Origin of the sequence: Streptomonospora nanhaiensis, assembly GCF_026642255.1 — a bacterium.
Lineage (GTDB): Bacteria > Actinomycetota > Actinomycetes > Streptosporangiales > Streptosporangiaceae > Nocardiopsis > Nocardiopsis tropica.
The window spans coordinates 5,015,763-5,938,508 of sequence record NZ_CP113264.1 but is presented as its reverse complement, the minus strand read 5'-3'; the positions used below and the strand labels follow the sequence as shown (position 1 = coordinate 5,938,508).

Sequence of the window (922,746 nt, the reverse complement as noted above, 5' to 3'; positions counted from 1 at the left end):
CATCGACAACATCTTCCGTTTCACCCAGGCGGGCTCCGAGGTCTCCACGCTGCTGGGCCGCATGCCCTCGGCCGTGGGCTACCAGCCCAACCTGGCGGACGAGATGGGTCAGCTCCAGGAGCGGATCACCTCGACCCGCGGTCACTCGATCACCTCGATGCAGGCGATCTACGTGCCCGCGGACGACTACACCGACCCGGCGCCGGCGACCACCTTCGCCCACCTGGACGCGACGACCGAGCTCTCCCGCCCGATCTCGCAGAAGGGCATCTACCCGGCGGTGGACCCGCTGACGTCCACCTCCCGCATCCTCGACCCGCAGTACGTGGGCGAGGAGCACTACCAGGTGGCGCAGCGCGTCAAGGAGATCCTCCAGCGGAGCAACGACCTCCAGGACCAGATCGCCATCCTCGGTATGGACGAGCTGTCCGAAGAGGACAAGATCGTCGTGAACCGCGCCCGCCGCATCGAGCGCTTCCTGTCGCAGAACATGTTCGTGGCCGAGAAGTTCACCGGTACCCCGGGCGTGTTCGTCCCCCTGGAGGAGACCATCGCCTCCTTCAAGGGCCTGTGCGACGGTGAGTACGACCACCTGCCCGAGCAGGCCTTCCTCGACGTCGGCAACATCGACATGGCGGTCGAGAAGGCCAAGCAGCTTCAGGGCTAGAACCGCGCGAAGCGTCCGTTCAGGGTGGTGGCGGGCGACGGGCGGGACAGTTTCTCCGGCCGGGCCGGTCCCGAACGACAACACGTCGGGGCCGGCCCGGCCGAACCCACCCGCTAGCCGAGGAGTTTGTGGCAGTGTCGAAGAAGCTTTTCGTCGAGATCGTCTCGCCCGAACGTGAGATTTGGGCCGGCGAGGGCGACATGGTCATCGCGAAGACCGTCGAGGGCGAGATCGGCGTCCAGCCCGGGCACATCCCGGTGCTCTCGCTGCTGGCCCACGACGCCGTCGTTCGCGTACTGGGTGCGCGGGAGACCGGAGAGGTCCGGGCCGCCGCGCACAGCGGGTTCGTCTCGGTCTCGGGTGAGGGTCGTGTCTCCATCCTCGCCGAGACCGCCGAGCTCGCCGAGGACATCGATGTGGACCGTGCGCGCACGGCGCTGAAGAACGCGACCGAGGCCGGCGACACCGTCGCCCTGGGCCGCGCTCGGAGCCGCCTGCGCGCTGCTGGCGAGGACGTCGCCTAGCGAACCGGGACGGCGGAACGGCAGTGGGCATGGAACGACCGCTTCCCGCTCAGGCGGGACCGGGCTCCTGGCTGGGGTCCGCGCAGTGGGTGTTCTTCGCCCTGCTCTTCGTCTTCCTCGCGGTGGTGCTCGCCGTCACCGTGCGCCGCTGGGTACTCGTCCAGCGGGGCGGCGCGGTCGAGTGCTACCTGCGCACACCGGGCGGGCGGGGCCGCCGGGGCTCCTGGCGTATCGGCTTCGGCCGGTACGGAACGGAGAACCTCGGCTGGTTCCCCATCTTCTCCCTCAGGCCGCGGCCGACAGTGTTCCTGTCGCGCCGCGGCCTCGTCGTCGTGGGGAGGCGGGTCCCGAGCGGCGAGGACACCGAGCACCTGCCCGTGGACGTGACCGTCGTCCGGATCGGCTGGGCCGCCGAGGACGGCAGCGAGCCCCGGGAGGCGGTGTACGAGATCGCCATGAGCGAGAGCGCCCTGACGGGGTTCCTGTCCTGGCTGGAGTCGATGCCCCCGGGGACACAGTGGGAGGCGTGACCCCGAGAGGGTTCACATCCGACCCGTGCTGTGCCTAGCATGGCCGCATGATCGTCGCATTCTCTGTCTCTCCGCTCGGGGCCGGCGAGTCCGTCGCCCCCGCCGTCGCGCGGGCCGTGAAGGTCGTACGCGAGAGCGGGCTGCCCAACGAGACCACAGCCATGTTCACCAGCGTCGAGGGCGAGTGGGACGAGGTGATGGACGTCGTCAAGCGGGCCGTCGCCGCCGCGGGCGAGGGTTCCTCGCGGGTGTCCCTCACCCTCAAGGCCGACATCCGCGAGGGCGTCTCGGACGGCCTGCACAGCAAGGTCGAGGCCGTCGAACGGGAACTCGGCGACTCCTGAGGCCCCCGGGTCCTTCCGCGGAACCGGTCGGACACGGCAGTATGCGGTTCCATGGCCACTTCCCGATTCCGCGTCCTGTTCGCGCCGCTACTCCTGGCGCCCCTGCTCGCCGGCTGCTACCCGTCCGGCGGCCACGTCGGTGCTGTGGCCACGGGCCACTTCACCGCCCAGCACCGGTTCCCGGTCGTGATCGTCACCTGGTGCGGTGACGACCCGCCCCGCCAGATCGACCTGGCGGGGGAGTCCCGGAGCCTGCACCTCGTCGCCACCCGCGAGTTCGGGGGGAGCGAGCTGGAGGTCGACCTGGCCGCGCCGGGGGAGGACTGGGAGATCCTCGACGAGGACGGCAGGGCCGTCTACAGGATGGGCCCGGAATCCCCGGACGAGGAGTACACCCTCGGCGTGGGGTCGGCCGAGGCGGAGCCCGGGGAGCCCGCCGAGCACGACATCGGGACGCTCACCTTCACCACCGGGGCGCTGGCCGCCGAGCAGGGGGTGTACACGGAGGCCGACGGCGCCTCCGCCGCCGGGGCGGTCCCGCAGGAGGAGTTCCCGCCCGAGTGCTGAGACGGCCGGGACACGGGCCGGTGCGTGGTCCGCGGGTGCTGTCGGCGGGTTCGGCGCCTGCGCCGGTCGCCGCGGGCCCGGAACGCTCCGCGGAGCAGTCCTAGCGTTCGCCCCCGGGCTTCCAGAGCACCTCGTCGCCCTCGTCCGCCACGTACCGGCCGAGGATGAACAGCAGGTCGGAGAGCCGGTTGAGGTACTGCGCGGTGAGCGGGTTGACCGTGTCGCCGTGCTCCTCGACGGCGGCCCACACGCTGCGCTCCGCACGGCGCACCACGATCCGCGCCGTGTGCATCAGCGCCACGGTGGGGGAGCCTCCGGGGAGGATGAAGCTGCGCAGGGTGGGGAGACCGGCGTTGTAGTGGTCGCAGGCCTCCTCCAACCGGGTGACGTACTCGGGGAGGACCCGCAGCGGCGGGTACTCCGGGTCCGGCACGATCGGCGTGGAGAGGTCGGCGCCCAGGTCGAACAGTTCGTTCTGCACCCGGCCGAGCAGGGCGCGCACGTCCCCGGGGACGTCCCCCAGGGCCAGCGCGACGCCGATGGCCGCGTTGGCCTCCTCCGTGTCGGCGTAGCCGACGAGGCGTGTGTCGTTCTTGCCGGTCCTGCTCATGTCGCCGAGGGCCGTCGTACCGGCGTCGCCGGTACGCGTGTAGATCTTCGACAGAACGACCGGCTTGTCCTTGTCCCGTGTGGTCATGCCCCCACCCTAGTGCGGCGGTCCCGCGCCGCTCCGGCGCCGACGTCCCCCGGTCGCGGCCCGTCCGGGCGGCGGAACCGTCGGCGGGCACGGGTGCGCCGGGTCGGGCCCGCTCGCACCGGCGCCGCCTCCGCGGGCCCGCCGGGGAGGGCCGACCGGAAGCGCCGCCCCGGGCTGCGGGCGGGACGCCCACACTCCGTTCGTCACGGAGGATAACTGTTCAGTATCAAGGGGTGAAGGTGATGCACCTCACTGATACATTGAGACACGAGGGAGCTACTCAACGTAGTTTCCGGTGGTGTTCTACGCGTCAAGTCCCGGGTGGGAAGAGGGGGCCACCCGGGGCCGCCGCGCAGGGGGAGGCACCGCGAGGGGCGGGCGGCGTGAAACCGGGGGGTTCACACCGCCCGCCCCCATGTGCGGCGCCCCGGCCGGGGCGCCGGGGTCCGGAGTCCCCGCGGGGACCCCGGACCCGTCCGCCTAGCGGAGCCAGGCGTCTCCCGTGCGCGGCAGCTCGGCCGGTGCGGAGGACCTCAGCACACCGTTGACCGGAAGGGTGCTCTCGGCGAAGAACTCCACGCCGTGGGCGCCGGCGGCCGACAGCTCCGCCACCGAGTCCCAGTCGATGTGCTCCATCGTGTCGTCCGCCGTGTGGTAGTACGGGTCGAAGGCCTCACCGGCGGTGCCGCCGTACCACTCGACCTGCTCCTCGCTCTTGATGCCGTCGGCGCCGCTGAACAGCCCCCCGGACGGGATGCCGGACTCCATGAAGGCCCTGTAGTCGCTGCGCCCGCTCAGCACGCCGGGCTCGCTCACCTGGTCCTGCGAGGCGAAGTAGTCCGCGAAGACCTTGGCGATCGCCCCGGACCCGGAGGGGGCTCCCGAGGAGTCGGGCAGCTCCATGCCGCCGTCGAGGACGAACCGGCCGTAGTTGTGCGAGCCGATCATGTCGAAGTTGAGGTAGAGGGCGATGTCCTCCAGCTGCTGCTCCGTCAGGTCCGCCACGTACTCGGTCGACCCGACCAGGCCCTCCTCCTCGGTGCCCCAGAAGGCGAACCGGACCTTGTTGTTCGGGTCGGCCTGCTCGGCGAGGCGGATAGCGGTCTCCAGCACGAACGCCGTGCCGCTGCCGTTGTCGTTGATGCCGGGGCCGTCCTCGACGCTGTCGAGGTGGGCGCCCACGACCACGACGTTGTCGTCGCGGCCCTCCGCCGTCTCGGCGAGGACGCTGTAGGAGCTCTCGGCGGAGACGGTGGCGTCCACCTTCACCCGGAGTTCGAGCCCGTCGGCGGCGATCAGGTCGGCGCCCGTCAGCCCGGACACTCCCACGGCCGGGATGGCGGAGACGGTCTCTATGGTGCCGAGGAAGACCTCGTCCGCGTTGTTCACCACGACGGCGGCGGAGGCGCCCGCGTCGGCGGAGTTCTGGACCTTCTCGGAGAAGGGGCAGGTGCCCCGCACGGTGATCGCGACCGCGCCCTCGGGGAAGCCCGCGAAGTCGTCGGGGGAGCACCCGCTCGCCGTGCTGTCCGCGTTGACGGCGACGGCCGGGGCGGTGACGTCCCCGGAGCCGGAGTAGCTCATGGGGACGTAGTCGACATCGGCCTCGTAGACGGCCTCGCCGGGCGCGGTCTGCGCCAGGACGGAGGGCGACTGCTCGCGCCAGAGCTCGTAGTCGTACTCGTGCCGGTACGTCTCGTACCCCGCGCGTTCGAGCTGGTCCTCCACGTACAGGGCGGCGACGTCGTATCCGGGGGTGTTCGTCGCCCGGTTGCCGCCGTTGTACTCGGCGATGGTGTCCAGGTTCTCCATGTGCTCCCGGACGGCGCCGGCGGTGACCAGGTCGGCGAGGCGGTCGGGCTCGCTCTCGGCGTGGGCGGGGCCCGACGCCAGGGCCCCGGAGGCCATGAGGACGGCGGCGAGGCCCGCCGCGGCGGTGCGCCCGCCGGGCCGGGGGGAGGAGGGGGATGCCAAGGCGGACGCTCTGCCGAGCGTGGCCCGTCGGTGTGTGGGGCGCAACGGTCTTCCTCCGGAGTGCGGGGGTCCACCGCTCCGCGGCGTGGGGGGTGGACACCTCTGGTGGGCGAAGTTTCGCTGCAGCCTGTCACCGGAACGGTGTTCCCGGCAAGGAGTGACAAGCCTGATTGCCACAATCAGCCACGCAACTTACGCGTTCGGTGCGCACTGTGCCCGTGGCGGAGCCCCGGAGGGACCGATCGTCCAGCGGCCGGCCCCCGGGGCGCGGCTCAGTCCTCGTCGCCCCGGTCGCGCTTGCGCTGGTGCTTGCGCCGCTTGTAGACCACGCCCACGCCGGCCATGACCGCGAGGCCGCGGATGTGCACGATCGGCGCGTCCGGGTCCACCACGCTCGGCGGATCGCCGCCCTCGGTACCGAAGCCCCCCATGATCGGCAGCCCGTGGACGCGGACCTGGATGTCGTCGGGGACCTTGATCTCGATCCCGGCCATCACACAGCCGGTCCAGATCGTGGTCTCGCGGTGGACGAACCGCGCCTCGCGCAGGTCCAGTTCGACGCCGCCCATGAGGGCGAGCGCGAAGAAGTTCTTGGGGACCACCCACGCCCCGGCGCGGTCGGAGCCGCCCATCACGGCCACGGCGGCGGTACTGGTGGGGGTCGCCCGGGGGGTGACCCGGCCGCTGCCGTAGATCGGGCGGGGCGAGCGGAAGTCGCCGGAGACGGGGGTCAGGGAGGAGGGGCCGCCGTCGGTCGCGGGCAGGTCCTCCGTGAGGGGGACGAGCTCGCCGATGGTCTTGGCGCGGTAGACCGCGTCCAGGCGTTCGCTGTGCTCGTCCGGGTCCAGGCGGCCTTCGGCGAGGGCTTCGCGCAGGCGGTGCGCGACGGAGTCGCGGTCGGCGTCGGAAGCGCGCAGCCGACCGTGCTCGGGGGGATTGGCGTCGTTCATCGGGTCCACCATATGACGATTCTTCCCCGGCGGCACGCGCGTGCCATCCGGGAGGATCCCTGAGCCGACCCTGAAGCGCCCCTCCCTCCCCGGGAGTCACCGGTCCGGGAGCAGCCCGCGGCGGATCGCCCGGGAGACGGCCGCCGTGCGGTCGCCCACGCCGAGCTTGTCGTACACCCGCACCAGGTGGGTCTTCACCGTCGTCTGGCTGATGTGCAGGGCGCGGCCGATGGCCGCGTTGGTCCGGCCCTCGGCGGCCAGGCGCAGCACCTCCGTCTCGCGGGGTGACAGGACGGCCGCGGGAGGGGCGGTCCGCTGCCGCATCCCGGACAGGAGCTTGCCCGCGACCCGGCCGGTGAGCACGGTCTCCCCGCGGGCCGCGGCGCGGACCGCGTCGGCCAGGGCCGCGCGCGGGGTGTCCTTGAGCAGGTAGCCGGTGGCGCCCGCCTCGACGGCCCGCAGGATGTCGCCGTCGGTGTCGTAGGTGGTGAGCACCAGGACGTGCGCGCCGGGGTGGTCGGCGGTGATGCGCTCGGTGGCCGAGACCCCGTCGCCGCCGGGCATGCGCAGGTCCATGAGGACGACGTCGGGGGAGAGCGCGGCGACCAGGGCCAGGGCCTCGGGTCCGGAGGCCGCGTCGCCGACCACGCTGAGGTCCGGCTCGGCGCCGAGCATGCCGCGGATCCCCTCGCGGACCACCGGGTGGTCGTCGACCAGCAGGACGCGGATCACGGTATGCGCTCCTCGTGTGTCTCAGGGGAAGTGGGGGCGGTGAGGGTTCGGCCGGGGACGGAGGCCCCCGCCGACGGGAGGGACATGCGGACGGTGGTGCCGGAACCGGGGGCGGCCTCGACGTCCAGGGTCCCGCCCACACTCGCCGCCCGGTGCCCCATGTTGGCGAGACCGCGGCCCGCGGAGACCTCCCCGGGGACGAATCCGCGTCCGTCGTCGGAGACGGTCAGTTCGACGCACGCCTCCGTGTAGCCCAGGACCACCTCGACACGGCGGGCCCCGGAGTGCCTGCGCACGTTGGACAGTGCCTCCTGCGCGGTGCGCAGCAGGCAGATCTGCAGGTCGTTGGTGAGATGCGCCGGGGAGCCCTCCACCCTGGAGTGCGCGGTGGCGGCGAGTTCGTCGCCGAGTCGCGCGGTGATCCTCGCCAGGACCGCCTCCAGGTCCCCGGCGGCGAAGGGCGCCGGCTGGCGCGCCGCCACCATCGCCCGCGCCTCCGCCAGGTTCTCCGCGGCGGTCTCGCGCATCAGCGCCAGGTGGCGGCGCGCGGTCGCGGGATCGGAGTCCAGCTCCGACTCCACCGCCTGGGTGAGGGCGACGATGCTGGTCAGCCCCTGCGCCAGGGTGTCGTGCATCTCGCGGGCGAGGCGTTCGCGCTCTGCCATGGCACCGGACTCCTCCGACAGCCTGACCGCCTCGGAGCGGCTCTCGCGGAGCTCGGCGATCAATTCGGACCGCTCGTAGCTCTGCTCCACGATCAGCTCGAACCACCGCCCGGACCACAGGGCGTATCCGACGATCGCGCCGTGGACCAGCGCGGTGACCAGGACCGTGTTCCACTCCTCCGTGCCGGCCAGCCCCCGTACCGGTCCCGGCAGCAGCAGGACGACCGCCACCGTGGGGACGGCCACCGCGGACCCGCACGTCATGAAGCAGAGCGGGGCGACGGCGATGAGCATGAAGGTCAGGTTCGGGTTGAGGAACACCGCGGGCAGGATGCACAGGAGGAGGAGCGCGCTCAGCACCAGCGAGCGGGGCAGGTCCCAGTCGGAACCGTCCAGGAGGAGCAGCCTCTTGCCGTACGCGTAGTAGACGGCGATGACGCCCGCCGTCAGGGACGCGGGCAGCCAGCGCCCGTCCGGATCGCCGCTCACCAGGGCGAGCAGGACCATACCGAGCATCGTGCCGGTGAAGTACAGGTCCCACCAGCCGCCCAGGTCCCACGCGTGCCGCTCGCCGGCACCGGGGTCCTTCCCGACGGCGGGCCGCCCGTCGCCGTCCGCGCCCCGGTCCCGATCGGCGACAGCCTCGGTCACGTCGCTCACCCGTCCCTCCGCGTCTTCCACCGGAACGTCACCAGTGTCAGGACCAAGCCCACCACACACCACGTGCCCAGGGCCAGGGCCACCTGGGGGAGGTCCCAGGAGCCGCCGGGCTCGAGCGCGGCCATCTCCTCGGGGAAGAACCCGGCCCGTATGCCCTGGGCCATCCACAGGAGGGGGAAGAGGCCCGCCGCGTCCACCACCCAGTCGGGCAGGGCCACGACCGGCACGAAGACGCCCGACGTGAACTGCAGGACGAGGAAGGGCACGACCACCACGGCGGAGGCCGCCTGTGCGGACCGGGCCAGTGAGCTGACCGCGATCCCGAGGAGGGCGCACGAGACGGTGCCGAGGAGGAGGACCCACGCCAGGGTGGCCCACGACCCGGCGTCGGAGGGCAGCCGCGCGCCGAACCCCAGGACGGCGACGCCCAGCAGGAGGACCGTCTGGCCGAACGACAGGAAGGCCACCAGCACGGTCTTGCCGATGAAGTAGGCGCTCGGCGGCATCGGCGTGCCGCGCAGGCGGCGCAGCCCGCCGTTCTCGCGCTCACCGGCGATGCCGGTGCCCAGGAGCTGGAAGCTCACCGACATGAGGCCCATGGCGATCATGCCCGGCAGGTAGTGGTCGACGGCGGGCATGCCCATGTCGAACATGCCGTCGAAGACGGACGCGAACAGGACCAGGATCAGCGCGGGCAGGCTGAACGTGAAGACCAGGCTCTCCCACTCCCGGCTGAACGACCGGATCTCGACCCGTCCCCGGGACAGGCCGATCCGCAGGGCGCCGGGCAGCCGACGGGCGTGCCCCGGTCCGGAGGGGGCGGGCCCGGGGGCCGGCGCGGTGTCGGTGCTCATACGGTGCTCCTCCCGGCGGCCTCCGCGCCGCCGTCCTGTCCGATCAGTTCCAGGTAGGTCTCCTCCAGGGTGGGGCGGTGCACGCTCAGCCCCGGCACCTCGCCGTCGAAGCACGCGGACAGCTCGCCCACGACCCGGGCCGGCTCGTCGGTGACGGTCTCGCGCCGACGCCCCTCGACGGTCCAGTGCACCGTGGCCCGGGCGGAGGCCCGTCCGCCCAGGGTGGCGGGATCGCCCAGGGCCCGGACCCTCCCGCGCGCGATCACGCACACGCGGTCGGCGAGTTCCTCCGCCTCCTCCAGGTAGTGGGTGGTCAGCACGATGCTGGTCCCCCCGTCGGCGAGCTCGCGGACGAGGGACCAGAAGTCCCTCCTGGCCTGCGGGTCGAACCCCGTGGTGGGCTCGTCCAGGAACAGGAGTTCGGGACGGCCCACGATGCCGAGGGCCACGTCCAGCCGGCGGCGCTGTCCGCCGGACAGGGAGGAGGGCAGCGCCTTGGCCTTCTCCGCCAGGCCGACCCGCTCGACCACCTCGTCGGGGTCGTGGCTCTCGGGGTAGTAGCCCGCGAAGTGGCGGACCAGGTCGCGTACCGGGAGCGCGGGGACCTGGGTCTCCTGCTGCCAGACGACGCCGATCCGCGACCGCCACACGCGCCCGGCCGTGCCCGGGTCCTCGCCGAGGACGCGGACGGAGCCCCCGTCCCTGCGCCGGAAGCCCTCCAGGATCTCGACGGTGGTGGACTTCCCCGCGCCGTTGGGGCCGAGGAACGAGAACACCTCGCCGCGGTGCACGGTCAGGTCGACGCCCGCCACGGCTGTGTCGTCCCCGTATCTCTTGGTGAGGCCGCGTACCTCGATCGCTTCTCCGCTCATGGGACCGACTCTTCCGGCACGGGGCCGCCGGGGGTATCGGCCGCCGGGCCGCCGGGGGTCCTCCGATCGGACGACGGCGGCGGGGCGGGCACGGCGGAGGCCCCCGGCGGGTGTCGCCGGGGGCCTCGGAGAGCCGGGTGGGGTCCGGCGCCGCGGGCGGCGGCCGGGAGGGGGTCAGAACAGGCGCAGGACGTCGGGCTCGATACCGCGCAGCGCGTCGTAGTCCAGCACCACGCAGGAGATGCCGCGGTCCTCGGCCAGGACGCGGGCCTGGGGTTTGATCTCCTGAGCCGCGAAGACGCCGCGCACGGGGGCGAGCTGCGGATCCCGGTTGAGCAGTTCCAGGTAGCGCGTGAGCTGCTCGACGCCGTCGATGTCGCCCCGGCGCTTCAGCTCGACGGCCACCGTGGCGTTGCCCGCGTCGCGGCACAGGATGTCGACCGGGCCGATCGCCGTCGGGAACTCGCGGCGGATGAGCGTGTAGCCCTCGCCCAGCGTGGTGATGTGCTCGGCGAGCAGTTCCTGGAGGTGGGCCTCGACGCCGTCCTTCTGGAGGCCGGGGTCCTTGCCGAGCTCGTGGGAGGTGTCGTGCATGACCTCCTCGACGGTCAGCACCAGCTTCTCGCCGGACTTGCCGTGGGTGACGGTCCACAGGTCCGGCCCGTCCTCGACGGTCTCCTCACGGAGCTTGCACGGCGGGTTCATCCAGTTCAGCGGTTTGAACGCCCGGTCGTCGGCGTGGATGGACACGCTCCCGTCGGCCTTGATGAGGATCAGCCGGGGAGCCATGGGCAGGTGTGCGGTGAGCCGGCCGACGTAGTCGACGCTGCACCGAGCGATGACGAGACGCACGAAACGCCACGTTACCGCCTCCGGCGGGCGGGCGGACCCGAACCGCCCTCCCGCCGGGAGCGGCCGCCCCGGACGGGTCCGGGGCCCTCCTCCCCGTGTCCGGGGCCGGACGCGGCCTCGGCGCGCCGGAGGCGGGGAGCGCCTCGGCGCCGGCGCTTCGGCGCCGCCCGCGGCACGCAGTGCCCGCCCGGGGCATCCCGTGCGCCGTCCACGGGGTCCCGCCCTTTAGTCTTGGGCGTATGGTGCAGGAATTTGACAAGGTCGGTGTCGTCGGACTCGGCGCGATGGGCGCGGGCATCGCAGAGGTGTTCGCCCGCGCGGGGTTCAACGTCATCGGGGTCGAGATCGACCAGGCCGCCGTCGACCGCGGCCGCAGTCACATGGACAAGTCCCTCTCGCGCGCGGTCAGCAAGGGCAAACTCACCGAGGAGGAACGCTCCGGGATCGACGCCCGCCTGACGTTCACCACCTCGCGGGAGGATCTCGCCGACGCGGACTTCGTCGTCGAGGCCGTCCCCGAGCGGATGGACGTCAAGAAGGACGTCTTCGCGGACCTGGACAGGATCTGTCCGCCCGGGACGATCCTGGCCACCAACACGTCGTCCCTGTCGGTCACCGAGATCGCGGCGCTCACCGGACGGCCCGAGAAGGTCGTCGGTCTGCACTTCTTCAACCCGGCGCCGGTCATGAAGCTGGTCGAGGTGATCACCACGGTGTCCACCGGCGAAGAGACCGTCGACGTGGTCACCGAGGTCGCCAAGCGCATCGGCAAGACGCCCGTGGCGGTCGGGGACCGTGCCGGGTTCGTCGCCAACGCGCTGCTCGTGCCCTACATCAACGACGCCGTCCGCCTGTACGAGCGGGGGATCGCCACCCGCGCGGAGATCGACGCCGCCGCCAAGAAGGCCGCGGACCTGCCCATGGGGCCGCTCGCCCTCGCCGACCTGGTCGGCCTGGACGTGTGCCTCGCCGTCATGGACGTCCTGTGGGAGGAGTACCGCGACCCGCGCTTCACCGCCTCGCCGCTGCTGCGCCGCATGGTCGCCGCGGGACAGCTGGGCCGCAAGACCGGCCTGGGCTTCCACGAGGGCCGCTCCGAGGAGCCGGAGCCCCGGGCCGAGAGCCGCTACGCCGAGATGATCCGGGACGAGGAGACCCTCGACCTCGGGGAGATCCTCATCGCCCCGCAGATCGACGACGCCCTGCGCATGATCGGCGACGGCTACGCCTCGGCCAAGGACGTCGACACCGCGATGCGGTTCGGCTGCGGTTACCCCAAGGGTCCGACCGAGCTCCTGGCGGACCGCGGCGCGGAGTCCGTGGTCACCACCCTGATGGCGATGGGCGAGTACAGCCTGACCACGATCGCGGTGCCCGCACCGCTCCTGATGGACCAGCTGCCCGACGCCGAGGAGGGGCAGGGCCACGGCGGCGGCTGCGCCTGCCACGGCTGATCCGCTCCGGGCCCGCTCACGCAGTGGCCGCCGTCGCCGGTGTGACGGCGGCCACTGCCGTTTCTCTCCTACCCTTGACGGTGTGAGCCCGCGACGAAACTCCCCCCGCCGCAAACCCACCCGGGGCCGTGACTCCTCCGGTGGGGTCCCCGACGAGGACGCACTCATGCTGCGCGTCACCGGCGGGCAGCGCCGCGAGGCCGGCCCGGACGGGGAGTGGGTCACACGTCGTATCCCCGGGGCGTCCGCCGTCAAGGCCTACCGGTGCCCCGGCTGCGCGCAGGAGATCCCGTCCGGCATGCCCCACGTGGTGGCCTGGCGCCCCTACGGCGACGGCGGGGACCGGCGCCACTGGCACTCCTCCTGCTGGGACCGGCGTTCGCACCGCTCCCCCCGGGCCCCGCGCCGCTGAGCCCGGCCGCCCGGAGGACCCGCCCCCGGCCCGCCCCGCCCCGGTCCGCCTCCCGCGGGCCCGCGTCGGCAGGCCCGCCGCGCGGGGCGCCCACCCACCCAGGAGACGAGGAGCCATGGAGATTCGAGCCACCACGGTGCTGCCCGCCGTGAGACGACCCATCACCCTGCACACCGCCGACGGCCTGGAGCTGGTCGGTGAGCTGGCCCTGCCCGAGGACCGGGCCCCGGTGGCCACGCTGGTGTGCCTGCACCCGCTGCCCACCGCCGAGGGCATGATGGACAGCCATGTCCTGCGCAAGGCGTCGTTCCGGCTCCCCGCACTGGCCGGCGTCGCGGTGCTCCGGTTCAACACGCGCGGCACGACGTCGCGCCACGGCACCAGCCAGGGCGAGTTCGGCGAGGGCGAGACCGAGCGCCACGACGTGGTCGCGGCCATCGAGTTCACGGAGTTCGAGGGCCTGCCCGAGCCCTGGCTGCTCGGCTGGTCCTTCGGCACCGAGCTGGCCCTCAAGTGGGGCGCAGACCCGCAGGTGCGGGGCGCCCTCCTGCTGTCCCCGCCGCTGCACCGCGCCGACGAGTCCGACATGGCGGCGTGGGCCGAGACCGGCAAGCCGGTGGTGGCCCTGGTCCCCGAGCACGACGACTACCTGCGCCCGGCCGAGGCCAGGGAGCGGTTCAAGCCGCTCACGCAGGCCGAGGTGATCGGTGTGGACGGGGCCAAGCACCTGTGGGTGGGCGAGCCGTACGTGCGCCGGGTGCTCGACGAGATCGTCAGAAGGGTCAGCCCGGAGGCGTACCCGCTGCCGACCGAGTGGGACGGCCCCTACGAGAAGGACGTCCGCACCCTCGCGTAGGAGCGGACCCCCGCGGGGGAGATGAGTCGTACGTCTCCCCGTGGAGGCGTTCTCGATCCCGGGGGCCTCTTGAGTCACATCGACCCCTGCGGCTGCTCCGGCCCCGGTGGTCACGTCGGCCTCGGCCCGCGCGGGCCCGGACGGACGGGCGGAACGTGCCGTCACCGCCGGCCGCGTGGCAGGTCACGGGCCTTCGACGGCGAAGGGCCCGCCTCCCCGGGGGGAGGCGGGCCCTTCCATGCGCTCACCGGCTCCGCCCGGGGCGGGGACGCGGCGGCCGCGGTGCGGCCTGGGCGCTACTCCTGCCACCAGTCCTCGTCGTCGGCGCCCTTGCCGGAGTGCGCCGGCTGCTTGGTCTCCTCGGCCGCGGCGGGCTCCTGGTGGGCGATCGCGGCGGGGGCCGGGGCGGCGGGGGCGACCGGGGCCGGAGCCGGGGCGGCGCCGCCACCGAGCAGCTGGCGCAGCTGCTGGAGGTGCGACTGGATGCTGTCGCGCTGGCGGTTGAGCTCGTCGACCTCCTTGCGGGCGGCCGTCATGATCCGGTTGGCCTCGGCCTTGGCGTCGCTGAGCTGGTGCTCCGACTTCGACTTGGCCTCGGCCTCGATCTGCGAGGCGTTCTTCTTGGCGTTGCCGACCAGCTGCTTGGCGTGGTTCTCGGCGTCGCGGCGGGTCTGCTCCGCCTGCTGGCTCGCCTTGGTGGCGCGCTGCTCGGCGCTGGAGGCCCGCTCCTCCGCCTCGTTGACCATCTTCTGGGTGGCGGCCTGGGCGGCCGCCAGGCGCTCGGCGTCCTGGCGCTCGGCCTCGGCGCGGCGGTCGGCCAGCTGGAGCTCGAACTGGTCCTCGGTCTCGGTGCGGCGGGCCTCGGACTCGGCGAACGCGCGCTCGGCGTTCTTGCGCAGCTCCTCGGCCTGGCTCTTGGCCGACTGGATGGTCTCGTCGCGCTCGCGCTTGGCGGCGGCACGGGCCTGGGCGCACTCGCGCTCGGTGGTCGTGCGCAGCTTGGCGATCTCGCCCTCGAAGGTGGCGCGCTTCTCGGCGATCTCGTGGTCGACCGCGGAGCGCTTCTTCTGGACCTCGCGCTCGGTGGTGGAGGCCAGCTCGTCGGCCTCGCGGCGGGCCGTGGTGCTGATCTCCTCGGCCTCGGCCTCGGCGGTCTGCCGCAGCTCGTCGGCCTCGCGCTGGGCGAGGGTCCGGACCTCGGTGGCCTCGGACTCGGCGGCCGCGCGCATTTCCGCGGCCTCGATCTTGGCGGCCGAGCGGATGTCGTTGGCGTCGATCTGCGCGCTCTGGACCAGCTCGTTGGCCTGCTCCTCCGCGAGGCGCAGCAGCTCCTCGATCCGCGAGCCCAGGCCGGAGTAGGAGGGGCGCTCCCGCTCCTGGAGCTGACGGTTCTTGGAGGTGAGCTCGGCCTTGAACTTCTCGATCTGCTTGCTGTTCTGCTTGACCTCGTTGCGCAGGCCGTCCAGGTAGTCCGTCACCTGGGTGCGGTCATAGCCACGCAGCACCACGTCGAATTCGGGCGGGGTGTTGTCTTCGTCGAAGATGTTGTTGAGCTGGGTGTCAATGTTGTTTGACGGCATGTGGCGGAATCCTGAACGGGTGCGAGACGGCTAACTTGCAAACGGACCGGGGACGGCATGGGGGCGGTGGCGCCGTCCCCGGTGGACGGGCGTGTCCGGAGGGGGTGCGCGAACCGGGGGGCGGTGGACCGGTGCGGCGGGCCGGCAGCCCCTGACCGCCTCCGATGTCGTCCGCGTACGCCATGCCATCACGACACGGCGGCACGGTGTGACGGCCCACCCGGCTCGACCACCGGACTGCAAGACATGGACCAGCTCCGGAAAACACATCCGGCAGCTAGCCGACTTTATCAAGCGTGGAACCCCTGGGAAGAGGGTTTCGTGTAACTTCCGCCGGGGTCTGAGGTCAGCCGTGCGGCTGGAACTCAAGATGTGATGTGTCCGGAACGCCCTTGTGACGTCGTTTCGGAATCGCGTCCGCGTCAGTGCGCGGTTTGCACCAACTCCGTGAGCACGCCCCCGTTGTCCTTCGGATGGAGGAAGACGATCCTGGACCCGGCCGTCCCGGTGCGGGGCTCGGGGTTCAGCACACGCACCCCGCGTGCGCCGATCCCCTCGGCGCTCCGCGCGACGTCGGACGTGCCGAAGGCGATGTGGTGCACCCCCTCGCCGTTGCGTTCCAGGAACTTCGCGACCGGGGAGTCGTCGCGGGTGGGTTCGAGCAGTTGCAGATACGTGGCGCCCCCGTCGTCCGTGCCGTTGATCCGGAGCATGGCCTCGCGGACGCCCTGTTCCTCGTTCACCTCCTCGTGCTCCACCTCGAAGCCGTAGGTCCTCCTGTAGAACGCGATGGACGCGTCGAGGTCGCGGCACGCGATCCCCACGTGGTCGAGGCGGGTGAGGCCGGGGAACGCGCTGGCCGGGCCGGGTGCTTCGCCCATGTCGTGAACCTCCCGAGGGTCGAGGACGGCGGTGTGGGTATCGTTGCAGACCAGGTGCGTCACCCATCACTTGGAGGCCAGTTACGATGCCCGGTTCCGTCATCGTCGGTGGGGCGCGTACCCCCACCGGCAGACTCCTCGGCTCCCTCGCCGGGTTCTCCGCCGCCGATCTCGGCGGCTTCGCCGTCAAGGCCGCCCTGGAACGCGCGGGCATCAGCGGCGAACAGGTCGGATACGTGGTCATGGGACAGGTGCTCCAGGCCGGCGCCGGGCAGATCCCGTCGCGCCAGGCCGCCGTCAAGGCGGGCATCCCCATGAGCGTGCCGTCGGTGACGATCAACAAGGTCTGCCTGTCGGGCCTCGACGCGATCGCCCTCGCGGACCAGCTCATCTCCGCGGGCGAGTTCGACGTGGTGGTGGCCGGGGGCATGGAGTCCATGACCAACGCCCCGCACCTGCTCCCCAAGTCCCGCAAGGGCTACAAGTACGGGTCGATCGAGGTCCTGGACGCGACCGCGCACGACGGTCTGACCGACGCCTTCGAGGGCGACTCCATGGGCGCCTCCACGGAGCGGCACAACGCCAAGCTCGGCATCGGCCGCCGCGAGCAGGACGAGTTCTCGGCCCGCTCGCACCAGCGGGCCGCCGCAGCGGCGGAGGCGGGGTACTTCGACGCGGAGATCGTCCCCGTGGAGATCCCCCAGCGCAAGGGCGACCCGGTCGTGTTCGCCGCCGACGAGGGCGTGCGGCCCGGCACCACGGCGGAGGGGCTGGGCAAGCTGCGCCCGGCCTTCGACAGCGAGGGCACCATCACTGCGGGCTCGTCGTCCCAGATCTCCGACGGCGCCGCCGCGGTGGTCGTGATGAGCCGGGCCAGGGCGGAGGAGCTGGGCGTCCCGGTCCTCGCCGAGATCGGCGCCCACGGGAACGTCGCGGGCCCGGACAACTCGCTGCACTCCCAGCCGTCCAACGCGATCCGGCACGCGCTGGCCAAGGCCGGGAGGTCCGTGGAGGAGCTGGACCTGATCGAGATCAACGAGGCGTTCGCCGCGGTGGGCCTGCAGTCCATCAGGGACCTGGGCGTCTCCGAGGACATCGTCAACGTGAACGGCGGCGCGATCGCGATCGGCCACCCGATCGGCGCCTCCGGGGCCCGCATCGCGCTGCACCTGGTCAACGAGCTGCGCCGCCGCGGAGGCGGGTTCGGCGCCGCGGCCCTGTGCGGGGGCGGCGGCCAGGGCGACGCCCTGCTGTTCACGGTTCCCGCCGAGTAGCGCGCCCGGCCCCGTGCGCCCCGTGCGCCACAGGGGCCGGACGCCCGCCCCGGCCCGCGCGCGGTCCCGGGCGACCCCCGGCCGCCCGCGTGGCGGATCCCGGCGGGGGCGGCGCATCCGAAGACACTGTTCCGAAGACACACCGCGCCCGGGGGAGCCCCGGAGCGCGCGACGCACCCGACAGCGGCGGGGCGGGGGCCACGAGCCCTCGCCCCGTCCTGCTCCTGCCGACACCTAGGAGTCCCATGCACGCCCCCCATCTGGTCGAACGGGTCCGGGGAGGTGACCGCCGGGCCCTGGCCCGCGCGATCACCCTCGTCGAGAACGGCGCCGAGGAACTGAGCGCGATCATGGCGGGCCTGGCCCCCGGCACCGGGCGCGCGAGGGTGGTCGGTTTCACCGGCTCGCCGGGCGTGGGCAAGTCCACGACCACGAACGCCGTCGTGCGCGCCGTGCGGGCCAAGGGCCTGACCGTGGCCGTCCTGGCGGTGGACCCCTCGTCCCCGTTCACGGGGGGCGCACTGCTCGGCGACCGCGTGCGGATGCAGGAGCACGCCACCGACCCGGGCGTCTACATCCGCTCCATGGCCAACAGGGGACACCTGGGCGGGCTGTCCTGGGCCACCCCCCACGCGCTGCGGGTGCTGGACGCCGCCGGGTTCGACGTGATCCTGGTCGAGACGGTGGGCGTGGGCCAGGCCGAGGTGGAGATCGCGGGCCGGGCCGACACGACCGTGGTGCTGTCCGCGCCCGGCATGGGGGACGCGGTGCAGGCGGCGAAGGCCGGCGTGCTGGAGGTGGCCGACGTGTTCGCCGTGAACAAGGCGGACCGGGACGGGGCGAGGGTGACCCTGCGCGAGCTGCGCCAGATGGTCGCGATGAAGGACCGCGCCGACGACGAGTGGAAGCCGCCGATCGTCATGACCGTCGCGGCGGAGGACGAGGGCGTCGCCGAGCTGTGGGAGCGGGTGGAGGAGCACTTCGCCCACCTGGAGGCGACCGGCGGGCTGGCCGTGCGCCGCCGGGCCCGGGCGAGGGACGAGGTCCAGGCGATCGTGCTGGAGCGCCTGCGCTCCCGTCTGGGCGGCCTCGGGGAGGAGACCGGCTTGGACGCGCTCGCCCGGGAGGTGGCCGAGGGGCGGAGCGACCCGTACGCCGCTGCCGAGGTGCTGTTGGAGGAGCTCGGGGCGTAGGGCGTGCGGGGGTGCCCGCCCCGCCGTGCGGCGGTCGGGGCCGTCCGACACGGCCGGGCGCGGCCTCCGCGGCCGGGCGGCGTCGGTGGGGCGCCGACCCGGGGGCGGCGACGGGGCCGCCGCGGACGGCTGTCCGCGGCGGCCCCGCCCGGCCCCGGCCGGGGGGCGGGCCCTGTCGGGTCCGGTGTCGGCCGGGGTCAGTCGGCCAGCGCCGTGTCGATGGCGTTCATGAGGCTGCCGTTCGCGTCGTCGCCGTCGACGGACCAGATCATCACTCCGCCGAGGCCGTTGGCCTGGGCCCAGTCGGTCTTCTGGGCCATGGAGATCTCGTCGTCGTAGTTCCAGAAGGTGGAGCCGTTGTAGAGCCAGGCCGTCCCGGACGCGTCGTCACGGTGCAGCTGGTAGCCGGTCAGGTCCTTGAGCAGCTTCCAGTCCTGGATCCCCGCCTCGTAGCGGCCGGGGGCTGCTCCGGTGGCGGGCTGGAAGAGCCCGTCGCCGTTCGGCCCGGGGGAGACCCCGGTCCATCCGCGGCCGTAGAAGGGGACGCCGAGGACCATGTCGGCCGGGTCGACGCCGCGGTCGAGGTACGCCTGGACCGTGGTCTGCGTGGAGTAGACGTCGGGGCCGGGGTCGGCGGCGTCGGTCACGAGGTTCGACTGGTGGTTGGCGGTGTTCTCCCAGGCGCCGTGGTAGTCGTACCCCTGGACGGTGATGAAGTCGAAATCGGCCATGAGCGGCTGCATCTCGAAGCCGAGGTCGATCTTCCTGGGGTCGGCCGGCATGAAGGAGGTCAGCTCGTAGGGACGGCCGGTCTCGGCGGTGAGGGCGTCCAGCTGGGTGCGGAACTCCGAGACGAGGGCGGTGAAGTTCTCCTTGTCCTCAGGGCGGATGGTGTTGTGCTCGTGCCCGGCCGAGCCGGGCCACTCCCAGTCGAGGTCGATGCCGTCGAAGACGCCCTCGGCGGAGCCGGGGCCGCCCGCGCCGTCGAAGAGCGGCAGGTTGCCGCGCAGGAACTGGTCGATGCAGGACGAGACCATGCGCTCCCGGGACGCGGGGGTCAGGGCGGCGTCGGAGAAGTGCTCGGACCAGGTCCAGCCGCCGAGGGAGATGTTGACCTTCAGGTCGGGGTACATCTCCTTGAGCTTGAGGATCTGGTTGAAGTTGCCGCGCAGGGACTGGTTCCAGGTGTCGGCCACGCCGTCGACGCTCTGGTCGGCGGTGAAGGAGCGCCCGTAGTCGGCCCAGGCGTCGCCCTGGCCCAGCTGGTTGGCCATGAAGCACTCGCCGTTGGCGTTGATGTTGCCGAACGCGTAGTTGATGTGGGTCAGCTTCTCGGCGGTGCCGGAGGTCTCCAGGTTCCGGACGAGGTAGCCCCGGTCGTAGATCCCCCACTGGGTGAAGTAGGCGACGCGGCGCTCCTGGGGAGGATCGGTGGGACCGCCCCCGGCGTCGGTGGTGGCCGTCACGGCCGCGGTCTCCGGCCCCCGGTTGTTGGAGCTGTCGTAGGCGCGCACCGTGAACGAGTGCTGTGTCGCGGGCGCCAGCCCGGTGACGGTCGCGGATTCGGTCGTGACGGCGCGGACGACCTGTCCGCCGGAGAGGACCTCGTAGCCCGTGACGGCGACGTCGTCCGTCGCCGCCTGCCATCCCAGGGTCACGGTGGTGGAGGTGGTGCCGGTGACGGTCAGCCCCGCCGGGGCGGTGGGCGGCTCGGTGTCGGGCGCGCCGGGCTCGCCGGAGCAGCTGTTGCCGTTGATCAGGCAGTTCACGGGGGCGGTGTCGCCGCCGCTGTGGGTGCCGTTGAACCCGATGGAGTAGCTGCCGCCGGCCGGGACGTCGGCGCCCCAGGAGGGCGGGGTGAGGGTGTGGGTCCCGCCGGACCGGGCCAGGGTGGCGTTCCACAGGGACGTGATGGCGGTGCCGGAGGGGAGCCCGAACTCGACGGACCAGTCGGTCAGGCGGGTGTCGGACGTGTTGGAGATGGTGATCTGTCCGCCGTAGCCGGTCTCCCAGCGGCTGGTCTCCACGTAGGTGACCGTGACGCCGGCGGTGTTCGCGGCGGCGGGGGTGGCGGACAGGGCGAGGGGGACGGCGATGACGGCGGCCACGAGTGCCGCGAGGCGGTTCCTGAGTCGTCGTGCTCTCACTGGTTGCTCCTGGAGCGTGAGCGGTGTGGGGGGTGCCGTTCGCCGTGGGAGTGTCTCGGGCGGCGCTCGGCCGGGGGTGTGCGCCCAGGGAGTGCGGTGATCGGAGCTGACAGGGACCGGGGCGGGGGTGCGCGTGAGCGGTGGCGTGTGCGTGGCAGGGGCATGGCGGGTCCTCCCGTGGGGTGGAGGAGGGGTGGGGGAGGGGCCGGCGCGGACCGTCGCACATCGGTCCGCGCCGGCCGTGGCGGCGGTGCTCCCCGGATCAGAGCACCGACGCCGCCCGGTCCCGGTCCGGGGACGCCGGACCGGGGGTTCGAGGGGTCAGTCGGCCAGCGCCGCGTCGATGGCCGCCATGAGGCTGCCCTCGGCGTCGTCGCCGTCGATGGACCAGATCATCACGCCGCCCATGCCCTGGGCCTGGGCCCAGTCGGTCTTCTGGGCGACCGCGGTCTCGTCGTCGTAGGTCCAGAGGGTCCGGCCGTCGTAGAGCCAGGCCGTCCCGGCCTCGTCGTTGCGGTACAGCTCGTAGCCCTCGTCGGTGAGTCCGCGGAGGACCTTCCAGTCCTCGGTGCCCGTGCCGTGGGTGCCCTGCGCGGGGCCGGTCGCGGGCTGGAAGAGGCCGTCGCCGTCGGGGCCGGGCTCCACGCCGGTCCAACCCTGCCCGTAGAAGGGGATGCCCAGGACCAGCTTGGCCGGGTCGACCCCGCGGTCGATGTAGGCCTGGTGGATGAGCTCGGCGGAGATGACCGGCTCGGGGTCGCGGGCGTCGGTGACGAGGTTGGACTGGTGGTTGGTGACCGACTCCCAGGTGCCGTGGTAGTCGTAGCCCTGGACGGTGACGAAGTCGAAGTTCGGCATCAGCTCGTCCAGCTCGAAGCCGGCGTCCAGGCGCCAGCCGCCGGCGGGCAGGAAGGCGGTCAGCTCGTAGTGGCGGTCGTCCTCGGCGCCGAGCTCGTCCATCTGGTCGCGGAACTCCTGCACGAGGGCGGTGAAGTTCTCCTTGTCCTCGGGGCGGACGACGTTGTGCGGGTTGCCGTCGGAGCCGGGCCACTCCCAGTCGAGGTCGATGCCGTCGAAGACGCCCGCGGCGGCGCCCTCGCCGCCCGCGCCGTTGAGCTCGGGGAGGTCGCCCCGGAGGTAGAGGTCGATGCAGGAGCTGACGAGCTTCTCGCGGGACTCCGCGGTCAGCGCGGCGTCGGAGAAGTGGCGCGACCACTCCCAGCCGCCGAGGGAGATGCTGACGGCCAGCTCGGGGTACTGCTCCTTGAGCTCGAGGATCTGGTTGAAGTTGCCGCGCAGCGGCTGGGAGGGGTCGTCGGCGACGCCGTCGACGCTCTGGTCGGCGGGGACGGGGTGGCCGTAGTCGGCGAGGGCGTCGCCCTGGCCCTCCTCGTCGGTCATGACGCACTCGCCCTCGGCGCTGACGTTGCCGAAGGCGTACTGGACGTGCGTGAGCTTCTCGGCACTGCCGCTGTCGACGAGGTCGCGGACGTGGTAGTCGCGTTCCCTCGGTCCCCACTGGGTGAAGTAGGCGACGGAGTAGCTGTCGTGGGAGGGGCCTTCGCCGCCGGAGCAGGGTGAGCCGTTGACGAGGCAGCCGACGGGGTCGGTGCCTCCGTCGGCGTGCAGGCCGTTGAAGCCGAAGGAGTACTCGCCGTCGGCGGGGACGGTGGCGCCCCAGCGCGGCGGGGTGATCGTGTAGCCCTCGGCCGTGCCCGCCAGGCTCGCGTTCCACAGTTCGTGGATGCGGCTGCCGTCGGGCAGCGCGAACTCGACGGTCCAGTCGCTCACGGGGGTGTCCGAGGCGTTGTGGACGGTGATCTCACCGGTGTAGCCGGTGTTCCAGCGGGCGGACTCGACGTAGGTGACCGTGAGGTCGGAGGCGTCGGCCTCCTCTGCGGCGGCGGTGGAAGGTGCCGCCGCCAGTGGGGCGGCCAGCACTGCTGCGGCGAGGGCCGCGAGCAGGGTGCCGGAACGTCGTGCTCTCACGTCGGGAGATCTCCTGGTCATGAGCTGGGGGCGGGGGATGACCGTCGCACCGCGGAGCGGGTGGGATGGGCTGCGGCCGGTCGGTCGGAGGGCGCCTGCGCGGTCTTCCGGCAGGGGTGGTCCACGAGCGAAGTGAGGTCCTGGAAAACGTTCCGGTGCCTCTGACGTGGGGGGATAAATTTTTAGGAAACTTAACTAATAATTACGGGTGGCGTCAACGGCCTCCCGTGAACTTTCTGGAGACCATCCGCCGTGGTTTCGGGTTTTCCGAGTTGGAGGGGTGGACCGGCCTCCTGGGGTGCCCGTGTCCCCTTGTGGCCACCGGAAGTCATTGACTCCGCGTCGTGCGAATGCTACGGCGGGTGGTCTTCCCTCGTGGCGGACGGCGCCCTCCGGGTACGCCCTAGAGTGACGGCGTGGGAAACCCGTTGAATCTTCCGTTCGACCCGATCGAGCGCGCACACGACAACTGGACGCGCAGATGGGGTGCCTCGCCCGCGATGGCGGCGGTCACCTCGGTCATGCGCGCGCAGCAGATCCTGATCGGCGAGCTGGACGGCGCACTCAAGCCGTTCGGTCTGACCTTCGCCCGCTACGAGGCCCTCGTCCTGCTCACGTTCAGCGCCTCCGGTTCCCTGCCCCTGGGCAAGATCGGTGAGCGCCTGATGGTGCACCCGACCAGCGTCACCAACACCATCGACCGGTTGGAGGGGCAGGGCTTCGTGCGCCGCCGCCCCAACCCGAGCGACGGCCGCGGCGTGCTGGCCGACATCACCGACACCGGGCGCGCCGTCACCGAGGAGGCGACCCGGGCGCTGCTGGGCATGGACTTCGGGCTGGGCTGCTACTCCGACGAGGAGCTGTGGCGCATGCACGAGACGTTCACCAAGCTCAGGGTGGACTTCGGCGACTTCCCCGAACCCGTGTCCGGGGCCGCCGAGGGTCGCTGAACCGCCCGCTCCGGGCGGGGCGCCGCAGGTCTCGTCCCTGTACATATTTAGTTGGACGTCCTACTATTTCGTCATGGCGAACACCACGAGCGACCCCACCGACGGCGGCGGGGCCGAGGAGATCGAGGCCGGGCGCGAGCGCTGGCAGCGCCGCTACGACTCCGCGCGCACACGCGACGCCGACTTCACGTCCCTGTCCGGGCGCCCCCTGCAGCCGGTCTACGGGCCCGCGCCCGGGGCCGAGGTGCCCGGCTTCGAGCGCGTCGGCTGGCCCGGCGAGTTCCCCTTCACGCGCGGACTCCACTCCACGGGCTACCGGGGGCGGGCGTGGACCATCCGCCAGTTCGCCGGCTTCGGCAACGCCCGCCAGACCAACGAGCGCTACAAGATGATCCTGGCCTCCGGCGGCGGCGGGCTCTCGGTCGCGTTCGACATGCCCACCCTCATGGGCCACGACTCGGACTCCCCCCACGCCCTGGGAGAGGTCGGCCACTGCGGGGTGGCGATCGACTCCGTGGCCGACATGGACCTGCTCTTCGACGGCATCCCCCTCGGCGCCACCACGACCTCGATGACCATCAGCGGCCCCGCCGTCCCGGCGTTCTGCATGTACCTGGTCGCCGCCGAGCGCCAGGGCGTCGACACCCGCACCCTGAACGGCACGCTCCAGACCGACATCTTCAAGGAGTACATCGCCCAGAAGGAGTGGCTGTACCCGCCGGAGCCCCAGCTGCGGCTCATCGGCGACCTCATGGAGTACTGCGCGGAGCACATCCCCGCGTACAAACCGCTGTCGGTGTCGGGCTACCACATCCGCGAGGCCGGGGCCACGGCCGGGCAGGAGCTCGCCTACACGCTCGCCGACGGCTTCGGCTACGTCGAGCTCGGCCTCTCGCGGGGGCTGGACGTGGACGCGTTCGCGCCCGGGCTGTCGTTCTTCTTCGACGCGCACATCGACTTCTTCGAGGAGATCGCCAAGTTCCGGGCCGCCCGGCGCATCTGGGCGCGCCGCCTCAGGGACGTCTACGGCGCCCGCACGGAGAAGGCCCAGTGGCTGCGGTTCCACACCCAGACGGCCGGCGTCTCCCTCACGGCCCAGCAGCCCTACAACAACGTGGTCCGGACCGCGGTCGAGGCCCTCGCCGCGGTGCTCGGCGGCACGAACTCCCTGCACACCAACGCCCTGGACGAGACCCTGGCGCTGCCGACCGAGCAGTCCGCCGAGATCGCCCTCCGCACCCAGCAGGTGCTCATGGAGGAGACGGGAGTCGTCAACGTGGCCGACCCGCTCGGCGGCTCCTGGTACCTGGAGGCGCTCACCGACGAGCTGGAGGCCGAGGCGGAGCGGATCTTCGCGGAGATCCTGCGGATGGGCGGCGGGGAGGGGGCCGAGCACGCGATCGGCCCGATGACCTCCGGCATCCTCGCCGGGATCGAGAACGGCTACTTCAGCTCGGAGATCGCCGAGTCGGCCTTCCAGTACCAGCAGGCCCTGGAGAAGGGCGACAAGCGGATCGTGGGGGTCAACTGCCACACCGGCACCGTCTCCGGCGAACTGGACATCCTCCGGATCAGCCACGAGGTGGAGCACGAGCAGAAGCGCGAGCTGGCCGAGCGCCGGTCGCGCCGCGACGGCGCCGCCGTGGACGCGGCGCTGGCAGCCCTCCTGGAGGGGGTCCGCGCGGACGACCGCAACCTGATCCCCCTCATCATGGACGCCGCCCGGGCCGAGGCCACGATGGGCGAGATCTGCGCGACGATGGGGGAGGAGTTCGGGACCTACACCGAGGACCCGCGCTTCTGAGACCGGGCTCCCACGATCCGCACGGGCCCCGCCGGAACCCTCCGGCGGGGCCCGTCGTTCGTCACGCGGGGGCAGGAGGGGAGGCCCGCCCCCGGGCCGTGTTCGGCCGAACACGGCCCGGCCCCTTCGCGGGCGGTCCACGCCCTCCCCGCGGATACGGCAGGATGGAAGCATGCAGCCTTCGGACTTTTCACCGAACAGTGCCGTTGACCTCGGCGCGCGCAAGGCGGCCATGGAACGCGAGGCCAAACAGCGTGCGGCGGAGTCGGCGGGTCGATCCAACCCCTACGCCTTCGACGTCGACGAGTCCTCCTTCCAGGCCCAGGTCCTCGAGCGGTCCATGACCGCTCCCGTCGTGCTGGCCGTCCTCGCCGGCTGGTCCGACCAGTCCAAGCAGTTCGAGGACGTCCTGGACAAGCTCTCGGCGGCCTCCGGCGGGAACTGGTTCCTCGCCAAGGTCGACAGCGACGCGAGCCCTCAGCTGGTCCAGGCCCTCCGGGTGCCCACGGCCCCGATGATCATCGTGGCCGTCCAGGGGCAGCTCCTGCCCGGCCCGGCGGGCCCGGCGACCGAGGAGCAGCTCACCGGCTGGCTCACCGAGGCGTTCGCCGCCCTCCAGGAGCAGGGCGCGCTGCCCCCGGGCCACCCCGGAACCCTCGCGGGGGAGCCGGGGCCCGAGGACGCCGCCGGCGCGCAGCCGGAGGCGCCCCAGGGCCGCCCGGTGGACGCCGAGGCCCAGGAGGCCCTGGACCGGGGCGACTTCGACGCCGCCGCGGCCGTCTACGCCAAGGCCGTCGAGGCCGACCCGGGCGACACCGAGTCCAGGAGCAAGCTCGCCCAGGTGCGCCTGGTGGGGCGCCTCCAGGACGTCGACCCGGACGCCGCCCGTGCGGCCGCCGACGCCGACCCGGCGGACGTGGACGCGCAGACCACCGCGGCCGACATCGACATGTACGGAGGCAAGTTCGAGGACGCCTTCGACCGCCTCGTCGCCACGGTCAGGGCGACGCGCGACAAGGACCGCGACCGGGCGCGCCAGCACCTGCTGGGGCTGTTCGACCTGCTGCCCCCGGGCGACCCGCGTGTGGGCGCGGCCCGGCGCAAGCTCACCTCCGCGCTGTTCTGAGGACGGAGCGGGGGAGCGGTCCGCCCGTGCCGGCCCCGGTCGCTCCGACCGGGACCGGCACGGGCGGACCCCGGCGGGTTCCGTCCGGAACCGGCCACGGAGGTCCGGGGGCCGGTCCGGGGGCCGCGGAAAACCGGCGCTTTCTTGCGCGGGCGATCACGGGTGGTCCGCCGCCGCCTGGGTAAAGAGTCCGCAAGAGGCGGGCCGGCACGGCCCGCAGGTCGACCCGGCAGGTGTCCCATGGCGAGCGACGACGACCCCCGTAGGACCGGCGAGCCCGTGGTCACGATCTCGGCCACCTACGGCGCGGGAGGCAGCGCGGTGGGGCCGGCCGTCTCCGCACGGCTGGGCGTGGCCTTCCTCGACCGCGCGATCCCCAGCGCCGTGGCGGCCCAGATCGGCTGCTCCCTGGACGAGGTCCTCCAGCGCGACGACCGCGCCCCCGGAGGGCTCGAACGCCTCCTCGCCAGTGCCGCACGCCTTCCCACCGTCACGCTGGGAAGCGTCGACACCGCCTTCATCGGCACCACCGACGAGGAGGGGCGCCTCCTCTACGACCACGAGTTCGTGGAGCAGACCGAACTCGTCATCGGCGAGGTCGCCCACAGCGGCGGCGTCGTCCTCGGGCGCGCCGGGGCCGTCGTCCTCGCCGACCACCCCGCCGCCCTGCACGTGCGCCTGGACGGCGACCGCGACGCGCGCCTGCGCAGGGCCCGCGCCCTGTGGGAGGCGGGCGACCGGGAGGAGTGCTCCGGGCACGGCTGGGGGGAGGGCGTGCCCACGCTGCGGCTGCTGGACGACAACGACCGCGCCCGGGCCTCGTACGTGCGCCGCTTCTACCGCGCCGACCCCGCCGACCCGCGCCACTACCACCTGGTCCTGGACACCTCGGCGCTGTCCCTGGAAGCCTGTACCGACCTCGTCGTGAGGGCCGCCGGGCACCGGGCGGCCCCCGCCGGGGACCTCCCGCCCCAGGCCGGCCGACGCCCCGACGACACTTCTGATTCGTCGTAATTTGTGCGTTTTTTTACCATCGCGGTAATTGTCACCTTGTGCTGACGGTGGGCGCTTGACTCGGGTAAGGTAAGGCGACTTGGTTCCGGGTCCCGACCAGCCCCCACCCGCAACCGAGGTCCGCGTGCGGCCGCCACCACGGTGGGACCGCGCGAACCGGACACGCAGGACACCCTCGCCCCGCACACGGGCGGGACGCGAGCGCCGCCCCGCGCACGCGCCTACCGCACCGGGCCCCGGCCGGGCCGCGAGAGCGCGGCGCGGCCCCGCGGCGGGAGGGTCCCCCGACGCCGGCAGCGCGTCCCCGTGAGGGGCCGTCCGCGTGCCCGACGGGCGCACAACACCGAGCCAGAGCCGAGGAGCAACACGTGGCCACCCTTCCCAGCGTTTCGTACTCCATCACCGTCCGCCTCGAACTCGATGCTGGGGGCAGCGCTGTCGGCAGCCTCACCAACGCCGTCGAGCAGGTGGGCGGCATGATCACCGCGCTGGACGTGGCCGCGGCCGGGCACGAGCGCATCCGCATCGACGTCACCTGCGCCGCCCGCGACACCGAGCACGCGCAGGCCATCGTCGACGCGCTGGGCGCCGTCGAGGGCGTGGTCGTCCACAAGGTCAGCGACCGGACCTTCCTCATGCACCTGGGCGGCAAGATCGAGATGAAGTCGAAGGTGCCGCTGCGCAACCGCGACGAGCTCTCCATGGCCTACACCCCCGGCGTCGCCCGCGTCTCCCAGGCCATCGCCGCGAACAAGGACGACGCCCGCCGCCTGACCATCAAGCGCAACAGCGTCGCCGTCGTCACCGACGGGTCCGCCGTCCTGGGCCTGGGCAACATCGGCCCCGAGGCCGCCATGCCCGTCATGGAGGGCAAGGCCGCCCTGTTCAAACGCTTCGCCGACATCGACGCCTGGCCCATCGCCCTGGACACCCAGGACGTGGACGAGATCGTCCGCACCGTCCAGGTGATCGCCCCGGGGTTCGGCGGGATCAACCTGGAGGACATCTCCGCGCCCCGCTGCTTCGAGGTCGAGGCCCGCCTGCGCGAGCTGCTCGACATCCCCGTCTTCCACGACGACCAGCACGGCACCGCCATCGTCGTGCTCGCCGCCCTGCGCAACGCCCTGCGCGTCGTCGGCAAGAAGCTCGGCGAGGTCCGCATCGCCATGTCCGGCGCGGGCGCGGCCGGCACCGCCATCCTCAAGCTCCTCATGCACGCCGGGGCCCGCGACATCATCGTCAGCGACGTCCGCGGCGCGGTGCACACCGGGCGCGACGACCTGGACCCCAACCTCCGGTGGATCGCCGAGCACACCAACCCCGAGGGCTACAGCGGCGACCTCCGCGGCTCCGTCGCCGGAGCGGACGTCTTCATCGGCGTCTCCGCCCCCAACCTGCTCGAGGGCGAGGACATCGCCGAGATGAACGACGACTCGATCATCTTCGCGCTGGCCAACCCCGACCCGGAGGTGGACCCGGAGGTCGCGCACCTGCACGCCTCCGTCGTGGCCACGGGCCGCAGCGACTACCCCAACCAGATCAACAACGTCCTGGTCTTCCCCGGCTTCTTCCGCGGGCTGCTCGACGCCCAGAGCCACCACGTCACCTCCGACATGATGGTCGCCGCGGCCGAGGCCCTCGCCGACGTCGTCAGCGAGGACGAGCTGGGCCCGAACTACATCATCCCCAGCGTGTTCCACTCCGACCTGTCCACCCACGTGGCGACCGCGGTGCGCGAGGTCGCCCAGCGCGGGCTGCGCGACCAGGTCCAGTGACGCCGGACCCGGGGGCGGGGCCCCGCGGGAGGGAACGGTGGACCCGGGCGTGTAACGGCCTGGGAACACGGGCGGATCGGCGGCTGTTCCGGGGTAGAGGTGCAGCATGGACCAGTCGACTATGACCGGGCGGCTCCTGGTGGCCGCCCCCCTCCTCCAGGAGGACTCCTTCCGCCGCTCGGTGGTGTTCGTCGTGGACGACACGGCCGACGGCACACTCGGGGTGATCCTCAACCGCCCCCTGGGTATGGCCGTGGACGAGGTCGTCACCGACTGGGGCGCCTATGCGAGCGAACCGGCGGTGATGTTCTCGGGCGGCCCCGTCGGGGCCGACTCCGGGATAGCCCTGGGCGCGGCCGGGGTCGGGGAGCCGCCTCCGGGCTGGGCGCCCCTGGAGGGCCTCGCCCCGGGGCTGGGCCTGGACGCGGTCGGCGTGGTGGACCTGGACGGTCCCCCGCAGGTGCTCGGGACGGCCCTGGGAGCGTTCCGCGTGTTCGCCGGCTACGCCGGGTGGAGCGAGGGCCAGCTCCGGGAGGAGATCGACGAGGGCGCGTGGTTCGTGGTCGACGCGGTCCCCTCGGACGTGTTCACCACGTCCCCCGAGGGCCTGTGGGCCCGGGTGCTGCGGCGCCAGGGCGGGCGGATGGCACTCCTGTCCACCTACCCGGACGATCCCACCATGAACTGAGCGCCCACCGGTGTGGGTGCGGCACCCTATACCGTGGAACGCAGACGTCGAAAGGTGTGAGGCACGATGGCGATGGACATCCTCAACAAGGTCCTTCCTGACAGCGAGACCAGGCCGGACATCTCCCACGACAGCGGGGACCGGGAGCGGTTCGCCCACTACGTGCAGAAGGACAAGATCACCGAGAGCGCCGTCACCGGCAACCCCGTGATCGCCCTGTGCGGGAAGGTCTGGGTCCCCAACCGGGACCCCAAGAAGTTCCCGGTGTGCCCCGACTGCAAGAAGGCCTACGAGGAGATGATGAAGTAGGACGTCTCCACGTCGCCTCCACGCGGTGGGCGCCACACGGAAGGCCTTGGCACGCGAACGTGCCAAGGCCTTCGTGCTCTCCGCGGGCCCCGGGCCGCCGCGCGTGCCCCCGCTCTCCGGCGGACGCGCTCCGCGGCCCTGCGGGCGCCCGGGCCGTGCCCGCTCAGGGCCTCCGGTCCGGGCGCCCGCAGGGCGGCTCCGGGGTCAGGCGGCGTCCTCGGGGACCGGGGCGCGGCGCCTGCGGGCGGCGTACACGGCCGTGCCGCCGGCGGCCACGGCCACCGCGGCGGCGGCGAGCAGGCCCGTGAGGGCGGCGCCGGTGTTGGGCAGGCCGGGATCGTCGCCGCCGCCGTCACCCCCGCCGTCGCCAGGACCGCCGGGGGTGCCCCCGGCGCCGTCGCCGCCGCCCGGGACCGTGACGGCCTCGTCCACGCTCACCGTCAGGGCGACCGGGTCCAGCGCCGCCCCCTCGGCGTAGAAGTCCGCGAAGGCGGGCACGCCCTCGGCGGTCAGGGAGGCGGGGATCGGGTCCCAGCTCAGGACGCCGTCCGCGAGCTCGTACTCCACCCCGGACAGGTCCAGGTCGGCGAACGCGACGTCCTCGTAGGAGACGAGCTCCTCGCCGGCGAGCGACTTGCTGACCACGTCGGCGTACAGGACGCCCGCGCCGTCCTCGATCTCCACGCGGGGGTCGCTGACCGTCATGTGCAGGAGCGGGTCGGCCCCGTCGTACACGTGGCCCTCGAAGACGACGGTGCCCTCGAAGCCGATGTCGGCCGTGGACGCGGACAGGTCCACCTCGCCGCTGCCGTTCGTGAACGCGTAGGTGCCGTCCTCGTTCGTCGTCGCGCCGTTGCGGGTGCTGATCTCACCGTGGGCGATGTTGCCGGTGATGTAGTCGCGGAAGGACTCCTTCACCCCCCAGTCCGCGCGGCCGTTGTGGACGGTCAGCGGGCCGTCGGGGTCCGTGGGGTCGACGGGGTCCGTCGGCTCCTCGGTGGGGTCGGTCGGCTCCTCGGTGGGCTCCTCCCCGGAGGCGAAGGAGACGGGCGTCCACACGTCCTGGTCGCGGTTGGCGATGTCGGTGTGGTCGTTGAAGACCGCCACGTAGCACTGCGACTCGACGCAGTCGTAGGTGGTGCCGTCCTTGTCGTAGGAGCCGGTCACCGCCACCTCGGTGCTGAAGGCGCCGTCCTCGCCCGGGGCGGTGGCGCCGCGCAGCCACACCGCTCCGGTGTAGTGGGCCGGGAAGGAGTCGGCCGACCGCGGGAGGGCGGTCAGCGCAGCGTAGACGCCCTGGCCCGGGCGGAAGCCGGCGCCCTCGAGGGTGACGGTGTCACCCTCGGGGTCCAGGCCGGAGTCCGGGGCCACGGTGACCCGGGGGGCGGGGTCGGGCCCGCCCGGGTCGGTGACGTCCGCGATGCCGGCGGTGAAGGACAGCGGGTCCATCGGGGACCCGGCGGCGTAGAAGCTCGCGAACGGCTCGACCGCGTCGGCGTGCAGGGTGGCCGCGGCGGAGGCGAAGGCGATCTCCTCGCCCTCGACGGTCAGCTCGGCGCCGGTCAGCTCGGCGACCGCGACCTCTCCGTACCCGACCAGGTCGCCCGGGGGCAGGTTCGGGTCGGCGCCGCCGAACTCGCGGCTGGTCACGTCGGCGTACACCGTGGCGGCGTCGCCGTCGAACACCACGCGCGGGTCGGAGACCCGGACCTCCAGGACGGGGCCCCGGCCGTAGTCGTGGCCGCTGAAGACGACGGTCCCGGCGAAGTCCACCTCACCGGAGGCGTCCTCCTTGGACACCGAGCCGCCCGCCGTGGGGAAGTCCACGGTGCCGTCGGCCAGCACCGTCGCACCGTCGGAGGCCTCGTAGCCGCCGTGGGCGATCGGCCCCGAGATGTAGTTGCGGAAGGACTGCTTCACGCCCCAGGCGGCCGAGCCCCCCTCGAGGGGCACGGTCTCGTCGGCGGAGGCCGGCGCCGCGGCGACGGCGAGCGAGGCGCCGAGGGCGGCGACACCCGCGTAGGCGGTGAGGGCGCGCAGGGCCCGGCGGGCTCTGCCCGGGGCTCCGCTCCCGCCTGTCGTGGTCGTGGTCATGGGATTCGTCGGTCCAATCGTGAGGGGGATGGGTGGAGGGGACGGCCCCCGGCGCGTGCCGGGGGCCGGCGGGTCGGCGGCCCCTGCCGAGCGGGGGCGGCGGGGCCCGCCGGTGGGGGGTCTGGGGGCGGTCAGCCGGCGGCCGGGTCCGTCGCGGTGTCGTTCCCGCGCCGGCGGCGCGTGGCGAACAGGGCCGCGGCGCCCGCCAGGGCGGCCACCGAGGCGGCCAGGACGAGGCCGTGGAGCTCGGCGCCGGTTCGGGGGAGGCGGCCGGGGGAGCCGTTCCCGCCGTCACCGTTGCCTCCGCCTCCGCCTCCGCCGCCGGAGTTCCCGGCTCCGCCGCCGGAACCGGAACCGGAGCCGCCGTCGCCCGAACCCGAACCTGAACCCGAGCCCGAGCCGAAGGAGACCGGGACGAACACGTCCTGGCCGCGGTCGCTGGACCGGGTGTGGTCGTTGCGGGTGACCACCGCGCACTCCGTGCCGGAGGCGGTGCAGTCGGTGTTCTCGTCACCGGCCCGGACCTCGAGCTGGACGCTGAAGCCGCCGTCGGCGCCACTGCCGGTGTAGGGGGTGGTCAGCCCCTCGCCGTAGGGCGGGGGGCTGCTGGAGACCCACACCGATGCGCCGCCGGAGCCGTCCATGTCCACGCCGCCGATGCACGGTCCGGGGGCCTGCGCCGGGCCGGCCGAGCTGGTGTCGCACAGGGCGACGTAGACGCCCTTGGAGGTGTCGTAGCCGGTGCCGGTGACCGTGACGGTCTCACCGGCCGGGTCGAGCCCCGAGGTCCTGGAGACGGTCAGCGCGGGGGTGCCGGGCTCCCGGGGGGCGGGGGCCTGCGGGGCGGCGGGCCGGGCCCGCGGCTCCGCCTGGGGGACCGTCACGGGCGCCGTCTCCGGGACGGCGCCCGTGACGGCGAAGGCCACCGGGACCCGGCCCACCACGACCGGGGCGGAGGGAGCCTCCGGGACGGCCTCGGAGACGCTCGTCCCCGCACCGGGGGAGGCGGTCGGCGCGGACCCGCCGGTGTCCCCGGACGCGTCCTCCCCGGCGCCCCCGCCCGTGTCCTCCGCCGGGCCGGGCGCCCAGGTCCCCCCGGCGGCCGCGCCGGCGTCCCCGGCGGGGGCGGGTGCGAGCTCCAGGAGGCGGATCTCGAACGGGTCCTCCTCCGCGTCCAGGCCGGCCCCGGCGGCGAACCCCGCCCCGGTGTCGAGGGCGACCGTGAAGGTTCCGCGCGAGCCGACCTCGACCGTCACCGCGTTGCCGTCGTCGGGGACGGCGCCGTCGTCGGCGGCACGGGTGTCCGCGGAACCGGCCGGCACGGCCCAGGTGGCGACCTCGACCAGTGAGCCGGGCGCGTGGCCGATCCCGGAGACGGTGACGGTGTCGCCCGCGGGGTCGAGGCCCCCGGTCCGGTCCACGGTGGTGACGCGGGGGCGGCCGTGTTCGCCGTCCGGGGACGGGACGGGTTCGGCGAGCGCCGCCGCCGGAACCGTCGTGGACAGCACCGCCGCGACGGCGGTGGCTGCGAGGGGCGGGACGAGCCCGCGGCGCCGCCCGTGGCCCGGGCTGGGGGAAACCGCTGCTTGCATCAGAGGCCTTCGCTTCGTGCGGGGCGGTGGGAGACCGCCCTCCGCGTGAGGTGGGGAGAGTTCTTTAGGTTATGCTTACCTTTGTGAAGTGAGCCTTGCCTAACTCGAAGTCCGCGCCGGAACAGTTGAACACCGAAGCATCGGGCTTGTCAAGATGATGACGAAGTGTCATATAAAGGGCGTTGTCGCCTCCCCGCTCCCCGGCGACACCCGCCCGTGCACCCGGCACACGGACCACCGAAAGCGACCCCCATGCCACTCGCCGACGCGCGGCGCCGCCCGCGCGGACACCGCCCGCACGCACGATCCGTCCCGGTCCTCGCCGCGGCCTGCGCCCTCGCGCTGGCCGGCTGCGCCGTGGGAGGAGGCGGTGCGCCCGAGGCCCCCTCGCGAGGGGACGGCGCCGCCGACATCCCCGACTTCTCCGAGAACCGCCTCCAGCCGCTGGAGGGCACCGGGGAGCCCGAGCTCCCCGTCACCGTCGACTCCGTCGTCCTCGATCCGTACCGCACGAGCTCCGACCCCCTGGAGTACGAGCAGGTCGAGGTCGACGACGTCAGCCGCATCCTCCCGCTCACCGGCAGCCTCGCCGAGATCGTCTTCACGCTCGGCCTCGGCGACAACGTGGTCGGCCGCGACGTCGCCGCCACGTTCGAGGAGGCCGCCGGCCTCCCCGTCATCAGCGAGGGGCACGAGGTCTCCGCCGAGAGCGTCCTCGCCCTCGAACCCACGGTGATCCTCGCCGACACCCAGACGGGCCCGTCCGAGGCCGTCGAGCAGATCCAGAGGTCCGGGGTCCCCGTCGTCATCGTCGAGGAGGCCTGGTCCATCGACGAGATGTACCCGCGCTTCGAGCGGGTCGCGGAGGCCCTCGGGGTCCCCGACGACGGCGCGGCCCTGTCCGAGCGCACGCGGGCGCAGATGGCCGAGGTCCGGGAGGAGGCGGACGGCTCAGGCGACGGCCCGCTCGTGGCCTTCCTCTACCTGCGGGGCACGGCCGGGGTCTACCTCCTCGGCGGCGAGGGCTCGGGCGCCGACGCCGTGCTCGCCGAGACCGGCGCGCGCGACGCCGGGGTCGAGATGGGCCTGACCACACCGTTCACCCCCATCACCACGGAGGCCCTCATCGCGGCCCAGCCCGACGTGCTCCTCGTCATGACCCAGGGCCTGGAGTCCGTGGGCGGCGTCGACGGGCTCGTCGAGATCCCCGGTGTCGCCCAGACACCGGCCGGCGCGGCACGGGCGGTCGTCGACTTCGAGGACGGCGTCCTGCTCAACTTCGGCCCCCGCACGCCGCAGGTCGTCGCGGCCCTCGCGGACGAACTGGCCGCGTTCCAGGCGGAGGGGGAGGGCCGGTGACCGCCCCCGACACCACCGCCCCCGAACGGGTCGGCGTGGACGGCGGCCCCCCGCCGGGACCCGGGGGGCGCGCCGCACACCGCCTCCGGGCCGTGCTCCTGCTGGCCGGACTCGGCACGGGCCTGGTCGCGGTCTCGCTCGTCGCGGCCGGCGCCGGCGCCTACCCCGTGCCCGCCGGCCAGGTCGCCTCCTCGGTCCTGCACGCGGTCGGGCTGGAGGTCGGCACACCCCCCGACCGGATCGGCCGGACCGTCCTGTGGGACGTGCGCTTCCCCCGCGTCGTCCTGGCGGTCATGGTCGGCGCCGCCCTCGGCGCCGCCGGGGCCATGATGCAGGGGATCTTCGGCAACCCCCTCGCCGAGCCCGGCGTCATCGGGGTCTCCTCCGGCGCGGCGGTCGGCGCGATCACGGTCGTCTTCACGGGCCTGACCGTGTTCGGCCACTGGACGATCATCGCCGCTTCGTTCGTGTTCGGCCTGGCCACGACCCTGTTCGTGTACGTCTTCGCGCGCTCGCGCGGCCGCACCGAGGTCGTCACCCTGCTCCTCACGGGCATCGCCGTCAACGCCGTGGCGGGAGCGGCCATCGGCCTGATGACCAACTTCTCCCAGGACGCCGAGATCCAGACCATCACCTTCTGGCAGCTCGGCAGCGTCTCCACCGCCACCTGGTCCAAGGTCGCCGCCATCGCCCCGTGCCTCCTGGCCGGACTGGCCGTGATCCCCCTCCACGCCCGGCGCCTCGACCTGCTCGCGCTCGGCGAGGGGCCCGCCCGCCACCTGGGCGTGGACGTCGAGCGCATGCGCCTCGTCCTCATCTGCGCCCTGGCGCTGCTCACCTCGGCCGCCGTCGCGTTCGCGGGGATCGTCGCGTTCGTCGGCCTGGTCGTCCCGCACATCATCCGCATGGTCACCGGTCCCGGGCACCGGGTCCTGCTGCCCGCCAGCGCGCTCGGCGGAGGGCTCCTCCTGCTCGCCGCCGACCTGCTCGCCCGCACCGTCGCCGCACCCGCCGAGATCCCCCTCGGCGTGGTCACCGCCGCCCTCGGCGGGCCGTTCTTCTTCTACCTTCTGCACCGCACCCGCGCCAAGCAGGGAGGATGGTCGTGAACACCCTTCCCCGTCTGCGCCGGCGGGTCTCCGCCGCCTTCGCCCCCCTGTCCCGTCCCCCCGCGCTCCCCGTCCGCGCCGCGACCGGCTCGGAGGTGGTCCGCGCCGAGGGGGTCACCGTCCGCCGGGGCGGACGCGCCCTCCTGGACGGGGTCGACCTCACGGTGCGCGCCGGAGAGCTCCTGGCCCTGGTGGGCCCCAACGGGGCCGGCAAGTCCACCCTGCTGGCCGCCCTGTCCGGCGACGTCACCGGCGGGCCCGCCCGGGGGGAGGCCGACGAGGGCGCCGTGCTCCTCCTCGACCGGCCCCTGCCGGAGTGGACCCCGCCACAGCTCGCGCTGCGGCGGGCCGTCCTCCCGCAGGAGGCGTCGGTCAGCTTCCCGTTCCCGGTCGCCGAGCTCGTCGCCATGGGCCGGGCCCCCTGGGCGGGGCTGTGCGCCCCCGGCGCCGACGACGCCGCGGTCGCCGCGGCCATGGACGGCACGGGCGTCGCCCACCTGGCCGGACGCCGGTTCCCCACGCTCTCCGGGGGAGAGCGGGCCAGGGTGATGCTCGCGCGTGTCCTCGCCCAGGACACGCAGGTGCTGATGCTCGACGAACCGACGGCGGCCCTGGACATCGGGCACCAGGAACTCGTACTGTCCATCGCGCGTCAGATCTCGGAGGACGGTGGTGCGGTTATCGTGGTCCTGCACGATTTGGGGCTTGCGGCGGCCTACGCCCATCGTGTGGCGATACTCTCCGGAGGACGGATCGCCGCGCAGGGAGCCCCCGCCGACGTGTTCACCGCGTCCCTGCTCGGCAACGTCTACCAGCACGAGGTCGAAGTCCTGCCGCACCCGCGTACCGGGGTCCCGCTGGTCGTGCCCCTCCGGTAGGTGTCCGGCGCACATGAGAGCGTCCACAGGAGTAGGTCGTATTGGTGTCCACAACTGAACGGCAGCCACACGAAGAGCCCCCGCACGAGCGGCGGGAGGGGCGTGGACGGAGCGCGGGCGGCCGACGCCGCCGGGCGCCCCGGCCCAGGGCCACCCCGGGAGACGTCGTGCGCGGCTTCGTCCGGTTCGTCGGCGAGATCCTCCTGACGGCCGGTCTGCTCATGCTCTTCTACGCGGGGTACGAGGTCTACGGCTCCCAGTGGGAGACCGACCGCGAACAGCAGGGCCTGGCGGACGGGCTGAACGAGGCGTGGGCGGCCACGGCGGAGGAGTCCGGTCCGGACTCCGAGCCGCTGCCCGGCAGCGCCGACAGCCGCCTCTACATCCCCAGCCTCGACCTGGACTGGGTCGTGGTCAACGGCACCACCCCCGACGACATCCGCTACAGCCCCGGCCACTACACCGAGTACCCCAGCAGCGCGGGCGGCGCGGGCAACTACGCGATCGCCGCCCACCGGACCCCGGGCCTGTTCTGGGACATGGACCTGCTGGACAACGGTGACGTGCTGGTCCTGGAGGACGGGGAGAACTTCTACACGTACGAGGTCTTCCAGGAGGAGACGGTCCTGCCCACCGACGTGTGGGTGATCGAGCCGGACCCGTTCGACGACGTCGAGGGGGCGGGCGAGGGGGAGCCCGAGCGGTCCCTGATCACGCTGACCACCTGTGCGCCGAAGCTGAACAACACGCACCGGCTCATCGTCTGGGGTGAGCTGGTCGAGACCACGCCCAAGTCCGAGGGGATGCCCGACTCGATCGCGCACATGGCCCCCGAGACCGCCGAGGCCGAGTAGGGGTAACGCGAATGTACGGTCTGATCTGGCGCATCCTGCCCGGCCCCTGGGCCTCCAAGTTCATCATGGCGGTCGGCCTGCTGGCCGGCGCCGCGGCGCTCCTGTGGTTCTTCGCCTTCCCGGCGATCTCCCCGCACATGCCGTTCAACGACGGCGCCGTCGACACCCAGGGCGTCGGCACGGGCGGGGAGGCGGGCACGGGAGAGGTCTCCGAGGACCCGGGGGCCGAAGGGCTTTCCGGGGAAGAGGGGGCCTCCGGGGCGGAGGTCCCCGGGGCAGGGAGCTGACGTCCGCCCGGCTCCGGGCCGCCCGCGGGGCCCCGGGCCCGGCCCGGGGCCGCGGCGCGGTCGTGTGGGCGGCACCACTGGCGGGGCTCCCGGTCCGGTCCGCCACGACCGCTAACCTCTAGCAGGTGAGCAACGGGGGACGGTTCTGAGAATGACGGTGACGCAGACCACTACGGAGGACCGCCTGCGCGGGCTCCGCGCTTGGCAGCGGGAGGCGTTCGAGGAGTACTTCCGCCGGGAGCCGCGCGACTTCCTCGCCGTGGCGACCCCCGGTGCGGGCAAGACGACCTTCGCGCTCACCCTGGCCACGGAACTCCTCCACCGGCACGCGGTGAGGGCCATCACCATCGTGTGCCCCACCGAGCACCTCAAGAAGCAGTGGGCCGAGGCCGCCGCCCGGTTCGGCATCGCCATCGACCCCGACTTCAAGAACGGCCAGGGGGCGCTCGGCCGCCAGTACATCGGGGTGGCAGTCACCTACGCGCAGGTCGCCGCGCACCCGATGCTGCACCGCAACCGGACCGAGGCGCGCAAGACCCTCGTGATCTTCGACGAGGTCCACCACGCGGGCGACGCCCTCTCCTGGGGCGACGCCGCGCGCGAGGCCTTCGACCCGGCGACCAAAAGGCTCTCCCTCACCGGCACCCCCTTCCGCTCCGACATCAACCCCATCCCCTTCGTGGACTACGTCCCCGACGCGGCGGGGGTGCGCCGCTGCTCGTGGGACTACAACTACGGGTACGGCCCGGCCCTGGAGGACGGGGTCGTGCGCCCCGTCATCTTCATGGCCTACTCCGGTGAGATGCGCTGGCGCACCCGCGCCGGGGACGAACTCGCGGCCAGACTCGGGGAGCCCCTTACCCAGGACGCCCTCTCCCAGGCCTGGCGCGCCGCGCTGGACCCCAAGGGCGACTGGATCAAGCGCGTGCTCCAGGCCGCGGACCGGCGCCTGACCGAGGTCCGCAAGACGCACCCCGACGCGGGCGGCCTGGTCATCGCCACCGACCACGAGAACGCCCGCGCCTACTCCCGCATCATCCGGCAGATCACCGGCAAGGGCGCGACCGTGGTGCTCTCGGACGACCCCACGGCCTCCCGGAAGATCTCCCGTTTCGCCGTGGGCGACGACCGGTGGATGGTCGCGGTGCGCATGGTGTCGGAGGGGGTCGACGTGCCCCGGCTGATGGTCGGCGTGTACGCCACCTCCACCAGCACGGCCCTGTTCTTCGCCCAGGCCATCGGCCGCTTCGTGCGCGTGCGCCAGCGGGGCGAGGTGGCGTCGGTGTTCCTGCCCTCGGTGCCGACCCTGCTGGAGTACGCGGGCGAGATGGAGCGCGAGCGCGACCACGTGCTGGACAAGCCGCCGCCCGGTGACGACGAGTACCCGGAGGAGGACCTCCTCAAGGAGGCCAACCGCAAGCGGGACAGCCCGGACGCCGGCGAGGAGCTGCCGTTCGAGACGATGGAGTCGGCGGCCGAGTTCGACCGCGCCCTCTACGACGGGGCCGAGTACGGCGGTGTCCCGGGCTCCTCCGAGGAGGAGGACTTCCTGGGGCTTCCGGGCCTGCTCGACCCGCAACAGGTCTCCCAGCTCCTGCGCAAGCGCAAGGCCGACATCCGCGCGGGTGAGCGCAGGGCGAAGAAGGACGACCCGGCCGAGGAGGAGGGCCCCACCCACGAGGTCGTGGCGGAGCTGCGCCGCGAGCTGAGCGGGCTGGTGGGCGCATGGCACCACCGGACGGGCAAGCCGCACGGGGTCATCCACAACGAGCTGCGCCGCGCGTGCGGGGGCCCGCCGGTGGCGCAGGCCTCCCCGACCCAGATCCGCGAGCGGATCGCCAAGCTCCGCACCTGGGCGGTCGGGGGCAAGTAGTCCCGGTTGTCCCGAAAAGGGCAAACACTTCGTCAGCGTGCGCACGGCTGCTGTGCATAACGTGCCCATTTGATTACATTCCGTGATGTGAATCGACGAAGCTCTCGCGGCGGCACAGCCGCGCTCTGGACCGGACTGCTCATGTGCGGTCTCGCTCTGACCGGGACGGTCGCGGGCCTGCCGCCCGAACCGGCCGGAGCCGAGACCGCCCGGACCCTGGCCCCGGGGGAGGAGGGCTCCCTCCTGGAGGAGTGCCCGCCGGGCCGCGCCGGCCAGGCCGCCCGCGTGAGCGATCCCGACGCGGCGGTGCCCGAGGGAGGGGAGCTCACCCCGCAGCAGGCCGAGGACTACGACAGGCGGTTCCGCGAGGCCCTCGTTCCCCTGCGCGGCCAGGAGATGCAGGCGCCCCGGAACGTGCCGGTCGTGGTGCACGTCATCTCCGCCGAGGACGGCCGGGGCGACGTGCCGCAGGCCCGTGTCGACGACCAGATCGAGGTCCTCAACACCGCCTTCTCGGGCGGCTACGGGACGGACGGCGCCGACACCGGTTTCCGCTTCGAGCTGTCCGAGACCACCCGCACGGTGAACGACACCTGGTTCACCCGGTTCGACGAGTACCGCGACACGATCCGGGCCGAGCTGCACCGGGGCGGCGCCGGGACGCTCAACGTCTACACGGCCCAACTGGGGACGGGGCTGCTCGGGTACTCCTCCTTCCCGCAGGACTACGAGGCGGCGCCCGACCAGGACGGGGTCGTGCTCGCCCACGACACCCTGCCCGGCGGGGGCCGCGACGGCTTCGACCTCGGCCACACCGGTACCCACGAGGTCGGCCACTGGCTGGGGCTGTTCCACACGTTCCAGAACGGGTGCGCCTCGCCCGGGGACTACGTGGACGACACCCCCTACGAGCGCGAGGCGGCGTCCGGCTGCCCGGTCGGCAGGGACTCCTGCCCCCGCAAGAAAGGCGACGACCCCGTCACCAACTTCATGAACTACAGCGACGACGGCTGCATGACCCACTTCACCGAGGGGCAGGCCCGGCGCATCGTCGAGCACTGGGCGGCCTTCCGCTCCTGACCCGGCGGTACGGGCGGCCGTGTCCGGGGCCCCGGGGCATGCGCCCCGGGCCCCCGGACACCACACAGGCCCGGAGGGGGAGGGGCCCGGTCCGGGGACGGCCGCCGGGAGGACCTGTACGGGGGAGCGCCCCCGAACGCCGCTAGGCTGAGGACATGGCAGCGAACACCTACCTGACCGGCATCAAGCCCACCGGGGAATTCCACCTGGGCAACTACGTCGGCGCGATCAAGCCCGCCCTGGCCGCGGCCCGTGAGTACGACACGTACTACTTCGTCGCGGACTACCACGCGCTCAACACCGTCAAGGACGCGGCCGAGCTCCGCCACAGCATCCGGTCGGGCGCTGCCACCTGGCTCGCGTGCGGCCTCGACCCCGAGCGCACGGTCGTCTACCAGCAGTCCAAGGTCCCCGAGACCTTCGAGCTCACCACCATCCTGAGCGCCCTCACCCCCAAGGGCCTCATGAACCGCGCGCACGCCTACAAGGCCGCGCGGGACCGCAACACCGCGGCCGGGAACAGCGACCTGGACGCCGGGATCAACATGGGGCTGTACAACTACCCCATCCTCATGGCCGCCGACATCCTGGTCATGGAGGGCACGCACGTGCCGGTCGGCCGCGACCAGTCCCAGCACATCGAGTACACGGCCGACATCGCCGGGTACTTCAACCACCGCTTCGGCGAGGGGTACTCCTTCCCGGTCCCCAAGGGCGTCATCGACGAGGGCGACGGCAGCATCCTGCCCGGCACCGACGGCCGCAAGATGAGCAAGTCCTACGACAACCACATCCCGCTGTTCCTGCCGGAGAACAAGCTCAAGAAGGCCATCCGCCGCATCCCGACCGACTCCACCCCGGTGGAGGACCCCAAGGACGCCGACGGCTCGGTGCCCTTCCAGCTCCTGGCCCACTTCGCCGACGCCGACAAGGTCGCCGACGTCCGGCGGCGGCTGGAGGCCGGCGGCATGGGCTGGGGCGAGCTCAAGAACGAGCTGTTCGAGGCGGTCAACGCCGAACTCGGCCCCAAGCGCGAGCGCTACGACCAGCTGATGGACGACCCCTCCGAGATCGACGCGATCCTGGAGGCCGGTTCCGCGCGCGCCCGCGAGCGTGCGCGCGCCACGATCGACCGGGTGCGCGCCGCCGTCGGCGTCGCCTGACGCGCGACAGGACGCGGGGGTCCGGCGTCCCCGGAACGGTTCCGCGGACGCTCGCGCCGGTCGAGGCGGTCGGTCTCCCGCAGGACGGCGGCCTCCCGGCCCGGCGCGGCCGTCCCGGCGGGGTCGGGGCGGCCCGGGCTGCTGCGGCACGGAGCGGCCCGCCGTCTAGGATGCCCGGCATGCAACTGGGAACCGCACCACCCGAGCGCTCCGGACGGACCGCCCTGCCCGACGGCCGCGCCCTGGCCTGGAGCGAGTGGGGCGACCCGCGTGACCGGCCGGTCCTGCTGTGTCCCGGTGCGGCCACCGGCCGCTCACTGGGCTTCGGGACCCACCTGCTCCGCCTCCTCGGGCTCCGGCTCGTCTCCGTCGACCGCCCCGGGCTGGGGGCATCCGACCCGCTGCCGGGGCGGACCCTCGCGGACTTCGCCGCCGACGTGCGCGACCTGTGCGCGGCGCGGTCCCTCGGGCGCCCCCATGTCGTTGGCAATTCGCAGGGCGCCCCGTTCGCCTTCGCCTGCGCGGTCGCCGGGGTTGCCCGGAGCCTCACCGTCGTATCCGCCGCGGACGAGGTCGCCCTGGTCCCGGACGCCCTCCCGGACGGCCCCAAGGCCATGGTCGGCCTCGTCGCGTCCGATCCGGAGGAGGCCTCCCGCCTGCTGGAAGGCATGGGCCCGGAGGCCATGTGGGACATGGTCACGGCGGCGAGTCCCGCCTCCGACCTGGCCGTGTACCGCGCTCCGGCCTTCGAGTCCGCCTACCGCGGGGCGATGGCCGAGGCGTTCGCCCAGGGCACGGCCGGGTACGCGAGGGACACCGTCCTGGCGATGAGCCCCTGGGGCCTGGCCCTGGACGGGATCACCGTCCCGGTGGGGGTCTGGTACGGCGAGCAGGACACCTCCCACTCACCGGACAACGGGGACCGGCTCGCCCGGCGCGTGCCGGGGGCCCGGCGCCGGATCGTGCCGGGCATCGGCGGCGCCGTGCTCTGGACCCACGCCGAGCGAATCCTCCGCGCGCTGCCCGACGCCGGATGAGGAGCCGGACGCGGGCGGGGGCGGCGCTCCGCGCCGCCCCCGCCCGTGCGTCAGCCCACCAGCGGCTCGCCCTCCAGCTCCACCCCGGCCGCGCGCAGCCGCTCCAGCGCGGTCGTCACGGTGTCCCCGGACACACCCGCGGTGAGGCCGAGCAGGACCCGCGTGCGCAGGCCCTCGGCAGCCGCGTCCACCGCCGTCGCGCGGACGCAGTGGTCGGTGGCGATCCCCACCACGTCCACCTCGTCCACCCCCCGTTCGCGCAGCCAGTCGGCCAGCCGGGTCGTCCCGTCCCCCGCGGTCCCCTCGAAACCGCTGTAGGCCGCTGTGTACAGCCCCTTGCTGAACACCTCCTCGGCCAGCGAGGCGTCGAACTCCGGATGGAACTCGGCCCCCGGAGTCCCCACTTCGCAGTGCCGGGGCCAGCTGTCCACGAAGTCCGGGTTCTCGGAGAAGTGCGGTCCCGGGTCGATGTGGTAGTCGCGGGTCGCCACCACGTGGTCGTAGGAGTCGGCGTTGGCCCGGGCGTGGTCGGTGACGGCGGCCGCCGTCCGCTCGCCGCCCCTCACCCCCAGGCTCCCGCCCTCGCAGAAGTCGTTCTGGATGTCCACCACGATGAGTGCCCTGGTCATCCCGGCACCCCTTTCTCGCGTCTGTCGGTCAGGTCTCGGAACTCAGGGGCCGGTCTCCCGGAACGGCTCAGTGGAAGACCGTCGGCAGCGCGGCCTCGCCCCGCGACATCCGGAGCGCCTGCTCGGGAAGCTCGGCGACCGTCGCGCGGTGCCGCTCCCTCGCGTCGTGGACGCTCTCCTGTCCCACCACGACGCCCTCGGACACCAGGGGCCGCAGCAGCGGACGCAACCCCACGCCCGAAGACGGGTCGTGGGGGAACACCTCCTCCGCCACGGCGGTCCCCTTGTCGTCCAGGCGTCGCGACGCCCACTTGCGGCCGCCCCGGCTGGGCTTGCCCACCGAGCGCTTGGCCACGGGTTCCAGGGGGGCGTCCGGCTCCAGTCCGCGGGCCCGCGCCACAAGCTTGTACACGAGGGACACCGTCGGCGCCCCCGACCCCGTCACCAGAGAGGTACCCACCCCGTAACCGTCCACGGGCGCCACGGCCAGGGCCAGGATCGAGTACTCGTCCAGGTCGCCGGTCACCACGATGCGGGTCCCGGTCGCGCCGAGGGCGTCCAGCTGCGCGCGCACCCGGGAGGCGGTCGCGCCGAGGTCGCCGGAGTCGATGCGCACCGCGCCCAGCTCCGGGCCGGCCAGTTCCACGGCGGTGGCCACCGCACGCTCCACGTCGAACGTGTCCACGAGCAGTGTCGTCCCCGTGCCCATGGACTCCAGCTGGGCCTTGAACGCGTGTCTCTCGCTGTCGTGCAGGAGCGTGAACGCGTGCGCCGCGGTGCCGCCGGTCGGCACCCCGTGGGTGCGCCCCGCCTCGAGGTTGGAGGAGGTCGCGAACCCGCCCACGTACGCGGCGCGCGCCGCGGCGACGGCCGACCGCTCGTGCGTGCGGCGCGAGCCCATCTCGATCAGGGGGCGGTCGCCCGCCGCGGCCGACATCCGGCTGGCGGCGGAGGCGATGGCGCTGTCGTGGTTGTACACCGACAGCGCCAGGGTCTCCAGGATCACGGCCTCGGCGAACGTGCCCTCGACCACGAGGATGGGGGAGCCGGGGAAGTACGCCTCCCCCTCGCCGTAGCCCCACACGTTCCCGGAGAACCGGTAGTCGGCCAGCCACGCGAGCGTGCGGTCGTCCACCACCCCGTTGTCGGACAGGAAGTCCAGTTCCCCGGTGCCGAACCTGAACCTCTCCAGGAGGTCGAGGAAGCGGCCGGTCCCGGAGACGATCCCGTACCGCCGCCCCTCGGGGAGGCGCCGGGCGAACATCTCGAACACCGACCGACGCGGGGCGGCGCCGCTGTGCAGGGCCCCCTGGAGCATCGTCAGTTCGTAGTGGTCGGTGAGCAGCGCGCTGCTGCTGTCGTCGCTCATGGGCACGAGCCTAATCCGTGTGCGATGGGCCACGGAGGCCGCCCCACCAGCCCCGGAACGGCGGGGGTTCCCGGGGCCGCTAACAATACCCATTCGGTTGGTAGGGAACAGGATGCGGGTACCCTGGTCGCATGCTGAGGATTGATCGCTCGATCTACGACAAGATCGTCTCCCACGCCCGTCGCGACCACCCGGACGAGGCGTGCGGCGTCGTGGCCGGACCCGAGAAGTCCGACCGCCCCGAGCGGTTCATCGAGATGGCCAACGCGGAGCGGTCACCGACCTTCTACCGGTTCGACTCCCTCGAACAGCTCAAGGTCTGGCGGGAGATGGACGACCGGGACGAGGAGCCCGTCGTGATCTACCACTCCCACACCGCCACCGAGGCCTACCCCTCGCGCACCGACATCTCCTACGCGTCCGAGCCCGGCGCGCACTACGTGCTCGTCTCCACCCGTGAGCCGGACACCGTCGAGTTCCGGTCCTACCGGATCGTCGACGGCGAGGTCACCGAGGAGCCGGTGGAGATCACCGGTACGGGCGCCGGCCAGTAGGCGCCGCGTCTCGCGGGCCCCGCCCCGGAATGGCCGCGAGACGTCCCCTGTTGGAAATGAACGCACACCAACCACCGCGAAGGAAGTCACTCTTCATGGCCATCGAGGTCCGCATCCCCACCATCCTGCGCAACCTGACCGACGACGCCAAGGTCGTCGAGGGGTCCGGCGCCACCCTCGAAGAGCTGTTCACCGACCTGGACGGCCGCTACCCGGGCATCGGCGAGCGCCTGGTGGAGGACGGCAAGCTGCGCCGCTTCATCAACGTGTACCTCAACGACGAGGACGTGCGTTTCGTCGGCGGCCTGAAGGCGGAGCTCTCCGACGGCGACAGCGTCACCGTCCTGCCGGCCGTCGCCGGCGGAAGCCGCTAGGCCGGGCATGCGCTACGACTCCCTGCTCGACTCCCTCGGGGGCACGCCGCTCGTCGGCCTGCCGAGCCTCTCGCCCTCGCCCCGGGTCCGGCTCTGGGCCAAGCTGGAGGACCGCAACCCCACGGGCTCGATCAAGGACCGCACCGCGTTCTTCATGATCGAGCAGGCCGAGAAGGACGGCCTGCTGTCCCCCGGCTGCACCATCCTGGAGCCGACCTCGGGGAACACCGGCATCTCGCTGGCGATGGTCGCCAAGCTGCGCGGCTACCGCATGGTCTGCGTCATGCCGGAGAACACGTCGGCGGAGCGCAGGCAGCTGCTCGCCATGTGGGGGGCCGAGGTCCACTACTCCGAGGCGGCGGGCGGGTCCAACGAGGCCGTCCGCGTCGCCAAGGAGATGGCGAAGGAGAACCCGGACTGGGTGATGCTCTACCAGTACGGCAACCCGGCGAACGCGCGGGCCCACTACGAGACCACAGGCCCCGAGATCCTCGCCGACCTGCCGGGGATCACCCACTTCGTGGCCGGTCTCGGTACCACCGGGACCCTCATGGGAGCGGGGCGCTACCTGCGCGAACAGCGGCCCGACGTCCGGATCGTCGCGGCCGAGCCCCGGTACGGCGAGCTGGTGTACGGGCTGCGCAACCTCGACGAGGGCTTCGTCCCGGAACTGTACGACGAGTCGGTGCTCACCACCCGCTTCTCGGTCCCGGCCGAGGCGGCGCTACGGCGCACCCGCGAGCTCCTCGACCGGGAGGGCATCTTCGCCGGGATCTCCACCGGCGGAGCCCTGCACGCCGCGATGGGCGTGGCCGCGAAGGCGGAGAAGGCGGGCGAACGCGCCGACATCGCCTTCGTCATCGCCGACGCGGGGTGGAAGTACCTGTCCACCGGCGCCTACGAGGGCACCCTGGAGGAGGCGGAGGACCGGCTCGACGGCCAGCTCTGGGCCTGAGCCGTCCGACGCCTCCCGGGCCGGAAGGCGGTGGGGGCCGGCACCCGCGATGGGTGCCGGCCCTCTTGCTGTTCTGAACACGCCCGAAACACGCCCTGAACAAACAAGACAGAAAGCGTCAAAGTGTGTGAAAAATTCACACGTGACCGAGGTCGCGTGAGACGCGGGCCACATTTTGTACCACCCGGGCGGGCATTGGGGTAGACCCGTAACAACGGGACATCCGCAGAACCAGCCGCCATCCGCACTCCTCACCACACGCCTGGGGTGCCAAGGACGCCGCGCGGCCCATCGAGAAGGCGACGACGACGTGCGACTCACGATTATCGGGTCCTCGGGGAGCTTCCCCGGGCCGGACAGCCCGGCCTCCTGTTACATGCTGGAGGCGGACGGCTACCGCCTCCTGCTCGACATGGGCAACGGCGCGCTCGGAGCACTCCAGCGGTACATCGACATCTACTCCGTCGACGCCGTCTACCTGAGCCATCTGCACGCCGACCACTGCTTCGACCTGTGCTCCTACTGGGTGGCGAGGATGTTCCACCCCGAGGGCGCCAAGCCCCGCATCCCGGTCTACGGGCCCAGGGGCGTGGCCGACCGCGTCGCGGAGGCGTACGGGCTCGAACCGGACCCGGGCATGACCGAGGTCTTCGACTTCCACGAGCTCGTCCCCGGCGCCCTGGAGATCGGCCCCTTCACCGCCCGGGTCGACTACGTCAACCACCCGGTGGAGGCCTTCGGCATCCGCCTGGAGCACGGCGGCGCGTCCATGGCCTACTCGGGGGACACCGGCGTCTGCGACTCCCTGGTCGAACTCGCGACCGACACCGACCTGTTCCTGTGTGAAGCGGCCTTCCAGGACCACCTGGAACACCCCAAGGACATGCACCTGACGGGCAGCGAGGCGGGCGACCACGCCAACCGCGCGAGGGCCCGCGAACTGCTCCTCACCCACCTCGTGCCGTGGAACGACGACGAGGTCACCCTCGCCGAGGCCAGCTCCACCTTCGCGGGGCCGATCGGCCTGGCCCGCAGCGGCCAGGTGCACGCGATCGGCGGCTGACCGGCCGGCGGAACGCGGCGGGCGTCGCACAGGAGGGGCATTCGTGCCCACCAGCACCGCCGGACCCTCCTCGGATATACGCTCTTGGCATGGCCCGACCTGACGGACGCGTTCCGACCCAACTCCGCCCCGTGACGATCACCCGCAACTGGCTGCGCCAGGCGGAGGGCTCCGTACTCATCGAGTTCGGGGACACCCGCGTACTGTGCGCCGCCACAGTCGAGGACGGGGTCCCCCGCTGGCGCCGGGGCACCGGCGAGGGGTGGGTCACCGCCGAGTACGCGATGCTGCCCCGCGCCACCGACACCCGCGGGGCGCGGGAGTCGGTCCGCGGGAAGATCGGCGGCCGCACCCACGAGATCTCCCGCCTGATCGGCCGCTCCCTGCGCGCCGTCGTGGACTTCAAGGCGATGGGCGAGCACACCATCACCCTGGACTGCGACGTCCTCCAGGCGGACGGGGGGACCCGCACCGCCGCCATCACCGGCGCGTACGTGGCGCTGGCCGACGCCATGAAGTACCTGCGCAAGCGCCGCAAGCTCAAGAACAACCCGCTGACCGGCTCCCTGTCGGCCGTCAGCGTCGGCGTGGTCCAGGGCCAGCCCAGGCTGGACCTGAACTACCTGGAGGACTCGGTCGCCCAGACCGACATGAACGTCGTCCTCACCGGGGACGGCAGGTTCGTCGAGGTGCAGGGGACCGCCGAGGGGGAGCCGTTCGACCGGGACCTCCTCAACCAGCTGCTCGACCTCGCCGCCGCCGGCTGCGAGGAACTGACCGCGATCCAGAAGAAGGCACTGGCCGAGTGACACCGATGAACAGCGTCGGCACCCGTATCGGCGGTGTCCCCGGAGGAGGGGGAACCGTGAAGCTCGTACTGGCCACACGCAACGCCAAGAAGGTTCCGGAGATGCGCGCGATCCTGGCCGAGGCCGGCCTGGACGCGGAGGTGCTGTCGCTCGACGCCTTCCCGGACGCGCCCGAGGTGCCCGAGACGGAGCCCTCGTTCATCGGGAACGCACTGCTGAAGGCGCGCGCGATCGCCGCGCACACGGGGCTCCCCGCCGTCGCCGACGACTCCGGACTGGCCGTCGACGAGCTGAGGGGGATGCCCGGGGTGCTCTCCGCCCGCTGGGCGGGCCGCTTCGGCGAGGGGGACCAGGACCGGGCCAACCTCGACCTCGTCCTCGACCAGCTGGCGGACACCCCGGCGGAGCGCCGCGGCGGTGAGTTCGTGTGCGCGGCCGTGCTGGTGATGCCCGACGGGACCGAGGTGGTCGCCGAGGGGGTGCTCCGCGGCAGGCTGGCGCGCGAGCGCCGGGGGGAGCACGGCTTCGGGTACGACCCGGTCTTCATCCCCGAGGGGGAGACGCGCACCACGGCGGAGCTCACCCCGGAGGAGAAGAACGCGATCAGCCACCGGGGGATCGCCTTCCGGCAGCTGGCCAAGGACCTGGCGGACATGGTCTGATCCCCGCCGGTCCCGTGCTGACGAGGGGCGGCGCCCGGGCTTGCGGCCCGTGCGCCGCCTCCGTCGTTCCGGGGCCGCGGGGCCGCTGCCGGGGCCGCGCGCAGGTGCGGGCTCCGCCGCAGAAAAAACTCGGCCCCCTGTGTTTGGCCGCGGGTGTGCAGGGGCAGGACAGTCCTTGCCTGACAAGCAAGCCGTGACAGACACACGATCGCGAGGATCGGGTGGTCCGGCAGGCGCGGACCAGCGGGCGGGCCCGAGGGGGCCGGCCGACGCGGAACGCTCGTGGACATCGGGTTCCCCCCGGACGCGGGCCGGTTTGACGCCGCCGGGGTAGTTGCCTACACTCGATCGAGTCGCTGCGGGACGGCGAGGATCCTTCTTCGGATCACTCGGAACCGGGCCGCGATCTGACAATCCTCCTCCTGAGTGCCTTGGTCCGAGCATGTGCTCGGAGCGTGTAGGCTCAGGGAGTTGCCTCGAAAGAGGGAAAACCGGGTTCTTTATCCCGATCAGGTGCGCAGAAAAACCTCAGGGTTCGGAAGCGCAAATGCGAAAAACCGCCGATTTGGCGAGGCGCGGAACACCTGATAAAGTAAAGACACAACAAAGCGGAAACGCAGACGCCTTCCACGGAAGAGCAGACGGCCGGAACGGCTGGCGCTTGTACGGGAAGGGCGGTTGTTTCTTGAGAACTCAACAGCGCGTGTTTGATTTTCTTTAAGCCATGTTTGTTTTGGCCCCGTCACCCGAACAGTGGTTCGGTGTGAAGGGTTCCTTTGATTAACCAGGGCAACCTGGTTGGTCAGGATTACTTCTAGGTTTATCCGCCCCAGGCCGACCTCACGGTCGCCGGGACGGATGGTATGACCTTTATGGAGAGTTTGATCCTGGCTCAGGACGAACGCTGGCGGCGTGCTTAACACATGCAAGTCGAGCGGTAAGGCCCTTCGGGGTACACGAGCGGCGAACGGGTGAGTAACACGTGAGCAACCTGCCCCCGACTCCGGGATAAGCGGTGGAAACGCCGTCTAATACCGGATACGACACACCGCCTCATGGCGGTGTGTGGAAAGTTTTTCGGTCGGGGATGGGCTCGCGGCCTATCAGCTTGTTGGTGGGGTAACGGCCTACCAAGGCGATTACGGGTAGCCGGCCTGAGAGGGCGACCGGCCACACTGGGACTGAGACACGGCCCAGACTCCTGCGGGAGGCAGCAGTGGGGAATATTGCGCAATGGGCGAAAGCCTGACGCAGCGACGCCGCGTGGGGGATGACGGCCTTCGGGTTGTAAACCTCTTTTACCACCAACGCAGGCTCCCAGTTCTCTGGGGGTTGACGGTAGGTGGGGAATAAGGACCGGCTAACTACGTGCCAGCAGCCGCGGTAATACGTAGGGTCCGAGCGTTGTCCGGAATTATTGGGCGTAAAGAGCTCGTAGGCGGCGTGTCACGTCTGCTGTGAAAGACCGGGGCTTAACTCCGGTTCTGCAGTGGATACGGGCATGCTAGAGGTAGGTAGGGGAGACTGGAATTCCTGGTGTAGCGGTGAAATGCGCAGATATCAGGAGGAACACCGGTGGCGAAGGCGGGTCTCTGGGCCTTACCTGACGCTGAGGAGCGAAAGCATGGGGAGCGAACAGGATTAGATACCCTGGTAGTCCATGCCGTAAACGTTGGGCGCTAGGTGTGGGGACTTTCCACGGTTTCCGCGCCGCAGCTAACGCATTAAGCGCCCCGCCTGGGGAGTACGGCCGCAAGGCTAAAACTCAAAGGAATTGACGGGGGCCCGCACAAGCGGCGGAGCATGTTGCTTAATTCGACGCAACGCGAAGAACCTTACCAAGGTTTGACATCGCCCGTGGACCTGTAGAGATACAGGGTCATTTAGTTGGTGGGTGACAGGTGGTGCATGGCTGTCGTCAGCTCGTGTCGTGAGATGTTGGGTTAAGTCCCGCAACGAGCGCAACCCCTATTCTATGTTGCCAGCACGTCATGGTGGGGACTCATAGGAGACTGCCGGGGTCAACTCGGAGGAAGGTGGGGACGACGTCAAGTCATCATGCCCCTTATGTCTTGGGCTGCAAACATGCTACAATGGCCGGTACAATGGGCGTGCGAGACCGCAAGGTGGAGCGAATCCCTAAAAGCCGGTCTCAGTTCGGATTGGGGTCTGCAACTCGACCCCATGAAGGTGGAGTCGCTAGTAATCGCGGATCAGCAACGCCGCGGTGAATACGTTCCCGGGCCTTGTACACACCGCCCGTCACGTCATGAAAGTCGGCAACACCCGAAACTTGTGGCCTAACCCTTCGGGGAGGGAATGAGTGAAGGTGGGGCTGGCGATTGGGACGAAGTCGTAACAAGGTAGCCGTACCGGAAGGTGCGGCTGGATCACCTCCTTTCTAAGGAGTCTTTGAAGACCAGCTCTTCCTATGGCTGGTCGGACTCGTAAGTGGACCCGGCAGCGCCGGCCTCCCCCTCGGGGGTGAGCCTGCTGATCGGGAGTGGCTGTAAGAGAATCAGGCTTTGCCTCCGGCGACTAGAAGCGTCGGGGGGCGCGCTGTTGGGTGTCTGAGGAAGCAACCTCGACCATCTGGCTCTCCTTGTGGGGGCGGGTGGTCGGTTTGTTTCCCGCGGACCACCTCTGCGAACTCTCGGGGTTTGTTTCCCGGTGTGAGGTAGTGGGGATTGTGGTTGGTGTTTTGACTTGTGAATAGTGTGCGCGAGCATCTTGTTATCTGTAGTGGCCAAGTGATAGTGGCACACGGTGGATGCCTTGGCATCAGGCGCCGATGAAGGACGCGGGAGGCCGCGATAGGCCACGGGGAGCTGTCAACCGAGCTTTGATCCGTGGGTGTCCGAATGGGGAAACCTAGCCCGAGTTGTGTCGGGTTGCCGCTACCTGAATGTATAGGGTAGTTGGTGGTGACGCGGGGAAGTGAAACATCTCAGTACCCGTAGGAAGAGTAAACAACAGTGATTCCCCTAGTAGTGGTGAGCGAACGGGGAAGAGGCTAAACCGTGCGCGTGTGATAGACGGCAGTCGTTGCGTGTGCGGGGTTGTGGGATGCACCTTTCCAGGTCTGCCGACGTGGAGCGCTGAGTGATTCTTTTAGCTGAATCCGTTGGGAAGCGGAACCGTAGTGGGTGAGAGTCCCGTAGGTGAAGGAAGAGTCTAGGCGTTGGTGTTCTCCCGAGTAGCGCGGAGCCCGAGAAATTCCGTGTGAATCTGGCAGGACCACCTGCTAAGCCAAAATACGTCCTGATGACCGATAGTGCACTAGTACCGTGAGGGAAAGGTGAAAAGTGCCCCGGTGAGGGGTCGTGAAATAGTACCTGAAACCGTGTGCTGTCAAGCCGTCAGAGCTGAAGCTTGTCTTTGGTGATGGCGTGCCTTTTGAAGAATGAGCCTGCGAGTCATGGTGTGTGGCGAGGTTAACCCGGGTGGGGTAGCCGTAGGGAAACCGAGTCTGAATAGGGCGTTTGAGTCGCATGCTGTGGACCCGAAGCGGAGTGATCTACCCATGTCCAGGGTGAAGCGGGGGTAAGACCTCGTGGAGGCCCGAACCCACCAGGGTTGAAAACCTGGGGGATGAGGTGTGGGTAGGGGTGAAAGGCCAATCAAACTCCGTGATAGCTGGTTCTCCCCGAAATGCATTTAGGTGCAGCGTCGCGTGTTTCTTGCTGGAGGTAGAGCTACTGTTTGGCTGATGGGCCCTACAAGGTTACTGACGTCAGACAAACTCCGAATGCCGGTTAAGTGAAGCGCGGCAGTGAGACTGCGGGGGATAAGCTTCGTAGTCGAGAGGGAAACAGCCCAGATCATCAGCTAAGGCCCCTAAGCGTGTGCTAAGTGGGAAAGGTTGTGGAGTTGCTGAGACAACCAGGAGGTTGGCTTAGAAGCAGCCATCCTTTAAAGAGTGCGTAATAGCTCACTGGTCAAGTGGTTCTGCGCCGATAATGTAGCGGGGCTTAAGCACACCGCCGAAGCTGTGGATGCCAACCTTGTGTTGGTGTGGTAGGGGAGCGTCGTGCATCCGGTGAAGCTGCCGAGTGATCGTGTGGTGGAGGGTGTGCGAGTGAGAATGCAGGCATGAGTAGCGAAAGCAACGTGAGAAACGTTGCCGCCGATTGACTAAGGGTTCCTGGGGCAGGTTAATCCGCCCAGGGTGAGTCTGGACCTAAGGCGAGGCCGACAGGCGTAGTCGATGGATAACGGGTTGATATTCCCGTACCCGTGCACGAGCGCCCAGTATCGAATCAGGTGATGCTAACCACGCTGGTTCTTGGTGGTTCCTTCGGGAACTGCCTCTGGACCGGTCTGGGATCCGAGCTTGTAGTAGGTAAGTGATGGGGTGACGCAGGAGGGTAGCTCTACCCGGCGGTGGTTGTCCGGGGGTAAGCGTGTAGGCTGGGGGGTTGGCAAATCCGCCCCCTGTTGAGGCTGAGACGTGATGCCGAGCCGTTTTCGGTGAAGTGAGTGATCCCATGCTGTCGAGAAAAGCCTCTAGCGAGTTCGTGTGTGGCCAGTACCCTAAACCGACGCAGGTGGTCAGGTAGAGAATACCGAGGCGTTCGGGTGAACCATGGTTAAGGAACTCGGCAAATTGTCCCCGTAACTTCGGGAGAAGGGGAGCCCTGTCTGGTGATGGCCTTTGCGGTCTGAGCTGGGTGGGGTCGCAGATAGCGGGGGGAAGCGACTGTTTATTAAAAACACAGGTCCGTGCGAAGTCGTAAGACGCTGTATACGGACTGACGCCTGCCCGGTGCTGGAACGTTAAGAGGACCGGTTAGTGGGAGTTCGCTCCTGCGAAGCTGGGAATCTAAGCGCCAGTAAACGGCGGTGGTAACTATAACCATCCTAAGGTAGCGAAATTCCTTGTCGGGTAAGTTCCGACCTGCACGAATGGCGTAACGACTTCCCCACTGTCTCAACCATGGGCCCGGTGAAATTGCACTACGAGTAAAGATGCTCGTTTCGCGCAGCAGGACGGAAAGACCCCGGGACCTTCACTATAGCTTGACATTGGTGTTTGGGATGGTTTGTGTAGGATAGGTGGGAGCCGGTGAAGCTGTCACGCTAGTGGCGGTGGAGGCGTTGGTGAAATACCACTCTGACTGTTTCGGGCATCTAACCTTGGACCGTGATCCGGTTCGGGGACAGTGTCTGGTGGGTAGTTTAACTGGGGCGGTTGCCTCCCAAAGAGTAACGGAGGCGCCCAAAGGTTCCCTCAGCCTGGTTGGTAATCAGGTGTTGAGTGTAAGTGCACAAGGGAGCTTGACTGTGAGACGGACGTGTCGAGCAGGAGCGAAAGCTGGGACTAGTGATCCGGCACCGGCGTGTGGAAGCGGTGTCGCTCAACGGCTAAAAGGTACCCCGGGGATAACAGGCTGATCTTCCCCAAGAGTCCATATCGACGGGATGGTTTGGCACCTCGATGTCGGCTCGTCGCATCCTGGGGCTGGAGTTGGTCCCAAGGGTTGGGCTGTTCGCCCATTAAAGCGGCACGCGAGCTGGGTTTAGAACGTCGTGAGACAGTTCGGTCCCTATCCGCTGTGCGCGTTGGAGACTTGAGAAGGGCTGTCCCTAGTACGAGAGGACCGGGACGGACGAACCTCTGGTGTGCCAGTTGTCCTGCCAAGGGCATGGCTGGTTGGCTACGTTCGGGAGGGATAACCGCTGAAAGCATCTAAGCGGGAAGCTTGCTTCGAGATGAGGTCTCCTGCCTCCTTTGAGAGGGTAAGGCTCCCTGTAGACGACGGGGTTGATAGGCCGGGTGTGGAAGCCCTGTGAGGGGTGGAGCTGACCGGTACTAATAGGCCGAGGGCTTGTCCGCTGCAGATAATTGGATGTTCGCGCACACTTTTCACGGAGTTTCGGCTCGCTGTGATCCCCTTGCACTGGGTTGTGGTGTGGGGTGTGGGTCTGGTGGGTTGTTGGTTTCCGTGGTGGTTATTGCTGGAGGGTCACACCCGGTCTCTTTCCGAACCCGGTCGTTAAGTCTCCTTGCGCTGATGGTACTGCCCTGTGGTGGGGTGGGAGAGTAGGTCGCTGCCACGGTTTTTTGTAGGGGAGGGGGTTGCCTTGTGGGCGGCCCCCTCCTTTTTTGCGCGCATGCTTGTGCGTTTGTGAAAAGAGTGTTTCTAGAACCCGGTGTTTCCGGAACCCGCAGTCGTCGGAGAAGGGCGGGTCTCTGTGTTCTTCTGTGTTTCTGGCCGGTAGGGGGACGGTGCTCGTTTCGGTCGGTGGGAGAATTCACGTATGACGAAGACGATCCCCGCGGACCTCCTGGCCGCCGCAGAGGAAGCCAAGGGCTTCATGCCCACCGACGAGGGCACGCTCCTCTTCGAGACGGCGGTCCGGTACTCCGCCGTCGGCCCCGTCGTGGAGATCGGCACGTACTGCGGCAAGTCCACGATCTTCCTCGGAGCGGCCGCACGTGCCACGGGCACGAAGGTCCTGACGGTGGACCACCACAGGGGCTCGGAGGAGCACCAGGAGGGCTGGGAGTACCACGACGCCTCGCTCGTGGACGCGCAGACCGGCAGGTTCGACACCCTTCCGCACTTCCGCCGCACGATCACCCGCGCCGGCCTGGACGACGAGGTCATCGCGGTCGTCGGCCGGTCCTCCGAGGTCGCCGCCGTGTGGGGGACCCCGCTCGGGATGGTCTTCATCGACGGCGGGCACAGCGAGGAGGCCGCGCAGAACGACTACGCCGGCTGGAGCCCCCACGTCGCCGTGGGCGGGGCCCTCGTCATCCACGACGTGTTCCCCGACCCCGCGGACGGCGGACGTCCGCCGCACAACATCTACCTCAGGGCGCTGGAGTCCGGAACGTTCGAGGAGGTGCGCGCCCTCGGGTCGATGCGCGTCCTCGAACGCGTCGCCTGACCGCTCTCCCGTGCCCCGTACGGGGGTGTGCTCCGGGGACACCGCCCGCGCCGCGGAGGTGGCGTGGTTCCCGGAGTGCGCGGAACTGTCGCGGACATGAGAAAGTGAGGCATTCAACAACTGACCCGAAACACGCTTGGCGAGGGTAAGCCCTCGGTAAGAAGTGACAGCGCCGTAACGGATTCGACCTCGACCTGGTTACGGGCGGGTATCGTTGCGTGGAGGGCGGAGCGATGGTGGCGTTATTCCCCTCATTACCGCTTCAGTCCTGACTCGAACTGAACGATCAGGGGCACTCGCGCGTCAAACACAAGGACGGCACGGTGCCGGACGTGATTTGCCATGGGGGCGGGGAGCTGAGCGAGAGCACACACGGCGAAGGCGGGGCGGATGGACAGCGTCCCGAGAAGCACACGCCGGAAGTAAAAGACACCTCTGCCGAAGAGCTGTCCAGCAAGAACATTTCTGAGAGTGGCGCGCCCGCCGCACGGGGTGGCGAGACCGAGTCCCCCGACGACGCCGACGAGGCGCAGAGCGGAACGGGCGAGCAGCCGGAGCCGGAGTTCATCAGCCCGATCACCTTCAAGACCAGCGGCACGTTCTTCCGGGAGCGGGTCGCGCAGACCCTCGCCGAGCAGGGTTACGACGATCCCGACCTGATGGAGGGGTCCTCGTCCGCCGGGACAGGCGAAGACGGCTCCGACCGGAGCCCGTCGTCCCCGGGCGAGGGTACCGCGCACGCGGTCGACGCCTCGGGCGAGGACGCGCCGGAGACGGATGACGCGGTCGACGCCGGGGAGGCCCCCACTTCCCGGGACGTTCGCACCGTGTCCTCCGAGGCCGCCCAGGAAGACGCGGAGGAGGGTCCCACCCCGAGGACCGAGGCCTTCCCCGTGCCGCAGGACGCGGCCGACGGCGCGACCGACAGTGCGGCCGGGGCCGACGGCGGGGAGTCCGCCGACGCCGTGGTCGTCGCCGGGGACCCCGGCCCCCGCGCTTCGTGGCCCGCGGACCGCGTGTCCGCCGCGGAGTCGGCGCCCCTGTACGGGGACGAGCTCCCGGCGCCCGGAGCCGTCGCTCCGGACAAGGCCGAGGCGGAGAGGATCGACGAGTCCTCCGCCGCCGAGACCGCCGCGCTCTGGCCCGCGCCGCGCCGCCTCTCGGACTACGTGACCGACGAGTCCGGTGCGGGTGAGGGGGACCAGGGCACGCGCGGGTCCTCCGCTTCGGCGGGCGTCGGCGCACTCGGCGCCGCGGGTGCCGCCGGAACCGCCGCCGGCGCCCCGGGCGAGACGCCCGGGGGACGGTCCGGCAGCCAGGAACCCACCGGGGCCTCGGCCGCGCACGGTTCGGGCGGCAAGGGCGGTTCCAACGGTCCCGGGGGCCCCAAGGGCCCCGCTGGGCCCGGCGGTACGGGACCTGGCGGCCCCAAGGGTCCGGGAGACCCGAAGGCGGCCAAGGCCAAGAAGGCCAAGAAGCCCCTGTGGTGGCGGATCCTCCGGGTCTTCCTCATCGTCACGGGCCTGTTCGTGGTCCTCGGCGCCGCCGTGTTCGCGTTCTTCTACACCACGGTGGAGGTGCCCGACGCGGCCAAGGCCGACGCGCTCGAACAGGGGTCGACCTTCTACTTCGCCGACGGCGAGACGGAGTTCGCGTACCGGGGCACCGACCGCGAACCCGTCACCTATGACGAGATGGTGGCCGGCGGCGACCACATCGTGGAGGCCGTCATCTCCGCCGAGGACCGCGGCTTCTGGGAGGAGCCCGGGGTCTCGATCCGGGGGACGACGCGGGCCGTGTGGTCCACCGTCACCGGGCAGCAGGTCCAGGGCGGCTCCACGATCACCCAGCAGATGGTCCGCAACTACTACGAGGGCGTGTCACTGGAGCAGACGGTCTCCCGGAAGATCCAGGAGATCATCATCTCCATCAAGGTCGACCAGAGCGAGTCCAAGGAGTGGGTGATGGAGCAGTACCTCAACACCATCTACTTCGGACGCAACGCGTACGGCATCCAGGCGGCGGCCCAGGCGTACTACCACAAGGACGTCGACGAGCTCACGCCCGAGGAGGCGGCGTTCCTGGCCGCGGCGATCCAGCAGCCGACGCCGTTCGGCGAGGCCGACGTGGAGACCACCCCCGAGATGGAGCAGCGCTGGCGCTACGTCGTCAACGGCCTGGTCACCACGGAGGCCATCACCCAGGCGGAGGCCGACGCGATGGAGTTCCCCGCCCCTGAGCCGGAGAAGCCCCTGGAGGGCACCGACCTCAGCGGGTACCGGGGGTACATGTACGAGGCCGTGATGCGGGAGATGGCCGAACTCGGCTACACCGAGGACCAGATCAACCGCCAGGGCTACTCCATCGTCACGACCTTCGACGAGGAGCTGATGGACGCCGCCTACGAGACGGTCGAGGCGTCGATCCCCCCGGAGGTCCTGCCCGAGGGCGTCAACGTCGGCCTGACCACGATCGACCCGGCCACGGGCGAGGTCCTGGCCTTCTACGGCGGCCACGACTACTACGAGAACCAGTACGACAGCGCGCTCCTGGGCGGGGCGCAGGCCGGATCGGCGTTCAAGCCCTACGTGCTGGCCACCGCGCTGGAGGAGGGGTACAGCCTCCGCAGCATCGTGAACGGCAGCGGCCCGCGCAGCATCGCCGGCTCCACGATCCAGAACGCCGGCAACGCGCCGGGCGGCCCCATGGACCTGGTCCAGGCCACCCGGGTCTCCAACAACCTCGGCTACATCGAGCTGACGATGGAGACCGGCTACGAGAACGTCCGGGACACCGCCTACGCGGCGGGGCTCCCCGACGGGAGCATCCTCGACAACCAGCTCGTGCCCACCATGGCCCTGGGCGTCTCCACGGTCCGCCCGGTCGACCAGGCCAGCGGGTACGCGACCTTCGCCAACGGCGGGGAGCACGTCGAGGCGCACGTGGTCAAGGAGATCATCGACACCGAGGGCGAGGATCTGCGCCCCGAGGTCGAGAGCTCCCGGGCGTTGGAGGAGTCCACCGCGGCCGACGTCACCCATGCGCTCCGGCAGGTGATCGAGGGGGGCACGGGTTCGTCCGCCAACTTCTACACACACCCGGCGGCGGGCAAGACCGGTACCACCGACAACAGCGTCGCGGCCTGGTTCGTCGGGTACACGTCGCAGCTGTCCACGGCCGTGGGCGTGTACAACCAGAACAACCAGAGCTTCAGCATCCCCGGGTACGACATCTCCGGTGGCGGTGTGGCCGCGCCCATCTGGCGCGACTACATGCGCAGGGCGATGGAGGGGCGCGAGGTGGTCCAGTTCCCGGAGCCGGCCTTCTCCGGATCCACGCAGTACTGGGCCCCGGACCCGTCCACCCAGGAGCCGGAGGCTCCTTCGCAGGGCGAGGAGCAGCCGGAGCAGCCCGCCGTCCCCGAGGTGCCGACGGACCCGGAGGAGCCGGGGATCCCGGAGCAGCCCGAGGTGCCGACGGACCCGGAGCAGCCGGGGATCCCGGAGCAGCCGGACCCGGGCGGCGGGGGCGAGGTCCCGCCGCCGGGCGGGGGCGAGGAGACGCGCCGGTCGGAGGAGTGGGGCATCCCCTAGCGGAGCGGAGGCCCGGAACAGGCACAGCCCCGGCGGTATCCACCGCCGGGGCTGTCCCGTGCCGCCCTCCCCGTCCGTACGCGGACGCGGGCCGGGCGCGGTTCCGCTACCGGACCGCGGGCTCCTCGTCCCAGGTGTGCAGGAACACCCGGGACCCCGGCGTGGTCCCGGTGAGGGCGTCCACCGCCAGGATCACGGCGGCCGACGTCCACGTGCTGCGCTCCACGGGCCAGCGCACCTGCTCGGCGAACTGGTAGCCGGTCCAGTAGACCCCGTCGTCGGGGTCGCGCAGGTGCTGCACGTCCCGCATGACGCGGACGCCCCCCTCGACGTCACCCACGGCGGCCAGGGTGAGCACCAGCTCCGACGACTCGGCCGCGGTCACCCACGGCTGGTCGCTCACGCAGCGCACCCCCAGCCCCGGCATGACGAAGGTGTCCCAGCGCTCCCCGATGCGCTCCTTGGCGGCGGCGCCGCGGACGGCCCCGCCCAGGACGGGGTAGAACCAGTCCATGGAGAACCTGCTGCGGTCGGAGAACAGGTCCTCCCGCTCGTTGATCAGCGTCGCCAGCCGGTCGGCCGCGGCCGACCACTCGGGCCGGTCCCGGCCCAGCCGCGCGCCCAGGGCGACGCCGCACCGGAGGGCGTGGTGCACGCTCGCGCACACCGTCAGCAGGGCGTGGTCGCCCGGCGAACCGTCCTCCGAGCGCGCCCACAGGATCTCGCCGTGCTCGCCGCGCAGCCCGAGGACGAACTCCAGGCCGCTCTCGACCACGGGCCAGGTCCGTTCGGCGAACCCGGTGTCGCCGGTGACGAGCAGGTGGTGGAACAGGCCCACCGCGGGGTAGGCGGCGTGGTTGGCCTCGCGCAGTTCCGTGACCGGTACGCCCTGCCGGAACTTGGCGGGCCAGCCGCCCTCCGGGTGGCGGGTCCGCTCCAGCCACAGGTAGGCGCGTCTCGCGGCCTCACCGTGCTCGGGCACGCTCAGCCCGGTGACGGTCAGCGCCATGGCGCACTCCACGTGGTCCCACACGTCGGTGTGGCCCCCGGGGAACCAGGGGATCGCGCCGTCCTCCTCCTGGCTCCGCGCCAGGTAGTGGGCGGAGCGGTGCAGCTGCTCGGTGCTGAGCACGCCGGGCAGGCGCAGGGTCCCTTCCGGGGCGGGTGCGGTGGCGGGCGGGGTGGCCATCAGGCGGCGTGCGGCTTGCGCACGTACACGACCACGCTCTTGCCGATGACCGGGTTGAGGAGGCGTTCGGCGATCCGGGTCACCTTCGGGGCCTGGAGCATGTCCCACACCAGCATGTCGTGGTAGGCCTTGGCGAGGGGGTGGTCGTCGTTGTCCGTGCCCACCGCGCACTTGATCCACCAGTACGGTGCGTGCAGGGCGTGCGCGTGGTGGTGCGGGCCGATCTCGAACCCGGTGGCCTTGAGCTTGGCCTCCAGCTCGGCGCGCGTGTAGATGCGGATGTGCCCGCCCTCGTTGGTGTGGTACTGCTCCGAGAGGGCCCAGCAGAGGCGTTCGGGCAGGAAGCTCGGAACCGTCACCGCGGCGATCCCGCCCGGTCTCAGCACCCGGAACAGCTCCTTCATCCCGGCGGTGTCGTGCGGGATGTGCTCGAAGATCTCGGCAGCGACCACCCGGTCGAAGCTGTCGTCGTCGAAGGGCATGTCGAGGGCGTCGCCCTTGACGGTCTCGGCACTGGCCTCCTCGGGGGCCTCCCCCTCGTGGCGCATCGCCGCGAACATCGTCTCGACCTCGGCGAGGTCGCCGACGTTCTGGTCGAAGGCCACGACGTCGGCCCCGCGGCGGTAGGCCTCGAAGGCGTGCCGGCCGCCGCCGCAGCCCAGGTCGAGAACGCGGTCGCCCGGTCCGACGGGGAACAGGTTGAAGTCGACGGTGATCAGTGGAGGCTCCCTAGGTGGTGCGGACGCGGGTGGTGGTGCGCGCGGCCCGCCGGGTCAGGCGCCGTTCGCGCGGGCCCGCGCGGGCGCGGGACGGGTGTCGTCGGCGGGGCGGCCGCCCCTGACGAGGTCGATGGTGGAGGCGTACCTCCGCGCGGTCAGCTCGGCGACCGCACGCCAGGTGAAGCGCTCCTGGACGCGCTGCCAGGCGGCGGCGCCCATGCGCCCGCGCTCGGCGCCGTCGTCGAGCAGGGCGGCGATCGCGTCCGCCAGGACCTCCGGGTCTCCCGGGGGGACGAGCCGTCCGGCGTCGCCGTCGGTTCCCACGACCTCGGGCAGCGCCCCGGCGTGGCTGGCGACCAGGGGGGTGCCGCAGGCCATGGCCTCCACGGCGGGCAGGGAGAAGCCCTCGTAGAAGGACGGGACGACGGCGACCTGGGCGCTCGCGATCAGCTCGGCCAGCTCCGTGTCGTCGATGCCGCTGACGAACTCGACACGGTCGCGCAGGCTCAGCTCGTCCACCAGCCGGTCGGTGGGGCCGCCCGGCCGGGGACGGCTCACGACGGTCAGGGAGACGTCGCGTTCGGTGGCGAGCTTGGACACGGCGCGCAGGAGGACCGCCACGCCCTTGAGCGGGCTGTCGGCGCTGGCCGTGCACACGATGCGGCCGGGGACGCGCTCCAGCTCGGGGCGCGGGTGGAAGTAGCGGGTGTCCACGCCGAGGGGGGTGACCTCCATGGCCGCGGGGTCGACCCCGAACTCCCTGGCGATGTCCTCCGCCGAGGACCGGGAGGGGACGAGGATGGGGTCGAGTCTGCGGGCGACCCGGGCCTGCATCCCCACGAACCCGTACCAGCGGCGCTTGGAGAGCTTCTGGAGGCCCTTGGCCTCCTCCAGTTCGATCCTGCGGTCCACGCTGATGGGGTGGTGGATGGTGGTGACCAGGGGGAGGCCGGCGGACTTGATGCCGAGCAGGCCCCAGCCCAGTGTCTGGTTGTCGTGGACGACGTCGAACTCGTCCAGCCGCCGGCGCAGTTCGCGGTTGGCGCGCAGGGAGTACGTGAGGGGTTCGGGGAATCCGGCGGTCCACATGGTGGCGACCTCCAGGACGTCGATCCAGTCGCGCCATTCGCGCACGGGCGGGGCGACGAACGGGTTGGCGTCGTTGTAGAGGTCCAGGGAGGGGATCTTCTCCAGGGTGACGCCCTCGTCCAGGACCGGGTAGGGCTGGCCGGAGAAGACGGTGACCTCGTGGCCCAGGGCGGCCAGCTCCCGTGACAGGTGGCGGACGTACACGCCCTGTCCTCCCACGTGCTGCTTGCTGCGGTAGGACAGCAGGGCGACGCGGAGGGGGCGCTCGGCGGACGGCCGTGGGCCCGGTCCCGTGTTGTTGCCCGGCTGGGTCAAGAGTCCACCTCTTCGTTGGGTCGCTGGCCCGCTCGCCGCTGCGTGCCGCCGGTGTGTGGGCGGGGTGGTCGCCGTCGCGGACGCGCGTGTTCGCCGGTGACGGGCATGAGCGCCCCATATGTTACTCGGCAGTTGGGTCGGCGGCGGCGTCGGGCCGGTTGGTAAGGGATCCTATGCCGGGCGCCGTGCCGGGGCGACGGCGACCCAGCGTGGCAGGCCGTCCTTCTCGGAACGGTGTGCGAGACCGCGCGCTTCGAGGAGCCGCAGGTGGGCGGCGGTCTCGGCGGCGGCCATGTGGCGTGCCTGGACGCGCATGCCGGTCCAGGGCCGCTTCCACGCGAGGCGGGAGGTGACCTCCCACAGCGTGGCGGGACCCTCGGAGAGGAGCGCGGCCATCTCGTCCAGGCGCTGCTCGTGGTGGGCGGTGATCTCCTCCGAGCGGGCGGTGAGTCCGGTGAAGCGGCTCTCGTGTGAGGGAAGGCACACCAGCCGGTCGGCGTCGGGGAGCCTTCCCATGCGCGCCTGGGAGTCGAGGAAGGCGCCGAGGGGGTCGCCCGTGTCGGACAGGAGCGGGAACCGGCCCACGTGCGGGGTGATGCGGGGCAGGACGTGGTCCCCCGTGAACAGCCTGCCGCCGTCGGCCAGGTGCAGGCACAGGTGTCCGGGGGTGTGGCCGGGGGTCCACACCGCGCGCAGGTCGCGGCCGGGGAGGTCGACGGCGGCGCCGTCCTCCAGGGCGAGGTCGGGCACGGCGGAGGGCGTGAACGGCCGCGGTCCGTCCAGGAGGGTCCGGACGTCCTCGTCGGGGAAGCCCGAGCGGCGCAGCTGGTCGGCGATCGAGGCGCGGCGGGTCTCCGCGGGGACGGAGCCCAGGTGTTCGGTCACGGCGATGTCGGCCGGGTGCATGGCGATCCAGGCGTCGGAGGCCTCGCGAAGGCGGCCGGCCAGGCCGGAGTGGTCGGGGTGGAAGTGGGTGAGGACCGCTCCCCGGACCTCCTCCACCGCGTGCCCGGTCCGCCCGAGGCCCTGGACGAGCGCCTCCCACGACTCGTCGTGGTCCCAGCCGGTGTCGACGAGGACGGGGCCGGCCGGGCCGGTCAGGACGTAGACGTAGGTGAAGCCGAGGGGGTTGCCGGGGATGGGCACCGGAAGGCTCCACACCCCGTCCCCGAGGTCCTCGACGGGGGGCACGTCAGGCATGGGGGCGACCTCTCACTAGAAACCGAATCCGGTTCGATTCTAGGATGTGGTCGTTCCGGGGCCGCGGCCGGAGGGGGCCGGGTGGGGCATAGGGGGCGGGGGCCAAGCGAGCCCCCTAAATAGAACATATTCTATAAAGCTTGGACGGGATATCCGAAAAGCCTGGCGTCCTCTTCGTATTGCTACTGCTACGTCGTGCGATGAGGTGTGGATCATGGGCGTGAAGAACTGCGCGGGAGGGAAACCGTTGGATAACGTGTTCTCGTGCGGTCGGGGTTCACAGGAGCCTCGGCCGAGTCCTGGCCCTCAGCGCCGTGGCGAGCGGGCAGCGCGCGGACTGACGACGAATGGGAGAGATCCTGTGGCGGTGCAGGCGCCGAGCGGAACCATGTCGCGAAGTCAGACCCAGCGCCGAAAGCGCATCGTGCAGACGGCGGCCGCGCTCGCCGTGCGCGGTGGCGTCGAGGCCATGCAGATGCGGTCGGTCGCCGAGCGGGCCGGGGTCGCCCTCGGCACCCTGTACAGGTACTTCCCCTCCAAGATGGACCTCGTGGTCGCCGTGGTCACCGAGGAGCTCGACCTGTTGGAGGGCGGGATCGTCCGCCGGCCGCCCACGGCCGACTCCCCGGCCGAGCGCGCCGTCGACGTCCTGCTGCGCGCCACCCGCGGGCTGATGCGCGAGCCCGAGCTCGCCGACGCGCTCATCCGGTCGCTCATCATGGCCGAGGTCAAGATCGAGCTGGACGTGCGCATCTCCGACCTGGTGTGGCGGGTGGCCACCGGCAACCTGGAGGGCGCCGGAACCGCCCCGCCGGGGGAGGACCCCGCCGCCGGGGTCGACCGGACCGGCGCCGGGTACGTCCTGGTCGGCTCGCTCACCAGCGTGTGGATCTTCGAGCTGGTCGAGGTCCTCAAGGGGCGGCGCGACGTCGACGAGGTCGAGCGGCGGCTGCGGACCGCGGCCGAGCACCTCCTCGTCGCCTTCTGACACCCGCGTAGACGTCCGGCCGCGACGGCCGCGCGGGAGGTCGGGGCGCCCCGGCGTCAGCCACCGCCGAAGAGCAGCCCCAGCAGCCCGTCGAACAGACCACCGCCACCGCCCCCGTCGTCGGACCCGTCCTCCTCGGACGGGTCGCCGGGGGCGTCGTCGTCCCCGGAGCCGTCCCTGTCCGAGCCGTCGGGGTCGTCGTCCGGTCCGCCGTCGGCGGGCGGGCTCTGCTCCCCGGCCGACGGCGCGGGCGCGGCGCCCCCGTCCGGTGTGCCCTCCCCGGAGGCCTCCTCCCCGGGAGCGTCGTCCCCGGGCTTCCCCGGGACCTCGGGGGAGGCCGGAGCGGTCGGCTCGGAGTCCGGGCCGGTGGGGCCGGCCTCGGGTTTGGCGTCGGAGGCAGTCGAGGCGGTCTCCACGTCCGAGGCGCCGGGACCGCGTTCGGCCTCGGCGGGGGCCGTGCCGATCATCGTGGAGGGGCCGCCCACGGCACTCGCCCACGCCCACAGGGAGACCGCCACCGCGACCGTGGCCAGGCCGGAGACGGCGGGCAGCGACCAGCGGCGGTGGTCGGCCCGGCGGCGCCGCGCCCCCTCGTCGTCCTGTTCCGGGCGCGGACCGGGGAGCGGGGTCGCCCCCTCCTCGTGCGCCGGGTGGTCCGCGGTGGTCAGGCGGTCTCCGGGCAGGGCCCGGGGGAGGGGTTCGGGGCCGGGCTCGAAGGCCTCCGGGACCTCTTCGGGCTCTCCCGGCACGCGGGACCGGTGCAGGGGGTAGCCCTCGCCGGTGAGCGGGTGCATCTGGGCGGCGATCCGGTCGCGGACGCCGGAGGACCCGGGGTCGAGGCAGGTGAGGAGCACCCGCTCGCGGAGGCCGGGCGGCGGACCGGGCGGGCGCAGCAGCGCGAGGGCGGAGGAGACCTCGTGGACCTGGGCGCGCCACGCCGCGGAGCCGGGGGAGCCGATCCCCCCGGGGGCATCGGGCAGGGCCTCCCCGGCCCGGGCCCCCTCGGGAGGGGCCTCCCCCCGGTCGGCGAGGGCGGATCCGCCGGTCGCCTCCGCCAGGCACTCGGCCGCGCGGCGGATCGCGGAGCGGGTCAGCTCACCGCAGATCGCGGGGTCCAGGCCCAGGACGCGGGCGGTCGCCGAGGTGGGCAGCGCGTGCCGCAGGTGCAGTTCGACCAGTTCGCGGTGGCTGGCGGGCAGCCCGGCGAACATGCGGGCGACCGGGGCCTCGGCGGGCACCGTGGCCAGGCCGGTGTAGGGGCTGACGTGGGCCAGGCCGCGCCGCTGGCAGGCGGAGCGGACCAGGGCGTACAGCCAGGGGCCCCGGTCGGCGGGGTCGGAGCGGCGCGCGTCGAGGACGACGCCCGCCACCAGCCCGTCGTGCACGGCATCGGAGACCTGCTCCGGATCGTCTCCCAGGAGCGCCCAGGCGTACCTGTACAGGGGTGGGGCGAAGGCGTCGTAGAGCGCCTCGATCGCCGTCCGTGCTGGTTCGCCTGTTTCGCCATCTCTGGTCACGATTCTCCCCCGCTCAACCGTGACGGTAGCGAGGGGAGGGGAGCGGCGTGGAGATAAAGAGACAGCTGTGTCCCGAAGGTAAGAGTTCTGTTACCCGAATTTCCGTGGCCGGCCGGGAGCGGCCGCAGGGGCGGCCCGGACCCGGCCGGCCGGAGAGGGGCGGGGCCGGTGCTACTCGCCGCCCCGGGAGGGCGAGCCGATCGCGACCATGCGCTCGACGGAGCGCCGTGCGCGCTCGGCCGTGTCTGCGTCGACCGTGATCTCCGTGGTGCCGTGGCGGAGGGAGCCGAGCAGCTTGTCGGCGTCGATCATCTTCATGTAGTGGCACTCGGCGCGGGAGTTGACCGCCTCGAACTCGGTGGTCGGGTTGACCCCGCGCAGCTGGTGCAGCATGCCGGTCTCGGTCGCGATCAGCACCTTCTTGGCGGTGGTGTTCTCGGCCGCGGTCAGCATGCCGCCGGTGGAGAGGACCTTCACGCGCTCCTGGGGGACGGCGCCGCTGCCCACGAGGTAGAGGGCGGAGGTGGCGCAGCCGCACTCGGGGTGGACGTACACCTCGGCGTCGGGTTCGGCGGCGACCCGCTCGCGCAGGGTGTGGCCGTCGATCCCCGCGTGCACGTGGCACTCGCCCATCCAGATGTGGATGTTCTCGCGACCGGTGACCCTTTTGACGTGGGCGCCGAGGAACTGGTCCGGGAGGAACAGGATCTCGCGGTCCTCCGGGATGGACCGGATGACGTCGGCGGCGTTGGAGGACGTGCAGCAGATGTCCGTCTCGGCCTTGACCGCCGCGGTGGTGTTGACGTACGCGACGACGACCGCGTCGGGGTGCTCGGCCTTCCAGGCGCGCACGTCCGCGGCGGTGACGGTGTCGGCGAGCGAGCATCCCGCGGCGGGGTCCGGGAGGAGGACGGTCTTCTCCGGGGCGAGGATCTTCGCGGTCTCGGCCATGAAGTGCACGCCGCAGAAGACGATGGTCCCGGCGTCCACGGTGGCGGCCAGGCGGGACAGCGCGAGGGAGTCACCGGTGTAGTGCGCCACGTCCTGGATTTCCGGGCGCTGGTAGTTGTGCGCGAGGATGACAGCGTCGCGCTCCTCTGCCAGGCGGCGGACCTCGGTGGCCCATTCCTGCCTGGTCATGGTGTCCGCCGTGGCGGTGACCGGTGCCATGTCCAACTACTTCCTTGGGGCTGTGGGCACGTCGTACGGACTCCGTGCCGTGAGAGGTCGATGCGGATGAACAGGTTTTCGTCTGTCAGGCACAAACCTGGTGCAGCTTAACATGACGAGGAACGGAAGGGACAGGGTGGACAACCCGGAAGCAAACGGACAGGTCAGGGCCTCCGTCTGCGGCGAGGCGGACCACGCGGTGCTGTCGGCGCACGAGGCGCTCGCCGTCGTCCTCCAGATCCGCTCGGGAGAACTGTGCGTCCTCCTGTGGCGCAGGGCCCTCCCCCCGTGCGAGGGGGAGTGGGCCCTTCCCGGCGGGCGGCTCGGGGCGGGTGAGAGCCTCGGCGCCTCCATCCGGCGCCAGCTCGCCCAGAAGGTGGACGTGCGCGACCTCTCCCACCTGGAGCAGCTGGAGACGCGCAGCGACCCCGGCCGCCACCCCCAGCGCCGCACCCTGGCCACGGCCTACCTCGGGCTCGTGCCCGCGAACATCGACCCGGTCGTGCCGGCCGACACCGGCTGGCACCCCGCCGCGCTCCTGCCCCCGATGGCGTTCGACCACGCGTCCATCGTCCGCTCCGGCCACCACCGGCTGCGCGCCAAGCTCAGCTACACCAATGTCGGGTTCGCGCTCGCCCCGCCCGAGTTCACGATGTCGGAGCTGTCGGGCTACTACCGGGCGGCCCTCGGGCACGACGTGGCGGCCACCAACCTGCGCCGGGTCCTGCTGCGGCGCGGGCAGATCGAGGAGACCGGCCGCTCCGTGCCCTCCGGACGCTCGGGCGGGCGCCCCGCGGCCCTCTTCCGCTTCCGCACACGGGGATTGGAGATCACCGACGCGTTCGCCGTGCTGCGACCGCCCGGCTGACCGGGGTCCCGAGGACGGTCACCGGCTCCGTCCGCCCCCGGAACGGTACAGGGGTGCTTGTAGACTCCCTGACCGTGACAATTCGTACCGTGGTGTTCGACGTCGGAGAGACGCTCGTCGACGAGACGCGCATCTTCGCGCGCTGGGCCGACCGCTTCGGCATCCCGCACATGGCGTTCTTCGGCACCATCGGCGGTGTCATCGCCTCGGGCGGGACCCTCACCGAGGGCTTCCGGCTCCTCGTGCCCGGGTTCGACCTGGCGCGGGAGAGCGCCCGGTGGCGGGCGGAGGACCCCGGCGGCGAGCGCGAGCACTTCGGCGTGCGCGACCTCTACCCCGACGTGCGCCCGGCCTTCGCGACCATGCGCGACGCCGGGCTCTCCCTGGTCGTCGCGGGCAACCAGCCGCCCGAGGCCGGTCCCGCCCTGGCCGCCATGGACCTGGGCGTGGACGGCATCGGCATCTCCGACGACTGGGGCGTCGCCAAGCCCGCCCCCGAGTTCTTCGACCGGGTCGTGGAGCTCGCCGGCCGGAGCCGCCCCGGGATCACGCCCGGCGAGATCCTCTACGTCGGGGACCGCGTCGACAACGACGTCGTCCCCGCGCTCAAGGCCGGAATGCGCGCGGTCCTGCTCCGCCGCGGCATCTACGGCTACCGCCACTCGGCCATGGACGACGCGGCCCGGGCCGACGCCGTCCTGGACGACCTGTACCAGCTCGCCGCGTGGATCGCCGCTCAGGACTGAGCCGCCACCACCGCGGAACCGGCCCACGGGCCGGGCCCACGAACGGGCCCGGCCCGTTCGCGTGTCCGGACCCGGAAGGCCCCGCCGGCGCCCCCGGGCCCGGCCGCGTCCGGGACGGCGACGCCCTGCCCCGCCGCCGACGCCACCCGCCGCGGACACGAGGTCCCGGTCGGGTCACGGCCGAGACCATACCGTTTGATCCACCTGCACACGGGTAACGTGCGGACGGCCTGCTCACCGCCGTCTCACCACCACCCCGGTCCCCGAACGGAGACAGCCCGGCCGATGATCACATTCGAGGGCGCTGCCAAGCTCTACCCCGACGGCACGGTCGCCGTCGACGACCTGGACCTCACCGTGGAGACCGGACAGACCACGGTCTTCGTCGGTCCCTCCGGAAGCGGCAAGACCACGTCGCTGCGGATGATCAACCGGATGGTCGAGCCCACCGGGGGCGCCGTCCTCATCGACGGCGACGACATCCGCGGCCGCGACCCCGCCGAACTGCGCAGATCCATCGGCTACGTCATCCAGCAGGCCGGGCTCTTCCCGCACCGCACCGTCCGCGACAACATCGCGACCGTGCCGCTGCTGCTCGGCTGGAACAGGTCCCGGGCCCGGGCCCGGGCCGACGAGCTCATGGAGCTGGTCGGACTCGAACCCTCCCAGGCCGGGCGCTACCCGCACCAGCTCTCGGGGGGCCAGCAGCAGCGCGTCGGCGTGGCCCGCGCGCTGGCCGCGGACCCGCCCATCCTCCTGATGGACGAGCCCTTCAGCGCCGTCGACCCCGTCGTGCGCGCCAGCCTCCAGGACGAGCTGCTGCGGCTCCAGGCCGACCTGCACAAGACGATCGTGTTCGTCACCCACGACATCGACGAGGCGGTCCGCCTGGGCGACCGCATCGCCGTCTTCCGGCCCGGCGGCCGGCTCGCCCAGTACGACACCCCCGAGAACCTGCTGGCCGCCCCCCGCGACGCGTTCGTGGAGTCCTTCGTCGGCTACGACCGGGGCGTGCGGCGGCTGTCGTTCTTCCCCGCACGCGACCTGTCGCTGCGCGAGGACGTCGTGTTCGGCGACGGCACCCCGGTGACCGAGGCGGCCGCCGTCGCACGCGGCAAGGGCGAGCCCTGGGTGCTGGTCGTCGACGGCGACCGCATGCCGCTGGGGTGGGCCGCGGCGGACCGGCTCGACCGCGCCCCCGCCGGGGCCGCCCTCGGCTCGCTCGACCTCGCACCCTACGGCCACACGTTCGACGTCGGCGCGGACTCCCTGCGCGCCGCCCTCGACGCCGCCGTGCTCTCCCCGGCCGGCCGCGCCGTCGGCGTGGACTCCGAGGGGCGCGTGGCCGGCGTGGTCACCCAGGACGACCTGGGCACCGCACTGTGGTCGGTGGCCGAGTGATGGGCGGGGCCTGGGAGTGGGCGGTCGGCGTCCTCGACTGGGGCGTGGCGAACTGGAGCTACCCGGGTGAGCCGGACCGGGGGATCCTGCCCCGCCTGACCGAGCACATGCGGCTGGCCTACCTGTCCATCCTCATCGGACTCGCGGTGGCCGTGCCGCTGGGCCTGGCGTGCGTGCGCTGGAAGGCGCTGTACCCGCCGGTGCTGACCGGCGTCAACGTGCTCTACGCGGTGCCGTCCATCGCCCTGTTCTTCCTGATGCTGCCCTACACCGGGTTCAGCGACTGGACGGCCGTCGTGCCGCTCGCCCTGTACACGCTGGTGATCCTGCTGCCCAACGTGGTGGACGGGCTCCGCCAGGTGCCGGAGCACGTGCGCCAGGCCGCCGTGGCGATGGGCTTCAGTCCGCTGCGTCGCCTGGTGTTCGTGGAGATGCCGGTGGCGGTGCCGGTGGTCATCGCCGGCCTCCGGGTGGCCTCGGTCGCCACCATCAGCATGGTCAGCGTCGCCTCCCTGGTGGGTCTGGGAGGGCTGGGCCAGCTGATCCTCAGCGAGGGGTTCCGCCGCCAGTTCGACGCGCCCATCGTGGTCGGCGTCCTGCTCACCGTCCTGCTGGCCTTCGTCACCGACGCCCTGCTCGTGCTCGCCCAGCGCGGGCTCACTCCCTGGGCCCGCCGGGACGACAGGAGGAGCGGCCGGGGACGCAGGGCGGTCGCCCGCGCGTCCGCCGGGGCCGCCGCGCGTGCCGGGTCGGGAACCCCGGCCGGGGAACGCACCACGCCGGGGGAGAGGCAGCCATGGACATCCTGAACGAGCTGGTCGCGTGGTTCGCCGATCCGGCGCAGTGGACCGGGAGCGCGGGCATCCCCGCGCGCATGGCCGAGCACGTCTACTTCTGCCTGCTCGGCCTGCTGATCTCCGCCGTCATCGCCGTCCCCCTGGGACTGCTCACCGGGCACACCGGCGTGGGCGGGTTCCTCACCGCGAGCCTCGCCAACTTCGCCCGCGCCCTGCCGACCATCGGCGTCCTGTTCCTCATCGTCCTGGCGGCCGGGATCGGGCTCGTCCCCGTGGTCTGCGCGCTGGTGGCGCTGGCCGTCCCGCCGATCCTGGTCAACACCCACGAGGGCGTGCGCGGGGTGGAGCCCCGCCTGCGCGACGCGGCGTTCGGCATGGGGATGCGCGGCCGCGAGGTGCTGTTCAAGCTCGAACTGCCCGTGGCCGCCCCGCTCATCCTCATCGGGATGCGCACCGCGGCGGTCCAGGTGGTCGCCACCGCGACCATCGCCGCGTACGTGGGCGTGGGCGGGCTCGGACGCTACATCGTCGACGGCCAGGCCCGCCAGGACCTGACGATGATGCTGGGGGGTTCCGTGCTGGTGGTGCTGCTCGCGGTGCTCACCACACTCCTGTTCGCCGGGTTGCGGCTGCTGCTCGTCGCACCCGGGCTGCGCGCCGAGGCCGCGTCGGCGCGCTAGGCGGTCTCGGGCGCCGCATGCTGACGCAGTACTGAGAGAAGAGAAGGTTCGGACATGGACAAGAGGCTCGCCCTCGTCGGGCTCCCACTCGCAGCGGTGCTCATGACCGCCTGCGGCGGCAGCGACCCCTACGCGGAGGACGGGGAGGGAGGAGGCGGCGCCGAATCCGGCTCCGTCGTCATCGGCTCCGCCGACTTCCCCGAGAGCACCCTGCTCGCCGAGATCTACGGCCGGGCCATGGAGGCCGAGGGGGTGGACGTCACCTACCAGCTCAACATCGGCAGCCGCGAGGTGTACTACTCCCAGATCGAGTCCGGGAACCTGTCGGTGTTCCCGGAGTACAACGGCGCCACCCTGGCCTACCTCGACGACGAGGCGCCCAGCGGGAACAGCGAGGAGACCAACGCGCTCATCACCGAGGCGCTCCCCGAGGGCCTGGAGATCCTGGACTCCTCCAGCGCGGAGAACAAGGACTCGGTGACGGTCACCGCCGAGACCGCCGAGGAGCACGACCTGAGCACCCTCGCCGACCTGGCCGGCGTCGCCGGCGAGCTGACCCTCGGGGGGCCGCCGGAGTTCGAGACCCGCCAGCAGGGCGTGGTGGGCCTGGCCGACGTCTACGGCATCGAGTTCGGCGAGTTCCGCTCCCTGGAGGTGGCCCTGCTGACCCAGGCCCTCCTGGACGGCGACATCCAGGCCGCGAACCTGTTCACCACCGACCCGCAGATCGCGGTGGAGGACCTCGTGGTCCTGGAGGACCCCGAGAACCTGTTCGGCGCCCAGAACATCACCCCGCTGATCAACGGCGAGCAGGTCGACGAGACCGCCAGAGGCGCCCTGAACGCGGTCTCGGCGGCACTCACCACGGAGGCCCTGACCTCGCTCAACGAGCGCGTCGTCGTCCAGAACGAGAACGCCGCCGACGTCGCCCAGGAGTGGCTGGAGGAGGAGGGGCTCGCCTAGCTGTACCGACCACAGAGGTCGGATACGGTCCGGCAGCGATGTGACGGCAGGTGAGGGCCTCCGACATAGGCGTGGATCGTCGAGATCAACACCGGAAGGTCAGGAGGCCCTCCGCGGCCCACACCGCCCACGCCGACGCCACCCTCGCACCCGCCGTGCCTCCGGCCGGTCCGCGGGCGTGACGGCGGACCCCCGGGCGTGACGGAGGGCGTCGGGACCGGTGCGAGGGCGCGCCGGGCCCGGCGCCCTCCCGCCTTCCCGGAGAGGGACGGTGCGCGCGCGGGCACGGGCCCCGCCGCGCGGGCGGCGCCGGCCCTCCGGGACGGCGCGCGGTCAGTCCGGCGCCGGGCCGGTCGAGTCGCGGACCACCAGGTGCGCCGGGAGGACCACCTGCCGCGGGGCCTCCCCGGCGGCGGCCCGCGAGACCCGGTTCAGCAGCAGCTCCACACCCGCGCGCCCGGCCTCCTCGTGGGGGCCCGCGAGCGTGGTCAGCGCCGGCACGCAGAAGTCCGCGCCGAAGATGTCGTCGTACCCCACGACGCTGCGGTCCCGAGGCACGCGGATCCCGCGCTCCGCCAGGCGGCGCAGCATGCCGATCGCCAGCAGGTCGTTGTGGGCGACGAACGCCGTCGCCCCCGACACCAGCGCGGCGTCCGCCGCCGCGGCGCCGCCCGCCACGCGGGGCGAGAAGGGGCCCAGGCGTGTCGCCGCCATGCCGCACCGCCCCGCCGCCGCGCTCAGCCCCCTCCACCGCTCCTTCGCCTGCCACGACTGCTCGGGCCCGCTGAGGTACACCACCGACCGGTGCCCGAGGGAGGCCAGGTGGTCGATGATCTGCCGGCTGCCGCCGCCGTTGTCGACGATCGCGCTGGGCAGCCCCTCGACCTGGCGGTTGACCAGGGCCATGTTGTGCTCCCGGGCCAGTTCGACGGTGGTCGCGTCGCTCATCCGGCTGGAGGCGAGGACGAAGCCGTCCACCGAGCGGTCCAGCCGCAGGATCTGCTCGCGCTCGTTGTCCGCGGACTCCTGGGTGTAGCCCAGGATGAAGGTGATCCCCGAGGCGCTGGCCCGGGCCTCGGCGCCCCGTATCGTGCCGAAGAAGTGCGGGTTGGCGATGTCGGGGACCAGGAGCGCGATCGTGGCCGTGCGGCCGGACTGGAGGGCGCTCGCCAGCGGGTTGGGCCGGTAGCCCAGGCGCTCGGCGACGTTGAGGACGTGTTCGCGGGTGACCGCGTTGACCCGCCGCGGGTCGCTGAAGGCGCGGGACACCGTGGACGCGGCCACGCCCGCCTCCCGTGCCACGTCGTAGACCGTGCTTCTCCTGACCGGGCTCATGGGGACTTTCTACGCCGGACGGCAACTTTTGGCAATCGCTTGCCATGCGCGACGACCGAAACCTAGAGTTCACAACCACGACGTACGGCCTCCAGGAGCACGTCTCTGAACAGGGCGTATGCAACCCCCCGTTTGTCGAGTGGAGCCCGGGATGACCAATCCCCCCAGCACGTCCGGAGACGGGCCCTCGGGCTCGCGCCCGGCACCCGTCCGATGGCTGGAGACCGCGGAACTCGTCCTCGGCGCGCTGCTCCTGGCCATGCTCCTCGTCCTGATGCTCATCCAGGCCGGCCAGCGCTACGTCCCCGGTGAGAGCTGGGTCTGGGTGGGGGAGCTCGCCCGGTTCGGCCTGGTCTGGCTCGCCTTCTCCCTCGTCGGACACCTCGTCGGCCGCGACGAGCACATCACCCTCAAGCTCGTCGACTTCGTCGCCCGGGGCCGGGCGATGCGCGCCGTGTGGATCTTCGCCAACCTCGTCGTCGCGGCGACGTGCGGCCTGCTCGTCGCGGCCGCGGCCGACCTCGTGTTCGCGGGCGGACCGCAGACCACGCCGGTGATGGGCATCCCGATGGCCTGGACCTACGTGATCCCGATGGCCGGGCTCGCCGTGGCCGTGCTGCGCGCCCTGGCCAACGCGATCCTCGTCCCGGGGCCGCCCGCGCCCGGCACCCCTCCCCCCGCACCGACCGACCACGAGGAGCCCACCCGATGAGCGCCGGCCTCGTCCTCCTGGGAACCGTCGTCCTGCTGGCCCTGCGCGTACCGATCGCCTTCGCCATCCTCGGGCCGTCCCTGGCGTACATGCTCCTGACCGACCAGTCCACCGGCCTGAGCCTGCGCACCGCGACGCAGGAGATCAACAGCTTCCCGCTGCTGGCCATCCCCCTGTTCATCCTGGTGGGCGTCGCCGCCAACCACACCGGTATCGCGGACCGCATCTTCGGCTTCGCGCAGGTCCTGCTGGGACGCCTCCGGGGAAGCCTGGGCTACGTCAACATCGGTGTCAGCGTCGGCTTCTCGTGGGTGAGCGGCACCGCCCTGGCCGACGTCGCGGGCATGGGCAAGATGCTCGTCCCGGCGATGACCGACCGCGGCTACCCCAAGCGCTTCGCCCTGGGGCTCACCGCCGCCTCCAGCCTGATCAGCCCGATCATGCCGCCCAGCATCCCCGCGATCGTCTACGCCTCCGTCGCCGCGGTCTCCACCGCCGCACTGTTCGCCGCGGCGGTGGTCCCGGCGTTCCTCGTGGCCGCCGGACTCGCCCTCGCCGTCCACCTGTGGGCGCGCAAGCAGCCGCACCTGGCCGGCGAACGGGCGACCGCCGGCGAGGTCCGCACCGCGGTCGTACGCGTCCTCGGCCCGCTGGGCGCGCCCCTCATCCTGCTCGGCGGCATCCTGAGCGGGCTCTTCACCCCCACCGAGGCCGCGGCGGTCGGCGCCGCCTACGTGCTCGCGCTCGGCCTCCTCTACCGCCGGCTGGACCCGCGCACCCTGTGGCGGATCCTCGTGGAGACCGCGACGACCACCGCGTCGATCGCGATCGTCCTGGCCGCGTCCGGCCTGCTCGGCTGGATCCTGGCCCGCGAACGCGTGCCGCAGGACATCGCGTCGTTCCTGCTGGGGCTCACCGACAGCCCGATCGTGTTCCTGCTGCTGGTGAACCTCGTGCTCATCCTCCTCGGCACGGTCCTGGAGCCCATCGCCGCACTGATGATCACCGTGCCCGTCCTGCTGCCCATCGCGGCGCAGTTCGGGGTCGACCCCGTCCACTTCGGGATCATCGTCATCGTCAACCTCATGATCGGGCTGCTCACGCCGCCGATCGGAGGCGTCCTCTTCGTGCTCGGCTCGGCCACCCGCAGCCCCATGCACGAGGTGTTCCGCGGCACGGCGCCCTTCCTCGTGCCCCTGCTGCTCATCCTGGCCCTGCTCACCTTCGTGCCGGACCTCGTGCTCTTCCTGCCCCGGTACCTCGGCCTCTGAGCCGCGCCTCCCCGGGGCGCGCCCCTGCGCGGCCCCGCACCCCGGGGAGCGGGGCCGGCCCCGACACACCGCCGCCACCACCACCGCCGCCGTACGGCGGCACGACCCCCCAGGGAGCACCGCATGCGCACCCCCCACCGCTGGACCGCCCTGGTCCCCGTCGCCGTCCTCGCCCTCGCGGGCTGCGGCGCCGACGAGGCCGCCGACGGCGAGATCACCCTCTCCTTCGCCAACAGCTACACCGCGGACCACCCCCACACCCGTTGCGGTCTCGACCTGGTCGCCGAGCGCGTCGCGGACGCCGGCGTCGGAGTGACGGTCGAGACCTTCCCCAACAGCCAGCTCGGCAACAACACCGAGACCTTCACCTCGGTGATGTCGGGCGACATCGACATGGACGTCCAGGGCTCCGCCGCGCTCGGCTCGGCGTACGAGCCGATCGGGGTGCTCGACGCGGCCTACGCGTTCGACGACGTCGACCAGATGTTCGGCTACTTCGACTCCGAGGAGTCCGAGCAGCTGAAGGCGGACTTCGAGGCCGCGACCGGCGTCAGGATCCTCGACGTCTGGTACTTCGGCGACCGGCACTTCACCGCGAACCGGCCCATCCGCACCCCCGGCGACCTCAGCGGCCTGCGCATGCGGTTCCCCGACTCCCCGATCTACCTGGCCAACGCCGAGGCGATGGGCGCCACCCCCACCACCGTCGCCTTCGAGGAGGTCTACCTCGCCCTCCAGCAGGGGACCGCCGACGGCCAGGAGAACCCGATCCCCACGATCTCCGCCGACAGCTTCGACGAGGTCCAGAGCCACATCAGCCTCACGAGCCACCAGATCGGATCGCAGCTCATCGTGGTCTCCGGCCAGAGCTGGGAACTCATGGACGAACGCCAGCAGGAGGCGCTCCAGGAGGCGGTCAGCACGGTCCGGGAGGAGAACCGCGCCTGCATCGAGGAGTCGGAGGCCGAGATCCTCGACCGGTGGGCCGCCGACGGAGCCATGGAGGTCGTGGACGACGTCGACGTGGACGCGTTCCGCACCAGGTCCAGGGACTACTTCGCGGAGCACCTCGACGAGGGGCAGCGGGCCCTGTACGAGTCCTTGCACTCCGGGTCGTAGACGGCCGCGGACCGGACGGAACACGGAAGGACAGGGGAGACGGACATGCGGCGTTCCATCGCCACGGTGTCGTTGAGCGGCACGCTGGAGGAGAAGCTCCGGGCGGCGGCCGAGGCCGGTTTCGACGGCGTCGAGATCTTCGAGAACGACCTCATAGCGTCGCCGCTCAGGCCCCGGCGGATACGGGCGCTCGCCGCCTCGCTCGGCCTGGGCATCGACCTCTACCAGCCCATGCGCGACATCGAGGGGGTGGACGACGACCGGTTCCGGCGCAACCTGCGCCGTGCCCGGGACAAGTTCGCCCTCATGGTCGAACTCGGCGCGGACACGGTGCTCGTGTGCTCCAACGCCACGGCGGCGGCCCTGGACGACGACGCCCGGGCCGCGGCCCAGCTGCGCCTGCTCGCCGAGACGGCGTCGGAGTACGGGGTGCGCGTGGCCTACGAGGCACTGGCCTGGGGAACCCGGGTCGACGACCACGAACACGCCTGGCGCCTCGTCCGGGAGGCGGACCACCCGTCCCTCGGCGTCTGCCTGGACAGCTTCCACATCCTCTCCCGTGACGGCGACCCGTCCGGGATCCGCGACATCCCGGGGGAGAAGATCTTCTTCCTCCAGCTCGCGGACGCGCCGCGCATGGCCATGGACGTGCTGCAGTGGAGCCGCCACTACCGCTGCTTCCCCGGCCAGGGAGGGTTCGACCTCACCGCCTTCACCGGCCACGTCCTGGCCGCGGGCTACACGGGCCCGCTGTCCCTGGAGGTCTTCAACGACGTGTTCAGGGCCTCGGACGCGCGGCGCACGGCCGCGGACGCCCTGCGGTCCCTGTCGCTGCTGGAGGACGGGCTGAGCCGGTCCGCGGGGGAGGAACCCGCCGCGGCGGAGGGGGAGGGCGCGCGCGGGGCCGTGCGGCTGCGCCGGCTGCCCGAACCGGTCCGCCCGTCCGGGTTCGCTTTCGTGGAGGTGGCGGCCGAGCCGTCGTCGGCGGAGCGCGTGCGCGTGCTGCTCGGCGCGCTCGGCTTCGCCCACACCCGGGACCACCGCTCCAAACCGGTGCAGCTGTGGAGCAACGGCGACGCGCGCGTCCTGCTCAACTCCAGCGACCCCCGGCTCGGGCACACCTGGAGCGGCGCCGCCTCCGTGACCGCCCTGGGCGTCTCCGTCCCCGACCCCGCCAACGCGATGCGCCGCGCGGAGCGGCTCCTGGCGCCTCCCCTGCCGCGCCGCCGCGACCCGGCGGAGTCCGCGCTCAGCGCGGTCGCCGCGCCCGACGGGACCGCGGTCTTCTTCTGCGCGGACGATCCGGACGACGGCGAGCCGTGGCTGGAGGACTTCTCGGCCCCGCCCGTCGACGGCTACCGGGAGGGGGGCGGGGCACGGCTGACCGGCATCGACCACGTCGGGCTCCTCCAGCCCTTCGACCACTTCGACGAGGCGTCCCTGTTCTACCGCTCGCTGCTCGGCCTGCGCCCGGACACGAGCGTCGAGATGGCCGCCCCCGACGGACTCGTGCGCAGCCGGGCCCTCACCGACCCGGCGTCCGCCCTGCGCGTCGCCCTGCACGTGTCCGTCCTGGGCGGCGAGCACGCGGACACGGGCGGAGGCGCCCAGCACGTCGCGCTGGGCTGCGACGACGTCTTCGCCGTCGCGCGCTCCCTGCGCGAGGCGGGGGTCGCGCCCCTGGCCATCCCGGACAACTACTACGACGACCTCGCCTGCCGGACCGACCTGCGCCCCGACACCAGGGAGCGCATGCGCGAGGGCGGCATCCTCCACGACCGGTCGGAGGAGGGCGAGTTCCTGCACTTCTACACGCCGACCGTGGACGGGCGGCTGTTCTTCGAGGTGGTCCAGCGCGTCGGCGGCTACCAGGGGTACGGGGCCGCCAACGGCACCGTGCGCATGGCCGCGCAGCGGGCGGAGCGCTCCCGGTGAGCGGCGCGTACGGCGCCCCGGGGCGGTCCTTCCTCGCGGGGCTCATCGGCGCGGGGATCGGCCCGTCGCTCACACCCCCCATGCACGAGAGGGAGGCCGCGCGGCTGGGACGCCGCCTCGTCTACCGGACGATCGACATCGACCGGCTCGGCATGGAGCCGGGCTCGGTCGGCTACCTGGTGGAGGCGGCGTCCAGGCTCGGCTTCGACGGGCTGAACATCACCCACCCGTGCAAGCGGCTCGTGCTGCCGGCCCTCGACGGGCTCTCCCCGGAGGCGGAGGCCCTGGGGGCCGTCAACACCGTCGTGTTCGGGGCCGGGGGAGCGGTGGGGCACAACACCGACTGGTCCGGGTTCGCGCGGTCGCTCCGGCAGGAGCTGCCGGACGCGCCCGGGGACCGGGTCGTGGTGCTGGGGGCGGGCGGCGCGGGAGCGGCCGTGGCCTACGCCCTGCTGGTGTCCGGTGTGCGGGAGCTGGCCGTGGTCGACGTCGACGGGACGAGCGCCGTGGCCCTCGCCGCCCGTCTGGCGGAGCGGTTCCCCGGGGCGGTCTGCCGTCCCGCGGGGACGGACGGGCTCGGAGCCGCCCTGGCCGGGGCCGACGGCCTGGTGCACGCGACGCCCACGGGCATGGCGCACCACCCCGGGATCCCCCTGGACCCCGGTCTGCTGCGCCCGTCCCTGTGGGTCGCCGACGTCGTCTACCGGCCCGTCCGCACCGAGCTGCTGCGCGCGGCGCAGGCGCGCGGCTGCCGGACCCTGGGCGGCGGAGGCATGGCCGTCTTCCAGGCCAGTGACGCGTTCGGCCTGATCACGGGGCTGGAACCCTCGCCGGAGCACCTGCACGCCCACTTCCGGGAGCTCATCGCCGGAGAGTGAGCGCCGTGCCGGGACCGGAGCCCTCCGGTCCCGGCACGGCCCCCCGGTCAGTCCAGGGCGTGGTAGCGGCCGGAGCGGCGCACCAGGGCCGGACCCTCGCCCCGCACACCGGCCAGGCCCACCACGTCGGCGAGGTACACCACGTGGTCGCCGACCTCCAGGCGCTGCCGCACCGTGCACTCCAGGGCGGCCAGCGCGTCGTCCAGCACGATGGCGCGCGTGTGCCCGCCCCGGTGGTGGGGCTGGTCCGTCACCAGGAGTCTGGCGCTGGGGCGCCCCTCGGCCGAGAAGCGGCCCGCCACCACCCGCTGTCCGGCGCCGAGAACGTTCACGGCGAACGCCCCGGCGGCCCCGATGACCTCGGCCATGTAGCCCTCGGCGCCCACGCCCACCCACACGATCGGCGGGTCGGCCGACACCGAGCCGAACGCGGTGACGGTCGCGCCCACGTCGTCCCGGCCGTCGGCGACGGTCACCACGGTGACCCCGGCGGGCAGCAGCGCCATGGCGTCCAGGTACGGACCGGTCAACGGATGTCCCAGACGTCGGGCATCGTCAGCGGACCGGCCGCGGGCAGCCCCATCGCCACGGCCGCGTGCTGGAGCGGGCCCCACGCGCCGAGCACCGTCTGCGGCTGCGAGGCCGCCATGTCCTCGCTGGACTCGTGCTGGCGGATCCGGTCCAGCGGGTGCGCGCGCGGGAAGGCGCGCAGGGGCAGGGGGCCGGCGCCCGCCTTCTCCCGGGCCAGGCGCACGGCCGTCTCCAGGCCGCCCAGCTCGTCCACCAGGCCCCGCTCCCTGGCGTCGCGACCGGTCCACACCCGTCCCCGGGCGACCTCGTGGACCTGCTCGCGGGTCATCTTGCGCGCCTCGGCGACCTTGCCGGTGAAGTCCTCGTAGATCTCGTCGAGGAGCGCGTTCACCCGCTCCCACTCGGACTCGGTGAACGGCTTGCGGGTGTCGAACATGCCCGCGTGCTCCCCGGTGCTCACGGAGTCGCTGGTCACGCCGAACCGCTCCAGCAGCCCGCCCAGGACCGGCTTGCCGGTGATCACGCCGATGGACCCGGTGAGGGTGCCGGGCTGCGCGACGACCGCGTCGGAGCCCAGCGTCACGTAGTAGCCGCCCGAACCGGCGATGTCGCCCATCGCCGACACCACCGGGATGCCGGCCCGGCTGGTCAGCTCGGACTCGCGGCGGATCGCGTCGGAGGCGGTCGGCGACCCTCCCTGGCTGTCCACCCGGAACACGACCGCCTTGACCTGCGGGTCCTTGCGGGCGGCCCGGAACGCCGCCGTCACGGTGTCCGAACCCATGACGGTGCCGCCGCCCAGCGGGGACCGCCGGGTCCGTCCCAGGCTGATGGCCCCGGTCGCGGAGATCAGCGCGATGTACCCCGGTCCGCCCGCCGCGCGGGGGCGGGGCGCCGGGGTGTGCTTGCGGTGGTAGCGGGTGACGAACTGGAGCGAGGGCTCCGGGGCGGAGCCGTCCCCGGCCCCGTCCGCCTGCGACCGGACCTCGCCGAGGAGGTCGGCGTACACCTCGTCCCGGTAGGCCAGGCCGTCGACCAGGCCGGCGTCCAGGGCCTCCTTGGGCATGAACGGACCGCGCGAGACCAGCTCGCGCACCTTCTCCTCGGGCAGGCCGCGCGCCTCGGACACCGCCTCCACCAGCTGGTCGCCCAGCGACGAGACGATGCGGCCGGACGCCTCCCTCTGGGCCTCCGTGAAACCGGTCTCGGTGACGCTGTTCAGCGCGTTCTTGTACTCGTGGCGCCTGCCGACCTCGTAGGACACGCCCAGTTTGTCCAGGGCGCCCTTGAGGAACGTCACGCGCATCATCAGGCCGGTCAGCCCGAGCACCCCCGTGGGGGCCATGACCACGCGGGAGAACGCGCAGGAGAGGTAGTACGGGAGGTTGCCCTCGCCCGTCTCCCCGAAGGAGTCTGCCCAGGCCACGGCGGTCTTGCCCGCGGCGCGGAAGTCGGCGACGCAGTCGCGCAGCTCCTGGACCTTCGCGAACCCCAGCGACCTGGCGTCCACGCGGACCAGGAGCGCGGCCACCCCCGGGTCGCGCGCACCGCGGCGGATGCCTTCGACGATGTCCAGGTAGTGCTGCCGGCGCCGGTTCACGATCTGGCTGATCGGGTCCCCGGGGGCCTCGTCGGCCACCCCTTCCGTCAGGTCCAGCTCCAGTACCAGCGGCCCCCGGGGGCGCGGCCCGAACCGGGTGAGGGACAAGGGTTCTGTGATCTTCGCGAGGTCCACCATGGCCCCAGCGTAGTGGCCGCTGTCCAGCGACTCCCTCGCCCGTCCCGGCAGCGCCTCGGTTGTCGCGAACGTGCCGGGATCCTCGGGTTCGCACCGTGTGCCGGGGGCGCTATGGTCGACTGGGTTCTGACCACGGGACGCGGGAGAGGGACGACGCATGGCGGGCATCCACGGGCGACGGCATCGGGCGCGAGGCGTGCGCGCCGGGGCGGGAACGGCCGTAGCGGCCTCCGCACTCCTGCTACTGGGCGCCTGCTCGGGCGGCGCGGAGGAGGGCGGCACCGCGATCGAGCTGGAGCGCGGCGAGAGCGGCATGGTCCCGGCGGTCGAACCGCCCGGCCCGGAGGGCTTCACCCCCCAGACGGTCGAGGGCATCACCATCGACGTCCCCGACGGCTGGGACGTCCAGAACCAGGGCGGCACGCTGTGCGCGAGCCCTCCCGGCCAGGCCGCCTGCGCCTACGGGTCGGTGCAGCTGACCGCGCACGCGGCGGAGAACCACCCGCAGGAGTGGCCCTCCAGGGGCGGGGCCCACAGCAAGGCGGACGGCTGGGCGGACAACACCGACCGCTGCCGCAGCCTCAACACCGCGGCCTCCGGCGACATCGGGATCAAGGACGCCGAGCTGCGGGTCTCCGACTTCACCGAACACGCCGACACCCTCAAGTCGCACCACTCCGTCTGGGACGTCACCTGCGCCAACGACGACACCTTCGAGGTGCGCATGTGGTTCCTGCCCACGAGCGACGTCCTCCTGTACGTCTGGTCCGCCGACTCCCAGCACTCCGCCGTCTACGACCAGATGGCCGCCTCCATGGACACGACCGAGTACCGGAGCTGACACCTGGCGCGTCCGTCCCGGATTCGGCCACCGGTTGCGCCGTTCCAGTGTCCCCCGGGTCCCGTTAGGCCATAGGGTCGTACTCGTCACGGCAGAGGACGTCCGGGGCGGCGCACGGCCGCGCGGACGACGGCAGTTCAGGCGACAGCGCGAAGCGGGGTGCAGCACTGGTGACCACCATCGGAGCGGCGGGACGGGTTGGTCAGTACACGCTCGACAACGGATTGCGCCTGGTGACGGCGGCGGCCTCCACCGGCCAGGTCACCGCGGTCAACCTGTGGTACGGCGTGGGTTCCCGGCACGAGGTCCCCGGGCGCACCGGTTTCGCGCACCTCTTCGAGCACCTCATGTTCCAGGGCAGCGGCAACGTGTCCAAGGGCGAGCACTTCGAGGAGATCGAGCGGCTCGGCGGCGACATCAACGCCTCCACGTCGAGCGACCGCACGAACTACTACGAGACGGTCCCCGAGCACGCCCTGGACCGGGTGCTGTGGCTGGAGGCGGACCGCCTGGAGACGCTGCGCGACGGCATGACCCAGGAGGTCCTGGACAACCAGCGCGACGTCGTCAAGAACGAGCGCCGCCAGCGCTACGACAACCAGCCCTACGGCACCGCCCTGGAGCGCATCCTGCGCCTGGCGTACCCCGAGGGCCACCCGTACCACCACCCGACCATCGGCTCCATGGCCGACCTGGACGCCGCCGACCTCGACTACGTCAAGTCGTTCCACAAGGCCCACTACGGGCCGGACAACTGCGTGCTCACCGTGGTCAGCGACCTCGACCCCGAGGACGTCCTGGCCCGCGTCGAGAAGTACTTCGGGTCGATCCCCGCCAGGGACTTCGTCCCCGAGGCGCCCGACGCCTCCCTGGGAGCGCCCCTGGGCGGTCCGGTGCGCGACGCCGTCACCGAGACGGTGCCCGCCGCCGGGGTGTTCATCGGTTACCGCGTCCCCCCGTACGGCGAGCGGGAGTTCGACGCCGTGCACCTGGCCTCGGCCGTGCTCGGCCAGGGGCAGGGCAGCCGCCTCTACCGCTCACTGGTGGTGGACCGCCCCATCGCCGCCGACGACGGCGGCGCCGCGGCCGACATCCTGCCCTTCCGCTACACCGACAGCCTCCTGCTGGTGAACATGCTCGCCCGCGAGGGCGTCGACGGCGACGTGCTGGAGGAGGCCGTGCGCGAGGAGATCGCGAAGCTGGCCTCCGGCGTGACCGAGGAGGAGCTGGAGCGCGCCCGCGCCGTCATGGAGCGCGACCACCTCCAGTCCATCTCCAGTCCTGCCGGGCTGGCCGACAGCATCAGCAGCTGCACGCAGCTGTTCGACGACCCGGAGCTCGCCTACACCTGGCCCCGGCGCTGGGACGACATCACCGCGGAGGAGGTGCGGGCCGCCGCCGAGCGCCTGCTGGTCGACGACAACCTGCTCGTCGTCCGCTTCGACCCTGAGGAGTCCTCGGAGGCCGAGACCCTCCAGGCGGACGCCGAGGCGAACGCCGCCGGCGCCTCCTAGGGCGCGCCGCCACCCCTGGCCCTGTCACCGCAAGCCGCAGAAAGAGCCGCAGAGCATGCCGCAGACCCGCCCGCCACTCGGTGCCGTAGCGTCCTACTCCTTCCCGAAGCCCCAACGGGTCACCGTCGGGGGCGGCACCGTCGTCGCCATCGACGTGCCCGGCCAGCGACTGGTCTCCCTCCGCCTCGTGCACCCCCACGGGGGCGCCGTGGAGCCGCTGGACGCCATGGGCGTCAACGTGCTCACGAGCGAGGTGCTGGAGGACGGCCCCGACGGCAACAGCTCCCTGGCCCCCGCACTGGAGCGCCACGGCGCCGAGTGGATGTCCCGCGTCAACTGGGACGGATTCATCACCGGCCTGGACGCCCCCGCCAACCGCGTCAACGAGGCCGTCCGCCTGTTCGCGGACGCGGTTCGGCGCCCCGCCCTGAACCCGGACGACGTCGTCCGCCGCCGCGAGCAGCTGCTGGAGCGGTTCTGGCTGGAGGCCGCCACGGCCGGGACCCTGGCCATGCGCAGCCTCGGCGGCCAGCTGTTCACCGGCCGCTACGCCACCCCGCTCGGGGGAGGCCCGGTCCGGCTGGCCGACATCACCCCGGAGACCGTGGCGTCCTTCCACGCCGAGTCCATCGCCTCCGTCGCCGGGACCCTGGTGGTCGTCGGCGACCTCGACGGGATCGACCTGGAGGAGCTGGGCAAGACGGTGTTCGGCGACGCCGCCTCCGTCCCGGAGCGCGAGTCCTCCGTCCCGGCGCCGCCGCCCGGCGAGCTGCCCCGCATCCTGATCGTCGACCGCCCCGGCTCCGTCCAGTCGGCCCTGGTCATCGCGCACCGCGCCCCGTCCCGCTCGCAGGTCGACCTGCCCAGGGCCGAGGGCATCAGCGAGGTGCTGGGCGGCATGTTCACGTCCAGGCTCAACATGGAGCTGCGCGAACGCCTCGGCTACACCTACGGCGCCGGATCCCGGTTCGACCTGCGACGCGACAGCGGCGTGTTCTTCATGTCCACCCAGGTGGAGGCGGACACCACCGCCCACTCCGTCACCTCGTCGCTGGAGCAGGTCGCCGAGCTCCGGGAGTCGGGCGTCACGGAGGAGGAGCTCACCGCGGTGCGCGAGTCCAACACGGTGGGCCTGCCCGTCAGCTACTCGACGGCGCGCTCCCTCGCGGGGGCCCTGGTCGACATGGTCGTCCACGACCTGCCGGACGACCACGTGGACCGCAACCGGGCCGGCTACGAGAGGCTGACCAAGGAGAGCCTGGACTCGGCCGCCACCGAGTACCTGCACCCGGAGGAGGCCGTCGTCGTGGTGGTCGGCGACGCGGACCGCCTCCGGCAGCCGCTCACCGACACCGGGATCGGTCCCGTCGAGGTCCGCGACCCGGAGTCCCTCTGGTCCTGATCCGGGGCGTGCGGGCGTGTCGCGCCCGCACGCCCGCCCCATGGCCGGGGCAAGGACGGGTAAAGGAGAGGCAGGTCATGGCATGCGCAGGTTTTCGTCGGACATAACGAAAGCGAACCTATGTGCCAGTGTTATGGCAACTACCAGCGTGGACTCGGCGTCCTGCTGGTATAACGAGTGATCCGTGCACCTACATGGTGACAGCGACCGCAATGCTCCGCAGGAGGCCACCATGGCCGGTGAATGGACCCGTGGATAACCGTGTCCTCCCTAGACAACCCTCACACACAGCGGCCCCGGGCGTCGCGCTCTTCCGAAGGTCCGGAGGTAGCCGGTATGGGCGACTCCGGTCCTGAGGGGCGCCTGCTCAAAGGGCGCTACCAGCTGGTGTCGGAGATCGCCAGGGGCGGTGTCGGCACGGTGTGGCGCGCCGTCGACCTGGTCATCGACCGCGAGGTCGCCGTCAAGGAGCTCAGGCTCCCGGCCGACCTGAGCCGCTCCGAGCGCGAGTCCCTCCTCCAGCGCACCACGCGTGAGGCCCGGGTCGCCGGGCGCCTCACCCACCCGAGCCTGGTCACCGTCCTGGACGTCGTGGACGAGGACGACCGGCCGTGGATCGTCATGGAGCTGGTCGAGGCATCCACCCTGGAGGAGCTGATCCAGGTGGGCGGCGCGCTGCCCTACCAGCGGGTGGCGGAGATCGGGCTCCAGCTGATCGACGCCCTCAAGGTCGCGCACACCGAGGGGATCGTCCACCGCGACGTCAAGCCCGAGAACGTGATGATCAGCCAGGCCGGGCGCGTGGTGCTGACCGACTTCGGGCTGGCCGCCTGGAACGGCGAGTCGGCGCTGAGCGCGTCGGGCCGCATCATCGGCTCTCCCGCCTACATCCCGCCGGAGAGGGCCAAGGCCGGACCGGTCGGGCCGGAGTCGGACCTGTGGTCCCTGGGCGCCACCCTGTACGCGGCGGTGGAGGGCCACCCTCCCTACGACCGCAAGGGCTACATCAAGATCCTGCGCCAGGAGCAGCTGGACGAGCCCGCGGAGGCCGCGAACGCGGGCCCGCTCGCGCCGGTGCTCGCCGGCCTGCTCCGCGTCGAGCCCGGCGAGCGGCTGACCGCGGAGAACGCCACCAAGATGCTGCGGATCGCGGCCCTGGCCCCGTGGGCGCCCGAGACCAGCGTGGAGACGGCCGCCTCCGGGGCCCGTCCGGCCGAGCCGCGTCCCGGCGAGGGCGGCGGGGACGAACAGGACCGGGAGTCGGCCCGCGAGCACTTCAAGGCGGGCGCCCACGTCCTGGCGGAGTCCATCAACGAGCGGCTGCGCAACAGCCCCGAGGCGATGAACTCGATCATGACGTCGATCCGCGAGTCCACGGACACGCTGGGGCTGACGAGTTCGGGCCGGCACGCGGAGAAGAGCATGCTGCCGGTGTTCGCCGGCGTCGCCCTCGGCGTGGTGCTCCTGCTGGCCGTCGTGCTCTGGGCCCTGCTCGGCCGCTAGCGGGCCGGCCGCGGGAGCGGCCGTCGCGGCCCGACGCCCCCGTCCTCACCGGTCCTGTGCCCGTGGCGGGGTTCGGCGCCGGGGCCCGCCGTGCGGGACCGCGGTGCGCAGGAGGTGGGCGGGGCCCACCGACCGGCGCATACCGCCTGCGGTTCGGGGTGGGGGGTGTCCCCCGGGGTGTTGCGGGTCGTGCGCAGGAGGCGGGCGGGGCCCATCGACCGGCGCATACCGCCTGCGGTTCGGGGTGGGGGGTGTCCCCCGGGGTGTCGCGGGTCGTGCGGAGGGTGGGCGGAGCCCACCGACCGGCGCATACCACCTCGTAGGGCCGGCGGGATTCGAACCCGCACTGTACAGCACCTAAAGCTGTCGTCTCCTGCCGGTTGGACTACGGCCCCGTCGGGACAACTGTACCGGGGACGCGGGCGGACCCGGCCGCCAGGCCCCGCAGGGCCGGGCCAGGCCGGGCCGCCGGAGGCCGGAGGGTCAGACGCCGAGTTCCTTCTTGAGGCGGTCGACGTGCCCGGTGGCCTTCACGTTGTAGAAGGCCTTCTCCACCTTGCCGTCGGCGCCGACGACGACGGTGGAGCGGATGACGCCCTGGACCGTGCGGCCGTAGTTCTTCTTCTCGCCGAAGGCGCCGTAGGCGCGCAGGGTCTCCTTGCCGGGGTCGCCGAGGAGGGTGAACGTCAGGCCCTCCTTCTCCCGGAACGCGGCCAGCTTGTCGGTCGTGTCGGGGGAGACGCCCAGGACGGTGAGGCCCGCCGAGCCGAACTCGCGGAGGTTGTCGCGGAAGTCGCAGGCCTGGGTGGTGCACCCGGGGGTCATCGCCGCCGGGTAGAAGTACAGGACGACGCGCTGCCCGGTGGAGGCCAGCACCTCGCTGAGGGTGACGGGCTTGCCGTCGGCGTCGTCGAGGGTGAAGTCGGGGGCCTGGTCGCCGGGCGCCAGGCGGATCGGGTCGCTCACGTGGTGTTCCCATCTGCTCGTCGGCGGGGCGGTGGGGCCCCGCCCGCTCACTGCTCCTACCGTAGCGAGCGCGCGGGGTGCCCCGGGGAGCGGCGCTTCTTCACCTGTGTCAGGCTGGGTTTACCGGCTTCGGTTGCGATTCCGGTTCGGTTCATCCGCTTTGGGGGTGACCAGCGGTTCGATCACCTATTGTTGACCGCACTCGTGCTTTCGGTCGACCCGCTGGTGACGCCCTTCGCGCACCCGGGCGCCACGCCCATCCGGTGGTGGTCGGCACGGCCTCCGGGCCGGAACACATCCGCTTCGTGTTGGGGAGTATTGGCGACGATGCCTGGATTCACACTCGACGAGGTCAGGGAGCGCACGCTCAAGGAGCGCGACTCCTGGCTCACGGTCTCCCTCGTGGACCCGGTCGCGGTCCGGCTCGTCCGCCTGGTCGCCAACCGGACCTCGATCACGCCCAACCAGCTCACGGTGGTCGCGCTCTTCCTGGGGCTCGGCGCGGCGGTCTGCTTCGCCCTGGGCTACCGGCAGTTCCTGGCCCTGGGCGCGGTCCTGTACATCCTGTGCTTCCTCGTGGACTGCGTGGACGGCAAGCTGGCGCGGCTCACCGGTTCGGAGTCCCTGTTCGGGTCGTGGATGGACTACGTGTCCGACCGGTTCCGGGTGCTGGTGTGCGCGGTCGCCCTCATGGGCGGGCAGTACGTCGTGTCCGAGGAGGTCGCCCCTGACTCCAACCCGGTGTGGTTCGTGTGGCTGGCCCTGGCCGTCGTCTTCCTGGACATGCTCCGGTACCTCAACGCCCTGCAGGTCTACAAGGTGCGCAGGGAGATGCGCTCGCACCTGGCGGCCGCGCTGGAGAGGGCCCGTGCGACCCTGTCGATGCTGGAGCCCGAGGACGACGACACGGCCTCGGCCACCGGCGGCGGCGGACGCACGATGAGCGACGGCGGAGAGCAGGCGGTGCTCCGCCACGGCATCGGCGTGCTGGAGCAGATACTGCACAGCCAGAACGAGCGGGAGGCGCGCAACCACCGCACGGCGGGCAAGCAGCCGGACCTGACGCTGCCCAAGGTGGACCTCCACCAGGAGTTCCGCTCCCGCTTCCCCTGGTACCAGCGCTTCTGGTCGGCGCTCAACGCCAGGCGCATCAGGACGCACCTGGTGGGCGGTATCGAGTTCCAGCTGGCGGTGTTCGTGGTGGCTCCCCTGGCCGTCGCGGTCCTCGGCGCCACGTCGCTGATCGGCTGGATCACCGCCGCCGCGGGCGTTTTGCTTCTCGCCTTCGAGATAGCCATCATCTATAAACTGTGGTTGTCCACGCGGGACTTCTTCCGCGTGGTCGACGGAATCGACGGCGCGCTGAGATTCTCCGGTCCGTCCGACGGCGCGGAGGAGAGCCGGGACTCCGGCTCGGACTCGGACTCGGGCTCTCAGACGACCCTGCGCCAGTGGAGAGAGGCGGAGCCCCATGACGGGACGCGACACCGAACCGCGCCAGACCCCGGCTGAGATCCAGGCCGAGATCACCCGCGAACAGCGGCGGCTGGCGGAGACCCTGGACGAGCTGAGTGAGCAGGCCCGGCCTGCCAACATCGCCCGTAGACAGATCGGGAGGGCCCGCGAACGCGGCGCACGGATCGTCGACGAGGCACGCGCCCTCGTGGTCGGCGGAGGCGCTGTGCGTGTGGAGAGCCACCTCGTGGCCCCCGAGGAGGGCAGCATCGTCATCAAGGGCGATGACGAGGTCGTGACCACCTACCAGTCGCGCCGCCGGCTGCCCCCGGAGGCGCTGATCCTCGCGGTCGGCGTGGGCGCGGTGATCGCCGTGGGCGTGGTGGCCTGGGCGGTCCGCCGCCGCGGGTAGCGGAACCGGTGGGAGGGGCCCGTGCGCTCGGCGCACGGGCCCCTCGTCGTACGGGCGGTCCTGTGTTCAGGCGGCTCCGGCCCGGCGGACCGGGGGCAGCCCCCGTGGCGGGCGCGCGGGGACGGCGGACCCCGCCGGCTCCGGGCCGCTCCGCGGGTGCCGGTGGCGCGGCCCGGAGCCCGGGCCGCCGCCCGGCTCAGAGGAAGGTCCGGCCCTCGCCCCGGTAGGTGGGGACGGCGCCGACGTACTCGCCGGTGTCGGAGTCGACCAGGTGCAGGGTGTCGAAGCGCTCGCAGAGCTCGCCCGCCTTGGCGTGGCGCATCCACACGCGGTCGCCGACGGCGAGGCCGTCGGCCGCGGCGCCGACGAGGGGGGTCTGCACCTCTCCCGCTCCCTCGTTGGCCGTGTAGGACAGTCCTTCGGGGAGGTGGGGGGTGGGCGCCCGGTGGGGGTCGACGGGCCCGGAGGCGGGGTAGCCGCCCCCGAGGGCGGTCACCACGCCCGGGGCGGGGCGGCGCACGACGGGGAGCGCGAAGAGGGCGGCGGGGCGGCCGCGGAAGGCCCGGTAGTGGTCGAACAGGTGCGGGTGGAAGAGGCCGGACCCCGCCGTGAGCTCGGTGACGGCCTTCTCCCGGCCGGTGGTGTGGAGGCTGCCGGTGCCGCCGCCGTTGACGAAGCGCAGGTCGGCGACGGCGCCCACCGCCCGCACGACGGCGGCTCGGCGCCGGGCGAGCTCGACCGCCGATCTTCGCTGGACGGCGCGCAGGACGCGCGCGTACAGGGGGCGCCCGGGAGGGGCGTCGCCCACCCCGGCGATCTGCCCCTCGTAGGCCATGATCCCGGCCAGCTCCAGCCCGGGCCGCTCGACGACGGCGCGGGCGAGCGCCGCCGCCTGTGCGGGGGTGCGCACGGGGGAGCGGAAGGAGCCGATGCGGGCGCGGGAGCCGAGGGGCTGCCAGCTGGTGTCGATGTCCAGGCAGACGCGGACGGGCGGGGCCCCGGCTCCGCGCGCGCCGGAGGCGGCCGCGTCGGCCACGGCGGCGCTGATCAGGTCCAGGTGGGCGGTGTCGTCGACCATGACGGTGACGGTCCGGGCGGCGTCGGGGTCCCCCGCGAGCCGGGTGAGGGACTCCCGGTCGACGGTGGGGTAGGCCACGAGGATGTCGTCGTCCAAGGGGCCCTCGGAGTCGCCCTCGGCCAGCCAGAGCGCCTCGGGGAGGGTGAAGGCCATGATCCCCGCGTAGCCGGGGAGGGAGAGGGCGGTGCGGAGCAGGGCACGGCTGCGCACGGACTTGCTGGCGATGCGGACGGGCTTGCCGTGGGCCCGGCGGGTGAGGTCGGCCGCGTTGGCGCGGAAGGCGGCCAGGTCGACCATGGCGAAGGGGGCTTGGAGTTCGCGCGTCGCGGCCTCGTACTTCTCACGCAGGCTTGTCATGCGTCCGAGGATGCCAGAACATGAATGTGTTTCATATTCCCGGTGGTGAACGGTTCGGTGAACCCTGTGGCCGGGACGACGCCCCGGAACCGCTCCGCCGGGCGGCCCGGGTCGATATCCTGGGGCGTCACGGCTGATCAGCCGGTCCGACCCCAGGAATGGTTCTTTCCCATGAGTGAGCGCGAGTACGTCCTGACCCTTTCGTGTCCCGACAGCAGGGGCATCGTCGCGGCAGTGGCCAACCTGCTGTCCGACCACGGTTGCAACATCACCGAGAGTCAGCAGTACGGCGACCACTACACGGGCCGGTTCTTCCTGCGGATGCAGTTCGTGGCGGAGCGGGGCGGCGACGGGCCGGTCGGCGAGGACGTGCTGCGCGGGGCGTTCGCTGCGCTGGCGGGGGACTTCGGGTCCGATGCGGGCGAGGCGTTCGTCGAGTGGACGCTCAACCCCCGCGACGTGCGCCCGCGCATGATCGTCATGGTGTCCAAGTTCGGCCACTGCCTCAACGACCTCCTCTACCGCCAGCGCAGCGGGCTCCTGGACGCCGACATCGCCGCCGTGGTGTCCAACCACCCGGACCTGGGGTTCCTCGCGGACTCCTACGGCGTGGACTTCCACCACCTGCCGGTCACCGCGGGGAACAAGCCGGAGCAGGAGACGCGGCTCCTGGAGCTGGTGGACTCCTACGACGTGGGCCTGGTCGTCCTGGCCCGCTACATGCAGGTGCTCTCCGAGCAGCTGTGCACCAAGATGTCCGGTCGGATCATCAACATCCACCACTCCTTCCTGCCGAGTTTCAAGGGTGCGCGCCCCTACCACCAGGCCCACACGCGCGGGGTCAAGCTGATCGGTGCGACGGCCCACTACGTCACCGCCGACCTGGACGAGGGGCCCATCATCGAGCAGGAGGTGTCCCGGGTGGACCACACGCACAGTCCGGAGCAGCTCACCGCGATCGGCCGGGACCTGGAGTCGGTGGCGCTGGCACGCGCGGTCAACTGGCACGCGCAGCGCCGGGTCCTCCTCAACGGGGGGAAGACGGTCGTCTTCGGCTGACGCCGGGGACACGGCCTCCCCGGCGGATCGCCGGGCGGGACCGCTTTTCGGACTCAGGGGCGCCTTCCGGGGCGCCCTTTTCGTTTTCCCGCGACGCAGGGGTGTGTCGTGCCCGTGGAGGCGGGATGGGAAAGACTCTCTCCTCTTCTGACCAGCGATTCGTTACTCAAAGTATCTTGGTAGCTACGTACAGTGTGTATATGGTGTGTTTAGTTCGGAACTCATCTGGCCATCCCTTGGCGCAGATACCGGGTTTCGGTCCGAAATCTCCGAGAGCAATGCGCTCGGAGGAGGGGGCAGAAAACATGGGCAAGCACTTCGACGACGCCGCCGGCAAGGCCAAGGAGGCCTACGGCAAGGCCGCGGGGGACCGCGGCAAGGAGGCCGAGGGCAAGGCGGACCAGGCCAAGGCCGATGCCAAGGACAAGGCCGACCGGGCCAAGGACAAGGCCAAGGACGCGAGCGAGAAGGCCAAGAACGTCTTCAAGCGCTGACGACCGCTGTGACCACGGGGTTTCTGCACACTGCGCAGGGGGGGACCAGTGTCGGACATCAGGACCGAAGCGAAGGTGCCGGGCGCCCGCGAGGCGGGCAGGGGGGACGCCTCCGGCGACGGGGGAGGACGCACCCAGATCGCGGACGGGGTGGTCGCGAAGATCGCCGGGATGGCCGCGCGTGAGATCGGCGGCGTCCACGCGATGGGCGGCGGGACGGCGCGCGCCGTCGGCGCCGTGAGGGACGCCGTGACCGGCGGCGGCGCCGACCGCGGCTCCGTCTCGCGCGGGGTCTCGGTCGAGGTGGGCGAGCGCCAGGCCGCCGTGGACATCGACCTGGTCGTCGAGTACGGGGCCGCCATCCAGGACCTCGCGGCCTCCGTGCGGCGCAACGTCGCCACGGCGGTGGAGCGCATGACCGGCCTGGAGGTCACCGAGATCAACATCAGGGTGGACGACATCCACCTGCCCGACGAGGACCAGGACGACGACTCCGACGACTCCGGGCCCCGGGTCCGGTAGTGGCGGCCGGCGGTGGGGACCCGGGCGAGGTGGCCCGGCGCGTGGCCGAGGAGGCCGTCCGCTTCCCGGACGTGGTGGAGCTGTCGTCCGGAGGGTTCGGAACGCTGGCCACCCCCGTGCCCGGCGGACGCGTGCACGGCGTCGCGGTGCGCTCGGACGGGGTCGAGGTGGGCGTCGTGGTCCGCTTCGGGAGACCGCTGCCGGAGATCGCAGCCGAGCTGCGCCGGGGCCTGGCCCCGCTGGCCGGCGGCCGCACCGTCCACATCTCGGTGGAGGACGTGGTCGCCGGTCTCGGCGACGGCAGCCGGACGGGGCTCTGAACGTGGAAGCAACAGGTGCTGGACAAGAGGGGGAAGCCATGTGGCCCATCGTCGGCCTGTCCTACGGGACGGTACTGGGGCTCGCCGCCGCCTTCGGCGGGTTCGCGGCCTTCGCGCTGGTCCTGGTTCTGGGCCTCGTCGGGTTCGTCGCGGGCCGGGCGATGGAGGGCGAGATCGACCTCGGTGAGATGTTCTCGCGGCGATCGGCCTGAGGCGGGCCCCTCGGACGTGCGAGGGCGCCGCCGACACACACGCCCCGGAGGGAAGGAGCGGTCGTGGCCGGAGTGCGGACCGATACGGTCCCCAGGCAGAGGGAGCACCCGCCCGGCGGGCCGGACCACGGGCGGCACGAGCGCGGACGCGGCCCCGCGGGCCGCACCGTCATCGAGCCCGGAGTGGTCGAGAAGGTCGCGGCCCGGGCCGTCCGCGAGGTCGAGGGGGCCCGCGCGGCCAGGTCGAGGGCCGCACGGGCGAAGGTGAGCGGTGACGTGGTCCTCCTGCGGCTGCGGATCACCGTGCGCTACCCGCGCTCGGCGCGGGAGGCCGCCGCCCGTGTCCGCGGACACGTCAAGGAACGGGTCGAGCGGACCACCGGCAAGCAAGTCCACCACATCGACATCGAGATCGCGGAGCTGGTGCGCTGACATGACCACCGTGGAAGAGGTGCTCGGCCGCCCGGACCAGGGCGTCGACCGTCGGGCGAAGCGGGTGGCGGTCCATACCTTCCGGCCGAGGAGGTCGTGGCCCGCGGTGATCACGGGGCTCGTGATCCTCGTCGTGGCCGTCGTCGCCGCCGCCGAGGTGATCTCCGCGCTCGCCGGGAGCCCGCTGCGGCTCATCCCGGTGGGCGCGGCCACCGGATATGCCGGGGCCACCACCTGGTCCGCCCCCTCGGTGCAGATCGCGTCGGCCGTCCTGGCGCTGATCGGCCTGGCGCTGATCGTGGCAGCCCTCACGCCCGGGCACGGGCACTGGACCGCGCTGCGCACCGACGACCCCGCACTGGTGGTGGGGCTCACCAGGCCCGCGCTGCGCCGTGCGGTGGCCGCGGCGGCGCACGAGGTCAGCGGTGTCGACGCCGTGAACGTCGCCGTCCGGGGCAACAGGCTCCGGGTGCACGTGCGCACCGGTATGCGGGAGGCCGCGGGGCTGCCCGCGGAGGTGACCGCGGCCGTGGAGCGGCGGTTGGAGGAGCTGGCGCCGCTGCGCAGCATGCGGATCGCCACCCATGTCAGGTACGCGGAGGTGTGACCGTGGTGCGAGACAGGGCCCGCAGGTCGGCCCGGGGGAACCGTTGGGGCCTCGCGGTCGTGGGCGCGGTCCCGCTCGCCGCGGGGCTGGCGGCGCTCGCCGCGGGGCGCGGGCTGTTCGGCGCGTCCCTCGCGGAGAGCCCCCTGCTCAGCGCGTCGGCGGCCGACTTCCTCGGACGGCCGTGGGTGCCGTACGCGGCGGTCGCGGTGGCGTTCGTCGCGGGGTTCCTGGCGTTGCGCTGGCTGATGATCCAGGGGCTCAACGACACCGTGGGGCGCCTGGTCCTGGACAAGGGCAACGACGGCCGGGTGGAGATGTCCGAGAGCGTGGCCCGCGGAGCGCTGGAGCAGGAGGTCGCGGACTACCCGGGTGTGCGCCGCGCACGTGCGAGGCTGACGGAGTCCTCCGACGCGCCGCACCTGCGGCTGGCGCTCACCCTGGACGACGACGCCGACGTCAGGGGGGTGTGGCAGCGGGTGCGCTCGGACGCCCTGGCGAACCTGCGCAGCTCTCTCGACCTGGAGAGGGTGCCCGCCGTCGTGCGGATGTCGATGACCGCTCCGGCCAAGAACCCCCGGCGGGGCCTCGCCTGAGGGGGAGGGCCCGCACGGGCCCTCCCCGGCTCGGCGCGGCGACCATCCGTCCTCGACCACGCAGCGGGCCGGCGCGAGGCGCCCACGGGGCCAGGGATGCGTTGGCATGGATGGTGTGAACCACGGAGGGTCCTCCGGTGAGTCGGTGCAGATCCAGACGATCCACACCGATACCGGAGGCCCTCTTCGCTTGGGTCGGGCGGGGTGGGCGGTTCCCGACCTCAGCGGCCAGCACACCTGGGCGTGGTCCGTGGGTGCTTTCGGTGGGCCCGGCGCTCGCGCCGATCGCCGCGGGCCCGGGACGACCCGCGGAACACGGCCTACGCCAGGGCGGCGTCCGCGTCGCCGCGCTCGTGCCGCACGCGGCCGTCGCGCAGGACGGTGCGCACGTTGCGCTCGGGATCCGCGAGCACCCCGATGTCGGCGAGGGGGTCGCCGTCCACGACCAGCAGGTCGGCACGGGCGCCGTCGCGCAGGGTGCCGACGACGCCCTCCAGGCCGAGGAGCCGGGCGGCGTTGACGGTGGCCGAGCGCAGGACGTCGGCGGCGGGCTGGACCCGGCCGCGGATGGCGAACTCCCGGCTCTGGCGGTCCTGCATACCGCCGAGCAGGTCGCTGCCGAAGACCAGGTTCACCCCGGCCTCGTGCGCCATGCGCAGCGCGTCCATGCCGCGGGTGAGGACGGTGTCCACCTTCTCCTGGCTCGCGGCGGGCAGGCCGTAGGCGGCGCCCTGGAGGGACAGTTCCTCGTAGGTCACGAGCGTGGGCACCAGGAAGGCGTCGTGCTCCAGGAACAGCTCGACGCTGCTCTGATCGATGAGGTTGCCGTGCTCGATGCAGCGCACGCCCAGGCGCAGGCCCCGGTTGACGGCGCGGGCGGTGTAGGCGTGGCCGGTGACGTAGCGGTTGGCGGCCTCGGCCTCCTCCACCACGGCGCGGATCTCGTCCTCGGAGGACTGCGTGGAGTCGATGCGGTCGGTCGGGGAGGCGACCCCGCCCGACAGCATGATCTTGAGGTGGTGCGCGCCGGTGCGGAGCTGTTCGCGCGCGGCCCGGCGGAACTCGTCGGGGCCGTCGCAGACCACGCCGGCGCCGGGGCAGCAGGCGTGGGTGTCGTTGCCCTGGCGGCCGGGGCCCCGGAAGTCGCCGTGCCCGCCCGTCTGGGAGAGGGCCTTGCCGCCGAACATCAGCCGGGGGCCGTCGACCAGCCCCTCCTCCACCGCGAGGGCCAGGCCCCAGTCGCCCCCGGCGACGTCGCGGACGGTGGTGAAGCCGCGCTTGAGCATGGCGTTGAGGGACGTGGCGGCGTAGCTGGCGATGTAGGAGGGCGAGTGGTCCATGGCCGCGCCGAGGTCGGCGCTGAAGGCGGTCGCGTGGATGTGGCCGTCGATGAGGCCCGGCATGAGGGTGGCTCCGCCCAGGTCGACGACCTCGACGGCCCCGTCCTTCTCGGGGGCGGGGCCGCGGCCGCTGCCCGCGATGAGCCCGTCCTCCACGAGCAGCCAGGAGTCCGGCGTCCTGGTGCCCGCCTCCGGGTCGAGGAGGCCCGCCCCGGTGAAGAGGAGCGGCGGCTGGGACTGGCGGGTCATGTGTACCTCCGATGGAACGGCTCGGCGTGTGGGCCACGCATCTGCAATATATGTTGCATCAAAGGCGCGCGGACGGCCAGGGGGTGGTATCGCTTGGTGGACGCGCGGCCCGGGGTGTTCCGGCCGCGCCGGGACGGAGGGGTGATGGCGGACTGGATCGAGGCCGCGCTCGGCGACGGGCGCCTGGGCCGCGCGGCCGAGCGCGTGGTCAGGGTGCTGCGGGACCAGCCGAGGTTCGCGTCCTACGCGAGCACCGCGGAACTGGCCGAGCGCGCCGGGGTCAACGTCGCCACGGTGGTCCGCGCCGCGCAGGCCCTCGGGTTCAGCGGCTGGCCGGCGCTCCGCGTCGAACTGCGCTCGCGCTACCTGGCCTCCCTCAGCGCGGGGGAGGTGCTGGCCGAGCACGCCGGGTCCGACGCCGACCCGGTCCGGGCGGCGGTCCGCGCCGACCGCGAGGGGCTGCGGACCCTGGAGCTCACGCTCGAACCCGGCAGGGTGCGCGCGCTCGCCGCCTCCATCCACGCCGCGCGCAGGACCAGGGTGGTGGGTTCGGGCACCTTCGCGGCGCCCGGCCTGCAACTGGCGCACGCCGCCGGGATCATGGGCTACGACGTGGAGCGGTTCGACGTCGGGGGGACGGCGCTGGTCAACGCCCTGGGGCGGATGGGACCGGAGGACCTGCTGCTGGCGTGCGACCTGTGGCGGCTGCCCACCGCGCTGCGCGCCGCGGTGAGGGTCGCCGGGCAGCGGTCGGTGCCGGTCGCGGTCATCACCGACCGCAGGGACTCCCCGCTGGCGGAGGGCGCCGCGCACCTGCTGCTCGTCCCGAGCGAGGGGGTGGGCATGTTCCCCTCGCTGGTCCCGGCGATGTCGGTGATCCACGCGGTGCTGGCCGAGCTGGCGCGGATCGGCGGGGACGGGGTGCTGCGGGCCGTGCGCGACACGGAGCGCCTGTGGGAGGAGACGGAGCTCTTCTGAGCGACGGCCGGGTGGATGACCTGCGGCGACGGAGTGACACGCACGTGACGTGATCAGGATCACGTTCTTTGCAATAAGTGTTGCACTTCACTGGCGCGACTGCTTTCATGGCGGACGGATCACCGCCGGTGGTCTCCCCCCGTGCCCATCCCCTGAACCGAACCTCGCAGGTGGCCAATGCAGACGACCCATCTCGTGATCCTCGCCGTGTACATCCTGGCCATGCTGGGGATCGCCCTCTACTTCCTGCGCTCAGGCAAGCTGCGCGGCGGTGACGACTTCCTCTTCGCCGGACGCAGCCTCCCCCGCCCGGTCATGATCGCCACCATGCTGGTCACCTGGGTCGGGTCCGGAACCATCATCGGCGGCGCCAACTTCGCCTACACCTACGGGCCGACGGCCGGGCTCGTCTTCTTCGCGGGCACCCCGCTGGGCATCCTCGTCCTGCTCCTGGCGGCCCGCCGCATCCGGAGGGCGTCCAGGCACACCATCCCCGAACTGCTGGAGGTGCGCTTCGGCATCGGGGTCCGCACCGTCGCGGCGGTGGTCACCACCATCGCCTTCCTGGGCCTGACCGCCTCGCAGTTCGTCGGCGGCGGGTACGTCGTCAGCCTGGTCACCCCGCTGTCCGCCACCCAGGGGACCGTGCTCATCGCCGTCGTCGTGACCCTGCTGACGATCAGCGGCGGCCTGTTCTCCGTCGCCTACACCGACTTCGTGTCCGCCATCCTCATCGTCCTCGGCCTGTGCATGGCGCTGCCCCTGGTGTTCGCCGCGGTCGGCGGTCCGGGCGCCTACTGGGACGGGCTGCCGGAGCAGGCGCGGACCTTCAGCGGCGGACTGAGCGCGCTCCAGCTCCTCGGCTACTTCCTCCCGCTGTTCCTGCTGCTCCTCGCCGACCAGAACATGTACCAGCGCCTCGCCGCCGCCAAGGACGAGCGCGAGGCCAGGTCGTCCACCATGGGCATGCTGGTGGGCAGCTTCTTCGTCTTCATCCCCGTCGTCCTGCTCGCCACGGCCGCCGCCGTCCTCATGCCCGGCATCAACGGGGACATGGCGGTCCTGAGCCTGGCCTCCGAGGGCTACCTGCCCGCCGTCCTGGGCGGCCTGATCCTGGCCGGCGCGGTCGCCTTCGTCATCACGACGGGCTCGTCGTACATGCTGTCCGGAGCCTCCAACGTCGCCTACGACCTGTACGCGCGCTTCGTGGGGGACCGGGTGAGCGAGCGCAGCAAGCTCGTGGTCCAGCGGCTGTCGGTCCTGGGCATCGCGCTCGCGGGCCTGGCCCTGAGCCTGTACTTCCCGACCGTGCTCGAGCTCCAGATGTACTCGTACACCGTCTACGGCGCGGCGATCACCCCGGTGGTCCTGTCGGTGCTGTTCTGGAAGCGCGCGACCACCGCCGGAGCCGTCGCCGCCCTCGTCGTGGGCGCGGCCACGACCATCGGCTGGCAGCTGGCCGGGACCCCGGCCGGCCTGAACGGGGTCATCGCGGCACTGCCCGCGGCCCTGGTCGCCCTGGTCGCCGTCAGCCTCCTCACGAAGGCGCCGGACCCGGAGAGGGTGGCCGCCGCCGTCGCGGCGCCCGACGCAGACACCGGCGCCGAGGCCGACGCCTCGAAGTGACCCGCCCCCGGGCCGCGCTCACGCGCGGCCCGGCCGGCGTCCCCGCGCAGCCGCAGGCGGGGCTCCCGGTCGACGCGGCGGAGACCGCCGCGTCGACCGCACGCGTTCCACGGGTTCCGAGGGTTCCCCTCAGCACTCGATGACGTTGACGGCGAGGCCGCCGCGCGAGGTCTCCTTGTACTTGTCCATCATGTCGCGGCCGGTGCCGCGCATGGTGCGGATGACCTTGTCCGGCGACACGAAGCGGCTGCGTGCTGCCCTGCGCGCTTGACGGGCTCCCCTCCTACCAGGGGCTGGCGTGTATCACGTGTCGATCGCCGAAACAGGTACCTGTCCGGAGAACAGCATGGGGGCCAGAGCGTCATGTAGTTCGCTCGTCGTCCTGCTTATCTCGGCGTGCAGGCGGGCCTTGTCGTCCAAGGAGTGGAGGGAAGCGCCGATCGCTCGCTGAAATCCGCCGGTTCGGGGAGGTCAGGACCGCGCTCGACCCAGTTGGTCACCGCGGCGGGGCTGACGCCGGCGTGCCTGGCGAGCTGCGCGCGTGACACTAGTGTCGGCCCGCTCTCGTCCACGGTGGCTCTCCTCAGTTGCTCGGGGGAAGGACGCCCCGCCACTCCTGCTCCTTGACCAGGAGTACCTCGGGGACCTGGTCCATGTGCCTGATTCCGCCGGCCGCCTCCGGGTTGATCCAGGACAGGACGCGGTAGATCGTGCTGTGGTCCGCCTCCAGGTGACGGTGGTGGATGGGCTCGTGGTGCATGATCCGGTTGCGGAAGGTGCGCAGGTAGTCCACCTGCCTGCGCAGGTCCTCGCGGGGGCCGCCGTAGAAGGGGAAGGCGCTGTGCAGGGCCGTGCGCCAGAGGCTGCGGTCGTACCGGGAGACCAGCAGGAAGGACCAGAATCCGAAGGACAGCTCGGTGACGATGTCGTCCGGGCTCGCGGGGGATCCCCGCCGGAGGCAGGTGTCCCTCGCCTGGGCGACGAGCTGCACGCCCTTGCGGTGGAGCGGAGCCGCGTGCCACCAGTCCGCCCGCCCGAAGCGGTCGCACAACCGGTCGTGCATGGAGTTGCGCAGTGCCAGTTCGAGGACGTGCAGGGGACGGTAGAAGGCGGCGGAGACGGCGACGTTCCAGTGGTACAGATGGGCCGCCCTGGTGGAGTCTCCGTCGCAAGCGGTGATGTAGGGGGCCAGGCGCGGACGTGAGTAGACGGTGTACATCCACTCCGGCATGTCGTCGCTCAACAGGGCCTTCTTCCGTCTCGGCCTGGGGGAGGCTGTCTGTTCCGGGTCCTGCGTGGTATCGTCGAGGACGTAAGCCCCGGGCCGCCTCTGCTCAGCACGCCACCCGGGGCACAGCTGTGTCCGGGGGTGCCGCAGTGCGCGCAGCCCCTCTGGTTCACGCGGCATCACGCTGTCCGACTGGTGTCCACGGTACATGCGCGCCTGAAAGAGCCGAGCGCACTGCGGTGCGCGATTTTTGTCAACACCGCATCAATGGGCCGGATCTGCATCCGCTCAGCCGCTCCTTGCCTGGTCACCGGGTTTCAGGGGACAGGATCTGTCCGAGCGCCGTTGTCTGCGAGTTGCCGCAAGAAGCCCACCTTCATGCTGTTGACAACGTGTGGGAGGGCGGCCGCCAAGGGCCCCTCGGGCAGGGGCCGGTGCGACGGATGGCTGCCCCGATCAGCACTCGATGACGTTGACGGCGAGGCCGCCGCGCGAGGTCTCCTTGTACTTGTCCATCATGTCGCGGCCGGTGTCGCGCATGGTGCGGATGACCTTGTCCAGCGACACGAAGTGGCTGCCGTCGCCGCGCAGCGCCATGCGGGTCGCGCTGATCGCCTTCACGGAGGCGAGGGCGTTGCGCTCGATGCACGGCACCTGCACGAGGCCGCCGATCGGGTCGCAGGTCAGCCCCAGGTTGTGCTCCATGGCGATCTCGGCGGCGTTCTCCACCTGGGCCGGGGTGCCGCCCAGGACCTCCGCCAGACCGGCGGCGGCCATCGAGGAGGCCGATCCCACCTCGCCCTGGCAGCCGACCTCCGCGCCCGAGATCGACGCGTTCTGCTTGAACAGGATGCCGATCGCGGCGGCCGTGAGCAGGAAGCGCACCACGCCCTCGTCGCCGGCCCCCGGGCTGAAGTGCAGGTAGTAGTGCAGCACGGCCGGGACGATGCCCGCGGCGCCGTTGGTCGGCGCGGTCACCACACGGCCGCCCGCCGCGTTCTCCTCGTTGACGGCCAGGGCGTACAGGGTGATCCAGTCGCTGCCGCGCATCGGGTCGGGGTCCACCCCGGTCGGCGCCAGCAGGCCCGCCTCGTCGCAGTTCCCGCCCAGCTGCCGGTACAGGCGGTGCGCCCGGCGCGGCACCTTCAGGCCGCCGGGGAGGCTGCCCTCGGTCATCACGCCCCGGCGCACGCACTGGCGCATCGCGGTCCAGATGACCAGGAGCTCCTCGCGGATCTGATCGGGGGTGCGTCCGAACGCCTGCTCGTTGTCGAGCATCACCGCGCTGATCGACTTCCCCGTCTCCGCGCAGATCGCCAGCAGCTCCTCGGCGCTGTCGAACGGGTGCGGGACGACGGTGGCGTCGGGTGTGATCCGGTCGGCTCCGGCGGCGCGCTCGTCCACGACGAAGCCGCCGCCCACCGAGTAGTACACCTTGGAGGCCAGTTCGCCCCCGTCGGCGTCCAGGGCCGCGAACCGCATCCCGTTCGGATGGTCGGGCAGGCTCTCCCGGCGGCGGAAGTCGATGTCCACGGCCGGGTCGAAGGCCACCCGCGGCCCGTCCGGGCCGCCCAGGTACAGGCCCCGGTCGTCCCGGACCCCCTCGACGAGCTCGGAAACCCCGTCCACGTCCACGTGCTCGGGGGTGTGGCCCATCAGCCCCAGCACCACGGCGGTGTCGCTGCCGTGCCCCTTGCCGGTGAGCGCCAGGGATCCGTACAGCTCGGCCCGGACACGGGCGGTCCGGTCGGCCGTGCCCGCCTCGCGCAGCCCGGTGGCGAACGTGCGGGCCGCCTTCATCGGGCCGACCGTGTGCGAGCTGGACGGCCCGATGCCGATCTTGAACAGGTCGAACGCGCTGATGGCCATGGCTGTCCTCCTCGTTGAGTACAGGGCCCGGGGAGCAGGGGTGCCGTGCGGGGCCCGGGGCCCCGCACGGCGGGCGCCCTACAGGTTGGGGTAGAGCGGGTACTTGGCGGTCAGGGCACGGACCCTGCCGCTCAGGGCGTCGGCGTCGAACTCCGGCTTGAGCGCCTCGGCGATGACGTCGGCGACCTCGGCGAAGTCCTCGTCGCCGAACCCGCGGGTGGCCAGGGCCGGGGTGCCGATCCGCAGACCGGAGGTGACCATCGGCGGACGCGGGTCGTTGGGCACCGCGTTGCGGTTGACCGTGATCCCGATGCCGTGCAGGCGGTCCTCGGCCTCCTGGCCGTTGAGCCGGGAGTCCACCAGGTCGACCAGGACCAGGTGCACGTCCGTGCCCCCGGAGGCGACCTTGACGCCGGCCTCGGCCATGTCCGGCCGGGTGAGGCGCTCGGCGAGCAGGCGCGCACCGCTGACGGTGCGGCGCTGGCGCTCGGCGAACTCCTCGCCCGCGGCGACCTTGAACGAGACCGCCTTGGCGGCGATCACGTGCTCCAGCGGGCCGCCCTGCATGCCGGGGAACACCGCGGAGTTGATCTTCTTGCCGTACTCCGACTTCGCGAGGATCATGCCGCCGCGCGGCCCGCCCAGCGTCTTGTGCGTGGTGGTGGTGACCACGTCGGCGAACGGCACCGGGTTGGGGTGCAGCCCGGCGGCGACCAGGCCGGCGAAGTGCGCCATGTCCACCATCAGCAGGGCGCCGACGGAGTCCGCGATCTCCCGGAAGCGGGCGAAGTCCAGCTGGCGCGGGTACGCCGACCAGCCGGCGACGATCATCTTCGGCTGGTGCTCCTTGGCGAGCGCCTGGACCTCGTCGTAGTCGACGGTGCCGTCCTCGTCGCGCACGTGGTAGGCGACCGCGTTGAGGATCTTGCCGGAGTAGTTGATCCGCATGCCGTGGGTGAGGTGGCCGCCGTGGGCCAGGTCCAGGCCCAGGATGGTGTCGCCCGGCTTGAGCAGTGCGAAGTACACGGCCGTGTTGGCCTGCGCGCCCGAGTGCGGCTGCACGTTCGCGTGCTCGGCGCCGAACAGCGCCTTGGCGCGGTCGATCGCGAGCTGCTCGACGACGTCGACGTGCTCGCACCCGCCGTAGTAGCGGCGGCCGGGGTAGCCCTCCGCGTACTTGTTGGTCAGGACGGTGCCCTGCGCCTCGATCACCGCCTGGGGGGCGAAGTTCTCCGAGGCGATCATCTCCAGGGTGTCGCGCTGGCGGGCCAGCTCCGCGTCGACCGCGGCCGACACCTCGGGGTCCAGTTCGCCCAGTGTCTGGTTGAGCGTGTTGTCAGTAGCCATCGGGGGCCTACTCCTCGCCTTCGGTCAGCTTCGTGTACTCCTCGGCGGAGAGCAGCCCGGAGGGCTCCTCGGCGAGCCGGGCCCTGAACAGCCAGCCGCCCTCGAAGGGGGCGGTGTTGATCGTCTCGGGCGCGTCCTCGAGGGACTCGTTGACCTCGACGACCTCGCCGCTGACCGGCGAGTAGATGTCGCTGACGGACTTGGTGGACTCCACCTCGCCGCTCGGCTCACCGGCGGTCACCTCGCTGCCGACCTCGGGCAGCTCGACGAAGACGATGTCGCCCAGGGACTCGGCGGCGAACGAGGTGATCCCGACGGTGGCGATCCCGTCCTCGACCGCGACCCACTCGTGTTTGGCCGTGTAACCCAGCTCCGTGGGAACGCTCACTTCAACTCTCCTTGGAGGTGTTCCATTTTCCTGCCGTGCACCTGTGCTGCCCGGCCCGGCCTACGCCCGGTCGCGCCACGTGCGTGCCGGTCCCCGGTCAGGGGATCCGGCCGCGCGGGGCGCGCGGGCCTTCGGGGTGTGAAGGCCCCTGCTGCTACGGCTGCCGCTTGTAGAACGGCAGCTCGACCACGTCGACGTCCTCGCCCCTTCCGCGCACGTCCACGGTGAACGCGCCGGTCGAGGTGTCGAGGTCGCCGTCCACGTAGGCCATGGCGATGGGGCGGCCCAGGGTGGGGGAGGGCGCGCCGCTGGTGAGGGTTCCGACGGTCTCGCCGTCGCGGAGGACGTCCTGGCCCTTGCGCAGCGGGCGGCGCCCGCGCGCGACGAGGCCGATGAGGCGGCGGGGGCGGGCGGTGCGGGAGGCCTCCTCCAGGGCGCCGCGGCCCACGAAGTCGCCCTCCTTCTCGAACTTGACCACGCGGCCCAGTCCGGCGTCGAAGGGGGTGAGCTCCGCGGTGAGCTCCTGCCCGTACAGCGGCATCCCGGCCTCCATGCGGAGGGTGTCGCGGGCCGACAGCCCGGCCGGGACGAGCCCGTGCCGTTCCCCCTCGGCCATCAGGGCTTCCCAGACCAGGGGGGCCTTCGCGGCGGGCCGGACGAAGATCTCGAAGCCGTCCTCGCCGGTGTACCCGGTGCGTGCGAGCAGGACGGGTTGACCGGCGACGGTGTGCTCGTACCCCGCGTAGTAGCGGATGCCGTCCAGGTCCGCGTCGGTGAGCGGCGCGAGGATCTCGACCGCGCGCGGCCCCTGGATCGCGATCAGGGCGTGGTCGGCGGACTCGTCCGCCACCTCGACGTCGAAGCCCTCGGCGCGTTCGGCCAGCGCGGCGGCGACCACGGGCACGTTGGCGGCGTTGGCCACGACGAGGTACTCCCCCTCGCCCAGCCGGTAGACGATGAGGTCGTCCAGGACGCCGCCCCCGGCGTCGGTGATCATGGTGTAGCGGGCACGGCCGACCTTGACCTGGGACAGGTGGCCGACCAGGGCGAAGTCGAGGGCTTCGGCGGCCTGCGGGCCGGTGAGGCGGATCTCGCCCATGTGGGAGAGGTCGAAGAGCCCGGCGGCCTCGCGGACCGCCTTGTGCTCGGCGGTCTCGCTGCCGTAGCGCAGCGGCATGAGCCATCCGGCGAAGTCGACCAGCGTGGCGCCGGCCTTCTCGTGGACCTCGCGGAGCGCGGTGGCGCGCGGCGCTGATGCGGGATCGGACATGGGCACTCCCGAGAGGATGGGCGTCGTGTCGTGCAGAGGCGTTGCCATCCTCCCCCTCTGTCATCTGTGCCTGAGAGCTTCGCCGCGCGCTCGGCGTGGCTTGCACCTTCGGCGAGGGACGCTGGTCCCTGCTTTCCAGAGTGGTCTCGCCCGTACGGTCCGCTGTGCCTGAGAGGTTGTCGTGGGGAGGGATTGCTCCTTCGGCGGCCCGAGATGGCTACGCGGGCACTCTCCCGTACGGGGTCAGCAACACGTTCAGCCTAGCAGCGGGCGCACACGGCCCCCAAAGGTGCCCGGGCCGGGGCGGGAGCCGGGGGCGGGGCGCGGCACGGCCCCGGGGGGAGCTGCTGCCCGGCCGCGGGAGTCGGGCCGAACCCGTCGCGGAGGGGGGCTCCGGGGGTTAGCGTGAGCCGGGGACGGACTTCCTGCGTGGGAGGGATGACGGGTGCGAGCCGACGGGAACCGGGAGACGGGCGGACGGGCGCGGGCGGCGCGCCGAGGGGGGCGGCCGGCGGCCGTGCACGGCACGGCGGTGCTGGCCGCGGCGTGCGTCCTCGGGCTGACCGCGGGCAGCGGGTGCGCGCAGGGCGGCGGTGGCGGGCCGGAGGCGCCGTCCGAGGGGCGGCTGGAGGCGAGCGCGCACGAGCGGCGGGGCGACGTCGCCGCGGTGGAGCGCCAGGACCTGGAGTCGGTGTTCGCCGAGGCCGGCGTGGAGGGCACGTTCGTGCTCCACGACACCCGTGCCAGGGAGTCGACCCTCGTCGGGGCGGAGGCGGCCTACGAGCGCGCGGTGCCCGCGTCCACGTTCAAGCTGGCCAACACCCTGATCGGCCTGGAGACGGGCGCGGTGTCGGGACTGGACGAGGTGCTGCCCCACGGCGGCGGGCCGCAGCCCGTCGAGGCATGGGAACAGGACATGTCCCTGAGGGAGGCGTTCCCCGCCTCGAACTTCCCCGTCTACCAGGAGCTGGCCCGCAGGGTGGGGCACGAGCGGATGGCGGCCTGGGTGGACCGCTTCGACTACGGGAACCGGGACATCGGCGGCGAGGACGTGGAGGACCGGTTCTGGCTGGACGGTCCGCTGGAGGTCTCCGCCGTGGAGCAGACCGAGTTCCTGGCCTCGCTGGCCCGTTCGGAGCTGCCGGTGGACGCGGCCCACCAGGAGGCGCTGCGCGAGATCGCCCTGGTGGAGGAGGGTGACGGCCACGCGCTCTTCGCCAAGAGCGGTTGGGCGGTGGACGTCGATCCGGCCCCCGGCTGGTGGGTCGGCTGGGTGGAGCGCGGGGAGGACCTGTACACGTTCGCCCTGCGCATCGAGATGGACGACGACGCGAACGCGGAGCTGCGGGAGCCCCTGGCCCGGGAGCTGCTGGTGGAGCTGGGCGCGCTGCCGGGCGGGGCCGCCGGGGACTGACCGGGCGCGCCGCCGTCAGGGGGTCCCGGCCGGGAGCAGCTGGACGGGGACCGATCGGGTGAAGCGCTGCTCGGCGTCCATCACCCCGCCCATGAACTTGAAGGTGCGCAGGGTCATCCGCCGGTCCGCGATGCGCAGGCCGGGCAGCTCCTCCAGGAGCTGGCGCTCCACCCGGGTCAGGTCGGGGGCGTTGCGCAGCCACAGGATGAAGAGGGTGTTCTCGGGCCCGGCGATGGTGGTGCACAGGCGTACTTCGGGGATGCGCTCGCCCAGGTCGCTGGCGCCCTCCAGGACGCGGGGGTCGACGGTTCCCCAGAGGGTGGCGGCCGCGTGCCAGCCCATGCGGGCGCGGGAGATGTCGCAGCGCAGCCCGACGAGCGCCTGGCGCAGGAGCCGGTTGACGCGCCGCGCGGCGGTCGTGGGCGCGATGTCGAGGCGTTCGGCGATGTGCTGGTACCCGAGGCGCGCGTCGACGCACAGGAGGTCGATGATCCGCTGGTCGAGGGGTGTGACGCGCTCGTCGCCCGGCCGGGGTCCCCGCACGGGGGAGAGGGCCCGCAGCCGGCGCCGCTGGTGCGGGGACAGGGCGCGGACCTGCCACAGGTAGGCCTCCCGGGGCACCTCCGTCACGACGTGCACCCGGTAGGACACCACGTCGGGGAACCCGCCGACCCAGTTGAGCAGGTAGTCGGCCAGTCCCGCGCCGGGGACCACGGTGAGCATCAGCTGGTGCGACCCGGCCACGAACTGGATGCTGAGGGTGTCCCGGTCCTGCGCCAGGGCGGCGGCCACCCGCTCGACGGTGCCGTTGCGGCAGCTGAGTTCGACGTAGGACAGGTTGCGCCGCGCCATCACGCGCTGCCGCGGGAAGACGGCGATCCTCGCCAGCCCCTCCTCCTCCAACCGCCTCCACCTGCGCGCGAGCGTGGTCGGGTCCGCCTCCAGGATCGGCGACAGCTCGGCCCAGGAGGCGCGGGGCGCCATCTGCAGGGCGTTGACCAGCGACAGGTCGAACTCGTTGGGTGTGGTGGATTCCTGCATCAGCGACCTCGAAAAACTCTTTTCCGGCGATCTGGGCATCTTAGGGGTGGCCGAGCGTAGGTTTTCGCACAGCCGTCAAACGGCCCTGAGCTGCGTATTTCCAGAATGTTAACCATGGCCGGAGTGTTGATTTCGCATTATGGAATCAATGTCCGAGATCTGGCGAGGAGAAGGGTGAAGGTGGCGCCGATGGCTTCGGAGGACACCGCTGTCGTCTTTCGCAACGGGACGGTCGTGGACGCGACCGGCGCCGGACCGCGCGAGGACTGGGTGGTCGTGGCCCGCGGCGGCCGCATCGACTGGATGGGACCCGCCGCCGACGCGCCCGAGATCACCGCGCCGCACCGGGAGATCGACGCCCGCGGCGGCACCGTCCTCCCCGGGTTCGTCGACGCCCACGTGCACATGACCATGGGGGGCGACGGCATGAACCCCGCCGCGTTCCTCCACCAGCCGCCGCACTACGGCTACTACACGGCCATCCCCCGGCTGCGCGCCACCCTCGACGCCGGCGTGACCAGCGTCCGCGACCTCGCGGGCCTCGACCTCGCGGTGGTCCGCGCGGTCGAGGAGGGCATCGTCGCCGGCCCCCGCATCACCACCGCGTACCGCGCGCTCGGGCCCACCGGCGGCCACGGCGACTTCCGCACCTGCTGCGGGTTCGACTTCGGCACCGTCCTGGGCCCCGGCGGCGCGGTGTCCATCAACACCGACGGCGCCGCCGAGGCCCTGCGCGGCACACGCGAGGTCATGCGCAAGGGCGCCGGGGTCGTCAAGGTCATGGCCGGCGGGGGCGTGTGGAGCCCCCAGGACACCCCTTGGCACGACGGGCTCAACATCGAGGAGATGACGGTCGTCGTCCGCGAGGCCGCCGCGCACGGGATCCCGGTCGCAGCCCACGCCCAGAGCGCCCGCAGCATCCGCAACGCCCTCGCCGCCGGTGTCACGAGCATCGAGCACGGCTACGAGATCGACGCCGAGGGCATCGAGGCGATGCTCCGCGACGGAGCCTTCCTCGTCCCCACCCTGGCCACCGCCACCACGCCGCCCGACCCCGCGAAGTCGGCGGGCTACGCGGTGGAGAAGAAGCTCAGGCTCCAGGAGCACCTCGGCGAGAACATCTCCGCCGCCGTGGCCGCCGGGGTGCGCGTCGCCCTGGGCACAGACTCCGGCATCTTTCCGCACGGCCGCAACCTCCACGAGCTGGCCCTGCTCGTCGAGCACGGCATGACCCCCATGGGCGCGATCCTCGCCGGGACCCGCGAGGCCGCGGAGCTCCTCGGCGTCGCCGACCGGGTCGGCACCCTCCAGGTCGGCAAGCGCGCGGACATCGTCGTCTGCGCGGGCGACCCCCTGGAGGACATCACGCTGCCGGGAGACCCGGCCAACATCACGGTGGTCGTCAAGGACGGCGTCGTCCACAAGGACACCACCGCCCCCGGCCGGCCGCCGGCCACCGCCTGAGCCCCCCAGCCCCCGCCCCCCATCCCCCCGTGAGGTGACCATGACCACGCAGAGCCCGAAGAAGGGCGCGACCGGCGGTGGGACCGCCCAGGCGCGCCCCGGCCTCCTCGCGCGCTCCCTCGACGGCATCGAGCGCGTCGGCAACAAGATCCCCGACCCCTTCGTCCTCTTCCTGATCCTCTTCGCGATCATCGCGGTCCTGTCGACGGTCATGTCGCTCAGCGGGGCCACGGTCGAGGTGCCCGGGAGCGAGGACGGCGTCCAGCCCGTCAGGAGCTTCTTCTCCGCCGAGGGCATCACCTGGCTGACCACGTCCCTGGTCACCAACTTCGTGTCGTTCCCGCCGCTCGGCGTCGTGCTGACCGTCCTGCTCGGTGTCGGCGTGGCCGAGCGGACCGGGCTGCTCACCGCGCTGGTGCGGCGCGCCTTCGGCGGCGCCCCCCGCTGGCTGCTGCCCTACGTGGCCTCGTTCGTCGCGGTCTCCGGCAGCATCATGAGCGACGCGGCCATGGTGGTCATCCCGCCGCTGGCCGCCATGGTGTTCAAGGCCGCCGGGCGGCACCCGGTGGCGGGCCTGCTCGGCGCCTACGCGGCGGCCACGGCCGCGTTCAGCTGCAGCCCCTTCGTCACCAGCACCGACGCGCTGCTCTCGGGCGTCACCAACGCCGCCGCCGAACCGCTGGGCCTGGGCACCTACGTCAGCCCGATCTCCAACTACTTCATCACCCTCGCCATCGCGCTGATCCTCAGCTTCGCTGCGGGGTTCATGATCGACCGCGTCCTGGAGCCGTCCCTGGTCCGCCGGGGGATCGCCCGCGACAAGGTCCGGGCCGAGGCGGGGACCGAGGAGTCCGAGGCCAAGGTCATGGACCCGAACCTCACCGACACCGAGCGGCGCGGCCTGCGCCGGGCCGGGGCGGCCCTGCTGCTGACCGCCGCGGCGGTCCTCGCCCTGTGCCTGCCCCCGGGGGCGCCGATGCGCAACGAGGACGGCGCCTTCCTGCCGGAGTCCCCGCTGCTCAGCTCCGTGGTCTTCATCGTCTTCATGGTGCTCCTCCTCCCCGGCGTCACCTACGGCGTCGTGACCGGGAGCATCCGCAAGGGGGCGGACCTGGCCCTCGTGATGGGCCAGACGGTCAAGGAGATGTCGCCGTTCATCGTGCTGGCCTTCGTGATGGCGCAGTTCCTGGCGCTGTTCAACTGGACCAACATGTCCAGCTGGATCGCCATCCAGGGGGCGGAGGGCCTGGAGGCGACCGGGTTCACGGGCTTCGGCGCGATCCTGTGCTTCATCCTCCTGGCGTTCATGGTGAACCTGTTCATCATCTCCGGGTCGGCGATGTGGGCGCTGCTCGCGTCGGTCTTCGTGCCGATGTTCGCGCTGCTCGGCTACGAGCCCGGGTTCATCCAGGCCGCCTTCCGCATCGGCGACTCGACCTCGAACGTCCTGTCACCGCTCAGCCCGTACCTGGTGATCATGCTGGGGTTCCTGCGCGCCTACGAGCCCAGGGCGGGCATCGGCACCGTGATCGCCCGGTGCCTGCCCTTCACGGTCGTGTTCACCGTCCTGTGGATCGGCGTGCTGGCCGTGTTCTACTTCGGCGGCATCCCCGTCGGCCCCGGGATGAACGTGCGCATCTGATCCGACCGCCCGGCCGGGGCCCGCGTCCGCGGGCCCCGGCCCCGCACGTCCCGGGCGCTCCCCGCCGGGGACGCGCACCGTCCGCACCACTCGCACCACCTACACCACCCGCACCACTCGCACCACCGCACCGCGCGGCGCCGCCGCGCAGCACCGACGTGAGGAGTCGTCATGACCGGCACCAGGACCCTGTACCGAGACCTGACCCTGATCGACGGGACCGGGGCCGGCCCGGTCGCCGACTCCGCCGTGCTGGTCGAGGACGGCACGGTCGCCTACGCCGGCCCCGCGGCCGGGGCCCCGGAGGCCGACGGGGCGACGGAGACCGTGTCCCTGGGCGGGCGCACCGTCCTGCCCGGGTTCATCGACACCCATGTGCACCTCGGCGTGGCCGACGGCCGGGCGCTGGCGGTCAACCACGCCGACATCCCGCTGAGCCTGCACGCGCTGGAGACCGCCGAGCGCATGCGGGTCACCCTGGCGGCGGGCGTGACCGGCGTGCGCGACCTGGGCGGGGCCGACGCCGGGTTCCGCACCGCGCAGGAGAGCGGGCTCGTGCCCGGCCCGCGCATGCGTGTGGCGCTGCGGCTGATGAGCCACACGGGCGGCCACGCCGACTTCACGCTCCCCTCGGGCCACGACCCCCACGCGCACGGGCTGTCGGTGACCGAGATCGTCGACTCCCCCCAGGAGGCGCGGGTGGCCGCGCGGCGCCTCATGCGCGACGGCGCGGACGTCATCAAGGTGTGCGCCACGGGCGGGGTGTCGAGCCCGTCGGACACCCCCGACGACGAGGGGCTGACGACGGAGGAGATCGCGGTCATCGTGGAGGAGGCCTCCCGCCACGGCGGTCGGCCGGTCGCCGCCCACGCGCAGGGCGCCGCGGGCATCCGCAACGCGGTCCTGGGCGGGGCGGCCAGCATCGAGCACGGCTACCTGGTGGACGACGAGGGCATCGACCTGATGCTGGAGCGGGGGACCTTCCTGGTCCCGACGCTGGCCACCTTCGACTTCGAGGACCGCGTCCACCTGATGACGAGGAAGGCGGTGGAGACCAAGCGCGCCCTCGCCGAGCGCACCTTCGAGCGGATCGCCGAGGCCGTGCGGCGGGGCGTGAGGGTCGTCATGGGCACGGACGCGGGCATCTCCGAGCACGGGCGCAACCTGAACGAGCTGCGCCACCTGGTGTCGGTCGGGATGAGCCCCATGGACGCGATCGTGGCGGGCACCCGCAACGCCGCCGAACTGCTCGGTACGGCGGACCGGGTGGGGACCGTGGAGGCGGGCAAGCTCGCCGACCTGGTCGTGTGCGACGGCGACCCGCTGGCCGACGTCGCCCTGCTCGGGGACCCGGGGCGCGTGGTGATGGTGGTGCAGGGCGGCCGGGTCGTGAAGGACATCAGGGCCTCCTGAGGACCGGTCGGCGGCCCCCGGGCGCCATGCGGAGCAGAGGGGCGGGGCGCGCGCCGGAGGTCAGCCCCGGACCGGCGGCCGGTTCCGACCGTGGAACCGGCCGCCGTCGCGGAACCGGCCGCGTCCGCGGACGGCGTCCGCCGGGCCCGTCCGCCCCGGACGGGCGCCCCGGGTGCGTCAGGCGGCGTTCTCGCGGCGCTTGCGCACGGCCTCGGCGAGCTGGTTCAGCACCTCGCCGGTGGTCTCCCACCCCATGCACTTGTCGGTGATCGACTGGCCGTAGGTGAGGTCGGCGGGGTCGCCGAGCTTCTGGGCGCCCTCGACGATGAAGCTCTCCAGCATGACGCCGATGACGCCCTTCTGGCCCGCGGCGACCTGGGCCGCGATCGCGGAGGCCACGCCCGGCTGGCGCTTGTGGTCCTTGCCGCTGTTGGCGTGGCTGGCGTCGATCATGAGGCGCCGGGGCAGGCCCGCGTTCTCGATGACGTCGAGGGCGGCCCCGACCGGCTCCGTGTCGAAGTTGGGGCCGCTGCGGCCGCCGCGCAGGATCACGTGGCAGTCCGGGTTCCCCTCCGTGACGACGACCGACCCGGCCCCGGCCGGGTCGACGCCGAAGAAGGTGTGCGAGGCGGAGGCCGCGCCGACCGCGTCCACCGCGACCTGCACGTCGCCGTCCGTGCCGTTCTTGAAGCCCACGGGGGTGCTCAGGCCGCTGCTGAGCTGGCGGTGCACCTGGCTCTCCGTGGTGCGGGCGCCGATGGCCCCCCAGGAGACGACGTCGGCGATGTACTGCGGGGTGATGGGGTCGAGGAACTCGGTCCCGGCGGGCAGGCCGAGGGAGTTGATGTCGAGGAGGAGCTTGCGGGCGGTGCGCAGGCCGTGGTGGACGTCGTAGGTGTCGTCCAGGTGCGGGTCGTTGATGAGGCCCTTCCAGCCGACGGTGGTGCGCGGCTTCTCGAAGTACACGCGCATCACCACGCACAGGTCGTCGCGCAGGGAGGGCACCAGCTCGGCCAGCCGGCGGGCGTAGTCCAGGGCGGACTCGGGGTCGTGCACCGAGCAGGGGCCGACGACGACCAGGAGCCGGTCGTCCTCACCGTCCAGGACGCGCTTGACCTCGGCGCGGGACTCCTCCACCAGGGCGCTGCGGTCCGGGCCCAGCGGGAGTTCTGCGAGCAGGTCCCGGGGGGCGATGAGCGGCTTGTAACTCGCCACCCGTGTGTCGTTGGTGCTCGGCATCGTGTAGTTCCCCTTGGTCCCGTCTGTCCATGTATCGCACTGCTGTCACGCTGTCGCCACGAAAACACTAGCGCGGCCGTGCGTGCGGGGAGGCGTCGATCCGGAACACCGGCGCCGGTCACGGGATGGGAAACGCCACACCCGCCGAGGGGGGAAATCGGGTGTCTCGCGATGTGGGACGCCATTCCCGTGGAAATCCGCGGCAATGGCGGACGGAACCGCCGTCCGGGCCCGGGGGCTCAGTCCTTCAGGCCCGGGAGGTCCTCCTCCCAGAACTCGTGCGGATTGCGGGTGCCGTCGACGACCGCGCCGCGTTCGGACTCCGCCGCGCGCAGCTGCACGCGGCGGATCTTACCGGACACGGTCTTGGGCAGGTCGGCGAACTCCAGGCGGCGGACCCTCTTGTACGGCGACAGCCGCGTGCGGGCGTGGAGCAGGATGGCCCGCGCCGTGGCCGCGTCGGGCGGCGCCCCCTCGGTCGGGGTCACGTACGCCTTGGCGACCGACAGGCGCAGCGGATCCGGCGAGGGCACCACCGCGGCCTCGGCCACGTATTCGTGCTCGAGCAGGACGCTTTCGAGTTCAAAGGGTGAGATGCGGTAATCCGAGGCCTTGAAAACATCGTCGATCCGACCGATATAGGTAATGTGCCCGGTCGAATCCCGGCTCGCGATGTCACCGGTGCGATAGCGCCCCCGACGGGTCAGTTCCCGGGTGAGGGCCGGGTCGTCGTCGTACCCCTTCATGACCCCGACGGGACTCCGGGTCATGTCCACGCAGATCTGCCCGGTGTCGGACGGCTCGTCGGTGACCGGGTCGGCCAGCACGATGTCGTAGCCGGGCATGGGCCGCCCCATCGACCCGGGGAGGACCTCCTGGCCAGGCCCGTTGCCGATGACCAGCGTCGTCTCGGTCTGGCCGAACCCGTCGCGGACGGTCAGCCCCCACGCCTCCCGCACCCGGTCGACCACCTCGGGGTTGAGCGGCTCGCCGGCGGACAGCGCCTCGCGCAGCCCCACCTTCCACCCGGCCGGGTCGGCCTGGACGAGCATCCGCCACACGGTGGGCGGTGCGCACAGGGTGTCCACGCCGCAGCGCACCACCTCGTCGAGCAGCCGTCCGGGGTCGAACCGCTCCTGGTTGACGACCAGGACCGTCGCCTCGGCGTTCCACGGCCCGAACACGCTGCTGTAGGCGTGCTTGCCCCACCCGGGGGAGGACACGTTGAGGTGGATGTCGCCGGGGCGGACGCCCAGCCAGTACATGGTGGACAGGTGGCCCACGGGATAGGACCGCTGCGTGTGGGTGACCAGCTTGGGCCGCGACGTCGTCCCGGACGTGAAGTACAGCAGGAGCGGGTCGTCCGGGCCGGCGTGGTGAGGGGGGTGGAACTCCAGGGCGGCGTGCTCGGAGTCGGCGTAGCTCAGCCACCCGTCCATGTACCCCACGCAGATCCGCGTCCAGTGGCCTCTGAGCTGCGCGAACTTATCGGTCTCGGCGACCGAGCAGACCACGTGCGCGATCTCTCCCCGCTCCAGCCTGTCCACCAGGTCGCCCTCGGACAGGGCGGTGGCCGTCGGCGTGACGACCGCCCCGAGCTTGACCGCCGCCAGGGTGGTCTCCCACAGCTCCACCTGGTTGCCGAGCATCACCATGATCCGGTCGCCGGCGCGGACGCCCTGGCCGAGCAGCCAGTTCGCCACCTGGTTCGAGCGCTCCGACAGGTGGCGGTAGGTGTACCTGGCCTCGCTGCCGTCGTCCTCCACGATCCACAGGGCGGTCCGGTCCGGGCGCCGCTCGGCGACCTCGTCGAAGTAGTCCAGCGCCCAGTTGAACACGTCCGGTCTCGGCCAGGTGAACTCGCGGTGGGCGGCCTCCTGGTCCGTGCGGTGCGCCAGGAGCAGGTCCCGTGCGGCACGGAACTCCGCGGCGCCCTCGGCGGCCATCTCTCTCGACATGTCTGGCGACCTCCGGTTCAGGGACAGGGCGCCGACCGCACTGTCCGCGGACTCCGCCCGGAGAGGGCGGTGGAACGGGTGTGCCCCGCTGGTCCTACCCGGGATGCGCGCCCCCGACGCCTCCCCTGGGGGCGCCCCGGCTGGCTCTAGGATGTGTGGACATGGAGGAACTGCGCGGACACCACGGAACCTGGCGGATCGACGACGAGACGGTCCGCATCCGTTTCGAGTCCGGCCGCAAGGTCCCCACGCTGCTCAAGTCCCTGGGAAGCTGCACGGTGCCGTTGGCGGCCGTCCGCGAGGTGGATTTCGACCGGGGCGACCGCAAGCACGGGTGGCGCCTGCGCCTCGGGCTCGCGGACGGCGCCGACCCGTACGCGGCCCTGGGGTTCCCCGGCCGGGACTCCTCCACCCCGCTGCTGCTCACCGGCCCCCACGACACGGAGCTCGTCGCGGAGTACCTCTCCGAGCAGATCGCCTCCTCGGCCCGCTACGCCGGGGAGACCCTCGCCGGGGAGCTCGACCCCCGGCAGGTCGCCCTGGGACTGGTCGGCAAGCCCCCTCTCCAGGTCCGCACCGCGGAGGGCTCGGCGTCCTTCGACGGCGCCCGGGTGCGCCTGCAGTGGGACGGCTGGCTGGCCAGCACGGCCAAGGAGAAGGAGAAGGCCCGCGACTACCGGCTGTCCGAGGTCCTGGAGGCGGAGTGGCGGCCCCCCGTGGACGTCACCGAGGGCCACCTGCGGATCGTGCTGCGCGGCGTCACCCTCCCGGGGGCGACCGAGCTCGCGAACGACTTCTTCACCCTGGCCTCGCACGGGACGAAGGGCAGTGAGGAGACGCTGCTGATGGCGGCCACCCTCAACGCCCACATCCGGGCCGCGGACGTACCGGGGGAGGGTCCCGCGGCCCTGGGCGCCGGCGCCGGCCCCCAGGCCGACGACGGCGGAGGCGAGGCGGTCTTCGCCACGATCCGCGAACTCGGGCGCCTCCACTCCGAGGGGCTGCTCACCGACGAGGAGTTCAGCGCGAAGAAGGCGCAGCTCCTCGACCGGCTCTGACCGCGTTCCGGCGCCCCGGGACCGGCCGGGCCCGGGACGGCGGTGGGCGGGCCGGCCCGGCGCGCTCCGCCGCGGTCCGCCCGCGGGCGCGGCCGGAGCTCCCGGCGCGCCCCCGCACACCATCCCCAGCTCCCGCCGGGACCCCGGCGGGAGGCCGCATACAGGAAAGGGCTCACGCCTTGCGCACTCTGTACCCGCCCATCGAGCCGTACGACTCGGGCATGCTCGACGTCGGCGACGGACACCGCGTCTACTGGGAGCTGTGCGGCAACCCCGAGGGCAAGCCCGTGGTGTTCCTGCACGGCGGGCCCGGCGGCGGCTGCGTCCCCGACCACCGGCGGCTGTTCGACCCGGCACGGTACCGGATCCTGCTGTTCGACCAGCGCAACTGCGGTCGCTCCACGCCGCACGCCGGCCAGATGGACACCGACCTGTCCACCAACACCACGTGGGCGCTGGTGGAGGACATGGAGCGCCTGCGCGAGATGATCGGCGCGCAGAGCTGGCAGGTCTTCGGCGGCTCGTGGGGGAGCTGCCTGGCACTGGCGTACGCGCAGAAGCACCCGGAGCGCGTCAGCGAGCTCGTCGTCCGCGGCATCTTCACGCTCCGGGACGAGGAGCTGCGCTGGTTCTACCAGGAGGGCGCCTCGAACCTCTTCCCGGACCTGTGGGAGTCCTACCTGGCGCCGATCCCGGAGGAGGAGCGCGACGACCTCGTCGCCGCCTACGCGCGGCGCCTGGCCTCCCCCGACCGGGAGGTCCGGCTGGAGGCGGCCCGCGCGTGGAGCGTGTGGGAGGGGTCCACGGTGACGCTGGTGCCCGACCCGTCCCTGCGGGAGCACCACGCGGACGAGGAGTACGCGCTGGCGTTCGCCCGTATCGAGAACCACTACTTCGTCAACAAGGGGTTCCTGGAGCCGAACCAGCTCGTGGACGGGGCCGAAGCGATCCGGCACATCCCCGGCGTGATCGTGCAGGGCCGGTACGACGTGTGCACGCCGGTGCGCACCGCCTACGACCTGCACAAGGCATGGCCCGAAGCGGAGTTCCACATCGTGGACGACGCCGGTCACGCCTTCAGCGAGCCGGGCATCCTCGACCGCCTCGTCGAGGCGACCGACCGCTTCGCCGGAGAGTGAGCCCGGAGCTCGGGGCGCCCGTCACGGGGCCCCGGGCGGCCGGCTCCGGTCCCGGGGCCCCGTGACGGGGTTCCGGCCCCGGACCCGCGCTCAGTAGAGGGCCCGGCAGGGGCCCTCCTGGGCCGTGACGCCGTCGGCGGGGCCGGTCTGCGCGAACTGTGCGAGCTGCGCGCGGCCCCGGTGCCGCGACAGGTTCCACGAGGCGAGGCCCTCCTCCCCCGCGTCGTCCAGGCGGTACGCGATCCCGCTCAGGGCGCACGCGCGGTCACCGCCCTCCAGCTCCACCAGGGCGGGCAGGGCGTCGGCGGACAGGTCCCTCAGGTACCACGTGTCGACCTGTGTCAGCTCCAGGTCGTGGTGGCTCTCCGCGATGCGCAGGTCGGGGTTCCCGTAGGCGAACACCGCCAGGGCGACGCCGGCCAGGGCCGCGGTGCCCCTGGGCAGCCAGGCGGCGCGGCGGCCCAGGGTGTTGAGGACCCCGGCCGCGATCACCAGTCCGAACACCCCGGCGCTCCACACGATCCACGCCTCGGCGCTGATCCGCAGCCGCGTCAGGCCGAAGGCGTCGATGTAGAGCTGGAGCCGCATCATCGCCGAGGCGAGGATGACCAGGGTGAGCACGCACAGGAGCCCGAGCAGGGCGTTGCGCAGTGTCCGGGTGGCCGCGGGCCGGGACGGCAGGACGTACACGGCGACCGCGATGACGCACAGCACCAGCAGGCTGACGACCACCAGCTGGAAGAAGCCCTGGCGCGCGTACTCGGCGTAGGTGACCCCGGCGACCCGCTGGACGTGGTCGTCGCCGCCGAACATGGCGACTGCCTGCACCCCGAGGAACGCGGTGAACAGGGCGACCAGCGCGCCGAGCGGGATGGTCCACACCCAGACGGGCAGCGAGGGGGAGGCGGGCCCGGCCCCGGCGGGCCGGGCGGGTGCGTTCCCCGGGGCGCGGCGGCGCCTGGCGGCCAGGACGGCGGACCCGGTGAACAGGACGGCCGCCAGCATCGCGAACAGCCGGGAGAACCCGTCGAAGAACGTGCTCCCCGAGAACGCCCCCTCGAACAACCGCGCGATGTAGCTCGCGAAGACCGCGTCGGCGAAGGAGAACAGCAGGCCGAAGACGAGCAGGAGCGCGCCGGTGACGAGTGTGGTGAGCAGGACTGGGCCGGCCAGGCGCCGTCCGCGGCCGCTGCGCAGGGGGCCCACCAGGAACAGGGGGGTGGAGGGCAGGTTGCGGAACAGGCCGAGCGAGCCGCTGACGACCCCGACCGCGCCCTCGCGCGAGGAGGGGTTGCGTACGGAGAACGCGAGCGAGGCGAAGAAGAAGGACGAGGTGAGCGTCCAGAACAGCACCCAGCCCGCGTCGCGCAGGACCGCCGTGAGGAGCAGGGCGGCGGCGATCACGCCGTAGCCCGCCGACCAGGCGTGGGCGTAGCGGTCGGGGCGCGGCTCGCCGGCGTCCCCGCCGCGGGCGGTGACGGGGGCGGGCGGGGCCGCCGGTCCGGCGGCGCCGGTGTCGGGGGCCGGCGCCGGGGCGTCCGGCGTTCCGGTGCGGGTGGGCCCGGGGCCGGACGGGTCGGTGCCGGTGTCGGCGGCCGTGTGCTGCTCCGCCCCGTCCTGCCGGGCGTCCGCGTCCGCCTGTGTCTGCGCGACGCCGGTCTCCTGTGCCTCTGCGTCCCCGGTCTCTCGGGCGTCCCCGGCCTCCTGTGCTGCGCCGGTCGTCCCCGCCGCGACGGCGGAGCCGTCCTCCGGTGCCTGCACGACGCCGGTCTCCTGTGCGTCCTCGGCCTCCTCCGCGGCGCCGGTCGTCCCCGCCGCGGGGGTGTCTCCGGTCTCCTGCGCGTGCTCCGGGCCCGGTCCTTCGGAAGACCCCGGCCCCGCACACCCGGTGTCCGCGTGCCCGGAACCGTCATGCCCGGATTCGGTGCCCCCGGTGTCCCCGGAGCCGGAGGCGTCGGGACGCGTCTCCCCGGAGCGGGGGCTCCCGTCCTCCCCGCCGGGGACCGCGTCGCCGGTCCCGGGAGCGCGTGCCCCGTCCGCCTCCCGCGCGGCGGGGGCGTCCGCCTCCGGAAGCGCCCGGGAGGCGTTCCCGTCCGGCCCCTCGTCGCGGCCGTCCGCGCCGCCGGGAGCGCCGTCCGGGATGGGGGGACGCACCATCAGCGCCGTCAGGGCGGTCAGGCCCGCGACCGCCCCCGTGATCACGATGCCGAGCCCCGGGCGGTCGAGCGTCGCCAGGAAGGCCGCCACCACGCCCACGCCGAGGAGCGCGAGGGGGAGCCACACGGGCGCCTCGGGCAGGGGGATCCGGGTCCTGGCCCCCCAGAAGTCCTGCTGGTACAGCTGCGCGTAGCTCTGCCGGTCACGGGCGGGGTACGGGCCGTACGCCTGGTGCGGCGGGTACGCCGGGTGCGGGTGGGTCGTGTCCCCGGGCCGGCCCGGGCGGCCGTCCGTCCCGGCGTGTCCGGCCGTGTCCCCGGGCCCGCGCAGGGCCCCGGCGGAGGAACCGTGCCCGGAACCTCCGCCGGGACCCTGCGCGCCCCCGTCGGCCGTGTGTTCGCTCGGCATGCCACCCCTCTCCACGACGGCCCGGACGGCCCGTGCTGTCGTGACAGTTGGACAGTCGGACGGTGTCCACGGTTCACCGAATGCCCGACTTGTGTCATCAAGTTATGAATCGGGTCGAATAGGCGAATCCCCTCGGTCCCTGTGGTGACAAGGCCCTGCCCCGGCCGGGGGAAGTGGCTTAGGCTCGGGTCCTGCGACCGACCACGCGAGGGGCACACGAGCATGCGAGTCGAGGTCGACTACGACCAGTGCGAGAGCAACGCCCTGTGCATGGGCGCGGCGCCGGAGGTGTTCGAGGTCCGCGACGACGACTTCCTGTACCTGCTGGCGGAGGAGCCCGCCGCCGGGTCCCACGACGGCGTCCGCCGTGCCGAGCGGCTGTGCCCCAAGCGGGCCATCACCGTGCTGGAGTGACCCCCGCCGCGGCCAGGGCCTCGTCCCACGTCGTCGGCTTCTCCAACAGCCCGCGGTAGCGCATCGTCCGGGGCGTGGAGCGCAGCCCCAGCACGCCGGTGAGCATGCCGCCCCTGCCGAGGAAGGCCACGAACTTTCGGTCCTCCGGTGAACCGTGCACGAAGGTGACCTGATCCGCCGGTGCTCCCTGTCCCAGCAGCTGGAGCTTCATCTTGTATTGGTCCGACCAGAAGTAGGGCACGGGGGTGAAGGGCGTGCGCCCCTCCCCGGCGAGCAGGTTGCGGGCCGCGGCCTCACCCTGCTCGCCCGCGTTGGTCCAGTGCTCCAGCCGGATCCGGCCGCCGTAGCGGGGGTGCGGCCAGTTCGCGAGGTCGCCGACCGCGTACACGTCCGGCACCGCCGTCGCCGAGTACCGGTCGCACGCGACCGCCCCGTCGGCGAGCAGCTCCACCCCCGACCCGCGCAGCCACTCGGTGTTCAGGTGCACGCCGATCCCGGCGACCACCAGCGACGCCTCCACGGCGCTGCCGTCGGTCAGCCGGACCCTCTCCACCCGGCCGTCCCCCTCGAACCCGGCCACGCCGGCGCCGAGGCGCACGTCGACCCCGTTCTCCCGGTGCAGCTCGGTCAGGAGGCGGCCGATCCGCGGGTCCACCACGCGGGTCAGCGGCGTCGCCGCCGCCTCCACCAGGGTCACGTCCATGCCCGCGGCGCGGGCGCTCGCGGTGACCTCCGCGCCGACGAAGCCCGCGCCGACCACCACGAGGCGGCCCCCCGGGGCGAACGCCGCGCGCACCGCCTCGGCGTCGTCGAGCGTGCGCAGCACGTGGACCCCCGCCAGGTCGGTGTCCGGGCGCCGGGCCCGCGCCCCCGTGGCGATGACCAGGCCGTCGTAGCGCACGGTCCCGGCGGCGCCGCCCGGACCGGAGACGGTCACCTCGCGGGCCGCGGGGTCCAGGGCCACCGCCCGGGTGCCCGTGCGGAGGTCCAGGTCGAGGGCGTCGACGGCCGCGTCGTCGCGCAGGCGCAGGGCGCGGTGGCCCGCCAGCCACCCGGGCCCTCCGCCGGAGGGGTCCATGCCGATGCCGGTCAGCACCTCCTTGGACAGGGGCGGGCGCGAGTAGGGGCGGTGCGCCTCCTCGCCGAGGAGCGTCAGCCGCCCCTCGAACCCTTGTGCGCGCAGCGCCTCGGCCGCGTGCAGCCCCGCCATCCCGGCGCCGACGACGACTATCTCGTTCAGGGTGTCCCGCACGGTGCTGTGCCTTTCGGTGGTCCCTCCCCGGGGAGGGGCGTCAGAGTGGGCGGACCTCGCCGACGGGGGCGCCACCGCCGTGGACGTCCACGCGCAGCCGGTCCTGGACGGGGGAGACGTCCACACCGAGGGTCCGCAGGGCGTCGAGTGCGACCAGGGTACGCGCCCGCTCCTCCGCGTCCCCGTCGCTGATCTTGACGGCGACGGTCTCGCCCGTGGCCGCGCCGAGCACCAGGACGCCGTCGGCGCCGATCTTGGAGACCAGGCCCGGCATCCGGGTCATCAGGTCGGTGTCCACGCGGCCGGGGCCCGACACGTACTCGGGGTGGGCGCTCATCGCGTCCAGGACGGCCCGCTCGCGGCTGCCCCCGGGCGCGGTGCGCATCCGCCACAGGCCGCGGGCCAGCCCGGCCAGGGTCACGGCGAGCTGGGGCGCACCGCAGCCGTCCACGGCGGTGTGCGCGACCTCCTCGCCGCACACCTCCTCCGTGGTCTCGCGGACGAGCACCTGGAGGGGGTGGTCCGGGTCGAGGTAGTCGCCGGTGCTCCACCCGCGGGCGACGCACGCGGCCAGCATGGCGGCGTGCTTGCCCGAGCAGTTCATGAGCAGGCGCTCGGGCTCGCGCCCGGCGCGGACGAACGCGGTGCGGGCCCCGGAGCCGCCCGGGGCCGCGGGCGGGCAGCCGAGGGCGTCGGGGGTGAGGCCCGCGGCCGCGAGGATGCTCCTGGCCTCGTCCGCGTGGAAGTCCTCTCCGCCGTGGCTGCCGGCCGCGATGGCGAGGGAGCGGCCGGCGAGGGGGGCGCCCGCGCGCAGCGACGCCAGGGCCTGGAAGGGCTTGGCGGAGGAGCGCGGGAACATGGGCTGGTGCACCGGGCCGCGGGCGTAGGCGATCTCGCCGGACGCCGTCAGCCCGACGACCGCGCCGTAGTGGACGCTCTCGCGCATACCGGACCGGACGACCTCCGCCAGGGGGACGTACTCGGGCAGCGGGCTCTGGGGCATGCGGGCTCTCCTCGACGGTGAGGTTCGGTGGGCGCGGGGTGTCCTCCGGCGGGCGGACACGCGTAAGAACGTTACATAACCCCCCTTTCTTCCGTGTGTCCAGGTGGCCGGGCCCGGCTCGCCCCGGTGCGGCCGGGCCCCGGCGGCCCGGGCGCCCGGAGCCGGCCGGCGGGACACGGAGCAGGGGCTCGGCCCGGGCTCCGGCCGTGTCCCCTGACACGATCTGCCCGGACGACGCGTGCTGGGGGTTCGCTGTCGGACGCGGGGAGTAAGGTCGATGCCGGTACGCACCAGGAGAAACGGCCTGTGGCACGGCGCGACGAAGGAGTGGGGCACACGATGGGAACGCTGCGGATGGGCGCGCTGACCCGGCGCAGGGTCGGAATGCGGGCGGCGGACCTGGAGTACGCGGTACTCGACATGGAGACGACGGGCCTCGAACCGCGCGAGGGCGCGCGCATCGTGGAGATCGCGGTCGTGCGGGTCCGGGGCGACGGCAAGGTCGTCGAGGAGTTCAGCACCCTCGTGGACCCGCGCGCGGAGGTGGGCGGCCGGGAGTTCCACGGGATCGGCGAGGGGGACACCGTCGGCGCCCCCGTCATCGCCCAGGTCGTGCCCCGGCTGGCGGAGCTGCTCTCGGGGGCGGTCGTGGTCAGCCACAACCTCGACTTCGAGCTGCGCTTCCTCGGCTCGGAGCTGGTGCCCGCGGGGCTGCCGACGGGGCAGTCCGGGCTGTGCACGCTCCGCGCGCTGCGCTCCCAGATCGACCTCGACCGGTACTCGCTGCCCAAGGCGTCCTTCCGGCTCGGGGGAGACTGGCCGACCGGCCAGCACACGGCGCTGGGCGACGCCCGTGCCTGCGCCAAGCTCCTGGCGGAGATGATCGCCAACGCTCCGGGGGAGCTGCGCTACAACGGGCCCGCGCCCCGGACCCTGGCCGTGCCGGAGGCCGCGCCGGTGAGGGGACCGTGGGGCGTGGTCGAGCCGGTCCGCTGGAAGCCGCGCACGGCCTCGGTGCCGGGCGGCCTGGCGCCGCTGAGCCCGTGGCGGGCGGACTGGAGGCCCCGGGAGCTGGACGCCCTGCTCTGCGGCGGGGCCTTCGGCGCCACCGACCGGGCGATCGCGGAGCTGGCCGCCCAGCGCGACACCCGCTTCCGGGAGCGGCTGGCCACGGCGGCGGCCGTGACGGGCGGCATCGCCGCCACCGCCGCGGGGGGCCTGCTCGTGCGCATGGCGGGCAGCCGGGCGACGGGCTCCGCGATCGCCCGCCGGGCCGTGGCGGCCCGGGAGGCGCTCAGAGGCCGGACAGGGTGAGGAAGAAGGCCACGATCAGGGCGCTGCCCCCGAGCGTGGCCAGCAGTGCCTTGCCCTGCTCGGTGAGCCGGGCCGACTCCAGGCGGACGCGTGGAGCGGTCCCCGCGCGGCGTGCGGTGGCCAGGGGCCCCTCGGCGGCGGCGCGGCCGGCCCCGGGGGCCGGGAGCCGTCCGGGCACGTAGTGGGGCAGCTTGTTGAAGAGCGCGATCGACACCAGGACGGTGCCGACGGCGAGCAGGACGAGTGACACGTCGGGGCCTCGCTCTCGGTCGGAGGGCCGCCCGCCCGCGAGGGGCGGGCGGGTGACCGATTCTTACCGATGCCGAGATGCCGTGGCGAGTCTGTTTCGACCGCACCCTGTCCAGGGTCCTCTTACGGACCAGCCCTTATGACTCAGTGGTTACAGGGTCTCGCTCTGCGTGATTCCGGGGGAGGGTTTCGGGAGGACGGTGTCGATGGTTTCGGGCTCCACCCCGAGGGCGCGGAGAACGAACCGCGTGACAAGGGCGTGGGTCTCGTCCAGGTCGATCTCGCCGCTCACGAGCGGGAGGCGCTGGGAGCCGACCATCGACAGGGTGAGGCGAGCGACGGGCTCCGCGGGCAGGGGCTCGAACTCGCCGGCGGACGTCCCCTCCTCCAGGATCTCGGTCAGCAGGCGGTGCATGGGGGCGACGTGGTCGGCGAGCGCCTGGTAGGCGTCGGGGCCGAGGCTGGCGCCGAGTTCGGCGGCCGGCGGGTGCGGGTGCGCCATGATCCCCTCCAGCTGGAGGCGGACGAACGCCGACAGCCTCCGGGCGGCGGACACGCCCGAGGGGAGCTCGCGCCTGTACCGCTCCACGAACGCGCTGTTGACCTGCTCGGTGAAGGCGAGGAGCAGCGCGGGCTTGTCCGGGAAGTAGTTGTACAGGGCGGTGCGCGTGATGCCGGCGGAGTTGGCAACGTCGGTCATGGAGACGCGGTCGATCCCCTGGCTCCGGATCAGGTGGTCGACGGCCTCCATGATGCGCTCCCGTGTGCGGGCACGGTGGGCGGCGATGGTCGGCGCCGTGATCTTGGGCATCCCCCTATGGTGGCACGTCCGGGGGCCGGACCGGCATGGCCGGGAGACCGGGGCCGGCGGCGGGCGGCCCCTCAGGCGGCCGGGGCGTGGACGCGGCCCAGGTCGGCGAACACCTCGGTGTTGAGCTGGTAGGCGAGCCGGGTCTCGGCCACGAGGCGCGCGGCGGCCGCCTCGTCCAGGTCGAGGGAGTCGAGGCGCTCGCGGTACCCGGCACGGAACCGGGGAAGGCTGCCGAGCGCGTCGAAGACGTAGAAGGCGACGCCCGCCCCGTCGGACAGGCCGTAGGCCCCGGCGGCGGCGCGGCGGATGAACTGCCCGCCGGACACGTCGCCCATGTAGCGCGTGTAGTGGTGGGCGACGAACCCCTCGGGGTGGCCGGCCATCTGCTCGATCCGCGCCGCGTAGGTGCGGGTGGCCGGACCCGGCGAGATCCGCTCGCGCCAGTCGGGGCCGAGCAGGTGCTCCAGGTCGCGGACGAGCGCGGGGAGCCGTTCGAGCTCGGGGTAGTGGAACCTTCCGGCGACGGGGTCGTCCGACAGCCTCCGGCCGACCTCCTCCAGCGCGGCGTAGGCGAAGTAGTGCTGGGCGACCATCTCGGTGTAGCCGGCCAGGGGGAGGGAGCCGTCGAGGAGGGCCCGGGTGAACCCGTGGTCCTCGGCGGCCCGGTGGTCGCTCCACGTCGCGGCCTTGAGCCGTTCGGAGAACAGCTCGGGCGAGCCGGGTGCGGCCGTCGAGGGGGCCTCGGCCGTTGCGCTCATCTGCGCTGTCCGCCTTCCGTGTCGGAAACTTTATGACATCATGTCATTTAGGTGGGAGGGGCTGTCAAGACGGATATGACGGGTCGTCGTGAAAAAATCCGCCCGTGTGTCGCCCGTGCTCCCGGGCCCGCCCCGTCCCCGTCCCCGCACCCCCGCGCCGCAAGGGGTCCCGGCGTCGCGCGGTCATGTCCTGCACGTGCCCTTGCATGCGCATATGCCGGTTCTGCGTGGTTGTGGGGGCGGCGTCGCACCGGGCGCCCGGCACGCGGGACGCAGGCCCCCGGGAGGCCGCCCCGGGGGCGGTTCCGGCCGTCGGCGTCGGATGTGTCTCGTTACGCCTGCTGGTCAACAGGTCGCCGGGGCGATTATCGTTTGTGTGTCGTGTGGTCCGAACCGCCGGGAAGCACCGAGGGATCTCCTCGGCGCGCCGTGCGGGGCAGGCACCCGCGGTCCGGCAGACCAGAGGCGATGAGTGGATACCAGGAGAACAGGGCACGATCCCCGGACGGTGATCGGTGAGGGGGCGGCACAGGCCGCTCCCGCCAACGGCGCTGCCCCCCACGGCGGCGCCTCCCTGGGCGACGACGCCGTCCTCAACGACCGGGTGGAGGCCACCGTCGAATCGCTTGACGTCCTGCTTGTCGAAGACGACGCGGGCGACGCCTTCCTCGCCGAGGAACTGCTCGCCGACACAGCCCTGAACACCCGCATCACCTGGGTCTCCACCCTGGCGGACGCGCGTGAGCACCTGGAGGGCTTCCGCGGCTGCGTCCTGCTCGACCTGAACCTGCCCGACGCCCACGGCCTGGAGCTCCTCCGCGAGATCCTGGAGGGCGCGCCGGCCGCCGCCGTCGTGGTCTTCACCGGGCTCGACGACGAGCACGAGGGCGTCGCCGCGGTCGCGGCCGGAGCCCAGGACTACCTCGTCAAGGGGCAGGTCGACGGCTCCCTGCTCGGCCGCAGCCTCCGCTACTCCCTGGAGCGCCGCCGCGCCGACGAGGGCGCACGGCAGCTCCGCGAGGCGCGCATCCGCGCCCGGGAGAACATGCGCCTCGAACGCGGCCTGCTGCCCCAGGTCCTGCTCCAGCGCTCGCCGCTCAGCCACCGCGCCTACTACCGGCCCGGCCGCAAGCGCGCCCTGGTCGGCGGCGACTTCTACGACGCGGTCGAGAAGGACGGCACCACCCACGTCGTCATCGGCGACGTGAGCGGGCACGGCCCCGACGAGGCCGCCCTCGGGGTCAGCCTGCGCATCGCGTGGCGCGCCCTCATCATGGGCGGGGTCGACGAGGCCAGGGTGCTGCCCAACCTGGAGGCCATCCTGGTCAGCGAACGCGCCCAGGAGGAGATGTACGCGACGCTGTGCATGGCGAGCCTGGACACCGGCGACGACCGGGTCAGGCTCCGCGTCCTGGGACACCCGCCGCCCATGATCGTCCAGGACGGCGCGGTCGAGGAGACGCGGGTCACCCCGCAGCCCCCGCTGGGCGTCTTCCCGGTGGAGGAGACGGCCACGGACGAGGTCGTCCTGCCCGTCGGGGCGAGCGTGCTCTTCTACACCGACGGCCTCGTGGACGCCTACGACGGCGGTCCGCCCGAGCGCCTGGAGGTCGCGGGCCTGCGCCGGATGGTCACCGGAGTCCTGGGGCAGGGCGTCTCACTGGCCCGCCTGCCGGAACACCTGGTGGACGAGGCGGAACGCAGCAACGGCGGCCCGCTCCAGGACGACGTGGCGATGCTGCTCATCACCCACGGAGAGTTGGAGTGAGCCCGACCCGGGAGGGAACGGCCATGGACACCGACACGACGGAGGGACCGGGGACGGACCCCGGCCCCGGCCTGCTCGGAGGCGTCTCGATCGGCGGCGGCCAGTTCGTCAACGGGGCCGACCGGGAGCGCTCGCGCCCGGCCCACGAGTCGTGGAGCCTGCGCCGCCGGGTCACCAGCCTCCTGACGGTCGTCGCCGTCGTCCTGGTCGTGGCCGTGTCCGTCATCACGCTGGCCGCCCTCAACGCCCGCGACAACCTCGCCCTCCAGGTGGACTCCCTGACCCCGGCGGTCAGCTCCGTCGACCAGACCCACTCGTCCTACCTGAGCCAGGACCACGCCCTGCGCGGCTACATCCTCACGCAGGACCGGGACTTCCTGGAGCCCTACATCGCCTCCCAGCTGACGCTGGCGGAGAACCAGGCGGCCCTCTCCGAGCTGGCCGAGGAGAACCCGGAGGTCGAGTCCAACGTCGAGGACCTGCTCGCCGCGGGGCGGCTGTGGACCGACGAGTTCGCCGAGCCCGCGCTGGAGCAGGTGAGCAGCGGCCAGGAGATCTCCCGGGAGGACCTCCAGCGCGGCCGCATGCTGTTCCTCGACCTGTCCCGGATCGCCGACGCCACGACCCAGCAGCTCCAGAGCGAGATCGACCAGGCGCGGGAGGGGCTGACCCTGGCCACCCAGCAGGTTGTCGCCCTCCTGGTGCTGGTGGGGCTGGTCGTGGTCTTCCTGTCGGTGTTCCTGTGGGTGATGCTGCAGCAGTGGGTGCTGCGTCCCCTGGACGAACTGGCCGGGCACATGCGCCAGGTCTCGGAGGGCTACTACGCCCACCGCATCTCCCTGCACGGGCCGCCGGAGATCGTCCGGCTGGGCCGGGACGTCGACTCCATGCGCGAGCGCATCGTCCAGGACCTGGACGAGGTGGCGTCCGCGCGGCGCAAGCTCCAGGAGCAGTCCACGCTGCTGGAGCACCAGACCGAGGAGCTGCGCCGCTCCAACCTGGAGCTGGAGCAGTTCGCCTACGTCGCCTCCCACGACCTCCAGGAGCCGCTGCGCAAGGTGGCGAGCTTCTGCCAGCTGCTCCAGCGCCGCTACCAGGGGCAGCTCGACGAACGGGCCGACTCCTACATCGACTTCGCCGTCGAGGGCGCCAAGCGCATGCAGACCCTCATCAACGACCTGCTGGCGTTCTCCCGCGTCGGGCGGACCAGGAACTTCGCCTCGGTCAACCTGGACGCCGCCCTGGACGACGCCCTGAGCAGCCTGTCCACCCGCCTGGAGGAGGTGGGCGCCGAGGTCACCTGGGATCCGATGCCGACCGTGCAGGGCGACCGCACCCTGCTCACGCAGGTGTTCTTCAACCTGGTGGGCAACGCGGTCAAGTTCCGCGGCGACGAGGACCCGCGGGTCCACCTCGGCGTGGAGCGGCAGGGCGACGAGTGGGTGTTCTGCTGCGCCGACAACGGGATCGGGATCGAACCGCAGTACGCCGAGCGCATCTTCGTGATCTTCCAGCGGTTGCATACGAGGGAGAAGTACACGGGCACCGGCATCGGCCTGGCCATGTGCAAGAAGATCGTGGAGTTCCACGGGGGCAGGATCTGGCTCGACACCGGGTCCGGGACCCCTGAGGGGGCCGAAACCTCCGGCGAAGGCGACTCCGGGCAGACCGGAACCCGCATATGCTGGTCCTTGCCCGCGGATTCCGAACACGAGGACGACACGGCGGCCCCGGAGAGGGGAACCGTCGGAGGCGCTCCCGTCGATATCGGAGACGAGGGCACCGAGGACGCCGAGGCCGACACCCCCGAGGCCTCGGTGCCGACGGCCGCACGACAGCCCACGGGCGACGGCGACACCGGAGCGGAGAGCACGGACGCGGACGACATGTCCGGGGACGGGCGACCCGCCCCGCCCGCCGCCGGTGGCGGTACGGTTCCCCCCGACCACGGGGTGGGGCCCTGAGTCAGGGGTCTGGAAGTTTGAGCGAGGTCATGTTGGTGCATCCCATCGAGGTGCTGCTGGTCGAGGACGATCCAGGGGACGTCCTGATGACCAAGGAGGCGTTCGAGGAACACAAGCTGGGCAACCGCCTGCACGTGGTCTCCGACGGCGTCGAGGCCCTCCGGTTCCTCCGCCGCGAGGGGGAGTTCGCCGACGCGCCCCGTCCGCACCTGATCCTCCTCGACCTCAACCTGCCCCGCAAGGACGGCCGGGAGGTGCTGGAGGAGGTCAAGAACGACGAGGACCTCGCGCACATCCCCGTCGTGGTGCTCACCACCTCCGAGGCCGAGGAGGACGTGCTGCGGAGCTACCGCCTGCACGCCAACGCCTACGTGCCCAAGCCGGTGGACTTCGACCAGTTCATCAAGGTGGTCCGCCAGATCGACGACTTCTTCGTCACCGTGGTGCGCCTGCCCAAGGGGTGACACCGGGGGACGGAGCGGACGCGCTGGAGGGGGAGCGGGTGGCGGCACCCGTTTTTCGTTACGGTTGGGGCATGAGCTTGCCGGAACCCCGTGATCCCGCCGGTCCCTACCGTGTCAGTGTGGTGTGCCTGGGCAACATCTGCCGGTCGCCCATGGCGGAGAAGGTCCTCACCGCCGACCTCGAACGCGCCGGACTGGGAGACCTCGTCGAGGTCGACAGCTCCGGCACCGGCCACTGGCACGTGGGCGGGGAGATGGATCCGCGCGCCGCGTCCACGCTGCGCGTGCACGGCTACCTGACCCACCACACCGCCCGCCAGTTCGACCCGTCCGACCTGGCCACACGCGACCTGGTCCTGGCCATGGACCTGGACAACCTCGACGAGGTCAGGCGCTTCGTCGACGAGCACGGCGACAAGCACGGCTTCGACATGTCGCGGCTGCGGCTCTACCGGTCCTTTGCGCCCGGCGGCGGTCCCAACCCGGAGGTGCCCGACCCCTACTATGGCGGCGACGACGGTTTCACCGCCGTCCTCAACATGGTGGAGGCCGCGGCCAAGGGCCTCACGAGCGAGCTCGTCACCCGGCTGCGGGGGTAGCGCGGGTGGAGGGGGAACCGATCGTGTGTGCCTTCGGCGGGGACGACGGCGAGGGGCCCCGGGAGGGCCGCCGCCGGGACCCCGTCCACGGCACCATGGCCGAGCGCCTGGCCACCCTGCTCGGCAGGGAGGTCGGGCGCGCCGCCCGCGCGGGCAGCAGCCACGACTGGGAGATCTCCTTCGCCGAGCTCACCGACGGCACCCGCCTCTTCGTCAAGTCCCTGGTGCGGGGAGCCCCGGCCAGCGGTGTGCTCGTCGCCGAGGCGTGCGGGCTCGACTGGCTGGGGCGCGCCTTCGGTTCGCCCGCCATCGAGGTCATGGCCTGGGACGACCGCCTGCTCGTCCTCCCGTGGGTCGAGCAGTGCGAGCCCACCGCCGGCGCGGCCGAGCGCCTGGGCCGCAGGCTCGCGGGCACCCACCTCACCGGCGCCGACCGCTTCGGGGCCGACTGGCCGGGCTACGTGGGCCCCCTCCCCCTGGACAACACCCCCTCCTACGACTGGCCGCGCTTCTACGCCGAGCAGCGGCTCCGCCCCTACCTGCGCCAGGCCCTCGACCAGGGCGGGCTCACCCCCGGGGACGGCCGCACCGTGGAGAAGGTCGTGGACTCGGTCGCGGACCTGGCGGGCGACCCCGAGCCGCCCTCCCGCATCCACGGAGACCTGTGGAGCGGCAACGTGCTGTGGGGGGCCCGGGACGCGGTGCTGATCGACCCGGCGGCCCACGGGGGGCACCGGGAGGCCGACCTCGCCATGCTCGCGCTGTTCGGGCTGCCCTACCTGGAACGGGTGAGGGACGCCTACAACGAGGTGGCGCCCCTGGCCGACGGGTGGCGCTCCCGCGTCGCCCTGCACCAGCTGCACCCGCTGCTCGTGCACGTGTGCCTGTTCGGAGCCGCCTACCGGACGACGACCCTGGAGACGGCGCGGGCCGCCCTGCGGGGCGGCTGAGGGCCGGAGCCCGGGCAGCCGCGGCCCCGCGGGCACCGCCCCCGCGGACGGCGCCCGCGGGGGTGCGGCGCCCGTCAGCCCTTGACGCTGCCCGCGAGCAGGCCGCGCACGAAGTAGCGCTGAAGCAGGAAGAACACGGTCAGCGGCACGACCATCGACACGAAGGCGCCCGCGGTGAGCCGGTGCCAGGCCTCCCCGCGCGTTCCGGCCAGCTCCGCGAGCCGGACGGTCAGCGGCGCGGTCGCCGTGTCCCCGCCGGTGAAGATCAGGGCCACCAGCAGGTCGTTCCACACCCACAGGAACTGGAAGATCCCCAGCGAGACCAGGGCCGGGGTGATGAGCGGGAGCACGATCCGCAGGAAGATCCGGCCGTGGCCCGCCCCGTCCACCCTGGCCGCCTCGAACAGCGACCTCGGCAGCTGCGAGATGAAGTTGTGCAGCAGGAACACGCCCAGCGGCAGCCCGAAGACCGCGTGCGCCACCCACACGTTCGTGAACGCCATCGCCCCGGTCAGCTCCCACGCGGGCAGCACCTGGACGCCGCCGACCGCGACCCCCTGCGAGAAGAACCGCAGCATCGGCACCAGCGACATCTGCAACGGGACGATCTGGAGGGCGAAGATGCCCAGGAAGAGCCAGTCCCGGCCGCGGAAGTCGATCCACGCCAGCGCGTACGCGGCGAGCGCGGCCACGCCCAGCACGAACACCGTGGAGGGGAGGGTGATGACGAACGAGTTCACCAGGTGGCTGGCGAGCCGTCCGTCGTTCGCGGAGCCGAACAGCACGTCGCGGTAGTTGTCCAGGGTCACGTCGGGGGAGGACAGGAACGTCCACCACCCGGTCGTGCGGATCTGCTCGGCCGGGCGGAACGAGGAGATGAGCAGGCCCGCCGTGGGCACCGTCCACACCACCGCGATCACGAGCGCGGCCAGGCCCGCGGCCGAGCCGCTGAGCCTGCGGCGCACCCGGGCGGCGGCGCCGGAGGGCCGGGGCCCCCGACCGCCCCGGGGGCCGCGCCCCGCTCCGGCGCCCGTCGGGCCGCCCGGGCGCGGGGGGTTCTTCGTCGGGGTCATGAGAGCTCCCTCGCCTTGCGGGTGCGGCGGATCTGCAGCACCACCAGCGGGACGACCAGGACGAAGAGGAACACCGCGAGCGCGGACCCCTGGCCGGTCTGTCCCTGTTGGAAGGCCTGGCTGTACATCTCGTTCGCGATCACGCTGGTGCCGTAGTTGCCGCCGGTCATGGTGCGGACGATGTCGAAGACCTTCAGGGTCTGGACGGTGATGGTGACGAGCACGACCAGCACGGTCGGCCACACCGAGGGCAGGGTGATCCGGGTGAACAGCTGCCACGCGCCCGCGCCGTCGATGCGCGCGGCCTCGACCGTCTCGGAGGGGATGGCCTTGATGGCCGCGGACAGCACGACCATCGCGAACCCGGCCTGGACCCAGATCAGCACCAGGATCAGCAGGAAGGTGTTGAGGGGCTGTTCGAGCAGCCACAGCCGCGGTTCGCCGCCCAGCCACACGACGATCTGGTTGAACAGGCCGTACTGCTCCTGGTCGGCGGGCCGGTAGGCGAAGACGAACCGCCAGATGATGCTCGCGCCGACGAACGAGATCGCCATCGGCATGAACACGAGGGACTTGGCGACCGACTCGAACCGGGAGCGGTCGATGAGCACCGCGTAGAGCAGGCCGATGGCGGTGGCCAGGACGGGGGCGAACACCACCCACAGGAGGGTGTTGCGCAGGACGAGGAGGATCTCCGGGCGCTGGAACATCCACACGTAGTTGGCCAGGCCCACGAACTCCTCCCCGGAGCGGTCGTGGAAGGACAGCACGGTGGTGCGCAGTGCCGGGTAGACCAGGCCTCCGACGAGGAGGACCAGCGCCGGCGCGAGGAAGAGGAACGCCTGCCAGCGGTCGCGCCGGGTCCGGGGCACGTCCACGAGGACGAGCAGGAGCCCGATGGCGGCCAGGAAGGAGGCGATCCCGATGAGCATCCACACGATCTTGGGAAGCTCGGACAGGAACGAGTACTCCATGGAGACCCCTTGTCGGTACCAGGAGGTGTGACGGGGTCCGGCGGGACCGTGCCGGACCCCGTGCGGGGGTGGGGGAGGGGGTTACGGCCAGGCGGACTCGACGGTCTCCAGGACGTCTCCGGTGGAGCTGCCGGTGATCCAGTCGATGATGCCGGTCCAGAACACGTTGGTACCGACGGACGAGGGCATCGCGTCGCTGGCGTCGAAGTGGAAGACGGTGTCGGGGTCGTTGAGGACCTCGGCGGTGAACTGGTCCGTGGGGTCGGCCAGGTTGGCCGGGTCCAGGTCCTGGTGGGCGGAGACCCACGAGCCCAGGGAGGCGCGGCTGTTCGCGAAGTCGCCGGAGGACAGGTACTCGTGCATGGCCACGACCTCGGGCCGGTCGTCGAAGGCCACGACGAACTCGCCGCCGCCCATGATGGGCACCTCCGTGCCCGCCTCCATGGGGGGCAGGACGAACCCGTAGACGTCGCCGTCCTCGCCGACCTCGACGTCGTCCTCGAACTGGGCGCCGTAGAACGAGCCCATCAGGTACATGGCGCAGCCGCCGTCGAGCAGCGGGAGCCCGGCCTCCTGGAAGGACGTGACGGCGATGCTGTCCACGCCGCCGAAGGTGCCGTTGACGTAGTCCTCGTTGCGGATGATCCCGTCGGCCAGGTCGAAGGCCTCCTCGACCTCGGGCGCGTCGAAGGGGATGTCGTGGGCGATCCACTCGTGGTAGGCGTCGGTGCCCGAGGTGCGCAGGAGCGCGTTCTCGATCCAGTCGGTGCCGGGCCAGCCGGTGGCGTCGCCGGACTCGAAGCCCACGCACCACGGCTTGGTGCCGGACTCGGCGATGGTGTCGCTGAGTTCGAGCATCTCGTCCCACGTCTGGGGGATCTCGTGGCCGTTGTCGGCGAAGTACGTCGGCGAGTACCAGACCATCGACTTCATGTTGGCGCCCAGGGGGGAGCCGTAGAGGTCGCCGTCGACGGTGGCGTAGCCCTGCCAGTCCTCGCTCCAGCCGGCCTCGACGTTCTCGCGGACACCGTCGGAGACCGGGACGGCGTGGCCGTCGGCGGCGGCTCGCTGGAGCAGGCCGGGCTGGGGGATGAAGGCCAGGTCGGGGGCGTTGCCGCCGTCGAGGCGGATGGGCAGCTGGGCCTCGAACTCCCCGCTTCCCTCGTACTGGACGGTGATCCCGGTGCAGGCGGCGAACTCGGCCCAGGACTCCTCCAGGAGGTCGCCCTCCATGTCGCGGATGGAGGCGTAGACGTCGACGGTGCCCCCGGTGTCGGCCCACTGCTCGTAGGGGGAGCAGTCGAGGTCGGAGGTGTCGACGGTCCCGCCGCCGCCCTCGCCGCTGAGGAATCCGCACCCGGAGGCGACGAGGAGGACGGTTCCGGCCGCGGCCGCCGCGGCCAGGTGGCGGCGGACCCTGGGGTCTGGTCTCGGCATGGGGGTGGTTCTCCCTCGGTCATCTGACGGGGGCGCCGCCGGTCCGGCGCCGCCCCCGGGGGGTCGTGTGACCCATGGCATACCTGGAAGAGATGCAAGCCCCCTTCTCTGCAAATGTCTACATATTTTGCAAAACCTTTCGTAACAATGGCGAAACATGCTGTTCGGAGGGGGCACACCGGTTTCCCGCCGGGCGAGGCCCTAGATTGGGGACATGGCTGACGCACCCCATGGACCGGACCGGGGAACGCCGGGGAACGGCGCCCCAGGGCACGACGGGCCCGAGCTGCACGTCGCCCTCATCGGCTACGGCAAGGGCGGGGAGGTCTTCCACGCGCCCCTCGTCGACGCGGTCCCGGGGCTGCGGCTGTCCGCCGTCGTCACCGGCGACCCGGGCCGCCGGAGCGCGGTCCAGGCGCGGTACCCGGGGGTCACCGTCTACTCCGCCGTCGCCGACCTGTGGGCCGACGCCGACCGGTACGAGATCGCCGTCGTCACCACGCCCAACGACACCCACGCGCCCCTCGCCCGTGCGGCGCTGGAGGCCGGGATGGCCGTCGTGGTCGACAAGCCCTTCGCGCTCACCGCGCGGCAGGCGCGTGAGCTCACCGACCTGGCGGACAAGCTCGACCGGGTGCTCACCGTCTACCAGAACCGCCGGTGGGACGCCGACTTCCTCACCCTGTGGAACCTGATCGAGGACGGGGCCCTGGGCCGCGTGCACCGGTTCGAGTCGCGGTTCGAGCGCTGGCGGCCCCGCCCGAAGGGGACCTGGCGGGAGGCCGGCGGGGTGGAGGCCGGTGCGGGCCTGCTCTACGACCTGGGGCCGCACCTCATCGACCAGGCGGTCAACCTGTTCGGCCCGGTCGGTTCCGTCTACGCCGAGGTCGACGCCCTCCGCGAGGGGGTCGGCGCCGACGACGACGTGTTCCTCGCGCTCGAACACGTCCGGGGCACGCGCTCCCACCTGTGGATGGGCGCGCTCACCGGCCAGGGCGGACCGCGCTTCCGGGTGCTGGGCGACCACGGGGCCTTCACCAGCCACGGCATGGACGGGCAGGAGGCCAGGCTGGCGGCGGGCGAGCGGCCCGACGCCCCCGACTGGGGCGTGGTCCCCGAGGAGCGGTGGGGCGTGCTCGGGGTGGACGGGGACACCCGCCGCGTGCCGTCGGCGCGCGGGGCCTACCCGGAGTTCTACGCGGGCGTGCGCGACGCGGTCGGCGAGGGGGAGCCCCTGCCGGTGGACCTGCACGAGGTCGTCCACGGCCTGGAGGTCATCGAGGCGGCGAGGCGCAGCGCCCGCACCCGCGCGGTCGTCGCCCTCTAGGGCGGGCGCGGGCGGGCTCCGGGGGGACGGGAGCCGGCGGAGAGGGGGAGGGGCTGCGCCCCCGCCCCGGGAGGTGCGGACGGCGGACCGGGTCCCCGGCGGCGTCCCGGGCCTGCGGCGCCTCCCCGTGGCCCTATGTTGGGGGGAGGTTGCCCCAGGGTTTCGTCCCGAAGACCGAAGGAGACGTGTCGTGGCCCAGGTCCTCGTGGTCGCAGACGACCTCACCGGCGCGAACGCCACCGGTGCCAGGTTCGCCCGGACCGGGATGCGCGTGGCCACGGTGACCCCGGAGCACGTGAGCCAGGTGGCCGGGGACTACGACGTGGTCGTGGCCAACCTCGACAGCCGGCACGTCCCTGCCGACCAGGCCGCCGACCTGGTCACCGACGTGGTCGAAGCCGTGTGGCCGGTGGGTCTGGTGGTCAAGCGCACCGATTCCACGCTGCGCGGCAACATCGGCGCCGAACTGGAGGCCGCCTACGACGCGGTCCGCGAGCGGGTGCCCGCGGGGACGCGGGTGCGGGTGCTGTTCAGCCCCGCCTTCCCGGCGTCCGGCCGGATCACCGAGGACGGCCTGCAACTGCTCCACGGGCTGCCGCTGGAACGCACGGAGCTGGCGGTGGACCCCCTCTTCCCCATGACGACCAGCGTGGTCGCGGACATCCTCGCCGCCCAGTGCGACCTCCCTGTGCGGCACGTCCCGGTCCGACAGGTCACCCACGCGATGCTGACCTCGGAGCTCCTGGCCGGTGACGAGCCCGTCGTGGTCTGCGACGCGAGCACCGAGCAGCACCTCACCGACATCGCGGAGGCCGCCGCCGAGGCCCACCAGCGGGACGGGGTCGTGTGGGTGTCCGTCGACCCCGGGCCGACGGGCGCGCTGCTGGCGTACGCGCTGCGGCTGCGCGGCCAGGCGGGGTCGCGCGGACCGCTGCTCGGCGTGGTCGGCAGCACCACCGACCTGACCCGGCGGCAGCTGGCCACGGTGGCGCGCACGGGAGCGGTGCGCTTCGTGGACGTGGACGCGGTGGCCCTCGCCGACCCGGGGAGCGGGCACGGGGACGAGGTCGCCGCGGAGCTGACCGACCAGCTGACGTCCTCGGGGTTCCCGGAGCTGTGCGTGCTGAGGCTGGTCACCCCGGCCGAGCGGGTGCGGGGGATGCCCGCCCAGGCTCGGGCCGAACTGCCCGGCCGGATCGCCCGCCTGGTGGCCGACGTCGTCAACGACGTGGCCGACACCACGGGCGCCCACGCCCTGCCCAGCGGCCTCTACCTGACCGGGGGGGACCTCGTCGCGAGCCTGCTGGACGAGCTGGACGTGCACGCCTTCGACGTCGGCGGCGAGGTCGTGCCCCTGGCGGTGCACGGGCACCTCAGCGGAGGACCGCTGGACGGGACCCCGACCGTGGCCAAGGGCGGCCTGGTGGGGGACGACATCACCCTCGTCGAGTGCCTGGCCAAGCTGCGGCGGGCCGTGCAGACGCGGCTGCACCAGGTGCACTCGGAGGTCTCGGAGCACGTGGTCCCGACCCTGTCCCGCGACCTCTGACCCGCCCGCCGGGGCTTTCGCTTCCTTCGACGACGGTTCCCGGCGTCCTCGCCCTGCTGGAGCGGGCGGGGGCTCCCCGGTTCGCCGCGGAGGCACGTCGGCACCTCCGGTGACGTGCAGAGGGGGTCGGGCCCGGTGCCGGGGCGCCGTGCCTCAGGCGGCGAGCTCCGCCCGCAGGTGGTCGACGGCGAGCTTCTCCAGCAGGTCGGACAGGACGCGCGGGTTCTCCAGCGGGCCCATGTGGCCGGTGCCGGGGACCTCCCGCACCTCCTCGCAGTTCGGGAGCAGACCGGCGATGTGGTGCGCGTGCCACGGAGGGGTCAGCTTGTCCTGCGTGCCCACCACCACGACGGTGGGCGCCGAGATCCGCCGCGCCGTGTCGTCCAGCTCCAGCCCGCTCATCACCCCGCCCCACCGGCCGCGCGGCACGCCGCCGCACGCGTGCACCAGCCTCGCGCACAGCCTCACCGTGCGCGGGTCCGCCTCCTTGCCCATCACCAGGAACTTCAGCGCCCGCGCGCTCACCGCGTTGGCCGGGCCCAGGGGGAGCGGAGCCTGGAGGAACGCCCTCGCGCCCAGCGCGCCCAGCGGGCCGGGCAGCGGGATGGCGGTGGAGCGCTTCGGCAGCTGGGTGCACCCGGTGTTGGTGAGCAGCACGGCCCCCGCCCTGTCCCGGAACACCCTGCGGTCCCCGGCGGCCATGATCGTCATCCCGCCCATGCTGTGCCCGGCGACCACGGCCCGGCGCCCCTCGGGGACGGTCGCCTCCAGCACGGCGCACAGGTCGTCGGCCAGTTTGTCCGTGCTGTACCCGGCCCGGGTCAGGGGCGTCTGCGAGCGGCCGTGTCCGCGCTGGTCGTAGAGCACCACGCGCAGGTTCGGGTCCAGCTCGCGCACCACCGGCCCCCACGAGGCCAGCGACGTCGCCCAGCAGTGGGCGAGGACCAGGGTCGGCCCGTCCTCGGGGCCGCGGACCTCGGCGTGCAGCAGCGTGCCGTCGGCGGAGCGGACCTGGAGTTCGCGGGCGCGGCCCACGTGTCGGATGGCCATCGGGGTTGCCTCTCGCTCTGGGGGTGCTCAGGGGTGCCGCCCCGGGGCGGGGACGGGACGGCGGTCGCGCCGCGGGGGTGTCCCCCCGGGTCGGCGCGTGGCCCGGGGGGACGTTCGGGGGGTCAGGCGTCGAGCTCGTCGACGTCGATCCGGGGGACCGCGAAGGGAGGGGAGCCCGCCCCGTTGACCGGGTGGCCTCCCCACAGGTTGGGTTCGCCCAGGGCGCCGGTGCCCTCGAACCCGTCCGGCGTGCGGACCACGACGGTGCGCGCGCCCTCCCGGAAGGCCGAGGTCACCTCGGGGCTCGCGGACAGGCGGCCCCGCCACCGGTAGTCGCCGGTCAGGGGCGAGAAGTTGCCCGCGAGGTGGGCGTCCACCTCGACGGCGGCGCCGTCCTCCCCGTCGGACGGACCGGGCAGCACGACCGTGACCGTGCCCCGGTACTCCTCCTCGTCATCACCGAACCCGCTCATCGGCCCTCCTTCTCCCTCTCCTTCTCGTTCCGCCGACCGCCGGCCCCCGGGCCGCGACGGCGGGGCGGCGGGCGCCGCGCGTGCGAGCGCGGTCCACCCGCAGGTCGTAGTTGTGCGGGTCGAACCAGCGGGTGCGCAGCGCGAAGTCCCACGTGAAGGTGGGCCACAGCGTCGTGTTGCGCCCCTCCTCGTTCAGGTACCAGCTGTCGCAGCCGCCGGACACCCACACGGTGCCCTCCATGGACTCGTCCACCATGTCGTTGTAGGCCCTCTCCGCCTCCGGGCGCGCGTCCAACCGGTCGAGCCCGTGCTTGCAGAGGTACTTGAGCGCCTCCATCGTGTACCGGATCTGCGCCTCGATCATGAACACCTGGGAGGTGTGCCCCAGCCCGGTGTTCGGCCCGGCCAGCACGAAGGCGTTGGGGAAGCCGGCGACCGTGGTGCCCCGGAACGCCCGCACGTCGGAGCCCCAGTGCTCGGCCAGGGAGCGGCCCTCCGCGTCGAGGATGCGCTGGGCGATCGGCGGGTCGGTGACGTGGAAGCCGGTGCCGAGGATGACGGTGTCGACCTCGTGCTCGGTCTCGCGGCCCGACGCGTCCCGGGTGACGACCGCGTGGGGGCGGATCTCCGTGATGCCGTCGGTCACCACGTCGACGTTGGGCCTGGCCAGCGCCGGGTAGTAGTCGTTGGACATCAGGATGCGCTTGCAGCCCGCCCGGAAGTCCGGGGTGAGCTTGGCCCGCAGCACGGGGTCCTTGACGCTGCGGGCGATGTTGGCCCTGCCGAGCCGCTCCACGACGGTGAGCAGCCTCGGGTTCTTGGCGAAGCCGAGGATGTAGGTCTCCCGACCCCAGTAGATGCTCTTGCGCGCGATCTGCTGAGTGACCGGGAAGGTCCGGTACAGCCAGCTCTCGACCCTGGTGATGTCGCGGTCGTGGCGGAACATCACCCACGGGGCGGTCCGCTGGAACAGCGTCAGGGCGCCGACCTCCGGCTGGATCCGGGGGACGAACTGGATGGCCGACGCCCCGGTGCCGATCACCGCGACCCTCCGGCCGGCGAGGTCGTGGCCGTGGTCCCACTCCGCGGAGTGGAACAGCTTGCCCTCGAACGAGTCCAGGCCCTTGATGTCGGGGTAGGACGGGTCGGCGAGGGGGCCGGCCCCGCTCACCAGGAACTGGGCGGTCACCGTGCCGCCGTCGGTCGTGATCCGCCAGCGGTTGCCGTCGGGCTCCCACCGCGCGGAGCGCACGTCGCTGCCGTAGCGCACGTGCCGGTCCACGCCGTACTCCCCGGCCACCCGCTTCATGTACTCCCAGATCTCGGACTGGGGGGAGAACGTGCGGCTCCAGTGCGGGTTGGGCGCGAACGAGAACGAGTACAGGTGGGAGGGGACGTCGCAGGCGGCGCCCGGGTAGTCGTTGTCGCGCCAGGTGCCGCCGACGTCGTCGGCGCGCTCCAGGACCACGAAGTCGTCCAGACCGGCCTGCTTGAGCCGGACGGCCATGCCGAGGCCGGCGAATCCCGACCCGATGACGGCCACCCGGAAGTGCGGGGGTGCTTCGGTCACGTTCTGGTCCCTTCGTGCGAACCGGCCCGGGGTGGTGCCTCCCGAGGCGGGGGTGTGGCCCCCGGGGACGTGGCGCGTACGCCCCCGGGGGAGTCGCCGCCCGGAGGCGAGGCGCGTTCGCCTCCGGGAGGTGCGGCTCCCGGGGGCGTGGCGCGTTTCGCCCCCGGGAGGTCGGGGCCGCCGCCGGAAGACGTGGCGCGTCTCGTCTTCCGGCGGCGGGTCTGTGGGGCCGGGGGCCGGTCGCGGTGCGCGGCGGTCCGACGGCGGCGGGGAGGGTCCCGCGGAGGGGCGCCCCCGGGGAGCGGGCCGTGCGGGCGGTCCCGCGGGGACGCGTCAGCCGAGGAGCCCGGCCTTGCGCCAGAAGTACCGCCCCAGTCCGGTGATGGCCCCGGCGGTGCCCAGGGTGCCGACCACCTTGCGCGCGGCCCAGGTCTTGGTGCCGATCCAGTGCGGGTTCTTCCGGGCGACCTCGTAGGCCTCCTTCGGGTCGAGCCCCACCTGCGCGTACACCTTGGGGTTGATCAGCCGGGTGGCGGAGTAGTAGGTCACCAGTCCGAGGACGATGCGGCTGTAGGCCCGGTTGAGGGGGCCGCGGGTGACCCAGTCGCGCTGGAACTCCTCGCGGGCGTAGCGCATGTGCCGCGCCTCCTCCACCACGTGGATGCGGGCGACCGAGCGCACCAGGGGGAGGATCTGCTCGTCCGGCACGGCCTCGCGCTGGAGCTGGTCGAGCACCTCCTCGACGAACAGCGCCCCCGCGAAGATCAGCGGGCCGTGCGCGATGGCCTTGAAGACGCGGCCCAGGTGGTAGGTGACCGGGTCCAGCCGGTGCGCCTCCCAGCCGAGCTTCTGCACCATCTTGGCGAACATGACGGTGTGGCGGCACTCGTCGGCGATCTCGGTGTAGGCGTACTGGACGTGGTTGGTGGTGGGGTCGTTGTGGTAGGCGTGGCGCACGAGCATCTGCATCAGGATCGTCTCGAACCAGATGCCGATGGTCGCGACGCTGGCCACCTCCAGGCGTGAGAGCTCCTTGCGCTCGGCGTCGGAGAGCCGGTCCCACAGGTACGTCCCGTAGAGGGAGATCCGCTCGGGGCGGATGGCCCACATGCCGGGGTCGACGGGGGCGTCCCAGTCGATCTCGACGAGCGGGTCGAAGGAGGCCTTCGCCGATCCGCGCAGCAGGCGCTTGGCGATGTCCTCCCGGTCGGTGAGCCGGGGCCCGGCCGTGGTCTCCGCAGTCATCTGGTCCCTCCTCAGGACGCGTTCTGGGTGGCGGGGCCGCCGTGGCGTGCGTGGAGGCCCCGGGCGATCTCCGCCCCGTCGAAGGCGCCGTCCGCGAGCAGCAGGCCGAGCTGGAGCGAGACGATCTGCTCGGTGGCGCCGGGGAAGTGCCTGGTCAGGTGCAGGGCAGCGGTGCCCAGGGCGGTGGAGGCCACGTCGCGCGGTGCGCGCCGGGCGGCGGCGGCCCGGACGACGGCCATCACCGTGTCCCGCGTCCGCTCGGCGGGGACGAGGCCGTCGAGGGAGGCGCCGGTGGCCCGGGAGCTGTCGTGGATGGGGGTGTCGACGTAGCCGGGGAACACGGTCGTCACGCCGACGTGGGTCCCGTACTCGGCGCGGAGGCAGTCGGCGTAGGCGGCGACCGCGCGCTTGGAGACCGTGTAGGCGCCCGCCAGCGGGAGCTGGAGGTTGGCCAGCAGCGACGACGTGACGACGATCCGCCCCCTGCTCTCGAGCAGGGAGGGCATCGCGGCCGCGGTCACCCGCCAGGTGCCCAGGAGGTTGACCTCCAGCGCCTGGTGGGCGGGGGAGCCGGGGGCGTGGCCGATGTCCACGGAGGGGCCGACGCCCGCGTAGTGGACGAGCAGGTCCAGGCGTCCGCCGAGCTGTTCGACGGCCTCCGCGACGCCGTCCCGCACCTGCCCGTCGTCGGTGACGTCGCAGCCGATGACGCCGGGGGAGGGCTTGCGGTCGATGCCGACGACGTTCACGCCGAGGTGGCGGAGGACGGCCACGGTGGCGCTGCCGAAGGCTCCCGAGGCGCCGGTGACGACGGCGTTCCGGCCGGGCAGCCGGCGCAGGTGGCGCGGCGAGGGGGGCGTCATGTGATCTCCTCCACAGTCATTGCGGGAACGTTACAACGAGCATTGTCACAATGCAATGGGTTGAGATGGGAAATTTACTCGCGAGTAGGTTCGGTGCCTGCCGGTGCCTGCCGGTGCCCGCGCGCGGACGCCGGCCGGGCGCCGCTCCCGGCCGCGGCGGTGCGGGGGCGCCGGGGGCGGGAGGGACGGAGGGGGAAGGGCAGAGGGGGAGGGGGCGGGCGCCGTCAGCGCCCGAGCAGCCCCGCCCTGCGCCAGAAGTACGCGCCGGGGCCGGAGATCGCCCCGGCGGAGCCGAGCGTCCTCACGGCCTTGCGCGACAGATGGGTCTTGCTGTCGATGAAGCGGGGGTTGCGCCGGGCCGCCCGCGCGGCCTCCCGGGGATCGAGGCCGAGCTGCGCGTAGACCTTCCTGTGCACCAGCCGGGTGGCGGAGTAGTAGGTCACCAGTCCGAGGACGACGCGGCTGTAGGCCCGGTCGAGGGGGCCGCGGGCGGCCCAGTCCCGGTGGAACTCCTCGCGGGCGTAGCGGATGTGCCTGGCCTCCTCGATCACGTGGATGCGGGAGGTGGCGCGGACCACGGGTTCGATCTCCTCGTCGCCGATCATCTCCCGCTGGAGCTGGTCGAGGATCTCCTCGACGAACAGCGCGCCGCCGAAGATCAGCGGGCCGTGGGCGAGGGCCTTGAAGACCCGGCCGAGGAAGTGCGCGGCGGGGTCGAGCCGGTGGGCGCGGGACCCCAGCTTCCCGACCGCCCTGGCGAACATGACGGTGTGGCGGCACTCGTCGGCGATCTCGGTGTAGGCGTACTGGACGTGGTTGGTGGTGGGGTCGTTGTGGTAGGCGTGGCGGACGAGCATCTGCATCAGGATCGTCTCGAACCAGATGCCGGTGGCCATGGTGCTGGCCATCTCCAGGCGGCTGAGCCTGCGCCGCTCGGCGTCGGTCAGCCGGTCCCACAGGTGGGTGCCGTAGAGGGAGACCCGTTCGGGCCGCATCCCCCAGAGGTCCTCGACGGGGGCGTCCCAGTCGATCTCGACGAGCGGGTCGAAGGAGGCCTTCGCCGATCCGCGCAGCAGGCGCCTGGCGATGTCCTCCCGGTCGGTGAGCCGGGGTGTCTTCGCGGTGTGTCCGGACACGTGGTCCCTCCTCGAAGGAGCGCGGGGCGGGGCCCCGCAGGGGGCGGCGGGGGCGTCGCGACGGGCGGGCGTGTGACGCCCCTCACTCCTGTTTCGGAAACGTTACAATGCTCGTTGTCATGGTGCAATGGCCCGGAGGCGCGGATTTACTGACGGGTAACCTTCGGGGAGGTCTCTAGGCTGGACCCATGGCCGAATACCGCATTGACGAACTCGCCCGGCTTGCCGACACGACCGTCCGCAACGTCCGGGTGTACCAGGACCGAGGTCTGCTCGCTCCTCCCCGCAGGGAGGGCCGCGTGGGCATCTACTCCGAGGCCCACCTGGCACGCCTGCGGCTCATCGGCCAGCTGCTGCGGCGGGGCTACACGTTCGCCAACATCGGTGAGATGTTCCGGGTCTGGGAGCGCGGCGGCGACCTCTCCGACATCCTCGGCTTCGAGTCGGCCATAGGGGACGCCTGGAGCGACGAGATAGCCGACTACGTCACGCTCGGGGAACTCCGGGACCTCTTCGGCAAGGGTGTGACGCCCAAGACCATAAAGCGCGCCCTCGACCTGCGTGTCCTCGAACGCGACGGCCTGCGCTTCAGGGTCCCCAGCCCCCGGCTGCTGCACGCGGGCGTCGAGCTCGTCAAGCTCGGCATGAGCGTGGGCTCGGTCCTGGACATAGCCGAGAACCTGCGCGACAAGGTCGGCGGCGTCGCCGAGCACATGGTCCGCCTGGTCTCCGAGCACATCATCGCCGAACACGCCCCCGGCACGGTCGTCCGCAGCGAGGAGACCGCCGAGATGGCCGAACTCATCCGGCGCGTGCGCCCGCTCGCGCAGCAGGCCGTGGACGCGGTCCTCGCCCAGGCGATGGCGGAGAACCTCACCACCGTCATGGGCGAGCACTTCGCCCTGGCGATGGAGCACCTGGAGCGGGAGCAGGGGGGCCATCCGCGGGCGGAGGGCCTGACGGGCCCCTCCTGACGGTCCGCTCCCAGGCAGCCCGCGCCCCCGCACCCTTCCCGGCCCCCCCGACGCACCTCCGATCCCCCGCCCCGACGCACCCCCCGGCCCCGGGCGGGGCGCCCCCCACGCCGCCGACGGCCCGGCGTCCGCGCCGGCCGGTGCGGACGCCGGGCCGCCCCAACGGGACGACCGGTGCGGGCCCGGACCGGGTGGTCCGGCCCCGCACCGGCGCTCATCCCCGCTCGCCGTCCCCGGGGCCCTCGGCCGCCTCCACCGTCTCCGCGACCTCCACGGCCACGGCCTCGACCTTCGCCTCGACCTCTTCGCCGGCGGGGGAGGAGGCGTCCACCACCGCCAGGGGCAGCGTCGTGCCGAACCGCAGCTCGGCGAACGACCCGGCGGGGACGGCCGGGGACCGTGGGAGGACCGGCCGGACCCGGCGGTAGCCGGCGCCCTGTTCCGGCCGGGGGTCATCGTCGCCCTTGTTCGGCCACATCGACATCGCCCGCTCCGCCTGCGCGGTGATCGTCAGGGACGGGTTCACGCCCAGGTTCGCGCTGACCGCCGAGCCGTCCACCACGTGGATGTCCGGGTGCCCGTACAGCCGGTGGTAGGGGTCGATCACGCCGCTCTCCGGGCTGTCCCCGATCGGGCAGCCGCCCAGGAAGTGCGCGGTCATCGGGATGTCGAACACGTCTCCCCAGGTGCCGCCGGGGAAACCGTCGATGCGCTTCGCGAGCCGGGTCGCCGCCTCCTGGCCCTTGGGGATCCACGTCGGGTTGGGTTCGCCGTGCCCCTGCCGGGAGGTGAGCTTCTTCCGGCCGCCGAACACCCCCCTGCGGACCGAGGTGGTCAGCGAGTTGTCCAGCGACTGCATCACCAGGCCGATGATGACCCGCTCCGACCAGCGGCGGTTGGAGAAGCTGCGGACGAACACGTACGGGTGGCGCGCCGCCAGCCCCATGAACCGCAGCCAGCGCGGGATCCTCCCGCCGCCGGGCACCTGCATGGCGGTGAGCAGCCCCATCGCGTTGGAGCCCTTGCCGTAGCGGACCGGTTCGATGTGCGTGTTCTCGTCGGGGTGGATGGAGGACGTGATGGCCACGCCGTGCGTCAGGTCCTCCGGCGGCGGCACCTGCTTGCTCATGGCGCCCACGAGCGCCTCGGAGTTGGTGCGGGTGAGCGTGCCGAGCCTGGCGGACAGGCGGGGCAGGAGCCCCGAGTCGCGCATCCGGTGCAGGAGGGTCTGGGTGTTGTAGGTGCCCGCGGCCACCACGACGCCGCGCGCGGTGAACGTGCGGGCGTTCTCCCGCCGCCGGGGCGCGTCGGTCCGGACGGTGTCGAGGGCGAGGCCGCCGCCGGGCAGTTCGCGGACGCGCTCGACGCTGGTCAGGGGGTGGATGTCGGCGCCGCCGCGCTCCGCGAAGTACAGGTAGTTCTCGGTCAGTGTGTTCTTGGCCCCGTGGCGGCAGCCGGTCATGCACTCGCCGCACTCGGTGCAGGCCCGGCGCTCGGGCCCCGCGCCGCCGAAGTAGGGGTCGCCCACGGACTCCCCGGGGGCCGCCTCGGCGCCGTCGCCGTCCTCCCCGTCGCCGAAGCACACGCCCACGGGGGTGAGGCGGAAGGTGTGGCCGACGCCCATGTCCTCCGCGACCGCCTTCAGGTGCACGTCGGAGGGGGTGACGGTGGGGTTGGTGCGCACGCCGAGCATCCGGCGGGCCTGGTCGTAGAACGGGGCGAGCTCCGTCTTCCAGTCGGTGATGTGCCCCCACTGGGGGTCCTCGAAGAACGGGTCCATGGGGTGGTAGAGGGTGTTGGCGTAGTTGAGGGAGCCGCCGCCCACCCCGGCCCCGGCGAGGATCATCACGTCGCGCAGCAGGTGGATGCGCTGGATGCCGTACAGGCCGGCCTGCGGGGCCCACAGGAAGTTCTTCAGGTCCCAGGACGAGGACGGGAGCGTCTCGGGCGTGAAGCGTCGGCCCGCTTCGAGGACACCGACGCGGTAACCCTTCTCGGTGAGGCGGAGGGCGCTGACGGAGCCGCCGAATCCCGACCCCACGACGATGACGTCGTAGTCGAAGCGGGGGTCCTCCTCGGGGGCGGCGGCGGATGGTTCTGCTCTGCGCTCTGGGGGCACGGCTGATCTCTCTCCGGGTCAGTCACGGGCCTCGTAGTGCGCCGGATACGAGTCCGCAACATTGAATGTGCCATCTAGAAATGTGACATTCGATATTGTAATGTTCGTCACTACCGCCGAGTAGGGTGTGTTCCATGTAACACGCGTGGCGTGCTCCGGCGCAAGTTTCGCTCCCCCTCGCCGCCCCCGGCGGCGGAACACTGGAGGTACTCATGCCCAAGGCTTCCGACGAGGCGCCTGAGGCGTCTCGGGACGCGCCTGAGCAGCACGAAGCCGGCGGCGGCACCCTGTGGCGCAGGTTCGCGCTCGTCGTGGTCCCCGGCCTCGCCGCCGCCGCGGTCCTGGGCGGCATGACCACCCAGGGCCTCCTCGCCGCGTCCTTCGCGGTCTCCGGTGACAGCTTCAAGATGTCCGCCGACCAGCTCGCCGGACACGGGTTCACCCAGTTCGGCGACGTCGCCACCTCGGTGGACGGCTCCACCCGGCCGGTCGGGCTCTCCTCGGTCAACACGGCCGAGCTGACGAACCTGTGCATGTCCTCCCTCTGGGACCTGCCCATCGGCGAGGCCACCCTCGTCATCAACGCGGGCGAGACCACGCCCGTCGAGGGCACCAACCTCGTCATCGACATCGAGCAGCTCCAGGGCAACGCCGAGTTCGGCGCCATCGAGATCGGCCGCGACGCCAGCACGCTGGACAGGGCCGACAACGGCCAGGGCCCCGCGGGCGGCTTCGGCCTCCAGGCCGACACCATCACCGTCTCCGACATGGAGATGACCACGTGGGCCGTCACCTCCGGCTCGCTGCGCCTGTCCGGCCTGAGCCTGGCGATCAGGCCCGGCGCCCACGAGTGCTTCTGATGCCATGACCCACGCACTCACCCTCCTCCGGACGGGACGGGGACGCTTCCGGGACTGGCGGCGCAGCCGCCCGTTCTGGGGCGGTGTCCTCCTCGTCGCCGCCGGGGTCGAGCTGCTGCTGGCGCCGGCCGCGCAGAGCCTGATCCTCCCGATCGACCTGATCGTCTACGCGGGTATAGCCGGGGTGTCCGGCGCCCTCATCGCGGCGCTGCTGATCACCCTGGGCGCGCTGAGCTGGCTCCAGCCCGCCCAGCACGTCTTCTTCGGCCTGGTCGGGCTCGCCCTCGCCCTCGTCTCCTTCGTGACCTCCAACTTCGGAGGGTTCGTCATCGGGATGCTGCTCGGCATCGTCGGCGGTTCCCTCGTGTTCGCGTGGGCCCCCGGTGTTCGCCGCCGTTCCCGCGGGCGCCGCCGGGCCGGGACGGCCGACGCCTCCGGTCCCGTGCCTGAGGAGGCCGACGCCTCCGGCCCCGGGCCGGCGGAGGGAGTCACGGGCGCCGGTCCCTCCGAGGAGGACGACGGCGCCGGTGGCGGCGTCCCGCACTCCGCGGACGCGACCGCGGGGGGCGGCGGCGCATCCCGGGGCACGGCCGGGGCCCCGGGGGAGGGCGGAGTCGCCGACCCGCGCCCGAGGACCGGGCCGCTCGCCGCCCTGGCGCTGCCGCTGGCCGTGGCGGTGGTGCTGGCCGGAGCCCCCGCTCCCACCCTGGGCTGGCCCTGGGACTGGTTCGCCCCGCCGGGCGGCGGGGAGGAGCAGCCCGAGGACGCCCCCTCGGAAGACCCCTCGGAGGAGCCCTCCGCCGGACCGACCGGCGAACCCCCGGAACCGGGCGGGAACCCCGGCGAGGACGGGGAGCCGCAGGAGCCGGGGGAGGACGAGGAGCCCGAGGAGGAACCGGAGGAGGAGACCGGCGCCGACCCGGCGGCCTGCGAACTGCTCTCCGGCGAGTCCGCGCTGGCGGGGTCGGAGGAGGAGTTCCTGGAGGCCGTGGAGGCCTGCCGGGCGGCACGGGACGAGGGCGAACTCCCCGACGTCCCCGTCGACGAGGACCACGACTGCTTCCAGGGCTCGGTCCGCACGTCCGGCCTGACCGCCGACACGCTCACCATGAGGGGGGCGCGCTACGACGGCGTCGTCGAGTGCCCCACCGCCGACGGTCCGCGGCGCTACATCATGCTCAGCATGCGCCAGGCCGACGTGGACAACGGCGAGCTGTGGTTCGAGGACGGGGGGACCCGCATGAGCCTGGGCCTGCCCACCATGAACCTGACCGGTGACGTGCGCCTGCACATCACACGCATGCACGTGCGGCTCCTGGGGATCCCGCTGACCTTCACACCGGACTTCCCGCCCCCGCTGCTGCTGCCGTTCATGATCGTCACCGACGTGGAGGTGGACAACCCCATGGCCGGCACCGACAGCATGACCATCCCGAACCTCAACGGGCAGTACGGCGGAGGCGGCTGACACGGACCGGTCCCGGCTCCGGGGCGCGGTCGGCGGGGGCGGCTGACACGGACCGGTCCCGGCTCCGGGGCGCGGTCGGCGGGGGCGGCTTGTGGAGCGGCGCCCCCGCCGTTCTCCCCGGGCGGGCCCCGTGCCGCCCGGCCGGGGCGGCCCCGCGCCCGCCCCGGCGGGCACGGGCGCGGGGCGCCGAGGAGGCGAAGCGGTCCGAAGCGCTCACGTCCGGTCGGCAGCGTACGGGCGCGGGGCGCCGCCGACGGCGACGCCCCGCTGGTACCGCGGACTACCAGTTGTCGGTGATCAGGCGGCTGGCCCGGCCCACGTGGGAGACGTACAGCGCGTCGCGGGCCCGTGTGGAGGCCACGAACAGCAGCGTCCGCTCCTGCTGGAACGCCTGCTCCAGCGCCACCTGGTCGCCGTCGGCCGCCTCGATCGCGGCCTTGGGCGGCAGCAGGTGGTCGCTGACCCCGACCAGGGCCACACAGCGGAACTCCTGGCCCTTGAGCCGGTGCATCGTCCCCACGCGCACCGCCGCGGCGTCGCCGCCGTCCTCCAGCGGCGCGGTCGGGATCCCCCTGGCCTCCAGCTCCTTGGCGATGCCGCGCACCACCCAGTGGTTGCGCCCCGCCACCGCGATCTCGGCCGGCTCGACGCCGGCCTCCAGCCACGCCCGCACCCGGTCGCCCAGGGCGGCGAGCTCCTCGGCGCGGTCGTCGCAGCCGCGCACCACCGGCGCGGGCCCGCGCAGCAGGGACCGGTACCCGGCCAGGGTGTCGGCGTTGTCGTCCATGCCCAGCGCCGCACGGCGGCCCAGGATCGGCATGCTCCAGTCCAGGATCTCCTGGGTGATGCGGTAGCTCGTCCGGAGCCGGTGGCCGCGCCCGCGCACGTTGATGCCGAGCGAGGCCAGCGACACCCGGTTGTCGGACACCCGCTGGTGCGGGTCGCCGACGACGAACAGGTCGTCCGGGCCCTCCGGGACCGCCGCGCGCAGCATCCGCCACTGGCTCGGGTGCAGGTCCTGGGCCTCGTCCACCACCACGTGCCGGAACAGCGGCGCCCCGCGGCCCAGGACGCGGGCGGCCTCGGCCGCGAGCTGCGGGTAGGACCACAGCCCCTCCACCCGCATGGCGCCGACGTAGCGCCGCACGGTCTCCCACACCTGGCGGCGGTGCTCCGGGGCCAGGTGCTGCACCCGGCCGCTGCGCTCGCAGCGGATGTACTGCGGCAGCAGCTCCAGCCCCTTGGCGAGGATGACCTGCTCCCACTCGTCCACCAGGAAGCGGCCGGAGAAGGGCAGGCCGTCGGCCAGCGCCACCGCACGCCACCGCTGGGCCAGTTCGTCCCTGCCGACCATGCGCGGCGCGACGCTGCTGTGCGACTGCACGACCGACCGGGCGAGGCTGTCGATGGTCGCCACCCGCACCCGCGCGCGCACGCCGGGGTCGGGCAGCAGCTGGTCGAGGCGTTCGGAGAGGGACAGGGCCAGGGCCCGGTTGTAGGTGGTCAGGAGCACCGCCTCGCGGGGGTCCCCGGGACGGGCGGCGGCGTCGTGCTCGGCCAGGTGGGCGGCGCGGTGCAGGGCGATCACGGTCTTGCCCGTCCCCGGGCCCCCGGTGATCTGCGCCGACCCCTTGAAGCGGGCCTCGGTGATCCGGTGCTGGTCGGGGTGGAGGGTGATCTGCCACTGGTCGAACGGCGCGGCGAGGGCGTCGGCGAGTTCGGGCGGGCCGGTGGGTGTGGGGTCGACGGCTCCGGCCCCGGGGGACTCCAGGACCTCGGGGCGCAGGCCGCGGGCGAAGCGGAGCGCCTCGTCGCGCGGGCGCACGGTGATGAGCCGGTAGTGCGTACCGTCCGTGGGGCGGTCCTCTCCGGGCTCGCCGCGTCCCTCCCCGTCGGGGTCGGGAACGACGACGCCGGTCCAGTCGGGGGCGATGCTGACGACCCGCACGCGCGGGTCGGCGGCGCCGGCGACGGCCTCCAGGTCGGGGTCGTCCCCGGCCTGGCAGGCGCGCATCACGGCCAGGGTGTCGAGCTGGACGTCGGGCGTGAGGCGGGTGAAGTCGCTGAGAAACGTCGGGGCGATCGCAAGGGCGGACACGTCGTGGATTCCTCCGGTCTTCGACCAAGTGGTGTCTGCGGTGCTGAGGAGGTCGGAGCGGATGGTGTCGCGCGAGGGGAAGCCGGTCGGGCGACCGTCGCGTTCACCTGAAACATGCTCGGTGGCGAATTTGGGCAAACGCCGCCCCGGGGGCGATTCCCGCCGGGTTGCGAGGGGTTTTCGGGGTTCATATAACCCCTGTTCAGAGGGTATTTTGCGCAAGCGCGTTCGAGGTGCTGGGCGGGTTTTTCCGCGGGGCCGCGGTGCGGGCTCCGCGACCTGCGGTTCTGTGCGAAGGGCTGGTGTCCGTAATGGGGGTTATGTACCTGACCGAAATTGAGTAACAGAGGGCGAGACTGCCAGCTCGGAGTGGGATCCGTGGGGACAGTGAGGAAGAACTGTCGTCAGGGAAGGGTATGACCGAAACCCGGCGGGAGAGGGGGAACGTGTGATCGTCGCGGAACCGGGTCCGTCGCCGCGGGAGGGGTACACGTTGTGGCCGGTTTCGGACACGCTCTGTGCAGACGGCGCCCCCGCGCGAGATCGTAGAGCGCACGGGGGGCGGAAACCACGTGTGGTTCAGGACTCTGCCGGGGTCCGTCCTACCCCGGCAGAGTCCTCAACCGCTCTGGCTCCCGGACCGCTCTAGAGAAGCGGTACCCAGTCCCCACCCTCTCCAAAGCGGGTGGCGCGGCCAACCTTCGCCGACCCGAGGGCCCCGGCGCCGCTCGACTCCGTGACCGTCACACCCCATGCTCTACCTTGGTGGTGACAAAAGAGCGGAAAGGACCGGGACGAGCACAGTGGCCCCCAACGACATGAGCCGGATGCGCATATCCGACGCTGAGCGCGACCAGGTCTCCGAGGTCCTGCGCGAAGCCGCCGCCGAGGGCCGGATCACCCTCGACGAGCTGGACGAACGGCTCAACGCCACCTACGCGGCCAAGACCTACGCCGACCTCGAACCGCTCACCTCCGACCTGCCCGCCCCCGGCGGTGCGGCGTCCCCGCTGCCCTCGGTCCCCGGCACGGTCCCGGGGGTGGTCGCCCGGCCCCAGGGCGACCCCATGGTCCTCAAGGGCGGAGGGAGCTCCATCGTCCGCAAGGGCGCATGGGAGGTCCCCCACCGGGTCGAGGCGCACAACAAGTACGGCTCCACCCGGCTCGACTTCCGCGAGGCCGTCCTCACGAGCCCCGTCACCGAGGTCCACGTCGACGCCTCCTGGGGCAGCGCCGACCTGATCCTCCCCGAGGGCGCCACCGCCTCGGTCGACTGCGACGCCTCCTGGTTCGGCTCACAGCGCTCCGACGTCGACTCCATGCGCAAGCAGGGCGCACCGCACTTCGTCGTCACCGGCTCGTGCCAGGGCGGGGGCCTGCGCGTCCGCTACAAGCGCCCCTTCTCCTGGGGCGGCCGCGGGGCCTGAACCCGGCGCCCGCACGGGCAGGGCGACGAGCCCGGCCCGCCGCCCCGCCCGGCGGCCCCGTACGGCCCGTCCCCGCGGCTTCCCGGGCCCCGTCGGTCGCGCTCCGGCCGCACCCGCGTCCTCCCTCGCCGCGTCCCGGCGCACTGCTCCCACCCCTCCCCGCCCCGGCCCGGTCCACTGCTTCCGCGCCCCGTCGGCCCCGTGCGGACCGGACTCCCCGTCCGGCCGTGCCCGGCCGTGCGCCATGATGGGTGCGGCGCGCCGCGGGGCGCGCCGACAACCGGAGAGGCGGCACGCGTGGGCTGGTGGATCGCAGGGGTCGGAGCGGGCGCGTGCGCCCTGGCACTGGCCCCCTACGCCTGGACCTACCTGGCCAGCGCCGGGCGCCGCAAGGACCCCGGCGCCGTCCCGCACCGGCCCGTCGCCGTCGTCCTGGGCGCCGCGGCGTGGAAGGACGGGCCCTCGCCCCTGCTCGCCCGCCGCCTGGACCTGGCCGTCCGCCTCTACGAGGACGGCAGGGTCGGGCGGATCATCGTCTCCGGGGACAACCGCGAGGTCTCCGGACACGAGACCGACACGATGACCGCCTACCTCGTCGGCCGCGGCGTGCCCGCCGACCGGATCGAGGCCGACCGGTACGGCTACCGCACCTGGGACACCTGCGTCCGGGTGCGCGACCTGCACGGCGTCCGCGCGGCCACCATGGTCACCCAGTCCTTCCACCTGCCCCGCACGGTCGCCCTCGCCCGCGCGGCGGGGATCGACGCCGTCGGGGTCGGGGACCCCAGCCTCGGCGCCCGCCGCCGCTCCACCCTCATCGGCTACGCCCGTGAGGTCGGCGCCGCCGTCAAGGCCCTGCGCGACGCGGTGCTGCGCCCCGCGCCCGCGCACGAGGAGGCGTGACCGCGCCCCGGCGGGGGGCTCCCTCGAAGGAGTGGGAAGGGTACGACCACCCCTCGTCCCGGAGGAGGGCACGGGGTTCCCCTCGGGGGCGTGAGAAGGTCGACGCCGCCGCCGATTCGCGCGATCCGGCTGAGCCGGGATAATCGGGCCCATGAACGCGACCACGGACAACGACCCACACGACGGCGCGGAGAGCGTGGACTGGGCGGCGCTCCTCCCCGAGGGCGGCGAGCGCGTCCCCGGACTGCTCGCCGAACTCGCCGGGAGCGACACCGCACTGTCGGACCTCCACGACCTCGTCCACTTCCCCGCGCCCGGGCACGTCGCCGCGCCCAGGATCGTCGACTTCCTGGTCGACACCGCCTGCGCCGAGGGCACCCCGCCCACCGACCGCTGGCGTCCCCTGAGCCTGCTCCTGGAGCTGGTCGCCGGCCACCCGGAGGACCGCCTCCCCGAGGTCCGCGACCTCGGCCAGTGGCGCGACGAGGTGGCGTGGGCGACGTCCACCGACGTGGAGAAGGTGCGGGAGCAGTACCGCGCCTGGGCCGAGGAGGCCCCGGACGAGCAGCACCACCTCCGCATGCGCAACCGGCTCGCCGTCATGGAGCAGCCGAACGGCGCCGCACTCCTCCAGGCCGAGCTGGACACCTACGAGGCCGTCCTCGCCCGCGTCCCCGACCTGGTCACCCTCCTCAAGGGCGGCGTCAACCGCGGGGGCCTGGACCGGGCGGGGGAGTGGGTCAGCTATCTGCTCGCCTTCCTCACCGACGACTCCGAGCGGATCGCCTCCGAGATCACCGGAGCCTCCCAGGTCCTGCTCGCCAAGGACCTGCGCCCCGCCCCGCAGGCGCCCACGAGCCTGCGGGAGGTGATGAGCGGAGGGCTGGACAGCGGCGAGCCGCTGCCCGCGGAGCTGTTCGCCCTGGGCCTGGTGGCCGACGCCGCCGACATCGACACGACCGTGGCCCTCACCCACCAGATGGCGGGCGGGAACCTCTACAACTCCTTCGCCGCGTCGGTGTCGCTCGTGCTCATCCACGGGGAGGACACGCCCCGCGAGGCACTGCGCCGTATCGGCCGCGGCGGCGGGACCTCGATGGGCTACGCGGGCCTGTTCAACGAGTCGTGGCCGCACTGCGGCGGGCGCTCGCCGCAGGTCCTGGGCTTCCTGGCCCTGGGCCGCGCCGGGGGCCGCGCGCGGCGGCTGCGCCTGGACATGCTGCCCGGCCTGATCAAGGAGGAGGCCGACTCGCGCGCCCTGGTGACGGGTGTCGGCCTGGAGATCGTCCTCGGCCCCCGCACCAAGGGGCACAGCGCCGAGGAGCACGCCCGCGCCGAGTACGACGAGGAGACCCTCAAGGTGCTGTGGGCGATCGCCGAGCTGCCCGCCTCCGCGTGGGAGGACGAGGAGTTCACCGCGACGCTGGACGCCTGGGCGCTGCCGGACACCGCCGAGGAGTTCCGCGCCCTGGTGGGAGTGGAACCCGAGGAGGAGCAGGAGGACGAAGAGGTGCCCCCGGCCCCGGCCCCGGCCCCCGCTCCCCAGGCCCCCGCCCCGGGCGGCCTGTTCGGACGCCTCTTCGGCGGAGGCCGCTAGAGGTCCGGGGGCCGCCCCGGTCACCGGCGCGGCCCCCGGGCGTCATTCCGCGTCGGCGGCCAGGGCGTCGTCCACGGCGGTCTCGTAGCCCCCGAGGAAGGTCGGGTCGGGGCGGAACACCGCCGTGCCCAGCGCGGCGACCGCGGCGGGGACCTCGCGGACCCACCCGTACAGGGTGGCGAACCTGCGCTCCTCCAGGCTGGAGTCGGCCACCCCGACCGCGTCGATCCCCGCGTCCCGGCAGAGCCGCACCGCGCGCGGCAGGTGGAAGTCCTGGGTGACCACCGTGGCCTCCTCCACCCCGAACACCTCCCGCGCGCGCACGCACGAGTCCCAGGTGGAGAACCCGGCGTAGTCGCCCGCGATCCGGTTCTCCGGAACCCCGGCGGCCACCAGGTAGTCGCTCATCGTGTCGGTCTCGTTGTAGTGGTCGACGCTGTTGTCGCCGCTCACCAGCACGGCCTCCACCTTCCCGGCGAAGTACAGCTCGGCGGCGGTGTCGAGGCGGCGGGCCAGCAGCAGGGACGGCAGGCCGTCGGGGCGGACGCCGGCGCCCAGCACCAGGGCGACCGGGCGCTCGGGCACCCCCTCGGCGGTGTGGCGGTCGCCGGAGGTGCTCGCGACCTGCCACACGAACGGGAGGAAGCCCGCCACCACGGCGCACACGGCCAGCAGGGCGAGGCGCCGCAGGGGGCGCCGTCGCCGTTCGGGGCGTTCGGGGCGGTCGGGGCGGGTCTTCCCGCCGGTGTCGCCGGGGCCCTCGCCGGCTCCCGGTCCGGAGGCGCCGTCGCCGGGGGAGCCGTCGGTGCCCGGGGCGGCGCGCCCGGGGGCGGAGGGCTCCCGCCCGGCGTCGTCGGGTGCGGAGGTGCCGGACGCGGCGGGATCTGAGGTCGTCACGCCTGAGAAGACGCCCGGAGCGGCCGGAGAGTTCCGGCGGAGGGTAGGACGAGCGGGGCGACCCTGCGGGCGAACCGCCCCGGGCGGAAAACCCGGCTGTGCGCCGCCCGGACACCCCGTTAGAGTCGCCGCATGTCCTCACAGCCGCACCACGACGACCTGTCCCCGCGCCTGCGCGCCCTCGCCGACCTCATGCCCGGGAGCATGCGCGAGGGCTCCGGGATGCACGAGTACGACGGCAGGGTCGCCGACACGTCGCCCGACGGGATCCGGGACGCGCTGTCCCGGCTCGGCGGCGACCCCGTCGCCGACGCCCACGACGAGGCCCACCTGGCCGCGTTCGAGCAGGGGCTCCGCTACGAGCTGGGCGAACTCCAGCTGCACCGTTCCAACCCCCTCCACCACCTGGGCGAACTCGACGTCTCGGTCTACGACCGCGAGTACGCGCCCCGGGCGGAGCGCGACGCCGCGCGCGTCGCCCACCTGGCCGAGTGGCCGCGCGTGGTCGACAACGCCGTCGCCTCCCTGGACAGGGTCCCCGCCCCCGTCGCCGACGCGCTCCTGGCCGCGGTGAGGGGTGTGGCCGACGGCCTCCCCGACGATCTCCCCGCCGACGTCCTCGAACCCGCCCTCGCCGCACACGCCCGCCTCGTCGCCCACATGGAGCGGGCGGTCCGGGAGGGCCCGGAGAGCGCCCGGCTCGGCGCGGACGCCCTGAGCCGCCTGATGGGCACCGTCGAGGCGGCCGAGGTGGACCTCGCCGACCTCGCCTCCCGCGCCGACGCCGAGCGCGACCGCCTGCGGGCGGCCCTGGCCGCGGTCACCGGCCGGATGGCCCCGGGCCGCGACCCCATGGAGTTCGCCCGCGAGCTCACCCGGCAGTACCCGGCCGCCGACGGGGTCCTGGACGCCGCCCGCCGCTGGACCGGGCTCGCCGTCGAGTTCACCGCCGAGCGCGGGCTGGCCCCGTGGAGCGACGGCGAGTGCCGCGTGGATGTCTCCCCGCCCTCGCAGCGCTGGGCGACCGCGATGATGGCGTGGTCGGGCCCGTGGGAGGCCGACACCCCCTCCTTCTACTTCATCACCCCGCCCGACAAGGCGTGGAGCGAGGAGGAGGCGGGCGAGTGGCTGGAGATGTTCAGCCACACCACCCTGCCCGCCGTGAGCGTGCACGAGGTGGCGCCGGGCCACTTCTCCCACGGCCGCGCGCTGCGCAGGGCCCCCGGCCAGGTGCGCCGCGCCCTGCACTCGATGACCTTCGCCGAGGGGTGGGCGCACTACGCCGAGGAGATGTGCCTGGAGGAGGGCTTCGGCGAGTACGCCGCCGAACGCCTGGGGGACCCCGCGTGGACCGCGGACCACTACGAGGTCGGTGTGTGGGTGGAGGCGCTGATCCGCGTCACCCGCCTGTCGGTGGCCATCGGCATGCACACCGGCGGCATGACGGTGGAGGAGGCGGCCGCCCGCTTCGCCGAGGACACCCCGCTCCAGGGGCCCGCCGCCCTCTCCGAGGCCCGCCGGGCGACCTTCGACCCCACCTACGGCCGCTACACCTGGGGCAAGCTGGAGATCCTCGCGCTGCGCGAGCGCGCCCGCGAGCAGTGGGGGGAGGGGTTCGACCTGCCCAGGTTCCACCGGGCGCTGCTCGACCTCGGCTCCCCGCCGATCGGGCTCATCGGCACCGCCCTCGAACGCGGTTAGCGCCCGGGCAGCGCTGTGCGGAGGGGGCCGGGGGACCCCCCGGTTTCCACGGTAGGGCGGGGGCCGCCCCGGCCGCCAGAGGTCCCCGGGGCCTGTGGACGGCCGGTCGGCCGCGGTGGCCGGGCCCGGGCGGCGGACCGCGTCCGGGACCCCGGCTCCGGGACCTCGGCTCCGGGACCTCGGCTCCGGGACCTCGGCTCCGGGACCTCGGACCCGGCTCCGGGCCCGCGGCCGTCCCGCCGGGACGGCCGCGGGCCGCTCCCGGCCTACTCCGGGGTGACGGGGCCCGGCACCCCCAGTTTCCCGAGGGCGTCGCGCACCCGCCCCTTCGACGAGCCCAGGGCCCGCGCGGCACCGGCCGCGTCCACGTCGGCCAGGAGCGACACGAGCGCCACCCGGGTGTCGCCGCCGGCGGCGTTGAGGGCCTCCGCGCACGCCTCCTCGCCCAGGCCGGTGGCCTGCGTCAGGATGGTCACCACCCGGCCCCGCAGCTTGCCGTTGGTGGCGTCCACGCCCACCATCAGGTTCGAGAACGTCCGGCCCATGCGCACCATCACCGCGGTGGAGAACGCGTTCAGGGCGAGCTTCTGCGCCGTGCCGGCCTTCATGCGCGTGGACCCGGCGATCACCTCCGCGCCCGTGGAGACGCCCACGTGCACGTCCGCGGCCGAGGCGAGCGACGCCCCGGGGTTCGCGCTGATCAGCACCGTCGACGCCCCGCGCTCCCTGGCCGCCTCCAGGGCTCCCCCCACGTACGGGGTGCGGCCGCTCGCGGCCAGCCCCACCACGAGGGAGCCTTCGGACACGCCCGCGGCGTCGATCCGGCCGGACTCCCAGTCGTCCTCGATCCCCTCCACGGCCCGTGCCAGCGCCTCGCCGCCGCCCGCGTGGTGCGCCACCACCCACTCGGCGGGCACGCCGTACGTCGGCGGCAGCTCGGCGGCGTCCTGCGCGGCGATCCGCCCCGAGGTGCCCGCGCCGAAGTAGTGGATGGCCGCCCCGCCCTCCAGGGCGGCCACCCCCAGCTCCACGGCCCGCGCCAGCTCGGGCAGGACCGCGCCCACGGCCGCGGGGACCGTGGTGTCCTCGGCGTTGATCTGCCGCAGGATGTCGAGCGCCGGGAGCAGGTCGATGTCGTACGTGCCGGAGTTGCGCTCTTCTGTGGGGGCGCGCACGATCACGGCCCCACCGCCCTCCGGGTCGCCGGGGGGCCGGGGGACGTCTTCCCCGCCGCCGTGTACCGCGCTCTCCTGTTCGGTCCGCACCCGTGCCGTTCCTTTCCGTAGGGCCGAGCCCGGCCCACCGCCGGGAAACCGGGCGACGGGGCCGGACGCGCGCCGGTCAGTCGTCGTTTCCGTCGGTGCTCCTGCTGCCGGGGGAGTCCCCCCGGCGGCGTCTGCGGTCGTCGTTGATCCGCAGGCCCCGCACAGCCTCGAAGGTGGTCTCCAACGCGGTGCGGCTGTCGGTGTAGCGGCTCTGGGCCAGGCCCACGAACAGGCAGTCCACGACGGTCAGCTGGGCGAGCCTGCTCGCGGTCGCCCCGGACCGGAACGTGGTCTCCCGCGCCGCCGTGGTCAGCACGTGGTCGGCGAACCCGATCGCGGACCGGGGGAAGTTGGTGATGGCGACGGTCCGCGCCCCTCGCCTGCCCGCCTCGGTCAGCGCCTGGACCGTGTCGATGGTCGAGCCGGAGTGGGAGATGCCGATGGCGACGTCCCGCTCGTCGAGGAGGGCGGCGCTGGTGAGCATGACGTGCGCGTCGGACCACGCGAACGAGGTCATCCCGATCCGGTGCAGCTTCTGCTGGAGGTCGGCGCCGACGAACGCGCTCGCCCCCACCCCGTACACGTCGATGCGCCGCGCGCCCGCCATCGTGTCGATGACCGTGCGCAGGACGTCCACGTCCAGGGCCGCCCCGGTCTCCTCGACGGCGCGCGCGTCGGTGTAGGCGATCTTCTGGACCACCGTGACGAGCGTGTCGTCGGGGTTGATGTCGCTGGACAGCTCGGGGGAGCCGGAGCGGGCGCCGCGGGCCTGCCCGGCCTCCGTGGCCAGCGCCAGGCGCAGCTCCCGGTACCCGCTGAAGTCGATGGTGCGGCAGAACCGGATCACCGTCGCCTCGGAGGTGGCGCAGTCCTTGGCGAGCTGGGTGATGGAGGAGGCCGCGGCCCTCTCGGGGTCGTCGATGACGCGCTGGGCGACCCGCCGCTCGGCGGGCGCGAGGGAGGGCAGGAGCGACCGTATGCGGAGCACCGTCGTGGGGACGGGCGAGACGGAGAGCGCCCCGGTCTCCGGTAGGTCGCCCGAAGGCTTCGGAATTTGCGCCATGGAGGAAAGTTTCTTTCGGTCGTGGTGCAGAGTCAACGCAGTGGAGGGAAAAAGCGGGAGAATCAAGGATTTCAAGGGACGGTCGCGGCAGCAAGTATCCACCCTCCGATTGCGGGATCCCAGCTCAGGCGGCACCCTGGGGGCGGGGGCGTCGCGGTTCATCCGTCACGCGCGCAACCCGCCAGGGGGGATGGTGCCGTGTCGCCGAGCGACTCGGAAGGACGGCGGTCCGGATCGGCCGCCGGGACCGGCGCGACGGCCGGCACGCGGCCGGTCGACCGCGGGGCCGGGGGGCTCCACGTCGGGCTGCTGGGGCAGTTCGGCGTCGAGGTCGCAGGGGTGCCGCTGAACCTGCGCGGGGACAAGCGCCGCGCCCTGCTCGCCTCGCTCCTCCTCAACGCGGGGAGCACCGTCCCCACCGCCCACCTCGTCGAGCGGATCTGGGACGCCCCGCCCACCCAGGCCAACCGCAGCGCCCTCCAGGTCCACGTCGCCCGTGCCCGCGCGCTGTTCGAGCACCACTGCGGCACGCCGCTCATCCGCGGCGGGAACGGCGGCTACCGCATCGACCTCGCCGAGGAGCAGTCCGACCTCCTGCGCTTTCGGGCACTGGTCGGGAGCGCGGCCGACGCCGCGGCGCGGGGCGACCGCGGGGCCCGCACCGAACTCCTCATCCGGGCCCTGGGCCTGTGGCGCGGCCCGGTCCTGGCCGACGTGGCCAGCCCCGTCCTGCACTCCCGCGACGTGCCTCCCCTCACCGAGGAGCTGCTGCGCGCCGCGGAGGAGGGCTTCGGCGGGGCCCTGGCGCGCGGCGACCACGAGCGGGTGGCCGACCAGATCCGGCCGATCGCCACCGACCACCCCGAGCGCGAGCCCCTCATCCGCGTCCAGATGATCGCCCTCTACCGCAGCGGCCGTCCCAGCGAGGCCCTGCGTGTGTACGCGCGCACCCGCGACGCCCTGGTCGAGCGCCTCGGCGCCGACCCGGGACGCGAACTCCAGGAGACCTTCCACGGCATCCTGCGCGGGGACCTGGACCCCCCGTCGGAGCACGGGCCCGCGCGGCCCCCGGGGCACGACGCGCACCGCGACCCGCTCGCGCGCATCCCGCGCCAGAGGGCCCTGGTCCGCGGCGCGGGGACGCCCGCGGAGGACACCGGCGCCTGCGCCGGCGCGGACGCGGCCCCGGGGGGACCCGCGGGCCGGTGCGTCCGGGCGGAGGAGCCGGCGCCCGATCCGGTCCGGCCCCCCGCCAGGGTGCCCGGCTCCGTCACGCCCTCCGAGCTGCCCTCCGCCCCCGCCGTCCTGGTGGGGCGCGACGGGGCCCTGGCCGAACTCGACCGGCTCGTCGACCCGCGCGGGGGCACCCCCGGCAGCGTGCTCGTGCGCGGCCCGGCCGGGGCGGGGAGCAGCGCCCTGGCGCTGCGCTGGGCGCACGCGGTGGCGCCGCACTTCCCGGACGGCCAGCTGTACGTCAACCTGCGCGACGGCGACGGCTCCCCGCGCGACACGGCCGAGGTCCTGCGCCGGCTGGTGCGCTCCCTGTCCTCGGGGTGGCACGGCACGGGCATCCTGGACGCCGAGGACGCCGCGGCCCGCGTCCGCACGCTCCTGGCGCGCAGACGCGTCCTGCTGATCCTGGACAATGCGGCCACCAGCCGCCAGGTGCGGCCCCTGCTGCCCGGCGGCGCCGGTTGCGCCGCGGTGGTCACCAGCCGGAACTGGCTGACCGACCTGCTGGTGCGCGACGGGCTCCGCGCGCTCCCGGTGGGGGCGCTGCCGCCGGGGGCCGCCGTCGAACTGCTCCGCTCACAGATCGGTGCGGACCGGTGCCGGGAGACGGTGCTGCGGCGCCTCGCCCACCTGGCGGGATACCTGCCGCTGCCGCTGCGGATGGCCGTGGCCTGGTTCGACACCAACCCGCACGCGTCCGGCTCGGAGCTGGTGCGGAGCCTTGAGGAGGCGGGCCCGGCACGCGGCGTCACTCCCACGGCCCGGATGGCCGCCGTGCTGCGTACCGGGCCCGGGACGGGCCGCCACGGCCGCGGGGAAGTACCGGTCGGAGCGGACCCGCCCGGCACAAGTGTGGGACAGGCGTCTTACGTTCGGCTTTCACCCGGATGAGGACTGCCCGCCCTGCGGTTGGCCGGGAGGTGGGCGGAGCGTGGCGGCCCGTGGACGCGGCGCGAACGGAAAACCAAGCACCGGTGGTGAAATCGGTCGGATTTGTCTACGGGGGTCCGCTGGGGTCGCACGAGTCGCTAGTGTCAACCCCATGACACAGAACAATGATCCCAACCTGGACCCGGCGGGCAACACCCAGCACTTCCGCCGCTTCGTCGACGAGAACCCGGAGCCCGAGGAGCCCGCGCGCCGCCCGATCCTGCCGCTGGTGCTGGCGGGCGTCGGCGTGGTCCTGGCGATCGCGGTGGTCGTCGCGCTGGTCCTGGCCTTCTCCTAGGACCCCTGTCGGGCTCTGGCGGCACGGGGCGGACCCGCCGGTCGGTCCGGAACCGGTTCGCGACCGCCCCGCGGTCCTGCTAGAGTTAACGACGTCGCCAGGGGGTACGGGCCACGGTCCGGCACCCGGGAGCGGCGGGCGTCATTAGCTCAATTGGCAGAGCAGCTGACTCTTAATCAGCGGGTTCGGGGTTCAAGTCCCTGATGACGCACAGCGGGTCGGCCCCGGCGGGAGGCATCACCTCCCGCCGGGGCCGACCGCTTCCGAGGTCCCCGGCTCCGCCGGGTGGTGTGCCCCACATCGGGGCCTCGGAGGCGCGGAGTGCTCCACGGTTCCGGTAGAGTTCAATCCGTCGCAACGAGGGCGAGAGCCCGCGCGGGACGACAGGCGTCATTAGCTCAATTGGCAGAGCAGCTGACTCTTAATCAGCGGGTTCGGGGTTCAAGTCCCTGATGACGCACACGATCCGAGACCCCGATCGATTCCGATCGGGGTCTCGTGCTTTCCCGGGACCGAATTCGCCGATCGCCCTTTCCCTGTTTTTCGCGTCCTCCTTTCCCTACTCCCCGAATTCGCGCTGACGCATTCTGTGCCCTTGGCGTCCCGTGCGGAACGGCGTCCCTTTCGGGGGGTCGTTCGCCGCTTCCGGCAGCGGTCGGTGGTGATGTGCGGCACCTCGAACTGTCGTAGCCGGATGGTCTCCTGCGTTCGGTGCCCGAGATCCCCTTGGGTCCACGGCATCGCAGCTCAGTCAATGCGCATCGTGACCGTTCGGTCTCATGAGGTGACCTCCCTAATGAGATTGACATAAATCCCCTGGTGGGGAAATGTTGCGTTTCTGCCGCCTCTCTCGGAGAGGCAAGAACCCCTTGTACCAACCCCGGAGAATCCCCATGTCTGTTTCCCCCGTCCTGCGCGCCACCGGTCTGTCCGCGCTCGCCCTCGGCTCCGTCCTCGCCCTCAGCGGCTGCGGCGCCATCACCTCCCTCATCGGCGGCGGCAACGTCTTCGACATCAGCGTCGGCGACTGCTTCGTCGAGTCCGAGATGGACGCGGCCTTCGCCACGGGCGAGGTCAGCGACGTCCCCCTGGTCGAGTGCACCGAGGAGCACGACGCCGAGGTCTACTACACCGAGGACCTGCCCGAGGGCGACTTCCCGGGCACGGAGTCGGTCAACGCCTCCACGGAGGAGATCTGCTACGGGGACAACTTCACCGACTTCGTCGGCGTCTCCTACGAAGAGTCCGAGATCTACGCCGGCGCGCTCTTCCCGACCGAGGAGAGCTGGAACCAGATGGACGACCGCGAGGTCGCCTGCTACCTGACCACCAGCGGTGAGATGGTCACCGGCACCCTCTCCGGCGCCAACCGCTAGACCCGCTGAACCCGCTGGACCCGCGAGTACCGCGCACCTCCGGTGACGGGCCCTGCTCCAGCCCGCGCCGCCCCGCGCCGCTGTTCACCTGCGGCGATGGAGAGCACGTCGCGACCGGAGAATTCAAAAATTCTGATTCGCCCCGTCTTGGGCTGAAACCTTCTCCGTGTCACGTGCATCTTGATACATGTCGCCGACCCTCCCCCGAGTCGGTAGCAAGCAACCCTCGAACTGGTGGAGTACTACTCATGTCCGCAACGCGCCGCCCGCTGCTCGGCCGCATCACTATCGGGATCCTGGCCGTCGGCGCCTCGCTGTCCCTCTCCGCATGTGGCCAGCTTCCCCTGCTGCCCCCCGCCCTCACCGGCGGGGCCGAGGTCTCCCCCGAACCGGTCGAGACCAGCGAGACCCCCGAGACCCCCGCCCCGGAGCCCGTGGAGTCCGAGGAGCCCGCCGGCGCCTCCGACACGGACGTCTTCAACGTCGGTCTGGGCGACTGCCTGAACGAGATGACGCAGAACACGGACGACCAGATCTCCGAGGTTCCCATCATCGACTGCGCAGAGCCCCACGACTACGAGGTCTACCACGTGGAGGACATCGCGGAGTCGGGCGACTACCCGGGCGACACCGCCGTCCAGGAGGCCGCCAACACCATCTGCCTCGACGCCTTCGACGCCTGGGTGGGCATGGCCTACGCCGAGTCCGGCATCGACTACACGCCGCTGTACCCCGTCGAGGAGGGCTGGAACCTGGGCGACCGCGAGGTCCTCTGCCTGGCCTACGACATGGCCGGCCAGGTCGAGGGCACCCTCGCGGGCGCCGCGTACTAGCGCCGGGACCGGACAGCGCTCCGGTCCTGCGGCACGACCCGGCTCCTGTCCTTGTCGCGGGCAACTGCGACGAACCCCGCGACAAGCACAGGATCCTTCCCGGCGGACCTCGTCCGCGGCCCCGGACATGCCTCCGGCAGGCGCACGACGAGCACGGGACCCGGCCCTTACCGGTCCCGGTCCGCACCGCATGACGAACGGCCCGCACCGCACGGTGCGGGCCGTTCGCGTTCTCCGGGGGAGGGGCTCAGGTCGTCCCCTCCCCCGGACCGGTTCCCGGTCAGACCCCGGAGCCGCCCGTGGCGGGCAGGAGCAGCGGGGCGACGGGCTCGGCCGGTTCCTGCGCGAACGCCTCGGCGGTCTCGGCCGCCGGGGCCGGTTCCGCGGGCGGAAGGCCCTGGCAGGTGACGTCGGCCGGGGCCTCGCCGTCCACCAGGTAGGCGTCCACGGCGTCCCTCACGCACGGCAGGCCGAAGGAGTGGTAGAAGCCGTGCCCGCCGTCCCCGGCCACCGTGACCAGCGGGTTGTCCAGGCGTTCGGCCATGGCCACGCCGTCCTCGTAGGGGGTGTTGGCGTCCAGCTCACCGGCGATGACCAGGCCCCGCGGGTAGCCGTCGCGCTCGGCGTCGACCGCGGGTTCGGGCCGGTCGACGGTGCTGAAGGCGCACGGGTGGGGGGAGGCCCACCCCGCGCCGCTCCCGTAGGGGTGCTCCTCCCGGTACACGCGGCTGTCCTCCCGGTACACGCTGAGCCGGCCGGGCCACTCCGTCTCGCACAGGACCGCGGTCTGGAGGTCCGGCGTGAAGGTGTCGCCCACCACAGGGCTGTAGGCGATGCTCAGGGTTTCGTACCCCTCGGGCAGCGGCTCGTCGTTGACGAGGAACCACTGGAACGAGGCGAACGCGTCCCACGAGGCCTGGAACCGCGCGTGGAAGCCGATGTCCATGTCGAAGAAGTTGTTCTCGTACCCCGGCATGGGGGAGTCCTCGCCGAGCGGCTCCTCCCGGAGCCGCGCGGAGGTGGCGTCGAGCGTCTCCCGCACGTCGTCCGCGGTGGTACCGAAGCCGTACAGGTCGTCGTGCTCGGCGAGCCAGGCCGCGTACCGGTCCATGTTGGCGCTGAAGGCCGGGGCCTGGCCCATGAGGGCGTCGCGCGACACGCCCTCGGGGCGGGTGGCGGAGTCCAGGACGCTGCGGTCCATCCGCTCGGGGAAGAGGGTGCCGTACACCGCGCCCAGGTACGTGCCGTAGGAGCCGCCGAGGTAGTTGAGCTTCTCCTCGCCCAGCGCGGCGCGGATGACGTCCATGTCCCGGGCGGTGTTCGCGGTGCTCATGTGCGGGAGCAGGTCGCCCTGGGTGCGCTCGCAGGTGCGCTGGTAGTCGACCGCGGCCCTGGTCATGGCGGAGAACTCGGCGTCGGTCGGGCGCGTGAAGAAGGGCAGGGGGCCGGCACCGCAGTCCACGCGGGGTGAGGACGCGCCGGTGCCGCGGGGGTCCATGCCGATGATGTCGTACACCTCGGCCGCACGCGTGTCCCCGAGGGCCCAGCCGGCTGCGGGGTTGTCCGCGAGGGAGAGGGGGACGGCGCGCCCGTGGCCTCCGGGGCCACCGGGGTTGGTGAGGAGGATGCCGCGCCGCCGTTCGGCGTCGTCGGCGGTCCCGCGGCTGACGGCCACGGTGATGCGCGTGCCGCCGGGATCCGCGTAGTCGAGGGGGACCTCGATGTCGGCGCACTCCAGGCCGGGGAGTTCGGCCTCGGTGCAGGGGGCCCACGCGACGTCCTGGTCGTAGAACTGCGCGAGGGCGGTTTCTGCGGGGGCGGGGGCGGCGGGGTCGGCCGCGGCGGGCGACCCCGCCGCGAGGGAGGTGGTGAGGGCGGCCGTCAGGACGCTCGCGGCCAAGGGGATCGTGCGTGCTCGGCGCACAGGGGTGGCCTCCGCTTTCGGTCTCGTTCCGGGGGGAACGGGGTCGTGTGCTTCGGAGGCACCACGGTACGAACCGGACGTACGTGTGCAACATTGACGAATGTCATGGATCCGGCCCATGGCCGGATGCGGACAGTGACGTGCCGCGCCGACGGTGTCGGCTCGCCGGAGGCTCCGGGGTCGGCGGGCCGGGGGCGGTGGCCCGGGCGGCCCGTACGTGTGGGCCTCCGCCCCGCACCCCGCCCCCGCCCCCGATGATCTTGTACCTATAGACGTTCTCGACGCCCAACTGCGCTATAAGTACAAGATCATCGGGGGTGGAGACCGGGGTGGAGACCGGGGGTGGAGAGGGTCAGGGCCGTGGACCTTTCCGGTCAGCGCGCCCAGATCCGGACGGTCCTGTTGAGGAAGGCGCTCCACTCCCGGCCGGGGAAGGCGAGGGTGGCCAGGTCGCGGTGGCGGGTGTCGCGCAGGAACACCGCACCGGCGACGGCCGTCTCGTTGACCTCGACGCAGTCACCTTGGGCGCCGCTGTAGGGGGACGTGTGCCAACCGACCAAGGTCCCGTTGACCTCGACGCAGTCTCCGCGAGCACCGCTGTAGCTGCTCTTGCGCCAACCGCCGTCGGGGATCACCGCCATGTCAGCCTCCCCAGGCTTCTGACAGCACATGGGGCGAGGCTACCGGCACGTGATGCGTCGTAGACAGGCCGTCGTGCGGTGACGGCCGGACGGGAAGCGGTTGGAAGCGTTGGCCGTGGCGGCGGAGGCGTGGGCGGAGCACCTGGGCGGCAGGTAGGAGGGTGGGGCCTTCGGTCCTAGTGGTGTGTCCTGGCCCGGGGTAGCCTGAACCGGCTGAACACGAGAACCGCACCCCGTCACCAACACTGACGGGGTGCGGTTTTTCGCGTTCGTGGGGGCTACCAGCCGCGCACCGCCGCCAGCAGGGCGGTCCACTCGGGGGCCGGGGCCTCCAGGTGGCCGAGCGGCCGGTTCTGGGTGTCGCGCACCAGGACCGCGGCCTGATCGCGGCGGGCTTCCAGGCAGTTGCCGCCGTTCGCGTTGCTGTAGGTGGACTTGTTCCAGTCCTCGGTCATCATGTGATGCTGCCTCGAATCTCTTCCATGCGGGACCGTGACGCGGGTACCGGCAGAGCGGAGCTTCCCAGGTCCGCGAATATCCGCTCGTAGCTTGCCACAACCTCTTGCTGCTTGAGTGACACCCCGGTCTCCTGGCTTTCGACGTAGACGAACGGGTGGCTGTCCGGTACCTCAATCAGCGTAAAGGACCCGCCCAGGCCCGCATGTCCTTCGGTCGCGATCGGCACCACCTGGATCTTGACCCGAGGAAGGCGGGACATGTCGATAAGGCGGCTGATTTGGTCCTTCATCACCTGGGGGTCACGGAAGCGGCGCAGAAGCACCACTTCGTCCAGGAGCAACATCAACGCAGGTGGGTGGGCCTGTTCCAGAACTTGTTGACGATGCTGCCTGGCCTTGACGATGTGATCGAAGCTGCTCTGAGGGGCTTCCGGCTTCGCGATCTCGTTGATGGCCCTGACATAGCCCTCGGTTTGGAACAGTCCAGGAACCAGGCCGTGGGAGTACTCACGGATCTTGACAGCCGTCTGCTCCGCTTCTGCCACTTCGCGGAAGTACGCGGTCATGCCGAAGCCGGAGAACACCGCATCCCACGCGTCCATGAGAACACCCCGCGCGGTAAGAGCGTGATCCAGGCGAACCACTGGTTCCCGACGCGTCCCCTTTTTCCCGAGTTCCAAATCGCTGACCGTGCTCTGGGAAACGGTGGCGAGAGCGGCAAGTTCCTGCTGAGAGAGCCCTGCCTGACCTCGGAGTTTCCTGAGCAGCCTTCCAAAGCGAAGCCGTGCAGCTTCTTCGCTCTCCTCCGTTTTCCTCAAAGCATCACTCGCTTACCCAACGGAACCGCTGGTCATAGAACTTTTACCGTCTTGGGCGGTAATCATAGACCGAGAGGCGGTTCAGTTGGCAAGGTTCATGATGAAGGGCCTTCCCGGCTGAGGTGGACGGTAGACGGGCGATGTTTTATCCGCTGCTGCCTGTAGGGAAATAGGCCCACAAGGACACAAAAGAGCCCCGGAAGCCGATTCGAGGCGGCCTCCGAGGCAAAAGCCCCACCTGTCACGCAATGACACGAGGTGAGACGATTGAAGCCTATCGCCGCTTCGGCACCGCAGCCAGATCCCGGGTCCGAGCCCAAAGTGCCGTACCCGCATCGGATCGGGTTCTCCGAGCCCCACCGGCACGGCATCCTCCTGGGACACGAGCGGGGCTGTACCGCCCTGGCCGCGTGGGTGCCCACGGTGGTTTCCCGCCGGGCGAGGAAACCGGTCTTCCTGGTGGCCGAGGCGCTGGTGTCGAACGCCCGCAAGCACTCCCGTTCGGGGGACCCCGGCGGGACCGTGCGGGTGGTCATCGACGTCAACCCGTTCCTGGTCGGCGTCGCCGTGACCGACAACGGCCCCCGGGGCGACACCGTCATCCCCTACCCGCGTCTGGGCGATGTCCGGCAGGCTCCGCTTCCCGGTCTGCACCTGGTGGACCACCTGGCCGTGTACTGGGAGTGGGACTGGGCGTGGAAGGGCGCCGGGGCGGGGCCGTTGACGGTGCGCGCGGTGGTCGAGAACCCGTGAGGTGGCATCCCGGGCAGGACCGCGAGTACCGGCAGGTGGCCGCATCGCTCACCTACCACCACCCGGGCTGGTGGGTGATGTGGTCGTACTCCCTGCGTATGTGGGTGGCGTTCTTCCTCGGCCCCGCCACGGTGGCGCCGCTGCGCTGCGCCAACCCTGACCGGCTCTCCCGGCAGATGCGGCACGTGACCCGTACGGTCGCCTCCGGCCGCTCCCCCTGAGAACCTCCTCCGGGCGGCACCGTTGCGCCCGGAGGTTCCCAGCCCGGTGCGTACGCACCGGGCCGCGGGGCCGCCGCCGAAAAGGGGGGCCGGCGGCCCCGCCCCTCAGACCCGGGGCCGGTCGTACTTCCCCGGACCGGACCCGGCCCCCGCCCCTCGACACGAACGACACCGATGGAGAACCACGTGCCCACCGCGCCCCTGCCCGACCTGGTCGAGACCGCCGACGCCCTGCTCACCCCCGGCGAAATCGCCCGTCTCTTCCGTGTCGACCCCAAGACCGTCACCCGCTGGGAGAAGGACGGCCGCCTCGCCTCGGTCAAAACCCTGGGCGGGCACCGCCGCTACCCCAAGGCACAGATCACCCACGCTCTGAACGCCGGAACGGGCAGCACCGAGGTCGTCCGCGCCCTGGAGGCGGTCCACGCCCTGGCCCTGGAAACCGGGGCGATGGGCGACGCCGGACACGTCGCGACCCTCATCGAGACCCTGCGCGCCGGGAAGTCCGCACCGCAGCCCTGACCCGCCCGCACTGGGGCCTGGACACCACAGAGCCGGGCCTGCAACGGGCCCGCCCCGCAGGAAGAAGGACACTGGTGATCACTCGGTCCAGGCCCCCTTACGCCAGCGACGGGACTCCGCTCGTGCCCCGCTACACCGAGCACGCCGAACGCCTCGCGTCCCGAACCATGCAGGAACGGGAACGAGCCGCCGCGGACGCCGCCGCCGGTCTGGCCCGCCTGGAACAGATCGCCGCCCAGCAGCAGTTCAACGCCGCCCAGGCCCGGCTGGAAGCCGCCCGCAGACGGGTCGAGGCCCAGGACACCGCCTGCCTGGGGGTGGCGATCCGCCACTGGTGCCAGCGCACGACCACGTGAAGTGCACACCACCACCGTTCTCGCTAAGAGCATGGTCGCGGCAGGGGCGAGCTGGATCAGCGGCACCGGCTACCGGGCTAGACGCCACCTGCTTGTCCCGATTCTGATGTAACGACTGCGGAAGCACTCATCCCTGCTTCGTCCCTGACGAAATGCCATACCCAACATTCCACCCTGATCGTGCCCACCCCCGCACCAGGAGGACCTTGTGGACAGGAACGAACACACTCTTGAACTGAACACCTCGCACACTGCCGTCCCCGGATTCCTCGTCTCGCTCGATGGGCCATCCGGAGTCGGCAAGACCACCACCGCCCGACACCTCCACAGCCTGCTCAACGCCGCAGGACACCGGACGATCCTCGAAGCGCAGCCCTCCGACTCCCCCATCGGGGAACTCGCCCGCCACAGCACACACACCATCCACGGCCTCGCGCTCACATGCCTGATGGCTGCCGACCGCTACCACCACTTGGCAACCACCCTCACCCCTCACCTGTTGGCCGGTCGGATCGTCGTGTGCGACCGCTACGTTCCGACTGCGTTCGTACTGGACCAACTCGACGGAGCCGCTCCCGAGTTCATCGCCTCCCTGTACCAGTACGCCCGCCCCGCCGACCTGTTCGTGTTCTTGACCGCGCCCGCACAGGTCTGCGCTGGCAGGGTCCGCGGTCGGGGCAGCAACTACAGCCGCTTCCACCACACGAACACCGCTGAGGCCGAGCGGGAACGCGCCCTGTTCGCTGAGACAGCGCAACGGTACCGGCACGCCGGTCTGCCCGTCCTGGAGCACTCCACCGAATCTTCGCCCCCCGAGGTCGTCGCGGCCCAGCTGGCTTCCCGGGTCAGCGCGGTGATTATCAACCGTCAGACCGAAAGGAACCGGTGACATGAAGGTGGTACTGCTCTACCCCGAGGTGTACGACATGGCCCGCTACAAGGAGGGGCGCCGGGAGTTCCCACCGTTCGGGGTGCTCTACCTGGCTTCGGTCATGGAGCAGGCCGGACACCAGGTGGCCATTGAACGCGTCACCCACACCCGTACCGGTCTGGACTTGACCGACTACGACGCCGTCGGGTTCAGTCTGGCGTCCTCGGCAACCTATGGGCTGATGCTCCAGGCTCGCAGGAATGCGAGTCTCGCCCCCGGCGCATTGGTGATGGTGGGCGGAGTCCACTGCAACTTCTACCCCGAGGAGTCCCTCGCCGACTTCAACGCACACGTGGCCGCGATCGGGGAAGCCGAGGACACCATCCTCGAACTCCTGGACCACGTCGACGACCGCGACTTCACCGGGGTGGCCGGGGTAGTGTTCCCGGGCGAGGGCCAACCCGTCCGCACACCGCCCCGGGTCCTGATGCGCGACATCGACAGGCTCCCCAACCCCGCCCGCCACCTGCTGCCCACCGAGGACTTCGTCCTCTCCGACCGGCTGGCCGGAACCGACGTGCGCATGGCCCACACCATGTTCAGCCGCGGTTGTCCCTTCCCCTGCTCGTTCTGCGCGGTCGCCCAGCGCCGAATGCAGTACCGGGGCGGCGCCTCGGCTCGCGCGGAGCTGGTGCACATGATCGAGGCCTACGGCATCGAGGGCTTCGCCATCGTGGACGACAACTTCATCGTCAACAAGTCCAAGGTCGCTGACATCTGCGAGCACATCACCGACCTTGGGCTGAGCTGGTCGGCGCTCTCCCGGGTGGACACCGTGGACCAGCCGCTGTTGGACAAGATGGCGCAGGCCGGGTGCATCGAGGTCAAGTACGGCGTCGAGTCCGGGAGCGAGCGTCTGCTGAAGGCGATGCGCAAGAACACGACCCAGGACAAGATCCGCCGCGCGGTTCACATGAGCGCGAACGCGGGCATCCAGGCGAAGGCGTTCATTATCCACGGCTACCCAGGGGAAAACACCGAGACCACCCGGGAGACCATCGCTCTGTTGCGCGAGCTGCGTCCCCAACTGGGCCGGGTATCGCTGTTCCGGTTTGTGCCACTGCCTGGGACGGAGGTGTACGACAACGCTCTCCTGCACCGGGTGCACGGCACTCACGTCCAACCGGGTTTCGACGGGGACTGGGAGAGGTTCCACATCCACCACAACGACCGGCACTGGTGGGGGACGCAGACCGACTGGGAGGAGACCCAGCGCTCCTACACCGAACTGAGGAACTTCGTCGAAGCCGAATGGGGTCCGCAAGCATGACGGTTCCGAATGATCGGAAAGGCCACGGCTGTTAACCTCCCGCCCATGACCCCCGAACTCGAACCATTGATCGTGGACACCCACCACCTGCCCGATGGTGAGGCGTCCCGGCTGTGGCAATGGGTGCTGGCCCGGCAAGGGCTGGCACCCCACACCCGCCTCGGGTCGGTGGAGGAAACCGCTGACCTTGCACTGGGCCTGCACGCCGCACGGCTACCCTCCCCGTTCCAGACCGTCGCCGCCCGGGTGAGCGACCCTTCCCAAGTTCTCCGACTGTTGAAGCCCGCCGGGCGGCGAGGCCTGGTAACGGTGCGGTGCATGCGCAAGACCCTGCATACCCTGCCCCTGCACCTGGCCTCGGCCGCTCACGCAGCCACCCGCCACTTCCGTGAGCGCGACGCGCTGCGCGCCGTGGTCAACGCCCACGTTTCCGAAGCCGACGTCGCCGCAGCCACCACCGACCTGGTCGCTCTGCTCGACCAGGACGGCCCGACCGGGCACCGGGACATCGAACGGCGCCTAGCCGTCGACGGCAGGTCCGTGGCGCTTGTGCGCGTGGCCCTCAAACTCGCTTGGGAGAGGGGTGTTCTCACCTACACCAACAGTTCTCCGGTGTGGAACCGCGAGCAGCGCACCTTCGCGCTCGCTATGCGCGCCTACCCGGGGCTGAACACCAGTATGGGACGGGAGGAGGGAACCGAGACGCTGATGTCCGCCTATCTGGATCGGTACGGCCCCGTGAGTATGCGCGACGCCACCTGGTGGTCCGCGCTTTCACGCCGCGACGTGGCACAGGCCTGGGTGCGGGCCGGGGTGAAGCTCGTCCAAGTGGTGGTGCCGGCGTGGTCACCGCACCCGATGGTCATGGGAGCGGACCGGTTCACCGAGTTCACCCAGGCCGGGGGCCAGGAGAGCGGAGTGCACCTGCTGGCGCACGAGGACGTAGCGCTCAAGGCCTACTTCGAGACCCGCACCCGTTACCTCGGTTCCCTGCCAGCGTCCAAGGCGTTCAACCAGATCGGGGAGGTACTTCCGACCGTGGTCCTCAACGGCCGAGTCGTCGGGACATGGGCGTGGGACCCCAAGGACAGCCGGGTCCGCCACAAGACGGTGCCTGGGATGGTCCCTGAGGGAGCACGGTCTCGGGTGCGGTCGACGGCGCGGCGGATGAGCGAGGCTCTTCGGTCGGGAGCGGGTCACGCCGTGGACACGGGCTGACCGGTTCCTCTCCTTCCACACACGCCCCGCTGGTAGCGTCCCTGCTCTCACAGCCGAGAAGGGACCACACATGGAGCCGCTACCCGAGCGCACGCTCACCCTGGAAGAGATCCAGGACTACGTGGCGAAGATGGAGGTGGAGCGCGGGTTCTCCGACAGCACCCTGATCGAACAGGCCCTGAAGCTGGCGGAGGAGACAGGCGAGGTGTGCAAGGCCGTGCGCAAACACTCCTCGCTCGGCGTCGATCCCAACAGCGCCGTGGGCGGCCTGGGGGAGGAGCTCGCCGACGTGCTGATCTACATCGCGGCTCTCGCGAACAGGACAGGCATCGACTTGAGCAGGGCGTTGCGCGAGAAGGAGTCGGTGAACGCCAAACGCACCTGGCAGTAAGGCGTGGGGGCGGACGCGGTGAGCCCGTCTTCGGCCCGGGAAGACGCTGAAGCGTCGGGCGGGACCCAAGCCCCCTCCTGAATCAGCGTGTCCTCTGTCTTCCGCGGGAAGAGGAGATTCGCACCGTTCCGACAAAGCCAACGATTCCGTCATTGCGGATTATTCAGACGGCGCTGGTGTCCTGATCCGACCCTCTCACCCTCTCCCGGCCTCTCCTGACCTGCGGGGAAACGGCGATCCGCATATTACCCCGGGGTAGTTCGCGAAAAAGCACGCCGCCACCCCACCCCTGCCCCTACTCTGGCCCCACAACTCCATCCACACAATGACCCCGCGACGGTTAAACGCCGTCCGGGGTCGTGGCCAGCAACTACCACCCTTAAACGACAAGGAATTGCCAGCATGCGCCAGTTTAGCGCTGCCCTTCTCAGCTGTGCGCTGGGGGCGGCCAAGGCCCTTCTCCTCCCCCCACGCGGATGCCACTCCGCCAGGGCACTCCGCCGCCGACGCCGCTCCACGCGGGTCCGCCGCTACGCCCCGCTCCCGGCCGCCCCGCCGCCGGCCGTCCCGGCACCGGTCGGCACGGCCTCCGCCCGGCCCCTGCGGCCCGCCGGTTCCACGCGTCCCGTGCGCCCCGGCCTCCCCGTGCCCCACCCACCCGCACCGCCCAGCCCGCCCGCACCGCCGAGCGAGGCCGCGCCCACCGGGGAGACCACCCTCGTCCGCCCCTACTACGCGGCCCACGAACACGAACTCGCCCTGGTCCAGGCCCGCGCCGACGCCCGCCTGCGGCAGTGGACCCGCACCACTTCCGCCGCCCGGACGCCCGCCCCGGCAGGCGGCCCGGTTCCCCTCCAGGAGCCCCGCACGCTCGACGGGTTCGCCCGCGCCGCCCACTCCGCCCACCGCGGTCCGGTCACTCACCGAGCCCCCTCCGGTGACCGCGTCCCGGCCGCCCGGCGCGAGTACCGGGGGGTGCCCGCGTGAACTCCCCGACGCCCGCCGACGCACCGCGCCCCCTCGTCTTCTGGGAGCACCGCCTCTACCCCGGCAGCCTCTCCCGGCTGGCCCGGGTCCGCGCCGACCTCGCCGCCGACCTGGCCGGGTTCGCCCCCGACCTGGTCGACACCGTGGTCCTGTGCGCCAGCGAGCTCTTCGCCAACGGCGTCGAGTACACCGACTCCGGCCGGGCGGAGGGCGGCGAGGTCATCCGCTCGCTGTCCCTCACGGCCGCCGACACCCTGCTGTTCTCGGTCAGCGACTCCGGCGGGGGAGGGGGAGTCCCCGCCGTCCCGCACGGACGCACCGACGACGAGTGGAACGAGGCGGAGGGCCGGCGCGGCCTCCTGCTCATCGAGAACCTCACCCGCCGCTGGGGACACCTGCGCCTCGCCCCCTGGGCGGATCTGGGCACCCGCGTCTGGGCGGAGTTCGACGTCGAACCCTCCGGGGTGCCGGACGGCCTGCGCCCCTACGTGTTCACCCGCTGACCCGCCCGGAGCCACCGGCCCGTCCGCCACCACAGCGGCCCCGGCCCCGTCGCCGTCTCCGCGTCGGCGGGGCCGGGGGACTCCGGGGGTCGGAACGGAGGGACCCCAGGTCTGTGACCTGGCTACTTTTGTGCAGAGCACAACGGGTTGGTGCGTACGGACTGTCGGTAATGAGCTGTTTTATTCCTGTTTGTTCGCTTTGTGATGCCGATCATGTCGCGCGGAAGACGCCGTTTGGTCACGGGGGTGGTGCATGCCACACCCCTCGGGTTACGGTGTCGATTTATTAGGAAACTTTCCTAATAAAAGGTGGTGCCCCCAGACCACCAGCCGCACCCCCTGCCCGAAGGAGCCCCGTGGCCACCGAAATCGCGGCCTCCCCGCCACCAGGCGCCGGGGACGCCACATCGGCGCGCACCGACGCCCCCGCCCCGCCACTGCGGCGGATCTGGAACCACTACGCCGTCGTCAAGGTCCGCAAGGCCCTCGTCGTGGTGTTCGTCGTCGCCAACGTCACCTTCTTCCTCGGGCGCGCGATGCCCGGCGACCCCATCGACGTCATGGCCGGACGCCTCACCCAGAACGGCATGACGATGGAGGAGGCCCGCGCCGTCGCCATGAACTCGCTGGCCTACGACGTCGACGCCCCCCTCCACCAGCAGTGGTGGGACTTCCTCGTCGGCCTGGTCACGTTCGACATGGGCAACACCATCAACCGGCCCGGCGTCAGCGTCATGGACGCCATCGGCGCCTACCTGCCCTGGACCCTGTTCAGCATCGGCGTCGGCACCGTCATCGCGGTGGCCCTGGGCCTCGCGCTCGGCATGGTCATGGCCTACCGGCGCAACCAGTTCCTCGACCACGTGCTCAGCGTCGCCGCCTCGGTCCTGGGGGCCGTGCCCAACTACCTCATCGCCATGGTGCTCGTCGTCGGCGGCGGCATGTACCTGGGCTGGTTCAACCCCATCGAACTGCGCGGCACCGTCAGCCCCGGCGTGCAGGCGGGGTTCAACCTCGAATTCATCGGCGACGCGTTCTTCCACGCCTCACTGCCGATCCTCACCTACGTGCTCGCCATCATCGGCACCTGGATGCTCGTCATGAAGGCGTCCACCACCGAGGTCCTCAGCGAGGACTACGTCACCGTCGCCCGCGCCCGGGGCCTGCGCGACCGGCGCATCGCCGTCGCCTACGTCGGCCGCAACGCGGTGCTGCCCCTGGTCGCCCAGATCGCCATCTCCTTCGGCACCCTCGTCGGCGGCGCGATCTTCGTCGAACAGGTCCTGGTCTACAAGGGCGTCGGCGGACTCCTCCTCGACGCGGTCAACTACCGCGACTACCCCCTGCTCCAGGGCCTGCTCATCATCATCACCTCGTGCGTGGTGGCCGCCAACCTCGTCGCGGACATGCTCTACAGCCGCCTCGATCCGCGCATCCGCGACTAGAACCAGGGGGACAGCACCATGGCCGTCACCACCGCCGCCCCCGGAGTCGGGGTCTGGGGCGCCATCTGGCAGGGCATCACCCGCAGCACCAGCGGGTTCGTCGGACTCTGCCTCGTCCTGAGCGTCCTGCTCTTCTCCTTCGTCGGCCCGCTGCTCATCGAGACCGACAACCCCACGGACGTCACCAAGATCTGGGGCCCGATGACGTCCGAGCACTGGCTCGGCACCAACCACGAGGGCAAGGACACGTTCATCCAGCTCGTGCTGGGCGGACGCGAGCCCATCTGGGTCGGCCTCACCGCCGCCCTCATCACCGTCGCCATCGCCGTCGTCCTGGGCAGCCTCGCCGGCTACCTGCGCGGGCGCGTCGACCACTTCCTGCTCCAGCTCACCGACATCACGATGACCATCCCGTTCATCGTGCTCATGCTGGTCATCGCCTCGTTCTACCGCGCCGCGTCCCCGCTGATGGTCTCGCTCATCATCGGCCTCGTCACCTGGCCCTACCTCATGCGGTCCATCCGCGCCCAGGTGCTCACCCTCAAGGAACGCGAGTTCATCGAGGCCGCCCGCCTCCAGGACCTGGGCACCGCCCGCATCGTCTTCGTCGAGGTGCTGCCCAACATGGCGGGCTACATCTTCATCAACTTCATCATCGCCATCACCAACGCCATCTACGCGGTCGTCGGCATGTACCTGCTCGGCCTCCTGCCGAGCACCGCCGCCAACTGGGGGCTGATGATCCAGCAGGCCTGGGACAACAACGCCTTCCTGCTGCCGCAGGCCGCCCCGTTCCTGGTCGCCCCGATGGTGATGATCATGCTCTTCCAGATCGGCCTGGTCACCATGACCCGGTCCCTGGAGCAGGCCCTCAATCCACGACTCCGGGACAGGTGAGCCCAGTGACCGACCACCCCGCCGCCCCGGCCGCCGGGAAGGCCCCGGCCGGAGGCCCCGCCGAAGGGGCGCTGCTCTCCGTCCGCGGCGTCGACGTCGGCTACCGGACCGGGCGCAGAACCCGGGTCACCGCCGTCCGCGACGTCTCCTTCGACCTCTACCCCGGCCAGTCCATGGCGCTGGTCGGCGAGTCCGGCTGCGGCAAGACCACCCTCGGCCTCGGCCTGCTCCGGCTGCTCCCGCGCACGGGCGTCGTCTCCTCGGGGGAGATCCTGTTCCGCCGCAAGGACGGCCGGCTCGTCGACGTCCGCACCCTCGCCAGGGAGGACCTGCGCCGGTTCCGCTGGAACGAGGCCGCCATGGTCTTCCAGGGCGCCATGAACGCGTTCAACCCCGTGCTGCGCATCGAGGACCACTTCCTCGACACCTTCCGCGCCCACGAGGGCGGACGGCGCCGCCCCCGCAAGGAGATCCTGGAGCAGTCCGCCGACCTGCTCACGACGGTCCGGCTCGACCCCGCCCGCGTCCTGGGGAGCTTCCCCCACGAACTGTCCGGCGGCATGCGCCAGCGCGCCCTCATCGCGCTCGCCCTCGCCCTGAAGCCGCAGCTCCTCATCCTCGACGAGCCCACGACCGCGCTGGACATCCTCACCCAGCGCTCCATCGTCGAGCGCCTCGCCGAACTCCGCGACGAACTGCGGTTCGCGATGGTCTTCATCACCCACGACCTGGGCCTGGCCGCCGAACTCGCCGACCGCGTCGGCACCATGTACGCGGGCCGCATGATCGAGACCGGCACCACCCGCGACATCTTCTACCGGGCCCGCCACCCCTACACGTCGGCGCTGATCAACTCCGTGCCGCCCGTCGCGGGCGACCTCACCGTCCCGCAGTCGCTGCCGGGCGGACCGCCCAGCCTCACCGCGCTGCCGCCGGGCTGCTCCTTCGCCCCGCGCTGCGCGCACGCCGTCGACGCCTGCTCGCACACCCGCCCCACCCTGGACGTGCTCCGGACCCGCACCGAGGGGCTGAGCCACGCCGCGGCCTGCCTGCGTACCCACGAACTCCTCGAGGGGGCCACCCGTGATTGACCGCACCGCACCCGCGCCCCGGCCGGACCGCGCGGCCACCGCCGCAGAGGGACCGGACGGAGGCGGCCCGTCCGCCGAGGCCGCACCGGAGGCCGCCGCCCTGCGCGAGGCCGCCCCGCCCGTCCTCAGCCTCAAGGGGGTCCACCAGGTCTTCGGCACCCCGCGCGGCGACGTCCCCGCCGTCGCCGGGGTCGACCTGGAGGTCCGCCCCGGCCAGGTGCTGTGCCTGGTCGGCGAGTCCGGCTGCGGCAAGACCACCAGCGCCCGCATGGCCGCGGGACTCGCCGCCCCCACCGCGGGCTCCGTCCTCTTCCGGGGCAGGGACGTCGCCGCGATGGACAAGCACGAGCGCTCCGTGTTCCGCCGCGCCGTCCAGTACATCCACCAGGACCCCTACGCCTCCCTCAACCCGGTGCGCACCGTCTACTCCACGGTCTCCGCCGGACTGCGCCGCCACAAGATGGTCAAGGACCGCCACGAGGCCCGCCGGGCCGTCACCGAGCTCCTGGAGCGGGTCGACCTCACCCCCGCCGAGGACTACCTCGACAAGTACCCGCACCAGATGTCCGGCGGCCAGCGCCAGCGCGTCGCCGTCGCCCGTGCGCTCGCGATGAACCCCGAGGTGATCATCGCCGACGAGTCCACCTCGATGCTGGACGTGTCGATCCGCGTCAGCCTGCTCAACACCCTGGGGAAGCTGCGGGACGAGCTGGGCGTCAGCTTCCTGTTCATCACCCACGACCTGGCCGTGGCCAAGTACTTCGCGTGGGACGGCGAGATCGCCGTCATGTACCTGGGCAAGGTCGTCGAGCACGGCCCCACGCCGCAGGTGGTCAACGACCCCCGGCACCCCTACACCCGCGCCCTCGTCTCCGCCGTGTGCGAGCCGGACCCCGACCTGGCCCGGACCAAGGAGCGGGTCCGGCTGCGCAGCGCCGACATCCCCGACCTCACCGACCTGCCGCCCGGCTGCGACTTCCACCCGCGCTGCCCCCTCTACGCGCAGGGCGCCTGCGACACCCTCCGACCGCCGCTGGTGCCCAGCCACGACCGCCTGCTCGCCTGCCACGTGGTCACCGGGGAGTGAGGACGTGCTCCTCCTCGTCGGCCGCTTCGCCCTCCTGGCCGGAGCGTTCCTCGCCCTGGCCAGCGCCCTCCTCGCCGTACTGAATCCCCCCGGCTCAGCCGAGTTCGTCATCAGCGTCGTCACCGTCGTGATCGGCCTCGTCGTGCTCTCCCTCGGACTGATCGCCGTCCTACTGGAAAGGAAGAGTCAAGAATGACCTTCACCCCCTCGGACAACCCCCTCATGCGGGACCTGAGCCGGCGCCGCCTGCTCCGCGCGGTCGGGTTCGGCGCGGCCGGAGCGGCGGGCGCGGGCCTGCTCACCTCCTGCGCCGGCGGTGACCGGGCGTCGAGCGGCGCCACCCGGTTCACCGGCGTCTTCGACTACGACCTGGACTCCCAGACGCGCAACGTCCACGTCGAGGACGGGGCGCTGCTGCTCAACTCCGTCTACAAGGACCTGTTCCTGTGCACGGGCGGCATCTACAACTGGCGCACGCACGAGTGGGACTACCTGCTCCTGGAGGGCACCGAGTGGGACGGCGACAACCTGATCGTCACCCTGCGCTCGGGCCTGAGGTGGAGCGACGGCACCGACCTGACCTCCGACGACATGATCCAGAGCTACGCCATGCGCGTCCTGGAGGCCCCGGTGTGGGGCGTCGGCTTCCCGCAGGTCCAGGAGCTGGAGCAGCTGGACGCGGTGAGCGTGCGCCTGGGGTTCGACGACCCCTTCCCCAACATCGAGCGCAGCATCATCAAGCACCGCATCGTCAGCAAGACCACCTACGCCGACTTCGGCGAGCGCGCCGTGCAGATGGTCGCCGACGGCGTCCGCCAGGGCGACGACGAGCACACGGAGTTCAACGCCGAGTTCATCGAGTTCAACCCCGACGAGATCATCTGCAGCGGCCCGTACCGCTTCGACCCGGAGCAGATGTCCGACGCGCGGATCACCCTGGTCCGCAACGAGGAGGGCTACCAGGGCACGGAGGTGCTGTTCGACGAGGTCGTCATCCACAAGGGCGACAACCGCCAGTCCGCCCTCCTGGTGCAGCAGGGCGAGGTGGACTACTCCACCCTCGCCCCCTCCGCCGCCGACCAGCAGGCGTTCCAGGGGGTGGAGGGCTTCACCTGGATCGAGCACGCGGGCTACGACGGCTGCGGCCTGATGTTCAACTACGCCGCCAAGCCCGAGCTCCAGGACGTGCGGGTGCGCAAGGCCCTCGCGCACATCCTCGACAGCGACACCGTCGGCCAGGTGGCCCGCGGCGAGGGCTACACCCGGGTCGAGCACTACGCGGGGCTGGTGGACCTCCAGGCGGAGGAGATCTTCACCGCCGACGAACTGGCCGGGTTCGAGCGCTACGACCAGGACCTGGACAGGGCCGCCGAACTCCTGGAGGAGGCGGGCTGGACCAAACGGGACGGCGTCTGGCACACCTCCGAGGGCGAGCCGGCCAGCTACGAGATCATCGGCGTCGCCGGCTGGGGCGACTTCGAGCTGACCTCCACGCAGGTGGAGGAGGCCTGGAACGACTTCGGCATCACCACCACCGCCCGAAACGTTCCGCAGGACAACCCCTGGGGCATCTGGGGCGCCGGTGACTTCGAGGTCGCGGTCCGCCACTGGGGCAACCCGGAGATCCCCGACTACTGGGGCGCCTTCCAGATGAACTTCCTGCTGGAGAACTCGGGCACCGAGGAGTCCCCGGGCCAGTCGTTCGACCTCAACGTGGAGAGCCCCTCCCAGGGCGAGGTCGACCTGGCCGAGCTGGTCGAGGTCGCCAAGCAGGCGGAGACAGAGGAGGAGCAGACGGAGGCCCTGAAGACGATGGCCATCGTCTTCAACGAACTCCTGCCGCGCATCCCCATCTGGACGTACAAGTACCTGGCCCCCGCGGTGGAGGGCGTGCGGGTGCAGTCCTTCGACAAGGAGCACCCGGCCGCCAACAACGAGCAGTACCAGGACAACCACGTCATCCTGTCGCTGATCCAGGGCGACCTGGCGCCGGTCGAGGAGTAGCCGGCGGGCCGGTGCGGCCGGCCGCGGCACGAGCGGGCGGGGACGGGTTCGGGCCCGTCCCCGCCCTTCGTGGAATGCGACCGCTCCTACGCGTGCGCGACGGAAGAAGCGGTCTCCGCCACGGCCGCGGAACGGTCGTGACGAGTTCCTTCCGTGCGCGAAATCGTCTGCCTTCCAGAATCCTCTCCCCGATCGCCGACGGATTGCGTGCACACCGTTTCCCCGAAGCTCCGGTGTGTGCTCGAAACGACGCGGAGTTGTGGAGATTCCCAGCTCAAGGCAGGTGTGGGGCGTTTCGGTCCAGAGTGTCGCAGGGGCCGCGCCCCGAACGAGAGGGCCCGGATCCACTCCTGCGGCCCGGGCGGAGCGGGCGCCGCGCTCCCGTGGGGCGGAGTTCGCGCTGTGGCTGTCCAGGATTCGGTCTTCTTATGCGGCATTTTCCGGTCTGTCTGTTGTTGGCGGGAGGGGTGGTTTCACATTTTTCGGCCTCCCTCGCGCGGTCTCCGACTTCGCCGACTCCCCGGCTGCGGAGGCCGCGTCGGCCGGATCGGCCGCCCCGGTGTGCCGGGCGCGCCCTGTGCGGGTACGCTCCTCGGCAGGCGGTTCCGGGATGCGCGGCATCCCCGGCCCCCCGCCGCGGGCGGGCCCCGCATCCCGCTGCCGACCCGGGCCGTGTGTGACGAAGATCGTCGGGACCGGCGAGAGCGGTGGGCCCACCGGCCCGAGGGGGAGGTCTGCCAGCCCTCCGGGGGCGTGTCCGTGCTGGTCACGGCCTCTGTCGGGCACTCCGGGCCACGTGTGCGGAACCATGCGGACGGGTGCTCGCGAGGAGTGGAAGCGGGCAAAAGCCCCCAAACTTCACAAAAGTGATCTGGCGTACGATGTGCGGCGTTCTCGCACGTCAGGAGCGTCCGTCCTGCCGCCTTTCCGATGCTTCCCCGATTCGTCTGCCAAGCCGCGAGACCTTTGTTAGTCTGACGAACCGAACGACGGTTCTCGGTGGAAGTACAGGAATTGTGCGGGGCATGCATACTTGTGGCCGGATTGGGTGTCGGTACCCGTCTGGTCCCCGCGCGCACGGGGGTGCTCCGCCCTCGTCCAGGCGTTCCTCCGGTGCAGGGGGCACCCGGCTGCCACGGGTGCGCCCTCTCGGCCTCCGACGCGGCCACCTCCCAGGTCAGGGGCGGTGGTGCGGGGCCGCCGCCGATCCGCCCACCTGATTCGAGGAGACGAGATTGTGGCAGAGGCGCCGTCACCGCGAGACAGCTCCGGCCCCCGCTCCGGCGGGGACGGACCGATGATGTCGACGGAGGACGGGCAAGGAGCCAAACGAGAAGGAAGGTTCCGCAGGGCCATCTCCCGGATGGTCAGGGTCCAGGAACCGCCGTCACCGGAGACCGAGCAAGGAAATCCCGTGCATCATCCCGTGCATCCGCACTCGCAGACCCCCGGCCGCACGTCGGACCGGGAAGGCGGCCAGCACACTGCCGGTGCCGCTCCCGCAGCCAAGGAGACGGCGGAGTCCGGCGGCGACACCCTCCCGCCCGTGACAGACACCGCCGCCACCGGGCCCTTCTCGGGATCGGCCGAGAACGGATACCGCCCCGCATCCAGGGCGAGCGCTCCCAACCCCTACACGAGCCGGCGGGTGAGCAACGTCGACGACGTCGACACCGGCGCCACCCCGATCACGCAGTGGCGCGGCGTCGGGCTCGACGAGCCCGAACCGCGCAGCCCGCACATCCCCGCCACGACGGACACCATGACCGACACCTCCTCCTCGCCAGAGCGCGCAGAGCGGCCCGAGGCCCCTGCGACGCACACACCGGCCCCCGAGCCCCAGCGCCAGGAGGCACCCGCCTCCGAGGCCAGGTGGCCCGAGCCCCGCACGGGCACCCCCCAGGCGGCGCAGCTGAGCCAGGCGGCTCAGCAGAGCCAGGAGGCGTGGCAGCGGCCCGCCGACCGGCCCCAGCAGCCCTCCGCCGGTTCGGGCGAGCCCCGGGCGGAGCGGCCCCAGGCCCCGCAGCCGGAGCGCCCCGAGGCGCAGGCGCCGTCCCCCTACCAGCAGCCGAGCACCTCGCACGAGCCGCCCGTCCAGGAGCGCTACTCCGAGCAGCGGTACGGCGACGCGCCGCGCGCGGGCCAGCAGTACCCGGGCGACCGGAGCCAGGCCCCGCAGCCCCCCGACGGCCGGTACGCGGCGCCCTACCAGGGCGACGGACGCCACCAGGGCCCGGCCCCGCAGGCCGGCCAGTACCAGGGCGAGGCCCCCCGGGGCGGCCAGTACGGCAACCCCTACGAGCCGCCGCGCTACGCCGGGCACGAGCAGTACCAGCCCCACCCGCAGGCCCCCGCCGGCTACCCGGCGCACCGGCAGGACGCCTACGCGCCCCCGCCGCCCCCGCAGTACGGCGCCTACGCGCCGCCGCAGGGCCAGCCCATGCCGCCGCAGCACGCGCCCTACCCGGCGCCGTACCCGCAGCAGCCCGTGGTCGCCTACCCGAGCCCCTACCCGATGCCCTTCCAGCCGCCCGGCTACGTGCTCCACGGCCAGCCGGTCTTCTACCCGGGGCAGTACAACCCCTACGGCCAGCCCGTCCAGCACGTCATCGTGCTCGCCGCCGGGCAGCAGCCGCAGGTGATCACCACCGAGTCCGCCGGCGCGCTGCTGGCCGAGCACGCCGGGCGCACCACCGCCGAAGAGGTGCGGGAGGACAGGGCGGCCGAGCGGGCCAGGGCCGTGGAGGAGGCCGCGCCCGCCCCCGCGGTCGCCGCGGAGCCCGAGCCCAAGGCCGTCACCGGGGCCCCGGCCGCCCCGGTCGAGGCCCCCGAGCCCGGCACGGCCGCCGCCCCCGAGGAGGAGCGGGCCCCGGCACAGTCGGAGGTCCCCAGCGACCTCCCCGAGCGGGCCGCGCTCGTCGAGGAGATCGCCGCGCTGCGCGGCAAGCAGGGCACCCTCCTCAACGAGGCGCTCGCCGGCCTGGCGATGCGCGACCTCTCGCTCGTGGACGCGCTGCTGGAGATGGTCGAGGAACTGGAGACCGACGCCCAGGACCCCGACCTGCTCGACAAGCTCTTCCAGATCGACAACTTCGCGACCCGGATGCGGCGCAACGGGGAGAACCTCCTGGTGCTCACCGGACACGACGGCGGAGAGTCCGACGCCCACGACGAGATCGTCCCCCTGCTCGACGTCGCCCGCGCGGCCACGTCCGAGATCAAGGACTACCCCCGGGTCCGCCTGGGCAAGCTCCCGCAGACCTCCATCACCGGTATGGCGGCCGACGACATCAGCCACCTCCTCGCCGAGCTGCTGGACAACGCCACCGCCAACTCGCCCGAGCACTCCCAGGTCGTGATCAGCGGCCAGGAGATGGACGACGGCCGCCTCATGATCGTCGTCGAGGACGAGGGCGTGGGCATCCCCGAGAACCAGCTGGCCGAGCTCAACGCCCGCCTGGGCGGTCAGCCGGTCCTCGACGACGAGGTGCCCCGCCACATGGGCCTCTACGTCGCGAGCCGGATCGCGATCAAGCACGGGCTGGAGACCAGACTCGAATCCCGGTCCTTCCGCGGGGTGAGCGCCTACGCGATCATCCCCAAGGAGCTGCTGCGCGTGGCCACCCCCCGCACGCCCGGACAGGCGCGCACGTCCACGATCCCGACGGTCAAGGCCCCCGCGGCCCCCATCGCCCCGGCGGCCCCCCGGCCCATCCCGGGCACCGGCGCGAACGGGGTCCCCGCGTCCGCTCCCAAGGAAGGCGCGGCCTCCTCGGTCACCGCGGCCGGACTGCCCCGGCGCAGCGCCACCCCGCACGGCTCGCCCCTGCGGAGGATGCCGCGCCCCGGAACGGTCACGGAACCCCCCAAGGGCCGCGCCGACACCCCGCCCAAGCTGACGGGGGAGGCCAGGGCCGCGCAGATCCGCGACGAGCTCGGCGACTTCCTCGAAGGGGAGCGCGCCGCTCTGGAGGGCGAGGAGATCGAGGGCGACGACAAGTGACGCCACCGTTCCCCAGGGGCTCACAGGAGCACCCCCCGGTGTGCACGCACACCCTCCGTACACAGCGAACCCGATACTCGGCCGAGGCAGGTAGGACACAACGATGACTGAATCCGTGAACGACAGCGTGGAGAACTTCTCGTGGCTCATCGACCGGTTCGTCCGGGACGTGCGGGGCGTCGAGCACGCCGTGGTGGTCTCGTCCGACGGCCTGGTCCTGACCCACTCCAGTGACTTCCCCGAGGAGCACGCCGAGCAGCTCGCGGCCATCGCCAGCGGTCTGCACAGCCTCGCGGTCGGTGGAGCCCAACTGTTCCAGCGCGGTGAGTGCGAGCAGCTGCTCGTGCGCTTCAACCACGGCCACCTCTTCATCATGGCCATCAGCGACGGTTCCTGCATGGCGGTCCTCACCGCCCCCGGCACGGAACTCAAGCTCGTCGGCTTCCAGATGGCCAAGCTGGTCGAGAACGTGGCCCACGTTCTCACGCCGCAGCTGCGCTCGCAGCTGCGCGAAGTCATCCAGAACTGACGAGGGTGACCCGTGACGGTTCGGCAGGAATGAGGTTGCTGCGGCTATGAGCTTCCGCAGGCGAAGGAGTAACCGTGTCCGCCCGTTCACCTTCACCGGTGGGCGGACGCGGTCACGGCATCCGCTGATGGTGCAGACCCTGGTCTCGACGTCCGAGCCCGGGCAGGAACCTCCTGGCACCCTCATGCCGGAGTCGATCAACATCTACAAACTGTGCCGGGAGACCCGGTCGCTCGCCGAGGTGTCGGCCGAGCTGAACATCCCCCTGGGCGTCACACAGGTACTGGTCAGCGACCTGGCCGAGCAGGACCTCGTGTACATCCACCCGACCATCACCGGCAGCAGTCCATCGGAAAACCAGGTTCTGGAGAGGGCTCTTCGTGGTCTCGAACGACTTTTCCAGTGACAAGCGGTCGAATCGCAAGAAGATGTCGAGCAAGATCGTCATCGCCGGTGGCTTCGGCGCCGGCAAGACGACCTTGGTGCGCTCGGTGTCGGAGATTCCCCCGGTCACGACAGAGGCGATCATGACCGAGGCGAGCGTCGGACACGACGACACCTCGGTCACCCCCGACAAGACGACCACCACCGTCGCGATGGACTTCGGCCGCATCACCATCGACGACGAGCTGGTCATGTACATGTTCGGAACCCCGGGCCAGGCCCGGTTCTGGTTCATGTGGGACGACCTCGTCCGCGGCGCCGTGGGCGCCGTCGTCGTGGTCGACTGCCGAAGGCTCGCGGACTCCTTCGACGCCGTCGACTACTTCGAGACGAACAAGCGCATCCCCTACATCGTGGCGCTGAACAAGTTCGAGGGCCACCTCGACTACACCTCCGAGCAGGTCCGCGAGGCCCTGGAGGATGCTCCTATGGATGTCAAGCAGCTTGAGCGAGGCCGCTGTCGATGGGACTTCGGTTGGTGGCCGTGTCACGCACCGACCGCGTCAGCACGCGGTAGACCTCCCGGGCCACATGGCGTTTGAGACAGCGCATGATGTCCTTCTTCGACAGGCCCTGCCCGGTGCGCCGCTCGACGTAGGCGCGGGTGCGCCCGTCCCAGCGCATCCGTACCAGCACGATGGTGTGCAGGGCGTGGTTGGCGGCCCGGTCACCGCCCCGGTTGAGCCGGTGCCGGTCCCGCCGCCCGGACGAGGCCGGCACCGGCGCGACCCCGCACAGGTGCGCGAACGCCGCTTCCGAGGCCAACCGGCCGGGGTTGTCCCCGGCCGTGGCCAACAGCTGCCCGGCCACGTCCGGCCCCACCCCCTTCAACTCCAGCAGCTCCGGGGCCGCCCGACGGGTCAGGGCCCCGAGCTCGGCGTCCAGACCGGCGAGCTCCTCCTCCAGAGCGATGATCCGCCTGCCCAGACGGCGCAGCGCGAACTTGACCGCCTGGGCGGGGTCGGCCAGATCCGCACCGGGCCGCAGTCGCGCGCACGTGGTGGCCAGCACCTTGGCCGAGAGCCCGCGCAGCCCCGCGCGCACCTGTTCAGGGGAGGTGATGACCAGTTGGCGGGCCTGGTTGATCGCCTGGGTGCGGGCCTTGACCGCCGAGCGGCGCACCACCCGCAGGGAGCGGACGGCCTCGACGACGCCGTCACGGGTCTTGGGGGTGCCGCAGGCCCGACCGGAGGCCACCGCGGTGGCGGCGGCGTAGGCGTCGATGGGGTCGGACTTGCCCTTCATCCGCCGCGTTTTGCGGTCGGGGCGGTCCACCTCCACCACTCTCAGGCCCTGGCGGGCCAGGTGACGGGAGAGCTCGGCGCCGTAGGCGCCGGTGCCCTCGACCCCGACCGCGGCCACGGTGCCGTGGGAGGACAGCCAGGACGACAGGTGGCGGTAGCCGGTGCCGGTGGCGGGGAACTCACGGTCGGCCAGGTGGCGGCCCAAGGGGTCGATCACGGCGGCGTGGTGGGTGTGGCCGTGGGTGTCCACGCCCGCTGTGACAACGAGGGGCTGATCGGTCATGCTGGTACCTGCCGTCCTGTCGCTGATCCCGGTGGGTGGCACGCGCCGGCCGGGCGGGCGGACAAGACTGTGGCGGGGCTTTTCGACCAAGCTCCTATGAGGTCACGGTCGCCCGTCCGGTCGCGTGCGGTGGCTTCCCCGGGCAGGCCGACGAATCCCCTGAAGGACAACCTGTCGGTGTCGGTCAGTCCGTGAGTCAGACCTACCGGAGAAGCCACCACACATCTTCACAGTCAGTCCCGAGGTGCCGATCATCGACTTCGACGCCCGCAACCGCCTGTCCGGGGGCGATGTGCTCAAGGCACTTCTCAGGTACGCCCTGGAGCACAACCGCACCAGCGAGCCCGTCGCCTGACGGGTGGGGAGGCCTCGGCCTCCCCACGGCCCCGTAGATTCCCCAGGAAAGTTAGCGAACATGCGCAAGATCCTTATCGTCGGCGCGGGTCACGCCGGCCTGCACCTGGCTCACGGTCTCCTGAACCACGGCTACGACGTCACGGTGATCACGGGGCAGTCCTCGCTGGAGATCAGGACCGGCAAACCCTCCATCTCCCAGTTCACCTTCCCCACGGCCCTGGAGTGCGAGCGCAAGTTCGACCTCGACTTCTGGAGCGCGCTCTCACCGCAGATCCGCGAACAGAAGCTGGCCGTGTACAGGGAGGGGCAGCCCGTGATGGCCGTGAAGGGGCGCTCCGACCCCGGCAACGGCTACTCGGTGTCGGTCGACCGCCGGGTGAAGATGGCCGACTGGCTGGAGTCCTTCGAGGACCGGGGCGGCAAGGTCGTGATCCACGGCGTCACGGTGACCGACCTGGACTACTTCTCCCGGATGTTCGACCTGATCGTCGTCGCGGTCGGCCACGGGGAGCTGGGCCAGCTCTTCGACTACGACGACAGCCGCTTCAGCGGGACGCGGCCCAGGGCTCTCGCCCAGGCCTACGTCTACGACCTGTGGCCCCCGGACACGGGGGACTCGGCTAACATCGGCTGGTTCGGGGTGACGGAGGAGGCCGGGAACATCCTCCTGCTCCCGATGCTCACCCAGGAGGGGCCCGCCCACAACATCCTCCTGGTGGACAAGAAGGGCGGTCCGATGGACGCCTGGCCGGACCGGCCGGGCCCCGAGGAGCAGCTGCGGCGCATGAAGGACCTCATGCGCAAGTACGCCCCCGAGTTCTTCGAGCGAGCCAAGGACGCCGTCCTGATGGACGGCCGCAGCACCCTCGTCGAAGACCTCACCCCGCAGGTGCGCAACCCGGTGGGGACCCTGCCGTCCGGCGGCAAGGTCATCGGCATGGCCGACGTGGTGGTGACCATGGACCCGTTCGTGGGACAGAGCTGGAACAACTCCACACGGTGTGCCGAGGCCTACCTGGAGAGCATCATCGAACGCGGTGACCAGGTGTTCGACGAAGAGTTCATGATCACAGCCTTCGACCGCTTCTGGGAATTCGGACAGGACAACCAGGAGTGGGCCGAGTTCGCCTCCTCGATGGTCGAGCAGGCGCTGCCAGAGCACATCATGAACGTCATGAACGCGGCATCCGAGTTTCCCGAGATCGCCGATCGGTGGATTCAGGGATGGGACTGCCCGTCGGACTACAAGACGTGGATGTTCGATCCCGTGGTCGCCGAGAGGTACATCAGCGAGGTCCGGGCCCGGCACGCCGGCTGATCCCGGCCCACGTCCGGTGCTTCAGGCCCGGCGCCTCTCGGGCGCCGGGCCTTTTCGCGTATCACACGGGGTGTCCCACGGCTGAGGCGGGGTGACGGGATGAATTGTTGCTTCGCCATTAATCGTTTACTCTCCTGACCGAAATTATCTGTCCGAAAGGGAACCCTCTATTGTCAGTGCTCCTAATCAGGGGTTACGCTCTAGCGAGTTGGATCCCGTTTGACCCCGAATGGTGTTTCCTGGGGTAGTTCTTGTGGTCCTCAGAAGCTCCGGGGCTCGGTACTCCCCAGTGTGTGAATACCGCCCCGGTCCAGTGTTCACGGCGTGCATTTGCACGGGCAGGGCACCGGCCCTCGGCGGTGTCCGGAACATCGAGGACAGTCGAGAGTGAAGGGCAGCGAACGTGAGTGGCGGACCTGCAGGAACCCTGACCAATAGTTCCTGGGAGCCCATCGCCATCGTGGGGATATCCTGCCGCCTGCCGGGCGCCGGCACGCCGGAGGCGTTCTGGAGGATGCTGAGCGAGGGGCGGGAGGCGATCTCGCCGCCCCCCGAGCGCCTGGGCGGGGGCTCCGCGGAGCGCGGACCGCACTGGGGGGGCTACCTCCACGACGCGGAGTGCTTCGACGCCGGGTTCTTCGGCATCTCGCCACGCGAGGCCCTGGCCATGGACCCCCAGCAACGGCTCATGCTCGAACTGGGCTGGGAAGCGGTGGAGCGGTCCCGGACGGCCCCCGGAGCGCTGCGCGACGCCCGCGTGGGCGTGTTCGCCGGCGCGATCAACTCCGACTACGCGCTCCTCCACGACCGCGGCGGCTCCGAAGCCATCACCCACCACACCCTGACCGGCACCAACCGGGGCATGATCGCGAACCGGCTCTCCCACTTCCTGGGACTGCGCGGCCCCAGCCTCACCGTGGACTCCGGACAGTCCTCCGCCCTGGTCAGCGTGCACCTGGCGGTCGAGAGCCTGCGCCGGGGCGAGTCCGACCTCGCCCTGGCCGGCGGCGTCAACCTGATCCTGGTCCCCGAGAGCACCGAGCGCGTCGCCCGCTTCGGGGGGCTGTCGCCCAGCGCCCGCAGCCACACCTTCGACTCCCGGGCCGACGGCTACGTGCGCGGCGAGGGCGGCGCCGTCGTCGTGCTCAAACCACTGGGCCGTGCGCTGGCGGAGGGCGACCGCGTCCACGCCGTCATCCACGGCGGGGCGGTCAACCACTCCGGCGCCACCGAGTACCTCACCAGGCCCACGGTCGAGGGCCAGGCCGACGTGGCCCGTGCGGCCTACGCCAACGCGGGCAAGGAGCCCGGCCAGGTCGCCTACGTCGAACTGCACGGCACCGGCACCCCGGCGGGCGACCCCGTTGAGGCCGCAGCCCTCGGCGAGGTGTTCGCCGAGGGCCGGGAGGAACCGCTGCGGGTGGGCTCGGCCAAGACCAACGTGGGCCACCTGGAGGGCGCCTCGGGCATCGTCGGGCTGATCAAGACCGCCCTCGGCCTGGAGCACCAGCAGATCCCCCCGACCCTGAACTTCAGCGAGCCCCACCCCGCCATCGACCTCGACGCCCTGGGCCTGGCGGTGCAGACCCGCCGCGAGCCCTGGCCGAGCCACGCCCCCCTTGCGGGGGTGTCCTCCTTCGGCATGGGCGGCGCCAACTGCCACCTGGTCCTCGGCCCCGCCCCCGTCGCCGGCCGAGCCACCGCCGAGACGCCCGCGTCGCGCACCCTGGACCCCGTCCCGTGGGTGCTGACGGGACGCTCCGAGGAGGCGCTGCGCGCCCAGGCCTCGGCCCTGCACGCCTACGTGTCCGCCAACCCCGGCGTCCGGGCCCGCGACGTCGGCCTCTCCCTGGCCACCACCAGGGACGTGTTCGAGCACCGCGCCGTGGTCTTCGCCGCGGGAGAGGGCGGGACCAGGGAGCTGGAGTCCGTGCGCCCCGAGGGCCCCGCCGTCGTGGGCGGACCCGGACCGGTCCTCGTCTTCCCCGGTCAGGGCGGGCAGTGGCTCGGCATGGGCCGCGACCTGCTCGACGGGGAGGGGGCGATGGCCGAGGAGTTCACCCGCAGCGTCGCCGAGTGCGAACGCGCGCTGGAGCCCTACGTGGACTGGGCGCTCACCTCCGTCCTGCGCGGTGAGCCGCAGGCCCCGCCCCTGACCGGCGGCCAGGCGGGGGCGGACGTCGTCCAGCCGGTGCTGTGGGCGGTCATGGTCTCCCTCGCCCGGGTGTGGGAGTCCCTCGGTGTGCAGCCCTCGGCGGTGGTCGGGCACTCCCAGGGCGAGCTGGCGGCCGCGTGCGTGGCCGGCGCGCTCACCCTGGACGAGGCGGCCCGGATCGTGGCGCTGCGCAGCCGTGCCCTGACCGCGCTCGCGGGCAGCGGGGCCATGGCCTCGCTGGGCGTCACCCCCCCGGAGGCGGAGAAACTGGCCCGCTCCCTGCCCGACCTGCACGTGGCGGCCGTCAACGGCCCCTCGTCCGTGGTGGTGTCGGGGAACCCGCACTCGGTGCGCGAGGCCGTGGAGCGCTGCGTGGACGCCGGAGCACACGGAGCCCTGGTCGACGTGGACTACGCGTCGCACTCCGCCCACGTGGAGCGCATCCGCGACAGCGTCACCCAGTACCTCGGGAAGGTGCGCTGGCGCCGTCCGCGGATCCCCGTCTACTCCACGCTCACCGGCGGGGAACTGGGCAGGACCCCCATGGACGCGGCGTACTGGTACTCCGGGCTGCGCAACCCCGTCCTGTTCGCCGACGCCGTCGACGCCCTGGTGGCGGACGGCCACCGGATCTTCCTGGAGGTGGGCCCGCACCCGGTGCTGGCGCACGGAGTCCGCGGCTCCCTGGAGCGCGCGGGCGTCTCCGGCCACGTGCTCAAGACCCTGCGGCGCGGCGAGGGGGACGAGGCGCAACTGCTCACGGCCGCGGCCCGCGCCTTCAGCGCCGGCGTGGACATCGACTGGCCCGTGCTGTTCGAGGGCACCGGCGCGCGCCGCACGGACCTTCCCACCTACCAGTTCCAGCGCAGGGCCTTCTGGCCGGAGGGGGCGGACGGGCTCCGCCACGAGGGCTCGGTGAGCTGGGCCCCGCCGCAGCCGGCCGCCGGGGAGGGCGGGGCCGGAGCACCCCGCACGGAGACGGTCGCCGGCCTGGTGTACGCGTGCACGGCACGCGTCCTGGACCGCGACGCGCTCGACCCGGGGGACGAGCACCGGGCGTTCCGGGATCTGGGCTTCGACTCCGTCATGACGCTCGAACTGCGGGACGCGGTCCAGGGGGCCACCGGCGTCCGGCTGGACGACACCCTCCTGTTCGAGGTGCCCACCCCGGCCGGGCTGGCGGACTTCCTCACCGGCGAACTGGGCGGCGACGAGATCACCGCGGAGGGGGAGGCCGAGGCCGGACGGCCGGCCGCGACGGGCCGTCGGCCGGAGTCCGCCGGGGCCCGGCCCGTCCGGGAGCCCGCCGCGGACGACCCCATCGCCATCACGGCCATGGCCTGCCGCCTGCCGGGCGGTGCGTCCTCGCCGGAGGAGCTGTGGCGCCTGGTCGAAGAGGGCGTGGACGCCGTCGGTGACTTCCCCGACAACCGGTTCTGGGACCTGGACGCCCTCTACGACCCCGAACCCGGGACCCCCGGACGCACCTACACCCGCAGGGGCGGGTTCCTGTACGACGCCGACATGTTCGACGCCGACTTCTTCGGGATCTCCCCGCGCGAGGCCGACGCCATGGACCCCCAGCAGCGGCTGCTCCTGGAGACCTCCTGGGAGGCGGTCCAGCGCGCCGGGCTCTCCACCGACGACCTGCGCGGGGAGCAGGTCGGCGTGTTCGTCGGCGCGATGCCCGGCGACTACGGCCCCCGGCTGTCCGACCCCGCGGGGCAGGGCGACGCCGGGTACCGGCTCACCGGTTCGACGATGAGCGTGGCCTCCGGGCGCGTCGCCTACGTGCTCGGGCTGAGGGGCCCGGCGCTCACCATCGACACCGCCTGCTCCTCCTCCCTGGTGGCCCTCCACCAGGCGGCGGAGGCGATCCGCAGGGGCGAGTGCGCGATGGCGCTCGCCGGCGGCGTCACCGTGATGTCCTCGCCCGGCATGTTCCTGGAGTTCTCCGCCCAGCGCGGGCTGTCCGCCGACGGCCGGTGCAAGGCCTTCTCCGACGACGCGGACGGAACCGCGTGGGCGGAGGGCGCCGGGATGCTCCTCCTGGAGCGCGCCTCCCGGGCGAGGCGGGCCGGACGGCCCGTCCTGGCCCTGCTCCGCGGCAGCGCGGTCAACTCCGACGGCGCGAGCAACGGGCTCACCGCCCCCAACGGCAAGGCACAGGAGGACGTCATCGAGCGGGCCCTGGCCGCCTCCGGGCTGGAGGCCGGCGAGGTGGACGCCGTGGAGGCCCACGGCACCGGTACCCGGCTCGGCGACCCGATCGAGGCCAGGGCGCTCATCTCCGTGTACGGCCGTGGCAGGGGCGACGGCGCCGAGCCGCTGCGCCTGGGCTCGCTCAAGTCCAACATCGGGCACGCGCAGGCCGCCGCCGGCGTCGCCGGGGTGATCAAGACCGTGCAGGCCCTTCGCCACGGGCGCCTGCCCCGGACCCTCCACGCCGACGCCCCCACCAGCAGGGTGGGCTGGGACGGCAGCGGGGTGCGCCTGCTCACCGAGAACGAGCCCTGGCCCGACACCGGCCGCCCCCGGCGCGCGGCGGTGTCCTCCTTCGGTATCAGCGGCACCAACGCCCACCTCGTCCTGGAGGGGGTCTCCGACGAGGGCGCCCCCGTCCTGCTGCCGGACCTGCCCTTCCGGCGCCGCAGGCACTGGGCGCCGCCCGTCACCGCCCCGGCCCCGACCGGTACCGCGCTGCTCGCGGACGAGGGGCTGGAACTGGCCGACGGCTCCACCGTGTTCACGGGGGAGGTCGGCGCCGCCGACCACCCCTGGACGGCCGACCACGGGCTGCTGGGGCGGACCATCCTCCCGGGGACGGCCCTGGCCGAGCTCGCCCTGCACGCGGGCGCGCGCACCGGGAGCCCGGTCGTCACCGACCTGACCCTGGAGACGCCCCTGGCCCTGCCCCGGGACGGGGCGGCCGCGGTGCAGGTGACCGTGGGCGGACCGGACCGGCGGGGACGCCGCGAGGTGGGCGTCCACTCGCGCGGGGAAGGCGGCGGGGCGTGGACCCGGCACGCCTCCGGCATGCTCGAACCCGAGGACGACGCGAGTGCCTGGGACGCCGGAGCCGCGGGGAGGGGCTCCGCTGCGGCGGAGCCCGCCTGGTCGACGGCCGACGCCTCCCCCCTGGAGTTCGACGCCGACGCCGAGTACCAGGGCCTGGCCCGGCGCGGCTACGCCTACGGCCCCGCTTTCCGGGGCCTGCGCCGCGCCTGGCGCGACCGGAACGGGACGCTCCTGGCCGAGGTCGCCCTGCCCGGCCGCACGCGCGGCGCCTTCGAGGGGCCCCACCCGGCCCTGCTGGACGCCGCCCTGCACGCGGTGCTCCTGTTCGGCTCCTCCGGGGGCGGGGTGCCACTGGTCCCCTTCGCCTGGACCGGGGTCCGGACGGTCTCTGCCGTCGCACCGCCCGCCGAGCTGCGGGTGCGCTGGGAGACGCTCGGCCGGGACCGCTACCGGCTCACCGCCTTCGACGGTGACGGGGCGCTCGTCCTGACCGTCGACGAGCTCGTCATGCGCCCCGTCGACACCGACGCCCTCCCGCAGTCGCCGGAGGAGCCCGGACTGTACCGGCTGCGGTGGGAGGCCCTGGAAGCGCCAGACCCGGGGCGGGACATCCCGACCGGTCTCGCCTCCCTGGACGCCTTGGACCCCGAGGGTCCCGTGCCCGACGTGGTCTACGCCGAACTCCCGCCGCGCGCGGTCTACGCCGACCACGGATCGGTCCCCGACGCCGTGCGCGAGGGGCTGCGCTCGGCCCTGGGGTCGGTGCGCTCGTGGCTGTCCGACGAGCGCACGGGGCACGCCCGCCTGGTGCTGGTGACCTGGCGCGCGGTGGTGGCCCACCCCGACGACCGGCTCAGCGGCCTCGCGGCGTCCCCGGCGTGGGGCCTGCTGCGCTCGGCCCAGCGCGAGCACCCCGACCGCCTGGTGATCGTCGACTCCGACGGCTCCGAGGACTCCCACAGGGCGCTGGCCACCGTCGCGGACCTGGGCGAGCCCCAGCTGGCGCTTCGGTCGGGCGGGGTCCTGGTACCCCGCCTCGCCCCGGCGGAGGAGGAGGGGGCGCCCTCCCCGGCCGGCGCCCTGTGGCGGCTCGGCAGCCGTGGGGCCGGGTCGCTGGACTCCCTCACACCGGTGCCCGCCCCGGAGGCGGCCGCGCCGCTGGGGGAGGGACAGGTGCGCATCTCCGTCCGCGCCGCCGGCGTGAACTTCCGCGACGTCGTGGTCGCGCTCGGCATGGTCGACGACGACTACGGGATGGGGCTCGAAGGGGCGGGGATCGTCCTGGAGACCGGCCCCGGGGTCACCGACCTGGAGCCGGGGGACCGGGTCACGGGCATGTTCGGCGGGGCCTTCGGTCCGATGGCGGTGGCCGACCGCCGCCACATCACCCGCATCCCCGAGGGCTGGTCCTTCGAGCAGGCGGCCGCCGTGCCGGTCGTCTACCTGACCGCCTACCACGGCCTGGTCGACCTTGCGGCGGTGCGCCCGGGAGAGAGCGTCCTGGTGCACGCGGCCGCGGGCGGCGTGGGCCTGGCGGCGGTCCAGCTCGCCCGCCACATGGGGGCCAGGGTGTTCGCCACCGCCAGCCCCCACAAGTGGCCGGTCCTGGAGGACTTCGGCCTGGAGAAGAAGCACCTGGCCTCCTCACGCACCCTCGACTTCGAGTCCTCCCTGCGCGCCGCCAACGGCGGGCGCGGCATGGACGTGGTCCTGAACTCGCTCACCGGTGAGTTCGTCGACGCCTCGCTGAGGCTCCTGGCCACGCCCGGCGGAACCTCGGGGGCCGGCGGCCGCTTCGTGGAAATGGGTCGGACCGACATCCGCACCGACGAGGCGGTCTCCGCCGCCCACCCGGGGCGCGGCTACCAGTCCTTCCTCCTGCCCGACGTGGATCCGGCACGGATCGGACAGATGCTCGAACGGATCATGGAGCTCTTCTCGTCCGGGGCCCTCACGCCCCTGCCGATGACCGTCCGGGACGTCCGGGACGCCAAGGAGGCGTTCGGCGTCCTGGAACGCGGCGAGAACGTCGGCAAGATCGTCCTGAGCGTGCCGGCGCCCTTCCCCCAGGAGGGCACCGTGCTGGTCACCGGCGGCACCGGGACCCTCGGCCACCAGGTGGCCCGCCACCTGGTCACCCGGTACGGCGTGCGCGACCTGACCCTGGTCAGCCGCAGCGGCGCCGCCGCCGACGGGCAGGACGCGCGGACCGGCGAACTGCGCGGGCTCGGCGCGCGCGTGGGCGTCCACGCCTGCGACACGGCCGACCGCGACTCCCTGGCCCGGCTGCTCGACGGCCTGCCCGGCGACCGCCCGCTGAGCGCCGTCGTGCACACCGCCGGTGTGCTCGACGACGCCACCGTGCTCTCCCTCGGGCCCGACCAGCTGGAGACGGTCCTGCGGCCCAAGGTCGACGCCGCCTGGAACCTGCACGAGCTCACCGCCGACCTGGACCTGGGCGCGTTCGTCCTCTTCTCCTCGGTGACGGGCACCCTGGGCAGCCCCGGCCAGGCCAACTACGCCGCGGCCAACGTCTTCTGCGACGCCCTGGCGCACCACCGGCGCGAACGCGGGCTCCCCGCCACGTCCCTGGCCTGGGGGCTGTGGGGCGAGGCGAGCGGGATGACCGGCCACCTGGACGGCGGCGACCTGGACACCCTCGGCCGGAACGGCCTGCTGCCGATGCCGACCGACCGCGCCCTGGCCGCGATGGACCGGGCCCTGTACCTGGGGCACGAGAACGTCGTCCCCGCCCTGCTCGACCTGGAGAACGGCCCCGTGCTCCAGGTCCTGGGCGGACTCGCCGACCGGCGGGACGCCGTGGGCGGCGCCGAGCGGACCGGGGAGGCCCCCCTGGGGGCCGAGCGGTTCGCGGACCTGAGCGGGCCCGAGCGTGAGCGGGCGCTGCTCGCCGAGGTCCGCACGCACACGGCCGTCGTGCTCGGGCGGGCGGAACAGGAGGGGGCGTCAGGTGTTCCGGCGGACCGCCCCTTCCGGGAGCTCGGACTGGACTCGCTGACCGGGGTCGAACTGCGCAACCGGCTCGGCGCCCTCTCCGGCCTCCGCCTGCCCGCGACCGCCGTGTTCGACCACCCGACCCCCCGCGCACTGGCCCGGCTCATCGCCGGAAGGCTGTTCCCCGACGAGCCGGCGGCGCCGGAACCGGCCCGTACCGGGGAGACCGAGAAGGAGACCGACGGCCCCGGCGCCAGCGACATCGACGACATGGACGTGGAGGACCTGCTGGGGCTCGCCCTGGCAGCCGACGACACCGCGCCCGAGGGTGAACAGGAGACGGTTGATGGCTATCAGTAACGATCAGGACAGCAAGCTCGTCGCGGCCCTGCGCGCCGCGCTCAAGAAGAACGAGCGACTGCGCGAGGAACTCGACCGCGCGCCGGAGCCGATCGCGATCGTCGGTATGGGCTGCCGTCTCCCCGGGGGGATAGACACCCCCGAAGCCCTGTGGGACCTGCTGGAGCGCGGCGGCGAGGCACTGGGCCCCCTGCCCTCCGACCGGGGCTGGGACCTGGACGCCCTCCTGGGCAAGGACGGGGAGGAGGGCGGGTCGGCCATGGCGCAGGGCGCGTTCCTCGACGACCCGGCCGCCTTCGACCCCGCCTTCTTCGGGATCTCCCCGAAGGAGGCCGAGGCGATGGACCCCCAGCAGCGGCTCCTCCTCGAAGTGGCCTGGGAGGCCGTCGAGAACGCGGGGATCCCGCCGCAGACCCTGGCCGGCGGAGACGCCGGCGTGTGGGTCGGGGCCATCGCGCAGGAGTACGGGCCCCGGCTGACCGAGGCGCCCGGCGACGGGTTCGCGATCACCGGCACCACCAACAGCGTCGCCTCCGGCCGGCTGTCCTACGTCCTGGGCCTGACCGGCCCCGCCGTCACGGTGGACACCGCCTGCTCCTCCTCTCTGGTGGCCGTGCATCTGGCCGTGCGGGCGCTGCGTGCCGATGAATGCTCACTCGCACTCGCCGGCGGGGCGACGGTGATGGCCACCCCCGGCGTCCTGACCGAGTTCACCCACCTCAGGGGCCTCGCCTCCGACGGCCGCTGCAAGGCCTTCGGGGCCGGGGCCGACGGCGCGGGCTTCTCGGAGGGGGCCGGAATGGTCGCGCTGGAGCGCCTGTCGGACGCGCGGCGCAACGGGCACCGGGTGCTGGCGGTGATCCGGGGCGGTGCGGTCAACCAGGACGGCGCCTCCAACGGCCTGACCGCGCCCAACGGCCCCTCCCAGGAGCGGGTCATCGCCCGCGCGCTGGAGGACGCCAGGCTCACCCCGGCCGACGTCGACCTCGTCGAGGCCCACGGGACCGGGACCGCGCTCGGCGACCCCATCGAGGCGCAGGCGCTGATCTCCGCCTACGGTCCGGGCCGGGCGGGCGATCACCCCCTGTGGCTGGGCTCGCTCAAGTCCAACCTCGGCCACCCCCAGGCGGCCGCAGGGATCGCCGGGCTCATCAAGCTCGTCCTCGCGCTGCGCCACGGGGTGCTGCCGCGGACGCTCCACGCCGACGAGCCCACCCCGCACGTGGACTGGTCCTCCGGCGCCGTGGAGCTCCTCACCGAGGCGCGGCCGTGGCCGGAGACCGGCCGCCCCCGGCGCGCGGCGGTCTCCTCCTTCGGGATGAGCGGCACCAACGCCCACCTCGTCCTGGAGCAGGCGCCCACGGAGGAGCGGTCCGGCGCTTCCGAGCCCGGCGCCCAGGACGCCCCCGTGCGCGCAGGTGCGGACCAGGCCGCCCGTCCGGCCGCGGAAAGCGGCCCCGGAGGGGCGGAGCGCGTCCGCGGCCCCGTGCTCTGGCCCCTGTCGGCGCGCGGCGGCGCGGCACTGGCCGACCAGGCCGCCCGTCTGCGCGACCGGGTCGGTGCGGATCCCGGTCTGGACCCGGTGGACGTGGGGTGGTCGCTGGCGACCACCCGCACGGCCTTCGACGACAGGGCCGTGGTGCTGGGCGACGGCCGTGCCGACCTCCTCGACGGGCTCCGGGCCCTCGCCGAGGGGCGTCCCACCCCTGCCGTGGTGACGGGGCGAGCTGCCCCCGACCGGATGCCCGTCCTCGTCTTCCCTGGTCAGGGTGGTCAGTGGGAGGGGATGGCGGTGGAGCTGCTGGGGTCTTCCGCGGTGTTCGCGGAGCGGATCGCGGAGTGTGAGCGGGCGTTGGCGCCGTATGTGGAGTGGTCGCTGGTCTCGGTGTTGCGGGGGGAGGAGGGTGCGCCTTCGTTGGAGCGTGTGGACGTGGTGCAGCCGGTGTTGTGGGCGGTGATGGTCGCCCTGGCGGAGCTGTGGCTCTCGCACGGTCTGCGTCCGGCTGCGGTGGTGGGGCATTCGCAGGGGGAGGTGGCGGCGGCGTGTGTGTCGGGTGCGCTGTCGCTGGAGGACGGGGCGAGGGTGGCGGCGCTGCGCAGCCGGGCCCTCCTGGAGCTGTCCGGGACCGGCGCCATGGTCGCCGTCGCCCTTCCCGAGGCCCGGGTCCGCGAGGACCTGGACGCCTGGGACGGACGCCTGCACGTGGCCGTGGTCAACAGCCCCTCCTCGACCGTGATCGCCGGTGAGACGGAGGCGGTGGTCCGCCTGGCCAAGGACTATGAGGAGTCGGGGGTGCGTGTTCGTCGGATCGCGGTGGACTATGCCTCTCACACCCCGCATGTGGAGCGTTTGCGGGGGTCGTTGGCGTCGGCGTTGGCGGGGGTGGTCTCGCGGCGTCCGGAGATCCCGTTCTACTCGGCGGTGACGGGTCGTCCGGTGGTCGCGGGGGAGTTGGACGCGGGGTACTGGTTCCGGAATCTGGCCGAGCCGGTGTTGTTCGGCAGGGTGACGGAGAGTCTGCTGGCGGACGGGCACGACCTGTTCGTGGAGGCGAGTCCGCATCCGGTGCTGGGTGCCGCTGTGCAGGAGACGGCGGAGGCGGCGGGTCGGTCGGACGCGGTGGTGGTGGGCACGCTGCGTCGTGATGAGGGGGGCGGGGAGCGGTTCCTGGCTTCTCTGGCGCAGGCGTTCGCGTACGGCGCGCGGGTGGAGTGGTCGTCGGTGTTCGGGCGGGGGGCGCGGGTGGTGGAGCTGCCGACCTACCCCTTCCAACGACAGCGCTACTGGCGCTCGCCCGCGTCCGCCGCGCCCGCCGCGCCCGCCCCCGAACCCGCCGGGACGGCGGCGGTCCCGTCCGGCGGCACCGCCGCACGAGGCGACTGGCGGCTTCCGCCGGGGCTCTCGGCGGCCGAACGGGAGGAGGCCGTCCTCACCCTGGTCCGCGCGGAGACCGCCGCCGTCCTCGGCCACCCGCGAGCGGAGGACGTCGACCTCGGCCGCGGCTTCCTCGACGCGGGCGGTACCTCGCTCGGCGCCGTCCAGCTGCGGAACCGGCTCAACGAGGCGACCGGCCTGGACCTGCCCGTCACCGTGGCACTGGACCACCCCACGGCGCTCGCCCTCACCCGCCACGTGGCCGACCGCCTCGCGGAGGCCTCCGCCGCCGACCGGGCCCCGCTGCCCGTCCTGGACGAACTGGACAGGCTCGAAACGGCCCTGGCCGCATCGGCGGTGGACGACGGGACCAGGAAGGAGCTCGGCGACCGACTGCGCGGCCTCCTGCGCCGCCTCGACGACTCCGAGCCCGGGACCGAGTACGACGAGGCCACCGACGACCAGCTCCTGGAGCTGATCGACCAGGAGTTCGGGATCTCCTGACCCGCGGACCCTCCTGACCGGAACGCACACGAGAGCAGCACGGATGACGAACGAGAACAAGTTCCGCGACCTGGTCAAGAAGATGGCCGTCGACCTGCGACAGGCACGCACCCGTGTCGAGGAGCTGGAGGAGCGCGACCACGAGCCCGTCGCGGTGGTCGGGATCGGCTGCCGCTTCCCCGGGGCCGACACCCCCGAAGGGCTGTGGGACCTGCTCGTCGAGGGGCGCGAGACCAGGGGCGGGTTCCCCACCGATCGCGGCTGGGACCTGGAGGGCCTGTTCAACCCCGACCCGGACGGTCTCGGCCGGACCTACGTCCGCTCCGCGAGCTTCCTGGAGGGCGCGGGGGACTTCGACCCCGCCTTCTTCGGGATCAACCCCCGCGAGGCCATGGCCATGGACCCCCAGCACCGCCTCGTCATGGAGACGGCGTGGGAGGCCCTCGAACACGCGGGCATCACCCCCGGGTCCCTGCACTCCACCCCCGCGGGCGTGTTCGTCGGCATGGTCGGCCAGACCTACGGGCCACCGGTCCAGGAGTCCCCGGCCGAACTGGTGGGGTACCGCCTGACCGGCGGCATGACCGCCGTCGCCGCGGGCCGGGTGTCCTACACCCTGGGGCTCGAGGGCCCCGCGATCACGGTGGACACCGCCTGCTCGTCCTCCCTCGTGTCGATCGCCATGGCCGTGCGCTCCCTGCGCTCGGGCGAGTCCTCCCTCGCCCTGGCCGGAGGTGTCACCGCCCACACCGACACCTCCGCGTGGGTGTCCTTCACGGGCCACGGCGTGCTGTCCGCGGACGGCCGCTGCAAGGCGTTCTCCGCCGACGCCGACGGCACCGGCTGGGGCGAGGCAGCCGGCATGCTCGTCCTGGAGCGCCTGTCGGACGCGCGGCGCAACGGGCACCGGGTGCTGGCGGTGATCCGGGGCGGCGCGGTCAACCAGGACGGCGCCTCCAGCGGCCTGACCGCGCCCAGCGGCCCCTCCCAGGAGCGGGTGATCCGCCAGGCCCTCGCCGACGCCCGGCTCACCCCGGCCGACGTCGACGCCGTGGAGGCCCACGGCACCGGCACCCGGCTCGGCGACCCCATCGAGGCCAACGCCCTGCTCGCCACCTACGGGCGCGACCGGACCGGGGAACCCCTGTGGCTCGGGTCGCTCAAGACCAACATCGGGCACACCGGGGCGGCCGCCGGGGTCTCCGGGGTCATCAAGTCGATCCTGGCCATGCGCGAGGGGATCCTGCCGCGGACGCTCCACGTCGCCGAGCCCACACCGTTCGTGGACTGGTCCTCCGGCGCCGTGGAGCTCCTCACCGAGGCGCGGCCGTGGCCGGAGACCGGCCGCCCCCGCCGTGTGGGCGTGTCCGCGTTCGGCGCCAGCGGGACCAACGCCCACCTCGTCCTGGAGCAGGCTCCCGACGAGGCCGTTCCCGCCCCGGAACGGGAGGGCGCCGTCCTCACCGGCCCCTCCCGCGACCCGGGGGCGCGGAGCGCGGCCGGAGCCGCGGGGCCGGTGCCCTGGGTGGTCTCGGCCCACAGCCGGGAGGCGCTCGACGACTCCCTCGCCCGTCTGCGCGACCGGGTCGGGGCGGATCCCGGTCTGGACCCGGTGGACGTGGGGTGGTCGCTGGCGACCACCCGCACGGCCTTCGAGTACCGGGCCGCCGTGGTCGGGACCGGCCGCGACACCCTCCTGGCACGCCTCGGTGAACTAGCTGAGGGCGTGAACGCGGTCGGCACGGTTCGCGGACGCGCGTCGGATCGCAGGCCCGTGCTGGTCTTCCCCGGTCAGGGTGGTCAGTGGGAGGGGATGGCGGTGGAGTTGTTGGATTCCTCACCGGTGTTCGCGGAGCGGATCGCGGAGTGTGAGCGGGCGCTCGCTCCCTACGTCGACTGGTCGCTGGTCTCGGTGTTGCGGGGGGAGGAGGGTGCGCCTTCGTTGGAGCGTGTGGACGTGGTGCAGCCGGTGTTGTGGGCGGTGATGGTCGCCCTGGCGCAGCTGTGGCTCTCGCACGGTCTGCGTCCGGCTGCGGTGGTGGGGCATTCGCAGGGGGAGGTGGCGGCGGCGTGTGTGTCGGGTGCGCTGTCGTTGGAGGACGGGGCGAGGGTGGCGGCGCTGCGCAGCCGGGCCCTCCTGGAGCTGTCCGGGACCGGGGTCATGGCCTCGGTGGCGCTGCCGGAGGAGCGTGTCCGCGCCGACCTCGCGGAGCGCGACGCGGACGTGTACGTGGCGGTCGTGAACAGCCCCTCCTCCACGGTCGTCTCGGGAGCCCCCGAGGCGGTCGCCCACCTCCTGAAGGAGTACGAGGAGTCGGGGGTGCGTGTTCGTCGGATCGCGGTGGACTATGCCTCTCACACCCCGCATGTGGAGCGTTTGCGGGGGTCGTTGGCGTCGGCGTTGGCGGGGGTGGTCTCGCGGCGTCCGGAGATCCCGTTCTACTCGGCGGTGACGGGTCGTCCGGTGGTCGCGGGGGAGTTGGACGCGGGGTACTGGTTCCGGAATCTGGCCGAGCCGGTGTTGTTCGGCAGGGTGACGGAGAGTCTGCTGGCGGACGGGCACGACCTGTTCGTGGAGGCGAGTCCGCATCCGGTGCTGGGTGCCGCTGTGCAGGAGACGGCGGAGGCGGCGGGTCGGTCGGACGCGGTGGTGGTGGGCACGCTGCGTCGTGATGAGGGGGGCGGGGAGCGGTTCCTGGCTTCTCTGGCGCAGGCGTTCGCGTACGGCGCGCGGGTGGAGTGGTCGTCGGTGTTCGGGCGGGGGGCGCGGGTGGTGGAGCTGCCGACCTACCCCTTCCAACGACAGCGCCTGTGGATGACCGGCGACCGCTCGCGCGGCGACGTCGCCTCCGCCGGGCTGGAGCCGGAGCAGCACCCCCTCCTCGGCGCCGCGCTGTCCCTGGCCGACACCGGGAGCACCCTCTTCACGGGCCGGGTCTCCCGCACCACCCACCCCTGGCTGCTCGACCACGCCGCCGGGGACAGCGTCCTCCTGCCCGGCACGGCGTTCCTCGAACTCGCCCTCAACGCGGGCGACCGCCTCGGCAGCCCCCATGTGGAGGAGATCGTCGTCCAGGCGCCCCTCCTCCTGCCCGAGAGCGGCGCCGTCCAGCTCCAGGTCCTCGTCGAGGCCGCCGACGGCCGGGGCCGACGCTCCTTCTCGGTCTCCTCGCGCCCGGCATCACGGACCCCCGACCTGGGGGACCGCCCCTGGACCCGCAACGCCGCGGGCACCCTCACCCCCGAACCCGACCGCGTCCCCGACGACCTCGGGTCGTGGCCGCCCCCCGGGGCCGAACCGGTCCCCGTCGGCGACCTCTACACCCGCCTCGGCGACATCGGCTACGACTACGGCCCGGCCTTCCGCGGCCTCACCTGCGCCTGGACCGACGGGGACGAGGTGTACGCCGAGGTCGAGCTGCCCGAGGCCCAGCGGTCCGACGCCGAGCGCTTCGGCCTGCACCCCGCGCTCTCCGACGCCGCCCAGCACGCCCTCGGCTGCGCCCCCTGGATGCCCACGGACGGCGTGCGCCTGCCCTTCTCCTGGAACGGCGTCACCCTGCACGCCACGGGAGCCACCTCCCTGCGCGTCCACGTCCGGCCCCTCGGCGCCGACGAGGTCGCCATGACCCTGGCCGACGCCCACGGCGCCCCCGTCGCCACCGTGGACTCCCTCACCCTGCGGGCCCCCACGGGAGGGCCGGGCGCCGCGACCGAGCCGGCGGACGACCTGTTCCACGTGGAATGGGTCGACACCATCGCCTCACCGTCCGCCGAACCCCAGGTCTGGGCCGTGCTGGGCGAGGACATCCTCGACAGCTCGACGGCGCTCACCGCCGCCGGGCACACCGTCCGCTCCTACGCCGACGCCGACGCCCTGACCCGGGCGCTCGACGCGGGAGCCCCGGTCCCGGACCGCGTCCTGCTGCCGAGGCTCTCCACGCCCCTCGCCCCGACACCGGACGACGTGCGCACCGCTCTCGTACAGGCGGTCGACCAGGCCCAGCGCCTCCTCGCCGACGAACGCGTCGCCGACGCGCGACAGGTCCTGCTGACCCACCGGGCCGTCGCCACCGGCCCCGGCGAGGACGTCCCCGACCTGGTGCACGCGCCTCTGTGGGGGTTCGTCCGGGCGGCCGGGCAGGAGCACCCCGGCCGGTTCTCCATCGTCGACACCGACGACCCCGGACGCGCCTCCGCGCTGCTGACCGCCGTCCTCAGCGGTGACGACGACCAGGTCGCCCTGCGCGGCGGAGCCGTCCTCACCCCCCGTCTGGCGCGCAGCGCCCGGGAGGCACTCCCCACCTCCTTCGGTGACGGCACGGTGCTGGTCACCGGCGCCACCGGCACCCTGGGCGGAGAGATCACGCACCACCTGGTCGACCACCACGGGGTCCGCGACCTGCTCCTGGTCAGCCGCAGCGGCCCCGACGCCGAGAGCGCGGCAGAACTGGAGGCCTCCCTGGCAGCCAAGGGCGTCGACGTCACCCTCGCCGCGTGCGACGCCTCGGACCGGGAGCAGCTGGCCGCCCTCCTGGCCGGCCGGCGGATCACCGCCGTGGTCCACGTCGCCGTCGCCCTGAACGACGGCCTGCTCACCTCGACCACCCCCGACAGCATCGAGGACGTGCTGCGGCCCAAGGTCGACGCCGCCTGGCACCTGCACGAACTCACCTCGGACCTGTCGGCGTTCGTCCTGTTCTCGTCCGTGGCCGGCACCCTGGGCAGCCCCGGACAGACCGGTTACAGCGCCGCCAACTCCTACGTCGACATGCTCGCCCACCACCGCCGCGCGCACGGGCTGCCCGCGGTGTCGCTGTCGTGGGGCATGTGGGCCCAGCGCAGCAGGACGACCGCCGCCCTCGACGAGGGCGACATCAGCCGCTACGCCCGCCTCGGCCTGGCCGGGCCGGTGGACACCGGACACGGACTCGCCCTGTTCGACGCCGCCCTCGCCACGGGCGTTCCCCACGTGCTGCCGGTGCCCATGGACCTGGCCGGCGCCCGTGCCAGGGCCGTTCGCACCGGGAAGGTCGCGACCATGCTCCGCGGCCTCGTCCGACCGCCCCGGCGGCGGGCCGGGGCAGCGGCGGAGACCGCCGGGAACCTCCGAGGCGCCCTGGCCCGCACCCCCGCCGACCAGCGGACGGACCTGGTGCTCTCCTTCGTGCTGGCCCGGACCGCCGAGGTGCTGGGCCACGCCGGCACGGGCGCGGTCGACGCCGACACCCCCTTCCTGGAGGTGGGCTTCGACTCCCTCACCGCCGTCGAACTGCGCAACCAGCTGGCGGCCGCCACCGGCCTGCGACTGCCCGCCGGGCTGGCCTTCGCCCACCCCACACCGCGCGCCCTGGCCGTCCACCTCCTGGAGGAGGTCGGAGACGGCAGGGGCGCCGCCCCCGCGCGGACCGAACCCCGACGGGCCCTCGACGGGTTGGCGGACCTGTTCGTGGAGGCCTGCGCCCAACGGCGGATCGCCGAGGGGATCGATCTGCTGTGGGCGGCGTCCCAGGTCAGGCCCGTCTTCACCGGCGTCCACGACGCACCCGTGACGCGGGGCCCAGTCCGCCTGTCCAAGGAGGGCAGCGGCACGAAACTGATCTGCCTGCCGTCCATCCTCATGATCTCCGGGGTCCAGGAGTACGCCCGTTTCGCCAACGGCGTGCGCGGGATGCGCGAGGTCGAGGTGATCCCCGAGCCCGGGTTCACCGACGGGGAGCCGCTGCCGGCCAGCATCGGCGCCGTCACCGAGGTCCTCGCCGACGCCGTTCTGGAGTGCGCGGGAGACCGGCCGTACATCCTGGTCGGACGCTCCTCCGGCGGGTGGGTGGCGCACGCCGTCCTCGAACGGCTCGAACACCTCCGGACGCTCGGAAGGGCGCGCACGCCGGAGACGCTCGCCCTGATGGACGCGCCCCACCCCACCGACCACACCGCGCTCGCGACCATCGAGACGGGCGTGGTGGCCCGCGGGGAGCTGCTGGGCATCATGGACGGCGTCCGGCTCAGCGCCATGGGCGCCTACCTGCGCCTGTTCCGTGACTGGCTGCCCGGTCCGGTGGAGACGCCCGTCGTCCAGCTGCGTCCCGAGGAGCCCACCATCGACCGGGACGGCGGCGCGGTGCCGCCCTTCACGTGGTCGCTCCCGCACGAGGTGCTGCGGGTGCCCGGCGACCACTTCACCATGCTGGAGGGGCACGTGGACGTGGTGGGCCGCGCACTGCACGACTGGCTGGCCGCGCGGGGCCTGTAGCGGCCCCGGACGCCACGGTTCCCGGCCGGGGCCGCCACGGTCCGCCGTGACGGCCCCGGCGCCCCCGGCCCCGCACGGACACGGTCCGGGCGGGGCCGCTCCGCGTCCGCGACCCGGGGACGCGCGGGCGGGGACCGCCGGGGGATCCGGGCCCCGGCCGCCCCGGCGGCGCGCGTGCGGGGGCCGGAGCCGCGCGGAACAGAACCGGCCCCGCCGGCGTTGAGCACCACGTGCCCGGGAACCCTCCGCCGACCTCGCGGAGCGCCCCGGCCGCGACCGTTCTCCTCCGGTATCCGGCTCCGCGTCGAAAACCGGTTGCCGACCCTCCTACTCTTGACTACTGATGAGCACGACCACGCCCACACCCACCGCGGACGCACTCCGCTCCCGGCTCCGCGACCTCATGCCCGCGGACCGGCACCGGCTCCGTCGGCGTATCGACGGCCTCGCCAAGATCCGCGACGAGCGCCGCAGCGCCTCCGCCGCCGCCCAGATCGCCAAGGACATCGACGAGGCGGTCCTGCGCGTCGACCTGCGCCGCGAGGCCGTCCCCGAGCTCACCTACCCCGAGTCGCTCCCGGTCAGCGCCCGGCGCGACGACATCGCCGAGGCCATCCGGGACCACCAGGTCGTCATCGTCGCCGGTGAGACCGGCTCCGGCAAGACCACCCAGCTGCCCAAGATCTGCCTGGAGCTGGGCCGCGGCGTCATGGGCACCATCGGGCACACCCAGCCCCGGCGGCTGGCCGCGCGCACGGTCGCCGAGCGCATCGCCGAGGAGATCGGCACGCCGCTGGGCGAGACCGTCGGCTACAAGGTGCGCTTCACCGACTCCTCCAGCGGCAGCACCCTGGTCAAGCTGATGACCGACGGCATCCTGCTCGCCGAGATCCAGCACGACCGGATGCTGCGCCAGTACGACACCCTCATCATCGACGAGGCCCACGAGCGCAGCCTCAACGTCGACTTCCTGCTCGGCTACCTCAAGCAGCTCCTGCCCAAGCGCCCCGACCTCAAGATCGTCATCACCTCGGCGACCATCGACCCCGAGCGCTTCTCCCGCCACTTCGACGACGCCCCCATCATCGAGGTGTCCGGGCGCACCTACCCCGTCGAGGTCCGCTACCGGCCCATCTCGGAGGACATCCTCGACCCCGAGGAGAAGAACCCCGGGCCCGGCACGGACCGCGACCAGACCCAGGCCATCCTCGACGCCGTCGACGAGCTCTCCCACGAGCCGCCCGGCGACATCCTGGTGTTCCTCAGCGGCGAGCGCGAGATCCGCGACACCGCCGAGGCACTGGAGAAGAAGAAGCTCCGCGGGACCGAGATCCTCCCGCTCTACGCGCGCCTGTCGGTCTCCGAGCAAAGACGCGTGTGGTCCTCCCACAGCGGGCGCCGCGTCGTCCTGGCCACCAACGTCGCCGAGACCTCCCTGACGGTCCCCGGCATCAAGTACGTCATCGACCCCGGCACCGCCCGCATCTCGCGGTACTCCCACCGCACCAAGGTGCAGAGGCTGCCCATCGAGGCGGTCTCCCAGGCCTCCGCCAACCAGCGCAAGGGCCGCTGCGGCCGCGTCTCCGAGGGCATCTGCATCCGGCTGTACTCCGAAGAGGACTTCCTGTCCCGCCCCGAGTACACCGACCCCGAGATCCTGCGCACCAACCTCGCCTCCGTCATCCTCCAGATGGCCTCCCTCGGCCTGGGCGACGTGGCGGCCTTCCCGTTCGTGGACGGCCCCGACCACCGCCAGATCAAGGACGGCGTCAACCTCCTCCTGGAACTCGGCGCCCTGCACCCCGAGGCCGAGGCCGCCTCCGGCAAGGGCGGCGGCAAGCGCCGCCTCACCCAGACCGGCCGGCGCCTCGCCCAGCTGCCCATCGACCCGCGCCTGGGCCGCATGGTGCTGGAGGCCCAGGAGCGCGACTGCCTGGCCGAGGTCATGGTCATCACCTCCGCCCTGTCCATCCAGGACCCGCGCGAGCGCCCCACCGACAAGCAGCAGCAGGCCCAGCAGTCCCACGCCCGGTTCACCGACAAGGAGTCGGACTTCCTGGCGTTCCTCAACCTCTGGAACCACCTGCGCGACCGCCAGCGGGAGCTGTCCGGCAACCAGTTCCGCAAGCTGTGCCGCGAGGAGTTCCTCAACTACCTGCGCGTCCGCGAGTGGCAGGACATCCACTCCCAGCTCAAACAGGTCCTGCGCACCATGGGCATCGAGGTGCCGCCGCTGCGCGAGGAGGCCGCCGACCCGCGCGGCGTCCACATGTCCCTGCTCGCCGGACTGCTCTCCCACGTGGGCCTCAAGGACCCCGAGAAGCACGAGTACCTGGGCGGGCGCGGGGCGCGCTTCGCCGTCTTCCCCGGCTCGGCCCTGTTCAAGAAGCAGCCGCGCTTCGTCATGGTGGGCGAGCTGGTCGAGACGTCCAAGCTGTGGGGCCGCATGGTCGCGCGGATCGAACCGGAGTGGGCCGAGGAGCTCGCCGGCGACATCGTCAAGCGCAACTACAGCGAACCCCACTGGGAGCGCAAGCGCGGCGCCGTCATGGCGTTCGAGCGCGTCACCCTCTACGGCGTGCCCATCGTCGTGCAGCGCAAGGTGTCCTACGGGAAGATCGACCCGGAGCTGTCCCGGGAGCTGTTCATCCGCCGCGCCCTCGTCGAGGGCGACTGGGAGACCCGGCACCACTTCTTCCACGACAACCGCAAGCTCCTCGACGAGGTCGAGGACCTCGAACACCGCGCCCGCCGCCGCGACATCGTCGTCGACGACGAGACGCTGTTCCGGTTCTACGACCGACGCGTCCCCGACGACGTCGTGTCGGCCGCGCACTTCGACGCCTGGTGGAAGAAGGCCCGCCGGACCGAGCCGACGCTCCTCGACTTCACCCGCGAGGAGCTCATCAACGACGGCGTCGACGTGGTCAGCGAGGACGACTACCCCGACGTGTGGCGGCAGGGCGCGTTCACGTTCCCGCTGACCTACCAGTTCGAGCCGGGCAGCGCCGCCGACGGAGTCACCGCGCACATCCCGCTCAAGTTCCTCAACCAGGTGGAGAACACCGGCTTCGACTGGCAGATCCCGGGCCTGCGCGACGAACTCGTCACCGCGCTGATCCGCTCGCTGCCCAAGCCGCAGCGCCGCTTCTTCGTACCGGTCCCCGACAACGCCGCCCAGGCGCGCGCCGGCCTCACCCCCTACGAGGGGACGCTGACCGGGGCGCTGGCCGCCGAGCTCACCCGCATGGCCCAGCCCAGGGGCGGGGACCGGATCCCGGAGAGCGCCTTCGAGCTCGACCGCGTGCCCGACCACCTGCGCATCACCTTCCGAGCGGTGGACGACCGCAACCGGACCCTGGCCGAGTCCAAGGACCTGGAGCAGCTCCGCGCCAAGCTCAAACCGCGCCTGCGCGAGGCCATCTCCGCGGAGGCCAAGGGCGTGGAGAAGAAGGGCATCACCTCCTGGGACTTCGGTCCGCTGGAGCAGACCCTGGAGCGCAAGGCGCTCGGCCCCAAGGTCAAGGGCTACCCGGCCCTGGTGGACGAGGGCGACAGCGTCGCGGTGCGCATCTTCGACACCCGGGCCGAGCAGCGCGCCGCCATGCGGGCCGGGACCCGGCGCCTGCTCATGCTGACGATCCCCTCGCCGGCGCTCGCCGTCAGCAAGGGGCTCAACAACCCGGACAAGCTCGCCCTGGCCGACAACCCGCACGGTTCGGTGAAGGCGATGCTCGCCGACGCCGAGTCCGCCGCCGTCGACCACCTGCTCGCCCGCGAGGGAGGGCCGGTCTGGAACGGCGACGACTTCGCCGCGCTCGCGGACCGGGTCCGCGCCGACCTCGGCGACACCCTCGCGGAGACCCTGGACAAGGTCGCGCGGGTCCTGGTGCTGTGGCGCAAGGTCTCCAAGAAGGTCAGGGGCACCACCTCCCTGGCCGTCCTGCCCTCGCTCAACGACGTGCAGGGCCAGCTCGGCTCCCTCGTGGGGGACGGGTTCGTCACCGCCGCGGGCGTGGCACGCCTGGACGACCTGCACCGCTACCTGAGGGGCATCGAGTACCGCCTGGACAAGCTGCCGGAGAACCCGCGCCGCGACCAGGTCAACATGTCCAAGACCGAGCAGATGCGCCAGGCCGTCGCGAAGGTCACCGGGTCCCTGCCCCCCGGGCGGGCGGCAGACGCCGACGTGGCCGAGCTGCGCTGGATGCTGGAGGAGTACCGGGTCAGCCTGTTCGCGCAGGAGCTGCGCACCGCCTACCCGGTCTCCGACAAGCGCATCATGAAGGCCCTGGAGGCCGTCAAGGCCGCCGGCAGGCAGTAGCCGCCGACCCTCCCCCTCCCGATGATCTTGTACTTGTAGCGACATTGGGCGCCCAAACTCGCTACAAGTACAAGATCATCGGGGAAAGGCGGTGGGTTATACACAGGTGGGGCAACAACGCTGGCACCTTGGGGGAGGGTGACCGACAGTGGGGGCATGAACCACGTCTCCCAACGGCCGACCGGTGCCCTCGCCGCGGCCATCGGCACCGCGAGGCGCCAGTACGGCGTCATCAGCTGGGGGCAGGCCCACGCGCACGGACTGCGCCAGGCCGGCATACGCCGCCAGCTCCGCAGCGGCCAGTGGGTCCGGCCGTACCGGCAGGTGTACGTCGTGCTCCCCCTGCTCCCGCCCCCCGGGAGCCCCGACAGGCTCCGCAGCAGCGTGATGGCGGCACAGCTGGCCCTCGGCCCCCGCTCCTTCGCCGGCGGCGAGACCGCGGCGCTCCTGTGGGACATGCAGGGGCTCCCGCCATGGGACGGCCGCGAGGTCCACATGGTCATCCCCGCGCTCGGCGCGCAGCGCCACGTCACCGGTATCACGCTGCACAGCTGGTACACCCTCCCCGAGGAGGTGACCGAGATCGGGAACGGCATCAGAGTCACCCGCCCCGGGCGCACCCTGCGGGACACCGTGCTGGGAGTGGACCGGGACACCGCGGTGTGCCTCATGGACTCGGCCCTCCAGCAGGGACTCGTCGGCTGGGAGGAGATCCCCGCGCTGGAGGAAGCGAACCGGGGCCGCAGGGGCTGTGTCGACGTGCGTCGCTGGTGGACCCTGGCCGACCCCCGGTCACAGAGCGCGCTGGAGACGCGGATCCGTCTGATCTGCGCCGACGGCGGTCTGCCCCCGGACGAGCTCCAGCGTCGCTTCACTGACGGCCAGGGCAGGACCATCGCCGTGGTCGACTTCTGGTGGGAGGGCCCTCGGCTCATCGGTGAGGCCGACGGGCTGCGTGCTCACAGCGGACCGCGATCCCTGGTCCGGGACCGCGAACGGCAGAACGACCTGCAACGGTGGTACCCGGATGTTCGGATCGCCCGTTTCGCCTGGCAGGACCTGAGCCGCCCCGGATACATCCTCGCCACTGTCGCCGACGCCGGGCGCTGACACCGGCACCGGCCCGCTCGAGGCAGACCCCCGCCGGGCCGGACGGGCGGGAAGGGGGTGCCTGCGCCCCTCCGGCCACGGGGGACCTGTAGCATGCGGCCGGTGGTGTAGACCACTGGATCGCGAACGCATGCTACGGAAACGAGGCTCCCCGGTGGGCGAATCGGTCGGTGGATCGGTGGACGGACGTCGGCTGCTGCTCGTGGGGACCTACACCCCCGACTCCGACCCGCCGGGAGAGGGCGAGGGCATGTACCGGGTGTGGTTCGACCCGGAGACGGGCGAGATGACCGACGGCGGCGTCGCGGCCCGCACTCCGGGCCCGTCGTTCCTGGCCTTCCACGCGGACCCGCCCACGGTGTACGCCGTCAACGAGAGGGCCGAGGGCACGCTGACCGCCTTCCGGGTCGACGGCGACGCCTCCCTCGCCGAGCTGGGCTCGGTCCCCACCGGCGGCGGTTCCCCCTGCCACGTGCTGGACCTCGGATCCTCCGTGGGCGTGGCCAACTACGCCAACGGGACCGCGACGGTGTTCGCGCTGGGTGCGGACGGCACACCGCAGGCGGGCGGTCGCGGGTTCCCGCACACCGGGAGCGGCCCGGTCACCGACCGCCAGGAGGGCCCGCACGCGCACAGCCTCGCCGTCGCGCCCGACGGGGAGAGCCTGCTCGTCGTGGACCTGGGCACCGACGAACTGCGCGTCCACCGGGCGGGCGAGCCGGCGGGGGCTGTCGCCCTTCCGCCAGGCACCGGCCCGCGCCACGCGGTCGTGGCGGGGGAGTACGTGTACGTGGCCGGCGAGCTGGACTCGCGCGTGCACGTCCTGCGCTGGGACGGCCAAGCGGGCACCGCCGAGCATCTGGGCTCGGTCCACGCCACCGGCGAGGAGGCGGCCGGCACGAACTTCCCCGGGGAGGTCGCCGCCCACGGCGGCTACGTGTACGTGTCCAACCGGGGCGCGGACGCGGTCTCCACCCTCGCCGTCCGCGACGGCGGCGCCCGCCTCGAACACGTCGCCAACACGGTTGTCGGGGCATGGCCGCGCAACTTCGCCGTGGTCCGGGGCCACCGTAGCGAGCCCGACCACCTGGTGGTCGCGGCCCAGAACGGCGACTCCCTGGCGTCCCTGCTCATCGACCCCGGCACCGGCGTCCCGGCCGACACCGGCCACCGCCTGGAGATCCCCGTCCCGGTGTGCGTGCTGCCGGTCCCGATCAACCGCATCCGCCGCGCCGGAGCACCCACGGAGTAGCCCGGCCCGCGTCGTCAGCGGTCGTACACGTCGCCACGGGGGGCGATCCCGACCTGGGTCGTGTAGCGGCTCACACGTAGTCCTCGAACCGGAGGGGGACGGTCTCCTCGTCGGCGCGGGCGTTGATCACCGCGCTGTCGGCGGCGTCCTCCAGCTCTTCCGGATACGCGGCGGACACCGGGACCGGGCCTCGGTCGGCTCGGCCGCCATCCCGCCCGGTTCGACCGGTTCAGCCGTCATGATTCTCTGTCCTTCGCCTGATCGCCCGTGGTGCGGGTGCGCGTCATGTCGAAGGGGCGGCGCCTCGGAAGTTCGCTCCCGCCTCGTCCGGAACACGCCCCCGGCGGCTTTCGGACAAGACCCACCGGGCCGGGCGGCGCCACGGGGGCAGAACTCCGCGCATGGCCGCCCCGTGCGGGTGAGGCCCGGGCGGGCCGTCCACCGTGCCCCCGCACGCGGCCGCCCCGACGGACGGGCCCCTCACGGTACCGGCCCCTCGGCGCCGTCGACAGGCCGCTCCGGACCCGCCCTCGGAGCCGGGGTCCCGCCGAATCCCGGCCTTTCCGGGAAAACAATCACCCGTAACCGTCCCGGCCGACGGCAAAACGGAAAAGAACGAAACAAAAGCGAAGTATTCAACGGGAGAACACGGACTCTCTTTCGCGTGCGAGGCCGAGCCCTGCGTTAGCGTTACCCTGGGATTCTGGAAAGGGATTCCGTGGGGGCGCGGCGGCCGGGAAACGGCTGCGGGCGGCCCTCTTTTATCCGTTGTTTTGCGTATTCGGGGGTTTGAATCGTGGCAGAGGTATCGACGGCGCCCGACGTGTACGACGAGACCGGGGGCGGTGGGGAGACCCGCCAGGGGAGGCTCATCGCCAGCTGGCTGTCGTCGACCGACCACAAGGTCATCGGGTACATGTACCTGATCACCTCGTTCGCGTTCTTCCTCTTCGGCGGCGTCCTGGCGCTCCTCATCCGCGCCGAGCTGTTCTCACCGGGCATGCAGCTCATGTCCAACGAGCAGTACAACCAGCTGTTCACCATGCACGGCACGATCATGCTGCTGCTGTTCGCGACCCCGCTCTTCATCGGGTTCGGGAACATCATCATGCCGCTGCAGATCGGCGCCCCCGACGTCGCCTTCCCCCGGATGAACCTGTTCAGCTACTACCTCTTCCTCTTCGGCGGGCTGGTCGCCGTGGGCGGGTTCCTCACCCCGGCAGGCGCGGCCGCCTTCGGCTGGTTCGCGTACACGCCGCTGTCCGACGCGGTCCGCTCCCCGGGCATGGGCGGCAACCTGTGGATCCTGGGCCTGCTCGTGTCGGGCCTCGGCACCATCCTGGGCGGGGTCAACTTCATCACCACCGCCCTGTGCATGCGCGCGCCCGGCATGACGATGTTCCGCATGCCGATCTTCACGTGGAACGTGGTCCTGACGAGCGTCCTGGTGCTCATCGCGTTCCCGGTCCTGACTGCCGCCCTGATCGCCCTCGGGGCGGACCGCATGGTGGGCGCCCAGGTCTTCAACGCCGAGCACGGCGGCGCCATCCTGTGGCAGCACCTGTTCTGGTTCTTCGGGCACCCCGAGGTGTACATCATCGCCCTGCCGTTCTTCGGCATCGTCACGGAGATCCTGCCGGTCTTCAGCCGCAAGCCGATCTTCGGCTACAAGAGCCTGGTGGCCGCCACCATCGCCATCACCGGCCTCTCCGTCACCGTGTGGGCGCACCACATGTTCCCCACGGGCGCGGTCCTGCTGCCGTTCTTCTCCTTCATGTCCTTCCTCATCGCGGTCCCGACCGGCGTGAAGTTCTTCAACTGGATCGGCACGATGTGGCGTGGGCAGATCACCTTCGAGACGCCGATGCTCTTCACCCTCGGCTTCCTGGCCACCTTCCTCTTCGGCGGACTGACCGGCGTGCTCCTGGCCTCCCCGCCGATCGACTTCCACGTCACCGACTCCTACTTCGTGGTGGCCCACTTCCACTACGTGGTCTTCGGCACCGTGGTGTTCGCGATGTTCGCGGGCTTCTACTTCTGGTGGCCCAAGTTCACCGGAAAAATGCTCAACGAGAAGCTGGGCAAGTTCCACTTCTGGCTGCTGTTCTTCGGCTTCCACGGCACGTTCCTGGTGCAGCACTGGCTCGGGGCCATGGGCTTCCCGCGCCGCTACGCCGACTACCTGCCCGGAGACGGCTTCACCGAGCTGAACCAGATCTCCTCGGTCTCCGCCTTCGTCCTCGGCGCCTCGACGCTCATCTTCTTCTGGAACATGTACATCACCGCCAGGAAGGCGCCCAAGGTCACCGTGGACGACCCGTGGGGGTACGGCTGCTCGCTGGAGTGGGCGACCACCTGCCCGCCGCCGCGGCACAACTTCACGTCGCTGCCGCGCATCCGCTCGGAGCGTCCCGCGTTCGACCTGAACCACCCGCACGCCGCGGTCCCGGCGGGCACGGACCCCGAGAGGAACTGACCGCCCCGAGGAGTCGGGCCTCCCCGCAGGAGACCCTCCCGGGGCCGTTCCGCCCGCACACGAGCTCAAGGCCCCAGGCGCCCGCACGGCGCCGAGGGCGCCCGGTTCCGGATCGAAGGCGCATGGTCGTGAATCCATCCCCTGCTGACAACGCACGGTGGCCGCTCCTCGAGGGGCGCGCCGCCACGGTGTTCGCCACCCTCCTGGCCGTCGCCACACTGATGATGCTGTGGACCTGGACGGGGCACACCGCCTTCGCGGCGGCCGGGTGCTGCACGGCGGCCGTCGTGTTCGCGGCGGGGTTCGTACGGGCCAGGGCCGGCTGGGCCGAGCTGGTCGGCGGCCCCCTGGACGGCGCACGGGTCCGCTCCACCAGGGCCGACCGCCTCCGGGGGGCGTGCCTGGTCCTGGTCGTCCCCGGCGGAGGGCGTGCCCGCTACGGCCGGGACGAGGCCGGACGCCTGGTCTACCGGGGACGCGACGACAGCGGGGAGAGCTGAGGGCACGGCCCCGGGCAGCGCTCCCGATGCCGTGGCCGCTCCCCGCCGTGAGCGGCCACGGGAGCCCCGACGGGCGCCGCGAGGCCCCGCGGAGTGATCCCCGTCTCAGGACGACCTCCACAAGTCCGACGCCCCCGGAACTGTGCGCCCCGCCCTCCCCCCGCCACACGCGCATCACGGACAATGGGTGGTGATCCACTCCCACCGCCTCCCCGAGGGGAAACGCCCATGCCCGCCAACGGGACGAAGAAGCACGTCCGCCACAGGGGTCTGACCGCCCGCGACCTGGCGCTCATCGCCGTGTTCGCGGCCCTCATCGCCGCCCTCAGCGTCACCGTCGCGATCCCCTTCCCCGGCTCCCCGGTGCCGGTCACCCTCCAGACCCTGGGCATCATGCTCGCCCCCAGCCTCCTGGGCTGGAAGCGCGGCAGCCTGGCCGTGGCCACGTTCGTCGTGCTCGGCCTGGCGGGACTGCCGCTCTTCGCGGGAGGCAGGGGAGGGCTGGCAGCCCTGGCGCTCCCCTCCTCCGGGTTCATCGTGAGCTGGATCCCCGCCGCCCTCGTCATCGGCCTGCTCACCGACCTGATGCTGCGCAACGGCCGCTACCGCCTCTGGCAGGGGGTCCTGGTCAACGCCCTCGGCGGCATCGTCGTGGTCTACGCGATCGGACTGCCCTGGCTCGCCGTCGCCGTGCAGAGCTGGGAGATCGCGGCCGTCTCCGGGGCCACCTACCTGGTCGGCGACGCCGCCAAGGTCGTCCTCACCGCGCTCATCGCCTCCGCGGTCCTGCGCGCCTACCCGATCCCACCCGCCGGACGCCCCGTCCGCGACGGGGCGGACCAGGAGCCCGGCAGCGGCGGCGGAGCCGCCTGATGCTCCGCCTCCAGGGGGTCTCCCACTCCTACGACGACCGCGCCGTCCTGCGCGACGTCACCCTCGACCTCGCCGAGCACCGCATCGGCGTGATCGGGGCCAACGGATCGGGCAAGTCCACGCTCGCCCGCACCCTCAACGGCCTCGTCGTCCCCGACGAGGGCCGGGTGACGCTGGGGGAGTGGGACACCCGGCGCCACGCCAAGCACATCCGGCGCCGGGTCGGGTTCGTCTTCTCCGACGCCGCCAACCAGATCATCATGCCCACGGTCGCCGAGGACGTGGAGATCGGCCTGCGCTCCCTCCGACTGGGGAGGGAGGAGACCGCCCGCCGCGTCGACGCCTTCCTGGTCCGCTACGGCCTCGACGGCCACCGCGACCACCCCGGGCACCTGCTCTCCGGAGGCCAGAAGCAACTCCTCGCCCTGGCGTCGGTCCTGGCCACCGAACCCGAGGTGCTGGTGTGCGACGAGCCCACCACCCTGCTCGACCTGCGCAACACCCGCATGGTGCACCGCACCCTCGACGGCCTCGACCAGCAGGTCGTCCTGTTCACGCACGACCTCGACCTGCTCGACGGGTTCGACCGGGTCCTGGTCATGGACGAGGGGCGGGTGGCCTTCGACGGGGCCCCCGCCGAAGCGGTGGCCCACTACCTCCGGCTCATGGACGGGGCGGACCGGGAGGCCGGCGCGTGAGCGCGATCGGCCTGTACGTCCCCGGCACCGGCCCCCTCTACCGGGCCCCGGCCTGGGCCAAGCTCCTCGGACTGCTCGCCGCAGGCGTGGCGCTCCTCGCCGCCGCGGACCACCGGATCGCGCTCGGCGCGCTGGCCGCGTCCCTCCTGGCCTACCCCGTGGTCGGGCTGGCCCCCGCCCGCGCCTGGGGGGTCCTGCGCGTCCTGTGGCCGTTCCTGCTGGCCATCGCCCTGTTCCAGGTCCTGTTCGGCGAGTGGGAGACGGCCGTGCGCCTGTGCGCGCAGCTGGCCGCGCTCGTGCTGCTCGCCAACGTCGTCACGCTCACCACGCGCGTGCGCGAGATGCTCGACCTCTTCGAGCGCGTGGCCCGCCCGCTCCGGCACGTCGGGGTCGCCCCCGACCGGGTGGCGCTCGTGCTCGCCCTGACGATCCGTTCCATCCCGATGGTCGCCGACGCCTGGCGGACGTCCCAGGAGGCCTATCGGGCGCGGGGGCTGTCCGGGCGCCCCCACCTGCTCGTGGTCCCGGTGATCGTCCAGCTGCTCCGGATGGCCGACGCGACGGGCGAGGCGCTGGTGGCCCGGGGGATCGACGACGACACGCGCGCCTGACGAGACGCGGGCACACGACGCCGGGCGGACACCGGATCGCCGCCCACGGGGCGCCGGGTGGATAATGTCCGGACAGCCCCCCTGCTGCTCCTACGAACCGGTGATAGCGTGCCCCGGCGTCCCCCCGCCGACATCATCCGAACATGGTCCGCCGCCACGGCGGCGATCTGCCTCGTCGTGCTCACGGCCCTCGCGGTCCCCGGCGCCACCTCGGCCGCCGGAGGACTGTCCGCGCCGGACCCGGCCCTCGTCCGAACCCTGCTCTCGGAGAGCGCCCTGCCCCTCGTGCCCTTCGCGCCCCTGACCGGCCCGGCCACCGGCGGGCGCACACTCGGGCCGGCGCAGCGGGACGAGCTCACCGGGCGGATGGAGGAGCTGGTCGGCGAACACCCCGCGGACTTCGCGGTCGCCGTCCAGGACCTGCGCACCGGCGCCACCTTCAGCCACGGCGCCCACGAGCGGTTCCCGACCGCGAGCGTGTCCAAGCTGACGATCCTCGCCCTGCTGCTCCTGCGCGCGGAGGAGGAGGGGCGCGGGCTCTCCGCGTCCGAACGGGACCGGGCGGAGGAGATGATCCGCTACAGCGACAACGAGGTCACCGACGGCCTGTACGCACGCATCGGCTTCACCGACGGGTTCACGAGCGGCGTCCGCGCCCTCGGGTTCACCGGTACCGACCCCGACCCGCGCGGCGTGTGGGGCTCCACGACGACCACCGCGGCCGACCAGGTGCGGCTGCTGCGGATCCTGTACGTCGGCGAGGGGCCGCTGTCGCCGGAGAGCCGTGCGTACGCCCGCGGGCTGATGGAGTCCGTCGCCCCGGAACAGGCCTGGGGGGTGTCGGCCTCGGCCGTCCCGGGGGACACGGTCGGCCTCAAGAACGGCTGGACGCCCCGCGAGGGCAACCGGGGGCTGTGGACCGTCAACACGGTCGGCTACGTGAGCGGCCCCGACCACGAGTACCTCATCGCGGTCCTGTCCGACGGGAGCCACGACTACGCCACCGGCGTGGCACTCGTGGAGGAGGTCTGCGGGACCGTCACGGAGGCAATGGAGGAGGCGCGCGGCGACGGAGGTCCGGTGCCCTCTCCCCGGGGCCCCGCACGCTGACCGTCCCGGACGCCCCCGCGCGGGCAGCGCGCCGGGGCGGGACCCCGGCGCGCCGGGCCGGCCCCGGACGGGACGCACGGGCGCCCCGACCGGAGGCGTGCCCGGCCGGGGCGCACGGTCCCGGAGGCGGACCGTGGACGGCGCACCGCTAGTCCAGCGGGCCGCCGGCCACGTAGACGACCTGGCCCGACACGAACCCGGCGTCCTCACCGGTGAGGAACGCGACCGTGTTGGCGATGTCCTCGGGGACGCCCACCCGCCGCACCGGGATCTCCGCCTCCTTGAACGCCTTCATGTCCTCGTACTTGACGCCGATCCGCTCGGCCGTGGCCCTGGTCATCGCGGTCTCGATGAACCCGGGGGCGACGGCGTTGCAGGTCACGCCGAACTTGCCCAGCTCGATCGCCAGGGTCTTGGTGAACCCCTGGAGCCCGGCCTTGGCGGCGGAGTAGTTGGCCTGGCCCCGGTTGCCCAGCGCGGAGGAGCTGGACAGGTTGACGATGCGGCCCCAGCCGTTCGCGGTCATGTGCGCCTGGGCGGCCTTGCTCATCAGGAACGAGCCCCGCAGGTGCACGTTCATCACGGTGTCCCAGTCGTCCGCCGACATCTTGAACAGGAGGTTGTCGCGGAGGACACCCGCGTTGTTCACCAGGATGGCGGGCGGGCCGAGGCGTTCGGCGACGGTCGCGACCGCGGCGTCCACCTGGTCGGCGTCGGAGACGTCGCATCCGACGGCGAGGGCCGTGCCGCCCCCGGCGGTGATGCGGTCCACGACCTCCTGGGCGTCGGACTCCTTCAGGTCCAGGACGGCGACGGCCCGGCCTTCGCGCGCCAGGCGCTCAGCCGTGGCGGCGCCGATCCCGCGGGCGGCTCCGGTCACGATGGCCACACGAGGCGTTGGGGACATGGGGTTACCTCCAGAATTCACGTGGTGGGCGCGACAGAATCCTATCCACATCCCTACCGGTCGGTAAGCGGGTGGGGGTGGGAGTGCGGCCTTTCGGGGAGCGCCGGGGAGAGGGCCCGGGAGGAACGGGGATCCGGTGAAGTTGGTCCCCCTGTTTCCCTGCACTTTGTCGAAGCTTGGCCTACGATTGCCACCAAGACCGAGATGCACGTGCATACGAGACGTGCAGCGGCACGGGCCCGAAGGTGTCTTCGCGGGATCGCGGAGGTTTCCGGGACGTGTCGTCGCTGCTCGCCACGGTGCGTCAGGGAGGAAGTGGAAGGCATGGAGTGTGCGGAGGCGGTGACGGAGCCTGCCGGCGGATGGTGGCTCAAGGTCCTGACGCACGGTTCCCGGCGCTGGAACACCCCGGTCTGCGGCGACCGGCACGACGCGGTCACGTGGAGCTTCGAGCCGAGGCCCCAGGCGGTGGGGGCCGCGCGGGAGATTTCCGAGGCGCTTCTCCGCGAATGGGAGATGCAGTACTTGTCCGGCGATGTCGCGGTGGTCGTTTCCGAATTGGTCACCAATGCGGTCCGGCACGGCGGTCCCCTGCCCTTGACCAGGCAGAGCGAGGGGGGTATTCAGCTCTCACTGATGCGCAGCGGGAGCGAATTCATCTGCGCGGTCCGGGACGGCGGTGATCGGCTGCCCCGGAGAAGGGAAGCAGATCTGACCATGGAGGGCGGGCGCGGACTTGCCCTGGTGAGTGCTTTCGCGCGAGAGTGGGGTGTGATTCCCACGTCTCCCGGCGGAAAGTTCGTTTGGGCACAATTCGCCTGATCCCGGTCAGGCGTCCCGTGACCGGCCGTCCCGCGGCCACCCGAAGTCCGCGGGGGCTCCGGCCCGGTGGCCCGCCGTCCGCGACGGGGGTCGACGGCGGCCCCTCCCGGAGGGGCCGGCGCCGTCACCGATGGAGTACCCGGGTGCGGGGGCGCTCCGGTTATATCGTGTACATGTAGTGTCTTGACCTCAAGGCAAAGGTGTCCCGCCACCCCGGATACCCTTGTGCCGGGAATGACAGAGAGGCGACGAACGTGGATATCGCTCGATTGCGCAAGGGGAGCGGCCCCACCGTGCGTCGCATGCTACTCGGGCACGAGCTTCGTAAGCGCCGCGAACAGCGGGGTATCACCCGTGAGGACGCGGGGAACCGGATTCGGGCATCCGCGTCGAAGATCAGCCGGATGGAACTCGGCCGGGTCGGTTTCAAGCTGCGCGATATCGAGGACCTCCTCAAGATGTACGGGGTCTCCGACCGCAAGACGATCAAGGAATTACTCGAAGTCGCCCGCGAATCCAACAAGCCCGGGTGGTGGAAGGAGTACGGCGACTCGCTCCACAAGTGGTTCATCCGCTATGTGGGCTTCGAGGAGGCCGCCGACCACATACGCATCTACGAGTCCCAGTTCGTGCCGGGCCTGCTCCAGACGGAGGAGTACGCACGGGAGATCATCTCGGGCGGCGTCGAGACCGACATGGTCACCGAGCAGCGCATCGAGGCGAGACTGCGCAGACAGAAACGCATCGAGAACGACACGAGCATGCGCATGTGGGTGATCCTCGACGAGGCTGCGGTGCGCCGCCCCATCGGCGTGATCAGCCGTGGTCCGGAGATCATGCGCCGCCAGATCGAGCACCTGATCCACCTCAGCAGCGAGCACGACAACATCACCCTCCAGATCATCCCCTTCTCCGTGGGCGCGCACGCGGCCGAGGCCGGGTCCTTCACCCTGCTGAGGTACTCCGAGTTCGAGCTCGCGGACATGGTGTACCTGGAGCAGCTCCACGACGGCGAGCTCATCGACCGCCGCAACGTGGTGGAGGCGTACACCAAGGCGATGACCCGGCTGAGTGTGGCCGCGGCCACCCCGGACGAGACGCTCGACATCCTCAAGGAGATCCGGGAAGACCTCAAATAGCCGTTCACCGTTGCCCGCGGAGGGGCGGAGCGGTGGTGAGGGGAGACGAACGCAGGCCCGCCGAGGCGGGCCTTTCCGGATGTTGAAGGGCCCTGTCCACTGGACAGGGCCCTTCTGTCCGTATCCTCGGTCGACCCGGGTGAGGGCGTGGCAACCGGGTCGGTGAGTGCGGAGGGTCCCCGGGCGGAACTCCCCCGGGCGCTCCGAAGCCCCCGACGGCATTGTCGGTGGGGACTCGTCCTAGCTGAGCAGGTTGTCGAAGTCACCGTCCTTGGCGCCCAGGATCATGCAGTCGATCTCCTCCTGGGTGTAGACCAGCGCCGGCCCGGACGGAAACCGGGAGTTGCGCACGGCGATCGAGCCGTCGCTCAGGCGGGCCATCTCGACGCAGGCGCCCTGGGAGTTGCTGCGCTTGGCCTTCTGCCAGGCGACATCGGTCAGCTCGGTCGCGGTGATGCCGTTGTGTGCGGTCATGCTGTGCTGCTCCTTCGGATCTGCGAGGGGAACGTCCGTGCTGATGCACCGCCAGATGCACGTGCACAAGCACTGACACTTCATAAGCATAGCGTGACCCTCGCCACTTGTCCGGGGGTTTGGTTCTATGTAAGCGCGGTGTAATCCAACCGTTCGGGACAGGTGTCCGGACCCCGACGAACGGGACGACACGGGTGCGATTCCGGCGCTCGGCACGGTGCCGGACACGCGTGAGCCCCACCCGTCCGGCACGTACCGGACAGGTGGGGCTCACGGGGGCCGGCCGGGCAGGGGCCCGGTCGCGGCGGGACGCCGTCAGGCGTTCGAGGTCAGGAGCAGCCCAGTGCGGTGGTCAGCGCGGCCAGGTTGCCCCGCATGATCGACGGGTAGTCGTCGCCGGGGGAGTCCTCGGTGACGCCCTCCAGCGGGTCGAGCACCCGCACCTCGGCACCGGTCTCGGAGGCGATGGTCTCGGCCGTCTCCGGCGGCATCAGCGGTTCGGTGAAGACCGTGGTGATGTCGCGCTCCCGCACGATGTCGGTGATCGCGGCGATCTGCGACGGGGAGGGCTCGGTGTCGGGGTCCACCCCGCTGACGCCGACCTGTTCGAGGCCGTAGGCCTCGGTCAGGTACGTGAACGCGGTGTGGCCGACGACGACGTCGTGGTGCTCGCAGGAGGCCAGGCCCTCCTCGTACTCCTGGCCGATCGCCTCCAGCTCCGCCGTCACGGCCTCGACGTTCTGCTCGTAGGCGTCGGCGCCCTCCGGGTGGACCTCGCCCATCCGCTCGCCGAGGGCCCGGGCGGTCTCCGCCATCAGCTCCACGTCCAGCCAGAAGTGGGGGTCGTGCTCACCGTGGTCGTGCTCCTCCTCCCCCTCCTCCTCCTCATGGGCGTGCTCGTCCTCGTGGCCGTGCTCGTCCTCGTGGGCGTGCTCCTCGTCCCCGTGCTCCTCGTCCTCGCCTCCGGCCGGACGCAGGTGCACGACGTCGCCCACGTCGAGCGCGCTGTCCGAGGCCTCCTGGGAGATCGCGTCGTCCACCGCGGGCTGGAGGCCCCCGACGAAGAACGCGATGTCGGCCTCGCTGACCTCGCCCACCTGGCGGCCGGTGAGCTCCAGGTCGTGGGGTTCGGTGCCGGGCTCGGTCAGCTGGGTGACGGCCACGCCGTCCCCGCCGATCTCGCGGGCGAGCCACTCCAGGGGGTAGACGCCGGTGACCACGGTCAGGTCGGCGTCGGCCGGGGGGACACCCGTGTCCTCGGCCCCGCCTCCTCCGCTTCCGCAGGCGGTGATCATCATGAGTGTCGCGGTGCCGAGGACGGCGGCCCGCACGGTTGTCCCTGTTCGCATGGGTCAATCATCGGGATAATGAAAACGGTTGTCAATTTGTCTGCTTGTGGAGGATGTCTCCCGGGTGTCGGATCCGCCCGGGTTCTACACGATCTCCGAGAACCGCTCGACGTCGTCGGTCCGTCCCGCGACCACGATCACATCGCCCTTGTTGAGCACCGTCTCCTGGGTCGCGTACGTGAACTCCGCGCCCATGCGCTTGACCGAGACCACGGTGATCCCGTACTCCTGGCGCACTCCCGTCTCGCGCAGGGATTTGCCCAGCAGCTCCTTGGGAGCCTTGGTCTTTCCGAGGGAGAACCCCTCCTCCAGCTCCACGTAGTCGAGCATCTGCCCCGACAGCAGGTGCGCCACCCGCTCGCCCATGTCGTGCTCGGGCAGCACCACGTGGTGGGCTCCCACCTGCTCCAGGATGCGGCCGTGCCGACGGCTCGTCGCCTTCGCCCAGATGGTCGACACCCCCAGGTCCACCAGCTGTGACGTGGCCAGGATGCTCTCCTCCAGGTGGGTGCCGATGGCCACCACCGCCCGGTTGAAGTTGGAGGCGCCGATCTGGCGCAGCGCCTCCTCGTCCGTGGCGTCCGCGATCACCGTGTGGGTGAGGGCGTCGGCGTAGGTCTGCACCAGGCGCGGACTGGTGTCCACGCCGAGGACGTCCCAGCCGCGGTTGACCAGTTCGAGGGCGAGGGAACTGCCGAACCGGCCGAGGCCGATGACCAGGACGCTCTTGTCGTCGTTCCTGTTGCGGTGTGGCACGGGTGACTCCTGTCTGTGCGGCTCAGCCGATGATCGGCCTGGCCTCGGCGAGATCGTAGCGCCGGCGGCGGTCGCGGAAGGCCAGGGCGGTGGCGACGGTGATGGGGCCGATGCGCCCCGCGACCATGAGCGCGACGAGCAGGCACTGGGCCCACGGGGGCAGCTCGGGGGTGATGCCGGTGGAGAGCCCCACCACGCCGAAGGCGGAGACGACCTCGAACACCACCGGGAGGAAGTGGAAGGGGGTCGTGTGCATGAGCAGCAGCGAGCTGAACGCGACGACCGTCGCGGACAGGAACACCAGGCTGAGGGACTGGCGGATCACCCCGGGCGGGAGCTTGCGGTCGAACACGTGCACCTCGTTGTGCGCGCGGATCTCCGCCAGCACCACGAGGAAGATCACGGCCAGGGTCGCGACCTTGATTCCGCCGGCCGTTCCGGCGCTGCCGTTGCCGACGAACATGAGCATGATCGTCAGCAGCAGCGTGGAGTCCTGCATCTCCCCGACCGGGACGGAGTTCAGCCCCCCGCTGCGGGGCATCACGCTGTGGAAGAAGCCGTCCGTGAGCTTGTCCGTCCAGTGCATCGCCCCGAGCGTCGCGGGGTTGCCCCACTCCATCGCGGTGATGAGCGGGAAGCTCCCCAGGAAGAGGATGGCCGTGGTCGTGATGGTGATCTTGGCGTGCAGGCTCCACGTGCGGGGCTCGCCGAGGTTGCGGCGCAGTTCGAGCAGGATCGGGAAGCCGAGGCCGCCGAGGATCACCGCGAAGGCCACCGGCAGGAGGATGAGCGGATCCCCCGAGAAGCGCATCATGCTGTCGTCGTAGAGGGAGATGCCGGCGTTGTTGAACGCCGAGATCGAGTGGAACAGGCCGGAGTAGGCGGCCTCCCCCGGGGACATGTCGTAGCCCAGCCACATCCGGGGCGTGATGAGCAGGAACGTCAGGCCCTGGAGCGCCAGGAAGACCAGGGCGACGCGGCGGACCACGCCGGAGACGTCCCCGATCCACAGGCTCCGCGTCTCGGCCTGCACGTTGAGCTGGGAACGCAGCCGGAAGCGGTGGATCATGGCCGTTCCGAGCACGGACGCCAGGGTCATGATCCCGATGCCCCCGACCTGCATCAGGGCGAGCATGACGATCTGGCCGAAGAGGTTGAGGTCGTGGCCGATCGAGATCACGCCGAGCCCGCACACGGCCAGGGCGGACGTGGCCGTGAAGAGCGCGGGGACGAAGTCCAGCCCCTCGCTGCCGGGGGTGGCCAGCGGGCTCATCAGCAGGGCGGTGCCGACCAGGTCCACGGCGAGGAAGACGAGGAGGAAGACGCGGGCCGGTTTGCGCCATGCGAGGAGTTCCCTGGTCGGCCGCCAGGCCAGGCGCGGGCGGAGGAGGGTCTTCGGCGACCGGAGGCGGGGGGCCGTCCTGCGGACCAGCGCGCCGAGGCTGCCTCCGCGCGGGCGGGGGCGTCGGCTCACCGGGTGCGCAGCCCGTGGCCGTGTGTGGTTTTCACCGGATTCTCCTCCTTCGACGAAGCGCGAACGATTCTGTCAAAGGTTGCGGGTTTGGTCACGTCGACGGCCCGGTCCGTAGGGACCGGAGGGGCCGCTCAGGGCTGGGAGGACGCCCGCTCAGTCGTGTCTGGCGCCCTCGTGGTCGGCGTGGCCCGGAGGCTCCAGTTGCAGGGTGGAGTGCTCGACGTCGAAGTGGCCGGTCAGGCAGGAGTGGAGTTCGTCGAGCATTCTCCCGGTGTCCCGGAGGTGTTCCTCGGCGACCACCACGTGCGCCGACATCACGGGCACCCCGGAGGTGATGGTCCAGGCGTGCAGGTCGTGGACGTCCAGGACCGCGGGGTGCCCGAGGAGGTGGTCGCGCACCTCGCTGAGGTCCATGCCCTCGGGGGTGGCCTCCAGCAGGATGTGCACGGCCTCGCGCAGCAGGGACCAGGCCCGGGGCACGATGATGGCGGCGATGCCCAGGGAGACGAGGGTGTCGATCCGGCCCCACCCGGTCAGCCACACGGCGATCCCGCCGACGATGACGCCGACGGAGGCGAGGGCGTCGCTCATGACCTCCAGGTAGGCGCCCTTGACGTTGAGGCTGTCCTTGGCGCCCGAGCGGAGGACGAACAGCGCGGCGATGTTGGCGACCAGGCCGAACGCGGCGACGGCGACCATGCCCGCGCCGGACACCTCGGCGGGCGACCGGAGGCGGTCGACCGCCTCGACCACGATGAACCCGCACAGCAGGAACAGCACGAGCGCGTTGACCGCGGCGGCGAGGATCTCGGCGCGCTGGTAGCCGAAGGTCCGTCGGCTGGTGGCGGGACGGGAGGCGATCCAGACGGCGGCCAGCGCCAGGGCCACGCCGAAGGAGTCGGTGACCGTGTGGCCGGCGTCGGCGAGCAGCGCCAGGCTGCCGCTGTACGCGGCGCCCACGACCTGGACGGCGGCGACGGCGACCATCATCGCCAGGACCAGCACGAGCCTCCTGCTGTTGGCCGCACCGGCGGTGATCGCGTGCCCGTGTCCGTGCCCGTGTCCCGCTCCCACGGCGCCTCCCTCTTGTCCGCGTCGTCCCGTGTCCTCGGGCGCCGTGTGCGACCGCGCCCCATAGTTCAGTCTTCACTGTTTATACAGCCAAGGCTGTCTATACAGCAAACTATGTACAATGGTTTTCATGTTGACCTCCGAGCAGCGCCTGTCCGCCATCCACCGGCTCGGGCGCGCGCTGTCCGATCCGACCCGGTCCCGCCTCCTCCTGGCCCTCCTCGAGGGTCCGAACTATCCGGCCGGACTGGCCGACCAGCTCGGACTCACCCGGCAGAACGTCTCCAACCACCTCGCCTGCCTGCGCGACTGCGGGCTGGTGCACACCCACGCCCGCGGCCGCCAGGTCAGCTACGAGCTGGTGGACGCATCCCTGGCGCACGCGCTGGAGGACCTCCTGCGCGTGGTGTGGGGGACCTCCCAGCCGCACGAGCCCCTGGAGGAGCACCGGGTGGGCTGAGTCCCACCCCTTCAGGATGCCCCGGCGGGCCCCGCTCTCCCGGTTGTCCACAGGCCGTTTTCGTGGAGGCGTCGCGCCCCGGTCGCGACGTCTTTTTTTGGTGGACCGGAAATCGTGGCTGTGATGTCCCTTACAAGGAACCGGGGTCTGAGGCCGCGGGAAGGCCCACCTCACCCCGGGGGACTCCGACTTACGGCGGACGTCCCTAACTTTGGTCAGGGATCGACCCTGACAGAAGACTGACGCGCCCCTGAGAGTCCCCTGAACCGGACGGGGTTGGCTGATCTTCCGATATAACGCGACGTATTCTGAATCGTGCGCCAGGCGGATGCTCCCCCTGTGCCGCACATCGCGAACGCACAACCTGCGTCCCCACCAGCACCACACGTTCGAGGACCGGTCGCCAGACCGCAGTGACGGCGTGCCCGCCCGACGGTCGTCGGAAAGCGCTCGACCACCACACCACGGTCTGCTCCCGTGGTCAGCAGCGAACTAGGAGCGAAAACCTCTCATGTCCAGATCGGCCACAAGGGCCCGTGGTACGGGCCGTCCCCCGGCAGGGACCGCCGCCCGCCGCTCGGAAGGGGCCACGGTATGAACCGCCTCGCGGTCATGTCGCTCAAGAACCGGGCGCTGGTCCTGCTCGTCACCCTGGCCGTCCTCTTCTTCGGCGTCCTCGCGGCCGCCTCGGCCAAGCGGGAGCTCTTCCCGGAGATGTCCCTCCCGATGGTGATGGTCTCCGGCACCTACCAGGGCGCCTCGCCCCAGGTCGTGGAGAACCAGGTCACCGAGCCCCTGGAGCAGGCCGTCCAGGGCGTGGCGGGCGCCACCACGGTGACCTCCACCTCCAGCACCGGCTCCTCCCAGGTCACCGTCGAGTTCGACTACGGCTCCGACCAGGACGACCTGGTGCGCCAGACGCAGATCGCGGTCGACCAGATCTCCGGCATGCTCCCCGAGGACGTCAGCACCAGCGTCATGTCCTTCAGCACGGACATGATGCCGGTCGTGATGCTCGCCGCGGGCGCCGAGGACGGCGACGACCAGTCCATGGTCGAACCGCTGGAGACGCACCTCGTCCCCGAGATCGAGTCCCTCCCCGGCGTGCGCTCGGCGATGGTCACCGGCGCCATGGGCTCCGACGTCGTCGTCAGCCCGGACGCGGACGAGCTCGCCTCCGCGGGGCTGTCCCCCCAGGACCTCACCCAGGCCCTCCAGTCGAGCGGCCTGCTCCAACCCGGCGGTGACATCGACTCCGACGGCCGCACCCTGAGCGTGACCACCGGCGAGCAGTTCTCCTCCGTCGAGCAGATCGAGGACGTCTGGGTCCAGCCCTCGGCCGCCGCCGGCGACATGTCCGCCGCGGCGCCCGGAGCGCCCCCCGCGGCCCCGCCGGCCCCGGTCCAGATCTCCGAGGTCGCCGACGTCGAACTCGTCCAGGACGAGGCCACCACGCTGGCCCGCGTCAACGGCGACCCGAGCATCGGCGTCATGGTCATGGCGACGCCCGACGGCAACACCGTCGAGGTGTCCGAGGGGGTCCAGCGGGTCCTCGACGAGCAGGCCGACGTCCTCGGCTCGAACATCGACATCAGCGTGGTCTTCGACCAGGCCCCCTACATCAACGAGTCGATCCTCGCGATGGTCGAGGAGGGCGGCATGGGCCTCGTCGCCGCCGTCGTCATCATCCTCGTCTTCCTCCTGTCGATCCGCTCCACCCTGGTCACCGCGGTGTCCATCCCGGTGTCGGTCCTGATCGGGTTCCTCGGGATGCAGGCGTTCGGGTTCAGCCTCAACATGCTGACCCTCGCCGCCATCACGATCTCCATCGGGCGTGTGGTCGACGACTCCATCGTGGTGCTGGAGAACATCCGCAGGCACCTCGACTACGGCAAGGAGCGGATGGAGGCCGTCCGGACCGGTGTGCGCGAGGTCGCCGCCGCCGTGGTCTCCTCCACCCTCGCCACGATCGCCGTGTTCCTCCCGCTGGCGTTCGTCGGCGGCATGGTCGGCGAGCTGTTCATGCCGTTCGCGGTCACCGCCAGCCTCGCCCTGGCCGCCTCGCTGATCGTCTCCATCACCCTCATCCCGGTGCTCTGCTACTGGTTCATGCGCCCCAAGGACATCGGGGACGCCACCCAGGAGGAGATCGAGCAGGAGGAGAACGAGCGCGAGCGCAAGGGCGTCCTCCAGCGCGCCTACCTGCCCGTCATCCGGTGGATCACCACCAAGCGCAAGGTCGCCACGATCACGACCCTGCTCGCCTCGGTCGTCATCTTCGCCGGCACCGTTCTCATGGCCACCAACCTCGAGACCGACTGGATGGGGCAGTCCGAGGAGAACTCCTACGCGATCGTCCAGGAGCTGCCCCCGGGCACGTCCCTGGAGGAGGCCGACGCCGAGGCCGTCAAGGTCGAGGACGCCCTGGCCGGGTTCGCCTGGGTGGAGTCCTACCAGACCAACGTCGGCGGCGGGGGCATGGCCGGGATGATGGGCGGCGGAGGCAGCAGCCAGGTCGACTACACGGTCACCGCCGACCCCGACACCGACCAGGCCCGCAACCGCGACGTGCTCCGCGACACCCTCGCGGACCTGGACACCGAGTACGAGCCCGTCCTGAGCAGCATGGGCGCCATGGGCGGATCCGGCATCGAGGTGCAGGTCAGCGCGGACGACCAGGAGGTCCTCGCCGAGGCCACCGGCATGGTCGAGGACGAGCTGAGCGCGATCGACGGCACCGCCGACATCACCAACAGCGTCGCCGCGGAGCAGTCCTCGCTGGAGGTCAGCGTCGACGGCGAGGAGGCCGCGGCCGTCGGCCTCACCGAGGCGGCGGTCGGCCAGCAGGTCTCCGCGGCCTTCAACGGCCAGAACGTCGGCACCGTCACCCTCGACGACACCCGCCGTGACCTGGTGGTCCGCTTCGACGAGGCCCCGCAGACGGTGGACGACCTGGAGGACCTGCCCGTCATGGGCGCGACCGGGGCCGTCCCGCTGTCCGACGTGGCCACGGTCGAGGAGGTGCTCCAGCAGCCGGAGCTCACCCGGATCGACGGCATCACCAGCGCCACCGTGTCGGCGAGCGTCACCGCCTCCGACCTGGGCGCGGTGAGCGCCTCCATCACCGAGGCCCTCGACGGGCTGGACCTGCCGGAGGGCGCCTCGGCGACCCTGGGCGGCGTCAGCCAGGACCAGTCCGAGGGCTTCGCCTCGATGATGCTGGCGATGCTCGCCGCGGTCGTGATCTGCTACCTGATCATGGTCGCGACCTTCAAGAGCCTGCTCCAGCCGCTCATGCTGCTGATCTCGATCCCGTTCGCGATCACCGGCTCGCTGGGCCTGCTCCTGATCACCGGAAACCCGCTGGGCATCGCCGGAATGGTCGGCATGCTGATGCTCATCGGCGTGGTCATCACCAACGCCATCGTCCTGATGGACCTGATCAACCAGAACCAGAACAACGGGATGCCGCTCAGCGAGGCGATCGTGGAGGGTGCCCGCCACCGTCTGCGGCCCATCCTCATGACGGCGCTCGCCACCATCGCGGCACTGACCCCGATGGCCCTGGGGATCACCGGCGGCGGGGCGTTCATCTCCGCGCCGCTGGCGATCGTGGTGATCGGCGGCCTGCTGACCTCGACCGTGCTGACGCTGGTCCTGGTCCCGGTCCTCTACCAGCTGGTGGAGTGGTCCAAGCAGCGCCGTGCCGCGCGGAGCGCGGAGCGCGCCGAACGGCGCCGCGCCCGCAAGCGCAAGGCCGCGGGGGGTGCGCCCGAGGGCGGCACGTCCGGGGCCGAGCGGGCCGAGGAGCGGGTCGGCTCGTAGCCGCATGCTCCACAGGGGCGCCCCGCGCGAAGCGCGGGGCGCCCCTCGCCGTTCGCGGTACCGCCTTGCGGGGGGCGCCGGTCGGCGCCCGGGGCTCGTGGATCCCGGTACCACCCCGGTGTCCGGGGACCGGGGACGACCGGTACCGACGGGGCCCGCCGGAACGCCGGCGGGCCCCGTCGTGCGATGTCTGTCCAGGGGAAACCGGGCGATGCCACCGAAATGCCTACTATGTAGGACTTATCGGTCGTCCCTCTCCGTCACCGGAGCGGCGATTTGTGCAATCCGCGCACTACAGGCAGGCTGCGACACATGGCAGAAACGAACAAGAGCCTCGACGACCTGGTCCGCGACGAGCTGGGCGAGGAGCCGTCGCAGGAGGCGAAGGACTACGCGCGCGAACTCTACGAGCGATACCGGCTCCCCGCGCCCACCGAGGGCGGTGGTGCGCAGGAGCAGCAGGGGGCCGGCACCGAGGGGTGACGGCGGGCCCGCGCTCGCTGGCGGCCGGGGCGGCGTGACGGAGCGGCCGCCCGCTCGAACCCCTACTCCGCCGCGTCCACGGGGTCGGTGTCGCAGTCCCACACCAGCTCGAACCAGACCCTGCGCCCCATCCCGTCGGCGCGGGGCTCGGTTCCCCACTTGCTGGACAGCGCCTCGACCAGGTCCAGGCCACGGCCGTGCTCGGCCGTGTCGTAGGGGTCCCGGTGCTGGGGTTGCGGCGCCTCCACCCTGTTCCCCAGGTCCCGCACCTCCACGCGCGCCCACCCGGGGGCGAGGTGGACGCTGACCTCGAACTTGCCGGTCGCCCGGCCCGAGGCGCTGTGCGTGATGGCGTTCGTGGCGAGCTCGCTGGTCAGCAGCGTCGCCGTGGTGAGTTCGGGTGAGGCGGCCAGCTGCCGGGCGACGAACCGCCTCGCGTAGGCGATCTGGCTCGGCAGCCCCGGGAACCGTCGCCGCGCGGGCCTGCGGGCGGTGCCGGTGCTGTGGGGTATCTCGTCTTCCATGTGATTCGCCGGACTGTGTAAGGGACTGGGCGGAGGGACCGGGGCCGGGAGTGCGTCCGGCGACGGGGGACGGGTCCTGTGGGCGGGGCCGTGCGCGTGGCGCGCGACGAGGGGTCCGAGAGAGCTCTGGGATGCTGCGGTCTCACACATTGGGTTCGCTCCCCGATGACGTGTGTTCGCGGCGGGCAGGGCAACGCAGCGCCGGGTCCTCGAGGCGTCCGTGCCCGTGGGGACGGGTCACGGCGCGGAGCGGACGCACAGGGCGGAGCCCCCTGGAGCAGGGAGGGAAGCGGGACTGTGCCACGACTGCTGCGCAAGGGCGGCGACAGGCGTTGGGTGAGAAGCCGCTTGGCTTCCCCGGGGACGGTGGTGGGGCCTGGGGCGGGCCGTGCTGCATGCTCATGTCTGGTAGCGGATGTGCCCTACGACACTGAAGGGCGTATTCGCGATCAGCATACGCTCTGTGCCTCCCCGGAAACCCAGCCGACCTGGCTTGGTCAGGATAACCCCCGCTGAGCTGCCCGAAGAGGGCGTTCGGCCCGACGGGGCGGGTGAGCGGGCGCGCATATCGGCGGGGATTCGTGACTCGTGGGACTCGAGAGCCCAAGTAACGATTACGTCAAGCTCTCCCTGATTCCGGTGCTTCCCGCGGTCTTGCGTCCGCCGCGTCCGACCCGACAAGGTATGGGGCATGGCCTCCCGCTCCCCGCTTCCCCCCGGCCTCGGTGTCGAGATCGACCGCTCCGTCCGCCTCGCCGACGAGGGGCACCTCCTCCTGGGCGGCTGCCCGCCACGGGCCGTCCGCCTCGCCCCGCCCCAGGTCAGCGCGCTGATCCGCTGGCTGAGCGGCGCGGTCCCCGCCGGAGCGGACGAGGGACTGCTCGCCCGCGACCTGATCAGGGCCGGGCTCGCCCACCCCAGTCCGCTGCCCCTCCCGCCGGGGCGCACCGCCGAGGTGGCCGTCGTCGGCCAGGCGGGACCCGCCGCGCTGGAGACCACGCTCGGCCTCCTCGCCGCGTCCCACCCGGAACTGCGGCCGGTCGTCGTCGGAGCCACCGGGGCCTGCGCGTGGATCGCGCGCAGGCACGGAGCCCGGGTCGTGCCCGGTCCGCCCGGGGGTGCGCAGGCACGGGCGGTGGCGCTGGGAGCCTGCTCCGCGGAGTTCGTCGCCCTGGTCGAGTCGGGAGCGCGTCCCACCGCCGGATGGCTGGACACCGCCCTGGGGCATTTCTCCGACCCCGGGGTGGCGGCCGTGGTGCCCCGCGCGCTCACCGACCGGCCCCGGACCCCCGCCCCCCTGAGCAGGGCGGTGGCGGCCGTCGCCGCCCACGGGGCCGGGCCCGACCGCGGCGCCGACCCCGGCGCCGTCCTCCCCTGGGGGCACGGGACCCCCGACCAGGCGCGCCCGGGGGCCTTCGGTGACCAGGGCTCCGACGATCCGCTGCGTCCCGTCCCGGTGCTGGTCGTGCGCCGCTCCGTCGCCGACCTGGACCCCGGGCTGGGGCCGGCCGCCGAACTCGACCTCTTGTGGCGCCTCGCCGGAGGCGGGTGGTCGGTGCGCTACGAGCCGAGGTCCCGTGTGCGGATGCCGCCGACCACGGACATGGGGGACTACCTGCGCGCGTGTTTCACCTCCGGTGCGATCGCGGGGCCCCTGGCGCGCCGCCACGGAGGACGGGCCGCCGGGCCCGAGGTCTCCTGGGCCGGGGCGGCAGCCCTGGCCCTGGCGGCGTCCGGCCGCCCCGGGGCCGCGCTGGCGGCCGGGGCCCTGGGCGGCGCGGCGGTCGCGGCCGCGGTCTGCGGTCGGGCACGCGCCCCGCTGGCGGAGGCGGTGAGGCTGACGGGGCTCGACCTGGTGCGCACCGCCGGGGCGGGTGCGCGCGCGGCGCGGGCCGGATGGTGGCCGGTGGCCGCCGCTGCCGTGGTCGCCGGCACGGTGGCGCGGGGACGCCGCGGGGCGGGCGCGCGGCGGTCCGCCCGGTCGCGCCGGGTCGCCCGGATCGCGGCGGTGTCGGGGGCGGCCCTGGTCCTGCCGCACCTGGCGGCATGGCGGAGGGGGAGGGGCGTGACCCTCGCGGGACCGGTGACCTGGACGGTCCTGGGAGCCGCGGGCGATGCCGCCCGCTCGCTGGGCGCCTGGTGGGGGATGGCGGGGGCGCTCTCCGCGGCTCCCCTGGTGCCGCGGCCGGTGGCGGTGGTGGCCGGGGCCGCGCCGTGGGCGCCCGTCGCCGAGGGGGCCGGGGCGGCCGCCGTCAGGGAGAGCGTGCCCGCCCTCGTCAGCCGTCACTGACTTTCGCTACCCAGGGTGAGTGTCCTCGCCTTCGCGCGTCCGCTGTGCCCTGAGCGCGGGACACGGCGGGCACGGGCGTTCGGTACGCGTTCGCAGGTAGGAGGAGTCAGGGTTTCGTGTGTGTTACTAACTATTGATGTTTGATGGCGCGTTTGTGGCGTTATGTCCAGTTCGAGGGCTTGAATGTTGTTTCGTTCGGGATGCTCTGGAGTTTATTTCCGCAGCTCAACTGGTGTATTGGTAACTGTGGGGAGTCAGCGGGAAGCTGTGTGTGTAAAGATTGACAAAACGGATGCATCCGGATGGTCGAATGGGCACCGTTGTCTTTTCTTGATGGAGTGGTTACCGTCGAGTGTCTAGTGCTCCCGCAGACTCTTGACATTCCGGTCACTGATCGTGAACCGGATGCAATTGTGTTTTGGTAGTCACCGGGAGTAACCCCCACTGGTGGTCGCAGGAACGTGAAGGCTCAACGGCGGCACCCGCCGCGCCCCTCCGATCCGTGACCATCGGTGCTCTCAGTCACGACCGCGCACAAGGGACAAGCGTCGGGCTCGGCTGTGAGGTTCGGAGATAGTTTTGGGCAAGTTCCTGGCCAGGCGGCTGCTGAACTACGTCGTGCTGATCTTTCTCGCGACGAGTTTCGCCTACCTGCTCGCCGCAACCAACCTCTATCCGCGCGGTTATTTCGAGCAGATGCAGCCCCCGCCCACGGCCGAGGTCATCAACGCCCAGCTCGACACCCTCAACCTCAACGACGAGACGCCCCTGGCCGAGCGCTACGCGGTCTGGTTGGGCGGTGTGGTCCAGGGAGACTTCGGACAGAGCATCCAGGGGCGTGACGTCACCCCCCAGATCTGGATGAAGGCCGGCGTCACGCTGCGCCTGATCACGTTCGCCACCGTCCTCGGCGCCGCCGTCGGCATCGCCGTCGGCGCCTACTCCGCCGTACGCCAGTACAGGCGCTTCGACAAGGCCTCCACGGCAGTCGCCTTCTTCGTGCTCTCCGTGCCCACGGTGGTCATCGCGATCAGCGTCCAGGTGGGCGCGACCGCCATCAACGACCTCGTCGGCTTCCAGCTGCTGATCTTCTCCGGCGAGTACTCGGCGGGCTTCCGGGGGGAGTGGTGGCAACTCCTGCTCAACCGGATACACCACGCGCTGCTGCCCACGATCGTGCTCGCCCTCTCCCTGTTCGCGGCCTTCGCGCGCTACCAGCGCAACATGATGCTCGACGTGCTCAACGCCGACTTCGTGCGCACGGCCATGGCGAAGGGGCTCACCCGCAGGAGAGCGCTGTTCAAGCACGCCCTGCGCACCGCGCTGATCCCCACGATCACCTACTTCACCTTCACCTTCGGGATCATGGTGTCCGGCGCGACCTTCACCGAGAAGATCTACGGCTGGCACGGCATGGGCGCCTGGCTGATCGACTCGATCTCCCAGCACGACGTCCACGTGGTCGCGGCGGTCTCCTTCTTCATGGCGGTGACGGTCATGGCCGCCTCGTTCCTCTCGGACATCCTCTACGCCTGGCTCGACCCGAGGGTGCGGGTGTGATCGTGACCGGCCCCCGCACCACCCACGGCGACGCCCGCGCGTCCCGCCCCTCGACCGCCCCGCACACCACCGCGGCAGCCCGGCTGGAGACCACGCCATGAGTACGACCGAAACGAGCACGGAGCCCGCACCGGCACCGGCCGTGCCCCCGGCGCCCAACCGCCTGAGGGACATCGGGCGCCAGCTCCTGGGGACACGGCGCGTCATCATCGGGCTCGGCATGCTCGTCCTGCTGCTGGCCGTCGCCTTCATCGGTCCCCTCCTGACCGGATGGGACGTGGGGGAGCGCGACTACACCTCCCTCATCGACCCGCCCTCGCCCGAGCACTGGATGGGCACCAACCGCACCGGCCAGGACGTCCTCACCCAGAGCACCGCGGGCCTGCAGAGGTCGCTGCTCATCGGACTCCTCGTCGCCCTGCTCTCGACGGCGGTCGCCGCCCTGGTCGGCTCCTTCGCCGGGTACTTCGGGGGCCTCACCGACCGCGGCCTCATGTGGATCGCCGACCTGGCCCTGGTCCTGCCCAGCTTCGTCGTCCTGGCGATCCTGTCCAAGCACTTCGTCGGCAACGGCGGCTGGCTGGTCCTCGTCATCCTGCTGGCCGCGTTCAGCTGGATGGTCACCTCCAAGATGGTCCGCGGACTGACCATCTCCCTGCGCGAACGCGAGTACATCCACGCCGCCCGGTACATGGGCGTCCCCCCGCACAAGATCATCCTGCGGCACATCCTGCCCAACATGTCGTCCCTGCTCATCGCGGACGCCACGATCGCCGTGAGCACGGCGATCATCGGCGAGACCGCACTGAGCTACTTCGGCCTGGGCGTGCAGGCACCGGACATCAGCCTAGGCGTGGTCATCGCCGACGGCTCCCGGTTCGCGACCACGGCGTGGTGGATGTTCATGTTCCCCACGCTCCTGCTGGTGGTCCTCGTGCTCGCGGTGAACATGATCGGGGACGGGCTGCGCGACGCCCTCGACCCGCAGTCCAAGTCGCGCCGCTCCTAGGGGGACAGCAACACATGAGCACCGAAACGGTCGCCGCCACCGACGTCGCCCGAGACGGGCGGACCGCGGACAGCCCGGTCCTGGAGGTCACCGACCTCACCGTCACCTTCCCGGGGTTCGACGGCAACCCCGACGTGCACGCCGTCCGCGGCGTCAGCTACGCCGTCGGACGAGGCGAGGTCCTGGGCATCGTCGGCGAGTCCGGCTCCGGCAAGTCCGTCTCCTCGATGGCCGCCATGGGCCTGCTGCCCGAGCACGCGAGGATCACCGGCTCGGTCCTGCTGCACGGGGAGGAGATCCTCGGACTGGACGACCGGGCGATGGCCGCCAAACGCGGCAAGGTCATCTCCATGGTCTTCCAGGACCCGCTCTCCGGCCTCACCCCCGTCTACACCGTCGGCGACCAGCTGGCCGAGGCCGTCCTGGTCCACGACCCGAAGACCCCCAAGGCCAAGGCGCACGATCGGGCCGTCGAACTCCTCGACCTCGTCGGCATCCCCAACGCGGCCCAGCGCTACCGGTCCTTCCCGCACGAGTTCTCCGGCGGCATGCGCCAGCGGGTCATGATCGCCATGGCCATGGCCAACAACCCCGACGTCATCATCTGCGACGAGCCCACCACCGCGCTCGACGTCACCATCCAGGCCCAGATCCTCGACCTGCTCCGCACCGCGCAGAACGAGACCGGCGCGGCCATCGTCATGATCACCCACGACCTGGGGGTGGTCGCGGGCTTCGTCGACCGCGTCCTGGTCATGTACGCGGGCCGCCCCGTCGAGATCGGCACCGTCGACGAGATCTACTACAGCAGCCGCATGCCCTACACCATGGGCCTGCTCGGCGCCGTCCCCCGCATGGACCTGGACCGCCAGGGCGCCCTCGTCCCCATCAAGGGCACCCCGCCGTCACTGTCCCACCTGCCGCCCGGCTGCCCCTTCGCGCCGCGCTGCCCCATCGCCCAGCCCGAGTGCGAGGCCGCCGAGCCCGAACTGCTCGCCATCGGCTCCCAGCCGAGCGCGGAGGCCATCCGGCTCGCCCACGCCGACGGCGGGACCGCGCCCGGGAGCACCGGGGTCCACGACACCGGCGTGCAGAGGGTGGCGTGCATCCGCTCCGGCGAGATCGCCGACCGGGGCTGGACCGCCCAGGACATCTACCCCGTCCCGGAGATCCCCGACGTCCCGGCCGCCGACGTCCCCCGCGAGGACCGGCCCGAGATGCTGCGGGTCGAGGGCCTGGTCAAGCACCACGCGCTCAACAAGGGCATGGTGTTCAAGCGGCGCGTCGGCACGGTCTACGCGGTGGACGGCATCGACTTCGACATCCGCGAGGGCGAGACCCTCGCGCTCGTCGGCGAGTCCGGCTGCGGCAAGTCCACCACCCTCATGCAGATCATGGACCTGGAGAAACCCCAGAGCGGCTCCGTCTCCGTCATGGGCAAGGACGTGACCACGCTCGGCAAGAGCGGGCGGTTCGCGCTGCGGCGCGACATGCAGATCGTCTTCCAGGACCCCATGAGCTCCCTGGACCCCCGCATGCCGGTGTTCGACATCATCGCCGAGCCCCTGCGGGCCCACCGGACCGGCACGGCCGAGGTCACCCGGCGCGTCTACGAGCTCATCCAGCTCGTCGGCCTCGACCCCGAGCACGCCACCCGCTTCCCCTCGGAGTTCTCCGGCGGCCAGCGCCAGCGCATCGGCATCGCCCGTGCCCTGGCGCTGGAGCCCAAGCTGCTGGTCCTCGACGAGCCCGTGTCCGCGCTCGACGTGTCCATCCAGGCCGGCGTCGTCAACCTCCTGGAGGAGCTCCAGGCCAGGCTGGGACTCTCCTACCTGTTCGTGGCGCACGACCTGTCCGTGGTACGGCACATCGCCGACCGCGTGGCCGTCATGTACCTCGGCCGGATCGTGGAGATCGGCGACACCCGGTCCGTCTACTCCAGGCCCGCGCACCCCTACACCCAGGCGCTGCTGTCCGCCATCCCGATCCCCGACCCGGAGAAGGAGCGGGCCCGTACCCACATCGTCCTCGACGGAGACCTGCCCAGCCCCGCCAACCCGCCCTCGGGTTGCAGGTTCCGGACCAGGTGCCAGAAGTTCATCACCCTCTCCGACACGGAGAAGGACACGTGCGTGAACGTCGAACCGCAGATCCTCGCCACCAACGGAGGAGACCAGGGCGCCGCCTGCCACTACGCGGAACGGCGCCAGGTCGTCTGACCCCCCCCGGCCCTTCGAGGCACGGCCGGCGCCGCCCCGCGCGCCGGCAGAACCACCCCCATAGGAGGAATCCCCATGCGAATCGGGAAGGCGCGCTATCTCGCCCCCGTCGCCGCCCTGGTGATGGTCGCCAGCGCCTGCGGCAGCGATGACGGAAACGACCCGGACGCCGCGCAGGAGGAGGTCGCCGCGCTGCCCGCGTCCGACCTCAACGCCGCTCCGCGCGAGGACCTGCAGGAGGGCGGCACCTTCGTGTGGGCCCTCAGCGAGTACGAAGAACAGCACAACATGGTGCACGTCCAGGGCAACAAGGCCGAGGTGCGCCGTGTCCTTGGCTCCCTCATGCCGACCCCGACCCGGTTCGACGACGAGGGCGGCTTCGCCCCCAACGAGGCCTACGTCCTCGATTACGGGGTCAGCGACGACGGCCTGGAGGTCTCCTACACCCTCAACCCCGACGCGGTCTGGTCCAACGGCGAGCCCATCACCTGGGAGGACTACGAGGCCCAGGTCATCACCCGCAAGGGTGAGCGCGACGGCGAGTTCGAGGTCGGCTCCGACACCGGCTACAAGTGGATCGAGGACGTCGTCCAGGGCGAGGACGAGTACTCGTTCACCCTGGAGTTCTCCCGGCCCTACGCCGACTGGCCCGCCCTCTTCGACATCGTGTACCCCAAGGAGTACATGGAGGACGAGGAGCTCTTCCTGGAGGGCTACGACGGCGAGATCCCCGTCACGGCCGGCCCGTTCGCGGACCCCGAGTTCGACGACGTCACCCAGCGCATCACGGTGACGAAGAACGAGGACTGGTGGGGCGAGCCCGCCATGCTGGACGAGATCGTCTTCACCCACGTGGCGATCGACGGCCAGGCGACCGCGTTCAACAACGGTGAGATCGACGCCTTCTACCTCGGCTACGACGCCGCCGCGTGGGAGCTCCTGAAGGACCGCGAGGGCACCTACTTCACCCGCGCCGTCGACAACGCCCACCGGTTCATCTCGCTGAACGCCGGAAGCGAGATGCTCCAGGACAAGAACGTCCGCCAGGCCATCTCCATGGCCGTCAACCGCGACACCATGGCCGAGGTGGCCCTGGGCGCCGTGGACTGGCCCATCACCGGCGAGGTCAACCGCCTGCTCCGCTCCAGCCAGAACGGCTACCAGGACAACAGCGACCCGGTCGGCACCTTCGACCCCGAGGCCGCGGCGGCGCTGCTCGACGAGGCCGGCTGGACCCTGGAGGAGGGCGCGGAGTTCCGCACCAACGAGGCGGGCGACACCCTGACCCTCGGCTGGGTGGCCTCCGAGGACATGCAGCTGGCCAAGGACGAGGGCGACATCGCCCGCGAGATGCTCGCCGAGATCGGCGTCGAGGTGGACGTCCAGAACGTTCCCGGCAACGCCCTGTTCTCGGACTACGTCATCCCGGGCAACTACGAGATGGCCAGCTTCGTCCTGACCGGCTCCAACCCCTACCCCACCGACACCGAGGGCAACTACAGCGGCCCGGTCGACGAGGCGGGGGAGGAGTGGGGCAACAACACCAGCTTCCACTCCACCCAGGAGATCAACGACCTCTACGAGGAGCTGGCCGGGGAGACCGACCCGGACCGCTACGCCGAGATCGCCAACCAGATCGACGCCGCCATCTGGGAGGAGGTCCTCACCATCCCGCTGTTCGAGCGTCCCGGCCAGTACGCGATGGACGAGAACCTGCGCAACTGGGGCGCCTACGGCGTCGCCGGCAGCTACGTCTACGAGGACATCGGCTGGCTCGCCGAGTAGCCTCCGCGACGGCACCGCCCACGGCGGTCCGAGCAGCCGCTGCTCCGAGCGCCGAAGGACACCGGGGCGCCGGTCCCCGACAGGGGGCCGGCGCCCTTCGCCGTGCCAAGCCGCCCGCGGTCCCCGATCCGCCACCGGCCCTCGGAACGAGCCCCGCGCGCAGGGGGAACCGGGCCCTGGGTTGGGTCTGCGAACCCCGCTGTGGCAGGGTCGGGGGTGCAACCCCCCGCCCCCCGTTACCCCGCTCGCTGGAAAGCTCTCGATGAGACCTCACCCCATCCCCGCCGCGGCCGCGGCGGTGCTGCTCTGCGCGGCCCTCGTCTCCTGTACACGCGAGGAGGAGGAACCCCGGGACGCCGTCGAGCCCCCCGTCGGCGCGGCCGTCGAGCCGCAGACGGAGGAGGCCGACGAGTCGAGCCCCCCGCCCTCGGAGGAACCCGGGGAGGAGGACCCGTTCGGCACCCCGGTCGGTTGGGCCGGCGAGCCCCTGGAACGCGACGGCGAGGACCACCCCGGCGTCACCGGCGGAGCGGGGGGTGAGACCGTCACCGCGTCCGACGCGGACGAGCTCTCCGACCACCTCTCCGACGAGGAACCGCTCACCATCGAGGTCAGCGGACGCATCGACCTGGACGGGGCCGTCGAGGTCGGCTCCGACAAGACGCTCGTGGGTGTGGGGGACGGCGCCGAGCTCACCGGCGGGAGACTGGTCGTCGACGGCTCCAGCAACGTCGTCCTCGCCAATCTGGCGCTGGAGTCGGACGGGACGGCGGTGGCGGTCCGCGGAGGGGCGCACCACGTGTGGGTGGACGGCTCCACCCTCACCGGGGGCGACGGCGGCGCCGCCCTGGTCACCGTCACCGGAGGCGCCGACAACGTCACCCTGTCCTGGAACCACTTCCGGGACGCGGAGTCGGCCATCGGCATCGGCGGCGAGGACGACGAGCCCGGCGCCCTCCGCGTGACCGTGCACCACAACTACTTCGACGGGACCTCCGGCCGGCACCCGAGTGCCCGGTCCGCCGAGCACGTGCACGTGTTCAACAACTACTACCGGGCCAACCCCGAGTACGGGGTACGGTCCACCCACGACGCCAACGTGCTGGTGGAGGGCAACTACTTCGACGGAACCCCGGTCTCGGTGGCGCCCGAGGACGAGGAGCCGGGCAACGTCGTCACCCGCGACAACCTGCTGGTCGACTCGGCCCAGCCCGACCTGCGCGGCGCCGTCCCCGACCCGCCCTACACCTACGAGCTCGACGACACCGCGACGGTCCCCGACGTGGTGGCGGCGGGAGCGGGCGCCGACACCCCGTAGCCGCGGGCGGTCGGCGCCGGGCCCCGGGGCGGGGCAGTGCCGGGGCCCGATGCGCGCCCGCTTCCGGGGGCTCAGCTGAACGAGTGGTACTCGTAGCTCTCCGCGAAACCGCCGGCGGCCCGGTAGTCGAGTCTGCGCGGATATCCCTGCTCGTCGATCCACAGCTCGAACTCGGCGTTCGACACGAGGGTGAGGGTGTTGACCCCGCTGTCCTTGTCGTAGCCGCCCACCTTGGCGGAGAAGGTCCCCGTGTAGAGGTAGGCGCTGTGGGTGCTCCGCTGGCCGGGCCACCGCAGGTCCACCTCCTCCAGGCCGACCAGGGCCAGGTCGGAGGAGGTTTCGAGGATCTCGTGCAGCTTGGCCGAGCCGAACCCCCGCGAACACAGGTAGCCGTCCGCCTCGCTCGGCGGATCCAGGAGCTTGAGCCCCCGGTCCGCCGTCATCATGAGCTGCCCGTCGCCCACGTCGTAGCGGTAGACGCTCTGTCCCTCCGTCGTGGTGAAGAAGTGGTCGAACTCCGGCTCGGCCGTGGCGTCGTACATGACGCGCCCGCGGCCGGAGGCCACGTTCGGGTACGCGGGCGCCGCCGGGACCGCCCCGGCGGCCGGCTGTCCGGCGGCACGCCGGGCGTCGTCGGCGGAACCCCCCGAGGCGGGCAGGACCCGGGGCGCCCGCCGCTCCTGGTCGGGCGCCTCGGACCCCTCACCGCCTTCTGGGCCGTCCGGGCGCTCCCGGCCCTCCGAGGCCTGCGAGCCCTCCGGCCCGGCGCTCCCGTCGTCGACGGTGAAGGTGATGTGGAAGGCGGCCGAGTCCTCCACCAGGCCCGCGGCCACCGCCACGTAGGACTCGGCGTCCTCCGGGTCGGCCTCCGAGGAGGGGGCGCCCGTCCGGGGCGGCCGCGACTCGGGACCGTCCGCGACCTCCAGGGGCCGCAGGGGGGAGCCCAGCGTGAGCCGGGCCACCCCCCAACCGCTGGCGATCACGGCGAGGCAGACCACGACCACGAGCACGGACACCAGCCAGTTGGGGCGCTCTCCCCCCTCCGGAGGCGGGTCCTCGGAGTCGGAGGTGCGCGGTATCGACGGCATCGACACGGCCTGGGCCTCGTTTCTGCGAATCGGAACGCGCCCGCCAGGGCACGGAGGGGGACGGCGGCGCATCTTCGTCAGCTGGCGTCGTCGGGTTGCGTCTGCGGGGGGTACGACGCGGTGACGCAGTGTTCTGTTCGATGGTCGCATGCACGTAATCGCTCCCCGCATCGGCGAACCGGAGCACCCAGTCCAGGTGCGGCGTCTCCAGAGCCGGCTCCAGGAAGCCGAAGGTGCGGGTCCGCGACAGCCTTCGCAGGGCCTCCTCCGACGCGTGCTCCCACAGTGCCCGGACCGCTACCCGGGCCGCGCCGGTCGCGGCGAAGGAACGGCTGGAGAAGAGTTCGTGCAGCTCATCGGCTTCCAAACGAAGAACGGTCGCTTCGAGTACCTCCGATTCCAGCAGTCCCAGGAGCGCCAGCGCACAGTCGACGCGAGCCACGGGGTCGGGAACGAGCGTGCCCCGCGAGCAGCGCAGGACGGCTTCGGCCGCGGCCACAGGATCCAGCGTCCAGTCACCGTCCGGTAGGCGTTCGTGGCCGATTGTGGCCTCGTCGTTATGGTCCGGCCCGATCGTTCCGCCGCTCCCGGGGAGCCCGTGGCGGCCGGTCCCGTTCGCACCGGGCTCTCCGCCGGAGCGACCGCCGGGAGGGGCCGCCTCCCCGGGCGGAGCCTCCGGGACCCGGCCCAGGGCGGCGTGCACGGCGCCGCGGACCTCCGCGGGCAGTTCCCGAACCGGTGCCTGGACCGCGAGCGCCACCACGGCGGCCACCACGACCAGCAGGGCCGTGTACTCGATCACGGCGTTGCCCCGGTCCACGTCGGGCCTCCTTTCTCCTGTCGGGGACGGTGGCGGGGGTACTGCGGGCGGCCCCCGGGGACTCGGCGGGAAGGGCGCGGGCGTCGGGCACCGCGCTCGGAGGGGCCACCCGGGTCTCAGGGCTCCGGGGGAGCCGTCAGCAGGGGAGGCCGTGCCGCGTAGGCGCGGATCTTCCGGCGGACGCGGCGCAGACGGTGCGGTGGACACGACCAGCCCCGTCGGACGAGCGTGTGCAGGAGGCGCCGCACCAGGCGGTCGGGGCGCCGCCGGAGGTCGTACACGCCGACGGAGACCACCTCCCAGCCCTCGGCGCGCATCGCGGCGTAGCGGGCGCGGTCGCGGGCCAGGGTCTCTCGCGAGGAGTGGAACTCCAGGCTGTCGTACTCCAGCGCCACCCCCAGGGAGGGCCAGCCGAGGTCGGCGTGGAACAGGCCCTCCGCGGTGGCGATCGGACACCGGGGGACGGGAGGCGGCAGCCCCGCCTCCAGGAGCAGTACCCGTGCCCACGACTCGGCGGGGGACTGGCTCAGGGCACTGGAGTAGGACAGCGCGGAGCGGAGCCGGCGCAGCCGCGGTTGCGCCCGGGGAGCGCGGGCCGCGCGGGCCATCTCGTCGTCGGTGACCAGCCCCCGTGAGAGGAACCCGTCGAGACGGGCCGTGGCCACGAAGACCGAGGGGGCGCGTGCGGCGACGTCGGCGGCGGTCCTCGCCGGGGTGGTGATCCGGACGCCCTCCACCACGGTGGTGTCGGCGGGCGGCAGGACCTCCCTGTGGGCGACGACCGGGGCCCCGGCGGTGCTCACCCCCGGCGGTACCGACACGTGCAGCCGGGTGCGGGTGGGCCGGGCGCCGCGCGGGTACAGGTCCACGCCCCACACGTAGGCGGCGGTGACGTCGGCGGCGACCGCCGTGGCGGACACCGTGTCGAGGACGGGGGCGAGTGTGCGGAGGAGGAGGGAGCGGTCGGGGAGGGCGACCCCACGGAGTGTCATACCTCCAGGCTGGACCGCGGCCGGAGGGGGGACAAGGGGGAGTTCGCGCCTGTGGACGGCCGCGCCGCTCCGCCTCCGGCGGAGGCGGCGGCCCTACTGCATGTTCCCCTCACCCGCGGCCAGGTGGATGTGGTCGACGTGGTCCTGCGTGTTGTTCCCGGTGTCCTGGTGGAAGCGGCGCACGCTCTCCCAGGGCCCCACCGGGTCGAAGGCCGCGTTCCAGATGTGGTGGTCGTAGATGATGCCCTTGACGCGCAGCTCCCTGGCCCGCGGGATGATCCAGTTGATCACCGTCACAGCGGTCTGGTGCATCTGCGGGGTCGGCACCGCGCCCAGGTCCGACACCATCATGTAGTCGACCGCCTGGCCGGTGTGGTGGTCGCTCCCGGGCTCCGTGCGCCGTCCGCCCGCGGAGATGTAGAACCCGCCGAACTCCTCCTGGAGGCGGTTGTGCACCGCGCACATCGCGGGGTGGAGGGAGCCGAGCGAGGAGCAGTTCACCACGGCGCCGCCCCCGAAGTACGAGTCCGGGTCGAACCTGTACCGGCCCTCCTGGTCCACCAGGTGCACGGCGACCAGGCGCTTGGCCGACTCGACGTCGGTGACCGGCCCGCCGCCGCAGTCCATGACGCCGCCGTCCACGCCGCAGTCGTGGGGGACCCGGACGATCGCGATGGCCGAGGCGTTGCCGACCACGGTGTCGGTCTCGTCCTCGCTCCCGTCGCACACCACGTCGTTCCAGTGCCGGGACCCGTCCTCCTCCAGCTCCCTCTGGCAGACGGCGCCGCGCACCTCGACCCGCACGATGTTGCCGTACCGCCCGAGGCTGTTGTCGCTGGCGCGGATGTCGGTCAGGACCGCCCCGTTGGCCCGCGCGTACTCCTCGGCGCGTCCCTCGGCGACCTCCTCGTCGAACCACGGGTACGGGATGCCGCCCTCGACCATCTCCTGGGCGGCCTCGTCCTGCAGGGCACCCACGGCGGCCAGCGCGGCGGCGTCGGCGGCCGTCTGGACCCGGGAGCGCGTGTCGTTGGCGGCGCCGACCCTGACGAACAGCAGGGTCAGGGCCAGCAGGGCCAGGGTGAGGCCGAAGAGCAGGAGGGTGTTGGCCTGCCCTTCGTCGTCGCGGCCCAGGAGGGGCCGGGGCCTCTTCCGGGCTGAGGAGGAGGGGAGGAGGGTCCGTCGCAGTCCCATGTGTTTTCCGTGGGTGGGGGCCTTCCCCGTGTGGGCGGGGAGCGGGGGCGGGTGTTCGAGGGGCCGGGAGCGCGTCGCGCAGGGCGTGCGTGCGAGCGCATCCGGACAGTTGCCCTGCCGGGCGCAGCTTATCCGGGCTTGTCCATGATCGGTAGTCGCCTGTGGACGGAACCGCGTTTCACGCGACGCCGGAGGGGGTTTTCGTCCTTTTGATGTCGCCCTGGGCGGTGGAGGCGTGACCACACCTGGCCATCGGCGCGGGAGTTCGTCCACACTCGCCTGTTGGCCCGTTTCGCGGCGCTTGGCCTGGTAAGAAAGGAAACGCGGACCGACCGTCCCGCCGTGCCGACGGGTGTGCCCGGGAGGGATGCGGGGGCCGCGCCGGGCTCGCGCGCGGGTTTTTGTCGTGTGTTCGGCCAGAATCGGATTCCACCCGGAAGGATGTACACCGTCCGGAAGCCGCATACGGGGAACTTTCCCAACCCTCACGGCAATCCACCCAAGAAATCCACGTGCCACATACAGGGCAACTAGAAGGCGAGAACATGAGCGCCCGAAAAGCGATGACGCCCGTCGAACAGGACGAATCCCTCCGCGGTCTGGGAGCGGACCTGCTGCGGACGGCCCCCGAGGACTGGGCCAAGTTCCGGCTCGTGTACTCGGGACTCGCCGACGCCGAGTCCGCCCACTTCGAGGTCATGTTCGACGGGGGCCGGAGCACCGGGTGGCTCCCGCCGCTGTCCGCACTGGAGGTACTGCGGGAGGTCCGCTCCGGCATGTACACGCACGGGAAGGGCACCTGGTACACGGCCTACTTCGAGTACGACCGGACCGGCCGGTACCGGGTCCGGTACGACTACGACAACGAGCCCTGGTTCGACGAGCCCCGGGACGCCGCCGACTACATGCTCGACCTGGAGTACTTCCCCCGCGACGACGAGCACCTCCCCGACTGGCTCATGGAGAGACTCGAGGGGGAACGGGTGCCCGACACGTCGGAGGCCTCGTCGCCCTGGAGCGTGTTCCGGAGCGCGCGCGTCACGCGGGAGACCAGGATCGCTCCCGGCGACATGTCGCCCGAGGAGATGATGGACACCGTCCAGGAGATCGTCGACCGCACGATCGAGTCCGTGTGGGGCGAGTGGAGCGAGATCGTCGTCGACTACAAGGGGCTCGTCGGGGTCTCCTCGGCCAGGGTCAGCGTGCGCACACCGGACGGCGGGACGGAGTGGGACCTCCTCCTGCCGGAGGCCGGCCGCCTGCTCGGCCGCCTGAGGACGGGCATGTACCAGCCGGGCAAGGGGACGTGGTTCACCGCCCGCATCACGATCCAGGAGTCCCGGGAGATCGGGGTCCACTTCGACCACCAGAACCCGCCGGAGTTCGACGTGGAACCCGACCCCCGAAGCTACCACCAGGACATGCGGTACTTCCCCCGCAGCGCCGACCACCTCCCCGACTGGCTCCTGGACCACCTGAGCGCCGCTCAGCGCCTGCTCCGCGCCGACGCGCAGGAGTAGCCGCGGCGTCCGCGGGCGGGCCCTGCCGGGACCCGCCCGCGGACGCCGTGCTCCGGTGGCGGCCGCGGCCCGCCGGGACGCCGCCGCGCGTCAGCGCAGACGCCGGCTGACCGAGCCCCACAGGTGCACGTCGGCGACGGTGACCTTGAGGTCGCCCGATCCCACCGGCGTCACTGTCACCGAACGCAGGTACGGGCCACGGCTCCAGCGGCGTGCCGTGTGCCCGGGAACCTCTTCGGCCCTCACCCGGCCCATCGCGTCCGCGGGCCCCGCCAGGAGCCGCAGCTGCCACGTGACCCGAAGAGGGGACGCGTCGCCGTACTCCTCGCCCCGGAGCAGCGGCAGGGTCCCCACGAGGCGACCGCCCCCGGGGACGGAGGCCGTCCCCGGCCGACTCCGCGGACCCTCGGCGTGCAGGGGGAAGCGCCGGCCCACGTCGGTGCCGCGCACCACCTCCACCGCGTACTCGGCACCCTCCGGCAACGAGCCGTCCAGGTGCGCCTCGAACCGCAGACGCCTTCCGTGGAGCCCCGTCGGACGCACCCGTACCTCGCCCACCTCCAGGGACGGCGCGGACGGGGACGTCAGCAGCCCCAGGCGGTCGTTGACCGTGTAGTAGGGCCGCACCCGTACCCCGCCCCCGTGCGGGGACTCCACCCGCTGCGCCGGGTAGTCGATGATCTTCTTGTAGCCGGCCACCCCGGACAGGTGACGGCCCAGGGTGCACTCGGCGCCGTCGGACAGCACCAGCCGCATCTCCCACTTCTGCGACATCCCCTCCCGACCGCGCACCACCGCCTCCGGGTCGATCACCGCGGTGAAGAGGCCGTCGGCGGCCACCGGGGCCGAGAACTCCCGCGGGGCCTGCGGCGCCTCGCGGAGCCGCACGGCGAGTCTGGCCCCGGCGTCCGGCCCGCCCCGGCCCAGGACCCGCCCCCGCACGGTGATCAGCCCGTCGGCGACCTCCACGCGTTCCACCTCCGCGTGGCGGGCGGAGCGGCGCACGTGCAGCACCAGACGGCCCTTGCCGGAACGGGCGGGGACCACCAGGGCGAGCCGGTCGACGCCGTCGGCGGCCAGCGGGTAGCCGTGCTGGTGGATCTCGACGTCCTCGACGGGGCTCACCCGGCCCCCGTCGACCCGGCACACCTCCCACGTGCGCGCCGCCAGGCGGTCCCGCTCGGCGTCCACCACCACCTCGCCCCCGGGGCCGGGGGTCAGCGCGACCCGCTGTCCCGGGCGCACCAGCACCACCTCGTCGGGAGGATCCGTGAACGAGAGCACGGCCGGGCCGTCGCCCCCCGCACGCACCCGGCACGCCGCCGGCGGCCCGGGCCGGGGCACGGGCGCCGCGGGCGCCGGCGCCCGCGGCGCCCGCCCGGCCAACTCGGAGAACAGCTCCTCGTGCAGGCGCACGACGTTGGCCGGGTCGAACCGCTCGGAACCCAGGAGGGCCGCCGCGGACATCCGGCGGCGGAGGCCGTCGTCGGCCATCAGTGTGGACAACCCCTCGGCGATGCCCTGGGCCGACCGGTTGGGCACCAGCAGCCCGTCCTCGCGGTCGCGGATGATCGACGCCGGCCCGTGCGGGCAGTCGGTACTCACCACGGGCAGCCCCGACCGCATGGCCTCCACGATGGTCATCCCGAACGGCTCCTCGCTGGAGGTGACCGCGGCGAACGCACCCTGGGCCCAGGCTTCCTCCACCCGCGGGTGCGGCCCCATGAGCCACACGCGGTCCTGGAGGCCCAGCGAACGCACCAGCCGGACCAGCGACGCACGCTTGTCGCCGCGCCCGTAGATGCGCAGTGTCCATTCGGGGAACTCGTCGCCGACCATGGAGAAAGCCTCCACCAACAGGTCGTGCCGCTTGCTGGGCGCCAGCCGCCCGGCGGCCACGATCGTCCGCGTGTTGTGGCCGTTGGCGGTGAACGGCGGGGCGGGCACCGAGTTCGGGATGGACAGCACCCGGACCCCCGGCATCGGCATGCGCTCCGCGTAGGTGCGCGCGTCGGCCTCGGTCACCGTCACGAACGCGTCCAGGCGGGGGTACTCGGCCTCCATCACCCGGCGCAGCGGTTCGGAGTGCTGGTCGTAGGTCAGGTGCTCCTGGCCCACCTTCACCACCCGGCTCGGGGCGGCGCGGGCGATCACGACGTTCAGACCGGGCCGGGTTCCCACGACCACGTCGGCGTCCGTGGTGGCCAGGTACTCCTCCAACCGGTCGTCCGTGAGCCGGCTGTGCGTGGACCCCCGGGTGTCCTCCTGCGGGAACAGCTCAGGCGGGAGCCCGGCCCGCTCGGACCCCTCGTACAGGGGGCGCCCCTCCGCCCCGGCGCCGGGGCCCCGCCTGTCCTTGCGCACGTCGACGAGGGGCCGCAGGCGCACCCCGGACGGCACGGGCAGGGCGGGCTCGGCGCGGTGCCGGAACACCGAGACGATCTCGACCTCGTGCCGTGCCGACAGCGCCGCCGCCTGGTTGGCGACGGTACGGACGGTGCCGCCGATGCCGTACATGTCGTTGATCAGATAGGCGATCTTCACTGGCCCCCCGTGTTCCCGGCGCCGCTCGGCGTTCTCTCGCGCGGGAAGGCGCCGACCCCCGTCGACCACGCCGATCCGAGCCCCCCGGCAGGGAAAGGCGTGGGGAATGAACGCTCAGGCTATGGGTCCTGTCCAAGTAGAAAGTACTTTATGTCGGATTACTGCCTGAAGGTTTGCCGGTCAATGTGCGGCTTTTGCGCACACCAGGGGTCGTCCGGGGAATGAGAAAGGCGCCGTCCCCCGCAGGGCGGGGGCGGCGCACGGGGCGCTGGTCTCGGCGGACACGCGCCGAGGGCGGGTTCAGTAGGTGCCGGAACCCTCCCACTGCGCGAAGGCGCCGCAGGGCGAGTCGTAGGCGGCAGCGATGTAGCCGATCCCCCAGGAGATCTGCGCCGACGGGCTCTCCATGTAACCGGCGGGCATCGAGCCGTGCCTGGCCGGGTTGAACCCGGCGATGCCGCTGTTGCCCGTCTCGGTGTCGACGACGGTGTGGTCCCAGCTGGAGATGGTGCCCCACAGGTTGCTCAGGCACTGCCATTCGCCGTCGGTCCACCCGGCGTCAGCGGACATGCGCATGGCGAGGCTCTGGTTCTCGGTGGAGGTGGGGTCGTCGCCGCTCCACTCGTACTGCTCGGGTTCCTCCGGACGGTCGGCGTCGACCCACGTCTCGTCGCCGCAGTCGGGCCCCTCGACCAGACAGACCATCTGCCGGACCCCGCTGTTGAAGGTCTGGCTCAGTTCGAGCTGGTACACCGAGACCATGATCGCCGCGGCCAGTACGGTGACCGCCGCGAGCTCGACGAGAGCCGCGCCCCCGTCCTGTCCGGATCTTCGTGCCGGACGGAACCAGCGGGAGGCGCGTTCGATCCGGGCCCGCACACGAGGCGGCCCGTGGCGTGCGCCCGAGCGTCCGGGCGGTCCGCTGGGGGAGGGCCGTCGGCTGCCTCCGGGGGCGGGGCGGTGGGGGGTGGGCAACGCCGTCTCCTACGGGTGTCCGGAAAGGGAACGGAACAGGGGTCAGGAAATCGGAACATCCTCGATGGGCTCGAAATTCGGTATTTCGATGTTTATCGAATCAATGTCACTCGGCACTGAGAACATGGACCAGTATGCGACCTGGGAGCCGGGTTCGACCTGCTGTGCGATATTGTTTGACGTGGGGCCAGAGCAAAGGCATTCGCCGTTCCCATCCATGATGGGATGGAATCTGGTGCCCGAATCACCACTCACGGCGGTTACGCCAGCATAGTTCGGCCCTGAATAGCTGTATGCTCGGTCCCTCAGCCAGACGATTCCTCGCGCATTACTCCCGGAGTTTTCGATACTCCATGCAACCGAGAGGAATGCTCCTGTCTCGTCACGTTCTGCCTGGTGGACAGTGGCGGTCAGGCCGTCTGACTGGTCGCTGTTCCCTGGGGCGCTCCCAAGGCTTTCGAGGTCGGAGGCCAGGGGGGTGGCAGATGCCGAACTGACTCCTGTCGCAGTGGCGAAAAAAGTGGCCACGGCTAACACGACGAGGCCAGGGCGGCTGGAAAGTTTGATCATGTCGACCCCTACTTCGCGAATGTGACGGTGACTCGACGGTTGCGTTCGCGACCCTCTTCTGTTTCATTGTCGGCTATCGGGTCCGCAGAACCGTGTCCCTCCACTTCGAAGGTTACCCCCTCTCTTGAGACCAGTTCTTGGAGGGTTCCTTCTACTGCTTCTGCACGTTCGCTTGACAAGGGAAGGTTGACTGAGTCGTTTCCGGTGTTATCGGCGTAGCCATCGATGTTCACAACGCCCGCGCTTGCGTCATCTATCTCTGTTGCCACCTGTGCCAGAATTTCTTGCGAATCTGGACCGAGATTTGCACTGTTTGTTTCGAACAGCACGTCAGAGGCGAGGATGATGCTTACTTCGTCGTTATTTTCGGTGCGACCCGTCTGGTCCTCGATGTTATCTGAAATCATTGTCAGGGGAATGATCTCAGGTTCTTCGAGTCCAGAATTTTCGACAGTTTCTGAAGACTGGGTGATAGGGACGTCCATGATGGGGGGTGTCATGGGCGTTGTTATTGTCATGGTTTCGACGTCGCTTGGGGGCTCGGGGTATACGACCCAGAGATCCAAGGTTTCCCCGGTTGCAACATTTCCGTCTGTTGAGGCGCAAAAGCAAGACCCGCTGGTCTGTTCGTAGCTGAGGTGGCGTGTCTGGTTGACCGCATCGAGAAGTGTGATCTGGCTTGCTGTATGAAGGTTCTCCTGGTCGCTCAGGCCGCTGTAGAGAAGGAAATTTTCCCCGGAATTATTGGTCAGGCCCAGGCGTAGCCTGAGTAACCCGTTCCCTACGGTCTCGAGAGCATAGACGTCCACCTGGAGGTCGGAGCCCAAGTTCGTGGACGTCGCTGTGCTGCTTGCAATGATTTCTGGGCTGCTGCCGGGATCCTGGGATGGTTCGCTTTCGGATTCCGGGGCAGAGGTTTGAGTTCCGTCGGTGTCAGGGGCCTCGCCTGAGGCGACCACGCAACCAGAGGTGAGAAGAAGGGCTGCAGACACGGCCAGTGAGCCCCGTACCAACCTCCTGTTGCGCCCCTCGTTCTGGGAAGACTGGGGATCCGTTTTCAACTTCTTCCCGTTTCTCTTTTGTTCTGACTCGTGTACCGACGGGATCTTTGCTCGTTGTTTCGCGAGGAGAAACCCGGTCTACGGGTTCCCTTGGAGGATGCTCGTCACGGACATCCCGATGCCATCGCTGATGCTTTGGGGGAGGCCGAGAGCGAAAACGGCGACGGCGATGGCCGCGACGAGGATGAGGATGGCGGCGTATTCGACGATCCCCGCGCCCTCGTCCTGCCTCTCGGAGGGGGGCGCCAGGTAGGTGCTGAGCGTCACCCAGAACCTGTTGGGACTGTTCACGGAACTGACTCCTTGCGGGAAGGGCTGAGGGCGCCGCCGGGGTGCGGCTCTGCGCCGGTGAACCGAGGCGGGGGTCCACCGGGGGTGTGCGTGCGGGTTCTGAGTGACCCTGGGGAACCACTATCCGACACGGGCTCGGGTGCCGCCCCGCGTCCTGGCCGGATGTGGCCATCTTTCTTCAGGATGCCCTCCGGGGCACGGGGCCACACACTTTCCACAGGGCTCGATGTCGGCCCAGGTGGATGCCGGTAACCGGGGAGTCGGTGGTTCACGTCCGCGCTGCCAGGGAGGTCACGATCGGTGCTCGTCGAGTGACCATGATGGCACGCGGTTCGCCGGGATGTCATGGCCGGGGGTGTAATGCCAGGCCACCCCGCGTCCGCGATATCGCCGTGGTGTTGGATGGGTGGGCCGTTCCGGCCGGGACGGCCGGAGGGAGCGTGATCCCGACACCGACGCGGAAAGGCGGCGGGGATGGACGGCAGTTCTATTCTCTTCCTGGTTCTGGGGGCGGCCGCAGGCCTCCTGGTCGGAGGCGTCCCGCTTCTGCGGGTCGTTCGCGGTCATCTCGATCTCCGGGCCGCTCTCCGCAGGAGCCCGGGACCGGTCCCGGCCCCCGACCCCGACGAGCTGAGCCCGAACGAGCTGGCCTTCCTCGCCGGGGGACCGGTGCGGGTGGGGGAGACGGCGGTTGTGGACGCGTTCCTGGGCGACCGCATCCGGAGCCAGGCCGCCAGGGGGTTCTTCACCCTCGTGGGACCCGGCGTTCCCTACGCGCACGAGAAGGACCCCACACGGCGCGTCCTGGTGAGGGCGTTCAAGAAGCGCGTCGGGGTCAGCGCCCGGGAGATGGTGCGCCGCGTGGTGACGGGCCGCAGCGTGGAGCAGATCAGACGGGACCTGGCCGGGTCCGGGCTGATCGTCGACACCCCGGAGGTCCGCGCGATCCTGGAGCGGCGGGCGGGGCTCCCGAGGGTCATCCGCGGGCGGAGGATCCTCTCGCTGCTGGTCGCCGCGGTGGGAGCGGGGACGTTCTTCCTGCTGGAGCCGACGAACCCGGGGCTGGCAGCCCTGGCGGGCGGCCTCGCGGCCTCGGCCCTCCTGGTTGCCGCACAGGCGGTCCTGGCCGCGACAGGCGGCCCGGCCGTCCTTCCCAACACCGCGGCGGGCGACGAGGTCGTCTCGCGGGCCCGGGAGCGCTACGGGAACACCACGGCCCTGACCACGGCCGAGATGACCCGGGACCAGGCGGTTCGCCGCACGGCGGTCACCGGTTTCCGGGCGCTGCGGGCCGGTGGCCGCGATCGGAGCTCCAGCAGGGCGGTGTCCGAGGACGGATCGCCGGCCTTCAGCCCGGACCTCACCGCGGCCAACGCTGTGTCGGGGGACGGGGGTGACGCGGGCGGCGGCGGTGGCGTCATCGACCAGGACAGCCTCTGCGAGTTCGCCGACCTCTGCCAGGGCGGCACCTCCGAGAGCGGCGGCTCCGACAGCACCTTCGGCGGCGGCTCAGGCGGTGACGGCTGGAACGGCGGTTTCGACGGGTCCGGAGGCGGTGGATCCGGCGGCGGATGGGGCAGTGGCGGCTGGGGAGGCGGCAGCGGTGACTCCGGCGGCGGCGGAGGAGACGGCGGCGGCGGGGGTGGCGGCGGGGGCGACTGAGCCCGCCGGCCGCGGACCGGCGGCGGGTTCCGGGCCGATGTACAGGGGGACCGTGGCCGGGCCGGGCTCCGCTGGAGCCCTGCCCGGCCCGCCCTCACCGGGAAGACGGCGCCACTGCCTGCCTACAGTTCGGCGCCGCCACCCTTGACCGGTTCCCGGGTCGGGTGTGGGTCAGCCCTGTTCCGGACGCCGGAGTTCGGCCACCTCCGCGAGCAGCTCGAACGAGCGCAGGCGGGCCGACTGGTCGTAGATCATCGACGACACCATCAGCTCGTCCACACCCGTGTCAGCGACGAACAGTTCGAGCTTCTCACGGACGGTTTCGGGGGAGCCCACGAACGAGTAACGAAGCATGTGGTCCAGTCGTTCCTTCTCGCCGGGACGCCATGCCGTGTCGAGGCTCTCGACCGGCGGGCGCAGGCGCCCGCGGGCGCCGCGCAGGGTGCCGAGGAACGCCTGCTGCATGGTGGTGAACAGCCGGCGGGCCTCCTCGTCGGTGTCGGCGACGAAGGCGTTCACCCCGGCCATGACGTAGGGCTTCTCCAGTTGGGCGGAGGGCCGGAAACCCGCACGGTAGGCCTTGAGCGCCTCGTACAGGGCGTCGGGGGCGAAGTGCGAGGCGAACGCGTACGGCAGGCCGAGCTGGGCGCCGAGCTGGGCGCCGAAGAGGCTGGAGCCGAGGATCCACAGGGGGACACGGAGCCCCTCGCCGGGAACGGCGCGGACCGGCTGGCCGGGTTCGGCGGGCTCGAAGAACGCCTGGAGCTCCTGGACGTCGCTGGGGAACGTCGAGGAGGCGCTGTGGTCGCGGCGCAGCGCCGCCATCGTGCGCGGGTCGGTGCCGGGCGCGCGGCCCAGGCCGAGGTCGACGCGTCCCGGGTAGAGCGACTCCAGGGTGCCGAACTGCTCGGCGATGACGAGCGGCGAGTGGTTCGGGAGCATGATGCCGCCGGCGCCGACCCTGATGCTCGTCGTGCCCTCGGCGATGAACCCCAGCGAGACCGACGTGGCGGCGCTGGCGATGGCCTGCATGTTGTGGTGTTCGGAGAGCCAGAAGCGGGTGTAGCCCGCGCGTTCCGCGTGCTGGGCGAGTTCCCGGGCGGAGCGGAGCGCCTGGCCGGGGGTGGACCCCTCGGCGATGCTGGCGTGGTCGAGCACGGACAGCGCGATGGTGGACATGGTTGCCCTCTTCCCCTGCTGCGTAGCGGTTCCTGCGGCAGGGCCGGGGCGGGAGGGTCGGTGACCCCAGCCTGTCTGCGCGTTCGATGTTCGACGAACATCGAATTACGAAGGTACACTCGCGACTGTCCATGAGCCAAATCCCGTCTGGCCGTCGGCCAGGCCCCGTACGAGGAGGACCGCCTTGGCTCCCAGGGAGCAGGAGCACCCCGCCCTCAACGACGTGGAGCTGGTGACGGTGCTCTCCGCGCTGGCCGAGCCGACCCGGTTGCGGATCGTGCGGATGCTCGCGGCGATGGAGGGTGAGCGGGCGTGGAAGGACATCGACCTCCCCATCGCCCAGTCCACGCTGAGCCACCACCTGAAGATCCTGCGCAACGCCGGCCTGGTGCAGAACCGCACCGAGGGCACGCGGTGCTTCATCTCCCTGCGCGACGCGGAGCTGGAGGGGCGCTTCCCGGGGCTGCTGGAGTCGGTGCTGGAGTGCCGGGACACCGCTCTCGCCAGGGAGTCGGAGGAACCCGCGTCCCCGGAGAAGCACGGGGCAACCGAGGGTTCATCGGTCCCAGCGGCCACATGAGAGCAGGTCAGCGCCCAGTCACGGCCGGACGGAAGCCGTGGCCGGGCGCCGCGTTCACACAGTAGGCGACGGCGGAGGCCCCTGTCAGGGGTTGCGCCCGGCTGCAATGGGGCCCTCCGTGCTCCTCCGCCTCCGGCGGGCCGGTCCCGTTCGAGGTCCGGCTACCCGCCGCCGGGGCGGCGCACCGTGTCCGTCCCCCTGGGGGGCTGCCGGGCCGTGGGCCCGGCGCGGTGGCCCGTGCTCTCCGTTCCCCGGGCCGTGGGAGGAGACCGGGGAGGTTCCCGGGTGCGTTCGGGAATGTACGCTCTGTATCCAGGAGATTCCCGTACCCATGGGTCGTAGCTGGACGGGTCGGACACCGCGCCGACGGCCCAGGAGAGTCGAAAGCGTTCCCCCCATGGCACCCACCCCGTCTACTCCCCTCCCACCGCACGTCCGACCCCTCGCCGGCGACGACCCGGAGACGGTCGGCGGCCACCGGTTGATCGGCCGCCTCGGCCGCGACGGCACGGGCACCGTCCACGCGGCCGTGTCACCGGACGGGGAGCCCGTCGCGCTCAAGCTCGTCCACCCGCGGGCCCCGGCCGCAGGGGCGCGGAGCGCCGCCGCGGTGGTCCGGGGGAAACGCGGCGTGTGCTGCGTGAGGGTCGCGGACAGCGGGAACCTGGGCTCCCGACCGTGGTCGGCGACCCCCTACGTGCCCGGGACCGGCCTCGCCCGCCACGTGGAGGACAGCGGCCCGCTGCCCGGAGGCGCGCTCCTCGTCCTTGCGGCGGGGACCGCGGAGGCTCTCGCGTCGGTCCACGCGGCGGGCGTGCCCCACGGTGACGTCAGGCCCGCCAACGTCGTCGTCGCCCCCGGCGGCCCGCGGTTGATCGACCACGGGATCGCGCGCCTGTCGGACGACGGCGAGGCGCCGGCGCCCGGGGGCGGCCCCGGGTGGCTCGCCCCGGAGCGCTGCGCGGGCGCCCGTCCCGACCCCGCCTCGGACATGTTCTCGTGGGCGTGCCTGGTGGCGTTCGCCGCGACCGGCCGACCCCCCTCCGGAGGGGGCGAGCCCCTCACAGAGGCCGCCCGCCGCGCCCGCGAGGGGTCCGTCGACCTGTCCGCTGTCCCCGAGGGGCTGCGCGACCTGCTGAGCCGCGCCCTGTCGCCGGACCCCGGGCGACGGCCCTCGTCGGAGGAGGCGTACCTGGAGTGCCTGCTGCTCGCGGGGGTCGAGGACGACGCCACCCGCGAGGTGTGGGCCGACCGCCTGCGCGGCCTCGTCCACGCCCACTGGCCGCCGGTCGACACGGACTGGCACCGGCCCGGGCGGTGGACCGACGCCGCCCGGGCCCTGGCGGAACAGGGCCCGGGGGCGGTCCGGCCGCACCGCGGTCCCGCCGGCCCGGCCCGGGAGGGCACGCGGGACGCAGGCGCCGGGCGCACCGCCGGCACCCTCCTGCGCCGGGGGCGGCCGGGCGGGCTCCTCGCCCTCGCGGTCGCCGCGGGAGTGTTCGCCGGTGCGGCGCTCGGCGGCGGGTACCTGTTCCTGGACACCCTGGCCGAGGGGGCGGACACCGCCGCGCCGGAAGGCGGGGGCGGCGCCGGGGTGGAGCCGGAGGGGTCCGCGCGGCTCTCCGGGGCGGACCTGGTGGCGGCGTCGCTGGACACGTTCCTGGCCGCGGAGTCCTTCGAGCTCACCGTGCTCACGCACGCGGGGAACGGCGAGGGTTTCGGCCAGCCCCTTCCCGCCGACACCGGTACCGTCCCGACCCTGTTCGACCGGGTACTGCGCCGGTCCGGGCCCCCGGACGCGCTCCGCTGGAGCAGCACCGTCAGCGGGTCGCGCACCAGCGACCTGATGGTGGTGGGCGGGGAGCTGCTGCGCGGGGAGGGCACCGCCTGGGACGGCGCCCCCACCTGGTACCGGGTCGGGTCCGCGCCGGCCGCCACGTTCAGCCCGGAGGGGGTGGTCGGGCCGCTCGTCCGCGCGGCGGAGGCCGGCACGGTCACCGGAGAGGCCGAGACGGTCTTCAGGGCGCCCGCGCCCGCGGAGGACGCCTACGGGCACCTCGCGGGCGGTGTGCCCGAGGAGGTGCCCGCCGTCCGGGTGGAGGGGGACTTCCGTACCTCCGACGCGGACGCGCGGGAGGCGACACGGTTCACGCTCGTCGCCACGGAGGACGGCGTCCCGCTGTCCTTCGCCACGGAGGGCGCCGCGGACGGCGGCCCCGTCCTCAACGGGCGCCCCGTCTCACAGGAGGTGCCGCCGTCGCTCATGGCCCCCGCCGTCCCGGTGGAGCGGTGGTACACGCAGTACACGTTCGTGGAGCTGAACGGCAGACCGGACCTGCGCGTCCCCGACCCCGCCGAGGTGCTGCCCCCGGGGGCCGAGGCCCCCTCGCCGATCGCCCACTGACCGGTGAGGCCGCCGCGCCCCGGCCCGCCTCCTCAGGAGGAGGGGGAGGGGGTGTGGGCGCTCCCCGCGTAGGTCAGACGGCGCAGCACCGCCTCGGCGGGGCCCCGGCGCCCCGACCTGCGCAACGCCTCCGCCAGGACCACGGTGGCGAGCCAGGTGGCGACCGCGACCGACGCGGCACCGGCGAAGCCGAGGGACGTCCCCAGCCCCGCGCCGTAGGGCGCGAACACCAGCGTGAACACCACCGACTGCGCCAGATAGCAGGTCAGCGACCGCTGACCGACCGCGGCCACGGCCCTCACCACCGGGCCGTACGGAACGTCGGACCCGGTGGCCCCGCGCCGTCCTTCCCAGCGGGCCGCGAGGAGGGCGAACAGGGCGGCCCAGCCCAGACCGCCGAACCAGCTGGTGTCGTCGTGCAGGAGCCCCAGGAGGGCTTCCGTCCACGCGGATCCGGCCGGCATGAGTTCCGCGTACACCAGCGCGTTCGGCAGCCCTGCGGCGGCGGCCACACCGAGTCCGAGCACGGCCGCGCGGACCAGCAGCGTACGGTGCGCGGCCGGTTCCTCCAGGATCCGGCGGTGCGCCGCCCAGATGCCCAGGGCGATCATCGGCATGGCGACGGTCAGCATCGTGTACGGCGTGTGCAGCAGCCACTCCTGGACCCGCTCGGCCGATGCGGTCCAGAAGTCCCCCTCGGTCAGCGACGGCGCGGCGATCGAGGTCTCCCCACCCGCACCTGCCAGCAGCACGGTCAACGTCGTGTTCAGGGTGACCGACCCCGCTGCCAGCAGACCCGCGGTCCACAGCAGCGTGGCGTCGCGTGCTCGCGTCAGACCCACGAACAGCAGCAGTGCCAGTCCGTAGGCGCCCACGATGTCCACCGGCAGCAGCAGGGCGCCGTGCGCCGCCCCGATCGCCAGCATCACCCAGCCGCGCCGCCGCAGCAGGCGGCGGGCGTGGATCCACCCGCCCCCACCGGTGCGCACCCTGCGCATGATCTGGACCGTCCCGTATCCGAACAGGAACGCGAACAGGGGTATGGCGCGGGTGTTCACCAGGGTGAGCTGGACGACCGCCACCGCCTGGTCGCCGAACGACCGCACCGGGTCCGGTCCGACCAGGAAGAACTGGGCGTTCACCAGGGCGATGAACAGCAGCATGAAACCCCGTGCCAGGTCCGGCGCGAGGGATCGCGCCGGGGTCGGCACGGGGTCTGTGGGCGGCGCTCCGGCCGCACCCGGGTCCTGGCTCACTGTGGTCCGCCTCCGTCTCGATCCGTGTGCCCACGAAGCTACGGACCGGGGAGGCCCGGCCCCATACGGCAGGCACACCTCTTCCGGTGGACCCGGCCCTACCCCCTGGGGTAGGCTCACCGGCGTGTCGCGTGCCCCGACCATGAGCAGTGGGCCGGTCGGTGGGCATGGAGGCACCTTGATCGTCGAGGAGAGCACCGTGAGCGCACCCACCATGCATCGCGCCTAGGAGTCCGCGCGGCGTCGGCCTGAGCCACGCCCGAACGCGTCGATCCACCGCGACCTCCCCGAGATTCACGACACCCGGTCGCCTCCGGGACACCTGTCACCCCACCCGACCCTTCCGTGCGCCCGCGCGCAGGGGCGGCCCGCCGGCGTGCTCCGCCGCGCGGTCCGCCGTGCGCGCCGCCGGTCGTGTGCGGGTTCCTCGGGGACGGTCGCCCACCCCACACCCCGAAGGAGACCTGTGCCAGATTCGTACGCACCGACCGCACCGCACGTCAGCGACTTCAACATCCCGGTCGTGGAGGAGTTCCGCGCCAACGGCGGCCGCGTGGGCGGCATGTTCGAGGGCGGAGACCTGCTGCTCCTCACCACCACTGGCGCCAGATCGGGCCGCGAGCACACCACCCCGCTCGGATTCGTCCGAGTGGAGGGGAAACTGCTGGTCATCGGCTCGGCAGGCGGCTCCGACCGCCACCCCGCCTGGTACCACAACGTCCTCGCCCACCCCATGGTCACCGTGGAGCTGGGCACCGAGGAGTTCACCGCCGTCGCCGTTCCCGCCGAGGGCGCGGAACGGGACCGGTGGTTCGCCGAGGTCGTGCGCCTGGTCCCCGGATACGGCGACTACCAGGCCGGGACCGCCAGGGTCCTGCCGGTGGTGGCACTGGAGCGGGACCGCCTCGCGGCCCCGTCCGAGGCCGCCAACCTCGCCGAGAAGTTGGTGGAGATCCACACCTGGCTGCGCGCCCAGCTCCGGCACGTCCGGGAGGAGGCCGACGCCTTCCTCGCGGAACGCGCGGCCCGGGCGGGGCAGGAGGGGGGCGGGGAGCCGGTGCTCGGGCTCAACCTCCAGCTGCGGCAGCACTGCCTGGCGTTCTGCGAGTCCCTGCATTACCACCACACGGGGGAGGAGTCGATGTTCCCCCGCCTCGCGGAGGCGGAGCCGCACCTGGAGGAGGCGCTGCGGAGGCTGTCGGAGGAACACCGCACCGTGGACCGCATCCGCGGAGAGCTGGAGGCGCTCATCGGCGACCTGGCGACCGCCGATCCGGAGGCCTTCCGCCGTGAGCTGGACCGGATGACGCGGGAACTGGAGGCGCACCTGGACTACGAGGAGTCCGCGCTGTTCCCCGTCCTGACCGCCATCCCGTTCCCTCCGGGCGGGCCCGCGTAGCCGCTGTCCGGAACTGTGGGCGGTGTGCCGCCTGCGATCGGTCGTGAGGAGACCCGCTTCCACTGTCACCGCCGTTGCCCCTGGTGGCGGTGGGAGCGGGGCCGCTCCCGAAACCGGTCACGACACGTATTGCCTCCGGCACGACCGGTATCCGGGGTTCGGCGCGAACCACCGCGCCGGTGTCCGTCAGTGTCCGCGGAAACGCCCTACGTAGCCCCGCCCGCTCCGGGAAGTTACGTAGTGACCACGTATTGTCCGCGCCCGGGTCGCCGCGCATGATGGAAGCAGGGTGGCCACCCTCCGCATCCCCCGCCCCCTCCCCGAAGGGTTCCTCCCACCATGCGCAAGTTCGGTGCGGTCCTCGCGGCCGCAGCCCTGTTGCCGGCCGTGCTCGCAAGCCCCGCCCTCGCCGCCGACGCCACCGACACGACGGACACGGCGGAACGCACCTACATCGTCGTCCTGGACGAGGACGCCTCCCCGGACGACGTGGCCGACCGCCACGGAGACGACCCCAGCAGCGTCTACGAGCACGCGCTCACCGGCTACGCGGCCGACATGACCGCCGCCGACGCCGCCGCCCTGCTCCAGGACCCCGACGTGGCCTTCGTCCAGGAGGACCAGGTCATGCACACCTTCGCGCAGGACGTCCCGGACGGGGTGGCCCGCACCTTCGCCCCGGACAACCCCGGCCTGGCCATCAACGGCCAGGCCGACTACGTGCCCGACGTGTCAGTGGCCGTCCTGGACACGGGTGTGGACGCGGGCCACCCCGACCTGAACGTCGTGGACGCCGTGAACTGCACGAGCGGGACCTGCGTCCCTGTCACCGGCACCGACGGGAACGGCCACGGCACCCACGTCGCGGGCACCACCGCCGCCGTCGACAACGACGAGGGCGTGGTGGGCGTGGCGCCCGGCGCCGCTGTCTGGAGCGTGCAGGTCCTGAACTCCGGCGGCAGCGGCTCCCTCGCCGGGATCACGGCGGGCGTGGACTACGTCGCCGCCAACGCAGACCAGGTCGCCGTGGCCAACATGAGCCTGGGCTGTCAGGGGTGCACCAACCAGGCCCTCAGCAGGGCCATCGCCGGGTCGGTCGACGCCGGCGTCGCCTTCGCCGTCGCCGCGGGCAACAGCGCCACCAACGCCGCGAACTTCTTCCCGGCCAACCACCCCGACGTCCTGACGGTCTCCTCCATGGCCGACTCCGACGGAGCACCCGGGGGTACCGGCGGCACGCTCCGCTGCACCGGTGACGACGACGACACCCTGTCCTACTTCTCCAACTACGGCTCGGTCGTGGAGATCGCCGCGCCCGGCTCCTGCATCACCTCCACCCTGCCCGGTGGCGGCTACGGGTCCATGAGCGGTACCTCGATGGCCTCGCCCCACGCCGCGGGCGGCCTGGCACTGCTGGCCGCGGGCCCGGCCAAGCCGACCGACCGGGCCGGGGTGCTGGCGCTGTACGACGCCCTCGTCGGCGCGGGCAACCACGACTGGACCGACACCTCCGGCGACGGGATCCACGAACCGCTGCTGGACGTGGGCGACCCCGGCCTCTTCCCCTCCGACGGGTGACCCGCCGGCCCTCCGCCGCCGACCGCGTCGGCAGGGCCCGGCCCACCCCGGGCGGCCCCTCCCCGAACTCGGGGAGGGGCCGCCACCGCGGTCGGGGGCTGCCCCGGGGGACCGGCGGTCAGCCGCCGAAGATGGCGCCGAGGTCGACCTCTGTGCCCAGGAACATGGACCCGACGATGAGGATCAGCAGCCCCGGCAGCAGGGTCACAGCCGTCACCATCGTCACGCGCGGGTTCATCCTCTGGGCCTTGCGGCGCATGTACTGGGCGTCGGCGCGGCGCATGTCCCGGCTGATGTCCACCAGGGTGTCGCTGAGCGGGGCGCCCAGCTCCTCCGCCTGCTGGATGGCGGTCACGAACTTGCTCAGCGACTCGTTGCGGGTCCGGCGCCGCAGCATCTCGAAGGCCTCGCGCCGGGACGTCCCCAGCTCCATCTGGCGGAGGGCGAGCGTGAATTCGTCGGCGAGCACCCCGGGCATCGACTCGGCCACCCTGGCCACCGCGGCCCGGAACGACATCCCCGCGCTCACCGTCACCGAGAGCACGTCCAGGAAGTCCGGCAGCTGCGACTGCACCCGGTCGGCCCGCTCCTGGCCCTGGACGTACATGCTCAGATCGGTCAGCCCCATGAACGCCAGCACGACCACGCCCACCAGGGGGCTGCCCACGGCGAACATCAGCAGCCCCAGGGGGCCGTACAGCGCCACCTCGCCGATCTTGCGCCGCACGTACCGTTCGACGGTCAGCCCGTCCGGGCGCCCCGCCGCCTCCAGCCGCTCGGTGACGGAGGCGCGCATCCGCGGGCTCATCGACGCCAGGACCGACGTGACGAAGGGCTTGCCGATCGCCTCGGTCAGGCGGTGCAGGAAGAACGTCTCCTCCGACTTGGTCCGGGGTGTGCGGGCCGCCGGACCGCCCACCTCCACCCGGGTCCGCGACATGGTCAGGTACAGGCCGTAGCAGGCGGTCAGCACGACCAGGGCGCCGGCCAGCGCCGCGGCGAGCGGGACCAGGGTGGGGAGCACACTCATCGGGGGAGTCCTTCTAGAGGTCGAACTTGGTGATGCGGGACACCAGCAGGAAACCGAGCGCGAACAGCGCCGCCACCACCAGCAGCACCGTCACCCCCGCGACGGACGTGGTCATGACGCGCATGATCCCGGGCTCGATGCCGTTGATCAGGAACAGGGCGCCCACCGACATGAACCCCAGAGCCCACACGGTGCTCGTCGTCTCGCTGAGGATCGTCTGCACCTCGCGCCGGGTCTCCTTGCGGTTCTCCAGGGTCTCGGAGATGTTGCGCAGCGCCGTGACCAGCGAACCTCCCGAGCGCGACGCCACCACCAGTGTGGACAGCAGCACCCCCAGCTCACGCGAGGGCATCCGCTCGCGCAGCTCCCGCACGGCCTCCTCGAAGGAGGCGCCGAGCTTCATCGACTCCGCCATCCGGCCCAGCTCCTCCCCGGCGGGCCCGTCCAACTCCTCGGCGGCCATCGCCACCGCCGTGGGCAGCGCCAGCCCGGCGGAGGTCGCGTTGCCCAGGACCCGCGCCAGGTCCGGCAGCTGGGCGGTGAACTCCTCGCGCCGCTTGGCCTCCGCCCGGTTCAGGTAGGAGAAGAAGAGGAACGCCACCCCGACCGCGGCCAGCAGGCCGAAGAACGGGGCCAGGACCTGCCAGACCACGATCACCGCGAGGAGCGAACCGCCGGTCAGCGCGAGCACGAACGTCGAGAGGCGCACGTCCGCCCCGGACCTGGCGATCCGGCGGTACAGACGCGAACCCCACTGGGTGCGGTAGATGGCCGCGTCCAGGCGGGCGGCCGGCGTGGACGCCTCGTACTCGGCCCGGTCCAGGGCGCTGCGGGCGGCGATCATGCGACGCTGCTCGGCGCTGGCCACGAACTCCCACAGCCCCCACAGGGCCACGGCGAGGACCACGGCCAGGCCGCCGAGGATCGCCACGAACTGCCAGGTCACCGGGACTCCAATCGGGTGGGGGGCGAGCACGCCCCGGAGGGCGCGGGAAGGGGGGTCACCATCGGCCCGCGACGCCCTCGTCGGGGACGACGCCGAACGCCGCCGGGATGGCCTCGCCCACGTGGTAGATCCGTCCCGCCATGTGCCGCGGCATCGGGTAGTGCCGGAACTCGCCCGACACGGACCGGTTGGGGCCCGTGGGCAGGGCGTCGAAGGTCATCACCGGGTCCAGCCGGAACTCCTCCCGGCGGCGTGAGGAGACCACGGCGATCTCGTTGACCCGTCTGGACCCGTCCGGCCAGCGCCCCAGGTGCACGATGGCGTCCACCGCGTTGTTGATCTGGTCGCGGATCGCGTCGTAGGGCACGTTGCCGTCGCCCAGCGTCGCCAGGGTCTGCAGCCGGTAGATGGCGTCGTCGGCCGAGTTGGCGTGAACGGTCACCAGGGAGCCGTCGTGGCCGGTGTTCATGGCCTGGAGCATGTCGATGGTCTCCGGACCGCGCACCTCGCCGACGATGATGCGGTCGGGGCGCATCCGCAGCGCGTTGCGGACCAGGTCGCGGATGGCGATCTCACCCCGGCCCTCGATGTTGGCCGGCCTGGTCTCCAGCCGCACCACGTGCTCCTGCATGAGCTGGAGCTCGGCGGAGTCCTCGATGGTGACGATGCGCTCGTCGGTCGGCACGAACGCCGACATGGCGTTGAGGAACGTGGTCTTCCCCGTGCCGGTGCCCCCGGACACCACGATGTTGAACCGGGCCCGCACCATCGCCGCCAGCAGGATGCCCGTCGGCGCGTCCAGGCTGCCCATCCGCACGAGCTCGTCGATGGGGTAGGGCTTGGGGAAGCGCCGGATGGTCAGGATCGGCCCGGACAGCGACAGCGGCGGGATGATCACGTTGACGCGCTCGCCCGTGGGCAGGCGGGCGTCGACCATCGGCGAGGACTCGTCCACCCGGCGGTTGACCAGCGACACGATGCGGTCGATGGTCTGGTAGAGCTGCTCCTCGCCGTTGAAGGTGGCGTCCACCCGCTGCATCCTGCCGCCGCGCTCGATGAACACGTTGTCGGGACCGTTCACCATGATCTCGGTGACGGTCTCGTCGGCCAGCAGGGGCTCCAGCACACCCAGGCCGAGGGCCTCGTCCACGACCCTGCGGATCAGCAGCGACCGCTCACGGTCGGACAGCACCGGGCCCTCGCGGGTGAGGATGTGACCCACGACCTTCTCCAGCCGCACCCGGCGCTGCGCCAGGGTGAGCTGGGTGAGGTCCTCCAGGTTGATCTCCTCCAGGAGGCGCCGCCGCCAGTGCGTCACGCTGGCGCTGTCCGCGCGGCCCTCGACGACGCGGTCCTCCTCGAGGCGGTCCTTCAGGCCCATGTCCCTCGTCTCCTTCCCCCCGGACGGGCGCGGCGCACCGCTCCCGCCTCACACATTGGGCATGTCCACGCGACGCGTCAGGGTCAGGTCGAGCCCCGACGACGAGAACACGATGGGCAGCGGGTGCGACACCTCCACGTAGAAGCCCTCGCTGTCGTTGGTCCCGCTGGTGACGGTCGCGTCGTCCAGCCACGAGGGCAGGGCCTCCCGGGCCGCCGCCTCCGCGCCCGGCAGCTGCTCGGCCCCGGCCACCCGGGCGCCGGCGCGCGCGGCCGATTCCAGGCGCTCGACCGCCACGAAGGCCAGGAACGCCTCGATCGCGACGACCGCGGTCAGGAGCAGGATCGGGAAGAACGCCGCGAACTCCAGGAGCGGGCCGCCGCGGTCGGCGTCCCGCCCCGCCCGGCCGCCGAGCGGTAGGCGCCGCGCGGCTCCACCGCGCGGGCGCCCCGGGGAGGAGCCCCGGGCGGTGGGGCCGCCCCGGCCGGAGCCGGGACCGGCGGTCGGTCGGCTCATGGCGCGGTCCCCCGCGGCTCCACCTCGGGGACGACCAGGGCCTCACCGGTGATGTCCCACGGCCCCGTGACCCCGGGCAGGAAGATCGGCATGGCGAGCGTGACCCGCGCGAACCGCCCGCCGTCGCGCTCGACGACGCTCACCGTCATCACGTCCTCGCCGTCCCACGGCGGCCGCACCCGCTTGCGGGCCTCCTCACCGATGCGCTCCATGTCGTCGGGGGTCACGGAGGCCTGGCGGGCGGCCTCGGCGGCGCCGTGCGAGGCGTACATCGAGGTGATGCCGAGAAGCAGGACCTGCCACACCAGCGCCATCGCGAGCATCATGAACGGCACCGCGGCCGCGAACTCCACGATGACCGCGCCGTCGTCGCGGCGGCGCCGGGCGCGCGCGGACCGCGGCTCAGCCATCGAACCCACCGCGGCCCCCGCCGCCCCACGGCCCCGCCGGGCGGCCACCCGAAGGTGTCGCGGAGGACCCGTTGGCGGCCCTGCGGGCCGGGTCGGGAACCGACGCGTTGAGGAACCCGGACACGTCGCGGGTGGACGGCGCGAGCGCCTGGCGGTCCGCGAGGGCGGCGAACGACCCCAGACCGCCGGAGGGCGTGGTCGACCCGCCCTTGCCGCCGCTGCCCGGAGGGGCCGGCGGGCTCAGCAGGTCCAGCTCCGCGGCCAGGCGTGCGAAGGCCTTGCGCAGGCCCTCGTCGGTGACCTTGGTCGGATCGCCGTTGTTCTCCCCGGGTTCGAGGGCCCGGTAGGCCGCGGGGACCGGGGTGCGCAGCACCCTGGTGCCCAGCAGCTGCTGGAGGAAGTCCGGCTGGATCTCGTTCTTGCGGCTGTGCCGTGTGACCAGCGAGTACACGTCCTCGTGGGAGCGGATCTGCAGCCGTTCCCACATGCCCATGAGCCGTTGGGCGCCGCGCAGCGCCGGGACGTCGGGGGTGACGGTGACGACAGCGGTGTCGGCGAGCTCCACCGCCATGGCGGTGGCCTCGTTCATGGTCGAGCCGCAGTCCACCACCACCAGCTCGTACCGGGAGCGCAGCGCGTTGAGGACACGGCGGGTGGCGCGGGCGGTGACGTCCTCGCCGCGTTCGCCGTGCTCGGGCGCGAGCAGGACGTGCGGGCCCCGGTGGTCCACGTACAGGGTCTCGGCGAGCATCCCCGGGGTGATGTCGTCCCCGGCGTCGACCAGGTCGCTGATGGAGCGGCGGTGGCGCAGGTTGAGGAACGCGGGCAGGTCGCCCGTCTGGAGGTCGAGGTCCACCAGGCACACGACCCGGCCGGCGGCCGCCGCGACCATCGCGAGGTGGACGGCGCAGGTGGTGGCGCCCACGCCCCCCTTGGCGCCGCTGACGGCCATGATCCGGCCGCGCACCCCGGAGGCGGGCAGGTCCAGGGACGCCGACTCCAGGTGGCGGCGCAGGGTCCGCGACCACTCCGCGGCCTTCGTGACGCGGGTCTCCAGCTCGGCGATCCCGGAGTCGTGGGGCAGCACGCCCCGGGCGCCGGCCTCCATCGCCCCGGTGAACGTGTCGGGGTCCATGGTGGGGGAGACCAGGAGGATCGCGAGCTGGGGGTGGCGGTGGGACAGGTCGCGGATGGCGTCGAACACCGGGGCGGGCCCCAGTTCCTGGTGGATGAGCACGACGTCGATCTCGGGGAACTCCCCCGCCGCGTCGATCAGCGCGGAGGTGGTGGGCCGGGAGGCCACCAGTTCGGCGCTGCCCAGCTCCTCGAAGCGCGCGGCCAGCACCAGCTCCGCCTCGGAGGTGGGCATACCCGCCAGGACTCGGAACATCAACGTCTACCCCCCATGCGGCGCGGGCCGCTCGTCGGTCGTCTCTCCCTCGTCGGGGGTCGCGCCCCCGGCGAGGTCCTCGAAGTCCCCGCTGCAGAACTCGCTGGCCCCGGGCGATCCGCCGCCGTCGGCGCTCACCAGCGCCAGCCTGAGCTTGGTGGAGAAGTCCTCCGCGTAGGCGAGCTGGAGCGCCGCCTGCGGGTCGAGGCGGAAGGTCACCGGGACCACCCCAGAGACGCCGCCGTTCTCGCGCTCCTGGGAGCGGAGCTCCCCGATGTCGAGGACCTCGACCTCGGTGATGATCCGCACCGCGCACGCCTCACCGTGGTCGCGCGGCTGGAACGTGCCGTAGATGTCCACGAACGATCCGCGCTGCACCTTGCCCGCGACACCGGTCTCGGCGTCGACCATGATCGCGATCTCCCGCTCGCCCGTGGTGAGGGTGGGCTGGGGCTGCACCATGCCGCGCTGGAGGTAGACGCCCTCCTCCAGGTGGGAGGCGGCGACGAGCTCCTGGTCGGCGGGCGTGTCCACGTCGGCCAGGTCGGTGATGAACACCTCGGGGTCGAAGTACATCCTCGGCACCTGCACCCGTTCGACGGAGTCCTCGCCGACGGGCTGGTAGGCGTCCACGTCCTCCGACAGGCGGAGGACGGTCGCGAACTCGCCCAGGCGGTCCTGCTGCGAGTTGAGGTAGGTGAACACGGACGCGAACACGGCGACGGCGCCGATGGCGGCGACGACCATGAGCAGCACGCCACGTCGCTGACGGGGGTTCATAGGGGGTCTTTTCCGTTTCCAGTGTCGTCGCGGAGCCGTCCGCCCGTCGGGCCGGCGCGGTCGCGGGCCCTAGCGGGAGTAGGTCCTGGGTGTACCGGGCCACAGGGCGCGGCCCGTGAACGGGGCGCCCTCCGGCCGGTCGGCGGTCGGTGGGGTCGGTCGGCCGTCGGCGGCGCCCCTGCCGCCCGGGGGCGGAGGGGTGCCGTCGGACGGCGGGTCGGAGGGTACGGGCCCCGCCCGGCGCCGGCCGGGCGCCGGGCCCTCCGCCGGGCCCTCCGCCGGGCCCTGCGCGGGGCCGGGGGACGGGCGCCGCTGCGGCCGGGGCGCGGATTCGGGCACGGGGGGCCGGGACGTCTGCGGTGTCCGGACGCCTGCGCCGGTCCGGGGGCTGTCGGCCGAGCAGAAGGGGCAGGGCCTGCCCGACATGGGTTCGCCGCACCAGGAGCAGTACGAGGCGCGAATGGCGCCCGCCGCGTAGGCGAGCGCCTGGGGGTGGGCGCTCAGGGCCACGAACTCCACGTACCGGGACGTTCCCCAGTACACGGGCCCGAGCGGTTGGACGGGAAGGGTGCGGGTGGCCACCGGCTGGATGGCCTGCGGCAGGTTGTCGTCGAAGACCCCGGTGATGGACGGGTCGGGGGTGGAGCAGAGCAGTTGGACCGGCTGGACCGGGCGGAAGGGCAGCGTCCGGGAGACGTCGGCCGGACGCAGGCGTCCCACGCGGGCGGTGGGGGCGCAGTAGGCGAGGAAGGACACGGACGGTGCGAAGGAGCCCATGTGCTGGCGCATCGAGGTGGGGATGGTGGACAGGCCGGAGACCGTCTTCAGCCAGGCGCCCGCGAGCAGGTGCCGGGGGAGTTCGTCGCAGAGCGCGGCGACCATGCCCGGCGGCAGGTAGGGGGCGAGGTAGGCGAGCTGGTCCGCGATCAGTGACAGCGCCAGGGGGGAGAGGTCGACGGCGATCCCCGCGACGTGGTCGGTGCGCATGGAGCCGCGCGCGAAGTTGATCGCGCGTTCGGCGTCCTCGGACCGCCAGGCGGGGTAGAGCGCGACGACCTTGCGGCCGGCGTCCACCTGCTGCCTGGCGAAGGCGACGAACGCCGAGCTGCGCTCGCCGATGCCCTCGCCCCGCATCGCGAACCGCTGCGCCCGGACCTCGCCCACATGGCCCGTGCTGGGGATATCCGCCAACAGGGCGACGGTCGTCGCCGACCGAGGTTGGGCTCTGGACACTGGGCAAGCTCCATCGGTTCTGCGCGCTTGGGAGAGATCTGAAGCAGAGCGGCCTCCCGCGTCGAAGGTGCCACCCGAACGCATCGTAACGAATGTGTGGCTGAAGGGGGGAGACCTCGCATTTGTCGCCATTGAACAGGAGGCGCGGGCCGGCCGGAAGGACCGGGGGCGGAAACCCGCGTGTGCGACCCGTGCGCGGCGCCTCCCGCGCAGGTCCCGGGGGACCGGCCCGGGGCGGGACGCCGGACGCGTCGGCCGCATGCGGCCAGGGGGTGGACAGGCCGTTCCGCGCCGGTCCGGTGGACATGTGTGTGCCTTGCCCGGCGTGTTCGCGGGCTGTACGCGTGTTCGTCTCCTCACCTCCGTCCTTCCCACCCAAGGATGCCCCTCCGCTCCGCCTCCCACCAGTGCCCACGGCCGAACTGTGGAAAACTCCCCGGCGGGCACGGGTGTCGCGTGCGTCTCGTCGGGGGTTGGGGCGTCCTGCGGAGGGAACGAATCGGGGGGACTTCGCGTCATATCTTGAGAAGTCAGACGCCCCTGAGGAGACCAACGATGCGCAAGGCAAACCGTGCCGCGGCCGGAGCCGCCGCCTGGCAGGTCATCCAGAACTCCGACACCGACATCTCGGTCTGGAAGCGGATCGGGGCCGTCCCGCGCATGCTCGGGGCCAAGATGCGCGGCCGGTACCCGGACCTGAGCAGCGGGAAGCTGCTCGGCATGCTGGTGCTGGCGGTCTACATCGTCTCGCCGGTCGACTTCGTCCCCGAACTGTTCATCCCCCTGCTCGGCCTCGCGGACGACATCGGCGTCGCCGTGTGGCTGACCACGATGGCGCTCGGCGAGAGCGAGCGCTTCGTGCGGTGGGAGCGGCAGAGCCAGGCCCAGCAGGCCTTCCACCAGGCCAACCGGCCCGGTGAGGGCGCCGGTCGGCCGGATCCCGGACAGGCGGGCCCGGGCCCCGAGGGCGCCCGCGACGGGGCCGACCGGGCCGCCGCCCGGAGGTCCTGACGGGCGGGCCGCCCGGCCTCCCGGAAGCACCGACGGGCCCCGCGTGTCACCGGACGCGCGGGGCCCGCTCCGGTCCCTCCGTCCCCGCGGCCGGGGCCCGGGTCCGCCCCGGCGCCGACCGCCCCCGTGACGCGCGGGGGTTGAGGCCTGAAGGCAATTATGGTCGGTCCGAAAATGGTGACAGTGTGACGCCTGTGGCTCCGTAACGGCGCGGACGGGCCCCGCGGCCCGCCCGCGCCCTGGGCCGGAGCGCGTCATGAGTCACAGCGTCCGGCCGTGTGCCGCCGACGGACCGCCGCTCCCACGGCCCGCGGGGCCGGCGCCCCGCCCGCGCGTCCCGGGAGCGGTCCCCGTCCGCCGCTCCGGCACGGGATCACCGGTCGGGGCGCTCCGTCCCCCGGTACGACGCGTGGTCGAAGTCGGCGTGGCACCCGGTCCCGGCGAGGTCGTGCACCCACAGGCCGAGGAAGGCGCCCGTGAAACCCCAGGCCCTCACCAGGCCGGCGTTGCCCTCCCGGTCGGGATGGCCGCCCTCGCCGCCCTCGCGCTCGGCCGCGTGGTCGTCGGAGAGGATGCCCGCGTCCAGCACCACGCCCATGTCGGTCCACGAGCGCCCGTCCCGGGAGAGGCCGAACCGCAGTTCGGCGCCGTCGATCACGGCCCTCATGTGGCAGCGCTCCCAGTCCTCGACCACGACACGGTGCCCGATCTCCCGGTACCGGCCCCGGTCGCAGGTGAGGACCCTCGCGAACATCCCCTCCTCCTCGTCGAAACCGATCCGCAGGTAGTGCCAGTGCCGGGTGTTGTAGTACGCCGTGAGGCCGGCCATCTGCTGGAAGGTGCGGGTGCGGAACTCCATCACCGTCTCCATGGCGCACCGCTCGTGCTGGACGCGCCGCGCCACCAGGCTCGGCGAGCCGGTGCCCGCGGGGGACTGCCCGCCCCGGATCCGCAGGTGCCCCGGGCGCTCCTCCAGCGACAGCCAGTCCGCGGAGGCGTGGCGCCGCAGGGTGCTCCACTCGGGGCGGAGCTCGGCGGCGTCGAAGCCGTCCGTCTCCGGCGGCTCCGGCCACGGGTGGGGCTCCAGCGCGGGGCCGGGCACCTCCTCGCGGGGCGCGGCCCCCTCCACCCGCGGCCACCCCTCGGGCGACCAGACCACGCGCTGGAGCGCAGTCTCCCGGCCGCGCACGCACCTTCCGCGCTCGGTGAGGGGGCGCGAGGCCAGGTGCGCCAGGAACCACTCGCCGCCCCGGGTCTCCACCAGGCTCCCGTGGCCGGCCTTCTGGAGGACCAGCGAGGGGTCGGGGCGCGAGGTGAGGGTCGGGCCGGCCGGGTCGGGCTCGTAGGGGCCCTCGATCCGGCGCGACCTCGCCACCGTGACCTGGTGGTCCCAGGTGGTCCCGCCCTCGGCGGTCATCAGGTAGTACCAGCCGTCCTTGCGGTACAGGTGCGCCCCCTCCGTCACACCCGCCTCGGTCCCGGCGAAGATGAGCCGCGCCTCGCCGACCAGCCGCATCGCGTCGGTGTCCAGTTCCTGGAGCACGATCCCCTTGAACGCGTTCCTGCCGGGACGCCAGTCGTTCAGGTTGGACAGCACCCAGCTGCGGCCGTCCGCGTCGTGGAAGACCGATGGGTCGAACCCCATGGAGTGCAGGGGCACCGGGTCCGACCAGGGGCCGGTGACCGCCGGTGCGGTGGTCACGAGGTTGGGGGTGTCCCAGAAGCCGCCCGCGTAGTTCTCCACGTTCGTGAAGATCAGGTAGAACAGCCCCTCCTTGTGGGAGAGGCAGGGGGCCCACACGCCGGCGGAGTCCCGGCGCCCCGTCAGGTCCAGGAGCCGCGCCTCGGTCAGCGCGCCGCCCAGGGGACGCCAGCGGACCAGGTCCCTGGAGTGGTGCAGCACCACCCCCGGGCACCATTCGAAGGTCGACGTGGCCAGGTAGTAGTCGTCCCCGACCCGCAGGATCGAGGGGTCGGGGTGGAACCCGGGGAGCACCGGGTTGGCGATGGTCCCGGAGAGCGCGGCGGTGGCGGGGAGGGTCGTCATCGTGGCCTTTCGTCAGTGCGGTTCGTGTGTGGTCGGGAGGGGTTTCCTACTTGCCGAACCCCGCGGCCAGCCCGCCCAGGAGGTGCCTGCGCCCGAACAGGTAGAGGGCGAAGATCGGCAGGGTGGAGAGGACGACGGCGGCCATCAGGCCGGGCACGTCGGTGCCGTACTGGGTCTGGAAGGACCACAGGCCCAGCGGGAGGACGCGGTTCTCCTCGCTCTGGGTGAGCACCAGCGGGAAGAGGAAGTTGTTCCAGGCGTTGAGCCCCACGAAGATGGCCACGGTGACCACGCCGGGGCGCGCCAGGGGGAGCACCAGGCGCAGGAACGCCTGGAGGTTGGTGGCGCCGTCCAGCGCCATCGCCTCGTAGAGCTCGCCGGGCACGTCGCGCAGCGAGCTGGTCAGCACCACGATGGAGATCGGCAGTGTGAACGCGGCGGTGGGCAGGATGATCGCCGTGAGGCTGTCGTACAGGCTGAGACGGGTGATGATCAGGTAGATCGGGATGATCACCGCCTGGGCGGGGACCGCCAGCCCCAGCAGGAACAGCAGGAACGCCACACGGAGGGCGCGGCTGCGGCCGCGCACGATCGCGAACGCCGCAGGCAGGGCCACGGCGAGGACCAGCGCCACGGAGCCGCACGCCACGACCAGGCTGTTGGCGAGGAACCGCAGGAACCCCACCTCGAGGACGTTGAGGTAGTTGTCCAGGGTCAGGTCGTCCGGCAGGGCGAGCGGGCCGTCGGCCATGTAGTCGCCCGGCCCGCGCAGGCTGGTGGCGAGCAGGTAGTAGATCGGCACCGCGACGACGACGAGCCACAGCGCGGCCCCGATCCCGCCGCCGACCGAGGGCCTGGTTCGGGTGGCCATGTCACATTCCCTCTCTCTGGCTGGTCATACGGGCGTAGCCGGTCACGCGCACCACCAGCAGCGACAGCCCGGTGCCGATGACGACCAGCAGCACCGCGACGGCGCTCGCGTAGCCCATCTCGAAGGCGATGAAGCCCTGGTTGTACATGTGCAGCGGCAGGATGCGGGTCGCGTTGCCCGGACCGCCGTCGGTGAGCAGCAGGACGGTCTCGAAGTAGGTCATCGACCCGACCAGGATCAGCACGGACGAGGCGATGATCGTGTGCCGCAGCTGGGGGACGGTGATGTGCCAGAACCTCCGGAGGGGGGAGGCCCCGTCGAGTTCCGCGGCCTCGTAGAGGGAGCTCGGGATCTGCCGTGCCGCCGCCTGGTAGAGCAGCATGTGGAACGGCAGGAACTGCCACAGCAGGATGAGGACGATCGCGTACAGGGCCAGCGAGCGGTTGCCGAGCACGTTGCCGTCGGGCAGCCCGATCCAGGGGCCGATCTGGGAGGGCAGGCCGAAGTTCGGGTCGAGCAGCGCCTTCCAGATCAGGGCGATGGCGGCGGTGGACAGCAGGAGCGGGAGGAAGAACACGGCGCTCGCCACGGCCCGTGCGCGCTGGTGTCCCGCCGCCCATGTGCCGAACGCCAGGGCCAGGGGGGTCTGCGTCGCCCAGCACAGCGCGGTCAGGGCCAGGGTGACGCCCAGTCCGCGGGTGACGTCGTCGTCGCCCGGGAGCGCCCGCCAGTTGTCCAGGCCCACCCACTGCGGGGAGCCGAGCCCGTTCCACGCGGTGAGGCTGAGGTAGACGACCACCGCGACGGGAGCCAGGCCGAACAGGCCGAAGAACAGCAGGGCCGGAGCGGCCCAGGCGAACCCGGGCCGCTCCGCGGGGGTCGCGGTCCTCACAGGTGCTGCTCCATGTCCTGGGAGAACTCCTCGGGGGTGATGTCGCCGAGGAAGAGCAGCTGGAGGTTGGTCAGCAGGGCCTGCGAGGCGGACGGGGACAGCGCCTGGTCCCACGACTGGGTGAAGCTCGGCGCCTCGGAGACCAGCTGGTGGGTGAAGACGGCGAAGTCGGCGTGCTCGCTCTCCTGGAGCCGGTCCTCCACGCCCTCGATGGGGGGCACCTGGCCCGCCTCGATGAGCCCGTCGACGTACTCGTCGGAGGCGAAGGTCTCCACCAGGAAGTCCACGGCCGCGTCCGTGTGCCCGCTGTCGGCGTTGACGGAGAAGTAGTTGCTGGGGTTGCCGACGATCGCCCCGGGCTCGCCCTCGCCGCCCTCCACGGTCGGGAAGGCCGTGTACCCGAGGTCGCCGCTCGCCATGAACTCGGGGCTGTCCTGCTGCTGGCGGGCGATGTCCCAGGTCCCCATGAGGAACATGGCGGACTCCCCGGTGGCGAGCAGTGCCGAGGCGCTGCCGTTGTCGTAGTCGATGGAGCTGAAGTTGGTGCCGAACGCGCCCCTGTCCACCAGCTCCTGGCACATCTCCATGGCCCTGACGATCGCCGGGTCGCTCCACGCGCCCGCCTCGCCGTCGACGACGGCCTGGAAACTGTCGGGGCCGCCGATCCGCTCGACCAGGTACGAGAACCACATCAGCTGGGTCCACCCCTGGGCCCCGGGGAGGGTGACGGGGGTGACGCCCCGCTCCTGGAAGGTGTCGACGGCGTCGAGCAGTTCGTCGTAGGTCTCGGGGGGCTCGATGCCGGCCTCCTCGAAGACCGCCCTGTTGTGGAACAGCACGACGGGCTGCACGCCGAGGATGGGGACGCCGTAGTAGGCGTCGTCGATCCGGGCGACGTCGAGCACGCTGGGGAGGAAGGCGTCCCGGAACTCCGGCGCGTCCTCCAGCGCCCCGGTCAGGTCGACGGCCTGGCCGGCGTCGACGTACTGCGCCAGGTTGCCGCCGCCCCAGTTGAAGAACACGTCGGGGGCGTTGGGCGAGCCGAGGGCCACCTGGAGCCGCTGCTTGTAGGAGTCGTTGACGTAGGTGACGAGTTCGGCGGGGACGTCGCTGTCGGCGTTGTAGGCCTCGATGCCCGCTTCGACCAGCTCGTTCACCGCGGCGTCCTCCAGGGCCCACACCTGGAAGGCGTCGCCGCCGCCGGGCCCGGTCGTCCCGCAGCCCGTGGCCAGGAGCATGGCCAGGGCCAGGGAGGTACCGCCGATCACACGTATCCGGTAGGTGCTTCTCATGGGGACACCGCTCTTCCGTCGGGGGGAGACGTGGGTCGAAATTCTCGAAATATTTCGATATGTTTCGGTTGGCATGACGCTAAGTTGTCCGAGGGGGTGCGTCAAGGCCCCCTCTGATTTCGGGTAGGTTACGGCGAATGCCCTCGAAAACTTTCGAGATAGAATCCTGAAGGGCCGCGAACCGCTCCCGGCCCGGATCCGACGAGGAGGCGCATGCCACAGCGACGACCCACCCTGGCGGAGATCGCCCAGGAGGCGGGGGTCTCCGTCCCGACCGTGTCCAAGGTGCTCAACGGTCGCCTCGACGTCGCCGCGGAGACCCGCCGCCAGGTGGAACGGCTCCTGGAACAGCACCGCTACCAGCCGCGCAGGCACCGCGACGACCGGACGGTGGGCCTCATCGACCTGGTCTTCCTCGACCTGGGCAGCCCCTGGTCGATGGCGATCCTGGACGGGGTCGAGGAGGTCACCCACGAGGCGGGGTTCGGCATCGTGGTCTCCGCCGTGCACGACCGCAGCCGCACCCGGCCGGGGCGCAAATGGCTGGACAACCTCCAGGCGCGCAACTCCGACGGCGTGGTCCTGGTGCTGTCCGAACTGTCCGCCGCGCAGCACGCCCAGCTGGACGCGCTGGGCATACCCGTGGTGGTGGTCGACCCCGTCGGAGACCTCGCCAAGGACGTCCCGGCGGTCGGCGCCACCAACTGGGCCGGGGGCGTCGCCGCGACCGAGCACCTCATCGGCCTCGGCCACCGGCGCATCGCCACGCTGAGCGGCCCGCCGGACGTGATGTGCAGCCGGGCGCGGGTGGACGGCTACCGGAGCGCGATGCGCGGCGCGGGCCTCGCCGTCCCCGACGACTACGTCCGCTACGGCGACTTCCTGCTGGACACGGGCCGGACCGAGACGGCCGCCCTCCTGGAGCTGCCCGAGCCCCCCACCGCGATCTTCGCGGGGTCGGACCAGATGGCCCGGGGGGCCTACGGGGCCCTGTTCGACCGCGGGCTGCGGGTCCCGGACGACGTCAGCGTGATCGGCTTCGACGACCTGCCCGAGGCGCTGTGGGCGACTCCGCCGCTGACCACCGTCCGCCAGCCCCTGCGCGACATGGCGCAGATGGCCGCGCGCATGCTGCTCGACCTGGTCGGCGGAGACCGGCCCGAGACCACCCGCGTGGAGATGGCCACACGGCTGGTGGAGCGCAGCAGCACGGCCCCGCCCAAGGGCTGACCGGCCCGGGGGGCCGCGCCCGGCGGGGGCGCACGGAGGGGAGCGCCCGGTGGCGGGCGCTCACGTGCGGTGCGGGCCGACGCCCGCGGGCGCGGTTGCGGGGAGCGGTCAGGGACCGTCCCGGTCCTCGTCCCACCCCTCGTCCGCGTCGGCGTCCTCGCTGCCGGGCCCGATGCGGACGACCTCCAGGTCCAGGCCCGCGGCCGGGCGGCCCAGCGCGGAGGCGAGCGCGCGCAGGGCCTGGCCCTCGGCCGCCTCCCGGCTCAGCGCCACCGGCAGGTCCAGGGCCGCGGGAAGGTCCTCCTGGGCCGGGAACCGCGTGTGCCACCCGGCGCCGTCGCACAGGACGGCCGCCGCGTAGCAGGGGTCGTCGCCGTCGTGCCCGAAGAGGGTCACGTCGACCTCGTCGGGGGAGACGCCCAGGCGCCCGGCGACGACCTCGGACATCTCGTCCGCCAGCCCGGCCTCGTCGTCGCCGGTCACGACCGCGTCGGGCCGTCCCGGCAGTTCGACGACGGCGCGCCGGGTGCGGCCGTCGCCGGTGACGATGCCGAAGTGGTGTGTGTGCACAGGGCCTCCTCGCGAGAGTCTGGAGTCTTGCACGCCGGAGCCGCCCCCGGACAGGGGTTTTCCGGGACGGAACGGACGTCGCGGACTCTCCCTGGCGCGTGCCGACCGGCCGTCGCGGGCGCGGGCGGCGTCCGGGGTCCTTCTCGGGGGCGGGGCGTCGGGGCCGGCGAAGGGCTCGGACCCTGGGGGCGCGCCTGCCTCCTCCCCGGCGGGCGGGCACGCGTCCGGCAGTGGCACCGGGCGTGCGGCGTCCGGGGCCACGCCGGTGAACGCGGAGTGCCGGCCCGCGCCGGGGCCCTCCGCTTCCCGGCGGCAGGGCGCCGTCGCCGGCGTTCCGGACGGGGAGCCTCCCGGGGCGGGCGCAGAGGGGGCGGGCTATGCCTGGTCGGGGCCGGGGACGATCAGGTCCACCATGCGGTCCACCAGGGGGCCGGCGGCGTCGTCGGCGAGTACCGCGGGCAGGGTCAGGTGCTCGATGAACAGACCCGTCATCGCCAGGTAGAGCGTCACCACGGTGGTCCGGTCGCCGGGGAAGCCGCCCTCCAGGTGGGTGCGCACGTTCTCCTCCAGCGTCTCCTTGATGGTGCGGGTCAGCTCCTCGCGGATGCCCGGGTGGCGGTTGGCCTCCAGTCGGAGCTCCAGCAGCGCCAGGTAGCCGTTGCGGTTGTGCTCGATGCGCCGCAGCAGGTCCTGCATGCCCAGCCGGGTCTGCTCCCGGGACGGCAGGGCGTTCTTGAACCGGTCCATGAACTCGTCGGTGGGGGTCAGGCGCACATGGACGTGCGCGCCCGCCTGGAGCAGGAGCTCGGCGCGGTTGGCGAAGTAGTTCGACGCGGTGCCCTTCGGCACCTCCGCGCGTGCGTCCACCGCCCGGAAGGTGAGCCCCCGCGCCCCCTCCTCGGCCAGGACGTCGATGGCCGCGTCCAGGAGGGCGCGCCTGCGTTCGGGGTTCTGCCGCATGGTCTCGGTCTCCAGTCGTCGGGAAGGGCTGCTTGCTGCAACCACTTTAAGTGTAGTACTTTAGGTGAAGTGGTCAAGAACGACTCAGGGGAGAACACCGTGAATATCGACCTCATCGGCATGGCGGTGCTCTGCGACGACCCGCGCGCGAGCGCCGAGTGGTTCGCCGAGCACATCGGCTTCGAGATCGGCGCCGACATCGGCTGGTACGTCAACACCCAGCACGCCCAGCACAAGAACCTGTCGCTGGACTTCGTCCGGCGCGACCACGCGTCCCTCGCCGAGGGGATGCTCGGCAGGACGGTGGCGGGGACACTCGTCGCCTTCCTGGTGCAGGACGCGGACGCGGAGGAGAAGCGGCTGAGGGAGGCCGGCCTGGAGATCGTCCTGCCCCTGGTCAGCGAGCCCTGGGGGCAGCGCCGCTTCCAGGTCGCCGGCCCCGAGGGGCTCTTCGTGGAGATCCTCCAGCTGGTCGCCCCCGACCCGCGGTGGATGAGGGACAACGGCTTCGCGCCGGAGTAGCGCACGCGGGACCGGCCGGGGGAGCGCCGCGGGACCGGCCGGGGCGACCTGTCCCGCGGCGTGCGCACCGGGCGCCGGATCAGAAGTGCTCGGCGAGCGGCCCCAGCACCGGGACCCACTCCTGGGCGGAGACCTCCGCCACCAGGCCCTGGATCCGGAAGGGGTCCTTCTCGGTGTGGGCCACCGCCTCCTCGCGGGAGCCGGCCCGGAACAGCAGCAGTGCGCCGGGGGCCTCCTCGGGGCCGAACGGGCCCGAGCACAGGTTGACGCCCCGCTCGGAGAGCCCGCCCAGGTACTCCCGGTGGGCCGGGCGGTGCTCGTCGCGTGCGGCGGCGCTCCCGTCGGCGTAGGCGTAGGTGACGGCGAAGACGGCCATCGGTTTCCTCCCGTAAGGCGTGGTCAGGCGGTGGGCACCGCTTCCGCCGCCACTGTGCCACAGGCGGTCCCCGGGGCGCCGACCGGGTTCCGGCCGCCACCCGGCCCCCCGGCGGACCGGGAGGCCGCCACCCGGCCCCCGGCACGACGGGGCGCCGTCACATCCGGGCGAGGGCGTGCTCCCACACGAACTGGACGGCGGCGACGCCGAACCAGACGGCGGCGGTGACCGCTGCCGCCGTCAGTACCCCGGTGACCAGGTAGACGGTGACGGCGATCGTCCGGCGCGCGCCCCGGTGCCCGGGGGTGCGGCAGCTCATCGGCCGCCTCCCACGCGCTCGGGCCGGGGCGGGGCGGAGCCGAGGGGCACGGGCGCGCCGCGCGGTGCGGTCCCCGCCCCGGAACCGGGCGCGGACCCGGCCAGCATCCCCGCGAACGCTGCGGACTCCCCGGCCAGCACCCACCGCAGCAGTGCGGAGAGGCTGGGGTGCGCGGTCCCGGAGCCGTCGGCGACCGACGCCGTCAGGAACACCCGCACCTCCCCGAAGTCGGCCGCCGCGTCCCGCAGAAGGTTCCCGAGTCCCAGGGTCCGTGCCGCCCACTCCTCCGGCGGCATCCCGCCGGGCGCCGCCGAGGTGCCGCGGACCAGGTCTCCGCGGGTGACCACCACCGCCAGACGGGTCCGCGCACGCCGGGGCCGCAGTCTGCGGCCGGACATGCGGTACTGGCGCCGGATCTCGTCGCGCACCGCCCCGTACGCCAGTTCGGGGTCGCGGACGCGCGAGCGGTGCCCGGACAGGCGCGACCGCTCCCCGGCGGTCATGGACCGCCACACCGCCTCGACGCCCAGGGGGTCCACCACCAGCACGAACGTCGACGCCTGCCCCAGATAGGTGAGTTCCTCGGTGGTCGCCGACCGGTTGAACCGCTCCCCGGCCGCGTCGTACACCTGGAGGAGGAGGGTCCGACCCTCGGCCCCCACGCGTACCGTCAGCCCGCGGACCTCGCGCCCCGGGGGAGTGGGGCCGGTCCGGTGGGCCGCGGTCAGGAGCCGCTCGCTGTCGCGCAGCCGCCGGACGGTCTCCTCGCCGACGGGCTCCACGTACGCCTCCCGTGTGCCCCGTGCGGCCTGGGCCAGCGCCAGGTTCATCCCCGCCACCAGGCGGGTCTTGCCCGCGCCCGCGCTGCCGAACAGCGGCAGCACGAACTCCCGGGCCTCACCGGGCCGGTGCTCCAGACCCCGGTCGCAGTGCGGGCACAGCGCGTCCAGGTCGGCCGAGCCCAGCAGGAGCAGCGTGGGGAGCCGGGCCCCGCACAGGCACCGGCGCCGCAGCAGCCCCCGGAGCCCCGGGCGGATCGCACCGTGCCTGCGCCCGCACCGTGTACACAGGTACGCCGGGTAGCCGAGCCGCAGGAAGCAGCCCGGGCACACCATCCGCACCCGGCGGACCACCAGCAGGCCGGCGTCCACGACCCGCAGCACCCCCACGAACGTCCATGCCGCCGCCAGGTACGCGGCCACCACCAGGGCGTGGACCGCGAAGTGCGCGCCCAGGAGCACCCCCCACAGGGCCGACGCGGCCCAGGTCCGGCCCACGATCGTCCGCAGGTCCCACCAGGCGGGGCCCCCGTGGTAGGCGCGGTGGGCCGGGTCGTCCCCCTCGCCCGGGGGCGGATCCTCGGGGCGGCCGCCACCGAACATCACCTCGTGCGTCCGGCGGAAGTACAGGCCCGTCAGCACGGACCCGCCGACCACGGCGGCGGCGACGCCCAGGGCGACGACGGCGCTCACCAGGAACGCCAGCAGCCACCAGCGCAGGACGTAGACGACCACCAGCCCGAGCACCGCCACCGACGCCGCGGCCGCGCAGCCCGTCCCCAGGTCCGCCCGGCCCCCGTCCCGGCGCGGCCACAGCTCCCCCGCGAACCCCGCGGTCCGCGGCCGGCCGGTGCGGTCCCGCCGAGAGGGCGGCGCCCCGTGCCCGCCCGCCCGCCGCCCTCCGGCGCCTCCGCGCGTCCGGGCCGCCGCACCGCCCGGGGGCGCGGAGCCTTCGGCGCCCGCGGTCGCGCCTTCGCCCGTGGGACCGCTCACGTGTGCCGCCCGCCTGCCCGGCGACCCAGCCCGAACCGTCTCCGCTCCCGTTCCCCGCGCCGCCGCCGGACCCACTCGTCGAACGCCGCCGCCCCCTCCCGGGGCAGCTGTCTGCGCACCCCGGCGAGGTGGCGGCGGCGCCACGCCGCCACGGCGGGGGAGAGCACCGCCGCGTCCAGGCGCCCCCCGCGCTCGTGCCCCGCCAGGTCCTCGTGCCCCGCGGCCAGGTACACCGCGGCCGCCGTCGCCGTGTCGGGCCGGTCGTCGGCCAGCCGGGCGGCGACCACCCCGCAGAAGGCCCCGAACACGTCCTCCGGGCACCCCCGCAGAGCCGCGGCCAGCGTCCCGGGACTCCGCCATCCGGACAGCACGTCCACGACCGTCCGCCGGGCGACGGCGTCCACCGCCGGGTGGACCTCCACGAGCGCCCGGTACACGGCGGCGAGCCGCTCCGGCCCGTGCTCCTCCCCGGCCCGGTGGAGCCCGGCCAGGAGGGGGCGGACCTCCGACCACTCCACCGCCACGCGCTGCCCCGCCACCGGCAGCCGGTCGCGCAGCCAGTGCCGGGACACCTCGTCCACCAGGTCCCGCCACGCCCGCTCCCCGTCCGGCGCGGGCGCGGCCACCATCGCCTCGGCCACCCAGCCGCCCACGCCCGGGGACACCAGGACACCGGGGCGCATCGCCCGCAGGGCCAGCAGGGCGGAGTGCGGCCCGTGCCCGGGTCCCCACACCTCCGTCAGCAGGGCGTCGTCCAGATCGTGCTCGGCCAGGCCCGGAGCGTTCGACGCCCGCCCCTCCCGGCGCACCGACACCACGTACGCCAGCAGCCCCACGGGGTCGGAGCGGTCGTCGGTACCCAGGCGGCGCAGCTCGCGAAGGCGCGCGCTGGCCCCGTCGCGGTCGCCGGCGAACAGGGCGCCGGCCGGGCCGACCGCCACGTCCGCGAGCCGGTCGGGGGGCAGGGCCGCCAGCCGCTCCGCCGCGCCGCGCCGCACCTCGTGGTGGTGGGACAACAGGACCGCCACGGCGGGATCGGGCCACGCCGCCCGCGGCGCCCCGCCCCGCCGCCCGGGGGCGGGGGCGGCTCCCGCGACGCCGGGCGCGGAGGGACGGCCGAAGCAGGGGTCCGCCAGCAGAGGGGCGACAACCTCGCGCCCGTACCTCTCCAGGCTCACCGCCGACGGCGCCAGCCCTCCCGCGCGCGCCCATCGCAGCAGCTCCAAGGCCCGGTCGGGGGCGACCCCGCCGCCCCCAACCCCGCCGCGCCGGGCTGCCGCGTTCACGCCGGGCGCCCGCGCCGGGGCAGCCTCCGCCCCGGGCCGCCCGCCCCCCGGCGCCCCGGCCTCCGGACCGGTCCCGTCCGGTTCCGTCCCGACCCGTGCGGACCGACCGGGCGAGGACTCCTCGGAAGGCTCGCCGGCCAGGAGCGCGGAGATGCGCTCCCGCGCCGCCGCGCGCACCGCGTCCGACCGCATCGGCGCGACCCGGGGAGCGGCCCCGCCCCCGGCGATGCCGTCCAGGGAGCGGTGCACCAGGACGCGCTCGATCCGCTCGGTGACCTCGTCCGCGCCCACCCGGTGGGCCAGCCGCTGCAACCCGGCCAGCGCCCCGTCGTCCAGCGCCCCGGCGCCGGAGTCCAGGACCCGGGCGACCAGCGACGCCGTGTCCCCGGGGGCGAGCCACTCCACAGCCTCCGACAGCCACTCGCGGACGGCCCGCAGGTCCTCCGGGCCCAGCGGGTCGCCGGCCAGGGCCGCCGCCGCGGCCAGCACCGGGCGCCAGTCCGCCAGGCGCCGCTCCCTCCCCGACGCGTAGGGGGCGGCCCCGCGCCACAGACCCACCGCTCCGCGGGACCCCGCGCCGACCAGCCGGGCGGCCACCGCCCGCGACCGCTCGTCGGGTTCGGGCAGCCGCCCGGGGGAGTCCGACCCCGGGGCGTGCACGGTGAACCGGTCCTCCCACGGCGAGGTGTCCGACCCCGGCGGCACCCCGATGACGTGGACCGGCGTCCCGTCCGGGTCGGCGCCGTACGTCGCGAACGACAGCAGCCGCGCCCGCTCCGGCGGCATCAGGTGGGTCAGCGCCGCCACCCAGTGGGCGACGGAGGCGCTGTCGGCCACGAGCACGAGGGGCCGGGCGCCGTCCACGGCCCCGTCCGCGCAGACCAGCAGCCGCACGACCGCCTCCGGGGGCAGGCCGCGCGCCCAGGCCTCGGTCCGGCGCCGGTCCAAGGGGCCGCGCCGCACCTCCAGCACCGGGAGCCCGGTACCGCGGACCGGTGCGTCCGCCCAGAAGCGGGCGCCCCACAGCTCGGCCGGCAGCGGGCCCCCGTCCCGGACACCGCCGGCCCCGTCGCCGTCCGCCGCGCCTCCGGCGGGGACCAGGCTGTGCGCGAAGTAGTTGCCCGGCCGCCCCGAGGGGTCGTCGCCGCTGGACACGACCCGGCTCACCACGGGGACCCCGCCCAGGTCCGGCGCGTAACAGAGGTTGACGGGGTGTGCGGCGACCCCGGCGGGGGAGGACCGGCGCGGCGGCTCGTAGACGGTGAACCGCTCGACCTCCCTCAGCACCCGGGGGTCCACCCCGGGCGTGGCCGCGTTGAACTGGTATCCCGCGTACCCCGACAGGCCGTGTTCGCACGAGGTGTAGTAGAGCTGAGCGAAACCCATCGGCGCGCCCTTCCGGTCGTTCTGGTCTTTCGCGGGGGATCCTGCGGCCGGCGGGCCGGCCCTGCGGGTACGCCTCACCGGGTCGGCCGCGGGTCAGGGGCCCTCCCGGGAGGGGACCACCCCGAACTCGCCCAGCATCCACAGGAACGGGTCCGCGACCCGGTAGGGGCGCACCCCTCCCCGGACCCGGTTCCCGTCGTCGGGGGCGCAGCCCAGCGCGGACACCCCGAAGTAGCGGGCGTTGCGGTAGTGGTTGCGCACGTGCCCGTCGATCCCGCCGCCGTCCCACCGGTGCAGGAGCTGCTGGACCTGGGCGTGCACGTCCTGGCTGTCGGAGTCGTCGAAGAACGGCTCCCCCGGCTGGGGCCGGTGCAGGGGGGACCCCGCGTCCAGCTGGCCGTGCAGCGCGTCGATCTTGGTCAGGCACACCGCCATCGGAACCCGGATGAGCCGGCCGGCGGCCCCGGGCCGCTTCAGGAGCAGGTCGGTGACCCTGCCCAGCATGTCCAGCGGCCGTCCCGCGTTGCGGCCGGGCGCGGGCATCCTCGTCCCCGCCGGGGCGAGCCTGCGCGCGCCCTCCATCTGGAGCGGGTCCAGCAGCAGGATGACCCCGTCGGCGTTGTTGAGGTACCGGAGGTTCGCCTCGACGCTCTCCTCCGACGTCAGGTCCTCCCCGGCGGTGTCGAAGAACGACAGCAGGGTGTGCCGGGGCCGCCGTCCGGTCAGCCCCCGCCGGGGCGCCGTGAACCGGAACACCAGCGGCTCACGCGTGGTCCCCGTGCGCCGGGTGGCGCCCAGGAGCCGCTCCTCCTCGTACAGCGGGGTCTCGTAGTCGGCCCGGAACCGGTGGCGCGTGTGGTCGTCGGAGCCGCCCACCGAGGCGCCGAACCTGGCGCCCACGCGGTTCATCAGCTCGTGGATGAGCACCGTCATGAACACGGTCTTGCCCGCGTCGCGGGCGCCGACCAGGGCGATCAGCCGGCTGCGGGTGCGGCCGAAGTTCACCGGCAGCTGCGCGTGGCAGGTGGCGCACACCTGTTTGCCGGTGGTCGACGAGCACTCCGGGCAGACCGCGAGGGCCCGCCGCCCGTCGGCCCCGAACACCGGGGGGAGCAGTTCGCGGCGTCCCAGGTGGGTCCGGACCGCCGTGTCCTCGACGGGGGCGCAGACCCTCCCGCCGGGGCCGGGCCGCCCGGTGCACCGGAACCGGATCAGGCGCTCGGTGAAACCCGAGTAGCAGTAGGGGCACACGAGGCGTCGGCCGTCCAGGGGGTTCAGGGCGTGCAACGCGGTCGGGGCTCTCACAGGCGCAGCTCCTTCACCGAGGGCTGGCGCAGGCGCGCAGCGCGGTCGTCGTCGGCGGCGGCGAAGCACATCAGCCAGCCGGGGCCGGACCCCCGGGGAGGCCTCACGCGCACCGACACCCGCTCGCCCGCGTCCAGGCGCCGGGAGGGCAGGGTCGCCAGGACACGCCCCTGGGCCCCCGAGTGCGGCTGCACCTCCCCCTCGGCGTAGACCACGGACACCTCGGGCATGGCGCAGGCCCGGTCCGCGACCAGGTGGACGACGCGTTCGCGCCGCAGCAGACCGGCCGTCTCCACGCGGTAGGAGATCACCGCCCGGCCCGGCACGGTGACGGACACGGGAGCGCCCACCGCCTCCTCGCCGCCCGTCACCACGACGGTGCGGACGCTCACCCGCACCGGGTCGGATCCCATGGCGGCCTCGAAGCCGCCGTCCGCCCCGTACTGGCGCCGGGTGCACCGCGCGCTCCCGGACCCGTCCGGTCCCCGCGTGTGCTCCGGCCCCCCAGGGGTCTCGGGCGTCCAGGAGACCAGGGCCGCGGCGGCCTCGTCCGGCCAGGTCCACCCCAGCCGGACCGAGGTGTCGAAGCGCTCCGCGCGCAGCCCCCCGACCGGCGGCGCGGTCGCGATCCGCACCGAGCGGCCCACCACGGCCCGGTCGCCGGCGACCGTCACCGCCAGCACGTGGCTGATCCCCGCGCCCAGGAGCAGCTCCGCCCGCTCGCGTCCGGGCCCGGGGTCCCCCTCCCGGACCGGTTCCGGCCCCGGTACAGGTTCCGGTTCCGGTTCCCGGACCGCCTCGGGGCCGTGCGCGGCCGCCTCGTCGGGACCGACCACCGCTCCCGGCTCCCACCTGGACGGCTCCGGGCCCACCCTCAGGACGACCCGGCCGCGGGGCGGCCGGGTCCAGTGGACCCGCACCCCCGTGCCGCCGTCCGCCGACACGGCCAGGTCGAGCACCGGAGGGGGCGGAGGCCCGGGGGTCGCCCGGCGGACGAGCCCCTCCGACGCACGGGCGTGCCCGTTCGAGGTCAGGTAGACCGCCCGCACCCGGTAGAAGTACTCCGCGTCCGGGCGCACGTCGCGGTCCCGGAACCCGGCGCCGTCCGTCTCCACCCTGACCCCGTCGCCCGGCCCCCTCGGCGCTGCCCCCTCGCGCCGCCACGCGTCCACGCGCACCGCCTCCGCCGGGGCCTGCCACGAGGCGGTCACCGACGCCTCGCCCGCTCGTACGCGCAGGTCGCAGACCTCCGGCGTGATCGTCACCGGGGAGGTCTCCACCGGCTCCGACACTGCGCGGCCGCCGTGCACCGCCACCACCGCGTAACGGGCGTCCGTGCCGACCGGGGCCTCGGTGTCGGTGATCTCGGTCCCCGACAGCTCGCCCACGGCGACCTCGCGCGCGGTCCCGGCCCGGCCGGTCCGCCGCACCACCCGGTAGGTGACCGGACCCGCCGGGCCCGGAACGGGCTGCCACGACACGACCACGTCGCGGCCGTCCACGCGGGCGCGGGCTCCGCGCGGCGGCATCGGCTCCACGTCTTCGAGTCCGTCGGCCAGGGCCTCGTCGTCGGCCGCCTCCACCGCCGCGGTGAGGGTGCGCGCGGCCTCCTCGCCCTCGTGGCGTCTGCGGTCCTGTGCGTTCCAGGGCATCGTGCCGTGCCGCTCCCCTCGCGCTCGTGGTGGTCGTCGGCGTCGTCCGGGGGCTCCGCGGAGCGGAACCCCCGCCGGGTCAGCCGGAGGCGCGGATCATGGCGACGGCCTCCTCGGCCCGCTCCGCTCCCGCCCTGCCCGTCCCGCCGATCCGTCCGTCGAAACCGGTCGCCCGCCCGCTCGCCGGGTCCCGGCCGCGCACGTGGAGCAGGCCGGTCCCGGTGAGGTGGAACCTGATCCGGAAGGGGGTCCCCGCCGGTCCGTGGGGAAGCCCCGGGAGCAGTGCTTCACCGATGCGGACGCGGTGGTCCGGGGAGGGGGCGGTGTCGTCGCCCACGGCGTTCCCGGCGATGGCGGCGCGCCCGGCGGCGACCTCCGCCGACCCTCCGCCGTCGTGCGACCCCATCCGATTCGCCTTTCGCCTCCGGAACGACCACGGCGCAGCGCTGTCACGGCGCGGCCGGTGTATTCCGCGATCATACTCGCGGAGGCCTTCGCCGACGGGGAGAACGCACGCGACACATTCCCGGGGTCGCGCATGCCCCCGGAGGGATTGTTCCGGCCTTCCACCTGCGCTTTCGTGTGCCATCCGAAAACGTCCGATTATGCACTGAAGAGCTTTATATGGTGCTCATGAGGCTCTGGAAATATGTTTTTCGGCGATCGTGACAACGGTTTGCGAAGGGACGTGCGACGGACGACGTTCACGCGGTTCTCCCCCGGACCGGCAGCGGCCGGAGCCCGGGGGCGGTCGGGCCGGGACGCACGGCGGACGGGCCCGGCCGCCGCCGGGCTCCGGGCCCGTCGGGCGGCGTGCTCAGGACAGGGCGCGGTCCAGGCGGCTGCCCAGGTCGTGGGCGAGCAGCCGGATGTAGGTCTCCGTGATGTGCCCGGCGTCCCGGTAGATCATCACGTTGCCGATCACCGCGGGGCACGCGCCGTCGACGCAGAACCGGTCGCTGAGGTCGAGCATGTGCGCCTCGTCCCCCAGCGCGAGGACGGCCTCCTCCTGCGGGTCGGCGTGCTCGAAGGCCTCACCCTCGGACACCTCGCAGCGCTCCGGCTGGTCGAGGTTGGCCGACACGCACTCCACCACGTCCCTCTGGTGGCGGGGGGTGTCCCGGATCGCGACGATCGGGCCCGAGACCTCGGCCACGTCCCGCCACAGGCGGTGCATGCCCTCGGCGATCGCGGTCTTGCCCTCCTCGATCGTCTCGGCGCCGAAGGGGCGACTGGTCGTGGAGGAGCTGGTGAAGACCAGGTCCGGGGCCAGCTCCGCGAACTCCTCCACCACCCCCCGGTTCCACTCCCGGCACTCCTCGTAGGCGCCGCCCTCGGCGTCCGCGGTCATCGTGTCCGTGAACGCGCAGGACGACTTCGTGTAGAGGAACAGCCGCCAGTCCCTCTCCTCGGCCATCTCGTGGAGGGCGGGGAACCACTGGGCGCTGTGGGAGTCCCCGACCACCGCCACCGTCGTCCCGGCGTCCTCCGCCCCGTACACGCACTGGGCCGACGCGGGGTCGCTGTCCTCCTTCGACGCCTGGCAGTCGTCGTCGTACAGCAGGGGCAGGTCGTCCTCGGCCCTGACCGGGGAGGGGTACGTCCACTCCCCCTCGGAGTCGGCGGACCGGCCGATCGCGGCCGGGCCGGTGTGCACCGACGGGTCGAACGTCACCGACCCCGACCGGTCGACCTGCAGGTACGCGGCTCCGCCCACCGCCGCCACCGACACCATGCCCGCGGTGGCCACGGCCAGCGCGGACCGTCCGCTCCGGACCAGGCCCCGGTCGCGCACCGGGTCCTCCACCCACACCTTCGTCGCCCACGCCAGCAGCACGGACAGACCCGCCACCACGACCGTGTCCAAGGGGCCGAGCCCGTCCCGGCCGGTGAGGACGAGCGCGAAGACGATGAGCGGCCAGTGCCACAGGTACAGGGAGTAGGACACGTCCCCCACCCACCGGGCCGGCGCGGTGCCCAGGAGGGCCGACGCGGTCAGGCGGCCGGACCCCTGCTCGGCGGCGATCACCGCAGCGGCGCCCAGGACCGGCAGTGCCGCCGCCCAACCGGGGAAGGGGGTGGCGTCGTCGTAGGCGACGGCGGAGGCGACGACGGCGGCCAGGCCCAGCCAGCCCAGGGGGGCGCGCACCCTCTCCGGCAGGCTGCCGTGGGCCAGGCCCACGGCGAGCAGTCCGCCCACCGCGAGCTCCCAGGCGCGGGTCGTCGGCAGGAAGTACGCGGACGCCGACTCCTGCGAGGTCAGCACCACCGAGCAGGCGAAGGACAGCACCAGCACCGACCCCAGGAGCACCGTGAGGGCGCGGGCGGTGGTCCGCCAGCGCCGCCGCGTGAGCGCCCACACCGCGAACAGCAGCGGCCACACCACGTAGAACTGCTCCTCCACCGACAGCGACCAGAAGTGCTGGACGGGGCTGGGCGGCGTGTCGGAGGCCAGGTAGTCCACCGCCTGCCGGGCCAGGTAGAGGTTCTCGACGTAGAGCGCCGAGGCCGCCAGCTGCCAGGCCGTGTCGGTGAGCCTGGTGATCGGCAGCACGAAGAACGAGAGGACGCCCGTGCCCAGGAGCACGACCGTCGCGGCGGGCAGGAGCCTCCGGACGCGGCGCACGTAGAAGCCGCGGATCGACACGCGTCCGTGCGCCGTCGCCTCGCGGTACAGCAGCGAGGTGATGAGGAAGCCGGAGATGACGAAGAAGACGTCGACGCCGACGTAGCCGCCCGGAAGCAGGGCGGGGTTCAGGTGGTAGACGAGGACCAGGAGGACGGCGACGGCACGCAGTCCCTGGACCTCGGGGCGGAACCGGCGTTCGGCCCCGGGAGGTGTGGCAGGCATTCGGTGTGCTCCGCGAGCGGGTTCGGGGACGGGCGACCGGAAGGGCCGCGGAACTGGTGATCGCATTCTGTTATGTTCCGGCGACCTGTGTGGTGTTCCAAGGCAACACGAGGGGAGGTGTTCGCCCAACCTGGGCAGAGCGGACACCTTCCCGTGACCGGATGTTCCCCACACGGCCCCCGGGCTGGTGTGTTCCCGGCACGCGCGCTCCGGATCTCGGGCACACTGTCCTGTACGGACGCCGCCCCGCCGACGGCGCCGCGACCCCCCGTCGCGGCGTTCCCGGCCGCCGGGCCGCGTCCGCCCACCAGAGGGCACCGGTCGGGCACCGTCCGCCGCGGCCTCGCCGCGAGAGGAGGCGCACCGTCACCCCCGTCACCCGAGCACGCCTGATCGCCGCCGCCGCGGCGGTGGCCCTCGTCCCCGGTCTGCTGTACCCGCTCGTCGGCCCCTGGGCCCTGCTGTGGGCCCCGGTCGTCCTGCTGTGCCTGGCGGCCTACCTGTCGCGTTCCGGCGGAGCGGAGGGGCGGTCCGGGGCGTCGGACCCGCCCGAGCCGGAGGCGGGGCCCGGGGCCGAGGGGCCCGTTGGCGCGCGGGGCACGCGGATCCGCCCCGTGGCGCTTCCGAGCGCCGTCGCCGACCACGACCTGTACTTCTCCGCGACGGTCCACTGGCGCTGGTCCGGCCACGTGGACCTGGGCCTGCGCAACCCGGTCGCCCCGGCGGTCCTCGCCGTCGTCACGCGGGCGTCGGACCTGGTCAGCGGGACCGACCCCGCCCGTGAGGGGACGGCCGAGTGCGAACTCGCCGCCCTGCTCGCGGTGGAGAAGGCCGTCCTGGGCAGCGGGATCGTGGTGTGGGCGGAGGACGTGAGCCTGCGGCTGGCGGACGAGGACGCGGAGCGGCTGCGACGCCTCTCCGCGCTGCGCAAGGACGCTGCGCTGCGAGACGCGATACGCGACGCCGAGGAGGAGTTGGAGGAGGCCGCCGCGGTGGTTCCCCCGACGCGCCCGGGCGTGTACCCGTTCGGGGAGGCCGACCCCCTGGACGCGCCGTTCGGCGAGGGGGGCGGCGTCGCCGATCCGGTCGGGACGCCGGACGAGCACGCGCTCGGCGACGGGCCGCCGCAGCCCGCCGGGCCGGGCAACGACGTCGACAGCGAGGGCTTCGAGAGCTACTGGTGGCCCGCCGAGACCGAGGGCCACGAGGCAGCCGAACGCGACGTCCAGGTCGCGATCATCCGGAGCCTGGTCGACGCGGTCGAGGACGAGGCAGCCCGGGCCGAGTTCGCGCGCGAGCAGGTGCGGGTCCTGGGGCTCGGCGGCTTCGACGACGTGGCGGTCCGCGTCCGCGAGGCGTTTCCCGGGCTCGACGGCGGCACGGGGCAGCGCACCGGCTCCTTCGACGCGCCCCACTGAGCGGGGTTCCCGCCCCGGACCCGCCGGGGGACGGGTCCCGGGCGCCGGCGCGGCAGAAAATCTCGTGAGGGCGCGGGAGCCGGCCACGGGGGCTCCGAGCTGCGGTGATCCCGCCCGGCTCCCCTCCTCCGGCGGATCCGGGTACGCCGCCGTACGAGCTTTCCTCAAAGAAACCGCATCATTACCACACGTTGGGGTAGCAAGGCAGATGAGCATGAAAAAAGTATCTTTTTCGTGATTATTTCTCCCTTCCGTACCGCACGTTCCCTGTGAGGACGGCGAGGAGGCGCAGGGCACCGCTCACGGAGCGCGGCCCGTCGTCCTCCGACCGGCGAGGGCCCGCGGGCCCCGCCGACGGTGGGAGCGCGGTCGGCGCACCGCGGGGGCCGAGGACCGGGGACAGACTCGGTAGGGAGCCCTCGGGAGAACGACCCCGGCGCCCTTCGGCGCCGCGATGAGGTGACCGCGCCCGGGAGATCTGCGGTGACGACGCCGCCACGAACCGACCGAGACAGCGCGGTTCCGCGCTGACGAGGAGGAGAACCGTGATGAGGAACCCCCTGAGGAAGGCCAGGAGCCTGACCGCCAAGTGGGCTCCGTCGGCGCGACGGCGACCCGCCGCCCGCACACCCCTGGCACGCGGACGCAATCCGCTGGCGCCGGGGCGCAACCCGCTGGCCCGTGGAGGCGGCCCCCTGGGGCGGCCCGGCCGCCCCGTGCGGACGCCCGGCCCCGGGAACCCGCTGCGGTTCCCGGCCGGCAGGACCCCTCCGCGCGGCCGCCGGCCCCGCAGGAGCCCCCTCAGCTGGCTCAGCGGCCTCGCCCGGAGCCGAAGGATTCGGTGACCCGGGACGACGCCGCACCGGACTTCCCGCGTTCGGGTGCCCGCCCGGCACACTGAGGCCGAACACAGCGGGAAGGCACGGCCCCGCACGGTACCCACCGTGCGGGGCCGTCCCGCGTCTCCGTCCCCGTCCCCGTCCCCGGGACCTCCCGACCGGGCGCCGGCCCGGCCGCACACGGGAACCCCGCCCTCCCCACGGATCCCCGCGGGAGCACACCGGCGCAGGCCCCGGCGACGACCGCGCGCACCCTCGCGGAGAGCACGGCGCCGCGGGCGGCGTCCAGGGGGTGGTCGTCGATCTCGCGGGCGGCGCGGCGCAGCACCGACTCCGCGGAGCGCAGGTCCCGGACCGCCGCGCCGGACACGCCGAAGCCCGGCCGGGAGACCGGCCGGGCTTGCCGTCCGCGAAGCTCGCGACGGGGCCCGCTCTGCTGTGCGGCCCTACTTCTTGGCCTCTTCGAGCCTGAGCGCCACCCCGAGCGCGAAAAAGGTCGGCGCCCACTCACCGACGAACAGGCCCTTGCGCTCGGCCGCGTCCTTGCCGGCGTCCTCCTTCTTCTTGGACGCCAGCCACGTCAGAATGGTCAGGCCGATGGACGCTGCGCCCGCGCAGTAGGCCATTTCGGAGGTGACGCCCAGTTCGGACAGCTTGCGGATCATGTCGTCTCCCTTGTGGTCGCGGACCTTGCTCGTGCCGCACTCGTGCCGCTGCCCGGGTCCGAGCCGGGACAAACCCAAGGGAGTGCGAGGAATGCCGTGGGGGACCTGGGCCGACCGCGCGCGGCGCCGCCTCCGGAGCCGGACGGAGCACCGCAGGGAAGGGCCCGGAACCCCCGCTCCGGCGGGCCCCGGCGGGGAGCGTGGCATCCTGGGAGCGACAGGAGCCCGCCCGAGGAGGAAACGCACCGCATGAGCATCGACGCGCGCCGGGCCCGGACGACTCCCGTCCTCGGGTCGCTCGCCGAGCCCACGAGCCTCCGCTCCCGGGTGACCCAGGTGCTGCGCGAGGCCATGGTCGCCGGGGAGCTCGCACCCGACACCATCTACTCGGCCCCGGCGCTGGCCGAACGCCTCGGCGTCTCCGCCACCCCGGTCCGGGAGGCCATGATGGAGCTGACCCGGGAGGGCCTCGTCGAGACGATCCGGCACCGCGGGTACCGGGTGGTCGAACTCGGCGACGTCGCGCTCGACGAGATCATCGAGCTGCGAGCCCTCATCGAGGTCCCGACCGTCGGCCGTGTCGCCGGGACGGCCACCGCCGAGCAGGTCGCCCGGCTGCGCCCGCTCGCGGACCGGCTCACGGAGACCGCCGAGTCGGGGGAGCTCCGAGAGTTCGTCGCCGCGGACACGGCCTTCCACCTCCAGCTGCTCGCCATCGCGGGCAACGCCCGGATCGTCGAGGAGGTGCGGCGCCTGCGCGGCATGTCGCGCCTGTCGGCGCTGCGCCGCCTCCACCAGGAGGGGCGCCTCACCGCCACGGCCCGGGAGCACCACGCCCTGCTGGACCGTGTCGAGGCCCGCGACGCCCCGGGCGCGGAGGCGCTCATGAGGCACCACCTCGGGCACGTGCGCGGGGTCTGGGCGGGCCTCCCCGAGTCCTGACACGGCCTCCGCGACGGCGGCGGTCCGGGAACCGACCAGGTCACGAGGGTTTGCCTAAGTGCAATGTGAAATTGTACGTTGCACTAGTCCCCTTCGTGAGGCCCACGTCACGTCGGCCCCCACCCCCAGGAGTTGTGCGTGTCACCGCAACAGTCCACGGTCGGAAAACCGGCCACCAACCGCCGGGTGCTCATCGGCAGCCTCAGCGGCAGCACCATCGAGTGGTTCGACTTCTTCCTCTACGCGACAGCCGCCGCGCTGATCTTCGACAAGCAGTTCTTCCCCAACGACGACCCCCTGATCTCGTTGATGCTGTCGTACCTGTCGCTGTCGCTGACCTTCTTCATCCGGCCGTTCGGCGGCATCGTCTTCTCCCACATCGGCGACCGCATCGGCCGCAAGAAGACCCTCGTCATCACCCTGTCGCTCATGGGCGGCGCCACCGTGGCGATCGGCCTGCTGCCCAACTACGACCAGGTCGGCGTCCTCGCCCCGGTCCTGCTGATCCTCTGCCGCGTGGTCCAGGGCCTGGCGATCGGCGGCGAGTGGGGCGGCGCCCTCCTCCTCGCCTACGAGTACGCGCCCGAGAACCGCCGGGGCTTCTTCGGCTCCGTGCCCCAGACCGGCATCACCATCGGCATGCTGATGTCCACGGTCGCCTTCGCGCTCGTGAGCCTCATGCCCGCGGCCGCGTTCGAGTCCTGGGGCTGGCGCATCCCGTTCGTCGCCAGCGTCGTCCTCGTCTTCGTCGGCCTGTGGATCCGCAAGGGCCTCGCCGAGACCCCGGCGTTCCGCGAGGCCAAGGAGAGCGGCGACGTCGCCAAGCTGCCGATCATCGACACGCTCCGCGACCACTGGCGTTCCGTGCTCGTGGCCGTCGGCGCCAAGGTCGTCGAGACCGCGCCGTTCTACATCTTCGCGACGTTCGTCGTCAGCTACGCCACGGGCACGCTCGACATGGAGCAGTCCGTCGTCCTCAACGCCGTGAGCGCCGGGGCCCTCGTCAGCACCTTCGGCATCCTGCTCATGGGCAGGCTCTCCGACCGGCTCGGCCGCCCCGCCGTGTTCCTCGGGGGCGCGGTGCTCATCGCCGCCTTCGCGGCCCCCTTCTTCATGCTGCTCGACCTCCGGATGGACTGGGCCGTGTACGCGGCAGTCGTGATCAGCCTCGGCCTCGTGTGGCCCCCGGTCACCGCGACCCTCGGCACCCTGACCTCGGAGATCTTCACGACGCGCGTCCGCTACACCGGTGTGACCCTCGGCTACCAGGTCGGCGCGGCCCTCGCCGGCGGCACCGCGCCGCTCCTGGCGACCTGGCTGCTCGCCCGGTTCGACGGCGCCTGGTGGCCCATCGCCGCGTACCTGGTGGTCCTGGCGGCCATCTCGATCTGCGCGGTCTCGCTCTCCGGACGGATCGTGCGCAAGGAGTCCGCGGCGATCGCCGCCAGAGAGAACGACAAGGTGACCCCATGAACCCCGCACCCGCCGGCCTGCCCCTCGTCGACGCGGAGGAGGTCCGCGCCCGGATCAGCCCCTCGCGCGCACGGGAACTGGTCGAGAGCGCTCTGCTCGACGGCTTCGACCCGGCCGGGGACCCGGCCCGCGCCCACGCCCCGGCAGGGGAGGGCCACCTGCTGCTCATGCCCTCGACGCTGGGGGAGTGGGTCGGCGTCAAGATCGCGTCCGTGTCCCCGGACAACCCCGGGCGCGGACTCCCGCGGATCCAGGCCGTCTACATGCTCATGGACGCGCGGACGCTGACACCGCGCCTGCTCGTCGACGGCGTCGCCCTCACCTCGCTGCGCACGCCGGCCACCTCCGCCGTGGCCGCCGACCGGCTCGCCGCGCCCGACGCCTCCCGGCTCGTCGTGTTCGGGACCGGTCCGCAGGCCGTCTCGCACACCGTGGCGATCGCGGGGATCCGGGACCTCGCCGACGTCCGGCTGATCGGCCGTACCCCCGGCAAGGTCGCGTCCGCCCTCGCCGAGATCGCCGCGCACGGCATCACGGCGGAGGCCGGCACCGCCGCCGACGTCGCGGACGCCGACATCGTCGTGTGCGCGACGTCCGCCGCCGAGCCCCTGTTCGACGGCTCCCTCGTCCGCGACGGCGCCTGCGTGGTCGCCATCGGTTCCCACGAACCGGACCGCCGCGAACTCGACGCGGCACTGATGGGACGTTCCCACGTCGTCGTCGAGGAGCGCGGCGCCGCGCTGCGCGAGTGCGGCGACGTCGTGCTCGCGATCGGCGAGGGGACGCTCACCGCAGAGGACCTCGTCGGCCTCGCACCCCTCGTGCGCGGGGAGGCGCACCGCAGCACCGACCGCCCCAACGTGTTCAAGGGGTCCGGCATGTCCTGGCAGGACCTCGCCGTGGCGGTGGGCGTGGCCCCCGCCCGCTGAGCCGGTGGCGCCGGGGGCGTGCACGGCGCCGCCCCCGGCCCGCGGGGACGGGCGGAGGGCGCCCGGCCGGTCAGCGGCCGGTGTGGCCTCCCGCGCCACGGGGCAGGTTTCCCGACATGCGGGAACCCGAACGCACCGCCGACGGCCGCCACGTCGTGATCGGCGGCCGGCGGTGGCGGGCGAGCGACCCCGACCTGCCGGACGGGGTGCGCGAGGACCTGGTCGGCCACCTGATGTCGGCCCGCAGGGACGTGGCGGCGGCGCTGCGCTCGCGGGATCCCGGGGCGGAGCGGCTGGCCCGGTCCCGGGTGGCCCTGGCCAAGGAGGGCCTGGGCGAACGCGGGACCCCCTGGTGGGAGCTCACCGGTGACGAGCGCCGGAGCCGTTGGGAGGAGGCGCTGCGCCGCCTCGGCGGCCGGGGGTCGGCGGGGGCGCCGCCCTGAGCCGCTCCGGGCGTGGGACGCACCGCCGGGGAGCGCCGGGACGGAGTCGCAGGAGACGCCCTGAGCAGGGGGAACGGTTTTTCCGGCGGCGGTCGCGGGTACAGGGGGCGGACACACCCGCGCTTCCCGAGCGGCGGTGAACAGGGCGTTCGGTGCGGGTGTTCGCGCCATGGACGACGGGCGGACCGCATCCCCGGGAGGGCGCGGGGACGGCCGGGTGCGCCCGGACCACGCAGAAGGGTGCCGACACGGTGAACCAGAGTCCCCAGGAGACCGGCAAGGGCAAGGAGCGGACCACGCGCTCCGGCGGCAGGAGAACAGGGAAGGGCGATGCCCCGGACGAGGGGACCGCGAAGCCGGGGACCGCGCGGGCGAGGCGGTCCGACGGTGCGGAGGAGGAACTGGAGCCCCTCCGGGAGGACGTCCACCGGGACCCAGGCAGAGAGGAGACGGACGTGCTCCTCGACGTGCCGGTTCTGAAGGTCGACGAGATCGAGCTCGAGGTCGAGAACCTCCTGGCCTCCGTCTCGCTCCAGGCCGAGGTGCTGGACCTGCTCAAACTGAAGGTGGGGGCGGACGTCGAACTCGGCCGCGTCCACCTGAACATCAAGGGCGTCGAGGCCCAGGCCCTGCTCAAGGTCCGGCTCGACAACGTCCGGGACATCATCACCCGGGTGCTGCAGACCATCGACACGAACCCGCAGATCCTCGAGCAGGTGACCCGGGGTGTGGGGACCTCGCTCGAGCAGGTCGCGGGCGGTGCGGGACAGGCCGTGGGGGCCCTGGGCCGGGGCGCCGGAGGCGCCGTGGAGGGCGTGGGCCGGGGCGCGGGGAAGGCCGTGGAGGACGTCGGCGCCGGTGCGGGGAGCGCGGTCGAGGAGGTCGGCGCGGGAGCCGGCAGCGCGGTGCAGGACGTCGGCACGGGGGCGGGGAAGGCGACGGAGGGCGTCGGCGCGGGAGCCGGAAGCGCTGCGGAGGACGTCGGCAGGGGCGTGGGCGGCGCGGCCGAGGATGCCGGGGCCGCTGCGAAGGACGTCGGCAAGGGTGCGGGCAGCGCGGCGAAGAGCGCCGGCCAGGGTGCCGGGGCCGCGGCCAAGGGCGCCGGGAGTGCCGCGAAGGGCGCCGGGACCGCGGCGAAGGGCGCGGCGAAGAGTACAGGGAAGGGCGCCGGGGGCACGGCCAAGGGCACCGGCGGCAGGGCCCGGAAGTAGGGCCCGGGGCCGCCTGGCCCGGTGGACGCGGACCCGCCCGGCGGCAGACGGGGGTGGAGACCATGGGTGACCGGAAACGAACCGAGTACGACGTGGAGATCAGCGCCTCCGCGACCGCGGACGAGCTGGTCTTCCACGAGGCCCCGGAGGTCGTGTCCCGGCCCTGGGGGGAGCCGAACCAGGAGGGGGCCGCCGGCAGCGACCGCTCGGGACTTCCCCGGCCCGTCATGACCGGGGTCGTCTACGAGGACATCCGCGCCGACTACCGGCTCGCCAGCCGCATCCGCCCACCCGGGGAACGGTCCGAGGACGACGCCGACGAGGGGTGAGCCCCGGGAGGCCGTCCCGGCGGGAGCCGGAGGCGACCGGGCCCGCCCCACGGCGTCCGGCCGGGACGGGGCGGCGGAAAGAGCGCCCGACCATCGATACCGACGTATATGCGTTTTCCGGATTTCCGAAAAGAGTCTGCGGATAAGGGGTTTCTGTCAAAGGCGGATCCCCGTCGGGCGTGGAGTGCTGTCCGACCGGCCAGGTCCGTCTTCTGGACGCCGCGCTTCCACGACCCGCCGCCGCGCTGCCCGGGAATGACGGCGGGGAGGCGGAACGGAACAAGCACCCCGGTTCGCGGGGCGACCGCCGTGTCATGGCGGACCCGCCGGAGCGGCCGGGGCACGGACGCCCCTCCCTCGCGAGGCGCTGTCGCGGAGGGCGTGTGTCCCTGAACCCCGGGAAGCGGCCGATTTTCGGACCGACGTGAAGCGCAGTTCTATGGTCGCCGATTAAAGGTCGATCATGAGTTCGATTTCTTCTGTGCGGAGGTCGTTACGGATGGCACCGTGTTTCCGGTGGTAGTAATTCTGTTTTTGGTCTGTATTTATGCCGCTGGGATTTGTGGGCCGCTGCGGGAATTTGATAACTTCCTGGTTGTCGGAGCGGGGCCCGCATGTCCCGCCCGTATTCTTTTTCGGTCATAGTCGGAATGTGTAGGCACCCCCCGTCATGCGTCGTTCCCTGCCCCGTGCGACGACGGCCTGTGCGATTTTCGCCCTGGTCCTCTCGCTGCTGGCCGCCGCCCCGGTCGCGGCCGACGATGAGGCCCCGGCCGCCGGCGGGCCGGTCGCCTCCGGGGAGCGCGGCGCCCGGGAGGAGCTGAGCGGCGCGCGGGGGAGCACCGACCCGGCCGACGGAGCCCCCGGGCCGACCGGCTCCGACGCCGACGGCCCTCCCGAACAGGTGCGCTCCGGCGGAGGCCGGGCCGAAGCCGGGAGTTCCGCGTGGACCTACGTCGACCGGGCCTTCCCCGACCGGTCCTACGGCGGCGCCGAGACCGCCAGCGTGGGCACGGGGCGCCTCGCCTGGGACCGCGTCTACACCCGCAGGGCCCTGTTCCGGTTCCCGGTCGCGCCCGGCCCCGGCGCCGTCGTCGACTCCGCGGTGCTCCGTACCGAGGTGGTGTGGTCCTACGACTGCGACAGCACCTCCTACGCGCAGGTGCACCGGGTCGACCCCTTCCACGGAGGGACCACCTGGAACGACCAGCCCGAGGCCCGCGCCCTGCTCGACACCCGGAGCATCACGGGAGGGCAGGCCGCCTGCCCCGTGGACGGGGGCGTGGAGTTCGACGTCACCGAGGCCTACCGGTGGGCCGTGGACAACGGGGAGTCCCACCTCCACCTCCGGCTCGGTGAACGCGACGAGTCCGGAACCGCGGCCTGGCTCCGCTTCGACGTCGGGAGCGCGCCGCCGGTGCTGGTGGTCGACCACGGCGCGCCGCGGTACCCGGGCAAGGCCGTCGGCCCGGCCGGGCTCATGGGCAGCCTCCCGCGCGGGGCCGCTGACGCCGGGCCGGCCGGGGACCGCGCCGCCGTCCACGACGAGAACTCCCCCGTCCCCTCACCGGACCGGTCCGAGGGAGGGCCCGGCCTTCCCGGAGGCACCGTCCCCGGGGTCGTGGGAAGCCATGCCGCACGTGTTCCCGGCCCCGGCGCCGCGGACCGGCTCCGGAGCGGGGGTGGACAGGTCCGTCCCCGGCGGGGGGAACGGGCCGTGCGCCCGGCCGCTCCGCGCAGCCGCCGACCGCAGGGCGGGGGTACGTCCACCCCGGCCCGGGGACCTCCGGTCCGCCCGGTCGGAAACCGCTCCCCGGTTCACCGGCCACGGAGAACCGGTTGACGGACGACGGCACCCGTCCCTCCCGGTGCGGAATCCGGTTGGGCGGAGGTACGCACCGGCGGCAGCCCGAGGGGTCGGGCAGGCCGCTCTCCGAGCGCCGCGGCGGGCGGGGCACGGAAGCGGTCGGGGAACCGTCGTCGCCGCACCGGCCACAAGACGCGGTGGCCGCCTGCGGTGACGGCACGGTCGCGCCGAGAGGAGAGGTGCTCGTCCCGAAGCCGGACGCATCTACGGCAGAGCCCGGCAGGGGGCTCTGCCGCCGGAAGCCGCGGTGGTCCGGAACCGCCTGTGCGCGTGGGCACCGCACAGGGGGACTCCGGGCCGCCACCGGCATGCGCGGAGATCGGGCGGGTTCCCCGCACGGGGCCCGGAAAGGTCGCTCCGGAGGGCGAGGAGTCGAGCGCGGTCGCCGTGCGCGCGGATGGTCAGCCCACGCCGATGAACAGCACGATGTTCGCCGCCACGTAGATCACGGTCGCCACCCCCAGGCCGAGCAGCATCACCCAGGCGGCGGGCCTCCTCCTGCTCAGGTGCACGATCGACCAGACGGTGACGATCAGCCAGACCACCCACGGCGAGAAGATCATCAGTGGGACGGCCGTGTCGACGGCGCCGCCGCAGTCGCTTCCACAGCTCGCGGTCGCCATGACCGAGAAAAAGCCCCAGGCACTCGTCCCGAGGCACACCAGTGGCGCGAGGCAGATGAGGACGATCGTGATCGCCTTGTCCGCGGGCGACCCCTGTCGGCGCTGCGGCGCGGTGCCCGACCGGTAGCCGGGCCGGGGGGAGTTCGGGGGGACCCCGAAGGGGGGTGCTTGGGACATGGGCGTCATCCTGCCACGTGCGGGGATCGACGACCAGGGCGGCCGACTCCGGTTCTGGGCCCCGTGCACCCGCCGGTGCACCCCGGCAACGCAAAAGCCCCTGACCCTTGCGCTTCTGCGCTGGTCAGGGGCTTGTGCCTCTGGGGTGAGTGACGGGACTTGAACCCGCGACTTCTTGGACCACAACCAAGTGCTCTACCGGCTGAGCTACACCCACCACGTTCGCCTGGCCTCGCGGCCCTGCGTACGTATGAAATCTTAGCGGACTCCGGGGAGTGCTTCGATCAGTTTTCCGCCCCGGCGTCCCCGGAGGCCCCGTCGCGGGGCTTGAGTCCGTTGCCCCCGGCGATCACCTGGGCCGCGACGGCGCGTGCCTCGGCCGAGCTGGGACCGGGTTCGGGCACGAACGCGGTGGCGCGGAAGTAGCGCAGCTCACGGATGCTCTCGGTGATGTCGGCGAGCGCCCGGTGCCCGCCGTTCTTGTCGGGGCTCGCGTAGTACACGCGCGGGTACCAGCGGCGCAGCAGTTCCTTGATGGAGGACACGTCCACCATCCGGTAGTGGAGGAACTCGTCGATGCGCTTCATGTCGCGGGCGAGGAAGGTGCGGTCCGTGGCGATCGAGTTGCCGCACAGCGGGGCCTTGCGGGGCTCGGTCACGTACCGGCGGATGTGTTCCAGGACCATGTCCTCGGCCTCGTGCAGGGTGACGCCCTTGTCCAGCACCTCCAGCAGGCCGGACTTGGTGTGCATGTCGCGGACGAAGTCGCCCATGGCGTCCAGTGCGGCCTGCGGCGGTCTGATCACGACGTCGACGCCCTCGTCGAGGACGTTGAGCTCACCGTCGGTGATCAGACAGGCCACCTCGATCAGCGCGTCGTTCTCGAAGTCGAGGCCCGTCATCTCGCAGTCGATCCACACCAAACTGTCATTCATACCGGTCAGCTTAGAGGTTGTGGGAAGTGCCGGGGATGACGAAGGGGCGGCCGGGCCCGTGGCCCGACCGCCCCTGGGGCCGGGTCAGTCCCAGACCAGGCCGCTGACGCCGAAGACGGCGTCCATCCAGTCGTAGACGCCCCAGAACTGGACGTAGGCCAGGCCGAGGACGACCACCAGGATCAGGAGGAAGAAGAAGCAGCCGCAGCCGCAGCCGCGTCCGCAGCCGCCCTTCTTCTTCCTCTGCGGCTGCGGAGGGGCCTGTGGGGGCTGCTGCGGGTACAGGCCGCCGCCGGGCGGCCGGCCCGGCCCCCGCTGCGGCTGCTGGTGGCCCCCGCCCATCGGCGGCTGCCCGCCGGACACGCCGGCACGGGGGTATCCGGGCGGCGGGCCCTGGGGAGGGCGGTTCATGTGCTGAGGGGGCGGCATGGGGGGACCCTGGTGGGGGTGTCCGCCCATGTTCGGGTTGCCCATCTGCTGCGGCGGGTACCCGGGCGGCGGGTAACCGCCCTGGTGGTGCGCCGGGGGGAAGCCGGGCTGGGGGCCCGACGGCGGGATCTGCGGGCCGGACCGCTGGTGCGGCGGGAAGCCGCTCGGATACGGGCCGGAGGGGGCGCCCGGCGGAACGGCGTGCCCCGACTGCGGACCGGAGAGGGGCGGGACGCCGGGATACTGCTGCGCGGGTGCCTGCTGCGCCCCGGAGGACTGGCTTCCCGGGACCTGCTGTCCCGGCGGCTGCTGTCCGGGGGCGTACCCCTGGGCCTGCTGGTCCGGAGCCGGCGAGGGCCAGGGCTGCCCGGGCTGCGGTTCGCCGGGCACGGCCGCGGCGGCGCCCGGCGCCTGGCCGGGGGGCTGCGCCTGGGGGTTGCGGGCCTGCTCCTCCGCGCGGCGTGCGGCCTCCTCCCGGAGTTCGGCCTCCTTGCGGACGCGCTCCTCCTCGCGCTGCTTGGCGGCCTCCTCCTCGGCCTGGCGGCGCTGCTCCTTGCGCTCCTCGGACAGGTCCGCCCAGCCCTCCTTGAGGCTTCCCAGGAACTTGTTGAACTTGCCGCCCTTGCCCTCGGAGTCCTCGTTGTTCCCGGCGCCCGAGAACATCGGGTCGGAGGGGTCGAACACCGCGGTTCCGGACGGCTCCGGGGCGGACGGCGTGAACACGGCGGTGCCGGGGGCGTCGGAGGAGGGGGTGAACACCGCCGTCTGCGGGGCGGGGCGGATGTCGTCGTCGGTGAGGTTGGCCGTGGGGATGTCGTCGTCGCCGAGGTCCGCGGTGGGCGTCTCGTCCTGGTCCCGACCGGAGATGTCGCCGGGGCCCACGCGCATGGTCGCGCCGACGCCGCTCAGGTCGGCGGTCGGCTCCTCGTCCGCGCCGGGGCCGCGCACGTCGGCGGTGGGGGTCTCGTCATCGGAGGCGCCGTGGACCCAGGAGGGGTCGATGCGCACGGTGCCGGGGTCCTCGCCGACCGGGGCCGGGGCCGGGGCCGCGGGGGCGGAGGCGCTCCGGGCCCAGGACGGGTCGATACGCACGGTGCCGGGGTCCTCGCCGATCGGCGCGGGGGTGGGGGACGCCGGGGTCGGGTCGGACGGGCTGGAGGCGTCCTGGGCCCAGGAGGGGTTGATGCGCATGGTGCTGGGCTCGTCGTCCACCGGGGCGGGGGGCCCGGAGGCGCCCTGGACCCACGACGGGTCGATCCGCATGGTGCTGGGCTCGTCCTCGACCGGAGCGGGCGCCGCCGCTGCGGAGCCCAGCCGGACGGTCCCGGCCTCCTCCTCGTCCGGGGCGGCGGAACCCCCCCGGTCGGGAGCGCCCAGGAACGCGGTGGCGGCCCCCTCGTCGTCCTGGCCGTCGGCACCGCCCTGGAGTTCGCTCAGGGAACGGGTATGCCGCGTCCACTCGTCGCCGTTCCACCATCTGAGCGTCTGCGCGTCGCCTCGCGGGTCCGCGTACCAACCCGGCTCGATAGATCCACCCATGGGCGACAGACTAAGGGGTGGCGGAGCGGCGCTCGACCAGTGGCACCCGGTCCCACGTGCCCGGTGGTGTGCGGATCACGAGCTCGTCGCCCTTCGTGCTCGGGGCGTCGCCGAGAGTTGCCCTGCGGTGTCTGTTCCCGGTGCAGGGCGGTCGGGGCGGGCCCCCGCCGACAGCAGGCAGGCGGTGTCCAGCTTTCCCGGCCCCTTGGCGGAGGAGCCCGGGACCTGGTCGTGGCCGAAGTGGCCGCCCCGGGCCCACGCGCGGGCCGCGACCTCGGCCTTGGGGCCCTCGGACCCGGGACGGCCGGCGGGCCACGCACGGCGCACCCCCCAGGAGTCCAGCCACAGCAGCAGCGGGGCCAGGCCGACCATCGGCCCGTCCGTGAACGGGGTCTCCCGGAAGGCCACCACCGACACCACCAGGCACACCCGGCCCTCGTGTCCGTGGTCGAGGTGCTGCTCGTACAGGTCGGTGCCGCCCAGCTGCACACCGACGCGCCTGGTCGCCGCCAGCGTCTGGACGGTCTCGCCGGTCAGCGGGTTCCAGACGAGGTGCGTCGCGCGGCCCTCGTCCACCAGCCGTCGCGCCTCCTCGTGCGCGGACCACGAACCGGGGTCGGATCCGGTCACCGTCCACACGGCGCGCGGGGCCCCGGTGCCGGGGGGTGTTCGGGTGGCCCCGCCGTCGAGTCTCGCGGCACCGGGCATCCACGCCTTCGCCATGGCACTCCCAATCGGGTCGTCGTGTGGCCGGGCCCGACGCCGGACGGGCCGGACGGCCCGGGCACGCCGGCCGCGGGGCACGCGCCCCGGGGGAGGGGCCGGGCGCCGGGGGCGTTCCCCGGCCCCTCCCTGAGTACGCCAACCCGGGGGAGAAGTCCATATCCCCTTCGCCCTAGGACAGGGTCTTGTCACCCCCAGTCACGCCGGGGGCCGTGCGCGGTGCGGCCCGGACGCGGTCCGCACCGGGGCCCGGCCGCCCCGGCCCCGCCGGGGCGGGGCCGCTACTCGGCCCCGGGGTCGTCCTCGGTGAGCCGCAGGGAGAACGCCTGGAGGAAGATGTCGCCGATCTCGGTGGGGTCCTCCGTCATGTACGCGGCGCCGCCCGTGGCGGCGGCGATCTCCTGGAGCGGCTCCAGGTTCTGCACGTCCGGCCCGAACGCGATCGTGATGATCGGGATGGGGCGCGAGGGGCTCGCCATGCCGTCGATCTGCGTCATCAGCTCGTCGAGCTCCATGCCGCCGGGGTTGTCGTTGTCCCCGTCGGTGAGCATGAGGATGACGTTGGTCCGGTCGGGCCGGTAGGTACGGGACATCTCCTGGTAGGCGGCCAGGTAGGTCTCGTACAGCGCGGTGTCGCCCTGCGGGCGGGGTCGGAGCCCGGCCAGCGCGCCGGCGATGGCGTCGCGGTGCTCGGTCCCGCCGTCCCCCGTGGCCTGGAGTTCGCGGACGGGCGCCAGCTCCTGGTAGTGCAGGTTGTTGTTGACGTCGGTGGAGAACTCCCACAGGCCCAGTTCCGAGGTGGGCGTGAACATCTGGAGGCCCTCCGTCGCTGCCGCGCCCGTCACCTGCATACGGGTCATCCCCGTCCCGGGCACCTCGGCGAGCATCGACCCGGAGACGTCCACGATCGCGAGCACCCGGGAGTCCATCTTGAGCTGGTTCCACGACCGGGTCAGATCGGTGACGGCCCCGTCGGAGGGGACGGGCAGCTCCTCCGGGGCGTCCTCGGTGAAGCCGACGTCCTCGGTGAGCACGGCGGGGTCCATCTGGTCGTCGGGGCCGCGGAACCCCTGCGCGAGCAGGTGGGGGAGGGCCTCGTCCGAGCGCACCGCTTCCCGGAACACCTCGGCGGCACGGGTGATGTCGCTGTCCTCGCTGCGCACCACGTACGGGTAGTCGAGGTAGTAGGTGCCGCCCTCCAGGTAGTTGGCGCGGGCGGAGGCCTCCTCGTGCGCCGCGTTGTAGCGCCACACGGCCTGCTCGGACATCACCATCGCGGGCGGCGAGTCGGCCTGGCCGCCGCTGAGGGCCAGGAACGCGGCGTCCTCGTCGGAGGAGGCCCCCTGGTGGAGTGCCTGGAGGGCGGCCGTCATGTGGGCGTTGAAGGTGTCGGCGTCGGGGCTCGACCGCTCCAGCGCGGACTGCAGCAGGGAGAGGGTGCTCAGGCCGGTGGAGCTGCGGGCGGGGTCGACGACGCGCACGCTGCGCTCGGACGCCTCCCCGGGGGCGGAGGTGGGGATGACGTCGGCCCAGGCGAGGGCGGCCTCCCCGTCGGCGAACTCGGCGAGTTCGGCCAGGACCAGCGGGGACCGGGCCACGGAGGTGCCGGTCTCGGTGATGACGGCGTCCCCGGCCTGGCTCTGGACCAGACGGGGCCACATGGAGGAGTCGGGGATCCACACGTCGGACTCGGTGTCGCCCATGGTGGCTCCCGAACCGGTGATCTGGTAGGCGACGTTGGCGGAGTCGACCTGGCGCACCTCGGCCCGGACGCAGCGCCCGTCCACCCGGTTCTCCCCGGCGTTGAAGTCCGAGGCGACCTGGTCGACTGCGGGGGCGAGTTCGGGACTGACGGCCACGTCGAGCGCGATGTCGGAGCCGCCGCATCCGTCGGACTCGCCGAACATGTACACGCCCGCGGCGGTGAGGCCGAGCACGATCACCAGGGCGGCGGCCAGGGCCACGAAGGCCCCGCCCCGGCCGCGCCGGCGTCTGGCCCGGTTGGAGGGCTCTTCTGCGTATCTTCCGCGGTGACGTCCCACAGCTTTCCTCACGGGGTGGTGTACGGACGGGGGCGCCGTACAGGGGGAGACATGTCGGCTCGGGGGCGACCGGCCCGGGACGGGCCGCGCGTACCGGTCCGCCTCGGGAGCGAACCGGCCACCGGTGTGTTACTGGTGGGAACGGTACTCAACCGCCCGGACCGGGTGGAGGCCGGGCGGGCCGGTGGCGGCAGGTCGACGCGGGGGTGTACCGGGGGTGAACCTGAGCTCAGCGCCGGTCGCCCCGGGATATCGGGCGGCCGTTCCGGGAACCGGGTTTTCGGGAGCGCTCGGGCCGAAACCCGATTCCGATATCCAATCGAGACCATCGGGCGCTGTCGTCGCCGACGCGGTCCGGGGAGCGCCCCGGACCGGCGCCGACACGGGCACGGCCTCAGTTGTCGCAGTCGGGAACGCACAGCCGGCGTGAGATCGAGCTGAGGAAGATGTCGCCGATCTCGTCCGGGTCGTCGGTCACGAACGCCGAGCCGCTCGTCGCGTCGGCGACCTGCCTCAGCTCCGCCTCCTCCGCCTGGGAACCGAAGGCGATGATGAACATGCTGACCGGCCGCTCGGGGTCGAACCGGTCCTGCAGCGCCGCCACGAGCTCCGCGTGCGAGATGTCGCTGGATCCCTCGTCCTGCCCGGCGGTGAGCAGGATGACGCTGTTGATCTTGTCCTCGTGGTAGGCGTCCTGGACCTCGTCGTAGGCGGCCAGGATGTTGTCGTACAGGCGCGAGCCGCCGCCGCGCACCTCGACGCCCTCCGCCACGGAGGTGAGCTCCTGGCGGCGGGTCGAGTCCCCGTCGCCGTCCGAGGCGCCCAGCCGGTGCATGTCGGCGGACTCCTCGCGGCCCTCCTCCCCGTACGCGTCCGACATCAGCCACAGGCCCATGTCGGTCTCGTCGGGGAACATCGCCAGGCCCAGCAGGGCCGCCTGGAGGGCGGCCTCCATCCGGGTCGGTCCGCCGGCGCCGTCGAGGTCGTCCGCCATGTTGGCCGAGACGTCGGCCAGGACCAGCGTGCGGCTGGGCATCGACAGACGGTTCCAGTCGGTGACCGAGGCCAGCAGGGCGTCCCCGGTCAGGTCCTCGTGGGTGGCGGGTTCCTCGGGGATCAGCCCGGGCCGGCCGGCGAGGGCGGACGAGGCCCTTCCGTCGGGGTCGCGGAACCCCAGGTCGCGCAGGCGCGAGCGGTAGGCGTCGTCGCGCAGCACCTCGTACAGGTCCGCCGCCGCGGACCGCAGCGCCTCCTCGTCGGTGGTGGTGACGTAGGGGTAGTCGAGGCTGACCGTCCCCTCGGCCGGGTAGTGGGCGGCCAGCTGGGGCGCCGACTCCGCGCGGTCCTGGTTGTAGGACACCACCGCCTGCTCGGGGACGACGATCACCGGGTCCGGGCGCTCCGCGGAGGCCTCCGACCCCGTGTAGAAGGTGGCGAGGTCGATCTCGCCGAACGCGCTGTCCGTCTGCACGTCGCGCACGAAGTCGGTCATGGCGGTGTCCGCCCCGTCCCCGGAGCCCAGGTGGCGGCGGACGGCGTGCATGACCGTCATCCCGTCGGCCCCGCGGTTGGGGTCGACCATGACCAGCGGGCGGTCGGGCTCGCGGCCGTCGGGCAGGACCGCGGTCCAGTTGGTGTCGTCGGGGTCGGGCATGCCCTCGGTCCGCTCGGGGGCGGCGAGGACCACCGGGGAGGACGCCAGGGACGGCGGATCGGTCCCGATGCCGGGGGTCCCGCCCCCCGACACGCGGGCCAGCTCGACCCAGGCCGACGACTCGGGCACCCACACGTGCGGGGCGATGGTGGAGTCGGCCGCCCGCCCGCCGGTCAGCGCGGTCATGGTGCGGTGCGGAGCGATCTCGTCCACCTGCGCGTACACGCACGCGCCGCCGTATCCGGGACGGTCGGCGTTGAACTCGGTGGCGGCCTCCCGCAGCACGGGGGCGATGCTCTGGGTCGCCGACACGCGCAGGTAGCGGGTTTCGCCGCAACCGAGCGAGTTCAGGGCGACCGGAACCGCGATCGCGGCGACGGCGACGATCGCTACGACGGCGGCGGTGATCCCCAGCGGCGACCTGAACGCACCGCGGGCGGTCCGGCGGGTCGGGGAGGGATGGCGGTGGCGTCCACTGGACACGGGCACTCCGGGGGTGTGGCGGTGTCCGGCTTCCGACCGGCGGCCGCCCGGAAGCCGGGTGGGTGCGAGGGGAGGCCGCGGGGGTGGCGTCCCGCACCCGCGGTAGGGGAGAGGGGCGAACCATCGCGCGTCGGCCGGCGTCCCACAGGGTGGAGACGAACGACCGCGCCCTGGGGTGCGAACGATTCTTCACCTGGACCCTACTCGTTGGTAACGGTGAAGCGGAAGGGGCGGACCGGAGGCGCGGGAGCCCCGGAGACGCCGGATCGGGGTGATCGCTTTGTTACGGTGCTCTCGGAGGAGTGCTCCGCACCGCCCGCTAAGCTTGGGCCCCGCCCCTGGCGTCCACCCCGACTCACACTCCCCGGTGGACGACTCGTGACCAACCGACCCCCGAGGGTTTTTGGTATGTCCCCATCGCACCGTGACCACCGGAGCCGAGGCACCATCGGCACCGCCATGCTCGCCGGCGCCTGCTGCGTCGGCGCGATCGCCTACGGAGTGGTCGTCGGTCCGTCGATGATGCCGCCGCAGGACGTGCAGGCCACCACCGCGATGACCCCCGACGCCGGTCCGGCCGTCCCCGAGCCCGAGCCCGAGGAGGTGGCGGAGCCCGGGCCGGTCGGCTACCTCCAGATCCAGCTGAGCGATCGCGACCGCGCCTGGGTGCAGACGCTGCGCTGCACCGGCGTCGTCGAGGAGGACCCGGCCACCTGCGCCGACCTGGCCCTGGCCGCCGTCGAGTTCCAGGGCAGGACCGAGGGCGCGGAGGGTTCCGAGGAGGAGCCGGAGGAGGCCCTGGCCGGGGTCGAGGCCGAGCCCACCACCGCCGCGGACCCGGGCGGGGAGCAGTTGTTCACCGAGGTCGGCGAGGGCACCGTCTGCACCGACAAGGTGTACGGCCAGGAGGAGGCCACCGTCGTGGGCACCTGGGAGGGCCAGGAGGTCGAGACGACGCTCACCCGCAAGGGCTCCTGCGAGGAGGCGCGCTGGCAGCGGCTGCGCGCCCTCACCGACCAGATCGGCTGACCCCTCCCGCACCGCCCGGACCCCGGTCGGGGCGGTACCCCTTGCGCGCCGGCGGCCGGTCCGGCCCGTGGCGCCCGGCGCCTCCGCGCGCCCGGGGCCGCAGACCCCTCCGGGGCGGGCGGCCCGCCGCCCGGGTCGGACCCGCGTCCCGGAGCAGGGGATAATCCCGTCCCATGGACGTCATCAAGGTCAGTGACCCCGGGGACCCGCGCCTGGCCGACTACACCCGCCTGCGGGACGTGAACCTGCGCCGCCACCTGGAGGCCGAGCACGGCCTCTTCATGGCCGAGGGCGACAAGGTGATCCGCAGGGCCGCCGCGGCCGGGTTCCGGCCCCGCAGCTTCCTGCTCACCGAGCGCCGGGCCGAGGCCCTCGACGACGTGGTCGCCGGCTCCGGCGCCCCCCTGTACGTCGTCACCGAGGAGACCGCGGAGCGCCTCGTGGGGTTCGACCTGCACCGGGGCGCGCTGGCGGCCTTCCACCGCAGGGCGCTGCCCCCGCTCGACGAGGTCCTGCGGGACGCCCGCAGCATCGTCGTGCTCGAGGACCTGGTGGACCACACCAACGTCGGCGCGATCTTCCGCAGCGCCGCTGGCCTGGGGGTGGACGCCGTCGTCCTCGCGCCCCGCTGCGCCGACCCCCTGTACCGGCGGTCGGTCAAGGTGTCCATGGGCGCGGTCTTCACCCTCCCCCACACCCGCATGGACGACTGGCACGGCGGCCTGGACACCCTGCGCGGGGCCGGGTTCCACCTCATGGCCCTCACCCCGGGGGAGGGGTCCCTGCCGATCCGGGACGCCATGGCCGCCCTCGCCCCCGGCGACAGGGTCGGCCTGCTGCTGGGGACCGAGGGCGACGGGCTGTCCGCGCGCTGGCTGGAGCGCGCCACCGCACGGGTGCACATCCCGATGGCCGACCGCGACGTCGACTCCCTCAACGTCACCGCGGCCGCGGCCATCGCCTGCTACGAACTGGCGCGCGGCGCACGCCCGTGAGCCCGGAGGGCCCGGCGTCCCCTCCGCCAGTTCGGCCCGCGCGCCGCACCCCCGTGACGGCGGGGGAGAGGGGTCGGTGAACGTGTGATTCGTCCCACCATCGGACTTCGGTCGACCCGGGACACTAGGGTGGCCGGTGACACGGACCGAGGGAGAGGATGCGGCGACATGGGCGGCCGAGCACTGGTGCAGTGGGAACAGAACAGGGAGGGCGCCCCGGCCTCCCTGACGGTGGACGTCTACGCCGGAGGACGCGTCCCCGAGGCCGGGCTCGACGAGGTCGCCTTCTACCAGGTGCCCTACACCCCCTCTTCCCAGGGCGTCGACGAGCGGCTCGACGTGATCTCGCGGATGCCCTCGCTGGAGGTGGTCCAGCTCCTCTCGGCGGGCTACGAGCACGTCCTGCCCCTGGTCCCCGACCACGTGACCCTGTGCAACGGGCGCGGTCTGCACGACGCCAGCACCGCCGAGCACACCCTCGCCCTGATCCTGGCCGCCCAGCGCGACCTGCCCAGGTGGGCGGTCGCGCAGAGGGACCACCGGTGGGAGTCCGTCCCGCTGCGCTCCCTCGCCGACTCGCGCGTGATGATCGTCGGCTACGGCAGCATCGGCAGGGCCGTCGAGCAGAGGCTCCTCCCCTTCGAGACCGAGGTCGTGCGCGTGGCCGGCCGGGCGCGCCCCGACGAGGGCGTGCACGGGGCCGGAGAGCTGCACGCCCTGCTGCCGGACGTCGACGTCGTCGTGCTGGTCACCCCGCTCACCGAGGCCACCCGCGGCCTGTTCGGCGCGGCCGAGTTCGCCCTGCTGCGCGACGACGCGCTCGTGGTCAACGTGGGGCGGGGCCCCGTCCTGGACACCCGTGCCCTGCTGGCGGAGAACGGCCGGGTGCGCGCCGCCCTCGACGTCACCGACCCCGAGCCCCTGCCGGTGGAACACCCCCTGTGGGACGCGCCGGGGGTGTTCGTCACCCCGCACGTCGCGGGCGGCTCCGCCGCGTTCTACCCCCGCGCCCGGACCTTCATGGACGCCCAGCTCTCCCGCTGGGCCGCGGGGGAGCCCCTGGCCAACGTCGTCCGGGCCGGGGACGGAGGCCGCTAGCGGTACGGCCGGGGCCGTACCGGTGCGGCACGGGCGGCCCCGGACCCGGCGGCCCCTCCCCTGGGAGGGGAGGCCGACACGGCGTCCGTGCCGGAGGCGGCCGAATGTCGGCGGTCGCGGCCAGAATGGGAGCATGCGGATCGCAGTGGTCGCCGACGGCGAGGGCGGCGGCTGGCTCCAGGAACTGGACGCCGTCCCCGGCCCCGTCCGGCGTGTGGCCGACCTCGCCGCCGCCGTCCGCGCCGCCGAGCACGCGGGGCCCGAGCCGCCCCGGTGGGTGTGGTCGGCCGGGGAGGACGTCTACCCCGACCTGGTCAGGGCGGGCGTCCGGGTCTCCCGCTGCCACGACGCGGCCCTGACCGAGGCACTCCTCCTCGGCCACCAGGTGCGCCACCGTGAGGCGCACTCCCTCGGCGCGGCGTGGGCCAGGCTGCACGGGCTGCCCGTCCCCGCCGATCCGGTCCGGCCGCTCGGCGAGGGCGCCGCGGCCCAGCCCGCGCTCTTCGAGGCCGACCGCTCCACCCTGCCCCCCGGCACCGACCGCCTCGCCGCCCTGGTCGAGGTGCACGGCGACCAGCTGCGCCGTATCGCCGACCTCCCCGACCCCGGGCGGATGCGCCTGCTCACGGCCGTGGAGTCCGCGGGAGGGCTCGCCGCCACGGAGATGAGCCACGACGGCCTGCCCTGGCGGCCCGACGTCCACGACCGGATCCTCACCGACATCCTCGGGTCCCGCCCTCCGGCCGGGCGGCGCCCGCCCGTGCTGGCCGACCTCGCCGCCCGCATCGGCGACGCCGTCGGCCGCGAGGTCAACCCCGACTCGCCGGCCCAGGTCCTCAAGGCCATGGCGTGGATCGGCCACCCCGTGGAGTCCACCCGGTCCTGGGTGCTGGAGCAGGTCGACCACCCCGTCGTGCCCCTGCTGCTGCGCTACAAGGAGCTCTCCCGGCTGCACTCGGCCAACGGCTGGGCCTGGCTGGAGACCTGGGTCGGCGAACGCCCCGGCCCACGGGGCGAACGGCTCGGCCGCTTCCGCCCCGACTACGTGGTCGGCGGCGTCGTGTCCGGCCGCTGGGCCACCCGGGGCGGCGGCGCCCTGCAGATCCCCAAGTCGGTGCGGGGGGCCGTCCGGTCCGACCCCGGCTGGGTGCTCGTCCGCGCCGACGCCGGGCAGCTCGAACCGCGCGTGCTCGCCGCCGTCTCCGGGGACGACGCGCTCGCCGCGGCCGCCGCGGAGGAGGACCTCTACGCCCGCCTCGCCGTGCACGTGGGCGGAGACCGCGAACGGGCCAAGATCGGCATGCTCTCCGCCATGTACGGCCAGACCTCCGGCGACGCCGCGCCCCTGCTGGCCACCATGCGCCGCCTCTACCCGCGCGCCCTCGACCACGTCGACTCCGCCGCGCGCACGGGGGAGGGCGGCGGAGTGGTCCGCTCCTGGCTGGGCCGGACCTCGCCCGCCCCGGACGACTGGGCCGCCGCCGTCTCGGGCCCCGGCGGCGACCGCCGCAGACGGGCCCACGGCCGCTTCACCCGCAACTTCGTCGTCCAGGCCACCGCGGCGGAATGGGCGCTGGTGCTGCTCGCCGCGCTGCGCCGGCGCCTGCCGGACATGCCGGAGGGCGGCGGCATCGTCTTCTTCGTCCACGACGAGGTCGTCCTGCACGTGCCCGCCGAACTGGCGGACGAGGCGGTGCGCGCGGTCGCCGACGCGGAGGCGCAGACCCGGACGACGCTCTTCGGGGAGACCCCCGTACGCTTTCCCCTCGCGACGGTCGTCACGGACAACTACGCGCACCTCTAGAATGCCCGCGAGGCCGGGACCTGGGCGTCCACCACCGGACGGCGTGGGCTTCTTGCAAACTCGTCCTGGTGCGCTCATTCTTGGACGCGGTAACCATCGGCAAGGAAAGACAGCCCGTGCGCCTCAGGGGTCCCCCACACCCCGGGTGGCTCACAGAAAGGTGAGATCTCCCCGTGCGGAGCCGTTTCAGAACGTGTACGGGTACCACGGTCGCGTTCGCGGTCGCCTTCACCGCCCTCGGAGCCAGCCCTGCCTGGGCGGACCCGGTGGTCGAGGACCGTCCCCCCGTCAGCGAGCAACTCTCCCTCAACGCCCCCAGCGGCACCGACCCCCGACAGGACCGCGGGGCCGACCCCCGGCCCCCCGACGTCGCCGACGTCGCCGATCTCGAACGCGACGCCTACGTGGCCCCCTTCCGCGAGGCGCGCAGCGTCGAGTACTTCGCCGTCTCCCCGCGCGAGCTGCCACGCGAGGCCGTCGCCGCCGTCCGCGCCGTCGAGGGCGTGGAGGCCGCCCTGGCGGTCGACGCGGCCCGCGTCGAGATCGACGGCGAGCCCACCTCGGTCCTCGGCGTCTCCCCCTCCAGCTTCCGCAACCACGCGCCCGAGCCCTCCGCCGAGTCCGACGAGGTCTGGCAGGGCGTGGCCGAGGGCCGCATAGCTCTCTCCAGGGACGTCGGCACCGAACGCGGACTGGAGGTCGGCAGCGAGGTCACCGTCGCGGGCGGGCGGGGCGAGATCCCCGTGGAGGTGTGGACGCACGCCACCTCCGGCATCGCGGGCATCGACGCGCTCGTGTCGCGGGAGCGCGCCGCCGAACTCGGCATGCCCGAGGGCAACGCCCTGGTGGTCTCGGCGCCCGAAGCCGACCTGTGGGACCTGCACGAAGCCCTGGGGGAGGCCCTCGGGGAGGACGCCTCGCTCCAGCTCGTGGCGGACGCCCCCGAACCCCTCGTCGACGGCGACGCCGTGCCCTCGACGGTGATCGAGCAGGTCATCGCGAACGCCGAGACCCAGCTCGGCGTCCCCTACGTCTGGGGCGGCACCACCCCCGACGTAGGGTTCGACTGCTCGGGGCTGCTCCAGTGGGCGTTCCGCGAGGCGGGGGTGAGCATCCCCCGGGTGACCCACGACCAGTGGAACGCCGGCGAGCGCGTGGAGTACGAGGACCTCCAGCGCGGCGACCTGCTGTTCTGGCGGTCCGACCCCACGGCGCCGGACTACATCTCGCACGTCGCCATCTACCTCGGCGAGGGCATGATGCTGGAGGCCCCGCGGACCGGCCTCGACGTGCGCGTCACGCCGGTGCGGACCCAGAACTACGCCGGCGCGGTGCGCGTCAACGCGTGATTCCCGGGATTTCCCCGTCCGGTATCGGCCCGGGCGGGGAAATCCCTCGGGTGCGAGGGAAATGCGGCACACCGGGAAAAGCAGGAGTGGGCCGTGGTGCCACCGCGTCGGCGGCACCACGGCCCACTCTTTTCTCCTTGTCCGAAAAACCCAGCCGGGAGGGGAAGGCAGGCCTCGGTCAGGAGGGGGAACAGGGCCGTCGCTGAGGGAGGGGGAGACAGCGCGCGAACCCCGTATTCAATGGTTCCGAGTTGCGGCGGAGGGCACTCCGGGAGTTCCCGGGGATCCGCTGCACAGGTCTACATAAGCAGTGACCGGACGATTTGGCAAGAGGCCAGATCAAGGCAGGCAAGCGCTCTCAATCCGCACCCGGACCACATCGCGGCCGGCGCCGTCCCGTGGGCCGCCGCCCCGTGTCCCCTCCGTGTCAGCGGCCCGCCGCGTACCCCTGCGACGCGCGGGCGTCGGCGGCCGCGCGCAGCTCGCCGGTGTCGGGGTCGCGGGCCACGGCCGCCAGCCGCCCCAGTGACCACGGCTGCGCGACCTGCACCCGGTGCCCGCGTGCCACCAGGTCCGCGATCGTGTCCTCGCCGACGCCGGGCTCCACGACCAGGTCCCCGGGGACCGTCTCGCGCGGGTGGAACGAGCTCGGGAAGGCGTTGGTGTGGAACATGGGTGTGTCCAGCGCCTCCTGGAGGTCGTCCACCCCGTTGAGGATGCGCAGCAGCGCGGTGAACGTCCACTGGTCCTGCTGGTCGCCGCCCGGCGTGCCGATCGCCAGCACGGCCTGCCCGTCCTCCCTGGTGACCAGGGTCGGGGACAGGGTGGTGCGGGGGCGCTTGCGCGGGGCCAGGGCGTTGGGGGAGTCGGGGTCGAGCCAGAACATCTGGGCCCTGCTGCCGAGCGGGAAGCCGAGGTCGGGGATGACGGGGGAGCTGCTGAGCCAGCCGCCGCTGGGGGTGGCCGAGACCATGTTGCCGAAGGAGTCCACGACGTCCACGTGGCAGGTGTCGCCGCGCAGGTCCGCGGGGTTGGAGAGGGCCGCGTCGCGTACGGTCGGCTCCCCGGTCGTGCGGTCGCCGGGGGTCCGGCCGGGCACGTACAGGGGAGGCTCGAACGGGGAGCGGGCGCCGACGCGGCCGGGCCGCTGCTCCATGCTGGCGCGGGCGTCGTCGACCAGGGCGGCGCGCCCGGCGGTGTAGTCGGAGCCGAGCAGCTCCTTGAGGGGGACGTCGGTGAAGTCCGGGTCGCCGTACCAGGCCTCGCGGTCGGCGAAGGCGAGCTTGGCCGCCTCGGCCACCCGGTGGACGAAGTCGGCGCTGATCCCGTCGCGGACGTCGTGGCCGGTGCCCAGGGCCTCCGCCAGCCGGAACTGCTGGAGCATGGTGGGGCCCTGGCCCCACGGGCCGGTCTTGTGCACGGTGTGGGCCCCGTAGGCGACGCCGACCGGATCCTCGTAGGAGGCGCTCCAGTCGGCCATGTCCTGGGCGGTGAGCAGGGCGCGCTGGGGCTCGCCCGTGCCGCTGGGGACGGGAGAGGCCAGGAACTCGCCGACCGCCCCGGCGACGAAGCCCTGCGACCAGGCCCTGCGCGCCGCCTCGATCTGCTCCTCGCGGTCGCCGCCGACCCCCTCGGCCTCGGCGACGATCCGGCGGTAGGTGGCCGCCAGTGCGGGGTTGCGCAGCCGGGAGCCGGGCGCGGACGCCGTTCCGTGGGGGAGGTAGACGGCGGCCGAACCCGCCCAGTGCCGGGAGAAGACGGGGCGCAGGGCGGTGACGGCCGCGGCGATCCGGTCCAGGACGGGGTAGCCGCGCTCGGCCAGCCCGATGGCGTGGTCGAGGACGTCGCGGACGGTCATCGTGCCGTGGTCGCGCAGGAGCAGCATCCAGGCATCGAAGGCGCCGGGCACGGTGGCGGCGAGCACGCCGCTGCCCGGGATGCGGTCCATGCCCCCGTAGGCCTCGATGGTCGCCGCGGCCGGCGCCACACCCTGTCCGCACAGCACGCGGGGCTCCGCGCCCGCCGCCTGGAAGACGACGGGGACCTCGCCGCCGGGGCCGTTGAGGTGGGGCTCGACGACCTGGAGGGTGAAACCCGCGGCGACGACGGCGTCGAAGGCGTTGCCCCCGCGTTCGAGCAGGGACATGCCGGTGGCGCTGGCCAGCCAGTGGGTGGAGGCGACCATGCCGAAATCGCCGCGGAGCTGGGGACGTGTGGTGAAACCGGGCATCTGAGCGGGCCCTTCCTCGGGGGTGGGGGATGGCGGTCGCCATCGGTGTCCTGGGCCGGGGAGCCCCGGACGGGGGCGGTGACGGGGCGGTCGGCCGTGGTCGCCCGGCCGCCGACATGGAGGTGACGGTACATCATGGGATGTTCCCGCCCGAGGGGGTCGGGGAGGGACCGTCCACCGGTCCGCGGTCCTCCTCCCCGCGTCGTCCACAGAAGGAACCCGGGGCTCGTGCATCGCACCGGCCCCGGGTTGACTTGACGTAGGGGGTCCCCAGGGGGCGTCCGCACCGTGCTGCCCGGCACCCGCCCGGCGCCGGGCGGGTGCCGCTCCGCCCCGCCCTGGCCCCGCTCATCCCGGGGCGGTCCCGGCCGGCCCTCCGGCCGGTCCGGGCCGCCCCGGGACGGCCGTGGTCAGGCGCTGCCGGCCTCGAACTTCCAGGGCAGCGAGGCCCACATCTCCTCCCACTCCTGGGCGTCGACGGGGTCGACGGGGTCGACGGGCTCGGCGCCCGTGTCCGCGGCGGCGCCCTCCTGGGCGCCGCTCCCGTCCGACACCTGCTCCACGGCCGGGGCCGCCTCCTGGGCGGGCTCCTGGAGGAGGTCGCCGACCCTCTCCACGACCGCGCCGATCACGCCCTCCACCTGGACGGGATCCAGGCGGAGCTCCCCGGCGCAGTGGCCGACGGCACCGGTCTTGGCGTCCTCCTCGCCGTGGTTCCAGACGGTGGCGAGCAGCCGGTCGCGGTCCTCCGCGGTGAGCTGGTCCTTGGTCAGGGCCTGTTCCACGAACTCCCCTTCGGCCAGGGGCAGCCGGGCGCCGACCGGTTCGGTCGCGCCGGATCCGAAGTCCACGAACCGGTCGAGGACGCACTCCTCGACCCGGCGGGCCTCGGCGCCCTCGGGCAGTTCGGCCGCCACGGGAGTGTCGGCGGGCGTCTGCACCGGGGTCTCGTCCGAGCTTCCGGCGGGCTCCTGGCCGACAGCCTCCTGGGCTCCCCCGACCGGGGCCTCCTCGGACCCGGGCGCCTGCGGAGCGCCGGGGTCCGCGACCGGGGCGGCCTCCACCGCGCCGTCCGCCGGAGCCTCCTCGGCGGGGGCCCCCGCCTCTCCGGAGCTTTCGGCTTCCGTCGCGGGCGCCTGTTCGGCGGGATCCCCTGCCGCGGGTTCGACCTGCTGTGCGGCCTCCTCGGCGGGAGCCTCCTCGACGGGAGCTTCCTCCGCGGCGGCCTCCTCCGCGGGGGCCTCCTCGGCGGGCGCCTCCGCCGCCGGCGCCTCCTGCGGCTGCTCCTCGGCGGGAGCCTCGGGGACCCCCGCCGTCGGCGCCTCCGGCGAACCGGACTCCTCGGTCACGGATCCGGCCATCTCGAGCAGTTCACCGCGGTCCCACCGCTCCGGCTGGAGGTGGGTGGTGACGGCGACGCCCGGCCGCTCCAGCCAGAACAGGTCGCCCGTGGACTCCGACAGGTAGGCCTCGCGCCCGAAGCCCTCGCCAGCCGCGAGCCGCTCCAGGCCCTTGTCGGCCAGGTGGGTGTAGCGGCTCTCGCGGAGGTCGTCGAGTTCCTGCACCCGCTCCGAGCGGATCACCGAGACCCGGCCGTACAGCTGGTCGGGTCCCTGGACCCAGGAGATCTGCGACTGGCGGACGCCCTGCCGGTCGGTGGTGGAGGACGCGTGGATCCCGTACCGCTCCAGTCCCGGGGGCAGGTAGGCGATCTCGAAGCCGTCGAGGCTGTACGAGGACGTCCCCTGTCTGACCAGCGGCCAGCTCAGGCCTCCTCCGTCCCTCGCGTCCGCGGACGCGGCGGGGACACCGACCAGCCCCGACGTCGCGATGGCGGCGGCGCCGAACAGCGCGACCCACCCCGTGTGGTGCTTGCGCATGAGAGTTCCTTCCAATCGACTACTGAAGGTGATGATCTCAGGACTCTGGGTAGTTATGGGGGGACCCTGTGGTCAAAAATGACACATGAAGTAATCAAAGGGATGCACTGGGTGAGACGTGGTGTTGGGTGCCACTTCACCACCAGATGATGGGCCGCGGATCACCGAATGCTCTGCACACGGTCACCGCCCCGTCACCATGCGCGCTCACCCTGAGGAAGCAGTCGGCCTGTTCACGCTCACCTGGGAGGTCCGGTGCACCGCATCGGGATCGTCGTCGGAGCCGTTTCACTCTTCGTTGCAGTCAGTGCCAGCGCCTCGCCCGCAGCACCGGCCCTCGACCCCGCGGGGACGGGCAGCCGGAGCGTCGTCGAGGTCCAGCACGCATCCCCCACACGTCCTCTGATCGCCGTCTCCCACAGGGGAGCCGCCGGTCACGCCCCGGAGAACACGCTCGCCGCACTCGACGCGGCCGACGAGCTGGGGGCGGAGACGGTCGAGATCGACATCCAGCGCACGGCGGACAACCACATCGTGCTCCTGCACGACACCACGCTGGCCCGGACCACCAACGTCGAGTCGGTCTTCCCGGACCGGAGCCCGTACCTCGTCGGCGACTTCACCCTGAGGGAGATCAAGAGGCTCGACGCGGGGTCGTGGTTCGCGCCCTCCTTCACCGGGGAGCGGATCCCGACCTTCGACGAGGCGCTCGACCGGCTGGAGCGGCTGGACCTCAACCTCTTCCTGGAGGTCAAGGAACCGGCGCTCTACCCCGGCATCGAGCGGGCGGTCGCCGAGGAGCTGGCCGGGCGCCGGACCTGGCTGGAGCACAACCCGGCCTGGGAACCCCGCAAGCTCATCGTGCAGAGCTTCGACTGGGACTCGGTCCGCCGCTCCAAGTCCCTGCTGCCGTCCGTCCCGCACGCGCTCCTGGGACGGGTGCCCGAGGCGCGCATCGGCGAGTTCACCTGGGCACACATGATCAACCCCAACCACACCACCATCGACGCCGCCTACGTCCGGCGGGTCCAGGACGCGGGCCTGGAGATCATGCCCTACACCATCAACGACAGACAGCGCATGGACCACGTCCTCGGCCTCGGCGTCGACGGCTTCATCACCGACTTCCCCGACACGGGGCAGCGGGCGATCGCCGACTTCAACGGAGGGCGCGACGCCATCGACAGGGCCGCCACACCGGCGCCGGCACTCGTCCGCTACTGACCCTGGTGGCCGCGCCGCCGCCGATGGCATGATCGGTCCGGACCACACCGAACCCGCGCGCCGGGGGCGACCCGACGGGTCGCCCCCGGCGCGCGGCACTGGCGCAGGAGGCGACGTGAGCGACCGGCTGACCATCCCCCAGGAACACGTCGACTGGCGGACCAAGGGGCTGTGGTGGCCGGGCGGGCCCCTCACCCTGGAGGAGTTCGCGGCCCGCCGCGACAACCTGTTCACGGGTCCCTTCACCTGGCCGCTGATGGTCCTGAGGGCCTCCGCGCTGGAGCGCAACATCACCGCGCTCGCCGACTTCACCCGCGAGGGCGGGCTGCTGTTCGCACCGCACGGCAAGACCTCCATGGCACCCGCCCTCATCCAGCGCCAGCTGGACGCGGGCGCGTGGGGCGTCACCGCCGCCACCGCCAACCAGGTCCTGGACCTCAGGCGGTTCGGGGTCCGCCGCATCCTGCTCGCCAACCAGCTGTTCGACGGGAAGGTTCTGCGCTGGGCGGCGGACGAGGCCGCGGCCGATCCCGGCTTCGAGTTCCTGTTCTACGCCGACTCGGCCGAGGGGGTCGCGGCAGCCGCCCGCTCCGTCGCCGGCCGGGAGGGCGGGCGCCCCCTCCGGATCCTGGTGGAGCGCGGGGTGCCGGGCGGCCGGACCGGCTGCCGCACCCGCGAGGAGGTCCTCGCCGTCGCGCGCGCGGTCGAGGAGGCGCCGGGGCTGGCCCTGGCGGGCGTCGCCGGCTACGAGGGGCCGCTGGGCGACGCGGACGCGGTCCGGGGGTTCCTCCGGGACCTCTCCGGCGACGCCGCCGCCCTCACGGACGCGCTCGGGGTGGGCCAGCCGATCGTCTCGGTGGGCGGCAGCGCGTGGTTCGACCTGGTCGCGGAGGAGATGGGCGGCCGGACCGAGTACATCCCCGTCCTCCGCAGCGGGGCCTACGTCGCCCACGACGACGGCCTGTACAGGAGGACGACCCCCTACAACCGCCTCCCCGAGGGGCCCGGGGCCCTCGCGGGCGCCCTGGAGCTGTGGGCCCAGGTGACCTCGACGCCGGAGAGGGGGCTGGCGATCGCCGCACTGGGGCGCCGGGAGGCCAACTACGACCAGGGGTTCCCCGTCCCGCGCCTGCTGCGCCGCGCGGACGGGGGAGCGGAGGCGGCGGAGGGCGTCGAGATCACCGACCTCAACGACCACCACGCCTACCTGCGGGTCCCGCCGGAACTGGGCGTCCGTCCCGGGGACCTGCTCTCGTTCGGCATCTCGCACCCGTGCACCGCGTTCGACCGCTGGCACGTCATCCCGGTGGTGGACGACGCCGACACCGTCGTGGACGCGGTCGCCACCTACTTCTGACCGGCACCCGGCCTCCGTCCGCCGTGTGGCGGACGGAGGCCGGGGCCGACGACCGCAGGGACGCGCGCGGCGTCGGCGGCCGGGCCCGGCGGGGCGTTACTCCCCCCAGCCGCGGACCCCGGGGCGGGTGTGCCAGGGCCGCGGCCCGTCCAGCGGCCGGTACTCCACCCCGACGGCGTCCAGCCGCTCCAGGTGCCGCTCCAGCCGGGGCTCGAACTCGGCGTAGTCGCGCTCACCCGCCGACCACACCTTCTCGGCGAAGGCCGACAGCCGGGGGAACACCATGTAGTCGAGCCTGCGCGGCGTGTCGATGTGCTCCACCCACACGTTCACCTGCGCACCGAGCACATGGGCGGCCTCCTCCTCGGTGAGGCCGGGGGGGACAGTCCCGGCGGTGTAGACGTCCTCGGTCCGCAGCAGCGTCCCCACCCGGATCGGCTCGTCCTCGGACTCGGACTGCTTGTAGTCGAGGTAGGAGGTGGCGGTGGGACTCATGATCACGTCGTGCCCGGCGCGGGCGGCGGCGATGCCTCCCTCCTCGCCCCGCCACGACATCACGGTCGCGCCCGGGGCCAGCCCGCCCTCCAGGATCTCGTCCCAGCCGAGCAGCCGCCGTCCGCGCGCCGTCAGGTGGTCGTCCAACTGGCGGATGAACCAGCTCTGCAACTCGTCCTCGTCGGCCAGCCCCTCGTCCTTGATCCGCTTCTGCGCGGACGCGCTGTTCTTCCACTGGGTCTTGGGGCACTCGTCGCCGCCCACGTGGATGTAGGTGCTCGGGAACAGTTCGAGGAGTTCGTCGAAGACGTTCTTGTAGAACTCCAGCACGTTGTCGGTCACCGCGAGGACCTCGTCGAAGACGCCCCACTGGGTCCCGACCGGGATCAGGCCGCTCTCCCCCAGCTCCGGGTAGGCGTGGATGGCCGCCTGGGAGTGGCCGGGCACGTCGATCTCGGGGACGACCGCGACGTGGCGGGCGTCCGCGTAGGCGACGATCTCGCGGATGTCGTCCTGGGTCAGGAAGCCGCCGTGGGGGCGGCCGTCGAACTCGGGCGGCTTGCCCGCGCCCAGCTGGCTCTCGGTCCGCCAGGAGCCGGCCTCGGTGAGCCGCGGGTAGCGGCGGATCTCGATCCGCCAGCCCTGGTCGTCGGTCAGGTGCAGGTGCAGGACGTTGAGCTTGTGCATCGCCAGGAGGTCGATGAACCGCAGGATCTCCCGCTTGGGGGAGAAGTGGCGGGCGATGTCCAGCATCGCGCCGCGCCACCGGAAGCGCGGGGCGTCGGTGACGCTCACGGCGGGCAGGGTCCACACGGCGCCGCCCAGGGGGGCGCTGCGGAAGGCGTCGGGCGGAAGGAGCTGGCGCAGGGTCTGCGCTCCGTAGAACACCCCGGCGGGGTCGTTGCCGACGATGATGGCGCCCTCGTCGTCCACGATCAGCCGGTAGCCCTCCCTTCCCAGACCGGCCCGGGCATCGACGCTGAGGCGGATCTGCGCGCTGGCCTCGTCGCCGGTGGCGAGGGGGAGCCCGGTGGCCGCGCCGAGTTCACGTTGGAGCCACGTGAGCGTGCCCCGGGCTTCGGCGTCGGCGGAGACCCTGGTCGCGGCGGTGAGGGTGAGGCCCCCCGGCCCACCGGACTCCGTCCGGGAGGGGCGGGGGATCACGGGGAGGGGGGTCGGGGATGAGGCTGGGGTGTCGGGCACGGCGAACTGCTCCTATCCGGTCTAGACCAATCACGGACATAGTGCCACGGGGCCTCTCCCGAACACACCCCCGGCGTCAATCGGTCCTCCGGGGAGGGCTGTTCGCGCCTGCCCCATACCCAGTCTTGACCCTGCATGGCTCTTAACACTCCGTGTTTTGCGGGAGACGTAGAAACAGGCGAGGCGGTACGAAGGCGCCGAAAACCGTCGCAGAAGAGGCACAGCGCGTGCAAGGACCCGTCGCGCAGTGGGGTGGGCACTACCGACGGAGGGGGGTTGGCTTTATCGCCAGGACACCCCTCCCGTTCGTACTGTTCTGGTCATGCCCGGTGTTCCACGATCCGGGCCGGGACCGAGCGTCAGGGGATGCGGCGATGACGGAGAGGCGGGGGACACCCGTTGAGCGCGGCGGGTGGTCGAGGTGATGTTCTGGCCCGTCCTCATCGCCGTCACGGGGGCGTTCAGCCTCGCGCTCGGCTCCGCCCTCCAGGAGCGCGACGCCGTCCGGGCCCCCGGCCGGCAGGTCGCCCGCGCCGGGTTCCTGCTGCACCTGCTCCGCCAGCCCCGCTGGCTGATCGGCAGCGCCGCCGCGGTCCTCGGGTCGAGCCTCCACCTCATCGCCCTCAGCGGGGCGCCGCTGACCGTCATCCAGCCGCTGGGCGTGATCGGCCTGCTGTTCGCGATCGTCCTGTCGGCGGTGTTCAACCGCCAGAGGGTCGGGATCTCCCAGGTCGTCGCCGGGGTCGCGGTGATGGTGGGCCTCACCGGGGTCCTCCTCCTCTTCCCGCACGGTTCCGACGTCCCCGTCCTGCCGACCTCCACGGCCCTCGTGCTCGCCGGGACCGCGGTCGGCGCGGGCCTCCTCGTCTACCTGACCGCGCACTGGATGAAAAGCGGTGTCAGGGCACTGCTCCTCGCCCTCGCGGGCGGCGCGGCCCTGGGGACCACCTCCGGCCTGGCCCGGGTGGTCACCGCGAACGCGGTCGACGACTGGACCCGGCTCGTCAGCTGGCTGACCCTGCTCGCCGTGGTCACGGCGGTCTTCGGCGCCCTGCTGATGCAGAACGCCTACCGCACGGGACACTTCTCCGCCGCCTACGCGACCCTCCTGATCACCGACCCGGTCGTCGGCGTGGCGATAGGCGCCGTCCTCCTGGGGGAGGGCGCGCCGGAGACCCCCGCGGCCCGGATCGGAGCGCTGGCCTTCAGCGTGCTGGCGATCACGGGCACCATCGCGCTGGCGCAGGCGCGCCACCGCAACCCCGAGGCCCCGGACGGCCGGAGGCACTCGGGGACGACGGTCCGTACCCGTACACGTTGAACGAAGGAGACCCACCATGGCCGAGCCCAGCCGCCCGCTGCGTGTCCTGATCGCCACAGACACGTACCCGCCCGACGTCAACGGCGCCGGGTACTTCGCCCACCGCCTCGCCGAGGGGCTCGCGGGCCGCGGGCACCGGGTCCACGTGGTGTGCCCCTCCGAGGTGGGCGACCCCTACGTGACGGTCGACGGGGCGGTCACCGAGCACCGCCTGCGCTCCGCGCGCCTGCCCTTCCAGCCCAGTATGCGGGCCGCGGTCCCCCTGGGCATGGGCGGGCACATCACCAGGCTCCTGCGGCGCTTCGACCCGGACGTCGTGCACGCGCAGAGCCACTTCACCCTCAGCCGGTCGGCGATGCACCGCGGCCGGGCCGAGGGCATCCCGGTGGTCCTGACCAACCACTTCATGCCGGACAACCTGTACGCGCACGCCCGGGTGCCCCGGTCGATGCAGTCGGCGGTGGGGGCGCTGGCGTGGAAGGACATGGTCCGGGCGGCGGGGGAGGCCGACCACGTGACGACGCCGACGCCCCGCGCGGCCGGACTCCTCAGGGAGAAGGGGTTCGCCCGGGAGGTCGAGGCCGTCTCGTGCGGGATCGACCTGGAGCGCTTCCACCCCCGGCCGCGGGACCGGTCGGCGGCGAGGGCCAGGTTCGGCCTTCCGGACCGGGACACGGTCGTGTTCGTGGGGCGGCTCGACGCGGAGAAGAGGATCGACGACACGATCCGGGCGCTGGCGCGGATCCTTCCGGAGAGGGACGCCCAGCTGGCGCTGGCGGGGATCGGGGCGCGCGAGCAGGAGCTGCGGGCCCTGGCGGCGGAGCTGGGGGTGGCGGACCGGGTGTTCTTCCTGGGGTTCGTCCCCGACGAGGACCTTCCGCTGGTGTACGCGGCGGGTGACGCGTTCGCGATAGCGGGCGTGGCCGAGCTCCAGAGCATCGCCACGCTGGAGGCGATGTCCACCGGCCTGCCGGTGGTCGCCGCCGACGCGATGGCGCTGCCGCACCTGGTGGAGGTGGGGCGCAACGGGTTCCTCTTCCCGCCGGGCGACCCGGAGAGCCTGGCGGACCGGCTGCTCTCGGTCCTCGGGAGCGAGCGGACCCGCCGCTCCCTGGGCGAGGCCAGCCGCGAGATCGCCCTGCGGCACGACCACCACCGGTCGCTGGAGCGCTTCGAGTCGGTCTACGTGCGTCTCCAGGGGGCCACCCCCGTACCGCTGAGGGCGGAGAGGGAGTTCTCCGCGCGCCCGGTCGCGGTGTGAGTCAATTGGGCTGTATGTCCAAAAAGGGAAACTTGAACCTTTTGCCACTTTCCGTATTCTTTGCGTGGCGAACGGTGATGTTGGGGCCCTTCGGGAAACACCAGACACTGTGTGGTTCCAAGGCATCAGTGGACAGGCCGGCCGCAGCCGGACCGCCCGCGGCGGGAACGCCGCCGAGGCCCTCTCCGCTCGGCTCGCCGACGCCGAGAGGGAGGCGGGGTTCCATGAGCGCGACATGTCGTCGTTCGAGCGCGAGCGGATCGACCTGGAGCACAGGGTGACCCGGATGGAGGCCGAACTGGAGGCGCTGAGACAACGCAGACTGGAAGCCTACGCGCGATGGTGGAACGCCCGGGACGACCGCGACCGCGCGCTCCACGTCTGCCGCAGACTGCGGCGCAGGATCGACAGGAGCCGCGGCAGGGACGGCGGCGAGTGAACCGGTGCGAGGCGTCGGAGCCCCGGGGGGCCGCCGAACGCGATCCGACCGACGTGTGGTCCGGCCCGGGAGGGCCGGGCCACACGCCGTTGTGGAGCGCCCCGGGCCCTGGTCCGGCGCGGCCCGTGTCCCGGCCCCGTCCTGTCCGCGCGACGGCCCCGCCGAGGGGCCCGGAGGTCGAGAGCCCGCGTCGTTCACCGAAGCCGGGACCGACCACCTCCGCTCCCGACCGCTCGCGCGCCTGGCGACCGTCGGCCCCGGAGGGCAGCCCGACGTCGTCCCGGCGGCGTTCGAGTTCGACGGCGCGCACGTCTGGATCGGGGGCGCGGCGTCCGTCACCCGGACCCGGAGGTTCCGCGACCTCGGCGACGGGCCGGGCAGGGCGGCGCCGGTCGTGGACGACCTGCTGTCCCCCGAACCGTTCGTCGCGCGGGGCATCCGGCTCTACGGCCGCGCGGAGCAGGCGTTCGAGCGGACGGGCATGATCGGTCCCGGCGTGTTCCTGCACGTCACCCCGGCCGTCTCCTGGAGCTGGAACCCGGAGGGGGATCCCGTGGGCGACGAGCGGTACCCCTCGCGGAGGACGGTCCACGGGCGGCCCGGCGCCGGCTGACGCGGTCCCGGGGGGCGGACTACAGGTCCGCGACCTCCGCGAGCTCCCGCTCGACCTGCCGGGCGGCCTCGCGCAGCGCCGCCAGCGTCACCTGCACCGCGGGCCTGCGCAGCGAGGCGGGGCGCACCACCGCGTACACGTGCCGCTCCGGAGCCGACGCGGGGAGCCGCCGGCAGACCAGTCCCGCGGGGGAGCCCACCATCGCCAGGGCCGGGACGGCGGCGATCCCGATGCCCCGGGACACCAGGCTCAGGATGGTCCCCAGGCCCTCGAACTCCCAGGTGGTGGCGGGAAGCCCGCCCACCTCGGCCAGGAGCCGGTCCGTTCCGTAGCGCGATCGCTCGGTCTGCGGAGCCACGATCCACGACTCGCCGAGCAGGCGGTCCAGTGTCGCCGGCTCGGCCGGGTCCGCCAGCCTGTGGTCCTCCGGCACCGCCAGCACCAGGGGGTCGCGCAGCAGGTGGATGTGGCGCAGCCCGCCGTCGGGGCCCCGGCCGGGGTGCTGCCCCGACCAGTCGTCGACCAGGGCGATGTCCACCTCCCGCGACCGCACCTTCTGGGGCCCGGTCGACAGCAGGGTCTGCCGGAGGACGAGCTGCATCCCCTCGTGCCGCCGCAGCGGCGGGGCGAGCAGGGGGGCGAACGCCACGGCGGCGGTCGGGAACGCCGTGACGGTCACCATGCCGAGGGCGACGTCCGCCTGCTCCGCGAGCACCGACTCGGTCGCCTCCACCAGGGCCAGGATCTCCTCCGCCTGGGTCACGAGCAGCCGTCCGGCGTCGGTCAGCTCGGCGCCCTTGGGGGAGCGGTCCAGGAGCGCGACACCCGTCTCCTGCTCCAGTCTGGCCAGCTGCTGGGAGACCGCGGAAGGCGTGTAGCCGAGGGCGCTCGCGGTGGCCGCGATGGTGCCCCGGACGCTGAACTCGCGGAGGACGTGCAGGCGTCGGAGATCGAGCATAAGGACATCTTACGCTCAGCATCGAAAAGACTCGCTTGTACTGATGACCGGAGCGGGGCAGGGTGAGGCATGACAGACCGCCGCACCGAGGCGCGGTCGAGCGCCGAACGATGAGCCGGAGATGAGTCGTCCATGACCGTCACTGTGTCCGCCACCCTTGCCGTCAACGAAGCCCTCGCCGAGAAGCGGCGCCAGGGGGTGCGCGTTCTGCCGCTCGGCTTCGGAGAGGCCGGGCTCCCGGTCCACCCGGTCATGCGCGACCGGCTCTCCGCCGGCAACGGCGCCAACGCCTACGGTCCCGTCGCCGGGTCGGCGGCCCTGCGGGAGGCCGCGGCGGGCTACTGGGAACGCCGCGGACTGCCCACCGACCCCGGCCTGGTCATCGCCGGCCCCGGCAGCAAGCCGCTCCTGTACAGCCTCCTGCTGGAGATCGGCGGCGACACCGCGATCGCCGCGCCCAGCTGGGTCAGCTACGCCGCGCAGAGCCGCCTGGTCGGCCAGCGGCCGATCCTGGTCCCCACGGCCACCGGCCAGGGCGGCGTGCCGCAGCCCGACCTCCTGCACGCCGCGGTGACCGCCGCCCGCGAGGAGGGGCGGACGGTCAACGCCGTCGTCGTCACCCTGCCGGACAACCCCACCGGGACCGTGGCCGACGCCGACACCGTCCGCAGGCTCTCCGAGGTGGCGCGCGAGCTCGACCTGCTGATCATCTCCGACGAGATCTACCGGGACCTGGTGCATCCGGCGGGCCCGGGCGAGGACCCCGTCGAGATCCACAGCCCCGCCGAGTACGCGCCCGAGCGCACCGTCATCTCCACCGGCCTGAGCAAGAACCTCGCCCTGGGCGGATGGCGGATCGGCGTGCTGCGCCTTCCCGACTCCGAGGCCGGCCACCGGCTGCGCGGCGGGCTGCTGGGTGTGGCCAGCGAGATCTGGTCCAGCCCCGCCGCCCCCGTCCAGGAGGCCGCCTCCCACGCCTTCACCGAGCCCGCCGAACTCGTCGACCACATCGACCGCAGCAGCCGCCTGCACGGCATCGTGGCCCGCGCGGTCGCCGGGGCCTTCGAGCGCGCCGGCGCGACCGTCGCCGCCCCGCGCGCCGCGTTCTACCTCTACCCCGACTTCGAGCCGGTCCGCGGGAGACTGGCCGCCCTGCACGGCGTGACCACCGGACCGGCGCTGACCGGGCTGCTTTTGGACCGCTTCGGCATGGGTGTCCTGCCCGCCCTCGAATTCGGCGAGGGGGCCGGGGCCCTGCGCATGAGGGTCGCCACCAGCCTCCTCTACGGGGAGTCCGAGGAGCGCCGCTACACCGCGCTCGCCGCCACGGACCCGCTGGCCCTGCCCTGGATCCGCGCCCACCTGGACAGGCTCGACGAGGTCCTCGCCATGCTGCTCGACGCCGCTCCCGGCGCCGTCGTCACGCGGGCCCGGGCCACCGCCCAGACCGTCGGCTAGACCATCCCGGCGTCCGCCCCGTGGAAGGGGGCGGGGCGGGCGCACACTCTTCCGGCCTCCCCCGGACGCTCCTTCCGGGGGAGGCCGGAGCCCTGTCCGGTGACGGGCCGCTCCGACCCCCGCCCGCGGCCGTCCCGCCGACCGGAAGCGCTCAGGCTGACCGCGCGGTGTCGGTCCCCCGCGCCGCCAGCTCGCGGCTGGGCGCGATCACCGCCCGGTAGTGGCCGATGAGCTGGTCGCCGACCGCCTCCCAGCTGCGGTGCTCCACCGAGGCGCGGGCCCGCCCGGCCATCCTCTCCCGCACGGCCCTGTTGTGGGCCAGGCGCCCGACCGCCACGCGCAGCTCGCGGACCGAGTCCGGCGCGAACAGGAGCCCGTTGTGCTCGGGGACGACCAGGTCCAGCGGCCCGCCCGCGGCGGGGGCGACCACCGGCACCCCCGAGGCCAGCGCCTCCTGGACGGCCTGGCAGAACGTCTCGTCGGCCCCCGTGTGGACGAACACGTCCATCGACGCGTACAGCCGGGACAGCTCGGAGCCCGTGCGCTGCCCGGTGAAGACGGCGTCGGGCAGGCGGCGGCGCAGGCGGGAGCGCTCGGGGCCGTCCCCGACCACGACCAGCCTGATGTTGCGCAGGCGGGCCACGTGGGCGAGCAGGTCGACCCGCTTGTCCCGGGCCAGCCTCCCCACGTAGCCCACGACGGTCTCGCCGTTCGGCGCGAGCCTGCGGCGCAGGCCGTCGTCGCGGTGGGCGGGGGAGAACCGGTGGGCGTCGACACCGCGCCGCCACAGGTCCAGCCGGGGGAACCCGCGCCCGGACAGCGCCTCCATGGCGGCCGAGGAGGGGACGAGCGTGCGGTCGACGGCGGAGTGCGTGCGCTTGAGCAGGGACCAGACGCCGTCGCCGCCGGGCAGGCCGTAGCGCGCCGCGAAGCCGGGGAGGTCGGTCTGGAACACCGCCACCGTCGGGAGGGCCCAGCGGCGGGCGGTCTCCACCGCCGCGGACCCGAGCAGGGCGGGCGAGGCCAGGTGCAGCACGTCGGGGGCGAAGGCGCGGACGGCCGCGGTCATCGTGCGCCGGGCGGGAAGGCCCACGGGGAAGTCCCGGTAGAAGGGAAGGGGGAGCGAGGGCATGCGGACCACGGGGAAGCCCGCGTAGGAGGACGGTCCGGGGCCGGGAGCCAGGACGAGGGCCCGGTGCCCGCGCGAGGCGAGCAGGTCGGCGACCCGGCAGACGGAGTTGGTCACCCCGTTGACCTGGGGGAGGAAGGACTCCGTCACGATCGCCACGCGAAGCGGCTGAGAGGGCTCGGTCGGTGGCATGCGGGGGCTCCCAACGCCGGGGGAAGGCTGGTGCCGACACTAGGACCGCCGGATGAACCGCGGTCCGGCACGGGGGGAACCCCTCCCGAAGCGCAGGCGTGGGTCGGGCGATCGGACGGTGACCCGCCCGCGCGCGCCTGTGGCCGCCCGGTGACACCAGGGTGGCTATGATCGCCTGACGTGACCGCCATCCCTCTCCTAGGAGTCGCCCGGTGACCCTCGTCGAATGGGCGGAAGCCGTCCGCCGTGAACTGGAACTGACCGGTACGGAGCCCCTGGGCAAGGAGGACGTCGACCGCGTCCTCGACCTCGCCAAGGACGCCGCCCACTCGGTGGCCCGCCCCGCCGCCCCGCTCACCACCTACCTGCTCGGCATCGCCGTGGGCCGGGGCGCCGACCCGGTCCGGGCCGCCGAGGTGCTGAGCAGGCTCGCCCTCTCCCACAAGGACGACTCCTGACCGCTGCACGCCCACACGCGCCTGCGGGGGCCGGAGCGTCCGGAGGGCGGGCGTCCCCCGGCCCCCGGTGAGGAGGCCCCGGGGAGCGGGGGACACGGCTCCGCCGCGTGTTGCCGCGATTTCCCGGCGACACCGCGCGGTGTCCACTACCGTCGGCACGACCCCCCGGACCGCCGGACCCCGCCTCGCCGTGCCGGTGGCGCCGGGCCGACGCGCGCACCGAGACGGAGACCCCCGTGGACCTGCTGCTCGACATGGCCGGAGTACTGAGCGGCATCGTCTGGGGTCCGCTCGTCCTCCTCCCGCTGCTGCTGGTCACCGGGGTCTACCTGACGATCCGGCTGCGGGCGCTCCAGTTCACCCGGCTCGCCCACGCCCTGTGGCTCGCCCTCGTCCGGCGGGAGGAGGTCGGCGAGGACCTGAGGGGCGACATCTCGCACTTCCAGGCCCTCAACACCGCCCTGGCCGCGACGACCGGCGTCGGCAACATCGCCGGGGTGGGCCTGGCCATCGGACTCGGCGGACCGGGAGCCCTCTTCTGGATGTGGGTCACCGGCGTCCTGGGCATGGCCACCAAGTACAGCGAGGCCCTGCTCGGGGTGAAGTACCGGGTCACGGACGAGAGGGGCGAGCAGGCCGGCGGCCCGATGTACTACCTGCGCCGGGGCCTCCCCGGAGGGCTCGGCGTCCTCCTCGGCTGCTCGTTCGCCGTCTTCGGGGCGGTGGCCGCCTTCGGCATCGGCAACGGCACCCAGGCCAACGCCGTGGCCGAGGCGGTCAACGACGCCACCGGCGCCGACCAGCGGGCCGTCGGCGTGGTCCTGATGCTGCTGACCGCCGTGGTCGTCCTCGGCGGCATCAAGGGGATCGGCCGGGTCGCCTCCGCCGTGGTCCCGTTCATGATCATCGGCTTCGTCCTCATGAACCTGCTGGTCCTGGCGGTGCACCACGACCGGATCGGCCCCGCCTTCGCACTGGTCCTCGGCGACGCCTTCACCGGCACCTCCGCGGCGGGCGGGTTCGCGGGCGCCACCCTGATGTACGTCATCCGCCAGGGCGTCTCCCGCGGCATCTTCTCGAACGAGTCCGGCATGGGCACCGGCGCCATCGCCGCCGCCGCGGCCAGGACCGACCAGCCGGTCCGCCAGGCCCTCGTCGCGATGACGCAGACCTTCGTCGACACCGTGATCATGCTGACCCTGACCGCGATGATGATCATCACGACCGGGGTGTGGCAGGACCCCGACGCCGCGGGGGTGGAGGGCAGCGACAAGGGGGTTCTGCTCACCACATCCGCGATGGAGGCCGGCCTCGGCCGGATCAGCCCGGACCTGGCGGGCCTGGGGCCCGTGTTCGTCGCCTGCGCGGTGGTGGTCTTCGCCTACACGACCATCCTCGGCTGGGCCTACTACGGCGAGAGGTGCGTCGTGTACCTGGCGGGGCGCTCGCTCGTCGTGCCCTACCGGCTGCTGTTCATCGCGGTCGTCTACGTCGGCGCCACGGCGCAGATCGACGCGGTGTGGCTGTTCAGCGACATCGCCAACGGCCTCATGGCCCTGCCCAACCTGATCGGGCTGCTCCTGCTGTCCCCGGTGGTCGTCGCGGAGACGAGGAAGTTCTTCGCCCACCCGGACTGGCGGGACCCGGACGCGGTCATGGAGCCCGTACGGGGGTAGCGGCACGACCGGCGGCCCGCCGCGCCCCCGGCCGCCGCGAACGCGGCCGGGCCCGGCGGAGGCGGACGCGCCGCTCCGCCGGGCCCGGTCCCGCGGGGGAGGGCGTCGGTGCCGCCCCCCGGTCGGCGGGTCCTACTTCCACCAGGCGTGGAAGTGGTGCACGGGCCCCTGCCCGCCTCCGGCGTCGATCTCGTCCGCCCGCCGGAGCGCCTCGGTCAGGTAGGCCTTGGCGTCGCCCACGGCGGAGGCCGTGTCCGGCCGCTGCGGAAGCAGGGCCGCGATCGAGGAGGACAGGGTGCACCCCGTGCCGTGCGTGTTGCGGGTGCGGACCCTCGGCGAGCGGAACTCGACCGGGGCGGAGCCCTGGGCCACGAGGATGTCGACGCAGTCCTCTCCGGCCAGGTGGCCTCCCTTGAGCAGGACCGCGCGCGGACCGAACTCCAGCAGCCGGAGGGCCTGCTCGTGCATCGCCGCCAGGTCGGCCGCCTCCGGCTCGCCCAGCAGGTCGGCCGCCTCGGGCAGGTTCGGCGTGACCAGGTCCGCCCGGGGCAGCAGCCGGGTGCGCAGCGCGTCGACGGCGGAGGGCTCCAGCAGGCGGTCGCCGCTCTTGGCCACCATCACCGGGTCCACCACCACGTGGGGCAGTCCGTGGCGCCCGATCGCCTCGGCGACGGCCTCGGTGACCTCGGCCGTGCCGAGCATGCCGACCTTGACCGCGTGCACCGTGGCGTCGGAGAAGAGGGTGTCCATCTGGTGGGCGACGAAATCGGCGGGGATCGGGTGGACCCCGGTGACGCCGCGCGTGGACTGGGCGGTGAGGGCCGCGACCACGGTCATGCCGAAGGCGCCGTGTGCGGAGAAGGCCTTGAGGTCCGCCTGGATCCCGGCGCCCCCGCTGGGGTCGCTGCCGGCGATGGACACGATGTTGTACGCGCTCATGGGCGTTCCTTCGCTAGTACGAACTAGGGCAGGTTCGACGGGTGTGCTCTCAGCCGGTGGACTCACCGGCACCCCGCGCCGTCGGGGCCGCCGCGTGGGCGGCCCCGCTCAGTGTGCGGCCGACCCGAGGGGGTCGGCGTATGTGTTCCGGACGCGCGGGCCCGAGGGGCCCGTACGGCTGCCGGCGCCGTTCAGAGGGTGGGGGCGTTGTCCGCGGACCGGGCCTTGAGCAGCTTGCGGACGCGGACGATGACGAACCACAGGAACAGCAGGGCGATGACGACCAGCACGATGTTGCTGATGAGGCCGCTCCACTGCACCAGGATCGGCTTGATGGCCGGGCCGAAGGCGTAGCCGAGTCCGATCCAGATCGAGTTCCAGACGGCGGAGCCGATCACGGTGTACACGGAGAACTTGAGGATGGGCATCCGCTCGATGCCGGCGGGGACCGAGATGAAGCTGCGCACCAGCGGCACGCACCGGCCCAGGAGCACGGCGAGGCCGCCGAAGCGGGCGAAGAAGCGCTCGGCCTTGTAGAAGTCCTCGACCTCGAGCAGGGGGGTCTTCTCCACCAGCCACTTGGTGCGGTCCCGGCCCAGCAGGGCGCCGATCGCGTAGAAGCCCCAGGCGCCGACCAGGCAGCCGATCGTGGCCCACAGGATGGCGAGCCAGACGTTCATGTGCCCGTCGTAGGCGAGGAAGCCCGCACCGGGCAGGACCGCCTCGCTCGGCATCGGGGGGAAGAAGGTCTCGATGAACAGGGCCACGCCGACGCCGGGCTCGCCCAGGGTCGTCATCAGGCTCAGCACCCAGCCGATGAAGCCCTCGTACTCGTGGACGACCTCGCCTTCCATCGCCAGGTTCGACGCCGTCCACAGATTCGCTGTCATGAGAAGTGGCTTTCCGTTCTTTCCGGTCGGACACCGGCCGCGACGCGGGCGGCCTCGGCCCGGGAGCGCTTGCGGCGCTCCCAGACGATGGCCGCGGTCACGATCACGAAACCGGCGACGATGAAGACGACTGTCACAGGGACGTCGGTGGGGGTGACGACCTCGCGGGACTCGGTCTGCCACGGCCACAGGGCGCGCAGCGAACCGGCCATGAGGCCGGTGAGTACAACGAGGGTCATGTGGTGGAAGTTCTCCAGGAGGTGCTGGAGCAGCTTCACGAACAGGGACAGGCCGGTGAGCATGCCCAGGGCGAAGACGGCCAGGTAGGCGATGTCCAGGTCGCCGACCGCGCTGATCGTCGGCTCGTAGAGCCCGAGTGTGAGCAGGATGAAGGAGCCGGACAGCCCCGGCAGGACGAGCGCGCAGACGGCCACCGCGGCGGCGAGGAAGACGACCGCCGGGTGGGTCGGCAGGTTGGCGCCCGGCAGCCCGGTGAGCACGAAGGCGGCCACGGCGAACACCAGTGCCACGGCGTAGTGCCCGGCCCTCCAGGGGCGGCCCGCCCCGGAGTAGGGGATCCACAGGCACGCCAGGACGAGGCCGAAGAACAGGGCGTAGGCGTACCGGGTGTAGGCGTCGACGAGCGGCGCCAGGAGGAGGGCGGCCAGGACCAGGAACACGGCCATGCCGACCAGCGCGGGAACCAGGACGCTCCAGTCCACCTGTCGGAACTGCTCCTGCGCGCGGGCCCTGCCGCGCCCGCGCGGGACGTCCGTGACGTACCGCTTGATCCCGCTGACCATGTGGCCCGCGCCGCCGATGAGCTTGTCGTAGAGGCCGACGATGAGGGCGACGGTCCCGCCGCTGATGCCCGGAAGGGCTTCGGAGGCGCCCACGGCGCCGCCGCGCACCGCGTCGAGGAGGTAGGAGCCTGCGGAATTGGCCATCTGGGTGGTTGGACGCTACCCGGGGAGTCCGGGAGAGGTGCGCCTTCCTCCGTCCTAAGGGTCTCGCCCGCGCACGCGAATGTGCGACGGGTGGGGATGAGGCGAAAAGGAGACTGTCCGAATCGGCCGGAGATCGCGGCCGTCGGGATCTAAGGTACAAGGGGCGGAGGCCGCTGTGGGCAGGCGCTGAGGAGAGTTGTGGACGACCGCACCCCGTCTGGAGCCGCCAAAGCGAGGCCTGGCAGAACCCTTACGTGGCCTTTGTCCTGGAATGACGTAATTTTCGGCCCTGTGGCAGGGTCGCCGGATAGCATCCGAAAACTGTGCTTCGTCTCAGTGACAGGGTGTGGTCCTCCACAGGCCGGCCGCCGCCCCCGCCCCCGCGCCGGGCGGTTCCGCGGACCGCGGCCGTCAGTACCGCAGCGGGCTCGGACGCGGGACCCCGCCCTCGTCCCGGGCCACCGACGCCGCCCACCGGTAGTCCTGTTTACCGACGGCCGTGCGCCGCACCCGGTCCACGAAGTGGACGGTCCTCGGGACCTTGAACCCCGCCAGGCGCACGCGGCAGTGGTCCAGCAGGGCGGCCTCCTCCAGGCGGGCCCCCGCGGCGAGGGAGACCAGGGCCGTCACCCTCTGGCCGAGCCGCTCGTCCGAGGCGGGCACCACGATCGCGTCCTCCACCGAGGGGTGCGCCTTCAGGGCGGCCTCCACCTCCTCCGGGTACACCTTCTCCCCGGCGGTGTTGATGACGGCGCTCCCGCGCCCCAGGAGGACGATCGACCCGTCCCCGGCCCGCGTCCCGAAGTCGCCGGACAGGGCCCAGCGGCGCCCGTCGGCGTCGGTGGGGAAGGTGCGGGCCGTCGTGATGGGGTCGTTGTAGTAGCCGAGCGGGATCCGGCCGGTGCGCGCGATCCGGCCGACCTCGGGCGAGCCCGGCGGGAGCGGGCGCAGCGCCTGGTCCAGCACCGCGATGCTGCCGCCCATCGTGAAGCTGCGGGCGTCGGCGGCCCCCTCCAGGGACACGGAGCCGTCCGGTCCGCCGCTCCCCTCCGCGGCGGTCGCCGAACCGCACACGCCCGTCTCCGACCCCCCGTAGGAGTCGGCCAGGGCGACGTCCTCGCGCCAGGCGCGCCACAGGCCGCGCACCTGCGGGGTGAGCGGTGTGCCGCCGGAGCGGACGGCGGTCAGGTCCGGGCACAGGCCGGGTTCGGTGAGCAGGTGCCGGGCCAGCGGGCGGGCCATGGCGTCGCCCACCAGCTGGACCGTGTGCACGCCCTCCCGGTGCGCCGTCTCCAGCACCCGGTCGGGCCGGAAGCTGCGGTCGGTGGACAGCACCACCTGCTTGCCGCACAGCAGCATGCTCAGGGCGTTCCACTGCCCGGCGGCGTGCATGAGCGGGCCGAGCACCAGCATGCGCTGGGGGAAGCACCGGGCGGCGCGCCCGGCCACGTCGTCCAGGGTCCGGGCCCGGGGGGCGCCGGGGGAGCGCCGCTCCAGGGCGGCGCGGAAGATGTCGGCCTGCCGCCACAGCACCCCCTTGGGGTAGCCGGTGGTGCCCCCGGTGTAGAGCAGGTAGTGGTCCTCGCCGCTGGTCGGAGGAAGGGCCGCGCCCTCCGGCGCGGCGGCCAGCGCCTCCTCGTAGCCGACCCCCTCGGCGCCGCGCACGGAGCCGTCGGAGACGAGCACCACGTGGCGGAGCCGGGGGAGGTCCGGGAGCACGGCCTCGACCGTGGACGCCAGGGAGTCCTCCGCGATCAGCGCGACCGCGTGCGAGTCGGCCAGGACGTGCCGCAGCTCGCCCGCGACGTAGCGGTAGTTGACGTTGACCGGGACCGCTCCCGCGCGCAGAACGCCGAGGAAGGACTCCATCCACTCGGCGCGGTTGAAGGCCAGGATCGCGACGTGCTCGCCGCGGCCCACGCCCGCGCCGACCAGGTGGCGGGCGAGGCGGACGGAGCGGTCGTGCAGGGCCCGGTACGTGAGGCGCCGGGGCCCGGCGACCAGGGCCGTCCGGTCGGGGACGGCGTCGGTGACCGCGGCGAGCAGCGCCGCGAGGGAGAACGGGGCGTCCGCGGACACCGGGGGCACTGAGGTGGGCACGCCCGACCTCCCATCGGTCGACGGGCCGTCCACGGCGGAGGGGCTCGCGGCGGCACTGTGGCTCGTTGGTGCGACGGTACCCCTCGGGGGAGGAGCCGATCGCCGTCGGGGCTGTGGAGCGCGTCACCCAGGGTGTCGTACCAGGTCACCACGGATGAGAGGGGGGCCGCTCAGGGGGTCGGGAGGGGGCCTCCCGCACGGGTTCCGGGCCCCGGTGGCGATCTGTGATACGCCTCACCCCTTGTGGGCCCGCCGGATCATCTGCTCAACTCGTGGGGACCTCCGCCGGAGGGCTCTACAGGGCCGTCCGGTGGGTATCTACTGTCTGACATCGGTCAATGGTGATCGGAGCGGCTAGATGGACAACACCCAGAATCTGGGCCAGCAGGACTCCGCCGGAAACCCCGGCGGACAGGGATTCTCCAGCGCCGAGCACATCGCGCTGGCACAGGCGCGATCCGCGCACAACTACTCACCCCTTCCCGTCGTGATCGCCGAGGGCCGCGGAGCCTGGGTCACGGACGTCGAGGGAAGGAAGTACCTGGACTGCCTGGCCGGATACTCGGCCATGAACTTCGGCCACCACAACCCCGACCTGCTGGCGGCGGCGCACCGGCAGCTGGACCGGGTCACGCTCACCAGCCGCGCCTTCTACAACGACCAGTTCGGACCCTGGGTGAGCGCCCTCGCCGACATGGTCGGCAAGGAGAAGGTCCTGCCGATGAACACCGGCGCCGAGGCGGTGGAGACCGGCATCAAGGTGGCCCGCAAGTGGGGCTACGAGGTCAAGGGCATCCCGGAGAACCGGGCGACCATCGTCGTGGCGGGGGCCAACTTCCACGGCCGCACCACCACGGTCATCTCGTTCTCGTCCGACCCGGAGGCCAGGACGGGCTTCGGCCCCTACACCCCGGGCTTCCGGTCGGTGCCGTACGGCGACGCCGCGGCCGTGGAGGAGGCCGTCGACGACACCACGGCGGCGGTCCTCATCGAGCCGGTCCAGGGCGAGGCGGGCGTGATCGTGCCCCCTGCGGACTACCTGCCCCGGGTGCGGGAGATCTGCGACGCCAACCGGGTGCTGTTCATCGCTGACGAGGTGCAGTCCGGTCTCGGCCGCACCGGCACCGTCCGCGCCTGCGAGCACAGCGGGGTGGTCCCCGACGCCTACCTGTTCGGCAAGGCGCTGGGCGGAGGCATCCTGCCCGTGTCGGCGATGGTCGCCGACGAGGACGTGCTCGGCGTGATCCAGCCGGGCCAGCACGGGAGCACGTTCGGCGGCAACCCGATGGCCGGCGCGGTGGGGTCCACGGTCGTCCGGATGCTCACCGAGGGGCCCTACCTGGACAACACGCGCCGCCTCGGCGAGGTGCTCAAGCGCCGCCTGAAGGAGTTCGTCGGCAACGGGGTGGTGTCCACGCGCAGCATCGGCCTGTGGGCGGGCATCGACGTCGACCCGCGACTCGCCTCCGGCAAGGAGCTGTGCAGGCGCCTCGCCGAGCACGGCGTCCTGGTCAAGGACACCCACGGTTCCACGGTGCGCATGTCGCCGCCCCTCGTGATCAGCGAGGAGGACCTCAACTGGGGTCTGGACCGGTTCGGCGAGGTCCTGGAGGAACTCAGGGCTGAGCGGTAGCGGACCGGCCGGAGGGGGCTCCGCTGTGACGGGGCCCCTCCGGCCGCCGCGCGGGCCTACGCCACCTGCCGGTCCGAGGCCGAGGGGAGGGAGGCGTTCACCGGATGGCTGCACCACCGGTCCCACCCCGCCGTCGGCGGGCCTCCCGCCTCCCGCGTGCCCGGAATGTTCCGCGGAACACGTTTAGGGCGCGTCGGCCTCGTTGGCCGGCGACCCGGAGGGCTCCGGGGCGCGGACCGGGTCCAGGGGGCCGCCCAGCTCCGACATCAGCTGTTCCGGGTCGACGTCCTCCAGGGTCTCCCGGGACACGTACAGGGTGCGTTCGGGCCCTTCCAGGATCTGGAGGCGCACGCGTTCGGCGATGGACATCTGGCCCTGGGCGGTGGGGTGGAAGCTGGCCCGGTCCACGCGCAGGCCCTCGCCCAGCTGGCCGAGCACGATGCCGTTCAACCAGGACTCCTCCGCGCTCACCTCGTACCCGTTGAGGGCGGAGAAGGTGTTCACGTACTCGACGCTGCCGGTGCGGCGACCGCCGTACACCTCGCCGTCCACCTCGTAGACGCCGTCGCGGATGCGCTCGTTGAAGCGCTGGGCCAGGGAGTTCAACCAGACCTGGTCGCTCACGGTCAGCGTGTAGTACATGCCCGGCGGCTCCTCGGGGAACAGCCGGGGGTACCCCAGCACGAGCACGCGGGCGTCGGGCGCGCGGTCGCGGATCTCGCCGAGCACCTCGGCGAGGGTCTCCTCGAACGCGTCCATCCGGCGCTCCAGGTCCTCCTCCTGCTCGACGCAGACGCTGCTCTCCAGCAGCGGCATCCGCACGATGCAGGTGCGCAGGACGGGGGTGAACCCCAGGTCGTTGCCGCCGATGCCGAGGGTGACCAGGGACGTGTTCTCGGTGACCCGCTCGATCTGGGACTCGGGCGTGCCGATCTGGCCGAGCATGTCCTCGCCCTTGTGGGTGCTGCACGCGTAGAAGGCCAGCGAGCCCGAGAAGTCGAACTCCTCACCGATGACCTTGGGGTAGGCGTTCTCGGAGCGCCAGCAGCCGCCCGGCTCGGCGGTGGCCGGGTCGTAGTCGCCCGCGCCGTCCCCCGAGGAGTAGGAGTCGCCCAGGGCCACGTAGTTGCCCCAGAGCGCGGCTTCCTCCGGTTCCATCCGGACCCGCCAGTCGGACTCCTCGTCCTCGGTGATCGGGGGGAGCTCCTCCCCGGGGCACACGCCGCCGGTGGCGTCGCACCAGAGCTCCATCAGCCCCTCGCGCGTGGCGGGCACGGTGAGGGTGACGACCAGGGCGAGGACGAGCACGAGGGAGACGGCGACCGCGGCGCGGGCCCCGCGCCGCCGTGCGCGCGGCCCCGAAGGGCCCCCGCCGCCCGCGCCCGGGGAAGCGCCGCCGGGTCCGCCGGAGGGGCCGCCGTCCCGGGGGGCCGGGCTCTTCGGGGAGCCGGTCCCCTCGACGGCGGAGGGGTCGTCGGGCACAGGTTCCGGCGTCTGCGGGTCTTCACCACGTGCTGCCACTGCCGATACCGCCTCCCGCCTACCGGACGGCTCCTGATTCCCTCCGCAAGGGTACCGGGGGGCGGGTCGAACCGACGACGGCCAGCACACGGTCGAGGTCGCCGTCACCGAGTGTCGCGCGGGCGGTCAGCCGCAGTCTGGACCTGCCGTCGGGGACCGACGGCGGGCGGAAGCACCCCACCCGCACCCCCTCGGCGAGGCACGCGGCCCGCCACGCCACCGCGGCCTCGGGCGAGGGCGCCCCGACCGAGACCACGGCGGCGTCGGGACGGCTCGCGTCCAGGCCGCGCTCGCGCAGCCCCTCGGACAGCCGCCGGGCCCGGTCCCGGACCGCGGCGGCACGCCCCGGCTCCGCGACCAGCACGCGCAGGGCCGCCAGCGCCGCTCCCGCCGAGGCCGGGGCGAGACCGGTGTCGAAGAGGAAGGTGCGGGCGGTCTCGACCAGGTGCCGGACCACGCGCCGCGGTCCGAGGACCGCACCACCCTGCGCGCCGAGGGACTTGGACAGGGTCACCGACACCACCACGTCGTCCGCGCCCCGCAGGCCGGCGGCGGTCGGCGTCCCCCGGCCGCCCGGCCCCACCACGCCCAGTCCGTGCGCGTCGTCCAGCAGGAGTGCCGCGCCGTGCCGGCGCGCCGTCCGGGCGAGCGCCGCCGCGTCGGCGAGGTCGCCGTCCACCGAGAACACGGCGTCGCTCAGCACCAGCGCACGGCCCCGCGCCGGGGCGAGAGCCTCCGCCGCACGGTCCGGGTCGGCGTGGTCGAAGACGGCGACCCGCGCTCCGGAGGCCTTCGCCAGCCGCGTCGCGTCGATGAGGGAGGCGTGGTTGTGCCGGTCGCACACCAGCAGGGGCGCGTCGCCGCCGTCGCGTGAGGCCAGAGCGGTGACCATCGCCAGGTTCGCCGCGTACCCGGAGGAGAAAACGAGGGCGGACTCCGTGCCGTAGAAGGCGGCGAGCTCGCGCTCCAGCTCCTGGTGGAGGTCGGTGTCGCCGGAGACCAGGCGCGAGCCCCCGGCGCCCGCGCCCCACGCACGGGCCGCGTCGGCCGCCGCGCCGACCACGTCGGGGTGGCGGAGCAGGCCCAGGTAGTCGTTGCCCGCCAGGTCCAGGAGGCCGTCGTCGGCGGCCCTGGGGGCGGTGCGCCGGGACAGCCCGGCGGCCGCGCGGATCCGGGCGGCGCCGTCCAGCCAGCCGAAGGGGTGGCGGGGGGACGCGGCGGTGGAGGGCCCGGGGTCCGCGCGCACCGGGGTCCCCGCAGGGGAGGGCGGGCGCCTGGCGCGCAGGGTCCACGGGCGGCGGGGCGGTGCGGTGGCGGCGGTGCTCGGCATGAGCGCGGACTCCTCGGTGCGGTGGTCGGTGCGGGTCACACTCCGGTGGGGCGGGGGAGGCGGACGAGCGGTCCCGGGTCGGATCGCGCGCTCCGGGGCCGTTCTGCGGGGCGGGGCGGCGGGGAGGCCGGACGGGCTGTCCCGGTCGGCCGGGACGGCGCGAGGGCCTCCCGGGGAGGGACCGGCCCAGCGGCGGCCAATTCCGCTGGGGCGGTCCGGTCCTGCGTGCCAGGGAGGCGTCTACGACTCTGCCCGCCCGCGGGTCCGGCCGTCACCGGCGGAAGCCCACAAAGTTCCGCGCGGATTCCTGGCGGGACGGCCCGGGGGCCCACGCCCGGCCCGGGTGAACAATGGGGCACCATGACGCGCACAGACACAGGAGCGGTCCGTCCGCGGGCCTGGTCCGGCCCCCGCCGGGTCAGGGACACCGACATGGCGCGCCTGTGGCACCCCTACTCCACGGTGCCCCCGGCCGAGCCGCCGTACGTGGTCACCGAGGCGGAGGGGATCCGGCTGACCCTGTGGGCGGACGGGAGGTCCCACCGGGTGGTCGACGGGATGGCGTCCTGGTGGTCGGCGATCCACGGGTACCGCCACCCCGTGCTCGACGCGGCGGTGCGGCGGCAGGTGGACGCGTTCAGCCACGTCATGTTCGGGGGGCTCACGCACGGCCCGGCCGCCGAGCTCGCCGAGGCGCTCGTGGGGATCGCGCCGGAGCCCCTGGAGCACGTCTTCCTCGCCGACTCCGGGTCGGTGTCGGTGGAGGTCGCCATGAAGATGTGCCTCCAGTACCACCGCTCCTCGGGGAGCCCGGAGAGGCGGCGGTTCCTCACCTGGAGGGGCGGGTACCACGGGGACACGTTCCACGCGATGAGCGTCTGCGACCCGGACGGGGGCATGCACGCCCTGTGGGGCGGCCTCCTGCCCGCCCAGGTGTACGCGCCTGCGCCGCCCGGCGGGTTCGACGCCCCTCCCGACCCCGGCTACGTGGAGGCGTTCGAGCGGGTGGCCGCCGAGCACGCCCGTGAGCTGGCCGCGATCATCGTGGAACCCGTGGTGCAGGGCGCCGGGGGGATGCGTTTCCACCACCCGGGATATCTGCGGGAGCTGCGCAGGATCGCGGACGGGCACGGACTGCTGCTGGTGTTCGACGAGATCGCCACGGGCTTCGGCCGCACGGGCGAGCTGTTCGCCGCGGACCACGCGGGGGTGGCCCCCGACGTGATGTGCCTGGGCAAGGCTCTGACGGGCGGGTACATGTCCCTCGCCGCCACCCTGTGCACGGGGCGCGTGGCCCGGGGTATCGCCGAGGGGGAGGAGCCGGTCCTCGCCCACGGCCCCACCTTCATGGGCAACCCGCTGGCCTGCGCGACGGCCGCGGCCTCGGTGGACCTGCTCGCCGGGGGCGGCTGGAGGGGCGACGTGGCACGGATCGGGGCCGGTCTGCGCGCGGGCCTCGCCCCGCTCGAGGGGGCGCCCGGGGTGCGGGAGGTGCGGGTGCTCGGCGCGATCGGGGTGGTGGAGCTGGAGGCCCCGGTGCGGGTGCGCGAGGCCACGCGCGCCGCGGTGGAGGCGGGGGTGTGGCTCCGGCCCTTCCGCGAGCTCGTGTACGCCATGCCCCCCTACACCTGTACCGCCGGGGACGTGGCCGTGGTCGCCGCGGGGATGGTCGCCGCCGCGGAGGCCTCCGCGGCCGCCGCCGACGGCGGGGCGTGAGCGGGGGCCGGGCCCGGGGCGCCCCTCACCGGTGCGCGGGGCAGGGGCCGTGCTTGGGCTCCCCCTCTCGGGGAAGAGTGCGGGTTCAGGATGATCGGTGACGGGAGGACTGGTGAGGAGCCGCATGGGCCGTGACGGGGAGAGAGTGTGGTGCCGGTGACCGTCCTGATGGTGACAGGAACCGGAACCGAGGTCGGCAAGACCGTGGTCACGGCCGCCGTGGCCGCTCTGGCGCGGGCCGCCGGGCGCCGGGTGGCGGTGCTCAAGCCCGCCCAGACCGGGGTGGGACCGGCCGAGCGGGGTGACGTTGACGTGGTCGCCGGGCTCGTGCCCGGAGTGACCGCCGTCGAGCTGGCCCGCTACCCCGACCCCCTGGCGCCCGCCACGGCCGCCGCGCGCTGCGGGGCGCCCGCGGTCCGGGCCGAACACGTGGCGGACGCGGTGTGGGAGCTGCTCGGAGACCACGAACTGGTGCTGGTGGAGGGGGCGGGCGGGCTCCTGGTCCGGTTGAACGCCGAGGGCCAGACCCTCGCCGACGCGGCCGTGCTGCTGTCCGCGCCCGTGCTCGTGGTCGCCCGGCCGGACCTGGGAACGCTGAACGAGACCGCGCTGACCGGCGAGGCGCTGCGCACACGGGGGCTGCATCCGGCGGGCGTCGTGGTGGGGTCCTGGCCGGAGCGGCCGGACCTGGCGATGCGCTGCAACCTCACCGATCTGCCCGGGATGGGGGCGGGGCCGCTGGAGGGGGCGGTGCCGGAGAGCACCGGCGGCCTGGACCCGGCCGGGTTCGCCGAGGTGGCGAGCCGCTCCCTGGCGCCCGGGCTGGGCGGGACCTGGACGGTGGAGGGGTTGCGCTGACCGCACGGGGCCGTCCCGCCGCCGGCCCCCGGTGGTCCGTACGACGCGGGCACTCAGGCCGGGGCGGGGACCGGGGAGGCGAGCGTGAACGCGTGCGGACGCGGACCGTGCTCGCGCAGGTGCTCCGCGCGGGCCGCGGCCTCCTCCGGGGTCACCGCGGCGCCGTCCGCCGCCCACCACAGCACGCGTCCGACCCGGGGGAAGGCGCCGGTCAGCGCCCGGAAGTCCAGGAGGTCGCCGTGGGACGCCTCCACGAACTCCCGCAGGTCCGTCGGTGAGCGCCACAGCGCGATGACGTGTATGCGGTCCCCTCCGTCGGAGAAGTGGACCTCTTCGGGGGCTCCGTCTCCCCCGGCGGCCCGCTTCCGCAGCGCGGCGGCGAGCGGGGCGAGGTACCGGCGGTCGCCCAGGACCGTGCGCGACTCGGCCAGGAGCGGCCGTCTCTCCCGGGCGCCCTGCGCCGTCCGGGTTCGGTGCGGTGTGCGCGGGTGGTCGGCGACGGTGCGGGGGTGCTGGGCGAGGAGGTTCACGACGACTCCGATCGAGAAGTGGACCTCGATGAAGCGGTCCACCTTGGCTCTGGTGGTGCTCTGTTCTCCAATGCCATTATGGAAGCCCCGGGGGCTTCCCCACAGATCCAATGGAGCGGTAAATGGACTCTTCGCGGAAGCCCGCCGACCTCGCCGACGTCCTCGGGACCTGGTCCCGGGGGGAGGGCCCCCTCTACCGGCGCCTCGCGGACTCCCTGCGCGATCTCGTGGCCCAGGGCACCCTGGCGCCGAACGAGCGCCTTCCCTCGGAGCGGGTCCTCGCCGCCGCGCTCAGGGTCAGCCGCACGACGGTGGTCTCCGCCTACGACTCCCTGCGCTCGGAGGGGCTGCTCGAGAGCAGGCAGGGCAGCGGCACACGGATCAGCGGCAGGGTCGCGCCCGTGCGCCCGGACGGCTGGAGCCGCACCGGCAGCGTCAACGCCATGTACCGCAACCTCTTCCAGAGCGACGAGGGGCTCATCTCGGCCGCCTGCCTCCACACCCCCGCCCTGGGCGGGGTGGAGGCGGCCATCCGCCGGGTCGTCGCCGAGGACCTGCCGTCGCTCATGGCCGAGAGCACGTACCACCCGCGCGGGCTGCCCGCGCTGCGCCGGGCCATCGCCGACCACTACTGCCGACTGGACCTGCCGACGACCCCGGACCAGATCGTGGTCACCACCGGCGCCCACCAGGCCGTCAACCTGGTCTCGCAGCTCTACCTCCGCGAGGGGTCGCCCGTGGTGGTGGAGGACCCCGGCTTCGCGGGCTGTCTGGACCTGATGGCGGACCGGGGCGCCGAGTTCCTGCCGGTGCCCCTGGACGACCAGGGCATCGACGGGGTGGGCGTGCGCCGGGCCGTGGCCGAGCACGCGCCCCACCTGATCTACGTCATGCCCTCGTACCACAACCCCACGGGCACGATGATGTCAGCGGCGCGCCGCCGGGAGCTGGGCGAACTGTCCGCCCGCCACGGGGTGCCGATCCTGGAGGACGCCGCCTACACCGGACTGCGCTCCCCCGACGAACCCGCCCCCCTGGCCGCGTACGCCCCGCGGGGGGCCGAGATCATCAGCGTCGACTCCCTGTCCAAGGTCTCCTGGGCGGGGCTCCGGGTGGGGTGGCTGCGGGCCCCGGCCGAGATGGCGCTGCGGCTCAGCCGCCGCAAGGTCCTCGCCGACCTCGCCGGCCCCCTCCTGGACCAGGCGGTGGCCGTGCGCCTGCTGGAGGACTACGCCGGCCTCGCCCACCAGCGCTCGGAGATGATGCGCGGGGCCCTCGACCACATGGAGGGGCTGCTCCGCGAGGCCCTGCCCGACTGGGAGTGGAGGCGCCCGGACGGGGGAGCCGCCCTGTGGGTGCGCCTGCCCGGCGCGGACTCCCGCGCCTACGCCCAGGTCGCGCTCTGCCACGACGTGGAGCTGGTGCCGGGCCCCACCATGTCGGCGTCCCCCGACGGCCGGCACGCGGAGTACTTCCGGCTGCCCGTGGCCTTCGACGCCAGTACCCGGGAGGAGCTGGTCTGGCGGCTCTCCCGGGCCTGGCGGGAGTTCCGTCGGCACGGCCCGGTGGCGAAGGACCCCGTGCGGCTCGTGGTCTGACCGCGGCGCGGCCCGGACGCACGCGGGGGCGGCACCACCGGTGTGGCGCCGCCCCCCGCACTGCCCGGGCCGCGCCGCGAAGGGCGGTCCGGGGCGTCTTCCGCGGATGCCCCGGCGGGACCCGGCGCTCGCGCCGGTCGCCGGCCCGGAACGGTCCGCGGAGGACGGTCTAGCCCAGCCGGACCTTGCGGGCGGCGTCGAAGCGCTCCTGGACGTCGGCCCAGTTGACCACGTTCCAGAACGCCTTGACGTACTCCGCCTTCACGTTCTTGTACTGGAGGTAGAAGGCGTGCTCCCACATGTCCAGCATCAGCAGCGGCTGGGTGGTGACCGGGCTGTTCGCCTGCTGGTCGTACAGCTGCTCGACGATCAGCCGCTGGCCCAGGGTGTCCCAGGCCAGGATCGCCCAGCCCGAGCCCTGGAGGCCGGAGGCCGCGGCGCCGAAGTGCGCGCGGAAGGCGTCGAACGAGCCGAACTGGTCGGCGATGGCCGCGCCCAGCTCGCCCTCGGGCTTGTCGCCGCCGTCGGCGGACAGGTTCTTCCAGAAGATGCTGTGGTTGACGTGGCCGCCCAGGTGGAACGCCAGGTTCTTCTCGTGCAGGTTCACGGTGGCGTAGTCACCGGACTCGCGAACCTCCGCCAGCTTCTCCAGAGCGGTGTTGGCACCGGTGACGTAGGCAGCGTGGTGCTTGTCGTGGTGCAGCTCCATGATCTGGCCGGAGATCCACGGCTCCAGGGCCGCGTAGTCGTAGGGCAGTTCGGGAAGCGTGTATGGCGCAGACATCTCTGACGCACCTTTCCAGGAACGGGGCTCGTCGTGTTCAGCAGCGATGGGATCGCCTAGGCAGCAAGCTATCAGCCGGACGGCAGGACACCGGGTGTCAGGCTCTTTACACCCCGGCCGGGGAATAAACCGCGCTCCGCGCCCCCGGCGCGACGCCGCCGAGCCGCGGCCCGCCGGCGCTGCCCGCGGCGGACCCTCCACCGCCCTTCCCCACGAGACTCGTCCGCAATCATCGCCTTCATGGTGAAAACGCCCGCCCGGTCCGACACGGCCGACGGAGAGGGGTTTCTCCTGGAGTTCCGGGCCTACGTCCGGGAGCCGCCACGAGTGTCGGCGGACCGTTGGCCGTGCGTTCTCCGGCCATTCACCGGAGGGGTGTCGAAATCGGCGATGATTCAGCGCCGAATTCGAGGGACCGAACCCGCTCCGCGCCTCGTTCGGTGAAAACCTTCCTATTCTTCGAGGCCGTTCACCACTCATGTCCGTCTCAGCGGCTGGGGCCCCCGCGCCCGCCACCACGAACCCACTCTCCCGAGAGCCGTCGGGCACGCGAAAGGGCGGCGGATTCCGCCCCGAGATCGAGGGACTGCGCGCCGTCGCGGTACTCCTCGTGGCCTTCTACCACGTCTGGTTCGGCCGGGTCTCCGGCGGTGTGGACGTGTTCCTGCTCCTCACGGGCTTCCTCATCACGGGGTCGCTGGTCAGGGCGCTGGAACGCGACGGCCGCATCGGGCTCGCCGCCTTCTGGGCCAAACTGGCCCGCAGACTCACCCCGGCGGCGGCCGTCGTGCTCGCCGCGACCCTCGCCGCCACCTGGCTGTGGCTGCCGAGCTCGCGGTGGACCGACGTGATCGCGCAGGTCAGAGCCGCCGCGCTCTACCACGAGAACTGGGCCCTGGCCCGGGCCGCGGTGGACTACCTCGCCCGGGAGGCCGCGGCCAGCCCGGTCCAGCACTTCTGGTCGCTGTCGATCCAGGGCCAGTTCTACCTGCTCTGGCCGCTCCTGCTGGGACTGACCGCCCTGGTCGCGGCCCGGCTCCGCGTACGGTCGGACCTGGCCTTCCCCGCGGTCGTGGGCCTGGTGTTCGCCGTGTCCCTGGCCTACTCGGTGCGGATCACCGGGACCGACCAGGCCTGGGCGTACTTCGACACCGGCGCCCGCCTGTGGGAGCCCGCACTGGGCGGGCTGCTCGCCCTCGTCGTCCACCGGATCGACCTGCCCGTGCGCCTGCGGGTCGTCCTGGGGTGGGCGGGCCTGCTCGCGCTCGTCTCCTGCGGGGTCCTCCTCCAGGTCTCCACGCTCTTCCCCGGCTACGTCGCCCTGTGGCCGACCGGCGCCGCGGTCATGGTGGTCCTGGCCGGTTCCGGGACCCGGTTCGGCGCCGACCGGCTGCTCACCTGGAAGCCGCTCATGGCCCTGGGCGCGCTCTCCTACCCCTTCTACCTCTGGCACTGGCCGGTCCTGGTCTGCTACCTGGCCGTGACGGACCGCTCCCTGGCGTCCCCCCTCGGCGGGGTGTTCGTGCTCGCGCTGTCCCTGCTCCTGGCCCTGGTCACCTCCAAGGCCGTCGAGGGCGGGGTCGAACGCCTGACCAGGGCGCCCGGGCGGCGCTCCCCGGCCTGGTCGCTGGGGGTGGCCGCGGCCCTGCTCGTCCCCGTGCTGGCCGCGACGGCACTGTGGTCGGGCCGGATCGAGGAGGAGCAGCAGGCCCGCGCGGAGGAGGTGCGCACACCCGCCTACTACCCCGGGGCCCGGCTGGCGGTCGACCCGTCCCTGCTGCTCCAGGAGATGCCGGTGCGCCCCGACCCCGCGGACGCGAGCCAGGACCTGTCCCCCCACCACGCCCGGGGCTGCCACGTGCCGCTCACGCAGAGCGAGGTCACGGTGTGCGACGCCGGACCGGCCGACGCCGAGCACACCCTGGCCCTGGTGGGCGCGTCCCGGGTCGCGCACTGGTACCCGTCGGTCCTGGAGGCGGCCGAGGACAACGGGTGGCGGCTGCTGTCCTTCACCAAGAGCGGCTGCCAGTTCGGCACGGGCCCCCACACCCGGGGCGGGGAGCCCTTTCCCGAGTGCGAGGCGTGGAACGCCGAGGCCATGGAGATCCTGGAACGGGAGCGGCCCGACGCCGTGTTCACCTCCTCCACCCGGGCCAGCCCGGCCGGGGAGCGGGTCCACGAGGGTTTCGTGGAGCGCTGGCGGCAGCTGGACGCGCTGGGCATCGACGTCATCGGCATGCGCGACCTGCCGCGGCGCGACACCGCGGGGGCCGAGTGCGTGGAGAGCCGTCCCCTGGAGGAGTGCGTGTCCCCGGCCGGCTACAGCCAGGCCGCCGCCGACCCGGCCGCGGCCGCGGACCTGCCCGGCAACGTCACGACCGTGGACCTCACCGAGTACGTGTGCCCGGAAGGGCGGTGCGAAGCCGTCATCGGGAACGTCCTGGTGTTCTGGGACCACTCCCACATGACCGCCACCTACTCCGCGACCCTCGCCCCGGTGATGGACGAGGCCCTGCGCGGCGCCACCGGATGGTGACCGCCCTTCCGGCGAGAAGGGTACAGATACGCAGAAATGAGTAAATGGTGATGGAAGGGTGAACAGAAGGAGAATTGAGCGTCCTGCGGGTTTCGATTCGACTCACGCGCATCTCGCCGTCGACGTGAAGGGCTAGTCTCGAAAACGCTTGATCCGTTTGTCGCTCCTCCTCCCGGAACAGCGTTCGGAACCGGCCGTTCCGTGTGGAGAAAGCCGATCGTCCCCCTCTGTGTCCCCCTCGGTTCACCCTTGCGGTGCCGGGCCGCCAACTCCCGTGGAGGTACCCGCCCATGCGGTCGCTTCGCAGACGTCTCCGTCCGATCCTGGCCGTCGGCGCGGTCGGCGGTGCCGCCGTCCTCGCCGTCCCCGTGGTCCTGGGGTTCCTCGGCCTGATCCGGTGGGTGGACGCGGCCGTCCTCGTGCTCCTCGGCGCGCTCGGCGGCGCGGTCGCGCTCATGGCCCTGGTCCTCCTCCTGCTGCGCCGCACCGTCAAGGGCCTGTCCGGTTCCGTGTCCACGGCGATGGACACCCACAGCCGCAGGGTCGCGGAGGCGCTGGGCCGCGACCGCCTGGAGGCCGCGCACTCGATGGACGGGGTCAAGGAGCGGCTCACGCACCTGCGGGACCACTCCCTCCCCAAGCTGGCCCGCGAGGTCACCCACGCGGTCACCGTGCAGGGGCGCAACGACTACGAGCAGCAGGTCGCCTGGACCGAGCTGCGCGAACACCTCGACACCCCGACGTTCATGCCGCCCCTGCGCGGCTGGGCGGCCTCGCCCGACGTCATGCGACTGCTCGTCCGCGACATCGACCGGCGCCGTCCCGGACTCGTGGTCGAGTGCGGCAGCGGATCGTCCAGCGTGTGGATCGGGTACGCGCTGCGGCGCGCGGGCGCGGGCCGCCTCGTGGCCATCGAGCACGACGCCCGCTACGCGGAGCTCAGCCGCGCCCTCGTGGCCTCGCACGGCCTGGAGGACGTGGTGGAGATCCGCACCGCCCCGCTCACCGGGTTCGAGCCCGGCGACGGGGAGGCCGGAGAGGGCCCGGACGGCGGCGCCCGCCGGTGGTACGACACCTCCGTCCTCGCCGACCTGGAGGACATCGGCCTGCTGTTCGTCGACGGACCGCCGGAGGCCACGGGCTCCCAGGCCCGCTACCCGGCCGTTCCCGTCCTGCTGCCGCGCTGCGCCGAGGACGCCGTGATCGTCCTGGACGACGCCTCCCGCCCCGACGAGCGGGCGCTGGGCGACCGCTGGCTCGCCGAGAACCCCGGTCTGCGCCGCACCGAGGAGGCGGCGGAGAAGGGCGCCCACGTGTTCACCCGCGCCTGAGCCCCGCCCCGGCACCAGACCCACGTCCCCCGAACCGAGGTCGCCAGATGATCACCCCCGCCCTCCGCGAGGCCCTGCGTGCCCGCGGGGACGAAACCGCCGTGCTGTGCCACACGGGCGCCGGCGCCCGGGCCGGACTGGCCGGCCTGCCCACGCGCCCCTCCGACCTCGTCCTCGACCTGGACGCCCACCCCCTGGGCGCGCCGTTGGACCTTCCGGGCGGGGAGCGGCCGGAGGCCGGCCTGGTCGCGGTCGTCGCGGCCACCACCACCGACCTGCGCCGCGCGCTGACCACGGCCGTGCACCTGCCCCGGGCCGCCCACGTCCTCGTGGCGCTCGTCGCGGTCCCCGGACACCAGGACCCGCCGCTGCCCGCCTCCCCGGGCATGGGGCAGTGGCGGGACCTGGAGGAGGTCCGGGTGCGCAGGGCCGACCGGCAGGGCTGGCTGTGCGAGCTGTTCTTCCCCAACGGGGTGGACACCGCCGAGGTCCTCGACGCGGTCCTGCACGGGACCCGGGGACGCCGCCGCGGCCTCGCGGTCGCCCCCCTGGCCGCGCTCTCCGGACCGGAGGGGGCCCTGTGGAGGCCGGGTGACACCGGCGCCACCGGGGTCCCCGCGACCGGGCCGGTCCCGCTGCGCCGCGTCACCCCCGTCGCCGACCTCGCCCTGCGGGTGACCGCCCGAGGCGGGCGCGCCGCCTGGGAGGACGCGGCCGTGCCCGCCCTGGACCGCGCCACCACCGGCGCGGACGCCTGGGCGGACCTGGCGGGCGAGGACGGCCACGCCCGCCTGCGCGAGGCGCGCTCGGCGGCCGGTCCGGACCCCGTGTCCGCGATCGCCCCCGTGGACGAGCTGTCCGTCAACCCCGTCGGCTTCACCAAGGCCGAGAAGGGCCCCCTCGGGGACCTCACCGCCCACGGCGACCGCGCGGTCGTCCGCGCCGGGGACAAGGTCCTGGTCGACGTCGCGCCGGACGGCACCGTCACCGACGTCGACCTGGCCCGCCTGCGCCACCTGCGCGGGGTCCGGGTGGCCTGGTCCGGGCACACCGGCCCCTCGGCGGCCGTGCGCGCCGTCGCCTCGCTGGCGGCCGGAGGGGTCCCCCTGCTCAGCGGGCCCGTGCCCGCGTGGGCGGCCGGGCTGGGCCGACCGCTCGGCGACCTCCTGGAGGGAGCCGCCGACGCCGACCTCACCGACCGGCTCCGGCGGGAGGAGCACAGCGTCCGGCTGCGCCGCGCCGCACTGCGCACCCACGGCCTGCGCACCCGCTGGAGGTCGCTGGCGGCCGAGGCGGGCGTGCCCGTCCCGCCCGCCCCCCGGATCTCGGTCATCCTGTGCACCCGCCGGCCCGAGATGGTCGGCTTCGCCCTCGCCCAGATCGCCCGGCAGCGCGGTGTGGACCTGGAGGTGGTCCTGACCCTGCACGGCTTCCCCGCCGACCTGCCGGGGGTGGCCGCCGCCGTCGCCGAGGCCGCCGCGACCGGCCTGCGGATCGTGGTGCACGAGGCCGACGCCGACCAGGTGTTCGGCTCGGTGCTCAACGACTCCGCCGCCCGCGCCTCGGGCGACCTGCTCGCCAAGTGGGACGACGACGACTGGTACGGACCCGACCACCTGGCCGACCTGGCCCTGGCCCGCGCCTACTCCGGCGCGGAGCTGGTCGGGACCGGCCAGGACTTCGTCTACCTCCAGGAGGTGGACGTCACCGTGTGGCGCAGCCGCGAGTCGGAGACGGCGACCAGGTTCATCGCCGGGGGCACCATCCTCACCGACCGGGTGGTGCTGGAGGAGACGGGCGGCTTCCGGCCGCTGCCCCGGGCGATCGACACCCAGCTCCTCCTCGCCGTCACCCGGGGCGGCGGCCGCATCCACCGCACCCACGGGCTGGGCTACGTGCTGCGCCGCACGGGTGGCGGACACACCTGGTCCGAGGACATGGCCTACTTCCTGCACAACTACGCCCGGCAGTGGGCCGGATGGCGGCCCAGCTCCCTTCTGGAGGGCGAGCCCGCGGAGTTCGGCCGGTCCATCACCGAGAACACAGGGGGACAGCGTTGACCACCACAGAGACCGGACACGAACCCGCCACCGCGGCCGCGGCCACCCGCGTGCCACCGCGGTGGGGGGCCGACTTCACACGGCAGCCCCGAGTCCTGCGCAACGACCACGGCGTCCTCGTGCCGCCGGTTCTGGGGGGGTGGGAGCCGACGCTGTCGGTGTCGGTGGTGGTTCCGGCGCACGGTCATCCGGAGAAGTTGGCGATGGTGCTGGCGTCGTTGTCGGCGCAGAGTTATCCGTCGCGTCTGATGGAGGTGGTCGTGGTGGACGACGGTTCTCCGGAGCCGTTGGAGCTGCCGCGGGTGCGTCCGGAGAACACGCGGCTGCTGGTGTCGGCTCCGGGCGGGTGGGGGTCGGGGCACGCCTTCAACACCGGTGTGGCCGCCTCGTCCGGCCAGGTGATCCTCAGACTCGACGCCGACATGCTGGTGTACCGGGAGCACGTCGAGTCGCAGATGCGGTGGCACCACCTCCTCGACTACGGGGTCGCGATGGGCCACAAGCTGTTCGTGGACTTCGACCCGGAGGCGCTGAGCCCGGAGTACGTGGCCGAGCAGGTGCGGGCGGGGCGGGCGGCCGACCTGTTCGACCGGGAGACCGCCGACACGCACTGGGTCGAGCGCCTGATCAACAAGCACGACCGGCTGCGCACCGCCGACCGCCTCTCGTACAAGGTGTTCATCGGGGCCACGGGTTCGCTGCACCGCACCCTGTTCGAGGCGGCGGGCGGGATGGACGCCGACCTGATCCTGGGCGGCGACAGCGAGTTCGCCTACCGGGTGTCGCAGCAGGGCGCCGTGTTCGTACCCGACCTGGACACCAGCAGCTGGCATCTGGGCCGCTCCCAGATGCAGACCCGCCGCGACGCGGGCACCCGCTACCGCATGCCCTTCGTGGCCAACCGGGTCCCGGACTTCCACCTGCGTCGCAAGCGGCCGGACCGGCAGTGGGAGGTGCCCTTCGCGGACGTCCTCCTGGACGTCGGGGCGCACACGCTGGAGGACGTCGACACCACCGTCTCGGCCCTGCTCGACGGCACGACGCCGGACGTGCGGCTGTGGCTGCGCGGTCCGTGGGGCGTGTTGGACGAGGGACGCCGGTCCCCGCTGGACGACGAGCGGCTGGACCTGCGCCTGGTGCGGGAGACCTTCCGGGGAGACCCCCGGGTGCGCTTCACCGAGGGAGACCCGGAGGAGGACCCGCGGGTGCCCTTCCGCCTCCACGTCCCCGTGGGCGCCGCCCCCACGCCCACGATGGTGGCGGACCTGGTGCGGACCGTGAACGACAAGAAGGCCGGCCTGCTCTGCGCGCCCCTGCCGGGCGCCACGCGGGCGGGGGACGGGGTGCTGCGCCTGGAGCGCACGTCCGCGTTCGCCCGCGCCCGCCACCTGGAGCCCGGAGCGACCGGCGGCGACCTCGACCGGGTGGTCGAGGAGGTCCACACCACCCACTGGATGCCGGGGGAGCCGTTCGTCGTACGGGAGACGGCGGAGGAGGAGGCCGGGGCGTCCGACGCCGAGGCCGACGCGCTGCGCCGCAAGCTCGCGGAGGCCCGCGCCGAGGTCGAGCGCCAGACGGCCCGGGCCAAGCGCGCGGAGCGCAAGCTCCGCTGGTCCAAGCCGGGGACGGTGGAGAGGGTGCTGCGCAGGTTCGCGCGCTGACGCCGGGGCGGCCCGCGGGGCCGGGAGCCAATCGATCACGACACGCGGTCATGTTTGCACCCAGAGTGATCATATTGGTTAGTCTGGGACGCAGTGACCGACACGCGTCCGACGGGCTCCCGCCCCGCGCACCCAACTCACCGAGGTCGCCCGATGATCACCTCCGCCATCAGCCAGGCCCTGCGCACACGCGGTGACGAGCGCGCCGTACTGTGCCGGATCGGAGCCGGGGGCGGTGTCCTCGACGAACTCGCCTCCCTGCGGTTGCGGCCCGACGACCTCCTCCTCGACCTGGGGACCCACCCGGTGGGGGAGCTGGTGCTCCCCGGAGGAGGGACCGGCGGGGACGGGGGCCGGCCCGCGGTCGGCCTGGTCGCCGTCGTCGCCGCCAGCCTCACCGACCTGCGCAGGGCCGTGACCCTCGCCGCACACCTGCCCCGGGCCGTCCACCTCCTCGTGGCCGTGGCGCACATCCCCGGCCACCACGGGGGCCTGGCCCCCTCACCGCCCGGCATCGAGGAGTGGAACGACCTTCACGAGCTGCGGGTGCGCAGGGCGGAGAAGGGCGGATGGGTGTGCGAGCTCTTCTTCCCCAGCGGGACCGACGTCGCGCCGGCGCTCGCAGCGGTCTTCCACGGCGGGCGGGGACGCCGGAGGGGCCCCGGGAGCGGGATCCGGGCCGGGCTCCACGGACCGCAGGCACACCTGTGGAGCCCGGGCGACCCGGAGGCCACGCCGGTCGGTCCGGTGGGGCCGGTTCCGCTGATCCGGGTCACACCCGCCGCCGACCTGGTCCTGCGCACGGAGGAGGGCGCCTCCCTGCCGCTGTGGGAGGACGTGGCCGTCCCCGCGCTGGACCGCTCCACCACCGGGGCGGACTCGTGGGAGTCCCGGGTCGACACCGACGGCCCGGCCGCGGCGCTCAGGGTCCGGGGCCCCGACCCGGTGAGCGCCGTCGCCCCGATCGACGAGCGCCTCGTCAACCCCATGGGTTTCAACAAGAGGACCAAGGGCCCCGTTGCGGACCTGACCGTCGACGGATCGCGCGCCGTCATCCGCACCGACGGGGACGTCCTGGTGACCGTGCCCGCCGACGGCGGCCTCACCGACGTCGACCTGGACCGGATCCGCGACCTGCGCGTCGTCCGGGTGGACTGGTCCGGGCACGCCGGGCCGGCGGCGGCGGTGAGGGCGGTCGCCTCCCTCGCCGCGGGCGGGGTCCCGCTGGTGAGCGGCCCCGTGCCCGCGTGGGCCGCCGGACTCGGACAGCCCCTCACCGACCTCCTCACCTCCGCCGAGGAGGAGGACATGCTCGACGGCCTGGCGCGGGAGGAGCACAGCATCCGGCTGCGCCGCGCCGCGCTGCGCGCCCACGGGCGGCGGACCAGGTGGCGCGCGCTGGCCGAGGAGGCGGGCATCCCCGTCGTCCCGGACCCGCTGGTCTCCGTGGTCCTGTGCACCCGGCGCCCCGACCTGGTGGGGTTCGCCCTCGCCCAGGTGGCCCGGCAGCGCCACGTCAGGTTCGAGGTGGTCCTCGCCCTGCACGGGTTCTCCGCCTCCCTGCCCCCGGTGGAGGAGGCCGTACGCGGGTTCTCCGCCCTCGGCCACGCCATCACCGTGCACGAGGCGGACGGGGACAAGGTCTTCGGCGCGGTGATGAACGAGGCGGTGGACCGGGCCTCCGGCACGGTCGTCGCCAAGTGGGACGACGACGACTGGTACGGCCCCGAACACCTCTCCGACCTGATGCTGTCCAGGGCCTACTCCGGGGCCGACGTCGTGGGCATCAGCCAGAACTTCACCTACCTCCAGGAGCTCGACCTGACCGTGTGGCGCAGCTACCGGTCGGAGTTCCCCAACGCCCAGGTGGTCGGCAGCACGATCCTCACCGACCGCGTGGTGCTGGAGGACGTCGGGGGCTTCCGCCCGCTGCCCCGGGCGATCGACAGCCAGTTCCTGCTCGCCGTACGGCAGGCCGGCGGCCGCATCTACCGCACCCACGGTCTCGGATACCTCCTGCGCAGGGCGGGAGCCGGACACACGTGGGAGGTGGACCTGGGCTACTTCCTGCGCAACCACACCAAGCAGTGGTCGGGCTGGCGGCCCAACTCCCTCATGGAGGGGGAAGCGGAGCCGCTCGGCCGGGCCGCCCCGCACACCGAGCACTCGGGGGGACAAAGTTGACCACCTCAGACAGCGCCTCCAGCAAGGAGGTACCCGCCGGGCGCGGCGCCGGCGGGCCGGAGGGCCAGGGGACGGCGCCGACCGACCCGGCGCCCGCGGCGCAGCCCAGGCTGTACCGCAACGACTACTCACCGCTCGTGCCGCCGGTTCTGGGGGGGTGGGAGCCGACGCTGTCGGTGTCGGTGGTGGTTCCGGCGCACGGTCATCCGGAGAAGTTGGCGATGGTGCTGGCGTCGTTGTCGGCGCAGAGTTATCCGTCGCGTCTGATGGAGGTGGTCGTGGTGGACGACGGTTCTCCGGAGCCGTTGGAGCTGCCGCGGGTGCGTCCGGAGAACACGCGGCTGCTGGTGTCGGCTCCGGGCGGATGGGGGTCGGGGCACGCCTTCAACACCGGCGCCGCGGCGTCCGAGGGCGCGGTCGTGCTGCGCCTGGACTCGGACATGCTGGTGTACCGGGAGCACGTCGAGTCGCAGATGCGGTGGCACCACCTCCTCGACTACGCCGTGGTTCTGGGGCACAAGCTGTTCGTGGACTTCGACCCGGAGGCGCTGGATCCGGAGTACGTGGCCGAGCAGGTGCGGGCGGGGCGGGCGGCCGACCTGTTCGACCGGGAGACCGCCGACACGCACTGGATCGAGGAGGTCGTCGAGCGCACCGACGGCCTGCGCACGGCGCACCACGGGGCCTTCAAGGTGTTCGTCGGGGCCACGGGTTCGCTGCACCGCACCCTGTTCGAGGCGGCGGGCGGGATGGACGCCGACCTGATCCTGGGCGGCGACAGCGAACTGGGGCACCGCCTGGCCCAGCGGGGCGCCGTGTTCGTCCCCGACCCGGACACCAGCAGCTGGCACCTGGGCCGCTCCCAGATGCAGCAGGAGAAGGAGAGGGGCACGCGGTACCGGGGGCCCTACGTCTCCAACCGGGTCCCGGACTTCCACCTGCGCAACAAGCGCCCCGACCGGCAGTGGGAGGTGCCCCGGGTCGACATCGTCCTCGACGTGGCCGAGGCCACCCTGGAGGAGGCGGACACCACCGCCTCCGGCCTGTTGCGGGGCACGACGCCGGACGTGCGGCTGTGGCTGCGCGGTCCGTGGGGCGTGTTGGACGAGGGGCGGCACTCCCCGCTGGACGACGAGCGGCTGGACCTGCGCCTGGTGCGGGAGACCTTCCGGGGAGACCCCCGGGTGCGCTTCACCGAGGGAGACCCGGAGGAGGACCCGCGGGTGCCCTTCCGCCTCCACGTCCCCGCCGGGGCGGAACCGCGCGACAACGCCGTCGCGAACCTGGTGGCGCTGCTGGACCGGCGGGGCGACGGCCTGTTCTGCGCGCCCCTGCCAGGCGCCACGCGGGCGGGGGACGGGGTGCTGCGCCTGGAGCGCACGTCCGCGTTCGCCCGCGCCCGCCACCTGGAGCCCGAGGCGGAGCCGAAGGAGCTGGACCAGCTGGTCGAGGAGCTGTTCGGCGTCCAGTGGGCGTCCGCGCAGGCCTTTGTGGTGGCGGACGGGGCCGGTCCCGCGGACGAGGAGCGGGCGGAGGACTCCGCCGAGGCGCTCCGCCACCAGCTGAACCAGGCGCGCGCCGAGGCGCAGAGGCTCCGCAGGCGCGCGGAGCGGGCCGAGCGCAAACTGCGCTGGTTCACCCCCGGCCTGGGGCGCCGCATCCTGCGCAGGATCGCCCGCTGAGGGCGGGCCGCCGCGCACCGCGACGGACGCGCCCCGGGCACCGGGCACCGGGCCCCGGGGCGCGTCCGGCCCGGACCCCGGGAGCCCGGGGCCCGCGCGGTCAGGGCACCCAGAGGCCGAGGGACTCGGCGACGAGCGCGGGGCGCTCGGAGCCCTCGATCTCCACGGTGTGCCGGGTGCAGACCAGGTAGCCCTTGGGCGTCTCCTTGACGGAGACGATCTCCACGCCGTCGCGGACGCGGGAGCCGGACGCGACGGGCTGGAGGAACCGCACCTTGTTCAGCCCGTAGTTGACGGACATGCTCGGCTTCTCGGTGACCGAGATGATCGACTGGGAGAAGTGGGCCAGCAACGACAGGGTCAGGAACCCGTGCGCGATGGTGGTGCCGAAGGGGCCGTCGGCCGCCCTCTCCTGGTCGACGTGGATCCACTGGTGGTCCTCGGTCGCGTCGGCGAAGAGGGAGATCCGGTCCTGGCCGATGGTCACCCAGTCGGTGTGGCCCAGGTGCTCGCCCTCGGCTGAGAGCACCTCGTTGATGTCGGCGAATACGCGCACCGCGCCTCCACTGTCACGTCGGGTCCGGGGGTCGGGGCCGGACGGTGCCGCAACTCTACCTAACGGCGTTCGGTTATAGGTGCGCGCCCTCCGCAGCAGCGCCCCGCCGCGTGCGGAGCGGCGCTGCGGGGACCGCGGGCACGCCCGCCCGGCGCGGGGTCAGCGGCGTCGGCCGCGGGCCTCGCGCGCGGCGCGGACCTCGCGCGGCCCGTCCGCGTCCACCACCAGGGACCGCGCGGTCCGGTCGGCCACCGCGGCCCGGTCCACCCCGTGTCCCAGCCCGCTCTCCGCCAAGGGGATCGGCACCACACCGTCATGGGCGCGCACCGGCGGCACCACCAGGTCGCGGCTGCGGTTCCCGGCGCCGGGCATCTCCACCGGGAGGGCCGCCCCGGTCAGGGACGCCAGCGCGACCACGGCCGCACGGCCGATCCCGGTCGTCGCCGACGAGCCGCACCACACCTGCCAGCCCGCGTCCACGGCGCGGTCCACCGCGCGCCGGGCGGACGTCAGCCCGCCCAACCGGGTCGGGTCCACGTTGACGGCCCCGCCCGCCTCGGCGCGGATCGCGTCGTCCAGGTCCTCCACCGACGACAGCCCCCGGCCCAGGGCGACAGGGGTGCGCAGCTCCGAGGCCAGGCGCGCGTGGGCGGCCAGGTCGCCCGGAGCGAAGGGGTCCTCGACGGCCAGGAGGCCCAGCCCGTCCATGGCGCGCAGCGAGTCCAGGTCGGCGGGCGACTCCGTGTAGCGGCCTCCGCAGTCCACCTGGAGGACCAGGAACGGGAAACTGGTCTGCACGGCCCGGACCACGTCGGCGTCCCACCCCGGCTCCACCTCCAGCCTGATGCGCCGGAAACCCGAACCGACCTGCCGGTTCACCTCCGTGACCACCGACTCCAGGGTGACCTGGCGGGCCAGGGTCACCCCCGCGGTGAGCGCGGTGCGCTCACCGCCGAGGGCGTGCGACAGCGGCGTCCCGCGCTGTCGGCTCCACAGGTCCCAGCAGGCGGTGTCCAGGGCGTTCGCCACAGCGGGATCCCGCGGGAGGTCGGCCCAGGCGTCGCCCGCCTCGGTGGGGCGCCTCCACGTGTGCCGGAGCAGGGCCGGGGCGAACCCGGCGGTCAGGGCCTCCCACTGGGCCCCGGTGGCGGCGGGGAGCTCTCCCCAGCCGCAGAGCCCCTCGCCGTCGGCCACTCTGACGAGGACGGGGCCGTCGGTGTCGGCGCTCCGCCCGCCGGACGCGGGCCGCAGTCGGATCAGCTCGAGTTCGACGATCCGTGTCGCGGTCGCCGAGCCGGTGTGTGCCACGCTGTCCCCACCTCGGTGTTCGTCCTCCCGCAGGTCGTCCGTCCCAGGCGGGCGGACGCGGGCCTTCCTCCCGACCGTACCCGCGCCCGACCTGCCCGACCACCCCGAACCGCGTGGTCCTTCCCATCGGCCGGGCCCGGTCGGGGGCCCGCCCCGGTCCCCGGAACGCGGTGCGCGCCCGCGCCGTCCACAGGCGGACGGACGGCCTGGCGCCGCGGAGGGTTTCCGGGTTTCCTTGGATACAGGGGGTCCCCGGGGGCCGCCGACACCGGTGTGCGCTCCCCGCGGCGGCGCCCCGGGGACGGGCGCCTGCCGCCCCCGCCCCGCGTACGGGTCCGCTCCCGTCCCCGCGCTCGCCCGCCGTCCCACATACGGGTCCGCCCCCGCTCCCGTTCCCGTCCCCGCGCACGGGTCCGGGCCGCCCCCGGCCGGACGGGCTCGGACGGGGACGGCCCGGAAGGGCGCGGGAAGGGGCGAGAGCGCTCAGCCGGCGGCGAGGACCTCGTCCAGCCTCCGGTGCTTGAGGCCGTGCGCCTCCGCGACCGGCGCGTACACCACCTCGCCGCCGAAGGTGTTGAGCCCCCCGGCGAGCGCGTCGTCCTCGCGCAGGGCCCGGCGCCAGCCCTTGTCCGCCAGCGCCGCCGCGTACCGCAGGGTGTCCTTGGTCAGCGCGTGGGTGGAGGTGTTGGGCACCGCGCCCGGCATGTTCGCCACGCAGTAGAACACCGTGTCGTGCACCCGGAACGTCGGGTCGTCGTGCGTGGTCGGCCGGGAGTCCTCGAAGCAGCCGCCCTGGTCGATCGCGATGTCCACCAGCACCGCCCCGGGCCGCATCCGCGACACCAGCTCGTTGGACACCAGCTTGGGCGCCCGGGCGCCCGGCACCAGCACCGCGCCGATCACCATGTCGGACTCCAGGACGGAGTGCTCCAGCTCGAACGCGTTCGAGACCACGGTCCTGATCCGGCCCCGGTACAGCGCGTCCACGTGGCGCAGCCTGTTCACGTTCAGGTCCAGCACGGTGACGTCGGCGCCCATGCCCACCGCGATCTGCGCCGCGTTGAGGCCGGAGACGCCCCCGCCGATCACGGTCACCCGCGCCGGTCGCACGCCCGGGACGCCGCCCATCAGGACCCCGCGGCCGCCGTTGGGCCGCTGGAGCGTCACCGCCCCCATCTGGGGTGCCAGCCGCCCCGCCACCTCGGACATCGGGGCCAGCAGCGGCAGGGCTCCGTCCGGCAGCTGCACGGTCTCGTACGCGATGCCCGTCACCCCCCGCTCCAGCAGGGCCTCGGTGCATTCCCGGGACGCGGCCAGGTGGAGGTAGGTGAAGAGGACCTGCCCCTCGCGCATCCGGTGGTACTCCTCCCGGACCGGCTCCTTGACCTTCAGGACGAGGTCGCCCGCCGCCCACACCTCGTCGGCGGTGTCCAGGATGCGGGCCCCCGCCGCGGAGTACTCCTCGTCGGAGATGGAGGAGCCCATGCCGGCGCCGCGTTCGACGACCACCTCGTGGCCCCGGCCGGCCAGCTCGTGGACTCCCGCGGGAGTGATGGCCACCCGGTACTCGTGGTTCTTGATCTCACGGGGCACGCCGATGCGCACGGTTCCTCCACTGGTATCTCCGTTGATAGCCCCACTGTGAACTGCGAAGGCGTTCCGGCGCTATCGCCAACATGCATGTCTCTCGGCGTTCTTGTTGACACCGTGTAAGGGCGGTGTGTGGGGTGTGACACGAGGGTGCGCCGGTGCCGTCCAGGACCCGCGGCGGCCTCCCCGGGGGAGGGCTACCGGTCGTCCCCGGTCGCCGCCTCGCGTCCCGACACCCACACCCGCCCTACCCGGCCGGTCAGCTCCCTACCCGCGTACGGGCTCGGGTCGGCCGGGGGGACCGCCACCCCGCGGGCGTGGTCGAAGGCGACCAGGTCCGCGTCGAACCCCGCCGCGATCCGACCCTTGCCGTCCAGCCCCAGCAGTTCCGCCGGGGCCCGCGACGTCCAGCGGGCCAGGTCCGCCAGGCCCAGCCCGCGCCGGTGCGCCGCCGTCCACAGAGCCGACAGGCTCCACTCCAGCGTGTACAGGCCGTGGGAGGGCAGGTGCCCCGAACCGATCGTGGAGATCGCCGAGCCCTGCGAGAGCAGGGCGCTCCACAGCGCCCTGCGGTTGGCGTCGGAGCGCAGCGGTGGACGGCAGCCGTGCGCGGGCGAGGACGGGGCCAGCCCCTCCGCGGGCAGGCAGAGGTAGTGCGGGCAGGTGTGCGCCGTCATCGCCACGCCGATCGACTCCGCCGCCGCCAGCAGGGCCGCGCAGTCCGCCGCCGTGAACGGGCACACGTGCGTGCGCGCCCCCACCACGCGCGCCGCCGCGATCACCCGCTCCATCCCCCGGCGCTCCGCCCGGGGCGGCCGCTGCTCCGCGGACACCGGCGGGGACCCCAGCTCGCGGGCGTCCTCGGTGTGCACGAGCAGCACCGCGTCCGACGCGGTGAGCTCGGCCATCGTCTTGCGCAGCAGGGCGTCGCTCATCGCCGCCATGTCCGGGGACCCCCCGTCCGACAGGGAGCAGTGGAACGCCACCGCGCCCGCCGCCTGGAGGTCGGCCAGGTCCAGCGGACTGGTGCCGCTCGTCACCCCTCCCAGGAAGCGCACGGACACCGCGGAGCCCGTGGCCGCCAGCTGGTGGGCGTGCAGCGCCTCGGCGCACGTGATCGCCGGGCGCGCGGGCGCCGGGGCGGCGACCACACAGGTCACACCGCCCCTCAGCGCCGCCTGTCCCACCAGGCGGTAGGACTCGGCCAGCCCCCGGCCCGGCACGTGTACGCCGGTGCCGATGTCCACGGCCCCGGGCAGCAGGGCCACGTCACCGAGATCGGTCACCTGCCGCGCGCGCAGGTGCGCACCGTGGTCCGCGACGGCCTCGATGCGGCCGTCGCGGACGGCGACGGAGGCGGGCACGACCCCCTCGGGGGTGACCACCCGCCTGGAGCGGACCACACTGTCGAACTCGGTCATCGCCGTCTCCTTCGTACGCTCGCGACGAGAGAGTGCTGCTGGGACACGGGATCCGCGGGGGGATCGTGGGAGCGGGGGACGAACGCGAGGAGGAGTGAGACCGTCGTCACGACTGGTTCACGAGCGTAGCGCGAAGAGCCCGGCCGGAAGGGGAGAACCCGACAACAGGGGCCCGCGCGCAGCGGGGGCCGGCCCGGGGGCGGCGCCCCGCGGCGCGGGAGGGCCGCACGGTCGCGGGGGCCGTCCGGGCGAACCCCAGTCCGACGCCGTGTAGTAGACCGTTTAACCTTGGGCGAGGTGCTCCTCCGTGCACAGCCCCTGCCGGAGCCGACCGTGCGGCGGCGAGGCGGCCACAACCGAGGGCTCCGACCAGCCAACCGAACGACATCGACGACGGAGTGCCGCGTGGCTCCACTCGCACACAATGCGACATCCTCCTCCCCGGAGCACCATGACGACGCTCCGGGCACAGGGCGGGTGCCCCTGTTCGCCGTGGCCGCCGCGGTCCTGGGACTCACGGGGCTGAGCCTCACCCTGGTCCTCGGCGGCGCCGCCTTCCCCGAGGTCATCCCGGGCCTCCCCGACGCGGGCGAGGCCGTGCGGTGGGGCATGCCGCTGGCCAAGGTCGCCATGGACGGCTCGGCCGTGGTCGCGATCGGGCTCCTCCTGCTCGCCGCGGTCCTGCTGCCCTCGCGCCAGGGCAGGCTCACCCCGCAGGCGGCCTCCTACGTGCGCGGAGCCACCTGGGCGGCCCTCGTCTGGGCCGTCGCGGCCGTGGCCACCCTCTACTTCCAGGCCTCCGAGTTCCTGGCCAGGACCATCGGCCAGGTCAGCGTCGACGAGGTCACCGCGTACGCCGGGGCGGTCTCGGGCGGCATCGCGCTCATGTTCGTCATCCTGCTGACGACCGGCATCGCCCTCTTCGGCCGCACGGCGACCACGGCGACCGGGGGCCTGTGGCTCCTGGTCCTCGCCCTGGTCGCCACCACGCCGCCCGCCCTGACCGGCCACTCCGCCTCCTCCGGCGCCCATGAACTCGCCGTGACCGGGCTCGCCATGCACGTCGTCTCCATCAGCGTGTGGGTGGGCGGGCTGGCGGCCGTCACCTACCACGCGGTGCGCCGGGACGCCCAGGAGCCGGCGGTCGCCGCCCACCGGTTCAGCCGCCTGGCCCTGTGGGCCTACATCGGTGTCGCCGTCAGCGGCGCGGCCAGCGCCCTGGCCCGGCTCTCCTCACCGGCCGAGCTCGTCACCACCGAGTACGGGCTGATCATCCTGGTGAAGATCATCCTGTTCGGCGTCCTGGGGGCGTTCGGGTACATGCACCGCGAGTTCGCCCTCAAGGGGGCCGGCGGCCCGGAGTTCCGGCGCGGCTCGTTCCTGCGCATCGCCCTGGTCGAGGTGCTCGTCATGGCCACCGTCATCGGTGTCTCCGTCGGCCTGGGGCGCACCGCCCCGCCCCCGCCGCTGGAGGGCACCGTCGACCCCGCCGCCGCCATCCTCGGCTTCCCCGTCCCGCCGCCCATGAGCGTGCAGACGCTGCTCACCCTGTGGCGTCCGGACCTGTTCTTCATCATGCTCGTGGTCGTCGCCGGAGGACTGTACGCGGCGGGGGTGACCCGGCTGCTGCGCCGCGGCGACACCTGGCCCGTCGGGCGCACGGTCGCGTTCGGGGCGGGTCTGCTGTCGATCGTCGTCATCCAGCTCAGCGGTTTCGCGACCTACGCGATGGTGCTGTTCTCGACGCACATGATCCAGCACATGACCCTGTCGATGCTCACCCCGATCCTGCTGGTGCTGGGAGCGCCCGTCACGCTCGCGCTGCGCGCGCTCAAGCCCGCCCGGCAGCGCGGGGACCGGGGGCCGCGCGAGTGGCTGAACCTGTTCCTGAACAGCCGCTTCTCCAAGGTGGTGACACACCCCGCGGTGGCGGCGCCGCTGTTCGTGTTCAGCCCCTACGCCCTGTACTTCACCCCGCTCTTCCCGACCCTGATGAACGACCACCTCGGTCACCTGTTCATGGGCGCGCACTTCCTCATCACCGGTTTCCTCTTCTACTGGGTCATCGTGGGCGTCGACCCGGCGCCGAGGAAGATGCCCTACCTGCTGCGCATCCTGCTCCTGCTGCTCGCGATGGGCTTCCACGCCTTCTTCGGCATCTCGATCATGATGCAGTCGGCCCCGATGGCCATGGACTTCTACAGCCAGTTCGACGTGCCGTGGCTGGACGGCCTGGCCGAGGACCAGTACGCGGGCGGCGGGGTCGCCTGGGCGCTCGGGGAGATCCCCACGCTCCTGGTGATGCTCACGCTCGTGGTCCAGTGGTCCCGCGACGACGAGAAGCAGGAGCGCCGCAGGGAGCGCCACAGCCGCCGCGGGGGCTCGGACGACGCCGACATGGACGACTACAACGCCTACCTGGCCGAACTGGACCGCCGCTCGCGCGGCCTGGCCTCCCCGGGGACCGCGACGGCGCCCGCCGGCGAGCCGGACGCCGCCGGTTCCGACCACCCCGCCGACCGGACGGAGCGGGACGGGCGGGACGGGAAGGACGAACGGGGGGCACAGGAGTCCGCCGGAGAAGGCGCCGCGGACGACGACCCGGCCGCCGCGAACGGCCGCTGACCCGACCGGAGGCGGGGGCGCACCACCCGGTGCGCCCCCGCCGTCGTGTCCGGGGGCGTGACGGGCGGGGCCGCGGTCGGCCCGGGGAGCCCCGTCGCGGGGCCGGGCCCGGACGACGAGTGCCCCGCGTCGACGGGCACGGGGCACGGGGTGCGGGGAGGGGCGGGGCTCAGACGACGAGGGCGGCCACGGCCGCGCCCAGCAGTCCCAGCGCCAGGCAGATCAGGAGGCCCGCGGCCAGGACCGGCGGCGACGGCCGCAGCGACGCGAGGGCGGTCTCGCCCGTGGCGGCGGCCCGGCGGCGCGCCACCACCGGCAGCATCGCCACGTTCACCGCGTACACGACGGCCACCACACAGGTGGCCGTGGCGAACGCCACCCAGAAACCGGAGCCCGAGGACAGCGTGTTGGCGGCGGTGAGCGTCGGCAGCGCCACCAGCAGCACCACGGAGGCGGCCCCGAACGCCACCCGTACCCGGGGCGAGGCCCCGCGAGCGCTCCCCGAGACCACGAGGAGCAGACCGATGAGGGCCGCCATCATGATGGCGCCCACGATTCCGAACACAGCGATGTCCACCAGCGAATTCACGCTGGTCATTGTCGCACCGCCGCGCGGGTGCGCCGACCCGGGGTGGGTGCGGGGCCCGTCCCGCCGAGGGGTGCGCGTGGACGGAGCGCCCCGGGCGCGGCCGGGCGGCGTGCGCGCGGGGCTCGGCCCCCGCCCCGCACCCGGCCGCCGGAACGGGCGTCCTCCGCCCGGGGACGGAACCGGGGCCGCCCCCGTCCGGGAAGCGGCCCCGGACGCCCGGTCAGCCGGTGTGCTCCACCCGCGAGCCGGAGGGCCCCTTGACCACCTTCAACCGGGTGGTGACCCGGTGCTTGAGGTCGGCGACGTGGCTGACCACGCCCACGGCCCGCCCGCCGTCCCTCAGGCGGTCCAGCACGTCCAGCACCTCCTCCAGGGTGTCCTCGTCGAGGGTGCCGAAGCCCTCGTCCACGAACAGGGTGTCGATGTCGGCGCCGCCCGCCTCGGCGGCGGCCACGTCGCCCAGCCCCAGCGCCAGGGCCAGTGAGCTGAAGAACGTCTCGCCGCCCGACAGGGTGGCCGGGTCGCGCTCCACCCCCGTCCACGCGTCGACCACCCGCATGCCCAGGCCGCCCGCCGACCGCGCACGGCCGTCCCCCGCGGCCTTGTCCACCGTGTAGCGGAGTTCGTACCGGCCGTCCGACATCGTCAGCAGCCGGCCGTTGGCCGCCGCCACCACCTGCTCCAGGCGGGCGGCCAGCACGTACGCGGACAGGCGGACGTTGTCGGTGTTGTCCCCGGAGGTGCCCGCGGCCAGGCCGCGGAGGCCCTCGGCCACCGCGTAGCGGCGCAGGACCGGTTCGCTGCCCTCCATCCGGCTCCGCAGCTCCCGGCGGAGGGCGGACAGGCGCCGGGCCCGCTCCTCCAGCATGCTCCGCCAGGCGACCGCGCGGTCGGCCGCGGCGGAGGCCCGTTCGGCCCCGGCGGTCAGCGCGGCGATGTCGGGGACCGGGCCGTCGGCGGCGAGGAGCTCCGGATCGGCCAGCGCGGCCCGGGCCGCGGCCAGCTCGTCGTCGAAGGCGCGGGCGCGCTCGCGCAGGGCGCGCCGCTGCGGCTCGTCCACGGCCGCCTCCCACACCCCGGCCTCGTCGGCGAAGCGGGCCTCGGCCCGGTACCGCTCGGCCTCGGCGACGGCGGACCGGTACTCCTCGGCTGCGCCGTCGCGGGTGTTCGCGGCCTCGGCGGCGGCGCGCAGCAGGTCGGCCTCCCCGGACAGCCTGGTGATCCGCTCCTCCAGCCCCGGATCGCCCCCGCGCGCCGCGTCGAGCAGGGCTGTCAGCCTCCCGTGCTCCCGGACCGCGCTCTCCAGCTCGGTCCCGGCCTCCGCCTCCAGCCGGGTCAGCTCCCCCTCCCGGGCGCGGATCCGCTCCACCTCGGCCTCGAGCTGTTCGAGCGCCTCCTCCACCCGGCGGACCTCGCCGGCGGCGGCGCGGGCGTCGGCCAGCTCCCTCGCGCGCTCCCCGACCTCGTCCCGGGCGGACCCCGGGGTGAGGCCCTCGGCGCGTTCGAGCGCCGCGGCCCGGCGCTCGCCCAATGCCACCACGTCGCTCTCCGCCGCGGTGCGGCGGGAGGCGGCGTCGTCCGCCGCGGCCTGCGCCGCACGCTCCTCCTCCGCGGTGACCAGGTCCCCGTCCGAGGGGAGGGCGGGACGCGGGTGCTCCGCCGACCCGCACACCGGGCACGGGGCCCCCTCGGCCAGGCCCGACGCCAGCTCGGCGGCCATGTGGGTGATCCGCCGCTCGCGCAGCGCGAGGGCCCGCTCGCGTGCGGCCTGCGCGGCGTCCACGGCGCGGCGGCACCGGGCCTCGGCCTGCTCCAGCTCGCGGCCGAGCCGTTCGTACGCGGCGGCCGCATCCCGGCGGCGCTCAGCGGCGGCCAGGGCGGTTCCGGCGGACTCCACCTGCCCGGCCAGGTCGCGGACCCGGCGCAGTTCGCCCGTCAGGGACTCGACCCGGGGAGGCAGGGAGAGGGCCCGCTCGCGCAGGCGCGCCGACTCCTCGCGGGTGCGGTCCAGGCGCGCGGTGAGCTCGTCGACGGAGCGGCCCAGGGCGCGGCGCCGCCCGGCGTCCCCACGGAGGTGCTCGAGGCGGGCCAGTTCGGCGCGGCGCTCCTGCTCGGCGGCGCGCAGCGCCTCCTGGGGCCGGAGCGGTTCCGTGCCGGGGGCGTCCGGGCCGGCGGCCTCCGGCACGGACGGCGGTGAGGACACGGCCCGGCCGATCCCGGGGAGCCCGGCGACCAGGGACAGGTGGTCGGCGACGGCCAGTTCGGCCTTGTCCAGGTCGGTGCGCCGGCTGTCGCGGGCGCGCAGGAAGGGCAGCACCGACTCGGCGCGCTCGGCGGCGTCGAGCCGGGCGTCGAGCCCGGCCCGCCGGTCGGCGTGCCCGGCGAGCCGGGCAGCCCGGTCCCGGGCGGCGGCCAACCGCTCCTGGCGGGCGCGGAGCTCCCGCCCGTCGGCCAGGGCGCGCAGGGCGGCGTCGCGCGCGGCGGTGAACTCGGCGGCCACGGGGACGGCGTCCAGCGCGGTGGCGCCGGTGACGGCGGCCAGTTCGGCGGCCCACGCCGTCAGCTCCTCGGGCAGTTCGGGCGCGGTGGACCGGCCGACCTCGGCGATCCGCCCCGCGACCGAGCGCACCTCGTCGCCGGCGGACTCCACCTCGTGGCGCAGCTTGTTGGCGTGCCCCTTGAACCACTCCTCGACGTCGCGGAACACGCGGGTGTTGAAGATCCGCTCCAGGGAGTCGCGCCGCTCGTCCGACTTGGCGCGCAGGAACCGTGCGAAGTCGCCCTGGGGGAGCATGGCGACCTGGCAGAACTGGTCGAGGGTGAGCCCGACCAGGTCGCCGACGAACTGGCCCGCCTCGTCGGGACGGGTGGTGACGTCCGTCCAGCGGCCGCCGGAGTGCTCCAGGACCACGACCTTGGCGTTCTCGACCCTGGTGCCGGTGCCGCGCTTCTTGGGCCGTTCCCAGCGGGGGCTGCGCTCGATGCGGACGCGGCGCCCCCCGACGGTGAACTCCAGGGTGACCAGGGGGCGCCGGTCCGGCGGGGCGTGGTCGCTCCGGGGGGAGCGGTCCCTGCCCCGGGCGCCGGGGACGCTGCCGTACAGGGCGAAGCACACCGCGTCCAGCACGGAGGTCTTGCCCGCGCCGGTGGGGCCGTGGACGAGGAAGAGGCCGCCCGCGCCGAGCCGGTCGAAGTCCACCTCCTCGGTGCCCGCGAACGGGCCGAACGCCTGGAGGGTGAGGGTGTGCAGGCGCATCAGCGCATCCCCTCCTGGAGACGGACCTGCTCGACGGCGGTGTTCACGAGGGCCTCCTCCTCGGGGGTGGCGGGGGTGCCCCGGGCCCACTCCACGAAGTCGGCGACCACCTCGCGCTCACTGCGGTCGGCGACGGAGGCGGCGACCGGGCGTGTGTCGGGGGTGCCGCCCTCGGGGGCGAACTCCAGGACCAGGGTGTGGGGGAAGCGCTCGCGCAGCCGGTCCATCGGGTGGGCCGGGCGGCGCGGGTCGGTGAGGGTGACCTGGAGCCAGTGGCCGGTGTACCCCTCCCATTCGGGCCGGGTGAGCAGGTCCTCGATCCTGCCCCGGATCCGGGCCAGCGGCCGGGGGACGGGCGCCTCCGCGAACTCGGCGCCCGCCAGGCCGCCGGCGTCCAGGTCCACCACCCAGTAGCCCTTGACGTGGTGCTCCTCGGAGAAGGAGTAGGCGAGGGGGCTGCCCGGGTAGCGCACCGAGGGGGTGATGGTCTGCCTCCCGTGCAGGTGGCCGAGCGCGACGTAGTCCACCCCCGAGTAGACCGACGCCGGGACGTTGGAGGCGCCCCCGACGGAGATGTCGCGCTCGCTGTCGGAGGGCTCGCCGCCGGTGACGAAGGCGTGCGAGAGCACCACCGAGCGGGTCCCGGGGCGCTCCGCGAGGTCGGCCCGGACGAGGTCCATGGCGTGGCCCACGGCCGCCGCGTGCCCGCGCTCGGGCAGGTCCCAGTGGTGGCGTGCGACCTCCGGCTCCAGGTAGGGGATGCCGTAGAAGGCGACGGGGCCGTGCTCGTCCTCGATCAGGACGGGGGTCCCCACGCCGTCCAGGGAACTGCGCAGGTGGACGCCGGAGGCGTCGATGAGACCGGTGGCGAACGACATCCGCGCGAGGGAGTCGTGGTTGCCGCTGATGAGGACGGCGCGGGCGCCGGTGGCGCGGATGCGGCCGAGCGCCCGGTCGAAGAGGCGGACGGCGTCGACCGGCGGCAGCGCGCGGTCGTAGAGGTCGCCGGCCACGACCACCACGTCGATCCCGCGTTCGCGGATGGTGCCGACGAGGTGGTCGAGGAAGGCGGACTGGGCGTCGATGAGGTTCTCCCGGTGGAAGGAGCGGCCCAGGTGCCAGTCCGATGTGTGCAGCAGGCGCATGGGACTGGACATTACCGAAGGTGCGCGCGATCCGCCGGGGCCCTGCCGCCCGCAGGGGCGGCGGGGGGCGTGTCAGTTCCTGCGCGCGAGCGTGAGCCCGTCCCCGACGGGCAGCAGCACCTGGGTGACGCGGTCGTCGGCGACCAGGCGGTCGTTGAAGTCGCGGATGCCCTGGACGTGGGCGGACGTGTTGTCGTGGTCCACGACGCGTCCGTGGGAGAGCGTGTTGTCGGCCAGGACCAGGCCGCCCGGACGCAGCCGGGGGACCAGCTCCTCCCAGTAGGCGACGTAGCCCTCCTTGTCGGCGTCCAGGAAGGCCAGGTCGAAGAGGGGCTCGCGGGGGAGGGCGCGCAGGGAGTCCAGCGCGGGTCCGAGTGTGAGCGTGATCTTGTCGGCGACCCCGGCGCGCTCCCAGTAGCGGCGGGCCACGGACGTCCACTCGTCGCTGATGTCGAGGGCCAGCAGGGTGCCGTCGTCGGGGAGGCCGCGGGCGAGGCAGATCGAGGAGTAGCCGGTGAAGGTGCCGACCTCCACGACGTCCCGAGCCCCGCAGATCCGGGTGAGGAGTGTGGTGAACGCCCCCTGCTCGGGGCCGATCTGCATGCCCTTGTGCGAGGGGAAGAGCTCCGCCGTCTCCTCGGCGAGGTCGGCGAGGACGTCGTCGACGGGCTCGCTGTGGGCGACGACGTAGGCGTGGAGTTCCGGGCCGAGACCCTCTGTGGTTCGTGTCACGGAGGCCAGCCTAGGCCAGGGGAGCCGCGCGGCCCAGTACCCGCCCGCGCCTGTGGACGCCGCCCCGCGTCCGGCGGGCGGGGCCGGGGGAGGGACGCGACCGTCCGGCGCGCGGCCCCGGCGGGCGGGGCCGCGCGTACCGGCCCCGCCCGCCAGCGGAGGTCACCCCGGTCGGCGGACCTCATGGAGCTCGCCGGTCACGACGTCGTACACGAAGCCCCGCACCCGGTCGGTGCAGTGGGTTGAACGGATCGACCTCGATGCGCCGGATCGACTGGAGCACGTCGGTGTCCAGGTCGCTGAAGGCCTCGGCGGCCCAGTCCGGCCTGATGCCCACCTCGTCCTGGATCTGCTGCTTGAAGTCGTCGTCGGTGAAGCCCGCCATGCCGCAGTCGGTGTGGTGGACGAGCACGATCTCCCGCGTGCCGAGGAGCCGTTGGCTGATCGCCAGGCTCCGACGCACGTCGGAGGTCACGGCCCCGCCCCCGTTGCGGATCACGTGGGCGTCCCCCCGGACAGGCCGAGGACCCTGTAGACGTCGAGCCGGGCGTCCATGCAGGCGACGACGGCGAGGCCCAGTGCGGGGGGCGAGGCGTGGTCGCCCTGGGGGAGGCCCCGGGCGCGGGCGCGGGCGTTGGCGAGCAGCTGGTCGGTGGCGCTCATGGCAGACCTTCCGGGGCCGGGCACCGGCGCGGTGCCGAGGAGGACACGCAGCGTGTCGGCCAGGAGCATGATCCGTGAGCGGTCGCCAGGGCCGGAGAACGGGAAAACCCGTCCCGGGGGCGATCGCCCCCGGGACGGGTCCGGGCCCGGGCGGCCGGGACGGGCCCGGCGCCCTGTCTAGTACTCGGGGAGGATGGCGGGCCAGTCGAAGAGGTAGACCGAGCCCACGATGACGCCCACCGTCAGCAGCGGGGTCACCACCTTCTGCTCGACGGGGCCGTCGGTGACGAACCCCTTGCCCTGGCCGATGCGCTTCTTCCACAGGGGCCAGAAGATCGGCACGCCCATCTTGGTGACCATGTCGCCGAAGAAGTGCAGGATCACGCCGAACGCCACGGCCAGGCCCAGCCAGGTGTAGTTGACGCCCGCGGTGAACAGGGCCAGGGTGATCCCCGCCGTTGCCAGGGCGTTGATGACCCCGGACGCGACCCGGTTCTTGTCCAGGCCGAAACCCAGTCCCTGGAGCGCGATGCCGATGAGCAGGAACACGAAGACCTGGACGGCCATCTCGGACCACAGCGCCAGCAGCTGGACGATCACGCCCATGAGGATCGCGAAGAAGAACGAGTGCGTCCCCATGCGGTGACCGCCGAAGAGGAACCCGAGCATGCCGCCCAGGACCTCGGTGACCTTGCCGTAGGTCTTGGTCACCGTGGCGCTCTTGTGGTCGAGGTCGGGCAGCAGGGCCGCCCCCGCGCACACGAGAGAACCGGCGATGATCTCTCCCGGGCCGAGTTCGAAACTGAGCCCGAGGAATTCTGCGCCTTGGACCAGCGGAACGACCGCCATCCAGCCGACCACGCCACTCAGTGCGTGCGAGTGCCCCATCATGGCGGGAACCGTAGCGGACTATCACAAGCACCGCGAATCAGGAGTAATTGCGGTCCGGCCCATTCTTCACCCGGCGCACCTGAAACCCCGCTGCGCCGGAGTCCGGCCGCGAATGTATTTCGATGTCACGGCGCTCCTCGGAGGTCATTGACGTTAATCCACGTCCGTTGGTAGACAACCAACAACCCCCGGGTGGCGTGACACCGACCCGGCACCGTCGACCTCCCCGCGCCACCGACCCCACGAACCCGACAGGGGCAGACATGTACTCCCATCGCCCTCCCCCCACCCCCTCCCCGCGCCTCCCGTTGCGAGTGACGACCACGGGTGCGGCACTGCTCCTCGTCGGGGCCGCCGCGGTCGCCCCGGCCGCCGCGGAGCCGGCCGACGAGGCGAACACGCTCACCGTCGCCATCTCCCAGCAGGTCGACTCCTTCAACCCCTTCACCGCCCAGCTGGCCGTCACCACCAACATCCTCGACCACGTCTACGACTCCCTGGTCACGGTCGACGCCGTGACCAACGAGCCCGCGCCGGCCCTGGCCGAGGAGTGGGAGACCAGCGAGGACGGCCTCACCTGGACCTTCCACCTGCGCGACGGCGTCACCTTCAGCGACGGCGAACCCCTCACCGCCGACGACGTCGCGTGGACCTTCACCACCATCATGGAGAACGAGTCCGCGGCGATCGCCAACGGCAACTACGTGTCGGGCTTCGACACGGTCACGGCCGAGGACGACCACACGGTGGTGATCGAGCTGGAGGAGCCCCAGGCGACGATGACCTCCCTCAACGTGCCGATCGTGCCGCGCCACGTCTGGGAGCCCGTCCTGGAGGAGCAGGGCGACGACTTCGCCGACTACACCGGTGAGGACCTGCCCGCCGTCGGCAGCGGCCCCTTCGTCCTCACCGAGCACCACCGCGGCGAGCACATCGCCCTGGAGGCCAACCCCGACCACTGGCGCGGGGCCCCGGGCTTCTCCGACCTGGTCTTCCGGTACTACTCCGAGAAGGACGCCGCCGTCGAGGCCCTGCGCAGCGGCGAGGTCTCCCTCGTCTACGAGCTGACCGAGGCCCAGGCCAACTCCCTGGACGGCGCCGACGACATCGCCGTCAACTTCGCCGCCGGCAAGCGGTTCCAGGCCTTCACCGTCAACCCCGGCGCCCGCACCCAGGACGGGGAGGAGTTCGGCGACGGGCACCCCGCGCTGGCCGACGCCACCCTGCGCCGGGCCATCGTCAGAGCCATCGACAACGAGGAGATCGTCGAGAAGGCGCACGGCGGCCGCGCCACCGCCGCCGGGGGCTACATCCCGGCCCGCTACAGCGACTACCACTGGTCGCCCGAGGGCGACGAGGACACGCTCTCCTTCGACCCGGAGGCCGCCAACGCGATGCTCGACGAGGCGGGCTACGAGAGGGGCGAGGACGGCGTGCGGGTCTCGCCCGACGGCGACCGCCTCGAACTGCGCATGCACGTCCACCAGGACCGGCCGGACAACGTCAACGCCGGACTGGTCATCGTCGAGCGCCTCGCCGACATCGGCATCGAGGTCGAGAACCTCACGGTCGACCCGGGCGTCCTCAGCGACGCCCTCTTCGCGGCCGAGTACGACCTCATCTTCACCGGGTGGACGGTCAACCCCGACCCCGACTACGTGTTCAGCATCCACACCTGCGACGCGCTCCCCGAGGAGCCGGGCAGCATGCAGGGCGACGCCTACTTCTGCGACGAGGAGTACGACGAGCTCTACCGGGCCCAGCTCGCCGAGTACGACCGCACCGCCCGCGCGGAGATCATCCACGACCTCCAGCGGGTGCTCTACGAGGAGGCCGTCGTGAACGTGCTGGCCTACCCGGACATCCGGGAGGCGTACCGCACCGACCAGATCACCGACATGCAGATCCAGCCGGACCCCGGGGGCAACATCTGGGGCCAGGACGGCTACTGGGCCTTCTGGTCCGCCCAGCCGGTCGCCTCGGACGAGGACGGCCCCTCCGGGCCCTCGACCGGGGTCTGGATCGGCATCGGGGCGGCCGTGCTGGTGCTCCTGGCCGCGGGCGGGTTCGTCCTGTTCCGCCGGCGCGCCACCGTGGAGGACCGCGAGTGACCAGCGACCCCGTCACCCCGGGAGCCCCGGCCGGGGCGGAGGCGCCCGGCGCCCCCGCCCCGGCGGGCCCCGCCGGGCCAGGCCGCGCGGGCAGGATCGCGCGCTACGTCGCCGGACGCCTGGCGACCGCAGCGTTCTCGCTCCTGGCCGTGGTCGTGGCCGGGTTCTTCCTCTTCCGCATCCTGCCCGGCGACCCGGTCCGCGCCATGACCGAGGGCCGCGAGGTCACCGCGGAGCAGCGCGAGGAGCTCCGCCGCCAGTTCGGGCTCGACCAGCCCCTCTGGCAGCAGTTCCTCGACTACCTGACGGGCCTGCTCCGCCTCGACCTCGGCACGTCCTTCCAGTTCCGCGAGCCGGTCACCGAGCTCATCCTCGAACGCCTCGGGCCCACGGTCCTGCTCGCGGGGACCGGCACGGTCATCGCCGCGCTCCTCGGCCTCCTCCTCGGCGTCCGGGCCGGGTGGAGGCCCGGCGGCCGGTCCGACCGGGCCAACAGCGCCGTCGCCCTGTTCTTCTGGTCGGTGCCCACGTTCTGGCTCGGACTGCTGCTCATCGTGGCGCTCGCCTCGGGGCGCGGGTTCATGCCCGGCCTGTTCCCCACCGGCGGCATGGTGGACCCCGCGGCGACGGGCCCCGTGGAGACCGCTCTGAGCACGGCCTGGCACATGGTGCTGCCCATCACCACCATGGTCGCCGTGATCTACGCCCAGTACCTCATGATCATGCGCTCCTCCCTCATGGACGAGAGGGGCGCCGACTACCTCACCACGGCGCGGGCCAAGGGACTGCGGGACGCCCTCGTGCGCCGCAGGCACGCGGTCCCCAACGCCCTCCTGCCCACGGTGACCCTGATCTTCCTCAACCTCGGCCAGGTCGTGTCCGGAGTGATCCTCGTGGAGACGGTGTTCTCCTGGCCCGGACTCGGCCAGCTCTTCTACTCCGGCCTGCGCGTCCCCGACCTCGGCCTCGTCCAGGGCCTGTTCGTGGTCTTCGCGGCCTCGGTGATCCTCATGAACCTCCTCGCCGACCTGGTCTACCCGCTGCTCGACCCCAGGGTGCGCCCATGAGCGCGGACACCGAGGAACACGGCGCCGACGCACCGGGCGGAGACGCCGGCGGGGCGAACGGCGCGGGCGGCGCACCCGTGTCGCCCCGGGCCCTGGCACGCCGCCGCCGCGCGGAGGCCCTGCGCCGGTTCGCCCGCGAGTACACCCGCAACCGCGCCGGGCTGGTGGGCCTCCTCGCCCTCTCGGCCATCGTCCTCCTGGCGCTGTTCGCACCCCTGCTGGTGGACCAGGCCGAGCTGACGGTCACCGGCGCCCCCGGAGCCGCCTACGAACCGCCCAGCGCCGAGTTCCCCCTGGGCACCGACAACTTCGGCCGGTCCGTCCTCGACCTCATCATCTGGGGCTCCCGGGTCTCCCTCACGGTGGGCTTCCTGGCCACGGTCGTCTCCGTGGTCCTGGGCACGCTGGTCGGGGTGACCGCCGGGCACTTCGGCGCGTCCGGGGGCCCGGCCGGACGGGTCGTGTCGTCCGTGCTCATGCGGGTCACCGACTGGTTCCTGGTGCTGCCCACCCTGGTCCTGGCCGTGGCGCTGGCCGCGGTGCTGCCGCGCGGCACCGGCACCATCATCATCGCCATCGGCCTCACCGTCTGGCCCGCGACGGCCCGCCTGGTGCGGGCGCAGACCCTGGCGGTGGAGGCGCGACCCTTCGTGGAGCGCGCCCGCGCCCTGGGCGGGGGGCACACCCACGTCATGGCCTGGCACGTGCTGCCCAACGTGATGCCGGTGGTGCTCGCCCAGACCACCCTCCTCGTGGCCACGTCGATCATCGCCGAGTCCACGCTGGCGTTCCTGGGGGTGGGGGACCCCACCACCATCTCCTGGGGCGGCATCCTGGAGGCCGCCCGCACCGCGGGGGCCATCAGCTCCGGGATCTGGTGGTACATGATCCCGCCGGGCCTGGCCATCGCGGCCGTCGCCCTCTCCTTCACCCTGTGCGGACGCGCTCTGGAGTCCGTCATCAACCCCCGACTCCGGGAGCAGCGTTGACCTCCCTCCTCGACGTCCGAGAACTGCACGTCACCTACCGAGCCGGGCACGGCGAGGTCCCGGCCGTCCGGGGCGTCGACCTGTCCCTCGACCCCGGGGGCACCCTGGGGCTGGCGGGGGAGTCGGGGAGCGGCAAGTCGACCGTCGCCCTGGCGCTGCTGCGCCTGCTGCCCGAGAGCGCCCGCATCGGGGGGCAGGTCCTGCTGGAGGGGGAGAACGTCCTCGACATGCGGTGGGGCCGACTGCGCGCGGTCCGCTGGGTGGGCGCGGCGATCGTCTTCCAGGGCGCCATGCACTCCCTCAACCCGGTCAAGCGGATCGGTGACCAGATCGCGGAGCCCATGGCGATCCACGGCACCGTGCCGGCGAACCGGATCCCCGGGCGCGTGGCCGAGCTCCTGGGACAGGTGGGCCTCCCGGCCTCCCGCACCCGCGACTACCCCCACCAGCTGTCCGGCGGACAGCGCCAGCGGGTCATGATCGCGATGGCCCTGGCCTGCGAGCCACGCCTGGTCATCGCGGACGAGGCCACCACCGCCCTGGACGTGATGATCCAGGCGCAGATCCTCGCCCTGCTCAAGCGCCTGGTCGCCGAACAGGGCATCGGCATGCTGATGATCAGCCACGACCTGTCCGTCCTGGCGGCCACCTGCGACCGGGTCGCGGTGATGTACGCGGGCCGCGTCGTGGAGCAGGGCCCCGCCCGCGAGGTCGTGCACGAACCCGCCCACCCCTACGCGAGCGCCCTCAGCGCGGCCTTCCCCCGCATCGGCGACCCGGCCTCGCGCCTGGCGCCCCGGGGCCTGCCGGGGGACCCGCCGGATCCGGCCGACCCCCCTCCGGGCTGCGTCTTCCGACCCCGCTGCGCGGTGGCCGAGACGGTCTGCGCCACGGTCGACCCGCCCCTGTGGCCGGTGGACCCCGACCCCGCCGGGAACTCCGCGCGCCATGCGGCGTGCGTGCACGTGGGCCCCGCGAGACCCCTGACGACCGCCCGGGACGGGGGCACCCCGTGATCCCGACCGCCGCCCCCACCGAGGAGACGCGCCCTTGAGCACCACCGAGACCGACCCCCGCGACGCCCCCCGCGCCTCCGGGGGAGGGGAGGCGCCCGAGCCGATCCTGAGCGCCAGGGGAGTGGAGGTCGCCTTCGCCGCCGGGTTCGCCCCCGGCGGGGGCAAGGGCACGGCGCGCGCCGTCGACGGCGTGAACCTCGACGTGTCGGCGGGCGAGATCGTGGCGCTGGTGGGGGAGTCGGGCTGCGGCAAGACCACCCTGGCCCGGGTGCTGCTGGGCCTGGAGCGGCCCACAGGGGGCGTCGTGGTGTTCGAGGGCAGGCCGATGCGGTACGGCTCCCGGGACCTGCGCGCCTACCGGCGCCGGGTCCAGCTCGTGCAGCAGGACCCCACCGGCTCGCTCAACCCGCGCCGCACCGTCTACGAGTCCGTGGCCGAGGGGCTGCGCATCCACGAGGGCACCACGGCGGACGAGGCCGAACGGGTCGCCGGAGCGCTCTCCGGGGCCGGCCTGCGCCCGCCGGAGCGCTTCCTCGCCCGCTATCCGCACGAGCTGTCCGGCGGGCAGCGCCAGCGCGTGGTGATCGCCGGGGCCCTGGTCCTGGACCCCGAGGTGCTGGTGGCCGACGAGCCGGTCGCGTCCCTGGACGCGTCGGTGCGCGGCGAGATCCTCCGCCTGCTCCTGGACCTGCGGGACGAACTGGGGCTGTCCGCCCTGGTGGCCACGCACGACCTGGGACTGGCGTGGAACATCGCGGACCGCGTCGCCGTGATGTACCTCGGGCGCGTGGTGGAGCTGGGCACCGTGGAGGAGGTCCTGGCCGCACCCGCCCACCCGTACACACGCGCGCTGCTGTCGGTGCTGCCCGACGCGGGCGAGGGCGAGCCGGTGGTCCTGGCGGGCGAGCCGCCGGACCCCAAGCAGGTGCCGCCGGGGTGCCGGTTCCACCCGCGCTGCCCGGTGCTCGCCTCGGGAGAGGCCGAACGGGCGGGCGTCGCCGACCTGTGCCGCACCGTGGACCCCGCGGTCCTGGGGGGCGGGGCCGAACGCCGGGTGGCCTGCCACTGGGCGGCCGCCGACGGGACCGGCCGGGTCCGCGCGGAGGCGGGAGGCGCGGGCTGAGGGCGCCGTGCGCGGTGGCGGCGCCTCCCCCGCGGCGCGCTCCGGACCCGGGGCGCCCCGGGTCCTTCCGGCGGCCGTCGCCGCACCCCTGCGGGGTGCGGCGGTGTCCGGGACCGGGCCGGCGCGCGGGCGGCCGACTCCTGCCGGGCACCCCCCGGGGCGGGTGGGCGGCGCCCGGCGGCCCGGGGACGTGTGCCGGCGTCCCGCCGCGGAATGGCCGCACCCGTCCGACGGTTGGCCGGGGCATGGCAGACGACACCTCCCGCGACCGCGCCGGGGTGCCCCCGGCGCCCCGCCCCGCGCGCCTCTTCACCGACCGGGACCTCTGGCACGGGGGCGAGGTCGACCTGGACGCCTATCGGGCCCGGGTGGGCCTGGAGGGCGCCCTGCCGCCCACCCGTGACACGCTGCGGGCCGTGCAGCGGGCCCACCTGGCCGCCATCCCCTTCGAGAACCTCCGGCCGCTCACGGGGGAGCCGGTGCGGCTGGACGTGCCCGCCCTCGTGGACAGGATGGTCCGCGCCCGGCGGGGCGGCTACTGCTACGAGCAGAACCTGCTCCTGGCCGCCGTGCTGGACCGGCTCGGGTTCGCCGTCACCGGGCTCGCGGCCCGGGTGGTGTCCGGCCGGCCGGGGCGTCCCCGCCCGTCCACGCACTGCCTGCTGCGGGTGGACCTGGAGGGGCGCCCGTGGCTGGTGGACGCCGGCTTCGGCGGTGGCGGGCCGCTGGAGCCCCTGCCGCTGGCCGACGGCCACCAGGAGGTCCAGGGCGGCTGGGGCCTGCGCCTGGACCGGGTCTCGGAGCTCGGCGGCGACGAGTGGCTGCTGCGCTCGTTCGACGGCCTTGCCTGGCGTCCGCTGTACGTCCTCACGACCGCCGCGATGGCGCCCCAGGACTACGAGATCCTCAGCCACCACCTCTCCAGCCATCCCCGTTCGCCCTTCCTGACGCGGTTGACGGTGCAGCGGATCGGGCCGGGCGTCCAGCACGTGCTCACGGACACCACTCTCACCACTCTGGCCCCGGACGGAACGCGTGAGGAGCAGCGGGTGCCTGTGAGGGAGGTGGGGCGTGTGTTGCACGAGGTGTTCGGTATCGAACTGCACGCGAGGGAGCGGGAGGCGGTCGAGGCCAGGGTCGAGGCGTTCACCGAAGTGTGACGGTGGTCACTTTTCTCGGGGGCGGCCCTCCTCCGTCCGCCCCCACCGTCGAATCCACCTGGCGTGTCGTCGGGGCGAACCTGGGCGAAGGGTGCTTGTGGCGACACGTCCTGTGATTTCTGGTCACCGCAGACGTTCGGCGCGCCGGGCCCCTGGGCAGGACCCTGGGGTGTCACACCCCGGAGGGGTGTCGTTCCGAGGGAGCCTCGCATGGCGCACCACATGACCACGGAAGACGTTCACGAGTACATCAACGGGGTCTGTTTCAAGACCGGCCCTCCAGGCAAGGTCGGGACCGAGACCGAGTGGCTGGTCGCGGACTCCGCGCACCCGACCGCACCCGTCGCCGTCGACCGCCTCGCGGCGCTGCTGGAGGCCGGCGGGCCCCCGCCCGCGGGAAGCGCGGTCACCTTCGAGCCCGGCGGGCAGATCGAGCTCAGCTCTCCCGTGCTGCCGGGCCCGGCCCGGGCGCACGAGGCCCTGGCCGCCGACCTGGACCACGTCTCCAAGGTCCTCGCGGGCGGCGGGCTCCACCTGGTCGAGACCGCGCTCGACCCGCTCCGACCGCCCGTACGCCAGCTGCGGCTGCCCCGCTACACGGCCATGGAGCGGTTCTTCGCCGGCCGCCGCCAGCCCAGCGGCCACACCATGATGTGCAGCACCGCCTCCCTCCAGGTGTGCCTGGACACGGGGGTCGACCGCGCCGACGGACGTGCCCGCTGGGAGCTCGTCCACCGGCTCGGGCCGGTCCTCGTCGCCGCGTTCGCCAACTCCGCCGTCTGGCGGGGCCGCCCCACCGGATGGAAGTCCACCCGGTGGGCGATCTGGGCGGCCACCGACGCCGGCCGCACGCGCCCCGTCCTGGACACCGGCAGCCACCCCGACCCGGCCACCGCGTGGACGGACTACGCCCTCGCCGCCGACGTCATGGCGGTCCCCGAGATCCCCGGCGGAGGCGGGACCTGGACCCCGGATCCCGGCATCACCCTGGCCGAGTGGGTCGGGGGCCGGGGCCCCCGCCCCCTCACCCCCGCCGACGTGGAGTTCCACCTCAGCACCCTCTTCCCGCCCGTACGCCCGCGCGGCTGGTGGGAACTGCGCATGATCGACGCGGTCCCCCGCCGCTGGTGGCCCGTCCCCATGGCGCTCTGCGCCGCCCTCGTCGACGACCCCCGCGCCCGCGCCGTGGCCGAGGAGGCCACGGAGAAGCTCTGCCGCGGCCCCTTCCCCGACCGCCGCCTGTGGATGCGCTCCGCCCGGCTCGGCCCCGGCGACCCCGCCGTCGCCGAGTGCGCCCGCTCCTGCTTCGACGCGGCCGTCGAAGCCCTGCCCCGCATGGGCGCCGCCGGGCTCTCCTCCCTCGTCGACGACTACGCCGACCGCCACGTCCGGCGCGGGCTGTGCCCCGCCGACGCGCGGCCGAGCGTTCCCGCCCCGCGCCCGGGGCGCGTCGGTACCCGGGCGGGACGGACAGGGACCCACCGACACAGCGGAGGAGCACGGTGAACCACGAACAGGAACGCGCCAAGGAGCGCATCGCCACCGAACTCGAACGGAGCCGGCGGCGCAGCAACGGGCTCACGATCGACGCCCTCGACGACGAGGGCCTGCTCGCCCAGCACTCGCCCCTCATGTCGCCGCTCGTCTGGGACCTGGCCCACATCGGCAACTACGAGGAGCAGTGGCTGCTGCGGGCCGCCGGGGGACGCGAGGCGCTGCGTCCCGACATCGACGGCCTCTACGACGCCTTCGAGAACCCGCGCGCCGACCGCGTCACCCTGCCGCTCCTGCGGCCCGAGGAGGCACGCGAGTACAACGACCGGGTCCGCAAGGAGGTGCTCGACGCCCTCGACTCCGCCGACCTCGGGATCCCGGAGCAGCGCGGGGAGCCCGACGGGCGGCGGTCGCTGCTCGGCGCCGGGTTCGTCTTCCACATGGTGATCCAGCACGAGCACCAGCACGACGAGACCATGCTCGCCACCCACCAGCTCCGCGAGGGCGTCCCCGTCCTGCTGGAGGACACCGGCGCCGTCGCGGCCCTGCGCCCGCCCGTGGAGGAGGAGGTGTACGTTCCCGGCGGCCCGTTCACGATGGGCGCCGACGACGACCCCTGGGCCTACGACAACGAGCGCCCCTCCCGCGAGGTCGTCCTCGACCCCTACTGGATCGACACCAGGCCCGTCACCAACGCCGCCTACCAGCGGTTCATGGAGGACGGCGGCTACCGGGACCACCGCTGGTGGACCCTGGAGGGCTGGGAGTGGCGGGAGAGGACCGGCGCGGCCGCCCCCGCCTTCTGGAGCCCCGAGGGCGACGGGTGGTCCCGCCGCAGGTTCGGCCGCCAGGAGATGGTGCCGTCCGAGGAACCCGTGCAGCACGTCAACTTCCACGAGGCCTCCGCGTACGCCGCGTGGGCGGGCAAGCGCCTGCCCAGCGAGGCGGAGTGGGAGAAGGCCGCCAGGTTCGACCCCGCGACCGGCCTGTCCCGCCGGTACCCGTGGGGCGACGAGGAGCCCCGGCCCCGGCACGCCAACCTGGGCCAGCGCAAGCTGGGGCCCTCCCCGGCGGGGCGCCACCCCGACGGCGCGTCGCCGCTGGGGGTGCAGCAGCTGATCGGCGACGTGTGGGAGTGGACCTCCACCACCTTCACGGGCTACCCGGGGTTCCGCGCCTTCCCGTACCGCGAGTACTCGGAGGTGTTCTTCGACCAGGGCTACAAGGTGCTGCGGGGCGGCTCCTGGGCCACCCACCCCACGGCCGTCCGCTCCACCTTCCGCAACTGGGACCACGCGGTCCGCCGACAGATCTTCAGCGGCTTCCGCTGCGCACGGGACGGGGAACCCGCCTGATGTGCCGTCACCTCGCCTACCTGGGGCCGCCGCGTACGCTGCACGAGCTGCTGTACGCGGCGCCCCACTCGCTGCACGTCCAGTCGTGGGCGCCGCGCATGCAGCGGCACGGCACCGTCAACGCCGACGGCTTCGGCGTCGGCTGGTACCCGCCGCACGGGACGCCGGGGACCGCCGCGTCCGCGGACCCGTCGGCGTCCGGCCTGCCGCGGGCCGACCCCCCGGGGCCGCTGCGCTACCGCCGGGCCATGCCCATCTGGAGCGACTCGTCCTTCGCCGACGCGGCGCGCGCCATCACCTCCGGGTGCGTGGTGGCCGCGGTCCGCGACGCCACCGTCGGGTTCGGCTCCGAGGAGTCGGGCGCGCAGCCCTTCCGGGCCGACCGGCTTCTGTTCAGCCACAACGGCGCGGTCAAGGACGACGAGGCGCTCGCGGCGGCCTTCGTCCCGCCCCCGGGCGTGCTGGACGCGCGCTCCCCGGTGGACTCCGCTCCCCTGTTCGCCCACACCGTGCGGCTGTGGCGGGCCTCCGGCGACCTCGCCGGGGCGCTGGCGGGCGTGGTCCGCCACGCACGCGAGCACTCCGACGGCCGCTACAACCTGCTGGCCGCCGACGGGGAGAGCATCGTCGCCACCGCCGCCGGGGACACCCTCTTCACCCTCAGGGAGCCCGGGGGAGGGGTTTTCCTGGCCTCGGAGCCCTTCGACGACGCGCGCGGCTGGCGCGAGGTGCCCGAGGGCTCCGTCGCCGTCGCGACGCGGGAGCGCACCGGGATCCACCCGATCGCCTGACGGCCGGGGCGCCGCCCCCGCGGCACCGGCACGCCCACGGGCACCCACCAAGGGACACAGGAGGCACCATGTTCCGGATCGACCGAAACCTGACCGCCGACGACCTCGACAAGGCCCTGCGCAGCGACGTCGCCGCCGGGCTCACCGCAGTGCCCAAGCAGCTCCCGCCCAAGTGGTTCTACGACGAACGCGGCAGCGCCCTGTTCGAGGAGATCACCGGGCTGCCCGAGTACTACCCCACCCGCGCGGAGCGGAGCATCCTGGAGGTCCGGTCCGACGAGATCGCCGCCGCGGCCGACGCGGAGACGCTGATCGAGCTCGGCTCCGGATCGGGGGTCAAGACCCGGCTCCTCCTCGACGCCATGCTCCGCCACGGCCGCCTCACCGGCTTCGTCCCCGTGGACGTCAGCGGCGACTTCCTCGCCGCCTCCGCGCGCGGCGTCGTCGACGACTACCCCGGGCTCGACGTCCACGGCGTCGTCGGCGACTTCGAGGAGCACCTCGGGCTCCTCCCGGTCGGCGAGAACGGCGGACGCCGGCTCCTGGCCGTCCTGGGCTCCACCATCGGCAACCAGGAGCCGGGGCCGCGCGCCGTCTTCCTCCGCGACATCCGCGCCGTGCTCGACGCCGGGGACTCGCTCCTGCTCGGCGTGGACCTGGTCAAGGACCCGGCCCGCCTGGTCGCGGCCTACGACGACGCCCAGGGGGTCACCGCCGAGTTCAACCGCAACGTCCTCGGCGTCCTCAACCGCAGGCTCGGCGCCGACTTCGACCCCGCGGCCTTCGACCACATCGCCCGCTGGAACGCCGGGGAGGAGTGGATCGAGATGCGCCTGCGCGCCCGTTCCGCCCAGCACGTGCGGGTCGCCGACCTGGACCTGGAGGTCGGCTTCGCCCCGGGGGAGGAGATGCGCACCGAGGTCTCCGCCAAGTTCCGCCGCGAAGGGCTGGCCGCCGAACTCGGCGCCGCCGGGTTCGAGCCCTCCCACTGGTGGACCGACCCCGCCGGGGACTTCGCGCTCACCCTCGCCGCCGCGAGCTGACCGCGCCCGCCCGAGGAGGCCGACCGCGCGCCCGCTCCGCCGACGGCGGATCACCGCACGTCGGCCGCCTCCGGGCGGGCGGCGCCACACCGGGGCCGTCCGTGACTCCGGTACGCTCGTGGCGTGTTCAAGGTAGGAGTTTTCGGCGCCGATGGGCGTATGGGGTCAGAGGTCGTCCGCGCGGTTCAGGCCGCCGACGGCATGGAACTCGTGGCGGGCGTGGACAGCGCCGACGACCGGAGCGCGGTGCTGGGCGCCGACTGCGTCGTCGACTTCACCCACCCCGACGCGGTGATGGACAACCTGGAGTGGCTCATCGGCCACGGGATCCACGCCGTCGTCGGGACCAGCGGCTTCGACGAGGCCAGGCTGGAGCGGGTGCGCGCCATGCAGGCCGCCGCGCCCGGGGCGAAGGTGCTGATCGCCCCGAACTTCGGCATCGCCGCCGTGCTGATGATGCACTTCGCGCGCAAGGCCGCGCCGTACTTCGAGTCCACCGAGATCATCGAGCTGCACCACCCCAACAAGGCCGACGCCCCCAGCGGCACCGCCTACCGGACCGCGGAGCTCGTTGCCGAGGCGCGCCGGGAGGCCGGGGCCGCGCCGATGCCCGACGCCACGACGTCGGAGATCCCCGGCGCCCGCGGCGCCGACGTGGACGGGGTCCGCGTGCACGCCCTGCGCATCACCGGGCTCATCGCCCACCAGGAGGTCGTGTTCGGCACCGACGGGGAGACCCTGAAGATCCGGCACGACTCGATGAACCGCACCTCGTTCATGCCCGGGGTGCTCCTGGGGGTCCGCGGTGTCGCCGGTCTCGCCGACCCGCTCACGGTGGGCCTGGACGCCCTCCTTGACCTCGACTAGACGCGCTCCGGCGAGGGGGAGGCGACCGACCGGGCGCCTCCCCCTCGCCGTGCCCGGGGTCCGGGAGGCGCCCGCCGCTCAGGCGCCCCGGCGGCAGGTGAGGAAGACCTGGGTCTCGGGGTGCGCGCCGGAGTCCTCCGGCTCGTAGGAGACGACCCGCTCGTCCTCGACGAGCAGCCCCGCCTCCCGCACCACCCGGCGCAGCTCCTCGCGCGGATAGCCCGACACGCGGACGTCCGAGCCGAGGAAGGGGATCGGCGCGTCGTCCATGTCGGCCTCCACCATGGCCAGGCACAGCAGGCCCTCCGGGACCAGCGACGCCCGGATCCGGCTGAGCGCCTCGGGGATGCGCGCCTTGGGCAGGCACAGCAGGGAGAAGAACGCCACGATGGCGTCGTAGGAGGACTCGACCGGCTTCAGGTCGAGGATGTCGGCCTGGACGAAGGTCGCCTGGGGCACGTTGCGGCGCGCGATCTCGATCATCCGCCCGGAGATCTCGTAGCCGGTGACACGGACGCCCGCGGAGGCGAACTGGCGGGCGGTCGGCAGCCCGGTGCCCGAGCCCAGGTCGAGCACGTGTGCTCCGGGCGGCAGCAGGTCCAGCAACCGCCGGACCCGCTCCTCCTGCCCCTCTTTACGCGGAAAGGCCTCGTCGTAGCGTTCTCCGATCGTGTCGAACGCGGCGGCCTGCTGGGCCGAGCGCTCCGCCCACGCTTCCGGGTCCGGAGCGAGGTCGAGGGGGTCGGGGGCGGTGTTCTCGCTGGGCACGGTGTCGTCTTCTCCCTACCGTGGCTGAACGCGTGTCTGGGGGACCGGCCCGCATACTAGTCCCACGGGGGCGCGCACCGGGGCCCGGACCGTGTCCTCGCAGGCCGGACGGAGTGTCCCGGCCACAGCCGGGCCCGGACGCCGGGGCCCCGCGCGGGCCGGACGGGGCCCCGCGCGACCCCCGCGAGGACCGCGTCCGGCCGCGGAACGGGCCGGGGCGGGCCGTCGACGGCGGGCACCGTCCGGAACGGCTCCCCCACACACCTCTCGGACGGGGACCGCGGCGCCGTTCCCTAGCCCAGGGCGAGGGCGGCCGAGAACAGGACGCCGAACGCCATCTGCAGCCTGCCCGTCTCGCCCAGGCCCAGGACCAGGTCGCGCCCCGCCTGTCCGCCCAGCACACGCCTCAGCGGCGGCACCGCCAGCGGCGCCGTCAGCAGCACGAGCGGGGTCCACCAGAACACCGGGGTCAGCACCAGCGCGACCGCGTAGGAGGCGCCGACCGCGCCCGCGAACAGCCGTCGCGTACCCGCGTCGCCGAGCCGGACCGCGAGGGTGACCTTCCCGGTCTCCCGGTCCGTCGGGATGTCCCGCAGGTTGTTGATGACCAGCACGGAGCAGGACAGCAGGCCGACCGGGACGGAGGCCACCCAGGCCTGCCACGGCGCCGAGCCCAGCTGCACGAACACCGTGCCCACCACGGCCACCACGCCGAAGAAGACGAACACCGACACCTCGCCCAGGCCCCGGTAGCCGTACGGCGCGCGGCCGCCGGTGTAGTACCAGGCCGCGGCGATCGCCAGGGCGCCCACCAGGAGCAGCCACCACGACGACGTCGCCACCAGCACCAGGCCGACGGCGCCCGCGAACGCGAAGCTCCCCAGGGCGGCGGCGAGCACGTGCCCCGGCTCCGCCAGGCCCGACGCCGTCAGGCGGGTCGGACCGGTGCGCTCCTCGGTGTCGGTGCCCTTCACGCCGTCGCTGTAGTCGTTGGCGAAGTTCACCCCGACCTGGAGGGACATGGACACCACCAGGGCCAGCAGGGCCTTCCACCAGACGAACCCGTCCAGGGCGAGGGCCAGCGCCGTGCCGACCGCCACCGGGACGACCGAATTCGGAAGCGTACGGGGACGCAGCCCCGAGACCCATTCACTGACCGTGGCCACGCGGCGGTCCTCCACCCTCGACGACACTGCGCCGCACCTGGTGCGCAACGCAGACAACCACCCAACGGTAGTCCCTGTCCGCGGCTGTCCCCAACCGGCCGCGGCCCCGGACCGGAGGCGGGAGCGCCCCTACGCGGAGATCGCCGCGTGCAGGCGCACCATCGGCAGCGGCGAACCCAGGTCGATCTCCCGGCGGGCGCCGTCGGCGCGCCACCCCGACGCCTCGAAGAACGCGCGCAGCGCGTTGCCGGCCTCCGGCACCCACACGTGCACCGTGCCGAAGCCGTCGTCCACCAGGTGGTCCACGCAGGCGTTGACGAGGCGGCTGCCGTGCCCCTCCCGGGCCCGTTCCGGGTCCACGTGCAGCGCGAACACCTCCGCGTCCGTGGCCGGCCACAGGTCCGGGTCGCCCGCGGGGCCGAACGCGGCGAACCCCGTCACGGTCCGCACCCCCCCGACCTCGTCGGTGGCCACCACCAGCCGGTGCCGGGAGGTCGGCGGGGACTCCAGGGCGGCCGTCCACTGCTCGTGGAACTGCCTCCGGGCGTCGGCGCCGCCGATCTCGGCGACCACCGCGTCGGGCAGCAGAGCCCCGTACACCGCCCGCCACGAGGCCACCTGGACGTCCACGACGGTGTCCACGTCGGTGGCGCGGGCGGGACGGACGAACTGGGCACTGGACACGATGGGGCCTCCTGGGGAGCGTGCCGCGGCAAGATCACCTACGCCGGAGTTTCCGGACCTTGCCTCGGCATGGGAACATCTACAGTTGTGAGCCTCATTATCAGAGTTATCGTGAACGCGCTCGCCCTTTGGGCGGCTGTCTTCCTGATCGACGGGATCGACGTCACAGCCCAGACCACCGCTGGTCAGATCGGCGTCTACCTCGCCGTCGGCGCCATCTTCGGTGTGGTCAACGCGATCATCAAACCGATCGTCAAGGCCGTCGGGTGCCTGTTCTACGCGCTGACCCTCGGGCTGATCGGCCTGGTGGTGAACGCGCTGCTGCTCATGCTCACGAACTGGATCGCGAGCCTGTTCACCCTCCCGTTCCACATCGAGGGGTTCTGGCCCGCGTTCTGGGGTGCGATCGTCGTCACCATCGTCAGCTGGCTTCTGAGCATGTTCCTTCCGGACGGACAGGACGACTGAGACCGGGGCGGACACCGCCCGACCAACCCCCTTCCGCGACCCTGACCTGCGCGCGGATCCCGGGCCCGGCCGGATGGCACGGGTCCGGGACGGGTAGGTTCACATGAGCCGGTCCGTCAACCTCGACCCACGAGGACGGCGGCCGAGCAGGGCACGACCCCGCGCCCGACCCAAGACGGGGCACCACAGGAACTTTCCCGCGACCGGATCGCGTACCGCCGGTCGCGGTGGCGGACACGCAGCGCCGCACATCCGTGCACGCGTCATGTGCACGGGACACATCCAGCTGTCGACGCACACCGAGAGGAGGAGGGGCACCTTCGGACCCACCGCCCAGCGGCGGCGGTCCGGAGGCCTTTCACACACGATGACGGACACCAAGAACCGCCCGTTCGGCAAGATGCTGACCGCGATGGTCACGCCCATGCTCGACGACGGCGAACTCGACTACGAGGGCGCGGCCAGACTGGCCACGTACCTCGTCGACGAGCAGAACAACGACGGCCTCATCATCAGCGGCACCACGGGTGAGTCGCCGACCACCAGCGACGACGAGAAGGACCGCCTGCTCAGGGCGGTCCTGGAGGCGGTCGGCGACCGCGCCAGGGTCATCGCCGGGGTCGGGACCAACGACACCCGCCACAGCGTGAGGCTCGCCAAGGCCGCGGAGAAGGCGGGCGCGCACGGTCTGCTGACCGTGACGCCCTACTACAACAAGCCGCCTCAGGAAGGCCTGATCAGGCACTTCACCGAGATCGCGGACACCACCGAGCTGCCGGTCATGCTCTACGACATCCCGCACCGCACCGGCACGCCGATCGCCTCGGAGACCCTCGTCCGCCTGGCCGAGCACCCCCGCATCGTCGCGAACAAGGACGCCAAGGACAACATCGGCGCCAGCTCCTGGGTGATGGAGCGGACCGACCTGGCCTTCTACTGCGGCACCGACATCCTCAACCTGCCGCTGCTGTCCGTCGGCGCGGCCGGTTTCGTCAGCGTGGTCGGCCACATCGTCGGCTCCGACCTGCGCGAGATGATCGACGCCTTCGAGAAGGGCGAGGTCGGGCAGGCGCTGGCCATCCACCGCCGCCTCACCCCGGTCTACACCGGTATGTTCCGCACCCAGGGCGTCATCACGACCAAGGCCATCCTGAACCAGTTCGGGCTGCCCTCCGGTCCCGTGCGCACCCCGCTCACCGACGCGTCGGTCGAGCTCCAGGCCCTGCTGCGCGAAGACCTTGCCGCCGCCGGCGTCAAGGGCCCCATCGGACTGGCCCCGCACCAGGCCGTCCCCGCCAGCGCCGTGCGCGTCGAGCGCCTCACGGAGGGATCTGTATGAGCCACCCGCACCCCGAACTGACCTCGCCCCCGCCCCTGGGCAAGGGCGCGCTGCGCGTCGTCGCCCTGGGCGGCCTCGGCGAGATCGGCCGCAACATGACGGTCTTCGAGTACGACGGCCGCCTGCTCGTCGTCGACTGCGGCGTGCTCTTCCCCGAGGAGGAGCAGCCCGGCGTCGACCTGATCCTGCCGGACTTCGACTACATCCGGGACCGGCTCGACGACATCGAGGCGGTCGTGCTCACCCACGGGCACGAGGACCACATCGGCGGTATCCCGTTCCTGCTGCGCGAGCGGGCCGACATCCCGATCGTCGGCTCCCGCCTGACCCTGGCGCTGATCACCGCCAAGCTCGGCGAGCACCGCATCAAGCCGGAGACCCTCCAGGTGGAGGAGGGCGAGCGGCACGAGTTCGGCGCCTTCGACCTGGAGTTCTTCGCGGTCAACCACTCCATCCCGGACGCGCTGGCCGTCGGCATCCGCACCCCCGGCGGGTCGGTGCTGCACACCGGTGACTTCAAGATGGACCAGCTGCCGCTGGACGGCCGCCTCACCGACCTGGCCGGGTTCGCCCGGTTCGGCGACGAGGGCGTGGACCTGCTGCTGTCGGACTCCACCAACGCCGAGCAGCCCGGGTTCATCGTCAACGAGCGCAACCTGTCCGAGGCCATCGACAAGGTGTTCCGGCAGGCCGAGAAGCGCATCGTGGTGGCCTGCTTCGCCTCGCACGTGCACCGCGTCCAGCAGGTCATCGACGCCGCGTCCAAGCACGGCCGCAAGATCGCGTTCGTGGGACGCTCGATGGTCCGCAACATGAACATCGCGCGCGACCTGGGCTACCTGAGCATCCCCGGCGACACGATCATCGACGTCAAGCAGCTCGACCAGATGCGGCCGGACGAGGCCGTGCTGATCTGCACGGGCTCACAGGGCGAGCCCATGTCGGCGCTGAGCCGGATGGCCAACCGCGACCACCAGATCCGGATCGAGCAGGACGACACCGTCCTGCTCGCCTCCTCGCTGATCCCCGGCAACGAGAACTCCGTCAACCGGGTGATCAACGGCCTGACCCGCTGGGGCGCCAAGGTCGTGCACAAGGGCAACGCCCTCGTGCACGTGTCCGGGCACGCGTCCGCCGGTGAGCTGCTGTACGTGCTCAACATGGTGCGTCCGCGCAACTTCATGCCGGTGCACGGCGAGTGGCGGCACATGCGCGCCCACGCCGACCTGGCCAAGCTCACGGGCGTCCCCTCGGACCGGATCATCATCGCCGAGGACGGCGTGGTGGTGGACCTGTACAAGAACCGGGCCAAGATCGTGGGCGCGGTCCAGGCCGGGTACGTGTACGTGGACGGAGCCTCGGTCGGCGACGTCACCGACGCCTCGCTCAAGGACCGCCGCATCCTCGGCGAGGAGGGGTTCATCTCCGTCGTCGTCGCGGTGGACTCCGGGACCGGCAAGATCCTCGGGGAGCCCGAGATCCACACCCGGGGCGCGGGCATCGGCGCCGCCGCCTTCGACGACGTCATCGACAAGATCCAGGACTCCCTGGACAAGGCGGCCCGGGACGGGGTCAACGACCCGCACCAGCTGCGGCAGCTCATCCGCCGCAACACGGGCCGCTGGGTCAACGACACGTACCGTCGTCGTCCCATGATCATCCCTGTCCTGGTCGAGGTCTGACCGACCGGTCCGGGGGCGCCCCCGGACCTGGGCACGGGAACGGCCCGAGGCGCGCGCCTCGGGCCGTTCCCGTGGGCCGGGCGGCCCCCGGGAGCGCCGCGGGCGGGGTGCCGCCGGCCGATTCGGGCGACACGCCGTCCCGGTACGGGCCAAGGAGGTGGACGCTTCAGTAGGCTGCCCGCCGTGACGGGCCGTTCTGCCCGGCCGTCCGACCGACCCCGTCCCCCGTGGAGGTGACCCCGATGGCCACGCGTGCCTCCTCCGGTGGTTCCGGACGCAAGAAGCCCGCCGCGCGCAAGCCCGCGCCGAAGAAGCGCATGCCGGACGGGCCCATCGCCTTCGCCTTCACCATGTTCGGCCAGTTCCTGCTCGTGCTGTGGAAACTGGTCGCGCACACCGTGGGCGGCGCCGCGCGCGCCGTCGGCCGCAGCGCGCGCGACCTCGACCCCGACCTGCGCCGCGACGGCATCGGCCTGGTCCTGCTGGCCGCGGGCGTCCTCGTCGCCGCCGCCGTGTGGTGGCGGAGCGAGGGGCCGCTGCTGGAGTACACCCGCATGATCGTGGTCGGCGGCTTCGGCACGTTCTCGCCGATCCTGCCGCTGCTGTTCCTGCCGGTCTCGGTCAAGCTCATGCGCACCCCCGGCTCGGGCCGGGAGGGGGACGGCGGGCGGCTGTTCATCGGCACCGTCTCGATCATGCTGGGGCTGCTCGGGCTGATCCACATCGCCAACGGCCTCCCGGAGCCCTCCGACGGCCTGGAGGCTCTCCAGGAGTCGGGGGGGCTCATCGGCTTCGTCGCGGCGGGCCCCCTCAGCGCCGTCGTCACCCCGTGGCTGACCGGCGTCCTGCTCGCCCTCGTGCTGGTCTTCGGCGTCCTGGTGGTCACCGCCACCCCCATCCGGCGCGTCCCCGAACGCCTCCAGACGCTGTTCAACGCCCTCATGGAGCGGGACACCGGTCCCGACTCGGGCATCGGCATCCTCGGCGCGGACCCCGCGCCCAAGGCCGCTCGGCCCCGCAAGCGCAAGCCGGAGAAGGAGGCGGAGGCCGGGACGGTGGCGGGCGATCACGAGCGCCCCTACGACAGCCCGGTGGTGCCGGTGGAGCCCGTCGCCCCCGCCCTCACCGACGAGGAGGAGGCCGCCGCGGCGGCCGCGACCGCGGCCGGGAAGAAGAGGCCGGGCCGCAAGAAGGTCGACGTCCCCGACCCCACGCCGCCCCCCGCCGTGACCGAGCAGCTGACCATCCCCTCCCGGGTGGTCGAGGGCGACTACGAGCTGCCGGCGCCGGGGATGCTCAAGCCGGGCAGCCCGGTCAAGCCCCGCACCAAGGCCAACGACGACGTGGTCGCCGCGCTGTCGGGGGTGCTGACCCAGTTCGGCATCGACGCCGAGGTCACCGGGTTCACGCGCGGCCCCACCGTCACCCGCTACGAGATCGAGCTGGGCCCGGCCGTCAAGGTCGAGAAGGTCACCGCGCTGGCCAAGAACATCTCCCTGGCGGTCAAGAGCGCCGACGTGCGGATCCAGTCGCCCATCCCCGGCAAGTCCGCGATCGGCATCGAGATCCCCAACACCGACAAGGACCTCGTCAGCCTCGGCGACGTCCTGGGCTCGACGGCCGCGACCTCCGACGACCACCCCATGCTGGTGGGCCTGGGCAAGGACGTCGAGGGCTCCAACGTGGTGGCCAACCTGGCCAAGATGCCGCACGTGCTGGTGGCCGGCGCGACCGGCGCAGGCAAGTCCACCTGCATCAACGGGCTGATCACCTCGCTGATGATGCGGGCGACCCCCGACGAGGTGCGGATGATCCTGGTCGACCCCAAGCGGGTCGAGCTGACCATGTACGAGGGCATCCCGCACCTGATCACGCCCATCATCACCAACCCCAAGCGGGCCGCGGAGGCCCTGCAGTGGGTGGTGGGGGAGATGGACCGCCGCTACGACGACCTGGCGGCCTCGGGGTACCGGCACGTGGACGACTTCAACGCCGCCGTGCGCGCCGGGCAGCTGACCGCCCCTCCGGGCAGCGAGCGCGTGTACGAGGCCTACCCGTACCTGCTGGTGATCGTGGACGAGCTGGCCGACCTGATGATGGTCGCCCCGCGCGACGTCGAGGACGCGGTCGTGCGCATCACGCAGCTGGCCCGTGCCGCCGGGATCCACCTGGTGCTCGCGACCCAGCGGCCCAGCGTCGACGTCGTCACCGGGCTGATCAAGGCCAACGTGCCCTCCCGGCTCGCCTTCGCCACCTCCAGCCTCGCCGACAGCCGCGTCATCCTCGACCAGCCCGGCGCCGAGAAGCTGGTGGGCAAGGGCGACTCCCTCTTCCTGCCGATGGGCGCGGGCAAGTCCATCCGCCTCCAGAACGCCTGGGTCAGCGAGAAGGAGATCCGGGCGATCGTCGAGCACTGCAAGAAGCAGTCCGAGCCCAGCTACCGCGAGGACGTCGCGGCCCCCGAGGGCAAGAAGAAGGAGATCGACGAGGACATCGGCGACGACCTCGACCTCCTCCTCCAGGCCGTCGAACTGGTGGTCACCACCCAGTTCGGGTCGACGTCCATGCTCCAGCGCAAACTGCGCGTCGGCTTCGCGAAGGCGGGCCGCCTGATGGACCTGATGGAGAGCCGCGACGTCGTGGGCCCCAGCGAGGGCTCCAAGGCGCGCGACGTCCTCGTCACGCCGGACGAGCTCCCGGGCGTTCTGACGGAGATCCGCGGGGGCTGAGCCGGCCCGCGGGCGGGGGCGCTGGCCTTCGCCGGAGCACGCTCCTGCCGCACGGAGGCGGTGACATTCTGTGCGCCGGTGCCCTCTTTGGCGTGTTCTTGAGAGCTTCATGGGGCGTGGTGAACTGCGTCGGCGACCCCCGGACGGCAGAGTGGAGACCATTCAGTCACACACAGTCGCGGAAGGAGTGCGCATGGCGACGATCGGTCAGACCCTGTCCGGCGCCCGAATCGCGGCGGGGTACACGGTCGCGGACCTCAGCGCCCGTACGCGCATACGGCAGTCGGTCCTCAAGGGCATCGAGGAGGAGGACTTCGTCCCCTGCGGCGGGGACTTCTACGCACGCGGCCACATCCGCGGCCTCAGCAGGGCGCTCGGCCTGGACCCGGCGCCGCTGCTGGCCGAGTACGACCGCGAGCACGCGTCGTCGGACGCCCCGGCCTTCGTCCCCCCGCCGCGCCACCCGGCGGCCTCGCCCGCCGCGGTCAGGGCGGCGGTGGCCGCCGAGCGGGGCGAGGCGTACGCGGCCGACGACGAGGAGCCGATGGCGGGGCCGCTCCCGAGCTTCGGCGAGGACGACCCCGGTGCCGCCGCCGAGCGTTGGGGCCACTTCGAGCGGGACCAGCGCCTGCGCCCCGGCGTGCGCGGGGGCCGTTCCCGCGGGGAGGAGGACGCCGGCCCCGGAGCGCAGGAGGCCGGCTCCCGGCGGGGCACCCGGGGCGTCCCGAGGCCGAGGGAGGACGCCGGCACCCGGCCCGGGGACACGAGGCCCGCGCCGCGCCCCGCGGTCACGGCCGCGCGCAGGCGGCGGGGCGAGGCGGTCCGCCGCCACTGGCCCTGGGCCGTGGTCGGCGTCATCATCCTCCTGGGAGTCGTCGTCGGCGTCCGCACCTGGCAGGACTGGGACGGGGGCAACCCGCTGCGCACCGCGTTCGAGTCCAACGGGGGCGGCGAGACCGTGGACTCCGCGGTCCTCCCGGGGGAGGGGCGGGCGGGCGCGGACGACGCGGCCGTCGTGCCCGCGGCGGAACAGGCCGAGGAGCCCGCCGAGTTCACCCTCGGGCTGGAGTCCGCCGGACGCAGCTGGATCAAGGTCACCGCCCCCGACGGCAGCGACCTGTTCACCGGCTTCCTCCTGAAGGGCGAGCCGCAGGAGTACGCGACGGAGGAGGGCGTCAGCCTGTGGGTCGGCGACGCCGGCTCGGTCGAGGTCTCCGTCGACGGCGAGGTCCTCGGGCCCGCCGGGGAGATCGGTGAGGTCAAGGAGGTCGCCATCGGCCCCGACGGCTTCGACCGGTGACGTCACGGCCCGCTGCCTGGGGGAAGGCGGGCCGGGGTACGGGCGGGTGAGCCGACCAAGGTAATGTGGGGGGCTGCGGGCGGCGCCCACCGGCGCCGCGCCGTGCGCGCGGTCCGAGCGGTCCGCCCCGGCCCCCGCATCACACTCGAAGCTCTCCCACACGCTTGGAAGCCATGTCATCGCGCCGTACTGTCTCTCTCGTCACCCTGGGGTGTGCGCGTAACGAGGTCGACTCCGAAGAGCTGGCCGGGCGTCTGTCCGCGGGCGGCTGGGACCTCGTCGACGGCGACACCAAGGCCGACGTCACCGTGGTCAACACCTGCGGGTTCATCGACGCGGCCAAACAGGACTCCATCGAGACCCTCCTCGAAGCGGCCGAGAACGGCGGCAAGGTCGTGGCCGCGGGGTGCATGGCAGAACGGTACGGCTCCGAGCTGGCCGACGCCCTCCCCGAGGCCCAGGTCATCGGGTTCGACGACTACTCCGCCATCACCGACCGGCTCGACGACGTCGTGGCCGGCCGCAAGCTCGTCCCGCACGACCCCCGCGACCGGCGCACGCTCCTGCCCATCAGCCCCGCCGACCGCGACGCCTCCCAGGTGCACGTCCCCGGCCACGCGGGCTTCGCCGAGGCGCCCGGGGCCGACGGCACCGAGCTGCCCTACCGCGCGGCGGTCCCGCGCCGCCGCCTCACCGGCGGGCCGGTCGCCAACCTCAAGATCGCCTCGGGCTGCGACCGCCGCTGCACCTTCTGCGCCATCCCGACCTTCCGCGGGGCCTACCTCTCCCGGCACCCCGACGAGATCGTGCGCGAGGCCGAGTGGCTGGCGGGGGAGGGCGTCCGCGAGGTCTTCCTGGTCAGCGAGAACTCCACGTCCTACGGCAAGGACCTGGGCGACGTGCGCGCCCTGGAGAAGCTGCTGCCCCGCCTCGCCGCGGTGGAGGGCCTGGAGCGCGTCCGCGTCAGCTACCTCCAGCCCGCCGAGGTCCGTCCCGGCCTGGTGGACGTCCTCACCGGCACCCCCGGCGTCGTCCCCTACTTCGACCTGTCCTTCCAGCACGCCAGCGGCACCCTGCTGCGCCGCATGCGCCGCTTCGGCGACCGCGAGCGCTTCCTGGAGCTCCTGGAGACCGTGCGCAAGCGGACCCCCGAGGCCGGGGCGCGCTCGAACTTCATCGTGGGCTTCCCCGGTGAGACCGAGGCCGAGTTCGAGGACCTGGTCTCCTTCCTCTCCGAGGCCCGCCTCGACGCCATCGGCATCTTCGGCTACTCGGACGAGGACGGGACCGAGGCCCTCTCCCACGAGGGCAAGCTCCCGGCCGAGGTGGTCCAGGAGCGCGTGGACCGGCTCAACCGGCTCTCCGAGGAGCTGATGGTCCAGCGGGCCGAGGAGCGGATCGGCACCGAGGTGACCGTCCTGGTGGAGAGCGTGCTGGAGGACGGCGCCTACGAGGGCCGGGCCGACCACCAGGCCCCCGAGGTGGACGGCAGCACCATCCTGTACGGCGAGGGCCTCGCCGTCGGCGACCTGGTGCCCGCCACGGTCGTCCAGTCGGCCGGCGCCGACCTCGTCGCCGAGCAGGACGAGACCCGGCCGGGCGGGGAAGCCGGGGACAGATGAGCACCCACGACGCGGCGACGCCCGCCCCCCACGTTCCGCTGTGGAACATCGCGAACATCCTCACCATGAGCCGCCTGGTCATGGTCCCGGTCTTCGTGTGGTTCATGTTCCTGGACGGCTCATGGTGGCGGTTCGCCGCCTTCGCCGTCTTCGTGATCGCCGCCATCACCGACCGCATCGACGGCGAGCTCGCCCGCCGCCACAACCTGGTCACCGACTTCGGCAAGATCGTCGATCCGATCGCGGACAAGGCGCTCACCGGGTCCGCGCTCGTCGTGCTGTCCCTCCAGGGCGACCTGTGGTGGTGGGTGACCATCGCGATCCTGGTCCGCGAGTGGGGCGTCACCGCCCTGCGCTTCGCGGTCCTGCGCTACGTCGTCATGCCGGCGAGCAGGGGCGGCAAGCTCAAGACGGTCCTCCAGATCGTGGCCATCAGCGTCTACCTGTTCCCGCTCCAGGTCCTGCCGTTCAGCGACCTCTTCGTGTGGTTCGCGCACATCGTGATGGGCGCGGCCCTGTTCGTGACCCTGTGGACCGGCGGGGCCTACGTGCTGGACGCCGTGCGCGCCGTGCGCGCGAGGAGGGACACCGGGGGATGAACCAGCAGGAGGACCGGGTGGGTCTGGGCTCCGAGGTCAGGGAGTTCCCCGTCGAGTCGCTGACGGCTGCCGGGGCCGTCCACCGCGCCCTGCTGGAGAGCGGTGGGACCTGCGCCACCGCCGAGTCCCTGACGGGCGGCCTGATCGGCGCCCACCTGACCGCCGTCCCCGGTTCCTCCCGCACCTACCGCGGCGGCGTGGTGACCTACGCCACCGATGCCAAGGCGGCCGTCCTGGGGGTCCCCGAGGACCTCCTGGCCGAGCACGGAGCCGTGCACCCCGACGTGGCCGCCCACATGGCCCGCGGCGCCAGGCGCCTGTTCGGCGCCGACCACGGGGTCGCGGTGACCGGCGTCGCCGGACCCCAACCCCAGGACGGGCAGCCCGTCGGCACCGTCTATGCGGCCGTCGCCACCTGGGACGACCGGACGTTCGTCCGCCGGTTCAGTTTCACCGGGGATCGTGCGGGTATCCGATACCGCACGGTCGAGGGCGCGCTGTCGCTCCTGGACTCGGTTGTTCGCGGGAGCACGGCGGGAAACACCCGGACCTGAACCATTGGAGCAGTTCTCCCTCTCCCGGCACTCGGGAACAAAACCACCCCCGAGTGAGGTTCCCCCTCCAGCGAACAGGACGGCAAGAGGTGCCCGAATCGGGCGTGGGGCAGGTACGGTGTTGTATATGAAGGTCGCTACCGGTGGGAGGGAGCGCGAATGATGGTCCTGCTTCGTCACCTACTGGGTGACGTGCTCAGGCGGCTGCGGCAGCGCCAGGGCCGCACCCTCCGCGAGGTGTCGGCCGATGCGCGTGTATCCCTCGGATACCTGTCCGAGGTCGAGCGAGGGCAGAAGGAAGCCTCTTCCGAACTGCTCTCGTCGATCTGCGGGGCCCTGGGGGTCCCGCTTTCGCAGGTTCTGAGGGAGGTCTCCGACCAGCTCGCCCTCGCCGAGCTGCAGGAGGCCGCTCTGCTGGGTGACACGGTCACGACCGACCCCGTCCCCGCCCAGGACCTCGGCATCGAGCCGGTACCGGATCGTGTTCCCCAGGTCGCCGACATGGTCGGGGTCTGACCCCGGCCGGGAACTGTCCGTACAGCCGCACCCTGACCACGTGAAGGAGCCGGCCACCTGAGGGTGGCCGGCTCCTTCACGTGCGGGACGGCGCGAGGACGCCCGCCGGCGCAGCCGCGGTCAGCGGTGGGTGTGGTTCACCCAGGCCTCGGGGTCCTCCGCCAGCGTACGCACCGCCTCGGGCAGCTCGTTCGTCACCAGGTGCTGGAGGTTGACCCCCTCCAGGATGGCGCGCTCGCTGGCGCGCAGCGCGATCCACACCTGTTGCAGGCTGCGGGCCGCGCCGTCGTAGTCCACGTGCTCGGGGCGTTCCCCGCGCACGTTGGCGAGCGGCCCGTCGACCGCTCGGATGATGTCGGCGAGAGAGATCTCCGCCGCTGGTCGGGCCAGCCAGTAACCGCCGACGGGGCCGCGTTGGCTGCGCACCAGCCCGGCACGGCGTAGCTGGGTGAGGATGTTCTCTAGGAATTTTCCGGGGATGGCCTGAGCGCGTGCTAGCTGCTCGGCCGTCACCGGCCCGTCGCCGGCGACAGCGAGTTCCGCTGCCGCGCGAAGCGCGTAATCGACCCGGGCTGAAAGGCGCATGCTGTGATTATGCCGTGGTTAGAAGGGCGAATGGGGCACCGGGCGCCGGCAGGTGTGCCGACGGACCGGGATGCTACAGGCCAAGGGTACTTCTCCTACCGGGTTTCGGGGACACCGGCGGTGTCCCTCCCCGGCGACCGCGCTCCGGGTTCCCGTGCGTCCGGCGGCGGGACGCGGCGGACGCACGGGAACGGAGTCGGCCCGGCCCCGCCGTGCGGCGGGACCGGGCCGGGAGCGCCGGACCCCGGGGGAGCGGGGCCTCAGCTCACGCCGGGGGCGGGCGCGCCCACGGCGCCCCCCAGCAGTTCGGCCGCGCTCAGGCCGTTCACGTGCGCGGCCCCGTAGGTGCTCACGTAGGCGCCGCAGTCGGGTCGCCAGATGGGAAGGCCCATCTCCACCACCACGGCCCCGGGACGGGCGTCGAGCAGGCGGCTCACGAGCGCCCGGGCCTCCGGGTAGCGGTGCGCGTCCCTCACGACGACCACCAGGTCGCGCCCCCGGGCGCCGGCGATGAGCCGGTCCGCCTGGGCGGCGTCGGGGGCGACGCGCTCCGAGCCGGGGAACCAGGGGGCCAGCCCCCAGGGGACCTCGCCCACGGCCATGCCGGCGGGGGCGTCCACCTCGACCACGAACGGGTCGCTCAGGGGCGGCAGGTCGCCGTCCACGCGCACGGCGCGGCGGGCCCCGGCCAGCCCGACGGGCTCGTCGGCGGGGGCGGCCGCCCTGCGCGCGGACGTCTCGCGGATCCAGGTGCGCAGGCGCGCGTTCCGCTCGGCGGCCTCCTCCAGGCGCTGCCCGGGGAGGCGGCCCTCGCGCACCGCGGTGACCAGGGCGGCGCGGATCAGCTCGATCTGGTCCTCGTAGACCCGGCGCCCCAGGCACAGCAGGTCGACACCGGCGGCCACGGCGAGCACGCTCGCCTCCGGGATGCCGATCCGGCCGCTGACGCCGTCCATGTCCATGGCGTCGCTGACCACGGTGCCCCGGAAGCCCAGCTCGTCGCGGAGGAGGTCGTTGAGGATGTGCGGCGCGAGCGTGGCCGGGCCCTCGCCGCCCAGGCCGGGCAGCTCGATGTGCGCGGTCAGGATCGACTGCACGCCGGCTTCCACGGCCGCGCGGAAGGGGAGCAGCTCGCGGCGGTGCAGGAGGTCGGCGTCGGCCTCCACGCGGGGCAGCGTGTGGTGGGAGTCCTGGGAGGTGGCGCCGTGGCCGGGGAAGTGCTTGGCGCAGGCGGCCACGCCGGCGGCCTGGAGGCCGATCACGGCGGCCGCCGCGTGGCGGGCCACCAGTTCGGCGTCGGAGCCGAAGGACCGGGTGCCGATCACTGGGTTGTCGTCGGCGACGTTGACGTCCACCGAGGGCGCCAGGTCCAGGTTGAAGCCCAGGGCGGCGAGGCGGTCGCCCATCGAGCGGTGGGTGTCGCGGGTCAGGTCCGGGTCGTCCACCGCGCCCAGGGCCGCGTTGCCCGGGTAGTCGCTGCCGCGCGCCTGGCCGATGCGGGTGACGTCGCCGCCCTCCTCGTCCAGCGAGATCAGCGGGGTGTCCGCGGCCTCGGACAGGGCCGCGTTCAGCGCGGTCACCTGTTCGGGTGTGTCCAGGTTGTTGTGGAACAGGCAGACGCCGGAGATGCCGTCCGCCAGACCCTCCAGGACCCAGCGAGGGGCGTGGTAGGACTCGAAGGGCACCAGCAGCGTGGCGTTGGCCAGACGCGCCAGGGTCGGGTCGTACGGCATGACGAGCTCCGTTCGGTGAGCATAGGGGTGCCCGGGAGGTCACCACTGGAGCCGGCGGCTCCCCATCGGGGTGGTGAGGGCGACATTCGGGCAGACGGGTGGCGGGAACACGGGTAGGGAAGCGGTGCGGCGGGCGTGCCCGGGCGGGGCCCGCGGCGCCGGCCGCGGTCCCGCCCGGGGTGGGGCCCGGTCAGCCCTTGACGGCTCCCATGGTCAGACCGGAGACCATGCGCCGCTGGACGAACAGGAAGAAGACCATCACGGGGATGGTCAGCAGGGTGGAGGCCGCCATGATCGGTCCCCACTCGGTGCCGAACCGGCCGAAGTAGTACGACAGGGTCAGGGGCAGCGTGTAGTGGTCCGTGCTGCGGCCCAGGAACGTCAGCGCGACGATGAACTCGTTCCAGGCGGTGATGAACGCGAAGATGCTCGCGGCGACCAGGCCCGGCGCGACCAGCGGCATCAGGATGCGCCAGAAGATGGTCCAGGCGCTGGCGCCGTCGATGGCCGCGGCCTCCTCCAGCTCCTTGGGCACCGCCGCGACGAACCCGCGCAGCATCATGATCGTGATCGGCAGGGAGACGGCCGTGTAGACGATGAGCAGGCCGGACAGGTTGCCGAGCAGCTGCACGCCGCTGGCGTCGGACAGCTGGCGGAAGTTGAGGAAGATCGAGATGATCATCGCTTCCATCGGCACCATCTGGATGATCATCAGCAGGATGATGAACGCGGTGCGCAGCTTGAACCGGAAGCGGGCGACGGCCACCGCCGCGAGCAGCGACAGGAACGCTCCCATGCCCACGGCGAAGAGCGTCACGACGAGGCTGTTGCCCAGGAACTGCCAGAAGTTCACACCCGGGATGAGCTGGCCGTTGACGACCCGGTCGAAGTGCTCCAGGGTCGGCGCGCTCGGGAACAGGGTCTGGTTCCGGGTGAAGATCTCGCCCACCGGCTTGAAGGCCGTGACGACCATCCAGTACACCGGGAAGACCGAGAAGAGGAACACCGCGATCCCGGCCAGGTACAGCGGCAGGGAGCGCAGGCGGCGCAGCGGGCTGCGGCGGTAGACGCGCTCGGCGCCCCGGCGGCGCCCGGCTCCGGAGCCGGGCGCGGCGGTGGCGGCCCGGGCGGAGGGGCCGGCGGTGTTGTCGATCGCGGTCATCGGGTCTCCCCCTGGCGGATCATGATGCGCAGGTAGTACGCGGTGACTCCGAGGATCATCACGGTCATGACCACCGCGATCGCCGAGCCCATGCCGTAGTTGGCCGGGCTGGCGCTGAACCCCTGCTGGTAGATGTAGTACGAGAGCAGGTAGACGTCCTGGTTCTGGAAGCTGTTCGCCAGGATGTACAGCTGGGTGAACACCCTCAGGTCCCAGATGATCTGGAGGACGAGCAGCAGGGCGAACAGCGGGCGCAGCATCGGGAACGTGACGTTCCAGAAGGCCTTCCAGGCGCTCGCGCCGTCCATCCGCGCGGCCTCGTACAGCTCGTTCGGGATGCTCTTGAGCCCGGCGAGGACGGAGACGGCCACGAACGGGAAGGACTGCCAGACGATCACCATGATCAGGACCGAGAACAGCGAGCCCGGTTCGAGGAACCAGTTGTACTCCAGCCATCCGCTGCCCACCAGCCAGTCCGGCATCCGGTCGAGGACGACGTTGACCAGGCCGCGCTCGGGCAGGAACAGCCAGCGGAAGACCAGCGACGCGCTCAGCGCGGGGGTGGCCCAGGCGAGCATCATGCCGATGGACACGAACCCGGCGAACCATTTGGGCATCTTGTGGAGCAGCAGGCCCACGAGGGTGCCCAGCACCATCGTGATGCCGACCATCAGCACGCAGACCACGACCGTGTTGCGCAGGATCGTCCAGAACGTGGGGTCGGTCAGCAGCTGCTGGTAGTGGGCGAAGCCGTTCCATTCCGGGCCGGGCTGGTTCGGAAGGAGGTTGCGTGTGGTGAAACTCGTGAGCGAGTACCACACCATCTGCACGATCGGCCAGAGCAGCACGACCGCGAGGAGGATCAGTGCCGGGGTGATGAGCAGGTACGGGGCGGGAGTTCTGCGGCGGCGTGGCGCGGTCTCGTCGGAGGCCGGTGCGACGGCCTCCTCGTCCCCGCGCGGTTTCGCCGGTTCGACGGTGTGTGCCATGGTCTTCTCAATCGAGGCGTGGGCCGACCGCGGCGGGCGGGGTCCGGGAGGGACCCCGCCCGCGCACGGCTCTGCACAGTGGGGTGGAGAGGACTACTCGACCGGCTCGTTGAGGATCGAGGCCAGTTCCTCGTTGGCGGCGCCCAGGACCTCCTCGGCGTCACCGCCGCGGACGATGTCCAGGACGGCGCCGGGCAGGATCTTGCTGTCCTGGTCGGCCGCGGTCCAGCGCGGGGTGGTCGGGAAGAAGCGGGTGTTCTGCATCTGCGTGGCGGCCGCCGCGCGCTCCGGGTCCTCCTGGTACTCGGGGGTCTCCAGGAGAGCCGGGTAGGCGGGGAAGAAGCCGGCGACGTCGGCGTAGCCCTTGCCGCCCTCCTCGTCACCGAGGACGGTGAGGAGGTCGAAGGCCTCGTCGGGGTGCTCGGTGGTGGTGAAGACCGTCAGGGCGGAACCGCCCGCGAAGACGGGGGCGATGCCGTCGGCGCCGGGGATCGGGGCGGAGGCGATGTTCTCCAGGACCGCCGGGTCCTCGGCCTGCTCCTCCATGGAGCCCAGGGCCCAGCCGCCGTCGATGTACATGCCCAGCTCGCTGTTGGCCATGTCGGCCAGGGCGACGAGCTCGTTCTCGCCGACGTAGCCCTGCGGGGAGATGCCGTCGGTGGTCAGGCTCGCGTAGAACTCGACGGCCTCGACGGTGGCGGGGTCGGTCAGGTTGCCCTCCCACGTGTCGCCGTTCTGGGTCGCGATCTCACCGCCGTTGCTCCAGATGAAGCTGGCGATGCCGTTGGTGAAGTCGGTCGGAGCGGCGAAGCCGGGGACGTCGTACTCCTCCTGGATGGCCTCGGAGACCTCGACGAGCTCGTCCCAGGTGGCGGGGGGCTCGTGCCCGAGCTCCCGCAGCCAGTCGGCGCGGTAGTAGAGGGTGCGGACGCCGGAGAACCACGGGACGCCGTACTGCACGCCCTCGTAGGTGCCGTACTCCAGGGCGTTCTCGTCGATGCCCGCGGCGGTGTCCCAGCCGCCGACCTGCTCGCTGATGTCGAGGAGGGCGCCCTGCGCGGCCCAGCCGGCCACCTGGTCGTTGCCGACCTCCAGGACGTCGGGGGCGTCACCGCCGGCGAGGGCGTTGGTGATGGACTCCTGCGCGTCGGGCCAGGGGATGAACTCGACGTCGACCTCGACACCGGGGTGGGTCTCCTGGAAGCGGGCCTCGGCGTTGTCGAAGTACTCGACGAGGGGGTCCTGCGAGGTGCCCATGACCCAGACGGTCAGGCTCTCGGCCTCACCGCCGCTGGAGTCGTCGGAACCGCCGCCGCAGGCGGCGGCGAGCAGGACTACGGCCGTGGCCGCTGCGATCTTGGGGAACCTCATGTGTACCTATTCTCCCTTCGCACCACGCGCCGGGGATTCGACGCCTGTGCTCAAGCCGGGCTGGGATGATGGAACGATCACCCACCGACTCGACGTCTCTGTGGGGGTTGTGCTGGGATAGCACGTTGGCCGCCCCGCCGGCGCGGGTACCGGAGGGCCCGAAATTAACGCGGACCTGCCAGGACGTGACCTCTTGTGAGGTTGTGAGCTAAATTAACAGGAAACTTTCCTAATAAAAACAGGGTGAGGTGTCACGGTTATGTCTCAACGTCCGGGGACTCCCCGGCTGCTACGCCAGCTCAACGACCGCGCGGCACTGGAGCTACTCCTGTCCGCGGGGCCCTTGACCAGGACGCAGCTGGGAACGCGGACCGGCCTGTCCAAGGTGACCGCCTCCCAGCTGCTCGCGCGGCTGGAGGAACGGGACCTGGTACGCGTCGTCGGCAGTCAGGCGGGGGGCCGGGGCCCCAACGCCGCCCTCTACGCGGTGGTTCCGGAGAGCGCCTACGTGGCGGCCCTCGACGTGAGCGCCCACTCGGTGACCGCGACGATCGCCGACATCACGGGCCGGGTGATGAGCGAGGTGACCGTCGACCCGAGCGCCTCCGACGACCCGGTGTCCCTCGTCCACACCGCCGTCATGCGGTTGGCGGACACGGCCGGGGTCCCCCTCGACAGGGTGCGCGCGTGCGTCATCGGCACACCGGGCGTCGTCGACCCGCGCACCGGCGACATCCGCTTCTCCTTCGACCTGATCTCCTGGCACGAGGGCATCCTGGAGGCGCTGCGGGCCGACCTCAAGCGCTCGGTCATGATCGAGAACGACGTCAACCTGGCTGCCCTGGCCGAGCACGCCGAGGGGGCCGCCGTGGGGGTCGACGAGTTCGTCCTCATCTGGCTCAGTGCGGCGGGCGGCGTGGGCATGTCCACCATGATCGACGGCCGCATCCACCGGGGCCGCTCCGGCGGAGCGGGGGAGATCGGCTACCTGCCGGTCCCCGGCGCGCCGATGCCGGTCGACGTCGGGCTGTCCGGCGGCTACGAGTCCCTGCGGGACGGTGCGACCAGGGAACTGCCCCACGGGTTCCAGGCACTGGTCAAGGCGGGACAGGTGGTGCGGCTCGCGGCGGAGTACGGGATCGACGGCGCCGACGTCGTGGACGTGGTGGAGAAGGCCTCGGCGGCCGGATCGCCCGAGGGCGACGCGTTCCTGGACGCCTTCGCCGAGCGCCTGGCGCGGGGGGTGGCGGCGGTCAGCGTCATCCTCGACCCCGGGCTCGTGGTCCTGGGCGGCGACGTCGCCCGGGCCGGAGGCGCCAAACTGGCCGAGAGGGTCCAGGCGGCCGCCGCCCGCATCGCCCCCAACGCCACCGAGGTCGGCCTGGGCCTGGTCGAGGGCAGCCCCGTGGTGCGCGGCGCCCTCCTGCACGCGCTCGAACGCGCCCGCGACGACGTGTTCTCCTCGACCGTCTGACCCGCGCTCCGCCGGCCGCCGTGTCCCCGACCCTCCTCACCCGTCGGGGCACGGCGGCCGACGCGTGTCCGGGGCCGGGGAACGGCACCGGCACGGGGCCCGGGGTCAGAGCACGGGCTCGAACGAGTCCAGCACCGCGTCCACGAGGTCCCCGTACACGGGCAGGTCCGCCGCGGGGATGTCGGCCTGGACGAGGTACCCGCGGCCCTCCTCCTCGATGACGGTGTACTGCCAGACGACCCACCGGTCGGGTTCGTCCCGGTCGCTGTTGGTGTAGGTCAGCTCCAGGCGGGTCGTGTCCCGACCGGGCGGAGCCGAGTGGTCCTCCTCCAGGGCGACCCTGCGCACGTCGGATAAGGCGGAGACCTCGGAGAGGCCGGCCTCCCACCCCTCCTGCACCTCTCGGGAGGTGAGCCCCTCGCCGTCGGTCTCATGCACGTTGAAGCAGAACGTGTGCTCACCGCCGGGCGCCGTGATCCTTCGGAAGACGAAGGTCCCCGAGGCCTCGTCCGGTGAGTCGACGCTCGGCCCCGCGACCTCCCACCCCTCGGGGTGCCGGAGGGTCGCGTACTCCCCGGCGAGCTCGACGAGGGCGGGGGCCTCGGCCGCGGCGGAGGGGGAGCCGGTCGCCGCCGGGGCCGCCGCCTGCGCGAGGGGAGCCCCCGGACCGAACGCGAGCAGGGAGCCCGCGACCGCCGTGACGGCCACCAGGCTCAGGCCGATCATCACCGCGCCCTGCGCCCGGCTGCCGGGAGGATGGGGAAGGCGGTCCCCTTCCGTCGCGGTCGTCGCGGGCTCCTGGGCCGGGGGCCGGTGGGGGGAGGGAACGGCGTCGGGACTCGGCACGGGGGCCTCCGGTGCGAGGGGGGACACGGGATCGTGAGTCTACGGCGTGTCGCGCGGACGCTCCCGGCCGGTACGGCGCCCGCGCCGTCCGGCCCGGGGTCCGCGGCGGTCCGCCGCGCGCGGGCCCCGGGCCGGACGGGCCGTTCAGGGGCCGGGGGAGAGGGAGCGCTCCATCACCACGCGCGGCAGGACGCCGATCCCGGCCCGCTCCTCCGCCTCCCACACCTGTTCCAGCGCCGGACCCCAGTCGGCGCGGGGCACGACGGAGAACCCCCGCGCCGCGTACCAGGGGCCGTTCCACGGCAGGTCGCGGAACGTGGTGAGGGTGAGGCGCGCGTGTCCGGCGGACGCGGCCCCGCCGCACACCGCCTCCAGCAGCGCCGAGCCCGCGCCGCGCCGTCCGTGGGCGGGGTGGACGGCGAGCTGTTCCAGGTGGGGACCCTCGCCGACGGTCACGGTCGCGGCCAGGCCGACGACCGGCCCGCCCCCCGGTGCGCACGCCACCAGGACCTCCTCCACGTGCGCGAGCATCTCCCGCGGGTCGTCCGGCGGGAGCACCACGCCGGCGTCGGCGAAGACCGTGTCCGCCGCCAGGGACACCTCCACCACGCGCGGCTCGTCCTCCGGCCGCATCGGCCGGACCTCCAGGTCCACGAACGCCTCCCCTCCGTGCCGGCCGGGCCCCTGCCGGCCGAGGGCCATTGTGGACCCGCCCCCGCCGTGCGGCAACGGGTTTGCGCGCGGTCAGGGCCGCAGGCGCAGCCCCTTGGGGGTGACGTGGAACCCGGCCGACACCAGGGCGGCGTCCACAGGGGTCCCGAAGACCTCCGTCCCGTCCGAGCGCTCCACGGTCAGCGCGCCCAGGGCGCCCTCCCGCACCACCCCGGCCAGCGCCCGTGCGGCCCGTTCCAGCAGGTCCGGGGGCGAGCCGAACGTGAGGACGGAGCGCCCTCCCCTTCCCACGTAGAGGGTCGGGCGGCCGCCGTCGACCACCACCACCGCACCCGGGTTCCGGCCCGGACGCGACGCCGAGTCCTCGGGGCCCCTCGGCCACGGCAGGTCCGTGCCGAACGGGTTGGCCGGGTCGGTCGCCGCCAGCACCACCGGCGCGAGCGCCCCGCCGGGGGCGTCCCCGGACAGCGCGCGCAAGCGGTCCACCGCCCCCGCCAGCGCGAACTGGGCCCCGCCCAGCCCCTCCACGAAGTAGCCGCGGCGCGCCCGCCCGGACTCCTCCATGGACCGCAGCACCCGGTACTCCTCCTGGGAGACGTTGCGTCCCTGCCACCCCCTCACCAGCAGGCCCGCGCGCTCCAGCCGGGCCTCCACCCGGGCCAGCGCGCGCCGGGTGGGGTCGGGCTCCCGATCGGGCAGCACCCACCAGCGGCCCGCAGCCGAGGGAGGCCCCGACCGGGTCGGCAGCACCGGCCGCCGCACACGCCCCGCGCGCGAGGGGGCCCTGCGCGGCGCCGGCCCCGCGCCCAGCCGGGCGCGCAGCGGGGCGAGCGTGTCGTTGGTGACCAGCCCGTCCCACACCAGCGCCCACAGCGCGTCCACCAGGTCCCTGTCGGTGACCGCCGCGGTGCCCAGGGCGCGGGCGGCCCGGTCGGCCACGTCCCGGAAGAACAGGGCCCCGCCCTCCCGCAGCGCCTCCAGCACGGTGTGCGGCAGGGTCCCCTCGTCGGGGAGCAGGGGGTCGGGCAGCAGCACCGCCGCCTCGTCCGCCGGGACCAGCGTCAGCCACCCGTCCTCGCCGGGCAGGGTCCCGACCCCGGCCCAGACCACCTCTCCCGCCTGGGTCAGCTCGTCCAGGCGGTTCGGGGCGTACCCCTCGACCCGGGCGGGCAGCACCAGCGACTCCAGGGACGAGGCCGCGACCGGAGCGCCCCGCAACGACTCCACCGCCTCGAACACGGCGTCCGGCCCGCGCCACCGCTCCGAGGGGGTCGCACGCTGCCACATCGGCGCGAACCTGGCGAGGACGGCCGGGTCCACGGGCTCCACCTCCCGGCGCAGGCGCGCGATCGAACCGCGCCTCAGCCTCCGGAGCACGTCGGCGTCGCACCACTCGGTGGCAGCCCCTCCCGTCCGCGGGGCCCCGCCGCCGGCGGACGGCGGGGGAGCGGTTCCCTCCGGCCGGAACCCGCCCTGGGACACCCTGCCCTCGCGCGCCAGGACGCGCAGCACCCCCAGGACCCCGTCCTCGGGCAGGCCGAGCCGCTCCGCGGCCTCGGCGGCGGTGAACGGACCGTGCGTGCGGGCGTACCGGGACACGAGGTCGCGCCGGGCGTCCGCCACCGGTTCGAGCAGGGCGGCGGGCACCCCCGGCGGGGGCTCGGCGCCCAGGGCGTCGCGCAGCCGCGCCACGTCCTCCACCGCGCACCAGCGCCCGGCCGCGCCGGGCCGGTCCCCCGGGAAACGCATCCGCACGATCCGGCCCTCGGCCGCCAACCCCTCCAGCCACGCCTCCTCCACACCCCGCACGGCCGCCTCCCCCGTCGTCAGCGGCCCCACCTCGCGCAGCAGGTCCGCCGTGCCCTCGGCGTCCCGCACCGGGGCGGCGGTCCGCTGGAGCAGGGCGCCGACGTGCTCCACCACGTCGGGGTCGAGCAGGTCCCGCAGGTCGGCGTGGCCCAGGAGGTCGGCCAGCAGGGACGGGTCCAGGGTGAGGGCCTGCGCGCGCACCTCGGCGGCCGGGGCGTCGCCCTCGTACAGGAACGCCGCCGTGTACTCCATCAGCAGCGACTGCGCGAACGGCGACGCGCGCTCCGTGCGCACCTCCACCACCCGTGTCCGCCTCGCACGGAGGTCGCGGAGCACCTCCACCAGCGCGGGCACGTCGAACACGTCGCGAAGGCACTCGCGCACCGTCTCCAGCACGATCGGGAACGACCCGTACCGCCCCGCCACCGACAGCAGGTGCGAGGCCCGCAGCCTCTGCTGCCACAGCGGCATCCGCCGGTCCGGGCGCTGGCGGGGGAGCAGCAGGGCCCGCGCCGCGCACTCCCGGAACCGGGAGGCGAACAGGGCCGAACCGGTCAGCTCGTCGGTGACGACCCCCTCCACCGTCTCGGGGTCCAGCGCCACCAGGTCGGCCAGCCCGCCCGCGCGGTCGAGCCCCTCGGAGTCGGGCAGCCGCAGCACGATCCCGTCGTCGCCGTGCACCACCTGGGCGTCCGCCCCGAACCGCTCCCGCACCCGGGCCGCGATCGCCAGCGCCCACGGCGCGTGGACCCGGGCCCCGAGCGGCGAGTGGACCACCGCGCGCCAGTCGCCGACCTGGTCGCGGAAGCGCTCGACCACGACCGTCCGCTCGTCCGGCACCTGGCCGGTGGCCCACCGCTGGTCGGCGACGTAGGCCACCAGGTTCCGGGCGGCCCAGCGGTCCAGTCCGGCGCCCTCGGCCAGGGCCAGCGCCTCCTCCGGGCCGGAGTCGGCGAGCTGCCTGGTCATGGCGCCGATCGCGCGGCCCAGCTCCACCGGGCGGCCCTGGGCGTCGGCCTTCCAGAACGGCATCCGGCCCGGTCTGCCCGGCGCCGGGGAGACCAGGACCCGGTCGGCGGTGATCGCCTCGATCCGCCACGACGTGGAGCCCAGCACGAACACGTCGCCGACGCGCGACTCGTAGACCATCTCCTCGTCCAGCTCGCCGACCCTGGTGGGCGCCCTGCCCCCGTCCTGCCCCGCGAGGTGCACGCCGTACAGGCCGCGGTCGGGGATGGTGCCGCCGCTGATCACGGCCAGCCGCTGCGCCCCCGGCCGCGCGCGCAGGACGTCCGCCTCCCGGTCCCACACGACGCGCGGGCGCAGCTCGGCGAACTCGTCCGAGGGGTAGCGGCCCGAGAGCATGTCCAGGACCGACTCCAGCACGGAGTCGGCCAGGTCGGCGAACGGGGCCGCCCGCCGCACCAGGGCGGCCAGCTCGGCCACCGGCCAGTCGTCCATGGCCACCATCGCCACGATGTGCTGGGACAGCACGTCCAGCGGGTTGAGCGGCATCTCCAGCCGTTCGATGCCGCCCGCGCGCATGCGTTCGGCGACCACGGTCGTCGCCAGCAGGTCCCCCCGGAACTGGGGGAGGAACACGCCCTGCGAGGTCTCGCCGACCCGGTGCCCGGCCCGCCCGACCCTCTGCAGCCCGCTGGCGACCGACGGCGGCGCGGCCACCTGGACCACGAGGTCGACCGCGCCCATGTCCACGCCCAGCTCCAGGCTGGAGGTGGCCACCACGCAGCGCAGGCGCCCCGCCTTGAGGTCGTCCTCGATCAGCGCCCGCTCGGCCTTGGACATCGAGCCGTGGTGGGCGCGCGCCACCACCGCCTCCCCGCCCCTGCTCTGGCCGGACTGGCCCATGACCTGCGCGGCCGGCCCCTCCGGCGGGAGCTCGGATCCGTGCCGCTCCGCGTACAGGTCGTTGACGCGGGCGCACAGCTTCTCGGCCGTGCGCCTGCCGTTGGTGAAGACGATCGTGGACCGGTGGGACTCGACGAGGTCCAGGACCCGGCGCTCGACGTGCGGCCAGATGGACCCTCCCCGACGGGTTCCGAGGCCGCGCGGGTCCGGCTCCGGGAGCTTCCCGGCGTCGTCGGCGCGGGGCCGGGGGGCGAGCGGCCCGGGGCGGCCGGGGGGAGCGTCCCCGCCGAGCCCCTCCGCGTCCGGGTCCCCGGGGAGCGGCGCGGGCTCCGCGCCCGTCTCCTCCGGGGCGCCGGGCTCCGCGCCCGTCTCCTCCGGGGCGCCGGGCTCCGCGCCCGTCTCCTCCGGGGCGCCGGGCGGCAGGGCCGCCGCCTCCGGGGCGTCGGGCTCCTCCATGTCGGGGACGGGCACCACCACGCGCAGGTCCAGGCCGGGGGAGTCGGGCGGGCAGACGATCGCGGCTCCGCCGAGGAACCCGGCGACGAGCTCGGGCGGGCGCACGGTCGCCGACAGGCCGATCCGCTGCGCGGGCCGCTCCAGCAGGGCCTCCAGCCGTTCCAGGCTCAGCGCCAGGTGGGCCCCGCGCTTGGTGCCCGCCAGGGCGTGCACCTCGTCCACGATCACCGTCTCCACCCCCGAGAGCCCCTCGCGGGCGCGCGAGGTGAGCACGAGGAACAGCGACTCGGGCGTCGTGATGAGGACGTCCGGAGGACGGGTGGCGAGCCTGCGCCGCTCGTCGGCGGGGGTGTCCCCGGTGCGCACGCCCACGGTGACCGGGGACAGGTCCCGGCCCGCGGCGCCGGCCGCGGCCGCGATCCCCGCGAGGGGGACGCGCAGGTTGCGCTCCACGTCCGCGGCCAGCGCCTTGAGCGGGGAGACGTAGAGCACGCGGCACCGCCTGGAGCGGTCCTCGGGAGGGGGAGAGGCGAGCAGGCGGTCCAGGGACCACAGGAACGCGGAGAGGGTCTTGCCCGACCCCGTCGGGGCCACCACGAGCGTGTTGCTCCCCCCGGCGACGGACTCCCAGGCGCCCGTCTGCGCCGGGGTCGGGCCGGCGGGGAAGGCCTGGTCGAACCAGGTCCGCGTGGCCGGTCCGAAGCGTTCGAGGGGATGCGACACACGACTCATCCCGCCAGTGTGCCCGCCGCGGGGGACAGAACGGCGGAAGGGCCGCGGCGGGCGCGCCGATCCCCGATACTGGGGCCGATGAGACTCACTGCTTTCTGGAACAACATGCACCAGCAGTTCGGCGAGGCGTACGCGCAGAGCCTGGCCAAGGACTACGTCATCGAGGGTCTCGGCTCCAGGACGGTCCAGCAGGCGCTCGCCGACGGGGCGAGCCCGAAGGAGGTGTGGCGGGCGGTGTGTGACGCGTTCGACCTCCCGTTCTCCGTGCGCTGACGGAGCGGGCCGCCGACGCGCCGCGACGACGGTTCGTCCACGGGTCGCCCACGAAATCGAACAGAGGTTCGGGTAGTGTGGGTTGTCCACAGGCGAACGTCGGACGTCGCGATTGTCGTATCGACCGCGTAGCGTCGTGCGCATCATGAAGAAGAAGGCACCCACCCAACAACAGGGGTATCCCGTGGCATCTGGAGACCGAGACAAAGCTCTCGACACAGCGCTCGCGCAGATCGAGCGGCAGTTCGGCAAGGGCTCCATCATGCGCCTGGGCGACGATGATCGCCCGCCGATCGAGTCGATCCCCACCGGGGCGATCGCCCTCGACGTGGCGCTCGGCATCGGCGGTCTGCCCCGGGGGCGGATCATCGAGATCTACGGCCCCGAGTCGAGCGGCAAGACCACCGTCGCCCTGCACGCGGTGGCCAGCGCGCAGAAGCTGGGCGGCATCGCCGCCTTCGTCGACGCCGAGCACGCGCTCGACCCCGAGTACGCCAAGAAGATCGGCGTCGACACCGACAACCTCCTGCTCTCCCAGCCGGACACCGGTGAGCAGGCCCTGGAGATCGTCGACATGCTGGTGCGCTCCGGCGCGGTCTCCATCGTCGTGATCGACTCGGTGGCCGCACTGGTCCCCCGGGCCGAGATCGAGGGCGAGATGGGCGACAGCCACGTCGGCCTGCAGGCCCGCCTGATGTCGCAGGCGCTGCGCAAGATGGCCGGTGTGCTGCACCAGACGGGCACCACCGCGATCTTCATCAACCAGCTGCGCGAGAAGATCGGCGTCATGTTCGGCTCCCCGGAGACGACCACCGGCGGCAAGGCGCTCAAGTTCTACGCGTCGGTCCGCCTGGACGTCCGCCGTATCGAGACCCTCAAGGACGGCACGGACGCGGTCGGCAACCGCACCCGGGTCAAGGTGGTCAAGAACAAGATCGCGCCGCCGTTCAAGCAGGCGGAGTTCGACATCATCTACGGCGTCGGCGTCTCCCGCGAGGGCAGCCTCATCGACCTGGGCGTGGAGCACGGCATCGTGCGCAAGTCCGGCGCCTGGTACACGTACGAGGGCACCCAGCTGGGCCAGGGCAAGGAGAACGCGCGCACGTTCATGCGCGAGAACGTCGACCTGGCCAACGAGATCGAGAAGAAGATCAAGGAGAAGCTGGGCGTGCCCGTCAAGGGCGACGACAGCGCCTCCGGCTCCGCGGCCGAGAGCGGCAAGGAGCCCGCCAAGGACTCGGCGGACACCGCGGCCAAGGCGTCCGCCAAGCGCGCCCCGGCCAAGACCGCCAAGGCGCCCGCGCCGGATGCGTGACCGGGGCCGGCCCGGGGGGCGGCGCCCCTCCGACGGCGCACGCCCCGAGGACACCTCCGAGCACACCTCCCCGGGCGGGTCCGGACCGCCCGGGGACGATCCCGAGGCGCAGGCCCGCGCCCTGTGCCTGCGGATGCTCACCCACTCCCCGCGCACCCGCGCCCAGCTCGAACGGGCGCTGCACCGCAGGGAGTTCCCTGAGGAGGTCGTCGACGCCGTCCTGGGGGCGTTCGGCGACGCAGGGCTGATCGACGACGCGGCCTTCTCCCGCGCCTGGGTCTCCTCCCGCCACCACGGCAGGCGGCTGTCCCGACGCGCCCTCGCCCAGGAGCTGCGCACCCGGGGCGTGGAGGAGGACACCGTCAAGGAGGCGGTCGCGGAACTGAGCGACCAGGACGAGGAGGAGGCCGCCCGCGACCTGGCCCGCCGCCGCCTCGCCACGACCCGGGGCAAGGACCGGGAGGTCCGCATCCGGCGCGCCCTGGGCGTCCTCGCCCGCAAGGGCTACTCCTCGGGCCTGTCCTACCGGATCGTCCGCGAGGAACTCGAACGCGAGGGCGTCGAAGCCGACCTGTACGACCCCGACCTCTGACCGGGACGCGCCTCCCGGGCCGGCCGCCCGCGCGGTCCGCGAGACCGATGACCACGGGAGGTCCCGTGCAGGGGGAAGCCGTCCCGATCCTTCGCGTCGCCGTCGCCGACGCCGAAGCGGCCTCGGCCCGCTACCGGCGCCCGGGCTCCACCCGCGAGTGGGAGCACCGGTTCGAGCCGGGCCTCCCCGCCTTCGTCGGGGTCGCCCGCGGGCAGGTCCGGCCGTCCCTGTCCGAGCACGAGGGCGACGCCCGCCCCGACACTCTGGTCCACCTGCGGGTACGCGACGTCGACGCGGTCGCCGCCGAGTTCGGGGTCCCGGTGGAGGACGCCCCCCGGGCTCGCGGGACCGAGCTGCGCGCCCCCGGCGGCAACCGCCTGCGGGTGGGCACCCCGAAGGACTGACCCGCCCCGCGCCCCGGAGCGGGGGCCGGCGCCGCCCCGCTCACGCCGACCGCCTCACTCGGAGGCGGACGCCCCGGCCGTTCCGGCGGGGTGCGGCGCCTGTTCGCCGGACCCCCGGTCACCGGGGGAGGCCTCCGCGGGGGGATCGGCGCCCTCGTCGCCGGTCGCGGCGGTCCCCGGATCCGCCGCCGCGTCCTCCCCGGGCGGTCCGGCGGGCTCCGGCGCGAGGCGCGGCTCCGGCGGGTCGGTCACCAGCTCGAGGGGGGCGACGTCCGCCGTGAACCCGAACACCCTCGCGTAGAAGGCCAGCTCGGCCTCCAGCGCCCGGACGCGGACGTCCTCCGCGGTGAACCCGTGCGCCTCGCCCTCGAACTCCAGCAGGGCGTACGGGGTCCCGCCGCGCCCCAGCGCGGTCGCCATCGAGAAGGCCTGGTCCGGGGTGACGACGGGATCGTCCAGCCCCTGCAGCAGCAGCACCGGTGCATCGATGTCCCCGGCCCGGTTGACCGGCGAGCGCTCGCGGTACCGCTCCACGAACCCAGGCAGCGTGCCCACGAGGGAGTCCAGGAACCGCGACTCGAAGTCGTGCGTGCTCTCCGCGAACCCCAGCAGGTCGGTCACGCCGAACAGCGACACCCCGCAGGCGAAGGTGTCACCGGTCAGCGCCATCAGCGCCGTGTACCCGCCGGCGCTCGGGCCGCGGATCGCCAGCCGCTCGGGGTCTGCCACCCCCTGCTCCACGAGGGCCCGCGCGGCGGCGGAGCAGTCCTCCACGTCCACCACGCCCCACTCCTTGTGCAGGCGCTTGCGGTACGAGCGGCCGTACCCGGTGGAACCCCCGTAGTTGACATCCACCACGCCGATCCCGCGGCTCGTGAAGTACGCCTTGGCCAGGTCGAACTCCAGCGTGCTGACCGACACCGGGCCCCCGTGCGCCCACACCACGTACGGCGCGGGCCCCCGGGCCCCGGCGCCGGGGTTGGTCGGCGGGTACACGTTGGCGTACACGGGCGCCCCGTAGCGCCCGGGGAGCCGTTCCTGCCGGGGGACGGGGAGGTAGGCGGGGTCGGGCAGCTCCTCGGCGGCCCGGCGCAGCACCTCCACCCGTCCCGAGACCGGGTCCAGCCGCACCAGGCACGGGGGCTCGGTCGGGGCCGAGGCCACCGCCACCACGGAGCGGCCGTCCGTGTCCAGCATCCCCCACGTGGTCAGGTCGGTCGCCACGGGTGTCAGGTCGAGGGTGTCGGGGTCGTACACGCCCGGCGTCAGGTCGGCGTGCCCGTGCAGCGCCACGACCTTCCCCGACTCCAGCACGCAGAAGGACCGGTTGCCCAGCCGGCCCGGCGAGGCGTGGAACTCCTCCTCCGCGGGGTACAGGGCGATCGGCTGCCCGGTCGTCCCCGCCTGGTACAGGTTCCACCAGCCGGGCCAGTCCGAGGCCACGTACAGGGTCGCGTCGTCCACCCAGGCGGGGGACACCACCGACTCGTCCACGCCCCCCTTGATCGTGTACTCGGCGGACAGGCCCGTCTCGCCCAGCGCGCCCACGCGCAGCTCACTGCCGTCCCAGGGCATGCGCGGGTGGTTCCAGCGCACGTAGGCCAGGTGGCCGCCACCGGGCGAGGGGGTGGGCGAGGCGTAGAAGTCCGCCCCCGACACCAGCTCGCGCACCGCCGACGGGTCCTCGGCCCCCCGCCCGGAGAGCGGCACCGCCACGATCGACCGGCGCACCGCGCCCCGCGCGTGCTGCTCGCGCACGCACAGCACACTGCGCCCGTCCGGGCTCAGCGCGGGGTCGGCGTAGCGCAGCGCCGCGGGCTCCTCGGGTTCGGGTGTGAGGGGGACCGGCTCTCTCGTCCCGCGTTCCAGCAGGTAGAGGCGCTGGTCGGAGGATCGGCAGAACACGACGCCGACACGGGCGATGGCCTTGTCGTCACGGCGGGGGACGGGCAGGAAGGCCCGTCCCCCGTACTCGTGCACCCGCGTGCCCGCGCTCCAGGGCGCGGACAGCAGGTCGGTCACCGTCCCGTCGGCGTCCCGCCGCATGAGGGTGGTCCGTCCCTCCTCCGGTCGGCTCTCCTCCCACCAGACCTCGTCGCCCACGACGGAGGGGAACGCCATCCGGCGCACTCCTCGGGCGACGTCGCCGGCGCTGATGGGCGATGGCCAGGAGCCGTAGGGGCTCGACAGTTCAGACATGTCCCGCTCAGGATGGGTCGTGGGTTCGATCAGATGACATGTCGACCTTAGTCCTCACACGCGTCCCTGTGCAGTCCCGCAGGGACCCTGTGTCCGGGTGCGAACGGCGACGGCCCCGCGCACGCCGTCGTGGCGTGCGCGGGGCCGTTCCGGCCGGGGCGGGGGGTCAGTCCCGCCGGTTCTCCGGGCCTTCGTCGTCCTTGTCGGAGCCCTCGTCCGGCGCGGTCGCGCCGGACGGTCCGGCGGCGGTCGCGCCGCCCTCGGCGGGCTCCTGGGCGGTGGCGTCCGGGGCCGCCGGGCCGGGCTGGGCCTGCACCGCCACGGGGGCGCCGCCGGCGGCCGTCGGCTTGGTGGAGGGCCTGCCGCGGCGGGAGTTGCGGCGCTCCAGCCAGATCGCGAACCGGCTCAGGGACAGGTTGATGACGATGTAGATGATCGCGCAGATGATCGCCGCGGGGATGACGTTGCTCTCGCGGGTCGCCACCAGGGTGAAGCTGCGCAGCAGCTCCGGGAAGGCGACGATGTAGCCCAGCGCGGAGTCCTTGAGCAGGACCACCAGCTGGGCGACGATCGCGGGCATCATCGAGGTGATCGCCTGCGGGATGAGGATCAGCCACATGTTCTGGGTCTTCGTCATACCGATGGCCTGCGCCGCCTCGGACTGCCCCTTGGGCACGGCGAGCACACCGGCGCGGAACACCTCCGCCAGCACCGACCCGTTGTACAGGGTCAGACCCGTGACGACGGCGACCAGCGCCGTCACCTGGAACGTGCCGGTGGGGATGTCGAACACCTGGTACGCCACGATGGGCAGCGCCATCGTGAAGAAGATCAGCATCAGCAGCGGGATGCCGCGGAAGAACTCCACGACGGCCCCGGCCGGGACGCGGATCCACCAGTGGTCCGACATGCGGCCGATACCGAACACGAGGCCGAACGCGATGGCGAGCACCGCGGCGGTCAGGGCGGCCGTCAGGGTGTTCTGGAGGCCCGGGATGACGTAGTCGGTCCAGGTGTCGGGCCGCAGGAACGGCTCCCACTTCTCGGCCGTCCACTGCCCGGTCGGGTTGACCGCCCAGGTGGCGGGGTCGAACAACCCCGTCTCCCGCTCGGTCAGGGTGCGGTTGAAGCCCAGGTACAGGATCGCCAGGCCGATCGCGAAGAGGATCAGCGTGCCGACGGTGTAGACCGCGTTGCGGGCACGGGCCTTGGGGCCCGGCGCGTCGAAGAGGACGCTCTGCGCACTCATCGGACCACCGCCATGCGCTTGGAGAGCCAGCCGAAGAAGTAGCCCGTCGGCAGGGTCAGGATCAGGAAGCCGATCGCGAAGCCGACGAAGGTCGGCAGGACCGGCGCGATGCCCTGGTCGAACATGAGCTTCATCTCCCTGGACGCCTCCTGAACGCCCAGCCCCGCGACGGAGGCGACGGTCGTGTTCTTGGTCAGCGCGATGAGCACGCTGCCCAGCGGGCCGACGACGGTTCGCAGAGCCTGCGGGATGACGATCAGCCGCAGGTTCTGGGTGAAGGTCAGACCCAGGGAACGGGCCGCCTCCACCTGGCCGAGGGGGATGGTGTTGATGCCCGAGCGCAGCGACTCGGAGACGAAGCAGGCGGTGTAGGCGGAGAGGCCGATGACCGCCCACCAGAACACGTCCCACGCGACGGTGCCGGACAGGCTCAGCCCGAGGGCGCTGTTGAGGCCCAGCCCGCAGAACAGCAGGACCAGGGTCAGGGGGGTGTTCCTGACGCCCTCCACGTAGGCCGTGGAGATGGCGCGCAGCAGCGGGACGGGGGAGACCCGCATCGCGGTGAGCAGGATGCCCAGAACGAAGGAGAAGAGAGCGCTGAGGAGGGTGAGCCGGACGGTCCATGAGAAACCGTCGACAACCCTGTCGATATTGCTGAGAAAGGCTTCCATGGGTCCCAGCTGGTCAAGGGCCGCGCGGCGGAACGGGAGTCCGGTTCCGCCGCGGGCGCGCGGTCAGTACGGGGTGGACTCAGGCGCAGTCCTCGAGCGCGGGGACCTCCTCCTCGAAGGCGAAGTCGGTGGCGCCGAAGGCGTTCTCGAGGGCCTCGGTCGCGGCGCCCTCCTCCCACATCTGGGTGATGGCGGCGTTGACCTCCTCGCAGCGCTCGGTGGAGCCGGCGGGCAGGCCCACGCCGTACTTCTCCTCGCCGAACGGGTTGTTGACCATCCGGTAGGTGTCCGGGTTCTGCGCGGCGAAGCCCGCGAGGATGGTGTTGTCCGTGGTCACCGCGTCGACGGTGCCGTTGCCGAGGAGCTCCAGGCACTCGGAGTAGTTGCCGGCCTCGCGCAGCTCGGCGTCGATGCCCATGTCGTCGACGATGTTGTTGGCCGACCGCGAACCGGAGGCGGAGCACAGCACCTGGCCGGACAGGTCCTCCGGCCCCTCGATGTCGGTGTTGTCGGCGGCCACCAGGATGTCCTGCTGGGCGACGTAGTACGGGCCCGCGAAGTCGACGACCTGGCGGCGCTCGTCGGTGATCGAGTAGGTGGCGATCACCATGTCGACGGTGCCCTGCTGGAGGAAGGACTCGCGGTTCGCGGAGGCCGCCTCCTCCCAGTTGATCTGCTCCGGGGAGTAGCCGAGCTCGCCGGCGATGTAGGTGGCCACGTCGACGTCGAAGCCCACGGGGGTGTCCCCCTCCAGGAGGCCCAGACCCGGCTGGTCGTACTTGACGCCGATGGTGATGGTGTCGCCACCGCCCTCGCCGCCGTCGCCACCGCCCTCGCCGCCACCGCCGACGTCGGCGGTGCCACAGGCGGTGAGAGCGAAGGCCAGAGCCGCGGTGCCGCCCAGGATGCTGCTGATGCGTCCGACTCGCATGTCGGATACCTCTTCCTTGAGTTCGGGAGAAGGGGAAGGAAAGGGGAGACCTAGTGGGTCAGGATCTTGGAGAGGAAGTCCTGGGCCCGCTCGGACCGGGGGTTCGTGAAGAACTCGTCCGGAGTGTTCTCCTCGACGATCTGGCCGTCGGCCATGAAGACGACGCGGTTGGCGGCGCGACGGGCGAAGCCCATCTCATGGGTGACGACGACCATGGTCATGCCTTCGGTCGCCAGGTCGGTCATGACGTCCAGGACCTCCTGGACCATCTCCGGGTCGAGCGCAGAGGTGGGCTCGTCGAAGAGGAGCACCTTGGGGTTCATCGCCAGGGCCCGGGCGATGGCCACACGCTGCTGCTGCCCGCCGGAGAGCTGGGCCGGGTACTTGTTCGCCTGGTTGCCGATCCGGACCCGGTCCAGGAGCTCCATGCCGCGCTTCTCGGCATCGGCCTTGGACTGGCGAAGGACCTTGACGGGCCCCAGGGTCACGTTCTGCAACACGGTCTTGTGCGCGAACAGGTTGAAGGACTGGAACACCATGCCGACATCGCTGCGGAGCTTGGCGAGACCGCGTCCCTCCGCCGGCAGGGGCTGGCCGTCCAGGGTGATGACCCCGGAGTCGATGGTCTCCAAGCGGTTGATCGCTCGGCACAGAGTCGACTTTCCGGACCCGGACGGTCCGATGACGACTACCACCTCGCCGGAGTTAACCGTCAGATTGATGTCTTGGAGCACGTGCAGGTCGCCGAAGTGCTTGTTGACGTTCTCCAGCACGACGAGAGGAGTTGATGTCATGTGGGGAACTTAGTGGGTTCGACGAGCACTGTCACCCTGAAAACGCCACCCGAATTCGCGGTGGCGCACTTGTTACAGACTCACGACTGGAAACGTTACCAGTGAACGTTGTTCGGTTTGATATCGCCACGCTGGGTGTTTGTCCGGTGGCGTTTCAGATTCGGCGTCTCGACTATCGGCCGTCCGGAAAACGTCGCGGAACCGGGTCGATAACGCGACGCGCCGACGCGCCCCGGAGGACGGGCCGCGTTGCGCGCCCGGACGGGGCGGCCGGGGACCGCGGCCGTCCCCGGGCGGTGCGCCGCACCGGATAGCCTGGTCCCGTGAGCCAGAGTCGTACCTACCAAGTGCGGACCTACGGCTGCCAGATGAACGTCCACGACTCCGAGCGCCTCTCCGGTCTGCTGGAGGACGCTGGGTACGCGCGCGCAGCCGAGGACACCACCGCAGACATCGTCGTGTTCAACACCTGTGCGGTCAGGGAGAACGCCGACAACCGCCTCTACGGCAACCTCGGGCACCTGCGCCCGGTCAAGGATGCCAACCCGGGGATGCAGATCGCCGTCGGCGGCTGCCTCGCCCAGAAGGACCGCGGCGAGATCGTGCGCCGCGCGCCCTGGGTCGACGTCGTCTTCGGCACCCACAACATCGGCTCCCTGCCCACGCTGCTGGAGCGCGCCCGCGTCCAGCGCGAGGCGCAGGTGGAGATCGCCGAGTCCCTGGAGCACTTCCCGTCCACGCTTCCCAGCCGCCGTGAGTCCGCGTACGCGGCGTGGGTGTCGATCTCCGTCGGCTGCAACAACACCTGCACCTTCTGCATCGTGCCCGCGCTGCGGGGCAAGGAGCAGGACCGCCGCCCCGGCGACGTGCTCGCCGAGGTGCGCGCCCTGGTCGCCGAGGGCGTCAGCGAGATCACCCTGCTCGGCCAGAACGTCAACGCCTACGGCAGCGGCTTCGGCGACCGGCAGGCCTTCTCCAAGCTGCTGCGCGCCTGCGGCGGGATCGAGGGGCTGGAGCGCGTGCGCTTCACCTCCCCGCACCCGAAGGACTTCACCGACGACGTCATCGAGGCCATGGCCGAGACGCCCAACGTCATGCCGCAGCTCCACATGCCGCTGCAGTCCGGGTCCAGCAAGGTCCTCAAGGACATGCGCCGCTCCTACCGCCAGGAGCGCTTCCTCGGCATCGTGGAGAAGGTGCGCGCCGCCATGCCGCACGCCGCGATCACCACGGACATCATCGTGGGCTTCCCCGGGGAGACGGAGGAGGACTTCCAGGAGACCCTCCACGTGGTCCGCGAGGCCCGCTTCTCCATGGCGTACACCTTCCAGTACTCCAAGCGCCCGGGAACCCCGGCGGCCACCATGGACGGCCAGGTGCCGCCGGACGTGGTCAAGGACCGCTACCAGCGGCTGGTGGAGCTCCAGGACGGGATCTCCTGGGAGGAGAACAAGAAGCTCGTCGGCCGGGAGGTCGACCTGCTGGTCTCCGAGGGCGAGGGCAAGAAGGACGGCGAGCACCGCCGCCTGTCCGGTCGCGCCCCGGACAACCGCCTGGTCCACTTCGCGGTGGGCGACGGCGAGGAGCCGCGCCCCGGCGACGTGGTGACCGTCGAGGTCACCTACGCCGCACCGCACCACCTGGTGTCCGACTCGGGGATCCGCGGACTGCGCCGCACCCGTTCGGGCGACGCCTGGGCGGCCCGCAACGGCCGCCCGGTCGCGGACGCCAAACCGGACGTCCTGCTGGGCATGCCCGGGATCGGGGCCCCGGCCCAGCAGCCCGCCGCCGTCGGCGGGTGCTGCGACGCCTGAGGCGTCCGACCGGGAGGGCCCCGGAGGTGCGAGCCCGGGACGAACACGCACGCCCCCCTGCGCCGTGGCGCAGGGGGGCGGCGCCGTTCCCGGGATCCCGGACCCGTCCTCCCGTGCCCGCGGCACGGGAGGACGGGACCGGCCTCAGAGCCGGACCGGGAGGCTGTCCAGGCGCAGGGCGCCGGGGACGGCCCCCGGCCGGGGGCCGCGCCCGGGAACCAGGGACAGGTCCGGATGGGCGGAGACCAGCGCACCGACGCCGATCTCCCCCTCCTGGCGGGCCAGGGCGGCGCCCAGGCAGTAGTGGACGCCGTGCCCGAACCCGACGTGCGCCTCCCCCGGCCTGCCGTGGTGGCGTGTGATGTCGAACCTCTGGGGCTCCGGGTGGACCCGCGGGTCGCGGTTGGCGCCGCCGATGACCGCGATCGCCCGCGCCCCGGCGGCCACGCGGCCGGAGCGCAGTTCGACGTCCTCGACGGCGTACCTCGCCTTGGCGATCACCGCGGTGCCGCCGTAGCGGAGCATCTCGTGCACGGCCGAGGGCAGCAGCCCCGGGTCCTCGCGGAGCATCCCCCACTGGTCCGGATGCCCGAGCAGGGCGCGGACGCCGTTGCCGAGCAGGTGCGCGGTCGTCTCGTGGCCGGCGATGACCAGCGTGAACACCAGTGTGATCAGCTCGCTCTCACTGAGGCGTCCGCCGTCCTCGTCGCGTGCCCGGACCAGGGCGCCGAGCAGGTCGTCGGTCGGCTCGGCGCGCCGGGCGGCCAGCATCCCCCTGATGTGCTCGACCATCTCCCCGAGGGCGCTGTTCATGAGTTCGGGCCGGCTCGGGTCGAAGGCGGACAGCCGCTCGCTCCAGGACCGCCAGGCGGGGCGCTCCTCCACGGGGACCCCGACCAGGTCGCAGATGACCGCGATGGGCAGCGGGTAGGCGAAGTGCGGCATGAGGTCCACGACCCCGTCGCCGTCGGCGAGCTCCGGGAGCCGCGCGATCAGCTCGTCGGCGATCTCCTGGACGGCGGGGCGCATCGCGTTGACGCGCCGCACGGTGAACGTGCGCGAGACGAGCTTGCGCAGCCGGGTGTGGTCCTCGGCGTCCTTGTCGAGGAGGGACTCGGTCAGATAGGTGACCAGGTCGGGGTTGATGCCCAGCCCGGTGAGGGCGTCGGAGCGCCTGGCGGTGACCTCTCCGGCGACGTTGGCGGGGTCGAGGACGAACCGCCGGTCGCCCAGGATGGTGCGCACGTCCTCGTCGTCCACGAAGAGCGTGGCCTCCATCGTGTCGACGAACAGGGCCGGCGCCGACCCGCCCGCCGATCGGACCCGCTCGATCACCGGGAAGGGGTCGGTGGCGAACCCGGGTGCGCGCAGGTCGATGAGGTCGTCTCGGGCGGACGGGGGGTTGGCTGTCATGGGCCCTCCTCGGGAGGTGTCAGGTGGTGCCTGGTGTCTGCTTCAGCCGTGCGATCTCCGCGTGCATGCTCCTGTCCAGGGCGGAGAAGATCTCCAGGGCCCTGACCTGGGCCTTGCGCGTGTTCTCCGGTGGTGCGTCCTGCTCCAGGAGCAGTCGGACGCTCTGTGCCATGAGGTCGGCGCGCGTGCCGTGGTCGGGCACGTGCATCCCCTGCTCCTCCAGGACGGGCGGGGTGACCAGGTGGCCGAGGACGAGCGCGTTGTAGGCGTACAGCTGGTCGTCCACGGGCGGGTCCGGGCGCAGGAGCCCGAGGTCGCGCAGCGCGTCCCAGTAGGCCCTCATGGCCCTGTGGCGCTCGCGGACCGTCCCCCCGACGAGGGCGGCCGCGTCCCGTGAGAGGGCCCCCAGGGACTCGGTGCCCCCGGTGAGGACGGCCCGCATCAGCGGTGAGTCGAGGTGGTTCAGGTACAGGGAGCGGGCGACCTCGCTGGGCCGCGCGTTGTCCGGCGACCTGCCCACGACCTCCAGGACCTGCCGCATCAGGCCGAGCTGGGCCCGCATGACCACCGCGAGCAGCAGCGTCTCCTTGGTGGCGAAGTGGAGGTAGACGGTGCCCTTGCCGACCTTCGCCCTCCTGGCGACGTCCTCGACGGTGATCTTGCGGCGCCCCCAGGCCACCAGCAGCTCCTCCGCGGCGTCCAGGATGCGGTCGGCCCTCAGTTCCCGTTCGGCCGCGGCCGCGTCTGCGGCCGGGGAGGGGAGGGTGGAGGCGCCCGGGGGCGTGTCGGTCGACGGGCTCACGATGTGCTCCTGCGAGTCGGGGACGGACGGGATGCGGTTTGACCACGCGTGTTGACGCGACGACCATATCCCCACCCCTCCTCTCTGACTCCGTGACCAGATTTGAAAACTGGTCACATAGTCAAGATAGGCGAAGGAGCCCCCGGGGACAAGGGGTGCACGACACCGGGGGCCGGGCCCGGTCGGGCCCGGCCCCCGGAACGGCCGAAGGGAGCGGGAGGCGCTACCCGGGGGAGCGCTGCCCGTGCGGGACCAGCGTCGCCACGTCCACCAGGGCCTCACCGGGCTCCTCCGGAGAACCGGACAGGGCCGTCTCCACCTGGGACAGCGCACGCTCGACCAGGTCGGGGGCGTCGTGGGGCAGCCAGCGGACCCGGGGGTCGCGGCGGAACCACGACTCCTGGCGGCGGGCGAAGCGCCGGGTCGCCTGGGCGGTGGCCGCCTTCGCCTCCTCCTCGGACATCTCGCCGTCGAGCTGGGCCAGGGCCTGGGCGTACCCGAGGGCGCGGGACGCCGTACGTCCCTCGCGCAGTCCCAGCCCGTCCAGGACACGGACCTCGTCCAGCAGGCCCTGGTCCCACATGCGCTCCACACGGGCGTCGATGCGCTCGTCCAGCGAGGGGCGGGGGGAGGACAGGCCGATCTGCGTGCACGGGTAGAAGGACGTGTGGTCCGGCAGGTTCGCGGTGAACGGCCGCCCGGTCAGCTCGATGACCTCCAGGGCCCGCACGATCCGCCGCCCGTTCCCGGGCAGGATGGTGCGCGCCGCCGCCGGATCGGCCTCCGCCAGCCGGGCGTGGAGCACCCCCGGGCCCACGTCGCCGAGCTCCGCCTCCAGGCGGGCCCGCACGCCGGGGTCCGTGCCGGGGAACTCCAGGTGGTCCAGGACGGCGCGGACGTAGAGCCCGGACCCGCCCACGAGGACGGGGATGACGTCCCTGTCGGCGCAGTCCTCCACGCGCTCACGGGCCATGTCCTGGTAACTGGCCACGTCCGCGGGCTCGCTGACCTCCCACACGTCCAGCAGGTGGTGGGGCACCTCGCGTCTGTCGGCCTCGCCGAGCTTGGCGGTACCGATGTCCATGCCGCGGTAGAGCTGCATGGAGTCGGCGTTGATGACCTCGCCCCGGCGTCCCGTGCGCTCTTCGAGTCGCAGGGCCACCTCGACGGCGAGATCGGACTTGCCCACAGCGGTCGGGCCGACAACCGCGATCACCTTGATCATCCTTCCAGCGTAGTCAGTTCGCGGCCTGCCCCGGCCGGTCCCGGGCGCCGGGGCTCCCGCCGCCGCCCGGGCGCCGGGGCCCGGGCGGGCGGTCGGGGACACGCCGTGACCACGCCTAGGATGGTCGGCATGCGATTCGCCAAGGGCCACGGAACAGAGAACGACTTCGTGATCCTCCCCGACCCCGACGGGGAGCTCGAACTCACGGAGGAGGCCGTCCGCCTGCTGTGCGACCGCCGCGCGGGCATCGGCGGCGACGGCATCCTGCGCGTGGTGCGCACACGCGCCCTGGGCGAGGCGCTCGCGCCGTCCGCGCGTACCGCGGAACGCGCCGAGTGGTTCATGGACTACCGCAACTCCGACGGGAGCGTCGCGGAGATGTGCGGCAACGGCGTGCGGGTGTTCGCCCGCTACCTGGTGCACGCCGGCCTGGTCGACGGCGACGTCTTCGAGGTGGGCACCAGGGACGGCGCCAAGGAGGTCCGGGTCGGCTCCGAGGGCGACGTCACCGTCGACATGGGCCGGGTCGAGAGGCAGGGCACGTCCTCGGCGAAGCTCGCCCGGCAGGTGGTGCACGGCGCCCAGATCTCGGTGGGCAACCCCCACCTGGCCTGTGAGGTGCCCGGCCCCGTCGCGGACGTGGACCTGACCGAGCCGCCCCTGCTGGACCGCGAGGCCTTCCCCGAGGGCGCCAACGTGGAGGTGTACACCGAGGTCGAGCCCGGTGTCCTCGACATGCGCGTCTTCGAGCGCGGCTCGGGCGAGACCCGCTCCTGCGGCACCGGGATCGTCGCCGCGGCCGCCGCCGCCACCCCTGCCGGCGAGGGCGCCACCTGGCGTGTGAGGGTTCTCGGCGGGGAGTGCACCGTGTTCCTGGACTCCGACGGCGCGAGGATGAGCGGCCCGGCCGCCATCGTGGCGGAGGGCGAGACCTCCCTCCTCTCCTGAGGACCGCGCCGCCCCGCGGCACGGCGGTGCCCGGTCCGCGCGCCGGACCGGACACCGCCTGGTTCGCGGGCGACCCCTCAGGGAGCCCGTACCCCGCCCCGGGTCAGGGACGGTCCCCGATTCCGTTGACCCAGCCGGACCACACGAAGGTCCGGTAGGAGACGGTCACGGGGAGTTCGAGGCCGTGCTGCGCGAGGGAGGACTCGCCGGGCTCCTCCTCGAGCAGGGTGACGTCCCGGTAGAGGAGCGCACCGCTCTCGGAGTCGAAGACGTACCGGTACTCGTTGGTCTGCGAGCCCTCGTCGATCCTGATCTGGAACAGCTCGCCGTCGCGTGCGAGGGGGTCCTGGGTGCTGCCCGCGTACTCGACGCCGTCGAACCCGGAGAGCACGCGCAGGGCGGCGGCCCGCTCGTCGGCGTCCAGCGGGCGGTTCTCGTAGAGGTGGTTCAGGGCGTTGACGAGGGCTCCGTCCGCCTCGGGGCTGTCGGCCGGGACGTCGTCATTCCCCCACTCCAGGAGGGTTTGCGCCAGGATGTCCGCGTCGGTGGGCAGGTCCCTCGGGAGGACGAGGCTCTCGTCCATGGTGCTCTCGAAGTCGTCCGACCGGTCGTCGAGGAACTCCCGGTGCTCCTCGACGTCCCCCCGGGTGTCCTCGGCCTCTCCGGCGGTGCTGATCTCGCGCATGTCGCCGCCGGGGCCCTGCCAGTACTGCCAGTCGTAGGGGATGAAGCCGACGCTGTGCAGGTCGTCCTCGCTGGGCTCCTCCCCGGCGAAGCTGGTGACGGTCAGCAGCTCCTGTCCGGTCGAGGAGACATGGGCGACATCGCCGTCGCCGGGTGCGTCGTCGCCCTCCGCGGCCGTGTCGGCGAGGTCGAGGAGCCGCTCCGCGCCGGGTTCGGGCGCGCCCCCGGTGACCTCGATCGGGTCCGGTGGCGCAGCGTACGCGGAGGGGATGCCCGCGGGGCCCCCGCCCGCGGCGCCGACCACCAGGGCGGCGGCGGTGGTGGCGGCGACCAGGGTCGCGGCTCCGGCGAGGACGGGGATCCGGCGCCACAGGGGGCGTCGGGCGGGTGCGGCGTCGAGCATGGCGATGGCCTTCGTGCGTGCGCGTTGGCGGTCGGGGAAGGAAGCGGTCGCCCCGGCACGGGGGTCGCTGTCGTTCAGGAGCGCGCGAAGCGCGGTGACGTCGTCCACGACGCCTCCTCTCTGTCAGGGCTGTCGGAAGCGGGTCGGGCGGTGTCGTCCATGAGGGCCTGGAGCCGTCGGCGGGCGCGGTGGAGGCGGCCCCGCGCGGTCACGGGGGCGCAGCCCACCACCCGGGCCGCCTCGCGGCTGCTCAGCCCCTCCCAGGTCACGAGCATCACGAGCTCGCGGTCGGTGTCGGAGAGCCCGGCCAGCGCGGTGAGCGCCGACTGGCGCCGGATGACCTGCTCCGTGTCGTCCGGTGAGTCCCGCCAGAGCTGTTCCGGGGGAGTGGGGACCTCGCCGCGCCCGCGGATCTCCCGCAGCGTGGCGAGGGTGATGCGGCGGGCACAGGCGTACAGCCAGGGGAGCTCCCTGTCCGCGGGTACCCTGTCGCGCCGCCGCCAGGCGACGACGAACGCCTCGGAGGCGACGTCGTCGGCCAGGTCGGGGCCGACCCTGCGGCGTGCGTAGTTGTACACCGCGTCGTAGTGCCTCTCGAACACCGCGTTGAACTCCGCGTGCCCGGGCGGGTCGCCGTCGTGGCTCGTCACCATCGGCAACTCCTCTCTGTCACCCTCTTGTGTCGCCCGGGCGGTCGTTGTTCGAGGGGGAGGGGGAGAAATCGCGCGAACGGGTGTGATGTGGGGCACATGGGGTGGGATGGTCGCCGGGGTGCGGCGGGGCGGAGGCCGGGAGCGGGCGGGCTCGGTGGGGCCGGTGCGGAGGTGTCGGGGCGGAGGCGGTAGGGCCGGGAGGGGCGGTCCCGGGTGTGGGGCGGGGCGCGGGCACGCCGGAGCCGCCGGGGGTGGGGTCCCCCTGATTCAAGGAAAGCACCTGTTCACCGTTCGGGGACAACCCCGTCCCGGGCCTGTGGACGGGGCACGCCCCGGGTCAGCGCCCCAGCAGCTGGTCGACGGTGAGACCGCGCAGCGACGCGTCGAGGACGCGCGCGGTGTGGGTCACCGCGACCCGCCTCCCCGCGCGCTCCATCGCCGACGCGATCTGGAGCGCGCACCCGGGGTTGCCCGACACCAGCGCGTCGGCGCCGGTGGAGGCCACGTCCCGGCCCTTGCGGTCGCCGAGTTCCCGTGCGGCGTCGGGCTTGAGCAGGTTGTAGACGCCCGCCGAACCGCAGCAGACCTCCTTGTCCGGCAGGTCGGACACGCGCAGCCCCGGAATGCCGGCGAGGAGGGCACGGGGCGCCTGTGTGATCCCCTGGCCGTGGGAGAGGTGGCACGCGTCGTGGTACGCCGTGTGCAGCGGGAGGGGATGGCGCTCGGCCCGCGGGCCCAGGTCCACCAGGAACTCGGTGAGGTCCACGACCTTCGCCGACATGTCGCGCGCGCGACGCACCCACGCGTCGTCCGCGCCCGCCTCGGCCAGGGTACGGTCGAAGTGCTTCATGCTGGAGCCGCATCCGGCGGAGTTGACCACGACCCGGTCGACGCGCGCCCGCTCGAACACCTCGACGAGGCGCCGGGCGAAGGCAGCGGACTCCTCCGACCGCCCGGAGTGCCCGGACAGGGCGCCGCAGCACCCCTGGGTGCGGGGGACGACCACGTCGCAGCCCTCCATCGCCAGCACGCGCGCGGTCGCGGTGTTGACCTCGGGGAAGAACGCGCCCTGGACGCACCCCACGAGCATCCCCACCCTGGCCCGGGCCCTCCCCACGGCGGGCACCAGGGGCGGGAGCGGGGGAGGGGGCGACGACAGCGGCGGTGCGATGCGCTCCATGGCGGCCAGGGCCGGGGAGATCCGCTCCAGGAGGCCCGAGCGCCGGACGAGGGAGGACGCCCCGGTGGCCCCGTAGGCGCGCAGCGGTCCGCGCATGAGGCGCAACCTGCGCCGGTACGGGAACAGGGAGAAGATCGCGCCCCGCAGCACCCGCTCCCCCCGCGGCCGTTCGTGCTCCCTCTCCACCCTGTTCCGCGTGTGCTCGATGAGGGCGTCGTAGGCCACCCCCGACGGGCACGAGGAGACGCAGGCCAGACACCCCAGGCAGTTGTCGAAGTGGCCGACCGCCGTCTCCGTGAGGACGTCCTCGGTGTGCATCTGGGTCATCAGGTGGATACGTCCGCGCGGTGAGTCCATCTCCTGTCCCCACAGCACGTTCGTGGGGCAGGTGGGGAGGCAGAACCCGCAGTGGACGCAGTCGTTCAACAGGTCGCCGAACACCTGGTCCCGTTCGCGTGGAGCCTCCGGCGGCTGGTCGGTCACGTGCACTCCCTCAGGTCCTGGAAGGTTCGGGCGCCGGGTTCAGGCGCCGTCGGCGAAGCGCCCCGGGGCCAGGCGGCGGCCGGGGTCGAAGGAGTCCCTGACGGCCCGCATCAGCGGCAGGCCGGGGATCTCGCCCCACGGGTCCACCCCGGCGGCGTGGACGTGCGGTTCCGCGCGCAGCAGGGTGGCCGACCAGCCGGGGCGGGAGCGGGCCCCCGCCACCGTGTCCGCCACGGCCCCCGCGGGCGCGCCCGGGGCGAACGAGACGAAGAGCGCGCCGCGCGGCACCGAACCGGTGACCACCGCGTCCGTCCCGTGCGCGCGGCCGGCCAGGGCGCCCAGCGCCTCGGCGGCCTCCGCCGACTCGGCGGGCGGCACGGACACCCGGACGACCGTGCCCTCGGAGGGGAGCAGCCCCCACCCCGCCGGCAGTTCCCGGTCCACCTGTGGCCCGGGCGGCGCGGCGCCCTCCCGCGGCGCGGCCCCGCGCAGGACCGAGAGCACGGTGGCGGTCCTGGCCTCCAGCCCCTCCGGCGTCCCCTCCAGCACGACGCGCAGGCAGGGGCCGTGGTGAGGGACGGCCGGGGACGGCGGGGCCGGGGCGGTGCGGTCGGCGTCGGTCGGGGGTGGTGGGGGGAGACGGGTGGGTTGGGTTGCGCCGGAGGCGTCGGTTGAGGGTGGTGGGGGGAGACGGGTGGGTTGGGTTGCGCCGGAGGCGTCGGTTGAGGGTGGTGGGGGGAGACGGGTGGGTTGGGTTGCGCCGGAGGCGTCGGTTGAGGGTGGCGGAGGGAGACGGGAGGGCCAGTGGAGCTCCACCGCCGCAGGCACGACCGTGGTCGCGCGCAGGGCGGCCGTGATCCGCTCCGCGTGACCGCGGGAGGCCAGGGGGATGGTCACCACCCGCAGGGCGGGCGGCAGCGGGTGCAGGCGGAAGGCCACCGAAGCGATCACGCCGAGGGTGCCGAGGCCTCCCGTGTGCAGTTTCGCCAGGTCGTACCCTGCCACGTTCTTGACCACCCGGCCGCCGCTGCGGGCCACCACCCCGTCGGCCCGCACGACGGTCATGCCGATGACCAGGTCGCGCAGGGCGCCGGTGAGCAGGCGGCGCGGGCCGGACACTCCTGTGGCGACCATGCCGCCGACGGTTCCGCCCTCGCGCACGGGGTCGACGGACAGGCGCTGTCCGGCGGCCTCCAGCACGGCGAAGAGGTCGGCGACGGGGGTGCCGGCCCCGACCTCGACGACGAGGTCGCCCGCGATGTGGTCGATCCACGACAGGCCGCCGGTGTCGACGACCAGGTCGGCGGAGCGCGGGACCCCGCCCCAGTCCATGGCGGTACCGTGGCCGCGCGCGACGACGGTGAGTCCCCGCCTCCCGGACACGGCCATGATCCGGGCGAGGGCGTCGGCGTCTGCGGGCCGTGCCACGTACCCGGGGACGAGGGTCCCCACGGCGTCGTCGGCGGTCCCCCTCCTCAGGGCGCAGCCCTCGACCTGCAGCTTCTCCGCGGGTGTCACGTGTCCTCCCTCGTCGTCGGAGCCGTCGCTCAGAACTGGTCGGCCCGCCCGGACTCCACGAGCGGGTGCACGCCCCTGCGCACGCCGGGCCGTTCGCCGCACAGGCGCGGCGTGGGGAGCAGCTTGTCCGGGTTGGCGATGCCGTCCGGGTCGAAGGACCGGCGGAACAGGTCGAACGTCGCCAGGTCGTCGGGACCGTACATGCGCGGCATCTTGCACGCCTTGTCCACGCCCACGCCGTGTTCCCCGGTGATGGAGCCGCCGTGTTCGATACACAGGTCGAGGATGGCCCCGGAGACCTCCTCGGCCCTGTCCGCCGCGCCGGGCTCGGTGTCGTCGAACAGCACCAGGGGGTGGAGGTTGCCGTCGCCGGCGTGGAAGACGTTGGCGACGCGGATGCCGCTGGACTCCGACAGCTCGGTGATGCGGCGCAGCACCTCGGGCAGGGCGGTGCGGGGGACGACGCCGTCCTGGACGATGTAGGCGGGGCTGATCCTCCCCACCGCGGCGAACGCCGACTTGCGCCCCTTCCAGATGCGGGCGCGCTCCTCGGGGCCGCTGGCGGTCCGGGTCTCGAAGGAGCCCGCCTCGCCGCACAGCCGGACGACCTCGGCGAGCTGGGCGTCGACCTCCGCGGCGGGGCCGTCCAGCTCCACGACCAGCACGGCCGCCGCACCCTGCGGGTAGTCGCAGGCGACGGCCTTCTCGGCGGCCTCGATGGCGAGCGCGTCCATCATCTCCATGGCGGAGGGCAGCACTCCGGCGGCGATCACCGAGCTGACCGCCCGCCCGCCCGCGTCCATCGACGTGAACGCGGACAGCAGGGTCACGGTCTTCTGCGGGGCGCGGGTCAGGTTGACGGTGATGCGTGTGGCGATGCCGAGCGTGCCCTCGGAGCCGACGAACGCGCCGATGAGGTCGTAGCCGGGGGCGTCGGGGCTCCGGCCGCCGAGGCTGACGAGTTCGCCGGAGGGGGTGACGATGTCGAGGCCGCGCACGTGGTTGACGGTGAACCCGTACTTGAGGCAGTGGGCGCCGCCGGAGTTCTCGGCGACGTTGCCGCCCACCGAGCACACCTGCTGGCTGGAGGGGTCGGGTGCGTAGTAGTACCCGTGGGGGGCCGCGGCGCGGGTGACGTCGAGGTTGGCCACCCCCGGCTCGACGACCGCGCACTCGTTATCGACGTCGATCTCGATGATGCGGCGCATGCGCGAGGTGACGACCAGGACGCCCTCGGCGTGGGGGAGCGCCCCCGCGGAGAGGCCCGTGCCCGCGCCCCGCGGTACGAAGGGGACGCCGCGGTCGGAGCAGAGCCGGACGACGGCGGCGACCTGCTCGGCGGTGGTGGGGAGCACGACGACGCCGGGGACGGACCTGTGGTGGGTGAGCCCGTCGCTCTCGTAGGTGCGTCGCCGGGAGGCGTCGGTCAGGACGCCGTCCTCACCGCAGATGTCGCGCAGCACGGGGACGAGGGCGGCCAGGGCCGCCGGGGTCCGTGTGGCGGGTGCGGTCTCGGTCATGGCGCCTCCCGGGCCGGTCCGGAGAAGTGGGTCCGGGAGCCCTTCCCCGGCTGCGACCTCGCAAGGGGAACGTACGACCGCACCCCCTGCCGTAGCAAGGGGTGCGATGGAAAGTCTCTTCCGTTTTATGGAATCAAGCCCGAACTACGGCATGCGCTCGTAGGCCGGCAGCGTCAGGAAGTCCACGTACTCGTCGGCGAGGGCCACCTCGGAGAACAGCTCCTTGGCCTGCTGGTACAGGTTCTCGTCGTACGCCTCCCCCAGGGACCCCCGGATGGCCGCCAGCTCCTCGTCGATGAGCTGCCTGACGAGCTCGGCGGTGACCTTCTCGCCGCCGTCGAGGGTGACGTCGTTGTGCAGCCACTGCCAGATCTGGGACCGGGAGATCTCGGCGGTGGCGGCGTCCTCCATGAGGTTGTGGATGGCCACCGCGCCGTTGCCGCCCATCCAGGCCGCCAGGTACTGGAGGGCGACGTTGATGTTGCCGCTCAGGCCGGCGAGGGTGACGCCGCCCGGGGTCCGGTCGACGGAGAGCAGGTCCGCGGCGGTCGCCTCGACCTCGGGACGCTGCTTGTCGATCTGGTGGGGGCGCTCGCCGAGGACGCCGTCGAAGACCTCCATGGCGACCGGGACCAGGTCGGGGTGGGCCACCCACGAACCGTCGAACCCGTCGCCGGACTCGCGGGACTTGTCGTCGCGGACCTTGGCGAAGGCGACCTCGTTCACCTCGGCGTCGCGGCGGGACGGGATGAACGCGGCCATGCCGCCGATGGCGTGGGCGCCGCGCTTGTGGCAGGTCTTGACCAGCAGTTCGGTGTAGGCGCGCATGAACGGGGCGGTCATCGTCACGGCGTTGCGCTCGGGCAGCAGGAACCTGCGGCCACGGGTGCGGTGCGTCTTGATGATGCTGAACAGGTAGTCCCAGCGCCCCGCGTTGAGCCCCGCGGAGTGCTCCCGCAGCTCGTAGAGGATCTCCTCCATCTCGAAGGCGGCCGGGATGGTCTCGATCAGGCAGGTGGCGCGGATGGTGCCGCGCGGGATCCCCAGGCGCTCCTGGGCCAGGACGAAGATGTCGTTCCAGAGGCGGGCCTCGAGGTGGCTCTGCATCTTGGGCAGGTAGAAGTACGGCCCCTTGCCCTTGGCGATCTGCCGCCGGGCGCTGTGGAAGAGGTAGAGCGCGAAGTCGACGATGCCGCCGCTCGTCCGGCGGCCGTCGACGAGGATGTGCTTCTCGTCCAGGTGCCAGCCGCGCGGCCGGACGACGACGGTGGCGAGCTCGCCGTCCTCCTTCAGGGCGTAGGTCTTGCCCTGCGGGGAGGTGAAGTCGATCTGCCGGTCGAGGGCGTCGCGCAGGTTGAGCTGCCCGCCGATCATGTTCTCCCACAGCGGGGTGTTCGCGTCCTCGAAGTCGGCGAGCCACACCTTCGCGCCGGAGTTGAGCGCGTTGACGGTCATCTTGCGGTCGGTGGGGCCGGTGATCTCGACCCGGCGGTCGGTGATGCCGGGCGCGGGCGGGGCGACCTGCCAGCTGTCGTCCTCGCGGATGTGCTTGGTCTCGGGGAGGAAGTCGAGGTCGGCGCCCGCGGCGATCTGCTCCTCGCGGGTCCTGCGGGCGGCGAGGAGCTCCTGGCGGCGCCCCTCGAAGGTGCGGTGGAGTTCGGCGACGAGGGCCAGGGCCTCATCCGTGAGGATCTCGTCGAACCGGTCGTGGAGGGGGCCGGTGATCTCGACCCCGTGCGTGGCGCCCATGGAAACCTTCCGCAATACGAAAATAGCTTTTGGTATGTGGAAAACGACGCTACCGTCAGTGCCTCCGCGCGGTCAACGCCGCGGTCCGCGCACATGATCGTGAAGTTTCCCGGCGCGTGAAGGTCCGGAAAACTTCCGCCCGGAAGATCGGGACTTCTTCGGCCAGTATCGACCGGGGGTCACCGGGCGACTCCGCACGGCGCAATGTCGCGTGTCGCACGGCCTGCGATAATTCAGATGCCCCGGCGGCGGCGACCTGCCACCATCGACAGGGCGCCCGTCGCGGCCCGCCCACGGGAAGAATCAGGACGGCGGCCGCGTTGACCCACCTGGAGGGATATGAATACAGCTGACACCCGCGGAATCTCCGAGCCCGGCCACGAGGCCGCAGGCGAGGACGTCTTCCGCGAGGCGATCACCGTCGGGGACGGGGACGACGCGACCCGTGGGGCCGAGGCCGACGGCGGAGACCGCCGGAACGAGCCGAGGAACGCTCCCGACCAGGGTGAGATGGAACTCGCCGAACGCCACGCGCTCCGCCGCGTGCAGGGGCTTTCCACCGAACTCACCGACATCACCGAGGTCGAGTACCGGTCGCTGCGGCTGGAGCGCGTCGTCCTCATCGGCGTGTGGACCAGCGGCACCCAGACCGACGCCGACAACTCGCTCACCGAACTCGCGGCCCTGTCCGAGACCGCCGGGGCACTCGTCCTCGAAGGCCTCACCCAGCGCCGCTCCAAGCCGGACCCGGCCACCTACGTCGGCAAGGGCAAGGCGGCCGAACTCCGCGACATCGTCGAGGCGACCGGCGCCGACACCGTCATCTGCGACGGTGAGCTCACCCCCGGCCAGCTGCGGCAGCTGGAGGACGTCGTCAAGGTCAAGGTGGTGGACCGCACCGCCCTGATCCTGGACATCTTCGCCCAGCACGCCAGCAGCAGCGAGGGCAAGGCCCAGGTCGAACTCGCACAGCTCAGCTACCTGCTGCCGCGACTGCGCGGCTGGGGCGACTCCCTGTCCCGGCAGGCGGGCGGCTCCGGCGGCGGAGGCGCGGGCGGAGGCGTGGGCCTGCGCGGTCCCGGTGAGACCAAGATCGAGACCGACCGCCGGCGCATCAACGACAAGATGGCCAAGCTGCGCCGTCAGCTCGCCCACATGCGCACCGCGCGCGACGTCAAGCGCGACGTCCGGCGCACCCGCGAGGTGCCGTCCGTGGCCATCGCCGGGTACACCAACGCCGGCAAGTCGAGCCTGCTCAACCGGTTGACGGGGGCCGGCGTCCTGGTGGAGAACGCCCTGTTCGCCACCCTGGACCCGACCGTCCGCCAGGCGCGCACGCCCGACGGCCGGGGCTTCACCCTCAGCGACACCGTCGGATTCGTCCGGCACCTGCCGCACCAGCTGGTGGAGGCGTTCCGCTCCACCCTGGAGGAGGTCGCCGACTCCGACCTGATCCTGCACGTGATCGACGGGTCGCACCCCGACCCCGAGAGCCAGATCCGCGCGGTCCACGAGGTGTTCGCCGACATCGAGGCCGCTGAGGTGCCCGAGCTCATCGTGGTCAACAAGGTGGACGCCGCCGACCCGGACGTGCTCAAGGTGCTGCGGACCCGCTACCCGAACATGGTCGAGGTCTCGGCCCGCACCGGCGAGGGCGTTCCCGAGCTGGTCGCGGCGCTCGCCGACGCGCTCCCCGAGCTCGCGCACGAGGTCAACGCGCTCGTCCCGTACTCGCGGGGCGACCTCATCGCCAAGGTGCACCAGGAGGGACGCATCATCAGCGAGGAGCACACCGGAGACGGAACGGCGATCCACGCCTTCGTCCCCGAGCTGCTCGCGGCCAAGCTCACCGAGTACGCGCCCAGCAGGGCCTGAGTACCGCGCGGTCCCCCCGGGGGGCCGCACCCGCCACCGGCTGCGACCGGGGCGCCCCGACCGGGGCGCCCCGGTCCTCGCATGTCGGGGGCCGCCGCAGGCCCGCGGGGCCGGACGGGCGCGGGGCCGAGGCGCACGGTCCGGGACCGGACCGGCGGCGCGGGGGCGCCGGTGTCCTTCGTCACGCCGTCCACTCGCGAGTTCTGCCCCGCGACGCTCGCATTCGTCCCCCGGGAGAGGTGTACACGGAGTCCGCGGATGGACTACGGTTTTGGAGCACTGGCCGCCAGCGGCCCGCTGTCCCCCGACAGCCGACGCTCCTTCCCGCTGTCACGGCACCGCGGCGGCCCCACGGCCGCCTCCTGCCGACCCTGTCGGATCGTTCCAGATACGAGGTCGTTATGTCCGCCCGTGCATCCCGCGACCGTGTACCGCACTCGCGCCGGCGGATCTGACCGACGAGGGCGGAAAACCCCATGACGGTAGTACTCCTCAGCAACATCGGTCGGCTGTGGACCGGGAACGAGATGCTCACCAAGGCCGCGCTCCTCATGGACGGGGACCGCGTGGCCTGGGTCGGACCCGCCGCCGAGCTGCCCCAGCGCATCCCCGGCGTGGTGGACGACCTGACCGACGTCGACGACGTCGTCAACATCGGCGGGGGACTCATCACGCCCGGGCTGGTCGACGCCCACTGCCACCCGGTCTACGCGGGGGACCGCTACGCCGAGGTCAACATGTGGGCGAAGGGCGCCTCCAAGGGCGACATCTTCGCGGCGGGCGGCGGCGTCTCCACCACCGTCACCATCACCCGCGGGACCGACCCCTGGACCCTGTGCAACGCGGTCCGCGAACGCCTGCGGCACTGGGTCCTGACGGGCAGCACCACCGTCGAGGCCAAGACCGGCTACCACCTCACCAGGGACGGCGAACTGGCCGACGTGCGCCTGCTGCGCTCCCTGGAGGAGGAACCGGGGATGCCGCGCCTGCACGTGACCTTCTTCCCCGCGCACGGGGTGCCGCCCGAGTTCTTCGGACGGCCCAAGGACTACGTGGCCACGGCCGCCTCGTGGCTCGGCGACGCCGCCCTGGCCGGTGCTGACGGGGTGGACGTGTACTGCGACAACGAGCAGTTCACCACCGAGGACGCCCGCCTGCTGCTGGGCGTCGGCCAGTCGGTGGGGCTGCGCACCACCCTGCACGCCTGCTCCCGCCCCCGGCACGGCGCCGTGCGGATGGCCACCGAGCTCGGCTGCTCGTCGGTGGACCTCCTGCACGAGACCGACGACCGGGACATCCTGGCACTCGCCACCACGCGGACCCCCGTGGTGGCCTGTCCGACCACGTCCCTGCACGAGCGCCGCACCCCGCCGGTACGGTCCCTGCTCGACCACGGGGTACCGATCGGCCTGGGCACCGACCACAACCCGGGCCTGGCCGGGACCACGTCGATGCCGCTGGTGATCTCCCTCGCCGTCTCCATGTTCGAGATGACCGTCCACGAGGCGCTGCACGCCGCCACCGTGGGAAGCGCCCACTCCCTGGGGCTCCGCGACCGGGGCATGCTGACGCCGGGAAACCTGGCGGACCTGGTCCAGTGGGACGCCGACCACGAGGGCGCGTTCGCCTGGTCGATGGGACTGAACACCCTGCGCGTCTGGCAGGGCGGCAAGACCATCCGCTGACGCCCGCGCCCGTGACCGCTCGGGGCGGGACCGGTCAGCGGACCCCTCTGGCACGGGCGATCTCGATCACGGCGCGCTCCAGCGCGTACTCGGGGTCGCGGCCGGCGCCCTTGATGAGCGCGTCGGTCTCGGCGACCACCGCCATCGCCCGTGTGACGCCCGCGGCGCTCCATCCCCGGGCCTGCTGGCGCAGCGTGCGCAGCTTCCACGGCGGCACCTTGGCGCGCTTGGCGAGATCCGCCTCGGACATCCCGCGCGGGGGCTGCGCGGCCACGGCGATGCCGCGCACCGCGCCTGCCAGGGCGCTGTTGATCAGCACCGGGGCGGTGCCCACCGCCAGCGACCAGCGCAACTGCTCCAACGCCTCGGGCAGCCGGCCCTCGACCGCGCGGTCCGCGACGCTGAACCCGGAGGCCTCCGCCTTGCCGGAGTGGTAGCGGGCCACCGCCGCGCCGTCCACCCGGCCCTCGGTGTCGGCCACCAGCTGCGTGCACGCCGCGGCGATCTCCCTCAGGTCGGTGCCCACCGCGTCCACCAGGGCCTGGGCGGCGTCCGGGGTGATCTGGCGACCGGCGGCGGTGAACTCGCCCCTGACGAACGCCACCCTCTCGGGGCCCTTCGTCGGCCCCTTGCAGTCCACCCGTTCGGCGCCCGCCTTGACCGCGGCCTGCAGCAGTGCCTTGCCCTTGTTGCCGCCCGCGTGCGTGAGCACCAGGTGGACGTCGTCGGCCGGGTCCTTCAGGTAGTCGGTGACGGTCGCGGCCAGATCCTTGACGAGGTCCTGGGAGGAGCGCAGCACCACCACCCGCCGGTCGCCGAACAGGGAGGGGGAGGTGACCTCCACGACCGTGTTCACGGTCACCTGGGAGGGCGCCAGGTCGTGGACGTCCACGCCGGGGTCGTTCTCGCGGACCGCCGCGACGACGGCGGCGACGGCCCGGTCGACGAGGAGCTCCTCGTCGCCGACGATGATCGTGAGCGGGGCGGGTGCAGGCATACAACGAGGATGCCACGAGCCGGGGACGGTTCCCGCCCGGTTCCCGCGGCCGGTCGGCGGGGCGCCGGGGCGTTCCTCCGTCCTTCCCGTCTCCTCGGGTCACCACGTGCGGTGGGGGCGGTTCGGGACGGTTCGGAGCGGATATGTGGTCGGATGGCGACGGAAGGTACGCTTCGGTAACTGTGTGACCTCTGGGCACGTCTGTTACAGTGCACGACACATACCAGCACAGAGGGTGAGGTATGCGAATATTCGCCTTTTTGCCCCCCTCGACATATGGTCTCCGGGACTGTCCCGGCTCCCAGGGGAGACCTGAGACCGGAAATGGCAAGGCAGCGTTGAGGGATCCCGCAATCTCGATACTGTCGGACGCCCGTCGCGTCGGTTCCCCCCGCACCGGGGGCCACGCGCACGGGCGGCCCCCGGCGCCGGCGACGGACCGTCGCGGTGAGACCGGGGGCGGCGCGCGCGTCGACCGCTCCGGAGCACCACCCCCGTTCCGACGCCGGCGCTGAGGCGCCCCCGGCACACAGAGGCCCCCGCACCGCCGGATCCGTCCGAGCCCGGGGGCGCGCAACCCGAACAAGTGAGCACCGACCGGTCCGCGTTCGCCCGGAACCGTGGTCGGGCCGCAGCGGGGCATCCCAGAGGCCCGTGGGCCGCGCCGACCGCGCGGACCCCCTTCGTGGGTCACCGCCCTGCCGCGCCCCCGCCACCCGAACACCTGGAACCGCCCTTGCAACCCCGCCGTATCACCGAAGTCCCTCTGCCCAACGCCTCGGTCATCGAGGCGGTACGGGAGTCGTGCGCGTCCCTGCCCGCCGGCTCGACGCGGCTCTCCGAGAGCTTCTACGCGAACCTCTTCGTCATGGCGCCCGATGTCCGTGCCATGTTCCCCGACGACATCCGGCCGCAGCAGAGACGCATGGCCGACGCCCTGGTGGAGGTCGTCCGCTATCTCGACGCGCCGGACCACGTGGCGCAGTTCCTCCGGGAACTGGGCGGCCGACACTACCGGGAGCTCGGGGTCAGGCCCGAGCACTACCCCTTCGTGGGCCGCGCCCTCGTCCGCGCCGTCAGCGAGGTGTCACCGACCTGGTCGTCCTCCATGAGCTCGGCGTGGGTGCTGGTCTACGAGTGGATCACCGCCACCATGCTCGCGGGCGCGGAGGACGCCATCTCCAGGGAGGAGGGCGCCCGCCGCTCCCCCGGGGACGCCGCGCCCCGGGGCGACGACCGTCGTCCGCCCGGGGACCGGGACCGGTCCGGCGCGCGGTCCTCCGCGGGGGACCAGCGCCCCTCGGACGCCCGGCACGCCTACGACACACCGCGCCCGTCCGGCGCCCGGCACGCCTACGACACACCTGGTCCGTACGGCGCCTCCCAGCCGACCCGCTGACCGCGTCCGGCCGCCCGGGAACCCCCCACCCCCACCCCTGTCCCGTCCCCGTCCCCTCGAAAGTCCATTGTGATGAGTGAGACCGACCAGAGCCGAACGCCGGGTACCGAGGGCGAGCGCTACGTCCAGACGGTCACGGGCACGACCGAGCGGGCCGACCGCTTCTACCAGGACCAGATGCTGGACCGGCTCAACCCCCGGATGCGCGAGTTCATCGCCCGGCAGGAGATGCTGTTCATCGCCACCTCGGACAGCAAGGGCGAGTGCGACTCCAGCTTCCGGGCAGGACCGCCCGGTTTCGTCCACGTCGTCGACGAGCAGACCCTGGTCTACCCCGAGTACCGGGGGAACGGGGTGTTCGCCAGTGCCGGGAACATCATGGAGAACCCGCACATCGGACTGATGTTCCTCGACTTCCAGCGCGAGAGGATCGGCCTGCACGTCAACGGCCGGGCCCGTCTCCTGGAGGACGAGAAGCTGCGGGGCCACGTCCGCGGGCTCCCCCACCCGGAGGTGCCGGGGCAGAAGGCGATGCTGTGGACCATGGTCCACATCGAGGAGGCCTACATCCACTGCCGCAAGCACATCCCCCACCTGCGCACCGTCGGCAGGGACGAGGTCTGGGGCACGGACGACGTCCAGCGCAAGGGCGGCGACTACTTCGCCGCCAAGCAGACCCCCTCGCCGTGGAGCACGCCCCGGGCCCCGGTCGCCGGCCGACACGCCTGAGCGGGCCGGCGCGGGGCGCCGGGGAGGCCCCGCCGCGCCCACCGCAGCGGCGGGACGGGCGGGCGGACCGCGTCCGTGGCCCGGCCCCGCTCCCGGGCCGGGACGGCGGGACCCGGCGCCCGGGGCCGGGGCCCCGGGTCACGGCGATGCCCGAGCCGGACGCGCCGTCGCCCAGGACCGCCACGTCGCCGTCGCGGTCCGTGCGCAGGTTGACCTCCGCGACCCGTTCCAGCACGCCCCACGTGAACGGCGCCGGGTGCCCGTACGGGTTGTCCGCGCCCACCGAGGTCACCGACACCACCGGATCGGCCGCCTCCAGGAACGCCGGTTCCTGGGTCCCCGCCCCGTGGTGCGGTGTGGCCAGGACGGTCACCGCGAGCAGTTCCGCGTCCGGCCCCGCCAGCAGCCGGCGCTGGGCCGCCTCCTCGACGTCGCCGGTCAGCAGAACGGAGGGCCCCGTGCCGTCCGCGCGCACCACCATCGAGGTGTCGTTGAGCGAACCGGCGAACGCCGGGTCGGGCCACAGCACCCGGAACAGCCACGGCCCGACCCGCAGGGCCCGTCCCGGCACCGCCTCCGCCAGTTCGACGCCGGACCCCCTCAGCAGCCGTCCGACGGGGGTGTCCCCGAACCCCGGCGGCGCCATGGCCGAGTGCACACTGCGGTGCCGCAGCACTCCGGGGGTCCCGTCCACGTGGTCGGCGTGGTCGTGGCTGAGGAGCAGCAGCGGGACCTCGCGCACGCCGAGGCGCCGCAGGCAGTCGTCCACCAGGTCCGGGTGCTCGCCGGTGTCGGCCACCACCGCGGAGCCGGGAGCCACGGACAGCACCAGCGCGGTGCCCTGCCCCACGTCGCACGCGACCAGCGCCCACCCCGGGGGCGGCCACCCGCCGGGCAGGCACCGCGCCGCCAGGGCGAGGAGCAGCGCGGCGGCCAGCGCCGCCGCGACCGCCCTCCGCACACGCCCGCGGGTCAGCACGACGGCCGCCAGGACGGCCGCCAGGAACACCCCGCCGGCCAGGTCGGCCCGCCATGGCAGCGCCCCGTACGGGACGCGGGCACCGGCCCCGGCGACCGCCGCGATCCACGACACCCCCAGCGCGGGCAGGTGCACCGCCACGGAGGCCGCGCCCGGCCACACCGCGGCCAGGGCCGCCACCGCGGAACCCGCCACGGTGACCGCGGCGACCAGCGGCGCGGCCAGCACGTTCGCCGGGATCGCGACCCACGACAGCTCCCCCGAGAGCACCACCAGCACGGGGGCGACGGCGACGTGGGCGGCCACGGCCACGGCGAACGCCTCCGCCACCGGGGGCGGCATGTGCGCCGACCACGCCCGCGTCCAGACGGGCACCAGCAGCAGGATGCCCGCGGTGGCCAGGACGGAGAGGGCGAAGCCGTAGGAGGCCGCCAACCCGGGGGAGAAGAACAGGACCCCGACCACGGTGGCGCTCAGGGCGCCGAGCCCGGCGTGCGCACGCCCGGTCGCCAGCGCCAGCAGCCCCAGCGAACCCATGAAGGCGGCCCGCAGCACGCTCGGCTCAGGGCGGCACACCAGCACGAAGAGCCAGATCATCACCGCGCCGCCGGCGACCGCGCACCAGGGCGGGGCCCGGAGCAGCCCGGCCGCCGCCAGGACGAAGCCGGTCAGGATCGCCAGGTTGGCGCCGGAGACGGTGAGGAGGTGCGTCATGCCGGTGGCCCGGAAGTCCTCCTCTGTGTCGGGCAGGAGCAGGGAGGCGTCGCCGACGATCAGTGCCGGGAGCAGGCCGCGCTCCGGCTGCGGCAGGTCTGCCGAGGCCTCGCGCAGGCCCTCCCTCACCCGGCCGGCGAAGGCCTGGGCCCGCCCCGGGGCGGTGACCTCCTCCGGCGGCCCGCGCACCAGGACCAGGGCCGCGGTCAGGGGGTCGTCCTCCGCCTCCAGGAAGACGCCCCTCGCCCGGAAGGACTGGCCGGGCAGGAGGCCGCGCCACTCCGGGCCGGAGGCGAGGACCACCACCGGGGCCCGGGAGGCGCGGGGACCGTCCCCGAGCCGGACCCAGGCGGTACGGGAGCGCACCACCCACTCGGCCCGCCCCGGGCGGTGCGTGCCCGCCCGGGACACGGGATCGCCCGCCACCACCGCCCCGAACTCCACCGCCCGGCCGTGCAGGGCCGCCTCCGCCGCGGCGCTCCCGGCCACACGGTGCACGTGGACCCCGGCCACCGACGCCACGGTGGCCGCGCAGACCAGGGCCGCCGCCACGGTGAGCACGGCGGCCTCCGACGGGGGCCGCGAGACGGCGAACAGCGCCAGCGCCGCACAGCCGGCGAGGCCGCCGAACACCCACGCCGCCCACGCGGGAGCCGCGAGGGCGCCCAGGGCCGCGGTCCACGCCGCCACGGCGGGTGCGAGCAGCCGGAGGTCGGAGGGCCGGCCCAGGCCGTACGCGTCGCTTCCCAGCCACGTCACCATGTTCCCGGCTCCCCCGCTCCGGGGCCGGGCGCGCAGCGGCTGTCCGGCACGGCCCTCACCCCGCCGTCGCGTGGGGGGCGAGGTCGGCGAGCACCTTCTCGCCGATCCTGTCCACGTCGAGCAGCTCGTCGACGCTGGAGAACGGCCCGTTGGCCTCCCGGTGCTCGATGATGTTCCGCGCGATCACCGGCCCCACCCCGGGCAGGGTCTCCAACAGCGCGCTGTCGGCCCGGTTGACGTCGACGAGGGCCTCCGTGCCCGCCGCAGCCCCGCCGCCCGCCGTGCCCGCCCCGGCGGCGACCGGAGGCTGGGGAACGCCCACGAGGACCTGTTCGCCGTCGACCAGGGCACGGGCCAGGTTGAGCAGGTCGAGGTCTGCGTCCGGCAGGGCGCCGCCCGCCTCCTCGACGGCGTCGGCGACGCGCGACCCGGACGGCAGGGTGTACAGGCCCGGATCGGCCACCTCGCCGCCCACGTGCACGACCAGGTCGGCGTCCGTGCCGGCCTGCGCCGGCCCGTCCGGGGGAACGGCTCCTGAGGGCTCGTCCCCGCCCGCGTCCCCGCCTGCGGGGTCGCCCGCGGGGTCGCCCGCGGGGCCGCTCTCGGCGGGCGCGGAGGCGGCCTGGGCGACCATCTCCGGCGCCCGCACGGTCGCGGGCCGGTCGTGCAGCACCAGGACCGCGGTGACGGCCAGGGCCCCGACCGCGACCAGGGCGAGCACCGAGCGGCGGGACAGGGTCGCGTGGGGCGGCCAGCGCCGCGCCAGGCGCTCCAGGAACGCGCCCGGGGGCTCCGGGACGAACTCGGTGTACCCGGACGGGGGCCGTGACCCCCGCCGGTGCCGTCCGCGCTCCTCGTCCGGCTCCGACCACGGTCCCGCCGGGTCCAGGAGGCAGTCCGCCGGATCCGGTCCGGGTGCCCCGGCTCCGCGTTCCTCATGGTCGGCGGGGACGTCCCGGAGCGCGTCGCGCGACCGGCGGTCCGCCGGGGCCCCCGTCGGGCCGTGCGAAGCGCTTCCGCCCTCCCGGCGCGTGCCCGCCCCGGGGGCCGGCTCCTCCCGGTACCGCTCGCGCACCACGGCCCTGCGGTGGGCGCCCGCCTCTTGGTCCGCCCCCTCCCCGAAGGGGACGGCAGCCCGGGGCCCGGGCCGGTCCGCGCCGTCGCCGCCCGGAGCGGGCCTGCCGCAGGCGGGCGGGACCGGCGGCGCCGGGGGCACGGCCACCGTGTCCTCGTGGTGCCTCTCCGGCCACACGCGGGGGGTCGCACCCCGGCCCGGGGGAATCCGGCGCCCGGGCGGCGCCTCCCTCCCGGGGACCTGCGGACGGTACGGCACCTCCGAGCCGTCCCCGTCCACCGCGTAGGGGGCGCTCGGGACGGGCGGGCCGTCGGGTCGCGCGTCCCCGGCCGCGGGGGCGGCGTGCCGGGGAGCCCCCGGCCGACCGGGGGACGCCGGGAACGGGGACGCGTCCCGTGCCGGGGCGGTGAGGGCGTCCGCGGTGGGCCCGCGGGCGGTGCGGGCCCCGGGCGGAGCCACGCCGCCTCCCGGCCGCGCGGCGGGCGCCGGGGCCGGGAACCCGGGCGGCAGGGGGCCGAGGGGAGGCCGGGGGATACGGGCCCGCAGCCTCCGGGCCGTGGGGGAGGAGTCCAGGGTGAGCGCCCGGAGCCGGGCCTGCTGGTCCGGCACGGAAGGGTGACGCCGGGGACGGCGCGGAGCGGTCATACGTCAACGGTAGGAAGCCGCGGACCCTCTGTCACCGCCCGGTTCCGCCCTGTGGACAACTCGCCGGGAGCAGCCGCCGCCGGGAACGACAAAACCGGCCCGGTGTGGACACCGGGCCGGTCAGCGCAGGTCGGCCCTTAGGCGGACTGAAGCTCGTGCAGGCGCTTGGCGATCGCGCTCTTGCGGTTCGCGGCCTGGTTCTTGTGGATGACGCCCTTGCTCTGGGCCTTGTCCAGCGCGCGCGCGGCGTCGCGCTGCGCGACGGTGGCCTTCTCGACGTCCCCGGCCTCGGAAGCCTCACGGAACTTGCGGACGGCGGTCTTCAGCGAGGAGCGCACCGCCTGGTTGCGGACACGGGCCTTCTCGTTCTGCCGAATGCGCTTCTTCTGCGACTTGATGTTCGCCATGCGAAAACGTGCTCCAGTTACTCTGATGATCGCGTCGGTCGAACAAGCGGCTCAACTCGCGGGCAGCCGTTCCGCGAGAGGCCAGGGTGGGCGCCGACGCCGGGTGTGTGAGTCCACGGGGCTCATATTGAAACGTGGAAGTCCGAGACACGGACTTCCAGTATGCAGCACACGGCCACCACTCGTGCACACCGGTCCCCGTGCGGACGCCCCCCGGGTCCCGCGCGGGACGTACGGCTAGGACAGCAGCCACCCGGCGGTGTACGCGGCCACGTCCGCCTCACCCGTCTCGTCCCCGAGGTAGAACGCCACACCGAGCGTCCTTCCCTCCGGGGGCTCCGCCTGCGTGAGACCGAGCCTGATCCCGGCGAGCGCGGTCGCGGCCGACTCGTTCCCCACCCTCGGCCCCCACTCCCCGCCGCTGTGGGTCGGCAGGCCGAAGCGCACCGCGACGTCCTCGCGGGTGCTCAGGGCGGACAGGGACTCGGTCACCTGCCGCACCATGAAGCCCCCGTACATCGCCTCCGCGGGCATGTCCGCGCCCACGCCCGGGAGCACGACCTCGTCGGCGTGCTCGGCCATCCGGTCCAGGTAGCCCTTGGACCAGTACTTCTCCCCGCCGTCCGCGACGAACGAGGGGACCCGGCCGCCGGGCATCAGCTCCACGTGGTGCGCCTGCAGCGAGAGCACGGGGTCCTCGCCCAGCTCCCCGCGCACCAGCTCCATCAGCGCGGGCATGGACGGGTCGTTCACGGTCACCGGCCGGATGTCCAGGTGGACGCCGGCGAACCCGTCCGAGGCCACCTCGGCGACGGCCGGGGCCAGGGCCTCGCGCGCCTCCTCCCCGAACCGGTCGCGGATCAGCGACGAGCCGTCCGCCCCGTGCCGGAGCCACGCCAGCGGCCGCACGTCCGGGTACTCCGAGCCGAGCCACGACAGCAGGGCCGCGGTGTCCTCCACCCGTTCCACGGAGCCCTCGGCGTCGATGTCGCCCGCGTACACGTACACCGTGTCCACCCCGCCGGTGTCGAGCACCCGCGCCAGGTTCCCGGTGTCCTCCCACGAGCCCACCCACGCGGCGTCGGCCCCCTGGGACACCGCCCACGGGGCCGGCTCGCCCGAGTACTGGTAGGCCAGCAGCGCGCCCGCGCCGACCAGGACCACCGCGATCGCGGCCAGCCCGGCGAACACCCGTGTCAACAGCCACTTCACCCGATCGCTCCTCGCACGCTCCGGCCGGGCCCGGGACCCGTGCGTGAACGGCGCGTTCCCGGCGCCGGGTCACATAATCTGGACACGAACCCCGCACCCGAACCCCATACTGCCGCACGGACGGCGGTCGTCACCGGGGAGGGCGACCCCGTCGCCATGGGATGATTGACGATGCCGTGGACCCACGCCGCGGCGGGGCGGTGACGCCGCAGGCGCACACGCGACCCGGACCCCAACCTGTGAACGGAGCACGGTGGCACAGCCGAACTGGACCGATCCCGCGCTGATCCGCAACTTCTGCATCATCGCGCACATCGACCATGGCAAGTCGACGCTGGCCGACCGGATGCTCCAGATCACCGGGGTCGTCGAGGACCGCCAGATGCGAGCCCAGTACCTGGACCGCATGGACATCGAGCGCGAGCGCGGCATCACCATCAAGTCGCAGGCCGTGCGCATCCCGTTCACGGCGCTCGACGACAAGACGTACACGCTGGACCTCATCGACACCCCCGGGCACGTCGACTTCACCTACGAGGTCTCGCGCTCGCTCGCCGCCTGCGAGGGCGCGGTCCTGCTGGTGGACGCCGCCCAGGGCATCGAGGCGCAGACCCTCGCCAACCTGTACATGGCGCTGGAGAACGACCTCACCGTCATCCCCGTGCTCAACAAGATCGACCTCCCGGCCGCCCAGCCGGAGAAGTACGCGGAGGAGATCGCCGGCATCATCGGCTGCGACCCCTCCGACGTGCTCAGGGTCAGCGCCAAGACGGGGCAGGGCGTCGAGGAGCTCCTCAACGAGATCGTCAACCAGATCCCCGCGCCCGTCGGCGACGCCGACGCGCCCGCCCGCGCGATGATCTTCGACTCGGTCTACGACACCTACCGGGGCGTCGTCACCTACGTCCGCGTGATCGACGGCAAGCTCAGCCCGCGCGAGCGCATCCAGATGATGTCGACCCGGGCCTCGCACGAGATCCTGGAGATCGGCGTCAGCTCGCCCGAGCCCACCAAGGCCGGGGGACTGGGCGTGGGCGAGGTGGGCTACATCATCACCGGTGTCAAGGACGTGCGCCAGTCCAAGGTCGGCGACACCATCACCGCCCTGAACAGGCCGGCGACCGAGATGCTCGGCGGGTACCAGGAACCCAAGCCCATGGTGTTCTCGGGCCTGTACCCGATCGAGGGCACCGACTACCCGGTGCTGCGCGACGCCCTGGAGAAGCTCCAGCTCAACGACGCCGCCCTGGTGTTCGAGCCGGAGACCTCCGCGGCCCTGGGCTTCGGCTTCCGCTGCGGTTTCCTCGGCCTGCTGCACCTGGAGATCACCCGGGCCCGCCTGGAGCGCGAGTTCAACCTCGACCTCATCTCCACGGCGCCCAACGTGATCTACCGGGTGGACATGGAGGACGGCACCGAGCACGTCGTGACCAACCCCAGCGAGTTCCCGTCCGGCAAGATCGCCGCGATCTACGAGCCGATGGTCAAGGCGACGGTGCTCAGCCCCTCCGACCACATCGGCCAGATCATGGAGCTGTGCCAGGAGCGGCGCGGCGACCTCCAGGGCATGGACTACCTGTCCGAGGACCGCGTGGAGATGCGCTACACGCTGCCCATGGCCGAGATCGTCTTCGACTTCTTCGACCACCTCAAGTCGCGGACCAAGGGCTACGCGTCCCTGGACTACGAGCCCACCGGCGAGCAGCAGGCCGACCTGGTCAAGGTCGACATCCTGCTCCAGGGCGAGGCCGTCGACGCGTTCTCCGCGATCGTGCACAAGGACAAGGCCTACACGTACGGCGTGGACATGACCAAGAAGCTGCGCGAGCTGATCCCGAGGCAGCAGTTCGAGGTCCCCATCCAGGCGGCCATCGGCGCCCGGGTCATCGCGCGCGAGAACATCCGCGCCATCCGCAAGGACGTGCTCGCCAAGTGCTACGGCGGCGACATCAGCCGTAAGCGCAAGCTGCTGGAGAAGCAGAAGGAGGGCAAGAAGCGGATGAAGATGGTCGGCCGGGTCGAGGTGCCCCAGGAGGCCTTCATCTCCGCCCTGTCCACCGACGGCGGCGGTGGCGAGGACAAGAAGAAGAAGTAGTCCCCCGGGCCGGAGGACGACGGAGGAGGGGTGCCCCCACGGGGGCGCCCCTCCTCCGTCGTCCGCGTACGCCCGGTCCCGGGGCACGGGAGCGGGGGGCGGGGCGCCCGCTCTCCGGGTGCCCCGCCCCCGGGACGGGCGGCGGGCCGGGACGCAGGGCCTCAGCCCTTGACGGCCCCCGAGGTCAGCCCCTCGGTGATGTAGCGCTGGAGGAACCAGAACACCGCCAGGGTGGGCAGGGACAGCATGATGGCGCCGACCGCGAACATCCCGAAGTTCGCGTTCCGCTGGGAGGACACCAGCTGGTAGAGCCCGAGTCCCAGGGTCTTGGCGTCGGTGTCGCGCAGGAACACGCTCGCCATCAGGAACTCGTTGATGGTGGAGATGAACACCAGCAGGCCCACGATCGCCAGCACGGGCGTGACCAGCGGCAGCATGATCCGGAAGAACACCTGGGCGTGCGAGGCCCCGTCGATCTGCGCGGACTCGTCCAGCTCCTTCGGCACGGTGTCGAAGAAGCCCTTCATCAGCCACGTGTTGATGCTGAGCGCGCCGCCCAGGTACACCAGCAGCAGCCCCCACCGGGTGTCGAAACCGATCCCCGGGTAGTACTCGCCCAGCGTGGTGAACATCAGGTAGATCGCCACGATCGCCAGGAACTGCGGGAACATCTGGATGACCAGGAGGCCGACCAGCCCCACCCTGCGCCCCCTGAACCGCATGCGGCTGAAGGCGTACGCGGCGAGCGCGGACAGCATCACCGTCGCGGCCGCGTTGGTGACCGCGAAGAACAGCGAGTTCGCGTACCAGGTGGTGAACGGCGTGTTCGTGAAGAGGTCCCGGGCATTGGCCAGACTGGCCCCGGTCGGCCACAGCTGCGCACTGGACAGGGTGCCCAGCGGGTTGAGGGCGGCCGAGACGACGAACAGGACCGGGAAGACCGCGAAGGCCACGACCGCCAGCATCACCAGGTGGCGCCAGCCGAGCCGGACGGCCCACAGGGAGAACCGGGTTCCCGCGCTGCGCCGGTAGGGCGTGCGCGCGGTACCGGTGGCGTGCACCGCCATCAGTCCACCTCCTCGAGGGCCTTGCTCCGGCTGAGGCTGATCACGGACATCCCGGCCACGATCAGGAAGATCATCACCGACAGCGCGGCCGCGTACCCGTACTCCGCGGTGGCCTCGTTGAAGGCGAGGCGGTAGGTGTAGGTGATGAGCAGGTCCGTGGCGCCGGCCGTCGGGTTGTCCGGGGAGAACGGGCCGCCCCGGCTGATCAGCCACACGGCGTTGAAGTTGTTGAAGTTGAACGCGAACGTCGCGATCAGGATCGGTGTCATCGCGACCATCAGCAGGGGCAGGGTGACGTTGCGGAACGCCTGCCAGGGGCCCGCTCCGTCGATCTGCGCCGCCTGCCCGAGTTCGCGGGGGATGGCCTGGAGCGCTCCGGTGGCCACCAGGAACATGTACGGGTAGCCCAGCCACACGTTGGCGAGGATCACCGCGGCCCGGGCGCTCCACCGGTCTCCCAGCCAGTCGACCTGCAGCCCCAGCATCCTGTTGAACAGCCCGAAGTCGGTGTTGAACATGTCCCGCCACAGCAGGAACATCGCCAGGGAGCTCATCGCGTACGGCAGGACCACCAGGATCCGGTACACGACCTTGCCGCGCAGTTGGGGGACGTGCAGGGTGAGGGCGACCGCCAGGCCCACCACGAACACCAGGAAGGTGACCGAGACGGCGAAGGCGATGTTCCACACCAGGATGCCGAAGAACGAGGACGCGAAGGTGGGGTTGAACAGGAACCGGGCGAAGTTGTCGAAGCCGACGCCGACCTGCCAGCCCTGCGCCAGGCGCTGCCCCTCCTCGTCGTAGAACGCGCCGCGCTCGTCGTCGGCGTGGTAGACCGCGCCGGTCTCGGAGTCGGTGACGCAGTCGCACCCCTCGTCGTAGACGCGGGTGGCCGTGCCCTCGAACGCGCTCGACAGGCCGCTGGAGCGGATGCCGGAGCCGTTGCCGGAGGGCACCGCGAACTCCGACAGCTCCTCGCTGCGGGCGTTGACCTCGGCGGGGGTCAGGATCGAGTACCCGAAGGCCTCGGTGACCTTGCCCGACGGCTCGACGGTCGCCCCGGTGAGCTCCGTGAGCCCCTCCGCGTCGCCGGCGTAGGCGGAGCCCTCGTCGTCGACCAGGAGGAAGACCAGGTCACCGGTCTCGGGGGAGCCGGTGACCGCCACGGTGAGCGTGTACTCCTGAGCGCCGTCGGGGCTGCTCACGGAGTACGCCTCGATGGCGGCGATCGCCTGCTGCTTGTCGCCGCGGTGGCCGTCGCTGAGGTTCGTGACGGACGTGCTCATCGTGTAGAGCACGGGCAGGATCTGGAAGGCGAGCAGGAACAGCACGCCCGGGACCAGGTACTTGACCGGGACGGCGCGCTTGGACAGGTAGACCGCGTAGACGAGTGCGACGACGCCGGCGACCAGGGCGATGCCCAGCCAGTTGCCCGCCACGTAGAGGGGGAGGGCCGCCCACACGCCGAGGGCGGTGAACAGGCCGAGGAGGGAGATCTTGACGAGCTGCCCGCCGAGCGAGCCGTTGCCGGCGAACCGGCCTCCGGGCAGGCCCGGGCGGGCGGGCGCCCCCTTGCCGGGGGCGCCCGCGGTGTCGGTTTTCCTGGACGCCACCGCTACTCGCCGATCTGGCCGGCGATCGTCTCGTGGGCGGCCTCCATGGCCTCACGGACGTCGGCCCCGCCGATGATGGCGGCCTGGGCGATGCCCAGCGGTTCCCAGGTCTCGCCCATCTCGGGGATGGAGGGCATCGGCATGCCCTCGGCGCCCGCCTCGGCGATCGCCGCGATGTTGGGGTCGTCGGCGGAGACCGTCTCGAGGGCGTCCAGCTGGACCGGGGTGCGCGGGTCGGCCTCGTAGAGGCTGAGGATGAAGTCGGTGTCCGTGACGTAGTTGGTCACGAACTCCTGGGCGAGGGCGCTGTTGGAGCTGCCCTCGGTGACGAAGAACGCCTGGTAGCCGATGTAGGGGGTGGCGGGACCCTCGCCCTCGAAACCGGGGATGGGGCTGATCGCGTAGTCGACCCCGGCCTCGTCGGCGTCGGCGATGTTCCACGGGCCGGCGACGAAGAAGGGGGCGTCGCCCTCGTAGAACAGCACGGCGTCGTTCTCCAGGTCGATGGAGCGCCGCAGCACCCCCTCGCCCCCCTCGCCGTACTCGGCGATCCGCTCCATGGCGGCGATGGACTCGTCCGAGCCCACGCCGAGGTCGGTCGGGTCCCAGTTGCCCTCGTCGTCCTGGCCGAAGAGGTATCCGCCCGCGGAGCCGAACAGGGCGTTCATCCGGAAGGGGTCGCCCTCCTGGGTGACGGCCATGGAGAGGACCTCGCTGGTGTCACCGGCGTCCTTGAGCCCGGTCCCGACCTCGACCATCTCCTCGAAGGTCTCGGGGGCGTCGGGAACGAGTTCGGTGTTGCGCATCAGGAAGATGTTCTCCTGCGAGTACGGCACACCGAAGAGCTGTCCGTCGTAGTTGAGCGCCCGGACCGAGGTCTCGTCCAGGCCCGCGGCGCTGTCGCCGGTCAGCTCGATGGGCTGGACGGCGCCGTTGCGCACCAGGTTGCCCGTCCAGTCGTGGGCGCCGATGAAGACGTCGGGCGCGTTCCCGGCCTGGTGGGCGTTGAGCAGGTCGCCCTGGATGTCGCCGAAGGTCAGGCTCTGGACGTCGACCTCGATGCCGTTGGCCTCGGCGAACTCCGCGGCGGCCCCCTGGATGGCGTCGGCGCGCTCGGGGTCGGACCAGATGACGAGGGCGCCCTCGGCCGACGCGTCGTCGCCCCCGCCCTCACCGCCGCCACCGCACGCGGTCGCCATCAGGGCGATCGCGGCGATGCCTGTCACCACTGGTGCGCTGCGGAATCTCATGGTGTGTTCCTTCCGGGAGGCCGTGCTGAGGAGGTCGCGCATGCGGTTCGCCGGTGGCCCCGGGTCCGTCGCGGGCATGCGTGGTGATGTGACGTTAGCAATAACTTGCAAGCTTTGAAAGGCTTTGCAGACCTGCTGCATAAAGATGTGGAAACACCGCGGAAACGGACGTGTGATCGCCTGCCGGGGGTAGTCGCGCGGTGACCGCCTGATGATGATATCTGTGATGAACGCTCATTTAGTCACACCATTGGGTGCGATGCGGCCGTGAGCCGTGGCGGCGGGCGGTCGGCGGCCCCGGGGCGTGGGGAACGCTCCGCGGGCTCCGTCGGGGCGGAAGCCGCTTCAGGAGGGGCGCGGTCGGCGGGTGCGGGGCCGGCGGCGGGGCGCCCGCGTGCGGGGGAGGGGCACGGGGGCGCGGCTGGGGCCGCGGGCGGGGAAGGGCGGCGCCGGTGCCCGGCGCCGCCCGCACGGCGTCAGCCGCGCAGCCAGACCGCCGTCTCGGCCGGCAGGGCCAGGGAGCCGTCGGCCGGTGCGGCCACCGGACCGCTGGACACGAGCACCTCGCCGGACGCCGCGATCTCCGCGGTCTCCCCGCCGAGGTTCACCGCGACGCGCACGCCCGGCTCGCGCTCGAAGTACAGCACGCCCTCGGGGGCGTCCAGCCAGGTCATCGCGCCGTCGCCCAGGGCGTCCAGCTCACGGCGCAGCCCGAGCGCCCTGGTGTACAGCTCCAGGGTCGAGCCCTCCACACCCCGCTGGGACGCGCGCGACAGGGCGCCCCAGCCCTCGGGGACGGGCAGCCACGGGGTGCTCCCCTCCGGGCCGAACCCGAACGGCGCGCTCCCGTCCTCCCAGGGCAGCGGCACCCGGCAGCCGTCCCGGCCGCGCTCGGTACGGCCCGAACGCTCCCAGGTCGGGTCCTGGAGCGAGTCGTCCGGCAGGTCGGTGACCTCCGGCAGGCCCAGCTCCTCGCCCTGGTACAGGTAGACCGAGCCGGGCAGGGCCAGCATGAGCAGCGTCGCGGCGCGCGCCCGGCGCAGCCCCTGCTCTCCGCCGCCGAACCGCGTCACGTGGCGGGTCACGTCGTGGTTGGACAGCACCCAGGTGGTGGTCGCGCCCACCGCGCCGTTGGCGGCCAGCGAACCGTCGATGACCTCCCGCAGGCGGGACGGGTCCCAGGGGGCGGTCAGGTACTCGAAGTTGAACGCCTGGTGCAGCTCGTCCGGGCGCAGGTACCGGGCCACCCGGTTCGCGTCCTCGACCCAGGCCTCGGCCACCAGCGCGCGCTCGCCCGGGTAGGAGGCGGCGATCGCCGACCAGCGCCGGTAGATGTCGTGCACGCCGTCCTGGTCGAAGTACGGCAGCGTGGTGCTGCCGTCGAGCAGGTCGGCCTTGGCGCCCTCGGCGATGTCGGGCAGGCCCGGGTCCTTGACCATGCCGTGCGCGACGTCGATGCGGAACCCGTCCACACCCCGGTCGAGCCAGAAGCGGAGCACGTCGTCGAACTCGTCGTGCACCTCCTGGTGGGTCCAGTCGAAGTCGGGCTGCTCCGGGTCGAACAGGTGCAGGTACCACTGCTCGGGGGTGCCGTCGGGGCGCTTGAGGCGCGTCCAGGCGGGGCCGCCGAAGATCGACTTCCAGTTGTTCGGGGGCTGCTCCCCGTCGGGGCCCTTGCCGTCCCGGAAGACGTACCGGGACCGTGCCGGGTCCCCCGGCTCGGCGGCGACGGCCTCGCGGAACCACGCGTGGGCGGAGGAGGAGTGGTTGGGCACCACGTCGATGATCAGGCGGATGCCCAGGTCGTGGGCTGCGCCGAGGAGGGCGTCGAAGTCCTCCAGCGTGCCGAAGCGGGGGTCGACGTCGCGGTAGTCGGCGACGTCGTAGCCGCCGTCGGCGAGGGGGGAGACGTAGAACGGGGTCAGCCAGATCGCGTCCACGCCGAGCTCCGCCAGGTGGGGGAGGCGCTCCCGGATACCGGTGAGGTCGCCCTCCCCGTCACCGTTGGAGTCGGCGAAGCTGCGCACGTAGATCTGGTAGATGGCCGCTTCACGCCACCAGCGAGACTGAGGCTCCATCTTCGAGGGTCCTTCCCTGTGGCGACTGCAAGTTCTTGCGCAAGATTACCCCGAACTTTCGGCCATGTGACGGCGATCTCGACTAGAGTTACGCCCATGGGTCCACGACTTGCCGACATCGCACGGCACGCAGGCGTCAGCGAGGCCACCGTCTCGCGGGTGCTCAATGACAAGCCGGGGGTCGGCACCGAAACCCGCAAGGCCGTCCTGACCGCCCTCGACGTCCTCGGCTACGAGCGTCCCGCCCGGCTGCGGCAGCGCTCGGCCGGGCTGGTCGGCATGGTCATCCCCGAACTGGAGAACCCGGTCTTCCCGATGTTCGCCCAGGCGGCCGAGGGAGCTCTGGCCCAGCGCGGGTACACGCCGGTGCTGTGCACCCAGACCCCGGGCGGAATAACCGAGGACGAGTACGTGGAGCTGCTCCTGGAGCGCAACGTCTCCGGCATCCTCTTCGTCTCCGGCAAGCACGCCGACACCACCGCACCGCACGAGCGGTACCACGCCCTGGTCTCACGAAGACTTCCGATCGTCCTGGTCAACGGGTTCGCCGAGGCCATCCCCTCGGCGTTCGTCTCCGCGGACGACCGGGAGGCCGGAAGGCTCGCGGTCGACCACCTCGTGGCCCTGGGCCACACCCGCATCGGCTTCACCAGCGGCCCCGAGCGCTACGTCCCGGTCCGCCGCAAGCTGGAGGGCTACCACCAGGCCCTCGCCAGGCACGGCCTCGACGGGAACGACCTCGTGGAGCTGTCCCTGTTCGGCGTCGAGGGCGGCCACGCGGCCGCCGTGCGCCTGATCGAGCGCGGCGTCACCGCCATGGTCTGCGGATCCGACATGATGGCGCTCGGCGCCATCCGGGCCGCCCGCCAGCGGGGCCTGCGCGTCCCCCAGGACTTCTCCGTCGTCGGGTACGACGACTCCCAGCTCATCGCCTTCACCGACCCCCCGCTGACGACCGTCCGCCAGCCGGTCAACGCGATGGCGCTGGCCGCGGCGCGCGCCCTGTGCGACGAGATCGCCGGGCACCCCGTCTCCCACACGGAGTTCATGTTCGACCCGGAGCTGGTCGTGCGCGGCTCCACCGCCATCGCCCCCGACCGGCGGAGCGCGTCCGGGCGGGTGGACCCTCCCCGCGGCCCCCTCCCGCAGCGGGCCGCCTCCCCGGCCCCCGCCCACGCCAACCCCTGACCCGGCCGGGCCGGAGGAGGCCCCGGCGCCGGTCCCTGTGTCCCATCTCTCCGTGCACCGCACCCCGGCCGGGGCGCGTCCCGGCGACGGTCCGGCCGGGGCACGCCGCAGTGTCGGTGACACTGGAGGCATGCCTTCCGTTGCCCTCGACGGCGACCCCGTACCGCGTACCGGGGAACTGCCCGAAGCCTCCCTCGCCGAACTCGGCGGGCAGCCGCTCGGGTTCTACGTCCACGTGCCCTTCTGCGTCACACGCTGCGGCTACTGCGACTTCAACACCTACACCGCAGAGGAGCTCGTCTCCCGGGACGGGACCGCCACGACCTCGCGCGCCACGTACGCCGACCAGGCCGTCGCCGAGGTCGCGCTGGCCGACCGGGTCCTGTCCGGCGCGAGGCCCCCGGTCAGCACCGTGTTCGTCGGCGGCGGCACGCCGACCCTGCTGTCCGCCGAGGACCTGGGCCGGATCGTCGCCGCGGTCCGCGACCGGTTCGGGTTCACCCCCGGGGCCGAGGTCACCACCGAGGCCAACCCCGAGACCGTCACGCCCGAGTACCTTGTCCGGCTGCGCGAGGCCGGGTTCACCCGGATCTCCTTCGGCATGCAGAGCGCCCGCCCGCACGTGCTGAAGGTCCTGGAGCGCGGCCACACCCCCGGACGCCCCGAGCAGTGCGTGGGATGGGCCCGCGAGGCCGGGTTCGACCACGTCAACCTCGACCTGATCTACGGCACGCCGGGCGAGACGGACGACGACTGGCGGGCCTCCCTCGACGCCGCGGTCTCCGCCGGCCCCGACCACGTCTCCGCCTACTCGCTGATCGTCGAGGAGGGCACCCGGCTCGCCGCCCGGGTGCGCAGGGGCGAGCTCACCGAGCCCGACGACGACACGATGGCCGACCGCTACCTGATGGCCGACGACGTCCTCGCCGGGGCAGGGTTCACGGCCTACGAGGTGTCCAACTGGGCGCGCACGCCCGAGGGGCGCAGCGCCCACAACCTCCTCTACTGGACCGGCGGTCACTGGTGGGGCGTGGGGCCCGGCGCGCACAGCCACGTCGGCGGCACCCGCTGGTGGAACGTCAAGCACCCCGCCGCCTACGCCGCCCGCCTGAACTCGGGCGACAGCCCGGGCCAGGCCCGCGAGGTGCTCACACGGGAGGAGCGGCGCTTCGAGCGGATCCTGCTCGAACTGCGCGTGGAGCAGGGGTGCCCGCTGGACCTGCTGGAGCCGCACGGGCGCGCCGCGGCCGAGCGCGCCGTCGCCGAGGGCCTGCTGGAGGCCGGCGCCCACGGCGCGGGCCGCGCCGTCCTGACCCGCCGTGGACGCCTGCTCGCGGACGCCGTGGTGCGCGACCTCACCTGAGGGCCCGGGCGCACGCCGAGGGGGCCGGGCAGGTTGCCCGGCCCCCTCAGGCGTTCCCGCGGCGTGCGCCGCGCCGCTACTTGACCCAGTCGACGTTGACCGGGTAGCGGTACCACTCGCCGCGGTTGGCCGCGGTGCCCGCCAGGATGCCGAACACCACGGCCAGCACCCACAGGACCAGGCTCAGGAGCCCGCCGATGAGGATGAACGACAGCGGGATCGAGATGACGTAGCCGATGGTCAGCAGGATCTGGAAGTTCAGCGCCTGCGCCGACTGGTGGCGGAGGAAGGGCGACTCGTCCTTCTTCACCAAATACATGATCAGCGGGACGAGGAAGCCCAGCACGATCCCGCTGAGGTGGGTCAGGAGCGCCATCGTGCGCTCCTCGGAGTTGGGCTGGCCGGTCGTCGCCGACGACTGGCCGTAGCCCCCGTGGGGCGGGTAGCCGGGGGGCGGATAGCCGCCCTGCTGGTAGCCGCCGGTCTGCTCCTGGTACCCGGGCTGCCCGGGATAGCCGGGCGGACCCTGGTAGCCGCCCGGGTCCTGGTGTCCGGGGTAGCCGGGCGGCGGATATCCGCCGGGCTGTCCGGGGTGGCCGCCGCCCGGGTACCCCGAGGGGTCCTGAGGGGGCGGCGGGTATCCGCCGGAACCGCCGGGGGGCGGATAGCCGCCCGACCGGCCCCCGGAGCCGTCGTCGCGGCCGGTCGGGTCCCCCTGGCCGTAGGGGTCCTCTGGCTGGTTGTTCGGGTACGACATGGTGGTTCCTTCGGGTGGACTCGCTCGGACCGTGCTTCGGGACGGCCTCACTTCAGCAGGCGGATGCTGACCGGGTAGCGGTACCAGGTCCCCTTGTTGGCACCGTTGGCGCCCATGACCCCGAACACGATCGACACGATCCAGACGACCGCGATGAGGAGGGATCCGATCCAGGACAGTCCTGGGAAGAAGATACCCAGACCGATGAAGACGACCCAGGCGAAGACGTACGGGATCAGCAGCGTGATCTGGAAGTTCGCCGCCTCCGAGGCGTGGTGCCGGACGAACGGCGACTGGTTGCGCTTGGCGAGGTAGACCGCGAGGGGCGGGATCCAGCCGAAGCAGGCGATCACGAAGCCCGAGAGGTGGGCGAGCATGGCCACCAGCGTGCTGTTGTCACCCCCCTGGGCGGGCGGCTGCGGCTGGCCGTAGGCTGCCTGCGCCCCGGGGTACTGCGGCTGCTGGGGATGTCCGTAGGCCTGCGGGTGCTGCGCGTGGTCGGGCTGGGGGGCGTACCCCTGCGGGCCGCCGGCCGGTCGGCCGTAGGGCTGCTGGGGCTGTGCCTGGTGGGGGTGCCCGTAGGGATGCTGTGCCTGCTGACCGTAGTCCTGGTGGCCCTGGTCGGGCTGCGGGGCGTAGGGGGACTGGCCGCCGGAGGGCTGTCCGTGGCCGGGGTGGGGCTGCTGTCCGTACGCGGGCCCGCCGTAGGGCTGCGGGGGCTGGTGCCCGTGGGCCTGCTGCTCTCCGCCGGGAGGGGCGAAACCGGGCTGTGCCTGGGGCTCGCCGTAGGGCTGCTGGGGCGGTTGTCCGTAGCCGGGCTGTCCGTACGGGGGCTGTGCCTGGTCGGGCCGGGGGGCGTAGGGGGGCTGGTCGCCGGAGGGCTGTCCGTGGCCGGGGTGGGGCTGCTGTCCGTACGCGGGCTGGGCCCCCGAGGGCTGTCCGTAAGGGGGCTGTGCCTGGTCGGGCTGCGGGGCGTACGGGGACAGGCCGCCCGACGGCTGCCCGTACCCGGGCTGCTGCGGTCGGCCCTCACCCCGGGGGCCGTACTCCTGCTGCCCGCCGTCCGGCTGCCCGGGCTGCCGGTCCTGGTCGGGGTCCTCCGGGGACGGGGGGTTCGTCGGGGTCTCGCTCATGCTCTTCCTTGGCTCCGCTCATGAGTGGCGGTTCTTGTACTTTCGCTCGTACCGACGACCGCGCGGGGCCGGAGGCGGGCGACCGCGGCGCCGGACACCGGGTGTCCGGACCGCGCCCTGGGCAGAATCCTAGGTCCTGGGGCCGTACCGGCGCGAAAACGGCCCGGTCACGGGTGGGCGCCCCGGCCCGACGACGGGTCCCGGAGCTCGTCCGGATGGGGCCCCGTGACGAAGTCGATGAGCTCCTCCACGCGTCCGAGCAGCGAGGGCTCCAGATCAGCATAGGTACGGACCGATCCGAGGATCCTGCGCCACGCCTCACCGGTCTCCAGCCGCCACCCGAGGGCCTCGACGACGCCCTCCTTCCAGGGGCGCCCGCGCGGAACCTCCGGCCAGGCCCCGATCCCCACGGCGCCCGGCCGCACCGCCTGCCAGACGTCGACGTAGGGGTGGCCGGCGACCAGCACGTGCTCCCCGCGCACCCGCTCGGCGATCCGGCTCTCCTTGGACCCGGGGACCAGGTGGTCGACGAGGACCCCCAGGCGGCGGCCCGGGCCGGGGGAGAAGTCCGCCACGATCGAGGGCAGGTCGTCGACGCCCTCCAGGAACTCGACGGCGATCCCCTCGACGCGGAGGTCGTGGCCCCAGACCTTCTCCACGAGCTCGGCGTCGTGCGCGCCCTCCACGTAGATCCTGCTCTCACGCGCCGTGCGCGCGGCGGCCCCGGGCACCGCCACCGAGCCGGACGCGCTCCGCAGGGGTCCCCGCGGCGCGGGCGCGGGGCGCACCAGGGTCACGGGTCTCCCGTCGAGCAGGAAGGCGGCCGGGCCGAGGTCGAACACCCTGCGGCGCCCCGCGCGGTCCTCCAGGGTCACGCTGGACCTGTCCCACGTCACGACCGCTCCGCAGAAGGCCTCGTCGGCGTCCTCCACGACCAGGTCCCGACTCAGGGCGACCTCGCGCACGGCCCCCTTGCGGGGCAGCCGCCAGTCGCCTGCGAGCACGTCGCGGCCGTAGCGGCCGGTTCCCTTGGTAGCCACGGTCGTGCAGTCTACTGGGGGAGGGTGTCGGTTCATCCGCGCCGTGGCGCACGTCGCCGCTCCGGAGGGAAGATCCGGCGCCTCCTCCGGTGTTACCGCCGAGGGGTAGCCGTCCGGGTTTGCGGCCGGGCATAGAATTAGCACTGAGGACCCCGGAGTGCCAGGAGGTGGCGAGTTGCTGGACGAGCGCAAGCTCGCTGTCCTGCGAGCGGTCGTGGAGGACTTCGTCAACACGAACGAGCCCGTCGGCTCCAGGGCGCTGGCCGACCGGCACAGGCTCGGGGTCTCTCCCGCGACCATCCGCAACGACATGGTCGCGCTGGAGGAGGACGGGTACATCGCCCAGCCCCACACCAGCGCGGGACGCGTGCCCACGGACAAGGGGTACCGGCTCTTCGTCGACCGGCTCTCCTCCGTCAAGCCCCTGTCGGCGCCGGAGCGCCGCGCCATCGAGTCCTTCCTCGCCGGAGCGGTGGACCTGGACGAGATCGTCGCGCGGACCGTGCGGCTCCTCGCGCAGCTCACCCGCCAGGTCGCGATCGTGCAGTACCCGTCGCTGACCCGTTCCTCGGTCCAGCACGTCGAGCTGGTCCCCCTGGGGGGCCAGCGGGTCATGATGGTCGTGATCACCGACACGGGCAGGGTCGAGCAGCGCGTCATCGACGGCCTCGGCGAGGTCAACGGAACCGCGGTCAACGACCTGCGCTCCATGCTCAACCGCGCCATCTCCGGTCTCCACCTCGGAGAGGTGCCCGACGCGGTTGAGGACCTGCCCGCGCAGGTCCCGCCCGAACACCGCCAGATGGCGGTGGCCGTCCTCTCCGTCCTGCTGGAGAGCCTCGTCGAACGGCACGAGGAGAAGATCGTCCTCGCGGGGACGGCCAACCTCGCCGCCGTGGACTTCGCCGCCAGCCTGCGGGACGTCCTGGAGGCGCTGGAAGAGAACATGGTCCTCATCCGTTTGCTGGGTGAGGCGAAGGACCCGTCAATGCTCACGGTGCGCATCGGCGCGGAGAACTTCCACGAGGGTCTCCGGTCCACCTCCATCGTCTCGGCCGACTACGGTGTGGGAAACCAGTCGCTCGCCAAGATCGGTGTCGTGGGGCCCACCCGGATGGACTATCCGGGAACAATGGGAGCGGTACGCGCCGTGGCTCGGTATGTCGGACAGATTTTGGCAGGACAGTAACTCAGTGGCCAGAGACTATTACCAGGTTCTCGGGGTGCGTCGCGACGCGTCCAAGGACGAGATCAAGAAGGCGTACCGGAGGCTCGCGCGCGAGCTCCATCCGGACATCAACCCCGACCCCGCGACCCAGGAGCGCTTCAAGGAGGTGACCCAGGCCTACGAGGTCCTCTCCGACGAGAACAAGCGCCGGATGTTCGACATGGGCCAGGATCCCTACGCTCCCGGCGGTGGCGGCGCGGGAGGCTTCGGCGGCGGGGGCGGGTTCGCCTTCGACGACATCATGAACGCCTTCTTCGGCGGCGGCCAGCCCGGCGGGCGCGGCCCCCGGGAACGGGTCCGGCGCGGGCGCAGCATCAAGATCCGGGTCGAACTGGACCTGGTGGAGACCGCGTTCGGGGTCAGCAAGGAGATCACCTTCCCCACCGCGATCCTGTGCGAGACGTGCCAGGGTGAGGGGACCGCGGCCGGTTCGCACCGCACCACGTGCGAGATGTGCCACGGCCAGGGCGAGGTCTCCCAGGTGACGAGGTCCTTCCTGGGCCAGGTCATGACCTCCCGCCCCTGCCCGCAGTGCTCGGGCCAGGGCTCGGTCATCACCAACCCCTGCGGCGACTGCGCGGGGGAGGGCCGGGTGCGCGAAAAGGTCACCCGTACCGTCAAGATCCCGGCCGGCGTCGACGACGGCACCCGGATCCAGCTCGCCGGAGAGGGTGAGGTCGGCCCCAACGGCGGCCCGCGCGGCGACATCATCCTGGAGATCATCCAGCGTCCCCACCCGACCTTCGAGCGGCGCGGCGACGACCTGCACTGCACGGTGACGGTCCCCATGACGGCCGCCGCGCTGGGCGCGTCCTTCGCCTTCGACACCCTGGACGGGACCGAGAACATCGATCTGCGGCCGGGCACCAACTCCGGCCACGTCATCACCCTGTCCAACAAGGGCGTCACGCACCTGGACGGGGGAGGTCGGGGCGACCTGCGCATCCGCGTCGACGTGGAGACCCCGGGCAAGCTCGACGAGGAGCAGGAGAACCTCCTCCGCAAGTTCGCCGAGCTGCGCGGCGAGGACCAGTCCCCGGGGCGGTTCAGCCCCGGGCACGGCGGCCTCTTCGCCAAGCTCCGCGACGCCTTCGGCGCGAAGTGACACCCCCCGTCTTCCTGGTCGGGACCGCCGCACTGGCGGCCGACCGGGTGACGGTGGACGGCCCCGAGGGGCACCACGCCGCGGTCGTGCGGCGCATCAGGGAGGGCGAGACCGTCGACCTGTCCGACGGTCTCGGCCTGCGTGCCCGGTGCACGGTGTCCGCCGTGGGCAGGGACCACGTCGTCTGCACGGTGGTGGAGCGCCGGGAGGAACCCGCGCCGCGTCCCCGCCTGACCGTGGTCCAGGCGCTGCCCAAGGGCGACCGCGGCGAACTGGCCGTGGAGATGATGACCGAGGCCGGGGTGGACACGATCGTGCCCTGGGCCGCCGAGCGCTCCGTCACCCGCTGGAAGGGCGACCGGGCGGCCAAGGCGCTGGCCAAGTGGCGCGCCACCGCGAGGGAGTCGGCCAAGCAGGCGCGGCGGGGGCGGCTGCCCCTGGTCGAGGACCTCGCGGACCGGTCCGCCGTGGCCGGGCTGCTGGCCGGAGCCGACCTGGGCGTGGTCCTGCACGAGGAGGGGGCCGGACGCCTGGCCGAACTGGACCTGCCCTCGGGCGACGGTCCGGGGATCGTCGTGGTGGTCGGCCCCGAGGGCGGGTTCTCCGACGCCGAGCTCGACGCGTTCACCGCGGCGGGCGCCGTGCGGGCCCTGCTGGGACCGAGCGTGCTGCGCACCTCCACCGCTGGGGTCGCCGCCCTGGCGGTGCTCCAGGCGCGCACCGGGCGCTGGTAGCGGCGAGGGGCACGGGGCCGGGAGCGGGCACACCGCCGACGGAACGACGGAGGCGGCCGGGGGGATCCCCCCGGCCGCCTCCGTCGTCGGACCCGGCGCACCGGGCCCGCGTGTCACTCCCCGGGCACGGCCCGGTTGCTGGTGGCGTCGCCGCCGGTGCTGCCGGAACCGCCGCCGGAGGTCTCCTCACCGCCGCCGCCGGCCCCCTCGTCCCCGCCGCCGGCGCCGGGGGCCTCCCCGCCACCGCCGCTGCCGCTCTCGTCACCGCCGCCGGCCTCGCCGTCGGTCGGCTCCTCGCTCGGGTCGCACTCCTCCTCGGAGGCGGAGGCGCCGCCGTCCTTCTCCTCCGCGGAGGCGCTGGGGGAGGGCGCCGGCCCGTCCGCGGGGGGAGAGCAGGTGGACGCGGTCTCGACGCCCTCCTCGGCCGGGTCCTCGTCCGCGCCGGAGCTGGGTGAGCTCTCGGGGTCCCGAGGCGGCTCCGCCGGCTGCTGCGTGCTCCCCTCGGTGGAGTCGGAGGACGGGTCGGGGGCGGCCACGCCGCCGCCGTCCGCGTCGTGCTCGGGAGGGGCGCCGTGGCGATCGGCCCCCGCCGGGACGAACTCCAGCACCTGGTCGCGGACCTGGGGGCTGGACACGACCACGGAGGCGGCGATCATCACGGCCCCCGCCACCGCCGCCACCGGTCGTAGCCAGGGCAGGCCGAACCAGGTGAAGCCGCGGTTGCGCTCGGCGCGCTCGCGGATCAGGTTCAGGGCCTCCGGAGAGGGCTCCACCGTGCTCGCCTCGGCCATGAGGACCTGGCGCAGCCGGTCCTCGAAGGCGTCGTCGGTCGGATCTGTCGGACCGGTCATGTCGTCTGCTCCAGAACAGAGCGGAGCGAGGAGATGCCACGGGACGTGTGGCTCTTCACCGCGCCCCGGCTGATCCCCATGGCGTCCGCGATCTGAGCCTCTGACAGGTCGCCGTAGTACCGGAGCACGATGGCCTCTCGCTGACGGGTGGGTAGTTTGCGCAGGGCACGGATGACCGCCTCCCGCTCCAACAGGTTCAGGGCGCCGTGCTCGGCACTGGGGGCGTCGGGGAGGGCCTTGGGGGCGTGCTTCTCCACCACCGCCCGGTGGCGGAGCACGGACCGGGCCTTGTTCACCACCGCCTGGCGGAGGTAGGACAGGGCCTTGTTCGGATCGCGCAGCCGGCGCCAGGCGCCGTGCATCGCGACGAACGAGTCCTGAACGACTTCCTCCGCGGTCGCGTGGTCGCGGACGAGAAGGGATGCGAGCCGAACGAGCGGACGGTAGTGCTCCCTGTAGAGCTCCGTCACGGCGTGGTCGGCGTCCCACTCCACCGAGAGCGGGGCCGTGGGGGCTCCGGCCACCATGGTTTCTGTCGTCACGTCAGTTCGACGCACACCCTTGTCGCGGGGTTTACGAAAGGGCATACCTCTTCTTTTCCAGGTAGACGCGCGTTTCATTCCGAACACGTGGGTACCGGGCCGGGGCGGACGTTTCCGACGACCCGACGCGCACGGGTGGAAAGCCTATCGCGCCTGGGACGGAGGCCGTTGCCGAACGGGCTCCCGGACCGCGGCCGGCGGCCTTCCCGGGATGGGCCGTCCGGCGCCGACCTGCGGCATCATGGTCCGGGACAACCCCCAGACGGCGGCCGTTCCGGCGGCCGCGAACACACCACGGAGGTTCGCGATGGCCCATGAGGACTGCCTCTTCTGTAAGATCGTGAAGGGGGAGGTGCCCGCCGAGATCGTCCGGGAGGGCGAGCGGACCCTCGCCTTCCGCGACATCAACCCCCAGGCGCCCACGCACGTGCTGATCGTCCCGCGCGACCACCACCCCGACGCCGCCGCCGCTGCCGCCGCCGGCGCCGGGCTGCTGGACGAGATCGTCCGGGACGCACACGAGGTCGCCGTGGCCGAGGGCGTCGCCGACACCGGGTACCGCCTGGTGTTCAACACCGGCAGCGGGGCCGGGCAGACGGTCTTCCACCTCCACGGCCACCTCCTGGGCGGCCGCGGCCTCAACTGGCCCCCCGGGTAGGGGCCGGTCCCGGGCCCCGGACCGTTCCGGACAGGGCGCGGGCCCGGACCGCCCGGGACCCGCGCCCGGCCGCTGCCGGAACCGGCCCCGTCAGGCCCCGCGCGGCCCCGTCCACAGGCGCCGAATAACCCATCGAGCGGGGCGGGGACGCCTTGGTAGACTCGGGGTGTGGGCTTCCAGAGCCCGGTGGGACTCCTGTGGAACACCGGCGTGGAGCCCCGCCCGGCGCCCCGCACGGTGCCGGGGCCGTCCAGGAGACGCCGCGCCCGTCCAGGCGGGCGGCGCCCGAGCGAAGGGTAGGACAGCGGCCGCAAGGCCACACCATGGCCGAGACAACGCACACGCACCCGCGACGGGACACTCAGGTCAAGGTCGTGGTGCCCGACGAGCACACGATGATCAGCCTGCTGGGCTCGGGGGACGAACTCCTCAGGGCGTTGGAGCGGGCCTTCGAGAGCGACATCCACGTCCGAGGCAACGAGTTCACCATCAGCGGGACCCCCGAGGAGACCGCCGTGGTGGTCCGTCTCGTCGAGGAGCTGATCGAACTCGCCAAGAGCGGCACGCACGTCACCCCCGACACCATCGAGCGCATGGTCCACATGCTGGCGGCGCCCGGTTCGGAGCGGCCCGCGGACGTGCTCACGACCAACATCCTGTCCAACCGCGGCAAGACCATCCGGCCCAAGACGCTCAACCAGAAGCGCTACGTCGACACCATCGACCGCAGCACCGTGGTGTTCGGCATCGGCCCGGCGGGCACCGGCAAGACCTACCTGGCCATGGCCAAGGCGGTCAAGGCGCTCCAGGACAAAGAGGTCAACCGGATCATCCTCACCCGTCCCGCGGTGGAGGCCGGTGAGCGGCTGGGCTTCCTGCCGGGCACGCTCTACGACAAGATCGACCCCTACCTGCGTCCCCTCTACGACGCCCTGCACGACATGCTCGACCCCGATTCCATCCCCAAGCTGATGGCCGCCGGGACGATCGAGGTCGCGCCCCTGGCGTACATGCGGGGCCGGACCCTGAACGACTCCTTCATCATCCTGGACGAGGCGCAGAACACCTCGCCCGAGCAGATGAAGATGTTCCTGACGCGCCTGGGCTTCGGCTCCAGGATCGTGGTCACCGGTGACGTCACCCAGGTGGACCTGCCCGGCGGGCAGGCCAGCGGGCTGCGGACCATCGAGACGATCCTGAGTGACATCGACGACATCGCCTTCTGCCGGCTCACCAGCGAGGACGTCGTCAGGCACAAGCTCGTCGGCAAGATCGTCGACGCCTACGGGCGTTACGACGCCGTCCAGAACGACCGTCAGGGCGACCGCAGGGGGGGCCGCCGCCGCGCCGGGGGCGGCCGCGACCGGGGCCCGTCCCCGCGCGACGAGCCCTCCGACACCCCGACGGACCCGGGGACGGGGAGCACCCGCCCCGGGGAGCGGGCAGACTGAGGTAGTACGGCGTTCGCACCGGTGGGTCCGTGAGCATGCGGGCCCACCGGTTCGGGTGTCCCGGGTGAGGGCCGCAGACGGCGCACCCACCGGCCGGGCGCGCCGCCCGGCCGCGACGATTCCAAGTGAGGCAGCCGCAACCGATGAGTATCGACGTCGCCAACGAGTCCGGCGTCACCGCAGTGGACGAGGAGCGACTCTCCCGCCTGGCCCGGCACGTGCTCGACGCCATGCGCGTCCACCCCCTGGCCGAGCTGTCCGTCGTGCTGGTGGACGAGGGGCCGATGACCGACCTGCACGTGCGGTGGATGGACGAACCGGGCCCCACCGACGTGCTCTCCTTCCCGATGGACGAGCTGCGCCCCGGCGGCCCGGGGCGCACCAGCGAGCCCGGCGTCCTCGGTGACGTGATCATCTGTCCGCAGGTGGCCGAGCGCCAGGCCGAGAAGGCCGGGCACAGCACACAGGCGGAGATCGACCTGCTCTGCACCCACGGCATCCTCCACCTGCTGGGCTACGACCACGCCGAACCGGAGGAGCACAAGGAGATGTTCGGCCTCCAGGGCGAGATCCTCGCCGCCTGGCGTGAGCGGGAGTCCGCCGGGTCCGCGAAGGACGAGAGCTCCTGATGAGACCCCTGATGTGGCCCGACGTCGCCCCCATGACCACGGGGGAGCCCGCCGAGTGGATCACCGCCTTCGTGATCGCGCTGGTGCTGACCGCGGTGGCCGGGTTCCTGGTGGCGGCGGAGGTCGCCATCACGCGAGTCATGTCGGTGGGCCTTCCCGAGGCGACCGGTCCGGAGCGGGCGGCCAGGGCCGACCGCCGCTGGGGCAGGGTCGCCGCCGACCCGACGCGCCACCTCAACGCGCTGCTGTTCCTGCGCGTGGTGTGCGAGGTGTGCGCGGTCATCGCGGCGGCCATGGGGATGGTGTTCCTCCTGGGGCTGGGGTGGCCCGCCCTGCTGCTGACCGCGGTGGCGATGGTCGTCGTGGAATCCGTGCTGATCGCCATAGCACCGCGCATCCTCGGCCGCCAGTTCGCCGGGCAGTTCGCCCGCGCGAGCGCGGCGGTGGTCTACCCGGTCCAGGTCGTGGTGGGTCCGCTCGCCCAGCTCCTGGTGGGCGCGGGGCGCGCGATCACGCCGCGGGGCAAGGGCGACCGCGAGGGGCCGTTCAGCACCGAGGTGGAGCTGCGCCAGCTGGTCGACCTGGCGGAGCAGGGGGAGGTGATCGACGCCGAGGAGCGGCAGATGATCCACTCCGTCTTCAAACTCGACGACACCTCCGTGCGCGAGGTCATGGTGCCCCGCCCCGACATCGTGTTCACGAGCCGCGACGCCGACGCCGACGCGGTCCTCACCCTGGCGCTGGGGAGCGGGTACTCGCGCATCCCCGTGACCGGTGAGGACGAGGACGACGTCGTCGGCATCGTCTACCTCAAGGACCTGGTGGACCAGCTCCGCGACCGCTGGGCGGCGTCCGCGGGCAGTGCCGGGGCGGAGGTGCCGCTCACCGCCGGCGACGTGATGCGCACGGCGTCCTACGTGCCCGACACCAAGCCCATCGACGAGCTGCTCCGCGAGATGCAGCAGCAGCGCAACCACGTCGCGGTGGCCATCGACGAGTACGGCGGAACGGCCGGGCTGGTCACGCTGGAGGACATCGTGGAGGAGATCGTCGGGGAGATCACCGACGAGTACGACCACGAGATCCCGCCGGTGGTCTGGCTGGACGACGGCAGTGTGCGGGTGACGGCCCGCCTGCCCCTGGGCGAGCTCGACGAGCTCTTTCCCGACCAGGACCTCGACGTGCCCGACGTGGAGACCGTCGGCGGACTCGTGGCGTTCGTGCTGGGCCGGGTGCCGGTCGGCGGGGCCCGGGCCGAATACGCTGGACTGAGGCTCACCCTGGAGGGCAAGAGCAGCCGCCGCAACCGGATGACCACGGTCCTGGTGGAGCGACTGCCCGAAGAGGGGGCCGGGGTGCCGGACGACCGGGGCCGCAACGAGGACGTAAGGAGCACGGACCAGTGACGGAGACGACGGGGCTCGGCCCCGAGGACGGCAAGCTCATCACCCTCGCGCGGGCCTCCCGGGCCCGCAACGCGGCGGCGGAGGGCGCTGCGGTGCGCGACGAGACGGGACGCACGTACGTGGCCACGACGGTGTCGCTGCCCTCCCTCCGGCTGACGGCGCTCCAGGCGGCCGTGGCCGCGGCCGCCTCCAGCGAGGCCTCCGCGCTGGAGGCCGCGGTGGTCGTCACCGAGGCCAAGGAACTGACCGAGGACGACCGCGCGGTGGCGGACGACCTGAAGACCCAGGTGGTGGTGATCGCCGCCCCTGACGGGGTGCCCGCGAGCATCACCCGGCGCTGAGAAGGACCCATGAACGACCTCGACCTCGAGAAGCTGCGCGTCCCGCTGCCGGCCCCCTCCCACCCGGAGGGTTTCCGCAGCGGCTTCGCCTGCTTCGTGGGCCGCCCGAACGTGGGCAAGTCCACGCTGATGAACGCGCTGGTCGGGCAGAAGGTGGCGATCACCAGCAACCGGCCGCAGACCACGCGGCGCACGGTGCGCGGTATCGTCCACCGGCCCGGTTCCCAGCTGATCATCGTGGACACCCCGGGCCTGCACAAGCCCCGCACCCTGCTGGGCGAGAGGCTGGACTCGCTGGTGCGGTCCACCCTGGTCGAGGTGGACGTGATCGCCTTCTGCCTGCCCGCGAACGAGCCGATCGGCCGGGGCGACACCTACATCGCCAAGGAGCTGGCGGAACAGCGCAACACCCCGGTGGTCGCCCTGGTCACCAAGACCGACCTGGTCGACAAGGAGGCCGTGGGCAAGCACCTGATGGCGGTGGACGAGCTGGGCGACTGGGCCGACATCGTCCCGGTGTCCGCGCAGGGCGCGTTCCAGCTCGACACCGTCACCGACGTGCTGTCCTCGCACCTGCCGGAGGGGCCGCCGCTGTACCCGGACGGCGACCTGACCGACGAGCCGGACGAGATGCTCGTGGCGGAGCTGGTCCGCGAGGCCGCGCTGGAGGGCGTGCGCGACGAGCTGCCGCACTCCATCGCCGTGGTCGTGGACGAGATGTTCCAGCGGGAGAACACCCGGCCGGGCAAGGAGCTGGTGGACATCTACGCGTCGCTGTACGTGGAGCGCCCCAGCCAGAAGGCCATCGTCATCGGCTCGAAGGGCTCGCGCCTGCGCGACGTGGGCTCACGGGCCCGCAAGCAGATCGAGGGCCTGCTGGGCCAGCGGGTGTTCCTCGACCTGCGGGTGCGTGTGGCCAAGGACTGGCAGCGCGACCCCAAGCAGCTGCGCAAGCTGGGCTTCGACCAGCAGACGTAGCGACCCGTGCGGAAGGGGCGGACCGGCCGGTCCGCCCCTTCCGCCGTTCCCGGGCCGGGTCAGGACTGGTTGTTGAGGTCCGTGGCGAGCATGGTCGCGCAGTGCTGCACGATGGGCGCGGCGCGCTCCACGAACTCCCAGCTGACGCGGGCCTCCGGACCGGAGACGGACACGGCCATGCCCGACGGGGCGCCCGCGACCGGGACCGCGACGCACCGCACCCCGATCTCCTGTTCGCCGTCGTCGATGGCGAACCCCTGGTCGCGGACCCTGTGCAGCTCGGTGACGAACCGCTCGGGCTCGGTGATGGTGCGGTCGGTGGCCGCGGGCATCCCGGTGCGGCGCACCGTGGCCAGGGCCTCCTCGTCGCTCAGCTGGGAGAGCAGGGCCTTGCCCACCCCGGCGGAGTGCGGCAGCACACGGCGGCCGACCTCCGTGAACATGCGCATGGCGTGCGGCGAGGGGACCTGCGCCACGTAGATGACCTTGTCGCCGTCCAGCATGGCCAGGTTCGCGGTCTCCCCGAGGTCCTCCACGAGCTGGGCCAGGTGCGGCCTGGCCCAGGTCCCGAGCATCTGGGAGGCCTTGTCGCCCAGGCCGATGAGCCGGGGGCCGAGCGCGTAGCGGCGGGAGGGGAGCTGGCGCACGTACCCGTTGCCCACCAGGGTGCGGATGATGCGGTGGATGGTCGGGAGCGGGAGGCCGGAGGACTCGGCCAGCTGGCTCAGCGAGGTCTCGCCGCCCGCCTCCGCCATGATCTCCAGCAGGGAGAAGGCGCGGTCGAGCGACTGCACACCACCGGAGCGTTCGCGTTTGCCCGCTTCGTCGGTGACTAGAGAGGTCTGTGGGACTGACAACGGACGCGCTCCCGTGGGCTGTGGCGTGGGTTCAGGCTCTTGCTTCTGCGATACGAAAAAGAGTTCTCGGCATCAGTGTCTTCTATAGCACGGGCGGAACCGGCTGTCCGGGTGTTCTGGGGCCGCTGTGATCCGGGCGGTCCGGACTTCCCCATGGTCTCTCTTGTTCTTCCGGATTGCAAAAGTTAGCATCCACGATAGGAAAAACATCGCTTCGGAGAGGACACACACGTGGAAGAGGACCGGTCCGAAAGCCGTCGCCCGGCGCCCGATCTCGCCCTGGACGTGCTCACCGCGGGGCTGAACGCGCGCCTCGCCGACGCGGACGCCAGGCTCGCCCTCGCCTACCCCGGCTCCTCCGGGGCCCGGCAGCCGGTGCACACCGTGTACGTCCCGGCGGACCGGGTGCGGCCCGGCCTCGCGGCCGAGTGGGGGAAGGACGCCGCGGCCTCGCTGGCCGAGTACGCGCCGACGGCCGCGGACCTGGCGGAGGCGACGGGGACCGACGTGGCCGCCGTGGCCGAGATCCTCCCCCGGCTGGGGGACAAGCTGGCCGCCGAGCCCGTCGAGGACCTGCGCGCCGACCTGGAGGACGGCTACGGGGACCGGGGCGACGAGGCCGAGGACGCCGACGTCGTGTCCGCGGCCCGTGCCCTCTCGGCCGACCTCGCCGCGGGGCAGGCCCCGCCCCACTTCGGCATCCGCATGAAGGGGATGGAGGCCGCCGGGCGGGCCCGAGGCGCCCGCAGTCTCGCCCTCTTCCTGGTCACGCTCATGGAGGAGAACGGGGGGCTCCCCGCCAACCTGGTCCTCACCCTGCCCAAGATCACCTCGGTGGAGCAGGTCGAGGCCATGGTGTGGCTCACCGACGAGCTGGAGGAGCGCCTCGGCCTGGAGGCCGGGAGGCTGCGCTTCGAGCTCCAGATCGAGACCCCCCAGTCGATCCTGCTCCCCGACGGGACCGCCGCGGTCGCCCGCATGATCCACGCCGGGCAGGGGCGGGTCAGCGCCCTCCACTACGGGACCTACGACTACAGCGCCGCGTGCGGGGTCACCGCCGCGTACCAGAGCATGGCGCACCCGGTCGCCGACCACGCCAAGGCCGTCATGCAGGTGGCGGCGGCCGGCACGGGCGTGTGGCTGTCGGACGGGTCCACCAACGTGCTGCCCGTCGGCCCCCCGGAGGAGGTGCGCTCCGCGTGGGGACTGCACGCCTCCCTGGTCCGCCGATCCCTGGAACGCGGGTTCTACCAGGGGTGGGACCTGCACCCGCACCAGCTCGTCACCCGCTACCTGGCCACCTACGCCTTCTACCGGGAGGCCTTCGCCCCCGCCGCCGCCCGCCTGCGCGCCTACCTCGGAGCCGTCGAGGGAGGGGTGCTGGACGAGCCGGCCACCGCCCAGGCCCTCGCCGCGGCCCTGGTCAGCGGGGTGCGCTGCGGGGCACTGGACGAGACCGAGGTGGCCGAGGCGTCCGGGGCCGACACCGCGACCCTGGTCGGACTGGCCACACGACGCGTCGGACAGGAGTAGGGACACATGACGCGACACGATCTCGCCGTACGCGCCCGCAGAGCCGTCACCCCCGAGGGGGAGCGGCCCGTCACCGTCGGGGTGCGCGACGGCCGCGTGGTGGACGTCCTCGTCGGGGACCGGGCGCCGCTGATCGCCCGCAGGGAGATCACCCTCGCCGAGGACGAGGTGCTCCTGCCCGGGCTGGTCGACACCCACGTGCACGTCAACGAACCGGGGCGCACCGAGTGGGAGGGGTTCGCCTCGGCCACCGGGGCCGCCGCCCTGGGCGGCGTCACGACCCTGCTCGACATGCCGCTGAACAGCGTGCCCCCCACCACCACCGTCGCGGGCCTGGACGCCAAGCGGGCCGCGGCCGAGGGCAAGCTCGCCGTGGACGTGGGCTTCTGGGGCGGGGCCGTTCCCGAGAACAGCCGCCCCGGGGACACGAAGGAGCTGACCGCGCTCTGGGAGAGGGGCGTCTTCGGCTTCAAGGCCTTCCTGTCCCCGTCCGGGGTGGACGAGTTCGGCCACCTCTCCCCGGAGGAGCTGCTGACGGCGGCGGAGGCCGTCGGGGAGTTCGGCGGCAGGATCATCGTGCACGCCGAGGACCCGGCCGTGCTGGAGACCGCCCCGCCGGCCTCCGGGCGCGACTACGCGGACTTCCTGGCGTCGCGCCCCGACACCGCCGAGCACGCGGCGATCGCCAGGGTGATCGAGGTGGCGCGGCGCACGGGCACCGGGGCGCACATCCTGCACCTGTCCAGCGCCTCGGCGCTCCCGCTGATCGCGCAGGCCCGGGCGGACGGTGTTCCGCTCACGGTGGAGACCTGCCCGCACTACCTCACCCTGGAGGCCGAGGCGGTGCCCGCCGGGGCCACCCAGTTCAAGTGCTGCCCGCCCATCCGGGACTCCGCCAACAGGGACCTCCTGTGGAGGGCGCTCCGGGACGGGCTGATCGACTGCGTGGTCAGCGACCACTCACCGAGCACCCCCGACCTGAAGGACCTGGACACCGGCGACTTCGGGACCGCCTGGGGAGGGGTCTCGGGGCTCCAGGTGGGCTTCGCCGCCGTGTGGACGGAGGCGCGCCGCCGCGGCGTGGACCTGGCGGACGTGGTGCGCTGGATGTCCTCGGGGCCCGCGCGGGTCGCCGGGGTGCGCAACAAGGGCGCGATCAGGGTGGGCCACGACGCCGACTTCGCGGTCGTCGCCCCCGAGGAGTCCTTCCGGGTGGACGTGCGCGCGCTCCGGCACCGCAACCCGGTGAGCCCCTACGACGGCGCCGACCTCGTGGGGCGCGTGCGGCGCACCGTCCTGCGCGGCGAGGACGTCGGCCCGTCCGGCGCGGCCGGGCGGATGCTGCTCCGGGACTGAGCCGGCCCCCGGGGCCGACGGTCCGAGGGGGCCGCCCCCGTCCCTCCCCGTTCCGGGGCCGGGGCGGGGCGGCCCCCTCGGACCCGTGCCCGCCCGGCCGGACACCGGGGCGTGCGCCGCCCCGGGAAGGGCCCGGTCCCGTGCCGCCGTCCCGGGCCCCGGACGCCGGGTGCGCGGGTCCGTCCGACGGCCCGGCCGGGGCCGTGCGCGGCGGATGAGGAGGGCACGGGCCGGGCGGGCACGCCGAGGGGCGGGCACACGGTGGTGTGCCCGCCCCGGCGCGGCGGCCGTCCCGGCGGTCAGCCCAGGAGGGAGTCCCAGCGGCTGCCGAGGTCGGCGGCGCCGGTCTCGGTCAGCGAGCCGTAGACGTTCAGGCGGGCGATGCCGCCGTCGGGGAACACGTCGGTGCGCACGTGGGTGACCGTGACGGGGGAGTCCAGGACGAAGCGGTGGGCGCTGTCGGGCTGGAGCCGGGTCCGGCCCACGATCTCGAACCAGGCGTCGGGGTCGTCCGATCCGGCGTCCCGCCCCATGACCGTCACCCAGCCCGCGGAGTTGCCCTTGAGGTAGGCGGTGTCGATCTCCAGGGCGCGGACCGTGGCCTGGGCGGTGAGGCGGAAGCGCACCCAGTCGTGCCCGGTGTCGCGGCGGCGGCGGTTCTCCCAGCCGTCGTCCATCTTCTGGGAGCGCCCGGGGAGGATGATGTTGTTGGGCGAGGAGTAGAAGCGGTCCGAGGCGTCCTCGACCGTGCCGCCGTTGACCAGGGCCGCCAGGTCGAAGCCGCCCAGGGAGGCGAGCCAGGCGGGGTCGGCGACGGGTTCGCCGTACACGCGCAGGCGGGCGACCCCGCCGTCGGGGAACTGCTTGAGGCGCAGGTGGGTCCATCTGCGCTCCAGGGCCACCGCGAAGTCGTTGGCGGCGTGCCCGTGGACGGGCACGCGGGGCACGATCTCGGTCCACTCGGCGGCCAGGAGCTCGTCCGTGGTGGGGGTGCCGGTCAGGTGGGCGGCCTCGACGGAGACCTCGGTCGGGTGGTTGCCGCGGAAGTGCGCGGTGTCGACGACCAGCCCCCGGACGACCCCGGGGAGGCCGAGGCGGACCAGGGCCCAGTCGTGGTCGTCGGCGGCGGGGTGGGGCTGCTCGGCGCCGGTCCCGCGGCGGCGCCTGGTCTCCCAGCCGTCCATGACCTTGCCCTTGTGCCCGAACGCGTGCGGGTCGAACTGCGCCCGGTCGGGCTTGAGGAGGTTCTCGCGCTGGGCGAAGAACTCGTCGTTGGCGGCGACCACGCCGCCCCCCAGCCGGCGGTCGGCGAGGTCGACGAGGCCGGAGAAGTCGTGTTCGCCGTCCCGGTAGTCGGCGTAGGGGTCGCCGCCCGCGTAGGGCTGGGCGTTGTAGTCGCGCGGGTCGAAGGGGCGGCCTTGGCTCATGTCTCTCCCGGGTTGCGAGGTCGTCGGACGCTTCCCAGCGTCCCAGGAGAAACCGGTAACTTCCAGCGAAAGTTTATGACCACACTGTTCAGTTGTGCTGAACGGTGGAGCTGCCGAGCCCTCCGGCGGTGTCCGCCAGGGCGCGCAGCACCACGGCGATCCGCGGGTGCTCCCCGGCCCCTGAGCGCACCGCGGTCACCACGTGGCGGCGGGGCTGGTCGGAGTGCGGGACCCGCAGGCTGACCCCGGGGGTGTCGCCCGTCGCGGCGAGGCGGGGGATCAGCGCGACGCCCAGCCCCGCGGCGACCATGTCGAGGATGGCCCGCCAGTCGGAGGCGACGTGGGCCTGCTCCGGGACGAACCCCGCGTGGGCGCAGGCGGAGACGGTGATGTCCCGCCAGGGCCCGGACGCCCCGTAGATCCAGGGCTCCCCGGAGAGGTCGCCCAGGCGGAGGGCGCGGGCGGAGGCGAGGCGGTGGTGCGCCGGCAGGGCCACGTCCAGGGGGTCGGTGAGGAGTTCCCTCCGGTCGTAGCGGCCGTCGTGGGCGGTCGGCGCCTGCGCGGCCAGGGACAGGCCGACGTCGATCTCCCCCGCCGAGAGGAGGTCGTAGACCTCGGCGGCGTCGGCCTGGTGCACCTTCGTGGTGAGACCGGGGTACTCGCGGCGCAGGGCGTGGAGCGCCGGGACCACGAGGCTGGGGATGGCGGTCGCGAACGCGCCGACGCGGACGTGCCCGATCTCGCCGCGGACGAAGCCGTCCAGCTCGGCCTCGGCCCGTTCCAGCTGGGCCATCACGATGTCGGTGTGCCGGAGCAGCACGTGGGCCGCGTCGGTGAGGCGGACCCGCCTCCCGTGCGCCTCCAGCAGCGCCACCCCCACCTGGTGCGAGAGGGAGGAGAGCTGCTGGGAGACGGCGGACGGCGTCATGCGCAGCGCCTCCGCGGTCGCCCGGACTGTCCCGAACTCCTCCAGGGCGCGGAGGACGCGGAGTTTGCGGAGGTCCCAGTCGGTCACCCCACAGGAATACCATTCAGCGCTCCTGAACGGAACGCGCGGTTCTGTGCGCAACGTGGGCCGGGACACGGCCCCGTGGCGGAGCCGGCGTCCCGCGGGCCGGGACGCCCGTGCCCCGGGCGCCCCGTCGCGGGCGCGGCCCCCGCCCCGGGCCCGGCCGGGGCGGGGGCCGGGCCCGGGGAGGGGCGCCCGCCGCCCCCGCCGGAGGGCGGGGGCGGTCCGGGAGGCGGGTACTACGCCCCCGCCGGGGCCTCGGGTTCGCCGTCGCGGTAGACCGCTCCGGCCCGGTCGGTGTACTTGGCCTCGCCGGGGCCGGCGCTGCCGATCTCCTCCTGGTCGATCCGGGTCGGGGCCTTCGCCCCCGAGTCGCGGCCGAGCACGTTGAAGCAGATGTTCAGCAGGATGGCGGTGACGGCCGCGCCGATGATCCCCGAGTGGGCGACCAGCTCCACGGACTCGGGGAGGAACGCGTAGAAGGTCGGGTAGGCCAGGGGGATGATCGCCACGCCGACGGAGGTGGCCACCAGGACCAGGTTGAGGTTGTTGGTGAAGTCCACCTTGGCCAGGGTCTTGACCCCGCTGGCGGCCACGCTGCCGAAGAGCACGAGCCCGGCCCCGCCCAGGACGGGGGCGGGGATCGCGGCCATGACACCGCCGAGCACGGGGAACAGCCCGAGCGCGACGAGGATGAGCGCGCCGGTGGCGACCACGTACCGGCTGCGCACCTTGGTCAGGGCCAGCAGGCCGATGTTCTGCGCGAACGAGCTGGTGGGGGTCGCGCTGAAGATCGGGCCGATGAGGGAGCCGCTGACGTCGGCCCGCAGGCCCGCGGAGATGCGCTTGGCGTCCACCTCGGAGCCGGTGATCTCGCCGACCGCGATGATGTGGGAGGCGCCCTCGGTGAGCACCACGAGCATGATGACGCACATGGTGACGATCGCGGCGACCTCGAACCGGGGGGCTCCGAAGTAGAACACCGAGGTGGGGTCGAAGACGATGTCGGCCTCGCCGACGCGGCTGAAGTCGGCCATCCCGAGGGGCAGGGAGACGAGGGTGCCGACGACCAGGCCGATGAGGATGGACAGCCGCCCCCAGATTCCGGGCAGCACCCGGGAGCCGACCAGGATGACCGCCAGCGTGAACCCGGCCAGGGCCAGGTGGGACAGCGGCGCCGCGGGGGCCGCGGTGCCGTCCTCCGCGGTCCGTGCGGCGCCGTCGACGATCCATCCGGCGGCCACCGGCATCAGGCTGACGCCGATGACGGTGATGATGGTGCCGGTCACGATCGGGGGGAAGAAGCGGATCAGCTGCCCGAAGAACGGCGTCAGGACCAGGGCGAAGACCCCGGCGGCGAGGGAGGCGCCGAAGGCGACGGGCAGGTTCTCCCCGTCCTGTCCGGCGGCCAGGGCGGTGACGGCGCTGACGGGGACGAAGGAGCTGGCCACCACGATCGGCATCTGGGCGCCGAAGCGGCGGTGGCCCACGGACTGGATGAGGGTGGCGATGCCCGCCACCAGGAGTGCGCCGCTGACGAGGATCCCCATGGAGGCGGGGTCGTTCGCGAGCCCAGCGGCGCTGCCGATGACCAGGGCCGGGGCCACCGCGCCGGCGTACATGGTCAGGATGTGCTGGAGCCCGTAGACGAACAGCAGCCGCGCGGGCAGCTTCTCGTCCTCGGGGCGGGTGGGGGGTGTGGCGTTCGTTCTGGCCGAGTCCTTCGCGGACGGACTGTTAGACATGGCCGGTTCCAGCCTTTGCGCTTGGCGGCCGCCTCAGAGGGGGCCTGGTTCTCGGGCGCGTGGCCCGGTGGTGTCGCCCCGGTCGGGCGACCCGCCGCCGTGCACGCCGGGGTGCGGCGTGCGGCCCGCCGCGGAGAGCGGGCCAGGGGGGGGGACGGCGGAGCCCCGAGCGGGGCGGGGGCCGGGGCCCGGCCGCACAGACGGGCCCCGGCGCGGGGGTGGCTACAGGAAGCCGGGCACGGTCTTCCAGGCGTTGCCGGGGGCGGGGGCGTCGTCGCGTTCGACGGTCGCCTCGATCTTGCCGTAGGGGCGGTCCGCGGCGAAGAACACCTCGTTGGGGTTGTCCAGGCCGAAGGGCGAGAGGTCCACGAGGAAGTGGTGCTTGTTGGGCATGGAGAAGCGGACCTCCGCGATCTCCGGGTGGCTCTTCAGCACCGAGCGGCCCATCTCGTACAGCGACTGCTGGAGCGCCAGGCTGTGGGTGTTCGCGAACGCCTCCAGCATCAGGGCGCGCACCGACGCGTACACGGCGTCGTAGTCGTGGTCCACGCCGACGTACCGCCAGCGGGCGCTGACGTCGGTCGCGAGGATCCGGTCGGTGGTCTCCTGGAGGGTCGTGTACCTGGTCCTGGGGTAGCCGTGGAACTCCGACCCCGTGGACTTGAGGACGGTGAGCCCCTCCAGGCCCGAGACCACCCACTCGCCCTCGGCGTCCTTGGTGACGACGGTGGTGCGGGTCTCGCCGCCGCGCCGGGAGAAGGCGTGGTCGTGGGGGCCGTCGGGGGTGGTGATGCGGTCCCAGGCGTACTCGTGGATCTCCTGCCGGGCGCCGTCCACGTAGTCGTGCTCGCCGACGAAGTGGCGGGCCAGGCGCAGGGCGAAGTCCTCGATGGCGCCGACGCCGCCCCACTCGCGGGCCTTGGCGTAGACGGTGTTCTTCTGGGTGTCGGTCGGCAGGCAGGTGGTGTTGTCGCCGAGCGTGTGGACCGTTTCCAGGTCGCCCCGCAGCTGCGAGGTGACGTTGACGTCCTTGATCCGGTGGACGTCGGTGTCGCGGTTGACGTGGACGAGGCGTACCTCGGCCTTTCCGTACTGGTTCTCTCCGAGTCGGATGCCCATCAGGGTTGAACTCCAGGGTTGTGGATATTCGTCATCGTCGCGCCTGTGCGCAGTACGTACGAGGGAGGACCGCTGTGGTCATGCGGAAGGACCTGTCACGCACTCGAAGAAGCAGGTGTCACACCTTGGCCGGCTGAGGTTCCGTGTCGGTCGCTCCTTTCCGTTGCGGGGCCGCGCCCGGGCGGGCGGTGCCGGGAGGCCGGGGCGTCCGAGGGCGGACGCCCCCGGGGCTAGGAGCCCCGGTAGGTGGAGTAGGAGTAGGGGCTCAGGAGCAGGGGCACGTGGTAGTGGGCCTGCTCCTCGGCGAGGTCGAAGGTGACGGTGACCTCGGGGAAGAAACCCGTCCGGCCGTCCGCCGCGAAGTAGGCGGCGGTGTCGAAGACGAGGCGGTAGGTTCCGTCGGCCAGCCGCTCGGGGCCCAGGTCGGGGACGCGTCCGTCGTCGTTCGTGCGCCCCTCCGCGACGGTGTGCCAGGACGTCCGGCGCTCGTCGGCGGCGTTCTCCAGGCGGACGGGGACGCCGCGTGCCGGAGCGCCCAGAGCGGTGTCCAGGATGTGGGTGGTCACGTGGCTCATGGGTTCCCCAGGAGTTTGGCCAGGCGGAGCCCGGCGATCCGGCGGAGCTCGTCCGCGACGACGCGGAGCTCGGTGGCGGTGTCGTTGCCGAGGCGGGCGACCAGGTCGGCGAGGAGTTCGCGGCTGGAGCGCCCGCTGGCGCAGACGAGGTAGATGTGCCCGAACCTGTCCTCGTACTCACGCTGGGCGTGGGCGAAGATCCGCTGTACGCGGGCCGAGGCGTCGTCGGTGTCGGCGGCGAACGCGGACTGCTCCCCCCGCGACCACCGCGCCTCGGTGCCGGTCCCCTCGGCCTTCTCCCCGATGCGGGGGTGGCGGGCGAGGGCGGTCGCGACCTCCTCGGGTGTGATGGCGCGCGCGTGGTCGTCCGCGCCGCGCATCAGCTCGTCCCGGTCCCGGAAGGGCGCCAGGGCCGCGAGGGACGCGACCCAGCGGTCCACGTCCAGGCACTGGGCCAGCCGTGCGCGCAGCTCCTCCCCGGTCAGGGCGTTCAGTTGCTCCAGGCCGGGGTCGGAGCCGCGTCCCGGCTCCTCCGGCATGGTCTCGGGCATGTGCTCTCCCGTGGCTCGGCCGGTCGGCCCCCCCCGTGGGCGGGGGAGCTGAACCGACCAAGGATTTTCGTAGTGCAGACGGCCAATTCCGTATTGCGGATTGGGGGGACTCTAGTTGATGGCGGTGTGACCTTGTCAACACTCAAAAGGTCCATATCGCGAAAGACGACCGAATCTGTACACCCGCACGAAGGACCCCCGTGTCCACCCGCCGCGCCTGGGGTGCATGGGTCTCGCGGGGTTGAAGTGGTTGCCCTGCCGTGCATCCGGCGGGTCGGGGCGGTTGACAAGCCGGGGTGACCGGCCGCACACTCATGACATTCCTCAAAACGAAAACTACTTTCCACAATGTGAAAGTAGAAGTTGGAGGCAATGCATGAGCCACTCACTCCGCTACACGGTGAACTGCTCCCTGCTGTTCACCGAGCTCCCGCTCCTCGAACGCCCCCGGGCCGCCCGGGACGCCGGTTTCGACGCCGTCGAGTTCTGGTGGCCGTTCGAGAGCCCGACCCCGCCCCAGGACGAGGTCGACTCCTTCGTCCGCTCCCTCGACGACGCCGGCGTGCGCCTCACCGGCCTCAACTTCTTCGCCGGCGCCCTCCCCGGGCCCGACCGGGGCGTGCTCTCGCACCCCGCCAGGGCCGAGGAGTTCCGCGCGAACGTCGACGTGGTCACCCGGATCGCCGAGCGCACGGGCACCACCGGCTTCAACGCCCTCTACGGGCTGCGACTGCCGGGGACCGACCCCGCCGAACAGGACCGGGTTGCCCTGGAGAACACCCTCGCGGCGGCCGGGGCCGTCGCCCGCGTCGGCGGCACCGTGCTCGTCGAGCCCATCAGCGGCTCGGCCGACTACCCCCTCACGACCGCGGCCGACGGCCTCGGGTTCGTCGCCCGGGCCCGGGAGGCCGGGGCCCCGAACGTCGCCCTCCTCGCGGACCTGTACCACCTCGTGGTCAACCGGGACGACGTCTTCGCCGTGGTCCGCGACCACGCCGCGGAGTTCGGCCACGTCCAGATCGCCGACTCCCCGGGCCGGGGCGAGCCCGGCACCGGACGCCTCCCGTTCGACGACCTCCTCCGGGCGCTCCGGGACGGCGGCTACACCGGGCTCGTCGGCCTGGAGTACAAGCCGACCGTCCCCAGTGCCAAGAGCTTCGACTGGCTGGTCTGAGCCCCCGCCACCCTTTCCGCGGCGACAGCCGCGGCACGACCGAGACACGAGAGGGACAGCGATGCCCGACACCGAGATCGCCTTCATCGGCCTGGGGATCATGGGCCTGCCCATGGCCGTCAACCTGGTCCGCGCCGGCTACACCGTCACCGGCCACAACCTCACCCCCGAGCGCGTCGACGCGCTCGTCGCGGAGGGCGGACGCCGCGGCGGCGGCGTCACCGGGGCCGTCACCGGGGCCGACGTCGTCATCACGATGGTTCCCGACTCCCCGGACGTGGAGGAACTCCTCCTCGGCCCCGGGGGCGTGTACGAGAACGCCAAGCCCGGCACCCTCGTCATCGACATGAGCACCATCCGCCCCGACGTCTCCCGGGCGGTCGCCGAGGCCGGGGCCGAACGCGGCCTCCGCGTCCTGGACGCGCCCGTGAGCGGAGGCGAGGCCGGGGCCGTGGAGGCCAAGCTGTCCATCATGGTCGGCGGGGTGCAGGCCGACTTCGAGGCCGCGCGCCCGATCTTCGACGTCCTGGGCACCACCCCGGTCCTGGTCGGCCCGAACGGGGCAGGGCAGACCGTGAAGGCCGCCAACCAGCTCATCGTCGCGGGCAACATCCAGCTCCTCGCGGAGGCGCTCGTCTTCCTGGAGGCCCACGGCGTCGACACGGAGTCGGGCCTGGAGGTCCTCGGCGGCGGGCTCGCGGGGAGCACGGTGCTCCAGCGCAAGGGCAGGGCCATGCGCGAGCGCGACTTCACGCCGGGGTTCCGCATCGCCCTGCACGACAAGGACATGCGCATCGTCACCGACTCCGCGCGCGCCGCGGGCGTCGCGATCCCGCTCGGCGCCCAGGTGGCGCAGTCCGTCGCCGCGCTCAAGAACCAGGGGCACGGCGGGCTCGACCACTCCGCGCTCCTGATGATCGTCCAGCAGCTCTCCGGCCGGTCCTAGCCGACCTCCCAGGAAGGCCCCGTACCGCAGTCCCCGGTGTTGGCCGCACCCGGGACACCGCAGGCGGAGCCGACCGCACCAGCACCCCTAGCACTGAAGGGTTCACCCGTCATGGCACAGATGCCCGTGATGAACGCCGTCGTCGAGGTCCTCAAGGACGAGGGCGTCGACATCGCCTTCGGCTGCCCCGGCGCCGCGATCCTCCCGCTCTACAAGGCGATGGAGGAGGTGGGCGGGATCGAGCACCTCACCGTCCGCCACGAGGAGGGCGCCACCCACATGGCCGACGGCTGGTCGCGCACCACCGGCAGGGTCGGCGTGGCCATCGGCACCTCCGGGCCCGCCGGCACCAACATGATCACCGGCCTGTACACGGCCATCGCGGACTCCGTCCCGATCGTGTGCATCACCGGCCAGCAGCGCACCGACCTCCTGGACAAGGAGGGCTTCCAGGCGGTCGACATAGTCGAGATCGCCAAGCCGGTCACCAAGTGGGCCGTGCAGATCAAGGAGGCCGCGACCGCCCCGTGGATCTTCCGCGAGGCGTTCCGGGTCGCGCGGGAGGGCCGTCCCGGGCCCGTCCTGATCGACATCCCGGTGGACGTCGCCCAGAAGCTGATCGAGTACGACCCCGCGATCGACGCACCGCTGAAGGTCAACACGGTCGAGCCGCACCTGCCCCGCGTGGAGCGGGCGCTGGACCTGCTGCTGGCCGCCGAGCGCCCGCTGATCCTCGCCGGGGGCGGGGTGATCCTGGCCGAGGCCTCGGCGGACCTGCGCGAACTCGCCGAGTACCTGCGGGTGCCGGTGCAGGTCACCCTGATGGGCAAGGGCTCCTTCGACGAGGACTCGCCCCTGTACTCGGGTATGACCGGTGTGCAGACCTCCCAGCGCTACGGCAACGCGTCCTTCCTGGAGTCGGACCTGGTCCTGGCGGTCGGGGCGCGGTTCGCCGACCGCCACACGGGCCAGATCGACGTCTACCGGGGCGACCGCACGTTCATCCACGTGGACATCGAGGCGACCCAGATCGGCCGGGTCTTCGAGCCGGACCTGGGCGTGGTCTCCGACGCGCGGCTGTTCCTCCGGGAACTGCTGGCCGCGGCCCGGCGCAGGGGGGCCACGGCCCGGGTCGAACCGTGGATCGACCGGATCGGCGAGCTCAAGGCCACCCTGACGCGCCGCGAGGACTTCGACACGGTCCCGGTCAAGGCGCCGCGCGTCTACAAGGAGATCAACGAGGTCTTCGACGAGGACACCTACTTCGTCACCGCCATCGGCCTCTACCAGATCTGGGGAGGCCAGCACCAGAAGGCGTACAAGCCGCGGCACTACCAGATCTGCGGCCAGGCGGGACCGCTCGGCTGGGAGATCCCGGCGGCCATCGGCGTCCGGAAGGCGCTGGCGGCCACCGAACCCGACGCCGAGGTCGTCGGCATCGTCGGCGACTACGGCTTCCAGTACATGGTCGAGGAGCTCGCCGTCGCGGCCCAGTACGACGTCCCCTACGTGATCATCATGCTGAACAACGAGTACCTGGGCCTGATCCGCCAGGCGTCGATCCCCTTCGGCATGAACTACCAGGTGGACGTCCACTACGACGAGTACGGCACCGACAACGTCAAGCTCATGGAGGCCTACGGCTGCTCGGGGCGCCGGGTGTGGGAGCCCGGGGAGATCCGCGAGTCCCTGGAGTGGGCCCGCAAGGAGGCCCGGTCCACCTCGCGGCCGGTGCTCGTCGAGATCATGATCGAGCGCGAGGCCAACACCCCGCACGGTCCCGCGATCGACGCCGTCAAGGAGTTCGAGCCGGTTCCCGGCGCCTGACGCCCGGGGCCCCGGGAGATCCCCGGGGCCCCTCCGCGTCCGCCGGGTCAGCCGCAGTACGCGGCCTCCTCGCCGATGATCCGGTACGGGCAGTCCGCGTAGTCGAGCAGGCGCAGCACGGCCTCCTCGTTGCGGGCGGTCTCCCTCTCGATCACCGACGAGGGCGGGTAGAACCCGCCGCCGGCCGCGCTGCGGGGGTACATCTCGTACGTGAAGTTCACGATCCTCTGGTCGCCCCACAGCCAGTCGTTGATCGACCCGTCGGTGACGTACAGGTCGCTGGACTGCTGGGGGGTGTAGCCGTTCGCCTCGGCCATGTGCTCGCCGAGCGCCGCGTGGGTGTCGTACTCCTCCCGGGTCATGCCGTTCGTGACGTCGTCGTAGGTGTGGCCGAACGGCCAGAGGATGAGCTCGCTGTAGGTGTGGAAGTCGATGGCGGTGGTGATCTGCTGCTCGCCGCCGACCACCCGGCCGCGCACGAAGTCGGCGACCACCCGGACCTCCGGCGCCGACTCCGGCGCCGGGCCCCGGTAGGTGATGCTGCTCGGGTTGCCGGACGAGCCCCCGCAGCACCCCCATTCGTAGGCCCAGTTGCGGTTGAGGTCGGTGCCCGGCGACGAGGAGCCCTCGTTGGGCTGGCGGTTCTTGCGCCAGTTCCGCCAGGTGCTGCCCGCCATGTCGTACTCGCTGCCGTCCGGGTTGACGTTGGGCAGGATCCAGATCTCGCGGTCGTCGACCAGGTCGGTGATCCGGGGGTCGCCGCCGTAGCCGTCGGTGAGCAGGCGCATCAGGTGGACCGCCATCTCGACGGTCAGGTGCTCGCGGGCGTGCTGGGCATGGACGAACAGCACCTCGGGCTGGTCCTCGTCCACATCGACGTTGTCGCTGATCTTGACCGCGAGGAGGTCGCGCCCCTCGTGCGACCGGCCGATGACGGACCGCGCGGCGATGTCGGGGTGGGCGGCGACGACCTCGTCGATGACGCCGACCAGTTCCGCGTAGCCGGTGTAGCCGGGGTCGGGGTCCGCGAGGGGGACGGGGACGTCGAACTCCTCGACGCCGTAGCCCAGCCCGCCGATCTCCTCGGCGTCGTCGGGGGTGGCGGTGACCAGGACCGATTCGTCGCCGACGTGGTCGATGGCCGCGCCGGTCGCGGCGATCTCCGTGCGGTCCTGCGCCGAGGTCGCGCCGCGGACCTCGTAGAGGCCGTGGACGGGCTCGGCGGACGCGCCGCTCGTGCCCAGGAGTCCGAGGACGAGTACTCCCACGGCCGCGGGGACGAGGATTCTTCTGACGGGGGTGCTTCCCACGATGCCTCCAGCGGGGGTGAGGCTGCGGATACGTGGCGTCATTGCAGAAGAAATCGGCACAATCTGTCAATATGGCTAACTTTCCGTCACCGATGTGGCGGATCGCCTTGTTTGCCCGCTCCGGCAGGTGAAGCCCGCTTCGGTCGCGGGGGGACCGGGTACCCCGTGGCCGGATGTGGCCACGCCGGCGGACCGCGCTCCGGGGCCGTGTGTCGCGGGCCCCCGCTCCTCCGGAGCCACCCGGTGGACCCGCCGCTCCGCCCCGCGGGGGCGGGAACGAGAGATCCCGCCGACGGTACCGGCCTCGCCGCCACCGCGGCTTACGCGTACTCGGCGCGGTCGGCGGCGGCCTCGGGTGTTGGCCGCACCCTGGGTCCCGTCGGCGGGACTCGAACAACCCCCCTAGCACTGAAGGGTTCACCTGAAATGGTACAGACCTCTGCGCGATATCTCGAAGTCGAGGTACACGTAGCGGTCGCGCGGCCCGGCCCTCGGCGGCGTCCCATTCGCGCACGTCGTGTCGTCGCAGGTACGTGACTTGCATCTCGACATGTGGACGCGGGGTACCGGGGTTCTCCGGCCGTCTGCTAGCGTGATCACCGTTATGCTGCGCGTGCTGCTCCTCCTTAGCGGCCGCGGCGGGGGTCGTTAGACGGTCGGCTCCCTCGCCGCGGGACTTCGGCTTGCTCCTGGTCGACCAGACCACATGCACGAACCACCCCGAGGAGACACCGCGATGGTGCCGCAGCAGAAGACCAGCCCCATGCCCTTCCACCGGTACAAGCCCTTCGCCCCGGTGGACCTGCCGGACCGCACCTGGCCGTCGAAGACCATCGACGCCGCCCCCCGCTGGCTCTCCACCGACCTGCGCGACGGCAACCAGGCGCTGATCGAGCCCATGGACCCCGCGCGCAAGCACGAGATGTTCCGGCTGCTGGTCGAGATGGGCTACAAGGAGATCGAGGTCGGCTTCCCCTCCGCGAGCCAGACCGACTTCGACTTCGTCCGGTCCCTGATCGAGGACGGGCTGATCCCCGACGACGTGCAGATCTCGGTGCTGACCCAGGCCCGCGAGGACCTGATCGAGCGCACCGTGCAGAGCCTGGTCGGCGCGAAGCGCGCCACCGTGCACCTGTACAACGCCACCGCACCGACCTTCCGCCGCGTGGTCTTCCGGGTCGACCGGGAGGCCTGCAAGGACATCGCCGTCCAGGGCACCCGCCACGTCATGCGCTTCGCCGAGCAGTACCTGGACGGGACCGAGTACTTCGGCTACGAGTACTCGCCCGAGATCTTCATCGACACCGAGCTGGACTTCGCCCTGGAGGTCTGCGAGGCCGTCATGGACGTGTGGAACCCCGGGCCGGGCCGCGAGATCATCCTGAACCTGCCCGCCACCGTCGAGCGCTCCACCCCCAACGTCTACGCCGACCAGATCGAGTGGATGAGCCGCAACCTGTCGCGCCGCGAGCACGTCGTGCTGTCCGTGCACCCGCACAACGACCGGGGTACCGGCGTCGCCTCCGCCGAGCTGGCGGTCATGGCCGGGGCCGACCGGGTCGAGGGCTGCCTGTTCGGGCACGGCGAGCGCACCGGGAACGTCTGCCTGGTCACCCTGGGCATGAACCTGTTCAGCCAGGGCGTCGACCCCCGGATCGACTTCTCCGACATCGACGAGATCCGTCGCACCGTCGAGCACTGCACCCAGCTGCCGGTGGCCCCCCGCCACCCGTACGGCGGCGACCTGGTCTACACCGCCTTCTCCGGCTCCCACCAGGACGCGATCAAGAAGGGCTTCGCCGCGCAGGAGGAGGCCGCCGGGGCCGCCGGCGCCCCGGTGGACGAGCACACCTGGGACGTCCCCTACCTGCCCATCGACCCCAAGGACGTGGGCCGCAACTACGAGGCGGTCATCCGCGTCAACAGCCAGTCCGGCAAGGGCGGCGTCTCCTACATCATGCAGCGCGACCACTCCCTGGACCTGCCGCGCCGGCTCCAGATCGAGTTCTCGCAGGTCATCCAGAAGTTCACCGACGCCGAGGGCGGGGAGTTCGCGGCCGACCGCATCTGGGAGATCTTCTCCACGACCTACCTGGCCGACCAGGGCCCGGTGGCGGTCCTGGCCCACCGCTCCTCCACCGACGGTGACGGCACCTACCGGATCGAGGCCGACGCCCGCGTCAACGGTGAGATCCGCGAACTGTCGGGCACCGGCAACGGCCCCATCTCCGCGTTCTGCGACGCCCTGGCCGACGTCGACGTCAAGGTCCGCGTCATGGACTACGTGGAGCACTCCATGGGCGAGGACGGCGACGCCCGCGCCGCCGCCTACGTGGAGGCCGAGATCGACGGCCGGGTCGTGTGGGGCGTCGGCATCCACAGCAGCATCACGACGGCCTCGCTGAAGGCCCTGTGCAGCGCCATCGCCCGCGTCTGACGGACCGGTGCTCCCGGGGGGCCGGGGCGGCGCGGCAGCGCCCGCCCCGGCCCCCCGGGAGCTGCCGCACGCGGAGGCGGGACGCCCCTCAGAGAAGGCCGAACGGTCCGGGGTCGGGCAGGCCCCGGGCGGCGCACAGATCCCGGTGCGCCGCGGTCAGCTCGCCCAGCGGGACCGCTCTGCGGGAGGCGGCGGCCGGGTCCGCCGGGGTCTGCTCCCCGGACCGGGGCCGGGGCCGCACCGCCAACCCCTGTCCGAGGCCGAGACCCTCCACCTCCTCGCGCCAGCCGGTCCAGCGCAACCCCTCGTAGAACCCCTCCAGGTTGCCCGCCAGCATCCACAGCAGCCACGAGGAGTACGTGGTCTCCATCGGCTCCCACCGCAGGGAGCCGGGGGCGAAGTACACCATCTCACCGGGCCTGCCCGGGTGCTCCGCGCCCTCGGAGCCCGGCCCGTTCAGGGCGAACACCCCGCCCAGCACGTCGTGCCCCACCACCAGCCGCAGCGGCGGGCCGAAGACCACGGCCGCGCTCAGGTCGTTGACCTCGCCCAGCCCCCGCAGGTCGGGGCCGCCCCCGCCGTGCACCCGCAGCCAGCCCCCGTCGAGCACCAGGCCGCCGCACTCCAGCGCCATCGCGCCCAGGAAGGACCGGGCGGTCACCTGGAGCCGGTGCAGGCAGGTCCGGCCCGCGACGGGGTCGACCGGCAGCACGCGCACCGGCGCGGCGCTGCCGGCCAGGCGCTCGGTCAGGACGGGCCAGGCGGGCTCCTCGACCTCGACCAGCTCACTCAGTTCACGCATCGGGGGACCCCTCCGTCACACCGCGGGGTAGGCGCGGCGACGGACCAGGTTACAGGGAGGCTCCGACGGTCCAGGAGGGGACGTGCTTGCGGAACCCGTCCGCGCAGGACACGAAGCCGCACGCGCGGTAGAACGCGTGCACGTAGGCGTCGCCGGCGGCGAGCAGCTGGATCCTGTGGCAGCGGGCGCGGCGCGCGAGGCGCTCCGCCGACCGGATCAGGGAGCGTCCCGCACCCGAGCGCCGGTGCCGTTCGGCGACCACGAGGTTCTCCACGAGCATCACCGGCCGCCCGTCCCGAAACGTCCAGGGCACCACCAGGCAGTCCACCGTCCCGGCGACGATCCCGTCGCGCTCGTGGACCAGCAGGGTCCGCCCCTCCTGGCCCGAGACCTCCGACCAGATCCGCGCGGCCGAGGCCGCGGTGAGGGGCGGGGCGTCGGGGGGCAGTTCGCCGAGCAGGGACAGCACGGCGTCGAGGTCCTCGGCGGTCGCGGGCCGCGTGACAGGGGGCACCGGGCCAGGGTAGGGCGCGGGAGAGCCGTGGCGGTAGGGGTTCGCGCGGCGCGGTCCCCCCGTGCGCGGTGCGGGGAGCCGGCGCCGGGGCCTCCGACGACGGCGGTCCGCGCCCCGGGGGAGCGCGGACCGCAGCCGTGCCCGGCCTACTCCCAGCCGAACTTCTGGGTCCAGGCGTTGCCGGACTCTCCCACGCCGATCGCCACCAGGTCGCAGTTGAGGATGTTGTCGCGGTGGCCCCGGCTGCCCATCCAGGCGTCCATGACCTGGGCGGCGCTCGTCTGCCCCTTGGCGACGTTCTCCGCGCCCCACGCGTCGTAGCCGTGGCGGAGGGCGCGGTCGGCCGGGCCCTCGCCCTCGGGGTTCTCGTGACCCATGTAGTCGCGCCGGTCCATGTCCTCGCTGTGCTCCTGGGCGGCGGCGGTGAGCCGCGGGTCCACCGTGAGCGGGTCGCACCCGGCGGAGGCGCGCTCCCCGTTGACCAGGGTCACGACCCGGTCGACCGACCCCCCTGCGGAGGAGGGGCCGGAGCCGCCGCGGCCCCGGCGCTCGCCGTCGCCGTCGTCGCTCCCGCCGCCACCGCCGCCCCCGCCGGACGGGCTCCCGTCCTCCCGCGCCTCCTCGGGGACGGAGGAGGCCGTCACGTCGGCGCTCTGCGGCCCGCCCGCGCCGGACGGCGACGGCCGGTCCTGCGGCGGCGCGCTGGGCGACGCGAAGAAGTCGTCGTCCGCGGAGGCCTCCGGCACGGCGGAGCCGTCGGCGACGGCGTCACCGATCCGACCCGTCGCCAGGGTCTCGTCCGCGGTGTCCCGGAACGGGTTCAGGCTCTCGCCCGCCCCGGTGACCAGCAGTGCTCCTGCCAGGGTCAGGCCGACCGGTATCGCTGCCAGCGCCACCGCGAGGGGTACCGGGCGGCGGCGCCGCCCGTCCTTCCGTGAGCGGTTCTCGCGAGCGCTCATCCGGCGCTTGCCTCGGCGACCACGCGCCATATCGCTCTCCTCCGTGACGGGAATCGGGTGGACACGCCCGCGGACCTGCCGGTCCGTGACCGCGGCCGGGGTGTTGGTCCTTCCCCCGGCCGGCTCTGCCCGTGCCCATGGGCACGTGAGTTCTGTGTGACCCGTGCCCGGGGGGCAGCGCGTGCGCGCGGGGGACTCCGGACGCCGCGGGGGAAGGGCGGCAGGCCCGGTGAGGCGCGTCCTAGCGCGTGAGAGTAGAGCAAAGCGAGCAAAAAGGGAATCCAAAACGTAATAAAGCAGGTCACGTCGGGGTCTGTGGGGAGAGGTCGGGCAGCCCGGGTGGTCGGTGGCATCCGCGACAATGGGGGGGTGAGTCTCTACCGCGACGAGGGTGTCGTCCTGCGCAACCAGAAGCTGGGCGAGGCCGACCGCATCGTCACCCTCCTGACCCGGCGCACCGGCCTGGTCCGCGCCGTCGGCAAGGGGGTCCGTCGCACCAAGTCCCGCTTCGGCGCGCGCCTGGAGCCGTGCACCCACGTCGACCTGCAGCTCCACACCGGTCGCACGCTGGACGTCATCACCCAGGCCGAGACCCTCCGCTCCTACGGTGAGGCCGTCGTCTCCGACTACGCCCGCTACACCGCCGCCACCGCGATGCTGGAGACCGCGGAGAAGGTCGTCTCCGTGGAGAAGGACCCCGCGCTGCGCCAGTTCCTGCTGCTGATCGGCGCACTGCGTACCCTGGGGGAGGGCTCCCACGACTCCCGGCTGGTCCTGGACGCCTACCTGCTCCGGTCGCTCGCCGTCGCCGGGTACGCGCCGGCCCTGGACGGGTGCGCCCGCTGCGGCAGCCGGGGGGAGCACCGCGCCTTCGCGGTCCACGCCGGCGGTATGGTCTGCTCGGTGTGCCGCCCCCACGGTTCCGTGCACCCGTCCCCCGACACGTTCCGGCTGATGTCGGCCCTGCTCGGGGGGGACTGGGAGAGCGCGGACGCCAGCGAGGGCAGGCACCGCTCCGAGTGCAGCGGGTTGGTCGCGGCCTACCTACAGTGGCACCTGGAAAACGGAATCCGATCACTGCGCCATGTGGAGCGTTCTTGAGTCTGTTCAGCTTCGACACCGGTAAACGCCGGGAGTACGCCGCGCCCGTCCCGCACCCCAGCGGCGCGCGGCCCCCCGAGCTGCCCGCCGCCCTCGTGCCCAGGCACGTGGCCGTCGTCATGGACGGCAACGGCCGCTGGGCCAAGGAACGCGGACTGGCGCGCACCGAGGGGCACAAGGCGGGGGAGTCCTCCCTCTTCGACGTGATCGAGGGCGCCCTGGAGATGGGCGTCTCCCACCTCTCCGCCTACGCCTTCTCCACCGAGAACTGGAAGCGGTCGCCCGACGAGGTCCGCTTCCTCCTCGGCTTCAACCGCGACACCATCCGCAACCGCCGCGACGAGCTGCACGCGCGCGGGGTCCGCGTCAAGTGGGCCGGGCGCGCCGGGCGCCTGTGGAAGAGCGTCATCAAGGAACTCCGCGACGCGGAGGAGATGACCAAGGACAACACCGGCCTGACCCTGCAGTTCTGCGTGAACTACGGCGGCCAGGCGGAGATCGTCGACGCGGCCCGCGCGATGGCCCGCGAGGCGGCGGAGGGGCGGCTCTCCCCGGACAAGATCACCGAGGACACCCTCGCCAGGCACCTCTACGCCCCCGACGTGCCCCCCGTCGACCTGTTCGTGCGCTCCTCCGGGGAGCAGCGGCTGTCCAACTTCCTCCTCTGGCAGTCCGCCTACGCCGAGTTCGTGTTCCTGGACACGCTCTGGCCCGACTTCGACCGCCGCGACCTGTGGCGGGCATGTGAGATCTACGCGAGCAGGGACCGCCGCTACGGAGGCGCCCTGCCCAACGCCGTAGCTGGGGAGGAGAAGTGATGTCGGGTTCCGAAGAACCCCTGGTCAGGCAGGGCATGTCGCTGGTCTCGGTGGGGGACAGCTTCACCGAGGGCGTGGGCGACCCGTACCCGGGCGGGGAGGGGTTCCGCGGCTGGGCCGACCGGCTGGCCGAACACCTCGCCGACCACGTGGGGGAGATCGGGTACGCCAACCTCGCGGTGCGCGGCAAGCTGATGCGCCAGATCGTCACCGACCAGGTCCCGCCGGTCCTGGCGATGGCCCCCGACCTGGTGACGCTGAGCGCCGGCGGCAACGACCTGCTGCGCCCCGGCGGGGACCCCGAGCGGATGGCCCGCATCCTGGACCACACGGTGGGCCGCCTCCGTGCCGCGGGGAGCCAGGTCGTGCTGTTCACGGGGGTGAACGTCACCACCGGTTACATGCGCGGCACCATCGGCCTGTTCGCCCGCTACTACCTCCACGTGCGCGCGGTCGCCGACAAGCACGGCTGCTTCCTGGTGGACCAGTGGTCCATGGACGCGCTCACCGACTCCCGCGCCTGGGACGAGGACCGGTTGCACATGTCCCCGGAGGGGCACCGCCGCCTCGCGCTGCGCGCGGCCGAGGTCCTGGGCGTGCCGGTCGCCGACCGCTGGGACGAGCCGTGGCCCGAGCAGGGGCCGGTGCCCTGGAGGCAGGCCCGCCGGGACGACCTGACCTGGGTGAAGGACTCGCTCGGCCCGTGGATCGGGCGCCGCCTGACCGGACGCTCGTCCGGTGACACGGTCACGGCCAAGCGCCCGGAGCTGACCCCGGTCACGAAGGACCGCTGACCGGCCCGGCCCCTCCGCCGCACCGCTCACGGTGTGACGTGCCACCCAATACGTGCGCGAACGGCAACCTACTGTCGCGTAACCCGGGGGTGGGGATGGATCATCGTGCACTATGAGCGGTTTTGGGACGAAGGATCTGACGAGCGGGGACATCCTGTCCTACGTCGCCCTCGGTGACAGCTTCACCGAGGGCATGAGCGACCCCTACCCGGACAGCGACGCCGTGCCCAACGGCCGCTACCGGGGCTGGGCCGACCGGGTGGCCGAGCACCTCGCCGACCACGTCGCCGAGGTGCGCTACGCCAACCTCGCCGTGCGCGGCAAGATCATGCACCAGATCATCGACGAGCAGATCCCCCGCGCCGTCGAGCTGTCGCCCGACCTCATCACCCTGTGCGCGGGCGGCAACGACATCATCCGCCCCGGGGCGGACCCCGACGCCGTCGCCGTGGCCTTCGCGGGGGCGGTCGAGGAGCTGAGCCGGACCGGCGCGCGCATCGTCCTCTTCACCGGGTTCGACACCAACTGGCAGCCGGTGATGCGGCACATGCGCGGCAAGATCGCCACCTACAACATGCACCTGCGGGCCATCGCGGACCGCTACGGGTGCGACGTGGTGGACGTGTGGAGCATGCGGGTCCTCGACGACGCCAGGGCCTGGAACTGGGACCGCCTGCACCTGTCCTCGGAGGGCCACCGCCGCCTCGCCCTGCGCGTGTGCGAGGTCCTCGGCGTGCCGACCGGCACGGACTGGAACGAGCCGTGGCCGCCCGCCGCGCCGCGCGACTGGCGGACGGCCCGGCAGGAGGACCTGCACTGGGCGCGCGAGTTCCTGGTGCCGTGGATCCACCGGCGGCTCACCGGCCGTTCGTCAGGTGACAACGTGAGTGCCAAGCGCCCCGTCCTGGAGCCGCTGCGCGTCCACCGCGACTGAGCGGCGGCGCGGACGCCCGCACGGTCCGGCGGCGGGTCCCGGACCGCTCCGGGGCCCGCCGCCGGGAGGCCCCTGCGAGGAGGCCCGGTCCGCGGACGCCCGGGGCCCGGGCGGGGCCGGCGGTGCGGAGCCGGCTCAGGAGCAGCGGGCGCAGGTGCCGAAGACCTCGAGGGTGTGCGTCACACCGGTGAAGCCGTGCTTGGCGCCCATCTCGACCGCCCACCTCTCCACGGCCGGGCCCTCGATCTCCACGGCGGTCGAGCACACCCGGCAGACCAGGTGGTGGTGGTGGCTCTCGGTGTCGCACGCCCGGTAGACGGCTTCGCCGTCGTCGGTCCGCAGGACGTCGACCTGACCCGAGTCGCTCAGCGCCTGCAGAGCGCGGTAGACGGTGGTCAACCCGATCTTGGAACCGTCGGCGCGCAGGTCGGCGTACAGGTCCTGGGCGCTGCGAAAGCCTGTGGACTCGGTCAGCGCCTGGCGGACCGCGTCGCGTCGTGTACTCATGGTTTCACCCTCCCCCGATCAGTCTGGGGCATCGTACCGGCCGGAACCCCCGCTCCGGGCCCGTGGGCCCGCGGGGAACGCGCTCCGGAAGCGCGGCGCAGCACGCCGCCCGCCGCCACCGCCGCGCCGTAGACGGCGAGGGCCAGCAGGACGATCGTCGCACCGGGCGACAGATCTGCGTAGAACGACGTGGTCAGCCCGCCCAGCGAGGACAGGAGCCCGATCGCCACGGCCAGCAGCATGGTCACCCGGAAGCTCTTGGTCAGCTGCTGCGCGGCGGCGACCGGGACGATCATCAGGGCGCTCACCATGAGGACCCCCACCACCCGCATGGCGATCACCACCGTCAGCGCGGCGGTCACCGCCAGCAGCACGCTCAGGAAGCGCACGGGGAGCCCGTGGGCCCGCGCCACCTCCTCGTCCTGGCACAGCACGAACAGCTCGCGTCCGAACACCGCGACCACGCCGACCACCCCCGCGGCCAGGACTCCCACGACCCACAGGTCGGCCTCCTCCACGGTGCTGACCGAGCCGAACAGGTAGGAGACCAGGGTGGCGTTGCTCGCCCCCGGTGTGAGGCCGATGAGCAGCACCCCGCCCGCGATGCCGCCGTAGAACAGCAGGGCCAGGGCCACGTCGCCGCTGGTGCGGGTGCGCACGCGCACGATCTCGATGAGCACGGCGCCCGCGGTCGCCACCACGGCCGCGGTGAGCACCGGGGAGGTGCTGGTGAGCAGGCCCAGCGCCACGCCGGTCAGCGCGACGTGGCCGATGCCGTCGCCCAGCAGGGCGAGGCGGCGCTGGACGAGGTAGGTGCCGATGATCGGGGCGACGAGGCCGACCAGCACGGCGGCGACCAGGGCACGCCGCATGAACTCGTACTGGAGCAGTTCAGTCACGGCCGGGGACCTCGAGTCGGATCAGGTTGGCGGGGGCGGTCTCGGTGGCGGCCCTCGCCGGGTCGTTGGGGTCGGGGTGGGGGTGCTGGTGCTCGTGGCCGGGACGGGCGCACTCGCCGGTGGGCTCGGGGGCGCTGCCGTCGTGCGCGACGCGTCCCGACTCCAGGACCACGGCGCGCTCGATCACGTCCTCCAGGGGGCCCAGCTCGTGCAGGACCAGGACCACGGTGGCGCCGAGGTCCCGCAGGCGGGCGATGGTGCCGGCGAGCGCGCGCTGGTTCTCGGCGTCCACGCCGGCCATGGGCTCGTCCATGACGAAGGTGTCGGGCCGCCCGGCGAGGGCGCGGGCGATGAGGACGCGCTGCTGCTGGCCGCCGGAGAGCTCACGCACCGAGTCGCGGGCCCGGTCCGCCAGGCCGACGGTCTCCAGGGCCTCCTCGACGGCGGCGCGGTCGGCCCGCGTGGCGAACGAGAGGCGGCGGCGCGCGGCGACCTGCCCGGAGGCGACGATCTCGCGCACGGTGGCGGGGACGGCGCCCCCCGCGGTGAGCCGCTGGGGGACGTAGCCGATCCTGCGCCAGGAGCGGAAGCGCCGCAGCGGGACGCCGTGCACGAGGACCTGCCCCGACGTGAGCGGCACGATGCCCAGCATCGCGCGCATCAGCGTCGACTTGCCGGAGCCGTTGGGGCCCAGGACCGCCATCGTCTGGCCGACGGGTATGTCGATGCTCACGCCGTCGAGCACGGGAACGCCGTCGTAGGCGACATGCGCCCCGACGGTCCGGAAGGCGGGCGGTACGTCGCTTCCGACGTCCGTGAACTGGGCAGACACCTAGTCATTATGGCGAAAACGAAAATGATTGTCAAAATGTGACAGAGGTGCCGTGAGGACGGGCCCCGGTCAGAAACCCAGGGTCCTCGCCACCGCCAGCACCAGGACGACCCCCACCATGAGCACGCGCGGCACCTTCTGCTGACCCGTCAGGGAGGGCCAGGTCAAGAACGCCAGCCACACGAAGAACACCGCCACCAGCAGAAGGCAGACCGCGCCCACGAACCCCGGAGCCGCCAGCCCCGCGAGGAAGAGCGCTCCCAGCACCAGCGGCGCCAGCCAGCGGGGACGCTGGTGCAACCACACCAGCGGCACCGCGCTGCGCTCCTCCACCTCGCGCCGCAGGCGTCCCGCGCCGGGGGCGCCGCCCGCCCGCTCCCCGGGGCGGGGGAGGTCCCCGTCGCCGCGCCGCTTCTCGTCACCGTGCTCAGGAGGGGCCATGCTGTCCGTATCCGCTTCCGGGTCGTGCCGACGACAGGGGGTTCGTGCCGTTCGCCCGGGTCACCCGCCCCGCGCTGGTGGGCGCCGGGCCCCCGGGCCTGTGATACTTCTGTCTCTGACCCTAGTGCAGGGCCCCGGCGCGCCGCTGGGCTCCGGCGCGGCCCCCGCGGCCGCACGTCTCCCCCGACCCGTGCAGCGCGCCGCAGAGCGGGTCCAGGCACACTTTTGGTCGCGCATCCCCTACGTTCAGTAGTTATTCGTCGTCTGAGAAACGCGGCCCGCGCCGACGGTTCCCGCGCGTTGCCCACGGCAACGAACCCTCCGGAGGGTGTCAACTTCCGTGCCCGAACCCACTGTCATCGTGACGTTCGACGTCACCGAGCCACATCTGCAGAACTGCCTCGACTCCCTGAGCCGCCAACAGAGCGGTGACCGGGTCGGGGAGGCGGCTCCCGAGCCGCCCACGGACATCGAGGTCGTCCTCGTCCCGATCCGCGCCGGAAACGGCGACCGCCCCCGCACCGCCGACGCCGGGTCCACATCCCCGGGGCCGGACACCGACGGCGGCGACGAGGACGCCGCGGAGGACGCCGACCCCGACGTCCCGGCCGAGGACGGCGACCAGGGGGACGAAGCCGTCGAGTCCGTCAGCGAGGACGGGCTCGCCACGGCGGCCGCGTTCGCCGAGTCCCCGCCGCCCGGACTCAGGGCCGTACTCCTGGGCGGCGACCCGGCCCCCGACCGGCCGACCGCGCGCGCACGCGGGGCGGAGGCCGCCGGCGGCAGCCACCTGCTCTTCCTGGAGGGCTCCGACGCCCTCACCGGCTACGCGCTGTCCTACCTCGTGAAGAGCGCCGCCGACAGCCGTTCCGACCTGGTCGTCGGCAACGTGTACAAGTTCAACGAGCTCGGCGCCTCCCCCTCCAGGGCGCACAAGCGCTACTGCGGCAGGAACCGCCTGGCCGAGGACCCCCGGAACGTCCCCGGCCTGGCCGCGGACCCCACACTCGGCAACAAGCTCTGGCGCAAGGGGTTCTGGGAGTCCCTGCCCGACCACGGCCTCCACCCCGACGACGCCGACCTGGGCCTGCGCCGCGCCGCCCTCGCCGCCACCGCCGTCGACGTCCTCCCCGGCCCCGTCCTGCTGATGCGCGAGCGCGAGCACGCCCGGCTCCCGCTGGAGAAGGACGTCCTCGAACGCCGCATCCGCGCCATGGGCGAACTCGCCGCGGGCCTGGCCACCGCCGACCGCGAACTGTGGGACCGCACCCTCCTCAACGGCGAGCTCCACAGCCTGCTCCTCAGGCTGGACGACGCGGAGGACGACGCCCGCGAGACCGCGGTCGACCTGCTCAACGACTTCCTGGACCACGTCCCCGCGCAGCAGCTGCGAGGACTCGGCGTCCTCGCGCGCCTCCTGTACCACCTCGTGCGCAAGCGGCGCGTGGCCGACGTCCTGGAGGTGGCCACCTTCGCCAAGAGCGTCGAGATCAAGAAGGCCACCGTCGTCCGGCGCGGTCTCGGCTACTACATCAGGTACCCCTTCTTCGAGTCCGAGGACCCGGAGAAGGCCGTGCCCCGCGAGGTGTACCGGCTCGACGAGGACATCCGGGTCCGCCAGAAGACCGAGGAGGTCCGCTGGGAGGCCGGGCGCCTGCACATCAGCGGCAGGGTCGGCATCCGCCACCTCCGGGCCCGCAAGCGCTGGCAGCAGCACGTGGTCGCGTTCGCCGTCAACACCGCCACCCACCGCCGGGTGCGCATCCCGGTCCGCACCCGGCTCGCCGCCGAGTTCAAGCTCCCCGACGTCATCGACGCCGCCCGCCACGACTACGGCGGCTTCGACCTCGTCCTGGACCCGCGCCGGCTGCGGTCCGCCGGCGGCTGGGAGCCCGGGGACTGGAAGGTCGAGCTGGTCGTCCTCAACCGCGGCATCACCCGGCGCAAGTTCCTGTCCGGCCCCGTCTCCGGTCCGCCCGAGCGCCCCGGATACCAGCAGGTCGACGAGGACTTCTGGGTCCGCCCGTACTGGAACAAGGACCGGCAGCTGGTCGTGGGGGTCGAGCAGGCCCGCGCCCGCGTCACCTCCCACCGCTTCGACCCCCGTACCGGTGAACTGGAGCTGGAGGGCGAGCTGCTGTCCGCGCCCGCCGCCGAGGCCACGGAGCTGCGACTGACCCGCAGGCCGGGCACGGCGGCGCTCACCCACCCCGTCACCGTGCACGCCGGCCGCTTCAGCGCCCGGGTCCGCGCCGACGAGCTGTTCGACCGCAGCGTCAGCGAGTGCGGAGGCGTGATCCGCCAGGAGGAGTGGGACGTCCACCTGGTCACCCCCGACCGGCAGGCCGTCCCCCTGGTGATGTCCGACGACGTCGCCACCACCGCCTACGCGGCCGAGGACACCCTCCAGGAGCTGGTCGTCCGGCGCGGCGCCACCGGTTACCTGAGACTGCGCGCCGGGCACGCCCGGCCCACCGTGGACGGGGCCCGCTGGGAGGGGCGCGCACTCGTCCTGGAGGGCGAGTTCCCCGCCGGCACCGACCTGCGCCTGGTCGCCAAGGCGCGCGGGCGCGACGAGGAGCACGGGCTGCGGGTGGAGCGCTCCGGGAACCGGTTCGGGGCCAGGTTCTCCCCGGCGGACGTCCCCACCCTGTCCGGGGACCTGTCCCTGCCCGTGGGCACCTACCAGCTGTGGGGCCGGGTCCGGGGCGGCACGGCGGAGGGCTCCGAGGAGGGCCCCACGGACGTGGGGGTGGAGTTCTCCGACGCGCTCATCACGGGACTGCCGCTGGAGATGCAGACGAGCGAGCGCTCCTACAAGCTCTCCTACCAGGGGCGCGGGATCCCCGTCCTCCGGGTCGGCAGCGACCTGCGCCCCGCCGAGCGCGGCAGCTTCGCCCAGCGCGAGCTGAGGGAGACGTTCTACCCGGCCGAGCGGGAGAAGCCGGTCGACGAGGGCATCCTCTTCGACACCTACACCGGCCGCCAGTACTCCGACAGCCCCCAGAGCCTCTACGCGGAGCTCCGGGGCCGCGGGCGCTGGGCGGACTACCCGATGTCGTGGCTGGTGGCCGACGGGCAGGTCCGCCTCCCCGACGACCTGGCGCCCGTCCGCCACCGGGGCCGGGAGTACTACGAGGCGCTGGCCCGCACGCGGTACCTGGTCACCAACTCCCGCCAGCCGACCTGGTTCCACCGCCGTCCGGACCAGGTGGTCGTGCAGACCTGGCACGGCTCGATGCTCAAGCGGATCGGCTTCGACATCGAGAACATCCGGGGCAAGTCCCGCGACTACTTCGACAAGCTCGCCTGGGAGACCCGGCAGTGGGACTACCTGGTCTCGCCGAGCCCGTGGGCGACGCCGATCCTGCGCAGCGCCTTCCGCTTCGAGGGGGAGGTCCTGGAGACCGGGTACCCGCGCAACGACATCTTCTTCTCGCCCGACCGCGAGGCGATCGCGGAGCGCACCCGGCGGCGCCTCGGCCTCCCCGAGGGCAAGAAGGTGGTGCTGTACGCGCCGACCTGGCGTGACGACAAGTACTACACGCGCGGCAAGCACAAGCTCGACCTGCACCTGGACCTGCGCCGGATGTACGAGAAGCTCGGCGACGACCACGTGCTCCTGGTGCGGCGCCACCCCCGGGTGGTCGACAGCGTGCCGATCGTCGGCGAGGGCTTCGTCCACGACGTGTCCCTGTACCCGGAGATCATGGAGCTTTTCCTGGTCACCGACGTGCTCGTCACGGACTACTCGTCCATGATGTTCGACTTCGCGAACACCGGCCGTCCGATGCTGTTCTTCACGTACGACCTGGAGGGCTACCGGGACAACCTGCGCGGTTTCTACTTCGACTTCGAGGAGACCGCGCCGGGCCCGCTGCTGACCGGGTCCGACGACGTGATCGGGGCGCTCCTCGACATCGACGAGGTGGCGCGCCGGGCCGAGCCGTCCTACCGGTCGTTCGTCGACCGGTTCTGCCCGCTCGACGACGGGCACGCGGCGGCCCGGGTCGTGGACCGGGTCTTCGGCGAGGGCTGACCCGGGGAGGGGCCGCCCTCCGCCCGCGGGCGGAGGGCGGCAACCCGGGCACTCCCCGGGTGGGACACAATGGTGCCGTGATCGTCATCACCCGCTACTCCGTTCCCGAGGCCGACCTCGACGCCTTCCGCGCCGATGCCGCGGCCGCCGTCGAGGCGCTCTCCCGCCGCCCCGGTTTCCGGGGCCACCGCCTCGGCCGCGCCGCCGACGACCCCGGCCTGTGGACGGTGGTCACCGAGTGGGACGGCGCGGGCTTCTACCGCCGGGCGCTGTCCGACTTCGACGTCAAGGTCAACGCGGTCCCCCTGCTCTCCCGCGCCATCGACGAGCCGAGCGCGTACGAGATCGTCGCCGGAGGCGGCGCCCCCGCCTGAGAGGCGCGCCCCTGCCCGTGCACATACGGTGTGCGAGGGCTTGCCGGGTGCTCTAGCCTGGGTGGACGCGGGCGTCCGACGGTGCCACTCCCCGGTTTCGGCGCGCGTACCGCTTCCCACACGACGATGTATCGCGAACCGCGATCCACCGACTGCCAGCCGGATGGAGAGTCACCCATGGCCGCCAAGTCAGAGGCAATGGACGCACTGGTCAACCTCGCCAAGCGCCGAGGTCTGGTCTACCCCTCCAGTGAGATCTACGGAGGTCTGCGCGCGGCCTGGGACTACGGCCCCCTCGGCGTCGAGCTGAAGAACAACGTCAAGCGCCAGTGGTGGCGCTCGATGGTGCAGGAGCGGGAGGACATCGTCGGCCTGGACTCCAGCGTCATCCTGGCCCGCGAGGTCTGGGAGGCGTCCGGCCACGTGTCGACGTTCGTCGACCCGCTGACCGAGTGCCAGTCCTGCCACAAGCGCTTCCGTGCGGACCACCTCGTCGAGGCGTACGAGGAGAAGCACGGCCACGAGCCCGCCGACGGCCTCGCCGCCATCGCCTGCCCCAACTGCGGCGCCAAGTCCTCCTTCACCGAGCCGCGCATGTTCAACGGGCTCCTGCGCACCTACCTGGGCCCGGTGCAGGACGAGAAGGGCCTGGCGTACCTGCGCCCGGAGACCGCGCAGGGCATCTTCATCAACTACAAGAACGTCGAGCAGAGCGCACGCCGCAAGGTGCCCTTCGGCATCGGCCAGATCGGCAAGTCGTTCCGCAACGAGATCACGCCCGGCAACTTCATCTTCCGGACCCGCGAGTTCGAGCAGATGGAGATGGAGTTCTTCGTCAAGCCCGGCACCGACGCCGACTGGCACCAGTACTGGATCGACACCCGCTTCCAGTGGTACGTCGACCTGGGCATCGCCAAGGACAACCTCCGCCTGTTCGAGCACCCCGCGGAGAAGCTGTCCCACTACTCCACGCGCACCGTGGACGTGGAGTACCGCTTCAACTTCGTGGGCAGCGAGTGGGGCGAGCTGGAGGGCATCGCCAACCGGACCGACTTCGACCTGAAGACGCACGCGGAGTCGTCCGGCGTCGACCTGTCGTACTTCGACCAGGAGAGCAACGAGCGCTACATCCCCTACGTCATCGAGCCCGCGGCCGGTGTCGACCGGGCGGTGCTCACGTTCATGCTGGACGCGTACAACGTGGACGAGGCGCCCAACGCCAAGGGCAAGCTGGAGAAGCGCGCCGTCATGCGCCTGGACCCGCGCCTGTCCCCGGTGAAGGCCGCGGTCCTGCCGCTGTCGCGCAACGCCGACCTGTCGCCGAAGGCCCGCGACCTGGCCGCCGCGCTGCGCAAGCGCTGGAACGTGGAGTTCGACGACGCCGGTGCGATCGGCCGCCGCTACCGCCGCCAGGACGAGATCGGCACCCCGTTCTGCGTGACGGTGGACTTCGACACCCTGGAGGACGACGCGGTGACCGTGCGCGAGCGCGACACCATGTCCCAGGAGCGGGTCTCGCTCGACAGGGTGGAGACCTACCTGTTCGAGCGCCTGCCCGGCTGCTGACCGCCGCGCGCCCGTCCCGGACGCCGGGACGGGCCCGTGAGACGCGAGGCGTGCGGCGGGTCCTGAAGGAGGAGCCGAGCCGCGAGCGAGGTACGAGCGGCAGGCGGGGGCGACGACGAAGGGCCCGCCCCTGTGCGCGCCGAGCCCCGTTGCGAGCCCGCGAGCACGTGAGAGCACTGCGCCCGCTCCCCCCACGGGGGGAGCGGGCGCAGTGCTCCTACGAGCGGGGGAGTGCGGTGAGACGGCCGGACCCGGGGGGATGTGGTCTCCGGCCGTCTCGTCGGTTCCTCCGGCCGCACACGGCCGGGGGAACCGGTTCTCAACGTAGCGCCAGGCCGCCGGAGATAAAGGCGCATTTCATCCTGCTTGTCCTACCGCGTGAGCGAATCGTGACGTGGATATGGTCCGACCGACGCTCCCACGGGCCGAGGAGGCCGGAACCCCCTCCACCGGTCCGGACCGCTGCGGCGGTCCTGTCGCCCCCGGGGCCGGGCCTCAGGTCGTGTAGACGACGAAGGACACCGCGATGTAGTGGCAGACGAACGCCGCGATGGTCAGCGAGTGGAAGATCTCGTGGAAGCCGAACCAGCGCGGCGCCGGGTTGGGCCGCTTGAGCCCGTAGACGACCGCGCCGACGCTGTACAGGACCCCGCCGACGAGGATGAGGATCCACGTCGCCGGATGGGTCCCGTGGACCAGGTCGGGGATGAACAGCACCGCCACCCAGCCGATGGCCAGGTACAGGGCCGTGGACAGCCAGCGCGGGGCGTTGAGCCACAGGAGTTTGAAGCCGACCCCGGCGATGGCCCCGCCCCAGACCAGCGCCAGCATCGCCGTGCGCAGGGTGCCGTCGAGGACGAGCACGATGAACGGCGTGTACGTGCCCGCGATGATCAGGTAGATGTTCGAGTGGTCCAGGCGCCGCAGCACCTTCTGTGCGCGGGGCGACCACCGGCCCACGTGGTAGACGGCCGAGGTGCTGAACAGCAGCACCGAGCTGAGCGCGTACACGGCGCTGGCGAGCAGGGCCGGCACGGTGGGGGAGAGCGCGACCAGGACGATGCCCGCGGCGAGGGCGAGCGGCGCCGTCCCCAGGTGGAGCCAGCCCCGGAGTCTGGGCTTGACCGCCTCCAGGAAGTCTCCGGCCGCGCTGACGGCCCTCTCCGGCATGGACGCGTCGCCCTGGGGCTCCCCGCCGCCCTTCGCGGCTCCGGTGCCGTGTCCGCCGGGCCCGTCGTCCCCGGCCCCCGCGCCGCCCCTGCCGTTGCTCCGCGTCCGTTCCTCCGACACGTTGTTCCCCTCCGTCCCGCGGTCCGCGCCGCTGCGGGCCTCTTGCCCAGCCTAACTTACGGAGGCGTAGGTTACTTGCCGGTAAGCCTGTGTCGCGTGGCACAGCGGCCTCCGGTGGAAGGTGTGGCGCGGGATTGGTCGGGTGTGCCCCCGGGGCGGCAGGGGCGGGAGGGGAGCGCCTCGCCGTGCGAGCGCGGGGCTGTGACCAGGGGGTCCGTGGCTGTCGGGGTGTGCGTTCCCTGGTCGGGGGGTCGGGGTCGGCATTCCTGGGCTGAACCATTGGTATAGACCTCTCTAATGTCCTTGACCTGCTGGAATGCTGTCAAATGGTGGTTCATGAAGGGGTGATGATGCGCAGTGTGGATAGAGTCGCGCCCATCCGGGCACAGGCGCCGATCCACCGCGGAGCCGTCGAGAATCGAGGGAGACCCCCGTGGCCAAGTACGTCTACACGTTCACCGAGGGCAACAAGGACCTGAAGGATCTCCTCGGCGGCAAGGGGGCCAACCTCGCCGAGATGACCAACCTCGGACTCCCCGTGCCCCCCGGGTTCACGATCACCACGGAGGCGTGCCGCCACTACCTCTCGCGCGGCAGCGTCCCCGAGGGCCTGGACGCCGAGGTCGAGGCCAACCTCGCCGAGCTGGAGAGGACGATGGGGCGCCGCCTCGGCCAGGCCGACGACCCGCTCCTGGTGAGCGTGCGCTCGGGCGCGAGGTTCTCCATGCCCGGCATGATGGAGACGGTCCTCAACATCGGCCTCAACGACGAGTCCGTCGTCGGCCTCGCCGCCCGGAGCGGGGACGAGCGTTTCGCGTGGGACTCCTACCGCCGCCTCGTCCAGATGTTCGGCAGGACCGTTCAGGACATCGAGGGCGACCTCTTCGAGGAGGCCGTCGAGGAGGTCAAGGCCGCCAAGGGCACCACCGACGACCTGGACCTCGACGCCGCCGACTTCCGCGAGCTCGTCGGGCGCTTCCAGGACATCGTCCTGGAGCGGACCGGGCGGCCGTTCCCCTCCGACCCCCGGGAGCAGATGGCCCTCGCCGTCAAGGCGGTCTTCGACTCCTGGAACGCCCCCCGGGCGGCCCTCTACCGCCGGCAGGAGCGCATCCCCGCCGACCTCGGCACCGCCGTCAACGTCTGCGCCATGGTCTTCGGCAACCTCGGCATGGACTCGGGTACCGGCGTCGCGTTCACCCGCGACCCCGCCTCCGGCCAGCCGGGCGTCTACGGCGACTACCTCCAGAACGCCCAGGGGGAGGACGTGGTGGCCGGCATCCGCAACACCGTGCCCCTCGCCGACCTGGAGAAGATCGACGTCCGGAGCCACGCGGAGCTGATGGGCATCATGGACACCCTGGAGAACCACTACCGAGACCTGTGCGACATCGAGTTCACGATCGAGCGCGGCAAGCTCTGGATGCTCCAGACCCGGGTGGGCAAGCGCACCGCCGCGGCCGCCTTCCGCATCGCCGACCAGCTCGTCGACCAGGGCATGATCACCCTGGACGAGGCCGTCCAGCGCGTCACCGGCGACCAGCTCGCCCAGCTGATGTTCCCCCGCTTCGACGAGGCGGCCGTGGCCGGGGCCGGCGTCCGCCGCATCGGCCACGGCATGAACGCCTCTCCCGGCGCCGCCGTGGGCAAGGCGGTCTTCGACTCCTACACCGCCGTCAAGTGGTCGCGCAGCGGTGAGAAGGTCATCCTCTGCCGCAGGGAGACCAACCCCGACGACCTGGAGGGCATGATCGCCGCCGAGGGCATCCTCACCAGCCGCGGCGGCAAGACCTCCCACGCGGCCGTCGTCGCCCGGGGCATGGGCAAGACCTGTGTCTGCGGCGCCGAGGAGATCGACGTGGACACCAAGAACCGGCGGCTGACCGCCCCCGGCGGCGAGGTGGTCGAGGAGGGCGACGTCATCTCCATCGACGGCACCAGCGGCGAGGTGTACCTCGGCGAGGTGCCCGTCGTGGACTCGCCCGTCGTGCGCTACTTCGAGGGCGAGATCGACCCGGCCTCCGACCAGGCCGACGACCTCGTGCGCTCCGTCGACCGGCTCATGCACTACGTCGACGCGGCCCGCCGCATGCGGGTGCGCGCCAACGCCGACACCGCCGAGGACGCCGCCCGCGCGCGCCGCATGGGCGCCCAGGGCATCGGCCTGTGCCGCACCGAGCACATGTTCCTCGGCGACCGCCGCCAGCTGGTGGAGCGGCTCATCCTCGCCGACACCGAGGACGAGCAGCGCGACGCGCTCGCGGAGCTGCTGCCCCTCCAGCGCGAGGACTTCGCCGGGATCCTGGAGGCCATGGACGGGCTGCCCGTGACGGTCCGCCTGCTGGACCCGCCGCTGCACGAGTTCCTCCCGGACATCACCGAGCTGTCGGTGCGCGTGGCCGTCGCCGAGGCACGCGGGGAGAGCCACGAGAACGACCTGCGGGTGCTCCAGGCGGTGCACAGGCTGCACGAGCAGAACCCGATGCTGGGCCTGCGCGGCGTGCGCCTCGGCCTGGTCGTCCCCGGGCTGTTCTCCATGCAGGTGCGTGCCATCGCCCAGGCCGCCGTCGACCGGATGGCCGCGGGGGGCCGCCCCCGGCCCGAGATCATGATTCCGCTGGTCGGCACCGTGCAGGAGCTGGAGATCATCCGCGAGGACGCGCTGAGGGTGCTGCGGGAGGTGGAGCGGGAGCACGGGGTCGAGCTCGACTTCCCGGTCGGCACGATGATCGAGCTGCCGCGCGCGGCGCTGACCGCCGGTGAGATCGCGGAGAACGCCGAGTTCTTCTCCTTCGGGACCAACGACCTCACCCAGACCGTGTGGGGCTTCTCCCGCGACGACGTCGAGGCCTCGTTCTTCTCCGCCTACCTGGAGAAGGGCGTGTTCGGGGTCTCGCCGTTCGAGTCCCTGGACGTGGACGGCGTCGGCCGCCTGATCCGCATCGCGGTGGAGGAGGGCCGCGCGGCGCGGCCCGGCATCAAGCTCGGCGTGTGCGGCGAGCACGGCGGGGACCCCGCCTCGGTGCACTTCTTCCACCGTGTGGGCCTGGACTACGTCTCCTGCTCCCCGTTCCGGGTCCCCGTCGCCCGCCTGGAGGCGGGCCGCGCGGCCGGGCGCACCGCGGGCTGAGGCCCCGGGCCGGACGCGGTTCCGCGGGGGTAGGGCACCCCCTCCCCCCCCCGCGGGGGCCGGGAAGCGGCCGGCGCCGCGCCCTGGCCGGAAGGGTTCCCCGGCGACGACCCGGCGTCGGCAGGACGACCGTCCGGCGCCGACTCGGGAACCGACCGGGGACCACCCTCCCCGGAGGGCCGCCGGCCGCAGAGAACGCCCTAGACTCGACCCTGCCGACGGTGGGGTCCCGAGACGCCCGCTGTGACCTCTTCGTGATGTATTCTGGCCGCCGGTAAGGCCGCCGCTCCCGGCCTCCCCCCACACGCGGAGGCGGGACGCGCCGACACCACCCCCGCTCCCGCTCGCCCGACCCCGTGCCGCCGCGAACCACCGGCCGGTACGGGCCGTCCCAGCGGGTAGCAGGATCCCTGTTCAGAGAAGTTGTGCGGAGGTGAGCCGGTGCGAACGGCGAACGACGGCCGCGGCGACGAGCCGTGGGAGGAGCCGGTCACGGCCCCCTCCTCAGACGACGAGTCGACCAGGGTCTTCTCCCGTGACGACTTCACCGCTGTCCCCGCCCCTCCGGCGGAGGCGGCCGGGGACGGCGTCGGAGGTGCGGACGGCGAGGCCACCCGCGAGTTCACCAGGGCGGGGCCCGCCGCGTCCGGCGACCCCGCCACCCGCGAGTTCGCCCGCCCCGGGCCCTCCGACCCCGGGGGCGCGCCCGACGACGGGGGCACCCGTGCGTTCGACCGGCCCGACCCCGCCTCCGACGACCTCCACGGCGCCCCGGCGGAGGACGCTCCCGCCGGGGCGGCCTTCACCCGGCGCTTCGTCAGGGACCGGCCGCGGCCCCGGGGCCCCGGCCGGAGCGCCCCCGCCGCCGAACCGTCCGTCGAAGGGCCCGACGGGCCCTTCGACGAGGAGCCCCCTCTCCCTCCCCGGGGCGGACGCCCCGCGCGCCCCGCTGCCCGGCCGCGCCGCCGCAAGCGGCGTCCCGTCCGCCTGCGCTGGATCGTCACGCTCCTGCTGCTCGTGGCGCTGGCCATCCCGCCGGGCACCTGGGGCTGGGTCTGGCACACGGCCCGCCAGGACGACCGCGTCGCCTCCGACGCCATCGTCGTCCTCGGGGCCAGCCAGTACAACGGCGTCCCCTCGCCCGTGTTCGAGGCCCGGCTGAGGCACGCCCAGGTCCTCTACCTGGAGGGCGTCGCCCCCGTCATCGTCACCGTCGGGGGCAAGCAGCCGGGCGACAACTTCACCGAGGCGGCCGCGGGCAAGAACTGGCTGGTCGAGGTCGGCATCCCCGCCGACCAGATCATCGCCGTGGAGGAGGGCAGGGACACCCTCCAGAGCATCGGCGCCGTCTCCCTGGTGTTCGAGGACCGTGCCTGGGAGACGGCGGTCCTGGTCTCCGACCCCTGGCACAGCCTGCGCTCCAAGCGGATGGCCGCCGACTTCGGGATCGAGGCGGGCACGTCGCCCTCGCGCTCCGGGCCGGCCGTCATCGAGCGGCGCACCCAGCTCTGGTACATCACCAGGGAAACCGCCTCGCTCTGGTACTACTGGATCTTCAACGACAGCAGCGACATCCGCGTCAACGCTGCCTGACCAGCGCGGAAGGCGTGTTTGGTCCCTGCTGGGAAGTAGGGTCGCACACGATGACGAACCACCCCCGAGGCGAGAGCGGAGCCGACGGCTACACGTCGGCGGACACCGAGCGCAAGGCGCGCGAGAACCGGAAGAACCGGGCCCGCGGTCCTTTCGAGCGCGACCGGGCCAGGGTGCTGCACAGCGCCGCCCTGCGGCGCCTGGCCGCCAAGACCCAGGTGGTCCAGCCGGGGGTGAGCGACTTCCCGCGCACCCGCCTCACCCACTCGCTGGAGTGCGCGCAGATCGGCCGCGAACTCGGCCAGGCACTGGGCTGCGACCCGGACCTGGTCGAGGCGGCCTGCCTCTCCCACGACCTCGGGCACCCCCCGTTCGGGCACAACGGCGAACGGGCCCTGGACGAGGCCGCCGCCGCCTGCGGCGGGTTCGAGGGCAACGCCCAGAGCCTGCGCCTGCTCATCCGGCTGGAGGGCAAGATCATCGACCCCGACGGGCTCAGCGCGGGGCTCAACCTCACCCGCGCCACCCTGGACGCCACCGTCAAGTACCCGTGGTTCCGGGGCGAGGGGCCCGACACCCACAAGTTCAACTGCTACCCCGACGACACGGAGACCTTCGCCTGGCTGCGCCGGGGGGCGCCCCCCGGCCGCACCTGCTTCGAGGCGCAGGTCATGGACTGGGCCGACGACGTGGCCTACTCCGTCCACGACGTCGAGGACGCCCTGCACGCCGGACTCGTCGACATGGCCGCCCTGCGCGGCACCGACGAGCGCGCCGAGGTCGTCCGGCTCGCCGCGGCCTACTACTGCGACGCCGACCCCGCCGAGCTGCACCACGTGTTCGCCGAACTCCTCGCGGCGCCCGTGTGGCCGAGCGAGTTCACCGGGGATCTCGCCTCGCTCGCCGCCCTCAAGAACCTCACCAGCGAACTCATCGGCCGCTTCTGCCGGGCGGCCGAGCACGCCACCCGCGCCGCCCACGGCCAGGGGCGGCTCACGCGCTACGGCGCCGACCTGGTCGTGCCCCGCCGGGCCCTCCTGGAGTGCGCGCTGCTCAAGGCGGTCGCCGCCCACTTCGTGATGTCCCGCGTCGAGGCCATCGCCTACCAGGCGGAGGAGCGCCGCCTCATCACCGAGCTCGTCGGCGCACTCCGGAAGAGCGCCCCCGACGGCCTCGACCCGCAGTTCCGCGCGGCCTTCACCGAGGCGTCCGGCGACGCGGCCGCGCTGCGCGTGGTCGTCGACCAGGTCGCCTCTCTCACCGACACCTCCGCGACGGCGCTGCACGCCCGTCTGGTGGGCTGAAGGGAGAGGGGTCCCGGAGGGCCGGGGAGCCTCCGGGGCGGAAGGGCCTGCGGGCTCCCGACGGGGGCCTCGCCGACGATTCGGTCGGGCAGGGGGGTTGACGCCTCGTATGTTAACGCTAACAATGTTGTCCGCGTCACATTTCCCCTGAGATTCCCGGAGGTGTCGTTCAGGTGAACCCCCCCGGTGGCCGCACCCCCGTCATGGCGGACGTCGCCAGACTGGCCGGTGTCTCCCACCAGACGGTGTCCCGCGTCATCAACGGCCACCCCAACGTCCGCCAGGAGACCGTCCTGCGGGTGCAGAGGGCGATCGACGAACTCGGCTACCACCGCAACTCCACGGCGCGGGCCCTGGTCACCCGCCGCACCAACGTGCTCGGCGTCCTCGCCTTCGACACCACCCTCTTCGGCCCGGCGCAGACCCTGGCGGGGATCGAGCGGGCCGCGCGCGAGGCCGGCTACTTCCTGAGCATGGTCAGCCTCGACGACGTGTCGCCGGCCGGCGTCGTCGCCGCGGCCGACTTCCTGATCCAGCAGTCCGTCGAGGGCTGCATCGCCATCGCCCCGCAGAGGGGCCTGGTCGACGCCCTCGCCTCGCTGCCCGGGCCCCTGCCGCTGGTCGCCGTCGAGGGCGGCGAGGGCTCCGGCCTCCCGGTCGTCTGCGTCGACCAGGTCCAGGGGGCCGAGGAGGCCGTCCGCCACCTCCTGGCGCTCGGCCACCACACGGTCCACCACATCGAGGGGGACCCGCTCTGGCTGGAGTCCGAGGCCCGCGCGTTCGGATGGCGCCGGGCCCTGGAGGAGGCGGGCGCGCCGGTCCCGGAACCGCTCCAGGGCGACTGGAGCCCCCGGTCCGGCTACGACCTCGGCCGAGCCCTGGTGGGGCGCAGGGCCGCGGGGGAGCGGGTGACCGCGATCTTCGTGGGCAACGACCAGATGGCCATAGGGGTCCTGCGCGCCCTGCACGAGGCGGGGCTGGGTGTGCCGGGCGACGTCAGCGTCGTCGGCTTCGACGACATCCCCGAGGCGGAGTACCTCACGCCGTCCCTGTCCACCGTGTACCAGGACTTCGCCCAGGTCGGCCGGGAGAGCCTGGCGCTGCTCCTCGGCGAGATCGGGGCGGGCCGCACCGGCTCGGCCGACCCCGCCGGGGCCGGGAGACGCGTGGTCCCGGCGGAACTGAGGCAGCGGGGCAGCAGCGGGCCGCCTCCCCCCTGACCGCCCGTCCCACGCGCCTCCTCCACGGAAGGAACCCCCTGTGCGCGAGAATGTTAACGCTAACAACAAGCCGTCCCCCGACGCGGTCGTCATCGGCGTCGACTTCGGGACCCTCTCCGGCCGGGCCGTCGTCGTCCGGGTGGCCGACGGGGCCGAACTCGGCTCCGCCGCCCACACCTACCGGCACGGCGTCATCACGGAGCACCTGCCCGCCTCCTCCGGGCCGCTGGCCCCCGAGACCGCGCTCCAGTGCCCCGAGGACTACCGCGAGGTCCTGCGCACGGCCGTGCCGGAGGCGCTGCGGGCCTCCGGCGCCGACCCCGGGCAGGTGGTCGGCATCGGCACCGACTTCACCTCCTGCACGGTCCTGCCCGTGACCGCGGACGGGACCCCGCTGTGCGAGCTCCCCGACCTCGCCGGGCGCCCGCACGCGTGGCCCAAGCTGTGGCGCCACCACGCCGCCCAGCCGGAGGCGGACGAGATCAACGCCCTCGCCGAGAAGCGGGGGGAGACGTGGCTGGCCCGCTACGGCGGCCGGATCTCCTCGGAGTGGCAGTTCGCCAAGGCGCTCCAGGTCCTGCGGGAGGACCCCGAGGCGTACGCGCGCGCCGACCGCTGGATCGAGGCCGCCGACTGGATCGTCTGGGAACTGTGCGGACGCGAGACCCGCAACGTCGCCACCGCCGGGTACAAGGGCATCCACCAGGACGGCGCCTGGCCCTCCGCGGAGTTCCTGGCCGCCCTCGACCCGCGCTTCGCCGGCTTCGTCCGGGACAAGCTCGCCCACCCCCTCTCCCAGCTGGGCGAGCGCGCGGGCGGCCTCACCGCCCGGGCCGCGGCCTGGACGGGCCTGCCCGAGGGGCTGCCCGTCGCGGTCGGCAACATCGACGCGCACGTCACCGCTGCCACGGCCCGGACGACCGGCAACGGCCGGATGCTCGCCATCATGGGCACCAGCACCTGCCACGTCATGAACTCCGACGTCCTCGCCGAGGTCCCCGGCATGTGCGGGCTGGCGCTCGGCGGCATCACCCCCGGCGCCTGGGGCTACGAGGCGGGCCAGAGCGGTGTCGGCGACATCTTCGCCTGGTTCGCCGACTCCCACGTGCCGCCCGCCTACCACGAGGAGGCCCGCGAACGCGGCCTCTCCGTCCACGACCTGCTCTCCGAGCGGGCCTCGGGGGCGCCTGTCGGGGGCCACGGCCTCGTCGCCCTGGACTGGCACAGCGGCAACCGCTCGGTCCTGGTCGACCACGACCTGTCCGGCGTGCTCGTCGGGATGACCCTGGCCACCAGGCCGGAGGAGGTCTACCGGGCCCTGGTCGAGGCCACGGCCTTCGGCACGCGCACGATCATCGGGGCCTTCGAGGCCGCCGGGGTCCCGGTCGAGGACTTCACGGTGGGCGGCGGCATGGTCCGCAACCCGTTCGTGCTCCAGGTCTACGCCGACGTGCTCGACCGCCCGATCAGGCTGGTCGCCTCCGAGTACAGCTGCGCCGTGGGGTCCGCCATCCACGCGGCCGTCGCGGCCGGCGCCCACCCCGACATCCACGCGGCGTCGGCCGCCATGGGCCGGGTCCGGGAGAAGACCGTCGACCCCGATCCCGCCAGGGCGGCGGCCTACGACGACCTCTTCGAGGTCTACACCGAGCTCCACGACCACTTCGGCCGGGGCGGCAGCCAGAGCCTGCGCCGCCTCCGGGCCATCCGCAACGCCACCCTGGCCACCGCGGGGAACGGCACCGAGGAGGGAACACGATGACCGCCGACACGGCCCGCACCGTCCCCGACGAGCACCGGGCGGAGGTGGAGCGCCTGCGCGAGCACCTGTGCGCGCTGCACGCCGAACTGCCCCGCTGGAAACTGGTCACCTGGACCAGCGGCAACGTCTCCGCCCGCGTCCCCGGCGCCGACCTCATGGTGATCAAGCCCAGCGGGGTCTCCTACGACGACCTGGCCCCCGCCGACATGGTCGTCTGCGACCTGGACGGCCGGGTGGTCGAGGGGGGCCGGTCCCCGTCCAGCGACACCGCCTCCCACGCCCACGTCTACCGCGCGCGCCCCGACGTCGGCGGGGTCGCGCACACCCACAGCGCGTACGCGACGGCCTGGGCCGCACGGGGGGAGCCCATCCCGTGCGTCATCACGGCGATGGCCGACGAGTTCGGCGGCGACATCCCCGTGGGACCGTTCGCCCTCATCGGCGGCGACGAGATCGGCAGGGCGGTGGTCGCCACCCTCCGGGGCCACCGCTCCCCGGCCGTCCTCATGCGCGGCCACGGCGTGTTCACGGTCGGCGCCTCCGCCCGCGCCGCGGTCAAGGCCGCGGTGATGTGCGAGGACGTCGCGCGCACCGTCCACATCGCCCGCCAGGGCGGCCCCCTCGAACGCCTGCCCCAGGAGCACATCGACGCGCTCCACGACCGGTACCAGAACGTCTACGGCCAGTAAGGAACGATCGTGCCCCTTCCCACGCCCCCGGCCGCCGCCCACGCGCCCGTCGGGACCCGTGCGCCCCGTATCGGCCTCCTCGGCATCATGCAGCCCCTCTACGACGACATGATCCCCGGCATCACCGAGCACCAGGCCGCCTACGCGGGCCGGGTCGCCGAGAAGCTCTCCGGCGTCGCCGAGTGGACCGTGGCCCCTCCGGTGCGCGGACGCGCGGACGCGGAGCGCGCGATGCGCGCGTTCGAGGACGCGGACCTCGACGGGGTCCTCGTGGTCATGCTCACCTACGGGCCCTCCCTCCGCGTCACCCGCATGTTCGGCGGGGCCCGGCTGCCGATCGCCCTGGCCAACATCCAGCCCGATCCCGCGGTCTCCCCGTCCTGGGACATGGACGACATGACCTACAACCAGGGCATCCACGGCGCCCAGGACACCGCCAACGCGATGGTGCGCGCGGGGCTCCCCTTCGAGGTCGTCACCGGCGAGTGGCAGAGCCCCGAGTTCGCCGGGAGGATCGACCGCTGGGCCAGGGCGGCCCGCGCGGTCACGGCGCTGCGGGGCCTCCGGGTCGGCGTGTTCGGCTATCCCATGAACGGCATGGGCGACGCCCGGGTGGACGAGAGCTCGCTGCTGCGCAAGCTCGGGCCGGAGGTCGAGGTCATCGCGCCGGGCTCCCTCCACCGGACGATGGCCGAGATTCCGGGGGAGGAGGTCGCGGACCTCATGGCCTGGGAGGACGGGGCCTTCGAGGTGGACGGGCGCCTCTCGAAGGAGGAGCGCGAGGACCACGCCCGCATGCAGCTGGGCATCGAGAGGCTGCTGGAGGAGCGGGGCGCCGGCGCCTACTCCACCCACTTCGACGCCATCGGCGAGGACGGCCGTTTCGCGCGGCTGCCGATGGCCGCGGCCTCCACCCTGATGGCCAAGGGGTACGGGTTCGCCGGCGAGGGCGACGTGCTGGCCGCCTCGATCGTCTACGCCGGGCACCAGCTCGCGGGGGACGGCCACTTCACCGAGATGTACGCCATGGACTTCCCCAGCGACTCCGTCCTCATGAGCCACATGGGCGAGGGGAACTGGCGGATCGCGCGCGAGGACGAGCCCGTCCGACTGATCAAGCGCCCCCTGGGGATCGGCGGCCTCGACGACCCGCCGACCATCGTCTTCCGCTACCGGCCGGGCCCCGCGACCCTCGCCTCCCTGGTCTTCCTCGGAGGCGAGGACTTCCGCCTGGTGGTCGCGGAGGGCGAGGTGATCGACGCGCCCGGGCTGCCGTCGCTGGAGATGCCCTACGGACAGTTCCGCCCGGAGACGGGCGTGCGGTCGTGCATGGACGCCTGGCTCAGGTCCGGCGGCACCCACCACATGGTCATGAACACCGGCGCGAGGGCCGAGGACTGGAAGGTCCTCTGCTCGCTCGCCGGCATCGAGTACGTCCGGGTCTGACCCGGAACCCGCGGCGCCGAGGCGCCCGCTTCCCGGGGAGGGCCCGCCGGGCCCTCCCCACCCCCCGGCGCAAGGAGAACACCATGCGCGTCCGACCCCCCGAATCCCCCGAACCCCCCGTTCCCCCCGAACACCCGGCCCCGCGCGGCCCCGGCCGCCGGGCCTTCGCCGCCGGAGCCCTCGCCGCCGCGGGCCTGGCCGCCGCCGGGTGCGGCCCCTCCCCGGCCCTGCTCTCCGGCAGGACCCGCCTGCGCCAGTGGAACCTGTTCGCGGGCGGGGACGGCATGCGGATGATCGAGATGCACGACGCCTACGTACGCGAGCATCCCGACGTCGACTTCCGGGCCACCACCTTCACGTGGGGCTCCCCCTTCTACACCAAGGTCGCGATGGGCGCCGCGGGCGGGCGCGGCGCGGACATCGCCACCGTGCACGTGTCCCGGCTGGAGAGCCTGGCGCCCGGGCGGCTCCTCGACCCGATCGACCCCGTGATGCTCGCGGAGGCGGGGATCGACGACACGGTGGTGCTCCCGCGGATCTGGGAGAAGTGCTTCTTCGACGGGGAGCTGTACGCGATCCCCATCGACACCCACGTGCTCATCCAGTTCGTCAACCTCGACGTGTGCCGCAGGGCGGGCGTGCTCGACGCCGACGACCGGCTCGTCGAGGTCTCCGGGCTGGACGGCTACCTCGACCTGCTCCGCGAGATCCAGGGCGCGACCGGGGAGTACGGCCTGTCCGTCGACACCTGGGCCCCCTGGCCCAACTTCTGGGCGCTCTACCGCCAGCAGGACGGCGACCTCGTCATCGGCGAGGACGACTTCGAGCTGGACGACGACAAGGCGCTGGCCGCCATGGAGGTCATGTACCGGCTCTCCGAGGAGGGGCTGTCGCCGAGGCACTCCATGCTCGCCGACACGGCGGCCAATCTCGCCAACGGCCAGGCCGGGCTGATGATCCACGGCAACTGGGAGATCCCCACCCTGGAGGCCGCGGGCACGGAGTTCACCGCGACCCAGTTCCCGGCGGTGTTCGGCAACAACCGCACCCGCGGCGACTCGCACTGCTACGTGTTCCCCCACCAGCGCGACAGGGACCCCGAGCGCACCCGCGCCGCCGTCGGGTACGCCGCCTGGATGCTGCGCCACAGCATCACCTGGGCGGCCGGAGGACACATCCCCGCCTACCTGCCGGTGGTGGAGAGCGACGATTACGACGCCCTGCACCCGCAGTCGGAGTACGCCGAGGCCGCCGAGAACGTCCAGTTCGAGCCGCAGGCCTGGTTCAGCGGTTCGGCCGGGCGCCTCCAGGAGGAGGCCACCGGCCCGCTGACCACCCTCCACCAGGGCACCCAGACCCCCGAACAGGCCCTGGACCAGCTCAAGGGGGCCATCCGCACCCTGATCGCCGTCCCCTCACCGGTGTAGGGAGGAACCCCGTGACCACTCGTGCCCCGGCGGCCCCGCCGGACGGCCGGACGGACCTCCCCGACGTGCGGCGCCGACCCGCCGCCCGGACCGGGCTCTGGTTCGTACTGCCCTTCCTCGCCTTCTACCTGGTGTTCCTGCTCTGGCCCGCGATCGTCGGGTTCGGCTACACCTTCACCGACCGCAGCCTGGCCGGCGGGCCGACCTCCTTCGTCGGCCTGGAGAACTGGGCCGAGAGCCTCACCGACCCCGCGATGTGGGAGTCGCTGTGGAACACGCTGGTCTTCACCGTGCTCAGCGTGCCGCTGATGGTGGCTCTCGCCCTCGCCCTGGCCCTGCTGACCGACCACGCCCGCAAACTGGGCTGGTTCCTGAGGTTCGGCTTCTTCGCCCCGTTCGTGCTCCCGGTCGCGGTCATGACGCTCATCTGGGGCTGGATGTACAACCCCAGCCTCGGCCTGTTCAACGGCATGCTGGGCCGGATCGGCGTGGAGGGCCCCGAGTGGCTCTTCGGCGAGGGCACCGCGATGGTCTCCGTGGTCGTCGCCACCGCCTGGTGGCAGGTCGGGTTCAACTACCTGCTCTACCTGGCCGCCATGCAGTCGATCCCCGGTGACGTCTACGAGGCGGCGGCCATCGACGGGGCCGGGGCCTGGCAGCGGATCGGCCGCATCACGCTCCCGCTGCTGGCGCGCACCACCGCACTGATCGCGGTCCTCCAGCTGATCGGGTCGCTCCGCGTGTTCGAGCAGATCTACCTGATGACGTCGGGCGGCCCGAACTTCGCCACCCGCACCGCCATCCAGTACATCTACGACTCCGGGTTCGTCGGGCTCCGCATCGGCCTGGCCTCGTCGATGGCCTACGTCTTCATGGTCATCGTCATCGCGGCCTCCGTCGCCCAGTTCCGCCTCTTCTCCCGGAAGGAGGCCTGACGCCATGGCCGCAGCCCGACCCCCCGCAGTCCCGCCCTCCGCAGCCCGGCCCCTGGCGACCCGGCCCCCCGCCGGACGGCCGAGCACCCGCGGCCCCGCCCCCCGCAGGCGGCTCCCCCGCGTCACCGTGGGCTCCGCCGCCCTGTACACGGTCGCCGCACTGGCGGCGCTCGCCTGGCTCCTCCCGCTGCTGTGGGCGATCGACACCTCGCTCAAGCCCGAGGGGGAGACGACGCTCCTGCCGGTCACCTGGTCGATCGCCGAGCCCACGCTGGAGGCCTACCGGCTGGTGCTGGCCCGGGGCGACCTCGTCCGCTGGGCCGTCAACTCCACCGTGACCACCGTGATCGTCACGGTGCTCACCCTGGTCCTGTGCGTGCTGGCCGCCTACGGGTTCAGCCGGTTCGACTTCCGGGGCCGGGGGTGGCTGTTCGCACTGGTCATCGGGGGCATCCTCATCCCGCCGCAGACCCTGATCGTGCCGCAGTTCGTCCTGATGACCCAGCTCGGCCTGGTGGACACCTACTGGGGCGTCGCCCTGCCGCAGGTGGTCGCGCCGGTGTTCGTGTTCATCCTCAAGCGGTTCTTCGACGCCGTCCCCCGCGAGTACGAGGACGCGGCGCGGATGGACGGGGCCGGTCCGGCGCGCATCCTGTGGAGCGTCGTCCTGCCCCTGTCCCGACCGGTCCTCACCGCGGTCGGCATCTTCACCTTCATCGGCGCCTGGAACAACTTCCTGTGGCCGTTCATCGTGACGACCGACCCGGAGATGATGACGCTCCCCGTGGGGCTCGGCACCGTCGCCGGGCAGTACGGGGTGCAGTACGCCCAGGTCATGGCCTCGGCCGTCCTGGGAGCGGTTCCACTCCTCCTCGTGTTCCTGCTCTTCCAGAAGAACATCGTCACCGGCGTCGCCGGCGCCGGGATCAAGGGATGACCCCCCACTCCGAAGGAAGCCCATGCTCCACGCCTCCCTGACCGCCGACCCCGCCCAGACCGTCGCCCCGGTCCACCGACGGACCTTCGGCTCGTTCGTCGAGCACATGGGCCGCTGCGTCTACACCGGCCTCTACGAACCCGGCCACCCCACGGCCGACGCGGACGGCTTCCGCGGCGACGTCGCCGACCTCGTCCGCGAGCTGGGCGTCACCACCGTGCGCTACCCCGGCGGCAACTTCGTCTCCGGCTACCGGTGGGAGGACGGCGTCGGCCCCAAGGACCGCAGACCCGTCCGCCGCGACCTCGCCTGGCACAGCCTGGAGACCAACCAGTTCGGGCTGAACGAGTTCGCGACGTGGTGCGGACGGCTCGGCATCGAACCCATGATGGCGGTCAACCTCGGCTCCCGGGGGCTCCAGGAGGCCCTGGACCTGCTGGAGTACGCCAACCACCCCGGCGGCACACACCTGTCCGACCTGCGGGCCGAGCACGGACACCCCGACCCCCACGACATCCGCATGTGGTGCCTGGGCAACGAGATGGACGGGCCCTGGCAGATCGGCCACCTGGACGCCCGCTCCTACGGGCGCAAGGCCGCGCAGGTCGCCCGCGCCATGAAAATGGCGGACCGCGACCTCGAACTCGTCGTGTGCGGCAGCTCAGGTTCGGGCATGGCGACCTTCGGGGCGTGGGAGGCCACCGTTCTGGAGGAGGCCTACGACGCCGTCGACCACATCTCCCTGCACGCCTACTACGAGGAGCACGACGGCGACCTGGCCAGCTTCCTGGGCTCGGTCGCCGACATGGACCACTTCATCGACTCGGTCGCCTCCACCGCCGACGCCGTCGGGGCCAGGCTGCGCGACACGAAGCGCATCCAGCTCTCCTTCGACGAGTGGAACGTCTGGTACCTGAGCCGCCACCGGGCGCTGGCCGAGGTCCAGCCCGCCGACGACTGGAGGACCGCCCCCCGCGTCATCGAGGACCGGTACAACGTCGCCGACGCCGTCGTGGTCGGCAACATGCTCATCAGCCTCCTCCGGCACAGCGACCGCGTCACCGCCGCCAGCCAGGCGCAGCTCGCCAACGTCATCGCCCCGATCATGACGGAGCCGGGCGGACCGGCATGGCGGCAGACCATCTTCCACCCGTTCGCGCTCACCGCCGCGTCCGCCTCCGGCCGGGTACTGCGCGCAGAGGTCGCCGCGCCCCTCCAGGACACCGCCAGGTACGGCGGGGTGCCCGTGGTCGACGCCGCCGTCACCCACGACGAGGCGACCGGCGCCGCCGCGCTGTTCGTCGTCAACCGCTCCGTCGACCAGCCGGTCGCCCTCGACGCCGACCTGCGCGGACTCGCCCCGGCCGGTGTCACCTCGGCGCTCACCCTCGCCGACGACGACGCCTACGCGGCCAACAGCATGGCCGACCCCGACCGGGTCACCCCCTCGCCCAACAAGGACGCGCGCCTGGAGGGCGGACGGCTCGGCCTCACGCTGCCCCCCGTCTCCTGGTCCGTCGTCACCCTGTCCACCGGCCGCCGCTGAACGGCGACCACCCCCCACCGGAAGGAAGAGGAACCAGTACATGCGAGACCACCGGAGGGCCCTCCCGGCCCTGGCAGTCATAGGGGCGTCGCTCCTGCTCACCGCCTGCGGCGGCGTAGGGGACGCCGCCCGCCCAGAGGGGGAGGCCGGAACCATCGGCATCTCCATGCCCACCCAGTCGTCGGAGCGCTGGATCGCCGACGGCGCCAACATGGTCGAGGAGTTCGAGGAGCGCGGCTTCGGCACCGACCTCCAGTTCGCCGAGGACGTGGTGCAGGACCAGATCTCCCAGATCGAGAACATGATCACCCGGGGCGTCGACGTCCTGGTGATCGCCGCGATCGACGGCGCCGCCCTGGGCGACGTCCTCGACATGGCGGCGGACAACGACATCCCCGTGATCGCCTACGACCGCCTCATCCTCGACAGCGAGCACGTCGACTACTACGCCACCTTCGACAACCTCCGGGTCGGCGAGCTCCAGGGCGACTACATCGTCGACGCCCTCGACCTGGAGAACGAGGAGGGGCCCTTCGACATCGAGCTGTTCGGCGGTCCGCTCAACGACAACAACTCCTTCTTCTTCAACGACGGCGCGATGGCCGTGCTCCAGCCCTACATCGACGACGAGACGCTGGTCGTCCGCAGCGGGCAGACCTCCATGAACCAGATCTCCACCGAGCGCTGGGACGGCGCCGTCGCCCAGGCCCGGATGGACAACCTCCTCAGCGCCCACTACTCCGACGAGGAGGTGGACGCCGTCCTGTCGCCCTTCGACGGCATCAGCCTCGGCGTGATCGAGTCCCTGAGGGCGGTCGGCTACGGGAGCGGGGACAGGCCCCTGCCCGTCATCACCGGCCAGGACGCCGAGGTGTCCTCGGTCAAGTCGATCATCGCGGGCGAGCAGACCCAGACCGTCTTCAAGGACACCCGGGCCCTGGCCGCCCAGACGGTCGACATGGTCGAGTCCCTCCTCGCCGAGGAGGACGTCGAGGTCAACGACACCGAGAGCTACGACAACGGGGTCAAGGTGGTCCCCGCCTTCCTGCTCGAGCCGGTGTCGGTGGACATCGACAACTACGAGGAGGAACTGGTCGGCAGCGGCTACTACGAGGAGTCCGACCTCGAATGAGCGAGACGCAGACACGACCGGCCCCCACCGGCAGGCCACTGCTGCTGATGCGCGACATCCGCAAGGAGTTCCCCGGCGTGCGCGCCCTGGACGGTGTGTCGCTGAGCGTCGGACACGGGAGCGTCCACGCCCTCATGGGCGAGAACGGCGCCGGGAAGTCCACGCTGATGAAGGTGCTCAGCGGGGTCCACCCGGCGGGCTCCTACGACGGCGAGATCCTCGTCGACGGCGACCCCTGCGCCTTCGCGGGGGTCGCCGACAGCGAGCGCGCCGGGATCGCCATCATCCACCAGGAGCTGGCGCTCGTCCCCCAGCTGTCGGTCGGAGAGAACATCTTCCTCGGCCACGAGAGGGCCCGGCGCGGCGTCGTCGACTGGGGGGCCACCCACGCCGAGGCGCGCGCACTCCTGCGGCGGGTCGGCCTGGACGAGGCGCCCACCACGCCGGTGTCGGCCCTCAGCGTGGGCGCGCAGCAGCTCGTGGAGATCGCCAAGGCGCTCGCCAAGCGGGTGCGGCTGCTCATCCTCGACGAGCCGACCTCCGCCCTGACCGAGGTGGAGAGCGACCGGCTCCTGGACCTGCTCCTCGGGCTCCGGGACGAGGGGGTGACCTGCATCCTCATCTCGCACAAGCTCGGCGAGGTCGTCCGGGTCAGCGACGAGATCACCATCCTGAGGGACGGCCGCGCCGTGGAGACCCTGGCCGTGGAGCGGGGCGAGGACGGGACGCCCTCCGTCGACGAGGACCGCATCATCCGGGGGATGGTCGGCCGCGACCTGGACCAGCGCTACCCCGAGCGGGTCGGCGAGATCGGAGGGACACGCTTCGAGGTCCGCGACTGGACGGTGGCGCACCCGACCCAGCCGGGGCGGCTCATGGTCGACGGGGTCGGCCTCACCGTGCGGCGCGGGGAGGTCGTCGGGCTCGCCGGGCTCATGGGCGCGGGGCGCACCGAATTCGCCATGAACCTGTTCGGCCGCTCCTACGGGCGCCGTGTCAGGGGCAGCCTGACCAAGGACGGGGAGGAGCTGGACACCGGCACCGTGGCCGCCGCGATCCGCGGCGGCGTCGCCTACGTCCCCGAGGACCGCAAGACGCTCGGGCTCATCCTGGACGACGACATCCGCCACAACACCACCATGGCGGCCCTGGACCGGGTCTCCTCCCGCGGGGTCCTCGACCCCGGGCTGGAGGCGGTGGAGGCGGCGCGCATGAGCGAGCGGATGCGCGTCCGCAGCCACGGCACCACCCAGGCGGTGCGCACCCTCAGCGGCGGCAACCAGCAGAAGGTCGTGCTCGGCAAGTGGCTGTTCACGCGCCCCGAGCTGCTCATCCTCGACGAGCCCACCCGGGGCATCGACGTCGGGGCCAAGTACGAGATCTACCTGATCGTGCGCAGGCTCGCCGCCGAGGGCGCGTGCGTGCTGTTCATCTCCTCGGAGCTCCCCGAGCTCCTCGGCATGTGCGACCGGATCCTCACCCTGTGCGAGGGCCGGATCACCGGCGAGGTCCCGGGCGAGGAGGCCGACCAGGAGACCCTCATGAGACTCATGACACGGACCGGTGACCAGGACCGGACCGACCCGAGGAGCCCGCGATGACCACCCGTCCGTTGACACTCGCCACGACCCTGATACGGGCGAACGCGCGGCAGTACGGCATGGCCGTCGCCCTGGTGGCGATCATCGTGCTGTTCCAGATCCTCACCGGGGGGCTGCTGCTGACCCCGCTCAACGTCACCAACCTGATCATGCAGAACTCCTACATCCTGATCCTGGCGATCGGGATGATGCTGGTCATCGTCACCGGGCACATCGACCTGTCGGTCGGCTCGGTGGTGGCGTTCACGGGCGCGGTCTCGGCCATCATGCTCACGTCGTGGGGGCTGCCCACGGTCGTGGTCGTCCCCGCGGCACTGCTCCTGGGCGCCCTCATCGGCGCCTGGCAGGGGTTCTGGGTCGCGTACGTGCGCGTGCCCGCGTTCATCGTGACCCTCGCCGGGATGCTCGTCTTCCGCGGGGCGACCCTGGCCGTGCTGGGCGGGGAGTCCATCGCCCCGCTGCCCACCTCGCTGCGGAACATGGCGAGCGGCTTCCTGCCCGACGTCGAGGTCCTGGGCCTGCACCTGCCGACCCTCCTGCTGGGCGCGGCCGGCGCCGCGGCCGTGGTGTGGATCCAGTGGCGTTCGCGGGCGCGCGACCTCAGGCACGAGCTGCCCACGGCGCCGACAGCGGTCACGGTGCTGGTCTCGGCGGTGACCGCCGTGGTCATCATGGTGTTCGCCTACGTGCTGGCCCAGTACAACGGGCTCCCCCTCGTGGGGCTGCTGCTGGTCGCCCTCATCGCCGGCTACTCGTTCGTCATGCGGTCCACGACCGCCGGCCGCCGCGTGTACGCCGTCGGGGGCAGCGAACAGGCCGCGGCGCTGTCGGGGATCAGGACGCGCCGCACCACGTTCTGGGTGTTCGTCAACATGGGCGTGCTCTCCGCCCTCGCCGGCCTCGTGTTCACGGGACGGCTCAACGCGGCCACTCCGGGCGCGGGGACCATGTTCGAGCTGGACGCGATCGCCGCGGCCTTCATCGGCGGGGCGTCCGCCGCCGGGGGCGTGGGCACCGTCGTCGGGGCCGTGGTCGGGGCCCTGGTCATGGGCGTGCTCAACAACGGCATGTCGCTGATCGGTCTCGGCGTGGACTGGCAGCAGCTCATCAAGGGCCTGGTGCTGCTGCTCGCGGTGGCGTTCGACATCTACAACAAGCGCCGCGTCACCGTGGGGCGCACCCTCGACGTGAGGCCCCCGGGCGGGACGGCCCGGGGAGCCGGCCCGAAGGCGGACGACCCGTCCCCGTCCGGGGAGGGAGGTGTCCGCGCGGGGCCCTGAGGACCGCCGTGCGGGGGAGCGGACCGCTTCCCCGCACGGCGCACCGCCGGGCCGCCGCCGACAGCGGCCGAGGGCGCCGCCCCGCCAGCCCTACTGGTAGCCGCGGATCTCCCGGAAGATCTGTTCGAGGTCCTGTTCGCGGGCGTCGAAGACCCGGCCGCCCGTCACCTCGGCGACGCTCGACATCTCCGACTCGTCCGAGTCGCCGAACAGCACCGTGAAGACGGGCGCGGCCGCCACCTCCGGCGACAGCTCCTCCAGGGAGAGCCGGAAGTCCTCCAGGTCCGAACCCAGGTTCACCTCGCCGTCGGTCATCAGCACCACCGACGTCAGGTGGTCGCCGGAACCGCCCTCCAGCAGCGCGTACGCCTCCCGCAGCGCGTCGTAGGTGGCCGTCTCGCCGTCGGCCTCCAGGGACCGGACCTCCTCAGCCACGTCCTCCGCGACCGCGTCCGCGGACCCCGGCTCCATCACGAACGTGCGCGGCTCACCGGGCTCGGTGGCGAACGGCAGCAGCGTGATCTCCTCCCGCTCCTGGAACGCCTGCGTCCGCCGGGCCAGGGACCCGCCGTCCGCCCCCGTCAGGGCCACCAGCGCCGACCGCAGCTCACGGATGCGCTCGCCCTCCATCGACCCCGACACGTCCAGCACGTACACGGTGCGCGCCGGACGGCGCAGGACGCCGACGTAGTCGGCGACCAGGTCGTCCACCACCTGCCTGTGGGCGGGGAACGGCAGCTCCACCAGGGGCGGGACCTGCGCCCGCAGCACCGCGTCCGGGGAGACCGGGCGGCGCCACGTGTCGTCGGCGATCCGCTGCTGGGTCGGGCCCGACAGCAGGTCCTCGACCAGGCGCCCGTACGCGGACACGGCGTCCTCCGAGGGGTCCGCCAGCAGTGTCAGCGGGTAGTCGGCCGTCACCGCGCCGTCCGCGGGGTGCACCAGAGCGAGCGGCTCCTCCAGCGTGCCGGAGGCGTTCAGCGACAGCAGTACCGACTCGTAGTTGATCAGGCCGTCCACCGGCCGCCCCTCGCGGGCGCGCCGCTCGAACGCCTCCGACAGCCATCCGGACGAGCCCGCGGTGACCTCCTGGCCCCCGAAGAACTCCTCCAGCTCCGGGCGGACCCTCTCCACGTCCCGGCTCTCCAGGGCGGTGCCCGTGTCGGCCAGGGCCGAGGCCACGCCGATCAGCGCCGAGAAGCCGGAGTTGGAGGCGCCGGGGTGGGTCATCCCGTAGGTCAGACCCTCCTCCGCGACCGCCCTGCTCACGTCCGCCCAGGTCACCTCCGCGCCGCCGGTCCACCCCAGCTCGTCCGCGCGCGACCCGGTCACGCCCAGGACCACGGGGGAGACCATGACGGGGGTCTCGGTGTGCACGGCCGTCCTGCCGCCCCCGTCCAGGTGCAGGTAGCGGTTCGAGCCGAACCAGACGGCGTCGTACCCGTCGGTGTCGCCCCCGGCCACCCGGGCGAGTCCGTCCAGGGTGCCGGTGTAGTCCAGCTCCACCGTCACGCCGGTCCGCTCGGAGACCTCCTCCAGCAGGGGTTCCAGGTCGGCGATCTCGCTGCCCGCCAGCACCCTCAGGGTGTCCGCGGACCCGCCCGGGACCGTGCAAGCCCCGGCCGCCAGGACCAGGGCCAGGGCCGCGGCGCCCGCCGCGGAAGCCGTCGGGGACCTCATCCCGCCCCTCCCGCCGCCGCGCCTCCGCCGGCGCGGCCCGTGTCCTCCCCGTCGTCCGCGGGCGGACGCATCCCGCTGCTCGTGTAGGCGTCCTCGATACCGGTCAGCAGGGACTCCAGGGCCTCGTAGGCGGGCGGGTGGACCACGTCGGCGACCTGCGTGCGGACGGAGAGGCCGTGCTCGTCCACCAGGTCCTGGAAGTGCCGGGTGTCCTCGGTGCGGAACCCGTGGCCGGCCGCCAGCGCCTGGAGCTCCGCGTCCCCGGTGAGCAGGCGCCCGACCTCGTCGCCCGCCCCGGTGAGGGGGACGACGGTGTGCTCGGCGTACACGGTCGGCCCCGGGTAGAGCACCACCACGCCGTCCGCCGGGGCGGGGCCCTCCACCATGGCGTGGACGTACTGGGACTCGTAGACCCACACCAGCGGCGTGTGGCCCGCGCCCAGGTCCCGGAACTGCTCGAAGGGCTGCTGCGAGGACTCGGGGGGCTGGCCCTGGGCGAGGAAGAGCCGGGAGAGCGTGTCGACGATCTCCCGGTCCACCGGGCCCGGGGACACGGCCTCCTCGCCGTTGAGCAGGTAGGAGAGGACGGCCACGTACATGGCGGCCGAGTTGGAGGTGCGCGGGTCGGTGGTCCGGATCAGGACCTCGTTGCGGTTGCTGGAGCTCACCGAGTCGCCGGGCAGGTCGCGCCAGCGGGTCCGCTCCTCCGTCAGCTCCAGGTAGGCCGCCATGTCGAACTCCCACGCGCCGTCCTCGGCCCGCCGGGCGACCCCGGCCTCCTCCAGGGCCCGGACCATCGGCTCGTAGGCGAGGAGGACCATCGGGGTGCTGAACGGCTGGTACTCGGCGGTGACCCCGTTGAGCTCCCTGGCGCGCTCGGCCAGGTGCCGGGAGCCGGGGGAGACGAAGTCCGCGTCGCCGGGCTCCTCCGCCAGCAGGCGCGATCCGCGCGGGCGCACCCGCACCTCGTACCCCAGCTCGCCGAACCTCTCCACCACGCGCTCGTCCTCGAAGAACGCGACCTTCTCCGACCCGACGATCCCCTCGACCGGCCGGCGGTCCCCGAGGACGCGGTCGACCAGGACCACGCCGATGGCCGCGAGCAGCGCCGCGATGACTGTTCCGGCGGCCACGACGAACAACGTCCTGGTGCGGCCGGGCCGGTGGGGGATGCCAGGCACCGCGTCGTCCCTCCTCGGTTGGACCGGTGGTGGTCGCACCCTCCCAGGGCCGACCGGCGAGGAGCCGACCCCCCGGTGTCAGGGGTGTGGACGGCGGGAGAACCCGCGGTGCCCCGGACGGCGGTCGGAACGGCCCGGGGGAGAACTACCCTGGGGACCGTGGCAGGCCGGATCAGAGACGAAGACATCGCGCTCGTACGCGAACGCGCGCCCATCGCGGACGTGATCGGCGAGTACCTCCAGCTGCGCAACGCGGGAGGCGGCTCGCTGAAGGGGCTGTGCCCCTTCCACGACGAGAAGTCCCCCTCCTTCAACGTCACCCCCTCCAAGAACCTCTGGTACTGCTTCGGCTGCGGGGAGGGCGGGGACACCATCTCCTTCCTGCAGAAGATCGACAGCCTCAGCTTTGCCGAGGCCGTCGAGTCGCTCGCCCGGCAGGTCGGGGTCACCCTGCGCTACGAGGAGGGCGGCCGCAGCACGGCGCGGCACGACTCGGGCAAACGGCAGCGCCTCCTCGACGCGCACCGCGCCGCCGCGGAGTACTTCGCCGAGCAGCTCCTCACCGCCGGGGCCGTCACCGCCCGCCGCTTCCTCGACGAGCGCGGCTTCAACCGCGTCCACGCCGAGCACTTCGGCCTGGGCTACGCGCCCGCCGGATGGGAGAACCTCACCTCGCACCTGCGACGCAAGGGCTTCACCGACCAGGAGCTGATCGAGGGAGGGCTGGCCAGCCAGGGGCGTCGGGGCGCCTACGACCGCTTCCGCAACCGGCTGCTGTGGCCCATCCGCGAGGTCACCGGGGAGGTCGTCGGCTTCGGTGCGCGCAAGCTCGACCCGGCCGAGGACGGGCCCAAGTACCTCAACTCGCCGGAGAGCCCCATCTTCCACAAGGGGCGGCTGCTGTACGGCCTCGACCTGGCCAAACGCGACATCTCCCAGAAGAGCCAGGCGGTCATCGTCGAGGGCTACACCGACGTCATGGCCTGCCACCTGGCCGGGGTGACCACCGCGGTCGCCACGTGCGGCACCTCCTTCGGCGAGGACCACCTCAAGATCCTGCGCCGCATGCTCCTGGGCCGCTCCAACCAGGGCGGCCGGGTGGTGTTCACGTTCGACGGCGACGCGGCCGGCCAGAAGGCCGCGGTGCGCGCCTTCGCCGAGGAGCACGGCTTCGCCTCCGAGACCTTCGTGGCCGTCCAGCCCGACGGGCTCGACCCCTGCGACCTGCGGCTCCGCCACGGGGACCAGGCGGTGGCGGACCTCGTCGACAACCCCGCGCCCCTGTACGAGTTCATGATCCGCAAGGTCATCGAGGACTACGACCTCTCCGCGCCCGAGGGCCGCATCGCCGCGCTGGACGCCGCCGCGCCGGTGGTCGCCAGCATCCGCAACGCGGGGGTGCGCAGGCTCTACGGCACCAACCTGGACCGCTGGCTCGGCATCCTGGACGAGTCCTTCGTGCTGCGCCGCGTCAACCAGCACATCCGCCGGGGAGGCGCGCAGGAGGGGCGGACGGCCGCGCCCGCGGCGCGCCCCGTTCCCACCCCCGACGCGCAGGACGCCCCGTACAACCTGAACGACCAGTCCCTGCTCCGCGAGCGCCAGGCGCTCAAGATCGCCCTCCAGTACCCGTCCCTGGCCGTCGGCTTCGACAAGTTCACCGACGAGGACTTCACCGTCCCCCAGCACAAGGCGGTGCTCCAGCTCATCATCGCCGCGGGGGGAGTGGCCGCCGCGCACGACCCCGCCGCGTGGGTGAGCGCCCTGCGGGAGGCCGCTCCCAACGAGACCCAGCGGGATTTCCTCACCCGGCTGGCGGTCGAGCAGGTGGAGTTCTACGGAGAACTCGACGAGCATTACGCGCGGCAAATGCTGAGCACAATCAGAACTCATTCCATCAACCGGCGCGAGTCAAACCTGAGGTCAGAGCTGTCCCGCCTGGGATCGGGTTCCCAGGTTGAGGAACAACAGCGGGTATTGACCGAACTCATGGCGCTCCAGCAGGAAAAACGTGCCTTCCAGGACGAGTTGGCGGACGGTATGTAGCACCGGGGTGACAATAGTAGTTCTCCCTTTTCCGGTGCCCGAAAGGGCACAATGGGATGGTGTCTCCCACGGTTGCGACCAACGAAATGCCACCCATTCGCCAGGTGGCCGGACTGCTCCCCGACACCGGTGGCGGGGCGGTCAGCCGGAGCGAGGTCGCCTCGGCCCTGGAACGACTGGACGCGCCGCCGGAGTCGCTGGACCGGACGGTCGCCCACCTCGCCCGGATCGGCATCGAGGTCTCCGACCCCGACGAGGCCGCCCAGCCCCCCGACGGCGCCCGCCGCTCCGGATCGGACCTGGTGCGCCTGTACCTGCGCGAGATCGGCCGGGTGCCGCTGCTCACCGCCGAGCAGGAGGTCGAGCTCGCCAGGGCCGTCGAGGTCGGCCTGTACGCGCAGCACCGGTCGTGCGCCGACGGCGCGTGCTCGCCGGAGGAGCTCGCCGTCCTCGTGGAGGAGGGAGGGCGGGCCAAGAGGCGCCTGATCGAATCCAACCTCCGCCTGGTCGTGTCGATCGCCAAGCGGTACATGGGGAGGGGCCTGCTCTTCCTCGACCTCGTCCAGGAGGGCAACCTCGGCCTGATCCGCGCCGTCGAGAAGTTCGACTACGCCAAGGGGTTCAAGTTCTCCACCTACGCGACGTGGTGGATCAGGCAGGCCATCACCCGGGCGATAGCGGACCAGGCGCGCACGATCCGCATCCCCGTCCACATGGTCGAGACGATCAACAAACTCGTCCGGGTGCAGCACCAGCTCCACCAGCAGCTCGGGCGCGAACCGAGTACCGCGGAGGTCTCCTCGGCCGCCGGATGCGTCGGGGACCGGATCCTGGAGATCCAGCGGATCGCCCGGGAGCCCGTGTCGCTCCAGGCGCCGATCGGCGACGAGGAGTCCGACTTCGGTGACTTCATAGAGGACTCCGACGCGGTCGTCCCGGTCGAGGCGGCGGCCTTCACCCTGCTCCAGGAGCAGCTGCACGCCATCCTCGGCGACCTGTCCGACCGGGAGCGGCGCATCATCCGGCTGCGCTTCGGGATGGCCGACGGGCACCCGCACACCCTGGAGGAGGTCGGCCGCGAGTTCGGGGTGACCCGCGAACGCATCCGCCAGATCGAGGCCAAGACCCTGGCCAAGCTCCGGCACCCCTCCCGGGCCGGCACCCTGCGCGACTACATCACGGGCGACTGACCGCGCCGCGCCGCCCGCCCGCGCCACCCCGGACCCGAAAACCAACGCACGGGCCGCCCCCAGGGTTCCCCGCCGCGGCGGGAACGGCCTCATGTGGCCGACATGGGCCGAACCTCCGGTGCCCGCCGCCCCCGGCCCCTAACGTCGAGGGGTGACCGCCACCCCGAACCAGCCGAACACCCCGGACCTCCCCCGGCGGCGCTCCCCGCTCCTCGCGCTGGGGGCCGTCGTCACCGCCGGGGCACTGGTCACGGGGCTCTTCGCCGTCGCGACCGCGAGGAACCCCGAGCGCATCGGGTACTTCGCCGACTGGAACGTGGCCAACCGCGGATACACCCTCAAGGAGTTCGAGGACAGCGGCTCCGCCGACCGCCTGACCCGGCTCATGTGGGCGTTCGGGGCGATCAGCCCGGAGGGGCTCTGCCACATCCCCGACACCCACGACCAGCCGTGGGAGCTGTACCAGCGCAGGTACGAGGGGGACGAGAGCGTCGGCGGCGAGCCCGACGAGTACGAGCAGGAGCTCGCGGGCGGACTCAACCAGCTGCGCCTGCTGCGCGAACGCCACCCGGACCTGGGGGCCAGCCTCTCCCTGGGCGGCTGGAACTGGTCGACCCACTTCTCGGTCGCGGCGCGCACCCAGGAGTCCCGTGAGGCCTTCGCGGCCTCCTGCGTGGACCTGTGGCTGCGGGGCGACCTCCCGGTCCGCGGCGGCGAGCCCCAAGGGGGCGACGGCGCGGCCGCCGGGGTCTTCGACGGCATCGACCTGGACTGGGAGTGGCCCGGGGGAGCCGGGCACCCGGACAACGTCGAGCACCCCGACGACGCCGCCAACTTCACCCTGCTGGTCGCCGAGTTCCGCCGCCGGCTCGACGAGCTGTCCGCGGAGACGGGGGAGGAGTACGTCCTGTCGGTGTCCCTGTCCGGAGCGGCGGAGACCAGCGGGTCCTACGACCCCGCGATCTTCGGGCAGGTGGACTTCGCCACCGTGCAGGGCTACGACTTCGCCGGGCCGTGGAGCGACGGGACCGCCCACCACTCGAACCTGTTCGCGCCCGCCTCCCAGCCGGACGCCAACAGCGTCGACGCCGCGATCCGGCGCTACCTCGACGCGGGGGCGCCCCCGGAGAAGCTGGTGATGGGCGTCCCCGCCTTCGGCCGGGGCTGGCAGGGCGTGCGCTCCGACCGGGACGGAGGGCGCGGCCAGACCGCCGAGGGGCCCGCCGACGACCACTACGACGGCCCCACCATGGCCTTCGGCGACCTGGAGGAGCTGGAGGGGCGCCGCCACCTGGACGAGGAGGCCGGCGCCTACTGGGTCCACGACGGCGACGAGTGGTGGACCTACGACAACCCCGACGTGATCGCCCTCAAGGGCGAGTACGTACTCGACCGGGGCCTGGGCGGGCTCATGGTCTGGAACCTGGACATGGACCCCGACGGCACCCTGGTGCGCGCCATGGACGCGTCGCTCGGGGGCTGACCGCCGGCCCGGCCGAAGGCCCCGCCGCGGCGGACGGGCAGCCCGTCCCGCCCGCCCGGACCCGTGTCCCGGAGCCTGCCCTCCGTGGTCCGCCGCCCGTGTGCCGTCCCGGCCCCCTGAGGCCCCGTCCCGCCGCCGTTCCCGGCCCCCCGCGGATTCCGCCCGCAGGCCCGCCCCCGCCGACACGGATCCGCGCGGCACGGTTGCGGGGCCGCCACCGCCGACACGGATCCGCGCGGCACGGTTGCGGGGCCGCCACCGGCCGCGCCACCCTGGGCACCATGGCCGACCCGCACAGCAGTACCAGCGCCCGAACCGACGTCGCCGGACTCCGCCGCGACCTGGAGAGCAGCATCCGGGGCACGGTCTCCTTCGACGCGGGCACCCGCGCCCTCTACACGTCCGACGCCTCCAACTACCGGCGCGTCCCCCTCGCGGTGGTCGTGCCCGAGACCGTCGAGGACTGCGTGGCGGCCGTCCGCGCCTGCGCGGCGCACGGCGTACCCGTCGTCCCCAGGGGCGGCGGCACGTCCATCGCGGGCAACGCCATCGGCACCGGCGTCGTCATCGACACCTCCCGCCACCTGCGCGCCATCGAGCACATCGACCCCGAGGCCCGCACCGCCACCGTGCAGCCCGGCGTCATCCTCGACGACCTGCGCGCCGCCACCGCCGAACACGGGCTGACCTTCGCGCCCGACCCCTCCACCCACAGCCGCTGCACCATCGGCGGCATGGTCGGCAACAACGCCTGCGGCTCCCACTCCGTGGCCTGGGGGACCACCGCCGACAACATCGTCTCCCTCGACCTGCTGCTCAGCGACGGCACCCGCCTCACCGTCGGCTCCTCCGACACCGCGGAGGAGTTCGAGGCCCTCACCCGGCGGCCCGGGCGAGAGGGGGAGATCCACACCGCACTGGCCCGCCTCGTCGACGCGCACCGGGCCGAGCTGCGCACCGCCATGCCCGAGTTCCGGCGCCGCGTCTCCGGCTACGCCCTGGACCGGCTGCTCCCGGAGAAGGGCCGCAACGTCGCCGCCGCGCTCGTCGGCACCGAGGGCACCTGCGCGTTCGTCCTCGGCGCCACGGTCCGCCTCGTCGAGTCGCCGCCCGCCCGGGCCCTGGCGGTCCTCGGCTACCCGGACGCCGCCTCGGCCGCCGACGCGGTCCCCGACCTCCTCGGCCACGCCCCGCTCACCGTCGAGGGCATCAACGACCGCATGGTCGCGGCCCTGGACCTGCACGGCTCCCGCGCCCGGGTTCCCCTCCCCGAGGGCGGCGCCTGGCTCCTGGTGGAGATCGCCGGGCCGGACCCCGGCGGAGCGGCCGAGGCCGCCGACCGCATGCTCGCCGGCCTTCCCCGGGCCTCCCGCCCCCAGGACGCCGGCGTCGTCTCCGACCCGGCCCACCAGAGGGCGCTCTGGCGCATCCGCGAAGAGGGCGCCGGGCTCACCCAGCGCACCCCCGCCGGGGCGGACGCCTGGTCGGGCTGGGAGGACGCGGCGGTCCCGCCGGAGAACCTCGGCGCCTACCTGCGCGACTTCGACGCCCTCATGGAGCGCCACGGCCGGTTCGGGGTGGTCTACGGGCACTTCGGCGACGGCTGCCTCCACGTGCGCATCGACTTCGAGCTCACCCACGAGCGCGGCCGACAGGAGTACCGGGCTTTCATGGAGGAGGCCGCCGACACGGTGGTCCGGCACGGCGGGTCCCTGTCCGGCGAGCACGGCGACGGCCAGGCCCGGTCCGAACTCCTGGCCCGCATGTACCCCGAGGGGCTGATCCGCGCCTTCGGGGAGTTCAAGCGCGTCTGGGACCCCGCCGGCCTCATGAACCCCGGCATCATCGTCGACCCCCTCCCACTCGACGCCGACATCCGGGTGGCCGCCGACACCGTCCCGTCCCGGCAGGCGTCCCCGGGACGGGACGCGACACCGCTGCCGCTCCTGTCGCGGGCGACCCTGGCCTACGGCGACGACGGCGGCGACCCCGCCGGCGCGCTGCGCCGCTGCTCCGGGATCGGCAAGTGCCGCCGCCAGTCCGGACCGGGCGTCATGTGCCCCAGCTACCAGGTCACCCAGGAGGAGAAGCACTCCACACGGGGCCGCGCCCACCTGCTGTTCGAGATGGCCAGGGGCGAGGTCGTCACGGACGGGTGGCGCTCGGAGGAGGTGCGCGAGAGCCTCGACCTGTGCCTGTCCTGCAAGGGGTGCCTGAGCGACTGCCCCGTCAACGTGGACATGGCGAGCTACAAGGCCGAGTTCCTTCACCAGCACTACCGCAACCGGGTGCGCCCGGCCGCCCACTACTCGATGGGCTGGCTGCCGCTCTGGGCGAGGATGGCGGCCCTGGCCCCGGCCGAGGCCGACCGTGCCACCCGGCTGCCGGGGGTCTCCCGCCTGGCGAAGAGGGTCGCCGGCGTGGCGGCCGAGCGCGACCTGCCGTCGTTCGCCCGCACCACCTTCACCCGCGCCTTCCGCCGCCGGGCCGCCCGGGGGGAGGCGCGCCGCGGGGGGCCGAGGGTGGTCCTGTGGCCGGACACCTTCGGCAACCACATGAACCCGGGCGTGCCCGCCGCCGCCGTGCGGGTCCTGGAGGACGCCGGGTTCACCGTCGTCCTGCCCCGGGGACAGGTGTGCTGCGGCCTGACATGGGTGTCCACGGGGCAGCTCGACGTGGCGCGCGCCGTCATGCGCCGCGCGGTGCGCGCCCTGGCCCCGCTGGTCGAGGAGGGGCTGCCGGTGGTGGGGCTGGAGCCCAGCTGCACCGCGGCGCTCCGCCACGACCTGCTGGAGCTGCTGCCGGGCCCGGAGAGCGAGCGGGTGGCCGCGTCCGTGCACACCCTGGCGGGCTTCCTGGAGGAGTACGCGCCGGACTGGCAGCCGCCCCGGGTGCCGGCCTCCGCGCTGGCCCAGGTGCACTGCCACCAGCACGCGGTCATCGGGTTCGACGCCGACCGCGCGCTCATCGCCAGGGCCGGGATCGACGGGGAGGTCCTGGACTCGGGCTGCTGCGGGCTCGCGGGGGACTTCGGGTTCACGGAGGGCCGCTACGAGGTCTCCAGGGCCATCGGGGAGCGCGAGCTGCTGCCCCGGGTGCGGGAGGCCGCCCCGGAGACGCTGGTGCTCGCCGACGGCTACAGCTGCCGCACCCAGATCGCGCAGGGAACGGGGCGCAGGGCCCTGCACCTGGCAGAGGTCCTCGCCCGGGGGATCGACCGGCGCCCGTCCCGCCCCGGGGCCGCCCCGGAGGGCGCTTCCTAGGGTGTGGTCCGTGGGTGCTTTCGGCGGGCTCGGTGCTTGCGCCGATCGCCGCGAGCGGTCGCCGGGCCATCTCTCGCAAGACGAGTGGCGAAGGTCAGCCCGGGTTTGGCTGTCCGAGCGCGGTCGGCGCGGCGAGAGGCAGCCCGGCGGACGCGAGCCCGGAATGACCCGCGGACCACGTCCTAGACGCCCATCTGGTCGTGCAGGGCCGACAGCGCCCGGGAGACGGCGTCGGACAGGCGCGGGTCGTCCGGGTCGACGCCCTCGCCCAGGTGGACGCGCCAGTCCACGTCGGCGCCGCCGGGCGGACGGCGCGCCACCAGCCGGAAACCGGTGGTGGATCCGGCGCCGGGGAACGGCACGAAGCGGTTGACCAGGATGGTCGCGGTGACGCGCTCGGCGACGGTCTCCGCCAGGCGGCGGTAGTCGACGCCGTCGGCGGCCGGGTCGGAGCGCAGGCGGACCGTGTGCTCGCCCGCCCCCTCCTCCGTGAACCTGAAGGTGTCGGGGGTCCAGCTCGCCCGGTCGATGTCCTCCCAGGGCACGGCCCGCCCGCCGGGCAGGTACAGGGCGCGCGTGGTGGTGACGAGCACCTGCTCGCCGGCGTCCCGCCCGGCCGGAACGGCGACGGGCGCGTGCGCCAGCACGCGCTCGCCCCGCTCCAGCCCGGCGCGGACCCCCGCGGGGACGCCGCGGCGGAACAGTGTCACGGGCGGTCCGCCCCGTCGTCGTCGGAGCGCCCGCTCCCGGGCTGGGTGCCGTTGGACACCCTGGTCTCCCACTCGACGAGCTCGATCTCCTCGTCGGTGGGCCGGGCGAGGAAGTCGCGCAGCGACGTGATCGGCATCTTGTTGACGGTCTTGTCGTAGACGGTGCGACCCGCGTTGCCGACCTGGGCGCCGACGAGCCCGGCGACCTCCTGGACGACGGGGCTGTCCGCGACCCTGCGGGCCGTCCGTGCGAGCTGCTCGTAGCGGGCCCTGCCCGCCTTGGCGCCCAGGACGTATCCGATGGCGAGTCCGGCGACGAACGTGATCCGGTAGCGCATGGGTCCCTCTTCAGACCTTGGAGACGATCGGCGTGTTCCGTGCCTGGCACGTTACCCTGTCGCCGCTCCGCCACACGTGCCGACACCGGTCACGAGCACTCTCCGGGGGCGCTACGCTAGTGGTGTCGCCACGGCCCGCGGGTCGCGGGGGCGCACGATCCCGCGTAGCTCAATTGGCAGAGCAGCCGGCTGTTAACCGGCAGGTTATTGGTTCGAGTCCAATCGCGGGAGCGTATCGGAAAGGGCCAGTCGGAGAGATCCGGCGGGCCCTTCCCGCATGTCCGGACCCTGTGGCTGACTCCCGGCGGACGGGGCACGCGACCCGGCGCGGGAGCCCGGAAAACACGTCGCGAGCACCCCGGGGGAGGCGCTAGGCTTGTCCTGTCGCCACGGCCCGCGGGTCGCGGGGGCGCACGATCCCGCGTAGCTCAATTGGCAGAGCAGCCGGCTGTTAACCGGCAGGTCATTGGTTCGAGTCCAATCGCGGGAGCCCACACGAAGAGGGCCCCTCCCACGGGAGGGGCCCTCTTCCGTTCTACGGACCGTTCCGGGGGACCGCCGCGACGCGGTCCCCGCGGACATTCGCCGCGCGGTGTCGGGGTCGACCAAACACACGGGTCCGTCCTGGTGCTCCGCCGCCTCCCGCCCTGCGGGGCGGCCCCCTCCCGCTGCCGGGCCGGCGGCTCCAGCGCGGGACAGGGGGAGCGGAGGCGGTCAGATCCTGCCGATGCCGCCGATGATGAGCCGCCGGTTGCGCTGCGGCATCTGGTAGCAGCCCGGGACCGGCGGGGCCACGGGGAGCGTGCGCCAGCGCTGGACCTCGATCAGACCGGGTTCGGGGACCTCCCAGCCCTCGAAGAACACCTCGATCTCCTTGCGCGTGCGCCAGCGGCCCGAACCGAGCCGGTCCAGGAACACCCTCTCCAGCTGTTCGGCCCGGGAGAAGTCCTTGGGGAAGAACGACTGGTCGGGACGGCAGTAGTGGCTGAGGACCATGTGGCTGCCGGGCGCGAGGGAGTCCCGCAGGGCCGCGATGTGCTCGGCCGGGGCGTCGGCGTCGGACGTGTGCGCGACCACCCCGGTGAGCAGCAGCCCCACGGGGCGCTCCAGGTCGAGGAACGCCCGGGTCTCGGGGTCGTCCAGGAGCCTGCGCGGGGTGGTCAGGCCGGCCCGCACCGCGGTGGTGGTGTGTCCGTCGCGGAGCAGGGCCAGGTGGTGGGTCAGTACCACGGGGTCGTCGGTGGCGTAGAGCACGCGTGCGCCCGGCGCGTGCTCCTGCGCGATCTGGTGGGGGTCGCCGGGGGCGGGCAGGCCCGCGCCGACCTGGATGAACTGCCGGATTCCCTCGCTCTCGGCGAGGTGGCGGACGGCCCGTTGGAGGAAGGCGCGTTCACCCAGGACCAGGTCCTGGAAACCGGGTGCGGTGCGTTCGGCCCTGCTCGCCAGGTCGCGATCGACCTCGAAGTGGTCCTTGCCCTTGAGGTGGAAGGAACGGAGCCGTGCCAGGCTCGGACGAGCCAGGTCGACGGCGGGCGGAGGGTTGGCCCGGACGTTTTTGCCCCCCGCCTGCCTCAGGAAATCGGGGGAAGTGAATCGAGACATCGCCGTCCTCTTGTCTGAGGTGGGGAAGTTTGGTCGACCCCTGGATTCTATTCCTGGTTGACGTGGTTGTTAACCGAGTCACGGACTCGGGTGGTAAAAGACGGCGTCCGTGTGGCCCCGGGTCGACCGGGCGTGTACGTTACGGCACACTTGGGTTGGCTAGGACATATATGCGTAATGTCCTTTATGTGAGGAATCAAGGAGGATGCTCGGTCCCCACAACCCCTGCCCCGGCGGGCCAGCGGGAGGATTCCGATCCTGATGGTGCTCCGGAGGCGTGCGGGAAGGGCCCGGGGGAAGCACTGCCGCAGGCGTCCAGGGCTCCCCGGGGCCTGTCCGGGATAAGGCATTAGTACTACGAATCGACCGCCCATTTATCGTGCGTGCCCACTGCCTGCGGAAATCAACGGAGGCGGAGAAGAATACGGCACACTTCGCAAACGGATTGCGTCGTCGAAAAGAGCACGGTGCCCGGCGGGGGCCTTCCCCCGGCGCGGGGCCCGAAACCCGATCCGCCGCCGGAACCGCCGGATGGCCTCTTCCGGCCCCGGCGGCGGCGCGGCTGCTCCCGTCGCGGCGGTGCGCCCCGGGCGCCGGCGTCTCGCTAGCCTGGGGGCATGGACCGTCCCCACACCATCCTGAGCTGCGCCATGTCGGTCGACGGGCGCATCGACGACACCACCCCGGAGCGGCTCCGCCTCTCCAACGAGGCCGACTTCGCCGAGGTGGACGAGTTGCGCGCGGGATGCGACGCGATCCTCGTGGGGGCCGGCACCCTGCGTGCGGACGACCCGCGGCTCCTCGTACGCTCCCCTGCCCTGCGCGCGCGCAGACGCGGGGAGGGCCGCACCGAGAACCTGCTCAAGGTCCTGGTCACCCGCAGCGGAGAGTTCGACCCCCGGGCCCGGTTCTTCTCCACCGGTGACGCCGGTGCGGTCGTCTACACCGGCGGGCCCGGGGTGGACGCCGCCAGGGCCGGCCTGTCCGGCAGGCCCGCCTCGGACCCGCCGGCCGAGGTCGTCGACGCCGGAAGCCCGCCCACCGCCGAGGCCGTCCTGGCCGACCTCGCGAACCGCGGGGTGGGCCGGCTGCTCGTGGAGGGCGGCGGCCACATCCACACCATGTTCCTCACGTCGGGCCTGGTGGACGAGATCCGGTTGGCGGTCGCCCCGTTCTTCGTGGGGGAGGAGGACGCGCCGCGCTTCGTCCTGCCCGGCGCCTACCCGTACTCCGCCGCCGCGCCGATGCGCCTCGTGGAGGCCAGGGCCCTGGGGGACGTCGCGGTCCTGCGCTACCGCCCCGACAACCGCGGCCCGCAGGAGAGGGAGGCCGGGGGAGGACGGGCCGGGGCGGACGGGAGCGCCGGGACGGGCGTGCCCCGGACCCGCGGGGAGGACCGGTGACCCCCGGGCCGCCGCCGGCCGCGGGCGGCGCGGACGCGCACTGGCTCCTCCGGACCGTCGAGCTGTCCCGGTCGTGCCCGCCCTCCGCCACCGCCTTCTCGGTCGGTTGCGCCGTGGTCGCCGGGGACGGCACGGTCCTGGGCGAGGGCTACTCACGCAGGGACGACCCGCGCGACCACGCCGAGGAGGCCGCGCTGCGCGGGACCGACCCCGGCGACCCCCGTCTGCGCGGGGCCACCCTCTACTCGTCGCTGGAGCCGTGCAGCTCCCGGGCCTCCCGGCCGACGGCGTGCAGCGCGCTCATCCTCACCACACCGATCCCGCGCGTGGTGTTCGCCTGGCGGGAGCCCGCCCTGTTCGTCGACTGCGACGGCGCCGAGCGGCTCCGGGCGGCGGGCAGGACCGTCGTCGAGCGCCCCGACCTCGCCCAGGGGGTCCGGGAGGTCAACGCCCACCTGCTCGGCTGACCGGGGCCGTCCACAGGCGGGGAAAGGGGCCGGTGCGGCGGTCTGCGGCGCGGTTCCCCTGTCACAAGGGGGGCCTCGGCGCCGACCGGCCCCGGCGTGACCGCCGCCCGGGGGGCGACCCCGCCCGGGCCCTCGACGGTCACAGCCGGTTGACGTCCACCACGTGCACGACCGCGTAGCCCTCCGCGTCGGACGCGGCCAGGTCCACCTCCGCGCTGATGCCCCAGTCGTGGTCGCCGGCCGGGTCGGCGAAGATCTGGCGCACGCGCCACAGCCCGGTCTCCTCCTCGATGAGCAGCATCTTCGGTCCGCGCGCGTCGGGTCCGGTCCCGATCTCGTCGTGCTCGGCGAAGTACTCCTCCACGGCCTCGGCCCACTCCTCGCCGCTCCACTCGCCGTCCTGGGACAGCTTGCCCAGGTCCCCGTAGCGGCGGCGGGAGGCCAGCTCGACGCGGCGGAACATCTCGTTGCGCACCAGCACCCGGAAGGCCCGCGCGTTGGCCGTGACCGGCCGCACCTTCTCCTCGGCGGGCTCCTGCCCCTCCGGGGCCTCCTCCTCGGGGTTGGTCAGCCGCTCCCACTCGTCCAGCAGGCTGGAGTCGACCTGGCGGACCAGCTCGCCCAGCCACTCGATGAGGTCGCGCAGCTCCTCCGTCTTGGCGTCGTCGGGCACCGTCTGGTTGAGCGCCTTGTACGCGCTGGCCAGGTAGCGCAGGACCAGGCCCTCCGAGCGCGCCAGCTCGTAGTGGCCGACGTACTCGACGAAGTTCATCGCCCGCTCGTACATGTCGCGTGCCACGGTCTTGGGCCGGAGCGGGTGGTCGCCCACCCAGGGGTGGCCGCGCCGGTAGACGTCGTAGGCGTGGTGGAGGAGTTCCTCCAGCGGCTTGGGGTAGTCGACCTCCTCCAGCAGCTCCATGCGCTCGTCGTACTCGATGCCGTCCATCTTCATCTGCTGGACGGCCTCGCCGCGGGCCTTGTTGAGCTGGGCGCCGAGGATCTGCCTGGGGTCGTCCAGGGTCGACTCCACGACGGTGAGCACGTCGAGCGGGTAGGTCGGCGACTCCTTGTCCAGCAGGTCCAGCGAGGCCAGCGCGAACGTCGACAGAGGCTGGTTGAGCGCGAAGTCCGCCTGGAGGTCCACGGTGAGCCGGGCGGTGCGGCCCTGGTCGTCGGGTTCGGGCAGGGTCTCCACGATGCCGCCGTCGAGCAGCGACCGGTAGATGGCGATCGCCTCGTGGATGTGGCGGCGCTGCGCGGGCCGGTCGTCGTGGTTCTCGGTGAGCAGGTGGCGCATCGCGGTGAAGCAGTTGCCCGGGCGGGCGATCACGCTGAGCAGCATGGCGTTGCTCACCCGGAACCGCGAGGCCAGCGGCTCGGGGTCGGCCTCGATGAGCTTGTTGAAGGTCGCCTCGTCCCAGGAGACGAACCCCTCGGGCGCCTTCTTGCGCACCACCTTGCGGCGCTTCTTGGTGTCGTCGCCCGCCTTGGCCAGGGCCTTCTCGTTCTCGACGACGTGCTCGGGGGCCTGCGCCACCACGTGGCCGACCGTGTCGAACCCGGCGCGTCCCGCCCGCCCGGCGATCTGGTGGAACTCGCGGGCGCGCAGGCGGCGCACGCGCACCCCGTCGTACTTGCTGAGGGCGGTGAACAGCACGGTGCGGATGGGGACGTTCACCCCGACCCCCAGGGTGTCGGTGCCGCAGATGACCTTGAGCAGGCCCGCCTGGGCCAGCCGCTCGACCAGGCGCCGGTACTTGGGCAGCATGCCGGCGTGGTGCACGCCGATGCCGTGCCGCACGTACCGGGAGAGGTTGCGGCCGAACTTGGTCGTGAAGCGGAAGTTGCCGATCTCCGCCGCGATCGCCGCCTTCTCCTCCTTGGTGGACATGTTGATGCTGGTCAGCGACTGGGCGCGTTCGACTGCCTGCGCCTGCGTGAAGTGCACGATGTACACGGGCGCGTTGCCGTCGCGGAGCAGCTCCTCCAGCGTCTCGTGCAGCGGGGTCACCCGGTAGTCGTAGTAGAGGGGGACGGGGCGCTCGGCGGAGGCGACCACGGCCGTGGTGCGCCCGGTGCGCTTCTCCAGGTCCTCCTCGAACCGGCTGACGTCGCCCAGGGTGGCGGACATCAGCAGGAACTGCGCCTGCGGCATCTCCAACAGGGGCACCTGCCACGCCCACCCCCGGTCGGGCTCGGCGTAGAAGTGGAACTCGTCCATGACGACGGTGTCGATGTCCGCGTTCGCGCCCTCGGCGAGCGCGATCTGGGCGAGGACCTCGGCGGTGCAGCACACGATGGGGGCGTCGGCGTTGACGCTGGCGTCGCCGGTCATCATGCCGACGTTCTCGGTGCCGAAGATCTTGCACAGGTCGAAGAACTTCTCCGACACCAGCGCCTTGATGGGCGCGGTGTAGAACGCGCACTCGTCGCGGGCCAGGGCGGCGAAGAGCGCGCCCGTGGCGACCATGCTCTTACCGGAGCCGGTGGGGGTGTTGAGGATGACGTTCGACCCGGAGACGACCTCGATGAGGGCCTCCTCCTGGTGCGGGTAGAGGGTGAGGCCCCGCTCCTCGGCCCACAAAGCGAACGCCTCGAAGAGGGAGTCGGGTTCTGGTTCGGCCGGAAGCACATCGATGAGACTCACAGTCTCTATACTGCCCGCTCCCAAGTCCCCTTCGGGACGTGGCGGGCCCCCGCCGACCCGCAGCGGCGCCCCGCGCGCCCCGGCCGGCCCCTACACGGCGACGGGCACGCCCCCGTGGGAGGCGTGCCCGTCAGCGGCCCTGCGGCCCTACACGAGGCCGAGCTTCCGGACGGTGTCGCGCTCCTCGACGAGCTCGTTGACCGAGGCGTCGATGCGGGCGCGGGAGAACTCGTCGATCTCCAGGCCCTGGACGATCTCCCACTTGCCCTCGCGGGACACGACCGGGAAGGAGGAGATGAGGCCCTCGGGCACGCCGTAGGAGCCGTCGGACGGGATGGCGGCGGAGGTCCAGTCGCCCTCCGGGGTGCCGTTCACCCAGTCGAAGACGTGGTCGATGGCGGCGTTGGCGGCGGAGGCGGCCGAGGACGCGCCACGGGCCTCGATGATCGCGGCGCCGCGCTTGGCGACGGTGGGGATGAAGTCGTTCTCCAGCCAGGCCTGGTCGCCGACGGCCTTGGCGGCGTTGCCGCCGCCGACCTCGGCGTTGAACAGGTCCGGGTACTGGGTGGCGGAGTGGTTGCCCCAGATGGTGAGCTTCTTGATGTCGTTGATCGACACGCCGAGCTTCTTGGCGAGCTGGGTGAGCGCGCGGTTGTGGTCGAGGCGGGTCATCGCGGTGAAGCGCTCGGCCGGGACGTCCGGGGCGTTGCTCTGGGCGATGAGGGCGTTGGTGTTGGCCGGGTTGCCGACCACGAGTACCCGGATGTCGTCGGCGGCGCCGGCGTTGATCGCCTCGCCCTGGGGCTTGAAGATGCCGCCGTTGGCCTGGAGCAGGTCGCCGCGCTCCATGCCCTTGCCGCGCGGCCGGGCGCCGACCAGCAGGCCGACGTTGGCACCCTCGAAGGCCTTGGTGGCGTCGTCGAAGATGTCGATGCCCTGGAGCAGGGGGAAGGCGCAGTCGTCGAGCTCCATCGCGGTGCCCTCGGCGGCCTTGACGGCCTGCGGGATCTCCAGCAGACGCAGCTTCACCGGGGTGTCGGCGCCGAGCAGCTGGCCGGACGCGATCCGGAACAGGAGGGCGTATCCGATCTGGCCGGCGGCGCCGGTGACGGTGACGTTGACGGGTGCTTTGGACATGGCGTGAACTCTCCTGACGACGATGTGCGACCCGCGATGTTACCAACGGGTCATACGCGGCGTCGGTGCCGGGCGCTGGGGTCCGTCCAGTCGCGCGCCGCACTCCACCACCCTAGACCGAGCCCCCTCGGGGCCCGGGACCCAGGTGCGGTGTTCGCGGCGCGCCCGCGCACCCGGTCCCAGCAGGGCCTGTCCTGTAACGGATTTACGGCGCGGAAACGCCGGACACACCCTGTTAGGATGACGTTTGCCGACGACGGCGGGCCGGTAGCTCAGTTGGTTAGAGCAGGGGACTCATAATCCCTGGGTCGCGGGTTCGAGTCCTGCCCGGCCTACCCCCTCCAGGCACACCAAAAGCGCCGCCGACCTGCGGATACAGGCCAGCGGCGCTTTCTTGTGCCCTACGGTCGGCTACGGACTTCCACGGTTCCGTCCGGTGGCCGCGCCGAATACGCGTGGAAGTTTCGGGCCTCGGAAGTCGTCGAACCCGGTCCCGGCCCCGTCCAAGTACCTCGCGTAAATCCGAAGTAGGACATCAAGGCCGCGTCCGTCCTATTCTGCTACTTGTGGGGGATTAGTCCCTGTATTGGCCGTGTGATCCTCCCAGTGCCCCGGAGGGGCGTGCGGCGGGTGCGCCGGTCCCTCCCGTCCCGGCCGCCCCGTGTGCCGGTTCCGGGCTCCCGAGAGCCCCATGGGTCGGGGTGCGTCCGGTGGTGGCGGGTTTCGTGGGGAGGAGTGCCGAAGATCCCGGTATCCTCGGTGGCGGTAATGCCGAGGTGCGGCCATCGGGGCGCTCGTCGGGGTCGGCCGGTCCGTGACCCGCCGGTCCCCGTTCGCGGGTCCGGGCCCCTCCGCCCTCGGCCGGTGGAGAACCCCTTCGTCCGCAGGGGGTGGGGGCGGACCCGTGTCCGCCCTGGTGAACTTCGTGGACTTTCGGCGCGTATGTCTTATTCATACGGATTCCTCTGCGTACCGTTCGGAGAGGGGCCGTCCGGTCCTGTCGTCCGTCCGTCCGGCCGCCGGGCGGGCGTCGTGCGAGACGGGGAACCCCTGTGTTCCCCCGGACTCCGGACCGCCCGGAAGTGCCCACAGACGCGGTCCGGAACATGCTCCGAACGACCGTGTGAGCGGGGACGGCTCGTCTAAACTGGCGGCCGTTCGGGGCGCAGAGGTGTCCCACGTCTCACAACCACCGTGCTCCCGGCGTCGTCCGACACGTCGGTGGAACTTCATCGGGAAGGGCGAGCGTTGGGCGCTGATGGGACCGGGGGGCGCGGCGCGCACCGCCGCAGACGTGACGACCTCGCCCCGCACCTGCTCCGCGGCGCGGCGGCAGCCCTCGTGGCGACGGTCCTCGTGACCGCCTTCTACGTCGTGACCTCGCGTGACGGGGACGCGGGCGTCCAGGACCGGCAGGAGCAGGCGGCGCCCCGGGCCATCGGCACCCCCTTCGCCAGCCTCGTGGACGAGATCGGCATCTCCCGGGACAACTCCGCCGCCAACGTCGACCTCGACGGCGCGGGCCACAGCCTCTCCTCGCAGGCCCTGGCCGCCGCCGGGTGGACTCCCGGCCGCGAGGTGGTCCTCCTGGGCACCGAGCTCGAGCTCCCCGACTACGCCCCCGGGCGCCCCGACCACGTGGTCTCGGACGGCCAGCTGCTCCGGTTGGACGAGGACCGCTACGGATCGCTCACCTTCCTGGCCACCGCCACGCGGATCGGCGGCGCCGGTGGCGGCCCCGCGGTCCACGGAACGGGCCGCGTGGTCTACACGGACGGCACGGAGCAGGAGTTCGTCCTCTCCGTCCCCGACTGGGTCGAGGGACCCGCGGGGGACGCGGCGCTCTCGCTGCCCTACGCCAACTCCGCCGGCGTCGGCGGACCGAGCCCCACCCTCGGCTCCGTGCGCCTGTACGCGCGCAGCGTGCCCGTCGACCCGGCCCGGGAGGTCTCCCACGTGGTCCTGCCGCGGGTGGACGGGGACGGGGGCCGCCTGCACCTGTTCTCCGTGGACGGCCGCCCCTCCTCCGGCTGGACCGGCTCCTGGGCGCGGGCCACCTCCGGGTACCTGGAGGTCGGCCCCTGGCAGGACCAGACCCTGCGCCTGTCGGTCCGCACCACCGCCGGAGGGCACGTCGCCAGGATCCGCCTCGACAACACCTTCGCCGCGGAGCCCGTCACGGTGGGCGCCGCCTCGCTGGCGCTGCAGGGGGACGCCGCCGGCACGCGCGGGGCCGCGGTCCCCCTCACCTTCGACGGACGCGCCGACACCGTCATCCCGGCGGGCGGACAGGTGTTCAGCGACCCGGTGGAGATCCTCCTGCCGCCGCACACCGACGTCCTGGTGAGCTTCCACCTCCCCGAACTGGTGACCGCGGCCCCCGTGCACTACGCCGCGGTGGACACCAACTACAGCAGCGAGCCGGGCAGCGGCGACCAGACGCTCGACACCACCGGGGCGCCGTTCACCGGGCGTGTGGCGCAGTGGCCTTTCCTGACCGGTATCGAGGTCGCCGACGGGCCCGGCGCGATCGTGGCCTTCGGCGACTCCCTCACCGACGGGACGCGGTCCACCCGCGACGCCCACAGCCGCTGGCCGGACGTGCTGAGCACACGCCTCGCGGCACAGCCCGGTGTGCTCAACCCCGGTGTGCTCAACGTCGGCGTGGCCGGGAACCACGTGGTCACCGACGGGTACCCGGGGGAGGGGGTGTCCACCAACCCCAGCGGGGTCGCCATGGTCCACCGGGTCCAGAGGGACGTGTTCGCGCAGAGCGGCGTGGAGACCGTGGTCGTCTTCGCGGGGATCAACGACCTGCGCTGGGGCACCTCCCCGGACGCGGTGATCAGCGGGCTCGGCCAGATCGCCCGGCTGGCCGAGGCGCGCGGCGTCCGGGTGTTCGTGGCCACGCTCGGTCCCTGCGGGGGGGAGCGGCGCTGCACTCCGGAGGTCGAGCAGGCACGGCAGCAGGTCAACGCCTACCTGCGCACGCAGATCGGTGACCCGGCGTCGCCGTTCGACGGGGTGTGGGACTTCGACGCGGTCCTGCGCGACCCGGCCGACCCTGCCCGCCTCCTGCCCGCCTACGACTCCGGTGACCACATCCACCCCGGGGACGCGGGACTGCGGGCGCTGGCCGAGTCGGTGGACCTCCAGCAGCTCGTCGGCGGGTGAGCCCGCCCCTCACCTGGGGGAGCCCAGGTGGTGGTGGACGACCAGGTCCACGTAGACGGCGCCGAGGCCGTCCAGGCTCAGCCCCGCATCCGGGTCGTACCAGTACAGGAGCGAGTCGAGGGTCTCCAGCACCTCGTCGGCGGCCCGGCCGGGGTCGCGTACGGCGAAGGCGCCCGCGGCCGCGCCGTCCTCGATGATCCCGCGCATGTGCTCCCGGTAGAGGCGCAGGAGGGAGCCGACCTCCCTGTGGCGCGCGGGGTGGACGGCCCGCAGCACCGGCAGCAGCTCGTGTGCCAGGGCTGACGCGGCCCGGTGCCGCCAGCCGGTCTCCACATGGCGTCTGACCAGCGAGGCCATGCGTTCGACGGCGGGCAGGTCCGGCCGGTCCGCGGCCAGCTGGCCGTCGACCCGCTCGTGTGCGGACCTGAGCACGACGGCGTAGGCCAGGTCGGTGCGGGTGGGGAACGCCCTGCGGAGGGAGGCCGTGTCCGCCCCGGTCTCCAGGGCGATGCGGCGGATCAGCTCGGACACGCCCGGTCCGCGCGAGCCGTGCCGGGCGAAGAGGCGCGCGGCACAGTCCAGGACCGGGGCGGCGGCTCGGAGCGCGCGGGGCGAGGTGTGGGCCGTCATAGGGGTTCTCGTCGTCGGGAGGGCGCAGGGAAGGAGAGGGGTGCGCGGTCTTCACCCGAGGGGCCATCGCTTTCCAGGGTATCCGCGGGGTGGCCGGAAGCGGCGTGGAACGGCGGAACCCGACGGGGCGGGGAACGGCCGCGGGCGCCGAGCCCCCGCGGGCACGGCGGCCACGCGCCGGAACGGCCCCCGGCGGGCTCCGGGAACGTGCCCTCCCGCCCGCGCCCGCGACCGGGGCCCGGGGCTCAGACGGCCCCGACCGCCGTCGCCCCTCCCCGGCCCCGACCGCTCGTCAGCGACACGAGGTCGGCGATCCGCTCCGTGGCGAGCGCGTCGACGCCCATGCCGATCAGACGCGCCATCTCCGGGAACTCGTTCACGGCCCAGGCCGTGACGCGATACCCGAAGCGGTGCATCTCGTCGACCGCTTCCCGGGTCACGAGCGTGTGGTGCGCGCCCAGGAACTCCGGTCCCAGGGCGCGGACGGCCTCGTCCGGAGGCATGTCCGGCTGCTCCCAGACCGCCAGGAGCCGGGCGCCGGGGCTCTTGGCCCGGAGCGCGCCGAGGGTCTCGGCCGAACCGGTGAAGAGCACCTGGTCGCCGAACCCGCGTTCGCGCAGGAGCGTGTCCGCGGCCAGCGCGGCCCTCGGCGTGTCCGCGCCGACGAGCAGGGGCGGGGGCCCGTGGGCGCCGAACTCGGCCAGGACCTCCATCAGGGTGGGTATGCGCCGTTCCACGTCGTCGCGCACCCCGGCGAGTTCTGCCAGGGTGAGTCCGTCCACGGGGCGGGGCGGGGAACCGGGAAGGGCCACGAGTCGTTCGTCGACCAGGACGGAGTAGCCGTCCGAGGTCAGGTGGACGTCGATCTTGACCAGATCGGCCCCGGCGCGCCAGGCTGAACGCAGGGCCGGGAGCGTGTTGCCCGGGAAGCGGGCGGTGTCTCCGCGCAGTGCGATGGACAGCGTCATGCGGTCAAGGGTGGCAAATTCCGCCGTCCCACGTGGCGCAAACAGGAAAAACATCCACCAAGAAGGTCCGCGGCGGCGGTGGCCCGGGCCCGCCCCGGCCGGAGCGGCCGGGCCCCTTCGCCGCGATTGCGAGAGGACTCACGTCCGGAGAGCACCGTTCCGGGCGCGATGAGCTGGGAAACTTTGTTACATGGCGTCGTGATCGCACGGTGTCCCCATGGCCGGCCCCCGAGTGTGAGGCGAACGATGATCCCGGACCAGCGACGAGAGCACATCCTGAAGCTCCTCCAGGAGCGTCACGTGCTGAGTATCAACGAGCTCACGTCGATGCTGTCCGTGTCCCACATGACGGTCCGGCGCGACATCCAGGCGCTGGAGAACGACGGCAAGGTCCTGTCCGTCACCGGTGGGGTACGGCTCGCGGCGCGGCTCAAGAGCGAACCCTCCTACCTGGCCAAGGCCCAGCTGGAGGTCCCCGCCAAGCGCGCCATCGCGCGCGCCGCCGCGGAGCTGGTCAGAGAGAACTTCACCATCTACCTGGACGCGGGGACGACCACGCTCCAGATGGTGCCGCTGCTCACCGACAAGGTCGGCCTGACGGTCATCACCAGCGACTTCAACGTGGTCGGGCACCTGATGGAGTACCCGGGGATCGAACTGATCCACACCGGCGGCGTCGTCTCGCACTCCGACCACTCCTCGGTCGGCCGGTTCACCGCCGACTTCCTGCGGCAGGTGAACGTGGACCTGGCCTTCATCGCCAGCAGCTCGTGGGACGTCGACCGCGGCTCGACCACGCCCTCCGAGGCCAAGGTGGTCGCCAAGCAGGCGCTGCTGCGGATCGCCTCCAAGAGCGTGCTCACCGTCGACAGCACCAAGTACGGCAAGTTCGGCACCTTCAGGGTGGCCAGCCTGGAGGAGTTCGACCTGATCATCACGGACGACCGGCTCCCGCGCTCGGCCGTGGACGAGCTGGGCGAGCGCGACGTGCGCCTCAAGCTGGTCGAGACCGACTGACAGGGCCTTCCCGTGTGCCGGGAGGGACGGAGCCGGCGGGGGCGGATCAGTCCTCGTCGGCGTCCAGCTCCGCGGGGCAGAACAGCCCGAGCTCGGTGCCGTCCGGGTCGTAGAACAGCAGGGTGGAGCCCTCCTCGCGGTGCATGACGGGGGAGTGCTCCACGTCCATGTCCGCGAACCGCTCCTCCCACGCCTCCAGCTCACCGAGGTTGTCGACGCCCAGGGTGAGCCGGTCCAGGCCGCAGTGCCTGCGGTCGAACCGGTTCTTGAAGTTGTCGCGGTGTTGGATGAGGGCGACCATCAGGCCCGACGCGGGGTGACGGCACTCGCTGCGCAGTGTGCCGTCGTGGTCGCGTCGTCCGAGCACCTTGAAACCCAGGACGGAGCGGTAGAAGCGCACGCTCTCGTCGCGGTCCCGCACGGAGAGGGTGACGCGGGCGAGCCCGTTGAGCTGTGGCACGGGCACCTCTTTGCGCCGGGGATTGATGCTGGTCAGTAGTTCGAGCACGGTCCACAAGCCTAGGTGGGTGTGTAGGGGGACGGACCCCTCTTTAACGCGGGCTTAACGCCCGATGTTCCCAGGATCACCCGGCTCCGCGAGCGGCGCCGCACGGGTCCCCGCCGAGGGGGCGGCGGAGGGTTTCGCTCCGGCCCCCGGCTCGTCCCGTGCCTCGCCGGTCCGCGCGTACCAGCGGGCCCGCATCACCAGGACGGCGACGGCGAAGGAGACCAGTCCGCCGAGCGTGGCCAGGGCGAACGCCCCCTGGTGGCCGTACGCGTCGGCGACGGCGCCCGAGACCACGGACCCCAGGGCCTGGCCGAGGATCAGGCTGCTCAGGACGACGGCCATCGACTGGGAGAGGCGGCTGGGCGGGGCGGCCCGCTCGATGAGCCCGAAGAGGCTCACGATGTGCGGGCCGATCGCCGCGCCCAGCACGAAGACGGCCACCGCGAGCGTGGCCGGCCCGTGGTCCAGGTACAGGGGCAGGCTGAGCACGAACAGGCCCCCGGCCGCGACCCGCGTCCGGGCGGTCAGGGAGAACCCGGCGGGCAGGGAGGCCATCAGCAGCCCGGCCGCCGCGCTGCTGGCGCCCATCACCGCGTACATCAGGCCGGACAGGTCCCCGTACCCCGAGGCCGCCGCGAACGCGGTCACGCCGGTGGACATGCCGCCGAAGAACAGCCCCTGGCAGAACATGGGGGCGGTGAGCACGAGCAGGGCGGGGGTGGCGATCCGGCCCTCCGAGCCGCGCACCGGCGGCGTCCCTGCCGGGGCGGTCCGGTGGAGGGCGAACACGGCCCCGAACACGCCGATGAGAGCGGCGGCGCCCAGCACGCCGGCCGACGGGGAGAGGGTCACGGTGAGCACGCCCACGAGGGCGGGGCCGAGGACGAACGCGGCCTCGTCGAGTACGCCCTCGACCGACATGGCGGCCGACACCGAGCGCTCCCGTTCCGCGCCCCGGTCGGGTCCCCGGCGGATCAGCACCACCCACCGGGTCCTGGCCATGGGCCCCATCTGGGGCAGGCACATGCCCGTGACCGCGGCCAGCGCCGCGAGGGCGGGGGTCGGGGTCCCGGACCGGACCGCGAGGACCAGCAGGACGATCAGGACGGCGTCGACCAGCGCCATGACGAGCACGGGGGTCCGCTGCCCGTGCCGGTCGGCGAAGCGGGCGATGACCGGGCCGCCGACGGCCTCGCCGAGGGCGAAGGCGCCGGCCACCGCTCCGGCGGCCGCCACACTGCCGGTGGTGGCGGTGACGAGGGTGAGCATGCCGATCAGGGCCATGGAGATGGGCAGGCGGGCCAGGAAACTGGCGAGGAGCAGCGGCCACCCGGCGATCCGGTGCATCCGCCGCAGTGTCTCGATGGGTGACATCCCGACCCCGTCCCGCTCGTGGTTCCCGCTCCCCGGATTCCAGCACGGCGGTCCTGCGCGGGCCATCAGTGGAGACGACAAAATTCATCCCATGATATGGCCGAGAATCGTCGTGATGCCCGGTTGCGCACCGGGTGTCCGCGGGTTCCGGCCGGTGGCGGGGCCGCCCCGGCACGGACGCCGGGGAGCCCCGCTGCGAGGCCGTGGACCCGGTGCTCGTGCACCGGTCCGCCGTCCCCGCCCCCGGGGCACGGACGGCGGACGCGTCCGACATCTGATCCGGCCGGGTGGCGACGCGCCCGGGTGGGAAGGACCGGGAGTGTCCGAGGTACCCGCGTGAACGGTGAGAGACCTTGCCACTGAACGAGGAGGAGGCGGTCCTGCTGGCCGCCGCCTGGCGGAGGCTGGCCGGGGGCGGTCCCGAGGCGGCCGCGGTCGGGGCGGAGCTCCTGGACCGCTGGAACGAGCCGCACCGCCGCTACCACACGCTCCTGCACCTGTGGGAGACGCTCCGCGCCGTCGACGTCCTCCAGGAGGAGGCGCGCGACGCCGACTGCGTCCGCTACGCGGTCTGGTTCCACGACGCGGTGTACGAGGGGCGCCCCGGCCGGGACGAGGAGGAGAGCGCCGAGCTCGCCGGGCGCCTGCTGTCCCTGATCGGCGTGGAGCCCGGGCGGGTCCGCGAGGCGGTGCGCCTGGTGGGTGTGACCGCGGCGCACCGCCCCGAGGAGGGGGACGCGGACGGCGCGGTCGTCTGCGACGCCGACCTGTCGGTCCTGGGCGCGCCGGCCGACGAGTACCTCGCCTACACGGCGGCGGTCAGGGCCGAGTACCGCCATGTCCCCGACCGGGTGTTCCGCGAGGGCCGCACCGCGGTCCTGCGGTCCCTGCTGAACGGGCCCCACCTGTTCCACACGTCGTTCGGCCGCGAGCACTGGGAGGCCGGGGCCCGGGCCAACATGCTCGCCGAACTCGACCGGCTGGCGTCGCCGGCGCCCCTGGACGCCCCGCCGCCCTGACCCTCCCGCACCCGGGGAGGGGGAGCCGTGCGCCTCCCCGGGCGGGCCCTCACGGCCGCCCGCCCACCCTGGGGGCCTTGCGCCGCCGGAGCCCCGCCGCGCGCAGACGGGTGACCAGCTCGCGCCCGGTCACGTGCGCGGCGCCCAGCTCCAGCGCACGGGCGTGCAGGTGGCCCGGGATGTCGTAGTGGTCGCGGTCGAACGCCCGCGGGTCCACCCCCATGGCGCGGGCGAAGGCGTGCAGTTCGTCGAAGGAGCTGTCGCTCACCAGGTGCGCGAAGAGCAGGCCGCGCGGCCCGGGCCAGACCGCGGAGTCGATGAGGACGCTCATGGCGTACGGGGCGCGCTGACGGCCCGCCACGGGACCGGGCTGGACATGACCATGGTGCTGGAGGGGCGACCGTGCTCGGCGAGCTTGTCGATGACCTCCTCGAAGTGCTCCATCGAGCGGACCGCGATGAGCAGGACGCAGCAGTCGTCGCCGGTCACCCGGTGCACCTGCAGGATCTCGGGCAGCTCCAGCGAGGAGCCCTCCCGCAGCAGGCAGTGCGCGCCGAAGCACTCCATCCGGACCAGGGCGGTCACCGGGAGCCCGGCGGCGGCCGGGTCGACGTGCGCGTGGTAGCCGGTGATCACCCCGCGGTCGGTGAGGCGGCGGACGCGGTCGGCGACGGCGGGCGCCGACAGGTTGACCCTGCGGGACAGCTCGTTGAAGGACAGCCGCCCGTCCTGCTGGAGTTCGGAGAGGATGCGCTGGTCGACGCCGTCCAGCGGGGTTGCCAGTCGTGAGGCCATGCTTTGCGTTCCCAAGGTCGAAGCTCGTTAACCATGACGAATGCTAGGCCAATGCCCGACTTGCGTGTTCGTCGGCCATTCCTTTCGCGGTTGTGTCTGCCCGATGATGTGACCTCACGTACACGGTGCCGTGTGCCGGGGCGGTTCCCCGCGCTGCGCGGTGCCCGCACAGCCGCTCAAGCAGTACCGACAAGGGGTCGTCATGCTCTCCACCGCCGCCCAGCAGTGTCCGTTCGCCCCCGGCGAGGACGCGGAAGGGGCCGAGGCGGCCCGGGCGCGCCGGGCCGCGACCGACGGGGGGCGGCCGACGCTCTCCTTCGAGAAGAACACCCCCTACGTCGACTACGTCGGGATCGACACCCTGCTCGGCCTCCGGAGACCGCGCACCGCCGAGCCGGCCGAGTCCGCGTTCATCATCGCCACCCAGGTGATGGAGCTGCTCTTCGCGCTGGTCCAGGAGCGCTGGGAGGCGGCCCGCGACGCGCTGGAGGCGGACGACGTGCCCGGCGCGCTGGCGTGGCTGCGCCGGGCGTGCAACGCTCAGGACGTGCTCAACGACTCCTGGGGCCTGCTCGGGGACATGACCCCCACCGAGTTCAACCGCTTCCGCGACTCCTTCGGCGAGGCCTCCGGGTTCCAGTCCTACGGCTACCGCAAGCTGGAGTTCCTGCTCGGCAACAAGTCGGCCGCCATGATCCGGCCGCACAAGGCCATGGCCGGAGTGGCGGACCAGCTCAGGGCCGTACTGGAGAGTCCCGGCCTCTACGACGCCGCGCTGCGCCTGCTCCACCGCCGCGGCCTCCCGGTGCCCGCCGACCGCGTCGAGCGGGACTGGACACAGGACTACGAGCCCAGCGACGGGGTCGAGGCGGCGTGGACGGCCGTCTACGCCGACGACGCGCCCGGGAACGACCTGTTCCTGCTGGCCGAGGCGCTGCTCGACGTCGCCGAGAGGGTGACGCGGTGGCGCCACCGCCACCTCGTGGCCGTCAAGCGGACGATGGGCGGCAAGCCCGGCAGCGGGGGTTCCAGCGGCCTCACCTGGCTGGCGCGCAACGCCGAGCAGGACGTCTTCCCCGAGCTGTGGTCCCTCCGCAGCTCCGTCTGACCAGTACGCCGCGCCCCGCGCACGAGCAGGAAGCAGGAACCGATGACGCCCACCACCCGTGAGGACTGCGTCGCGCTCGACGCCGCCGACCCCCTCGCCGCGTTCCGTGAGGAGTTCGTCCTCCCCGAGGGCGTGATCTACCTGGACGGCAACTCCCTGGGCGCGCTGCCGCGCTCCACCCCGGGCCGGGTGGCCGACATGATCGAGCGCGAGTGGGGCCGGGACCTCATCCGAAGCTGGAACGACGCGGGCTGGTGGGACAAGCCGCGCACCCTGGGCGCCAAGGTCGCGCCGCTGGTCGGCGCCGCCGCGGACGAGGTCGTCGTCGGCGACGGCACCTCCGCCAACCTCTTCAAGGTCCTGGTCGCGGCGCTGCGGATGTCCGACCGCTCCGTCGTGCTGGGCGAGGCCGGCAACTTCCCCACCGACCTGTACGTGGCCGAGGGCGCGGTCGCGCTGGCCGGGGCCGTCCAGCGCAGGGTGGACCCCGACGGTCCCGGGCTGGAGGCCGCACTGGCCGGGGGCGACGTCGCCGTCCTGCTGCTCAGCCACGTGGACTACCGCAGCGGGACCCTGCGCGACATGCCCGGCATCACCCGCCTGGCCCACGAGAACGGGGCCCTGGTGGTGTGGGACCTGTGCCACAGCGTCGGCGCGGTCCCGGTGGACCTGTCGGGCAGCGGGGCCGACTTCGCGGTCGGGTGCACCTACAAGTACCTCAACGCCGGTCCGGGCGCCCCCGCGTTCCTGTACGCGGCCCGGCGCCACCACGCGGTGGCCGAGCAGCCCGTCAGCGGATGGCACGGGCACGCCCGCCCGTTCGACTTCTCGGGCGACTACGAGCCCGCGCCGGGGGTCTCGCGCTTCCTCAGCGGGTCGCAGCCGCTGGTCGCGGACGCGGCGCTGGAGGCCTCCCTGGACGTGTGGGCCGAGGCCGACCTGGCCCAGGTGCGAGCCAAGAGCCTGGCGATGACCGACCTGTTCCTCTCCCGGGCGGCGCAGGCGGGGATCTCCTCCATCACCCCGTCCGAGCACGCCCGGCGCGGGAGCCAGGTGGCGCTGGTGGAGCCCGAGGAGGGCGCGGGGTACGCGATCGTGCAGGCGCTCATCGCGCGCGGGGTGATCGGTGACTTCCGGGCCCCCGACGTCATGCGGTTCGGGTTCACGCCCCTGTACCTGCGCCACGTCGACGTGTGGGACGCCGCGACAGCCCTGGTCGAGGTCGTCGGGACGGGCGAGTGGCGCCAGGAGCGCTTCGCCAGGCGCGGCCAAGTCACGTGACCCCTTCTTGACACTCCGGACGGGCAACCGTCCGGAGTTCCCTTTGCCCGGAGGGGAGAGGCCCCCGTCGCCGCTGACCCCCGCCCGGGACGGGCATTGCTCGGCCTTGACCGCGCCGCCCCCGACCGCACCGCGGGACCTCGGCGCGTGGACCGTGACCTTTTCGGCCCGTACACGGCCTCCCGTCCCACCTCTCACGCTTCGTGTCAACTCGGGCGAGTGTATGACGCGGGCCACGGAACGGTCCCTCCGCCTTCTCCGCATACGTCCGAGAACCCCTGTCCGGCAGGGGTTCTCGCGTTCCAGGGGTCCTTTCCCAGGGCACTGCGATACGTATACGGGTAAACACGTGCTGTCATTTTACCTGGAAGGCTTGCACACTTTGCTTAAACCTGGGTTAGTGTCCTCGTGATCGCTTCGTTATGAGTCTTTAGCGAGTCGATGCCGAGCCCTTGACCGGCCGAGTGCCGCAAGGGAGTCGAGACCCTCACCGGGAATCGGGCGGCGCGTATCCACGCGCTCACGCCGGAGGACCACCGAATTCCATCGGTGCTCCCGTTCCCGCCCGCCACTCGCCGCCAGCGACGCGGGAGATCCCTGACATGACGCCCTCGCGGGGCGCACCGAGCGTGCCCGCGTGTTCTGGAGCGTCGTGCCCACGGTCTTCTCGGCCCTGTCGTCAACCTGGCCATTAATTTATGAGCAACGAAACTCCCATTCAGCACGGCGAAGTCACCGCGACCTACTTCTGGGACGACGGTTCCGGCATCAACGGGGACACCGGTGCACCCGCGGGCGGAGAGCCCATGCAGAAGGGGCTGTTCTCCAGCCCCAGCTGGCCGCTCGGCACCGAGGGCTACATCGTCTACGAGGGCGAGGAGTACGAGTTCTTCATCGGTGACCGCGGTCCCGGGGAGCCCTCTGCGGACTGCGACGTTCTGCTCGACATCGACGGCAAGACCTTCGCCGACATGATGGGCACGAGCTTCGACGAGAACTCCCTGACCGTCGGCGGCGGCAACGGCCACGCCGAGGTCGAGTACTACATCACCGAGTGGGGCGACGGGAACGGCACCGAGGGCGCCCCGCACCCCTTCCAGGAGCCCGGCAACAAGTGTGAGGACGCCGTCTCCCCCCTCCCCGAGGAGAAGACCGAGGAGGAGCCGAAGGAGGAGACCGCGAAGGAGACCTCCGAGGACGGCGCCGACCAGGCCGCCAAGGAGGAGGAGCAGGCGAAGGAGCAGGAGCAGTCCGAGGACGCGGCCGCGGCCGAGGGCCAGGACGGGAACGGCGACGGCGGCGTGACCGCCGAGACCGCCGCGAACGACCTCTCCGGAGCCGAGCTCACCGGTGCGGACGGCGTGATGAGCGGCACGGGTCTGCTGACCCTGGCCATCATCCCGGCGATCCTGATCGCGCTGTTCTTCGCCTGGACCCGCCGTCCGGCCGGCCAGCACGCCGGTGCGGCCGACAGCGAGGGCAAGGGTCTGATGGCCGAGAGCGACGGGCGCCACAGCCTGGGCTCCACGCTCAGCACCCTGTTCGACAAGCTGCGCGGCAACAAGTAGCGCGCAGGGCGTCCTCCGGGACCTCCCGGTCCCCCGACCGGTACCGGCCCGAGGCCGGACGCCCCCGCAGGAGCGGTCCCCGAAGGGCCGCGGCCGACAGGCCGCGGCCCTTCGGCGTGTCCGCGCCGGGACGCTCCCGGCGCGCGGGACGCGGGCGCGCCGCCGGTCGCCGTTGACCGCGGCGGCCCGCCCGCCCCTCGGACGCGCCGACACGGGGTCCGCGCGCCCTGTCCCGCGCCTCGGCGGTCGGGGCGGCTCCCGGACCCGCGCCGGTGGCGACAACGCCGTCGCCGACGGGTCCGAAGCCTCCCCGCGTGCCCGGCGCGGAGGTTCGTGCGGGGACGGCCGGGGAGGGCGGCCCCGGCCGTGCCGCTCAGGGCATCCGGGCTCCGTCGGCCGGCTCCCTGCGCCGTCCCGGCAGGGACGGGACCGCGGGGCGGACGCCCCCGGACGGCGGACGCGGGTCGCGGCCGCCCGACGGCGCCATGCGCTCGCGCACCGAGGCGGCGAACTCCTCCGCCTCGGAGCCGAGGGCGGCCAGGGCCCGTTCGGTCTCCCCGGGGTCCCCCAGCAGGCCTTCCGCCCGCAGAAGGGCCTCCACGCGGGTGACCGGGTCGCCCTCGCACCGGTGCCCGGACTCCGGCCCCTCCCGGCGGGGCGGCGCGCAGCAGGACCGCGGGTCCTCCCGGTACGCGACCGCCTCGACGACGGCCGGGCCGCCGCCGTCCCGGGCCTCGGCCAGCGCCCGGGAGACGACCGCGTACACGGCGGCGGCGTCGGCGCCGTCGACGCGGTAGCCCTTCCTGTCGTGCCCGGGGGCTCCGTGCACGGGTGCGGGGCCCCGCGGGTAGGGGGGCGCACCGGCGGCCCGGTGGCCGCCGCGCACGAGGAAGACGACGGGCGTGTTCCACACGGCGGCGAAGTCGTAGGCCTCGTCGGTGTCGCCCCCGTCACCCGTCAGGGCCAGGGCCGCCACGTCCCGACCCTCGCGCCGGGCCGCGTAGGTGAGGCCGACCGCGTGTGAGGCGTTCGTGGCCACGGGGGTGCACTGCGGAGCGCACCGGTAGCGGCGGGGGTCGTATCCCGGACGCCAGTCGCCGCGGAAGAGCGTGAGGGCCTCCACCGGGTCCACCCCGTGGGCGACCAGGGCGACGCTGTCGCGGTACCCGGGGAAGAGCCAGTCCCGGTCCGACAGGGCGAGCACGCCTCCGACCTGGGACGCCTCCTGCCCCGCCGAGGACGGGTACACGGCGAGGAGGCCCTGGCCGGCGAGCGCGCGGGCCTGCCGGTCGAAGCGGCGCCCGATGACCATGGCGCGGTGGAGCCCGGCCAGCCGGGCGCCGTCGGGAGCGGTGAACCCCGGGTGCTCCACACGCAGCCCGTGCCGGTCGACGAGCCGCACGGGCTCCACCGGCGGGGGCGGAGGAGCCGGGCGAGGTCGCTCATCGGTGTGCTTCATGTCTTGAATATGCGGTGAATCACCCCATATTGTCGATGTCCCCAGGCTGATGCTGGACAAAATGGCCGGTCGTTCGCCAGAGCGCCACGGATGGTCTCACGCGGGTATCGTGTGAGCGGTATGAGGTGAGACACATGGCCGTGCGGCTGGACGACACCGACCGTCGCATCATCGCCCTCCTGCGGGAGGACGGGCGCATGTCCATCCGCGCGGTCGCGGAGCAGGCCCACATCTCCAGGGCCAACGCCTACTCCCGGCTCGAACGGCTGCGGGACGAGGGCGTCATCCGCGGGTTCACCGCCGTCATCGACCCCGAGAAGTACGGCACCGCCCTCTCCGCGTACGTTTCCGTGCGCATCGAGCAGCACTCCTGGGAGAGGTTCCGGGGCTACCTGCGCGACATCCCCGAGGTGGACCACGCGGCGCTGGTGTCCGGCGACGTCGACCTGCTCCTCCTCGTCCGCGTCACCGACGCGGCCGCGCTGCGCACCTTCGTCCTCGAACGGCTCCAGCGCATCCCCGAGGTCAAGAGCACCCAGACCATGTTCATCCTCGACGAGCCGCCCCTGTGACAGCGCCGGCCGGCGGGGGGCCGTCCGCTCCGCGACCGGACCCCGGCACGACCCCGCCCGGCCCCGGGGCGTGGTCCGTCGGTGCTTTCGGCGGGCTCGGCGCTCGCGCCGATCGCCGCGAGCCCGGAACGACCCGCGGAACACGGCCTAGCCTGGGCCCATGCCCGAGTACCGCGTCGTCGACGCCTTCACCGACCGGCCCCTGGCCGGAAACCCCGCCGCCGTCCTGGTCCTGGACGACGCCTACCCCGACGCCTGGGCGCAGGGGGTCGCGGCCGAGTTCAACCTGTCCGAGACGGCGTTCGCGCGTCCCGTGGACGACCCCGGCGCCGACTACGAACTGCGGTGGTTCACGCCCACGGTCGAGATCGACCTCTGTGGACACGCCACCCTGGCCACGGCGCACGCGCTCACCGAGCGCGGCGAGCCCGGACCGTTCCGCTTCACCACCCGCAGCGGCGTCCTCACCGTCACGAGGGAGGACGGGCTGCTGTGGATGGACTTCCCGGCCAGGCCGCCGAAGCCGGTCGAGGCCCCGGAGGGGCTGGCCGAGGCCCTGGGGGCGCGGCCCCGGTGGGTGGGTCTGGGTGGCGCGGAGGACCTCCTCGTCGAACTCGCCGACGAGGACGCCGTCCGGGGCCTGGCCCCCGACACGGCGGCGGTCGCGGCCCTGCCCTTCCAGCTGGTCATCGTCACCGCCCGGGCCCGGCAGGGGCCCGACTTCGTCTCCCGGGTCTTCGCCCCCGCGGTGGGGGTGCCCGAGGACCCGGTGACCGGCAGGGCGCACACGGTCCTCACACCCTTCTGGGCCGACAGGCTGGGACGGGCGGAGCTGACCGCCCACCAGGCCTCCGCGCGCGGCGGCGACCTCCTGCTGAAGGACCGGGGCGGCCGGGTGCTGATCGGCGGCCGGGCGGTGACGGTCGCCACCGGGACCCTGCACCTCTGAGCGTGTCCGGGGGCGGCTCCGGCCCACGTCGTCCGGTGCGGGCGCCGGGCCCGCCGGGGTGTCGGCGAAACACGCCCGGGCCCCGTCCCCCTAGGGTTCGACGGGGGCCGGTCCGGCCCCGGGAACAGACAGCCGAGAGGAGCACCCCGTGGAGAAGTGGGCCACCAGGGAAGAGATCATCGCGGTCCGGGAGCGGTTGGAGGCCGCCGACCCGCGCTGGCGGCGTCCGGCCGCCCACGCCGTCGGCGTCATCCGCGACGGCCGGACCTCGTTCACCCTGACCAACCGGGACGGCAACCACCTTCCGGCGGTGATCCTGGCCAGGGCGGTCGGCCACTCCTCCGGCAGCGGCTCCTACCCCCTGTCGGTCGAGCAGCTGGAGACGGCGGAGGCCGAGCTGGCCCCGGCCGAGGCGTGCCCGGACTTCGAGCACCCGAACCTCCACCACTGGCGGGACCTCATCGCCGAGGTCACAGGGGAGGGCGGCCAGCTGGTCGCCGTGTTCGTGGGGGACCTGGCCGACGAGCCCGTCGACGAGCACGACCGGGCCCTGCGCGCCGCCTTGGAGGGGTAGGCCCGCCCCGGGGGCGCGGAGCGGCCGGACCGGATCCGGAACAACGAGCGCCCTCCGGGGCCGGGCGGCCGTCGATGGGGAACTGGGGGCCGACGGAATCACGGTTTCCCCCTCGCGGCACCCGGACTTCCGGTAGAACTGAACGCGAGGCACCTCCCCACCCCTCCCGGGGAGGTGCCCGCCACACTCCGGCCCGGGACACCCCCTTGGTACCGGGAGGACGTGTGGCCCCCCGAGAGATCGGCCCCGGCGCCCCCCGGGGCCGATCTCCACCTCCGGGCGGAGCGGCCGGGCCCTGCGCTCGCCGACGCCGAGGAGGCCCGCCGCACCCGTCACCCCCTCCCCGGGTCCTCCCGTCTCCCGGCGAGGCTCACCAGACCGCAGCCGTACCCGCGCCCACGGCCGATTCCGCGGGTGAGCGCCTGCCGGAAAGGATCCGCGTCGGTGACCCGCGCCCCAGCCCCGTGGGGCCGGCGCCCCCGGGCCCGATGCGCGAGGTCCGGCCGGAGGGGTCGCTGCCGGACGGGGCGCAGGTCGCTCACCCGGCCCCACGGACGAGGGCGTCCACGTGGTCGGCGGCGGCCCTGGCGCCGTCCGTGCCGGCCAGGCGGTCCCGCAGCTCCTCGGCGCGCGCCCGGAGCCCGGGGTCGTGCAGCACGGCCTCGAAGGCGCGGCGCAGGCGCTCTCCCCGGGCCCGGGCCGGAGTCAGCCCGACCGCGCTGCCGAACCGCACGCAGTCGTCGATGTTCGAGCGCTGCTCCATCTGGAGGCCGATCCCCACGAACGGCCTGCCCGAGGCCACAGCGGTCTGCACGGTCCCTTCCCCGCCGTGGATCACGGAGGCGTCGATGAGGCCGCCCAGTTCGTGTGCGGGGAGCAGGTCGAACACGTGCACATGGCGGCCGAGCCCTTCGAGGTCGCCCGGTTCCAGGTAGTGGGCGACCGGGGCCAGGACGGTCACCGGCATCCGCGAGAGCTCGCCGAGGACCCGGAGCACGATGTCGCGGCGGCCGGAGCTGCCCATGGCGAAGTACACGACGGGACGGCCGGCCTCGCGGGCCCGCCCGGCCGCCAGGGTCACCTGCGGGGGTACCTCCCGGTCCAGGCGGGCGTAGATCGGCCCGACCCAGCGATAGTGCGGCGGGAGCCTGTACGGGTGCAGAAAGCCGGAGATCGAGGCGATCAGGTTGAGGTCGCCGTCCAGCGCCTCGACGGTCCGTCGGGGCAGTGCCACGCCGTACTCGCGGGCGACCCGCGCGAAGCCGCGGGGTTTGTACGAGGTGTACCGGGCAGCCTCGCGCAGCAGCACGGCCGCACCGGCGTTGACCGCCCCCGCCAGGCGGCCGCGACCGTCGAGCAGGGGCAGGGAACGCGCCTGGCGCAGGTGGGGCCACGAGTAGGCGAACGGTCTGACGTGGACCAGCGGGATCCCGTCGGCCCGCGCGGACACCAGCTGGCTGAGCGTGGAGCCGATGACGGTGGCGGCCGGGCGCACCAGGGCGTTCAGTTCGCGTTCGCTCCCGACCCTGGCCCGGACCACGTCCTCCGTGAACGGGTGGTTCGGGCTCCGCCCCTGGTCGAAGCGGATCAGCTGGTCGGCCTGGGCGTCGGTGAGCTGGGGGGAGAGCCGGTGGTACTCGAAACCGGCGTCCTCGACCACACCCGCATACCGCTCGGAGTACCCCGCGAACACGCACCGGTGCCGGTCCCGCAGGTGCCGGGCGACCTCGACCGCCCGGGTCGTCTCGGCGAGGTTGAAGGTTTCGGGGGCGAACAGGACCGTGCTCATGCGGGAACTCCTCGGCGGAAGGGGTTCCCCGCAACGTAGTCCCCGGGGAGGGGCCCGGGCAAAGGCACTCTCCGCCGGGCGGGCGAATGACGTGTGTCACGTTCGCCGTCGGAGGGGGGCTTCCCGTGCAAGAATCTGGGACAAGTGTCCCATTTGTTTGCGTGCCGGGACACGCCGCCCCTCTCACGCCCTCGGAGGCCCCGCCATGCCCCACCCCTACGCCCGCCTCTTCGCGCCCCCCGGGGCCAGGGGCTTCGCCGTCGCGGGGATCATCGGCCGCATGCCCGTGGCCATGGCCAACGTCGGCATCATCACGATGCTGGCCGCCACCCACGGCAGCTACGCCCTCGCGGGCGCGGTCGCCGCGACCTTCACCCTGTCCATGGCGTTGATCGCGCCTCAGGTCTCGCGCCTCGCCGACCGCCACGGCCAGCGCCGCGTGCTCCCGCCGGCCGCCGCGATCAGCGTGGTCTCGCTCTTGGCGATGCTCGCGTGCGTGACCTTCGGCGCCCCGTCCTGGGCGCTCTTCGCGTCCGCCGTCCCGGCCGGGACGATGCCGAGCATGTCCGCGATGTCGCGGGCGCGCTGGACCGAGCTGCACCGGGGCTCGCCCGAGCTGCGCACCGCCTACGCCTTCGAGTCGGTGGCCGACGAGCTCACCTTCATCACCGGACCCGCCCTGTCCGTCGTGCTGAGCACCGCCGCCTTCGCCCAGGCCGGGCCCCTCGCCGCGGCGGCCTTCCTCGCGGTGGGGGTGGGCCTCTTCACGGCCCAGCGCGGTACCGAGCCCCCGGTGCGGGTCCCCGCCGACCGGGACGGACGGCGGACGCGCTTCCTCGGCCTGCCGCTCGCGGTCCTGATCCTCGTCCTGGGCGCCGGGGGAGTGATCGTCGGGGCGGTGGACGTCGTGGCGGTCGCCTTCGCCGAGGAGCTGGGCGCGCCCGGCGCCACCGGTCTCGTCCTGTCCGCCTACGCCCTCGGCTCCGCCGTGTCCGGTCTGGGCTTCGGCGCGCTGAACCCGAGGGGACGCCCGCACGTCCTGCTCGTCGCGGCCGTCGCCGGAACGGCGGCGACCACGGTCCCCTTCCTGGCGGTCGGCGGGATCGCCGCGCTGGCGGCCGCGGTGTTCGTCTCCGGCCTGTTCTTCGCGCCGACGATGATCCTGGTCATGACCCTGGTCGAGCGGATCGTCCCCGCCGAGCGGCTGACGGAGGGCATGACCTGGGCGCTGACCGGCCTCACCGTCGGCACGGCGGGGGGCACCTTCGCCGCCGGGACGGCGGTGGAGGGCTCGGGCACCACCGGGGGGTTCCTCGTGGCGGTGGCCGCCGGCGGCGCGGCCCTCGTCGCGGTGGCGGTCGCCGCCCCGCTGCTGGGCCGCGCGGCCGCCCTCCCGGAGGAGGGCGGGGAAACCGGCGGGGAACCGCGGACGGAGGAGCCCCGGGCCTGCGGGGCTCCCGGCTGAGGCGTCGCGCGCCCCCGGGCCACGGTGCCGCTACCCTCGCCGTAGACCGGAGGAGGGGCCCTGAAACAGACCGACGGACGCCGAGCCAAGGGGGAACTGCGCCGGAACGCGCTGATCGAGGCCACCCTGCGCATCATCGAGCGCGACGGGGTGGCCGGCGTCAGCCACCGCACCGTCTCCCGGGAGGCGGGGCTGCCCACCTCCGCCACCACCTACTACTTCAGCGGGCTGGGCGACCTGTTGACGGCCGCCCTGACCAGTGTGATGAACGAGGACTCCGAGCGGATGCGCCGCCTCTCCGGCGGCGGCGACCGGCGGCGCGAGCTCGCGGAGCTCCTGGCCGTGGTCGCCGCCGACCCCGGACGCCTGCTCGCCGAGTACGAGCTCTTCCTGCTGGCCGCCAGACGCCCTCACCTGCGTGAGGCCACCGACGGGTGGCTCGCCGCCGTCTCGGCGTTCGCCCGGCGGTACACGGACGACCCGGTCCGGGTCCGCGTGGTCGCCGCGGTCATCGACGGGGTCCTGCTGCACAGCCTGCTCGGGGACACCGCGCCCACGGCGGACGAGTTCGCCGCCCTCCTCGCCGACGTCCTCCCGGACCCGCCGGGGGCGGATCCGGCACCGGATCCGCGAGACCTCCCCTGAGCAGCGCGGACACGGTCGTCCACAGGCCCTCTGCGACGCTGTCCCGAAACCCCTAACCTGGCCCGGAGGATCATCCGAACCCAGGGAGGACACCGATGGCGGGACGGTACGGGGGCGGCGGCCAGGGGCGCCGGTACGGCGGCGGGGGAGGCGGCCGGGGCGGCGGGCGCCGACCCGAGCCCGAGCCCCTCCGGGGGGTGCGGGACGACGCACGCCTCTCGGCGGAGCTGCTCCGCATGGACGGCGACTCCTACGGCCGCTACAAGTCCCTGCGGGGCGACTGGGACTTCGGCGACTTCACCCTGACGGTGCAGCGCGTGCAGGCCGACCCGTTCGCCCCGCCCTCGCGCGTGCGCGTGCTCGTGCCGGACGCCGGCATCCCCAGAAGCGCGTGGGGCGATCCGGTGCGCCGCCGCGCCACCGCCGACTACCTGGGCCGTCGTGCCCGCGGACTGCTCCGGGGCTCCCTGCTCAAGATCGACGCCGGGGGGCAGGAGGTCATCGAGCGCTCCTCCTGCCGCCTCACCGACGGCGGCCTCGAACTGCGCATCGGCATCGACCTCCCCGGCCACGGGCGCCGCATCGACGGCCGCACCGCCGAGCGCGAGCTGTGCACGACCCTGCCCGCGCTGGTCGACGACCTCGACTGGGAGGCGGTCGACGCGGCCGCGGCCGAGGCCTTCGCCGACAGCGTCGCCGACACGGTCGCGCTGCGCGCCGGCCTGGAGGGCCGGGGGCTGGTCGCCTTCGTCGCCGACGGCGCGGTCCTCCCGCGCCTGAGCGGTGTCAGCGACGAGCCCATGGCCGACGGGGCGGTGCCCTTCGAGGCGCCGGAGAGCCTGCGGGTGGGCGTGGACCTGCCGCACCGGGGCGCCGTGACCGGGATGGGCGTGCCGGAGGGCATCACGCTCATCGTCGGCGGCGGCTTCCACGGCAAGTCCACCCTGCTGCACGCGCTGGAGCGGGGGGTCTACGACCACGTCCCCGGGGACGGCCGGGAGCTGGTGGTGACCAGGGACGACGCCGTCAAGATCCGGGCGGAGGAGGGGCGGCGGGTCGAGCGCGTGGACGTGAGCCCGTTCGTCCGCAACCTCCCCACCGGCGCGGACACGAGCGACTTCCGCACGGAGAACGCCTCCGGGTCCACCTCCCAGGCCGCCAACATCTGCGAGGCCGTCGAGGCCGGTTCGCGCACCCTGCTGGTGGACGAGGACTCGACCGCCACCAACCTGATGATCCGCGACGAGCGGATGCAGGCGCTCGTCCACGGCGACCGCGAGCCCCTCGTGCCCTTCGTCGACCTGGTCCGGCCCCTGCGCCGCGACCACGGAGTGTCCACGGTCCTGGTCATGGGCGGCAGTGGTGACTACTTCGACGTCGCGGACCAGGTGGTCATGCTGGACGCCTACCACCCCCACGACGTCACCGAACGGGCGGCGGAGCTGGCCCGCGAGCGCACCGACGCCGACTTCGGCGCGCCGCGGGCCCGGGTGGTCGCCCCCGACTCGGTGGACGACACCGCGCGGGGCCGGGGGAGGATCAAGCGCCGCGACATGGACGTCCTCGTGTTCGGGGAGAGCGACGTCGACGTGCGGTCCGTGGAGCAGTTCGTGGACCCGGGGCAGCTCATCGGAGCCGGGCTGGCCCTGCGCGAGCTCGTCGCGGGCCGCCACCTGGACGGGGCGCGTACCCTGGCCGAGGCGCTCGACTCCCTGGAGGAGGCGCTGGAGGCCGAGGGCGTCACCCTGCTCGGCGACGACTTCGGGGGCGACTACGTCCTGCCGCGCCGGTTCGAGGTCGCCGCGGTCCTCAACAGGCTGCGCACGCTCCGCGTCGCCGCCCAGCGTCCGGGCGGGTGAACGCGCGGCCGTTCCGGCCCCGGTCGGGGCCCCGAACGCCGACCGGGGGCGGGAGCCGCGAGGGGCGCGCTCACGTCGCGTCCCCCGCCTGGAGGAGGGGCGCGTGCGCGCACCCGCGGGGACGCTCCGGCGGCCGGGGTGTGACAGGCGTCCCATCGCAGGCCTGAGGGGGATCCGGTCGGTATTGTGGGAAAGCAGGGCACAGCCTCCCAGGAGGTGCGATGCCGGGCCCTCCCCGGTCGCGCCCCGGCGGTCGGACCGCCGTGAGGACGCCGCCCTGCGAATCCGACCAGTCGTGGAGAAGAGAACCCGGTGCGTGACCCCGCAGATCTGTACGAACTCCATCCCGGCTTCGACGACATCGCCGGGCTGGCGATGCTGGTCTGTCTGGACGGCTTCGTGGACGCCGGACACACCGGACGCCAGGTCGCCGAGGCCCTTTTCGAGCGCTTCGAGGCCGAGGAGGTCGCGACGTTCGACGCCGACCGGCTCGTGGACTACCGGTCCCGCCGCCCGTCGATGACCTTCGTGGAGAACACCTGGACGGACTACGAGCCGCCCAAGCTCGCCCTGTACCGGATGCACGACGAGGAGAACGCCCCGTTCCTGGTCCTGTACGGCCCGGAGCCGGACCGGGAGTGGGAGGCCTTCGCCGCCGCCGTCGTCCAGCTGGTCGAGCGGTTCTCGGTGTCGCTGTCCATCAGCACGCACGGCGTGCCGATGGCGGTGCCGCACACCCGTCCGGTCACGGTCACGCCGCACTCCACCCGCCCCGAGCTGGTGGAGGGCCACACCCCGTGGATCGGCCGGATCGAGGTGCCCGCCAGCGCCGCGGCGATGCTGGAGTTCCGCCTGGGGGAGCGCGGCCACGACTTCGTCGGCTATGCCGTCCACGTGCCCAGCTACCTGGCCCAGTCCCAGTACCCGCGGGCGGCCATCGCCGCCGCCGGTTACGTGGCCGGGGCGACCGGGCTCGCGCTGCCCACCGGCGGGCTGGAGGAGGTGGCGGGGGCGACCGACGTCGACATCGCCGAGCAGGTGGCGGCCTCCGCGGAGGTCCAGCGTGTCGTGGCCAACCTGGAGCGGCAGTACGACGACATCATGTCCTCGCGGACCGATCCCGAGGAACGCCCCACACTCCCGCTGGCCGACGACGAGGCCGGCCTGCCCACCGCCGACGAACTCGGCGCGGAACTCGAACGCTACCTCGCCGAGCGCGAGGGCGACGGAAACGGATGACCGTGTTCTACCAGATTGTCTTCCGCTCGGTCCTGCGCCACATGGACGCCGAGAAGGTCCACAGGATGAGCTTCGCCGCACTGCGCGGCGTGACCGCGATCCCCGGTGTGGCCTCGGCCATGGGGAGGGTCCTCGGCCCGCGTGAGCCCGAGCTCGCCGTGCGAGCCCTGGGGCAGGAGTTCCCGGGGCCGCTGGGCATGGCGGCGGGTTTCGACAAGAACGCGGAGAGCCCGTCCGGCCTGGCCGCGCTCGGCTTCGGTTTCGTCGAGATCGGCACGGTCACCGCCCAGCCGCAGCCGGGCAACCCCGCCCCGCGCCTGTTCCGGCTGGTCGAGGACCGCGCGATCGTCAACAGGATGGGCTTCAACAACGAGGGCTCCGCCCTGGTCGCCGAGCGCCTGCACCACCAGCGGGGCGGACGCCGCCCCGTGCTGGGGGTGAACATCGGCAAGACCAAGGTGACGCCCGAGGCGGACGCGCCCGCGGACTACGCCCTCAGCGCCCGGCGCCTGGCCCGCTACGCCGACTACCTCGTGGTGAACGTCAGCTCGCCCAACACCCCCGGACTGCGCAACCTCCAGGGCGTGGAGCAGCTGCGGCCCCTGCTCGCCGCCGTTCGCGAGGCGCTCTCCGAGGCCGGGCACCCGACCCTGCCGCTCCTGGTCAAGATCGCCCCCGACCTGGCCGACGAGGACGTCGACGCGGTCGCGGACCTGGCCCTGGCCGAGGGGCTGGACGGCATCATCGCCACCAACACCACCATCTCCCGCGAGGGGCTGGCCGCCTCCGCCGAGGAGGTGGAGGCCGCCGGGGCGGGAGGGCTGTCCGGCGCCCCGCTCAGGGAGCGGTCGCTGGAGGTTCTCCGCCGCCTCCGCGCCCGCGTCGGCGACCGCGTCACCCTGGTCGCCGTGGGCGGCATCGAGACCCCCGAGGACGCGTGGGCCCGCATCCGCGCCGGGGCGACCCTCGTGCAGGGCTACACGGGTCTGATCTACGGCGGCCCCCTCTGGCCGCGCCGCATCCACCGCGGCCTGGCCAGGCTGGTCCGCGAGGCCGGATACCGCTCGATCGGCGAGGCGGTCGGCGCCGACGTCCACGGGGCCGGCCGCCCCCAGGAGTCCACCGCCGTCTGACGGCCGCCGCGTCCCGCGGGGCGGGGAACCCCTCCCGGGGGTCCCCGGCCCCGCGGTGCTTCCGGGCGGCCCCCGGCCCCGGTGCGCCCCGACCCGCGCGCTACCAGTACTCGGGGACGGTGACGCCCGCCGCCGGGTAGGACTCGCCGGGCTCGGGGTCGCCGACGACCTGGCTGACGGTCGCGAACTCGTAGCCCTCCTCCCGCAGCCGCTCGATGAGCCGCGGTGCGGCGGCCAGGGTCGGCGCGAGCGTGTCGTGCATGAGCACCACCGAGCCCGGCTCGACGTCGTCCATGACGCCGTCCACGATCTCCTCCGGGGACAGGCCGGTCCAGTCCTCGCTGTCCAGGTTCCAGAGGACCTGGGCCATCCCCTGCCTGCCGATCTCCTCGATCACCGGTCCGGAGGTGTCGCCGAACGGCGGCCGGAACAGTTCCACGTCCTGCCCCGTCTGCCGCCGGACCATCGCGCTGACCGCCGCGACCTGCGCGGGGAGCTCCCGGTCGTCGAAGTACTCCGTCATGTGCTCGTGCAGGTCGTTGTGGCTGGCGATCTCGTGCCCCTCCGCGTAGGCGCGCCGGAGCACGCCGGGGCGGGTCAGCGCGGGGTCGCCGTTGAGGAAGAACGTCGCCGACACCTCCTCCTCGGCCAGCAGGTCCAGGAGGGCCGCGGTCCCCTCCGCGGGCCCGTCGTCGTAGGTGAGCGCGACGCACTCGGTCCCCGGGGCCTCGCAGTCCAGGTCCGGGTCGCCGGCGGCGACCACCCCCGGTGCGGTCGGGAGGGACTCCGGGACGGCTCCGGGCGGGTCCACCGCGAGCACGGGCTCCTCCGCCGCCGACGCCTCCCGGGCGCGCTCTCCCAGGTCCGACAGGAGGGGCGCGGCCTCCTCCGACGGCACCACCGCGACGATCCGGCCCGGTTCCGACGAGGGCGGGTGGCCGACCACCACCGGGGAGAGGTGGCCGTCGTCGAACTCCACGAGCAGGTCGCCGTCGGAGTTGAACCCCATGGAGTCGTAGGTGCGCATGACGGGGTGCAGCCCCTCCGGGTCCACGTCCGGGTTCCCGGCCAGCTCCTCGTGCACGATCCCGTCGAGCCTTCCCAGGGCGTCGTCGTCCGCCAGGAGCTCCGTCGAGTACGCGGTGTGCCCGGTCTCCGCGTCGTACCAGTACGTTCCGTATCCCTGGCGCCGGCCGTGCAGGTCCTCCTCGGTGCGGACCAGGCGCACGCCCAGGACGCCGCTCCCGGCGCCCACGACCTCCCAGTCGACCGCCAGGCGCACGGGGTCGCGGCTGGCCCCGCGGAAGTCCCGCACCTCGCGGTCCACCTGTTCGGCCAGCCGGGAGGCGAACCGGTCGGCCCCCTCGAACACCGGATAGGAGACGTCGATCTCCACGCCGTCCGGCCGGTGGGGGTGGTCGCCGAAGTCCGCGGCGCCACCGGTCCACTCGGCGACCTCCTCGCCGGGTTCGTCCAGGAGCACGGTCATCAGCTCCGGGTCGTCGCCCTCCGCCGCGCCGCCCGTGCCGCAGGCGGTGAACAGCAGCAGCGCCGCCACCGCCGCGCCGGTCCGGTGCGCCGCGCGTCGTGCGGCCCCTCCTGGGCGCCGGGGCCCCGGCCCCCGGTCGAGGCCCCGACGGGGAGCGGTCTGGCCAGGACGGACTCGGCTCGTCGACAACACCGGTCTCCCTCATCCCTGCGCGGGTGCTTACGCGGTTGATGGGAGCAACATAGGGGACGCCGTCCGCGCGCCTGTGGCGGTGACCACATGTGGTCACCGCCACAGGAGGGGGTGCGGGTCCGCACCCGTCCGGAGCGTCGCGGCCGGGGTCGCCGGGCCCCGCCGGCCCCGGGACCCCGCGGGCCTCAGGCCGCCTCGTCCCCCTCCGGTTCCCCGCCGTCCCCTTCCGTTTCGGCGGGGGGCTCGGGGGCCCCGTCGACGTAGGCCTCGCCCGGCTCGGTGGCGCCGAGCAGCTGGGAGACGGTGACCATGGTGTAGCCGCGCTCGTCCAGTTCCCGGACGATCGCGCGGGAGGCGTCGACCGTCGTGTCGTGGATGTCGTGCATGAGGATGATCGCCCCGGGGGAGGCGCCGTCGACGGCGCGGTCCGCGACCACCGACGACTTGCGGTCCTTCCAGTCGTTGGTGTCGATGCTCCACAGGATCTGGGCCAGGCCCATGTCGGCGGTCACCGAGGCGACCTCCGCGTCGGTGGACCCGTAGGGGGGCCTCATGAGGTCCATGGTGTACCCGGTCTCGCGGTACACCAGGGCCTGCACGGTTTCGAGGTCGGAACGGATCCCGCCCGCTCCGAGCCCGGCCAGGTCGGGGTGGGAGAGGGTGTGGTTGGCCAGTTCGTGGCCCTCCGCGTAGGCGCGCCTCACGGTGCGCGGATCCTCCATGACCGGGTAGCCGGTGACGAAGAACGTCGCGCGGGCGTCGTACTCGGCCAGGATGTCCAGCAGTTCGGGCGTGCGTCCGCCCGGGCCGTCGTCGTAGGTCAGGGCCACGCACTTGGACCCGGGGGCGGAGCAGTCGACGTCCTCGCCCGCGGGCGGCAGGACCCCGGGGACGGCCGTTTCACGGCTGATCTCCTCCTCCCGGGGCGGGGCCGCGACGGCGAAGTCGCGGACGCCCCGGGTCGCCGAGCGCAGCGCGCGCTCGCCCAGGTCCGACAGCAGGGGGGCGGACTCCGAGGCGGCGACGACGGCGTGGGTCCTGCCCTCTTCCACGGGGGCGACCTGTCCCGCGTCGAACTCCACGACGAGGTCGCCGGCGGGGTTGAACCCCACGGAGTCGTACAGCGAGGCGATCGGGTGCACCGCGTCCGGAGCCGCGGTCCCCGGGAGGGCGTCCCGCACGAGGCCGTTCAGCTCCTCCAGTTCCCCCTGGCCGGCGATCAGGGCGGTGGAGGGGTGGGTCGAGCCGGTGAGGGCGTCGTACCAGTAGGTGGTGTATCCCTCACGGGTTCCCTCGGAGTCGGTCTCCTCACGGGTCACGCGGACCCCGACGATGTCGTCGTTGGCCGCCGTCAGGTTCCACGCGGACTCGAAGGAGACCGCTCCGGGGTTGGCCGCCTCGAAGGCGTCCACCTCGGCGGACAGCGCGCGGTCCAGGAAGTCGCTCAGCGGGTCGGCGTCGGGGACGACCGGGTAGGAGACCTCCGCGGCCACCCCGCCCTCGCGGGCGAGCTCGGCCTCGGCCAGGTCCACCACGTCGTCGGGGTCGACCACCGTCAGCCCGTCGGGCTCGCCGGCGGCGGGCGGGCCCGCCTCCGGTCCGCCGTCCGCCGACCCCGGGTGCGTATCGCTCACGGGTTCGGAGGCGAGCACGCCGGGCGGGGTGACGGCCAGCCAGACCAGCCCCGCGACGACCGCCAGCGCGACCGCGATCGTGGACAGGGGGTGACCGGGGGCCATGGTCGGTTGGGACTGCTTGTTCACCAGGGGTTCTCCACGTACATCTTCAGACGAACGATCGCGGGGAGCACGGGGGAGGACTCGGCCCCGCGACGCTTCATGTCGGTTGTGACGCCGGCCGCGCAACAGGGGTTCGCGCTGATTCCGGCCGGGGGCACAGGGCAGCACGCCGGGTACAGGGGCGGAGGGGTGCTCCCTATACTTGCAGGCGTGGAAGGTACATGCTCCACCCCAGAACCCGGGCCGCGCCCGGAAGGGGAGGGGTGTGTCGCAAGAGGGAACCCGGTGCGACTCCGGGACTGCCCCGCAGCGGTATGAGGGAACGAACGTCGCCATAAGCACTGGTAATCCGGTCGGAAAGGTCGGAAACCGGGAAGCGGCGGCCAGTAGGAGGACGGCGTCCGCGCCGTCCGCGCCCCCGAGTCCGAAGACCTGCCTCCACCCGGCGGCGCACCCGTGCCGCCGGTGGTCCCGTGCCCCGAGGGAGGGCCGAGGAGCGGCGGCAGGCGCACACGCCCACGGCGTGGCCCCGGGCATGCCCGCGTCCTCGCTCACCCCCGCGGCCGGTACCCGGCTTTCGACGAGGGAGAGAAGCTCATGCCCCACACCCCCGAGGCCTCCCGGCCGTCCGTGCGCTCCACCGTGCACGGCTACCCCCGGATCGGCCCGAACCGGGAACTCAAGCGCGCCTGCGAGTCGTACTGGAGGGGCGAGACCGCCGCGGAGGAGCTGGACGGCATCGCCGCCGGCCTGCGCCTGGGCGTCTACGCCCAGCTGCGCGAGGCGGGAGTCGACGACATCCCGTCCAACACGTTCTCGTACTACGACCACGTCCTGGACACCGCGGTCCTGTTCGACCTGGTGCCCTCCCGGTTCGCCTCGCCGGCCGCCGCCGGCGACCGCGACGAGGAGCTGCGCCGCTACTTCGCCCTCGCCCGGGGCGAGCAGGGCGCCCCGCCGCTGGAGATGACCAAGTGGTTCGACACCAACTACCACTACCTGGTCCCCGAGCTGTCGCCGAGCACCCGCCCGCGCCTGGTCGGTGACAAGCCCCTCGCCGAGTTCCGGGAGGCGGCCGAGGCGGGTTTCCCGACCCGCCCGGTCCTGGTCGGCCCGCTCACCTTCCTCCTGCTGGCCAAGGCCGCGGACGACGCCCCCGAGGGCTGGCGCCCCGTCGAGCTGCTCGACCAGCTCCTGGACGCCTACGCCCAGCTCCTCGCCGGCCTCTCCGCCGCGGGGGCCGCCGAGGTGCAGCTGGACGAGCCGATCCTGGCCACCGACGAGGGACGCGCCGCCGTCGGGCTCCTGGAGCGGGTCTGCCGGCGCCTGGGCTCCCTCACCGAGCGCCCCTCCCTCCTGGTCTCGACCTACTTCGGCTCCATCGGGGCGCCCGCACTGCGGGTCCTGAAGGACTCACCGGTGGAGGCCGTCGGCCTGGACCTGGTCACCGACGGCGAGGGCGTCGACGACCTCGTCAAGGTCTCGGGCCTCGGCGGCACCCGCCTGGTCGCCGGGGTGGTGGAGGGCCGCAACGTCTGGCGGACCGACGTCCCGGCCGCCGTGGCCGCGCTCGGCACCCTGCTCGCCCTCACGGACGAGCTGACGGTGAGCACGTCCTGCTCGCTCCTGCACGTGCCGATCGACCTCGACGCGGAGACCTCCCTCGCCCCCGAGCTGCGCGAGGCCCTGGCCTTCGCCAAGCAGAAGGCGTACGAGACGGCCCTCCTCGGCCGCGTCCTCTCGGAGGGGGCCGAGGCCGAGTACGCGGCGGGCGGGGCCGGCGGCGGTCCTGCCTTCACGGACGCCCGCGTGCGCGCCCGCCTGGACGCCCTGGGCCCGGACGCCTACGAGCGCCCCCAGGACAGGGGCGCCCCCACGGACACGCCGCTGACCACGACCACCATCGGGTCGTTCCCCCAGACCGCGGAACTGCGCCGCGCCCGCGCCGCGCACCGGCGGGGCTCCCTGGCGGAGGACGCCTACAGGCAGATCCTCCGGGAGGAGATCGACCGGGTCGTCGCGCTCCAGGAGGAGATCGGCCTGGACGTGCTCGTGCACGGCGAGCCCGAGCGCAACGACATGGTCCAGTACTTCGCCGAGCAGCTGGAGGGCTACGCCACCACCGAGAACGGCTGGGTGCAGTCCTACGGTTCGCGGTGCGTCCGCCCGCCGATCCTGTTCGGCGACGTCTCGCGCCCCGAGCCGATGACCGTCGAGTGGACCACCTACGCCCAGTCGCGCACCGACAAGCCGGTCAAGGGCATGCTGACCGGTCCGGTGACCATGCTCGCCTGGTCGTTCGTGCGCACCGACCAGCCGCTGGGCGACACCGCCCGCCAGGTGGGCCTGGCCCTGAGGGACGAGGTCGCCGACCTGGAGCGCGCGGGCATCCGCCACATCCAGGTGGACGAGGCGGCCCTGCGCGAGCTCCTGCCGCTGCGCGAGGAGCGGCGCGCCGCCTACCTGGACTGGGCGGTGAACTCCTTCCGCCTGGCCACGTCCGGTGTGTCGCCGTCCACGACGATCCACACGCACATGTGCTACTCGGAGTTCGGCCTCATCGTCGGCGGCATCGAGGCGCTGGACGCCGACGTGACCAGCGTCGAGGCCGCCCGCTCCCGGATGGAGCTGGTGGAGGACCTGGGCCGCCGCGGCTACAGGCGGGGGATCGGGCCCGGCGTGTACGACATCCACTCACCGCGGGTGCCGTCCGTGGAGGAGATCGAGGGCTCGCTGCGGCTGGCCGTCGCGCACATCGACGCCGGGAGCCTGTGGGTCAACCCCGACTGCGGTCTCAAGACGCGCGGCTACGCCGAGGCGGAGCAGGCCCTGCGCAACATGGTGGAGGCCGCCCGCCGGGTCCGTGCCGACCTGCCCGGCGCCCGCTAGCGGGGTGTTGCGTGCCCGGTCCGGGAGCCTCCGGGGCGAGGCGGCCGGCGGTCTCCGCGAGCGCGCGGGCGCCCGGTCGGGGACCCGGGGCCTGCGGCCGGGCACGGGACGACGCGGACGGGGGAGGGGCCGCGGCGTCGCCGCGGCCCCTCCCCCGTCCCTGCGGTGGGCCGGTCAGGTACCGACCACGGCCAGCGCGTCGGCGCCGGCGTTGACCATGATCTCCTCGACGTTGTCGGGGAGGACCAGGTCCTCCGCGGAGTCCTCGCCCGTGATGGACGGGTGCAGCTGGTACGTGATCTGGATGTTCAGGTTCGCGGTCCTGACCAGCAGCACGGCCTCGGGGACGAGGTCGCCCACGTAGTCGTACTTCGTGACGATGAAGTGGGCCTCGTCGCCGAGCTCCACCTCCTTGCTCTCCTCCACGTCACCGGCGTCGTACAGGGTGCTGTACTCGCTCTCGCCGGTGATCTGGGCGACCGTGTCCTGGAACTGGCTCGTGGCGGCCTCGACGGAGTCGGCGGCGGAGTAGGGGGTCTGGTACACGATCCCGAAGGAGGCGTAGCCGCCGGGGGCGTTGCCCTCCGGCGGGGTGGCGTCCAGGGTGTCGCAGGACGAGTTCTCGTCGCGGACGGACTTGTTGCCGCCGTCGGTGACGAGGAAGTCGGCCACGACCTGCTCGGTGAAGGCGTCGCAGGGCTCGGTGGGGACCGAGTAGGGGGGCTCGCCGGCGGGGGCCGCGTCGGGGTCGGGCTCCGGGGCCGGCTCGTCGCCGCCGGTCGCCTCCTCCGCGCTCGCGGAGGGCTCGCCCTCGGGCGGGGCGGCGACGGTCGTCCCGCCGTTGCCGTTGGTGACCAGCATGACCAGGACCGCGACCACGAGGACGACGATGACCACGCCGCCGCCGATGACGACCCACAGCCTGGCCCTGCCGCCGCCCTGGGGCGGCTGGGGCTGGGGGTGGGGGTAGCCGGGGCCGCCGCCGTAGGGGGGCTGGCCGCCCGCGTACATCTGCTGCTCCGGGCCGGGGAAGCCCTGGCCGGGACCCGTGGGGGCGCCGTAGGCGGGCTGGCCGCCCGTGCCCGGGTCGCCGTAGGGGGCGCCGTAGGGGGGCTGGCCCCCGCTGTTGTCCCCGCCACCGTAGGGGTTCTGCGGTGGTTGGTTGTAAGGTCCGTTTTCGCTCATGGCTCCCCTCGCCCGTGATGTGCTGGCCGTGTTGTCTGGGACGCGTGTGCGTGCCGGTGGGTTCTCACGACTTCCGGGACCGCGGGGCCGTGCCGGAGCGCGGTCGGAGCGGTACAGGGGCCGTGCGAGGGGAGGCGCACCTACCGCCACCGCCTTCCCGCGGGCGAGGGCGGAGGCGTGGGGCCGGGCGTTCCCCGTCTCCGTGAGGAGGATCCCGGGGGACCGGGGGTGCCGATCGTGGTCGGCTCCGGGGGGTTCCCCGGGCCGAGGTCGGGACCTGTGCATAGTAGCCGCGGGGTATGTCCCCGCGGCAGCCCCGACCAGGGGTAACAGGGTGAATCGTCACTGTTTTGTGTCGGTTGCGTGCGAGATCATGGTTCGCGTGACGCAATCGTGACGCCGACGTCTGGATTCCGCGCCCGCGTCCGGGTAATGGGACCGCCGGCCCGCCCGGGCCGGCGCGGCGCACGGCCTCAGAACATCGAGATGTGCACGTGGTCGAAGTGGTTCTCGGTGAGGTTGCCCCGGTCCGACATCGCGCGCCAGTCGGTGTCGCCGCGGCGCACGTCCCAGATCTGCTGCCGGTAGATGACGTACATGATCCCGTAGTCGTCGGCGTGCTCCATCGCCCACTCGGAGATCGCCCAGCCGCGGTCGACCTGCTCCTGCGAGGGCATGCCGCCGTTCGGGTCCAGCATGAAGTCGCAGGCCCGACCCAGCGGGTGCTCCCCGACGACCCAGCCGCCGACCGCCCGGTAGCAGCCCACGCCGCCCACGTCCCGGCCCTCGCCGAACTCGTCGATGACCCGCTGGCGCATCAGCTCGGTGCGCGGGGTGATGTTGTACTGGCCGCCCATCGGCTGCTCGGGGTGGTCGGCGATCAGCCGGTCCACCTCGGTGCGGCGCTCCTCCAGCTCCTCCAGGTCCGCCTCGACCTCGGCCAGCCGCTCCTCCGCGGCCTCCTGCGCGGTCTCGTCGCGGGAGAGGGCCTGGTCGAGCTGGTCGATCTTGTCCTGGTTGCTGGTGGCGAGGTAGTCGACGACCACGGCCCGGTCGATGACCGTGTCGGGCTCGTCCCCCACGAACAGCGACATCGACGGGTCGATGCCGCCGCTGGTGTAGGTGGCGACCGCCAGGGCGCGCACCTGCTCGCGCGCGGCGTCCACCTCCTCCCGGGTGCCCTCGGCGCGGTTCTCCGCGCGCTCGGCCTCCGCGATGACGCCCTCCATGTCGCGGAGCTCGCCGTTGTAGTCCTCGCTGAGGCTGTCCGCGCGCTCCCGCAGGGAGCTCATGCTCTCGGGGTCCATGGGCGCCGCCGCGAGGGCGGTCTGGGGAAGGACGAGGAAGCTCCCGACCAGGCCCGCGGCGAGCGCGGCCACGCGTGCGCGGCCGGGGCGGACGATCGCCGGGAGTACCCGTGCGAGGCCTTCGCCCCGGGCGCGGTCGGTGGGGTCGGGAGCCCAGAAGTCGGCGAAATCGTCCACTCGGCTCAGGTCGTCGGACTGCACTGTGTGGTCGCTCCTCGAGCCCGCGCACACTCCCGTCGGGCACGGGAGAGGGGCGGGCGCTGCTTCTCGTCTGTTCCCGTACGGGGTCGGGCCGCCGTCGCGGCCCCGCCCTCCTGGCCCCTCGCGCGTGCCGCGGAGGGGGAGTGGGAGTCACGGGATGGTCATGAGTGTAGGCACTCGCGCGGGGATTGGGGAAAGACGGGACGATTCCACCGGTGGACAAAGGTTGTCAATGTGGTCTAAATAACCTGAATTCAGATGATGATTCAGGTGAAGTGGCTGGTCCGCCATGGTTGGCTTGGGACCGTGAAGGCTCCAGAGCGCGACCAAGCGACCACCATTCCCGCCCGGGCGGACGGCACCGCGGGGTGTCTGGCCTCCCGCCGGGGCCTGTGTCGCGCCCGCACGGGCCTGCGGGCCCGCTCCGGGAACCGCTCGTAGGGAGCCGCCCGCCCGCCGCGCCGATCCGGGCCGCCCCGCGGCGCGGGGGGTGTCGGACCCTCCCGACCACACGGGGGCGCCCGCCCGCCGACCCGCCGCGCGCACCCGCACCGGCGCGTCGCCGCCGCCCGCCCGCGGGGCTCTCCGTACGCTCGGACGTGGGCGTCAACCCCACGCCGAGTCCAGCCCCCCGCGCTCCTGCACAGGGCGCCGTGAGACCACCGCTGAGACGTCGATGGGAAAACCGTGATTGACGCAGTGGGCCTGCACAAGGCCTACAGGTTGAAGAAACACCAGGTGACCGCCCTGGACGGGGTCGACCTGCATGTCGAACCCGGGGAGATCTTCGGGGTGGTCGGCCAGAGCGGCGCGGGCAAGAGCACCCTCCTGCGCTCGGTGAACCTCCTGGAGCGCCCCGACGCCGGGACGGTCGAGGTCGCGGGCGAGGAGCTCACCTCGCTGCGCGGGGCCCGGCTGCGCGCGGCGAGGCGCAACATCGGCATGGTGCACCAGCACTTCGCCCTGCTGTCCTCGCGCACCGTCGCCGGGAACGTGGGCTTCCCCCTGGAGGTCTCCGGCGTCGACAGGACCCGCAGGCGGGCCCGCGTCGGCGAACTCCTCGAACTCGTGGGCCTCGGCGACAAGGCGCGCGCCTACCCCGCGCAGCTCTCCGGCGGCCAGAAGCAGAGGGTCGGCATCGCCCGGGCCCTCGCCTCGGCCCCCCAGGTGCTGCTCAGCGACGAGGCGACGTCCGCGCTGGACCCCGCCACCACCGACTCGATCCTCGCCCTGCTGCGACGCCTGCGCGACGAGCTGGGCCTCACCATCCTCCTCATCACGCACGAGATGGACGTGATCAAGCGGATCTGCGACTCCGCTGCGATCATGGAGAAGGGCGTGTTCCTGGAGTCGGGCCGGGTCCTCGACCTGATCGGCACGCCGGGGTCGCTGCTCGCGCGCTCCCTCTTCCCGCTGCCCGCCAACGGCGGCCCGGAGACGGTGTTCATCACCTACCCGCGCTCCTTCGACGAGCCGTTCATGTCCGAGCTCACCCGCCGCTTCGACGTCGACGTCAACATCCTGGGCGGCGGCGTGGAGCAGGTCGCCGGGCAGTCCGTCGGCCGTCTGAGCGTCGACATGCGCGGCGCCCGCCGCGCCGAGGCGCTCGCCTACCTGTCCGAGCACGGCCTGCTGGTCGAGGAGGCCGGAAAGTGATGACCAACCCCACCGACGCCCCCACCCTCGCGGCGTCCGCGGCCGACGGCGGCAGCGCCTGGGGCGCGATCGTCGCGTTCGTCCAGGACTGGCCGAACATGTGGCCCAGCCTGTGGCTGGGCACCCAGGACACCGTCTACATGGTGGTGTGGGCGACGCTCATCAGCGTGCTGGTCGGCCTGCCGCTGGGCGTGCTCCTGGTGTCCACGGACCGGGGAGGGCTGACCCCGGCGCCGGCCGTGCGCGCCGTCCTGAGCGCGGTCGTCAACATCGGCCGCTCGCTCCCGTTCATCGTCCTGATGGTGGCGGTGCTCTCCCTGACCCGCTTCCTGGTGGGCACCACCCTGGGCCCGACCGCGGCGATCGTGCCCCTGAGCATCGGCGCCATCCCGTTCTTCGCCCGCCTGGTGGAGACCTCCCTGCGGGAGGTCGACCGCGGCGTCGTCGAGGCCGCGCACGCGATGGGCACCCGGCGCTTCACGATCGTGGGCAAGGTGCTGCTGCCCGAGGCCCTGCCCGGCCTGATCGCGGGCCTGGTGATGACCGTGGTCGCCCTCATCTCCTACTCCGCGATGGCGGGCGCCATCGGCGGCGGGGGACTGGGGGACCTGGCCATCCGCGAGGGCTACCAGCGGTTCAACGACCACTACCTGTGGGCCACCGTCATCCTGCTGATCGTGATCGTCCAGATCGCGCAGAGCATCGGCGACCTGCTGGTGCGCCGCCTGTCACGGCGCTGACCGGGTCCCGTCCGACGGCCGGCGACCCCGGGGGCGGGCCGCGGGCCCGCCCCCTCCCGCACTCCCCCCGACCCCCCGATTTTTCTGACCGACGAGGAAGGAGACAGCGATGACCGGGAGTACGAGGGCACGAGTGGCGCGGGGGGCCGCCGCCGCGGGGTTGGCCGCGGCCGTGCTGGCGGCCTGCGGCAGCCCCAGCGAGCGGGCCCAGGAGGGCACGGACGCCGAGGGGCTGACGACGCTGCGGATCGGCGCCACGCCGATGCCGCACGCGGAGATCCTGGAGTTCGTCGACGAGAACCTGGCGGCGGACGCGGGCCTGAACCTGGACGTGGTGGTGTACACCGACTACAACCAGCCCAACGCCGCCCTGGCGGAGGGCGAGCTGGACGTGAACTACTACCAGACGGCGCCCTTCCTGGACGAGTACCTGGAGGGCAACCCCGACGCGGACCTGAGCTACGTGTCGGACGTGCACCTGGAGGCGTTCGGCGTCTACTCGCAGGAGCTCACGGACCTGGCCGACCTGCCCGAGGGCGGAGAGGTGGGCGTCCCCAACGACACCTCGAACATGGGGCGCGCCCTGGAGCTCCTGGCCGCCGAGGACGTGATCACGCTCGCCGACACCGGCGGGAGCGCCCCCTCGGTCGACGACATCGAGGAGAACCCCCTCGACCTCACCGTCACGCCGGTGGAGGCCGCCCAGCTGCCGCGCTCGCTCCAGGACCTGGACGCGGCCGTCGTGAACGGCAACTACGCCCTGGAGGCGGACCTGCCCGCGACGGCCAACGCCCTCGCCTGGGAGGGCACCGAGGACAACCAGTACGCCAACGGCCTGGTCGTGCGGTCCGAGGACGCCGACGCCGAGGACGTGGTCAGGCTCGACGAGCTGCTGCACAGCGACGAGGTGCGCCGGTTCATGGAGGAGCGCTGGGAGGGCATCGTGCTCCCCGTCGGCGGCGGGGCCTCCGAGGACTGAGCCCCCCCCGGGGGCGCCCGCGCGCGGCGCAGGCGCCCCCGCGTAACGGTTGGGTTTCGGCCTGCATCCGGTCGATTGACATCGGGGTACTACTCTGTTTGTTTTATGGGAGCGCTCCCACAACGATGTCCCCTCGTCACGGAAGGTGCGTACCGAAGAAGTGAGCAACCGCAACGATTTCCCCGAGGGCTTCCTCTGGGGGGCGGCGACCGCCTCGTTCCAGATCGAAGGCGCCACCACCGAGGACGGCCGGGGCCGCAGCATCTGGGACACCTTCGCCGAGACACCCGGCAAGGTCCTGGGCGGCGACACCGGTGACCCCGCCGACGACCACTACCACCGCTACGCCGAAGACGTCGCGCTCATGAAGGAGATGAACCTCGGGGCGTACCGCTTCTCCGTGGCGTGGCCGCGGATCGTCCCCGAGGGCTCCGGCGCCGTCAACCAGGCCGGGATCGACTTCTACGACCGCCTCGTCGACTCCCTCCTGGAGGCCGGGGTCCAGCCCTGGGCGACCCTGTACCACTGGGACCTGCCCCAGCCGCTGGAGGACGCCGGGGGCTGGCCCGCCCGCGACACCGCCTACCGCTTCCGCGACTACGCCCAGGTCGTCGCCGAGGCCCTCGGCGACCGCGTCGGCCACTGGATGACCATCAACGAGCCCTGGTGCTCGGCCTTCCTCGGCTACCACAACGGCCACCACGCGCCCGGCCACAAGGACGCGGCCCAGGCCGTGGCCGCCACCCACCACCTGCTGCTCGGCCACGGCCTGGCGGTGGAGGCCATCCGCTCCACGGGGCACCCGGCCAAGGTCGGGCTGGCCCACAACCAGGCGGTCATCCGCCCCCACGGCCCCACCGCGGCCGACGCCCGCGCCGCGCGCCGCGCGGACGGGGTGCGCAACCGGATCTTCACCGACCCGCTCTTCAAGGGGCGCTACCCGGCGGACGTCCTGGAGGACCTCGCCGAGATCAGCGACTTCTCCTTCGTCTCCGACGGAGACCTGGAGACCATCTCCGCGCCGCTGGACTTCCTCGGTGTGAACTACTACTCGCCGGAGTTCGTCGCCGCCTCCGCCAAGGGGCTGGACCCCGAACTGGTCAGCGGCGAGGGCGGGAACGCCTGGCTGGCCTCGGACCCGGAGGAGGTGCACGTCTCCCAGGGGCTCCCCGTCACCCACATGGGATGGGAGATCGACCCCACCGGGCTGTACGACGTGCTCCAGCGCCTGGCCGGTGAGAGCGGCGGCATCGACCTCTACGTCACCGAGAACGGCTGCGCCTTCGAGGACACCGTGACCGAGGACGGGCGGGTCCACGACACCGAGCGCACCGACTACTACGAGGGCCACCTGAGGGCCGCCGGAGAGGCCGTCCGCGCCGGGATCCCCCTGCGCGGGTACTTCGCATGGTCGCTCCTGGACAACTTCGAGTGGGCGTGGGGATACTCCCGCCGGTTCGGGATCGTGCACGTCGACTACGAGACCCAGCGCAGGACCGTCAAGGACAGCGGGCTCTGGTACGCCACACTTGCTGGGACGGGCCGGTTCCCCGAGCGGTAGGCGCGGGCGTACAGGCGCCGGCGGCCCGGTGGGCCGCGGACGGCAGTGGGGCGTCCTCCGGGGCGCCCCACACCGTCGTTCCCGGCGGGACGACACCATGAGAGCGTCCGTCGAACACACCGCCGCCCCGGGGCCCGCCCCGGGGCGGCGGAACACGAACCCCAGAGGGAGCCTCGAAGTGGCCAAGAGCGGTGGCGGTCGGCAGCGTCCGACCCTGGAGATGGTGGCGGAGCGGGCCGGGGTCGGCCGCGGTACCGTCTCCCGGGTGATCAACGGCTCCGCCCAGGTGAGTCCGCACACCCGGGAAGCCGTGCACAACGCGATCGCCGAACTGGGCTACAGTCCGAACCAGGCCGCGCGCACCCTGGTCACCCGGCGCACGGACACGATCGCGCTGGTCGTCTCCGAACCGCGCGACCGGTTGTTCGCGGACCCCTTCTTCGCCGACATCATCCGCGGCGTCAGCTCGGTCCTGCACGAGCGCGACCTCCAGCTGATGCTGACCACGGCACGTACCGAGGCCGAGCACAAGCGCGTGGGCGACTACCTCAGCGGGTTCCACGTGGACGGGGCGCTCCTGGTGTCCCAGCACCGCGACGACCCGCTCTCCACGCGCCTGGCCGAGGCGGGCGTGCCGGTCGTGCACGGCGGCCGCCCCCACTCCCCGGACCAGCCCGCCCCGTACTGCGTGGACATCGACAACTACGGCGGCGCCCGCGCGGCCACCCGGTACCTGCTGGACCGCGGTCACCGCAGGGTGGCCACCATCACCGGATCGCTGGACATGAACGCCGGCCAGGAGCGCCTTCGCGGCTACCGCGACGTCATGGCCTCGGCCGGGATCGAGGTGGACGAGCGCCTCGTGGTCCGCGGGGACTTCAGCGTGGAGGGGGGAGCCGAGGCCATGGCGCGCCTCCTGGACACCGGTCCGGCGCCGGACGCCGTGTTCGCGGGCTCCGACATGATGGCCATCGGCGGCATGCGCGTGCTGCGCGAGCGCGGGCTGCGGGTGCCCGACGACGTGGCCCTGGTGGGCTACGACGACACGGTCATGGCCCAGCACAGCGACCCGCCGCTCAGCACCATCCACCAGCCCACGGTCCAGATGGGCCGGGAGATGGCGCGACTGCTCGTCGACGTGGCGATCCCCCGCACGGTCGAGGCCGAGACGGTCACCCTCGACACCCACCTGGTGGTGCGCGAGTCCGGCTGACCCCGCGCCGCGACGCCCCGCGAAGCGCCTCTGACCCGGCGGTTCGCCCCCGGCCCGGCTGGACTCGCGTACCACCGCTGTGCAAGGCTGGTCGCGATTTCGCTGGAGACGGTGGGAGCGCATGGAGCCGATGCGGGGACCGACACACACCCGGTGCGCGATTTCGTCGTGCGGGTGGTGCGACCAGGACGGCGTCGAGTGCCGGTTCTGTTCCGGAACGGGATGGTGGCGGCCCGAGCGGCCGCACCGGGACGGGAGCGGTGTGATCGTCTGGCTCAGGGTCGACGAGCCGTGCCGGGGGTGCGCCGGGACGGGCAAGGAGCACAGCCCGACCGCTGTCCTCTGAGGCGCTTCCGCTCCCGCGTGGAAAAGGAGAAGCGCATGCGCTGGGTGACCTATCTCTCGCCGAGTGGCGGGGGCGAGCGCGTCGGGGTGCTGGAGGACGGGGACGTGCTGGGCAGTCCCGACCCCGGCGGCCTGGCGGACCTGCTCGCGGCGGGCGGCGACGCCCTGGCCGCGGCCGGCGGGCGGGCCGCCGCCGCGCCGGTCGAGATCATCGTCGAGCCGGAGGCGCGCATGTGCGCACCGGTGACCCCCACGGCCCTGGTGCCGGCCCTGGTCGGCGGCGAGGTGTGGGAGATCCACCCGGAGCTCGTGCAGGGCTCGGACGACGCGGTCCCGCCCGCCGCGCGGACGGCGCTGGTGGGCGTGGCGGCCGTCGCCGGCGGCGACGGTCCGGCGAGCGCCTACACACCCGCCTGCCTGTGGCTGGACGAGGGCGGAGCCGCGGTGCAGCTGAGCCTGGGGCCCGTCCTGACCACCGCCGACGAGGTGCCGGGGGCGCCGCTGGAGCTGAGCGCCTCGGTGGACGACAGGGAGGTCGGCCGGGGGATCGCGGACCCGGCCGACGCCTGGCTGGTGTCGGGCCCCTCCGGAGCGGGCCGGATGCGCGTCCTCCTGCCCGTCTCCACCCCGCGCCTGGACGAGGACGACGAACTGTTCGTGGACGCGGGCGTCCTGGGGACCTTCGAGGTCCGGGTCGGCTCCCAGGTCTGAGCGGCGCCGGGGCCGGGACCGCCGTCAGGGCGTGAACTCCCAGTGCCAGGGCTCGAACCCGCCGCGCGCCCAGGGCGGGTTGTCCCAGCCGTACCCGGGGGCATGGGCCAGCATCCACTCGTGTTCGGGGGACCCCGCCTCGTGCACGCCCCCGCACAGGTCCACGGCCACACCCAGCCCGTGCCGGCTGGTGCCCGGGCGCGCGGCCATGCCGGGCACCATCTCGTGGAACAGGCTCACCTGCTCGTGGTAGGGGCGGTAGGAGTCGGTCACGCACATGGGGCGGCCGAACGTCTCGCGGTAGGCGCCGTCGAGCTCTATGAAGGCCTCGGCGGCGTCGGCCCGCAGCCGTTCGCCGGGCTGGGGGAGGGGGCACAGCACCGACTCCGGCATGCGGCCGTTGGCATGGGCCGCGGCCTCCCCCCGCGCGCACCCCGTGTCCGCGGCGGGCGATTGCCGCGCTTCCCGGCCGTTTCTGTCATCGCTGGCATTGTTCCGTTCACCGTTGTCTCCATCGGTGGATGACAACGCCGCGCGCGCGTTGCGCAGGGTCTCCTCACGGCGCCGCTCCCTGCCCCCCGCGTCGCCGACCTCCGCGAGCCGGGCCTCCAGGCGGGTCTGCTCCTCCAGGAGCCATGCGGTCCGCTCCTCCTGGGCCGTGACGGCCTCCACAGCCTCCTCGCGGGCCGCCGCCGCTGCCTCCACCGCCTCCGCCTGCTCCCGCTCGGCGGTCTCGGCCAGGCCGTCGACGGTGTCGGCCACGACCCGCGCAGCCCCTGCGCGGTCCAGCTCGGCGGCCCTGTGCTCCCCCAGTACGTGCAGGAGGGCTCCGCGTTCGAGCATGCCCGAGGGGCCCTCGGACCCGCCCCACGCGTGCACCGGTCCCACGTCGGCGCCCATGTAGACGGCCGCCGCCTGGCGGGCGGCGGCGATCCTGGCCTCCTCGCCGCGCTCGCCGGCGGCGTCCGCGCGCTCGGCCGCCTCGGCGCTCCGTTCGGCCAACTCCTCCAGGCGCTCGCTCTCCTCCGCGTAGCGCTCGATCTTGCCGAGGGCCTCCTGTCGTAGGACCTCTGTGCCCGCGCGCAGTTCGGCCAGTTCGACGCGCACGTCCCCGAGGGTGGCCGCCCCGGTCGTGTCGTCGGCTGCGGCCCCCGGGGTCGCGGACAGGGCGAGAAGGGCCAGGAGACCCAGCGGAAGTGCGGCGGTGACCGAAATGGACCGGTTCCGGGAGGCGGCTTCCCTTCCTGGGACCGGACCGTCCGAATGCGTTCCGCTGCGCACGGTAGCCGCACCGGGGCAAGGCGATGCACGCATCTCCGCTTCCTCCTCAGGACCTGCGTCTACGTCTTGTCACGATGTCATGTCGGGGGAGTCTTGATGGGGAAGCTGGTGGTGTGTCCAAAAAGTTACCTGGCCACCTGAGTGGGTTTCGGTCGCTATGTCTGACCTGGGGGATTAGCCATAATGCCGACATTGAGGGCATTATGCTGCTAGGCGGACGAAGATGATCTTGTCCATCGCCGTCAAACGGCGGAAGCGATACCTTCGCACGCATTGGTACGCTATCCACCGCACGCGCACCTCCTGAAGCTTTTGGGTGCGCGCAGCCTCTCCTCCCAGGCGAGTCCGGCGGACAGTCTTCACATCTCCCCACATTCCCCACCGCTCCTGGTTCGGTGGCCCACGTGGTCCCCACCGTTTTTCCCCGAAGAGTCTTCGGCCGGAGTGGTCGGCCCCTGGGGTCCAACCAACCGCTCGAGGCGGTGACACGAAAGGTTGCGAGGGTCCGTGTCGACACGAGCGACAAAAGACGGGGCCAGCGCTCAGAGCGCGGCGGCGCAGGCCGAAAACGCCGACGCCGCGCCCCAGCGCAGAGCCAAACGGTGGCAGCCACGCAACTGGCGGGTGCGCTCCCGGCTGGTGGCCCTCATCGTCATCCCCACCGCCGTGGCGCTCGCGCTCGGCGGACTGAGGGTCTACGAGGCAGCGGTCTCCACCGTCACCCACGCGCACATCGAGGACCGCGCCGAGATCGGCGTCCTCATCGTGCAGCTGGCCAACCAGTTGGGCCGCGAGCGCACCGCGAGCGCGGTGTACATCTCCGACAACGCCGACCCCGCGCGGCGGTCGGACGACCTCCGGCAGGAGATGGAGGAGCAGCGCAACGCGACCCGCGACCTCCAGCAGAGCCTCACGGCCCGGCTCGACGACATCGGCGAGGTCGAGGGCTCCCTCGCCAACAACCGGCTCACCGGCATGCGGAGCCAGATCGCGACCCTGGACGCCCTGCGCACCGAGGTCGACGAGACCCGCATCACGGTCCTCCCCGTCGTCACCAAGTACCGCACCGTCTCCCGCGCGCTGACCGAGTTCAACCAGACGATCGCGGACGACACCGGCGACACCGCCCTGCGCGAGAGCGTCCGGACGCTCACCGCGCTCTCCAACGCGCGCGACCAGCTCTCGTACGAGACGGCGCTGATGAGCCACTCGCTGGCCCGCGACTCGATGACCGGCGGCATCTCCGAGGCCATCGACTCCAGCCGCGCCCGCTACGAGAACGAGATCTCGAACTTCGTCCAGGCCGCCTCCACCGAGCAGCGCGCCGTCTTCGACGAGCACTTCACCGGCCTGGAGGTCAGCCAGGTCTCCACCATGCGCATGCGCGTCATGTACCGCGCCGAGCGCGACGACCCGCTGACCGGTGTGACCGCCAACGACGGCCCCGACGCGTACAAGGACATCGCCGACGTCGCGCTGGAGCGCCTCCAGACGGTCGAGGAGGAGATCGCCGAGGGCATCGCCGCCGAGGCCAACGACCTGCGGGCCGGCGCCATGATGCGCGCCCTCACCGACCTCCTCGTCGTCGCCCTGGTGCTTCTCGCCGTCTTCGTCCTCACCTCCCTGGTGGTCCGCTCCCTGGTGCGCCCGCTGCGCACCCTGGAGGACGGCGCCCGCCGGGTCGCCGAGCGCGACCTGCCCGACGCGATCAACCGGATGCAGGAGGCCGGCTCGGTCCCCGAGGCGGTCAAGGTCACCCCGATCGAGGTCGAGAGCAACGACGAGATCGGCGAGGTCGCCCGCGCCTTCGACGACGTCCACCGCGTGGCCCTGACCCTGGCCTCCGACGAGGCGGCCCTGCGCAGCAACGTCAACGCGATGTTCGTCAACCTGTCCCGCCGGAGCCAGACCCTGGTGGAGCGGCAGCTGCGCCTGATCGACGGCCTGGAGCAGTCCGAGCAGGACTCCGACCGGCTCTCCGACCTGTTCCAGCTGGACCACCTCGCCACGCGCATGCGCCGCAACAACGAGAACCTGCTGGTCCTCTCCGGTCAGGACAACACCCGCAAGTGGGCCCAGCCCGTCCCGCTGGTCGACGTCCTGCGCGGCGCGGTCTCCGAGGTCGAGCAGTACGAGCGCGTCAACGTGCGCGCCCCCTCCCACATCTCGGTGCTCGGCCGCCCCGTCAACGACGTCATCCACCTCGTCGCCGAGCTGGTGGAGAACGCCACCTCGTTCTCCCCGCACGACACCGAGGTCCTGGTCAGCGCCAAGACCCTCGACAACGGCGGCGTGCAGGTCGACGTCACCGACAGCGGCATCGGCATGGCCCCGGAGGACCTGGCGGCGATCAACGCCCGCCTGGCCGCCCCGCCGGTCATCGACGTCGCCGTCTCGCGCCGCATGGGCCTGTTCGTGGTCTCCCGCCTGGCCCACCGCCACGGCGTCAAGCTCAGTCTCGAGGAGGCGCACGGCGGCGGTACCACCGCCCACGTCACCTTCCCGCCGGACCTGCTGATCACCCCCGTCGAGGGGCAGCACGCCCTGGGCGTGGCCGACAGCCGGCCCGAGCTCACCTCCGGGGCGCCGGACACCTTCGCCGACGCCCAGGCGGCCTTCGCCTCCAGCCCGGCGGCGAGCGAGCCCGGCGACCCCTGGCAGACCCAGGGGGCCGACTCCGGCGCGGGCGACTTCGGCGGACTGCCCAAGCGCCAGCCCGGCACCGTCCGCTCCGACGAGCACCCGCCCAGCGGCCAGGACCTCTGGCAGAGCAGCGGCTCCGACGTCTGGGGCACCGCCAAGGGCTCCGGGACCACCGGGGCGGACGCCGGCGCCAACGGCCGACCGGTCGTGGACCCCTACGACACGCCCGAGGACGACGACCGGGGCCCGAAGCCGGAGACCGGCGGACGCAGCCTCTTCGACCCGGCCCCCCGCTCCGACGCGGGGAGCGACTCGCCCTTCCGCGACAACGGGTCCGCCGACCGCTCCTCCGACACCGGAGCGTTCGGCCGTCCCGCCGACACCGGGTCCTTCCGCCGTCCCGTCACCGACACCAGCGCCTTCCGGCGCCCGGCCGGGGCCGCCGACTCCTACGACGCCTTCGGCAACACCGGGTCGGCGTCGCAGAGCGGCGGACAGTCCGAACGGAGCGTCTTCGGCAGGGACGAGGGCGCGGGCCGCGACGCGGGGGCCCACGAGCGCCCTGCGGCCCCGGCGCGAGGGGACGACACCGAGACCTTCCCGGCCGTCGCCTCCGACTGGAACGCCGGAACCCAGCAGCCCCAGGCCCCCTCGTCCAACGAGACCGGGAACTGGCGCTCGGGCGGCGGCGACACGCGCGAGGGCTACGGCTCCACCGCCTACCTCTCCCGCCGCTACGGAGGGACCCAGGGGCCGAACAACACCGTCGTGCCGCCGAGCCCGTCGGGCGAGGACAACGACTCGCTGCCGATCTTCGACGCGATCGAGTCCAACTGGTTCAAGCGCCGCACAGGCGGGCCCACCGTGGACACGACCGAGACCGGTCCGATCCAGCAGGTCGACCCGAACCAGGACCGCCGGGCGCAGCCGACCCGGTCGGCCCAGCGCCCCCAGCCCGCGGCGAACGGTCAGGACACCCGTTCCGAGCAGGAGTGGAACTCCGCGGCCGACCGCGGCTGGAAGGCCGCGCGCACCGCAGCCGAGCCGCTCGCGGGCGGCCTCACCACGTCGGGCTTGCCAAAACGGGTTCCCAAGGCAAACCTTGTCCCAGGAACAGCCCCCAAGCCGGAGAACTTCAAGCAGATGCCCACTCGTAGTGCGGACCGTGTCCGAAACCGCTTCTCTGGTTTCCAGAAGGGTGTCCGCGACGGCCGGAACCAGCTCGGCGAAGGTACGGAGGAGTGACCCCAGTGCAACCTGGTGGGACGGGGTCCCCCTTATTCGGGGAAGCCGGATGCAATAGCATCTACCGAGCTTCTCGGACGCGCCGCACCCACGGCTTGACCAGAGCAGAACACCAGACTCCCGGCCACCCCCACGGGAGGGGCCGGGCAGTTCCTAGAGGCAGTGCTGTCACATGCCGTGCCGGCGGTAGCAGTGCCGAGAGACCAAGCCGGCGAATTGGACAGGAGATCAGATGAGTCGACAGGTGAATGAACTCAACTGGTTGATCACTGACTTTGCCGACCGGGTCCCTGACGTCGCCCACGCGATCGTCGTCTCCTCAGACGGCCTTCCGTTGGCCTCGTCGGCGGGGTTCCCGGCTGACAGGGCCGACCAGCTGGCGGCGATCGCCTCCGGTCTGTCGAGCCTGACGCAGGGCGCGGCCCGGGTGTTCGAAGGTGGGGCGGTCGCCCAGACCGTGGTGGAGATGGAGCGGGGGCTGATGCTCATCATGGCCATCAGCGACGGCTCCTGCCTCGCGGTCCTGGCGGCGGCGGAGAGCGACCTCGGCCTGGTCGCGTACGAGATGACCCTGCTCGTCGAGCGGGCGGGGCGGGCGCTGACACCAACGGCGCGCACCTCGGGAATCCACTGATCCACCACCGACAGGAGGAAGTGGTGGCACCTCACAGTAGAGATGCCGGGAGCGCCTCGTGGTTCGGACAACAGCCGGGCGGACCCCCCACCGGGGGGACGCCGGCCGTGCCGGGCGGCGGAGATGTTCCTCGACCAATCCAACAACAGTACGAACAACGACCCGCGGCGGGGAGCGCGCCCAGTTCTCTGGTCCGCCCCTACGCGGTCACCAAGGGACGCACCAAGCCGAAGTCGCAGCTTCCCCTGGAAGCTCTGATCTCGGCGACCGCCGCGGCCCGTAACGAGTCTGGGACGCTGACGCCCGAATGGCAGGCGATCAGCGACCTGTGCCGGGAATGGCGTTCCGTGGCGGAGATCTCCGCGCTGCTGCGGATGCCGCTCGGCGTGGCGCGGGTGCTTGTGGCGGACATGTCCGAGCAGGGACTGGTCCAGATCAGGTCCTCGCTCAACAACGAAGCCCGTCCCAACACCAACCTGCTTGAAAGGGTGCTCAGTGGACTTCGCAAGCTCTAGCCCAGCCGAGGAAGGCGGTGCTGGGGGGAACGCGATGACGTCGGTCAAGATCGTCGTCGCCGGGGGCTTCGGTGTCGGGAAGACGACATTCGTTGGCTCCGTCTCCGAGATCGTGCCGCTGACCACCGAGGCGGTCATGACCAGCGCCAGCGTCGGGGTGGACGACCTCGCCAAGACGCCGGACAAGCAGACCACCACCGTGGCGATGGACTTCGGCCGCGTCTCCCTCGACTCCGACCTGATCCTGTACCTGTTCGGCACACCCGGACAGCACCGGTTCTGGTTCATGTGGGACGACCTGGTCAAGGGTGCGATCGGCGCCGTCGTGCTGGTGGACACCCGCCGCCTGGCGGACTGCTTCCCGGCGATCGACTACTTCGAGGAGGCGCGCCTGCCGTTCATCGTGGGGATCAACGGCTTCGACGGCTACTACCCCCACGCCGCGGACGAGGTCCGGGACGCTCTGACGCTCAGCCCGGAGATCCCCATCGTCCAGGTGGACGCCCGTGACAAGGCCTCCACCAAGTCGACGCTCATCACCCTCGTCGAGCACGCCATCACGGTGGGGGACCCCGAGGGCGCCGCAGGACAGCCCACTTCCACGGGCGGTCAGAACTCCTGGCGTTAGCCCGCAGGCTTCTGGGCCAACCCGGGCCGGGGTCCCGCACAGAGCACGGCCCGGTTCCCGCGACGCGGGAACCGGGCGTCCGTGCTGGCATCATGGCGGGATGAGCTCTTCCTCCCAGCCCGGCGCAGAGGCGATGACACGGCGGTTCCGCGAGGTGGCCGAGCGGGTGCTCGACTTCCTTCTCGACGACGCCCCCGAGTGGGCGCTCGACCTGGGCGACCCCCGGGGCGCGGCCCGCCTCTCCGACCTGTCGGCGCAGGCCGACGCGCACCGCGTCGCGGTGCTCACCGACGCCCTCGGCTCCCTGGACGAGATCGACGGCGACCTCGTCCCCGCGGGCGACCTGGTCGACCTGGAGGTCCTGCGGTCGAGGATCAGCGCGGACCTGTGGCACACCACCGAGCTGCGGCCCCGCACGTGGGACCCGCTCCTGTACTCGCCGGGAGAGGCCCTCTACGCCCTCCTGGAGCGCGACACCCTCCCCCTTTCCGAGCGCCTGGCCGCCCTGGCCTCGCGCTGCGCCGCGCTGCCCGACTACCTCGCCACCGCGCGCGCCCGCCTGTCCGAGGGACCGGGCATGCCCCGTGTGCACGTCGAGACGGCCCTGGCGCAGCTCGACGGGGCCAGGGCCATGCTGGCCTCGGGCGTGCCCGCGCTGGCCGCACAGGAGCCGTCGGCGCCCTCCCGGCTCGAACCGGAGCGCCTGGCAGCCCTGGCCGCGGTGGAGGAGTACGCGGACTGGCTCCGCGGCCGGATGGAGGGGGCCACCGCGGACCCGCGGCTGGGCGCCCGGGACTTCGCCGCCCAGCTCTGGTACACGCTCGACTCCGAGCTGTCGCCCGACGCGCTCCTGGTGCGCGCCGAGAGCGACCTGCTGGCCACGGAGGAGGCGATCGCCGAGGCGGCCGCCGAGTACGAGGGCCGGCCCCGCCGCGAGGGCCAGGTGGCGGACGTGCTGGCGGCGCTCGCCGCGGAGAACGCCACGGACGCCGACACCGTGCGCCCGGCCTGCGCCGACGCGCTCATGCACCTCGACGGGCGTGTGCGCGGGCTCGACCTGGTGACGGTGTACGACGACCCCGTCCGGATCATCCCGATGCCCGAGTCGCGCAGGGGCGTGGCCGTGGCCTACTGCGACCCGCCCGCCCGCCTCCCCGCGCCCCCCTCCAGGGACGCCTTCGGCGCGGTCGTCCCCACCCCGCTGGACCCCGCGGTCCTGGAGCGGCCGACGCTGGTGGCGGTCGCCCCGCCGCCCGCCGACTGGCCGGCCGAGCGCCGGGCGTCGTTCTTCCGCGAGTACAACGCGAGCATGCTGCGCAACCTCATGGTCCACGAGGCGGTGCCGGGCCACGCGCTCCAGCTCGCCCACGCGGCGCGCCACACCGGCGGCACCCGGGTCGGCAACGTCCTGTGGAGCGGCACCTTCATCGAGGGGTGGGCGGTCTACGCGGAGGAGCTCCTCGCCCGGCACGGCTGGGCCGAGGACCCCCGGGAGAACCTGGCCCTGCGCCTGGTGCAGCTCAAGATGCGCCTGCGGATGATCCTCAACGCGATCCTGGACGTGCGCCTGCACACGGGCGACCTGGCCGAGGCCGAGGCGATCTCCCTGCTGACGCGGCGGGGCCACCAGGAGGAGGGCGAGGCGGTGGGCAAGTGGCGCCGGGCCCAGCTCACCAGCGCGCAGCTGTCCACCTACTACGTGGGCTACGCGGAGGTGTCCGACATCGCCCGGGACCTCGCCGCCGCGCGCCCCTCGCTCAGCGAGCGCGAGCGGCACGACGCGATGCTCGCCCACGGCTCCCCGCCCCCGCGCCACCTGCGCACGCTGCTCGGGCTGTAGGGGCCCGGGCCGGGGAGGACGGGCAGGACACGGCCCCTCCCGCCGGTCCGGGAACGCGACCGGGGCCGCGAACCGGGCGGGCCGGGGCGCCTCCCGGGGAGGCCGCCGCCCCGCGGCACGGCGGCACGCCCGCGCGCGGGCCCTCCTATGCTGGGGACGCGGAGAGTACGGTCAGGCGACGGAAACGGACGACCCATGAACGGTGCCGAGGACGGGCGGGACGACCAGTGGGACGCCCCCGGAGCGGGAACCGGTTCCCCCGACGGCTGGGACCGCCTGTGGACCCCGCACCGGATGGCCTACATCAAGGGCGAGGGCAAGCCCACCGGCTCCCGCCCCGAGGACGGCTGCCCCTTCTGCCGCGCCCCGGCGCTCACGGACCCCGAAGGACTCGTGGTCGCCCGCGGCAAGAGCGCCTACGCGGTCCTCAACCTCTACCCGTACAACAGCGGCCACCTGATGGTGTGCCCCTACCGCCACGTCTCGGAGTACACCGGCCTGGACGAGGACGAGACCGCGGACGTCGCCGCGCTCACCCGCGCCGGCATCCGCGCCCTCACCGCGGCCTACCGGCCGCAGGGCTTCAACGTCGGCATGAACCTCGGCACCGCGGCGGGCGCGGGCATCGCCGCCCACCTGCACCAGCACATCGTTCCGCGCTGGGGCGGCGACGCCAACTTCATGCCCGTCGTCGGCCGCACCAAGGTGCTGCCCGAGATGCTGGAGCAGACCCGGGAGAAGCTGGCCGACCACTGGCCCCGCGACTAGACAGCCCCGAGCACCGACCGCGCGGCGGCCCCAGGGCCGCGACAACGCACGGCCGCGGCGCCGCCCCCGGCCCGGCACCGGGCGGTCCGGTGGCGCGCCACCCCCACCGGACGCGGTTCCCACCCCCGGGGCCGTTCCCGCCCTACGATCACAAGAAGCCATGCTGAGAATCCTTCGCCCCATCACCTCCCGGGTCACCGCTCCGCTCGGACGGAGCCTCGCCCGGATCGGCCTCACACCGAACCTCGTGACCATCATCGGCGCCACCGGCGTCGTCATCAGCGCGCTCTACTTCTACCCCCGCGGCCAGCTGTACGCGGGCTCGGTCGTCATCACCGTGTTCGCGCTCTTCGACATGCTCGACGGCGCGGTGGCGCGCGCCAACGACAGCGGCAGCGCGTTCGGAGCCTTCCTCGACTCCACCCTCGACCGCGTGGCCGACGCCTCCATCCTCGCCGGGCTGCTCTGGTGGTTCATCGGCGACGGTGACGACCCGCTGCTCGCCGGACTGACGCTCTTCTGCCTGATCAGCGGCTTCATGGTGTCCTACATCAAGGCGCGGGCCGAGGGACTGGGCGTCAACTGCGACGTCGGCGTCGCCGAGCGCACCGAACGCCTGGTGATCATCCTGGTGGCCGTGGGGCTCAGCGAGCTCGGCGTGCCCTACGTCCTGGCCGGCGGCCTGTGGCTGCTCGCCGGGATGAGCCTGCTCACGGTCCTCCAGCGCCTGGTCGAGACCAGGGCCCGCCTCAACGACCCCTCCTACGTCGACGTCACCCGGAGCACGGAAGGCACGGCGGAGGGCACCGACGACACCGTCGGCGGGGCCTGAGGAAAGGACGGGGAGCACGACGTGGACGAACGCTGGGCCGATCTGGCCTACTCCGCGGGCTGGGAGCTGGTCCGACGCGCCCCCGAGGGGGCGGGCCGGGCCGTCTTCCGGCACCTGGCCGACCGCTCCTGGCGCGCCCACGACGGCGGGACGCGCGGCCTGGAGCGCAACCTGCGCCGCCTGCTCGGCCCCGGGGCCACCGACGCCCGGCTGCGCGCGCTGTCCCGGGCGGGCATGCGCTCCTACATGCGCTACTACTACGAGATGTTCCGGCTGCCGGCGATGGACGAGCGGTACATCCTCGGCCGCACCCGGGCCACCGGCATCGAGGTCCTGGAGAAGCACATCGGGTCGGGCCGGGGCGTGGTCGCCGCACTTCCCCACATGGGCAACTGGGACCACGCCGGGGCCTGGATCACCCTCCGGGGCACCCCCCTGACCACCGTCGCCCAGCGGCTGAGCCCGGAGAGCCTGTTCGAGCGGTTCACGGCCTACCGCGAGTCCCTGGGGATGGAGGTGCTGCCGCTGACCGGCGGAGGCAACACGGTCGCGACCCTGGCGCGCCGGCTGCGGGACGGCGGGCTGGTCTGCCTGCTCGCCGACCGCGACATCCACGGCACGGGCCTGGAGGTGGACTTCTTCGGGGAGCGCGCCCGCGTGCCCTCGGGGCCCGCCGCGCTCGCCCTCAACACCGGGGCCGCACTCATGCCGGTCTCGCTCTGGTACGACGGCCCGTACTGGAACATCCGCGTCCACGACGAGATCCCCGTCGCGGAGGGGCCCACGCGCTCCGCGCGGATCCAGGCCACCGCGCAGGAGCTGGCCCGGGTCTTCGAGGGCGCCATCGCCGAGCACCCCGAGGACTGGCACATGCTCCAGCCGGTGTTCAGCCTCGACCACGAGCAGGACCGACTGCGGCGCCCGGGGGCCGGGGCCGCCGACCTCCGTCCCCCCGGGCGCCGGAACGGGTGAGGCGCACATGCGGATCGGCCTGGTCTGCCCCTACGCCTGGGACGTCCCGGGCGGGGTGCAGCAGCATGTCGGGGACCTCGCCGAGGCCCTGACCGGCATGGGGCACGAGGTGTCGGTGCTCGCCCCGGTGGGCGACGCCGGGACGGCCGTGCTCCCCGACCACCTCGTCCCCGCGGGGCGGCCGGTCCCGGTCCCCTACAACGGGTCTGTGGCCAGGCTCAGCTTCGGTCCGCGCACGGCGACACGGGTCCGCCGCTGGATCTCCGAGGGCGGTTTCGACGTGCTGCACGTCCACGAGCCCTCGGCGCCCAGCGTCTCCCTGCTGGCGTGCTGGGCTGCGGACGGCCCCCTGGTCGCCACGTTCCACACGTCCAACCCCCGCTCGCGGGCGATGGCCGCGAGCTCCCGGGCCCTGCGCTCGGCGACGGAGAAGATCAACGGACGCATCGCCGTGTCCGAGGCCGCCCGGCGGACCCTGGTGGAGCACGTCGGCGGGGACGCCGTGCTCATCCCCAACGGGGTCGCCGTGCGGGCCTTCGAGCACGCCGACCCCCTGCCGGGCTGGCCCGGGGAGGGCGGCTCCCTCGGTTTCCTCGGCAGGCTGGACGAACCGCGCAAGGGCCTGGCCGTGCTGCTGGACGCCTTCGCCCTGATGGCTCCCGCGCGCCCGGGCCTGCGACTGCTGGTCGCGGGTCCCGGGGACCGGGAGGCGGCGCTGGCCGGCGTCCCCGCAGGGCTCCGGGAGCGCGTCGTACCGCTCGGCCGCCTGGACGACGCCGACAAGGCGCGCGCGTACCGCTCCGCCGACGTCTTCTGCGCCCCCAACCTGGGAGGGGAGAGCTTCGGCATCGTCCTGACCGAGGCGATGGCGTCAGGGGCGGCGATCGTCGCCAGCGACATCCCCGCCTTCTCCGCGGTGCTGGAGGGGGGCGACGCCGGAGACCTGTTCTCCGCGGGCGACCCCGCCGACCTGGCGGAGCGGGCGGGAGCGCTCCTGGACGACCCGGAACGGCGCCGCGCCCTCTCGGCGGCCGCCCGCAGGGCGGTGCGCGCCTACGACTGGGAGACCGTCGCCGCCGACGTCGTCCACGTGTACGAGACGGTGCTCGCGGGGCAGGGGACCGGTGACGGGCGCCGCCCGGGGGTGCGCCTGGACACCGGGCCCCGCGCCACGGCTCTGCTGCGGAGGGGGTCGGTGTGAGCGGGACCGGAACCGCGGATCGGGGTGAGCGGCCCTGATCGAGGACGTCCTCTTCGCCGCCGTGGTCGCCTGGGCGGTCCTGGCCCTGGCGCTGTTCGGGTTCTACCTGTCCTGGAGGGCCACGCGCCTGCACCGCCTGCACCACCGGGTCGACGTGGCCCGCGCGGGGCTGGAGGGCGCGCTGGCGCGCCGCCGGTCCGCCGTGCTCGCCCTGGCGGGGGCCGGGTGCGTTCCGCGGGCGGGGGCCCGTGCGCTGGAGGAGGCGGTCGCGGCGGCCGGCGAGGCGGGGGAGCGGCGCCTCGACCTCGCGGAGAGCAGGCTCTCCCGGGTCCTGCGGGACGTCGTCGAGGAAGCGGGGCCCGGGGGCGCGGCGTCGGCGCCCCCCGTGCGGGCCGAGGTGGAGGCGGCGGCCAAGGGCGTCCACATCGCCCGCACCTTCTACAACGACGCCGTCTCCGACACCCGCCGGGCGCGCCGCTCCAGGATCGTCCGCGTGTTCCGCCTGGCGGGCACCGCGCCCCTGCCGGACTACTTCGAGATCGACGACCGTCCGCCCCGGACCGCGCCCCCGGCCGCCCGCCCCGACACCCTGTAGAACCCCGGTCCGGGAAACCACCGATCTGGCCAAAGCCCCCGAAAGGGGGTGGAACTAGGATGGGGGGCTGGTCGACCCGGGGTGCGCGGCACCGACGGTGCCCGCGTGCCACCGCGCGGCCGCCGCCCCCGCTGCCCGGCGACCGCAGGCCCCCAGCGGCAACTCGACGAACGGGAGTCCACAACCGTGGCCAACAACGCATCGAACAGCACCGAGGCAGTGGTCGGTACCCAGCGCGTCAAGCGAGGCATGGCCGAGCAGCTCAAGAACGGCGTCATCATGGACGTCGTCACGCCCGAGCAGGCCAAGATCGCCGAGGACGCCGGCGCCGTCGCGGTCATGGCCCTGGAGCGCGTCCCCGCCGACATCCGCAGGGACGGCGGCGTCGCCCGCATGTCCGACCCGGACATGATCGACGGCATCACCGCCGCCGTCTCCATCCCGGTCATGGCCAAGGTCCGCATCGGGCACTTCGTCGAGGCACAGGTCCTGGAGTCCCTCGGCGTCGACTTCGTCGACGAGTCCGAGGTGCTCACCCCCGCCGACGAGGCCTACCACATCGACAAGTGGGCGTTCACCGTCCCCTTCGTGTGCGGGGCGACCAACCTCGGCGAGGCGCTGCGCCGCATCGCCGAGGGCGCGGCCATGATCCGCTCCAAGGGGGAGGCCGGGACCGGCAACGTGGTCGAGGCGACCCGGCACATGCGGTCCATCCGCTCCGAGATCAAGCGCCTGGGCACCCTGGACGAGGCCGAGCTCTTCGGCGCCGCCAAGGAGCTGCGCGCCCCGTTCGAGATCGTCAAGGAGGTCGCCGGCCTGGGCAGGCTCCCCGTTCCGCTGTTCTCCGCGGGCGGCGTGGCCACCCCGGCCGACGCCGCCCTCATGCGCCAGCTCGGGGCGGAGAGCGTGTTCGTGGGTTCGGGCATCTTCAAGTCCGGCGACCCGGCCCGGCGCGCCGACGCCATCGTGCAGGCGACCCTGCACTACGAGGACCCCGCCGTGATCGCCCGCGTCTCCCGCGGTCTGGGCGAGGCCATGGTCGGCATCAACCTCGACGAGCTCTCCGACGCCCAGCGCTACGCCGGACGCGGCTGGTAGACCCGGGCGCCCCGGCGCCCCGGGCGGGAGGCGGTCCCGCGCCGGTGCCGCCTCCCGCCCTCCCCGTCCCCGCTCCCCCCTCAGCCGACGAGTGAGGCCGTTCGTGACCAGCAGACCCACCATCGGAGTCCTCGCCCTCCAGGGCGACGTCGCCGAGCACCTGCGCGTCCTCGACACGCTGGACGTGCACACCGCCGAGGTGATCTCCCCCGACCAGCTCGACACCGTGGACGGCCTGGTCCTCCCCGGCGGGGAGTCCACCACGATGTCCAAGCTGGCCGTCAGGTACGGTCTGCTGGAACCGCTGCGCAAGAGGGTCCGGGCGGGGATGCCCGCCTACGGCACGTGCGCGGGCATGATCATGCTGGCGGACCGCGTCGAGGGCGCCGTCGAGGGGCAGGAGACCGTCGGGGGGATCGACATGACGGTCCGCCGCAACGCGTTCGGGCGCCAGACCGAGTCCTTCGAGGCGTCCGTGGACATCGACGGCCTGGACGGCGCGCCGTTCGACGCGCTGTTCATCCGCGCGCCCTGGGTGGAGCGGACGGGCCCCGAGGTCACGGTGCTCGGCAGCGTACCGGGCCCCGACGGGGCCGGTAGGATCGTCGCCGTACGACAGGGCGGCCTGATGGCCACGTCCTTCCATCCCGAACTGACCGGCGACGCGCGCATCCACCGCCTCTTCGTCGACCTCGTGAAAGGACATGCATGAGCGGCCACTCCAAGTGGGCCACCACCAAGCACAAGAAAGCCGTCATCGATGCCAAGCGCGGCAAACTCTTCGCCAAGCTGATCAAGAACATCGAGGTGGCCGCGCGTACCGGTGGTGGGGACCCCGACGGGAACCCGACGCTCTACGACGCCATCCAGAAGGCGCGCAAGAACTCGGTGCCGCTCGACAACATCGAGCGCGCACGCAAGCGGGGCTCCGGCGAGGAGGCCGGCGGCGCCGAGTGGCAGACCATCATGTACGAGGGCTACGCCCCCGGCGGCGTGGCGCTGCTCGTGGAGTGCCTGACCGACAACCGCAACCGCGCCGCGTCCGAGGTGCGCGTGGCGGTCACCCGCAACGGCGGCAACATGGCCGACGCCGGATCGGTGTCGTACATGTTCAACCGCAAGGGCGTCGTGATCGTCCCCAAGGAGGGGACGACCGAGGACGACGTCACCCTCGCCGTGCTGGACGCAGGGGCCGAGGAGGTCGAGGACCTGGGCGAGGCGTTCGAGATCGTCTGCGAGGCCACCGACCTGGTGCAGGTGCGCACCGCGCTCCAGGAGGCCGGCATCGACTACGAGTCCGCCGACTCCAGCTTCCTGCCGACCATGGAGGTCCCGGTCGACGCCGAGACCGCCAAGAAGGTCATGCGGTGCGTGGACGCGCTGGAGGACTCCGACGACGTGCAGAACGTCTTCACCAACGCGGACATCCCCGACGAGGTCATGGCCGAACTCGGCTAGCGCGCCGGCCGCGGGCGTGGCCGGCGCGACACACGGCCCCCGGCCCCGCTGATCCCGTACCCGTGGCGGGTCCCGGCCGACGGCCCGCCACGGGTACGGGATCGCGGCGGCAGGGGTGGGACCGCGGACCCCTCGGACCACCGCGCCGGGGGACCCCGGGCGGGCCGCGGGGCCGTCACCGCCCGTGCCCGGCCGCCCCGCGACGGCTCCACCCGTCGCGCGCGACGCGGAGGAGACCGGGCGCGGACGCCGGTGGCCGAGCCCCTCCGCGCGGTCGCGCCGCGGGTTCAGCCGCCGCCCCTCCGGAGCAGCTCGCGGACCTGCTCCGGAGCCTCGTGGAGCACCAGGTGCCCCGCGTCCGCGATCTCGTGGACGCCGGTGTCCAGGAGCCGCCGGGCCGCCCCGCGCAGGAGCGCGGGGGAGACGACGCGGTCGCGTGCCCCCGTCGCCACGGTCACCGGCGTCCCGCGCCAGTCGCGGAACTCCTCGCCCCGCAGCAGCCCGGGCACCGTGTCCGCCCGGCAGTGGCGGCCCACCAGCGTCATCCACTCCGCGAGCGGCCCCGGCCCGGCCGGCCCGCCCCACGCGCCGATCAGCCGGGCACTGGTGTCCTCACCGGGGCGGAGCCGCCACGCGCACGTCGCGCGCAGGCGCCCGGGATCCCTCGCCGGGGCGGCCAGGCCGGCCGGGTTGACCAGCAGCAGGCGGTCCACCAGCGGAGAGGGCGGCGAGGACAGCACGGCGGCGGCCCCCAGCGCGTGTCCGAGGAGGACCACCGGGCGGTCCGTGACCTGGGGCAGCAGGGCGTCCAGCCACGCGCCGTAGGCGGCGGCCCGGCCCCCGAGGGGGCGGAGGGGGGAGCTCAGCCCCGGCTGCCCCGGCAGGTCGGCGAGGATCACGGTGCGGTCCCGGGCCAGGAGCCGCGCGGCGCCGGTGAGGGTCGCCGCGCCCAGACCCGCACCGGGCAGGACCAGGACCGGGACCCCGCCACCGCCGCCGAGCACGTGGACCCGGGTGCCGCGGCCGTCCGCCACGATCCGGGGCAGGGGACGCATCCCCGGGCAGGCGGCCAGCTCCCTCTCGCACCACGAGCGCACGGCGGCCTCGCCGGATCTGGAACGGTACACGCGCACGTGTGCCGGGAACGGGGTCGACATCTCTCACCTTCGGACGGCAGGCCGCGGCGCGCACGGGACCCGGAGCGGCGGGAGCCGTCCGGGGCGCGCCGGGGCACGGGAAGCGGCCCGGCCCCGGGACGGGGCGCGGGCCTGGCAGGAGGGGCGGGGCCGGGGCGGTGCTCGCACGCGCCGCGGGCCGGGGGTCAGCGCAGCGGATCGAGGAGGCGCAGCTCCTCGGGGCGCTTCCCGGTGGCGACCTGCTCGGCGAGCAGCCGCCCCGTGACGGGACCGTGGGTGAGCCCCCACATCCCGTGGCCCCCCGCCACGTACACGCCGGGCGTGCGGGTCGCCCCGACCAGGGGCGCGCCGTCCGGGGTGACCGGACGCGGGCCGACCCACTCGTCGGTACGGCCCTCCCAGTCCACCCCGGCCAGGTGGGTGCGGGCCGACCTGACGATCGCCGCGACCCGCCGCTCCTCCATGGCCGCGTCCGGCGGTCGGAACTCCATCGTCCCCGCCACGCGCATCGCGCCCCGGTACGGCGTGCACGCCACCCGTGCCTCGGGGAGGTACACGGGACCGGGGACCGGGACGTCGGTGGGGACGGTGAACGAGTAGCCCCGGCCGGCGCGGACCCCGACCCGGACGCCGTGGGCGCGGACGAGGCGGTCGAACCACGCGCCCGTCGCCACGACCGCGGCGTCGGCGGTCAGCCGCTCCCCGCCGGAGGAACCCCGGGAACCGGCGAGGTCCGCGACGACCCCGCCTCCGTCAGGGCGGACGCCGACGGCCTCCGCGCCGCCCCGGACCTCGCCCCCGCGCTCGCGCACGGACGCGGCCAGGGCCCGGACCAGGGCGCCCGGGTCCACATGGCGCTGCCCCTCCAGGCGCACCGCCGCGGCCACGCGGCCGGAGACCTGGGGGACCGCCTCGCGCGCCTGGTCGCCGGTGAGTACGGAGCGGTCCACGGACAGCCCCGAACGGGCCACGCGGTCGAGCTCGCGCAGCAGTGCGACGGCGGCGCCGGGCGAACGGAACACCGCCGTGACGGGTGCGCGGACCCCGGTCGTCACGACGCCCCCCTCGGCCAGGAGGTCGAAGGCGTCCAGGCACGCGGAGTTCAGGGGAAGGTTGGCGCGGACCGCGCGCTCCCACGCGCCCCACCGGCAGTGCGCGGCGAAGCGGGCGAGGAAGGCCCACAGGCCGGGGTCGGGGGAGAGGGGGACCGACAGCGGCGCGGACGGGTCCAGGAGGGCGCGTGCGCCGTAGCGGAGGACGCCGGGCTCGTTCAGGGGCAGCGCGAGAGCGGGCGAGAGCCATCCGGCGTTGCCCCAGGACGCACCGGAGCCGACGTCGCCGCGGTCGATGACGACGACCCGGGCGCCGTGCTCCTGGAGGAACCAGGCCGTGGACAGCCCGACGACCCCCGCGCCGACGACCAGCACCCTCCGTGCCCTGCCGCCGAGACCCCTGCCCGCCATGTCCGTGCCCTCCGTCCTCCGTGTGCCCGATCCCCAGACTGGTGCCTCGCCCGCACCCGGGTGTTGTCCCCAGAGGACAACACAAGGGGCTTTGAATGTCACGGCGGCACAAGGGTCGAAGCCATGACAGTGGTGCTCCGGTGTCGCCCGGCGCCGTCGCCGGCGGCCCTCCGTGCCGAGGGGCGGGCGCCCGTGGGGCCCGGCCCCGTCCTCTCCGCCACCAAATGTTGAACTATGGTACAAGTAGTACGTTGGTTCAACTACTTCTGAGGGGGCGTGGCGGGCATGGGGAAATCAGAGCGCGCCGGGTGGCGCGAGTGGATCGGTCTCGCGCTGCTGGCGCTGCCGACCATGCTGCTCGGGCTCGACGTGACGGCGCTCTACCTCGTCGTTCCGAGCCTGGCCGCGGACCTGGACCCGACCGCGACGGAGACACTGTGGATCATGGACGCCTACGGCTTCCTCATCGCGGGCTTCCTGATCACGATGGGGACGCTGGGCGACCGGATCGGGCGGCGCCGACTGCTGATGATCGGGGCGGCGGCGTTCGGCGCGACCTCGGTCCTCGCGGCGTTCGCCCCCAGCGCCCTGTGGCTGATCGTGGCGCGGGCACTGCTCGGAGTGGCCGGCGCGACGCTCATGCCCTCGACGCTGTCGCTGGTCAGCACCATGTTCACCGACGTCCGGCAGCGGGCGCTGGCGATCGGCGTGTGGGCGACGATGTTCGCCCTGGGGATGGCGGCGGGCCCGGTCGCGGGCGGGGCGCTGGTCGCCGACCTCTGGTGGGGCGCGGTCTTCCTCGTCGCCGTGCCGGTCGCCGTGCTGGTCCTGGTCGCCGCGCCGGTGCTCCTGCCGGAGTACCGGTCCTCCGCCGGCCCTCTCGACCTGTTGAGCGTCGGGCTGTCCCTCGCGGCGATGCTGCCGATCGTCTACGCGGTCAAGCACGCGGCCGCCCACGGCGTCGATGCCCCGGCGGTGGTCGCGGCCCTCGTCGGCGGTGGCGCCGCGGTCGCGTTCGTCCGTCGCCAGCTGCGCCTGAGCGAGCCGCTGCTGGACATGGGGCTCTTCACCGGCCGGGCCTTCTCCGCGGCCCTGTCCGTCCTGTTGGTCGGCCTGGCCGGCTTCGGCGGAGCGATGTACCTCGTCACCCAGTACCTACAGCTCGTCGCGGGCCTCTCACCGCTGACGGCCGGGCTGTGGATGGGGCCGCCCGCACTGGCCATGCTCGTCGGCGCCGTCGGCGCCCCGCTCGTGGCCGTTCGCGTGTCGCCCGGCGTCGTCATGTCGGCCACCCTGGCGCTGTCGCTGTCCGGATACGCCCTGCTCTCCCTCGCGGGGGCCGACGGCACACCGGGCGTGATCGCCGGATTCGCGTTCGTCTACCTCGGACTCGGGGTCATCGCCGCGCTCGGTACCGACATCGTCGTGGGCGCGGCGCCACCGGAGAAGTCCGGATCGGCGGCCGCGCTCTCCGAGACCGTTCAGGAACTCGGCATCGCGGCGGGGGTCGCGCTCCTGGGAAGCCTGACCACCGTGATCTACCGGAGCCGGGTCGAGGCCCCGGCCGGGCTGTCCCCCTCCGAGGCCGATGCCTACGGTGACAGCCTCCTCGGGGCCTCCTCCCTCGGGGACCAGTTGTCGGCCCCGGCCCTCGACCAGGCACGAGCCGCGTTCACCGGCGGACTCAACACCGCCGCCGTGCTGGCCGGCCTCGCCGTGGCGGCTGCTTCGCTGGTCTGCTTCACGGCGCTGCGCCACCTCCGGCCCCTGGGCGACACCGCCGGTGGGGCCGAGCCGATAGCCTCGTCGGCAGGAACGGCGACCACTGGTGAGCGGGAAGATGGCGGCTGAACGAAAACCTGTCGACGGGCGCAGACTGCGCGGTGAACGCCGCCGGGCCCAGATCATCGAGGCGACGCTCGCGATCGTCCGCCGCGACGGGGCCTCCGGCGTCACCCACCGCACCGTGGCCAAGGAGGCGGGCATCACCACCAGCCTGACCCTCTACTACTTCGCGACCTTGGACGACCTGTTGGTGGCCGCTCTGACCAGCGTCACGGACGAGTACACCCGCCGCATCCGCCGACTCATCGAGTCCGAGGACGACCCGATCGCCGGCCTCGCCCACCTCATCGCCGAATCCGCCGGTCCGGGCCGGGAACGCGCACTCGCCGAACGGGAGCTGTCGACCCTGGCGGCCCGCCGCCCCGCCCTGCGGCCGGTGGCACGGCACTGGCGCGACAACGTCGCGGAGCTCGCCCGGACCCAGACCGACGACCCCGATGCGGTCGAAGCCGTCGTCGCGCTGTCCGACGGCCTGTGCGCGGCCATCCTCCTCGACGACCGCGAGGCCGACCCGGACCACATCCGGAGCGTCCTCGGCAGGGCGCTGGGGTGAACCCGCCCGAGGGCCGTCGACGGCACCGGCGAGTCCCGACCGGCGTCGCGGACGCCCCGCCCCGTGACGGCCGGGGTCCCGTCCCGTGGTCGCGCCCGCGCCCGCCCTCCGCCTCGTGGAGGGCGGGTCCCGGCGACCGGCGGCGCGCATCCGTCCGCACCGGCGCCCCCGCTCCACGGAGGGCCCCGCCACGGGGACCGACCGGCGCGGGCGGGGCCCCGGTTCCGGGCGGGCTCAGGGGAGGCGGCTGAGCACCTCGCCCGTGAACTCGTCCGTGCCCGCGGTCCCGCCCAGGTCGGCCGTGCGCACCGGCGAGGACGCCAGGACGCCCCGGACCGCGTCCATCACCTGCGCGCCCGCCTCGGCGTGGCCCAGGTGGTCGAGCATCATCGACGCCGACCAGATCGCGCCGAGCGGGTTGGCCAGCCCCCGGCCCGCGATGTCGGGGGCCGACCCGTGCACCGGCTCGAACATCGACGGGAACTCGCGCTCCGGGTTGAGGTTCGCGGACGGGGCCACCCCGATACCGCCCGCGACCGCGGCGGCGAGGTCGCTGAGGATGTCCCCGAACAGGTTGGAGCCGACGATCACGTCGAACCGGGCCGGGTCCAGGACGATCTTGGCGGCCAGGGCGTCGATGTGCTCCTGGTCCCACGACACGTCCGGGTGCTCGGCCGCGCGCTCCGCCACCAGCTCGTCCCAGAACGGCATGGTGTGCACGATCCCGTTGGACTTGGTGGCGGAGGTCAGCCGTCCGCCGCGCCGGCCGGCCAGGTCGAAGGCGTACTCCAGCACCCGTTCGACGCCCCTGCGGGTGAACACCGACTCCTGGACGACCGCCTCCTCCGGGGTCCCCTCGAAAATACGCCCGCCGACCTGCGAGTACTCGCCCTCGTTGTTCTCGCGCACGACCACGAGGTCGACCTCTCCGGGGAGCGCCCGGGAGACCGGGCTCGGCACCCCCTCCAGGACGGTGATCGGGCGCAGGTTGACGTACTGCCGGAACCCCCGCCGGATGGGGATGAGCAGTCCCCACAGCGAGACGTGGTCGGGCACCCCGGGCCGGCCCACGGCGCCCAGCAGTACGGAGTCGTGGTGCCTGATCCGGTCGAGGCCGTCCTCGGGCATCATCGAGCCCTCGGCCAGGTAGCGCTCGCAGGACCAGTCGAACTCGTCGTAGGACAGCGAGAGGCCGTGGTGGCGGCCGACCCGGTCCAGGACGGCGCGGGCGGCGGGCAGGACCTCCTTGCCGATCCCGTCGCCGGGGATCGTGGCGATGCGGTAGTGCTTCATGTCGTCTCCCGTGGGTGAGGGCCGGTGTGCCCGGCGGGGGCGCGGGGCACCCGGCGGAGGGGAGCTGCGGGCCCGGGGGCACGCGGGTCCCGCGGCGTGCGCGGGAGCCCGGCGGACGGCGGCTCGTTCCTGCACCGATCCCAGCAGCCGCAGGGGCGCGCGTCCAAGACCGTCTGCCGATACCTTTGATAGGCCAGGCCTATAAGGAGACGGGAGTTCGCTGTGGACGTCCGGCAGTTGGAGTACTTCCTGGCCGTGGTCGACCACGGCGGCGTGAACCGCGCGGCCACCGCCCTCCACCTGGCCCAGCCCTCGCTCTCCCAGGCGCTCCGGTCGCTGGAGCGGGACCTGGGCAGCGACCTCTTCCACCGGATCGGCCGCAGGGTCGTCCTGACCGGGGCCGGGCACGCGCTGGTCGGACCGGCCCGCGAGGCCGTGCGCGGCCTGGACCTGGCCCGCTCCGCCGTCGAGGCGGCCCAGGGGCTGAGGCGCGGCAGGGTGGACGTGGCGACCCTGCCCACCCAGGCGATCCAGCCGCTGACCGGCCTGGTCTCGGGGTTCACGGCGCTGCACCCGGAGATGTCGGTATCGGTCAGGGTGGCCCTGACCGCGCGCGACGCGGTCGACATGGTCCGGACCGGGGCGTGCGAGCTCGGCGTGGTGGCCACGGCGGGACCGCTTCCCGAGGCCGGGGTCCGCGTGCGCCCGCTGGTCCGGCAGGCCTTCGTGCTCCTGGCCCCGCGGGACGGCCCCTTCCGCGAGGGGGAGCCCGTGCCCGCCGAGCGGCTGGCGGGCCGGAGGCTGATCGTGGGCCAGCAGGGGTCGGGCATGCGCCGGTTCGTCGACGACCTGGTCGCCGACGGGCTGGAGGCCCACATCGCCGTGGAGACGGAGGACCGCCTCTCCGTCCTGCCGCTGGTCCTGGCCGGCTCGGGACTGGCCGTGGTGACCGACGCCTGGCGCGACCTCGCCGAGAGGGCGGGCGCGCTGGTCCTGGACCTGGTCCCCACCGGTCACCTGGACGTGGCGCTGATCAGCAGGCGCGGGCCCCTCACCGCGGGGGCGGAGGCCTTCGCCGCCCACGCGGTCGGCTGAGCGGGCCCCCGGCCCTCAGCCGGTCATGTCGAAGGCGGCGAGCACCTTCGTGGGGCGCACGCGCACCACGAGTTCGCCCGGGGTGCCGTTGCGCCGGCCGAACTCCTCCGCCTGGTCGGGCCCCATGTAGCGCCGTGCGATCACCGTCGCGGTCCGGACGAGTTCGCCGGGGTCCTCGGACACGGCGGCCTCGCCCTGGACCTGGACGAAGCCGAACGGCGCCTCCTCCAGGTCCACGACCAGCGTCACCCGCGGGTCGCGGGCGATGGCCCGCCCCTTCGCGGTCTCCCTGCCGGTGTTGAAGACGAGCTCGTCGCCCTCGACGGTGAACCACACCGGCGCCGCCAGGGGGCGGCCGTCGGCGGCGACGTAGGCGAGCTTGCCCGTGCGGGTGCCTTCGAGCAGGAAGTCGCGGACCCGGGGATCGGAGATGGAAGTCACGGCGCAACGCTAACCCGGGTCCGTCCGTGACCGCCGTCGCGACACGTCCCACGCGTGTGCCCGCGCGCTGAGGAAACCACTGATATCTGTACGATCCACGCAGAGAAGGCGTCCGTGGTGGGCGGTCGGGCAGGGGAGAGGGGTCGTCATGAGCGAGGTCGTGCCGGACGGCGGGACGTGGCGGATCGGGGCCCGCGAGGGCGTCGCGCTCTCGGCCCGCTGGTGGAAGTGGGTGTGGTCCGCGCCGGAGGGGTGCGATCCCGTCAGGGACGCCACCGGCCGGCACGCCGCGCTCAACCAGCCGGAGGACCTGTGGTTCCTCGCCGGCACCTACGGGGGCAGGGTCGTGCGCCGGTGCGAGGTGCCCTCGGGGCGCCCCCTGTTCTTCCCGGTGCTCAACCGGCAGCACACCTTCGAGTACTCCCCGGAGCCGGCGGCCATCCCGGTCGCGAGGGCCGAGGCGCACCTCAACGGCGTGCCCCTGCCGCTGGAGGAGTTCCAGGGGGTGTTCCGCAGCCCGCTGTGGGTCCGCAGGCACAGCTGGGGGCTGTGGGGAGCGGTCGCCCCCCTGAGCCCCGGAGGGTACGTGCTGGAGATCCGGGCGGACAGCGGCCGGGGCTTCCGGGTGGACACCACCTACCACCTGACCGTGGTCTGAGGCGCGGCGGCCGGCGCCCCGGACCCCGTGCGGCGCCTACCGCCGGATCCGGTCCCGCCCCGACCGGCGCCGCCGTCCGGGCGGGGTCCGGACGCCGGTCCGCCCCGGCCCCGCGGGGAGGCCGGTCAGACGCCCGACGGGACGAGGGCGTCGGCCCGGGTGGGGCCGGAGAACACCGCCTCCAGCGGAGGGCCCAGCGCCTCGGCGAGCGCCTCCGGTGCGGCGGGGGCGGCGGAGAGGACCGGGTCGGCGGACTCCAGGGCCCGGGTGAGCCGCTCCTGCCGTGCCAGGCGCTCCGCGGCGCGGGTGGCGTCCGCGGGACCCCCGCGGCGCCCGCCGGGCTCCCGGAGGGCGGGGTGGTCAGGCGCGGGCGCGTCGCCGGGGGCGATCTCCAGTGGGGCCCCGTCCGGGCCCGTGTAGGCGGTGCACCAGCGCAGCCGGCCGCCGGCACGGGCGGGGGCGTCGGCGTGCGTGACCACCAGCGAGTCCACCCCGCCGGTGGCCGCGAGCGCGTACCGGTGCGCCACGAGGTCGAGGTGGCCCACCCGGAACGGCCCCTGCCAGGGGTGTGTGCCGTTGTGCCGCTCCACGAGCCGCTCGCCCAGCGCGGGGTCCTCCGCCACCAGCGGTCCGGCGCCGTGCCGGGTGGTGAAGGTGCGCACCACGCCGATCCGGCGGGCGTCACCCGGCCGCCCGGCCTCGGCCAGCAGGGCGAGCGGGTTCGCGGTGGTCGTGGTCGACCAGGTGGTGTAGGGGTGGAACCCGTGCCACTCGTCGAGGAGCACGCCCTGGGCCCCCTCGAACACCACGGGGGAGCGGGCCAGCAGGCCGGGCAGGTACTCCTCGTCCACCAGCCGCACCCGCCGCGCGAACGCCAGGTACGCGGACACGCACTCCTCGACGTCCGGCACCGGACCGGCCTCCCGCGGAGCACCGCCCGAGCGGGCGGCCTCCCTCCGCACCGCGTCGAGGTGGTCGGCCAGGCGGCGCAGCTTGCGGCGCAGCCGCTCGGGGCGGTCGCAGTCGCCGGCGGTCGGCGCGTCCTCCGGGCGGGCCAGGGCGTAGGCCATGGCCTCGCCCACGCCCATCCCGCAGGAGCCGTGGCGGCCGGCGCCGCGCGCCCGCTCCCGCACCCGGTTCGCCTCCTGGTGCCAGGGCGTGCTGACCAGCGCCCGGCGGTCGACCGTGACCAGCGAGAACGGATCGGGGACCCCGAGCTCCGCGAGGTGCCGGGCCTCGGCGGCCAGCGCGAAGGGGTCCACGACCACGAGCCGTGACAGGTGGGTGGGGACCGGCCCGCCCGGGGCGAGGGTTCCCGCCCCGAACTGCGCGAACGTGTGGTGCCGGCCGTCGGGGGCGACGACGTTGTGCGCCGCCTGCGCGCCCCCGTTGGCGCGCACGACGGCGCCGAAGCGCCGCCGCGCGCACAGCAGGTCCACCGTCACGCCCTTGCCCGCGTCGCCGAACCCCAGGTCGACGACGACCGCGTTCCCGTCGGACCACCGCGGAGGAGTGCCCGTCACAGCCGGCCCACCCCGCCCTCGTCGGCCCCCGCGGGGAGGCCGCCCGGGGCCGGTGCGACCACCACCGAGCCGCGCGCGGAGGACAGGGGGCGCAGTGCCTTGCCGACCGCCTCTCCGGCGTCCGACCCGGCCTCGGCCAGGTCCGAGAGCCCCTCCTCCAGGTCGATGGCCTCCTCGGCCAGCCCGACGGTGACCGCGATGGTCTCCGACACCGCTTCGAGGTCGTCCAGGTAGATGACGTTCTGGCCCAGGTGGGTGTCCCAGAACCCCCTGACCTTCGGGTCGCCGTAGTAGTGGCTGCCCGTGGGCATGATGAAGAAGACCTCGAAGCTGCGCCGCAGCTCGGCGAGGATCTGCGGGAACGGGATGTTCTCGGTGACGTCGTCGCCGATCACCTCGCGCACCTCGCGCGCCTTGACCGACCCGTAGGCCATCTCGTCGCCGATGACGAACAGGTAGCCGCGCCGTCCGCGCTTCTCCAGGCAGTCCATCGCGGTGTGCCGCGCCATGAAGTACATGGCCAGCTCGTAGGACTCGGTGGCCTGGCCGCCCCCTCCGCCCTCCAGCAGGATGTTGCCGAGGTCGTCCTCCAGCTCGTTCCCCGACTCGAACTGGCCGACCTGGAGCGGCGCCCGGTCGCAGGTGGCGTCGCCGATCCCGCCGAACAGGATCTGCGGGTCCTCCACGTACCCCTTGCGCAGCAGGAGTCCGAACAGGTCGGGCAGCTTGGTCTGGAGGACGCGGGGCACGGTGCCCATGGAGCCGGTGACGTCGAACAGCACGGAGATGGCGAGCGAGTTGGGGTGCTCGTCGGAGTCGCGGCTCTCCCGGACGCCGACGTCCCGGGGGTCCAGGCTCGGGTGGGTCTTCCACTTGCTGCGGGGGGTGGAGGCGAGCACGTCGTCGGTGTAGCCGAAGCTGCTGGACCCGACGGAGGAGTTGTACGCCTGGCGCGCGTGGTAGGCGTCGGTGGACCAGTTGCTGTTTCCCATGGGTGGGTCTCCTTCTGAGGGGACGGGGGCGGCCGGGAGGGGCCGCGGGGTCGGTGCCCTAGCGGGCGGGGGCGGTGGGTGGGGAGGGTTCCGGCATGTGGAACGGGCGGAACCGGCGCGGGCCGAAGACGCGCTCCAGCACGTCGTCGAGTTCGCAGAGCAGGGCGAACCCGTCGCGGGGCCGCCGCTCGGGCGCCGGCAGGGTGCATCCGCGCGCGAAGGAGCGCAGTTCCCGGGGCAGGCGCCCCCCGGTGACGAACTCGACGCACCGGGTGGCCATGTGGATGTCGGTCTGCGCCAGGGCCGGGCGTCGCGCGGCCACCTCGGGCGGGTAGAAGTCCTCGCGGCCCGGCACCACGGCCGGGACGTGCGGTGCGGTGCGCGAGGCGTGCGAGGTCACCGAGTAGCACCAGTCGACCAGCACCAGCCCGTGCTCGGCGGGGTGGACCAGCACGTGCTCCGGCACGACCGCGCCGTGCACGACCCCTGCCCGCGCCGCGTTGCCGACGGCCACCAGCAGGCGGCGCCACATCCACGCCGCGTCGCGGGGGTCGACCCCGTCGGGGTGGGCCCGGCGCACGTCGGCGAGGGTGTGGAAGCCGTGCAGCCGCCCCAGCACGTTCGCGCGCCGCTCCACCCCGGTCGCGGAGTCGCGGTGCTTGAACGAGTCCACCAGCTCGGGGACGAACGCCCGGTAGTGCTCGTGGCCCTTCTCGCGCATGCGGCGCAGGGCGGTCGCCTCGGCCTCCATCAGGTCGTTGTCGCGGGGGGACCGGGGGAGCTTGAGCACGGCGTCGTGCCACTCCCCGTCGCGGTAGCGGACCGGGTGCAGGTCGGCGACGTCGCCCCGGGCCAGGCGTCCCGCCGCGACGCGGTAGGCGCGCGTCCGGGTGGCGAGGGTGAGGTCGTCGAAGCGCAGGTCCCCGGCGGCCATCTCCCGGTACAGGGCCCACAGCCGTGTGAGCCGGGTGAAGGCCTCCGAGGCCTCCGCGCGACGGCTCCCGGGCGCCGGGTCGGGGTGGACCAGGCGGGCCAGGCGGCGGTACTCGGCGGTGGCGGCCGGGGGGACGGCTCCGCCGCCGACCGGCACGGGGCCGAACAGCGCGGCGGGGTCCTCGGCCATGGAGACCGTGCGCAGGGCCGTGTCGAACGCCGCGGTGTCGTGCTGTTCCGTGCTCATCGGTCCCTCCCTTCCCGTACGTGGCGCGCGGCCCCCGGAGCGGGGACGGTGGGGCGGCGCCGGGGCGGGTCCCGGCGCGGTCGGACCGCCCCGGTCACTGGGTGCTCCTCAGCAGGGGCGGGTGCAGGAGCGCGGCGCCGCCGGCCCGGTACAGGCGGGCACGGCGCCCGCCTCCGGAGCCGCCGTGCTCGGCGAGTTCCCCGGTGTCCTCCACGAACCCGGGGGTGGCGAGGATCTTGCGGTGGAAGTTGGCGGCGTGCAGGGTGCGCCCCCACACCGCCTGGTACACCTCCCGCAGTGCCGTGATGGTGAAGGCGGACGGCAGGAACGCGGTGGCCAGGGCGGTGTACTCCAGCTTGGAGCGGGCGCGTTCGACCGCGTCGGCGAGGATCCGCCCGTGGTCGAACGCGAGGTCGCGGCCGGCCCGGGAGCCCTCGCCGTGCCCGAGCTCGCTCCACGGGACCCAGGCGGCCTCCTCGGTGTCCCTGCCGCTGTGGGGGTCGGGCAGGTCGGGGGCCAGGAGCATGTGGGCGACCGAGAACACGCGCATGCGGGGGTCGCGCCCCCGCGCCCCGTAGGTGCCCAGCTGCTCCAGGTGCAGCTCGGTGGGGAGCCGGGTCTTCTCCGACAGCACGCGCAGGGCGGCGTCGGGCAGGTCGGGGTCGGCGGGGCCGTCCGGCCCGTCCTCCGCGCGGACGAACCCGCCGGGCAGCGCCCACCGGCCGCGCTGCGGGTGGGCGGCGCGCCGTGTGAGCAGTACGTGGGGGGTCCCCGTCCGCCGGGCCCCGGTCTCCCCGGTCCCGGCCTCCGGACGGATCGTGAGGGCGACGACGTCGACGGTGACCGCGGCGGGGGCGAAGGCGTGGGGGTCGTAGCCGGAGAGGAACCTGCTCTCCGGCTCGTCGTGCTGGGGCGTCCTGTCCTCGGTCACGTGCGGGTCCTCGTTATTCTCAACCTGAGTTTTTCTCTGACTGAGATGAACTTAGCACGCAGTCCGACCCCCGTCCACCCCTTTTCCACCTCCCGCGTCCGGGGCCGGGTCCTTCCGGGCGGTCGAGCGCAGGAGCAGCCATGCCGCGGCCGCGAACCAGGTCAGTCCGACCGTCAGGACGACCCGCTGTCCCAGGCCGTGGAAGCCGTGCTCGGCGGAAGCCATGAAGGCCGCGAAGAGCGGCGGGACGAGGGCGCCCGCGGCGCAGCAGTACGCCACCCACGCCCGCCGTCCCGGCTCTGCGGCCAGGCGCCACGCCATCGCCAGGGGCGCCGCGGTGAGGGCGGCGTGGAAGGGCAGCACGTTGACCGCGTGGACCGTCCCGGCCGGGGTGGTCGCGCCCGCCGTCCCGACCCCCACGGGGTCGGTCGGGAACACGCCGGCGACGACCAGGCACGCCCCGGCCAGGGCGGTCAGGGCCGGCAGCGCGAACGAGCTCCGGCCGGTGGGCGCCGCCCTGCGCACGCCGACGGAGAAGGTCAGCAGGAGGAGGCCGGTGGCGATGAAGTTGGCCGTCTGTATCCAGCCCCTCTCCCCGAGGGCGAGTTCGCTGCCGAACCGGTGGAGCGGCTCGTAGTCCGGGCGGTACGCCCCCTCGGCGAGGAGCACCGGGACGAACAGGGGGGCGGCGGCGCCGCAGGCGAGGAGTGCGCGGGTGAAGCGGTCGGCGGGGGGTGCCATGCCTGTCTCCTTAGCGTTGGTAAGTCCTTATCACCGCTAAGCTACCTTAGCGGTGATAAGCTCCCTGTTCCGGAGACACGGGACAGAGGGCGGTGTGAGGGTGGACCGGCGGACGATCGTCGAGGCGGCACTGGGACTGCTCGACGACGAGGGGCTGGACCGGTTGACCGTCCGGCGGCTGGCCGAGCGCCTGGGCGTGAAGTCGCCGGCGCTCTACTGGCACTTCCGCGACAAGCGGGAGCTCCTCGACAGGATGGCCGAGCACCTGCGCCCGCCCCAGAGCCCCCCGGGCCCCGGGGAGGACTGGCGTTCCTGGTCGCTGCGCCGGGCCCGGGAACACCGGGCCGCGCTGTCGTCCCACCGCGACGCGGCCCGGGTCGTGGCGGGCAGCCGCGCGGGGGCGGCCACCCTCGCCGCCTTCGACGCCGAACTCGCCGTCCTGGTCGGCTTCGGCTTCGGTCCCGTGCGCGCCGTTCGCGCCGCGGTCCTCGTCGACCACTACGTGGTGGGCTCGGTCCTCCAGCAGCAGGCCGACGCGCAGCGCCACGCCGACGCGGGGGAGACGCCTCCCGAGGACCTTCCCGAGGAGGCGCGGGCCGCGCTGACCGGAGCGACGCCCACCCTGGCCGCGGCGCTCGCCGGAGGAGGGGACCCCGGTGGGGACGAAGCCTTCGAGGACGGCCTGCTCATGATCGTCGACGGCATCGCGGCCGGCCTCGAACGGGACCGGACCGCCTGATCCGCAGGGGGATCGCGCGGGGCGTGCCGGTCAGGCGGGGGAGGCGACACGCCCGGGCGGACGGACGGCGGGGGGTCGGCGCCCACCGCTAGCATGGTGCGAACGGACGTTCGAGGACATGCGCGAAGACGGGCGAGGGTGGGCGGAGTGCGAGTGTTGGGGATCGACCCGGGGTTGACCCGGTGCGGGGTCGGTGTCGTCGAGGGGGCCATCGGCAAGCCGCTCACCCTCCTCGGGGCCGACGCCGTCCGCACCAGCCCCGACACCGAGCTGCCCCAGAGGCTCGTCGGCATCGAGCGCGGGATCGAGGAGTGGCTGGACCGGTTCCGGCCCGACGCGGTCGCCGTCGAACGGGTCTTCGCCCAGCACAACCTCAGCACGGTCATGGGCACGGCCCAGGCCAGCGGCATCGCCCTGGTGTGCGCCGCGCGCCGGGGCCTGCCCGTCGCCCTGCACACACCGAGCGAGGCCAAGGCCGCCATCACCGGCAGCGGCCGCGCCGACAAGGCGCAGGTCGGCACCATGGTGGCGCGTATCCTCGGACTCGACGGTCCTCCCAGGCCCGCGGACGCGGCGGACGCCGTCGCCCTCGCCATCTGCCACATCTGGCGCGGCGGGGCGCAGGCCCGGGTCGCCCAGGCCGCACAGGACTTCGCCCGCAAGGTGGAACTCGCCCGCCGCACCCGCGGCCGCTAGCTCCCCGCCCCCAGGAAGGAGAAGGGCACCGCCCCCGGTGCCCGCACGAGATGATCGCGTTCCTCACCGGCCGGGTGGCCGCACGCGGCGCCGGCAGCGCCGTGATCGACGTCGGCGGGGTCGGCATGACCGTCCAGTGCACCCCCTCCGCCCTGTCCCGGCTCCACGTCGGCGAGACCGGCACCGTGTCCACCAGCCTCATCGTCCGCGAGGACTCCCTGACCCTGTTCGGGTTCGCCGACGACGACGAGAGGCACCTGTTCGAGCAGTTGCAGACCGCGTCCGGGGTCGGACCGCGACTGGCCCTGGCGATCCTCTCCGTCCACAGCCCGGCCGGCCTGCGCCAGGCCGTGGCGACCGAGGACACCGCTGCCCTGACCCGTGTGCCGGGCATCGGGAGGAAGGGCGCGCAGCGCATCGTCCTGGAGCTGGCGGGCAAGCTGGAGTCGCCCGTCCTCACCGACGGCACGCTGCCCCCCGCGGAGGGGGCCCCGGCGGGGGCGTCCGACGCCGCCCGGCGCGCGCAGGTCGTCTCCGGCCTCGTCAACCTCGGCTGGTCGGCCAAGGACGCCGAGGCCGCCGCGGCCGCCGTCACCGCCGAGTCCGCGAGCACCGACGTCGCCGTCCTGCTGCGCACCGCCCTGCGCAGGCTCAGCCGCGCCTAGGAGGAAGGCACCCCATGCACGAACCGTACGAGTCCGGCGAGGCCCACGGGGCCGCCCCGTACGAGCGCGAGGCGGTCTCCTCCGACGCCAGCCTCGACGACCGCCAGGTCGAGGGCGCCCTGCGCCCCCGCGCCCTGGACGAGTTCGTCGGGCAGGAGCGGGTGCGCGAGCAGCTCTCCCTGGTGCTCGACAGCGCCCGGAGGCGCAACCGGGCCCCGGACCACATCCTCATGTCCGGGGGCCCCGGCCTGGGCAAGACCACCCTGGCCATGATCATCGCCGCCGAGATGGGCGCCCCGCTGCGCATCACGTCGGGCCCGGCCATCGAGCGCTCCGGCGACCTGGCGGCCGTCCTCTCCACCCTCCAGGAGGGCGAGGTGCTGTTCCTGGACGAGATCCACCGGATGGCCCGGCCCGCCGAGGAGATGCTCTACGTCGCGATGGAGGACTACCGGGTCGACGTCGTGGTCGGCAAGGGCCCCGGCGCGACCGCCATCCCCCTGGAGATCGCCCCGTTCACCCTGGTCGGGGCCACCACCCGGGCGGGCATGCTGCCCGCCCCGCTGCGCGACCGGTTCGGTTTCACCGCGCACATGGACTTCTACTCCCCGGACGAGCTGGAGCTGATCCTGCACCGCTCGGCGGGTCTGCTCGGGGCGCCCCTCGCGGAGGACGCGGCCCGGGAGATCGCCGGGCGCTCGCGCGGGACGCCCCGTATCGCCAACCGGCTGCTGCGCCGGGTGCGCGACTACGCCGAGGTCCGGGGGGATGGGCAGCTGTCGCTGCGGACCGCCCGTGCCGCGCTCGAGCTGTACGAGGTCGACGGCCTCGGCCTGGACCGGCTGGACCGCGCCATCCTCGACGTCCTCATGCACCGCTTCCGCGGGGGCCCCGTCGGCCTGTCCACGCTCGCGGTGTCGGTGGGGGAGGAGGCGGAGACCGTGGAGGTCGTCGCCGAGCCGTTCCTCGTCCGGTCCGGCTTCCTGGCGCGCACCCCGCGCGGCCGGGTGGCCACGCCGCAGGCCTGGGCGCACATGGGCCTCACCCCGCCGCCGGACGCCGCGTTCGGCGCGGGGTCCGCCGGTCCCGCGTCCGCCGGGGCCTCCGCGCCCGGCACCGCCGCGGGGGCCGGCGCCGGGGGCGGTGCCTCCGGGACGACGCCCTGACCGGACGGTCCGCGGCGCCTCCTGACCGGGCGGGCTGACAGGGGGCGTCGCACCGGGCACAATGGGTCCCGCGTGTGTGAAACGGGGCTGAACCGTTAACACTCCGATCTCCGGCGGTGGGGGATCGGTGACCGGCGCCACGTAAACTTTGGACGAATCAGCCGATACGGGGCAGGGCTCCGTACGTGTTGTCCGACACCGGCGGAACGACTCGGCCGCCCCGCGCGTTGTACGTGCCGGGTGTGGTCCGGATCGTTCCGGGTTCGGGCGACACGAAGAAGGTGGCCGCCGGAGTGCCCCACCGGCACCCGCGGACCACATGACGAAACGTCAGGAAGGACGCCCCCGTGCAGGGCCTTTACCATCTCGCCGACGCAGCAGAGCCCACGGGCGGGCTTCTCGGCATGCTCTTCCCGTTCCTGATGATCATCCTGGTCTTCTGGCTGCTGTTCTGGCGCCCGAACCAGAAGCGCCGCCAGCAGGAGGCGCAGATGCAGAGCGCGCTGGCCCCGGGCGTCGAGGTGATGACCAAGGCTGGCATCTTCGCGACCATCGTCGAGATCCACGAGCAGGACGTCCTGCTGGAGATCGCCCCCGGCACGCGGATCCGCATGCTCAAGGCCGGTGTGGGCGAGGTCATCACCCCCGCCGTGGACGACACCCCGGTCGAGGACCGTCCCGACTTCGGCGACGACGACAAGCCCAAGGGCTGAGGCCCCCGGGCCCCGGCGGGTCCACAGACTTCGGTACCGGCCCCCCTCCGGGGCCGGTACCGCCGTGTCCGGCCCGGACGCGACCGCCCCGACACCACAGCAGAAGGTTCCACCGAACATGCCCCACGACACCGCGACCGCGGACGGCGCCCCGAGCACGGAGCTCATCGAGGCGCAGATCCGCGACATCCCGGACTTCCCGCACGCCGGCATCCTGTTCAAGGACATCACGCCGCTGCTCAACCACCGGGAGGCCTTCGCGGCCGCCGTGGACGGCCTCTGCGCGCCCTACCGCGGGCTCGGGGTGGACCACGTGGTCGGGCTGGAGGCGCGCGGCTTCATCTTCGGGGCGCCGGTCGCCATGGAGCTGGGCGCGGGCTTCGTCCCCGCCCGCAAAGCGGGGAAACTGCCCGCGCGGACCATCGACCAGTCCTATGATCTGGAGTACGGGACCGCGACCGTCGAGATCCACGCCGACGCGATCGTCCCGGGCAGCCGCGTGCTCATCGTCGACGACGTCCTCGCGACCGGGGGCACCGGCAGGGCCGCGGTGGACCTGGTCCGCAAGGCGGGTGGTACGGTCGTGGGATTCTCCGTCCTGATGGAGCTCTCAGCGCTCCACGGCCGCGAGAAGTTGCCCGACGTGGAGCTGCACGCCCTCCTCTCGGCCTGACCCCGAGCCGCGCCGAGCCAGGCGCCGCCGCCGCGGGAATGCGCGGCGGTTCGTCACCGTTGACGTACTCCACCACGGGATGTGACGCGTTTGGTGACCCGGGTCACCCGTTGTCGTACCTGGTGGGGTGGGGTCGGGGGCCGAACACTAGACTGGTGGGAGAGGTACCGCGGCGACCATGTCACGACTGGCCCTGATGACACGCACGTGCACCGGTGGAGCCGGGCGGCGCTGACGGCGCCCGCGCCCCCGGGCGAATCCGCGGGAGGTAGGCATGCCAAGCGAAGTGGTTTCGACCGGGGCGGTATCCGCGAGCGAGCCGCGGCGGCCCGCCGTGCCGGGAGGGCACGCGGACGGCACCGGTGTGCCGTCCGCGGACGCAGGACCACAGGAGGGCCGTCCGGAGGGCGCCGCGAACGGAGCGGCGCCCTCCGACGTCTACGGGGAGGGGACGCCGAGGCATCCGGCGCCCTCCGCGACGCCCTCCACCGTGCGAGTACGCAGAAGGCTCGCCCGACTCGGCGCCCAGCGGGGAGTGACGATGAACCCGGTGCTCGAACCACTGATCAAGACCGTGCGGGCCACCCATCCCAAGGTGGACGTGCGGCTGATCGAGCGCGCCTACGAGGTGGCGGCCCACCACCACCGCGAGCAGAAGCGCAAGAGCGGCGACCCCTACATCACCCACCCGCTCGCGGTCGCCACGATCCTCGCCGAGCTGGGGATGCAGGAGGCCACCCTCGCCGCCGCGCTGCTGCACGACACCGTCGAGGACACCGACTACTCGCTGGACGAGCTACGCGCCGACTTCGGCGACGAGATCGCCGAGCTCGTCGACGGCGTCACCAAGCTCGACAAGGTCAAGTACGGCGAGGCCACCCAGGCCGAGACGGTGCGCAAGATGGTCGTGGCGATGGCCCGCGACATCCGCGTCCTGGTCATCAAGCTGTGCGACCGGCTGCACAACATGCGCACCCTGCGCTACCTGCCGTCCAAGGCGAAGAGGGAGAAGAAGGCCCGCGAGACCCTGGAGATCTTCGCCCCGCTGGCCCACCGGCTGGGCATGAACACCATCAAGTGGGAGCTGGAGGACCTGGCGTTCGCCACCCTCTACCCCAAGCGCTTCGACGAGATCGCCCGCCTGGTGTCCGAGCGCGCCCCCCGGCGCGACGTCTACCTCCAGGAGGTCATCGAGGCGGTCTCGGGCGACCTGCGCGAGTCCAAGCTCAAGGCGACCGTGCGCGGGCGCCCCAAGCACTACTACTCGATCTACCAGAAGATGATCGCCCGCAACTGCGGCTTCGACGAGATCTACGACCTCATCGCCGTGCGGGTCCTGGTGGACAGCGTCCGCGACTGCTACGCGGCCCTCGGGACCATTCACGCGCGGTGGAACCCCGTGCCCGGGCGGTTCAAGGACTACATCGCGATGCCCAAGTTCAACATGTACCAGTCGCTGCACACGACGGTGATAGGGCCCTCGGGCAACCCGGTCGAACTCCAGATCCGCACCAGGGCGATGCACCGCCGTGCCGAGTACGGAATCGCCGCGCACTGGAAGTACAAGGAGGACCGCAACAGCGGCCCCGAGGCCAGGCCCAAGGGCAGCACGGACATGCAGTGGCTGCGCCAGCTCATCGACTGGCAGCAGGAGACCAAGGACCCGGGCGAGTTCCTGGAGTCGCTGCGGTTCGACCTGTCGGTGCAGGAGGTGTTCGTCTTCACCCCCGACGGCGACGTCATCCCCCTGCCCCAGGGCGCCACCGCCGTCGACTTCGCCTACGCGGTCCACACCGAGGTCGGCCACCGCACGGTCGGGGCCAGGATCAACGGCCGCCTCGTCCCGCTGGAGAACGAGCTGCACAACGGCGAGACCGTGGAGATCCTCACCTCCAAGACGCCCGACGCCGGTCCCAGCCGGGACTGGCTGAACTTCGTCAAGAGCGCGCGCGCCCGCAACAAGATCCGGCACTGGTTCACGAAGGAGCGCCGCGAGGCGGCGATCGACCAGGGCAAGGACGAGATCGCGAAGGTGATGCGCAAGCAGGAGCTCCCGGTCAAGCGCCTGTTCAGCGGCGAGGCGCTCATCGCCCTGGCCGGCGACCTGCGCTATCCGGACGTGGACTCCCTCTACGCGGCCGTGGGCGAGCACCAGGTCAGCGCGCAGAGCGTGGTGGCCAAGCTCGTCGACTCGCTGGGCGGGCTGGAGAGCCACACCGAGGACATCGCGGAGTCGTCCCTGCCCACCAAGGCGCCGCGCCAGCGCCAGGCGGGCAACCCCGGCGTGGTCGTGGAGGGCGACGCCGACGTGTGGGCGCGCCTGTCCAAGTGCTGTACGCCGGTCCCCGGCGACGAGATCGTCGGTTTCGTCACCCGCGGGAACGGCGTGTCCGTGCACCGCGAGGACTGCGTGAACGCCGCGACCCTGGACACCGAGCGCATGGTCAAGGTGGACTGGTCGCCCACCGAGGACTCGATGTTCCTGGTGGCGTTGCAGGTGGAGGCGCTGGACCGGTCCCGCCTGCTCTCCGACATCACGCGGGTGCTGTCCGACCAGCACGTCAACATCCTGTCCGCGACCGTCCAGACGAGCCGCGACCGGGTCGCCCAGAGCCGGTTCACGTTCGAGATGGCCGACCCCGCCCACCTGGGCAGCGTGCTCCGCGCCGTCCGCGGCGTGGACGGCGTCTACGACGTCTACCGGGTCCGCAACTAGGGGCCGGCAGGTCCTCTCGCGGGCCGGTGCCGCCCCGGACGGAGGGAGGCCCCGGCCGTGCCCTCGCGGGCCGGCCGGGGCCTCCTCGTGTTCCCGCGCCCGGTGTCAGATCCGGATCGTCGTGGAACGCACGATCTCGAAGACCGGGTGCCGGTCGGCCTCCTCCGCGAACGCCTCGTCCGGGGCGTCCGGCGGCGCGTCGAAGTACGGCCCCACGACGGCGGCCCGCGGGTGGTTGACGTACTCCTTGAGCAGGGGTCCCGCCTCCTCGTGCCCGAGTTCGCGCACGCTCACCAGTTCGATCCAGCCGCCCTGGCGCAGGGTCGCGAACCCGTCCTTGCGGATGTTGCGCACCCAGTCGACCTCGCCGTACGGGGAGACCAGGAACCTGCCCCGGTCGCTGTCCAGCACGTCGAGCGGGACGGTCCGCAGGAAGCCCGACTTGCGCCCGCGCGTGGTGAGCAGGTGGGTCGCGGGCGTCCCCAGGCCGTACTTGACCAAGCCGCTGACGAAGGCGTTGGCGACCCGCCGTACCCGCGTCATCTCGAACCGCTTCGTCGGTTCGTTCACCATCTCGGCAACTCCCTCGATCGGATGCTCCCCATTGTGGTGGTTCCGGGCGGCCGACGACACCGGCAGAGGGCCGTGATCCCGCCTCCTGGCCGCTCCGCCCGTGCCGCGGGCCCCCTCTCCGCCCCGTCTCCCGGGGCGCCGTGCGGACCGGGGGCCCGGAGGGCCCGGGTCAGCGGAACGCGGAGATCCCGGTCACCGCCTGGCCGATGCTGAGCGCGTGGATCTCCTCGGTGCCCTCGTAGGTGGCGACCGTCTCCAGGTTCACCATGTGGCGCATCACCGGGTACTCCAGGGTGATGCCGTTCGCGCCGTGGACCCCGCGCGCGGTGCGCGCGACCCGCTGGGCCGCGGCCACGTTCGCGAACTTGCCGAAGCTCACGTGGTTGTGGTGGCAGTCCCCCCGGTCCTTGAGGCGGCCGATCCGCAGCGCCGTCATGCCCGCGTGGTTGACGTCCACGACCATGTCGGCGAGCTTGCGCTGGGTGAGCTGGAACCCGCCGATCGGCTGCCCGAACTGCTCGCGTGTCGCCGCGTACTCCAGGGCCGCCTCGTAGCAGGCGCGCGCGGCGCCGACGGCGCCCCACACGATGCCGTAGCGGGCCTCGTTCAGGCACGACAGGGGCGCCCCCAGGCCCTTCGACGCGGGCAGCACCGCGTCGGCGGGCAGGCGCACACCCTCCAGGACGAGTTCGGAGGTGATGGACGCGCGCAGCGACAGCTTCCTGTGGATGACGTTGGCGGAGAACCCGGGGGTGTCGGTGGGCACCACGAACCCGCGGATGCCCTCCCCGGTGGCCGCCCACACCACGGCCACGTCGGCGACGGACCCGTTGGTGATCCACATCTTGGTGCCGTCGAGCACCCAGTCCGTGCCGTCCCTGCGGGCGCGGGTGCGCATGGAGCCCGGGTCGGAGCCGGAGTCGGGCTCGGTCAGCCCGAAGCAGCCGACGACCTCGCCCGCCGCCATCCTCGGCAGCCACGCGCCCTTCTGCTCCTCGGCGCCGAACTTGTGGATGGCGGCCATGGCCAGCGAACCCTGCACTGACACGAAACTGCGCAGACCCGAGTCGACGGCCTCCAGTTCGCGGCAGGCCAGCCCGTAGGCCACGGCGCTGGAGCCGCCGCAGCCGTACCCCTCCAGGTGCATGCCCAGGAGCCCGAGGTCCCCGAAGGCCCTGGCGAGCCCGCGCGGGTCGGGCAGGGTGCCCGCGTCGAACCACTCGGCCACGTTCGGCAGCAGTTCCCGCGAGGCGAAGCCGCGCACGGCGTCGCGGACGTCCCGCTCGGTGTCGGACAGTTCGGCGTCGAGGGCCAGGAAGTCGTGCGGGTCCGGGGCGGCGGGCCTGCGGGAGTCGCTCATGGGTGGGTGTCCCTTCGTGGTGCGTCGGCCGGTGCGGCCTGGGGCGGGGTTGCGGGGGCGGTCCGGCGGTCGGCCGCCGGCGCGGGGCCGGGCTCCTGGACGGCCCCGCGCCCGATCATCGCGTCCACGCGCGCCGCGTCCACGCCGAGTTCGGCGAGGATCCGGCGGGAGTGCTGTCCCAGGAGCGGCGGGGCCGTGAGCGGCGGTGGGGCGCCCTCCAGCCGGAACCCCGCCCGGACCTGTTCGATCGGGCCCGCCGTGGGGTGCTCCACGGTGCGCAGGACGTCGTCGCCGGCGGCGTCGGCCGTGCGCAGCGCGTCCAGCACCCCGCGCACCCGCCCCACCGGGACCCCGGCCCCGACCAGCAGGTCCATCCAGTGGTCGGCCGGCTCGGCGCGCAGGACGGCCGACAGCTCCCCCACCAGTTCGTCGCGGTGGGCCACGCGTCCCGGGTTGGTGGCGTAGCGCGGGTCCTCGGCCAGGTCGGGGCGGTCCAGTGCCCGGCACAGCCGCTGGTACAGGGCGTCGTTGCCGGCGGCGACCACGATCTCGGCGTCGGAGGCCGGGAAGACCTGGTAGGGCACGATCGTGGTGTGGGCGTTGCCGACACGGGCCGGCTCCGCCCCCGTCACGAGCGCCTGCTGTGTGAGGTTGACCAGGCCGGACAGCGTGGAGTTGATCAGCGACGCGCTGACGTTCTCGCCGCGGCCGGTCGCGCGGGCCCTCGTCAGCGCCCCGAGGATGCCGACGGCGGCGTTGAGCCCGGTCAGCACGTCGGTGAGGGCGACCCCCACCTTGCTCGCCGGCCCCTCGGCCGGGCCCGTGGTCGCCATCAGGCCGCTCTCGGCCTGCACGACGATGTCGAACCCGGGGCGGGCGGCCGGCTCGTGCTCCGGGCCGAAGCCGCTCACGGAGCAGTAGACGACGGCGGGGTTGCGCGCGCTCACCGCCTCGTAGCCGAGCCCGAGCCGGTCGATCACGCCGGGACGGAAGTTCTGGACGACCACGTCGGAGGACGCGCACAGCTCCTGGACGGCGGCCAGGCCCTCGGGGTCCTTCAGGTCCACGGCCAGGCTGCGCTTGTTGCGGTTCACCGACAGGAAGTAGGCGGCCTCGCCGGGGCCCCCGCCCCCGTCGGTGGGGCCCGCCCAGGGCGGGCCCCACGCCCGGGTGTCGTCGCCGCGGCCTGGCTGCTCGACCTTGACCACCTCCGCGCCCATGTCGGCGAGGAGCATGGTGGCGTACGGGCCCGCCAGGACGCGGGAGAGGTCGGCGACGCGCACCCCCGCCAGGGGCAGCGGGACGGCCGGGCCGGCGGGGTCGGGCGCGGGGCCCGCGCCGGATCGGATGTCTGTCACGGGGATGTCACTCCTCGGCGTCGGCGCCGCCGGGCAGCTGGTCGCCCTCCCGCAGCTGGTGGTAGGACTCCAGGCAGCGGCGCAGGGCCGTGGTCAGCGCGGCGCCGGACTGGCCGGCGTACCGCGTCTGCACCCGGCCGACCAGCTCGGCGATGTCCTCGGTGACCGAGGCCCCCTCGACCAGGGCGCGGAAGAAGTCCTTGCCCAGGTCGGTGAGCAGGGTGGTGTCCGCGGCGACGATGCGGCCGTCCGCGGTGTCCACGGCGAGGACGACGCCGAGCCGCTGGTACTGGGAATGGCTGGCCACGGAGTCGGGAAGACGGGCGTAGCCGGAGATGAGGACAACCCTGGGGTTGCGGAGAACCTGCTGGATACGGTCGTCGCCGTGCAACGGACACACCTCTCGCTCGCGGGCATGCGAAAACTCCAACGCTCTGGAGTCTCGCGCCTGGAGGGCGGCCGGGGGAAACCGGGCGCCCGCGGCGTGAGGGCAGGCACCCCAAGTATGTCCTGACCGGTTCGGCGGCTGTCAAGCGGGGCGCGGCCCGTACGGCGGACCCGCGGGGGCCGGCCCGTTCCGTACGCCCCCTCGGCCCCGCGCCCTCCGGAGCGGCCGTGAGCCTCGCGCCCGGCCGCCCGTACGGATCGCTCCGCCGGTCCTCCCGCGTGGTCGGCCCTTGCGCGCCCCGGTCCCGCCGGTGTGCGGCCCGGGCCACAGGGGATCCCCTGGTCCCTCCCGGGGCGCGTGTGCTAGCCTGCCTCGCAGGTCACGAGTACCAGCGCTAAGCCCCGGCTTGCTGGTCGGCAACCCTCCTTCCGCGGTGGGGTGCCCCGGGTGAGGACCAGGTCCCGACACGACCGTGTCGGACAAGCGCGGACCCCTGTGGTGTAGCCGTGACGGCGCCCCCGCGGGTCCCACGACCCGCAGAAGAGGTGCCCCATGACCGTCGTCAGCCCCATCCACACCGCGCGCTCGTTCCGTTCCGCCGCCCCGTCCGCACACCCCTCGGGCGGCGCCGCCGGGTGCACGGTCGTCGCCTCGGACGAGGGCGTCCCCCTGGTCACCGGCGAGCGCGTGGAGTACGCGAACTTCGACTACGCCGCCAGCGCCCCCTGCCTGACCCCCGTCGCGGACGCCCTGGCCGACGCGCTGCCCTACTACGCGAGCGTGCACCGGGGTGCGGGCCACCACTCCCAGGTGAGCACCGACGCCTACGAGCGGGCCCGCCGCAGCGTCGCCCGCTTCCTCGGGGCCCGCTCGGAACCCGCCGACGCGGTGGTGTTCGTGCGGGGCACCACCGACGCCCTCAACCTCCTGGCCCGCTCCGTGCCGGAGGGCTGCACGGTCGTGGTGTTCGAGACCGAGCACCACGCAGCCCTCCTGCCCTGGGAGCACCCCGCCGCACGGGCCGGGAGAGTGGTCCGCCTGCCGCTGCCCGCCACCCCCGAGGCGGCCGTCGAGGCGGCCCGCACCGCGCTGCGGGAGTCCCCCGAGGGCCCCAGGCTCCTGTGCGTGACCGCCGCCTCCAACGTCACGGGCGAGATCTGGCCGGTCGGGGAACTGGTCGCGGCCGCGCACGCCGAGGGCGCCCGCGTGGTCGTGGACGCCGCCCAGTACGTGCCGCACCTGCCGTTCGGCCTGGAGGAGACCGGCGCCGACTACGTGGCGCTGTCCGCGCACAAGCTCTACGCGCCCTTCGGCTCCGGGGTGCTGGCCGGCCGCGCCGACTGGCTGCGCGAGGCCACCCCGTACCTGTCCGGGGGCGGCGCCACGCGCCTGGTCACCGAGCACGAGGTGGTGTGGAACGACCTCCCCGCGCGCCACGAGGCGGGCAGCCCCAACGTGCTCGGCGCCGTGGCCCTGGCCGCCGCCTGCGACACCCTCACCCCCGACGTACAGGGACTCCTGCACATCCGCGAGTCCGCTCTGCTGGAGCGGCTGCGTGCCGGGCTCGCCGACGTGGAGGGCGTCACTGAGCTGACCCTGTGGGGCGACGAGCACCCGAGGGTCGGCATCGTCTCGTTCACGGTGGACGGCCTGCCCGCCGACCTGCTGGCCGCGGCGCTCTCCGCCGAGCACGGCATCGGGGTGCGGGACGGGCTCTTCTGCGCCCACCCGCTCACCCGGCACCTGCTGCCCGAGGGCCACGCCCAGGCGGTCCGGGCGAGCCTGGGGATCGGGACGACCCCGGAGCACGTGGACCGGCTCGTCGGCGCGATCGCCGACCTGGTCGCCCACGGGCCGGCCTGGGAGTACGCCGACTGCGACGGCCGACTGGCCCCGGTCCCGGACCCGCGCAACGTGCTCTGACACCGGAGCGGAGCCCGGAAGGAGGCGCCCCGGCGGCCGGCAGGCCGCCGGGGCGCGACCGCGCCCGGCACCGCGGGCCCCGCAGGCGGGCCCGGCGCCGCGATGGTGGTGCTGGCTGTAGCTCCCGTCGGCCAGCGCGCAGCATGGTGCGCCTGTACCGGGCTCCGTAGTGTCGTCAGGGACGTGGACGGCCCCTCCCGAGCCACGTCCTCCCCGACGCCGACCTGCGAGGACTCGCCATGCCCGCCCCTTTCCGCACCCCCACGCGCACAGCTCCGGGCGGCCGGACCCCCGCACCGGGCGCCGTGGGCGGCCCCGCCGGGGCCGCGGTCGCCCTCACGGCGGTCCACCGCTCCTACACCGACGGCGACGGCCGCGTGTCCGCCCTGGACGGGGTCACCCTCAGGGTCCCCCGGGGGACCTTCCTCGCCGTCATGGGGCCCTCCGGCTCCGGCAAGAGCACCTTGCTCAACTGCGCCTCCGGCCTGGACCGCGTCACCTCCGGCACGGTCGAGATCGGCGGGAGGGACATCAGCGGGCTCCGGGAACCGGACCTCACCGTCTTCCGCCGCGACCACGTGGGGTTCGTCTTCCAGTCCTACAACCTGGTCCCCACCCTCACGGCGGAGGACAACATCACCCTTCCGCTGCGCCTGGCCGGGGTGCGGCCGGACGCCGCGTGGATCGACGAGCTCGTCCGCAGGGTGGGTGTGGCGGACCGGCTGGGACACCGGCCCTCGGAGCTGTCCGGCGGCCAGCAGCAGCGGGTCGCCATCGTGCGCGCGCTCGCTGCCCGGCCCGACATCGTCTTCGCGGACGAGCCCACCGGCGCCCTCGACGGCGCCACCGCCGACCGGACGCTGTCCCTGCTCAGGGGGATCGTGGACGACCTCGGCCAGACCGTCGTCATGGTCACCCACGACCCCGCCGCCGCGGCCCGGGCCCACGACACCGCCGTGATGGCCTCGGGGCGCGTCGTGGACCTCCTCCACGCGCCCGCCGCCGCGGACCTCGCCGGACGCCTCGCCTCCCTGGGGGCGGACCGATGACCGGGACGCCCGACGTACGTCCCGCCCCCGGCCGCGGGGGCCACGGGTCCCTGGCGCTGAAGCTGGCCCGGGGCCGCGCCGCGTCCCTGGCCGCGGTCGCCGTCGCGGCCCTCGGCGGGTCCGCGCTCATCACGGTCGGCGGGGTCGTCGCCGACACCGGTGTCCGCTCCGTCCTCCCGGCCGGCCGGCTCGCGGGCGCCGACGTCGTGGTCACGGCCCCCCAGAGCGTGGAGGTGCCCGAGGACCTCGACATCGCCCTTCCCGAACGGGCGCCCGTCCCCGGGACCGTGGTGGACGCGCTGGCCGAGCTGTCCGAGGTCGGCCTGGCCGTCGGCGACGTGGGTTTCCAGGCCGCGGTCCTGGGTGAGGACGGGCCCGTGGCGGGCGCCGATCCGCGCACCGCCGGGCACGGGTGGTCCTCGGCCTCCCTGGCGGGAGGGGGCGTCCTGACCGGCGAGCCGCCGAGCGCCCCCGGCGAGGTGGTCCTGGACCGCGCCTCGGCGGGGGCGTCGGGCGCGGAGGTCGGCGGGGAGGTCCGCCTCGTGGCAGGAGGCCGGACGGCCGCGTATCGGCTGACCGGCGTCCTGGACACCCCGGCGCCCTTGATCCTCGTGGACGACTCCACCGCGTCGGACCTGGCCGGACGCTCAGAAGGCCCCCGCGAGGGCACCGTAGACCTGGTCGGCCTGCACGCCGCGGAGGGCGTCACCGACGCCGAACTCCGTTCCGCGGTGGAGGCGAGCGCCGTGTTCGGCGAACACGGCCTCGTCGCCCTCGGCGGCGACCGGCGCGGCGACGCGGAGTCGCCGGGGGCGTCGGCCGCACGGTCGGAGCTGGTCGCGATCGCCGCCTCGCTCAGCGGCACCGTCCTGATCGTCGTCGGTTTCACGGTCGCCGGCGCCCTCTCGGTGTCCGTCGCGGCCCAGCGCCGGGACCTCGCCCTCCTTCGGGCGGTCGGCGCCACCCCGCGCCAGATCCGCCGCCTCGTCGCCTTCCCCAACCTGATCGCCACCGCCCTGGCCCTGCCCTTCGGGATCGCCGCGGGCTACCTGCTGGGGGACGGTGCGCTCCGGGGCCTCGCCGCACTGGGGATGACGCCCACGGGCCTGCCCGCCGTCCTCGGGCCCGTGCCCGGTCCGGCCGCCGCGGTCCTGACCCTCCTCGCGGTGTGGGCGGCCTGTGCGGGAGCGGTCCGCCGCACCGCGGGGGCCGCCCCCGTCGACGCCCTCGCCGAGTCCGTCGCCGAACCGCGTGCCCCGGGCCGCGCGCGCACCTGGGCGGGGACCGCCCTGCTGGTGCTCTCGGTGGCCGCGTCGGTGCCCGCGCTGGTCCTGGACGCCACGGAGGCGGTGGCCGGCGCGGCCGTGGCGTCACTGGTGGCGGCGGTCGGCCTGGCCCTGGCGGGACCGGCCCTGGTCCGCCGGGTGAGCGGGATCGCCGTCCGTCTGCTGCCCGCCCGGGTCTCCCCGCTGACCTGGCTCGCCGTGCAGAACCTGCACGGGCACTCCGTCCGGGTGGCCGGCGCGGCGAGTGCCCTGGCCATGACGGTGGCCTTCACCCTGGGGCAGACCTACGCGCAGACCTCGCTCTCGGCCGCGGGCGGCGCCCAGCGCGCGGCCGGGGAGAAGGCCGACCTGGTGGTGACCGCACCCGGCCTGGGCGGGGTTCCCGCAGGCCTCGCGGAGGAGGTCCGCCGGTCGCCCGCGGTGGAGGAGGCCGTCGCGGTCACTCCGACCGCGGTGGTGGGCGCCGGCGGCTTCGCCCTGCCGGGGGAGGAGCCCGGGACGACGCACATGGAGGCGGCCGCCCAGGTCGTCGGCCCGGGGGCGCAGCGGGTCCTGGACCTGGACGTGGTCGAGGGGGACCTGGGGAGGCTGTCCGGGAGGACGGTCGCGGTGAGCGCCTCGGCGGCGCGCCACTTCGGCACCGGTCTGGGGGAGACGTTCGCGTTCCGGACCGGCGACGGCGCGCGGGTCGACGCGGAGGTCGTCGCCGTGTACCGCAGGGACCTGGGATACGGGTCGGTCACCCTTCCGTCGGACCTGGCGCGGGGCCACGTCACCGGCGACGTCGACGCGCGGCTCCTGGTCCTGGCGGCTCCGGGGCAGGAGGACGAGGCGCGCCGTGTACTGGAGGCGGCGGCCGAGGGCTACCCCGGGGCGGAGGTCGCGGAGGCGGGAGCCGCGGAGGAGGGCGCGCGGGGGCCGGACGCCGGCGCCGTCCTCAACCTGGTCGTCCTGCTGGCGCTGGTCGGCTACATGGTGCTGTCGGTCGCCAACCGGCTCGCCGCCCAGACCCTGCAGCGGCAGGGCGAGGTGGACGCCCTGCGGGCGATCGGGACGACGCCGGGGCAGACCCGGTCGGTGCTGCGCAGGGAGGCCGCGATGATCGCCCTCGGCGCCAACGCCGCCGGGCTCCTGGCCGTGCTGTTCCCGCTCCTCTGCGTGGGCGTGGGCCTGCTCGGGAGGCCCTTCCCCGCAGGCCCGCTCTGGCCGGTGCCCGTGGCGGTCCTGGGCGTGTCGGCCGTGGCCTGGCTGTGCGTGGCGGTGCCCGCCAGGAGGCTGACCACCTCCCCGACGCGCCGTTGAGCCGAGGCGGGCGGACGGGCGGAGAAGGGGGCGCGGCGGCGCCGGAAGAGCCGTCGCGCCCCTGGCGTCCGGGGCCTCCGGCGGCGCCCGTCAGGGCTTCCGGCACGGATGTTCCGGAACCTTGCGTCGCACGAGGCAACAAACAGTACAACAGGGCATATTTCACTCCAGGGTGTGCCGGGGATCACTTTCCCAACCTGTAGCATCGGGCCCTGACGGCATGGCGCGACGCCGACGGGCCCGACCGGTCCGCTCCTCGGCGCGTCCTGCCTCCCACGAGCGAACCGGCTGGGGGAGCGTGACCGTGACGGACGTCCGAGGACCCGAGGCAGGCCCGCTCGCGGCCGTGTCCAGGCAGCGGCCACCCGCGCAGGTCCCCGGACGGCGGTCGCGCGTGGTCAGCCTCGACCCGCGCGGGGCCGAACCCCCCGCCTCCCGCCAGGGCGAGGCCACCCGCCTGCACCAGGCCTTCCTCGGCAGGGTCATCGACTACCTGCGCGTCGACGCCGGCGTCCGCCAGTTCGTCGACTGGGGGTGCCCGGTGCCCGGCACGGCCGAGCGCGTGCACGCCGGCGACCCCGGGGCCACCGTCGTCCACCTGGTCCCGCACGGGGCGGCCGGCATGCTCCCCACCGCGGGTGCGGCCGTGCTCTCCGGGGACGGCTCCGGACCCGACGGACTCCTGCGCCGCCTGGGCGCCTCCGGGCTCGTCGACTTCGACGAGCCCGTCGCCGTCCTGATGACCCGCCCCTTCACCGCCGACGACCCGCCCGGCGGCGTCGCGGGCCTCCACGCCCTCATGCGCGGCGGCGGCTACCTCGCCCTCGCGTCCCCCGCTCCCCGGGCCGTGGTCGAACGCGCCTTCGGCCCCTTCCGCCCTGTTGAACCCGGGGTGGCCGACCTGCGATGGTGGCCCTATCCGGACGAGGACGTCTCCGACAGGGGGACCGGGACCCTGGCGGGGCTCGGCCGCGCGCCGGGGAGCGGAAGGGGGGACCGCCGATGGCGGTGAACTGGACGGGCGAGGTCCTGGCACAGCTCCAGTTCTACTGGGAGTACTCGCTGTGGCCGCGGCTGGAGGGGCTGACCGACGCCGAGTACCACTGGCTCCCGGCGCCCGGGGCCTGGACCGTGCGGGAGGGGGAGGACGGGCGGTACCGGCCGGACTCCGCGGTCCCCGAGCCCGAGCCCCCGCCCGTGACCACCATCGCCTGGCGGCTCGGACACCTCGTCGTGGACGTCCTGGAGACCCGCGTCAACTGGCACTTCGGCGACCGCACCTACACCCGGGAGAGCGTCAACTGGCCCGGCGACGCGGCCGAGGCCAAGCAGCGTCTGCGCCACGCCTACGAGACCTGGTCCGAGAACATCCAGGGCCTCGACGAGGACGGCCTCGCCGCGCAGGTGGGCGGCACCGAGGCGCGGCAGTGGGAGGACTTCCCGATGGTCGCCCTCGTGCTGCACGTCAACCGGGAGATCATCCACCACGGGGCGGAGATCGCGCTGCTGCGCGACCTCTACCGCGCCGGGCCCGCCCGGAGCTGAGCCGGGGCGGGCGCCTCCCGGCTGCCCGTCGACGGGTCAGAGCACCTGCAGCGGGTCCACCCGTACCTGGGCGAGGTGCTCGTCCCCGCGGGCGCTGCGCGCCGACGCCGCGGCCTTCAGCGAGCGGGCCAGCGCGCCCACCCCCTCGCGGGGCACCCGGAGCAGCGCGCGCTCCGTGGGCGGCGCGCCCTCGGCGACGGGGCCGCGCTCCGAGGCCACCGGCACGGGCCCGAGCACCTCGGCGCACTCGGGCAGCTCCACCTGGGCGAGCAGTTCGCGCACGTCGTCCACGGCGCCGGTGATCGACGCCATCGTCACGGCGGGGGGGAACCCCAGCTCCCTGCGCTCGGCCAGTTCCCGTGCGGCGAAACCGCCCGGGTCCCAGCGCACCAGGGCCTGCACCACCGGCAGCGACGCCTCCGCGGACACCACCACGGTGCCGCCCGGCCGCACCAGCGCTGCGGCGTTGAACCAGCGGCGCAGCGTCTCCTCCGAAGCGCGCAGGTCGGCCCTGTTCAGCAGGGCCCAGCCGTCCAGGAGCACCGCCGCCGCGTACCCGCCGCCCCTGACCACCGGTTCGGCCCCGGGGGTGGCCACCACCAGGGACGGCTTGTCCGGGACCTCCGGCAGCACCTCGTCGCGCCCGGACGTGCGCACGGTGAGGGAGGGAAAGGCCCGGCCCAGCTCCTCGGCGGTGCGGCGGGCCCCCACCACCACCGCGCGCATCCGGGAGGCCCCGCAGTCGGGGCACGTCCACTGCCCGGCCACCCGTCCGCACCAGCCGCAGGAGGGCAGGGCGTCCGCCTCGCGGATCGCGAGCGGCCCGCGGCAGCCGTCGCAGCGCGCGGGTTCGCGGCAGCCCGCGCAGGCCAGGGTGTTGAGGTAGCCACGGCGCGGAACCTGGAACAGCACCGGCCCGGTCCTGGCCGCGTCCCGCGCCGACTTGAGGGCCAGGCTCGGCATGCGGGCGGTGCGGGCGGCCTCGTCCCGGGCGAGTTCGCGGTCGTCCCCCGCGGGCTTGACGAGCGGGGCCCGGCGGCGCAGCGTCGCGCGGTCCGCGACCAGCGGGTGCGCCCAGCCGGACTCGACCAGGAGCTGGGCGTCCGTGGTGCGGGTGTGCCCGCCGAACAGCGCCCCCGACCCCGTCTGGTGCGCCCGCATGGCCAGCACGGTGCGGGCGTGCGGATAGGGGGTGTGCGGGTCGGCGTGGACGTCGTCGCCGTCGTCCCAGAGCACGACCAGACCGAGGTCGCGGACGGGGGCGAAGATCGCGGTGCGGGTCCCCACGACCACCCGGACCCCTCCGCGCAGGACCGACAGCCAGCGCCGGTAGCGCGGGGTCGGTCCGAGGTCGGCGGGCAGGGCGACGTGCCGCCCCCCGCCCAGGCGCCGCACCATCGCGGCGTCCACCGCCTCGACGTCGCGGCTGTTGGGGAGCACCACCACCGTCCCGCGCCCCGCAGCGAGGGCGGCCCCGGCGGCCACCGCGATCGCGTCCGGCCAGTCGTTCCCGGGGAGGGCGTTCCACACCGCGCGCGCCGCGCGCCCCTCGCGCAGGGCCGCGACGAAGGCGGGCCCCTCGGGGTAGTCCGCCCAGGGGCCGCAGTCGGCCCCCGGGGCCTCGGCCGAGGGTTCCGCGCCCCCGGGCTCGGCTGCCCCGGTCCCGCCCGGGGGCTCGGCGGAGGGTTCCGCGGTCGGTTCCGCGGGGCCTGCCTCCGCGTCCTCCGCGTCCCCCGCCGGGGCGTCCGCGTCAGGGACGGCCTCGCGCTCGACCCGCGCCCGGCGCGGCGGGACGGCCAGCCTGACCACGTCGTGCAGGTTGCCCGCGTACCGTCCGGCCACGGCCCGGGCCAGTTCCAGGATCTCCGGCGTGAGGACCGGCTCCGGGGAGACCACCTCGGACAGGTAGGCGAGCCGGCCGTCGAACTCCGAGCGCTCCACCCGCTCCGCGATGAACCCGCCGAGCAGCCGGTGGCGGAAGGCGACCTTCACCCTGCAGCCTGGGACGGCGGCCTCGTCCAGGTCGGCGGGGACCCGGTAGTCGAAGAGCCGGTCCAGGTGGGGCAGGGGGGTGTCCACGATGACGCGCGCGACGGACAGCCGCCCGGCGGGTTTCCTCGGCGCCGGACGGGACGCCTCCTCGGCCCTGGCCCTGGCCGCGGCTCTGGGGTCCACCAGCTCCGACACGTCGAAGAGGGCGTCGCCGGGTGGATCGGACTGCGCTGTCATCACCACTGGTCTACCAGAACGGTCCGACACCGCCGCTCCTCTGCGGCGGGAGCCCCCTCCGTGACTGGTAGAACAGTGTCCCGTACGCGCAGCGGAGGGGGATCCGAACATGAAGCTCGTCTTTGCCGGAACACCGGAGGTGGCAGTGCCCTCGCTCCGGGCGCTGATCGGCTCCGAGCACGAGGTGGCGGCCGTGGTCACCCGGCCCGACGCCCGCTCCGGCCGGGGCCGCCGGATCTCCGCGAGCCCGGTGGGCGAGGTGGCCGAGGCCGAGGGCATCGAGGTCCTCAAACCCGCCAGGGCCGGTGACCCCGAGTTCCTCGCTCGCCTGGAGGAGATCGCCCCCGACTGCTGCCCCGTGGTCGCCTACGGCGCGCTGCTGCCGCAGCCGGCCCTGGACATCCCCCGCCACGGCTGGGTCAACCTGCACTTCTCCCTGCTGCCCGCCTGGCGCGGCGCCGCCCCCGTCCAGCACGCGGTGCTGCACGGCGACGACATCACCGGGGCGTCCACCTTCCGGATCGTCAAGGAGCTCGACGCCGGGCCCGTCTACGGGACCCTGACCGAGGCCGTGCGCCCCACCGACACCAGCGGGGAGCTCCTCGGACGGCTGTCCGTCTCCGGGGCCGAACTCCTGAAGCGCACCGTCGACGGCATCGCGTCCGGGCAGCTCGAACCGGTCGAGCAGCCCGCCGACGGGCTGTCCTACGCCGCCAAGCTCACCCCCTCGGACGCCGAACTCGACTTCACGCTCCCGGCGCTGCGCGTCGACAGGGTGGCCCGCGCCTGCACCCCCGCCCCCGGCGCCTGGACGACCTTCCGCGGGACCCGCCTCAAGCTCGGCCCCGTCACCCCCGTGACCGACGCGGACACCCCCGACCTCGCCCCCGGTCGGATCCACGCCGGCAAGAAGCACGTCCTGGTCGGCACCAGCACCCACCCCGTCGCCCTCGGCGAGGTGCAGCCGCAGGGCAAGCGGTCCATGGCCGCCGTGGACTGGGCGCGTGGCGTGCGTCCCACCGAAGATGACCGCCTGGGCGCGTGAGCTGCCGTAGTCTCGACCTGGCGGACCGAACGGACGTCCGCCAGGCCCCGTCCCCGGTTTGTTGAGGCAGCACAGTTGAGCGAGCAGTCCCGATCCCCGTACCGCCGGCCCCGCAGGGGCTCGAAGCCCGTACAGGGCGGTGGACAGGGGGCGTCGGGGCCGCCCGCGCCCCGTGACCCCGCCCGCCGGGTCGCCTACGACGTGCTGTGCGCCGTCGAGCAGCGCGACGCCTACGCCAACCTCCTCCTGCCCGCGCTGCTCACCGAGCGCGGCATCAGCGGGCGCGACGCGGCCCTGGCCACGGAGCTGACCTACGGCACGCTGCGGCTCCAGGGCACCTACGACGCGATCCTGGAGGCGTGCGTGGACCGCACGCTCGCCTCCGTGGACGCCGACGCGCTGCCGGTCCTGCGTCTGGGGGCCCACCAGCTGCTGTCCACGAAGATCCCGCCGCATGCCGCCGTCAGCGCCACCGTGGACCTGGCCCGCCGTGTGGTGGGCCACCACCGGGGCCGTTTCGTCAACGCCGTCCTGCGCAAGGTGTCGGCCCGCGACCTGGACGCGTGGACCGCCGTGGTCGCCCCCGACCGGGACCGCGACCCCAGCGGGTACCTGGCGGTCGTACGGAGCCACCCGCGCTGGGTGGTCAAGGAGCTCGCCCGCGCACTGGGGGAGCACTCCTCCACCGGCCTGGTCCGCACCGAGCGCCTGCTGGCCGCCCACAACGAGCGGCCCCGGGTGACGCTCGTGGCCAAGCCCGGCCGCTCGACCGTCGAGGACCTGGTGGCCGCGGGCGCGGAGGAGGGGCGCTACTCGCCCTTCGCCGCCTACCTGCCCCAGGGGGACCCGGCGGGGATCCGCGAGGTCCGCCAGAACCGGGCCGCCGTGCAGGACGAGGCCAGCCAGCTGGTCGCCCTCGCCCTGAGCCGGGTCGACGCGCACGGCGACGACGCCCTGTGGCTGGACATGTGCGCGGGCCCCGGCGGCAAGGCCGGCCTGCTGGCCTCCCTCGCCGGGCAGCGCGGGGCCCGCCTCCTGGCGTCCGAGGTCCAGCCGGCCCGTGCGGGGCTGGTCGCCACGGCGGTGCGCCGGGCCCCCCGCGACGCCGGGCGCGTGATCGCGGCCGACGGCACCAGGCCCGCCTGGCGCCCGGGCGTGTTCGACCGGGTGCTGGTGGACGCGCCGTGCACGGGCCTGGGCGCGCTGAGGCGCCGCCCGGAGTCGCGCTGGCGCCGCACCGAGACCTCCGCGGCCGACCTGGCGCCCCTCCAGCACGGCCTCCTGGCCCGCGCAGCGGACGCCGTGCGCCCCGGCGGCGTGGTGGCGTACGTGACGTGCTCCCCGCACCTGGACGAGACCGACGGCATCGTCCGGCGGATCCTCGCGGAGCGGGACGACCTGGCGCTGCTGCGCGCGGCCGACTACCTGGACGAGGTGCCGGACCTGGCCGCGGGCCCGGACGGGAACTACGTCCAGTTCTGGCCGCACGTCCACGGCACGGACGCGATGTTCCTGGCCCTGTTCCGCAAGGCGGCCCGGGACTGACCCCGGCCGGCGCCGCGCGCCGCCGGGCGCCCGGTCTGCCCGTGCCCCACGAGGGCCGTCCCGGCCCGCCGACGGGCGCGGGCGGCCGCCTCCGGGCAGCAGGACAGCGCCGTGCCGGGGAGTACGCGGCCACGGGGAACGGGGCCCGGAGGGACCTCGGGCGGGGGCCACCGGTGTTTTGTTCGAGGACGAGAGCGCACGGGCTGTTCTCGCACCTCAAGGGTGGGAAGAGGAATCGTGAAGACCGGGTGTCGCGAAATACGACACCCCCGGACGGTTCAGTGGCCACGACGCCGCGCGGGTCAGCGCGCCGGTCCCTCCGGCGCCGCGGCCGAGGAGCCGGAGGGACCGGCGGGAGCCGCCGGTGCGGGGACGGGCGGCGGCGGGGGCATGCTGGCCCTGAGCCGCAGGGTGAGCCGTTCGCCCAGGTCCCGGTCGAAACGCCCTCCGTGCCCGACCCCCGCCCGGTCGGCCAGGTCGGTCGCGTACAGCCGGACGGAGGCCTCGACCAGTGCGGCGTAGGCCTCCGCCGCGGCCCGGGTCCGCACCCACGCGATCGCGGCCAGCACCGCGGAGGCGAGCGCGGCGGGATACCACCACGCGGCCATCGGCAGGTACAGCAGCGCCCACGCGGCCAGGCCCGTGGAGCGCGACAGCGCGTCCCGCGCCTCGGCGACCTCCGTCCGGGCCTCCTCGGGCAGGACCAGCCACAGGTGCGGCCACAGCACGGCGAGGTCGGCGTCGTGGTCGCGGTCCAGGCGCGTCCGCGCCGCCCCGATACGGTCCCCGGCCCAGGTGGGGCGCTCGGGCCTCTCGGGGGAGAGCCGCGCCATGCGGTCGTAGGCGGCGGCGAAGGCGGCCTCCGCGCCCTGCCCGCCGCCCGAGCCGTCCCCGGCCGCACGGACCCGCTCCACCTCGCCGCGCAGGACGTCCCACCTGCGTCGGCGCGACTCCACCCACCGACCGGTCCAGCCCCGCAGCGGGGGCGGCCACCGGTGCCAGTCGGCGGCCGTCCACAGGCGCTCGACGATGCGCCCGGTCCCCCGGGCGAGCAGCCCCGCGGCGGAGCTCCCGGCCAGGATCGCGGCGAACACCAGGGCCTGCCCGCCGAAGGTGTCCACCCGCGGGTCCTCGGCCAGGCGCGTGATCTCCGAGACCAGGTGGCCCACGTCCCAGGCCCGGTCCCAGCCGAGCGCGTAGGCGGCGGTGGCGACCGCCAGGTACAGGGCTCCGGGCAGGGCGAGCGCGGTCACCCACCGCTCGGCGAGCCTGGTGCCCAGCTCCGACAGGAAGGCGCCCACGGCCTACGCCCTCCTGGGGGAGCGGAGCGGGAGGCCGGCGACCAGGCAGGTCGGGGGGTCCTCTGCCGGGTTCGGCTCCCAGGTCCGGTCGCACAGGCCCCGCGGGCAGCGGTACACGGCGGACGCGGGCCTGGGCAGGCCGAGGCCCGAGGGCGCCGGGTCGCGGGCGCCCACGCGGTGGGCGGCGTTGGAGTAGCCGTACAGCCCCGCCCCGTCGCCGAGGGCGACCAGGGCGCCGTGCAGCTCGTCCAGGGCGGCCGGCGCCCCGCGCCCCTCGGCCGCGGCCCTGAGCACGGCGTCCACGAGGGAGGGGCCTCCCTCCACCGCGGCGAGGCGGCCGCGGATCTCGGCTGCGTGCTCGCAGACGCTTCCCAGACGGGTCTCGGCGCCGTCGCCCATGGGGGTACCTCCGGTCGCTGGGGGGCCGACTGCGGTGAGCGTACCCCCGCGGGGCCCGGTGACGCCGGGCTTTCGCAGCTTCCCTCCCGGGCGTCCGCCACCGGCCGCGGCGAGACTGTGAATCTACGTCGTAAAGCCACGAGGGGTGGGGTCCGGCTCCCACGTGAGGAGAGGACACGGGAGAGGGGCCCGGCCCGCCGGGAGCCGCGTCCGCCCAGCTCGTCCTCCCTCTCCGGGGCGAAGCCGGCGGCCCGTCTGGCTACACTGCTGGCGTGGCAATCCAGATCTCACCCAGCATCCTGAGCGCCGACTTCGCGCATCTCGCAGACGAGGCCGCCGCGGTCTCCCCGTCCGCCGACTGGCTCCACGTGGACGTGATGGACGGGCACTTCGTCCCCAACCTCACGCTCGGCCTGCCGGTGGTCGAGTCGCTGCTCAAGGCGACCGACACCCCGCTGGACTGCCACCTGATGATCGAGGAGCCCGACCGGTGGGCCCCGGCCTACGCCGAGGCGGGCGCCGGCAGCGTCACGATCCACGCCAAAGCCGCCGCCGCCCCCGTGCGCACCCTGCGCGAGATCCGCCGCCTCGGCGCGCGGGCGGGCCTGGCCCTCAACCCGGCCGAGCCCGTCGAGCCCTACGCCGACATCGTCGGCGAGATGGACATGCTCCTGCTCATGACGGTCGAGCCCGGCTTCGGCGGCCAGAGCTTCCTCGACGTGGTCCTGCCCAAGATCCGCAGGGCCCGCGAGATCCTCGACACGCGGGAGGCCTCCGTCTGGCTCCAGGTCGACGGCGGTGTCAGCGCCGAGACCATCGAGCGCGCGGCCGAGGCCGGGGCCGACGTCTTCGTGGCGGGATCGGCCGTCTACGGAGCCCAGGACCCCGCCCAGGCCGTCGACCGCCTGCGCGCCCTCGCCGCCGGGGCGGCCGGGGCCGAGTGAGCCGGACCGGGGCCCCGGTCCCACCCGGCCCAGGGGCCGCGCACAACGATCCCGGCCCGGCCCCGTGCACGCCTGGCCACGCGGGGCCGCGGCCCCTATGCTTCCGGTCCGTAGTCGTCAGTCGAAGAAGTCGAGGATTCCGCTTGGTCGCGGCTCCGTCTTCCCCTCCGCGTACGCGCGCCCGGGGGAGCGGCGCGGCGTGAGCGCGTTGCCAGGCGCCGACACGTGGAGTGCGCGTTGAACGCTCGGACGGCCGGTCACCTGGCCATGGACGTGCTGTGGGAGCCCGAGTCCACCGCCATCGGGTGGCTCCAGGGGCTGGGGGACTGGCTCGCCCATCCGCTGGTGGCGGTCACCCAGCTCGGCTCGCAGTTCGTCCTGATCCCCCTCACCGCCCTCGTCTTCTGGTGCGTGAACCCCGGCTTCGGGGCGCGGCTCTTCGTCGCCCTGGCCGCGTCCGGGGTGCTCAACTACCTGGGCAAGGCCGTGTTCCACGGGGCGCGCCCCTACTGGTACAGCGCCCACGTCACCGCGTACGCGAGCGGATCGAGCTTCGGCATCCCCTCCGGGCACGCCCAGGCCTCCACCGTCTTCTGGGGGTACCTGGGGTTCAGGTCGGGGCGCCGCACCCGGCTCTGGGCGGCCCTCGCGCTCATCGCCGCGATCTGCGTGTCCCGGATCTACCTGGGCGTGCACTTCGTCAGCGACGTCCTGGCGGGGCTGCTGGTGGGCGGCGCCGTCCTGTGGGCGGCCCTGCGCTGGGAGGACCGGCTCGTGGCCTGGTGGCTGGGCCTGGACACGGTCCGCTGGGTCGGCTGCGCCCTGGCCGTCTCCGTCGTGCCCTGTCTGGCGGCGGCGCTGTGGCAGGCGCTGGCCATGGGGGACTGGTCGGTCCCGGCGGACTGGATCGGCTCCACGCCCACCGATCCGGCCGGGCACACCCTCGCCGGTCTGTTCACCGTGGCCGGCGGTCTGCTCGGCGCGCTCGTCGGCTTCACGCTGCTCGCCCGACGCGGCTGGTACAGCGCGGAGGGGAGCCTGTCCGCCAGGGCCGCCCGCTTCGTCCTCGGCCTCTCGGGGATCGTGGTGGTCCAGGTGGTGGTCCACCTCCTGGCCGGGGGCCTCACGGGCCTCGCGGAGGCGGTCGTGATGTTCGCCGCCTACGCCGGGATCGCCCTCTGGGCGGCCTTCGGCGCGCCCGAGATGTTCATCCGCAGCGGTCTGGCCCACCGGCCCGGGGAGGGCGGCGGCACCCCGCTCGCGGACGGTCACGAAGGCCTTCCCGGCGACGGCCACGCCCGTGACGACGGGAAATGATTCCGGTCACACCAACTATGCGGCCGTGCTACCGACGCGTTAAGATCCGAACCGTTGAGACAACAGTCAAACGCGTGCTCCGGGGTCGGTGTAATTCCGAACCGGCGGTGACAGTCCGCGACCCGGTCGAATCCATCGGCCGGTTGAACCGGTGAGATTCCGGTACCGACGGTGAAAGTCCGGATGGGAGGCAGCGCGTGTTGGGCCGGTCTGTCCGCCGTGGCTCCCCGTGACCCGCGGCGTCCAGCCCCGGCCTTGTCGTGGACCCGTTCCACACCCCTGCCCCGGAGCCTGTCAGGCGAAGGGAATGCACAGGCGTGTTCACCGGAATCGTGGAAGAACTCGGCAAGGTCGTCTCCATCGAGCCAGCGGGCACCACGGGCGAGTCCCTGCTGCTGACGCTGCGCGGTCCCCTGGTCAGCTCCGACGCGGGGCACGGCGACTCCATCTCCGTCAACGGCGTGTGCCTGACCGTCGTCGGCCGGGGTGAGGACACCTTCACCGCCGATGTGATGAAGGAGTCGCTGGACCGCTCCTCCCTGGGCGGCCTCTCGGTCGGCTCCGAGGTCAACCTCGAACGCGCCGCCCGCGTGGACGGCCGCCTCGGCGGGCACATCGTCCAGGGCCACGTCGACGGCACCTCCCGCCTGCTCTCCCGGAATCCCGGTGACAACTGGGACGTTCTACGGTTCAGCCTGCCCGCGGAGCTCTCCCCGTACGTGGTCGAGAAGGGGTCGATCACGGTCGACGGGACCAGCCTCACCGTCTCCGCGGTCAGCGCGCCCGGTGCGGACGAGGAGTTCTTCGAGGTCAGCCTGATCCCCGAGACCCTGAGGGCCACCACTCTGGGGGGCCTCCCGGCCGGCGCCACCGTGAACATCGAGGTGGACGTCGTCGCCAAGTACGTCGAGCGCATCGCCTCCGTGGCCGCGAGCCGGCCACGGGCCTGACCGCCGGCGCGCGGCGCCACGGGACGGACCCGCACGCGCGGGCCGTCACCACCACACCACCCACACGCACGATCCACCTCAGGGAGCGGTAATGACCGTCACCGACGCCACCCCGTCCACCTCCGACACCGGGAAGGCCGTGGTCCTCGACCGTATCGAGGACGCCATCGCCGAGTTCGCCGCGGGGCGGGCCATCGTGGTGGTGGACGACGAGGACCGCGAGAACGAGGGCGACATCATCTTCGCCGCCGAACTCGCGACGCCCGAACTGCTGGCGTTCATGATCCGCCACACCTCCGGCGTGGTGTGCGTGCCCCTGGAGGGGGAGGACCTCGACCGCCTGGACCTGCCGCTGATGACCGCGCGCAACGAGGAGAGCCTGCGCACGGCGTACACGGTCACCGTCGACGCGCGCGAGGGCGTGAGCACCGGCATCTCCGCGGCAGACCGCGCCCGTACCGTGCGCCTGCTGGCCTCCGCAGGGAGCCGGCCCGTCGACTTCGTCCGTCCCGGCCACATCCTTCCGCTGCGCGCCCGGCCGGGCGGCGTCCTCGCCAGACGCGGGCACACCGAGGCGTCGGTGGACTTCGCCCGCCTGGCCGGCCTGCGCCCCGCCGGGGTGCTCGCCGAGGTGGTCAACGACGACGGCACGATGGCCCGCCTGCCCCGGCTGCGCGAGTTCGCCGACGAGCACGGCCTCAAGCTGGTGTCGGTGGAGCAGCTGGCGGCCCACCGCGCGGCCCTCGGCGAGACCCTCACCGAGGAGGAGGCGCACCCGCCCCTGGTCACACGCATGGTCGAGACCCGTATGCCCAACCGGCACGGCGAGTGGCGCGCGATCGGCTTCAAGGGGACCGCCGACGGCGCCGAGCACGTCGCGCTGGTCCTCGGCGACCTGGCGGACGGGGCCGGTGTCCTGGCCCGCCTGCACTCGGAGTGCCTCACCGGGGACGCGTTCGGCTCGCACCGCTGCGACTGCGGGGCCCAGCTGGACGCGGCCATGGCCGACATCGCCGCGGAGGGCCGCGGGGTGGTCGTCTACCTGGGCGGCCACGAGGGCCGCGGGATCGGGCTGCTGCACAAGCTGCGCGCCTACAGCCTCCAGGACCGCGGCGCGGACACGGTCGACGCCAACCTGAGCCTGGGCATGCCCGCCGACGCACGCGAGTTCGGGGCCGGGGCCCGGATCCTCGCCGACCTGGGCGTGTCCTCGGTGCGGCTGCTGTCGAACAACCCCGACAAGGCGGAGAGCCTGGAGCGCCACGGCATCCGGGTCGAGGAGCGCGTCGGCATGCCGTCCTTCGTCACGGAGGACAACATCGACTACCTGCGCACCAAGCGGGACCGCATGGGCCACGACCTGGCGGGCGTGTCCGACTGAGGCCCCGGCCGGGGCCGTCCCGGCGAGAACAAGCCCTGCCCCTCCCCGATCCGGCGCCCGCCGGCCCGCGGGAGCCGCACATCTCACACACAGGAGACCCTCATGAGTGGTGAAGGACGTCCCGACCAGCACAGCGTGGACGCCTCCGGGCTCTCGGTGGGCATCGTCGCGACCCGGTGGAACGGGGCCGTGGTGGGCCCGATGCTCGCCCGGGCGCTGGAGGTCGTGAAGGCCTCCGGGGCGGCCGACCCGGTGGTGGTCGAGGTCGCGGGCGCCGTCGAGATCCCCGTGGTCGCCCAGGAGCTGGCCCGCAAGCACGACGCGGTGATCGCGCTGGGCGCGGTCATCCGCGGCGGCACCCCGCACTTCGACTACGTGTGCCAGTCGGTCACGCACGGCCTCACGGAGGTGGCCCTGCGCGAGTCCACCCCCGTGGGCAACGGTGTGCTCACCTGTGACACCCTGGAACAGGCGCGCGACCGCGCCGGCCTGCCCGGCAGCATCGAGGACAAGGGTGCCGAGGCGGCGCTGGCCGCACTGGACACGGCTGTGGCCCTGAAGGGGCTGCGCCGCTGACCGGACCCCGTCGCGCGCACGGGTGTCATCCCGGCCAGGTCTGGTGGAACGGTGGAGCAGTCGGTGCGGACGAAGGAACAGCCGGTGGACGAGGCGTCGAAGCAGCCGGTCCTGCCGAGGACGTGGCGGCCCCGGGCGGTGCGGATGGTCGCCTACGGCCTGGGCCTGCTGATCGTGGCCACCATGGCGGTGCTCGCCGCGATCCTGCCCGGGGACTGGCGGATCATGGACAGGCTCCTGCTCGTGGGCCTGGGCGTGGCGATCGCCGCGGGCCTGCACCTGATCGCCCGGCCCAGGCTCGTCGCCGCGGACGGGGGCGTGACCGTGGTCAACGGCATCCGCACCCACGTGCTGTCGTGGGCCGAGGTCGTCGACATCCGGATGCCGGTCGGCGAGCCCTGGCCCTCGGTGGACCTGTCGGACGGCACCACCCTGGCGGTGATGGGCATCCAGAGCGCCGACGGCGAGCTCGCCCTGCGCAACCTGGAGGAGTTCCGGTCCCTGCTGCACGACCGCGGTGAGGCACAGGAGCCCGGCCGGTCGTAGGTACCTCCAACGGGAGTCCTCGTTTCTTGACGGAACGGGGACTCCCGTCGTGTTGCGTGGGGCACATAGTTTGGTACCGAGAGCCACTCGACCGAACAGGAAGAGGTGCCGCGTGCGCGACATCCGAACGGCGGTGTCCGACCTCTACGCCTCAGGAGAGGTGTTCGCCCTGGCCACGGTGATCGACACCGACAAGAGCGCGCCCCGGGACCCGGGCGCGGCGATGCTGGTCAGCGCCTCCGGCGAGGTCGTCGGCAGCGTGTCCGGCGGTTGCGTGGAGGGCGCCGTCTACGAGGAGGCGCTGGAGGCCATCCGCACGGGCGTCCCCGTGCGCCGCACCTACGGGGTGAGCGACGAGGAGGCCTTCAGCGTCGGCCTGACGTGCGGGGGCACCCTGCACATGTTCGTCGAACCGGTCAGCCGGGCCTCCTACGGGCAGCTCGGCGCGGTGCTCGGGGCCATCGACGGGCACCGGCCGGTCGCCGTCGCGACCGTGGTGTCCGACCCGTCGGGGGCCGGGCGGACGGGTCGGCGCCGCGTGGTCTGGCCGGATCACGCGGAGGGGGACCTGGGTCCCGGCGGCACCCGGCTGTCCGACGCGCTGGACGACGACGTGCGGGGGATGCTCGCCCAGGGCAGCACGGGGCTGCTGCGCTACGGCTCGGACGGGCAGCGGCGCGGCGACGAGCTGGAGGTGTTCGTCCAGTCGTTCGCGCCGGCCCCGCGCATGCTGGTGTTCGGCGCGATCGACTTCGCCGCGGCAGTGGCCGACCTGGGCTCCTACCTCGGCTACCGGGTGACGGTCTGCGACGCCCGGCCGGTGTTCGCGACGGCCAAGCGGTTCCCCACCGCGGACGAGGTGGTGGTGAAGTGGCCGCACGTGTTCCTCGACGAGATCGCCCACGAGATCGACGAGCGGACGGCGGTGTGCGTCCTCACCCACGATCCCAAGTTCGACGTGCCCGTGCTCAAGGCGGCCCTGGGCACCCGCGCCGGGTACATCGGGGCGATGGGCTCGCGGCGCACCCACGAGGACCGGCTGGAGCGGTTGCGCGAGGCCGGTGTGGGGGAGGAGGCGCTGGGGCGCCTGCACTCGCCGATCGGCCTGGACCTGGGTGCGCGCACCCCGGAGGAGACGGCGGTGTCGATCGCCGCCGAGCTGGTGCGGTCGCGCTGGGGCGGGACCGGGCGTGCGCTGAGCGAGACCAGTGGGCGAATTCACCGGGATGTCCCCGGTACCCCCCTGGTTCCGGCCGGATTCGGTCGCGCGGCGACGTGAACCGAAATGGTGCTCGTGCTGATGTGCCTGGTCACGGCCGGTGCCGCGCGGACGGAGTGAGAGGTCACCCGACCGTCTGCTCCAGGTGACCTGCCCCGTGGCCGCACGCGTGGCATCATCGCGTCATGGAAACTGGGGACGCGCAGGACAAGGAGCGGGAGCGAGCGGGCCGGGTCGCCGGCCTCCTTCTGGCTGCGGGCTCCGGCAGCAGACTGGGGCGCCCCAAGGCACTGGTGGAGGTGGGCGGCGAGCGCCTGGTGGACCGGGGCGTGCGGACCCTGGGAGACGGCGGGTGCGCGCCGGTCATGGTGGTGCTGGGCGCGGCCGACACGGTCGTCCGCGACGCCCACACGGTGTACAACCCCGACTGGGAGAGCGGGATGGGGTCCTCCGTGCGCGCGGGGATCGACGCCCTGCCCGACTCGGTGGACGCCGTCCTGATCGCCCTGGCCGACCAGCCCCTGGTGACCCCGGAGGCTGTGCACCGGCTGGTGGAGGCCCACGACGAGGGCGTGCGCGCGGCCGTGGCGACGTACAACGGCAACCAGCGCAACCCGGTGATGCTGGGTCGGGAGTACTGGTCGACGGTCTACGGCCTGGCGGTGCACGACGTGGGCGCGCGCCCGTTCCTGCGGGCCTACTCGCACTTGGTGACCGCTGTGGCCTGCGACGACATCGCCAGCCCGGAGGACATCGACACGGCCGAGGACCTGGAGCGGCTCACCGGGCTGCTGGGCGGGGAGGCCCCCGGCCCGGCCTGAGCGCCGGCGCCGCGGTGGGACGCGGGCCGCCCGGGACCGGCCCGGGGCGGCGGCGGTCAGGGGCGGGGGAGGGCTTCGGCGGTGATGCCGAAGGTGTGCCGGGTGGCGCCGCCCGGGGGCAGCACGATCAGGTCGGTGCCGGAGGCGAGCGCGTTCGCGGGGCAGGTCATCGGCTCCGCCGCAAGGTAGGCCCGGCGGTCGGACCCGCCGAGGGTGTCGGAGCTGAACACCTGCAACCAGTCGAAGCTGCGGTCGCACCACACCGACACCCGGTGCTCCGGGCCGCCGACCCGTACCCACGCGCGTCCGTCGCCGTCGCGCTCCAGGGACGTGAAGGCGGTGTCCAGCACCGTGTCGCCCAGCTGCCTGCCCGGGGTGCGGAAGTCGAGGCGGCCGTCCTCCACCGGGACCGGGTCGCCGGCGGGCAGCAGGCGGTCGTCCACGGGCAGCCTGGTGCCGGCGGTGACCTCCAGCGTGAGGTCGCCGCGCTCCGCGAGCACCGACAGGGGCTCGCCCAGGGTGAGGTAGGGGTGGAAGCCCAGGCCGAAGGGGGCGGGGGTGTCACCGGTGTTGCGGGCCTCGGCGGTGAGCGTCAGGCCGTCGCCGCCCAGCCGGTAGGCGAGGACCAGTTCCAGGGGGAACGGGAAGCCCGGGGCGCCCCCGAAGTCCAGCCGCAGTGTGGCCGCGTCGTCCGAGACCTCCTCGACCGACCACTCGCGGTCGTGGACCAGGCCGTGTATCGCGGTGCCCGTCGCCGCGTCGTTGACCTCCAGCCGGTACTCGGTCCCGGCGAAGCGGTAGACGCCCTCGCCCACCCGGTTCGGCCACGGGGCCAGGACCTGGCCCTGGAAGGCCCGGGGGCCCTCGTCGCCGTAGGGCCACACGATGTCGCGGTCGCGCCAGGCGAGTGCCCGCAGGCCCGCCCCGGTGCGGTCGACGCGGGCCAGGAACTCCCCGGCGCGCAGCTCGATCACCTCGCCCACGAGTACCCCTGCTTTCCCGTCACGGTCCGGCCGTGCGCCGAACCGGCCGATCATAGCCCACCGGACGTCCGCCGGCCTCGTCTCACCGGCCCCGCCGCTCCCGGAGCGCGGGGCCGGGGGACGGGCCCGACCCCTCCAGGGCGCGGGCCCGGGAGAGCCGGTCGGCGAACAGGGCGGCGTCGACGTCCTCGGGCGAGCGGAGCCTGACCTGGGCCGTCCCCCTCGCCCCGGGCTCCGGTCGGCCGGAGGGGTCGGCCGGCTCCTTCCCCCCAGAGGCCGAGGGTCACGTACGAGGAGCAGCCCCTGACGTAGCAGACGGGGGACAGGCCGGGCTCCGCGCCGAGGCTCCATGCGGGGTGGCCGTGCCAGAGGGCGCCGGTCCCGGGCAGGGCCTCCTCGACGACGGCGACGAGGGCCCGGGCCGCCGCCCGCAGGCCGTCAGGGAGGGCGGCGGTGTGGTCGGCGACGGTCGTGTGCGCTGCCGCGGTGGTTCCCTGTCCGTGTTCGGGTTGGTGGCGGAGGAGCGGTGGGGAGGGTGCGGTGCGGACGGTCAGACGGTGCGCAGGCACCGGGCGGCGACCAGGGAGATCCACAGCATCGCGGTGACGGCGCCCACGGCCAGGGTCAGGGACCCGCCCTGTCCCCCCGTCATCGCCCAGCCGTTGCCGAGGAGCAGGGCGGTGCCGGCGACACGGGAGGCCGCGGTCGTCCCCCGGCGCCCGTTCCGGGAGAAGTGGTGGCCCAGGACGTAGCAGGCGGCGATCAGGGCGGAGAAGGAGACCGTTCCCGCGGCCATGTGTCCGAGGGCGTGCCCGCTGAGCGCCGCCGGAGTGTCCAGGGGCGTGCCGGAGGGGAAACCCGCGGCCGGGTCCATGACGAACGCGCCGGCGGCGATCATCCCGGCGCCGTGGACCAGGATCAGACCCGGGATCCAGGAGCCCCCGGGGGTGCCGCGCAGGACGCGCCGCAGGCCGAACGCCCCGGCGACGGCCAGCGCTCCGGCCAGGGTGAAGTTGGCGATCTGGAGCCAGCCCAGGGAGCCGTTGCTCAGCATGCTCAGGGGATGCCTGGTCAGGTCGAAGCCCTCACGGGTGGCGGCCTGGGCGAGGGAGACCACCGTCCAGAGGGGGGCCGAGGCGATCGCCGCGCCCAACAGGAGGCGGGTGCTCGCCGCGGTGCGTCCGACGGGGGCGGGGGCGGTTTCCAGGGCGACGGCCATGGTGGTTCCTCTCTCGGTGTGCTGCTCTGTTCTCACCGACACGTCGATGCGCCGATGTGACAGGGAACGGCCTCGTTCCCTGTCACATCGGCCTGATCGACGTCCCACCGGAAGTACCGGAAACCCACGAGGGAGAACGACCGCATGCGCTTTCTGATGACCACCAAGCCCAGTGACACCGCCGCCGACGAGAACCTCTACACCGAGATGGCCGCGTTCGTGGAGGAGCTCACCGCCTCCGGCGTCCTGCTGGCCACGGGCGGGCTGGAGCCCGGCGGCCTCCGGTTGACGTCGGCCGGGGGCGAGATCACGGTGACGGACGGCCCGTTCACCGAGGCCAGAGAGGTGGTGGCCGGGTTCGCCCTGGTCGAGGTGCGATCCAGGGAGGAGGCGCTGGAGGTCGCCCGCCGCTTCCGCCGCATCGTCGGCGACGGCGAGAGCGTGGTCCAGCAGGTCTTCGGCCCCTGACCGGCCGGTGCCGGACCCGGCCCCCGCGCGGGGGCGCCCTTCCGCACCGCACGGCACCGCCCCGGTTTGCGTTCGTCCCGGGGCGGTGCTGTCATCGTGCCCGTGACCGATGCCCACCGCACCGTCGACGCGGTCTGGAAACTGGAGTCGGCGAGGATCGTCGCCGGGCTCACCCGGATGGTGCACGACGTGGGCGCCGCCGAGGAGCTGGCCCAGGACGCCCTCGTGGCCGCGCTCGAGCAGTGGCCCGAGAAGGGCGTGCCCGACAACCCCGGCGCCTGGCTGATGGCGATCGCCAAGCGCCGGGCTGTCGACCGCATCCGCCGCTCCCGGAACCTGGAGCGCAAGCACGAGCTGATCGCCCACGGCATGGAGCGCGGAACCGGCCCCGAGCCGGAGCCGGACGGCGACGACGTCCTGCGCCTGCTGTTCGTCACCTGCCACCCCGTACTGGCCACCGCGGAGCGGGTCGCGCTGACCCTGCGCCTGGTCGCCGGGCTGACCACGGAGGAGATCGCCCGCGCCTTCCTCACGGGCGAGGCCCGCATCGCCCAGCGCGTGGCGGCCGCGAAGCGCACGCTCGCCGAGCAGGGGGTGGGCTTCGAGCTGCCCTCGGGCGCCGAACTCTCCGAGCGGCTCTCGTCCGTGCTCGGCGTCGTCTACCTCGTCTTCAACGAGGGCTACACGGCGACCTCGGGGGAGGGGCTGACGCGTCCCGGGTTGTGCCTGGAGGCGCTGCGCCTGGGCCGGACCCTGGCCGAACTGGTGCCGGACGAGGCCGAGGCGCACGGCCTGGTGGCACTGATGGAGCTCCAGCAGGCCCGTGCCGGAGCCCGGACCGGGCCCTCCGGCGAACTCCTGCGGCTGGACGAGCAGAACCGCGGCCGCTGGGACCCGCTGCTCATCCGGCGCGGGTTCGCCGCCATGCTCCGGGCCCGCGACGCGGGCGGCCCTCCCGGTCCCTACACGCTCCAGGCGGCCATCGCGGTCTGCCACGCCGGGGCGGCCACGGCCGAGGACACCGACTGGGAGCGGATCGCCGTCCTGTACGACCTGCTGGCCGAGCGGCTGCCGACGCCGGTCGTCCTCCTCAACCGGGCGGTGGCGGTGGGGCGGGCGCGCGGCCCCGCCGAGGGGCTGGCGCTGGTCGACGTGCTGGCCGACGATCCGGCGCTGCGCGACTACCACCTCCTCCCCGGCGTGCGGGGCGACCTGCTGCTCCTGCTGGGGCGGGAGGGCGAGGCGGGGAGGGAGTTCCTGCGCGCCGCCGCCCTGGCCGGCAACGCCGTCGAACGGGCGTTCCTGCTCGGCCGCGCCGAGACCGTCGCCGGGCCCCGGCCCGAGGGCCCGACCCTGGGGAGCCTCTCCCGGGACTTCCTCGGCCGACCCGACCTGGACGCCGCGACCGTCCGCTCCTACGGACAGACCCTGGGGCGCCTGTGCCGGTCGCTGGGAGAGGACCTGCCGGCCGCCGACCTCGACGCCGGGGCCGTGGCACGGGTGTTCGCCGCGGCGTGGGGGGAGGCGGCCCCGCGGACCTGGAACCGCCACCGGTCGGCGGTCCGCTCGTTCGGGGCCTGGGCCGGACTGGAGGGCCTCGACACGGGACTCGGGCGGCGCGCCGAGGCCCGGACCGGGGCGCCGCCGCTCGACCCCGCGCAGCTCGCCCTGCTGTGGGACGGGGAGGGCAGGGCCCTGCGGGAGCGGGTCCTGTGGCGGCTCCTGCACGAGTCCGGCGCGGGGGTGGGCGCGGTGCTGGCGCTGAACGTGGAGGACCTGGACCTGGAGGACCGCCGCGCCCGCTCGGGCGGCTCCTGGGTGCACTGGCGTTCGGGGACGGCCCGGCTGCTGCCCCGGCTCGTGGCGGGGCGGGAGCGGGGGCCGCTCTTCCTCGCGGACCGGCGTCCGGGCCCCGCCCGCAGGCCCGCCGAGGCGGACCTGTGCCCGGTGACGGGGCGCGGGCGCCTGTCGTATCCGCGTGCCGAATACCTGTTCAAGCAGGCCGGCAGGGAACTGGATCCGGCGGGGGAGGGGTACACCCTGCGCCGGCTCAAGGGGTGAGGCCGCGTGCGCGGGCCGGCGCCCGCAGACGGGGTGGGGTCGCGCACGTGCCGTGGGGACCGCCCGTGTGCCGGAACCCGGGCCGCGGTGCGCGCGGCCCCTCGGCCCGGCGGGGAACGCGGCGGCGGGGTCCCGCCGCCGGGGGCGGGCGCGGGCCCGTCCCCGGCGGCCGGGGACGTCAGCCGAGCAGGCCGTCGAGCGGGATCAGCACGCCCGAGCCCAGGGCGACCAGCCCCGTGGAGAGCAGGACCACCAGCATGAACAGGGACCCCGCCACTGCCAGGCGGAACGCCGCCAGGCGGCGGCGGGCACGCGCGCTGGGCTTCTTGCTGGCGGCGGACCGGCCCAGCGCCACCAGCACGACCGCCAGCAGCACGGGGAACCACCACGCGTCACCCGCACCGCCGGGCAGCAGGCCGGTCACCGACCCGGTCACCTCGGACAGCCACCCCAGGAGGCCGCCGCCGCCCGCCTCCAGCAGCCCCGTGTACGCACCGGTCACGAACTCGCTCTCGGGGTAGAAGCCCTCCTCCGGACGCATCACGCGGCCCAGGCCGTCGACCAGGCCCAGCAGCGCGGCAGGGTAGGCGAAGCGGCGGCAGCGGCCCGCGGACATCGCCCGCTGGATCTGGCTCATGGTCCGCTCGACCCGGCGGGTGGCCCTCTCCTGGTCGCGGCGGTTGCGCGCCGGCTCCCCGGCGCCCGAGGGGTCGTAGGGGTTGGGGACGGCCTGGTTGTCCGGCCGGGTGGGAGCCGTGGCGGCCTCCGCCCGGCGCTGCCGGGCCGTCGACACCTTCCCCCGGGCCTCGGTCCAGCGGGCCCGGGCCGATCCGGCCAGCGCCGCCCACCGGTCCTGGCGGCGCGCCCTGCCGTCGGCCCGCTCCCGGGCGGCGACGGCCCCGCCGACCCGGGCGGCCTCGGGCAGCAGCAGGAGCGCCGTGAGCACGGCGCCCCTGGTGGCGACGGCGTCGCCACCGGCGCCGTCGCGCAGCGCCTGGCGGCGCAGCTCCGCCCACCACGGGGCGTGCGGGGCGTCGCTGCGCTGCTTGGGGTGCCAGGACTGGCGGCGCAGCAGCGAGCGGTGGCGTGAGGCGGTGTCGGGGACGAGCACCAGTTCGACGGCCCGCGCCCACGCGGTGTCCGTCTCGTGGGCGTCGGGGCGGCGCGGGGCGTCGGGCCCGGAGCCGACCAGGCGGTCCACGTTCTCGGTGACCCGTCGCATGAGCAGCGGCACCTCGTGCTGGACGCGCTCCAGCAGGGCGCACCGGCCCGAACCGCCCGACCGGCAGGCCGGGTGCGGGCACCAGTGCTGGGATCCCAGGCCCACCGCGCCCGACTCCACGGCCTCGCGCACCACCGCGTGGCGGCTCGCGTCGCCGGTGGCCAGCGCCAGGAGGCCGTCGGCGCTGATCTCGTGGCCCCGGAAGCGCGGCGGCATACCGGGCACGTAGCGGGCGGCCAGGGCGCTGATCGCCACGTGGGCGAGCTCGGGCCGGGCGTCCAGCCCGGTCAGGTAGGCGCGGTCGAAGGTGTAGTCGTTGACCTCGCGGTCGAGCCAGGTGCGCAGTTCCGGCCAGTGGCTGCGCAGCCACATGGCCCCGGTCTCGGAGCGGTCCAGCAGGTCGAAGGCCAGGCTCGGGGGGTCCTCGTGGCTGGCCCCGGCGAAGTTGACGGGCCGCAGGCGGCGGGCGGTGCGGATCTGCGGGCGTTCGCCGGCCAGCCACTGGGCGACCTCGTCGTAGCCCCACCGGGCGGACGGGGCGGGTGCGAGCAGGCCGCGGACGAGCAGGCGCCAGCGCTCGTCGGTGATCGCGGAGATGTCCACCTCGGTGTTGCGGGCGGTCAGCCAGTTGCCGCCGCGCTCGGGGCGGCGCCCGGTCACGAGCTCGTGCACCATCACGCCCAGGGACCACCAGGAGGCGGGGCCCTCCCGGCGGCCCTCGACGACCTCGGGGGCGGCGTAGTCCTCGGTGATGGCGAGTCCGCCGTAGACCCGGCTCATGGTGGCCCGCACGGCCCCGCCGAAGTCGGTCAGGGCCACGACCGGCGGGTCCAGGGAGCGCACCAGCAGGTTCTCGGGCTTGACGTCGGTGTGGTTGTGCTGGAGCTCGTCCTGCCAGTGGTGCAGGCACTCGGCCACGGCGGAGAGCACGGCGCGCGCCCGGTCGTCGTCCAGGGGCGCCTGGTCGATGACGGCGCGCAGCGTCCCCAGGGAGAAGTACTCCTGGGCCTCCCAGGCCAGGTCCTCCCCCCAGGAGCTGGCCGCGGTGCCGTACCCGTGGATGGCCGGGGTGTGCGGCGAGGCGGTGCCGCGGGCCCGGAGCCGGTCCAGGAGTTCGCGGTTGATGTCGTGGCCGGGCCGGTACACCTTGAGGGCGAGGCGGCGTCCGGGGGAGTCGGTGGGCTCTGCCAGGTAGACGACGGCCTCGCCGCCCGCGCCGACGTGGTCGAGCACCTGGTACCGGCGCCGCAGCTCGGCGGGCACGGCGTAGTCGAGGTCGCCGGCCGGGCCGACCACCACGCGGGAGACCAGGCGGGCCATCCAGTCCAGGAGCGGGCCGAACAGCGTCCTCCACCACGGGGTGCGGCCGTCGTCGCGGCCGTCCCCGGGGATGGTCCGCGCCGGGCGCCGTCCGCCGGGGCCGGCGGGCGCGGTCGGTCCGGCGGGCGGACCGCCGCCGGGCAGGACGCCGGTGCGGTCCGGTGAAGGAGGGGCGACGCGGGTGGGAGCCGGCCCGCCGTCGCGGTCGTCGGAGCCGGGGCGGAGGACACGCGTGACCCAGCGCGTGGCTCCCGCGCGGTCCGGGCCGCTCCGTGCGGTGGTCGCGGTGGGGTCGATCCGTTGGGTCGGCGCGTTCTCGTCACCGGGGTCGGGCGTGACCATGGAGGTCGGGGCCATCCTTCGGATAGGCGGTGGTGTCGTCGGTGTCCGGGGGGATCGACGGACCTTTCCAGGGTAGGTCCCGTGCGGCACCGTCGCCGGTGCCGCGGAACCGTCCGCGAGCGGGTCCGCCGTCTCCCTCCTACCCCGTTTGACTCCTCACGCCTCCGTGGAGTTCCGCCCGGTTCCCGCCGCTCCGGCGCCGCCCGGGTGCTGCTCCCTCGGGACGAGGCCGAGTGCGGAGCAGGCCTCCCGGTACAGGCGCACGACCTCGGCGCGGATCTGCGGACGCTCGGTCAGCGGCCGCTCCCAGGGGACGCGGACGACCCGCTCGGCGCCGTCCTCCGTCACCGCGTAGTCGCCCCCGTCACCGTCCAGCCCGGTCATCCGGGCGGCGGTGGCGCCGGGCGCTCCCCCGAAGGCCCGGCAGATGAGGAGGGTGTCCTCCGGGTGGTCGCCGTTCATGTGCGCGGCGACCGCGGCGACGACGTCGGGGGAGAAGGGGTTGGGCGGGGACAATGTGCCTCCTGGAGGTGGGCGGTGTCACGGAAGGACGAAACGGGGGAGGGCTGTGCGCCCTCCCCCGCCGACGATATCCGAGATCCCCAGGATGATGACAGGGTGTCGTCACCTTGGCCGGGCGGTGTCCGTGTCCCACCGGGGGGCCTGTCCGGCGACCCCGGGTCCCGGCCGTCCCGGGGCGGCCGCCCGCCGCCGCACCGGGTCCCGCGGGCCTCAGGCCTGGCGGGTGAACTCGGCGTCGATCTCGATGGTGATCTTGTCGCCGACGACCACGCCGCCGCCGTCCATGGGCATCTCGATGTCCACGCCGAACTCCTTGCGGCTGATCTGCGTGCTGGCGGCGAAGCCGGCGCGGTCCAGGCCGTACGGGTCCAGGGTGGAGCCGTTGAACTCCAGGGCCAGCTCGACCGGGTTGGTCCTGCCCTTGATGGCCAGCTCGCCCTTGAGGACGAAGTCCTCGCCCCTGGCCTCGATGCCGGTGGAGCGGAAGGTGAACTGCGGGTTCTGGTCGACGTCGAAGAAGTCGGCGGACCGGATGTGGTTGTCGCGGTCGCCGTTGTCGGTGTTGATGGAGCCGGCGTCGATGGTGGCCTCGACGGAGGACAGGGCGGGGTCCTCGGGAACCGTCAGCGTCGCCTCGAACTTCTCGAAGCGGCCGCGCACCTTGCTGACCATCATGTGGCGCACCGAGAAGCCGATGACGGAGTGGGTCGGGTCGATCGTCCAGGTGCCGGGCTTCAGTTCCTGAGCTGCCATGGTGTGTCTCCCTGTCGGGTTCGGCGGACCCGCGGGTCGGGTCCGGTGGTCTCTACTGAGGAACAAAGTACCTTAGAAGATTCTTCCTGGGAAGGATTCTAGGGTCTCCGCCGGAACCGTGCAAGGGGCGCCCGCCCGCCACGGCCTAGGCTTGGCGCATGGAGAACGCTGCGTGGCTCGACGGAGGCGAACAGCGCGTCTGGCGCGGGTTCCTCAGGATGAACGCCTGGATCTACGACGAGCTGGAGAAGGACCTGCGGGACCGCACCGGGCTCTCGCTCGTGGAGTACGGCATCCTCGTCCACCTCTCCGAGGCCCCCGGCCGCCGTATGCGCATGCGGGTGCTCGCCGACAGCGTCATCGTGTCCAAGAGCAGGCTCTCCCACCAGGTCGCGCGGCTCGAACGCGACGGCTACGTGCGCCGCGAGCACTGCGACGACGACAGGCGCGGGCTCTGGGCGGTGCTGGAGGACGAGGGGGCGGCGGTCCTCGACCGGGCCGCGCCCGGACACGCCGTGCGGGTCCGCTCCCTGGTCTTCGACAAGCTCTCCGGGGAGCAGGTGCGGCAGCTCGCCGCCGTCATCGACGCGCTGGAAGGTGACGAAGCCGTTTCCCGGGGACAGGACTCCGTGTGACCGGAGTACGGGCCGCCCGGGCCCCGGGTAGAGTCGGAGCCCGTGAGCAGACCATCGATCATCGGCGCCCAGAACTTCCGTGACGACGACGGCGGAGCCGACCCGGAGGTCGAGTCCTGCCTGCGCCGGCACGCGGCGGGCGAGATCGGCGACCGCCAGGTCCTCGCCGCCCTCAGCCGGTCCCGCCTGCTCATCCCGGTCGTGGCCGTGGCCACCGGGACCGAGGAGGGGGTCGGCGGGCTGACCAAGGACAAGAGCAGCGAGGTCGCCGTCCCCATCATGACGGGCAGGGACGGGCGCCGCGGAGTGCTCGCCTTCACCTCGGTCGACGCGGTGCGGCGCTGGCGGCCGGACGCGCGCCCCGTGCCCTTCACGACCAAGGACGCCTGCCAGGCCGCCGTGGAGGAGGGCGCCGACGCCCTGGTCGTCGACGTCTCCGGCCCCGTGCCCCACACCGTCCAGGGCCGCTTCCTCACCATGCTCGCCGAGACCGGCGCCGTTCCCGAACCCAAGGACGACCCGCAGGTCCTCGCCCTCGTCTACCGGGTGACCCACGGCGAGTTCGGCATCGAGCGCGTGCGCATCCACCCCTCCGAGCGGGGCGAGATCGGCATCCGCCTCGAACTCGAGGAGCGCGACGACGAGGCGCTGCGCCGCGTGGCCGAGAGGCTCGCCTCCGAGCTCGGGCACGTGCTGCCGGGGGGCATCGAGCTCAGCGCCGTCGTACGGGCCAGGCGCGACTAGGGCGCGGCCCGCGGGGCCCGGCGCGCCGATCGCCGCGATCCCGGAACGACCCGCGGAACACGGCCGGGGGACCCCGCCGCGGGCGGGGTTGTCCACAGGGGGGACCGGGTTGTGTCGCGGCGGGCGGCGGAAGGGTAACTTCCCACCATGCCCACCCCCGCGGTGCTCGCGTCCTCCCCGTACCTGTGGACGGTCCTCGTCGCCGTCCCCCTCGCCCTGCTCGGCCTGGCGGTCGGCCGGCTCAACGGCCGGGTCGTCCCGCTGTTCGGGCCCGCAGGCCCTCCCCGGCCGAGGGGAGGCCCCGGCGCCGTCCCGGTGCCCGCGGAGGGCCCGCCCGGGGCGGGCCGCGACGACGCCGGGGCGGAGCCCGGGGCCACCGGGGGCGGTCCCCGCCCCGGGACCGCCGAGGAGGAGGACGAGGGACCCCCGCCGCCGCGGTGCCCCCACTGCCTGGCCGAGATCCGTTTCCTCCCCGGGCTCCCCGCCGTGGAGGCCCGGGCCTTCCGAAGACGCGGGGCCTGCCCCCACTGCGAACGGGCCATCCGCTCCGACCCCGCCGTGATCGCCGCCACCGCGGTCCTCTTCGGGCTCGTGGGCGCCGTGTGCACCCTCGGCCCCGACCTGTCGCCCTTCGGCCTGCTCGCCGTCCTGTGGCTGGTCTCGGTGGGCGTCCCGCTGTCCGTCATCGACCTGCGGGTGATGCGCCTGCCCGACGCCGTCGTCGCCCCCGCCTACCCGGTCGCCGCCGCGCTGCTGGGGGCCTCCGTCCTCCTCCCGCCGAGCGGACCCGATCCGGGGCGGGCCGCCGATGCGCTCCTCAGTATGGTCTTCGTCACGGTGGTCTACTGGCTGCTGTGGAGGGTCCACCGCGGCGGGATCGGGTTCGGCGACGTCAAGCTCTCCGGCCTCACCGGCCTGTACGCGGGGTGGGCGGCGGGCCCGCTCGGAGCGCTCGTCGCGGTCTTCTGGGCCTTCGCCGCGTTCTCCCTCGTGGGACTCGCGCTCATGGCGCTGCGCCGCCTCACGCGCAGGGACCCCTACCCGCTCGGCCCGTTCATGCTCGCCGCCACCCTGGCGACCGTCCTCGTCGGGCAGCCCCTGCTGCCGTAGGCCGTCCCGGCCCGCGTGCGCCCCGAGCGGGGCGGACGCCCTCCCGGGCCCCCGCACCGCCCCGGATGCCACCCCGGCCCGCGATCCGTGGGAGGATCGTGCACATGTTGCGTTGGCTGACCGCGGGGGAGTCCCACGGACCCGCACTCGTCGCGATTCTGGAGGGCCTCCCGGCCGGTGTGTCCGTCACCTCTGACGACATCGCCGCCGCGCTGCTCCGCCGCCGCGCCGGGTACGGCCGTGGCGCCCGGATGAAGTTCGAGAAGGACCAGGTCTCCGTCATCGGAGGCATTCGCCACGGCCGCACCCAGGGGGGTCCCGTCGCGATCGAGGTCGGGAACACCGAGTGGCCCAAGTGGGAGAAGGTGATGTCGCCCGACCCGGTTCCCGCCGAGGAGCTGGAGGGCCTGGCGCGCAACGCGCCCCTCACCCGCCCCCGCCCGGGGCACGCCGACCTGGTCGGCATGCAGAAGTACGGGCACGTGGAGTCGCGCCCCGTCCTGGAGCGCGCCAGCGCCCGTGAGACGGCGGCCCGCGTCGCGATCGGCGAGGTGGCCCGGCAGTTCTGCCGCCAGGCCCTCGGCGTCGAGATCGTCAGCCACGTGGTGTCCATGGGACCGGTCGAGGTGCCCGAGGGCTCCCCGGAACCGCGCCCCGAGGACCTGGCCGCCGTCGACGCCGACCCGCTGCGCTGCTTCGACGCCGAGACCAGCGCCCGCATGGTGGCGGAGGTCGACGACACCAAGAAGGCCGGCGACACCCTCGGCGGCGTGGTGGAGGTCCTCGCCTACGGACTGCCGCCCGGCCTGGGCAGCCACGTCCACTGGGACCGGCGCCTGGACTCCCGGCTCGCCGGGGCCCTCATGGGCATCCAGGCGATCAAGGGCGTCGAGGTCGGCGACGGGTTCCGCACCGCCGCCCGGCGCGGGTCGGTCGCGCACGACGAGATCGAGCCCGGACCGGACGGTGTCCGCCGCCGCACCAACCGCGCGGGCGGGGTCGAGGGCGGCATGACCACCGGCGACCCCCTGCGCGTGCGCGCGGCGATGAAGCCCATCGCCACCGTCCCCAACGCGCTGGACACCATCGACATCGGGACCGGCGAGCCCGCCCGGGCCGACCACCAGCGCAGCGACGTCACCGCGGTCCCGGCCGCCGGCGTGGTCGCCGAGGCGATGGTCGCCCTGGTGCTCGCCGAGGCCGCCGTCGAGAAGTTCGGCGGCGACTCGGTCGCCGAGACCGCGCGCAACCTCCGCGGCTACATGGAGTCGCTCGACATCCGCTGATCCGGCGGCCCGCGTCCCGCCCCTTCCCGGGCGGGGCGCGGGCCCCGCACGGCACGCCCCCGATCCCCGGCGCCACGGGGCAGGGGCCGGCCTCCCGGGCGGCGCGCCCCGCGCCGGGCGGGACCTCCGTGACGCGGCCCCCCGCCCCCGGCACGCCGGGTTTCTGCTAGACAGGAGGGCAGACGCACCCGCCGGCGACCCCACGGGCACGCGGCGGCCGGGTGCGCTGACAGCACTCGCAGGGTCCACCGGACAACCCGCGCACGCGGGCGGTGGCCCGGATCCCACCTAGGCAGGCAGAGCGTGGCAAGAGCGATCGCGGTGCTCATCGGTTCGCCCGGATCGGGCAAGTCCACCGTCGGCGAGGCGCTGGCCCGACGGCTCGGGGCGGACCTGCTGTGCACCGACACCGAGATCGAGCGGCGTGCGGGCAAACCCGTCGGCGACATCTTCATCGAGGACGGCGAGGAGCGCTTCCGCGCCCTGGAGCGCGAGGTCGTCGCAGAGGGCCTGCGCGCCTGGGAGGGCGTGATCGCCGTCGGCGGTGGCGCCGTACTCGACCAGGACACCCGCACCGACCTGGCGGACCACCACGTGGTCTACCTCCACGTCGAGTTCGGGGAGGCCGCCAAGCGCGTGGGCATGGACGCGGCCCGGCCACTGCTCTCGGGCAACCCCCGGACGCAGCTGCGCAAGCTGCTCAACGAACGCCTGCCCGTCTACGAGGGGCTGGCCACCGTCACCGTCCCCACGACCGGTTTCCACCCCGAAGAGATCGTCGACTCCATCGTCAAGGGACTGGAAGGCACATATGGCCAAGCCTCCTAGGATCACTCGCCTCAAGGTGGAGAACTATCGGACTCTGCGCAGTTTGGAGATCGACAACCTGAGCCCGTTCACCGTCCTTGTCGGTCCCAACGGAAGTGGAAAGTCCACCTTCTTCGATGTCTTCGCCTTCCTGAGCGACTGTTTCACCGACGGGGTCCGCCGTGCCTGCGACAACCGGGGCGGCATCGCCGAGATGCGTTCCCGGGGGACTGACGGCCCGGTCACCGTCGAGATCACGTACGAAAGTTTGGTTCGGCTCAACGACCGATCGAGTCGACGCAAGCTGACGTACCACCTGTCCCTCGGTGAGGACTCGGGCAGGCCGGTCGTGGAACGGGAGTTGCTGCGCTGGAACAGTAGCCCTGGTCCGGGCAGGCCTACCCACGTCATCGATTTCGAACGTGGGGCCGGCAAGATCGCCGACCAGGAGTCGGGGATCAAGGAAGAGCGAGGTCTCTCCCAACCGGACCTGCTCGCGGTCAGCGCACTGGGGCAGTTCCGCAACCATCCCCGGGTCATGGCTCTCAAGGACTTCGTGTCCGGCTGGTACATGTCCTACCTCAATGTCGAGGACGAGCGGCGCACTCCTGTCGCGGGACCTCAGGAGCGCTTGAGCAAGACTGGTGACAACCTCACGAACGTGCTCCAATACCTTCAGGAGAACCATCCCGAGCGGCTCGAGCACATCATCGGCCAACTCAAGGAGGCGGTTCCCGGGCTCGGAGAGGTCACTTACAAGTCCTCTCCGGACGGGCGGCTGGTACTCCTGGTTCGTGACCAGGAGTTCGAAAGGCCTGTTCTAGCGCGCTACGTGTCCGACGGTACTCTCAAGATGCTTTCCTACCTGGTCGTTCTGGCCGACCCGGACCCCTCGCCTTTCATCGGCATCGAAGAACCTGAAAATTTCCTCTACCCCAGCCTTCTGCCTGGTCTCGCCGCGCGCTGTCGTGGAGCCGCGCAGAAATCCCAAGTCCTCGTGACGACACACTCGACCGAGTTCGTGGGAGCTTGTCAACCCGAGGAAGTTCTCGCGCTCTACCGGGGGCAGGACGGGTACACGCGGGTCACGCGCCCCTCAGAGTCGGAGACGGTGCAATCCATGATGGAGAGCGGTGCCCAGATGGGGTGGCTCTGGGAATCGGGGTTCTTCGATCTGCCTGAACCAACGACGGTCGCCTCTGAGTACGGAGGCTGAACTTCGTGGGTGGCAAGCGCAAGAAGACTGCGAAAGTGCAGAAGGATAGGCGACCCACGGAGCTCGAGGTCTTGGTGGAGGAGGAGTCTGCAGCGCTGCTATTGCGGCGCAACTTGCGGTCGTGGCTTGGCTGCGGCAGTGAAACGATCATCAAGGTCCGACCGTTCAAGGGAAAGCCAGCGCTTCTACAGAAACTGCCGGTGGTCCTAGAGGGTTATGCCGCACTTCGTCGCAACGGGCACGATGTACGGGTTCTCGTGTTGGTGGACCAGGACGCCGATGACTGCTCCGTACTCAAGGGCCAACTCGAGGACATGGCTTGCGAGGCGGGTCTCGGTACTCGGCAGACCTCTCGAGGGCGTCCGTTCGTCGTGGTCAACCGCATGGCCGTGCGTGAGCTTGAGAACTGGTACTTCGGTGACTGGGAGGCAGTTCGCTCCGCCTTCCCCAAGATCAGGGTGCAGGCCCCTGCCGAGTACCGAAACAACGCTGATCGTCGAGACAAGAAGACTTCGGATGTGTTCGAGAAGATGCTTGTGAGCGCCGGTATCCGTAATGCAAGCAAACCTGATTGGGCGGATCGCGTTGGTCCGTGCATGGACCCGGCACGCAATAGTTCAGCCAGCTTTCGGATCTTTCTCGAAGGCGCCCGTTCGTTGGTGAAGGAGCAGCAGTGACCGTGACCCGCATCGGCGTCGGTGACCCCTCGGGCCGCTACGACGTGGTCGTCGGCAGCGGCGTCCTCTCCGAGCTCCCCTCGCTGGTCGGCGACGCCGCCCAGGTCGCCGTCATCCACCCCGGGGGCCTGGAGGGGATCGCCCGCCCCGTGGTCGGCGCCCTGGAGGCCGCCGGATACCGCGCCCACTCCCTGCCGGTCCCCGACGGAGAGGCCGCCAAGACCGCGGCCGTCGCCGCCGACCTGTGGTCCCGGCTGGGACGGCTCAACTTCACCCGCAGCGACGCGGTGGTGGGCGTCGGAGGGGGCGCCGCCACCGACCTGGCCGGGTTCGTCGCCGCCACCTGGCTGCGCGGGGTGCGCTCCGTGCTGGTGCCCACGACCCTGCTCGGCATGGTCGACGCGGCCGTCGGCGGCAAGACGGGCATCAACACCCCCGAGGGCAAGAACCTCGTCGGCGCCTTCCACCCCCCGGCCGGCGTCCTGTGCGACCTCGCCACCCTGCCGAGCCTGCCCAGGGCCGACTACGTGGGCGGCCTCGCCGAGGTCATCAAGGCGGGGTTCATCGACGACCCCGTCATCTGCGACCTGGTGGAGGAGGACCCGGAGGGCGCCGCGAGCCCCGAGGGCGCCCACACGCGCGAACTCATCGAGCGCGCCATCCGGGTCAAGGCCGACGTCGTCTCCGGGGACCTCAAGGAGAGCGGCCGCCGCGAGATCCTCAACTACGGCCACACCCTCGGGCACGCGATCGAGCGGGCCGAGAACTACACCTTCCGGCACGGCTACGCGGTCGCCATCGGCATGGTGTTCGCCGCGGAGCTGGCCCGCCTGGACGGGCGCATCGGCGCCGGCCTCGTCGAGCGCCACCGCTCCCTGCTCTCGTCGGTGGGCCTGCCCACCTCCTACGCGCAGGAGTCGTGGCCGGAGCTGCGCGCCGCCATGAGCGTGGACAAGAAGGCCCGGGGGGCGACCCTGCGCTTCGTCGTCCTCGACGGCCCGGCCTCCCCCTCCATCCTCAGCGGCCCCGCCCCCGAACTGCTGGACGAGGCGTACCGCGCGGTCACCGGCGACGCCCGGGTCCCGCACAGCCACTAGACTGCACACAGGTGATGTGCGCACTGGTGCACTCGGGAAGCTCCCCGAGGTGCCCGCGCACCGCCCCACCGACCACCGACCGGGCCCCGCCCGGTCCCCGACGTGTCACACCCCTGGAGAGACGACCGAAGTGGCCTCGACGAACGACATCAAAAACGGCACGACCCTGCGACTCGACGGCGGCGTCCTCTGGAGCGTCCTCGAGTTCCAGCACGTCAAGCCGGGCAAGGGCGGCGCGTTCGTCCGCACCAAGCTGAAGAACGTGCTCACCGGCAAGATCGTCGACAAGACCTTCAACGCGGGCGCCCGGGTCGAGTTCGCCAGCGTGGACCGCCGCGACATGGAGTACCTGTACCACGACGGCGAGTCCTTCATCTTCATGGACACCCAGACCTACGACCAGATCCCGGTCTCCGCGACGGTCGTCGGCGACAACAGCGACTTCCTGCTGGAGAACACCAAGGTCACCGTCGCCACCAACGAGGGCAACCCGCTCTACGTCGAGCTCCCCGCCGCCGTCGAGCTGGAGATCACCCAGACCGACCCCGGCGTCCAGGGCGACCGCTCCACCGGCGGCACCAAGCCCGCGACCGTCCAGACCGGCGCCGTCATCCAGGTGCCCCTGTTCATCACCGAGGGCGAGCGCGTCAAGGTCGACACCCGTACGGGCGACTACCTCGGGCGAGTCAACTGATGAGCGGAGCACGGCGCAAGGCGCGGCGGCGCGCGGTCGAGGTCCTCTACGAGGCCGAGGTGCGCGGCACCTCCGTGGAGGACGTCATCGGGCGCCGTCGGGCCCAGCCCGAACCTCCGATCAACGAGTTCACGGAGAACCTGGCCCGCTCGGTCGACGGGCGGCGCGAGCGCATCGACGAGCTCCTGGGCGCCTACGCCATCGGCTGGACGCTGGAGCGCATGCCGGTCGTCGACCGCAACATCCTCCGGATGGGCGCCTACGAGCTGCTCTGGGCCGAGGACATCCCCGACGGCGTCGCGATCGCCGAGGCCGTCGGTGTGGCCAAGGAGCTCTCCACCGACGAGTCGCCCAACTTCATCAGCGGACTTCTGTCACGCTTGATGGAGAACAAGGCGACGCTCTCGCTCTGACACCGCCGAACGGGCGGGACGGTCGGGGCAACGTGCTTGAGGGGACGCAAGTGACTGACAGGACCGGCGTGAGCGCGACCACCGGCAGCGGCTCCGGCGCGGGCTGGGCGACCGGCCCGGCGCGGGCCGCCGGCGCGGCCCGGACGGCGGTCGTGTGGGACGCCCTCTCACAGCTGCTGGAGGGCCTCGCGGACGACGGTCCCCTGGAGATCGTCGACGCGGGCGGGGGCACCGGCGGAGCCGCGGTCCCGCTCGCCGAGCTGGGCCACCGCGTGACGGTGGTCGAACCCAGTCCCGACTCCCTCGCGGCCCTCGAGCGCCGTGCGGCCGAGCAGGGCGTCACCGTGCGCGGCGTGCAGGGGGAGACCCGCGACCTGGCGTCCCTGTTCGCGCCCGGCAGTGCCGACCTCGTGCTGGTGCACAACGTGCTGGAATACGTGGAGGACCCCGTCGCGGCGCTGCGCGACGTGGTCGGCATCACCCGTGAGGGCGGCGCCGTGAGCCTCCTCGTCACCAACGCGGCGGCAGGGGCGCTGCACCGCGCCCTGGCCGGGCACATCGCCGAGGCACGGCGCCTGCTCGGCGACCCGGACGGTCGCTGGGGCGAGGCCGACCCGATGCCGCGCCGGTTCACCCGGCAGCAGCTCCTCGAACTCGTCGACGGGGCCGGCCTGACCGGGGGGAGCGTCCGCGGCGTCAGGGTCTTCGCCGACCTGGTGCCCGGGCACGCCTGGGAGGGCGACGCCCAGGCCGGACAGCACCTGGTGGAGCTGGAGCGCTCCGCCGCCGAGCACCCCGAGCTGACCGGGATCGCCACGCAGCTGCACGCCATCGCCCACCGCCCCTGAGGGGCCCGCCCCGGACCCCCGCTGACGCCCTCCCGGGCGCCGCTCGCGGGGGCGGGGTTCCGCCCCCGCCCGCCGCTCCGGGGCCCGGGCGTGCGGGGTTCCTGAGTCGGGAACCCGGGGGCGCACACGCCTGGGCAGGGCATAACCTGGTCCTATGAGCCGACGTCAGCTGGAACGCGGTGCCGCGCTACGGGGCATGGTCTCCCCCGACGGCATCGTGCCGTTGGGCGCCGACTTCCCCGCGGACGGGTCCGGTCCCGACTCCGACTGCCACATCCTGCACCTGGACATGGACGCCTTCTTCGCGAGCGTCGAGCAGCTGCGCCACCCCGAGGCGCGCGACCGGCCCGTCATCGTGGGGGGCACGGGTCCCCGCAGCGTCGTCTCCTCCGCCGACTACCTCGCCCGCTCGCGCGGCGTGCACTCGGCCATGCCGATGGCCCGGGCACTGCGCCTGTGCCCCGACGCGGCCGTCTTCCCACCCGACGGCGCCGCCTACCGGCAGGCGTCGGAGGCCGTGATGGACATCCTTCGCTCGGTGACCCCGCTGGTGCAGCCGCTCTCCCTGGACGAGGCCTTCCTGGACGTGTCCGGGGCCCGCCGCCGCCTGGGCGGACCGGTGCGGATCGCCGCGATGATCCGTGAGCGCGTGCGCTCCGAGCAGCGGCTGACCTGCTCCGTCGGGGTGGCCGCCAACCGCTTCACCGCCAAGCTCGGCTCCACCCACTGCAAACCCGACGGGCTGCTGCTGGTGCCCACCGCCCACGTGCGGGGGTTCCTGGACCCGCTGCCCGTGGGCGCGCTGCCCGGGGTGGGGGACAAGACCGAGCAGACCCTGGCCAGGCTGGGCCTGCGCACGGTCGGCCAGCTGGCCCGGTACGAGCCGGACCTGCTGCGCATGGAGCTGGGGAACAAGGCCGGCACCCGCCTGGCGGCGCTGGCGCGGGGTGAGGACGACAGCACCGTGGTCGCCGAGACCGCCGACAAGAGCGTCGGCGCCGAGGAGACCTTCGACGACGACGTCGCGGACCCGGACGTGGTGGACAGGGAGCTGTTGAGGCTCGCGGAGAAGGTGGGGCGACGGCTGAGGGCGTCGGGCCAGGTGGGGCGCACGGTGAGCGTGAAGCTGCGCCGGGCGGATTTCTCCACGATCACCCGCTCCAGGACCCTGGCCGAGAGCACCGACGTGGCCCGTGAGATCAGCGCCGTCGCCCGCGATCTGTACGCGGCCTCCGGACTGCGGCGTACACCGTTGCGCCTGATCGGCGTACGCGTCGAGGGGGTCGCTCCTGCGGACCGGGCCCATCGTCAATTGGCGTTGGGAGAGGAGGACTCCGGTTGGCGGGACGTTGAACGGGTTATGGACCAGGTGACAGCTCGTTTCGGTCCAGGCGCGATACAGTCGGCTGTGTTGGCCAAGCGTGACGAAAACGACGTATGATGCGGCAACTTCCGGGGCCCTCGGAGCGTTCTAAGGGTACGACCGGAGTCAGGGTAGAAGAGAGGCATGGAAGCCGGTGTTTCCGATACAGGGCGAGGGTATCGTGGCCGTTGTGGGCCAGGTGCGCGCGCAGCTTTTCTTTCCACCAGGCGCTAGTGCAACGTATTCTGGGCATACCACTGACCAAGAGACTGTTCATCAGTACCCGTCACCCCAATCGGGGACTGTCGTAGGGAGGCGCCGTGCCGCTCTCTGAACACGAGCAGCGCATGCTCGACCAGATCGAGCGGGCGCTGTATGCCGAGGACCCGAAGTTCGCGAACACAGTTCGGCAGACGAACCCCGCGGTCCATTACAAGCGCTGGATCATCAAGGCAGGGCTCGGTTTCGTCGTCGGCGTGGTGCTGCTGATGACGGGGCTGATGCTCCAGTCCACCGCTGTCCAGGTCACCATCAGCGTCCTCGGTTTCCTCGTCATGCTCTCGTGCTTCCTGTGGGGGGCCAACGCATGGCGGAAGGCGTCCGGCGGGGGTGCCGAGGCCGCGGCCGCCGCGGCGGAGCCCAAGCAGAAGCGCAGGGGCGGCAGCCGCCCCGGCATGATGAACCGCTTCGAGGAGCGCTGGCGCCGTCGCCAGGAGGGCGAGGAGTGACACCGCTCCTCCCCGGCCGCCACCGGCGACCGGGCGGAGCGCGTTAGCAGCCGGTGCGCGCCGGTCCCCGGGCCGGGGGCGCACCGACACGTGGTGGGGTCCCGCAGGGTATCGCGGGGCCCCACCACGGTGTTGTGGGGCACGTACGAATCGCCCGTCGTGGAATAGTTCAGACTTCTCTTTGGTCTGCGCTCGTTACGCGCCTTCGAGGCTGGCCGAAACCCCGCCCCCGGGGTCCTGTCATGGGCCCGGAGGGGGCCGGGACGGGCCCGTGGACGGTGCGCTGCCGCGGCTCTCGGCCGCCGCGCTCCTTCACCCGCGCCGGGACGTCCGGGCCCGCCCCGCCCGTCGGCGGGGAAGGGCCCTGCGCCCGCCCGCGCCGACCGGCGCGGGCGGGCGGGGAACTCCTAGGGCGTCGTGGCCGCGAGGTCCCGCGCGGGCCGGGGCCTGTGCCAGGGCGCCAGGGACCGGGGCAGCAGGGCCGCGCGGACCCGGGCCCCCCTCCCCGCCGCGGCGGCCAGGCCGGCACAGGCCGCCGCCAGGTCTGCGCGCAGCCCCCCTGCCCCGGTCGGCGCGGGCGCGTAGCGGGCCGACTCCTCGGCCAGGGCCAGCCGCCACAGCGCCGCCACGGCCTCCGCGGGCACGGGAGCCGGAACGCCGTCGGGGCGGGGGACGTCCGTCCCCGTCCCGAAGCGGGACAGCCGCTCGGCCGTGGCACGCGGGCTCTCGGTCGGCGCCCACGGGCCGCCCAGGTCCAGGCAGGTGTCCCGGAGTTCCCGCCAGGCGGTGTGCGCGGCCGCGGCCGGCTCGCCGCCCGACAGCGAAGCCGTCCGGGACCAGCGCAGGAGGGCCCGCGCCAGGGCGGGCAGAGCCAGAAGCAGCAGTGCGCCGACCGCACCCCCCGCCGCGGGGAGCCAGGACAGGTCCGGTCCGGCGTCGGAGCCGCCGCCGGAGGCCGAGGCGGGCTCGGTCTCCCGGTCCTCGGGCGCCTCGTCCGCCCCGGGGGAGGCGTCGGGCTCCTCGGCGTCCTCGCTCGGATCCGTGCTCGGGGAGGACTCCGTGTCGGGGCCGCCGGGCTCCTCGGCGGGCCGCTCCCCGGCGCCGCCGTCGCCGGACGCGTAGTCGGGCACCGTCGCCGAGCCCTGCCCCTCGCCGCCGCTCGCGGCCGGGGTGGGCTCGAACCGCACCCAGCCCGCTCCCTCGAAGTACAGCTCCGGCCACGCGTGCGCGTCGCCCACCGTGACCGCCCACCGGCCGTCGCCCATGCGCTCGCCGGCCGTGTAGCCCACGGCCACCCGCGCGGGGATGTCGGCCTGCCGGGCCATGACCGCCATGGCCCCGGCGAACTGCTCGCAGTAGCCCACCCGGTCCTCCAGCAGGAAGTGGGAGAGCGGGTCGGCACCCTCGGGCACCCCCGGCGGGGACAGGTCGTAGGTGAACAGGCCCCCGGTGAAGTACTCCTGGATCGCGAGGGCCCGCTCGTACGGCGACTCCGCGCCCTCGACGAGGCCGTCCGTCAGCGCCTGCACCGAGGGGTCCAGGCCGCTCGGCAGGTTCCGGTGGTCGCCGGGGAGGGAGACGGGGGCCCCGGAGCCGGCCAGTTCGTCGCCCGTGGGGACGCGGTCCACCGTCTCCACGGAGAAGTTCAGGCCCGTGGGAGGGCTGTCGGTGGTGAACACCATGAGGCTGTCGGGGTCGGCGTACCACTCCCCGGGGGCGTCCACCGCGCGCGCCCAGTACGGCAGCGGCAGGAAGTCCATCCGGGGCGAGTCGGAGTCCAGAGAGATCCGCGTCGTCACCGGGCCGCCGTCGGGCTCCCCGTCCCACCCGGCGGGCAGCGGGAGCTCCCCGCTGACCAGGGTGTCGCCCGAGGCGCTGACCGGCGTCATCGTCCAGTTCTCGCCGTCGAACTCGTTCAGCACGTACGTGCGCAGGTAGTCGGGCTGCTCGGCGTCGGTCCGGTAGGTCAGCACGGTGCGGTCGGAGGAGGCCCCCAGCTCCCGGCGGAGCGAGACCAGCGGGTGCGTCGTGGTGAGGACGTCCCCGCCGGTGTAGGCCCCGTCGGCCATGGCGTAGAACGCGTCGCTGCGCAGTGAGGGCACCGCCAGCGGCACCGTCAGGGCCAGCAGCACGGCCGCGGCCGAGGCCGCCGAAACCGTCGCCACCCGGAGCACCCGGCCGAGCAGGCGGGCCGAGGGGTCGCGGCCGTCGGGGACGCGCGTGCCCCACTCGCGTCCGCGCACCCACATGTCCACCGCGAGGAGGAACAGGAAGCCGAGGGCGCAGGAGGCCGCGGCCACCGCTCCGACGCCGGCGTCGTCCACCACCAGCGGGACGGTCACCAGCGCCAGCAGCAGGCCGCCGACCATGCCGGGACAGCGCGCGGTCACCGCGAGGAAGTCCGAGGCCATCGCGAACACCGCGAACACCAGCGCGATGATCATCGTCACCCCGTAGGAGGCCGCCACCGGCGGCGCGTTGCCGTCGATGCTGGCGACGCCCTCCCCGAACACCTGCGCCAGGTGCTCCAGGGAGTCCCAGGTCGGGAGGAGGCCCAGGAGGGCCTCGTGGGGGGCGAAGAGGGGCGTGCTGAGGAACGCGACCGCGAACAGCTGGAGGAACGGCACGGGCAGGGAGTTCCACCCGCTCAGCCGGTACAGCGCGGAGATCCCGCAGACCGCGGTCGTCACGAAGGCCGCGGGGACCCACCAGGTCTCGCCGCGCACGACCGTGCCCAGCAGGGGCAGCGCCGACAGCAGGCAGACCAGGGACGCCAGGGGCATCAGTGCTCTCAACGCGGACCCTTTCCGGGGGTGCGGGGCGCGGCGGCCCGGACGGGGCCGTGCGTTCCGGTGCGGACTGCCGCGAGGGACCACAGCCGGGGCAGGTCCGCGAGGGAGGAGAGGACGAGGGCGCGCCATCCGGCGGACGCGAGGATGTCGCGGACGCCGGCCGCGTCGTCCGGCCCCTCCCACGCGGCGTGGGCGCACAGCACGGCCACGCGCGCCCCCCGTCCTCCGCTCCGGGCGAGGGCGGCGGCCTCGTCGGGGGACAGCGCCCCCAGGACCGCCACGACCAGGCTGGACGTGCCGCGGGATGTGCCGAGCAGGCCGATGCCGCCGAGCAGTCCCGGGGTGTCGGAGGGTTCCACGACGGCCAGGCCGTCCAGGACGCCCGCGGCGCTCATGGTCGGCACCCGCCCGCGCTCGGTGTGGAAGCGCAGGTCGTGGCCGCCGTCGAGCAGGCCCAGCGCCACGGAGGCGGCGACGCTGACCGCCGTCTCCAGGGACCCGGCGGGGCCGTGCCCCCGGTGGGCGGACCACCGGGTGTCCAGCAGGATCGTGCTGTTCTCACGCCAGTGCTGCTCGTCCCGGCGCACCATCAGCTCACCGTGCTTGGCGGTGGAGCGCCAGTGGACCCTGCGCAGTTCGTCCCCGTACTGGTACTCGCGCGGCACCGGGTCCTGCTCCCCGGCCCCGGTCACCGAGCGGCGGGGGCTCTCCTCGCCCTGCGAGCCGTCGGCGGACCCCGGCGACGCCAGGGGCACGGTCACGGGGGTCACGAGCAGGTGGGCCGGCGCCCCGACACGGCGTCCGACGCGCACGCACCCCAGCGGGTCGGTCACCGCCACGCGGAGCGGGCCCACCGGGTAGTTGCCGCGTGTCGCCGGCCTGACCAGGTAGGAGACGTCGCGGACGGAGCGGGGGCCGAGGTGGCCCACGGTGTACCGGGGCTCGGCGCCCAGCGGGACCGGCAGGGTGTCCTCGACCGACAGCGAGGCGACCGGCCAGACGGGGGAGGAGTTGCCGATCCTGACCAGGATCCGGGCGTCGTGGCCGGCCGGCACGCGGACGGGCGCCACGGTCCGGCTGTGCACGACCCGGGAGGCGGCTCCCAGGACCGTGAGGGCGGAGAGCGGCGGCACCGCGGCCAGGAGCACGCCCACGGCGACCAGCTCACGCTGTCCGACGAGGAGGCCGGCCACGAGGGCGATCGCGCCGAACACGAGCATGAACACCCCGCGCGGGGTGAGGGTCCGGCGGGGGCGCTCCTGCGGGTGGAGGGTGTCGGGCGGCGGCGCGGAGGGAGTCCCGCGGCTGACGCCCGGTGCGGGGGTGTGCGCGGGAGGTGCCTGGTGTCGGACGTCGGGCGGACGCATGGACCCTCTCTCGGAGGCGGCCCGCACCCGGCGGGCGGGACAGGCGGGGAGGCGGGAGGAGCGGGACGCCGCGCCCCCGCGGGGGCGCGGCTACTGCGGTCCGGGCACGGGCAGGCGCGCGACCAGCTTGGCGACGATCTGCTCGGGGGAGAGGCGCTCCATCTGCGCCTCGGGCGCGGGCAGCAGGCGGTGCGCGAGCACCGGGACGGCGAGCGCCTGCACGTCGTCGGGGACGACGTAGTGCCGCCCGTCCAGGGCGGCGTACGCGCGTGCCGCCCGCACCAGGTGCAGGGTCGCGCGCGGTGAGGCCCCCAGGCGCAGGTCGGGACTGGTCCGGGTGGAGTTGACCAGGTCGACGACGTAGCGGCGCATACCGGGGGCGACGTGGACCGCGCGCACGCGGTCGGTGAGGTCGCGGATCTGTGCGGCGTCGGTCACCGGGACGAGGGTGTCCAGGGGGGAGCGGGAGCTGTGCGAGTCGATCATGTCGAGTTCGGCCTGCGGGGCCGGGTAGCCGACGGACACGCGGGCCATGAACCGGTCCCGCTGCGCCTCGGGGAGCGCGTAGGTGCCCTCCATGTCGGAGGGGTTCTGCGTGGCCACCACCATGAACGGGCGCTCCAGCGCGCGGGTCTGCCCGTCCACGCTCACCTGGCGCTCGGCCATGCACTCCAGGAGGGCCGCCTGGGTCTTGGGGGAGGCGCGGTTGATCTCGTCGCCCAGCACGATGTTGGCGAAGACCGGACCGGGGTTGAACTCGAACTCGCGCCGGTCCTGGTGGTAGACGCTGACGCCGGTGATGTCGCTGGGGAGCAGGTCCGGGGTGAACTGGACGCGCTGCACGGAGCAGTCCACGGCCCGTCCCAGGGCCTTGGCCAGCATGGTCTTGCCGACGCCCGGGACGTCCTCGATGAGCAGGTGCCCCTCGGCGAGCAGGACCGTCAGGGCGATGCGCAGCACCTCCGGCTTGCCCTCGATGACCGTCTCGATGGCGCCGCGGACGCGGTCCGCCACGGCGACGATCTCGCCGACGTCCTCCTGGACACCGCCCCCGCGACCGCCGTGGTGTGTGCCGAGTGACACGAGACCCCTCCCGCTCCGTATGGCTTCGTGTGTCGGTGTTCGGAACCGAGGCTAGGCCCAATCGGAGCGATTGCAAACCAAAGTGCCGGAATCGGCGGCCGATTGATTCCACGGGCAACCAAAGAGGTCAAAGGGCCCGAATCGCTCTTCCGGGCATTGGCGGCGCCCACGCGGCACACCCTGCCCCCTCCGTGCGCCCGTGCGCGTGGAGGGGTCGTTTTCGCAGGTCGGCGGGTATGTGGGGGGAGAGTGCCGGACGACACCCGGCGGCATCCGCGCGGGCTCCGCCCGCCCCACCCTCCTGACCTGCGCATTTGTGGATTCTTCGGGGTGTGAATCCCGATTGGAGCTGTTGACGGTGGGGAAGAGTGGAGTAAGGTGGAGCATCGTGGAGAGGGTGAATTCTCCACTTCGGGGAGTGAGGGGGTGGGAGTGTGTTCCTCGGCACCCACACGCCTCGCCTCGACCAGAAGGGACGGCTGTTCCTTCCCGCGAAGTACCGCGACGAGCTGTCGGGGGGTCTGGTGGTCACCAAGGGCCAGGAGCGCTGCCTCTACGTCTTCCCGACGGAGGAGTTCCGGCGCATCACCGACGCGCTCGCCAGCACCCCGGTCACGGCCAAGTCCGTTCGCGACTACAGCCGGGTCCTCTTCGCCAGCGCCTCCGACGAGACCTGCGACAAGCAGGGCAGGGTGACCATCCCGTCGAAGCTGCGCGAGTACGCGGGTCTCGAGCGCGAGTGCGTCGTCATCGGCGCCAACACCCGTCTGGAGATCTGGGACGCCGACGCGTGGTCCGAGTACGAGGCCGAGCAGGAGCAGGCCTTCGCGCAGCTCTCCGAGGAGGTGCTGCCCGGGGTGCTGTGAACCCGGCGGAGCCACCGCCGGAACGAGCGGCACGACAGTCCACACCCTTGCAGACCGGGGGTCGGCAACGGCCTCCGGACACGGCGCACACGAGCTGGCGCGACTTCCCCGGTGCCAGGTCGTGAACACGGGTCCGCCGAACGGTGGACAATAGCGGCCGTGTCCGGAAGGCCTTGCCGAAACCCGGCCGGGCCACGCGAAGGACACCGCGGAGCGCACCATCGTGGCGCTACCGCGGCGACCAGGGGGAGACGGCGAAAGCGTGGAGGAACAGCACCGCATGGGGGACACCCGGCAGCACGAGCAGCCCGAAGGGGACGGCCCGGCCCGCGAACACCAGGACACCGGGGACGGAGCCGGGCGGGGAAGCGGCATCGGGGACCGCATCGCCGCGGCCCGCGCCGGGACGGACCCGCTGCACGTACCGGTCATGCTCGACCGGATCATCGAACTCCTGGCCCCCGCGCTCACCGAGCCCGGGGCCGTGCTCGTGGACGGCACCCTGGGGCTGGGCGGCCACTCCGAGGCACTGCTCAAGGCCTGCCCCACCATGCGCCTGGTCGGGGTCGACCGCGACACCACGGCCCTGGAGCGCAGCGCCGAGCGCCTCGCCCCCTACGCCGACCGCACCCACTTCGTGCACGCGCTCTACTCCGACATCCCGCGCGCGCTGGACGAGGCGGGCGTCCCCGGCGCCGACGCCGTCCTGCTCGACCTGGGGGTGTCCTCGCCGCAGCTGGACGAGACCGACCGCGGTTTCGCCTACGCCCACGACGCGCCGCTGGACATGCGCATGGACCGCACCCAGTCCCTGACCGCGGCCGAGGTCGTCAACACCTACCCGGTCGGCGAACTCACGCGGGTCCTGCGCACCTACGGCGAGGAGCGCTTCGCGTCCCGCGTCGCCAGGGCCATCGAGCGGCGGCGCGCACAGGGCCCGATCGACTCCACGCGCGAACTCGCCGAACTGGTCCGCGAGGCCATCCCCGCGGCCACCCGCCGCACCGGCGGGCACCCCGCCAAGCGCGCCTTCCAGGGCCTGCGCATCGAGGTCAACGCCGAACTCTCCATCCTGGAGCGCGCCCTGCCCGCGGCGGTCTCCCGCCTGGGCGTGGGCGGGCGCATCGCCGTGCTGTCCTACCACTCGCTGGAGGACCGGATGACCAAGAGGGCCCTCGCCGCGCTGGCCACCGACACCACGCCCGCGGACCTGCCGGTCCCCCTCCCGGACAGGCAGCCCGAGCTACGGCTCCTCACCCGGGGGGCCGAGCTCCCCACGGACGAAGAGAACGAACGCAACCCGCGCGCCCAGTCGGCCCGCCTCCGGGCGGCCGAACGGGTTCGGCCGCCGCGGCAGTAGGGAGACCAGATGAGCACGAGGACGGACACGCGCCGGGCACCGGCCCGCAAGGGCGGGAGCGGGAAGGGAGGGGGAGCCGCCCCCGCCTCGCCCGGGCGCGCCCCCGGGCGCAAGGCCGGGGCGCCGCGCGCCCGCCCGGCGCCGCGCATCCCCTTCGTCCTCCTCGTCCTGTGCCTGCTGGGCGGAGCGCTGGTCGCCCTGCTGGTGCTGCGCAGCGTCGTCGCCCAGGAGGCCTTCACCATCGCCAGCCTCCAGGCGGAGAACCGGGAACTGGCCTACGAGGAGCAGCAGCGCCGCAACACGGTCGCGGGCCTGGAGGCCTCGGAGCGGATCGCGGAGGAGGCCGAGGCCATGGGCATGGAGCAGGGTGAGGCCCCGCTCTTCCTCGACCCCGAGAACGGTGAGATCACCGGGAGCGCCGGGAGCGGTGAGTGAGCGCGCCGAGGGACCGGCGTCCCCGGGACCCCCGCAGGCCCGGAGCGGCGGGCCGTTCCGGGGCCGGGCCCAGCAAGCGCCCCCAGCGTGAACCGCGCCGCCCCGACGGCGGCACCCGCGCACGCTCCTCGGCACGGTCCGAGGGGCGTTCCGCGCGCGGTGGGCGAGGCGGGGAGCGGGGCTCCGCGCGCCGCAGGTCGGGGCCGCCCCCGCCCCCGCCCCTGCTGCGCCGCACCTTCCGGCGGGGGGAGCCGCGCAGCCGGATCAAGTTCGGCGGCGTGCTGATCGTCGTCATCATGCTCCTCTTCGCCGGTCGCCTGGTGCAGATCCAGGGCCTGGAGGCGGAGCAGTACGCCGAGGCGGCCTCGCAGACCCGTCTCCAGACCATCGACATCCCCACCCTGCGCGGCGAGATCACCGACGCCGAGGGCAACCCGTTCGCCCTGTCGGTGGAGGTGCGCAACGTCTTCGTCGACCCCGAGGAGGTCGAGGAGGACGAGCGGGACCAGCTCGTCGACGAGCTCGTCACCCGGTTCGGCCTGGACGAGGCCGAGGTCACCGAGAAGGTCGACGCCCGGCCCTCCCGCTACCAGGTGGTGGCCACGAAGGTCCTGCCGCGCGACTGGGAGGGGCTGCGCGACCTGGGCCTGTCCGGCGTGGGCGCGGAGGTGGCCTACGACCGCGTCTACCCCGAGGAGACGGGGGCCGCCGACCTGGTCGGGTTCGTCGGCTCGGAGGGACACGGCCTGGAGGGCCTGGAGGGCTACCTCGACAGCACCCTGGCGGGGGAGTCGGGCCGGCGGCAGGTCGAGGTCGGCATCGACGGCACCCAGATCCCCATGGCCGGGGGCCTGGTCAGCGAGCCCGTGCCCGGACAGGACGTCCGGCTGACCCTGGACCAGGACATCCAGTGGTACGCCGCGCAGACCCTCGCGAACAGGGTGGAGGAGCTGGACGCCGTCGCCGGCAGCGTCGTCGTGGAGCGCGTCGGCACCGGGGAGATCCTCGCGATGGCCGACTTCCCGACGTACTCCCAGGCCGACATCGACTCCACCGGACCCGAGCAGTGGTCCAACGGGGCGGTCGCGGAGACCTTCGAGCCGGGCAGCACCAACAAGGTCATCACGGTCGGCGCGGCGCTGGAGGAGGGGCTCACCGAGCCGGAGACGGTGTACACCGTGCCCTACTCCCTCCAGTACTACGACCAGACCTTCCGCAACTCCAGCAACAACGGCACGCAGCGCCTCACGGTCAACGGCATCATGGCCCAGTCCAGCAACGTCGGCACGATCAAGATCGCCGACCAGGTGGGGGCCGGGGTCCTGCACTCCTACATCGAGGACTTCGGGCTCGGCCAGCCGACCGGGCTGAACCTGCCGGGGGAGGAGGCCGGCGTGCTGACGGCGCCCGAGGACTGGTGGGGCACGCAGCTCCCGTCGGTCTCCATCGGGCACGGCCTGACGGTCAACGCCGCCCAGATGGCCTCGGTGTACGCCACCGTCGCCAACGGGGGCGTGCGGGTGGCGCCGACGGTGGTCGCGGGCACGGTCGACACGAACGGGGAGTTCACCCCCGCGGAGGAGCCCGAGCAGCGCCGCGTGCTCAGCGAGGAGACCGCCGAACAGCTCGCGCTCATGCTGGAGGCGGTCACCGGGGACGAGGGCACGGCGCCGCAGGCCCGCATCGACGGGTACCGGGTCGCGGGCAAGACGGGCACCGCCAACCGCATCAACCCGGAGACGGGCACCTACGAGGACGGCGGGTACACGGCGTCCTTCTCCGGCTTCGCGCCCGCCGACGACCCGGAGATCGTGGTCCAGGTGGTCCTGCACAACCCGCAGGGCACCTACTACGGCGGCGAGGCGGCCGGCCCGGTGTTCAACGACATCATGTCCTTCGCGCTGAAGTCCCTGAAGGTCCCGCCGACGGACACCGACCCGCCCGCCATCCGGCTGTTCGAGGAGGACGCGGGCTAGCGCGCCGGCCCGCCGGGGGCGTCCGCGCGACGCGCCCCGGCCCCGGGCCCCGGAACCCGCGGGGTCAGGGGCGCCGGCCGGCCCCGCGGCCCAGGTGCGCGTCCAGGCGGGCGCGCACGGAGCGGACGTGCTCGGGGCCGGTGCGGCAGCACCCGCCCACGAGCACCGCTCCGGCCTCGTACCAGGACACCGCGGCCCTGCCGAACCCCTCCGGATCGCCGACGCCCGTCCACCGGCCGAGGGACGCGTCCCAGCTCTCCCCCGAGTTGGGGTAGGCGACCGCGGGCAGGCCCGCCGCGGCCACCGTGCGGACCAGGGAGGGGACGTGGCGGGGAGCGGTGCAGTTGACGCCCGCGGCGACGAGCCTCCCGGCCGCGTGCAGCGGCGCGAGTTCGGCGACCGCCCGGCTCAGGGGGGTGCCGTCGTTGAGGTGCTCTCCGTCGCGGCAGGAGAAGCTGATCCACGCGCGCGGCCCGGGAACCTCGGCGAGGAGCCGGCCCAGGGCACGGGCCTCCGGCAGGGAGGGGATCGTCTCGCAGGCCATGAGGTCCGCCCCGGCGCCGGCGAGCACGCGCCACCGCTCGCGGTGCCAGGCGTACAGGCCGTCCTCGTCCAGGTCGTAGTCGCCGGTGTACTCGGACCCGTCCGCCAGGGCCGCGCCGTAGGGCCCCACCCCGGCGGCGACCAGGCCCGAGCCGAACGCGTCGCGCTCGGCCCGCGCCAGCTCCACGGACCTGGCGAGGAGCCCGGCGGCCTCGCGCCGCGAGTGCCCCCGCGCCTCCAGGGCCGGGATGCTCGCCTGGTACCCGGCGGAGATCGCCACGTCGGCGCCCGCCTCGAAGTAGTCCCGGTGCGCGCGGCGGACCAGTTCGGGCCCGTCGGCCAGCAGCCGCGCCGACCACAGGCCGCCGCGCAGGTCGGCGCCGTAGGACTCCAGGCGGGTCGCCAGCCCGCCGTCGAGCACCAGCGGACGGACGCCGGACGCGCCCGGCACCGTTCGGACCACTCCACCCTCCCCCGTGAGACTTCCAGGGTAGGCGCGGCGGGGCGCGGCCGCCGGTCCCCGGGAGCCGCGGTCCCGGTTCCCGTCCTCCGGGCACGGTCCGCGGCCCCGAGGCGTGCCCCGCCCGGTCCCGGCGCCGACCGGGGGCGGGAAGGCCGGGGAGCCTCGGGGCCCCGCCGGAGAATCCCCGCCGCACGCAGCGTGGAAATTACCGACCGGTCGTCCGCAGCGGTTAACCTCCACACGTGCCACCGGTAATGCGACCTGAACACACGCCACTTCGTCCCCTGTCCGCCCTCGCAGCGCTGCTCGGGCCGGACGCCACACTCCTGCGCCCGGACCTCGGCGCGGACCACACGGCCGAGGTGCCCGGCAGGGAGGTGCACGTACGCGGCATCACCCACGACTCACGGAAGGCGGGCCCCGGAGACCTGTACGCGGCGCTGCCGGGAACGCGCGCCCACGGCGCCGACTTCGCCGGGCAGGTGGCCGAGGCGGGAGCCGCCGCCGTCCTCACCGACCCCGCCGGGGCCGAGCGCGCCGCCGCGACCGGCCTGCCCGTGATCGTCGTCCCCGACGCGCGGGCCGCGCTCGGAACGGCGGCCTCCTGGGTCTTCAAGGAGCCCGCGCAGGACCTGCTGCTGATCGGCACCACGGGCACCAGCGGCAAGACCACGGTCACGTACCTGGTCGAGTCCGGGCTCCGCCGGGCCGGCATGACCACCGGCCTCGTCGGCACGGTGGAGATGCGCGTCCGGGACGAGCGGGTGGCCTCCTCCCTCACCACCCCCGAGGCCACCGACCTGCACGGCCTGTTCGCGCTCATGCGCGAGGAGGGCGTCACCGCCGCAGCCATGGAGGTCTCCAGCCACGCCCTCGCCCTGGGCCGGGTCGGCGGAACCCGCTACGACGTGGCGATCTTCACGAACCTGTCCCAGGACCACCTGGACTTCCACTCGGACCTGCGCGACTACTTCGACACGAAGGCGCGGCTGTTCACCCCCGAGTACTGCGACATCGCGGTCGTCAACGCCGACGACCGGTTCGGCCGCGCCCTGGTGGACATGGTGCAGGCCGACGGGACGATCCCCGTCACCACCTTCGCCGTGGACGGCTGCACCGACGCCGACCCGGCCACGGCCATGGAGGCCGACTGGCGGGCCGTGGACGTCGACCTGGGGGCCACGGGCAGCAGGTTCCGGATCGTCGGTCCGGGCGGCATGGAGGCGGAGGCCTCCGTCGGCCTGCCCGGGCCGTTCAACGTCTCCAACGCGATGGCCGCCATCGTCGGCCTGGTCGAGGCGGGCCTGCCGCTGGAGACCGCGATCGCCGGCGTCGCCGCCGCCCCGGGGGTGCCCGGACGCATGGAGCCCGTGGTCGTCGACGACGTGCCCCGCGCCTTCCAGGACTTCACCGCGCTCGTGGACTACTCCCACAAACCCGGTGCCATCGAGGCGGTCCTCACCGCGCTCCGCTCCACCACCGACGGCTACGTGACCATGGTGCTCGGCTGCGGGGGCGACCGCGACCGCGCCAAGCGCCCCCTGATGGGCGAGGCCGCCGCCCGCCTGGCGGACCAGCTGGTCATCACCAACGACAACCCCCGCACCGAGGACCCCGTCTCCATCGCCGCGGCGATGCTCGAAGGCGTGGCCAAGGTCCCCGAGGACCAGCGCGCCCACGTCACGGTCGAACTCGACCGGGCCGAGGCCATCCGCATCGCGGTGGACCGCGTCCGCCCGGGCGACGTGATCGTCGTCGCGGGGAAGGGCCACGAGACCGGCCAGTACGTCAAGGGCGAAGTGCTGCCCTTCGACGACCGGGAGGTGCTGCGCCGGGCCATCGGCGACCACCTCGCCGTGAGCTCCCGAGAACGGCTGGGCGTCGCCCTCCAGGACATCCACAGGGTCCCTGACGAGGGATGACCCGACAACACTCCCGGGCGGCCTCCGTTCGGGACGAGGGGCGCGGACACCGTCCGCGCCCCTCGTGCGTCCCCGCCGCCCGGGGCGCGCGGATCACTGGTCACACGGACACTGCCGGTCACGAAGTGGACCATATTGCTCCACACAGGGCCCGGCGGGACCCCGGACACCGCAATGTGTTCTAAGGTAGGTCCGGCAATCGCAGCCCGACCGCCCACGGTGGCGCCCATGGCGTAGCCCGCCGACGCGGCCCCGGTGAGCCGGCGCGGCACCGCGCGCACGGCATCCGCGGTGCCATCCCCTGACCTGACTCCGGCCGGTGGCCAACAGCCCCTGTGGTGCCGTGGGCCGGGCCTGACATGAGGAGTGGATTTGATCGCGCTCACGCTCGATCGGATCGCTGAGATCACCCAAACCGCCATCGGCGGATCAGCGCGCCCCGACGCCGTCGTCGACGGTCCCGTAGTCATCGACTCGCGGCAGGCAGCGCCAGGCGCGCTCTTCGTCGCCCTGACCGGGGAGCACGTCGACGGACACGATTTCGCCGGACCCGCGGTCGCGGCCGGGGCGACGGCCGTCCTGGCCTCCCGCCCCGTCGCGGCCCCGCACCTGCTGGCGGAGGGGGGCGACGACGGGGTCGTCGCCGCCCTGGCCCGGCTCGCACGGTACGTGGCGCGGGAGCTCGGCGACGTCCGGCGCGGAGCGGAAGCGGCCGAGGTCGTCGCGGTCACCGGGTCCTCCGGCAAGACCACCACGAAGGACCTCATCGCCCAGGTCGTCGGCGGGCTGGGCCCGACCGTCGCCCCGGCCGGCTCCTTCAACAACGAGATCGGCCACCCGCTCACCGTGCTGCGCGCCGACACCGGTACCCGCAACCTGGTCCTGGAGGTCTCCGCGCGCGGCGTCGGGCACATCGCCCACCTGTGCGAGGTCGCCCCGCCCAGGATCGGCGTGGTCCTCAACGTCGGCAGCGCCCACATGGGCGAGTTCGGCGACCGCGACACCATCGCCAAGGCCAAGGGCGAGCTGGTCGAGGCACTGCCGCCCGGCTCGGCGGACCGCGGTTCCGGCGGTGTCGCGATCCTCAACGCCGACGACCCCCGGGTGAGCGCGATGGCGTCGCGCACCCGGGCCAGGGTCGTCACCTACGGACAGGGCGAGGACGCGCACGTGCGCGCCACCGACGTGGTCCTCCGGGACTCCGGCGCCCCCTCCTTCACACTCCACCTGGGCGGTCGCACCGCCCCGGTGAGGTTGGCGCTCGTCGGCGCGCACCAGGTGCACAACGCCCTGGCCGCCGCCGCCGTCGCCGACGAACTCGGTATGGACATCGACGCCGTCGCCGCCGCCCTCGGCGCCGCGACCCCGGTCAGCCGGTGGCGGATGGAGGTCACCGAACACGACGGTGCCACGCTCGTCAACGACGCCTACAACGCCAACCCCGAGTCCGTGCGGGCCGCGCTGACCACACTCGAAGCGCTCGCCCGCAACCGCCGTTCCATCGCGGTGCTCGCCCACATGGCGGAGCTCGGCGAGGACGGAGGAGCCGAACACGAGCAGATCGGCGAGCTGGCCGCCCGCACGGGCGTGGCCCACCTGATCGTGGTCGGAGAGGCGGCCGAGGGCATCGCCGTCGGCGCCGAACGCGCTGCCCGGCAGGGGCAGTGGCGGGGTGAGTGCATCCGGGTCGCGGACGCAGGGGCGGCCGCGGCGGCGCTGCGCGAACGCATGCGCACAGGAGACGTCGTCATTGTGAAGGGATCGCGGGTGGCAGCGCTCGAAAGGGTTATCGACCTCATCACCAAGGGTGATGTCCAGTGATCGGCATCTCCATCGCGGCGGCGCTGTCGCTCATCGTCTCCATGGCGTTGATGCCGCCGCTCATCAAACTGCTGTACCGGTTCAAGTTCGGCCAGGAGGTCCGCGACGACGGACCCGAGGGCCACAAGACCAAGCAGGGCACGCCCACCATGGGCGGCATCGTCGTCATCCTCGGCGCGGTGGTGGGCTACTTCGGTTCCCACCTGGTGCTGTGGCTGGTGCAGCCCTCCTCGACGGGGCCGACCGCCTCGGGCCTGCTCGTGATGTTCCTGTTCGTCGGCATGGGCTGCGTCGGCTTCCTCGACGACTTCATCAAGATCTACAAGCGCCGCAGCCTCGGCCTGCGCAGCGGCGCGAAGATGGTCGGCCAGGCCGTCATCGGCATCGGCTTCGCCTACGGGGTCACCCAGTTCCCCAACGGGTACGGCTACACCCCCGCGGCGCCCAGCCTGTCCTTCCTGCGCGACTTCGGGCCCCCGCTGATGCTGGGCCTGTTCATCCTGTGGGCGCTCTTCCTCATCGTCGGCTTCTCCAACGCGGTGAACCTGACGGACGGCCTGGACGGCCTCGCGACCGGCGCGACCATCCTGTCCCTGGTGGCCTACGTCATCATCGGCAACTGGCAGCTGCGCCAGTCGTGCGTGTCCTACCTCTCGGACAGCTGCTACACGGTCCGCGACCCCCTGGACCTGGCCGTGGTGGCCGCCGCGGCGCTCGGCGCGTGCATCGGCTTCCTGTGGTTCAACGCACCGCCCGCCAAGATCTTCATGGGCGACACCGGCTCCCTGGCGCTGGGCGGCCTCATCGTGGGCCTGGCCATCACCACCCGCACGCAGCTCCTGCTGCTGCTCATCGGCGGCCTCTTCGTCATCATCACCATGTCGGTGATGATCCAGATCACGTCGTTCCGCCTCACCGGCAAACGCGTGTTCCGCATGGCGCCGCTCCAGCACCACTTCGAGCTCAAGGGGTGGGCCGAACCCACCATCGTGATCCGCTTCTGGATCATCCAGGGCCTGTTCGTGGCGATCGCCATCGGACTCTTCTATCTCGAATGGATGCCAAGGTAGAAGGCATGCCGCACCACTCTTCCGACACACAGCCCGGTCCCGCCGCCGACCCCGCACCGAGCGGGGCCGGCCTGGAGGGACGGCTGGTCTGCGTCGCCGGTCTGGGAGTGTCCGGGCCCCCGGTCGCCAGGGCGCTCCTGGCCCGCGGGGCCCGCGTGGTCGTCGTGGACGGCCGCGACGACGACACCGTCCGGCCGGTCGCCGCCGAACTCGCCGACGCCGGGGCCGAGGTGGTCCTCGGCGGGACCCCGCTGCCCGAGGGCTGCGACCTGGTCGTCACCTCGCCCGGCTGGCGCCCCGACTCCCCGCTCCTGGTCCGGGCCGCCGAGGCCGGGACCGAGGTGATCGGCGACGTCGAGCTGGCCTGGCGCCTCAAGCCCGCGGACCAGGTGTGGCTCGCCATCACCGGGACCAACGGCAAGACCACCACCGTGCGGATGCTGGAGGCGATGCTCCGCGCGGACGGCCGGGACGCGCTCGCCGTCGGCAACGTCGGCACGCCGATCGTCGACGCGGTCCTGCCCGACGCCGACGGCCACGTGCACGACGTGCTGGCCGTGGAGCTGTCCAGCTTCCAGCTCCACTGGTCCAGCAGCGTGCGCCCGCACGCCGCCACCGTCCTCAACGTGGCCCCCGACCACCTGGACTGGCACGGCGGCCTCGACCCCTATGCCCGGGCCAAGGGCAGGGTGTTCGCGCCCGGGACGATCCGGGTCGCCAACACGGCCGACGCCTGGTCGGTCCGCCTGGCGGAGGAGGACGGCGACCCGTACGCCCCGCTCGTCGGCTTCCGGCTGGACACTCCGAGGGCCGGCGAACTGGGAGTGGTCGAGGACCTGCTCGTCGACCGCGCCTTCTGCGCCGACCCCGGCAGCAGCGCCGAGGAGCTGGCCACCCTCGCCGACGTCCGCCCGGCCGCGCCGCACAACGTCGCCAACGCCCTGGCCGCGGCGGCGCTGGCCCGCTCGATCGGCGTCGCGCCGGCGTCGGTGCGGGCCGGCCTGGCCGCGTTCCGGCCCGAGCCCCACCGCATCGCGCACGTGGCCTCCGTCGGAGGCGTCGACTACGTGGACGACTCCAAGGCGACCAACCCGCACGCCGCGGCGGCCTCGCTCGGGGCCTACGCGTCCGTGGTGTGGGTCGCCGGCGGCCTGCTCAAGGGCGCCGCGGTCGACGACCTGGTCGCCGCGGCGGCCGGCCGGCTGCGGGGCGCGGTGCTGATCGGCGCGGACCGGGCCCGGCTGCGCGAGGCCCTGGCCGAGCACGCCCCCGCCGTCCCCGTGGTCGAGGTCGAGGGCCCGGCCCCGGACGCGCCCGAGGGCCACACGGTGATGGACGCCGTGGTCGCCGAGGCCGCGGCCATGGCCCGCGAGGGCGACACGGTGCTGCTGGCCCCGGCCGCCGCGTCCATGGACATGTTCACCAACTACCCCGAGCGCGGACGCCTGTTCTCCGAGGCCGTGAACCGCCTGCCCTGAGTGACCGGACGCCGCCCGTACGTGACGAAGTCCGCGCGGGCGGCGTCCGCTGTGCCCACCGCCACCCGGCCGGCCGCCAAAGATGGCCAACACGCGGGAAATGTCCACGGTTCCCGACCCGGGCGTGCGCCAGTATTGAGGCGCGAATCGTGCGGAGGGTGTGGATGGCGACGACAGCGGTTCCAGGAATGGCCCGGGCCAAGGCGAGGACGGACGCCGGAGGGCGCGGGCACGCCCTGTGGCGTGAGTGGGCCAGGTCCCTCGACCGCCCCCTCACCTCCTACTACCTCATCCTGGGCACGGCGGTCCTCCTGATCGCCCTCGGCCTCGTCATGGTGCTGTCCTCCACGATGGTCAAGTCCATCACCGAGACCGGCTCCTCCTTCTCGCTCTTCCAGAAGCAGCTGGTGTCGGCCGTCGTGGGCCTGCCCCTCATGATCCTGGCCTCGCACATGCCCCAGGCGCTGTTCCGCCTGGTCGGCTACCCCACCATGATCCTCTCGGTGGCCCTGCTGCTGCTCACCGTCTTCCAGGGCGTGGAGGTCAACGGCGCCACCCGCTGGCTGGACGTCGGCGGCCTGGTCGTGCAGCCCTCCGAGCCCGCCAAGCTCTCCTTCGCCCTGTGGGGCGCCAACATCCTCGCCCGCAAGGACGAGCTGCGCGAGCTCACCGAGTGGCGGCACCTCCTCATCCCGCTGCTGCCAGGGTGCGGGCTCCTGGTGCTCCTGGTCCTCCTCGGCTCCAACCTCTCCACCGCCCTGGTGTTCCTCATTACGTTCCTGGGCCTGCTGTGGGTGGTGGGGGCGCCGGGCAGGCTCTTCGTCACCATGTTCGGCCTCGTCCTGGCCCTCGCCGTGATCGTCATCGCGATCGAGCCCTACCGGATGGCGCGCGTCACCTCCTTCCTCGACCCCGGGGCCGACCCGCTGGGCTCGGGCAACCAGTCACTGCACGGCCTCTACGCGCTGGGCACCGGGGGGATCTTCGGCGTCGGCATCGGGGCCAGCCGGGAGAAGTGGGGGTTCCTCCCCTTCGCCGAGTCCGACTTTGTCTTCGCGATCATCGGGGAGGAGTTCGGCCTGATCGGGACCCTCCTCGTGCTCGCCCTGTTCGGCGTGCTCGGCTACGCGGGCCTGAGGGTGGCCACCCGGGTCAAGGAGCCGTTCCCGCGCCTGGCCTCCTTCGCGATCGTCACCTGGCTCATGGGACAGGTCATGATCAACGTGGGCGCGGTCATCGGGCTCCTGCCCGTCACCGGCGTCCCCCTGCCCCTGGTCTCCTACGGAGGTTCGTCGCTGATCACCACCATGGTCGCCCTCGGCGTGCTCCTCGCGCTCGCCAAGGCCGAGCCCCAGGCCGCCAGGGCGCTGGAGGCCCGGGGTCCGAGTCAGGTACAAAGGGCTCTAAGCTGGCTGGGCCTGGAGAACTTCGTGGCCTCGATGAACAACCGGGGCGGAACGGCCTCCAGGCGCGTCGCCGCAGGACGGGGTCCGCGTACGCCGGGCCCCCGTGGCGGCAGGACAACGGCCAAGCACAGGAACGGACCGGTCCCGGCGGGTGACCGGCCAAGGAGGAATCGGCAACGATGAGGGTAGCCCTCGCCGGAGGCGGCACGGCCGGGCATATCGAGCCCGCGCTCTCCCTAGCGGACGCGCTTCGACGCATCGACCCCAGCACGGAGATCCTCTGCCTGGGAACCGAGCGGGGTCTGGAGACCCGGCTGGTGCCCATGCGCGGCTACGAGCTGGGCCTGATCCCGGCGGTCCCGCTGCCCCGCAAGATCACCCCGCAGCTCCTCAGCGTCCCGGGCAAGCTCGCCGGCGCGCTGAGCGCGGCGGGCGAACACCTGGACCGGTTGCAGGCGGACGTCATCGTCGGCTTCGGCGGCTACGTGGCCACCCCCGGCTACCTGGCGGCGCGCCGGCGCCGGATCCCCATCGTCGTGCACGAGGCCAACCCCCTCCCGGGCCTGGCCAACCGGCTCGGCGCGCGCATGACACCGCACGTGTTCACCGGACACCCCCACACCCAGATCCGCAACGGCCGCTTCGTCGGCATCCCCCTGCGCCAGCAGATCACCACCCTCGACCGGCTCGCCATGGGCGACAAGGCGCGCACCTACTTCGGCCTGCGCCCCGACCTCCCCACCCTGCTGATCTTCGGCGGCTCCCAGGGCGCGCAGCGCCTCAACGAGACCGCGTTCGCCTCCCGTGACGCCTTCCGCGACCGGGGCGTGCAGGTCCTGCACGTCGTCGGCCCCAAGAACGCGGAGGAGCCCCAGGACCTCACCCAGGCGGGCGTGCCCTACGTGGCCGTCCCCTACGTGGACCGCATGGACATGGCCTACGCCGCCGCCGACGTCGCCATGTGCCGCTCCGGTGCGATGACCTGCGCCGAGCTGACCGCCGTCGGCCTGCCCGGCGCCTTCGTCCCGCTGGCCATCGGCAACGGCGAGCAGGCACTCAACGCCGAGCCGATCGTCCAGGCGGGCGGGGGCCTGATGATCAACAACGCGGACATCTCCGTGGAGTGGATCGTCGACCAGCTCATCCCGCTGCTCACCGACACCGACCGGGTCGTGGCCATGTCCGAGGCCGCCGCCCGGATGGGCCGCCGCGACGCCGACATGGCACTCGCCCGCGAGGTCATGGCCGTCGCCCGCGGCGACCGCCCCACCCCCGAGATCCCCCTGTCCGACGACGACGGCGAGGACGCGTTCTACGACGACGGGAAGGACGCCCGATGAGCCTGGTCCGCCCGACCGAGCCGGTTCCCGTCGACAAGCTCGGCCGCACCCACTTCATCGGCCTGGGCGGGGCCGGCATGTCCGGCATCGCCCGGGTCCTGCTCCAGTCCGGGGTGGAGGTGTCCGGCAGCGACGCCCGCGACAGCGACACCCTGCGCGAGCTGGAGCAGATGGGCGCCGACGTCCACGTCGGCCACGCCGCGGGCAACCTCGGCGCCGCCGAGACCCTCGTGGTCTCCTCCGCGATCCGCGAGGACAACCCCGAACTCGTCGAGGCCCGCCGCCGCGGCCTGCGCGTCCTGCCCCGGGCGGCGGCCCTGGGGGCGCTCCTGCTGGGCCGCGAGGGCATCGCTGTCTCCGGCACCCACGGCAAGACCACCACGACCTCCATGGTCACCGTGGTGCTCCAGCACCTGGGGGTCGACCCCGGCTACGTGATCGGCGGAAAGCTGGTCACCACCGGCCTGGGCGCCGACGCCGGCCTGGGCGAGGTCATCGCCGTGGAGGCCGACGAGAGCGACGGCTCCTTCCTCATGCTCTCCCCGAAGGTCGCCGTGGTCACCAACGTGGAGGCCGACCACCTCGACAACTACAGCGGCATCGAGGAGATCCACGCCAACTTCGCGGCGTTCGTCGACCGTGTCGGACGCACCCTGATCGTCGGGATCGACGACCCGGGCGCCCGGCAGGTCGCGGAGCTGGCCCGCGAGCGCGGCAAGAAGGTCCTGACCTACGGCGAGGCCGAGGACGCCGACTACCGGGTCACCCGGGTGCGCGCCCGCGGTTTCACCACCGAGTTCACGATCCGCACCGCCGGGGGCGAGCCCATCGACGGCACGCTCGCCGTCCCCGGTCGGCACAACGTGCTCAACGCCGCCGCGGCCGTCGCCGTGGCGGACGAGCTCGGCCACGACCTGGAGGTCGCGGTGGAGGGCATCGCGGACTTCGCGGGGGCCGCGCGCCGCTTCGAGATCAAGGGCGAGGCCGGTGGCGTCGCCGTCTACGACAGCTACGCCCACCACCCGACCGAGATCGAGGCCGACCTGAGGGCCACGCGCGCCGCGCTGGACTCGTTCGCCGAGGACGCGGGCGAGGCGGGGGGACCGGCGCCCGGGGGCAGGGTCGTCGCCCTGTTCCAGCCGCACCTGTACAGCCGTACCCGCATCTTCGCCGAGGAGTTCGCGACCGCGCTGGGCCTCGCGGACGAGGTCGTGGTGATGGAGGTCTACGCGGCCAGGGAGGACCCCGAGCCCGGGGTCACCGGCGAGCTGATCACCTCCCGCGTCCCCCACGACCGGGTGCGGTACGTGCCGGGTCGCGAGGAGGTCGTGCGGACGGTGGCCGGGCTGGTCCGGCCTGGCGACATCGTCCTCACCATGGGCGCGGGGGACGTGACCGAGCTGGGGCCGCTGATCGTGGACACGATCGCCGAGGCGGCCGACGAAGCGCCCGGAAGCCGGTAGGCGCAGGAGAGAAGAAGAGGACACGGGTGAGCGCGGACGAGGGCGGGGCGGCGGACGGGGCCGCACCACGGGGAGGATCCGATCCGTGGAAGGTCGCCTTCGTGGCGCTGCTCGTGGTGGCGCTGGTCTGCGTGGTCACCTGGGTGCTGCTCGGCTCCCGCCTGCTGGTGGTCCGCGACGTCGCGGTCACCGGGCTGGACCGGATGTCGCCGCAGGAGGTGGTGTCCGCGGTGGACGTGGCCACCGGAACCCCCCTGGTCAGGGTCGACCTCGACCGGAGCCGCGCCCGTGCCGAGTCCCTCCCGCTCGTGGAGGAGGCCACGGTGCGACGCGGCTGGCCCGCGACCCTGGAGGTCGAGGTGGTGGAGCGCCAGCCCGTGCTGGCCGTCCCCGTGGGGGAGGAGTACCGGCTCGTGGACGGCGACGGCGTGCGCATCGAGGACTCGAAGACCCGTCCCGGCACCCACCCCGTGGTCAGGGTCACGGGGGAGGTCGAGGGCAACGAGGCGGTCCGCGCCGCCGCCGACATCGTGGAGGCGGCGCCCGACTCGCTGATCGCCCAGATCCAGCTCATCGACGCCACCGACCCCGGGGCGATCACCATCGCACTCGGCAACGGCTCCACGGTGGAGTGGGGGACGCCCGAGGGGACCGCGGACAAGAGCGACGTCCTGCGCGTGCTGCTGCGCGAGCACCCGCCCGAGGAGGGGCGCGTCTACGACGTCGGAACCCCCGATCTCGCCATCGTACGGTGAAGAAGTACCCAGCTCCAGGCAAAGGAAGAGGCGTGGCACGGAAAGTCGAACCGCCGCCCGGCGGGCCGCGCAGCGCGCCCGCGAGGGGGTTCCGGACGGACTCCCGGGCATCCGGCGGGGACATTCCAGACGCGACGCGCCGAGTGCGCACATCGCTTCCTTGCGTTATACGCCGTTAGGCTGACCTCGTCATCGGTTGCCCGTGGGCGGCGGTCCGCTTACTGTCGGGAAGCACAGCCAACGTCAACAAAGCAGCAAAACACGCTTTTCGGGGTACGCAGGAACCGTTTTGCTCCGCTCCTACAGCGGATCGCGCCAGCCCTCCCCGGGCAGGATCGCAACGGCTCCGGTGACCCCGGGTCCCCGGACAAACGCGTCGAGAACGCCGTCGCAGGGACCCGAAACGCACACTGTAGAACCGGATGCCGGTCCGGAGGCGTACCCGGTGGCGAGAGCCACCGGAGCGTTCACGGAACGGCGTATGCGAGCGGAAAGGCCCCTCGTCGTGGCAGCACCGCAGAACTACCTCGCGGTCATCAAAGTCGTCGGCATCGGCGGCGGCGGTGTCAACGCCGTCAACCGAATGATCGAAGAGGGGCTCAAAGGCGTCGAGTTCATCGCCATCAATACCGACGCCCAGGCGCTGCTGATGAGTGACGCCGACGTCAAGCTCGACGTCGGCCGAGAGCTCACACGCGGCCTGGGAGCCGGAGCCAACCCCGATGTCGGCCGCCAGGCGGCCGAGGACCACCGGGAGGAGATCGAGGAGGTCCTCAAGGGGGCCGACATGGTCTTCGTCACCGCTGGTGAGGGCGGCGGCACCGGCACCGGGGGCGCTCCCGTCGTCGCCAACATCGCCCGCTCCCTGGGAGCCCTCACCATCGGCGTGGTCACCCGCCCCTTCGGCTTCGAGGGCAAGCGGCGCGCGACCCAGGCCGAGTCGGGGATAGCGATGCTCCGCGAGGAGGTCGACACGCTCATCGTGATCCCCAACGACCGGCTGCTGTCCATCTCCGACCGCCAGGTCAGCGTGCTGGACGCCTTCAAGGCGGCGGACCAGGTGCTGCTCTCCGGTGTGCAGGGCATCACCGACCTGATCACCACGCCGGGCCTGATCAACCTGGACTTCGCCGACGTCAAGTCGGTCATGTCCGGGGCGGGGTCGGCGCTGATGGGCATCGGTTCCGCACGCGGGGACGACCGGGCCGTCGCGGCCGCGGAGATGGCCATCTCCTCGCCGCTGCTCGAAGCGAGCATCGACGGCGCCCACGGGGTGCTGCTGTCCATCCAGGGCGGCTCCGACCTGGGCCTGTTCGAGATCAACGAGGCGGCGCAGCTCGTCGCGAACTCGGCGGCCCCCGAGGCCAACATCATCTTCGGCGCCGTCATCGACGACGCCCTGGGCGACGAGGTGAGGGTCACCGTCATCGCGGCGGGGTTCGACGAACCCGAGGTCACCGGACCCGTGGTCCGGGAGCGGCAGCCGGTGGACCCTCCTGAGGCCGTCGCCCACACCGCGGGCTCCGCGTCGCGCAGGGAGCAGCAGCCCACCAGGGTGACGCCCCCCGCCGGTGACGCGGGCGGGACGGCGGCCACCTCCATGCCGTGGATCACGCCCTCCCGCCCGGAGCGGACCGAGCCGGAGGCGGCGTCCGCGCAGATGCCGCCGGTCCGGTTCCCGTCCGAACCGGAGCCCGTCCGTCAGGAGCAGGCCCCGGTCGAGCAGCCGCGCACGGAGACCCCGGCCCACGGCTCGGAGTCCCACGCCTCCTACGAGGCGCCCGCCCCGGCGGGGTCCTCCGAGGAGGGGCGGCCCGCGGGGGAGCGGGAGGAGCCCTCGCAGCACGGCGAGGTCCAGTCCGGCCCCGTCCACGCCGTCTCCGACTCCACCGCCGAACGGCGGGGGGACGTGCCCACGCCCCGCCGCCGGGTCATCTTCGACGACCCCGACGACCTGGACGTGCCCGAGTTCCTGAAGTAGCGCACCACCGTCCCGGTACCATCGACGTGTCAGCGGCCCCGACCCATGCGGCGGGGCCGTCGCCGCCCCCGGGGAAGCGCGCGCCGGCCGCGCCGGCGCCGTCCCGGCGGGCCGAGGGAAGGACCGCGGTCACACGGATGGGCAACGTCATCGATCTGGGGCACGGCGTGCGTGCCGCCGTCACCGAACGGCACGGCGGGGTCAGCGCCCCGCCGTACGACTCGCTCAACCTGGGGCTGGGCTCGGGCGACGTGCGGGAGGCCGTCCTCGCCAACAGGCGGACCGCCGCCGCCGGCCTGGGGTTCGACATCGACCGGGTCGTGTGGATGAACCAGGTGCACAGCGCCGACGTGCTCGTCGCGGACGCGCCGGGTGGGGCGGGTACCTGCGACGGGGTCGTCACGACCCGCCCCGACCTGGTCCTGGCCTCGATGGCCGCCGACTGCCTGCCGGTCCTGGCCGCCGACGGCGAGGCGGGTGTCCTGGGAGCCGCGCACTCGGGCCGCCTCGGGACGGCGAACGGCGTGGCGGCCAACCTCGTCGGGTCGATGGTCGGCCAGGGGGCCCGTGCCGACCGCATCACCGTCTTCCTCGGTCCGGCCATCTGCGGCAAGTGCTACGAGGTGCCCCCGGAGGTGCAGGCCGAGACGGCCAGGGACACCCCCGAGGCCGCCTCCACCACCCGGAAGGGCACCACGGGGGTGGACATGCTCGCGGCCGTCACCGCCCAGCTGCGGCGGGCCGGTGTGACCGACGTCCGGGCCGACGGCCGCTGCACCCTGGAGAGCCCTGAGCTGTTCTCCCACCGGGGCGGCGCGCCGACCGGAAGATTCGCCTCGTTCATCTGGCGTTCCTGACTGTCGTACCGGGCCGCCAGGATGGCTTTCGGAACCCGCCGGAACCGCCAGGGACCTCCCCTCCTGCGGTGACGCGTCCGAAACGCGGGCCCCACGACCCCCGGAGACCGCATCGGACCCCGGGGACCCACCCGACGGGGAAAGAGAAGGAGCACCGTGCCACACGTCGACCCAGCTCGCGTCGAGCAGGTCCGCGCCAACCTCGCGGCCGTGCGGGCCAGGATCGAGCAGGCCTGCGCGCGCGCCGGCCGCGCGCCCGAGGAGGTGTCGCTGGTCGCGGTCACCAAGACCTATCCGGCCGACGATGTGCGGATTCTCGCCTCCCTGGGTGTCCGCGACGTCGGCGAGAACCGGGACCAGGAGGCCGCGCCGAAGGCGGCGGAGACCGCTGACCTCGGCTTGACCTGGCATTTCGTCGGGCAGTTGCAGACCAACAAGGCACGCTCCGTGGCCTCCTACGCCGACGTCGTGCACTCGGTGGACCGCACCAGGCTGGCCCGTGCGCTGGGGGAGCGGGCGGCGGCGGCCGGACGTGGTCTGACCTGCCTCGTCCAGGTGAACCTCGACGACGACTCGCGGGCCGGCGTCATCGGACCGCGCGGCGGGGTCGACCCGGAGGACGCGCTCGCGCTCGCCGCCGACATCGAGGCGCACGAGTCGCTCACACTCGGGGGCGTGATGGCGGTGGCCCCCCGGGGGGGCGACCCGGCCGAGGCCTTCGCCCGCCTCCACGGGGTGGCGAGTCGTGTCCGTGATCGTTATCCTCTGGCGACGGTGATCTCGGCGGGAATGAGCGCGGACCTCGAATCGGCGATCGAGCGAGGAGCGACACACGTGCGACTCGGTACGGCGTTGCTCGGCAACCGCGGACCGATCGTGGGGTAATGTCCCCACATAGACCTTGGAACCCGTCTGTGGAGTTCGCCCGAAAGGGCGCCCCACCCCGTGGAACGCGGGGACGGCGGGCCAGTACGGAGGAGTCGGCTGCGGTGAAGGCCGCGGGGACGACGGAGGACATGAGATGGCCGGCGCGATGCGCAAGATGGCGGTCTACCTCGGCCTCGTGGAGGACGACCGTTACGATCACCGCTATGCGGACGAATATGATGAGTTCGACGATTTCGACGAGGCCGTGGAGGAGCAGCGCGATCGCGCTGCGGATTCTCCGCGTGGCGAGGAAACACGAGGCACCGCAGTGACGGACACCGGCGACTACCTGAGTACAGGTGAACGACGCGGTGGAACGACCACGACTGCCTCAACCGCCGACCTCGCTCGGATCACAACGCTCCATCCGCGCACCTACAACGAGGCGCGTACGATCGGAGAGCACTTCCGGGAGGGCACACCGGTGATCATGAACCTGACCGAGATGGTCGACAGCGACGCCAAGCGTCTCGTCGACTTCGCGGCTGGTCTGATCTTCGGTCTGCATGGCAGTATCGAACGCGTGACCAACAAGGTGTTCCTGCTGTCACCGGCCAACGTCGAGGTCACCGCCGAAGACAAGGCCCGGATCGCCGAGCGAGGGTTCTTCAATCAGAGCTAGACCATCACACTTGTCCAGAGATTGGGTCGGGGAACGACCGTGAGTATCGTCGTTGCAGTGCTGCTCTTCGCGCTACAGCTGTTCGTTTTCGTGCTGATCGCGAGGGTGGTCCTGGAGATGGTGCAGTCCTTCGCCAGGACGTGGCGGCCCACCGGGTTCGTCCTCGTCCTCGCGGAGATCGTGTACACCGTCACCGACCCGCCACTGAGGTTCCTGCGACGGTTCATCAAGCCGGTGAGACTGGGGAGCGTCGCACTCGACCTGAGTGTCCTCGTCCTCTTCATCATCGTGTGGATCTTGATGGCTCTCATCGGGAGCCTCGCCTAGCAGGGAAGGGGCGCGGGGGCAAGTATCGGGTCCCCGGTTCCGTTATGTGGTCTTGGTCATGATCTGGATTGCCGTAAGGTCACGATCAGGTAGCGTCCCTACGGACAGACTCCAAGCGCGCCAAGGAGACGAACATGCCGCTGACACCCGCCGATGTGCGGAACAAGCAGTTCAGTACGACCCGGCTCCGGCCAGGGTACGACGAAGAAGAGGTCGACGCCTTTCTCGACGAGGTCGAGTCCGAGCTCGACCGCCTGATCCAGGAGAACGAGGAACTGCGCGGCAAGCTGGCCGAATGCCTGCGGGGCAAGGTGCCCAACGCCGGCATGCAGGACTTCCAGCAGCCCCAGGACCAGGCGCCGGAGCCCCAGCAGCACGAGCAGATGCGCCCGGAGCCCGTCCAGCAGCCGCAGGCCGTCGAGCCGCAGCCCCCGGTCCAGCAGCAGATGCCGATGACCGGCGCGAACATGGGGATGGGCGGTGAGGAGAACATGGACACGGCCGCCCGCGTCCTCGCCCTCGCCCAGCAGACCGCCGACCAGGCGATCTCCGACGCCCGCCGTGAGGCGGACGAGACCCTCGGCCGCGCCCGCCACGAGTCCGAGGACATCCTCGGCAAGGCCCGCCGCCAGGCGGACCAGATCATCGGTGAGGCCCGGGCACGGTCGGAGAACCTCGACCGCGACGCCCAGGAGCGCCACCGCCAGGTCATGGGCAGCCTGGTGCAGCAGCGCGAGGAGCTGGAGCACAAGGTCAACGTGCTCAAGGACTTCGAGCGCGAGTACCGGAGCCGTCTGAAGGACTACTTCGAGCGCCAGCTGCGCGAGCTGAACGAGGAGGGCAAGCCCGTCGAGCCGAACCCGAACACCACGGGCGGCTTCCAGACGATGGCTCCGCAGGCCGGTGGCGCCCCCGCTCTCCAGCACGGCCCCGGCGGCAACCCGTTCGGTCAGCCCGAGCCCGCCCAGCACGGTGGATTCCACCCGGGTGAGGCTCCGCACGAGCGTCGCTAGACCAGCGGCATTCGGCTCCGAACAACTGAAGACTCCGGATACAACACGTGTAAAGGCCCTGGTCGACCCGTGATCCTTAGCATCCTCGCAACCGTGGCGGTGCTGGCGGCCATCGCCGTCATCGCGGCTGCCCTGGCCCTCGCCGAGACTGTCCTGGTGTACATCGCACTCGGACTGGCCGGCGCCAGCGTCCTCCTCCTCCTGGGGGGCATGGTCCAGGGACGCATCGCCGAGAGCAGGACGGGTCGCCCCGGAACGGACGGTTTGGGGAAGTCGTCCGTCCCGACCGGCGCCGCCACCCCGGCGGCGACGGCAGCGGGCCCCCACGTCGTGCCGGAGTACTCCGGGCGCGTTCCCGTACCGGCCCAAGGGCCGGTACGGGAAGCCCCCGCGCAGGACACGCCCGTCTGGGCGGCCGCGGACGACGCCGGGCACGGGGAACCGGAGTACGACGTCCCCCGCTGGCAGACCCCCACCGCGCACGAGTGGCCGGAACCGGACACGGCGCCCGCCGGGAGCACCGTCCGCGCGGGATCCCCGGCCGAGGCCGACCCCGCGGCTCCCGCCTCCGAGGCGCGGACGGACGGGGAACCGGCCGACACGGCGGTTACCGCCGACATCCCCGAGGCCCGTGAACGGGCCGGTGAGGACGGAGGGGCTCCCTCCCGCCTCCACACGGGGGACGACGGGCCCGAACTGGACCCCGCCCCCTTCACCTACAGCATTCCCGGTCAGGGCTCCTCCCACGAGGACGGGGCCGCTCCGGTCGACGCGACCGCGGACCCCGACAACGGGGTCGCGGGCGCCGGGGCCCCCGAGGCGGACGCCTTCTCCTACCGGATCCCCGGCGAGGCGGACCGGAGCGAGCGGGCGGAGGACGACCCGGAGACCGGCGACCCGGACACGGAGCAGGCCCCGGCGCCCGACGTCTCCGCGGACGGAGACGGGGAAGCCCGCCCGGACGCCGACGAGGCCCTGCGCGCCGAGCAGGCCGTGGAGCACGCGGAGGCCGACTCCGAGCGCGGCGAGGACGAGCCCGCGACCGGCGGGGACGCCGGACCCGGGTCCACGGCCGCCGGCGAGGGCCCCGACACCGAGCCCGACACGGACGACACCGCGGCGCAGGGGGAGCGCGAGCACGCCTCCTCCGAGGCGGAACCCGTACCCTCGGCGCACACCGACACCGACACCGACACCGACACCGACACCGACACCGACACGAACGTGTCGGCGGAGGCCCGCGCCCCGGAGGCGCAGGACGCGGACGCCGACCCCGTGCCGGAGGACGGCGGGCGCGTCGAGGACGCTCCCGCCGCCGGTACGGGCGGCGCAGCCGAGGCCGCGGACACCGGGGACCCCGCCCCTGAGGCGGAGTCCGCAGACGACGCGGACGGGGCCTTCACCTACCGCCTGCCCGGCCGGGGCGACGCCGCGGAAGAGGGGGCCGACGAGGCGGAGAGCGACCGGGAGACCGCGGACACCGGGCGGACGTCGGCGTTCAGCTACCGGCTCCCACAGCCCGAGGACGGCGGGGCGGTCGCGGAGCGGTCCGACCGGGACGGCGACGATGACGAGGAGGGCGCCCCCGCGGCCGACGGCACCGCCGACGCGGGCGACCCCGACACCACCCCCGCGCCCACCCGTCCGGAGCCGGAGGGCGATACGGCCGACGGCCCGGGGGCCGGGGACGCGGAGCCGGACGGGAGCGAGCGGCCCGCCAAGGCCGAGGACGAGGACGCCGAGGACGACCACGCCGTCGCCTACGCGGCCGTTCTCGACGGGGACACCGACCTCGACGGCGGCAAGGACTCGGACAAGGACCCCGACAAGGTCCACTGACCCCGACGCACGCGAACGGGCGCCGCCCCCGGGGGGGACGGCGCCCGTTCGCGTCGGGGCCCGGTCCGGCGGCCCCGGGGCCGCCGGACCGGAAGAGGCCTAGGCCTTGCGGAAACCGAAGGCCACGCCGAACTCCTCGGAGGAGGCGGTGTGCAGGTCCCGTGCCATCTCCCCGGCGGTGAACGCGTCGGCCAGCACCTCGCCGGCGATCGCCTCACCGTGCTCGGTGAGCGCCAGTTCGGTGGTCTCGTCCGTGGCCGTCCACCACACCTCGATGCGGTCGGACACGTCCAGGCCGCTCTTCTTGCGGGCGTCCTGGAGCATGCGGACCATCTCCCGGGCCAGACCGGCGCGGCGCAGCCGCGGCGTCAGCTCCAGGTCCAGGGCGACGGTCTCACCGGCCTCGGACGCCACGGCCCAGCCCTCCCGGGGCTGCTCGGTCACGAGCAGCTCGTCGGCGCTGACCTCGACGGGCTCGTCCTCGACCCGCACCCGCGCCCAGCCGCTCTCGCGGACCTGTTCCACCAGGGAGGCGGGGTCGGCGGCCTCGATGGCCTTGGCCACCAGCGGGGTGCGCTTGGCGAACCGCTTGCCCAGCGCCCGGAAGTTCGGCTTCACGATGAAGTCCACCAGGTCGCCGCCCACGGAGGACAGCGCGTCCAGCGACTCCACGTTGAGCTCGTCGGACACCTGGTCGCGGAGCTGCTCGGGCAGGCCGGCGAAACCGGCGGCGCCCACCAGGGCGCGGGCCAGCGGCTGCCGGGTCCGCACGGCGGAGTCCACCCGGGCCGACCGGCCCAGCTCCACCAGGCGGCGGGCCAGCGCCATCTGCTGCGACAGGTCCGGGTCGACGAGGTCCTCGCGCACCTCGGGCCACGACGCCAGGTGCACCGACTCCGGCGCGTCCGGCCGGCGTACCGACGCCCACACGTGGTCGGTGAGGAACGGCACGATCGGCGCCATCAGCAGCGTGACGGTCTCCAGGGCCTCGAACAGCGTCGCGAACGCGGCGGCGCCCTCGGGGGTGTCCGCACCGCCCCAGAACCGGCGGCGGGAACGGCGCACGTACCAGTTGGACACGTCGTCCACGAAGGCCGTCAGACGGCGTCCCGCGGTCGTGGTGTCGAACGAGTCCAGCGCCGCCGTGACGTCCCTGACGACCTCGTTCAGCTCCGAGAGCAGCCACCGGTCCAGGAGCGGGCGGTCCTCGGGGGCGGGGGCGTCCGCCAGCCGGGAGTGGTCCCAGCCCCCGCCGGCGTTCGCGTACAGGGTGAAGAACGAGACGGTGCTGTAGTAGGTCAGCAGCACCTTGCGGACGATCTCCTCCAGGGCGGAGTGGCCGACCCGGCGGGCGGTCCACGGCGAACCGCTCGCCAGCATGAACCAGCGCAGCGCGTCGGCGCCGTGCTTGTCCATGACCGAGATCGGCTCCATGACGTTGCCCAGGTGCTTGCTCATCTTCCGGCCGTCCTCGGCGAGGATGTGGCCGAGCACGACCACGTTCTCGAAGGAGTTGCGGCCGAACACCAGGGTGCTCACCGCCAGCAGGGAGTAGAACCACCCGCGGGTCTGGTCGATCGCCTCGGAGATGTACTGCGCCGGGAAGTTGTCCCGGAAGGTCTCCTCGTTCCGGTGGGGCGCCCCCCACTGGGCGAACGGCATGGAGCCGGAGTCGAACCAGGCGTCGATGACCTCGGGGACGCGGCGGGCGACCCGCTGCTCCTCGGGCAGGGACGGGTCCGCGTCCGGGTCGGGGATGACGATGTCGTCCACGAAGGGGCGGTGCGGGTCCAGGGAGGACAGGTCCCGGCCGCTGAGGCGGCCCAGCTCCTCCAGGGAGCCCACGCAGATCTGGCGGCCGTCGGGGAACTCCCAGATCGGCAGCGGGGTGCCCCAGTAGCGGTTGCGGGACAGCGCCCAGTCCACGTTGCCGCGCAGCCACTCGCCGAAGCGGCCCTCCTTGACGTTCTCCGGCACCCAGTTGGTGACGTCGTTCTGCGCCAGGAGCTCGTCCTTGACCGCGGTGGTGCGGATGTACCAGGACGGGACCGCGTAGTACAGCAGCGCCGTGTGGCAGCGCCAGCAGTGCGGGTAGGAGTGCTCGTAGCTCAGGTGGCGGAAGAGGAGCCCGCGGTCCTTGAGGTCGCGGACGAGCGTCTTGTCGGCCTCCTTGAAGAACACCCCGCCGACCAGAGGCAGGGGGGACTCGAAGGTGCCGTCCGGGCGGACCGGGTTGACCACGGGCAGGCCGTAGGCGCGGCCCACGAGCATGTCGTCGGCGCCGAAGGCGGGCGCCTGGTGGACCAGGCCGGTACCGTCGTCCACGGTGACGTAGTCGGCGAGCACCACGTAGTGGGCGGGCTCGTCGAAGGGCACCAGGTCGAAGGGGCGCTCGTAGGTCCAGCGCTCCATCTCCTCGCCCCCGTAGCTCTCGCCCGTGAGCTCCCAGCCCTCGCCGAGGACCTTGTCGAAGAGCGGGCGGGCCACCACGAGGCGCTCGTCGCCGTCGGTGGCCACCACGTACTCCACGTCCGGGTGCACGGCCACGGCGGTGTTGGACACCAGCGTCCAGGGGGTGGTCGTCCAGACGAGCAGCGAGGTCGGGTGCTCGGGCGAGGCGAGCGGACCGGAGGTCACGGGGAAGCGGACGTACACCGACGGGTCGGTGACGGTCTCGTACCCCTGCGCGAGCTCGTGGTCGGACAGGGTCGTGCCGCAGCGCGGGCAGTACGGGCTGATCCGGTAGTCGCGGACCAGCAGGCCCTTGTCCCAGATCTGCTTGAGGGCCCACCACACGGACTCCACGTACTGCGGGTCCATGGTGCGGTAGGCGTCGTCCATGTTCACCCAGTAGCCCATGCGCTCCGTCATGGTGGTGAACGCGTCGACGTTGCGGAGCACGGACTCGCGGCAGCGCTCGTTGAACTCGGCGATGCCGAAGGCCTCGATGTCCTTCTTGCCGGACAGGCCGAGCTCCTTCTCCACGGCGACCTCCACGGGCAGGCCGTGGCAGTCCCAGCCCGCCTTGCGGTCCACGTGGTAGCCGCGCATGGTGCGGAACCGGGGGAACACGTCCTTGAACGCGCGGGCCTCGACGTGGTGCACGCCGGGCTGGCCGTTGGCCGTGGGCGGGCCCTCGTAGAAGACCCAGTTGGGGCCGCCGCGGGTCTGGTCGAGCGAGCGCTGGAAGACGTCCTCCTTCGACCAGCGGCCGAGGACGTCCCGCTCCATGGCCGGCAGGTCGATCTGCGCGGGGAGCTGGGGCAGCGGTCGGGATGCGGGCCGGGGGTCGTTGGCCACGGTCGTACCTTTCCATCAGGGTCGTTCCTGACGGAGGGACGAGGCACGGGCCCCGCGGTACCACCCTCCTTGGACCGCGAGCGCGCCGCAGGGCGCGCGTCGGTAGGGTCCCACTTCGTTGCTCTGTGCCGGTTCTACTGGAGCCGCCCGCGCGGGCGGGCCCGTTCTTCCGGCGGTTCCGGGGTGATCTTCGCGCTGGTCGTGCCCCCGGGCTCGCACCGCCCCCGGGTCGCTTGGGCGGGCCAGGCCTTCTAGGCTGTGATCCGTCCGGTCGGGGCCAGCGCTACTCGTCCCCATCGACACCTGGAGCCAGGATAACGCAGCGCGGCGCTTCCGCCGTGCGCTCTTGTGACGGAGGGGGCCGCTGTGGCGGAGGACGTGAGGGGTGCGGTCCTCGTGACCCTGTCCGACCGGGACGACGCGGTGGAGCTGGCGGAGCAGCTCCTGGAGCAGGGCTACGAGCCGTGCCGCGTGCACCGGGACATGCTCGCGGGCGAGGACGACGCCGAGGACGCGGACTGGGTGATCGAGGTGCTGACCGGCCCCCACGGCGGGCCGGCCGTCTTCGACGAGCCGCACCTGGCCGCGTTGGCCGAGGACTACGGCGGTTTCGCGGCCGCGGAGTAGGACCCGCCGCCCCTGTCGCGCCGGGCGGGGGCCGCCGCAGCGGCGCACCGTCCCGATCATTGCCTTGCACCGTGGGATTGCCTAGGCTTCGCGGCACCGATCACGGCACCGCCCGGGGGAGGACCCGCAGGTCGGCGAGGTCCGGGGTGTGCCGAACCATCTGGGAGGGGAATGCGATGAAGGCCACCGAAGCCTCCATGCTGCCGGTCCTGCCGGGGGAGGACCCCTGGACCACGGAGGAGCTGACCGGGATCCGGCGAAGGCTGGAGGAGGAGATCGCGGTCGCGCGGCGGGAGATCCGCGAGGCGGAGGACGCGCTCGCCGACCGGCTCACCGACCCGGTGGACGGCGCCGGGGACGACCCCGCGGACGCCGGGGCGAAGACCTTCCAGCGCGAACATGATCTGGCGTTGGCCTACAATACTCGTGACCTGCTCTCCAAGAGCGAGCGGGCGATCGAACGGATGGACGCGGGAACATACGGGGTCTGTGAGTCATGCAGCCTGGCCATCGGGAAGGCGCGACTTGAGGCCTTTCCGCGCGCCACCCTGTGCGTCACCTGCAAACAGCGCGAGGAGCGTCGCTGACTGAGGTAGAGCCCTCCGGGGACAGCAACATGACCACGTCCGACACGACCGGTGCGCGCCCGCGCAGGTACCTTCTCCTGCTGCTGGTCGCAGCCGCCGCGATCGTCGCCGACTTCCTCACCAAGGAGTGGGTCCTGGCGACCTTCTCCCAGGGCGAGCGCGTCGACGTCGTCGGCAGCCTCCTCCAGTTCACGCTGGTGTACAACACCGGCGCCGCGTTCTCCATGGGCACCGACTTCACCTGGGTGTTCACCTGCATCGCCAGCCTCGTGGTCATCGCCATCGGGTACATGGGGCTGCGGGTCCGCAGCGTCTGGTGGGGAGTGACGCTCGGCCTGATGATGGGCGGCGCCGCGGGGAACCTCGTGGACCGGTACTTCCGGGAGCCGGCGCCCTTCCACGGCGCGGTCGTCGACTTCATCAGCGTCGGGAACTTCCCGGTCTTCAACATCGCCGACTCGTGCGTGGTCGTCGGGGCGTGCCTGGTGGTGGCGCTGACCTTCAAGGGCCTCAACCTGGACGGCAGCGTCGTCGAGGAGGAGTCCTCGAAGAAGGACGACAAGGGTTCCGGGCCCCACCCGGACGACACCACCGAAGGGAAGGGCCAGTGAGCGACACACGCAGCCTGCCCGTGCCCGACGGCCTGGAGGGCGACCGGCTCGACGCGGCCATCGCCCGCCTGTTCGGCCTGTCCCGCACACGGGCCGCCGAACTCATCCTCGACGGCAGCGTCCTGGTCGACGGGTCCGAGGCGGGCAAGTCCGACCGGGTCCAGGCCGGGGCCTGGCTGGAGATCACCCTCCCGCCGCCGCCCACGGCGCCCGTGCCGCGCCCCGAGGCCGTCCCCGGCATGCGGATCGTGCACGAGGACACCGACATCATCGTGGTGGACAAGCCCGTCGGCGTGGTCGCCCACCCGACGGTCGGCTGGACCGGGCCCAGCGTGCTGGAGGGCCTGCTGGCCTCCGGCGTGCAGCTGGCGACCAGCGGCGCCGCCGAGCGCCAGGGCATCGTCCACCGGCTGGACGCCAACACCACCGGCCTCATGGTGGTCGCCAAGAGCGAGACCGCCTACAGCGTGCTCAAGCGGGCGTTCAAGGAGCGCACCGTGGACAAGCGCTACCACACGCTGGTGCAGGGGCACCCCGACCCGCTCCGCGGCACGGTGGATGCGCCCATCGACCGGCACCCCGCCGGCGACGGCCGCTGGGCCGTGGTCGCGGGCGGCCGTGCGTCGGTGACGCACTACGACACGCAGGAGGCCTTCCGGGCCGCCAGTCTCCTGGAGATCCGTCTGGAGACGGGCCGCACCCACCAGATCCGGGTGCACATGGCCGCGCTGCGCCACCCGTGCGTGGGCGACACGCTCTACGGGGCCGACCCCACCCTGGCCGAGCGGCTGGGCGTGCGGCGGCAGTGGCTGCACGCCGTCCGGCTGGGCTTCGAGCACCCCACCGAGCACCGCCCGGTGGAGTTCTCCAGCACCTACCCCGCCGACCTCGAAGCGGCGATCGACGTGCTCCGCGAGGACTGACGGCGCCGTTCACGCGAAGGGGCGGCGGGCCCGGGCCCGCCGCCCCTTCGCGTGCGGTCGGGGCCCGGGCCGCGGCGGCGCGACGCGGCGGACGCGGACGACGCCCTGGCACAGGGCGGCCCCCAGGACGACGACCACCGCTCCCAGCGGCTGGTTCCAGGTCAGGGTCTCGCCCATGAGCGCGATCCCGGCGGTGATCGCCACGACCGGCGCCACGTAGGTGACGGTCGTGGCCACGGTCGCCCCCGCCTCCCGCACGATCGCGTACTGGAGGATGTACGCCACCCCCGTGCCGAGCACGCCCAGGACGGCCACCGACGCCACCACCTGCCAGGTCACCCCGGTGGGCGCCTCGGTGAGGAACGGGACGAGCAGCGCCAGGGGCAGGGAGCCGAGGAGCAGCTGGAGCGAGCTCAGCTCCAGGGCCCCGTGGGAGCTGCCCGCGACGAAGCGGCGCAGGTAGGGGGTGCCGATGCCGTAGCAGGCCGTCGCGCCCACGACGAACAGCATGCCGACGACGGCGTCGCGGTCGCCGGCGGCCACCTCGCCCAGCGTGTTCCACACCCCGAAGACGGTGAGCACGCCGAGGAAGCCGATCCCGAGCCCGAGGACCCTGTCCCGGTCGGGGCGCTCGTCCGAGAGCAGCGCCATCGAGAACACCACGCCGAACAGGGGCGTCGCGGCGTTCACGATCCCCATCAGGGCGGAGGGGATGAGCTGTGCGGCGTACCCGAACAGGGTGAAGGGGACCGTGTTGAGCAGCAGCGCCGCCACGAACATGTGGCCCACCAGGCGAGGAGAGGTGGGGAGGCGCCCGCCGCGCAGCAGCACGAGCGCCAGCAGGGGGAGCGCGCCCGCGGCCATGCGGCCGAGCGCGAGCTGCGCGGGGGACAGCGCGCTCGCCCCGACCTTGATGAAGACGAAGCTCATACCCCAGATCAGGGCGAGGAGGGCGAACTTGGCGCGCCAGTCGGAGAGCGGGTGCGGCGGGGGGCCGGACGTGGTCGCGGCGGAGGGGACGGCGGTCATGGGATGTTTCTATCCTGCACCGACGCATTAGGACTACTTCGTATTTCTTAAGGCGGAGGTTAGGCTTGCTTACATGCTCAGCGTCGACCGTCTCCGGGTCCTCCACACCATCGCGACGCACGGCTCCCTCACCGCCGCCGCCGAGGCCCTCCACGTCACCAACTCCGCCGTCTCCCAGCAGCTCACCAAGCTCGAACGCGAGGTGGGCCAGCCCCTCGTCGAACGCAACGGCCGGGGCGTACGCCTCACCGACGCCGCCGAGCTCCTGGTCGAGCACACCGCGAAGATCCTCTCCCTGGTCCACCGGGCCGAGGCGGATCTGGAGGCGCACCGCGACGACGTCACGGGCCACCTGCGCCTGAGCGCCACCCCCACGGCCGTCCGGGGACTCCTGCCCCACGCGCTCACCTCCCTGCGCGAGGCGCACCCGGGCCTCCAGGTGGAGCTCCACGAGGAGGAGCCCCACGAGAGCGTGCCCTCGATGGCCCGGGGCGACGCCGACCTCGCCATGGTCATCGACTGGGTCGGCTCCCCGCTGGCCCTGCCCGCGGGGATGAGCCGGGCGCCGCTGCTGGAGGACGTCGGCGACATCGCCCTGCCCGCCGACCACCCCCTCGCCCACCGCGAGCTCCTCGAACCGGAGGAGATCCTCGACCTGCCCTGGATCAGCTGGTCGCGCGGGTCGATCTGCGACGACTGGCTCCACGGCATGATCCGGGCGCGCGGAGGCGAGCCCCGCGTCATCCACAACGTCGAGGAGCACCAGACCAAGCTGGCGCTCATCGCCGCCGGGATCGGAGCCGCCGTCATGCCACGGCTGGGCCGGGGGCCCCTGCCGGACGGGGTGCGGGTGGTGCCGGTGCAGCCCGCGCTGGTCCGGCAGGTGTACGCGTTCTGGCGCACCGACGCCTCGCGCCGCCCCGCGATCCGGGCCGCCGTCCGCGCTCTGCGTGAGGCCGCGGCCGCCTACGCGGACTGAGACCGGGGCCTTCCGGCGTCCGGGCGGAACGCGGACCGGCCGCCCCGCCGCGCGGACGCGCCGCGCGACGGGGGACCCGCTACCGGTCCCCGGCCAACAGGCCGGCCAGGGTCGCGGTCGGGCTGATCACCTCCGGGTCGGTCCGGACGTCGACCAGTGTCGGAAGGTCCGCGCCGACCGCCTCTGCCAGCGCCTTCTCCAGTTCCTCGCGGGTGTGGGCGGTAGCGCCCCGCGCCCCCAGCGACCGCGCGTACCCGGCCAGGTCGAGCGGGCCGCTGATCCGCGTCCCCGCGATGCGCCCCAGATCCCGGGCCTGGTGCATGGCGATCGTGCCGTAGAGCCCGTTCTGGAACACCACCACCGTCACGGCCGCGCCCTCCCGCACCGCGGTCTCCAGCTCCTGCCCGGTCATCAGCGCGCCGCCGTCGCCGGCCACGGCCACCACGGTCCGGTCGGGAGCGGCGATCTTGGCCGCCACCGCCGCCGGCACGGCGTAGCCCATGGCCCCGCTGGTGGGCGCCAACTGGGTGGAGGGGTGCCGGAACCACCAGCCCCGGTGCAGGAACGTCGCGAAGTTGCCCGCGTCGTTCGTGATCAGGGCGTCCTCGGGCAGGGCCGCGCGCATGGCCGAGACCACCGCCCACGGGTGCAGGCCCCGGCCCGCGTGGTCCGCGGCGTGGGCGGGCGGGACCGTGCTGTCCACCCACCTCCGGCGGGCCGCGCTCCAGTCGCGGTAGGGAGCCTGCACGGGGGACCCGGCCAGCTCGCGCAGAGCCTCGCGGGCGTCGGCCACCGCACCGAACCACAGGTCGGCGGTGGCGCCCACCTGGCCGGGGTCGATGTCGATCTGCGCGATCCGTGCCCTCGCCGGATCGGGCAGCCGGTACCCCTGCGTGGTGGTCTCGCTCATCCGGCAGCCGACCACCAGCACCGCGTCCGCCTCCGACAGGGCGTTGAGCACGGGCTTGGGGCACCCCAGTCCCAGGTGGCCGAGGTAGAGCGGGTGGTCGTTGGGGAACACGTCCTGGCGCCGCCACGAGGCGTACACCCCGGCGCCGAAGCGCTCGGCCACCCGGACCAGGTCCTCCCGGGCCGCGCGGGCGCCCCCGCCCGCGACGATCACCGGCCGGACCGCCCGGGTCAGCCAGGTGGCCAGCCGGTCACGGGCCTCCCCGCCCAGGGGAGGGCGGGGGACCACGTGCGGGCGCGGCGGATCCTGCGGTCCCACCCGGTGGCCGAACAGGTCGCCGGGCACCGCGATCGCCACCGGCCCCGGACGGCCGGTGGTGGCGACGCGGACCGCCCTGGCGGTCACCTCCGCGAGCCGGTCGGCCCTGTGCACGGTGGTCGCCCACTTGGTGATGGGGGCGTAGAACGCGGTGAGGTCCACCTCCTGGAAGGCCTCCCGGCCCAGCCGGTCGGTCTCCGCCTGCCCCAGGAACACGATCATCGGCGTGGAGTCCTGCATCGCGGTGTGCACGCCCACCGCCAGGTTGGACGCCCCGGGCCCCCGGGTGGCCGCGGCCACGGCCGGTGTCCCGGTCAGCTTGGCCTCGGCCTCCGCCATGAACCCGGCGCCGTTCTCGTGCCGGGTCGACACCAGCCGCATCAGGGGGTGCTGGTCGACGGCGTCGGCGAGTTCGAGGAAGCTCTCCCCGGGGACGGTGTAGCACCGTCTGACCCCGGCGGAGGCGAGGACCTCCACCACCGCGTGAGCGGCGGTGTCGGTGGGTGGTGGGGTGCGGTCGGCGGCTGTGGCCATGGGGGTGGGATCCCTTCCATCGTCGCAAGGTCCACTCGGCGCGCCCGGGATCGGCCGGGCGCATGCGGCCGACTCTGACAGGCGGTCACGGGACGGTCAAGGACGGGCGCGGAGGCGGGAGGCGGTGGTGCGGGCCCGTTCCGGCGGTGGGGGAGGGCCCGGGCGCGGAGCGGTGGCCGGGCCGCGGCGGCGGGGCGGCGGAGGCCGGGCCGGGGAGCGCCCCCCGGCCCGGCGCCTCAGAGCCCCAGCGCGCGCAGGCCGGCCGTGGCGGCCGCGGCCGCGACGATCACGACGAGGAACGGCGCCTTCAGGACGAGGGCGAGGACGGCGGCGCCCAGACCGCCCATCCGTGCGGTGTCCCAGGCCAGGGACTGGCCCTCGCCGCGGAGCGCCTCCACCGCGATCAGCGCGGCCAGCAGGGCGAGGGGGACGGCGGTCGCGAACCGCCGCAGCCACGGGTTGTCGAGGAGCCGCCGCGGAGCGGCCAGACCCGCGTACTTGAGCAGGTAGCAGCCGGCGGCGGTGGCGACGAGCGCGATCCACAGGGTCATGGGCGGGCCTCCCCCGAGGCGGGTCCGGAGCCGGACGCGGGCTCCGCGGCCGTCGGGGCGGGCGGGTCGGCGGAGGGGCCCGCGAGCGCGATCAGTGCGGCCGAGGCGGCCAGCAGCACCGGTACCCCGGCGGGGAGCAGCGGGGTGGCGGCCAGGGCCAGCCCGGCTCCGGCGCCGGCGATCAGCCAGTTCCGGCCCCCGCCCTCGCGGAGACGGGGCCACAGCAGCGCGAGGAAGATCGCCGGGCCCACCGCGTCGAGGCCGAACGCGCCGATGTCGCTCACGCGCTCCGTCGCCAGCGCCCCCACCAGGGTGGTCACCACCCAGAAGGAGCCCAGCACCGCGTAGGTCGTGGCGAACGCGGTGCGCGCCGACTCCCGGTCCGGCTGGGCCAGTGTGACCGCGGTGGTCTCGTCGATCACCCCGTGCGCGGCCAGGGCGCGGCGCGCGCCCCGCCATCCGAGGACGTCGGCCAGACGCAGTCCGTACAGCGTGTTGCGGGCGCCGAGGAGCAGCGCGCCCGCCGCCCCGGCGACCAGGCTTCCGCCGCCCGCGACCACCCCGACCAGGGCGAACTGCGAGGCTCCCGTGAACATGAACAGGCTCATGAACACGGACTGGGCGGGTGAGAGGCCCGCGGCCACCGCCGCGGTCCCGAACGCGAGACCGGCGGCGCCCACGGCCACGCCGATCCCCATGCTGTCGCGTACCGCCGCCGAGCGGAGGTACGAGCGGAGAGAGAAGGATTTCACGGCGCCCACGCTAGGGGGGCGGGCGCGCGCCGTCTTGAACGTTCTTGCCCGCGAGGAGCGCCCCCGCGGTCGCGGGCCGCGAGGGTCCGGGGCAGAGGTGGCGCGGGGCCGGGGAGGGGGCACAGGGTCGACGGGAGGGGCGCGGGCATCGGCGTTCGGGCCCCGCCGGGGCGGCGGGCGGCCCGGGGCGCGGACGGAGGGACCGGGGCGAGGGGCCGGTCGGGTCCACCGCCCTCCGGAGCGCCGGAGGGCGGGCGGCGGAGCCGCAGGTCAGGGGGCGAGCAGGGCGCGCTGGTAGGCGCCGGGCGGCACGCCCAGGTGGCGCTTGAAGTGGCGCGTCAGGTGGGCCTGGTCGGCGAAACCGACCTCGGCCGCCACCTCGGCCGCCCGGCGGCCGGCGAGGAGGAGCTGCCTGGCCCGGTCCACCCGCACCTGGTTGAGGTAGGCGTGCGGGGGCAGCCCGTACGCGGCCCGGAAGGCGCGGGACAGGGAGAACGGCCCGATCCCCAGCTGGGCGGCGAGCTCGTCCAGGGTCGGCGGGTCGAGCAGGCGGGAGGAGAGGACCTCCCTGGCCCGTGCCACCTCGGGGCGCGCGGCGTGCGGGACGGGATCGGCGGCCCGTTCACGGCCGTGGGAGCGCAGCAGCATGCCCAGGCCCCGCCGGACGAGGGCCGAGGACGTCAGGCGGTCGCCGTGCTCGGCCGCCACGTGGGCGGAGGCCAGGACACGGGCGGCCTCGGGCGCGTGGATGCCCGACTCCGTGAACCCGGGGGTGCCGCGCATCCCCAGTTCGCGGGCGATGTCCACCATGACCTCGGGGGACGGGTAGAACACCCGGTACCCCCAGCCCTCGGGGACGCCGGCGTGGCCGGTGTGCACCTCCCCGGGGCCGACCACCGCCAGGCCGCCGGGGCCCACGCGCGCCTTGCCGCGTGAGTGGGAGTACTCCTCGATGCCGCCGGTGATCACCCCGATGGTGTAGGTGGGGTGGGTGTGCCGGGTGAACGTGGTGGTGACGAAGCGCGCGGTGAGGAGTTCGGTACCGGGCAGTCCGGAGAAGCGCCAGTAGCGCGCGCTCTCCGTGCCCGGGTCGTCCATGCCGGGATGTGTGGTGCTGGGCATGCCCATACCCACAGGTTAGGGGGCCTCCCGGCAGGGCGGGCCGGGCCCGGGGCTAACCTTCGGGGATGACTACGACCGAGATCCGACTGGCACGGGACGAGCGCGACCGTGCCGCCGTGTTCGTCATCCGGGGCGCCGTGTTCGTCTCCGAGCAGCAGGTTCCCGTCGAGGAGGAGTGGGACGAGCGCGACACCGCCGCCGTCCACCTCCTCGCGCTGGCCGACGGGGTCCCCGTCGGCACCGTCAGGCTGGTGGACCAGGGCGACGGCACGGGCCTCCTGGGGAGGCTGGCCGTGCTGCCCAAGGGGCGGGGGAACGGAACCGGGGCCGCCCTGGTCAGGGCGGCGGAGGAGCGGGCGCGCGAACGCGGGTTCGTCCGGGTGGAGCTGCACGCGCAGACCCACGCGCTGGGCTTCTACGCGCGGCTCGGCTACACGGCCCACGGCGACGAGTTCCTGGACGCCGGGATCCCCCACCTGCACATGGTGCGCGACCTGGCCTGACGACGCGAGGGTGCTCCCCGTCCCGGTGCGGTGTGACGGGGAGCGCACGGCCGACGGGGGTGCGGCCGGAATACTACCGAGTAGGATTCGGTTCGACATCGGTGCCCCCTCCACCCGCGCACCCACCGACCCCACGAGGAACACATGACGGTCAACACGCAGCCGGCGACCGAGCGGCCGGACCCCCGGGCCTTCGGCCTCCCCGTGGTCGAGCAGGCCGAGATCCCCTCCGAGCTGCGCTCCCTGGTGGCGCGTGTCCACGACCTCATCGACGCCGTCGCCAACACCGAGGTCGACGGCGACACCCTCGCCGAGGCCGCGGCGACCGTGGAGGGCCTCACCGACAGGCTCAACGTGGCCCGCAGACAGATCGGCACCATGGTCCTGCGCGAGCTGCCCGGCGGCGACACCGAGTACGGGACCATCACCAACGTGGTGTCCGGTGACACCAACCCCGCGGCCCCGCCGCTGTTCCTGGACGCGACCGAGGAGGGGGTGCGCGGCGAGGTCACCCTCAACACCGTCTACCAGGGCCCGCCCGGACTGGTCCACGGCGGCTGGATCGCCGCCATGCTGGACCAGGCCGTCGGCTCCGCTTCCTCGCTCGCGACCTCTCCCGGCCTCACCGCCAGGCTGGAGGTCGACTACCGCAGGCCCACGCCGCTCTTCACGCCCCTGGAGGTCGTCGCGCGGGTGACCGGCACCGAGCGGCGCAAGGTGTACGTCACCGGTGAGATCCGCGTCAACGGCGAGGTCACGGCCGAGGCGACCGCCCTCATGGTGCGCGTCGAGGTGCCCTGACCGGCGCGCGGGACACAGCTCCGAGGGCGGTCCGTACCCCGGTACGGGCCGCCCTCGCCCGTGCGCGGGACGGACACGGTAGGATGGCGCCCGTGACCCACCGCATGCACGTGTTTAGCAGGCCGACGAGCCCGTCGGCCGCTTCCACGTAGGCGGAACAGGGAACGTCGGCAGCAGAGCACCCGGGCGGGAGCCCCGGTGCTCTTTCGTTTTCCAGGCGGCCGACGCCCCCGCACGTGTCACACCCGTTCCCGCGGGACGTACGGCCGCACCGCACCCGCGTCCGTGGACGCATCCCGTCGGAGGCCACCGTGAACCACCCGTCCGCCACCCCCGAGCCCGCGCCCGCCGTCCCCCCGACCGCGCCGGAGGAGCAGATCGCCCTCCTGCGCGGGCGCATCGACCGCCTGGACGCCGAGCTGGCCGCGCTCCTCGAACGGCGGGCGCTGGTCGCCGCCCAGGTGCAGAGGCTCAAGCCGGTCGGGTACTTCGCCGGCCGCGACATGGGCCGTGAGCGGGCGCTGGTCGAGCGGATGGCCCGCCACGCCCCGCGACTGGGCCCCGACCGGATCGCCGAGATCATGGACAGCGTCATCAGCGCCGGGCTCTCCGCGGCCGAGGAGGAGGCGGGGGCCCGGAGGGCGGACTCCACCCGGGCGTGAGCGGGCGCGGCCGCCCGCCCCGGACGCCCGCGCCCGGGGCGGCGGCTCAGGGACGGAGCAGGTCCACCCAGACCAGGCGGTGGTCGGAGCTCGGGAACGGGTAGTCGCCGGTCAGGCGGAAGAGGCTGTCGTCCACGGTCGGCCAGAACACCCCCGACCCGCGGACCGGGACGATCCGGGAGGGCAGCACGTAGTCCACGCGCAGGTTCCCCGGCCCCGGCTCGTCCGTGAAGTCGGCGCTGTCGAGGCCGGGGTCGCCCGCGTGGCCCTCGTTGGCGCCGCCCTGGCGCTGGGCGGCGCCCCTGCCGCCCTGGCTGGCGGGGCGGGGGTCGGTGATCCCCGGGTGCTCCAGGAGGCGGGCGATCGCGCCGGGGTGGCTGGTCCCGTCGTCGGGATCGGCGTTCAGGTCGCCCGCGACGACGAAGGGGGCGCCGACCGGCAGGCCGCCGCGCCGGCCCTCGTCGTCGTAGATGTAGGAGCCCGCGCGCGGGGTGACGTAGTCGGCCCAGAAGCGGATCTCGTCGTGGTTGCGCAGGACGTTGCGCCTCTCGGGCCCGTCGAAGGCCGGCGGCGTGGGGTGGCTGGCCAGGAGGTGGATCGGGCGCCCCCTCCCCGTGTCGACCGGGATGTCCCAGTGGCTCTTGGACGAGAGGCGGAGGACCTCCAGCGCCTCGTCGGAGTAGTAGGGCGCGCCGGTCGCCGGGTCGGTGGGCAGCAGCGCGTCCGGCATGTCCGCCCAGCGGAAGGTCTGGAAGGTGCGCACCCGCTCGGTGACGATCGGGTACATCGAGTACACGACCATCCCGTACTGTCCGGGGAAGGCGCCGTAGCCGAACGCGTCCTCGGCATAGCCGGGGGTCCCGGGCTCCGTCACCGCCCGGCCGTCCCCGTCGAGGTCCGTGCCGGAGGGCACGCCCGTGTTGACCGGGGCGGTGTACACGTACGGGTAGTCGATGGCCTCGGCGTCGTTCTGGCCGACGGAGAGGTAGTTGTCCTGGAACAGGCGGGCGCCCTCGCCCTCCTCGTCGTGGTCGAACTCGTTGACGAGGAGCACGTCGGGCCGCACGTGCTGGATGATCTCCGCGACGTTGCGGGCCTGCTCGCTGTCCGGGGTGGCGAGCTCGGCCGCGAGCGCACCCTGCTCGGGGCGCTCGAGGGCGGTGTTGAACGTCGCGAACCTGACCTGGTGCGGGCCGGGCGGCCCGGGGACGGACGGCGACTCCGCCGCGGCGGCGGGCGCCGCCACCAGGGCCGACGCCGCGAGGACGAGCGTGGCGGTGGAGGCCACGCGGCGTCGGGCCGGGCGGTCCGGGGGACCGGGCCGGGCGTCGCGGTTCACGGACGGGGGCATGGAGGCATCCTCTCACCGGGGGAGCGGGGGGCGGTGCCGCCACCCCGACCGCGGGAGGGTAACAGGCGGGGGTGAACCGGAGGCGGACCCGGGCCGTCCACCGGGCGCGGGTGGCGCGGGTGGCGCGGGTGGCGCGGGTGGCGCGGGTGGCGCGGGTGGCGCGGGTGGCGCGGGTGGCGCGGGTCCTGGGCCCCGGCACCCGGAAAAGCGCTTGGCCGCACGGTCGGCGGTTGGTTCCATGGGGCCATGGACCAGATCGAACCGAACCGCCCCTTCCGCTGGAACGTGGCCGGCGGCGACCGGCTGGGGTCCCTCGTCGGAGACGGGGCCGAGGAGTACGACCCCGGCTACGTCGCCGAACTCACCGAGTGCGCGGCCAAGGTCGTCGCGCGCAGCGCCGACGGGGACCTGTTCTTCGTCGGCCGTTCGCCCGACAGCCTGTACGACCTGCTGGGCGGGGTCCTCGCGGGGACGGCCGACGCCGAGCGCCTGAACCGGCTGCCGCTGTCCCTCTACGGGTACGAGGGGCGCAGGACCACCCCGCGGGAGCGGCGGCAGCTGCGCGTCAACCTGGCCGACGCAGGGCTGTCCCCGGCGGGGCTGGCGGGCCGCAAACGCCCCGTGGTCCTCGTCGACCTGGTCGCCGCGGGCTCCACCTTCGGGAACCTCCACCGGGAGCTGCGGGACTGGATCGACGACGAGCGCGCCGCCTGGAACGTGATCCGGACGAAGGTCCGCTACCTGGGGGTCACCGCCAGGGGGAAGACGAGCCCGAAGACCTGGCGCTGGCAGCAGCACGCCGACTGGGTGGAGGAGCTTCCCGCCCGCGCGGTGCGCAACGTGTCCGTCTCCGGTTGGCTGTGGGGCTATCTGGGCAACACCCAGCCCAAGGCCGAGGACTCCTTCCGGCGCCACCGCTGGGCGGATCCGGGTGTGACCGTGCCCCGGCGGGACGAGGAGGCCCGCGCAGCCCTCGGCAGCGCGGTCGCCCTGCACAGGTACGGGCGCACCCCCGAGGCCAGGGAGCGCTTCCGCCGGGTCCTGGCGGGCGAGCCCGGCTTCCGGGAGCCCTGGCTGCGCGCCCTCGCCGGCCGCGTCCGCGCCGCCTGAGCAAGGGACGGGTCCGACCCGGAACGACCGCTACCCCTCCGGTTCGGGATCCACCCAGGCGACGTGCAGCGGGGCACCCAGTGCTCGGCACACGCGCAGGGCGGACCTGACAGAGGAGAAGGTGCCCCGGACCGGTACCGCGTCGCCGACGAGGGTGACGCGGCCGTCGCGGAACGCCTGGCCCCAGGCGAGGACGACCGCGTCGGACTCGTCGTAGTCCATGGCACACACGGCGAATCGGCGGGGCGCCGCCTCGGCCGCCATGAGCTCGGCCTCGGCGCGCAGGGCTCCGGGGGCCAGGACCGGGGACAGGATCGGAACCGCGGTGGTGTTCTGCATGCTTTGAGCCTGGATCCCGGTGTCCGCCCTGTGCTACTGATTCCTGTTCACGGTGCGAGCTGTGGCTTCGTGTCCCACATGCCGGAGGGCCCTGTGGTTCGGAGCGGCCTGGGAACGGTCCGCTGTGACCGGGGCGCGAACGACTGTGGACCTCGTGGCCGAACCAGGTCTGTGGAAAGCCTCCACCGGTGGTGAGTGCGGATCTAGGCTGGAAAGGCCGGTCTGCGTTGGACGGCGCTGTTCGTTCTTCCCTCGCCCACTCCGGAGCGTTCGCCATGCCCGACCTGCACCTCGTCCCGGAAGAGGAGCCCGAGGCCGAGCCGCGCCCGGCTTCACTGGCTCTGAGGTACTACGCCACCGAGCTCAAGCGTCACCGCGAGGCCGCCGGGCTGACCCAGGCCCAGCTCGCAGAACTCATCCCGTACTCGAAGTCCATGGTCTCCATGGTGGAGACCGCCAAGCGCTCGCCGGTGGAGAGCCGGGAGGGGGACAAGGTCACCTCCCGGTTCACCGAGTGCTGCGACGAGGCGCTGAACACCGGGGGCGCCCTGAGCCGGATACTGCCCCTGCTGGAGAGCGCCAACGACGTCTACAAGAGCTGGTTTCGGCCCTACACGGTCCTTGAAGCCGAAGCGACGATGATCACGGGCTTTGCGAGCCAAACCGTACCGGGGCTGCTGCAAACGGAGGACTACGCGCGTGAGTTGCTTCGTTCTTACTATCCGCCGATGAGCGACGAGGAGGTGGAGAGGCAGGTTCAGGGGCGGATGCGGCGTCAGGAGATTCTGCTCTCGAGGACTCCGCCTCTGCTCTGGTTCGTGTTGGACGAAGCGGTAATCCAGCGCCCTGTCGGTAGCGACGTGGTCTTCCGGGCTCAACTCGAGCGGCTCGTTGAAGCAGGGCAGGGCAGGCGCACCAAGATCCAAGTCATGCCGTTCGAGAGGCGGGCGCACGCTGGTCTGAGTGGAATGATGGTGATATTGCAGTTGCCGGAGGAACGTGCTGTCTATGTCGAAGCTCCTGGAACCGCGCATATCACGACCGTTGACCAGGAGGTCATCGAGCGGACGCTGTCTTTCAATGCGCTCTGTGAGAGGGCGTTGTCTGTTGACGAGTCAGTGCGCATGATCTCAAGCATGCTGGGAGAACCATGAGGAAGACGCTCGAAACCTCTGATTTCCAGTGGAGGAAGTCGAGCTACAGCAGTAACCAAGGTGGCGAGTGCGTGGAGGTGGCGCTGGACTGGCGGAAGTCCCGCTACAGCAGTGGCCAGAGCGGCGACTGCGCCGAGGTGGCCGATGGGGACTGCCACATGCACCTGAGAGACTCCAAGAACCCTGGGCTGGGCCACTTCTCCTTCGGCTCGGGGGAGTGGAGTTCCTTCCTCGGGTCCGCCGGACGGCACTGACTTCTTCCGCCACCTCTGCCGCCGGAGACCCTCGGTGGCCGGACGGCCCACGGCGGTTGTCCGGGGAACTCGTGCCCGGCAGCGGGAGACGCGGGTCTGGAACGGTGGGTTCTGGTCACAGCCGTCCTGTGGGCAGACGATCGAAATGCTCGAAGCCCCTGTGTCCGACTGTGATCGCGGGTATCTCATTGTGAGCGGCTTGCCGGTGTCCGGCCACGGATGTAGGGGCATCGTCTCAACAGCCACGCACGCTGTGGCCGAGCGGTTACCGGTGATGAGCTGAGGAGATGTCGGTGCGCGCCTTGTACGAGCTGGATCTGAGCGAGCTGTCGTGGGTGAAGCCCTGTGGAGGCAACAGCGACGACGACGGAGACGAGGAGTCGTGCGTCCTCGTCGCGGACACTCCCGGGGTGGTCGCCCTGCGGGACTCCAAGAACCCGGGGGCCGAGGCGCTGCGCTTCACCAAGGCGGAGATGGAGGCGTTCGTCCGCCACTACGCCCGTGAGAACGGCATCGTGATCTAGGACACGGGGACCCGTCCGGCTCCGCGCTCGCAGGCAGGGAGTCCGGTTCGTCGTCCACAGGGGACCGCGAGCGTCGTGGGAAAGTCGTAGGCTCGGGAGATACCACCCGACCTACGACCCTCATGGGGGCACCCGAACCATGGCCGACTCCTTCACCCATCTGCACGTCCACACCGAGTACTCGATGCTGGACGGCGCCGCGAAGTTGAAGCCCCTCTTCAAGGAGGCGGCGCGGTTGGGGATGCCGGCGGTCGCCATGACCGACCACGGCAACATGTTCGGCGCCTACGAGTTCTACCAGCAGTCCAAGGGCACCGGTGTCAAGCCGATCATCGGCATCGAGGCGTACGTGGCGCCCGAATCCAGGTTCCACAAGAAGCGCGTGTTCTGGGGGCGGTCCAACACCTCCGACGACGCCTCGACCGAGGGTGCCAAGGACATCTCGGGTGGCGGACGCTTTCTCCACATGACGATGCTGGCGCAGAACGAGACCGGGCTGCGCAACCTCTTCCGGATGTCCTCGCTGGCGTCCATGGAGGGCTACTACATGAAGCCCCGCATGGACCTGGAGCTCATGCAGGAGTACAACGAGGGCATCATCGTCTCCACGGGCTGCCCGTCGGGCGGCGTGCAGACGCGGCTGCGGCTGGGCCAGGAGAAGGAGGCCATCGAGTACGCGGCCGGGCTCCAGGACATCTTCGGCCGGGACAACGTCTTCCTGGAGCTGATGGACCACGGTGTGAGCATCGAGAAGGAGGTCCGCGACGGCCTCCTCAAGGTCGGCCGCGAGCTGAACATCCCGCCGCTGGTCACCAACGACTCCCACTACGTGTACGAGAACCAGGCGGCGGCGCACGACGCCCTGCTGGCGGTGGGCGTGGGCAAGAACCTGGACGACCCCACCCGGTTCCGGTTCAACGGCTCGGGCTACTACCTCAAGACCGCCGACGAGATGCGCGGCATCCTCGACTTCGACGAGTGGAAGCAGGGGTGCAAGAACACCCTGCTCATCGCCGAGCGCGTCGATCCCAACGCCTACGACGCCGTGTTCAAGCACCGGGACCTCATGCCGGTCTTCCCGGTGCCCGAGGGGGAGTCCCAGGCCTCCTGGCTGGCCAAGGAGGTCCAGCGGCTGCTTCCGACGCGCTACCCGGACGGGGCGGGCGAGGAGGTCCAGAAGCGGGTCGAGTTCGAGCTGGCGATCATCAACGAGATGGGCTTCCCGGCCTACTTCCTCGTGGTCGCCGACATCTGCCAGTACGCGCGCAAGAGCAAGATCGCCCTGGGCCCGGGGCGCGGCTCGGCGGCCGGGTCGATGATCGCCTACGTCCTCGGCATCACCGACCTCGACCCGCTCGAGCACGGCCTGCTGTTCGAGCGGTTCCTCAACCCCGAGCGCGTGTCCATGCCCGATGTCGACCTGGACTTCGACGAGCGTCGGCGCGGCGAGATGATCGAGTACGTCACGCGGCTGTACGGCGAGGAGCGCGTCGCCCAGATCCTCACCTTCGGCACCATCAAGGCCAAGGCCGCGGTGAAGGACTCCACCCGCATCCTGGGCATGCCCTACTCGGTGGGCGACCAGATCACGAAGGCGTTCCCGGCCGCGGTCGGCGGCAAGGAGATCCCGCTCGACGCGGTGTTCAACACCGAGCACGAGCGCTACTCGGAGACGACCGAGCTGCGCAGCCTCGTCGAGAACGACCCGCAGGTCAACAAGGTCATGGAGACCGCGCGGGGTATCGAGGGCCTGACACGCGGCACCGGCGTGCACGCGGCGGGCGTCATCCTGTCCAAGGAGCCCCTGCTCGACGTCATCCCGCTGCACAAGCGGGACAACGACGGTGCCATCATCACGGGCTTTCCCTATCCTCAGTGCGAGGACATGGGCCTGCTCAAGATGGACTTCCTGGGCCTGCGCAACCTGACGATCATGGACGACGCGGTCAAGAGCATCAAGGAGGCGGAGGGGGTCGACATCGACCTCATCAAGCTTCCGCTGGACGACAAGAAGACCTACCAGCTCCTCTCGCGCGGCGACACCCTGGGCGTGTTCCAGCTGGACGGCGGCGCGATGCGCAACCTGCTCAAGCGGATGCAGCCGAAGAAGTTCGGTGACATCGCGGCGGTCAACGCCCTGTACCGGCCCGGCCCGATGGCCGCGAACGCGCACAACGACTACGCCGACCGGTCGAACGGGCGCCAGGAGGTCACCGCGATCCACCCGGAGCTGAAGGACGCCCTGGAGCCGATCCTCCAGGAGACCTTCCACCTGATCGTGTATCAGGAGCAGATCATGGCCATCGCCCAGCAGCTGGCCGGCTACACGCTGGGCGGCGCCGACCTCATGCGCCGCGCGATGGGCAAGAAGAAGAAGGAGGCGCTGGAGGAGGAGGAGGCCAAGTTCTTCCCCGGTGCCATGGAGAGGGGATTCTCCAGGGAGGCCGTTCAGGCCCTGTGGGACGTCATGCTCCCGTTCGCCGGGTACGCGTTCAACAAGTCGCACGCCGCCGGCTACGCGCTGGTCTCCTACTGGACCGCCTACCTCAAGGCCAACTACCCGGCCGCGTACATGGCCGCGCTGCTGACCTCGGTCAGCGACGACAAGGACAAGATGGCGGTCTACCTGGCGGAGTGCCGGGCGCAGGGCATCAAGGTGCTCCCCCCGGACGTCAACGAGTCGGGTCTGCGCTTCACACCGGTGGGCAAGGACATCCGCTTCGGCATGGGCGCCGTCCGCAACGTCGGCGCCAACGTGGTCAACTCCATCGTCAAGACCCGTACGGAGAAGGGCAAGTACACGTCCTTCACCGACTTCCTGGCCAAGATCGAGCTGGCGGCCTGCAACAAGAGGGTCATCGAGTCGCTGATCAAGGCGGGCGGGTTCGACTCGCTCGGTCAGCCGCGACGTGAGCTGTACCGCCACCACGAGACCGCGGTCGACGGCATGATCAGCTCCAAGAAGCAGGAGGCGCACGGCCAGTTCGACCTGTTCGGCGGTGCGGAGGAGGGCGGCGACTCCACCCCCATCGGCCTCAACATCAACTGGGGGGACGAGGAGTGGGACCGCAAGACCAAGCTGGCGTTCGAGCGGGAGATGCTGGGCCTGTACGTGTCCAGCCACCCGCTGGCGGGGGCGGAGCGCGTCCTGGCGCGGTCGCGGGACACGTCCATCGCGCAGATCGTCGCCGGTGACCTGGGCCGCGAACGCGGTGAGGTGCGGATCTCCGGCCTGATCTCCAAGGTGGACAAGCGCACCAACAAGGCGGGCAACCAGTGGGCCATCGCCACGGTGGAGGACCTGGACGCCTCCATGGAGGTGCTGTTCTTCCCCAAGACCTACCCCCTGTACGTGGAGGCCCTGCTGGAGGACACGGCGGTCACGGTCAAGGGCCGCCTGAACGACCGGGACGGCACGTGGTCGATGTTCGCCTCGGAGATGTCGATCCTGGACATCTCGCACATCACCGAGGGTGAGCCGCCGGTGCTGCTGACCGTGGACGAGAAGCGCCTCACCCCGGACCTGGTCGTCGACCTGCGCCAGGTGCTGGCCAGCCACCAGGGGGCGACACCGGTGCGGATCAGGGTGGACAACCCGGTCCGGTCGAGGATCTACGCCGTGGACCGCTACTCGGTGCGGATCTCCCCGGAGTTCAACGGCGAGGTGAAGAGCCTGCTGGGGGCGTACGCGGTCGACTACTGACCCCGAGCGATCAGGATCCCCGTGAGCCGCGCGGTGCGGCCCACGGGGATTCTTCTGTGTCCGGGACTTGCCGGAAGAAAGTTAACGATATATCTTTGAGCTATCAGAACAGAGTAGACAGTCTCTCTGTATCGATAGAAGGAGAACAGCATGAGCGCCATGGCACTTCCCGGCCCCTGGTCCTGGAACGCACGCGGCGGACGCTCCGAGCGTGCGCGGCGTCCCTGGGACCGGCACCCGGCCGACGCGCACCGCGGCCCCCACCCGCACGAGTACGGACACGAGCACGGCGGCGACCGGGCGCAGTTCGGACCGCCGCCGCCCCCGCCGCCTCCCGGAGTCCCGCCGGGAGGCGGACCCTGGGGAGGGGCGGGAGTCCCCTTCGGGGGCCCGTTCGGCGGTTTCGGACACGGTCCCGGCGGCCACCGGGGCGGTCGCGGCGACGGGCGCCGGGCCCGGCGCGGCGACGTCCGCACCGGCATCCTGCTGCTCATCGCCGAGGAGCCGCGCAGCGGCTACGAGATCATCCGCGAGGGCCGCGATCGCAGCGGCGGCATGTGGCGGCCCAGCCCCGGGTCCGTCTACCCGATGCTCCAGCAGCTGGAGGACGAGGGCCTGGTCGCACAGGAGGAGGGGGAGGGGCGTCGCCGTCCCTACCGGCTCACCGAGGAGGGCATCGCCTACCTGGACGAGAACGGCGCCGGGCTCACCCCGCCCTGGGAGGCGGGTGCGGACGCCCACGCGGACAGCCGGTCCCGCTACGAGGAGATCGGCGGCCTGGCGTACCAGCTGGCGGCGGCCGCCGCCCAGGTCGCCCAGGCGGGCACCGACGACCAGCTGGACCGCGCCAAGCGGCTCCTGGCCGAGACACGGCGCAACCTCTACCTGATCCTGGCCGAGGAGGACACCGCCCCGGAGCCGGACCCCGAGGAGGACGCCGGCCTCTGAGCCGGGGACGCCGGGGGCCCGTGGACACGACCCTGGGTTTCCAGCGGTCGGCACGGGCCCTCCGCGGTCCGGCCCCGGTTCCGGTCCCGCCCTACTCGCCGGTCACCCCGTCGGCGAGTTCGCGCAGCAGGTCCAGGTGCCCGTTGTGGCGGGCGGTCTCCTCGATCATGTGCACCAGGACCCAGCGCAGGGTGGTGGGCTCCTCGTCCTTCCGGGCGGTGGCGGCCACCGCGTCCAGGTCGAGCCCCGCGGTGATCTCGCGCGAGCGCGCGCACTGCTCCTCGTACTCGTCGAGCAGCAGGGACAGGGGGAGCTCACTGCCGCGCCGCCACTCGGCGTCGGGGTCCTCGGGGGTCGCATGCCCGTTCTCGGGCAGTCCCATCAGGAGCTTCTCGAACCAGGCGTGCTCCACCCAGCGCAGGTGCGAGACCACGGCGCTGACGCTCATCAGCGGCGACGTCGGAAGCGGGGTGGCGGAGGCGTGCCCGGGGGACAGGCCCACGCACTTGGCGTGCACCGTGGCGCGGTGCCACTCCAGCCACGTCGTGAGCATGGTGCGCTCGTCGGCCGCCATGGGCGGATCGACGCGGCCGGGGGCGGTCAGGGGGACGTTCTCGTCGTTCATCCCCGTATTGTCCGGTCGGCGCCCCTCGCGCGCCAGCGCATTTCCGGAGGCGCCGTCCCCGGTGCGGGAGGCCGTGGACGGGGAGGGCTCCGGGGGCGCGCCCCGGCCCGGTCCTACTGCCCGGTCACGCCGTCGGCGAGTTCGCGCAGGACGTCCAGGTGCCCGTTGTGGCGGGCGGTCTCCTCGATCATGTGCAGGAGCACCCAGCGCAGGGTCGGCTGCGGCCGCGAACGGCGGGCCGACGCCCCCAGCTCCAGCCTCGCGGTGATCTCGCGCGAGCGCGCGCACTGGGCCGCGTAGTCGTCGAGCAGCCCCGTGAGCGGCAGCTCGGCGCCGACGCGGAACTCGGCGTCCGGGTCCTCCAGCGAGTACGGCGCCCGGTCGGCCTGGTTGAGCATCACCACCTCGAACCAGAACGCCTCCACCCACCGCAGATGGGACACGAGGCCGCCCGCGGTCATCAGCGGAGAGGTGGGGAGGGGAGCCGCCCCCGACAGCTCCGAGGCCAGACCGGCGCACTTGAGGTGGACCGTGGCGCGCTGCCTGTCCAGATAACTGGTGAGCATGGTGCGCTCGTCGGCCGCCAGGGGAGGATCGACACGCCGGGGCGCGGGTGCGGCCGGAGGGCTGTTCTCGTCGCTCATGCCGGTATTCTCCGTTCCGGCTATGCCCTGTATCCACTGGTTTTCCGGGGTGGGACCGGGACGGGGTGAGGAGAGTTGGGGAGATGACGGAGCAGAACCGCGCGGACGGGGCGGCGCCGCTACGACAGCTGGCCGTGGGGGCGTGCGTCTTCGGGGCCCTGGTTCTGCTGGGCGCGCTGCTGGGCCTGGTGTGGTGGCAGTTCGCGCCCCGCGCGGAGGGCACCGCGCTGGGCGACGGGCAGGTCTTCACCGGCACCACCGAGGACGTGTTCGCCGGTGAGGGCTACTTCGTCGTCATGACCGCGCTCGCCGGCCTGGCCACCGGGTACGCGGCCTACATGGTCCAGTTCCCGCTGGCCCGGCGACGCCTCCAGGACCTGCGCCTGGCCGTCCTGGTCGCGGGTTTCCTGGGCGCGGTCGCGGGCGCCCTGCTCACCTGGCGCGTCGGGGTGGCACTGGACGGCGGGGTCCACGCCGCCGTCGGGGCGGCGGAGTCCGGCGCGACGGTCGTGACCGGGCTCCACCTGGACGCGACCGCGTTCCTGGTGGCCTGGCCCTTCGTGTTCGTGCTCCAGTACGGCCTGCTCGACGCGGTCAGCATCGTGCGCCGCGACCTGCCCGGCGTCCCCCCGCCCCCTCCCGCGCCGCCCGAGGGGGCGGCGGAGGGAGCCGTCGGGCAGGAGGGCGGGGACCGGACGCCGCGGGACGGCGGGCTGCCCCCGGCGCCGCCCGCCCGCGGTGCGCCTGTCGCGGTCGAACACGACCCGTCCGGACCGGAGGGCACCGGGCGCTGACCCCCGGCCGCGTGCGCCTCAGAGGGGCCGGACCGAGTCCTCGTACATGGCGTCGAGGAGGTGCCGGTACTTGGCCTCGATCGTCCTCCGCCTCATCTTGAGACTGGGGGTGATCTCGCCCTCCTCCACGGTCAGGTCGTGGGGGAGGACGGTGAACCTCTTGACCGTCTCGTGCCGGGGCAGCCCCCTGTTCAGCTCGTCGACGGCCTCCTGGACCATCTGCCGCACCCGGGGCTCCGCGGTCAGTGCCGTGTAGTCGAGGTGGCCCAGTCCGTTCTCGGCCGCCCACACGCCGACGGCCTCGGGGTCCAGGGCCACCAGCGCGGTGCAGTAGGGGCGCCTGTCGCCGTGCACGACCAGGTTGCTCACGTAGGGGCACAGCGCCTTGAAGCGGCTCTCGATCCCCTGCGGCGCGACGTACTTGCCGCCGGACGTCTTGATGAGCTCCTTCTTGCGGTCGGTGATCCGCAGGTGTCCGCCCTCCAGGACGCCGATGTCGCCGGTGGCGAACCATCCGTCCGGGCCGAGCGCCTCCTCGGTGGCGCCGGACAGGTTGTGGTAGCCGCGCATCACGCACCCGCCGCGGATGAGGATCTCGCCGTCCTCGGCGAGCTTGACCTCCGTGCCGGGCATGGGCAGGCCCACGGTGCCGAACCGGACCGAACCCGGCCGGTTGAGGAACGTGCCCGCACTGGTCTCGGTGAGGCCGTAGCCCTCCAGGATGAGGATTCCGGCCCCGTAGAAGAACCGGCCGATCTCGGGGGAGAGCGGGGCGCTGCCGGAGACGAAGAACTTGAGGCGCTCCCCGAAGCGCGCCCGCAGCCTGGAGAACACGAGCCGGTCCGCCACCCGGTGCTGGACGGCCAGCAGGCCGGTGGGCGTCCGCCCCTTCTCCTTCTCGCGGGCGACCCGGTCCGCGACCCCCGCGGCCCACCGGAAGATCCGGTACTTGGCGGCGCCGCCCTCCGCGGCCTGCATGACGACCCGGTTGTACACCTTCTCGAAGATGCGCGGCGCGGCCGCCATGAAGGTGGGCTGCACGATCGCCAGGTTGTCCACGATCTTGTCCACCCGGCCGTCCACGGCGGTCCTGAAACCGATCCGCAACTGGCTGACCTGCATGAGCTTGCCGAAGACGTGGGACAGGGGCAGCCACAGGTACTGGACGTCGTCGGGGGTGAGCATCTCCCAGCCCTGCCCGCGCAGCTCCTCGTCCAGGTCCTGGACCGCCTGGGCCTCGTAAAGCCAGTTGGAGTGGTCCAGGCGCACGCCCTTGGGCCTTCCGGTGCTGCCGGAGGTGTAGATGAGGGTGGCCAGGTGGTCGGGCCGGACCGCCGCGACGAGTGCGTCGAACAGGCCGGGTCTCTCCTCCCGGAGCTCCGCGCCCAGGGCGGACAGCTCGTCCAGGGTGATGACCCAGTCGCCGTCCCCGTCGCCGTCGAAGACGACCACCTTGGACACGCCGGGGATCTGCGCCCGCTGGTCGACGAGCTTGGCGACCTGTGCGGCGTCCTCGGCGAAGACCACCATGCTGCCGGAGTCGGAGAGGATGTAGGCGCAGTCGGGCGGGGTGCTGGAGGGGTAGACGGTGGTGGAGGCGCCGCCGGCGCAGAGGATGGCCAGGTCGGCGAGGATCCACTCCATCCGGGTGCCGGAGGCGATGGCGCACCGCGCCTGGGAGGTCACTCCCAGGGAGTGCAGGCCCAGCGCGAGGTCGCGCACGCGGTCGAGGGTCTGGGACCAGGTGAGGGTCTCCCACTTCTCGGGAGCGCCGCTCGGGTCGGGGACGGGATGGCTGAACGCCACGGCGTCACCGGACTCGGCGACGCGGTGGGTGAACATACCGGGAACGGAGGAGAAGGGGGATGTGTTGCCCATTTCACAAAGCTACCCTCGGGTAGGTAGCCCGGCAACAGCCCCTCCGCGGGCCTTCCCGGACGTCGGCCCCGGCGGGGAGGGAACGTGGCAGTCCGCTGCGGTGCGTCGCCGCGCCCCGCCCCCGCGCCGGCCGCCGCCCGTGGCCGGACCGGTGTCAGCCGGCGCAGATCGGGGCGGTGACCGCCTCGGTGAGCGCGATCAGGTCGTTCGGGCGCAGCTCCATCTGCAGGCCGCGCCTCCCCGCCGAGACGTAGACGGAGGCCAGGTCCGTCACCGAGGAGTCGATCACCGTCCGCAGCCGCTTGCGCTGGCCCAGCGGGCTGATCCCGCCCCTGACGTAGCCGGTGATCCTCTCGGCCCTGTCGGGGTCGGCCATGGCGGCCTTCTTGCCGCCGACCGCGGCGGCGAGCGCCTTGAGGTCGAGCGAGGTGCTCACCGGGACGACCCCCACCGTGAACACCCCGTCCACCTCGGCGATCAGAGTCTTGAAGACGTGCTCGCGGGGCACCCCGAGCGCGTCGGCGGCGTCGGCGCCGTAGGAGCTCCCCTCCGAGCCGCCGTCCACCTCGTAGGGGTGCAGGGTGTAGGTGGTCTTGGTCCGCCCGGCGGCCACGGTCGCGGGTGTGGCTTTTCCGCTCATCGGAATTCCTGGTTCCTGTCTGCGCGCGAGCGCGCGGATGTGCGTCGACGGTCCGCGCGAAGCGTCCGGGCCGGTCCCGGGCGGGCCGCGCCGGCCGCACCTGTCCGTACAGCAGGCTAGACCCGGACCCGCGCGCCCCACGAGGGGACCTGCGGGGAGGGGCGGGCCGGGCCCCGGTGGCGGGGTGCGGATCGTCCCCGCCCCGGGTCAGTTGAAGGAGACGCCGTTGCTGAGGAAGGGGCCCGCGGGCAGGTTGGGGAGGGTGGGGGCCGCCACGATGCGGTTCTCCCGGCGCAGGAACCTGGCCGCCACCGCCAGCCGTGTCGCGGCGTCCTCCGCCTCCAGCATCCGCTGCTTCTCGGACTGGTCCAGCACGACCGACGCGGCCACGGAGTACGACAGGGCGATGGGGTCCTTGGGCAGTTCCGGCGCGGAGTCCGGCGACATCCCGATCGACGCCAACCGCTGGGAGTAGGTCCCGAACAGGTCCCGTACGTGCTCGGCGTGCTCGTCGGCGTCAGGACCCAGGGGCTCGGGCAGGAACGACACCGAGGCGGTCGAGTACACCTCGGGGGAGGAGGCGTCCACCTCGGCCAGGTCGGTGACCGCGAACCGGGCGCCCCCCTCGACCACCAGGTCGTAGCGCCCGTCGTCGTAGGTGCGCACGTTGCGCAGCAGGGCTGTGCAGCCGGTGGCGGCCACCCTGGGGAGCGAGGTCCCCGGACCGCCGATCGTCGGCACCCCGGTGTCGGCCCCGCCCGCGCCCTGGCCCGACTCGGCGGCCACCTCGTGTCCCAGCTCGATCCACACCACGCCGAACCGGCGCGGTCCCCGGTCGTGCCCGGTCACCTCGCTCTGGGCGAGGGCGGGGCCGAGCAGCTCCGAGACCAGGGCCCGGTACCGCCGCTCGAAGACGTGCAGGGGAACGGTCATACCGGGGAACAGGACGGTGTTCAACGGGAAGATCGGCAGTGCCACGGGCATGCCCCCAGTATGCCTCCCTCCCGGCGGGGCGACGGCGTCGCGCGGGTCGGCGCGTCCGGGCGCGCGTACGGCCCGGGGGAATCCCGGCTCGGCCTCGGCCGAACACCGGAACGCGTCCGGGCGCGCGTACGGCCCGGGGCCGGCTCCCGGCTCCCCCCTCGGGAACGGGCGTCCGGGCCCCGGGCCGCACGGGAGGCGGCCGCCCACCGGGCGGCCGCGTGGCCGGAGGGCCGCGCCGGTCAGGAGACCGCGGGGCCCGCGGTGCCGGGAGCGCCCTGGCTCCCGTTGTCCTCGCTGGGCATGTCGCGGGCCACGAAGGTCTCCACGTCGAACAGGTTGCCCTGGGCGCGGTCCACCACGTTGAGGAGCGTCGACATCTTGGCGACCTCCTCGGTCTGCTCCTGGATGAACCACTGGAGGAACTGCTCGCCCGTGTAGTCGTCCTCGTCGCGGGCGACCTTGGCCAGTCTCTGGAACTGGTCGGTCACCTCGCGCTCCTGGCGAAGGGCCAGGGCGACCAGGTCGCGGGGGGTGGAGAAATCGGTCTCGATCTCGTCCACGGAGGGGAGCGCGAACTGGATGTCGCTGTCGAGAAGGAACCGCACGATCATCATCGCGTGGTCCCTCTCCTCCAGGGACTGCTCGTAGAAGACCCGCGCCAGCTGGGGCAGGTCCTGGTCGTCGAACCAGGCGGCGATGGCGACGTACTGGTGCGAGGCCGTGAACTCGTGCCGTACCTGGTCGACCAGGAGGCGGTGGAACTTGGAAAGGCCGATATCGCTGCTTTTGTTCGAAGTCATGGCCCTACGATAACTCATCGATAAGAGTTTTACGAAACGCGCCAAAACGTGTCGCTCATTGTTAGGCAAGCCTTTCTGAAGTCAAATTAGGTTAGGTGTCCCAAAGTTAGGCGACACTTATTCGCGGTATTTGCGGTGGTTGTCGGCCCGGGTCGCCGCGATCGCGTACCCGCCGGTCGCGAAGGTGTGGTGTCCATCATCCGGACGCCGCAGCCCACCGAATGCGCGAGGCCCCCTAGACTGGGCCCGTGATCAGTCGAATCGACCTCCGAGGCACCCAAGGCGACCCGCGCGAAGCCCTTCCGCGCGCGGAACTGGACGTGGCGGCCGCCGCCGACCGCGTACGTCCCATCTGCGAGGACGTGCGCCATCGGGGGACCGAGGCGCTGATCGAGCTCACCGAGCGCTTCGACGGCGTCCGGCTCACCGACATCCGCGTGCCCGCCGAGGCGATCGAGGGGGCCCTGACCGGTCTCGACCCGGCCGTGCGCGCCGCGCTGGAGGAGTCGATCCGCCGCGTCCGCAAGGTCCACCGGGACCAGCGCCGCTCCGACCACACCACCCAGGTCGTCCCGGGCGGCACCGTCACCGAGAAGTGGATCCCGGTCGACCGCGTCGGCCTCTACGTGCCGGGCGGCCGGGCCGTCTACCCCTCCAGCGTCATCATGAACGTCGTCCCCGCCCAGGAGGCGGGGGTGCGCTCCCTGGCGGTCACCTCACCGCCGCAGAGCGACTTCGGCGGGCTGCCGCACCCGACCATCCTCGCCGCGTGCGCCCTGCTGGGCGTGGACGAGGTCTACGCGGTCGGCGGCGCCCAGGCCATCGCCATGTTCGCCTACGGCGCCGAGGGGTGCCGGCGCGCCGACATGGTCACCGGTCCGGGCAACATCTGGGTGGCTGCGGCCAAGCGCCTGCTCAAGGGCGTCATCGGCATCGACGCCGAGGCGGGCCCCACCGAGATCGCGATCCTGGCGGACTCCACCGCCAACGCCGACTACGTCGCGGCCGACCTCGTCAGCCAGGCCGAGCACGACGTCGTCGCGGCCTCGGTCCTGGTCACCCCGGACGAGGCGCTCGCCGACGCCGTCACCGGGCACCTGGAGCGGCGCGTCGCCGCCACCAAGCACAGCGGCCGCGTCCGCGAGGCCCTGTCCGGTCCGCAGTCCGGCATCGTCCTGGTGGACGACCTCGAACACGGGCTCGCGGTCGTGGACGCCTACGCCGCCGAGCACCTGGAGATCATGACCGTGGACGCCCCCGCGCGGGCCGCGCGCGTGCGCAACGCGGGGGCTGTCTTCGTCGGCGACTTCTCACCGGTCTCCCTCGGCGACTACGCGGCCGGGTCCAACCACGTGCTGCCCACCGGCGGCTGCGCCTGCCACTCCGGCGGCCTGAGCGTGCAGACCTTCCTGCGCGGGGTGCACATCGTGGACTACGACCGCGACGCGCTGGCCGACGTCGCCCACCACGTCATCACCCTGGCCGACGCCGAGGACCTGCCCGCGCACGGCGAGGCCGTCGCCGCGCGCACGAACCCGGTGACGGCCTGAGCCCTGCGGCCGACCGCCCGGCGGGAGGGGGCCGGGGGACCGCGCGGCCGCACAGGCCGCGGGAGCCCCGCACACCCGCCCGCCCACAACCGACCATGAGCGTGGAACCCGTGAGCTTCACACTGAACGACCTGCCACTCCGCGACGACCTGCGGGGGCGCTCGCCCTACGGGGCGCCCCAACTGGACGTGCCGGTGGTCCTCAACACCAACGAGAACCCGCACGCGCCCTCGCCCCGCCTCGCCAGGGCCCTGGCCGACGCCGTCGCCGCCACCGCGCTGGGCCTCAACCGCTACCCCGACCGGGACGCGGTCCGCCTGCGCGAGGGCCTGGCCTCCTACCTCGGCCACGGTCTGACCGGCGCCCACGTGTGGGCGGCCAACGGGTCCAACGAGGTCCTCCAGCAGATCCTCCAGGCCTTCGGAGGGCCGGGCCGGACCGCCATGGGCTTCGAGCCGTCCTACTCGATGCACCCGATCATCTCCCGGGGCACCGGGACGGGATGGGTGTCCGTGCCGCGCGACGCCGACTTCCGGATCGACACCGACACGGCCCTGGCCGCGATCGCCGAGCACCGGCCCAGCGTGGTCTTCCTCACCTCGCCCAACAACCCCACCGGCACCGCCCTGGACATCGCCGACATCGCGCGCGTCGCCGAAGCGGCCCCCGGGGTCGTGGTCGTGGACGAGGCCTACGCCGAGTTCCGCCGCACGGGCACGCCCAGCGCGCTCACCCTGCTGGCCGACCACCCCAGGCTGATCGTCTCGCGCACGATGTCCAAGGCGTTCGCCCTGGCCGGTGCCCGCGTCGGCTACCTGGCCGCGCACCCGGCCGTGGTCGACGCACTCCAGCTGGTCCGCCTGCCCTACCACCTGTCCGCCGTCACCCAGACGGTCGCGCTCACCGCGCTCGACCACTCCGACGAACTCCTCGGCGCCGTCGACGACCTGCGCGCCGAACGCGACGCCGCCGTCGCCTGGCTGCGCGAGCACGGCTTCGCCGTGGCCGACTCCGACGCGAACTTCGTCCTGTTCGGTGAGTTCGAGGACCGCACCGAGGTGTGGCAGGCGATGCTCGACCAGCAGGTCCTCATCCGCGAGGTCGGTCCGCCGGGCTGGCTGCGCGTCACCGTCGGCACCCCGGAGGAGATGGCCGCCTTCCGGGCAGCGCTCCTCCGCGCGACCGGCCGCTGACCGCGCCTCCGGGACCCGCCGGCCCCGCCCCACCGCACCCGCCAGAACCACCGGGAGAGTCACCATGAGCCGTATCGGGCGCGTCGAACGCGCAACCAAGGAAACCAAGGTCCTGGTCGAGATCGACCTGGACGGCACCGGCGTCGCCGACGTCTCCACCGGCGTCGGCTTCTTCGACCACATGCTCGACCAGCTCGCCAAGCACGGCCTGTTCGACCTGACCGTGCGCACCGAGGGCGACCTGCACATCGACTCGCACCACACCATGGAGGACACCGCCCTGGCCCTGGGCGCGGCCTTCCGGGAGGCGCTCGGCGACAAGGCCGGCATCCGCCGCTTCGCCGACGCCAAGGTGCCCCTCGACGAGGCACTGGCCGAGGTGACCGTCGACGTCTCCGGCCGCCCCTACCTGGTCCACAGCGAACCCGAGGGCATGGCGCCGATCATCGGCCGCGACTACGACACCACCATGACCCGCCACATCCTGGAGTCCTTCGTCGCCCAGGCGCGGGTCGCCCTGCACGTGCGCGTCCCCTACGGGCGCAACGCCCACCACATCGTGGAGTGCCAGTTCAAGGCACTGGCGCGCGCCCTGCGCTCCGCCACGGAGAAGGACCCGCGCGTCAGCGGCATCCCCTCCACCAAGGGCGCCCTGTAGATGGACACCGACCTGTGGGGGATCGCCCTCGTCGTGCTGGGCGGTTTCCTGGCCGGGGGCGCCTACGCGATGTGGAAGGTCAACAGGCTCATCGCCGTGGCCCTGGCCGGCTGCACCGTGCTCGCCGTCGCCTCCGGCGCTCTCCGACTGGGCTACCTGTAGAGGAAGGGCAGTTCCCATGCCGTCACGAGTGGTCGTCTTCGACTACGGCTCCGGCAACCTGAGCTCGGCGCAGCGCGCCATGGAGCGCACCGGCGCCGACGTCACCGTCACCTCCGACCCGCACGCCGCACTGGAGGCGGACGGCCTCGTCGTCCCGGGCGTCGGCGCGTTCAGCGCCTGCATGTCCAGCCTCAGAGCGGCCGGCGGCGACCGGATCATCGGTCGGCGCGTGGCCGGGGGCCGCCCCGTCCTGGGCATCTGCGTGGGGATGCAGGTCCTCTTCGACCGGGGCGTGGAGCGCGCCGACCCGAGGGCCGGGGACCAGGTGACCGAGGGCTGCGGCGAGTGGCCCGGGACCGTGGACCGCCTGCGCGCGCCGATCGTGCCGCACATGGGCTGGAACACCGTCCGGCCCCCCGCGGACACGCGGCTCTTCGCCGGGATCGGCCCGCAGGAGCGCTTCTACTTCGTGCACTCCTACGCGGTGCGCGAGTGGGAGTTCTCCACGCACAACGAGCGCATCCGCGAGCCCGGGGTCACCTGGGCCGAGCACGGCGAGCCGTTCGTGGCCGCCGTCGAGAACGGGCCGCTGTGCGCCACCCAGTTCCACCCGGAGAAGTCCGGCGACGCGGGCGCCCGCCTGCTCGCCAACTGGGTCGCCACCCTCTGACCGACGTTTTCCCACCGAGCACGAGAAGGTTTCATGACCGGCGAGCACACCCCGTCGTCCCCCGCACTCGAACTGCTTCCCGCCGTGGACGTGGCGGGCGGGCAGGCCGTCCAGCTCGTCCAGGGCAAGGCCGGTTCGGGGGGCCAGTACGGCGACCCCTTCGAGGCCGCCACGGCCTGGCAGAACGCCGGGGCCGAGTGGATCCACCTGGTGGACCTGGACGCCGCGTTCGGGCGCGGACACAACCGCGACCTGCTGCGCGACATCGTGGGACGCCTGGACGTCAAGGTGGAGATGTCCGGCGGCATCCGCGACGACGAGTCGCTGGCCGCCGCGCTGTCCACCGGGTGCCGCCGGGTCAACATCGGCACCGCGGCCCTGGAGAACCCGGAGTGGTGCGCCAGGATCATCGCCGAGCACGGCGACCGGATCGCGATCGGCCTGGACGTGCGCGGCACGACCCTGGCCGCGCGCGGCTGGACCCGGGACGGCGGCGACCTGTTCGCGACCCTGGACCGGCTGGAGTCGGAGGGCTGCGCCCGGTACGTCGTCACCGACGTCAACAAGGACGGCACCCTCAAGGGCCCCAACCTGGACCTGCTGCGCACCGTGTGCGAGCGCACCGACAAGCCGGTGGTCGCCAGCGGCGGCGTGTCCAGCCTGGACGACCTGAAGGCCATCGCCACCCTGGTCCCGCTGGGGGTGGAGGGCGCCATCATGGGCACCGCGCTGTACGAGGGCGCGTTCACCCTGGAGGACGCCCTGGCTGCGGTGCGCGACGCCGAGGACGTGGTCCGGTGAGCCTGGCCGTGCGCGTCATCCCCTGTCTGGACGTGGACGCCGGGCGGGTGGTCAAGGGCGTCAACTTCGAGAACCTGCGCGACGCGGGCGACCCGGTGGAGCTCGCCCACGGCTACGACGCGGCCGGCGCGGACGAGCTCACCTTCCTCGACGTCACCGCCTCCAGCGGCGACCGGGAGACCACCTACGACGTGGTCCGCCGCACCGCCGACCAGGTGTTCATCCCGCTGACCGTGGGCGGCGGGGTGCGCACCGCCGACGACGTCGACCTCCTGCTGCGGGCGGGCGCGGACAAGGTGGGCGTCAACACGGCCGCCATCGCCCGGCCCGAGCTCATCGAGGAGATCGCCGAGCGCTTCGGCCGCCAGGTCCTGGTGCTCTCCGCCGACGTGCGCCGGGTGCGCGAGGGCGACCGGCCGACCCCCAGCGGGTTCGAGGTCACCACCCACGGCGGCCGCCGCGGGACCGGGATCGACGCCCTGGAGTGGTGCGAGCGCGCCGCCGGGCTGGGCGCGGGGGAGATCCTGCTCAACTCGATGGACGCCGACGGCACCAGGGCCGGCTTCGACCTGGAGCTGATCCGCGGGGCGCGGGCCCGGGTGGACGTGCCCCTGATCGCCTCCGGCGGCGCGGGGGCGGTCGAGCACTTCGTCCCGGCGGTGGAGGCGGGCGCGGACGCGGTGCTGGCCGCGACGGTCTTCCACTTCGGCGAGTTCACCGTCGCCGACGTCAAGCGGAGCCTGCGCGAGGCGGGCCACGCGGTGCGCTGAGGGATTTCGGCGGGTGGAAGTGCGCAAGGTCCCCGGGACGAGTACGTCCCGGGGACCTTGCGCGTCCGTATGACGACACGTAGTCGTTTCCGTGTGGCGTTGCCTCGACACGCCGATGCTTCGTGTGAGCATGATCCCCGTAGTGCCCATTACCCACGGGGGAAGGACCTTTTTTCGCATGTTTCCGCACTTTTTTGGTGGTTTTGGTAGGCGTTTCGTCTCCCTGATCGCCGCCTCCGCGGTCGCCGCCACCGCCGTCGTCGCCACCGCTCCCGCGGCCTCCGCCGACAACCTCAACCGCACCTCCGAGCAGGTCGTCGCCCAGATCGAGGCCGAGGCGTGGCCGTACTACGTGAGGGGCGACCGGTCGGTCGACATCGCGGCCGCACGCAAGCTGCTCGCCCACCACGGCTACCGCTCGGACAGCACCACCTCGCGGTTCTTCAACCTCAGCCTCGAGAACACGGTCAAGCGCTACCAGCGGGACAACCCGAACGACCTCGTCGAGACCGGGGCGCTCGACGAGGAGACCTGGCTGCTGCTGCGCGAGCGCACCTTCGGCGAGTACGGCCCGGGCACCCGCGGACTCGTCGTCGAGGCGATCCAGGTCCTCCTCAAGGAGAAGGGGATCGCCTCCGGGCTCGCCGTCGACGGCCAGTACGGCCCCGCCACCGAGCGGGCGGTCCGCGCCGCGCAGCGCGAGTTCGGCATCGGGGTCGACGGCATCACCGGCCGCCTGACCTTCCGCGCGCTGGTCACCTACCAGGTCGCGGCCCAGTAGTACCCGGCGGTCGGAGGACGGCCGCTCCGACCGCCACGGCGCCCGGACCACCCCGGTGGACCGGGCGCCCCGTCGACCACCCCACCCGGCGTGCGCCGGCCACCGCACGCGGACCCCTCCGCCCGCCCCGGGCGCCGTCCCCCGCCCCCGGGCGCTCCCGCGACCGCCGGACCCTCCCGGCCGGAATAGCCCCGGCGCGAACCGCGCTGAAACAATCCGGTGGAACCTTGTCGGTTCCGCTGGATAGGTTGGCTCGACACACGCACCCACGTCCCCTTCGGCATGCCCGGAGGGCGTCGGCGCGTGAGGGGCCGGGCCGTGCCGGCGGGACCGGCAGGCAGACGAACGGGGGGCGTATGGCGCAGGGCACCAGCACGAGGGATCCGGGGACCGGGGAGGGCTCCGCGCCACCGGAGGAGCCCGTCGGCGGCGCCGGGACCGGCGACCGCGCCGCGGACACCGCCGGCGCCGGGATCTTCGGCCGGGGCATGCGCGTCCTGTGGGTCGCCGCGCGCACCGAACCGTGGATCTTCCTCGCCGCCGTCGCCGGAGCCATGCTGCACGCCGGCGTCACCGTCGGCTCGGCCTCCGTCCTCGGCCACCTCACCGACACCACCATCCTCCCCGCCTTCGCCCGGGGCAGCACCACCGCGGCCGCGCTCGCCACCGCCGCCGGACTGCTCCTCGCGGTCGGCCTGGGCAAGGCCGTCGGCATCGCCATGCGCCGCATGCTCGCCGCCCTCATGCAGTTCCGCATGCAGGCCCGCTACCGCCGCGCCGTCGCCCGCAAGTACCTCGAACTCCCGCTCTCCTGGCACCACCGCCACCCCACCGGCCAGCTGCTCTCCAACGCCAACGCCGACGTCGAGGCCGCCTGGCAGCCGCTCGCCCCGCTGCCCATGGCCGTCGGCAGCGTGTTCATGCTCGTCATCGCCGCGGTGGCCATGCTCGTCACCGACCCCGTGCTCGCCCTGGTCGCCTTCGTCGTCTTCCCCGTCCTGGCCGCCGCCAACGTCGTCTTCCAGCGCCGCGTCTCACCCATGGCCTCCCGGGCCCAGGCCCTGCGCGCCGAGGTCAGCGGCGTCGCCCACGAGTCCTTCGACGGCGCCCTCGTCGTCAAGACCCTCGGCAGGGAGGACACCGAGACCGAGCGCTTCACCCGGTCCGCGCACAGCCTCCGCGACGCCCTCATCCAGGTCGGCCGCATGCGCTCCATGTTCGACCCGGTCATGGAGGCGCTGCCCAACTTCGGCGTGCTCGCCGTCCTGCTCCTCGGCATGTGGCGGCTCTCCACCGGCGCCATCGACCCCGGCGACCTCGTCCAGATCGCCTTCCTCTTCACCCTCCTGGCCCTGCCGATCCGCTCCTTCGGGTGGATCCTCGGCGACCTGCCCCGCAGCGTCGTCGGCTGGGACCGCGTCCAGTCCGTCCTCGGATCCGGCGGCACCATGGAGCACGGCGACCGGACCCTGGAGGACAGCCCCCGCGGCATCGCCCTGAGCGCCCGCGGCGTCACCTTCTCCTACGCCGACTCCTACGACGCCGACGGCGGCGGCCGCGACCTGATGGACGACGGGGAAACCACCGCCCGCACCACCGTCCTCAACGGAGTGGACCTGGACATCGCCCCCGGCCGCACCGTCGCCCTCGTCGGCCCCACCGGCTCGGGCAAGTCCACGCTCACCACCCTGCTCATGCGCCTCGTCGACCCCGACACGGGCCACATCCGCCTCGACGGCGTCGACGTCCGCGACCTCGCCCGCGGCCAGGTCTCCGGGCACGCCGCCCTCGTGCCCCAGGGCACCTTCGTGTTCGAGGACACGGTCCGCGACAACATCACCCTCGGCGCCGACATCGACGACGAGCAGGTGTGGGCCGCCCTGCGCCTGGCCCGCGCCGACGGCTTCATCGGCGAACTCGACGGCGGCCTCGACGCCCCGCTCGGGGAGAAGGGCACCACCCTGTCCGGCGGCCAGCGCCAGCGCCTCGCCCTGGCGCGCGCCGTCGTCCGGCGGCCCCGGCTGCTGATCATGGACGACGCCACCTCCGCCGTCGACCCGCAGGTCGAGGCCCAGATCCTCGCCGGGCTGCGCGCACGCGACGACGCCGCCACCGTGGTCGTCGTCGCCTACCGGCGCGCCACCATCGAACTCGCCGACGAGGTCGTCTACATGGAACGGGGCCGCGTCCTGGCCCGCGGCACCCACGACGAACTCCTCACCGCCTCACCCGGCTACACCAGGCTGGTCACCGCGTACGAACGGGCCTCCGCCGAGGGCGAGGCCGAACGCGAACCCCTCCCCGAGGAACCCGGACCACTCGAACCCGCCCCGCCCGCCACCGCGCACGGCGACCACGCCACCGAGGAGACGAGCCGATGAGCGCACCCGCCCAGACCCGCGCCGACCAGCGGCCCGAACCGGACCCCGGGCGGGAGGCCGGCGACGCCGCCGACCCGCTCCTCTCCCTGCACCGCTCCACCGACACCGCCATGGGCACGGTCCGGCGAGGCCTGCGTCTCTCCCCGGAGTTCGCCCAGGGCCTCTGGCTCACCCTGGTGTTCGCCGTCGTCGCCACCGGCGGCAAGATCGTCGTCCCCGTCGCCGTCCAGCAGATCATCGACAACGGGCTCTCCGGACCGGAAGGCCCCGATCTCGCCTTCGTCACCCGCATGGTGGCCGTCTGCGCCGGACTCCTCGTGGTCACCATGGTCGCGTCCTACCTGATGAACCTGCGCCTGTACCGGGCCACCGAGTCCGGCCTGGCCACCCTGCGCCGCAAGGCGTTCCGGCACGTCCACGACCTGTCCGTGCTCACCCAGAACAGCGAGCGCAAGGGCGCCCTGGTCTCCCGGGTCACCAGCGACGTCGACCAGATCAGCACCTTCATGCAGTGGGGCGGCCTGCTCCTGCTCGTCAGCGCCGGCCAGCTCCTCGTCGCCACCGCCCTCATGGCGGTCTACTCCTGGCAGCTCACCATCGTGGTGTGGGTCTGCGTGCTGCCGCTGCTGTTCGGCGTCCGCTGGCTCCAGAAGCACCTGTCCTCGGCGTACATGAAGGTCCGCGAGAACACCGGCGACATGCTCGGCGTCATCGGCGAGACCGTCATGGGCGCGGCCGTCATCCGCGCCCACGGCACCGAGAAGCGCACCGCGGAGCGGATCGACTCCACCGTGACCAGGACCCGGCGCTCCCAGGTCCGCGCCCAGCGGCTGGCCATGGCGGTCTCACCCTTCGCCGAGATCGTCTCCGCGGTCGGCAACGCGGCCGTGGTCCTCGTCGGCGTCTGGCTCGGCCTGGGCGGCGACCTGACCGCCGGACAGCTCATCGCCTTCCTGTTCCTGCTGACCCTGTTCATCCAGCCCATGATGATGGCGACCGAGATCTTCAACGAGGCCCAGAACGCCATCGCCGGATGGCGCAGGGTCCTGGGCGTCCTGGACACCGCACCCGACATCGCCGACCCCGGGGAGGCCGGCAAGGTCCTGCCCCGCGGCCCGGTCCGGGTCACCTTCGACGACGTCACCTACTCCTACCCCGACGGCCCCGTCGTCCTGGACGACGTCGCCGTCGAGATCACCCCGGGCACCCGGGTCGCGGTCGTGGGGGAGACGGGCTCGGGCAAGACCACCTTCGTCAAACTCCTCACCAGGCTCATGGACCCCGCCAGGGGCACCGTGCGCCTCGACGGCGTCGACCTGCGCGAGGTGGCCTTCTCCTCCCTGCGCAGCCGCGTCGTCATGGTCCCGCAGGAGGGCTTCCTCTTCGACAGCTCCCTGGGCGACAACATCCGCTTCGCCCGCCCCGAGAGCACCGACGCCGAGCTGGAGGCAGCCGTCACCGAACTCGGCCTCTCCGAGTGGCTCGACTCCCTCGCGCACGGCCTGGACACACCGGTCGGACAGCGCGGAGAGTCCCTGTCGGCGGGGGAGCGGCAGCTCGTCGCCCTCGTGCGCGCCTACGTCGCCGACCCCGACCTGCTCGTCCTCGACGAGGCCACGTCGGCCGTGGACCCCCACACCGAGGTCCGCATCCAGCGGGCCCTGGACCGGCTCACCCGGGGACGCACCTCCGTGGCCATCGCACACCGCCTGTCCACCGCCGAGGCGGCCGACCGGGTACTGGTCTTCGACGACGGCCGCATCGTCCAGAGCGGGTCGCACGACGAACTCGTCGCGCGGCCCGGCGTGTACGCCGACCTGTACGCCTCCTGGGTCAGCTCCTCGGCCTGACCCCGCCACCGTCCGTCAGCGGCGGGACGCCCTCCACCAGTGGGCGGCCAGCAGCTCCGCCACCAGCGGCTCCACCAGCAGGCTCACATCCGGGTCGGAGTCGCCCGGGTAGCGGACGGTCAGCTCCGCCCCCGGCACGCGCTCGTGCCCGGGGGTGGGGCCCACGGCCACGAACGTGCCGCGCAGGTGCCCCAGGTGCTCGGCGAACCGCTCGTCGTAGGCCGACCCCGCGAACAGCAGCGCCCGGTAGTCCGTCACGGCCGCCAGGTAGCGGTCCGTGTGCGACCACTCGCCGGTCTCGCACGCGTACGCCGCCCGCACCGGACCCTTGCGCAGGGCCTGGACGCCCTGCGAGGCCGACGCCATCCGCTCGTCCGGCGCCACCAGGTGCACGCCGTGCGGCGACTCCAGGATCCGCGCCGCCTCGGGCACCCACTCCGGAGCACTCGCCAGCAGCGACTTCGCGGCGTTGGCCGCCCGGCGCAGCAGCCCCGGGAAGTTCTGGCTGCTCCCGGACACAGGGGCGCCCAGGCGGTGGCCCAGCAGCAGGAGCAGCGCCAGCGCGTGCTGGTAGGCCCGGCAGGCCAGGCCGCTCTCCTCCTCGCCCGCGTGCAGCGGCACCAGCAGGTCCGCGTAGTGCCCCACCACCAGGTCCGCGGACGGGGCCAGCACGATCACCGGTGACCGCGCGACGTACCGGTCCAGCACCGTGTACAGCTCCCTCTGGCCGCCGCCCAGGGACACCGCCACCACCAGCGTCTCCGGGCCGGCGGGCGGCTGCTCCGCGGACGAGGAGCGGTCCGCGCTCGCCGCGATGCCCGCGCGCCGCAGCCGGGCCGCCGCCACCTCGCAGGCGTAACGGGCCGAACCCAGGCCCACGAACCGCACGGCGGCGGGCTCGTCGGCCAGGAGCGCGGGCAGCGCGGCGTAGGGGTCCCACCGGGGGAAGCGGGTGGCGAGCGAGGTCAGCGCTGCGGGCTTGCCCGCCAGGTCGGCGGACAGGGTCTCGGCGGTCACGGAACTCCCAGGGTGGAGACGGCGGACGGAAGGGGCGGGGGAGCGCGGCGGGCGCCGGGGACGGCCCGCGGCACCCGAACCGGGAGGACGCACGAACTCTAACCGCCCCGGACGAACGCCCCCAAGGGGACGCCCCGCGCCCGGTCCCGCTGGGCACGACCCGGTGCGGACCGCTGGACGGTCGGCCATAACCTGGAGGACATGAGCGTCACCAGCCTCGACCCGGCCATCGCCGCCCGACTCAAGCGGACCGCGGACGGCCTCGTCCCCGCCGTCGTCCAGCAGCACGACACCGGGGAGGTGCTCATGCTCGCCTGGATGGACGACGAGGCGCTGCACCGCACCCTCACGACCCGCGCCGCCACCTACTGGTCGCGCAGCCGCAACGAGTACTGGGTCAAGGGAGCCACGTCGGGCCACACCCAGCGTGTGGTGTCGGTCGCACTGGACTGCGACGGCGACACGCTCCTGGTCCGCGTCGACCAGGAGGGCGCCGCCTGCCACACGGGCGACCGCACGTGCTTCGACGCCGGGGAACTGCTGTGAGCTCCTCCACGACATCCCCCCGCGTCCGGCGCGAGTACGGCGCCACCATGCTCGGCCTGGCCGCCGGCGCCGGACTCCTCCTCGCCGCCGCCGGACAGCAGTGGGCGACCGGCCAGCTCACGGCGCCCGGACCGGTCCCGCCGGTCCCCGTCGCACTCACCGGGGCCGACCTGACCGGCGCGCCCAGCGGCATCGGGTGGGCCGGCCTGGCCGGCATCGCGGGCCTGTACGCCACACGCGGATGGGCCCGGCGGCTCGTCGGCGCCCTCGTCGCCGCGGGCGGCGTCCTCGCCCTGACCTCCGTGTGGGGAGCAACACGGCCCGACGCCCTCATGGAGGCCGTGGCGAAGAACGCCACCGACGCCGCGGGCACCGCCCAGGTGGCGGCGGCGCCCCACCTGGCCGCGCTCGGCCCCGCCATGGCCGCGGGAGGCGCCGTCCTCCTGGTCCTCACCGGGCTCCTGTCCGCGGTACGAGCCCCTGCCTGGCCGGGCATGGGCACCCGGTACGATCGGGACGCCGCACCGCGCGCGACCCGGGCCGAGACACCTGCCGACCTGTGGAAATCGCTGGATGCCGGTGACGATCCCACACTCGACGCCCCCGACGGCGGCCGGTCCGAGGACCCCGCCGGTCCCGGGGACGCCGCCGAACCCGCACCGCTGGCAGCACGGCCAGCCGAACCGAAGGAGAACCACTGATGGCCGACGAACACCACGACGACCACGGCAACACCGTTTCCGCCTGGTTCCTCACCCTCTCCTGGATCGTGGCATGGACCGTGGCGGCCGTCGCCATCATCCTCGGCGGCGACCTGGTGACGTGGACCCTCATCGGTCTCGGCCTCAGCGTCGTCCTGGCCGTCATCGCCGGCGTCATGAAGAAGGCCGGCCTCGGCCGCAAGGAGCCGCGCCCCTACCCGCAGACCCGTGAGGCGTGGGAAGCCGCCCAGAAGGTCTCGGCCACGGCGGGCAAGAACTGACCCCCCTCCGCGAAACCGCAGCTCACAACGAGTGAGTAACGGAAAATGGACGAAGGTCCCATGGGGCAGGTAGATTCACCACACCGGACCTGCCAAACGTGTCGTCGCCTGTCGGCTGATGTCCCCTCTGTCTGGCATCATTCGTTTCTGCCCGTGACGTACGCGTTCCGGTGACCCGATCCTGCCCCATGTCGGGCCGGTGTGTTCTCCACACCGTGCGAAATCCCTTGTCCTCTTTCTGAAAGTTGTACGACCATGAGCTACGGTCCCCCTCCCCCCGGCAACCCCGGCCCGCCCCCCGGCGGCGGCTACGGGCCTCCCGGAGGCGGTTACGGCGCCCCCGGCGGCACCCCGCCCGACAACGGCCTCACCTGGGCGATCGTCGCAGTCTTCTGCTGCTGGCCCCTCGCCATCCCGGCGATCATCAACGCGACCAAGGTCAACGACCTGTGGAACCGCGGCGACCAGGCCGGCGCGATGCAGGCCCAGGCCCAGGCGAAGAAGTTCACGAAGCTCGCCTTCATCCTCGGCAGCATCGCCTACGTGCTGAGCATCGGCTTCTACATCGTGAGCACCGTGCTCCTCGTTGCGTCAACGCCCACGTACTACTAGTCGGCACCCGCACCGAGCACGTGTCTGCCCCCGTGCGCCCTGTGGCCACGGGGGCAGAACCCTGTCCTCCCCGAACCCGTAGGCTGGTCCCGTGCACCCAAGCGAACCACCCGAGACCGCCGGGCCCGAGACGCCTGCCGCGCCCTCGTGGACCCAGCGCGTCGAACACCGGCTCAGGGCCCTGCCCCCGGTCGTGTGGCCCGTCGGCCTGGGTGTCCTCGGCCTGACCGGGGCCACGCTCCTGCACTTCGTGGACCCCAACGAGCCCGGCAACTACCCCACGTGCCCGTGGCTGCTGCTCACCGGCACGTTCTGCCCCGGCTGCGGCAGCATGCGCGCGATCGCCCTGGCCACGCACGGCGACTTCCTCGGCGCCATCAGCATGAACCCCCTGCTGGTGCTTCTGCTCCCCTACATCGCGGTGACCTACACGCTGTGGCTGGTCAGGGCGGTCCGACCGCCCACGAAGCCGCCCAAGCTCACCCCGGGCTGGTTCCTGTGGCTGCTCCTGATCGTCATCACCGCCCACTGGATCCTGCGCAACCTGCCCTGGTTCTCCTTCCTCGCCCCGGGAACACCGCTGTTCCCCGGCTGGTAGCCAGAACCAGAAGGGCACTTCCGCCGTCTGAGCGGATGAGCGCCACGACCCCCCGTACGAGTCAACGCACCACACACACGTCCTGGAAGGTTGGACCCCTATGAGCTACGGACCTCCCACCGGCGGCTACGGCCCGCCCAGCGGTGGCTACGGCCCGCCCGCGGGCTACGGAGGCGCGCCGGGGTACGGAGGCCCGCCCGCGGGCGGACCGCCCAAGAACTACCTGATGTTCAACATCCTGGGCATCTTCGGGTGCACCGTGATCGGCATCATCGGCCTGATCTTCGCGCTCCAGGTCAACAGCAAGTGGGAGTCGGGTGACTACGCGGGAGCCCAGTCCTCCGCGCAGGTCGCCAAGATCATGGGGATCATCGGCCTGGTCGGATTCATCTGCGTCGTCCTCTACCTGCTCTTCGTCCTCCTGATGTTCATCGTCGCCTTCGGCGCCGCGGCCACGTACTGAGGCAGGCATCCCGGCCCACGGCAGCGCGTGCCGCCGCGAGCGGCACGACGAGCGGTGCTCGGGACACGGCGCCCCTGTCCCCGGTCTCCGGGGCAGGGGCGCCGACGAACGCGCGGCGCCCCCGGCAAGGAAGAAGACCGGCCGTCCCGGCCGCCCATCGGCGCCACGGGCCCGGACGGGCGGAACGCCGGTGAGGGCCGTGCCCGACAGGTGGAGCCGGGGACGAGCCGGCCCGCCGACATCCCCCACGAGAGCGGAACCCGACATGAGCTACGACGCCCTGCCCCCCGGCGGCCACGGTCCCCCCGGGGGATACGGCCCTCCAGGGGGCTACGGCACACCCGGCGGATACGGCCCTCCCTCCGGCTACGGAGGCGTACCGGGCCACGGCGGCCCGCCTCCCGGCGACCCGCCCAAGAACCACCTGGCCATGAACATCCTGGGCATCATCAGCTGCTTCCCGGTGATCGGCATCATCGGCCTGATCTTCGCCGTCATGGTCAACAGCCAGTGGACGTCCGGCGACTACCGGGGCGCCGAGTCCTCGTCCAAGATCGCCAAGGTCATGGGCATCATCGGCGTGGTGCTCTTCGTCCCGGCGGCCCTCTACATCCTCTTCGTGATCGTGATGATGGTCGGCCTCTTCATCTCCGAGATCTGATTCCGGCGCGGCGGCACGCGCCGCCGGACACCCCCTGACACAAGCGGACACAGCCACCCCTTCCCACCCGTTCCCCCGGAGAACCCGGGGGACCAGGTGGGGGGTGGCGGCCCCCCGGCCCCCGAAGGTCGATACGATGACCAGCAACACGGTGCGCCGGCGGTGCGTCCGGGCACGCCGCGCGGGCGGCCCGCCCGCCGGAGCCACCACCGTGACAGACCACTGCACGAGGGAGCGGTAACTGGTGAGCGTGCTCGACGAGATCCTCGACGGAGTACGCGCCGACCTGGCGAAGCGGCAGGAGGCGCTGCCCCTGGACCGCCTCAAGGCCCAGGCCGAGTCGGCGCCCACCCCGCAGGACGCCGAAGCCGCCCTGCGCCGTCCCGGCGTCCACGTGATCGCCGAGGTCAAGCGGGCGAGCCCCTCCAAGGGACCGCTCGCGACCATCACCGACCCCGCCGCCCTGGCACGCGACTACGAGGCCGGGGGCGCCGCGCTCATCAGCGTCCTCACCGAGGAGCGCCGCTTCAAGGGCAGCCTCGACGACCTCCGGGCCGTCCACCAGGCCGTCGACACCCCGCTCCTGCGCAAGGACTTCGTGGTCAGCTCCTACCAGCTGTGGGAGGCCCGCGTCTTCGGCGCCTCCGCCGTCCTCCTCATCGTCGCGGCGCTGCCACAGGAGGCCCTGGTCTCCCTGGTCGAGCGCGCCCGCTCCCTGGGGCTCATGCCCCTGGTCGAGGTCCACGACGAGGACGAGGTGACCCGGGCCGTCGACGCCGGCGCCACCGTCATCGGCGTCAACGCGCGCAACCTCAAGACCCTGGAGGTCGACCGGGACACCTTCTCCCGGATCGCCCCCGGCATCCCCTCCGACGTCGTCAAGATCGCCGAGTCCGGAGTCCGCGGCCCGCACGACCTGCTGGCCTACGCCGGCGCCGGCGCCGGAGCGGTCCTCGTCGGCGAGAGCCTCGTCCGCGGTCGGAACCCGCGCGAGGCCGTGGCCGACCTGGTGACCGCGGGAGCACACCCCGCCCTGCGTGACCGGAACTAGGGGACGAACAGCACGATGGGACAGACGACGCCAGGGACGGTCGCGGTGACGGCACACCCCGGCCTCCGATGGCGATGGCTCTAGGGAACCCGCAGGCATGAGCCGCGGGTTCCCGACGCCGCGTCGACCCACCGGTCCGAACGCGCCGCCGGAACCAGGCGGCGCGCAGCCGGTCGACGCGCGGACCCCCGCGGCCGTACGCCCGGGGGAAGAGCCGCCGTCGGCCCCTTCCCAGGAGAACGTCCCAATGAGCCATGCTGGACCACTGCCCGACCACGGCGGGCACTACGGCCGCTTCGGGGGCCGCTTCGCCCCCGAGGCGCTCATCGCCGCCCTCGACGAGGTCGAGGCGGAGTGGGAGAAGGCCAAGAACGACCCCGCCTACCAGGCCGAACTGGCCGCGCTGCTGAAGGACTACACCGGCCGCCCCAGCGCCCTCAGCGAGGCCCGCAACTTCTCCGAGCACTGCGGCGGCGCCCGCGTCCTCCTCAAGCGCGAGGACCTCAACCACACCGGCTCGCACAAGATCAACAACGTGCTCGGCCAGGCCCTGCTCACCCGGCGCATGGGCAAGACCCGCGTCATCGCCGAGACCGGAGCCGGACAGCACGGCGTGGCCACCGCCACCGCCTGCGCCCTCCTGGGCCTGGAATGCGTCATCTACATGGGGGAGGAGGACACCCGGCGCCAGGCGCTCAACGTCGCCCGCATGCGCATGCTCGGCGCCGAGGTCGTCCCCGTCACCATCGGCAGCCGCACCCTCAAGGACGCCATCAACGAGGCGTTCCGCGACTGGGTCGCCAACGTGGACCGCACCCACTACCTCTTCGGCACCGTCGCCGGGCCCCACCCCTTCCCCAAGCTGGTGCGCGACCTGCACTTCGTCGTCGGGGAGGAGGCCCGCGCCCAGGTCCTGGAGAGGGTCGGCAGGCTCCCCGACGCGGTCGCCGCCTGCGTGGGCGGCGGCTCCAACGCCATGGCGGTCTTCGCCGCGTTCATCCCCGACGAGAGCGTCGCCCTGTACGGCTTCGAGGCCGGGGGGGACGGTGCGGACACCCCCCGCACCGCCGCGTCGATCACCGCGGGCAGCCCCGGGGTCTTCCACGGGGCGCGCACGTTCGTGCTCCAGGACGAGTTCGGCCAGACCCTGCCCAGCCACTCCATCTCGGCGGGGCTCGACTACCCGGCGGTCGGCCCCGAGCACGCCTACCTCGCCGACACCGGCCGGGCGAGCTACGAGCCGATCACCGACGCGGAGGCCATGGAGGCGTTCCGCCTGCTGTGCCGCACCGAGGGCATCATCCCGGCGATCGAGAGCGCCCACGCCCTGGCCGGCGCCCGCAAGCTCGGCGAGCGCCTCGGCCCGGACGCCGTCATCCTGGTGAACCTCTCCGGGCGCGGGGACAAGGACGTCGACACCGCGGCCGCGTACTTCGGACTCGTCGACACGGAGGGACAGGCGTGATGACCGCGACGACGCTGCAGACCAAGCTGGCCGAGGCCCGCGAGGCGGGCCGGGCGGCCCTGATCGGCTACCTCCCCGCGGGGTTCCCGGACCCGGACTCCTCCGTCCGGGTGATCCAGGCCATGGTGGAGGGGGGCTGCGACGTCATCGAGGTCGGCCTGCCCTACTCCGACCCGATGATGGACGGCCCCACCATCCAGAGGGCCGCGGACCGGGCCCTGGCGGCCGGAACCACCACCGAGGACGTGTTCCGCGTCGTGGAGGCCACCGCCGCCACGGGCGCCGCCGCCGTGGTCATGTCGTACTGGAACCCGATCGAGCGCTACGGGGTGGAGCGCTTCGCCGCGAACCTCGCCAAGGCGGGCGGGGCCGGGGTGATCACCCCCGACCTCATCCCCGAGGAGGCGGGGGCGTGGACGGCCGCCTCCGAGGCGTCCGGCCTGGACCGGATCTTCCTGGTCGCGCCCTCCTCCACCGACCGCCGCCTCGCCATGACCACCGCGGCGTGCAGCGGGTTCGTGTACGCGGCCTCGCTGATGGGCGTGACCGGCACCCGCACGCAGGTCGCCGACACCGCCGCGACGCTGGTGCGGCGCACCCGCGAGGTGACCCGCGAGTCCGGCCTGCCGGTCTGTGTGGGCCTGGGGATCTCCACGGCCGCCCAGGCGGCCGAGGTGGCCGCCTACGCCGACGGCGTCATCGTCGGCGCGGGGTTCTGCCAGCGGATCCTGGACGCCCCGGACCTGGAGACCGGCCTCACCGCCGTCCGCTCCTTCGCCGAGGAGCTCGCGGGGGGCGTCCGCGACAGGTAGGGCCCGGTGTGCTCCGCGGGCCCCCTCCGACCGGGACGCGCAGCCCGCCCGCGGGACCGGGGCCGTGTTCGCACGGGACCTCCGGCCACGGCGGTCGCGGCGTCGGTCACCGGCCGGGGAGACCTGTGGCACCGGCGTCGGGCCGTCCCCTCGGGGGGCGGCCCGGCGCTCTTCCCGCCTGGTCAAAAGCAGGGTTAAGAGGGTGAGAATCGGGTGAGAGGCCCCTGCCGGAACCCCTGAAACGCTCCCACCGGGGCCGTGCCGGTGATGTGATGGCGGTGTCGCGGATTCCTGGGGCGCCCGCCGCTGCGCCCGGGGTTCCGGCCGCAGCGTCACGGACTCACCACAGTCAGTAGGATGTGACGCGATACGTAGAGCGACGGATCAGACACCGAACGCGACAAAGCGTCCCCTACTCCCCGAAGGCCCAAGCGATGGACACAACCGACGAATCCCCCGACGCCTCCACTGCCCCCGCGGTCCCGCGCTCCCGCTGGGAGGCCGTCCAACCCTGGCTCACCCTCGCCTGCCGGCTCGGACTCGCGGCCGTCCTCGTCTTCGCCGCCGTCTCCAAGTTCCCGCCCGCGCTCTCCGTCCAGGCGGTCGAGGCCTACGACCTCTTCCCCGTCGAGGTCGCCCGGCTCATCGGCTACACCCTCCCCCTGTTCGAGCTCGCCCTGGCGGCCCTCCTCCTCGTCGGACTCGCCACCCGCTACGTCGGAGCCGTCGGCGCCCTCCTCATGTTCGTCTTCATCGCCGGGATCGTCTCCGCCATGGCCAGGGGCCTGAACATCGACTGCGGCTGCTTCGGCGGCGGCGGACAGGTCGCCCCCGGGGAGACCACCTACGGGCTCTCCATCGCCCGCGACATCGCCTTCGCCGCCATGGGCGCCTTCATCGCGGTCTGGCCGCGATCACCCTTCGCCCTCGACCGCGCCATCGGGCTCTTCCGGTGACCCCGGAACCCACGACGGTCGACCACCTCCAGCAGTAGAAACAGGGGAAAGCATGGGGAGTGAAGCGCGCAAGCGCTCCCGCGAGAAAATCAGGGAACAGCGCGAACGGGAGAAGCGGGCGGCCAAACGCACCAAGACGCTCATCGTCATCGGCGCCGCCGCGGCCGTCGTCGTCCTGGTCGTCGGCATCGGGTTCGCCGTGCTCAACGCCGACCGCCGCGACTCCGGGTACGAAGGGGCGCTCCCGCCCCAGGCCCTCCAGGAGGACGGCAGCGTCGTCCTCGCCCAGGAGGGCGCGCAGGCGCCCGTCGTCGAGGTCTACGCCGACTTCCAGTGCCCCGCCTGCCGCCAGTTCGAGCTGCTCAACGGCGACGTCCTCAAACGGAATGCCGCCGAGGGCAACGCCATCGTGCACTACCGGCCGGTGAGCATCTTCGCCCAGCAGCCGGTGCCCATCAGCAGCAACTCGCTGCGCGCCGGCGCCGCCGCACGCGCCGCCGCCGAGCACGGCTACTTCGTCGAGTACAACGACATCCTCTTCGAGAACCAGCCCACCGAGGGCAACGAGGGCTTCACCGTCGACGAGCTCAAGGACTGGTTCCGCCAGACCGACGCCAACGCCGAGCAGGAGGGCGAGTTCGACCGGCGGATCGACGAGGAGGCCGCCGTCGTCACCACGTTCACCGAGGACTACCTGCCCGCGCTCACCGAGGACGCCATGGCGGAGATCGGCGAGGAGACCCTCGGCACCATGGTCCTGTCCGACCTGATCTCCTGGGGAGCCGACCACGGGCACGACCCCGCCTTCCTCGACGGCACCTACACGGGCGAGATCATCACCGCCACCGGAACGGCCTACACTCGCTACAGCGGAGACAACACGTTCCGCGGCACTCCTTCCGTGTACCTCAACGGCGAGTTGCTCGACAACAACACCGCCATGACGGTCAGGGGCCTCAACGAGGCGATCGCCTCCGCGGACGCCGGTGAGGTCGACACCCAGCCCATGGGTGACGGGGGCGCGGAGTAGCACCCCTGACAGCACCCCCCGCACGCGGGGCGAACCCGAGAGCAGAGCAGTGACACTGTCGTCGACAGCTTCCGAGGGCGCGGCCGGGCTCGGCCGCGCCCTCGCGGCCATCCCCAGCCCCCAGATCAACGCGATCCCGATCGGGCCCCTCCAGATCCACTTCTACGCGCTGTGCATCCTCGCCGGCGTCGTCGTCGCCGTGGTCTGGAGCGAGCGCCGCTGGGCAGCCATGGGGGGTGAGAAGGGCACCATCATGGACATGGCCGTCTGGGCCGTGATCCTGGGACTGATCGGCGGCCGCCTCTACCACGTCATCAGCGACGCCCAGCTGTACTTCGGCGAGGGCCGCGAGCCCATCCGCGCCCTGTACGTGTGGGAGGGCGGCCTCGGCATCTGGGGCGCCGTGCCCCTGGGCGCCGTGGGCGTGTGGCTGGTGGCGCGCAAGCGCGGGCTGTCCATGTCCAAGCTGTCGTTCGCGATCGCCCCCACCATCCCCCTCGCCCAGGCCCTCGGCCGCTGGGGCAACTACTTCAACCAGGAGCTGTTCGGAGCGCCCACCGACCTGCCCTGGGCCGTGGAGATCACCCCCTACCCCGAGGGCCACCTGCGCCCCGGCATGGAGTTCGGCGTCACCACGTACCACCCCACGTTCCTCTACGAGTCCCTGTGGTGCCTGCTCCTGGCCGTGCTCCTGGCCTGGGCCGGACGCCGCTTCGAGGGCTCACTCCAGGGCGGCCGGCTCTTCGCGCTCTACGTCATGGGCTACTGCGCGGGCCGGTTCTGGATCGAGTACCTGCGCGTCGACCCCGCCAACGACTTCCTGGGCATGCGCCTCAACAACTGGACCTCCATCGTCGTCTTCCTCGGCGCGCTCGCCTACTTCGTGTGGGCCGGACGCCGCATCGACTCCTTCTCCACTGCCGTCGTCCCCCACGGCCACGACGCCGGAACCCAGGTGTTCGGCGCCACAGCCGGCAGTGAGGTGCCCGACGACAGCACCGTCTACAGCGCCGTGGACAGCGAAGAAACGGGCTCCGGAACGCAAAATGGCAGCTCGGAGGAGGCGGGCACGGAATACCACCCGAGCCCTGAGCGATCTAGTACCGAGGGCTCGACCGCGAACGACGCCGGAGACACGGGAACCGATTCCGGGGCGAAGCCCGAGTAGCGCAGGGCTCCTGAACGCGGGCCGGCCGTGTCCGGCCGCGGAGCGGAGAACGCCCTGTACCTTTCGAGCAGACCACGGGTTGACGATTGAGAAAGACCGTGAGCAGAGCTGAGTCCGGGTACGGCCGCCGGGGACGGCGCGGCGGTTCACGCCGCGCCGGCCGGGCCTACACCGAGGACCACGCCGACGACTACGGCCACGACGAGGGCCGCGAGGACGACTACGACCCCGAGGAGGACTTCTCCGCGGAGTACGGTCACACCCGCACGTCCGACGCCGACACCGCCGACACCGCGGACCGGGCCGACGGGGACGAGGCGTACGACGACTACGACGAGTACGAGGACGAGGAGGGGGAGGAGGCCCCGGCCGAGGACGAGGCCGCCGGCTCCCGGCGGTCCTCCCGCCGCAGGAAGGGCCGCGGGGCGACCGCGGCCGGAGCTTCGAGGCGCAGGGCGTCCGGGGCCAGGCGCGGCGGGGTCGGCAAGGTCTCGGCCTTCTCCGCGTCCGCGATCAAGAAGGTGTCGGTCCTGGGAGACCGCCCCAACCAGATCGTCTACACCCTCGCCGAGCAGAGCAAGCGCAAGCGCGGCACAGCCGTCCTCGGCGTCCTGCTGGGCGCGTTCAGCATCGCGCTGGTCGCCCTCCTCGGACTGCTGACCTTCCAGCTCTTCACGGGGTCGGGGGGCTCGGTCTCGGGCGGCGACGAGTCGGTCGTGGCTCCGCCGGAGGGGCACAGCACCCTCACACCGGAGCTCTACCTGTCCGAGCCCAACCGCGAGGACGTGTTCGGCGCGATCAACGAACGCCCCGAGGGCGCGGAGCCGATGACCGAGGAGTCCGTGTTCGGGGCGGTCGGCGAGATCGGGCTCGACGACATGACGCTGGAGCTCCGCCAGAGCAGCGTCACCGACTCCTGCACCTCACTGGTGTGGGGCGAGGAGCTCGGCCAGACCCTCATCGACGCGAACTGCATCCAGGCCGCCACCGGTGTGTACACCGACGCGGGCGAGGAGCACATCGCACAGGTCACCGTCTTCGACCTGGCCAACGCCGATGAGGCCGCCAACGTCGAGGCCTCCCTGGACCCGACCAACGCCGAGAGCGACGCCGGATTCCTGCTCACGCAGAACGGCGACGACATTCCCGGCCTCCAGGAGGGTTACAGCCAGGCGAACGCCCAGGTCATGGGCCACTACCTGGCGGTGTTCTGGGTCGCCGACACCGACGGCGCCGACCCGGGCGACAACGCCGACCTGGCGAAGCTGAGCGTGGCCTCCATGAACTCCACGCAATTCATCTACGAGGAGGTCGTCGAGGCGGGTCGGGCCGAGGAGTAGGCCTGTCCCGCCCTGTCGGACGCCCCGATAGGATCTCGGACAGATCGACCCTTCCGCCAGGGTCGTGCGGGCGGGGTGCTTTCCGCCCCTCTCCCCAAGCGAACCGGGCCGGCCACGCGCGCGCGGCCGGCCCGCATCCGAGGAAAGGTCCACTGGGTGTCCCCTTCTGAACCGTCGGCGTCCGGTCCCGCCGGACGCCGGAGGAAAAACAGCGAGTCCGACGAGATGTCGGCGGGGCCGTCCTCCCGCACGGGTGGGCGCCGCCGGGCCGGAGGCCGGAGGAAGCAGGAGACCAAGGGGCGCCGCCGTCCCCTCCTCGTGGTGGCCGGAGTGGCCGTCGTGGCGCTGGCCGTGCTCGGTACCGTGCTGTACATGCGCCTCGGCGAGGGGGGCGGAGCGGACCAGGCCGCCCAGGAGACCCGACCCGTCATGTACCGGGTGATCGACACCGGCCGCATGAACGAGGTGCTGGCCTCCCGTGAGGACGACAGCCGCGCCCTCAACGCCGGAGAGCTGTTCGAGAGCCGCAACGCGGAGATCTCCAGCCAGGAGATCGACTTCACCCTGCGCGACTCGGACCTGAGCGACGACTGCTCGGCCGCGGTGTGGGGGGAGCAGGTCCGCACCGCCCTGGCCGAGGCCGACTGCACCCAGGCAGGACGCGCCACCTACGTCTCCGACACCTACTTCGGCGTGACGGCCGTGTTCAACCTCGCCGACGTCGAGGGGAGCAGGGCCGTCGCCGCCGCCATGAATGCGCCCGAGGCGGACGAGGCCGGGGCCGAAGGGGAGGGCGACGCCTCCCCGGACCCCGGGTTCGTGCTCTCCCCCTCCGGCGCCGACCCGTTCGACCGCCTGGGCGAGGGCTACAGCGCCAGCGACGCGATCGTCAGCGGCCACTACCTGGTCGTGGTGTGGGTCCAGCCCACCGGATCCGAGTCGGTCGAGGAGAGGGTCAGCCTCTCCGGCCCGCTCGTGGCGCTGGCGAACTTCCGCGACCCGCTCTACCGGCGGATGGTGCAGCTCGACGACGGCTCCGGAACCGGCCAGCCGGACGAGGGCACGCAGGAGGGCACCGTCGAGGACCCGGCGGGAACCGACGGCACGGTGCAGGACCCGGCCGGAACCGACGGCACGGTGCAGGACCCCGCGGGTACGCAGGGCACCGCGGAGGACCCCGCCGGTACCGAGGGCCTCGGCACCGGAACCGGCTGAACCGCGCGCGGAGGGGCCCGGAGGACACGTCCTCCGGGCCCCTCCGCGCGTGCCGGGGCGGGAGTTCCCCCCCGCGGACCCCGTGCGGCCGTCCACCGGCCCCGGTGGGGTCCGGCGGGCGGGTGTCCCGCCCGTGGCGTCGCGACCGGGGGAGTCGGGCTCCGCCGGCGCCGTGCTCTCCCGGACAGCCCCGCGCGGCGCCGGCCGGGGCGGGACCTACACCTGGGCGAGCAGTGCGGCGGCCACGCCCCGCAGCTCCGCGAAGCGGTGCTCGGGCAGGTCGAGCAGCGTGTGGCCGGCCAGCCACCACGGCGCCGTGGACACGGCCTGCCGCGCGGTGCGCTTGTTGGCCGGGCGGCCCCCGCGCGCCGACACCTCGACGAGCCCGGCCCTCAGCGTGGCGGTGAGCGTGCCGTGCGCCCGCTCCTGCACGTGGGTCAGGAGGAGGTCGACAGCGGCGTCCGGAACCCCCTGCGCCCGCTCGCCCTCCGGGGCTCCTCCCCGGCCCTCCTCGGCACGCGCTCCCGCCCCGCCCGGCGCGCCCGCACCCGGTTCGTCCACGTCCGGCGGGCGCCGCGTCAGGCGTACCGCGGTCAGGTCGTCGGCGCCGAACCCGCGCAGGAACCGCACCTGGAAGCGGGGCTCCACCAGGGCGCGCAGACCCCGCTGCCCCGCGGCGTCGCGCACGCACGCCGCGGAGGAGGGGACCAGGGCGTACACCGTGTCCGCGGCGGAGGCCAGGGCGGCGCGCGCCGCCAGCCGCTCCCACCCGCCGGTCAGGTTGAGCACGGCGCAGTCGCCCACGGGCGCGGGCGCGTCCATCCAGGTGGACAGCCGTACCCGCCCGGCCGCCGACACCTCCGACGGCCACTCGCCCACCAGCGTCGGCTCCGCGCCCCCGGCGGCGGTCCGGCCGCCGTCCCCGCGGCCCCTGTCCGCGGCCCCCCGGCCGTCCAGGTCCTCGCGCACGCGGTCGAGCACCGCACGGGCGCGCCCGGCGTCGAGGCCGCCCCGGGCCTCCTTGGCGTTCACCCCCTGGCTGTACACCCTGGCAGCGTCGCCCGAGGGCGGCGCCGGGGCCCGCGTGAGCGGCCGGAGCACGTAGAGGTCGGAGGCCGCGCCGATGGACTCCGCGCCGTGGTACCGGTTGAAGTCCGGCCACACCGCCTCGAACAGCAGGTCCATCCGCGCCAGCCGCGACTGGGTGGCGGCCGCCAGCTTGGGCGTGGTCTCGCTGGCGCCGTACGCCACCAGGACCCGCCCCCGGCGGGGGTCGGCCATGCCCTCCACGCCGCGGCGCACGAACAGCTCCACCCCGTCGGCGGTGTACGGGGGATCGGTGAACACCACGTCCGCGACGCCGCGCACCGTGGACGGCAGCCCCAGGCGCAGGTCGGCCGTGTGGGTCCGCACCCGCAGGTCCAGCCTGTCGGCCAGCGCGTCGATGTGCGCCAGCACACGCTCGTCGATGTCGACGACCTCGGCCCGGGCGCCGGGGCACACGAGCGTCAGCGCGATCGAGGTCAGGTCGTGGTCGCCCACGCACAGCAGGACCCGGTCGTGCAGGTCGAAGCGCGTGGCCAGGAACAGGGCACGGCGCAGCGCCGTCTCCGCGGTCGCGGTGACGTGGTCAAGGTCCAGGTCGGAGGCGGGCCCCTCGGCCACGGCGCGCGCCAGCTCGGCGTGGGCGCGGGCGTACCGGGGGAGGAGGTGCGCCACGGGGTCGGCGAGGTCGTCGCCGGCCGCGCCGGTGTAGCCGGAGGGCCGCGCCAGGCGTACCCGGCTCTGGCGGCCGGCGCTCTCGGTGGCGAGTTCACCGGCCTCGTCCAGCGCCTTGAGCAGCGACGACACCAGCGTGTACGCGACACCCGTACCCCGGACCAGGTCGTCGGCGCCCCACCACCGGCCGTCGGCGAGCAGCGCCAGGACCCGGCGGAGCCGGGGCATGTCCACGCCGTGGTCGCGCAGCAGCCGCAACGCGGCCTCGGGCAGCGGCGGCGCGCCCCCGGGCGGGTGCGCGGGGGAGGTGTCCGAAACCGTGACTCCTGGTGTTCGTGGGGTGTGGTCGGGGGGTGCGGAACCGTGGTCGTCCGGGTCCGGGAAAGTCGGGTGGCCTGCCATCCACCGATGGTCCCACGGGTCGGCGGGTGGCCGTGGCCGCCCAGGTCAGAACGGTCCGCCTCGGGTGAGGGACAGATCACCCACGTGGGGGACCCGGGCCCCCTTGGGCGGTGCGTTAACGCCGGGGTAATGTTGACCACCGGTACACGGCGTCACGCGGTCCCGGAGCGGAACACCGACCCACAGTCGGGGTTTTATCCACTTTGGGAGGTTTAGCGGGGTTCCCTCGTGGAAAAACCGGCTAGGCCAGCCCTCATCGGGGACAACCGAGAGGGACAGCACCGCCCCCCGCGGGCGAACCGCGAACACCGGCGCACCGCGGCGCCATCTGGTCTAGACCTTCGATTCGCATCGCGGCCGGACCAGCGTGTATAAGGGAACCCGCCCGCAACAGGGACCCCGACCGCCACCGGCGACCACGAGGACGTGGACGCGCGACGGTAGCGCGAAGGGCGCCCGCCCAGCGGGAACCGCCGCTCACGCGGCACACAACTACATCCGCACGCAGCAGGGCCAATGTCGTCCCGAATGCGCTTTTCACAAAGCCGACAAGAGACGACAGGGAGGGTAGATGCCCGCTGCTCAGGTGCGGCGTTCGTCCGTCCGAACGAACGCAGAATCCACTTCCCAGGGCCTGTACGACCCCACCTTCGAGCACGACGCCTGCGGTGTGGGCTTCGTCGCCGACCTCACCGGCCGGCGCAGCCACGACATCGTCGAGAAGGCGCTCACCGTCCTCCGCAACCTCGACCACCGGGGCGCCTCCGGCGCGGACCCCGACGACGGGGACGGCGCGGGCATCCTCACCCAGATCCCGCACGAGCTCTACACCGAGGTCTGCGACTTCGCACTCCCCGAGCCCGGCGCCTACGCCACCGGCATCGCCTTCCTCCCCGTCGACGCCGCCGAGCGCGCCGCCGCCGTCGAGGCCATCGACGCCATCGTCGCCGACGAGGGGCTGACCCTCCTCGGCTGGCGCGAACTGCCCTTCGAGCCCCAGTACAGCGGCCCTGCCGCCCGCCAGGCCATGCCCTACTTCGGGCAGCTCTTCATCACCGGCACCCCGGGCACCCCCACCGAGGGCCTCACCGGCATCGAACTCGAACGCCACGCCTACTGCGTCCGCAAGCGCGCCGAGCACGAGACCGACGTCTACTTCCCGAGCCTGTCCCCGCGCACCATCGCCTACAAGGGCATGCTCACCACCCCGCAGCTCGAACCGTTCTTCCCCGACCTGTCCGACCGGCGCTACGCGTCCGGCCTCGCCCTGGTCCACTCCCGGTTCTCCACCAACACCTTCCCGTCCTGGCCGCTCGCCCACCCGTTCCGCTTCGTCGCCCACAACGGCGAGATCAACACGGTCAAGGGCAACCGCAACATGATGCGCGCACGCGAGGCCAAGCTCGCCAGCGACCTCATCCCCGGCGACCTCGACCGCATCTTCCCCATCGTCGACCCCGACGACTCCGACACCGCGTCCTTCGACGACGCCCTCGAACTCCTCCACCTCGGCGGACGCACCCTCCCGCACGCGGTGCTCATGATGATCCCCGAGCCGTGGGAGAACCACACCGAGATGGACCCGGCCGTCCGGGCCTTCTACGAGTACCACTCCACCCTCATGGAGCCCTGGGACGGCCCCGCCTCGGTGTCCTTCACCGACGGCACCGTCGTCGGCGCCGTCCTGGACCGCAACGGGCTGCGCCCCGGCCGCTACTGGGTCACCGAGGACGGCTTCGTCGTCCTCGCCAGCGAGGCCGGAGTCCTCGACATCGACCCCGCCACCGTCGTCCGCAAGGGACGCCTCCAGCCCGGCCGCATCTTCGTCGTCGACACCGCGCAGGGCCGCATCATCGAGGACGAGGAGATCAAGGCCGAGCTCGCCGCCGAACACCCCTACCAGGAGTGGATCGACTCCGGCGTCCTGCGCCTGGCCGAACTCCCCGCCGCGGACCCCGTCCCCGTCACCGAGCTCAACCTCGCCCAGCAGGTCTTCGGGTACACCGAGGAAGAACTCCGCGTCATCCTCACCCCCATGGCCCGCACCGGAGCCGAGCCCATCGGCTCCATGGGCACCGACACACCCGTCGCCGCGCTCTCCGACCGCTCCCGGCAGCTCTTCGACTACTTCTCGCAGAACTTCGCCCAGGTCACCAACCCGCCGCTGGACGCCATCCGCGAGGAGATGGTCACCAGCCTGTCCACCCTCCTCGGCGCCGAGCACAACATCCTCGACGCCGCCCCCGGCGACACCCAGCGGCTCGTCCTGCCCACACCCGTCGTGGACCAGGCCGAACTCGCCGCCATCGTCGCCGCCGGCCGCGACAACCCCGCCCTCAGGACCTACACCGTCGACGGCACCTACCCCGTCGACGGCGGCGGGGACGCCCTCTCCGCACGCCTCGACCAGATCAACACCGAGGTGTCCCGGGCCATCGCCGACGGCGCGCACATCCTCGTGCTCAGCGACCGCGGGGCCGGCGCCGACCGCGCACCCGTCCCCTCGCTCCTGCTCACCGGCTCCGTCCACCACCACCTGGTACGCGAGAAGACCCGCACCGAGGTCGGCCTCCTCATCGAAGCCGCCGACGTGCGCGAATGCCACCACGTGGCACTCCTCGTCGGCTACGGCGCCTCCGCCGTCAACCCGTACCTGGCCCTCGCCACCGTCCGCGACATGGTCGAACGCGGAACCCTCGGCGGCGTCGACGCCGACACGGCCGTCCGCAACACCGTCAAGGCGTTCGGCAAGGGCGTCCTCAAGGTCATGTCCAAGATCGGCGTGTCCACCGTCAGCTCCTACACCGGGGCCCAGATCTTCGAGGCCCTCGGCCTCGGCGCCGAGGTCATCGACCGCTGCTTCACCGGAACCACCTCACGCCTGGGCGGCGTCGGCTTCGACGTCCTCGCCGAAGAGGTCGCCATCCGCCACCGCCGCGCCCACGCCGCCAACCCCGGCGCCCACCGGCGCCTGGACGTCGGCGGCGAGTACCAGTGGCGCCGCGAGGGCGAACCCCACCTCTTCAACCCCGAGACGGTGTTCAAGCTCCAGCACTCCACCCGTACCCGCACGTACGAGATCTTCAAGGAGTACACCTCCAAGATCGACGACCAGGCCGAGAAGCTCATGACCCTGCGCGGGCTCTTCCGCCTCCGCGAGGGCGTGCGCGAACCCGTCCCCGTCGACGAGGTCGAACCCGTCTCCGAGATCGTCAAGCGCTTCTCCACCGGAGCCATGTCCTACGGCTCCATCTCCGCCGAGGCACACGAGACCCTCGCCATCGCGATGAACCGCCTCGGCGGCAAGTCCAACACCGGCGAGGGCGGCGAGGACCCCGCCCGCTTCACCCCCGACGCCAACGGGGACCTGCGGCGCAGCGCCATCAAGCAGGTCGCCTCCGGCCGCTTCGGCGTCACCTCCCACTACCTCAGCAACGCCGACGACATCCAGATCAAGATGGCCCAGGGCGCCAAGCCCGGCGAGGGCGGCCAGCTGCCCGGCCACAAGGTCTACCCGTGGATCGCCGACACCCGGCACTCCACCCCCGGCGTCGGGCTCATCTCCCCGCCGCCGCACCACGACATCTACTCCATCGAGGACCTCGCCCAGCTCATCCACGACCTCAAGAACGCGAACCCGTCCGCACGGGTCCACGTCAAGCTGGTCTCCGAAGCGGGCGTCGGCACCGTCGCCGCGGGCGTCTCCAAGGCCCACGCCGACGTCGTCCTCATCTCCGGCCACGACGGGGGGACCGGCGCCTCGCCGCTCACCTCCCTCAAGCACGCGGGCACCCCCTGGGAGCTCGGCCTCGCCGAGACCCAGCAGACCCTCCTGCTCAACGGCCTGCGCGACCGCATCGTCGTCCAGGCCGACGGCCAGATGAAGACCGGACGCGACGTCGTCATCGCCGCACTCCTCGGCGCCGAGGAGTTCGGCTTCGCCACCGCGCCCCTCGTCGTCTCCGGCTGCGTCATGATGCGCGTCTGCCACCTCGACACCTGCCCCGTCGGCGTCGCCACCCAGAACCCCGCCCTGCGCGCACGGTTCTCCGGCCAGGCCGACCACGTCGTGAACTTCTTCGAGTTCATCGCCCAGGAGGTCCGCGAGTACCTCGCCCGGCTCGGCTTCCGCAGCCTCGACGAGGCCATCGGCGCCGTCGACCTGCTCGACACCACCGAAGCCGTCACCCACTGGAAGGCCCAGGGGCTGGACCTCGCACCCATCCTCCACGAGGTCGAACCCCGCACCGGCGACCACCGCACCCACCAGCGCATCCAGGACCACGGCCTCGCCAAGGCCCTGGACAACACCCTCATCCAGCTCAGCGAGGGCGCGCTCGACTTCGGCCGGCCCGTCCGGCTCGAACTGCCCGTGCGCAACGTCAACCGCACCGTCGGCACCATGCTCGGACACGAGGTCACCAAGCGCTACGGCGCCGACGGCCTCCCCGACGACACCATCGACGTGTCCTTCACCGGATCCGCGGGACAGTCCTTCGGCGCCTTCGTGCCCAAGGGCGTCACCCTGCGCCTGTCCGGGGACGCCAACGACTACGTCGGCAAGGGACTCTCCGGCGGCCGCCTCGTCGTCCGCCCCGCGGCCGAATCCCGGCTCGTCGCCGAGGACCACATCATCGCCGGAAACGTCATCGGCTACGGAGCCACCTCCGGCGAGATCTTCCTCCGCGGCGTCGTCGGCGAACGCTTCTGCGTCCGCAACTCCGGCGCGCTCGCCGTGGTCGAGGGCATCGGCGACCACGGCTGCGAGTACATGACCGGCGGACGCGCCGTCGTCCTCGGCCGCACCGGCCGCAACTTCGCAGCCGGCATGTCCGGCGGCATCGCCTACGTCCTGGACCTGGACACACGGCGCGTCAACACCGAGATGGTCGAGATCGACGCCCTCACCGACGAGGACCGCGCCTACCTCACCGACGTCCTCACCCGGCACCTGGCCGAGACCGGCTCGGACGTCGCCCGGCGCATCCTCGCCCAGGGCGACACCGGCCTCGCCCGGATCGCCAAGGTCATGCCGCGCGACTACAAGCGGGTCCTGCTCGCCCAGGCAGAGGCCGAAAGAGACGGCCGCGACGTCAACGAGGCCGTCATGGCCTCCGCGCAGTCCTGAGCGCCGGCCCACACGAGAGGAGGAGAAACACCATGGCCGACCCCAAGGGTTTCCTGAAGATCACCGAGCGGGAACTCCCCGCCCACCGCCCCGTCGACGTCCGCATCCAGGACTGGCGCGAGGTGTACGAGGACTTCGACCGCGCCACCGTCACCAAGCAGGCCTCACGCTGCATGGACTGCGGCATCCCGTTCTGCCACAACGGCTGCCCGCTCGGCAACCTCATCCCCGAGTGGAACCACCTCGTCCACAACCACGACTGGGCCGAGGCGATCGAACGCCTGCACGCCACCAACAACTTCCCGGAATTCACAGGCCGGCTCTGCCCCGCCCCCTGCGAGTCCGCGTGCGTGCTCGGCATCAACCAGCCCGCCGTCACCATCAAGAACGTCGAGGTCTCCATCATCGACCGCGCGTGGGAGGAGGGCTGGGTCAAGCCCCTGCCCCCCACCACACGCACCGGCAAGAAGGTCGCCGTCGTCGGCTCCGGCCCCGCCGGGCTCGCCGCCGCACAGCAGCTCACCCGCGCCGGACACGACGTCACCGTCTACGAGCGCGCCGACCGCATCGGAGGCCTCCTCCGCTACGGCATCCCCGAGTTCAAGATGGAGAAGCGGCACATCGACCGCCGCCTCGCCCAGATGACCGCGGAGGGCACCGCCTTCCGCACCGGCGTCGAGATCGGCGTCGACATCACCGTCGACGAGCTCCGCGCCGGCCACGACGCCGTCGTCCTCACCGGCGGAGCCACCGCCTGGCGCGACCTGCCCGCACCCGGACGCGAGCTCAAGGGCATCTACCAGGCCATGGAGTACCTGCCCCTGGCCAACAAGGTGCAGGAGGGCGACTACGACCGCGCCCCCATCCACGCCGAGGGCAAGCACGTCATCGTCATCGGCGGCGGCGACACCGGCGCCGACTGCGTCGGCACCGCCCACCGCCAGGGGGCCGCGTCGGTCACCCAGCTGGAGATCATGCCCAAGCCCCCGGCGACGCGGCCCGACCACCAGCCCTGGCCGACCATGCCGATGCTGTACAAGGTCACCAGCGCCCACGAGGAGGGCGGACGGCGCATCTACTCCGTCAACACCCTGGAGTTCCTCGGCGACCAGGACGGCAACGTCCGCGCGCTGAAGCTGGTCGAGGTCAAGCGCGGCCCCAACGGCTTCGAGCCCGTCGAGGGCACCGAGCGCGAGATCCCCGCCGACCTGGTCACCCTCGCCATGGGCTTCGTCGGCCCGCAGAAGGAGGGCATGATCGACCAGCTCGGCGTCGAACTGGACGGCCGCGGCAACGTCGTGCGCGACAGCGACTACCGCACCACCGTCGACGGCGTCTTCTGCGCCGGCGACATGGGGCGCGGCCAGTCGCTGATCGTCTGGGCCATCGCCGAGGGCCGCTCCGCCGCCGCGGGCGTGGACCGCTTCCTCGCCACCGGGACCGGCCTTCCCGGCGGTACCAACCTGCCGGTGGCCATCCCGCCGACCGAGCGCCCCCTGGTCTAGGGGACGCCCGCACCGCGGGACACGGCAGCACACCACGCGTCGGGCGCGGGGGGAACACCCCCCGCGCCCAACGCGTTCCCGGCTGCCGGTGCCTGCCGGTGCCTGCCGGTGCCTGCCGGTGCCTGCCGGTGCCTGCCGGTGCCTGCCGGTGCCTGCCGGTGCCTGCCGGTGCCTGCCGGTGCCTGCCGGTGCAAGGCCGGGCCGCGGGCGGTCACAGGCGCCGGGGCCGCGGGCACAGGGCGCGCCCGCGCCCCGGACACCCCCCTCCACAGGCCGCACCGCCCCCTGGCCCGCCCGGCTCCGCCCGGAGATACTGGGAACAGACGGACCCGATCCGGCGCCCGGGCCTCCCCGCACCCCTCCCACGGAGCCCCGCACCGGGCCGGCCCCTCCGCGGGCCCACAGCGCCCGCGGACACACCAGGGAGGACGACGCCCATGGCCTACCGACTCATCGGCGACACCGCCATGCTCCTCCACCTGCTCTTCCTCGCCTACGTCACCCTCGGCGGATTCCTCGCCTGGCGGTGGCCCCGCACCCTCTGGCCCCACCTCGCCTGCGCCCTCTACGGCCTCGGCGTCACCGTCATCGGATGGCAGTGCCCCCTCACCGCCCTCGAGAACTGGGGACGCGAGAACGCCGGCCAGGCGGGACTCCCCGCCACCGGCTTCATCGACCACTACCTCACCGGCGTCATCTACCCCTCACAACACCTCCTCACGGTCCAACTCGCCGTCGCCGCCACCATCGCCGCCTCCTGGGCCGGACACCTCATCCACCACCGAAGACGCAAACACCACAAAGCTTCGAACCCCGCGTAAAGAACGCGAATGGATTGTCCCGCGAGCTATTCTCCGCGCCCGACAGCGGACGTACCGTCGAAGACATGACCGTCGTGACCTGGGACTCCTTCCGCACAGCGGAACACTTCACCATGCGCAACGCGCGACTCATCGACCGCCACCGCTTCGCCCACCTCTTCCAGAACGGCCCCACCGAACCCGTCCGCCAAGCACTCACCGCCTACCGCAACCTCGACGGCGGCTACGGCAACGGACTCGACCCCGACCTCCGCGGACACGCCAGCCAACCCGCCGCCGCCCAGATCGCCCTGCGCCACCTCGACGAACTCGGCCCCATCCCCACCACCGTCGGACTCGGCATCTGCCGCTACCTCTCCACCGTCAGCGAACCCGACGGCGGCCTGCCCCCCGTCCTGCCCAACGTCCGCTACAGCGAGGCCGCCCCCTGGTGGCAGCACCGCGACGACTTCACCGCCGACCTCGGCCTCACCGCCCACATCACCGGCTACCTCCACAAACACCACATCAGCCACCCCTGGCGCGACCTCGCCACCGCCTGGTGCTGGAAACGCATCGACGCACTCCACTGGACCGACCCCCACGAAGCCATCGGCATCTGCGCCTTCCTCCAACACGCGCCCGACCGCCCCCGAGCCGTCCAGGCCATCAACCGCCTCCACCCCATGATCCGCGCCGGCATCGACGTCAACCCCAAACCCTGCGGACAGCGACACGTCCACACACCGCTCGACCTCGCCGACAACCCCGGCCACATCGCCCGGCCCCTCTTCACCGAAGCCGAGATCGACCGCAACCTCGACTACTTCGAGAACAGCCAACGCCCCGACGGCGGATGGGACGCCGCCTGGGAACACTGGGACACCGCCGCCACCATCGAACGCGAAGGGATGCGCACCATCCAACGCCTGCGCATCCTCCGCGCCTACGGCCGCGTCGCCGCCTTCCTCCCACCACCCCGCCGCGACCGCTGAACACCCGCCCACCGGGCCCGGCCCACCGACCGGGCCCCCACCCGCACCCGAAAACCACCCGCACAACCGACGGCCTTCGATAGAGTCCCCCGCCGACACCCCACCGGCACCCCCGAAGGCACATGTCCACCAACACACCCCCCGCGCCCGGCCGACCCTCCCCCCGACCCACACCACGCCTCAGCCCGGCCTTCCACCGCTTCTGGGCAGGCAGCCTCTCCAGCAACCTCGCCGACGGCATCATGCTCACGGCCCTGCCCATGCTCGCCGCCGCCCTCACCAACGACCCCCTCGCCGTCGCCGGACTCACCGCGGCCCGCTACCTCCCCTGGCTCCTCTTCGGACTCCTCGCCGGAGCCCTCGTCGACCGCGTCGACCGCGTCAGGGCCATGGTCGCCGCCAACCTCCTCCGCGCCGCCGCCATCACCGCCCTCGCGATCCTCACCGCCACCGGCAACGCCACCGTCACCACCCTCTACATCGTCATGTTCGCCGCCATGACATGCGAGATCGTCTACGACACCGCCGGAAGGGCCATCCTCCCCGCCCTCGCCCGCACCGCACTCGACCGCGCCAACGGACGGCTCGTCGGCGGACGCGAAGTCGCCCAGGAATTCGCCGGCGCACCCCTCGGCGGCTTCCTCTTCGCCATCGCCGCAGCCCTGCCCCTCGCCACCAACGCCGGAGCCTACGCCCTCGGCGCCCTCATCCTCCTCGGACTGCCCCTCACCGCACGCCGAGCCCCCGCACCACCCACCGACCAGCCCGCCACCCCGCCCGCCGACCCCGTCCGCGCCGTCCTCCACGACATCGGACAAGGCCTGCGCCACATCCACACCGACCCGCCCCTACGCGCCCTCATCCTCTTCGGCGCCACCCTCAACCTCGGCGCCGCAGCGGTCACCGCCGTCTTCGTCCTCACCGTCCAGGACCACTACGGCGTCCCCCCGCACCTCTTCGGCGTCTTCCTCGCCACCGCCGCCCTCGGCGCCATCGGCGGCGCACTCCTCGCCGGCAACACCGCACACCGCATCGGCCGCTACCGCGGCATCACCGCCGGATACCTCGCCCAAGCGGCCTTCTGCACCCTCTTCGCCCTCGCCCCCGACGCCCCCACCGCAGCCGCCGCCTGGACCCTCGTCGCCGCCGCCAGCGCCTACGGCACCGTCCTCTCCAGCGGCATCCTCCAGCAGATCGTCCCCGAACACCTCATGGGACGCGTCAGCAGCGCCAAGCAGATGCTCGGCCTCGGACTCGCCCCCGCAGGCGCCCTCCTCGGCGGCCTCCTCGCCCGTGCCGACCTCCGGGCCCCCGCCCTCTTCGGCGCAGCCGTCTTCACCGCCGCCACCCTCCTCGCCCTGCGCCACCTGCGCACCGCCACCGCCCGCGCCGACGCCAACGAACAGGCCGCCCGCGCCGACCCCGCCCACTGACACCCGCCCGACCCGCCGCCCCGGGGGGCAGCAGGGCCGGGCGGGGCAGGCCCCAGACGTGCCCCTCCGGGACGAACAGGCCCAACCCCAGAACCCGCCCCCGGCACGCCCCCACCGCCTAACCCAACGCCAGGAACCGCACCCCCGCCCCCTCCCACGCACCTCGGGACACACCGCCCCCACGGCCCGTCACCGAACGCACCGCGGCCACCCCCGCCTCACGACCCGACAACGCACCCGGCACCACCTCCTCCACCACCGCCGGATCGGCCTCCCCGAACAACAACCCCCGCACCACGTCCAAAGCCCCACCGCACACCCACGGATCCCGACCCAGCGCGTCCGCCAGGTCCAACCCGTGCAACACCGACTCCACCACCCGCGTCACCAGGAAATCCGACAACAGCATCCGGTCCCCGTGACGCGTCACCACCACCCGGCCCACCGGCTCCGCCGCCAACCGCGCCACCAACGGCGACCACCGCCCCCGCAACAACCGCCCCGACTCACCCGCGTCCGTACGACGCGCCGCCGCCTCCACCGCCGAACCCACCCGATGCGCGTTCACCTCCGCCGAGAACCGCACATCCGGCCGGTAATACTCCCCAGCAGAAACCAACGCCCCTCCCGTCACCGCAGGTTCACCAACCAACATCGGCTCCACCTGCAACATCGCCCTCACCGTGTGCGCCGCCAACGCCGCCACATCCCACGGCGCACACCGCGTCCCCACCACCGCCTCCTCCTCCGACAACCCCCACAACACCGCGTCCAACGAGGCAACCTCCACCGCCAACGCACCCAGCACCACATCACGCGAGAACACCAGAACCTCCCAGAATCGCCACCGTCACAGGCAACCTACAGAAAGCCCCCGCACCACCCACAACCCCGTTCGTGCAACGCCCCCGTTCGTCTTCCCGCAGCCTGAGATACGTCCATTCGCAACCTGGTTTAGACCACTGCATCCCCCAGACGCTCTAAAGTGATAGGCGTGACACGTCGAGCAAAAATCGTCGCGACCCTCGGTCCCGCCACGTCGAGCACGGAAGTCCTCCGCAAGCTCGTCGACGCAGGACTCGACGTCGCCCGTATCAACCTCAGCCACGGAACCCACGACGACCACAGCGCCAGCCTCGCCAACCTGCGCGAAGCCGCTGAGTCGGCCCAACGAGCAGTCGGAGTCCTCGCCGACCTCCAAGGACCCAAGATCCGCGTCGGCACCTTCCCCGACGGACCGGTCGAACTCACCGCCGGAGACGAGTTCACCGTCACCATCGACGACGTCCCCGGCGACGCCACACGCGTCTCCACCACCTACAAGGGACTCCCCGGAGACGTCCGCCCCGGCGACCGCGTCCTCATCGACGACGGCCGCGTCGTCCTCGAATGCACCAAGACCACCAGCACTGACGTCCACACCCGCGTCATCTACGGCGGCACCGTCTCCAACCACAAGGGACTCAACCTCCCCGGCGTCTCCGTCAGCGTCCCCGCCCTCACCGAGAAGGACGAGGCAGACCTCCGCTGGGCCCTCCACCAGGGCGTCGACATGGTCGCCCTCTCCTTCGTCCGCAGCCCCGCGGACGCCGAGGAATGCCACCGCATCATGGACGAGGAGGGCATCACCGTCCCCCTCATCGCCAAGATCGAGAAGCCCCAGGCGGTCGAACGCCTCCAGGACATCATCGAGGTCTTCGACGGAGTCATGGTCGCCCGCGGCGACCTCGGCGTCGAACTCCCCCTCGAGAACGTCCCCATGGTGCAGAAACGCGCCGTCGAACGCTGCCGCGACAAGGCCAAACCGGTCATCGTCGCCACCCAGATGCTCGAATCCATGATCGGATCACCCCGGCCCACCCGCGCCGAGGCCTCCGACGTCGCCAACGCCGTCCTCGACGGCGCCGACGCCGTCATGCTCTCCGGAGAGACCAGCGTCGGCCAATACCCCATCGAGACCGTCGAGACGATGGCCCGCATCATCAGCGCCGCAGAACAGGAATCCCTGCGCGCCTCGCACATCCTCAACCGGGTACCCGAGACCACCGGCGGAGCCATCGCACGCGCCGCCGCCGAAATCGGCGCCACCATCGGAGCCAAGGCCCTCGTCGCCTTCACCATGTCCGGCGAAACCGCCCGACGCCTGGCCCGCTACCGCTCACCCATCCCGCTCATGGCGTTCACCACCGAGAACTCCACCCGCGGAACCCTCTCCCTCACCTGGGGAGTGGAGACCAACCTGGTGCCCTGGGTCGACAACACCGACGACATGGTCCGCCAGGTCGAAGCCGAACTCCTCCAGCTCGGCGACTACACCAAGGGCGACAAGGTCGTCATCGTGGCCGGCAGCCCGCCCGGAACCACCGGATCCACCAACTCCCTGCGCGTCCACCGCCTCGGCGACGCCGTCGCGCTCGGAACCACGTAGGACCCGGCGCCCGCGACGGGCGCCCGCAAGACGTGCCGCATCAGGTCCGGCCCGGAGGAACGGCGTATGAGCCGCGCCGACCCACCGGGTCAGGGCCAGGTGCGGCCGACGTCTTTCCGGAGCCCTACGGCTCCGGGTTGGCCGCCAGCCCGCCCTCCGGAATGACCCGCTCCAACGGCATGTCCCACGGCAGCAGGTTCCACGGACTCCGCACATCCTCGGTGAGCAGACCCAGAGCCGCCCACACCCGGTCCGCCCCCCCGTGGTCCCCCTCCACGCCCTTGTCCCGCCACAGCAGGTACCCCGCGTGGAAAGCCGTCGACAACTGCTGCCACGACGAGTACCGGCGCTGCAGGTCCGAGGCCACCCGCCGCAACAGGGTCTGCGTCTCCACCGGGCTCAGCCAGTCCAGGGTCGCGCCCCCGCACACCAACCGGATCACGTGCACCGACCGCCACCACTGGTACGCCCCGATGATCACCGTCTCGTCGGCCTCGCCGACCCCCGTGACGGCACGCAGCCGGACGACCTGCTCCGGCGTCAGCAGCACGTGCCCGCCCGTCGCCTGACCGCCCTCGTCCCGGGGGAACCGGGAACGCGCGATCCCGCCCCTCAGGTCCACGACCAGGTCCAGGGTCGGACTCGTGTGCAACTCGTCCAGAAGACCCTCCACGGCCGCCAGGAGCGACTCCCGGTCCGTCACCTGCCACTGGCGCTCCAGCAGCCGTCGGTAGCGGCGGCGCAGCGACGGGCGCGCCACCACGTCCCAGGGCTCGGCGAGCGCCACCCGGAACGGGGCGGCGACGGCGGCCGCCCAGCGCTCCGTGCTCAGCGGCGCGTCGGGATCCTTGGTGCGCACGGCGGGGGACTCACGGGCGCCGATGACCAGCTCGGCGAAGGAGCCGGCGACGAGCGCCGCAGCGGGGAGGAACGACCATCCCGCCTGGCCCACGGCCACGAGAAGAACGACGAGCAGGGCGAACGGGGTCAGCAACCAGGGTTGGCGGCGTCGGGAGCCCCAGGCCACCACGACCCAGGCGCCGATTACCAGTGCGCCGACGATTCCGGCCACCGCGGTCAGCACCTGCTGCTCCTCTCCTGAGAACTCGTCCGTGATCTTCAAGGATCAGGGACACGCGGTCGCCGGGACGACCGAACCCACGGGTTGTACTCAGGTTGTGGCCGTGATGTGACCGGTTCGGCCCGCCTTGCCCGGGGATAAAGTGACAAAAGGCCCATTTGTGGTCGAACTGGCCGGGTAGTTACGCAGGTTCTGGCCCCGCTGACCGCTCCTCAGTACTTGGGCCCCACGAACTCGTCCATCCGCGCTACGGCCGCCCGCTTCGACACCGACACGATGAACGCATCCCGGTTCGGGAGCTTCACCTCCACTCGGCGCCTCCATGAGATGCCGAGCCGGTCGAGGGCATGGACAAGAAGGTTGCTGATGTCCTGTGACGTGTTGGAGAAGAAATAGCGGGGGTACTCGTAGTACTTCCATCCTCCGTCTGTCTTCTTGCGCACACGGTTGGACACGCGGCAGCCGTCGGAGTGGATCAGTCCTCGGATGAAGGGTTCGGGGCACTCGTCGACGGCCTCCTGCTGCCAGGGTTCGAGGATGATCGGTCGTGAGTGCTTCATTCCCTTGCCGTTCTGCGGGAAGGTGCAGCGCCAGTGCTTGGAGGTTCCCTTGACCTCCGTACAGCCCTGGCGCCGTACCTGGAAGGCACCCACGGGGAAGACCGTGGATATCGTTCGTGCGCACTCCTCGATGAGGCCGGGCCATGTGTCGCAACAGGCGATCGACAGGTAGTCGACCCCGTTGCGGATACGTCCGATGTACCCGTCTCCCAAATAGAGACCGAGCAGGTAGACGTAGGCTGCGGGGTCCAGGGCACCAGTCCCGCAGACAGGGCAGTAAGCGGTCCGGTCGGCTTCCGTCTGCGGGGACCGCCGGGTGCCGTAGCGCCAGTGCCTGAGCGCTTGGACGGAGACGCCGCACTGTTCCGCGATGGCGCGGTCGGTCAGGCCGAGGGCCTTGAGGCGAAAAGTCTCTTCAACGATGTCGCGTGAGTACATAGAGTGAAGATTCGCTCACACCTGTGACATTCGCCCACGTCCGGTCAATGCTCCGAGAAGCAGAAAAGCCACCCCTTGGGGTGGCTCTCGTACCCTGGGTGGGATTCGAACCCACACTGCGCAGGACTTGAATCTGCTGCCTCTGCCATTGGGCTACCAGGGCTTGGAGAATTTGTCAAGACATTCTCTGTAGTTTTCCCGGTCGGCCAGCGGCCCCGGTCAACGGTGGTGTCACGATTGGCGCGCATTGCCGGTCCCGACGCTCAGCATCCTAGCGGATCTCTGTAACCTCATGTACGTGACGAGGACGCAGAGCCGTGTGGTGATCGCGGAAGACGAGGCCCTGATCCGCCTGGACCTCAAGGAGATGCTGGAAGAGGACGGTTACGCCGTCGTCGGCGAGGCCGGGGACGGGGAGACCGCTATCCGGCTTGCCCGGGAGCTCAAGCCCGACCTGGTGATCACCGACATCAAGATGCCGGTGCTCGACGGCCTCTCGGCCGCCGAGCGCATCGCCGGTGAGCGCATCGCGCCGGTCGTCATCCTGACCGCCTTCTCCCAGCGAGAGCTGGTGGAGCGCGCGCGGGACGCCGGGGCCATGGCCTATCTGGTCAAGCCGTTCAACAAGTCGGACCTCGTGCCGGCCATCGAGATGGCCACCTCCCGCTACGCCGAACTGGCGGCGCTGGAGTCGGAGGTCGGCAACCTCCAGGACCGTCTCGAGACCCGCAAGCTGGTCGAGCAGGCCAAGGGGCTTCTCCAGGGGCGTCACGGGATGAGTGAGCCCGAGGCGTTCCGGTGGATCCAGAAGAACTCGATGGACCGGAGACTGACCATGAGGAAGGTCGCCGAGACGGTCGTCGAGACCCTCGGGGGACAGTAGGCCGACCGGGCCGACCCCCGCGACCCTGAACCGGGGCCGCACCCGACCGGGTGGGGCCCCGTTGTCGTGTCCGGGGGAGGGAGGGTGAGGGGCGGTGTGCCGGGGGTGACGAAAACTAGACGAATGGCCACCGTCAACGGTCGATGGATACCATTTTGATCTCGTTTGCGCACAATGGGGTGACGGTTGGGTCACGTGGCTTTAGCTCTGCTGAATGACCAGGCTAAACCGGGCTAAACTCGCCGCACCGAACAGTAAAGGACAAGCGGTGTCGAATGCTCGCATTTGGTGCCGTCACCCTCAGATGCGCAAGGAGCGCGCGTGCGCACACGTCTCGTGACCGTGTTGCTCGCCCTGATCACCGCCATCCTGGTGATCCCCGGGCCAGTGGCAGCGGCAGACGAACAGGGCGGTGAAGCGCTGCACGGTCAGATCCTCAACCCGGAGAACCGGGATCAAGGTGTCGAAGGCATCGGGATCACGGTCTACGACGGTGAGGACGAGATCGGGGCGGCGGAGACCGACTCTGATGGAATGTGGGAAGTGGAGCTGCCCGAACCGGGCACCTACCGCGTAGTGGTGGACCAGGAGTCCGTCCCCAGCGAGTACGTCGTACGAGAGGGCATCATCGTCGACGGCGAGACCGAGGTCGAGGTCGAGGCCGACGACCGGCGTCCCCTCATCGTGGCCCTGGAGGGCGCGGGCGCCGCGGAGGGCGGTGACGCCTCGGAGTCCCCCTCGGAGGACACGGCGGACGACTCCGGCGGCGAGGCCGGGGGAGAGGACGGGGCGGTCGCGCCGACGACGGGCGGCGGCAGTTCCTTCGGAGCCCAGTTCCTGCAGCTGACCGTGTCGGGGATCCTCTTCGGCCTGGTGATCGCGATCTCCGCGATCGGTCTGTCGTTGATCTTCGGTACGACGAAGATGATCAACTTCGCCCACGGTGACATGGTGACCTTCGGTGCGATGGTGGCGCTGTTGTTCAGCACGGGTGCCGCGGGGTTGGGCAATTCCCTGTTGGCGATCTTCGCGGGTATCGGGATCGCGGTCCTGATCGGCGGGTTGCTGGAGGCGAGGCTTCCGCGGACGACGCTGATCGTGGCCCAGTGGGTGGCGATCTTCGGCGGTATCGCGCTGGCGACGACGCTGGGGGTGATGGGCGACTCGATCGACTGGCAGGTGCCGCTGTGGTTGGCCGCCGCGATCGCGGTGGTCATGGGCGCGGTGCTGGGCGGGACGATGGAGCGCTACATCTGGCGTCCGCTGCGGCACCGCAATGTGGCGTTGATCCAGATGTTCATCGTGTCGATCGGTCTGGCGCTGATCCTGCGCCACGTGATCCTGGTGATCTTCGGTGCGGGCCGCAACCGCTATGCGGGTTACCAGATCCAGGAGCTGGTCCAGCTGGGTCCGGTGGCGATGGCGCCGCGTGACCTGGTGATCATGGGTGTGGCGGTCGCGGTGCTGGTGGCCGTGGCGTGTCTGTTGCAGTTCACCCGGATCGGCAAGGCGATGCGGGCGGTGTCGGACAACCGTGACCTGGCGGAGTCGTCGGGTATCGACGTGGACCGGGTGACCCTGTACGTGTGGGGTCTCGGCGGCGGTCTGGCGGCTCTGGGCGGCGTGCTCTACGGGCTGAACCAGGTGGTCGAGTACGAGATGGGCTTCCGCCTGCTGCTGCTGATGTTCGCGGCGGTCATCCTGGGCGGTCTCGGCACGGCGTACGGCGCGATGGTCGGCGGTCTGGCCGTCGGCCTGGTGGCGATGCTGTCCACCCTGTGGTTCCCGTCCCAGCTCATGCAAGCGTGGGCACTGGCCCTGATGATCCTCATGCTGCTGGTCAGGCCCCAGGGCCTGCTCGGTCGGCGCGAGCGGGTCGGCTAGGAGAGGTAGACGATGGACATCCTTTCGATCCTCGCCGAATCAACCCGTTCGGCGTTCGGTCCGATCGCGGCGATCTATGCGCTCGCCGCCATCGGTCTCAATATTCATTTCGGTTACACGGGCCTGCTGAACTTCGGTCAGGTCGGTTTCATGCTGGTGGGCGCGTACGGCGTCGGGATCAGTGTGGCGGTGTTCGATCTGCCGCTGGCCGCCGGTTTCGGTGTGGGCCTGTTGTGTGCGTTGGTGTTGGCGCTGCTGTTGGGTATCCCGACGCTGAGGTTGCGGGCGGACTACCTGTCGATCACGACGATCGCGGCGGCGGAGGTGATCCGCCTGGTGTACCGGGCGGGTTTCGCGGAGCCGTTGACCGGTGGCGCCTTCGGTCTTCAGAACCTGTCGGCGGACTTCCGGACGCTGAACCCGTTCGACGCGGGTGAGCGGTACGGGTTCGGTCTGCTGGCCTACAACGGCAACCACTTGTGGGTCCTGGTGGTGACGTGGGGCCTGGTGGCTGTGATGGCCGGTCTGACGTGGTTGTTGATGCACAGCCCGTGGGGCCGTGTGATCAAGGGCATCAGGGAGGACGAGGACGCGGTCCGCAGCCTGGGCAAGAACGTGTTCGCGTACAAGATGCAGGCGCTGGTGCTGGGTGGTCTGATCGGTTCGCTGGCGGGTTGCATGCTGGCGGTGTACCAGGCGTCGATCCAGCCGGACCAGTTCAAGCCGCAGGTGACGTTCTTCCTGTGGGTGATCCTGCTGTTGGGCGGTGCCGGGCGGGTGTTCGGTCCGGTGCTGGGCGCGATGGCGTTCTGGTTCCTGATGACGTTCACCGACGGTGTGCTGCAGGGCATGGGCGCCCTGGGCTGGCTGCCGTTCCTGGACGGTCCGGACTACGGTGCGATCCAGTTGGCGTTCGCCGGGTTGATGCTGGTGGTGCTGATCGTGTTCCGGCCGCAGGGTCTCATCGGCGACCGTAAGGAGATGTTGGTCAATGTCAAGTGACGAGGCGAACGTCGGCGCGGGTGTCGACCGGATGGTCGGCGCGGAGCCGGTTCCGGGTTCGGCGAAGTCGGATCCCATCCTGGTGGCGGACGGTGTGCGCCGGTCGTTCGGCGGTCTGACCGCTGTGGACGTGGAGCACGTGGAGGTGCAGCGGGGGACGATCACGGCGTTGATCGGTCCGAACGGCGCGGGTAAGTCGACGCTGTTCAACCTGTTGACCGGTTTCGACCGGGTGGACAGGGGCCGGTGGACGTTCGAGGGCCGGGCGATCAACGGCAAGCGCGGCCACCAGGTGGCGCGTGCGGGGATGGTGCGGACGTTCCAGCTGACCAAGGCCCTGACCCGTATGACGGTGTTGGACAACATGCTGTTGGGTGCGCCGGGTCAGTTCGGGGAGCGGATGGCGGGTGCGTTCCTGCGTCCTGTGTGGCAGAGGCAGGAGCGGGAGAACACGGCGCGTGCGCTGGTCCTGCTGGAGCGTTTCAAGCTCATCGACAAGCGTGACGACATGGCCGGCTCCCTGTCGGGCGGTCAGCGCAAGCTGTTGGAGATGGCGCGTTCGCTGATGACGGATCCGAGCATGATCATGCTGGACGAGCCGATGGCGGGTGTGAACCCGGCGCTGGTGCAGTCGTTGCTGGGGCACATCACGGCGTTGCGCGACGAGGGCAAGACCGTGTTGTTCGTCGAGCACGACATGGACGTGATCATGGGTATCAGCGACTGGATCGTGGTGCTCGCGCAGGGGCGGGTGATCGCCGAGGGCCGTCCCTCGGACATCCGTGCCGACCAGCAGGTGATCGACGCCTACCTGGGCGCCCAGGAGGAGACGGTCGAGACCCAGGGGAGTGGCGAATGACGGGGAAGGGCGGCCCGGGTCCGGGTCCGGACGGGGTTCCGGCGGAGGCCGAGGACGCGGCCGTGGTCCAGGAGCACCGTGAGGAGGTCCTGGAGCAGGCGAGGGCCGAGGCCGTGGAGGTGGGCGGTCCGGAGGACTACCTGCTGTTGGCACGGGACCTGGTGGCGGGTTATGTGCCGGGGGTGAACATCCTGAACGGGTGCACCCTGACTCTCACCGAGGGTGAGGTCGTGGCGATCATCGGTCCGAACGGTGCGGGCAAGTCGACGCTGATCAAGACGATCTTCGGGCTGATCCCGGTGCGCGAGGGCGGTCTGACGCTGCGGGGCGCGAGTATCGCGGGTCTGCCGGCGCACAGTCTGGTGGAGCGCGGTGTGGGGTACGTGCCGCAGACGCAGAACGTGTTCCCGTCGTTGAGCATCGAGGAGAACCTGCAGATGGGGGCGTATCTGCGGCCCCGTTCGTTCGCCGAGAGGTTCGGGGTGGTGGCGGACCTGTTCCCGTTGTTGGGGGAGCGGCGCAAGGCCAAGGCGGGTTCGCTGTCGGGTGGTGAGCGCCAGATGGTGGCGATGGGTCGTGCGTTGATGATGAATCCGTCGGTGCTGCTGCTGGACGAGCCGACGGCGGGTCTGTCCCCGATCTATCAGGAGGAGGTGTTCCAGCGGGTCAAGGAGGTCAACGAGACGGGTGTCTCGGTGGTCATGGTGGAGCAGAATGCCCGCCGGTGCCTCCAGATCTGTGATCGGGGCTATGTCCTGGACCAGGGCCGCAACGCGTACACGGGTTCGGGTGGGGATCTGTTGAACGATCCGAACGTGATCGAGTTGTACCTGGGGACGCTCGCGAAGGGCTGACCGGGTGTGCGGAGGGGCGGGGCCTGCGGGCTCCGCCCCTTTCGTCGTGTGCGGGGGCCGTGGCCTTCCCGGCGGCCTGTGGGGCCGCGTTCGCCGTGTGCGGGGCCGTCTGTGCGGTGGGGAGGGGCGGTGTGTGGTCCCGGCGGCGGGGGCGCGGTCGGTCTGTGGCCGGGCGGTGTGCCGCCCGGGGCCCGCTCCGGGAGGTCCGGGCCGGTGCGGCTGTGCGGTCCTGGGGCCGCGCCGGGGTGTGGGTTCGGCGGATGTCCCGGCCGGGTGCCCCTGGAACACGGGAGAGGCGCCCCGGGTGTTCCCGGGGCGCCTCGGTGGTGCCGGTGTTCTGGGGGCGGGTCACCGCGGGGTGGCCGCCCGGCGGGGGTTACCCGTCGACGGAGTGCTCCTCGTAGGCGAGGATCTCGTGGCCGTCGTCCCCGAAGTGGAAGATCTCGAAGGTGGCGGCGGTCGGGTCGCCGTTGTCGTCGAAGTCGATGTTGCCGCTGACGCCCTGGTAGTTGATCTCCTCACCGTCGGCGAGGAGGTCGCGGCACTCGGCGAAGCTGCCGCACTCGGTGCCCTCGGGGCGGCTGATGTTGGGCAGCTCGGCGACGTAGTCGCTGGGGGCCACGCTGTCGGCGGCCTCGGCGGCCAGGGCGATGGCGGTGACGCAGTCGTAGACCTGGGGGGCGAACTGGAAGACGTCGAGTTCCTCGTTGAACGAGGTGAGGCCCTCGGTGAACTCGGGGTTGTCGGCGCTGGGGGCCACACCGGTGATGCCGTTGACGCTGTCGGGGTCGTCGGCGTTGACGGTCTCGCCGAGGGCGGCGTCGTTGAGGCCGTCGGTGATGAACAGCTGGTCGCCCGCGACGCCGGACTCCAGGAGCTGGGCGATGACCTGCGCGCCCTCCTCGAAGGCGATGAGCGCGACGGCGTCGGGCTCGTCGCCGCTGACGGCGTTGACGACGGAGTCGAAGGTGGTGGCCTCGGGGTCGTAGGTCTCGTTGACGGTGACCTGGGCGCCGAGGCTCTCCAGTTCGGCCTGGAGGCCGTCGGCGTAGCCGCGGCCGTAGTCGTCGCCGCGGGAGACGATGGCGACGTTCTGGTGGCCGGCGTCGGCGATGGTGCGGGCCATCACGATGGAGGAGAGGGCGTCGCTGGGGGCGGTGCGGAAGTAGTATCCGCCGTCCTCGATCTCGCTGAGCTCGGCGGCGGTGTTGGAGCCGGAGCACTGGACGATCTCGGCACCGGTGATGGTGTCGTAGGTGGCCTGGGTCATGCCGGAGGCGGCTGCGCCGATGACGGCGTTGACCTCGTCGGCGACGAGGGCGTTGGCGGCCTCGTTGGCCTGGGCGTTGTCGCCGGCCTCGTCGGCCTCGACGATGTCGGGGACCTCGGTGCCGAGGATGCCGCCGGCGTCGTTGATCTCCTGGACGGCGTACTGCGCCGCGGTGATCTGGGGCGGGCCGAGGAAGGCGAGGCTGCCGGTCTGCGGGTAGAGGACGCCGAAGGTGAACTCCTCGCCGCCGCCGCCGGCGTCGCCCCCGCCGCCCTCTCCGCCGTCGCTGCCACACGCGGTCAGTCCGAGTACCAGGGCCGCGGTTGCGGCAGTCAGGCCCAGGACCTTCTTGCTTGCCATGATCGTGGTCACTCCGTTCAACCGGCGAAGCACGCGTTGCGTGTCGCAGCGGTGCCGTTGTTGCGTGTGCGCCCTGATGCCCGCGGTGTGTGGCATGACTTAATCAGGAGCGTTAGCGGAGCTTAATCATGGATCTTCTACCTCGGAAAGAACATTTCGGGCGTTGGTGCCGACTCGCCGTCATGCTGTTATGGCTCTGTAGTCATCACGGGGATCCCAGTGCATCCGGCTGGACGGTTGCGAGCTCTGCGCACACGGGGGAAAGCATTCTGTCGCGATGACCAGGCATGACGAAGCCCGACCGTCAAGTGTTGAGGTCGGGCCGGGGAAAGACGGGAAAGCGCCGGGTAGCGGTCCGAAGTGGTCCTTACCGAATAAGGAAAAACCCTTGGCCGTTATTGCGCCGCGGTCGTGTGGGAGCCCTTGCGGCCGGTCCGCGGCGGTCCCTCCTCCCCGAGGCCCGCGCGCGTGTGCCCTACGCCTCGGGCGCGTCGCGGAGCATGCACGTGAGCCGCGAGGTGCACACCTTGCGGCCCCGGTCGTCGGTGATGGTGATGTCCCACGTGGCCAGGGTGCGGCCCAGGTGCACCGGGGTGGCCACACCGGTCACGTGCCCCGAGGTCGCCGAGCGGTGGTGCGTCGCGTTGATCTCGATGCCCACGGCGATGCGGCCGAACTGGTGGGCGTGGACGGTGGAGCCGATGGAGCCCAGGGTCTCGGCGAGGACGCAGGAGGCGCCGCCGTGGAGAAGCCCGAACGGCTGGACGTTGCCCTCCACCGGCATGCGGCCCACCACGCGCTCGGCGGAGGCCTCGGTGACCTCGATGCCCATGGTCTCGCCCAGGCCGCCCGCGAGGGCGCCGGTGTCGAGCATGCGGCGCAGCGCCTCGGAGTCCGTCGTCATGATGTGTGCCTTCCGATTCGGTGGAAATGAGCCCGGGCCGGGTGAAAACGCCCGGTGCGGGGTCGGGGTCCTCGCGGGGGTGGCCGCGAAGTGTCCGCTCCGCATCCTAGGATTCGTCTGTGGTGACGAATCGAGAGACCCCCGACCAGACATCCCAGGCCGGAGCCGGGGCGGGCAGTGCCGCCCCCGCGGACGGCGGTGGGCGCCCGCGCCTTCTCCTCCTCGACGGCCACTCGATGGCCTTCCGGGCGTTCTTCGCGCTGCCCGTGGACAAGTTCGGCACGAGTACCGGGCAGTCGACCAACGCCGTCTACGGTTTCGCTTCGATGCTGGTCAAGCTGTTGCGTGACGAGGAGCCCACGCACGTGGCGGTGGCGTGGGACCTGTCGGGCCCGACGTTTCGCCACGAGGAGTACGAGGAGTACAAGGGGGGCCGTTCCGAGACCCCGCCGGAGTTCCCCTCCCAGGTGCCCCTCACCCAGGACCTGATGCGGCTGATCGGTGTGGCCAACCTGTCGGCGCCGGGCTTCGAGGCCGACGACGTCATCGCCACCCTGGCCCGCCAGGGCTGCGAGGCCGGGATGGAGGTGCTCATCGCCTCCGGCGACCGGGACGCCTTCCAGCTGGTCACCGACTCCTGCACGGTCCTGTACCCGGGGAAGAGCCTGTCCGACCTGCGGCGGATGGACCCGGCGGCGGTCGAGGAGAAGTACGCGGTCCCCCCGGAGCGCTACCGCGACCTGGCCGCGCTGGTGGGTGAGAAGGCCGACAACCTGCCGGGCGTGCCCGGGGTGGGCCCCAAGACGGCCGCCAAGTGGATCGCCAAGTACGGGTCCCTGGACGAGCTGATCGCCCACGCGGACGAGATCGGCGGCAAGGCCGGGCAGAACTTCCGCGACCACATGGACGACGTCCTGCGCAACCAGCGCCTCAACCTGCTGGCCACGGACGTGGAGCTGGGCGCCGACGTGGCCTCGCTGGTGCTGGGCGAGGCGGACAGGGCCGGGGTCGACGCGCTCTTCGACAACCTGGAGTTCGCCTCCAACCTGCGCGAGCGCCTGTACGCGGTCCTGAAGACGGACGGGGACGGCGGCGCCGGGGAGGGCGCGGCCCCGGCGGCCGAGGGGTTCGCGGTGGACCTGACGGTGGCCGGCACCGGGGAGCTGGCGGCGTGGCTGCGCGAGCACGCCGCGGCCGACACCCCGGAGAGCGACACCCTCACGCCGCAGGCGCCGGCGGGGCTCGCTCTGGACGCGGTCTGGGGGCAGGGCTCGGGCCGGGTGGACGCGCTGGCGATCAGCGTGCCGGCCGGCGCGGCGGTGTTCGTCGACCCGACGCTGCTGGACCCCGCCGACACCGAGGCGCTGGCGGGGTTCCTGGCCGACCCCGGCCGGCCCAAGGTGGTGCACGAGTACAAGGGCGCCCTGCTGGCGCTGGGCGCGCACGGGTGGTCGATGGGCGGGGTGGTGAGCGACACGGCCCTGGCCGCGTACCTGGTGCAGCCGGGGCAGCGCCGGTTCGACCTGGCGGACCTGTGCCGCAGGTACCTGGGCCGGGAGCTGGAGGAGGACACGTCGGGGGACCAGCTCTCGCTGGACCTGGGCGAGGGCGGCGACGCGGGCTCGGGCCGCCAGCACCTGCTGGCGGTGCGGGCGGCCGCGACCCGCGACCTGGCGGGCGTGCTGACGGCGGAGCTGGACAAGCGGGGCGGGACGCACCTGCTGGCCGACGTGGAGCTGCCGCTGGTGGACGTGCTGGCGCGGATGGAGCGGGCGGGCATCGCCGCCGACCGCGAGTACCTGGAGGGGCTCCAGGAGGAGTTCGCCTCGGCGGCCCGGGGCGCGGTGGAGAAGGCGCACGAGGTGGTCGGCCGGGAGTTCAACCTGGGGTCGCCCAAGCAGCTCCAGCAGGTCCTGTTCGAGGACCTGGGCCTGCCCCGGACGAAGAAGATCAAGACGGGGTACACGACCGACGCGGACGCGCTTGCGTGGCTGGCGGCGCAGAGCGACCACGAGCTGCCGGGGGTGCTGCTGCACCACCGCGACCAGACGAAGCTGAAGACGACGGTCGAGGGCCTGATCAAGACGATCGCCGACGACGAGCGCATCCACACCACGTTCAACCAGACGGTGGCGGCGACCGGGCGGCTCAGCTCGACGGAGCCGAACCTGCAGAACATCCCGGTGCGCACGGACGTGGGCCGGCGCATCCGGCGGGCGTTCGTGGTGGGCGAGGGGTTCGACGAGCTGCTGACGGCGGACTACAGCCAGATCGAGCTGCGCATCATGGCGCACCTGTCGGGCGAGCAGGCGCTCATCGACGCGTTCAACAGCGGTTACGACTTCCACGCCCAGATGGCCGCGCAGGTGTTCGGGGTGCCGGTCGGGGAGGTCGACGGCGAGGCGCGGTCGCGGATCAAGGCGATGAGCTACGGCCTGGCCTACGGGTTGAGCGCCTACGGCCTGTCCCAGCAGCTGGGGATCGCGCCGGAGGAGTCCAAGCGGTTGATGGAGGACTACTTCGCGGAGTTCGGCGGGGTGCGCGACTACCTGAACGCCGTGGTGGAGGAGGCGCGCCGGGTCGGGTACACGGAGACGATCCTGGGGCGGCGCCGCTACCTGCCGGACCTGACGAGCGACAACCGGCAGCGGCGCGAGATGGCGGAGCGGATGGCGCTCAACGCCCCGATCCAGGGGTCGGCGGCGGACATCATCAAGGTGGCGATGCTGCAGGTGGACGCGGCTATCACCGATCGGGGGCTGTCCTCGCGGGTACTGCTCCAGGTGCACGACGAGCTCGTGGTGGAGGTCGCCCCGGGGGAGCGCGAGGAGGTCGAAAACCTCGTGACGCACGAGATGAACTCGGCCTATGCTCTGCGTGTCCCGCTGGGCGTCTCGGTCGGCAGCGGGCAGAACTGGCACGACGCCGCGCACTGAGCGGGGCGCCGGCGGCCCCGGTCCCGGGGCCGCCGCGAGGGACGCGGGAGGCGGGAACGGTGGCGGCGCGCGGTGGGACCGGCGACGGGGGCGGGTTGACCGTGGGTTCGGTCACGGTTCCCGCCGACGCCCTGGTGTGGAGGTTCTCGCGGTCCTCGGGGCCGGGCGGGCAGCACGTCAACACCTCCGACACGCGTGTGTCGCTGTCCCTGGACGTGGCGGGGTGCGGGCCCCTGGGCGAGGTGCGGCGCCGGCGGGCGCTGGAGCGCCTGCGGGGGCGGCTGGTGGACGGGGTGCTGACGGTGACGGTGCAGACGCACCGGTCGCAGGTCCGCAACCGGGCCGAGGCGCGGGAGCGGATGGAGTCGCTCCTGGCCGAGGCGACGGCTCCGCCGGCGCGGGGGCGGCGGGCGACCCGGCCGGGTCGCCGGGCCGAGCAGCGTCGCCTCGATGCCAAGCGGCGCCGCGGTGACGTCAAACGGTCACGCTCTCGTCCTCCTTTGGACTGACCGGAACCGGGGCCCGTAACTTTTTTCCCGGGGGTGCGGGAGGCGGTCCGCGGGTGTCCGCACAGCTCCCCGCGGGGCGCCGTGCGCCCGTGCGGACGTGGGTGTACCGTCCAGTTGATCTTGACCGCCATGCTCGGGTAAGTTGCGGCCATTGTGCCCTTCGTCGGGTTGGCGGCCCCGGGTTCCGATTGACCAGGACGCCCTTGTCTCATATTCTGGCGGGACCGTTGTGGGTTCGTGCGGGCGGCTGCTGTCTCCGAGCAGGGGGCAGAGGTGTCGCACCGCTCCGGTCACCACTCTGGAACCAGGCGGCTGGTGTACACCGACGGATCAGGTTCCGTCGTGACCCTGCTTTCTGCGTCTGGATGACGGATCGACGGGCTCGAACCCGCGGCATGCCCATTTTCTGAATCTGTCCGTATCCGGAGTCCACCCACAAATGACGAGCAGCACCGAGGCCACCTCGACACCCCAGGTAGCGGTCAACGACATCGGGTCCGAGGAAGCCTTCCTCGCGGCGATCGACGAGACCATCAAGTACTTCAACGACGGTGACATTGTCGAGGGCACCATCGTGAAGGTCGATCGAGACGAGGTCTTGCTCGACATCGGCTACAAGACCGAGGGTGTGATCCCCTCCCGGGAACTGTCGATCAAGCACGACGTCGACCCCGGTGAGGTCGTTGCTGTCGGCGACCAGGTCGAAGCCCTCGTTCTCCAGAAGGAGGACAAGGAAGGTCGACTGATCCTGTCCAAGAAGCGCGCCCAGTACGAGCGCGCCTGGGGCACGATCGAGAAGATCAAGGAGGAGGACGGCGTCGTCACCGGCACCGTCATCGAGGTCGTCAAGGGCGGTCTCATCCTCGACATCGGCCTGCGCGGCTTCCTCCCGGCGTCCCTCGTCGAGATGCGCCGTGTGCGCGACCTGCAGCCGTACGTCGGCCGCGAGCTCGAGGCGAAGATCATCGAGCTGGACAAGAACCGCAACAACGTGGTCCTGTCCCGTCGCGCCTGGCTGGAGCAGACCCAGTCCGAGGTCCGCCAGACGTTCCTCAACACGCTCCAGAAGGGGCAGATCCGCAAGGGCGTCGTCTCCTCGATCGTCAACTTCGGTGCGTTCGTGGACCTGGGCGGCGTCGACGGCCTGGTGCACGTCTCCGAGCTGTCCTGGAAGCACATCGACCACCCCAGCGAGGTTGTCGAGGTCGGCCAGGAGGTCACCGTCGAGGTTCTCGACGTGGACATGGAGCGCGAGCGCGTCTCCCTGTCGCTCAAGGCGACCCAGGAAGACCCGTGGCAGCAGTTCGCCCGGACCCACCAGATCGGCCAGGTCGTCCCCGGCAAGGTCACCAAGCTGGTTCCGTTCGGTGCGTTCGTGCGCGTCGAGGAGGGCATCGAGGGCCTGGTCCACATCTCCGAGCTGGCCGAGCGCCACGTCGAGGTGCCGGAGCAGGTCGTCCAGGTCGGCACCGAGATCTTCGTCAAGATCATCGACATCGACCTCGACCGCCGTCGCATCAGCCTCTCGCTGAAGCAGGCCAACGAGAGCGTCTCCCCGGACCAGGTGGACTTCGACCCCACCCTGTACGGCATGGCGGCCGACTACGACGAGCAGGGCAACTACAAGTACCCCGAGGGCTTCGACGCGGACTCCGGCGAGTGGCTGGAGGGCTTCGAGGCTCAGCGGGACGAGTGGGAGCGCAGCTACGCCGAGGCGCAGGCCCGCTTCGAGGCGCACCGCAAGCAGGTCGAGGAGGCCCGTGCGGCCGAGGCCGACGCTGCGAACGCGCCCGCCCCGGAGGAAGAGGACGACTACACGGACGGTGGCGCCCCGAGCGCCGGCTCGTCCGGTTCGGAATCCTCCAGCAGCGGCGCCCTGGCCTCTGACGAGGCCCTGGCCGCGCTCCGCGAGAAGCTCGCGGGCGGCGAGGCCTAAGCAGGAGGTCCCGCAGAGGATCACCTGACAGCCGCGAAGGGCCGTCCCCCACCAGGGGGGCGGCCCTTCGTCGTGTCCGCGCGGGGGTACGGGCCGGGCCCGCGTCGACGGCGACCGCGCCGCTTCCGCGCCCGCCCGCCCCGGGGCGCGCCGGTTCCGCGCGGACGGCCCCGTAGCCGGACCCCGCCGGGCTAGGGTCGGTGGCGTGCCCCGGCCGGCGGGGCGCGTGAGGAGACGACGTGTTCGACATCCACCCGGCCACCCCCGCGGACGCGGGTGAGGTCTTCACCCTCCAGCGGGCGGCGTTCGTCGACGAGGCGCAGGCCCACGGCGACCCGTTCGTGCTCCCGCTCACCGAGGGCCTGGACCGCATCGCCAGGGTGCTCGCGCAGCCGGACGCCCTGGTCCTCAAGGCCGTGGAGGGCCCCCGGATCGTCGGCGCGGTCCGTGCGGCGGTCGCGGGGACCAACGCCGTCGTGGGGCGCCTGGCGGTCGCCCCCGACCGGCGCCGCCTCGGCATCGGGCGGGCGCTGCTCACCCGGGTGGAGGAGGAGTTGTCGGTCCGCCACCCCGGGCTGACCTCCCTCACCCTGTCCACCGGCGCCCAGGGCGCCGGTGGACAGCGTCTGTACCGGGAGCGCGGGTACGCGGAGACGTCGCGGGAGCGTGTGGCCGACCACCTGGTCATGGTGCACATGCGCAAGGAGGTCGTTCCTGCGGTGCGCTCCGGGGCCGCGGGGTGAGGTCCCGCACGGTCGGGGTGGGGCGCCCGTACCGGGCCGGGTCCGGCCGTCTAGGGTTCGGGACATGCTGAAAGTGGGACTGACCGGAGGGATCGGCTCGGGCAAGAGCACGGTCTCGTCCGCGCTGGCCGCCTACGGGGCGGCCGTCGTCGACGCCGACGCGATCGCCAGGGAGGTGGTCGAGCCGGGGACGCCGGGGCTGGACGCCGTCGTCGCGGAGTTCGGCGAGGGGGTGCTGGCCCCGGGGGGCGGGCTGGACCGTCCGAGGCTGGGCGAGGTCGTCTTCGCCGACGCGGACAGGCTCGCCGCGCTGAACGCCATCGTGCACCCGCTGGTCGCCCGGCGCAGCGCGGAGCTGATGGAGGAGGCGGTGGCCGCAGGGGTGGAGGTCGTCGTCTACGACGTCCCCCTGCTGGTGGAGAACGGCCTGGGGCCCCTCTACGACGTGGTCGTGGTGGTGGACGCCCCCGACGAGGTGCGGGTGGAGCGGGTCGTGCGGAGCCGGGGCGTGCCGCGTGAGCAGGTGTGGGCGCGGATCCGGGCGCAGGCGGACCGGGACGCCCGGCTGGCCGCCGCCGACCTGGTGGTCGACAACTCCGGGACCCCGCAGGAGTTGCGGGAGCGGGTCGCCCGTCTGTGGGAGGACCTCCTGGCCCGGGCCTGAGCGCTCCCCGCGGCGTCCCGCACCGGGCGCGTGCCGCGTCCTCCCGCGCGGGGCTCCGGCCGCGGCGGCCCGGGGCAGGAGGGGCGCTGCGGCGTCCGCCACGGTTCCCGGTCGTGCGGGCCCGCGGTCGGGGCGCCGGGCTCACCGGGGGGCTCCGCCCTCCCCGCCGCCCCGGTGGAGCGCCTCGGTCAGGGAGGATCCGGCGTCGACGGCCTCGCGCACCAGCTCCTCGCGGACGCGGCGGGCGGCCTCGACGCCGAGCAGGCTGTCGTCGAGTTCCTCGGTGTGCATCGTGTCCCTGGAGGAGGACAATGCGAGTTCGGCGTAGTCCCCGGCCCGGTCGGCGATGGCCTGGCACTGTTCCCATTCGCGGTGCGCGGTGACGGCCGCGTGGACGCGCTCGCCGTAGTCGGCCAGGACGCCGACGCGGTCGGCGATCGCCCGGTGGGCGCGTTCGACCGCCTCCTCGTGGGGTGCGAGCGCCCGCGTGACCTGTGGTGAGACGGCCTCGCGCGTGCGCTGCACCAGTTCCCTGCGCAGGGAGCGGAGCCGCAGCAGCTCCTGGGACAGCCGCCACTCCTCCTCCCGCAGGAGGGGGAGGGTGTGGCCGGCCTCGAACGAGTCGCCGAGCACGTCGGCGGCCTCCTCCACACGGTCCGTCGCCTGTTGGGCCCGGGCGAACAGGTGGGCCTCCGGCTCCTCGCGGCGGGTGGCGTAGCTGTAGGGGCGGCCGAAGTCCTCGGGCAGGACGTAGCGGTCGTGGTGTTCGGCGGCCAGGCGGGTCACCATGCCGGGGCGCATGACGGCGCCGGCGCCTCCCGCGGCCGCGGCCAGGTAGAGGGCGGCGGTGGCGGGGTCGCCGGGCACGGGCAGGTCCAGCGGTCCGAGGACCCGGTCCAGGGGCAGGCGGGCGAGGAGCACCCCGGCCGCGGACGCGGGCAGCGCCCAGAAGGAGTGCACGACCAGGTCGGCCCAGTCGTCGGAGAAGGAGCCCTTGAGGGAGACCAGGGCCAGGACGGTGACCGTGGCGCCCAGGCAGAGCAGGGCGAGGAGCGCGGGCCCGAGCGCGGGGACGAGGAGGGCGGCGACGGCCAGGGAGGCGCCCCCCGTGGCGGTGAGGAGGGCGAGCTGCCTCCAGGTGGGCCGCCCGGGCGGGCCGGCGGAGGCGGGGAGGAGCTTCTCGGGGCGGGCCCTCATGCGCGCGAGCGCGCGCGGTGGGAGGCCGGGGTCGAAAGTGGGTCTGGAGGGGTGGGACACGGCTGGCACCTCGTCTCGGGGCGCTGGGTGCTGGCTCCGATGGTAGTCTCCGGCGTCCCGGACGCCCAGGGATGTCCTGGGCTGTCTGTAGCGTTAGGTGTGAGGGGACATGGGGCGGCTCGGGGGCGCCCCGCAGGCAGGAGCGGGAGAAGAGGGCGACGTGCGACCGGTCAGCGGCATCAAGCGCAGTGAGGCACCGTTCGAGGTCATCTCGGACATGACACCGGCGGGGGACCAGCCCGGGGCGATCGCGGAGATCACCAGGAGGGTGCGCGAGGGGGACCCGCACACGGTCCTGCTCGGTGCGACCGGTACGGGCAAGACGGCGACGGTGGCGTGGACGGTGGAGCAGCTCCAGCGGCCGACCCTGGTGATGCAGCCCAACAAGACCCTGGCGGCGCAGTTCGCCAACGAGCTCCGGCAGATGCTGCCCGACAACGCGGTCGAGTACTTCGTCTCGTACTACGACTACTACCAGCCCGAGGCCTACGTCCCGCAGAGCGACACCTACATCGAGAAGGACTCCTCGATCAACGACGAGGTGGAGCGCCTGCGCCACTCGGCGACCAACTCGCTGCTCACCCGCAGGGACACGATCGTGGTGGCGTCGGTCTCGTGCATCTACGGTCTGGGGACACCGCAGGAGTACGTGGACCGGATGGCGCAGCTGTCGGTGGGCATGGAGGTCGACCGCGACCAGCTGCTGCGCCGCCTGGTGGAGATGCAGTACTCGCGCAACGACACCGCGTTCACGCGCGGCACGTTCCGGGTGCGAGGCGACACCGTCGAGATCATCCCGGTGTACGAGGAGCTGGCGATCCGCATCGAGATGTTCGGTGACGAGGTCGAGCGCCTGCTGACGCTGCACCCGCTCACCGGCGAGGTGCTGGGGGAGAGCCAGGAGATGTTCATCTTCCCGGCCTCGCACTACGTGGCCGGCGAGGAGCGCACCGAGCGGGCGATCGCGTCGATCGAGGTCGAGCTGGCCGAGCGGCTGGCCGAGCTGGAGGGGCAGGGCAAGCTGCTGGAGGCGCAGCGCCTGCGCATGCGCACCACCCACGACCTGGAGATGATGCGGCAGCTGGGCACCTGCTCGGGCATCGAGAACTACTCACGGCACTTCGACGGCCGCGAGCCGGGGAGCGCCCCCAACACCCTCCTGGACTACTTCCCCGAGGACTTCCTGCTGGTGCTGGACGAGTCGCACGTGACCGTCCCGCAGATCGGCGCGATGTACGAGGGCGACGCCGCGCGCAAGCGCACGCTGGTCGACCACGGTTTCCGGCTCCCGTCGGCCATGGACAACAGGCCGCTCAAGTGGGAGGAGTTCACCGGGCGGATCGGGCAGAGCGTCTACCTGTCGGCGACCCCGGGCCGCTACGAGCTGCGCCAGAGCGGCGGCGACGTGGTGGAGCAGGTGATCCGCCCGACGGGCCTGGTGGACCCGCAGGTGCTGGTCAAGCCCACGGAGGGGCAGATCGACGACCTGGTCCACGAGATCCGGGTGCGGGCCGAGCGCCAGGAGCGGGTGCTGGTGACCACCCTGACGAAGAAGATGGCGGAGGACCTCACCGACTACTTCGCGGAGCTGGGCATCCGGGTGCGGTACCTGCACAGCGAGGTGGACACGCTGCGCCGGGTGGAGCTGCTGAGGGAGCTGCGGGTCGGCGAGTTCGACGTGCTGGTGGGCATCAACCTGCTGCGTGAGGGCCTGGACCTGCCCGAGGTGTCGCTGGTGGCGATCCTGGACGCGGACAAGGAGGGCTTCCTGCGTTCGGAGACCTCGCTGATCCAGACCATCGGCCGCGCGGCGCGCAACGTCGCGGGCCAGGTGCACATGTACGCGGACAACATGACGGACTCGATGAGGGCCGCCCTGGACGAGACCGACCGCCGCCGGGAGAAGCAGCTGGCGTACAACGCCGAGCACGGGATCGACCCGACCCCGCTGCGCAAGCAGATCGCCGATATCCTGGACTCGCTGAACCGGGAGGACGTGGACACCGAGCAGCTCATGGCCACGGGGTACCGCGGCAGCGGCCCCCAGGGCGCCAAGGCCCCCGTGCCGGCGCTGGGCGAGCGTGCGGACGTGTCGGCGATGCCGCGTGCCGAGCTGGCCGGGCTGATCGAGCAGCTGGGCGCGCAGATGCACCAGGCCGCCGCCGACCTGCACTTCGAGCTCGCGGCCCGGCTGCGGGACGAGATCGGTGAGCTGAAGAGGGAGCTTCGCGGGATGGACGCGGCCGGTGTGAAGTAGGGGGAGGGTGCGTCCGGCCCCTGCCGGGCGGGGCGTGCGGCCTCGGCGGCCCCCGCGCGGGGCCGTACGCGGCGTCTCGGGCGAGGCACGTTTCGAGAACGATGAGGTCGCACAGTTACCTCCGCGTGACATACTCTTGGCCTTACGCAGGACGTATGTCGTGATTGCCGTGTATTCGGCTGTGGGGGACGCATGAGGGTTCGGTATCTGGTGGGCGCGGGCGGTGCGCTGGTGTCCGCTTCGCTGGCCACCGTCCTGCTCACCGGTTGTGGGACGGCCTTCGGGCAGGACGAGTCGGACGAGCCCGCGGTGCCCCCGACCCCCGAGGAGGCGGCCCACGAGGCCGCGGTCCCCGAGCACAACGTCATCAACGAGGACGTCCTCATCATCGTGGACGACGGAGCCGAGGTCAGCGAGGAGTGCGGGGACCGCGAGGTCGTCGTCACCGCCGACGACGCCGTCGTGGTCCTGGACGGCGACTGCGGGCTGGTGCGCGCCACGGGCCGGGGGTCGACCGTGGACGTGGGATCCGCCGACAAGATCGTGCTGGTCGGGGTGGACAACACCGTCTCCTTCGCCTCCGGCGACCCCGAGGTCATCAACCACGGCCGCAACACCACCGTCACCGAGGGCGGCTCGGCCGACGGGTGACCCGCGGACGCGGAGAGGCGCGCGCCGCTCCCCGGCCGCGGACCGTCGACGGAGCGGGACGATTCCGTGTCGCTGCGTTGACCGCCCCGGCATCCGAGAGTGACCTTCCATCCGTTACCGTGGTGCGCGTCCACAACGCCCCGGACGGGGGCGGGCGGACGAAAGTTTCGGACGGGCGCGGCCGCGGGGAGTGAATTTTCGGCGGCTGTTCACTGTTCGGTTCTCCCGTTCGGTTCTGAGGCGGTACGGTCGTTTCGTTCCGCCCGCGGTGAATCCGGTCCCGTCGGGGCGGCACGACGGCCACGGACGGCGCCGCGCACCGTCCGGCCGACCGGTCAGGGGACGCGCGCTCGGCGCGGGGATCCGCTAGGGGAGGGGTGGATGAGCGGTTATGTCGCACGGGTGCGGCACGACGAGTCGCCCGGAGGCGACGTCGGCCTGGACCCGTTGGTGCGGTCGGCCGCGCAGCGCTGGGCCGCATCGGACCCGCTGCTGCCCGAACCCGTCAGCTTCGCCCCGGGTTCCTACCCGCTCCTGACCGTCAGCGACGAGGACGGCCGCACGGTCGCGGCGGGCACCATGCACTACACCTGGTACCAGCCCGGCGAGGTCGGCCGGATCTGGGGCGTGCCCGACCAGCACTGGCTCACGCCCATCGTCGGGGGGCCCGACCCCGGCCGCGCCCTGGACTCCCTGCTGACCAGCTGGCGCGACCAGTTGGAGGACCTGCCGACGGGCACCGGCTCGGAGTCGGCGGCGCTGGTGAGCTGGCCCGCCCGCGACGTGTGCGGCATCATCCCGCTCCAGCGCCACGGCCTCCAGCCCTACACGGTCCTGGCCGCCCGCAAGCGGCGGCGCGGGGTCCCCCCGTCGCTGCCCCCGCGCGATGTGACGATCCGGCTGGCCGACCGCAGCGACCTCACCCAGGTGGTGGGGCTGCTGATGGAGGAGCACCGGTACGAGCAGAACTTCGGCGGTGTGTTCCTGCAACCGGACACCGCCGAGCAGACCCGGGAGGTGGCGGCGCGGGCGCTGAACCGCTCGCGTTCGTGGATCTGGCTGGCGGAGCGCCGCGGCCGTGCCGTCGGACTGCTGTGGGTGTCGCCGCCGGAGCGCTCGCGGTGGGCCAAGCCCCTGGTGAACGCCCGGCCGATCGCGCACATCGGTTACGGGGTGGTGATCGCCGACGAGCGCGGCAACGGGATCGGCACCGCCCTGGTCGGCCAGGCGCACCAGGCCCTGGACAGCCACGGCGTGGGCGTCTCGGTGCTGAACTACGCGGCGATGAACCCGCTGTCCGGGCCGTTCTGGCACCGGATGGGGTACCGCCCGGTGTGGACGACCTGGGAGGTTCGTCCGGCGCTCGCCCTGCGCTGACCGGCGGGGAGGCGCCGGCCACCCCGGTTCCGGGGCCGCGGGCGGGGCTCCACTAGCCTGGGCGCAGAACGCGACGGGGCGTGGAGAGGCGGGGACGATGACCAGGCACGACCGTGGGCCCGAGGGTGCGGAGCACGTCGAGATCGTCGAGGTGGGGCCGCGTGACGGCCTCCAGAACGAGGCGACGACGCTGTCGGTCGAGGAGCGGATCGAGATGATCGACCGCGCCGTGGACGCCGGGGCCCGCCGGATCGAGGCGGTCAGCTTCGTCAACCCCAAGCGCGTCCCGCAGATGGCCGGGGCCGAGGAGATCATGGCGGGCGTCCGGCGCGCGCCGGGGGTCTCCCACATCGGGCTGGTGCTCAACCGGCGCGGGCTGGACCGCGCGGTGGCCGCCGGGGTGTCGGAGGTCAACGTGGCGGTGCCCGCCACGGACGGGTTCTGCGTCCGCAACCAGGGATGCACGGTGGAGGAGATGCTGGACGCCCTGGCCGGTATCGACGCCGCGCTGGCGGGGACGGGGATCCCGCTGAGCGTGACCGTCTCGACCGCGTTCGGGTGCCCGTTCGACGGCGAGGTCGGGCCGGAGCGGGTGGTGGAGGTCGTCCGCCGGATCGCCGACACCGCCGCCGTGGAGATCGCCCTGGCCGACACGATCGGCGTGGGGGTGCCGGGTCAGGTGAGGGACCTGCTGGGCCGGGTGGCCGAGGTCGCCGACGGTCGAGCCCTGCGCTGCCACTTCCACAACACCCGCAACACGGGTTACGCGAACGCGCTCGCGGCCGTGGAGGAGGGCGTGCGCGTGCTCGACTCCAGCGTGGGCGGGTTCGGAGGGTGCCCGTTCGCGCCCGCGGCGACCGGCAACATCGCCACCGAGGACCTGCTGTACATGCTGCACCGCAGCGGCCTGCACACGGGCGTGAGCCTGTCGGACGCCGCCGCGCTGGGGGAGTGGACGGGTGGGCGGCTGGGCAAGCAGCCGCCCGCCTACCTGGGGCGCGCCGGCGGGTTCCCGGCCTGACCCGCCCTCCTGTCCCCGGAGCCGCGTGCGGGGGCGTGCGGGCCCGCACGCGGCGTGCCCCCACCGGGAACGGGCCCGTGCCGGGCGCCGTGGCCCCGGTCGCCCCCGGGTGTGTTGTTCGTCGCCGTGAGGGTCGCGCGGGCCGTCGCCCGAGCGGCCGTCCTGACCGGGTTCGGATGATTTTTCCGGTCCGGCGGCGGGGTCCGCGGAGGGTGTGACGTGCCGCGAAGCCCCTTCCCCACGGGGAGAGCACGCTGGTCGGGCCGGGGAACACCCGTGCGGTGCGCGGTGTTCCCAGGTGAGTGCAGACGGGGGGCCTGTTATCCTGGTGCCCCGTGGAGTCCGGCGGCCTGAGCGAAGATCCCAACGCCCGCGACCGGACCGCCGCACGGCCGCTCAGCTCGTCCCGAGCCCGCCGTAGCCACTCAACCCACGGGAGCAACACTTTGGCATCCGCCGCGAGTACCAAGCACCTTTTCGTTACTGGCGGCGTCGCCTCCAGTCTTGGCAAGGGCCTCACCGCCTCCAGCCTGGGACGACTCCTGAAGTCGCGCGGTCTGCGGGTCACCATGCAGAAGCTGGACCCCTACCTCAACGTCGACCCGGGGACCATGAACCCCTTCCAGCACGGCGAGGTCTTCGTCACCGACGACGGGGCCGAGACCGACCTGGACGTCGGCCACTACGAGCGCTTCCTGGACGTGGACCTGGCCGCGACGGCCAACGTCACCACCGGCCAGATCTACTCCAGCGTCATCGCCAAGGAGCGCCAGGGCGCCTACCTCGGCGACACCGTGCAGGTCATCCCGCACATCACCAACGAGATCAAGGCGCGCATCTACGCGATGGACGCCCCCGACGTCGACATCGTCATCACCGAGATCGGCGGCACGGTGGGCGACATCGAGTCGCAGCCCTTCCTGGAGGCGGTCCGCCAGATCCGCCACGAGATCGGCCGGGAGAACTGCTTCTTCCTCCACGTCTCCCTCATCCCCTTCCTGGGCCCCGCCAAGGAGATGAAGACCAAGCCCACCCAGCACTCGGTCGCCGCGCTGCGCAGCATCGGCATCCAGCCCGACGCGATCGTGTGCCGCTCGGACCGGCCCATCACGCAGAGCCTCAAGTCCAAGATCAGCCTCATGTGCGACGTGGACGAGGCCGGCGTGGTCTCCACCCCCGACGCCCCCTCCATCTACGACATCCCCAAGGTGCTGCACCGCGAGGGCCTGGACGCCTACGTCGTCCGCCGCCTGGGCATGCCCTTCCGGGACGTGGACTGGACCGAGTGGGACGAGCTGCTGCGCCGCGTCCACCAGCCCGGCCACGAGGTCACCATCGCGCTGGTCGGCAAGTACATCGACCTGCCCGACGCCTACCTGTCGGTCAGCGAGGCACTGCGCGCGGGCGGATTCGCCACCGACACCCGCGTCAACCTGCGCTGGGTCGCCAGCGACAACTGCGCCAGCCCGTCGGGCGCGGCCTCCGAGCTCGACGGCGCCGACGGCGTGCTCATCCCCGGCGGCTTCGGCGTGCGCGGCATCGAGGGCAAGCTCGGCGCGATCCGGTACGCCCGTGAGAACGGCGTTCCGCTGCTCGGCATCTGCCTGGGCCTCCAGGCGATGGTCATCGAGTACGCGCGCAACGTGCTGGGGCTGGAGGGGGCCAACAGCACCGAGTTCGACGACAAGGCGGTCGACCCGGTCATCGCGACGATGGCCGACCAGACCGACGTCGTGGCCGGAGAGCGCGACATGGGCGGCACCATGCGGCTGGGCCTGTACCCGGCCGACCTGGGCGAGGGCACCGTGGTCCGCGAGCTCTACGACGGCACCGCGCAGGCCTCCGAGCGCCACCGCCACCGCTTCGAGGTCAACAACGCGTACCGCTCCCGGCTGGAGGAGGCGGGTCTGGTGTTCTCCGGGCTCTCCCCTGATGGCAAGCTGGTGGAGTACGTCGAACTGCCCCGGGACGCGCACCCGTTCTTCGTCGCGACGCAGGCGCACCCGGAGCTGCGTTCCCGCCCGACCAAGGCCAATCCGCTCTTCAGCGGGCTGATCGCGGCGGCTCTGGAGCACAAGGTCTCCTGACCGCCGGACCGGGTGGGGCACGATCCTGAGAGGCGATCCCATGCCCAGTGACACCCACCCGGCCGAGAACGAGACCACGGGGGCGGACGCGAAGGTCGCGGACGCCCCCGAGTCGTGGCCGGTGGACCGGTCGGAGGTGCGCTACCGCAGTGCCAGGGTCACCATGCGCACCGACTGGGTGGAGATGCCCGGCGCCGGGGGCGTGGGCACCACGGTCGCGGGGCGCGACTACATGCAGCACCCGGGGGCGGCCGCCGTCCTGGCCCTGGACGACGACGGCCGGGTGCTGCTGCTGCGCCAGTACCGGCACCCCGCCCGGCACACCCTGTGGGAACTGCCCGCCGGCATGATCGACGTGGAGGGCGAGGGCCCGCTGCCCACGGCCCGGCGGGAACTGGTCGAGGAGGCGGGCCTGCGCGCCGAGCGGTGGTACGGGCTCCCCGACTTCTTCCCCAGCCCCGGGTTCTCCGACGAGCGCATCCACGTGTTCATGGCCCGGGGCCTGTCCGAGGTCCCGGCCGAGGAGATCGACTTCGTGCGCGAGCACGAGGAGACCGACCTGGCCGCGGAGTGGGTCCCGCTGGAGGACGCGGTGCGCCTGGTCATGGAGGGGCGCCTGCACAACGGCCCGACCGTGATCGGGATCCTGGCCGCGCACGCCGCCTCCGCCGACGGCTTCGCGTCCCTGCGCGAACTCCCCGCCGGCTGACCCGTGGGCGACCAACCGGCCGCCGCGCCGACGGGAGACCCCGGGGGCCCCGTGCCGCAGGGGAGGGGGGCGCGCCCCGGCGCGGGCGGCGACCCCGCGGACGCCGGGCCGCTGGCACAGGTGTGCGCGGCGTTCCTGGACCACCTCAGCGCCGAGCGCGCACTGGCCGCGAACACCCTGCTGGCGTACCGCCGCGACCTGCGAAGGTACTCCGAGTACCTGGCCTCCGCCGGGGTCGCCTCCCCGGAGGGCGTCGGACCCGCCCACGTGGGCGGGTTCCTGCGTGCGCTGCGGGAGGGCGGGGAGGGGCGTCCGCCGCTCGGCGCGGCGTCGGCCGGGCGGGCCCTGGCCGCGGTGCGCGGTCTGCACCGGTTCGCCGTGCGCGAGGGGTGGGCCGGGAGCGACCCCGCGGCGGATGTGTCCCCGCCGACCCCGCCGATGCGGCTTCCCAAGGCGGTGCCGCTGGACACGGTGGAGCGCATCCTGGCCGCGGCGGGCCCGGCCGACGGAGCCCCGGCCCCGCCCGCCGGGGACCGCTCCGCGCTGCTCGCCCTGCGCGACCGCGCCCTGCTGGAGGTCCTGTACGGGACGGGCGCGCGCATCTCCGAGGCGGTCGGGCTGGACGTGGACGACGTCGCCGACGCGGTCGGCGGGGACGAGGCGGTCGGCCTGGTGCGGTTCCGCGGCAAGGGCGGCAGGGAGCGCGTGGTCCCCCTGGGCTCCTACGCCCGGCGGGCGCTGTCCGCGTACCTGGTGCGGGCCCGCCCCTCCCTGGCCTCCTCGGGTCGGGGCGGGCCGGCCCTGTTCCTCAACGCCCGCGGGGGGAGGCTGACCCGTCAGGGCGGCTGGGGGGTGCTGGCGGCCGTCGCGGAGCGCGCCGGGGCCGGGGGTGTCTCACCGCACACCCTGCGGCACTCCTTCGCCACGCACCTGCTCGACGGGGGCGCCGATATCCGCGTCGTACAGGAGTTACTGGGGCACAGTTCGGTCACCACCACGCAGATCTACACACTTGTGACGGTGGAGCGTTTGCGTGAGGTGTATGCCTCGAGTCATCCGCGTGCACGGCGCTGACGTGGCGCTATGTCGACGAAAAGGCCTGTCCGGCGGGCGAAGTGGAACAACGGGCCTGCCCGGCCCGATTTCCCCCGGAGGCGAAGGCGTGGGATTCTACCCATGCGTTTCGTTGAAGTGCGCCGTGTCGGCGATCTAGAGTCGCCGCACAGAGGTACGTTGCTGTCGACATATTGAGTTTCCGACGGCCGCCGGGCGCAGGGGGTGTGGCACCTTCGGGCCCGGTCGGCCCGTAGGGGAGGTCAAGGGTTGTGAACTGGGCGGAGGACGACGTGGCTGCGCATACCGCACCCGTCGGCGAGAGGGAACTCGCCGACCCGGTGACCAACCCCTGGGGGACGACACGCAACACGGGGGCCGACCTGCACAGCAAGAGACCGGAACGCAAGTATCCGGAGCCAGAGCCGCTGGACGAACACGGCCCGGCACGGATTGTAGCACTCTGTAACCAAAAGGGCGGGGTCGGAAAGACCACCACCACCATCAACCTCGGTGCGGCCATCGCCGAGTACGGCAGACGGGTCCTGCTGGTCGACTTCGACCCGCAGGGGGCCCTGTCGGTCGGACTGGGCCGGCTCGACCCGCGCGAGCTGGACCTGACCGTCTACAACCTGCTCATGCAGCGGGACGTGACGGTCGAGGACGTCCTGCTCAAGACGGACGTCGACGGACTGGACCTGATCCCGAGCAACATCGACCTGTCGGCGGCCGAGGTGCAGCTGGTGGGCGAGGTGGCGCGCGAGCAGATGCTCGGCCGCGCGCTGCGCCCGGTGATCAACGACTACGACGTCGTGCTGATCGACTGCCAGCCCTCGCTGGGGCTGCTCACCGTCAACGCCCTCACCGCGGCGGACGGCGTCATCGTGCCGCTGGAGTGCGAGTTCTTCGCGCTGCGCGGTGTGGCGCTGCTCATGGACACGATCCAGAAGGTCCAGGAGCGGCTCAACGAGGACCTCGTCATCGACGGGTTCCTGGGCACCATGTACGACCCGCGCACGCTCCACGCGCGCGAGGTGCTGTCCACGATCATCGACGGGTTCGGCGACAAGGTCTACGGCACGGTCATCAACCGCACCGTGCGCTTCCCGGACGCCACCGTGGCGGGCGAGCCCATCACCAGGTTCGACTCGACCTCGGCCGGGGCCAACGCCTATCGGGACCTGGCCAAGGAGGTGCTGGCGAGGTGGCCTCTCAGCGGTCACGGCGCGTGACCCTACCCGGGGCGGACGAGCTGTTCTTCCGCCCCAGCGGCACCGAGGAGGTGCCGGAAGAGACCGAACGCCAGCACACGGCACCGGAGCAGGGCAGAAGGAACGAGACGCCGCGTCGCACGTCGGGGGGCACGTCCGGCACCAAGGTGCTCGGAGCTCCCAAGCCGAGCGGGCGGCAGCGCCACGACGAGAAGATCACCGTCTACATCTCCGGGCCCGAGCTGCTGGCCCTGGAGCAGACCCGGCTCTCGCTGAGGGCGGAGCACGGACTGTCGGCCGACAGGGGCCGCCTGGTCCGTGAGGCCGTCGCGGTGCTGTTGGCCGACTTCGAGGAGAACGGCCAGGCCAGCATGCTGGTACGCCGTCTGACCGAGGGCTGAGCGGCGGCCGGGACGCGTACCGGTACCGGAGGGGGTGCCGGTTCGACGACGGAAAGGGTGCGGGTGTCACCGGTGGGGTCCGGCCGGTGACACCCTTGTTCGCATGAGTGAGACGACGTGGGGTCGCGGCCATGGCGGCTGAGCGGAGCCCGGTGGACACCTCCGAGGTGGACGAGAACGCCTTCCAGGTGCACCTGGAGAACTTCGAGGGGCCCTTCGACCTGCTCCTGGGGCTGATCTCCAAGCACAAGCTGGACATCACCGAGGTGTCCCTGTCGAAGGTCACCGACGAGTTCATCGCGCACATCCGCACGTTCGGCGACGACTGGGACCTGGACCAGGCCAGCAACTTCCTGCTGGTCGCGGCGACGCTCCTGGACCTGAAGGCGGCCCGCCTGCTGCCGCGCGGCGACGTCGAGGACGAGGCCGACCTGGCCCTGCTGGAGGCCCGCGACCTGCTGTTCGCCCGGCTGCTCCAGTACCGGGCGTACAAGGAGGTCGCCTCGTTCATGCGCGACCGGCTGGCCTCCCAGGGGCGCCGCTACGCGCGCGCCGTCCCCCTGGAGGAGCAGTTCGCGGCGCTCAGGCCCGAGGTGATCTTCCGGCTGGGCCCGCAGGAGTTCGCGGCACTGGCGGGACTGGTGTTCACGCCCCGGGAAGCGCCGAGCGTGCCCGTCACCCACATCCACCAGACCAAGACCTCCGTCAAGGAGCAGGGCGAGCTGATGGTCGCCGAACTGCGCGAGCACGGTCGGCTGACGTTCGCCGAGCTCACGGCGGCCTGCACCGGTACCTTCGAGGTCATCGCCCGGTTCCTGGCCCTGCTGGAGCTGTACCGGGCGTCCAGTGTGGGCTTCGACCAGCCCGAGCCCCTGGGAGAGCTGCTGGTCACCTGGACCGGTGGTGAGGGCGAGGTCGAGCTGGAGAGCGAGTACGACGGGACGGACGCGGTGGAACCGGGGGAGGAGCGGAAGTGACCTGCGAGGACACGATCGGGGTGGGCGGGGCCGAGGCCCCGCCCACCCTGCGGCGCGACCTGGAGGCCGTGCTCATGGTGGTCGACCAGCCCGTGTCGGAGTACGAACTGGCGAAGGCGTTGGACGTCCCCGTCACGGTCGTCTCCGCGGCACTGGAGGACCTCTCCCGGGAATACACCGAGCAGGGGCGGGGTTTCGACCTGAGGGCGGTGGCCGACGGGTGGCGTGTGTACACGCGCCCCGAATGCGCCGACGTCGTCGAGCACTTCCTCCGGGAGGGGCAGGAGGTGCGGCTCACACAGGCCGCACTGGAGACGATGGCGGTGGTGGCCTACCGGCAGCCGGTCTCCCGTGGCAGGGTCTCCGCAGTACGCGGTGTCAACTGTGACGGAGTTATGCGTACCCTCGTACTGAGGGGCCTGATCGAAGAGGCCGGACACGACGCAGAGTCCGGTGCGCAGCTGTATCGGACCACCTCCTATTTCCTGGAACGGTTGGGCCTGCGAGGCCTCGACGAGCTGCCTGATCTGGCGCCGTTCCTCCCCGACGACATCGAAGGTCTAGACGACACCGGTGAGCACACCTAATGAAAGTTCCCGCGGTGCGCGGGACGACGCCCCGCGCGGTGAGCGCGGCGACTACGACAACCGCGGTGGCCACGGCCGCCGCGACGACCGCCCCCGAGGCGGTCAGCGTGACGAGCGCGGCCCGCGGGGCCGCGACGACCGGCGCCCCCACGGCGACCGCGACAGCCGCTCCGGCGGCGACCGCGGTGGCTACCGGGGCCGTGAGGACCGCGGAGGCGACCGGGGCCGCGGCGAGGGCCGTTCCTTCGGTGGCGACCGCGACAGCCGCTCCGGCGGCCACCGCGGCGGCCGCGACGACAACCGCGCCGGCGGCTACCAGGGCGACCGCGGTGGTTACCGCGGCGGCCAGGGTTCGGGGGACCGCCGCTCCTTCGGCGGGGACCGCGACAGCCGCGGCGGCGACCGGGGCGGTTTCCGCGGCGGGCGCGAGGACCGCGCCGGCCAGGGTTCGGGCGAGCGCCGCTCCTTCGGCGGCGGCCGCGACGACCGCGACCGCGGCCGCGGCGGCTACCAGGGCGACCGCGGCGGCTACCGCGGCGGGCGCGAGGACAGCCGTTCCGGTGGCGACCGCGGCGGCTACCGGGGCCGTGACGACCGCGCTGAGGGCCGTTCCTTCGGCGGGGACCGCGACAGCCGTGGCGGCTTCCGGGGGGACCGGGACAGCCGTCCCGCCGGTCAGGGTTCGGGCGAGCGCCGTGAGTTCCGCGGCGGCCGTGACGACCGCAGCCGCGGCGGCGACCGGGGCGGTTTCCGCGGTGGTCGCGAGGACCGCGACAACCGGGGTTCGGGCGAGCGCCGTGAGTTCCGCGGCGGCCGTGACGACAGCCGGCCCGGCGGACACCAGGGCGACAGGGGCGGTTACCGCGGCGGTCGCGACGACCGCGCCGGCCAGGGTGCGGGGGACCGCCGCTCCTTCGGCGGCGACCGCGACAACCGATCCGGCGGCGACCGCGGTGGCTACCGCGGTCGTGACGACCAGCGCGGCGGCGGGCGCTTCGAGCGCGGCGGCCGCGGCCCCGGCGGCGGTCGCGACGACCGCGGCGGCCAGGGTGCGGGCGGGCGCCGCTCGTTCGGTGGCGACCGCGACAGCCGTGGAGGCTTCCGGGGGGACCGGGACAGCCGTCCGGCCGGTCAGGGTTCGGGCGAGCGCCGTGAGTTCCGCGGCGGCCGTGACGACAGCCGCTCCGGCGGTTACCAGGGCGACCGAGGCGGCTACCGGGGCGGACGGGACGACCGGGGGCGCGGCGAGAGCCGTTCCCACGGGGACCGTGCGAGCCGGGCCCGCGACGAGCGCCGCGCCCAGGGCGGGCGCGAGGGCACGCCGGGCGGCCCCAAGAGCGAGAGCCAGCTGTCGAAGGCGGCGCGCGAGCGCCTCAACGCCCTGCGGGCCGACTTCGACCCCAAGGACGAGGACCGCGCCGAGGAGGGCCGCGACACCTACACCGACGTCGAGGGCGGCATCCGGCTCCAGAAGGCGCTCGCCGCGGCCGGCGTCGCCAGCAGGCGCGCGAGCGAGGAGATGATCGCCGCCGGACGCGTCAGCGTGGACGGGCAGGTCGTGCGCAGGTTCGGAGCCCGGGTCAACCCCGAGGCCTCCGAGATCCGCGTGGACGGCATGCGCGTCGTGACCGCCCCGGACAAGCTGTACTTCGCGCTCAACAAGCCGCGCGGCGTCGTCAGCACCATGTGGGACCCGGAGGGCCGCCCCACCCTGGCCGACTACACCGGTCAGACCGAGGAGCGGATCTTCCACGTCGGCCGGCTGGACACCGAGACCGAGGGTCTCATCCTGCTGACCAACGACGGCGAGCTCGCCAACCGGCTCACCCACCCGCGCTACAAGGTCGTCAAGACCTACATCGCGATGGTGCCGGGCCCGGTCCCGCACCGCGTCGTGCGCGAGGTGCAGAAGGGCATCGAGCTGGAGGACGGCCCGGTCCAGGTCGACTCCTTCCGCGTGGTCGAGAACGAGCCCCCCAAGGCGCTCGTCGAGATCCGGCTGCACGAGGGCCGCAAGCACATCGTGCGGCGCCTCATGGAGGCCGTCGGCCACCCGGTCGCCGACCTCGCGCGCACCCAGGTCGGTCCGATCGATCTCAACACCCTCAAGCTGGGCACGATGCGGGCCCTGACCTCTCGCGAGGTCAGTGAGCTCTACTCCGCGGCCGGTCTGTAGGGGCGGCTGTAGATACAGTTGACGGCGGTCGTCGGCCCGGGTCTCCCGGGCGGCGGCCGCCGCTCCCGCTTCCGGGGGCGGCACGCGAACGACGAGTACGACGACAAGGCGGGATCGAACGTGGCGGTACGGGCCATCCGGGGTGCGGTGCAGGTGGACGCGGACGAACGCGATCAGGTGCTGGAGGCCACGGTCGAACTGGTCTCCGAGGTGATGCGGCGCAACGCCCTGCGGACCGACGACGTGATCAGCGTCCTGTTCACCGCGACCCCCGACCTGACGAGCGAGTTCCCGGCGCTCGCGGCGCGCAAGATCGGCTTCACCGACGTCCCGCTCATGTGCGCGGCCGAGATCGCCGTCCCGCACGCCCTGCCCCGCGTGGTGCGTCTGATGGCGCACGTGGAGACGGACCGCCCGCGCGCCGAGTTGCAGCACGTGTACCTGCGCGGCGCCCAGGCGCTGCGGTTGGACATCGCGCAGTAGGGTGCGGAACGGCTCCCCCGGCAGGTCGTAGGCTTGGGGGACCAGCACACATCGGAGGCGGGGGAGCAGTGGGCGACACCAGCGGCACGGTCGGGGACGGGGGGCGCCGGGACGTGGTGCGCCGGGTCACGGTGATCGGGGCGGGGCTGATCGGCACGTCGATAGCCCTGGCGCTGCGCGCCCGCGACGTCGACGTCGTCCTGACGGACCCGGACCCCGCGTCGCTGCGCCTGGCGTGCGACCTGGGCGCCGGCAGGCCCCTGGACGAGACCGCCGACCCGTCGGCGGCCCCCGCCGACGTGGCGGTCGTCGCCGCCCCGCCCGCCGTCGTCCCGCAGGTGCTGCGCCGCGCCCAGGACCGCGGGCTCGCCCACGTGTACACGGACGTGGCGAGCGTGAAGGCGAGCGTGCTCGCCGAGGCCGAGCGGCTGGGCTGCGACATGGCCACGTTCGTTCCCGGGCACCCGATGGGCGGCCGGGAGAAGCAGGGGCCCGGTGCCGCCCGCGCCGACCTGTTCCTGGGCCGTTCGTGGGCGCTGTGCCCCACGGGCAAGGCCGGTCCGGAGACCGTCGCGGCGGTGGCGGAGCTCGCCCGCCTGTGCGGGGCCGATCCGCTGGTGCTGGACGCCGGGGCGCACGACCGCGCCGTGGCGCTGGTCTCGCACGCCCCGCACGTGGCCTCGTCGGCGGTGGCCGCGCGCCTGGTGGCGGGCGACACCGCAGCCCTCTCCCTGGCGGGACAGGGCGTGCGGGACGTCACCCGGGTGGCGGGCGGCGACCCCGCCATGTGGACGGAGATCCTCACGCACAACGCGGCCCCGGTCTCCGAGGTGCTGTACGCGGTGGCCGCCGACCTCGTCGCGACCGCGGACGCCCTGCGCGAGGTGGCGGGGGAGGCGGACGGCGCGGCCGGGGACACGGCCTCCCGTGCCGGGTCGGCCTCCGGCGCGTCGGGGGCGAGCCGGCCGGCCCCGGCGGAGGCCCTCGCCCCGGTGCGCGACCTCCTGGAGCGGGGCAGGTCGGGACACGGCCGCATCCCCGGCAAGCACGGCACGGTGCGGCTGCCCGAGTACACGGTGATGCCCGTGGTCATCCCCGACGAGCCGGGCACGCTGGGACGTCTGTTCGCCGCCGCGGCGGACGCGGGGGTCAACATCGAGGACGTGCGCATCGAGCACACCCCGGGCCTGCCGCTGGGCGTGGCGCAGCTGTACGTGCTGCCCGAGGCGGTGGACGCGTTCGCGCGATCGCTCGCGGCCGACGGGTGGTCGGTCCACCCGGGCGTCTGAGACCCCTCCCGGGACAGGAGCGTCCTTCCCGGGGTGCGGGGCCGCCGGGCCTGGTTCCGGCCCGGCCCGCCCGCGAGGGCGCCCCCGGTCCCGGGCGGCGCCGGTCGGCCGGGGCCGTACGAACCCGCCGATTCCAGTCGAGAGCAGGCCGCTGCCACGGGTACGCTTGGGCGTCGGCACAAGTGAACGTCACCAGGAGTCAACGGCAGTGAGCGCGCAGGACAGCACCGAGGGCATCGTCATCGCGATCGACGGTCCCTCCGGGTCGGGCAAGTCGAGCACGTCCAGGGGCGTGGCCAAGGCGCGGGACCTGCGGTACCTCGACACCGGCGCGATGTACCGCGCGCTGACCTGGTGGATGCTCGACAACGGCGTGGACGTCGAGGACGCCGCGGCGGTGGCCGCCGCCGTCGAGCGCCCCGTCATCACCATGGGCACCGACCCCAATGCGCCCTCGGTCTCCGTCGACGGCCGCGACGTGGCCGCCGAGATCCGGAGCAAGGAGGTCACGGGCAGCGTCAGCGCGGTCTCCGCCGTACCCGAGGCCCGTGAGCTGCTGGTGCGCACGCAGCGCGAGGTCATCGCGGCAGCCCGTGCCGCCGGTGCGGGTATCGTGGTCGAGGGCCGTGACATCACGACCGTGGTCGCTCCCGACGCCCCGGTCAAGCTGTTCCTGACCGCGAGCCCGGAGGCCCGCGCCCAGCGGCGCAGCAGGGAGGTCCGGACCAGCGACGTCGCCGCCACCCAGGCCGACCTGGCCCGGCGCGACAAGCTGGACTCCAGCCGGACCCACTCGCCCCTGACGCAGACCGCCGACGCCACCGAGCTCGACACCACCGGGCTGACCCTGGACGAGGTGGTCGCCCTCGTCGTCAAGCTGGCCGACGAGGCCGGCGCCCGCTAGCGGGGCGGACGGGCCGATCCGGGGCCGCGGGGCGGACCCGCGGCACGGTGGGACCGGTCACGAACACCCCTTCGGGGGAACACACGGACATCCGCGGGGGTTCCTCCCCCGTGGCAGTACGCGGACGCCGTCGGCGTCCGCGCGGACACGCCTGCCCCGGAATCTCCGGGACAGGTCGACCATTCGCATCCTCGCGGCACGCATCCTGGGCGCGCGGGGACCTAGAACCGGGAGCAGTACATGAGTGACTTCGACATCTCCGACGTCGGCCATGAGGGGCTGGACGGCGCCGAACCCGCGACCCTCCCCGTGGTGGCCGTGGTGGGACGCCCCAACGTGGGCAAGTCCAGCCTGGTCAACCGCATCATCGGCCGCCGCGAGGCCGTGGTCGAGGATGTGCCGGGTGTGACCCGTGACCGGGTGGCCTACGACGCCGAGTGGCAGAACACCAAGTTCACGCTCGTCGACACCGGCGGCTGGGAGACCAGCGTCAGCGGGCTGGCCGCCATGGTGGCGCGCCAGGCCGAGTACGCCGCGCAGACCGCCGACGTCATCCTGTTCGTGGTGGACGCCACCGTGGGCGTCACCGACGCCGACGCGGCCGTCACCCGGGTCCTGCGCGCCACGAAGCGTCCCGTGATCCTGGCCGCCAACAAGGTCGACGGCAACATGCAGGAGGCCGACGCGCTCGCCCTGTGGCAGCTGGGCGTCGACCAGCCCTACCCGATCAGCGCCCTGCACGGGCGCGGCACCGGCGACCTGCTGGACGCCGTCGTGGAGGCCTTCCCTGAGCAGCTCGTCGGCGACACCGAGGACGAGGGCGAGGACGGCCCTCCCCGCATCGCCCTGCTCGGACGCCCCAACGTGGGCAAGTCGAGCCTGCTCAACCGCCTCGCCGGTGAGGACCGGGTGGTCGTGGACTCCGTGGCGGGCACGACCCGCGACGCGGTCGACGAGCTGATCGACCTCGGCGGCAAGACCTGGAAGTTCATCGACACCGCCGGCATCCGCCGCCGGTTCCGGGCGCTGCAGGGCGCCGACTACTACGCGACCATGCGCACGGGCACCGCCCTGGAGCGCGCCGAGATCGCCGTGGTCCTGATGGACGTCAGCGAGCCGCTGGCCGAGCAGGACATCCGGGTCGTGGAGCAGGTCGTGGAGGCCGGGCGCGGCCTGGTCCTGGCGTTCAACAAGTGGGACATCCTCGACGAGGATCGCCGGAACTACCTGGAGAAGGAGATCGACCGCCAGCTGGCGCGCGTCTCCTGGGCGCCGCGCGTCAACGTCTCGGCGAAGACCGGCCGCCACATGGAGCGGCTCGTCCCGGCGATCGAGACCAGCCTGGCGGGGTGGAACCAGCGCATCTCGACCGGTCAGCTGAACAACTGGCTCAAGGACCTCGTGGCCGCGACCCCGCCGCCGGTGCGCGGCGGCAAGCAGCCCAAGATCCTGTTCGCGACGCAGGCGGGTTCGCGCCCGCCGCACTTCGTCCTCTTCACCACCGGGTTCCTGGAGGACAACTACCGCCGCTTCATCGAGCGGCGCCTGCGGGAGGACTTCGGGTTCGACGGCTCCCCGGTGCACATCAGCATGCGCATCCGTGAGAAGAAGGGCGCGACGCCGGGCCGTGCCTCCAAGGGCAGCGTGCGTCCGGACCGCAAGCACCGGCGCCGCTGAGCGGTGTCGCGCGGCCCGTCCCGGGCCCGCGACAGCCGGGGCGTCCGCACGCACAGGGGGAGCCTCTCCGACGGAGAGGCTCCCCCTCGTCGTGTGCCGGGGTGTCCCCGGGCACGCTGCCGGGCCGGGCACGGTCAGGAGTCGGAGGGCAGCCTGCGCACGTTGCTCGGCGGGACGAACTTCCCCGACTCCCCGCTCGGCCTCGGGTAGGGCAGGCGGGTGCCGTCCCGCGCGGTGCGGGGCGCGGACTCCATGGCGGGCGCGCCCGGGAGCGGCCGGTTCGCGCTCTCGTCCATGTGCCACACCACCACGAGTCCCACCACGCCCGCGATCATCAGCAGCCAGGCCGGGGAGTAGAGGTTCCCGGTGGACTGCACGAGCGTCTCCGCGATCAGCGGCGTGGTGCCGCCGAACAGCGCCACCGACACGTTGAAGCTGATCGCCAGGGCGCCGTAGCGCACCTTGGTGGGGAAGAACGCGGGCAGGGTGGAGGGGGCCGCTCCGGAGAAGTGCACCAGGGTCACCGCCAGGAGGACCATGCCCAGGGCGACGGCCCACACGCCGGCCTGTTGCAGCAGCCAGAACGCGGGCAGGGCCAGCACGATCGAGAGGAGGCTCCCGGAGGCGAGGACGGGCCTGCGCCCCACCCGGTCGCTGAGGCGCCCGAACTGGGTGACCCCGACCAGCATCAGCACCATGGCGGCCAGGGTCATGACCAGTGCGAGCGAGGCGCTGTAGCCGAGCTCGGCCTCCAGGTAGGTGGGCATGTACGCGGTCACCATGTAGTTGTTGACGTTGAAGACCATCACGAGTCCGATGCACAGGAGGATGGTCCGCCACTGGCCGACGACCGTCTCCCGGAGCTGGCCCTTGCGGTGCCCGCCCTCGGCGTTCTTGGCGAAACCTTCGGTGTTCTGGTTGAAGACCGGGGTCTCCTCCAGCTTGAGCCGCAGGTAGAGGCCGATGCCGCCCAGCGGGAGGGCGAGCAGGAACGGGATGCGCCAGCCCCAGGCGAGCATGCCCTCCGGCCCCAGCACCAGGGTCATCAGGGTGACGATGCCGGCGCCGCCGACGTAGCCGCTGACCGTGCCGAACTCCAGCCAGGAGGCCAGGAACCCGCGGCGCCGGTCGGGCGCGTACTCGGCGATGAAGGTGGTGGCGCCGCCGTACTCGCCGCCGGTGGAGAAGCCCTGGAGCATGCGGGCGACCAGCAGCAGGACCGGCGCGGCGATGCCGATCGTGGCGGCCGACGGGATGAGCCCGATGGAGAAGGTGCTCACGGCCATGAGCAGCATGGTGAAGGCGAGGACCTGCTTGCGGCCGATGCGGTCGCCCAGGGGGCCGAAGAACAGGCCGCCCAGGGGGCGGACCAGGAAGGCGGCGGCGAACGTGGTGAAGGTGGCGATGAGCTGCACGCCCTGGGACTGCGAGGGGTAGAACACCAGCCCGATGGTGACGGCCAGGTAGCTGTAGACGCCGAAGTCGTACCATTCGGTCGCGTTGCCGATCGCGGCGGCGGTGACGGCCTTCCGGGTCGTCCTGTGGTCCGTCTCCAGGGCCTTTCGGCCCTGAGGCTGTGACTCGCTCACGTCTCCCCCTCGGTGAGTCCACCCAAGTGTCACCCAAAGCACCAGGTTAATCACTTTTTGTGATTAACCCGTGCGGTTCGGCCGTGTCGCCGCCGGGGTAGCGTGGCAGCGCGGGGGAGAGCGGAGAGAGGGAGCCCATGCGCAAGGTACTGGTCAGCGCCTGTCTGATGGGGCGCAGGGTGCGCTACGACGGGCGTTCCAAGGCGATCGGGGACGACCGGGTCGCGCGCTGGCGGGAGGAGGGGCGGCTCGTGGTGCACTGCCCCGAGATCGCCGGCGGGCTGCCCGTGCCCCGCCCGCCCGCGGAGATCGAGCCCGGAGCGACGGCGGCCGACGTGCTCGCCGGACGGGCGCGCATCCTCACCCCCGAGGGCGCGGACGTGACCGAGCACTTCGTGCGGGGCGCCCGCGCGGCCCTCGCCACCGCCCGGGAGCACGGGGTGGAGGTGGCGGTCCTCAAGGAGTCCAGCCCGTCCTGCGGATCCCGCGAGGTGTACGACGGGACCTTCGGCGGACGCAAGCTGGCGGGCGCGGGGGTGACGGCCCAGCTGCTGAGGGACCACGGCGTCGCGGTCTTCAACGAGGACGAGGTCGCCGAGGCGGCCGGGTACCTGGACGCCGCCGAACGCGCCTGAGGGCCGGGGCCTGCGGTCCGGAGCCGGCCCTGACCCGGGATCCCCGTCCGGTGGAGGGGTCCGCGCCGAACCGGCGGCGCCGCTCGGGCGGAGCGCGCCGGGGACGCGGTCCGGCGGGGCGGCCCTCATGTGCGCCAGGCTCCCAGGCACCGCGCCATGAGCCGGAAGGGGACGGCCTGCCCCCTGGTCTGGTCGACGGTGCCGGCCAGGTGCAGGTCCAGTTCGGGGCAGTGGAAGAGCCACGTCCCGGTGGCCCCCGAGTGGCCCACGAGGGTGACGGGACGGCCCACCGGGGACGCGAGCCGTCCCACGGTGAAGAACATGGTGCCCAGGCCGTACCGGAGGACGGGAATGTTGCGCAGCCGGTTGCGCCGCTCGGTGAGCGCGGCCAGCGAGCGGGCCTCCCCGAGGAGTTCGCCGCCGAGCAGCGCCCTCTGGAAGGCGAGAAGGTCCGCGGTGGTGCTGAACAGGTCGTTGGAGGAGGCGATCAGCGAGTCCAGCCGGACGGGGCGCCGTCCCGTGTGGAGGGGCGAGGGCTCGGCGGTCGCCGGGTCCGGCGGTCGGTGCCCCGGTAGCCAGGTGTGGGCCAGGCCGAGCGGGGCGAGGACGCGTTCGGTCAGCAGGACGGCGAACGGCCGGCCGGTCACCGTCTCCACGATGCGGATGAGCAGCTGGAACCCGGTGTCGGAGTAGCGGGCCTTCTGCCGGGGCGCGTCGAGGTCCTGCGGCGCGAAGTGGGGGCGCTGCAGTTCGCGTGTGGTCCGTACCGTGTCCTCGAACGTCCAGGCCAGGTCCCGGCCCCGGCCGAGGTGCTCGTACAGGCTCGGGCCGCCTCGGCGCCTCTCGAAGTGGTCGGGCAGCCCCGACGTGTGGCTCGCCAGGTGGCGGACCGTGATCGCGGACGTGTGGTCCGTGCCCCGGAGGACGTGGAGCCCGGTGAGCACCTCCGGGGGCAGGTACCGGCCGATCGGCGCGGCCAGGTCGAGTTCGCCGCGCTCGTGCGCCTGGAGCACCAGGGTGACGATGAAGCGCTTGGTGACGCTCGCGACGAAGAAGGGGGTGTCGGGGCGCGGCGGCCGGTCGTCGGCGGGCCCTGAGGCGGCGGACCAGCGCAGCCCGCCGTCGCCGCTCGCGAGGGCGAGGTTGGCGTGGTGGATGCCGGGCCGCGCGACGAGGTTCTCCAGCAGGCGCGTCAGGCGGTCGTCGACGCCGGGGGGCACCCGGTTGTCCTGGGCGCGGGTGGTGGCGGGCGGTGGTGTCACGCGGGCTCCTGGTGTGCGGGGGGCGGCCCGTCGCCGTGCCTTCGGCGTCCGGGTCCGGGGACCGACGGTCTCTATATGACTATTAGACATGTCTATGAGAGTCAACGGGTCTACACTCGTCCCATGGCCCACGTGATCCTCGGACTGCTCCTGATCGCCCCGCAGAGCTTCTACGACCTCATCAAGGGGTTCGAGGCCGGCGTCGCGCTCTTCTACAGCGCCAGTTCCGGCAGTATCAGGCGTGCGCTCGACTCCCTGCTCGCCCGGGGGGCCATCGAGGTCGCCAGCGTCGAGCCCGGGGGCCGGGGCCGCAAGGTGTACCGCGTGACCGGCGCGGGCCGCGAGGAGTTCCGCGCCTGGATGACGGGGGATCCGACCGGATCCGACCTGGAGACCGCGGCGCTGTCCAGGCTCTTCTTCCTCGGACTGCTGGAGCCGGACGAACGCGCGCCGGTCCTGCGCCGCATCACGGCGCGCATCGAGAACGACCTCGCCGCCCTCTCCGACCTCGACAGGGGCCTCGACGCGACGGACGTCGCGGAGGAGCACCGCGACATCGTCGCCCACCAGCGCGCGGCACTCGACTACGGCATCGCCTCGCAGCGGTTCATGCTCGACTGGTTCCGCGCCCGCGCCGACCGGCAGGAGCGGTCGGACCGCTGAGGCCGGCGCGGTCCCGGCCGGGGGCGCGTGCGCGACCGGCCGGCGGGGCGTCCGCGCGGACAGGGCCGCGAGGACGCCCCGGGAGGCCGGGCTAGGGCGTGTTCCGCGGACACTCGCCCTGCTGCGCGTCGCCCCGGCACGCCCCTCGCGGCGTTCTCATCTGTCGACAGGACCCCACCCTGACTCCTTCTTCGGCCTTGCGATGAACGCACCGGATGCGCCGCTCGCGACGGACAGCATCCACGGAACACGCCCTAGGGCCGGACGACCTCGTACCGGGCGCAGGCGAAGTCCCCGGCGCGGTGGACCTCCACGACCCTGAGGTCGACCCGGCCGGCCAGGAGCGGAGCCCCCGACCCCAGGGTGACGGGCGCGATGGACACGACCACCTCGTCGAGCAGCCCGAGTTCCGCGAACCGCCCGGCGATCCCGCCCCCGCCGACCACCCACACGTCGCGTCCGCCGGCGGCCCCGACCATCTCCGCGTGCAGGTCCCGCAGCTCCTGGTCGCTGTCGGCGCTCGCGAAGCGCAGGTCGCCCTCGACGCGGGGCAGGTCGCGGTGGGTGAGCACCCAGGAGGGGATGGCGTAGGGCCAGGCCTCGTCCCCCTCGTGGCGCAGGATCCACTCGTAGGTGTGGGCGCCCGAGACCAGCGCCCCCACGTTCTTCATGAAGTCGGCGTGCTCGTTGTTCGCCTCCCCCGGGTCCGCGGCGAACAGCCACTCCAGGGAGTGGTCGTCGGTGGCGATGAACCCGTCGAGGCTGGTTGCGGTGTTGTAGATCGTCCTGGTCATGTTCTTCCTCCGTGGAGCCGCCGTCCGGGGCGGCGGCCGTCGTGCCGGTCCCTGGGTCCCGGCGGTGCGCGGTCGCCTGTGCTCCGGGCCTACCGGTCGTGGTGGCGGCCCTGGAGCCACTCGATGGGGTCGCCGTGGTCCACCTCCACGCCCGCGGAGCGCAGCATCTGCCGGACGAGCTGCCTGCGGTGCGCGGAGAAGGTGAGGACGTGGGCGACGACGCTGCCGATGACGAAGCTCTCCGGCGGGTCGCACAGGGCGTCCACCAGGCGGTCGCCCCAGGCGCCGCGGCGGCCGATGTCGTTGACGGCCGCGATCCACCGCGCCGCCGCGTCCTCGTGCCGTTCGAGGAGCGCCGCGGGATCGTCCGCCCCCTGTTCGGGCTGGTCGGCGGCCTCGATCGAGGCGAGCCACACCTCCTTCGCCCGCACCAGGTGTTCGAGGACGGCCGCGATCGACTCCTCGGGGCCGTCCCACGCCAGGACGGTGCTCCCGGGGGCGCGCACCTCCCGGTAGACCTCCTCGGGGAGCGACGCGGCGAGGCGGAGCAGGTGGGCGGTGTCGTCGACGTCGTGGTGGATCTGGAGGGCGAGGACGTCCATGCCGGTGTCCTTCTTCGGGTTCTCCTCGATCCACAGGTGGATCGGCGGGTGGAAGTGGATGCCGTTCGGCGAGGGCAGCCACGTGGCGCTCCCCGGTGTGGTGGCCCCGGGAGGATGCCCGTACGCGCGCCCGAAGGCGCGGATGAAGCCCTCGACGGACCGGTAGCCCGCGGCGAACGCGGCGTCGGTCACGGTGCTCCCCTGGCCGATCTGCCAGGCCGCGCGCTCCAGGAGGACCCTGCGGCGGAGGGCGACCGGGGCCTCCCCGGTGTCGCGGGTCATGCGGCGTGTGAAGTGGAACGGGGAGGCGAACGCGTGCTCCGCCATGTCGGTGAGGCGGGGGTTCTCCTCGTCCAGGACGGCGTCGAGCAGTTCCCGGAGACGGTCCCGTCCGGAGATGGACTCGGTCATGTGACCAGTATGTTCCGGGCGTCGCCGGGTTCGCCTGACCGAACTTGCCCTCCCTGGCGCGCGGCGGCGGGTCCGGCCGCGCGGGGCGAATCGTGGTGCGGACGTCCCGGCGGATGCGGTAGAGTCTTCTCCGTCGGCGGGGCCGGAGACGGCGCCCGCCCAGCGGCCGGGACGTAGCGCAGTTTGGTAGCGCACTTGACTGGGGGTCAAGGGGTCGTGGGTTCAAATCCCGCCGTCCCGACAGAGAAGTAGCAGGTCAGCGAGGGGTCCACCATCAGGTGGGCCCTTCTCTGCGTTCCCGGTGGGGTCGGGGCGGGGGTGGACCGGATGGTGCGGATCGTCGGTCCGCGTCGTGGGGGGGGCGGCGGACGCTCGTGGCTCCCGAGTTCCTCCCGGTGGACGGTGGGAGACGGTCGTCTCCCACCGCCGTGGCGTCCTGGTCGGACCAGGGGCCGCCACGGCGGTGGGAACCGCCTCCTCCTACTGTCCGAGCACCGGGTGCCCGCTGGCGATCGAGATGCGGTTGAACGCGTTGATGAGGGTGGCCGTCCACTCCACCGCGGAGATCTGGGCGGTGGTCAGATGGGCCGCCGCACGAGCGTTGAGGGCCTGTCGGTCGATCGTCGGATCGATCACCGTCAAGGACTCCGCCAGCTCCAGCGCGGCCCTCTGCTCATCGGTGAACGCCGCGACCTCGCGCCAGGCCGGCAGCACGTCCAGAGTGCCTTGCGCCACTCCTGCCTTGCGTGCCTTGGCGGAGTGGATGCCCAGGCAGGTCGGACATCCGTTGATCTGGGACACCCGGATGTTGATCAGTTCGAGGGTGTCGTCGCCCAGACCGGCCTCTCGTGCCGCGGACCGGGAGGCCGCGGCCGCCTTGACCATCGCCCCGTAGACCTCGGGGTGCTCCTTGTCGATGTAGGGGCGCTCCGCGCTCATGCGTCACCCCTGTCCTTGACCGTCTCCTCGACCAGGACGAGGTCGGCCGGCCTCGGTCGGCGGACCCGTCCGCCCCGGGCCGTGTACTCGTCACCGTGCTTGCGCAGGTGCTTGGCGAAGAGCGGGCACACGGGGACGACGGTGAGGTTCCTGCGGATGCTGTCGGCCAGTGCCTCACCGACCAGCAGCCCGGCCAGGCCCCGGCCGCCGAACTCCGGTGCGACCTCGGTGTGGAAGAAGACGCGCTCGCCGGGTACCCCGGGCGGGTCGACGAAGTCCGCGCGTCCGGCGAGGGTGCCGTCGTCCAGACGCACGGTGTAGGCGCTGACGGCGCGTGTCTCGTCCAGCGCGACGTGTACGACGGCGCCGGTCCTGTCGGTCTGTGGCTCGCTCATGGCGGACCTCTCTGGTGGGGATGGTGTTCGGGTCGGTCGGTGGCGGACACGGCGGCGCCCCGGTCCGGGCGGGGCGGGCACCGGTCGGGCGGCCCGTCCGCGGGCCGGGCGTGGGGCGGCGGGCTCCTGCCGCCCGGAGCGGGAACCTGCCGCGCGAGTCCGTCGTCGCGCCTCAGCCCGCCGCCGTCGCGGAGGCCTCCTCGGCGTCGCGAGCGGCGAGCAGTGAGGTGTGCGTGGGCGCCCCGGGCACGTGTTCCGGCCGGTTCTTGGCAAACTCCTCCCTCAGGACCGGTACGACCTCCTCGCCGAGGATGTCGAGCTGCTCCAGCACGGTCTTCAGGGGGACCCCGACGCCGTCGACGTTGAACAGCTGGCGCTGGTAGTCGCCGAAGCTCTCGCGGAAGGTGAGGGTCTTGTCGATGACCTGCTGAGGGCTGCCGACGGTCAGCGGGGTCTCGTCCATGTACTGCTCCAGTGACGGTCCGCCCCCCATCTGGGGGGAGCGGTCGAAGTAGGGACGGAACTCCCGTACGGCGTCCTGGGATCTGGGCCGCATGAAGACGTGGCCGCCGACGCCGACGACGGCCTGTTCGGGGGTGCCGTGGCCGTAGTGGGCGTAGCGCCTGCGGTACAGGCCGATCAGCTTCTGGAAGTGCTTCCTGGGCCAGAAGATGTTGTTGGCGAAGAAGCCGTCTCCGTAGTAGGCCGCCTGTTCGGCTATCTCCGGCGAGCGGATGGAGCCGTGCCAGACGAAGGGGGGAACGCCGTCGAGCGGGCGGGGCGTGGAGGTGAAGGACTGCAGCGGGGTGCGGAAGCGGCCTTCCCAGTCGACGACGTCCTCGCGCCAGAGCTTGTGCAGGAGGGCGTAGTTCTCGATGGCGAGGTCGATGCCCTGGCGGATGTCCTTGCCGAACCACGGGTAGACGGGGCCGGTGTTGCCGCGGCCCAGCATCAGGTCCACGCGTCCGTCGGCCAGGTGCTGGAGCATGGCGTAGTCCTCCGCGATCTTCACCGGGTCGTTGGTGGTGATCAGGGTGGTGGCCGTGGACAGGACGATCCGCTCGGTGCGCGCCGCGATCCAGCCGAGCATGGTGGTCGGGGACGAGGGCACGAACGGCGGATTGTGGTGCTCGCCGGTCGCGAACACGTCCATCCCGACCTCCTCGGCCTTCTGCGCGATGGTGACCATCGCCTTGATCCGCTCGTGCTCGGTCGGTGTCCGGCCGGTGGCGGGGTCCTGTGTCACGTCACCGACGGTGAAGATCCCGAACTGCATCGCATCCATCTCCGTGTGGTCGCTGTGTCGACTGCCTTGGTGGACGCGGTGCCGTGTGTGCGCTCCGCCGCGGCATCGTCGTCATTTGGTTGATAGGTCAACTATGCTACTCGAAATTAAGTTGATCAATCAACAAAATACGCGTTCGCTGCCGGACGATCCCGGCTCGGTGCGAGCCCGGTACTGCCCTGGCGGCATCGACGACCGCGGAGGCGGTGCGGGGCGGCGCGGCCGGGTAGGGGCAGTCACTCCCCGCCGTGGACCGCCGCCGGGCGCTTCGGGAGCGAGGAACGGCTCTCCGCGGGCGCGGGGCCGGGCTCTCGGGGGCTCCGTACCGCCCGCTCAGTCCGGCTGTTTCTCCATGTGGTCCGAGACGCGCTGGGAGAGCCGGGCGAACGTGCTGAGCTGGTTCGGGGTCAGGGCGTCGACGAACAGACGGCGCACGTGCTCGACGTGCAGGGGCGCGGCGTCTTCGATCGCCTTGTAGCCGGCCGGCGTGGCGACGACGAATGCTCCGCGGGCGTCGTCGGGGCATTCCTCCCTGGCCACGAGCCCACGCTTGGCCATCCGCCTGACCTGGTGGGACATCCGGCTCTTCTCCCAGTTCACGCGGTTGGCCAGCTCCAGGAGGCGCATCCTCCCCTCACTCGTCCCGGTGAGGCTGACGAGCACGATGTAGTCGGAGGCGGACATCCCGGAATCGGCCTGGAGGAGGCGGGACAGCCGCCCGATGAGCGTCTCCTGCATGCGGATGAAGCTGTCCCAAGCGGCCTTCTCCTCCGCCTCCAGCCAGCGTGGCGTCTCGTTCATGGGCGCAGTGTAACGAAGAAGTTGACATCTCATCCACTTGAGCTGGAACGACGGAGGTGCGGCCCTCTGCGGGGCGGTGCGCGACGCGCCCCGGCCGCTGCGGTTCGGGTACCGCTCCGGCTCCGGGGTCGGGGTCCGCGGCGGTCCTGCCGCCGGTCGACGGCGCACCCTGTTCGCCGTCTCCTGGTGGACGGCAGGTGCCGCCCCTCCTCCGGGGGCGGCACCGCGCAGCGATGCGTGTGGCCGTTCTCCGTTCCGCCCGAGCACCGGACCTCCGGGAACGTGGGCGAGGCCTGTCGGCGGGGTCCGGCGGTCCGGCCGAGAGCCGTCGTCAGTCCCGGGAGGCAGGGGTTCCGTGCCACCGGAGGGGGTCGTCCTCCAGTGCGGGGCGGTCCCAGCGTCCGAGGTCCGCGGCGGCCTCGTAGGTGGTGCGGAGGAACTCGGCGACCGCGCGGTCGGGGTCGGGCGCGGCGCGGGCGACCTCGTACGGCAGCAGGAACTGCTGGAACTCGGTGCTGAAGTACGCGCCTTCGGGGCCGACCGGCTGATCGGCGAACCCCTCGGGTCCGGGGTAGGCGTAGGAGTAGAAGGCGCCTTCCTCGCCGCCGCCGGGCCAGAACCCGCAGCTGGACAGCTCCCGGGAGTAGCCCTCGACCATGACCCAGTCCCCGCAGTTGGGCGCTCCGCCCGGGTGGGGCGGGGCCGACCGCCCCGAGAAGCGGGTGCAGGCGAGGTCCATCGCTCCCCAGAAGAAGTGCACCGGGCTGACCTTGCCGACGAAGTGCGACCGGAACTCGCCGATCACCCGGTTCGCCTGCAGCAGCTGACGCCAGAACAGGGTGGCCGCCTCGCCGTCGTAGGAGGCGTGCTCGTGGTCCTCGGCGAAGGGGATCGCCGGCTCGACCTCGTTGGGGCGCGGCCGGATCGGCGCCTCGATCCCGAGCCGGTCGAGCATGTCCAGGACCCGGGCGTAGAACTCGGCGACCGGCATCGGCCGCAGTGGGAGGCTCTGCGAGCCGCCGTCGCTGCTGCGGACCTCGAGCCGGTGGCCGACGAAGTCGAACTCGATCTCGAAGGCCCCCGTGCGGTACGGGATGGCCGAGGTCGTCAACCCGCGCGGGCTGACGTAGAGGGTCACCTGCCACCAGTGGTTGATCAGCGGAGCGTGGGCCATGCGGATCTTGCCCACGATCTGGGTCCACATGTGCAGGGTGTCGCGTGTGGGGGTCCAGTCCGAGACCCGCAGGCTCGGCCAGTTCGTCTTCGACGGGCTGGTCATCGGTTCTCGCTTCCTTCGCCGTGCCGCCGGAGGGCGGAGGCGGTCGTGATCGTGTTCTGCGGACGGGCGCCCCGACCCCTCGTCTTCTCCGGAGCGGAGCGGGCCGTGGTTCTGTCGGTCCCCGCCACACCCCCACGACGGCCGACGGCGTCCGCATGAGCGGTGCCTCGCGCCCCCCCGGGGGGGCGCGAGGCACCCGATGGTAGTTGATGCATCATCGGAACGATAGGTGATTGATCAACTTGCTGGACGGGGATCTGCGCCCGGGGGATTCTGGTTCCCATGTGGTTGACACGTCATCCAATGCTGCTAATTTAGGTGACGCATCACCTAGTTGGCGGGGATGTGCGGTCACCGACGCGAAGGGCTGTCCCCATGCGGAGGTCGGGCCGGTCCGCGGAGCCGTGTCGACCGAGGACGCGTGTCGTCGGCCGGCCCGGTCGTCGGGGCTCCGGTGCGGACGCGCGTGCCCGTATCACCCGCGTGGAGACCGACGGCGTTCCGGCCGAGCCCCCGGTACACGAGAACCTCGAGAGGAACCCCCCTGTGAGCACCGAAGCCAAGAACGGACTTCAGGCACTGCTGACGCCCGAGGAGAGCGTCGTCGTCCTGATCGACCACCAGCCTTTCCAGTTCACCAACCTGAACAGCCACGAGCCGTCGATGGTCGTCAACAACGTCGTCGGCCTCGCCAAGGCCGCCAAGGTGTTCGACGTTCCGACCGTCCTGACGACGGTGCTGGAGGAGCGCGGCGGCTTCCTCCTCCAGGCACTGCAGGACGTGTTCCCGGAGCAGAAGCCGATCGACCGTACGTTCATCAACACCTGGCAGGACGAGCGGGTCGTCGACGCCGTCAAGGCGACCGGCAGGAAGAAGCTGGTCATCGCCGGTCTCTGGACGGAGATCTGTGTCGCCATGCCGGCGATCCAGGCGGCGGGCGAGGGCTTCGAGGTCTTCGTCGTCACCGACGCGTCGGGCGGCATCTCGGCGGAGGCCCACGACATGGCCGTACGGCGCATGGTCCAGGCCGGCGTGGTGCCGATCACCTGGCTGGCCGTGGCGGGGGAGTGGCAGCGCGACTGGGCCCGTGAGGAGACCGTGCAGGGCATGATCGAGGTCCAGACGCAGCACGCCGGCGCCACCGGCGTCGCCTTCGCGTGGGAGACGCAGCTGCTGGCCAGTCGCTCCAGAGGCGGCGTCTGACACGACCGGGGACGGACGCCGGTCCGCCTCGGGGAGGGCGGGCGCTCGGAGCCGCGGGGCCCGCGGGTCAAGGCCGAGACGGCGCTGCTGCCGGCGCGCCGTGTGAATATGTTGATGCATCATCTTTATGGGGTCGGCGTGACGCCCGGCCGACCGATCGAGGAGGAGGCCGTATGGCAGTCGAAGTGAGCGATGCGCCCGAGGCCAAGCGCTATGAGGCCCGCGTCGACGGAGGACCCGGTGTCGCGGGCATCGCGGGGTACATCCGTACACCGGAACTCGTCGCGTTCGTGCACACCGAGGTCGCGCCGGAGTACGAGGGAAGGGGGGTCGGGTCCGCGCTGGCCCGCACCGCCCTCGACGAGGCGCGGTCCGCGAACCTGCGGGTGCTCGCGACCTGCCCCTTCTTCGCGGGCTGGATCGCCCGTCATCCCGAGTACCAGGACCTGCTGTACCAGTCCCGGAGCAGGGTCAGTGACTGAACGGGCGGACACGGCGGCTACGGAGGCCGGGATGAACGGCGGATCCGGGAAGAAGACGTACGAGGGGCAGTCGGTCACGGTCACCTTCGAGGCCGGGCGCTGCCGGCACGCGGCCGAATGCGTCCGGGGCCTGCCCGAGGTGTTCGACACGGCTCGGCGCCCGTGGATCCGGCCGGACGGCGCCACCGCCGAACGGCTGGTCGAAGTGGTGCGGCGCTGCCCTTCGGGTGCGCTGCGGTACCGACTCGCCGACGGCGGAACGGGGCCCTGAACGACCCGCACAGACCACGCGCGGTGCCACCGGACGGCCGACCCCACCCGGTGAACCGGGCGTGGACACGCCGCAGGGGCCCGTCCTCGGACGGGCCCCTGCGGCCGTTGCCGGGCGGCGGCCGCCGGCTCAGTCCGCGGCGGCGCCGAACCACCTCGACAGCGGGCCGGCCAGTTCCTGCTGGTCCTCGCCGACCCACGCCACGTGCCCGTCCGGCCTCAGCAGCACGGCGGGTACGTCCGGTTCCCCGCCGGTGTCCGCGACGTGATCGACGCGGTCGGCCCAGCCCCCGACGGAGAGCCGCCCGGTCCGGTCCAGCAGCAGCCCCCGGCCCCCGTGCATCAGCTCGTAGAGGCGGCCGCCCCGGCCCAGCTCCACGTCGCGCATCCGACTGCCGAGCAGCTCGTGCCCCTCACCGAAGTCGTAGCGGACGTCGACCGCGGTGATCATGCCGGTCACGTACCGGTTGACCTCCTCGAAGTCCATCAGCCGCGAGAACAGCCCCCGCAGCGCCGCCGCACCCGGGTCCGCGCCCAGCATCGTGATCTGCGCGCGGGTGTTGTCCAGCACGCGGGCGCCGACCGGGTGCCTCTCCTCGTGGTAGCTGTCCAGCAGCCCCTCCGGCGCCCGGCCCCCGACCGAGGCGGCCAGTTTCCAGCCGAGGTTGAACGCGTCCTGCACACCCAGGTTGAGCCCCTGCCCGCCGGTGGGCGGGTGGATGTGCGCCGCGTCCCCGGCCAGCAGCACCCGACCCGCCCGGTAGCGCTCGGCCTGCCGGGTGGCGTCGCCGAAGCGGGACAGCCAGCGCGGCGAGTGCACTCCGAAGTCGGTGCCGGCGAAGGCCCGCAGCCGCTGCCTGAACTCGTCGAGGGTCGGTTCGGCCGCGCGGTCCTCGGCCACCCCCTCGGCGGGCACGATGACGCGGTGCACCCCCTCGCCCTCCTCGGCGGCGGGGGCGAGGCCGAACCGCAGCTGGGTCCTGTGGACCTTCGCGACGGCGTCGGCGATCACCTCCGGGTCCGCGGTCACCTCCATGGCGCCCAGCAGCGTCTCGACCCTGGCGGGCTCGCCGGGGAAGCCGATCCCGACCAGCTTGCGCACCGCGCTGCGCCCGCCGTCGCACCCCACCAGGTAGCGCGAGCGCAGGCGGGCGCCGTCCGCCAGCTCGACGTCCACCCCGTCCTCGTCCTGGTCCAGGCCGACCACCTCGCAGCCGCGCCGTATCCGCGTGCCCAGTTCGAGGGCGCGCTCCTCCAGCAGCCGCTCGGTGACCGGCTGCGGTATGGCGAGACCGTACGGGTGGGCCGTGTCCAACCGCTCCGGCCACGGCTTGGTGACGCCCCCGAAGAGGCCGCCGATCCGGAACTTCTCGCTGACCGCGAGGAACCGGTCCAGCAGACCGCGCTGGTCCATCACCTCGACGCTGCGCGCGTGCAGGCCCTGCCCGCGGGAGTGCCCCGTCGGCTCGGTCAGCTTCTCCAGCACGAGCGTGTCAACGCCGTGCAGCCGCAGCTCGCAGGCCAGCATCAGGCCGGTCGGCCCGCCGCCGACCACGATCACGTCGATCATGAGTGCCCCTGTCCCTCGTCATGGCGTCCCGGCCGCCCGCACCTCCTGGGGTGCCCGCGACCGACCGCCTTTCCCGCCGGTACGGCGTCCGCGCGCGCCCCGCCCGACCTGCGACGGCACACGCGTGCCGTGGATCCCGGAACCGTGTGTTCCGGCCACGAGGGATGATTCTGGGGTACGACCCGGGTCTTGCCGCAAGCCCCCGGGTGCGCTATACGTTGAGAGTGGAAGGACGGATTTTTCCTTCCCCCGCCGGTCCGACACGGACGGGCGACCCTCTCGCGAACCTGTGACGCGGAGCTCTCCTCCGATCACGTGGGCTCCCTTCAAGCCCCCTGTGCTCTTCACACCCCTTCCACCATGGCCGATTCCGCCCTGGAGGCAGGCATGCGCGCCCGGGGCCGCGGCTAGGCCCGCGCGGCCAGAAATTCGTCGAAGGACCGGGGATCGCGGCCGGTCAGGTCACGCACCACCGTGGTCACCTCGGACATCGTGCCCGAGCCCATGTCCGCGTAGAGCCACAGGAGATCGTCCACGAACCAGTCCGGCAGCCCCTGGGACCGCAGCGCGGCTCCCGCCTCCCGGGGGGTCTGGTCGTGGAACGGGACGCCGAGCTTCGCAGCGATCTCCTCGTGCGTCAGCGCCTCGGGGCCGGTGAGGTCGTAGGCCGCGTTCCCCACGGCCGGACCCGTCAGCAGGGCCGCGGCGCATGCGGCGACGTCGTAGGCGTCGACGTAGGCCACCCTGCCCCCGCCGTAGGGGCCGGACACCGCGCCGCCGGTGGCGAAGCCGCCCTCTCCGGTGAAGAAGTTCTGCATGAAGCCCGTGGGCCGCAGCAGGGACCAGCCCGGGACGGAGGCGGTGAGGTGCTGTTCGATCTCCCAGTGGGCCCGTACCGACAGCTTCGATCCGGGCAGCGGCCGCCAGGCCGATACCTTCACGACCCGGGCCACCCCGGCACGCCGGGCCGCGTCGACGGCATCCACCTGCTGGCGGACCATCGGCTGCGGACCGGCGACGGGAAGCGCGCCGCCGCTGTTGAGCAGAAGACGGTCGACCCCCTCCAGCGCTCTCGCCACCGAGTCGGGATCGTCGAAGTCGCCGACCACGAAGTCGCAGCCCAGGCGCCGCCCCCTCTCCTCGTCGCGGACCAGGGCCCGGAAAGGGGCGCCCTCGTCCGCGAGCATGCGGACGAGGTGTCGGCCGATGCTGCCGGTGGAGCCGGTGACGAGAATCATCTGTTCCTCCTGGGGGCGGCCCTCCTCAGGGGAGGGCGGCGGGATCTGTGGGGGTTCTTCGCGCTGCGTGGCACTTCCCGGCCGTGCCGACCGGGCCGGAGACCGGCTGCGTGCCGGGACCGGTGCGCGGGCCGGGCGTTCGCCCGGGGTGGACACGGCGATTCCGGTCGGGGGCCACCGGGTTCCGGGGGCGGGGGCGCCCGGCGGCACGCATGACAACACAGGATCCGACACCGTGATTCCGGCGGAGGAGGGCGGATCGGTACGGCGCGCCCCGGGCGGGTCAGACGCCTGCTCCCAGGAGGGCCTCGCCCAGCGGGGTGCGGGCGTGCAGCATCCGCGTCCCGTCGCGCCGGCTGTGGACCAGCTGGGCCTTTCTCAGGATCGTCAGGTGGTGCGACGCCGTGGACACGGCCGTCGCACACGCGTCGGCGACCTCCGACGTCGACCGGGGGCCGTCCAGGGACAGCAGGGCACGGGCTCGGCCCGAACCGAGCAGTTCCACCAGGGACTCCTCGACCGCCGAGCGCTCCTGCGTCCACGACGCGGAGAGCCCGGGCACGGGGTAGAACAGCGTCGGCTGCGCGGGCGGCTCGGTGAGCACGGAGCAGCGGGGCGTGCTCATGACGGAGGGCACGAGCACCACCCCGCTGCCCTCGCAGTCGACCTCCTCGTTGTGCTTGCGCATCTCGATCTCGATGGCGTCGCGGTGCCACGCGACGGAGCCGTGGAGCGAGCCGACCATCGCGGCCACACCGTCCACGCCCACGCGGCGCACGCGCAGGTCGATGTCGGCGCTGATGAGCCGTCGGATCTGGGGCCAGTGCGGGGCCGGCGCGGCCTCCCAGACCTCCTCCCAGGCGTCCGCCACCTGGGCCCGGGTCCGCTCCGGGTGGGCGAACATGTCGGCGATGACCCGGTGGCGCAGTCCCTCCGACCGGGCGAGCACCTTGGTGAGGTCCGCCCGGACGGACTCGGCCGGCACCCGGCGCAGGCGTTCGACCTCGTCGGCCGGGGCCATGTCCCACGTCGGCGTCGAGGTGAGGAAGTCGGGGAAGTAGCCCTCCGGGCCGATCACCGTCCGCAGCACCCCGAAGGCCCCCCGGGGCATGGCCGAGCGCACCGAGCGGAGCCAGCCCCACTGGAGGGGGTGGTCCGGCGGGTTCTGGAGCACGCGGACCGCGTGGCACAGCTCGTGGCCGGGGGAGATGCCGAAACGGATGGAGGAGATGTCCGTGGCGCCGATCCGGAACCGGACCAGGTTTCGACCCATATCGAAAGAGTAGAGGCGCTCGGGGCCGACGCGCCAGAGTGGAGGCATCAGGACAAGCCCCCGGGAGGAACCGTGCAGTTCGCGCTGCTGTACCACCACGATTCAGCCACCGCCGGCCCCGTCGAGGCGCGGCCGGTCGTCGAGTTCGAGGTGTGAGGACCATGAGCGATGTGACCGCGCCGGCCGTCGTGCCCGCTGAGGAACTGCTGGTCGGCGACTCCCGTACCCTGCGGTTCGAGGGCTACCTCCACGGCTCCGGAATCTCCTTCTTCCTCGTGGACAACGACCCCGGCCAGGGCCCCGGCCTGCACCGCCACCCGTACACCGAGACGTGGACGGTCCTGGAGGGGGAGGCGACCATCATGGTGGGGGAGGAGCGGATCGTCGCCAGGACGGGTGACACCGCCGTCGTCCAGCCCCACGTGTGGCACGGGTTCACCAACACCGGCACCGGGCGGCTGCGCCTCATGTGCGTGCACGCCTCGGACACGATGATCCAGGAGTGGAAGGACTGAAGCCCCCTTCCGTACGGGGGCGGCGGCGCGGGACCACTCGCGCCGCCGCCCCCGTTCCCGCTCCGTCGGCTCGCCGCCGGGCCGTTCCACGTAACGCCCGGTGTCCGTCCCGGAGCGGGCGCCGGGGATCCGGCATGAACCCCCCGCCGCCGTTGTTGCCCCCTGACAGCGGACGACGGAAGGGACGGACATGGCGGACGGGAAGGGTCGTGGCGGGCCGGGCGCCCCCGGAGCGAAGCACGGCCGCACGGGCGGACCCGGGCCGGAGCTGCCGGATGCGGCCGACGTGGTCGTCGTGGGCGCGGGACAGGCCGGTCTGTCGGTGGCCTGGCACCTGAGGCGCCTCGGGCTCACCCCGGGCTCGGACCTGGTGGTCCTTGACCGTGGGCCTGGTGCGGGCGGGGCCTGGCAGTTCCGGTGGGAGTCGCTGCGGCTGGACACGGCGCACAAGGTCGACGACCTGCCCGGCATGGGGGAGCTCGGTCTGAGCTTCGCCACCGCGGACCGGACGAGGGCGGCCAGGGAGGTCGTGGCCGACTACTACGAGCGCTACGAGCAGGCGTTCGCGCTGGACGTGCGCAGACCCGTCGAGGTCACCGGGGTCCACGAGGACGGCCGCGGAGGGTTCCTCCTCACGACCGACCGGGGCGACATCGGCGCCCGGGTCCTCGTGAACGCCGGCGGGACGTGGGCACGCCCCTTCCGGCCCTACTTCGCGGGTGCCGCGGAGTTCCGGGGCACGCAGATCACCACACCCGGCTACCGCTCCGCCGAGGACTTCCGGGGGAAGCGTGTCCTCGTCGTGGGCGGGGGCACCTCCGCGGTCGGGTTCCTGCGCGAGCTGGAGGGCGTGGCGGCGGCCACGGTGTGGGCCACCCGCCGACCCGTCGAGTTCACCGACGACCCGGACGCGGGCGTCACGGCCGTGCGGATGGCCGACGAGGCTGCCAGGGCCGGGCGGCCGCTCCCGAGCATCGTCAGCGGAACCGGCCTCCCCGCCACCCCGGAGAACCTGGCCGCGGCCGAGCGGGGGCTCCTCGTGGCCCGGCCGATGTTCTCCTCGGTCGAACCGGACGGGGTCCGCTGGGCCGACGGGACGTTCGCCCCCGTGGACGCCATCATCTGGGCCACCGGGTTCCGGGCCGAGCTCACCCACCTGGCACCGCTGCGCCTGCGCGAGCCCGGCGGCGGCGTCCGCGTCGAACAGGGCCGCTCGGTGCGCAACCCCCGCCTGTTCCTCGCGGGTTTCGGTCCCCAGGCGAGCACGATCGGGGCCAACCGCGCCGGCCGCGCCGTCGCACGGCAGGTCGTCGCCGAGCTCCGTGCCCCCGTGGCGGATCCGGCTCCCGTGGGCTGGACAGGTTCTCCGCGCAGCACGCACACCGGCTCCGGCGCGAGGAGCATGGTGTCCAGTGCTCCGGACCGGACCCGTCGGCGCTCACCGATGACCTGAGTGCCTGACCGGCGTTCGCATCTCACCGGTGATCCCGGGCGCGACGGCCCTGCCACTCCTTGCCGGAATTCCTCGGGAAGGTGTCGGACCTCGGTGGGGCACGCTCCTTTCCCGAACGCGATCCGGTATCCGATATGTTCACACTCGGAAGCCCCTGACTTCGTATGAGAGCTCGGGGAGTGCCACGCGACACGTCCCGGCCCCACCCGAACCCGGAGCGGCCGAACAGCGGTTGTGGCGCAGGACCTCGCACGCCGGGTCGGGTGGGTTCGATGACGCGCGAGGTCGAGATACCCGTGAGAAAACCGGTGAGGGAAGGCACTGATGGACGAGACGTCGGTCGAAACGGTACCGTGCCGGCCCGCAGGCGTGCATGCTGCCACCTCGGCGCGTATGTCTCGACAGAAACGCAAGGACACAGCACCCGAGATGGAACTACGGCGTGCACTGTATCGCAGGGGTTCGCGCTATCGGGTGAATCGACCGCTGGAAGGCATGCCACGCAGAAGAGCGGACGTAACCTTCGTCGGGGCCAAGGTCGTCGTGTTCGTCGACGGGTGTTTCTGGCATCGCTGCCCTGTCCACGGAACGGCTCCGGTCAACAACGGAGCATGGTGGGAGCACAAACTGAGCGGGAACGTGGCTCGTGACCGCGACACCGATACCAGGCTGCGAGAGGCTGGTTGGGCGGTGCTCCGTTTCTGGGAGCACGAAGACATGGAAGCAGCTGCTTCCGAGGTCGAACGTGTGCTGAGAGAACGCCGTCTTGCACGTGGAAGAACCGGGAGAGTCCGGAAACCGGAATCGCCGGTTCGTGGCCCCCGGTGAGTGGGATGCTGTCCCTCCTCTCCCCCGGCGGTCGCAGACGCGAATTTTTGAAGAGGACCGGTCTACGTCAGAATCCTTCTGCGAGGGGAACGGCGTAGTGTCTTGCGAAAGGCTGGCTGTTGTACGGGGGGACCGAGCTCGACGGCCGCTATCGCCTCGAGAAGCACCTGGGCAGTGGAGGCATGGGAGAGGTCTGGGGCGGTCTCGACCTCAAGCTCCGTCGAGCGGTCGCTGTCAAGCTTTTGCCCCTACGCCACTCCGACCCCTCGCGGATGGACCGTTTTCGGCGCGAGGCCGAGATCGCCGCGGCCTTTCAGGATCCGGGCATCACGGTTGTCCATGACACAGGGGAGAGTCACGGGTTCCTCTACGTCGTCATGGAGAAGGTCGACGGAGAGGACCTGAAACGTCTTCTCGACCGTCATCCTGACGGTCTGCCGGTCGAACAGGTGTTGGACATCGGATTGCAGGTGGCCGAGGCCCTGATCGCCGCACACGGTGGGAACGTGGCGCATCGCGATGTCAAACCTTCCAACATCATGCTCACCCCTCGGGGACAGGTGAAGATCTGCGACTTCGGAGTGGCTCGGGTCCTCGAGGACAACCGTGGGGAGCAGGGTACCGCCGGGATCGGCACGGCGGTCTACATGGCTCCGGAGCAGTTCGACGGCGTGGTGGGCATACGATCCGACCTGTACTCGCTGGGGTGCGTCCTCTACGAACTCGTCACCGGTTTCCCGCCTTTCCGGGGAACGCCTCACAAACTGATGGATCTACATCGTCGTGCGCTTCCCGCGTCTTTCGCGGAGTGCCGTCGGAGTGTGCCGGCGGGGCTGGAGGCCCTCGTCACGGACCTGCTCGGCAAACGGCCCGAGGAGCGACCTGCGAACGCGGAGGAGGTCCGCGACCGGCTGAAGAGGATAGTTCGGGGACACGACCGGGGGAGTGATGCCGTTCATCACGACTCCCGGACCGCGATGCCTACCGGCCCGAAGCCTGCTGTCCCGCCGGCGTCCGAGCCCTTCACCCCGCCTTCGCCCCGTCTCCTCGCTTCCGGTTCGCCGGCCAAGAAACACACGCCTCACAACAGTCATGTCATGTCCACGGTCCAGAGCGTGTTGGCCAGGAGCAATGTGGACGCTCACGTGGCAGGGTGTGTTCGAGGTCCCGTGGTCAGCAGATACGAGATCCGTCTGCCCTCCCCGGAAAGTGCGTCTTGTGTCGGACGACTGGTCGAACAGATCTCCGTGGAACTGGGTGGTGTCGACGTGGAGTTCCTCGCCTTCGTGCGATCGACATCGGCTCTTCCCGGGGGAACCGCGGTGGGGTTGGAAATCATCAACGCGGACCCGGAGGTCATCGGTCTGGGAGACCTGCTTCGCTCGGCACCCGCGCCACAGGAGAACTCGTCCCTGTTGTACGGCCTGGGACGAGGCGCTGCGGGACCCGTGCTGGTGAACCTGGAGGAGACCCCCCATCTGCTGATCACCGGTGCTCGTGGAACGGGTAAGTCCATGGCGATCCGTGCTGCGGTGACCTCCCTGCTCGTGCGTGCCACCCCCGAGGAGGTTCGCCTGGTGCTGGTCGACTCACCGGGCGGCCGGCTCTCCGTCTTCGACGACGTGCCGCACCTGTTGTTCCCCGTCACCGACGACCCGGCGAGGGCGGTGGTGGCGTTGCGATGGGTGGAGGAGGAGATGGAACGTCGTTACGACGACCTCGCCTCTCACGGACATCGCACGGTTCACGGCTACAACGTGGCGGTACGTGAGGGACGGACGCCACCTCCGGCACGGAGCCTCGGGACGAGAACCCCACACCCTTCGATCGTGGTCTTCGTCGATGAGGTGACCGTGCTCACCGACCGGTGTCGCGAGGAGACCGAACACTCCATCGGAAGCCTTGCTCGATTGGCGCGTGCGGTGGGTATCCACCTGGTCCTGGCCACCCGTGAGGTGCACACCGGTGCACTCACCGAACGTGTCCATGCCTACATCCCCTCCCGTCTCACTTTCAGGACGACCTCCGTAGAGGGGGGCGAGGTGACTGTCGACGACGGGCGCACCACGCGACTTCGCGGATCCGGCGACGCCCTGTTTCTGCCGAGAGGAGCGAAGAGACCGACACGGCTACGTACATCCCTGGTGTCCCAGGGGGACCTCACCTCCGTCGTCGACCACTGGAGGCGGCCCGGTCACCGGCCAGGCCGGTGAAATGCCGGGGGCACCGCCCGGCGCCCCCGGCTCTCCTCAGTTGTCCCGGTTGAAGAAGCCGACCGACGAGTCCTCCGGGGTGCCCAAGAGTACGCCGCGGTCCAGGAAGGAGTTGTTGGTCTCGCAGCTCGTTTCGGGCAGAAGTACGCAGGCGTAGCAGGCGGCCAGATTCAGCCCGTTGACCCCGCTCGCCTCCGACTCCATGCAGGGAGGATCCTGGGAGCACCAAGCAGCCCGGTTCAGAGCCGATTCGAGCGTGGCACGCAGTTGCTTGTACTCGCCCTGGGCAACCACGCCCCCGAGGCTCCCGGCGGAGTCGCTGGTGGCGGTGTAGATCAGCATGCCCGCCATGTCGTCGGACACATACAGCCGTTCCCGCAGGGAAGCAGCGGGATATCCGGCCCCCAGGCTCCATTCGTTGATCAGGATGTGGGCCAGGGTGTGCAGGAGCACGTACCTGGGGGTGATCGGTGAATCGACGGCCTCGTCCTTCCTGCCCGAAGACGATTTTCGAGCCAGGGAACGCAGTACACGGGTGTGTTCCCGACGGATCCGATCCATCCGTTGCACCGTGCCGGGGCGGCGCTCCCAGCTGTGCAGAAGGTCGTTGTCCAGGGTCAGGAAAACACCTTCCCCACTCACCTCGACAGCGGGAAGCCAGTCCTGTGCCTCCAGGGCGAGAGCGGCAGGTTGCGTGCCCGGGCTCATCACGTCGGGCGCCTGAACACGGGTGAACGCTTGCAGGGCGCGCACCTCACGGAGCCGCTTGACCTGCATGCTGCGTTCGATCCCGAAGGGAAGCGCGGCACGGTCACCCTCGGGCTTCACACACTCGAAGTCCTGGTCCCTCTCCAACTCGGCGGTGCCGAACATCAGCTGTTCGTACTCTTCCCTCCTGAGTCGTTCGGCCGGTTCGAAACCGCCGTACGCCTCGGACTCGGGTTCCGTGTTCGCCAGCTCCATCCGTTGACGGACGGCGTTCACGATCTCCTGGCGGGTGAAGAGCGATCCCTGCAGGAGCCCGGTTCCCTCGATGACCTTGTCGAGAAGGGCGTCGTCGACCTTTCCCGCGATCAGAGGTTCCAACACGCCGTAGTGGTCGTGGACCCGTTTCTGCAGGGTGGCAGACCACGGAGGGATGGACAGGGCGGACCGGTTGAGGGGGAACCAGGCCGCGGACGAACCACGCTGCAGGGTGCGAGGTGCGGACGTGCAACCGACCTCCACACCTTCGGCTCCCAACCAAGGTCGCCTTCCCGAGCACGAGATACCCAGGGCCTGCATGGCCCCGCCTCCGAAGGCACCTTCCAGGGAAGCCTTCTTCCCGCAGGAGCAGCGCACCACGACAGAACGCAGCGAAGCGGTCCGCCCGGTGCTGTGCAGGGACAACTCGTGTCGGACCCCCGTCTCCGAACTCACCGGAGAGGTTCTCTTGTGGACCCAGGCGAAGTAGGGGAAGTCGTCCAGGTGTCCGTTCTCGCACGCGACGACGAATCGGGAGGGGGAAAGGGATTCCTCGCACGCACCGCAGAGGCTTTTCCCGCGGGGTGAGCCGAACTCACGGAACCTCTTGAGTTCATGGCACTTGGGACAGGAGTACATCTCGGGGAAGAGACGAACTCGTACCCCGTCGCCGACCGGTGGATTCGAGGCCGGAGGAAGACGAAACCCCTGGACCCCCAACCAGTGCTGGAGGCGTGGCTCGAAGATCGCCGTGGAGTCGTCCACCTTCCACGAGTCGATCCCGCTCACCACGTAGGACTTCTCGTCGATCGCGACCAGTGCACCCACGCCGTAGGTGGTGATCATCTGGGTACGACGTACTCCGCCCAGAGGGGTTCTCGAAGCCTCTGCCGTGTTCTCCCGCCTCCGGGGACGGCGCTGTCGCCGTTCTTTCATGGCCATGTTCAACGCTCCAGGTAGAGATCGGATTCGACGTCGACGTCGCGCATGCTCCACAAGGTCGGGAACGCGTCGTCCAGGTCCTCGTCGGAGTACGAGCACAACAGGGCGGTGTCGGGAGCGCGCTCCTTGCTGCGCTCGAACGTGTACGGAGCCTCGTAGACGAGGCCTCCGTTCCCCTTGGCGAGAAGACGCCACTCCTCGAAGAAGTGGTCGATGTCCTCCGCCGTCGCGGCGACTTCCTCCGAAGCGACATCCTTGACACGCAGCAGCACGAGTTCCCTGATCTGCTCCAGGCGCTCCTCGAAGTCCCCCACACGGGCCGCAGCGTCGTTGGCCCTGGCCTCGGGGTACAACAGACGGGCCATACCCACGAGCACGGCATGGAGAGCCCGGTCACGAGCCCTGGCGGAGAACGGTGTCACGCTGGTCGACTCGACCTGGCGGTAGAGAGCCGAGTGGTACGAGGTGAAGCTCTCGTAGTGAGACCGGTCCCGCGAACGTGCACCGTTGAACAGCGTCACCACGAGACCGGGATGGCGTCGTCCGACACGGCTGCTCGACTGGATGTACTCGGCCGTCGTCTGGGGCTGCCCCATGATCGTCATGAGCCCCAGACGGTCGATGTCCACGCCCACGGAGATCATGTTGGTGGCGAGGACGGTGTCGAAGGCGCCCTCCTCGGGGAAGGCACGGTTCAGATCCTGGAGCCTCTGAGGAATTTCGCTGGACGTGACCCGACTGGTGAGCTCCGACAGGAATTCCGCAGGGCGTGTTTCCTGATCATGGCGTTCGGCCAGGAGCTTGAGCCGGTCCTGTACATCGTCGTGTACCTGCAGTTCCGCCGCCGCCAGCAGCCGCAAACTGTTGAAGTACCCGACCAGGGTCCAGTAGGCGTCCCGGACCTTGTCGGTGCTCTTGATGGTGAAGGCGTGGTGCAGCAATGCCGCGTAGGACCGGACCAGCAGTGTCGCCTGACTGGTGGATGGGGTGAGCAGTCCGACGTACAGACGGGACGCCTTGTCCTTGGCGGGGGTCTCCACGGCGAACCACGAGTCACGGGAGTCGAGTCCGGCCGGCGGGAACTGGCGTACGTCACGGTTGAACAGTCCTCGGGCCTGGTCCCGGGCACGACGGATCGTCGCCGTGGAGGCGATGACCTTGGCCTGGTCCGCAGCGACGTCGACCGCGGTCTCGTACAGACCGGTCAGGCTTCCGAGGGGGCCCGAAATCAGGTGCAGTTCGTCCTGGACGATCAACTCCGGTGGCGGTGTCCCGTCATCGACGTCCCGGTTGAACAGGGCGGACACCTGGGGGCGCCAGGCGATCTGGGCGAACTTGTCGACCGTTGCGATGACCAGGGTCGGTCGGTGTGCGTAGATCACCTCGTCGACCACGTGGACGGGGAGCGCGTCATGGAAGTCGCACTCCTGGGAAGGGCAGAAGATCCGCATGTGTGCGGTGCTCGCGTCCGCCTCGTAGTGGTGGGCGTCCATAGGGGTGCCGCACCAGGGACAGGCGCGCAACTGGACGGGATCCTCCTCCTGGAGCGTCTTCCCTTCCCGCAGCTGCTTCAGGCTCGCCGCCGCGTCCTTGATGGTGTTGGGGGTGGCGGCCTTGCCCACCCACATACCGAGGGAGATCGTTTCTCCACCCAGTTCCCGAGGGGACAGGCGGCGCATGGTCTCCATCGAGCAGATCAGGGTGGCGGCACGTTCGAACTGCTGGAGGGTGAGTAGACGCAGTGTGTAACGCATGAGGGCGGTGACACCTCCACCCATCTCACCCAGGCGGCTCCGGCGCAGGAACACCGTGAAGGCGATGAGACCGAGGTAGGCCTCGGTCTTGCCACCGCCGGTGGGGAACCACAGCAGATCGGCGACCTTGCGGTCGTCGTGATCGGGATCGACGATGCCGTTCAGACACAGGAGCAGGAAGGCGATCTGGAAGGGACGCCAGCGGCCGTCGAGGACGGGTGCCCCGTGCCCGCCGGACCTGATCCAGTTGGTTCTGCCTCGCTGTAGGGCCATGGCCCGATTGGCACGACGGAATGCCGCTTCGACCTCCGGGTCCCTGCGCAACAGTTCGATACCGGCGGACATCCGGTCGCAGGCCTCCGAACAGAGATCGACCTGTGCCTGGGCTGCTCGACCGTACTCGGTGGCCTGGAGCAGGCGGGCCTCCTCCGCACGTTCGGCGATCCAACCCCGGTACCCCTTCACCAGGCGGCGCAGAGCTCCCACGACGTCGGTGTCGGCCGAGCTCAGACGGTCCATGTCCAGTTCCGAGGCATCGATCTCCGGGTTGGAGTCGGTCAACAGCACCTCGTAGGAAGGGACGAAGGCGGTGCGCACGCTCTCCACCGCCATGGGGACGCCGCGCAGCAGGCGCTCGTCACGCGGCGGTGGTGGGGTCCAGTCCCAGACGGTGGCACAACCGTGTCCGACGGCGAAATGGGGAGTGTGTCGATGGAGCAGCTTGTTGACGTGGATCTCCTCCTCGTCCGTACCCACAGGCACCGGGCGTTCGACCAGAGCGGGTGCGGAGACGTCCCCACCATGCACGGAGAGGGCCGGTTGGAAGAAGCAGTGGACGTCCTGGAGGTCGTAGGCGCCGATCGTGTGCGTGTTGAGCAGAGCAGCGGTGACGGCGACCGATCTGGGCGCCCCTTGCGTGGAACGGGCGGGGCGCACCTGTACACGAAGGCTCAGCCCCGGGACGATCTCCTCCGTCCACAGTTCCGGACGGGTCACGTCGACGTTCACGCCCTTCTCGGGCACGGGGATGCGGTGCCAACGCAGCTTCTGCTCGGCTGTCGAGCGGCGTTCGGCACGCTCGGCCTCCACGGGGTGCCCATCCGGGTCACGCGCTTCGTACACGGCAGCCGTAACCTTGACGACGACGGAGGAGGCCCGTTCCGGGTCGACGGCGAAGGTGAGACCCATCGACGAGGGATTCTGCATGTTCGCGGCCGCCACGCCGACATCGAGCACCTCGTCGACACCCGTGCGAGCCCCCGCCAGGTCGACGTCCTGCTCGGAGATGTTCTCCGGGACCTCTTCCCGCTTCGCACGCCTGGGGAAGAGCACGCCGGTCAGGTAGGTGGTGAGCGGGGCGTCGGAGAGCACCTCCTGGTCTCCGCCGACCGGTCCCAACAGGTCCCTCTGTAGTTGTTCGACCAGCTCGGACCGGAACACGTAGTGCTCATCATGTGCTGTCATCGTGGTTCTCCTCCTCGGGCTTGGGGTCGTACTCGAAAGTGCTCAGTCCCGTGAGACGAGGGGTGAGCCACACTCCGCGGGAGCCCAGGCCGGCTCGGAGACCGGCCGCCTCACTGCCTGCGGAAGCCTCGACGGAATCGATGCGCACGCCGGACAGCAGACATGGCCAGTTGCGTGGCTCGTAGCTGGGGCCGAGCTTCATGAAGTGGTACAGATCGCTCCGGAGACGGTCGGACAGCATGCCGATGGGGCGTTCCTGGTGCACCACCACGTAGTGAGGGCTCCTACCGGGTTCGTCGGAGTCGGGCAGCAGCCGTTCCAACCTCACCTCGTCCCCCTGTCGGACACCGGTGGCCAGGTACTCCTGCACCTTCTGAGGATCCTCGGTGAATCCGTGGGTCCCGGCGGGGAATTCGGTGCAGACGTCCCCGGCGTGCAGTTCCAGGCCCAACCGTGCCCATCGGCGGAACGAGTACCGTCCCCACCGGTCGAGCCCTGGTGCCGAGCGGACGAAGTACTGCTCGGGGGGATCCATGTGCAACAGCTCTTGGCGGGGCCGCGTCATCGCCACGTAGAGGAGCCGTGCCTCCTCCGCCACGTCGACGTGGCGCTCACGTTTCTTCCTGCCCCCCTTCTCGGACTTCTGCTCCCCGACCGGCAGACTTCCCGGATCGACCACGACCACCCGGTCGAACTCCAGCCCCTTGGCACGGTGGAAGGAGGAAACCACGAGGGAGGCGGGAGGCTGCGCCGTCAACTCGTCGGCCAACCTTCCGAGTGCCATGGCCGTTCTCAGACGTCCCATGTCGACGTTGCGAGCTCCGTCCCTGGCAGAACGTCGTAGGCCGAGCCACAGCGGTTCGACCTCGTCGACGGGAAGACCGTACGCGCTCACGACTTCCTCGAACCGGCTCCTGGTCAGGATCGAACCGTCGACCTTCCGGAAGAGGAAGGCCAACCACGCCGGGGCGCCACGGTCACGGGCCGAGCGTTGCAGTCGATGGTGCACCCCTCCCTGCCAGAGGGAGCCGGACAACAGGAGTGCCTGGCCGTTGGTACGGCACAGAACCGCGGTGGTGCCTTCATGGGATCCCAGGCTGAGAAAGCCGAACTCGTCCATGTCCAGGCTCAAGGTGGTGCGTAGGGAACCACGGAGCTCCTCGTGGATCCCCGGTCCGGCGACACGACCGGATTCGGCGTCGCGCCGCAGCTCCGGACCGTGTGGCAGGGCCAGCCCCGATTCTGCCGTGCACGCCCGGAAATTGGAGGTGAGGCGCAGCTCGATCAGGTCCTCGCCGAAAGTACGGCGTACCCAGGTGAAGAAGCGTCCTGTCTCCTGAGCACGTTGTTCGACGTCGGGAACCGTGAACCCGTAGATCGACTGGGCGGGATCACCGACCACGGTGAAACCGGGGTCGAACTCGTCCAGCAGGACCTCGACCATCTCCCGACGTGGCCCCACCAGATCCTGAACCTCGTCGATCACGACGTGGACCAGGTCCCCTCCGAGTTCCTCCTCGGCGAGACCGTCCTCGATCGCCCGGCGCGCTCCCTCGATACGTGCGTCGAAGGAGCGTTCCTCCCAACCGCCGCCGGCGTCGACCTTCATGAGCAGATCGAGTGCCCAGGAGTCGAAGGTCTGCGCGCGGACGTGACGGGCGGAGCCTCCGTGCGTGATCGTGCGGGCCCGTAGTTCACGGACCGCGGCCCGGGAGAAGGTGAGAACCAGGATTTCCCCGGGGCCCACCTCCTCCTCGGAGACGAGGAAGTCGAGCCGCCGGATCAGGGTGTGGGTCTTTCCCGCACCCGGGCCCGCGGTGACGAGTACCTGGGCATCGGCCGGCTGTTCCACCACCGCGCGCTGTTCGTCCGTCAGTTCGTCGAGAGGGTCGGATGCGTTCACTTCCGTCCCCACAGGTGTTCGAACTCGGTGAAGGCCAGCTTCTTGTCGTAGTTGGTCACGTTGTCGTGGACGTCGAGGATGCGACAGATCTCCTTGCCGCCGTTGAGCTTTCCGCGAAGACCACGGCCGATCATCTGTTGGTAGACGTTCGGGCTGTAGGTAGGTCGAGCCACGATCACGGTCTTCGTGGCGGGCGCGTCGAACCCCTGGGCCAGGACGCCGTAGTTGGTCAGGACCCGGATCTTGCGGTTGCGGTAGTCCTCGATGATGCGGCGCCGTTCGGACAGGGGGGTGGTCGAGTCGACGGCCTCCGCCCGGATGCCGTGTTTGTTGAGCCTTGCAGCCAGGAGTTTTGCGTGGTTGACCGACGTTGCGAACAACAGCACGGGCTCGTCGTCCGGGAGATCGCGGATCTCCTCGATCAGCATGGTGTTTCGGCTGTGGTCGTCGGCGATCCGCTTCTCCGCGGAGATCGGAAGTCGCCGCAGGAAGGAGCTCTTCTCCAGATCCTCCAGTTCCGTCTCGCTCAGCTCGATCGTGACACCGGTGAGCTCACGGTGCTCCACATGTGCCAACACGCCCAGGTTCTGCAGCTCGGTGTAGGGGTCACCGTCGAAGATCCCCTCGTCCAGGCGTATTCCGCCATAACGTTGAACGAGTCGCTGCGTCTCCTCCTCGTTGAATCCGCGGAACGGTGTCGCGGTCAGGCCGATCAACGGTCGTTCCGAGGAGCGATGGGTGATGCCCAACAGCTTCAACAGTTCGGTGTAGCGAGGGGTGATGGAGGTGTGTGCCTCGTCGATCAGCACCAGGGCGGCATCACGCAGCCAGGCGTACTCCGCCGTGTGCAGACACTTCTCCAACTTTGCGTCCGTGGCGACCACCAGGTGGGGGTTCTCCGACACGGGAGCGGCCTCGTTCGATTCACGCAGGCGACTGATCGTCAGAGGACTGTCCGGGCCAACCTTCGACCACACGAACTGCCAGCTCTGCACGGCCTGCTCGCACAGCTCGCTGGTCTGAGCGATCCACAGCACGGGGCGGCCACCCAGCCCTTGTGCCTTGATGACCCGGATGACGGCTTCCGCTGCGACACGGGTCTTGCCGGCGCCCGTGGGCAGACACAGCATCGCCTTGCCCGCCTTGTACCTGGTGAGCCGGTCGAACATCTTGGCTGCCAGTTTTTCCTGGTAGTCGTGCAGACGAGGGAACTCGCGAGGGCCATCGACGGTCTCTGTGGCGGGCAGACGTGGTTCCTTCGTGCCGGCGTAGTTCTGGGGTAGTCCGAGCTGGTTGACCACCTGTAGGGACCTGTTGTCCCCATTGAAACCACAGGCGACGTCGGGAACGTTGGCCTCGATGTCCTTGCGGTAGTGCCGCATCACCGAGACTCCGTAGGAGTCCACCGCCAGCTGGGCGATCTCCCGGTGGGCGGCTTCCCCGTTCTGTTCGATGTTCTCCGATTCGAGCAGACCTTGGGGCAGTCCTGCCTTGATGGCCTCCACATCAGCCAGTTCCAGCAGTTTGTCGGCGACGTTCGGAGCCTTGCGGGCGCGTTCCAGTCGTTCGTTCTTCTTCTTTTTCTCCCGCTGATCGAGGATCTGACGGCATCGATTCGGCCCGAGGCCGAGGCCGAGTTCGACATCGATCGCGTTGAGCACTGACAGATCGTCATCGGGGTCCAGGACCAGGACGGAACGATCGAGCACCGCCGATTCGAGTTCGGTGGTGTTCATCCCCTTGGGTGTGCGCACGATCTGTTGCAGTTCGCCGCAACGCACGATCGACCAACCGTCCACCTGGGCACGATGGGACAGCCTCAGGTGAGGAAACTCCTCGAGGATCAGGTTCGGTTCGGACTGGGCGACATGACGTATCTCTTTCTGGATGACGTCGTCGGGGGAGGCCATTCCCCAGTCCCGGCGCATCACCTCGGCGGTCTCCGCGTCCGGTACCAGTAGGGCTGGGAGCGACTCACGGATCAGGGACTCGTACTCGGCACGGTCGGACGTGACGGCGATGTCCGCGTCCTCGTACTCGCTGCTCCACCCGGCGCCCACCCGGCAACGTGTGGGCAGCCCCTCGGGCCAGTCGGCTCCTGCTTCGACCAGCAGGGCGTACACCTTTCCGGGAAAGACGTCGTCCTCGCTCAGTGCCGCTTCCTCGACGAGTTTTTTCCAGAAGCGGGTACCGATGGCTTCCAGGGTGTCGGGCAACTTCAGCGCCTCTGCCACGGCCGAGGGGACCTCGGAGACCGGAAGCACGTCATGGTGCACCCGGAGCTGCGGGCCCACGGAGTCCGACAGGGCGCGTAGTCCACGGGAGGTTCGGAGGTGGCCGTGTCTGTGTGCCATCCACCTCAGTGGGGAGACGACCGCTTTCACGGTGGAGCTGCTCCGGCCCACCCGAAGTGTCCAGCTGGTGACCAGTCCCAGGCGGGGGAGGGCCTGCAGGAAGGAGGCGCTTCCCTCCTCGGAGAGCTCGGTCAGGAAGTGCAGGGGGCCCGCAGGAGGCGCGCCCTCGAAGTGCATGGAATCCAACTTGGGCCTTCGCTCCGACGAGGGAAGACTGCGGCAGTAGCGCTCCCAGATGGTCTTCACGTAGGCGTCGTACCACCCCTCACCGCTCTGGGGCCTCACCTTCTCGACGGGGCCGTCGAGCAGTCCCAGGTCACCGAGGATCACACGATCAGGTCCGTGGAAGTCCAGGTCGACCGCCACGTGGGCATCTCGGGAACCGTCACGAGGAACCACGGGGCCGGGGAGGAGGCAGTTCCGGATCGGTCGGAAGCGGCCGGCCACCGTACGAACCCTGAACTGTCGGTAGGTGTCGATCTCCGCGGAACGGATCGCCGCGAGGGTGTCGGCCGGTCCGGCTTTTCGGGACAGTTCCCACAGGGCGGTCCACCTGGCGTCGTCGTAGTCCGAAAAGCCCTTCGTCAGGACGGAGGCGAATCTGCCGGCTGCGTCCGCTTCGTGGATCCCGAGCTCGTCGAGGGCGCGTTGTACTTCACCGTCCGTGATGACTCGTTCGTCGACGTAGGTCATCCGATCGGTCAGGTTGTCCGAGTCGCTGCTGCGACGGAAGACATTGGGGGAGGGGGCGACCAATTGGTGATCCTCGGTCAGGACGATCCTGGCCTTGAGTGCCTCCTCCGCGAGAGAGGTGTGCCCCTCCTCCGCGAAGGGGGAGTGGTGACGTCGAATGTCCGCCACGATACGGATGGCTGTCCGTGACGACTCGGGGGCGTGGTCCGCGACGAGCGCTTCGAGCCAATCCACGATCGAGGCGGTCTCGAGCTTGGCGGAGGCCAGAATTCTTTCGGCACTCTGCCTGCGATGAGCGGTGTTCTCCACCGAATGGTGGCACCAGTCCGTCGGACGGCCGGGGTACTGTGCCCACAGGTCGAGCCACTTCTTCTGCAGGCGCGCGGGATGGAGCCGCACGGCCTCCGGAAGGCCGAAGCGACCGTCCTGGTCCGGCAGGGTGGGGCTCACCGCGGCATGTTTCCAGATCGCATCCACGAGGTCCGTGGCGGCGAACTGGGGCTCTTCACGACCACGTGCCGGCACGAAGTCCAGGTATGTGCACGGGTCGTCGGAATGCGACAGCTTTTCCAACGACTCCACCACCAGCCTGGCGGAGACACGAATCAGCTCACGGTTGAACTCGTTCCCGTCGTACAGATTCTGACGATCCTCGCTTGTCTTCCAAGGGGCGTTGAGGATGCCACGCAGCGTGGTGGTGAAGTTCGTGGGGAAGAAGGCCCAGAACTGCCCGAGCTGTCCTCGTCCCTTTCTTTCCGGGACGGCCCAGGAGACATCGATCTCAGGGCGGTCGTGCAGTTCCCCGGCCTCACCGATCGCATGGGGGGAGGGGCGGTGTCTCCTGGTGAAGACCCGCCACCTGTCGACCGTTTCCGTTGTGGAGTTCCCCACGCCGCTACGGATCTGCAGAACTCGGGTGTCGCCGTCGATCTGCTGGGAGATGTGGCGTATACGTGGAGCGGTGCCACGCCGATCTTCGAGCACGACGGATCCCACATGTGGAGAGAACAGGGGGAACTCCACGGGAAACGCGTCGAGATCCTTGCCCAGGCGCGTGGCCTTTCCGGGTTTCAAGGGAAGACGGACCACGGTGGTGGCCCAATCCAGGAGCTCGGCCAGGACCGGATCGTCCTGCATCTCCTGCCCCGGCTCGAGGGGGCGGGCCATACGGAGAACAGGAATCTCCTCGATGTCGGCCCACACCGACCGGATCTCCTGTTCGGCCCACTCGCGGGAGAAACCGAAGCTCCTGCCCTGCTCCCGGCTGAAGAACTGAGGAGTGTCGGTGACACTCAGAACGGACTTGACGCCGACGCCGAAGCGACCGATCTGCCCACCCCGCTTGCGGGACACCCCCATGCGGAGAATGGTGTCGGCGCCTTCCGGAGCCATGGGGCTGCCCTGATTGGCACAGTAAAGGTGCCCCTCGGTCAGGATGACGGAGACCCTGCCGCCGGGCTGGGCAAGGAGTTCGTCGGCTCCGTTCTGCACCAATTCGTAGATCTGTCGATCACCATAACCACCCTGGGTGATGCGGCGTTCGCTGTTGGCGTGCTCCTGGATGAGACCCCGGTCGATACGGTAGGTCTCCAGAACTCGCCGAGACTGTTCCATGACCAGTTGTAGAACGGAGTTGCTCTCTGGCGTTCTCATGTGTGTGCTTTTCTTTTTCGAATGCACGACTTCAGGGCGAGGCGGGGGTCGACCGATGTGCGCATGAAGATGGCAGGGGGGAGGGGCGAAGAAAGAAGAGTGCTCACTCTGTCGAGGGGCGATCAGGTCGTTGGTGCTTCACTTCTGGGGGATGGTCGGGTGGTTCTCCGATTTCGGCGTCCACGGGAAAAGGGTACAGTTCACCCCTGGATTGAAGCGCGATTTTTCGACTTCGCCGACGTTGAAGTAATCGGGAGTATGGCACGGGCTCGAGGGTGTGGCAAGTCCGAAGGTGGTTCGGGGCGGCGCCGATCGGTGTCGGGTGGTACAGCAGTGCAATATGTCCTTTTTGGGACTCTTGGGGTCGTCTCTCCATAGAAGAGTCTCCCCTGGGGCATGTCAAGCTTGATTTGACAGTTGGTGGCACGTCAAAGGATGCTTGGGGTGAGGCTTCCGGAGACCTCGAGGACGGAGCGCAGATGACGGTGGACGAAGGAGAACCCTTCGGTGTGTGGCTGGGACGCCAGCTGCGTCGGAGAGGCGTCAGCCAGGCGGAACTGGCCAAGGAGCTGGATGTCACCCGCGCCGCGGTTTCGGCATGGATCACGGGACGGGCCGAACCGCGCCTGGAGAAGATCGAGCTGATCGAGCGGTTCCTGGGGTTGTCGTCGGGAGCTTCCGTGACGCGTGCGGAGCTCTCCGACTCGGCCGACTCCCTCGGGTGGTACCACCGTCCCGCCCACAGGGACGGAGGCAGGGAGCTGGGTAACGCGGCAGCCTACGCCTTCGACTCGGACCTTGCCGTCCTCGCTCGTGAGGCCACCCAGAACAGTCTGGACGAGAGGTTCGACCCCGAGCGTCCGGTCCGGGTCCGCTACGTTCTGCACGAGCTCACGGGGGAGAGGCTGCACCGCTTCCTGAAGGCTCTCCACTGGGACGACCTGAGGGATCACCTTCACGCCGCCGCCGATCCCCTTCGTAAGACGGGGAGGATCCTGCGCAACGGCCTTCAGGACCTTGCGGAGAAGGACAGTCTGGTTCTCCTGAGGATCGACGACTACAACGCCTCCGGGCTGACCGGACCGGAGTACGGCGACGGGCGCTTCGCGGCGGTGGTTCGCCGGCAGCTCGACAGTCACAAGAGCACGACGGCCGGTGGTTCCTTCGGACTGGGCAAGGCCACCTTGTGGGCGTCCAGTCGGTTCGGGCTGGTGATGATGCACAGCACCCTCTCCGAAACGTACGAGGGGCAACGGGAGCGTCGTCTGATCGGGCGTCTGGATCTGCCCTGGCACGAACTCGGAGATCAGCAGTACGCGGGGCCCGCATGGCTCGGTGTGCCGGACCGAGAACGTGACGGAACGTCGCGTTCCTGGTGGGCGGACGAACGCACGGTCGAGGAGCTGTACCTCTCCCGAGGTAGCGACGAACCAGGCACCTCCTTCCTGGTGGTGGGCGCCTACGACGCGGCCACGGAGGGCGGAGACCTCGAGACGATGCACGAGAACCTGGTGCGTGGTGTCGCCGACAACTTCTGGGCCTCCATGATCGCCGGACGCGACTCGGCACCCATGCTGGAGGCGACCGTGGAATCCCTTCGCAACACGACAACTGTGCGACCCGAGGAGAGGGTCGACCCGCACCGTCACCAGCCTTCCAGGTCACGAGCGGTCCGAGCCTTCCTGAACGGCGAGACGGTGGAGAGGATCACCGATGCGGAAGCCGTACTCCAGAAGACCGTCCCGCTCACGGTGCCACCCCTCAAGGGCCGCAGGGAGGCGTTCGAGCACGAGGCCGTACTGCTGGTCACCCCCATGGCGGACGGAGAGGAAGAGCGCCCCAACCGCCTGGTGTGCATGCGAGGCACCCGCATGATCGTCATGGACAGGGCCGTGGGTGAAGTCGTGGGGACCCCACCGTTCCAGGCCGTTCTTCTTGCCGGTCTCGCGGTGGGTGAATCGGAGGAGAACGCCGCGGCGGAGGCTTTCCTCCGTACGGCCGAACCTCCCGACCACAACGACTGGAAACAGACGGACGACCTGACGGCCACCTATGCCCGTGGCGCGGCCACACGTCTTCGTGAGTTCCGCCAGGCGATGATCACCATGGCGCGTGCGGCGGCGCGTCCTTCGGAAGGCCCTCCCGACGAGGTCCCGGAGGCGCTGCGGGGACTGCTGGACCTGGACCCGCCCCAACCCAACCCGGCGCCGAAGCACCCCACCGTCAAGAGTCTCACCGGGGAGGTGAGACCCGACGGTGCATGGCAGATCCGGGCCGTTGTGCGGCTCCCCGAAGGTGTGGATCCATGGATCATGCGGCCCGCCCTACGTTTCGGAACCCTCTCGGGTGGTGGGCTCCCCGCCGGCTGGGCCGAACTCGAGCCAGAGTCCGGCTGCGAGGTCGTCGAAGGCAGGTTGCGGTTCACACCGGGCGCGCGCACCGCTGCCTTCCGGGGGGTGTCGGACGTGGCCAGCCACCCTGTGGCGGCCAACCTGGCCATCGCCGAAGTGGATCTGGTGAGGGGAGAGAGCGCACCGTGAAACGACTGTTTCCTTACGCGGTTCTGGCGGGTGAGGTCGGCCTGGAGGTTCTCCGCGCCAGACTCGACGACGTGCCGATCGAGTTCTCCATGATCTCCGCGGCACAGCGGACCGTCGCACTTCACGAAGTGGAACGGGAGCGCTGGGGGACAGCCACTCTCACGGTGAGGGTGCGTCTGCCGAAGCGCGAGCTCGCGGACGGACCTTGGACGAACGTGGCTTGTGCAGCGATCGTGTCCGAACGCCGCACCAACGTTCGCGCACATGTCCCGCTCGAGCAGGACGAGCCCGGTGTCTGGCTGGGTGAGGTGACCCTGCACAGAGAACGTCACGTGAACAAGGCCGAATTGATCGCCCAGGTGAGCGCAACGGTCGATGAGATCGACAGTCGTCTCATCGGCAGGAGCGAGGCATCATGGACCATCGATCTCCTGGCGACCACACCCACCAAGAAGGATGGTATTCGCACGGAGTGGGTGGACTTCGGTGGGGAAGGAGCTGTTCACCTCGATCTCTTCCGCAGTGATCCGTGGTTCGTGGAAGCTGTCGGGGAGGAACCGACCTTGTACCTCAACAAGCGCTTCGAGGGAATCGAAGCGATCTTGAGGAGCGACAGGGCCGTGGACCGACCGGCGCAGAACGCTCTGGCCTCGCAGATCGCTCAAGAGGTGTGGACCGTGCTGTTCACCTCCGTGATCAGAGGGCTTCCCAAGGATGATCAGGGACGCCCCGAATGGCCGGGAGGGTGGCAGGAGAGCACGCTGAGGAAGATGCTCCCCGATGTCCTTCCCGATTACTCGCTCACCGATGCGCTGGCGGAGATCGTTGCCCGAGAGGACGGGGCTGGGGGGGACCTCCACGCGCGCGTGGCGCACGCCGCCGCGGTGCAGGCCCGGCGCACACGTCATCTGGGCAACTTCCTTCGTGCGTTTCGCAGGAAGGCCCAGGAAGAAGAACAGTGATTTCGCCTCCCGAAAATCTGATGTCGTTGTCCAACGAAGCCGCGACGAGGCATCTGACAGAAGCCGTGCTCCAGGGGCGCGTACCGATTCCGGCCAAGGGCTTGGACAGGTCGGTACGTATTCACCCCAGTATGGAACCACGCTCCATCGACCCGATACGTGAATTGATCGATGAAGCTCGCAAGCGTTTCGATGACGCTCCGACGGAGGCCGATGCCTGGTTGGCGCCTCGGCTCCATTCCGTGCTGCGGTTCACACGGGCCGAGGCGGCTGACAGCGGCCTGTGGAACCATCTCGCGTTGCGGGTCGCACCCGACCATGTTTTCTGGCGTCACCTCGGGAAGGCCACACAGAAAAAACCTGTGCCCATGGTGAGCAGGAGCCGTTTTATCGGACCGTTCCACACCCAGGCCTTCGCACGGCTGTGGTGGGCTGCGGAACTCTTCCGGGACGGCTATGACTACGATCCCGTCGTGGTCGCCTGCGGAAACCAAGATGTTCTCAACACGGCCCTGCGTATGTCCATCGTGTTGCACCGACCCACGGCCCAGGCTCTCCTGCGGCTGGTGAAGGACGGAACGGCGGGTGCCGGCCGCGAGGCCAATGCCCTGGCCAAGGCGGTGAACGCTGTGGCGAGCACGCTCTCGCTCGAGACGCTCGCTCCGGACGCGGAGCCGGACACGGACGCCTATCGGTTCTGGGTCGGTGGAAGAGAGGACTCACTCATCCTCTTCGACTCCCTGCCCGACGGACCGGACGACGGGCGGGCTCCGCTCGACTCCGTGAATCGGCTCGAAGGTGTCTTCCGGAGGATCTGTACCGAGGTTCCCGCTGTCACGAAGAGCGGGTGATCATCAGATAGGCGTGCACCTGTTGGGCGATGGCACGAGCAAGCCCGACAGGGACCGCGTTGCCGATCTGGCGAGCGATCTGTGTCTTGCTACCGCACCACAAGAAGTCCTCGGGGAATCCCTGGAAGAGAGCTGCCTCGTAGTGGGTGATCGGTCGGTGTGCCCACGGATGGAGGTAGCGTCCCTTCTCCGGTTTGTAGAACTCGGTGCGAATGGTGACCGAGGGGCGGTCGAGGTGCAGTCGACCCATGACGTCCCCCGTGCCGCTGCGGTGGTTGAGCCAGCTCTCGGTCGACAGGTGCGGCGGAATGTCGTGGCGATTTCCCCCCGGGGGTATCTTCTCGTACCTGTCGAGGGAAAGTTTGATCGGTTTGCGCCCTATGTGCAACTGGTCGGTACGGAACGGGCCTGGCATGTCTTTTCCGAGGAGGTTGATGCGCCCGGGTGGTAGTTCTGTGCCCTCGGGTTTCACCAAACTCTTCGGTGCGTGTGGAGTTCCGAAGATGTTCTGCACCGTTTCCCATGGTTTGATGCTCTCCCACAGGTCCGGTTCGGGGTTTTTTGCATGGGTGGGTTCAGGGTGTTGCAGGGGGGACTTCTGTGGATGCAGGTCCATGACATCTCGGCGTGTCGCCAGGACAATGGTTCGTTTGCGAGCCTGGGGAACGCCGTAGTCCGCTGCCACAAGGTGCTTGCGTTCGAGAACATAGTTTTCGAGCGCCCCTTTTTCGGCGACCGCGGATTCCAGCTCGGCGTACTCGGGGGACTTGAGGAAACGGTCGACGTTCTCGATCACGAAGACCTTGGGTTGAAGTTTGCCGACCACCCTGATGTATTCACGCCAGAGCTGGTTGCGTGGATCATCGGGGTCCTGTTTCCCCAGGGCGGAGAATCCTTGGCACGGAGGCCCGCCCAGGATCACGTCGACATCGTCTCGGAGGTCCCCGGGATTCCAGTCCTCGATACCGGTGTTGAAGACGTGCTCGCTCCCGCCTGCCTCCGAGGCGAAGTTGGCCGCGTAGGTGGTCGCCGCGGCCTCGTCGATCTCCACCGCTCCCAGGGTACGGAACGGTGATTCCGTACGGCCGGCAGGAACGAACTCGCGGAACCCCTGAGTGAGGCCACCACAGCCCGCGAACAGGTCGACGATCGTTATCTTCTCGGGCAGGGCAGGGGTCATACGGATACCTTAGCGATCTTCGGACGAGCAGGCGTGTTCGGAAGGGTGTGAGGGATCTCGACCCCCGCTCCCCTCCTGGGTTCAGTGGTCGAGCGCTGCTCGGATCGACTTTCCCAGCGCCGCTCCGAGGGGAGGTGGGAACGCCTGCCCGACCTGACGGTACCGGGCGGTCTTACGGCCGGCGAACTGCCAGTCGGACGGAAATCCCTGGAGGAGAGCCACCTGCTCCACCGTCAGTTTGGGCAGTCCTCGGTGCCCGTGTGTTCCCTCACCCTGTCTCATCACGAAGTCCGGCCCCGGAACGTCGTCACCGATGCTCGCGCCGTTGACACCCAGGCGGGCCCAGATCTTCTTCGTGCGCGTGGGACCCAGATCGGCGCCGCCCCTCTCCTTGGACCCGCCCACGATCGTCGGTGCCACCTCGTTCGCCAGAAGGCTCCAATCATGTGCCTCCTGCCACCCACGGCTCGCCATCGACGAGCCCAGGACCTCCCCCACGGTGGCTGCCTTGCCCGTGGACGAGGGCCAGGAGAAGTGGTCCATGTCCTCAGGTCTCATGGCCACGAGAACGCCGTGTTCGCGACGTTGGGGAACTCCGAAGTCCTGTGCGTCGAGAACGTGCCACACGCACACGTAGCCGCAGTGCTTCAGCTCCTCCTCGACGGAGTCACGGAGCTCGGCGAACTTGGGCGACTTCACCAGGTGGGGGACGTTCTCCAGCATGATGGCCCGGGGTTGGACCTCCGTCGCCAGCCAGACGGTTGCCTTGAGCAGGTCGTCACGCTCACTCGTGGCCTGGCGCTGTTGCCCTGCCACCGAGTAGGGAATGCGTGGAAGACCACCTGCCAGCAGATCGACGTTCAGGACCTGGGGATATTCGTGTCCCACGAAATCTCGTAGGTCTGTCTCGACGACATCCCATTGTGGTCGGTTCAGAAACAGGGAGGCGCATGCGTGAGGATCGGTGTCGAGAAGGAGCGTCGGATCGAAGCCTGCTTGTTCCAGGCCGAGAGCCTGGCCACCGGCTCCGGCGCAGATGTCCAGACTTCTGAACCTTTTTTCCATGGCTCCCCTGTTGTGTGTCCGAGGGTGGCGCGCAACATCGTCCACCGATCGGTACATGTATCGATTCGGATGGCGCCTTCTCACGGTACCTGTGCGCGCCGACCTTTCGGTGTGCAAGGGTGCTTTTCCAGAGGAAGAAAACTGCGCGAGAGTCGTGACGTGTTGTCTGCGGATCCGGCTCCCGTGGGTTAGACAGGTTCCCCGCGCAGCACGCACGCCGGCTCCGGCGAGGGATGGCGAGGGCCGCAGCGTTCGAGAGTTGTCCGTGGGCACACGGAGAAGGGGAGCGCATGGGGACGACCAGGCTGGGACGCTCGCGGGTGGAGGTCGGCGCGCTCGGGTTCGGCGCCGTGGGGATCGGCAACGGCATGGACCGGGCGGTGACGGAGGAGGCCGCCCACGATGCCGTGCGGGCGGCGTGGGACGCGGGGGTGCGGTACTTCGACACCGCCCCGCACTACGGGCTGGGCCTCTCCGAGCGGAGGCTGGGACGCGCGCTGGCCGGCCTGCCCCGGGACCGGTACACCGTGTCGACCAAGGTCGGCAGGCTGCTGGAGCCGTCCCCGAACCGGAGCGGGGAACGCGACGACCACGGTTTCGACGTCCCCGCCACGCACACCCGCCGGTGGGACTTCAGCGCGGACGGAGTGCTGCGGTCACTGGAGGGGAGCCTGGAGCGGCTCGGCCTGGACCGGGTCGACCTGGTCCTGCTCCACGACCCCGACGACCACTGGGAACAGGCCGTGGGCGAGGCCTACCCCGCGCTGCACGAGCTGCGCGACCAGGGGGTGGTCGGCGCGATCGGCGCGGGCATGAACCAGGCCGGGATGCTGGAGCGCTTCGCGGTGGAGACCGACGTGGACGCGGTGCTGCTCGCCGGGAGGTACACGCTCCTGGACCGGTCGGCGGCGGCCACGATGCTCCCGGCCTGCCGGCGCGCCGGGGTGTCGGTGATCGCGGCCGGTGTGTTCAACAGCGGAGTGCTCGCCACGGACGAACCCGTCGAGGGCGCGACCTACGACTACGCGGCGGCGTCGCCGGAGGTGCGCTCCCGGGCCGCCGCGATCGCCGGGGTCGCCCGCCGCCACGGGGTGTCCCTGCCGGGCGCGGCGATGGCGTTCGCGGCCCGGCACCCGGCGGTGGCCACCGTCCTCGTGGGCGCGCGGTCGGCGGAGCAGGCCCGGCGCAACGCCGACCTGTTCGCCCGGCCGGTGCCGGACGCGCTGTGGGCGGACCTGGTGGGGGAGGGGCTGCTCGGGGAGGAGGACCTCGGCTGACATCCATTGGAGCATCCCGGCGGCGGGACGGGCCCGTGCCGTCGGGCCTTCCCGGGAGCTCAGGCGAGGGGGCCCAGCAGGGTCCGCCTGTCCAGCCCCTCGCCGGTGAGCTCGTCGAGGACGCCGGTGATCTGCTTCTCCTCGTACCGGAAGTGGGTCTCCATGACCGCCTCGATCCCGTCGAGGTGGCGCAGCTGCTCCTCGGAGCCGTGCCCGGAGTCCACGGCCTTCTGCAGGCCGGCGATGAGGTACTCGATCATGCTGTGGTCCTGCTTGAGTTTGGCGACGACGGGCGCGAGGTCGGGGCGGCGCTCCAGGAGGAGGGGGAAGAGGGCGGCGTCCTCGCTCGTGTGGTGGCCGTTCAGGGCGGTGCAGAACCCGAGGCAGAAGAGCCGGAGGTCGCGGGAGACGGACTCGGCCCCCGCGCCGTCGGTGATGGCCTCGCGGGCCACCTCCAGGGCGTCGCGCAGCCTCTGGTGGACGACTCGGAGCTCCCGCCCCCAGGCGTGTGCCCTCTGCTCGGTCAATGCGTGGCTCCAGGTGTCGGGGACGGAGGAACGCCCGCGGCGGTTGCCGTGGGCGCGGCGCGCCGGCGTCCCGCGGAAGGCCCGGGAGCGCGAAACGCCCCACGGTACCGCGCGGAGCCGACGTCCCCGCGAGCTCTGCGAGGAGCCACCGCAGAGGCTCCGCCGCCGGGGTCCGGCAGGGACACTGAAAGCTGCCGCACCCCGCTCCCGGCGGGGCGCGCGACCGGTCCACCGGGTCGCGACCGCCCACGGACGAGGGCCGTCCGAAAGGTGTGGGCGGTTCGAGAGCACTGCCGGATGCGCTACAGTTTTACCTGTTGGCGGGACCGGAGACGGCGCCCGCCCAGCGGCCGGGACGTAGCGCAGTTTGGTAGCGCACTTGACTGGGGGTCAAGGGGTCGTGGGTTCAAATCCCGCCGTCCCGACAGAGAAGTAGCGGGTCATGAGAGGGTCCACCATCAGGTGGGCCCTTTTTTGCGCGCTCGGTGGGGTTGAACCGGGCCAGGTGGGCCGTTGGCCCACGTTGGCGTGTACTGAGTGTGCTGGAGCCGTTTTCCTGGATTCTCAGGCCATGGTGCCCGGTCTCTTCCCCTCGAACTCCACGGGTCTCAGCCAGCCGATCGACGAGTGTCGGCGCTGCCGGTTGTGGAAGATCTCCAGGCACTCGAAGACCGCGTTCGCCGGATCCAGCCGGGTCCGTCCCCTGCGCCGGTCCAGCAGTTCGAAGCGGGCACGGAAACCATTATGCTACTCAGCGTGCATATTCAAATCCCCTCGGTGTTGGCCAGGGTGTGGACACAGGCGGTCCCTCTCGCGGGAAACGGTTCACGGGTGCGAGGGCATACTCCCGCGCTCACCGCGGAGGAACAGCGATGAGCGGGTACATGAGGACGGGCCCCCTGCTGATCGCGGAGCGGGGCGCCGACACCGGTCTGGCGCGCGCCTTCGAGGTCTGTCGCAGGATCCACACGGGTGCGGACCATCTCTCTCCGCAGGTCGTCGATCTGCTGCCCGTCCACAAGCGCCCCTATGCGCACGCGCTGGCCGCCTTCGGGCTGTGGGCTGATCGGCTGGCCGACGAAGGGGAGGTCTCCGAGCGTGGATCGGCCCTGGCCCGTTTCCGCGCCGACACCCTGGCCGCGCTGGCCGGCGGACCCGGCGCACCCGTTCGCCTGTCGCCGGTCCAGCGCGCCATGGTCCACACGGTGCGGGCGTGGGACATGTCCGTGCCGGTGCTGGAGGAGCTTCTCGCCACACTTGAACAGGACAGTCGCAGGCCGCCCGACTTTCCCGGCTTCGCCGACCTGCGCGGCTACATGCGCGGTACGGCCGGCACCGTCGCTGAGTTGTTCGGCACCGTGTTGGAGCCGGTCCGGGAGGACGCCCCGGAACTCATGTCGCTGCTGGGGGAAGTCTTCCAGTACGTCGACATCCTCCACGACCTGCCCGAAGACCTTGAACAGGGCCGCTGCTACCTGCCCCGTCAGGACCTGGAGCGACTCGGCCTGGACGCGGACGACCTGATCGGTGTGCGCGGCACGGACGCCTATCGGAAACTGATCGCACGACAGGTGCAACGGGCACGCGGACTGCTGGACCAGGGGCAGGGGGTGGTCGATGCCATGCACCCTTCCAGCCGTCCCTTCCTCGCGACCACGGTGGCCGGGCTGCGAACGGGCCTGGACGAGTGCGAGTACCTTCCGGCGGACCCGCCGGGCGCCTCACCGCGAACAGCCGTTCCCGCCCGTTTGTCACAAACCCGAGAGACACCTGTCGGAGTCCTGCCGGTCGTCCCCGAGCTGCGGCAACGGCAGCCCCCGGTCCCGTCCCCGGACCCCGGGGGTCCTCCCGCCGCGGTCCCCGAGCACGTGGCCGTGATCATGGACGGTAACCGGCGGTGGGCCCGGGCGCTCGGGCTGGCTCCCGTGGAAGGGCACACGGCAGGGGAGGAGGCGATGTACCGCCTGGTGGACGCCGCCGGGGATCTGGGCATCAAGTACGTGACCACCTTCGCCTTCTCCACGGAGAACTGGTCGCGCTCTCCCGAAGAAGTGTCCTCTCTGCTCAGGGCGTTCACCCGGCGCGTTTCGGGGGTGGCCGGGCGCCTGCACGCCCGGGGCGTTCGGATGCGCTGGTACGGCCGCCGCAGCAGGGTCGGGGCAGTACTCCGCGAACGGCTGGAGTGGGCTGAGGAGCTGACGTCGGGCAACAGCGGGACGACCTTCACGTTCTGCCTGGACTACGGAGGCCGCCAGGAGATGGTGGACGCGCTCAAACGCACGGTGGCCGAGGCGCTCTCGGGGCGGCTGGACCCGACACGCCTGACGGAGTCCGACCTCGCCGAGTACCTCTACGATCCCGGCCTGCCCGATGTGGACCTCCTGATCAGGACCGCCGGCGAGCAGCGCATCAGCAACTTCCTGCCCTGGCACACCGCCTACGCCGAGATCGTCTTCGAGGACGCTCTCTGGCCCGACTTCGACCGCTCCCACCTGGTGCGCGCCGTCGACGCCTACGCGGGACGGCGCAGGAGCTTCGGCGGTACCCTGATCGGGAAGAGCGTCTGATGCTGCACGTGGCGGACGTGCACAAGGCCTTCGGGACGAGGCGTGTCCTGCGCGGAGTGAGCCTGCGGGCCGCGCCCGGAGAGCTGGTGGGGGTCGTCGGCGAGAACGGAGCGGGCAAGACCACCCTGCTGCGGATCCTGTCCGGTGAACTCGCGCCCGATTCCGGCCGGGTGCGGGTCGAGGGCCGAATCGGCTACTGCCCCCAGCGCCCGGTGACCAACCCGGAGCTGACTGTGGATCAGCATCTGCGCTACTTCGCCGTCGCCTACCGGTTGCGCAGTCTGGACCGGGCACGCGCCCTCATCGCCCGCCTCGGGTTCGAGCAGTACGGTGCCACCCCGGCCCGGCACCTGAGTGGCGGAACACGGCAGAAGCTGAACCTGGTCCTGTCCCTCATGCACGACCCGGCCGTCCTCCTGCTGGATGAGCCCTACCAGGGCTTCGACTGGGAGACCTACCTGCGGTTCTGGGAGATTTCTGCGGAACTGCAGGCCCAAGGGCGCGCCATCGTGGTCATCTCCCACCTGGCCCACGACGTCGACCGGGCGGTGTTCGGAGTGGTCGCCCTGGGGGCATTCGCCGCACGCACGCGTGACCGCACACCCCAGAGGGTGGGCGGGCCACCCGGAATCTGAGCGGTCCTGGTGGGGCTGACGGTGCCCCTCCATGACTGTTCCCGCCGTCTGGTGGCCCGGACCCTGCGTCCTGGCCAGGTTCTTCCTGTTGCTGAGCGACTGTCCCCGGCCCCCTGCGGCTTGGTTCGGCTTGACGGGGGCAAGGGGGTCGTGGGTTCACATCCCGCCGTGCCGACAGAGAACTAGCAGGTCGGTGAAGGGTCCGCCTGGGGGTGGACCCTTTCTGCGTCCCCGGGGGAGAGGGCGTGTGCGGACGTGCGTGACGCCGCGCAGAGCCCGGGTAACAGCGTCCCCTCGGGCGGCAGCCGCCAGGGACCCCGGGCGGTCAGCGGGCGCGGTCGCCCGTGGCGCTCGGCTCCGGACGGGCGGAGGGGGCGGTGACGGGGGCCAGCCACAGGCCGGTGAGCGCGTCGGTCAGGCCGGTGGCGGCCTCGTGCCAGGAGCCCCTGGGGGTGGGCTCGCCCCCGGCGAGGGCCCGCTCGTGCTCGGCGAAGGTGTGCACGATGAGGTGGCGGGCCATGTCCTGGCGTTCGCGGCGCACGGGCGCGGGCAGGTCGGGCAGGCACCTGCGCAGTTCCTCCCCGGTGCGCACCAGCGAGGGTGATTCCATGGCCTCCCGGGAGACGATCCCCCGGAAGGCGGGGTCGGCCAGCGCCTGGGCGCTGAAGCGCCCGTACCAGGAGGGCGTGCCCAGGTCGTCCAGGTGCTGGGCCAGGGGCTCGACCATGCACGCCACCCAGTCCCTGACCTCGGAGGAGCCGTCGACCCGTGCCACCATGCGGCGCCGCACGTCCTCGACGGGCCCGGTGCGGCGGCGCACGATCGCGCGCACGAGTCCCTCCTTGGAGCCGAAGTGGTAGGTGACGGCGGTGTTGTTGCCCTGTCCGGCCTCCTGGCCGATCTGGCGGTTGGACACCCCCGCCATGCCGTGTTCCGCGAACAGCCGTTCCGCCGCCGACAGGATCGTCTCCCGCGTCGCCGCCACCCGCTCCGACCTCGCCACCCTGCCGCTCATGCCGACCACCGTACCGATTTCCGCGCGGGGCGGTTCACCCGTGTCGTCGGGGCGGGACCCCGTTCCCCGGTCCGGGGCCGGCCCCCGTTCCCGGGGCCGCGCCCCTCGGACGCGTACGTGTGTGCGGGTCGTGCCCGACCCCGGTGGGAGCGGGCGCCGGAGCCGTCGGCGTTTTCCTCGCTGATATGGCCTCCCTCACTCCCGCCGGGCGTGGAGTCGGCCCGGTACGTCCTGTTAGTCTAAGTCATGCGCCTGACTTAAAAGTCGGCGCTTTCGCGTGTCCGAATACGGGGGTTCCTGCTCGATGACCGATGCCCGCACCAGCCCATCCGAAGCGCGGACGCCCGCGCGCCCTCCCGCCCGGCCGAACGTGGTCATCTGCGTCCTCGCCTTCAGCGGCATCGTCGTCTCGCTCATGCAGACCCTGGTCATCCCCCTCGTTCCCGTGCTGCCGGGCTTCCTCGGGGCGACCCCCGGGGACACGACGTGGGCGATCACCGCCACACTGCTCGCCGCCGCGGTCGCCACCCCCACGGTGGGCCGCCTGGGCGACATGTACGGCAAACGCCCCATGCTGGTCCTCAGCCTGGCGGTCCTCGTGGTCGGCTCGGTGTTCTGCGCCCTCGCCGACAGCCTGGTGCCGATGGTCGTGGGCCGCGCCCTCCAGGGGCTGGCGGCCGGGGTCATCCCGCTGGGCATCAGCATCATGCGCGACGAGCTGCCCCCCGAACGCCTGGGCGGGGCGACCGCGGTGATGAGCGCGTCCCTGGGGGTGGGCGGTGCGCTCGGTCTGCCCGCCGCGGCGTTCCTCGCCCAGACCGCGGACTGGCACACGCTGTTCTGGGTCGCCGCGGCGCTGGCCGGCGCCGCCGCCGTCCTGGTGCGCACGCTCGTCCCGGACTCGGGGGTCCGCGCGGGGGGCAGGTTCGACCTGCCCGGATCGGTCGGCCTGTCCGTGGCACTGCTCCTGCTCCTGCTGGCCGTGTCCAAGGGCTCGGACTGGGGCTGGGGCAGCGGCGTTCCCGGGGCGATGCTCGCCGCCGCGGCCGTGGTGCTCCTGGTGTGGGGCTGGTGGGAGCTGCGCGCCCCGCACCCCCTGGTCGACCTGCGCACCAGCGTGCGCCGCCAGGTCCTGCTCACCAACACCGCCTCCCTGGTGTTCGGGTTCTCCATGTTCGCCATGTCCCTGGTCGTTCCGCAGCTGCTCCAGCTGCCCGAGGCCACCGGGTACGGGTTCGGGCAGACGATCCTGGTCGCGGGGCTGGTGATGGCCCCGAACGGGCTGGTCATGATGGTGATGGCGCCGCTCTCCGCGCGCCTGTCCCGCGCCATGGGCCCGAAGACGACCCTGATGTGCGGCGCGCTCCTGGTCGCGGTCGGCTACGGCCTGAGCCTGCTGCTCATGTCCGGCATCTGGCAGCTCATGATCGCCTCCACCGTCATCGGCGCCGGTGTGGGCCTGGCCTACGGCGCCATGCCCGCGCTGGTCATGGCGGCTGTGCCGCGGTCCGAGACGGCCGCGGCCAACAGCCTCAACACCCTCATGCGCTCCATCGGCACCTCCGTGGCCAGCGCCGTCACCGGCATGGTCCTGACCAGCATGACCCTGCCGGTGGGCGGCCAGGACCTCCCGTCGCAGGGCGCCTTCACCCTGGTCCTGGGCATCGGCGGGCTCGCCGCCCTCACCGCCTTCGCCATCGCCGCGTTCCTGCCCGGGCGCCGGAAGCCCTCGGCGGAAGACCCGCCCGCGTCCGGAACCGCGGAGCCCGTCGGCGCCGCGGCCACCCGGGGCGCCTGACCGGTGCGCGCCCGGGGCCGTCCGTCCCGGGCGGTCCAGGGTGCGGGGGATCCCCGGGCCGGCCCCTCCCGGCCGTCCGCTCCCGCCCGTTCACGCACCCGCCCCGCTCCGCGCGTGTCCCTCACGGCCCTCCGTGCGGGACACGCGCGGTCGTCGTCGGGCCCCGTGGCGGGGGCGGGCCTTCGGCGGGGCGAGCCCTCCTCCCGCCCTGGTGAGAGCAGGGTCGCAGCCCCGCCCGGGTCGCGTGCTCCTTCCGTCGCTTAGGGTGGCATGGGTGTCAACTAAGTTGACAGCAGGGTCGTGGAAGGCACGGCCCACACGAGCGGCGGGATCGGCACCCCGCCGGCGAGGAGGAGACATGACCGCGAACGGTACGCCCATCACCGCCGGGAACACGGTGGAGGAGTGGCTCGCGCACCCCGCGGGAGGGCCGGTCCTGCGCGAACTGCTGGAGGGGTCGGGACAGGACGCGGACGCGCTGCGCCCCGTCGGCAAGCTCTCGCTGGCCAAACTCGTCGAGATCGCCGGCGACCGGTTCCCGCAGGAGCTCGTCGACGAGCTCGTGCTCCGCGCCAACGGCGGGGTCGCCCCCGTCGTCGAGGAGGAGCCGCAGGCGTCCGCGACCGGTGCGCGGTTCGCCGGACGCACGGTCGTGGTCACCGGAGCGGGCTCGGGGATCGGCCGCGCCACCGCCGCGCGGATCGTGCGCGAGGGCGGCCGGGTGATCGCCGTGGACATCGCGCAGGACCGCCTCCGGTCCCTGGTCGACGCCTCGCCCGAGGACACGGTCGTGCCCGTCGCCGCCGACATCACCGGTGACGAGGACGTGGCGCGGATCGTCGAGGCGGCGGGCGGGCGCGTCGACGGCCTGGCCAACGTCGCCGGCATCATGGACGACATGTCGCCCCTGCACGAGGTGAGCGACCGGACCTGGGAACGCGTCTTCGCGGTCAACGTCGACGGCACCTTCAAGCTCTCGCGCGCGGTGGTCCCGGCCATGCTCGCCGCGGGGCGGGGCGCGATCGTCAACGTCGCCTCCGAGGCGGCGCTGCGCGGCAACGCGGCGGGGATCGCCTACACGGCCTCCAAGCACGCCGTCGTCGGCATCACGCGCAGCTCGGCGTTCATGTACGGACCGCACGGGGTCAGGGTCAACGCGGTGGCCCCGGGACCCGTGGCCACGGGGATCGAGGCGACCTTCGGCTCGGAGTTCGGCAAGGCCCGCATCGGTGAGTTCATGCGGCTCATCCCGCAGGTGGCCGACGCGGACAAGCTCGCCGCGTCGATCACCTGGCTGCTCAGCGACGACAGCGACAACGTCAACGGCGTCGTGCTCGCCTCCGACGGGGGCTGGTCCGTCCAGTGACGGACGCCGGCGCCCGGTCCCCGCGAGGAGGGGGCCGGGCGCCGGGACGCGTTCAGTCCCCGGGGGTGATGAGCTCCTGGAGGAGGGCGCCGTAACGCGCCACGATCTCCCCGTGGTCGGCGTCGGCCAGCTCCTCGTCGCCGACGACCCAGAGGCTGTAGAGCAGGCCGCCGACGAGTGCGGCGGCCAGGCGGGCACGGAGCAGGGCGTCGGGGCCGGAGAGGCGTTCGGCCAGCGGACGCACGAACGCCGTCTCGTGGGCCTCGTGCAGGCGCGACCCCACGGTGCTGGCGTCGCTGGCCCGGATCAGCGCGAGGTAGATGCCGCGCGTGTGGTCGTCCACCGTCAGGATGTAGTCGACGAACCGCGTCCCGAGCGTCTCGATCGGCCCGCCCAGGAAGGGCGTCCGGTCGGAGCCGATCCGGACGGTCTCCAGGAACAGCCGCTCCTTGGTGCCGAAGTGGCGGATGACCAGGGCGGGGTCCACCTCCGCCGCCGCGGCGATCTCGCGGACCGAGGTCCGGGAGTAGCCCTGTTCGACGAACAGGTGGGCCGCGGCGGCGGCGATGGCGTCGCGTGTGGGGATCTCGGGGTCGCGTCGGGGCACCGTGCGATTCTAGGGCGTGTCCGGCGGGCGACCGGCCCGCCGCGGGAGGCCCCGCGCGCCGCGGCCCGGGGAGGACCGGAGCCGGTCCTCCCCGGGCCGTCCCCCGGTCAGGGCAGGCGCAGGCTCAGGCCCGTCGCGCCCGCGGGGGCCGACGCCAGGGTGCCGCCGTCCCCGTCGGCGGCCTCGGTGGACCGGTCGGCGGGGACGGCTCCGGGCGCGCCCACCAGGAGGACCCTCCACCCCCGGGCCGGAGCCGGGTCGGCCTCCACGGTGACCACGTCCTCCGAGCGCGAGACCCGGAAGACGGCGGCGTCGGAGCCGTCGGCGGCCGGCACGGTCACGACGGTCGGACCGGCGGCCGGCGCGGCCGGGGCCCCGGCCCCGTACACGCGCAGGGTCAGGCCGTCCGTGTAGTCGTAGTCGGGGCGGTCGTCCACCGCGCCGACAGGCAGGACCGCGTCCGGCCGCACCAGCAGCGGCAGGGAGTCGAAGCCGTGCACCTCGCGGCGCCACCCCGGGCCCCGCACGGTCTCCCCCGTGAGCAGGTGGGTCCACACCCCCTCGGGCACGTAGTACTCGACGGAGCCGTCGGGGCTCAGCACGGGGGCGACGAGCAGGTCGCCGCCCAGCATGTACTGCGTGTCCAGGTGGTGGCAGGTCGGGTCCTCGGGGAACTCCAGCACCATCGCGCGCATCACGGGCGTGCCCCGCCGGTGGGCCTGGACGGCGGCCCCGAACAGGTAGGGCATGAGCTCGCACTTCAGCCGGGTGAACGCGCGGGCCACGTCGGTCGACTCCTCGTCGAACTCCCACGGGACCCGGTAGGAGCGGCTGCCGTGCAGCCTGCTGTGCGAGGAGAGCAGGCCGAACGCGAGCCAGCGCTTGAACAGCCCCGGGTCCGGGGTGCCCTCGAAGCCGCCGATGTCGTGGCTCCAGAAGCCGAAGCCCGACAGCCCCAGCGACAGTCCTCCGCGCAGGCTCTCCGCGACGGCCTCGAACGTCGAGGCGCAGTCCCCGCCCCAGTGCACGGGGAAGCTCTGGCCGCCCGCCGTCGCGGAGCGCGCGAAGAGGACCGCCTCGCCCTCGCCCCGTTCACGCAGCAGCAGGTCGAACACCGTTGCGTTGTACAACTGCGTGTAGTAGTTGTGCATGCCGTGCGGGTCGGAGCCGTCCGACCACACGACGTCGGTCGGCACCCGTTCGCCGAAGTCGGTCTTGAAGCAGTCCACGCCCATGTCCAGCAGGGGCTTGAGCTTGCCGGCGTACCACTCCCGGGCGGCCGGGGACGTGAAGTCGACCAGCGCCATCCCGGCCTGCCACATGTCCCACTGCCACACCGTTCCGTCCGGCCGCCGGACCAGGTGCCCCAGTCGGGAGCCCTCCTCGAACAGCGCCGACCGCTGGGCGATGTAGGGGTTGATCCAGACCGAGGTCCGCAGCCCCTTGGCCTTGAGCCGGGAGAGCATCCCCACGGGGTCCGGGAAGACCTCCGGGTCCCAGACGAAGTCGCACCAGTGGAACTCGCGCATCCAGAAGCAGTCGAAGTGGAACACGCTCAGGGGCACGCCCCGGTCCGCCATGCCGTCGACGAACCGGTTCACCGTGTCCTCGTCGTAGGAGGTGGTGAACGACGTGGACAGCCACAGCCCGAAGGACCACTGCGGGGGCAGGGCGGGGCGGCCGGTGAGCGCGGTGTACCGGTCCAGCACCTCCTTGGGGTCCGCCCCGTGGACGACGTAGTACGTCAGGGCGTGGTCCTCGACGCTGAACTGCACGCGGCCCACCGACTCCGAGCCGACCTCGAACGACACCGGTCCGGAGTGCGCGACGAACACGCCGTAGTTGCGGTTGGTCATGTAGAACGGGACGTTCTTGTAGGCCTGCTCGCTGTTCGTGCCGCCGTCGGCCTGCCAGATGTCCACGGTCTGGCCGTTGCGCACGAACGGGGTGAACCGCTCGCCCATGCCGTACACGAGCTCGCGGATCCCCAGGGAGAGCTGTCCGAGCATGTGGTGGGCGCCGTCCGCGTCCTCGACGAAGCCGGTCCCCTTCGCGTCGACGCCGGTCAGCGCGGCGCCGTCGGCGCTGAACTCCATCCGCCACGGGCCGTCGGTGCCCACCGTCAGCGAGAGCGCCCCGCTGGTCAGCTCGACGGTGGAGCCGTCGCGCCGGACCGAGGCGGCGCCGGGTGCGCCCCGGACGTCGAACTCGGGCGTGGGCCGCACCGAGCCCGCCAGGTGGGTGGTCCGGACGCCGATCACGCCGGGGGCCGGGGACCAGCAGTCCACCGTCACCAGCGCCGTGTTGAGCGTGTCCCCTCGGTGGCCGATCGGGCGCACCGGCGCGTAGAGGGTGAAGCGGTCCCCGTCCACGCGGACGTCGCGGACCTCGCGCGCGTAGTGGGCGCGCACGCCCTCCCTCATCTGCCAGAAGCCGTCGGTGAACTTCATGGGCGGACTGCCCCTCTCGTCTTGGTGTCGGTTCGCCGGCGGTACCGACGACGGGTCACTTGAGTGCTCCGCTGGAGATCCCGGCCGCCACGTACCTCTGCGCGACGACGAGCAGCACCGCGGCGGGGACGGAGGAGAGGACGGCCGCGGCCATCACGGCGCCCCAGTCGCCGACGTGCGCGCCGATGTACTCGTAGATGCCGAGCGTCACGGGCTTCACGGCGTCGGTCGTGTTCAGGGTCAGCGCGAAGAGGAAGTCCGACCACGCGAACAGGAAGGTGAACAGCCCGGCGGTGATCAGCGCGTTGCGGCTCATGGGCAGCACGATCGAGACGAGGACGCGCAGCCGCCCGCCGCCGTCGATCATCCCGGCCTCGATCACCTCCTCGGGGATGGACACCATGAAGGCGCGCAGCAGGACGATGGAGAAGGGCAGGCCCAGGGACGCGTCCGCCAGGATCAGCCCCAGGTAGGAGTTGACCAGTCCCAGGCCGACGTAGGCGTTGTAGAGCGCGTTGGCGACGACGATGCCCGGGACCATCTGGGTGATGAGGGTCGCGAACACGATCGTGTCGGCGCCGCGCAGCCGGAAGCGGGCCAGGGCGTAGGCCGCCGGGGCGGCCACGGTGAGGCAGACCGCCACCGAGCCGAGCGCCACCAGGACGGAGGTGAGCAGGTTGCCCGCCTGCGACTCCCACGCCCGCTGGAAGTTGCCGAGGTCGAGCGAGCGGGGGAACCACGGGAGGCCGGCCGCCGAGGCGCCCGGCTGGAGCGCGGTGTTGACCATCCAGTACAGGGGGAAGAGCAGGACCGCCAGGACGAGGACCCCGACCACGAGGCTCACGGCGTCGCCGCGCGCCTTGCGGGTGGTCCGCGGCCGGCGCCGGGGGGAGCCCCCCGGCGCCCGCTGCCGCCGGGTCGTGGCGCCCGGGGGGCGGGCCGCGTCCCCGGTACCGCTGCGCAGTGCGCTCATCGGTTGACACCTCCGCGGTTGGCGCGCAGATAGACCGCCGCGAAGACCATGCTGAGGACGATCAGGACGTTGCCGACGACGGCGCCCTGGCCGAAGTCGAGCCGGAGGAACGACAGCTGGTAGGTGAGGGTGCCCAGCGTCTCGGTGGAGTGCGCCGGCCCCCCGTTGGTGAGTGCCAGGACCAGGTCCAGGATCTTCACGGTGGACATGAAGCCCAGCACCAGCACCACGGTCACGACGGGCCGCAGCAGGGGCAGCGTCACGGAGAAGAAGGACCGGAACGGGCCCGCGCCGTCCAGGACGGCGGCCTCGCGCAGTTCGGCGGGGATCTCCTGGAGGCCGCCGTAGAGGATCACCATGTTGAAGGGGACCCCGATCCAGATGTTGACGAGGACGACCGACAGGAGCGCCTGGTCGGGACTGCTCAGCCAGGGGACGGCAGACGAGGTGAGGTGGAGTGCCTGGAGCGCCTCGTTCAGCACGCCGGTCTCCTGGTCCAGGACGCGGCGCCACACGGTGCCCGCCACCACCATGGGGATCAGCCACGGCAGGAGGAGCAGGGAGCGCATGACCCCCGAGAGCGGGAACCGGCGGCTGAAGAAGAGGGCGAGCGCCATGCCGATGCCGAACTGCCCGGCCAGGGAGCCGACAGTGAACAGGAGGGTCCGCCACAGCGAGGCGCCGAACAGCTCGTCGGAGAAGACGGTCCGCCAGTTCTCGAGGCCGTTGAAGGGCGCCTCGCCCGTGAAGTAGGTGGAGAACGTGTAGTCCTGGAAGCTCATCACCACGTTGCGGACCAGCGGGTACCCGAAGAACAGCAGCATGTACGCCAGTGCGGGGGCCACGAACAGCCACGGTGTGAGGGCGCGCCGCCGCGGCGCGGGGGTCCGTGTCCTCATGGCCGTCCGCCCGTCTGCGACTCGACCTGCTCCTGGGCCCTCTCCATGGCGTCCTGCGGACTCGCCCGGCCGGTGAGGGCCGCTTGCAGTGCGGTGCCGATGGCCTGGGAGTAGGTGTTCCACTCGGTGCCGACGTGCTCGGTCCTGCTGCGCGCGGTGGACACCTGGTCGACGAAGGGGGAGAGCTCCGGGACCTCGTCGCGGTACCGCTCCGCCGCCCAGGGGTCCAGGGGCACGTTGCTGCCCTTGGTGGACCAGTCCAGCTGAGCCTCCGGCGTGGTCAGGCAGGCCACGAGTTCGGCGGCGACCTGCTCGCGGCCGGGGTCGGCGGCGTTGACCGGCACGGTGTACGCCTCGCCGCCGATGGGGGCGACGGAGGTGTCCCCCTCCGCGGGGACGGGGATCTCCGCCACCGCCCACGCGCGCTCGGGGTGCTCGCGCAGGACCGGCATCTGCCAGGGGCCGTTCACCATCATGGCGGCGTTGCCCGCGATGAACTGGTCGTTGGCGTCGGCCTGGGTCCAGTTGACGACAGACGGAGACACCGACCCCTCCTCGACCAGCGAGACGACGTACTCCAGCGCCTCCACCGACGCGGGGGAGTCGAGCTCCCGCTCGTCGCCGCCGTTGGACCACAGCCACGGCAGGAACTGGTAGACGCCGTCCTCGGTGGCGAGGGCGCTGATGGCGAGGCCGTAGCGGTCGCCCTCGGTCAGGGCGGCGGCGGCCGTCCGCAGCTCCTCCCAGGTCGCCGGCGGTTCGATCCCCTCCCGCGCCAGGAGGTCGGCGTCGTAGAAGAGGCCGATCGAGTTCACCGACCGGGCCGCGCCGTAGTACACGCCCTCGTAGCTGCCGAAGGCGAGCGCGCTCTCGGTCAGCCCGTCCGTGGGCAGGCCGAGCCGCTCCAGGGGGACCAGGCCGCCGGCCTCCGCGAACTGGGGCAGGTCCGAGCCGTCGAGGGAGATGACGTCGGGGAGGGAGTCGGAGGAGGCCATCCTCAGGGCCTTGGGGACGAGCTGGTCGGCGGGCACGCTGAGCTGGTGCACCTCCACGCCCGCCCGGTCGCCGCAGGCGTCCATGACCTCCTGGTCCCAGGAGTGGTAGGGCTCGTCGGTGCCCGAGTTCATGATCGTGTACACGTTCGGGTCGCGCTCGGCCGCGCAGCCGACGAGGGTCAGGGCCATCGCCGCCGAGCAGGCGGCCGCGCGGACGCGGCGGTGCCGGGGCGGTGGCGGAGGGTGGTGTGGGTGCATCGGGGCCCTCTTCGGCGGGGGGTGGGCGGTGCGGTCGCGCCGTGGCGCGGGCCGCGGGGGGTGTCGCCGTCGGCCCGGTGATCGGATCACCGGGCCGGGTCGGGCGGGGTCGTCGGAGGGCGGGGAGGCTCGGTCTGCGGAGGACCCCGCCACCCGGGGGGTCGCCGTCGTAGGAACTCGTCAGCCGGAGTCGAATCGATTCGACACCGGGGTGCAAGGGTGTGTCGAAGCGCTTCGACAGCAGCCCCATCGTAGGAACCCCGCCCTGGTGTGACAAGACCCCCTCGTCCCGTATCTCCTCCGGGGCGAGGGGGTCGCGGCGCGGGGCCGGGGCGGGCGGTCGGCCCGGACGGAGGGGCCCGCCGCCCGGCGGGCCCCTCCTCCTGCGGCTCCCGACCGTCGCGGAGCGGTCGTCCCCGGCGGCCTCAGCGCAGGCTGGCGCCGTACACGTGGTCGACCGTCATGGTCATCAGCACCCTGCGCTCGGAGACCATCACCGCCCGGTACTCGTCCCAGTCCGGGTGCTCGCCGGCGGCGAGGCGGTAGTAGCCGACCAGCGCCTCGACCTCGGGGCCCTCGGGGTCCGTGCCCGGGCCGGTCAGGGAGGCCACGCCCTCGGCGGTGGCCCACGCGCGGCCGTCCCCGCTGGTCACCTCCAGCGTGGCGCGGGGGTCCCGGCGGAGGTTGGCCGTCTTGGCGCGCCCCTCCGTGACCGAGACGTGGATGACGCCCGCCTCCCGGTCGTAGAAGGGCATGACGGGCGAGAGCTGGGGGCGGCCGTCCGCCTTGATGGTCGCGAGGACGCCGAGCCGGCTCTCCGCGAGCAGGGTGCGGGGATCGAACGTTGTGGCTGTCATGCCCGGAGCCTAACCGGGCACGGGCGGCCGTCGCCGTAGGACGTGCGGACGGGGGAAGGGCGGCGGGGGTCGCCGCGCGGGGCCTGCGTGACGCGGAGCCGGCTCCGGCGTAGGGTGTGCGGCACCGAACGGCCGGGCACCGTCCGGCCGCCGCCACCACCCCTGGAGGCAGGTATGCGCCTGGTCTGCGTGCTCGACGCCAACGACCTCGAGGAAACGGCCCGGTTCTGGTGCGGGGCCCTCGGCTTCGTGCGGGAGGAGACCCGGCGGCACCCCTCCTACCTCGCCCTCCTGGACCCCGGTGGGCGGTGGCCGGACCTGCTGCTCCAGAAGGTGCCCGAACCCTCCCGGGGCAAGAACCGCATGCACCTGGACATGGTCGTGCCCGACCTGGAGGCCGAGGCGGAGAGGGTGGTCCGGCTGGGCGCCCGGAGGGTGCGTCCGACCTTCGAGGAGGCGGGGGACCTCATCGCGGTCCTGGCCGACCCCGAGGGCAACGAGTTCTGCCTGGTCCAGCAGCTCGAAGGAGCGCGGGAGGCGTAGGCGGGGCCCCGTCCGCGGCTACGCGGGCCGCGGGCCGTAGGCGATCCCGGGGAGGCCGGGCAGGACGGCGAACGCCGCGCGCAGGCGGCGCGCGAGGTCGTCGGCGCCGGGCGTTCCGGCCTGGGTCCCCCAGTCGCCCAGCGCCTGGTTGAAGGACGCGACGAGCATGTCGAGCGCCAGCCGCGCCCCCAGGTCGTCCGGGGCGGGGAGCTCGAGCCGCCGGTACAGGATCGCCATGGCCGAGCGGGTCGTGCGGTCGCAGAAGTGGCGGGCCTGCGCGTCCATCGACGGCGTCCGCTCGGCCAGTCTCTGGCTGAGCAGGAGCTGCCGCGTCCATCCTTCGTCGCCCGTCCGGTCGAGGGCGGCCAGGAGCCCGTCCTGGAGGAACTCCAGGAGCGTCGAGTCCCCGGGGGAACGGGTCTCCAGCTCGCCGAGGCAGGCCGTCCACAGGTCCCGGCCGGGGGCCAGGGCCACGTCCTCCTTGCTGGTGAAGTTCCGGAAGAACGTGCGCTCGGAGACCTCGACGGCCTCGCACAGGTCGTGGAGCGTCGCGCCGTCGAAGCCGTGTTCGGTGAACAGCTCCAGGGCCGTGGTGACCAGCCGCTGCCGGGTGAGGAGCTTCTTGCGTTCGCGCAGGGACAGGGACGGCCGCGGTGAAGAGGGGGACGAAGGGGACGTAGCGGTCGACATGGCGGTCAGCCTAGCATGCGCTTCACAGGTAAATGCTGGTTGACGGCTTATGCCTATCACCGGCACTATTGTGGCCGTTGCCCTGTTCATCGCTCGGAAGGCGGACCTCCCATGCGCGCACTGCTCGTCGACCACTCGGTTCACGGAGGGCTGCGGCTCGGCCGGGTCCCCGACCCCCGTCCGGAGCCGCACCAGGCGCTGGTCCGCGTGACGGCGACCTCCCTCAACCACGGCGAGGTCTCCGGCATCCGGAAGGCGCCGGAGGGGGCCGTGCTCGGCTGGGACGCCGCCGGGGCGGTGGAGCGGGCGGCCGCCGACGGCTCGGGGCCTCCCGCCGGCACCCCCGTGGTGACCCTCGGCGCGGACGGGGCGTGGGCCGAACTGCGCGCCGTGGACACCGCGATGGTCGGAACCGTCCCGGCGGGGGCCGACCCCGGGGCGATCAGCACCGTTCCCGTCGCGGGTGCCAGCGCGCTGCGCGCCCTGCACCGCATCGGTCCGATCCTGGCCAAGCGGGTGCTGGTCACCGGGGCCTCGGGCGGAGTCGGCCGCTACGCCGTCCAGCTGGCCAGGCGGGGCGGGGCCCACGTGATCGCGTCCACGGGAGCGCCCGCACGCCACGGCGACGGCCTGCGCGCCCTGGGCGCGCACGAGGTCGTCGCCTCCCCCGACCGGGTCGCCGAGCCGGTGGACGGGGTGGTGGAGCTGGTCGGCGGCCGACAGCTGGTGGACGCCTACGGCCTCCTGGCGCCGCACGGAACCCTCGTCGCCGTGGGCCACGCGGCCGCGGAGGGGGAGGAGTTCCCCTACGGTGCGCTGATCGGCGACGGCGGACGCCACGACCGCTCGCTCGTCACCTTCTTCCTCCCCTCCGCCCCCGGGCTCGCCGCCGACCTGACGTGGCTCGCGGCCCGGGTGGCCGCGGGCGAACTCGACCCGCAGACGTCCTGGCGCGGCGGCTGGGGCCGGGCCGCGGAGGCGGTCGAGCTCCTGCTGGGCAGGCAGCTGCACGGCAAGGCGGTCCTGGACCTGCTCTGAGGGCCCGCCCGTCCCGGATCGGCCGGGGCGGGCGGCGCGGCCCTTCCCGGCTCACCCGGCGGCGAACAGCTGCCTGTAGTGCGCGACGAGCTCCTCGTCCGGTCCGGTCCCCTGCGGGGCGGGCCGCCCGCCGAGGGCCGCGGCGAGACCCTCCAGGCACGTGTCCCACCCCGCGGCCGTGTTCGCCGTCCACTCCGGGTCGACGACGGTGTTGGACAGCCGCAGCACGCACCCGTCCCCGTCCTCCTCCAGGGTCCAGCGCAAGTCCTCCCCGGCCCAGTGGAACGCCAGGGTGCGCGGCGGGTCGAACTCCGTGACGGGCGCGGTCTCCGGCTCCTCCCCGGGGAAGGTCAGCGTGAGGGCCCCGCCCTCGCGCGCGTCGATCTCCACCCGGCACGGGAACCAGCGGCTCAGGGCCTCGCCGGTCGTCAGGGCGGCCCAGACGGCCGACCGGGGGTGCGGGTAGCGGCGCGTGAAGTGCAGGACGGGAGAGCCCGGCGTGCTCGTGTCGACGCGGACGTGCGTGGTCATCGCGGTGGCCCTTCGTGCGTACGGGTGGAGTCGAGGTGGTCGCCCAGGTCCTGGAGCCTGTCGGTCCAGAAGGCGCGGTACGGGTCCAGCCAGGCGTCCACGCCGCGCAGTCCCTCCGCCCGCAGGCGGTAGCGCCGCCCCTGGCGCTCGGCGCTCTCGGAGACGAGCCCCGCGGTGCGCAGGACGCGCAGGTGCTTGGAGACGTTGGGCTGCGACATGCCCAGGGCGGCGACCAGGTCCTTGACCAGCAGTCCCTCGCTCTCGCGCAGCGCGTCCAGGATGCGGCGGCGGCTGGGTTCGGCGAGAACGGAGAAGAGGTCGGGCATGCGATCAGTATGCCTCCTCGGTTATATGCCCGTCAAGGCATGAATGTGTTGCCGACTTCCGGTCAGGGGAGGGGAACGGAGCCGCCGCGGGCGCGGAGCAGCAGTTCCCGGCCCGCGTGCCGACCGGCTCCGCGCGCGGGGAGCGCCGTCGTCCACGAGACCGACGACGACGTCGGGCGACCGGCTCCGCGCGCGGGGAGCGCCGGGCGGGCGCGGCCGGGGGCGTGCCGGTCCCCGGCGCCCGCCGTGCCGGGAACGGCGGGCCGCGGGCGGATACGATGCGGCTCCGACCGTGACAGCGCGTCCGAGAGGAGCCGGGATGAGGGCCAACAGGATTCCGACCGAGGAGATCAGGCGGGAGCCGGCGGCGTTCGACGACAGGGTCACCGCGGACGGCCGGTTCGGCCGGGCCGCCGAGCCCGGACGCTTCCGGCTGGTGGTCAGCCGGGCCTGTCCCTGGGCGCACCGGGTCGTCGTCACGCGGCGGCTCATGGGCCTGGAGGGAGCGGTCTCCCTCGCCGTCACCGACCCCCGGCAGGAGGACATCGACGGGGACCCGCACTGGGTGTTCACCGAGGAGACCGGCAGCCCCGGGGACAGGGACCCCGTCCTCGGCATCCACGCCCTGCGCGAGGCCTACCTCGCACGCGACCCGCACTACGACGGCGGTGTCAGCGTTCCCGGCCTGGTCGACGTGGACAACGGGCACCTGGTCTCCAACGACTACGACCGGCTCTCCCTGGACATGGCCACCGAGTGGGGCGGCCTCGTCCGGGACGGGGCGCCGGACCTGTACCCCGCGCCGCTGCGCGACGAGATCGAGGCCCTGGGCGCGGACGTCTACCGGGACCTCAACAACGGCGTCTACCGCGCGGGCTTCGCACCGGACCAGGCGCACTACGACGCCGCGGTCGCCGGGGTCTTCGCCCGCCTCGACGCCCTGGAGGAGCGTCTCGCCGCCCGGCGCTACCTCGTCGGCGACACCGTCACGATGGCCGACATCAGGCTGTTCACGACCCTGGTCCGGTTCGACTCCGTGTACCACGGCCACTTCAAGTGCAACATCAGGAAGCTGGCCGAGTACCCGGCGCTGTGGGCCTACGCCCGCGACCTGTTCCAGACGCCGGGCTTCGGGGACACCACCGACCACGACCACATCCGCATCCACTACTACTACGTGCACACGGGCATCAACCCGACCAGGATCATCGCCGCGGGTCCCGATCCGCGGGGCTGGCTCACCGCCCACCACCGCGAGGAACTCGGCGGGAGCCCCTTCGGCGCGGGGACCGCGCCGGGCCCGGTGCCCGAGGGCGAGCGCGTATGACCGCCGCCGGCGGAGGAGCCGCGGGCCCCGGCGGCCCCCGCCCGCGCAGGTACGACCTGGTCCTGTTCGGGGCCACCGGGTTCACCGGCGGGCTCACCGCCGAGTACCTGGCCCGGCACGCGCCGTCCGGGACCCGGTGGGCGCTCGCGGGGCGCGACGAGGGCCGGCTCGCCGCCGTGAGGGAGCGGCTGGCGCGGACCGACCCCGCGCCGGCGGGCCTGGACCTGCTCGTCGCGGACTCGGGAGACCCGGTGTCGCTGAGGGCGGTGGCCGAGGCGTCGCGGGTGGTCGCGACGACGGTCGGGCCCTACATCCGCCACGGCGACGGGCTCGTCGCGGCGTGCGCGCGGGCGGGGACGGACTACGTCGACCTGTGCGGCGAACCCGAGTTCGTCGACCGCACCTACCTGCGCCGGCACGCCGAGGCGGTCGACAGCGGGGCCCGGATCGTGCACAGCTGCGGTTTCGACTCCGTGCCCCACGACCTGGGCGCGTACTTCACCGTCGGCCTCCTCCCCGAGGGGGTCCCCCTCCGGGTGGAGGGGTTCGTCAGCGCCTCGGCCGCCGTGTCCGGGGGCACGTTCCACTCGGCGGTGACGGCGTTCTCGCGCCTGGGGGCGGGAGCCGCGGCCGCCCGGCGGCGCCGGGAGCGGGAGCGGTCGGAAGGGGACGGCGGCCGCAGGGTGCGCGGGCTGCCACCCGTGCCGCGCCGGGAGGGCAGGCTCGGCGTCTGGGCCCTGCCGCTGCCCACCGTCGACCCGCAGGTCGTCCTGCGCTCCGCCCGGGCGCTCGAACGCTACGGGCCGGACTTCTCCTACGGCCACTACGCGGCCGTCGGGAGGCTGCCGAGCGCGGTCGGGATCGCCGGGGGCGCCCTGGGCCTGGCGGCGCTCGCGCAGGTGCCGCCGGCGCGGGAGTGGCTGCTGAAGCGGATGGGGGCGGGCGAGGGGCCGTCGCCGGAACGGCGCGAGCGGTCGTGGTTCAGGGTGGTGTTCCTGGGCGAGGGCGGCGGCGAGCGGGTGGTCACGGAGGTGTCGGGGGGAGACCCGGGCTACGGGGAGACCGCGAGGATGCTCGCGGAGTCCGCGCTGTGCCTGGCCTTCGACGACCTCCCGCCAGTGGCGGGGCAGGTCACCACGGCCACCGCCATGGGGGACGCGCTGACGGCGCGGCTCCCGGACCTGGGGTTCCGGGTCCGGGCCCACTGGTCGTAGGGACGTGCGGTCCCGGAGCGCACGCGCGTCCGCGGCGGGGCCGCCGTGCGGGAACCGTGTCCGCGGGGCGGCGGGGGCCGTGTGTCCCGGAGGGGAGGCGCGACCGGACCCTCAGAGGGCGCGGGCGTGCTCGCGCAGGATCCGGACGGCCTCGGCGACGGCGGGGCGGCGCGAGGTCCCCGCGCGCCAGAGCACGGACACGCCGCGCACCGGGCAGGGGTCCAGCGGCTTGACCACGACCGTGCCGGGGAGGTCGCCGCGGCCCAGGCGGGGTACCAGGGCCACGCCCAGCCCGGCCCCGACCAGGGCGATCTGGGTCTGGTACTCGGCCACGAAATGGGCGAAGTCGGGCTCGGTGCCCACGGAGCGGAGCGTGCGCGTCAGCCAGTCGTGGCAGACGGTCCCCGGCGGCTGGCAGATCCAGCGGGCGTCCGCCACGTCCTCGCGGTGCAGGACCGCCCTGTCGGAGAGCGGGTGGTCGCGGGGCAGCAGGACATCGCACCTGTCCTCGCCGACGACCTCCCGGGACACCCCGTCGGGAACGGTCATCGGCGCGATGTCCCAGTCGTGGACCACGGCCAGGTCCACCGTGCCCTGGGCGACCATGTGCGGGGTGGCGTGGGGGTCCTCCTCGAACAGGCGCAGGTCGAGGGCGGGGTGGGTCGCCGCCAGTTCGGCCAGCACCCCGGGGAGCAGGCCCCGCGCGGCCGTCGAGAAGGCGGCCACGGTCAGCCGCCCGGTGGGCCTCCCGCGCTGCTCCTCCAGCGCCACCTCGGCCTCCTCCACGAGGGAGAGCACCCGGGCGGCCGTGCCCACGAGCGTCCCGGCGGCGTCGGTGAGCACGACCCCCCGCCCCCGGCGCTCCAGGAGTGTGGTCCCGGTCTCACGTTCGAGCTTGGCGATCTGCTGGGAGACCGCCGACGGGGTGTAGCCGAGCGCCTTGGCGGCGGAGCTGACGGAACCGTGGACGTGCACCGCATGCAGGGAGCGGAGCCTGGAGAGGTCGAGCACGGGAGCGTCCTCCGTCGGTCGGGCACCGTTGATCGTTCAGCACCGCTGAAGAGAAGTATGTAGGACATTTCGCTGGTGCTTAAACCAGGGGTCCCCCCATCATCGGTTCCATGCGTCCCCTTCACACGTTCCTCGCCGTCCTCGTCGCCCTGGTGTGGGGAGTCAACTTCGTCGTCATCGAGGTCGGCCTCGACCACTTCCCGCCGCTCCTGTTCTCCGCCCTGCGCTTCCTGGCGGCGGCCCTTCCCGCCGTCTTCTTCGTGCGCCGCCCCCGCGTGGCCCTGGGCTGGGTCGTCCTCGTGGGCCTGGTGCTGGGCGTGGCCAAGTTCGGACTGGTCTTCCTCGGCATGGACCTGGGCATGCCGGCCGGACTGGCGTCCCTGGTCCTCCAGGTCCAGGCGGTGTTCACGGCGGTCATCGCCGCGGTCCTCCTCGGGGAGAGGCCGGGCCCCGTCCGCTGCGCGGGGATGGCCGTCGCCCTGGGAGGGATCGGCGTCGCCGCCTACGACCAGGGAGCCACGGGGCCGGTGGCGGGCTTCGTGCTCGTCGTGGCCGCCGCCGTGTTCTGGGGGCTGTCCAACGTGCTGACCCGCAAGGCCGCGCCCCCCGACGCCCTGAGCTGGATGGTCTGGGTCAGCCTGGTGCCGCCGCTGCCGATGTTCGCCCTGTCGCTGCTGGTGGAAGGGCCAGAGGCGGGCCTGGCCGCGCTGAGGGGGCTGGACCCCGCCGGGGTGGGCGTGATCGTCTACGTCGCCTGGATCTCCACGCTCTTCGCGTTCGGGGTGTGGGGGTTCCTGCTCCGCCACTACGACGCCTCCACCGTGGCCCCCTTCTCGCTGCTGGTCCCGGTGTTCGGCATGTCCTCGGCCGCGCTTCTGCTCGGTGAGAGGGTCACCCCGCTGAGCCTGGTGGCGGCCGTGCTCCTGGTCGGCGGGGTCGCGCTCGCCTCGCTCGGCCGCCGGGGCGCCGGGCGCGGCGTCCCGCCGGTCCCCGGTGCGGCGGCGCCCCCCGCTCCTGCTCCTGCTCCCGGGGCGAAGGGCGAGCCGGACGGGCCCCGCCCGGTCCCCGTCCCGGGGGCCTAGCCGGTCACCGCGCCCGGCTCGGGCCGTTCCGGCGGGCGCCGGGCGAAGTCCGGTGCGTGCTCGGGGCGCAGGCCCACCCCGATGAGGCGCGCGGGCACGTACGCGAGCCGGGGCACGCGTGTCAGGAGCGCCAGCAGCGGCGCGGGCGGGCCCGGCCGCCTGCCGCGGATGATCGGCTCGACCATCCCGCGGTGCATCATCCGCTGCAGGAGCTGGACGCCGGCGGTCGGCAGGAGGCGGCGCCTGCGGACCGCCGCCAGGTCGCGGCCGGTGACCGACCGGTGCAGGAGCGGCCGGGCCAGCAGGGCGGCCGCGGCCACGGCGTCCTGCACGGCGAGGTTGATGCCCACGCCCCCGACCGGGGACATCGCGTGCGCCGCGTCGCCGATGCACAGCAGCCCGTCGGCGTGCCAGCGCCGCAGCCGGTCGAGCCGCACGTCCAGGTGCTTGACCTCGTCCATGGACCCCAGTGCCCCGACGCGGTCGGCCAGTTCCGGCATCAGTTCGGCGATGTCCTCCCGGAAGGCCGCGATCCCCCTCCCGCGCAGCGCGGCGTCGGTGCCCTTGCGCGCGATGTAGGCGAGTTGGAGGTAGCCCTCGCGCGGGATGACCAGGGCGAACCGGCCCCGGCCCGCCCGCGGCGTCAGGGCCCTGCCGTCCGCCGGATCCCCGGGCAGCCGGAACCACCAGGCGTCGATCCCCACGGGGAACCTCCGGGTCGGCAGGCGCGCCTCGCGGCGTGCGAGCGACCAGCGGCCGTCGCAGGCCACCGTCAGGTCGGCGCGCAGGACCCCGCCCCGGTCCGGGGCCCCGTCCTCCCCGGTGTCCCCCGGCCCTTCGGCGCGGGGCCGGTGGCGTACGCCGACGACCCGTCCGGCCTCGCGCACCAGACCGGTGGCCTCGGTGCTCATGCGGAGCGTGAACCCCGGTTCGTCCCGGCCGGCCTCGGCCAGCAGGTTCAGCAGGTCCCACTGCGGGACCATCGCGATGTAGGGGTGGCGCACCCGCAGGAGGCGGAAGTCCGCGACGGTCACCGTGCGTCCGCCGCCGACGGGGAACGCGGCCCCGCTCAGCCTGCTCTGCGGGAGCCGGGCGAACCGCTCGCCCAGCCCCAGTTCGTCCAGCAGGTCCATGGTGGAGGGGTGGACGGTGTCCCCGCGGAAGTCCCTCAGGAAGTCGGCGTGCTTCTCCAGCACCGTCACCTCGACGCCGGCGCGTGCCAGGAGCAGCCCCAGGACCATTCCGGCGGGGCCGCCGCCGATGATCGCGCAGGTCGTTCTGTCGTTCATCGGGACTCCCGGGAGGTCGTCGGGGCGGTCGGGCGGCGTGGGCCCGCCGGCGCGCCGCGGGCCGGCTCGGGCGGGGCGGCGGACGTGTCGGCGGTGACTGCGGTGGGCGGGCTGTGCATGGACGACTCCTCGGGATCAGTCGGTGCGCGGCTCCGGCGGGATCGCGGCGGCCCTGAGGAACGCGTCGGCGAACACCGCGCAGGTCTCCTCCGGGTCGGGGAAATCCGCGCCCGGCACGCCCCGGAGGGCGGGGCGCAGGATCGAGTGGACGGCGATCGGGCCGATCATCTGCTGCATGAGCAGGGGGACGGGCAGGTCGCGGATGCGGCCCGCGGCGACCTCCCCCGCGAGCCACGCGCCCAGTCCCGCGAGCATCCGCGGGAAGACGAGCCGGGAGACGAGGTCCGCGGCGGGGCCCTCGGGCCGGGCGAACACGTCGGCCAGGAGGGCGGGCAGCACACGCGGTTCCCGGCCGAGCCCGGCCGCCACCAGGCGGTAGATCCCGTGGACCCGCGTCCGGAGGTCCTCCCCGGGCCGGGCGACCGCCTCCTCCAGGTCGAGGATGGGGCTGTACCGCTCGAACACCGCCCGGAGGAGCCCGTCCCGGCCGCCGAAGGCCGCGTAGAGGCTGTGCACCGAGCACTCCGCGGACGCGGCGACCGCCTCCAGCGTGGCGGAGGCCAGGCCCTGTCCGCTGATCAGCCCCGCCGCGGCCTCGACGGCGCGCGCCCTGACCGGACGCCTTCCGCCGGGGTCGACGCCGGCGGCGCGCACCGCCTCGTCCAGGGCCCCGCGGGAGCCTCCGACGCGGCGCAGCAGGGTGCTGCGGGAGACGCCCGCCTCCTCCGCGATCGCGACCAGGGGCACGTCGGCCACATCCTTCCCCAGGTTCTCGGCGGCGCGGACCGCCGCGCCCACGAGGTCGTCCGGGACGGTGCTGCGTGTTGGTTCTGACATCATCTTCAAGGTAACCCGTAACCGAGTTTCAGACAAGGGGGCGGGAGCTCGAACCCGTCGCGCTCCCGCCCCGTGCCCCGTACCTCCTGCGCCTCGCGCTCCTCACGCGGTGCCGGGGGTCAACCGTCCGTCTCCGGCCTCCTCGCCGTCGCGAAGCGCGGGCGCTCCGTCCCAGGCGGGAGCCCGTCGGGGGTCTCCAGCGGTGCGAGCAGCGCGAAGAGCTCCCGGCGCAGTTCCTCCAGCAGGCCGGCGGGGAGGTGTTCGTAGAAGGACCGGATGCCGGTGGACCAGGTCCACTCCCACCACGCGGCGGTGTCGCGGAAGACGAACCGCGCGGTCTCCTCGCGGGCCCGGACGCCGGTGAACCCCGCCGCCTCCAACAGGGCTCCGGGGTCCACGCCGTAGATCCTCCGGCGGAAGACGGGGCTCCCGGAGCGTTCGGCGTAGGACCGGAAGACCTCCCGGACCTCCTCGACGTCGCCCGGCACCAGGGTCATGGACGGGACCGAGACCGCGCAGCGCCCTCCCGGCCTGAGCGCGCGGCGGAAGCCGTCCACCGCGGCCCCGGGGTCGGGCATGACGAACAGGGCGAAGGCGCACAGCACCACGTCGTAGGAGGACTCCGGGACCGTGAGGGCCTGGGCGTCCATCTGCGCGGCCCACGCGTTGGCCGTGCCGCCCGCCTCGATGTCCGCCGCGAGGTGCGCCACCATCGCGGGGGAGAGGTCGACGCCGTCGACCCTGCCCCCGGGGCCGACGCGCTCCGCGGCCGGGAACAGGCACGCGCCCCGGCCGGCGGCGACGTCGAGCACGCGCTCGCCGGGAGCGGGCGCCGCCAGGTCCACCAGAAGCCGTCCGAACGTCCGGAAGTAGGCGACGTGCGGGTCGTACCCGGGGGCGCACCTGTCGTACACCGAGACGTTCACCCGGGGAGGCCCGTTCACCGGACGCTCCTCGTGGCCGGGGCCTGTGCCAGGGACTCCTTCAGGACCGCGGCGATCGTGTCGATGTCCTCCTCGGTGTGGGCCGTGCTCAGGAACCAGGGCTCGTCGGGGTTGGGGTGGAAGTACACCCCGCGCCGCTGGCAGGCGGACTGCAGGGCGCGGTGTGCGGCGCGGTCCACCGCCGACGCCTCGTCCAGGAGGGCCATCGACAGCACGGAGCCGACCCGCTCGAACAGCACCGGCCTCCCGGCGGCGGTGGCCGCCTCGCGGACGCGGTCCTCGGCGTACGCGCCCAGGGCCTCCAGGTCGTCGTAGAGGTTCGGAGCGGAGCGGATCTTGGTCAGCGTGGCGGCGACGGCGCGCAGCGCGGCGTGGTTGCCCGCGTAGACGCCCGCGTGGAACGCCTCGTAGGTGGTGAGCGGTTCCATGGCCTCGCGGGACCCGCCGAAGGCCGCCACGGGGAAGCCCCCGCCCATCACCTTGGACAGCACGGTCAGGTCGGGGACGACGCCGTACCGCTCCTGGGCGCCTCCGCGTGCCACCCGGAACCCGGTGATCACCTCGTCGAAGACCAGCACCGCGCCCTTCTCCCGGGTGCGCAGCCTCAGCAGCTCCAGGAAGCCGGGGGCCGGGGGCACCACCCCGGCGTTGGCCAGGACCGGCTCGCAGAGGACCGCGCCCAGCGCACCGCCGTACTCGGCGAACACCCGCTCCACGGCGGCCGCGTCGTTCCAGGGGACCTGGATCGTGTGGTTCATCGCCTCGGGGATCATCCCCGCCGCGCCGGGCCGGGGGCGGTAGCCCTCGGCCCCCGGGGCGCGCAGCAGGGTCTCGCTCCAGCCGTGGTAGTGCCCCTCGAAGGTGAGGAGCAGGGTGCGGCCCGAGGTCGCGCGCGCCAGGCGCACCGCCGACATCAGCGCCTCGGTGCCGGAGTTGGCGAACCGCAGCTGCTCGACGCCGGGGACCAGTTCGGCCACCAGGCCCGCCGCCTCGCGGTCCAGGCGGTGCGGCAGCCCCGTGAGGTGCCCCCGCCCGAACTGGTCGGCGATCTGGTCGGTGACCTCCCGGTCGGCGTAGCCGAAGACGTGCGGTCCGTAGCCCATGTTGGCGTCGATCAGCTCGTTGCCCTCCACGTCGCGGATGCGGCAGCCGGACGCCGACTCCACGACGAGGGGCGTCACGACGCCCCTGGCCCGCATGTTGCTGCTGACCCCGCCCGCGACGACCGTGTGGATGCCGTCGTAGGCCGCCTTGTTGGAGGCCGGGGCCGTCGCGTTCGTGCTGGTGTCCGTCATCGGTGTCTCTCCTACTGTGTCGCGTTCGCGGTCGCGTGGCGGGCTCCGGCGCCGGCCGGGGCCTCCGTGCCGAACCGGTCGGGTGGGAAGGGGGCGAGCAGGGGGTCGCGGCGGTCGTACACGATCTCCTCGGCGGCGAGCCTGCCCAGGAGCGGACCGAGCGTCGCCCCGCTGTGGCTGACGGCCTCGTAGTAGCCGGGCACGGCGTCCAGGAACCCGACGCTGGCGTGCCCGTCGGCCGGGTAGGCGCGCGTCCCGAGGCGCACCCGCTCCGGGCGGGCGCCGCGGAGGCCGGGCAGGACCGCGGCGGCGCGGCCGACCAGCTCGGCGAGGAGTTCGTCGAGCCGCCGGGCGCAGGGGCGGGCCGTGCCGATGCGGGCGTCGACGGCGTCCGACCGCACCAGGACGGAGTCCGGGCCCGACGGGCGGACGCTGACGTCCGGGCCCAGCAGCATGGCGTCCGTCGCACCGGCCAGGGGGAGGTCGGCCAGAAGGCCCAGGGTGGGCCCGAGGGTGAGCGGTCCGCCGACGAGTCCGGCGACCTCCTGTCCCTGCGCCCCGGCGGCGTTGACCACCACGTCGGTCTCCACCGTGCCTCCGTCGGCGAGGCCGACGGCGCGCACGGTTCCGTCCGCGTCGGTGCGCACCGCGGCGGCCTCCGCCCCGAACCGGACGTCCGCCCCGCGGCCCCGGGCCTCGCCGAGCAGCCAGGCCGCCATGGGGGGCAGGTCGACCCACCCCTCCTCTGGTAGGCGGGCGACCAGTGCCGGCAGTGCCGCGGGGCCGACCCCGGCCGGGAGCCCGGTGCGGGCCGGGTCCGCGCAGTGGGCCGCGTACCCCCACCCCGCCGCGGTGGCGGCGGCGTCCTCCAGGCGCGGCGGGTCCTCGCCCCAGACCAGGCTCGGGCACGGGTGGAACCCGGGGACGCCCCCGGCCCGCAGCCGGTGGAGCTCGCCCAGCCCGGCGCGGTTCAGCTCGAAGTAGGCCCGGGGCACCTTGCCGAACGCCGTGGCGCGGGAGAAGGAGGCCGCGCTCGTGACCGAGGCCGGGACCGGCTCCCGCTCCAGGACGGTCACGCGCGCCCCGGCGAGGGTGAGGTTCCACGCGACGGAGGCGCCGATGATCCCCCCGCCGACGACGGTCACCTTGCGCATGCGTCCTCCTCCGGTGTCGTCCGCGCGTCCTCGGCGGCCGGCGGCTCCCCGTCCCAGCCCACGGGTCCCTCGGGCCAGGACGCGTCCACGACGCGGTGGCGCGAGGGCGTCGGCCACCCGGTGCGGACGCCGCCGGTGAGGTTCACCAGGACCGGGGCGTCCGGGGGGAGCGTCCCCTCGCGCCGCATGCGCACCGTTCCGGCCAGGGCGGTCGCGCTGGCGTAGCAGACGCTCACCCCCTCGGTCTCCTCCAGCAGGTCGCGGGCCTCGCGGATCTCGGACTCGCCCACCGCGAGGATCCGGCCCCCGGTGGTGTCGCAGACGTAGCGGATGTAGGGATAGGTCCGGGTGGGGTCGCCACGCAGGATGGCCTCGGCGATGCCGTGCGGCTCCCTGACGACGTGCCGCTCGGAGATGGCGGACGCGCCCTCGCGGTAGGCCTGCGCCATGGGGGCGCAGCTCTCCTGCTGCACGGCCACGAACCGGGGGAGCGCGGACAGGCGGCCCAGGAAGCGGTACTCCAGGGCGCCCTTGTAGGCGCCGAGGAGGCCCATGCCGCTGCTGACCGCCTGGAACACGTACTCGGGCGGCGCGTCCATCTGGTCGAACGCCTCCAGGTAGGCCAGTTTCAGCCCCTCCCTGCGGGCGAGGTTGAAGAATCCGCCCTCGAAGAAGGCCCCGGTGCGGTCGGCGAAGCGGCGTGCGGCCGCACCCGCCGAGACGAAGTCCCCCTCCACCAGGTACGTCGAGACCGCGTCGTGGTCCGGGTAGTTGAGCCGGTGGCGGAAGCGCCGACCGCAGAAGAGCGCCATCTCGACCCCGTCGAGGAGCTGGACCCCGCGCGCGTAGGAGGTGGAGCTGTTGCCGGTGGAGGCCATCACGAACCGCTTCACGCCGAGTTCGGCGAGGCGGGACAGTCCCACGGAGGCGATGCGGTCCTTGGTGCTGAGCGTCGGGTTGGCGCTCTCGTCCTTGAGGACGAGACGGGAGAGCCCGACGCGTCGGCCGAACTCCTCGGCGGGGAAGCACGGCGTGTCCCCCTCGCCGAGCCAGGTGGCGCTGTCCCGGGAGCGCAGGGGGAGCAGGTCGAAGTAGGTCTGGAGGGGGTTGTGTCCCTTTTCTAGGGATACGGAACCGAGGTCATGAATGGCGTCGACGGCTCCGCCGCATTCGCCGCAGCGGTTCGCCGGGCCGTCGTCCTTCAACCGGCCGCAGACCACGCACGCCAGTGAGAAGCCGCTTCCCCGGCGGATGGACGAGGAATCTCTCATGAGTGCTTCGTAGTGCAGGTTGAACCCCATGGGAACCTTCCGATGGTGGTGCCTGGAGACTGTCCGAAAACGCTGTGGGGCACTCGGGTGAGCGGTGCGAGGAAAGGGGCCCGTCGTTCCCGGTGGCGAGGGGGTTCGACGTGGAGTGTGTCGAATTAGTCGGTTATATACCCTCGGGGAGGAGGCCGAAGGGGTACAAAATAATTGTTTCCCTGTAATCGCCGACGGGAATCATTCCTCCGGAGATTTTCTGACGGACGACGACTCGCCCTGGTCGAGCCCCCCCGGTAAGGGAAAGAACGCACATGATCAACGGTGTTTTTCCGGGTGTCGGAGAATGGTCCGATTTCGACGGTTTGAAAGGAATGTGGGAGGAGCGGATTCCCGAGGCGCTCCGCCGGGCCGGCCGGAGCGACTTCTACCGCGGGCGCCTCGGCGACGACCTCCCCGGGGGGTTGGCCGACCTGGAGGGCCTGCCGCTCACCACCAAGGACGACCTGCGCGCGAGCTACCCCTTCGGGATGGTCGCGGTCCCGCGCCGCGCACTCGTCTCGTACCACGAGTCGAGCGGGACGTCCGAGGGGGCGCCCACCGCCTCCTTCCACACCGGGGCCGACTGGGCGGAGATGCTCGACCGCTTCGGCCGGAACAGGCTGGGCATGGCCGACACGGACACCGTGCTGGTCCGCGTCCCGTACGCGATGGTCACCATCGCGCACCAGGTGCACGCCGCGGCCCGGGCGGCCGGGGCCCTGGTGGTGCCGGCCGACGCGCGCTCCACGGCCATGCCCTTGCCCCGCGTCCTGCGGCTGCTGCGCGACCTGCGCGTCACCGTGGCCGCGGCCCTGCCCACCGAGCCGCTGCTGTGGGCCGCCTGCGCCCGCCTGGCCGGGGAGTCCCCCCGCGCCCACGCCCCCGGCCTGCGCGCCCTGCTGAGCGCGGGGGAGCCGCTCAGCCCGGCCCGGCGCCGCCGAATCGAGGAGCTGTGGGGCTGCGCGGTCCACCTCAGCTACGGCAACTCCGAGTGCGGGTCCAACCTGGGCGGTGAGTGCCCCGAGGGGAACCTCCACCTGTGGGCCGACCGCTACCTGCCGGAGGTCCTCGACCCCGCGACCGGGACCGCCTCCTTCGAGGGGCGGGGGCGGCTGGTCCTGACGACCCTGTTCCGCGAGGCGATGCCGCTGGTGCGCTACGACACCGGTGATCTCGTGGAGCTCTCCTACGGCGGCTGCCCCTGCGGCTGGGCCCTGCCCCGGGTGCGGGTGGCCGGGCGCTGGGACCACGGCGTCTCCCTGCGGGGGCGCCGGGAGCGGGTGTTCTCCTCGGACGTGGAGGAGGCCGTGTTCTCCCTGCCGTCCGAACTGGGGGTGCTCTTCTGGCGGGCCGTCGAGGACGAGGGGGTCCTCCGCGTGCGCGTCGAGGCGGGGGACGGCGCCGCCGGGGAGGTCTCCGCGGCGCTGGCCGGCGAGGTCGAGAGGGTCCTGGGCGTCGGACCCGAGGTCGAGGTGGTGCCCGCCGGGACCCTCGTGCCGCTGGAGGAGCTGACCCGGCGGTCGTTCACCGCCAAGCCCCGGTACCTGTCCCCGGCGGGCGCGTCGGCGGGGACGGGGGCGATGTACCAGGGGCCCGCGCCGGAGGCCGTCGCCCGGGGCTCCGAACCGGAGCCGCACACGGCCCGCCCCTGAGGCCGGTGTCCTGCCGTACCAGAGGAGAAGGAACCCCCCATGACCATGACAGTGCTGGAAGCCCTTGCCGCCGACCGTGACCGCGTCGCCTTCCTGGACGGGCAGGGGGAGGTGACCGCCGGGGAGGCGCTGGACCTCGTGTACAGGGTCGCCCGCGCACTCCTCGACGGAGGCCTGGGACCGGGGCGCACAGCTGTCCTCCTGGGGCCGGCGAGCACGCGGCTGTACGTGGTCTCCCACGCGGTCGAACTCGTGGGCGCGGCGCAGATGGACGTCCCCGCGGCCCTGCCCCCCGGGGAGCGGGCGCGGCTCGTGGCGGAGTGCGGGGCGACGGCCGTGGTCGCCGACCCCGGAGCCGTCGTCGGGGCCGCCGCCGGCCTCCCCGGCGTCCGGCTCTGGACACTGGCGCCCTCGGAGGCGGGGAAGGACCTGTTCGAGGCCTGCCGACGACACTCGGCCCTGCCCTTCGGGTCGCTGGCGCGCCCGGGCGATCCGCGCTCGATCGGCCTGACGAGCGGTTCCACCGGGCGGTCCAAGGCGGTGGTGCGGCGCTTCCGCTCCGACCCCGGCTCCAACGCCTCGTGGCTCGCGCGCCTCCTCGCCGGTGCGGACGGCCCGGTGCGCACGCTCCTCACGGACCGGCTCGTCGGCCCGATCCGGGCCCTCGGCGACGCCACCGTGATCACCGGGGGCCGGGTCGCCTCCCTCGCGGACTGCGAACCGGACTCCCTTCGCGCCGCGGTACGGGAGCACGGGATCACCCACACGGCGATACCGGCCACCTACCTGCGCCCCCTGCTGGACCACCCGGACACGGCCGACGCGGACCTGTCCTCCCTGCGCTGCGTCGTCACCGGCGGAGGGCCCGTCAGCCCCGCGCTGCTCAGGCGGGCGACGGCCCGGCTGGGGCCGGTCGTGCACTGCTCCTACGGGCAGACCGAGGCGGGGCACATCGCCTGGCTGGCCCCGGAGGACTACGCCGACGGGAGCGGGGAGGCCGTGCGCAGCTGCGGCCGTCCGATCCCCGGGGTGCGGGTCGAGGTCCGCGACCCCGCCGGGCGGGCGCTCGGCGTGAACGAGCGGGGCCGGGTGTGGGTGCGCACGCCCCTCCTGATGGACGAGTACCTGGGGCGGCCGGAGGAGACCGCGCGCGTGCTCCGGGACGGGTGGCTGGACACCGGGGACGTCGGACGCCTCGGTGAGCAGGGCCTGCTCACCCTGCTGGGACGGGCGAGCGGTGCCGTGGTGGTCGGCGGCGAGACCGTCTTCACCGCCGAGGTGGACGCCCTCCTCCAGGAGCATCCGCACGTGCTCGACGCGGCCGCCTTCGACGTCCGCGGCGAGGACGGCGTGACCCTGCACGCCGCGGTGGTCGTCGCGCCGGGCGCCGAGCCCGCGGAGTCCGAGCTGAGGGAGCTGGTCCGGGGGCGGCTCGGACCGAACCACGTGCCCTCGTCGGTCATGTTCGTGCCGCGCATCCCGCAGACCCCCGCCTACAAGGTGTGCCGGGAGACGCTGCGGAGCTGGCACGCCTCCCCGCCCGCCCCGGCGGGATGACCCGCGGCGCGGCCCGGCGCGCATCCCCTCGCGCCGGGCCGCCGCCGCGCCGTCCTGCCTCCGTCCGGCACTGAACGGGGCGCACACCGGTGTCGGCGCGTGGTTCCGGAGGGGTGGAGAGGGGAGGGGGCCGTCTTCCGGGCCTGTGCGGATCAGAACCTGGAAAAGGATGGATCGTCCGCATCCGGTATTCACCCTCGTGGGGGTTCTCGTGTGGTTTCCGGGCTCTTTCGCGGGAATGCGGTGCGGGGATCGCGGATTCCTGTCGGCGTTCCCACTGTCTCCGGAACGGTGCGTGCGGTGCTGTCTCCAGGGCGGGTGCGGGCGGGGGCGACATCTCCCCGGGCCGCTACGGCGCCCCGGTGGGAGAGCACACGGCGGGCGTCCAGGACCGGCGCGACGGGGCGGAGGGCGCACTGCTCGCCGCCGCCCTGGCCCGGGGCCGGACGACGCGGACCGCACCGCCGCGGGGTGAGGGCGCGTGCCCGTGTGACCGCCGGGCCCCGACCCCTGGAGGCCCGCGCCCCCCCGGGCCCGGTCCGTGGGCGCCCGGGCCGGAGCCCCCCGCGCGGGGCGTTCCGTTAGGTTGTCGTCCGGCATGGCGGACGGCGCGGACGCGAGCGCGCGAGGGAACCGGGCGAGGAGCACGAGTGAACGGCGACGAGCGGCCGGAGGGCCCCGGGACCGCACAGAACCCCGCGGAGCCCCGGAGGGGAGTGGTCCCCGGGGCGTCCACGGAGCCCCGGCGGCTCGGGGAGGGCGCCCGGTTCGCCGGACCGGGGGAGCCGGAGGCGCCACCTGTGCCGGAGACCCCCGGCCGACGGGGCAGGAGCGTCGTCGCCTGGGCCGGACTCGGGCTGCTGGCGGGCGCGGCCGCCCTGGCGGTGTGGGGCTTCTTCGGCGGGCTCCGGAGCGCGCCCCGCGAAGAGGTCGCCGGCGTCTGGCTCCTGGTGCCGCTCCTGGCCGCGGTGCTCCTGGCATGGGCGGCCCGCATGGCGGTGCGTGTGCTCGACGAGGGCGACCTGCCCGTGCGAGGGTGGGCCGTCACCGTGCTGGCGGCGGTCTCGGCGGGCCTGGCGTTCCTGGCCTTCACGGCCTTCCCCCGCGACTCCTTCCTCGCCACCGCGGGCGCACCGGAGACCTACGCCCCCTCCCAGCGCGCGACGGTCCTGTGGCTCGCCCTCTGCCTCACCTCCCTGGGCGGCCTCCTGCTGGCGGCCGCCCCCACGTGGCCCTCGCCCCGGCGGTGGGGCCGCCTGCTGCTGGGCTTCCCCGCCGGGGTCCTGGCCGCGGCGGTCGCCGGGGCCCTCGTCCCTGTCGCCGTGCTCCCGTCCGTGCTGCACACCGTGGCCGGGCCGGGGGGCCCCGCTCCGGAGCCGCCGACGGTCACACGGGTGGGGTGGACCTGGAACCCGCCCCCGGCTGCGCGGATCCAGGACGTGGTCCGCGGCAGCCGCGGAGCGCTGGTCGTCCTGGACGACGGGGTGGTCGCCCTGGACGGGGCGACGGGCGAGGAGCTGTGGAGCTACCGGCTCCCGTACGCGGACGGTGTGGCGGGCGGCGCCGTCGACGGCGGGGCGTACGTCACGTACACGGAGGCCCCGGAGGGGGACGCCGCCGGTCCCGCGGACCCGGTCACCGTGCTGCTGGACCCGGGGACCGGAGAGGTCGCCGGCCGGTTCGCGCTCTCCGAGGAGGACCGGGAGGAGTACGCGGGCTGGAACGCCGGCCTGCGCCTGCGCTGGGACGGCCCCGCCCTGTCCGGCCGCTCGGTCGACGGACGCGAGGAGCTGTGGTCCCACACCCCGGCCGGCGTTCCCGGTCGGAACTGCCTCGGGGACGAGGCGCGGATGGCGGGGGACCGTGTCGTCTTCGTCCACGCGTGCCTCGTGCCGGAGGGGGGAGGCGCGGGCACGTACGCGGTCGTCGGCCTGGACGCCGGGGACGGCACCGAGGTCTGGCGGCACGAGTGGGAGACCGCGGAGGGGGAGAAGGTCCCCTTCCTGAGCGTGCCTCCGACGGGCGGGGGAGCCCCCGTGGTCCTGCTGACCCGCTGGGGCGGAAGCAGGCACCATCCGCCCGCGTTCCTCGACCTGGACTCGGGGGAGGAGGTCGCCGCACTGCCCGAGGAGGCACGGGAGTCGGAGCACGTGTCCGTCTTCGAGGACGACGTGCTGCTCGCCGACACCGGCGGGGCCGTGGTCCGTGTGGACGACTGGACCGAGGAGGAGGTGCTCAGGGTCCGGGTGCTCGGCGCGGGCACCGCGGAGGTGACGGACTACGTCCTCGGCTCGGGGGCCGAAGGAGTGGTCCTCCCCCTGGCCGACGCGGTCCTGCTCCCGCGCATGGCATGGACGGGCCTCTCCAGCGGGACGGTCCCCGACATCATGGTGGTGCCCTTCGGGGACAGCGTCACCGAGGAGGGGGCGGAGGGCGTCCCCGTGGGCGTGCGCGACCCCCGCGGCCGCGAGTACGACTACAAGAGCCTCGACCTGGTCGCCGTCCCCGGGGCGGTGGCCGTCCACGCGGAGGGCGCCGACCGGGTGGAGGGGCTCGTCCCCTGAGGCTGTGGAAGAGTGTTCCCGGCATACCGGGAACCCCTCCCCGAAGACCCGCCCGGGCTCCGGCGGCCGGGCCCCGGCAGACCCGGACCCCCGACACGGAACACCCTGGAGGCAGCATGGCGACCGCACCCGTCCACGACGTCCTGGTGGTGGGCGGCGCCGGGGTGGACACCGTCGTCCGCGTCGACGCCCTGGAGGTGCCCCCGGGCGACTCCGTGTCCGTCCCGCCGGCGCACGACTACGTGGGCCACACCGGGAACGGGGTGGCGCTCGGCTGCCACGCGCTGGGTCTGGCGGTGAAGTTCGTGGACTTCCTCGGGGACGACGTCCAGGGCCGCATGGTCCTGGAGCGCTACGCCGGACTCGGCCTGGACTTCGAGCACGTCGTCTCCCCGCACGGCACCCCCCGCGGGATCAACCTGGTGGACCCCGGGGGGCGGCGCTTCTCCTTCTACGACGGCCGCCACCCCGCCGACCTGCGCCTGCCCCGCGAGTTCTACCTGCCCCACCTGGAGCGCGCCGCCCACGTGCACCTGTCCATCGTCAACCACAACCGCGACGTGTACGAGGACCTGGAGGGGCTGGAGGCCACCAGCTCCACCGACCTGCACGACTGGGACGGGGAGAACCCCCACCACCTGCACTACGCCCTGCGCTCGGACCTGGTGTTCATGAGCGCGGCGACGGTTCGCGACCGGGTCGGCGAGGTGCTGCGCGGCATCCTGGACCGTGGCCGCGCCCGCCTGGCCGTGGCCACCGACGGGGCCGAGGGCTGCCACGTGCTCGTGCGCGGCGAGGAGGGGCCCCGGCACTTCCCCGCGGTGCGGCCCGAGCGCCCCGTCGTGGACACCAACGGGGCGGGGGACGCCTTCGTGTCGGGGTTCCTGCACGCCTATCTCGGCGGCGCCCCGGTGGAGGAGTGCGTGCTGGCCGGCTCCGTGGCCGGGGCCTTCACGTGCGGGAGCGCGGGGACCCACAGCGACTTCGTCGACCGCGACGGCATGGAGCGGCTGGTCGCCGCCGCGCGCCCCTGAACCGTACTGAGCGGTCCCGACCGCTCCGCACGGGGGTGCCCCCGCTGGCGGACCGGGCGCGCGGGCGTCCGGCCCGAAGGGAGCGCGGCCTCCGCCGACGGGTCGCGCCCGCCGCACCGGCCCCCCGTGAGCCACCCGTCACAGAGCGCGGGGATTTCACACCCGAATTCACGTCCTGGCCGGTCCCCCGCACGGAACGTGCCCTAGGGTTGGCCGCTGGGGAGGCTTCAGTGGAGAACGCGTGGTTCGGACGTCGCACGTACCGGTCCTCGGACTGGTCGGTCGAGCGGCTGGTCGAACTCAAACACCGGGGGCGCGGCACGGTCAGCCTGGTGCTGCCGGCGCGCGACGAGGCCGAGACCGTCGGGGGGATCGTCGCCCGGGTCCGCCGGGAGCTGGTGGAGGACGCGCCCCTCCTGGACGAGATCGTCGTCATGGACTCCGATTCCGCCGACGACACGGCCGCCGTGGCCCGCGAGGCCGGAGCGACCGTCCACCGCGTCGGCGACGTCCGGCCCGACCTCGGCCACCACCGGGGCAAGGGCGAGGCGATGTGGAAGTCCCAGTTCGTGACCTCCGGCGACATCGTCGCCTTCCTGGACGCCGACCTCGTCGAGTGGGGCACCCACTTCGTGTCCGGGCTGCTCGGCCCCCTGCTCACCCAGCCGGGCGTGTCCCTGGTCAAGGGCTTCTACGACCGCGTCCTGGACCTGTCCGGGGACGGCGGGGGCGCCGGGGGCGAGGTCTCCTACGAGGGCGGCCGGGTCACCGAACTCGTCGCCCGCCCCACCATCGCCCTGCGCTGGCCCGCGCTCTCGGGTGTCGTGCAGCCGCTGTCGGGGGAGTGGGCCGTGCGCCGGGACCTGTTCTCCCAGCTGTCCGTGCCGACCGGCTACGGCGTCGAACTCGCCGTCCTGGTCGACACCCACCTGCGGCGCGGCGTGGACGCCGTCGCCCAGGTGGACCTGGGGCGCCGGGCCCACAGGCACCAGTCGCTGCGCGACCTGGGGGCCATGGCCACCGAACTCCTCGCGGTAGCCGACCGCCGCTCCGGCCTCGACCGGGTCTCCGACCGGGTCGAGCTCCGGCAGTTCGGCTCCGGGGAGGGGCGGGGGGCGCCTCTCGCGACCGAGGTCAGCGTCGTGGAGCGCCCGCCGGCGGCCGATGTGGGGGCGCAGGAGCCGCGGGCGGGCGGCGGGACCGGGCGCGCGGTGCTCCCGGACGGACTGGAGGGGGTGATCGGCCGGTGTTGAGACTGCGGGGCCGGGAGTACGGCGCGGACACGGCGCTGGTCATGGCGATCGTCAACCGCACACCCGACTCCTTCTACGACAAGGGCGCCACCTGGGACGACGGTCCCGCGTTCGAGCGCGTGCGCAGGGTCGTCGACGAGGGCGCCGACATCGTGGACATCGGCGGGATCAAGGCGGCCCCGGGGGAGGAGATCGGCGCGGACGAGGAGAAGCGCCGGATCGTGGACTTCGTGGCCGGGGTCCGGGCCGAGTTCCCCGACCTGGTCATCAGCGTGGACACCTGGCGGGCGTCCGTGGGCCGGGCGGTGTGCGAGGCAGGGGCCGACCTGCTCAACGACGCCTGGGGCGGGTACGACCCGGGGCTGGCGGAGGTCGCGGCCGAGTTCGGCGTCGGCCTGGTGTGCACCCACACGGGGGGCGTCACCCCGCGCACCCGGCCGCACCGGGTGCACTACGAGGACGTGGTGCGCGACGCCGTCGACCGCACCGTCGCCCTGGCCGAGCGCGCGGTGTCCCTGGGGGTGGACCCGGCGTCGGCCCTCATCGACCCGGCGCACGACTTCGGCAAGAACACCTGGCACTCCCTGGAGCTGACCCGGCGCCTGGGCGAGATGACCTCGACCGGGTGGCCGGTGCTGGTGTCGCTGTCCAACAAGGACTTCGTCGGCGAGACCCTCGACCTGCCGGTGGGCGAGCGCCTGACCGGGACGCTCGCGGCGACCGCGGTGTGCGCCTGGCTGGGCGCGCAGGTCTACCGGGTCCACGAGGTGGTGGAGACCCGGCAGGTGCTCGACATGGTCGCCGCCATCCGCGGGGTCCGACCCCCTGCGCGCACCGTGCGGGGGCTGGCGTGAGGAGTCGTCCTTGATCGTGGGAACCGTGGTCTGCCCGCATCCGCCCCTGCTGCTGCGCGAGCTCACCGGGGGCCAGGACGTGGCTGCCGAGCTGCGCAAGGCGTGCACGGAGGCCCTGGGGGCGCTGACCGCACTCACACCGGACGTGGTCGTGGTGGTCGGCGGGCACGACGCCCCGGGCGAGCACGCCGGGGGCGCGGTGCCGGTCCGGGGGTTCGGCGGGACGGGAGAGCGGGCGCCCCGGGAGCGGGCGCTGCCGCTGAGCCTGGGCGTGGCACGCCGGCTGCTCGACGGGGCCGGGTACTCCGGGCCGGTGGAGATGCTGACGGTGGCCTGGGACGCGTCCGCCGCCGAGACGGAGGCCGCGGGGGCGCGGATCGCCGGGCGGAGCGGCCGGGTGGGCCTGCTCGTCATGGGCGACGGCGGGGCCCGGCGCGGGCTCAGGGCCCCCGGGTACCTGGACGAGCGCGCCTTCGGTTTCGACGAGGGGATCCGCCGGTCGCTGGCGGCGGGGGACTGGACCGGCCTCCTCGGTCTGGACCCCGGGCCGGCGGAGGAGCTGATGGTGGCGGGCCGGGCGGCGTTCCAGGTCATGGGGCACGCGGTGGCCTTCAGCGGGACCCTGGTGCGGCCAGAGCTCCTCTACGCCGACGACCCGTTCGGCGTCATGTACTTCGTGGCGACGTGGCTGCGCGGGACGGGATGAGCCGCGCGGCGCCCGCCGTCCACGGCTCCTCCCCGAGCGCGGCGACGACCCGCCAGGGAGCCGAGACCCCGGAGGCACCGTCGTGCGCCTGCTGTTGAACGACGCCCTGCCCGGGGTCGCCGCCCCGGGCGAACGCCTGGACGCGGCGGCGCTGGAGGGGCTCTACGCCCACCCGGGCGGGACGGGCCGCCCCTGGGTGCGGGCGAACATGGTCGCGACCCTGGACGGCGCGGCGGCGGGCGGCGACGGTCGGACGGGGACCATCAACACCCCCGCCGACCGGCTGGTGTACACGCTGCTCCGCGACCTGGCCGACGTCGTGCTGGTCGGGGCCGGAACCGCCCGCGTCGAGGGGTACCGGCGCCCGCGCCCCCGCACCGGGGACCGGGCGGCGCGCGCCGTTGCCGGGGGCCGTGCGGCCTGCCCCGAACTGGCCGTGGTCAGCCGGACGGCCGCGGTGCCGCCGCTGCTCGCGGCGGACCCCGGGGGCGGAGCCGACGGGGACCGGGGCGGCGTGCTGATGGTGACCTGCGCGGCCGCGGGCGCCGAGGCGATCGGGCTGGCCCGGAGGACCCTGGGCGCGGACCGGGTCCTGGTGGCGGGCGGCGACTCCGTCGACCTGCCCGCCGCCGTCGGGGCGCTGGCCGCGCGCGGTCTGCCCCGGGTCCTGTGCGAGGGCGGTCCGCGCCTGCTCGCCGACGTGGCCGCCGCCGGACTGCTGGACGAGCTGTGCCTCACCGTGGTCCCCGCCCTGGCGGGCGGCGCCGAGCAGCGCATCGCCGTGGGCGCCGTCGCCGACCGCCTGTTCACGCCCCGGGTGCTGATCGAGTCCGAGGGCACGCTGCTCCAGCGCTGGACCCGCCCCGGGGCCTGACCTCGGCCCCGCCGCCCGCGTGCGGTGTCTCCGGCCGCGCGGAGGGACGGCTCGCGCGTGTGCGCTCACGCCGCCCGCGTGGTGGCAGGGGTGCGGGTCCGCGGGGGACGGGCCCCTCCGAAGGGCGCCGCCCGCGCGGTGGTGCGTCCACCACCGCGGGGTGGGGGTGGGTCCCGGATCGGAGTGGTGTGAGCAGGATTGAGAGGCCGAAGGGGCTTCGGAAGACTCGTCCCGTCGACCTCTTCTCCCGGAAAGACCCTGATGAACAGCACGTTCTCCCCCGCTCCTACCCCCGCTTCCGGTCCGGCCCCGGAGGCCCCCGGTCCGCCGGAGGCCCCGTCCCCGCCGGACGTGCCCCGCCGGTGGCACCGGCCGCTCGTGTGCTTCGCGGCGTTGTGCGGACTGCTCGCCCTCGCCACGTGCGTGGGCATGGTCGTCGACGGCCGCACGCTCCTGGGGGAGTCCGTCTGGCTCAAGCCGTTCAAGTTCGCGGTCTCCTTCGGCCTGTACTGCCTCACCCTCGCCTGGATGTTCAGCCTGTTCCCGCGCTGGCGCCGCACCCTGTGGGTCCTGGGCACGGCTGTGGCGGCCGCCTGTCTGGTGGAGACGGTCGCGATCTTCCTCCAGGCCGGGAGGGGGACGCGCAGCCACTTCAACTTCTCCACCGAGTTCGACGCGGCGGTCCAGCAGATGATGGGCAACGGCGCGGTCGTGCTGTTGCTCGGCACCCTGGCCATCGGTCTCCTGCTCCTGGTCCAGAAGCGGGTCGACCGGCCCCTGTCCTGGGCGATCCGCCTGGGGGTGTTCCTGTGCGTGGCGGGGATGGCGATCGGGCCGATGATGACTCAGCCCACGCCGGACCAGCACCGGGCGGAGGAGTCCGGCGTCGAACTGCAGACGATGGGCGCGCACAGCGTCGGTGCCCCGGACGGCGGCGAGGGCGCTCCCGTGACCGGGTGGAACGCGGAGAGCGGCGATCTGCGCGTGCCGCACTTCGTCGGGTTGCACGGGATGCAGGTCGTGCCACTGGTGGCGCTGGGCCTGGCCGCGGCGTCGCGGAGGGTTCCGGTGCTGAAGGGGGAGGGTGTGCGCACGGCGCTGGTGGTCGTGGCCGGTGCGGGCTACGCCGGGTCGTTCGCGCTCCTCACCCACCAGGCGCTGCGCGGGCAGGCACTGTTCCAGCCCGACGCGCTTACCCTGGGGCTGGGCGGTGGGCTCGCGGCGGTCGTCGTCCTGCTCGGAGCGGCCGTGTACGCGGTCGCCGCACACCGTGCCCGGTCAGGCGGGCCCGGCACGGCCTGACCTCCGCCCCGCCGCCCCGCGTCCGCACGGAAGCGGGACGGCGGTGCGGCCGGGTCAGACGGAGTGTCCGGCGTACAGCGCAGCCCGGTCCTCGGCGGCCCGCACCATCCGGTCCTGCCGGTCCCAGACGGCCGGCTGCTCCGGCTGCGCGACCCGCTGGAGTTCGCGCCGCCGCCCGTGCCGCGTGGCCAGGGCCACGGCCGCCGACCTGCGCATCCCGAGCTCTTCCGCCTCCGAGCCCAGCGCGTCGCGCACCCGGCGCCGGTAGGCGCGCCGCACGGTGAGGTACACGGCCATCGTCGTCGCGAAGATGACGGCGACCTTGGCCAGGACGCCGAGGACACCGCTGAACAGGGGCGCGTCCAGGAGCCAGTGCAGCGCCATCGCGAGCGCCACCAGGAGGGCGGCGCACACCGCCCGGCGGGTCCTCGGCCGCCAGCCCACCGCGGCGAGCAGGCCGACGGCGGTGCCCGCGACGGCCGACATCGCCCAGTGGGATCCCGGGCCGGTCAGCCCCACCCGGATGACGGCGGTCTGCACCACGGGGGCGAGGCCGCCGGTCCCGCCCGCCATGAGCACCGCGTTCATCGAGTAGATGAAGTTCTCCGTCACCTCGAACCCCAGGCCCACCAGGGAGCCGATCGCGAAACCGTCCACGGGCCCGCGCACGGAGGTCGGGAAGGCGACCGCGACGAGCACGATCCCCGCCAGTTTCAGCACCTCCTCGTTGAGCGGCGCGGTCAGCGCGGCGCCCCAGACCCCCGCCAGGTCCAGTCCCAGGCCCTTGGCCCAGACCGCCCCCAGGCCGCCGTTGGCGACGACCCCGGCGCCGGTCGCCGCGAACAGGCCCCAGGCCACCGCGACCACGGACGCGTCCGCGTCGGGCTCCCGCACGGGGCGGATGCGGCGCAGCACCCAGAACCCGAAGGCCAGGGTCACGATGCCGAGCGCCGCGGCCAGGAGCGCCTCGGGGAGGAAGGCCCGCACGGGGAGCGCCATCTGCAGCGCCAGGTAGAGCAGTCCGGCCAGGCACAGCACGGTGATCAGGACGAGCGAGGCCAGGGCCGGCAGCCGCCGGCCGCGCGCGGACCCCCCGTCGCCGGGCCGCGGCGCGGGGACGCGCCGGGGGCCCGGAGTGGTGTGGGGCGAACGGCGTGGGGACGGCACCGTCCCCCGGTCGGTGGCGGCCGGGGCGGGCCGGTCGTCGGGTGCGTGGTTCATGCGGCTCCCTCCCTGGTGAACGAGACGGACCGGACGACGTCGGCGACCGCGGCGAGGTCGGCCGTCGTCGCGTCCTGCCCGGCGAGCGTCATCTCCACGGCGAAGCGGCCGTCGGGGGAGGGGTAGACGACCGCCGCGCCCTGCTGGGAGTCGCTCTTGAGGGTGCCTGTCAGCCCCTCGGCCCCGTCCTCGGTCGAGATCGCCTCCGGTTCGCTCAGCCGTGCCGACGCCTCGCCCGCGCGGGCGACCCGGCGCATGCCGTCCCACAGCTCCTCGGCGGTGGGCGGCGGCGAGGTCGTGGGGGTGACGGAGTTGAGCGTCAGCTGCACGGGGCCGCGGTCGAAACGGTAGACCTGCCCGGCCTGGCTGGCGCCGGTGTCCAGGAGCCAGCCGTCCTGGGGGAAGGTCAGGGACGCCCGGTACTCCCCCGCGGCGCCGACGGTCACGGGTTCGCCGGAGGGGACGGTCTCCGAGCCGGGCAGGAGCGCGTTGACCAGCGGCCAGCCCACGACGAGGGCGGCGACCGCGGCGGCGGCCAGCCCCAGTGGGACCCAGTTGCTCAGGGATCCGCGCTCCTGCGCGCGCGGGCCGTCCCCTGTCGCCTCCGTCATGGCGCCCCCTCCGTCGCTCACGGTGAACCCTCACCGCCAGCGAAACACCCGGGGGTGCGGTGCGGGGCGGCCCACGGGCGACTTGGCGCACGTTTACGGCGATTTCACCAATCACGGAGCTTCCTGGGCGAAACGGGCCCGTGGGTCCGGCCGTGGCCGCCTCTCCGGGCCGGGTCTGCCCGCCGCTCTCCTGGCCGCTTCGGGCCATGGCGGGTCCGCCCGGACCGGGTCCGCCGACTGCCCGCCGCCGGCTCCGCCTCGCGCGCCGCCGGGGCGCCCGTCCCCGGGCGGTGCGGGGTCCGCGCACGCCCGGGCCGGGGGCCGCCGGGGGTCAGGCGATGCCGCCGTTGGCGTAGACGGTCTGGCCGTTGATCCAGCGCCCCGGGCCGGCCAGGAAGGCGACCGACTCGGCGATGTCCTCGGGCAGGCCCAGGCGCTCCAGCGGGGGTTGGGCGGCGAGCCGGTCGACGGTCTCCCGGTCCTTGCCCTCCAGGAACAGCGGGGTGGCGGTGGGGCCGGGGGCGACGGCGTTGACCGTGACGTCGCGTCCCCGCAGTTCGCCGGCGAGGACCGGGGTGAGGGCGTCCACGGCGGCCTTGCTCGCCGCGTACCCCGCGTAGCCGGGGAAGGCGAGCTTGACGACCGAGGACGAGAAGGTGATGACCGCTCCTCCCCGGCGGACGCGGCGGGCCGCCTCGCGGGCGACCGCGAACGTGCCGCGCACGTTGGTGCGCAGGAGGTCGTCGAGGTCGTCCAGGTCCTGCTCCGCGACCCGGGCCAGCCTGAGCACCCCGGCCGTGTGGGCCACGACGTCCACCCCGCCGAAGGCCCTCTCCGCGGTGTCGAAGAGCGCCTCGACCTGGTCGGCGTCGGCGACGTCGGCACGGGCCGCGAGGGCCCGGCCGCCCCGGCCGGTGATGGAGGCGACGGTCTCCTCGGCGCGTCCGGCGTTTCCCGCGTAGTGCACCACGACGGACATCCCGTCGCGGGCGAGGCGTTCGGCGACGGCGCGCCCGATGCCGCCGGAGGCCCCGGTGACGAGGGCGACCCGGTGGGTGTTCTGGGTGTCCATGGTGCTTCCCCTGGCTTGTATCGGTGTTCCGATTTCCTGTTATCGACGATAACATCAGAAGCGTACCCGAGATACGTGTTTTACGTAACTCTGGTATCGCCAGGGGGGCGCGCGGGTGCGCGGAGTGGCTATCCTCGGCACGTGGACACGCGCACGCAGATGCTCGAAGCGGCCGAACGCCTGCTCGACGACTCGCCCGACCGGGACATCGCGACCCGGGCGGTGTGCGAGGCCGTCGGTGTGGGCGCCCCCGTCCTCTACCGGCTCTTCGGGGACAAGAACGGTCTGCTCAGCGCGCTCGTGGACTACGGCTTCGAGCGCTACCTGGGCGCCAAGCGCTCGGCCGGGCACACGGAGGACCCCGTCGCGGACCTGCGCCGGGGATGGGACGCGCACAACGGCTTCGCCCTGGCCCACCCGGCCGTCTACCGGCTGATGTTCTCCCCGCACCTCGCGCAGGTGCCGGGTGCGTCGAAGGAGGCGTTCTCCCTGCTGGAGCGGACCCTCGTCCGCTGTGCGGCGGCCGGTCGCCTGCGGGTCGGGCCCCACCGCGCCGCCCAGGCGATCATGTCCGCCAACGTCGGCGTCGCCCTGAGCATGGTCAGCCAGCCCGACGTCTACACCGACCCCGGCCTGTCCCACCGCGTCCGTGACGCCGTCTTCGCCGGCCTGCTCACCGAGGACCCCGTCCCCGGGGACGACGACCCCGCGGAGCCGGGGGCGGGCGCCGCCGCTCTGCGGCTGGCCGCCCTGCTGTCCGACGGCTCGGACGCGCTGACCGGCGCGGAGTCGGCCCTCCTGCGCGAATGGCTCGACCGCATCGCCGCGGGCGCCCCCCGCGCGTAGCCCCCGGGCGGGGGCGCGCGGGAGCGGAGGTCCCCGGCCGGACCGCGGGGCCGCTCCGGCGATCGGCGGGCGACACGTCCGCGCGGACGTGGCGCGGGGTTCCCGACGGGATCACGATGGGCAGGAGCGCCCCGACCCGAGAGGACCGACATGGCCGAGACCGTCGCCGGAGTGGCCGTACCCGACACCGAACTCGTCCGCGACGCGACCGCGCTGGTCCGCGGCGCCGTGGACGACCTCCTGTTCCACCACTCGCGCAGGGTCTTCCTCTTCGGCGCGCTCCAGGGGCGCAGCCGCGGGATCGAGGCCGACCCCGAACTCCTCTACGTCGGCGCGATGTTCCACGACCTGGGGCTGACCGCCGGGTACGGCAGCGCGGACCGGCGCTTCGAGGTCGACGGGGCCGACGCCGCGCGGGCGTTCCTGCTGGACCACGGGTGCTCGGAGGGCGACGCGCGCAAGGTGTGGCTGGGGATCGCCCTGCACACCACGCCCGGCGTGCCGGAGTTCCTCGAACCCGAGATCGCCCTGGTGACCGCCGGGGTGGAGACCGACGTCCTGGGGCTGGGCCTCAACGACCTGGCAGCGGACGACATCGGCGCCGTCACCGGGGCGCACCCGCGCCCGGACTTCAAGCGGCGCATCCTGGCGGAGTTCACACACGGCAACGCCCACCGGCCGCGCACCGTCTTCGGCACCGTCAACGCCGACGTGCTCGCCCACTACGTCCCGGGTTTCGTGCGGGACGACTTCGTGGAGGCCGTCCTGGGCAGCCCGTGGGCGGAGTGAGCCGGGGCGGCCTCCCGGGGTCGCCCCGGCGCGGGCGCCGGCCCTCTATGCCTACTTTTCCTACTTGACATATGGGTTTTGTGGGAAAGAGAATTCGAGGGCGGCCCGAGCCCCGCCCCCACGGGCCGCACGACAGCGAGAGCGAGGCCGCCCATGGGTCCACAACGGCCCGCGCCGCCGGAGACCACCGTCCTCCGGGCCGCGCGCATCAACGATCCCCTGGCCGCACCGCTGGTGGACGAGCTCCGCCGCGAGTACACCGCGCGCTACGGCAGCGCGGCGGGCGACGAGATGACCCGGTTCCCGGTCTCCGACTTCGCCCCGCCGCACGGGTTGCTCCTGCTGCTCCTCCTGGGCGGGCGGCCCGTCGCCGGAGGCGCCTTCCGCCGCTACGACGACCGGACGGCCGAGGTCAAGCGCATGTGGACCGCCTCGGCGTACCGGCGGCGCGGCTACGCGCGCCTGGTCCTGGCCGCCCTGGAGAGGGCCGCCGCCGCGGCCGGGTACGGGCGCGTGCACCTCACCACCGGGCCGCGCCAGCCCGAGGCGCGCGGGCTCTACCTCGCCGCGGGGTACACGCCGGGCTTCGACGTCGCGGCCGACCCCGAGAGCGTCGGACCCCTCGCCTTCGGCAAGGAGCTGCCCCCGTTCCCGCAGCGCCCGTGGCACCCGGGGACGGGAACCGCGGCGCGCGGTCCGGAGGCCCGGCGCGCCGCCCCGGACCGGCCGACCCCGGCCCCGCGGACGGCGCGCACCGCCGAGGACGCCCCGCGGCCCGTCCCTCCCGCCGCACCCGGCCGCGGCCCCCTCCACTCCTGCACGGGCCCCTTCCGGAGGGGGGACGGGAGGTGAGCGCCCCGACGACCGCAGAGGCCGCCCCGCCCGCCGGCGGCGGCAGCGACCCGGTGGACCTGGCGGGACTCCCCGTCCGGCCCGCACCCCACCCCCTGCGCTGGGCGGCCGGAGCCGTCGTCGCCGTCCTGGCCGCGATGTTCCTCAACATGCTCGTCACCAACCCGGCGTGGAAGTGGGACGTCGTCGCCGAGTACATGTTCGCCGAGTCGATCCTCAACGCCCTCTGGCTGACCGTCCGGCTCACGGTCTACGGCACCGTCATCGGCTTCGCGATCGGCGGCGTCCTCGCCCTCATGCGGCTCTCCCGGAGCCCCCTGCTGGCCGGGGTCGCCTGGGTCTACGTGTGGGCGTTCCGGTCGATCCCCCTCATCGTCCAGCTGCTGTTCTGGTACAACCTGGCGATCCTGTACGACCGGCTGTCCTTCGGGATCCCGTTCGGCCCGGCGTTCGTCACCTTTCCCACCATGGAGCTCATCAGCCCCATGACGGCGGCGGTCCTGGGACTGGCCCTGCACCAGGCCGCCTACGCGGCGGAGATCGTCCGCTCCGGCGTGCTCTCCGTCGACCAGGGCCAGCGCGAGGCCGCCGCCGCGCTCGGCCTCCCGCGGGGGCGCCAGGTCCGCCGGATCATCCTGCCCCAGGCCATGCGCACGATCATGCCGACCGCCGGCAACGAGGTCATCGGCCTCTTCAAGGGCACCTCCGTGGTGTACGTGATGGCGCTGGGCGAGCTCTTCTACCGCGTGCAGGTGATCTACAACCGGACGGGCGACGTGGTGCCCCTGCTCATGGTCGCGACCCTCTGGTACATCGTCCTGACCACGCTGCTGTCCGTCGCCCAGTTCCACGTCGAGCGCCACTACGCCAAGGGCTCCGTGCGCGTCCTGCCGCCCACACCGCTCCAGCGGCTCCGCTCGGCGGGGGAGGCCCTCGCCCGCCGGACGGCGCGCGGCGGACCGGCGCCGAGAGGAGGAACCCCGTGAGCACTCCCATGGTGGAGGTGCGCGGCGTCCACAAGAGCTTCGGCGCCCTGGAGGTGCTGCGCGGCGTCGACCTGACCGTCGGGGCAGGGCACGTCACCGCCGTGCTCGGCCCCTCGGGCTCCGGCAAGAGCACCCTGCTGCGCTGCGTCAACCACCTCGAACGCGCCGACCGCGGCTACGTCGCCGTCGACGGCGAGCTCATCGGCTACCGCCGCGGCCGCGGCGTCCTGCACGAGCTCAGGGAACGGCAGATCCTGCGCCAGCGCGCCGCCATCGGCTTCGTGTTCCAGAACTTCCACCTGTTCCCCCACCTGACCGCCCTGGAGAACGTCGTGGAGGCCCCCCGGTTCGCGCTCCGGCGCCCCGCCGCCGAGGTGGAGGCCGAGGCTCGTGCCCTGCTGGACCGGGTGGGGCTGGCCGACAAGGCGGACGTCCACCCGCGGCGGCTCTCCGGAGGCCAGCAGCAGCGGGTCGCGATCGCCCGGGCCCTGGCCCTGCGCCCCAAGGTCCTGCTCTTCGACGAGCCCACCAGCGCCCTCGACCCCGAACTGGTGGGCGAGGTCCTCGACGTCATCCGGGACCTCGCGGCGGCCGGGACCACGATGGTCGTCGTCACCCACGAGATCGGGTTCGCCCGCGAGGTCGCCGACACCGTCGTGTTCATGGACGGGGGACGGGTCGTGGAGTCCGGGCCGCCCGCGCAGGTGCTGGACGCGCCCCGCCACGAGCGCACCCGGGCCTTCCTCGACAAGGTCCTCTGACCGGTGGGGCGGTCCCGTGCCCCACCCCCACCGCCCGCACCGCACACCGCCGTCCTCCCGCCGCCCGTTCCCGTCCGAACACGGGACCCGCCCCCCCGAGGAGCCCCATGCCGACCCCGACCCCCGCCCCCTCCACGAGGGCCCCCGCCGTTCTGGCCGCCCTCGCGGCCCTCTCCCTGGCCCTCAGCGCGTGCGCCGACCCCGGGGAGGGCGCCGCCGCGGCGGACGGGGCGGGGGAGGGGAGCCCCTTCAACCTCACCCCCGACCAGGACCGGGTCCGGGCGGAGGCCGTTCCCGAGATCGCCGCGCTCGTCCCCGACGGGATCCGGGCGTCCGGTGAGCTGAACGTGGGCCACTCCAGCGGCGGGGCGCCGCCCCTGGCGTTCTACGCCGACGACGACGAGACCGTCATCGGGGTGGAGACCGACGTCGCCCAGCTCGTCGCCGACGTCCTGGACCTGGAGTACGTCCCCGAGGCGACCGGCTGGGAGAACCTCTTCCTCTCCGTGGAGAGCGGACGGTTCGACGCCGCGTTATCCAACGTCACCGTCACCGAGGAGCGCAAGGACCTCTACGACTTCGCCACCTACCGGGTGGACACCGTCTCCTTCGAGAGCAGCGTCGACAGCGGCATCGGGGAGGTCGCCGGGCCCGAGGACGTGGCAGGACTCTCGGTCGCGGTCAGCTCCGGCACCAACCAGGAGGAGATCCTCCTGCGCTGGGACGAGCAGAACCGGGAGGCGGGGCTGGAGCCCCTCGACCTCCAGTACTACGAGAACTCGAGCGACTACTACCTCGCCCTCCGGTCCGGGCGCATCGACCTCTACCTCGGCCCCACACCCAGCGCCGCCTACCACGTCGAGGTCGCCGAGGAGACCGAGATCGTCGGCACCGTCTCCGGCGGCGGTGAGATCAGGGCCGAGATCGCCGCGATGACCCTCAAGGACAACGGCCTCGTCGCGGCGCTGGAAGCCGCCCTCGACCACGTCATCGAGGGCGGCGAGTACCAGGAGGCGCTGGAGCGCTGGGCCGTCGGAGGCGAGGCCGTCACCGAGTCCGAGACCAACCCGCCCGGCCTTCCCAGGAGCTGAACCATGCCCTACCCACTGCACATCGGCGCCGCCCTCGACGGCGTGGAGGACCCGTTCGACCTCGCCTCGTATGCCGGGGCGGCGCGCCTCGCCGAGGAGGCCGCCCTCGACTTCGTGGCGCTGGACGACTCCCTCACCGGGGCCGACCGGCCCGACGCCCTCCTCACCCTGGCCGCCGTCGCCCCGCTGACCGGCAGGATCGGCCTGGTGCCGACGGTCACCACCACCCACACCGAGCCGTTCCACGTGGCCAAGGCGGTGGCCTCCCTGGACCACGCGAGCCTGGGGCGGGCGGGCTGGCGGGTGGAGGTGTCGCGCACGGAGGCCGACGCGCGGGCCGTCGGGCGCCGGGGGACCGCCCCGGACGCCGCACTCTGGGCGGAGGCGGAGGCGGTCGCCGACGTCGCCTCGCGGCTGTGGGACAGCTGGCAGGACGACGCGGAGATCCGCGACACCGCCACCGGGAGGTTCGTCGACAGGGAGAGGCTGCACTACGTGGACTTCGAGGGCCCGGGCTGGAGCGTGCGCGGCCCCTCGATCACCCCGCGCCCGCCTCAGGGGCACCCGCTGGTCGTGGTGCGCGCCGACGGCGAACCGTCGCTGCGCGCGGCCGCGACCACCGCCGACGTGGTGCTCGTGGCCCCCGCCACCCTGGGCGGGGCCCGCGCGTCCCGGGCCCGGGTGCGCGAGGCGGTGGCGGAGGCGGGGCGCGACCCGGAACGGGTGCCGGTGCTGGCCGACGTGAACGTCTTCCTCGACCCGGACCGGCCCGGACCCTCGCGGGCGCTGTCGGGGCTGACCCACACCGGCTCCCCGGGGGCGCTGGCCGAGACCCTCCTGGAGTGGGGGCGGGTCGTGGACGGGTTCACGGTCAGGCCCTCCTCGGCCGCCGCGGACCTGCCCGTGTTCGCGGAGCGGGTGCTGCCGCTGCTGCGGGCGTCGGGCGCGTTCCGGGGGGAGTACGCAGAGGACACCCTGAGGGCCCGCTTCGGCCTGCCCCGTCCCGCCAACCGCTACGCGCCCGCGTGAGCGGGGCGGGGCCCGGGGACGGCGAGGCGGCCGCACACCGGTACGGGATGGGACTGGAACTCGGGGTGAGCCCGATCCCGCCGCCGCGGGAGCCGGAGGCCTGCGCGGGGAAGGGGGCCGCGCCCCCGGCCGGGGCGCAGGTCCCGGGCCGCGGGAGGGCCCGGCGCCTCCGGCGCGGCCGGAGCGCGGGGACGACCGCTGGGGCGGGAACGGCGCAGACGGACGAAGGAGAACGTGATGGGCGGCAGTGAGTCCGAGGTCCGGCAGGTGCGGCTGGTCGCGCACTTCCCGGGCGTGAACAACACGACGGTGTGGAGCGACCCGGCGTCGCTGAGCCAGATCGACTTCTCCTCGTTCGAGCACCTGGCGCGCACCGCCGAACGGGGACGGTTCGACTACCTCTTCCTGGCCGAGGGGCTGCGCCTGCGGGAGCACCAGGGACTGATCCACGACCTCGACGTGGTGGGGAGGCCGGACACGCTCACGGTCCTCGCCGCACTGGCGTCGGTGACCGACCACCTCGGGCTGGCGGGCACCCTCAGCACCACCTACAACGAGCCCTACGAGCTCGCCCGCCAGCTCGCCACCCTGGACCACCTGAGCGGGGGGCGCGCCGCGTGGAACGCGGTGACCTCCTCCGACGCTTTCACCGGCGAGAACTTCCGGCGCGGCGGCTACCTCGACCACGCCGACCGCTACGAGCGCGCCTCCTCGTTCGTGCGCGCCGTCCGCGCGTTCTGGGACGCGGCGGGGGAGGGCGCAGGCGGCACGGGGGCCGGCACGGCCCGCCACCACGACCGGTTCTTCGACATCGAGGCGCGGCCCACCCTGCCGCGGGCGCCGCAGGGACAGCCGGTCGTCATCCAGGCGGGGGACTCCCCGCAGGGGCGGGACTTCGCGGCGGCCTCGGCCGACGTCGTCTTCTCCCGGCACGGCGGGTTCGAGGAGGGCAAGGCGTTCTACGCCGACGTGAAGCGGAGGGTGAGGGCCCACGGGCGCGATCCGGAGTCGCTGCTGATCATGCCCGGCGTCACGTACACGGTCGGCGACACCGCGGCCGAGGCCGACGAGAAGGCGCTGCACGTCCGCTACCAGCAGGTGAGCGGGCAGACCGCGATCCGGTTCCTGGAATCGGTCTGGGGCAGGGACCTGTCCGACCACGACCCGGAGGGTCCGCTGCCGGACGCCGACCCGGTGGCCGGGGACACCGGCATCACCCGGGGCCGCACCAGGCTGGTTCGCGACCCCGCGGCCACGGTGCGCGAGTGGAGGGAGCTGGCCGAGGCCAAGCGGCTGAACATCCGCGACCTGGTCGTGGAGGTGTCCGCGCGCCAGACGTTCGTGGGCACCCCGGAGTCGGTGGCCGCGGACATCGTCACGCACGTGCGCGAACGCGCCAGTGACGGGTTCGTGCTGGTCCCCCACATCACACCGGGAGGGCTGGACGAGTTCGTGGACCGCGTCGTGCCCCTGCTCCAGGAGCGCCGCGCGCTGCGCGCCGAGTACACCGGCGCGACGCTCCGCGAGAACCTGGGGCTCCCGCCCCGCTGACCCCGCGCTCCCCGCGGTGGCGCCCGCACCTGGAGGGGAGACCGTCCGAGGCCCCTCCGGGCCGTGCGCGCACCCTTCGCCCGCGCGCCGCCCGGAGGCCTCCCGCGCCCCGCCCCGGGAGCACCGACCCCGTGCCGGGGCGGCGGGAACCGCTCCTACCTGTCGGCGGAGCGGTGGCTGACGACCGTGCCCTCCAGGGGAGGGCCGGTCGGCGCCGCGGCGTGCGCCACGGCCTGCCGGGGCGACGGGCCGGAGTCCGACTCCCGGGCGCGGTCGGTCCCGGGGTCCGCGTCCGCGCCGGGCTGCCCGCCGGTGTCGGTGGCCTTGAGCTCCGTCTTCAGGATGCGTGCGCTGCGCCCCAGCGAGCGGGCGAGGGCGGGCAGACGCTTCGCGCCGAACAGCAGGAGCGCGATGACGAGCAGAACCAGGATCTCGCGTGCTCCGATACCCATGTGTGGCTCCTCAGGTGGATTCCCGTAGTACCGTTGCGCCCTGCCGCGGCAGGGCGCGGGTCCGGGCGTGACGGATCGATGGTAGACCCGTCTCCGCCGGTCGCGGCTCCGGGGGCGTCCTGTGGTCCCGCCGGGGCGCCTCCCGACGTCCGGTTTCCCGGCCGCCGGAGTCCGGTCCGTCCGGGCGGGCCCGTGCCCGGTCGCGGTCGTGGGCGCGGGCGCGCTCCCACGGCCGTGCGTTCCCGGGCCCCGCCCGTCAGCCCCGGTGCTCCCCGCCCACCCGGCGGTCGCTGCGGCGGGGGAGGGGCGGGGCGTGGCCGGCGCGGTGCTCGACGACGGAGTCCACCAGCAGGTGGAGGCGGTCGCGGTGGACGTAGCGCCAGGTGCCGTCGCGGTCCTGGTAGCCCCAGCTGAAGCCGTTCTTGAGGCCGATGGAGACGTTGCCCAGGTAGGCGGGCCCCACCAGGGCCCGGTCGACCTCGGCCCCGGGGGTCCAGGGGAAGCGCCGCCACTCGACGGTGAAGGCGAGCCCCCTCAGGTCCATGAAGGCCTCTGCCGCCCTGGCGAACACGTCCGTGTTCAGGTTCGTTCGGTCCATGTCCCCAGCATCGTGGAGAAGCCCCTCGCCGCACCAGCGATAGGAATTTCTCCCTGTCCGTGTGGTCGAATGTGCACCGCGGTGCTTCAATTTCCACCATGGGTGCAAATATTTTCGGGACATCTCTGCGTAAGGCGCGTGAATTGAACGGCTACACGCAGCGCCAGTTGGCCCAGAGGCTCGGTTCCGGTGTCGCCGCCTCGACCCTGTCCCGGTGGGAGAGCGGCAAGGCGCGCCCCCGCCAGGACAGGGTGAAGCAGCTGAGCGACCTGCTCGGCGGCAACGGGGCGCTGCTGCGGGAGTGGCGCCTGGAGGTGGCCGGGGCGGAGATCCCGTCGTTCATGCGGTCGCTGGGGGACCTGGAGAACGAGGCGTTGACGATCGACACGGTCACGGTGTCGGTCGTTCCGGGGCTGGTGCAGTGCCTGTCCTATGCGCGCGAGGTGTTCCGTGCGGGGCGTCCGACCGAGTCGGACGACGAAATAGAGCGTTTGTCGCAATTGCGGGTGAGTAGGCACGAGGCGCTGGTCGGAAGGAACAATCCTCTGATCACCGCGGTTTTTCCGCAGTTCGCACTGGAATGGATGCCGGAAGCGGTCAGGAAGGAGCAGGCGGAGTCGCTCCTGCACATGGTGGCGCGCGGCCGGACTTCCGTACAGGTGTTCCCGAACGGTTCCCTGTACCTTGCATCGGTTGCGCCGGTCCAGGTGTACAGGTTGCGCGACGGGACGGTCATTGCGTCCTCGGACCACGGAGGGGGAAACTTCGTGCACCAGGAGCCCTCCGAGACGGCCGTCCTGGAGAGGAAGGTCCGCGACGCGCTGAGCATGGCACTTCCCGTGAGCCACACGGTCGAGTTCCTGCGGGGGATGCTGTGAACGCCTGGCACAAGTCCACCTACTCCGAGAGCGGGTCCCACTGCGTGGAGGCCCGTGAGCACGAGAGCGGGGCCGACGTGCGCGACGCCCGCAACCGGGAGGCGGGGTTCCTGTCCTTTCCCGCCGACGAGTGGCGGGTGTTCCTCGGCTGCTCGCAGGCGGCCCGGCGGCGGGTCTGAGGCGGCCCGCGGCCCGGCTCCGCCCAGCCGCGCACGGGGGCGGGAACGCGCCCCGGAGGAGCGCGGAGCGCGGCCCGGCAGCGGCCGGTATGCCCTCCCACCTGAGGAGATGCGATACTTCCGTGATGCACGACACTCCCGCGCCACTCGATCCCCGGGCCCAGCGCGCGGTCGTCGACCTGCTGGCCCGGGTGGAGTCGGGCGACCAGCTCTCCGCCGAGGACGTGCGCTCGCTCCTGGGGCCCGTGGAGGAAGGGGTGGTCGTCCGCGCGCAGCGGGCCGCCGCCGGGTTCGGCAGGCTGCGGCGCCGCGACGGCGAGCTGTCCGCCCTCATCGCCAGCACACGCGACCTGGTCGAGGTCCGCGACGTGCAGGCCCTGCTGCGCAAACTCGTGGACCGCGCCCACGACCTGGTCAGCACCGACGTCACCTACCTCTCCGTCTACGACGAGAGCACCGACGAGCTGTTCGTCCGCGCGAGCCGCGGCACGGTCTCCCCCCGTTTCCAGGGGCTGCGCGTCCCCGCGGGGATGGGCATCGCCAGCCGGGTGGTGCGCACCCGGTCGCCCCAGTGGACGGCCGACTACGGCGCGGAGCACGACCTCGACCGCGACCCCGAGATCGACGCCGCCGTGGGGGAGGAGCGCCTGCGGTCCCTGCTCGGGGTGCCGATGGCCGCCAACGGCGAGGTGCTCGGGGTCCTCTTCGCCGCGGACAGGTCCACGCGCTCCTTCGCCAGCGACGAGATCGCGCTGCTGTCGGCCTTCGCCGACCACGCCGCGGTCATCCTGCACACCGCCCGGCTGTTCTCGGCGGTGACCGACGCCGCCGACCGCGCCGAGGACGCCCAGTCCCGCGCTGAGCGCCACCTGGAGGCCATGAACGCCTCCGCCCGCGTCCACGAGCGGCTCACCGCCCTGGTGCTGTCCGGCCACGGCCCCCGCGAGGTCGCGGCCACGCTCGCCGAGTCGCTGGGGCGGCCCGTCGCCATCGCCGACCGGGAGCTGCGGCCGGTGGCCGCGACCGCCGAGGGGGGCGGCCGCTGGTGGACGCGGGGGCGGCTGTCGGCCCCGGCGGTGCGGGCCGCCGAGCGCAGCCGGGCCTCGGGCCACTGCGCCCCGGTCGGCGCCGAGGGGCTGGACGTCGTCGCCGCCGCGATCGCGGGCTCGGAGCTGTTGGGCCTGCTGCTCGTGGGCGTCGGCCCGGCACCGCTCACCGACGTGGAGCGCCGCACCATCGAGCGCTCGGGGCAGATCGTGGCCCTGCTGACCATGCAGCGCGAGGCCCTGACCGACGCGGAGGAGCGGGTGCGGGGCGAACTGGCGCTGGACCTGGTCTCGGGATCGGCCGACATGGACGCGCTGGAGCGGCGGGCCGCCGCACGCGGCATCGTCCTCGACCAGCCCTGGTCGGGGGTGGTGGTGCCCGTCCCCGACCGGGCACGCCATCCGCTGCTGCGCGCGCTGTCCGCCGCCAGCCGCAGGTGGCTGGTCGCGGCCCAGGGGGAGGGCGTGGCGGTGCTGGTCCCCGGAGGCGACCCCGGCGAGGCGGCCCGCCAGGTCCGCCGCAGCCGGGGCGCGCGGGAGGAGGGGCCCATGCTCGCGGTCGCCTCCCGGGTCAGCGGCCCGGCCGGTATCGGCGCGGCCCTCGCCGAGGCGTGGGAGTGCGCCGGCCTCCTGCCCGCGCTGGGCGTGTCCGACGGGGCGCACGAGGCCGACGAGTACGCCCCCTACCTGGCGATGTTCGGCACCGACGGCGCCCGGGCGCTCGCCTTCGTCGACCGGATGATCGGCCCCGTCGTCGACTGGGACCGCGAGCACCGCACCGAGCTGGCCGCGACCATCGCCGCCTACGCCGACGGCGGCGGCAGCGTCTCCCGTGCCGCACGGGCCCTGTACGTGCACCCCAACACCGTCAAGCAGCGCCTGGAGAGGGTGACCGCCCTGCTCGGACCGGACTGGAGGTCCCCCGACCCGATGTTCCGGGTGGGCGTCGCCGCGCGCCTCCACCGGCTGCGCACTGCAGGAAACAGACATGTGAACGCGGCCCCCGTTGTCTGAACCGGACATGTCGTCCGTGTGACGTTCGCTGCTTACATGGACCGGACAGCAGTGACGCACCGCACACCGGTGCCCGTTCCACGGGGGAAGCACGCAGTGGCTCAGAACAGCAGGTTGACCGGGTTCCGCACGCTCACGGTCCAGGAGCGCCGGGAGGCCGTGGCGAGGGAGAGCGGCGTGGAGCCCGCCGTGTTCGACGCCCTGGAGCCGGGCGGGCTGGGCGTGGAGGCCGCCGAGCACATGATCGAGAACGTCGTCGGCGTCATGGGCATCCCCGTCGGCATCGCCACCAACGTGACCGTCAACGGGCGGGACGTGCTGGTGCCGATGGCCACCGAGGAGCCGTCCGTGGTCGCGGCGGCGAGCAACGCCGCCCGGATCGCCCGGGTGCGGGGCGGCTTCACCACCAGCAGCACCGGACCCGTCATGCAGGCCCAGGTACAGGTCGTGGACGTCGTCGACCCGGCCGGGGCCCGGCTGCGGGTGCTGGAGGCCCGCGACGAGCTGATCGCCCTCGCCGCCGCGCAGGACCCCAAGCTCGCCGAGGTGGGGGGCGGGGTCCTGGACCTGACCGTGCGCACCGTCGAGGCGCCCGGCGCCACCTACGTCGTCGCGCACCTGGTCGTGGACGTGCGCGACGCCATGGGCGCCAACGCCGTCAACACCATGGCCGAGGCCGTGGCCCCGCGCCTGGCGGAGATCGCGGGCGGCCGGGCCGTGCTGCGCATCCTCACCAACAAGGCCGACCTGCGGCTGAGCCGGGCCCGCGCCGTCCTGGACGCCGAAGCCCTCGGCGGGGCCGAGATCGTGGACGACATGATCCACGCCTACCGGCTCGCCGCCGCCGACCCGTACCGGGCCGCAACCCACAACAAGGGCATCATGAACGGCGTGTCCGCCGTGGTCCTGGCCACCGGGAACGACACCCGCGCGGTCGAGGCGGGCGCCCACTCCCACGCCGTGAACGCCGACGGCGTCTACTCCTCGCTGTCCACCTTCGAGAAGAACGCGGACGGCGACATCGTGGCCACCCTGGAACTGCCGATGCCGGTCGGCCTGGTCGGCGGGGCGACCCGCTCCCACCCGGCCGCGCGCGCGGCCATCGCCGTCACGGAGGTGACCACGGCCCGGGAACTGGGCGAACTCGTCACCGCCGTCGGCCTCGCCCAGAACATCGCCGCCGTGCGCGCCCTGGCGGGCGAGGGCATCCAGCGGGGGCACATGTCCCTGCACGCGAAGAACATCGCCATCGCCGTCGGCGCCGCCGGCGGCGAGGTGGACCGGGTCGTGGCGGTCCTGATCTCGGAGAAGGCCTTCCGGCACGACCGCGCCGAGGCCGTCCTGGCCGAGATCCGGAGCCGGTGACGCACCGGACCCCGTGCCGGGGCGCGGCAGCCGCCGCCCCCGCACGCCCCCACCCGGCGCGGCGCCCGGGGCCGCAGGGCCCTCCGCGCGTCCGCCACCCTCAGTGAACGGAACCAACCATGTCCAACCTTCTGGAGATCTGGGGCGACACCGTCGACTCCCGGCACACGCTCGGCGCGATCGCGCTCGGCGTGGGCATCGCCACCCCCCTCTACCTGGTCGCCGACCTCTTCTTCTCCCGCGGCTCCGGCGACGACTCCCTGTCCGGGTCCTACGCCCTGCTCGTGGGCCTGGCCGGCTGCCTGATCGCCGGGTTCGTCGGCGCCCGCCTCTTCGCGCCCAAGCGCGTGGTCACCGAGCAGCAGTCCTCCCGAGAGGGCCGCTCGGAGGCGATGGACGCCATCGAGGCCGAGTACGGGCCCCTGGGCGACCCCGGCGAGCTGCCCGGCCCCGTCCAGGACGAGATCCGCGCGCTGGGCCTGTACGAGGACCTGCGCGCGCAGCACGAGCGCCGCGGCGGGACGGTGGCCGAATGAGCCCCGAACTGCTCACCGACGCCGCCTGGGCCCTGGGCATGGGCCTGGTCGGCGCGATGGTCTTCGCGCTGATCGGACTGGTCTCGGGCACCGACGAGACCGCGACGGTGGCCCCGCTGACCCTGCTCGTGGTGCTGCTGGGCGTCCCCGCGCCCGGGGTGTTCACCTTCTTCATGGCGGGGATCGTCGCCAAGCACATCACGCACGCCATCCCCACCACGCTGCTGGGCATCCCCGGCGACACCATGGCGGTGCCGATGCTCAGGGACGCGCAGATGCTGCGCGAACTCGGGGTGCCGCACATCGCGCTGCGCAAGGCCATCTCGGGCGGTGTGGTCGCCGCGTTCATCTCGGTGCCGCTGGCGGTCCTGTTCGCCTGGCTGCTCAGCCCCTTCGCCGACACCATCGGCAGGGCGGCGCCGTGGATCTTCGTGGCCGCGGCCGTGCTCATCGCCTACACCTCCAAGGGCCGCCTGGCCTCCGTGCTGGCGCTGGTGCCGTTCGTGCTGCTGGTCGTGGGCCTCCAGGCCTTCGTCACGAACACCACCGGGACGTCCCTGTCGATCAGCTTCTTCCTGGGCATCGCGACCGGTCCGCTGATCGCCGACCTGCTCATGGCGCTGTCGCCGTCGGGGCGCGCCTCGCTGCGCCGGGAGGCGCCGCGCACCTTCGACCTGGCCCCGGACACCCGGACCTGGAAGGGGCGGCTGCCCAACCCGCTGAAGGTGCTGGACCGCAAGCAGCTGGGGTACACGAGCGCGGCGGCCGGCGTCTCCAGCGCGACGTTCGTGTTCTCCCCGGTGGCCATGACCGTGCTGATGGGCGAGATCGCCGGCGCGCGCATCAAGAACGGCTACCACCGGCTGACCTCGGTGATGTCGGTGCGCAACGGCACGACCGAGTCCACCTACATCGCCGAGACGCTGATCCCGCTGATCGCGCTGGGCCTGCCGCTCTCGCCGATGGCCGCCGGCCCGGCCGCGCCGCTGTTCAACGCGCCGCCCGTGTACACGGTGGACACCGAGACCGGTGCCACGAACAACCTGCACAACCTGCTGTCGGGTAGCGAGTTCCTCGTGTACGGGCTGCTGGGGGTGGCGCTGGCGTCGGCCGTGGCGTACCCCTTCGCGATGACCTACGCGCACCGCGCCGCCTCGTTCGTGATGCGCAAGGTCTCCCACGAGGCGATCATCGGCGCCTTCGCCGGTCTGATCATGGTGATCTGCCTGTACGAGGGCGGGCTGCTCGCGGTCGGCGTGACCCTCACGGTGGGCCTGGTCGGAGGGCTCCTGAACAAGTTCCTCAACATGCACACGGGTGTGCAGTTCATGGGCTTCTACGTGGCGGTCCTGACCGTTCCGGCCCTGCTGGCCCTGGTCGGCTGAGGGGTTCGGTCCACAGGCCCCGGTCGCGATCACGCGGCCGGGGCCTGCGCATGCCCGGCTGCCGGTGCCGCCGCGCTAGATCCTGGCGCCGATGGCCCCGGCGGCGCGTGAGATCTCGGGCAGGAGGGCCAGGAGCTCCTCGGGAGTGGTCGTCTCCGCGGTCGTCACCAGGTTGATGGCCGCCGCCGCGCCCCCGTCGTGGCCGGGCACGGGCCGGGTGAGGCTGAGCGCGCCGAGTTCGCGTTCGGACTCGGCCAGGTGGTAGCCGGTCTCCCTGATGCGGTCGAGCTCCGCGCGCAGGTCCGCCGGGGTCTGCACCCGCCCGTCCGCGAGGCGGGCGTCGGGCAGGTCCGCGAGGTAGGCGTCGAGTTCCGCGTCGTCGTCGTGCGCGAGGAGGACCTTGCCGCCGCCGAGGTCCAGCGGGACCCGGCGACCGATGGGGAACTGGTAGCGCAGGGGGTCCACCCCGTCCACGCGTGCGACGAGGATGCGTTCGGGGCCGGAGCGCACGAAGAGCGAAGAGGTCAGCCCGGTCGAGGCCGACAGCTCGGTCAGGATCGGCGTCGCGACCGTGCTGAGCCGGTCGTTGACGACGAACGCGTGGGCCAGGGACAGGATCACCGGACCGAGCGAGTACCCGAGGCCGTCCTGCTGGATGTAGCCGCGCCGCACGAGCTGGTTGACGGTCCGCTGGGTCGTGGCCAGGTGGAGGTCGCTCTCCCTGGCGATCTCGCTGAGCCGGAGCGGCCCGCGCGCACGCTCCAGGCACTCCAGGACGTCCAGGGCCCGGTCGAGCGTGCGTCCCTGGTTCCCGGTCCCGGTCGGGGCTCCCATACTCGCTGTCCCCAGCCCTTCCGTTGCGATTCCGGCTTGTCCCGGGGGCCGTTCCGACGCCTTCGTGAGGGCCGCGGCCCCGGCGGGCACGGCGGTTCCGCCGCTCGGTCCTCGCTCCCAAGGTAGCGGACGGGTTTCCACCGGGTTGACAGCGTGAAGCGTCGCAGGTCACACTTCCTCTCAATTGGTAATAGTAACTATCACTGAATGATAGAAGGTGTGACGATGAAGGTCGCCGTCCTCGGGTTGGGCGAAGCCGGATCCACCTACGCCGCGGCGTTCGCGGCCGCGGGTTGGGAGGTCTCGGGCTACGACCCGGGCGAGACGCCCACCCCCGCCGGAGTGGGGCGGGCCGACTCCACCGCCGACGCCGTCGCGGGAGCCGACCTGGTCCTCGGGCTCACCACGGCGGCGCACGCGGTCGCGGCCGCCGACGCGGCCCGCCCCGTACTGCGCGACGACGCGGTCTACGTGGACCTCAACGCCTCCTCGCCGGAGACCAAGATCCGCGTCGCGCAGGCCCTCGGCGCGTCCGCGCGGGTCGTGGACGGGGCGATCATCGGATCGGTGCTGGTGCTCGGGGCCAGGGCCAAGGTGCTCCTGTCCGGCGCGGCCTCCGGGGACGCGGTGCGTCTGCTGGGCGCGGTCGACGCCGGGACCGAGCCCATCGGCGGCGAGGTCGGCGACGCCACGCGCCGCAAACTGCTGCGCAGCGTCTTCATGAAGGGCCTGGGAGCCCTCATCACCGAGGCCGTGGACGCCGGCGCCGCCGCGGGCGAGGAGGCCTGGGTGCGCGAGCAGATCGCCGACGCCCTGTCCGAGGGCCCGGCCGCCCTGGACCGTCTGAACAAGGGGACCCGCCTGCACGCCCTGCGCAGGTCCAACGAGCTCCGGGCCAGCATCGACCTCCTCGCGGGGCTGGGCGTCGACGCCCCGGTCAGCGCCGGTGCCGCCGACCGCCACCTGGCCCTGGCCCGCCGGGCCCAGGACGACACGCGGGCCCTGGCCGACGCGTTCGCCGGGATCCCCACCGCCGCCATCGGCGACGGCCGCGACCGCCTCGGCTTCGTCTCCCCCCACATCCGGTCGGTGTGGCCCGGCGCCCGTGTCGCGGGGCGCGCGCTCACCGTCCTGACGCGACCCGGCGACAACCGGGCCCTGCACCGGGCCCTCGGCCGGGCCCTTCCCGGGGACGTCCTGGTGGTCAACGGCGGCGGGGACCGCTCCCGCGCGCTGCTGGGTGAGCTCATCGCCGAGCGCGCCCTCAACCGCGGCATCCGCGGCATGGTGGTCGACGGGGCGGTCCGCGACGTCGACGAGCTCCGCGACCTCGGCTTCCCCGTCTGGGCGGCCGGGGTCTCCCCGGCAGGGCCCTACAAGGACGGCCCCGGCCACGTCGGCGTGCCGATCGCGGTGGGCGGCGCCGTCTGCGCCACCGGGGACATCGTCGTCGCCGACGGCGACGGCGTGTTCGTCGTCCCGCGCTTGGAGGCCGAGCAGGCCCTCCGCGCCGCACAGGCCGTCGTCGAGGACGAGGCGCGCCGCCGCGACGCCATCCGCGGTGAACGCGGATGAGACGCCGCCCAGGCCCGTCCGCCGTCCCCCTCCCCGCCGCCGCGGTTCCGGCCCTCCCTGCCGACGGAGCCTTCTCCGCGGCCCTCCCGGCTCCCGCGGCGTCCGAGGTCCCCACCGCCTCCACGCCCCCCGCTGTCGTCAGCGGCTCCGCAGCCCCCACGGCCCGCGCCGGTGCGGAGCCCGCGGGTACCGGCCGCCACCAGCACCAGCCCACCCCGCCCCCGAAGGTCGCACCATGCCCACCGCACTCCTAGCCCTCGCGGCCTTCATCGCCGTGATCATCGTCTGGAACGTCGTGTTCAAGAGGAACATGGGCGAGGCGATGCTCCTCGGGATGATCACCACCGCGCTCTTCGCCGGAGCACAGGCCCCCGCCTACCTGCTGGGCGGGCTCGCCGACGCCCTCACCCACGACGTGCTCTACGCCGCCCTGGCGTTCGTGTTCATGGCCCACCTGATCGACGTCACGGGTCTCATCCAGAAGATCCTGGCCATCCTCAACTCGGTCTTCGGGCGCATCCGCGGCGGCCCCGCGTTCATCGACACGGCGGGGTCGGCGGTCTTCGGCTCCCTCTCGGGGTCCAACTCCGCCAACACCGCCTCCAGCGGCTCCTTCACCGGGCCGTGGATGGTGCGCACCGGGTGGACTCCCACCCGCGCGGCGACGGTCCTCGCGGGCAACGGGGGCATGGGCGCCGCACTGCCGCCCAGTGCGTCCATGGTCATCATGGTCGGGTTCGCCGGCGGCATGGTCACCACGGGCCAGGTCTACCTGGCCCTGCTGGCGGCCGGCGCCTACCAGATCCTGCTCAGGATCGGCCTGGTCATGTACTTCGTCCGCAGGGACGGCATCCCCAAGGCCGACAGGCAGGACCTCGTCCCCCTGCGCACGTCGCTCAGGGAGGGCGCGGGCGCGCTGTCGATCTTCCTGGGCGCCCTCATCCCCATCGTCGTCACGATCGGCCCCGTGGCCGACTTCCTCTCGACGTCCACCCCCGTCGGCGACGCGCTGGGCGAGATCTCCCTGCTGACCTGGATCCCGATCATGATCATCGGGTTCTCCCTCGTCGCGGGGCGCGACCGGCTGCCCACGAACATCCGGGGCTGGTCGGCGCTGCTCGACGGTGCCATGCCCAAGTTCGCCACCATCGGCGCCCTGCTGTTCTTCGCGATCGCGGCCAGCGAGATCCTCGGCCGGCTGGGGCTCGCCGGGGACGTCAACGCGCTGCTCGCGGACCTGCCGGTCAACCGCTTCCTGCTCGTCGCCGTGGTCGGCCTGGTGGTGGCACTGGTCGCCGGGCCGCTCTCGTCCACGGCGACCCTCACGGCGGTGGGCCAGATCTCCTTCCTGGCCCTGGTGGGCGTGGGGGTGGACCCGCTCCTCGCGGTCGTCGCCATCCTCGTGTTCGCCTCCACGGAGGGGGCGTCCCCGCCGGCCTCCGGGTCGATCTTCGTGGCGGCGGGCCTGACCGGGGCGCGCCCCGAGAGCACGTTCCTGCCGCTGATCGCGTACTACATGATCCCGATCTTCCTCATCGGCTGCCTCATCGGATGGGGCTTCCTACCGGTCCTGGGGGGCTGAACATGACCGCCGTCAAGTCTCGGGCGTTCACCGTCGTCCGCGCGCTCTTCAAGCTCGGGCTCCTGGCCTGCTTCGCCCTCGGGAGCCTCCTCGTCCTCGGCCAGCTGGCCGGGGTGGTGGCCCAGCGGCCGGACTGGATCACCGCCAGCTCCACGTGGCTGTTCGTGCCGACGGTCACCGCCGCCGCGGTGTTCGGGGTCCTCGGATACATCGGCAACTACCTGGCGCCCGAGCCGGCCGAGGGGGGCGAGTAGGCCCGGGCGGGGCGGGTCGTTCCCGCCCGCGCGCCGTGTCGGGCTTGTCCCTCCGGGGAGGCGCGTCCCGCGCGGCGGGCCCCTCCCCGGGGCCGTGGAGCGTCGTACCCGGGGGCGGCGCCCCCGGGACGGATCTCCGGGGGCGCCGCCGGACGGGCCGACGGTGTGGGTAACCTCGTGGACGTGGCCACGGCAACCGCGACGACGACGAGGCCGCTCTGGACCAGGGCGGCCCTCGTCGTGCTGTCGGCCCTGGGCCTCGTGGCCGTCCTGCTGTGCCATCCGCACGCGGCTCCGTCCGAGGCCTCCGCCGCCTCCCCGCCCACGGCGGGCGGGACGGCCGCACACGCGGTCCCCGTCCCCGACGCACCGCACGCCGACGGGCACGGCACCTGTGACGAGGACGCGGACGTCGTGGCCGACCAGCGCGGCGGGTCCCTCTCCGCGTCCGCCCTGCTGGGCCTCGGCGTCTTCGCGTTCGCCGGCCCGCTCCTCCCCGCGCCGCGCCCGGTCGGCGGCCGCCGTCCGCCGCGGCGCCGCCGGGGGCTGCCCCTCGCGGGCACGAGAGCACTCGTGTCCCTGTGCGTCCGCCGGGTGTAGACCGGCCGACCGGCAGCACCTCCGAGCACGCGCGCCCGCGCGTCCGCCCGCGGCCCCTCGCGACCTGAGGAGCGCCGGGCCGGCGCGCCCGGCCACACCTCGGGCACCGCCCCCCGGACCTTCGCCGACCCCGGCGCCGGTGCGGTGTCCGCGGCGCCCGCTCCGGAGGCGCCGCCGCCCCCGGCCCGCGGCCCGCGCCGCGCAGGCCGCGACGACGCCTTCTGTCCCGCAGCGCTCCACGGAGCGCGCCACCCCATGACGAGGCCGACATGGACGACCACCGCCCCCGAGGACCGCGCGGAGCACGCCGCAGGGGGGAGGCCGGCGTGACCGCGCCCGACGCGGCCGGCCCGAACACGCCGAGGGCCCCTGTCGGGACCCGGCGGCGGTCGGCGGAGCGCCCGCGACCGAAGCCCGCCCGGCTGCGGCTCCTGCTGACGGCCGCGCTCGTGCTGGGCGTGGGCGCGATGCACACGCTCGGGCACGTGTCCGAGGGCCACCACGGCGGCGGACCCGCGCCGACGGCCGTGGCCGCGTGGCAGGGCGGTGCCGCCGACGCCGACGCGTCCCCGGCGGCCGCCGTCCCGGAGCGGGCGGCGCCCGGCCCCGGTGCCGCCGAGCCCCCGCCCACGGACCCCACGCTGATGTGCCTGGCGGTCCTCGGCCTGGCGGCCGTCCTCCTGGGGGTCGCCACGGTGGCGTCCTCCCGGTGGCCCGGAACGCCCTCGCACACACCGCCGTCGGTCCGGCGGTCGGCCGGGCCCCTGCGCCGGCCCCCCGACGCGCCCTCTCTCGCCCGGTTGCAGGTGCTCCGCATATAGGAGCCACGCGGACGGCGCCCGCGGAACCCGGTGCGCCGTCCGGCCGACACCTCTGCAGCGACGCCGCGCCGGCCCGGTCCGGGCGCGCGGCGACAGGACCACACGGAAGAGAGAAGGACCGACCATGACCGAGAACAAGCGCACCCTCGCCTCGGCGGCGGCCGCGGTCGCCGCAGCCCTGCTCCTGGCCTCGTGCGGCGGAACCGGCGACGGCCCGTCGCCGGAGGCGGCCGACCGGAGCGCCGCAGCGTTCAACGGGGCGGACGTGGAGTTCGCCCGGATGATGATCCCGCACCACCGCCAGGCCGTGGAGATGTCGGAGCTGGCCCGGACGCGGGCCGGTGAGGACGTCCGTGCGCTGGCGGAGGAGATCGAGGCGGCCCAGGGTCCGGAGATCGACAGGATGAACGGCCTGCTGGAGTCGTGGGGCGAGGACACCGGCGACACCGGCGCCGGGGACCACGCGGGCATGGACGGCATGCTGTCGCAGGAGCAGATGGCCGAACTGGAGCGGGCCGAGGGCGGGGCCTTCGACACCCTGTTCCTGGAGTTGATGGTCCTCCACCACGAGGGGGCCGTCGCGATGGCCGAGACCGAGCTGGAGGAGGGCGCAGACCCCGAGGCCCGGGAGCTGGCGCAGGAGATCGTCGACGCGCAGCGGTCCGAGATCGAGCTGATGGACACCATGCTCGGCGGCGCCGGTGGCGGCGACCGGGACGAGTCCGCCGGGAGCGGGGAGCACAGCGGTCACTGACCGCGTCCACGCGGGCGCCGGACGACCGGCCCGGCGCCCGACCGGCCTTCGGAGGAATCGGTGGGAAGAGTGAGTACGAGACAGAGGACGCGGCTGTCGGCCGCGACGGCGGTCCTGGCGGTCATGGCGGCCGGGTGCGCGGCGGAGGGGCAGGAGGGGGCCGACCGTTCGTCCGGGACGGCCGCGGCAGGCGTCGCGCTGCCCGGGGAGGTGTCGCACGTGCACGCCGTGGACGTCGATCCCGAGAGCGGCGACATCCTGGTCGCCACCCACGAGGGCCTCTACGTCCTGCCCGCCCCGGGCACGGGGGACGGGGCCGCCGAGGCGCGCAGGGTCGGTCCGGCCATCGACCTGATGGGGTTCGCGGTCGCCGGACCGGGGCGCTACGTGGCGAGCGGACACCCCCGTCCGGGGGTGGACATGCCCGACCCGGTGGGCCTGATCGAGTCCCGCGACGGCGGGTCGACCTGGCAGGCGCTGTCGAGGGCGGGGCGGTCGGACTTCCACGCCCTGGCCGCGACGCCCGACAGGGTGGTCGGGTTCGACGGCGCCCTGCGCGCGACGGAGGACGGCACCACGTGGGAGGCGCTCGACGGGGGCGTCGAACCGTTCTCCCTGGGGGTGGACGACGACGGCCGGACCGTCGTGGCGACCACGCGGGACGGGCTGGTGCGCTCGACCGACGGCGGGTCCGGATTCTCCGCCGTCGACGGGGCGCCGCCGCTGGCGCTGGTCGACTGGGTCCCGGGGACGGACACCGTCCTCGGGGTCGCGCCGGACGGCGGCGTCCACCGCAGTGAGGACGCCGGCGCGTCGTGGGAGCCGACCGGACGGATCGACGGCGGGGCGCAGGCGCTCCACGCCGACGCCGACCAGGTCGTCGCGGTGGCCGGTGACCGGGTGGTCCGGTCCACCGACGGCGGTTCCGTCTTCGGTTCCCGGTGAGGGCAGGGGGCCGCGGTCGCACGCGCGGCGACCGCGGCCCTCGCCTCTCCGAGCCCCCCTGCCCCGCGACCCTGTCCCCCCGCGACCGGGGTCCGCCCCCCCCGCGACCGGGGTCCGACCTCCGGGACGGCCGGGACCGCCGCCCGGGGCCGGTGGGGGCCCTCCGGGTCAGCCCGGCCCCGGCAGGCCCGGGCCCCGGACGGGAGGAACCGCCGCGGGCCGGGGCCCCGGCCCGCGCCCTACAGGTACAGGCCCGCGCCCGTCCACGCGGTCCCGTGCCCGGGCAGGCCGGCGGGCACGTCCTCCGGGGCGAGCGTGCGCAGCACGTCCCCGTCGCCCAGGTCCAGCCCCGCCACCCGCTCCGCCTGGGCGCGAGCCGTCCGCTCGAAGAGGTCCTCCGCCAGGCGGGCGTTGGACGGGGACTCCGGCCGCCCCCGCAGCAGCAGTCCGCGCACGGCTCCGGCGGTACCCGGGGCCAGGCGGAACCCCGCCTCCCGGGCGAGCCCGGAGAACACCTCCGCCAGGTCCTCCCCGGACAGGTCGGCGAAGCGCAGCCTCCGTGTGAACAGCGCGTCGAGCTCCGGACGCGCTTCCAGCAGGCCCGGCAGCCCCTCCGCGGAGCCGGACACGACCACCATCAGGTCGTGCCGGTGCACACCCGTCAGGTGCACCAGTTCCCGCACCGCCTCGTCCACCGACGCGTCGGCGCCGGGTCGGGCCAGCACCTTGTGCGCCTCCGCCAGGAACAGCACCCCGCCCAGCGCCGACCGCACCGCCGACGCGGTCAGCTGTGCGCTCTGCCCGGGCATCGCCCCCAGCAGCTCCTCCCGTCCCACCCGCACGACATGTCCCGACGACAGCAGCCCGCGGCGGCCGCACACCGCTCCGGCGAGCTCGGCGAACGTCGCCCGCCCGGTACCCGCGGGGCCGAGGAGCGCCATGTGGTCGATCGCTCCCGACACGGTGATCCCCGCGGAGCGGCGGGCCTCCTCCACCCCGGCCCGCGCGTCCAGCGCGCGCAGCTCCCGCCGGGCCGCCTCCTGGCCCACGAGCCGCTCGACGGAGGCCAGGGGGTCCTCCTGCGCGGGGGCGCCGACCCGGGCGCCCGCGCTCAGGGGGAGGTCGCAGGGCAGCAGCTCGCGCAACTCGTCGGCCGACCGCTTCCGGCCGTCGGTGATGCGCTCGGCCTGCAGGGCCGTCGCACGCTCCAGGAGGTTGCGCACCAGCCGCGCGTTGCCGAACGCGTGGTCGCGCCCCGTGGCCCGCAGCAGGCGGCGCACCCGGTCGGCCGTGCCCGAGCCGAGCGCGAACCCGGCCTCGCGCGCCATGACCCCGAAGATCTCCGCGAGCTCGTCGTCGGTGTAGTCGGGGAAGGAGAGGTGACGCGGGAACCGCGACGCCAGACCGGGGTTGGAGGAGAGGAACCGCGCCATCTCCTCCGGGTACCCGGCCACCACCACGACGAGGTCGTCGCGGTGGTCCTCCACCAGGCGCAGCAGCGTCGCGACCGCCTCGGCCCCGTAGTCGTTGGTCGAGGTCGAGGAGGTGAGCGCGTA

General features: G+C 72.9%; 764 protein-coding genes, 10 tRNA genes, 3 rRNA genes, 4 pseudogenes and 5 riboswitches (2 of these 786 running past the window's edge). Of the genes and pseudogenes, 480 read left to right on the top strand and 301 right to left on the bottom strand.

Annotation, left to right across the window (positions count from 1 at the left end; genetic code table 11):
- The 5 genes from atpD to OUQ99_RS25565 form a co-directional block, all read left to right on the top strand.
- A protein-coding gene (gene atpD, locus OUQ99_RS25585; protein ID WP_267946336.1) for a F0F1 ATP synthase subunit beta crosses the window boundary here: on the top strand, window positions 1-667 show its 3' end. Its footprint begins 776 nt before the window's first position; only the last 667 of its 1,443 coding nucleotides appear in the window; the start codon falls outside the window, past its left edge; the stop codon is at window positions 665-667.
- Between the two features lie 134 nt (window positions 668-801).
- On the top strand, window positions 802-1,191 hold the full coding sequence (locus tag OUQ99_RS25580) for a F0F1 ATP synthase subunit epsilon (RefSeq protein WP_267946335.1): 390 nt from the start codon (window positions 802-804) through the stop codon (window positions 1,189-1,191).
- A 29-nt stretch (window positions 1,192-1,220) separates the two neighbouring features.
- On the top strand, window positions 1,221-1,721 hold the full coding sequence (locus tag OUQ99_RS25575; RefSeq protein ID WP_267946334.1) for a DUF2550 domain-containing protein: 501 nt from the start codon (window positions 1,221-1,223) through the stop codon (window positions 1,719-1,721).
- A 47-nt stretch (window positions 1,722-1,768) separates the two neighbouring features.
- Entirely contained in the window at window positions 1,769-2,065 is a 297-nt protein-coding gene (locus OUQ99_RS25570) for an MTH1187 family thiamine-binding protein (RefSeq protein WP_267946333.1), read from the top strand.
- A 51-nt stretch (window positions 2,066-2,116) separates the two neighbouring features.
- Entirely contained in the window at window positions 2,117-2,632 is a 516-nt protein-coding gene (locus OUQ99_RS25565) for a hypothetical protein (RefSeq protein ID WP_267946332.1), read from the top strand.
- 100 nt (window positions 2,633-2,732) lie between these two features.
- On the opposite strand, the gene OUQ99_RS25560 is transcribed toward OUQ99_RS25565, so the two are convergent.
- From OUQ99_RS25560 to nucS, 8 genes are all read right to left on the bottom strand, one after another.
- Entirely contained in the window at window positions 2,733-3,329 is a 597-nt protein-coding gene (locus OUQ99_RS25560; RefSeq protein WP_267946331.1) for a cob(I)yrinic acid a,c-diamide adenosyltransferase, read from the bottom strand.
- 480 nt (window positions 3,330-3,809) lie between these two features.
- Entirely contained in the window at window positions 3,810-5,237 is a 1,428-nt protein-coding gene (locus tag OUQ99_RS25555) for a M28 family peptidase (RefSeq protein ID WP_267950495.1), read from the bottom strand.
- 338 nt (window positions 5,238-5,575) lie between these two features.
- Complete coding sequence (locus tag OUQ99_RS25550) at window positions 5,576-6,265, bottom strand: DUF1707 SHOCT-like domain-containing protein (protein WP_267946330.1); 690 nt, start codon at window positions 6,263-6,265, stop codon at window positions 5,576-5,578.
- 84 nt (window positions 6,266-6,349) lie between these two features.
- A complete protein-coding gene (locus OUQ99_RS25545) occupies window positions 6,350-6,985 on the bottom strand; it encodes a response regulator transcription factor (protein ID WP_267946329.1) in 636 nt (211 codons plus the stop codon).
- Window positions 6,982-8,310: a sensor histidine kinase gene (locus OUQ99_RS25540; protein WP_267946328.1), complete on the bottom strand. Its 1,329-nt coding sequence runs from the start codon at window positions 8,308-8,310 to the stop codon at window positions 6,982-6,984. Before OUQ99_RS25540 ends, OUQ99_RS25545 begins: the two co-directional genes overlap by 4 nt.
- Window positions 8,307-9,164: an ABC transporter permease gene (locus OUQ99_RS25535; RefSeq protein ID WP_267946327.1), complete on the bottom strand. Its 858-nt coding sequence runs from the start codon at window positions 9,162-9,164 to the stop codon at window positions 8,307-8,309. The genes OUQ99_RS25540 and OUQ99_RS25535 overlap by 4 nt, the downstream gene beginning before the upstream one ends.
- Complete coding sequence (locus tag OUQ99_RS25530; protein WP_267946326.1) at window positions 9,161-10,036, bottom strand: ABC transporter ATP-binding protein; 876 nt, start codon at window positions 10,034-10,036, stop codon at window positions 9,161-9,163. Before OUQ99_RS25530 ends, OUQ99_RS25535 begins: the two co-directional genes overlap by 4 nt.
- Window positions 10,037-10,210: 174 nt before the next feature.
- The gene (nucS, locus tag OUQ99_RS25525; protein ID WP_267946325.1) at window positions 10,211-10,888 is read right to left on the bottom strand and encodes an endonuclease NucS; all 678 of its coding nucleotides are present in this window, start codon (window positions 10,886-10,888) and stop codon (window positions 10,211-10,213) included.
- Between the two features lie 239 nt (window positions 10,889-11,127).
- On the opposite strand from nucS, the gene OUQ99_RS25520 reads away from it, so the two are divergent.
- From OUQ99_RS25520 to OUQ99_RS25510, 3 genes are all read left to right on the top strand, one after another.
- Window positions 11,128-12,342: a 3-hydroxyacyl-CoA dehydrogenase gene (locus tag OUQ99_RS25520; protein ID WP_267946324.1), complete on the top strand. Its 1,215-nt coding sequence runs from the start codon at window positions 11,128-11,130 to the stop codon at window positions 12,340-12,342.
- A gap of 82 nt (window positions 12,343-12,424) precedes the next feature.
- On the top strand, window positions 12,425-12,754 hold the full coding sequence (locus OUQ99_RS25515) for an ATP/GTP-binding protein (protein WP_267946323.1): 330 nt from the start codon (window positions 12,425-12,427) through the stop codon (window positions 12,752-12,754).
- A 115-nt stretch (window positions 12,755-12,869) separates the two neighbouring features.
- Complete coding sequence (locus OUQ99_RS25510; protein ID WP_267946322.1) at window positions 12,870-13,610, top strand: alpha/beta hydrolase; 741 nt, start codon at window positions 12,870-12,872, stop codon at window positions 13,608-13,610.
- A 296-nt stretch (window positions 13,611-13,906) separates the two neighbouring features.
- On the opposite strand, the gene OUQ99_RS25505 is transcribed toward OUQ99_RS25510, so the two are convergent.
- On the bottom strand, window positions 13,907-15,190 hold the full coding sequence (locus tag OUQ99_RS25505; RefSeq protein WP_267946321.1) for a DivIVA domain-containing protein: 1,284 nt from the start codon (window positions 15,188-15,190) through the stop codon (window positions 13,907-13,909).
- Window positions 15,191-15,612: 422 nt separating this feature from the next.
- Window positions 15,613-16,071: a methylmalonyl-CoA epimerase gene (mce, locus tag OUQ99_RS25500; RefSeq protein WP_267946320.1), complete on the bottom strand. Its 459-nt coding sequence runs from the start codon at window positions 16,069-16,071 to the stop codon at window positions 15,613-15,615.
- Window positions 16,072-16,157: 86 nt separating this feature from the next.
- Between mce and OUQ99_RS25495 the strand changes: the two genes are divergently transcribed.
- Complete coding sequence (locus OUQ99_RS25495; RefSeq protein WP_267946319.1) at window positions 16,158-17,345, top strand: acetyl-CoA C-acetyltransferase; 1,188 nt, start codon at window positions 16,158-16,160, stop codon at window positions 17,343-17,345.
- 245 nt (window positions 17,346-17,590) lie between these two features.
- Complete coding sequence (meaB, locus tag OUQ99_RS25490; RefSeq protein ID WP_267946318.1) at window positions 17,591-18,538, top strand: methylmalonyl Co-A mutase-associated GTPase MeaB; 948 nt, start codon at window positions 17,591-17,593, stop codon at window positions 18,536-18,538.
- Between the two features lie 197 nt (window positions 18,539-18,735).
- Here the strand turns inward: meaB and OUQ99_RS25485 are convergent, their stop codons facing one another.
- On the bottom strand, window positions 18,736-20,685 hold the full coding sequence (locus OUQ99_RS25485; protein ID WP_267946317.1) for a glycosyl hydrolase family 18 protein: 1,950 nt from the start codon (window positions 20,683-20,685) through the stop codon (window positions 18,736-18,738).
- 321 nt (window positions 20,686-21,006) lie between these two features.
- Window positions 21,007-22,674 carry a glycosyl hydrolase family 18 protein gene (locus OUQ99_RS25480; protein ID WP_267946316.1) on the bottom strand — a complete coding sequence of 556 codons (1,668 nt, stop codon included), beginning with the start codon at window positions 22,672-22,674 and terminating at the stop codon, window positions 21,007-21,009.
- Between the two features lie 428 nt (window positions 22,675-23,102).
- Between OUQ99_RS25480 and OUQ99_RS25475 the strand changes: the two genes are divergently transcribed.
- From OUQ99_RS25475 to OUQ99_RS25445, 7 genes are all read left to right on the top strand, one after another.
- On the top strand, window positions 23,103-23,624 hold the full coding sequence (locus OUQ99_RS25475) for a MarR family transcriptional regulator (protein ID WP_267950494.1): 522 nt from the start codon (window positions 23,103-23,105) through the stop codon (window positions 23,622-23,624).
- A 73-nt stretch (window positions 23,625-23,697) separates the two neighbouring features.
- On the top strand, window positions 23,698-25,428 hold the full coding sequence (locus OUQ99_RS25470) for an acyl-CoA mutase large subunit family protein (RefSeq protein ID WP_267946315.1): 1,731 nt from the start codon (window positions 23,698-23,700) through the stop codon (window positions 25,426-25,428).
- A gap of 172 nt (window positions 25,429-25,600) precedes the next feature.
- Window positions 25,601-26,554, top strand: coding sequence for a tetratricopeptide repeat protein (locus OUQ99_RS25465; RefSeq protein ID WP_267946314.1), 954 nt, complete (start codon window positions 25,601-25,603; stop codon window positions 26,552-26,554).
- 240 nt (window positions 26,555-26,794) lie between these two features.
- The gene (locus tag OUQ99_RS25460) at window positions 26,795-27,568 is read left to right on the top strand and encodes an AAA family ATPase (protein WP_267946313.1); all 774 of its coding nucleotides are present in this window, start codon (window positions 26,795-26,797) and stop codon (window positions 27,566-27,568) included.
- A 368-nt stretch (window positions 27,569-27,936) separates the two neighbouring features.
- Complete coding sequence (locus tag OUQ99_RS25455) at window positions 27,937-29,343, top strand: NAD-dependent malic enzyme (protein WP_267946312.1); 1,407 nt, start codon at window positions 27,937-27,939, stop codon at window positions 29,341-29,343.
- A gap of 106 nt (window positions 29,344-29,449) precedes the next feature.
- Complete coding sequence (locus OUQ99_RS25450) at window positions 29,450-30,031, top strand: YqgE/AlgH family protein (protein ID WP_267946311.1); 582 nt, start codon at window positions 29,450-29,452, stop codon at window positions 30,029-30,031.
- Between the two features lie 66 nt (window positions 30,032-30,097).
- On the top strand, window positions 30,098-30,340 hold the full coding sequence (locus tag OUQ99_RS25445) for a DUF3039 domain-containing protein (RefSeq protein WP_267946310.1): 243 nt from the start codon (window positions 30,098-30,100) through the stop codon (window positions 30,338-30,340).
- A 204-nt stretch (window positions 30,341-30,544) separates the two neighbouring features.
- Here the strand turns inward: OUQ99_RS25445 and OUQ99_RS25440 are convergent, their stop codons facing one another.
- Both OUQ99_RS25440 and OUQ99_RS25435 read right to left on the bottom strand, forming a co-directional pair.
- Window positions 30,545-32,434, bottom strand: a complete 1,890-nt coding sequence (locus OUQ99_RS25440; protein ID WP_267946309.1) for an HtaA domain-containing protein — start codon at window positions 32,432-32,434, stop codon at window positions 30,545-30,547.
- 131 nt (window positions 32,435-32,565) lie between these two features.
- Complete coding sequence (locus tag OUQ99_RS25435; RefSeq protein ID WP_267946308.1) at window positions 32,566-34,026, bottom strand: LPXTG cell wall anchor domain-containing protein; 1,461 nt, start codon at window positions 34,024-34,026, stop codon at window positions 32,566-32,568.
- Window positions 34,027-34,278: 252 nt separating this feature from the next.
- Between OUQ99_RS25435 and OUQ99_RS25430 the strand changes: the two genes are divergently transcribed.
- The 9 genes from OUQ99_RS25430 (at window position 34,279) to OUQ99_RS25390 (ending at window position 43,666) form a co-directional block, all read left to right on the top strand.
- Window positions 34,279-35,385, top strand: coding sequence for a heme/hemin ABC transporter substrate-binding protein (locus OUQ99_RS25430; RefSeq protein ID WP_267946307.1), 1,107 nt, complete (start codon window positions 34,279-34,281; stop codon window positions 35,383-35,385).
- A 35-nt stretch (window positions 35,386-35,420) separates the two neighbouring features.
- Entirely contained in the window at window positions 35,421-36,494 is a 1,074-nt protein-coding gene (locus OUQ99_RS25425; protein ID WP_267950493.1) for a FecCD family ABC transporter permease, read from the top strand.
- Window positions 36,491-37,372 carry a heme ABC transporter ATP-binding protein gene (locus OUQ99_RS25420; RefSeq protein ID WP_267946306.1) on the top strand — a complete coding sequence of 294 codons (882 nt, stop codon included), beginning with the start codon at window positions 36,491-36,493 and terminating at the stop codon, window positions 37,370-37,372. Before OUQ99_RS25425 ends, OUQ99_RS25420 begins: the two co-directional genes overlap by 4 nt.
- Before the next feature lie 167 nt (window positions 37,373-37,539).
- Complete coding sequence (locus tag OUQ99_RS25415) at window positions 37,540-38,226, top strand: class E sortase (protein ID WP_267946305.1); 687 nt, start codon at window positions 37,540-37,542, stop codon at window positions 38,224-38,226.
- Window positions 38,227-38,237: 11 nt separating this feature from the next.
- Window positions 38,238-38,513: a hypothetical protein gene (locus OUQ99_RS25410; RefSeq protein ID WP_267946304.1), complete on the top strand. Its 276-nt coding sequence runs from the start codon at window positions 38,238-38,240 to the stop codon at window positions 38,511-38,513.
- A 151-nt stretch (window positions 38,514-38,664) separates the two neighbouring features.
- Window positions 38,665-40,386, top strand: a complete 1,722-nt coding sequence (locus OUQ99_RS25405; RefSeq protein ID WP_267946303.1) for a DEAD/DEAH box helicase — start codon at window positions 38,665-38,667, stop codon at window positions 40,384-40,386.
- Window positions 40,387-40,527: 141 nt separating this feature from the next.
- A complete protein-coding gene (locus OUQ99_RS25400) occupies window positions 40,528-41,466 on the top strand; it encodes a zinc metalloprotease (protein WP_267950492.1) in 939 nt (312 codons plus the stop codon).
- 155 nt (window positions 41,467-41,621) lie between these two features.
- On the top strand, window positions 41,622-42,629 hold the full coding sequence (locus OUQ99_RS25395) for a tryptophan--tRNA ligase (protein WP_267946302.1): 1,008 nt from the start codon (window positions 41,622-41,624) through the stop codon (window positions 42,627-42,629).
- Window positions 42,630-42,808: 179 nt separating this feature from the next.
- A complete protein-coding gene (locus OUQ99_RS25390) occupies window positions 42,809-43,666 on the top strand; it encodes an alpha/beta fold hydrolase (protein ID WP_267946301.1) in 858 nt (285 codons plus the stop codon).
- 50 nt (window positions 43,667-43,716) lie between these two features.
- Here the strand turns inward: OUQ99_RS25390 and OUQ99_RS25385 are convergent, their stop codons facing one another.
- Together OUQ99_RS25385 and OUQ99_RS25380 are read right to left on the bottom strand one after the other, a co-directional pair.
- Window positions 43,717-44,295, bottom strand: coding sequence for a nicotinamidase (locus tag OUQ99_RS25385; protein WP_267946300.1), 579 nt, complete (start codon window positions 44,293-44,295; stop codon window positions 43,717-43,719).
- Window positions 44,296-44,362: 67 nt separating this feature from the next.
- On the bottom strand, window positions 44,363-45,664 hold the full coding sequence (locus OUQ99_RS25380) for a nicotinate phosphoribosyltransferase (RefSeq protein WP_267946299.1): 1,302 nt from the start codon (window positions 45,662-45,664) through the stop codon (window positions 44,363-44,365).
- 131 nt (window positions 45,665-45,795) lie between these two features.
- Here OUQ99_RS25380 and OUQ99_RS25375 point away from each other — a divergent pair, with 131 nt between their 5' ends.
- From OUQ99_RS25375 to OUQ99_RS25325, 11 genes are all read left to right on the top strand, one after another.
- Window positions 45,796-46,218: a M67 family metallopeptidase gene (locus tag OUQ99_RS25375; RefSeq protein ID WP_267946298.1), complete on the top strand. Its 423-nt coding sequence runs from the start codon at window positions 45,796-45,798 to the stop codon at window positions 46,216-46,218.
- Window positions 46,219-46,313: 95 nt separating this feature from the next.
- Window positions 46,314-46,592, top strand: coding sequence for a MoaD/ThiS family protein (locus tag OUQ99_RS25370; protein ID WP_267946297.1), 279 nt, complete (start codon window positions 46,314-46,316; stop codon window positions 46,590-46,592).
- Window positions 46,593-46,599: 7 nt separating this feature from the next.
- Window positions 46,600-47,547, top strand: coding sequence for a PLP-dependent cysteine synthase family protein (locus OUQ99_RS25365; protein ID WP_267946296.1), 948 nt, complete (start codon window positions 46,600-46,602; stop codon window positions 47,545-47,547).
- 310 nt (window positions 47,548-47,857) lie between these two features.
- Window positions 47,858-48,610 (top strand): MBL fold metallo-hydrolase, encoded by a 753-nt coding sequence (locus tag OUQ99_RS25360; RefSeq protein WP_267946295.1) that lies wholly within the window; start codon window positions 47,858-47,860, stop codon window positions 48,608-48,610.
- A gap of 89 nt (window positions 48,611-48,699) precedes the next feature.
- Window positions 48,700-49,419 carry a ribonuclease PH gene (gene rph, locus OUQ99_RS25355; protein WP_267946294.1) on the top strand — a complete coding sequence of 240 codons (720 nt, stop codon included), beginning with the start codon at window positions 48,700-48,702 and terminating at the stop codon, window positions 49,417-49,419.
- 56 nt (window positions 49,420-49,475) lie between these two features.
- On the top strand, window positions 49,476-50,081 hold the full coding sequence (gene rdgB / locus OUQ99_RS25350) for an RdgB/HAM1 family non-canonical purine NTP pyrophosphatase (protein ID WP_267946293.1): 606 nt from the start codon (window positions 49,476-49,478) through the stop codon (window positions 50,079-50,081).
- An 869-nt stretch (window positions 50,082-50,950) separates the two neighbouring features.
- Window positions 50,951-52,482: ribosomal RNA gene (locus tag OUQ99_RS25345) — 16S ribosomal RNA — on the top strand.
- Window positions 52,483-52,824: 342 nt separating this feature from the next.
- A 23S ribosomal RNA gene (locus OUQ99_RS25340) occupies window positions 52,825-55,918 on the top strand.
- Window positions 55,919-56,025: 107 nt separating this feature from the next.
- Window positions 56,026-56,141 (top strand): 5S ribosomal RNA (gene rrf, locus OUQ99_RS25335).
- Together the 16S, 23S and 5S rRNA genes form the textbook arrangement of a ribosomal RNA operon.
- 201 nt (window positions 56,142-56,342) lie before the next feature.
- Complete coding sequence (locus tag OUQ99_RS25330) at window positions 56,343-56,975, top strand: class I SAM-dependent methyltransferase (RefSeq protein WP_267946292.1); 633 nt, start codon at window positions 56,343-56,345, stop codon at window positions 56,973-56,975.
- A gap of 323 nt (window positions 56,976-57,298) precedes the next feature.
- Complete coding sequence (locus OUQ99_RS25325) at window positions 57,299-60,568, top strand: transglycosylase domain-containing protein (protein WP_267946291.1); 3,270 nt, start codon at window positions 57,299-57,301, stop codon at window positions 60,566-60,568.
- 106 nt (window positions 60,569-60,674) lie between these two features.
- Here OUQ99_RS25325 and OUQ99_RS25320 read toward each other — a convergent pair whose 3' ends face one another.
- The 4 genes from OUQ99_RS25320 to OUQ99_RS25305 form a co-directional block, all read right to left on the bottom strand.
- Window positions 60,675-61,757 (bottom strand): prenyltransferase, encoded by a 1,083-nt coding sequence (locus tag OUQ99_RS25320; RefSeq protein WP_267946290.1) that lies wholly within the window; start codon window positions 61,755-61,757, stop codon window positions 60,675-60,677.
- On the bottom strand, window positions 61,757-62,476 hold the full coding sequence (locus OUQ99_RS25315; RefSeq protein WP_267950491.1) for a class I SAM-dependent methyltransferase: 720 nt from the start codon (window positions 62,474-62,476) through the stop codon (window positions 61,757-61,759). The genes OUQ99_RS25320 and OUQ99_RS25315 overlap by 1 nt, the downstream gene beginning before the upstream one ends.
- A 54-nt stretch (window positions 62,477-62,530) precedes the next feature.
- Entirely contained in the window at window positions 62,531-63,880 is a 1,350-nt protein-coding gene (locus tag OUQ99_RS25310; RefSeq protein WP_267946289.1) for a glycosyltransferase family 4 protein, read from the bottom strand.
- 171 nt (window positions 63,881-64,051) lie between these two features.
- Complete coding sequence (locus OUQ99_RS25305; RefSeq protein WP_267946288.1) at window positions 64,052-65,080, bottom strand: MBL fold metallo-hydrolase; 1,029 nt, start codon at window positions 65,078-65,080, stop codon at window positions 64,052-64,054.
- Window positions 65,081-65,441: 361 nt separating this feature from the next.
- Between OUQ99_RS25305 and OUQ99_RS25300 the strand changes: the two genes are divergently transcribed.
- The gene (locus tag OUQ99_RS25300) at window positions 65,442-66,068 is read left to right on the top strand and encodes a TetR family transcriptional regulator (RefSeq protein ID WP_267946287.1); all 627 of its coding nucleotides are present in this window, start codon (window positions 65,442-65,444) and stop codon (window positions 66,066-66,068) included.
- Window positions 66,069-66,124: 56 nt separating this feature from the next.
- Here OUQ99_RS25300 and OUQ99_RS25295 read toward each other — a convergent pair whose 3' ends face one another.
- Both OUQ99_RS25295 and nadA read right to left on the bottom strand, forming a co-directional pair.
- The gene (locus tag OUQ99_RS25295) at window positions 66,125-67,585 is read right to left on the bottom strand and encodes a sigma-70 family RNA polymerase sigma factor (RefSeq protein WP_267946286.1); all 1,461 of its coding nucleotides are present in this window, start codon (window positions 67,583-67,585) and stop codon (window positions 66,125-66,127) included.
- Window positions 67,586-67,756: 171 nt separating this feature from the next.
- Window positions 67,757-68,755: a quinolinate synthase NadA gene (nadA, locus tag OUQ99_RS25290; RefSeq protein ID WP_267946285.1), complete on the bottom strand. Its 999-nt coding sequence runs from the start codon at window positions 68,753-68,755 to the stop codon at window positions 67,757-67,759.
- 136 nt (window positions 68,756-68,891) lie between these two features.
- Here nadA and OUQ99_RS25285 point away from each other — a divergent pair, with 136 nt between their 5' ends.
- The 6 genes from OUQ99_RS25285 to OUQ99_RS25260 all read left to right on the top strand — a co-directional run bounded on the left by OUQ99_RS25285 (window position 68,892) and on the right by OUQ99_RS25260 (window position 74,210).
- Window positions 68,892-69,623 carry an NUDIX hydrolase gene (locus OUQ99_RS25285; RefSeq protein ID WP_431061535.1) on the top strand — a complete coding sequence of 244 codons (732 nt, stop codon included), beginning with the start codon at window positions 68,892-68,894 and terminating at the stop codon, window positions 69,621-69,623.
- Window positions 69,624-69,697: 74 nt separating this feature from the next.
- On the top strand, window positions 69,698-70,369 hold the full coding sequence (locus tag OUQ99_RS25280; RefSeq protein WP_267946283.1) for an HAD family hydrolase: 672 nt from the start codon (window positions 69,698-69,700) through the stop codon (window positions 70,367-70,369).
- A gap of 285 nt (window positions 70,370-70,654) precedes the next feature.
- Entirely contained in the window at window positions 70,655-71,770 is a 1,116-nt protein-coding gene (locus OUQ99_RS25275; protein ID WP_267946282.1) for an ABC transporter ATP-binding protein, read from the top strand.
- Window positions 71,770-72,579, top strand: a complete 810-nt coding sequence (locus OUQ99_RS25270; RefSeq protein WP_267946281.1) for an ABC transporter permease — start codon at window positions 71,770-71,772, stop codon at window positions 72,577-72,579. The genes OUQ99_RS25275 and OUQ99_RS25270 overlap by 1 nt, the downstream gene beginning before the upstream one ends.
- Complete coding sequence (locus tag OUQ99_RS25265; protein WP_267946280.1) at window positions 72,567-73,247, top strand: ABC transporter permease; 681 nt, start codon at window positions 72,567-72,569, stop codon at window positions 73,245-73,247. The genes OUQ99_RS25270 and OUQ99_RS25265 overlap by 13 nt, the downstream gene beginning before the upstream one ends.
- A 54-nt stretch (window positions 73,248-73,301) precedes the next feature.
- Window positions 73,302-74,210, top strand: a complete 909-nt coding sequence (locus tag OUQ99_RS25260) for an ABC transporter substrate-binding protein (RefSeq protein WP_267946279.1) — start codon at window positions 73,302-73,304, stop codon at window positions 74,208-74,210.
- Window positions 74,211-74,543: 333 nt separating this feature from the next.
- Here OUQ99_RS25260 and OUQ99_RS25255 read toward each other — a convergent pair whose 3' ends face one another.
- Window positions 74,544-75,545 (bottom strand): LacI family DNA-binding transcriptional regulator, encoded by a 1,002-nt coding sequence (locus OUQ99_RS25255; protein ID WP_267946278.1) that lies wholly within the window; start codon window positions 75,543-75,545, stop codon window positions 74,544-74,546.
- A 151-nt stretch (window positions 75,546-75,696) separates the two neighbouring features.
- Here OUQ99_RS25255 and OUQ99_RS25250 point away from each other — a divergent pair, with 151 nt between their 5' ends.
- The 5 genes from OUQ99_RS25250 to OUQ99_RS25230 all read left to right on the top strand — a co-directional run bounded on the left by OUQ99_RS25250 (window position 75,697) and on the right by OUQ99_RS25230 (window position 81,460).
- Window positions 75,697-76,257: a TRAP transporter small permease gene (locus tag OUQ99_RS25250; RefSeq protein ID WP_267946277.1), complete on the top strand. Its 561-nt coding sequence runs from the start codon at window positions 75,697-75,699 to the stop codon at window positions 76,255-76,257.
- The gene (locus tag OUQ99_RS25245) at window positions 76,254-77,528 is read left to right on the top strand and encodes a TRAP transporter large permease (protein ID WP_267946276.1); all 1,275 of its coding nucleotides are present in this window, start codon (window positions 76,254-76,256) and stop codon (window positions 77,526-77,528) included. The genes OUQ99_RS25250 and OUQ99_RS25245 overlap by 4 nt, the downstream gene beginning before the upstream one ends.
- Window positions 77,529-77,651: 123 nt before the next feature.
- Window positions 77,652-78,647 (top strand): DctP family TRAP transporter solute-binding subunit, encoded by a 996-nt coding sequence (locus OUQ99_RS25240; RefSeq protein WP_267946275.1) that lies wholly within the window; start codon window positions 77,652-77,654, stop codon window positions 78,645-78,647.
- Window positions 78,648-78,692: 45 nt separating this feature from the next.
- On the top strand, window positions 78,693-80,582 hold the full coding sequence (locus OUQ99_RS25235; RefSeq protein WP_267946274.1) for a bifunctional sugar phosphate isomerase/epimerase/4-hydroxyphenylpyruvate dioxygenase family protein: 1,890 nt from the start codon (window positions 78,693-78,695) through the stop codon (window positions 80,580-80,582).
- Entirely contained in the window at window positions 80,579-81,460 is an 882-nt protein-coding gene (locus OUQ99_RS25230) for a shikimate dehydrogenase (RefSeq protein ID WP_267946273.1), read from the top strand. Before OUQ99_RS25235 ends, OUQ99_RS25230 begins: the two co-directional genes overlap by 4 nt.
- Window positions 81,461-81,507: 47 nt before the next feature.
- Here the strand turns inward: OUQ99_RS25230 and OUQ99_RS25225 are convergent, their stop codons facing one another.
- Both OUQ99_RS25225 and sppA read right to left on the bottom strand, forming a co-directional pair.
- On the bottom strand, window positions 81,508-81,966 hold the full coding sequence (locus OUQ99_RS25225; protein ID WP_267950490.1) for a flavin reductase family protein: 459 nt from the start codon (window positions 81,964-81,966) through the stop codon (window positions 81,508-81,510).
- A 20-nt stretch (window positions 81,967-81,986) separates the two neighbouring features.
- Window positions 81,987-83,729, bottom strand: coding sequence for a signal peptide peptidase SppA (gene sppA / locus OUQ99_RS25220; protein WP_267946272.1), 1,743 nt, complete (start codon window positions 83,727-83,729; stop codon window positions 81,987-81,989).
- Window positions 83,730-83,886: 157 nt separating this feature from the next.
- On the opposite strand from sppA, the gene OUQ99_RS25215 reads away from it, so the two are divergent.
- From OUQ99_RS25215 to OUQ99_RS25200, 4 genes are all read left to right on the top strand, one after another.
- Entirely contained in the window at window positions 83,887-84,570 is a 684-nt protein-coding gene (locus OUQ99_RS25215) for a hypothetical protein (protein ID WP_267946271.1), read from the top strand.
- A gap of 170 nt (window positions 84,571-84,740) precedes the next feature.
- Window positions 84,741-86,084: a M16 family metallopeptidase gene (locus OUQ99_RS25210; RefSeq protein ID WP_267946270.1), complete on the top strand. Its 1,344-nt coding sequence runs from the start codon at window positions 84,741-84,743 to the stop codon at window positions 86,082-86,084.
- 55 nt (window positions 86,085-86,139) lie between these two features.
- The gene (locus OUQ99_RS25205) at window positions 86,140-87,486 is read left to right on the top strand and encodes a M16 family metallopeptidase (RefSeq protein WP_267946269.1); all 1,347 of its coding nucleotides are present in this window, start codon (window positions 86,140-86,142) and stop codon (window positions 87,484-87,486) included.
- 336 nt (window positions 87,487-87,822) lie between these two features.
- Entirely contained in the window at window positions 87,823-88,989 is a 1,167-nt protein-coding gene (locus tag OUQ99_RS25200) for a serine/threonine-protein kinase (protein WP_267946268.1), read from the top strand.
- A 320-nt stretch (window positions 88,990-89,309) separates the two neighbouring features.
- Here OUQ99_RS25200 and OUQ99_RS25195 read toward each other — a convergent pair.
- Together OUQ99_RS25195 and bcp are read right to left on the bottom strand one after the other, a co-directional pair.
- Window positions 89,310-89,384, bottom strand: a tRNA-Leu gene (locus OUQ99_RS25195).
- 88 nt (window positions 89,385-89,472) lie between these two features.
- Complete coding sequence (gene bcp / locus OUQ99_RS25190; RefSeq protein WP_267946267.1) at window positions 89,473-89,955, bottom strand: thioredoxin-dependent thiol peroxidase; 483 nt, start codon at window positions 89,953-89,955, stop codon at window positions 89,473-89,475.
- Window positions 89,956-90,282: 327 nt separating this feature from the next.
- Here bcp and OUQ99_RS25185 point away from each other — a divergent pair, with 327 nt between their 5' ends.
- Together OUQ99_RS25185 and OUQ99_RS25180 are read left to right on the top strand one after the other, a co-directional pair.
- Window positions 90,283-91,467, top strand: a complete 1,185-nt coding sequence (locus OUQ99_RS25185) for a CDP-alcohol phosphatidyltransferase family protein (RefSeq protein ID WP_267946266.1) — start codon at window positions 90,283-90,285, stop codon at window positions 91,465-91,467.
- Complete coding sequence (locus OUQ99_RS25180; protein WP_267946265.1) at window positions 91,427-91,822, top strand: DUF3618 domain-containing protein; 396 nt, start codon at window positions 91,427-91,429, stop codon at window positions 91,820-91,822. Before OUQ99_RS25185 ends, OUQ99_RS25180 begins: the two co-directional genes overlap by 41 nt.
- Before the next feature lie 196 nt (window positions 91,823-92,018).
- On the opposite strand, the gene OUQ99_RS25175 is transcribed toward OUQ99_RS25180, so the two are convergent.
- Window positions 92,019-93,257 carry an alanine racemase gene (locus OUQ99_RS25175; RefSeq protein WP_267946264.1) on the bottom strand — a complete coding sequence of 413 codons (1,239 nt, stop codon included), beginning with the start codon at window positions 93,255-93,257 and terminating at the stop codon, window positions 92,019-92,021.
- A gap of 171 nt (window positions 93,258-93,428) precedes the next feature.
- Here OUQ99_RS25175 and purU point away from each other — a divergent pair, with 171 nt between their 5' ends.
- The 8 genes from purU (at window position 93,429) to OUQ99_RS25135 (ending at window position 97,496) form a co-directional block, all read left to right on the top strand.
- Window positions 93,429-94,316: a formyltetrahydrofolate deformylase gene (gene purU / locus OUQ99_RS25170; protein WP_267946263.1), complete on the top strand. Its 888-nt coding sequence runs from the start codon at window positions 93,429-93,431 to the stop codon at window positions 94,314-94,316.
- Between the two features lie 305 nt (window positions 94,317-94,621).
- Window positions 94,622-94,810, top strand: a complete 189-nt coding sequence (locus OUQ99_RS25165) for a CsbD family protein (protein WP_267946262.1) — start codon at window positions 94,622-94,624, stop codon at window positions 94,808-94,810.
- A gap of 48 nt (window positions 94,811-94,858) precedes the next feature.
- On the top strand, window positions 94,859-95,332 hold the full coding sequence (locus OUQ99_RS25160; protein WP_267946261.1) for an Asp23/Gls24 family envelope stress response protein: 474 nt from the start codon (window positions 94,859-94,861) through the stop codon (window positions 95,330-95,332).
- Entirely contained in the window at window positions 95,332-95,652 is a 321-nt protein-coding gene (locus OUQ99_RS25155) for a hypothetical protein (RefSeq protein ID WP_267946260.1), read from the top strand. The genes OUQ99_RS25160 and OUQ99_RS25155 overlap by 1 nt, the downstream gene beginning before the upstream one ends.
- 38 nt (window positions 95,653-95,690) lie before the next feature.
- On the top strand, window positions 95,691-95,864 hold the full coding sequence (locus OUQ99_RS25150; RefSeq protein WP_267946259.1) for a hypothetical protein: 174 nt from the start codon (window positions 95,691-95,693) through the stop codon (window positions 95,862-95,864).
- Between the two features lie 63 nt (window positions 95,865-95,927).
- Entirely contained in the window at window positions 95,928-96,296 is a 369-nt protein-coding gene (locus tag OUQ99_RS25145) for a hypothetical protein (RefSeq protein WP_267946258.1), read from the top strand.
- A 1-nt stretch (window position 96,297) separates the two neighbouring features.
- On the top strand, window positions 96,298-96,903 hold the full coding sequence (locus OUQ99_RS25140; protein WP_267946257.1) for a DUF6286 domain-containing protein: 606 nt from the start codon (window positions 96,298-96,300) through the stop codon (window positions 96,901-96,903).
- A 2-nt stretch (window positions 96,904-96,905) separates the two neighbouring features.
- The gene (locus tag OUQ99_RS25135; protein ID WP_267946256.1) at window positions 96,906-97,496 is read left to right on the top strand and encodes an alkaline shock response membrane anchor protein AmaP; all 591 of its coding nucleotides are present in this window, start codon (window positions 96,906-96,908) and stop codon (window positions 97,494-97,496) included.
- 320 nt (window positions 97,497-97,816) lie between these two features.
- Here OUQ99_RS25135 and OUQ99_RS25130 read toward each other — a convergent pair whose 3' ends face one another.
- Complete coding sequence (locus OUQ99_RS25130; RefSeq protein WP_267946255.1) at window positions 97,817-99,085, bottom strand: metal-dependent hydrolase family protein; 1,269 nt, start codon at window positions 99,083-99,085, stop codon at window positions 97,817-97,819.
- 144 nt (window positions 99,086-99,229) lie between these two features.
- Between OUQ99_RS25130 and OUQ99_RS25125 the strand changes: the two genes are divergently transcribed.
- Both OUQ99_RS25125 and OUQ99_RS25120 read left to right on the top strand, forming a co-directional pair.
- A complete protein-coding gene (locus tag OUQ99_RS25125; RefSeq protein WP_267946254.1) occupies window positions 99,230-100,063 on the top strand; it encodes a MurR/RpiR family transcriptional regulator in 834 nt (277 codons plus the stop codon).
- A gap of 177 nt (window positions 100,064-100,240) precedes the next feature.
- The gene (locus OUQ99_RS25120) at window positions 100,241-101,689 is read left to right on the top strand and encodes a sodium:solute symporter family protein (RefSeq protein WP_267946253.1); all 1,449 of its coding nucleotides are present in this window, start codon (window positions 100,241-100,243) and stop codon (window positions 101,687-101,689) included.
- A 129-nt stretch (window positions 101,690-101,818) separates the two neighbouring features.
- Here the strand turns inward: OUQ99_RS25120 and OUQ99_RS25115 are convergent.
- The 6 genes and pseudogenes from OUQ99_RS25115 to gcvT form a co-directional block, all read right to left on the bottom strand.
- Window positions 101,819-101,941, bottom strand: a pseudogene (locus tag OUQ99_RS25115) (L-serine ammonia-lyase, iron-sulfur-dependent, subunit alpha); the annotation flags it as partial.
- Between the two features lie 331 nt (window positions 101,942-102,272).
- Window positions 102,273-102,932: a hypothetical protein gene (locus OUQ99_RS25110; RefSeq protein WP_267946252.1), complete on the bottom strand. Its 660-nt coding sequence runs from the start codon at window positions 102,930-102,932 to the stop codon at window positions 102,273-102,275.
- A 441-nt stretch (window positions 102,933-103,373) separates the two neighbouring features.
- Window positions 103,374-104,786, bottom strand: coding sequence for an L-serine ammonia-lyase (locus OUQ99_RS25105; RefSeq protein WP_267946251.1), 1,413 nt, complete (start codon window positions 104,784-104,786; stop codon window positions 103,374-103,376).
- Between the two features lie 78 nt (window positions 104,787-104,864).
- Window positions 104,865-106,133, bottom strand: a complete 1,269-nt coding sequence (glyA, locus tag OUQ99_RS25100) for a serine hydroxymethyltransferase (protein WP_267946250.1) — start codon at window positions 106,131-106,133, stop codon at window positions 104,865-104,867.
- Window positions 106,134-106,140: 7 nt separating this feature from the next.
- Window positions 106,141-106,521, bottom strand: a complete 381-nt coding sequence (gene gcvH, locus OUQ99_RS25095; protein ID WP_267946249.1) for a glycine cleavage system protein GcvH — start codon at window positions 106,519-106,521, stop codon at window positions 106,141-106,143.
- Between the two features lie 154 nt (window positions 106,522-106,675).
- Window positions 106,676-107,791, bottom strand: a complete 1,116-nt coding sequence (gene gcvT, locus OUQ99_RS25090; protein ID WP_267946248.1) for a glycine cleavage system aminomethyltransferase GcvT — start codon at window positions 107,789-107,791, stop codon at window positions 106,676-106,678.
- 145 nt (window positions 107,792-107,936) lie between these two features.
- Window positions 107,937-108,037: riboswitch (glycine riboswitch) on the bottom strand.
- 271 nt (window positions 108,038-108,308) lie between these two features.
- Here gcvT and OUQ99_RS25085 point away from each other — a divergent pair.
- Complete coding sequence (locus OUQ99_RS25085) at window positions 108,309-109,205, top strand: penicillin-binding transpeptidase domain-containing protein (protein WP_267946247.1); 897 nt, start codon at window positions 108,309-108,311, stop codon at window positions 109,203-109,205.
- A gap of 15 nt (window positions 109,206-109,220) precedes the next feature.
- Here OUQ99_RS25085 and OUQ99_RS25080 read toward each other — a convergent pair whose 3' ends face one another.
- On the bottom strand, window positions 109,221-110,246 hold the full coding sequence (locus tag OUQ99_RS25080) for an Lrp/AsnC family transcriptional regulator (protein ID WP_267946246.1): 1,026 nt from the start codon (window positions 110,244-110,246) through the stop codon (window positions 109,221-109,223).
- A gap of 189 nt (window positions 110,247-110,435) precedes the next feature.
- On the opposite strand from OUQ99_RS25080, the gene OUQ99_RS25075 reads away from it, so the two are divergent.
- The 3 genes from OUQ99_RS25075 to OUQ99_RS25065 all read left to right on the top strand — a co-directional run bounded on the left by OUQ99_RS25075 (window position 110,436) and on the right by OUQ99_RS25065 (window position 114,765).
- Window positions 110,436-111,710, top strand: a complete 1,275-nt coding sequence (locus OUQ99_RS25075; RefSeq protein WP_267946245.1) for a metal-dependent hydrolase family protein — start codon at window positions 110,436-110,438, stop codon at window positions 111,708-111,710.
- 40 nt (window positions 111,711-111,750) lie between these two features.
- A complete protein-coding gene (locus tag OUQ99_RS25070) occupies window positions 111,751-113,352 on the top strand; it encodes an AbgT family transporter (RefSeq protein WP_267946244.1) in 1,602 nt (533 codons plus the stop codon).
- A gap of 171 nt (window positions 113,353-113,523) precedes the next feature.
- Window positions 113,524-114,765, top strand: coding sequence for a metal-dependent hydrolase family protein (locus tag OUQ99_RS25065; protein ID WP_267946243.1), 1,242 nt, complete (start codon window positions 113,524-113,526; stop codon window positions 114,763-114,765).
- Between the two features lie 177 nt (window positions 114,766-114,942).
- On the opposite strand, the gene OUQ99_RS25060 is transcribed toward OUQ99_RS25065, so the two are convergent.
- Window positions 114,943-116,004, bottom strand: coding sequence for a 3-deoxy-7-phosphoheptulonate synthase (locus tag OUQ99_RS25060; protein ID WP_267946242.1), 1,062 nt, complete (start codon window positions 116,002-116,004; stop codon window positions 114,943-114,945).
- 239 nt (window positions 116,005-116,243) lie between these two features.
- A complete protein-coding gene (locus OUQ99_RS25055) occupies window positions 116,244-117,962 on the bottom strand; it encodes an AMP-binding protein (protein ID WP_267946241.1) in 1,719 nt (572 codons plus the stop codon).
- 161 nt (window positions 117,963-118,123) lie between these two features.
- Here OUQ99_RS25055 and OUQ99_RS25050 point away from each other — a divergent pair, with 161 nt between their 5' ends.
- Together OUQ99_RS25050 and pip are read left to right on the top strand one after the other, a co-directional pair.
- On the top strand, window positions 118,124-119,020 hold the full coding sequence (locus OUQ99_RS25050) for a DUF4429 domain-containing protein (RefSeq protein WP_267946240.1): 897 nt from the start codon (window positions 118,124-118,126) through the stop codon (window positions 119,018-119,020).
- A 179-nt stretch (window positions 119,021-119,199) separates the two neighbouring features.
- Window positions 119,200-120,159: a prolyl aminopeptidase gene (gene pip / locus OUQ99_RS25045; protein WP_267946239.1), complete on the top strand. Its 960-nt coding sequence runs from the start codon at window positions 119,200-119,202 to the stop codon at window positions 120,157-120,159.
- A 90-nt stretch (window positions 120,160-120,249) separates the two neighbouring features.
- Here pip and OUQ99_RS25040 read toward each other — a convergent pair whose 3' ends face one another.
- Window positions 120,250-122,724, bottom strand: a complete 2,475-nt coding sequence (locus OUQ99_RS25040) for a DUF4153 domain-containing protein (protein ID WP_267946238.1) — start codon at window positions 122,722-122,724, stop codon at window positions 120,250-120,252.
- A gap of 222 nt (window positions 122,725-122,946) precedes the next feature.
- On the opposite strand from OUQ99_RS25040, the gene OUQ99_RS25035 reads away from it, so the two are divergent.
- Window positions 122,947-123,138, top strand: a complete 192-nt coding sequence (locus OUQ99_RS25035; RefSeq protein ID WP_267946237.1) for a ferredoxin — start codon at window positions 122,947-122,949, stop codon at window positions 123,136-123,138.
- Here the strand turns inward: OUQ99_RS25035 and OUQ99_RS25030 are convergent.
- Both OUQ99_RS25030 and OUQ99_RS25025 read right to left on the bottom strand, forming a co-directional pair.
- On the bottom strand, window positions 123,122-124,390 hold the full coding sequence (locus tag OUQ99_RS25030) for an NAD(P)/FAD-dependent oxidoreductase (protein WP_267946236.1): 1,269 nt from the start codon (window positions 124,388-124,390) through the stop codon (window positions 123,122-123,124). The two genes, OUQ99_RS25035 and OUQ99_RS25030, sit on opposite strands and share 17 nt — an antisense overlap.
- A gap of 40 nt (window positions 124,391-124,430) precedes the next feature.
- On the bottom strand, window positions 124,431-125,393 hold the full coding sequence (locus OUQ99_RS25025; RefSeq protein WP_267946235.1) for an asparaginase: 963 nt from the start codon (window positions 125,391-125,393) through the stop codon (window positions 124,431-124,433).
- Between the two features lie 339 nt (window positions 125,394-125,732).
- On the opposite strand from OUQ99_RS25025, the gene OUQ99_RS25020 reads away from it, so the two are divergent.
- On the top strand, window positions 125,733-126,707 hold the full coding sequence (locus OUQ99_RS25020) for a 3'-5' exonuclease (RefSeq protein WP_267946234.1): 975 nt from the start codon (window positions 125,733-125,735) through the stop codon (window positions 126,705-126,707).
- Here the strand turns inward: OUQ99_RS25020 and OUQ99_RS25015 are convergent.
- From OUQ99_RS25015 to OUQ99_RS25005, 3 genes are all read right to left on the bottom strand, one after another.
- A complete protein-coding gene (locus OUQ99_RS25015; protein ID WP_267946233.1) occupies window positions 126,688-126,957 on the bottom strand; it encodes a hypothetical protein in 270 nt (89 codons plus the stop codon). The two genes, OUQ99_RS25020 and OUQ99_RS25015, sit on opposite strands and share 20 nt — an antisense overlap.
- A gap of 150 nt (window positions 126,958-127,107) precedes the next feature.
- Entirely contained in the window at window positions 127,108-127,767 is a 660-nt protein-coding gene (locus OUQ99_RS25010; protein WP_267946232.1) for a TetR/AcrR family transcriptional regulator, read from the bottom strand.
- 71 nt (window positions 127,768-127,838) lie between these two features.
- Window positions 127,839-128,525 (bottom strand): heme oxygenase (biliverdin-producing), encoded by a 687-nt coding sequence (locus tag OUQ99_RS25005; protein ID WP_267946231.1) that lies wholly within the window; start codon window positions 128,523-128,525, stop codon window positions 127,839-127,841.
- A gap of 508 nt (window positions 128,526-129,033) precedes the next feature.
- On the opposite strand from OUQ99_RS25005, the gene OUQ99_RS25000 reads away from it, so the two are divergent.
- The 5 genes from OUQ99_RS25000 (at window position 129,034) to OUQ99_RS24980 (ending at window position 134,270) form a co-directional block, all read left to right on the top strand.
- The gene (locus OUQ99_RS25000; RefSeq protein WP_267946230.1) at window positions 129,034-130,293 is read left to right on the top strand and encodes a PP2C family protein-serine/threonine phosphatase; all 1,260 of its coding nucleotides are present in this window, start codon (window positions 129,034-129,036) and stop codon (window positions 130,291-130,293) included.
- A 23-nt stretch (window positions 130,294-130,316) separates the two neighbouring features.
- Window positions 130,317-132,257, top strand: a complete 1,941-nt coding sequence (locus OUQ99_RS24995) for an ATP-binding protein (protein ID WP_267946229.1) — start codon at window positions 130,317-130,319, stop codon at window positions 132,255-132,257.
- Window positions 132,258-132,286: 29 nt separating this feature from the next.
- Complete coding sequence (locus OUQ99_RS24990) at window positions 132,287-132,721, top strand: response regulator (RefSeq protein ID WP_267946228.1); 435 nt, start codon at window positions 132,287-132,289, stop codon at window positions 132,719-132,721.
- Window positions 132,722-132,792: 71 nt separating this feature from the next.
- On the top strand, window positions 132,793-133,320 hold the full coding sequence (locus OUQ99_RS24985) for a low molecular weight protein-tyrosine-phosphatase (RefSeq protein WP_267946227.1): 528 nt from the start codon (window positions 132,793-132,795) through the stop codon (window positions 133,318-133,320).
- Window positions 133,321-133,325: 5 nt separating this feature from the next.
- Window positions 133,326-134,270: a fructosamine kinase family protein gene (locus OUQ99_RS24980; RefSeq protein ID WP_267946226.1), complete on the top strand. Its 945-nt coding sequence runs from the start codon at window positions 133,326-133,328 to the stop codon at window positions 134,268-134,270.
- A 74-nt stretch (window positions 134,271-134,344) separates the two neighbouring features.
- Here the strand turns inward: OUQ99_RS24980 and OUQ99_RS24975 are convergent, their stop codons facing one another.
- The 3 genes from OUQ99_RS24975 to OUQ99_RS24965 all read right to left on the bottom strand — a co-directional run bounded on the left by OUQ99_RS24975 (window position 134,345) and on the right by OUQ99_RS24965 (window position 137,754).
- Window positions 134,345-135,343 carry a carbohydrate ABC transporter permease gene (locus OUQ99_RS24975; protein WP_267946225.1) on the bottom strand — a complete coding sequence of 333 codons (999 nt, stop codon included), beginning with the start codon at window positions 135,341-135,343 and terminating at the stop codon, window positions 134,345-134,347.
- Complete coding sequence (locus OUQ99_RS24970; RefSeq protein WP_267946224.1) at window positions 135,340-136,317, bottom strand: carbohydrate ABC transporter permease; 978 nt, start codon at window positions 136,315-136,317, stop codon at window positions 135,340-135,342. Before OUQ99_RS24970 ends, OUQ99_RS24975 begins: the two co-directional genes overlap by 4 nt.
- A gap of 81 nt (window positions 136,318-136,398) precedes the next feature.
- A complete protein-coding gene (locus OUQ99_RS24965) occupies window positions 136,399-137,754 on the bottom strand; it encodes an ABC transporter substrate-binding protein (protein WP_267946223.1) in 1,356 nt (451 codons plus the stop codon).
- Window positions 137,755-137,968: 214 nt separating this feature from the next.
- Here OUQ99_RS24965 and OUQ99_RS24960 point away from each other — a divergent pair, with 214 nt between their 5' ends.
- Together OUQ99_RS24960 and OUQ99_RS24955 are read left to right on the top strand one after the other, a co-directional pair.
- Window positions 137,969-139,081, top strand: a complete 1,113-nt coding sequence (locus OUQ99_RS24960; protein WP_267946222.1) for a Gfo/Idh/MocA family oxidoreductase — start codon at window positions 137,969-137,971, stop codon at window positions 139,079-139,081.
- 190 nt (window positions 139,082-139,271) lie between these two features.
- A complete protein-coding gene (locus OUQ99_RS24955; protein WP_267946221.1) occupies window positions 139,272-140,630 on the top strand; it encodes a four-carbon acid sugar kinase family protein in 1,359 nt (452 codons plus the stop codon).
- Between the two features lie 153 nt (window positions 140,631-140,783).
- Here OUQ99_RS24955 and OUQ99_RS24950 read toward each other — a convergent pair whose 3' ends face one another.
- From OUQ99_RS24950 to OUQ99_RS24925, 6 genes are all read right to left on the bottom strand, one after another.
- On the bottom strand, window positions 140,784-141,680 hold the full coding sequence (locus tag OUQ99_RS24950; RefSeq protein ID WP_267946220.1) for an alpha/beta fold hydrolase: 897 nt from the start codon (window positions 141,678-141,680) through the stop codon (window positions 140,784-140,786).
- A gap of 122 nt (window positions 141,681-141,802) precedes the next feature.
- Entirely contained in the window at window positions 141,803-142,153 is a 351-nt protein-coding gene (locus OUQ99_RS24945) for a DUF4873 domain-containing protein (protein ID WP_267946219.1), read from the bottom strand.
- Complete coding sequence (locus OUQ99_RS24940) at window positions 142,137-143,723, bottom strand: flavin-containing monooxygenase (RefSeq protein WP_267946218.1); 1,587 nt, start codon at window positions 143,721-143,723, stop codon at window positions 142,137-142,139. The genes OUQ99_RS24945 and OUQ99_RS24940 overlap by 17 nt, the downstream gene beginning before the upstream one ends.
- Before the next feature lie 333 nt (window positions 143,724-144,056).
- Window positions 144,057-144,968 (bottom strand): AurF N-oxygenase family protein, encoded by a 912-nt coding sequence (locus OUQ99_RS24935; protein ID WP_267946217.1) that lies wholly within the window; start codon window positions 144,966-144,968, stop codon window positions 144,057-144,059.
- An 11-nt stretch (window positions 144,969-144,979) separates the two neighbouring features.
- On the bottom strand, window positions 144,980-145,831 hold the full coding sequence (locus OUQ99_RS24930) for an SDR family NAD(P)-dependent oxidoreductase (RefSeq protein ID WP_267946216.1): 852 nt from the start codon (window positions 145,829-145,831) through the stop codon (window positions 144,980-144,982).
- 224 nt (window positions 145,832-146,055) lie between these two features.
- Window positions 146,056-146,967, bottom strand: coding sequence for an AurF N-oxygenase family protein (locus OUQ99_RS24925; RefSeq protein WP_267946215.1), 912 nt, complete (start codon window positions 146,965-146,967; stop codon window positions 146,056-146,058).
- Window positions 146,968-147,155: 188 nt separating this feature from the next.
- Between OUQ99_RS24925 and OUQ99_RS24920 the strand changes: the two genes are divergently transcribed.
- The gene (locus tag OUQ99_RS24920) at window positions 147,156-147,941 is read left to right on the top strand and encodes a MerR family transcriptional regulator (RefSeq protein ID WP_267946214.1); all 786 of its coding nucleotides are present in this window, start codon (window positions 147,156-147,158) and stop codon (window positions 147,939-147,941) included.
- Window positions 147,942-148,155: 214 nt separating this feature from the next.
- Here the strand turns inward: OUQ99_RS24920 and OUQ99_RS24915 are convergent, their stop codons facing one another.
- On the bottom strand, window positions 148,156-150,060 hold the full coding sequence (locus OUQ99_RS24915; protein WP_267946213.1) for a GMC oxidoreductase: 1,905 nt from the start codon (window positions 150,058-150,060) through the stop codon (window positions 148,156-148,158).
- 212 nt (window positions 150,061-150,272) lie between these two features.
- Here OUQ99_RS24915 and OUQ99_RS24910 point away from each other — a divergent pair, with 212 nt between their 5' ends.
- Window positions 150,273-150,920, top strand: a complete 648-nt coding sequence (locus tag OUQ99_RS24910) for a DUF6230 family protein (RefSeq protein WP_267946212.1) — start codon at window positions 150,273-150,275, stop codon at window positions 150,918-150,920.
- Between the two features lie 4 nt (window positions 150,921-150,924).
- Window positions 150,925-152,388 (top strand): DUF6114 domain-containing protein, encoded by a 1,464-nt coding sequence (locus OUQ99_RS24905; protein WP_267946211.1) that lies wholly within the window; start codon window positions 150,925-150,927, stop codon window positions 152,386-152,388.
- 280 nt (window positions 152,389-152,668) lie between these two features.
- On the opposite strand, the gene OUQ99_RS24900 is transcribed toward OUQ99_RS24905, so the two are convergent.
- Window positions 152,669-154,486, bottom strand: a complete 1,818-nt coding sequence (locus OUQ99_RS24900) for a UvrD-helicase domain-containing protein (RefSeq protein WP_267946210.1) — start codon at window positions 154,484-154,486, stop codon at window positions 152,669-152,671.
- An 803-nt stretch (window positions 154,487-155,289) separates the two neighbouring features.
- Here OUQ99_RS24900 and OUQ99_RS24895 point away from each other — a divergent pair.
- The 3 genes from OUQ99_RS24895 to OUQ99_RS24885 all read left to right on the top strand — a co-directional run bounded on the left by OUQ99_RS24895 (window position 155,290) and on the right by OUQ99_RS24885 (window position 158,413).
- Entirely contained in the window at window positions 155,290-155,913 is a 624-nt protein-coding gene (locus OUQ99_RS24895; protein ID WP_267946209.1) for a DUF1707 SHOCT-like domain-containing protein, read from the top strand.
- Between the two features lie 297 nt (window positions 155,914-156,210).
- The gene (locus tag OUQ99_RS24890) at window positions 156,211-156,816 is read left to right on the top strand and encodes a SanA/YdcF family protein (protein WP_267946208.1); all 606 of its coding nucleotides are present in this window, start codon (window positions 156,211-156,213) and stop codon (window positions 156,814-156,816) included.
- Window positions 156,817-156,967: 151 nt separating this feature from the next.
- Window positions 156,968-158,413, top strand: coding sequence for a hypothetical protein (locus OUQ99_RS24885; RefSeq protein ID WP_267946207.1), 1,446 nt, complete (start codon window positions 156,968-156,970; stop codon window positions 158,411-158,413).
- 42 nt (window positions 158,414-158,455) lie between these two features.
- Here the strand turns inward: OUQ99_RS24885 and OUQ99_RS24880 are convergent, their stop codons facing one another.
- Window positions 158,456-159,310: a SanA/YdcF family protein gene (locus OUQ99_RS24880; protein WP_346660217.1), complete on the bottom strand. Its 855-nt coding sequence runs from the start codon at window positions 159,308-159,310 to the stop codon at window positions 158,456-158,458.
- Between the two features lie 132 nt (window positions 159,311-159,442).
- On the opposite strand from OUQ99_RS24880, the gene OUQ99_RS24875 reads away from it, so the two are divergent.
- Window positions 159,443-161,011 carry a DUF885 family protein gene (locus OUQ99_RS24875; RefSeq protein WP_267946206.1) on the top strand — a complete coding sequence of 523 codons (1,569 nt, stop codon included), beginning with the start codon at window positions 159,443-159,445 and terminating at the stop codon, window positions 161,009-161,011.
- A 266-nt stretch (window positions 161,012-161,277) separates the two neighbouring features.
- Here OUQ99_RS24875 and OUQ99_RS24870 read toward each other — a convergent pair whose 3' ends face one another.
- The gene (locus OUQ99_RS24870) at window positions 161,278-162,276 is read right to left on the bottom strand and encodes an N-acetylmuramic acid 6-phosphate etherase (protein ID WP_267946205.1); all 999 of its coding nucleotides are present in this window, start codon (window positions 162,274-162,276) and stop codon (window positions 161,278-161,280) included.
- Window positions 162,277-162,352: 76 nt separating this feature from the next.
- Window positions 162,353-163,339, bottom strand: a complete 987-nt coding sequence (locus OUQ99_RS24865; protein ID WP_267946204.1) for a MurR/RpiR family transcriptional regulator — start codon at window positions 163,337-163,339, stop codon at window positions 162,353-162,355.
- 198 nt (window positions 163,340-163,537) lie between these two features.
- Here OUQ99_RS24865 and OUQ99_RS24860 point away from each other — a divergent pair, with 198 nt between their 5' ends.
- From OUQ99_RS24860 to OUQ99_RS24835, 6 genes are all read left to right on the top strand, one after another.
- Window positions 163,538-165,463, top strand: a complete 1,926-nt coding sequence (locus tag OUQ99_RS24860; RefSeq protein ID WP_431061445.1) for a BTAD domain-containing putative transcriptional regulator — start codon at window positions 163,538-163,540, stop codon at window positions 165,461-165,463.
- 151 nt (window positions 165,464-165,614) lie between these two features.
- Window positions 165,615-165,800 carry a hypothetical protein gene (locus OUQ99_RS24855; RefSeq protein WP_267946203.1) on the top strand — a complete coding sequence of 62 codons (186 nt, stop codon included), beginning with the start codon at window positions 165,615-165,617 and terminating at the stop codon, window positions 165,798-165,800.
- Window positions 165,801-165,938: 138 nt separating this feature from the next.
- Window positions 165,939-166,011 (top strand) — tRNA-Lys (locus OUQ99_RS24850).
- Window positions 166,012-166,187: 176 nt separating this feature from the next.
- Window positions 166,188-166,260: transfer RNA gene (locus OUQ99_RS24845), tRNA-Lys, on the top strand.
- Window positions 166,261-166,693: 433 nt separating this feature from the next.
- The gene (locus tag OUQ99_RS24840) at window positions 166,694-167,176 is read left to right on the top strand and encodes a septum formation family protein (RefSeq protein WP_267946202.1); all 483 of its coding nucleotides are present in this window, start codon (window positions 166,694-166,696) and stop codon (window positions 167,174-167,176) included.
- 248 nt (window positions 167,177-167,424) lie between these two features.
- Entirely contained in the window at window positions 167,425-168,009 is a 585-nt protein-coding gene (locus OUQ99_RS24835; protein ID WP_267946201.1) for a septum formation family protein, read from the top strand.
- A 280-nt stretch (window positions 168,010-168,289) separates the two neighbouring features.
- Here OUQ99_RS24835 and OUQ99_RS24830 read toward each other — a convergent pair whose 3' ends face one another.
- From OUQ99_RS24830 to OUQ99_RS24815, 4 genes are all read right to left on the bottom strand, one after another.
- The gene (locus OUQ99_RS24830) at window positions 168,290-169,909 is read right to left on the bottom strand and encodes an alpha/beta hydrolase (RefSeq protein WP_267946200.1); all 1,620 of its coding nucleotides are present in this window, start codon (window positions 169,907-169,909) and stop codon (window positions 168,290-168,292) included.
- A gap of 398 nt (window positions 169,910-170,307) precedes the next feature.
- Window positions 170,308-170,574: a DUF397 domain-containing protein gene (locus OUQ99_RS24825; RefSeq protein WP_267946199.1), complete on the bottom strand. Its 267-nt coding sequence runs from the start codon at window positions 170,572-170,574 to the stop codon at window positions 170,308-170,310.
- A 278-nt stretch (window positions 170,575-170,852) separates the two neighbouring features.
- The gene (locus tag OUQ99_RS24820) at window positions 170,853-171,032 is read right to left on the bottom strand and encodes a DUF397 domain-containing protein (protein WP_267946198.1); all 180 of its coding nucleotides are present in this window, start codon (window positions 171,030-171,032) and stop codon (window positions 170,853-170,855) included.
- Window positions 171,029-171,850: a helix-turn-helix domain-containing protein gene (locus OUQ99_RS24815; RefSeq protein ID WP_267946197.1), complete on the bottom strand. Its 822-nt coding sequence runs from the start codon at window positions 171,848-171,850 to the stop codon at window positions 171,029-171,031. The genes OUQ99_RS24820 and OUQ99_RS24815 overlap by 4 nt, the downstream gene beginning before the upstream one ends.
- Window positions 171,851-172,171: 321 nt before the next feature.
- On the opposite strand from OUQ99_RS24815, the gene OUQ99_RS24810 reads away from it, so the two are divergent.
- From OUQ99_RS24810 to OUQ99_RS24715, 20 genes and pseudogenes are all read left to right on the top strand, one after another.
- Entirely contained in the window at window positions 172,172-172,603 is a 432-nt protein-coding gene (locus OUQ99_RS24810) for an ATP-binding protein (protein WP_267946196.1), read from the top strand.
- Window positions 172,600-172,824: a hypothetical protein gene (locus OUQ99_RS24805; protein WP_267946195.1), complete on the top strand. Its 225-nt coding sequence runs from the start codon at window positions 172,600-172,602 to the stop codon at window positions 172,822-172,824. The genes OUQ99_RS24810 and OUQ99_RS24805 overlap by 4 nt, the downstream gene beginning before the upstream one ends.
- A gap of 174 nt (window positions 172,825-172,998) precedes the next feature.
- Window positions 172,999-173,208, top strand: a pseudogene (locus OUQ99_RS24800) (BldC family transcriptional regulator); the annotation flags it as partial.
- 212 nt (window positions 173,209-173,420) lie between these two features.
- Window positions 173,421-173,702 carry a hypothetical protein gene (locus OUQ99_RS24795; RefSeq protein WP_267946194.1) on the top strand — a complete coding sequence of 94 codons (282 nt, stop codon included), beginning with the start codon at window positions 173,421-173,423 and terminating at the stop codon, window positions 173,700-173,702.
- A gap of 208 nt (window positions 173,703-173,910) precedes the next feature.
- Window positions 173,911-174,591: a dTMP kinase gene (locus OUQ99_RS24790; RefSeq protein WP_267946193.1), complete on the top strand. Its 681-nt coding sequence runs from the start codon at window positions 173,911-173,913 to the stop codon at window positions 174,589-174,591.
- Window position 174,592: 1 nt separating this feature from the next.
- Window positions 174,593-175,903, top strand: a complete 1,311-nt coding sequence (locus OUQ99_RS24785) for a B12-binding domain-containing radical SAM protein (protein WP_267946192.1) — start codon at window positions 174,593-174,595, stop codon at window positions 175,901-175,903.
- A gap of 45 nt (window positions 175,904-175,948) precedes the next feature.
- Entirely contained in the window at window positions 175,949-177,121 is a 1,173-nt protein-coding gene (locus OUQ99_RS24780) for a DNA glycosylase AlkZ-like family protein (RefSeq protein ID WP_267946191.1), read from the top strand.
- 70 nt (window positions 177,122-177,191) lie between these two features.
- Window positions 177,192-177,512, top strand: coding sequence for a MazG nucleotide pyrophosphohydrolase domain-containing protein (locus OUQ99_RS24775; protein WP_267946190.1), 321 nt, complete (start codon window positions 177,192-177,194; stop codon window positions 177,510-177,512).
- A gap of 645 nt (window positions 177,513-178,157) precedes the next feature.
- A complete protein-coding gene (locus OUQ99_RS24770; protein ID WP_267946189.1) occupies window positions 178,158-178,499 on the top strand; it encodes a hypothetical protein in 342 nt (113 codons plus the stop codon).
- On the top strand, window positions 178,496-179,002 hold the full coding sequence (locus OUQ99_RS24765) for an ATP-binding protein (RefSeq protein WP_267946188.1): 507 nt from the start codon (window positions 178,496-178,498) through the stop codon (window positions 179,000-179,002). The genes OUQ99_RS24770 and OUQ99_RS24765 overlap by 4 nt, the downstream gene beginning before the upstream one ends.
- A 356-nt stretch (window positions 179,003-179,358) precedes the next feature.
- Window positions 179,359-180,447, top strand: coding sequence for an ABC transporter permease (locus OUQ99_RS24760; RefSeq protein WP_267946187.1), 1,089 nt, complete (start codon window positions 179,359-179,361; stop codon window positions 180,445-180,447).
- Window positions 180,448-180,465: 18 nt separating this feature from the next.
- Window positions 180,466-181,344 carry an ABC transporter permease gene (locus OUQ99_RS24755; RefSeq protein ID WP_267946186.1) on the top strand — a complete coding sequence of 293 codons (879 nt, stop codon included), beginning with the start codon at window positions 180,466-180,468 and terminating at the stop codon, window positions 181,342-181,344.
- A gap of 5 nt (window positions 181,345-181,349) precedes the next feature.
- Complete coding sequence (locus tag OUQ99_RS24750) at window positions 181,350-182,435, top strand: ABC transporter ATP-binding protein (RefSeq protein ID WP_267946185.1); 1,086 nt, start codon at window positions 181,350-181,352, stop codon at window positions 182,433-182,435.
- The gene (locus OUQ99_RS24745) at window positions 182,428-183,522 is read left to right on the top strand and encodes an ABC transporter ATP-binding protein (protein WP_412759594.1); all 1,095 of its coding nucleotides are present in this window, start codon (window positions 182,428-182,430) and stop codon (window positions 183,520-183,522) included. Before OUQ99_RS24750 ends, OUQ99_RS24745 begins: the two co-directional genes overlap by 8 nt.
- A 4-nt stretch (window positions 183,523-183,526) precedes the next feature.
- Window positions 183,527-183,718, top strand: coding sequence for a hypothetical protein (locus OUQ99_RS24740; RefSeq protein WP_267946184.1), 192 nt, complete (start codon window positions 183,527-183,529; stop codon window positions 183,716-183,718).
- Window positions 183,715-185,526, top strand: a complete 1,812-nt coding sequence (locus OUQ99_RS24735; RefSeq protein WP_267946183.1) for an ABC transporter substrate-binding protein — start codon at window positions 183,715-183,717, stop codon at window positions 185,524-185,526. Before OUQ99_RS24740 ends, OUQ99_RS24735 begins: the two co-directional genes overlap by 4 nt.
- Before the next feature lie 1,546 nt (window positions 185,527-187,072).
- Window positions 187,073-189,529 carry a sensor histidine kinase gene (locus OUQ99_RS24730; RefSeq protein WP_346660216.1) on the top strand — a complete coding sequence of 819 codons (2,457 nt, stop codon included), beginning with the start codon at window positions 187,073-187,075 and terminating at the stop codon, window positions 189,527-189,529.
- A 103-nt stretch (window positions 189,530-189,632) separates the two neighbouring features.
- Complete coding sequence (locus OUQ99_RS24725; protein ID WP_267946182.1) at window positions 189,633-190,058, top strand: roadblock/LC7 domain-containing protein; 426 nt, start codon at window positions 189,633-189,635, stop codon at window positions 190,056-190,058.
- Between the two features lie 46 nt (window positions 190,059-190,104).
- Window positions 190,105-190,464 (top strand): DUF742 domain-containing protein, encoded by a 360-nt coding sequence (locus OUQ99_RS24720; RefSeq protein ID WP_082768466.1) that lies wholly within the window; start codon window positions 190,105-190,107, stop codon window positions 190,462-190,464.
- A 22-nt stretch (window positions 190,465-190,486) separates the two neighbouring features.
- Entirely contained in the window at window positions 190,487-191,044 is a 558-nt protein-coding gene (locus tag OUQ99_RS24715) for a GTP-binding protein (RefSeq protein ID WP_267946181.1), read from the top strand.
- Here OUQ99_RS24715 and OUQ99_RS24710 read toward each other — a convergent pair.
- The gene (locus OUQ99_RS24710) at window positions 190,938-192,029 is read right to left on the bottom strand and encodes an IS110 family transposase (protein WP_267946180.1); all 1,092 of its coding nucleotides are present in this window, start codon (window positions 192,027-192,029) and stop codon (window positions 190,938-190,940) included. The two genes, OUQ99_RS24715 and OUQ99_RS24710, sit on opposite strands and share 107 nt — an antisense overlap.
- Window positions 192,030-192,261: 232 nt before the next feature.
- On the opposite strand from OUQ99_RS24710, the pseudogene OUQ99_RS24705 reads away from it, so the two are divergent.
- The 14 genes and pseudogenes from OUQ99_RS24705 to OUQ99_RS24640 all read left to right on the top strand — a co-directional run.
- Window positions 192,262-192,384: pseudogene (locus tag OUQ99_RS24705) on the top strand (ATP-binding protein); the annotation flags it as partial.
- 60 nt (window positions 192,385-192,444) lie between these two features.
- Complete coding sequence (locus OUQ99_RS24700) at window positions 192,445-193,704, top strand: styrene monooxygenase/indole monooxygenase family protein (RefSeq protein WP_267946179.1); 1,260 nt, start codon at window positions 192,445-192,447, stop codon at window positions 193,702-193,704.
- Between the two features lie 403 nt (window positions 193,705-194,107).
- A complete protein-coding gene (locus OUQ99_RS24695) occupies window positions 194,108-202,192 on the top strand; it encodes a type I polyketide synthase (protein ID WP_267946178.1) in 8,085 nt (2,694 codons plus the stop codon).
- Window positions 202,179-205,571, top strand: a complete 3,393-nt coding sequence (locus OUQ99_RS24690; protein ID WP_267946177.1) for a type I polyketide synthase — start codon at window positions 202,179-202,181, stop codon at window positions 205,569-205,571. Before OUQ99_RS24695 ends, OUQ99_RS24690 begins: the two co-directional genes overlap by 14 nt.
- A 43-nt stretch (window positions 205,572-205,614) precedes the next feature.
- Window positions 205,615-211,824: a type I polyketide synthase gene (locus OUQ99_RS24685; RefSeq protein ID WP_267946176.1), complete on the top strand. Its 6,210-nt coding sequence runs from the start codon at window positions 205,615-205,617 to the stop codon at window positions 211,822-211,824.
- Between the two features lie 343 nt (window positions 211,825-212,167).
- Entirely contained in the window at window positions 212,168-216,148 is a 3,981-nt protein-coding gene (gene hrpA / locus OUQ99_RS24680) for an ATP-dependent RNA helicase HrpA (protein WP_267946175.1), read from the top strand.
- A 156-nt stretch (window positions 216,149-216,304) separates the two neighbouring features.
- Entirely contained in the window at window positions 216,305-217,258 is a 954-nt protein-coding gene (locus OUQ99_RS24675) for a type IV toxin-antitoxin system AbiEi family antitoxin domain-containing protein (protein WP_267946174.1), read from the top strand.
- Between the two features lie 130 nt (window positions 217,259-217,388).
- The gene (locus OUQ99_RS24670) at window positions 217,389-218,510 is read left to right on the top strand and encodes a lactonase family protein (RefSeq protein WP_431061444.1); all 1,122 of its coding nucleotides are present in this window, start codon (window positions 217,389-217,391) and stop codon (window positions 218,508-218,510) included.
- Between the two features lie 823 nt (window positions 218,511-219,333).
- Window positions 219,334-220,986 (top strand): aa3-type cytochrome oxidase subunit I, encoded by a 1,653-nt coding sequence (gene ctaD, locus OUQ99_RS24665; RefSeq protein WP_267950485.1) that lies wholly within the window; start codon window positions 219,334-219,336, stop codon window positions 220,984-220,986.
- 122 nt (window positions 220,987-221,108) lie between these two features.
- A complete protein-coding gene (locus OUQ99_RS24660; RefSeq protein ID WP_267946172.1) occupies window positions 221,109-221,486 on the top strand; it encodes a hypothetical protein in 378 nt (125 codons plus the stop codon).
- A 228-nt stretch (window positions 221,487-221,714) separates the two neighbouring features.
- Window positions 221,715-222,359 (top strand): biotin transporter BioY, encoded by a 645-nt coding sequence (locus OUQ99_RS24655; RefSeq protein WP_267946171.1) that lies wholly within the window; start codon window positions 221,715-221,717, stop codon window positions 222,357-222,359.
- Window positions 222,359-223,057, top strand: coding sequence for an energy-coupling factor ABC transporter ATP-binding protein (locus tag OUQ99_RS24650; protein ID WP_267946170.1), 699 nt, complete (start codon window positions 222,359-222,361; stop codon window positions 223,055-223,057). Before OUQ99_RS24655 ends, OUQ99_RS24650 begins: the two co-directional genes overlap by 1 nt.
- Complete coding sequence (locus OUQ99_RS24645) at window positions 223,054-223,668, top strand: energy-coupling factor transporter transmembrane component T family protein (RefSeq protein WP_267946169.1); 615 nt, start codon at window positions 223,054-223,056, stop codon at window positions 223,666-223,668. The genes OUQ99_RS24650 and OUQ99_RS24645 overlap by 4 nt, the downstream gene beginning before the upstream one ends.
- A 108-nt stretch (window positions 223,669-223,776) precedes the next feature.
- A complete protein-coding gene (locus OUQ99_RS24640) occupies window positions 223,777-224,778 on the top strand; it encodes a serine hydrolase (RefSeq protein ID WP_267946168.1) in 1,002 nt (333 codons plus the stop codon).
- Between the two features lie 148 nt (window positions 224,779-224,926).
- Here OUQ99_RS24640 and fabG read toward each other — a convergent pair whose 3' ends face one another.
- Window positions 224,927-225,685, bottom strand: a complete 759-nt coding sequence (gene fabG, locus OUQ99_RS24635) for a 3-oxoacyl-ACP reductase FabG (protein WP_267946167.1) — start codon at window positions 225,683-225,685, stop codon at window positions 224,927-224,929.
- Between the two features lie 324 nt (window positions 225,686-226,009).
- Between fabG and OUQ99_RS24630 the strand changes: the two genes are divergently transcribed.
- Together OUQ99_RS24630 and OUQ99_RS24625 are read left to right on the top strand one after the other, a co-directional pair.
- The gene (locus tag OUQ99_RS24630; RefSeq protein ID WP_267950484.1) at window positions 226,010-226,507 is read left to right on the top strand and encodes an ATP-binding protein; all 498 of its coding nucleotides are present in this window, start codon (window positions 226,010-226,012) and stop codon (window positions 226,505-226,507) included.
- Window positions 226,508-226,809: 302 nt separating this feature from the next.
- Entirely contained in the window at window positions 226,810-227,646 is an 837-nt protein-coding gene (locus OUQ99_RS24625; RefSeq protein WP_267946166.1) for a helix-turn-helix domain-containing protein, read from the top strand.
- A gap of 240 nt (window positions 227,647-227,886) precedes the next feature.
- Here OUQ99_RS24625 and OUQ99_RS24620 read toward each other — a convergent pair whose 3' ends face one another.
- The 5 genes from OUQ99_RS24620 to OUQ99_RS24600 all read right to left on the bottom strand — a co-directional run bounded on the left by OUQ99_RS24620 (window position 227,887) and on the right by OUQ99_RS24600 (window position 232,773).
- Window positions 227,887-228,120: a DUF397 domain-containing protein gene (locus tag OUQ99_RS24620; RefSeq protein WP_267946165.1), complete on the bottom strand. Its 234-nt coding sequence runs from the start codon at window positions 228,118-228,120 to the stop codon at window positions 227,887-227,889.
- A gap of 329 nt (window positions 228,121-228,449) precedes the next feature.
- Entirely contained in the window at window positions 228,450-229,469 is a 1,020-nt protein-coding gene (locus OUQ99_RS24615; RefSeq protein ID WP_267946164.1) for a metal ABC transporter substrate-binding protein, read from the bottom strand.
- A gap of 84 nt (window positions 229,470-229,553) precedes the next feature.
- Window positions 229,554-230,225: a potassium channel family protein gene (locus tag OUQ99_RS24610; protein ID WP_267946163.1), complete on the bottom strand. Its 672-nt coding sequence runs from the start codon at window positions 230,223-230,225 to the stop codon at window positions 229,554-229,556.
- 22 nt (window positions 230,226-230,247) lie between these two features.
- The gene (locus OUQ99_RS24605; RefSeq protein ID WP_267950483.1) at window positions 230,248-231,600 is read right to left on the bottom strand and encodes a TrkH family potassium uptake protein; all 1,353 of its coding nucleotides are present in this window, start codon (window positions 231,598-231,600) and stop codon (window positions 230,248-230,250) included.
- A 252-nt stretch (window positions 231,601-231,852) separates the two neighbouring features.
- On the bottom strand, window positions 231,853-232,773 hold the full coding sequence (locus OUQ99_RS24600; protein WP_267946162.1) for a cation diffusion facilitator family transporter: 921 nt from the start codon (window positions 232,771-232,773) through the stop codon (window positions 231,853-231,855).
- Between the two features lie 127 nt (window positions 232,774-232,900).
- Between OUQ99_RS24600 and cmtR the strand changes: the two genes are divergently transcribed.
- The 3 genes from cmtR (at window position 232,901) to OUQ99_RS24585 (ending at window position 237,538) form a co-directional block, all read left to right on the top strand.
- Window positions 232,901-233,230 carry a Cd(II)/Pb(II)-sensing metalloregulatory transcriptional regulator CmtR gene (gene cmtR / locus OUQ99_RS24595; RefSeq protein WP_267946161.1) on the top strand — a complete coding sequence of 110 codons (330 nt, stop codon included), beginning with the start codon at window positions 232,901-232,903 and terminating at the stop codon, window positions 233,228-233,230.
- 594 nt (window positions 233,231-233,824) lie between these two features.
- Window positions 233,825-237,055 (top strand): efflux RND transporter permease subunit, encoded by a 3,231-nt coding sequence (locus OUQ99_RS24590; RefSeq protein ID WP_267946160.1) that lies wholly within the window; start codon window positions 233,825-233,827, stop codon window positions 237,053-237,055.
- Between the two features lie 312 nt (window positions 237,056-237,367).
- Window positions 237,368-237,538 carry a hypothetical protein gene (locus OUQ99_RS24585; protein ID WP_267946159.1) on the top strand — a complete coding sequence of 57 codons (171 nt, stop codon included), beginning with the start codon at window positions 237,368-237,370 and terminating at the stop codon, window positions 237,536-237,538.
- Between the two features lie 62 nt (window positions 237,539-237,600).
- On the opposite strand, the gene OUQ99_RS24580 is transcribed toward OUQ99_RS24585, so the two are convergent.
- The gene (locus OUQ99_RS24580; protein WP_267946158.1) at window positions 237,601-238,062 is read right to left on the bottom strand and encodes an ATP-binding protein; all 462 of its coding nucleotides are present in this window, start codon (window positions 238,060-238,062) and stop codon (window positions 237,601-237,603) included.
- A 691-nt stretch (window positions 238,063-238,753) separates the two neighbouring features.
- Between OUQ99_RS24580 and OUQ99_RS24575 the strand changes: the two genes are divergently transcribed.
- From OUQ99_RS24575 to OUQ99_RS24550, 6 genes are all read left to right on the top strand, one after another.
- The gene (locus tag OUQ99_RS24575) at window positions 238,754-240,352 is read left to right on the top strand and encodes a family 2 glycosyl transferase (protein ID WP_267946157.1); all 1,599 of its coding nucleotides are present in this window, start codon (window positions 238,754-238,756) and stop codon (window positions 240,350-240,352) included.
- A gap of 579 nt (window positions 240,353-240,931) precedes the next feature.
- Window positions 240,932-241,912, top strand: coding sequence for an ABC transporter permease (locus OUQ99_RS24570; protein ID WP_267946156.1), 981 nt, complete (start codon window positions 240,932-240,934; stop codon window positions 241,910-241,912).
- 97 nt (window positions 241,913-242,009) lie between these two features.
- Window positions 242,010-242,921, top strand: a complete 912-nt coding sequence (locus OUQ99_RS24565; RefSeq protein WP_267946155.1) for an ABC transporter permease — start codon at window positions 242,010-242,012, stop codon at window positions 242,919-242,921.
- 14 nt (window positions 242,922-242,935) lie between these two features.
- Window positions 242,936-245,140, top strand: coding sequence for a dipeptide ABC transporter ATP-binding protein (locus tag OUQ99_RS24560; RefSeq protein ID WP_267946154.1), 2,205 nt, complete (start codon window positions 242,936-242,938; stop codon window positions 245,138-245,140).
- A gap of 75 nt (window positions 245,141-245,215) precedes the next feature.
- Window positions 245,216-246,925: an ABC transporter family substrate-binding protein gene (locus OUQ99_RS24555; protein WP_267946153.1), complete on the top strand. Its 1,710-nt coding sequence runs from the start codon at window positions 245,216-245,218 to the stop codon at window positions 246,923-246,925.
- Window positions 246,926-247,187: 262 nt separating this feature from the next.
- Window positions 247,188-248,243 carry a pectate lyase family protein gene (locus OUQ99_RS24550; protein ID WP_267946152.1) on the top strand — a complete coding sequence of 352 codons (1,056 nt, stop codon included), beginning with the start codon at window positions 247,188-247,190 and terminating at the stop codon, window positions 248,241-248,243.
- A 71-nt stretch (window positions 248,244-248,314) separates the two neighbouring features.
- Here OUQ99_RS24550 and OUQ99_RS24545 read toward each other — a convergent pair whose 3' ends face one another.
- From OUQ99_RS24545 to OUQ99_RS24535, 3 genes are all read right to left on the bottom strand, one after another.
- The gene (locus OUQ99_RS24545; RefSeq protein WP_267946151.1) at window positions 248,315-249,331 is read right to left on the bottom strand and encodes a hypothetical protein; all 1,017 of its coding nucleotides are present in this window, start codon (window positions 249,329-249,331) and stop codon (window positions 248,315-248,317) included.
- 936 nt (window positions 249,332-250,267) lie between these two features.
- Window positions 250,268-251,143 carry a hypothetical protein gene (locus tag OUQ99_RS24540; RefSeq protein ID WP_267946150.1) on the bottom strand — a complete coding sequence of 292 codons (876 nt, stop codon included), beginning with the start codon at window positions 251,141-251,143 and terminating at the stop codon, window positions 250,268-250,270.
- Between the two features lie 93 nt (window positions 251,144-251,236).
- Window positions 251,237-252,337 carry a pilus assembly protein TadG-related protein gene (locus tag OUQ99_RS24535; protein ID WP_267946149.1) on the bottom strand — a complete coding sequence of 367 codons (1,101 nt, stop codon included), beginning with the start codon at window positions 252,335-252,337 and terminating at the stop codon, window positions 251,237-251,239.
- 545 nt (window positions 252,338-252,882) lie between these two features.
- Between OUQ99_RS24535 and OUQ99_RS24530 the strand changes: the two genes are divergently transcribed.
- Window positions 252,883-253,857: a hypothetical protein gene (locus OUQ99_RS24530; protein ID WP_267946148.1), complete on the top strand. Its 975-nt coding sequence runs from the start codon at window positions 252,883-252,885 to the stop codon at window positions 253,855-253,857.
- A 90-nt stretch (window positions 253,858-253,947) separates the two neighbouring features.
- Here OUQ99_RS24530 and OUQ99_RS24525 read toward each other — a convergent pair whose 3' ends face one another.
- From OUQ99_RS24525 to OUQ99_RS24505, 5 genes are all read right to left on the bottom strand, one after another.
- Window positions 253,948-256,401 (bottom strand): glycosyltransferase family 4 protein, encoded by a 2,454-nt coding sequence (locus OUQ99_RS24525; protein WP_267946147.1) that lies wholly within the window; start codon window positions 256,399-256,401, stop codon window positions 253,948-253,950.
- Window positions 256,402-256,701: 300 nt separating this feature from the next.
- On the bottom strand, window positions 256,702-257,376 hold the full coding sequence (locus tag OUQ99_RS24520; protein ID WP_267946146.1) for a hypothetical protein: 675 nt from the start codon (window positions 257,374-257,376) through the stop codon (window positions 256,702-256,704).
- A 42-nt stretch (window positions 257,377-257,418) separates the two neighbouring features.
- Complete coding sequence (locus OUQ99_RS24515; protein ID WP_267946145.1) at window positions 257,419-257,946, bottom strand: hypothetical protein; 528 nt, start codon at window positions 257,944-257,946, stop codon at window positions 257,419-257,421.
- 8 nt (window positions 257,947-257,954) lie between these two features.
- On the bottom strand, window positions 257,955-258,755 hold the full coding sequence (locus OUQ99_RS24510; RefSeq protein ID WP_267946144.1) for an OmpA family protein: 801 nt from the start codon (window positions 258,753-258,755) through the stop codon (window positions 257,955-257,957).
- A gap of 330 nt (window positions 258,756-259,085) precedes the next feature.
- Window positions 259,086-259,298 carry a hypothetical protein gene (locus tag OUQ99_RS24505; RefSeq protein ID WP_267946143.1) on the bottom strand — a complete coding sequence of 71 codons (213 nt, stop codon included), beginning with the start codon at window positions 259,296-259,298 and terminating at the stop codon, window positions 259,086-259,088.
- 474 nt (window positions 259,299-259,772) lie between these two features.
- On the opposite strand from OUQ99_RS24505, the gene OUQ99_RS24500 reads away from it, so the two are divergent.
- Window positions 259,773-260,960, top strand: a complete 1,188-nt coding sequence (locus tag OUQ99_RS24500) for a TIGR04222 domain-containing membrane protein (protein ID WP_267946142.1) — start codon at window positions 259,773-259,775, stop codon at window positions 260,958-260,960.
- Window positions 260,961-261,131: 171 nt separating this feature from the next.
- Here OUQ99_RS24500 and OUQ99_RS24495 read toward each other — a convergent pair whose 3' ends face one another.
- Entirely contained in the window at window positions 261,132-262,139 is a 1,008-nt protein-coding gene (locus tag OUQ99_RS24495) for an LLM class flavin-dependent oxidoreductase (protein ID WP_267946141.1), read from the bottom strand.
- 184 nt (window positions 262,140-262,323) lie between these two features.
- Here OUQ99_RS24495 and OUQ99_RS24490 point away from each other — a divergent pair, with 184 nt between their 5' ends.
- Window positions 262,324-262,719: an ArsR/SmtB family transcription factor gene (locus OUQ99_RS24490; protein WP_267946140.1), complete on the top strand. Its 396-nt coding sequence runs from the start codon at window positions 262,324-262,326 to the stop codon at window positions 262,717-262,719.
- Window positions 262,720-263,116: 397 nt separating this feature from the next.
- Window positions 263,117-265,123 (top strand): serine/threonine-protein kinase, encoded by a 2,007-nt coding sequence (locus OUQ99_RS24485; RefSeq protein ID WP_267946139.1) that lies wholly within the window; start codon window positions 263,117-263,119, stop codon window positions 265,121-265,123.
- 32 nt (window positions 265,124-265,155) lie between these two features.
- On the opposite strand, the gene OUQ99_RS24480 is transcribed toward OUQ99_RS24485, so the two are convergent.
- Complete coding sequence (locus tag OUQ99_RS24480; protein WP_267946138.1) at window positions 265,156-266,379, bottom strand: DUF418 domain-containing protein; 1,224 nt, start codon at window positions 266,377-266,379, stop codon at window positions 265,156-265,158.
- A 466-nt stretch (window positions 266,380-266,845) separates the two neighbouring features.
- On the opposite strand from OUQ99_RS24480, the gene OUQ99_RS24475 reads away from it, so the two are divergent.
- The gene (locus OUQ99_RS24475) at window positions 266,846-267,778 is read left to right on the top strand and encodes a nitroreductase/quinone reductase family protein (protein ID WP_267946137.1); all 933 of its coding nucleotides are present in this window, start codon (window positions 266,846-266,848) and stop codon (window positions 267,776-267,778) included.
- Window positions 267,779-268,117: 339 nt separating this feature from the next.
- Window positions 268,118-269,356, top strand: coding sequence for a S8 family serine peptidase (locus OUQ99_RS24470; protein ID WP_267946136.1), 1,239 nt, complete (start codon window positions 268,118-268,120; stop codon window positions 269,354-269,356).
- A 118-nt stretch (window positions 269,357-269,474) separates the two neighbouring features.
- Here OUQ99_RS24470 and OUQ99_RS24465 read toward each other — a convergent pair whose 3' ends face one another.
- The 8 genes from OUQ99_RS24465 to OUQ99_RS24430 form a co-directional block, all read right to left on the bottom strand.
- Complete coding sequence (locus OUQ99_RS24465; RefSeq protein WP_267946135.1) at window positions 269,475-270,386, bottom strand: type II secretion system F family protein; 912 nt, start codon at window positions 270,384-270,386, stop codon at window positions 269,475-269,477.
- A 13-nt stretch (window positions 270,387-270,399) separates the two neighbouring features.
- Entirely contained in the window at window positions 270,400-271,332 is a 933-nt protein-coding gene (locus tag OUQ99_RS24460; protein WP_267946134.1) for a type II secretion system F family protein, read from the bottom strand.
- 55 nt (window positions 271,333-271,387) lie between these two features.
- Window positions 271,388-272,713: a CpaF family protein gene (locus OUQ99_RS24455; RefSeq protein ID WP_267946133.1), complete on the bottom strand. Its 1,326-nt coding sequence runs from the start codon at window positions 272,711-272,713 to the stop codon at window positions 271,388-271,390.
- A gap of 48 nt (window positions 272,714-272,761) precedes the next feature.
- Complete coding sequence (locus OUQ99_RS24450; RefSeq protein WP_267946132.1) at window positions 272,762-273,229, bottom strand: TadE/TadG family type IV pilus assembly protein; 468 nt, start codon at window positions 273,227-273,229, stop codon at window positions 272,762-272,764.
- On the bottom strand, window positions 273,226-273,639 hold the full coding sequence (locus OUQ99_RS24445; protein ID WP_267946131.1) for a TadE/TadG family type IV pilus assembly protein: 414 nt from the start codon (window positions 273,637-273,639) through the stop codon (window positions 273,226-273,228). The genes OUQ99_RS24450 and OUQ99_RS24445 overlap by 4 nt, the downstream gene beginning before the upstream one ends.
- Window positions 273,632-275,008 carry an AAA family ATPase gene (locus OUQ99_RS24440; RefSeq protein WP_431061443.1) on the bottom strand — a complete coding sequence of 459 codons (1,377 nt, stop codon included), beginning with the start codon at window positions 275,006-275,008 and terminating at the stop codon, window positions 273,632-273,634. Before OUQ99_RS24440 ends, OUQ99_RS24445 begins: the two co-directional genes overlap by 8 nt.
- Before the next feature lie 27 nt (window positions 275,009-275,035).
- Window positions 275,036-275,809 carry a Flp pilus assembly protein CpaB gene (gene cpaB, locus OUQ99_RS24435; protein ID WP_267946129.1) on the bottom strand — a complete coding sequence of 258 codons (774 nt, stop codon included), beginning with the start codon at window positions 275,807-275,809 and terminating at the stop codon, window positions 275,036-275,038.
- A gap of 69 nt (window positions 275,810-275,878) precedes the next feature.
- The gene (locus OUQ99_RS24430; RefSeq protein ID WP_267946128.1) at window positions 275,879-277,000 is read right to left on the bottom strand and encodes a hypothetical protein; all 1,122 of its coding nucleotides are present in this window, start codon (window positions 276,998-277,000) and stop codon (window positions 275,879-275,881) included.
- A 597-nt stretch (window positions 277,001-277,597) separates the two neighbouring features.
- On the opposite strand from OUQ99_RS24430, the gene OUQ99_RS24425 reads away from it, so the two are divergent.
- Entirely contained in the window at window positions 277,598-278,053 is a 456-nt protein-coding gene (locus OUQ99_RS24425; RefSeq protein ID WP_267946127.1) for a YkvA family protein, read from the top strand.
- A 373-nt stretch (window positions 278,054-278,426) separates the two neighbouring features.
- On the opposite strand, the gene OUQ99_RS24420 is transcribed toward OUQ99_RS24425, so the two are convergent.
- From OUQ99_RS24420 to OUQ99_RS24405, 4 genes are read right to left on the bottom strand one after another with little or no spacing between them, the layout of a single operon-like run.
- A complete protein-coding gene (locus OUQ99_RS24420) occupies window positions 278,427-280,100 on the bottom strand; it encodes a glycoside hydrolase family 43 protein (protein ID WP_267946126.1) in 1,674 nt (557 codons plus the stop codon).
- 46 nt (window positions 280,101-280,146) lie between these two features.
- Window positions 280,147-280,971: a carbohydrate ABC transporter permease gene (locus OUQ99_RS24415; RefSeq protein WP_267946125.1), complete on the bottom strand. Its 825-nt coding sequence runs from the start codon at window positions 280,969-280,971 to the stop codon at window positions 280,147-280,149.
- Between the two features lies 1 nt (window position 280,972).
- Window positions 280,973-281,863 carry a carbohydrate ABC transporter permease gene (locus OUQ99_RS24410; RefSeq protein ID WP_267946124.1) on the bottom strand — a complete coding sequence of 297 codons (891 nt, stop codon included), beginning with the start codon at window positions 281,861-281,863 and terminating at the stop codon, window positions 280,973-280,975.
- Window positions 281,860-283,155 (bottom strand): ABC transporter substrate-binding protein, encoded by a 1,296-nt coding sequence (locus OUQ99_RS24405; RefSeq protein ID WP_267946123.1) that lies wholly within the window; start codon window positions 283,153-283,155, stop codon window positions 281,860-281,862. The genes OUQ99_RS24410 and OUQ99_RS24405 overlap by 4 nt, the downstream gene beginning before the upstream one ends.
- 213 nt (window positions 283,156-283,368) lie before the next feature.
- Between OUQ99_RS24405 and OUQ99_RS24400 the strand changes: the two genes are divergently transcribed.
- Entirely contained in the window at window positions 283,369-284,385 is a 1,017-nt protein-coding gene (locus OUQ99_RS24400; protein ID WP_267946122.1) for a LacI family DNA-binding transcriptional regulator, read from the top strand.
- Between the two features lie 108 nt (window positions 284,386-284,493).
- Here the strand turns inward: OUQ99_RS24400 and OUQ99_RS24395 are convergent, their stop codons facing one another.
- Window positions 284,494-284,955, bottom strand: a complete 462-nt coding sequence (locus tag OUQ99_RS24395) for a hypothetical protein (protein WP_267946121.1) — start codon at window positions 284,953-284,955, stop codon at window positions 284,494-284,496.
- Between the two features lie 375 nt (window positions 284,956-285,330).
- Window positions 285,331-285,960, bottom strand: a complete 630-nt coding sequence (locus OUQ99_RS24390; protein WP_267946120.1) for a TetR/AcrR family transcriptional regulator — start codon at window positions 285,958-285,960, stop codon at window positions 285,331-285,333.
- Window positions 285,961-286,014: 54 nt separating this feature from the next.
- Here OUQ99_RS24390 and OUQ99_RS24385 point away from each other — a divergent pair, with 54 nt between their 5' ends.
- Window positions 286,015-286,437 (top strand): VOC family protein, encoded by a 423-nt coding sequence (locus OUQ99_RS24385; RefSeq protein ID WP_267946119.1) that lies wholly within the window; start codon window positions 286,015-286,017, stop codon window positions 286,435-286,437.
- A gap of 79 nt (window positions 286,438-286,516) precedes the next feature.
- Here OUQ99_RS24385 and OUQ99_RS24380 read toward each other — a convergent pair whose 3' ends face one another.
- From OUQ99_RS24380 to OUQ99_RS24345, 8 genes are all read right to left on the bottom strand, one after another.
- On the bottom strand, window positions 286,517-286,813 hold the full coding sequence (locus OUQ99_RS24380) for a YciI family protein (RefSeq protein WP_267946118.1): 297 nt from the start codon (window positions 286,811-286,813) through the stop codon (window positions 286,517-286,519).
- Between the two features lie 157 nt (window positions 286,814-286,970).
- The gene (locus tag OUQ99_RS24375) at window positions 286,971-287,132 is read right to left on the bottom strand and encodes a hypothetical protein (protein WP_267946117.1); all 162 of its coding nucleotides are present in this window, start codon (window positions 287,130-287,132) and stop codon (window positions 286,971-286,973) included.
- Complete coding sequence (locus OUQ99_RS24370; RefSeq protein ID WP_267946116.1) at window positions 287,129-288,904, bottom strand: TRAFAC clade GTPase domain-containing protein; 1,776 nt, start codon at window positions 288,902-288,904, stop codon at window positions 287,129-287,131. Before OUQ99_RS24370 ends, OUQ99_RS24375 begins: the two co-directional genes overlap by 4 nt.
- On the bottom strand, window positions 288,901-291,576 hold the full coding sequence (locus tag OUQ99_RS24365; RefSeq protein WP_267946115.1) for a GTPase-associated protein 1-related protein: 2,676 nt from the start codon (window positions 291,574-291,576) through the stop codon (window positions 288,901-288,903). Before OUQ99_RS24365 ends, OUQ99_RS24370 begins: the two co-directional genes overlap by 4 nt.
- A gap of 93 nt (window positions 291,577-291,669) precedes the next feature.
- The gene (locus OUQ99_RS24360; protein WP_267946114.1) at window positions 291,670-292,881 is read right to left on the bottom strand and encodes a TRAFAC clade GTPase domain-containing protein; all 1,212 of its coding nucleotides are present in this window, start codon (window positions 292,879-292,881) and stop codon (window positions 291,670-291,672) included.
- Window positions 292,878-294,533, bottom strand: coding sequence for a fibronectin type III domain-containing protein (locus OUQ99_RS24355; RefSeq protein WP_267946113.1), 1,656 nt, complete (start codon window positions 294,531-294,533; stop codon window positions 292,878-292,880). The genes OUQ99_RS24360 and OUQ99_RS24355 overlap by 4 nt, the downstream gene beginning before the upstream one ends.
- Before the next feature lie 79 nt (window positions 294,534-294,612).
- A complete protein-coding gene (locus OUQ99_RS24350; protein ID WP_267946112.1) occupies window positions 294,613-294,939 on the bottom strand; it encodes a hypothetical protein in 327 nt (108 codons plus the stop codon).
- Between the two features lie 411 nt (window positions 294,940-295,350).
- The gene (locus tag OUQ99_RS24345) at window positions 295,351-297,384 is read right to left on the bottom strand and encodes an acyltransferase family protein (protein ID WP_267946111.1); all 2,034 of its coding nucleotides are present in this window, start codon (window positions 297,382-297,384) and stop codon (window positions 295,351-295,353) included.
- A 410-nt stretch (window positions 297,385-297,794) separates the two neighbouring features.
- Between OUQ99_RS24345 and OUQ99_RS24340 the strand changes: the two genes are divergently transcribed.
- The gene (locus tag OUQ99_RS24340; protein ID WP_267946110.1) at window positions 297,795-298,802 is read left to right on the top strand and encodes a hypothetical protein; all 1,008 of its coding nucleotides are present in this window, start codon (window positions 297,795-297,797) and stop codon (window positions 298,800-298,802) included.
- Window positions 298,803-300,087: 1,285 nt separating this feature from the next.
- On the opposite strand, the gene OUQ99_RS24335 is transcribed toward OUQ99_RS24340, so the two are convergent.
- The gene (locus OUQ99_RS24335) at window positions 300,088-300,306 is read right to left on the bottom strand and encodes a hypothetical protein (protein ID WP_267950482.1); all 219 of its coding nucleotides are present in this window, start codon (window positions 300,304-300,306) and stop codon (window positions 300,088-300,090) included.
- A 249-nt stretch (window positions 300,307-300,555) separates the two neighbouring features.
- Here OUQ99_RS24335 and OUQ99_RS24330 point away from each other — a divergent pair, with 249 nt between their 5' ends.
- The 7 genes from OUQ99_RS24330 (at window position 300,556) to OUQ99_RS24300 (ending at window position 307,476) form a co-directional block, all read left to right on the top strand.
- Window positions 300,556-301,248: a GntR family transcriptional regulator gene (locus OUQ99_RS24330; protein WP_267946109.1), complete on the top strand. Its 693-nt coding sequence runs from the start codon at window positions 300,556-300,558 to the stop codon at window positions 301,246-301,248.
- Between the two features lie 138 nt (window positions 301,249-301,386).
- Window positions 301,387-302,721, top strand: coding sequence for an MFS transporter (locus OUQ99_RS24325; RefSeq protein WP_267946108.1), 1,335 nt, complete (start codon window positions 301,387-301,389; stop codon window positions 302,719-302,721).
- Window positions 302,718-303,650 (top strand): ornithine cyclodeaminase family protein, encoded by a 933-nt coding sequence (locus OUQ99_RS24320; protein ID WP_267946107.1) that lies wholly within the window; start codon window positions 302,718-302,720, stop codon window positions 303,648-303,650. The genes OUQ99_RS24325 and OUQ99_RS24320 overlap by 4 nt, the downstream gene beginning before the upstream one ends.
- Window positions 303,651-303,766: 116 nt before the next feature.
- Window positions 303,767-304,093 carry a hypothetical protein gene (locus tag OUQ99_RS24315; RefSeq protein WP_267946106.1) on the top strand — a complete coding sequence of 109 codons (327 nt, stop codon included), beginning with the start codon at window positions 303,767-303,769 and terminating at the stop codon, window positions 304,091-304,093.
- Between the two features lie 251 nt (window positions 304,094-304,344).
- The gene (locus tag OUQ99_RS24310) at window positions 304,345-305,304 is read left to right on the top strand and encodes a hypothetical protein (RefSeq protein WP_267946105.1); all 960 of its coding nucleotides are present in this window, start codon (window positions 304,345-304,347) and stop codon (window positions 305,302-305,304) included.
- Between the two features lie 62 nt (window positions 305,305-305,366).
- Complete coding sequence (locus OUQ99_RS24305) at window positions 305,367-305,633, top strand: hypothetical protein (protein WP_267946104.1); 267 nt, start codon at window positions 305,367-305,369, stop codon at window positions 305,631-305,633.
- A 670-nt stretch (window positions 305,634-306,303) separates the two neighbouring features.
- Window positions 306,304-307,476 carry a DNRLRE domain-containing protein gene (locus tag OUQ99_RS24300; RefSeq protein WP_267946103.1) on the top strand — a complete coding sequence of 391 codons (1,173 nt, stop codon included), beginning with the start codon at window positions 306,304-306,306 and terminating at the stop codon, window positions 307,474-307,476.
- Between the two features lie 425 nt (window positions 307,477-307,901).
- Here the strand turns inward: OUQ99_RS24300 and OUQ99_RS24295 are convergent, their stop codons facing one another.
- The 7 genes from OUQ99_RS24295 to OUQ99_RS24265 form a co-directional block, all read right to left on the bottom strand.
- Window positions 307,902-308,300 (bottom strand): hypothetical protein, encoded by a 399-nt coding sequence (locus OUQ99_RS24295; protein WP_267946102.1) that lies wholly within the window; start codon window positions 308,298-308,300, stop codon window positions 307,902-307,904.
- 141 nt (window positions 308,301-308,441) lie between these two features.
- Window positions 308,442-308,517 (bottom strand) — tRNA-His (locus tag OUQ99_RS24290).
- Window positions 308,518-308,584: 67 nt separating this feature from the next.
- A complete protein-coding gene (gene orn / locus OUQ99_RS24285) occupies window positions 308,585-309,235 on the bottom strand; it encodes an oligoribonuclease (RefSeq protein ID WP_267946101.1) in 651 nt (216 codons plus the stop codon).
- A gap of 84 nt (window positions 309,236-309,319) precedes the next feature.
- Complete coding sequence (locus tag OUQ99_RS24280) at window positions 309,320-311,203, bottom strand: DUF2510 domain-containing protein (RefSeq protein WP_267946100.1); 1,884 nt, start codon at window positions 311,201-311,203, stop codon at window positions 309,320-309,322.
- A gap of 75 nt (window positions 311,204-311,278) precedes the next feature.
- A complete protein-coding gene (locus OUQ99_RS24275) occupies window positions 311,279-311,926 on the bottom strand; it encodes a hypothetical protein (RefSeq protein ID WP_267946099.1) in 648 nt (215 codons plus the stop codon).
- Window positions 311,927-312,207: 281 nt separating this feature from the next.
- Window positions 312,208-313,968 (bottom strand): substrate-binding and VWA domain-containing protein, encoded by a 1,761-nt coding sequence (locus OUQ99_RS24270; protein WP_267946098.1) that lies wholly within the window; start codon window positions 313,966-313,968, stop codon window positions 312,208-312,210.
- Window positions 313,969-314,362: 394 nt separating this feature from the next.
- Entirely contained in the window at window positions 314,363-316,105 is a 1,743-nt protein-coding gene (locus OUQ99_RS24265) for a substrate-binding and VWA domain-containing protein (RefSeq protein WP_267946097.1), read from the bottom strand.
- A 408-nt stretch (window positions 316,106-316,513) separates the two neighbouring features.
- Here OUQ99_RS24265 and OUQ99_RS24260 point away from each other — a divergent pair, with 408 nt between their 5' ends.
- The 5 genes from OUQ99_RS24260 (at window position 316,514) to OUQ99_RS24240 (ending at window position 322,380) form a co-directional block, all read left to right on the top strand.
- Window positions 316,514-317,134: a hypothetical protein gene (locus OUQ99_RS24260; RefSeq protein WP_267946096.1), complete on the top strand. Its 621-nt coding sequence runs from the start codon at window positions 316,514-316,516 to the stop codon at window positions 317,132-317,134.
- Window positions 317,135-317,307: 173 nt separating this feature from the next.
- Entirely contained in the window at window positions 317,308-318,129 is an 822-nt protein-coding gene (locus OUQ99_RS24255) for a TrmH family RNA methyltransferase (RefSeq protein ID WP_267946095.1), read from the top strand.
- A gap of 168 nt (window positions 318,130-318,297) precedes the next feature.
- Window positions 318,298-319,227: a 2-hydroxyacid dehydrogenase gene (locus tag OUQ99_RS24250; RefSeq protein ID WP_267946094.1), complete on the top strand. Its 930-nt coding sequence runs from the start codon at window positions 318,298-318,300 to the stop codon at window positions 319,225-319,227.
- Window positions 319,228-319,360: 133 nt separating this feature from the next.
- On the top strand, window positions 319,361-321,031 hold the full coding sequence (locus tag OUQ99_RS24245; RefSeq protein WP_267946093.1) for a bifunctional 3'-5' exonuclease/DNA polymerase: 1,671 nt from the start codon (window positions 319,361-319,363) through the stop codon (window positions 321,029-321,031).
- Window positions 321,032-321,204: 173 nt separating this feature from the next.
- A complete protein-coding gene (locus tag OUQ99_RS24240; protein WP_267946092.1) occupies window positions 321,205-322,380 on the top strand; it encodes a C40 family peptidase in 1,176 nt (391 codons plus the stop codon).
- Between the two features lie 427 nt (window positions 322,381-322,807).
- Here OUQ99_RS24240 and OUQ99_RS24235 read toward each other — a convergent pair whose 3' ends face one another.
- Both OUQ99_RS24235 and OUQ99_RS24230 read right to left on the bottom strand, forming a co-directional pair.
- Window positions 322,808-324,610, bottom strand: coding sequence for a gamma-glutamyltransferase family protein (locus tag OUQ99_RS24235; RefSeq protein WP_267946091.1), 1,803 nt, complete (start codon window positions 324,608-324,610; stop codon window positions 322,808-322,810).
- A 410-nt stretch (window positions 324,611-325,020) separates the two neighbouring features.
- Entirely contained in the window at window positions 325,021-326,490 is a 1,470-nt protein-coding gene (locus OUQ99_RS24230) for a hypothetical protein (protein ID WP_267946090.1), read from the bottom strand.
- A gap of 255 nt (window positions 326,491-326,745) precedes the next feature.
- Here OUQ99_RS24230 and OUQ99_RS24225 point away from each other — a divergent pair, with 255 nt between their 5' ends.
- Both OUQ99_RS24225 and OUQ99_RS24220 read left to right on the top strand, forming a co-directional pair.
- Window positions 326,746-327,714: a glycerophosphodiester phosphodiesterase gene (locus tag OUQ99_RS24225; RefSeq protein WP_267946089.1), complete on the top strand. Its 969-nt coding sequence runs from the start codon at window positions 326,746-326,748 to the stop codon at window positions 327,712-327,714.
- Between the two features lie 115 nt (window positions 327,715-327,829).
- Complete coding sequence (locus OUQ99_RS24220) at window positions 327,830-329,071, top strand: alanine racemase (RefSeq protein ID WP_267946088.1); 1,242 nt, start codon at window positions 327,830-327,832, stop codon at window positions 329,069-329,071.
- A 96-nt stretch (window positions 329,072-329,167) separates the two neighbouring features.
- Here OUQ99_RS24220 and OUQ99_RS24215 read toward each other — a convergent pair whose 3' ends face one another.
- Entirely contained in the window at window positions 329,168-330,730 is a 1,563-nt protein-coding gene (locus OUQ99_RS24215; protein WP_412759550.1) for a beta-N-acetylhexosaminidase, read from the bottom strand.
- 463 nt (window positions 330,731-331,193) lie between these two features.
- Here OUQ99_RS24215 and OUQ99_RS24210 point away from each other — a divergent pair, with 463 nt between their 5' ends.
- The 4 genes from OUQ99_RS24210 to OUQ99_RS24195 all read left to right on the top strand — a co-directional run bounded on the left by OUQ99_RS24210 (window position 331,194) and on the right by OUQ99_RS24195 (window position 334,403).
- Window positions 331,194-332,090, top strand: coding sequence for a DMT family transporter (locus OUQ99_RS24210; RefSeq protein ID WP_267950481.1), 897 nt, complete (start codon window positions 331,194-331,196; stop codon window positions 332,088-332,090).
- Window positions 332,091-332,106: 16 nt separating this feature from the next.
- Window positions 332,107-333,351, top strand: coding sequence for a glycosyltransferase (locus tag OUQ99_RS24205; protein WP_267946086.1), 1,245 nt, complete (start codon window positions 332,107-332,109; stop codon window positions 333,349-333,351).
- Between the two features lie 109 nt (window positions 333,352-333,460).
- Window positions 333,461-333,790, top strand: coding sequence for a hypothetical protein (locus OUQ99_RS24200; protein ID WP_267946085.1), 330 nt, complete (start codon window positions 333,461-333,463; stop codon window positions 333,788-333,790).
- Window positions 333,791-333,881: 91 nt separating this feature from the next.
- Window positions 333,882-334,403 (top strand): PPOX class F420-dependent oxidoreductase, encoded by a 522-nt coding sequence (locus tag OUQ99_RS24195; RefSeq protein WP_267946084.1) that lies wholly within the window; start codon window positions 333,882-333,884, stop codon window positions 334,401-334,403.
- A gap of 19 nt (window positions 334,404-334,422) precedes the next feature.
- Here OUQ99_RS24195 and OUQ99_RS24190 read toward each other — a convergent pair whose 3' ends face one another.
- The gene (locus tag OUQ99_RS24190; RefSeq protein WP_267946083.1) at window positions 334,423-335,361 is read right to left on the bottom strand and encodes a LysR family transcriptional regulator; all 939 of its coding nucleotides are present in this window, start codon (window positions 335,359-335,361) and stop codon (window positions 334,423-334,425) included.
- A gap of 132 nt (window positions 335,362-335,493) precedes the next feature.
- Here OUQ99_RS24190 and OUQ99_RS24185 point away from each other — a divergent pair, with 132 nt between their 5' ends.
- Window positions 335,494-336,819, top strand: coding sequence for a pyridoxal phosphate-dependent aminotransferase (locus OUQ99_RS24185; RefSeq protein WP_267946082.1), 1,326 nt, complete (start codon window positions 335,494-335,496; stop codon window positions 336,817-336,819).
- A 151-nt stretch (window positions 336,820-336,970) separates the two neighbouring features.
- Here the strand turns inward: OUQ99_RS24185 and OUQ99_RS24180 are convergent, their stop codons facing one another.
- Entirely contained in the window at window positions 336,971-338,140 is a 1,170-nt protein-coding gene (locus OUQ99_RS24180) for a glycosyltransferase family 4 protein (protein ID WP_267946081.1), read from the bottom strand.
- A 212-nt stretch (window positions 338,141-338,352) separates the two neighbouring features.
- On the opposite strand from OUQ99_RS24180, the gene OUQ99_RS24175 reads away from it, so the two are divergent.
- Together OUQ99_RS24175 and OUQ99_RS24170 are read left to right on the top strand one after the other, a co-directional pair.
- Window positions 338,353-338,598, top strand: coding sequence for a DUF6457 domain-containing protein (locus OUQ99_RS24175; protein ID WP_267946080.1), 246 nt, complete (start codon window positions 338,353-338,355; stop codon window positions 338,596-338,598).
- 236 nt (window positions 338,599-338,834) lie between these two features.
- The gene (locus OUQ99_RS24170) at window positions 338,835-340,274 is read left to right on the top strand and encodes an alanine/glycine:cation symporter family protein (protein ID WP_267946079.1); all 1,440 of its coding nucleotides are present in this window, start codon (window positions 338,835-338,837) and stop codon (window positions 340,272-340,274) included.
- Window positions 340,275-340,406: 132 nt separating this feature from the next.
- On the opposite strand, the gene thiD is transcribed toward OUQ99_RS24170, so the two are convergent.
- The 4 genes from thiD to OUQ99_RS24150 form a co-directional block, all read right to left on the bottom strand.
- On the bottom strand, window positions 340,407-341,213 hold the full coding sequence (gene thiD / locus OUQ99_RS24165) for a bifunctional hydroxymethylpyrimidine kinase/phosphomethylpyrimidine kinase (protein WP_267946078.1): 807 nt from the start codon (window positions 341,211-341,213) through the stop codon (window positions 340,407-340,409).
- A riboswitch (TPP riboswitch) is annotated at window positions 341,202-341,299 on the bottom strand. (Overlaps the previous gene by 12 nt.)
- A 105-nt stretch (window positions 341,300-341,404) precedes the next feature.
- Entirely contained in the window at window positions 341,405-342,103 is a 699-nt protein-coding gene (locus OUQ99_RS24160; RefSeq protein ID WP_267946077.1) for a DedA family protein, read from the bottom strand.
- A complete protein-coding gene (locus OUQ99_RS24155) occupies window positions 342,100-343,050 on the bottom strand; it encodes a DUF368 domain-containing protein (RefSeq protein ID WP_267946076.1) in 951 nt (316 codons plus the stop codon). Before OUQ99_RS24155 ends, OUQ99_RS24160 begins: the two co-directional genes overlap by 4 nt.
- A 411-nt stretch (window positions 343,051-343,461) precedes the next feature.
- Window positions 343,462-345,150 (bottom strand): acyl-CoA synthetase, encoded by a 1,689-nt coding sequence (locus OUQ99_RS24150; protein ID WP_267946075.1) that lies wholly within the window; start codon window positions 345,148-345,150, stop codon window positions 343,462-343,464.
- A 358-nt stretch (window positions 345,151-345,508) separates the two neighbouring features.
- Here OUQ99_RS24150 and rocD point away from each other — a divergent pair, with 358 nt between their 5' ends.
- Window positions 345,509-346,783, top strand: coding sequence for an ornithine--oxo-acid transaminase (gene rocD, locus OUQ99_RS24145; protein WP_267946074.1), 1,275 nt, complete (start codon window positions 345,509-345,511; stop codon window positions 346,781-346,783).
- A gap of 183 nt (window positions 346,784-346,966) precedes the next feature.
- On the opposite strand, the gene OUQ99_RS24140 is transcribed toward rocD, so the two are convergent.
- Together OUQ99_RS24140 and OUQ99_RS24135 are read right to left on the bottom strand one after the other, a co-directional pair.
- Window positions 346,967-348,304 (bottom strand): SGNH/GDSL hydrolase family protein, encoded by a 1,338-nt coding sequence (locus tag OUQ99_RS24140; RefSeq protein ID WP_267946073.1) that lies wholly within the window; start codon window positions 348,302-348,304, stop codon window positions 346,967-346,969.
- 19 nt (window positions 348,305-348,323) lie between these two features.
- Window positions 348,324-349,634 (bottom strand): aminotransferase class I/II-fold pyridoxal phosphate-dependent enzyme, encoded by a 1,311-nt coding sequence (locus tag OUQ99_RS24135; protein WP_267950480.1) that lies wholly within the window; start codon window positions 349,632-349,634, stop codon window positions 348,324-348,326.
- 360 nt (window positions 349,635-349,994) lie between these two features.
- Here OUQ99_RS24135 and OUQ99_RS24130 point away from each other — a divergent pair, with 360 nt between their 5' ends.
- A complete protein-coding gene (locus OUQ99_RS24130; RefSeq protein ID WP_267946072.1) occupies window positions 349,995-351,350 on the top strand; it encodes an adenosylmethionine--8-amino-7-oxononanoate transaminase in 1,356 nt (451 codons plus the stop codon).
- 156 nt (window positions 351,351-351,506) lie between these two features.
- Window positions 351,507-352,208, top strand: coding sequence for a dethiobiotin synthase (gene bioD, locus OUQ99_RS24125; RefSeq protein ID WP_267946071.1), 702 nt, complete (start codon window positions 351,507-351,509; stop codon window positions 352,206-352,208).
- 53 nt (window positions 352,209-352,261) lie between these two features.
- On the opposite strand, the gene OUQ99_RS24120 is transcribed toward bioD, so the two are convergent.
- The gene (locus OUQ99_RS24120) at window positions 352,262-352,780 is read right to left on the bottom strand and encodes a DUF3291 domain-containing protein (RefSeq protein WP_267946070.1); all 519 of its coding nucleotides are present in this window, start codon (window positions 352,778-352,780) and stop codon (window positions 352,262-352,264) included.
- 80 nt (window positions 352,781-352,860) lie between these two features.
- Between OUQ99_RS24120 and OUQ99_RS24115 the strand changes: the two genes are divergently transcribed.
- Window positions 352,861-354,336 carry a PLP-dependent aminotransferase family protein gene (locus OUQ99_RS24115; RefSeq protein WP_267946069.1) on the top strand — a complete coding sequence of 492 codons (1,476 nt, stop codon included), beginning with the start codon at window positions 352,861-352,863 and terminating at the stop codon, window positions 354,334-354,336.
- 169 nt (window positions 354,337-354,505) lie between these two features.
- Here the strand turns inward: OUQ99_RS24115 and OUQ99_RS24110 are convergent, their stop codons facing one another.
- A complete protein-coding gene (locus tag OUQ99_RS24110; RefSeq protein ID WP_267946068.1) occupies window positions 354,506-355,120 on the bottom strand; it encodes a superoxide dismutase in 615 nt (204 codons plus the stop codon).
- Window positions 355,121-355,598: 478 nt separating this feature from the next.
- Here OUQ99_RS24110 and OUQ99_RS24105 point away from each other — a divergent pair, with 478 nt between their 5' ends.
- The 6 genes from OUQ99_RS24105 to OUQ99_RS24080 all read left to right on the top strand — a co-directional run bounded on the left by OUQ99_RS24105 (window position 355,599) and on the right by OUQ99_RS24080 (window position 366,574).
- Window positions 355,599-357,656, top strand: a complete 2,058-nt coding sequence (locus tag OUQ99_RS24105) for an acyltransferase family protein (RefSeq protein WP_267946067.1) — start codon at window positions 355,599-355,601, stop codon at window positions 357,654-357,656.
- A 290-nt stretch (window positions 357,657-357,946) separates the two neighbouring features.
- On the top strand, window positions 357,947-358,987 hold the full coding sequence (locus OUQ99_RS24100) for a class I SAM-dependent methyltransferase (RefSeq protein WP_267946066.1): 1,041 nt from the start codon (window positions 357,947-357,949) through the stop codon (window positions 358,985-358,987).
- A gap of 47 nt (window positions 358,988-359,034) precedes the next feature.
- A complete protein-coding gene (locus tag OUQ99_RS24095; RefSeq protein WP_267946065.1) occupies window positions 359,035-361,047 on the top strand; it encodes a glycosyl transferase family 2 in 2,013 nt (670 codons plus the stop codon).
- Window positions 361,044-362,708, top strand: coding sequence for a glycosyltransferase (locus OUQ99_RS24090; RefSeq protein ID WP_431061442.1), 1,665 nt, complete (start codon window positions 361,044-361,046; stop codon window positions 362,706-362,708). Before OUQ99_RS24095 ends, OUQ99_RS24090 begins: the two co-directional genes overlap by 4 nt.
- 153 nt (window positions 362,709-362,861) lie before the next feature.
- On the top strand, window positions 362,862-364,892 hold the full coding sequence (locus OUQ99_RS24085) for a glycosyltransferase (protein ID WP_267946064.1): 2,031 nt from the start codon (window positions 362,862-362,864) through the stop codon (window positions 364,890-364,892).
- Window positions 364,889-366,574 (top strand): glycosyltransferase, encoded by a 1,686-nt coding sequence (locus OUQ99_RS24080; RefSeq protein WP_267946063.1) that lies wholly within the window; start codon window positions 364,889-364,891, stop codon window positions 366,572-366,574. Before OUQ99_RS24085 ends, OUQ99_RS24080 begins: the two co-directional genes overlap by 4 nt.
- A 100-nt stretch (window positions 366,575-366,674) precedes the next feature.
- Here OUQ99_RS24080 and OUQ99_RS24075 read toward each other — a convergent pair whose 3' ends face one another.
- From OUQ99_RS24075 to OUQ99_RS24060, 4 genes are all read right to left on the bottom strand, one after another.
- Window positions 366,675-367,130, bottom strand: coding sequence for a MaoC family dehydratase (locus OUQ99_RS24075; protein ID WP_267946062.1), 456 nt, complete (start codon window positions 367,128-367,130; stop codon window positions 366,675-366,677).
- A gap of 159 nt (window positions 367,131-367,289) precedes the next feature.
- Entirely contained in the window at window positions 367,290-368,438 is a 1,149-nt protein-coding gene (locus tag OUQ99_RS24070) for an enolase C-terminal domain-like protein (protein WP_267946061.1), read from the bottom strand.
- 483 nt (window positions 368,439-368,921) lie between these two features.
- Window positions 368,922-370,043, bottom strand: coding sequence for an alanine dehydrogenase (gene ald, locus OUQ99_RS24065; RefSeq protein WP_267946060.1), 1,122 nt, complete (start codon window positions 370,041-370,043; stop codon window positions 368,922-368,924).
- A 182-nt stretch (window positions 370,044-370,225) separates the two neighbouring features.
- Window positions 370,226-371,449 (bottom strand): amidohydrolase family protein, encoded by a 1,224-nt coding sequence (locus OUQ99_RS24060; protein WP_267946059.1) that lies wholly within the window; start codon window positions 371,447-371,449, stop codon window positions 370,226-370,228.
- A gap of 405 nt (window positions 371,450-371,854) precedes the next feature.
- On the opposite strand from OUQ99_RS24060, the gene OUQ99_RS24055 reads away from it, so the two are divergent.
- Window positions 371,855-374,074 (top strand): cytochrome c oxidase assembly protein, encoded by a 2,220-nt coding sequence (locus OUQ99_RS24055; RefSeq protein WP_267946058.1) that lies wholly within the window; start codon window positions 371,855-371,857, stop codon window positions 374,072-374,074.
- Between the two features lie 169 nt (window positions 374,075-374,243).
- Here the strand turns inward: OUQ99_RS24055 and OUQ99_RS24050 are convergent, their stop codons facing one another.
- The 7 genes from OUQ99_RS24050 to OUQ99_RS24025 form a co-directional block, all read right to left on the bottom strand.
- Complete coding sequence (locus tag OUQ99_RS24050; protein WP_267946057.1) at window positions 374,244-374,672, bottom strand: hypothetical protein; 429 nt, start codon at window positions 374,670-374,672, stop codon at window positions 374,244-374,246.
- Window positions 374,673-374,883: 211 nt separating this feature from the next.
- Window positions 374,884-377,919: an AAA family ATPase gene (locus OUQ99_RS24045; protein WP_267946056.1), complete on the bottom strand. Its 3,036-nt coding sequence runs from the start codon at window positions 377,917-377,919 to the stop codon at window positions 374,884-374,886.
- Entirely contained in the window at window positions 377,919-379,076 is a 1,158-nt protein-coding gene (locus OUQ99_RS24040) for an exonuclease SbcCD subunit D (protein ID WP_267946055.1), read from the bottom strand. The genes OUQ99_RS24045 and OUQ99_RS24040 overlap by 1 nt, the downstream gene beginning before the upstream one ends.
- Before the next feature lie 60 nt (window positions 379,077-379,136).
- Window positions 379,137-379,796: an O-methyltransferase gene (locus OUQ99_RS24035; RefSeq protein ID WP_267946054.1), complete on the bottom strand. Its 660-nt coding sequence runs from the start codon at window positions 379,794-379,796 to the stop codon at window positions 379,137-379,139.
- A gap of 181 nt (window positions 379,797-379,977) precedes the next feature.
- Window positions 379,978-380,295, bottom strand: coding sequence for a hypothetical protein (locus OUQ99_RS31545; protein ID WP_276567171.1), 318 nt, complete (start codon window positions 380,293-380,295; stop codon window positions 379,978-379,980).
- Window positions 380,292-380,459: a hypothetical protein gene (locus OUQ99_RS31540; protein ID WP_276567170.1), complete on the bottom strand. Its 168-nt coding sequence runs from the start codon at window positions 380,457-380,459 to the stop codon at window positions 380,292-380,294. The genes OUQ99_RS31545 and OUQ99_RS31540 overlap by 4 nt, the downstream gene beginning before the upstream one ends.
- A 177-nt stretch (window positions 380,460-380,636) precedes the next feature.
- Complete coding sequence (locus tag OUQ99_RS24025) at window positions 380,637-381,350, bottom strand: metal-dependent hydrolase (protein ID WP_267946053.1); 714 nt, start codon at window positions 381,348-381,350, stop codon at window positions 380,637-380,639.
- A 263-nt stretch (window positions 381,351-381,613) separates the two neighbouring features.
- On the opposite strand from OUQ99_RS24025, the gene OUQ99_RS24020 reads away from it, so the two are divergent.
- The 11 genes from OUQ99_RS24020 to dapB all read left to right on the top strand — a co-directional run bounded on the left by OUQ99_RS24020 (window position 381,614) and on the right by dapB (window position 394,366).
- Window positions 381,614-383,461: an ABC transporter substrate-binding protein gene (locus OUQ99_RS24020; RefSeq protein WP_346660215.1), complete on the top strand. Its 1,848-nt coding sequence runs from the start codon at window positions 381,614-381,616 to the stop codon at window positions 383,459-383,461.
- The gene (locus OUQ99_RS24015) at window positions 383,458-384,528 is read left to right on the top strand and encodes an ABC transporter permease (RefSeq protein WP_267946051.1); all 1,071 of its coding nucleotides are present in this window, start codon (window positions 383,458-383,460) and stop codon (window positions 384,526-384,528) included. The genes OUQ99_RS24020 and OUQ99_RS24015 overlap by 4 nt, the downstream gene beginning before the upstream one ends.
- Window positions 384,525-385,517: an ABC transporter permease gene (locus OUQ99_RS24010; protein ID WP_267946050.1), complete on the top strand. Its 993-nt coding sequence runs from the start codon at window positions 384,525-384,527 to the stop codon at window positions 385,515-385,517. Before OUQ99_RS24015 ends, OUQ99_RS24010 begins: the two co-directional genes overlap by 4 nt.
- Entirely contained in the window at window positions 385,514-386,533 is a 1,020-nt protein-coding gene (locus OUQ99_RS24005) for an ABC transporter ATP-binding protein (RefSeq protein ID WP_267946049.1), read from the top strand. The genes OUQ99_RS24010 and OUQ99_RS24005 overlap by 4 nt, the downstream gene beginning before the upstream one ends.
- A 34-nt stretch (window positions 386,534-386,567) precedes the next feature.
- Window positions 386,568-387,656 (top strand): ABC transporter ATP-binding protein, encoded by a 1,089-nt coding sequence (locus tag OUQ99_RS24000; protein ID WP_267946048.1) that lies wholly within the window; start codon window positions 386,568-386,570, stop codon window positions 387,654-387,656.
- A gap of 245 nt (window positions 387,657-387,901) precedes the next feature.
- Complete coding sequence (locus OUQ99_RS23995; protein WP_267946047.1) at window positions 387,902-388,816, top strand: arylamine N-acetyltransferase family protein; 915 nt, start codon at window positions 387,902-387,904, stop codon at window positions 388,814-388,816.
- Window positions 388,817-389,026: 210 nt separating this feature from the next.
- Complete coding sequence (gene egtA / locus OUQ99_RS23990) at window positions 389,027-390,322, top strand: ergothioneine biosynthesis glutamate--cysteine ligase EgtA (RefSeq protein ID WP_267946046.1); 1,296 nt, start codon at window positions 389,027-389,029, stop codon at window positions 390,320-390,322.
- On the top strand, window positions 390,319-391,665 hold the full coding sequence (gene egtB, locus OUQ99_RS23985) for an ergothioneine biosynthesis protein EgtB (RefSeq protein WP_267946045.1): 1,347 nt from the start codon (window positions 390,319-390,321) through the stop codon (window positions 391,663-391,665). Before egtA ends, egtB begins: the two co-directional genes overlap by 4 nt.
- Complete coding sequence (gene egtC / locus OUQ99_RS23980) at window positions 391,665-392,456, top strand: ergothioneine biosynthesis protein EgtC (protein WP_267946044.1); 792 nt, start codon at window positions 391,665-391,667, stop codon at window positions 392,454-392,456. Before egtB ends, egtC begins: the two co-directional genes overlap by 1 nt.
- 68 nt (window positions 392,457-392,524) lie before the next feature.
- On the top strand, window positions 392,525-393,499 hold the full coding sequence (gene egtD, locus OUQ99_RS23975) for an L-histidine N(alpha)-methyltransferase (protein WP_267946043.1): 975 nt from the start codon (window positions 392,525-392,527) through the stop codon (window positions 393,497-393,499).
- 123 nt (window positions 393,500-393,622) lie between these two features.
- On the top strand, window positions 393,623-394,366 hold the full coding sequence (gene dapB, locus OUQ99_RS23970) for a 4-hydroxy-tetrahydrodipicolinate reductase (protein WP_267946042.1): 744 nt from the start codon (window positions 393,623-393,625) through the stop codon (window positions 394,364-394,366).
- 78 nt (window positions 394,367-394,444) lie between these two features.
- Here dapB and OUQ99_RS23965 read toward each other — a convergent pair whose 3' ends face one another.
- The 3 genes from OUQ99_RS23965 to OUQ99_RS23955 all read right to left on the bottom strand — a co-directional run bounded on the left by OUQ99_RS23965 (window position 394,445) and on the right by OUQ99_RS23955 (window position 396,984).
- Window positions 394,445-395,134 carry a class I SAM-dependent DNA methyltransferase gene (locus tag OUQ99_RS23965; protein WP_267946041.1) on the bottom strand — a complete coding sequence of 230 codons (690 nt, stop codon included), beginning with the start codon at window positions 395,132-395,134 and terminating at the stop codon, window positions 394,445-394,447.
- 293 nt (window positions 395,135-395,427) lie between these two features.
- A complete protein-coding gene (locus OUQ99_RS23960; RefSeq protein WP_267946040.1) occupies window positions 395,428-396,300 on the bottom strand; it encodes a 1,4-dihydroxy-2-naphthoate polyprenyltransferase in 873 nt (290 codons plus the stop codon).
- Between the two features lie 129 nt (window positions 396,301-396,429).
- Entirely contained in the window at window positions 396,430-396,984 is a 555-nt protein-coding gene (locus OUQ99_RS23955; RefSeq protein ID WP_267946039.1) for a GNAT family N-acetyltransferase, read from the bottom strand.
- Window positions 396,985-397,071: 87 nt separating this feature from the next.
- Between OUQ99_RS23955 and OUQ99_RS23950 the strand changes: the two genes are divergently transcribed.
- From OUQ99_RS23950 to OUQ99_RS23910, 9 genes are all read left to right on the top strand, one after another.
- Window positions 397,072-397,452: a phage holin family protein gene (locus OUQ99_RS23950; RefSeq protein WP_267946038.1), complete on the top strand. Its 381-nt coding sequence runs from the start codon at window positions 397,072-397,074 to the stop codon at window positions 397,450-397,452.
- 367 nt (window positions 397,453-397,819) lie between these two features.
- Window positions 397,820-398,791, top strand: a complete 972-nt coding sequence (dapA, locus tag OUQ99_RS23945) for a 4-hydroxy-tetrahydrodipicolinate synthase (protein ID WP_267946037.1) — start codon at window positions 397,820-397,822, stop codon at window positions 398,789-398,791.
- Complete coding sequence (locus OUQ99_RS23940; RefSeq protein WP_267946036.1) at window positions 398,788-400,473, top strand: ribonuclease J; 1,686 nt, start codon at window positions 398,788-398,790, stop codon at window positions 400,471-400,473. Before dapA ends, OUQ99_RS23940 begins: the two co-directional genes overlap by 4 nt.
- A 242-nt stretch (window positions 400,474-400,715) precedes the next feature.
- Window positions 400,716-403,202, top strand: coding sequence for a DNA translocase FtsK (locus tag OUQ99_RS23935; protein WP_267946035.1), 2,487 nt, complete (start codon window positions 400,716-400,718; stop codon window positions 403,200-403,202).
- Window positions 403,203-403,395: 193 nt separating this feature from the next.
- Window positions 403,396-404,502 carry a helix-turn-helix domain-containing protein gene (locus OUQ99_RS23930; protein ID WP_267946034.1) on the top strand — a complete coding sequence of 369 codons (1,107 nt, stop codon included), beginning with the start codon at window positions 403,396-403,398 and terminating at the stop codon, window positions 404,500-404,502.
- 173 nt (window positions 404,503-404,675) lie between these two features.
- Window positions 404,676-406,124 (top strand): 30S ribosomal protein S12 methylthiotransferase RimO, encoded by a 1,449-nt coding sequence (gene rimO / locus OUQ99_RS23925; protein WP_267946033.1) that lies wholly within the window; start codon window positions 404,676-404,678, stop codon window positions 406,122-406,124.
- Complete coding sequence (pgsA, locus tag OUQ99_RS23920; RefSeq protein ID WP_267946032.1) at window positions 406,121-406,723, top strand: CDP-diacylglycerol--glycerol-3-phosphate 3-phosphatidyltransferase; 603 nt, start codon at window positions 406,121-406,123, stop codon at window positions 406,721-406,723. Before rimO ends, pgsA (OUQ99_RS23920) begins: the two co-directional genes overlap by 4 nt.
- A complete protein-coding gene (locus OUQ99_RS23915; RefSeq protein ID WP_267946031.1) occupies window positions 406,720-407,277 on the top strand; it encodes a CinA family protein in 558 nt (185 codons plus the stop codon). The genes pgsA (OUQ99_RS23920) and OUQ99_RS23915 overlap by 4 nt, the downstream gene beginning before the upstream one ends.
- Before the next feature lie 159 nt (window positions 407,278-407,436).
- On the top strand, window positions 407,437-407,793 hold the full coding sequence (locus tag OUQ99_RS23910; protein ID WP_267946030.1) for a helix-turn-helix domain-containing protein: 357 nt from the start codon (window positions 407,437-407,439) through the stop codon (window positions 407,791-407,793).
- Between the two features lie 120 nt (window positions 407,794-407,913).
- Here the strand turns inward: OUQ99_RS23910 and OUQ99_RS23905 are convergent, their stop codons facing one another.
- The 5 genes from OUQ99_RS23905 to OUQ99_RS23885 form a co-directional block, all read right to left on the bottom strand.
- On the bottom strand, window positions 407,914-408,378 hold the full coding sequence (locus tag OUQ99_RS23905) for an RrF2 family transcriptional regulator (protein WP_267946029.1): 465 nt from the start codon (window positions 408,376-408,378) through the stop codon (window positions 407,914-407,916).
- Between the two features lie 260 nt (window positions 408,379-408,638).
- Complete coding sequence (locus tag OUQ99_RS23900) at window positions 408,639-410,111, bottom strand: glycoside hydrolase family 3 protein (RefSeq protein ID WP_267946028.1); 1,473 nt, start codon at window positions 410,109-410,111, stop codon at window positions 408,639-408,641.
- Window positions 410,112-410,301: 190 nt separating this feature from the next.
- The gene (locus OUQ99_RS23895; protein WP_267946027.1) at window positions 410,302-411,273 is read right to left on the bottom strand and encodes a carbohydrate ABC transporter permease; all 972 of its coding nucleotides are present in this window, start codon (window positions 411,271-411,273) and stop codon (window positions 410,302-410,304) included.
- Entirely contained in the window at window positions 411,270-412,262 is a 993-nt protein-coding gene (locus OUQ99_RS23890; protein ID WP_267946026.1) for a carbohydrate ABC transporter permease, read from the bottom strand. The genes OUQ99_RS23895 and OUQ99_RS23890 overlap by 4 nt, the downstream gene beginning before the upstream one ends.
- Window positions 412,263-412,355: 93 nt before the next feature.
- On the bottom strand, window positions 412,356-413,633 hold the full coding sequence (locus OUQ99_RS23885) for an extracellular solute-binding protein (RefSeq protein WP_267946025.1): 1,278 nt from the start codon (window positions 413,631-413,633) through the stop codon (window positions 412,356-412,358).
- A 259-nt stretch (window positions 413,634-413,892) separates the two neighbouring features.
- Here OUQ99_RS23885 and OUQ99_RS23880 point away from each other — a divergent pair, with 259 nt between their 5' ends.
- Window positions 413,893-415,107 carry an ROK family transcriptional regulator gene (locus OUQ99_RS23880; protein ID WP_267946024.1) on the top strand — a complete coding sequence of 405 codons (1,215 nt, stop codon included), beginning with the start codon at window positions 413,893-413,895 and terminating at the stop codon, window positions 415,105-415,107.
- Window positions 415,108-415,212: 105 nt separating this feature from the next.
- On the opposite strand, the gene OUQ99_RS23875 is transcribed toward OUQ99_RS23880, so the two are convergent.
- The 3 genes from OUQ99_RS23875 to OUQ99_RS23865 all read right to left on the bottom strand — a co-directional run bounded on the left by OUQ99_RS23875 (window position 415,213) and on the right by OUQ99_RS23865 (window position 421,491).
- Entirely contained in the window at window positions 415,213-415,980 is a 768-nt protein-coding gene (locus tag OUQ99_RS23875) for a hypothetical protein (protein WP_267946023.1), read from the bottom strand.
- A gap of 117 nt (window positions 415,981-416,097) precedes the next feature.
- Window positions 416,098-416,586, bottom strand: a complete 489-nt coding sequence (locus OUQ99_RS23870) for a GNAT family N-acetyltransferase (protein ID WP_267950478.1) — start codon at window positions 416,584-416,586, stop codon at window positions 416,098-416,100.
- Between the two features lie 111 nt (window positions 416,587-416,697).
- Window positions 416,698-421,491 carry a DEAD/DEAH box helicase gene (locus OUQ99_RS23865; RefSeq protein WP_267946022.1) on the bottom strand — a complete coding sequence of 1,598 codons (4,794 nt, stop codon included), beginning with the start codon at window positions 421,489-421,491 and terminating at the stop codon, window positions 416,698-416,700.
- A gap of 78 nt (window positions 421,492-421,569) precedes the next feature.
- On the opposite strand from OUQ99_RS23865, the gene OUQ99_RS23860 reads away from it, so the two are divergent.
- The 4 genes from OUQ99_RS23860 (at window position 421,570) to OUQ99_RS23845 (ending at window position 424,075) form a co-directional block, all read left to right on the top strand.
- The gene (locus tag OUQ99_RS23860) at window positions 421,570-421,764 is read left to right on the top strand and encodes a DUF3046 domain-containing protein (protein WP_267946021.1); all 195 of its coding nucleotides are present in this window, start codon (window positions 421,570-421,572) and stop codon (window positions 421,762-421,764) included.
- Window positions 421,765-421,948: 184 nt separating this feature from the next.
- Window positions 421,949-423,079, top strand: coding sequence for a recombinase RecA (gene recA, locus OUQ99_RS23855; RefSeq protein WP_267946020.1), 1,131 nt, complete (start codon window positions 421,949-421,951; stop codon window positions 423,077-423,079).
- Window positions 423,072-423,671 (top strand): recombination regulator RecX, encoded by a 600-nt coding sequence (gene recX, locus OUQ99_RS23850; protein WP_267946019.1) that lies wholly within the window; start codon window positions 423,072-423,074, stop codon window positions 423,669-423,671. Before recA ends, recX begins: the two co-directional genes overlap by 8 nt.
- A gap of 65 nt (window positions 423,672-423,736) precedes the next feature.
- Window positions 423,737-424,075, top strand: coding sequence for a glyoxalase superfamily protein (locus OUQ99_RS23845; RefSeq protein WP_267946018.1), 339 nt, complete (start codon window positions 423,737-423,739; stop codon window positions 424,073-424,075).
- Window positions 424,076-424,129: 54 nt separating this feature from the next.
- On the opposite strand, the gene OUQ99_RS23840 is transcribed toward OUQ99_RS23845, so the two are convergent.
- The 5 genes from OUQ99_RS23840 to OUQ99_RS23820 form a co-directional block, all read right to left on the bottom strand.
- Window positions 424,130-426,274 carry a S9 family peptidase gene (locus OUQ99_RS23840; RefSeq protein WP_267946017.1) on the bottom strand — a complete coding sequence of 715 codons (2,145 nt, stop codon included), beginning with the start codon at window positions 426,272-426,274 and terminating at the stop codon, window positions 424,130-424,132.
- 166 nt (window positions 426,275-426,440) lie between these two features.
- Window positions 426,441-427,523 (bottom strand): amino acid ABC transporter permease, encoded by a 1,083-nt coding sequence (locus tag OUQ99_RS23835; RefSeq protein WP_267946016.1) that lies wholly within the window; start codon window positions 427,521-427,523, stop codon window positions 426,441-426,443.
- On the bottom strand, window positions 427,520-428,194 hold the full coding sequence (locus OUQ99_RS23830) for an amino acid ABC transporter permease (protein ID WP_267946015.1): 675 nt from the start codon (window positions 428,192-428,194) through the stop codon (window positions 427,520-427,522). Before OUQ99_RS23830 ends, OUQ99_RS23835 begins: the two co-directional genes overlap by 4 nt.
- Window positions 428,195-428,273: 79 nt before the next feature.
- Window positions 428,274-429,125 carry a glutamate ABC transporter substrate-binding protein gene (locus OUQ99_RS23825; protein ID WP_267946014.1) on the bottom strand — a complete coding sequence of 284 codons (852 nt, stop codon included), beginning with the start codon at window positions 429,123-429,125 and terminating at the stop codon, window positions 428,274-428,276.
- Window positions 429,126-429,175: 50 nt separating this feature from the next.
- Window positions 429,176-429,919, bottom strand: coding sequence for an amino acid ABC transporter ATP-binding protein (locus OUQ99_RS23820; RefSeq protein WP_267946013.1), 744 nt, complete (start codon window positions 429,917-429,919; stop codon window positions 429,176-429,178).
- A 347-nt stretch (window positions 429,920-430,266) separates the two neighbouring features.
- Here OUQ99_RS23820 and miaB point away from each other — a divergent pair, with 347 nt between their 5' ends.
- Window positions 430,267-431,733: a tRNA (N6-isopentenyl adenosine(37)-C2)-methylthiotransferase MiaB gene (gene miaB, locus OUQ99_RS23815; protein WP_267950477.1), complete on the top strand. Its 1,467-nt coding sequence runs from the start codon at window positions 430,267-430,269 to the stop codon at window positions 431,731-431,733.
- A 144-nt stretch (window positions 431,734-431,877) separates the two neighbouring features.
- Here miaB and OUQ99_RS23810 read toward each other — a convergent pair whose 3' ends face one another.
- The 3 genes from OUQ99_RS23810 to miaA all read right to left on the bottom strand — a co-directional run bounded on the left by OUQ99_RS23810 (window position 431,878) and on the right by miaA (window position 435,173).
- A complete protein-coding gene (locus OUQ99_RS23810; protein WP_267946012.1) occupies window positions 431,878-433,146 on the bottom strand; it encodes a cytochrome P450 family protein in 1,269 nt (422 codons plus the stop codon).
- A 19-nt stretch (window positions 433,147-433,165) separates the two neighbouring features.
- Window positions 433,166-433,948 (bottom strand): TetR/AcrR family transcriptional regulator, encoded by a 783-nt coding sequence (locus OUQ99_RS23805; RefSeq protein ID WP_267946011.1) that lies wholly within the window; start codon window positions 433,946-433,948, stop codon window positions 433,166-433,168.
- Window positions 433,949-434,171: 223 nt separating this feature from the next.
- Window positions 434,172-435,173, bottom strand: a complete 1,002-nt coding sequence (miaA, locus tag OUQ99_RS23800) for a tRNA (adenosine(37)-N6)-dimethylallyltransferase MiaA (RefSeq protein ID WP_267946010.1) — start codon at window positions 435,171-435,173, stop codon at window positions 434,172-434,174.
- Between the two features lie 120 nt (window positions 435,174-435,293).
- Between miaA and dapF the strand changes: the two genes are divergently transcribed.
- Entirely contained in the window at window positions 435,294-436,121 is an 828-nt protein-coding gene (gene dapF / locus OUQ99_RS23795) for a diaminopimelate epimerase (protein WP_267950476.1), read from the top strand.
- A 103-nt stretch (window positions 436,122-436,224) separates the two neighbouring features.
- Here dapF and OUQ99_RS23790 read toward each other — a convergent pair whose 3' ends face one another.
- From OUQ99_RS23790 to aceB, 6 genes are all read right to left on the bottom strand, one after another.
- Window positions 436,225-437,316, bottom strand: coding sequence for a CU044_5270 family protein (locus OUQ99_RS23790; RefSeq protein ID WP_267946009.1), 1,092 nt, complete (start codon window positions 437,314-437,316; stop codon window positions 436,225-436,227).
- Window positions 437,283-437,861, bottom strand: coding sequence for an RNA polymerase sigma factor (locus OUQ99_RS23785; RefSeq protein ID WP_267946008.1), 579 nt, complete (start codon window positions 437,859-437,861; stop codon window positions 437,283-437,285). Before OUQ99_RS23785 ends, OUQ99_RS23790 begins: the two co-directional genes overlap by 34 nt.
- A gap of 337 nt (window positions 437,862-438,198) precedes the next feature.
- Window positions 438,199-439,524 carry a (Fe-S)-binding protein gene (locus tag OUQ99_RS23780; RefSeq protein ID WP_267946007.1) on the bottom strand — a complete coding sequence of 442 codons (1,326 nt, stop codon included), beginning with the start codon at window positions 439,522-439,524 and terminating at the stop codon, window positions 438,199-438,201.
- 39 nt (window positions 439,525-439,563) lie between these two features.
- Window positions 439,564-441,042, bottom strand: a complete 1,479-nt coding sequence (locus tag OUQ99_RS23775; protein WP_267946006.1) for an FAD-binding oxidoreductase — start codon at window positions 441,040-441,042, stop codon at window positions 439,564-439,566.
- A gap of 29 nt (window positions 441,043-441,071) precedes the next feature.
- A complete protein-coding gene (locus OUQ99_RS23770; protein ID WP_267946005.1) occupies window positions 441,072-442,562 on the bottom strand; it encodes an FAD-linked oxidase C-terminal domain-containing protein in 1,491 nt (496 codons plus the stop codon).
- A 144-nt stretch (window positions 442,563-442,706) separates the two neighbouring features.
- A complete protein-coding gene (gene aceB, locus OUQ99_RS23765; RefSeq protein ID WP_267946004.1) occupies window positions 442,707-444,311 on the bottom strand; it encodes a malate synthase A in 1,605 nt (534 codons plus the stop codon).
- A 339-nt stretch (window positions 444,312-444,650) separates the two neighbouring features.
- Here aceB and hflX point away from each other — a divergent pair, with 339 nt between their 5' ends.
- Together hflX and OUQ99_RS23755 are read left to right on the top strand one after the other, a co-directional pair.
- Window positions 444,651-446,186, top strand: a complete 1,536-nt coding sequence (gene hflX / locus OUQ99_RS23760) for a GTPase HflX (RefSeq protein ID WP_267946003.1) — start codon at window positions 444,651-444,653, stop codon at window positions 446,184-446,186.
- Between the two features lie 476 nt (window positions 446,187-446,662).
- Complete coding sequence (locus OUQ99_RS23755) at window positions 446,663-447,871, top strand: amidohydrolase family protein (RefSeq protein WP_267946002.1); 1,209 nt, start codon at window positions 446,663-446,665, stop codon at window positions 447,869-447,871.
- A 34-nt stretch (window positions 447,872-447,905) separates the two neighbouring features.
- Here the strand turns inward: OUQ99_RS23755 and holA are convergent, their stop codons facing one another.
- Window positions 447,906-448,868 carry a DNA polymerase III subunit delta gene (gene holA, locus OUQ99_RS23750; protein ID WP_267946001.1) on the bottom strand — a complete coding sequence of 321 codons (963 nt, stop codon included), beginning with the start codon at window positions 448,866-448,868 and terminating at the stop codon, window positions 447,906-447,908.
- A gap of 736 nt (window positions 448,869-449,604) precedes the next feature.
- Between holA and OUQ99_RS23745 the strand changes: the two genes are divergently transcribed.
- The gene (locus tag OUQ99_RS23745; protein ID WP_267946000.1) at window positions 449,605-450,267 is read left to right on the top strand and encodes a globin domain-containing protein; all 663 of its coding nucleotides are present in this window, start codon (window positions 449,605-449,607) and stop codon (window positions 450,265-450,267) included.
- A 72-nt stretch (window positions 450,268-450,339) separates the two neighbouring features.
- Complete coding sequence (locus OUQ99_RS23740) at window positions 450,340-450,996, top strand: pyridoxamine 5'-phosphate oxidase family protein (protein ID WP_267945999.1); 657 nt, start codon at window positions 450,340-450,342, stop codon at window positions 450,994-450,996.
- 115 nt (window positions 450,997-451,111) lie between these two features.
- On the opposite strand, the pseudogene OUQ99_RS23735 reads toward OUQ99_RS23740, so the two are convergent.
- From OUQ99_RS23735 to OUQ99_RS23720, 4 genes and pseudogenes are all read right to left on the bottom strand, one after another.
- Window positions 451,112-453,451: pseudogene (locus tag OUQ99_RS23735) on the bottom strand (ComEC/Rec2 family competence protein); the annotation flags it as partial.
- A 55-nt stretch (window positions 453,452-453,506) separates the two neighbouring features.
- A complete protein-coding gene (locus OUQ99_RS23730; RefSeq protein ID WP_267945998.1) occupies window positions 453,507-454,673 on the bottom strand; it encodes a helix-hairpin-helix domain-containing protein in 1,167 nt (388 codons plus the stop codon).
- Between the two features lie 635 nt (window positions 454,674-455,308).
- Entirely contained in the window at window positions 455,309-455,578 is a 270-nt protein-coding gene (gene rpsT, locus OUQ99_RS23725; protein ID WP_267945997.1) for a 30S ribosomal protein S20, read from the bottom strand.
- Between the two features lie 237 nt (window positions 455,579-455,815).
- A complete protein-coding gene (locus OUQ99_RS23720; RefSeq protein WP_267945996.1) occupies window positions 455,816-456,790 on the bottom strand; it encodes a hypothetical protein in 975 nt (324 codons plus the stop codon).
- Window positions 456,791-457,043: 253 nt separating this feature from the next.
- Between OUQ99_RS23720 and lepA the strand changes: the two genes are divergently transcribed.
- Complete coding sequence (lepA, locus tag OUQ99_RS23715) at window positions 457,044-458,885, top strand: translation elongation factor 4 (protein ID WP_267945995.1); 1,842 nt, start codon at window positions 457,044-457,046, stop codon at window positions 458,883-458,885.
- 161 nt (window positions 458,886-459,046) lie between these two features.
- Here lepA and OUQ99_RS23710 read toward each other — a convergent pair whose 3' ends face one another.
- The 4 genes from OUQ99_RS23710 to OUQ99_RS23695 form a co-directional block, all read right to left on the bottom strand.
- Complete coding sequence (locus OUQ99_RS23710; RefSeq protein WP_267945994.1) at window positions 459,047-459,952, bottom strand: sugar ABC transporter permease; 906 nt, start codon at window positions 459,950-459,952, stop codon at window positions 459,047-459,049.
- Window positions 459,952-461,565, bottom strand: coding sequence for an ABC transporter permease subunit (locus OUQ99_RS23705; RefSeq protein WP_267945993.1), 1,614 nt, complete (start codon window positions 461,563-461,565; stop codon window positions 459,952-459,954). Before OUQ99_RS23705 ends, OUQ99_RS23710 begins: the two co-directional genes overlap by 1 nt.
- Window positions 461,566-461,567: 2 nt before the next feature.
- Window positions 461,568-462,815, bottom strand: coding sequence for a sugar ABC transporter substrate-binding protein (locus tag OUQ99_RS23700; RefSeq protein WP_267945992.1), 1,248 nt, complete (start codon window positions 462,813-462,815; stop codon window positions 461,568-461,570).
- Window positions 462,816-463,291: 476 nt separating this feature from the next.
- Complete coding sequence (locus tag OUQ99_RS23695; RefSeq protein ID WP_267945991.1) at window positions 463,292-464,893, bottom strand: glycoside hydrolase family 13 protein; 1,602 nt, start codon at window positions 464,891-464,893, stop codon at window positions 463,292-463,294.
- A gap of 96 nt (window positions 464,894-464,989) precedes the next feature.
- Between OUQ99_RS23695 and OUQ99_RS23690 the strand changes: the two genes are divergently transcribed.
- The gene (locus tag OUQ99_RS23690; RefSeq protein WP_267945990.1) at window positions 464,990-466,081 is read left to right on the top strand and encodes a LacI family DNA-binding transcriptional regulator; all 1,092 of its coding nucleotides are present in this window, start codon (window positions 464,990-464,992) and stop codon (window positions 466,079-466,081) included.
- Between the two features lie 130 nt (window positions 466,082-466,211).
- A complete protein-coding gene (gene hemW / locus OUQ99_RS23685) occupies window positions 466,212-467,444 on the top strand; it encodes a radical SAM family heme chaperone HemW (RefSeq protein ID WP_267945989.1) in 1,233 nt (410 codons plus the stop codon).
- Between the two features lie 76 nt (window positions 467,445-467,520).
- On the opposite strand, the gene OUQ99_RS23680 is transcribed toward hemW, so the two are convergent.
- The 3 genes from OUQ99_RS23680 to OUQ99_RS23670 all read right to left on the bottom strand — a co-directional run bounded on the left by OUQ99_RS23680 (window position 467,521) and on the right by OUQ99_RS23670 (window position 470,374).
- Window positions 467,521-468,201: a DUF4870 domain-containing protein gene (locus OUQ99_RS23680; protein ID WP_267945988.1), complete on the bottom strand. Its 681-nt coding sequence runs from the start codon at window positions 468,199-468,201 to the stop codon at window positions 467,521-467,523.
- 47 nt (window positions 468,202-468,248) lie between these two features.
- Window positions 468,249-468,578, bottom strand: coding sequence for a DUF4870 domain-containing protein (locus tag OUQ99_RS23675; protein WP_267950475.1), 330 nt, complete (start codon window positions 468,576-468,578; stop codon window positions 468,249-468,251).
- A 923-nt stretch (window positions 468,579-469,501) separates the two neighbouring features.
- A complete protein-coding gene (locus OUQ99_RS23670; RefSeq protein ID WP_267945987.1) occupies window positions 469,502-470,374 on the bottom strand; it encodes a DUF3097 domain-containing protein in 873 nt (290 codons plus the stop codon).
- Between the two features lie 175 nt (window positions 470,375-470,549).
- Between OUQ99_RS23670 and hrcA the strand changes: the two genes are divergently transcribed.
- Genes hrcA through OUQ99_RS23655 form a run of 3 tightly spaced genes read left to right on the top strand, consistent with a single transcriptional unit; the run spans window position 470,550 to window position 473,441 of the window.
- Window positions 470,550-471,563, top strand: coding sequence for a heat-inducible transcriptional repressor HrcA (gene hrcA, locus OUQ99_RS23665; RefSeq protein WP_267950474.1), 1,014 nt, complete (start codon window positions 470,550-470,552; stop codon window positions 471,561-471,563).
- Between the two features lie 4 nt (window positions 471,564-471,567).
- A complete protein-coding gene (dnaJ, locus tag OUQ99_RS23660) occupies window positions 471,568-472,707 on the top strand; it encodes a molecular chaperone DnaJ (RefSeq protein ID WP_267945986.1) in 1,140 nt (379 codons plus the stop codon).
- Window positions 472,704-473,441, top strand: coding sequence for a 16S rRNA (uracil(1498)-N(3))-methyltransferase (locus OUQ99_RS23655; RefSeq protein ID WP_267945985.1), 738 nt, complete (start codon window positions 472,704-472,706; stop codon window positions 473,439-473,441). Before dnaJ ends, OUQ99_RS23655 begins: the two co-directional genes overlap by 4 nt.
- Window positions 473,442-473,554: 113 nt before the next feature.
- Here OUQ99_RS23655 and OUQ99_RS23650 read toward each other — a convergent pair whose 3' ends face one another.
- Window positions 473,555-474,292 carry a hypothetical protein gene (locus OUQ99_RS23650; RefSeq protein WP_267945984.1) on the bottom strand — a complete coding sequence of 246 codons (738 nt, stop codon included), beginning with the start codon at window positions 474,290-474,292 and terminating at the stop codon, window positions 473,555-473,557.
- Window positions 474,289-474,819: a SigE family RNA polymerase sigma factor gene (locus OUQ99_RS23645; protein ID WP_267950473.1), complete on the bottom strand. Its 531-nt coding sequence runs from the start codon at window positions 474,817-474,819 to the stop codon at window positions 474,289-474,291. The genes OUQ99_RS23650 and OUQ99_RS23645 overlap by 4 nt, the downstream gene beginning before the upstream one ends.
- A gap of 322 nt (window positions 474,820-475,141) precedes the next feature.
- On the opposite strand from OUQ99_RS23645, the gene OUQ99_RS23640 reads away from it, so the two are divergent.
- The 6 genes from OUQ99_RS23640 (at window position 475,142) to era (ending at window position 480,297) form a co-directional block, all read left to right on the top strand.
- The gene (locus OUQ99_RS23640) at window positions 475,142-475,492 is read left to right on the top strand and encodes a histidine triad nucleotide-binding protein (RefSeq protein WP_267945983.1); all 351 of its coding nucleotides are present in this window, start codon (window positions 475,142-475,144) and stop codon (window positions 475,490-475,492) included.
- 323 nt (window positions 475,493-475,815) lie between these two features.
- Window positions 475,816-476,943 (top strand): PhoH family protein, encoded by a 1,128-nt coding sequence (locus OUQ99_RS23635; RefSeq protein ID WP_267945982.1) that lies wholly within the window; start codon window positions 475,816-475,818, stop codon window positions 476,941-476,943.
- Window positions 476,944-477,086: 143 nt separating this feature from the next.
- Window positions 477,087-477,572: an rRNA maturation RNase YbeY gene (ybeY, locus tag OUQ99_RS23630; RefSeq protein ID WP_267945981.1), complete on the top strand. Its 486-nt coding sequence runs from the start codon at window positions 477,087-477,089 to the stop codon at window positions 477,570-477,572.
- A complete protein-coding gene (locus tag OUQ99_RS23625) occupies window positions 477,572-478,978 on the top strand; it encodes a hemolysin family protein (protein ID WP_267945980.1) in 1,407 nt (468 codons plus the stop codon). Before ybeY ends, OUQ99_RS23625 begins: the two co-directional genes overlap by 1 nt.
- Window positions 478,975-479,319, top strand: a complete 345-nt coding sequence (locus tag OUQ99_RS23620) for a cytidine deaminase (protein WP_267945979.1) — start codon at window positions 478,975-478,977, stop codon at window positions 479,317-479,319. The genes OUQ99_RS23625 and OUQ99_RS23620 overlap by 4 nt, the downstream gene beginning before the upstream one ends.
- Window positions 479,320-479,328: 9 nt before the next feature.
- Entirely contained in the window at window positions 479,329-480,297 is a 969-nt protein-coding gene (gene era / locus OUQ99_RS23615; protein ID WP_267945978.1) for a GTPase Era, read from the top strand.
- Window positions 480,298-480,356: 59 nt separating this feature from the next.
- Here era and OUQ99_RS23610 read toward each other — a convergent pair whose 3' ends face one another.
- Window positions 480,357-481,091, bottom strand: coding sequence for an IclR family transcriptional regulator (locus tag OUQ99_RS23610; protein ID WP_267945977.1), 735 nt, complete (start codon window positions 481,089-481,091; stop codon window positions 480,357-480,359).
- Between the two features lie 294 nt (window positions 481,092-481,385).
- Between OUQ99_RS23610 and OUQ99_RS23605 the strand changes: the two genes are divergently transcribed.
- Entirely contained in the window at window positions 481,386-482,687 is a 1,302-nt protein-coding gene (locus OUQ99_RS23605; RefSeq protein ID WP_267945976.1) for a DUF6986 family protein, read from the top strand.
- 6 nt (window positions 482,688-482,693) lie between these two features.
- A complete protein-coding gene (gene allB / locus OUQ99_RS23600) occupies window positions 482,694-484,043 on the top strand; it encodes an allantoinase AllB (RefSeq protein WP_267945975.1) in 1,350 nt (449 codons plus the stop codon).
- Between the two features lie 299 nt (window positions 484,044-484,342).
- On the opposite strand, the gene alc is transcribed toward allB, so the two are convergent.
- The 6 genes from alc to uraD form a co-directional block, all read right to left on the bottom strand.
- Window positions 484,343-485,470: an allantoicase gene (gene alc, locus OUQ99_RS23595; RefSeq protein ID WP_267945974.1), complete on the bottom strand. Its 1,128-nt coding sequence runs from the start codon at window positions 485,468-485,470 to the stop codon at window positions 484,343-484,345.
- An 88-nt stretch (window positions 485,471-485,558) separates the two neighbouring features.
- Window positions 485,559-486,485, bottom strand: a complete 927-nt coding sequence (locus OUQ99_RS23590) for a LysR family transcriptional regulator (RefSeq protein ID WP_267945973.1) — start codon at window positions 486,483-486,485, stop codon at window positions 485,559-485,561.
- A gap of 233 nt (window positions 486,486-486,718) precedes the next feature.
- Window positions 486,719-488,224: a nucleobase:cation symporter-2 family protein gene (locus OUQ99_RS23585; RefSeq protein WP_267945972.1), complete on the bottom strand. Its 1,506-nt coding sequence runs from the start codon at window positions 488,222-488,224 to the stop codon at window positions 486,719-486,721.
- 222 nt (window positions 488,225-488,446) lie between these two features.
- A complete protein-coding gene (gene pucL, locus OUQ99_RS23580) occupies window positions 488,447-489,343 on the bottom strand; it encodes a factor-independent urate hydroxylase (protein ID WP_267945971.1) in 897 nt (298 codons plus the stop codon).
- 230 nt (window positions 489,344-489,573) lie between these two features.
- Complete coding sequence (gene uraH / locus OUQ99_RS23575) at window positions 489,574-489,918, bottom strand: hydroxyisourate hydrolase (protein WP_267945970.1); 345 nt, start codon at window positions 489,916-489,918, stop codon at window positions 489,574-489,576.
- The gene (gene uraD / locus OUQ99_RS23570) at window positions 489,915-490,469 is read right to left on the bottom strand and encodes a 2-oxo-4-hydroxy-4-carboxy-5-ureidoimidazoline decarboxylase (protein WP_267945969.1); all 555 of its coding nucleotides are present in this window, start codon (window positions 490,467-490,469) and stop codon (window positions 489,915-489,917) included. The genes uraH and uraD overlap by 4 nt, the downstream gene beginning before the upstream one ends.
- 376 nt (window positions 490,470-490,845) lie before the next feature.
- On the opposite strand from uraD, the gene OUQ99_RS23565 reads away from it, so the two are divergent.
- The 3 genes from OUQ99_RS23565 to gcl all read left to right on the top strand — a co-directional run bounded on the left by OUQ99_RS23565 (window position 490,846) and on the right by gcl (window position 494,416).
- Window positions 490,846-491,643, top strand: coding sequence for a hydroxypyruvate isomerase family protein (locus tag OUQ99_RS23565; RefSeq protein WP_267945968.1), 798 nt, complete (start codon window positions 490,846-490,848; stop codon window positions 491,641-491,643).
- 61 nt (window positions 491,644-491,704) lie between these two features.
- Window positions 491,705-492,589: a 2-hydroxy-3-oxopropionate reductase gene (locus OUQ99_RS23560; protein WP_267945967.1), complete on the top strand. Its 885-nt coding sequence runs from the start codon at window positions 491,705-491,707 to the stop codon at window positions 492,587-492,589.
- A gap of 111 nt (window positions 492,590-492,700) precedes the next feature.
- On the top strand, window positions 492,701-494,416 hold the full coding sequence (gene gcl / locus OUQ99_RS23555; protein WP_267945966.1) for a glyoxylate carboligase: 1,716 nt from the start codon (window positions 492,701-492,703) through the stop codon (window positions 494,414-494,416).
- Window positions 494,417-494,463: 47 nt separating this feature from the next.
- Here gcl and OUQ99_RS23550 read toward each other — a convergent pair whose 3' ends face one another.
- Window positions 494,464-495,768 (bottom strand): M14 family metallopeptidase, encoded by a 1,305-nt coding sequence (locus OUQ99_RS23550; protein ID WP_267945965.1) that lies wholly within the window; start codon window positions 495,766-495,768, stop codon window positions 494,464-494,466.
- A gap of 694 nt (window positions 495,769-496,462) precedes the next feature.
- Here OUQ99_RS23550 and leuA point away from each other — a divergent pair.
- On the top strand, window positions 496,463-498,163 hold the full coding sequence (gene leuA, locus OUQ99_RS23545) for a 2-isopropylmalate synthase (RefSeq protein ID WP_267945964.1): 1,701 nt from the start codon (window positions 496,463-496,465) through the stop codon (window positions 498,161-498,163).
- 88 nt (window positions 498,164-498,251) lie between these two features.
- On the opposite strand, the gene OUQ99_RS23540 is transcribed toward leuA, so the two are convergent.
- From OUQ99_RS23540 to OUQ99_RS23530, 3 genes are all read right to left on the bottom strand, one after another.
- A complete protein-coding gene (locus tag OUQ99_RS23540; RefSeq protein WP_267945963.1) occupies window positions 498,252-498,965 on the bottom strand; it encodes a DUF2625 family protein in 714 nt (237 codons plus the stop codon).
- A gap of 49 nt (window positions 498,966-499,014) precedes the next feature.
- Window positions 499,015-499,479: a GNAT family N-acetyltransferase gene (locus OUQ99_RS23535; RefSeq protein WP_267945962.1), complete on the bottom strand. Its 465-nt coding sequence runs from the start codon at window positions 499,477-499,479 to the stop codon at window positions 499,015-499,017.
- Window positions 499,480-499,625: 146 nt separating this feature from the next.
- Window positions 499,626-500,438 carry a CAP domain-containing protein gene (locus OUQ99_RS23530; protein ID WP_267945961.1) on the bottom strand — a complete coding sequence of 271 codons (813 nt, stop codon included), beginning with the start codon at window positions 500,436-500,438 and terminating at the stop codon, window positions 499,626-499,628.
- Between the two features lie 369 nt (window positions 500,439-500,807).
- Here OUQ99_RS23530 and recO point away from each other — a divergent pair, with 369 nt between their 5' ends.
- From recO to OUQ99_RS23510, 4 genes are all read left to right on the top strand, one after another.
- A complete protein-coding gene (gene recO / locus OUQ99_RS23525; RefSeq protein WP_267945960.1) occupies window positions 500,808-501,539 on the top strand; it encodes a DNA repair protein RecO in 732 nt (243 codons plus the stop codon).
- Window positions 501,536-502,357 carry an isoprenyl transferase gene (locus OUQ99_RS23520; protein ID WP_267945959.1) on the top strand — a complete coding sequence of 274 codons (822 nt, stop codon included), beginning with the start codon at window positions 501,536-501,538 and terminating at the stop codon, window positions 502,355-502,357. The genes recO and OUQ99_RS23520 overlap by 4 nt, the downstream gene beginning before the upstream one ends.
- Window positions 502,357-503,151: an SGNH/GDSL hydrolase family protein gene (locus tag OUQ99_RS23515; protein ID WP_267945958.1), complete on the top strand. Its 795-nt coding sequence runs from the start codon at window positions 502,357-502,359 to the stop codon at window positions 503,149-503,151. Before OUQ99_RS23520 ends, OUQ99_RS23515 begins: the two co-directional genes overlap by 1 nt.
- A gap of 112 nt (window positions 503,152-503,263) precedes the next feature.
- Window positions 503,264-504,085 (top strand): SGNH/GDSL hydrolase family protein, encoded by an 822-nt coding sequence (locus tag OUQ99_RS23510; RefSeq protein WP_267945957.1) that lies wholly within the window; start codon window positions 503,264-503,266, stop codon window positions 504,083-504,085.
- 135 nt (window positions 504,086-504,220) lie between these two features.
- Here the strand turns inward: OUQ99_RS23510 and OUQ99_RS23505 are convergent, their stop codons facing one another.
- The 4 genes from OUQ99_RS23505 to OUQ99_RS23490 all read right to left on the bottom strand — a co-directional run bounded on the left by OUQ99_RS23505 (window position 504,221) and on the right by OUQ99_RS23490 (window position 506,764).
- On the bottom strand, window positions 504,221-504,592 hold the full coding sequence (locus OUQ99_RS23505) for a Fur family transcriptional regulator (protein ID WP_267945956.1): 372 nt from the start codon (window positions 504,590-504,592) through the stop codon (window positions 504,221-504,223).
- Window positions 504,589-505,491 (bottom strand): metal ABC transporter permease, encoded by a 903-nt coding sequence (locus OUQ99_RS23500; RefSeq protein WP_267945955.1) that lies wholly within the window; start codon window positions 505,489-505,491, stop codon window positions 504,589-504,591. Before OUQ99_RS23500 ends, OUQ99_RS23505 begins: the two co-directional genes overlap by 4 nt.
- Window positions 505,484-506,323, bottom strand: a complete 840-nt coding sequence (locus OUQ99_RS23495) for a metal ABC transporter ATP-binding protein (protein WP_267945954.1) — start codon at window positions 506,321-506,323, stop codon at window positions 505,484-505,486. Before OUQ99_RS23495 ends, OUQ99_RS23500 begins: the two co-directional genes overlap by 8 nt.
- Before the next feature lie 69 nt (window positions 506,324-506,392).
- Window positions 506,393-506,764 carry a DUF6703 family protein gene (locus OUQ99_RS23490; RefSeq protein ID WP_267945953.1) on the bottom strand — a complete coding sequence of 124 codons (372 nt, stop codon included), beginning with the start codon at window positions 506,762-506,764 and terminating at the stop codon, window positions 506,393-506,395.
- A 340-nt stretch (window positions 506,765-507,104) separates the two neighbouring features.
- Between OUQ99_RS23490 and OUQ99_RS23485 the strand changes: the two genes are divergently transcribed.
- The 3 genes from OUQ99_RS23485 (at window position 507,105) to OUQ99_RS23475 (ending at window position 512,743) form a co-directional block, all read left to right on the top strand.
- Window positions 507,105-510,803 carry a CDP-glycerol glycerophosphotransferase family protein gene (locus OUQ99_RS23485; RefSeq protein WP_267945952.1) on the top strand — a complete coding sequence of 1,233 codons (3,699 nt, stop codon included), beginning with the start codon at window positions 507,105-507,107 and terminating at the stop codon, window positions 510,801-510,803.
- 77 nt (window positions 510,804-510,880) lie between these two features.
- Window positions 510,881-511,177, top strand: a complete 297-nt coding sequence (locus tag OUQ99_RS23480) for an antibiotic biosynthesis monooxygenase family protein (protein WP_267945951.1) — start codon at window positions 510,881-510,883, stop codon at window positions 511,175-511,177.
- Window positions 511,178-511,354: 177 nt separating this feature from the next.
- Window positions 511,355-512,743, top strand: a complete 1,389-nt coding sequence (locus OUQ99_RS23475; protein WP_267945950.1) for a glycine--tRNA ligase — start codon at window positions 511,355-511,357, stop codon at window positions 512,741-512,743.
- A 495-nt stretch (window positions 512,744-513,238) separates the two neighbouring features.
- Here OUQ99_RS23475 and trhA read toward each other — a convergent pair whose 3' ends face one another.
- On the bottom strand, window positions 513,239-513,913 hold the full coding sequence (trhA, locus tag OUQ99_RS23470; RefSeq protein ID WP_267950472.1) for a PAQR family membrane homeostasis protein TrhA: 675 nt from the start codon (window positions 513,911-513,913) through the stop codon (window positions 513,239-513,241).
- Between the two features lie 553 nt (window positions 513,914-514,466).
- Between trhA and ppdK the strand changes: the two genes are divergently transcribed.
- The 14 genes from ppdK (at window position 514,467) to mmsB (ending at window position 534,035) form a co-directional block, all read left to right on the top strand.
- Window positions 514,467-517,163 (top strand): pyruvate, phosphate dikinase, encoded by a 2,697-nt coding sequence (gene ppdK, locus OUQ99_RS23465; RefSeq protein ID WP_267945949.1) that lies wholly within the window; start codon window positions 514,467-514,469, stop codon window positions 517,161-517,163.
- A gap of 441 nt (window positions 517,164-517,604) precedes the next feature.
- Window positions 517,605-518,756 carry a YdcF family protein gene (locus OUQ99_RS23460; RefSeq protein ID WP_267945948.1) on the top strand — a complete coding sequence of 384 codons (1,152 nt, stop codon included), beginning with the start codon at window positions 517,605-517,607 and terminating at the stop codon, window positions 518,754-518,756.
- Between the two features lie 50 nt (window positions 518,757-518,806).
- The gene (locus OUQ99_RS23455) at window positions 518,807-520,060 is read left to right on the top strand and encodes a deoxyguanosinetriphosphate triphosphohydrolase (RefSeq protein ID WP_267945947.1); all 1,254 of its coding nucleotides are present in this window, start codon (window positions 518,807-518,809) and stop codon (window positions 520,058-520,060) included.
- Between the two features lie 203 nt (window positions 520,061-520,263).
- A complete protein-coding gene (locus tag OUQ99_RS23450) occupies window positions 520,264-521,280 on the top strand; it encodes a LacI family DNA-binding transcriptional regulator (protein ID WP_267950471.1) in 1,017 nt (338 codons plus the stop codon).
- Window positions 521,281-521,320: 40 nt separating this feature from the next.
- Window positions 521,321-523,042: a ribulokinase gene (gene araB, locus OUQ99_RS23445; RefSeq protein ID WP_267945946.1), complete on the top strand. Its 1,722-nt coding sequence runs from the start codon at window positions 521,321-521,323 to the stop codon at window positions 523,040-523,042.
- On the top strand, window positions 523,039-523,731 hold the full coding sequence (locus OUQ99_RS23440) for an L-ribulose-5-phosphate 4-epimerase (RefSeq protein WP_267945945.1): 693 nt from the start codon (window positions 523,039-523,041) through the stop codon (window positions 523,729-523,731). Before araB ends, OUQ99_RS23440 begins: the two co-directional genes overlap by 4 nt.
- Before the next feature lie 9 nt (window positions 523,732-523,740).
- Complete coding sequence (locus tag OUQ99_RS23435; RefSeq protein WP_267945944.1) at window positions 523,741-525,177, top strand: L-fucose/L-arabinose isomerase family protein; 1,437 nt, start codon at window positions 523,741-523,743, stop codon at window positions 525,175-525,177.
- 83 nt (window positions 525,178-525,260) lie between these two features.
- Complete coding sequence (locus tag OUQ99_RS23430; protein WP_267945943.1) at window positions 525,261-526,604, top strand: extracellular solute-binding protein; 1,344 nt, start codon at window positions 525,261-525,263, stop codon at window positions 526,602-526,604.
- Between the two features lie 11 nt (window positions 526,605-526,615).
- A complete protein-coding gene (locus OUQ99_RS23425) occupies window positions 526,616-527,539 on the top strand; it encodes a carbohydrate ABC transporter permease (RefSeq protein ID WP_267945942.1) in 924 nt (307 codons plus the stop codon).
- 4 nt (window positions 527,540-527,543) lie between these two features.
- Entirely contained in the window at window positions 527,544-528,476 is a 933-nt protein-coding gene (locus tag OUQ99_RS23420) for a carbohydrate ABC transporter permease (RefSeq protein ID WP_267945941.1), read from the top strand.
- A gap of 22 nt (window positions 528,477-528,498) precedes the next feature.
- On the top strand, window positions 528,499-530,022 hold the full coding sequence (locus OUQ99_RS23415) for an alpha-N-arabinofuranosidase (protein WP_267945940.1): 1,524 nt from the start codon (window positions 528,499-528,501) through the stop codon (window positions 530,020-530,022).
- Window positions 530,023-530,062: 40 nt separating this feature from the next.
- Complete coding sequence (chvE, locus tag OUQ99_RS23410) at window positions 530,063-531,154, top strand: multiple monosaccharide ABC transporter substrate-binding protein (RefSeq protein ID WP_267945939.1); 1,092 nt, start codon at window positions 530,063-530,065, stop codon at window positions 531,152-531,154.
- Window positions 531,151-532,755: a sugar ABC transporter ATP-binding protein gene (locus OUQ99_RS23405; protein WP_267945938.1), complete on the top strand. Its 1,605-nt coding sequence runs from the start codon at window positions 531,151-531,153 to the stop codon at window positions 532,753-532,755. The genes chvE and OUQ99_RS23405 overlap by 4 nt, the downstream gene beginning before the upstream one ends.
- Window positions 532,752-534,035 carry a multiple monosaccharide ABC transporter permease gene (gene mmsB, locus OUQ99_RS23400; RefSeq protein WP_267945937.1) on the top strand — a complete coding sequence of 428 codons (1,284 nt, stop codon included), beginning with the start codon at window positions 532,752-532,754 and terminating at the stop codon, window positions 534,033-534,035. Before OUQ99_RS23405 ends, mmsB begins: the two co-directional genes overlap by 4 nt.
- Window positions 534,036-534,125: 90 nt before the next feature.
- On the opposite strand, the gene OUQ99_RS23395 is transcribed toward mmsB, so the two are convergent.
- Window positions 534,126-535,715, bottom strand: a complete 1,590-nt coding sequence (locus OUQ99_RS23395) for a vWA domain-containing protein (protein WP_267945936.1) — start codon at window positions 535,713-535,715, stop codon at window positions 534,126-534,128.
- Window positions 535,712-536,896, bottom strand: a complete 1,185-nt coding sequence (locus tag OUQ99_RS23390) for a substrate-binding domain-containing protein (RefSeq protein WP_267945935.1) — start codon at window positions 536,894-536,896, stop codon at window positions 535,712-535,714. Before OUQ99_RS23390 ends, OUQ99_RS23395 begins: the two co-directional genes overlap by 4 nt.
- Window positions 536,897-537,055: 159 nt before the next feature.
- Here OUQ99_RS23390 and dnaG point away from each other — a divergent pair, with 159 nt between their 5' ends.
- The 4 genes from dnaG to OUQ99_RS23370 all read left to right on the top strand — a co-directional run bounded on the left by dnaG (window position 537,056) and on the right by OUQ99_RS23370 (window position 544,878).
- Window positions 537,056-538,942, top strand: a complete 1,887-nt coding sequence (gene dnaG / locus OUQ99_RS23385) for a DNA primase (protein ID WP_267945934.1) — start codon at window positions 537,056-537,058, stop codon at window positions 538,940-538,942.
- 86 nt (window positions 538,943-539,028) lie between these two features.
- Window positions 539,029-540,132: an RNA polymerase sigma factor RpoD gene (gene rpoD, locus OUQ99_RS23380; protein WP_267945933.1), complete on the top strand. Its 1,104-nt coding sequence runs from the start codon at window positions 539,029-539,031 to the stop codon at window positions 540,130-540,132.
- Window positions 540,133-540,283: 151 nt separating this feature from the next.
- On the top strand, window positions 540,284-541,615 hold the full coding sequence (locus tag OUQ99_RS23375; RefSeq protein ID WP_267945932.1) for a glycoside hydrolase family 18 protein: 1,332 nt from the start codon (window positions 540,284-540,286) through the stop codon (window positions 541,613-541,615).
- A gap of 281 nt (window positions 541,616-541,896) precedes the next feature.
- Window positions 541,897-544,878: an FAD-binding and (Fe-S)-binding domain-containing protein gene (locus OUQ99_RS23370; protein ID WP_267945931.1), complete on the top strand. Its 2,982-nt coding sequence runs from the start codon at window positions 541,897-541,899 to the stop codon at window positions 544,876-544,878.
- Between the two features lie 182 nt (window positions 544,879-545,060).
- Here the strand turns inward: OUQ99_RS23370 and OUQ99_RS23365 are convergent, their stop codons facing one another.
- A complete protein-coding gene (locus OUQ99_RS23365) occupies window positions 545,061-545,588 on the bottom strand; it encodes a hypothetical protein (protein ID WP_267945930.1) in 528 nt (175 codons plus the stop codon).
- Entirely contained in the window at window positions 545,585-545,926 is a 342-nt protein-coding gene (locus OUQ99_RS23360) for a hypothetical protein (RefSeq protein ID WP_267945929.1), read from the bottom strand. The genes OUQ99_RS23365 and OUQ99_RS23360 overlap by 4 nt, the downstream gene beginning before the upstream one ends.
- A 158-nt stretch (window positions 545,927-546,084) precedes the next feature.
- Here OUQ99_RS23360 and OUQ99_RS23355 point away from each other — a divergent pair.
- Window positions 546,085-546,157: transfer RNA gene (locus OUQ99_RS23355), tRNA-Asn, on the top strand.
- 186 nt (window positions 546,158-546,343) lie between these two features.
- Window positions 546,344-546,416: transfer RNA gene (locus OUQ99_RS23350), tRNA-Asn, on the top strand.
- A gap of 224 nt (window positions 546,417-546,640) precedes the next feature.
- Here the strand turns inward: OUQ99_RS23350 and OUQ99_RS23345 are convergent.
- Window positions 546,641-547,528, bottom strand: coding sequence for an SAM-dependent methyltransferase (locus OUQ99_RS23345; RefSeq protein WP_267945928.1), 888 nt, complete (start codon window positions 547,526-547,528; stop codon window positions 546,641-546,643).
- A gap of 617 nt (window positions 547,529-548,145) precedes the next feature.
- Between OUQ99_RS23345 and OUQ99_RS23340 the strand changes: the two genes are divergently transcribed.
- On the top strand, window positions 548,146-548,931 hold the full coding sequence (locus OUQ99_RS23340; RefSeq protein ID WP_267945927.1) for a RibD family protein: 786 nt from the start codon (window positions 548,146-548,148) through the stop codon (window positions 548,929-548,931).
- Window positions 548,928-549,398 carry a dCMP deaminase gene (locus tag OUQ99_RS23335; protein WP_267945926.1) on the top strand — a complete coding sequence of 157 codons (471 nt, stop codon included), beginning with the start codon at window positions 548,928-548,930 and terminating at the stop codon, window positions 549,396-549,398. The genes OUQ99_RS23340 and OUQ99_RS23335 overlap by 4 nt, the downstream gene beginning before the upstream one ends.
- A 139-nt stretch (window positions 549,399-549,537) precedes the next feature.
- Here OUQ99_RS23335 and OUQ99_RS23330 read toward each other — a convergent pair whose 3' ends face one another.
- Entirely contained in the window at window positions 549,538-552,030 is a 2,493-nt protein-coding gene (locus tag OUQ99_RS23330) for a DEAD/DEAH box helicase (RefSeq protein WP_267950470.1), read from the bottom strand.
- A gap of 162 nt (window positions 552,031-552,192) precedes the next feature.
- Window positions 552,193-553,182: a malate dehydrogenase gene (locus OUQ99_RS23325; protein WP_267945925.1), complete on the bottom strand. Its 990-nt coding sequence runs from the start codon at window positions 553,180-553,182 to the stop codon at window positions 552,193-552,195.
- Window positions 553,183-553,443: 261 nt separating this feature from the next.
- On the opposite strand from OUQ99_RS23325, the gene OUQ99_RS23320 reads away from it, so the two are divergent.
- A tRNA-Ile gene (locus OUQ99_RS23320) sits at window positions 553,444-553,517 on the top strand.
- A 913-nt stretch (window positions 553,518-554,430) separates the two neighbouring features.
- On the top strand, window positions 554,431-556,356 hold the full coding sequence (locus OUQ99_RS23315; protein WP_267945924.1) for an SGNH/GDSL hydrolase family protein: 1,926 nt from the start codon (window positions 554,431-554,433) through the stop codon (window positions 556,354-556,356).
- A 9-nt stretch (window positions 556,357-556,365) separates the two neighbouring features.
- Here OUQ99_RS23315 and OUQ99_RS23310 read toward each other — a convergent pair whose 3' ends face one another.
- Both OUQ99_RS23310 and OUQ99_RS23305 read right to left on the bottom strand, forming a co-directional pair.
- A complete protein-coding gene (locus OUQ99_RS23310) occupies window positions 556,366-556,986 on the bottom strand; it encodes a TetR/AcrR family transcriptional regulator (RefSeq protein WP_267945923.1) in 621 nt (206 codons plus the stop codon).
- Between the two features lie 245 nt (window positions 556,987-557,231).
- The gene (locus OUQ99_RS23305) at window positions 557,232-557,954 is read right to left on the bottom strand and encodes a glycerophosphodiester phosphodiesterase (protein WP_267945922.1); all 723 of its coding nucleotides are present in this window, start codon (window positions 557,952-557,954) and stop codon (window positions 557,232-557,234) included.
- 246 nt (window positions 557,955-558,200) lie between these two features.
- Here OUQ99_RS23305 and OUQ99_RS23300 point away from each other — a divergent pair, with 246 nt between their 5' ends.
- Window positions 558,201-558,971 (top strand): DeoR/GlpR family DNA-binding transcription regulator, encoded by a 771-nt coding sequence (locus tag OUQ99_RS23300; protein ID WP_267945921.1) that lies wholly within the window; start codon window positions 558,201-558,203, stop codon window positions 558,969-558,971.
- A 46-nt stretch (window positions 558,972-559,017) separates the two neighbouring features.
- Here OUQ99_RS23300 and OUQ99_RS23295 read toward each other — a convergent pair whose 3' ends face one another.
- The gene (locus tag OUQ99_RS23295) at window positions 559,018-559,479 is read right to left on the bottom strand and encodes a VOC family protein (protein ID WP_378551779.1); all 462 of its coding nucleotides are present in this window, start codon (window positions 559,477-559,479) and stop codon (window positions 559,018-559,020) included.
- A 54-nt stretch (window positions 559,480-559,533) separates the two neighbouring features.
- A complete protein-coding gene (locus OUQ99_RS23290) occupies window positions 559,534-560,853 on the bottom strand; it encodes an MFS transporter (protein WP_267945919.1) in 1,320 nt (439 codons plus the stop codon).
- 353 nt (window positions 560,854-561,206) lie between these two features.
- On the opposite strand from OUQ99_RS23290, the gene OUQ99_RS23285 reads away from it, so the two are divergent.
- Window positions 561,207-561,872 carry an HD domain-containing protein gene (locus OUQ99_RS23285; RefSeq protein ID WP_267945918.1) on the top strand — a complete coding sequence of 222 codons (666 nt, stop codon included), beginning with the start codon at window positions 561,207-561,209 and terminating at the stop codon, window positions 561,870-561,872.
- A gap of 49 nt (window positions 561,873-561,921) precedes the next feature.
- Here OUQ99_RS23285 and OUQ99_RS23280 read toward each other — a convergent pair whose 3' ends face one another.
- On the bottom strand, window positions 561,922-562,203 hold the full coding sequence (locus OUQ99_RS23280; protein ID WP_267950469.1) for a DUF4031 domain-containing protein: 282 nt from the start codon (window positions 562,201-562,203) through the stop codon (window positions 561,922-561,924).
- Window positions 562,200-562,667, bottom strand: a complete 468-nt coding sequence (locus OUQ99_RS23275) for an Lrp/AsnC family transcriptional regulator (protein ID WP_267945917.1) — start codon at window positions 562,665-562,667, stop codon at window positions 562,200-562,202. The genes OUQ99_RS23280 and OUQ99_RS23275 overlap by 4 nt, the downstream gene beginning before the upstream one ends.
- A 202-nt stretch (window positions 562,668-562,869) precedes the next feature.
- Here OUQ99_RS23275 and OUQ99_RS23270 point away from each other — a divergent pair, with 202 nt between their 5' ends.
- The 3 genes from OUQ99_RS23270 to OUQ99_RS23260 all read left to right on the top strand — a co-directional run bounded on the left by OUQ99_RS23270 (window position 562,870) and on the right by OUQ99_RS23260 (window position 566,624).
- Window positions 562,870-563,775: a tryptophan 2,3-dioxygenase gene (locus OUQ99_RS23270; protein ID WP_267945916.1), complete on the top strand. Its 906-nt coding sequence runs from the start codon at window positions 562,870-562,872 to the stop codon at window positions 563,773-563,775.
- 42 nt (window positions 563,776-563,817) lie between these two features.
- A complete protein-coding gene (kynU, locus tag OUQ99_RS23265; RefSeq protein ID WP_267945915.1) occupies window positions 563,818-565,056 on the top strand; it encodes a kynureninase in 1,239 nt (412 codons plus the stop codon).
- A 698-nt stretch (window positions 565,057-565,754) separates the two neighbouring features.
- Window positions 565,755-566,624 (top strand): hypothetical protein, encoded by an 870-nt coding sequence (locus tag OUQ99_RS23260; protein WP_267945914.1) that lies wholly within the window; start codon window positions 565,755-565,757, stop codon window positions 566,622-566,624.
- A gap of 373 nt (window positions 566,625-566,997) precedes the next feature.
- Here the strand turns inward: OUQ99_RS23260 and OUQ99_RS23255 are convergent, their stop codons facing one another.
- Entirely contained in the window at window positions 566,998-568,083 is a 1,086-nt protein-coding gene (locus tag OUQ99_RS23255; RefSeq protein ID WP_267945913.1) for a thiamine pyrophosphate-dependent enzyme, read from the bottom strand.
- A gap of 134 nt (window positions 568,084-568,217) precedes the next feature.
- On the opposite strand from OUQ99_RS23255, the gene OUQ99_RS23250 reads away from it, so the two are divergent.
- The 3 genes from OUQ99_RS23250 to OUQ99_RS23240 all read left to right on the top strand — a co-directional run bounded on the left by OUQ99_RS23250 (window position 568,218) and on the right by OUQ99_RS23240 (window position 570,178).
- On the top strand, window positions 568,218-568,655 hold the full coding sequence (locus OUQ99_RS23250; RefSeq protein ID WP_267945912.1) for an Lrp/AsnC family transcriptional regulator: 438 nt from the start codon (window positions 568,218-568,220) through the stop codon (window positions 568,653-568,655).
- A 160-nt stretch (window positions 568,656-568,815) separates the two neighbouring features.
- Window positions 568,816-569,604 (top strand): PhzF family phenazine biosynthesis protein, encoded by a 789-nt coding sequence (locus OUQ99_RS23245; protein WP_267945911.1) that lies wholly within the window; start codon window positions 568,816-568,818, stop codon window positions 569,602-569,604.
- Window positions 569,605-569,752: 148 nt separating this feature from the next.
- Entirely contained in the window at window positions 569,753-570,178 is a 426-nt protein-coding gene (locus OUQ99_RS23240; RefSeq protein ID WP_267945910.1) for a hypothetical protein, read from the top strand.
- A 332-nt stretch (window positions 570,179-570,510) separates the two neighbouring features.
- On the opposite strand, the gene OUQ99_RS31735 is transcribed toward OUQ99_RS23240, so the two are convergent.
- Window positions 570,511-570,720 (bottom strand): type I-E CRISPR-associated protein Cas6/Cse3/CasE, encoded by a 210-nt coding sequence (locus OUQ99_RS31735; RefSeq protein ID WP_431061441.1) that lies wholly within the window; start codon window positions 570,718-570,720, stop codon window positions 570,511-570,513.
- The gene (locus OUQ99_RS23235; protein WP_267945909.1) at window positions 570,717-571,967 is read right to left on the bottom strand and encodes a glycosyltransferase; all 1,251 of its coding nucleotides are present in this window, start codon (window positions 571,965-571,967) and stop codon (window positions 570,717-570,719) included. Before OUQ99_RS23235 ends, OUQ99_RS31735 begins: the two co-directional genes overlap by 4 nt.
- Before the next feature lie 205 nt (window positions 571,968-572,172).
- Here OUQ99_RS23235 and OUQ99_RS23230 point away from each other — a divergent pair, with 205 nt between their 5' ends.
- From OUQ99_RS23230 to OUQ99_RS23210, 5 genes are all read left to right on the top strand, one after another.
- Entirely contained in the window at window positions 572,173-573,432 is a 1,260-nt protein-coding gene (locus tag OUQ99_RS23230; protein ID WP_267945908.1) for an MFS transporter, read from the top strand.
- A 150-nt stretch (window positions 573,433-573,582) separates the two neighbouring features.
- A complete protein-coding gene (locus OUQ99_RS23225; protein ID WP_267945907.1) occupies window positions 573,583-574,077 on the top strand; it encodes a TetR/AcrR family transcriptional regulator in 495 nt (164 codons plus the stop codon).
- A 95-nt stretch (window positions 574,078-574,172) separates the two neighbouring features.
- A complete protein-coding gene (locus OUQ99_RS23220) occupies window positions 574,173-575,936 on the top strand; it encodes an ABC-ATPase domain-containing protein (RefSeq protein WP_267945906.1) in 1,764 nt (587 codons plus the stop codon).
- 312 nt (window positions 575,937-576,248) lie between these two features.
- Window positions 576,249-577,175, top strand: coding sequence for a proteasome assembly chaperone family protein (locus OUQ99_RS23215; RefSeq protein ID WP_267945905.1), 927 nt, complete (start codon window positions 576,249-576,251; stop codon window positions 577,173-577,175).
- On the top strand, window positions 577,172-578,308 hold the full coding sequence (locus tag OUQ99_RS23210) for a quinone-dependent dihydroorotate dehydrogenase (protein ID WP_267945904.1): 1,137 nt from the start codon (window positions 577,172-577,174) through the stop codon (window positions 578,306-578,308). The genes OUQ99_RS23215 and OUQ99_RS23210 overlap by 4 nt, the downstream gene beginning before the upstream one ends.
- A 100-nt stretch (window positions 578,309-578,408) precedes the next feature.
- On the opposite strand, the gene OUQ99_RS23205 is transcribed toward OUQ99_RS23210, so the two are convergent.
- Window positions 578,409-579,986, bottom strand: a complete 1,578-nt coding sequence (locus OUQ99_RS23205; RefSeq protein ID WP_431061440.1) for a polysaccharide deacetylase family protein — start codon at window positions 579,984-579,986, stop codon at window positions 578,409-578,411.
- Between the two features lie 188 nt (window positions 579,987-580,174).
- Window positions 580,175-581,728 (bottom strand): polysaccharide deacetylase family protein, encoded by a 1,554-nt coding sequence (locus OUQ99_RS23200; RefSeq protein WP_267950467.1) that lies wholly within the window; start codon window positions 581,726-581,728, stop codon window positions 580,175-580,177.
- Window positions 581,729-581,990: 262 nt separating this feature from the next.
- Window positions 581,991-582,165, top strand: a riboswitch (cobalamin riboswitch).
- A 160-nt stretch (window positions 582,166-582,325) separates the two neighbouring features.
- Here OUQ99_RS23200 and metE point away from each other — a divergent pair.
- The gene (metE, locus tag OUQ99_RS23195) at window positions 582,326-584,617 is read left to right on the top strand and encodes a 5-methyltetrahydropteroyltriglutamate--homocysteine S-methyltransferase (protein ID WP_267945903.1); all 2,292 of its coding nucleotides are present in this window, start codon (window positions 582,326-582,328) and stop codon (window positions 584,615-584,617) included.
- A 174-nt stretch (window positions 584,618-584,791) separates the two neighbouring features.
- On the opposite strand, the gene OUQ99_RS23190 is transcribed toward metE, so the two are convergent.
- A complete protein-coding gene (locus OUQ99_RS23190; protein ID WP_267945902.1) occupies window positions 584,792-585,802 on the bottom strand; it encodes a DUF3558 domain-containing protein in 1,011 nt (336 codons plus the stop codon).
- Between the two features lie 473 nt (window positions 585,803-586,275).
- Entirely contained in the window at window positions 586,276-587,310 is a 1,035-nt protein-coding gene (locus tag OUQ99_RS23185; protein WP_267945901.1) for a coiled-coil domain-containing protein, read from the bottom strand.
- 699 nt (window positions 587,311-588,009) lie between these two features.
- Between OUQ99_RS23185 and OUQ99_RS23180 the strand changes: the two genes are divergently transcribed.
- From OUQ99_RS23180 to OUQ99_RS23150, 7 genes are all read left to right on the top strand, one after another.
- Window positions 588,010-588,966 (top strand): methionine ABC transporter ATP-binding protein, encoded by a 957-nt coding sequence (locus OUQ99_RS23180; protein WP_267950466.1) that lies wholly within the window; start codon window positions 588,010-588,012, stop codon window positions 588,964-588,966.
- The gene (locus tag OUQ99_RS23175) at window positions 588,963-589,706 is read left to right on the top strand and encodes a methionine ABC transporter permease (protein WP_431061439.1); all 744 of its coding nucleotides are present in this window, start codon (window positions 588,963-588,965) and stop codon (window positions 589,704-589,706) included. Before OUQ99_RS23180 ends, OUQ99_RS23175 begins: the two co-directional genes overlap by 4 nt.
- 109 nt (window positions 589,707-589,815) lie before the next feature.
- A complete protein-coding gene (locus OUQ99_RS23170; protein WP_267945899.1) occupies window positions 589,816-590,685 on the top strand; it encodes a MetQ/NlpA family ABC transporter substrate-binding protein in 870 nt (289 codons plus the stop codon).
- A 160-nt stretch (window positions 590,686-590,845) separates the two neighbouring features.
- Window positions 590,846-592,246 (top strand): GH1 family beta-glucosidase, encoded by a 1,401-nt coding sequence (locus OUQ99_RS23165; RefSeq protein ID WP_267950465.1) that lies wholly within the window; start codon window positions 590,846-590,848, stop codon window positions 592,244-592,246.
- A 178-nt stretch (window positions 592,247-592,424) separates the two neighbouring features.
- Entirely contained in the window at window positions 592,425-593,459 is a 1,035-nt protein-coding gene (locus OUQ99_RS23160) for a LacI family DNA-binding transcriptional regulator (RefSeq protein WP_267945898.1), read from the top strand.
- A gap of 121 nt (window positions 593,460-593,580) precedes the next feature.
- Window positions 593,581-593,805 carry a hypothetical protein gene (locus tag OUQ99_RS23155; RefSeq protein WP_267945897.1) on the top strand — a complete coding sequence of 75 codons (225 nt, stop codon included), beginning with the start codon at window positions 593,581-593,583 and terminating at the stop codon, window positions 593,803-593,805.
- 35 nt (window positions 593,806-593,840) lie between these two features.
- The gene (locus OUQ99_RS23150) at window positions 593,841-594,515 is read left to right on the top strand and encodes a hypothetical protein (protein ID WP_267945896.1); all 675 of its coding nucleotides are present in this window, start codon (window positions 593,841-593,843) and stop codon (window positions 594,513-594,515) included.
- Between the two features lie 24 nt (window positions 594,516-594,539).
- On the opposite strand, the gene OUQ99_RS23145 is transcribed toward OUQ99_RS23150, so the two are convergent.
- Window positions 594,540-595,622, bottom strand: coding sequence for a M15 family metallopeptidase (locus tag OUQ99_RS23145; protein WP_267945895.1), 1,083 nt, complete (start codon window positions 595,620-595,622; stop codon window positions 594,540-594,542).
- A 798-nt stretch (window positions 595,623-596,420) separates the two neighbouring features.
- Between OUQ99_RS23145 and OUQ99_RS23140 the strand changes: the two genes are divergently transcribed.
- The 13 genes from OUQ99_RS23140 to OUQ99_RS23080 all read left to right on the top strand — a co-directional run bounded on the left by OUQ99_RS23140 (window position 596,421) and on the right by OUQ99_RS23080 (window position 610,225).
- Window positions 596,421-599,684 carry a sensor histidine kinase gene (locus OUQ99_RS23140; protein WP_267950464.1) on the top strand — a complete coding sequence of 1,088 codons (3,264 nt, stop codon included), beginning with the start codon at window positions 596,421-596,423 and terminating at the stop codon, window positions 599,682-599,684.
- Window positions 599,685-599,916: 232 nt separating this feature from the next.
- A complete protein-coding gene (locus tag OUQ99_RS23135; protein WP_014909276.1) occupies window positions 599,917-600,318 on the top strand; it encodes a roadblock/LC7 domain-containing protein in 402 nt (133 codons plus the stop codon).
- 107 nt (window positions 600,319-600,425) lie between these two features.
- Entirely contained in the window at window positions 600,426-600,833 is a 408-nt protein-coding gene (locus OUQ99_RS23130; protein WP_267945894.1) for a DUF742 domain-containing protein, read from the top strand.
- 34 nt (window positions 600,834-600,867) lie between these two features.
- Complete coding sequence (locus OUQ99_RS23125) at window positions 600,868-601,461, top strand: GTP-binding protein (RefSeq protein ID WP_017565656.1); 594 nt, start codon at window positions 600,868-600,870, stop codon at window positions 601,459-601,461.
- A gap of 100 nt (window positions 601,462-601,561) precedes the next feature.
- Window positions 601,562-603,301, top strand: a complete 1,740-nt coding sequence (locus tag OUQ99_RS23120; RefSeq protein ID WP_267945893.1) for a DUF885 domain-containing protein — start codon at window positions 601,562-601,564, stop codon at window positions 603,299-603,301.
- Between the two features lie 195 nt (window positions 603,302-603,496).
- Window positions 603,497-604,069, top strand: a complete 573-nt coding sequence (locus OUQ99_RS23115) for an HIT family protein (RefSeq protein WP_267945892.1) — start codon at window positions 603,497-603,499, stop codon at window positions 604,067-604,069.
- A 181-nt stretch (window positions 604,070-604,250) separates the two neighbouring features.
- Window positions 604,251-604,901: a phosphatidylinositol phosphate synthase gene (gene pgsA, locus OUQ99_RS23110; protein ID WP_267950463.1), complete on the top strand. Its 651-nt coding sequence runs from the start codon at window positions 604,251-604,253 to the stop codon at window positions 604,899-604,901.
- Between the two features lie 21 nt (window positions 604,902-604,922).
- A complete protein-coding gene (locus tag OUQ99_RS23105; RefSeq protein ID WP_267945891.1) occupies window positions 604,923-605,873 on the top strand; it encodes a phosphatidylinositol mannoside acyltransferase in 951 nt (316 codons plus the stop codon).
- Window positions 605,874-605,880: 7 nt separating this feature from the next.
- Entirely contained in the window at window positions 605,881-607,074 is a 1,194-nt protein-coding gene (locus OUQ99_RS23100) for a glycosyltransferase family 4 protein (protein ID WP_267945890.1), read from the top strand.
- Window positions 607,075-607,135: 61 nt separating this feature from the next.
- The gene (locus OUQ99_RS23095; RefSeq protein WP_267945889.1) at window positions 607,136-607,669 is read left to right on the top strand and encodes a hypothetical protein; all 534 of its coding nucleotides are present in this window, start codon (window positions 607,136-607,138) and stop codon (window positions 607,667-607,669) included.
- Window positions 607,670-607,855: 186 nt separating this feature from the next.
- Window positions 607,856-608,767: a pyridoxal 5'-phosphate synthase lyase subunit PdxS gene (pdxS, locus tag OUQ99_RS23090; protein ID WP_267945888.1), complete on the top strand. Its 912-nt coding sequence runs from the start codon at window positions 607,856-607,858 to the stop codon at window positions 608,765-608,767.
- A gap of 103 nt (window positions 608,768-608,870) precedes the next feature.
- Window positions 608,871-609,479: a pyridoxal 5'-phosphate synthase glutaminase subunit PdxT gene (gene pdxT / locus OUQ99_RS23085; RefSeq protein WP_267945887.1), complete on the top strand. Its 609-nt coding sequence runs from the start codon at window positions 608,871-608,873 to the stop codon at window positions 609,477-609,479.
- The gene (locus OUQ99_RS23080) at window positions 609,476-610,225 is read left to right on the top strand and encodes a YebC/PmpR family DNA-binding transcriptional regulator (protein WP_267945886.1); all 750 of its coding nucleotides are present in this window, start codon (window positions 609,476-609,478) and stop codon (window positions 610,223-610,225) included. Before pdxT ends, OUQ99_RS23080 begins: the two co-directional genes overlap by 4 nt.
- 287 nt (window positions 610,226-610,512) lie before the next feature.
- On the opposite strand, the gene OUQ99_RS23075 is transcribed toward OUQ99_RS23080, so the two are convergent.
- Both OUQ99_RS23075 and OUQ99_RS23070 read right to left on the bottom strand, forming a co-directional pair.
- Window positions 610,513-611,382: an alpha/beta fold hydrolase gene (locus OUQ99_RS23075; RefSeq protein ID WP_267945885.1), complete on the bottom strand. Its 870-nt coding sequence runs from the start codon at window positions 611,380-611,382 to the stop codon at window positions 610,513-610,515.
- A gap of 164 nt (window positions 611,383-611,546) precedes the next feature.
- Window positions 611,547-612,824 (bottom strand): NAD(P)/FAD-dependent oxidoreductase, encoded by a 1,278-nt coding sequence (locus OUQ99_RS23070; protein WP_267945884.1) that lies wholly within the window; start codon window positions 612,822-612,824, stop codon window positions 611,547-611,549.
- A 285-nt stretch (window positions 612,825-613,109) separates the two neighbouring features.
- Here OUQ99_RS23070 and OUQ99_RS23065 point away from each other — a divergent pair, with 285 nt between their 5' ends.
- Both OUQ99_RS23065 and OUQ99_RS23060 read left to right on the top strand, forming a co-directional pair.
- Entirely contained in the window at window positions 613,110-614,675 is a 1,566-nt protein-coding gene (locus tag OUQ99_RS23065) for an MFS transporter (RefSeq protein ID WP_267945883.1), read from the top strand.
- A complete protein-coding gene (locus OUQ99_RS23060; protein ID WP_267945882.1) occupies window positions 614,665-615,222 on the top strand; it encodes a TetR/AcrR family transcriptional regulator in 558 nt (185 codons plus the stop codon). The genes OUQ99_RS23065 and OUQ99_RS23060 overlap by 11 nt, the downstream gene beginning before the upstream one ends.
- Window positions 615,223-615,456: 234 nt before the next feature.
- Here OUQ99_RS23060 and OUQ99_RS23055 read toward each other — a convergent pair whose 3' ends face one another.
- Window positions 615,457-616,515: a tartrate dehydrogenase gene (locus tag OUQ99_RS23055; protein ID WP_267945881.1), complete on the bottom strand. Its 1,059-nt coding sequence runs from the start codon at window positions 616,513-616,515 to the stop codon at window positions 615,457-615,459.
- Window positions 616,516-616,737: 222 nt separating this feature from the next.
- Here OUQ99_RS23055 and OUQ99_RS23050 point away from each other — a divergent pair, with 222 nt between their 5' ends.
- Entirely contained in the window at window positions 616,738-617,610 is an 873-nt protein-coding gene (locus OUQ99_RS23050; RefSeq protein ID WP_267945880.1) for a LysR family transcriptional regulator, read from the top strand.
- Between the two features lie 15 nt (window positions 617,611-617,625).
- Here the strand turns inward: OUQ99_RS23050 and OUQ99_RS23045 are convergent, their stop codons facing one another.
- Window positions 617,626-618,051, bottom strand: a complete 426-nt coding sequence (locus OUQ99_RS23045; RefSeq protein ID WP_267945879.1) for a PPOX class F420-dependent oxidoreductase — start codon at window positions 618,049-618,051, stop codon at window positions 617,626-617,628.
- Window positions 618,052-618,199: 148 nt separating this feature from the next.
- On the opposite strand from OUQ99_RS23045, the gene OUQ99_RS23040 reads away from it, so the two are divergent.
- Window positions 618,200-618,709 carry a hypothetical protein gene (locus OUQ99_RS23040; protein WP_267945878.1) on the top strand — a complete coding sequence of 170 codons (510 nt, stop codon included), beginning with the start codon at window positions 618,200-618,202 and terminating at the stop codon, window positions 618,707-618,709.
- A gap of 125 nt (window positions 618,710-618,834) precedes the next feature.
- On the opposite strand, the gene OUQ99_RS23035 is transcribed toward OUQ99_RS23040, so the two are convergent.
- The 5 genes from OUQ99_RS23035 to OUQ99_RS23015 all read right to left on the bottom strand — a co-directional run bounded on the left by OUQ99_RS23035 (window position 618,835) and on the right by OUQ99_RS23015 (window position 624,076).
- Window positions 618,835-620,232: an adenylosuccinate synthetase gene (locus tag OUQ99_RS23035; RefSeq protein ID WP_267945877.1), complete on the bottom strand. Its 1,398-nt coding sequence runs from the start codon at window positions 620,230-620,232 to the stop codon at window positions 618,835-618,837.
- A complete protein-coding gene (locus OUQ99_RS23030) occupies window positions 620,229-621,224 on the bottom strand; it encodes a hypothetical protein (RefSeq protein ID WP_267945876.1) in 996 nt (331 codons plus the stop codon). The genes OUQ99_RS23035 and OUQ99_RS23030 overlap by 4 nt, the downstream gene beginning before the upstream one ends.
- Window positions 621,225-621,282: 58 nt before the next feature.
- Entirely contained in the window at window positions 621,283-622,404 is a 1,122-nt protein-coding gene (locus OUQ99_RS23025; protein WP_267945875.1) for a J domain-containing protein, read from the bottom strand.
- A gap of 94 nt (window positions 622,405-622,498) precedes the next feature.
- Complete coding sequence (locus OUQ99_RS23020) at window positions 622,499-623,335, bottom strand: NUDIX hydrolase (RefSeq protein ID WP_267945874.1); 837 nt, start codon at window positions 623,333-623,335, stop codon at window positions 622,499-622,501.
- 51 nt (window positions 623,336-623,386) lie between these two features.
- Complete coding sequence (locus tag OUQ99_RS23015) at window positions 623,387-624,076, bottom strand: DUF998 domain-containing protein (RefSeq protein ID WP_267945873.1); 690 nt, start codon at window positions 624,074-624,076, stop codon at window positions 623,387-623,389.
- Window positions 624,077-624,170: 94 nt separating this feature from the next.
- Here OUQ99_RS23015 and OUQ99_RS23010 point away from each other — a divergent pair, with 94 nt between their 5' ends.
- The 7 genes from OUQ99_RS23010 to OUQ99_RS22980 all read left to right on the top strand — a co-directional run bounded on the left by OUQ99_RS23010 (window position 624,171) and on the right by OUQ99_RS22980 (window position 631,444).
- Window positions 624,171-624,815, top strand: a complete 645-nt coding sequence (locus OUQ99_RS23010) for a TetR/AcrR family transcriptional regulator C-terminal domain-containing protein (RefSeq protein WP_267945872.1) — start codon at window positions 624,171-624,173, stop codon at window positions 624,813-624,815.
- Between the two features lie 147 nt (window positions 624,816-624,962).
- The gene (gene ruvC / locus OUQ99_RS23005; RefSeq protein ID WP_267950462.1) at window positions 624,963-625,511 is read left to right on the top strand and encodes a crossover junction endodeoxyribonuclease RuvC; all 549 of its coding nucleotides are present in this window, start codon (window positions 624,963-624,965) and stop codon (window positions 625,509-625,511) included.
- A 50-nt stretch (window positions 625,512-625,561) separates the two neighbouring features.
- Window positions 625,562-626,176 carry a Holliday junction branch migration protein RuvA gene (gene ruvA / locus OUQ99_RS23000; RefSeq protein WP_267945871.1) on the top strand — a complete coding sequence of 205 codons (615 nt, stop codon included), beginning with the start codon at window positions 625,562-625,564 and terminating at the stop codon, window positions 626,174-626,176.
- 14 nt (window positions 626,177-626,190) lie between these two features.
- Window positions 626,191-627,342 carry a Holliday junction branch migration DNA helicase RuvB gene (gene ruvB, locus OUQ99_RS22995; protein WP_267945870.1) on the top strand — a complete coding sequence of 384 codons (1,152 nt, stop codon included), beginning with the start codon at window positions 626,191-626,193 and terminating at the stop codon, window positions 627,340-627,342.
- Window positions 627,343-627,689: 347 nt separating this feature from the next.
- Window positions 627,690-628,055, top strand: coding sequence for a preprotein translocase subunit YajC (yajC, locus tag OUQ99_RS22990; protein ID WP_267945869.1), 366 nt, complete (start codon window positions 627,690-627,692; stop codon window positions 628,053-628,055).
- A 118-nt stretch (window positions 628,056-628,173) separates the two neighbouring features.
- Window positions 628,174-628,728, top strand: a complete 555-nt coding sequence (locus OUQ99_RS22985) for an adenine phosphoribosyltransferase (RefSeq protein WP_267945868.1) — start codon at window positions 628,174-628,176, stop codon at window positions 628,726-628,728.
- 541 nt (window positions 628,729-629,269) lie between these two features.
- Window positions 629,270-631,444, top strand: a complete 2,175-nt coding sequence (locus tag OUQ99_RS22980) for a RelA/SpoT family protein (RefSeq protein WP_276567169.1) — start codon at window positions 629,270-629,272, stop codon at window positions 631,442-631,444.
- 105 nt (window positions 631,445-631,549) lie between these two features.
- On the opposite strand, the gene OUQ99_RS22975 is transcribed toward OUQ99_RS22980, so the two are convergent.
- The 4 genes from OUQ99_RS22975 to OUQ99_RS22960 form a co-directional block, all read right to left on the bottom strand.
- Window positions 631,550-632,017 carry a nitroreductase/quinone reductase family protein gene (locus OUQ99_RS22975; RefSeq protein ID WP_267945866.1) on the bottom strand — a complete coding sequence of 156 codons (468 nt, stop codon included), beginning with the start codon at window positions 632,015-632,017 and terminating at the stop codon, window positions 631,550-631,552.
- A 169-nt stretch (window positions 632,018-632,186) separates the two neighbouring features.
- Window positions 632,187-633,377, bottom strand: a complete 1,191-nt coding sequence (locus OUQ99_RS22970; protein ID WP_267945865.1) for an acyl-CoA dehydrogenase family protein — start codon at window positions 633,375-633,377, stop codon at window positions 632,187-632,189.
- Window positions 633,374-634,735, bottom strand: coding sequence for a CaiB/BaiF CoA transferase family protein (locus OUQ99_RS22965; RefSeq protein WP_431061438.1), 1,362 nt, complete (start codon window positions 634,733-634,735; stop codon window positions 633,374-633,376). Before OUQ99_RS22965 ends, OUQ99_RS22970 begins: the two co-directional genes overlap by 4 nt.
- A gap of 7 nt (window positions 634,736-634,742) precedes the next feature.
- Window positions 634,743-635,126 (bottom strand): DUF3870 domain-containing protein, encoded by a 384-nt coding sequence (locus OUQ99_RS22960; RefSeq protein WP_267945864.1) that lies wholly within the window; start codon window positions 635,124-635,126, stop codon window positions 634,743-634,745.
- 374 nt (window positions 635,127-635,500) lie between these two features.
- Window positions 635,501-635,615: riboswitch (SAM riboswitch) on the top strand.
- A 60-nt stretch (window positions 635,616-635,675) separates the two neighbouring features.
- On the opposite strand from OUQ99_RS22960, the gene OUQ99_RS22955 reads away from it, so the two are divergent.
- The 5 genes from OUQ99_RS22955 to OUQ99_RS22935 all read left to right on the top strand — a co-directional run bounded on the left by OUQ99_RS22955 (window position 635,676) and on the right by OUQ99_RS22935 (window position 642,228).
- The gene (locus OUQ99_RS22955) at window positions 635,676-637,046 is read left to right on the top strand and encodes an aminotransferase class V-fold PLP-dependent enzyme (RefSeq protein ID WP_267945863.1); all 1,371 of its coding nucleotides are present in this window, start codon (window positions 635,676-635,678) and stop codon (window positions 637,044-637,046) included.
- A 239-nt stretch (window positions 637,047-637,285) separates the two neighbouring features.
- A complete protein-coding gene (locus OUQ99_RS22950) occupies window positions 637,286-638,095 on the top strand; it encodes an ABC transporter ATP-binding protein (protein ID WP_267945862.1) in 810 nt (269 codons plus the stop codon).
- The gene (locus OUQ99_RS22945; RefSeq protein WP_267945861.1) at window positions 638,092-640,683 is read left to right on the top strand and encodes an ABC transporter permease; all 2,592 of its coding nucleotides are present in this window, start codon (window positions 638,092-638,094) and stop codon (window positions 640,681-640,683) included. Before OUQ99_RS22950 ends, OUQ99_RS22945 begins: the two co-directional genes overlap by 4 nt.
- A gap of 304 nt (window positions 640,684-640,987) precedes the next feature.
- Window positions 640,988-641,695 carry an SAM-dependent methyltransferase gene (locus tag OUQ99_RS22940; protein WP_267945860.1) on the top strand — a complete coding sequence of 236 codons (708 nt, stop codon included), beginning with the start codon at window positions 640,988-640,990 and terminating at the stop codon, window positions 641,693-641,695.
- The gene (locus OUQ99_RS22935) at window positions 641,686-642,228 is read left to right on the top strand and encodes a DinB family protein (RefSeq protein WP_267945859.1); all 543 of its coding nucleotides are present in this window, start codon (window positions 641,686-641,688) and stop codon (window positions 642,226-642,228) included. The genes OUQ99_RS22940 and OUQ99_RS22935 overlap by 10 nt, the downstream gene beginning before the upstream one ends.
- Before the next feature lie 36 nt (window positions 642,229-642,264).
- Here the strand turns inward: OUQ99_RS22935 and OUQ99_RS22930 are convergent, their stop codons facing one another.
- Window positions 642,265-644,457: a primosomal protein N' gene (locus OUQ99_RS22930; RefSeq protein ID WP_267945858.1), complete on the bottom strand. Its 2,193-nt coding sequence runs from the start codon at window positions 644,455-644,457 to the stop codon at window positions 642,265-642,267.
- Window positions 644,458-644,566: 109 nt separating this feature from the next.
- Here OUQ99_RS22930 and fmt point away from each other — a divergent pair, with 109 nt between their 5' ends.
- Together fmt and OUQ99_RS22920 are read left to right on the top strand one after the other, a co-directional pair.
- Window positions 644,567-645,502 (top strand): methionyl-tRNA formyltransferase, encoded by a 936-nt coding sequence (gene fmt, locus OUQ99_RS22925; RefSeq protein ID WP_267945857.1) that lies wholly within the window; start codon window positions 644,567-644,569, stop codon window positions 645,500-645,502.
- Window positions 645,503-645,577: 75 nt separating this feature from the next.
- Complete coding sequence (locus OUQ99_RS22920) at window positions 645,578-647,047, top strand: RsmB/NOP family class I SAM-dependent RNA methyltransferase (RefSeq protein ID WP_267945856.1); 1,470 nt, start codon at window positions 645,578-645,580, stop codon at window positions 647,045-647,047.
- A gap of 302 nt (window positions 647,048-647,349) precedes the next feature.
- Here OUQ99_RS22920 and OUQ99_RS22915 read toward each other — a convergent pair whose 3' ends face one another.
- Window positions 647,350-648,348 (bottom strand): hypothetical protein, encoded by a 999-nt coding sequence (locus OUQ99_RS22915; protein ID WP_267945855.1) that lies wholly within the window; start codon window positions 648,346-648,348, stop codon window positions 647,350-647,352.
- A gap of 3 nt (window positions 648,349-648,351) precedes the next feature.
- Window positions 648,352-648,747: a hypothetical protein gene (locus tag OUQ99_RS22910; RefSeq protein ID WP_267945854.1), complete on the bottom strand. Its 396-nt coding sequence runs from the start codon at window positions 648,745-648,747 to the stop codon at window positions 648,352-648,354.
- A 272-nt stretch (window positions 648,748-649,019) separates the two neighbouring features.
- Between OUQ99_RS22910 and rpe the strand changes: the two genes are divergently transcribed.
- From rpe to OUQ99_RS22870, 8 genes are all read left to right on the top strand, one after another.
- On the top strand, window positions 649,020-649,691 hold the full coding sequence (gene rpe / locus OUQ99_RS22905) for a ribulose-phosphate 3-epimerase (protein WP_267945853.1): 672 nt from the start codon (window positions 649,020-649,022) through the stop codon (window positions 649,689-649,691).
- 237 nt (window positions 649,692-649,928) lie between these two features.
- Window positions 649,929-651,008 (top strand): phosphatase PAP2 family protein, encoded by a 1,080-nt coding sequence (locus OUQ99_RS22900; RefSeq protein WP_267945852.1) that lies wholly within the window; start codon window positions 649,929-649,931, stop codon window positions 651,006-651,008.
- 70 nt (window positions 651,009-651,078) lie between these two features.
- A riboswitch (FMN riboswitch) is annotated at window positions 651,079-651,207 on the top strand.
- A 118-nt stretch (window positions 651,208-651,325) separates the two neighbouring features.
- A complete protein-coding gene (locus tag OUQ99_RS22895) occupies window positions 651,326-651,958 on the top strand; it encodes a riboflavin synthase (protein ID WP_267945851.1) in 633 nt (210 codons plus the stop codon).
- A 91-nt stretch (window positions 651,959-652,049) separates the two neighbouring features.
- Window positions 652,050-653,339, top strand: a complete 1,290-nt coding sequence (locus OUQ99_RS22890) for a bifunctional 3,4-dihydroxy-2-butanone-4-phosphate synthase/GTP cyclohydrolase II (RefSeq protein WP_267945850.1) — start codon at window positions 652,050-652,052, stop codon at window positions 653,337-653,339.
- A gap of 102 nt (window positions 653,340-653,441) precedes the next feature.
- Window positions 653,442-653,915, top strand: coding sequence for a 6,7-dimethyl-8-ribityllumazine synthase (ribH, locus tag OUQ99_RS22885; protein WP_267945849.1), 474 nt, complete (start codon window positions 653,442-653,444; stop codon window positions 653,913-653,915).
- Window positions 653,916-653,999: 84 nt separating this feature from the next.
- On the top strand, window positions 654,000-654,461 hold the full coding sequence (locus OUQ99_RS22880; RefSeq protein WP_267950460.1) for a PH domain-containing protein: 462 nt from the start codon (window positions 654,000-654,002) through the stop codon (window positions 654,459-654,461).
- A gap of 112 nt (window positions 654,462-654,573) precedes the next feature.
- Complete coding sequence (locus tag OUQ99_RS22875) at window positions 654,574-655,740, top strand: XdhC family protein (RefSeq protein ID WP_267945848.1); 1,167 nt, start codon at window positions 654,574-654,576, stop codon at window positions 655,738-655,740.
- A gap of 125 nt (window positions 655,741-655,865) precedes the next feature.
- Window positions 655,866-656,501 (top strand): nucleotidyltransferase family protein, encoded by a 636-nt coding sequence (locus OUQ99_RS22870; RefSeq protein WP_267945847.1) that lies wholly within the window; start codon window positions 655,866-655,868, stop codon window positions 656,499-656,501.
- A gap of 56 nt (window positions 656,502-656,557) precedes the next feature.
- On the opposite strand, the gene OUQ99_RS22865 is transcribed toward OUQ99_RS22870, so the two are convergent.
- Window positions 656,558-657,484 carry an aldose 1-epimerase family protein gene (locus tag OUQ99_RS22865; RefSeq protein WP_267945846.1) on the bottom strand — a complete coding sequence of 309 codons (927 nt, stop codon included), beginning with the start codon at window positions 657,482-657,484 and terminating at the stop codon, window positions 656,558-656,560.
- Window positions 657,485-658,034: 550 nt separating this feature from the next.
- A complete protein-coding gene (locus tag OUQ99_RS22860) occupies window positions 658,035-658,703 on the bottom strand; it encodes a DUF998 domain-containing protein (protein WP_267945845.1) in 669 nt (222 codons plus the stop codon).
- A 144-nt stretch (window positions 658,704-658,847) separates the two neighbouring features.
- On the opposite strand from OUQ99_RS22860, the gene OUQ99_RS22855 reads away from it, so the two are divergent.
- A complete protein-coding gene (locus OUQ99_RS22855) occupies window positions 658,848-659,171 on the top strand; it encodes a YciI family protein (RefSeq protein WP_267945844.1) in 324 nt (107 codons plus the stop codon).
- A 102-nt stretch (window positions 659,172-659,273) separates the two neighbouring features.
- On the top strand, window positions 659,274-661,232 hold the full coding sequence (locus OUQ99_RS22850) for a DUF6596 domain-containing protein (RefSeq protein WP_267945843.1): 1,959 nt from the start codon (window positions 659,274-659,276) through the stop codon (window positions 661,230-661,232).
- Between the two features lie 178 nt (window positions 661,233-661,410).
- On the opposite strand, the gene OUQ99_RS22845 is transcribed toward OUQ99_RS22850, so the two are convergent.
- From OUQ99_RS22845 to OUQ99_RS22835, 3 genes are all read right to left on the bottom strand, one after another.
- The gene (locus OUQ99_RS22845; RefSeq protein WP_267950459.1) at window positions 661,411-664,116 is read right to left on the bottom strand and encodes a protein kinase domain-containing protein; all 2,706 of its coding nucleotides are present in this window, start codon (window positions 664,114-664,116) and stop codon (window positions 661,411-661,413) included.
- A 156-nt stretch (window positions 664,117-664,272) separates the two neighbouring features.
- The gene (locus tag OUQ99_RS22840) at window positions 664,273-664,632 is read right to left on the bottom strand and encodes a DUF2470 domain-containing protein (RefSeq protein WP_267945842.1); all 360 of its coding nucleotides are present in this window, start codon (window positions 664,630-664,632) and stop codon (window positions 664,273-664,275) included.
- A 216-nt stretch (window positions 664,633-664,848) separates the two neighbouring features.
- Complete coding sequence (locus OUQ99_RS22835) at window positions 664,849-665,391, bottom strand: YceI family protein (protein ID WP_267945841.1); 543 nt, start codon at window positions 665,389-665,391, stop codon at window positions 664,849-664,851.
- A gap of 158 nt (window positions 665,392-665,549) precedes the next feature.
- Between OUQ99_RS22835 and OUQ99_RS22830 the strand changes: the two genes are divergently transcribed.
- The 13 genes from OUQ99_RS22830 to OUQ99_RS22770 all read left to right on the top strand — a co-directional run bounded on the left by OUQ99_RS22830 (window position 665,550) and on the right by OUQ99_RS22770 (window position 677,009).
- A complete protein-coding gene (locus OUQ99_RS22830) occupies window positions 665,550-666,026 on the top strand; it encodes a MarR family winged helix-turn-helix transcriptional regulator (RefSeq protein ID WP_267945840.1) in 477 nt (158 codons plus the stop codon).
- Between the two features lie 42 nt (window positions 666,027-666,068).
- Window positions 666,069-666,770: an SseB family protein gene (locus tag OUQ99_RS22825; RefSeq protein ID WP_267945839.1), complete on the top strand. Its 702-nt coding sequence runs from the start codon at window positions 666,069-666,071 to the stop codon at window positions 666,768-666,770.
- Between the two features lie 147 nt (window positions 666,771-666,917).
- Complete coding sequence (locus OUQ99_RS22820) at window positions 666,918-667,880, top strand: prepilin peptidase (RefSeq protein WP_267945838.1); 963 nt, start codon at window positions 666,918-666,920, stop codon at window positions 667,878-667,880.
- 104 nt (window positions 667,881-667,984) lie between these two features.
- Window positions 667,985-669,166 carry a chorismate synthase gene (gene aroC, locus OUQ99_RS22815; protein ID WP_267945837.1) on the top strand — a complete coding sequence of 394 codons (1,182 nt, stop codon included), beginning with the start codon at window positions 667,985-667,987 and terminating at the stop codon, window positions 669,164-669,166.
- Window positions 669,167-669,487: 321 nt separating this feature from the next.
- On the top strand, window positions 669,488-669,994 hold the full coding sequence (locus OUQ99_RS22810) for a shikimate kinase (protein WP_267950458.1): 507 nt from the start codon (window positions 669,488-669,490) through the stop codon (window positions 669,992-669,994).
- Window positions 669,978-671,189: an AAA family ATPase gene (locus OUQ99_RS22805; protein WP_267945836.1), complete on the top strand. Its 1,212-nt coding sequence runs from the start codon at window positions 669,978-669,980 to the stop codon at window positions 671,187-671,189. Before OUQ99_RS22810 ends, OUQ99_RS22805 begins: the two co-directional genes overlap by 17 nt.
- 5 nt (window positions 671,190-671,194) lie before the next feature.
- Window positions 671,195-671,866: a DUF4276 family protein gene (locus OUQ99_RS22800; RefSeq protein WP_267945835.1), complete on the top strand. Its 672-nt coding sequence runs from the start codon at window positions 671,195-671,197 to the stop codon at window positions 671,864-671,866.
- Window positions 671,863-672,963 carry a 3-dehydroquinate synthase gene (aroB, locus tag OUQ99_RS22795; protein ID WP_267945834.1) on the top strand — a complete coding sequence of 367 codons (1,101 nt, stop codon included), beginning with the start codon at window positions 671,863-671,865 and terminating at the stop codon, window positions 672,961-672,963. Before OUQ99_RS22800 ends, aroB begins: the two co-directional genes overlap by 4 nt.
- A gap of 130 nt (window positions 672,964-673,093) precedes the next feature.
- Entirely contained in the window at window positions 673,094-673,657 is a 564-nt protein-coding gene (gene efp / locus OUQ99_RS22790) for an elongation factor P (RefSeq protein WP_267945833.1), read from the top strand.
- Window positions 673,657-674,070, top strand: coding sequence for a transcription antitermination factor NusB (gene nusB / locus OUQ99_RS22785; protein WP_267945832.1), 414 nt, complete (start codon window positions 673,657-673,659; stop codon window positions 674,068-674,070). Before efp ends, nusB begins: the two co-directional genes overlap by 1 nt.
- A gap of 50 nt (window positions 674,071-674,120) precedes the next feature.
- A complete protein-coding gene (locus OUQ99_RS22780) occupies window positions 674,121-674,918 on the top strand; it encodes a methyltransferase domain-containing protein (RefSeq protein ID WP_267945831.1) in 798 nt (265 codons plus the stop codon).
- Window positions 674,919-675,072: 154 nt separating this feature from the next.
- Window positions 675,073-676,359 carry a DNA polymerase IV gene (dinB, locus tag OUQ99_RS22775; RefSeq protein ID WP_267945830.1) on the top strand — a complete coding sequence of 429 codons (1,287 nt, stop codon included), beginning with the start codon at window positions 675,073-675,075 and terminating at the stop codon, window positions 676,357-676,359.
- Between the two features lie 242 nt (window positions 676,360-676,601).
- Window positions 676,602-677,009 (top strand): DUF3040 domain-containing protein, encoded by a 408-nt coding sequence (locus OUQ99_RS22770; RefSeq protein ID WP_267945829.1) that lies wholly within the window; start codon window positions 676,602-676,604, stop codon window positions 677,007-677,009.
- 407 nt (window positions 677,010-677,416) lie between these two features.
- Here OUQ99_RS22770 and OUQ99_RS22765 read toward each other — a convergent pair whose 3' ends face one another.
- The 3 genes from OUQ99_RS22765 to OUQ99_RS22755 all read right to left on the bottom strand — a co-directional run bounded on the left by OUQ99_RS22765 (window position 677,417) and on the right by OUQ99_RS22755 (window position 682,251).
- Window positions 677,417-679,792 (bottom strand): transglutaminaseTgpA domain-containing protein, encoded by a 2,376-nt coding sequence (locus tag OUQ99_RS22765; RefSeq protein ID WP_267950457.1) that lies wholly within the window; start codon window positions 679,790-679,792, stop codon window positions 677,417-677,419.
- Between the two features lie 8 nt (window positions 679,793-679,800).
- Window positions 679,801-681,021, bottom strand: a complete 1,221-nt coding sequence (locus OUQ99_RS22760; protein WP_267950456.1) for a DUF58 domain-containing protein — start codon at window positions 681,019-681,021, stop codon at window positions 679,801-679,803.
- A gap of 237 nt (window positions 681,022-681,258) precedes the next feature.
- Window positions 681,259-682,251 carry an AAA family ATPase gene (locus OUQ99_RS22755; protein ID WP_267945828.1) on the bottom strand — a complete coding sequence of 331 codons (993 nt, stop codon included), beginning with the start codon at window positions 682,249-682,251 and terminating at the stop codon, window positions 681,259-681,261.
- 434 nt (window positions 682,252-682,685) lie between these two features.
- Here OUQ99_RS22755 and mraZ point away from each other — a divergent pair, with 434 nt between their 5' ends.
- From mraZ to OUQ99_RS22735, 4 genes are all read left to right on the top strand, one after another.
- Window positions 682,686-683,117: a division/cell wall cluster transcriptional repressor MraZ gene (mraZ, locus tag OUQ99_RS22750; RefSeq protein WP_267945827.1), complete on the top strand. Its 432-nt coding sequence runs from the start codon at window positions 682,686-682,688 to the stop codon at window positions 683,115-683,117.
- A gap of 280 nt (window positions 683,118-683,397) precedes the next feature.
- The gene (rsmH, locus tag OUQ99_RS22745) at window positions 683,398-684,477 is read left to right on the top strand and encodes a 16S rRNA (cytosine(1402)-N(4))-methyltransferase RsmH (protein ID WP_267950455.1); all 1,080 of its coding nucleotides are present in this window, start codon (window positions 683,398-683,400) and stop codon (window positions 684,475-684,477) included.
- A 9-nt stretch (window positions 684,478-684,486) separates the two neighbouring features.
- Window positions 684,487-684,912, top strand: coding sequence for a hypothetical protein (locus OUQ99_RS22740; protein ID WP_267945826.1), 426 nt, complete (start codon window positions 684,487-684,489; stop codon window positions 684,910-684,912).
- Complete coding sequence (locus OUQ99_RS22735; RefSeq protein WP_267945825.1) at window positions 684,909-686,888, top strand: peptidoglycan D,D-transpeptidase FtsI family protein; 1,980 nt, start codon at window positions 684,909-684,911, stop codon at window positions 686,886-686,888. Before OUQ99_RS22740 ends, OUQ99_RS22735 begins: the two co-directional genes overlap by 4 nt.
- 64 nt (window positions 686,889-686,952) lie before the next feature.
- Here the strand turns inward: OUQ99_RS22735 and mmuM are convergent, their stop codons facing one another.
- Entirely contained in the window at window positions 686,953-687,894 is a 942-nt protein-coding gene (gene mmuM, locus OUQ99_RS22730; protein ID WP_267945824.1) for a homocysteine S-methyltransferase, read from the bottom strand.
- Window positions 687,895-688,148: 254 nt separating this feature from the next.
- Between mmuM and OUQ99_RS22725 the strand changes: the two genes are divergently transcribed.
- From OUQ99_RS22725 to OUQ99_RS22655, 15 genes are all read left to right on the top strand, one after another.
- On the top strand, window positions 688,149-689,816 hold the full coding sequence (locus OUQ99_RS22725; protein WP_267945823.1) for a UDP-N-acetylmuramoyl-L-alanyl-D-glutamate--2,6-diaminopimelate ligase: 1,668 nt from the start codon (window positions 688,149-688,151) through the stop codon (window positions 689,814-689,816).
- A 372-nt stretch (window positions 689,817-690,188) separates the two neighbouring features.
- Entirely contained in the window at window positions 690,189-691,637 is a 1,449-nt protein-coding gene (locus OUQ99_RS22720) for a UDP-N-acetylmuramoyl-tripeptide--D-alanyl-D-alanine ligase (RefSeq protein ID WP_267945822.1), read from the top strand.
- Entirely contained in the window at window positions 691,634-692,707 is a 1,074-nt protein-coding gene (gene mraY / locus OUQ99_RS22715; RefSeq protein ID WP_267945821.1) for a phospho-N-acetylmuramoyl-pentapeptide-transferase, read from the top strand. Before OUQ99_RS22720 ends, mraY begins: the two co-directional genes overlap by 4 nt.
- A gap of 5 nt (window positions 692,708-692,712) precedes the next feature.
- Window positions 692,713-694,185 carry a UDP-N-acetylmuramoyl-L-alanine--D-glutamate ligase gene (gene murD / locus OUQ99_RS22710; RefSeq protein WP_267945820.1) on the top strand — a complete coding sequence of 491 codons (1,473 nt, stop codon included), beginning with the start codon at window positions 692,713-692,715 and terminating at the stop codon, window positions 694,183-694,185.
- A 164-nt stretch (window positions 694,186-694,349) separates the two neighbouring features.
- Window positions 694,350-695,774 (top strand): putative lipid II flippase FtsW, encoded by a 1,425-nt coding sequence (ftsW, locus tag OUQ99_RS22705; protein ID WP_378551837.1) that lies wholly within the window; start codon window positions 694,350-694,352, stop codon window positions 695,772-695,774.
- Window positions 695,771-696,931 (top strand): undecaprenyldiphospho-muramoylpentapeptide beta-N-acetylglucosaminyltransferase, encoded by a 1,161-nt coding sequence (murG, locus tag OUQ99_RS22700; RefSeq protein WP_267945819.1) that lies wholly within the window; start codon window positions 695,771-695,773, stop codon window positions 696,929-696,931. The genes ftsW and murG overlap by 4 nt, the downstream gene beginning before the upstream one ends.
- Window positions 696,928-698,394, top strand: a complete 1,467-nt coding sequence (gene murC, locus OUQ99_RS22695; RefSeq protein WP_267945818.1) for a UDP-N-acetylmuramate--L-alanine ligase — start codon at window positions 696,928-696,930, stop codon at window positions 698,392-698,394. The genes murG and murC overlap by 4 nt, the downstream gene beginning before the upstream one ends.
- A gap of 26 nt (window positions 698,395-698,420) precedes the next feature.
- A complete protein-coding gene (locus OUQ99_RS22690) occupies window positions 698,421-699,149 on the top strand; it encodes a cell division protein FtsQ/DivIB (protein ID WP_267945817.1) in 729 nt (242 codons plus the stop codon).
- A 505-nt stretch (window positions 699,150-699,654) separates the two neighbouring features.
- Window positions 699,655-701,130 carry a cell division protein FtsZ gene (ftsZ, locus tag OUQ99_RS22685; RefSeq protein WP_267950453.1) on the top strand — a complete coding sequence of 492 codons (1,476 nt, stop codon included), beginning with the start codon at window positions 699,655-699,657 and terminating at the stop codon, window positions 701,128-701,130.
- Between the two features lie 137 nt (window positions 701,131-701,267).
- Window positions 701,268-701,987 carry a peptidoglycan editing factor PgeF gene (gene pgeF, locus OUQ99_RS22680; RefSeq protein ID WP_267945816.1) on the top strand — a complete coding sequence of 240 codons (720 nt, stop codon included), beginning with the start codon at window positions 701,268-701,270 and terminating at the stop codon, window positions 701,985-701,987.
- 156 nt (window positions 701,988-702,143) lie between these two features.
- Window positions 702,144-702,872, top strand: coding sequence for a YggS family pyridoxal phosphate-dependent enzyme (locus tag OUQ99_RS22675; protein ID WP_267945815.1), 729 nt, complete (start codon window positions 702,144-702,146; stop codon window positions 702,870-702,872).
- A 136-nt stretch (window positions 702,873-703,008) separates the two neighbouring features.
- Window positions 703,009-703,536 carry a cell division protein SepF gene (locus OUQ99_RS22670; protein ID WP_267945814.1) on the top strand — a complete coding sequence of 176 codons (528 nt, stop codon included), beginning with the start codon at window positions 703,009-703,011 and terminating at the stop codon, window positions 703,534-703,536.
- 39 nt (window positions 703,537-703,575) lie between these two features.
- Entirely contained in the window at window positions 703,576-703,863 is a 288-nt protein-coding gene (locus OUQ99_RS22665) for a YggT family protein (protein ID WP_267945813.1), read from the top strand.
- A gap of 134 nt (window positions 703,864-703,997) precedes the next feature.
- On the top strand, window positions 703,998-704,876 hold the full coding sequence (locus OUQ99_RS22660; protein ID WP_267945812.1) for a DivIVA domain-containing protein: 879 nt from the start codon (window positions 703,998-704,000) through the stop codon (window positions 704,874-704,876).
- Window positions 704,877-704,945: 69 nt separating this feature from the next.
- Window positions 704,946-706,715 (top strand): hypothetical protein, encoded by a 1,770-nt coding sequence (locus OUQ99_RS22655; RefSeq protein WP_267945811.1) that lies wholly within the window; start codon window positions 704,946-704,948, stop codon window positions 706,713-706,715.
- A gap of 99 nt (window positions 706,716-706,814) precedes the next feature.
- Here the strand turns inward: OUQ99_RS22655 and ileS are convergent, their stop codons facing one another.
- On the bottom strand, window positions 706,815-710,015 hold the full coding sequence (ileS, locus tag OUQ99_RS22650; protein ID WP_267945810.1) for an isoleucine--tRNA ligase: 3,201 nt from the start codon (window positions 710,013-710,015) through the stop codon (window positions 706,815-706,817).
- Between the two features lie 366 nt (window positions 710,016-710,381).
- Here ileS and OUQ99_RS22645 point away from each other — a divergent pair, with 366 nt between their 5' ends.
- The 4 genes from OUQ99_RS22645 to OUQ99_RS22630 all read left to right on the top strand — a co-directional run bounded on the left by OUQ99_RS22645 (window position 710,382) and on the right by OUQ99_RS22630 (window position 712,763).
- Entirely contained in the window at window positions 710,382-710,642 is a 261-nt protein-coding gene (locus OUQ99_RS22645) for a hypothetical protein (RefSeq protein ID WP_267945809.1), read from the top strand.
- 176 nt (window positions 710,643-710,818) lie between these two features.
- A complete protein-coding gene (locus OUQ99_RS22640; protein WP_267945808.1) occupies window positions 710,819-711,229 on the top strand; it encodes a TraR/DksA family transcriptional regulator in 411 nt (136 codons plus the stop codon).
- Window positions 711,230-711,258: 29 nt separating this feature from the next.
- Window positions 711,259-711,840: a signal peptidase II gene (lspA, locus tag OUQ99_RS22635; RefSeq protein WP_267945807.1), complete on the top strand. Its 582-nt coding sequence runs from the start codon at window positions 711,259-711,261 to the stop codon at window positions 711,838-711,840.
- Complete coding sequence (locus tag OUQ99_RS22630; protein ID WP_267945806.1) at window positions 711,837-712,763, top strand: RluA family pseudouridine synthase; 927 nt, start codon at window positions 711,837-711,839, stop codon at window positions 712,761-712,763. Before lspA ends, OUQ99_RS22630 begins: the two co-directional genes overlap by 4 nt.
- Window positions 712,764-712,772: 9 nt before the next feature.
- Here the strand turns inward: OUQ99_RS22630 and OUQ99_RS22625 are convergent, their stop codons facing one another.
- Complete coding sequence (locus OUQ99_RS22625) at window positions 712,773-713,792, bottom strand: DMT family transporter (protein ID WP_267945805.1); 1,020 nt, start codon at window positions 713,790-713,792, stop codon at window positions 712,773-712,775.
- Window positions 713,793-713,865: 73 nt separating this feature from the next.
- Between OUQ99_RS22625 and OUQ99_RS22620 the strand changes: the two genes are divergently transcribed.
- The gene (locus OUQ99_RS22620) at window positions 713,866-714,771 is read left to right on the top strand and encodes a LysR family transcriptional regulator (protein ID WP_267945804.1); all 906 of its coding nucleotides are present in this window, start codon (window positions 713,866-713,868) and stop codon (window positions 714,769-714,771) included.
- Window positions 714,772-714,850: 79 nt separating this feature from the next.
- On the opposite strand, the gene OUQ99_RS22615 is transcribed toward OUQ99_RS22620, so the two are convergent.
- The 4 genes from OUQ99_RS22615 to OUQ99_RS22600 form a co-directional block, all read right to left on the bottom strand.
- Window positions 714,851-716,533 (bottom strand): thiamine pyrophosphate-dependent enzyme, encoded by a 1,683-nt coding sequence (locus OUQ99_RS22615; RefSeq protein ID WP_267945803.1) that lies wholly within the window; start codon window positions 716,531-716,533, stop codon window positions 714,851-714,853.
- A 236-nt stretch (window positions 716,534-716,769) separates the two neighbouring features.
- The gene (locus tag OUQ99_RS22610; RefSeq protein WP_267945802.1) at window positions 716,770-717,084 is read right to left on the bottom strand and encodes an AzlD domain-containing protein; all 315 of its coding nucleotides are present in this window, start codon (window positions 717,082-717,084) and stop codon (window positions 716,770-716,772) included.
- Window positions 717,081-717,782 (bottom strand): AzlC family ABC transporter permease, encoded by a 702-nt coding sequence (locus tag OUQ99_RS22605; RefSeq protein ID WP_267950452.1) that lies wholly within the window; start codon window positions 717,780-717,782, stop codon window positions 717,081-717,083. Before OUQ99_RS22605 ends, OUQ99_RS22610 begins: the two co-directional genes overlap by 4 nt.
- A gap of 324 nt (window positions 717,783-718,106) precedes the next feature.
- Window positions 718,107-718,958 carry an AraC family transcriptional regulator gene (locus OUQ99_RS22600; RefSeq protein ID WP_267950451.1) on the bottom strand — a complete coding sequence of 284 codons (852 nt, stop codon included), beginning with the start codon at window positions 718,956-718,958 and terminating at the stop codon, window positions 718,107-718,109.
- 65 nt (window positions 718,959-719,023) lie between these two features.
- On the opposite strand from OUQ99_RS22600, the gene OUQ99_RS22595 reads away from it, so the two are divergent.
- The 3 genes from OUQ99_RS22595 (at window position 719,024) to OUQ99_RS22585 (ending at window position 720,924) form a co-directional block, all read left to right on the top strand.
- Window positions 719,024-719,461 (top strand): GNAT family N-acetyltransferase, encoded by a 438-nt coding sequence (locus OUQ99_RS22595; protein ID WP_267945801.1) that lies wholly within the window; start codon window positions 719,024-719,026, stop codon window positions 719,459-719,461.
- 144 nt (window positions 719,462-719,605) lie between these two features.
- Window positions 719,606-720,262 carry a PaaI family thioesterase gene (locus tag OUQ99_RS22590; protein ID WP_267945800.1) on the top strand — a complete coding sequence of 219 codons (657 nt, stop codon included), beginning with the start codon at window positions 719,606-719,608 and terminating at the stop codon, window positions 720,260-720,262.
- 311 nt (window positions 720,263-720,573) lie between these two features.
- Window positions 720,574-720,924 (top strand): chorismate mutase, encoded by a 351-nt coding sequence (locus OUQ99_RS22585; RefSeq protein ID WP_267945799.1) that lies wholly within the window; start codon window positions 720,574-720,576, stop codon window positions 720,922-720,924.
- A gap of 46 nt (window positions 720,925-720,970) precedes the next feature.
- On the opposite strand, the gene OUQ99_RS22580 is transcribed toward OUQ99_RS22585, so the two are convergent.
- Entirely contained in the window at window positions 720,971-722,275 is a 1,305-nt protein-coding gene (locus OUQ99_RS22580; RefSeq protein ID WP_431061437.1) for an endonuclease/exonuclease/phosphatase family protein, read from the bottom strand.
- A gap of 246 nt (window positions 722,276-722,521) precedes the next feature.
- On the opposite strand from OUQ99_RS22580, the gene OUQ99_RS22575 reads away from it, so the two are divergent.
- Window positions 722,522-723,385, top strand: coding sequence for a hypothetical protein (locus tag OUQ99_RS22575; RefSeq protein ID WP_267945798.1), 864 nt, complete (start codon window positions 722,522-722,524; stop codon window positions 723,383-723,385).
- A 30-nt stretch (window positions 723,386-723,415) separates the two neighbouring features.
- Here OUQ99_RS22575 and OUQ99_RS22570 read toward each other — a convergent pair whose 3' ends face one another.
- Complete coding sequence (locus OUQ99_RS22570) at window positions 723,416-723,724, bottom strand: hypothetical protein (protein ID WP_267945797.1); 309 nt, start codon at window positions 723,722-723,724, stop codon at window positions 723,416-723,418.
- A 275-nt stretch (window positions 723,725-723,999) separates the two neighbouring features.
- On the opposite strand from OUQ99_RS22570, the gene OUQ99_RS22565 reads away from it, so the two are divergent.
- From OUQ99_RS22565 to OUQ99_RS22545, 5 genes are all read left to right on the top strand, one after another.
- Complete coding sequence (locus OUQ99_RS22565) at window positions 724,000-724,878, top strand: helix-turn-helix domain-containing protein (protein WP_267945796.1); 879 nt, start codon at window positions 724,000-724,002, stop codon at window positions 724,876-724,878.
- On the top strand, window positions 724,875-725,132 hold the full coding sequence (locus tag OUQ99_RS22560; RefSeq protein ID WP_267945795.1) for a DUF397 domain-containing protein: 258 nt from the start codon (window positions 724,875-724,877) through the stop codon (window positions 725,130-725,132). Before OUQ99_RS22565 ends, OUQ99_RS22560 begins: the two co-directional genes overlap by 4 nt.
- A 293-nt stretch (window positions 725,133-725,425) precedes the next feature.
- Complete coding sequence (locus tag OUQ99_RS22555) at window positions 725,426-725,656, top strand: DUF397 domain-containing protein (protein ID WP_267945794.1); 231 nt, start codon at window positions 725,426-725,428, stop codon at window positions 725,654-725,656.
- A gap of 139 nt (window positions 725,657-725,795) precedes the next feature.
- Window positions 725,796-729,359: a DNA polymerase III subunit alpha gene (gene dnaE, locus OUQ99_RS22550; protein ID WP_267945793.1), complete on the top strand. Its 3,564-nt coding sequence runs from the start codon at window positions 725,796-725,798 to the stop codon at window positions 729,357-729,359.
- Between the two features lie 150 nt (window positions 729,360-729,509).
- Window positions 729,510-730,307, top strand: a complete 798-nt coding sequence (locus OUQ99_RS22545) for a PadR family transcriptional regulator (RefSeq protein WP_267945792.1) — start codon at window positions 729,510-729,512, stop codon at window positions 730,305-730,307.
- Window positions 730,308-730,398: 91 nt separating this feature from the next.
- Here the strand turns inward: OUQ99_RS22545 and OUQ99_RS22540 are convergent, their stop codons facing one another.
- Together OUQ99_RS22540 and OUQ99_RS22535 are read right to left on the bottom strand one after the other, a co-directional pair.
- Window positions 730,399-730,932 carry a DinB family protein gene (locus tag OUQ99_RS22540; protein WP_267945791.1) on the bottom strand — a complete coding sequence of 178 codons (534 nt, stop codon included), beginning with the start codon at window positions 730,930-730,932 and terminating at the stop codon, window positions 730,399-730,401.
- A gap of 113 nt (window positions 730,933-731,045) precedes the next feature.
- Window positions 731,046-731,576: a DinB family protein gene (locus OUQ99_RS22535; protein WP_267945790.1), complete on the bottom strand. Its 531-nt coding sequence runs from the start codon at window positions 731,574-731,576 to the stop codon at window positions 731,046-731,048.
- An 83-nt stretch (window positions 731,577-731,659) separates the two neighbouring features.
- On the opposite strand from OUQ99_RS22535, the gene OUQ99_RS22530 reads away from it, so the two are divergent.
- A complete protein-coding gene (locus OUQ99_RS22530) occupies window positions 731,660-732,370 on the top strand; it encodes a hypothetical protein (protein ID WP_267945789.1) in 711 nt (236 codons plus the stop codon).
- An 18-nt stretch (window positions 732,371-732,388) separates the two neighbouring features.
- Here the strand turns inward: OUQ99_RS22530 and OUQ99_RS22525 are convergent, their stop codons facing one another.
- The 4 genes from OUQ99_RS22525 to OUQ99_RS22510 all read right to left on the bottom strand — a co-directional run bounded on the left by OUQ99_RS22525 (window position 732,389) and on the right by OUQ99_RS22510 (window position 736,672).
- Entirely contained in the window at window positions 732,389-734,248 is a 1,860-nt protein-coding gene (locus OUQ99_RS22525; protein WP_267945788.1) for an AMP-dependent synthetase/ligase, read from the bottom strand.
- Window positions 734,249-734,402: 154 nt separating this feature from the next.
- Window positions 734,403-734,888 (bottom strand): Cys-tRNA(Pro) deacylase, encoded by a 486-nt coding sequence (gene ybaK / locus OUQ99_RS22520; RefSeq protein WP_267945787.1) that lies wholly within the window; start codon window positions 734,886-734,888, stop codon window positions 734,403-734,405.
- Between the two features lie 207 nt (window positions 734,889-735,095).
- Window positions 735,096-735,872 carry an LON peptidase substrate-binding domain-containing protein gene (locus OUQ99_RS22515; protein WP_267945786.1) on the bottom strand — a complete coding sequence of 259 codons (777 nt, stop codon included), beginning with the start codon at window positions 735,870-735,872 and terminating at the stop codon, window positions 735,096-735,098.
- A 239-nt stretch (window positions 735,873-736,111) separates the two neighbouring features.
- A complete protein-coding gene (locus OUQ99_RS22510; protein ID WP_267945785.1) occupies window positions 736,112-736,672 on the bottom strand; it encodes a ferritin in 561 nt (186 codons plus the stop codon).
- Between the two features lie 248 nt (window positions 736,673-736,920).
- Here OUQ99_RS22510 and hisD point away from each other — a divergent pair, with 248 nt between their 5' ends.
- The 10 genes from hisD to OUQ99_RS22460 all read left to right on the top strand — a co-directional run bounded on the left by hisD (window position 736,921) and on the right by OUQ99_RS22460 (window position 747,488).
- The gene (hisD, locus tag OUQ99_RS22505; RefSeq protein WP_267945784.1) at window positions 736,921-738,222 is read left to right on the top strand and encodes a histidinol dehydrogenase; all 1,302 of its coding nucleotides are present in this window, start codon (window positions 736,921-736,923) and stop codon (window positions 738,220-738,222) included.
- Between the two features lie 95 nt (window positions 738,223-738,317).
- Window positions 738,318-739,415 carry a histidinol-phosphate transaminase gene (locus OUQ99_RS22500; RefSeq protein WP_267945783.1) on the top strand — a complete coding sequence of 366 codons (1,098 nt, stop codon included), beginning with the start codon at window positions 738,318-738,320 and terminating at the stop codon, window positions 739,413-739,415.
- A gap of 64 nt (window positions 739,416-739,479) precedes the next feature.
- A complete protein-coding gene (hisB, locus tag OUQ99_RS22495) occupies window positions 739,480-740,073 on the top strand; it encodes an imidazoleglycerol-phosphate dehydratase HisB (RefSeq protein WP_267945782.1) in 594 nt (197 codons plus the stop codon).
- Window positions 740,074-740,235 (top strand): hypothetical protein, encoded by a 162-nt coding sequence (locus OUQ99_RS22490; protein WP_267945781.1) that lies wholly within the window; start codon window positions 740,074-740,076, stop codon window positions 740,233-740,235.
- A gap of 16 nt (window positions 740,236-740,251) precedes the next feature.
- On the top strand, window positions 740,252-740,905 hold the full coding sequence (gene hisH / locus OUQ99_RS22485; protein ID WP_267945780.1) for an imidazole glycerol phosphate synthase subunit HisH: 654 nt from the start codon (window positions 740,252-740,254) through the stop codon (window positions 740,903-740,905).
- A gap of 33 nt (window positions 740,906-740,938) precedes the next feature.
- Entirely contained in the window at window positions 740,939-741,706 is a 768-nt protein-coding gene (gene priA, locus OUQ99_RS22480; RefSeq protein WP_267945779.1) for a bifunctional 1-(5-phosphoribosyl)-5-((5-phosphoribosylamino)methylideneamino)imidazole-4-carboxamide isomerase/phosphoribosylanthranilate isomerase PriA, read from the top strand.
- On the top strand, window positions 741,703-742,476 hold the full coding sequence (gene hisF / locus OUQ99_RS22475) for an imidazole glycerol phosphate synthase subunit HisF (RefSeq protein WP_267945778.1): 774 nt from the start codon (window positions 741,703-741,705) through the stop codon (window positions 742,474-742,476). Before priA ends, hisF begins: the two co-directional genes overlap by 4 nt.
- A gap of 178 nt (window positions 742,477-742,654) precedes the next feature.
- Window positions 742,655-743,257 carry a peptidoglycan-binding domain-containing protein gene (locus OUQ99_RS22470; RefSeq protein ID WP_267945777.1) on the top strand — a complete coding sequence of 201 codons (603 nt, stop codon included), beginning with the start codon at window positions 742,655-742,657 and terminating at the stop codon, window positions 743,255-743,257.
- A gap of 356 nt (window positions 743,258-743,613) precedes the next feature.
- Window positions 743,614-745,638 (top strand): ABC transporter ATP-binding protein, encoded by a 2,025-nt coding sequence (locus tag OUQ99_RS22465; protein ID WP_267945776.1) that lies wholly within the window; start codon window positions 743,614-743,616, stop codon window positions 745,636-745,638.
- Window positions 745,635-747,488 (top strand): ABC transporter ATP-binding protein, encoded by a 1,854-nt coding sequence (locus OUQ99_RS22460; protein ID WP_267945775.1) that lies wholly within the window; start codon window positions 745,635-745,637, stop codon window positions 747,486-747,488. Before OUQ99_RS22465 ends, OUQ99_RS22460 begins: the two co-directional genes overlap by 4 nt.
- Before the next feature lie 15 nt (window positions 747,489-747,503).
- Here the strand turns inward: OUQ99_RS22460 and OUQ99_RS22455 are convergent, their stop codons facing one another.
- The gene (locus OUQ99_RS22455; RefSeq protein ID WP_267945774.1) at window positions 747,504-748,505 is read right to left on the bottom strand and encodes a sugar isomerase; all 1,002 of its coding nucleotides are present in this window, start codon (window positions 748,503-748,505) and stop codon (window positions 747,504-747,506) included.
- 201 nt (window positions 748,506-748,706) lie between these two features.
- Here OUQ99_RS22455 and hisI point away from each other — a divergent pair, with 201 nt between their 5' ends.
- The 15 genes from hisI to OUQ99_RS22380 all read left to right on the top strand — a co-directional run bounded on the left by hisI (window position 748,707) and on the right by OUQ99_RS22380 (window position 761,404).
- Window positions 748,707-749,051 (top strand): phosphoribosyl-AMP cyclohydrolase, encoded by a 345-nt coding sequence (gene hisI, locus OUQ99_RS22450; RefSeq protein WP_267945773.1) that lies wholly within the window; start codon window positions 748,707-748,709, stop codon window positions 749,049-749,051.
- Window positions 749,048-749,752 (top strand): Trp biosynthesis-associated membrane protein, encoded by a 705-nt coding sequence (locus OUQ99_RS22445; protein ID WP_267945772.1) that lies wholly within the window; start codon window positions 749,048-749,050, stop codon window positions 749,750-749,752. The genes hisI and OUQ99_RS22445 overlap by 4 nt, the downstream gene beginning before the upstream one ends.
- Window positions 749,752-750,033, top strand: coding sequence for an HGxxPAAW family protein (locus OUQ99_RS22440; RefSeq protein ID WP_267945771.1), 282 nt, complete (start codon window positions 749,752-749,754; stop codon window positions 750,031-750,033). Before OUQ99_RS22445 ends, OUQ99_RS22440 begins: the two co-directional genes overlap by 1 nt.
- Window positions 750,034-750,288: 255 nt before the next feature.
- On the top strand, window positions 750,289-750,645 hold the full coding sequence (locus OUQ99_RS22435) for a CD225/dispanin family protein (protein WP_267945770.1): 357 nt from the start codon (window positions 750,289-750,291) through the stop codon (window positions 750,643-750,645).
- 91 nt (window positions 750,646-750,736) lie between these two features.
- Window positions 750,737-751,243: a DUF2752 domain-containing protein gene (locus tag OUQ99_RS22430; RefSeq protein WP_267945769.1), complete on the top strand. Its 507-nt coding sequence runs from the start codon at window positions 750,737-750,739 to the stop codon at window positions 751,241-751,243.
- A 100-nt stretch (window positions 751,244-751,343) separates the two neighbouring features.
- Window positions 751,344-751,706 carry a CD225/dispanin family protein gene (locus OUQ99_RS22425; protein ID WP_267945768.1) on the top strand — a complete coding sequence of 121 codons (363 nt, stop codon included), beginning with the start codon at window positions 751,344-751,346 and terminating at the stop codon, window positions 751,704-751,706.
- 265 nt (window positions 751,707-751,971) lie between these two features.
- The gene (locus OUQ99_RS22420; RefSeq protein ID WP_267945767.1) at window positions 751,972-752,367 is read left to right on the top strand and encodes a CD225/dispanin family protein; all 396 of its coding nucleotides are present in this window, start codon (window positions 751,972-751,974) and stop codon (window positions 752,365-752,367) included.
- Between the two features lie 244 nt (window positions 752,368-752,611).
- Window positions 752,612-753,418 (top strand): indole-3-glycerol phosphate synthase TrpC, encoded by an 807-nt coding sequence (gene trpC, locus OUQ99_RS22415; protein ID WP_267945766.1) that lies wholly within the window; start codon window positions 752,612-752,614, stop codon window positions 753,416-753,418.
- Window positions 753,419-753,665: 247 nt separating this feature from the next.
- Window positions 753,666-754,883: a tryptophan synthase subunit beta gene (trpB, locus tag OUQ99_RS22410; protein ID WP_267945765.1), complete on the top strand. Its 1,218-nt coding sequence runs from the start codon at window positions 753,666-753,668 to the stop codon at window positions 754,881-754,883.
- A complete protein-coding gene (trpA, locus tag OUQ99_RS22405; RefSeq protein ID WP_267945764.1) occupies window positions 754,883-755,695 on the top strand; it encodes a tryptophan synthase subunit alpha in 813 nt (270 codons plus the stop codon). Before trpB ends, trpA begins: the two co-directional genes overlap by 1 nt.
- Before the next feature lie 434 nt (window positions 755,696-756,129).
- On the top strand, window positions 756,130-756,651 hold the full coding sequence (locus OUQ99_RS22400) for a MauE/DoxX family redox-associated membrane protein (protein ID WP_267945763.1): 522 nt from the start codon (window positions 756,130-756,132) through the stop codon (window positions 756,649-756,651).
- A 52-nt stretch (window positions 756,652-756,703) separates the two neighbouring features.
- On the top strand, window positions 756,704-757,681 hold the full coding sequence (locus OUQ99_RS22395) for a DsbA family protein (RefSeq protein WP_267945762.1): 978 nt from the start codon (window positions 756,704-756,706) through the stop codon (window positions 757,679-757,681).
- Between the two features lie 55 nt (window positions 757,682-757,736).
- Entirely contained in the window at window positions 757,737-758,849 is a 1,113-nt protein-coding gene (gene lgt / locus OUQ99_RS22390) for a prolipoprotein diacylglyceryl transferase (RefSeq protein WP_267950449.1), read from the top strand.
- 98 nt (window positions 758,850-758,947) lie between these two features.
- Window positions 758,948-760,189, top strand: coding sequence for a hypothetical protein (locus tag OUQ99_RS22385; protein ID WP_267945761.1), 1,242 nt, complete (start codon window positions 758,948-758,950; stop codon window positions 760,187-760,189).
- A gap of 156 nt (window positions 760,190-760,345) precedes the next feature.
- The gene (locus OUQ99_RS22380; protein WP_267945760.1) at window positions 760,346-761,404 is read left to right on the top strand and encodes a hypothetical protein; all 1,059 of its coding nucleotides are present in this window, start codon (window positions 760,346-760,348) and stop codon (window positions 761,402-761,404) included.
- A 216-nt stretch (window positions 761,405-761,620) separates the two neighbouring features.
- On the opposite strand, the gene OUQ99_RS22375 is transcribed toward OUQ99_RS22380, so the two are convergent.
- Window positions 761,621-763,525 carry a bis-aminopropyl spermidine synthase family protein gene (locus OUQ99_RS22375; protein WP_267945759.1) on the bottom strand — a complete coding sequence of 635 codons (1,905 nt, stop codon included), beginning with the start codon at window positions 763,523-763,525 and terminating at the stop codon, window positions 761,621-761,623.
- A 571-nt stretch (window positions 763,526-764,096) separates the two neighbouring features.
- Here OUQ99_RS22375 and gltB point away from each other — a divergent pair.
- From gltB to OUQ99_RS22350, 5 genes are all read left to right on the top strand, one after another.
- The gene (gene gltB, locus OUQ99_RS22370; protein ID WP_267945758.1) at window positions 764,097-768,653 is read left to right on the top strand and encodes a glutamate synthase large subunit; all 4,557 of its coding nucleotides are present in this window, start codon (window positions 764,097-764,099) and stop codon (window positions 768,651-768,653) included.
- 32 nt (window positions 768,654-768,685) lie between these two features.
- Window positions 768,686-770,158 carry a glutamate synthase subunit beta gene (locus OUQ99_RS22365; RefSeq protein ID WP_267945757.1) on the top strand — a complete coding sequence of 491 codons (1,473 nt, stop codon included), beginning with the start codon at window positions 768,686-768,688 and terminating at the stop codon, window positions 770,156-770,158.
- Between the two features lie 437 nt (window positions 770,159-770,595).
- Entirely contained in the window at window positions 770,596-770,979 is a 384-nt protein-coding gene (locus tag OUQ99_RS22360; RefSeq protein WP_267945756.1) for a DUF2784 domain-containing protein, read from the top strand.
- A gap of 74 nt (window positions 770,980-771,053) precedes the next feature.
- The gene (locus tag OUQ99_RS22355; RefSeq protein WP_267950448.1) at window positions 771,054-771,953 is read left to right on the top strand and encodes a prenyltransferase; all 900 of its coding nucleotides are present in this window, start codon (window positions 771,054-771,056) and stop codon (window positions 771,951-771,953) included.
- Window positions 771,954-772,075: 122 nt separating this feature from the next.
- Window positions 772,076-773,386 (top strand): MFS transporter, encoded by a 1,311-nt coding sequence (locus OUQ99_RS22350; protein ID WP_267945755.1) that lies wholly within the window; start codon window positions 772,076-772,078, stop codon window positions 773,384-773,386.
- Window positions 773,387-773,504: 118 nt separating this feature from the next.
- Here the strand turns inward: OUQ99_RS22350 and OUQ99_RS22345 are convergent, their stop codons facing one another.
- Entirely contained in the window at window positions 773,505-774,212 is a 708-nt protein-coding gene (locus OUQ99_RS22345) for a maleylpyruvate isomerase N-terminal domain-containing protein (RefSeq protein ID WP_267945754.1), read from the bottom strand.
- Between the two features lie 168 nt (window positions 774,213-774,380).
- Here OUQ99_RS22345 and pyk point away from each other — a divergent pair, with 168 nt between their 5' ends.
- Window positions 774,381-775,814: a pyruvate kinase gene (pyk, locus tag OUQ99_RS22340; RefSeq protein ID WP_267945753.1), complete on the top strand. Its 1,434-nt coding sequence runs from the start codon at window positions 774,381-774,383 to the stop codon at window positions 775,812-775,814.
- A 124-nt stretch (window positions 775,815-775,938) separates the two neighbouring features.
- Here pyk and OUQ99_RS22335 read toward each other — a convergent pair whose 3' ends face one another.
- From OUQ99_RS22335 to OUQ99_RS22325, 3 genes are all read right to left on the bottom strand, one after another.
- A complete protein-coding gene (locus OUQ99_RS22335) occupies window positions 775,939-776,898 on the bottom strand; it encodes a DUF1266 domain-containing protein (RefSeq protein ID WP_267950447.1) in 960 nt (319 codons plus the stop codon).
- A gap of 209 nt (window positions 776,899-777,107) precedes the next feature.
- Window positions 777,108-777,893 carry an LAGLIDADG family homing endonuclease gene (locus tag OUQ99_RS22330; protein WP_267945752.1) on the bottom strand — a complete coding sequence of 262 codons (786 nt, stop codon included), beginning with the start codon at window positions 777,891-777,893 and terminating at the stop codon, window positions 777,108-777,110.
- A gap of 90 nt (window positions 777,894-777,983) precedes the next feature.
- A tRNA-Leu gene (locus OUQ99_RS22325) sits at window positions 777,984-778,056 on the bottom strand.
- Between the two features lie 156 nt (window positions 778,057-778,212).
- On the opposite strand from OUQ99_RS22325, the gene OUQ99_RS22320 reads away from it, so the two are divergent.
- The 5 genes from OUQ99_RS22320 (at window position 778,213) to OUQ99_RS22300 (ending at window position 783,375) form a co-directional block, all read left to right on the top strand.
- Window positions 778,213-778,776, top strand: a complete 564-nt coding sequence (locus OUQ99_RS22320; RefSeq protein ID WP_267950446.1) for an ANTAR domain-containing response regulator — start codon at window positions 778,213-778,215, stop codon at window positions 778,774-778,776.
- Between the two features lie 321 nt (window positions 778,777-779,097).
- Entirely contained in the window at window positions 779,098-780,660 is a 1,563-nt protein-coding gene (locus OUQ99_RS22315; protein ID WP_267945751.1) for a branched-chain amino acid ABC transporter permease, read from the top strand.
- Between the two features lie 12 nt (window positions 780,661-780,672).
- Complete coding sequence (locus tag OUQ99_RS22310) at window positions 780,673-781,662, top strand: branched-chain amino acid ABC transporter permease (protein ID WP_267945750.1); 990 nt, start codon at window positions 780,673-780,675, stop codon at window positions 781,660-781,662.
- Window positions 781,652-782,521, top strand: a complete 870-nt coding sequence (locus tag OUQ99_RS22305; protein WP_267945749.1) for an ABC transporter ATP-binding protein — start codon at window positions 781,652-781,654, stop codon at window positions 782,519-782,521. Before OUQ99_RS22310 ends, OUQ99_RS22305 begins: the two co-directional genes overlap by 11 nt.
- The gene (locus OUQ99_RS22300; protein ID WP_267945748.1) at window positions 782,518-783,375 is read left to right on the top strand and encodes an ABC transporter ATP-binding protein; all 858 of its coding nucleotides are present in this window, start codon (window positions 782,518-782,520) and stop codon (window positions 783,373-783,375) included. Before OUQ99_RS22305 ends, OUQ99_RS22300 begins: the two co-directional genes overlap by 4 nt.
- A 376-nt stretch (window positions 783,376-783,751) precedes the next feature.
- Here the strand turns inward: OUQ99_RS22300 and OUQ99_RS22295 are convergent, their stop codons facing one another.
- Together OUQ99_RS22295 and OUQ99_RS22290 are read right to left on the bottom strand one after the other, a co-directional pair.
- Window positions 783,752-785,005: an ABC transporter substrate-binding protein gene (locus OUQ99_RS22295; RefSeq protein ID WP_267945747.1), complete on the bottom strand. Its 1,254-nt coding sequence runs from the start codon at window positions 785,003-785,005 to the stop codon at window positions 783,752-783,754.
- A gap of 475 nt (window positions 785,006-785,480) precedes the next feature.
- Complete coding sequence (locus OUQ99_RS22290) at window positions 785,481-785,909, bottom strand: PaaI family thioesterase (protein WP_267945746.1); 429 nt, start codon at window positions 785,907-785,909, stop codon at window positions 785,481-785,483.
- 119 nt (window positions 785,910-786,028) lie between these two features.
- Here OUQ99_RS22290 and polA point away from each other — a divergent pair, with 119 nt between their 5' ends.
- From polA to coaE, 5 genes are all read left to right on the top strand, one after another.
- Window positions 786,029-788,845, top strand: coding sequence for a DNA polymerase I (gene polA, locus OUQ99_RS22285; RefSeq protein WP_267945745.1), 2,817 nt, complete (start codon window positions 786,029-786,031; stop codon window positions 788,843-788,845).
- A 95-nt stretch (window positions 788,846-788,940) separates the two neighbouring features.
- The gene (gene arfB, locus OUQ99_RS22280) at window positions 788,941-789,354 is read left to right on the top strand and encodes an alternative ribosome rescue aminoacyl-tRNA hydrolase ArfB (RefSeq protein WP_267945744.1); all 414 of its coding nucleotides are present in this window, start codon (window positions 788,941-788,943) and stop codon (window positions 789,352-789,354) included.
- Window positions 789,355-789,793: 439 nt separating this feature from the next.
- Window positions 789,794-791,290 (top strand): 30S ribosomal protein S1, encoded by a 1,497-nt coding sequence (gene rpsA, locus OUQ99_RS22275; protein WP_267945743.1) that lies wholly within the window; start codon window positions 789,794-789,796, stop codon window positions 791,288-791,290.
- 239 nt (window positions 791,291-791,529) lie between these two features.
- Window positions 791,530-792,033: a GNAT family N-acetyltransferase gene (locus OUQ99_RS22270; protein ID WP_267945742.1), complete on the top strand. Its 504-nt coding sequence runs from the start codon at window positions 791,530-791,532 to the stop codon at window positions 792,031-792,033.
- Window positions 792,034-792,097: 64 nt separating this feature from the next.
- A complete protein-coding gene (coaE, locus tag OUQ99_RS22265; RefSeq protein WP_267945741.1) occupies window positions 792,098-792,697 on the top strand; it encodes a dephospho-CoA kinase in 600 nt (199 codons plus the stop codon).
- A 141-nt stretch (window positions 792,698-792,838) separates the two neighbouring features.
- On the opposite strand, the gene OUQ99_RS22260 is transcribed toward coaE, so the two are convergent.
- A complete protein-coding gene (locus tag OUQ99_RS22260; RefSeq protein WP_267945740.1) occupies window positions 792,839-793,954 on the bottom strand; it encodes a hypothetical protein in 1,116 nt (371 codons plus the stop codon).
- Window positions 793,955-794,114: 160 nt separating this feature from the next.
- Here OUQ99_RS22260 and uvrB point away from each other — a divergent pair, with 160 nt between their 5' ends.
- The 16 genes from uvrB (at window position 794,115) to der (ending at window position 812,814) form a co-directional block, all read left to right on the top strand.
- On the top strand, window positions 794,115-796,211 hold the full coding sequence (uvrB, locus tag OUQ99_RS22255; protein WP_267945739.1) for an excinuclease ABC subunit UvrB: 2,097 nt from the start codon (window positions 794,115-794,117) through the stop codon (window positions 796,209-796,211).
- Window positions 796,212-796,403: 192 nt separating this feature from the next.
- Window positions 796,404-796,862, top strand: coding sequence for a DUF3060 domain-containing protein (locus OUQ99_RS22250; RefSeq protein ID WP_267945738.1), 459 nt, complete (start codon window positions 796,404-796,406; stop codon window positions 796,860-796,862).
- A gap of 381 nt (window positions 796,863-797,243) precedes the next feature.
- On the top strand, window positions 797,244-798,239 hold the full coding sequence (locus OUQ99_RS22245; RefSeq protein WP_267945737.1) for a GNAT family N-acetyltransferase: 996 nt from the start codon (window positions 797,244-797,246) through the stop codon (window positions 798,237-798,239).
- Between the two features lie 97 nt (window positions 798,240-798,336).
- Complete coding sequence (locus OUQ99_RS22240; RefSeq protein WP_267945736.1) at window positions 798,337-799,260, top strand: hydroxymethylglutaryl-CoA lyase; 924 nt, start codon at window positions 798,337-798,339, stop codon at window positions 799,258-799,260.
- A 446-nt stretch (window positions 799,261-799,706) separates the two neighbouring features.
- A complete protein-coding gene (locus tag OUQ99_RS22235; protein WP_267945735.1) occupies window positions 799,707-801,347 on the top strand; it encodes a CTP synthase in 1,641 nt (546 codons plus the stop codon).
- Between the two features lie 40 nt (window positions 801,348-801,387).
- A complete protein-coding gene (locus OUQ99_RS22230; RefSeq protein ID WP_267945734.1) occupies window positions 801,388-802,056 on the top strand; it encodes an NUDIX domain-containing protein in 669 nt (222 codons plus the stop codon).
- 51 nt (window positions 802,057-802,107) lie between these two features.
- Window positions 802,108-803,130 (top strand): site-specific tyrosine recombinase XerD, encoded by a 1,023-nt coding sequence (locus tag OUQ99_RS22225; RefSeq protein ID WP_267945733.1) that lies wholly within the window; start codon window positions 802,108-802,110, stop codon window positions 803,128-803,130.
- A gap of 251 nt (window positions 803,131-803,381) precedes the next feature.
- Window positions 803,382-804,341, top strand: a complete 960-nt coding sequence (locus OUQ99_RS22220; protein ID WP_267945732.1) for a ParA family protein — start codon at window positions 803,382-803,384, stop codon at window positions 804,339-804,341.
- Complete coding sequence (locus tag OUQ99_RS22215) at window positions 804,338-804,721, top strand: hypothetical protein (RefSeq protein WP_267945731.1); 384 nt, start codon at window positions 804,338-804,340, stop codon at window positions 804,719-804,721. The genes OUQ99_RS22220 and OUQ99_RS22215 overlap by 4 nt, the downstream gene beginning before the upstream one ends.
- A gap of 131 nt (window positions 804,722-804,852) precedes the next feature.
- Complete coding sequence (locus tag OUQ99_RS22210) at window positions 804,853-805,698, top strand: segregation and condensation protein A (RefSeq protein WP_267945730.1); 846 nt, start codon at window positions 804,853-804,855, stop codon at window positions 805,696-805,698.
- Window positions 805,695-806,285 carry an SMC-Scp complex subunit ScpB gene (scpB, locus tag OUQ99_RS22205; RefSeq protein ID WP_267945729.1) on the top strand — a complete coding sequence of 197 codons (591 nt, stop codon included), beginning with the start codon at window positions 805,695-805,697 and terminating at the stop codon, window positions 806,283-806,285. Before OUQ99_RS22210 ends, scpB begins: the two co-directional genes overlap by 4 nt.
- Entirely contained in the window at window positions 806,272-808,461 is a 2,190-nt protein-coding gene (locus OUQ99_RS22200; protein WP_267945728.1) for a pseudouridine synthase, read from the top strand. The genes scpB and OUQ99_RS22200 overlap by 14 nt, the downstream gene beginning before the upstream one ends.
- 120 nt (window positions 808,462-808,581) lie before the next feature.
- The gene (gene aroH, locus OUQ99_RS22195) at window positions 808,582-808,944 is read left to right on the top strand and encodes a chorismate mutase (protein WP_267950445.1); all 363 of its coding nucleotides are present in this window, start codon (window positions 808,582-808,584) and stop codon (window positions 808,942-808,944) included.
- Between the two features lie 68 nt (window positions 808,945-809,012).
- Window positions 809,013-810,233, top strand: coding sequence for a prephenate dehydrogenase (locus tag OUQ99_RS22190; RefSeq protein WP_267945727.1), 1,221 nt, complete (start codon window positions 809,013-809,015; stop codon window positions 810,231-810,233).
- Window positions 810,234-810,441: 208 nt separating this feature from the next.
- Window positions 810,442-811,137 carry a (d)CMP kinase gene (cmk, locus tag OUQ99_RS22185; protein WP_267945726.1) on the top strand — a complete coding sequence of 232 codons (696 nt, stop codon included), beginning with the start codon at window positions 810,442-810,444 and terminating at the stop codon, window positions 811,135-811,137.
- Between the two features lie 240 nt (window positions 811,138-811,377).
- Window positions 811,378-812,814, top strand: coding sequence for a ribosome biogenesis GTPase Der (der, locus tag OUQ99_RS22180; protein WP_267945725.1), 1,437 nt, complete (start codon window positions 811,378-811,380; stop codon window positions 812,812-812,814).
- A 134-nt stretch (window positions 812,815-812,948) separates the two neighbouring features.
- Here the strand turns inward: der and OUQ99_RS22175 are convergent, their stop codons facing one another.
- Window positions 812,949-814,403 carry an MFS transporter gene (locus tag OUQ99_RS22175; RefSeq protein WP_267945724.1) on the bottom strand — a complete coding sequence of 485 codons (1,455 nt, stop codon included), beginning with the start codon at window positions 814,401-814,403 and terminating at the stop codon, window positions 812,949-812,951.
- Between the two features lie 137 nt (window positions 814,404-814,540).
- Here OUQ99_RS22175 and OUQ99_RS22170 point away from each other — a divergent pair, with 137 nt between their 5' ends.
- Complete coding sequence (locus tag OUQ99_RS22170) at window positions 814,541-815,038, top strand: DUF523 domain-containing protein (RefSeq protein WP_267945723.1); 498 nt, start codon at window positions 814,541-814,543, stop codon at window positions 815,036-815,038.
- Between the two features lie 125 nt (window positions 815,039-815,163).
- On the opposite strand, the gene OUQ99_RS22165 is transcribed toward OUQ99_RS22170, so the two are convergent.
- Window positions 815,164-816,300 (bottom strand): serine hydrolase domain-containing protein, encoded by a 1,137-nt coding sequence (locus tag OUQ99_RS22165; protein WP_267945722.1) that lies wholly within the window; start codon window positions 816,298-816,300, stop codon window positions 815,164-815,166.
- A gap of 123 nt (window positions 816,301-816,423) precedes the next feature.
- Between OUQ99_RS22165 and OUQ99_RS22160 the strand changes: the two genes are divergently transcribed.
- Complete coding sequence (locus tag OUQ99_RS22160) at window positions 816,424-816,963, top strand: PadR family transcriptional regulator (RefSeq protein WP_267945721.1); 540 nt, start codon at window positions 816,424-816,426, stop codon at window positions 816,961-816,963.
- Between the two features lie 254 nt (window positions 816,964-817,217).
- On the opposite strand, the gene OUQ99_RS22155 is transcribed toward OUQ99_RS22160, so the two are convergent.
- A complete protein-coding gene (locus OUQ99_RS22155; protein ID WP_267945720.1) occupies window positions 817,218-817,757 on the bottom strand; it encodes a dihydrofolate reductase family protein in 540 nt (179 codons plus the stop codon).
- A gap of 89 nt (window positions 817,758-817,846) precedes the next feature.
- Window positions 817,847-818,770 carry a helix-turn-helix domain-containing protein gene (locus OUQ99_RS22150; RefSeq protein ID WP_267945719.1) on the bottom strand — a complete coding sequence of 308 codons (924 nt, stop codon included), beginning with the start codon at window positions 818,768-818,770 and terminating at the stop codon, window positions 817,847-817,849.
- A 167-nt stretch (window positions 818,771-818,937) separates the two neighbouring features.
- Between OUQ99_RS22150 and OUQ99_RS22145 the strand changes: the two genes are divergently transcribed.
- Window positions 818,938-819,011: transfer RNA gene (locus tag OUQ99_RS22145), tRNA-Pro, on the top strand.
- Window positions 819,012-819,250: 239 nt separating this feature from the next.
- Here the strand turns inward: OUQ99_RS22145 and OUQ99_RS22140 are convergent.
- From OUQ99_RS22140 to OUQ99_RS22120, 5 genes are all read right to left on the bottom strand, one after another.
- Window positions 819,251-819,709: a carboxymuconolactone decarboxylase family protein gene (locus OUQ99_RS22140; RefSeq protein WP_267945718.1), complete on the bottom strand. Its 459-nt coding sequence runs from the start codon at window positions 819,707-819,709 to the stop codon at window positions 819,251-819,253.
- A complete protein-coding gene (locus OUQ99_RS22135) occupies window positions 819,706-820,104 on the bottom strand; it encodes a GNAT family N-acetyltransferase (RefSeq protein WP_267945717.1) in 399 nt (132 codons plus the stop codon). The genes OUQ99_RS22140 and OUQ99_RS22135 overlap by 4 nt, the downstream gene beginning before the upstream one ends.
- Window positions 820,105-820,276: 172 nt before the next feature.
- Window positions 820,277-821,380 (bottom strand): LLM class flavin-dependent oxidoreductase, encoded by a 1,104-nt coding sequence (locus OUQ99_RS22130; protein WP_267950444.1) that lies wholly within the window; start codon window positions 821,378-821,380, stop codon window positions 820,277-820,279.
- A 342-nt stretch (window positions 821,381-821,722) separates the two neighbouring features.
- Complete coding sequence (locus OUQ99_RS22125; protein WP_267945716.1) at window positions 821,723-822,190, bottom strand: MarR family winged helix-turn-helix transcriptional regulator; 468 nt, start codon at window positions 822,188-822,190, stop codon at window positions 821,723-821,725.
- A gap of 331 nt (window positions 822,191-822,521) precedes the next feature.
- The gene (locus OUQ99_RS22120) at window positions 822,522-823,469 is read right to left on the bottom strand and encodes a DUF5996 family protein (RefSeq protein WP_267945715.1); all 948 of its coding nucleotides are present in this window, start codon (window positions 823,467-823,469) and stop codon (window positions 822,522-822,524) included.
- A gap of 546 nt (window positions 823,470-824,015) precedes the next feature.
- Here OUQ99_RS22120 and OUQ99_RS22115 point away from each other — a divergent pair.
- The 3 genes from OUQ99_RS22115 (at window position 824,016) to OUQ99_RS22105 (ending at window position 825,425) form a co-directional block, all read left to right on the top strand.
- Complete coding sequence (locus OUQ99_RS22115) at window positions 824,016-824,672, top strand: hydrolase (RefSeq protein ID WP_267945714.1); 657 nt, start codon at window positions 824,016-824,018, stop codon at window positions 824,670-824,672.
- Window positions 824,673-824,845: 173 nt separating this feature from the next.
- Window positions 824,846-825,154 (top strand): GNAT family N-acetyltransferase, encoded by a 309-nt coding sequence (locus OUQ99_RS22110; RefSeq protein WP_267945713.1) that lies wholly within the window; start codon window positions 824,846-824,848, stop codon window positions 825,152-825,154.
- Window positions 825,155-825,185: 31 nt separating this feature from the next.
- A complete protein-coding gene (locus tag OUQ99_RS22105; protein WP_267945712.1) occupies window positions 825,186-825,425 on the top strand; it encodes a (4Fe-4S)-binding protein in 240 nt (79 codons plus the stop codon).
- Between the two features lie 129 nt (window positions 825,426-825,554).
- On the opposite strand, the gene rox is transcribed toward OUQ99_RS22105, so the two are convergent.
- The 3 genes from rox to OUQ99_RS22090 all read right to left on the bottom strand — a co-directional run bounded on the left by rox (window position 825,555) and on the right by OUQ99_RS22090 (window position 829,505).
- Window positions 825,555-826,994, bottom strand: a complete 1,440-nt coding sequence (rox, locus tag OUQ99_RS22100) for a rifampin monooxygenase (protein ID WP_267945711.1) — start codon at window positions 826,992-826,994, stop codon at window positions 825,555-825,557.
- A 407-nt stretch (window positions 826,995-827,401) separates the two neighbouring features.
- A complete protein-coding gene (locus OUQ99_RS22095) occupies window positions 827,402-828,232 on the bottom strand; it encodes an NAD(P)H-binding protein (RefSeq protein WP_267945710.1) in 831 nt (276 codons plus the stop codon).
- 283 nt (window positions 828,233-828,515) lie between these two features.
- On the bottom strand, window positions 828,516-829,505 hold the full coding sequence (locus OUQ99_RS22090) for an ArsR/SmtB family transcription factor (RefSeq protein ID WP_267945709.1): 990 nt from the start codon (window positions 829,503-829,505) through the stop codon (window positions 828,516-828,518).
- A gap of 161 nt (window positions 829,506-829,666) precedes the next feature.
- Here OUQ99_RS22090 and OUQ99_RS22085 point away from each other — a divergent pair, with 161 nt between their 5' ends.
- The 4 genes from OUQ99_RS22085 (at window position 829,667) to OUQ99_RS22070 (ending at window position 834,514) form a co-directional block, all read left to right on the top strand.
- Window positions 829,667-830,020: a cupin domain-containing protein gene (locus OUQ99_RS22085; RefSeq protein WP_267945708.1), complete on the top strand. Its 354-nt coding sequence runs from the start codon at window positions 829,667-829,669 to the stop codon at window positions 830,018-830,020.
- 190 nt (window positions 830,021-830,210) lie between these two features.
- Window positions 830,211-831,473, top strand: a complete 1,263-nt coding sequence (locus OUQ99_RS22080) for an NAD(P)-binding domain-containing protein (RefSeq protein WP_267945707.1) — start codon at window positions 830,211-830,213, stop codon at window positions 831,471-831,473.
- 324 nt (window positions 831,474-831,797) lie between these two features.
- Complete coding sequence (locus OUQ99_RS22075; protein WP_267945706.1) at window positions 831,798-832,301, top strand: very short patch repair endonuclease; 504 nt, start codon at window positions 831,798-831,800, stop codon at window positions 832,299-832,301.
- Between the two features lie 119 nt (window positions 832,302-832,420).
- Window positions 832,421-834,514 (top strand): serine/threonine protein kinase, encoded by a 2,094-nt coding sequence (locus tag OUQ99_RS22070; protein ID WP_267945705.1) that lies wholly within the window; start codon window positions 832,421-832,423, stop codon window positions 834,512-834,514.
- Window positions 834,515-834,550: 36 nt separating this feature from the next.
- On the opposite strand, the gene drmB is transcribed toward OUQ99_RS22070, so the two are convergent.
- The 4 genes from drmB to OUQ99_RS22050 are packed head-to-tail and all read right to left on the bottom strand — an operon-like array spanning window position 834,551 to window position 846,240.
- Window positions 834,551-836,413, bottom strand: coding sequence for a DUF1998 domain-containing protein (drmB, locus tag OUQ99_RS22065; RefSeq protein WP_267950443.1), 1,863 nt, complete (start codon window positions 836,411-836,413; stop codon window positions 834,551-834,553).
- A gap of 8 nt (window positions 836,414-836,421) precedes the next feature.
- Window positions 836,422-839,637: a helicase-related protein gene (locus OUQ99_RS22060; RefSeq protein ID WP_267945704.1), complete on the bottom strand. Its 3,216-nt coding sequence runs from the start codon at window positions 839,635-839,637 to the stop codon at window positions 836,422-836,424.
- Window positions 839,624-841,540, bottom strand: a complete 1,917-nt coding sequence (locus OUQ99_RS22055) for a UvrD-helicase domain-containing protein (RefSeq protein ID WP_267945703.1) — start codon at window positions 841,538-841,540, stop codon at window positions 839,624-839,626. The genes OUQ99_RS22060 and OUQ99_RS22055 overlap by 14 nt, the downstream gene beginning before the upstream one ends.
- Entirely contained in the window at window positions 841,537-846,240 is a 4,704-nt protein-coding gene (locus OUQ99_RS22050; protein WP_267945702.1) for a DEAD/DEAH box helicase, read from the bottom strand. Before OUQ99_RS22050 ends, OUQ99_RS22055 begins: the two co-directional genes overlap by 4 nt.
- 479 nt (window positions 846,241-846,719) lie before the next feature.
- Between OUQ99_RS22050 and OUQ99_RS22045 the strand changes: the two genes are divergently transcribed.
- The 3 genes from OUQ99_RS22045 to OUQ99_RS22035 are packed head-to-tail and all read left to right on the top strand — an operon-like array spanning window position 846,720 to window position 850,593.
- Window positions 846,720-848,780 (top strand): helix-turn-helix domain-containing protein, encoded by a 2,061-nt coding sequence (locus OUQ99_RS22045; RefSeq protein WP_267945701.1) that lies wholly within the window; start codon window positions 846,720-846,722, stop codon window positions 848,778-848,780.
- A complete protein-coding gene (locus OUQ99_RS22040; protein ID WP_267945700.1) occupies window positions 848,777-849,742 on the top strand; it encodes a hypothetical protein in 966 nt (321 codons plus the stop codon). The genes OUQ99_RS22045 and OUQ99_RS22040 overlap by 4 nt, the downstream gene beginning before the upstream one ends.
- Before the next feature lie 26 nt (window positions 849,743-849,768).
- Entirely contained in the window at window positions 849,769-850,593 is an 825-nt protein-coding gene (locus OUQ99_RS22035) for a DUF6339 family protein (RefSeq protein WP_267945699.1), read from the top strand.
- Here OUQ99_RS22035 and OUQ99_RS22030 read toward each other — a convergent pair.
- Window positions 850,577-851,773 (bottom strand): DNA cytosine methyltransferase, encoded by a 1,197-nt coding sequence (locus OUQ99_RS22030; RefSeq protein WP_267945698.1) that lies wholly within the window; start codon window positions 851,771-851,773, stop codon window positions 850,577-850,579. The genes OUQ99_RS22035 and OUQ99_RS22030 overlap by 17 nt on opposite strands.
- A gap of 81 nt (window positions 851,774-851,854) precedes the next feature.
- On the bottom strand, window positions 851,855-852,838 hold the full coding sequence (locus tag OUQ99_RS22025) for a DNA cytosine methyltransferase (protein WP_267945697.1): 984 nt from the start codon (window positions 852,836-852,838) through the stop codon (window positions 851,855-851,857).
- Window positions 852,839-853,128: 290 nt separating this feature from the next.
- Here OUQ99_RS22025 and OUQ99_RS22020 point away from each other — a divergent pair, with 290 nt between their 5' ends.
- Window positions 853,129-854,115, top strand: coding sequence for an aldo/keto reductase (locus tag OUQ99_RS22020; protein ID WP_267945696.1), 987 nt, complete (start codon window positions 853,129-853,131; stop codon window positions 854,113-854,115).
- A 59-nt stretch (window positions 854,116-854,174) separates the two neighbouring features.
- On the opposite strand, the gene OUQ99_RS22015 is transcribed toward OUQ99_RS22020, so the two are convergent.
- Window positions 854,175-854,642, bottom strand: coding sequence for a hemerythrin domain-containing protein (locus OUQ99_RS22015; protein WP_267945695.1), 468 nt, complete (start codon window positions 854,640-854,642; stop codon window positions 854,175-854,177).
- A gap of 351 nt (window positions 854,643-854,993) precedes the next feature.
- Between OUQ99_RS22015 and OUQ99_RS22010 the strand changes: the two genes are divergently transcribed.
- The 3 genes from OUQ99_RS22010 to OUQ99_RS22000 all read left to right on the top strand — a co-directional run bounded on the left by OUQ99_RS22010 (window position 854,994) and on the right by OUQ99_RS22000 (window position 857,844).
- Window positions 854,994-855,067 (top strand) — tRNA-Pro (locus OUQ99_RS22010).
- A gap of 447 nt (window positions 855,068-855,514) precedes the next feature.
- Complete coding sequence (uppS, locus tag OUQ99_RS22005) at window positions 855,515-857,209, top strand: polyprenyl diphosphate synthase (RefSeq protein WP_267945694.1); 1,695 nt, start codon at window positions 855,515-855,517, stop codon at window positions 857,207-857,209.
- On the top strand, window positions 857,209-857,844 hold the full coding sequence (locus tag OUQ99_RS22000) for an ABC transporter ATP-binding protein (protein WP_267945693.1): 636 nt from the start codon (window positions 857,209-857,211) through the stop codon (window positions 857,842-857,844). Before uppS ends, OUQ99_RS22000 begins: the two co-directional genes overlap by 1 nt.
- Before the next feature lie 325 nt (window positions 857,845-858,169).
- On the opposite strand, the gene OUQ99_RS21995 is transcribed toward OUQ99_RS22000, so the two are convergent.
- The gene (locus tag OUQ99_RS21995) at window positions 858,170-858,859 is read right to left on the bottom strand and encodes a TetR/AcrR family transcriptional regulator (protein ID WP_267945692.1); all 690 of its coding nucleotides are present in this window, start codon (window positions 858,857-858,859) and stop codon (window positions 858,170-858,172) included.
- Window positions 858,860-859,163: 304 nt separating this feature from the next.
- Here OUQ99_RS21995 and OUQ99_RS21990 point away from each other — a divergent pair, with 304 nt between their 5' ends.
- Both OUQ99_RS21990 and OUQ99_RS21985 read left to right on the top strand, forming a co-directional pair.
- The gene (locus tag OUQ99_RS21990; protein WP_267945691.1) at window positions 859,164-860,657 is read left to right on the top strand and encodes an MFS transporter; all 1,494 of its coding nucleotides are present in this window, start codon (window positions 859,164-859,166) and stop codon (window positions 860,655-860,657) included.
- 358 nt (window positions 860,658-861,015) lie between these two features.
- Window positions 861,016-862,023, top strand: a complete 1,008-nt coding sequence (locus OUQ99_RS21985) for an SDR family NAD(P)-dependent oxidoreductase (protein ID WP_267945690.1) — start codon at window positions 861,016-861,018, stop codon at window positions 862,021-862,023.
- Window positions 862,024-862,075: 52 nt separating this feature from the next.
- On the opposite strand, the gene OUQ99_RS21980 is transcribed toward OUQ99_RS21985, so the two are convergent.
- The 6 genes from OUQ99_RS21980 to OUQ99_RS21955 form a co-directional block, all read right to left on the bottom strand.
- Window positions 862,076-862,630, bottom strand: coding sequence for a TetR family transcriptional regulator (locus OUQ99_RS21980; protein ID WP_267945689.1), 555 nt, complete (start codon window positions 862,628-862,630; stop codon window positions 862,076-862,078).
- A gap of 107 nt (window positions 862,631-862,737) precedes the next feature.
- The gene (gene yicI, locus OUQ99_RS21975) at window positions 862,738-865,080 is read right to left on the bottom strand and encodes an alpha-xylosidase (RefSeq protein ID WP_267945688.1); all 2,343 of its coding nucleotides are present in this window, start codon (window positions 865,078-865,080) and stop codon (window positions 862,738-862,740) included.
- Between the two features lie 55 nt (window positions 865,081-865,135).
- Window positions 865,136-866,053: a carbohydrate ABC transporter permease gene (locus OUQ99_RS21970; RefSeq protein ID WP_267945687.1), complete on the bottom strand. Its 918-nt coding sequence runs from the start codon at window positions 866,051-866,053 to the stop codon at window positions 865,136-865,138.
- Window positions 866,050-866,952: a carbohydrate ABC transporter permease gene (locus OUQ99_RS21965; protein WP_267945686.1), complete on the bottom strand. Its 903-nt coding sequence runs from the start codon at window positions 866,950-866,952 to the stop codon at window positions 866,050-866,052. The genes OUQ99_RS21970 and OUQ99_RS21965 overlap by 4 nt, the downstream gene beginning before the upstream one ends.
- On the bottom strand, window positions 866,949-868,205 hold the full coding sequence (locus tag OUQ99_RS21960) for a sugar ABC transporter substrate-binding protein (protein ID WP_267945685.1): 1,257 nt from the start codon (window positions 868,203-868,205) through the stop codon (window positions 866,949-866,951). Before OUQ99_RS21960 ends, OUQ99_RS21965 begins: the two co-directional genes overlap by 4 nt.
- 425 nt (window positions 868,206-868,630) lie before the next feature.
- Complete coding sequence (locus OUQ99_RS21955; protein ID WP_267945684.1) at window positions 868,631-869,062, bottom strand: PPOX class F420-dependent oxidoreductase; 432 nt, start codon at window positions 869,060-869,062, stop codon at window positions 868,631-868,633.
- Between the two features lie 174 nt (window positions 869,063-869,236).
- Here OUQ99_RS21955 and OUQ99_RS21950 point away from each other — a divergent pair, with 174 nt between their 5' ends.
- Entirely contained in the window at window positions 869,237-869,605 is a 369-nt protein-coding gene (locus OUQ99_RS21950) for a VOC family protein (protein WP_267945683.1), read from the top strand.
- Window positions 869,606-869,623: 18 nt separating this feature from the next.
- On the opposite strand, the gene OUQ99_RS21945 is transcribed toward OUQ99_RS21950, so the two are convergent.
- Complete coding sequence (locus OUQ99_RS21945) at window positions 869,624-870,295, bottom strand: TetR/AcrR family transcriptional regulator (protein WP_267945682.1); 672 nt, start codon at window positions 870,293-870,295, stop codon at window positions 869,624-869,626.
- A gap of 111 nt (window positions 870,296-870,406) precedes the next feature.
- Between OUQ99_RS21945 and OUQ99_RS21940 the strand changes: the two genes are divergently transcribed.
- Complete coding sequence (locus OUQ99_RS21940; protein WP_267945681.1) at window positions 870,407-871,333, top strand: zinc-binding dehydrogenase; 927 nt, start codon at window positions 870,407-870,409, stop codon at window positions 871,331-871,333.
- A gap of 51 nt (window positions 871,334-871,384) precedes the next feature.
- Here the strand turns inward: OUQ99_RS21940 and OUQ99_RS21935 are convergent, their stop codons facing one another.
- Both OUQ99_RS21935 and OUQ99_RS21930 read right to left on the bottom strand, forming a co-directional pair.
- Complete coding sequence (locus OUQ99_RS21935; RefSeq protein ID WP_267945680.1) at window positions 871,385-871,864, bottom strand: SRPBCC family protein; 480 nt, start codon at window positions 871,862-871,864, stop codon at window positions 871,385-871,387.
- Window positions 871,861-872,190 carry an ArsR/SmtB family transcription factor gene (locus OUQ99_RS21930; protein WP_267945679.1) on the bottom strand — a complete coding sequence of 110 codons (330 nt, stop codon included), beginning with the start codon at window positions 872,188-872,190 and terminating at the stop codon, window positions 871,861-871,863. The genes OUQ99_RS21935 and OUQ99_RS21930 overlap by 4 nt, the downstream gene beginning before the upstream one ends.
- A gap of 319 nt (window positions 872,191-872,509) precedes the next feature.
- Here OUQ99_RS21930 and OUQ99_RS21925 point away from each other — a divergent pair, with 319 nt between their 5' ends.
- Together OUQ99_RS21925 and OUQ99_RS21920 are read left to right on the top strand one after the other, a co-directional pair.
- Window positions 872,510-873,517 (top strand): glutathione S-transferase family protein, encoded by a 1,008-nt coding sequence (locus tag OUQ99_RS21925; protein WP_267945678.1) that lies wholly within the window; start codon window positions 872,510-872,512, stop codon window positions 873,515-873,517.
- On the top strand, window positions 873,514-874,731 hold the full coding sequence (locus tag OUQ99_RS21920; RefSeq protein ID WP_267945677.1) for a saccharopine dehydrogenase family protein: 1,218 nt from the start codon (window positions 873,514-873,516) through the stop codon (window positions 874,729-874,731). Before OUQ99_RS21925 ends, OUQ99_RS21920 begins: the two co-directional genes overlap by 4 nt.
- Window positions 874,732-874,842: 111 nt before the next feature.
- On the opposite strand, the gene OUQ99_RS21915 is transcribed toward OUQ99_RS21920, so the two are convergent.
- Window positions 874,843-875,742: a LysR family transcriptional regulator gene (locus OUQ99_RS21915; RefSeq protein WP_267945676.1), complete on the bottom strand. Its 900-nt coding sequence runs from the start codon at window positions 875,740-875,742 to the stop codon at window positions 874,843-874,845.
- Between the two features lie 110 nt (window positions 875,743-875,852).
- Here OUQ99_RS21915 and OUQ99_RS21910 point away from each other — a divergent pair, with 110 nt between their 5' ends.
- On the top strand, window positions 875,853-876,824 hold the full coding sequence (locus OUQ99_RS21910) for an EamA family transporter (RefSeq protein WP_267945675.1): 972 nt from the start codon (window positions 875,853-875,855) through the stop codon (window positions 876,822-876,824).
- Here the strand turns inward: OUQ99_RS21910 and OUQ99_RS21905 are convergent.
- The 6 genes from OUQ99_RS21905 to OUQ99_RS21880 form a co-directional block, all read right to left on the bottom strand.
- Window positions 876,821-878,113, bottom strand: a complete 1,293-nt coding sequence (locus tag OUQ99_RS21905) for an FAD-dependent oxidoreductase (RefSeq protein WP_267945674.1) — start codon at window positions 878,111-878,113, stop codon at window positions 876,821-876,823. The two genes, OUQ99_RS21910 and OUQ99_RS21905, sit on opposite strands and share 4 nt — an antisense overlap.
- Before the next feature lie 135 nt (window positions 878,114-878,248).
- On the bottom strand, window positions 878,249-879,073 hold the full coding sequence (locus tag OUQ99_RS21900) for a TetR/AcrR family transcriptional regulator (RefSeq protein WP_431061435.1): 825 nt from the start codon (window positions 879,071-879,073) through the stop codon (window positions 878,249-878,251).
- Between the two features lie 116 nt (window positions 879,074-879,189).
- Window positions 879,190-880,014: a class I SAM-dependent methyltransferase gene (locus OUQ99_RS21895; RefSeq protein WP_267945672.1), complete on the bottom strand. Its 825-nt coding sequence runs from the start codon at window positions 880,012-880,014 to the stop codon at window positions 879,190-879,192.
- Window positions 880,011-881,309, bottom strand: a complete 1,299-nt coding sequence (locus tag OUQ99_RS21890; protein ID WP_267945671.1) for an aspartate aminotransferase family protein — start codon at window positions 881,307-881,309, stop codon at window positions 880,011-880,013. The genes OUQ99_RS21895 and OUQ99_RS21890 overlap by 4 nt, the downstream gene beginning before the upstream one ends.
- A gap of 11 nt (window positions 881,310-881,320) precedes the next feature.
- The gene (locus OUQ99_RS21885) at window positions 881,321-882,463 is read right to left on the bottom strand and encodes an NAD(P)/FAD-dependent oxidoreductase (RefSeq protein ID WP_267945670.1); all 1,143 of its coding nucleotides are present in this window, start codon (window positions 882,461-882,463) and stop codon (window positions 881,321-881,323) included.
- On the bottom strand, window positions 882,451-883,734 hold the full coding sequence (locus OUQ99_RS21880; protein ID WP_267945669.1) for a threonine synthase: 1,284 nt from the start codon (window positions 883,732-883,734) through the stop codon (window positions 882,451-882,453). Before OUQ99_RS21880 ends, OUQ99_RS21885 begins: the two co-directional genes overlap by 13 nt.
- Before the next feature lie 365 nt (window positions 883,735-884,099).
- On the opposite strand from OUQ99_RS21880, the gene OUQ99_RS21875 reads away from it, so the two are divergent.
- The 9 genes from OUQ99_RS21875 to OUQ99_RS21830 all read left to right on the top strand — a co-directional run bounded on the left by OUQ99_RS21875 (window position 884,100) and on the right by OUQ99_RS21830 (window position 895,563).
- Window positions 884,100-885,419, top strand: coding sequence for a phenylacetate--CoA ligase family protein (locus OUQ99_RS21875; RefSeq protein WP_267950442.1), 1,320 nt, complete (start codon window positions 884,100-884,102; stop codon window positions 885,417-885,419).
- 39 nt (window positions 885,420-885,458) lie between these two features.
- On the top strand, window positions 885,459-886,976 hold the full coding sequence (locus OUQ99_RS21870) for a class I adenylate-forming enzyme family protein (RefSeq protein WP_267945668.1): 1,518 nt from the start codon (window positions 885,459-885,461) through the stop codon (window positions 886,974-886,976).
- A 650-nt stretch (window positions 886,977-887,626) separates the two neighbouring features.
- Window positions 887,627-889,540 carry a hypothetical protein gene (locus OUQ99_RS21860; protein ID WP_267950588.1) on the top strand — a complete coding sequence of 638 codons (1,914 nt, stop codon included), beginning with the start codon at window positions 887,627-887,629 and terminating at the stop codon, window positions 889,538-889,540.
- Between the two features lie 116 nt (window positions 889,541-889,656).
- Window positions 889,657-890,574: a carbohydrate kinase family protein gene (locus OUQ99_RS21855; protein ID WP_267945667.1), complete on the top strand. Its 918-nt coding sequence runs from the start codon at window positions 889,657-889,659 to the stop codon at window positions 890,572-890,574.
- Between the two features lie 230 nt (window positions 890,575-890,804).
- Window positions 890,805-891,827 carry a glucosyl-3-phosphoglycerate synthase gene (locus tag OUQ99_RS21850; protein WP_267945666.1) on the top strand — a complete coding sequence of 341 codons (1,023 nt, stop codon included), beginning with the start codon at window positions 890,805-890,807 and terminating at the stop codon, window positions 891,825-891,827.
- A complete protein-coding gene (gene folP, locus OUQ99_RS21845; RefSeq protein WP_267945665.1) occupies window positions 891,821-892,681 on the top strand; it encodes a dihydropteroate synthase in 861 nt (286 codons plus the stop codon). The genes OUQ99_RS21850 and folP overlap by 7 nt, the downstream gene beginning before the upstream one ends.
- A 16-nt stretch (window positions 892,682-892,697) precedes the next feature.
- On the top strand, window positions 892,698-893,387 hold the full coding sequence (locus OUQ99_RS21840) for a hypothetical protein (protein ID WP_346660254.1): 690 nt from the start codon (window positions 892,698-892,700) through the stop codon (window positions 893,385-893,387).
- Between the two features lie 82 nt (window positions 893,388-893,469).
- Complete coding sequence (locus OUQ99_RS21835) at window positions 893,470-894,261, top strand: dihydrofolate reductase family protein (RefSeq protein ID WP_267945663.1); 792 nt, start codon at window positions 893,470-893,472, stop codon at window positions 894,259-894,261.
- Window positions 894,262-894,522: 261 nt separating this feature from the next.
- Window positions 894,523-895,563, top strand: coding sequence for a hypothetical protein (locus OUQ99_RS21830; RefSeq protein ID WP_267945662.1), 1,041 nt, complete (start codon window positions 894,523-894,525; stop codon window positions 895,561-895,563).
- Window positions 895,564-895,617: 54 nt separating this feature from the next.
- Here the strand turns inward: OUQ99_RS21830 and OUQ99_RS21825 are convergent, their stop codons facing one another.
- The 3 genes from OUQ99_RS21825 to OUQ99_RS21815 form a co-directional block, all read right to left on the bottom strand.
- A complete protein-coding gene (locus OUQ99_RS21825; protein ID WP_267945661.1) occupies window positions 895,618-896,784 on the bottom strand; it encodes a PrsW family intramembrane metalloprotease in 1,167 nt (388 codons plus the stop codon).
- A complete protein-coding gene (locus tag OUQ99_RS21820) occupies window positions 896,781-897,395 on the bottom strand; it encodes a hypothetical protein (RefSeq protein WP_267945660.1) in 615 nt (204 codons plus the stop codon). Before OUQ99_RS21820 ends, OUQ99_RS21825 begins: the two co-directional genes overlap by 4 nt.
- 331 nt (window positions 897,396-897,726) lie before the next feature.
- Complete coding sequence (locus OUQ99_RS21815; protein WP_267945659.1) at window positions 897,727-898,467, bottom strand: SDR family oxidoreductase; 741 nt, start codon at window positions 898,465-898,467, stop codon at window positions 897,727-897,729.
- A 141-nt stretch (window positions 898,468-898,608) separates the two neighbouring features.
- Between OUQ99_RS21815 and OUQ99_RS21810 the strand changes: the two genes are divergently transcribed.
- The 8 genes from OUQ99_RS21810 to OUQ99_RS21775 all read left to right on the top strand — a co-directional run bounded on the left by OUQ99_RS21810 (window position 898,609) and on the right by OUQ99_RS21775 (window position 906,372).
- Window positions 898,609-899,313 carry a TetR/AcrR family transcriptional regulator gene (locus tag OUQ99_RS21810; RefSeq protein WP_267945658.1) on the top strand — a complete coding sequence of 235 codons (705 nt, stop codon included), beginning with the start codon at window positions 898,609-898,611 and terminating at the stop codon, window positions 899,311-899,313.
- Between the two features lie 150 nt (window positions 899,314-899,463).
- Window positions 899,464-900,102 carry an HD domain-containing protein gene (locus tag OUQ99_RS21805; protein WP_267945657.1) on the top strand — a complete coding sequence of 213 codons (639 nt, stop codon included), beginning with the start codon at window positions 899,464-899,466 and terminating at the stop codon, window positions 900,100-900,102.
- A 153-nt stretch (window positions 900,103-900,255) separates the two neighbouring features.
- Window positions 900,256-900,954: a GNAT family N-acetyltransferase gene (locus OUQ99_RS21800; RefSeq protein ID WP_267945656.1), complete on the top strand. Its 699-nt coding sequence runs from the start codon at window positions 900,256-900,258 to the stop codon at window positions 900,952-900,954.
- A complete protein-coding gene (locus OUQ99_RS21795) occupies window positions 900,951-901,940 on the top strand; it encodes an amino acid ABC transporter permease (protein WP_267945655.1) in 990 nt (329 codons plus the stop codon). The genes OUQ99_RS21800 and OUQ99_RS21795 overlap by 4 nt, the downstream gene beginning before the upstream one ends.
- Window positions 901,941-901,948: 8 nt before the next feature.
- Window positions 901,949-902,701 carry an amino acid ABC transporter ATP-binding protein gene (locus OUQ99_RS21790; RefSeq protein WP_267950441.1) on the top strand — a complete coding sequence of 251 codons (753 nt, stop codon included), beginning with the start codon at window positions 901,949-901,951 and terminating at the stop codon, window positions 902,699-902,701.
- 107 nt (window positions 902,702-902,808) lie between these two features.
- Entirely contained in the window at window positions 902,809-903,792 is a 984-nt protein-coding gene (locus OUQ99_RS21785; protein ID WP_267945654.1) for an ABC transporter substrate-binding protein, read from the top strand.
- A gap of 3 nt (window positions 903,793-903,795) precedes the next feature.
- Window positions 903,796-904,821 (top strand): LLM class flavin-dependent oxidoreductase, encoded by a 1,026-nt coding sequence (locus tag OUQ99_RS21780; RefSeq protein ID WP_267945653.1) that lies wholly within the window; start codon window positions 903,796-903,798, stop codon window positions 904,819-904,821.
- 237 nt (window positions 904,822-905,058) lie between these two features.
- Window positions 905,059-906,372 (top strand): NtaA/DmoA family FMN-dependent monooxygenase, encoded by a 1,314-nt coding sequence (locus tag OUQ99_RS21775; protein WP_267945652.1) that lies wholly within the window; start codon window positions 905,059-905,061, stop codon window positions 906,370-906,372.
- 155 nt (window positions 906,373-906,527) lie between these two features.
- Here OUQ99_RS21775 and OUQ99_RS21770 read toward each other — a convergent pair whose 3' ends face one another.
- Both OUQ99_RS21770 and OUQ99_RS21765 read right to left on the bottom strand, forming a co-directional pair.
- On the bottom strand, window positions 906,528-906,824 hold the full coding sequence (locus tag OUQ99_RS21770; RefSeq protein WP_267945651.1) for a twin-arginine translocase TatA/TatE family subunit: 297 nt from the start codon (window positions 906,822-906,824) through the stop codon (window positions 906,528-906,530).
- Window positions 906,825-907,080: 256 nt separating this feature from the next.
- Window positions 907,081-907,422: a hypothetical protein gene (locus OUQ99_RS21765; protein WP_267945650.1), complete on the bottom strand. Its 342-nt coding sequence runs from the start codon at window positions 907,420-907,422 to the stop codon at window positions 907,081-907,083.
- A gap of 98 nt (window positions 907,423-907,520) precedes the next feature.
- Here OUQ99_RS21765 and OUQ99_RS21760 point away from each other — a divergent pair, with 98 nt between their 5' ends.
- The 6 genes from OUQ99_RS21760 (at window position 907,521) to OUQ99_RS21735 (ending at window position 913,825) form a co-directional block, all read left to right on the top strand.
- On the top strand, window positions 907,521-908,300 hold the full coding sequence (locus OUQ99_RS21760; protein WP_267950440.1) for a helix-turn-helix domain-containing protein: 780 nt from the start codon (window positions 907,521-907,523) through the stop codon (window positions 908,298-908,300).
- Complete coding sequence (locus OUQ99_RS21755; protein WP_267945649.1) at window positions 908,297-908,479, top strand: DUF397 domain-containing protein; 183 nt, start codon at window positions 908,297-908,299, stop codon at window positions 908,477-908,479. Before OUQ99_RS21760 ends, OUQ99_RS21755 begins: the two co-directional genes overlap by 4 nt.
- 125 nt (window positions 908,480-908,604) lie before the next feature.
- On the top strand, window positions 908,605-910,539 hold the full coding sequence (locus tag OUQ99_RS21750; protein WP_267945648.1) for a helix-turn-helix domain-containing protein: 1,935 nt from the start codon (window positions 908,605-908,607) through the stop codon (window positions 910,537-910,539).
- Between the two features lie 96 nt (window positions 910,540-910,635).
- The gene (locus OUQ99_RS21745; RefSeq protein WP_267945647.1) at window positions 910,636-911,904 is read left to right on the top strand and encodes a hydroxymethylglutaryl-CoA reductase, degradative; all 1,269 of its coding nucleotides are present in this window, start codon (window positions 910,636-910,638) and stop codon (window positions 911,902-911,904) included.
- A gap of 119 nt (window positions 911,905-912,023) precedes the next feature.
- Window positions 912,024-912,440 carry a hypothetical protein gene (locus tag OUQ99_RS21740; protein ID WP_267945646.1) on the top strand — a complete coding sequence of 139 codons (417 nt, stop codon included), beginning with the start codon at window positions 912,024-912,026 and terminating at the stop codon, window positions 912,438-912,440.
- Window positions 912,437-913,825 (top strand): tripartite tricarboxylate transporter permease, encoded by a 1,389-nt coding sequence (locus tag OUQ99_RS21735; protein WP_267945645.1) that lies wholly within the window; start codon window positions 912,437-912,439, stop codon window positions 913,823-913,825. The genes OUQ99_RS21740 and OUQ99_RS21735 overlap by 4 nt, the downstream gene beginning before the upstream one ends.
- Before the next feature lie 75 nt (window positions 913,826-913,900).
- Here OUQ99_RS21735 and OUQ99_RS21730 read toward each other — a convergent pair whose 3' ends face one another.
- The gene (locus OUQ99_RS21730) at window positions 913,901-914,659 is read right to left on the bottom strand and encodes an IclR family transcriptional regulator (protein ID WP_267945644.1); all 759 of its coding nucleotides are present in this window, start codon (window positions 914,657-914,659) and stop codon (window positions 913,901-913,903) included.
- Window positions 914,660-914,866: 207 nt separating this feature from the next.
- On the opposite strand from OUQ99_RS21730, the gene OUQ99_RS21725 reads away from it, so the two are divergent.
- From OUQ99_RS21725 to OUQ99_RS21695, 7 genes are all read left to right on the top strand, one after another.
- On the top strand, window positions 914,867-916,234 hold the full coding sequence (locus OUQ99_RS21725) for an NAD(P)-binding domain-containing protein (RefSeq protein WP_267945643.1): 1,368 nt from the start codon (window positions 914,867-914,869) through the stop codon (window positions 916,232-916,234).
- 235 nt (window positions 916,235-916,469) lie between these two features.
- Entirely contained in the window at window positions 916,470-917,816 is a 1,347-nt protein-coding gene (locus tag OUQ99_RS21720) for a TRAP transporter large permease subunit (protein ID WP_267945642.1), read from the top strand.
- Between the two features lie 2 nt (window positions 917,817-917,818).
- The gene (locus OUQ99_RS21715) at window positions 917,819-918,070 is read left to right on the top strand and encodes a hypothetical protein (RefSeq protein ID WP_267945641.1); all 252 of its coding nucleotides are present in this window, start codon (window positions 917,819-917,821) and stop codon (window positions 918,068-918,070) included.
- 183 nt (window positions 918,071-918,253) lie between these two features.
- Complete coding sequence (locus OUQ99_RS21710) at window positions 918,254-918,670, top strand: hypothetical protein (protein ID WP_267945640.1); 417 nt, start codon at window positions 918,254-918,256, stop codon at window positions 918,668-918,670.
- A 326-nt stretch (window positions 918,671-918,996) separates the two neighbouring features.
- On the top strand, window positions 918,997-919,491 hold the full coding sequence (locus OUQ99_RS21705) for a DUF6153 family protein (RefSeq protein ID WP_267945639.1): 495 nt from the start codon (window positions 918,997-918,999) through the stop codon (window positions 919,489-919,491).
- Window positions 919,492-919,615: 124 nt separating this feature from the next.
- The gene (locus OUQ99_RS21700) at window positions 919,616-920,245 is read left to right on the top strand and encodes a DUF305 domain-containing protein (RefSeq protein WP_267945638.1); all 630 of its coding nucleotides are present in this window, start codon (window positions 919,616-919,618) and stop codon (window positions 920,243-920,245) included.
- A 69-nt stretch (window positions 920,246-920,314) separates the two neighbouring features.
- The gene (locus OUQ99_RS21695) at window positions 920,315-921,190 is read left to right on the top strand and encodes a F510_1955 family glycosylhydrolase (RefSeq protein ID WP_267945637.1); all 876 of its coding nucleotides are present in this window, start codon (window positions 920,315-920,317) and stop codon (window positions 921,188-921,190) included.
- 239 nt (window positions 921,191-921,429) lie between these two features.
- Here OUQ99_RS21695 and OUQ99_RS21690 read toward each other — a convergent pair whose 3' ends face one another.
- Window positions 921,430-922,746 carry the 3' end of an AAA family ATPase gene (locus OUQ99_RS21690; RefSeq protein WP_267945636.1) on the bottom strand. The gene runs 2,391 nt beyond the window's last position, so the window shows 1,317 of its 3,708 coding nt (coding positions 2,392-3,708); its start codon lies beyond the right edge, outside the window — the gene reads right to left on this strand; its stop codon occupies window positions 921,430-921,432.

Excerpts from the sequence above, each read along its gene's own strand:
- OUQ99_RS25575 (WP_267946334.1), top strand. The coding sequence starts at position 1,221 with ATGGAACGACCGCTTCCCGCTCAGGCGGGACCGGGCTCCTGGCTGGGG.
- OUQ99_RS25570 (WP_267946333.1), top strand. The coding sequence starts at position 1,769 with ATGATCGTCGCATTCTCTGTCTCTCCGCTCGGGGCCGGCGAGTCCGTC.
- OUQ99_RS25565 (WP_267946332.1), top strand. The coding sequence starts at position 2,117 with ATGGCCACTTCCCGATTCCGCGTCCTGTTCGCGCCGCTACTCCTGGCG.
- OUQ99_RS25560 (WP_267946331.1), bottom strand. The coding sequence starts at position 3,329 with ATGACCACACGGGACAAGGACAAGCCGGTCGTTCTGTCGAAGATCTAC.
- OUQ99_RS25555 (WP_267950495.1), bottom strand. The coding sequence starts at position 5,237 with ATGGCCTCCGGGGCCCTGGCGTCGGGCCCCGCCCACGCCGAGAGCGAG.
- OUQ99_RS25550 (WP_267946330.1), bottom strand. The coding sequence starts at position 6,265 with ATGGTGGACCCGATGAACGACGCCAATCCCCCCGAGCACGGTCGGCTG.
- OUQ99_RS25535 (WP_267946327.1), bottom strand. The coding sequence starts at position 9,164 with ATGAGCACCGACACCGCGCCGGCCCCCGGGCCCGCCCCCTCCGGACCG.
- OUQ99_RS25530 (WP_267946326.1), bottom strand. The coding sequence starts at position 10,036 with ATGAGCGGAGAAGCGATCGAGGTACGCGGCCTCACCAAGAGATACGGG.
- OUQ99_RS25520 (WP_267946324.1), top strand. The coding sequence starts at position 11,128 with ATGGTGCAGGAATTTGACAAGGTCGGTGTCGTCGGACTCGGCGCGATG.
- OUQ99_RS25510 (WP_267946322.1), top strand. The coding sequence starts at position 12,870 with ATGGAGATTCGAGCCACCACGGTGCTGCCCGCCGTGAGACGACCCATC.
- OUQ99_RS25505 (WP_267946321.1), bottom strand. The coding sequence starts at position 15,190 with ATGCCGTCAAACAACATTGACACCCAGCTCAACAACATCTTCGACGAA.
- mce (WP_267946320.1), bottom strand. The coding sequence starts at position 16,071 with ATGGGCGAAGCACCCGGCCCGGCCAGCGCGTTCCCCGGCCTCACCCGC.
- OUQ99_RS25495 (WP_267946319.1), top strand. The coding sequence starts at position 16,158 with ATGCCCGGTTCCGTCATCGTCGGTGGGGCGCGTACCCCCACCGGCAGA.
- meaB (WP_267946318.1), top strand. The coding sequence starts at position 17,591 with ATGCACGCCCCCCATCTGGTCGAACGGGTCCGGGGAGGTGACCGCCGG.
- OUQ99_RS25470 (WP_267946315.1), top strand. The coding sequence starts at position 23,698 with ATGGCGAACACCACGAGCGACCCCACCGACGGCGGCGGGGCCGAGGAG.
- OUQ99_RS25465 (WP_267946314.1), top strand. The coding sequence starts at position 25,601 with ATGCAGCCTTCGGACTTTTCACCGAACAGTGCCGTTGACCTCGGCGCG.
- OUQ99_RS25460 (WP_267946313.1), top strand. The coding sequence starts at position 26,795 with ATGGCGAGCGACGACGACCCCCGTAGGACCGGCGAGCCCGTGGTCACG.
- OUQ99_RS25450 (WP_267946311.1), top strand. The coding sequence starts at position 29,450 with ATGGACCAGTCGACTATGACCGGGCGGCTCCTGGTGGCCGCCCCCCTC.
- OUQ99_RS25445 (WP_267946310.1), top strand. The coding sequence starts at position 30,098 with ATGGCGATGGACATCCTCAACAAGGTCCTTCCTGACAGCGAGACCAGG.
- OUQ99_RS25440 (WP_267946309.1), bottom strand. The coding sequence starts at position 32,434 with ATGACCACGACCACGACAGGCGGGAGCGGAGCCCCGGGCAGAGCCCGC.
- OUQ99_RS25435 (WP_267946308.1), bottom strand. The coding sequence starts at position 34,026 with ATGCAAGCAGCGGTTTCCCCCAGCCCGGGCCACGGGCGGCGCCGCGGG.
- OUQ99_RS25430 (WP_267946307.1), top strand. The coding sequence starts at position 34,279 with ATGCCACTCGCCGACGCGCGGCGCCGCCCGCGCGGACACCGCCCGCAC.
- OUQ99_RS25410 (WP_267946304.1), top strand. The coding sequence starts at position 38,238 with ATGTACGGTCTGATCTGGCGCATCCTGCCCGGCCCCTGGGCCTCCAAG.
- OUQ99_RS25405 (WP_267946303.1), top strand. The coding sequence starts at position 38,665 with ATGACGGTGACGCAGACCACTACGGAGGACCGCCTGCGCGGGCTCCGC.
- OUQ99_RS25400 (WP_267950492.1), top strand. The coding sequence starts at position 40,528 with ATGTGCGGTCTCGCTCTGACCGGGACGGTCGCGGGCCTGCCGCCCGAA.
- OUQ99_RS25395 (WP_267946302.1), top strand. The coding sequence starts at position 41,622 with ATGGCAGCGAACACCTACCTGACCGGCATCAAGCCCACCGGGGAATTC.
- OUQ99_RS25390 (WP_267946301.1), top strand. The coding sequence starts at position 42,809 with ATGCAACTGGGAACCGCACCACCCGAGCGCTCCGGACGGACCGCCCTG.
- OUQ99_RS25385 (WP_267946300.1), bottom strand. The coding sequence starts at position 44,295 with ATGACCAGGGCACTCATCGTGGTGGACATCCAGAACGACTTCTGCGAG.
- OUQ99_RS25380 (WP_267946299.1), bottom strand. The coding sequence starts at position 45,664 with ATGAGCGACGACAGCAGCAGCGCGCTGCTCACCGACCACTACGAACTG.
- OUQ99_RS25375 (WP_267946298.1), top strand. The coding sequence starts at position 45,796 with ATGCTGAGGATTGATCGCTCGATCTACGACAAGATCGTCTCCCACGCC.
- OUQ99_RS25370 (WP_267946297.1), top strand. The coding sequence starts at position 46,314 with ATGGCCATCGAGGTCCGCATCCCCACCATCCTGCGCAACCTGACCGAC.
- OUQ99_RS25365 (WP_267946296.1), top strand. The coding sequence starts at position 46,600 with ATGCGCTACGACTCCCTGCTCGACTCCCTCGGGGGCACGCCGCTCGTC.
- rph (WP_267946294.1), top strand. The coding sequence starts at position 48,700 with ATGGCCCGACCTGACGGACGCGTTCCGACCCAACTCCGCCCCGTGACG.
- OUQ99_RS25330 (WP_267946292.1), top strand. The coding sequence starts at position 56,343 with ATGACGAAGACGATCCCCGCGGACCTCCTGGCCGCCGCAGAGGAAGCC.
- OUQ99_RS25320 (WP_267946290.1), bottom strand. The coding sequence starts at position 61,757 with ATGGCCACCCCGCCCGCCACCGCACCCGCCCCGGAAGGGACCCTGCGC.
- OUQ99_RS25305 (WP_267946288.1), bottom strand. The coding sequence starts at position 65,080 with ATGCCTGACGTGCCCCCCGTCGAGGACCTCGGGGACGGGGTGTGGAGC.
- nadA (WP_267946285.1), bottom strand. The coding sequence starts at position 68,755 with ATGGCACCGGTCACCGCCACGGCGGACACCATGACCAGGCAGGAATGG.
- OUQ99_RS25275 (WP_267946282.1), top strand. The coding sequence starts at position 70,655 with ATGATCACATTCGAGGGCGCTGCCAAGCTCTACCCCGACGGCACGGTC.
- OUQ99_RS25270 (WP_267946281.1), top strand. The coding sequence starts at position 71,770 with ATGGGCGGGGCCTGGGAGTGGGCGGTCGGCGTCCTCGACTGGGGCGTG.
- OUQ99_RS25265 (WP_267946280.1), top strand. The coding sequence starts at position 72,567 with ATGGACATCCTGAACGAGCTGGTCGCGTGGTTCGCCGATCCGGCGCAG.
- OUQ99_RS25260 (WP_267946279.1), top strand. The coding sequence starts at position 73,302 with ATGGACAAGAGGCTCGCCCTCGTCGGGCTCCCACTCGCAGCGGTGCTC.
- OUQ99_RS25255 (WP_267946278.1), bottom strand. The coding sequence starts at position 75,545 with ATGAGCCCGGTCAGGAGAAGCACGGTCTACGACGTGGCACGGGAGGCG.
- OUQ99_RS25250 (WP_267946277.1), top strand. The coding sequence starts at position 75,697 with ATGACCAATCCCCCCAGCACGTCCGGAGACGGGCCCTCGGGCTCGCGC.
- OUQ99_RS25245 (WP_267946276.1), top strand. The coding sequence starts at position 76,254 with ATGAGCGCCGGCCTCGTCCTCCTGGGAACCGTCGTCCTGCTGGCCCTG.
- OUQ99_RS25240 (WP_267946275.1), top strand. The coding sequence starts at position 77,652 with ATGCGCACCCCCCACCGCTGGACCGCCCTGGTCCCCGTCGCCGTCCTC.
- OUQ99_RS25235 (WP_267946274.1), top strand. The coding sequence starts at position 78,693 with ATGCGGCGTTCCATCGCCACGGTGTCGTTGAGCGGCACGCTGGAGGAG.
- OUQ99_RS25225 (WP_267950490.1), bottom strand. The coding sequence starts at position 81,966 with ATGGCGCTGCTGCCCGCCGGGGTCACCGTGGTGACCGTCGCCGACGGC.
- sppA (WP_267946272.1), bottom strand. The coding sequence starts at position 83,729 with ATGGTGGACCTCGCGAAGATCACAGAACCCTTGTCCCTCACCCGGTTC.
- OUQ99_RS25215 (WP_267946271.1), top strand. The coding sequence starts at position 83,887 with ATGGCGGGCATCCACGGGCGACGGCATCGGGCGCGAGGCGTGCGCGCC.
- OUQ99_RS25205 (WP_267946269.1), top strand. The coding sequence starts at position 86,140 with ATGCCGCAGACCCGCCCGCCACTCGGTGCCGTAGCGTCCTACTCCTTC.
- OUQ99_RS25200 (WP_267946268.1), top strand. The coding sequence starts at position 87,823 with ATGGGCGACTCCGGTCCTGAGGGGCGCCTGCTCAAAGGGCGCTACCAG.
- OUQ99_RS25185 (WP_267946266.1), top strand. The coding sequence starts at position 90,283 with ATGCCTGGATTCACACTCGACGAGGTCAGGGAGCGCACGCTCAAGGAG.
- OUQ99_RS25180 (WP_267946265.1), top strand. The coding sequence starts at position 91,427 with ATGACGGGACGCGACACCGAACCGCGCCAGACCCCGGCTGAGATCCAG.
- OUQ99_RS25175 (WP_267946264.1), bottom strand. The coding sequence starts at position 93,257 with ATGACAAGCCTGCGTGAGAAGTACGAGGCCGCGACGCGCGAACTCCAA.
- purU (WP_267946263.1), top strand. The coding sequence starts at position 93,429 with ATGAGTGAGCGCGAGTACGTCCTGACCCTTTCGTGTCCCGACAGCAGG.
- OUQ99_RS25165 (WP_267946262.1), top strand. The coding sequence starts at position 94,622 with ATGGGCAAGCACTTCGACGACGCCGCCGGCAAGGCCAAGGAGGCCTAC.
- OUQ99_RS25150 (WP_267946259.1), top strand. The coding sequence starts at position 95,691 with ATGTGGCCCATCGTCGGCCTGTCCTACGGGACGGTACTGGGGCTCGCC.
- OUQ99_RS25140 (WP_267946257.1), top strand. The coding sequence starts at position 96,298 with ATGACCACCGTGGAAGAGGTGCTCGGCCGCCCGGACCAGGGCGTCGAC.
- OUQ99_RS25130 (WP_267946255.1), bottom strand. The coding sequence starts at position 99,085 with ATGACCCGCCAGTCCCAGCCGCCGCTCCTCTTCACCGGGGCGGGCCTC.
- OUQ99_RS25125 (WP_267946254.1), top strand. The coding sequence starts at position 99,230 with ATGGCGGACTGGATCGAGGCCGCGCTCGGCGACGGGCGCCTGGGCCGC.
- OUQ99_RS25120 (WP_267946253.1), top strand. The coding sequence starts at position 100,241 with ATGCAGACGACCCATCTCGTGATCCTCGCCGTGTACATCCTGGCCATG.
- OUQ99_RS25105 (WP_267946251.1), bottom strand. The coding sequence starts at position 104,786 with ATGGCCATCAGCGCGTTCGACCTGTTCAAGATCGGCATCGGGCCGTCC.
- glyA (WP_267946250.1), bottom strand. The coding sequence starts at position 106,133 with ATGGCTACTGACAACACGCTCAACCAGACACTGGGCGAACTGGACCCC.
- gcvT (WP_267946248.1), bottom strand. The coding sequence starts at position 107,791 with ATGTCCGATCCCGCATCAGCGCCGCGCGCCACCGCGCTCCGCGAGGTC.
- OUQ99_RS25080 (WP_267946246.1), bottom strand. The coding sequence starts at position 110,246 with ATGCAGGAATCCACCACACCCAACGAGTTCGACCTGTCGCTGGTCAAC.
- OUQ99_RS25075 (WP_267946245.1), top strand. The coding sequence starts at position 110,436 with ATGGCTTCGGAGGACACCGCTGTCGTCTTTCGCAACGGGACGGTCGTG.
- OUQ99_RS25070 (WP_267946244.1), top strand. The coding sequence starts at position 111,751 with ATGACCACGCAGAGCCCGAAGAAGGGCGCGACCGGCGGTGGGACCGCC.
- OUQ99_RS25065 (WP_267946243.1), top strand. The coding sequence starts at position 113,524 with ATGACCGGCACCAGGACCCTGTACCGAGACCTGACCCTGATCGACGGG.
- OUQ99_RS25060 (WP_267946242.1), bottom strand. The coding sequence starts at position 116,004 with ATGCCGAGCACCAACGACACACGGGTGGCGAGTTACAAGCCGCTCATC.
- OUQ99_RS25055 (WP_267946241.1), bottom strand. The coding sequence starts at position 117,962 with ATGTCGAGAGAGATGGCCGCCGAGGGCGCCGCGGAGTTCCGTGCCGCA.
- OUQ99_RS25050 (WP_267946240.1), top strand. The coding sequence starts at position 118,124 with ATGGAGGAACTGCGCGGACACCACGGAACCTGGCGGATCGACGACGAG.
- OUQ99_RS25040 (WP_267946238.1), bottom strand. The coding sequence starts at position 122,724 with ATGCCGAGCGAACACACGGCCGACGGGGGCGCGCAGGGTCCCGGCGGA.
- OUQ99_RS25035 (WP_267946237.1), top strand. The coding sequence starts at position 122,947 with ATGCGAGTCGAGGTCGACTACGACCAGTGCGAGAGCAACGCCCTGTGC.
- OUQ99_RS25025 (WP_267946235.1), bottom strand. The coding sequence starts at position 125,393 with ATGCCCCAGAGCCCGCTGCCCGAGTACGTCCCCCTGGCGGAGGTCGTC.
- OUQ99_RS25020 (WP_267946234.1), top strand. The coding sequence starts at position 125,733 with ATGGGAACGCTGCGGATGGGCGCGCTGACCCGGCGCAGGGTCGGAATG.
- OUQ99_RS25010 (WP_267946232.1), bottom strand. The coding sequence starts at position 127,767 with ATGCCCAAGATCACGGCGCCGACCATCGCCGCCCACCGTGCCCGCACA.
- OUQ99_RS25005 (WP_267946231.1), bottom strand. The coding sequence starts at position 128,525 with ATGAGCGCAACGGCCGAGGCCCCCTCGACGGCCGCACCCGGCTCGCCC.
- OUQ99_RS24995 (WP_267946229.1), top strand. The coding sequence starts at position 130,317 with ATGGACACCGACACGACGGAGGGACCGGGGACGGACCCCGGCCCCGGC.
- OUQ99_RS24990 (WP_267946228.1), top strand. The coding sequence starts at position 132,287 with ATGTTGGTGCATCCCATCGAGGTGCTGCTGGTCGAGGACGATCCAGGG.
- OUQ99_RS24985 (WP_267946227.1), top strand. The coding sequence starts at position 132,793 with ATGAGCTTGCCGGAACCCCGTGATCCCGCCGGTCCCTACCGTGTCAGT.
- OUQ99_RS24975 (WP_267946225.1), bottom strand. The coding sequence starts at position 135,343 with ATGACCCCGACGAAGAACCCCCCGCGCCCGGGCGGCCCGACGGGCGCC.
- OUQ99_RS24970 (WP_267946224.1), bottom strand. The coding sequence starts at position 136,317 with ATGGAGTACTCGTTCCTGTCCGAGCTTCCCAAGATCGTGTGGATGCTC.
- OUQ99_RS24965 (WP_267946223.1), bottom strand. The coding sequence starts at position 137,754 with ATGCCGAGACCAGACCCCAGGGTCCGCCGCCACCTGGCCGCGGCGGCC.
- OUQ99_RS24960 (WP_267946222.1), top strand. The coding sequence starts at position 137,969 with ATGGCTGACGCACCCCATGGACCGGACCGGGGAACGCCGGGGAACGGC.
- OUQ99_RS24950 (WP_267946220.1), bottom strand. The coding sequence starts at position 141,680 with ATGGCCATCCGACACGTGGGCCGCGCCCGCGAACTCCAGGTCCGCTCC.
- OUQ99_RS24945 (WP_267946219.1), bottom strand. The coding sequence starts at position 142,153 with ATGAGCGGGTTCGGTGATGACGAGGAGGAGTACCGGGGCACGGTCACG.
- OUQ99_RS24935 (WP_267946217.1), bottom strand. The coding sequence starts at position 144,968 with ATGACTGCGGAGACCACGGCCGGGCCCCGGCTCACCGACCGGGAGGAC.
- OUQ99_RS24930 (WP_267946216.1), bottom strand. The coding sequence starts at position 145,831 with ATGACGCCCCCCTCGCCGCGCCACCTGCGCCGGCTGCCCGGCCGGAAC.
- OUQ99_RS24920 (WP_267946214.1), top strand. The coding sequence starts at position 147,156 with ATGGCCGAATACCGCATTGACGAACTCGCCCGGCTTGCCGACACGACC.
- OUQ99_RS24910 (WP_267946212.1), top strand. The coding sequence starts at position 150,273 with ATGCCCAAGGCTTCCGACGAGGCGCCTGAGGCGTCTCGGGACGCGCCT.
- OUQ99_RS24905 (WP_267946211.1), top strand. The coding sequence starts at position 150,925 with ATGACCCACGCACTCACCCTCCTCCGGACGGGACGGGGACGCTTCCGG.
- OUQ99_RS24885 (WP_267946207.1), top strand. The coding sequence starts at position 156,968 with ATGAACGCGACCACGGACAACGACCCACACGACGGCGCGGAGAGCGTG.
- OUQ99_RS24875 (WP_267946206.1), top strand. The coding sequence starts at position 159,443 with ATGTCCTCACAGCCGCACCACGACGACCTGTCCCCGCGCCTGCGCGCC.
- OUQ99_RS24865 (WP_267946204.1), bottom strand. The coding sequence starts at position 163,339 with ATGGCGCAAATTCCGAAGCCTTCGGGCGACCTACCGGAGACCGGGGCG.
- OUQ99_RS24855 (WP_267946203.1), top strand. The coding sequence starts at position 165,615 with ATGACACAGAACAATGATCCCAACCTGGACCCGGCGGGCAACACCCAG.
- OUQ99_RS24840 (WP_267946202.1), top strand. The coding sequence starts at position 166,694 with ATGTCTGTTTCCCCCGTCCTGCGCGCCACCGGTCTGTCCGCGCTCGCC.
- OUQ99_RS24835 (WP_267946201.1), top strand. The coding sequence starts at position 167,425 with ATGTCCGCAACGCGCCGCCCGCTGCTCGGCCGCATCACTATCGGGATC.
- OUQ99_RS24825 (WP_267946199.1), bottom strand. The coding sequence starts at position 170,574 with ATGGCGGTGATCCCCGACGGCGGTTGGCGCAAGAGCAGCTACAGCGGT.
- OUQ99_RS24820 (WP_267946198.1), bottom strand. The coding sequence starts at position 171,032 with ATGATGACCGAGGACTGGAACAAGTCCACCTACAGCAACGCGAACGGC.
- OUQ99_RS24785 (WP_267946192.1), top strand. The coding sequence starts at position 174,593 with ATGAAGGTGGTACTGCTCTACCCCGAGGTGTACGACATGGCCCGCTAC.
- OUQ99_RS24780 (WP_267946191.1), top strand. The coding sequence starts at position 175,949 with ATGACCCCCGAACTCGAACCATTGATCGTGGACACCCACCACCTGCCC.
- OUQ99_RS24775 (WP_267946190.1), top strand. The coding sequence starts at position 177,192 with ATGGAGCCGCTACCCGAGCGCACGCTCACCCTGGAAGAGATCCAGGAC.
- OUQ99_RS24755 (WP_267946186.1), top strand. The coding sequence starts at position 180,466 with ATGGCCGTCACCACCGCCGCCCCCGGAGTCGGGGTCTGGGGCGCCATC.
- OUQ99_RS24735 (WP_267946183.1), top strand. The coding sequence starts at position 183,715 with ATGACCTTCACCCCCTCGGACAACCCCCTCATGCGGGACCTGAGCCGG.
- OUQ99_RS24725 (WP_267946182.1), top strand. The coding sequence starts at position 189,633 with ATGACTGAATCCGTGAACGACAGCGTGGAGAACTTCTCGTGGCTCATC.
- OUQ99_RS24720 (WP_082768466.1), top strand. The coding sequence starts at position 190,105 with ATGAGCTTCCGCAGGCGAAGGAGTAACCGTGTCCGCCCGTTCACCTTC.
- OUQ99_RS24715 (WP_267946181.1), top strand. The coding sequence starts at position 190,487 with ATGTCGAGCAAGATCGTCATCGCCGGTGGCTTCGGCGCCGGCAAGACG.
- OUQ99_RS24710 (WP_267946180.1), bottom strand. The coding sequence starts at position 192,029 with ATGACCGATCAGCCCCTCGTTGTCACAGCGGGCGTGGACACCCACGGC.
- OUQ99_RS24700 (WP_267946179.1), top strand. The coding sequence starts at position 192,445 with ATGCGCAAGATCCTTATCGTCGGCGCGGGTCACGCCGGCCTGCACCTG.
- OUQ99_RS24690 (WP_267946177.1), top strand. The coding sequence starts at position 202,179 with ATGGCTATCAGTAACGATCAGGACAGCAAGCTCGTCGCGGCCCTGCGC.
- OUQ99_RS24685 (WP_267946176.1), top strand. The coding sequence starts at position 205,615 with ATGACGAACGAGAACAAGTTCCGCGACCTGGTCAAGAAGATGGCCGTC.
- hrpA (WP_267946175.1), top strand. The coding sequence starts at position 212,168 with ATGAGCACGACCACGCCCACACCCACCGCGGACGCACTCCGCTCCCGG.
- OUQ99_RS24675 (WP_267946174.1), top strand. The coding sequence starts at position 216,305 with ATGAACCACGTCTCCCAACGGCCGACCGGTGCCCTCGCCGCGGCCATC.
- OUQ99_RS24670 (WP_431061444.1), top strand. The coding sequence starts at position 217,389 with ATGCTACGGAAACGAGGCTCCCCGGTGGGCGAATCGGTCGGTGGATCG.
- OUQ99_RS24660 (WP_267946172.1), top strand. The coding sequence starts at position 221,109 with ATGGTCGTGAATCCATCCCCTGCTGACAACGCACGGTGGCCGCTCCTC.
- OUQ99_RS24655 (WP_267946171.1), top strand. The coding sequence starts at position 221,715 with ATGCCCGCCAACGGGACGAAGAAGCACGTCCGCCACAGGGGTCTGACC.
- OUQ99_RS24650 (WP_267946170.1), top strand. The coding sequence starts at position 222,359 with ATGCTCCGCCTCCAGGGGGTCTCCCACTCCTACGACGACCGCGCCGTC.
- fabG (WP_267946167.1), bottom strand. The coding sequence starts at position 225,685 with ATGTCCCCAACGCCTCGTGTGGCCATCGTGACCGGAGCCGCCCGCGGG.
- OUQ99_RS24630 (WP_267950484.1), top strand. The coding sequence starts at position 226,010 with ATGGAGTGTGCGGAGGCGGTGACGGAGCCTGCCGGCGGATGGTGGCTC.
- OUQ99_RS24625 (WP_267946166.1), top strand. The coding sequence starts at position 226,810 with ATGCTACTCGGGCACGAGCTTCGTAAGCGCCGCGAACAGCGGGGTATC.
- OUQ99_RS24620 (WP_267946165.1), bottom strand. The coding sequence starts at position 228,120 with ATGACCGCACACAACGGCATCACCGCGACCGAGCTGACCGATGTCGCC.
- OUQ99_RS24615 (WP_267946164.1), bottom strand. The coding sequence starts at position 229,469 with ATGCGAACAGGGACAACCGTGCGGGCCGCCGTCCTCGGCACCGCGACA.
- cmtR (WP_267946161.1), top strand. The coding sequence starts at position 232,901 with ATGTTGACCTCCGAGCAGCGCCTGTCCGCCATCCACCGGCTCGGGCGC.
- OUQ99_RS24590 (WP_267946160.1), top strand. The coding sequence starts at position 233,825 with ATGAACCGCCTCGCGGTCATGTCGCTCAAGAACCGGGCGCTGGTCCTG.
- OUQ99_RS24585 (WP_267946159.1), top strand. The coding sequence starts at position 237,368 with ATGGCAGAAACGAACAAGAGCCTCGACGACCTGGTCCGCGACGAGCTG.
- OUQ99_RS24580 (WP_267946158.1), bottom strand. The coding sequence starts at position 238,062 with ATGGAAGACGAGATACCCCACAGCACCGGCACCGCCCGCAGGCCCGCG.
- OUQ99_RS24575 (WP_267946157.1), top strand. The coding sequence starts at position 238,754 with ATGGCCTCCCGCTCCCCGCTTCCCCCCGGCCTCGGTGTCGAGATCGAC.
- OUQ99_RS24565 (WP_267946155.1), top strand. The coding sequence starts at position 242,010 with ATGAGTACGACCGAAACGAGCACGGAGCCCGCACCGGCACCGGCCGTG.
- OUQ99_RS24560 (WP_267946154.1), top strand. The coding sequence starts at position 242,936 with ATGAGCACCGAAACGGTCGCCGCCACCGACGTCGCCCGAGACGGGCGG.
- OUQ99_RS24555 (WP_267946153.1), top strand. The coding sequence starts at position 245,216 with ATGCGAATCGGGAAGGCGCGCTATCTCGCCCCCGTCGCCGCCCTGGTG.
- OUQ99_RS24550 (WP_267946152.1), top strand. The coding sequence starts at position 247,188 with ATGAGACCTCACCCCATCCCCGCCGCGGCCGCGGCGGTGCTGCTCTGC.
- OUQ99_RS24545 (WP_267946151.1), bottom strand. The coding sequence starts at position 249,331 with ATGCCGTCGATACCGCGCACCTCCGACTCCGAGGACCCGCCTCCGGAG.
- OUQ99_RS24540 (WP_267946150.1), bottom strand. The coding sequence starts at position 251,143 with ATGACACTCCGTGGGGTCGCCCTCCCCGACCGCTCCCTCCTCCTCCGC.
- OUQ99_RS24535 (WP_267946149.1), bottom strand. The coding sequence starts at position 252,337 with ATGGGACTGCGACGGACCCTCCTCCCCTCCTCCTCAGCCCGGAAGAGG.
- OUQ99_RS24530 (WP_267946148.1), top strand. The coding sequence starts at position 252,883 with ATGAGCGCCCGAAAAGCGATGACGCCCGTCGAACAGGACGAATCCCTC.
- OUQ99_RS24515 (WP_267946145.1), bottom strand. The coding sequence starts at position 257,946 with ATGATCAAACTTTCCAGCCGCCCTGGCCTCGTCGTGTTAGCCGTGGCC.
- OUQ99_RS24500 (WP_267946142.1), top strand. The coding sequence starts at position 259,773 with ATGGACGGCAGTTCTATTCTCTTCCTGGTTCTGGGGGCGGCCGCAGGC.
- OUQ99_RS24495 (WP_267946141.1), bottom strand. The coding sequence starts at position 262,139 with ATGTCCACCATCGCGCTGTCCGTGCTCGACCACGCCAGCATCGCCGAG.
- OUQ99_RS24485 (WP_267946139.1), top strand. The coding sequence starts at position 263,117 with ATGGCACCCACCCCGTCTACTCCCCTCCCACCGCACGTCCGACCCCTC.
- OUQ99_RS24470 (WP_267946136.1), top strand. The coding sequence starts at position 268,118 with ATGCGCAAGTTCGGTGCGGTCCTCGCGGCCGCAGCCCTGTTGCCGGCC.
- OUQ99_RS24465 (WP_267946135.1), bottom strand. The coding sequence starts at position 270,386 with ATGAGTGTGCTCCCCACCCTGGTCCCGCTCGCCGCGGCGCTGGCCGGC.
- OUQ99_RS24455 (WP_267946133.1), bottom strand. The coding sequence starts at position 272,713 with ATGGGCCTGAAGGACCGCCTCGAGGAGGACCGCGTCGTCGAGGGCCGC.
- OUQ99_RS24450 (WP_267946132.1), bottom strand. The coding sequence starts at position 273,229 with ATGAGCCGACCGACCGCCGGTCCCGGCTCCGGCCGGGGCGGCCCCACC.
- OUQ99_RS24445 (WP_267946131.1), bottom strand. The coding sequence starts at position 273,639 with ATGGCTGAGCCGCGGTCCGCGCGCGCCCGGCGCCGCCGCGACGACGGC.
- OUQ99_RS24440 (WP_431061443.1), bottom strand. The coding sequence starts at position 275,008 with ATGCCCACCTCCGAGGCGGAGCTGGTGCTGGCCGCGCGCTTCGAGGAG.
- cpaB (WP_267946129.1), bottom strand. The coding sequence starts at position 275,809 with ATGAACCCCCGTCAGCGACGTGGCGTGCTGCTCATGGTCGTCGCCGCC.
- OUQ99_RS24425 (WP_267946127.1), top strand. The coding sequence starts at position 277,598 with ATGCGCAAGGCAAACCGTGCCGCGGCCGGAGCCGCCGCCTGGCAGGTC.
- OUQ99_RS24420 (WP_267946126.1), bottom strand. The coding sequence starts at position 280,100 with ATGACGACCCTCCCCGCCACCGCCGCGCTCTCCGGGACCATCGCCAAC.
- OUQ99_RS24415 (WP_267946125.1), bottom strand. The coding sequence starts at position 280,971 with ATGGCCACCCGAACCAGGCCCTCGGTCGGCGGCGGGATCGGGGCCGCG.
- OUQ99_RS24405 (WP_267946123.1), bottom strand. The coding sequence starts at position 283,155 with ATGAGAAGCACCTACCGGATACGTGTGATCGGCGGTACCTCCCTGGCC.
- OUQ99_RS24400 (WP_267946122.1), top strand. The coding sequence starts at position 283,369 with ATGCCACAGCGACGACCCACCCTGGCGGAGATCGCCCAGGAGGCGGGG.
- OUQ99_RS24380 (WP_267946118.1), bottom strand. The coding sequence starts at position 286,813 with ATGGCCGTCTTCGCCGTCACCTACGCCTACGCCGACGGGAGCGCCGCC.
- OUQ99_RS24375 (WP_267946117.1), bottom strand. The coding sequence starts at position 287,132 with ATGAGCTGCCGCACCCCCGGGCACCGGGGCGCGCGCCGGACGATCGCC.
- OUQ99_RS24365 (WP_267946115.1), bottom strand. The coding sequence starts at position 291,576 with ATGGGTTTCGCTCAGCTCTACTACACCTCGTGCGAACACGGCCTGTCG.
- OUQ99_RS24355 (WP_267946113.1), bottom strand. The coding sequence starts at position 294,533 with ATGCCCTGGAACGCACAGGACCGCAGACGCCACGAGGGCGAGGAGGCC.
- OUQ99_RS24350 (WP_267946112.1), bottom strand. The coding sequence starts at position 294,939 with ATGGGGTCGCACGACGGCGGAGGGTCGGCGGAGGTCGCCGCCGGGCGC.
- OUQ99_RS24345 (WP_267946111.1), bottom strand. The coding sequence starts at position 297,384 with ATGCCTGCCACACCTCCCGGGGCCGAACGCCGGTTCCGCCCCGAGGTC.
- OUQ99_RS24335 (WP_267950482.1), bottom strand. The coding sequence starts at position 300,306 with ATGATCCGCAAGCTGTCCGAACTGGGCGTCACCTCCGAAATGGCCTAC.
- OUQ99_RS24330 (WP_267946109.1), top strand. The coding sequence starts at position 300,556 with ATGAGCATCGACGCGCGCCGGGCCCGGACGACTCCCGTCCTCGGGTCG.
- OUQ99_RS24320 (WP_267946107.1), top strand. The coding sequence starts at position 302,718 with ATGAACCCCGCACCCGCCGGCCTGCCCCTCGTCGACGCGGAGGAGGTC.
- OUQ99_RS24315 (WP_267946106.1), top strand. The coding sequence starts at position 303,767 with ATGCGGGAACCCGAACGCACCGCCGACGGCCGCCACGTCGTGATCGGC.
- OUQ99_RS24305 (WP_267946104.1), top strand. The coding sequence starts at position 305,367 with ATGGGTGACCGGAAACGAACCGAGTACGACGTGGAGATCAGCGCCTCC.
- OUQ99_RS24300 (WP_267946103.1), top strand. The coding sequence starts at position 306,304 with ATGCGTCGTTCCCTGCCCCGTGCGACGACGGCCTGTGCGATTTTCGCC.
- OUQ99_RS24295 (WP_267946102.1), bottom strand. The coding sequence starts at position 308,300 with ATGTCCCAAGCACCCCCCTTCGGGGTCCCCCCGAACTCCCCCCGGCCC.
- orn (WP_267946101.1), bottom strand. The coding sequence starts at position 309,235 with ATGAATGACAGTTTGGTGTGGATCGACTGCGAGATGACGGGCCTCGAC.
- OUQ99_RS24280 (WP_267946100.1), bottom strand. The coding sequence starts at position 311,203 with ATGGGTGGATCTATCGAGCCGGGTTGGTACGCGGACCCGCGAGGCGAC.
- OUQ99_RS24275 (WP_267946099.1), bottom strand. The coding sequence starts at position 311,926 with ATGGCGAAGGCGTGGATGCCCGGTGCCGCGAGACTCGACGGCGGGGCC.
- OUQ99_RS24260 (WP_267946096.1), top strand. The coding sequence starts at position 316,514 with ATGTCCCCATCGCACCGTGACCACCGGAGCCGAGGCACCATCGGCACC.
- OUQ99_RS24255 (WP_267946095.1), top strand. The coding sequence starts at position 317,308 with ATGGACGTCATCAAGGTCAGTGACCCCGGGGACCCGCGCCTGGCCGAC.
- OUQ99_RS24250 (WP_267946094.1), top strand. The coding sequence starts at position 318,298 with ATGGGCGGCCGAGCACTGGTGCAGTGGGAACAGAACAGGGAGGGCGCC.
- OUQ99_RS24245 (WP_267946093.1), top strand. The coding sequence starts at position 319,361 with ATGCGGATCGCAGTGGTCGCCGACGGCGAGGGCGGCGGCTGGCTCCAG.
- OUQ99_RS24235 (WP_267946091.1), bottom strand. The coding sequence starts at position 324,610 with ATGCCCGGTTTCACCACACGTCCCCAGCTCCGCGGCGATTTCGGCATG.
- OUQ99_RS24230 (WP_267946090.1), bottom strand. The coding sequence starts at position 326,490 with ATGCGCAAGCACCACACGGGGTGGGTCGCGCTGTTCGGCGCCGCCGCC.
- OUQ99_RS24210 (WP_267950481.1), top strand. The coding sequence starts at position 331,194 with ATGTTCTGGCCCGTCCTCATCGCCGTCACGGGGGCGTTCAGCCTCGCG.
- OUQ99_RS24205 (WP_267946086.1), top strand. The coding sequence starts at position 332,107 with ATGGCCGAGCCCAGCCGCCCGCTGCGTGTCCTGATCGCCACAGACACG.
- OUQ99_RS24190 (WP_267946083.1), bottom strand. The coding sequence starts at position 335,361 with ATGCTCGATCTCCGACGCCTGCACGTCCTCCGCGAGTTCAGCGTCCGG.
- OUQ99_RS24185 (WP_267946082.1), top strand. The coding sequence starts at position 335,494 with ATGACCGTCACTGTGTCCGCCACCCTTGCCGTCAACGAAGCCCTCGCC.
- OUQ99_RS24180 (WP_267946081.1), bottom strand. The coding sequence starts at position 338,140 with ATGCCACCGACCGAGCCCTCTCAGCCGCTTCGCGTGGCGATCGTGACG.
- thiD (WP_267946078.1), bottom strand. The coding sequence starts at position 341,213 with ATGAGCGCGTACAACATCGTGTCCATCGCCGGCAGCGACCCCAGCGGG.
- OUQ99_RS24160 (WP_267946077.1), bottom strand. The coding sequence starts at position 342,103 with ATGACAGCGAATCTGTGGACGGCGTCGAACCTGGCGATGGAAGGCGAG.
- OUQ99_RS24155 (WP_267946076.1), bottom strand. The coding sequence starts at position 343,050 with ATGGCCAATTCCGCAGGCTCCTACCTCCTCGACGCGGTGCGCGGCGGC.
- rocD (WP_267946074.1), top strand. The coding sequence starts at position 345,509 with ATGGACAACACCCAGAATCTGGGCCAGCAGGACTCCGCCGGAAACCCC.
- OUQ99_RS24135 (WP_267950480.1), bottom strand. The coding sequence starts at position 349,634 with ATGCCGAGCACCGCCGCCACCGCACCGCCCCGCCGCCCGTGGACCCTG.
- OUQ99_RS24130 (WP_267946072.1), top strand. The coding sequence starts at position 349,995 with ATGACGCGCACAGACACAGGAGCGGTCCGTCCGCGGGCCTGGTCCGGC.
- OUQ99_RS24115 (WP_267946069.1), top strand. The coding sequence starts at position 352,861 with ATGGACTCTTCGCGGAAGCCCGCCGACCTCGCCGACGTCCTCGGGACC.
- OUQ99_RS24110 (WP_267946068.1), bottom strand. The coding sequence starts at position 355,120 with ATGTCTGCGCCATACACGCTTCCCGAACTGCCCTACGACTACGCGGCC.
- OUQ99_RS24105 (WP_267946067.1), top strand. The coding sequence starts at position 355,599 with ATGTCCGTCTCAGCGGCTGGGGCCCCCGCGCCCGCCACCACGAACCCA.
- OUQ99_RS24100 (WP_267946066.1), top strand. The coding sequence starts at position 357,947 with ATGCGGTCGCTTCGCAGACGTCTCCGTCCGATCCTGGCCGTCGGCGCG.
- OUQ99_RS24095 (WP_267946065.1), top strand. The coding sequence starts at position 359,035 with ATGATCACCCCCGCCCTCCGCGAGGCCCTGCGTGCCCGCGGGGACGAA.
- OUQ99_RS24085 (WP_267946064.1), top strand. The coding sequence starts at position 362,862 with ATGATCACCTCCGCCATCAGCCAGGCCCTGCGCACACGCGGTGACGAG.
- OUQ99_RS24060 (WP_267946059.1), bottom strand. The coding sequence starts at position 371,449 with ATGACCGAGTTCGACAGTGTGGTCCGCTCCAGGCGGGTGGTCACCCCC.
- OUQ99_RS24050 (WP_267946057.1), bottom strand. The coding sequence starts at position 374,672 with ATGACCAGCGTGAATTCGCTGGTGGACATCGCTGTGTTCGGAATCGTG.
- OUQ99_RS24045 (WP_267946056.1), bottom strand. The coding sequence starts at position 377,919 with ATGCGCCTGCACACCCTCACCCTCCAGGCGTTCGGCCCGTTCGCGGGC.
- OUQ99_RS24040 (WP_267946055.1), bottom strand. The coding sequence starts at position 379,076 with ATGTCCAGTCCCATGCGCCTGCTGCACACATCGGACTGGCACCTGGGC.
- OUQ99_RS31540 (WP_276567170.1), bottom strand. The coding sequence starts at position 380,459 with ATGAGCGCCACCGACCAGCTGCTCGCCAACGCCCGCGCCCGCGCCCGG.
- OUQ99_RS24025 (WP_267946053.1), bottom strand. The coding sequence starts at position 381,350 with ATGATGGGGCACTCGCACGCACTGAGTGGCGTGGTCGGCTGGATGGCG.
- OUQ99_RS24020 (WP_346660215.1), top strand. The coding sequence starts at position 381,614 with ATGTACTCCCATCGCCCTCCCCCCACCCCCTCCCCGCGCCTCCCGTTG.
- OUQ99_RS24010 (WP_267946050.1), top strand. The coding sequence starts at position 384,525 with ATGAGCGCGGACACCGAGGAACACGGCGCCGACGCACCGGGCGGAGAC.
- OUQ99_RS23995 (WP_267946047.1), top strand. The coding sequence starts at position 387,902 with ATGGCAGACGACACCTCCCGCGACCGCGCCGGGGTGCCCCCGGCGCCC.
- egtA (WP_267946046.1), top strand. The coding sequence starts at position 389,027 with ATGGCGCACCACATGACCACGGAAGACGTTCACGAGTACATCAACGGG.
- egtC (WP_267946044.1), top strand. The coding sequence starts at position 391,665 with ATGTGCCGTCACCTCGCCTACCTGGGGCCGCCGCGTACGCTGCACGAG.
- egtD (WP_267946043.1), top strand. The coding sequence starts at position 392,525 with ATGTTCCGGATCGACCGAAACCTGACCGCCGACGACCTCGACAAGGCC.
- dapA (WP_267946037.1), top strand. The coding sequence starts at position 397,820 with ATGACGGACACCAAGAACCGCCCGTTCGGCAAGATGCTGACCGCGATG.
- OUQ99_RS23940 (WP_267946036.1), top strand. The coding sequence starts at position 398,788 with ATGAGCCACCCGCACCCCGAACTGACCTCGCCCCCGCCCCTGGGCAAG.
- OUQ99_RS23935 (WP_267946035.1), top strand. The coding sequence starts at position 400,716 with ATGGCCACGCGTGCCTCCTCCGGTGGTTCCGGACGCAAGAAGCCCGCC.
- OUQ99_RS23930 (WP_267946034.1), top strand. The coding sequence starts at position 403,396 with ATGGCGACGATCGGTCAGACCCTGTCCGGCGCCCGAATCGCGGCGGGG.
- rimO (WP_267946033.1), top strand. The coding sequence starts at position 404,676 with ATGTCATCGCGCCGTACTGTCTCTCTCGTCACCCTGGGGTGTGCGCGT.
- pgsA (WP_267946032.1), top strand. The coding sequence starts at position 406,121 with ATGAGCACCCACGACGCGGCGACGCCCGCCCCCCACGTTCCGCTGTGG.
- OUQ99_RS23915 (WP_267946031.1), top strand. The coding sequence starts at position 406,720 with ATGAACCAGCAGGAGGACCGGGTGGGTCTGGGCTCCGAGGTCAGGGAG.
- OUQ99_RS23910 (WP_267946030.1), top strand. The coding sequence starts at position 407,437 with ATGATGGTCCTGCTTCGTCACCTACTGGGTGACGTGCTCAGGCGGCTG.
- OUQ99_RS23905 (WP_267946029.1), bottom strand. The coding sequence starts at position 408,378 with ATGCGCCTTTCAGCCCGGGTCGATTACGCGCTTCGCGCGGCAGCGGAA.
- OUQ99_RS23900 (WP_267946028.1), bottom strand. The coding sequence starts at position 410,111 with ATGCCGTACGACCCGACCCTGGCGCGTCTGGCCAACGCCACGCTGCTG.
- OUQ99_RS23895 (WP_267946027.1), bottom strand. The coding sequence starts at position 411,273 with ATGACCGCGATCGACAACACCGCCGGCCCCTCCGCCCGGGCCGCCACC.
- OUQ99_RS23890 (WP_267946026.1), bottom strand. The coding sequence starts at position 412,262 with ATGGCACACACCGTCGAACCGGCGAAACCGCGCGGGGACGAGGAGGCC.
- OUQ99_RS23885 (WP_267946025.1), bottom strand. The coding sequence starts at position 413,633 with ATGAGGTTCCCCAAGATCGCAGCGGCCACGGCCGTAGTCCTGCTCGCC.
- OUQ99_RS23880 (WP_267946024.1), top strand. The coding sequence starts at position 413,893 with ATGTCTCAACGTCCGGGGACTCCCCGGCTGCTACGCCAGCTCAACGAC.
- OUQ99_RS23870 (WP_267950478.1), bottom strand. The coding sequence starts at position 416,586 with ATGCGGCCGGAGGACGAGCCGCGCGTGGTGGAGGTGTCCCTGGCGGCG.
- OUQ99_RS23865 (WP_267946022.1), bottom strand. The coding sequence starts at position 421,491 with ATGAGTCGTGTGTCGCATCCCCTCGAACGCTTCGGACCGGCCACGCGG.
- OUQ99_RS23860 (WP_267946021.1), top strand. The coding sequence starts at position 421,570 with ATGAGACTCACTGCTTTCTGGAACAACATGCACCAGCAGTTCGGCGAG.
- recX (WP_267946019.1), top strand. The coding sequence starts at position 423,072 with ATGCGTGACCGGGGCCGGCCCGGGGGGCGGCGCCCCTCCGACGGCGCA.
- OUQ99_RS23840 (WP_267946017.1), bottom strand. The coding sequence starts at position 426,274 with ATGTCTGAACTGTCGAGCCCCTACGGCTCCTGGCCATCGCCCATCAGC.
- OUQ99_RS23835 (WP_267946016.1), bottom strand. The coding sequence starts at position 427,523 with ATGAGTGCGCAGAGCGTCCTCTTCGACGCGCCGGGCCCCAAGGCCCGT.
- OUQ99_RS23830 (WP_267946015.1), bottom strand. The coding sequence starts at position 428,194 with ATGGAAGCCTTTCTCAGCAATATCGACAGGGTTGTCGACGGTTTCTCA.
- OUQ99_RS23825 (WP_267946014.1), bottom strand. The coding sequence starts at position 429,125 with ATGCGAGTCGGACGCATCAGCAGCATCCTGGGCGGCACCGCGGCTCTG.
- OUQ99_RS23820 (WP_267946013.1), bottom strand. The coding sequence starts at position 429,919 with ATGACATCAACTCCTCTCGTCGTGCTGGAGAACGTCAACAAGCACTTC.
- OUQ99_RS23810 (WP_267946012.1), bottom strand. The coding sequence starts at position 433,146 with ATGACAGCCAACCCCCCGTCCGCCCGAGACGACCTCATCGACCTGCGC.
- miaA (WP_267946010.1), bottom strand. The coding sequence starts at position 435,173 with ATGATCAAGGTGATCGCGGTTGTCGGCCCGACCGCTGTGGGCAAGTCC.
- dapF (WP_267950476.1), top strand. The coding sequence starts at position 435,294 with ATGGTCGGCATGCGATTCGCCAAGGGCCACGGAACAGAGAACGACTTC.
- OUQ99_RS23785 (WP_267946008.1), bottom strand. The coding sequence starts at position 437,861 with ATGGTGACGAGCCACGACGGCGACCCGCCCGGGCACGCGGAGTTCAAC.
- OUQ99_RS23770 (WP_267946005.1), bottom strand. The coding sequence starts at position 442,562 with ATGACCGAGACCGCACCCGCCACACGGACCCCGGCGGCCCTGGCCGCC.
- aceB (WP_267946004.1), bottom strand. The coding sequence starts at position 444,311 with ATGGGCGCCACGCACGGGGTCGAGATCACCGGCCCCCTCCACGACCGG.
- hflX (WP_267946003.1), top strand. The coding sequence starts at position 444,651 with ATGAATACAGCTGACACCCGCGGAATCTCCGAGCCCGGCCACGAGGCC.
- OUQ99_RS23755 (WP_267946002.1), top strand. The coding sequence starts at position 446,663 with ATGACGGTAGTACTCCTCAGCAACATCGGTCGGCTGTGGACCGGGAAC.
- holA (WP_267946001.1), bottom strand. The coding sequence starts at position 448,868 with ATGCCTGCACCCGCCCCGCTCACGATCATCGTCGGCGACGAGGAGCTC.
- OUQ99_RS23740 (WP_267945999.1), top strand. The coding sequence starts at position 450,340 with ATGAGTGAGACCGACCAGAGCCGAACGCCGGGTACCGAGGGCGAGCGC.
- rpsT (WP_267945997.1), bottom strand. The coding sequence starts at position 455,578 with ATGGCGAACATCAAGTCGCAGAAGAAGCGCATTCGGCAGAACGAGAAG.
- OUQ99_RS23710 (WP_267945994.1), bottom strand. The coding sequence starts at position 459,952 with ATGGCGGTGCACGCCACCGGTACCGCGCGCACGCCCTACCGGCGCAGC.
- OUQ99_RS23700 (WP_267945992.1), bottom strand. The coding sequence starts at position 462,815 with ATGAGATTCCGCAGCGCACCAGTGGTGACAGGCATCGCCGCGATCGCC.
- OUQ99_RS23695 (WP_267945991.1), bottom strand. The coding sequence starts at position 464,893 with ATGGAGCCTCAGTCTCGCTGGTGGCGTGAAGCGGCCATCTACCAGATC.
- OUQ99_RS23690 (WP_267945990.1), top strand. The coding sequence starts at position 464,990 with ATGGGTCCACGACTTGCCGACATCGCACGGCACGCAGGCGTCAGCGAG.
- hemW (WP_267945989.1), top strand. The coding sequence starts at position 466,212 with ATGCCTTCCGTTGCCCTCGACGGCGACCCCGTACCGCGTACCGGGGAA.
- OUQ99_RS23680 (WP_267945988.1), bottom strand. The coding sequence starts at position 468,201 with ATGTCGTACCCGAACAACCAGCCAGAGGACCCCTACGGCCAGGGGGAC.
- OUQ99_RS23675 (WP_267950475.1), bottom strand. The coding sequence starts at position 468,578 with ATGCTCGCCCACCTCTCGGGCTTCGTGATCGCCTGCTTCGGCTGGATC.
- OUQ99_RS23650 (WP_267945984.1), bottom strand. The coding sequence starts at position 474,292 with ATGACCGGTCCGACAGATCCGACCGACGACGCCTTCGAGGACCGGCTG.
- OUQ99_RS23645 (WP_267950473.1), bottom strand. The coding sequence starts at position 474,819 with ATGGTGGCCGGAGCCCCCACGGCCCCGCTCTCGGTGGAGTGGGACGCC.
- OUQ99_RS23640 (WP_267945983.1), top strand. The coding sequence starts at position 475,142 with ATGGCCCATGAGGACTGCCTCTTCTGTAAGATCGTGAAGGGGGAGGTG.
- OUQ99_RS23635 (WP_267945982.1), top strand. The coding sequence starts at position 475,816 with ATGGCCGAGACAACGCACACGCACCCGCGACGGGACACTCAGGTCAAG.
- ybeY (WP_267945981.1), top strand. The coding sequence starts at position 477,087 with ATGAGTATCGACGTCGCCAACGAGTCCGGCGTCACCGCAGTGGACGAG.
- OUQ99_RS23625 (WP_267945980.1), top strand. The coding sequence starts at position 477,572 with ATGAGACCCCTGATGTGGCCCGACGTCGCCCCCATGACCACGGGGGAG.
- era (WP_267945978.1), top strand. The coding sequence starts at position 479,329 with ATGAACGACCTCGACCTCGAGAAGCTGCGCGTCCCGCTGCCGGCCCCC.
- allB (WP_267945975.1), top strand. The coding sequence starts at position 482,694 with ATGACGCGACACGATCTCGCCGTACGCGCCCGCAGAGCCGTCACCCCC.
- alc (WP_267945974.1), bottom strand. The coding sequence starts at position 485,470 with ATGAGCCAAGGCCGCCCCTTCGACCCGCGCGACTACAACGCCCAGCCC.
- OUQ99_RS23585 (WP_267945972.1), bottom strand. The coding sequence starts at position 488,224 with ATGTCTAACAGTCCGTCCGCGAAGGACTCGGCCAGAACGAACGCCACA.
- pucL (WP_267945971.1), bottom strand. The coding sequence starts at position 489,343 with ATGGGCATCCGACTCGGAGAGAACCAGTACGGAAAGGCCGAGGTACGC.
- uraH (WP_267945970.1), bottom strand. The coding sequence starts at position 489,918 with ATGAGCCACGTGACCACCCACATCCTGGACACCGCTCTGGGCGCTCCG.
- uraD (WP_267945969.1), bottom strand. The coding sequence starts at position 490,469 with ATGCCCGAGACCATGCCGGAGGAGCCGGGACGCGGCTCCGACCCCGGC.
- OUQ99_RS23565 (WP_267945968.1), top strand. The coding sequence starts at position 490,846 with ATGAGCCACTCACTCCGCTACACGGTGAACTGCTCCCTGCTGTTCACC.
- OUQ99_RS23560 (WP_267945967.1), top strand. The coding sequence starts at position 491,705 with ATGCCCGACACCGAGATCGCCTTCATCGGCCTGGGGATCATGGGCCTG.
- gcl (WP_267945966.1), top strand. The coding sequence starts at position 492,701 with ATGGCACAGATGCCCGTGATGAACGCCGTCGTCGAGGTCCTCAAGGAC.
- OUQ99_RS23550 (WP_267945965.1), bottom strand. The coding sequence starts at position 495,768 with ATGACGCCACGTATCCGCAGCCTCACCCCCGCTGGAGGCATCGTGGGA.
- leuA (WP_267945964.1), top strand. The coding sequence starts at position 496,463 with ATGGTGCCGCAGCAGAAGACCAGCCCCATGCCCTTCCACCGGTACAAG.
- OUQ99_RS23540 (WP_267945963.1), bottom strand. The coding sequence starts at position 498,965 with ATGCGTGAACTGAGTGAGCTGGTCGAGGTCGAGGAGCCCGCCTGGCCC.
- OUQ99_RS23530 (WP_267945961.1), bottom strand. The coding sequence starts at position 500,438 with ATGAGCGCTCGCGAGAACCGCTCACGGAAGGACGGGCGGCGCCGCCGC.
- OUQ99_RS23515 (WP_267945958.1), top strand. The coding sequence starts at position 502,357 with ATGTCGGGTTCCGAAGAACCCCTGGTCAGGCAGGGCATGTCGCTGGTC.
- OUQ99_RS23510 (WP_267945957.1), top strand. The coding sequence starts at position 503,264 with ATGAGCGGTTTTGGGACGAAGGATCTGACGAGCGGGGACATCCTGTCC.
- OUQ99_RS23505 (WP_267945956.1), bottom strand. The coding sequence starts at position 504,592 with ATGAGTACACGACGCGACGCGGTCCGCCAGGCGCTGACCGAGTCCACA.
- OUQ99_RS23490 (WP_267945953.1), bottom strand. The coding sequence starts at position 506,764 with ATGGCCCCTCCTGAGCACGGTGACGAGAAGCGGCGCGGCGACGGGGAC.
- OUQ99_RS23475 (WP_267945950.1), top strand. The coding sequence starts at position 511,355 with ATGGCCGCCAAGTCAGAGGCAATGGACGCACTGGTCAACCTCGCCAAG.
- trhA (WP_267950472.1), bottom strand. The coding sequence starts at position 513,913 with ATGCCGGAGAGGGCCGTCAGCGCGGCCGGAGACTTCCTGGAGGCGGTC.
- OUQ99_RS23455 (WP_267945947.1), top strand. The coding sequence starts at position 518,807 with ATGACGAACCACCCCCGAGGCGAGAGCGGAGCCGACGGCTACACGTCG.
- OUQ99_RS23450 (WP_267950471.1), top strand. The coding sequence starts at position 520,264 with ATGGCGGACGTCGCCAGACTGGCCGGTGTCTCCCACCAGACGGTGTCC.
- OUQ99_RS23440 (WP_267945945.1), top strand. The coding sequence starts at position 523,039 with ATGACCGCCGACACGGCCCGCACCGTCCCCGACGAGCACCGGGCGGAG.
- OUQ99_RS23430 (WP_267945943.1), top strand. The coding sequence starts at position 525,261 with ATGCGCGTCCGACCCCCCGAATCCCCCGAACCCCCCGTTCCCCCCGAA.
- OUQ99_RS23420 (WP_267945941.1), top strand. The coding sequence starts at position 527,544 with ATGGCCGCAGCCCGACCCCCCGCAGTCCCGCCCTCCGCAGCCCGGCCC.
- OUQ99_RS23415 (WP_267945940.1), top strand. The coding sequence starts at position 528,499 with ATGCTCCACGCCTCCCTGACCGCCGACCCCGCCCAGACCGTCGCCCCG.
- chvE (WP_267945939.1), top strand. The coding sequence starts at position 530,063 with ATGCGAGACCACCGGAGGGCCCTCCCGGCCCTGGCAGTCATAGGGGCG.
- OUQ99_RS23405 (WP_267945938.1), top strand. The coding sequence starts at position 531,151 with ATGAGCGAGACGCAGACACGACCGGCCCCCACCGGCAGGCCACTGCTG.
- mmsB (WP_267945937.1), top strand. The coding sequence starts at position 532,752 with ATGACCACCCGTCCGTTGACACTCGCCACGACCCTGATACGGGCGAAC.
- OUQ99_RS23395 (WP_267945936.1), bottom strand. The coding sequence starts at position 535,715 with ATGAGGTCCCCGACGGCTTCCGCGGCGGGCGCCGCGGCCCTGGCCCTG.
- rpoD (WP_267945933.1), top strand. The coding sequence starts at position 539,029 with ATGCCACCCATTCGCCAGGTGGCCGGACTGCTCCCCGACACCGGTGGC.
- OUQ99_RS23370 (WP_267945931.1), top strand. The coding sequence starts at position 541,897 with ATGGCCGACCCGCACAGCAGTACCAGCGCCCGAACCGACGTCGCCGGA.
- OUQ99_RS23360 (WP_267945929.1), bottom strand. The coding sequence starts at position 545,926 with ATGCGCTACCGGATCACGTTCGTCGCCGGACTCGCCATCGGATACGTC.
- OUQ99_RS23345 (WP_267945928.1), bottom strand. The coding sequence starts at position 547,528 with ATGTCTCGATTCACTTCCCCCGATTTCCTGAGGCAGGCGGGGGGCAAA.
- OUQ99_RS23340 (WP_267945927.1), top strand. The coding sequence starts at position 548,146 with ATGGACCGTCCCCACACCATCCTGAGCTGCGCCATGTCGGTCGACGGG.
- OUQ99_RS23325 (WP_267945925.1), bottom strand. The coding sequence starts at position 553,182 with ATGTCCAAAGCACCCGTCAACGTCACCGTCACCGGCGCCGCCGGCCAG.
- OUQ99_RS23310 (WP_267945923.1), bottom strand. The coding sequence starts at position 556,986 with ATGACGGCCCACACCTCGCCCCGCGCGCTCCGAGCCGCCGCCCCGGTC.
- OUQ99_RS23305 (WP_267945922.1), bottom strand. The coding sequence starts at position 557,954 with ATGACGCTGTCCATCGCACTGCGCGGAGACACCGCCCGCTTCCCGGGC.
- OUQ99_RS23300 (WP_267945921.1), top strand. The coding sequence starts at position 558,201 with ATGATCCCGGACCAGCGACGAGAGCACATCCTGAAGCTCCTCCAGGAG.
- OUQ99_RS23290 (WP_267945919.1), bottom strand. The coding sequence starts at position 560,853 with ATGTCACCCATCGAGACACTGCGGCGGATGCACCGGATCGCCGGGTGG.
- OUQ99_RS23280 (WP_267950469.1), bottom strand. The coding sequence starts at position 562,203 with ATGAGCGTCCTCATCGACTCCGCGGTCTGGCCCGGGCCGCGCGGCCTG.
- OUQ99_RS23275 (WP_267945917.1), bottom strand. The coding sequence starts at position 562,667 with ATGGCCTCACGACTGGCAACCCCGCTGGACGGCGTCGACCAGCGCATC.
- OUQ99_RS23270 (WP_267945916.1), top strand. The coding sequence starts at position 562,870 with ATGCTCTCCACCGCCGCCCAGCAGTGTCCGTTCGCCCCCGGCGAGGAC.
- kynU (WP_267945915.1), top strand. The coding sequence starts at position 563,818 with ATGACGCCCACCACCCGTGAGGACTGCGTCGCGCTCGACGCCGCCGAC.
- OUQ99_RS23260 (WP_267945914.1), top strand. The coding sequence starts at position 565,755 with ATGAGCAACGAAACTCCCATTCAGCACGGCGAAGTCACCGCGACCTAC.
- OUQ99_RS23255 (WP_267945913.1), bottom strand. The coding sequence starts at position 568,083 with ATGAAGCACACCGATGAGCGACCTCGCCCGGCTCCTCCGCCCCCGCCG.
- OUQ99_RS23250 (WP_267945912.1), top strand. The coding sequence starts at position 568,218 with ATGGCCGTGCGGCTGGACGACACCGACCGTCGCATCATCGCCCTCCTG.
- OUQ99_RS23245 (WP_267945911.1), top strand. The coding sequence starts at position 568,816 with ATGCCCGAGTACCGCGTCGTCGACGCCTTCACCGACCGGCCCCTGGCC.
- OUQ99_RS23235 (WP_267945909.1), bottom strand. The coding sequence starts at position 571,967 with ATGAGCACGGTCCTGTTCGCCCCCGAAACCTTCAACCTCGCCGAGACG.
- OUQ99_RS23230 (WP_267945908.1), top strand. The coding sequence starts at position 572,173 with ATGCCCCACCCCTACGCCCGCCTCTTCGCGCCCCCCGGGGCCAGGGGC.
- OUQ99_RS23220 (WP_267945906.1), top strand. The coding sequence starts at position 574,173 with ATGGCGGGACGGTACGGGGGCGGCGGCCAGGGGCGCCGGTACGGCGGC.
- OUQ99_RS23210 (WP_267945904.1), top strand. The coding sequence starts at position 577,172 with ATGACCGTGTTCTACCAGATTGTCTTCCGCTCGGTCCTGCGCCACATG.
- OUQ99_RS23200 (WP_267950467.1), bottom strand. The coding sequence starts at position 581,728 with ATGGCCCCCGGTCACCCCCTGTCCACGATCGCGGTCGCGCTGGCGGTC.
- metE (WP_267945903.1), top strand. The coding sequence starts at position 582,326 with ATGCCCCACACCCCCGAGGCCTCCCGGCCGTCCGTGCGCTCCACCGTG.
- OUQ99_RS23190 (WP_267945902.1), bottom strand. The coding sequence starts at position 585,802 with ATGAGCGAAAACGGACCTTACAACCAACCACCGCAGAACCCCTACGGT.
- OUQ99_RS23170 (WP_267945899.1), top strand. The coding sequence starts at position 589,816 with ATGACCGGGAGTACGAGGGCACGAGTGGCGCGGGGGGCCGCCGCCGCG.
- OUQ99_RS23155 (WP_267945897.1), top strand. The coding sequence starts at position 593,581 with ATGGAGCCGATGCGGGGACCGACACACACCCGGTGCGCGATTTCGTCG.
- OUQ99_RS23150 (WP_267945896.1), top strand. The coding sequence starts at position 593,841 with ATGCGCTGGGTGACCTATCTCTCGCCGAGTGGCGGGGGCGAGCGCGTC.
- OUQ99_RS23135 (WP_014909276.1), top strand. The coding sequence starts at position 599,917 with ATGAGTCGACAGGTGAATGAACTCAACTGGTTGATCACTGACTTTGCC.
- OUQ99_RS23125 (WP_017565656.1), top strand. The coding sequence starts at position 600,868 with ATGACGTCGGTCAAGATCGTCGTCGCCGGGGGCTTCGGTGTCGGGAAG.
- OUQ99_RS23120 (WP_267945893.1), top strand. The coding sequence starts at position 601,562 with ATGAGCTCTTCCTCCCAGCCCGGCGCAGAGGCGATGACACGGCGGTTC.
- OUQ99_RS23115 (WP_267945892.1), top strand. The coding sequence starts at position 603,497 with ATGAACGGTGCCGAGGACGGGCGGGACGACCAGTGGGACGCCCCCGGA.
- OUQ99_RS23100 (WP_267945890.1), top strand. The coding sequence starts at position 605,881 with ATGCGGATCGGCCTGGTCTGCCCCTACGCCTGGGACGTCCCGGGCGGG.
- OUQ99_RS23080 (WP_267945886.1), top strand. The coding sequence starts at position 609,476 with ATGAGCGGCCACTCCAAGTGGGCCACCACCAAGCACAAGAAAGCCGTC.
- OUQ99_RS23075 (WP_267945885.1), bottom strand. The coding sequence starts at position 611,382 with ATGTCGACCCCGTTCCCGGCACACGTGCGCGTGTACCGTTCCAGATCC.
- OUQ99_RS23070 (WP_267945884.1), bottom strand. The coding sequence starts at position 612,824 with ATGGCGGGCAGGGGTCTCGGCGGCAGGGCACGGAGGGTGCTGGTCGTC.
- OUQ99_RS23065 (WP_267945883.1), top strand. The coding sequence starts at position 613,110 with ATGGGGAAATCAGAGCGCGCCGGGTGGCGCGAGTGGATCGGTCTCGCG.
- OUQ99_RS23060 (WP_267945882.1), top strand. The coding sequence starts at position 614,665 with ATGGCGGCTGAACGAAAACCTGTCGACGGGCGCAGACTGCGCGGTGAA.
- OUQ99_RS23055 (WP_267945881.1), bottom strand. The coding sequence starts at position 616,515 with ATGAAGCACTACCGCATCGCCACGATCCCCGGCGACGGGATCGGCAAG.
- OUQ99_RS23040 (WP_267945878.1), top strand. The coding sequence starts at position 618,200 with ATGAGCGAGGTCGTGCCGGACGGCGGGACGTGGCGGATCGGGGCCCGC.
- OUQ99_RS23030 (WP_267945876.1), bottom strand. The coding sequence starts at position 621,224 with ATGGGAAACAGCAACTGGTCCACCGACGCCTACCACGCGCGCCAGGCG.
- OUQ99_RS23025 (WP_267945875.1), bottom strand. The coding sequence starts at position 622,404 with ATGAGCACGGAACAGCACGACACCGCGGCGTTCGACACGGCCCTGCGC.
- OUQ99_RS23015 (WP_267945873.1), bottom strand. The coding sequence starts at position 624,076 with ATGGCACCCCCCGCCGACCGCTTCACCCGCGCACTCCTCGCCTGCGGC.
- ruvA (WP_267945871.1), top strand. The coding sequence starts at position 625,562 with ATGATCGCGTTCCTCACCGGCCGGGTGGCCGCACGCGGCGCCGGCAGC.
- ruvB (WP_267945870.1), top strand. The coding sequence starts at position 626,191 with ATGCACGAACCGTACGAGTCCGGCGAGGCCCACGGGGCCGCCCCGTAC.
- OUQ99_RS22985 (WP_267945868.1), top strand. The coding sequence starts at position 628,174 with ATGCCCCACGACACCGCGACCGCGGACGGCGCCCCGAGCACGGAGCTC.
- OUQ99_RS22980 (WP_276567169.1), top strand. The coding sequence starts at position 629,270 with ATGAACCCGGTGCTCGAACCACTGATCAAGACCGTGCGGGCCACCCAT.
- OUQ99_RS22975 (WP_267945866.1), bottom strand. The coding sequence starts at position 632,017 with ATGGTGAACGAACCGACGAAGCGGTTCGAGATGACGCGGGTACGGCGG.
- OUQ99_RS22970 (WP_267945865.1), bottom strand. The coding sequence starts at position 633,377 with ATGAGCGACTCCCGCAGGCCCGCCGCCCCGGACCCGCACGACTTCCTG.
- OUQ99_RS22955 (WP_267945863.1), top strand. The coding sequence starts at position 635,676 with ATGACCGTCGTCAGCCCCATCCACACCGCGCGCTCGTTCCGTTCCGCC.
- OUQ99_RS22950 (WP_267945862.1), top strand. The coding sequence starts at position 637,286 with ATGCCCGCCCCTTTCCGCACCCCCACGCGCACAGCTCCGGGCGGCCGG.
- OUQ99_RS22945 (WP_267945861.1), top strand. The coding sequence starts at position 638,092 with ATGACCGGGACGCCCGACGTACGTCCCGCCCCCGGCCGCGGGGGCCAC.
- OUQ99_RS22935 (WP_267945859.1), top strand. The coding sequence starts at position 641,686 with ATGGCGGTGAACTGGACGGGCGAGGTCCTGGCACAGCTCCAGTTCTAC.
- OUQ99_RS22930 (WP_267945858.1), bottom strand. The coding sequence starts at position 644,457 with ATGACAGCGCAGTCCGATCCACCCGGCGACGCCCTCTTCGACGTGTCG.
- fmt (WP_267945857.1), top strand. The coding sequence starts at position 644,567 with ATGAAGCTCGTCTTTGCCGGAACACCGGAGGTGGCAGTGCCCTCGCTC.
- OUQ99_RS22910 (WP_267945854.1), bottom strand. The coding sequence starts at position 648,747 with ATGGGCGACGGCGCCGAGACCCGTCTGGGAAGCGTCTGCGAGCACGCA.
- OUQ99_RS22890 (WP_267945850.1), top strand. The coding sequence starts at position 652,050 with ATGACCGTCACCGACGCCACCCCGTCCACCTCCGACACCGGGAAGGCC.
- ribH (WP_267945849.1), top strand. The coding sequence starts at position 653,442 with ATGAGTGGTGAAGGACGTCCCGACCAGCACAGCGTGGACGCCTCCGGG.
- OUQ99_RS22870 (WP_267945847.1), top strand. The coding sequence starts at position 655,866 with ATGGAAACTGGGGACGCGCAGGACAAGGAGCGGGAGCGAGCGGGCCGG.
- OUQ99_RS22860 (WP_267945845.1), bottom strand. The coding sequence starts at position 658,703 with ATGGCCGTCGCCCTGGAAACCGCCCCCGCCCCCGTCGGACGCACCGCG.
- OUQ99_RS22855 (WP_267945844.1), top strand. The coding sequence starts at position 658,848 with ATGCGCTTTCTGATGACCACCAAGCCCAGTGACACCGCCGCCGACGAG.
- OUQ99_RS22845 (WP_267950459.1), bottom strand. The coding sequence starts at position 664,116 with ATGGTCACGCCCGACCCCGGTGACGAGAACGCGCCGACCCAACGGATC.
- OUQ99_RS22835 (WP_267945841.1), bottom strand. The coding sequence starts at position 665,391 with ATGGCAGCTCAGGAACTGAAGCCCGGCACCTGGACGATCGACCCGACC.
- OUQ99_RS22830 (WP_267945840.1), top strand. The coding sequence starts at position 665,550 with ATGGAGAACGCTGCGTGGCTCGACGGAGGCGAACAGCGCGTCTGGCGC.
- OUQ99_RS22820 (WP_267945838.1), top strand. The coding sequence starts at position 666,918 with ATGCCCACCCCCGCGGTGCTCGCGTCCTCCCCGTACCTGTGGACGGTC.
- aroC (WP_267945837.1), top strand. The coding sequence starts at position 667,985 with ATGTTGCGTTGGCTGACCGCGGGGGAGTCCCACGGACCCGCACTCGTC.
- OUQ99_RS22805 (WP_267945836.1), top strand. The coding sequence starts at position 669,978 with ATGGCCAAGCCTCCTAGGATCACTCGCCTCAAGGTGGAGAACTATCGG.
- nusB (WP_267945832.1), top strand. The coding sequence starts at position 673,657 with ATGAGCGGAGCACGGCGCAAGGCGCGGCGGCGCGCGGTCGAGGTCCTC.
- dinB (WP_267945830.1), top strand. The coding sequence starts at position 675,073 with ATGAGCCGACGTCAGCTGGAACGCGGTGCCGCGCTACGGGGCATGGTC.
- OUQ99_RS22765 (WP_267950457.1), bottom strand. The coding sequence starts at position 679,792 with ATGCCCCTGGCGTCCCTGGTCTGCCTGCTGTCGGCGCTGCCCCTGCTG.
- OUQ99_RS22760 (WP_267950456.1), bottom strand. The coding sequence starts at position 681,021 with ATGCTCGTGTTCGGCGCGATCGCCCTCGTGGCCGGCCTCCTCGTCGGA.
- rsmH (WP_267950455.1), top strand. The coding sequence starts at position 683,398 with ATGGGGGACACCCGGCAGCACGAGCAGCCCGAAGGGGACGGCCCGGCC.
- OUQ99_RS22740 (WP_267945826.1), top strand. The coding sequence starts at position 684,487 with ATGAGCACGAGGACGGACACGCGCCGGGCACCGGCCCGCAAGGGCGGG.
- OUQ99_RS22725 (WP_267945823.1), top strand. The coding sequence starts at position 688,149 with ATGCGACCTGAACACACGCCACTTCGTCCCCTGTCCGCCCTCGCAGCG.
- murD (WP_267945820.1), top strand. The coding sequence starts at position 692,713 with ATGCCGCACCACTCTTCCGACACACAGCCCGGTCCCGCCGCCGACCCC.
- ftsW (WP_378551837.1), top strand. The coding sequence starts at position 694,350 with ATGGCGACGACAGCGGTTCCAGGAATGGCCCGGGCCAAGGCGAGGACG.
- murG (WP_267945819.1), top strand. The coding sequence starts at position 695,771 with ATGAGGGTAGCCCTCGCCGGAGGCGGCACGGCCGGGCATATCGAGCCC.
- murC (WP_267945818.1), top strand. The coding sequence starts at position 696,928 with ATGAGCCTGGTCCGCCCGACCGAGCCGGTTCCCGTCGACAAGCTCGGC.
- pgeF (WP_267945816.1), top strand. The coding sequence starts at position 701,268 with ATGGGCAACGTCATCGATCTGGGGCACGGCGTGCGTGCCGCCGTCACC.
- OUQ99_RS22670 (WP_267945814.1), top strand. The coding sequence starts at position 703,009 with ATGGCCGGCGCGATGCGCAAGATGGCGGTCTACCTCGGCCTCGTGGAG.
- OUQ99_RS22660 (WP_267945812.1), top strand. The coding sequence starts at position 703,998 with ATGCCGCTGACACCCGCCGATGTGCGGAACAAGCAGTTCAGTACGACC.
- OUQ99_RS22640 (WP_267945808.1), top strand. The coding sequence starts at position 710,819 with ATGAAGGCCACCGAAGCCTCCATGCTGCCGGTCCTGCCGGGGGAGGAC.
- lspA (WP_267945807.1), top strand. The coding sequence starts at position 711,259 with ATGACCACGTCCGACACGACCGGTGCGCGCCCGCGCAGGTACCTTCTC.
- OUQ99_RS22625 (WP_267945805.1), bottom strand. The coding sequence starts at position 713,792 with ATGACCGCCGTCCCCTCCGCCGCGACCACGTCCGGCCCCCCGCCGCAC.
- OUQ99_RS22620 (WP_267945804.1), top strand. The coding sequence starts at position 713,866 with ATGCTCAGCGTCGACCGTCTCCGGGTCCTCCACACCATCGCGACGCAC.
- OUQ99_RS22615 (WP_267945803.1), bottom strand. The coding sequence starts at position 716,533 with ATGGCCACAGCCGCCGACCGCACCCCACCACCCACCGACACCGCCGCT.
- OUQ99_RS22610 (WP_267945802.1), bottom strand. The coding sequence starts at position 717,084 with ATGACCCTGTGGATCGCGCTCGTCGCCACCGCCGCCGGCTGCTACCTG.
- OUQ99_RS22605 (WP_267950452.1), bottom strand. The coding sequence starts at position 717,782 with ATGGGGATCGGCGTGGCCGTGGGCGCCGCCGGTCTCGCGTTCGGGACC.
- OUQ99_RS22600 (WP_267950451.1), bottom strand. The coding sequence starts at position 718,958 with ATGCCCAGCACCACACATCCCGGCATGGACGACCCGGGCACGGAGAGC.
- OUQ99_RS22595 (WP_267945801.1), top strand. The coding sequence starts at position 719,024 with ATGACTACGACCGAGATCCGACTGGCACGGGACGAGCGCGACCGTGCC.
- OUQ99_RS22590 (WP_267945800.1), top strand. The coding sequence starts at position 719,606 with ATGACGGTCAACACGCAGCCGGCGACCGAGCGGCCGGACCCCCGGGCC.
- OUQ99_RS22580 (WP_431061437.1), bottom strand. The coding sequence starts at position 722,275 with ATGCCCCCGTCCGTGAACCGCGACGCCCGGCCCGGTCCCCCGGACCGC.
- OUQ99_RS22575 (WP_267945798.1), top strand. The coding sequence starts at position 722,522 with ATGGACCAGATCGAACCGAACCGCCCCTTCCGCTGGAACGTGGCCGGC.
- OUQ99_RS22570 (WP_267945797.1), bottom strand. The coding sequence starts at position 723,724 with ATGCAGAACACCACCGCGGTTCCGATCCTGTCCCCGGTCCTGGCCCCC.
- OUQ99_RS22565 (WP_267945796.1), top strand. The coding sequence starts at position 724,000 with ATGCCCGACCTGCACCTCGTCCCGGAAGAGGAGCCCGAGGCCGAGCCG.
- OUQ99_RS22560 (WP_267945795.1), top strand. The coding sequence starts at position 724,875 with ATGAGGAAGACGCTCGAAACCTCTGATTTCCAGTGGAGGAAGTCGAGC.
- dnaE (WP_267945793.1), top strand. The coding sequence starts at position 725,796 with ATGGCCGACTCCTTCACCCATCTGCACGTCCACACCGAGTACTCGATG.
- OUQ99_RS22545 (WP_267945792.1), top strand. The coding sequence starts at position 729,510 with ATGAGCGCCATGGCACTTCCCGGCCCCTGGTCCTGGAACGCACGCGGC.
- OUQ99_RS22540 (WP_267945791.1), bottom strand. The coding sequence starts at position 730,932 with ATGAACGACGAGAACGTCCCCCTGACCGCCCCCGGCCGCGTCGATCCG.
- OUQ99_RS22535 (WP_267945790.1), bottom strand. The coding sequence starts at position 731,576 with ATGAGCGACGAGAACAGCCCTCCGGCCGCACCCGCGCCCCGGCGTGTC.
- OUQ99_RS22530 (WP_267945789.1), top strand. The coding sequence starts at position 731,660 with ATGACGGAGCAGAACCGCGCGGACGGGGCGGCGCCGCTACGACAGCTG.
- OUQ99_RS22525 (WP_267945788.1), bottom strand. The coding sequence starts at position 734,248 with ATGGGCAACACATCCCCCTTCTCCTCCGTTCCCGGTATGTTCACCCAC.
- ybaK (WP_267945787.1), bottom strand. The coding sequence starts at position 734,888 with ATGAGCGGAAAAGCCACACCCGCGACCGTGGCCGCCGGGCGGACCAAG.
- OUQ99_RS22515 (WP_267945786.1), bottom strand. The coding sequence starts at position 735,872 with ATGCCCGTGGCACTGCCGATCTTCCCGTTGAACACCGTCCTGTTCCCC.
- OUQ99_RS22510 (WP_267945785.1), bottom strand. The coding sequence starts at position 736,672 with ATGACTTCGAACAAAAGCAGCGATATCGGCCTTTCCAAGTTCCACCGC.
- OUQ99_RS22500 (WP_267945783.1), top strand. The coding sequence starts at position 738,318 with ATGAGCGTGGAACCCGTGAGCTTCACACTGAACGACCTGCCACTCCGC.
- hisB (WP_267945782.1), top strand. The coding sequence starts at position 739,480 with ATGAGCCGTATCGGGCGCGTCGAACGCGCAACCAAGGAAACCAAGGTC.
- OUQ99_RS22490 (WP_267945781.1), top strand. The coding sequence starts at position 740,074 with ATGGACACCGACCTGTGGGGGATCGCCCTCGTCGTGCTGGGCGGTTTC.
- hisH (WP_267945780.1), top strand. The coding sequence starts at position 740,252 with ATGCCGTCACGAGTGGTCGTCTTCGACTACGGCTCCGGCAACCTGAGC.
- priA (WP_267945779.1), top strand. The coding sequence starts at position 740,939 with ATGACCGGCGAGCACACCCCGTCGTCCCCCGCACTCGAACTGCTTCCC.
- OUQ99_RS22470 (WP_267945777.1), top strand. The coding sequence starts at position 742,655 with ATGTTTCCGCACTTTTTTGGTGGTTTTGGTAGGCGTTTCGTCTCCCTG.
- OUQ99_RS22465 (WP_267945776.1), top strand. The coding sequence starts at position 743,614 with ATGGCGCAGGGCACCAGCACGAGGGATCCGGGGACCGGGGAGGGCTCC.
- OUQ99_RS22460 (WP_267945775.1), top strand. The coding sequence starts at position 745,635 with ATGAGCGCACCCGCCCAGACCCGCGCCGACCAGCGGCCCGAACCGGAC.
- hisI (WP_267945773.1), top strand. The coding sequence starts at position 748,707 with ATGAGCGTCACCAGCCTCGACCCGGCCATCGCCGCCCGACTCAAGCGG.
- OUQ99_RS22440 (WP_267945771.1), top strand. The coding sequence starts at position 749,752 with ATGGCCGACGAACACCACGACGACCACGGCAACACCGTTTCCGCCTGG.
- OUQ99_RS22435 (WP_267945770.1), top strand. The coding sequence starts at position 750,289 with ATGAGCTACGGTCCCCCTCCCCCCGGCAACCCCGGCCCGCCCCCCGGC.
- OUQ99_RS22425 (WP_267945768.1), top strand. The coding sequence starts at position 751,344 with ATGAGCTACGGACCTCCCACCGGCGGCTACGGCCCGCCCAGCGGTGGC.
- OUQ99_RS22420 (WP_267945767.1), top strand. The coding sequence starts at position 751,972 with ATGAGCTACGACGCCCTGCCCCCCGGCGGCCACGGTCCCCCCGGGGGA.
- trpB (WP_267945765.1), top strand. The coding sequence starts at position 753,666 with ATGAGCCATGCTGGACCACTGCCCGACCACGGCGGGCACTACGGCCGC.
- trpA (WP_267945764.1), top strand. The coding sequence starts at position 754,883 with ATGACCGCGACGACGCTGCAGACCAAGCTGGCCGAGGCCCGCGAGGCG.
- OUQ99_RS22400 (WP_267945763.1), top strand. The coding sequence starts at position 756,130 with ATGGACACAACCGACGAATCCCCCGACGCCTCCACTGCCCCCGCGGTC.
- OUQ99_RS22395 (WP_267945762.1), top strand. The coding sequence starts at position 756,704 with ATGGGGAGTGAAGCGCGCAAGCGCTCCCGCGAGAAAATCAGGGAACAG.
- OUQ99_RS22375 (WP_267945759.1), bottom strand. The coding sequence starts at position 763,525 with ATGGCAGGCCACCCGACTTTCCCGGACCCGGACGACCACGGTTCCGCA.
- gltB (WP_267945758.1), top strand. The coding sequence starts at position 764,097 with ATGCCCGCTGCTCAGGTGCGGCGTTCGTCCGTCCGAACGAACGCAGAA.
- OUQ99_RS22365 (WP_267945757.1), top strand. The coding sequence starts at position 768,686 with ATGGCCGACCCCAAGGGTTTCCTGAAGATCACCGAGCGGGAACTCCCC.
- OUQ99_RS22360 (WP_267945756.1), top strand. The coding sequence starts at position 770,596 with ATGGCCTACCGACTCATCGGCGACACCGCCATGCTCCTCCACCTGCTC.
- OUQ99_RS22350 (WP_267945755.1), top strand. The coding sequence starts at position 772,076 with ATGTCCACCAACACACCCCCCGCGCCCGGCCGACCCTCCCCCCGACCC.
- OUQ99_RS22330 (WP_267945752.1), bottom strand. The coding sequence starts at position 777,893 with ATGTACTCACGCGACATCGTTGAAGAGACTTTTCGCCTCAAGGCCCTC.
- OUQ99_RS22310 (WP_267945750.1), top strand. The coding sequence starts at position 780,673 with ATGGACATCCTTTCGATCCTCGCCGAATCAACCCGTTCGGCGTTCGGT.
- OUQ99_RS22305 (WP_267945749.1), top strand. The coding sequence starts at position 781,652 with ATGTCAAGTGACGAGGCGAACGTCGGCGCGGGTGTCGACCGGATGGTC.
- OUQ99_RS22300 (WP_267945748.1), top strand. The coding sequence starts at position 782,518 with ATGACGGGGAAGGGCGGCCCGGGTCCGGGTCCGGACGGGGTTCCGGCG.
- OUQ99_RS22295 (WP_267945747.1), bottom strand. The coding sequence starts at position 785,005 with ATGGCAAGCAAGAAGGTCCTGGGCCTGACTGCCGCAACCGCGGCCCTG.
- OUQ99_RS22290 (WP_267945746.1), bottom strand. The coding sequence starts at position 785,909 with ATGACGACGGACTCCGAGGCGCTGCGCCGCATGCTCGACACCGGCGCC.
- rpsA (WP_267945743.1), top strand. The coding sequence starts at position 789,794 with ATGACGAGCAGCACCGAGGCCACCTCGACACCCCAGGTAGCGGTCAAC.
- coaE (WP_267945741.1), top strand. The coding sequence starts at position 792,098 with ATGCTGAAAGTGGGACTGACCGGAGGGATCGGCTCGGGCAAGAGCACG.
- OUQ99_RS22250 (WP_267945738.1), top strand. The coding sequence starts at position 796,404 with ATGAGGGTTCGGTATCTGGTGGGCGCGGGCGGTGCGCTGGTGTCCGCT.
- OUQ99_RS22245 (WP_267945737.1), top strand. The coding sequence starts at position 797,244 with ATGAGCGGTTATGTCGCACGGGTGCGGCACGACGAGTCGCCCGGAGGC.
- OUQ99_RS22240 (WP_267945736.1), top strand. The coding sequence starts at position 798,337 with ATGACCAGGCACGACCGTGGGCCCGAGGGTGCGGAGCACGTCGAGATC.
- OUQ99_RS22230 (WP_267945734.1), top strand. The coding sequence starts at position 801,388 with ATGCCCAGTGACACCCACCCGGCCGAGAACGAGACCACGGGGGCGGAC.
- OUQ99_RS22210 (WP_267945730.1), top strand. The coding sequence starts at position 804,853 with ATGGCGGCTGAGCGGAGCCCGGTGGACACCTCCGAGGTGGACGAGAAC.
- der (WP_267945725.1), top strand. The coding sequence starts at position 811,378 with ATGAGTGACTTCGACATCTCCGACGTCGGCCATGAGGGGCTGGACGGC.
- OUQ99_RS22170 (WP_267945723.1), top strand. The coding sequence starts at position 814,541 with ATGCGCAAGGTACTGGTCAGCGCCTGTCTGATGGGGCGCAGGGTGCGC.
- OUQ99_RS22160 (WP_267945721.1), top strand. The coding sequence starts at position 816,424 with ATGGCCCACGTGATCCTCGGACTGCTCCTGATCGCCCCGCAGAGCTTC.
- OUQ99_RS22155 (WP_267945720.1), bottom strand. The coding sequence starts at position 817,757 with ATGACCAGGACGATCTACAACACCGCAACCAGCCTCGACGGGTTCATC.
- OUQ99_RS22150 (WP_267945719.1), bottom strand. The coding sequence starts at position 818,770 with ATGACCGAGTCCATCTCCGGACGGGACCGTCTCCGGGAACTGCTCGAC.
- OUQ99_RS22140 (WP_267945718.1), bottom strand. The coding sequence starts at position 819,709 with ATGAGCGCGGAGCGCCCCTACATCGACAAGGAGCACCCCGAGGTCTAC.
- OUQ99_RS22135 (WP_267945717.1), bottom strand. The coding sequence starts at position 820,104 with ATGAGCGAGCCACAGACCGACAGGACCGGCGCCGTCGTACACGTCGCG.
- OUQ99_RS22130 (WP_267950444.1), bottom strand. The coding sequence starts at position 821,380 with ATGCAGTTCGGGATCTTCACCGTCGGTGACGTGACACAGGACCCCGCC.
- OUQ99_RS22125 (WP_267945716.1), bottom strand. The coding sequence starts at position 822,190 with ATGAACGAGACGCCACGCTGGCTGGAGGCGGAGGAGAAGGCCGCTTGG.
- OUQ99_RS22120 (WP_267945715.1), bottom strand. The coding sequence starts at position 823,469 with ATGACCAGCCCGTCGAAGACGAACTGGCCGAGCCTGCGGGTCTCGGAC.
- OUQ99_RS22110 (WP_267945713.1), top strand. The coding sequence starts at position 824,846 with ATGGCAGTCGAAGTGAGCGATGCGCCCGAGGCCAAGCGCTATGAGGCC.
- OUQ99_RS22105 (WP_267945712.1), top strand. The coding sequence starts at position 825,186 with ATGAACGGCGGATCCGGGAAGAAGACGTACGAGGGGCAGTCGGTCACG.
- rox (WP_267945711.1), bottom strand. The coding sequence starts at position 826,994 with ATGATCGACGTGATCGTGGTCGGCGGCGGGCCGACCGGCCTGATGCTG.
- OUQ99_RS22095 (WP_267945710.1), bottom strand. The coding sequence starts at position 828,232 with ATGATTCTCGTCACCGGCTCCACCGGCAGCATCGGCCGACACCTCGTC.
- OUQ99_RS22090 (WP_267945709.1), bottom strand. The coding sequence starts at position 829,505 with ATGGGTCGAAACCTGGTCCGGTTCCGGATCGGCGCCACGGACATCTCC.
- OUQ99_RS22085 (WP_267945708.1), top strand. The coding sequence starts at position 829,667 with ATGAGCGATGTGACCGCGCCGGCCGTCGTGCCCGCTGAGGAACTGCTG.
- OUQ99_RS22080 (WP_267945707.1), top strand. The coding sequence starts at position 830,211 with ATGGCGGACGGGAAGGGTCGTGGCGGGCCGGGCGCCCCCGGAGCGAAG.
- OUQ99_RS22075 (WP_267945706.1), top strand. The coding sequence starts at position 831,798 with ATGGACGAGACGTCGGTCGAAACGGTACCGTGCCGGCCCGCAGGCGTG.
- drmB (WP_267950443.1), bottom strand. The coding sequence starts at position 836,413 with ATGAAAGAACGGCGACAGCGCCGTCCCCGGAGGCGGGAGAACACGGCA.
- OUQ99_RS22060 (WP_267945704.1), bottom strand. The coding sequence starts at position 839,637 with ATGACAGCACATGATGAGCACTACGTGTTCCGGTCCGAGCTGGTCGAA.
- OUQ99_RS22050 (WP_267945702.1), bottom strand. The coding sequence starts at position 846,240 with ATGAGAACGCCAGAGAGCAACTCCGTTCTACAACTGGTCATGGAACAG.
- OUQ99_RS22045 (WP_267945701.1), top strand. The coding sequence starts at position 846,720 with ATGACGGTGGACGAAGGAGAACCCTTCGGTGTGTGGCTGGGACGCCAG.
- OUQ99_RS22030 (WP_267945698.1), bottom strand. The coding sequence starts at position 851,773 with ATGACCCCTGCCCTGCCCGAGAAGATAACGATCGTCGACCTGTTCGCG.
- OUQ99_RS22025 (WP_267945697.1), bottom strand. The coding sequence starts at position 852,838 with ATGGAAAAAAGGTTCAGAAGTCTGGACATCTGCGCCGGAGCCGGTGGC.
- OUQ99_RS22020 (WP_267945696.1), top strand. The coding sequence starts at position 853,129 with ATGGGGACGACCAGGCTGGGACGCTCGCGGGTGGAGGTCGGCGCGCTC.
- uppS (WP_267945694.1), top strand. The coding sequence starts at position 855,515 with ATGAGCGGGTACATGAGGACGGGCCCCCTGCTGATCGCGGAGCGGGGC.
- OUQ99_RS22000 (WP_267945693.1), top strand. The coding sequence starts at position 857,209 with ATGCTGCACGTGGCGGACGTGCACAAGGCCTTCGGGACGAGGCGTGTC.
- OUQ99_RS21995 (WP_267945692.1), bottom strand. The coding sequence starts at position 858,859 with ATGAGCGGCAGGGTGGCGAGGTCGGAGCGGGTGGCGGCGACGCGGGAG.
- OUQ99_RS21990 (WP_267945691.1), top strand. The coding sequence starts at position 859,164 with ATGACCGATGCCCGCACCAGCCCATCCGAAGCGCGGACGCCCGCGCGC.
- OUQ99_RS21985 (WP_267945690.1), top strand. The coding sequence starts at position 861,016 with ATGACCGCGAACGGTACGCCCATCACCGCCGGGAACACGGTGGAGGAG.
- yicI (WP_267945688.1), bottom strand. The coding sequence starts at position 865,080 with ATGAAGTTCACCGACGGCTTCTGGCAGATGAGGGAGGGCGTGCGCGCC.
- OUQ99_RS21970 (WP_267945687.1), bottom strand. The coding sequence starts at position 866,053 with ATGAGCGCACTGCGCAGCGGTACCGGGGACGCGGCCCGCCCCCCGGGC.
- OUQ99_RS21965 (WP_267945686.1), bottom strand. The coding sequence starts at position 866,952 with ATGAGGACACGGACCCCCGCGCCGCGGCGGCGCGCCCTCACACCGTGG.
- OUQ99_RS21960 (WP_267945685.1), bottom strand. The coding sequence starts at position 868,205 with ATGCACCCACACCACCCTCCGCCACCGCCCCGGCACCGCCGCGTCCGC.
- OUQ99_RS21955 (WP_267945684.1), bottom strand. The coding sequence starts at position 869,062 with ATGACAGCCACAACGTTCGATCCCCGCACCCTGCTCGCGGAGAGCCGG.
- OUQ99_RS21950 (WP_267945683.1), top strand. The coding sequence starts at position 869,237 with ATGCGCCTGGTCTGCGTGCTCGACGCCAACGACCTCGAGGAAACGGCC.
- OUQ99_RS21945 (WP_267945682.1), bottom strand. The coding sequence starts at position 870,295 with ATGTCGACCGCTACGTCCCCTTCGTCCCCCTCTTCACCGCGGCCGTCC.
- OUQ99_RS21940 (WP_267945681.1), top strand. The coding sequence starts at position 870,407 with ATGCGCGCACTGCTCGTCGACCACTCGGTTCACGGAGGGCTGCGGCTC.
- OUQ99_RS21935 (WP_267945680.1), bottom strand. The coding sequence starts at position 871,864 with ATGACCACGCACGTCCGCGTCGACACGAGCACGCCGGGCTCTCCCGTC.
- OUQ99_RS21930 (WP_267945679.1), bottom strand. The coding sequence starts at position 872,190 with ATGCCCGACCTCTTCTCCGTTCTCGCCGAACCCAGCCGCCGCCGCATC.
- OUQ99_RS21925 (WP_267945678.1), top strand. The coding sequence starts at position 872,510 with ATGAGGGCCAACAGGATTCCGACCGAGGAGATCAGGCGGGAGCCGGCG.
- OUQ99_RS21920 (WP_267945677.1), top strand. The coding sequence starts at position 873,514 with ATGACCGCCGCCGGCGGAGGAGCCGCGGGCCCCGGCGGCCCCCGCCCG.
- OUQ99_RS21910 (WP_267945675.1), top strand. The coding sequence starts at position 875,853 with ATGCGTCCCCTTCACACGTTCCTCGCCGTCCTCGTCGCCCTGGTGTGG.
- OUQ99_RS21905 (WP_267945674.1), bottom strand. The coding sequence starts at position 878,113 with ATGAACGACAGAACGACCTGCGCGATCATCGGCGGCGGCCCCGCCGGA.
- OUQ99_RS21900 (WP_431061435.1), bottom strand. The coding sequence starts at position 879,073 with ATGATGTCAGAACCAACACGCAGCACCGTCCCGGACGACCTCGTGGGC.
- OUQ99_RS21890 (WP_267945671.1), bottom strand. The coding sequence starts at position 881,309 with ATGACGGACACCAGCACGAACGCGACGGCCCCGGCCTCCAACAAGGCG.
- OUQ99_RS21885 (WP_267945670.1), bottom strand. The coding sequence starts at position 882,463 with ATGCGCAAGGTGACCGTCGTCGGCGGGGGGATCATCGGCGCCTCCGTC.
- OUQ99_RS21880 (WP_267945669.1), bottom strand. The coding sequence starts at position 883,734 with ATGAGAGATTCCTCGTCCATCCGCCGGGGAAGCGGCTTCTCACTGGCG.
- OUQ99_RS21875 (WP_267950442.1), top strand. The coding sequence starts at position 884,100 with ATGTGGGAGGAGCGGATTCCCGAGGCGCTCCGCCGGGCCGGCCGGAGC.
- OUQ99_RS21870 (WP_267945668.1), top strand. The coding sequence starts at position 885,459 with ATGACCATGACAGTGCTGGAAGCCCTTGCCGCCGACCGTGACCGCGTC.
- OUQ99_RS21855 (WP_267945667.1), top strand. The coding sequence starts at position 889,657 with ATGGCGACCGCACCCGTCCACGACGTCCTGGTGGTGGGCGGCGCCGGG.
- OUQ99_RS21830 (WP_267945662.1), top strand. The coding sequence starts at position 894,523 with ATGAACAGCACGTTCTCCCCCGCTCCTACCCCCGCTTCCGGTCCGGCC.
- OUQ99_RS21825 (WP_267945661.1), bottom strand. The coding sequence starts at position 896,784 with ATGAACCACGCACCCGACGACCGGCCCGCCCCGGCCGCCACCGACCGG.
- OUQ99_RS21820 (WP_267945660.1), bottom strand. The coding sequence starts at position 897,395 with ATGACGGAGGCGACAGGGGACGGCCCGCGCGCGCAGGAGCGCGGATCC.
- OUQ99_RS21815 (WP_267945659.1), bottom strand. The coding sequence starts at position 898,467 with ATGGACACCCAGAACACCCACCGGGTCGCCCTCGTCACCGGGGCCTCC.
- OUQ99_RS21805 (WP_267945657.1), top strand. The coding sequence starts at position 899,464 with ATGGCCGAGACCGTCGCCGGAGTGGCCGTACCCGACACCGAACTCGTC.
- OUQ99_RS21800 (WP_267945656.1), top strand. The coding sequence starts at position 900,256 with ATGGGTCCACAACGGCCCGCGCCGCCGGAGACCACCGTCCTCCGGGCC.
- OUQ99_RS21790 (WP_267950441.1), top strand. The coding sequence starts at position 901,949 with ATGGTGGAGGTGCGCGGCGTCCACAAGAGCTTCGGCGCCCTGGAGGTG.
- OUQ99_RS21785 (WP_267945654.1), top strand. The coding sequence starts at position 902,809 with ATGCCGACCCCGACCCCCGCCCCCTCCACGAGGGCCCCCGCCGTTCTG.
- OUQ99_RS21780 (WP_267945653.1), top strand. The coding sequence starts at position 903,796 with ATGCCCTACCCACTGCACATCGGCGCCGCCCTCGACGGCGTGGAGGAC.
- OUQ99_RS21775 (WP_267945652.1), top strand. The coding sequence starts at position 905,059 with ATGGGCGGCAGTGAGTCCGAGGTCCGGCAGGTGCGGCTGGTCGCGCAC.
- OUQ99_RS21770 (WP_267945651.1), bottom strand. The coding sequence starts at position 906,824 with ATGGGTATCGGAGCACGCGAGATCCTGGTTCTGCTCGTCATCGCGCTC.
- OUQ99_RS21765 (WP_267945650.1), bottom strand. The coding sequence starts at position 907,422 with ATGGACCGAACGAACCTGAACACGGACGTGTTCGCCAGGGCGGCAGAG.
- OUQ99_RS21760 (WP_267950440.1), top strand. The coding sequence starts at position 907,521 with ATGGGTGCAAATATTTTCGGGACATCTCTGCGTAAGGCGCGTGAATTG.
- OUQ99_RS21750 (WP_267945648.1), top strand. The coding sequence starts at position 908,605 with ATGCACGACACTCCCGCGCCACTCGATCCCCGGGCCCAGCGCGCGGTC.
- OUQ99_RS21740 (WP_267945646.1), top strand. The coding sequence starts at position 912,024 with ATGTCCAACCTTCTGGAGATCTGGGGCGACACCGTCGACTCCCGGCAC.
- OUQ99_RS21735 (WP_267945645.1), top strand. The coding sequence starts at position 912,437 with ATGAGCCCCGAACTGCTCACCGACGCCGCCTGGGCCCTGGGCATGGGC.
- OUQ99_RS21730 (WP_267945644.1), bottom strand. The coding sequence starts at position 914,659 with ATGGGAGCCCCGACCGGGACCGGGAACCAGGGACGCACGCTCGACCGG.
- OUQ99_RS21725 (WP_267945643.1), top strand. The coding sequence starts at position 914,867 with ATGATAGAAGGTGTGACGATGAAGGTCGCCGTCCTCGGGTTGGGCGAA.
- OUQ99_RS21720 (WP_267945642.1), top strand. The coding sequence starts at position 916,470 with ATGCCCACCGCACTCCTAGCCCTCGCGGCCTTCATCGCCGTGATCATC.
- OUQ99_RS21715 (WP_267945641.1), top strand. The coding sequence starts at position 917,819 with ATGACCGCCGTCAAGTCTCGGGCGTTCACCGTCGTCCGCGCGCTCTTC.
- OUQ99_RS21700 (WP_267945638.1), top strand. The coding sequence starts at position 919,616 with ATGACCGAGAACAAGCGCACCCTCGCCTCGGCGGCGGCCGCGGTCGCC.